Below are 922746 nucleotides of genomic sequence, written 5' to 3'. Positions count from 1 at the left end.
GTGCCCGAGCCCGGGTCCGCCGGATCCGGCCCCTTCCGGGTCTACCGGATCGACCGCTTCACGGAGGTGAAGCCCGCCACGGAGTGCTTCACCCGGGAGGACGGGTTCGACCTGCCCGGGTTCTGGGCGGAGCGGGCCGAGCAGTTCGCACGGTCCATCCTGCGGGCGGAGGCCGTCGTACGGCTGTCTCCGGAGGGCGTGAGGAGACTTCCGTACGTCGTCGACCCCGCGTCGGCGAGAGAGGCGCTGGGCGAGTGCGGCGCCCCTGACGGGCGGGGCTGGGTGACGGTCGTCCTCCCCGTCGAGTCCGAGGAGGTCGCCCATGGGCAACTGACGGGGCTCGGGCCCGAGGTGGAGGTGGTCTCCCCCGCGGCGCTGCGGGACCGTTTCGCGGGGGATGCGGTGCGGCTGGCGGCGCTGTACCGGTGACTGGGGAGTGCCTCGGGAAAACGGCTCGTAGCTGGCGGTTTTACCGTCGGCATGTGCACGCATAACAATCTGCGGCACTCCGCGTGCGTCACTCCCGTTCAGGCCCGATGCTGGACCCGTGATGGACGAGACGGAGTTCTGGGAGCTGGTGGACACGACCCGCGAGGCCGTCGAGGGCGACCCCGAGGACCACGCCGACCTGCTCGTCGAGCGGCTCGTCCAGCTGGACCCGGACGCCGTGCTCGACTTCGCCCGTCACTTCGAGGCCCGCTACAACCGCGCCTACCGCTGGGATCTGTGGGGTGCGGCGTGGATTCTGCTCGACGGGGTGAGCGACGACGCGTTCGACTTCTTCCGGTGCTGGCTGATCGGCCAGGGCCGGGAGGTCTTCGAGGGCGCGATGCACGATCCCGACGCGCTCGCCGATCTCCTGGACGACTTCGACGAGGATCTCGACGGGGACGGTGAGGAGCTCGGGTATGCCGCGGACGAGGCGTACGAGCAGCTGACCGGGGTCGTCGCGCCGGACCTGGGCATTCCGCCGGCGTCGCCCGAGCCGGAGGGTACGCCGCTCGACTTCGAGAACGAGTCCGTGCTGGCCGAGCGCTATCCCAAGCTGTGGGAGCGCTTCAGAGACTGAGGCAAGGTGGCGTACGGGGTGACGTACGGCAGGTGTGCCTCGTGGTTCTTGTGGTTTTCGTGATTCTCGTGGGCGTGGTACGGAGGTGCGGCGTTGGCTCGGTCCAGTGCCGAGGCGGTGGCGGCGGCGGGTCCCACGAGGACCGTCACCACAGCACAGGCCACGGTCCACGGGGTCCGCAAAGCGGTGCTCCAACCCCCCGCGCCGGCCGCCTTGTTCGCCTTGCCCGCCTTCTCAGTACGCCTGCTGCTCATCTTCCCCACCTCCAGTCGGCTGTTACGAGAAGGACACTAGAGAGCGGCGATCTGAGACACCGTTGACTCGACTGTGGGCTGTCTGTGAACGCGTTCCTCGCCCTCGAACGCCGGACGGGCCGAGACTTTCAGGGGCGCGGGGAACTGCGCGCTCAACCCCACCCGCGGCCGGAGTGCGCAGCCGGGGTCATCGGCCCTGGAGGTGGGCGGCTCGGGAGCGGATTCCGGGGAGTTGGGACGTCAGCGCCGCGCCGGGGCAGTTGGTCATGAAGCCGGCGTCATGGCCGGCCAGCGCGGGCAGAACCACACTCGTACCGGCGGCGTAACGGCTGAGGTCGTTGCTGGAGACGAGCCGCACCGTGGCACGGGGATCCACGTCGGACAGCCCCAGCTTCCACGCCGCCAACACGGCGATCGCCTCGGTCATCGCCCGCGGCACCGGCGTCCCCGCCCCGAACGTACCGATGGCCGCGATCCCCGCGGTGCCATGGTTGAACCCCTGCGTATGCGCACCGGTGACGGCCCGGTCGACCCCGCCCGCCCGCCCCTCGTAGATCGTGCCGCAGCGGTCGACGAGGAAGTTGTACCCGATGTCGTCCCACCGCCGGACACCGGTCTGACCGGCGTAGAGGGAGCGGATGATGCGGGGCACGTCGGCGCACTTGTACGCGTTCGGCGAGTCGGTGTGGTGCACGAAGACCGCGACGACGTGGTCGTCGTAGCGGGCGGGTGGCTGCGCGTGCGTGCTCCTGGCGTCCAGCCACCGCGACCGGGGCACGATGACCGGCCGCGCCGCGCGATGCGGACCCGCGGGCAGTGGCGCGGCCACCGGCCGCTCGCGCTCGACGACCGTCCGGTCGACCCCCACCGCACACACCACCAGCGCGAGCACGGCGAGCAGACCGGGCACGCACCCGAGCACGACGACGGCGGCACGCCGCGTCCACACCCTCCGCGCGATCCGCGTCCATGCCCCCCGCGCCTTTCGGAAGACACGCATGGAGCCAGCCTGACCCGGTTCCGATCCCTCCGCGATGTGTGCTGTGCCACCTGGGGGAACCATCGTCCTGGTCCGGGACGTTTTTACAGGTCCACGCACGCGTGGCCGTTTCCCGGCTCCACGCGCGCGTGCCTGATCACTGGGCCTGCCCCACGCGTACTAAGGGGCCCAAGAGAAAGGCGGCTCCGTGGACCTGCTCGACATCCTGCTGTTGCTGGTGATCCTTGCCTACGCGGCGTCCGGCTACCGGCGCGGGCTGGTCGCCGGCTGTGTCTCGCTGGCCGGTTTCGTGGGCGGCGCCGTCATCGGCGTATGGGTGCTGCCGTGGATGATGGACCTGGTGACGGCGGGGACGTCGGCGGCGACGGTGACGGCCGTGCTGACGGTGCTGGTGCCCGCCGTGGTGGGCCACGAGCTGGCGGGCCGGCTGGCGCTGAAGCTGCGCCGCGAGCTGGATCAGGGGCCGCTGAGGGTGGCCGACGGGGTCGGCGGGGCGGCGGCGAACACGGTGGCGGTGCTGCTGGTGGCCTGGGTCGCCGCGAGCGTCCTGGGAGCCTCCTCGTCCACCCTCATCACCCAGTCGATCCGCAATTCCGCGCTGCTGGGCGCCGTACAGACGGCGATGCCGGACACGACGCCCACCTGGTTCTCGCGGGCCACCTCGGCGCTGACGGAGGCGGGCTTCCCGCAGGTCTTCAACCCGTTCGAGAACGAGCCGACGGCGGGTGTCGCGAAGCCCTCCGGCGACAGCGTCACCGCGGCCGCGACGAGCGCCGCCAAGCGCAGCACGGTGAAGATCGAGGGCGCCGCGGGCAACCAGGGCCGGGAGGGCAGCGGGTTCGCGTACGCGGCGCAGCACGTGATGACCAACGCCCATGTGGTGGCGGGCATCGACAACCCGACCGTGCGGGTGGGCGGTGTGGGCCGCGTGTACTCGGCGCGGGTGGTGTTCTTCGATCCGCGCAAGGACGTCGCGGTCCTGTACGTACCGGACCTCAGGGTCCCCCTCCTGCGCTTCGACGACAGCGCCAAGCGCGGCGACTCGGCGGTCGTCGCGGGCTATCCGCAGGACGGCGGTCTGGATCTCCAGGCGGCCACGGTCGCAGGCCGGATCAACGCGCGGGGCCAGAACATCTACAACTCGAGCATGGTCACCCGGGAGATCTACTCGATCCGCTCCACCGTCCGCCCCGGCAACTCCGGCGGCCCGCTCCTCACCACCGACGGCAGGGTGTACGGCGTCGTGTTCGCCCGCTCGACCTCGGACAACGAGACGGGTTACGTCCTGACGGCCGCCGAGGTCGCGGGCGACGCCCAGCGCGCGGCGTCCGCGACGACACCGGTGGACACGGGCGACCTGATCACCTCGTGATCAGAGAAAGCGGCCCATGAACACGTCGTCGACGTACTCGCCGTCGAGCAGGAACTCCTCGGGCAGGACGCCCTCCACCTCGAAGCCCTCGGACTCGTACAGCTTCCGTGCCGGGGCGTTGTGCCCGAGGACGCGCAGCGTGATCCGCCGGGCGCCCTGCCGTCGCGCCTCGTCCTGCACGGCCCGCAGCAGCGCCCGTCCGACGCCCGTGCCGCGCGCCTCCTCGGCGACGGCGAGTCCCTGGATCTGCCGGACGTGGGAGTTGCAGGCGAGGGGCGTGGGACAGCCCAGCTTGATGTAGCCGACGAGGACGCCGTCGAGTTCGGCCACGTGATGGTCCCGGGGGCCGAACCGCTCGTTGTAGAAGGGTTCGTACGGCGGCTGGGGGCGCGGCATGACAGCGTGCAGGGTGGACCAGGTGGCGCGGTCGAGACGACCGAGCGCGTCCTCGTCGTCGAGGGTGGCGATGCGTATGTGCGGTGCCGGCATGAAGGTCACTTTACGGCGACCCCGCGGAGTCCCGGCCCGTTTTTCCCCGGGGCACGCGGCAGGATGGACGCATGAACGACTCACCGCTCGCTCCGGATTCCCGTAGGTCCCGTATCGCGATCGCCGGTGCGTCCGGCCTGATCGGTTCGGCGCTGGCGCGCTCCCTGACCGCGGACGGACACGAGGTGGTCCGCCTCGTACGGCGTGCGCCCCGCGGGACGGACGAGCTGCGGTGGGACCCGGACGGGCAGCGGATGGACGCCGCGGGGCTCGCCGGGTGCGCGGCGGTGGTCAACCTCGCGGGGGCGGGGGTCGCTTCGCGGCGGTGGACGGCGGCGTACAAGCGGAAGATCCTGGACAGCCGGGTGCGGGGGACGGCGACGCTGGCCGCGGCGGTGGCCTCCCTCGACGAACGGCCGGGGGTGTTCGTCAACGGGAGTGCGATCGGGTTCTACGGCGAGACGGGCGACCGGGTGGTGGACGAGTCGGCGCCGCCCGGGGCGGGTTTCCTTCCCTCCGTGTGCGTGGCGTGGGAGGGGGCGGCGGCACCGGCGCGGGAGGCGGGTGTCCGTACCGTCTTCGCCCGTACGGGGCTGGTGGTGGCCCGTGAGGGCGGGGCGTGGGGGAAGCTGTTTCCGCTCTTCAAGGCGGGGCTCGGTGGGCGGATGGGGGACGGCCGCCAGTACTGGAGCTACATCTCCCTCCATGACGAGGTGGCCGCGATCCGGCATCTCATCGACACGTCGTCGCTGTCCGGGCCGGTGAACCTCACCGCGCCGACGCCCCTCACCAACCGGGAGATCACCGAGGCGATGGGGCGCGTCCTGCACCGGCCCACCGTCTTCCCCACCCCGGCCCCCCTCCTCCGGCTCGCCCTCGGCGACATGTCCGGCGACATCCTCGGCAGCCAACGCGTCCACCCCACCCGTCTGCTGTCCTCCGGCTTCACCTTCGCCTTCCCGTCGATCGAGGGGGCGTTGCGAGCGGCGCTGCACTGACAAACGTCCCTCGCCCCCGCCGCCCCTACCCTCCCCCGAGCTCTCGGCTTCGCTCGAGCAGGGGGGACCCCCACCATCCCCACTCGGGGGCTCCGCCCCCAAACCCCCGATCGGCCTCGTCCTCAAACGCCGGACGGGCTGAAAATGTGAACCGGCGCCGACAAGAGCGCCCCGTCAGGGGCGCGGGGAACTGCGCGACCAGCCCCCACCGGCCCGCAGCCAAACCAATCTGGGCGGCCGGAGCACACGGGGCGAAGCCCCCACCTCAGGGGCGCGGGGAACTGCGCGACCAGCCCCCACCGGGCCCGCAGACAAGGCATCCGTGCACCCCCATGCGACCGTGCACGCCCGACGCGCGACTGTCGACGGCCCCGAACGCACCTACCCTCGACCCGAACTCGGGTATCCCCAGGGCCCGTTGGGGGCATGACGTTCCCACCGGCCGCGCAACCTCGAGGAGGGGTACGTGCTAGAGCCCGTAAGCAAGGCGGACGTGGACGTCGTCATCGTCGGGGCCGGAGCCGCGGGACTCGCGGCCGCCCAGCACCTGACCAGGGCGGGCCTCACGACGAAGGTTCTGGAGGCCGCCCCCACCGTGGGCGGCCGCATGACGACGGAGAAGGTGGACGGCTTCCGGCTCGACCGCATCGGCCGGCTCCTGTCCACCTCGTACCCCGAACTGCACCGCACCCCGGGCCTGAACGCCCTGGTCCTGCGCCCGTTCTCGCCGGGCGTGCTGTTGCACAGCGACGGCCGCCACCACCGCGCCGCCGCCCCCACCACCCCCCGGAGCGCAAGGGGCGCACTCACCGCCGCGCGCGCCCTCGCAAGCGCCCCCCGTCTCCACCGGAGCCAGGCCTCGCGCCCCGGACCCCTCGGCGGTCACCTCGATCAGACCCGCCTGGCCACCGCCCTCGCCCGCCTCGCCGTCACACCACCCGAACGCCTCCTCACCCGCCCCGACCTCCCCACCGCACAGGCGCTGATCACCCGTGGTCTGCCGCCCCGTACGGTCGACGGCTTTCTGCGCCCCCTGCTCGCCGCACTCCTGTGCGACCCGGCCCTCACCACCTCCAGCCGCGCCGCCGACCTGGCTCTGCATTCGTTCGCGACGGGCCGGCTGTGCCTGCCGGAGGGCGGCGCGGACACCCTGCCCGAGCTCCTCGCCGCCTCCCTGCCCCCGGGCACCGTCCACACCGGCGTCGAGGTCACCGCGGTCTCCACGACCACCGTGACGACGAAGGACCACGGCGAACTCACCTGCCGGGCCATCCTGCTGGCGACCGGAGCCCGCGCCGCGGCCCGGCTGCTGCCCGGTCTGCGCGTCCCGGCCTTCCATCCGGTGACGGTCCTGCACCACACCACGGACGAGCCCCCGTTGACCGACCCCGCCCTGCTGCTGGACGCCGACCGGAGCGGCCCGGTGGCGCAGACGGCGGTCATCAGCCAGGTCGACCCCTCCCGCGCGCCCGCCGGACGGGCGCTCGTCTCCTCGATGGTGCTGGGCACGCCCCCGGCCGCCACCCATCTGGACACCGCGGTCCGCGCCCAACTGGCCCGCCTCTACGGCACGTCGACGACCCGCTGGGAACTCCTCGCGGTCCACCACACCCGTGACGCGGTCCCCGCGATGCCCCCGCCGCACGACCTGCGCCGCCCGGTACGCCTCCTGGCGGGCCTGTACGTCTGCGGGGACCACCGGGACACCAGCACGGTCCAGGGCGCCCTGCATTCGGGCCGCCGGGCCGCCCACGCCCTCATGCTGGACCTGGGCACCCGTCCGGCCGCGACGGAGGAGCATCTGGAGACGGCGGCCTGAGTCAGCCCAGGGCCGCCACCCGGTCCCGGTAGCCCCGTACGGGTGCCGCGTCCCGGTACGGTTCGAGCCGCCGCTCGAAGTCCCGTACGTACTCGACGGCCCGGACCGACCGCATCTCCGCCGCCTGCCCCGCGGCCTCGGCGCCCAACAGGCAGGCCTGGTCGAGCTCCCCGAGCCCGAGCCGTGCCGAGGCGAGCACCACCCGGCAGAACAGCCGGCTGCGCGCGAAGCCGGGCGCCCGCAACTGCAGCGAGCGCTCGGCGTGCTGCGCCGCGGCCCGGTACTGCTGCAGATCCCGGTGGCAGTGACCGAACTCGTCGGCAAGCTGCGCCTCGTCGAAGAACCGCGCCCAGTGCGGGGCCTCGTCCCCCGGCCGGGCGGATTCGAGGGCCCGCTCGGCGCGCACCAGCGACGCCGTGCAGGCCCGCACCTCCCCGAGTACGCCGTGCCCGCGCGCCTCCACGGAGTGCAGCAGCGCCTGGACGACGGGCGGCACGGACGAGCCGACGCCCTGCTGCGCGACCCGGGCGAGCTGCACGGCCTCGCGCCCGTGGCCGAGGTAGACCGCCTGCCGGCTCATGGTGACCAGGACGTACGAGCCGTACGCCCGGTCGCCGGCCGCCTGCGACAGCCGCAGCGCCTGCACGAAGTAGCGCTGCGCGAGCCCGTGCGCCGCGATGTCGTACGAGGTCCAGCCGGCGAGGCGGGTGAGGTCGGCGGCGGCCGCGAACAGGCGCCGCCCGGTCTGCTCGCCGTACACGCCGCGCAGCATGGGCTCGGCCTCGTGCTCCAGGTAGCGGACCAGGGCCTGGCGGGCGTGGCCGCCGCCGTAGGCGTGGTCGAGGGCGCGGAACAGTTCGCCCACCGAGCGCAGGGCGGCGATGTCCCCGCCGGTGACCTTCTGGCCGGGGCCGCGTTCGGTCTGGCTGCGCTGGCGGGGGACCCCGGGGCGCCCCTGGGCGGGGATGCGCGCGGCGGCCTGGTCGCCGCGGCTCACCCGGTCGTCGGCCCGTCCGATCAGCCAGTCGCGGCTGGGGACGACGAGCCCCGCCGGGGTGAAGGCGATCTTGCGTAGCTCGGCGTGGCTGCCGGAGTCCTTGCGCCACAGCCCGCTGACGATGTCTACGGCCTCCTCTGGGGTCGCGGCGAACTCGAGGCCCGCGTAGACGGGTGCGCAGGCGTCGAGCCCGAGGTCCTGCGCGGTGAGGCGCCGGCCGAGGCGCCGCGTGAACACCTCGGCGATGAGGGCGGGTGTGGTGCCGCGGGGCTGCTGCCCGCGCAGCCACCGCGTCACCGATGTCTTGTCATATCTCAGGTCAAGTCCGTGTTCGAGGCCGAGCTGGTCCACGCGACGGGCGAGACCTGCGTTGGAGAACCCCGCTTCTGCGATGAGCGCGGCGAGCTGGCGATTGGGCGTGCGCTGCGCGGGTCGTTCCGTCATCTGCGGTGCGGTCTCCTGCCTTCCGGACATCACTGGGTGCCCGGATTGCCTGTGAGCAGCCCTTATGGCCTCGTGGACGGCGCGAATGTAGCGGAGAGTAAACACGTGATCGCACTCTTCGGCATACATTCATCCGATCGTGTGAGGATTGACCGCTGGGCTGACGCGCGCGGCCCGGACGTACAGTGGCGTGGGCGCGTTACGTACCTGACGAAAGGTTCTTTCGCCTGCCGGACAACGGGCCCGCCGGTTGCCACACCACAGGTTCTGAAGGTTCTGAGGCTTCTAGGGAGGCGCTTGCCGTGAGTGAGTTGCGGTTCGTCCGCATGGGATTCGGTGCCGAGGCCGTGGAGTACCAAGAGGCCTGGGACGAGCAGCGCCGCGTGCATGCCGCCCGTTTCCTGGACGAGGTCCCCGACACCTGTCTGCTCCTGGAGCACCCGCCGGTCTACACGGCGGGCCGGCGTACGGCGGACAGCGAACGGCCCCTCGACGGCACCCCCGTGGTCGACGTTGACCGCGGCGGCAAGATCACCTGGCACGGGCCCGGGCAGCTCGTGGGCTACCCGATCCAGAAGCTGCCGCGCCCGGTGGACGTGGTGGCGCACCTGCGGCGGCTGGAAGAGGTCATGATCCGGGTCTGCGCCGAGTTCGGCGTCGAGACCAGCCGGGTGGAGGGCCGGGCGGGCGTCTGGGTCCTGGGCGACCCCGTCGCCTCGCGCCCCTCCCTCGGCGGGCTCTCCCTCGACTTCGACCCGCGGCTGACGGACGAGGAGTTCGACCCCCGTCTGAACGGGCCCGAGTACGCGCCCTCCAACGCCGGGCAGCGGCGCGAGGACCGGAAGATCTGCGCCATGGGGATCCGGGTCGCCAAGGGCGTCACCATGCACGGCTTCGCCCTGAATGTGAATCCGGACACATCCTCCTTCGACAAGATCATCCCGTGTGGGATCCGGGACGCGGGGGTGACGTCCCTGGCGTACGAGCTGGGGCGCGACGTCACCATCGCCGAGGTCCTGCCGGTCGCCGAGAAGCACCTCCGCGACGTCCTGGAGAACGCGGACCTGCGCCCCCGCGAGGTCGAACGGGCCTCGGCCTGACTGATTTCGGGTGCGGGTGGCGGGGGGGCCGACCGCGCAGTTCCCCGCGCCCCCAAAAGCCTCGACTCGTCCGGTGTTCGAGGACGAGGCCTCAGGCCGAAGCCGGGGGCTGGAGGCGGCAGTCCTCAGGGGTGGGGCGGGTAGGGGCGGCGGGGGCGAGGAAAGCCCGGGAATGCACCCCCGGTCCGCAAGGTTGCCCACCGCGGGGGCCGAGAACCGTACGGGCGTACCCTGGTGTACGCCGAAGAATCGAAGCTACAGGGAGCCGATGTGTCCGCAGTCGCACCCGACGGACGCAAAATGCTGCGCCTGGAGGTCCGGAACGCCCAGACCCCCATCGAGCGCAAGCCCGAGTGGATCAAGACCCGGGCGAAAATGGGCCCCGAGTACACGAAGATGCAGAACCTCGTGAAGAGCGAGGGCCTGCACACGGTCTGCCAGGAGGCGGGCTGCCCCAACATCTACGAGTGCTGGGAAGACCGCGAGGCCACGTTCCTGATCGGCGGCGACCAGTGCACCCGGCGCTGCGACTTCTGCCAGATCGACACGGGCAAGCCGGAGGCACTCGACCGCGACGAGCCCCGTCGCGTGGGCGAGTCCGTGGTCACGATGGACCTGAACTACGCCACCATCACCGGCGTCGCCCGCGACGACCTGGAGGACGGCGGGGCGTGGCTGTACGCCGAGACGGTCCGCCAGATCCACCGGCAGACGGCGGAGCGCGAGGCCGGCCGCACCAAGGTCGAGCTCCTCGCCCCCGACTTCAACGCCGAGCCCGCCCAGCTCGCCGAGGTCTTCTCGTCCCGCCCGGAGGTCTTCGCGCACAACGTCGAGACGGTCCCCCGGATCTTCAAGCGCATCCGCCCGGGCTTCCGCTACGAGCGTTCGCTGAAGGTCATCACCGAAGCGCGCGACTACGGTCTGGTCACGAAGTCGAACCTCATCCTCGGCATGGGCGAGACCCGCGAGGAGGTCAGCGAGGCCCTCACGCAGCTGCACGAGGCGGGCTGCGAGCTGGTGACCATCACGCAGTACCTGCGTCCCTCCGTGCGCCACCACCCCGTGGAGCGCTGGGTCAAGCCGCACGAGTTCGTGGAGCTGAAGGAGGAGGCCGAGCAGATCGGCTTCTCCGGTGTCATGTCGGGCCCGCTGGTGCGCTCCTCGTATCGCGCCGGCCGGCTGTACCAGATGGCCATCGAGAAGCGGGGCGCGTACGTCGCCTCGCAGGCGGTCTGAACACCCGTACGGAGCAGTGCGGGCGACACAATTTGAAACGCCGTACAACCCGAGCGGTGGCACTCAGTGCCACCGCTCGCGTGTGAATCGGCGCACAAGCAACTCCCCCCACAATGTGGCCAATTCACCGCGCTGTCGACTGTCCACGCAGATGGGAACAGGCGTCAGGACAGCGTCAGGCTGGAGGCCCGCCGCATCAAGGCTTCATTGGTGTTTGACCGGTCGGTCACGCCCTGGTAACACCAATCAGTGACCCTGGTCTTACGCCACGTACCGCCCCGTCCAGAGCCGCCATCCCGAGGGGGGACCTCCATCATGCAGGCCGCGCCCGTACGCGCCACAGCCATCCCGTCGTTCACCGATGCACTCCGTGCCGTCGAGTCGCTGCTCATGAGCAGCGGTCAGCGCACCGCCCGCCGCAACGCCTGGACCTCCGTGCTGGAGGACCGCCGTCGCGCCAAGGACCGGGTCGAGGCGCAGCGCGTGCTGGAGTCCGTGGCGACGCGTTCGTAGCCGTCGCCGGACCCCCCGTGCGGGCACTGCCGCCGCCCGCCCGGACACTGCCGTCGTCGGCGCTTGTCGGGCCACGTAGACTTCGTGGCATGGCGAGGAAGGAAACTGCAGCGGACGCTGCGAACCCCGGGCGACTCAAGCAGATCGCTCTGACCTACAAGATGACTCGCAAGGCCGACTCCAAGATCGGTCTTGTACTCGCGGCAGTCGGAATCGTCACCTTCGGTGTCTTCCTCGCGATCGGCCTCTTGATCGACCACCCGTACTACCTGGGCATTCTCGGCCTTCTGCTCGCCTTCCTCGCGACGGCGATCGTCTTCGGGCGCAGGGCCGAGCGAGCCGCGTTCGGGCAGATGGAAGGCCAGCCGGGCGCAGCCGCGGCCGTGCTGGACAACATCGGCCGGGGCTGGACCACGACTCCGGCGGTGGCGATGAACCGCAGCCAGGACGTGGTGCACCGCGCGGTCGGCAAGGCCGGCATCGTGCTGGTGGCCGAGGGCAACCCGAACCGGGTGAAGAGCCTGCTGGCGGCCGAGAAGAAGAAGATGGCGCGGATCGTCGCCGATGTGCCCGTGCACGACGTGCTCGTGGGCACCGGTGAGGGTCGGGTCGAGCTGAAGAAGCTCCGCACCACGATGCTGAAGTTCCCCCGCGTCCTGACCGGCCCGCAGGTGACGGCCACCAACGACCGGTTGCGCGCGATGGGCGACCTGATGAGCAACATGCCCCTTCCGAAGGGTCCGATGCCCAAGGGCATGCGGATGCCGCGCGGCGGACCGAAGGCCCGCTGACACTCCTCTGAGCAGAGTTACCACGATGGGGGCGCCCGGATCACTCCGGGCGCCCCCATCGTCGTACCGTTCGCCGCACCACTCGTCGTACGGCCTGGTGTCGTCGTACGGCCTGGTGTCCGGTCGCTAGGGCCTGTCCGGCGGATCAGGTCGGAGGGAAGCGACGGCGCCTCATAAGCACAGGTGAGCGGGGGCTTGGTGCGTCCAGCTGCAAGGCGGAGGAGGGAGTCGAGCGGAGCGATGGGGGTCCCTCCCTGCTCGAGCGAAGTCGAGAGCTTGGGGGAGAGTGACGACAACGCCGCAGATGGGCCTGCCAAGCCCCGCGTCTCCGGCATGATCCGCCGGACAGGCCCTAGGCCCGGACCTCGATCGTGCGGGCCATGCGGTCGTGCAGGCCCCGGCCGTCGCGGTCCCAGATCAGGGCGGGGATGGCCACGCACAGCAGGGCGGTGCGCAGCAGGACACGCAGCGGGTTGAGACGGCCGCCGCCCTCGGGGACGATCCGCAGGCCCAGGAGGCGCTTGCCCGGGGTGAAGCCGACCGTACCGACGGTCAGGACGCCCAGGACGAAGAAGACGAGCAGGGCCCAGTTGCCCGTCGACCCCGGCTTGTAGCCGTGGGTGAGCAGTCCGTATGCGATCAACAGGCACAGGGCCCAGTCGATGACGAGGGCGCCCAGCCTGCGGCCGGGGCGGGCGATGGAGCCGGGGCCCTGTTCCGGCAGACCCAGCTGTTCGCCTCGGTATCCGAGGTCGGCACCGGCGTCCTCCAGGGCCGCGCGGGGTCCGGAGAGCCACGATCCGATTGCTTGCCTGTTGTCCACCCGCCCACGGTACTGCGCCCGTTTTGGCATACGGACAGGAGGGGCCCGGCTGCCCCAGGTCGGTTAACTTGGGCGAAACAAATGGGTCACGCTGGAGAAATCCCCCATCCCTATGGTCGGCTCCAGCGTGTGCCACCGCACTGGCCGCACGAACGAACTACCACCCCGGTCCACTGTGGGCGGGAGTAGGAGGAGCTGGATGTTCCAGAACGCCGACGAGGCCAAGAAGTTCATCGCGGACGAGGACGTCAAGTTCGTCGACGTCCGCTTCTGCGACCTGCCGGGCGTGATGCAGCACTTCACGATCCCGGCCGAGGCCTTCGACCCGGCCGAGGAGCTCGCGTTCGACGGTTCCTCGATCCGCGGTTTCCAGGCCATCCACGAGTCCGACATGGCGCTCCGCGCCGACCTGTCCACCGCGCGCGTCGACCCCTTCCGCCGCGACAAGACGGTCAACATCAACTTCTTCATCCACGACCCGATCACGGGCGAGCAGTACTCCCGTGACCCGCGCAACGTGGCGAAGAAGGCCGAGGCCTACCTCGCGTCGACCGGCATCGCCGACACCGCGTTCTTCGGCCCCGAGGCCGAGTTCTACGTCTTCGACAGCGTGCGCTTCGACACCAAGTCGAACGAGGCCTTCTACCACATCGACTCCGAGGCCGGCGCCTGGAACACCGGTGCCCTCGAGGACAACCGTGGTTACAAGGTCCGCTACAAGGGCGGCTACTTCCCGACCCCGCCGGTCGACCACTTCGCCGACCTGCGTGCCGAGATCTCCCTGGAGCTGGCCAAGTCCGGCCTCCAGGTCGAGCGCCAGCACCACGAGGTGGGCACCGCCGGCCAGGCCGAGATCAACTACAAGTTCAACACGCTGCTCGCCGCGGCCGACGACCTCCAGCTCTTCAAGTACATCGTGAAGAACGTCGCCTGGCGCAACGGCAAGACCGCGACCTTCATGCCGAAGCCGATCTTCGGCGACAACGGCTCGGGCATGCACGTCCACCAGTCGCTGTGGGCCAACGGCGACCCGCTGTTCTACGACGAGGCCGGTTACGCGGGCCTCTCGGACACCGCCCGCTACTACATCGGCGGCATCCTCAAGCACGCCCCGTCGCTGCTCGCCTTCACGAACCCGACGGTGAACTCGTACCACCGTCTGGTCCCCGGCTTCGAAGCCCCGGTCAACCTGGTGTACTCGCAGCGCAACCGCTCCGCGGCCATGCGTATCCCGATCACCGGTTCGAACCCGAAGGCCAAGCGCGTCGAGTTCCGTGCGCCCGACTCCTCCGGCAACCCGTACCTGGCCTTCTCCGCCCTGCTGCTCGCGGGCCTCGACGGCATCAAGAACAAGGTCGAGCCGGCCGAGCCGATCGACAAGGACCTCTACGAGCTCGCCCCCGAGGAGCACGCGGGCGTCGCCCAGGTCCCGACCTCCCTCCCGGCCGTCCTCGACCGCCTCGAGGCCGACCACGAGTTCCTGCTCGCGGGCGACGTCTTCACGTCCGACCTGATCGAGACGTGGATCGACTACAAGCGCACGAACGAGATCGCGCCGCTGCAGCTTCGTCCGCACCCGCACGAGTTCGAGCTGTACTACGACGTCTAAAGATCACGACGCCAAAAGACGCCTGGAAAACTGAGGGCCGCCACCTGTGAGTACAGGTGGCGGCCCTCGGCCGTGGTCCGTCAGGGCACCACGACGACTACGACTCCACCACCGAAGCCGTTGCTGAAGCCGTTGTTGAAGCCGAAACCGTTGTTGAAGCCGAAACGGTTGAAGCCGGTGTTGAAGCCGTTGTTGAAGCCGTTGTTGAAGCCGTTGTTGAAGCCGAAGCCGTTGTTGAAGCCGAACCCGCAGTTGTTCCCGAATCCACGGCCACCCCAGTTGGAACAGCCGAAGGTGGTGACTTGGGTCGGGGCTTGGGCCGGGGCAGCTGCCGAGGCCGTACCTGCTGCGCCGATCGCGGCGCCTCCGGCCATCAGAACGCCGATGGCGGATACCGCGAAGAAGCGCCTCGCACGTTGTGCCTTCATGGATGAATCCTCCTTGCACCCCTCGTGCGGTCTTTCGGAGGCACGAGACGGATGGCAGATGGCCGTGACCGCGGCGGAGCGGGTCCGGCGCGATGCTCGCCCGAGTACGGGGAGTACGTTCAAACCGCCGACGCGTGCAGCGGGCGTACTCCGATGGCGGCTCTTTTCACTAAGAGCTGCTCGCGAATAAAGGCTAGTCGGCGATCGACCACTCAGCATCTTGGGCGGAATCCCCCAGATCTCGCACGGAATCCCACAGGTTGCCTTTGCATCTCCTAGGGCTGTTCGGAACCGCTTCATGGGCGTCCGCAGGTGCACACTGGACAGCGGGACGAGTGCCTTACTGCGGGGGTGATGCAGATGCAGAGCCGGTTCCGGAGCGATCCGCGGTTGACCGTACGCATGACGGTCACGCTGTTCCTGCTCGGATTGCTGTACGTGGCCTTCGTCGCCGCGTTGATCGTGCTGCTGAAGTCCTGGGTGCTGGTCGTGGTCGTCGCGGCCCTGGTTCTCGGCGCGCAGTACTGGTTCTCGGACCGGATCGCGCTCTACGCGATGCACGGCCGGATCGTGGAGCGCGAGGAGTATCCGCAGCTGCACGGGGTCGTCGACCGGCTGTGTGCCGTCGCCGACATGCCGAAGCCACTGGTCGCCGTGTCGGACATCGACATGCCGAACGCGTTCGCGACCGGGCGGAACGCCGATCACGCGGTCCTCTGCGTGACCACCGGGCTGCTGCGGCGGCTGGAGCCCGACGAGCTGGAGGGCGTGCTCGCGCACGAGCTGTCGCACGTGGCGCACAAGGACGTCGCCGTGATCACCGTGGCCTCGTTCCTCGGGGTGATCGCCGGGCTGATCGTGCGGTTCGCCTTCTACTCGCAGCTCTTCGGCGGGCGCGGCCGCAAGGACCAGAACACCGTGGCGATCTTCATGGCGGTGATGGCCGTCTCCGCGGCCGTGTACGCGATCAGCTTCCTGCTCATCCGGGCCCTGTCCCGGTACCGCGAGCTGGCCGCCGACCGGTCCGCCGCCCTGCTCACCGGCCGACCCTCGGCGCTGGCGTCCGCGCTGACGAAGGTCTCCGGGGACATCGCGCGGATCCCGACCAAGGACCTGCGGACGGCACAGGCGTTCAACGCGTTCTACTTCACGCCGGCCCTCGGTGCCGAACCGGGGATCGCGAAGCTCTTCTCGACCCACCCCAGCCTGGAGCAGCGGCTCGAACAACTGGGCAGGATCTCGGCGGAACTGGGTGAGGCGGCGACTCCGGAAAACACCGCCTGACTCTTCTTCCTGCCCCTTCCCGACCCACCTGCTCGTCCTGGGCCATGGCCCTTCGTCCCTTCCGGAAAGGCAGCCGACTGCATGGGGTTCCTGGACATCCTGCTCGGGCGCACCAAGGCCGTCGCGCCCGATCTCGACCAGCTCTTCGGGCTGCCGTCGGCGGCCGTGACCCTGCAGGCCGCCGCCGGGTTCACCCCGACCGGGACGGGCGCGGTGTGTTTCGCGAGCGTCGAGGGCGGGGCCTTCGCCCAGGCACACCAGGAGGTGCAGGAGCTGCTCGACGCGGATGCCGAACGCACGGGTCCGCCGGTGGAGGTCAGCCGGGACGAGTACGGGTATTCGTGGCTGGTCTCGCGGCGGGAACCGGACGATCTGCCCGCGCTGGTCGGTGATCTGCACGCGGTCAACAGCGCGCTGGAGGGCAGCGGCTTCGGACCGCAGCTGCTCTGCTCCGTGGCCGGCTTCCAGGACACCGGGCAGCGACGGCTCGGGCTCGTCTACCTCTACAAGCGCGGCACCTTCTATCCCTTCGCACCGCTGGCAGGCGAGGCCCAACGGCGCGACAACGCGCTGGAACTGCAGGTCAAGGCCGCGCTCGCGGACGATCTGCGGATCGAGCAGGACCTCAGCCGCTGGTTCCCCATCTGGGGCGCCCCGGGTCTGTGACCTCCTGGGAACCGGCGTCCGGGTGCTACGTCCGGCGTTCCTGGCGGCGGGCCTCCAGCGGACGCTCGCGGCGGTAGCGGCGCTCCCACTTGGCCTGCTGGTCACGGCGCTGACGGTAGGCGCGGTAGCTGGTGTCCGGACGGGCCGGGGAACCGGACGTGCCCGAGGGCGCCGCCGCGGACGAGCTGCCCCAGGTACGGCCGTAGCGGGCGTACACGAAGAGCAGGGCGATCGCGGCGAGCCACAGGACGTGGTTCGAGAAGCCCAGGACGACCAGGGTCACGGTCGCGGAAACGATCAAGGTTCCCATGACGGGACTCCTTGTGTGCGTGGGTGGCTGTGTGCCGACAGGGCACTGGGGGTGGGTCCCCGTCCGTCGGTGCGTAGAGAGTAGCCCCGAGTCCGCCACCTGATGCCTGTCCGGCGAAAAGCGGACGTGGCTGAAAAGCGGGCGTGGGTCATGGGGGGGCATGGGTGAATGGGCGGATGCTCGCCTCCTTCGCACACGACCACGACGGTGAACGACTGAGCTGCGTCAGCGGCGACGGTGACGACGGCCATGGCAGCGGCCATGGCGATGGCCGAGGCGCCACGGCCACCGTCGTCCTGCTGCACGGCGCGGGCCTCGGCAACAAGGAGCGACTGCTGCCGCTGCTGGAGGAGTTCGTGGCACGCGGCTGCCGGGGCCTCGCCCTCGACTTCTCCGGGCATGGCGAAAGTTCGGGCGAACTCAAGGACCTGAGCCTGCGCCGACGCTTCGAGCAGGCCGTCTCCGTCATCGACGCGTCGGTCCCGGCGGACGGTCCGCTGATCCTCGTCGGGTTCAGCATGAGCGGCCAGACGGTGGCCGATCTCGCCGCGCACTACGGGCGGCGCGTGGTGGCGCTGGGCCTGTGCGCGCCCGCGGTGTACGGCGCCGAGGCGTGGCAGGTTCCGTTCGGGGAGGGCAGGAGTACCTCCCGCTCGAGCGAGGTCGAGAGTGGGGGAGGGCGCTTCAGCGAGATCATCCGGGCGCCGGACAGCTGGCGGCAGGCCCCCGCGCTCGATGTGCTGCGCGGGTACGACGGCCGTGCGGTCCTCGCCGTACCCGGTACGGACGCCGTCATCCCGCCCGCCGTCACCGAGGCCGTGACGGACGCGCTCACCGCCCGTGCCCAGTTCACCCGGCTCGAATTCCCCGATGCCGACCACATGCTGGGCCTGTGGCTGCGCGAACACGCCGCCGACCGGGCGCGGTTCGTGGACGCCGTACTCGTGGGACTGGGTGAGCGGGGGTGGACCGCGACCCGCGGCTGGGTGGCCAAACAGCTTCCGGCCGGCAGGAGCGTACGGGAGTCCACGGCCCTGCGCGGCGGCTGGAGCTCCCAGATGCGCCGGCTCGCCCTCGACGACGGTACGGGTCTGGTGCTGCGGTCGTTCGTGAAGCCCTTCTACCGCCGTCATGCGCCCGGCCTGCTGACCCGCGAGGCGTCCGTCCTCACCCTGCTCGCCGCGTACGAGGACGTGCCCACGCCCGAGCTCCAGGCCGTCGACGCCGCCGCCGAACACTGCGACCACCCCTCGCTGTTGATGTCCTCGCTGCCGGGCGGGGTACGGGTCGACGAGGAGGACCTGGACCGGCGCATCGACCTGCTGGCCGGCCAACTGGCCCGTATCCACGCGGTGGTTCCCGCCGACCGCCCGCGCCCCTACCAGGCATGGACCTCGCCCGAACGCGTCCGTGTGCCCCGGGGCGTGCTGTGGGAGCGGGCCGTGGACGTGATCCGGCGCGAACCCCCGGCGTACGAAGGGTGTTTCCTGCACCGGGACTTCCATCCCGGCAACGTGCTCTTCACCGGCGCGGGCGACGCGCTGCGGATCAGCGGGGTGGTCGACTGGGTGGAGACCTCGTGGGGGCCCGCCGACCTGGACGTGGCCCACTGCTCCACGGCCCTCGCGCTGCTGCACGGGGAGGCGTACGGCCTGGGGTTCCGCGCGCGGTACGAGGCACACGGCGGACGCCGACCGGCCGACGCCGAGGAGCACTTGTACTGGCGGCTGCTGGACGCTCTGGCCTACTCCCCCGACGCCGAGAAGCTCGCGGTGCCGTGGCGGGAACTGGGGCGCACGGACCTGACCCCCGAGCTGCTGGGCGAACGGCTGACGGCGTATGTGACCGGACTGTTCGAGCTGTACGGCTGAAGGCATCGGCGACGACGACGGCATGACGGTCGCCGGAGCGGGAGGCTCGTCTGCGGGTGTCAGGTCCGCACGGCGCGGGCTACGTCGGCGGTGACGTCTCCGGAGAGGGTGCGATTGCTGCGGGCGGTTGCGTCCTTGGCCGCGCCCGCCGGGACGTCTTTCAGGGTGACGACGACCGTGTCGAGGAGGTTGCCGCCCTTGTCGCGGAAGTCGACCTGGACCGCGTACGTCTTCGCCGCGGACGTCGGGTTGGTGGCGGTGGCCTTGACGGTGGCCCGCCCCGCGGAGTCGATGGTCACCTGGCCGCCGAGCTTCACCTCGCCCTTGGCATTCAGACCGTTCTTGAACTCGTCGAACTTCCGCCCGGCCTCGGCGGTCGCGGAGGCGAGGGTGCCGCCGGCCTCGGACGCGAGGGAGGAGGCGGCGGAGGCCACGTCGGACGGGGTGGTGCCGTTGGAACAGCCGGCCAGGGCCGCGCCGAGAACCAGGAGGAGCACGACAGCCACGGCCCCCGGGCCGGTCCGTCGTGCGCCGGGCGCTCGTATCCCGCTCACCCCGTGTACCCCGCCTGTCCCGCGTATCCCTTGCCTCGCGTGCCGCGCCATGTCGTCTCCCGACGTTCCGCTGCGGATTCCCGTTTCAGTCAAGGCCGTGAGCAGGGCGTACGCATGGCGGGGGCGCCGATCGGGTGAGGCGCGAGAGGATGCGGGGACGGCAGCTACGAGAGGGAGGCGGCGTGGGCGAGGAGCGACGGCACATCGCAGTGGCGGAGCGGCGGGCCCGGCTCGCCCTGCGACACCGGCTCACGGGGACGGCGCGCGCGGCGAGCCCCGAGGAGGTCGCCGGGTCCCTGGTCGCACTGCACGGGACCGATCCGGCGACGGTGTACCTGGCGGTGGGCGCGCGGCTCGCGGACGCCGGGAAGACGGTGGCGGAGCTCGACCGGGCGCTGTACGAGGACCGGACGCTGGTACGGATGCACGGCATGCGGCACACCGTGTTCGTGTTCCCCACCGAGCTGGCCGCGGTGGTGCACGCCTCGACGGGGCTCGCGATCGCCGCGAAGGCCCGGGCCGGGCTGGTCAAGGACATGGTGAGCGGCAGCGACGGGCGGCTGACCGAGGAGTGGCTCACCGAGGTGGAGGCGTCCGCGCTCGCCGCGCTGGCGCGGCGCGGGCAGGCCACGGTGAACGAACTCACCCAGGACGAGCCGAGGTTGAGGGAGCAGTTCACGTACGGCGCGGGGCGCGGTTACGAGAGCGCGCACACCGTGTCGTCCCGGCTGATGCGGGTGCTCGGGGTCGAGGGGCGGGTGGTGCGTGGGCGCCCGCTGGGGTCCTGGACGTCGACCCAGTTCCGCTGGGCCGTGGCGCCACCGCATCCCGAACTCCCGCCCTCCGAGGCCCAGCCCGAGTTGCTGCGCCGCTGGCTCGCGGTGTGCGGGCCCGCCACCGAGGCCGACCTCAAGTGGTGGACGGGGTGGAAGGTCACCGATGTGCGGCGGGCGCTGGCCGCGATCGGGGCGGTGGCCGTGTCGCTCGACGACGGGGCCACCGGATATGTGACCGCCGACGACACCGCCCCCGGCCCCGTCGCACCGTGGGCCGCGCTCCTCCCCGGACTCGATCCGACGGCCATGGGATGGCAGGAACGGGACTGGTACCTCTCACCCTCCCTCCGCCCCGCCCTCTTCGACCGCAGCGGGAATGTCGGACCGACGGTGTGGTGGGAGGGGCGGGTGGTCGGAGGGTGGGCGCAGCGGGCCGACGGGGCCCTGGTGTGGCGGGTGCTGGACCCTGCCGGGGTGGGGCGGGAGGCACTGACCGCCATCGAGGCGGAGGCCGCCCGCCTACGGGCCTGGCTGGGCCCGACCCGGATCACCCCGCGCTTCCGTACCCCCCTGGAGAAGGAACTGACGACGGGTTAGAGACGAAGGACACGGAGCTTCGCCCCGTATCCCCACCCGCCCGATTCGTTTGTCTGCGGGCCCGGTGGGGGCTGATCGCGGAGTTCCCCGCGCCCCTTGAGAGCGCTGGCGCGCATCTTTCAGCCTGTCCGGCGTTTGAGGACGAGGCCGTTCAGGCCGATCGGGGGTTTGGGGGCGGAGCCCCCGAGTAGGGGCGGCGGGGGCGAAGAACGTCACCCCCGCCGCCCCGGCGCTCAGCGCGCGTAACGCATCAGCGCGCGCACCATGTGGCACGTGGTGTCCGACGGCGGATGAACACCGATCGCCTCCGCGGTACTGCGGATCTTCTCGTCGCGGGCCTGATTCGGAACGTACACACCGGAGTCGAGCAGAGCGATCGCGAGACGCATCGCCTTGAGCCGGCGGTTGTGCGTGACGTACCACTCGCGAGGCCGCCCCGGCGGCAACGGGCGCTTCGCCACGGGCTCGTACGGCAGGTCCATCAGGACCGCCCTCTTGGACGTGGACTGAGTGGGCAGCGGCTTCAGTGCGGCAGCGGGCACAGGCATCCTCCTGTCGCGGTCAGGGCGCCATCCGGACCCCCCGGCGACACCCTCGAACACTGCTTCTAGTTTACTGCCCGGCACTGACATCCAGGGAGTCCACAGAGTCCGGCAAACATCCAGGTGAGCAAGGGAGTTGCCGCCGTGTCACAGCAGTTCCGGGAGATGTGCGTGAGGCGGCGGCAAATTCGAACAGACCCTCCGGTGGGCACGGCGGGGAGCCGCCCACCACCCACCGGGAAGGACGCGGCTCACGCCGTCAGGAGTAGGTCCAGCGCCACCCGTTGCGGTAGGCGCACGTGATGCCCGCACCGCCGGCATCCGTCGTCGAAGCGCCGTGGTCCCTGTTCCGGCAGTACTGCCCCGCCTCGTAGCAGTTGCCCGAGTTGGAGACGATCGAGCAGGTGCCGGTGTCGCTGCTCCCACTTGTGTCCGCGCCGGCATCCTGCGCGGCCTCGGTGACCGTCTTGGTCGGGCCCGGCGTCCGCACCGTCTTGGTGACGGTGACCCGCGGCTTCGGCGTCACGGTGACGGTGGCGGTGGCGGTGGCGGTCACTGTGACCGTCGGACGGGGGCCGGCGGCCGCGGCCTTCGCCGCGTTCACCTCGTCCTGCGCGCTCTGGGTGCCACCCATGGCCCCCAGACCGAACAGGAGGATCCCGGCCGCCCACACGCGCTTGCGCTTACGCCAAGGCCGCATGTCCGGCGGGCGCGGAACAGGCGGCCTTGTGTACGGGTCAGTCATCTCGCCCCCCTGATTGTGCTTTCGGGTGGGATGACGGTAGTTCCTGGCTTCGGCATATGACAGAGGCATGGAGATGAAGTGATGATCTTGTGATGAACCAACCCCTGGCCACAGGGCCCTCGGGGGTGGTGTGACGCCAGCGGAAAAGGGGGTCACGCGTAACGTGTGCGGCATGGAGATCTGGATCAATCCGGCCTGTTCGAAGTGCCGCAGCGCCATCAGCCTGCTCGACGCGGAGGGTGCGGAGTACACCGTCCGCCGCTACCTGGAGGACGTACCCACGGAGGACGAGATCCGAGCCGTACTGGAGCGGCTGGGCCTCGAACCGTGGGACATCACGCGGACACAGGAGGCCCTCGCCAAGGAGCTCGACCTGAAGTCGTGGGCGCGGGACGACAGTTCGCGCGGGCAGTGGATCAAGGCACTGGCCGAGCACCCGAAGCTCATCCAGCGTCCGATCATCACGGCGAACGACGGGACGGCGGTCGTGGCCCGTTCGGAGGAAGCGGTTCGGGACGCCTTGACTCGCATGTGACCCAAGCCACTTCGCTGACTCGTGTTAACCATTGAGTAACCCTGTTCGGGATCTCGTACATAGCGGCACACGGATCGCATCCGGCCGCCGCACGAGGCGGCCACGGACAGGAGGCGCACATGTCGCGTAGAAGGACTCTCAGTCCAAAGAAGAAGCTCGCGTTGCTGGTCAGTGCCGCCGCCGTGGCCGGAGGTGGCGCGTTCGCCATGGCGGCCACCTCGAACGCGGCGCAGACCGAGAACGGCCGGACCCTGTCCGCCGCGGACTCGACGGTCTGCCAGGGGCTCACCACCGCCCTCGGCAACAACCAGAAGTTCATCGACGGCCAACGGGCGAATCCCGACGCGCAGTCGGCGGCGCGGATCGCCAACCGCGAGGCGGTCATCGCACAGATCAAGGTGCAGCAGAAGGCGTCCGGTTGCGCGGTTGGGGAGTCGGCTCAGGGCTCCCAGACCACGCAGCCCGCGCAGTCCGCCCAGCCGGCGACGACCACACCCGCGCAGCAGCAGACCACCGCACCCGCGCAGGGGACGGGTGGTGGTGGCGCCGCCACCGGCCAGCAGGTCTGCAACGGCTCGACCGTCACCCTCTCGGGTGAGGGCGGCGCCCCGGCCGCGTCCAGCAACCAGTTCCCGGCCGGGACCAAGCTCAAGGTCACGAACCTGGACAACAACAAGTCCACGACCGTGCAGGTCACCTCCGTGTCGGGCAGCTGCGTACTGCTCAACAACGCGGCGTTCGAGCAGGTCCGGGAGCCGGGCAAGTTCCTGATCCGCCGGGCCCGGATCGAGAAGGTCGGGTGAGCGTCCACACCTGACGACTGAGGAACTCCGCCGACCGGACGGCGGTACCGGCCGGGCCGCGTACGGCAGCAGCCCCGCGGCCCGGACCGCCCCCCGAAGCGGGTCGTGCGTCCTGCTGTTCGCGGCCACGAACAGCAGGACCGGCACGTAGAGCGAGTTCGACACCGCACCTGGCGGTCACGGAGCCAGGTGCGCGCCCGCAAACCCATCGCATACGAGCCGCCGCCACCGGGACCGGGAGGATCACGGTGGGCGGACGCGTGTGCTCGCGGACTTCGCGAGCGGGCCACCGATAGCGGTCGCGAATCGCTCTCGGCGAGTGAGTCGCAGCACAGAGGCACCAGGTAACACGGGGTTCACATTCGAGCAATGATCGGGAAATCGCCTGTTGACAGGCTGCCGGGCATTACCGCGGCGCCCCAGTGCCGCAGCGCCGCAGCACCCGCAGTGCGCCCAAGACACACCCCCGAAGGATGTGGCCCGTGACCTTCAAGGCTGAGTACATCTGGATCGACGGCACCGAGCCGACGGCCAAGCTCCGTTCCAAGACGAAGATACTGGGCGACGACGCCAAGGGTGCCGAGCTGCCGATCTGGGGCTTCGACGGGTCTTCCACGAACCAGGCCGAGGGGCACGCCTCGGACCGCGTACTCAAGCCCGTCGCGACCTTCCCGGACCCGATCCGCGGCGGCGACGACGTCCTCGTGATGTGCGAGGTCCTGAACATCGACATGACGCCGCACGAGTCCAACACCCGTGCGGCGCTGGCCGAGGTGGCGGAGAAGTTCGCCGCGCAGGAGTCGATCTTCGGTATCGAGCAGGAGTACACCTTCTTCGACGGGGAGCGCCCGCTCGGCTTCCCCGTCGGCGGCTTCCCGGCCCCGCAGGGCGGCTACTACTGCGGCGTCGGCGCGGACGAGATCTTCGGCCGTGACGTCGTCGAGGCGCACCTCGAGAACTGCCTCAAGGCGGGCCTCGGCATCTCCGGCATCAACGCCGAGGTCATGCCCGGCCAGTGGGAGTTCCAGGTCGGCCCGCTGGCGCCGCTGGAGGTCTCCGACCAGCTGTGGGTGGCCCGCTGGCTGCTCTACCGCACCGCCGAGGACTTCAACATCTCCGCGACCCTCGACCCCAAGCCTGTCAAGGGCGACTGGAACGGCGCCGGCGCGCACACCAACTTCTCCACCAAGGCGATGCGCGAGGGCTACGACGCGATCATCACCGCGTGCGAGTCGCTGGGCGAGGGCTCGAAGCCGCTCGACCACGTCAAGAACTACGGCGCCGGCATCGACGACCGCCTGACGGGTCTGCACGAGACCGCCCCGTGGAACGAGTACTCCTACGGCGTCTCCAACCGTGGCGCCTCGGTCCGCATCCCGTGGCAGGTCGAGAAGGACGGCAAGGGTTACATCGAGGACCGCCGCCCGAACGCCAACGTCGACCCGTACGTCGTCACGCGCCTGCTCGTCGACACCTGCTGCACCGCCCTGGAGAAGGCCGGCCAGGTCTGATCCGCCCCACACTCGAACGAGGAGGCGCCCACCGTCACGGTGGGCGCCTCCTCTCGTCGTACGACGTCAAGTTCACGCCAAGGACGCGTCCGACCTGTGAGAGGAGTCTCCTGCCCGGCTCCGGCTTCTGCTTCAATGGGGTTATGGCCAGCTTCCAGAAGTACACCGCGACGGGTCGTCCCGACCTGGAGCCCTTCTGGCCTTCCCGTCAGCATCACGACTTCGACCGGGTGTGTTGCCGCGCGACGAACGCGCCGGCCCTCTAAAGCCGTACACCCCGGCCTTCGGCCAGCGCGCACGACGTACGTCCTCGACGGCCCCGACCACGAACTCGCGGTCGTCGACCTTCCCGACGAACTTCTCGCGCGAAAGAGCTGACCTCTCATGGCGACCACTCGTTCCTTCTCGTCCGTCGCGACCACCCCCGCACCGGCACCCGCCCCCGTCCCCGCGCGGCACCGACTCCGTGCCGTCCACCGGGACGAGGTGGTCGACGTCGCGGACTTCCTGCCGCCGGGCGCCACCTGGCTGCCCGCTCCCCCGCACACCCTGCCCGTACTCCCCGGCCAGCCGCCGATGATCGGCTACCTGGTCCTCGTACCGGCCGACCAGCAGCCCCTGGTGCCGGTCGCCGTCCCGGACTCCCCGGCCCCCATCCACGCCGCCGTCGGGGACGACCCGCTCGTCCGCATCGACCCCGTGCAGCGCACCGCCGAGGTCGACGGGCGGCCGCTCGACCTCACCTACCTGGAGTTCGAGCTGCTCGCGCACCTCGTCGCCTACCCGCACCGGGTGCACACCCGCGACCAGCTGGTCACCACCGTGTGGGGCTACGGGCACGTGGGCGACGGGCGGACCGTCGACGTCCACGTCGCGCGGTTGCGGCGCAAGCTGGGGGCGCAGCACCGGCAGGCGATCCAGACGGTACGGCGGGTGGGGTACAAGTACGCGCCTGCGACCGGGCGTTGACCCACTCCGCCGCTCAGGAACTCTTCTGTCAGCAGATTCCCGTTCCGTCCGGCGGGCCGTGCGGGCAGAGTCGTCCGTATGAAACCCAAGAAACTGCTGGTGCTGGGCGGTACGGACTTCGCGGGGCGGGCCGTGGTGGAGGCGGCGCTCGGCCGTGGCTGGGAGGTGACCGTCTTCCACCGCGGGCGCCGCGAACCGCCCGCCGGGGTGCGGTCCTTGCTGGGCGACCGCACCGCCCCCGACGGGCTCGCGGCGCTCGCCTCCGCCGCGGGTGAGGGCGACGGTGAGTGGGATGTCGTCGTCGACACCTGGTCGGCGGCGCCGCGGGCCGTTCGCGACACGGCACGGCTGTTGGCCGACCGGGCCGGGCGGTATGTGTACGTGTCGAGCTGCTCGGTCTACGCGTGGGCTCCGCCCGCCGACTACACCGAGGACGCGCCGCTCGTGGAAGGGGCGTCCGAGGACGCGGAACAGACCGACTACGCGCAGGACAAACTGGGCGGCGAGCTGGCCGCCGTGTCCGCGTTCGGCGCGGAGCGCTCGTTGCTCGTGCGGTCCGGGCTGATCCTCGGGCCGTACGAGAACATCGGGCGCCTGCCGTGGTGGTTGACCCGGGTCGCCCGGGGCGGACCCGTACTCGCGCCCGGTCCCCGGTCCCTCCCCCTCCAGTACATCGATGTCCGTGATCTCGCGGAGTGGATCCTGGGGGCGGCGGATGCGGGGGTGAGCGGGGCGTACAACCTGATGAGTCCGCAGGGGCATACGACGATGGGGGAGCTGCTCGACGCGTGCGTCCGGGTCACCGGGGCGCGGGCGGAACTCCGTTGGACCGAGCCTTCCGTGGTTCTCGACGCCGGTATTCAGCCGTGGACGCAGTTGCCGGTGTGGGTGCCGGTGGGGTCCGACATGCATGACGCTCTTCATCGGGCGGACGTGTCCCGTGCGGTGGCGGCGGGGCTGCGGTGCCGGCCCGTCTCGGAGACGGTCGCGGACACGTGGACCTGGCTCCAGGGCATCGGCGGGGTGGCCCCCCAACGCCCGGACCGCCCACCGGTGGGCCTCCCGCCGGACCTGGAGACAAAGGTACTCACCCAGTAGCGCCACCGCGCGGTTCCCCGCGCCCCTTCAGGGGCGCGGGGAACCGCGCGAGCAACCCCCACCGGCCCGCAGCCGAAGAACGCACCCCGGGGGTCCGGGGGCGGAGCCCCCAGGTTCGGGACGGGACGGGCAGGGGCGGCGAGGGCGAGGAAAGCCCTGTCCCCGGGGTGCACCTGGCACCACCCCCACCCTGGTGCTCGGCCCAGTGACCTCGCGGGGCGGGTCGGTGAGACTGGCGGTATGGGGATGTGGAGCGGCAGGGGCATACGGGCGCGCGGGCCTGAGGTACTGGTCGCCGGAGGGCGAGGGCTGGTGCTGGCCGTCGGGGGGTTCACCGGAGCGGTTGTTCTCTTCGTGCTGTCCGTCGTGTCGATCCTGCTGGTGCCGGCGGGGGTGGGGATCGTCACGACCCCTTGGGTCCTGACCGGCGTACGGGCCTTCGCGGACCGGCGGCGGACCATCGCCGCCAAGTGGTGCGGGATACGGATTCCGTCCGCGTACAGGAGCCTGCCCGCGGACACGCCCCCGTGGACGCGCTGCTTCCGCATGCTGGGAGACCCGGCGACCTGGCGCGATCTCGGCTGGCTGGTGGTCGACATGACCGCCGGGTTCGTGACCGCACTGCTGCCCGCCGCCCTCCTCCTGTACCCCCTGGAGGGCTTCGCGCTGGCGGCCGGCCTGTGGCGGGTCTTCACGGACGGCACGCACGTGGGGTGGTGGTACGGCTTCGTGCCGGTGTCGGGACAGGGCTCCGCCCTCCTCGCGGGGGCACTGGGCGCGGTGCTCCTCGTCGCCTCCTACGCCCTCTCCCCCGCCCTCCTGCGGGTCCATTTCCTCCTCGCCCGCTCCGTCCTCGCCTCCGGCGACGGCGAACTCGCCGAACGGGTCCGCGTCCTCACCGAGACCCGGCGCACCGCCGTGGACACGTCGGCGGCCGAACTCCGCCGCATCGAGAGGGACTTGCACGACGGGACGCAGGCGCGACTGGTCGCCATGGGGATGGACCTGGGGACCGTCGAGGTCCTCATCGAGAAGGACCCGGCCAAGGCCCGACAGCTGCTCGCCCAGGCCCGCCGGTCCTCCGCCGAGGCGCTCACCGAGCTGCGCGACCTCGTGCGGGGTATTCATCCCCCCGTGCTCGCCGAGCGTGGACTCGGCGACGCGGTAAGGGCGTTGGTGCTGCGGCTGCCTCTCGTGAGCGAGGTGGACGTCGACATGGACGGCCGTGCCGACGCGCCCGTCGAGTCCGCCGTGTACTTCGCCGTCAGCGAGGTGCTGACCAACGCGGTCAAGCACTCCGGTGCCGAGCGCCTCTGGGTCGACCTCCAGCACAGGGACGGAATGCTCCGCATCACCGTCACCGACGACGGGGAGGGCGGCGCCCGGGTCGGCGCGGGCTCGGGGCTCACCGGCGTCGAGCGTCGGCTCGGTACATTCGACGGCGTCCTGGCCGTCAGCAGCCCCGCGGGCGGCCCCACCATGGTCACCATGGAGATCCCTTGCGCGTTGTCCTAGCCGAGGACCTGTTCCTGCTGCGCGACGGACTGGTCCGGATGCTCGAGGCGTACGACTTCGAGATCGCCGCCGCCGTCGAGAGCGGACCCGAACTCACCCGGGCGCTGGCCGAGTTGGCGCCGGACGTCGCCGTGGTCGACGTACGGCTGCCGCCCTCGCACACGGACGAGGGGCTGCAGTGCGCGCTTCAGGCCCGCCGGGAGCGGCCGGGGCTGCCGGTGCTCGTGCTCTCCCAGCACGTGGAGCAGCTGTACGCACGGGAGTTGCTCGCGGACGGCACGGGCGGGGTCGGATATCTGCTCAAGGACCGGGTGTTCGACGCGGAGCAGTTCATCGACGCCGTACGGCGCGTCGCCGCGGGTGGGACCGCGATGGATCCGCAGGTGATTCAGCAGCTGCTGGCGCGGCGTTCACACACCGCGCAGCCGCTCGGGCGGCTGACCCCGCGCGAGCTGGAGGTGCTCGAACTGATGGCGCAGGGGCGTTCGAACGCGGCGATCGCGGCCCAACTCGTCGTCACAGAACGGGCGATCGCCAAACACACCTCCAATATCTTCACCAAACTGGGGCTGGAGGTCTCCGACGATGACAACCGGCGCGTACTCGCCGTACTGGCGTATTTGGATCACGGCAGCCAGTGAAGAAGAAGCGCCCGCCGACGCCGTTGAATATAGTTCAAACCTTTTTTTCGAGATCAACTCACCGAAAAACATGCGCTTCTGAGCCCATTGTGCCGGAAATGACCTCACGAACTTCTAAGATTTTCCAGGGTTTCTGAACGCCTCAGGAGTCACCTGCGTACTGATGGACGCCGCTTCACTCCTGTCGGGCGCCTCGATGCCCCGCAAGGAAGTCAGAGGAGTTCCATGGGACGCAACACTCGCAAACGACGTTCGCCACTGGCTGTTCGCGCCGTTGCCGCATCCGCGGCGCTCGCGATCGGTGGGGGCGGATTGATCTGGGCGAATTTCTACGCCTCGGCGCACGAGACCAACTCGAGCCCGAACACCACCAAGGCCGCCGCCGCCCAGGTCGCCACCATCTCCTGCCCCGATGTCGGGCAGCAACTGACCAGCGTGCCCGCCAACGCCAAGTCGAACGTCGACACGGAGCTGGCCACGCTCGACAAGCAGATCACCGAGGCGTACGCCCGGCTGGCCTCGTCACGTCAGGCTCAGGCCAATGACGCGGGCTTCGTCCAGAACGCGATCCTGTCGCCGCTCAAGGACAAGCGGACCGCGGTCATCGGCCGAATCAAGATCGACTTCACCCGGGTGGGCGCCGCCGCGCCGACCACGCTGGACGGTCTCGCCGCCTGCACCGGCACCACCGCCAACCAGGCCCAGACCACCGCCGGCGGCCAGAACAACGGCCAGCAGAACAACGGGGGTCAGAACAACGGCGGCCAGAACAACGGCGGCCAGCAGAACAACGGCGGCGCCTCGGCCAGCGCGGCTCCGAGCGCGAGCGCACCGGCCAACATCGGCGGTCAGGCCGGAAACGGTCCCGTAGCCGCCGACTTCGTCGACATCACCAAGGTCGCGGCGAACGTCCAGGGGAAGCCGCAGAAGTCCGCCAACGCCTCGCGGGGTACGTTCACCACTGCGTGCGGTGTGAACGCGAACAAGAACCACAACACCGACAACGTGATCGTGGCGCCCGGCGTGACCAACGGCGCGCACCACCTGCACGACTACGTCGGCAACCAGAAGGTCAACGCGTTCTCCAGCAACAACACGTTCCTGCAGGGCGGGACCAGCTGCCAGAACAAGAACGACCTGTCGTCGTACTACTGGCCGGTGGTCCGTCTCCAGGACGGCTCGCAGGACTTCGACCAGAACGCGGACGGCGGTGGCAAGGAAGGCAACGTCGGCAAAATCCTGACGCCCGTACAGGCGCAGATCAAGTACGTCGGCAGCCCGGCCAGCAAGGTCGTCGCGATGCCGCAGTTCCTGCGCATCATCACCGGTGACGCCAAGACCACCACCAACGGTCTGGCGAACGCCAACGCGCACTGGAGCTGCACCGGCTTCGAGAACAAGGTCCAGCTGACGTCGCAGTACCCGATCTGCCCGCAGGGCAGCAACGTGGTCCGCACGTTCGCCTTCCAGAGCTGCTGGGACGGCCAGAACATCGACAGCGCCAACCACCGCACGCACGTGGCCTTCCCCGACCCCGCGAGCGGCGTCTGCGGCAACGGCTTCAAGGCGATCCCGCAGCTGACGATGCGCCTGGTCTACAAGATCGCGCCGCCGGTCCTCCAGAACGGCGTGGTGAAGAACGCGTACGCGGTGGACGGCTTCCCGGAGCAGCTCCACAAGTCGGCGACCGACCACGACGACTTCATCAGCGTCACCACCGGTGGCCTGGCGAACAAGATCGCCAACTGCATCAACACCGGCAAGCAGTGCAGGTAGCAGCCCCTTCACCGAAGGCAGTAGTCGCTTCACCGAAGAGCTAGCAAGGCACTGAGAAGGCCGGTGGCGGGAGAACCCGCCACCGGCCTTCTGCGTGTGTGCCGTGCGTGCGGCTCAGCCGGTGTGGGAGTGCTGGTGGTGGTCGGTCCCGACCTCCATGTCACCGCCGAGCGTGCCGCGCAGCGCCGTGACCACCTTCTGGTCGGCGACGGCGACCCACTTGGCGCCGACGAGGTAGAACCCCCCGTAGTCCTTCGCGTCGTTGATCCACTCGCGCTGCCCGCGGTCGGTGGCGAAGGTGGCGAGGACGAACTTTCCGTCGGTGTTCTTGCAGATCGCCTGGCGGATCTCGTCGGCGTCCGTCTGTATGTCCGGCTTGCACTTCACCTCGGCCGCCAGATCCTCCAGACTGCCGGTCGCGGTGGCCGGGACCTGGCCGGCCGAGTCGCTCTTGGTCCCTCCCCCGCCCGACCCGCCGCAGCCGGTCAGCGCCAGCAGGGCCGCGGCCGCGACGACCACAAGGCCGTGCCCGCTCAGCTTTTCGCGTGTCAACCTCATACGTTCCTCCGGTGCCTGTCGGCGCCCACGCCGTCGAGAGCCCCGGCGAGGGCCCTGGTCTTCGATACGGCTGTGGCGCGCCAAGTGCTCAATCTCCCCCGATACGGACGGAAAGGCATCCTGTGGGAATGCCGATGCCGCAACGGGCACGTGTGTGCGAAGGTGTGGCCGTGACCGAAGACTGGGAAGAGCGTACGGCGGCGGCCTGGGCCACGTTCGACGACTATGAAGAAGCGGACGCGGCGGACTTCCGGGCGGTGATCGACGCGCTGGTCGCCGAACTGCCCGCGGACAGCCCCGCCGGCCTCTTCGAGCGGGCCTGCGCCTGGGACTCCACCGGCCACTCGGACCAGGCCGTGCCGCTGTACCGGGAGGCGCTCGCCCGCGGCCTCGGCGGCTACCGCGGCCGCCGCACCAAGATCCAACTCTCCAGCTCCCTGCGGAACATCGGGCAGGCCGAGGAAGGCGTCAAGCTCCTCACTCCCGAACTCGACGCCCCTTCCGACGAGTTGGACGATGCCGTACGCGCCACTCTCGCGCTCTGCCTCGCCGACCTGGGCCGCGAACGCGAGGGCCTTTCGCTGGTGATCGCCGCCCTCGCGCCCCATCTGCCCCGCTACCAGCGCTCGATGGCGAACTACGCGCGGCTGCTCGTACAACCCGGGGAGCAACTCTCCGGAGCCAGGTGACCATCCACCGATTCGCTCGTTTTGCTGAACGTGCAGTCACAGGATGTAGCCCAGCGCTCCGCAGCCTCCCCAGGACCGGTCGTCGACGTCGAGCAGGCCGAGGCCGCCCTCGTCGAGCACTACCCGCGGCTCGTCCGGCTCGCCTATCTGGTGCTGCCGCCGAGCCTCGGCCGCAACCGACGGGTGCTGACCGCGCATGCCCTCACCCAGCGCGCCCTGCCCCGGGGCCGCACGACCGCCACCCCGATCCCGGCCCAGGCCACTGGCCGCGACGGCGACCCCGGCTACGCCCTCGTACGCCTCAAGGTCGTGCGTACGGCGCTGGAGGCAGGAGTGCCACTGCGGCGCGCGGCCTGGCCCAAGCGGTCCCAGCTGCCGCCGCTGCTGCCCCAGGTGTGGGGCCTGAGGCTCTTCCCGCGCTCGGGCGGCGCCGACGAACTCGCCCTGGACCAGCGGCTGTCGGCCCTCTCCGGTGCCGCCCGTGCGGCATACGTCCTGCGCGGCCTGGAGAAGCTGCCCGACCCCGACGTACGCAAGGTGCTGACGGCGGCGGGCGTCGACGACCCGCGCGCTGCGCTCAAGGAGGCGGGCGGTGTCGAGGCCAAGGACGCCCTGCTCCTGTCACCCGAGTTCGACCCCTGTTCGCTGCACGCCCGGCCCACCGACCTTATGCGGCGCAGGCAGCACACGAAGGCCGCGATCGCCGCCGGCGTCGCGGCGGCCGTCTGCGGAGCGCTGCTCGCCCTGCCCAGCGGCGGCTGGGGACCCGACGGCGCCGCCGCCCCGTCGTACGCGCAGAACCCGGCAGCCGAGGCCGCCCTCGACCCCGGGAGGGTGACGCGGATCGCCCCGACGGCGTGGCGGTCGTCCGCGCGCACCGACTTCTCCGTGTGGCCCGCGCGCGGCAACCTCGCCGGGGACACCGCGCTGCTGCGCCGGGCACTCGCCGTCTGGGCCCGGCCCGGCGAGTCCGTGCAGGTCTCGGCGACGCCCGGCACCCCTTCGGGCGCCCCGGCCGGACCGCCGCAACTGCTCTACGCCGGTGACGTGGACCAGGCGCGCGTGGTGCTCTTCTACGACGGACTGCGCATCGCCCGGTACGCCGAGCCGCGCGCCGGCACGGGCGGCGCCGCCCTCGACTTCGCCCGGGTCGACGGCGCGACCGGGGCCGAGGCGGAGGCGCTGGTCCTGGACCGGGCCGACGGCAACGTCCGCTATCTGACCGCCCCCTGGGTGACCGGGGCAGCCGAGCGCGACCTGATGAAGCCGACCGCGGACCCGACACCCCTCACCCTGTCGCCCGAGGGTGTCAGCACGCCTCTGGCCGGCCCGGCCCCGACCGGCGCCTGCACCTCGTGGAACGTCATGGAGGCGACCGACGCCTCGGGCCCGCACCTGCTGACCGATCTCGGCGAGCTGATCCCGGCCCACCTCACCTCGGGGCCGCCCGCGGCACCCCACGACGCCGCGGGCCCGGCGGCGCTGCGGAACTGGGCGCCGTTCGCCTGTTCCCTGTCCGCCGTGCGTTCCCAGGGCGTGCGGTCCGTGAACGCCTGGCAGTACGCGCAGCAGCCGCTGCCCGACGCGAGCGGGCAGGCCGCCTGGGTGTGCACCCGAGCCGACACCTGGCGGGGCGACGGCACCCTGGTCCTGGCCCAGTTCCACACCGCGGGCGGGGCGTACGGGGCGGTCGCGGCGAAGGCCGAGAACTCGCCCGCGTGCGGCGGCCGTGACCCCCATGTGCTGGCGGGCGTGCTGTGGAAGTCGGGCACGGGCGACTGGTACCTCCTCGCGGCGGGCAGCAAGGACACCGCCTCGATCAGCACGACGGGCGGGGTGAGCGGGTCGGCCCGGGGCGCGCTGCTCGCCGTACGGACGAAGCAGGGGGGTCAGGCGGGGCTGAAGGGCACCCTGACGGACGGGCGGGTGGTCAGCGGACTGCGCTAGCCGGTCCCCGGACTCGACAGAGCCGACCTTCGCGTCAACAAGTGGGCGCACGGGGGTTCTCCCGGCACCTACCCGTCAGTACATTGACGGCATGTCTAACAAGCATGCCGCCCGGCTGCCCCGGCCGGTCGAGTCCGAGCGGATACCGCTCAAGGCACGGAAGGTGTCGTTCTCCTGGAAGGACACACCGTTGCACTGGGTGCCGGGGGAGCCGTTCGCCACGCACACCATGAACGTGCTGCATCTGCTGCTGCCGGCCGGTGAGCGCTGGTTCGTGCACGTGTACAAGCAAGTGCTGCCCCACATCCGGGACGAGCGGCTGCGCGCGGACGTCATCGGGTTCATCGGGCAGGAGGCGATGCACTCGCAGGCCCACGACGAGGTACTCCCCCACCTCAGGGAACTGGGACTCGACCCGACGCCGTACACCGCCCAGGTCGACTGGTTCTTCGAGAAGCTGCTCGGCGATCGCACCCTGCCGCCCGGCAGGGCCCGCAAGTGGTGGCTGATGGAGCGCGTCGCGATCATCGCGGCGATCGAGCACTACACCGCCTTCCTCGGCGACTGGATCCTGAACGCGGAGGAGCTGGACCGGCGCGGCGCCGATCCCACCATGCTGGACCTGATGCGCTGGCACGGCGCGGAGGAGGTCGAGCACCGGTCCGTGGCCTTCGAGCTGTTCCTCCATGTCGACGGGAGCTACCGGCGCCGCGCCCGGACCTGGGCCACGGCCTTCACCGCCCTGGTCTTCCTGTGGCAGCGCGGGGTGCGCTTCTTCATGGAGAACGACCCGACCCTCACGGCGGGCAGGGCGAGCTTCAAGGACTTCTACCTGAGCGGGAAGCGGGGCGTACTGCCGGCGACCGGCGACATGCTCAAGTCCATTCCCCGCTATCTCAGCCGGACCTACCACCCCTCCCAGGAGGGTTCGACCGAGCAGGCCGTCGCCTATCTCGCCTCGTCACCGGCGGCGACAGCCGCGACGGCTGCCGAGAGGGGAGCCGTATGACGCCCCGGCTGCGGACCGTCGTCGCCGTCGCCGGTACGGCCCTGCTCGTCCGGCGGGCGCTGCGCCGCCGGATCGAGGTCTCGCCGCTGTGGCCGCTGCCCGCCCTGGAGGAGCCGATCTCCGGCCGGCCGCGCTCCCGGGCGCTGCGGCTGCTGGTCACCCGGCACGAGCGGGTCGCCGACGGGGTCGTACAACTGCGCCTGGAGGGGCACGACCTGCCGCGCTGGGAGCCCGGCGCCCACCTCGACCTCGTCCTGCCCTCGGGGCTCGTACGGCAGTACTCGCTGTGCGGGGACCCGGAGGACACCTCGTCTTACACCGTCGCGACCCGGCTGGTCGAGGACGGGCGGGGCGGGTCGCGCGAGGTCCACGAGCAGCTCCGGGAGGGCATGGCGGTCGAGGTGCGGGGACCGCGCAACCGGTTCCCCCTCGCACCGGCGCCCGCGTACGTCTTCGTCGCGGGCGGCATCGGGATCACGCCGATCCTGCCGATGCTGCGGGCGGTCCAGGACCGCGCGCAGTGGCGGCTGCTGTACGGCGGCCGGACACGCGCGTCGATGCCGTTCCTGGAGGAGATCGCGAAGCTGCGCGGCGGCCGGGTCACCGTCGTGGCCGAGGACGAGGACGGACGGCCCGATCTCGACGCGCTGTTCGCGGACGTGCCGGAGGGCGCGGCCGTCCACTGCTGTGGCCCCGAGGGGCTGATGGAGGCGGTCGGACGCCGACTGCCCGACCATGCGGCGCTGCACCTGGAACGGTTCACGCCGAGCACCTCCGCCGAGGGCAACGGCGCCTTCGAGGTCGAACTGCGCCGCAGCGGACGTACGGTGAGCGTCGCCGCCGGCACCACCGTGCTCGCCGCCGTACGCGCCGAACTGCCCGACACCGCCTACTCCTGCGAGCAGGGATTCTGCGGAACCTGCCAACAGCGGGTGCTGGAAGGGGAGATCGAGCACCGCGACGAACTGCTCACCGACACGGAGCGTGGTGACTCGATACTGATCTGTGTTTCGCGGGCGCGCGGTGATCGCATCGTGTTGGACATGTGAACGACCATGGCCGGACCGGCCCGTTCGAGGCCGGATCCGATCGGTAAGGTGTTCGTATGACAACCGGGGTACGCCGCAGGATGGGTGTCGAGGAGCGGCGGCAGCAGTTGATCGGCGTCGCCCTCGACCTCTTCAGCCGACGCTCACCCGACGAGGTCTCCATCGACGAGATAGCCTCGGCCGCGGGTATCTCACGACCGCTGGTCTACCACTACTTCCCCGGCAAACTCAGTCTGTACGAGGCGGCGTTGCAGCGCGCCTCGGACGATCTCGCGAGCCGGTTCGTGGAGCCGCACGAGGGCCCGCTGGGCTCGCGGCTGCTGCGGGTCATGCGCCGCTTCTTCGACTTCGTGGACGACCACGGGCCCGGTTTCGCGGCGTTGATGCGCGGCGGTCCCGCGGTCGGCTCCTCGAAGACCAACGCGCTCGTCGACGGGGTGCGGCAGGCCGCCTACGTCCAGATCCTGTCGCATCTGAAGGTCGAGGACCCGCCCGCCCGCCTGGAGCTGGTGATCCGCTCCTGGATCTCGCTCGTCGAGTCGACGGCGCTGATCTGGCTGGACGGGCGGCGGATTCCGCGCGGCGAGCTGGAGGTGCAGCTCGTGCAGGACTTCGCGGCGCTGGCGGCGGTGAGCGCCACGCACGACGAGGAGCTCGGCGCGGTGCTGCGCCAGGCGCTCAAGGGCGACCCGGGCGACGGGCCGTTCACCGACCTCGCCGTCCGGTTGATCTCGCTGGCCTCGCCCCCGGCCGCCTCATAGCGGTTACTGCACGTACTTCCGGTACGACGGGTCGAGCTCGCGCACTTCGGCGGACACGTGCAGCGTGAGCCCGTCGCTGGGCTCGATGTGCTTGCGCAGCAGCTCAAGGGTGGCCTCGGTGAGCTTCGCCTTGGTCTCCTCGGTGCGGCCGGCCAGCAGGGCGAGCGTGACGTGCACGATGGCGTGCGCGTCCGGGTCCGCCTCCGCTCCCACCACCTCGTCCTCGGTGCGCAGCGTCCGCGTCTTGCACGCCTCGATCTTCGCGGCGGCGGTCTCGACGACCACCGGGTGCAGCGCGAGGGCGAAGGCGCGCCAGTCGACGTGGTCGAGAGCCGGGGAATGCTCGACGGTGATGTTCGGCATGGGCACTCCTGTTCTAGGATTCCCGATCACCCTAGCCGCAGCGCCAGCAGCGCGATGTCGTCCTCACGGTCCCGGCCGAAGCAGTCGAGCAGGGTGTCGCAGAGGGCGTCCAGGCCGGGCAGGGCGCCGGTGGCGGCGGCGCGGAGATGCTCCATCGAGACCGCCAGATCCGTGCCCCGGGTCTCGATCAGGCCGTCGGTGACCATGAGGAGCCGGTCGGTGGGTTCGAGGAACAGCTCGGTGGGCGGCGGGTGGGGCAGACCCACACCGAGCAGCGGGCCGGCGGCCTTGGAGTAGTCGGCGCCCCCGGTGTCCCGGATGATCAGCGGCGGGATGTGGCCGGCGTTGGCGATGCGGGTGCGTCCGGTGGCGGGATCGACCAGGACCAGGCAGACGGTCGTGGTGATGCCGGGGTGGTAGCGCTGGAGCATCCGGTCGAGACGCTCGGCGAGCACGGCCGGGTCGCTCTCCTCGACGCTGTAGGCGCGCAGCGCGTGCCTGATCTCGACCATGACGGTGGCCGCCTCCAGCGAGTGCCCGACGACGTCGCCGACCGCGGTGAGCACGCCCTCGCCGGTGCGCAGGGCCGCGTAGAAGTCGCCGCCGATCTCGGTCTCCTGGGACGCGGGCACGTACCGGACCACGACGTCGACGCCCGGCAGTTCGGGCAGCCGGTGCGGCTGGGGCAGGAAGCTGTGCTGGAGGGTGAGGGCGACGTGCCTTTCGATCTGGTACATGAGCAGTGGTTCGGCGGCGAGCGCGGTGGCCTCGGCGAGCCGGGCCAGCAGGGCCTCGTCCTCGGGGTTGACCCGGCGCACCCCGCGGGTGGGCGTGGCGAGGCACACCGAGGCCCGGCCTTCCTGGATGGGGATCAGCGCCAGGCGGGCGTCGTGCTGCACGCCCGGCCGGAAGAACCCGGCCGGCCACAGCGGCGCGGGCACCGTGGTGATCTGGACGCCCGACTGCCCCCGGGTGAGCCGTCGGAGCAGACCGGCCACGGTCCGGTGGGCGCCCTCGTCGGGCATCGCGAGCGAGGTACGGTCCCGTGAGGTGCCGCGGTACAGCTCGTCGTCCGGGCCGAGGACGAAGACGGCGGCGGGAGAGCCGGTGAGCCGCGCGGCGCCGTCGGCGGCCGCGTCGGCGAGTTCCTGCGGGGAGCGCGCCGTCTGGATGGCGACGACCGTCTCCGCCAGCCGGGTCAGCCGCCGTGCCAGCGCCTGGTCGTCGGCCCTGAGGCGGGCGGCGCGCACCGCGGCCCGGACCACCGCGTCGATCTCCTCGGGCTCGGCGGGCACCGTCAGATACGCCTCGCCGCCCACGTCGAGGCCCCGGCAGCGATCACCCGCGTCCACGGCGGCGGCCGAGAAGTGCACGACGGGCAGACCGGCCATGTGCGGCCGGGCCTTGAGCCGGCGGCACAGTTCGAAGCCGCTCATGTCCGGCAGCTCCACATCGATGAGCGCCACGTCGGGCAGGGTGCCCTTGCGCAGCCGTACGTCGAGTTCGACGAGCGCCTCGGAGCCGGTGGCGACCGGGACGACCTGGTGACCGGCGCGGCGCAGCACGGCACTCATGGCATACCTGCTGGCCGCCGCATCGTCCACGACCAGCACGGTCGTGTCGGTCCGCTTGCCGTTGACTTCCATCTGCCAGCCCTTGGACACGCCGGTGGGGCAGACCGGGTTCGAGGTCTGCCCCACCAAGGTAGTGCCCTTTCAGGAGGTCCGGGAGAATACCGCCACAGTGCGCCCCGGAACGGCGAACGTGCCCGATTTCGCCTCGTAAGAGGAGGATTTGACGATAGGGTCGGCGCCCGCCGCCTGCACCGGGTGCAGCGCGTACGCCGTCCCGGCCAGGGCGCCGACCGTCTGCTCCTGTGTCTTCGGTGTCGCGTTGAAGACGACGACGAGGTCGCCGAGCTCCATGGTGATCACGCCGGGCGTCTCGTCCTTGCCGGACAGCGGGAAGGAGAGCTTCGACTGCACCTGCCCTGCGGTGGACAGCGAGAAGACGTTCTCGGTCGTACGGATCCGCTCCAGGTCCTGGTACGCGGCGGAGCTGCCCTCGATCTGGGGGCATCCCACCTTGACGGTGTTCAACAGGGGTGTGGCGTAGGGCCACTTGGACGCGTTGTCGGCCGCCATCGGCAGTCCGCGTCCGAAGCCGTTGCCGTCCCGGCAGTCCCAGTGGATGGCGTTGAACCAGTCGCCGCTGTCGAACGAGTTGCGGTCGAGGGACTTGGAGCGCAGCAGGTCGGAGCCCGCCTGGGAGAGCGAGGGCCCCTGGGAGAGGGCGGCGGTCGCCATGGCGAGGACCTGCATCCGCGCCCGGTCGCCCGCGCTGGTCGTGGCGGGCAGCTTGTAGGTGAGGGCGTCGTACAGGGACTCGTTGTCGTGCGCGTCGACGTACGCGAGGGCGTCGCCCGGTGCCGCCGCGTATCCGGCGGGCTGGCCGTTGTAGTCGACCTCGGAGCCCTTGACCTCCTTGCCGTCGGTGTCGGTGAAGCGGTAGGAGGCGAGGTTGCCGCTGAGCCCGATCTTGATGAGGTCCTGGTAGTGCAGCAGCCGGGCCTTCTGCTCGGCCGAAGTGCCGTTGGCGGTGGAGGAGTTGGGGTCTGTGTACAGCCCCGAGGCGAAGCCCTGGACGCCGGGGTCGGAGTCGAAGGGGCTGCCGCCGCGTACGGCGTCACGCGCCCGGTCGGAGAAGGTCGCGATGCCCGTCCCGGCCATGTTCTTCTGGGTGGCCTGCACGAAACGGGCGTCGTCGGCGACCTCACCGAAGTTCCAGCCCTCCCCGTACAGGATGATCTTCTTGCCGTCGACCCCGTCCTTCGCCGGGGTCAGCGCGTCGAGGGCCTTGCGGACCGCGAGGATGTTGGCCTTGGGGTGGTGTCCCATGAGGTCGAAGCGGAAGCCGTCGACCTTGTACTCCTTGGCCCAGGTGACGATCGAGTCCACCACCAGCTTGCCCATCATGGCGTTCTCGGTGGCCGTGTTCGCACAGCAGGTGGAGGTGGCGACGGACCCGTCGGCGAGGAGCCGCTGGTAGTAGCCGGGCACGATCCTGTCGAGCACGGAGGTGTCCGCCTGACCACTGGCGGCCGTGTGGTTGTAGACGACGTCCATGACGACCCGCAGGCCGTCCTCGTTCAGCGACTTGACCATCCGGCGGAACTCGACCGTACGGCCGGTGCCGTCCGGGTCACTCGCGTACGAGCCCTCCGGGACCGTGTAGTGGTACGGGTCGTAGCCCCAGTTGTAGGCGTCCTTCGCGGCGATCGCGGCGACGCACTCCTGCTGCTTCTGGGAGTCGGCGGGGTAGGAGGCGAGGTCGCAGCCGGTGGTGGCCTGGTCGGACTTCTTCTCGGGGATGGTGGCGATGTCGAAGGCGGGCAGGAGGTGGACGTACGAGGTGCCCGACGCGGCGAGGGCCCGCAGGTGTCTGGACCCGTCGCTGTTCTTGTCGGTGAAGGCGAGGTAGGTGCCCTGGTCCTTCGCCGGGACGGTCTTGTCCGCCACCGAGAAGTCCCGGATGTGCAGCTCCTGGATCTGGGCGTCCCGCAGCGGCACGGCCTTGGGCTTCTTCAAGGAGAACCAGCCGCTCGGGGCGAGGGACTTGTCCTTCAGGTCGACGACGAGACTGCGCTCGGAGTCGGCGGTGAGGGCGAGCGAGTACGGGTCGGTGACCTTGTTGGTGACGACCTTGCGGACGGTGGGCGCCCACACCTTCACGACGTACCGGTAGGGCTTGTTCCGCCAGGACTTCGCGCCGGTGACGGACCAGACGCCGGTGGTGTCGTTCCTCTTCATGGCGACCGTGGAGTCGTCGAGCTCCAGCGCGACGCTCTGCGCGGTCGGCGCCCACACGGCCAGCGTGGGACGCCCGTCGCGGAACGTCGGACCCAGCTGTGCCTTGGTCGCGTCGTACAGATCGTCGAGTACGCCGGCGATCTGGACGCCGGTCGCCGCGAGCACGGCGCCGTTGGCGGCTCGTTGCGAGGCGACGATCTGACCGTTCAGGGCCTCCTTCACCCGGCCTCGGTCGCGCGGGTCGACGGACCAGGCGGTGTAGTCCTTGAGGTACGGGAACGCGGCCTTCTGGGCGTCGGTGAGGGTGGTCCTGGAAAGCCGGAGCCACCGCTCGTCGTCGCTGGTCAGCGTCCCGTCCTTGACGGCGATCGAGCCGTCGTGGGAGTACAGCAGCTGAGTGGAGGCCGCGGCCTCGGAGCCGTTCCAGGCAACCGTGTTCCGGTCGATCCAGACCGCCTTGGAGGTGGTCAGGTCGAGCGCGGCCGCGCTGCCCGCGGGCTGCGGGAGCAGGTACTTCTCCTGGCCGTTCACCAGCCACACCTCGTGGCCGTTCGCGGTGAGGTCGAGCGACTGATCGGTCGGGAGGTCCTTCTCGTCGCCCTTGTGGAGGATGTAACTGAGGCTGGTGGCACCTTCGGCGAGCGGCACCTCGAAGACCGCGCCATAGGCGTCGGTCTTCACCGGCTCCAGGGGCTTGGACCAGTCCGTGGGCGTCGCGGCCCCGGTCCAGACGTGCAGTCCCCAGCCGGTGTAGTCACCGTCGGCGCGGTGGTAGTGCAGTACGGCCTTGGTCGTGTCCTGCGCCGGGTAGTCGGGCCGCTGGGTCTGTACGGCCTCCTTGCCCTGCTCGACCCAGACCTCGCCCGTCTTGGTGACGTCGATCGTGCGGTCGGTGGCGACGTCCTTGTTGCCGTCCTTGTCGATGACGAGGAAGCCGACACTGGAGGCGCCCGGCTTCAGCTTCACGTAGGCGAAGGCACCGTAGGCGTCCCGGCCGACGAAGTCGTGGCCCGCGGGCCAGGTCGTCGACTCGCCGTCGGCGAGGTCGCCCCAGGCGTACAGCCGCCAGTCGGTGTAGTCGCCGTCGGTGCGCTTGTAGTGGACGATCGCGTAGTCCCGCGAGGAGGCGGTGGGGACCTCGGCGGTGGGCGGGGTGCCACTCGTACTGGCGGCCGTCGCACTCGCGGTCCGCCCGGCCGAGTCGACGACCACCGCCTTGTAGCGCAGGGCGGTTCCGGCGGGTACGTCCTTGCCGATGACCTGCGTGACCTTGTACGGGGCGTGGTCGGCGGAGCCGAGCGTCCGCCACTTCCCGCCTCCGACCTGGGCGGCGAAGACGACGCGGTCGAGCTGACCGCCGGTGACGTCGGCGCCGAGCTCGACGGTGCCGGTCGCGCCCGCGTCCGGAGCCTTCAGGGTGAGCGAGGGCTTCGCGGCGGGGGCGCCGAGCGGGCGGGCCGCCTTGAGGACGACGGTGGAATGGGCCGGGACGGTGACGGTGATGTTCTTGTCGGCGTCGCTCGTCGGCCGTGACGAGGTCCCGTAGATCCCCTGGAAGGTCATGCCGGCGGAGCCGGTCGCGAAGGTCGCCGTCTTCGCCTCGCCCGCGTTGTTGAGGGCGACGAGGTACTCGGTCTTGTCGCCGCCGGTACGGGAGAAGGCGTAGACGCCCGCCCCGTCGGCCGCGTAGCGCTCGGTCTGCACCCCGTCCGCGAGGGCCGGGTTGTCCTTGCGGAGCTTCGAGAGAGCGGCGATCTCCTTGTAGAGCGGTGCGCTCGTGTCGTAGGCGTCGCTCGCGTGGGTGCGGTCGGTGCCGAGCTCGTCGTCGTCGAGGTAGTCGGCGACCTTGGAGGCGAACATCGTCTGACGGGCGTCCTTGTCGCCGCCCGCGCCGGTGAAGCCCTGCTCGTCGCCGTAGTAGACGACCGGGTTGCCGCGGCTGAGGAACATCAGCTCGTTGGCGAGCTCGTCCTTCTTCACCAGTTCGGCGTCGGTGGCCTTCGGGTTGTCCTGGTTCAGGAAGTACCCGATGCGGCCCATGTCGTGGTTGCCGAGGAAGGTGACCTGCTCGTACGCGTTGGCCTTGTCGGTCGTGTACTTGTAGTCGTCACCGAAGACCGAGGCGAGCTTCTTGGCGCTGCCGCCCTGGGAGGCGTACGAGCGTGCCGCGTCCTGGAAGGGGAAGTCGAGGGTGGCGTCGAGCCGGCCCTGGGTGACGTACGGGGAGGTGATCGACGTGTCGGCGGAGTAGACCTCGCCGAACATGAAGAAGTGCTTCCGGCCCCGCTCGGCCGCGTACTTGTCGAGCGCGGTGGCCCACTGCGTCCAGAACTCCATGTCCACGTGCTTCACGGTGTCGATCCGGAAGCCGTCGACGCCGAAGTCCCTGACCCACTTCTCGTAGATCTTCTCCATGCCGCTGACGACCTCGGGACGCTCGGTCCACAGGTCGTCGAGGCCGGAGAAGTCGCCGTAGGTGGTGGACTCACCGGCATAGGTGGAGTCGCCGCGGTTGTGGTACATCGTCGGGTCGTTGAGCCAGGACGGCACCTTGACGTTCTTCTTGGCGGCGGGCACGACGGGCGTGCGGGGGAAGGACCCGGCGCCCACGGACGGGAATCCGGCGCCTCCCGCCGCGTAGTCGGCGTCGTCGAAGGGCTTCCCGTCCTTGGTCAGATACGGGAAGGCACCCTTGGAGAGGTAGTCGTAGGACTTCTGCTCATAGTCGACGACGTCGGCGGTGTGGTTGGTGATGACGTCGAAGAAGACCTTCATGCCCTTGGCGTGGGCCTTGGAGATGAGGGTCGCGAGGTCCTTGTTGGTGCCGAAGTGCGGGTCGACCTGGGTGAAGTCGGTGATCCAGTAGCCGTGGTACCCGGCCGAGGCGTTGCTGCCCTCGCCCTGCACGGGCTGGTTCTTGAAGATCGGCGCCATCCAGATGGCGGTGGTGCCGAGCCCCTTGATGTAGTCGAGCTTGCTGGTCAGCCCCTTCAGGTCGCCGCCCTGGTAGAAGCCCTTGTCCGTGGGGTCGTAGCCGGTGCTGAGGCGCGAACCGGTCAGCCCGCCCCGGTCGTTGGATGTGTCGCCATTGGCGAAACGATCCGGCATGACGAAGTAGAACTGCTCGCGCGTGTCGTCGTGCCGGGCCGGTTCGGCGGCGAGCTTGGCGTCCGAGGGCGGCGCGGGCGGGGTCTGCGCCCGCGCCGCGATCGGCTGAAGGAACGCTGCCGCGAGGGCGGCCACGGCGACGGCGGCGATTCTTCGCTGGGGCGGGGTGCGGCGGCGCGCCCCGGGCGCCGGCCATCTCGGTATCAGGGCCACAGGCGTGAACTCCTAGTGAATACGGCTCAAAACGGCTCGTTTGGGACCGGCTTGACCGAGACACGGCCTCGATGCCGGGCGACCGGCGCGACGGTATCGCCCACGCAAGCTTTACAGCAAGAGTCTTGAAACTCTGAGCAAGAACTTTCAGCGCCAGGTGTCGCTGACGCTGTAACCCGTTCCCGAGCCGGTGCTGTAGGCGCGGTTGGCTCCGGACTCCCAAGTCACGTTTCCGGAGGAGTCCTTCTTGACGTACTTGTAGGCGAACGATGTCGACTTGGGCACGATGACCAGCCTGCCCCAGTACGGGTACGACGCCGAGGACAGCGGGATCGCGTCGGCGGTGTTCCAGGAGCCGAGGGAGGGGATGGAGCCGACGACGTACACGTTGGTGCCGTAGTCGGTGGTGGCGTTGACTGCGAAGGTCACGTCCGTGGCGTCGGCGTCGGCCACGTTCCAGGAGTTGTCGACCTCGACGGCCGAAGTGCCGGTCGTGAGGGTCCTGTTGGCGTTGGACTCCCAGGTGACGTTTCCGGACGAGTCCTTCTTCATGTACTTGTACTCGATGCTCGTGCTCGCCGGGACGGAGACGTCGGCCTTCCAGATCGGGTAGCCCGACGACGACAGCTTCACCGCGTTCGCCGCGTTCCAGCTGCCCAGCGCGGCGACCGAGCCGACCACGTACACATCGGTGCCGGTGGTGGTCGGGGCGTACTCGTCGAAGGTCGCGGTGACATCGGTGGAACCACCGCCGCCTCCGCCCCCACTGCCTCCGCCGCAGTTCACCGTGCAGACGTAGTCCGGGTCGTAGAAGGCGACCGCCGACTTCGCGGGCACGGTCAGGGAGGCCCTGCCGCCCGTGACGGTGACGGTTGTGGCGCCACCGTCGATCACATTCGGGTAGGTGCCGTCGGCCAGGCCCGTCGTGTACGTGTACGTGTTGGCGCCGGAGCTGTTGTTGATGGCGACGAAGCCCGCGCCGCCCCTGCCGAAGCCGATGACGTTCGAGGCCGGGGACTGCCAGTTGGCTACCGCGTAGCCGCTCGCCGCGTTGTGCCAGCCGATCATGCCGGAGACCGCGGTGTTGCGGTCGAGGCAGTACCAGCCGCTCGCGCAGTCGGTGTCGGTGACGAAACCGGCGGAGTTCGGCGGGGCCTCGTCGCTCTGGCTGAAGGTCCAGCCGGAGTAGACGGACGGGCGGCCGTAGCCCCGGGCCAGCTGGAAGACGTTGGCGAGGACCGCGGTGTCGCCGTCCTTGTAGCTGAGCGAGTAGCCGTTGCGCTCGGTGTCGTGGTTGGTCACGAAGGTGTTGGAGTTCGCCTCGGACGTCAGGCCCCAACTGCTGCCGAAGCTGGACAGGTTGGCGATGTCGCCCTGGAACTGGGACTTCACCTGCGCGGCGAAGGTGAAGTCGAGGACGTCACCGGTGCCGTAGTACTCGTCCTGTGAGGGCGGGGTGCCGGGGTAGATCTCCTGGGTGATGTACGGCGCCGAGCCGGAGGTCGTGGTGTGCAGTCCGGCGACGATGGCGCTCAGGTCGGCGGCGTCGATGTGTTTGGCCGCGTCGACACGGAAGCCGTCGACGCCCAGGTCGATCTGCTGATCGAGGAAGCCGATGATCTTCGTGCGGACGCCGCTCTCGGCGGTGTCCAGGTCGGGCAGGCCGAGCAGTTCGCAGTGCTGGACCTCGTACCGGTCGGACCAGTTGGAGATGGTCTTCGTGCAGTCGTCGCTGTCGGCGGGGTCGTAGTCGGGGGTGTCGTACTTGTTGGTGATGACCGTGCCGTTGTAGCCGGTGCCGGTCTGGGCGGCGGTGTGGTTGATCACGGCGTCCGTGTAGACCTTGATGCCGGCCGCGTGACACGTGTCGACCATGGTCTTGAACTGGGCCGCGGTGCCGAAGCGGCTGTTCAGGTTGTAGGCGTAGGGCTGGTAGACGTCCCACCAGTAGTAGTTCGTCTGCTTCAACGACTCCGCGGGCGGGGCGACCTGGACCGCCCCGTAGCCGGCCGGGTCGAGGACGTTCGTGCACTCGGCGGCGACCGACTTCCAGTTCCACTCCCACAGGTTGGCGATCACATCGCCGTTGGGGATGCCGGTGTCGGAGACGGCGGCGTGGGCGGCCGGAGCGGGCAGCGCGGCGGCTCCGCCGAGGGCCAGCAGTCCGGCTGTGGCCAGGGGTAACGCCCGTGATCTGATCCAGCGCATGACGGCAACTCCTTGCGGGGGGACGGAGGTGCGGGAATGCGGGCAACTGGGGTTCTGGGGAGTCGAGTTGACCGCGATGCGAGAGTGGGCGCGGCCAAGTGGCCGCGTCAATACACGCGTTGGAAGTTCTTTCGACATCTTGCTGAAACTCGAACCAACGGATAACTTCCGTTCCCCCCACCCGCACGACGAAGTGCAGGAGCACCCACATGGCAAGAAACATGGCCAGGAAAACACTTGCCGCCTCGTTCGCCCTCGCGGCGGGCCTGGCGGTCTCGGTGGCCCTCCCCCCGGGTGTCGCGGCGGCTTCTCCGCCGGGCACGAAGGACGTCACCGCCGTTCTGTTCGAGTGGAAGTTCGACTCGGTCGCCAAGGAATGCACCAACACGCTGGGGCCGGCCGGCTACGGCTATGTCCAGGTCTCGCCACCCGCCGAGCACATACAGGGCTCACAGTGGTGGACCTCGTACCAGCCCGTGAGCTACCGGATCGCTGGGCGGCTCGGTGACGCGACCGCCTTCCAGAACATGATCAACACCTGTCACGCGGCAGGCGTGAAGGTCGTGGCGGACACGGTCGTCAACCACATGGCGGCGGGTTCCGGCACCGGCACCGGCGGCTCTTCGTACACGAAGTACGACTACCCGGGCCTGTACTCCTCGTACGACATGGACGACTGCACGGCGACGGTCAGCGACTACACCGACCGCGCCAACGTCCAGAACTGCGAGCTCGTCGGGCTCGCCGACCTGGACACCGGCGAGGAGTACGTCCGCAAGACCATCGCCGGGTACATGAACAGCCTGCTCGGGTACGGCGTGGACGGCTTCCGCATCGACGCGGCCAAGCACATCCCGGCGGCCGACCTCGCCAACATCAAGTCGCGGCTGACCAATCCGTCGGTGTACTGGAAGCAGGAGGTCATCTACGGCGCCGGGGAGGCGGTCCAGCCGACCGAGTACACCGGCAACGGCGACGTACAGGAGTTCCGGTACGCCTACGACCTCAAGCGGGTCTTCAACAACGAGAACCTCGCCTACCTGAAGAACTACGGCGAGGGCTGGGGCTATATGAGCAGCTCCGTCGCGGGCGTCTTCGTCGACAACCACGACACCGAGCGCAACGGCTCGACGCTCAACTACAAGGACGGGGCGAACTACACCCTCGCCAACGTCTTCATGCTCGCCTACCCGTACGGCGCCCCGGACATCAACTCCGGCTACGAGTGGTCGGACGTGGACGCCGGGCCACCGGGCGGCGGCACGGTCAACGCCTGCTGGCAGGACGGCTGGAAGTGCCAGCACGCCTGGCCGGAGATCAAGTCGATGGTGGCCTTCCGCAACGCCACCCGGGGCCAGTCGGTCACCGACTGGTGGGACGACGGCAACGACGCGATCGCCTTCGGCCGGGGCGCCAAGGGGTACGTGGCCATCAACCACGAGTCGGGCTCGCTGACCCGGACCTATCAGACATCCCTCGCGGCGGGGACGTACTGCAATGTCCAGAACAACACCAGCGTCACGGTGAACAGCTCCGGACAGTTCACGGCGACCCTCGGCGCGAACACGGCGCTGGCGATCTACGCGGGCAAGACCAGTTGCTGAGCGGCCTCCGCGCGCCGCGCGGAAGGCCGTACGAGAGCCCGCACCGAAAGCGCCGTATCGGACATACCCGATACGGCGCTTTCCCCTTTGCGACCTCTTTGCGACACCTTGCGGTAACGGGAACGTCACGCTTGCGGGATCTTGCGGAAATTTCCTTGCAACGTCTTTCGCAAGGACTTGCAGCGCTGTTAGTTTCCTCCCCAGCCCGGCGGCCGTCGATGGGACAGACGGCACCCGCGGTCCTCCCAAGGGAAGATCCGGGCAAACCCTCTTCTAGGAGTTCATATGCGACGTGGCATATCGATCGCCGCCGCGGTGACCGTCATCGCGCTGACCGCGACCGCCTGTGGTGGTTCCGACGACAACTCGTCGAGCAAGCCGAAGGCCGCCGGCGACATTTCCGGGACGATCACGTACTGGGACACATCGGACGCGGCGACCGAAGCCCCGACGTACAAGGCTCTCATCAAGAAGTTCGAGGCCAAGTACCCGAAGATCAAGGTGAACTACCAGAGCGTCCCGTTCAGCGACGTCGAGCAGAAGTTCAAGTCGGCGGCGAAGAGCGGCAAGGGCGCCCCGGACGTCGTCCGCACCGACGTCGGCCTGATGGCCGAGTACGCCTCGCTCGGTTACATCGCGCCTCTCGACGGCACGATCGCGCTGAAGGACACCTCGGACTTCAACTCGGGCCCGCTGAACACCACCAAGTACAACGGCAAGACGTACGGCGTCCCCTCGGTCACCGACACCCTGGGTCTCCTCTACAACAAGGACCTCCTGAAGAAGGCCGGCATCGCGCAGCCGCCGACCACCTGGGACGAGTTCATCACCGACTCGAAGACCATCAAGAAGAAGACCGGGGCGTACGGCACCTACCTCAACCCCGACTCGTACTTCCTGCTCCCGCTGCTCTACAGCAACAACGCGGACATGGCCGACACCTCGGCCAAGAAGATCACCATCTCCGACGCCAACGCCGTCACCGCGATCACCACGGCGAAGAAGATCCAGGACGAGGCGTCGATGAAGGTCGACTACGCCAACGCCTACCAGAACATGCAGACGGCGTTCAAGACCGGCAAGGTCGCCATGCTGGTCCAGGGTCCCTGGTCGGTCAGCGAGGACCTGAGCGGCAGCGCCTTCAAGGGCAAGGAGACCAACCTCGGCTACGCGCCCGTCCCGGCCGGCCCCGGCGGCAAGGCCCAGGCGCCGACCGGCGGTCACAACCTCGCGGTCTACCAGGGCTCCAAGAACCTGGACGCCGGGTACCTCTTCACCCAGTTCATGACCTCGACCGACAGCCAGGTCGAGATCGCCAAGGGCACCGGCACGCTGCCGACCCGCAAGTCGGCGTACACGGCCGAGGTCACGGCGGACGCCAAGATCGCCGGCTTCAAGCCGATCCTGGAGCAGACCGCCCGCCCGCGCGTCGCGCTGCCGCAGGTCGGCTCGCTCTTCACGCCGCTCGCGCAGAACTACGTGAAGATCCTGCAGGGCAGCGAGGACGTCAAGGCCGGTCTCGACGCCACCGCCAAGGAGTTCCAGAAGCTCCTGCCCGGCTACACCATCGGCTGACCGGGCAACCCCTGATCCACCGGTAACCGAAGAACGCGCAGCCCCGGGGAACGTTTTCCCCGCTGCCGCCCCGAACGGGGCTCCCCCGGGGCTGCGGTCACCGGTTCCCTCAGGACCTCCGGGCCCCCGGGCCCAGGTCCACCAGCCCAGGGCCCCTGAACCCCGGGTTGACCAGACCTCCGGCCCCCGGGCCCCGGGCCCACCGGATCCCCGGACCCCAGGTCCACCGGATCCCCGGTCCACCAAACCCCTGGTCCCCCGGTCCGCCGGATCCCCGGGGGCCGCCGGACCCCGGGCCCCCAGATCTCCCGAGCCCCAGAAGATCTCCCGACCCCCAGACCTCCGCATTTCCGCCGCGAAAGAGCCGATGAGGATGACGACCGCAGCGAGCACCGAGAAGACCGACCTGCCCGCGCCCGGCAAGAACGCCGCGCGCCCCCCACGCGTTTCGGCGCTCCGGCGGTCCTGGGACAAGTACTGGTACGCCTGGGCCATGGTGGCCCCGGTCGCCATCGTCCTCACCGTCCTCGTCCTGTATCCGCTCGGGTACGGCATCTACCAGTCGCTGACCGACGCCAACGAGTCGAACGTGGCGTCCACCATCGGCGCCTTCCACCGCCCGGCCACCTACAAGTTCGTCGGCCTCGACAACTACTGGCACGTGCTGTCGGGCGCGGACAGCGACTTCTACCCCCGCCTGCTGTGGACGGTCATCTGGACGGTGTCCTGCGTGACCCTCCAGGTCGGCATCGGCATGGGCCTCGCGGTGCTGCTCAACCGCAAGGTCCGCTTCCGCGGTTTCTACCGCGCCATGCTGATCCTGCCCTGGGCCGTCCCCTCGTTCATCGGCGTCTTCGCCTGGCGGCTGATGCTCAACTCCCAGTACGGCGTCTTCAACGAGATCATCACCGCGTTCGGACTGCCGGCCCAGGACTGGCTCGGCACCCCGCTCGCCCAGAAGATCGCCGTCATCATGGTGAACGTCTGGATCGGCGTCCCCTTCAACATGGTCGCGGTGCTCGGCGGACTCCAGTCCATCCCCAAGGAGCTGTACGAGGCCGCCGAGATGGACGGCGCCTCCCCCTGGCAGCGCTTCGTCAACGTGACGCTGCCCGGCCTGCGCCCGGTGTCGAACACGGTGATCCTGCTCGGCTGCATCTGGACGTTCAACATGTTCAACGTCATCTATCTGCTGCTGGGCAACAACACGAGCGGCGACGCCGACATCCTCGTCACCTTCGCCTTCCGCAAGGCGTTCACCGGCATCTCGGACTACGCGGGCGCGGCGACGTACGGGATCATCATCCTCGCCCTCCTGCTGGCCTTCTCGACCTTCTACCGCCGCAGCACCCTGAAGTCCGAGCAGGCGTAAGGAGCCCTCGCCATGACCGCAGCAACCCACGAGTCCTCCGCGACCGCCGCCGCCGGCCGGTCCGCCGTGGCCACCCCCGGCAAGGTGCGCGGCCGCGAGGAGCGCAGCCTCGGCTCCTCGATCGCCCTGCACGGCACGCTGATCGTCGCCACGGTGATCGCGGCCTTCCCGGTGATGTGGATCCTGTTCATCTCGCTCGGCCCGAAGAACGCCTGGCAGCAGCCGAGCGAGGTGTTCTCGCATCTCAGCCTGCACAACTACAGCGATGTGCTGTCCCAGACGGACCTGCCGAAGTGGTTCCTGAACACCGTCGTCGTGGCGGGCGGCACCACCGTGCTCGGCGTCTTCCTCGCGGCGACCGCCGGATACGCGGTGTCCCGGATGAAGTTCCCCGGCAGCAGGCAGCTGATGTGGACCTTCCTGGTCACGCAGATGTTCCCCAGTATCGTGCTGATCGTGCCGCTGTATCTCCTTATGTCCGAGCTGAACCTGCTGGACAACTACCTCGGTCTGATCCTGGCGTACGCGACGACGGCGGTGCCGTTCTGCGCCTGGATGATGAAGGGGTACTTCGACACCATCCCCAAGGAGATAGACGAGGCGGGCCGGGTCGACGGGCTCACCCCGTTCGGCACGTTCTGGCGGCTGATCGTGCCGCTGGCCAAGCCGGGCCTCGCCGTGACCGCGTTCTACAGCTTCCTCACCGCCTGGGGCGAGGTCGCCTACGCCACGCAGTTCATGCAGTCCGACCACTACACGCTCGCCGTCGGCATCCGCACCTTCGCCCAGGACCAGCGGCCCGACTGGGCGTGGACCTCGGCCACGGCGATCATCATCACCCTTCCGGCGGCCCTCGTCTTCATGCTGGTGCAGCGCAGCCTGGTCTCCGGTCTGACCGCCGGAGGCACGAAATCCTGACGGCCCGCCCGCACTTAGCGGACCCCTCGTACTCAGCAAGCGCCTCCGTCGTTCCCCCCGCACCCCTAAGGGAATCCATGACCCAGCACGCCACCGACGCACTCCCCACCGACGCCTCCTCCGCCGCCTCCGGGCGCCGGGAGTGGTGGCGCGACGCGGTCATCTACCAGGTCTATCCGCGCAGCTTCGCGGACGGCAACGGCGACGGCATGGGTGATCTGCCCGGCGTCCGGGCCCGGCTCCCCTACCTCAAGGACCTCGGCGTCGACGCGGTGTGGCTGTCCCCCTTCTACGCCTCCCCACAGGCGGACGCGGGCTACGACGTGGCCGACTACCGCGCGGTGGACCCGATGTTCGGCAACCTCACGGACGCCGACGACCTGGTACGGGACGCGCACGGCCTGGGACTGCGGGTGATCGTCGACCTGGTGCCCAACCACTGCTCGGACCAGCACGAGTGGTTCAAGCAGGCGCTGCGCGAGGGCCCGGGTTCGCCGATCCGGGAGCGCTTCCACTTCCGTCCCGGCAAGGGTGAGAACGGCGAACTGCCCCCCAATGACTGGGAGTCCATCTTCGGCGGCCCGGCCTGGACCCGCGTCGAGGACGGCGAGTGGTACCTGCATCTGTTCGCGCCCGAGCAGCCCGACTTCAACTGGGACCACCCGGCCGTCCACGACGAGTTCCGCTCCATCCTGCGCTTCTGGCTGGACCTCGGCATCGACGGCTTCCGCATCGACGTCGCCCACGGCCTCGTCAAGGCGGCGGGTCTGCCCGACATCGGCCACGACGGGCAGGTCAAGCTGCTCGGCACCGAGGCCGTGCCGTACTTCGACCAGGACGGCGTGCACGAGATCTACCGCAGCTGGCGGCGGATCCTCGACGAGTACACGGGTGAGCGGATCGCGGTGGCCGAGGCGTGGACGCCGACCGTCGAGCGCAGCGCGCTGTACCTGCGCCCGGACGAGCTGCACCAGGCCTTCAACTTCTCCTATCTGACCACCGGCTGGAACGCGGCGGACCTGCGCGACGTCATCGACCGTTCGCTCGGCGCCATGAACGCCGTGCACGCGCCCGCGACCTGGGTCCTGTCCAACCACGACGTGGTTCGGCACTCCACGCGTCTCGCGGAAGGGGACGAGGCGCGTGGTCTGCGCCGGGCCCGGGCGGCGACCCTGCTCATGCTGGCGCTGCCCGGCTCGGCGTACCTCTACCAGGGCGAGGAGCTCGGACTGCCCGAGGTCGTCGACCTGCCCGACGAGGTCCGCCAGGACCCGGCGTTCTTCCGCAGCGCGGGCCAGGACGGCACCCGCGACGGCTGCCGGGTGCCGCTGCCGTGGTCCGGCGAGGTCGCGCCGTTCGGCTTCGGCCCGGTCGAGGGCGGCCCGAGCTGGCTGCCGCAGCCGGCCTCCTGGAAGAACCTCACGGTCGAGGCGCAGGAGGGCGACCCCACCTCGACGCTGGAGTTCTACCGCAGCGCGCTCGCCGTGCGCCGCGAGCACCCGGCGCTCGGCGCGGGCCGTCAGGTGACCTGGCTGCCGACGCCCGACGGGGTCCTCGCCTTCCGCCGTGACACCGCCGAGGGCTCCTTCGTGTGCACGGTGAACCTCACCTCGGCCCCCCTCCCGCTGCCCACCCCGGGCACCCTGCTGCTCGCCAGCGCGGACGTCGAGCCGGGTGCCGAAACGACCGAACTGCCCGCAGATTCAACGGTCTGGTGGGCAGCCTGAGATGCGACCGGTACAGTCCAATCCTGTGACCACACGGCTTGCCGACATCGCAGCCCAGGCGGGGGTCAGTGAGGCGACTGTCAGCCGCGTCCTGAACGGGAAGCCGGGCGTCGCCGCGACCACCCGCCAGTCCGTCCTGGCCGCGCTCGACGTCCTGGGCTATGAGCGTCCGGTCCGGCTGCGGCAGCGCAGCGAGGGCCTGGTGGGCCTGATCACCCCGGAGCTGGAGAACCCCATATTTCCGGCTCTGGCGCAAGTCATCGGCCAGGCCCTGACCCGCCAGGGCTACACCCCGGTCCTCGCCACCCAGACGCCGGGCGGCTCCACCGAGGACGAGCTGACGGAGATGCTGGTGGATCGGGGCGTCGCCGGCATCATCTTCGTCTCCGGTCTGCACGCCGACACCTCGGCGGATATGCAGCGCTACGAGCAGCTGCGCGCCCAGGGCGTCCCGTTCGTCCTGGTCGACGGTTTCTCCCCGAAGGTCCAGGCGCCCTTCATCTCCCCGGACGACCGCGCGGCGATGGCCCTCGCGGTCACGCACCTCGTCTCACTCGGGCACACCAACATCGGACTCGCCCTGGGTCCGAAGCGGTTCGTGCCCGTGCAGCGGAAGATCGAAGGCTTCGTGCGCACGATGCAGGAGCAGTTGGGGCTGAGCCCGGCCGACATCGAGGAGCGACTGGTCCAGCACTCGTTGTACACCCTGGAGGGCGGTCAGGCCGCGGCCACCGCCCTCATGGACCGGGGGTGCACGGCGGTGGTCTGCGCGAGCGACATGATGGCCCTCGGCGCGATAAGGGCGGCGCGTCAGCGGGGCCTGGAGGTACCGAAGGACATATCGGTCGTCGGCTTCGACGACTCCCCCCTGATCGCCTTCACCGACCCGCCCCTGACGACGATACGCAAGCCGGTCCCGGCCATGGGTCAGGCGGCGGTGCGGACGTTGCTGGAGGAGATCGGTGGAACTCCGGCGCCGCACAGTGAGTTCGTGTTCATGCCGGAGCTGGTGGTGCGCGGTTCGACCGCTTCGGCCCCTGGGGACCGGAATCGTCCCTGAGGAGGAGCGCATACGTTGCGCGTAGGACTCCTCCTGTCGTAGAACGTGCGGCCAGGACCCAACCAGGGGATGATCGGTCGCGGAACGCTTTTCTGGCAGACTTTGTGCCTATGGGTGAGACGACCGTGACGACACTGGAAGGCCAGGACCGGGCCGCTCCACGCCCCGTCGCGGAGGAGAACGCGGGGAAGGCGTTTCTGCGCCGGCTGCGCACCCCGCGTCGCCCCCGCTTCTGGTTCGAGATCCTGCTCATCGCCGTGAGTTACTGGACGTACTCACTGATCCGCAACGCCGTGCCCGAGCAGAAGCAGGAGGCGCTGAGCAACGCCGACTGGCTGTGGCGCATGGAGCACCACCTCGGGATCGCCGTCGAGCAGTCGGTCAACCACGCCGTGAACTCGGTGACATGGTTGATCATCGGGATGAACTACTACTACGCGACGCTGCACTTCGTCGTGACACTCGGGGTCCTGGTGTGGCTCTATCGCAGCCACCCCGGCCGGTACGCGGCGGCACGCCTCGCGCTCTTCGCCACCACGGCGGTGGCCCTGCTCGGCTACTACTTCTTCCCGCTGGCCCCGCCCCGCCTGATGAACGGCGGCGACTTCGTCGACACGGTGGTCGTCCACCACACGTGGGGTTCCATGGCCTCCGGGGACCTCAAGCACATGTCGAACCAGTACGCCGCGATGCCGTCGATGCACATCGGCTGGTCCCTGTGGTGCGGTCTGACCATCTTCGCCCTGGCCTCGGTGCCGTGGGTGCGTGTGCTGGGCCTGCTCTACCCGGCGGCCACGCTGCTGGTCATCGTCTCCACCGCCAACCACTTCTGGCTGGACGCGGTGGGCGGCATGCTGTGCCTGGCCTTCGGCTTCACGGTCGCCCGCCTCTGGTACGGCGCTCTGCCCTACGCCCTGCCCCGCTGGGTTCCCGGGACGCGTGGCGCGCCCCTGGTGCCGCTGGAGGCCTGACACCCGGAGCTGTCGTCGCACGGGCCCGTCGATCACCGACGGGCCCGTTTGCTGTCCGCCTCCGGTGCAGTCCCCGCGGTGCACCACGTGCCCGCCCGTCACCGTCAGCCGTACCGGCGCCTGGGCCGGCTCGTCCGCCGGTGCGGCCCCCGGATCGAGGCCGAAGGCCGTGAGGTCCGCCCGTAGCCCGGGAGCGATACGTCCCGTCTCGTGGCCCTCCCCCGCGGCGAGGGCGCGTGCGTCGTGCAGCCCTCCAGCGCCTGGATCCCGCGGAGGCCGCCCCCGGCGGCAGCGGCCCCCAGGGGCTCCCGGGCGGTCGCGAGCACCCCCCGGGCGTCGTACGGGGCGATCGGCCAGTCCGAGCCGAGGGCGACCACGGCACCGGCCTCCCGCAGCGCGCGGATCCGCCAGGCCCGCCCGGCCCGCTCGGTCCCGAGCCGCCGCGACCACTCGCCGCCGTGTTCACGGCGCGTGACAGCATCGTGGAACTCCTGCGCGAACGGGTGTCCTCGGCCGCACGCCCTGTCCCTGACCGTGAGCCGTCACCGCCCGACGTGAGCCGTCACCCGTCGGGGTGGGCCGCGCCCCGGAGCGCGTCCAGCAGCCCGTGCAACGCCGGCCGGTCCGCGGCACCGGGAGCCGCTTCCCGCACCGCCGCGTACAGAACCCGCACCGGCTCAGGAGCGCGCACCTTCCGCACCACCACATCGGGGTGCCGACTCCCCAGCCCGAGCCGGGGAATCAGACTCACTCCGAGCCCGGCCGCCACGAACCCCTGAGCGGTGGCGTAGTCCTCGCTCTGCACCGCGAACGAGGGCCGGAACCCGGCAGCCGCACAGGCGTCCAACTGCGCGTCGAGACAGGGCCCCGGCCACTCGCTCCCGACCCACGGCTCATCGGCCAGTTCCGCCAGTTCGAGCAGCCGCCGCCCCGCGAGCCGATGCCCCCTGGGCAGCACGACCCGGTACGGATCATCGAGCAGCCGCACCAGCCGTATGCCGTCGGGACCGGTACCGTCGGCCCGCACCACGAGGGCGAGATCGGCTCGCCCCTCCTTCACGTCGGGCAGCGGATCCTCCACATCGATCAGCTTCAACTCCACCCGCACGCCGGGGTGTTCGCGCCGAAACCGCGCCACGGCAGGAGCGACCAGCGCGGCCCCGGCCGTGGCGAAGTACCGCACCGCGAGCCGCCCCGTCCGCCCCGCCCGCAGATCCGCGAGGGCGGTCTCCGCCTCGGCGACCTGCCGCCCGATGGCGTCCGCGTACTCGGTCAGCAGCAGCCCCGCCGCGGTGGGCCGCACCCCGCGCCCGACCCGCTCCAGCAGCTCGGTCCCCGCCTGCTTCTCCAGCGCCCCGATCTGCTGACTGACGGCGGACGGTGTGTACCCCAGATCCGCCGCGGCCGCCGTCACCGACCCGCTGCTGACCACAGCCCGCAGCACCTGCATACGCCGCACATCAAGCATGAAGCACACCTTAACAGTGCATGCAAAACACTTCACTTGTCCTCAACTCAAAACCCAAGGACCGTAGGACGCATGCCAAGCCCCCAAGCCGCCACCCCCCTCCCTTCCTCTCTCCGGTCCTCTCTCCGGTCCTCTCTCCGCATGGCCGCCCTGGCGCTCCTCTGGGGCTCGGGCTTCCTCTGGATCAAACTGGCCCTGGACCACGGCATGTCCCCCGCCCACCTGACCCTCACGCGCTGCGCCCTGGGCACGGCGGTCCTCCTGCTCCTGGCCCGCGGGGCGCGTCAGCGCCTCCCCCGCTCCCGCGCCCTCTGGCTCCATGTGACCGTCGCGGCGCTGTTCTGCAACGCGATCCCCTTCGCCCTCTTCGCGCTCGGCGAGCAGACGGTCGACTCGGGGATCGCGGGCGTCATGAACGCGACCACTCCCCTCTGGTCGCTCCTCCTGGGCGCGGTCCTCGGCACGGACCGCGCCCTCCACCCCCTGCGCTTGACCGGCCTGCTCCTCGGCTTCGCGGGCGTCCTGCTGATCTTCGCCCCCTGGCAGCACGGCGGCCTGGCCGGCTGGGGCACCGGAGCCCTCCTGGCCGCCGCGGCGAGCTATGCGATCGCCTTCACCTACATGGCCCGCCACCTCACCCCCCGCGGTGCCCCCCTGGCCGTATCGGCGGCCCAACTCCTCATGGCCACGGCCTGGACGACCCTGGCCCTCCCCACGGCGGCCCCCACCCACCCCGACACCACGGCCCTGCTGGCCGTCACCGTTCTCGGCGTCTTCTCCACCGGCCTGACCTTCTACCTCAACTACCGCATGATCGCCGAAGAGGGCCCCACCAGCGCGGCCACGGTCGGCTACCTGCTCCCCGTGGTCTCGGTGACGCTCGGCGCCCTGGTCCTGAACGAGACGCTCGGCCTCCGCACACTGGCGGGCATGGCGGTGGTCCTGGCCGGAGTGGCAGCCACCCGCACCCGTCCCCGCGCGGAAGAAGCCGTGCCGGTACGTCAAAGCCCGTCGCTCACGTCCGGGTCTGGAAGCGGCTCCCCACAGGGCAACGCCTGATCCGGCGGCGACGGGCTGACGTACCGGCACGGCCCCGACCCGACCACCGAGCCGCACACACCCAAGCCCCAAGCCGCAGACCCCCGGCCCCGACCCAAGACCCCCAAGGCTCACGCCCCGTAGAACAGCACCTCCACCACGGCCCGAGCCCGCCGAGTGGTCCGCCGGTAGTCCTCGAGCATGTCGCCGACATGACCGGGCCCGTACCCCAAGTACCGCCCGACCGCGGCGAGTTCACGCCCGTCGGAGGGAAACGTGTCCCCGGCCCGCCCCCGTACCAGCATCACCGCGTTGCGCACCCGCGTCGCCAGCACCCACGCCTCGTCCAGGATGGCCGCGTCCTCCCCGGACACCAGCCCCGCCGCGCACGCCGCGCCCAGCGCCTCCCGTGTCCGAGTGGTCCGCAGCCCCGGCTCCGCCCACCCCTGCTGCAACTGGAACAGCTGCACGGTCCACTCCACGTCGGACAGCCCACCCCGCCCCAGCTTGGTGTGCAGCGTCGGATCGGCCCCGCGGGGCATCCGCTCCGACTCCATCCGGGCCTTCAGCCGCCGGATCTCCCGTACGGCGTCGTCACCGAGCCCCTCCGCGGGATACCGCAACGGATCGACCAGCTCGATGAACCGCCGCCCCAGGTCCTCGTCCCCCGCGACGAACTCGGCCCGCAGGAGGGCCTGCGACTCCCACACGAGCGACCACCGCCGGTAGTAGGCCCCGTAGGAGTTCAGCGTCCGCACCAAAGGCCCGGATTTCCCCTCGGGCCGCAGATCGGCGTCGATCAACAAGGGCGGATCCGCACTGGACACCTGAAGCAACCGCCGCATCTCGGAAACAACCGCGTTGGCCGCCCGAGATGCCTCCTGCTCGTCGACACCTTCCCGGGGCTCGTGCACGAACAGCACATCCGCGTCGGACCCGTAACCGAGCTCGTGCCCCCCGAACCGCCCCATCCCGATGACGGCGAACCGCGTGGGCAGCGTGTCCCCCCATCTGTCCCGCACCACGGCCCGCAGGGTCCCCGCCAGCGTCGCCGCCGTCAGGTCGGACACCGCACCGCCCACCTGGTCCACCAGCGCGCCCTGATCGGCGACGGCGGGGGTCTCCTCGGTGCCGTACGAGGCGACGATGTCCGCGGCGGCCGTACGGAACAGCTCCCGCCGCCGCACACCACGCGCGGCGGTCACCGCCTGCTCGCCCCCGTCGGCCCGCCTCACCGCGGCGAGGATCTCCTGCTCCAGATGGGCACGGCTGCGCGGTTCGAGGCCGCCGCCGTCCCCGTCACCGAGCAGCGCGACGGCCTCCGGCGCCCGCATCAACAGGTCGGGAGCGAGCCGCCCGGCCGACAGCACACGCGCCAGGTTCTCCGCCGCGGCCCCTTCGTCCCTCAACAGCCGCAGATACCAGGGGGTCTTGCCCAGGGCGTCCGAGACCTTGCGGAAGTTCAGCAACCCGGCGTCAGGATCGGCGGAATCCGCGAACCACCCCAACAGCACGGGCAGCAGGGTCCGCTGAATCGCGGCCTTGCGCGAGACCCCCGAAGCCAGCGCCTCCAAATGCCGCAGCGCCGCGGCCGGATCGGCGTACCCGAGGGCGACGAGCCGCTCCCGCGCCGCGGTCGGACTCAGCCGGCTCTCGCCCGGGGCGAGTTGGGCCACGGCATCCAGCAGCGGCCGGTAGAACAACTTCTCGTGCAGCCGCCGTACGACAGCCGCATGCCGCTTCCACTCACGGTTCAACTCGACGACGGGATCGGCCCGAAGGCCGAGCGAGCGCCCGATGCGCCGCAGATCGGCATCGTCCTCGGGCACCAGATGAGTCCGCCGCAGCCGGTAGAGCTGTATCCGGTGCTCCATGGTTCGCAGAAACCGATAGGCGTCGTCGAGCTGCACGGCGTCGGCCCGCCCGACATAACCACCGGCCGCGAGCGCTCCCAACGCGTCCAGCGTGGTCCCGCTGCGCAGCGAGGTGTCGGCCCGCCCGTGCACCAACTGGAGGAGCTGCACGGCGAATTCGACATCGCGCAGTCCCCCCGGTCCGAGCTTCAGCTCGCGCTCGATCTCGGCGACCGGGATGTTCTCCACGACCCGCCGACGCATCTTCTGTACGTCGGCGACGAAGTTCTCCCGCTCTGCGGCGTGCCACACCAGGGGCGCCAGCGTGGCCACGTACTCCTCGCCGAGCCCGAGGTCCCCGGCCACGGGCCGAGCCTTCAACAGGGCCTGGAACTCCCAGGTCTTGGCCCAGCGCTGGTAATAGGCGAGGTGGCTGCTCAAGGTCCGTACAAGCGGCCCGTTCCGCCCCTCGGGGCGCAGGTTCGCGTCGACCGGCCAGATGCTGCCCTCGACGGTGGTCTCGGAACAGATCCGCATCATGTGGGAGGCGAGCCGGGTGGCGGCCTGCAGCGCCTTGCGCTCGTCAGCCCCGTCCACCGCCTCCCCCACGAAGATGACATCGACGTCGGACACGTAGTTCAGCTCGTGCCCCCCGCACTTCCCCATCGCGATCACCGCGAGCCGGCACAGCGCGGCGTCGTCGGGCGCGGCGCTCCTGGCGATGGCGAGCGCGGCGCGCAGGGTGGCCGTGGCGAGGTCGGCGAGTTCGGCGGCGGTCTGGGCGAGGTCGGTGGTGCCGCACACGTCACGTGCGGCTATGGACAGCAGACAGCGCCGGTAGGCGACGCGCAGGGCGACGGGATCGGTCGCCTGCGCCAGCCCCCGCTCGAACTCCCGCACCCCGGGGTGGAGGTCCTGCGGCTCGTACGTCACGAGCTCCTGCCAGTCGCTCGGGTGCCGGGCGAGGTGGTCGGCGAGGGCGGCGGAGGCACCGAGGACACCGAGCAGCCGGTCGCGCAGCGGCTTGGCCGCGATCAAGGTGTCGAGGAGTTCCCGCTGGGCGATGTGGCCGTCCTGCGCCTCGACGAGCCGGACGAGCCCGAGCAGCGCGAGATCGGGATCGGCGGTGGCGCCGAGCGCGTCGAGGAGCACCGGATCGGACCGTACGGGCTCGAGCTCAGCGCCGTCCAGGAGGCGCTCGGCGGCCGACGGATCGGTGAAGCCGTGTCGCAGCAGCCGCGTGAAGGTACTGCTCCTGCGCCCCGGCGCCATCATCCTCGGCCCTCCCGTCGGATCAGGTCGCACGACCGGTCCGATCAAGGTCGTACGAGCCTGAGCCTAACCCCGGTCCCCACGGTGGCGCCCCGCGCCGGAATCGGCTTCCGTAGGAGGCGTCCTTGGAAGTGCCCCGTGCGAGCGGCGAGGAAAGTAAGAAAGGTAAGAAGGCGAGCGGGGTGGCGGCGACCAGGCAGGCCGGAAGGTAAGCAGTTCATCAGGTCTTCATCCCTCCGGTTGGGTGGCTTGGCGCAGGGGAATGTTGGCGTGTGCATGCTCTGTCCGCACCGCCACCGTCGCCTTCCCCCCACCGGAGGTCTGAAGTGTCCGGCAGAACCGTGTACCGCCGCAGTCGTGCCGTCGTGGCGTCCGCCCTCGCCTTCACCGCAGCCGCGGTGGGCCTGTGGACGGGCCTCGGCGGCTCCACCACCGCGCACGCCGCGGCCGGGGTGCCGACCCCGGACCACGTGGTCGTCGTGGTCTTCGAGAACCACGCGTACAGCCAGGTGATCGGCTCCTCCAGCGCCCCGTACATCAACTCGCTCAAGACAGGCGGCGCCAACCTCACCTCGTCGTACGCCGAGACGCACCCGAGCCAGCCCAACTACTACGCCCTCTTCTCCGGCTCCACCCAGGGCGTCACCGACGACAGCTGTGTCACCCCCGGCTTCTCCTCCGCCGCGAACCTCGCCTCCGAGGTGATCGCGGCGGGCAGGACCTGGGCCAGCTACAACGAGACGCTGCCCAGCCAGGGCTCCACGACGTGCAGCAGCGGCAACTACGCGCAGAAGCACAACCCGTGGTTCGGCTTCAGCAACGTACCGACGTCGTCCGCGAAGACCTTCACCCAGTTCCCGACGGACTACACGACGCTTCCGCAGGTCTCCTTCGTGGTCCCCAACCTGTGCAGCGACATGCACGACTGCTCGGTGTCGACCGGTGACACCTGGCTGAAGAACAACCTGGGCGCGTACGCGACCTGGGCCAAGACACACAACAGCCTGCTCGTCGTCACCTTCGACGAGGACAACCGGCTCAGCGGCAACAAGATCCCGACCGTGTTCTACGGCCAGCAGGTGACCGCGGGATCCACCAGCTCGACCACCTACAACCACTACGACCTGCTGCGCACCCTGGAGGACTCGCAGGGCCTGTCGACACACGCGGGCAACGCCGCCTCCGGCAAGGACATCACCGGCATCTGGACGTCCTGAGATGTATGTGGCGGACAGCCGCGCCTCCACGAGTGCGGCGTCCGCGGAAGGCGCCGTCCGGCTTCGTGTCGGACGGCGCCGTGCCGCGGTCGCGCCCACGGTGCTGGCGCTCGGTGCGGTCAGTCTCATCACCGACGTGTCGTCGGAGATGGTCACGGCGGTGCTGCCCCTGTACCTGGTGACGGGCCTCGGCCTGTCCCCGCTGGGCTTCGGCCTCCTGGACGGCATCTACAACGGCTTCTCGGCACTCGTCCGGCTGATCGGGGGCCACCTGGCCGACCGCGGCGGCGGCCGCCACAAGTGGGTGGCGGGCTTCGGCTACGCCCTCTCGGCGGCCTGCAAACCCCTGCTGCTCCTGGCTCACACGCTCACCCCGATCGGCCTGGTCCTGGCCGCCGACCGCACCGGCAAGGGCCTGCGCACGGCCCCGCGCGACGCGCTGATCTCGCTGTCGAGCACGCCGGAGACACGGGGGCGCGCGTTCGGCGTACACCGGGCGATGGACACGGCGGGCGCGCTGTTCGGTCCCCTCGTGGCCTTCCTGATCCTGCGGGCCACGGTCGACGGGTACGACGCGGTGTTCACGGTGAGCTTCTGCGTGGCGGTGGTGGGCGTACTGGTCCTGGTGCTGTTCGTGCCGAACGGTGCGCGTACGACAGCGACCGGGGCAGGAACAGGGACGGCACCGGCGGGAACCCCCGGGGACACGGCACCTCGTCCCACGCTCCGCGCGGCCCTCGCCCTCCTCGCCCGCCCCGACCTGCGCCGCGTCACCCTCTGCGCGCTCCTCCTGGGCCTCGCGACGGTCAGCGACTCCTTCGTCTACCTGCTCCTCCAGCGCCGCCTGGGCGTACCGGACCGCTGGTTCGCGCTGCTGCCTCTCGGCACGGCGGCGGCGTTCCTGCTCCTGGCCGTCCCGCTCGGCCGCCTCGCGGACCGGGTCGGCCGCTGGCGGGTGTTCCTGGCCGGCCACGGCGCCCTGCTCCTCGCGTACGCCCTCCTGCTCACCTCCTGGCACGGAACGGCACTGCCGTACGCCGTCCTGCTCCTGCACGGCTGCTTCTACGCCGCCACCGACGGCGTACTGATGGCGGTGGCCTCGGAGAGCGTGCCCGAGGAACTGCGCTCGTCCGGTCTCGCCCTCGTCCAGACGGGCCAGGCCCTGGCTCGTTTCGTCTGCTCGCTCGGCTTCGGCGCGGCGTGGACGGCTTGGGGCGACCGCACGGCGCTCACGGCGTCGACGGTGGCGCTGGCGCTCTGCGCCCTGTTCGCGCTCACGCTCCGCCGTCCCACCCCCTCCGCCCCTTCAGAAGGCCTCGCATGACCCTCCGTACCCGCATCCTGGTCCTGATCTCGGCCCTGATCGTCCTGGCGGGCGTGGCCACGGCCTCCGTCCTGCACGCCTCGGCCCGCGCGGACCGCAAGAACCAGGCCCAGCCCGGCGGCCCGAGGATCACCGCGGGCACGGTCGCGCTCACCACCGGGTCCGGGAGCCGCATGATCTTCCGGAACATGGCCTGGGGCCCGCACCGCGACGAACTGACGACGGTCCCGGCATCGAACCCCTCGGGACCCCGAACGGCGTCGAAGGTCAAATGCCTCCGCTTCTACGCGGCCGCGGGCACCGGCGTCTGCCTCCAGTCGGTGCACGGACCGGTCCAGGACACCTACCGGGCCGTCATCCTCGACGCGCGCCTGCGCGAGACGGCCCGCTACGACGTCCCCGGCATCCCGTCCCGCGCCCGCGTCTCCCCCAGCGGCCGGTACGCCGCGTGGACGGCCTTCGTCGGCGGCGACTCGTACGCGGGTACGAACTTCTCCACACGCGCGGCGATCGTGGACACGAGAACAGGGAAACTGACCCCCTCCTTGGAGACGTTCCGCGTCATCAAGGACGGCAGGACGTACCACACGGCGGACGTCAACTTCTGGGGCGTCACGTTCGCGGCCGACGACCGCACGTTCTACGCGACGCTGGCGACGAAGGGCAGAACGTACCTCGTCCGAGGAGACTTCCGGACCCGCACCCTCACGACCCTCCACACCAACGTCGAATGCCCGTCCCTCTCCCCCGACGGCACGCGCGTCGCCTACAAGAAGCGCGTGCCAGGCCTGTCGAAGGACGCCCCCTGGCACCTGTACGTCCTCGACCTGCGCACCATGCGCGAAACCCCGCTGGCCGAGCCCCGCAGCGTCGACGACCAGGTGGTCTGGCGCGACGCCCGCACGATCGTCTACGCCCTCCCCGGCGACTACGGAGCCGACCTCTACACCGTCCCGTCCGACGGCACGGGAAAGCCGCGGCGCATCAGCACCGCGGCGGTGTCTCCCGCGTACGTGAACTAGACGACGGCGTACGTGAACCAGGCGACGGCGTACGCGAACCGGACAAAGGCCTACGCGAACCGGGCGAAGGCGCCCTGGGTGGTGAAGGCCAGCTTGGCGAAGCGTTCGCCGACACGGCGATGGGTGGCGGCGTCCGGGTGGAGCTGGTCGGGCAGCGGCAACTCGGCGAAGTCGGCCTCACCGTAGAGGTCCAGGCCGTCCAGGTAGTGCAGGTTCGGGTCCTCGGCCGCCCGCTGCTCCACGATCCGGGCCAGCTCGTCGCGGATGACACGCAACGTCAGTTTCCCGCTCGCGCGCTCCGCCGGATCCCCCGCGGCCAGGAACCGCAGCCGCCCCGCGCCGAGATCGGAGAAGTCAGGGGCGCTGGGCCCTGGCGTGTCCTCATGGATGGGACAGAGAAGAGGCGAAACGACCAACAGCGGCGTGGCGGGATGCCCCTCACGCACGGTGTCGAGAAAGCCGTGCACCGCCGGGCCGAAGGCACGCAACCGCATCGCATCGGTGTTGACCAGATTGATCCCGATCTTGACGCTGATCAGGTCGGCAGCGGTGTCCCGCATGGCCCGCGCGGTGAACGGATCGAGCAGAGCGCTCCCGCTCAACCCCAGGTTGATCAGTTCCACGCCGGCGAGGGAGGCGGCGAGCGCGGGCCAGGTGGAGGTGGGCCCGGCGGCGTCGGAACCGTGACTGATCGAGCTGCCGTGATGCAGCCACACCTCGCGTCCCCGGTCCGGCACGGGCTCGACAGGGGCGTCGGTGCGCAGGGCGACCAGTTCGGTGGTCTCGTTGTGCGGCAGCCAGATCTCGACGTCCTTGACACCGTCGGACAGACCGTCGAAACGGAGGGTACCGACCGCTCCCGGCCGGGTCGAGGCCGCTCCGGTGGCCATGTCGATGGTCATCGCGTTGCCGCCCGTCACGCTCGCCTGCCCCGCCGGCCGGCCGTCGACGACCAACTCGTACACCCCGTCCGGACGGGGCGGCGCACCCACGTAGACGAGCTTGGTGGGCAACGTGTCCAGCTCGACGGCCGTGGCCCGGGTACGGAAGACCAGCCGTACGCCGGAGGGCTGGGCCTCGGCCATGGCGAGCTGTCCGTCGGGGATCTGTCTGCGGGCCCGGGCGGGCAGCCGGTGCGGGAGGACACCGTGTTCGGTGGGCTCCAGGTCGAGGGCGCCGCGCAGGAGGTCGGCAGTGACGGTCGTGGTGATCCAGTCGTGGTCGGTGGTGGTCATGGCTTCGGTGCCTCCATCAGGACTCTCGGGCGCCGGAATCGACCGGGGGGACGATCCCGGCGGAACGATCAGGGGGCGGATGCGGGCGCGGTTGCTGTTGTCGCTGCTGCGCTGGCGGGCCAGTTCCGCAGCAGCGCGTCGAGGGCGTCCAGCATCCGCACCCAGGTCTCCTGCGTATCGGGGGCGCTGTGGCTGAACCCTCCCCCCATCTCCAGGCTGACGTAGCCGTGGAAGAAGCTGCCCAGCAGCCGAACGGCGTGCGTCTGATCCGGCTCCGTCAGCTCGTAGCCACGCAGGATCGCCCGCGTCATCTGCGCGTGCCGCCCACCGGCGCTGGCTGCGGCCGCTTCCGGGTCGAGCCTGAACTGGGCGGCGGCGTAACGGCCGGGATGCTCCCTGGCGTAGTCGCGGTAGACGTTCGCGAGAGCGGCCAGGGCGTCCTTGCCGGCCCGCCCGGCCAGCGCGGCGGCGCCCCGGTCGGCGAGTTCCTCCAGGGCGAGCAGGGCGATCCGGGTCTTGAGGTCCTGGGAGTTCTTCACGTGCGAGTACAGGCTCGCGACCTTCACGTCGAAGCGTCTGGCGAGCTCCGAGACGGTCACCTGCTCGAAGCCGACCTCGTCGGCCAGCTCGGCCCCCGCGAGGACCAGACGTTCCGTGGTCAACCCGACGCGCACCATAACCTTCCTCCCATTCACCATTAACAGCCCATGCATTTGCCTAACACCTTTAGGCAATTTACCATGACTCTCATGAAGCCGCTGACCGAACAAGAGATCCGCGCCGCGTTCGTGAACTGCACCAAGGGCGAGGCGAAGCGCCTGTCCGTCCCGCGCGATCTGACCGACCGCCCCTGGGACGACCTGGACTACCTCGGCTGGCGAGACCCCCAGTCCCCCGAACGCACCTACCTCGTCCTCGAACTGAACGGCCACCCCAAGGCCCTGGTCCTGCGCAGCCCCAGCCCCACCTCCTGGCAGACCCGGCGCAGCATGTGCTCGATGTGCCTGACCACCCACACCGGCGGCGTCTCCCTGATGGTCGCCCCGAAGGCGGGCAAGGCCGGCCAGCAGGGCAACTCGGTCGGCGCCTACATATGCAGCGACCTCTCCTGCTCCCTGTACGTACGAGGCAAGAAGGACGCGGGCGCCGGCGCCCGCCTCCACGAGTCACTCACGCTGGAGGAAAAGATCCAACGAACGGTGACGAACCTGGCGGCGTTCATCACGAAGGTGACGGCCTGACGCCGTACGACCCCTGTCGCACCCCAGCGAGGAGGCCCATGAGGAGGAGATCGTCGCTGGTCACCGGAACTATTCTGCTTCGATGACCAACCAGCCGCTTGTGGGCACTGTCGTCCGCCTCGTCCGTCTGTCTCCCGGCCACGCCGAGGCTCTCTTCCCGTCGGCGTCCGACCCCGAGGTCTGGCGATGGATGCCCCGGGCACGACCCGAGACCGTGGCCCAACTGCGCGCGTGGCTCGGCGAGATGACCGCCGACCCGACACGGCGCTGCTTCGCGGTGCAGCGCCGTGACGACGGCACGGTGATCGGTTCAACCAGCATGTACGACCTCGACCTGACCGAGAGCCGCACCGAGATCGGCGCGACCTGGTTCGACCGTTCCTGCTGGGGCGGCCCCTACAACGTCGAGTCCAAACTGCTGCTGTTCACCCACGCCTTCGAGGACCTGCGCCTGGCTCGGCTGGCCCTGCGCACCGACAACCTCAACGTGCGCTCCCAGCAGGCCCTGTCCCGCCTCGGCCTGGTACACGAAGGCACCCTGCGCAGCCATATGCGCCGCCCGGACGGCACTCGCCGCGACTCCCTGTACTACAGCCTGCTCGCCGACGAATGGCCCGCCGTCCGCGATGCCTTGCGCGTCCGCGTCACCGCCAAGTCCGCGTCCTGAGCCGACCCTCACCGACGGGGCGCGCGAGCGAAGAACGTCCGATCACCACCACTCGGCACCTCCTGGTGAACGCTCGATCTGGCACGGGTCTGGCACGGGGCGCCTTGATCTTTGAACGCCAGTCGAAAATCGCGCCACCAGGTGCGACCTGGCCTGGCGGAACGCTGCCCTGTGTGTTCTCCGAGACCTCGCACAAGCTCCCATGGTCCCCGTGGGGTTAGGGACGGTAGTGGTCGGTCATGGTGGGCGAAGAGCCGTGCACTGAGGCGGCGTTGTAGGAGACCCTGTCATTGTGCGCCTGCAGCCGCCGTGCTTGCTCGATCAGGCGACCGTCGACGTTCTCCGTGTTGCCGTTTCTTCGGCGCAGGAGCACGAAGAGCAGGACCAGTACCGCTGCCACCAACAGACCAAATAGCACGCCGAGCTCGATCACAGACGGTCCCCCGAGTGAGTGTGTGATGCTCCACGATATCGAGCAGCCTGAAAGGTGCCCAGGTGGCTTCCGGGCACCCCCAAATCTGTCCAGTGCCCCCAGGAACCCGTCATCCGACCGCCCCAGCCACGATGTGCCCCTTCTCTGACGTCAGGCGGCTGTTTGCCGCGCGCGGGGAGCGGAGCGAGTCGCCTTGACCCAGCTGGGAAAGCTGTAACTCACTGGCTGGCGTGGGGGTTGGCCGGTCCCGTGCTTCGAGGTCCGGCGATGCGACGGCCGCGCTCAGCGGCGCGGAGAAGGGCCTGAGCCACGCGTTCGGCGTCATCAGGGCACAAGTAGATCTCGTCGGTCCACAGCACCGACAGCCGAACGGTGCCGTTCATCAAGTTGGTGGCCACGTCCACCTCGACACCGTTCCCGGTGGCGTCGGTGACGTTCAAGTCCTGGTCGCTGCTGTAGGCGCTCACGATGATGAGCATGCCCGGCCGTCAACCGGGACTGGCCCGGTATGGAGGATGTCTTGACCGCCAGAAGCGGCTACGGGACGCACCCTGAGGTAATCGCTGAGGTCCTGGCCGCGATCGGCGATTCCGTGGTCGTGCTCTCGTACGAGGAGGACCGTGCATTTGCTGGAATCAGCTTGAGCCGCTTCGGTGCGGTGGGATCGACCCGGCTGGACTGGAACGGCGCTGAAGTTCTTGAGCGATCCACCGCTTTCGATGGTGCGGAGCTGCGCAGCCTGGTGCACGACTACGGGGACGAGCGTGAGCTCGCAGTCGTGTTCTGGAGCAATCTCGCAGTGCCCTCGGTCGCCCTGGATGCCAACATGGTGGGGATCCACGCCGCGACGCTGTTGGACTGCTCTCCGGAAAGCTGGATCTACCTCGCTGACAGTGGGGTGCTGATCGAGTTCCAGGAGGGTGACGGATTCACCGTCGGCCGAGTGCCGGACTGACCGGTACCGCCCGTTCCTGGCTGAGACTCGCGAGCAGGCGGTGGCCCGGGGGGACCGGCAGCTTCTGCTGACGACCCACGCTGGTCGGTTCGCCGAACTGGAAGCTCACCTCGTGGCACACCAGCCGTGGAAGAACCCGGAGGTTCTCGCGGTGGCCGTCGTGGCCGGGTCCGAGGCTTACCTGGGCTGGGTGGTCGCGACCACATCGCCGCTTCCTGCTGCCGAGTCGGACTCGGGCCCTCGCCTTCGGCGGCCAGGTCCAGTGCCCGGCCCGTGGTGGCGTCCGCCTGCTCGACCTCTCCGGCGGTCAGGTGCGAGTCCGCCGGCCACGACGGATACAGGCTCTTGCCCCGCGCGTGGGTGTCGTCGTACCCGGCGGGCGAGTCGGGCCTTCCACAGCGGGTACCGCTCGCAGGGCGCGCCACGACTCCGTCCGGCAACGGCCGCGCATGATCTGATACGGCGCCGTGAACGCCGTAGGGCCGACGGTCGGTGACCGTCGGCCCTACGTGCCGTTCTGGCGGGAAAGCCCCTCCGACCTGCGCTTACAGCACCGGCAGGTTCTTGCGGAGCTCGAAGGCGGTGACCTCGGAGCGGTACTCCTCCCACTCCGACTTCTTGTTGCGCAGGAAGAAGTCGAAGACGTGTTCGCCGAGGGTCTCGGCGACCAGTTCACTGCGCTGCATGAGGGTGAGGGCCTCGCCGAGGTTCTGGGGCAGGGGCTCGATACCCATCGCGCGGCGCTCGGCGTCGGAGAGGGCCCAGACGTCGTCGTCGGCGCCGGGCGGGAGCTCGTAGCCCTCTTCGATGCCCTTCAGGCCTGCGGCCAGGAGCAGGGCGTAGGCCAGGTACGGGTTCGCGCCCGAGTCGATGGAGCGGACCTCGACGCGTGCGGAGCCGGTCTTGCCGGGCTTGTACATCGGGACGCGGACGAGGGCGGAGCGGTTGTTGTGGCCCCAGCAGATGTACGAGGGGGCCTCGCCGCCGGCGCCCGCGGTGCGCTCCGAGCCGCCCCAGATGCGCTTGTAGGAGTTGACCCACTGGTTGGTGACGGCGGAGATCTCCGCAGCGTGCTTCAGCAGGCCCGCGATGAAGGAGCGACCGACCTTCGAAAGCTGGTACTCCGAACCCGACTCGTAGAACGCGTTGCGGTCGCCCTCGAAGAGGGAGAGGTGCGTGTGCATGCCGGAGCCGGGGTGCTCGGAGAAGGGCTTGGGCATGAACGTCGCCTGGACGCCCTGCTCCAGCGCGACCTGCTTCATGACCAGGCGGAACGTCATGATGTTGTCGGCCGTGGAGAGCGCGTCGGCGTAGCGCAGGTCGATCTCCTGCTGGCCGGGGGCGCCCTCGTGGTGGGAGAACTCGACCGAGATGCCCATCGACTCCAGCATGGTGATCGCCTGGCGGCGGAAGTCCATGCCGACGTTCTGCGGGGTGTGGTCGAAGTAGCCGGAGTTGTCGGCCGGGGTCGGGCGCGAGCCGTCCAGCGGGCGGTCCTTCAGCAGGAAGAACTCGATCTCCGGGTGGGTGTAGAAGGTGAAGCCCAGGTCGGAGGTCTTCGCGAGGGCGCGCTTGAGGACGTAGCGCGGGTCCGCGAAGGACGGGGAGCCGTCCGGCATCAGGATGTCGCAGAACATGCGGGCCGTACCGGGGGCCTCCGCGCGCCACGGCAGCACCTGGAACGTCGACGGGTCCGGCTTGGCGATCATGTCGGACTCGTACACACGGGCGAAGCCCTCGATGGCCGAGCCGTCGAAGCCGATGCCCTCGTCGAAGGCCTGCTCCAGCTCGGCCGGAGCCACGGCCACCGACTTGAGGAAGCCCAGCACGTCCGTGAACCACAGCCGAACGAACCGGATGTCCCGCTCCTCCAGTGTCCGGAGCACGAACTCCTGCTGCTTGTCCATCTTCCGCTTCCACCCATCCTTGCTGGTCAGGTCGCCTGCTCCCACGCCTCGGGGACGGTCGGGGCACCTGAGCATCCCACCACAACACCATTTCATGCGCGTTGCGGACCATGATCGCCCGGGCGACCGCGGTCTGAACGCCTCGCGTACGGCAGGTGTCCTGCTCTGGTGCCCATACTGCCTGCTCATCCGCCTGTCTGTAATGGCCGACCCCCAGACTCTCTCCCCGGGAGCTTTAATTTGCATCTTAGATGCAAGTTTTATTACTGTGCGGGGCAGACGCGGGGACCACAATCCCCGTTCCGACCCAGGCATTTGAGGAGTCCCCATGCTGTCCGAGCAGTCCGCCGCCACGGTGCGCGGCACCCTCCCCGCCGTCGGCGCGGCCATCGGCGAGATCGCCGACCGCTTCTACGACAGGCTCTTCGCCGCCCACCCGGAACTGCTCCGCGACCTCTTCAACCGCGGCAACCAGGCCTCCGGCACCCAGCGCCGTGCCCTCGCGGGATCCATCGCCGCCTTCGCCACCCACCTCGTCGAACGGCCGGACGAGCGCCCCGACGTGCTGCTGAACCGCATCGCGCACAAACACGCCTCCCTGGGGATCGCCCCCGAGCAGTACGCGACCGTGCGCGAGCACCTCTTCGCGGCGATCGCCGAGGTCCTCGGCGACGCGGTCACACCCGAGGTCGCGGCCGCCTGGGACGAGGTCTACTGGCTGATGGCGAACGCCCTCATCACCATCGAGCGGCGGCTGTACGCGCAGCACGGCGACGGTAGGGGTGGGTGGCGGGTCTGGGAGGTCGTGGAGCGCGTCGAGGAGACCGCCGACGTCGCCACCTTCCGACTGCGCCCGGCCGACGGGGGGCCGCTGCCGGACTTCCGGGCGGGCCAGTACGTGTCCGTACGCGTCGAGCTGCCTGACGGCGCCCACCAGATACGCCAGTACAGCCTCTCCAGCGCCCCCGGCTCCCCGGTACGGCAGATCGGCGTCAAGCGGGTGCACGGTGAGGCCTCGGGCCCCGACGGCGAGGTGTCCAACCGCCTCCACACGCGTGTGCACGTCGGCAGCACGATCGAGCTCTCCGCGCCGTACGGGGATCTGGTGCTCGACGACACGGACGCGCCGGTGCTGCTCGCCTCCGCCGGCATCGGCGTCACCCCGATGATCGCCATGCTGGAACAGCTCGCGCTCACCGGACACCGCGCCCCGGTCACGGTCGTCCACGCCGACCGCTCCCCCGCCGACCACGCGCTGCGCGCCGACCACGAGGCGTACGCGGCGAAGCTCGCGGACGCCGCCGTCCACTTCTGGTACGAGCAGGACGCCGAGGGTGCCGGCCACACCGGGCGCGCGGACCTCTCCTCCGTGGCCGTCGCACCGGGCACGCGCGCGTACCTGTGCGGGCCGCTGCCCTTCATGCGGGCGGTGCGGGGGCAGCTCATCGACAAGGGGGTGGCTCCGGCCGACATTCACTACGAGGTGTTCGGGCCCGACCTGTGGCTCGCGCAGGGCTGAGGCGGTTGACAGATGACGGATACCTGATGGCAGGCGGCAGAGAGCAGGCGGCGGACTTCAGGTATCAGGCATCAGATGACAGATGACAGATTTCGTCAGCTGTCATCTGTGATCTGATGTCAGAGCCGAGGTCGGCCTGCCGGAGATCCCCAGCAGCAGCGGCCCCGTAGGCGCGGCGACCACGTCCGCCACCGTCAGTGGGTCCAGCGAGGCGAAGAACGCCTCCTGAGCCCGCCGCAGCGCGCCCCGCAGTCGGCAGCCGGTGTGGAGCGGGCAGGGCGCCGCCCCCTCGCAGTCGACCACGTCACCGTCGCCCTCGAAGGTGCGGACGATCGCACCGACCGAAGCCGTACGCCCCGCTTCGGTGAGGCCGAGACCGCCGCCGCGGCCGCGGCGGGCCGCGAGCAGTCCGAGGTGCTGGAGCTCGGCGACGACCTTCGCGGCATGGGTATAGGGGACGTCCATGTCCGCGGCGACCTCGCGGGTGGTGGGGGTCGACCCGTCGGCGACGGCGAGCCGCATCAGGACGCGCAGGGCCAGGTCGGTGGAGCGCAGCAGCCTCATGCCGCCAGCGTAGTTAATACGCATCTACCGCTCAAATTATCCATACGGAGCAACCGAACAGGGCCGCGTCCCACCCTTGCGCAGCTGCGCCACAGGGTGTCTCCTTTGGACATTCTGTGCCCTCCCTTCGTACTGAGCACCCTCGCCCCATTACGATCAGCGGACCCGACCGTCCCATCCCCATAAGGACTCGCCATGGGTTCCGCCAAGAACACCACCTCCGCGCAGCGCAAGGCGCGCATAGAAGAGATGCGCAAGGCCGAGCGTGCCCGGGAGCGTCGTAACCGGATCCTCACGATCACGGCCAGCACGGTGATAGTCGCCGGTCTCGTCGTCGGCGGTGTCGTCCTGGTCAAGTCGCAGTCCGACGACAGCGGCACCTCGGCGAGCGACTCGAAGGGCGGCTCGGGGCACTTCGTCACGGGCAAGGACGGCGTGGAGACCTGGTCGGGGACGCTGTCCCGCAACCACGTCACCAAGACCGTGAAGTACCCGATGGAGCCCCCGGTCGGCGGCAACCACAACCCGGTGTGGATGAACTGCAACGGCGACGTCTACAGCAAGGCGATCAACAACATGAACGCCGTGCACTCGCTGGAGCACGGCGCGGTGTGGGTGACGTACAACAGCAAGGCCTCCGACGCCGATGTGAAGGCGCTCGAAGCGAAGGTCAAGAAGACGCCGTACACCCTGATGAGCCCCGTCGAGGACCAGAAGGACCCGATCATGCTGAGCGCATGGGGCAAGCAGCGCACGGTGACGAGCGCGAGCGACCCGAACGTCGACAAGTTCTTCTCGGAGTTCGTGCAGGGCAAGCAGACGCCCGAGCCGGGCGCCGCCTGCACCAACGGCCTGTCGCAGTGAGCCAGATGCGCCAGGTGGGCTGGATCGCGGGGACCACGGCGGCGGTACTGGTGGCCGCCGGGGCGATCACGTACGCGGTCGCCGAGAGCGACGGCTCGGGGTCCTCGGGGACGAAGGTGCCGTCGGCCGACTCGGCGGACGCGGGATTCGCGCGGGACATGGCGGTCCATCACCAGCAGGCCGTCGAGATGTCGTACATCGTGCGCGACCGTACGGACAACGTGGAGGTACGGCGGCTCGCGTACGACATCGCGCAGACGCAGGCCAATCAGCGCGGCATGCTGCTGGGCTGGCTCGACCTGTGGGAGCTGCCGAAGGTGTCGGCGGACGCGCCCATGACGTGGATGGGCATGGGCGACATGGCGTCCGGCAAGGACGGCGCGCTGATGCCCGGCATGGCGACCAACACCGAGATGAAGAAGCTGAACACGCTGAGCGGCAAGCAGGCGGAGGTCTTCTACCTGCAGTTGATGACCGACCACCACAAGGGCGGCATCCACATGGCCGAGGGCTGCGTCGCGAAGTGCACGGTCGGCGTGGAGAAGAAGCTCGCCCAGGGCATGGTCGACGCGCAGCAGTCGGAGATCCAGCTGATGGCGGACATGCTCAAGGAACGGGGCGCGAAGGCCCGCGACTAGGGCCTGGGGGGGACGGGCGGTGACGGTCCCGCGGGGCGACCCCGAGAGCCCTCGCGGTGGTCTCGGTGGTCGCGGTGTCGAGGTCGAGGAAGGCCCGCAGGGCGACCACCTCCCGCCGGCGCCGTGGCAGTCCGCGGAGCACGACCGGCGGCACCGGGCCGAGGCCACCCGACCCGGCATCCGCCGGATCGCCCTGATCGTCGCGGTCGCGCCGCACGGTGGGGCGGGACGCAGCCGCACCCAGGGCCAGGCGGCGAGGACCTTGGCGAAGACCTTGGCGAAGATCTCGGCGAGGGCCCGGGTGGACGCCCCTGCCGCGCCGGTGGAGCTCTTCGAACTCCAGCTGCTTCAAAGCCCCCGCACGCGCCGGGCCGCGAAGCGCTTACCGTCGCCGGGACGAACCACGAACCTGCCGATGTCGCAATACGCTTACAGAAGCTGGGAACCCCTTTACAAGAAAACGAGGGATATCCCTACATCCAGGGTGAGGGTGACGGCATACCGTCCCAAATGCCCTTCAATCGCGGCCACTTGGTGTTTCCTTGGCCTTCTCATTCCCCTGGCATGAACGGTTCATCGCCAGAGTGACCCCCAGCGTGATCCATTCCGCGTGCCCTCGGTTCCGGCACACGGTTTCGCACATCACGAACGACCACACATGCGACGAACCGCATCGCAGGGGGTTTTATGAGATCCAATCGCGCCACCATGCGCGCCGGGGTGAGCATGGCAGCGACACTGCCGCTGCTCGCCGGCGCGCTGGCGCTCGGTATACCCACGGCCAACGCCGCGGACGGTCCCAGCCGGGACACCCTCACGGGCACCAAGCCCGCGTGGGCCACGGCGAAGGCGGACAAGGGGGCCTCGTCCGACAACTCCCAGGTCTCCGCCCGGGTCTACCTGGCCGGCCGGAACGCTGCCGGTCTGGCCGCGTACGCCAAGGCCGTGTCCGACCCGAACTCGGCCGCGTACGGCAAGTACCTCAGCGCCAAGCAGACGCAGGCCCGCTTCGGTGCCACCAAGGCGCAGGTCGCCGCGGTGACCTCGTGGCTGAAGTCGGCGGGCCTGAAGGTCACCGGCACCACGCAGCACTACGTCTCCGTCACCGGTGACGTGGCCGCCGCCGAGAAGGCGTTCGGCACCCAGCTCCACAACTACGCCAAGGGCAACAAGACCTACCGGGCGCCGTCGAAGACGGCCTCCGCGCCGGCCGCCCTCAACGGCGCCGTCCTGACCGTCACCGGCCTGGACAACGCCCCGCACAAGGCGACGCACGACGACACGCTGCCGCCCCCGGACGCGGTGTTCAAGAACTCCGGGCCGTTCTCCTCGTACTTCGGCTCGAACATCGCGAGCACCCTGCCGGACGCGTACGGCACGAAGATCCCGTACGCGATCCAGGGCTACACGGGCAAGCAGCTGCGCGCCGCCTACGGCGCGGGCAAGCGCACCGGCAAGGGTGTGCGCGTCGCCATCACCGACGCGTACGCCTCGCCGACCATCGCGTTCGACGCGGCCACGTACGCCAAGAAGAACGGTGACTCGGCGTACAGCAGCAGCCAGCTGCGTCAGGTGCTGCCCGGCACCTACACGCAGACCGAGGCGTGCGGGGCGGCGGGCTGGTACGGCGAGGAGACCCTCGACGTAGAGGCCGTGCACGCCGTCGCGCCGGACGCGAACATCACGTACGTGGGTGCCGCGTCCTGCCTCGACAACGATCTGCTCGACTCGTTGAACAAGATCGTCGACAACCACCTGGCCGACATCGTCTCCAACTCGTGGGGCGACATCGAGGCCAACCAGACGCCGGACCTCGCGGCCGCCTACGACCAGACGTTCCAGTTCGGCGCGGTCGAGGGCATCGGCTTCTACTTCTCCTCTGGTGACAACGGTGACGAGGTCGCCAACACCGGCACGAAGCAGGTCGACACCCCGGCCAACTCGGCGTGGGTGACGGCGGTCGGCGGTACCTCGCTGGCGGTCGGCAAGGGTGACAAGTACCAGTTCGAGACCGGCTGGGGCACCGAGAAGGCCGCTCTCGCGGCCGACGGCAAGAGCTGGACCGGATTCCCGGGCGCGTTCACCTCGGGCGCGGGCGGCGGCACCAGCAAGACCGTGGCGCAGCCCTTCTACCAGAAGGGTGTCGTGCCCGGCGCGCTCGCCAAGGCCAACGGCACGACGGCCATGCGCACCGTGCCGGACATCGCGGCGGTCGCCGACCCCAACACCGGTTTCAAGGTCGGTCAGACGCAGACCTTCCCGGACGGGTCCCAGCAGTACAGCGAGTACCGGATCGGCGGCACCTCGCTCGCCGCGCCGGTGATCGCGGCCGTCCAGGCCCTGGCCCAGGAGGCGCGCGGCGGCAAGGCGATCGGTTTCGCCAACCCGTCGATCTACGCGAAGTACGGCTCCAAGGCGTACCACGACGTGACGGACACCCCCACGGGCTCCGAACTCGCCGTGGCGCGCGTGGACTTCGCCAACTCCTTCGACGCGTCGGGCGGTCTGCTCACCTCCGTCCGCAGCCTCGGCAAGGACAGCTCCCTGAAGGCCGTGCGCGGCTACGACGACGTCACCGGTGTGGGCACGCCCACCTCGGGCTACGTCGAGTCGTACCGCTCCAACCACGGTCACTGACGGTCCTCCGTCGCATCTCCGCTGCGCCCGCCCCTCGTCGAGGGGCGGGCGTCCGCGTTTCCGGGCTTTCCGGGCGTACGGCCGGCGATGCCGGATACCCCATGGTGGTAAGCGGTCCGGGCATGACGACGAGGAGCCTGGAGCGGTGGGGACGGCTGACGCTGTTCACCGCGCCGGCGCGCCGGGGGCCGGGCGTCTCCACGTGGGGCGCCCCACACCCCATTGTGTCGCTCTGACGATTACACTGGGCCCGTGCCTCAACTACGCCTCGCCCTGAATCAGATCGACTCGACCGTCGGCGATCTCGCCACCAACGCCGAGGCGATCGTCCGTTGGACCCGGCACTCCGCCGAGCAGGGAGCGCATCTGGTGGCGTTCCCCGAGATGGTGCTGACCGGGTATCCCGTCGAGGACCTGGCCCTGCGGTCGTCCTTCGTCGAGGCCTCCCGCGCGGCGCTGCGCGGGCTGGCCGCCCGGCTGGCCGACGAGGGCTTCGGGGAGCTGCCGGTGATCGTCGGCTACCTCGACCGGTCCGAGACCGCCCAGCCGAAGTACGGGCAGCCGGCCGGCGCCCCGCAGAACGCCGCCGCCGTGCTGTACGGGGGCCGGGTGGCCCTGACCTTCGCCAAGCACCACCTCCCGAACTACGGCGTGTTCGACGAGTTCCGCTACTTCGTGCCCGGCGACACCATGCCGGTCGTGCGGGTGCACGGGGTCGACGTGGCCCTCGCCATCTGCGAGGACCTCTGGCAGGACGGCGGACGCGTGCCCGCGGCCCGGTCCGCCGGGGCCGGGCTGCTGCTGTCCATCAACGCCTCGCCGTACGAGCGCGACAAGGATGACACCCGCCTCGAACTGGTGCGCAAGCGGGCCCAGGAGGCCGGCTGCACCACCGCCTACCTCGCCATGATCGGCGGGCAGGACGAGCTGGTCTTCGACGGCGACTCCATCGTGGTCGACCGGGACGGGGAGGTCGTCGCGCGGGCGCCGCAGTTCGCGGAGGGGTGTGTCGTACTGGACCTGGACCTGCCGGCGGGCGCCGCCGAGCCGGTGACGGGTGTGGTGGACGACGGGCTGCGCATCGAGCGGCTGGTGCTGTCGCAGGAGCCGTTGCCGTCGTACGAGGCGGAGCTCGCCGGCGGCTACGCGGAGCGGCTCGACGCCGACGAGGAGGTCTACTCGGCACTGGTCGTCGGACTGCGGGCGTATGTCGCGAAGAACGGGTTCCGGTCCGTGCTGATCGGACTGTCCGGTGGCATCGACTCGGCGCTGGTCGCGGCGGTCGCGTGCGACGCGCTGGGCGCGCAGAACGTGTACGGGGTCTCGATGCCGTCGAAGTACTCCTCCGACCACTCCAAGGGGGACGCGGCGGAGCTGGCTCGGCGGACGGGGCTGAATTTCCGGACGGTACCGATCGAGCCGATGTTCGACGCGTATATGTCGTCGCTGGGGCTGACCGGACTGGCCGAGGAGAACCTCCAGTCGCGCCTTCGGGGCACCATGCTGATGGCCATCTCCAACCAGGAGGGGCACATCGTGCTGGCGCCGGGGAACAAGTCCGAGCTGGCGGTGGGGTATTCGACGCTGTACGGCGACTCCGTGGGCGCGTACGGGCCCATCAAGGACGTGTACAAGACGTCGATCTTCCGGCTGGCGGAGTGGCGGAACCGGTCGGCGGCCGAGCGGGGGCAGACCCCGCCGATCCCCGAGAACTCGATCACCAAGCCGCCGAGCGCGGAGCTCCGTCCCGACCAGGTCGACACGGACTCCCTCCCCGACTATCCCGTGCTGGACGCGATCCTCGAGCGGTATGTGGACCGGGACGAGGGGGCGGACGGGATCGTCGCGGCGGGGTTCGATCGGGAGCTGGTGGTGAAGACGCTGCGGATGGTGGACACGGCGGAGTACAAGCGCCGGCAGTATCCGCCGGGCACGAAGATCTCCGCCAAGGGGTTCGGGAAGGACCGGCGGCTTCCGATCACCAATCGGTGGCGCGAGCACGCGTGACGGCGTGGGGGGCGGGGGTGAGTTTTTTCGCCCCCGCCGCCCCTACCCGTACCGTCCCGTACCTGGGGGCTCTGCCCCCAGACCCCTCGGGTGAGCTCTTTGGCTGCGGGCCTGTAGGGGCTGGGCGCGCAGTTCCCCGCGCCCTTGGGCGCGGCTCCTTGCGTCAGTGATGGGCGTGTTCCGGGTGCGGGGGCACGTGGCTCGCGACCAGGCGGCCCGGCGTGGGGGCGGGGACCTCGGCGCGGCGGCGGTCCACGGCGTACGCCGTCGCGGCGACCGCGAGGCCGAGGACGGCGAGCAGAGCCCCCGCCAGCGCGGGCGACGTCGTACCGAAGCCCGCGGCCAGCGCGATGCCGCCGATCCACGCACCGCCGGCGTTCGCGAGGTTGAACGCGGCCTGGTTGGCGGAGGACGCCAGGGACGGCGCCGCGGAGGCCTTCTCCATGACCATCAGCTGGAGGGGCGAGCCGGTGATGAAGGCGGCGGTACCGAGCAGGGTGACCGCGACGGCCGCACTCCACTGGGCGCTCATCAGGACGGGGAACAGGGCGAGGACCGTGACCAGCGAGACGAGTCCGCCGAAGAGAGTGCCGCGCAGGGAGTGGTCCGCGAGGCGGCCGCCCACGAGGTTGCCGACCGTCGCTCCGACGCCGAACAGCGCGAGCAGCAGCGTGACGCTGGAGTCGGCGTACCCGGCGGAGTCCGTCAGCATCGGCGTGATGTAGCTGTACGCGGAGAAGAGGGCGCCGAAGCCCGCGACCGTCGTACCGAGCGCCAGCCACACGGGGAGCGAACGCAGGGCGGCCAGCTCGCCGCGCAGGCCGCCCGTGGGGGCGTGCGTGTGGTCACGCGGGATGAGGAACGCGAGCGAGGCTATCGCCGCGAGGCCGATCGCGCTCACGCCGAGGAAGGTGGCTCGCCAGCCGAAGTGCTGGCCGATGAAGGTGGCGACGGGGACGCCCGCGATGTTCGCGACGGTCAGGCCGAGGAACATCAGCGAGACGGAGCGCGCCTTGCGCTCGGGGGCGACGAGGTTGGTGGCGACGACGGCGCCGACGCCGAAGAAGGCGCCGTGCGGCAGACCGCTGACGAAGCGGGCGGCGAGCAGCCAGTGGTAGTCGGGGGCGAAGGCGGAGAGCGCGTTGCCTGCCACGAAGAGCCCCATCAGGGCGATGAGGACCTTGCGGCGGGACATCCGGGCGGTGGCCGCGGCGAGCAGCGGGGCGCCGATCACCACGCCGAGGGCGTAGGCCGAGACGAGGTGTCCCGCGCTGGGGATGGATATGTGGAGGTCGTCCGCGACGTCGGGCAGCAGGCCCATCATCACGAACTCGGTGGTACCGATGCCGAAGGCGCCCACGGCTAGGGCGAGCAGGGCCAGTGGCATGAGGGGCCTTTCAAAGGAGCGGAGTGCACAAAGGAGAAGAGGACGGGCGGGGACGAGCCCGGGTCCGTGCACACCGGTGTCCCAGTGGCCTGGGTACCTGCGCGCACGGACGCGCCCGTGCACACCGGTGTGCACGGGCTCCGTAAGTTCAGCTATGGAACAAAGTCTCGCAGGCCCAGTATTCCAGGAGATTAAGATCCGGTTGCCGCGAGCTTGACGCGGGCGGCGACCGGGAGGTGGTCGCTGCCGGTCTCGGGCAGGGTCCACGAGGTCACCGGCTCGATGCCCTTGACCATGATCTGGTCGATCCGGGCCATCGGGAACGACGCGGGCCAGCTGAACCCGAAGCCGCTGCCCGCCGCGCCCTGGGTGGAGCGCATCTGCGAGGTGACGGCGTTCAGCGCGCGGTCGTTCATCGTGCCGTTGAGGTCGCCGAGCAGGATGACCTTCTGCAGTGACTCGGCGGCGATCGCCTCGCCGAGCGCGTCGGCGCTCCGGTCACGCTGGCGGGCGGTGAACCCGGCCTGCAGCTTCACCCGGACCGAGGGCAGATGGGCGACGTACACCGCGACCTGGCCGTTCGGGGTCGTCACCGTGGCGCGCATCGCGCGCGTCCAGCCGAGCTTGATGTCGACGGGCTCGGTTCCGGTCATCGGGTACTTGCTCCACAGCCCGACGGTGCCCTCCACGGAGTGGTACCTGTACGTCGGGGCGAGCGCCTTCTCGTAGGTGGGGACCGCCGTGGCCTTCAGCTCCTCCAGGGCCACCACGTCGGCGCCGGACGCGGCCACGTCACGGGCGGTACCGGAAGGGTCCGGGTTCTCCGCGTTGACGTTGTGCGTGGCGACGGTCAGGTCGCCGCCCGCGCCGGTCCGGTCGGTGAGCAGTCCGCCGAACAGGTTCAGCCAGACGATCCCGGGCAGCAGGACGGCGATCAGGGCGGTCGCGGACTTCCGCACGAGGCCGAGGACCAGCAGGACGGGGATGAGGATGCCGAGCCACGGCAGGAACGTCTCGGTGAGACTGCCGAGGTTGCCGATCCTGTTGGGGATCTGCGCGTGCAGCAGCATCACCAGGGCGAGGATCAGGGCGAGCGCGGCCAGGATCAGTCCGCGGCGCCAGATGCCGCGGTCGCCGCGCCAGGAGCCCAGCGAGCGCCGGAGCTTGTCCAGCAGGCGTCGAAGCCGGGGACCTCGACGCTCGGGCCCCGAGCCGTCGCTGCCCGTCTCCGTCACGTACGCCTGCGCCATACCGTCGCCTCACAACCTGCCGTGCACACCGTCAGCCCCTCGGCTACGACCCTAGGGGATGATCGGCGTCGATCTCGCCGTCCGGGGACGGCCGTACGGGCACGAGGACGAACAACTCGGTGTTCGGAGTTCCGAATACGGGGCGGAGCGCGGCCTCTGTGACGAAACGCGCACATTCGGCGCATCGGCCGAGAGGATGAACGAGAGGATGAACTAAGGCCTGGCGGGACGCAGTCCCGCGAGTACCGTGTCGACGATCTGTTCGGCCAGGTCCTCGGGGAGTTCGGCGTCCGGGCGCATGACGGCGCGTACCAGCATGGGGCCGACGAAGAGGTCGTTCATGACCTCGATGTCCACGTCGTCGCGGAGTTCGCCGTCCCGCTGGCCGCGGCGCAGGACCTCGAAGGTGGTCAGACGCCGCGGTTCGATGACGATCGCCTGGTACGCGTCCCAGATCTTGGGGCTGGACTTGATCTGGGCGTAGACGTTGTGCAGGAGCGCCGAGGAGCGGCTGGCCAGGCCCCGCTGGCGCAGCGGCTCCAGAAGGGCTATCAGGTCGTCGCGCATCGAGGTGCCGGGGAGTTCGGCATCCGGGGGCTCGGTGGCGCGCATGACGTCGACGAAGAGTTCCTCCTTGCCGCTCCAACGGCGGTAGATGGTCGCCTTGCCGACGCCCGCGGTCCTGGCCAGGCGTTCGATGGAGATGTCCGCGAGGGGGACGCCGTCCTCCAGGAGTTTTATCGCGCCTTCGATGATGGAGCGCTCCACGGCCTCGCTGCGGGGGCGCCCCCGGGGGGACCCCTCTTGCCTGGCTCGGCTGTCCGCGAGGCTCACGTGTCGCTCCTTTCCTCGGTGGTACTGGCGCAATTCTCCCTGCCGCGCCCTGTCAGCGCTCGGCGGCCACCAACTCCGTCTCCTCCTTGCCCTGTTGCGGGGTCGAACCGCGGCCCGGCAGGAACAGGGCCACGATCACGGCGCCGACCAGCGCGATGCCCGCACCGCACAGGGCGGTGACGTGCATGGCGTGCAGGAAGGCGTCGTTGGCCGGGGTGATGAGGGCGTCGCCCCGGGGGCCGAGCTTGGCGGCGACGCCGAGGGTGGCCTCGATGGACTCGCCCGCGGTGTGCCGCAGGCCGGCCGGCAGGAGGGTGAGCTTGTCCTCGATGCCGTTGCGGTAGGCCGAGGAGAGGACCGAGCCGAGGACCGCGATGCCGAGGGCGCCGCCGACCTGACGGAAGACGTTGCTCAGGGCGGAGGCGGAGCCCGCCTTCTCGCGCGGCAGGGCCTGCATGATGACGACGCTGGTCGGGGTCATGATGTGCGCCATGCCGGTGCCCATGAGGAAGAAGATGACCTCCAGGAGCCAGATGGGCGTGTCCGCGTCCAGGGTCGCGAAGGCGCCGAGCATCGCTCCGAGCAGCAGCAGGCCCGCCGTGCAGGTGGCCCGGTTGCCGAAGCGGTCGACGACGAGGCGGGCGCGCGGCGCGAAGAAGAGCTGGGCCGCGGCGAGCGGCAGCAGCAGCACACCGGTCTTCAACGGCGAGTAGCCCCGCACGCTCTGGGTGTAGAAGACGGAGAAGAAGGTCACGCCCATCATCGCGAAGAAGACGAGCGCGATGGCGGCGATGGCGGCCGAGAAGACCTTGTTCTTGAAGTAGGTGATGTCGATGGACGGATGGTCGCTGCGCTTCTCGTAGATGACGAAGCAGGCGATGACGGCGATTCCGGCGCCGATGGTCGCGAGGACCGCCGCATCGGTGAAGGAGGCGAGCTGGCCGCCCTTGATGATGCCGTAGACGAGCAGGACGAGCCCTATGACGGACAGGACGACACCGACGATGTCGATGCGGCCGGGGTTCGGGTCGCGGGAGTCCGGGACCAGCCAGAACATCAGGCCGAGCGCGAGCAGCACGATCGGCACGTTGATCAGGAAGACCGAGCCCCACCAGAAGTGGGCGAGGAGCACGCCGCCGGTGATCGGGCCGATGGCGATGGCGATGCCGACGCCGCCGGCCCAGATGCCGATGGCCTTGGGCTGCTCCTCGCGCTCGAAGACGTTCATGAGGACGGCGAGGGTGGCGGGCATCACGAAGGCGGCGCCGAAGCCCATCAGCGCGCGGAACACGATGAGCTGGACGGGCGAGCCGGCCTCCGCGGCCAGCGCGGAACCGGTGCCGAAGACGGCGAGTCCGGCGAGCAGGACCTTCTTGCGGCCGAGCCGGTCGCCGAGGAGGCCCGCGGTGAAGAGCAGCCCCGCGAAGACGAGCGTGTAGGCGTTGATGGCCCACTCCAGCTCACTCTGGGTGGCGCCGAGCCCGGTGGGCGCCGGCGTCGAGATCGTCTTGATCGCGACGTTGAGGATGGAGTTGTCCAGCACCACTATCAACAGGCTGAGCATGAGCACGCCGAGAATGGCCCAGCGGCGCCGGTGCACGGCTTCGGGCACGCGCCGTTCGACGTGGGCTGCGGGATTTGTCATGGGGCCGAGCCTAGCGATTTTCGATACGGGACCGTCTCGTATCGAAAATCCTTTACAGAGACCTTACGAAGAGATGGGCCTATGGTCCACCGAGACGTACGTCGCTCGACCCGGTCTGGCCCCCGGTGGCACGAGGTGCCACCATGTAGGGGATCCGGGGACGCCGGCAGGGCGCCTCGAGATGACAGAAGGAGCCGTTGCGATGACGCAGCTTTCGGCTGCCCCGAAGCAGCCCGCGGAGGGTGCGCGGGCGACCACCGACAGCAGCAAGGCGCTGTACGGCGGCAAGAGCACCCGCCGCATCACGGTCCGCGACATCACCACAGCCAAGGAGCGCGGCGAGAAGTGGCCGATGCTCACCGCCTACGACGCGATGACCGCGTCCGTCTTCGACGAGGCCGGCATCCCGGTCATGCTCGTCGGTGACTCGGCGGGCAACTGCCACCTGGGATACGAGACGACCGTCCCCGTCACCCTCGACGAGATGACGATGCTGTCCGCCGCGGTCGTGCGCGGCACCAGCCGCGCACTGATCGTCGGCGACCTGCCCTTCGGGTCGTACCAGGAAGGCCCCGTCCAGGCCCTGCGCTCCGCCACCCGCCTGGTCAAGGAGGCCGGGGTCGGCGCGGTGAAGCTGGAGGGCGGCGAGCGCTCGCACCGCCAGATCGAGCTGCTCGTGGAGTCCGGCATCCCCGTGATGGCGCACATCGGCCTGACCCCTCAGTCCGTGAACTCCATGGGCTACCGAGTCCAGGGCCGCGGCGAGGAGGCCGCCCAGCAGCTGCTGCGCGACGCCAAGGCGATCCAGGACGCGGGCGCGTTCGCGGTCGTCCTGGAGCTGGTCCCGGCGGAGCTCGCCGCCGAGGTCACGCGCACCCTGCACATCCCGACCGTCGGCATCGGCGCGGGTCCGGAGACCGACGCGCAGGTCCTGGTGTGGACCGACATGCTCGGCCTCACCGGCGGCAGGGTGCCGAAGTTCGTGAAGAAGTACGCCGATCTGCGCGAGGTCATGGGCAACGCGGCGCGCGCGTTCGCCGACGACGTCGTCGGCGGAACGTTCCCTCTTGAGGAGCACTCCGTCCACTGAGCACCTGGACCTGGGACTCATGAACACCTGAGGCCCTCTGAACCACTGCGGCACCAAGACAGCCCGCCGATTTCCCCCGTCGGCGGGCTGTCGCCGTGCGCGAAGCGCACGCACCACGGTGATACGCGCGAACGTCTGTCGACGATATATCGGTGAGCGTACGGCGCTGTAGGCGAGCTGTAGGTGGTTTGTCGGTGGGCGCTGGCACCTTGATGGGCATGACGCGAATCGACAAGAACCCCGACAGCGGCGCCCGCAGCGCCGTCTCCGTGCGGGGGCTGGTCAAGCACTACGGCGAGACCAAGGCTCTGGACGGCGTGGACCTGGACGTCCGCGAGGGAACCGTCCTCGGGGTGCTGGGTCCCAACGGTGCCGGCAAGACCACCCTCGTCCGTATCCTGTCCACCCTCATCACCCCCGACGCCGGCCGGGCCACCGTCGCCGGTTACGACGTGCTCACGCAGCCCCGCCAGCTGCGCCGGGTGATAGGCCTGACCGGTCAGTACGCCTCGGTCGACGAGAAGCTCCCCGGCTGGGAGAACCTGTACATGATCGGGCGGCTGCTCGACCTGCCCCGCAAGGACGCCCGTCGGCGTGCCGACGAACTCCTTGAGCGCTTCTCGCTCACCGAGGCGGCCAAGCGTCCGGCATCGACGTACTCCGGCGGTATGCGCCGCCGTCTCGACCTCGCCGCCTCCATGATCGGCCACCCGTCCGTCCTCTATCTGGACGAGCCGACCACCGGACTCGACCCGCGCACCCGCAACGAGGTGTGGAAGGAGGTCAAGCGGATGGTCGCGGACGGCGCCACCGTGCTGCTCACCACCCAGTACATGGAGGAGGCCGAGCAGCTGGCCTCCGAGCTGACGGTCATCGACCGCGGCAAGGTCATCGCCAGCGGCCGGATCGACGAGCTGAAGGCCCGGGTCGGCGGCCGCACGCTGCGCATCCGCCCGGTGGACCCGCTGGAGCTGCGCCCGCTGGCCGCCCTCTTCGACGAGCTGGGCCTCACCGGTCTCGCCGCCTCCGTCGTGGACACCGAGACCGGCACCGTGCTGGTCCCGATCCTCAGCGACGAACAGCTCACCGCCGTGGTCGGCGCGGTCACCGCGCGCGGCATCACGATCGGCTCCATCTCCACCGAACTGCCCAGCCTGGACGAGGTGTTCCTGTCCCTCACCGGCCACAAGGCCAGTGCCCCGCAGGATGCCGCCCCCGCCCGCGCCTACGAGGAGGTCTCCGCATGAGTACCGCCGTCGCCGAAGCCCCCCTCGCCGCGAAGGGCGACCCCCGTATCTCGCCCCGCGCGCACGCGCGCCACATCGGCGCGCTCGTCCGCCGCAACCTGCTGTGGATCCGCCAGGACCCGGAGTCGATGTTCGACGCCGTCCTGATGCCGGTCGTCTTCACCCTGCTGTTCGTGTACGTCTTCGGCGGCTCCATCGGGCAGTCGCTCGGCGGCGGGCAGGACAGGTACGTGCAGTACGTGGTGCCCGGTCTGATGGCGATGACGGCGATGAACATCGCCACGGCCGTCGGCACCGGCTTCAACGAGGACTTCCAGAAGGGGGTGATGGACCGCTTCCGCACCCTGCCGATCGGCCAGGGCTCCGTGCTCTTCGCCAAGATCGTGGTGGAGCTGATGCGGATGCTCGTCGCGACGACGATCCTCATGATCGTCGGCGTGCTGGTCGGCTTCGACATCACGAACTGGCCGGGTCTGTTCGCCTCCGTGGGGCTCTCCGTCCTCTTCGGCTCGTCCCTGATGTGGATCTTCCTGGTCCTCGGGGTGACGATGAAGAACGCGCAGTCCGTGCAGGCGATGGGCTTCCTCGTGCTGATGCCCCTGCAGTTCGGCTCGTCCATCTTCTCGCCGACCCGGACCATGCCCGGCTGGCTGCAGAACTTCACCGACTACAACCCGCTGTCCGCGCTCGCGGACACCACGCGCGGCCTGATGGTGGGCGGCCCGGTCACGCACAGCCTGTGGGTGACCCTCGCCTGGACGGCGGGGCTCACCCTGGTCATGGCGCCGATCGCGATCCACAAGTTCCGCACCAAGAGCTGACGTTCGCTCGCAGGACCACGGAAACCCCGGTCCGCTTCAACCCCCGGTCCGCGTCATACGAGGGCGGCGGCCTCCTCCAGGGAGAGCCCGCCGCCCTCGGCGTACGCGGCCTCGTACGTCGCGTCGTCCAGCGCGGCCCGTACGTCGGCCTCCGCCTGTGCGCGCACCTGGTCCTCCATCGGGCCCACGAAGTGCCCGGGCGGCAGCAGATGGTCGGCGGCCCCGAGCAGCACGGCCGCGTCGCGGACGCGGCGGCCGTCGTCCAGGCCGGTGAGGGCGATGGCAGCGGTGGTCAGATGCGCGGAGGGCATGTGCGGGGCGATGATCTGCGACAACGGGTCGCCCGCCCGCGCCAGCGCCTGCCGCACCTTCTCCAGGGCGGACTCGTGCTGCCCCTCGAGCGCGTCCAGCCAGGCCTCGACGCCCACCACGAAGCCGTCGAAGACCACGAAGGTGACCGCTTCGAAGTTCGCACGCAGCAACCGCATCTCTTCGCGCGCCTCGGCGACCCGGCCGCTGCGGCCCAGCCACATCGACAGGAACAGCCGGGAGGCGGGCATGGCCTCATTGAAGGCGCCGTCGCCGCGCTCCAGGACCTGCCGCAGCAATCGCTCGCCGCGTTCGGTGTCGCCGGACTCGATGAGCACACCGCCGAGCCGGGTGCTCAGGACAGCCGTCTGGGCGTGCGCGCCGAGACCTTCGGCGTGGGTCATGGCCTCCGTGTAGTCCGCGGCGGCGAGCGCGAACTCGCCGCGGCGCTCGTGGGCCTCACCGCGTGCGGAGAGTGCCTCGGCGGCGCCCCAGGCGTCCCCGAGCCGGGTGAAGAGTTCCAGTGCCTCGTCGGCGTCCCGGGTCGCGTCGCCCGCCCAGGTGGCCCGGTTGGCGAGGATGTTGGCACGCATCTGGAGGGAGACGGCGAGTTCCCACCCGTAGCCGAGTTCGCGGCAGGTCTGGACGGTCGCGTCGATGACGGAGCGCATCCGCTCGATGTCGCCGGTCAGGATCACGGCGTAGAACCAGAGGTTGCCGGGGGTGCGACAGGTCTGCGGCTGGCCCGGGCGGTAGGTCTCGCTGATGACGCGCAGTTTCCGCTTCGCCTGCGGGGTGTCCCAGGCCGCCATGTCCATGTCCATGCAGGAGAGATGGACGAGGTGGACACCGCGGCGGGCCTCTTCGAGGACCTCGGGGCGCATCGGCGGCGGGGTGTCGGTGCAGCTCTCCAGCAGCGGGGCGGCCGGCCGCACGGGCTCGTCGAAGGGGTCCGGACCGAGGGCCATGACCTCGCGGGACCAGTGGCGGGCCATCAGCCGCAGATCGCGCATCTGCCAGTACCAGGCCAGGGAGAGGACGAGGCAGAGCGCCTCCTGCTCGTCGCGGGCGGCGACGGCGTGCTGGAGGGCGGCGCGGATGTTCTCCGACTCGGTCTCCAGTCGTTCGATGGCGGCGCGCTGGCCGAGGCCGCGCAGCCGGGGGTCGGTGGTGCGGGCCAGTTCGCGGTAGTGCGTGAGGTGGGCGCGCTCGGCTGCGGGGCGCTGCCCCGACTCGTCGAGCCGCTCTCCCGCGTACTCGCCGACGGTCTCCAGGAGCCGGTAGCGCATCTCGCCGTCCCCCCAAGGGGCGGCCACGACAAGGGACTTGTCGACGAGCGAGCCGAGGGCTTCCAGGGCGGCCGGCCCGCAGACGGCCTCGGCTGCGGCGAGGTCGCAGCCGCCCGCGAAGACGGACAGCCGCCGCAGCACGTCCCGTTCGTCCTCGTCGAGGAGGTCCCAGGACCAGTCGACGACGGCGCGCAGGGTCTGCTGGCGCGGCAGGACGGTACGACTGCCGGAGGTCAGCAGGCGGAACCGGTCGTCGAGCCGGTCGGCGATCTGACGCGGGGTGAGCATCCGCAGCCGGGCGGCGGCGAGTTCGATGGCGAGCGGCAGCCCGTCGAGGCGGCGGCAGATCTCGGCGGCGGCCGCGGGGTCGTCCTCGACCCGGAAACCCGGGCGGGCGGCGGCCCCCCGGTCGGCCAGCAGCCGCAGCGCGAACGGCTCCGGCAGCGGCTCCACGGGGCGCAGCAACTCCCCCGGTACGCCGAGGGGTTCGCGGCTGGTGGCCAGTACCGTCAGCCCCGGGCACCGTTCGAGCAACTCCTCGACGAGACGCGCGGCGGCGTCCACGACGTGCTCGCAGTTGTCGAGGACGATCAGCATGCGGCGCTTGGCGCAGTGCTCGGCGAGCCGCTGCAGGGGGTCGCCGTGCCGGTCGGCGGCGGCCCGCATCTCCTCGGCACCGGCGCCGCGCAGCACGGTCTCGCGGGCTCCGACGGCGGTGAGCACGGCCTCGGACACGGCCTCCGGGTCGTCGACCGGCGCGAGTTCGGCCAGCCACACCCCGTCCGGCGCGGTGTCCGCCATGGTCTCCGCGGCCTCCTGCGACAGCCGTGTCTTGCCGGCCCCACCGGGCCCGAGCAAGGTCACGAGGCGTGCCGCCGCCAGATCCCCCCGGATCGTGTCGATGTCCGCGGCCCGCCCGACGAAGGAGGTGAGCCGGGCGCGGAGGTTGCCGGGGGGCGGAGGCGGGGGCGCGGAGCGGCCAGGCCCAGCCGGTGCGGGCCGGCTCTCGGTCCGGTTCTCGGTCCGGTTCTCGGTCCGGTTCTCGGTCCGACCCGCGGCGCCGGGTCGCGGTCCCTGGGCGTGCGCCCCGCCGCCACCGTCGGCCGGACTGAGCAACTCCCCATGCAGGGCGCGCAGTTCGGGTCCGGGGTCGGAGCCGAGGCGGTCGGCCAGCAGCTCCCGTACGGACTCGTACGCGGCGAGGGCCTCTGCGGAGCGGCCGGCGTCACGCAGGGCGCGCAGACGCAGGACGTGCAGGGGCTCGTCCAAAGGGTGGAGGTCGCACAGGGCGGTGAGCTCGGGCAGCGACTGCTCGGCATGGCCGAGGGCGAGGGCCGCCGTGAACCGGGCGCGCCGTACGTCGAGACGGCGGGTCTCCCAGCGGGCCGACTCGGCGGCGCGGTCCGGGAGGTCGGCGAGGGCCGGGCCGCGCCACAGGGCCAGGGCGTCTTCGAGGGCCTCGGCCGCCTTCGTGGGGTCGCCGTCGGCGAGCGCGCGTGCGCCCTCCCCCGCGAGCCGCTCGAAACGGTACAGGTCGATGTCGTCGGTGCCCGCGGCCAACCGGTAGCCGCCGTCCCCCGAGTCCACCGCCTGCGACCCGAGCGCCCTGCGCAGCCGTCCCACCAGGGCCTGGAGCGCGCCCGGTGCGTCGGCGGGCGGATCGCCGTCCCACACCTCGTCCACCAGAACGGCCGCGGGCACGGTCCGTCCGGGCCGCAGCGCGAGCACGGTCAAAAGGGCGCGCAGCCGCGCCCCACCGAGCACGACGGGCGTGCCGTCGGGGCGGAGTGCCTGGGTGGTGCCAAGGATGCGGTAGCGCACGGGGTCCATTGTCTCCGGTGGCGTGACGATCTCAGCCCCTACCTTCTCCGGAACCAATGACCGACCGCGAGACGTTTTCCCCGTGAGCCCGGTACGGTCGGGCAGGCCCAGCACCATGCGTCCCAGTCCGAGGAGCCCCATGACCACCGCCGCTTCCCGTCGCAGCAGCGACCGGAGGATCAGCCCCGTCTTCCTCGGGATCGTGGCCGTGATGGCGGTGACCGGCTGGGCGATCTGGACCGGCTTCGCCGACCAGCCCGGCTTCGCCGTGTTCCTCTTCGTGACGGCCGCGTGGATCGTCTCCCTGTGCCTGCACGAGTACGCGCACGCGCGCACCGCCCTGCACAGCGGCGACATCTCGATCGGCGCGAAGGGCTATCTGACGCTCAACCCCCTGAAGTACACGCATGCGCTGCTGAGCATCGTGCTGCCGGTGATCTTCGTAATCATGGGCGGGATCGGTCTGCCGGGCGGGGCGGTCTTCATCGAGCGGGGCCGGATCCAGGGCCGCTGGAAGCACAGTCTGATCTCGGCGGCGGGTCCGCTGACGAACGTGCTGTTCGCCGTCGTGTGCACCGCGCCGTTCTGGCTGCACGCCCTGGACGGCGTCCCGGACACCTTCCGCTACGCGCTGGCGTTCCTCGCGCTGCTCCAGGTCACGGCCGCGATCCTGAACCTCCTGCCGGTCCCGGGCCTGGACGGCTACGGCGTGATCGAGCCCTGGCTGTCGTACAACATCCGCCGCCAGGTGGAGCCGTTCGCGCCGTTCGGCCTGCTCGCCGTGTTCGCGGTGCTGTGGATCCCCTCGGTGAACACGGCGTTCTTCGACGCGATCTACTCGATCCTGGGCGCCCTGGGCATCGACGACGTCCAGCGTTACTGCGGTCAGAACCTGTACCGCTTCTGGGACGGCGTCAACGAGTACTGCACGATCAGCCGCTGACCGAGGACCCGCTCCGGCCACGCCGCGCGTAGTACCAGGTCATGTTGGACGACAGTCCGGCCAGCAGCACCCACACGATCCCCAGCCAGCTGCCCTGGACGAAGGAGACGACGGCCGCGGCGACGGACAGGACGCAGACGGTGAGGGCATAGAGCGCGAGGCGGGGCATGGGGGGTCTGCTCCTGTCGGGACGGTTCGAACGAGGTCGTACGGCGTCCAGTGTCCCTCATGTCCCCCATGCCCGTGCGCCCGCTATACGTCCGTCACCCGGAGGCCGGCGTGGGCCTTGTAGCGGCGGTTCACGGAGATCAGGTTCGCCACCAGCGCCTCGACCTGGTGGGCGCCTCGCAGCCGGCCGGCGAAGACACCGCGCATGCCGGGGATGCGGCCGGCCAGCGCCTGCACGATCTCGACATCCGCGCGCTCCTCGCCGAGGACCATCACATCGGTGTCGATCTCGTCGACCTCCGGGTCCTGGAGAAGGACGGCCGACAGGTGATGGAAGGCGGCCGCGACCCGGGAGTCCGGCAGCAGGGCGGCGGCCTGCTCGGCGGCGCTGCCCTCCTCCGGCTTCAGGGCGTAGGCACCCTTCTTGTCGAAGCCCAGCGGATTGACACAGTCGACGACGAGCTTGCCGGCCAGCTCCTCGCGCAGCGATTCCAGAGTCTTGCCGTGCCCCTCCCACGGTACGGCGACGATCACGATGTCGCTGCGCCGCGCGCACTCGGCGTTGTCGGCACCCTCGACACCGTGGCCCAGCTCCTCGGCGGCGGTCTGCGCGCGTTCCGCGGCACGCGAGCCGATGATCACCTTCTGGCCGGCCCTGGCGAGCCGGTAGGCCAGGCCCTTGCCCTGGGGGCCGGTGCCGCCGAGCACGCCGACGACGAGTCCGGACACGTCGGGAAGGTCCCAGGGGTCCTTCGCGGGGGCCTTCTGTGCACTGTCAGTAGAGGTCATGGGCCGACTTTACGTGGCGCGGTTCCCGCCCCGGGGGCTTCGGGTGCTCAGGTGAGGGCCGTCACGGGGATACGGCGGAAGGTGATCGTCTCGTACGGCCCGAAGTCGCCCGTCTCGTAGAGGAGCCCCACGGTCGTCGCGTCGACGCGGACGAGGTCGGAGTACGCGGCGGGCAGTCCGTCGACCGTGTGCGCGGGCCGCCAGGTGGTGCCGCCGTCGGCGGAGGCGCGGACGGTCATCAGGGCGCGGGCGGCGGGGTCGGCGGGCCCCGAGTACAGCAGCAGGTCCGGGTCGCGGAGCTGGAGCAGGCTGCCCTGGACGACGGGGGTGACCAGGCCCGCCTGTGGCCGGAAGGGTTTGGTCAGGGTCCTGCCGCCGTCCGTGGAGTGGGCGTCGGCGCGGTTGCCGGGGGACGGGGAGTCGTTGCGGGTGTTGAAGTAGACGCTCCCGTCGGGGAGTTCGGCGGCGGTCGTCTCGTTGGCGTTGACGTATCCGTCGGTGTTCTCGTCGATGTACCCGAGGGACCAGGTCTCGCCGCGGTCGTCGCTGAGCAGGCAGTGGCCGCTGTTGTACTTCGCCTCGGTGCCGGTGTCCGTACCGGTGGGCGGCAGGGTGTGGTTGCCGGGGACGACGACCCGGCCGCTGCCGAGCTGCACGGCGTGCCCGGGCGTGGTCGCGTACCACCGCCAGTCCGCCTTCTTCACCTGCCCGGTGATCTCCTTCGGGGCGGACCAGGTGGCGCCGTCGTCGTCGCTGTGCTGCACCCGACGCGGCGCCCGTCCGCGGGCTTCACCCTGCCGCGCAGGATGGCGTCCTCGGTCGCTCCGGCGGCGGCGCGGACGTGCACGAGCAGGATCCGGCCGGTGTCGAGGACGACGGGGGCGGGGTTGCCGGCGAGATCGTTCCCGTTCCGGGCGACGGCCTGGAGCGGGCCCCAGGTGCGGCCGCCGTCCGTCGACCGCTTCAGGACGATGTCGATGTGGCCGTGGTCGGCGGCGGAGTCGACCCGGCCCTCGCAGAAGGCGAGCAGGGTGGAAACGGGGGTGGGCGTGGTGCTGGGGCCGGGCACGGTGGCGGATGCGGTGGGTGCGGTGGGGGTACGGGTGGCGACCACGGCCGGGATGCGGAAGCTCGCGTAGCCTTCGCGGCCCGCGTGGAAAGGGGTGCTGGTGACCGCGGTTGTTGCCGTGGTGGTTCCGGTTGTTTCCGTCATGCGCCGGGATCTGCCCCACTTGGGCGAATTCATGGTGAACTCCGCCTGATCAGTTGTCGATTGCGGCAGGATGCGTGCGCATGGATGCCGTACGGGTCGCGTTGTTGCGCGAAGTCCTCGCCGGGACCGAGTGGTTGGGGGCCACGCGACGGTTCGCGGAGGGCCTGAGGGGGTCCGTGGTGTCGTACGGGGGCGGGCTGCTCCTCGTGGGCACGGCGGAGTACGAGCCATGGCACCTGGCCGCACATCTGGTGGACGAGGCGGCCTGGTCGGGGACGCCGGAGCTGTCGCCGACGCTGGTGCGGCACGGGGCGCGGGCCTCGGACCCGGCCCATCTCGCCGTGGGCCTCGGCCGTATCGAGGCGGCGCGGCGCGGCGAGACACTGCTCGTGGTGTCGCCCGCCGCACCCGGGGCGCCGCTCCTGGAGCGGGTCCACGACGCGCGGCGAGCCGGGGCGACCGTGCTCGCGCTCGACGCCGGTGACCGGGAGCTGGGAGCGATGGCGCACGAGTCGCTGACCGTGCCGCCGGATCAGGAACTCGACCTCGACACCGTGCAGCACCTCGTCAGCGCGGCGGCCGGGGAGAACTCCCTGCCCTCCCCGCGGGGGCGGCGCCGGTTCCGCGACCGGCTCTCCCGCCTCGCGGACCAGTTGACAGCTCCGCCGGCGGCGCGGTGGTAGGACACGGTGGGCGGTGACGGGAGGGACGACGGCGGGGCGGCCGGGCGGCGGAAAAGCAGTTGCCGCCGCGGTGGGCGGCCGCTCAGCATGAGCCGTCGTGACCGACGACGCCCCCGTATCCCCCGCCGCGCTGCCCGCGCACGCTGAACCCGCCGCCGGTGCCGGTGCCGGTGCGCGACTGCGGTCGCTGCTGCCCGATCTCGCGCCCTGGCGGGCGTCGGCCGACTTCCGGCGGCTGTGGCTGGCCGGGCTGATCACCAACTTCGGCAGCTTCCTGACCTTCGTCGCGCTGCCGGTACAGATGAAGGTGCTGACCGGGTCGGCGGTGGCCGTGGGGGCGATCGGGGCCGTGGAACTCGTACCGCTGATCGTGTTCGGGCTGTACGGCGGGGCGCTCGCCGACGCCCTCGACAAACGGAAGCTGATCCTTTACACGGAGGCCGGACAGGGGCTGCTGTGCGGCGGTCTGCTCGTCAACGCGCTGATGCCGCGTCCGGCCGTGTGGCCGCTGTACGTGGTCGCCGCGCTGTCCTCCGCGCTCGGGTCGGTGCAGCGACCCGCGCTGGACTCGCTCGTCCCCCGGATCGTGGCGCACGAGCACCTGCCCGCCGCGGCCTCCCTCAACTCCCTGCGCTGGTCGGTCGGCGGGGTCGCGGGGCCGGCGCTCGCGGGCGTCGTGGTCGCCTACGCCGGGCTCGGCTGGGCGTACGCCGTGGACCTGGTGACCTTCGTGGTGTCGGTCGTACTGATCGTCGGACTCGCCGCGTCACCGGCCGCGCACGAGGCCGCGAAGCCGTCGCTCGACTCCATCGCTCAGGGCGCGCGGTACGCGTGGAACCGCAAGGAACTCCTCGGCACGTACGTGATCGACCTGGCCGCGATGTTCTTCGCGATGCCGCTCGCGGTGCTGCCGTTCCTCGCCGACGAGCTGCACGCCGCGTGGTCGCTCGGAATGATGTACGCCGCGCTGCCCGCCGGGGCGATGCTGGTGACGCTGACCAGTGGGTGGACCTCGCGTGTGCACCGGCACGGCCGGATGGTGGCTTTCGCGGCGGCGTGCTGGGGGCTGGCGATGGTGGGGGCGGGGGCCGTGCACAACGTGTGGCTGGTGCTGCTCTTCCTCGTCCTCGGCGGCTGTTGCGACATGGTGAGCGGGATCTTCCGGGGCGCGATGTGGGACCAGACGATTCCGGACGAGCTACGGGGGCGACTCGCCGGGATCGAGCTGCTCTCGTACTCCGTCGGGCCCCAGCTGGGGCAGGTACGGGCGGGCGGGATGGCGGCCTGGACGGGGGTGCGGGCGTCGATCTGGGCCGGGGGTGTGATCTGCGTGGGAGCGGTGGGGGCGTTGGCGTGGTGCCTGCCGCAGCTGATGAGGTACGACGTACGGACGAATGAGCACGCGGTACGGATGCGCTCCGCTCGGGGTGAGGCGGTGCTCTCCCACCCGCACCACCCGTGACGGTCGCTCGGGTGGTGCGGGTCGCCCGCGGGGGCCGGCCGCCGTCGGCGCCCGCGGGCCACTATGGCTCAGCGCCCTCACGCCGTCCCGGCGTCTCGGCGTCTCGGCGTCCCGGTGGCTCGGCGTCTCGGCGTCTCGGCGTCCCGGTGGCTCGGCGTCCCGGTGGCTGAGCGCCCGGTGCCCCGCCGCCCGGCCTCTCGATGCCTCAGCGCCCGCTGCTCCAACCCCTCGGTGCCCCGGGCGGCTCGGTGACTGGGCGCCTGCGCCTCGGCGCCCGACCGGCCCTGCCCCTCGGCGCCCGTCGGCCGGCGCGCCCAGCGTCTCGGGGCGCGTCAGTCGTCCTCTGGGGTCGGGCCCGTTGCGTCGTGCCATTTGGGGTCCGTTTCCCACTCGAGGTTGCGCTCCTGGGCGGTCTCCATCGCGTGTTCGGCCTCCTCACGGGTGGTGTACGGGCCGAAGCGGTCCTTCGCGGGGCACTCGGGGCCCTCCTCCACCTTCTGGTGGACGAGGCAGTAGTACCACTCGCCCGGCTTCCCTACGGTCCGCTTCTTGAAGAGGGCCATGACCTGCTCCTTTCGCCACGGACATAGTGCCCCCATGCCCGCTGGTTAGACTCGCTGGCATGTCTGGCCAGTCGCTGCTCGTACCAGGAGAGCTCTCTCCCACCCGTCCCGTTCCGGGAAACATCAGGCGCCCCGAGTACGTGGGCAAGCCCTCCCCCACGCCGTACACCGGCCCGGAGGTACAGACCCCCGAGACCATCGAGGCGATGCGGATCGCCGGGCGGATCGCCGCGCAGGCGATGGCCGAGGCGGCGAAGCTCATCGCGCCGGGCGTGACGACGGACGAGCTGGACCGGGTCGCGCACGCGTACATGTGCGACCACGGCGCCTATCCGTCCACCCTCGGTTACCGCGGTTTCCCCAAGTCCCTGTGCACCTCGGTCAACGAGGTCATCTGCCACGGCATCCCCGACTCCACGGTGGTGCGGGACGGCGACATCATCAACCTCGACGTGACGGCGTACATCGGTGGCGTCCACGGCGACAACAACGCGACGTACCTGGTCGGGGACGTGGACGACGAGTCGAGGCTCCTCGTCGAGCGGACCCGTGAGTCCCTCGACCGCGCGATCAAGGCGGTCAAGCCGGGCCGCCAGATCAATGTCATCGGCCGCGTGATCGAGTCGTACGCCAAGCGGTTCGGATACGGGGTCGTGCGGGACTTCACGGGGCACGGGATCAACTCCTCGTTCCACTCAGGACTGATCATCCCGCACTACGACAGCCCGCACGCGACGACCGTCATCCAGCCCGGGATGACCTTCACGATCGAGCCGATGCTCACGCTCGGTACGCACGACTACGACATGTGGGACGACGGATGGACCGTCGTGACGAAGGACCGCAGGCGGACGGCGCAGTTCGAGCACACGCTGGTCGTCACGGAGACCGGTACGGAGATCCTCACGCTGCCGTAGCCGCGCGTCTGTGGCTCATAGCCCGTCGTAGCCCGTAGCGCCCAGCCCGCCCTGATCACAGGGCGGGCTTTCTTTGTCGCCCGGAGGGGTACGTTTTTACCGACAGGATGTCGGGAACCTATCGAGAAACCGTTGACTTAGGTAAGCCTAACCACACAAGATTCTGACTGGTTCTCGTCCTCTTCGGCACCGGAGGTCCCATGAATACGGCGTTCTCGACGCTGATCCGCACCGCGTCGCACGAGCAGCACGTGGAGGCGGAGACCTCGACGTTCATGAGCGACCTGCTCGGCGGCAGGCTCGGTGTCGAGGCGTACGCGCGCTACACCGAGCAGCTGTGGTTCGTGTACGAGGCGTTGGAGACGGACGCCGAGCGGTTGGCGTCCGATCCGGTGGCCGGGCCGTTCATCCGGCCGGAGTTGCTGCGTCGCGGTGCGCTGGAGCGTGACCTCACGCATCTGCGGGGTGTGGACTGGCGGGCGACGCTCACCGCGCTGCCCGCCACCGAGGCGTACGCGGCGCGGGTCGCCGAGTGTGCGCGTGAATGGCCCGGCGGGTACGTCGCCCACCACTACACCCGCTACCTCGGCGACCTCTCCGGCGGTCAGATCATCCGGGGGAAGGCGGAACAGACCTGGGGCTTCGCGCGTAAGGGTGACGGCGTCCGCTTCTACGTCTTCGAGGACATCGGTAATCCGGCCGCGTTCAAGCGGGGTTACCGTGAGTTGCTGGACGGGGTGCGGGCGGACGAACTGGAGCGGCAACGGATCGTCACCGAGTGCAGGCGGGCGTTCGCCCTCAACACGGCGGTCTTCCAGGCCCTGGGCGAGGAGTTCCCCCTCACGGCCTGACCCGGCACCCGACAACTTCCTTCGCCCCCGCCGCCCCATCCTCACTTGGAGGCTCCGCCCCCAAAGCCCCGATCGGCCTGAACGGCCTCGCCCTCAAACGCCGGACGGGCTGAAAATGTGAACCGGCGCCGACAAGAGCGCCCCGCCAGGGCGCGGGGAACTGCGCGACCAGCCCCCACCGGCCCGCGGGCGACAACCGCACCTGGGGGCGTTCAGGTTCGGAGCAGCCGTACCCTGCCCCCTACCTCCACCCACCCACCCGGCTGCGGCGCGGTGAGGATCTGGGAGCCTGCACCCTGGACGATGTTCAGGGCCCGGCCCAGCCGGTCGGTGAGCAGCAGCGCCGCCGCCCCCGTCGCTTCGTCCTCCACGATCCCGTCGTCCCGCCCGGGAAAGCCTCGGGCCCGCACGCGCCCGGCCAACTCGTCCTCCCAGGCCCAGGCGTACACCCACTCCCCCGGGTCCGGCACGGCCAGCGCGTCGACCTCGTCGGCGGACCCGTACTGCCGCAACGTACGCCCCGGCGCCCACTCCGCCCGCGCCTCGATCCAGCTGAACTCCCCGTCCAGCCGCACCCCCACGACCCCGGCGGGCGTGACCAGTTCGGGGATGTCGAGCAGCCATCCCACCCCGACACAGGGATGCCCGGCGAACGGCAGCCGCAGGGTCGGTGTGTAGATGTCGACGACCCCGCGCTCGGGATCGTCGACGAACACGGTCTCGCTGAACCCGAGCTTCGCGGCGAACGCCTGCCGCTCCTCCGGATCCGGCATCACCGAACCCTCGCGCACCACACCGAGCTCGTTGCCATGTTCACCACCGGGCCCGCAGAAGACGCGCAGTACGTCGAAATCAGTCACCGTTCCTATGGTAATCGGCCGGTGTTGGCCCATCACGCATCCCGAACAGCGTGAGTTGCTGGTCTGGAACGCTGGGCCCCGAACGGTGGTGGGGGTTTGGCGGGGTCCGTCTTTCCTGCGCCGGGCCGTGCAAGCCCAGATCGCGTCTGCCGACGACCACCGCGGCGGCATGATGCCCCATCCCGGCGAGCCGGTCGCGGAACTTCGCGGTCGAGAGGCGAGCGCCCCGCTCGTGTCACTAGGCGAGCGCCCCGCTCATGTCACTTGCCGTGGATCCGGTCGATCACATCACCCCGACAGAACGATTGACCAAGGCTTGACCATTCCATGGTGCTCACTTTTGGCCAGCGTGATCAGGCCGTGCCCGTGCGTCAACTGTGAGAGCTGAATCACCGTGGGGGTGGGTAAGAGTGAGGTAAGCCTCAGGTAAGTTAGGCCAGCCTCACCATGCCAGCGGGGACCTTCCGCCTGGCTTGCCCGTCGTTCTCTTGGAGCCTGAATGCGAGCCGTCCGACTCTCAGTTGTCACCGCCGCCGCGACCGCGGCCGCTCTGGCCACCGTCACGGGCTGCGCCGAGAAGAGCGACGCCGGGTCCGGCGAAGCGATTCAGGTGACCGCCGCCGACTCCAAGTGCGACACCTCCACGAAGTCCGTCCCGGCCGGCCAGGTCACCCTGAAGATCGAGAACAAGGGCTCGAAGGCCACCGAGGTCGAGATCCTCTTCCCGGACGACCGGATCGTCTCCGAGAAGGAGAACATCGGCCCGGGCACCAAGTACACGCTCACCGCCGAGGTCAAGGCCGGTTCGTACGAGATAGCCTGCCGCCCCGGCATGAAGGGCCTCGGCGTCCGTCAGAAGCTCGCCGTGACCGGTGGCACGGTCGCCAAGCGCGACCCGCGCCTCGACAAGGCCGTCGCCGCCTACCGCGAGTACGCGCAGGAGCAGGCCGACGCGACGATCCCGAAGGTGGAGACGTTCGCCAACGCCATCAAGGCCGGCGACATCGAGGCCGCCAAGCAGGCCTACGCCCCCTCCCGCTTCGGCTGGGAGAGCACCGAGCCGATCGCCGAGTCCTTCGGGGACATCGACCCCAAGACCGACACCCGCGTCAACGACCTGGAGAAGGGCCAGAAGTGGACCGGCTGGCACGCTCTGGAGAAGGCCCTCTGGCAGGACAAGAAGATCGGTGCCGAGCAGAAGACCCTCGCCGATGAGCTGGTCACCGACCTGAAGGACTGGCAGAAGCGGGTCGGCAAGGCCGAGATCACCCCGACCTCCATGGCCAACGGCGCCAAGGAACTGCTCGACGAGGTCGCCACCGGCAAGGTCACCGGCGAGGAGGACCGCTACTCGCACACCGACCTCAGCGACTTCAAGGGCAACGTCGAGGGCGCACAGAAGTCGTACGAGCTGCTCAAGCCGGTCGCACAGCAGAACGACAAGGCGCTGGCCACCGAGCTCGACAAGCAGTTCACGGCGCTGAACACGCTGCTCGACAAGTACCGCACGGACGATCCGCAGGAGAAGGCGCAGAACGGCTTCGTGTCGTACGACAAGGTCACCAAGGACCAGCGCAAGGAGCTCTCGGACGCTGTCAACGCGCTCGCCGAGCCCCTGTCCAAGCTCGCCGCGGCTGTTGTGAAGTAGGCGGAGCGCATCATGACGACTGACACCACGGAAGCAGCGGGCGGGCCGACGCCCTCCCGGCGTTCGCTGATCGGCTGGGGCGGTGCCGGGCTCGCGCTCGGGGCCGCCGCGGCCGGCGGCGCGGTGGCGATGACCCGTACCGGCAACGACGTGGACCCGGCGGGTGCCGAGACCGGCGCCGCGGTCGCTTTCCACGGCGCGCACCAGGCGGGCATCGCGACGCCGGTGCAGGACCGGCTGCACTTCGCCTCGTTCGACGTGAAGACGGACGACCGCGCCGAGTTCGTCCAGATGCTGAAGGACTGGACGGCCGCCGCGCGCCGGATGACCGAGGGGCACGCGGTCGGCGAGGGCGCGTACGGCGGACTGGCCGAGGCGCCGCCGGACGACACCGGCGAGGCGCTGGGCCTCAAGCCGTCCCGGCTGACGCTGACCATCGGCTTCGGGCCCTCGCTGTTCGAGAAGTTCGGGCTGACGGGGCAGCGGCCGGAGGCCCTCGTCGACCTGCCGGCGTTCCCCGGTGACAACCTGGAGAAGTCGCGCAGCGACGGCGACCTGTGCGTCCAGGCCTGTGCGGACGACCCGCAGGTCGCGGTGCACGCGATCCGCAACCTGGCTCGGATCGGCTTCGGCAAGGTCGCCGTCCGCTGGTCGCAGCTCGGCTTCGGCAAGACCTCCTCGACGACCCCCGACGCCCAGACCCCCCGCAACCTCATGGGGTTCAAGGACGGCACCCGCAACATCGCGGGCACCGAGCCGGACCGGCTGGAGAAGTTCGTGTGGGTGGGCGAGGGCGAGGGTCCGGCCTGGATGACCGGTGGCTCGTACCTCGTGGCGCGCCGCATCCGGATGAACATCGAGACCTGGGACCGGACCTCGCTGCAGGAGCAGGAGGACGTCTTCGGCCGGGACAAGGGCGAGGGCGCGCCGGTCGGCAAGGCCAAGGAGCGCGACGAGCCGTTCCTGAAGGCGATGAAGCCCGACGCGCACGTACGGCTCGCGCATCCCGACTCCAACGACGGGGTCACCCTGCTGCGCCGCGGCTACTCCTTCACGGACGGCACGGACGGCCTCGGCCGGCTGGAGGCCGGACTGTTCTTCCTCGCCTACCAGCGTGACGTGCGCAAGGGGTTCATCCCGGTGCAGCGCAGCCTCGCGCGCTCCGACGCGCTCAACGAGTACATCCAGCACGTGAGTTCGGCGGTCTTCGCCGTCCCGCCCGGCGTCCGCGACAAGGACGACTGGTGGGGGCGCGCGCTGTTCTCCAAGGAGGCGTAGCCCGTGTTCGGCAACTATCTGATCGGTCTGCGCGAGGGGCTGGAAGCCAGTCTCGTCGTCTGCATCCTCATCGCCTACCTGGTGAAGACCGACCGCAAGGACGCCCTGAAACCCATCTGGATGGGCATCGGCGTCGCGATCGCGATCGCCCTCGGCTTCGGCTGCGCGCTCGAGTTCGGCTCCCAGGAGCTGACGTTCGAGGCGCAGGAGGCGCTCGGCGGTTCGCTGTCGATCGTCGCGGTCGGCCTGGTGACGTGGATGGTCTTCTGGATGCGGCGCACCGCCCGGCATCTGAAGTCCGAACTGCACGGCAAGCTGGACGCGGCGCTGGCGATGGGCACGGGCGCGCTGGTCGCGACCGCGTTCCTGGCCGTCGGCCGGGAGGGTCTGGAGACGGCGCTGTTCGTGTGGGCGTCGGTGCACGCGGCGAGCGACGGCACCCCGCGCCCGCTGATCGGTGTCGCCCTGGGCCTGGCCACCGCGGTCCTCCTCGGCTGGCTCTTCTACCGGGGTGCCCTGAAGATCAACCTCGCGAAGTTCTTCACCTGGACCGGCGGCATGCTGGTCGTGGTCGCGGCGGGTGTGCTCGCGTACGGCGTCCACGACCTGCAGGAGGCCGACTGGATCCCGGGGCTGCGGAATCTCGCCTTCGACATCAGTGGCACGATCCCGCCGGACAGCTGGTACGGCACGCTTCTCAAGGGCGTGTTGAACTTCCAGCCCGACCCGACGGTCCTTCAGGTCACGGTGTGGGCGCTGTACCTGGTCCCGACACTCGCGATCTTCCTCGCCCCGGTAGGGTTCGCCTCCGGGAAGGGGAAGGTGAAGGCACCTGATGAGCAGGGATCGCGCGGGTCGCAGCCCACGAAGGCTTCGTAGTCTCAACCGGTTCGCCCTGGCAACAGGGGCGGTGACCGTTCTGTCCTTGACGGCGAGCGGCTGCGTGGTGGTGCACGGGGAGCGGGAGGTCGTACCGACGGCTACCCGGACCGAGGCCGCCCGTGCGCTCAAGGACTTCACCGCCGCCTACAACAAGGCGGACAAGGCGAACGACAGCTCCCTGGACGCGGACCACGTCACCGGCGCCCTCGGCGCCATCGACGGCGCGAAGCTGACGGCCGGGCAGAAGAACAATCCGGGCGGCAACCCGACCTATTCGCCGCTGTCGCTGACCGACGCGAAGTTCTCGATACCGGCGAAGGCGGGCTGGCCGCGCTGGTTCGTGGCCGACTCCACGGCCAACAAGGGCGTGGCGGGCTACCGTTGGCTGCTCGTCTTCACCCGGGGCAGCGCCAACGACGTGTGGCAGGCCTCGTATCTGACCGTCCTGGCCGCCACCGACGTACCGAAGTTCCAGCAGGACAAGGACGGTTGGGCGCAGCCCGTCACCGGGGACGACACGGCTCTCGCCGTCGAGCCGGACAAGCTGAGCCAGTCGTACACCACATATCTGAAGAGCGGCGGCGACACCTTCGCACCGGGCCTCCACACCTCGCAGTGGCGGACCCAGCGTGCCACGAACGCCACCAAGCCCGGTCTCGCCCGGCAGTACATCGACGAGCCGCTGACCTCAGGCGACTACGCCCCGGTGGGGCTGCGCACCACGGACGGCGGCGCGCTGGTCTTCTTCACCACCCGCCGATACGAGAAGCAGACCGCCGCGCAGGGCACCGAGATCCCGGCCCCCAGCGCGGACGTCAAGGCGCTGACCATCGGTGACATCAAGCAGTCGCTCACCCTGGAGTTCGTCTCCAACCAGGCGGTCCTGGACCCCGGGAAGAGCGCGCAGAAGCAACAGGTGGCGGTGCTGGGGCGGATCGAGGGGCTGACGGGGGCGAAGGGCGGATGACCGGCCCGGCCCGGCCTGCTCCTGTCGGCTAGTTGCGGTGGGGCCAGGCTGCCAGCTGGTCGTCCGACTCGTTCTCGCCCGCGTAACGGGCGCAGGCGTCCGTCAGGGCCTCGAGCAGGCTCAGGGGGTCGGGGAGCGGGTGTTCCGGGCCTCGTACCCAGTCGACCGTCAGGCCGCCGGGGAGCTGGGCCGGCGGCACGAGAACGTACGAGCCGCGGCAGTGCCAGCGCAGACCGGGGTGCTCGTCCGTCGTCTCGGGGTGCGAGTCCAGCTCGCACGGCCACCACTCGTCCTCGTCCTCGGGTGTACCGCGGGTGAGTGTGAAGAAGAACATGCGGCCGTCGCCGCTCTGCGCGACGGGCCCCACCTCCACACCGGCGGCGATCAGCCGCTCCAGCGCCTCGCGGCCCGCGTCGACGGGCACGTCGAGGACGTCGTGCACCATGCCGGTCGCGGTGATGAAGTTGGCCTGCGGCTGGTGGCGGACCCACCGCTCGATCTGGGCGCGGTCGGTCGTGGACTGGGTCTGCCAGGCGAAGGAGACGGGATGGCGCGCGGGGGTGGGACAGCCGACGCGGTCACAGGAACAGCGGTAGCCGGAGGGGTACGCGGCCTGCGCGAGCGGCAACCCCGCGGCGGCAGCGGCGATCAGCAGGGCTTCGCGCCCGCCGTCGGCAGCGATCTCTGTCGCACCCTTCGGACGGCGACCACGCAGCCACTGGGAGATCCTGCCCTGCGCACCGGAGCGGCGGCCGAACTCTGCGCTCATCAATCCCCTCGCCAAGCAGTTGTGCCGACAGCGGTCGTGTCGCGGCGTCCACGTCCAGCACGTTCACGTCGATCGTTCACGTCGATTACGTCGATGAATCGTGCTGACAAACGCCTTCAACAACCTCTATGGTCCCACCCTCCTGCGCCCCGGATGGACAGAGCCCCCCATCCGGGGCGCTTTGGCATGATTCATCCCCGTGGAGCGAGGCCGTGCAGCGCGTAGTCGACAAGGGTGTCCGTATACGCGTACGAGATGGGGCCGGTGTGCTGGAGCCAGCGCTGCGCGAGCGGGGAGACGAAGAGTTCCAGGGCGATGCGGGGGTCGATGTCGGGCCGCAGGTCGCCCTTGTCCTGGGCGGACCGCAGTCGCTTCACGTAGAGCTGGAGCTGGGGTTCGAGGAGCTTGGACACGAACTCGACACCGAGCGCCTCGTTCACGAGGCCCTCCGCGGCCAGGGCCCGCGAGGGGATCTCGAACTTGGGGTTCAGAAGTTCGTCGACGGTGGCGCGCAGGACCTGCTTGAGGTCGGCCGCGAGATCACCGGTGTCCGGGATGCCGTACTCCGCGTGCTCCCCCAGCACCTCCGGCCGACCCGCCGCCTGCGCCGCCTGGGCGCTCAGATCGATGAACGCCTCCAGCAGGACGTCCGCCTTCGACGACCACCACCGGTAGATCGTCTGCTTGCCGACGCCGGCGCGGGCGGCGATGCCCTCGATCGTGGTCTTGGGGTAGCCGACCTCGCCGACGAGGGCGAGGGCGGCGTGGAAGATCGCGCGCCGGGACTTCTCGCTGCGGCGGGTGGAGTCGGGGGCGGGTTTGGCGGAGGGGCGGGGCGTGTGGGCCATGGGGCGAATTTAACAGGTTGACAAGACGGGGCGTCTCGTGACGGAGAGATGGTTGGGGTGCGTGGTTCGCTGCGGGTGGGTGGGGGCTGGTCGCACGGTTCCCCGCGCCCCTGAAAGCCTCAGGTCGTCCGGCGTTCGAGGGCGTGGGCGGGCGGCCTCGGCGAAGACCACCCGTTCGCCAGGCGGCCGACAAGGCCCGCGGACCGCACCATGGGCATCACCTGCCCCTGCGGTACGTGAGGAGCCCTCCTTGCAGCCTCCCCGCCGCGCCACACCCCGGCGCTATCTGATGTGCGCACCCGCACACTTCGACGTCACCTACGCCATCAACCCGTGGATGAACCCCGCCAAGCCGGTCGACGTGCCGCTCGCCGTCGCCCAGTGGGAGGACCTGCGCAGCCGTTACCGCGCGCTCGGCCACACGGTCGAGGAACTCACCCCGCGCCCCGGCCTGCCGGACATGGTCTACGCCGCGAACGGGGCGACGGTCGTCGACGGCCGGGTGCTGGGCGCCCGGTTCGCGCACCGGGAGCGCGAACCGGAGGCGGCGGCCCACCTGGAGTGGTTCCGCGCGCACGGCTTCCCGCACGTCCACGAGCCGGTCCACGTCAACGAGGGCGAGGGCGACTTCGCGGTCACCGCCTCCTACGTGCTCGCCGGCCGCGGCTTTCGCGCGAGCCCCCTCTCGCACGGCGAGGCCCAGGAGTTCTTCGCGCGACCGGTGATCGGGCTCGACCTGGTCGACCCCCGCTACTACCACCTCGACACCGCCCTCGCCGTCCTCGACGACACGACGGACGAAATCATGTACTACCCGCCCGCCTTCTCCCCCGGCAGCCGGGAGGTGCTGCGGCGGCTGTTCCCCGACGCGCTGATCGCCGGTGACGAGGATGCCGCCGCGCTCGGCCTCAACGCGGTCTCGGACGGCCTGCATGTGCTGCTGCCGCAGGCCGCGACGGGGCTCCTCGGTCCGCTGCGCGAGCGTGGCTTCGAGCCCGTCGGCATCGATCTGAGCGAGCTCCTCAAGGGCGGCGGCAGCGTGAAGTGCTGCACACAGGAGCTGCGGTGTTGAGGAGCGGAGGTGCTGAGGAGCTGAGCCCCGGCTGCTAGTCCTCCGTGGGCGGCGGTGGCCAGGCGTCGCCCCAGTCCGCGTCACGGGCCGCCCGGTACAGCGGCCCCTGACGCTTGGTCACCGTCTCGCGGTGCAGGGCCTCGTCGGGGCCGCACAGGTCCAGGAGTACCTGGCCCTTGCGGATCTGCGGCTTGCGTACGACGCGGGAGGGGGCCGGGGTCGGCGGGAAGCGGGTGGCGGCGACGTAGCTGAACTTCTCGTCCTCGTAGGGCAGGGAGCCGCCCTTGACCTGACGGTGCAGGGAGGAACGCGCGACCCGGGCGGAGAAGTGGCACCAGTCCTCGCCGGGGACGATCGGGCAGGCCGCGCTGTGCGGGCAGGGGGCGGCGACGTGGAACCCGGCGGCGATCAGACGCTCCCGCGCCTCGATGACGCGCGCGTAACCGTCGGGCGTACCGGGCTCGATGATCACGACGGCCTGGGCGGCGGTCGCGGTGCCGGTCACGACGGAGGCGCGGTCGGCGTCGGTGAGCTCGCCGAGGACGTAGGAGACGGTGACGAGATCAGTGCTCTCGATGGTGAGCGCCGATCCGATACGAGAGCGGTGCCATTCGGCGGACTTCAGCTCCGGGTTCGCCGCGGCGATCTCGCGGCCCAGTGCGAGGGCGGGCTCGGCCCAGTCGAGCACGGTCACGGGGCGGGCGCCCGCCCAGGTCGCGTTCACCGCCCAGGTCGCGGCGCCCGTGCCGCCGCCGACGTCCACGTGGCTCGCCGGCGTCCACTGCGGGACCGCGTCCGCGAACGCCTCCAGCGCCGATCGCACCGCCTCGAATGTCGCCGGCATGCGGTAGGCGGCGTACGCGACCACGTCCGAGCGGTCACGGAGGACCGGGGTGTGGGTGGGGGTCGTTCCCCGGTAGTTCGCGATCAGCCGGTCGACCGCCTGTGTGGCCGCCTTCGGCGGGAGGCCGTCGAGGAGTCCGGCGAGAGCGGTACGCAGGGTCTCGGCGGGGTGTACGGGGACGTTCACCCGCCGATTCTACGGTCGCCGCAACAGCGTCCTCGCCCCCGCCGCCCCTACCCGTCCCATCCCCAACCTGGGGGCTCCGCCCCCAGCCCCCGCATCGGCCTGAACGACCTCGTCCTCAAACGCCGGACGGGCTGAAAGATGCGCGCCAGCGCTCTTGAGGGGCGCGGGGAACTGCGCGCCCAGCCCCCACCGGGCCGCAGCCCAACGACTACCGACCAGCCACGACGCACCCGCAGTGAACAGAGCCCCCGCTCACGCTCCCCGTACCGCCCGCGCCAGCCTCGTCGCCGCCTCTGCCCGGGGCGCGCTGTCCGGCGGGCGGCGGCGGGGATGCACCGTGTTCGCGAGGAGCACCAGGAACGTGTCCGTCGCGGGGTCCAGCACAAGGGACGTACCGGTGAAACCGGTGTGCCCCGCGGCACCCCGCCCGGCGAGCGCACCCATGAACCAGGGCTGGTCGACGGCGAAGCCGAGGCCCGGCGGGGTGAGCATCAGCTCGACGAAGTCGGGGCCGAGGATGCGGGCGGGGCCGTAGGAACCGCCCGCGAGAAGGGTCCGGCAGAAGACCGCGAGGTCGTGGGCCGTGGAGAAGAGGCCCGCGTGCCCGGCCACCCCACCGAGCGCCCACGCGTTCTCGTCGTGCACGACCCCCCGCAGCATCCCCCGGTCCGCCTTGCCCCACGGCCGCCGCTGGTCCTCGGTCGCCGCCGCCCCCGCGCACGGCCCGAAGGACGTGGCGGTCATCCCCAGCGGCCGGGTGATCCCGTCGCGGACGAGGACGTCGAGCGTACGGCCGGTGATCCGTTCCAGGACGTGTTGGAGGAGCAGCAGGTTCAGGTCGGAGTACACGTACTCGCCCGGCCGGGACGAGGGGGCCTCGGCCCGCAGCAGGGCGAGACGCGCCGCGTCGTCCGGGCAGTCGTACAGCGGGAGTTCGGGGCGCAGCCCGGAGGTGTGCATGAGCAGCTGTCGTACGGTGATGTCGTGGGCCGAGGCCGCCCGGAAGTCCGGCAGATACACCCCCACCCGCGCGTCGATCCCCAGCGTGCCCCGCTCCAGCTGCTGCACCGCGGCGACCGCCGTGAACAGCTTGGTGAGAGAGGCCAGGTCGAAGGGGGTGTGGACGGTCATCGGCCGCCGATCCCCGGGCGGCAGTTCGACCCCGGTGTCGGTCTTCTCGTCGTACGAGGAGTAGCGCACAGCCCAGCCCGCCGCCTCCTCGACGGCGATGACCGGGCCGCGGCCTGCGACCAGCACGACGCCCGCCGTCCAGGGACGCGGCCCACGGGTGAGGGTGCGGACGTCCCGTACGAGGTGGCGCAGTTCCGTCGGCTCGAGTCCGGCCCGTTCCGGGGTGTCCGCGCGCAGTCTCGGTGCGCTCAGCTGCCCGCCGCCTTTCCGTCCACGGTGTGTCCCGTCTGCCAGGGACGGCACAGTCCCACGAAGAAGGCGATGGCCACCAGTACCGCCGCCAGTTGGACGACGGCCATCGGGACCGCGGTGTGCTCCCCGGCGATGCCGACGAGCGGGGAGGCGATCGCGCCGATGAGGAAGGAGGAGGTGCCGAGCAGCGCGGACGCGGAACCGGCCGCGTGCCGTACCCGCATCAGGGCCAGCGCCTGGGTGTTGGGCATGGCGAGGCCCATGGCCGACATGAGGACGAAGAGGGCCGCGGCCACCGGGACGAGGCCCGCCTTGCCGAAGACGCCCGTGGAGAGCAGCAACAGCGCCGTCGCGGCGAGGGCGATGAGGCCGAGGCCGACGGCGAGGACCTTGTCGAGGCTGACCCGGCCGACGAGGATCTTGCCGTTGATCTGGCCGACGATCACCAGGCCGACGGAGTTGATCCCGAAGAGCAGACTGAAGGTCTGCGGGGACGCGCCGTAGATCTCCTGGATCACGAAAGGAGAGGCACTTATGTATGCGAACAGTGCCGCGAAGGCGAAGCCGCCCGCCAGGGTGTAGCCGGTGAAGACGCGGTCGGCGAGCAGTCCGCGCATGGCGCGCAGCGCCTCACCGACCCCGCCGCCGTGGCGCTGTGCGGGCTGGAGGGTCTCGGGGAGCCTCCTCCAGACGAGCGCGGTGAGTGCGATGCCGACCGCCGTGAGGAGGACGAACACGCCCCGCCAGTCCGTGGCGCGCAGGATCTGGCCGCCGATGAGGGGCGCGACGACGGGGGCGACGCCGGAGATCAGCATGAGAGTGGAGAAGAAGCGGGCCATCGCCATGCCGTCGTACAGGTCGCGTACGACGGCTCGCGCGATCACGATGCCGGCCGCGCCCGCGAGGCCCTGGGCGAGGCGGAAGGCGACGAGGAGTTCGACGTTCGGGGCGAGGGCGCACAGGGCGGTGGCGAGGACGTAGACGACGAGGCCGACGAGGAGCGGGCGTCTGCGGCCCCACTTGTCGCTCATCGGTCCGACGACGAGCTGGCCGAGCGCCATCCCGGCGAGGCAGGCGGTCAGCGTGAGCTGGACGGTGGCGGCGGGGGCGTGCAGGGAGCGGGTGACCTCCGGCAGGGCCGGGAGGTACATGTCCATCGACAGCGGGGGCGTGGCGGTGAGTCCGCCGAGGATCAGGGTGACGAGGAGGCCGGTACGGCGGAGAGCACCGGGGTCCGGCGCTTCCCGCGCCTCCGGTACGTCGGCCAGCGCCGTGTTCGGTATGTGCCCCTCCGGGGCCTGTGGGCCTTTCGGGTCCCGTCTGGTGTGCCCGCGCTCGGGCATGAGCCCCTCCCTCTTCGAGTAATCCGCCACCTATGCTCTCAGTTCGAACGGAGTGTTCGGGGTCACAGAACTTCAAGTGGCAGAGCGAGTGGCGGAGCGAAGGGCCGGGAATGACGGGCGTGGGCGAGCGGGTGCGGTGGGGGATTCTGGCGACCGGCGGGATCGCGGCGGCCTTCACGGCGGATCTGGTGGACATGCCGGACGCCGAGGTCGTGGCCGTGGCGTCGCGGACGGACGCCTCGGCGAAGGCGTTCGCCGAGCGGTTCGGGATTCCCAGGGCGTACGGGGACTGGGCGTCGCTCGCGGTGGACGAGGACGTCGACGTCGTGTACGTCGCCACTCCGCACTCGGCGCACCGGGCCGCCGCCGGGATGTGTCTGGAGGCGGGGCGCCATGTGCTGTGCGAGAAGGCGTTCACGCTGAACGTGCGCGAGGCGGAGGAACTGGTCGCGCTCGCCAAGGAGCACGACCGCTTCCTGATGGAGGCCATGTGGATGTACTGCAATCCGCTGGTCCGGCGACTCAAGGGCCTCGTCGACGACGGTGTGATCGGTGAAGTCCGCACGATTCAGGCCGACTTCGGGATCAATGGCCCGTTCCCGCCGTCGCACCGGCTGCGGGACCCCGCGCAGGGCGGTGGCGCGCTGCTCGATCTCGGCGTCTATCCGGTGTCGTTCGCGCAGTTGTTGCTCGGGGAGCCCTCGGGCATCACCGCGAGAGCGGTGCTCTCCGACGAGGGCGTCGATCTCCAGACCGGAGCACTGCTCACCTGGGAGAGCGGCGCTCTCGCTTCGGTGCACTGCTCCGTCAATGGTGGCACCCCCGTCTCAGCCTCCGTCACCGGCTCCCAGGGCCGCATCGACATCCCGGGCGGCTTCTTCTTCCCGGACCGGCTCGTGCTGCACCGCGACGGCCGCGACCCCGAGGAGTTCACGGCCGACCCGGCGCACGGCCCGCGCACCAGCCTCAAGCACGAGGCAGCCGAGGTGATGCGCGCCCTGCGGGCCGACGAGAAGGAGTCCCGGCTCGTCCCCCTCGACGGCAGCCTCGCCGTGATGCGGACGCTCGACACGATCCGCGCCCAGATCGGCGTCCGCTACCCCGGAGAGACCGTCGGCCGCCCCGGAGAGACCGACTAGGGCGCCGACACCGTAGAAGGCGCCCGTCCACCCGCCGGGCCAGGCCGTACGCTGCGGGCCCATGAATGCCCTCAACGACTCGAATGCCATGCCCGCCTCGCCGACGAAGATCGCGGTGGTGACCGGCGCGGGCTCCGGCATCGGCCGCGCGGTGGCCGTCGAACTCCTGCGCACCGGCTGGTCGGTGGCGCTCGCCGGACGCAAGCCGGAGACGTTGGAGAAGACGGCCGCCCTCGTCCCCGAGGCGCCCTCCCTCGTCGTGCGCACCGACGTCTCGCGTCCCGACGACGTGGCGGCCCTGTTCGACGCGACGCGCGAGCGCTTCGGGCGGCTGGACCTGCTCTTCAACAACGCGGGAACATTCGGGCCCGGCGGCGTCCCGGTCGAGGAACTGCCCTACGAGGCATGGCTGCACGTCGTGAACACGAACCTCAACGGCGCTTTCCTGTGCGCGCAGGCCGCGTACCGGCAGATGAAGGAGCAGGACCCGCAGGGCGGCCGGATCATCAACAACGGCTCGATCTCGGCGCACACGCCCCGCCCGCTGTCGGTGGCGTACACGGCGACCAAGCACGCGCTGACGGGGCTGACCAAGTCGCTGTCCCTGGACGGGCGTCCGTACCGGATCGCCTGCGGTCAGATCGACATCGGCAACGCGGCGAGCGACATGACCGCGCGCATGCAGACCGGAGTGCTGCAGGCGAACGGGGAAACCGTGGCCGAGCCGGTGATGGACGTGGCGGACGTGGCGCGCACGGTGCGGCACATGGCGGAGCTGCCGTTGGAGGCGAATGTGCAGTTCGCGACGGTACTGGCCACCGCGATGCCATATGTCGGGCGCGGCTGACCGGCTGCGGACGGCTCGTCAACGGCTCAACCTACACAAACGGAAGCTGAACCTCCGTACCGTTCGGGCCGGTGGCGGGCTTATGCTCGTGGCTTCTCCACCAGAGCTTCACACTTGGAGTGGAGGACTTCGGTACGACCACGGTCCACACCGAGGGGGGTGGTGGCAGCCGTTCCGCGGCCCGGGTGGGGGGACCTCGCGCGGGACCGCGAGGTGAGCTCCGGGCCTCGGAACGGCTGTCCCAATAACGATCGGCCCTCAACGGCCGCCACGGTCAGCCCTCGTGCCGACCCCGCTGGTTCTGACGGTCCTGAGGTTCTTCCAGGGCCTCGTCCCCCACCACACGCCGCCGCCTGCGCCACGCGTACGCCCCGCCCGCGAGCAGCGCGACCGCTCCCCCGGCCCCGCCGACCAGCCCCCACGACGACGAGCCGCCGCCCGCGGCCGTCGCGGGCGCTCCGGCCGCCGCCTTCGCCGCCTTCCGGGTGGGAGCCGCGGAGGCACCGCCCTCGCTGAGCGGATCGACGAGGGCGCCCACGGACTGGGCCTTCGCGCCCTCCTTGAACCCCCAGTCGAGCAGCGCGGCCGTCTCCTCGTAGACTCCGCTGCCGCCGCTCTTGGGGTGCATCACGGTGACGAGGAGGGTCCGCCCGCCACGGGTCGCGGCGCCGGTGAAGGTGTTGCCGGCGTTGCTGGTGTAGCCGTTCTTCACGCCGATGAGTCCGTCGTACGTCGGCACACCCCACGCGCCCGTCAGCAGGCGGTCGGTGTTCTGGATCTGGAAGGTCTTCTTGCCGCCCGCCGGGAAGTTCGCGGTCTTCGTGTGGCAGTAGGCGCGGAAGTCGGCGTCGGCGAGGCCGTGGCGGGCGAAGAGCGTCAGGTCGTACGCGGACGACACCTGCCCCTTGTGGTCGAAGCCGTCGGGGCTGACCACGTGGGTGTCCAGTGCCTGCAGGTCCTGGGCCTTGGCCTGCATCTGGGCGACCGTCCTGGCGAGGCCGCCGTTCATGTGGCTGAGGACGTGCACCGCGTCGTTGCCGGAGCGCAGGAAGACGCCGAGCCACAACTGCTCGACGGTGTAGGTTATGCCGGGTTTGACGCCGACCATGCTGGAGCCCGAGGGAATGTCGGCGAGGTCGGCGTCGGTCACCCTGTGGCGCTCGGTCCGCTCGAAGTTCTTCAGCACGGTGTCCGCGAAGAGCATCTTCAGCGTGGAGGCGGGCGCCAGGTGCGTGTGCGCGTGGTACGAGGCGAGCACCTCGCCGCTCTCGTGGTCGGCGACGAGCCAGGAGCGGGCGGTGAGCCGCTTGGGCAGCCCCGAGGCGCCGCGCACCTGGACGCCGGCGCCGGCGAGCCGCTCACCGCCGATCACGGGCGTGGCGGCCGACGCCGGGGAGGCCGCGGCCAGCGGGACGGCCGCGGCGAGGCCGAGGGCGGCACGGCGGGACAGCTGAGCGGCACGCGGGGGGACGGGAGAGGAATCGCGCATCCCGGGACCGTACAAAAGAAGTTCGCGGGTCCGTACGCCGGGGTCTCGAAGTCGCCACGCGACGGGGCCTCAAAGAAAGGTCACGGCGCACCCAAAGGCAGGACAAAGGAACACCCCCCGCCCGTACGTCCGGCCGACTCCTGCCCTCAGCACCCCACCCAACAGGGGTTTCCTGGCAATAGCCCCTCCGGACCTTAGGAATCAGCTGTCTTACGGAATATTGATTCCGGACCCTACTTTCTCAGCTCTCACACATCTCTTACTCAGCCCCGCTCAAAGGTTTCTCCATAGCTTGTGGCCGCGCCCACAGCGGGCGCCAAGAACCTTTGGGGAACGGGATGTTTGGCATCTATCTCAAGCGTGAGCTGAGCCGGCGCAAGAAGGCGGCCCTGGTGATCGCCATGGGTCTGGCGCTCGGAATCGCGCTGGTCATCACCGTCAACTCGGTGTCGGCCGGCATGCAGCAGGCGCAGGACAAGGTCCTGAAGTCGCTGTACGGGCTCGGCACCGACATGACGGTGACGAAGGCTCAGGCGGCGCCTTCGAGCAACTCGTCCGGCAGACCGAAGTTCGACTTCAACGCCAAGTCGGACAGCTCCACCAAGCAGAGCTCGGACCGCGTGATGACGCAGGGCGGACAGTCCCTGGCCTCCTCCCTCGTCACCAAGGTCGCCGCGCAGAAGGGCGTGGCGAGCGCCGTGGGCGCGCTGAGCCTGAACGTCACCAAGGTCGACGGCTCCTTCACCCAGGGCACCGCGAAGTCCTCCACGTCCTCCGGGTCGGGCAGCTCCTCCCAGCAGGGCGGCCCCGGCGGCGGCCAGGGCGGCGGCAGCACGGGAGCGCCCCAGGTGCAGGGCGGCGGCGCCTCCTTCGACGTGAACTCGTACTCCGTCGCGGGCGTCGACGTCACCGACCAGGACCTCGGCCCGCTCGCCACCTCGAAGATCACTTCCGGCAAGACCTTCACGGCGGCGCAGACCAACGCGAAGGTCGCGGTGGTCAGCAAGTCGTACGCCAAGGAGAACAAGTACACGGTCGGCAAGACCTTCAAGATCTCCGGCACCAAGTACACGATCATCGGGATCGCGACGCCGGACAGCAGTGAGTCGACGACCGACGTCTACCTGCCGCTGAAGCAGGCGCAGACGCTGGGCGACGCGAAGAACAAGGTCACCACGATCTACGTCAAGGCGACCGACTCCAAGCAGATCACCACGGTCAAGGCGACCATCCAGAAGAACATCTCGGGTACGACGGTCACCACCTCCGCCGACCTCGCCTCCACCGTCTCCGGCTCCCTGTCGACCGCCTCGAATCTGGCGACCAGCGTCGGCAAGTGGCTGTCCATCGCGGTGCTCGTGGCCGCGTTCCTGGTGGCCGCGCTGCTGACCTCCTCCGCCGTGTCCCGCCGGGTGCGTGAGTTCGGCACCCTCAAGGCGCTCGGCTGGCCCTCCCGCAAGGTCACCCGGCAGGTCGTCGGCGAGTCCATCGTGAATGGTCTGATCGGCGGCGCGCTCGGCATCGCCATCGGCCTCGGAGCGGCGTACGCGGTGACGGCGATCAGCCCGAAGCTGACCGCGGAGCTCGGCAACACCGGTGGCGGTGGCGGCATGGGCGGCGGCCCCGGCGGTGGCGGTCCCGGCCAGCAGGCGGTCAAGAACACCATGGAGATCGCGCTCTCCGCGCCGGTCTCGGTGACCACCATCGCGCTCGCCGCGGGCCTGGCCATCGCGGGCGGTCTGATCGCCGGTGCGATGGGCGGCTGGCGCGCCTCGCGGATGCGTCCGGCGGACGCGTTGCGCAGCGTCTCCTGACCCCTTCCGGGAGTACCTCTTCCGCATCTTCATCTTCTGCATCCTCGGAGAACCTCATGTACAAGCTCACCGGCGTCACCAAGCGCTACACGCGGGGCAAGGAGACGGTGGAGGCGCTGCGTGGCATCGACCTCACCATCGAGGACGGCGACCAGCTCGTCATCCAGGGCCCCACGGGCGGCGGCAAGTCCACCCTGCTCCAGATGATCGGCGGCCTGGACCGTCCCTCCGCCGGCAGCGTCGAGCTGGACGGCGTGGACCTCGCCTCCATCAGCGAGGCCAAGCTGACCCGGCTGCGTGCCGAGAAGATCGGCATCATCTTCCAGTCGTTCAACCTCATCCCGACGCTGACCGCGCAGGAGAACGTCGAGACCGCGCTCGTACCGCTCGGGGTGAAGCCCGCGGAGCGGCGCAGGCGGGCCGCCGAGGCCCTGGGCTCGGTCGGCCTCGGCGACCGCGTCGGCCATGCGCCGAGCGAGCTGTCCGGCGGTCAGCAGCAGCGTGTCGCCATCGCGCGCGCCCTGGTCAAGAAGCCGAAGGTGCTCCTCGCGGACGAGCCGACCGGCAACCTCGACGAGGGCACCCGCGACGACATCATGGGCCTGCTGGAAGGGCTCTGGCACGAGTACGGGCTGACCTTCATCATGGTCACCCACGACTCGTCGATCGCCCGCCGGGCGCCGCGCCTGGCGACCATCAAGGCAGGGCAGATCACGCTCACCGAGCAGGGTGCGCGGAGCGCCGTGTCCCAGCAGTACGCCCCGCAGTAGTCGCGCGGCCCCCGGTCGATCGCGCCCGTGTTCTCCTCGGCCCGGGCGACCGGGGGAGCCGGGGATCGGGACGGTTCGGCTACGCCTGGCCGGTTTCGAAGCGGGTGATCCTGCCGCCGTCGTCGACGGTGAAGCTCCACCTCGTCTTCATCTCGCCCCAAGTGTCGTTGTTGTAGCGGGCGATGAGGGCACGGCCGCCGTTCGACTCGTTGTCGACCTCCATGTGGCCGCGGGAGGAGAAGATCTCCCGATCGGTCCAGTCGGCGAGGTCGCGGTCGGCACCGTCGTCGGACATGGTCGCGTCGGGTGCGAGGACGGCCCGGAAGGCGTCACGGTCATGGGCGTTCACAGCGGTGACGAAGGCCCGGACGGCCGGGTCGCTGAGTTTCGCTACCTGAATCGTCATGGGAGTCACCCTCACACCGGTCCCGGGTGGCCGCCACCCGAACGGCACCCCGAACACGTCGGTCACGCGTCATCGGTGCGACGGTGGAGACACGGGGGGCCGTTGACCGTTGCCGCCGTCCGTCTGCTCTGGGAGCCACCGTGACCTGTTACGACCGAAGCGATCTGGGACTGCTGTTGCTCCGTCTGGGCACGGGCGGAGTGCTGGCCGCGCACGGGGCGCAAAAGCTGTTCGGCTGGTTCGGCGGGGGCGGCCTCGAGGGGACCGGGACCGCCATGGAGGCCATGGGCTACACGCCCGGCAAGGCGAGCGCGACGGCGGCGGGGCTGGCCGAGGCCGGCGGGGGCACCCTGCTGGCGCTGGGCCTCGCGACCCCCGCGGCGGGTGCGGCGGCGGCCGGGGCGATGGCGGGCGCGGCCGCGGTGCATCTGCCCAACGGGTTCTTCGCGATGAACGGCGGCTACGAGTACGCGGCGTCGCTGGCCCTGACGGCGGCGGGCCTCGCGGTGGCGGGCCCCGGCCGCCTCTCGCTGGACCACGCGCTCGGCCACGCCGTGAACCGCGGCTGGATGGTCCCCGTCGCGCTCGGCGTGACGGCGGCGGCCACGCTGGCCGTGGTGGGCGCCCGGAACAAGAGAGTGCGCGAGGCGGCCGAGGGCAAGCAGGAGGCCCTGTTCGAAGAGTAGGCGCAGGAGCGGGGGTACGCGTGGGCCGGGACCCGCGGCCGGTGCGGGAAGCTTGCCCCATGGCTGATGACGACATCTGGGAATCCATCGACCGCCTGCGCTCCTGGCTGGACGCCCACCGCACGCACGGCGGCCAGGAGGGTCTGCTGCTGCGCATCCTGAAACTGTCGGAGGAGGTCGGCGAGGTCGCCGAGGCGGTGATCGGCGCGACCGGCCAGAACCCGCGCAAGGGTGCCAGCCACACCTGGGACGACGTACGGTCCGAGCTCTGCGACGTCGTCATCACGGCCCTGATCGCCCTGCACACGCTGACGCCGGACGCGCGCGAGGTCTTCATGGCCCATCTGGCGGGCGTCACGGAGCGGTCGCTCGGGGCAGATCCAACTCGGTGAGCCGCGCCCGCACTTGTTCACCCCATGGACGTGTGCGGGCCGTCGGCAGTTGGTGGGGACGGCCGAGCCTTCTCGTCGACAACACGCCGACGAAAGGGTCCCCGTGCAGGACTACGTTCTCCCCCGTGGCCGCAGGACAGTCGCCGCTGCCGGCGGGGTGCTCGCGCTCGCCGTCATGGGGCTGGGAAGCCAGGCCCAAGCGGCGAGTTTCGGGACTCCGACGCTGTCGCTGTCGGCGGCCTATCTGTCCGGCGCGGTGGGGGCGAGCGGGGATCCGGTCGTGAAGGTGACGGTCGCACAGAGCGGCGCGGACGCCGGGGCGCTCACGGTCACGGTGACCAAGAGCAGCAAGACCTCCGTGGCCACCACCGCCGACGTCACGGTCACCGGCACCGGCGCCACCCGCCAGGTCGCCGTCGCCGCGCGCGGCCGGGGCTACACCGACCTGACCGTGAAGGTCACCGGCGCGGACGGCCAGACGGCCACCAAGACCCTGCACTACGCCGCGTCGGCCGCCGTCCAACAGGCCGCGGACAGCAGGTACTTCACGGGTTCCAGCGACGCCTCCGCCGCCGTGGACGTCGGGGGCGGCTATGCGGTGGTCGCGGACGACGAGTCCAACACCCTGCGCCTGTACGACCGTTCGGCCTCGGGCGCGCCCGTGAAGACCTGGGACTTCAGCTCGGACATCGGTGTCTCGAAGGAGATCGACATCGAGGGCGCCACGCGCGTCGGCGACACGATCTACTGGACGGGCTCGCTGGGCAACAACAAGGACGGCGAGTACAAGTCCGCCCGCAACACCGTCTTCACCACCAAGGTCGGCGGTTCGGGCGCGGCGACCGTGCTGTCGTACGGCGGCTCGTACCGGAAGCTCCGCGACGACCTCGTCGCCTGGGACGAGGCCCACGGTGACCGCTACGGCTTCGCGGCGGGCACCGCCGACGGCCAGGTCCCCAAGCAGATCGACGGGTTCAACGTGGAGGGGCTGGAGTTCGCGCCGGGGTCGACGACGACCGCGTACCTCGGCTTCCGCGCGCCGCTCGCCCCTGCGGTCGCCGGCGGCAAGGCGCTCCTCGTGCCCGTCACGAACATCGACAAGGTGGTCGGCAGCGGCGCCAAGGCCGTCTTCGGGACGCCGGTCGAGCTGGACCTCGGCGGTCTCTCCGTGCGCGACCTGCGCAAGAACGCCGCGAACCAGTACCTGATCGTCGCGGGCTCCTGGGCCGCCGACGACAACTCCGACCCGTACGCCCTCTACTCCTGGGACGGCGACCCGGCGCACACCCCGGTCAAGCGGCTCGACCTGCCCACCTCGGACCCGGGCGGCTGGGAGTCGGTCGTCGACGTCCCGGATCTCACCGTTCCCGGCGCCCGCGCCCAGCTGATCACCGACGACGGCTCCGCCGACCTGTACGGCGACGGCACGGAGGCCAAGGACCTCACCCACCCCGAGTGGAAGAAGTCCCGGGCGACCTGGTTCACGGTCGGCGGCTGAAGCGCGGGGCGGCGGCCGGGGCGCAGCACCGCTCTGTCTCGTGGGCTGCCCCGACCGCCCTGGGCGCAGCACCGCTCTGTTGGGGCTGCCCCGCCGCCCGGGCCGCCGCGTCCGTCGTAGCGCCGTCTGAGAGGGTGACCGTATGCGCCTGATCCTCATCCGCCACGGCCAGACCCCGTCCAACGTGGCGTTCCTCCTCGACACCGCAGTCCCCGGCCCGGGTCTGACCGCCCTCGGCGAGAAGCAGGCCGCCGCGCTGCCCCAGACGCTCGCGGATGTGGACATCGACCTCCTGTACGTCTCCACACTGACCCGTACCCAGCTGACGGCCGCCCCGCTGGCGGCCGCCCGCGGCCTCGAGATGGTCGTACGGGACGGCATCCGTGAGCTGGAGGCCGGGGACCTGGAGATGTTGCGCGGCGACACCGAGGCGGCCAGGACGTACTTCACGACGGCGTTCGCCTGGGTGGCCGGGGACACCGGGCTGCGGATGCCGGGCGGCGAGAACGGCACCGAGGCGCTGGGCCGGTTCGACGCGGTGGTCGCGGAGGCCGCGGCGACCGGCGCGGGCAGCGTCGCCATGGTCAGCCACGGCGCAGCGATCCGGGTGTGGACGGCGGCCCGGGCGCACAACGTCGACATGTCCTTTGCGGCCGACCACCGGCTGGACAACACCGACATCGTGATCCTTGAGGGCTCACCCGAGGAGGGCTGGACGGCGCTGACCTGGGCGGGCACCGACATCGGCGGCGTGGCGCACGCGCGGGAGAGCGGCCCCGCGGGACAGCCGTTGGGCCCGACCTCGTAGACGTCTCCCCCTGCGGGTGCGGGATTCTCACACCGGCGGCATGTTGTACGGCGGCATGTTGTACGGCGTCACCACCTGGATCGCCGACGGCAGGAACGGGCCCTCGTCCGGCAGCGCCTGCTGGGCCCGCATGATGGTCTGGCAGGCGCGCCGCATGTCCTGGCGCAGGTCGTGGTGGAGCACCGCGGACAGCTTCCCCTCCGCCAGCAGCCGGGTGTTGTCGTGGTCCAGGTCGTGCGCGACGAAGGCCAGTACCCCCCGGCCGAGCGCCGCGAAGGCATCGATGGTCGCGGTGTTGCCGCCGCCGATGGAGTAGACGGCGTTGATCTCCGGATCCCGCTCCAGAGCCGCCAGGACCAGGGCCCGCTGGGTGGAGTCCAGCCCGTCGCTGTCCGTGATCTCGACCAGTCGGCGCACGGGCCCGCCGGCACGCATCCCGCTGCGGAACCCCATCTCCCGCTCCTCCTCGTTCCGGAAGGATCCCCGGCTGATCGTGACGAGCACATGGCCCGGACGGTCGGCGAGCCACTGGCGTATCAGGTAGGCGGCGGTGGCTCCGGCGGCCCGGTTGTCGATGCCGACGTACGCCAGCCGCGGACTGCTGGGCAGATCCGTCACCAGCGTGACCACCGGGATGCCGGCCGCCACCAGCCGGCCGACCGCGGCGGTGACCTCGGGGACCTCCGGGGCCTTGAGGATCACTCCCTGCGAACCGCGCGCGGCGATCCTGTCGAGGTCCTTCACCAGCTCCGCCGCGGGGTCCGTCTCACGGAAGTGGAACCGTGAGCGCACGATCGCCGGGTGCAGGGACGGCAGTTCGGCCTCCAGGGCGTCGCGTACCGCCGAGGAGAACCGCTCCGGGGTCTGCATCACGATGTCGATCATGAAGGTGCGGCCGCCGATGCGGACCTGGGTGCGCTGCCGGTCCAGGTCCTTGATGGCCTGCTGCACCTCCCGCGCCGTGCTCTCACGCACGCCGCCGCGATGGTTGAGGACCCGGTCGACCGTCGCCTCGCTCAGTCCGGCCTGCCGGGCGATCTCGCGGATCGTATACGGATGTCCCATGGGTTCCTTCGCTGCGTCCCGTGACCACGGAGATCGATGAGGGGTTTTTGATGGTTCTCTGCGGATTGATTGACGGTCCCGGCCTCATGAGACTGGCAGAAATGTCACCGCGCCGGAAGTCGTAGACATACCCGTAGCTGTAGCTCTGGCTGGAACGGAAAAGGACGGCACCACACTCATGAACCAACTGCTCGAGGACAAGGTCGTCCTCGTCAACGGCGGCAGCCAGGGAGTCGGCGCGGGCATCGTGCGCGCGGCGCTGCGCGAGGGCGCCACGGTCGCCTTCACCGGGCGCCGCACCGAGCTCGGCGAGAAGTTCGCCGCTCAGACCGGCGCCACGTTCGTACGGGCCGATCTGACCGATCCCGCGCAGGCGCGCGGCAGTGTCGAGCAGGTCGTGGCCGCCCACGGGCGGATCGACTGCCTGGTGAACGCGGCCGGGCTGACGTCACGCGGCACGCTCCTGGACACCACGCCGGAACTGTTCGACGCGCACGTGGCGATCAACCTGCGGGCGCCGTTCTTCGCGATGCAGGCCGCCGTCCAGCACCTGGTGGACCGGGGGGCGCCGGGCACCGTCGTCAACATCATCACGTCCGCCGCGCACGGCGGGCAGTCCTTCCTCGCCCCGTACGTCGCCGCCAAGGCCGGGCTCATGGGCCTCACCCGCAACGCCGCCCACGCGCACCGCTGGGAACGGGTCCGGATCAACGGCCTCAACATCGGCTGGACGGACACCGAGGGTGAGGAGGAGACCCAGCGCACCTTCCACGGCGCGGGCGACGACTGGCGGGAGAAAGCGGCGAAGACCCAGCCGATGGGCAAGCTGGGCCAGGTCGACGAGATCGCCGACTTCGTCGTCTTCCTGCTCTCCGACCGCAGCGGGGTGGTCACGGGCTCGGTCATCGACTGGGACCAGATCGTCTTCGGCGGACTCGACTGATCCCCTGTCCCTCCCCGAACTCCCCTCCCCTCTCGCCCCTCCCCTCTCGCCCCTCCCTCGGCGGGCACACCCTCACTGGCTTTAGGAGCAATCTCATGCGTATCGGCATCCTGGGACTGGGCCGGATCGGCGCCTTCCACGCGGCGACCCTCGCCGGGCTCGACGCGGTGGACACCCTGGTCGTCAGCGACCCGGTGGCGGCGGCCACCGCGGCGGCGGTGGAGCGGTTCGGGGCGACGGCGGTGGACTCCCCCGAGGCGGTGCTCGCCGCCGGGGTCGACGGCATCGTCATCGCGGCCGCCACCGACGCGCACCCCGCGCTCATCCTCGCCGCGGTCAAGGCGGGCATCCCGGTGTTCTGCGAGAAGCCGGTGGCGCGGACCGTCGAGGAGAGCCTCGACGTGCTGGAAACCGTCCGGGACAGCGGTGTCGAGGTGCAGATCGGCTACAACCGGCGCTTCGACGCCGGCTGTGTGGCCGCCCGCAAGGCCGTGGTGGGCGGCGAACTCGGCAAGCTGCACACCGTACGGTCCACCACGCTGGACCCGGCGCCGCCGCCCGCCGCGTACGTCGCGGTCTCCGGGGGCATCTTCCGCGACTGCAGCGTGCACGACTTCGACATCGTGCGCTGGGTCACGGGCCGCGAGGTGGTCGAGGTGTACGCGGCCGGCGGCAACCGGGGTGCCGAGTACATCGCCGAGGCGGGTGACGTCGACACCGCCTCCGCGATCCTCACCCTCGACGACGGCACCATCGCCCTGGTCTCCAACTCCCGCCACAACGCGCGGGGTTACGACGTCCGCCTGGAACTGCACGGCATGCGCGACAGCATCGCCGTGGGCCTGGAGGACAAGCTGCCGCTGCGTTCCGTCGAGCCGGGCGCCACCTTCCCGGCGGGCCCGCCGCACGACTTCTTCATGGACCGCTTCGCGCCCGCCTACCGCGCCGAGCTCACCGCCTTCACGGAGGTCGTCGCGGGCCGCGCCACCTCGCCGTGCACGGTCGCCGACGCCATCGAGGCCGGCTGGATCGCCGAGGCCTGCGCCCTTTCGCTGGCCGAGCACCGGCCCGTACGCCTGGAGGAGGTACGCGAGGCCTGACCCTCTCTCCCTGCGCGGAGGCCGGACGACGCACCCGAAGATTCGGCGCGCCGTCCGGCCCGGCCTCCCGCGTCGCGGCCGTCAGGCGAGAACAGCCGGCTTGAGGATCTCCTCGCACCACTGCCGGAACGTGGTGGGAGTGGTGGCCCCCGGGGTGCGCGGCTCGGCGTTGTCGAGGCCACGATCCTTGGCCGTCGCCATGTCCGCCATGCCCTGCGCCATCGCCTCGGACATCCCGCGCCGCGTCAGCGTGTCCCTGAACGACTCGACGGGGACGTACTGGAACCGCACCGGCTTCCCCAGCACCTCGGACATGATCCGCGCCATGTCCTCGAAGGACAGGTCCTCGGGCCCGAGCACCGGGACCTCGCCCTGCCCGCTCCAGGAGTGGTCGAGCAGCAGCCCGGCTGCGACGGCGGCGATGTCGCGGGTGGCGCAGGTCGGCGCCTTGAGGTCCCCGGCGACGGGCTGGAAGAACACGCCCTGGCTCCTGATCGCCTCGACCTGGCGCAGCAGTGCGTACTCGCCGCCGCGCAGGCCGCCACCCGCCGGGTGCACGGCGCCGCCCGCGCCGACCGTCTGGTCGTCGGTTTCGCCCCCGGTCTGAGCGTCTCCCCCGCGGTCCGCGCGTTCACCCGGACCCACCCCGACATCGAGATCGAACTGCTCCACCTGAACTGGTACGAGAAGGGCGAGGCGCTCCGGGACGGCCGGGCCGACGTCGGCTTCCTGCGCCGCCCCTTCGACGAGGGCGGGATCCACACCATCCCGGTGGGCAGCGAACCGAAGGTCGTGTGCCTCCCCACCACCCACCCCCTGGCGTCCCGCCGCCGGCTGACCCTGGCCGCCCTCGACGGCGAGACGATCCTGGACTTCCACGCGCGTCGCACCGCGACGGTGGAGGAGAAACTCGAACTCGTCGCGGCCGGACGCGGCATAGCACTGCTGCCGCGCAGCGTCGCCCGCTCCTACTCACGCCCCGACCTCGCAAACCGACCGGTGACCGACGTCCCCCCGACCGAGATCTGCCTCGCCGTACTCGAGGCCCGCCGCGACGGTCACGTGGACGACTTCCTGACCACCGCGACACACGCGCTGTCCGAACACCGCCCCTGATGGAAGTGGCCATGTCTGGCCCGTCCTGGACTCCGTCGCCGGCGACCGTCCGAGCCGGACCGGGGTCACCAAGCCCCTGGAGGAGCTCCAGGAACTGGACGGTGAGAAGTGAAGGACGTCAACTTCGTCCCAGGCGCCTGGGAGGACAACTGGTGTACGGCCTGGACCGCGTCCCGTGCCGCGCGGCGGCAAGTCACGGTGCGCCCCCACCAGGGCACGGCCGGCATCCCGTACAGGACACCATCCGTACCGGTACGCACACTCTGCGTACCGAAGCATTCCCCGGTCAGGGTAGGGCGAGGCGGCCACGCTCAGTGACATGAAGTCAGAAATCTCCACCCGGCATTTCACCCAACTGCTCAGCGGCACGCCTCGCGGCGCCCGCCTGGCGCGGCTGGTCGTCGCCGAGTTGGCGGCGAACGCGGTCACGCAAGGGCAGGTGAAGGGGCGCGGGTTCCGGCTCACGCTCAGTGCCGACGCCTCGGACACGCTCCGTGTCGAAGTGGCCGACCCACGAGGCGATCGCCAGCCCCTGGCCCGTCGTACCGCGAGTTCCACCGACGAGACGGGGCGGGGGCTGCTCCTCGTCGACGCGCTGACGGCCCGGTGGGGCACTGAGCCATGGCCGCCGTCCGGCAAGGTCGTGTGGGCGGAGATCGGTCTTCCACACCCTGTGCTCACTGCTTCCGCATCCGCCGCTCAGCCCTCGACCGGGGCTGCACCAGAGGCAGCAAGCTGATTATGGAAGGCGTCATGGGGAAGGGCCCTGACCAGGCCATACGGCCAGGTCAGAACCCAGCCGGCAGACGAGTCGCTGTACGTCAGTCGCTGCCTCGAAGTCCCGCAGGCGGCTGCGACCTGCCTGGAACCACTGGCCTGACAGCGCGAAGCCCTCGCGTCGGCACCCATGCGTCCCGCCAGGTCCTCGAGACCGCATCGCCCCGGCCGCTCGGGGAGATCTTGACGGACGCGCGTGCGGACCCCGTTTCCCGAAATCGCCCCGCTCCGTGCGACGGACCCGCCGCCCTGCGCCGTAGAGCAGACGACATCAGCTCACAGGGAGGGGAGCGCGACATGGCAGGCCACAGAGTCAGAGGCGCCAGGGGTACGGCGGTCGCGGCGGCGGCCATGGCGGCGCTGACCGCGTCGCAGGCGCCGGGGGCGGTCCCGGCACGGGCCTCCGTACCCCCGCGGCAGGCGCCCGCCGAGCAGGGGCCGAGCGTGTCGGGCGACACCCGGTACCGCACCGACCTCCCGCTGCTGCGGACCCGGGAACGCAAGGGCGAGGCGTCGGTGGCGGGCGCCGCGCTGCCGGCGAGCGTGTTCGCCGCCTACCGGCACGCCGAGGCGGAACTCGCACGCACCGCGCCCGGCTGCCGGCTGCGGTGGCAGTTGCTGGCCGCGATCGGCCAGGTGGAGTCCGGGCAGGCGCGCGGCGGTCGGGTGACGGCGGACGGTACGACCGTGGCTCCCATCCTCGGGCCGCGGCTGGACGGCGGCGCCTTCGCCGTCATGCGGGACACCGACGGCGGCGCGTACGACGGGGACGCGGCCTACGACCGGGCGGTCGGACCGATGCAGTTCATCCCGTCGACCTGGGCCCGCTGGGGCACGGACGGCAACGGCGACGGGCGGGCCGACCCGGACAACGTCTTCGACGCGGCGCTCGCCGCCGGGCGCTACCTGTGTGCGGGCGGACGAGACCTCTCCGACCCGGCCGAGCTGGACCGGGCGGTCCTCGGCTACAACCACTCGGAGGCGTATCTGAGCACGGTCAGGGCCTGGTACGCGTACTTCCTGGACGGGTATCGGGTGGTGCCGGACAGCTCCGCGAAGTCCTCCGCGCACCCGGAGCCGTCGCGGCCGCCGTCCACGCCGAAGCCCTCGCCGACACCGTCCGCCCGTCCGAGCGCCGTCCCCTCCTCGACACCGTCCGCTCCCTCGCCGACCCCCGGCACGTCCCGTCCGGCAGGCGGGGCCACTCCGACGGAGAAGCCCCAACTCCCCTCGCCCGGCACGGACATCGAACTGCCCGGCGACGACCTGCTGCCCAGCGGCGGTCCGCTGACCAGTAACAGCGGGGACTCGACGACCTCCGCCCCCTCCACAACCGCGGCTACCGGGCGGTAATGTCACCACCCGCCGGACGGCACAGGACCGGCGGGTGAGCGCAAAGGGGCCCTCATGGCGACGGACATGCCGGACATGCCTGCGGAGATACAGGCGGCCCACGACCGTTGGCAGCGCATGTGGAGCCACCGCGAGCAACTGCTCAAGGTGGCCCGGCGCAGGTCGATGAGCCCGGAGGACGCCGAGGACGCGGTGCACGAGGCCATGCTGCGCGCCGCGGAGCGCCCCGACCTGGACGACGAGCGCCTCGGCGGCTGGCTGACGACCGTGACCATGCGGCTGTGTGTCGATCGGTATCGCCAGGTCAACCGTGAGGCCGAGGTACACCGCAGCCCCACGCTCGCCGCGCCGGGTCCGGTGCCCGTCGAGGAGGCGGTGTGCGACCGGGCCGAGGCCAGGTGGCTGGCCGTGCGCAGCGGGGAGCTGCCCGCGCGCCAGGCCGAGGCGCTCCGGCTGAAGTCCGAGGGCCTCGACGTGGGCCAGGTCGCCGTGCGCATGGGGCTGAGCTATCGCACCGTCGAGTCGCTGCTCGCCCGGGCCCGGCGCACGCTGCGCAACTCGCTGGCCGGAACGCTGGGCCTCGCCCTGTTCCTGTGGGGGCGCGGCAAGCTGCGCGCGGGCGGACACGTGCAGGCCGTGGCGGTGACCTCGACGGCCGCGACCCTGGTGGTGGCGGGGTTCGTGTTGCCGTACGTCCACGACGGGGACAGGCAGGGCACGGCTCCCCGACCCTCCGTGTCCCGCATGGCCCAGGCGACCACGCAGACCGTCCGGCCCGACGGCGTCGGCCGCGTGGCCGCCCCGAACGCCCGTGATCTGTCGGCCGCCTCGGCGTCCCACGCAGCGACGCCGACGGTGCCGCCCGGCGATGACGACCGGTCGTTGCTGCCTCTGTCGGTGCCACCGCTGCCGGACGCCTCGCTGTCACCAGTGCCGTCCGTCCCCGACGTCCCCGGCGTGTCCGACCTGCCGAGCGTGCCCGGCCTCTCCGATCTGCCGGCCACGTCCACGGTCCCGACGACGCCTCCGGCCCTCCCGGAGGCTCCCGCCACGCCCTCCGCCCCGGTCGACGTACCGACCCCGACCGCGCTGCCGTAGAACCGCCGGAAAAACCGGAAAAAGCACTGCCGTAGAACCGGCGGAAAGAGCGCGTCCGTCGAGCCGCCGGAAACCCGGCCGCAAGACCCCCGAAAAAAATCCGCCTCCGTCGCGACGGACGCCCGGCCCCTCCCCGTAGAGCAGATGTCGGAGCTGCTCCACGGCCGAAGGGTGGACCGGATGGGTGTCGAGATCTGTGTGGAGGGGCTGACCAAGTCCTTCGGTCACCAGGTCATCTGGCAGGACGTCTCGCTGACGCTGCCCGCCGGGGAGGTCTCGGTCATGCTCGGCCCCTCGGGCACGGGCAAGTCGGTGTTCCTCAAGACGCTCGTCGGACTGCTGAAGCCGGACCGGGGTTCCGTGAAGGTCGCGGGCCGGGACGTCACCAAGCTGCGCGAGCACGAGCTGTACGAGGTGCGGAAGCTGTTCGGGGTGTTGTTCCAGGACGGTGCGCTGTTCGGCTCGATGAGCCTGTACGACAACATCGCTTTCCCGCTGCGCGAGCACACCCGCAAGTCCGAGAGCCAGGTCCGGCGCATCGTGCTGGAGAAGATGGACATGGTCGGGCTGATCGGTTCGGAGGGGAAGCTGCCCGGCGAGATCTCCGGCGGGATGCGCAAACGGGCCGGGCTGGCGCGAGCGCTGGTCCTCGATCCGGAGATCATCCTGTTCGACGAACCGGACTCGGGACTCGACCCGGTGCGCGTCGCGTACCTCAACCAACTCATCGTCGACCTCAACGCGCAGATCAACGCGACGTTCCTGATCGTCACGCACGACATCGCCTCGGCCCGCCAGGTGCCGGACAACATCGGGCTGTTGTTCCGGCGCGAGCTGGTCATGTTCGGGCCCCGCGAGAAGCTGCTGACCAGCGACGAGCCCGTCGTACAACAGTTTCTGAACGGCCGGATGCAGGGGCCGATCGGGATGGCGGAGGAGAAGGACGCCGCGCAGGTCGAGCAGGAGCTGGCGCGGCTCGGCGACGCGGACCGGAAACCCCGCCACGTCGGCAACGACATGACGCCGCGCCTGATGCCGGGCCCCGGCATCGCTCGTCCGCCCCGCTGGGAGGCGATCGCGAGACGCGAGGCCGAGCTGCACCGGAAGGCGGTGACCGGCGCATGAGGCTGTCACCTACCGGGGCGCTGAGGCACTCGGGGAACCTCTTCGCGATGGCGCTGGACGTCGTCCGGACCGTGCCCCGACGGCCGTTCCAGGCACGGGAGTTCATCCAGCAGGCCTGGTTCGTCGCGAGCGTCACCATCCTGCCGACGGCCCTCGTGTCCATCCCCTTCGGTGCGGTCATCGCGCTGCAGATCGGCAGCCTGACCCGGCAGCTCGGCGCCCAGTCGTTCTCCGGGGCCGCCTCGGTGCTTGCGGTGCTGCGCGAGGCATCGCCGATCGTCACCGCCCTGCTGATCGCGGGCGCCGGCGGCACGGCGATCTGCGCGGACCTCGGGGCGCGGAAGATCCGCGAGGAGATCGACGCGATGCAGGTGCTGGGCATCGACCCGATCCACCGGCTGGTCGTCCCGCGGGTCCTGGCCTCGATGGTGGTGGCGGTGTTGCTCAACGGCCTGGTGTCGGTGGTGGGCGTCGCGGGCGGCTACTTCTTCAACGTCGTCCTGCAGAACGGCACACCGGGCGCCTATTTGGCCTCCTTCACCACGCTCGCCCAGCTCTCCGACCTGTGGGCGGCGGAGATCAAGGCGCTGGTGTTCGGCGCGATCGCCGCGATCGTCGCCTCGTACAAGGGACTCACCGCGAAGGGCGGCCCGAAGGGTGTGGGCGACGCGGTGAACCAGTCGGTGGTGATCACCTTCATGTTGCTGTTCGTGACGAACTTCGTGATGACCGCCGTGTACTTCCAAGTCGTTCCGCAGAGGGGCTGAGTCATGGCGCTGCTGAATCGTCTGGAGGAGCTGGGCAGCCAACTGTCCTTCTACGGCCGCTCATTGGCGTGGACGGGCCGCACCCTGCGCCGCTACAAGAAGGAGATCCTGCGGCTGCTCGCCGAGGTGAGCTTCGGGCGCGGCGCCCTCGCCGTCGTGGGCGGCACGGTCGGCGTCATCGCCTTCCTGTCGTTCTTCACCGGCACGGAGGTGGGCCTGCAGGGGTACGCCGCACTCAACCAGCTCGGCACCTCCAACTTCGTGGCGTTCCTCTCGGCGTATTTCAACACGCGTGAGATCGCTCCCCTGGTGGCGGGTCTCGCGCTCTCCGCGACCGTTGGTGCCGGGTTCACCGCGCAGCTGGGCGCGATGCGGATCAGCGAGGAGACCGACGCCCTCGAAGTCATGGGCGTCCCCTCGCTGCCGTTCCTGGTGACCACCCGGATGATCGCCGGCTTCGTCGCGGTGATCCCGCTGTACGTGGTCGGACTGCTGTCCTCGTACTTCGCCGCCCGCACCATCACCACCGGCTACTACGGGCAGTCGGCGGGCACCTACGACCACTACTTCCAGCAGTACCTGCCGCCGGTCGACGTGCTGTGGTCCTTCGGGAAGGTGCTCGTCTTCGCCGTCCTGATCATCCTCGTGCACTGCTTCTACGGCTACTACGCGAGCGGCGGCCCGGCGGGCGTCGGCGTCGCCGTGGGCCGCGCCGTGCGCACCTCGATCGTCGCGATCAACGTCCTGGACTTCTTCCTGTCGCTCGCGATCTGGGGCGCCAACACGACCGTACGGATTGCGGGGTGAGCCGAATGAGAGTGCTGAGACTGCGGTTGTACGGCGTCGTGTTCCTCGCCGTGCTCGCGCTGCTGCTGTCCCTGTCCGTCGCCGTGTACCAGCAGGTGTTCACCCCGGCCGTACGGATCGAGCTGGAGGCCGACAGCCTCGGCAACCAGCTCGATCCGCGCGCCGACGTCAAGCTGCGCGGACTGCTGGTCGGCGAGGTGCGCGCGGTGCACGCCGACGGGACGAAGGCGACGCTCGACATCGCGCTCAAGCCGGAGTACGTCGCGGACATCCCCTCCGACGTGCACGCGCGTCTGCTGCCCAAGACGCTGTTCGGCGAGAAGTACGTCGACCTGGTCGCTCCCGCGCGCTCCTCGGCCAGGCCCATCCGCGCGGGGGACGTCATCACCCAGGACCGCACCCGCGTCGGCATCGAGCTCCAGCAGCTGATGAACGACCTGCTGCCGCTGCTGCAGACGGTGCAGCCCGGCAAGCTCAACGCCACGCTCTCCGCGTTCGCCACCGCCCTCGAAGGGCGCGGCGACCGGATCGGCGACAACCTCACGCGCGTGGAGGACTATCTGCACCGGCTCAATCCTCATCTGCCGTCCCTCACCGAGGACTTCGCACGGCTGGCCGACGTCGCCGAGGTGTACGGCGACGCGGCTCCCGATCTGATGGCGATCCTGCGCAACACCGTCACCACCAGCCGCACCCTGGTCGAGCAGCGGGACCGGCTCGCGTCCGCGCTCACCACGACGGCCACCGCCGCGGCCACCGCGAACGACTTCCTCGACGCGAACGGCGACCGGCTGATCACCCTGGGCCGGGTCTCCCGCCCCACGCTCGAACTCTTCGCCCGCTACTCGCCCGAGTACCCCTGCCTCCTCGCCGGCCTGGTACGCGAGGAACAGGCATCCGAGCAGGCGTTCCGCGGCGGCAAGATGCACATCACGCTCGAAGTCGTCCGTCAGCAAGGGGCGTACGAACCCGGCGAGTACCCCCGCTACGACGACCGGTCGGGGCCCGACTGCCGCGACCTGCCCCATCCGCCGGTACCCGCGCCCGGGATTCACCTCAACGACGGTTCGGCGAAGGGCAGTTCGTCCAGTCCGGTCGGCGTCTCCGCCACCCGGGCCGAGCAGCGCTCCGTCGGCTCGCTCGTGGCGCCCGTCATGGGCGTGCCCGCTGACGAGGTGCCGCCGGTCGCGACCCTGCTGTTCGGACCGATGGCGCGCGGGACGGCGGTGAGCGTCGCATGAGGACGTCAGGAGCCCGGCGGGCCGCTGCCCCGCTGATCAAGTTCAGTCTCTTCGCCCTGGTGACGATCCTGGCGACGGCTCTGCTCGCCGCCACCATCGTCAACATCTCCCTCACCCCCGAGCACACGTATCACGCGGTGTTCAGCGACGTGACGGGCCTGGAGAAGGGCGACGACATCCGGGTGGCCGGGGTACGGGTCGGCGAGGTCGAGGACATCAGCATCAAGGACCGGACGCTGGCGCAGGTCACCTTCAGCGTCGGCGCGGACCGTCCGCTGCTGAACAGCACCGGCGCGGTCGTCCGCTACCGGAACCTGGTCGGACAGCGTTACGTCGCCCTGACCGAGGGCGCGGGAGACGGCACCCGGCTGAAGCCCGGCGCCACGATCCCGCTGTCGCGCACGCAGCCCGCGCTGGACCTCAACGCGCTGCTGAACGGCTTCAAGCCACTGTTCGCCGCGCTCAGCCCGCAGGACGTCAACCAGCTCGCCACCGAGATCATCCGGACACTCCAGGGCGAGGGCGGCACCGTCAACAGCCTGCTGGTGCATACGGCTTCGCTCACCACGACCCTGGCCGGCCGCGACAAGCTGATCGGGGCGGTGATCGACAACCTCAACACCGTGCTGGAGACGCTGGACAAACGCGGCGCCCGCTTCTCCGGGCTGCTCAAGCAGCTGCGGCGAGTGATTTCGGGACTGTCCGCCGACCGCAAGCCCATCGGACAGTCGCTGGTGGGCATCGGCGACCTCACGGACGCCACCTCGGGGCTGCTCAAGGACGCGCGTCCGCCCCTGAAGGACGACATCGCCGAGCTGACCGATCTCACCGGAACGCTGAACAAGAACGAGAACACCGTGGAGGGCGTGCTGAAGCGGCTGCCGAACAAGCTCAACGAGCTGACGGGGACGGCGTCCTACGGCTCTTGGTTCAACTTCTACCTCTGCGACTTCGACGGCCGGATCGTGCTGCCGAAGACGAAGCAGGTGCTCACTCCCGAGCTGCACGTGGCGAGCGCGAGGTGCGGCGCATGACAAAGCACTTCCTTCCGCGCAGGACCCGTAAGCGCCGCCCGGAGCCGCTGGTCAAGGTCCGCATCGACCCGCCCAAGCTCCCGAAGATACGGCTGCTTCCGCGCCGGGCACCGCGCCCCCGCCGCCCGGAACCCCTGGTCAAAGTCCGCATCGACCCGCCCAAGCTCCCGAAGATACGGCTGCTTCCGCGCCGGGCACCCCGTCCCCGCCGCCCGGAACCCCTGGTCAAAGTCCGCATCGACCCGCCCAAGCTGCCTAGCGTCCGGATACGCCGCCCGCGGCTGACCCCGTTCCGCGAGCGCAACCCCGTGGTGATCGGAGCCGTCGGTCTCACCTTCCTCGCGCTGCTGACCGTGGCCGCGTTCAACGCCGACAGCCTGCCGCTGATCGGCGGAGGCGAGACATACAGCGCGGCCTTCTCGGAGGCGGGCGGCCTCAAGCCCGGCGACGAGGTGCGGATCGCCGGCGTCAAGGTCGGCAAGGTCGAGGACGTCGATCTGGACGGTGACCACGTCAAGGTCACCTTCAAGATCAAGGGCGATCCTGGATTCGGCACCGAGACCGGCGCCTCGATCCGGGTCAAGACGATCCTCGGCGCGAAGTACCTCGCGCTGCGCCCCAAGGGACCGGGACAGCTGAAGCCCGGCAGCGAGATACCGCTGAAGAGGACGGTTCCGGCGTACGACGTCGTGCAGGCGTTCAGCGATCTCACTACGACGACGGAGAAGGTCGACACCGACCAGTTGGCGAAGGCCCTGGACACCATCTCCACCACGTTCCAGGACTCGCCCGCCGAGGTGCGGGCGTCCATCAAGGGCCTGTCGAAGATCTCCCGGACGGTCGCCTCGCGCGACAAGGCGCTGGGCGAACTCCTCGACCACGCGAACGGCGTCACGGGCGTGCTGGCCGAGCACTCCGAGGACTTCACCGCGCTGGTCAAGGACGGCGACCAGCTGTTCAAGGAGATCAGCAAGCGGCGCAAGGCGATCCACAGGCTGCTGAAGAGCTCCGCAGCGCTGGGCATCGAGCTCTCCGGCCTGGTCGAGGACAACGACAAGGAGATCGGGCCCGCGCTCAAGGGCCTGAATCGCGTGGTGCAGATGCTCGAACGAAATCAGTCGAGCCTCGACCGGAGCGTCAAGCTGCTCGCGCCGTACGTCCGGGTCTTCAGCAACACCCTCGGCAACGGCCGCTGGTTCGACAGCTACGTCCAGAACCTGGTCGCCGCTCCGGTGGTGCCGCGCACGGGAGGCACGCAGTGAAGAACCTGAAGAGGCGCGTGGCCGTGGTCACCGCACTCGCCCTCGTCGCCGCGCTCACCTACGTGCTGTGGCCGCGCTCCGAGTCCGTGTACGTGACCGCGTATTTCCCGCGCACGGTCGGCATCTATCCCGGCTCGGACGTCCGCGTCCTCGGCGTCCGGATCGGCGAGGTCGAGAAGATCACGCCGGAGGGCGACCGGGTGCGGGTGGAGCTGAAGTACGACGAAGGCCGCAAGGTGCCGGCGGACGCCAAGGCCGCCATCATCAACTCCTCGGTGGTCAGCGACCGTTACGTACAACTGCTGCCGGTGTACCGAAAGGGCCCGGTACTGCGCAGCGGCGCCGTCATCCCCGAGACGCGGACGGCCGTACCGGTCGAACTGGACCGCGTCTTCGACAGTCTGCACACGACGGCCGACGCGCTCGGCCCCAACGGCGCCAACAAGGACGGCTCGCTGTCACGGCTGCTCGCGGTGAGCGCGGACAACCTCGACGGCCAGGGCGCGAACCTCAACCAGACGGTCGAGGACCTCTCGCAGGCCGTCACCACGCTGTCCGACGGCCGCAGGGACCTGTTCGGCACGGTACGGAACCTGCAGGTGTTCACGGCTGCGCTGGCCGCCGACGACAAGAGCGTGCGGTCCTTCAACACCAGCCTCGCCGAGGTCGCCGAGCAGCTTTCGGGCGAGCGCAAGGACCTCGCGGACGCGCTGCGGAACCTGGGACCGGCGCTCGGCGACGTGTCCGCCTTCGTGAAGAACAACAAGAAGTCGCTGACTTCGAACGTGAAGGGCCTCAGCAAGGTGACCAAGGTGCTCGTCACCCAACGGGCCGCTTTGGCCGAGCTGCTGGAGGTCGCCCCCACGGGTCTGTCGAACCTGAACAACGCCTACAACCCGTCCTCGGGCACCCTCGACACCCGCAACAACGCCCAGCAGGCTCAGGATCCGGCCTCGCTGCTGTGCTCCGTGCTGAAGACGACCGGCGACGAAGGCGGCAAGAACCCCGACTGCAAGGAGCTGAAGGATCTCTTCGACTCCCTGCCGAAGGTGTCTCAGGGCTCCGCGGTGACGGGAACGGTCGACCGGACGCTCGGCGGAATTCTGGGGGCGAGCGCATGAGCGCACTGCGCAAGGTCGGGGCGGTCGCGTGGGCCGCGGTCGGCTCGCTGCTGCTCTCCGGGTGCGAGTTCAACGGCTGGTACGACGTCCAGCTGCCCGGCGGAGCCGCCGCCGACGGTCACGCGTACCACGTCACCGTCGAGTTCCGCGACGTCCTCGACCTGGTGCCCCAGTCGGCGGTGAAGGTCAACAACGTCACCGTGGGCGCGGTCGAGAAGGTGCAGCTGGACGGCTGGCACGCGCGCGTACGGCTGCGGGTCGCCGACTCGGTGAAGCTGCCCGCCAACGCGGTCGCGGAGCTGCGGCAGACCAGCATGCTCGGCGAGAAGTACGTCGCGCTCTCCGCCCCGTCCGGCACGGCGCCCGTGGGGCGGCTCGGCGACGGCGACCGCATTCCGCTGTCCCGCAGCGGCCGCAATCCGGAGATCGAGGAGGTGCTGTCCGCACTGTCCGCGCTGCTCAACGGCGGCGGAGTGGCCCAGCTCAAGACGATCACCGTGGAGCTGAACAAGGCCCTGAACGGCCGGGAGAACCGGGTCAGATCGCTGCTCAAGGAGCTGAACACCTTCATCGGCGGTCTGGACGACCAGCGCAAGGACATCGTCCGCGCCCTCAAGGCCGTCGACCGGCTCGCGGGGCGGCTCGGCAAGGAGAAGAAGACGATCGCCCAGACCGTCGACGCGATGCCACCCGCTCTGAAGGTCCTGGCCGACCAGCGGCGCGATCTGACGAGGATGCTCACCGCCCTTTCGAAGCTCGGCAAGACAGGAGCCAAGGTGGTCACGGCGTCGCACGACGACACGGTCGCGAACCTCAAGCAGCTGCGGCCGATCCTGCGGCAGCTGAACAAGGCAGGCGACGATCTGCCCAACTCTCTGGAGTTGCTGACCACTTACCCGTTCCCACGCAACGTGGTGGACGCCGTCAAGGGTGACTACGTCAACCTCGACATCACCGCCGACCTCGATCTGTCGGACCTGTACGGGAACGTGACGGACGGCAACTCCGGCCGGGGCAGAGGCGATTCCCAGAAGCCCGGCACTCCCGACGTACCGCATCTCCCTGACCTGCCGAGCGTTCCGACACCCACCGCGCTGCCGAGCACACCGAGCCTGCCGTCGTCCCCCTCGGTGCCGTCGGTGCCGTCGGCCCCGTCGGGCGGCGGCGGTCCGTTGTGCCCGCCGGTGTGCACCAGCAGCTACACAACCGACGCGGAGCTACCCAAGGGGATAGACCTCGCTCTCGCGGAGCTGATGTTGAAGGGGGTTCAGCCGTGATCAGCCGTACGGTCAAGGCCCAACTCCTGGCCTTCGCCACCGTCACCGCCGTCGGGGTGTCCTACGTCGGCGCCGAATACACCGGCCTGGTGGACGACGTCCTGGGCCGCGGCTACACCGTGCAGGCGGACTTCGCCGACTCCGGAGGCATCTTCCAAGGCGCCGAGGTCACCTACCGCGGGGTGCCGGTGGGCCGCGTCGGCGCACTGCGGCTGACCGGCTCCGACGGCATCTCGGTCTCCCTGGACATCAAGGACGGCGCGCCACGCATCCCGGCGGACACCCTGGCCGTGGTGGCGAACCGCTCGGCGGTGGGCGAGCAATACGTAGATCTACAGCCGCGTACTTCGCATGGCCCATATCTCCTCGACGGCAGTGCCATCCCCCGCGGCAGCACCCGCGTGCCGCTGCCCACGACGGACCTGGTCCTCAGCCTGGACCGGCTGGTCAACTCGGTCGGCAAGGGCGATCTACGAGTCACCGTCGACGAGTTGGGCAAGGCCTTCTCGGGCACCGGCCCGAATCTGAGCCGACTGGTGGACTCGGGCAACGCGCTCGTGGAGTCGGCCTCCGAGTCACTCCCCCAGACGATCTCGCTGATCGAGGACTCGCGAAAGGTCCTCAAGACGCAGTCCGACCAGGGCTCGTCCATCAAGTCGTTCGCGCACGACCTGGCGGCTCTCACGGCACAGCTGAAGTCGAGCGACGGGGACCTGCGCAAACTGATCGGCAACGCGACGCCGGCCGCGCAGCAGGTGAACTCGCTGCTCAAGTCCACCGGGCCACAGCTGTCGGTCCTGCTGGCGAATCTGATCAGCGGCGGTCAGGTCACGCTGGCCCGCCTGCCCGGCGTGGAGCAGTCCCTGGTCACCTTCCCGGCGCTGGTCGCGGGCAGCTACACGGTCGTCCCGGGCGACGGCACCACCCACTTCGGCCTGGTGGTGAACGCCGACGACCCGCCGCCGTGCACCCAGGGGTACGGGACAGCACGGCGCGATCCCTCGGACACCAGCCCGCGCGAGGCGAACACCGACGCGCGCTGCACGGCCCCGCGCGGAAGCAAGACGTCGGTACGGGGCGCGCAGAACGCCCCCGGCGCGTCGGCAACCTCCAACGACGCGAACCAGGCGGCGCAGGTCACGCCGTACGACCCGGAGACCGGTACCGCCACCGGCCCGGACGGAAGGCCCGTCGAGATCGGCTCGACGGGCGGCCAACAGGCGGTGTTCGGAAGGGAGTCGTGGCAATGGCTGCTAGTCGGACCGATGGCATGAGCGGGGCCAGGAGAAGTGCTCTGTCGGGCAGTGCCTGGTCGGTGGGGCTCATCGTGGCGACCGTCCTCACGACCACGCTGACGATCTGGCTGGGCTTCGGGCTCTACCACCAGCGCGAGGCGGAGCAGCGGCGCCAGGACATCCTGGCCGCGGCCCGCCAGTCGGCGCTGAACTTCACCTCGCTCGACTACCGGCACTACGACCGGGACAGCGCGAACGTCCTCCAGGGCGCCACCGGCGACTTCAAGAAGCAGTTCGCCGCGCAGACCGAGCAGTTGACCAAGCTCGTCGCCGAGAACGAGTCCGTGTCCGAGGGCCAGGTCCTCGACGCGGGCATCGTCCGCTCCGACGAGCACTCGGCCCGCGTCCTGGTGGTCGCCGACAGCAAGGTGACCAACACCGCCGCCCCCAAGGGCGAGGCGCGCACCTATCGGCTGCAGCTCGACCTGGTGCACCGAAACGGCCGCTGGCTGACCTCCGACGTCGAGTTCGTCGGCTGACCGCGCCCTCCCCGCCATACGACCCATGAGGACATGAGGAGTAAGACCGTGGCGAAGACGACCACCCGAAGCCGCGGCTCCGGTTCCGGATCCGGCACCCGGCACACCATGACCGCGGCCGCCCGCGCGGCGGCCAAGCGCGCGGAGCGCGGCCACCTCGAACCGGACCCGGCGTCCACCGACGAGGAGGCCCCGGGACGGCCCGAGGCATCGACCGCCGGCCGCACCGTGCTCATCGAGGCCCCCGATGAGGACGGCTGGGACGACCCGCCCGAGCCCTCGCCGGAGTGCTTCGAGGAGGACCCGCCGCAGGAGGAGGGCGAGCCCGGCTCCGGTACGGCTACGCGGCACGGTCGGCGGCGGCTGCTCACCGCCGCCCTAGGTGTCCTGCTCCTGGCGGGCCTGGTCGCGGCCACCGTTCTCGGGTGGCGCTACCGGGAGGGCGTGCGGGCCGAACAGACACGCGGTCAGGCACTCGCGGCCGCACGCCAGGCGGCGCCAGTCGTGCTGTCGTACGACTACAGGCACCTGGACCGCGACTTCGCCGCGGCCCGCGCCCGGCTCACCGGGCACTTCCGCGACGAGTACCGGAAGACCACCACGACGGTGGTCGGGCCGACGGCCAGGAAGTACCACGGGGTGGTGAAGGCCACGGTGGCGCAGCCCACCGGCGGCTCCCCGGCGGCCTCCGTGATCTCGGCCTCGGCCGACCGGGCCGTGGTCCTCCTCTTCGTCAACCAGGTGACCACGAGCACCCAGGTCTCGGGCTCCCGCGTGGACCTGAACCGGGTGCGGATGACGGTGGCTCTTACGTCCGACGGCTGGAGGGTGAGCGGGGTCGACGCGCTCTGACATCTGCTTCTTCCGGGGGCTGAAGGGCAGACGAGGCGGGTTGCATGCCGGGGACGGCTGCGCGATTCGTGGATGCGGCCTCTGAGCTGTGCGGACGTTTTTTCGCCGCCTGACACGGCAAGCCCCCGAAAGGCCGGAAAGGGCCTCCGACGCAGGTCAGAGGCCCTTTCCGAGGCAAAGCCGCAGGTGGCGGCAGACGAGTCGGGCTGTACGCCGGGTTCTGTCGCCCGGGCGCCTCGCGGCGGCCGGGGAGACGGCCATCCATCTAGGACCGGCGTTGCCGCCGGTCTCGTGCGGTCTACCCGCGGACTCGGGCGGGCAGCCCTCGAACGTCCGCGCAGGACCGCCTGTCACCAAGCGGCCCCTTTTGACCTTGCTCCAGGTGGGGTTTACCTAGCCGCCTGAGTCACCTCAGGCGCTGGTGGTCTCTTACACCACCGTTTCACCCTTACCGAGGACCGAGGTCCCCGGCGGTCTGTTTTCTGTGGCACTGTCCCGCGGGTCACCCCGGGTGGCCGTTAGCCACCACCTTGCCCTGTGGAGCCCGGACGTTCCTCGGGAAGGTCCACAAGGACCTCCACGCGGCCGTCCGCCCGGCTCGTCTGCCGTGTGGACCATGGTACCGGGCGAGTGGTGCGCCTCGGGCCGGCCGTCGCGAGCACAGAGCCGGCCAGGATGAGGGCGAAGGCGGCGAGGACGCCCGGAGTCAGGCGTTCGTCCAAGAAGACGGCACCCGCCGCGACGGCGACGGCCGGGTTGACGTACGTGATCACCGTCGCCCGCGTCGGGCCCGCCTCCTTGATCAGTTCCAGGAAGGCCACGAAGGCGACCGCGGTGCAGATGACGCCGAGGCCGGCGAGGGCGGCCAGGATCTGTGGGGAGGGGAGCCCGGAGGGGTGGGTGACGGCCGCCGCGGGGGCGTAGACCAGGGCCGCCAGGGTCAGGCACGCGGCCGTGAGGTGGAGCGAGGGGACGTTCTTGAGGTGGCGGGCGGCTATGACGGGGGCGGTCGCGTACCCGATCACCGTCAGCAGTACCTCGGCGAGCGAGCGGGCGTCGCCGCCGGTCAGGTGCGGGACCGTGAGGACCGCGACGCCGGACAGGCCGAGGGCCAGGCCGGTCATCCTGCGGGCGCCGAGGCGTTCCGTGTCGCCGAAGAGGCGGGCCGCGGCCACGCCGACGATCGGCACCCCGGCGATCAGCAGGCCCGCCGTGGAGCTGGAGAGGTGGCGCTCGGCGTCCGTGAGGGTCCACCACGGGACCATGATCTCGATGCACGCGAAGGCCAGCATGGGGCGCCAGTGGGTTCGTATGGTCCGGCCGAATCCAGTAGGACCCCCTTGGCGCAGGGCGAAGGGGAGCAGCAGCGCTGCGCCCACCGCGCAGCGCGTGAACACCACCGTCGACGGGGACACGCCGTCCACCGCCACTTTGATCATCAGGTAGGGGATGCCCCAGACCACTCCCATCAGGGAGAACAGGAACCAGCCGCGTGCAGTCATGGGGGGAGTTTCGGCCGCCCGGCGGTCGACTGTCTTGAACGCTGTTGCGCTACGCCGTCGGCGACACGCTTGTTCGGTACGCCGCCGGGGTCACCCCCAGCACCCTGCGGAACCAGCGCGTCAGGTGCGCCTGGTCCGCGAAGCCGACGAGCGGGGCGACCTCGGCGGGGCGCAGGCCGCTCTCCAGCAGGGCGCGGGCCCGGTTCACACGGTGCTGGGCGAGCCAGGCGTACGGCGGTATCCCCATCGTCGTACGGAAGGCGCGCAGGAGTTGGTAGCGGGAGAGGCCCAGGTCGATGGCGAGGGAGGCGAGTGACGGGGGTGCCTGGAGTTCGTCGGCGAGGCGGTCGCGTACGGCGAAGGCGATGTGCGCCGCCCCCCGGACCGTGTCGCACGCCGGGCGGGACGTGGAGTGGCGGCGGGCGAGGGCGGTCAGCAGCCAGGGGAGGCGGGACTCGGCCTCCAGGGGGTCGGGGCAGGCGCTCAGGTCCGTGTGGGCGATGCGCAGGGCGGCGGCCAGTTCGGGGTCGTCGAGGACGGGGTCCCGGAAGTGCGGGGGGCTGCCCAGAATTCCCTCGGTGAGCAGGGAAGGCTCGGCGTACAGCGCCCGGTAGGCGTAGCCGTCGGAGGCGGCCGGGCCGCCGGTGTGCATCTCGCCCGGGGCCAGGACGACGATCGAGCCGGGGCCGGTGCGGATGCGGCCGCCCCGGTAGTCGATGATCTCGGAGCCGCCGACGCAGACTCCGATGGTGTACTCGTCATGGGCGTGCGGTGCGTAGCGGTGCTGGTCGAAGTGTGCGGTCAGCAGGTCGAGGGGCGGACCGTCACGGCCGAGAGTGGCCCGGGTCCAGCGGGCCTCTTCACGTCGTGCACTCATGGCCGCCTCCCCGGTCGGTCTCGTCAGGAGTGCAACGCCGGCGGCCCGTGTTTCCATGCCGCCGAGGATCTCCTCGCTTGACCTTGCCGCAACGTCAACGTTTCTACTGGGGGCATGCGTATCGGAGAACTCGCCGTCGGTGTCACGACGCGGACGGTGCGGCACTACCACCATCTCGGGCTGTTGCCGGAGCCCGAGCGGCGCCCCAACGGCTACCGGGACTACACACTGCGGCACGCCGTCGTGCTCGCCCGGATCCGGCGGCTGACCGAGCTGGGGCTGGGGCTCGCCGAGGTGCGGGACGTGCTCGCGGACGACGCGGGGCGCGATCTCGCCGAAGTGCTGGAGGAGCTCGACACCGATCTCGCCCGGCAGGAGGCGGCGATCCGGGAGCGGCGGGAGCGGCTGCGCGCCCTGCTCGACCAGGACGGGAACCTGCCCGCCGAGGGCCCCGTCTCTCCCGAACTGGCCGCGCTGCTCACGGGGATGGCGCACGGCCCCGAGTCCCCCATGGCCGCCAGGGACCGCGAGGTGCTCGCGCTGATCGACACCGTGGCCTCGCCCGAGAACCGGAAGCGGCTGATGGCAGCGCTGGGCAGCGCCTTCGAAACGCCCGCCGCCGTGGCGCGGGCGCACGAGGTGTACGCGCTCCTCGACGCGCTCGCCGACGCCGACCCTGACGACCCGCGCGTGGACGAGGCGGCCCGGGTACTCGCCGACTGCCTGCCCGATTCCCTGCTCCAGGAGGCCGACCTCGCTCCCGGCCTCGACGACAGCTTTCTGCGCGCCCTCTACGCCGACGTCGCCCCGGCGCAGGCGGAGGCGATCCGGCGCGCGATGCTGCTGTTCACGGAGCGCGGGCGATGAGGATCGCGCGCGCCCTCGTACGGCATGAACTGCGCTTGTTCGCGAGCCTGTTGCTGTGGGTGACCCGGCGGACGCACGGCACGCGCGACGGCCGCCCCTTCGGTCACGCGCGGGGCCAGGGCGCCATGATGTGGGGACTCGCCTTCGTGTGCGTCGTCGAGACGGCCGGGATGGCGGTGCTGCTGCGCGGATGGCCGGTCGTCCACGCGGTCGTTCTCGTCCTCGACGTCTACACCGTGCTGATGGTCGTCGGCATACACGCGGCCTGCGTGACGCGTCCGCACATCCTCGACTCCACGCACCTGCGCGTCCGCGACCGCGCGCACGTGGACCTGCGGATACCCCTGGCGGACATCGCGACGGCGCGCCGCGAGCTGCGCACCACGCACGAGCCCGCCGAGGGCCAACTGAACCTCGCCGTGGGCGCCCAGACCGACGTGACCATCGAACTGGCCGCCCCTGTAGCGCACTTCAGCTTCCTGGGCCGGGAACGTCGCGTCCGTCTCGTACGGCTGCACGCGGACGACCCCGACGAACTCGTACGGGCCCTCACGCGGGCGCGAACTGCACCTTCGCCGTCCCCGGGTCGGCCTGGGTGAGGCGGACCCGCAACCGCTCCCCCAGCGGCAGCGTCACCGTGCCGCCCTCGATGCGGGCGACGACCGCGGGTGACTCCAACTGGACTGTGCCCACCGTGGGTTGACGTTCCATCACGTCCACCACAGATCCGTCGAAGATGTCCCCGACCCGGTCCTTGAGGAGCGCGGCCTCGACGATGTCGACGCACTCGCGTTCCACGATGCCCGCGCGGCGGGAGCCCTCGGCCATCTCCTTGGGGAGGGTGTCCAGGGCGGTGAGGACCCAGTCGGGGGGCGGTTCGTCCGCGGCGGCGGCCAGGCAGAGTTCCGAGGCGTAGCGGTCGACGAGACGGCGCAGGGGGGCCGTGCAGTGGGCGTAGGGCGCGGCCACGGCGGCGTGGGAGGTGACGTCCGGGAGGACGCCGCCCCGGAACACCGTGTAGCCCGCGCCGCGCAGCAGCGTCGTGCACTCCTGGAGGAAGGCGGCGTGGCGCGGCAGATGCGGGTCGAGGGAGCGGACGAGCCGCGCGTACGAGACGTGGTGCGGCCAGTCGATGTGCAGGGCCCTGGCCGTGCGGCGAAGGCGGCCGACCGCGCCGTCGGGGGCGGCGGGCAGCGTGCGCAGGACGCCGGTGCCGTGCGCGAGCATCAGGTCGGCCGCCGCCATCCCGGTGAGCAGGGAGATCTGCGCGTTCCAGGCGTCGGCGGGGAGCGGGGCGCGGTAGACGAGTTCGTACGTCCCGTCCGTCTCGACGATCTCCTGCTCGGGGACGTTGAGGGAGATCCCGCCGCGCTCCACCTCCAGGCGCTCGCGCAGTGTCCCGATGTCCTTGAGGAGGGCGAGCGACTCCTCCGCCGTGCCGTCGTCGATCGACTTCTGTACGTGCGCGTAGTCGAGCTTGGCGCGGCTGCGGACGAGGGCCCGGCGTACGTCGACGCTCTCCGTGCGGCCGTCCGCGTCCAGGTCGATCGTCCAGAGCACGGCCGGGCAGGTCTGGTCGGGCAGGAGGCTGGCGGTGCCTTCGGAGAGCCGGGTCGGATGGAGGGGGACCTTCTCGTCCGGGAAGTAGAGGGTCGTCACGCGGCGGTGCGCCTCGGCGTCGAGGGCGCCGCCGGGGGCGACGAAGGCGGCGACGTCGGCGATCGCGTACCGGACGCGGTGGCCGCGGCCGTTCTCGCGGCGGGACAGGTGCATCGCCTGGTCGAGGTCGGTGGACGTCGGCGGGTCGATGGTGAACAAGGGGATGTCCGTCGCGTCGTGGGGAGGCAGGCGGGGTGGCCGGGAGGCCTCCTCCAGTACGCCGGGCGGGAAGCTCGCGGGCACACCCAGCTCGGTCCGCAGGGCGCACAGGGCGGCCTGCAGAGGAGCCCCCGGTACGCAGGTGGCGCGGATGTGGCGGCACGGCATGGGTCGAGCGTAGGTCGCGTGCCTGCGGGCGGCACCCCGAGCGTGCGGACGTCCGGGCGGCACCCCGAGCGTCCGGACATAGGGGTGGCGCTCCGAGCGCGTTCGACGTCCGGGAGGACCCCTTAGGCTGGCGCCGGGCCATACCCACCGTTAGGAGAACACCACCGTGCTCGTGCTGCTGCCGCCTTCCGAGGGCAAGGCGCCCTCCGGCCGGGGAACCGCGCTGAAGCTGGAGTCGCTGTCCCTGCCCGGGCTCACCGAGGCACGTCAGGCGGTCCTCGACGAGTTGGCCGAGCTGTGCGCGGGTGACGAGGAGAAGGCCCGCGAGGTGCTCGGGCTGAGCGAGGGCCTGCGCGGCGAGATCGCCAAGAACACGGCGCTGCGCACCTCGGGCGCGCGCCCGGCCGGGGAGATCTACACGGGAGTGCTGTACGACGCCCTGGACCTGGCCTCGCTGGACACGGCGGCCAAGCGGCGCGCGGGCCGCTCGCTGCTCGTCTTCTCCGGGCTGTGGGGCGCGGTCCGGGTGACGGACAGGATCCCGTCGTACCGCTGCTCGATGGGAGTCAGGCTGCCGGGGCTCGGGGCGCTGGGCGCGCACTGGCGTACGCCGATGGCCGCCGCGCTCCCCGAGGCGGCCGGCGACGGGCTGGTGCTCGACCTGCGGTCCTCGGCGTACACGGGCGCGTGGAAGCCGAAGGGCGAGGTCGCCGGGCGGACGGCGACGGTCCGGGTGCTGCACGCGCCCACCCGGAAGGTGGTCAGCCACTTCAACAAGGCGACGAAGGGGCGGATCGTACGGAGTCTGCTGGCAGCGGGCGCCGCGCCCGCCCATCCGGCGGAACTCGTGGAGGCGCTGCGGGACCTCGGGTACGAGGTGGAGGTGTCCCCGCCCGCGCGGGCGGGGACGGCCTGGGCGCTGGATGTGCTGGTGAACGAGGTGCACTAGAGGTTGCACCACAGGTGCGCCAGAGGCGCGCTGGAGGCGCACCAGAGGTGCTGTTGCAGCATATGCAACGCCCTTTGCGCATGCTGCACGACGAGGGCACGATGAGGCCATGAGTTCACCGCTGCCCTCGGTTCCCGCCGCCTCCGTGCTGGATCTCGCCCCCGTGGTTCCCGTCGTCGTGGTGAACGAGGTCGAGGACGCCGTACCCCTGGCCGCGGCACTCGTCGCGGGTGGGCTGCCCGCGATAGAGGTGACCCTGCGGACGCCCTGCGCGCTCGACGCCATCCGGGCGATCGCGGACGGGGTGCCGGACGCGGTGGTCGGCGCGGGCACCGTCATCACGCCGGCGCAGGTGACGGCGTGCGTGGCCGCGGGCGCCCGCTTCCTGGTCAGTCCCGGCTGGACCGACGTACTGCTCGATGCCATGAAGGCGTCCGGGGTGCCGTTCCTGCCGGGGGTGTCCACGACCTCGGAGGTGGTGGCGCTGCTGGAGCGCGGGGTGCGGGAGATGAAGTTCTTCCCGGCGCAGGCGGCGGGCGGCACGGCGTACCTCAGGTCGCTCGCCGGACCGCTGCCGCAGGCCCGGTTCTGCCCGACGGGCGGGATCGGCCCCGCCTACGCGCCGGACTACCTCGCCCTCCCCAACGTCGGCTGTGTGGGCGGGACGTGGATGCTTCCCGAGGACGCGATCGCGGCGAAGGACTGGGGGCGCGTGGAGGGCCTGGCGCGCGAGGCGGCCGCGCTCAGGCCACGCGGATGACGACCTTGCCGAAGGCCACGCCGGACTCGTAGTGGCGGAACGCCTCGTGGACCTCGTCGAAGCCGAAGGCCCGGTCGATGACCGGGCGGGTGCCGTGCAGGGTGAGGGCCCGGTTCATGGACTCGAAGTGAGTACGGCTGCCGACGAAGAGCCGCCGCATCGTCACCAGGCTCGACGCGAGCGCGTCCGTCGTGATCTCCAGGGAGGCCTTGCGCGGGCTGTTGGCACTGACCAGGACGATCCTGCCGTAGAGCGCCGAGGCGCGGACCGACTGCTCGATCGTCTCCGGGCCCACGGTCTCGACGACGAGGTCCACGCCGCGCCCGCCCGTGAGGTCGCGGACCGTCTGTCCCCACGCGGGGTGGTCGGCGTACCGCACGATGTGGTCGGCGCCCAGGGCCTTGAGTCGCTCGGCCTTCTCCGGGCTCGATGTCGTGGCGACGACCTCGGCGCCCAGCAGCTTCGCGAACTGTACGGCGAACAGCGAGAGGGCGCCCGTGCCGAGTGTCAGCACCGTCTCGCCGGGGACCACCGCCTCGCCGCCGGTCAACGCGTGCCAGGCCGTGACGCCCGCGCAGGGCAGGCAGGCGGCCTCCTCCCAGCCCAGGTGGTCGGGCACCCGCACCGCCGCGTTCTCGTCGAGGCACGCGTACTCGGTGAGCATGCCGGGCAGGGTGGCGCCGGGCTGGTCGATCAGCGCGGGCGTGATCCGGCCGTCGATCCACTTCGGGAAGTACGTGCTCGCCACCCGGTCCCCGACCGCGAACCGGGTCACCTCCGCGCCCACCGCGACGACTTCGCCCGCGCCGTCACTCACCGGGATCACGTCCGGCACGGCCTTCAGTGGATAGGTCCCCTTCAGGATCAGCAGATCGCGCTTGTTGAGGGAGACGGCGCGGACGCGGACGAGGATGTCGCGGGGGCCGGGCCCGGGGCGGTCCGTCTCGCGCGAGACGATGCCGTCGACGGTGCCGGGCGTTTCGAGGTGGTAGGCGCGCATGTCGGCTCCCTGGGGTGTGCTCCGTGGATACGTCCATGCTGCTCGGAGGGGGTACGCCGCTCAATTCCCGGTGAGGTATGGCGGGACTGTCGTACCCGTGACGTACAACTGAGCCATGACCATCAGCACCGCAGCCGCCTCGGTGACCGAACCCCCGCCCTTCGCCCGCGAGTTGCTGCGCTGGCGCACCGCCCGCCGGGTCAGTCAGCTGGAGCTCGCCTCGCGGGCAGGGACGACCCAGCGGTACGTCAGTTTCATCGAGCGCGGACGGTCGGTGCCCGGCAGGGAGATCGTGATCCGGCTCGCCGAGTCGCTCGGCCTGACACTGCGGGAGCGCAACTCGCTGCTGCTGGCGGCCGGTTACGCGCCCGCGTTCGCCGAGTCACCGCTCGACGCGGTCGCGCTGAAGCCCGTACGGGAGGCGCTGGACAGCATTCTCGAAGGGCATCTGCCGTATCCGGCGGTGGTGGCCGGGCCGCGGGGTGAACTCGTCGCGGCGAACGAGGCGTTCGACGTGCTCACCGAGGGCGCGGACCCCGCGCTGCTCGCGCCGCCCGTCAATGTGCTGCGGCTCGCGCTGCATCCGCGCGGGATGGGCTCACGGGTGGTGAACCTGGACGCGTGGGGGCAGCACATCGTGGAGAACCTGCGGGCCCGTGCCGTGCGCAGCCCCGATCCCCGACTCGGCTCCCTGGCCGATGAGTTGGCGGAACACGTACCGGCGAGTGAGCCCGGCGCCGACTATCTCGGCTTCGCCGTACCGCTGCGACTGCGGTGCGCGGAGGGCGAGTTGAGACTGCTCACCACGCTGACGTCGTTCGCGACCGCGGTCGACGTGACGCTCGCCGAGCTCCACCTGGAGGCGTTCCTCCCGGCGGACCGGGAGACCGCCGAGATCCTCCGGGCCCGGGCCGCTCGGCGCGGGTGACCTCCAAGTCCGTGCCGCTCGGCGCGGGTGACCTCCGGGCCCGGGCCGCTCGGCGCGGGTGACCTCCGGGTCCGGGCCGCTCAGCGCAGGTGAGAGGTGTCGTTGAAGAGGCGCAGGCTGGCATTGCCGTCCGCGTAGTACGCCACCGCCGACAGGGAGGCCGCGGACAGCTCCATCCGGTACAGGGACTCCGGCGGGGCACCGATCGCGAGCCGTACGAGGGTCTTGATCGGGGTGACGTGGCTGACGAGCAGGACGGTGCGCCCCGCGTAGGAGGCGATGAGCTTGTCGCGGGTGGTGGCGATGCGGCGGGCGGTCGCCGCGAAGCTCTCGCCGCCGCCGGTCGGTTCGGCCTTCGGGGAGGCGAGCCAGGTCTTCAGGTCGTCGGGGTACCGCTCCTGCACCTCGGCGAAGGTGAGGCCCTCCCAGGCGCCGAAGTCCGTCTCGCGCAGGCCGTCCTCGATGGCGACGTCCAGTCCCAGGCGGGCGGCGACGGCGGCGGCGGTCTGGCGGGTACGGGTGAGTGGCGACGCCACGATCGCCTCGACGGTGCCGCGCGCGGCCAGCGCGGCGGCGACGCGCTCGGCCTGTTCCCGGCCCACGTCCGAGAGCGACGGGTCGGTGCCGCCGCTGCCGGAGAAACGCTTCTGGGGGGTGAGGGGGGTCTCGCCGTGGCGCAGGAGAACGAAGGTGGTGGGGGCGCCCATGTCGGGGGCCGCGCCCCAGCCGACGGTCGGTTGCGGGGCGGTGGCCACGTGCTGTGCGGCCCGCACATCGGCGTCGGCCTTCACGGCTTCGCCGCCGGGAGTCGTCGCAGTGCGGGGCTGTGGGGGCTGGTCGCGCAGTTCCCCGCGCCCCTGAAGGGGCGCTCGCGAACCCTGCGCCTCCAGTTCCGCCGTCGATGTCGACGGCGACCACTGCTCGCCCCGCTTGCCCGCGTCCATCGCCTCGTTGGCCAGTCGGTCCGCGTGCTTGTTCTGTTCGCGCGGCATCCACTCGTAGGTGATCCGGTCGGGCGGGAAGACGCGGGCCGCCTCCGCGGCCAGGGGCTTCATGTCCGGGTGCTTGATCTTCCAGCGGCCGGACAGCTGCTCGACGACGAGCTTGGAGTCCATCCGGACCCGGACGCGCGCGGCCGGGTCCAGTTCGTGGGCGGCGCGCAGGCCCGCCACCAGGCCCCGGTACTCGGCGACGTTGTTGGTGGCGATGCCGATGTACTCGGCACGCTCCGCCAGTGTCTCCCCGGTGGCGGCGTCGATGACCACGGCGCCGTACCCCGCGGGCCCCGGGTTGCCCCGGGAACCGCCGTCGGCCTCGACGATGAACTCCCGCACGCCCCGCGCCCCTTACAGACCGGACTCGGACGTACGCACCAGGATGCGGCGGCAGTTCTCGCAGCGCAGCACGGTGTCCGGGGAGGCCGCCTTCACGTCGTTGACCTCGGTGATGTTGAGCTCCAGGCGGCAGCCCTCGCAACGGCGCTGGTAGAGCCGCGCGGCGCCGACGCCGCCCTGCTGCTGGCGCAGCTTGTCGTAGAGCTTCAGCAGGTCGGCGGGGACGGAGGCCGAGACGACCTCGCGCTCCTTCGTCACCGAGGCGGCCTCGCCGTCGAGGGACTCGAAGGCGGCTTCCCGGCGGGCGGTCGCGTCGTCGATCTTCGACTGCACGGAGGAGGTCCGCCCGGTCAGCTCGGCGACCCGCTCCTGCGCGGACTCACGGCGCTCCATGACCTCGAGGACGACGTCCTCCAGGTCGCCCTGCCGCTTGGCGAGGGAGGTGATCTCGCGCTGGAGGTTCTCCAGGTCCTTGGGAGAGGTGACGGCACCGGAGTCCAGGCGCTGCTGGTCGCGGTTGGCGCGCTGGCGCACCTGGTCCACGTCCTGCTCGGCCTTGGTCTGCTCGCGGGCGCAGTCGCTCTCCTCGGTCTGCGCGGCGACGAGCAGGTCGCGCAGCTGCGTGAGGTCCTTGTTCAGGGACTCGATCTCGGCGTGCTCGGGAAGGGACCTGCGCTTGTGCGCGAGCTGCTGCAGGCGTACGTCGAGGGCCTGGACGTCGAGAAGTCGGATCTGGTCGGCGGGCGCGGCGTTCAGTTGGGGGCTCCCATTGCGTTAGGTGTTTCGGTGGACGCCGCGTGGGCGGTCCAGGGGTCGGTGACCGTCTTGGAGACGTGGACCCGCAGGCCCCATCCCTTGCGGTCGGAGATCTCGTCGAGCTGGGCGGCGGCCAGCTCGCACCAGGGCCACTCGGTGGCCCAGTGCGCCGCGTCGAGCAGCGCGAGAGGACTGTGGGCGCGGGCCTCCGATGCCGGGTGGTGGCGCAGGTCCGAGGTGAGGAAGGCGTCGACGCCGGCGGCGCGCACGTCGTCGAAGAGGCTGTCGCCGGAACCGCCGCTGACCGCGACGGTCCGTACGACCGCCTCGGGGTCACCGGCGACGCGGATGCCCTGCGCGGTGGCGGGCAGTCGCCCGGCGGCGCGCGCGGCAAGTTCACGGACGGTCAGCGGGTGGTCCAGCTCACAGACGCGGCCGAGGCCGCGACGGCCCTCGGGGTCGGTGGGGTCCGGCACGAGCGGCCGTACGACCCGGAGGTCGAGTGCCCCGGCGAGGGCGTCGCTGACTCCCGGGTCGGCGCGGTCGGCGTTGGTGTGGGCGACGTGCAGCGCGATGTCGTTCTTGATGAGGGTGTGCACGACCCGGCCCTTGAAGGTGTCGGCCGCGACCGTCGTCGTCCCGCGCAGATAGAGCGGATGGTGGGTGACCAGCAGGTTCGCGCCCAGCTTCACCGCTTCGTCGACGATTTCCCGAACGGGGTCGACGGCGAACAGGACCCGGGTGATCTCCTGGTCGGGCTCGCCGCACACGGTGCCGACCGCGTCCCATCCCTCGGCCCTCTCGGGGGGCCAGAGGGCGTCGAGCGCGGCGATGACTTCAGACAGACGGGGCACGGGGAAAAGGCTACCTGGCTTGGGCCGGTGCCCCACCGGTCGCGGGCGGGTCCCGGGGTACGCGACCAGAGGTCCCGGAGGCGGGCGGCACCCGGTGATCCGGGCCCCACCGCCCTCTCCCCGCCCCGCTCAGCACACGCGTCGCCGTTCCCTCAGGCGAATCGCGGGACGGCCACCCTTATGTGTGAAGCGCCCGCCCGCCGGTCCCACGTCTGTGCGTACGAAAACTAGCTTCGTCGCCGGAGGTGACCGAACCATGACGGCCTGTGCCACCGAAGCTGCGGCGGAACCCGGGGACGAGCGGGCCACTGGCCCCGCGGACGTGACCGCCCGCCCCGCGGATGCGACCGCCCGCCCCAGAGATGTGATCGCCCGCCCCACCTGTGTGATCGCCGCGAACGGAACCTACGCGGCCCGCCTCGCCCTGGACGGCGAATGCTGGTTCCCGGAGCGCTGGACGCTGGACGGCCCCGAGCCCTACGCCGTACCGCTGCCGTCCCACCAGCCGGAGGAGCCCGGCACCGAGGTGCTGCCGATGACCGACGGGCGGGTGCTGATCCACCGCGTCGCGGACGGGCGGCACACGTTCTCGCTGCTGTACCCGACCGGGCCCGGCACCGGGGAGCTGCTCCTCGGCGCGGTGGAGTGCCACGACGAGGACACCCGGCTGTGGCTGCTGCCGCCCGCGCCGGACGGGGAGCACGCGTACGCCCTCGCCGCGGGCCGGGACTCCACCGCGGTGTGGCTGGTGGCGGGCGGGGCCTTCGGGCCCGAGCACCTGGCCGAGGTGCCGGGCCGCTGTTCGGGCGGGGTCTGGCTGGACGGCACGGGGCGCCTGCTGGCCCTGGACCGCTGCCGGGACGGCCGGACCAAGACGGTGGTCGTCGACCTGGGGCGCGGCGGTGAAGTAACGCCACTGCTGCAGATCGCCGCGGACAGCGACGACCGGCTGCTGCTCGCGGACGCCGACAGCGGACTGCTGCTGATCCGCTCCGACGCGCCGTCCCCGGGCCACGACCGTCTCGGCTGGGGCGTCCTCGGCAGCACCCTGCCGATCCGCTTCCCCGACTGTCTGCGCGCCACCGACTGCGCGGTGACGCCGTTCGCGATCCAGCCGGGGCAGGTACTGACGCCTGAGCGCTGCGCGGTGGCGCTGCGCATCGACGGCCCGGCCGGCAGCTGGGTGGGCGTGTGGCGGCCGGTCGAACGCCAGGTCCACCATCTCCCACCCCCGGAGGGCTGGTTGGCGGGCACGGGCCTGTGGACCAGGGAGGGGGTCCTCCAACTGCCGTACGCGACGGGGGCGGTGCCGTGCGGGGTGACGAAGATGACGGCACCCGTCGCCGCGGTGACGTCACAGGCGCCCCCTCCGCCGGAACGGCCCGCGGCGCGCCCGGTCCCCCTCCAACAGGCACCTCTGAGCGGGCAGTCCCCTGTGAAGAGGCGGCCCCTTTCCGCCCGTCCGGCGCCCGCGGACGAGGCCGTCCGGACCGAAGGGGGGCCCGGGGGCGAGAACAGGTCACCCGCTCCCGTCCCCGCGTGAGCGACCGGTTAGAATCCCCCGGCTGCAAAGAAGGATCTTGTTGACGGGGTGAACACTTCCACATGAGCGAAACCAGCACCATGGAACCGCCGGCCACCGACGCCCACGAGGCGACGACCCTGGCCGAAGGCCACGGCAAGCACCGCGGCCCGGTCTCCGGCCAGGACGACGAGGCGACCCCCCACGGCCGCCACCGCAAGCCGTCCGACCAGCAGGGCACATCGGCCTGACGGTAAGCCGAATCAGTGATACGGCCCCGCTCGCGCTCGGCGCGAGCGGGGCCGTTCTGTCTTCGACAAGGTGGGGGTGCGCGGCCGCCGCGAGCTGGTCGCCGAACTGTTCTTCCGGCACTACTTGCCCCAGCCGGCACACCCGCCCCTGTCGACCGACGGCCGGCTGCTCAGCCCGGAGCACGACGGCCAGGGGTAGTTGAAGGGCGGACTCGGAACCGCCAGGCGCACTAGGTGTGCTTGAGTCCCAGTACTTCCGCCGCGGCGAACGTCTCCCCCGGTGGCCGCTCCGCGTAGTACGGGCCGAGCAGCGCGTCGAGTTCGTCGTAGGTGAAGGCGTCCTGCTTGGTGTCGAACTTGGCGGCCACCCGCGGCCGTTCGACGACCGCGACCATGCCGCCGTGCACGACGAGCAGCTGTCCGTTGACGTGCGCGGCGGCGGGTGAGGCCAAGTAGCCTACGAGGGGCGCGACATGCTCGGGCGCGAGGGGATCGAGTCCCTGTTCGGGCACCTCGAACCCGTGGAACACGTCCTCGGTCATCCGGGTCCGGGCGCGCGGGCAGATGACGTTCGCCGTCACGCCGTACTTCGCGAGCGCCAGCGCGGTCGAGGTGGTCAGCCCGACGATCCCGCCCTTGGCCGCCGCGTAGTTGGGCTGACCCGCCGAGCCCGCGAGGAACGCCTCCGAGGAGGTGTTCACGATCCGCCCGTACACCGGCCCGTCCCCCGCCTTGGACCGCGCCCGCCAGTGCGCGGACGCGAAGTGGGTCGTGTTGAAGTGCCCCTTCAGGTGGACCCGGATGACGGAGTCCCACTCGTCCTCGGACATCGAGAAGACCATCCGGTCGCGCAGGATGCCCGCGTTGTTGACGAGGATGTCCAGCTTCCCGAACTCGCCGGTCGCCAGGTCGACCAGCTCACGGGCCCGTTCGCGGTCGGAGACGTCCCCGGTGTGGGCGAGGGCGCGGCCGCCCGCGGCGCTGATCTCGGCGGCGACCTCCTCGGCGGGGGTGGCCGACGCCGCGCCGGAGCCGTCCCGCCCGGGCTGCCCGTAGTCGTTGACGACGACGGCGGCACCCAGGCGGGCCAGTTCCAGTGCCTCGATCCGGCCGAGCCCGCGCCCCGCGCCGGTGACGATCGCGGCGAGCCCTTCAAGTGGCAGTGACATCGAAGTCCTCAGCAGTCGTGACGGCGGTCGTGGGGGGGCAGGTGGCGGCGGTCGCGGGGTCAGATCTCGATGCACGTACGCAGCGCGGTTCCCGTCCGCATCTGGTCCAGCGCCTCATTGATCCCGGACAGCGGCACCCGGTGGGTGATCAGGCTCTCCAGGTCGATGCGGCCCGCACGCCACAGGGCGACCGTCCGCTCGTACGACCGCAGGACGTCTCCGCCGCCGTACATGGACGGCAGGATCCGCTTCTCGTCGAAGAACAGCTCGAACATGTTGAGCTGCAGGAAGTCGTCCATGGCGCCCGCGCCGACGATGACGAGGGTGCCGCCGCGGCGGGTGTTCTCGTAGGCGGTGCGGGCGGTGGCGGAGCGGCCGACGACCTCGAAGACGTAGTCGAAGCCCTCGCCGCCGGTCACCGACTGCTTCGCGCCCGGGAGTTCGTCCGGCGAGACCGCCTTCGTCGCACCGAACCGCAGCGCGGCCTCCCGGCGCGAGGCGACCGGGTCGACGGCGACGATCTCGGCGGCGCCCTTGAGGCGCGCGCCCTGGATCGCGGAGATGCCGACGCCTCCGCAGCCGATCACGGCGACCGACGAACCGGCCGCCACGTCCGCGGTGTTGAGAGCGGCGCCGAGGCCGGTCGTCACTCCGCAGCCGATGAGGGCCGCGATGTCGAAGGGCACGTCGTCCGGGATCGGCACGGCGCAGCCCGCGTCGACCACGACCTCCTCGGTGAAGGTGCCGGTCCCGGCGAAGCCGAAGACGTCTTGGCCGGGGCGCCTGAAGTTGGGCGTGCCGGCGTTCATGAACCCGGCCAGGCACAGCTGGCTCTGGCCGCGCTTGCAGGCGGGACAGACGCCGCAGGCGGGCAGCCAGCAGACGACGACCCGGTCGCCGGGCTTGAGGTGGGTGACGCCCTCGCCGACCTCGACGATCTCCCCGGCACCTTCGTGGCCGGGTACGAACGGCGCGGGCTGCGGCAGTACGCCGCTCATCGCGGACAGGTCGGAGTGGCACAGCCCGGTGGCCCGTACCCGGATCCGCACCTTGCCCGGACCGAAGCCCACCGCCTCGATGTCGTCGAGGACTTCGAGCTTGTCCTGGCCTATCTCGTGCTGTACGGCTGCGCGCATGGTGCGGCTCCCCTCGACAACGGGCTGGTCACTGATGGGCTGGGCTCAGGAGTGTGTGACGACGGTGTCGGCGAGGACCGGCGCGTCGTCCCTCCCCCACTCTCGGCTTCGCTCGAGCGGGGGGACCCCCATGGCGGCGCTCACGGCCACCCGGACGCTGCCTTCCCGCCGCCACATACGGATGCGCAGGGTCTCCCCCGGGTACACGACCCCGGCGAAGCGCGTGGTGTACGAGCGGACGCGCGCCACGTCCCCGCCGAGCAGCGTGTCGACGACCGCCTTGAGCGTCATCCCGTACGTGCACAGCCCGTGCAGGATCGGCCGGTCGAACCCGGCGAGCTTGGCGAACTCGGGGTCGGCGTGCAGCGGGTTCCAGTCGCCGGAGAGCCGGTAGAGCAGCGCCTGCTCCTCGCGGACCGGGCGCTCGACGGTCCGGTCCGGCGCGCCTGCGGGCTCCTCCAGGCGGGTGGAGGGGCCGCGGTCGCCGCCCCAGCCGCCCTCTCCCCGTACGAAGATCTGGGCGTCGTTCGTCCACAGGGGTCCCTCGGCGTCGGCGACCTCGGTGCGCATGACGAGGACGGCCGCCTTGCCCTTGTCGTACACGGCGGCGATCCGCCCGGTGGCCACGGCCTTGCCCTCGACCGGGATCGGGCGGTGCACTTCGATGGTCTGGCCGCCGTGCAGGACGCGGGCCAGGTCGACGTCGACGCCGGGCATGGACAGGCCGCTGATCACTCCGGGGGAACCGGCGCCCGCGACGGTGGCGAAGCTCGGCAGGACGTGCAGCTTCGATTCGAGGGTGTAGCGCAGCTCGTCGGGATCCGTCGCCGGGACGCCCGCTCCGAGGCCGAGGTGGTAGAGCTGGACGTCCTTGCGGTCCCAGGTGATCTCACCGCTGCGGGGTTCGGCGGCGAGGGCCTTGGCGGCGTCGATGGGCATGGGGCTCCTGATCAGTAGCGCGAAAGACCTCGGTGCGGCCGTCCGCACCGTCGGCCGCACCGAGGTCGACACTGGCCGATCTAGAACGCGTTCCAGTCCGGCGACCCTTGTATAGCCCAGCACTCGGCAGTTGTGAAGGCTCCTGACGCCCTGTCAGGTCAACGGTCCGTCCGCCCGGCCGTGACATTTGTCCTGCCGGAGTCCGTACAAGCGCATCTGCCGGGCAGGGGGCGCGGATTCGTACCGTCTGAGGCATGACACAGACAGGTGGGACAGAGCGTGCCGTGTCCTTCACGGGGGCGGTCAAGGCGTTCGGCGCGGTGCGCGCGGTGGACGGGGTCGATCTGGAGATCGGGCGCGGCGAGACGGTGGCGCTGCTGGGGCGCAACGGCGCGGGGAAGTCGACCACGATCTCCCTGCTGCTCGGCCTGAACGAGCCGGACGAGGGGACGGTCGCGCTCTTCGGCCGCCCCCCGCAGGCGGCGGTGCGTGCCGGGCGGGTCGGCGCGATGCTTCAGGAGACCCGGCCGGTGCCCCGCGTGACCGTCCGCGAGCTGGTCTCCTTCGTCGCGGGCCGCTATCCCGCGCCGCTCCCGGTCGCCGACGCGCTGGAGCTCGCGGGGATCCCGGATCTGGCCGGGCGGCGCGTCGACCGGCTCTCCGGCGGACAGGCGCAGCGGGTGCGGTTCGCGGTGGCGCTCGCCGGGAACCCCGACCTGATCGTGCTCGACGAGCCGACCGCCGCACTGGACGTGGAGGCGCGGCGCGCGTTCTGGGACTCGATGCGGTCCTATGCGCGGCGTGGCCACACCGTCCTGTTCTCCACGCACTACCTGGAGGAGGCCGACGCGCACGCCGACCGGATCCTCGTCATCGACCACGGCCGGCTCGTCGCCGACGGCACCGGCGAGCAGCTCAAGCGGTCGGTGGGCGGCAATCTGGTCTCCTTCGACCTCGCGGGCCGGGGCACCGAGGGGCTGACCCTGCTGCCCGGTGTGGTGTCGGTGGAGGTGCGCGGGGACCGGGCCCGGCTGCGCACGGACGACTCGGACGCGACGGTGCTCGCGCTGGCGGAACTCGGTGCGGTCCGCGGTCTGGAGGTCGTCCCCGCGTCCATGGACGACGCGTTCATGGCGCTCACCTCGCATGTTCTGGAGACGGTGTGATGCTGGACTATCTGCGGCTCGAAGTGCGCCGGACGCTGCGCGACGCCGGCTTCGTCATCGGCGGCATCGCGATGCCCGTGATGATGTATCTGCTGTTCACCAACCTCGGTGACGGCAGTGATGACGGCTGGAAGACCGGCTCGATGATCGGCATGGCCGCGTACGGGGCGGTGGGCTCGGCCCTGAACACCGGCGGCGGGGTCGCCGAGGACAAGGTGATCGGCTGGCTGCGGCAGTTGCGGGTGACGCCGATGACCCCGCGCGAGGTGGTGCTCGGGCGGGCGCTTACCGGCTCGGTGACGGTGCTGCCCGCGATCGCCGCGGTGCTGGCGGCGGGCGGCCTGGTCAACGGCGTACGGCTGGAGGTCTGGCAGTGGGCCGCGGTCGCGGTGCTGCTATGGCTCGGCTCGATACCCTTCACCCTGCTCGGCCTCGGCAACGGCTATCTGCTCACCGCCCAGACGACCGGCGTCGCGAACATGGTGTGCAACCTGGGGCTCTCGGTGGTCGGCGGCCTGTGGTTCCCGCTCGCGCTCTTCCCGGGCTGGCTCCGGTCCCTGTCCGGCTTCACACCCACGAACCGCATCGCCCAGCTCGGCACCTCCGTCGCCGACGGCAACGCACCGGCGCTCGGTGCGGTGGTGGTTCTCACAGCTTGGCTACTGGCCTTCGGTTCGTACGCTGTGGTCTCGTACCGCAGGGCCGCGCGGACCATCTGAAGCGGACCGTCCGAAGGGGGAGCGGGGACATGTCCTGGATGCGAGAGGTCACCTGCCAGGTGAAGGAGTGGCGGGCGGCGCAGGCGCGCTGGCGGGCCGACATGGAGCGCTTCAAGGCCGAGCAGCGGGCCGCCCGCAAGAGCGGCGGGAAGATGCCCGAGGACCCGGGCCCGCCGCCCACCGGCTTCGCGCTGCTGCCGTGGCTGCTGATGGGGATGGGCGCCTTCTCCAACCTCCTCCAGGGCAAGACCCCCAACCCCTGGATCGGCGGTCTGGGTCTGTTCGCCTTCAACTCCCTCTACATCTACGTGACGTTCCGCGCCTTCGTGAAGGAAGCGCGCGAGGCCCGCTCCACCAGGGTGGCACTCGTCCTGATGGGCCTGGTCACCTGTGGGCTGGCCCTCGGGTACGGCGGCAGCTGGCTGTACTTCTTCCCGCTCCTCGGCCTGGCCACCGGCGCGGTGCTGCGGGGCCCGCGACTCGGTCAGATCGGTCTCGGCCTGACCACGCTGGCGGCGGTGGTCTCCTTCGTCCGGGCGGGCTGGGACGCGGTCAACGTCGCGTACGGCACCTTCCTGTCCACCATGGTGACGGCGGCGATCCTCTCCCTCTCCGAGGCGGTACGGGAACTTCGCGCCGCCCGCGAGGAGCTGGCCCGCCGTGCCGTCGAGAAGGAGCGCCTGCGCTTCTCCCGCGACCTGCACGACCTGCTCGGCCACACGCTCTCCGTCATCGTGGTGAAGTCGGAGGCGGCCCGTCGGCTGGCCCCGCGCGACCTGGACGCGGCCCTCACCCAGATCACGGACATCGAGTCCGTGGGCCGGCAGGCGCTGACCGAGATCCGCGAGGCGGTCACCGGCTATCGCGAGGGCAGCCTCACCACAGAACTGGACCGGGCCCGCTCCGCCCTGTCCGCGGCGAGCGTCGACCCCGTGGTCCGCCAGTCCGGTGCCCCGCTGACCCCGCAGAACGAGGCCCTGCTGGGCTGGGTGGTCCGGGAGGCGGTGACGAACGTCGTACGGCACAGCGGCGCGACCCGCTGCGAGATCACCGTCGAGGGCGTACTGGACGGCCACGTCCGCCTGACCGTCACGGACGACGGCACCGGCACGGGCGCCCCCTCGACCGGTCCCGCCGAAGGTGTCGGCGGCACCGGTCTGAAGGGCCTGACGGAACGCCTCGCGGCGGCGGGCGGGTCACTCAGGGCCGGCCCGTCGCCGCGCGGCGGCTTCACGGTCACCGCCGAACTCCCGGTGGAGGCGGCGGACTTGGCGTCTTCTTCGGTGGCTACGGCGCCCAGGGAGCCGTGACCGCCCAGCTCACGTCGTCCGTCCACGAGGTGGCGCTGTCGAAGGTGTTCGAGCCGCCATTGCTCGCTATGTAGACGTTGTAGTTGTAGTGCCGGAGGTATCTCGTCGGGTAGTTGTACGACGCGAACGAGGTCCCCGTCCCGCTCTTGCCGGTCTCGGCGCAGAACGTGGCGTCCTGTCTGAACTGCGCGGTGCCGACCATGGGTTGCCGGTAGAGCTGGTAGTTGTAGTGCCGCAGGAAGTCGCCCGGGTAGTTCCGTGACTCGAAGGAATAGCAGGAGCCGTCGGCGAGGCCCTTGCGCACGATCCAGGTGGCGTCGCTCTTGTCGAGCGTCGAACTGCTCGACGTGATGGCCGAGATGACCGCCGCGTTGTTCTGGTGGCGGATGTAGTCGGTCGTGCAGCACGAGGTGGTCGCGCGCAGCGAGATCTCCGACCCGGCCGTCAGCGAACCGGTGCTGCCGGTCGCACCGCCGTAGCCGACGGAGACGATGTTGGCCTGGACGGAGTTGTCGGCGGCGTCCGTCGGGATGCCCGAGGTCATGACGCCCTCGAAGAAGGACCCGATGGAGCCGTTGCTGTTGTCGCCGCCGGTGCCCAGGACGATCGCGCCCTCCTGATGCATGGGCGAGTAACCACTCGTGGTGGGTTCACCCCCGGAATAAGTGGTCGTGAGACTGCCCGATTGGGCGTTGCCGTATTTCAGCGCGAAATGGTCCTGACCGTTGTTTTTCAGCAAAGCGGTCACGAACGGCATCGACCCGGTGCCGGTGTTCGACGTGTTCTTGCTGTAGCCGGAGTCCGACTGGAACAGCCCGTTCTCCAGGTCGGCCTGCACCCAGGGGCCCTGGCCGTAACAGGGCGAGAACCAGCACTCGGTGCCGAAGTTGATCGCGTCCATGTGGCCGTTGCCGGTGTCCTTGTTGTTGGTCTCGGCGTTGCCGTAGTCGAAGCAGCAGCTGCCGTTCACATGGGTGCCGGAGGTCACCATGTACATCCCCTCGGCCGCCCCGTTGGTGGCCACGCCCGAGGTGGAGTTGTCCCGGTAGCCCATGCCGGCCGAGATCTCCAGGCCGTAGACCTGGTGGCCGCCGACGGTCACCGGCAGCGCGTCCGCGGGCGCCCCGACATCGGCCGCGCCCGCCCCGCCCGCGCCCTCGACGGTGAGGTCGTTGTGGCGCGCGGACTGGTCGTAGATCTTGGTGATGATGCAGGTGGTGCCGGTACAGAAGGAGTCCTGTGCCGCCGCGTTCGCGTATCCGCCGGCCGCCAGGAGACCGATGTTCGCGGTCGCGCTGTCGGAGGCGCGCTGCACCTGGTAGAGCGAGCCGTTGTACGACGAGTAGAGCGCCCTGACGAGGCTGTGCGCGGCGACACAGGGCGTGCCCGCGGCGGCGTAGACGTCACAGGGGAGCGATCCCGCGGCGGTGGCCGCCGGGGCGCCGACGGCGAGCGCGACGACGGCCGCCAGCACCGACAGCACGGCGAGTACGGCGCTTCTTAAGCGCGACGATCTTGGGAACACGGTGCACCTCTTCCGTTCCTGGTAGGACAGTGCGGGTACCCGGTCGAAATACCGGACATTGTTCGATCGAAATACCGAACCCTTTCCCGGTCGAAATGTCGAACGTTTGCGAATATCGGCTCGGCACAGGAACGGCAAAGGCGATCACGGAATGTCGAGGCGATTGTTTGCCCGGAGTCAAGGGCCGTCAAGACGCGCGGAGTCGAACCATGGAGAGTTTTTAACGACCGGCGAAGTGCGCACCACGACGGGTCACGCGCCTTCCCTCGCCCTACTCTTGGCCCCGTGAACGAGATGCCCCGGGACCACCGGCCCACGAAGTCCGTACGTGTCCTGCTCGCCGAGGATCAGGGAATGATGCGGGGCGCGCTCGCCCTGCTGCTGGGGATGGAGCCGGACATCGAGGTCGTCGCCCAGGTCGCGGCGGGCGACGCCATCGTGGACGCGGCGCTGACGCACCGTCCGGACGTGGCCCTGCTGGACATCGAGCTGCCGGGAATGAGCGGCCTGGACGCCGCCGCCGTACTGCGCGAAGAGGCGCCCGACTGCCGGGTGTTGATCCTCACCACCTTCGGCCGGCCCGGGTATCTGCGGCGCGCGATGGAGGCGGGCGCCGCCGGGTTCCTGGTCAAGGACGGCCCCGTGGAAGACCTGGCCGAGGCGATCCGGCGGGTGCTGACCGGCGAGACGGTCATCGACCCGGCGCTCGCCGCCGCCGCGTTGAGCGCCGGACCCAATCCGCTCACCGCCCGTGAGTGCGACGTCCTGAAGGCCTCGGTGGACGGCGCCACCGTCGCCGACATCGCCTCGAAGCTCCACCTCTCCGAGTCGACCGTCCGCAACTACCTCTCCTCCGCGATCGGCAAGACGGGCACCCGCAACCGCATGGAGGCGATGCGGGAGGCCCGCCAGCAGGGCTGGCTGTAGCCCGTCCTTTCTCCGGCCGGACCATCTCTGGTCGGCTCACATCAGCCCGTCACCTTCACCGACTTGTAGCTCGTGCCCTCCGGGGCCACGCACACGAACCAGTTCGGCTGGGAGCCCTTGACAGGGCGGATGTACGGCTTGAAGTCCGGGCCGAAGCCGGCGCCCTCGGGCGCGCGCGGGACCTCGGTCTTCGTACCGTCGTTCCACGTGCAGGTGACACGCCGGGCGGTCGGGGCGACGTCGCCGATCACGAGCCGGTTGGGTGCGCCGGGTTGGACGGACTCACTGGACGGCATGCGGATCGCACCCGACTCGAACTCTGCGCCCGACAGGGTGTCGCCCTTCTCGAACTGGCCGGTCATCACCATCGACGTCTGATCGCCCACCCTCGCGTGCACGAAGTACCAGGCCTTGCCGATCAGCTTCTCGGCATCTCGCGCTCCCATCGGCGTCCCGCCGTAATCTTCCATGACGGTCCACTGACGCTGTGCCTCCGCCCCGTTCTTCGACGCCCCCCACACGTCGATGGTGACCTCCCAGTCATTGTCGCCGTCGTGCCCCTTCCCCAGCGTGGTCCGCTGCGGCTCGTACACATGCCGCTCCTCACCCGTGGGCGGCCGCGTCGCCGCAGGCGCGACCCGCCGTGCGTCACCGTCCGTCGCCCCGGCCAGCGCCAGCGTCCCCGTCGAACCGGCGATCACCAGCGCCGCCGCTGCCGCCAGTGCCCAGCGGCGGGCCTTGCGGCGGCGGCCGCCGCGAATCACCGCCTGGTAGGGGGCTATGCCGATCTCCGCCTCGTCCGCGGCGTCGGCCAGCAGGAAGGCGATGTCCCTGTGTGTCATGTCGTGGTTCGTCTCCCGGTCCGCGCTCATCACTTCCGCCCTCCGTGCGTCACCATGTCCGCCAGGCCCGGTATGGCGCGCAGCTTCGCGATCCCCTTCGCCGCGTTGCTCTTCACCGCGCCCACCGAACAGCCCATCGCCTCCGCCGCCTGGCTCTCGCTCAGGTCCTCCCAGTACCGGAGGACCACCGCCTCGCGCTGGCGCGGCGGCAGTTGGCCGAGCGCGGTCAGCAGGGCGCTGCGGTCGTCGGCCTGGGCGATGCGGTCACCGTGGTCGGGCAGCTCGTGCGTGAGCCCCGAGTCGTCCTTCGGCGCCAGGAACTCCTTGAGCCTTCTGCGGTGCCTCCGGGCGTGCGCGTTGATCATCACGCGCCGTACGTAGGCCTCCGGCTCGTCGGCCGTGCCGACCCTGCGCCAGGCCACATAGACCTGCTCCAGCGTCGTCTGGACCAGGTCCTCGGCGGCGTGCTGCTCCCCCGTAAGGAGAAATGCCGTACGCATCAACCGCGGCCAGCGGCCGATGACAAAGCGCTGGAACTCCTCGTCCCGAGCCTGCTTCCGATCCCCCATGGGCACCTCCTAGATGTACAAAGGAGTCCACGAGGACCGGATTTCGTTGCCCCGGCGAGCGGAGATCTTTCGCCGCCTCGGCGAGCAGGGTTCTTTCCTCGCCTCAGCGAGCGGAGATCTTCGAGGGCAGCCACAGCAGCATCAGCACCGCCCCGCCGAGCAGCACATACCCGCCCGTACGGAAGGCCAGCGCGTACCCCGCCGTCAGTGCCTCGGCCGACGAGCCGTTCCCCGTGCGCGAGGCCGCGATGGTCGACATGACGGCGAGTCCGAGTGAACCGCCCATCGTGCGCGAGGTGTTGACCAGCCCCGACACCAGACCGGCGTCCCCCGGCGCCGCGCCCGAGGTCGCGAGCGAGGCCAGCGGGGTGGCGGCCAGCCCCGCGCCCGCCATCATCAGGATCCCGGGGAACATGATCGCCGTCAGGTACGAGCCGTCGGCCGTCATCGTCGACTGCCAGCCGAAGCCCGCCGCGGCGACCAGCGACCCGATGACGGCGACATTGCGCGCCCCGACCACCGGCATGAGCCGCGGTGCGAGCTTCGAGCCGAGGACCACCGCCAGCGAGCTCGGCACCAGCGCGAGCCCGGCGCCCAGCGGCGAGTAGCCGAGCACGTTCTGCGCGTACAGCGTCATGAAGAACCACATGCAGAACATCGCGGAGCCGCACACGAACATGGCCGCGTTCGCCGACGCCACCGCCCGCACACCGAGCAGTCGCAGTGGCATCAGCGGCACCCGCGTCCGTGCCTCGACCAGGAGGAACAGACCGATCAGCGCGAGCCCGGCACACAACGGTACGAGGGTCGCGGCAGCCGCCCACCCCTGCGCCTCGGTCTGCACGATCCCGTACGCGAGGGTCGCGAGCCCCGCCGTCACCAGCAACGCGCCCGGCAGATCGAGCCGCCGCCCGTCCCCGGCCCGGCTCTCCACGAGCCACCGTGCGGCGCCCGCCAGCACCACCGCGCCCACCGGCACGTTGATCAGCAGCACCCACCGCCACGACAGCCCGTCCACCAGCAGCCCGCCGACCAGACCACCGGCCGCCCCGCCCCCGGCGCCGACCGCCGTCCAGGTCGCGATGGCCCGCGCGCGGGCGGCGCCCTCCGGGACCGCCGAGGTGAGGATCGTCAGCGTCGAAGGCGCGAGCACCGCCGCTCCGAGCCCCTGCGCGGCCCGCGCGACCAGCAGCTGCCAGCCCGCCTGGGCGAGCCCGCCGCCCAGCGAGGCCACCGTGAACAGCGCGAGCCCGACCAGGAACATCCGCTTGCGCCCGTACAGATCACCGGCCCGCCCGCCGAGGAGCATGAACCCGGCGAACGCGATCGCGTACGCGTTGACCACCCACTGCAGGCCCGGCGCGCTCAGCCCCAGGTCGCTCCGCATGGACGGCAGCGCCACGTTCACGACGGACACGTCGAGCACCACGAGGAACTGTCCGGCGCAGGCGAGCGCCACCACCAGCCAGGTGGGCGGCGCGACGCGAGTTGATATTCGGGGGTCTTCCGCGGCTCGAAGCATGGGTGTCATGCTCTCAACCGCCCTACGGTCCTTGCATCGGGATTTCGCCGCACTCACCCCTCGGCCACGGGCCCTAGGACCACCCGTGCACCCGACATCGAGGCAGCCTCGAACGGACCCCGAGTGATCAGCCCGCCGCCCGCAGCAGCGTGACCACCGCCGCCCCGCCCAGCCCGATGTTGTGGGCGAGCCCGACCCGTGCGCCCGGCACCTGCCGGGGCCCCGCCTCGCCCCTCAACTGCCACACCAACTCGGCCACTTGGGCGATCCCGGTCGCCCCCAGCGGATGCCCCTTGGAGATCAGCCCGCCGGACGGGTTCACGACCCACCGCCCGCCGTACGTCGTGGCCCCCGACTCGACGAGCTTGCCGGACTCCCCCTCCTCGCACATTCCCAGCGCCTCGTACGTCAGCAGCTCGTTGATGGAGAAGCAGTCGTGCAGTTCCACGACGTCCACGTCGTCGATGCCGAGTCCCGACCGCTCGTACACCTGGCGCGCGGCCTCCCGCGACATCGGCTGTCCGACGACGTCGACGCAGGAACCGGACGCGAAGGACTCCTCGGTGTCGGTGGTCATGGCCTGCGCGACGATCTCGACGGCCTTGTCCGCCAGCCCATGGCGTTCCACGAACCGTTCGGACACGACGACCGCGGCGGCGGCACCGTCCGAGGTGGGCGAGCACTGGAGCTTCGTCAGCGGCCGGTGCACCACCCGGGCGGCGAGGATCTCGTCGACCCCGTACACATCCTGGAACTGGGCGTACGGATTGTTCGCCGAGTGGCGGTGGTTCTTGGCGCCGACGGCGGCGAGTTGCGCCTCGGTGGTGCCGTACTTCTCCATGTGCTCGCGCGCCGCGTCGCCGAAGATCTGCGCGGTGGGCGGGGACATCTCGAAGCCGTGCCGGGCGGCCATGACGCCGTAGTGGCGGGCCACCGGGGACGTCGAGAAGTCTCCCCCGTCCGCACCGCCCCCCAGCGCCCCGCGCTTCATCTTCTCGAAGCCCAGCGCGAGCACGCAGTCCGCGACCCCGCCCTCGACGAACTGCCGGGCCAGCATCAGCGCGCTCGATCCGGTGGCGCAGTTGTTGTTGACGTTGTAGACGGGGACGCCGGTCAGGCCGAGTTCGTACGCGGCGCGCTGGCCGGCGGTCGAGGGCTGGAAGCAGTAGCCGACGGGAACCTGTTCCACCTCGGCGTACGCGATCCCGGCGTCCGTGAGCGCGGCACTCCCCGCCTCCCGCACCATGTCCCAGTACTGCCAATCACGGGTCTCGGGCTTCTCGAACCTGGTCATCCCGACCCCGGCGACGTAGGCCTTCATGGCGCGCAGACTAGAACACGTTTCAGTTGGTCGCCAGGTCTGACGCCAGGTCAGTTCTTCATGGGAAGGTCAAGATTTTGTTAGTACGCCGAAGCATCGGAATAGTTGCCCGGGCACACCGGGTTCCTCTTGCACGTATCCCGCACGCACTCCCGCACGCGTTCCCGCACGGAATCGCCACCCCCCTTCTCCTCCTTCCTCCCTCTCTCTTTTGGCCTGGAGGCCTCACGCAATGACGCACACGACGACCGACCAGCCCACCCGGAGGCCCGGCGGCGCGATCGTGCCGGTACTGGCCTTCGCGGGCATCGTTGTCGCGGTGATGCAGACCCTGCTCGTTCCGGTCATCAAGGACCTGCCGGAGCTGCTGGGCACCGCACCCAGCAACGCCACCTGGGTGATGACCTCGACGCTGCTCGCGGGAGCCGTGGCCACGCCGATCATGGGCCGGCTCGGTGACCTCTACGGCAAGCGGCGGATGCTGCTCGCGAGCCTGTCCGTGATGGTCGTCGGCTCGCTCATAGCCGGTTTCACCAGCGAACTGCTGGTGATGATCGTCGGCCGCGCCCTGCAGGGCTTCGCCATGGGCGCGATCCCGCTCGGCATCGGCCTGATGCGCGACATGCTGCCCCGCGAGAAGCTCGGCGAGGCGATGGCCCTCATGAGCTCCTCCATCGGCGTCGGCGGCGGACTCGCGCTGCCCGTCGCGGCCCTGGTCGCGCAGCACGCCGACTGGCACGCCCTCTTCTTCCTCGCCGCCGGTCTCGGCGCCGTCGCGATCGTCCTGACCCTCGTCGCCGTACCGGAGTCCCCGATGCGCGCCGAGGGCACCTTCGACGGGCTGGGCGCGGCGGGCCTCTCCGCGGGCCTCGTCCTCTTCCTGCTGCCTATCACCAAGGGCAGCGACTGGGGCTGGACCTCGACCACCACGCTCGGCCTGTTCGCCGCGTCGGCCGTCGTCCTGCTCCTGTGGGGCGTCATGGAGCTGCGCGTGAAGGCGCCGCTGGTCGACCTGCGCACCACCGCCCGCCGCTCGGTGCTCTTCACCAACCTCGCCTCGATCATGGTCGGCGTCTCCTTCTACGTCGTCTCGCTCGTCCTGCCGCAGCTGCTCCAGCTGCCGAAGGCCACCGGCTACGGCCTCGGCCAGTCGATGGTGGTCGCGGGTCTGTGCGTGGCGCCGCTCGGTCTGACGATGATGTTCACCGCGCCGGTCTACGCCCGGATCTCCGCCAAGTACGGCCCCAAGGTCACCCTGATCCTCGGCATGCTGATCATCGCGATCGGCTACGGCGCCGGCCTCGGGCTGATGAGCGCCGCCTGGCAGACCATCGTGATCTCGGTGGTCCTGGGCGCGGGCATCGGCCTCGCCTACTCCTCGCTGCCCGCGCTGATCGTCGGCTCCGTCCCGGCCTCGGAGACGGGCGCGGCCAACGGCCTCAACACTCTGATGCGCTCGATCGGTACGTCGGTCTCCAGCGCCGTCATCGGTATGGTCCTCGCCAACACCGCGCACAACGTCGGTGGCGTCGAGGTCCCCACCATGCACGGCTTCCGGGTCTCCTTCCTGATCGCCACCGGCGCGGTCGCCATCGGTCTGCTCTTCGCCCTGCTGCTGCCGGGCCGACGCCCGGCGACCAAGCCGCAGCTGCGCGCGAGCAGCGAGGAGGACGCGGCCCTGGAGCGCGCCCAAGAGGTGCTCCGCGGCTTCCGCGGCCGGGTGCTGGACGCCGACGGCGGCACGGTCGCCCGTGCCAAGGTCACCCTGATCGACCGGCGGGGCCGCCAGGCGGGCGCCACGCTCTCCGAGGCGGACGGCAGCTACGCGCTCGCCGTGCCCGCCGAGGGTGCGTACGTCCTCGCCGCCAGGGCACCGGGCCACGGCCCGCTCGCCTCCTCGGCGACCCACTCCGGCGACGACCGCCCCGTAGAACTGGACCTCGCGCTGCCGAGCGAGACCGTCGCGGCCCAGGCCTGATCCGAACGACAGGCCCTGGGGCCCGGTCCCATCCGCACCCACACCCCCGCCGCCGACGCGGCGGGGGTGTGGTGCACCATGGGGCGCTCACAGGCACACGTACACGCGAACCCGCACAGGCGGACGTGCGACGCTGCCGTTCGCACCCGATGGAGGACCCCGATGCAGGACCCCATGCCCGCGGCGCCCAAGCCGGAGATCCTGGCCGCCTTCGAGGCCGCGAAGGGGTTCATGCCGCTCCGTGAGGGGCTCGCGCTGTACGAGGCCGCCGTCGAGGCGGGCCGGCTCGGACTGCCCCTCCTGGAGGTCGGCACGTACTGCGGGCGCTCCACGATCCTGCTCGCGGACGCGGCGCGCGCGGCCGGGGTGACGGCGATCACCGTCGACCACCACCGGGGCAGCGAGGAGCAGCAGCCCGGGTGGGAGTACCACGACCCGGCCACGGTCGACCCCGAGATCGGCCGGATGGACACCCTTCCCACCTTCCGCCGCACCCTCCACAAGGCGGGCCTGGAGGACCAGGTGGTCGCGATGGTCGGCCGCTCGCCGCAGATCGCCGCCTTCTGGCGCACCCCCCTCGGTCTCGTCTTCATCGACGGCGGCCACACGGACGAGCACGCCTCCGGCGACTACGAGGGCTGGGCGCCGCACGTCGCCGAGGGCGGCCTCCTCCTCATCCACGACGTGTTCCCCGACCCGGCCGACGAGTTCACCGGCCAGGCCCCCTACCGCGTCTACCTCCGCGCCCTGGAGTCCGGCGCGTTCACCGAGGTCTCGGTGACCGACTCACTGCGCGTCCTGCGGCGAACGGGAGCGGGGATCTGAGAGCGCGGTTAGAGTCGCTGACGTGTCGTACGTAGGTCCTGACTTCGATCCTCCCGGCCCCCGCCGCTCCCGGCGCGGGCCGATGACGGTGGCGGTCGCCGCGCTGGTGCCGGGTGCGCTGGTGGGGTGGCTGGTGTGGCAGGCGGTGGGTGACTCGGGCGGCGGGGGCAGTACGTCCGCCACGTCGACGACCTCGGCCGGCACACCCGGGTCCTCCTCCGCGGCACCCGGGTCCGCCTCCGCCGCGGCGCGGACACCGAGCGCGTCCGGGACGGACGACGGGAAGCCGCCGAGCTCGACCTTCTCCGGCCCCGCCACTCCCGCCGCCTCGGACCTGCCCGCCGCCGCGGGGCCCCTCAAGGGCAAGGTCGTCGTCATCGACCCGGGCCACAACCCCGGCAACTTCCAGCACTCGGCCGACATCAACCGCAAGGTGAACATCGGCACGAACTGGAAGGAGTGCGACACCACCGGCACGTCGACCAACGCGGGTTACACGGAAGCCCGGTTCACGCTCGACGTAGCCCGCCGGCTGCGCACGCTCCTGCAACAGGAGGGCGCCACGGTGAAGTTCACCCAGGACGGCGACCGTTCCTGGGGCCCGTGCGTCGACGAGCGGGCCCGCATCGGCAACGACGCGCACGCCGACGCGGTCGTCTCCATCCACGCGGACGGCTCCGCGGCCGGCAACCGCGGCTTCCACGTCATCCTCCCCGCGTCCGTCCACTCCGGCACCGCCGACACCCGCGCGATCGTCGCCCCCTCCCGCGATCTCGGCGAGCGCATCGCGGGCAACTTCGTCCGCGACACAGGCAGCGCGCCCTCCAACTACATCGGCGGCGGCACCGGACTCGACGTCCGCAGTGATCTCGGCGGTCTCAATCTGTCAACGGTTCCGAAGGTGTTCATCGAGTGCGGCAACATGCGCGATAGCAAGGACGCTGCGTTGCTGACCAGCGGTCCATGGCGGCAGAAGGCTGCGCGTGGGATCTCTGAGGGAATCGTGAGTTTCCTGCGCGGGTAGTGATCGGCGGATCGAACCCGACGGACACCCTGATCGGACGGGCGATAGTGTCGTCCCTACGATGAGGGGCCACCCCCGCGCTTCACACCAGGGCCTTACGGCGACATGGTGTCAGCGACGCCTCCACCGACGACGAGACGACTGACGAAGGACCTGAAGTGAATATCCGCTCCCTCACTCGAGGCGACGGCGTGGTGATCGGAGCAGCGGTATTGCTGTTCATCGCGTCGTTCCTCGACATTTTTTCGATCGACGGGGCCTCGAGCAGTGCCAATATCCCCAGCGCCTGGTCGAGCGGACCGCTCCTGCTGAGCGTGGTCCTGGCCGGCATCATCGGGGCCGCGCTGGTCGTCGTCTCCCACGGCCTGCCGCAGGTGCCCAAGATCGTCGGACTCGACCTCGGTCAGTTCGGCGTCGCCTTCACGGTCTTCGCCGCGTGGAGCGCGCTCGGGAACGTCTTCGACCCGATGGGTGGCGTCGACAACGCCGGCAGCGGGGACAGCGGCGTCAGCGCCGGCACCGGCCTCATCCTCGCGTTCATCGCGACGCTGATCATGGCCGGCGCCGCCATCGCGACCCCGCTCGTCCCGGCCCTGCAGGCCGCGCTCGTACCCGCCCCCAAGCCCGCCGCCCCTCAGCCCTACGGCGCCCAGCCGCCCGGGGGTTACGGCTACCCCGGTGCCCAGCAGCCGGGTCAGGCCTTCGGGGGTCAGCCGCAGCAGGGGCAGGCGTTCGGCGCCCAGCCCAGCCAGCCGCAGCAGGCGCCGGCCCCGCAACCGCAGCCGCCCGCCGGTGACTTCTCGCCGTTCTGGTTCGCCGTGCCGGTGCCGCGTCCGCTGTTCGCGGAGGACGGTTCGCAGGCGCCGATCGCCGAACTCGCGCCGGGCACCTGGTATCTGGCCGTGGAACAGCGCGGTGCGAACCTGGTGGCGCAGACGCAGGACGGCCGTCGCGGCGTGCTGCAGGACACCTCCGGGATCCAGCGCGGCTGACCGGCCGCGTCCGCTCCCGTACGGCCTCCCACGGCCCCTCGTCCTTCCGGGCGGGGGGCCGTTGCCGTACAGTCGGCGGGCGCGTGCACATGACTGACGCATCGTCAGAACCTAACTCCTGGAGGGTTCATGCGGCTCGGCCTCGCACTCGGCTACTGGGGGCGCGGGCCCTCCGCGGACCATCTGCCGCTCGCCCAGGAGGCGGAGCGGCTCGGCTACCACTCCGTGTGGACCGCCGAGTCCTGGGGCTCGGACGTCTTCACCCCGCTGACCTGGATCGCCGCGCACACGACCCGTATCCGGCTCGGCACGGCCGTCGCGCAGATGGCCGCCCGCTCCCCCACCACCACCGCGATGCACGCGCTCACCCTCGACCACCTCTCGGGCGGGCGCATGATGCTCGGCCTCGGGCTGTCGGGGCCACAGGTCGTGGAGGGCTGGTACGGCCGTCCGTTCCCGAAGTCGCCGCTGACCGCGACCCGGGAGTACGTCGACGTCGTACGCCAGGTCCTCAGGCGCGAAGGGCCCGTCGAGCTCGACGGCCGCTTCCACAAGCACCCCTACCGGGGCGAGGACGGCACCGGGCTCGGCAAGCCGCTGAAGCCGATCACGCATCCGCTCCGCGCCGACCTGCCGATCCTGCTCGGCGCCGAGGGGCCGAAGAACATCGCGCAGACGACCCGGATCGCGGACGGCTGGCTGCCGCTGTACTGGTCGCCGACCCGCCCAGGAGCCTACGAGGCCGCGCTGAGCGATCTCCCCGCCGGCTTCCTCGTCGCGCCCATGGCCCATGTCCGCGTCTGCGACGACGTCACCAAAGGGCTGCTGCCCGTGAAGGCGATGCTCGGCTTCTACATCGGCGGGATGGGGCACGCGGCGCGCAACTTCCACGCCGATCTGATGGCACGGATGGGGTTCGAGGAGGAGGCCCGGCTCATCCAGGAGCTGTTCCTCGCGGGACGCCGCCAGGAAGCGGTGCTCGCCGTCCCGGACGCGTTCGCCGACGAGATCTCCCTCGTCGGACCGCGTGAACGCATCGCCGAGCGGCTGGAGTTGTGGCGCAAGGGCCCGGTGACGGACCTGCTGGCGCTGTCACCGGACCCTCACTCGCTGCGGGTTCTCGCCGAGCTCAACTCCTAGGGGCGGTACGGCGGTCGGGGATCAGCCGCCGGACAGCTGCGAGGCCGACGGCACCTTGTCGGTGACCGGGGCGCCCGCGCTCTTGCCCGCGTCCTTCACCTTGTTGATGATGTCGTCGAACGAGCCCACGGTCGCGTCCGTCGAGTCACCCTTGCGGAGCTTGGACGGCAGGTTCTTGAGGGCGTCGATGCCCGCGGTGAGCGGGGCGACGGCCTTGGAGAGCGTGGGGTCGCCCTGGGCGTTCCGGCTCGCGGCCTTGAGCCGGTTGTACGCGAACGTGCCGGCCAGGGCCGCCTTGATCAGGGCGGTCCTGCGGCCCTTGGCGCCCTTCTTGAACTTGCCGGCCTTCCACGGCTTCACGATCCACTGGTAGGTGGCTCCGGCGGCCAGGCCCGCGTTCGCCACGAAGCGGGTCTTGGAGAGCTTCTGTTTCTCCACGGTGCTGCTGCTGGACGGGGTGGCGGCCGCCACGACGGCGGCGGTGTCCTTGGTGGCACTGCTGCCACTGCCGCAGGCCGTGGCACCGGCGAGCAGGGCGCAACAGACGGTGAGCGCCACGACGAGGCGCCGTATCGGTACGGGCACGGGGTCCTCCGGGGAAGGGAACGGTTCTCCCGGTTTCCGGGAGACACGGCTCTTCCAGCAGGCTCACCCGAACACGGTCACTGCGCCACTCGAGCGACCCGTTCGAGTGCCGTACCCCGTGGGTTTCATCGACGGATACGCGGCAACCCGGAGGGCATGTCCCCTCGATATCGCAACGGTTCCAACCAAGCGGGCACGGTCATCGCGATCGTCGCCGACGTGATGGCCGTCATCCTCGGCCTGTGGATCCTGATGTATCTCCTGGACGCGAACCGGGCCAACGACCTGGTCCAGTTCGTCCACAACGTGGCGAGCTGGCTGGCCGGCTGGTCCCGCGACCTGTTCACGTTCGACAGGGCGTGGGCACGCGTGGTCGCGGGTTACGGCCTGGCCGCCGTCGTGTACCTCTTCATCGGCCACGCCATCGCCAACCGCATGCACCGCCACTGAGCGGTCCCCGCCCGGCTGCCGGCAGGGCTCAGCAGCACTCCGCGTCGAGCCCCAGCGGCAGGCGCTCGCCGCCGAAGACCGCGCAGGTCGCCTCGTCGCCGCCGAGCGCGGCGACGGCGAGCAGGACCGAGCCGGCCGTCCAGCTGGTGAGCTCCTCGGGCCAGATCGTCCGGGCGTCGAAGACATAGCCCGTCCAGTAGAGGCCCGTCTTCGGGTCGCGCAGGTGCTGGATGGACTGGAGGATCTCCAGGGCACGGTCGGACTCGCCCACGGCCCACAGGGCCAGGGCGAGTTCGGCCGACTCGCCGCCGGTCACCCACGGGTTGGGCACCACACAGCGCACGCCGAGCCCCGGGACCACGAACCGGTCCCAGCCCTCCGCTATCCGGGCCTCGGCCTCGGCGCCGGTCAACGCGCCGCCGAGCACCGGGTAGTACCAGTCCATCGAGTAGCGGTCCTTGTCGAGGAACCGCTCGGGGTGCCTGCGGATCGCGTGCCGCAGCGCGCCGACCGCCAACTCCCAGTCGGGCTGCGGCTCTTCGCGCTGCTCGGCGATGGCGAGCGCGCAGCGCAGCGCGTGGTGGATGGACGAACTCCCGGTCAGCAGGCCGTCCTCGACCGCCGTGCCGTCGTCCTCGCGCTTCCAGCCGATCTGCCCGCCGGGCTGCTGGAGGCGCAGCACGAACTCCACGGCCGCGTAGACCGCGGGCCACATCCGGTCGAGGAAGGCGTCGTCGCCGGTGGCGAGGTAGTGGTGCCAGACGCCGACCGCGATGTAGGCGCAGAAGTTGGTCTCCCGGCCGCGGTCGGTGACGTCGTCCGCGTCCCCGTCGGCGTACGCCGCGTACCAGGAACCGTCCTGGTTCTGGTGGCGGGCCAGCCACTCGTACGCCCGCTCGGCCGCCTCGTGCTCCCCCGCCGCGTCCAGTGCCATGGCCGCCTCGGTGTGGTCCCACGGGTCGAGGTGGTGCCCACGGAACCACGGTATGGCGCCGTCGGGTCGCTGCACCCCGAGGACGGCCCGCACCGTGGCGGCCGCCTCCTCGGCGGTGAGGACCCCGGGCAGGACGAGGTGTTCTGTCCGGGGCGTGCGCGGAGTCGTCACGAAGCGTCCACCGCGGCGGAGTCGAGGGGCAGGTGGGGCTTGGTCGCGTACGCCACGAAGCTCTTGCCGATCAGCGGGTTCAGCGCGTTCTCGGCGACCCGGGTGGCCAGCGGCTTCTTCATGATGTCCCAGACCAGCAGCTTGTGGTACGCCCGCACGGGCAGCGCCTTGTCGTTGTCGACGCCGAACGCGCACTTCAGCCACCAGTAGGGGCTGTGCAGGGCGTGGGCGTGATGGGTGCCGTACGGCTTGAGCCCGGCCTCCTTCATCTTGCCCAGCAGTTCGTCCGCCTTGTAGATGCGGATGTGACCGCCCTCGACCTCGTGGTACGCGTCGGACAGGGTCCAGCAGACCTTCTCCGGGCCGTAGCGCGGCACGGTGATCGCTATGCGCCCGCCCGGCTTCAGCACGCGCACCATCTCGGCGAGGACGCCCTTGTCGTCCGGGATGTGCTCCATGACCTCGGAGATGATCACGACGTCGAAGGACGCGTCGGGGAAGGGCAGCGCGAGCGCGTCGCCCTCCATCGCGGTCGCGGTGGCGCCGGCCGGGGCCTCGCCCGCCTCCTTCATCGCCGCGAACCACTTGGCGACCTCGCGGATCTCCTCGCCGTTCTGGTCCAGCGCGACGACCTGGGCGCCGCGCCGGTAGCACTCGAACGCGTGCCGGCCGGCACCGCATCCGAGGTCCAGTACGCGGTCGCCCGGGGCGAGCGGGAACCGGGAGAAGTCGACGGTCAGCACGTGGCCCTGCTTTCACGATCGGAGGTGGGGGTGACGCCCGTGGCCGGGCCGAAATCTACGGGGCCGGGGGTCCCTGCGGGGCCGGGGGTGGAGACGGCGCCCGCACCGACCGTGGCGACGGCCGCCGGGGCGGAGGCGGGGGCGTCCGGCGCAATGGCCGTCGGCGCGACGGGGGTCCCCCCGCGCGAGCGAAGCCGAGCGTGGGAAAGCGCCATCGCCTCGCGGTAGTGGGCCACCGTGCCCTCGGCGGCGCGGGCCCAGGTGAAGCGGTCCAGTACACGCGCGCGTCCGGCGGAGCCGAGCCGTACCCGCAGTTCCGGGTCGCCCAGCACCCGGCCCAGCGCGGCGGCCAGCGCCCCCGAGTCGCCGGGCGCAACCGCGAGGCAGGTCTCGCCGTCGGGTCCGGCGACCTCCGGGATCGCCCCGCCGGTGGTGGCCACCAGCGGGGTCCCCGTGGCCATCGCCTCGGCGGCGGGCAGGGAGAACCCCTCGTACAGGGACGGCACGCAGGCGACCTCGGCGGACCGCACGAGGTCGACGAGTTCCGCGTCCGAGATGCCCTTGACGAACTCGACGGCGCGCTCGAGGCCGTACCGCTCTATGGCCTGGGCGACCGGCCCGTCCTCGGCACGCTTGCCGACGACGACGAGATGCGCGCCGGGGTGCTCGGTGCGCACCTTGGCGAGCGCCTCGACGAGGTGGATGAGCCCCTTGAGGGGCACGTCCGCGCTGGACGTGGTGACGATCCGGCCCGGTACCTGCGGCACGGACGGATCGGGCGAGAAGAGGTCGGTGTCCGCGCCGATGTGCACGACGTGGACACGGTCCCGGGCGACGCCCAGGTGATCGACGATCTCCTGCTGCGAGCTGCCGGAGACGGTGAGCACGGACGGCAGACGGCGCGCGACCCGCTTCTGCATGCGCGTGAAGGCGTACCAGCGGCGTACGGACGCGCGGCGCAGGCGCCCCTCGGCGGCGTCGAGCTCCAACTGACGGTCGACGGTGATGGGGTGGTGGATGGTGGTGACCAGCGGCGCGCCGACGTCGCCCAGCAGCCCGTACCCGAGCGTCTGGTTGTCGTGCACGACGTCGAAGTCCCCGCGCCGGGCGCGCAGATGGCGGCGGGCGCGCAGGGAGAAGGTCAGGGGTTCAGGGAAGCCGCCGGTCCACATCGTGCCGACCTCGACCGCGTCGATCCAGTCGCGGAACTCCTCGCGCTTCGGGGTGCGAAAGGGGTCCGGCTGGCGGTACAGGTCGAGGCTGGGCAGTTCCGTGAGGGTGAGGTTGCGGCTGAGCCCGGGGAGGTTCTCGTCCAGCACGGGGTACGGCTGGGAGCCGATGACCTCGACCCGGTGGCCCAGGCGGGCCAGTTCGCGCGAGAGGTGCCGTACGTACACGCCCTGACCGCCGCAGAACGGGTTCCCCTTGTACGTGAGGAGCGCGATGCGCAACGGTCCGTCACCGTTGGTGGCCGCGCCCGCTCCGGGGCCCGCCTCCATGGCCTCAGCGGTCACTTACGGCCCCCTTCTCCCTGCACTTTCCCGCGAGATTACGCCGGGACGCTAATCTAGAACAAGTTTCAGACTTGATCGTTCGAGGAGCACTGAATCTACCGGCAGGTAGCGTCTCTGTGAGCAGTGGATCAGGTGATCCGCGCCACGACGGAAGCGTCGGGACGGATGACATGACGGATGTGTTCTGACCCACGGAAGTGTCTGCCATGCTGTCTCGTCGCTCCTCCAGCTGAACCACGGAACGGGACCCATGTCTGCGGAAGTCAAGGTGGAAGCCAAGTCCGCGCGACCCGCCGCGCAGCCGGCCTCTCCCCCGCTCACCGAGCGGCAGGAGGCACGCCGCCGCCGGATCCTGCACGCGAGCGCGCAGTTGGCCAGCCGGGGCGGCTTCGACGCGGTGCAGATGCGCGAGGTCGCGGAGTCCTCGCAGGTCGCCCTCGGCACGCTGTACCGCTACTTCCCCTCGAAGGTCCATCTGCTGGTCGCCACCATGCAGGACCAGTTGGAGCACATGCACGGCACCCTCCGCAAGAAGCCGCCGGCCGGGGACACGGCGGCGGAGCGGGTGGCGGAGACGCTGATGCGGGCCTTCCGCGCCCTGCAGCGCGAGCCGCACCTCGCCGACGCCATGGTCCGCGCGCTGACCTTCGCGGACCGCAGCGTGAGCCCCGAGGTCGACCAGGTGTCCCGGCAGACCACGGTGATCATCCTGGACGCGATGGGGCTGGACGACCCGAGCCCCGCGCAGCTCTCCGCGGTCCGGGTCATCGAGCACACCTGGCACTCGGCCCTGATCACCTGGCTCTCCGGCCGCGCCTCCATCGCCCAGGTCAAGATCGACATCGAGACGGTGTGCCGCCTGATCGACCTGACGGAGCCGGCCGAGAAGCCCTAGGCATGCGGTCGGTACACGAAGGCGCGCGAAAACCTACGAGACGGGTTCCCTTCGCCGGCATGGTCCGGATCAGGTGATGGAGGTCGCCTTCCGGTCCGATTACTACCTTCAGGCCTCTCAGCCCGACCGTCGACGTCGGCCCCGGCGGAAGTTGCTGCCTCTCGCCAAAGTCGGCTACTCCGGTTGAACTCCCTCACTCGCCTCGTAGGCCACTTCCAGAATAGAACGCCCACGGCCGGATGGAGCCACCCAAAGAGGACTTTTTTTCGAGGCCGCGCCCGACCTCGATTCCGGTCTCGGTCCCGGCCTCGATCCCGGTCTCAGTCCTCCGGTGGAAACACCGGCTCCCCGCTTCCCAGCAGCGTGATCATGATGGCCTCCACCGGACAGCTCTCCGCCGCCTCCAGGATCTTCTCGTTGGCGTCGGTCTCCGCCTCGGCCGGATGCGACTGCATGGCGGTGTCGAGCCGGAAGGCCTCCGGGGCGCGGTGGACGCACTGGGCGGAGCCGATGCAGACGGAGCGGTCGACCTCGACCCCCCAGCGGTCGCCCATCCTCAGGCCTCCCACCCTGCCGGCAGGTGGATCATCTTGTGCTCCAGGAACTCGCCGTACCCCTCGGGCCCGAACTCCCGCCCCAGCCCCGAGTTCTTGTAGCCGCCGAAGGGGCCGAGCATGTCGAGGCTGAAGGTGTTCACGGAGTACGTGCCGGTACGGACCTGCCGCGCGACGTCGATGCCGTGCGCGACGTCCGCCGTCCAGACGCTGCCGCTCAGCCCGTAGTCGGAGTCATTGGCGATCTTCACGGCCTCGTCCTCGTCGCCGTAGGGGAGGAGGCAGATCACCGGCCCGAAGATCTCCTCCCGAGCGATCCGCATGGAGTTGTCGACGTCTCCGAACAGGGTCGGCTCGACGTACCAGCCCCGGTCGAGCCCGTGCGGACGGCCACCGCCCGTGAGGATCTTGGCGCCTTCTTCCTGGCCGATACGGATGTAGTCGAGGTTGCGCTGCTGCTGACGCCTGGCGACCAGTGGGCCGACCTGGGTGGCCGGGTCCAGCGGGTCCCCGACGACCAGCGCGCCCGCCGCCGCGGCGAAGGCGTCCGCGAACTCGTCGTAGCGCGAGCGCGGCAGCAGGATCCGGGTCTGCGCGACGCACGCCTGCCCGTTGTTCATCCAGGCCGCCGAGACGATTCCGGGGACGGCGGTGGCGAGGTCCGCGTCCGGCAGGACCACCGCCGCCGACTTCCCGCCCAGCTCCAGCGTCACACGGGTGAGGTTGCGCGAGGCCACCTCCATCACGCGCCGGCCGGCCGCGACCGATCCGGTGAAGGAGACCTTGTCGATGCCGGGGTGTCCGACCAGGTACTCGCTGACCTCGCGGTCGGCGGGCAGGATCGACAGGACACCCTCCGGCAGCCCGGCCTCCTTCGCGATCTCGCCCAGCAGATAGGCGTCCAGGGGCGACTCGGGCGACGGCTTCAGTACGACCGTGCAGCCGGTCAGCAGCGCGGGCGCGAGCTTGGCGGCCGCCACGAACTGCGGCACGTTCCACGGCACCACGGCCGCGACCACGCCCACCGGCTCACGCCGGACGAGGATGCGCCCGAGGACGCCGTCGCGGGTCTCCTCGTACGTGAAGTTCCGCGCGACCGTGAGCGCCGCGTCCCACACCATCATCGCGCCGAGGGCCTGCGCGAGGACGCTCCAGGAGTACGGGGAGCCGTTCTCCGAGGAGATGACCCGGGCGATCTCCTCGTGCCGTACCGCGATCCCGTCCTTGATCCGGGTGACGACCTCGATCCGCTCGTCGAGGCTCATCCGGGGCCAGGGTCCTTCGTCGAACGCCCGGCGCGCGACGGCGACCGCCCGGTCCACGTCCTCGGTCGACGCGTGCGGGACGCGCCCGATGACCTCCTCGGTGTGCGGCGAGATCACCTCGATGACGTCCTTGCCCAGGGGGTCCGTCAACTCCCCGCCTATGAACAGCTGTCCGTGCTCCACGAGCTCGGTCATGACCGACCGCCTCCCTGGTTTCTGACGCTTCATCAGATATGAGAACTGATACCAGCTCCGGTCGACGGAGTCCACGGGTCGGACTCATGACTCGCACACCACCCACAGAACGGTTGGTTTGAGCACCCAATGGAATCGGTTCTAGTTATAGTGGCGAGAACACGGCGATTGGTGGGGATCCATGACGCAGGTGACCGATCACGGCGGGGGCGTACGGTCGATCAGGGTCCCCATCCCGGACAACCCGCTCGGAACGACGCTGGTCCACCTCGTCGACACCGATCTGGGACCCGTGCTGATCGACACCGGCTGGGACGACCCGGCCTCCTGGGACGCCCTCGCCGCCGGGCTCACCGCCTGCGGCGTCTCCGTCGCCGAAGTGCACGGCGTGGTCATCACCCACCACCACCCCGACCACCACGGTCTGTCGGGCAAGGTGCGGGAGGCGTCCGGGGCATGGATCGCGATGCACGCGCTGGACACCGCGATCGTGCGGCGGACCCGGGAGAACCGGCCCGACCGCTGGTTCTCCTACATGGCGGACAAGCTGGCGTCCTCGGGCGCCCCCGAGGAGCACGTGGCGCTGCTGCGCGAGGCCCGCACGGCCCGGCTCTCCACCGGCCTGCCCGCCTTCGCCCCCGCGCTCCCCGACCGTGAGATCGTCCCCGGCGAGCTCCTCGACCTGGCGGGCCGCCGCCTGCGCGCGATCTGGACCCCGGGCCACACGCCCGGCCACGTCTGCCTCCACCTGGAGGAGACCCACCCGGCCGCTCTCCCCGGCAACGGCCGCCTCTTCTCCGGCGACCACCTGCTCCCGCGGATCACCCCGCACATCGGCCTGTACGAGGATCCCGACGACGCCACCGTGGCCGATCCCCTCGGGGACTATCTGGACGCCCTGGAGCGCGTCGGCCGTCTGAACCCGGCCGAGGTGCTCCCGGCCCACCAGCACGCCTTCACCGACGCGCCCGGCCGCGTGCGGGAGTTGCTCGCACACCATGAGGAGCGGCTCACCGGCCTGCTCGCCCTGCTGTCGACCCCGCTCACCTCCTGGCAGCTCGCCGAGCGCATGGAGTGGAACCGCCCGTGGGACCAGATCCCCTTCACCTCCCGCAACATCGCGGTGTCGGAGGCCGAGGCCCATGTGCGCCGCCTGGTGAAACTGGGCCGGGCGGAGGCGGTGGCGGGGAGTGATCCGGTGACGTACGTGGCTCTGTAACGCGTTCGCGTGGCGCTGTACCGCGTTCGCGTGGCGCTGTAATGCGTTGGTGACGGCAAGCCCGGAGCTGATAGCAACAGCTCATGGCCCCTCTCGAACAGCCCGCCCTCGAACGCCTTCTCGCCGAGCGCGCCTGCGAGCGTCTCGTCCTCGACTTCGTCCACCGTCTCGACCTCGGTGAACCCGCCTCCGTCGCCGAGCTGTTCACCGAGGACGGCATCTGGCGGTGGCCGGAGGGCGACCGGCTCGTCGAAGGGCGTGCCGCCCTGCGCGCATACTTCGGCGCCCGCCCCGCGGACCGGCTCTCGCGCCGCATGATGGCGAACGTCCTGGTCACCGTGGACTCACCGACCCAGGCGCGGGCCACCTCGTACTTCACCACCTACCGGGTCGACGGCCACACCGGCGGCATGGTCCCCGCCGGGCCTCCCGTTCAGATCGGTCACTACGAGGACACCTTCCGCAGGGTCGACGGGCAGTGGTTGCTCTCGGCCCGCACCCTCTTCCTGCCGTTCGGCGGCCCCACCCCCCGTCACCGGCCCTCCGCCGCGTAGTCGAGCCCCTCCTCGTACTGCATTCCGAACCCCTCCTCGTACGCCGCGCGGTAGGCGCTGTCGCCGATCTCTGCGCGGATGCGGAGTTCGTGGGAACGACGCGTGGCGAGGAGGTCGGGCGAGTCCATCTGGGCGCGGCCGGTGAGTTCCCAGACGCGTTCGCCGATGCCGAGGAGGCGGGCGGCGCGCAGGCCGTCGCCGGCCGCGACGACCGCGGCGGCCAGGACGTCCAGCGCCATGGCCGCGCCGACGGTGTTGTGCAGCAGGCCGTGCCCGGCGAGCGCGGTGCGGGCGTTGTCGACGGCGGCGTGGACGTCACCGCGGGCCAGGTCCGTCTGCGCCACGATCACGTTGGCGAAAGCGGCCGCCCACAACTCCCCGCACGCCACGCTGGCCTCGCGCGCCTCTTCTGCCACCGCGCGCGACCGGCCGTACTCGCCCCTCAGCAGGTACACGAAGGAGAGCACCACCCGGACGTGGAGCTGGGCGCCCCCGAACCCGTCCTCCCTGATGGGCAGTCGGGGCATGGCGGACAGCACGTCGATCGCCTCGGCCAGCCGCCCGCTCAGGGCCAACTGGCTGCCCGTGAGGCACGCGGCGGCCACCACGGTCGCCGGATCGGCCCGCGCGTCCGCCGCGTCCGTGCAGCGCTCCGCCCAATTGGCCGCGGCCTCCAGATCGCCCTGGAGCAGCGCCACCGCGCCGCGTACCCACAGCGCGCGGGTCCGGTCGGGGCCGGGCCCCGGGTGGGCGGCGAGCGCGAGATCCAGGCAGTGCTGGGCGTCGCGCAGATAGCCGCAGTGCCGCCACAGGAAGCCGACGTCGGTCGCCATCTCCAGGACGAAACGGCTGTCGGGTTCGGCGAGCGCGCAGTCCATCGCGGCACGGAGGTTGGCGTGCTCGGTGAGGGTGAGTTCGCACCAGGCGACCTGCCGTCCGGTGTTCCACTCGGTCCATCCCTGGCGGACCAGCCGCCGGAAGTGGTCGCGGTGGCGCAGCCGTACGGCGTGTTCCTCGCCGAGGGCGCGCAGCCAGTCGGCGCCGAACTCCCTGACGGTGTCGAGGAGTCGGAAGCGGACGGGATCGGTGCGGTGGCGCTGCACGATGGACTGCTCGACGAGCCGGGCGAGCAGTGCGGCGATCCGCCCGGCGGGCAGCGGGCCGCCCGAGCAGATCTCCTCGGCGGCGCGCACACAGAAGCCGCCCGCGAACACCGAGAGCCGGGCCCACAGCAGCCGCTCCAGCGGTGCGCACAGTTCGTGGCTCCAGCCGATCGCCGTGCGCAGTGTCTGGTGGCGTGGCGGTCCGGCGCCGCCGCACGGGGCGCTGAGCAGGTCGAGCCGGGACGGCGGGCGTTCGCCGAGCCGGCCGTGGAGCTGGGCCAGGGACAGTTCGGACAGTCGGGCGGCGGCGAGTTCGAGGGCGAGCGGGATGCCGTCGAGGCGGCGGCAGACGGCCTCCACGGTGGGGCGGTTGATGTCGTCGAGGGTGAACCCGGTGTTGGTGGCGCGGTCGGCGAACAGGGTGACCGCGTCGTCGGCGATCGGCAGCGGGTCCAGGGGCAGCACGAGTTCGCCGGGCAGTCCGAGCGGTTCGCGGCTGGTGACGAGGACGCGCAGGCCGGGGAGGGCGGGCAGCAGGGTCTCGACGAGTGCGGCGCACTCCGCGAGGACGTGTTCGCAGGAGTCGAGCACCAGCAACAACCGTTTGCCTTCGGCCCATTCGGCCACCACCTCGGTGACGGGGCCGGTGGACTGATCGGCGAGCCGCAGAGCCTCCACGACGGCGAGGCCGACCAGGCCGGCGGTGTGCAGGGGGGAGAGTTCCACCAGCCAGACGCCGTCGTTGTAGGCCTTCTGGACCCGGCCCAGTGCGCGCAGGGCGAGCCGGGTCTTGCCGACTCCGCCGACGCCGACGACGCTCAGGAGCCGGTATGTGCCCACCGAGGGGTCCAACTCCGTCTCCAGCCAGTGGAGTTCCTCTCGCCGCCCGACGAAGCTGTGCGTCTCGGGCGGCAGATTGCCGGGCCCGCCGCCGGTCGGATGCGTCGGCTCGGTCGTTTTGTCGGACACAACAGCCATTCTGGACGGATCACGCCGGCTCCGGCGGCTGTCCGAGAACTCGGACAGAAGAGCATCGGCACCACGACAGTTCCGGGCACCTTTCGACGAGATGCGATCAACTCCCTGTTGGTGAGGGTGCGGCGGTCGATGTTCGGAGATCGTCGGGTGATGGGCACGAAGGAGCAGGGGCAGCGAGATCGCCGAGAACACCAAGAAGACCGAGGACATCAAGAACAGCGGGAGCGGCGGGCGCTGCTCGCACCGCTCGTCATCTGTCTGCTGATCGCCGTGCCGGATCTGCTCTTCGAACAGGTACCGCCGCTCATCACCCTGCTGCTCATCGGCCCGCTGCTGGCCTGCGCCCGGCTCGGCGTCCGGCACACCGTGCTGGTGTGCTGCTGGTCGGCGGTCCTGGGCCTGGCCATGGGGATCGGCAACGACGCGGTGCCGAGCACCGGCTTCGGCATCCGCTGGGGCGGACTCCTCGTCGGCTGCGCGCTCACCGTGTACGCGGCCCGGCAGCGCGACCGCCTCCGCGACCGGCTGGCGCGGGCCCGCGAGGTGGCCCGGGTCACCCAGACGGCGATCCTGCGGCCCATCTCCCGCACCTTCGACGGCACCCGGGTCTGCACCCGGTACCACAGCGTCTCGCACGAATCGGCCGTCGGTGGCGACCTGTACGACGTCGCGGTGACGCCGTACGGCCTGCGGGTCCTCATCGGTGACGTACGAGGCCACGGCGTCGAGGGGCTCCGGCTGACCGCCGACACCATCACGGCCTTCCGTGAACTCGCCTACACCGCACCGGACCTGACGACCCTCACCGCCGGACTCGACGCCCTCCTCACCCCCGAGCTGGGCCCCGAGGACTTCGTCACCGCGGTGCTCGCCGAGTTCGCGCCCGGCGAAGTGCGGCTCGTCAACTGCGGCCATCCGCCCCCGCTGCGCTCCGGTCACCGCATCGAACTCCTCGAACCCCTCGTCCCCACCCCGCCGTTGGGCCTCGGTCCCGATCCGCGCCAGTACCGCGTACGACTCCAGCCCGGCGACCGGCTGCTCCTCTACACCGACGGCCTCACCGAGGCCCGTGACGCGGAGGGCGCCCCCTTCCCCCTCCTCGGCGAGGCGGCGCTCGCCCTGCGCGAGCCGCTCCCCGACGAGGCCCTGCGAGCCCTGCACACCCGTCTGCTCGCCCACACCGGCACCGCCCTCGCCGACGATCTCGCCCTGGTCCTGTGCCAGCCCACGGAGGCGACGGTTCCGGCACCCGTGCCGTGACCGATGATTCCGCGACGCGACGGGAGTCGTAGATACCGAAGCCCCCCCAGAAAGGCCAACCGATGCCGAACCCGTCGCCGAAGCCGGACCCGAACCCGAGGTCGGCGAGCGGCCTGCACGACCTCCTGAAGGCGTACGTCGACGAGGGCAAGGTGCCGGGAGCCGTGGGCCTGGTGGCCCGCGGCGACACGGTCGAGGTACGGGCCGTCGGCACCATCGACGTCGAGGGCAGCGCCCCGATGGCCAGGGACTCGATCTTCCGTATCGCCTCGATCAGCAAGCCGATCACCGCGGCGGCGGTGATGATGCTGATCGAGGACGGGGAGATCGCGTCGGACGATCCGGTCGACACCTGGCTCCCGGAGCTGGCGAAGCCGATGGTCGTACGGACCCCGTCGAGTCCGGTCGTGGACGTGGTCCCGGCCGCCCGTCCCCTCACCGTCTCCGACCTGCTCTCCTCCCGGGCGGGCTGGGGTTTCCCGTCCGACTTCACGCTGCCGCAGGTCCAGGCGCTGTTCGAGGTCCAGAAGGACGGCCGCGATCCACAGGGCTTCCCGGCGCCGGACGCGTGGCTGGCGGACCTGTCCCGGATCCCGCTGCTGTACCAGCCGGGCGAGGCCTGGCTGTACGGCACCTGCTCCGACCTCCAGGGCGCGCTGGTCTCCCGGGTCACGGGCCGTTCACTGCCGGAGTTCCTGGCCGAGCGGGTCTTCGAGCCGCTCGGCATGACCGACACGGCGTTCGAGGTACCGGCCGCCAAGCGCGACCGCTTCACCAGCTCTTACCGCACCGCGCCCGACGGCCATGGTCTCGAACTGGCCGACGCGCCCGACGGTCAGTGGAGCCGCGTGCCGCCGTTCCCCTCCGGCGGGGGTGGACTCGTCTCGACCGCCGACGACTGGCTGGCCTTTGCCCGGTTGCTCCTCGCGGGCGGCACCACGGCCGAGGGCCGCCGGCTCCTCTCCCGCGCCTCGGTACGGCAGATGACCACCACCCACCTCACCCGGCCGCAGCGTGAGATCGGCGCGCTCTTCATGGAGGGCCAGGGCTGGGGTTACGGCGCCCAGGTCGACATCGCGCCCACCGACCCCTGGAACGTCCCGGGCCGCTACGGCTGGACCGGCGGCACCGGCACCACCGGCCACCTCGTCCCCGCCACCGACACCGTCACCCTGCTCCTCACCCAGGTGGCCATGGAGAACCCGACGCCGACCCCGCTGATGCGCGACTTCTGGCGCCACACCACTCAGTGAAGCAACGCCCGGATCAACTCCTCGGCATCCCCGAGGAGTTGGACCTCACATGCGCTCATGGTCGGATTGGCGGCCCGCCGCACCCGCGCCTCCGCAAGCCCCTCCCACGTCACCCGGTCCGCGTTCCCGTCGAGCATCGCGACCAGCGTCTCGCGGGCCAGCTCCGCGTGGACCTCAGCGCCGACGGCGACCTGCGCGAGGATCACGGCGGACATGCCCCAGTCCAGGCCGGGCGGCCCGTCCTCGGCGTTGGACCAGTCGATGACCTTCGGGCCGTCCGGGGTGAGCATCACGTTGTCCGGGTGCAGATCCAGGTGCAGTACGCGGACGCCCGCGTCACCGGAGCCCCGACCGGGCACGGCGTGCAGCGCGCGCAGCAGCCCGGCAAGCACACCACCACCCTCCCGCGCGCCGATCTCCCCCGCCCCGAACGCCGCCAGCATGGTCGGCCCGGAAAGCCGTTCCATCACCATCTCGGCCCGGCTCGCCGCCCGCACGGCCGGCACCGGATACCCATGCCCCCGCACGTACTCCATCACCGCCGCCTCCGCCGCCGCGTCCCCCCACCCGTCCCGGTCCCGGCGCACCACCCAGCCCCGCTCCCCCTCCACCTCGAAGACATCCGCCGAACGCCCCGAACCGATCAGTCTCCCCGTCCGCATGCCGCCGAACCTATCCACCGTCACAGCCACTCCTCAGGCGATTCCTACGGGCCGGTACAGTAAGCAGGTCGTCATCACACCCGTACGCGGAGAAGCCGGTGCAATTCCGGCGCTGACCCGCAACCGTGAGCCACCCGCACGCGTGGCAAGCCGGATCGCCTCGTCCGGGACGTGACCGGCTCGTGCCACCGGCAGCCCGTCGGTGGCCGGCACCGTCGAGGGATACGGGGCCGGAGCCGCTCGGGGCCAAGCCTGCGCCCGGTGCTGCCCGGCTTCCGCAGGGAGAGTCATGATTGTTCGCCGCAGCGCCGCGGTACTGGCCGCCACCGTAGTGATCGGTACGGCCCTGGCCCCGGCCGCCGTGGCCGAAGGTGCCTCGCCTTCGGCCGCCCCGGCGATACCCTCCGGCCTCTACGGCACCACCGACCCCACCTACGACGGTGTCTGGCGGCAGTCCCTCGCGCTGCTCGCCCAGCACACCGTCGGTGTGAAGCCCGCGGCGAAGGCCGTCGACTGGCTGGCCGGGCAGCAGTGCGCGAACGGGGCGTTCGCGGCGTACCGCGCCGACGCGTCGGCGAAGTGCGACGCCAAGACGATGGTCGACACCAACAGCACCTCGGCGGCCGTGCAGGCCCTCGCCGCGCTCGGCGGCCACGGCAGCGAGACGGGCAAGGCCGTCGCATGGCTGGAGTCCGTACAGAACAAGGACGGCGGCTGGGGCTACACCGCGGGCGGCGCGAGCGACGCGAACTCCACGTCCGTGGTGATCGGGGCGCTGGCGGCGGTGGGCAAGAAGCCGGCGGACGTCTCCAAGGACGGCAAGTCGCCGTACGACGCCCTCGCGAAGCTGTCGATCCCGTGCGGTGGGGCCGACGGGGGCGCGTTCGCCTACCAGCCGGACAAGAAGGGCAAGCTCGCGGCCAACGCGGACGCGACGGCGGCGGCCGTGGTCGGATCCCTGGGCAAGGGCCTCGCCGGTGAACCCCTGAAGCCCGTGGCCGACCCCCTCTCCTGCGCGACCGCCGACAGCGCCGAGCAGACGGCCCGGAACGGTGCCGCGTACCTCGTCAAGGCGCTCGCCAAGGACCAGCACCTCACATCGACGATGCCCGGCGCCAAGGACCAGCCGGACTACGGCAACACGGCGGACGCGGTCGTCGCGCTCGCCACCGCCGGGCACGGCGACAAGGCGGCCGGCGCGATGCGCTGGCTGGAGGCCCACTCCGCGCAGTGGGCCGAGCAGAGCGGACCCGCCGCGTACGCGCAACTCGTCCTCGCCGCCGACGCGGCGACGTTCGACCCGCGCGACTTCGGCGGCCGGGACCTCGTCAAGCAGCTCAACGCCACCGGCCCCGCGCCCGCGTCCCTCCCGGCCGAGCCCACGGCCTCCGCGTCCGCGTCCGCCTCGGAAGCCGCGAAGAAGAAGGACGACAGCGGCGTCAGCGTCTGGTGGATCATCGGCGTCGGACTCGTCGGCGGCATCGGCATCGGCTTCCTGATCAGCGCCCGGAACAAGAAGCAGCAGCCGTGAGCCGCCGTCGGACGTGCGCACTGGTCCTGTCCCTGCTCCTGCTCGTACTCGGCGGCGCGGGACAGGCCCAGGCCGTCGGCTACCGCTACTGGTCGTTCTGGGACCTGACCGGCGGGAAGTGGACGTACGCGACGCAGGGCCCGTCGACCACGCGGCCGTCCGACGGCGACGTGCAGGGCTTCCGTTTCGCGGTGAGCGCGGACTCGCAGGACGCCTCCAAGCCGCGCGGCGACGCCGACTTCGCGTCCATCTGCGCGAAGACGCCCGCCCAGGCGGGCCACAAGCGGGTGGCCCTCGTCATCGACTCCGGCACGACCGAGGACGCCCCGGGCGGCGAGACGCCGCCCGCTCCGCGGACGGTCTGTGCCCGCGTCCCCGCCGACGCGACCACGGCCGAGGCGCTCGCGACGGTCGCCAAGCCCCTCCGGTACGACACCAACGCCCTCCTGTGCGCCATCGCGGGCTACCCCGGAACGGGCTGCGGCGACCAGGTCGCGACGTCACACACCGCGCCTTCCGCCACCGCGAAAGCCAACGCCAACGCCAAGGCCGACGCCAAGTCCGAGCCGGACCGGCACGGCCCGTCGCTGGGCCTGCTCGCGGGAGTCGTCGCGGTCGCCGCGCTCGGCGGGGCGGCAGTCTGGCAGACCCGCCGCCGCCGGCCCTGAGTACGGCGAGCGACGATGACACGCGCGCCGAAGGCACACCGTTCCAACGCCCTCCCCCCAGGAGCCTGGTGGATCTGGGCCCTGGGCCTGGGAACCGCCGCCTCCCGCACCACCAACCCCCTCCTGCTCGCCCTCCTCATAGCCGTGGCCGGCTATGTGGTGGCCGCCCGCCGGACCGACGCCCCCTGGGCCCGCTCCTACACCGCGTTCGTCAGACTCGGCATCGCCGTCCTCGGCATCCGGCTGGCGTTCGCCGTCTTCCTCGGCTCCCCCATCCCCGGCACCCACCTCCTCGTCACCCTCCCCGAACTCCCCCTCCCCCACTGGGCCCAGGGCATCCGTATCGGCGGCCGGGTCACCGCCGAGGGCCTGCTGTTCGCGCTGTACGACGGCCTGAAGCTGGCCACGCTCCTCATCTGCGTCGGCGCGGCGAACGCCCTCGCGAACCCGGCACGGCTGCTGAAGTCGCTCCCGGGCGCCCTGTACGAGGCGGGCGTCGCGGTGGTCGTCGCGCTGACGTTCGCGCCGAACCTGATCGCGGACGGCCGGAGACTGCGCGCCGCCCGCCGTCTGCGCGGCCGCCCCGACCGTGGGCTGCGCGGCCTGCTGCACGTCGGACTCCCGGTCCTGGAGGGCGCGTTGGAGCGTTCGGTCGCCCTCGCGGCGGCGATGGACGCCCGCGGCTACGGCCGCACCGCCGAGGTACCGCCCGCCGTCCGCCGTACGACCACCGCCTTGACGCTGGGCGGTCTGCTCGGCGTCTGCGCGGGCACGTACGGAGTGCTGACCGCCGAGGGCGGCACCTACGGCCTGCCCGTGCTGCTCGCCGGAGTGGCCGCGGCGCTCGGCGGGCTGTGGCTGGGCGGGCGCCGCTCGGTCCGCACGCGCTACCGACCGGACGTGTGGGGCGTACGGGCCTGGCTGGTGGCGAGCTCCGGAGTCGCGGTCGCCGCCGGACTGATCGTCTCCGCCACGTACGACGCCTCGGCCCTGAGCCCCGGCGTCCTCCCGCTGACCGCTCCCGCCCTGCCCCTCTGGCCGGCGGCGGCGATCCTGCTCGGCCTGCTCCCCGCCTTCGTGGCCCCGACACCCCGCTCGCGGGAAGCCTCCACCCCCAAGGACCCCTCATGATCCGCTTCGAGGATGTCTCCGTGACGTACGACGGAGCTGTCGAACCCACCGTCCAGGGCGTGGACTTCGAGGTCCCGGAGGGTGAACTCGTCCTGCTGGTGGGGCCCTCCGGCGTCGGCAAGTCGACCGTGCTCGGCGCGGTCTCCGGTCTCGTACCGCACTTCACTGGCGGCACCCTGCGCGGCCGGGTCACGGTCGCCGGACGGGACACCCGCACCCACAAACCGCGCGAACTCGCGGACGTGGTCGGCACGGTGGGCCAGGATCCGCTGTCCCACTTCGTGACGGACACGGTCGAGGACGAACTCGCCTATTGCATGGAGTCGTTGGGACTCGCACCGGCCGTGATGCGCCGCCGCGTCGAGGAGACCCTGGACCTGCTGGGCCTGGCGGACCTCCGCGACCGCCCGATCGCCACGCTCTCCGGCGGCCAGCAGCAGCGCGTCGCCATCGGCTCGGTCCTGACCCCCCACCCGCGGGTCCTGGTCCTCGACGAGCCCACCTCGGCCCTGGACCCGGCCGCCGCCGAGGAGGTCCTCGCCGTCCTGCAACGCCTCGTCCACGACCTCGGCACGACCGTCCTCATGGCCGAACACCGCCTCGAACGCGTCATCCAGTACGCCGACCAGGTCGCCCTGCTCCCGTCCCCGGGCACCGCGCCGCTCCTCGGCACCCCGTCCGAGATCATGGCCGTCTCCCCGGTGTACCCGCCGGTGGTGGACCTGGGTCGGCTGGCCGACTGGTCCCCGCTCCCCCTCACGGTGCGCGACGCACGACGCAGGGCGGGGGCCCTGCGGGAGCGGCTCGCGGAACTCGTCCCGAAGCCGAGGACCCCGCAGACGACAACTCCGCAGCCGACAGTTCCGCGGGCGACCGTTCCGCAGCCGACAACTCCGCGGGCGACGGCCCCGGCCTCGATCGAAGCCCTCGCCGTCCGCCACGGCCGCGTCGAGGCGCTCCGGCGCGTCGACCTCACCACCGCCCCCGGCGAGATCATCGCCCTGATGGGCCGCAACGGGGCCGGGAAGTCCACCCTCCTCGGCACGCTGGTCGGCCTGGTCCAACCGGCGGCCGGTTCGGTCCTGGTCGGGGGCGCGGTCCCGTACCGGACGGCACCACGGGACCTCGTCCGCCGGGTGGGTCTCGTACCGCAGGAACCGCGCGACCTGCTGTACGCCGACACGGTCGCCGCCGAGTGCGCGGCGGCCGACGAGGACGCGGGGGCCGAGCCCGGCACCTGCCGGGCCCTGGTGTCCGAGCTGCTGCCGGACATCGGGGACGCCACCCACCCCCGTGACCTGTCGGAGGGGCAGCGGCTGGCGCTCGCGCTGGCCGTCGTCCTGACGGCCCGCCCCCCGCTCCTGCTCCTCGACGAACCGACCCGCGGCCTGGACTACGCGGCGAAGGCCCGCCTGGTCACGGTCCTGCGCGGCCTGGCCGCCGAGGGTCACGCGATCGTCCTGGCCACCCACGACGTGGAACTCGCCGCCGAGCTCGCGCACCGTGTCGTCGTCCTCGCGGACGGCGAGATCGTCGCCGACGGTCCGACGGCCGAGGTGGTCGTCGCCTCCCCGTCCTTCGCCCCCCAGGTCACGAAGGTGCTCGCGCCACAGCCATGGCTCACGGTCACCCAGGTCAGGGAGGCCCTCTCATGACGACACCGGAGATCCGGACCAGAGCCGTCCGCCTCGGCCCCCGCTCCCTCGCCGCACTCTGCCTCGTGAGCGCCGTCGGGGTCGCCGGGTTCGGCTGGCCGCTCTTCGCCGACCCCACCTCGCAGGTCGTCGCGCACGCACAGGACGCGCCCTGGCTGTTCGCGGGGCTGCTGGTGATGCTCGTCGCCGTCGTCACGGCGACGATCTCCGAGTCCGGGCTCGGCCCGAAGGCGGTGGCCATGCTCGGGGTGCTGGCCGCGACCGGCGCCGCGCTGCGGCCGATCGGTGCCGGGACGGCCGGGATCGAGCCGATGTTCTTCCTGATGGTGCTGAGCGGCCGGGTGCTCGGACCGGGGTTCGGGTTCGTGCTCGGGTCCGTGACCATGTTCTCCTCCGCGCTGCTCACGGGCGGGGTGGGTCCGTGGCTGCCGTTCCAGATGCTCGCGATGGGCTGGTTCACGATGGGCGCCGGGCTGCTGCCGGGCCCCGACCGGCTGCGCGGGCGCGGGGAACTGGCCCTGCTCGCGGCGTACGGATTCTGCGCCGCGTTCGCTTACGGCACGGTCATGAACCTGGCGGGCTGGCCCTTCATGGACGCGCTGGCCTCGAACGTCGCCTTCGACCCGCACGCCGACGTGCCCGCCAACCTGGCCCGTTTCCTCGCCTACTGCCTGGCCACCTCCCTCGGCTGGGACCTGGGCCGGGCCGTCGTCACCGTCGTTCTGACCCTCGCCCTCGGCGCGACCCTCCTCAAGGCGCTGCGCAGGGCGACGCGACGGGCCGCCTTTGAGACCCCGGTCACCTTCGAACCCCGGTGACGTGCGGCCCAGGTCACACCACTCGGACGCGCCCCGTAGCCGCCCGCACACCTTCTGCCAGTCGCGGGGTGAAGCAGCCCATAGGACCCACGTCACATACGAAGCGGGCTAGTAACGCCAAAGGCGTGGCATGGACGCGTCGTCAACCCCTCTGACCTGGGGTTTGAGACGCAGGTCACACAAGGGACGTTTCCCTCGGATGCGACCACCACTAGTAAAAGGGGTCATTGCGGACGCCCTCCGAGCCTGTTTCTCTGGAGCAGTCGCCAGGCGCCACGAGCCCACCCGGGCCGCGGCGCCGATGTACGCCCCCACCACACGTCGTGTGGTCACGCGCACCGCGACCGCCCTGTTTCCTAAGAGAGGTTCTCCGCGTGTCCGTCTCCTTCATCCGCAACATCGCCGCTTCCCCGAAGAAGGTCCTCACCACCGCCGCCGTGGCCGCCGCCGCCACCGGCATGGTCCTCGCCGCGAGCCCCGCTCAGGCCGCCACCGGCCAGGCCTCCTCCGCCCAGGCGATCGCGCACAAGATGATCCCGGACGCCGCGCAGTTCAGTGCCTTCAGCAAGATCGTCGAGCACGAGAGCGGCTGGAACCCCAGCGCCACGAACTCCTCCTCCGGCGCCTACGGCCTGGTCCAGGCCCTGCCCGGCGCGAAGATGTCGACTGCCGGTTCCGACTGGAAGACGAACCCGGCCACCCAGATCAAGTGGGGGCTGGACTACATGAACTCCCGCTACGGCAGCCCGGCCGCCGCCTGGAACTTCTGGCAGGCCCACAACTGGTACTGAGCGGCCCACCGGTGACCACCGGAGCCACACGGCACCCGTATACGCGAAGGCGGCGGCCCCCCGATCCCCGGGGCCGCCGCCTTCGCCATGCCCACCGAACATCGAACGAATCGGCCTACTCGGTCTGCTCGGTCTGCTCGGTCTGCTCGGTCTGCTCGTAGAAGTGCTGCCGTCGGCCGACGAGCCGCTCGTACATCTTCCGCTGCCCGGCGACGTCGTCCTTGTTCTTCTCCAGCTCGTCGAGCCACTCCCGCTTGATCTGGTCCAGGAACGCCCGCCAGTCCCCGCTTCCCTGGGCCTTCCCCAGCTCCCGCAGCTCCACCAGGCGCTCGTTGTGCTTCAGCCCGCCGGTGCCGACCTTGTCCCCCTTGTGACCGTGCAGGACCGACTCGGGGTTGGCCGTGGCCTCGGTGGACCGGGCGTTGTGCACATAGCCGACCGGGCTCTCGGCGTGGGGCTTGATCGTCTCGATGCCGACCAGCAGGGAGCCGTCCTTGGCGGCGGTGGGCGGGGTGAGAATCAGCAGCATGTGGCCGTACGAGCCGTTCGGCAGGACCACGTCGCCGTTCCAGTCCTGCGAGCCGAACCCGCCGCCGGAGATGTCCATGCCCATGAGCTGCGGACGCTCGGGCCCGACATGGGGCACGGCCGGCGTCAGAAAGTTCGCGACGGACGCGCCGATACCGCCCTTCTCCTGGAACTTGCCCGGCTCGCCCCCCTCCTTGTTCTTCTCGATGGCGGTGCGGTGCGTGGCGAAATCACGCTTGTCGACGAACCCCGCGCGTCGGCCCCGGTCCGTGACGCCCAGGAAGTCCGTCAACGACTGGGGCGACTCGCCCGCGCGCAGGGCGGGGATGCGGATGTTGACCCGGCCGCCGTGGGCGAGCGCCCGCACGACGTCACCCTCGCGATAGTCGACGTGCGCGGCCACCTCCGCCCCCGGGTCGTAGGTCTTCAGTCCGTGCTGGAGCAGGAGCAGGACGGAGGTGAAGACGTCACGGGCCTTCGCGTCCTTCGCCGCGTGCTTCACCGTCTCGGCCTTGTCCGCGTCGGGGTGGAGGCGCTCGGACGGGAGTCCGGCCGGGTGCAGGGTGTCGACGGCGGTCTGCCGTATCTGCTCGTCACGCTCGGCCCGCAGGGTCTGCTTCTCCGCGCCTGAGACCCCGGGAGCCTTGGTGGTCATGAAACGGCCGAGGGTGTAGTCCGGGGCGATCGGGGTGGGCGCGCCGGCCGGGCGCGTGCCCGGCGCGTTCCGCTGGAAGGCCAGGGTCGCGGCGAGGATGCGTTTGCCCGGAGGGTTCCGCAGCCAGTCCTTGTGGTCGCCCTTGATGTACTCCTCGGACTCCTTGAGGGTGCCGATACCCACTTTCGCGAGCCACTGGGGGTTCACCTGGGAGAGCGTCCCGATGTCCTCCAGGTCCTGGGCGCCGAACAGCTCGCCGCTGATCACCCGCCGCTCCAGGGTGCGCTTCAGGCGCGCGGGCCCCTCCGGCATCCAGTGCTCCGGCCACCACGTGCCCGGCGCCAGGGGGTTCACCTTCATCTTCGCCACGACGACATGGCCCTCGATCGACCGGCTCAGCCGCGTGATCACGGCCGCGCCCTGGTCCTCCCGGCCGGACTCCTCGGCAGCGGGAGGCGCGCTCGTGCTCGACTCCCCCACCCTCTGCACGGTGACGGACGCCGCCCGGTTGCCGGCCGTGCGCTGGATCGCCGCCATCTCGGCGGGCGTCCTGGGCGTGGCGTCCGGCCCGCTCCGGGTCTGGTGGGGGCCCGGAGAGGCTGGGCGGGGCAGGGGCGCGGTACGTACTGGTGATCCCGCCCGTGAGCGCCCGCCCTCGCCGTACTGCCGCCTGTCCATACGTCTCCTCCACCCACCTCTTCACCTGCCGGGCTCTCGTCGTACGCCTGAGCGCCCGCTTCCGTTGCCCCCCGAGGCGTAAGGGGTCATGGTGACTCCGGGACACGCGCGCGGGGAAGGACACAAGGGGCAGCCCGCAGGACCCCAGGGGCACGGCTGCCCCAGGGGCGCGGCGCGCCGGGCCCGTCCCGCTGACCGGAGGCCGTATGAGCACCGAGACGAAGAAGACGCACGACCCCGAGGCGCGCGGGGTGCGTCTGGTGGTGGTGCTGCTGTCGCTGACCGTGGTCAGCGGGCTGATCGACGCGGTGAGCTATCTCGGACTCGGGCACGTCTTCACGGCGAACATGACCGGCAACGTGGTGGTGCTCGGCTTCGCCGCGGCCGGCGCCCCCGGCTTCTCGATCCCGCACACCTCGACCTCGCTGGCCTTCTTCCTGGCGGGCGCCGCGGCCGGCGGCCGGATCGCGGGGCGGTTCGGCGGCGGTTCACGCCGGACCTGGGCACAGGTCACACTCACCGCGGAGGCGGTGTTCGTGGGCGCGTCCGCGGTGGTCGCCATCGTCGCGCCGGACGCCACCGCGACCACCTACGCCCTGATCGCCCTCACGGCCTTCGCGATGGGCCTGCGCAACGCGACGGTCCGCAAACTCGGTGTGCCGGACCTCACGACCACCGTCCTGACGATGACCCTGACCGGCCTCGCCTCCGAGTCCGCGGCCGGCGACGGCTCGGGCCACCGCTCCCCCCGCCGCACGGCGGCCGTCCTCGCCATGCTGGCGGGCGCGACGCTCGGCGCATGGCTGGTGATCAACCACGGCCTGGGCATCCCCCTGTTGCTCGCGGCAGTACTGGCGGGGGTACTGGCGGTCGCGACCTCGGGGCGGGAGTGAGGAAGGGCTCGGCCGCGGCAGCACCAGCGTGCTGCCGCGGCCGAGCCCGTCACGGATACCGGCGGGGCTATCGCCGGTCGAGTTCGCCGAGGAGCCAGGTGCACAGCTCTTCGGTGATCTTGGTGTGCTCCTCGTTCTGGGAGGCGCACAGGAACGCGTCGAGTTCGCTCTCGCCCGGGTCGAGGGCGTCGATGTCGGTGTTCAGCAGGGCGGTGGTGTCCAGGTCGCGGACGGCCACCGCGCTGACCGAGGGCACGAAACAGATCTCGGGGACCGGCGCCACCGCGCTGCCGGGGATCAGCTTGTTGATGGTGTTGGCGGCGATACCGAAGGAGGCCAGCGTCCCGCCGGGAGCGCCGTCGATCTCCGGGAACCCGTCGGTGGTGATCGACTCGTCCTTCCCGAAGTTCGCTTTCAGTTCGGCGACCAGGGCGTCATCACCCTCGGACTGGGTGTAGATGATGGTGCCGGGGAACAGAATCCCGGTGGTGCGGAACGCTTTCGCACCGGCCTCGATCCCCGTGCCCTGACCGTTCCCGGTGCCGTTGGCGACGCCGATCTTCCGCGGTCGCGTCGGCCAACCGCCGACGCGGTCCAGGGCGGCGAGGAAGTCGGAGCGGGCCTTGTCCTGCCCGGGAGTGCCGTCCACCGTCTCGATGTGCCGCCACATCAGCTCGCGGGAGGCCGGGCTGTTGATCTGGTCCGAGAGCGCGCTGTTGGCCGGGTTGCCGCGCTTGATGTAGTGCGCGAACGCCTGCAGACCGATCGGCACCCACGCGCCCCGGTGGGGGCTGTCGTAGGAGAAGTACATCCCGGTCTGGTGGTCCATCTTCTGGGTCTCCATGCGCGCCAAGGCGTAGCGCGTGACCAGACCGCCCATGCTGAACCCGCCGACCACCAGCGGTTCCTTGCCCTTGCGCTCGTCGATCAGCCTCGTGATCGCCTCGATCACGTACCCGGCGTTGTCGAGGATCGACGCGGAGCGCTCCCCGTAGCCGAAGATGACCGCGTCCCGCCCACGCTCGTGCAACTGGCTCATCAGCGAGTACTCGCCCCGCTCGAAGCCGTGGTAGAGCTCGTCCAGGCTGCTGGGTCCCACGTTGAAGCCGTCGGCCATCAGCACCGGCCGCTGCACACCGCTGTGGCCCTTGCCGTAGTACACCCAGGCGGTTCCGTCGTAGACCGGCACGTATCCTTCCTGGCCCTCCTCATGAGGGTTCAGGTGACGGCCGAAGTGCCACGTCTCGTCCGGCTCCTTGGCCGGCGGCGGCTTCGGCTGGTCCAGCGGTGCCACCAGGCCGATAGAACCGACGAACTGCTGCTCGCGGGCTGCCTTCTCATTGCTCACTTCGGTTGATCCCCTTCCTTCGGGCCGCACGAAGACCCCGGGGCATATGCCCCGGGGTCGTGCGCCTCGGATGTGAGGCTCATCATCAGGGGACAAAAACGGATGTTCGGGTTCCCTCGCACGATCATCATCACCATGAGTGATTCCCAGCCCCACGGGTTTGGCCCGGCGGCCGAGCCGGTCGACACTCGAACCAGACCGTCTTGCCACCCCCGGGCCCCGGCCCCACACCCCACTTGTCGACCACCGCGTCGAGCAGAACGAGCCCGCGCCCACCCTCCGCCTCCGGCGACAACTCGGTGGGCACGCAGGGTGGTTGCGGGGAGCCGTCCGCGACCTCCACCCTCACGCCTGCCGTCTGCCGCAGCACCAGCAACGCGCAGCGCCGGTCCGGGACATGGCGTACGACGTTGGCGACCAGCTCGGTCACGGCCAGCTCCACGGAGTCGGCCAGCTCGACCAAGTCCCACTCGTCCAGCAGCGACCTGACGATCCGCCGGACATGGCGGGCCGAGTGTGCGCCGACGGTGATCCGCATCGCGTACTGGGCGGGGCGGGGGCCCAGGAGGGTGGGGGGAATGTGTTCGTTCACGCTACGAGACTGACCTCGCACGACTACGCTCGGCTACGGAACGAATACAACGGGTCCCGGAGTGGACCGAGTTGCGCGCGAGAGGGGCCGTACGTGACCCATATCAACATCCTCGACCCGGGCGCCTCCCCGCTCGACTACTACGGGTTCGAGTTGCGGCGCCATCGTGAATCCGCAAGCCTGACGCAACGCCAGCTCGGCGACATCGTCAACTACACCGGCTCGCTGGTCGGCCAGATCGAGACGGCGAGGAAGCTGCCGACGCCGGAGTTCAGTGAGCGGGTGGACGCGGCGCTGGGGACGGGTGGGTTACTGTCCCGGCTGGTCGGACTGGTGATGCGTAGTCAACTTCCGGCCTGGTTCCAACAGGTGGCGGAGTTGGAGGCGCGGGCGGTCGAGATCTGCACGTTCCAGACCCACATGGTCCATGGTCTTCTTCAGACCGGGGCGTACGTACGTGCTGTGCTCGGCGCACTGGACGACATGGACCTCGACGATCGGACCGCCGTGCGACTGGCCCGTCAGCGCATCTTCGAGAAGGAGGCGCCGCCCGTGTTCTGGGCGGTCATTAGTGAGGCCGCTCTGCGTCAGGAGATCGGCGGCGCGGAGACCATGCGGGAGCAACTGGCCCACCTGTTGTCATTCGAGAGCAACCCCCGGATCAACATCCAGGTGTTGCCGTACTCAGCGGGTGCGCACGCAGGACTTCAAGGCTCATTCAACCGCTACCGCTTCACGAACGACCCGGCCATCGTCTACACCGAGGGCTATGGAAGCGGGCATCCGACCGCCAACCCGGACACCGTCACGGACTGTTCGCTCCGTTACGATCATCTCCGAGCCGCCGCACTCTCCCTCAAGGACTCGGCGGCGCTGATCCGGCACGTGATGGAGGAACGCTATGGAGAGCAACTCGATCCCGACCGGGGCCCGGTGGCGTAAGTCCAGCTACAGCGGCGACCAGGGCGGCGACTGCATAGAGATCGCCGAAACCCCGGCCACCACCATCGCCGTACGCGACTCGAAGAACCCGGCGGGACCGATCCTCACGATCGCCCCCGCCGCCTTCGCCACCTTCGTCTCGTGGACTACAACCGCTGGATGATCGTCCCGGTGGCCAGTCCACCGCCCGCGCACATGGTGATCAGCGCGAACTCCTTGTCCCGTCGCTCCAGTTCGTGCAGGGCAGTAGTGATCAGCCGGGCACCCGTCGCCCCGACAGGGTGCCCGAGCGCGATCGCACCGCCGTTCACGTTGACCTTCTCCAAGTCCTGCTCGAAGACCTGGGCCCAGCTCAACACCACTGAAGCGAACGCCTCGTTGATCTCCACGAGGTCGATGTCCTTCAAGGACATCCCGGCCTTGCCCAGCACCGCGCGCGTCGCGTCGATCGGGCCGTCCAGATGGAAGTGCGGGTCCGAACCCACCAGTGCCTGGGCCACGATCCGCGCCCTCGGACGCAGTTTCAGCGCCCGGGCCATCCGCTTGGACGCCCAGAGGATCGCCGCCGCGCCGTCCGAGATCTGCGAGGAGTTGCCCGCTGTATGGACGGCGGTCGGCATCACCGGCTTGAGGCCCGCCAGTGCTTCCATGGTCGTGTCGCGGAGTCCCTCGTCGCGGTCGACGAGGCGCCACATGCCCTGTCCGGCCCGCTGTTCGTCCTCGGTGGTCGGCACCTGGACGGCGAAGGTCTCGCGCTTGAAGCGTTCCTCCGACCAGGCGTTCGCGGCGCGCTCCTGGGAGACGAGCCCGAGCGAGTCGACGTTCTCGCGCGTCAGGCCACGATTCCGCGCGATGCGCTCGGCAGCCTCGAACTGATTGGGCAGGTCCACGTTCCACTCGTCCGGGAACGGCTTTCCGGGGCCGTGCTTGGAGCCGGAGCCCAGCGGCACCCTCGACATCGCCTCGACCCCGCACGAGATGCCGACGTCGATGACGCCCGCCGCGACCATGTTGGCCACCATGTGCGAGGCCTGTTGCGAAGAGCCGCACTGGCAGTCGACCGTCGTCGCCGCCGTCTCGTACGGCAGGCCCATGGCGAGCCAGGCCGTGCGCGCGGGGTTCATGGACTGCTCGCCGGCGTGCGTCACCGTGCCGCCGACGATCTGCTCGACGCAGTCGGCGTGGATGCCGGTACGGCCGAGGAGTTCACGGTAGGTCTCGCCCAGGAGATAGGCGGGGTGGAGGTTGGCGAGCGCGCCACCTCGCTTGCCGATGGGGGTGCGTACGGCTTCGACGATCACGGGTTCCGCGGCCATGGGGGCTCGTCCTCTCCTCAGGCCTGTCCGGCGGCCAGGCCCTGCTGACCCGCGCAGCGCGGGGCGTCCCGGCCCACCCACCGCGCAGAACTAGAACGCGTACCAGTTCTGTGTGCAGTCTGCGGATCGGAGCCCCCGCGCCGCAAGGGTCGTGCAGCGCTCGAAGTCGTGATCTGCACGAACTCCCCACGGAATTCGGGGCGCCGTACCTCTTGCGACTTATAGAACCCGTTACTACCTTCACGGCAATTCCGGATTCCTGATGGACCGTCAGAATGGTGGGTGGTCGCCGATGCCCTGTCCCGCGCTGCCCGACGGGTTCGACTTCACCGACCCCGATCTGCTGCACCACCGCGTGCCTCTGCCGGAGTTCGCCGAACTGCGCCGGGCCGAACCCGTCCGCTGGATCCCCCAACCCGCCGGTCTGGCCGGCTTCCAGGACGAGGGCTACTGGGCGGTCACCCGGCACGCGGACGTCAAGTACGTCTCCACGCACCCGGAGATCTACTCCTCCTACCTCAACACCGCGATCATCCGCTTCCATGAACACATGCAGCGCGACGCGATCGACGCCCAGCGACTGATCCTGCTCAACATGGACCCACCCGAGCACACCCGCGTCCGCCAGATCGTGCAACGCGGTTTCACGCCAAGGGCCATCCGGGCGCTGGAGGAACGGCTCCGCTCCCGTGCCCTCGCGATCGTCGAGGGCGCCCGCGCCCACTCGGGACCCTTCGACTTCGTCACCGAGGTCGCCTGCGAACTGCCCCTCCAGGCGATAGCCGAGCTGATCGGCGTCCCCCAGGACGACCGCATCAAGATCTTCGAGTGGTCCAACAAGATGATCGCGTACGACGACCCGGAGTACGCCATCACCGAGGAGGTCGGCGCCGAGTCGGCCGCCGAGCTCATCTCGTACGCCATGAACATGGCCGCCGACCGCAAGCAGTGCCCGGCGAAGGACATCGTCAGCACGCTGGTGGCGGCCGAGGACGAGGGCAACCTCGGTTCCGACGAGTTCGGTTTCTTCGTGCTGATGCTGTCGGTCGCGGGCAACGAGACCACCCGCAACGCCATCACCCACGGCATGCACGCCTTCCTCACCCACCCCGAGCAGTGGGAGCTGTACAAGAGCACCCGTCCGGCGACCACGGCCGAGGAGATCGTGCGCTGGGCGACCCCGGTGGTCTCCTTCCAGCGCACCGCCACCCAGGACACCGAACTCGGCGGCAAGCAGATCAAGAAGGGCGACCGCGTCGGCATCTTCTACGCCTCCGCCAACCACGACCCCCAGGTCTTCGAGAACCCGGACGCCTTCGACATCACCCGCGACCCCAACCCCCACCTCGGCTTCGGCGGCGGAGGCCCCCACTACTGCCTCGGCAAGTCCCTGGCCGTCCTCGAGATCGACCTCATCTTCAACGCGATCGCCGACGCGATGCCGAACCTCACCCTGGTCGGCGACCCGCGCCGGCTGCGCTCCGCCTGGATCAACGGCGTCAAGGAACTCCAGGTCGACGCCGGCTGACCGCACCGCACGCTCGGGCCGACGGACTCCCGGTGCCCGTCGGCCCGTCCCGCGGGAGGCAGGGGCATCCCCCCTACGCCCCGCCCCTGCCTCCCCCGAGACGAACCTCCGATGAACGTCTCCGTTCCGTTTCGCGTCTTCACCGGTGGCTCAGCCATACCCCCACCCCGAAGACAACCCACGCTTCGAACGGAACCGGTGCACCGTGGTCTCTGCCGAGCTGACCCCCGTCCGGCCCGACCACCCGGCCGTACGCCGAAAGCGCCCGCCTCACGCGTTCTGGCTGCGCCACCGCCTCCCCCTCCTCGTCACCCTCCCCGTGCTGCCGCTGTACGCGGTGTGGTGGGCCTTCCTCGCGACCGGCGGTGGTGATCTCGCGGCCCAGGTGGCGTGGGCGGAGTTCGTGGCGCGGCACGGCGGATCGCCGTACAACCTCTTCTGGTACGGCGGGATGCATACCGCCAACTACAGCCTGATCTCGCCGTATCTGATGGCCGCGCTGGGTGTGCGCCCGGTGACGGTGGTCTCCGGGCTCGCCGCCACCTGGCTGGCCGCCGTGCTGATCGCCCGCACGGGGATACGGCGACCGGTGGGCCCGGCGCTGCTGGCCTCACTCGCGCTGTGGTGCAACGTCGCCTCGGGGCGCACCACCTTCGCGCTCGGCGTCGCCCTCGGTCTCGCCGCCTGCGTGCTGCTGACGGGCGAGCGGCGGGCACTGCCTGCGGCGGCGTACGCGGCGCTGGCGACCATGGCGAGTCCGGTGGCCGGACTGTTCCTGGTGGTGGTGGGCGCCGGACATCTCGCCGTACGGGACCGGGTGCGGGCCGGGGTGCTGCTGGTGCCGCCGGTGGTCGTCGTCGGGGCGACCACGCTGCTGTTCCCCTTCGCCGGACAGCAGTTGATGCCCTCGGGCCGGATCTGGCCGCCCGTGCTGCTGGGGCTGACCGTCGCCACGCTGGCCCCGCGCGGCTGGCGGGTGGCCCGGTGGTGCGGGGTCGTGTACGCGGCCGGGACCGTGCTGACGTATCTGATCGCCTCCCCGGTGGGGACGAACGTGGAGCGGTTCGCGGAGCTGTTCGCGCCCGCCGCGCTCCTTGCGGCGCTGCTCACCGCGCCCGGGCCGCACCTGGTGCGGCGGATCGCGCTGGTGGTGGCGCTCGTCCTCTCCGTCGCCTGGGTCGGGCAGAAGACCATCGATGACCTGGAGGTGTCCACGGCCGTGCCCGCCTGGGCCGCCGACACCCACGGTGTCGTACGGACGCTGGAGCGGCTCGGCGCCGGCCGCGGCCGTGTCGAGGTGGTCCCGGCCCGCAACCACCGCGAGGCCTCCGCGCTCGCCCCGCATGTGAACCTGGCGCGCGGCTGGAACCGTCAGCTGGACATGGAGCGGGGGCGGCTGTTCTACGACGGCACGTTCTCTGAGGCGACCTATCGGGCCTGGCTGGACCGCTGGGCGGTGGGATTCGTCGTACTGCCGGCGGGGAAGCCGGACGGGTTCGCCGAAGCGGAGGCGCGGCTGGTGAGGAGCCGGCCCGCGTGGCTGGAACCGGTGTGGAGCGACGCCAACTGGCAGGTGCTGCGGGTGCGCGACGCCGTACCGCTGGTGTCGGCGCCCGCCTCCGTGCTGCGCACGACGAGCGCCGAGGTGGACGTACGGATGCCGGTGCCCGGCCCGGTGACCGTGCGGGTCGCGTACTCACCGTGGCTGCGCGCGCCGGGCGGCTGCCTGACACGGGACGGCGAGTTCACGCGGCTGACGGTGACCGAGCCGGGTGAGTACCGGATCAGCTCGGGGTACGCCCCGTCACCGGGACCGGATCCTTCGTGCTGACCTCCACGGGCTTCATCAGCGGCCTCGGCCGCGGCCCCTGGAGGAGGTAGGTCAGGCCGAAGCCCGCGCCGACGACGGCCGCGCCGCCCATGGCGTCCAGCACCCAGTGGTTGCCGGTCGCCACGATCGCGGAGACCGTGAACAGCGGGTGCAGCAGGCCGAGCGCCTTCATCCACCACTTGGGCGCAAGGACCGCGATGACGACTCCGCACCACAGGGACCAGCCGAAGTGCAGCGAGGGCATCGCCGCGTACTGGTTGGTCAGCGCGGTCAGCGTGCCGTAGTCCGGCTTGGAGAAGTCCTGCACGCCGTGCACGGTGTCGATGATGCCGAGGCCCGGCATCAGGCGCGGTGGGGCGAGCGGGAAGAGCCAGAAGCCGAGGAGCGCGATCAGGGTGGCGAAGCCGAGCGCCGAGCGCGCCCAGCGGTAGTCGCCGGGGCGGCGGGCATAGAGCACGCCGAGGACGGTGAGCGGGACGACGAAGTGGAACGACTCGTAATAGAAGTCGAAGAAGTCCCGCAGCCACTCGACCTTGAACACGGTGTGGTTGACCCAGTGCTCGATGTCGATGTGCAGGAACCGCTCGATGGAGAGGATCTGGGCGCCGTGGTGTTCGGCGGTGGTCCGGCCGCCCGCGTTGGTGCCGCCCGTCGCGGCGAGCCTGACCTGCTGGTAGGCGGAGTAGCCGACGCGTATCAGGAGCAGTTCGAGCAGCAGGTTCGGGCGGGTGAACACGCGGCCGAGGAAGGGGAGCAGCGGCAACCGCTTCCAGCGTGTGGGGACGGGCCGGGCGTAGTCGGTGGGTATCGGCGCCCGGTAGTACTCCGAGGTGCGGGAGAGGAACGGCACGATCGTGGCGGCGGCGAGCGCGGCGAGCAGCACCACGTTGTCGCGCAGCGGGAAGAGCGCCGCCATGTTCGGCAGCATCATCTTCGCGGGCAGCGTCATGACGAGGATGACGGCGACGGGCCACATGGGGCGGTCCGAGGTCTTCTTGCCGACCCGGCCGACCAGCGCAAGCAGCACCCACAGCAGCTGGTGCTGCCAGGACGTGGGCGAGACGACGACGGCGACACAGCCGGTGATCGCCACGGCCAGCAGCAGCTGCCCGTCCCGCGCGTAGCGGATGGCGCGGCGCAGGCCGAGGGCGGCGACCGCGGCGCCGAGCAGCAGGAACAGGGTGATCTCCAGCGGGCCGTTGAGGCCGAGCCGCAGCAGCGCGCCGTGCAGCGACTGGTTGGAGAGGTCGTCGGCGTCCCCGCCGAGGCCGACGCCCGCCAGGTGGTGCACCCAGTAGGTGGTGGAGTCGTGCGGCATCACGGCCCAGGCGAGCACGCCGAGGCCGGCGAAGGTGATCGCGGTGGACTCGACGGCGCGGCGGCGCCCGGTGAACCAGAGCAGCGGCGCGAAGAGCAGCATGGTGGGCTGCAGGGCGGCGGCGACGCCGATCAGCAGGCCGCTGGCGCGCTCGCCCCGGACGGCGAAGCAGCCCAGCAGGACGAGCAGCACCGGGATGATGCTGGTCTGGCCGAGGTAGAGGGCGTTGCGCACCGGCAGCGACAGCATCAGCAGGCTGATCGCGACGGGCGCGGCGAGCAGGGCGGTGCGCCGGCTCACCGGCTGGGGCAGAGCGCGTGCGACGACCAGGCCGAGCACGACGACCAGCGAGAGGCTGCCGAAGGTCCAGCCCCAGCCGAGCGCCTGTTCGGCGGCGCGGGTGAGGGGTTTGAGGACGAATCCTCCGAAGGGGGTGCCGGTGAACTGCGTCGAGTCGTACAGCGATCCCTTCACATGCAGGACGCCATTGGGTCCGACCCAGGTCTCCAGGTCCGTCAGCCGCTCACCTTTCGGGGTGCTGAGCACGACGGTGACCTGCCGTATCGCGAGGATCGCGGCGATCACCCACAGCCCGATCCGGATCGCGCGCAGTCTCGCTCTCGCCGATTCCGCCGCCCCCGCCCCGAAGGCATTGCCCGCTGTCCCGCCGTGCTCAACGTTCGCCACGCCCCGCCGACCCTCCCACCCCGTTTGTCCCGTTCACCCCGTGCGTCCCGTGCGGCCGGACTCCGCCCGGACCCTTATGAGGCTCGCACGCCCCGGTTGAGAGACGCAGGCAACCCCCTCTTCACCTGACGGCCTCCCGCCTTTTGTCCGGATGACGATAGTGCGCGCACGGTTCCGGTTCCCCCCTTCGTTCGCGACATAGCTCACAGACGGGCCCCGGAAAAGCGGTGCGTGGCCAGGCCTACACCCCTGCGTACGGCGCATTTACTTGCACTATGCATCGAGTTGCCTACGGCACGTTACGCGGGCGAGTGCCCCTATGGTCGCTTTTCGGCCCACTTCCGGGTGAGCCACGTCCCCGTCCCCTACGAAGGGCATGCCCTTGCCGTCCGCCACAGCAGTCACCCCCGCCATGCCCCGACCCCGGACCCCCGCGCCGCCCGAGGCCTACGTCACCGATCCGGCCCTGGTCAAGCGGGCCGTCAAGGCGGCGGCCCTCGGCAACGCGATGGAGTGGTTCGACTTCGGTGTCTACAGCTACATCGCGGTGACGCTGGGCAAGGTCTTCTTCCCCTCCGGCAACCCCACCGCGCAGCTGCTGTCCACCTTCGGCGCCTTCGCCGCGGCCTTCCTCGTCCGCCCGCTCGGCGGCATGGTCTTCGGCCCGCTCGGCGACCGCGTCGGCCGTCAGAAGGTCCTCGCCCTCACCATGATCATGATGGCGGCGGGCACCTTCGCGATCGGCCTGATCCCCTCGTACGCCACGATCGGCGTCGGCGCTCCCCTGCTGCTGCTCGCGGCCCGGCTCGTCCAGGGCTTCTCCACCGGCGGCGAGTACGCGGGCGCCTCCACCTTCATCGCCGAGTACGCGCCCGACAAGAAGCGCGGTTTCTTCGGGAGCTGGCTGGAGTTCGGCACGCTCGCCGGATACATCGGCGGCGCCGGCCTGGTCACCCTCATGACCGCCTTCCTGTCCACCGATGACCTGCTGTCCTGGGGCTGGCGCGTCCCGTTCCTGATCGCGGGCCCGATGGGCATCATCGGCCTGTATCTGCGCATGCGCCTGGAAGAGACCCCGGCGTTCGCGGCGGAGCTGGCGAAGGCCTCCAAGAAGGAGGCGGACCGCCCCAAGGTGCGGCTGCGCGAGATGGTCGCGGGCCAGTGGCGCGCGCTGCTGCTCTGCGTCGGTCTGGTGCTGGTCTTCAACGTCACCGACTACATGCTGCTGTCGTACATGCCGAGCTATCTGACGAGCGAGCTGAAGTACGACGAGACGCACGGCCTGCTGGTCGTCCTCGGCGTGATGGCGCTGATGATGATCGTCCAGCCCTTCGCGGGCGCGCTGACCGACCGGATCGGCCGCCGCCCGGTGATCGCCGCGGGCTGCGTCGGCTTCCTCGCCCTGTCCGTCCCGGCACTCCTGCTGATCCGCCAGGGCAGTCTGCTCGCGGTCGCGCTCGGCATGGGCGCGCTGGGCCTGCTGCTGGTCTGCTTCACCTCCGCGATGCCCGCCGCGCTCCCCGCGCTCTTCCCGACGAAGGTCCGCTACGGCTCGCTGTCCATCGGCTTCAACGTCTCCGTCTCGCTCTTCGGCGGTACGACCCCGCTGGTGACCACGGCGCTCATCGGGGCGACCGGGAACATGATGATGCCCGCCTACTACATGATGGCCGCGGCCGTGATCGGTGGTGTCGCGGTGTGGTTCATGACCGAATCGGCGGGGCGCCCGCTGCCGGGCTCCGCGCCCGCCGTGTAGCTTTGCCCGCGGGACTAGTTAGGGCATCTAACTAGGCATACGAAAGGCATGGTTCATGAGCGAGTCGCAGCTCTGGAACGACGTCGACGACTACTTCGCCACCCTCCTCGCCCCCGCCGACGAGGCACTGACGGCGGCCCTGCGCGACAGCGACGCCGCGGGGCTGCCGCAGATCGCTGTCGCGCCGAACCAGGGCAAGCTGCTCCAGCTGCTCGCCGAGATCCAGGGCGCCCGCCGCATCCTGGAGATCGGCACCCTCGGCGGCTACAGCACCATCTGGCTGGGCCGCGCGCTCCCGGCGGACGGCCGGCTGATCACCTTCGAGTACGACGCCACGCACGCCGAGGTCGCCCGCCGCAACCTCGCCCGCGCGGGCCTCGACAAGATCACCGAGGTGCGGGTGGGCCCCGCGCTGGAGTCGCTGCCGAAGCTGGCCGAGGAGAACCCGGAGCCGTTCGACTTCGTGTTCATCGACGCCGACAAGGTGAACAACCCGCGCTACGTCGAGTGGGCCCTCAAGCTCACCCGCCCCGGCAGCCTGATCGTCGTCGACAACGTCGTGCGCGGCGGGCGGGTCACCGAGGCGGGCAGCGCCGAACCGAGCGTGCGGGGCACCCGGGCCGCCCTCGAACTGATCGCCACCCACCCGAAGTTGAGCGGTACGGCGATCCAGACGGTGGGCAGCAAGGGGTACGACGGGTTCGCGCTGGCGCGCGTGCTGGCCTGACGCGCGTTTCCCCCACCGGGGCGCTCAGGTCCCCCTCCGGGGGCGCTCAGGCCTCGTGGTAGAAACCCACGTTCACACTGTGCGGTCCCGTGCGGTCGAGGATGACGATCTCCCCCGAACCGCCCGCGGGGAGCTTCGCCGTCCCGCCGTACGGGACGGTCCGGGTCGGCAGTCCGGCCAGCGTCAGCCGTACCTCGGCGGAGGGCTCCGGGCGTGACCCGTGCAGCCAGGTGACCTGCCAGGTGCCGTCCGGGCCGCACAGGAACTCCAGGTGGACCCGGGAGACGAACAGCCAGTCGTCGGGGGTCGCGAGCCGGCACACGGCCCGGTCCCGGCCCACCCGCAGCACGGCTCCGGGGTCGCTCGGCGCGTCGGCCATCAGCATTCCGGCCGTCGCACCAGCGTCCGCCCCGGTGACCGAGGCCATGGTGAGTTCGAGCACGTGCGCTCCTTCGAGTTACAGCGTTCATCCGGTCGCGTCGCGGCGCTTCAACCCTCCTGGTACCGAGTGTGGTTGACGCGCCGCCGCCGCATGATAAATCGTCCGATCGTCCGATCGTGTGTCGTACGGCACAATGGACGCATGACCGAACGGAAGCCACCCGGGGTCAGCTTCGAGACCTGGGTCGACCGACAGATCCGTGAGGCGGAGGCCCGCGGCGAGTTCGCGGACCTGCCCGGTGCGGGCAAGCCCATGCCCGAGGTGACCGACACGTCGTACGACGAACTGTGGTGGATCAAGCGGAAGATGGCCCGCGAGGGGCTGTCGGTCCTGCCGCCGACGCTGGCCCTGCGCAAGGAGGCCGAGGACGCGCTCGCGGCGGCATCGGTGGCGCCCTCGGAGCGGGTCGTACGCCGGATCGTCGAGGACATCAACGCCAAGATCCGCGAGGTCATGTTCAAGCCGCCGCCGGGACCTCCCCTCGGCCTCAAGCCGTACGACGTGGACGAGATCGTCCGGGAGTGGCGCGAGCGCCGGGCCGGATGATCCCGTCGACGGGTGAGGCCGCGCCCCGGAACATGGTCCGGGGCGCGGCCTCACTGTGACACTCGACGGTTCGGCCTCCTACAGGTGCAGGAGCCGCTCGGTGACCTCGCGGTAGTCGCGCAGGGCGAGCCGCAGCTTCTCGGTGTCGGCCGTGTCGCTCTCACCGGCCGCCTGCCAGGTCGTCCGCAGGTTGCGGCGGCGCCGGGTCATGGCGTCCGTGAACTCTGTGGTCAGCTCCTCCAGGACGTGGTCCGCCTCCTCGACGGACGCCCGCGGGCCGTCCACGAACCCGCCGACCGCGTGCTGCAACCGCAACGAGTACTTGTCGCACTCGTCGTGCGACAGCAGCGCCCCGTCGCCATCACCCTGCGGACCGGTACCGCGCTGCTCCGCGGGGGTGGGGCCGCCCTGCCCGGCGCGCACGGGGGCGCCCTGCCCGGCGCGCACGGGGGCGCCCTGTCCGGCGCGGGTGTCGCGGTCGTCGGCGGGCATGCTCCGCGTGTCGCCGGCTGTCGAGCGTGACGGGTTCGCGGTCTCGCGGGACCCCATGCCGCCGGGGACCTCACCGGGGTCGCGGACGGCCGGGTCTGCCGGGGTGCCGGGTCCGGTCGCCGGAGCGTCCTGGGCGTCCTGGGCGTGCCGGTGGACGAGGGGGTCGACGTCGCCGCGACCCGACATCGCCTCGCGACGCGGAGTGTTCTCATTGCCGTTGTCCGAAGTCATCCTCTTCACTTCCTCAACTCCCCTTCGCATGACGCCTGGTCAGTACCGACGGAACATGGGCTCGGTGGGAACGCTCGTCCGGGACGGATGCCGCGGCAGGGGCGGTGTCGGCGGTGCCCTGGCGGGCGTCCTCGCGAACCGGGGCCAGCAGCTCCTCGAAGAGGGCGCGGGCGTCCACCATGGACGCGCGGAGCTCCTCCGTGCTGCCGTCGGCGCCCGAGGTGGGGGCGTACGTGGCCTGGTGGACGCGCCGGTAGCCGTGCAGATGGTGTCCGTGGTGGACGGAGAGCGCGTCGAGCTGCTCCTCGTAGCGCTCGCCGTCGGGGAAGCCACGTGCGCCGGCCAGCTCGGCAACCAGCCGGTCCGCCTCGGCCACCGCCTCCTGGGGCGAGTCGACGAAGCGTTCCTGAACGGCCCCCCAGCGGGCCGCGTACTCGTCGCGGGCCGCGGGCTCCAGCGGCCGTTCACGCAGCGAGCCGTGGCGCTTCACCCGCTCGGCGAGGTCACGCTCGGCGGCCCTGGCGTCGCCGTCGTGCTGGGCGACGGCACGGTCGTACTCGGGCCCGAAGCGCCGCCGCAGTGTGCGCCCGCCCTGCGGCCTGCGGGCCAAAAGGATCAGCGCGGCCGCGACGACGGCGACCGCCACGATCACGATCAAAGCGATGATGAGGCCTGTGGACATGGGTGCCTTCCGGGGTTCTCGACCCGACGGGCCGGTTCGAGGACCGGGTTGCCCGGAACCCCGCACTCAAACGAACCCACCACGGACGCCGCCACGGATCCCTCACACATCCGCCATGGACCCGTCACGGACGCCCTCTCAGCGGCGCCCCGCCGAAATCCACTTGCGGCAAGGGTGCGGCGCCTCCCGACAATGGCGGCCATGACCTGGACCATCGCCCCCGAGCCCTTCGACTCCTCCGTCGCCGCCGCACTGTGGCGCGCGTACTACACGGAGGTCAGCGACCGCTGGTACCTGCTGCACGAGGGGCACCCGACCGACCCCGAGGAACTGGAGCGGGAGATCGCGGCGGCCACGGGTGCCGAGTTCCAGGCACCCGGCGGGGTGCTGCTGGTCGCGCGGTACGACGGCGACCCCGGCGGCATGGCCGGGGTGCGGATGCTCGACACCACGACGGGTGAGCTGAAGCGCGTGTTCGTGCGCGAGCAACTGCGCGGCAGAGGCGGCGCGCCACTGCTGCTCGCGGCGGCCGAGGAGGCGGCGCGCGGCCTCGGCGCCGAGCGGCTGATCCTCGACACCCGGGGCGACCTGACGGAGGCACGCGCCCTGTACGCGCGGCATGGCTACGAGGAGACCGAGCCGCACAACGACGAGACCTACGCCGACCACTGGTTCACGAAGAAGCTGACGCCCTGAAGTCCGACGGAGGACTCACGCCGGTGTGCGGACTCACGCCGGTGTCCCGCGCGGATGCGCACGCGGCACCGTCCCGTCGTGCGGCCGCTCCCCGTCGGAGCCGCACAGCTCGCCGTTCAGCTCCTTGACCAGCTTGGTCAGATCGGTCGGGCGGTCCGGACCCCACCAGTCGCCGAGCAGCTCCGCCAGGGACTCCTCACGGACCTTGGCCAGCCTCCCGGCGACCTCGCGGCCTTCGTCCGTGAGGACGAGGTCGAGCCCTTCGCGGGCGGCGAGGCGGCGCTCCTCCAACTGCCGGGCCGCGGCCAGTACGACGGGCAGCGGTACGGTGCTGCGCTCGGCCAGCAGCGCGGGTTCCGCCCAGCCGTACTTCTTGATCCGCAGCAGCAGCCAGCTCGCGGCGGGCAGCAGGTCGTACCCGGCCCGCGCGGTGATCTTCTCGTAGATCTCCCGCCGCCCCTCCCGGGTGCCGAGCAGGGAAAGCGCCCGGCACACCTCGTCGTACGACGACCGCTCCACGGGATTGGTGGCGAGCGTCTCGGTGATGTCGGGTGCCGTGACCGAACCCCGCAGCTTGTCCTCGCGCAGGAACCAGGCCAGGACGAAGCCGAGCAGGGCGACCGGGGCGGCGTACAGGAAGACGTCGGTGATCGACGAGGCGTACGCGTGCAGGACGGGCTGGCGGAGCGCCGACGGCAGATCGGCGATGCCCTTCGGGTCGGCCTTGAGGCTGTTCGGCGTGATGCCGGCGGGGAGTCGCCTTCCGCTCAGCACGGCCACCAGGTTGTCGCCGAGGCGGCTCGCGAAGACGGTGCCGAAGATGGCCACGCCGAACGAGGCGCCGATGGACCGGAAGAAGGTGGCGCCCGAGGTGGCGACGCCCAGATCCTCGTACGAGACCGCGTTCTGCACGATCAGGACCAGGACCTGCATGACCAGGCCGAGGCCCAGGCCGAAGACGAGGAAGTACACGCTCATCTCTCCGGTACTGCTGTGCTCGTCGAGCTGGTGGAGCAGGAGCAGACCGAGCGCCGTGACACCGGTGCCCGCGATGGGGAAGACCTTCCAGCGTCCGGTACGGCTGACGATCTGCCCGGAGACGGTCGAGGACAGCAGCAACCCGAACACCATGGGCAGCATGTACACGCCGGACAGGGTGGGGCTCACACCCCGGACGACCTGGAGGAAGGTCGGCAGATAGGTCATCGCGCCGAACATCGCGAAACCGACGATGAAGCTGATGACGGCGGAGAGGGTGAAGGTGCGGATGCGGAAGAGCCTGAGCGGCAGGACGGGTTCGGCCGCCCGCTGCTCCACCGCCACGAAGGCCACGGCGAGCAGGACACCGAGCACCGCGAGACCGATGATCTGCGGCGAGCTCCACCCCCAGGTGGTGCCGCCGAGCGAGGCCACGAGAACGAGACAGGTGGCGACCGCGGCGATGAGGAACGTGCCGAGGTAGTCGATGACGTGCTTGGCGGACTTTTTCGGGATGTGCAGGACCGCCGCGATCACGATGAGCGCGACCACGCCGACCGGCAGGTTGATGTAGAAGACCCAGCGCCAGCTGAGGTGCTCGGTGAACAGCCCGCCGAGCAGTGGCCCGAGCACGCTCGTCGCACCGAAGACAGCTCCGAACAGCCCCTGGTACTTGCCCCGTTCGCGCGGCGAGACGATGTCGCCGACGATCGCCATGGACAGCACGATGAGCCCACCGCCACCAAGGCCCTGAAGGGCCCGGAAGCCGATCAACTCACCCATGTTCTGCGCCATTCCGCACAATGCGGACCCGACGAGGAAGATCACTATCGCGGCCTGGAACAGCTTCTTCCGGCCATACTGGTCGCCGAGTTTGCCCCACAGCGGAGTGGCCGCGGTCGACGCGAGCAGATACGCGGTGACCACCCACGACAGATGCTCGAGCCCGCCCAGGTCGCTGACGATGGTGGGCAGCGCGGTCGACACGATCGTCTGGTCGAGGGCGGCCAGCAGCATGCCGAGCAGCAGCGCGCCGATCGAGACGACGACGCTGCCGTGCACCGGCGCCTCCTTGGCGTCGACGGCGGCCGCCGAGCGCCTCCGCACGGCCGACTCGTTCACGCCGTACGGGGGGTCGTGCGGCGGCGCGTCCGGGTCGTGCACATCACCGGGTGTCTCGCCCGTCATGCGGACCTCCCATGAGCCCCTGGGGTCTCGGTCACCCTCCATGGTGGTCGGTATGGCGGGTTATGGCCTGTTGAAGCTTGTAACGCGTGCGGAACGCGGGATTCCGGGGGCTCCTGGGAGAAGGTGTGGTGGATGTGACTAACCTCGGGAGTTCCGGGGGGCGAGTCTCAGGGGGAGGGACCCAACGCGTGACTGAACCGAACGGGCATGTCTGCCCCGAGTGCGCCGCGCCCCGGACGCCGGACGGCACCCCGTCCTGCGCCTGCACCCGGCGCGCGTCCGACGCCCTGCGCGACGCGCGCACGGCGGAGGCGGCAGCGGCGGAGGACTTCGATCCCCTGCGCATACGCCCGTACGTGGATCTGCCGGCGACCGAGTCCTCTCCCTCCCCCGCCACCATGCGTCTGCGTACGGTGCCGTCGGAGGCCGCCACCGCCGCACGACACGTCGACTCCGGGAACGAACCCCCGTACCCGCCCCCGGCCCCCTTCCTGGAGGAACCTCCCCGGCGCCGACGGCGTACGGCCCTGCTGGCCGTGACCGGGGCCGCGGTGGCGGTCGTGGCGGCGGCGGGGTTCGCGAGCGGGCTGTTCTCGTACGACGCCCCCGCGCGGGACAGGGCACTGCCGGACGATGTACGGGCGAGCGTGCCGGACCCGTCACCGACGCCGACATCGGCGCCGTCGTCCCCGTCGTCACGATCAGACTCGGGGTCGGCCCCCGAGGGCGCCACGTCCCCCACAACCACGGCAACGACAGCGACCGCGCCACCCCCGTCCCCCAGCGGAAGCCCGTCCCCCTCGGCGTCGGCGACGCGTTCCCAGCCGCCCACGCCCTCACCGTCGTCTACACCCACGCCCACCGCGGCCGCATCGTTGGCGCCGGGCCAGGGCTCCACGGGCGATCAGCCCGCCCAGACCCTGCGCCGCGGCGACAAGGGCTCCGAGGTCACCGAACTCCAACTGCGCCTGCGCCAGTTGTCCCTCTACACCGGCAAGGCCGACGGTACGTACTCCGGCCAGGTCGAGGACGCGGTACGCCGCTATCAGTGGGCGCGCGGCATCAGGGGCGACGAGTCCGGGGTGTACGGGGCGGCGACACGGACGAGCCTCGAGGGTGAGACGAGGACGCCGTAGCGGTCCGGCGGGTTCGGTGAGTTCCTCGCCCGCGGTCCGGCGGGTTCGGTGAGTTCCTCGCCCGCGGCCCGGCGGGGGCCGATCGCGCAGTTCCCCGCGCCCCTAAGACGGGGCTGCGCCCCGCATCCCCCGCCCACCCGATCCGTTCGGCTGTCGGCCGGTGGGGGCTGAGCGGGGCTTCGCCCCGCGTCCCCCACCCGCGCGATTGGCATGACTGCGGGGCAGTGGGGGCTTGGCGCGCAGTTGCCCGCGCCCCTGACGGGGCGCTCTTGTCGGCGCCGGTTCGTATGTTCAGCCCGTCCGGCGTTTGAGGACGCGGCCGTTCAGGCCGATGGGAGGGCCTGGGCGTAGCCCCGTGGCCCGGGGGCGCGGGGAACTGCGCGATCGGCCCCCACTCGCCCGCAGCCGACGGACACACCCCGGGGGTCTTGGGGCGGAGCCCCCAGGGATGATGGGGGTCCTCCCTGCTCGAGCGAAGCCGAGAGCTTGGGGGAGGGTAGGGGCGGCAGGGGCGAGGAAACCGGGCATCAGCCGACGTGCAGGCGTACCGTCCCGTCCCCGACAACCTCCACCCGCACCTGCGTCAGATCACGCACGCCGACATCCGGACGATGGAAGCCGGCCCGGGGCCCCACCCCGACCACCCGCATCCCCGCACCCCGCCCAGCGGAAATCCCGGCCCCCGAGTCCTCGAAGACGACACAGTCCTCCGGCGCCACACCCAACTCGGCGGCGCCCTTCAGAAAACCCTCGGGATCAGGCTTGCTCGCACCGACGGACTCCGCGGTGACCCGCACATCGGGCATCCCGAGCCCGGCGGCAGCCATCCGCGCCGTGGACAGCCCCACATCCGCGGAGGTGACAAGGGCATGCGGCACCGCGCCCAGCGAGGCAAGGAACTCCGCGGCACCCGGAATCGCGACGACCCCGTCCATGTCGGCGGTCTCCTCGGCGAGCATGCGCGCGTTGTCGGCGTAGTTCTGCTCCATCGGCCGGTTCGGCAGCAGCACCGCCATCGACGCGTACCCCTGCCGCCCGTGGACGACCTTCATGACCTCGTCCCCGTCCAGCCCGTGCCGCTCGGCCCAGCGGCGCCAGCAGCGCTCGACCACGGCGTCCGAATTGACGAGGGTGCCGTCCATGTCGAGCAGGAGGGCGCGGGCGGTCAGAACGGTGGTGGCCGTCATCGGCAGGCTCCAGGGCGCGGGGGAAGGGGCCGGGGGCGTCCGTTGGATCAGCACCGGGTCCCCCGGGGACAAGGCGGCCCCGCCCGCCGGTCAGGGAGTGCGGACGGGAGCCACTTTGTTTCTCTACGATACAAAACGAGGGGGGCCGGCGCCACCGCCTCCGACCAGGACGAGCCTCGGGCCTTTCACCGGCACCCCGACCGGCACCCCGACGAGCGGGACGCCGACGGCTCAGGCCGCCACCGCCTCGTACAGACTCCAGACCCCCAGCGCCAGCATCAGCATGGCCGCGACCTTGGTGATGAGCTCCAGCGGAACCCGCTTCATCAGGGCCTTGCCGCCGACGATGCCGAGTCCGGCCACCGCCCAGAGCGCGAGCACCGCACCGAGGCCGACCGAGAGCGGGTCGTCGTACCGGGCCGCGAGGTTCGCCGTCATGATCTGCGTGAGGTCACCGAACTCGGCGACCAGGATGAGCATGAAGCCCGCCCCCGAGACCTTCCAGAAGCTCTGGTTCGCGGGATCGCGGATCTCCTCCTCGTCCTCGCCCTTCTTCAGGAGCAGCACGGCGGCACCGGCGAGAAACAGCACACCCGTGATCGCGTGCACGATCTGCTGCGGCAGCAGGGTCAGCACGCTGCCCGCGGCGACGGCGAGCGCGACGTGCACGGCAAAGGCGGCGGCGACGCCCGCGAAGACGTACGAGGCGCGATAGCGGGTGCCGAGGACGAGCCCGGCGAGCGCGGTCTTGTCCGGCAACTCGGCGAGGAAGACGACGCCGAAGACGAGCGCCATCACGGTGATGCTGATCAAAATCCCTCAATCGGTCGGGGCTGCCCCACCGAGAGTGTTGTGACTGCTGCGCGACACCTCGGCACGGCAGCACACATCGGCGCCCGCACGAGGACGTACGCGCGGACAGTGCACTGCTCTGCCGAAGGTCTCGCTGGCCGACCGTGACGGTCTGCCTCCGGGCGCCGGCTCAGACGAGCTGAGCAGTATGTCGACGGTCCGGCGAAGAGCTACTCCCCTTCTGCGCCATCCATCCTACGGGATGACGAAACGGGCCGGACAGGGCCATAGGTCCCGGGCCCCTCACACAACGCCTCGGAGCCCGCTTCCCGATCCACAGAAACCGATTACCCCGAACCCCTTGGCATGTCATGCGCACGTCACTAGCTTCTTACCTGCTTCACACCTTCCGGAAATGCGCCACCGCGAGCATGGGCCCGCTCGCCCCAACGTCCCCCCACCTCAAGGGAGTTCGCATGCCAAAGGTCTACGCGCGTCGACGGCTGAGCATACTCGCAGCCTTCACCGGCCTGATAGCCATGGTCGGGATTTTCAACGGCCCGACCGCCTCCGCCGCGCTCCCCACCCCGGTCAGCGCCGCCACCGCGCGCACCTACCTCGCCTCGCTCACCGTGGCGACGGAGAACCGCACCGGCTACAACCGTGATCTCTTCCCCACCTGGATCACCATCAGCGGCACCTGCAACACCCGTGAGTACGTCCTCAAGCGCGACGGTTCGAACGTCGTCACCAACTCCGCCTGCACCGCCACCAGCGGCACCTGGTACTCGGTCTACGACGGCGCCACCTGGACCGCCGCCTCCGACCTGGACATCGACCACCTCGTCCCGCTCGCCGAGGCCTGGGACTCCGGCGCCAGCGCCTGGACCACCGCCCAGCGCCAGGCCTTCGCCAACGACGTGACCCGGCCGCAGCTCATCGCCGTCACGGACAACGTGAACCAGCAGAAGAGCGACCAGGACCCGGCCGAGTGGATGCCCCCGCTCAGCTCCTACGCCTGCACCTACGTCCGCGCCTGGGTCCAGGTGAAGTACTACTACAACCTCAAGGTCGACTCGGCGGAGAAGAGCAAGCTCAGCTCGGTCCTCAGCGGCTGCTGATCCCCGCACCGATCCCCCCACCGATCCCCCCACGGATCCCCACCGGTCCCCTCCCCCCACGGAAACCGGCGCAGTTCCCGGAACCTCCCCGCTCATCTCCGTCGTTCCGTACCGTACGGGGCGACGGAGAGGGGTGATCACCTTGGCGGAACTGCGCCTGGGACCGCTGCTGAGGTACGTCGACGGCTCGTCCGCGACCTTCTGGGTCGAGGCGAGCCGTCCGTGCACCGCCGAGGTGCGCTGCGCCGACGGCGCCCGCGGCTCGGCCCGCACCTTCCAAGTCGCCGGGCACCACTACGCGTTGGTGCCGGTGAGCGGTCTGACCCCGGGCACGGACACCGCCTACGAGGTGCTGCTGGACGGCGTCGGTGTCTGGCCGCCGGCCGACTCCCCCTTCCCGCCCTCGGTCGTCCGCACCCGGGGCGAGGAAGACGCCGTCCGTGTCACCTTCGGCTCCTGCCGCTGGGCCGCGCCGCCCGCGGACGAGAAGGACCCGGTCGGGCCCGACGCGCTGGACACACTGGCGGCCCGTATCGCGAGCGAGCCCGAGAGCGAACGGCCGGACGTCCTGCTCCTGTTGGGCGACCAGGTGTACGCCGACGAGACCTCGAAGGCCACCCAGCGCTGGCTCGCCGCCCGCCGCAACCTCGCGGACCCCCCGGGCGACCAGGTCGCGGACTACGAGGAGTACACCCGCCTCTACTACGAATCGTGGCTCGACCCGGAAGTCCGCTGGCTGCTGTCGACCGTGCCCAGCTGCATGATCTTCGACGACCACGACGTGATCGACGACTGGAACACCAGCGCCTCCTGGCTCGCCGACATGCGGGCCACGGTGTGGTGGCGCGAGCGGCTGATGAGCGGCCTGATGTCGTACTGGGTCCACCAGCACCTCGGCAACCTCTCACCGCGCGAACTCGCCGAGGACGCCCTGTACGCCGCCGTCCGCGAGACCCCCGACGGCACCGACGTGCTGAGCGCCTTCGCCGCCCAGTCCGACGCCGATCCGGCCTCCGTCCGCTGGAGCTACCGCCGCGACTTCGGCCGCGTACGGCTGCTGATGGTGGACACCCGGGCGGCCCGCGTGCTGGCCGAGGACCGGCGGGCGATGCTGGACCCGGGCGAGGAGCGGTGGCTGCGCGAGCAGGCGCTGGACGCGCCGGGCTCCTGCGACCACCTCCTGATCGGCACCTCACTGCCCTGGCTGCTCCCCCACCTCGTGCATGACGCCGAGACATGGGACGCCGCCCTGTGCCGGGGTGAACGGGGCCCGCGCTGGGCCCGATTCGGGGAGAAGCTACGCCGCCGGGCCGACCTGGAGCACTGGGCGGCCTTCCCCGCTTCCTTCGCCGCGCTCGCGGAGCTGATCGCCGAGGCCGGTTCCGGGCCGGACGCCCCGGCGACGGTGTCCGTGCTGTCCGGAGACGTCCACCACGCCTATATCGCCGAGCCCCAGTGGCCTTCCGGGACCTCTGGGACGCCCGACTCCCCCCGCTCCCCCGACGCCCGCGTCCTCCAGCTGACCTGCTCCCCCGTCCACAACTCCATCCCCCTCTCCATACGGCTCGGCTTCCGCTTCGGGTGGAGCGCGGTCGGGCGGGCGATCGGGCGCCGGTTCACCGGGCACGGCAAGTGCGACCGGCCACCTGTCGACTGGCGTAAAACGGGCGGCCCTTGGTTCGGCAACCAGCTCATGACCCTGACCCTGCAAGGACGTTCGGCCCGGCTGCGGCTGGAGCAGGCCCGCGCGGGGAAGGACGGGGGCGCCGCCCGGCTGCGGACGGTCATGGAGTCCGATATCGGTTCACGAACGTCCGAGATCAGTTCGTGAGCGTCCGAGATCGACTCGTGCTCGTCAGCGGTCGGTTCGTGAGCGTGCGCTTTCGGCTCACGAGCGCCCGCGGTCGGTTCATGAGTGTCCGCAGTCTCCCTCGGTCGTCCACAACGCGCCTGTGAAGCAAGCGTGACAGCGGTGCGAGGGGTGCGTGAGGACCCCGTGAGATACCCGTGACGCATCCCACAGCGGACGGCGATCCTCCCGCCCGGGGCTCGGTTCGGGTTCTCGCCGACGGCATGATGAGGCGGACCGTCCGCTTCCAGGGGACCTTCCCGTGGAACTCCCAGCAGGCGGTTCGCCGTCATGCGCCCCCCATGCCCGGGAGTCACACCTTTGTCTGCAGTGAGCGCCGCGTCCTCGGGGACCACCCCTGCCGTCGATGTGTCCCTCGCCGTCGTCGGCGCGGGACCGCGGGGCACCAGCGTCCTTGAACGCCTGTGCGCCTCCGCGCCGGAGCTGCTCCCGCCCGGAGCACGACTGACGGTCCACGTGGTCGACCCGTCGCCGCCCGGCCCCGGCCGCGTCTGGCGCACCGCGCAGTCGCCGCATCTGCTGATGAACACCGTGGCCTCGCAGGTGACCCTCTTCACCGACGACAGCGTGGACTGCTCGGGCCCGGTCCGCCCCGGGCCGAGCCTGCACACCTGGGCGGGCGGCGAACTGGGCCCGGACGACTACCCGACCCGCGCGCACTACGGCCGCTATCTGGAGTGGGTGTTCGCCGAGGTGGTGCGCGGGGCGCCGCCAGGAGTGCGCGTCGAGGTGCACGCGGCGCGCGCGGTACGGCTCGACGACGACCCCGACGGCCGCCAGACCCTCACCCTCGACAACGGGCGCGCGCTGCCGGAGCTGTCCGCGGTCGTCCTCGCCCAGGGCCATCTGCCGACGGCCCCGGACCGCTCCCAACGCGACCTCACGGCGTACGCCGAACGGCACGGCCTGCGCCACATCCCGCCCGCCAACCCGGCGGACGTCGACCTGTCCGCCCCTTCTCCCGGCGAACCGGTCCTGCTGCGCGGCCTCGGTCTCAACTTCTTCGACCACATGGCCCTGCTCACGACGGGCCGCGGCGGCCGCTTCACCCGCACCGCCGAGGGCCTGCGCTACCTCCCCTCCGGCCACGAGCCCCGCCTGTACGCGGGCTCGCGCCGCGGTATCCCGTACCAGGCCCGCGGCGACAACGCGAAGGGCCCCTACGGCCGCCATCTCCCCCTCGTCCTCACCGACGAGGTCATCGCCGGCTTCCGCAAGCGCGCCGACTCCGGTGAGGCGCCGGACTTCCTGGGCGAGATATGGCCACTGATCGCGAAGGAGGTGGAGACCGTCTACTACGAGGGCGTGTGCGCCGGTCGGTGGGAGCGCACGAGGCTGCTGGAGTTCAGGGACCGTTTCCTCGCCACCCCGCACCGGAGCCCTCAAGAGGCCCGAGTCCTCGACGAGTTCGGCATCCCGCAGGGCGATCGCTGGTGCTGGGACCGCGTTTCGCGCCCGTACGCCGGTCACGACTTCGCCACGCCCGGCGCCTGGCGCTCCTGGCTGCTGGCGCATCTGCGCGAGGACGCCGAGCAGGCCGCGCTCGGGAACGTCGACGGTCCCCTGAAGGCCGCCCTGGACGTGCTGCGCGACCTGCGCAACGAGGTGCGGCGGATCGTGGACCACGGGGGCCTGCCGGGTGGCTCGCGGCGCGAGCACCTGGACCGCTGGTACACGCCGCTCAACGCCTTCCTCTCCATCGGACCGCCCCGCCGCCGCGTCGAGGAGATGGCCGCGCTGATCGAGGCGGGTGTCCTGGACGTCCTGGGCCCCCGGCTGGAAGTGCGGGCCGAGGACGGGGGCTGGGTCGCGCACTCCCCCGACGTGCCGGGTTCGACCGTCCGCGCGACAACGCTGATAGAGGCGCGGCTGCCGGAACCGGACCTCAGGCGGACGGGCGACGAACTGCTCACCCGGTTGCTGAGGACGGGCGGGTGCCGCCCGCACACGAGCGACGGTTACGAAACCGGAGGGCTGGACGTAACACCGCGCCCCTACCGTCTGATTGACCGTCAAGGTCGGCCGCACGCACGGCGGTTCGCCTTCGGGGTGCCCACGGAGGGCGTGCACTGGGTGACCGCGGCCGGAGCCCGGCCGGGTGTGGATTCGGTCACGCTTTCGGACGCCGACGCGGTGGCGCGGGCCTCGCTACGTGCGGCGACAGCAGAAACGGAAGCCCAAACGGAATCCGGACCATGGCTAAATGTTGAACTTGCAAGCATTGATTAGGTTCCCCTAACGTTGATGACTCACTCGGTTCCGCCCCCAGGATCCGGTTCCCCACGGACCGGACCAGACCGAAGGAGTCCCCCACATGACCGACCGCCTCAACAGCGCTCAGCCGTACGCCATCGGCCTGTTGCGCATCGTCATAGGCCTGCTCTTCGCCGTGCACGGCGCCGCCTCGCTCTTCGGTGTCCTCGGCGGCGCGGCCGGCACCGACGGCGGCTCCATCCCGTCCGGCACCTGGCCGGGCTGGTACGCGGCCGTGATCCAGCTCGTCGGCGGCGCCCTGGTGCTGCTGGGCCTCGGCACCCGCGGCGCGGCGTTCATCGCGTCGGGCTCGATGGCGTACGCGTACTTCGACGTGCACCAGTCGACGGCCCTGTGGCCGATCCAGAACGGCGGCGAGCTCTCCGTGCTGTTCTGCTGGACCATGCTGCTGCTGGTCTTCACCGGCTCCGGCGCGCTCGGCCTCGACCGGCTCCTCGCCGGGCGCACAGCCGCGTCCCGCGCGGACGAGCGGGCCTCGGAGCCCGTCGCGGCCTGACCCTGCCACCACCCGGCCCGGCGCCCGCCTCCCGCACCCGGAGGTGGGCGCCGTCCCGTACCGCGCTCTCTCAGGCCGTCCCGTACCGCCCTCGCTCAAGCCGTCCCGGCGACCCGCCCTCGCTCAAGCCGTCCCGGCGACCCATCCGAACGGCACGGTGAAGCACGCCACCCGCGTACCTCCCGCGCCCGGCCCGTCGTAGAGCACCACCGAACCGGCCCCGCCCGGCCTGAAGCCCCAGTCGTGCCGGCTCCTCGCCTCACCCCTCCCGTTCTCGTCGGCGGTGAAGTCCAGCCACACCTCCTTGTCCGGGTCGGCGTGAGCCGGGTCCTCGCGGTGCTGGTAGACCCCGCCCGCCGCGGCCGGATCGGCGGTGCAGGGCTTCTGGTGCACCCGCGCCCCGAACACGTGGCCCGCCTTCACTCCGGTCACCCGCAGCCGTACGGTCGTGGCGCCCCGCTCGTCCATCAGCTGGCTCACCTCGATCCCGCCGGCCGCCGGAACGACCTGCATGTCGTACGTCAGTGCCGCCGACGCAACGAAGGCGCCTGGCGGCGCGAACCGCGCGTCCGTCGTCATCCAGTAGCCGTCCGCTCCCGCGCCGCCGCCCACCGTCAGTACGGCCGACGCCAGGGCGCCGGCGATCATCCCTGCCACCATCGCTGTCCCACTCCTCCGACACTCGTCCCCCCGCCCTGACTCGCCCCTCCCTTACTCGCTCCCGCCGTGAGGAGCACATGAACCCCCAGTGACCCTCCTGTCACACCCGCCGCGTACGCTGTATGGCTGTCACAGGCCGCCTGCCGCTCCCCCGCGACGTAGCGGCGAGGTCGTGCCAACGGGGGAGTACAGGGGAGTTTCGGTGTTGGAGAGTGTGGGGCCGCTGACGGGCAGCCCATGGATCTACGCGGCGGTGGCCGTCTCGGTCCTGCTGGACGTCTTCCTGCCGGTCCTGCCGAGCGGCGTCCTCGTCATCACGGCGGCCACGGCAGCGGCGGCGGGCTCCGCGGGGGCCGCCGTCGGGCAGGCGGTGCCCAACATCATGGCGCTCACCCTCTCCGCGGCCACCGCCTCGGTCCTCGGCGACCTGGTGGCCTACCGGCTGGCCTGGCGCGGCGGCGAACGCCTGGACCGGGCCATAGCCCGCTCGCGCCGGCTGTCCAGCGCGCAGGAACGTCTCGGCGCGGTCCTCGCGCGCGGCGGCGGCGCCCGGGGCGCGCTGGTCGTCCTCGCCCGCTTCGCGCCCGCCGGACGCTCGGTCGTCTCACTCGGCGCGGGCGCGGCCCACCGCCGGGTCCGCGAGTTCCTGCCGTGGTCGATCGTGGCGGGCCTGGCCTGGGCCGCCTACAGCGTCGCCCTCGGCTACTTCGGCGGCCAGTGGCTGGGCGCGAGCTGGTTCGCGACCGGGGTGTCGTTCCTGGCGCTGTTCGGCGCGGGGGCGGGCGCGGCGTACCTGATGCGCCGTCCCGAACCCCAGGAGTCGGGCACCGGCGCCTGACCTACGAACCCGCGGAGGCGCGGACCCGCGGGGCGCTATCCGGCGCGCTGCGGCTGAGTGGCTCCCCGTACCTCCAGGCCGTCCAGCAGTTCGGTCGTGGCGGCGGCGATCGCCTCGACCGCGCGGTCGAACACCTCACGGTTGTGGGCGGCCGGGGCGCGGAATCCGGACACCTTGCGGACGTACTGGAGGGCGGCGGCCCGGATCTCCTCCTCGGTGGCCTCTTCGGGGAGCACGGGCGGGCGGAGTGTCTTGATGCTGCGGCACATGCGTCCAGTCTCGCGCACACCTGTGGGAACCCGGGGCGTCGGTCCTGTTGCCGTAGCGGGATGATCTACGTCGAGGCGGCCACCTTCCGGGGCCGACCGACGAGAGGATCGAACAGCCATGACGAAGGACCAGTCGAAGGAACGGGCCGACGAACGGTCTCAGGAACGGTCGACCGTGGCGGTACTGGGCCCGGGCGGCGTCGGCGGACTGCTGGCCGCGCTGGTGGCCCGGGCCGGACACCGGGTGATCTGTTTGGCCGGGGACGAGACGGCGCGGGCGCTGCGCACGGACGGCATCCGCGTCCGCAGCGGCCGGTTCGGGGACTTCACGGCGGCCGTGGAGGCCGACACCGAACTGCGCGAACCGGTCGACGCCTGCCTGATCGCGGTCAAGCACACGGCACTGGACGCGGCCCTGGAGCGGGTACGGCCGGAGGCGCTCGGCGACGGCCTGCTGGTCCCGTTCCTGAACGGTGTCGAACACCCCGCGACGCTGCGCGCCCGCTACGGCTCCGCCCGTGTCGCCCCCGCCGTCATCCGCGTCGAGTCGACCCGGACCGCCCCCGGGGTGATCGAACACGGCAGCCCCTTCGCCGAGATCGACCTGACCGGCGAGAGCGTGCCGCGCGGCCGGCTGGACGCGCTCGCCGGGGTGTTGGCCGCGGCCGGCCCCGCCGTCCGTGTCCTGGACGACGAGGCGGCCACGCTGTGGGCGAAGATGTCGTTCCTCGCGCCGTTCGCGCTGCTGACGACCCGTTACGGGGTGCCCCTCGGCGAGGTCCGCGCGCGCCACCGCGAGGAGTTGACGTCCCTCGTGGCGGAGACGGCCGCCGTCAGCCGGGCGTGCGGCGCCCCGGCGGACCCGGCCGTGGCCCTCGCCCGCTACGACGCCTTCCCGTCGGACACCAAGTCCTCCATGCAGCGCGACGCCGAGGCGGGCCGTCCGCTCGAACTCGACGCGATCGGCGGCGCGTTGCTGCGGGCCGCGGACCGGCACGGAGTGGCAGTGCCGGTGGCGCGGGGGCTGGTGAGGGAGTTGGAGGAGCTGGAGGGCAACCGCCGCCGCTGACCCTGACTACGGCTCAGGCGTGGGTCTTGGCCAGCACTTCCAGGATCTCGTCCGTCGTGCCCGTCTCACCGAGACGCGGGAAGATCCGCTCGACGCTGTTGCGGTGGGTCTCGGCGTCGATGTCGGACATGGCGTCGGTGGCCAGGGTGACGTGGTAGCCGTGCTCGTGGGCGGCGCGGGCGCTGGACTCGACGCCGATGCTGGTGGCGATGCCGACCAGCACGATCTGGGTGATCCCGCGGCGACGCAGCTGCAGGTCGAGGTCGGTGCCGTAGAACGCGCCCCAGTTCCGCTTGGTGACGACGATGTCCTCCGGGTGACCGGCGAGCTCGTCGACGAGGACGTCCCAGCCCTCCGGCCAGACACGGGGGGCGCGGGCGGGGCCGTCGATGCGCCCGGGCACGCCGTCCGCGCCGTCGGCGGCGGCGGTGACCCGGACGAGGACGACGGGGAGGCTCTGCTCGCGGAAGGCGTCCGCGAGCCGGGCCGCCCGCTCCACGACCTCGGCGGCCGGGTGCGGGGCGAGGCCCGGGTTTCCGGCGATGCCGTTCTGCAGGTCGATGACGACGAGCGCGGTCTTCGGATCGAGCGTGGTGACAGCCATGGTCAGGCCTTTCGGGGGGTGGAGGGCGCGAGGGTGCGCAGGGATCGGTCGAGCAGGGTCACCGCCAGGAGCAGCGCGGCTCCGGCGAGCATGAAGAGGGCCAGGTGGTGCAGGCCCCCGGTGTCGGCGCCATGGGGGAAGACGGCCGCGTCGGCGGCGGAGGCGACCATCGCGCCGAGGTACATGAAGGTGCGCAGGAGTCCGGCCGCGGAGCCCATGCGGGCGGGGTCGGCCTGCCGGTAGAGGGCGTTCTGGTTGGCGAGGCCGTTGAGGCCCTGCGGGATGCCCATGACGATCCCGACGGCGCCGAGCAGCCAGATCGCACTGCCGGAGTTCGCGCCCAACAGCGCGGCACACGCGGCGATCTGAACCAGACTGCCCACGACGAGCTTGCCCCGGATCGCCTCGCGGCGCCCGGTGGCGGCGGAGACGGCCAGCGCGCTGAGCGACAGGGGCAGCAGTACGAGTCCGGCGGTGGCGGCGGACAGGTCCCGCCCCTCCTCCAGCCACTGCGTGAAGCCGTACAGGAACGCGTACGCCGTCGTGAAGCTGAGGAATTGACGCAGGAAGGTCGCCAGCATGGGGACGTTGCCGCCGAGCATCCGCAGGTCGATGAACGGCTCGGCGACGCGAACCTCCCGCAGGGCGAAGGCCGTTGCCGCGCCGACGGCGAGCACGAGCAGCCACCAGTGGCCGGCCCGCGGTTTCATCAGGAAGAACATGAGGGCGGCGAGCAGGCCGGCGAACAGCGCCATGCCGAGCGGGTCGACGCTCCGCTTCTCCCGCCGCCCGCCCGGGCTCTTCGGCAGCCGCAGCACACCGAGGACCAGACAGGCCACCGACAGCGGCACGTTGACGAGGAAGATGGTGCGCCAGCCACCCACGCCGATCAGCAGTCCGCCCAGGGTGGGGCCGACGACGGAGACGGTCTGGGCGGAGACGGCGAGCGCGGTCAGTACTCCGGCCGGGCTGTCCCGCCCGGTGCGCTCGGCCTCACTGCGGGTGAGGCTCATCGAGGCGGGGTACGCCGCGGAGGTGCCGAATCCGAGCAGCACCCGGGCGGCGACCAGCGCGCCGAGGCTCGGAGCGAGGGCGCCGAGCAGCCCGGCGATCCCCACGAGCGCCGTCCCGATGAGATAGAGACGACGAGGTCCGTACGTGTCCACGAGCCGTCCGATGACGGGCTGCCCCACGGCGGTGGCCAGGTAGAGCCCCGTGACCAGCCAGGCCGTCTGCGCGGGCGGTGCCCCGAGCGCGGCCCCGATCGGCACCAACGCCACCGCGATCATGGCGGAGTTGATGGGGTTCAGTACGGATCCGAGGACCATCGGGGCGATCAGCCGCCGGTCGAAGGAGTCCGCGGGGCGGGGGCGCGAGGGCCGGTCGGAGCGAGCGAGTCCGGATATCTTGGGCATCACGGCCGGGTGAGCCGTTCCAGTACGGCCATGGCCTCGATGACGGTCTGCCGCTCGGCCTCCGTGCAGCGGTCCTCGAAGGCCCGGGCCAGCCATTCCGCACGGGCCTGCCGGGTGCCCTCGATGCGCTCGCGCCCCGCGTCGGTGAGTGTGACGAGCTGCCGCCGGCCGTCCCCGGGGTCGGGGTTGCGCTCGATCAGCCCGTACTGGTCGAGCGCGGCGAGCGTGGCGGCCATCGACTGCGGGCGCACCCCCTCGGCGGCGGCCAGTCCACTGGCCGTCGCGGCGCCGCTCTTGCTCACCAGCGTGAGCGCGGACACCTGGGAGGGCGTGAGGTCCTGCGCCTCCCCCTCCGTCTCGGCGACCTCCCGGATCCGCCGCCGCAGCCGGTTGAACGCGACCCGCAGATCCCGCGCGGCACGCGCGGCGGACCCGGAGACGCCGTCGACACCTTCGGAGTCATCCCTGCTGTCGTCCATGCCCCCACGCTAGGACCTTCAGTCCAGACTGTCCAGTTCAAACTGTGCAGCCTGGACTGAGCAACTCCGTGATGCGGGGAGAGCCGACAGAGTCGTGGAGAAATCCACGGGCGCTTCCCGCACGCCCCAGGCAGGATGTGCCCCCGTGAACCACATCCTGTGCGGGCTCGCCGCCAACCCGGCCCTGCCCGCCGAGCTGGTCGACCGACTGATCGCGTCCGCGATCGCGGACGCAGAGGCAGACGCAGACGCAGAGATCGCCGCGGAACTCGCCGCCCGCCTGGACCTCGCCCACGCACAGGCACGCGCGCTGGCCGCACGCGCCGAGGACATCGCCGTACACCTCGCGTACGAGGGACGGCTGACGTCCGCCGACATCGATCCCGCGGCCCAGCCCCAGGCCGCGCTCGCCCTGCTCGACAGGGGGGCCGGCCTCCCGGAGTGGGCGCGCCGCTTCGCGACGGATCCGTTCACCGAGCGCCGCGCGAAGCTGGCCGCCTGCCCGGACCTTCCCCCCGATGTGACGGACACGCTCGCCGCCGACTCAGAGATCGCGGTGGTGGCCGAGCTCGCGCTGTGGACCACGCCGGACATGGCCGCCCGGCTCGCGCGACACCCGCACGCCGAGGTCCGCCGCGCGGTGGCGGCCAACGAGGCGACACCACCGGCCGTACTGGAGATGCTGCTGACCGGGGACGGGCTTCCTCCGGCGCGGCGCTGCCTGGTCTGCGACCGAGAGCGGACTTCGGCCGCTCACGCTCACCCGCACCCGCACCCGCACCCGCACCCGCACCCGGCCGACGACCTGCCGCCGGGCGCGTTCTGCACCGGTTCCCACGAGTCCACGGTGCACGATATGTGGCGGCAGGCACTGAGCAACCCGGCCACTCCCGCCCGGGCCGCCGCCGGCTTCGCCGACCATTCCTCCGGCCTGCTGCGCTGGGCCCTGGCCGCCCGGCCCGACCTGCCCCCGGAGGCAGGGCGACGGCTGGCCGACGACCCCCTGCCAGGCGTACGGGGCGACCTCGCCGAGAACCCCGCGCTCGACGCCGCCCAATTGCGCGCGCTGGCCACCGACGTGAGCCCCGACGTACGGCGCAGCGTGGCCCACAATCCCCAGGTACCACTGGACGTGCTGGCCTCCTTGGCGGGCACCGCCAAGATCGGCGCGACCCTGCTGCCACGGATCGCCGCCGCCACCCCTGCCGAGGTCGAGGAACTGGCCGAGTCGCCCGACCCGGCCGTACGGATGCTCCTCGCCGCACGACGCGATCTGCCGCCCGGGATCCGCGACGCGCTGGCCGCCGACACCGACGCGAAGGTGCTCAAGTCCATCGCCCCTCACCCCGGCCTCTCCGAGACCCGGCTGCGCGCCATGATCGACCGTCACGGAGTCCGGGTGCTGGCCAGGGTGGCGACGAACCCGGACGCGTCGCCGTCCCTCCTGGAGCACGTGACGAGACACGACCCACCGGTCCCGAAGGCGTTCCGCGAGGTGGCCCGCCACCCCAACGCGACGGCGCCGTCCCTGCTCGCCTGTCTGACCGACCGACAGGCGCGAACGGCAGCCGCCGCCCACCCGTCCCTGCCCGCGGAGGTCATCGTCGAACTGCTCACCGACGACGAGGGTCGGGTGGCGGAGGCGGCCGCGGCCAATCCGTCACTGCCGCGGGCCGTGATGGCGAAGCTGACTCCCTGATCCCTCCAGGCCGAGGATGGTCAGGGCCTGGGCCGAGGAGCACTGGCCGAGGTCGACCGGGCCAACGCGCGCAGCCCCGAACTCGCCGACGACGACTGCCGGTTCCGGCCGCCGCGACAGGACGTCGTCCGACGTGGACGCCCCACCCGTTCGCGTGAAGTCCCCGAAGGAACTCGCACCTCAAATTCGAACAGGCGTACCATTGCCGCGTGGCTGCGACCTATGACTTCCCGAGTGACCTCCTGGCCGGCCAGGAGGAGCTGCATCAGGTCCGGGCGGAGCTCCTGGCCCTGCTCAAGAGGCTCCCCTGGTCGGTGGAGCCCCTGGACGGCTTCAGCGACGACAAGGGCTGGCGCAAGGTGGAACGCCCCGCCTCCCCCGGCTGGACACCCGACGAACAGGCCGAGGTCGAGAAGCTCCGCCAACGCGAACGAGAACTCGCCGTCTTCGTCACCTGCCACCGCTTCTGGTCAGAGGTCGCCCCGCCGGACACGGTGGACGCTCGCGCGAAGCTGAAGCACGCCCACGAAGGGCCGCCACAAACGTCGTAAATCCGTGTCACTCCGGGTACGAGGGAGCCGCCGCGCGGCAACAATGAGTCACCGGCGTTGACGCGGAGGTACTCATGCCCATGCTCCTCATCGAGGGCGACTACCGGATCCTGAACGCGAAACCGGACGGCGATACCGTCCGCTTCGACCCGCACGACGCGGCCTTCTGGTACGAGATCCCCGGCACGCACAAGATCGACAAGACGCACCGGAACAGCCGTGGCGGCGCCAACCTGCGGCTCGACGCGATCGACGCGCTGGAGACCCACTATCTGGGCGCGGGCCCGCACGAGGTGCACCAGCCGCTGGACCTCGCCCACGCCGCCCGGGACGAGCTGCTGAGCCGGCTCGGTTTCACCACCGTCCAGCACGCGGGCGAGAAGGTCACCGCCAGTACCCCGGAGAGCGTGCCCGGTTTCATCCTGGCGAGCGCGATCGACGTACACAGCCGCTGCGTCGCGCTGGCCGGTCGCGGCGCGCCACCCGCGGGCAAGAAGAGCGGCGACTGGATCACCGTGGACGTACCGCTGCTGCGCACCACCGCCAACCACCACCTGCTCGCGCTCGGCCTGGTCTTCCCGACCTTCTACTCGAACCTCTTCCCCGACCTGCGCACCGAGCTGACCGCGGCGTCCCAGCAGGCGAGGTCGGCGGGCCTCGGCGTATGGGCCAAGGACACGACGACCACCGGGGCGGCGATCACCGGCCTGTCCTCCCTCACGGACGACCTGGTGCTGCTCCCGAAGCTCTTCCGCCGCCTCGCGGACCACCTGCGCTTCGCGCCCGACTCCTCGCTGGACTGTTTCCCCAGCTACCTCTTCGGCGGCGCCGACCGATTCCGCATCCTCTCCCAGGGCCCCACCGCCAAGACCCTCACCGGCCTGCACCACGTGGTCGAGGTCAACGGCGGGACGGTACGCATGACCCACCCGATCGAGGACCTGGTCTTCGCCGAGGAATGACGGGGCCGGACGTCCGACTGCCAGAACTCTCGATGGCCAGAACTCTCGTCCGTCCGAACTCTCGACCGTCCGTCAGGACTCTCGACCGTCCGAACTCTCGACCGTCAGGACTTCAGAAGTCCGCCCACCCACCAGTCACGCGGTTCACCCCGGACCACGGTGCGACGGCGCAGGGTTCCCTCGACGGTGAAGCCGAGCTTCTCCGCGAGTGCGCGGGAGGGCACGTTCCCGACCATCGCCCACCACTCGATCCGGTGCGCCCCGAGCACGGCGAAACCCCAGTCGCACAGAACCCGGGACGCTTCCGCGGAGTACCCCCGGCCGCGCTGCTCCTTGGCCGCCCAGTAGCCGAGTTCGTAGACCCCCTCGGAGAGCCTCGTCAGACAGAACGAACCGACCAGCGCACCGTTGTCCGACCGGAAGGCACCCAGAATGTGGTCGCGATCCCCTGCCCAGCCCTGGGGCGCGGTCTCCCCGACGTACTTCTCGGCATCCTCACGCCGAAACGGTGACGGCGCCGGCGTGTAGTACTGGATGTCCTCGTCCTGACAGGCCGCGTACACCGCGTCCGCGTCGGAGGGGCCGAAGGGCCTGAGCAGAAGTCGCGCGGTCTTCAGAGTCACGGGATCCATGGCCGCAGTATGGCCAGCACCCACAGGCGCAACCACCGAATTTCCGGGGCCCACGGGTCCCGCTACGGCATGCCCGGCACGGTCCTGATCCAGCGGCGGAGCACCAGGCAGGAGATCACGGGGCACACGACAAGGGCGCACACCCAGAGGAACATGGTGAAGGGGGAGATCGCGTAGTACTGCACGCGCTCAGGCAGGAGCGCGACCAGCCCCAAGCCCACGACGAGAACCGCCCACGTGCCGAGAACGACAAGTACGGCCTTGGACACGATCACTGCAGCACGCATGGCGGACGAGCATAGCCAACTCACGTCCTGAACCTGGTGGCCCCAAAGGCGCGGAAAAATGCGCGATTATGGACGAAAGGGCTGTTTTGTTATGTGCCAGGGAGTCACAGATGTGCGCCTCGGACGATCTCCTTCGAAGGGCTGAGCCAGCGGCTCTTTTGACGCTGGACGGTGCCATCCGCAGTCTCAACGCTGCGATGGCCACGGCGCTGGGCAGGCCGGCGGAGGAGTGCCTGGGACGTGACTTCGGTGATATGTGGCCCGCAAACCAGAAGACGTCGGCCGAGAGTCTCGTGACCCACGCCGCCAGGACGAAGACGGTCGCCATGCGGGTGCTGGACTTCCCCGGGCCCGCCGGAGCACCCGTCACCTCTTTGATCGAGGCGCGGACGGTCGAGGATCCGACCGGTGACGAGCAGCTGGTCTGGGTGCACGAACTGGACGCGCGAAACGACCTGGCCAGCCTACTGATCCCGTTCCGGATGGCCACCACGGCCGCCAACCTCGGCCTGTGGATGTACTCACCTCAGGGACGCCTGCTGGAGTGGCTCGGTGGCGCACCCGCCGTGGCCGCGCTCTTCCCGGATCCCACTACGTCGCTCACCAGTGTGATCTCGGCAGTGCACCCTGACGACCGGGAGGCCTTGCGGCAGCTCCTGCGCTCGGCCTCGGCCCAGCAGTCTCCCTGGGTGAGGCTGCTGTACCTCCCCCAGCACGAGGGCTGGCACCAACTGGCCGCCCAGACCCGTCGGATCCAGTTGGGATACGACGGCCCCGAGAGGGTCTTCGGGGTGGTCCGCGACGACACCAAGCAGGAGAAACGCAAGAGGAAGGCGCAGGCCGCACTGACTGCCGAGCGACAACGCGCCAAAGACATCGCCGACTTCTCCTCCGCCTTGATCACCGCAGCCACGGAACAGGAACTGCAGCAGGTCGCCCTGACCAGGCTCGCCGCAACCTTCGGCGCCACCGGCGCCCTGCTCGCACTCGTCGACGAAGGCCGCCTGCGCGTCTCCACCGATGCCGGGATAGCCATGTGGGAGGTCGACGTCATGCACGGCCTGCCGCTGGACCATCCGAGCGCCCTGCCCGAGTCGATCCGCACCGGCAAGCCGCAGTTCATACCCGACCGGGAGGATTACATCCGCCGTTGGCCACACGGGGCCGAATTTCCGCGGCTCGGCCGACTCGGCTCCGACTACGCCGTCTCCATCACCCCCCTCAGCGAGCGCGGCAATCAACCGCTCGGGGCGTGGCTGGTGACCTACGGCAGCGGATACCGGCCGTCGCTGGACAAGCAGACCCTCATGGGCACTCTGGCCGACCTGGCAGGCCAGGCACTGAGGCGCATCAGGTTGCAGCAGGCGCGAGTCGAGCTGGCCACGGCCGTGCAGAAGACCATGCTCCCCACGCTGCCCGAACACCTCGCGGGCCTGGAGGTCGCCGCCCGCTACCGGCCCAGCCGGGACGGGCTGGACATCGGCGGAGACTGGTACGACGCCTTCGTGATGCCCGACGGCGCGGTAGCCCTGGAGATCGGCGACGCCCAGGGGCACGACGTGGACGCCGCCGTAGCCATGGGACAGGTACGCGCCTCCATGCGCACGATCGCCGCCCACGAAACGGATCCCGCAACCGTGCTGACGCGCACCAACGAACTGCTGGTCACGATGGAGGCGGCACGGTTCGCCAGCTGCACCATGCTGCATATCGACCCAGTCGACGGACAGGTCACCGGCGCCAGCGCCGGCCACGTGCCGGTGCTGTGTGCGCGCAAGGACGGCAGCCACAGCATCCGCGAGCTGCCGGGCGGCCCGGTCCTTGGAATCGTGCCCGGCACCGAGTACCGCGAGGAGACTTTTACCCTGGACAAGGACACTGCGCTGGTCATGGTCACCGACGGCTTGGTCGAAGGACCGGGCCTCACGTTGGACGCCGGACTGGAGCGAGCCGGAGCACTGGCCGGCGCGGCCCTCCATGACGGACTGAACGCCGAGCAGACCGCCGACCGCGTCCTCGACGCCGCGGTCGCGGTAGACCACCTCGACGACGTGGCCGTGCTGGTCATCCGACGCGCATGACGGCACCCTCGCCCTCACACCCCCGCCGCCCCCGTCGAGCGCTGCTCGATCTCGCCAAGGAAGATCAAGGCCCAGATCTCCGGGTACCCACCCGCTGATCTGGGCCTCTCTCGTGTCCTGAGACTGGTGGGCGCGGACGGTTTCGAACCGTGGCCCAGCTCAGCGGTGCATCGCAACTGCGGCGAACCGTCGTTGACCGTGATCGACCGCACGATGTGGCACGGCTATGGCACGTGCCAACAGCCGCGTCAGCCTTCGGCATCATCCGCCGCGCCGCCCAGGACACGGACACGTCAGAAGCCAACGGTTGATCACGAGGCTGGCTTCACGACGTGTTGGCGACCGGCTCGCGCGGTTCTGTCTCTGGCCGGCGGGGCGGCGCAACTGCCACTGTTCGCCCGTCGGGCGGGCCCTGCCGCAGCCACCGCTGCGGCGTGTGCCGCCGCCACCACTTCTCCGCGGGCTCCTCCACCGCGGAATACAACGCCCAGGCCAGCACGACGACGACCATGCCCATGCCGACCAGTGCGAACAGCGTGCCGTTGTTGTCGGGCATGCGGCCCCACTGGTAGATGGCCAGCCGGCTGATCGAGTGGTGCAGGAGGTAGAAGCAGTACGACCACAGGCCGAGCTGGACCATCAGCTTGGCGTTGAGTACGCCGCGCAGTCCGCGGACCTCGCGCTGGACGAAGGCGAGGATGATCAGTGCGGCCAAGACCGCGACCACCGGCCGCACCAGATAGTCGAGCTGCGCGGCGGCCCCCGCCGGCAACCAGGCGTGGCCCTGGTAGTAGCAGTAGACGTAGGCCGCCAGCAGCACCACCGGCAGCGAGGGGTGCAGCGGCAGCCGCCAGCCGCGTTTGACCGCGAGCGCGAGCGTCATGCCGAGCAGGAACTCCGGCAGGTAGACCACAGGATGGCGCATCACCCAGGCCGCGTGGGCGGGCGAGTAGTGGGTGGTGGCGAACCAGTCCACGGCCCACATTCCCACCAGTCCGCCTGCCGTGACCGACCCGAGCCAGCGGGTGCGCAGCCTGACCGCGATCCGGGCCAGCAGCGGGAAGAGGGCGTAGAAGAGCAGTTCGACGCTGAGCGTCCAGGTCACCTCGTTCCCGGGGAGGGCCGGGGTGACGTTCGGGGACCAGGTCTGCACCAGGAAGGCGGAGGAGATCAGGCTGGGCCAGCTGATCGCGAGGTGCGCCGCCGTGTAGTAGGCGTAGGTGCCCAGCAGCAGGGCGACCATGTGGGCGGGCCATATCCGGCCTACACGGCGCCAGTAGAAGGCGCCTGGGTGCTCGTTCGGTTTGAAGACCCAGATCATCAGGAAGCCGGACAGAACGAAGAAGAGGCTGACGCCGTTTCCGCCGAACTGCGCGTAGGGGAAGATCAATGGCGCCCGTCCCAGTCCGGTCTTGCCGCCGCTCCCGGTGAAGTGGGTGGTGAAGACCGCGAAGGCCGCGAAGAAGCGCAGGCTCGTGAGGGAGTCGAGGCGTTTGGGGAGAGGTGTCACCACCGTCCGTATGCCTGGCAAAGACATGGGGTGTCGCCGTAGCCCTTCGGGGGTCCGCCAGTAACCGGCGCATTATATGACCACTGATGTAAGGCTAAGTAAGCAACAGGCTTCGGCAGGCAGCGATGGGGTGTCGTGTCTTTCCCTGACCGGGTGGAGCCCGGCTGACACCCAGAGCACCCCAGGAACGCAATCAGGACCGGCCGCCCGTGATGGGAAACCGGCCCTGACCTGCTGCTTTCCGAGTGTCCGCCGACGTACGTCGGCGTCGTCACGCAGTTGGACACTCACCCTGGGCGCGATTCGGGCCGCGGCATGGCCGCGCTCGTCAGCTCCGCAAGTGGCTGGCCCATACGGCCTTGATCTGTTCCCCCTGCTCGGCAGTGATGACGCCGGCTTCCATCGCCACAGCCACGAGATCGGTGCCAGCCGCCCTACGAGGGCCTGTCGCTCGGGGCGCTGACCGTGACCTTGTCTCCGACCTTGAAGCTGCTCAGGGTCCTTCCACTGTTGAACATGCGAGTCCCCCTCTGGGACATGTGGATCAAGAGGCACTTCATACGCCTCTCCGCCCTGCGTGTACACCTCGTTCCGAAGCTGCGTGGACAGGACGGTGCGCGGTTGATGTTGCGGCAGCCTCAGCGACTGCTCAGCCGACACCTGCACGGGGTAGGCCTCGACGATTTGGGCTCCCCTTCCACCGCGACCAGCAGCTCGCCGGCTTCCGCCCCTTGCCATGAACGAGGGGCGAAAGCACCACTTTAGGAGCTAGGTCGGGCCGCGTCGTGGCTGACCTGCGGGATCCTAGCCTTGGCCGCAGCCGGCCTGAGCAGCCGTCAGGCCCCCGGAGTCCCCGTGGTTCCCCGCTCCTTCTGGCACGTCTGTGGCACGGACTGTCCCTCTCGATGCGAACTCCGCCTGGCACCGGCCGACAGCCGCGAGCAGTTCGAGCGGCAGGCGATACCTGGCGCGACCTGACGCCGCGGTAATCCCCAAGTGATATTCTCCGGGGCGAAATCTCAGCGTTTCAATGAAAATTACGTCGTGTTCCGCCCCAGGAGGGCCCGCGATCATGTCTCTTCATTTGACCACGGACGACTGGGTCGTCATCGCCGGCGTCAGCACCGTCATCTACATGGTCGCGATGCGCTGGTGCATGCCGACGCCGAAAGCGAAGCGGCAGATATCCTTCGTCCCGCTGGGTGGCAGCGTCCTTCTGGTGCCCAACGCCGCGGTAGAAGGATATTCCGCCTCCTTCACCCTGTACTTGTACAGTTGCCTCCTGCTTGCATTCGTCATCATGCTGGTGCCGGTCGGAAAAAGGGTCGCGGCCGATACTTTGGAACAGGAGCAGAAGCCCTGGGACAAGGTGCCGCTCAATACTTTTTCTTTGTATTGGTTCGCGTTTTCGTCCACGGGTTGCATCGTCGCGATGCTCTACATCTGGCCGGCTATTAATTAAGCAGTAGGCGGCGCCAAAAAGGAATAAAAAAGACGGGCGGTTCAGCCAGGATCCACCCATCCGCGCTCTGGACAGATCTCGAAGCCTCCCATGCCGTACGAGACGGGCCTCGCCAGGCTGGAGTTACGCCGCAGGCCACAGTTCACCCAGCCGTGTTGCTGGGTCCGTGCGGGCCAGCTGCATCAAGGCAGTGGGACGCATACGCAGCAACCCGGCGGTCAGCGGCTCTCGGACGTCAGCCCGCCTCCTGCCTACGACTGGGCACGCACCTCGTTTGGAACCCACCGACCTCTCCCCCACGCCGCTCGCCGGGCTGCACGGCGGGCCCGGCTTCCATCCTGATCAGGACTGAGCGGCGGCGGCTCAGCGGTGAGGGATGCCGCCCAGCGCCGAGGGTGACTCCCTGGCGGGCAACCCGGGGCCGGTGGGGCGCGAAAGTAGCGGAAGCCCACATTCTATGACGTCGGTCACAGCGCTCCGCCGACCAACCGGCGCACTTAGTAGACGCGGCGCGGCGGACATCTGAGGATTTGTCCGTCTTGGCCCGGATGCGGATCCCGCCGCGCGTCCCGGAATTCCGCCCGGTCGGCCCACACGCCCACTGCCCCGTGTTGTAAGGCTTCTGACGCCGCGACAGCTTTCCCTCCTGCCGCCATGTGCGGACCGGAGACCCACGCACTGCCCCTGGCGAGGTCCCGGGACCTACGAGGCGACGTAGTGGCGGGACCCTTTGCGCTCCCTGTCGAGCCGTTCTAAGAATGTCGACCCACAGGACGTCGCCGCAGTTCGGAACCGGTGTTCACGCAGAGTCGACCGCGCACCGTGCGCTCGGCGTCACCGAGTGAGTAGGAGCCCCCCACATGAAGTCGTCCCGAACGTCCGCGAGACTCCTCGCCCTCACTCTCGGCCTGGGTCTGGCCTCCAGCGCGCTGGGCGCGGCGGTGCCGGCGAGCGCCCAGACGGCCGCCACCCCGTCCGCTGCCGCCGGTACCTCCGTGGCGCGGTACGCCGGGTCGGTTGAGGAGGCCGCGAACAACAAGGCGTTCTTCGAGGCCGTGCTCAAGTCGGTCGCCGAGAAGCGCGCCGCCCAGCCGAACGCGCAGGCGGTGACGATCTACTACAACGCCTCCCAGGCACCGAGCTTCCGTTCGCAGATATCGAGCGCGGCCTCGATCTGGAACAGCTCCGAGTCCAACGTCAAGCTCCAGGAGGCGTCGAGCGGTGCCGACTTCTCCTACTACGAGGGCAACGACCCGCGCGGGTCCTACGCCTCCACCAACGGCCACGGAAGTGGCTACGTCTTCCTCGACTACGCCCAGAGCCAGCAGTACGACTCGGTCCGCGTCGCCACCCACGAGACCGGGCACGTGCTGGGCCTGCCGGACGACTACAGCGGGCCGTGCAGTGAGCTGATGTCGGGCGGCAGCCCCGGCCCGTCCTGCACCAACCGCTACCCGAACGCCACCGAGCGCTCGCGTGTCGACCAGCTGTGGGCCACCGGAGTCGCGCAGGCCCCGGGCACGGCGAACCAGCCCGCTGACCGCCTGAGCGCTGCACCGCCGGTACGGACCGTGGTGCCGGGCCACGGTCCGGGACGTCCGCTCCACAGCACGTCCTGGAGTTGGGTCGGGTGATCTTTGACATCCGCCCTAGACGGGTTCGATGCAGATGAGGCGCTTGCCGTCGTGGCTCCGGACATGGAGGCCATTGCCCTCCAAGGCATCCAGAACCCTGCCCGCGAAGACCTCGGACATGCGCTCGCGAACCTCGCCGGACGTGAGCCACTCGACCGCCGCGGTCGATTCACAAGACATGCGCTTGGTGCCGGCCGTTGGCTCGCAGCGGAAGACCAGGGCCACGACGCCCAGCTTCATGTTCTTGTAGACACCGCTGAGTTGGTGGACAGCAACTCTCCATGGTCTCTGCGGAGAGCTGGCCTGCGTCGAACAGGTAGAGCAACTTGTCGCCGTCGGCGCTGCTCGGCGCCCAGTCGACTGCCAACGGCCGGCCTGGCGTGGGCGCGATTCCGAGTTCCTCACACACCTCGCGGCCGGCAGCTTGCAGCGGGGCTCCGTACCCTCGACGCGACCGGCGGCGCCACCACGCTCGAGCTGATGCACCGCATGGGCCACTCGTCGGTGCGGGCCGCGCTGGTCTATCAGCACCTCGTCAACGGCCGCGACCAGAAAATCGCCGACTGCGTGGACGGGCAGATCAGGAAGGTGAAGCTGCCCCGGCGCGGCCCATCCGGCACATAAGTGGCACGGCGCCGACAAGCCGCCGAGAAAGATCAAGGCCCAGGTCCCCGGATTCACACCGGTTGACCTGGGCCTTGGTCGTGTCCTGAGACTGGTGGGCGCGGACGGTTTCGAACCGCCGACATCCGCCTTGTAAGGGCGGCGCTCTACCGCTGAGCTACGCGCCCAGGACGAGTCGACAGCCTACATTGCCCGGGGGGATGCCCCGCAAACCCGTATCCGGGGGTTAACCCCACCTCCGGTCCGGGAGCAGCCCGGATCCCCCGGCGCACCCCGGAACCGTACGGTCGAAAGGCGTCGAAGGGCGTCGGAGCGCGTCGGCGTTCATTCCATTCCAGGGGGAGATCTTCATGGCTCGGACACAGACGCCTGCGCGGACCGTGGCGGTCGCCGGTGCCGTCGTCGCTCTCGTCGCGACCGCCGCGGGCTGCGGGGCGAGTGCCGGGGACGACAGGCATCCGGAGCATCGGGCGTTCGCGCTGCACGGTCGTACGCTCACCGTGGACTCGGACGACTCCGCGCTGGAGCTCGTGGTCGCCGAGTCGGCCGAGGCGGACAAGGTCGAGGTCACCCGGTGGTTCCAGGGACACGTCGTCGTCGGTGGGGATCCGCGCGTGACCTGGGCGATGAAGGACGACCGGCTGACGCTGCGGATGAAGTGTTCCGGCGTGGTCGCCGACTGCAGCGCCAGGCACCGGATCGTCGTGCCGCGCGGTGTCGCGGTGAAGGTCGTGGACGGGGACGGGAGCGTACGGGCGGAGGGGTTCAAGGAGGCGCTCGGGATCCGTACGTCGGACGGGAGTGTCCGCGTGACGAACTCCTCCGGCGCGCTGGACCTGCGTACCGCCGACGGCTCGATCCACGCCCTCGGCATCGGATCGCGCCGCGTGCGCGCCCAGTCCTCGGACGGGTCCGTACAGCTCGAACTCGGCGTCGTACCCGACCTGGTCGAGGCCCGCAGCCAGGACGGTTCGCTCACCATCGGGCTGCCCCACGACACCTATCGGGTGACGGCCGAGAGCGGGGACGGATCCGTGCGGGTGTCCGTGCCCCGGGACCCGGCCAGTTCCCATGTGGTGTCCGCCCACGCGAACGACGGAAGCATCACAGTACGAACCGCGAACTAACCGGCCCGTGTGTTCGTCCTTAACCGGTGGGAGAATGACACCGGGCAAGGCGGATGACAGCACGGGAGAGGGATGTGACGGCGACACCTTCAGAGCCGTACACGCCGTTTGCGCCACGCGCGCAGTCGGTACGCCGTCAGCCCCATCGGTGCCGTGACGTGCTGACCCTCGTCACCCTCCCGCTTCTCGCCGCCCTCGTGCTGCCCGCCGCCTTCGCCGGTGGCGGCACCCGGCGCTGGTTCGGCGGACGCTCCGAGAGCCAGCGGGCCGAGGCGCAGGCCGCGAAGGACGCCGCCGCGGCCGCGTTCTACGAACTGGACACCGCCCAGCGCGACCTGCGGATCTCGATCGAGACCATCACCGCCGTCGACGACTCCCCCGCGGCCCGCCGCGCCGTCTCCGACTTCGAGGCGCTGGGCCGGCGCATCGACGAGGCCAGTCAGAAGTACATCGAGGCCGTCGACGCGCACGACCTCGACCGGGACGAGCTGGAGGCGTCGGTCGCCACCCGCGCCCGCGCCGAGCTCACCGCCGCCAAGGACCAGCTGGGGCGGGTGAAAGGGGACCTGGACCGGTTCACGCAGGGGCTCGGGCCGCTGCTCGGTAAGGCCGAGACGCAACTCGCCCGGCTCGCGCCCGCCGTCGAGCGCGCCCGCCAGGCCCTGCTCGCCGCTTCGAACGCCCTCGACGGTGTACGGGAGACAGGGCTCAGAGCCGATGATCTCGCCGCTCGGCTCGCCGCGCTCGGGCCCGAGCTGACCAAGCTCAACCAGGGGGCCGGACAGCATGGCGTACCGGAGACACTGGAGCGCGCCGAGCGGGTCTCGCGGGAGGCCGGGGCGGTGCGCGCGGAGGCCGAGCTGCTGCCGGAGCGGGCCGCGGAGATCGACCACCGGCTGGTGTCGCTGCGCACCCGCGCCCAGGCGCTGACCACCCGCGCCGGGCAGGTGGAGCCGGTGCTGAGCGAGCTGCGGCGCCGGTTCGCGGCCGCGTGCTGGCAGGACCTGCAGCACGTACCGGAGCAGGCCATCGAGAACGTACGGCAGGCCGAGCTGAAGCTGAAGGAGGCGCAGGCCGCGCGCGACGCGCAGCGCTGGCCGGACGCCACCTCGCTGCTGTCCACGGTGCGCGCGCTGCTGAACGGCACCGATGAGGCCGTGTCGGCGGCCGGCGACCGGCTGCGGCGGCTGAACGCCGTGTCCAAGGACCCCCAGCAGGAGATCGACCGCACCCGCTTCGCCATCCGGGACGCCCAGCGCCTGGCCATGTCGGGCCGCAACACCCCGGATCCGCGGCACGCCCGCCCGCTCGACGACTCCGTCGCCCGGCTGGAGCGTGCCATCTCCGCGCTGGAGGGGCGCCACCCCGACTACTGGCACTTCCTGACCGAGACGGAGGCGGTGCGGGCCACGGCGGCCCGGGTGGTCTCCCAGATCCGCGAGGAGCGCGGCGGCCCGGTCTGAGATTCCGCCATACCCGTCGTCCGGTCTCCGGTACCGCCGATCCCGGCCCCCGATGTCGGCGATCCCGGTCCGCTGTGTTGGCGGTCCCCGGCCTCCGGGCGGATGCTGGGATGTACGTACGGCCTCCGCTAGCTGAAGAGGGAGGCGGACATGGCCACGCACGTACTTCGTCCCGGAACCCGACGACACATCGCCTTCGACGACCATCTGCCGGTCGATCACCGGCTGAACACGTTCTACCGGATCGGCGCGGGCCTGATGGGCCTCTTCCTGCTCGCCTTCGGCATCCTGGGCCTGACCAACAAGGTCGGCTTCTTCACCACCCACGGGAACACGGTCATAGGGCTGAACACCAACGGCTCGCTCAGCGTGCTGTCCATCTGCGTGGGGCTGCTGCTGTTCGTGGGCATGGTGATCGGCGGGAACTTCGCCTCGACGCTCAACATGGTCTTCGGCGTCCTGTTCATCCTCAACGGCTTCCTGAACCTGGCGCTGCTGGACGGCCGCTACAACTTCCTCGCCTTCCACATCCAGAACGTGCTGTTCAGCTTTGTGGTCGGCGTCCTGCTGATGTTCTTCGGGATGTACGGGAGGGTCGGCTCGGCCCTGCCGCACGACAACCCGTACTACAAAGCCCGCCACCCCGAGGAGGCCGAGCGGGCGGAGCGGATCCGGGCGCTGCGGGAGTCTGCCTCGGCAACGGCCCTGCAGCAGTCGCACAGGGCCGCGCCGACGCCCAAGGCCGTGGGCGGCACGGAAACCAAGGCGGCGGAAACCACCACGGCAGCGGAATCCAAGGCATCGGAGAGCAAGCCCGCCGAGCCGCCCGAGCCCACGGATCCCTAGTTCACCTCAGGTGATCAGGTGATCAGGTGCGGTACGCGTAGTACGCCGAGGTCGGGTACGACGCGATGATGCTCGACAGCGACCGGCGGTAGGTGTCGGCGTCGTGGTACGTCAGGTACGGGACGCCGCTGGAGCTGCGGTAGGACGTGATCATGGTGTGGTCCTTGGACCCGTCCTTGTCGAAGTCCACCTGCAGGACGTCACCGACGTCCATCTGGTAGACGTTCGCCAGCGGCGCGGTGCGCTTGGCGGTCTGGGTGAACCAGGACCACTCGTTCACGCCCGCCCAGGAGTCGGACTGGCCGTTGGCGACGTAGTACCAGGTGTCGTACTCCTCCGGAGTCACGGTGCTGATCGGCTGCCAGCCGCCCGCCAGCAGGCTCTGGCTCACGAAGTTGGTGCAGTCACCGCCGACCCCGTTGAACTTCCGGTAGGCCGCGTTGTAGTTCTTCCAGTACTTCTCGGCGTAGGTCGCCATCGCCGCGTAGTCGTACGCGCCTCCGGTGAGCTTCTTGGGGTTGGCGGGCGCGGGATACGTGGTCGCTGCCGGGGGGGCGTCGACAACGGCCATCGGGGTCCTGCGCGCGGGGGCGGCGGTGACGGGTTCGTTGACCTGGCGGGGGCCCTTGTCGGTCGTGCGCAGGCCCGAGAGCTTCCAGGTGCCGTCCGGCTGGGCGGCGAAGGTCAGGACGTGGTGTGCGTTGAAGCCCGTGGTGTCGGGTTCGTCGCCGCGGATCTTCTTGTACGTGAGGACGGTGGTCTCGGTGACCCAGGCGGTGGCCACCTTTCCCCACCTGCGCGTCCTGTCGACGGTGACCTTGGTGTCGGCTGCGGTGTAGGCCTCACCCAGCGCCGCGAGGCGGGAGCGGGTGCCGCGCAGGGAGGTCACCGCGGTGTCCTCCGTCTTCGTCAGCGCGGCGGTCAGCTCGACGCCTCCCGTCGACTTCGACGCGAGGGCCGTACGGGGCGCCGCCTGGCTCTTGTCGAGGAGGGCCGCCGTGCGGTCGGTGAGCACGGCGTCCGCCATCCGGCCGAACGCGTCGGTCGTCGCCCGGTTCACGGTGACGGGCGCGGTCGCCGCGTGGGCGGAGGAAAGGGGCAGCAGCACTGCGGAGACGGCGATCGCCGTCAGGGTCGAGCATCGGCTCAACGTCTTCGATCTCACTGAGGACTCTCCTTACACCCGATCAGATGCCGGGGAGGGAATCTTTACACGTCCTCCTCAACCGTGGTGAACCCGGGGGGATTTCATGCACGCCCAGGTCAACTCCCCTGAGAAAAGAGTAAGTTGACGCACCGCATGTCAGGACACCGTTCACGGCTACTTCACCACCGTCGACCAGTCCGGGGACTGCGCGGGATCCAGACTGCGCAGACGCTCCAGGGTCTCGGGCTTCTGCACGTCGAGCCAGTCGGCCAGTTCACGGAAGGACACACAGCGAACGCCCTTCTTCGTGCACACGTTCTTGACGACCTGGTCGATGGACTTCATGTAGATGCCACCGTTCCAGTTCTCGAAGTGGTTGCCGATGAACAGCGGTGCGCGACTGCCGTAGTACACGCGGTTGAAGCCGTCCATGTACGACGCGACGGTCTCCTGCTCCCACTCGGGGTACTTGGCCGGGTCGCCCTCGGTCGAGTCGCCGGACTGGTTGGCGAGGAAGTTGAAGTCCATGGACAGACCTTGGAACTTGCCGCCCTCGTAGGGGAGCAGCTGCAGCGGGAAGTCCCAGACGCCCTCCTTCTTGTTCGGCCATATCTGGAGGTTGCCCGAGGAGCTCGCGTCATAGCGCCAGTCGTAGTCCTTGGCGGTCGCCTTCATGGCCTTGAGCAGGTTCTTCTGGCCCTCCAGGCAGGGCGCGCGACCGCCGTTGACCTCCTTCGTGGGGTCGAACGGCAGGGCCGGCAGATCGGTGTAGCCGGTGTTGGTCTTCCACTTCTCGACGAACGAGAAGAACTGGTTGATCTCGCTCTCCCACTCCTCCACGCTCCAGTCCCCGCCGCCCTTGTCCTCGCAGAAGTGACCGTTGAAGTGGGTGCCTATCTCGTTGCCCTCCTTGTACGCCTTGCCGAGCTCCTCCAGCGTGTCGCGGATGTGCTGGTCGGTGGCGTAGCTGATCGCCGCGGCGCCCGGCGCGTGCATCGGCGGTTTGTAGAGCGTCTTCTTGTCCTTGGGCAGCAGATAGATGCCGGTCAGGAAGAACGTCATGTGGGCGTTGTACTGCTTCGCCAACTCCTGGTAGTGCGTGAAGAGTTTGTCGTCGCCCTGGAGGGCGCCGTCCCAGGAGAAGACGACGAACTGGGGCGGCTTCTCACCCGGCTTGAGCGGGATGGGCTTCAACTCGCCCTTCTGCGGACCGGTGTAGGACGTGGAGCCGTCCCCGAGCACCTTCGTCTTGCCGTCCCACGGGGGTTCTTTGGTCGTCTTGGTGGCGCCGGCCCCGGAGCGGGGACCGCCGGCCGAGGCGGCCGGTGTGGTGTTGTCCGAGTGGTTCAGGGCCAGGTAGGTGGCGGTCGTCGACGTCACGACGAGGAAGGCCGCCATGGCCACGAACCCCTGGCGGGCGGAACCGGGAGCGGGTGCGGGTTCGCGGCGGCGGTGACCGCTGTGCTTCGAGTTCATACGGGGCACATTCTGCGAGGGGGGTGGAAGGAGCGGGCGGGGGCCTTTCGGCCGTCGGGATGCGCGGTGGCCTCTCGGCCGTCGGGGTGGGCGGCCTCGTGGCCGTCGCGGTCAGCCGAGCGGACTCATGGCGCCGGCCCAGATGCCGTACGGGACGTCGTCGGCGGACGCGCCGGCGAGCCCCTTGAGCGGCAGTGGTTCGAGGCTCTTGGTCAGGTCGATGCGGTAGAGGACGATCGCGGTCGACACGGAACGGTTCGTGCCGACGTACCAGGCGGCGGTGTCGTCCGCCGTGGTGCCGGCCTTCCCGGCCGTGTCCGGTGCGCTCTGGGCCGCGGTGGGGTGCGCCGTGCCGAAGGCGTCCGTGAGCCCCTCGGTGACCTCGCGGGCCACCTCGGCGCTCACCGCGCGCTTGGGGCGGGGGGTGTCCAGGGCGACCTGGGAGCCGTTGCGGGTGATGCGTCGCACGGAGTACGGCTCGGTGTGCGACCCGCCCGCGGCGAAGGTGGCGTAGGCGTTGGCCATCCGGATCGCGCTGGGTGTGGAGTTGCCCAGGGACAGCGCGGGCACCTGGGGTCCCATGGTCGACGAGAGCAGCCCGGCCGCTTCGGCGGTCTGCCGCACCTTGTCCAGGCCCGTGTCCATGCCGAGCTGCATGAACGGCACGTTCACGGACTCGGCGAGCGCCTTGCGCAGGCTGATCTGCCCCCAGGACTTGTTGCCGTCGTTGTGGGCGGCGACCTTCTTGTTGGCGCGGTCCCAGTAGGGCCCTTCGGGTGTGGTGACGGGGATGTTGTCGTCACCGTTGTAGAGCGTCTCCGGCGTGACCGGTGTCGCCGTACTGTCGCGGGTCTTGTGGACGCCGTTCTCCAGCCCGGCGGCGTAGACGAACGGCAGGAACGCCGAACCGGCCGGGACGGTGGTCGCGTTGGACTCGTTGTAGCCCTGCGTACGGTGGTCGGGGCCGCCGTAGACGGCGAGGATCTTGCCGTCGGCGGCCACCGAGGAGGCCCCGTAGTGGGCGGTCTTCGCCGTCTTGGGGTCGTCCTTCAGGGCCTTTTTGCGGGCCTTGGTCACGGCGTCGGCGAGCGCCGTCTCCCGCTTCCGGTCGAAGGTCGTGTAGATCTGGTAGCCGCCCAGGTCGAACTGCTGGTCCGAGATGTGCGCGGCCTTCTTCGCGTACTGGGTCGCGAGCTCCACCAGGTAGTCGCTCTGCTTGCCGGTGTCGAAGGTCTGGGACTGCGTGGTCGGCTCGGGGAACTTCGTGTACTTGGCCCGCTCGGCCGGCGACAGCTTGCCGATCTTGACCATGCGGTCGAGGATCCAGGACCAGCGCTCCACGGCGCGCTTGTGGTTCGCCTGGCTCAGGGTGGGGTCGTACAGGCCCGCGCCCTTCAGCAGGGACGCGAGCATCGCGGCCTCGCTGGCGTTGAGTTCGCCGACGTCCTTGCCGTAGTAGGCCTGGGCGGCGCGCTGGATGCCGTACGTGCCGCGGCCGAACCAGCTGGTGTTGAGGTAACCCTCGAGGATCTTGTCCTTGCTCATCTTCTGGTCGAGCTTGAGGGAGATCATCGCCTCGGTGAACTTGCGGCTCACCGAGCGGTTCTGGTTCAGGTAGACGTTCTTGACGTACTGCTGGGTGATCGTCGAGCCGCCCTCGGTGTTGCCCTCGCCGATCGTGCGCACCAGGGCGCGGGTGATGCCCTTGAAGGAGATGCCCGGGTCGGAGTAGAAGCTCTGGTTCTCCGCGGCCAGCACCGCCCAGCGCACGTCCTGGGGTATGTCCTTCAGCGGCATCGCCTGCCGCCGCACCCACCCGGTACGGGCCATGGGCGTCCCGTCGGACCAGAAGTAGACGTTGTCCTGCTGGGTGGCGTACGTGTTGAGGTTCTGGGGTATGTCTGTCGCGGCGTAGGCGATCACCAGAAACGTTCCGCTCAGCCCGATGGCCAGGCCCCAGGCGCCCAGCCACTGACGCCAGGAGGGCACCCAGCGCCGCCAGCCGGTGCGTCCGGGGCGCGGGTACGCCGGTCTCAGACGGCGGGCGATGCGCGCCCAGCGTCCGGCGAGCGCGGAGGGCATGGCCGGTTTGCGCCGGGTGCCGCGATGGCCGGAATTCGTCCCTCGATCGGCGCGTCGTGCGAGGTCCTCCGCACCTGAGTGCGCCTCGATCTCGGCAGGCGTCGGGACGCGAAGCTGCGTGGTCTCCTCGGCGGGGCTGTCGCCTCTGGGCGGGAGGCGGAGTTGCGTGGTCTCCTCGGCGCGGGGCGGGAGGCGGAGCTGGGTGGTCTCCTCGGCGCGGGGCGGGAGGCGAAGCTGGGTGGTCTCCTCGGCGCGGGGCGGGAAGCGAAGCTGAGTGGTTCGCTCGGCGGGAGTCTCGTTCTGCGTGTCCTCCGCACGGCGACTCGCCGGTCGTTGCGGACCGGGCCGTCGGCTGTTCTGGCGGTCGTCGCCCTCCCCGCTAGCCACGGCGGGCTCCGGCGCATGGACGGCCCAGGGGATGCGGGGCATCTGTTCGATGCCATGCCTCGGTCACGACTGCGTCTCCCTCCGCACTTCGGAATTGCGCGCGCGGGTAGATGCAGCGGCCGCACATGCGGCTGCGAGCCCCCCTCCCCGACCTTGCGGCTCGTCGCGGCCCCCTTAAATTATCAGCGACTAATACGATCTCCTCGCCCAGGAACCAGACAGAAATGCTCAGCAGGTCAAGTCGGCCCTCTGAAGGCACTGGGCGGGAATCGGGGAGGAATCGAGGAGGCCCGGGTTCCGGACCACGGCGGCACCCGGTGCGCGACCGGGTCACGGAAGACTTCGATCGCCGGTCCCGGGCCGCTAACCTGTGGGTATGCCTCGCTACGAGTACCGCTGCCGGACCTGCGGCGACACCTTCGAACTGAGCCGCCCCATGGCGGAATCCGCTGCTCCGGCGGACTGTCCCGCCGGGCACGACGACACGGTGAAACTCCTGTCGACCGTCGCGGTCGCCACCGGCGGGTCGGCGTCCGCGCCCGCGCCGCGCCCGTCCGGAGGGGGCGGAGGCGGGTGCTGCGGCGGCGGCTGCTGCGGCTGACCGACCAGGATTTTTCAGGAAGTCTTCAGCTTTTCTTCGCCCGAATCCTCCGCGCGGCCCGGGCGTGTCGCACTGTCAGGCCCTACGAGGCCTCCGCACAGGCCGGGCACGGCTCCCCCTCAGACCGCGCCCGGCTCCCGCTCAGACCGCGCCCGGCTCCCGTTCAGACCGCGCCCGGGCGGCCACAGGCGTGCACGAACTCCCGCAGGATCCGCTCCCCCGCCGCGACCCCCCGCTCCGGGAGGGCGGTGATCGCCGGCGCCGTCCAGTCGGCCTCGGCCAGCTCCCCGTGGCCCGGCCGCCAGCCGCGGTCGGCGGCGAGCAGCAGGTCGGCGTCGAGGAGGGAGTCACCGGCGGCGAGGGTCAGGATCGCGCCGGTGCGGCGGGCCACCTCGCGCACGGCCGCGCTCTTGGTGAGCGGCTTCGGCACGGCGTAGATCTTGCGGCCCTGCAGCGACACCGTCCAGCCGCGGCCCTCCGCCCAGACGGCGAGCTCCTTCACCCACTCCTCGGGCAGCAGCTCGCGCTCCACCACCAGATAGGCGAACAGGTCCTCGGCGACCCGGTGCTTGCGGACCCAGACCGGATCGGCGGTGGCCGCCAGATACTCCCGCACCTCGTCCAGCGGCGCGCACTCGCTGGCGAGCCGCGCGGTCACGGCCGCGTGCCAGTCGGGGTCGGAGACACCGTCGACGAGCAGGTGCCCGCCGTTGGCGCAGATCGCGTACTCGGGTGCGGGGCCCGGCAGGTTGATGCGCTGGTACTGCTTGCGGGTGCGGGTCGTGGTGGGCACGAAGTGGGCCGTGTCGCCGAGCTCGGTGAGCAGCGCGGCGGCCGTCTCGGTCATGTACGACAGCGGCTTGGCCTCGTGCACCTCGACGCAGAGCAGCCGGGGCGCCCGCGCGTCCGGCATGGTCAGCGCGAGGGCGGCGGAGGAGTAGATCAGCGTACGGTCGAGATCGCTGGCGACGAGCACCCTGGGCGCGGACATCAGACCGTCACCGCCTTGCCGTCGGCGCCGGTCGCGCCGCGCGTGTACTTCGGGTGGATCAACCCCACGCAGGTGTAAGGGAGTTCGTCGACCTCCTCGACGGGCACCCCGCGCTGCTGGGCGAGCAGGCGTACGTGGTCGAGGTCGGCGCCCGCTCCGGCGCGCGCCAGGATCTTCCAGGGGACGCGGCGCAGCAGCACGCGGGTGGTCTCGCCGACGCCCGGCTTGACGAGGTTCACGTCGTGGATCTCGTAGTCCTCGCTGATCCGCTCGACGGCCGCCCAGCCCTCCCAGGTGGGCGTGCGGTCGGCGGCGAGGAGCTCCTTGGCCTGGGCGCAGGCCGCGTCGGCGACGTCGGGGAAGTGGGCGGCGACGGCGTCCAGGAAGTCGACGGAGACGTCGGATCCGGCGAGCTCGCGGTAGAACTTCGCGCCGTGGAAGTCGTACTCGCCGACCAGGTCCGAGCGCAGCACGGTACGCGAAATCAGGCCTGAGACCGTCGAGTTGAGGCAGGCGGAGGGGATGAGGAAGTCCTCGCGGGTGCCGTACGTCCGTACGCACGAGCCCGGGTCGGCGAGGACCGCGATCTCCGGGTCGAAGCCGGTGATCCCCTCGGCGGACTCGAACTCCCTGATGGCCTCGGTGAGTTCGCGGGTGATGGCGCCCTTGCCGGTCCAGCCGTCGACGAACACGACGTCGGCCGGGTCGTGGTGGGCGGCCAGCCAGCGCAGCGCGTTGGCGTCGATGCCGCGGCCACGGACGATGGAGACGGCGTAGTGCGGCAGGTCGAGGCCGTGCCGGTGCTTGGCCCAGCGGCGCATCAGGACGCCGACGGGGGTGCCCGCGCGGGCCAGCGAGACGAGGACCGGACGCGGGGAGCGTTCGGCGAGCACCAGCTCCGTGACGGCGCCGACGGCCCGGGCGATCCGGGCGGCCGAGGTGCCCAGGGCCGTCTGGAACAGCTCCTGGTACTGGGGGCTCGGCTGGTACTCGACCGGCAGCGACTCCGCGTAGTGGGCGCCGCCGCTCTGGATCGCCTCCTCGCGCTCCTCCGTCGGCGCCTCCAGCGTCACGTCCGAGAGGTCCTGCAGCAGCCAGCCGACCTCGTCGGGCGCGTACGAGGAGAAGGCGGGGCCGCGGAGGGGCTCGGGGAGCATGGAGGGCCTTTCTGTGGACGGCCGTGCGGGGACGTACGACGGGACGACGGCGAGCAGGACGCTCGGGGTGTGCTCCGCGAGCTGGGCCAGCAGGCCGTCGGGGGCGTGCAGGCCGGGCGTGTCGGCGGCGGAGTCGACCACGGCCACGACCGCGTCGAAACCGGCACCCGCGACGTTGTAGGCGTACCGCTCGCCCGGTCCGTCGTCGGGGTCGTCGTGGGCCGGGAAGACGAGGCGCGTCCGTATGGCGTAACCGGGGTCGTCGAGGGCGAGCACCGGGGAGCGGGTGGTCGTGGAGTACCGCACCTCGGCGGGCACCACCTGCTCCAGCTCCCTGGCCAGCCTGAGCGGCGCGTACATCAGCTCCTCGAAGCCGAGTACGAGGACGCGCCGCGCCCCCTCCGGCAGCGCGTCGGCGATCCGCGCGGCCATGGCGGGCAGCGCCGCGTCCAGCCGTATTCGATGCCCGGGCGTGAACCCGTGCCGTCCCCCGTCGGGCAGGCCCCGGGGCCAGCCGAGCTCGACACGGGTGGCACCGGGGTGCCCCCGACGGCTGTCGGCGGGCTCGCCGCGCTCGGTGGTCTCGTGTTCCGCCACCAGCGCCTGGCCCTTCTCCAGGACGCCCTCCGGGAGGTTCACGGTGCCCCTCGCCGCGGCGACCAGGTCCACCCGTGCGCCGATCTCCGTCGCGAACTCCGCCAGCCGGCCCAGGTCCGCGGCCGAGCGCATGTCGACCAGGGCCACGACCACATAGCGGTCGCGCGGATAGCGGGCGTGGAGGTCGCGGATGGTGTTGAGGACCGTGTTGCCGGTGGAGAACTCGTCGTCGACGAGGACCAGGGGGCCCGGGCCCGCCAGCAGACCGGGGTTCTCCGGCAGCAGGAGGTGGGAGGTGGCGTGGGAGTGGGACTCCTCGAAGCCGCCCGCCGTGTCGACACCGGGGACGGGGCGGCGGGTCGAGTGGAGGTAGGGCGCGAGGCCCACGCCGTCGGCGACGGAGTGGCCGAGGCCGGTGGCCGTCTCGGCGTACCCGAGGACGACGGCCGCGCGGGCGTCCTCGGTGCCGAGCAGCTCCCGCACCCGCCGGCCGAGCGCGAATCCGTGTCCGTACACCACGGACGGCGACTGCGGGACGTGCTTGCCGAGCACGTTCGACACGAGCAGATGCGCCCGGCGGGGGTTGCGCCGCAGCGCGAGCCCCAGCAGGTCGCTCAGCTCCTCGTCACCGACGAGCTCGACACCCAGCCGCTCGGCGACCCAGGTCCCCGTCCACACCACGTTCTTCATCGATTCCTTGTCGGTCGGTCGAGGTCGCTCGAGCCGGCGCGGTTCACGCAGGCAGGGCGGCCGCGAGCAGTTCCACGAAGCCGATGTCCTCGTTCGCCACACCGAACACCTCGGCGCGCTGGAGGGTGCGCTCGGCCCAGGCGCGGTGCGGCTTCACTTCATTCATTTTGTTCGTGTACGCCGACCGCAGCACGCCCCCGCCGCCCCGCTCGGGCCTGAGGATGTCCTGCGCGTCGCTGTACTCCTCGTGGCTGACCACGGACAGCGCGTGCACCGCCGGGACGTGCGAGGGGTGGATACAGGTCTTGCCGAGCAGACCGTTGGCCCGGTCGAGGGCGATCTCGCGCAGCAGCCCGTCCAGGTCGTGCTCGATCAGCGCCTGGCGCAGCTCCTCGACCTCGCCCTCCTGGAAGGGACTGCGGCGCAGCTGCGGTTTGAACATGCGCTCCTGGACCCGGAAGTACTCCCACACGGGCCCGGTGACCGTGAACCCGGTGCCGTCCGAGCGCCCCAGCATGTTCACCACGTCCGCGATCACGGAGGCGACGATCTGGACGTCGTAGGCGGTCATGTCGGGCGCCCTGCGCAGCCCGTACGCCGAGCAGAAGTCGGTGACGCCCAGGCGCAGCGCGAGGACGCGGTCGCGGTACTTGTCGACGACCCGGGAGATGCCCTCCAGCGTCTCCCGGCGGCTCTCCAGGTACAGCAGGCCGGGCGACTCGAGGACCGGCATCGCGAACAGCCGCCGGCCGCTCGCGGACTCGGCCGCGGTGAGCGCCTCCATGAACGGGACGCCCCGCTCCTCGGTGAACTTCGGCAGGACGAACCCGGACAACAGCCGCACGGACGCGCCGAGCCGCCGGACGAGGTCCGGGATCTGCCCGGGTTCACGGACCCGTACGAACAGCAGCGGGAGCCCGTCGGTCTCCGGCCGTCCGGCGAGGTCGGCGAACTGCCGGACCAGGTTCTCCTCGGCGTCCACGACCTCGGCGTCGTCGATCGAGTCCTCCAGGCACAGCACCATGGAGACCACGCCGCGCCCGGCCTGCTTGACGACGTCGTCGGCGAGGCGGGGTCTGGTCGCGGGGCTGTACAGGGTGGCGCCGAGGGCCGCCGCGAGCACGCGGGCGGGCGAGTCGGCGGTGAAGACGCACGGCTCCCGGTAGAAGAGACGCTGCCGCTCCTCAGGGGCGATGTGCCCGAAATGACGCATGAAACTCCCCCGTGGCGGCTAGGCGGACTTACGTGAGGTGGCCGGTAATAGTACGTACAAATCCATGTCAGTCGTTCCCACCAGGCGTGAAGTTCAGGTAACTCGGCCATGTCGGTTGCCCGCACATCCCGACCGGGAATCCTTACCCCCGCGTTGTCGTGACCAGGACCGAGAGGGCAGGATGACCGCATGACGCACGCGATGCTGAAGGGGTCGAACGTCCCGCTGGACGCCACAGCGGTACGTGCCGTGCTGCGCTGGACGCCCGGGCAGGGTGTCCCCGATGTCGATGTCTCGGCGCTGCTCCTCGGTCCCGACGGCCGTGTGCGATCCGACGAGGACTTCGTCTTCTACAACCAGCCACGCCATCCCTCGGGCAAGGTGTGGCGACTTGGCAAGAAACGCGTCGCCGAGGGCCTCACCGACACCATCCAGACGGATCTGGCGGGTGTCGAGCCCGGTGTCGGACAGATTCTGCTGGTCGCATCGGCGGACGGCGTCACCTTCGACCAGGTACGCGCCCTACGCATCCTGCTGTACGACGCGACCGGCACCACCGGCACCACCGGCTCGGACGGTGAGCCGCTGGCCTACTTCGACATCAAGCCGGAGACAGGTACGGAGACGGCGCTGATCTGCGGCGAACTGTACCGGCGCGGTCAGGGCTGGAAGTTCCGGGCGCTGGGCGAGGGCTATCCGAACGGTCTGGAGGGGCTCGCCTCCGACTTCGGGATCACGGTGGACGAGTCCGAGCCGGAGGCCGTCGCGCCCGTGCCCGACGCCACCGCCTGGGCGGACCCCGCGGCCTCCCCGGAGACCTCGGTGCCGCTCCCGCCCGAGCAGTCCGCCCCGGTGCCCCAGCAGCCCGCGTACGGCTACCCGGGGCCCGCGCAGACGGCCCCCGTCCAGCCCGCGTACGGCTACCCCCAGCCGACCAGCCAGCCCGCCTACGGCTACCCGGGGCCCCAGACGGCCCCGGCCGTCCAGCCGGCCTACGGCTTCCCGCAGGCGGTCGGCTCCCTCCCCGACCCGGATTTCAGGCTGCCGCCACAGGGGCCACAGTTCATCGGACGCTAGGAAAGCGCCCCCGAAGGGGCGCGGGGCTGCATTCGACATGCGGCTCCGCCGCGTGGGCGCGACGAGCCGCAGCGGCCCCGCAGCCGCGACTCCTCGGACGCATCCGAGCTCCTGGGCGAGCCATCAACGGTCGGCCTTGGACTTGTACCCCCGTCCCCACTGCAACCCCCACCCGTACAACCGGTCCAGCTCCGCCTGGAACCCGTACACGAACTTCACCTCACGCCGCACCGTGATCTCGCCCTTGTTGTTCTCGATCATCACCACCGCGCAGGAGCGGGCCTGCGGATGCCGCTCGTCGAGGCCGATCTCGATCCGGGGCCCGTTGCTCGGGTAGAGCGTGATGATGGCGTGCGTACGGTCGAAGGCGGGCGTCTGGTCGTAGATGTACACGAAGACCAGGAGCCGCTTGATGTCGTCGCGATGGTCGAGGTTGACGTAGGCCGTCTCGCCGGACGCCGAACCGAACCGGTCGTCACCGCTGAGCTTCACATACGGCGGGTCGTTGATGTCGCCGAGGAAGTTGCCCAGGGGCTGCACCACGCCCTTGGTGCCGTCCGCGAGCTCGTACATCACGCCCAGGTCGAGGTCGACGTTCACCATGCTCTGGGTGTGCGCCTGGACCACGTCCGGCTTGAAGGTCTTGAAGGGGTGCCGCAGCAGGCTGCCCCGCTGCTGGCCGCCGCCGATGTCCGACGTGCGCATGCGCCAGGACAGGTTGATGCGCAGGTTGCCGGTGGCCGCGCCCTGCTTGGTGAGCGAGACCGTGTGGTTCCGCTTGGTCAGTTCTATGGAGTTGGTGGCGGCACTGCCGGAGTCGAAGTCCGTCGAGCGTCCGCGCCACAGGTCGTCCCAGAAGCCCATTGCCTTGTCCCGCCCCCACGTTGCCTGGATATGCGACGGGGCGGCCACGAGGACTCGTCCTCGACGGCCGCCCCGCTCAGAGCGTTCCCGGAATCACGCTCCCGGACTCACACCCCGGACGAGACCTCAGTCTTGTCGTCCGAGGCCGTCGCTTTTCCCTCGGCCGCCGCGAGCGCCCTGTTGCGGCGCACCGAGGACCAGAAGGACCAGGCGATCAGGACGACACCGACGAGACCGGTGATGACCTCGTGGATCTGGTACTGGATGGTGACCAGGAGGATCACGGCGAGGGCGCCGATGGCGTAGTGCGCGCCGTGCTCCAGGTAGACGTAGTCGTCGAGAGTGCCCTGGCGGACCAGGTAGACCGTGAGCGAGCGGACGTACATGGCGCCGATGCCGAGGCCGAGCGCCATCAGCACGATGTCGTTGGTGATGGCGAAGGCGCCGATGACACCGTCGAAGGAGAAGGACGCGTCCAGGACCTCGAGGTAGAGGAACATGAAGAACGCGGCCTGACCGGCGAGGACGACGGCCGGCTTCTTCTTGCCGGTCCGCGCGGCCTCCTCCTCTTCCTCGTGCTCCCGCTCCTCGTCTTCCTCGAGCTTGTCCTCGAAGTAGCCGGAGAGCCCGCCGACGACCATGTACGTGATCAGGCCCGCGATGCCGGCGATCAGCACCGTCTGCGCCTTGTCGATGTGCGCGCCGCCGTGCTGGTGTGCGTGGACCGCGAAGGTCATGGAGGAGACCAGCAGCACGACCAGGGCGATGCAGACCGACAGCATGTCGACCTTGCCGAGCTTGGCCAGCGGACGCTCGATCCAGCGCAGCCACTGGATGTCCCGGTCCTCGAAGATGAAGTCGAGGAAGATCATCAGAAGGAACATGCCACCGAAGGCGGCGATCGCCGGGTGGGCGTCCGTGACCAGCTGCTGGTACTGGTCCTTGTCGGTCAGCGCGAGGTTGACCGCCTCGATCGGGCCCTTCTTGGCCGTGACCGCCACGATCACGACAGGGAAGACCAGTCGCATGCCGAAGACGGCGATCAGCACACCCACCGTGAGGAAGATCTTCTGCCAGAAGGCATTCATCTTCTTCAGGATCCCGGCATTGACCACCGCGTTGTCGAAGGACAGCGAGATCTCCAGGATGGCCAGGATCGCCACGATGCCAAAGGCGGTCCACCCCCCGTAGATCACCGCTGCGACCAAGCCGAGCGCGGTGACCGCAAACGACCAGCCGAAGGTTTTCAGAAGCACTGGCTACCCAATCATCGTGTATGTACGGGTCTCCCCCGCGCCGTACTCGGCTTTACCTACTGTTGACCACGAAGTCTAGAGGGCCGCCCCTTCGGCTGACTCGGGCGGGCCCTAGGAAACATTGACTCCGAAGTCGAGCGCGATGCCGCGCAGACCGGACGCGTACCCCTGTCCGACCGCTCGGAACTTCCACTCCTGGTTGTAGCGGTAGACCTCGCCGAAGATCATCGCCGTTTCCGTCGAGGCGTCCTCGGACAGGTCGTAACGGGCGAGCTCCTGGCCGTCGGCCTGGTTGACCACGCGGATGAACGCGTTGCTGACCTGACCGAAGGTCTGACCGCGGTTGTCGGCCTCGTGGATGGAGACCGGGAAGACGATCTTGTCGACGTTGGCCGGCACCTTGGAGAGGTCGATCAGGATCGACTCGTCGTCGCCCTCGCCCTCACCCGTGAGGTTGTCACCGGTGTGCTCCACGGAGCCGTCCGGGCTCTTGAGCTGGTTGTAGAAGATGAACCACTCGTCGCCGAGCACCCGGCCGGAATTGCACAGCAGAGCGCTGGCGTCGAGGTCGAAGTCGGCTCCGGTGGTGGAGCGCGCGTCCCAGCCGAGCCCGATCATCACGTGCGTGAGGTTGGGTGCGGCCTTGGAGAGGGAGACATTGCCTCCCTTGGCGAGCGTGACGCCCATGATGCTGGTCCTCCCCGAGGTCAAACTTTTAGTTGTGCCGCGCGACCCGCGCGCGGTGGTCCAGCGGGTCCGGCGCCGCACGTGAAGCGTGCGGCGCCGGGCCTGGAGCCGAAGGCCGTACGGCTCAGACGTTCACGTCGGACGGTCGCGTCAAACGTTCAGATCAAACGTTCGCGTCCGACGTGTCCCCGTCCGACGGTCGTGTCAGACGTTGACGCCGAAGTCCTGCGCGATACCGCGCAGACCCGAGGCGTAGCCCTGGCCGATGGCGCGGAACTTCCACTCCGGGCCGTTGCGGTACAGCTCGCCGAAGACCATGGCGGTCTCCGTCGAGGCGTCCTCGGAGAGGTCGTAGCGCGCGATCTCCGCCTCGCCGGCCTGGTTCACCACGCGGATGAACGCGTTGCGGACCTGGCCGAAGGACTGCTGGCGGTTCTCGGCGTCGTAGATGGAGACCGGGAACACGATCTTCTGGACGTCGGCGGGCACGGCGGCGAGGTTGACCTTGATCTGCTCGTCGTCGCCCTCGCCCTCACCGGTGATGTTGTCCCCGGTGTGCTCGACCGAACCGTCCGGGCTCTTCAGGTTGTTGAAGAACACGAAGTTCTGGTCGGTGCTCACCTTGCCGTCCGCATTCGTGAGGATGGCGCTGGCGTCGAGGTCGAAGTCGACGCCGGTGGTGGTTCGGGCGTCCCATCCCAGACCGACGATGACCGCGGTCAGTCCCGGGGCCTCCTTGGTCAGCGATACGTTGCCGCCCTTGCTGAGGCTGACTCCCACGAGTCCTCCCAATGGTGTCCAGGGGCGGGGAGCCCCGTCGTGCGTTGGTATCGGATCAACGTGTCGATCCTAGTGACGGGTTCCCGCACCCTGCAGGCCCTGCGACCGAACAATCACAGGGTGTCGGGCTCACAGAGTGTCGAGCGCCTTCACGTACTCGTTCAGGTCACGCGCGTCCGGCAGACCGTTGACGACGGTCCAGCGGACGACGCCCGCCTTGTCGATGATGAAGGTGCCGCGCACGGCACAACCCTTGTCCTCGTCGAAGACGCCGTACGCGCGCGAAGTGTTGCCGTGCGGCCAGAAATCGGAGAGCAGCGGGTACTCCAGGCCCTCCTGCTCGCCGAAGACGCGCAGGGTGTGGATGGAGTCGTTGGAGACGGCCAGCAGCTGGACGTCGTCGTTGACGAACTTCGGCAGTTCGTCGCGCAGGGCACACAGCTCGCCGGTGCACACGCCGGTGAAGGCGAACGGGTAGAAGAGCAGCACCACGTTCTTCTCACCGCGGAAGTCGGACAGCTTCACGGTGGCGCCGTGGTTGTCCTTGAGCTCGAATTCCGGTGCCTCGGTGCCGACCTCGATCGCCATAGTCACACGCTCCCCTTCCAAGGGCCTGTTCGGGTGAACCCCACCCTACGCAGCACCCCCCGCCCCACCGGCCGCACCCCGACCACGCGCCCCACGCGCCACCCCCCATCCCGACGCGGCGCGCCCGGGGTGCAACGTCGCGTGGGGGCTGCCGCCATCCGGGTGGGTGCCGGCCCGCCTCGGGGTCCGGGCCCGGGTGGGGTGTGGCGGTGCGGTGGTCCGGCGTGGGTGGTGCTCGCGCGCCCCACAGGCCTGGTCGCGGAGCCCCCGGCGGCCGCGTGGGACGGCCGGGGCATGGGGGAGGCCCCCGGCGGCGGGGACGCCGACGGGGGCCTCTTGGGTGGTTTGGTGCGGCAGACGGAGCGAGAGCTCAGCGCTTCGACTTGGGCGTGGCCAGACGCGTGCCCGACCACTCCTTCCCGACCGAGATGCTCTTCGTCTGGGAGAGGCCGGCAGTCTGGGCGGCGTCACTGATGTCGCTGGGCTCGACGTAGCCGTCCCGGCCGGTCTTCGGGGTCAGCAGCCAGATCATGCCGCCGTCCTCAAGGAGACCGATGGCGTCCACCAGAGCGTCCGTAAGGTCGCCGTCCTCGTCGCGGAACCACAGCAACACGACGTCAGCGACGTCGTCGTAGTCCTCGTCGACCAGGTCCTGGCCGATCAACGATTCGATACCTTCACGGAGCTCGTGGTCAACGTCGTCGTCGAAGCCGATCTCCTGGACCACCTGTCCGGGCTCGAACCCCAGCCTGCCGGCCGGGTTGGTCCGCTCCTCCGCGTGGTCCGCGGTCGCGCTCACGGCTTGCCTCCTGATCATGTTTCGGTAGATGTCTCAGCCACGCGCGTACGCGAGGCATTGGCCGTAGTCCACACGGGCGGGGCGGATCGCGCAAGTACCCGGCCGTCGAGACCGCCGAAACGGTGACGATCCCGGCGGTGTCGGCGCAACCCCAGGCGTGGATTCAAGGCCATAAGTGACGCACACCACACCCTTCTGCCCCATTTATGAATTTCGGAACCCTTGGAGCGTACGAGACCCGAACGACTTTGCGGAACGCGTCACGGAGTGAGCGTATCGTTGCGTTTTGGTCGGGCACGTCCCAACGAACTGCAGGAATGTGTTGGTTACCTCTCGGTAGAGATGACGATTCCGTTCCCGAGGTACACGATGGGGAACGGTGCAGACAGACCGAAAAACCGCCCCAGACAGCCTCCCAGACAACCCCTCGGGCAGCCCTCACACGCCCCTCTGACAGTGAAGGAACAGCGTGGTTTCCGGATCCGATCGCAATCCGATCATCATTGGCGGCCTTCCCAGTCAGGTCCCGGACTTCGACCCCGAAGAGACCCAGGAGTGGCTCGACTCCCTCGACGCCGCCGTCGACGAGCGCGGCCGTGAGCGCGCCCGCTATCTGATGCTGCGGCTGATCGAAAGGGCCCGCGAGAAGCGCGTGGCCGTGCCCGAGATGCGCAGCACGGACTACGTCAACACGATCGCCACCAAGGACGAGCCCTTCTTCCCCGGCAACGAGGAGATCGAGCGCAAGGTCCTCAACGCCACCCGCTGGAACGCGGCCGTGATGGTCTCGCGCGCCCAGCGTCCCGGCATCGGCGTCGGCGGCCACATCGCCACCTTCGCCTCCTCCGCCTCGCTCTACGACGTCGGCTTCAACCACTTCTTCCGCGGCAAGGACGAGGGCGACGGCGGCGACCAGATCTTCTTCCAGGGGCACGCCTCCCCCGGTATCTACGCCCGCGCGTTCCTCCTCGACCGGCTCTCCGAGCAGCAGCTCGACGCGTTCCGGCAGGAGAAGTCGAAGGCTCCGTACGGTCTGTCCTCGTACCCGCACCCGCGCCTGATGCCGGGCTTCTGGGAGTTCCCGACCGTCTCCATGGGCCTCGGTCCGCTCGGCGCGATCTTCCAGGCGCGGATGAACCGCTACATGGAGGCGCGCGGCATCGCGGACACCTCCAAGTCACACGTCTGGGCGTTCCTCGGGGACGGCGAGATGGACGAGCCGGAATCGCTCGGACAGCTGTCCATCGCCGCTCGAGAGGGCCTGGACAACCTGACCTTCGTCGTCAACTGCAACCTCCAGCGCCTCGACGGCCCGGTACGCGGCAACGGAAAGATCATCCAGGAGCTGGAGTCCCAGTTCCGGGGCGCCGGCTGGAACGTCATCAAGCTGGTCTGGGACCGCACCTGGGACCCGCTGCTCGCGCAAGACCGCGACGGCGTGCTGGTCAACAAGCTGAACACCACCCCGGACGGCCAGTTCCAGACGTACGCCACCGAGACGGGCGACTACATCCGCCGGCACTTCTTCGGTGACGACCACCGGCTGCGGGCGATGGTCGAGAACATGACCGACGACCAGATCCTGCACCTGGGGCGCGGCGGTCACGACCACAAGAAGATCTTCGCGGCGTTCTCGGCGGCCAAGGCGCACAAGGGCCAGCCGACGGTGATCCTGGCGCAGACGGTCAAGGGCTGGACGCTCGGCCCGAACTTCGAGGGCCGCAACGCCACGCACCAGATGAAGAAGCTGACGGTCGCCGACCTCAAGGGCTTCCGGGACCGTCTGCACCTGCCGATCTCCGACAAGGAGCTGGAGTCCGGCGCGCCGCCGTACTACCACCCGGGCCGCAACTCGGAAGAGATCCAGTACATGCACGACCGCCGCAAGGGGCTCGGCGGATACGTCCCCACGCGCGTCGTACGGTCGCAGCCGCTGGCCCTGCCGGACGACAAGGCGTACGCGAGTGTGAAGAAGGGCTCCGGTCAGCAGTCGATCGCCACGACCATGGCGTTCGTGCGACTGCTGAAGGACCTCATGCGGGACAAGGAGATCGGCAAGCGGTTCGTGCTGATCGCGCCCGACGAGTACCGCACGTTCGGCATGGACTCGTTCTTCCCGAGCGCGAAGATCTACAACCCGCTCGGCCAGCAGTACGAGTCCGTGGACCGCGATCTGCTCCTGGCCTACAAGGAGTCGCCGACCGGTCAGATGCTGCACGACGGCATCTCCGAGGCGGGCTGCACGGCCTCGCTGATCGCCGCGGGTTCGGCGTACGCCACGCACGGCGAGCCGCTGATCCCGGTCTACGTCTTCTACTCGATGTTCGGTTTCCAGCGCACCGGTGACCAGTTCTGGCAGATGGCCGACCAGTTGGCGCGCGGTTTCGTCCTGGGCGCGACCGCCGGCCGTACGACTCTGACCGGTGAGGGCCTTCAGCACGCGGACGGCCACTCGCAGCTGCTCGCCTCGACCAACCCGGGCTGTGTCGCGTACGACCCGGCGTTCGGGTTCGAGATCGCGCACATCGTCAAGGACGGTCTACGCCGGATGTACGGCTCGTCCGACGAACACCCGCACGGCGAGGACGTCTTCTACTACCTCACCGTCTACAACGAGCCGATCCAGCACCCGGCCGAGCCCGCGGACGTCGACGTCGACGGCATCCTCAAGGGCATCCACCGCTACGCGGAAGGGACTTCGGGTTCCGTCCCGGCGCAGATCCTGGCGTCCGGTGTCGCCGTGCCGTGGGCGGTCGAGGCGCAGCGGATCCTCGCCGAGGAGTGGAACGTACGCGCCGACGTCTGGTCGGCGACCTCCTGGAACGAGCTGCGGCGCGAGGCCGTCGACGTGGAGCGGCACAATCTGCTGCACCCCGAGGAGGAGCAGCGCGTCCCCTATGTGACGCAGAAGCTGAGCGGCGCCGAGGGTCCGTTCGTGGCCGTCTCCGACTGGATGCGATCGGTTCCGGACCAGATCTCGCGATGGGTGCCGGGCACGTACCAGTCGCTCGGCGCGGACGGCTTCGGCTTCGCGGACACGCGCGGCGCGGCCCGGCGCTTCTTCCACATCGACGCGCAGTCGATCGTGGTCGCGGTGCTGACCGAGCTGGCCCGTGAGGGCAAGGTCGACCGGTCGGTGCTGAAGCAGGCGATCGACCGCTATCAGCTGCTCGACGTGGCGTCGGCCGACCCGGGAGCCGCGGGCGGCGACGCGTAGGCGCTGCGCGCGAGCGCCGGTGGGCCCTGGGGCCTGTCCGGCGGATCAGGTTGCAGGAAACGGGCGGTGCCTCATCGCCGCAGATGCGCGTGCCAAGCCCCGCGTCTGCGGCATGAGCAGCCGGACAGGTCCTAGGGGCGCGGGGAGCTGGGACGCCCAGTTTTCCGCGCCCCTTACGTGTGCTGTGTGCACCTACGATGCGGACATGAACGAGCAATCGGTGCAGGTCCGTTGGGAGCAGCGCACGCAGCGGCCCCTGCTGGGACTCGCGGTGGCCTTCGCCGTCGCCTATGCCGTGCCGATCGTGGACAGCGACGCGAGCCGTGGCCTGACGGGCGCGTGCACGGCCGTGGAGTGGACGGTGTGGGGCGCGTTCGCCGCCGACTATCTCGTGCGCCTCATACTCGTCCGGGACCGCAAGGACTTCGTCCGTACGCACTGGATGGACCTGTGCGCGGTGATCCTGCCGATCCTCCAGCCGCTGCGGCTGCTGCGGCTCGTCGCGACGCTCACGCTCGTCGGGCGGCGGGCTCGGATGGATCAGCAGATCCGGCTGACGACCTACGTCGGGGGCGCGGTCGTCGGGCTGCTGATGTTCGGCTCGCTCGCGGTGCTGTCGGTGGAGCGGGAGTCGCCGAACGGGAACATCAAGACGCTGGGTGACGCCGTGTGGTGGTCGTTCACCACGATGACGACGGTGGGGTACGGGGATCACGCGCCGACCACCGGCCTCGGGCGGATGATCGCGGTCGGGCTGATGCTCTCCGGGATCGCGCTGCTCGGTGTCGTGACCGCGAACATCGCCGCGTGGTTCATCTCGCGGTTCGAGAAGGACGACGTGGAGGAGCGGCGGCAGACGGCGGCGATCGAGTCGCTCACGGAGGAAGTGCGGGCGCTCCGTGCGGAGGTGGCCGCGCTGGCTGGTGGGGTTCGGCACCCGGTGCCGGGGGGTGCGGAAGAGCATTCGCGCTAGCGCGCCGAGGGTTCGTTGTCCGGTGCGGGTCCGGTGCGGCTGGGCGCGCAGTTCCCCGCGCCCCTGAAGGGGCGCCCTGGCCGGGCGCCCCACCCGCCCTCTCCGGACCGCGGGCGCGCCGCCCCCCTCCGGCAGCGCGCCGCAGCTCCGGTGGTCCTCCCATGTCGTGCGGAGGACTTGACCCACTGTGACCTGCGACGGCTGCCGATGGGAGGGATCTTCAGCGGTGTCACCCGGATAGGTGAAACCTGTACAAAAAAGGGCTGGTCGGACGCGCAGACTCAGATATGGCCGGCGCCCGCCCCCGCCGCCTCGGCGTTCTCGCCCCGCTTGGTGAGGAGCGCGACGAAGACCGCCACGACGGCGACCCCGGCGGCGACCAGGCAGGCCAGGCTCATGCCGGAGATGAACGTGTCGTGGGCGACGGTCGTGATCTTCTCGGCGAGTGCGGCCGGGGTGCCCGGGGCAACCGGCGCGGCGCCGACCTGGACGGCTTCGGAGGCCTGGTCGAGCTGGGCCGGAGTGAGCGGCGGCAGCTTGGCGTCGGCCCAGTTGCCCGCGAGGTCGCCGTCGACCTTGGAGGCCATCACGGCGCCCAGCACGGCCGTACCGAGGCTGCCGCCGATCTGCATCGCGGCCTGCTGGAGACCGCCGGCCACGCCGGAGAGCTCCATCGGCGCGTTGCCCACGATGACCTCGGTGGCGCCGACCATGACCGGCGCGAGGCCGAGACCGAGACCGGCGAACCAGAGCGACATCACGGCACCGCTGGTGCCCGTGTCCAGCGTGGACATGCCGTACATGGAGATCGCGGTGAGGGCCATGCCGCCCGCCAGCGGGATGCGCGGCCCCGTCTTGGTGATCAGGGCGCCGGCCAGCGGCGAGCCCACGATCATCATTCCGGTGAGCGGGAGGAGGTGCAGACCTGCGTCGACCGGGCTCATGCCGTGCACGTTCTGCAAGTAGAACGTGACAAAGAAAAGGCCGCCCAGGAAGGCGATGGCCATCAGCACCATGAGGACCACACCGGCCGACAGCGGTACGGAGCGGAACAGCCCCAGCGGGATCAGCGGCTCCTCGACCCGCTTCTCCCACAGGGCGAAGAGCACGAAGCCGAGCACCGAGGCGCCCAGGAACGTCCAGGTCAGGCCGGAGCCCCAGCCCCAGGTCGGGGCCTTGATGAGCGCCCAGACCAGGCAGAACATGGCGCCGGAGAGCAGCGCGATGCCCAGGACGTCGAAGGAGCGGGGGGCGTTCTCGGCGCGGTGGTCGAGGAGGATCATCAGGCCGAGGACCAGCGCGATGACGCCCACCGGCACGTTGATGAAGAACACCGACTGCCAGCTGACGTGCTGGACCAGCAGGCCGCCGAGGATCGGGCCGCCCGCGGTGGAGGCGCCGATGACCATGCCCCAGATGCCGATCGCCATGTTCAGCTTCTCGGCCGGGAAGGTGGCCCTCAGCAGGCCGAGCGCGGCCGGCATCAGCAGCGCGCCGAACAGACCCTGGAAGACGCGGAAGGTGACGACCAGGGCGATGCTGCTGGAGAAGCCGATCGCGCCGGAGGCCGCGGCGAAACCGACCACGCCTATGAGGAAGGTCTGACGGTGCCCGAAGCGGTCACCGAGCTTGCCCGCGGTGATCAGGGTGACCGCGAGCGCGAGGAAGTAGCCGTTGGTGATCCACTGGACGTCGGCGAAGCTCGCGTCCAGGTCCTTCTGGATGGCCGGGTTGGCGATGGCCACGATGGTGCCGTCCAGGGCGACCATCATGACGCCGACGGCAACGGTGAACAGGGTGAACCACGGATGGCCGCGCAGCCCGTCGGACGGCGCCTTGTCCGACGGAGTGACCGGAGCCTTGTCCCCCGAACCCGTCGTGTCGATGGTGGTCTGACTAGTCATACCTTCGAGGCTAGTGACAGCCACTGACAGTTGACAAACCAATTCACAAGTCGGTAACTGTCACGTCACCCACCAGTACGCTGAGCTGGGCTGAAAGAACAGAAGAGGACCTCATGGAGACGACTGCCGACGAGACGTCGCCCCGGGCAGGCCTGCGCGAGCGCAAGAAGCAGCGCACCCGGGAGGCACTGCTGCGGGCCGCCCTCGAACTGTTCACCACCCAGGGTTACGAGCGGACGACCGTCGACGAGATCGCGGAGGCCGTCGACGTCTCGCAGCGCACCTTCTTCCGCTACTTCGCGGGCAAGGAGGAGGTCGCCCTGTTCACCCAGGGGGTCGCGGAGGCGCGCTTCCTCGCCGCCGTGCGCGAACGCCCGCCCCAGGAAGCCCCGTTGGAGGCGCTGCGCCGCGCCGTCCTGGAGGGCTGGGACACCATCGGCGAGTCGATCGAGTCCGTCGTGCCGCTCGAACTGCACATGCGCGCCTACCAGTTGATCGAGTCGACACCCGCCCTCCTCGCCGCCTATCTGCGCCGCTCCGCGGAACTGGAGGAGGAGATCGCGCGGGTCATCGCCGAGCGCGAGGGACTCGACGTGGACGCGGACCCGAGACCGCGCGTCGCGGTGGCCGTGTTCGGCGGAGTGATGCGCATCACGGGCCGCCTGTGGAGCGAGGGAACCGATCACAGCATCCCGGCGATCCGCGAGTTGACCACCGCTTACCTCGACCAGGTGGGGCCCGCGTTGGCGGAGAAGTGGCGCACGGAGTGACGCATGCAGTGACGTTGGAATGACGTGCTGAGTGACGTGCGGAGTGACGTGCGGAATGACGCACGGAACGCCGCACGGAACGATCAACTCCGGGCACACAGCGTCACTATTTATCTGAAACTGAACCCGGTTTGCCCCAATTACCCTGCGAGAAACGTGATACCAGTCACTCGTTTAACGGGAGGCGCCAACCTTCTCCTAGGGTGTCCTCTCAGTGACTTCCTTCGACACATCCCCCCAACTGAACGTCTGGCGCGCACTGCTCGCGCTGGCCGTGGTGTTCGTGATGCTGGCCACAAGTGGCTGGACCGCACTCCAGGGCCATCGAGGGGCAACCCCTCTTCAGGCGTCCCGCTCCGCGTGGGAGCACGGCAGCGTCGCCGGACAGCGACTGCCTGACCCGGACTCCACGCCGAGCCGCCTCGCCCGCTTCTTCGCGTCCCTCGACGCCCGCGAGCGCACCGGTCTCGCCCACCGCTATCCGCTCGCGGTCGGCAACATGAACGGCGCGCCCGTGCCTCTGCGCTACGAGGCCAACCGCGTCGCCATCGGCCAGCAGCGCAAGGTCGAGAAGAAGCGCATGCACGACAACCGGCTCTCGTCCCTGGGACAGCAGCAGGCCGGGCGCCGCATGCACCGCTACGAGGCGATGCTGCAGAAGGGGCGCGATTTCCTCGCCTTCGACCCCATGGGTTCGGGCCGGGTCGCCGAGGTCTTCGGAAACCTCGACCGGGCCGAGCGGATCTCCATCGTGGTGCCGGGCGTCGACACCGATCTGCTCACGTTCCAGCGCACCAACAAGAAGTACTCGGCGCCGGTCGGCATGGCGCAGGCCCTGTACGGGGCCGAGCACGCCGCCGCCCCCCTGGCCCGCACGGCCGTGATCGCCTGGGCCGACTACACCACGCCCAGCGGACTCGGCATGGACGCCGCCACCGGCAGCCGCGCCGAGGAGGGCGCGATCCGGCTGAACGCGCTGCTGCGCGCCCTGCCCGGCCGTGCACCCGTCGCGCTCTACTGCCACAGCTACGGCTCGGTGCTGTGCGGCCTCGCCGCCCGCACCATGCCCTCCCGGGTCTCCGACATAGCGGTCGCCGGCAGCCCCGGCATGCGGGCCCAGAAGGCGTCCTCGCTGCACACCACCGCCCGGGTCTGGGCGATGCGGGACCCCGGCGACTGGATCCAGGACGTGCCCTACCTCGAATTCGGCGGGCTCGGACACGGCGCCGACCCGGTGTCGAAGGCGTTCGGGGCCCGGGTGCTGTCCGCGCGGGGCGCGAACGGCCACGGAGGCTATTTCGAGCCGGGCACCGAGAGCCTGCGCAACTTCGCCGAGATCGGCATTGGCGCGTACCAGGCGGTGCAGTGCGCACACGAGGATGACGCGTGCCGAGAGGGTTTGTCCGACGCCCCGGCGGCGGGACGCGCGTAGAGGACGAGGAACTGCGGTCCGCCCGGGGAGGCGACGCAGACGTGCGAGCCGCTTACGATGGCCCGCATGGGTGACGTACTGGCCGGATTTCATGCCGCCTGGGAGTTCGAGTCCGACTCCGTGCTCATCCGCTTCGAACGGGGGATCCGTTCGCCGAAGCTGTTCCAGGCGCTCGGCGAAAGGCGTATCCCCCTGGAGGCGATAGCGGGGGTCACACTGACGCCGGGCAAGCGCGGAACGGTCGTCCTGCACGCCGTGCCGCGAGCGGGCGCCGATCCGCTGATGGAGGCGGCCGCGGGACAGCTGAAGGAAGGGGGCGACCCCTATCGGCTGGTGCTGCCGGCCGATCGGGAGACCCTCGCCGAGTACTACGCGGACGAACTGCGCGCCACGCTCACCGAGGACGCCGAACCGCCCGAGCGCTACCTCGTCGCGCCGCCCGGGGCGCCGCTGAACTTCAAGGCCTACGACGGGAAGGCCTCCTTCGACGGCAAGGCGGTGTCCTTCCGCTGGTTCTGGACGGGCGCGTCCTCCGCCAAGTGGAAGGCCGGCGACCAGAGCTTCCCGGTCACCGGCCTCAGCGGGGTCGAATGGCGCTCCCCCGAGGTCTTCGAGGGCCATCTGCGGCTACTGCGGCGCGAGCCCGCCACCGCACAGCCCGCCCAGGCGGACCAGGACCCGGCGGCGGTCGTCTTCGGCCTCGGTTACGGCCCCGTCCACGAGTCCCTCCCGTTCGCCGCGTCGGTCCTCGCGGCCGTACGGGCCTCGGGTCCCGCCCCGGTGACCGCGGCCACGGCCCCCCGCCGCGACCCGGCCGACATCGCCGACCGCATCCGTCACCTCGGCGAACTCCACCAGGCGGGCCTGGTCACGGACGAGGAGTTCACGACGAAGAAGGCGGAACTGCTGGCCGAGCTCTGATGCCGGCTGCGGGGCGCGGCTCTACTCCCGCCCCGCCGACGAGAACGACATGTCCGCGTACCGCTCCCCTGCCACCTTCGAGGCGATCGGCTCCAGCACCGCCAACTCGTCCTCCGTCAGGACGATCCGCGTGGCCGCGGTGTTCTCCTCGACCCGGCTGCGCCTGCGCGTGCCCGGGATCGGCACCACCGGCAACCCGAGCGACGAAGCCTGCTGCTGCACCCAGGCCAGCGCGATCTGCCCCGGCGACGCCCCGTGCGCCTCGGCGACCGCACGCACCGGCTCCAGCAGCGCGGCGTTGGCGGCCGCGTTGTCGCCGGTGAAGCGCGGCATCGTACGGCGGAAGTCGTCCGAGGTCAGATCCTGGTCGGCGTCGACGAACGAACCGGTGAGGAAACCGCGCCCGAGCGGCGAGTACGGCACCAGAGCGACGCCCAGCTCACGGACCGCGGGCACCACGCCCGCCTCGATGTCCCTGCTGAACAGCGACCACTCCGACTGCACGGCCGCGATCGGGTGCACGGCGTGCGCCGCGCGCAGCTCCCCGCCGGTGACCTCGCTCAGCCCGAGGTGCTGACCTTGCCCTCGCGCACCAGCTCGGCCATCGCGGCGACGGTCTCCTCGATGGGGATGTTCACGTCACGGCGGTGCATGTAGTAGAGGTCGATCACCTCGACGTCCAGCCGCCGCAGGCTCCCCTCGACGGCCCGGCGGATGTACGGCGTGTCGTTGCGGATGACCCGCTTCGTCGGCTCAGCGGGATCACGGAAGATGCCGAACTTCGTGGCGAGGACGACTTCGTCGCGGTGCGCCTTGACGAAGGGCGAGATGAACTTCTCGTTCTCCCCCAGGCCGTACACGTCGGCCGTGTCGAAGAGCGTGACGCCGAGTTCCAGCGCCCGTTCCAGGGTGGCCCGGGCCTCGTCGGCGTCCGTGGGCCCGTACGCGAAGCTCATGCCCATGCAGCCGAGGCCCTGCACGCCGACCTCGGGGCCGCCGGTGCCCAGTTCCACGTTCGCGATCCTGCTGTCCGTCATCGGGACCTCTCCGACGCCAGGGCACGCCCGGCGTCCGCGTAGAAACTGATCTTGTGGTCGAGGACCGCCAGGGTGTCCTGGAGCTCGGCGATCCGCGCCTTGACGTCGCGGCGGGTCGCCTCCAGGAGCTCGAAGCGCGCGATGTAGGTGTCGTCCCCCTCGCGCACCAGCTCCGCGTACCGAACCATGTCGGCGACCGGCATACCGGTCAGCCGGAGCTTGCCGACCAGGTCGAGCCAGTCCAGGTCGCGGTTGCTGTAGCGGCGCTGGCCGGTGTGCGAGCGGTCGATGTGTGGCATCAGCCCGATCCGCTCGTACCAGCGCAGGGTGTGCGCGGTGAGGCCGGTGAAGGCGACGACCTCGCTGATCGTGTAGTTGTCCTGACCGTCCGGGCGCCGGTGCCGGTGGGGCGGGGCGGCGCAGTCCCCGGTACGCGTACTGGTGCCGGTCTCGGCGGCCTCGGCCGTGGTCTCCATCACCGTCATGACCTCCACGCTAAAACCTTCGAGTGCACTCGAAGCAAGCGGATTCGGGTGAGAACCCGTCCGGCGACGTCCGACGGACGCCCGCCGAAAATACGGAGACGTGCGCGGGGCACCCTGACTACCGTGCGGATCATGAGTCTCGTACGCCGTGCCGTGCCCGAGGACGCCGAGGAAGTACTGCGCCTGCGCCAGGTGATGATCGACTCGGTCTTCGCCTCCGCGGGCCCCTCGTCCACCGAGTGGCACGCCCAGTCCCTCCCGACCATACGCGGCAGGCTCGCCGACCCCGACGGGGACTTCGCGGCCTTCGTCGTCGACCACCCCGATCGTCCCGGCGCTCTCGCGGCGCTCGTCGCCGGGACGATCGAGTACCGGATCGGGCGCGCGGGCAATCCGCACGGCGCGGTCGGGCACGTCTTCAGCGTCGCGACGGATCCCGCCGCGCGGCGGCGGGGGTACGCGCGGGCGTGCATGGAAACGCTCCTCGACTGGTTCCGCGAACGGGACGTCCCCCAGGTCGACCTCAACGCGTCCGCCGTGGCCGAGCCGCTGTACGCCTCGCTCGGATTCGTCCGCAAGTCCGACCCGTCGATGCGTCTGCAGCTGTGAGCCGCTTAGGCTCTTAGGCATGTCTTTGCAGAGCAGCCTGGCGTCGATCGAGAACTGGCCCGTTCCCACGGCGGCCGTGGCCGTCGTCCGCGCGGACGGGGCGGTGCTCGGGTCGCACGGCCTTGTCGATCACCGTTTCGCCCTCGCCTCGGTCACCAAGCCGCTGGCCGCGTACGCCGCGCTCGTCGCGTACGAGGAGGGGGCGATCGAGCTCGACGAGCCGGCGGGGCCGCCCGGATCGACGGTCCGTCACCTGCTCGCCCACACCTCCGGGCTCGCGTTCGACGAGCACCGGGTGACGGCCGCGCCCGGGGAGCGGCGGTTGTACTCCAACGCCGGGTTCGAGGTGCTCGGGGACCATGTCGCCAAGGCGACCGACATCCCCTTCGGGGAGTATCTGCGGCAGGCGGTGCTGGAGCCGCTGGGGATGACGAGGACGTCGCTGGACGGCTCGCCCGCGAAGGACGGGGTGTCGACGGTGGCGGACCTGGTGCGCTTCGTGGCCGAGGTGCAGGTGCCGCGGCTGCTGGACCCGCGTACGGTCGTGGAGGCGATGACCGTCCAGTACCCCGGTACGAAGGGGGTGCTGCCCGGGTACGGCCACCAGAACCCCAACGACTGGGGGCTCGGCTTCGAGATCCGCGACTCCAAGTCCCCCCACTGGACGGGGGTTTCCTCCTCGCCCCGGACCTTCGGTCACTTCGGGCAGTCCGGTACGTTCCTGTGGATCGACCCGGTGGCGGGCGCGGCGTGCGTCGCCCTCACGGACCGCGCGTTCGGCGCCTGGGCGACGGAAGCGTGGACCCCGTTCACGGACACCGTACTGACAGCCCTACGAGCCTGACCCCACCGTCTCCCTCGTCCTCGAACGCCGGACGGGCCGAAAGATGCGCGCAGCGCCCCTTCAGGGCCGCGGGGAACTGGGCGACCAGCCCCCACCCGCCCGCGGCCGAAGAACTGCCCGGGGGTCAGATCGTGGGGGTCATCTCCCACAGCAACAGTTCCGCCGGGGCGCCCGCCACCGCTTCCAGGTCCTTGGCGTCGGTGATGCGGGCCGCGTCGCCGGGGCCCAGTTCCTCGCCGTCCAGGAGCACTTCACCCCGGACGACATGGACGTACACGAACCCGGCATCCGGCACCGCCGTCCGTTCCCCCGCCGCCAGCCTCCGCACATGAAACATCGCCCCGGCTTCGGGGACGGCGTACGGCGTGGAGTCCGCGATGCCGTGGACGACTTCGTAGGACGGTTCGCCGCCGGGTGACAACGGGGCCAGCCACATCTGGACGAAGACGAGGGGGACCGAGCCGTCGTTGCGTTCCACGTGCCGGACGCCGCCCGCGGAGCTGAGCCGCTGGACGTCTCCGGGGCGGACCACCGACTCGTGGCCCGCCGAGTCGCGATGGGTCAGCTCCCCCTCCACCACCCACGTCACGATCTCGGTGTGGCTGTGCGGATGTTCGTCGAAGCCGGCGCCGGGCGCGAGCGACTCCTCGTTGCAGGCGATCACCGCACCGAAGCGGAGGTTGTCGGGGTCGTAGTGCGGTCCGAAGGAGAAGGCGTGGAAGGAGGTGATCCCGGCGTCCGGGTCACCTCCGTGGTAGCGCTCGTCGGCGCGCCGTACGTCCATCAGATCCGCTCGTTCCGCCGTCGTCGCCGTACGTCCGTCACAACGGACACCGTAGCCCCGCCCCAGGCCCTCCCCCCGCCTACTTGCGACCCGCCGCCGCACGCCTCCGTCCTGATAAGGCAGTCTTGTCCCGTGCCCGAACCCGAATCCAGCAACACCGAGCGCCCAGCGCACGACATCCACGCGCACTCCGCGACCCTGAAGCGGCTGGAGAAGTCCTCCGGCAGTCTCGCCGCTCAGGCCATCGCGCGGATGGACGAGACGCTGCCGTGGTACCGGGCCATGCCACCGGAGAACCGTTCCTGGATCGGGCTCGTCGCTCAGGCCGGTATCGCGGCCTTCACCGAGTGGTTCCGGCACCCGAACGCCCCGCAGGCCATCTCCACCGATGTGTTCGGGACCGCGCCACGCGAGCTGACCAGGGCGATCACCCTGCGGCAGACCGTGGAGATGGTGCGGACGACCATCGAGGTCATGGAGAGCGCGATCGACGAGGTCGCCGCCCCGGGGGACGAGTCCGTACTGCGCGAGGCCCTGCTCGTGTACGCCCGGGAGATCGCCTTCGCCACCGCCCAGGTGTACGCGCAGGCCGCCGAGGCGCGGGGCGCCTGGGACGCCCGCCTCGAATCGCTCGTCGTGAACGCCGTGCTCTCCGGCGAGGCCGACGAGGGTGCCGTCAGCCGGGCCGCCGCCCTCGGGTGGAACTCGCCCGAACATGTCTGCGTGGTGCTGGGTACGGCGCCCGACGGTGACAGCGAGCTGACGGTCGAGGCGATCCGGCGGGCGGCCCGCCACGCCAAGCTCCAGGTGCTCACCGGTGTGCTCGGGGACCGGCTCGTGGTCATCGCGGGGGGCAACGACAATCCGCTCGGGGTCGCGAAGTCGTTGATCGGGCCGTATGCCGCCGGGCCCGTCGTCGCGGGGCCGATCGTGCCCGATCTGCTCGCCGCGACCCGCTCCGCGCAGGCCGCCGCCGCCGGGCTGAAAGCGTGTTTCGCCTGGCAGGACGCCCCGCGCCCGGTTCTGGCGGACGATCTGCTGCCGGAGCGCGCGATCGCCTCGGACCCCTCGGCCCGCGAGCAACTGGTGGAGGAGATCTACAGACCGCTCGAGGAGGCCGGCTCCGCGCTGCTGGAAACGCTCAGTGTCTATCTGGAACAGGCGAGCAGTCTCGAAGGCGCGGCCCGGATGCTCTTCGTTCACCCCAACACCGTGCGCTACCGGCTCCGACGTGTGACTGACGTCACCGGTTGGTCGCCTTCGGATGTACGATCCGCCTTCACACTGCGGATCGCGCTGATCCTGGGGCGTCTGGCCGATGGGGATCCTCAAGCCTAGGCTTTTGTCGGGGCTCTACAATTCCCCTTCGTGTTCTTCGTCCCTGTCCCCACGGGCGGCCGTGGCCGTCCACAAGAGAGAGTGTGAGAGTGCTCGTACTCGTCGCTCCCGGCCAGGGCGCTCAGACGCCTGGCTTCCTGACCCCTTGGCTCGATCTCCCCGGTGCCGCCGACCGCCTCGCCGCGTGGTCGGACGCCATCGGGCTCGACCTTGCCCGCTACGGCACGCAGGCAGACGCGGACGAGATCCGGAACACGGCTGTCGCGCAGCCGCTCCTGGTCGCCGCCGGTCTCCTCTCCGCCGCCGCGCTCGGTGACGTCGCCGAGCTCGGCCCCGGTGCCGTCGCCGGTCACAGCGTCGGTGAGATCACCGCCGCCGCGTTCGCGGGCGTGCTCGACGCCACGGCCGCGCTGAAGCTCGTGCGCACCCGGGGCCTGGCGATGGCCGAGGCAGCCGCGATCACCGAGACCGGAATGTCGGCGCTGCTCGGCGGGGACCCCGAGACCACGGTCCCGCACCTGGAGAAGCTCGGTCTGACCCCGGCGAACGTGAACGGCGGGGGCCAGATCGTGGCCGCCGGCACGCTGGAGCAGCTGGCCGCCCTGGAGGCGGACAAGCCCGAGGGCGTCCGCCGCGTGGTGGCCCTGAAGGTCGCCGGCGCGTTCCACACGCACCACATGGCGCCCGCGGTCGAGACGCTGGCACGGGCCGCCGAGGCCCTGAGCCCCGTGGACCCGAAGATCGCGTACGTCTCGAACAAGGACGGCAAGACCGTCACGACCGGCACCGAGGTCGTGCAGCGACTGGTCGGCCAGGTCGCGAACCCGGTCCGCTGGGACCTGTGCATGGAGACCTTCCAGGAGCTCGGCGCGACCGCGCTGATCGAGGTCTGCCCGGGTGGCACCCTGACCGGGCTGGCCAAGCGCGCGCTGCCGGGTGTGAAGACCCTGGCGCTGAAGACCCCCGACGACCTCGACGCGGCTCGCGAGCTCATCGCAGAGCACGCCTCCGCCTAAGGAGCCGACAGAGCATGTCGAAGATCAGGCCCAGCAAGGGCGCCCCGTACGCGCGGATCCTGGGTGTGGGCGGCTACCGTCCCGTCCGGGTCGTGCCGAACGAGGTGATCCTCGAGACGATCGACTCCTCCGACGAGTGGATCCGCTCGCGCTCCGGCATCGAGACCCGCCACTGGGCCTCCGACGAGGAGACCGTCGCCGCGATGTCGATCGAGGCGTCCGGCAAGGCCATCGCCGACGCCGGGATCAACGCCGACCAGATCGGCGCCGTGGTCGTCTCGACCGTCTCGCACTTCAGCCAGACTCCGGCCGTCGCGACGGAGATCGCCGACAAGCTCGGCACACAGAAGGCCGCCGCCTTCGACATCTCCGCCGGCTGCGCGGGCTTCGGCTACGGCCTCACGCTCGCCAAGGGCATGATCGTCGAGGGTTCCGCGGAGTACGTCCTCGTCATCGGCGTGGAGCGGCTGTCCGACCTGACCGACCTGGAGGACCGTGCGACGGCCTTCCTGTTCGGTGACGGCGCGGGCGCGGTCGTCGTGGGCCCCTCCGAGGAGCCGCACATCGGCCCGACCGTGTGGGGCAGCGAGGGCGACAAGGCCGGCACGATCAAGCAGACCGTGCCGTGGGACCGTTTCCGCATCGGCGACGTGTCGGAGCTTCCGCTCGACTCCAAGGGCGAGATCAAGTTCCCTGCGATCACGCAGGAGGGCCAGGCGGTGTTCCGCTGGGCCGTGTTCGAGATGGCGAAGGTCGCCCAGCAGGCGCTGGACGCGGCCGGAATCACCGCGGACGACCTGGACGTCTTCATTCCCCACCAGGCCAACGAGCGGATCATCGACTCGATGGTGAAGACGTTGAAACTGCCGCAGCACGTCACGGTCGCGCGTGACGTACGCACCACCGGCAACACCTCGGCCGCCTCGATCCCGCTCGCGATGGAGCGGCTTCTGGCGACCGGCGAGGCGAAGAGCGGCGACACCGCGCTCGTCATCGGCTTCGGGGCGGGTCTCGTGTACGCCGCGACGGTCGTTACTCTCCCCTAGGCACTCCGTGCCGGATCATCCGGTCCGTACGGAATACCGCCAACCCTCTCTGGATACACACCGAAGGAGCGCCTGACATGGCCGCCACTCAGGAAGAGATCGTCGAAGGTCTCGCCGAGATCGTGAACGAGATCGCCGGGATCCCCACCGAGGACGTCCAGCTGGACAAGTCCTTCACCGACGACCTGGACGTCGACTCGCTGTCCATGGTCGAGGTCGTCGTCGCCGCCGAAGAGCGCTTCGACGTCAAGATCCCGGACGACGACGTCAAGAACCTCAAGACCGTCGGCGACGCGACCGACTACATCCTCAAGCACCAGGCCTGATCCAGCGATCGGGCCCGGTTCGCCCTGGCCCGGTCCGCTGATCAGTCCGTTGCCCCGCCACCCGGCGGTGGCGCCGCTGAATCCTCGTATTTGGAGAAAGAATTCCCGTGAGCTCGACCAATCGCACCGTGGTCGTCACCGGTATCGGCGCAACCACACCGCTGGGTGGCGACGCAGCCTCTACCTGGGAGGGCCTGGTCGCCGGCAAGTCCGGTGTCCGCGCCCTGGAGCAGGACTGGGCCGCCGACCAGGCGGTCCGTATCGCGGCGCAGATCGCCGTGGAGCCCGGCGAGGTCATCCCCCGCCCGCAGGCCCGCCGCCTCGACCGCTCGGCGCAGTTCGCTCTGATCGCCGCCAAGGAAGCCTGGGCCGACGCCGGTTTCACCGACAAGGCCGGCGACGACGCCTCCGTCGACCCGGACCGGCTCGGCACCGTCATCGCCTCCGGCATCGGTGGCGTGACGACGCTGCTCGACCAGTACGACGTGCTGAAGGAGAAGGGCGTTCGCCGCGTCTCCCCGCACACCGTTCCCATGCTCATGCCGAACGGCCCGTCCGCCAACGTGGGCCTGCTCGTCGGCGCCCGCGCCGGCGTGCACACCCCCGTCTCGGCCTGCGCCTCGGGCGCCGAGGCCATCGGCTACGCCATCGAGATGATCCGCACCGGGCGCGCCGACGTCGTCGTCGCCGGTGGCACGGAGGCGGCGATCCACCCGCTGCCCATCGCCGCGTTCGGCAACATGATGGCGATGTCCAAGAACAACGACGACCCGCAGGGCGCCTCGCGCCCCTACGACGTGGCCCGTGACGGCTTCGTCCTCGGTGAGGGCGCCGGCGTCCTCGTCCTGGAGTCCGCCGAGCACGCCGCGGCGCGCGGCGCCCGGGTGTACGCGGAGGCGGTCGGCCAGGGCATCTCCGCCGACGGCCACGACATCGTGCAGCCGGAGCCGGAGGGGCGCGGCATCTCCCGCGCCCTGCAGAACCTGCTCGACAACACCGACCTGGACCCGGCCGAGATCGTGCACGTGAACGCGCACGCGACCTCGACGCCCGCCGGTGACGTCGCGGAACTGAAGGCGCTGCGCAAGGTCTTCGGTGACGAGGCCGACCACATGGCGGTCTCCGCGACCAAGTCGATGACCGGTCATCTCCTCGGTGGCGCGGGGGGTGTGGAGTCGGTGGCGTCGGTGCTGGCGCTGTACAACCGGATCGCTCCGCCGACCATCAACGTGGAGAACCTCGACCCCGAGGCCGAGGCGAACGCCGACATCGTGCGCGGGGAGGCTCGCAAGCTGCCTGTCGAGGGCCGTATCGCGGCCCTGAACGACTCGTTCGGGTTCGGTGGGCACAACGTGGTGCTGGCGTTCCGTACGGTCTGAATTCGGCCGTAGTTGTACTGAACGGGGTGTGGCCCCGGGCTCCTTCTGGAGTCCGGGGCCACATCTGTTGTTCGTCGGGTGCGGGGCGGTGGGGGCTGGTCGCGCCCACGCGGCGGAGCCGCATATGTCACAGCCCCGCGCCCCTGAAGGGGCGCTCCCGTGGGCGCCTGCTTACACCACCTGGTGGAGCCAGCGGACCGGGGCACCCTCGCCTGCGTAGCGGAAGGGTTCCAGCTCGTCGTCCCAGGGCTTGCCCAGGAGTTTGGCGAGGTCGGACTCCAGGTCGCTCTCGCCCCGCTGGGAGCGCAGGAGGGCGGCGCGCAGGCGGTCCTCGGGGATCAGGATGTCGCCGTGGATTCCGGTGACGGCGTGGAAGATGCCCAGTTCGGGGGTGCAGCTGTAGCGCTCGCCCTCGGCCGTGGGGCAGGGTTCGGCGGTGACCTCGAAGCGCAGCATCTGCCAGCCGCGCAGCGCGGAGGCCAGCTTGGAGGCGGTGCCCACCTCGCCCTTCCAGGAGAACTCGGATCTCCAGGTGCCCGGCGAGGCGGGCTGCCGGATCCAGTCGAGGTTGACGCGGGTACCGAGCACGCCCGCGACCGCCCACTCGACGTGCGGGCACAGCGCGCGGGGCGCGGAGTGCACGTAGAGAACTCCACGTGTCGTCACTGGGGCCTCCGGACAGAGCGAGACATCTTGTAACTTAGCGGAACGGCAGTGGCAGGGCGGCCACGTGGCGAGGCTACCGTGCGGCGGCGCAAGGAGTGTGACGTACCGTCGGTCCCAGCGCCCAGAAACATTGAGGTTTCACCCAAGGGGACGCGGTGCGACGGGTCGTGTACTGCGGGGTGTCGGCCAACCGTGTCGCACGGGTGCTGAGCAATGGTGCTGAGCAATGGTGCTGAGCAATCGTGCTTGACGAACGAGGGGACCAGGGGATGCGTCACAGGAGTCACCGTGCTCGGGCCGTCCTCGCCATCGCGTCGGCGGCTCTCCTGGGTGTCGCCGTCGCCGGCTGCGACGCCGTCGGTGACAACTCCCCGGCGCCCGGGGGCACGACGGCCAAGGCGTTCCCGAAGCCGACCCCCGCCTGGGACCGCAGCCCGAAGTCGATGGCCGCCGTCGGGGACTCCATCACCCGCGGCTTCGACGCGTGCACCGTGCTGTCCGACTGCCCGGAGGTGTCCTGGGCGACGGGCAGCGACACGAAGGTCAAGAGCCTCGCCGTACGTCTGCTCGGGCAGGCCGGGGCGGCCGAACGCAGCTGGAACTACGCGGTGACCGGCGCCCGGATGGCGGATCTCCCCGACCAGATGACACAGGCCGTCACGAACAAGCCGGAGCTGGTGACCGTGATGGCGGGCGCGAACGACGCCTGCCGCTCGTCGGTGTCGGCGATGACCCCCGTCGCCGAGTTCCGCGCCGAGTTCGAGGACGCCATGGACACGCTGCGCAATGCGCTGCCCAAGACCCAGGTGTACGTGTCGAGCGTGCCGGATCTGAAGCGGTTGTGGTCCGAGGGGCGGAGCAACCCGCTGGGCAAGCAGATCTGGAAGCTGGGCATCTGCCCCTCGATGCTGAGCGACGCGGACTCCCTGACCACGGCGGCGATGCGGCGGCGCACGACGGTGCAGGACCGGGTGGAGGCGTACAACCAGGTCCTGAAGGAGGTGTGCACCAAGGACCAGCACTGCCGCTTCGACGGGGGCGCGGTCTTCGACTACCGCTTCGGCACGGACCAGCTGAGCCACTGGGACTGGTTCCACCCGAGCAGGGACGGGCAGGCGCGGCTCGCGGAGATGGCCTATCGGGTGGTGACGGCGACGAAGCCGGTGAGCTAGGACCTGTCGTTCGGATCCTTGGCCTAGGCTTTCGATCATGCACAGCGAATTCTTCGGCACTCTTCCCGACGGCACCCCGGTCCACCGCTGGACGCTGGAGCGCGCCGGGGTGCGGGTGCGGATCCTGACGTACGGCGGGATCGTCCAGTCGGTCGAGGTCCCGGACCGGGACGGGGTGCGCGCGGACGTGGTGCTGGGGTTCTCCGACCTCGACGGCTATCTGACGCACACGGGGCCGTACTTCGGGGCGCTGGTCGGGCGGTACGCGAACCGGATCGCCGGCGGCCACTTCCTCCTCGACGGCCTCACCTGTCACCTGGCGCAGAACAACCCGCCCAACTCCCTGCACGGCGGGGAGCGCGGCTTCGACAAGCGGGTGTGGGACGCGGAGCCGGTCGATCACGGGCTGCGCCTCACCCGGATCTCCCCGCACGGCGAGGAGGGCTTCCCGGGCCGTCTGGAGGTCTCGGTGACGTACACACTGGACGAGGCGGGTGCGCTGGGGATCGCGTACGAGGCCGTCACGGACGCGCCGACCGTGGTGAACCTGACGAACCACACGTACTGGAACCTGGCCGGTACGGGCAACGCGGGCGGCCACGAACTCCGGCTGGACGCCTCACGATTGACGCCGGTCGACGCCGATCTGATCCCCACCGGGGCGCTGGACGCCGTCGACGGGACGCGGTTCGACTTCCGTGCGGCGCGGAAGGTCGGCGCCGGCTACGACCACAACTTCGTGCTCGACAAGGGGCTGACAGAGACCGCCGTCGAGGTCGCCGAGCTGTACGACCCGTCCTCCGGACGGACGCTGACCGTCGCGACCACCGAGCCCGGGCTCCAGCTGTACACCGCGGAGCACCTGAGCGACCCCTTCGCCCCCGGCGACGGCGTCGCGCTGGAGACCCAGCACTTCCCCGACTCCCCCAACCGGCCGCAGTTCCCGAGCACGGAACTGCGGCCGGGCGAGGTGTACCGGTCGCGGACCGTGTACGGGTTCGGCGTCCGCGGCCAGTAGCCGGCGACCGACCGTCAGACGCTCTCGCCGCGCATCCGCTTGGTGGCCCTGCCCAGCAGGGTCATCGCGCCGAGGCAGACCGCGACCACCACGGCGCCGGTCAGTGCGGGGAGCGGGTCCTTGCCCTTGATCCCCTCGACGAGCACGGTGGTGGCCAGCACCATGATGATCGAGTACAGGCTCCGGCCGACCTTGGCACCGGCCGGGATCACCCGCAGCAGCTGCGGGATCGTCGTGGCCGCGGCGATGCCCATGCCGAACGGGATGAACGCGCCGAGCACCAGGGCGCCGAAGCCGAACGAGTTGCCGTACGCGCCCCATCCGGCGCCCTTGTAGAGCAGATAGCCGGCGGCGGCGAAGGACAGCAGGACGAGTACGCCGTTGAGGTACGCGGCGAGGGTGGCGGCCTTGCGGGCGCCCGGCAGATGCGCGGCCGGGGAGCGCCAGGCGTCCGGGGTGATCAGGCGCAGCCGCTGCTTGAGGGCCCGCATCCGAGTCATGGCGAAGAGGCCGACGGCCACGGCGACCAGTCCGACGGCCGTGGCCGCGAAGCCGATCGGTGTCCGCGTGATGCCGTAGTGGGCGCCGCCGAAGGTCAGCGGGATGCCGAGGACGAAGCCGTACGCGTACGTCTTCGCCTGCTGCTGGATGCGCACCACCAGCTGCCGCTGGTCGGGGGTGAGGCCGGGGTCCAGCCGCATCTCGCCCTCGCCCAGGTGCTGTTGGGGGGCCTGGGGCTGCTGCTGGTACTGGGGAGGGGCGGGTGGATAGGGCTGCTGCGGCTGCTGCGGGTAGCCCTGCTGAGGCGGGTACGGGACCTGCTGCGGAGGCGGGTAGTAGGGCTGCTGCCCCTGATACGGCCCCTGTGGTGGGTACGGGCCTGGCTGCTGACCTGGGTACATGCGTTGTTCTCCCCCGAACCGGCGTGTTCCGGCCCGCGAGTCTGCCACAGGTGGCCGAGAACCGACGAGCCCCGGTCCGGATGTCAGGTTCCGGACCGGGGCTGCTCTGGGTGGACTCGTCCCGCGTCAGACGTTAATCGTCGCCGAGACCCGACGGTCACTGATCGAGCGACCCGCCGCAACCTCGTACGAACCCTTCACAAACACCCAGGCTCCGGTGCTCTCGTCCCAGACCTCGAAGGCCCGGCGCGGGAGTACGAGGCCGACGTCGACGCTCTCGCCGGGGCCCGCCTCAACGCCCGCGAAGGCGGCGAGCCATCGGGCCGGACGCTCGGCGTCGGCCTCGACGGGCGCCAGATAGACCTGGACGACCTCGCGCCCGGGACGCGCACCGGAGTTGCGGACACGGACCGTGGCCGTCGTACCCGAACCGGAACCGGCACCACCGTCGCCGCCGTCGAGCTCGATCGACTCGTACGTCCAGTCTGTGTAGCCGAGGCCGTGCCCGAAGGCGTACGAGGGGGTCCTGCCCTCCTTCTCCCAGGCGCGGTAGCCGATGAACACGCCCTCGGTGTACGGGAGTTCGCCGTCGGCCGGGACCACCTGGGTGACCGGGGCGGCCGTGAGGGAGCCCCAGGTGGTGGGCAGCCGGCCACCGGGCTCGTGGGCGCCCGTGAGGACGTCGGCGAGGGCGGCGCCGCCCTCCTGGCCGGGGAACCAGCTGAGCAGTACGGCCGCGACCTCCTCGCGCCACGGCAGCTCGACCGGTGAGCCGGCGTTGACGACCACGACGGTGTTCGGGTTGGCGGCGGCGACGGCGTGCACCAACTCGTCCTGACGGCCCGGCAGCCGCAGGTCCTTGCGGTCGAAGCCCTCGGACTCGACGCGGTCGGTGGTGGCGACCACGACGACGGCGGTGTCGGCGGCGCGGGCGGCTTCGACGGCCTCGGCGATGAGTTCGTCGGGGTCGCGGCGCGGGTCCTGGTGGGCGAGCGCGAAGCCGACCACCTTCAGCGGCGTGCCCTCGGGGACGACGATGACGTGCCGCAGCGCCACCTCGTACGTCTCACCGGCGACGAGATCCACCTGGGCGCGCTCGACGGGGGCGCCGAAGAACGCCTCGAAGGGGTCGTCCTTCGTGCTGCGCTGGATGTCGTCGAAGTGGACCGTGCCGTCGACGGTGAGCGTGAACGCGCCGACTCCCTTGATACCGAGGGTGTGGATGCCGCTCTCGCGCGGGGTGAAGGTGCCGGTCAGTTCGACGCTGTGGAGGGTGGCGTGGGTGACGCCCTCGGGGAGGTCGTCACCCGTCCACTGGATCTGGCCGTTGGGGGCCGAGCCGGTGCCGATGACCGTGCCGGCCCGGTCACGGCAGACGGCCCGCAGGGTGAACCCCTTGTCGGCGACGGCGAGTTCCTCGTTCGGGTCGGCGCCGACGGCGTACGTGAGGCTGCCCTCGGGGAGGGCGGCGGTGAGGCCGTCGAGGGGCGGGACGACCCGGGAGGGGAAGACGGTGGCGGAGCCGCCGCCGAGGACGCGGGCGTCGCGGGCGGCGGCGCCGATCAGGGCGACCTTGTGCCCTTCGCCGTGCCCTTCCCCGAGGGGAAGAGCCCCTTGGTTGCGCACGAGGACGAAGGAGCGGCGGGCGATCTCGCGGGCCAGGGCCTCGCCGTCCACGGCCTGGGGCGGTTCGGTGACGACCGGCTCGGCGCCTTCCAGGAGGCCGACTCGGGCGGCGAGCCGCAGGACGTTGCGGACGGCGTCGTCGACCTTGGCCTCCTCGACCTCGCCCGCGCGGACGGCGGCGGCGAGCGCCTCCCCGTACACGGTCCGGGGGCCGGGCATGGCGACGTCGAGACCGCCCTCGATGGCGCCGACCGTGTCGCGGGCGGCGGTCCAGTCGGAGACGTTGAAGCCGTCGAAGCCCCACTCGCCGCGCAGGATCTCGTTCACGAGGTGGTGGTGCTCGGTCATCGTGGTGCCGTTGACCGTGTTGTAGGCGGTCATGATGCCCCAGGGGTGGGCATTGGCGACGATGGCCTCGAAGGGGGCCAGGTACAGCTCACGCAGGGCGCGTTCGGAGAGCAGGTTGTTCACCGTGAAGCGGTCGGTCTCGGCGTCGTTGGCGACGAAGTGCTTGACGGTGGTGCCGACGCCACCCGACTGGACGCCCTGGACATAGCCGGAGCCGATCTCGCCGGTCAGGTACGGGTCCTCGCTGTACGCCTCGAAGTGGCGCCCGCCGAGCGGGGAGCGGTGCAGGTTGACGGTGGGCGCGAGCAGGACGTGGACCTGCTTGCGGCGGGCCTCCTGGGCGAGCAGGGTGCCGGCCCGGCGGGCGAGGGCCGGGTCCCAGGTGGCGGCGAGCGCGGTCGGCGAGGGGAGCGCGATCGACGGGTCGTCGGCGGTCCAGTGGACACCGCGTACGCCGATCGGGCCGTCGGACATGACGAGGGACTTGAGGCCGATCTCGGGCAGCGCGGGCAGCGACCACATGTCCTGCCCGGCGAGCAGCCTCGTCTTCGTGTCCAGGTCGAGCTTGCCGAGGGCCGCCTCGACGACCGCCTCGCGGGCCTCCTCGGCCGGTGTGCGCGTTCCCGCCATCGCGGTGCCTCCTCATTGAGTCCGTTCCGTGCGTCCATCCTGCATCCGTCACCTGTAGAGCAGTAGGTTTAGTTATCTATTGGTTATATTGCGCGCTCACACATGCCGTACGGTGACGCCATGAGCACCAGGGCCAGAAGCGAGGAGCGGCGTGCCGAGATCGTCCGGGCGGCCCTGGAGGTGATCGCCGAGCGCGGCTACCGTGGCGCGAGCATGGCGTCGGTCGCGGAGCGCGTGGGGTTGACCCAGCAGGGGCTGCTGCACTACTTCCCGACGAAGGACGCGCTCCTCGTCGCGGTGCTCAAGGAGCGGGACCAGTGGGACGCCGTGCCCGACACCCAGTGGCGGGTCGACCTGCTCGCCTCACTGGTCGAGTACAACTCCATGCGGCCCGGGATCATCCAGACGTTCTCGGCGCTGCTCGGCGAGAGCGTCACCGAGGGGCACCCGGCGCGCGAGTACTTCACCGAGCGGTACGCGCGGGTGCGCGCGAGCATGGCGGCGGTGCTGCGCGCCGAGTACGGGGAGCGGCTGCCGAACGGGCTCACGCCGGAACGCACCGCTCCACTGCTGGTGGCGGTGATGGACGGCCTCCAGTTCCAGTGGCTTCTGGACCCGGAGTCGGTGGACATGCCGGGGGCGTTCCGGGACTTTCTGGCGTTGCTGGGCGAGGGCTGAACTCCCCTACCACTGGCGCCAGACGACGGCCAGCGTCTTGCTCGCCGCGCAGACGGCGGCGAAGGCGACCGCCCACCCGTAGGCCCCGGCGAAGGCCAGCGCGGCCACACCGGCCCCGAACCAGAGCAGTTCGAAACCGACGCGGACCGCGCCGCGCGTCTTGTACGACGCCTTCTGCGAGCCGAACAGCGCCCACAGCGTGATCAGTACGGCCGGGGCGCCCAGGCCGAGGAGCCAGGTCAGCGGCGTCGCCGCGTCGCGGGTGAAGCCCCAGTACCCGACGGCCGCGAGGGCGCCGAGTTCGATGAGGAAGAGGACGCCCAGGTTCGCTGCCTTCATGGGCGGCAGTATCACCCGGAAGGGATCACTCCGGCCCGTGTGCGTCACGCGGAGCCGGTACTGCCGGTACGGCGGCCACGACCTCGATCTCGATGAGCGCTTCCGGCTTGAAGAGACGGGAGACCTCGAAGGTCATGCTGGTGGGTGGGGCGCCGGTGAGGTACTGGGCGCGTACCGCACCGTAGGCGGGGAGTTGGGTGATGTCCGTCAGATACGTACGGATGTTGATGATGTCCGCCAGGCCCGCCCCGTGCGCCCCCAGCAGGGCGTCGATGGTCTCGAAGACCCCGCGGCTCTGTTCGGCGAGGTCGGCGCCGTCCGCGACCTGCCCGGAGAGGTACAACAGCGCTCCCGCGCCCGGCAGTTCGACCCGGGCCACCTGGGAGTAGTAGCCGTTGGCGGGACCCGGCGCCGAGGGCGGGTTGTCGAGCGTGATCTGCATGGGGCGGCCCTCTCAGGCGGAGTGACGGATGTGCTCGACGGCCTTCGCGATGTCCGCGCCGGCGACGGCGGGATCGGCGGCGGCACGCTTGTAGTGCTCCAGCACCGCGTCCAGTACGGGGAGTTCGGCGACCTTCGTGGCGAGGGCGACGTCCTTGGCGGCGAGCGCGGTGGCGAAGTGCACGTCCTCGGCGAAGGCGCGTCCGACGGCGCCGCCGAGCGGGCCGTTCGCGAGCGCGGTGCGCGCCACCTTCTCGTCGATGCCGAGCTTGTCCGCGAGGGCCATGGTCTCGGCGACGAGGGCGACCCCGCCGAGCAGGGCCGTGTTGACGACGAGCTTGAGCGCGGCGCCGGAGCCCAGCGGGCCGGTGCGGGTGACGGTGCCCATATGGACGAGCACGTGCCCGACGCCCGTCAGCTCGCCGCCCGCGAGGATGCCGAGCTGCCCGGCGGCCGCCTTGTCGGTGCTGCCCGCCACGGGCGCGTCGACGAACGTCACGCCCTCCCCGAGCCGGCCGGCGAGTTCCTTGACCACGTCGGGGCCGACGGTCGACATCTCCACCCAGGTGGTGCCCCGGCGCAGCTCCGGCGCGATGGCGTCCGCGACCGCGTCGAGCGCGGCCGGGTTGGCGAGCATCGTGATCACCACGTCCGCGTCCCGTACGGCCTCGGCCGGGGACGCGGCGAGGGTGGCGCCCTCGGCGACCAGCGGCTCGGCCTTCTCGGCGGTGCGGTTCCAGACGGTCAGCGGGAATCCCGCGGCGAGGAGTCGGCGCGCCATCGCGGCGCCCATGTGCCCGAGCCCGAGGAATGCGATCTTTTCCATGGCTTCGACGCTAGGCGGGCCCACGTGATGCGACAAGCGAATGTCTAGCATGGCTCTCATGCCCAACCCGCATGCCGTACCCGGCCTCTCCACCACCTGGCTGCGGGTCTTCCTGGAGGTCGCCCGGCACGGTTCGTTCACGGTGGCCGCGCGGACCCTCGGCTGGACACAGTCCGCGGTGTCCCGGCAGATCTCCTCGCTGGAGTCGGCGCTCGGCGGAGCCCCGCTCTTCGACCGGCTGCCCCGGGGCGTACGGCTGACGGAGGCCGGGCGGGTCCTCGTGCCGCACGCCGAGGCGGTGGTCGAGCGGCTGCACGGCGCGGACCGCGAACTGGCCGCGCTGCGACGCGTCGCGGGCGGCCGGCTGCGCTTCGGCGCGTTCGCCACGGCCGACGCCGCGCTCGTCCCCCGTGCCATCGCCGCGTTCCGCGTGCGCCATCCGGGGGTGCGGCTCACCCGCGAGGAGGGCCTGACGCCCGTGCTCCTGGAGCGGCTCTCCGCGGGCGGCCTCGACCTGGCGATCGTCTCCACGACGGGCCGCGCCCCGCTGGACCCGTACACCCTGCACCACCTCCTCGACGAGTCCCTGTACGTCGCCGTCCCCGCCGACCATCCGCTCGCCGCCGAGCCATCCGTCCGCCTCCCCCAACTCGCCGACGCCGACTGGATATCCGGCTCCGCGCACCCCGAGGGCACCCTCCTGGACGCGGCCCTGCGGCACGGCTTCCGCCCGCGTGTCGCGCATGTCGTGGCCGAGTGGACGGCCAAGCAGGGGTACGTCGCCGCGGGTCTCGGAGTGACCCTGGTCCCGGCGCTCGCCGCCGAGTCCGTACGCCCGGACATCGCGCTGCTTCCGGTGCGCGACGAGGAGGCGCCGGCGCGGGCGGTGTACGCGGCGACGGCGCGGGGCCGGTCACTGGGACCGGCGGCGCAGGCGTTCCTGGGGGCACTGCGGGAGGCGGCGACCCACCTGCCCACCTGAGCCACCCGCCGCCGCGGCCACTTCGGCTGCCGGTGCCACACCTCATGGCGCACGTCCCCTCCGTCACGCGATACTGCGGCCGTCCGGCAGCACCCCACGGCGACGGAAGGCATGAACTCCCTTGACCTACATACGCGTTCGGCTCGGAGCAGGCGTACTCGGACTGGCCCTGGTGGGCGGCCTGGCCGCGGCGCCCACCGCGTCGGCGGCAGCGGCGGCCCCCGCCACCGTCGAGGAGCAGCGCCTCGACCAGGCCGCTCCCCAGGAGATCCTGCGGCGCTCCGGATTCGACACGGTGGCCCCCGGGTTCGCGCGGGCGCTGGAGCGGGCGGGCTCGTTCGGGCAGGCCGAGCGTGTCGTCGTACGGCAGGGGGCGCGGCTGTGGCAGCGGGCCGTCGACCGGGCGCAGGGGCGGGGCCCGGCGGGCGGCGACCTGAGCCGGGACGACGACCGGCCGCTGTACTGGGCACGGCTGGGCATGACGCGCGAAGTGCGCCAGTGGGAGCCGGAGTTCGGTATCACCGACACGCAACGCGCCGTACTTCTGGCCGAGTTGGAGGAGAACTCGCGCGGCGAGAACGCCATCCGCTATCCGCGCGCCAAGGGCGTGAAGCGGATCCTGCTCACCGGGTTCGACCCGTTCACGCTGGACCGCGACGTCCGGATCTCCAACCCGTCCGGTGCCACCGCCCTCGCCCTGGACGGCACGACGATCCAGACCGCGGACGGCCCGGCGCGCATCGAGACCGCCGTGTTCCCGGTCCGCTGGCAGGACTTCGCCGGGGGCACGGTGGAGCGGACACTGCGCCGCCAGCTCCCGCGCGTGGATCTGTTCACCACGGTGAGCCAGGGCCGCGTCGGGCGCTTCGACGTGGAACGGACCAACGGGGCCTGGCGGGGCGGCTTCCCGGACAACGAGAACGTCTCCCGCACCGAGACGATCCCCGTCACCGACCCGGCCTCGCAGCCGCAATGGACGTCGACGACGCTCCCGTACGCGCGGATCGTGGCCGCGGCCACGGGCCGCTTCCCCGTGTACGACCACACCTCGGTGACCGAGATCCCGGCGGGCGGCACCGATCCGGTCGTACGCCCCGACGGCCCGACTCCGGGTTCGACGGCCCGCGCCGGAGGCGGCGGGGACTACCTCTCCAACGAGATCGCCTACCGCGCGACGCTGCTGCGCGACCGCCTCGGACTGCACGACAGCCTGCCCGGCGGGCATGTCCACACACCTGTACTGCAGTTCGGCACGGGCAACACGGACCCGGCGACGGGGACGGTCACGGACCCCGAGTTCGTTCAGAACCGGCTGGACATCATCGCCCAGGTGCGGGCGATCGTGACGGTGGCCGCGGACGCCAGCGCGTCGGCCGTCAGGGGGACGGGGCGGACGCGGGGGTGATGCCGGGGCCGGCGGGGGTCTCGGTCACGCGGCGGCGCGTTCTTCGTGGTTGTCGTGGCCGCCGTGGTGGTCGTGGTCGTCCTCCGGCTCGCCCGTTTCCTCGTCCAGCAGGTCTCGGGCCATCAGTGTGGCGCCCGCGACCGCGCCCGGCATCAGGAAGACGGCGACGAACGGGACCAGGAAGGCGAGGCCCAGCGGGGTGCCGAAGCCCCAGACCAGCGTCTTGCGGGAGCGGAGCAGGGTGAGGCGGTCGCGGAGGTCGACGCCCCGGCGCTGGAGGGCGACGGCGGTCAGTTCCTCCGTGAGGAAGAAGCCGGTGACGAAGAAGCCGATCACGGGGACGACGGTCTGGCCGATGAACGGGAGGAAGCCGAGCGCGAAGAGGAGGACGCCCCAGACGGCGGCCCGCACGAGGATGCGGAGGCTGTCTCGCGCGGAGATCCACAGCTCGCGCCAGAGCGGGAGGCCCGACTCCGGGGCCGTGCCGTCCGGGGAGACGTCCCTGTCGACCTTCTCCGAGAGGGACTCGTAGAAGGGCTGGCCGATGAGGAGGGTGACGGCGGTGAAGGTGAGGACGGCGAGGAGGAGGGCGAGGGCGAAGAGTACGGCGGTGAGGAAGCCGCGGAAGAGGCCCAGCCAGGGGCTGGACCAGTCGTCGGCGAAGGGGGTGGACCAGGTGACGAAGTCCTCGCCGTACAGGGCGAGGGTGACGAGCGCTGCCGCGTACAGCACGAGGGTGATCAGGCCCGGAAGCAGTCCGAACCCGTACTGCTTCCCGTGCCGTGCCACCCATCGCTGGCCTTGTATGAGATAACCGAACCCCGCCCCGAGATCACGCATACGCCGAACTTTACCGGCGCTTGCCCTCGCCCCCGCCGCCCCTACCCGACCCGTCCCAGGGGCTCCGCCCCTTCCACCCCGCCGGGGCTGCGCCCCGGACCCCCGTCGGCCTGAACGGCCTCGTCCTCAATCGCCGGACGGGCTGAGTGATGCGGGCCGGGGTGGGCGGGGTGGGGTGGGGCTCGCCTCCGACCTCGTCCTCGAACGCCGGACAGGCTGGATGGCGCAGGGCGGGGGGTGGGATGCGGTGTTTGGCATTGGCCTCGAGCGCCGGACGCCCCGAGGCTTTCAGGGGCGCGGGGAACTGCGCGAACGGCCCCCACCGGCCGTCAGCCAAAGAACTTCGGGCGGACCGGGGACGCGGGGCGCAGCCCCGCCCCAGGGGCGCGGGGAACTGCGCTACCAGCCCCCACCGGCCCACGGCCGAACGAATCCGGACGGCCCGGGGGATGCGGGGCGCAGCCCCCGCCGGCCCGCGTGCGATGGCGGAGGCTAGGCCGGAGTCACCGCCACCACAAGCCCCCGCTCCGCCGCAGGCGACACCGCCGCGGACACCCGTACCGCCGCCGCCCGAGCCAGCCGCCCCGTCCGTGACGCCGATGCCAGGAGCAAGGGCTGTAGGTGTTCGAGCCCGGAGACGAGGAACTCCTCGCCGGCGATCAGCACCGGCCGTACCGCGTTCGTCGTGGCCGCCGCCGCCTCCGTGAGGTCGGCGAGCGGAGGCAGCGCGGCCCGCACCACCCCCACCCCCGCCGCGGCCGCCCGCTCGGCCAGCGCCACCTGAAGCGGCAGCAACGGAGCCAGCGCCGAGGTCAACGCGTCTGCGATACGCCGGAGTTCGGGCGACGAGTCGCGCAACACGTCCGCCGCCGCCCGTATCACCGGCGTCAGAGCGAGCAGCGCCCCCGCCGCTACCCCGGCCACCGCGGGCAGCAACGGCGACCCCGCCTCCATCAAGTCCCCCAACGCGTCCGCCGCCTCCTGCACCGCGGGCTCCACCGCGTCGAGGATCGGCAGCAGACTGTCCCCCAGCGCGGCCAGCAACGCCTGCGCGGGCCGGCTCACGGGATGCACCGCGAGCGGCGCCCCACTCGTCCCGAGCCGCGTCAGCGTGTCCACGATCCGGTAGAACGCCTCCTGCGCCTGCGGAGACGCACTCGCCTCCGCCAGCTCCGCCGTCGTCTCCCGGAGCACACGCAGCGCCTCCGCCCCCGACCCGTCCCGGGGGTCGAGGGTGTTGAGGGCGATTCTGGTGATGTTCCCGGCCGTGTCGAGGAGTTGGCCGGTGATGTCGGTCGTGCTGCGCGCCACGCGCAGCACGTCATCCCTGCTGGGGATGCTGGGGAGCGACGGAATCGGGGACATGAGCCCTCCTGGCCACGCACGGCACCTCGCCACCTGGACCTGCCCGCCGGCCTCCTGTGGCGTCCTATGGCCTCAGCATGCCCCCTCCGGCCCGTCGGCGATGCCCCATCCGTGGCATCCATGGCGTCCAGGGGAGTCGCCGTGGCACCAACGCCCTCTTGTTGCGGAAGAGTCGAGCAGGTACACCTCGCCCTATCGACCCGTACCGATCTCAGGCCCCCCACCGGAGGTACGACGCGTGCGCCTACCGAGACCCGTCCTGATCGCCACTGTCCTCACCGCCGCGACCGGATCGCTTCTCCTCGCCCCGCACAGCGCCACCGCGGACCGCAACCCCCCTGTCCGTGAAGGGGCCGGCCGCGAAGGGGCGAACCAGCCCCCGGTCGCCGCCAAGGCCCCGGCGAACGCCGCCCGCAACGCCCTCACCAGCCCCGTCACCGACCTGTCCGACTCCGGCCTCGCCTCCCCCCGCCGTGGCTATCCGCGTGAGCAGGTCCTCTCCCCCGACCCGGAGAACCCGGCGGACAAGTCCATCAAGCTGGGCCTCACCCCGTACCACGCCATCGCCCCGAAGCTGAACGCCCTGCAAAGGCTCGGCGACCGTGTCAGCGTGGAGGTGGCGGGCCGCTCGGCCGGCGGTCACCGGCTGTACCTGGTCACCGTCACCGCGCCGGAGTCCGCCCGCCAGTCCCTCGCCCAGGAGCGGATGCGCGAGCTGATCGAGAACGCGCCACAGGCCGCGGCGAAGGACCCGGCCGTCAAGGCGACGTACAAGACGCCGGTCTTCTTCAACAACAACATCCACGGCAACGAGTGGGAGGGCACCGACGCCGCCCTCAAGCTCATCGAGCGGCTCGCGAGCGCGAAGGACGCGCGGACGACCGACCTCCTCGCCCACAACCGTCTCTACTTCAACATCACGGCGAACCCTGACGGCCGGATCGCGGGCACCCGCGCCAACGCCAACGGTTTCGATCTGAACCGGGACTTCATCACCGCCTCGCAGCCCGAGGCACGCGCGATCCGCCAGATCGCCATCGACAAGCAGCCGGCCGTGATGCTCGACCTGCACGGGTACGTCAACGGCACCCTGATCGAGCCGACGACCCCGCCGCACGGCGAGAACTACGAGTACGACCTCTTCCTCAAGAACACCTACGCCAACGCCCTCGGTATGGAGGCCGCCGTCAACGGCCTCGGTTACACCCCCGCGAAGGACGGTGTCGAGCCCGCCCAGATCCCCTTCCGCGACCAGCAGGAGGGCTGGGACGACTGGCCGCCGATCTTCACGCCCCAGTACCAGGCGTTCCACGGCGCGGTCGCCGCGCACACCGTGGAGATCCCGCTGACGGTGAACAACTCGGAGTACGACACCCTGCCCGTGGCCGAACTCCGGCGCCGGTCCGCCATCAATGTGGACGTGGCCGGCGCGGCCATGCGCGCGACCCTGGCCTACGCCCAGAACCACCGCGCCTCGATCATCGCCGACCAGATCGAGGTCTTCCGGCGCGGTGCGACGGGCGCGGCCCAGGTACCGGTCTCGGCGGAAACGGTGCCGGGGGTGCCGGGCATCGGTCCGGAGGACGTCTACACGACCGACTTCCCGCGTGCCTACGTGATTCCGGCGGGCGGCGCCCAGCGTTCGGCGACGGCCGCCGCCCGCCTCGTCGACCACCTCCTCGCGGGCGACGTCCGCGTCACGCGCGCGACCCGCGACTTCCGGCTGGCCGGACGGTCGTACGCGAAGGGCTCGTACGTCGTCGACCTGCACCAGCCCAAACGCGGTCTGGCCAATGTGATGCTGGCCGACGGGCGGGACATCAGTGACAAGGTGTCGGTGATGTACGACATCTCGGGCTGGAGTCTGGGCCGGTTGTGGGGTGCGACGGTCGTGCCCGTACGGAGCGGGGGACTGTCGGCCGTGTCCGCCCGCCGGGTCGAAGCCGCCGCGCGGGTCGGGTACGTCGCCCCGCGTGGCGATCTGCGTCTGCGTCTCGACACCCCGCAGGAGATCGCCGCCCTCAACTCCCTTCTTGGGCAGGGGGTTTCGGTACGGCAGCTCGTGGACGGCAGTGTCGTCGTGCCGGGGTCGGCGCGGGCGCGGGCCGCCGCTCTCGCCCGTACGTACGACGTGGCCTTCGATGCGACGAAGGCGGCCGGGGACGGGCGGGGAACTCCCCTGCACCGCGTCCGCGTCGCCGCGGCCGTCACCCCGGGTGAGCTCTTCGCGCTGCGGGAGATGAACTTCGACGTCGTGCCGGTGTCGACGGCCGTCCTGAACGCGGGCTTCGACTGGTCCGCGGTGGAGGTGCTGTTCGTGTCGTCGGGGCTCGACCACGCCCGTTTGAACGCGGGCGCGCGGGCGGCGCTGGACGCCTTCCTCCACACCCACGGTCTCGTCGGCCGCGGGGCCGTCGGAGCCGCGCTCAACTCGGCGGCCGGGCTGCTGGCGGTGCGGCCGGTGGAGGGCAACGGTGACGCCAACGGAGTGGTGCGGGTGGTGAATTCGGGCGGACCGCTCACCGCGAACGCGCCCGACCACGGCTTCGTCTACGCGCCCGTCTGGTTCACCGATCTCGGCCCCGGGGTGCGTGTCGAGCAGGCGTACGCGCCGGGCGATCCGCTCGTCGCCGGGCACTGGCGCCCGCTGGCCGACGGGACGGGAGGGCCTACGGCCGCCGGCGGCCAGGCCGCTGTCGTCAGCGGTCCGCATGCCGTGCTCTTCGGTACGGAGCCGCTCTTCCGCGACCATCCGAAGGGGGAGTTCCCGCAGGTGGGAAGGGCGCTGCTGACCGTCTCGTAGGACACTGCCGTCCGTCTCCCACGACAGGGCGGAGGCCGCACCCCACGTCCTAGGGTGCGGCCTCCGCCCTGTACAACGAGCGCCGTCAGACGAGCGTCACGGTGATGTTGCCGCGGGTCGCCTTCGAGTAGGGGCAGACCTGGTGGGCCTTTTCGAGGAGGTCCCGTGCGGTGGCCCCGTCGACGTTCGGGATCGTCGCGGAGATCTCCACGATGATCCCGAACCCGTCCTCGTTCTTGCCGATGCCGACCTTGGCGGTGACGGTCGAGCCGGAGACGTCGGCGTTCTCCTGGCGGGCGACGACGCCGAGGGCGCCCTGGAAGCAGGCGCTGTACCCGGCGGCGAAGAGCTGCTCCGGATTGGTCCCGGCGCCGCTGCCACCCATCTCCTTGGGCGGGTTCACGACGACGTCGAGCCTGCCGTCGTCGGTGGCGACCCGGCCGTCGCGACCGTTCTCGGCGGTGGCGACGGCGGTGTAGAGGACATCGGTCTGCTGGATGGACATACGGTGCGTTCCTCCTTGGTCCGCCGCGACTCGCGCCCACGATCGCGACAGTTTCGGAAAGAAGTTACCGCATGACGAAAGTCCAGCGACAGCCTCTCCAGAGCCGGAGGATCGGAGGACCGGAGGGTCAGAGCTTGACGATCATCTTGCCGACGTTGTCGCCGCGCAGGACGCCGAAGAACGCCTCCAGGTTGTTCTCGATGCCCTCGAGAACCGTCTCGCTGTACTTGAGCTCGCCGGAGCGGACCCAGGCGCCGACCTCCTGAACGAACTGCGCCTGGAGGTCGTAGTGGTCGCCGACCAGGAAGCCCTGGATGCGACCGCGGGTCTGGATGAGGCGGGCGAGGTTCTTCGGGCCGGGGACGGGCTCGGTGCTGTTGTAGACCGAGATCATGCCGCAGACGGCGATGCGGCCGTCCCGGTTGAGGGAGCCGATGGCCGCCTCCAGGTGGTCGCCGCCCACGTTGTCGAAGTAGACGTCGACGCCGTCGGGGGCGGCGGCGCGCAGCTGCTCGCTGACCGGCCCGTTCTTGTAGTTGAAGGCGGCGTCGAAGCCGTACTCCTCGACGAGCAGCTTGACCTTCTCGTCGGAGCCGGCGGAGCCGATGACGCGCGAGGCGCCCTTGAGCTTGGCGATCTGCCCGACCTGGCTGCCGACGGCACCGGCCGCACCCGACACGAAGACGGAGTCGCCCTCCTTGAAGGCGGCGGTGCGCAGGAGGCCCGCGTAGGCGGTGAGTCCGGTCATGCCGAGGACACCGAGGTACGTCGACAGCGGCGCGGCCTGCGGGTCCACCTTGACGGCCTGCTTGGCGTCCACGACGGCGTACTCGCGCCAGCCGAAGAAGTGCAGGAGGTGGTCGCCGACCTCGACGCCCTCGGCGTTGGAGGCGATGACCTCACCGACTGCGCCGCCCTGCATGACCTTGCCCAGCTCGAAGGGGGCGACGTAGGACTTGGCGGCGCTCATGCGGCCGCGCATGTACGGGTCGACGGACACGTACGCGTTCCGTACGAGGACCTGACCCTCCCCCGGCTGCGGGACCTCGGCCTCGACCAGGGCGAAGTCCTCGGGCTTCGGCCAGCCGACCGGGCGGCTGACCAGGTGCCATTCGCGGTTGACGGCGGGGAGCTGGGTCTCGGTCATGAGGGGGCGCCTTTCCTGCGTGCATGCACGGATACGTGCGACTACGGCTCTAATACTTCAGTACCTGAAACAACCATGCTCCTCAATATTTCATGATGTCAAGTAACGGAGTAGCCTGGAGCCCATGGCCACGCAAAGAACAACCCGTATCGACCCGCTGACCCTTGAGGTCGTGGACCTCATCGGCACGGTCGTGGCCCGCTATCACGAGGAGTACGAGGAGGCTGCCGCCGAGCATGCGCTGACCGGGGCGCAGGCGCGACTTCTGAGCCTGCTCTCCCTGGAGCCGCTGCCGATGCGGCGACTCGCCCAGAAGCTGAAGTGCGAGCCGTCGAACGTGACCGGGATCGTGGACCGGCTGGAGGCGCGGGGTCTGGCCGAGCGGCGCCCCGACCCGTCCGACCGCCGCGTGAAGCTGGCCGCGGCGACGGAGGAGGGCCGGCGTGTCGCACGCTCCCTCCGCGACGCGCTCAACTTCGCTCGCGAGCCCCTGGCGGGCCTCTCCACCGAGGAGCGCCTGTCCCTCCGGGACCTCCTGCAGAGAATGCTCACGCCGTAGTTCTCGGCCGCGGGCCGGTGGGGGCCGGCCGCGCAGTTCCCCGCACCCCTAAGTCGGGGCTTCGCCCCGAGCTTTTAGAGGCGCGGGGAACTGCGCGAGCAACCCCCACGCAGCCGCAGCCGACAAACCCACGGAACCTCCTACGTGCACCACCACAGGAAACGGTTGCACCGTGAAGGTGAAGGCGATGGCGACGGCGCGGCCGAGGTCGGCGCGGCCGTCGGCTTGGGGGACGACTTCGGCGGAGTGGAGGACACGGGGCCGGACGTCGCGGACGGCACCACACCCGTACCCGCCGTGGCCGACTGCTCCTGCGAGCCCTTCTTCTTGTCGTCCTTGGACTTGTCATCCTTGGCGGACTTGGAGGCGGAGGGAGACGCCGACGCGTCCGGAGAGGCCGTCGCGGCGGACGGACCACCGGACGAACCCTTGTCGCCGATCGGCCGCGCCGTCCCGGCGTCCGAGGTCGCCGACCCGTCCGGCGACTCACCCCCGGCCGCGGCCGGCTTCGGCAACAGCCCCGGCCCGTCTATGCCGAGCTCCGCGAGACTCAGCCCACCCGCCGCCAGTACGAACCCCGCGACGACGAGCAGCACCCGACGCCGCCGCCGACGGTGCGCCGCGGCCTTCCGGTCCCGCCGGCTCGCACCGCCGGGCCCCTCCGAGTCCCGGCCCCGGCCTCGCCCACGGTTCCGTCGCCGGGCAGCGGCCCGCCCGGACCGCTCCCCCTCGCCGTCCTCGTCCTCGTCGTCGCCGTAATCCTCGTCGTCGTTGTCGCCCTCGTGCAACGAGTCGACGCCGGCGTCGACCGCCCCAGCGCCCGTTCCGGCACGCATGTCGGTCTCCTCCGCATGCGTGCGGAGCTGTTCGGCGGAGGTGCCGCACCCCGGGCAGGCAAGGGCGCCATTGAGGTGCCGTCGGCACGGGTCGCAGTAGTCCATGACGCCGGAAGACTAAGTTCCTCATAGGTAACGTGCATAGTCACAGCTGTGAAAGTTATGTAGGGAACCGCCTGTTCCGGCGCGCCGCGCTCCCCGTTCACAGCATCGCGCGCGCGACGAGCCGAGGCATACCGGCAAAATCCGCCGCCGACCGTTCCGTTCGACCCATTGACACCTCCGGGGCCACGTCCTTACTGTCACGCCAGCATTTCGAACGTGTGACGAAATTTCGAACAGAGCCGCAAGAGCACAGGGGGCAACTGCCGTGCGCATCACGGGAATCAGCACACACGTGGTCGGGACGCCCTGGCGCAACCTGACATACGTCCAGGTGCACACCGACGAGGGCCTGACCGGAGTCGGCGAGACCCGCATGCTGGGCCACACCGACGCACTGATCGGCTATCTGCGAGAGGCGGAGGCCAATCACATTCTCGGCTCCGACCCGTTCGCTGTCGAGGACCTCGTCCGACGGATGAAGTACGGCGACTACGGGCGCGCCGGCGAGATCGTGATGTCCGGCATCGCGGTCATCGAGATGGCCTGCTGGGACATCAAGGGCAAGGCCCTCGGCGTCCCCGTGTGGCAGCTGCTCGGCGGCAAGGTCACCGACAAGGTCAAGGCCTACGCCAATGGGTGGTACACGACCGAGCGAACTCCGGAGGCCTACCACAAGGCCGCCCAGGAGGTCGTGGCGCGCGGGTACAAGGCGCTGAAGATCGACCCCTTCGGGACCGGGCACTTCGAGCTCGACCACGAGGCGACGCTCTACTCCGTCTCGCTGATCGAGGCCGTGCGCGACGCGATCGGGCCCGAGGCCGAGTTGATGCTGGAGATGCACGGACGGTTCTCCCCTTCCACCGCCGTCCGGCTCGCCCGCGAGCTCGCGCCCTTCAAGCCCGCGTGGCTGGAGGAGCCGGTCCCGCCGGAGAACCTGAAGGCCCTGGAGAAGGTCGCCGCCAAGGTGGACATCCCGGTCGCGACCGGTGAGCGCATCCACGACCGCATCGAGTTCCGCGAGCTCTTCGAGAGCCAGGCCGTGGACATCATCCAGCCCGACGTCGGTCACATCGGCGGCATCTGGGAGACGCGGAAGCTGGCCGCCACCGCCGAGGCGCACTACGTCCTCGTCGCGCCGCACAACGTCGGTGGCCCGGTCCTCACCGCCGCCTCCCTCCAAGTCGGCTTCACCTCCCCCAACTTCAAGATCCTCGAACACTTCAACGACTTCGCGGACGCGGAGATCAAGAAGGTCGTGAAGGGCGCCCCACAGGTCGTCGACGGCTACTTCGAGCTGTCCCACGAGCCCGGTCTCGGAGTCGAGCTGGACGTCGACGCGGCGGCCGAGTTCCCGCAGCAGCAGGCCCGTTTCGACCTCTGGGCCGACGGCTGGGAACAGCGCAAGCCCAAGGGGACCGCGTGAGCACCGCGGTCGTCGTCGAGGCGCCGGGCGAGCACCGGCTGGTCGACCACGAGCCGGTGCGGCCGGGCGCCGGTGAGGCCCTGGTGCGGGTCCACGCCGTGGGTATTTGCGGCAGCGACCGCGAGGTCTACCAGGGCAACCGCCCTGACGGGTACGTCCGCTATCCGCTCACGCCCGGCCACGAGTGGTCGGGGACCGTCGAGGCGGTCGGGGCCGGGGTGCCGGAGTCGATCGTCGGACGCAAGGTCGTCGGTGAGGGCTTCCGCAACTGCCAGGTCTGCGACCGCTGCCACGCGGGCGAGACAACGTTGTGCACGGCGGGGTACGAGGAGACCGGGTTCACCCAGCCGGGCGCGATGGCGACCACGCTGACCCTCCCGGCCCGGCTGCTGCACGTGCTGCCGGACGACGCCGACCTGACGGCGGCGGCCCTCCTGGAGCCCGCCGCCTGCATCGCGGCCGCCGCGCTGAAGGCGAACGCCCGGCCCGGTGAGCGGGTCGCCGTGGTCGGGACCGGCACGCTCGGGATGTTCGCGATCCAGTTCCTGAAGGCGAACTCTCCGGCGGAGCTGCTCGTGGTCGGGACCCGGCCGGACCGGGCGGCGCTGTCGAAGGACTTCGGCGCCACCGACTTCCGTACGAAGGACCAGGAACTCCCCGACGACTTCGACGTCGTCATCGAGACCGCCGGGTCCGCGTCCGCCGCGCGCACCGCCGCCTCCCTGCTGAGGCGCGGCGGACGCCTGGTCCTCACGGGGATCCCGGCGACGGGTGCGGAGGGGCTCGACCCCACCGATCTCGTCGTACGGCAGCTGGAGGTGCACACCGTGTTCGGGGCGCCGCCGGCGGCCTGGGCGCACACCGTGCGGGTCTTCGGCGCGGGGCTGCTCAGTCCGTTGCCGCTGGTCACGCACGAGCTGCCGCTCGCTGAGTTCCCGCAGGCCATCGAGTTGGTGGGGTCCGGCGACCCCAAGGTCGGAAAGGTCTTGCTGAAGCCGTAGTCCCCCAAGCCGTACGCCGGTACGGAGTTACCTGACGGCTCCGTACCGGCGTACCACCCAGGCTCCGCGCACCCAAGAACGCGAACCTCGCTCGAAATATCGAACAGGCCGGCACGCGCACCACACCAGTACACGCACCACACGCACCACATCTCTGTACGCGCACCACATCTGTACGCGCCACCCTCGATCACGAAGGACAGCCAGTGACCGACGCCGCCCCTACGGCAGCCCGTCGACCCGGTGAGCAGGCGCTCGCCGCGCTCGGCCTGGGCGCGCCCGCCCTTTCCCCCGCCGACGCCTCGCCGCACACCTTCCCGGGGGGCGGCCGCTGGCGCACCGAGGTTCCCTCCGTGGAGGGGCCCGAGGCCCTGGCCGTGGTCCTCAAGGAGTCCTCGCGGCTCGACGTACCGATCCACCGGATCAGCCAGGGCAGCGGTGTCTGGATGCTGACCGACGCCGAGATCACCGAGATGGTCGAGGCCACCGGTGAACGGGACATCGAGCTCTGCCTGTTCACCGGACCGCGCGGCACCTGGGACATCGGCGGTTCGGTGCGCTCGGACTCGCGCGGTGGCGGCCTGCGGGCCCGTGGCCACGACGCGGTGGCCGGCTGCGTCGAAGACGCCGTCCGGGCAACGGAGTTGGGCGTCAAGTGCCTCCTCGTCGCCGACGAGGGCGTGCTGTGGACCCTGCACCGGGCGCGCGAGGCGGGGATCATCCCGGCCGACACGACCCTCAAACTCTCGGCACTGGTGGGCCCGGTCAACCCGGCCTCGTACGCGGTGTACGAGAACCTCGGCGCGGACTCCATCAACGTGCCGAGCGATCTGACGCTCGATCACCTCACTGAGATACGGCGAGTTTCGGCCGCTCCGATGGACATGTACATCGAGGCTCCCGACGACCTCGGCGGCTATGTGCGCATGTACGAGGTCGCCGAGCTGATCCGGCGCGGCGCGCCGATCTACCTCAAGTTCGGACTGTCCAAAGCCCCCGGAATCTACCCGTACGGGCACCACTTGAGGGACCTGACCCTGAACACCGCCAAGGAACGGGTGCGTCGCGGCCGACTCGCCCTCGACCTGCTCGCGCGGCACGGAGCGGACGGCGACATGGCGCCGCCCGGATCCCGGCTGCCCGGAACTCTCACGCGCTTCAACACCACCTCATAACGTTCGCACAAACCCCCTTCACACAAGACGACACAGCCGCGCACAATCCCACACACCTCTACTCGGTCTTTCCCTCGCAACGCTCTCGGAGCATCCCCGTAACGCGAGACCGAGCCGGTCCGAGACATCAAGGATGATGATCATGCGCAACCGCAGAGCCGCCCTCACCGCCATTGCCGGCGCGGCCTCCCTCGCCCTCACCCTGACCGCCTGCGGCCAGAACAGCGACGGCGGCAGCAAGGACTCCTCGGGGAGCACCAAGGGCGCCACGATCGGCATCTCGATGCCGACCAAGTCCTCCGAGCGCTGGATCGGCGACGGAAACAACGTGGTCAAGGACCTCGAGTCGAAGGGCTACAAGACCAAGCTGGCCTTCGGCGAGGACGACCCCGACACGCAGGTCTCGCAGATCGAGAACATGATCACGCAGGGCGTCAAGGCCCTGATCATCGCGGCCATCGACAACAAGTCGATGAACAACGTGCTCCAGCAGGCCGCCGACGCCAAGATCCCGGTGATCTCCTACGACCGACTGATCCTCGGCACCAAGAACGTCGACTACTACGCGTCGTTCGACAACGAGAAGGTCGGCGAGCTCCAGGGCAACTACATCCTGCAGAAGCTCGGTCTCGCGGACGGCTCCAAGAAGGGCCCGTTCAACATCGAGCTCTTCGCCGGCTCGAACGACGACAACAACACGAAGTACTTCTTCGGCGGCGCGATGAAGGTCCTGCAGCCGTACATCGACAAGAAGCAGCTCGTCGTCAAGTCCGGCCAGACCGCGCTGAACCAGGTCACCACCCTGCGCTGGGACGGCGGCACCGCCCAGAAGCGCATGGACGACATCCTGACCTCGTCGTACAAGAGCGCCCGGGTCGACGCGGTGCTCTCGCCCTACGACGGCATCTCCATCGGCATCCTCTCCTCGCTGAAGTCGGACGACTACGGCTCCAAGAGCAAGCCGCTGCCGGTCGTCACCGGCCAGGACGCCGAGCTGGCCTCGGTGAAGTCGATCATCGCGGGCGAGCAGACGCAGACCGTCTACAAGGACACCCGCAAGCTGGCGACGGTGGCCTCGGGCATGGTCGACGCGGCCCTCAACGGCAAGAAGCCCGAGCTCAACGACACCAAGACGTACGACAACGGCACCAAGGTCGTCCCCGCCTACCTGCTCCAGCCGGTCAGCGTCGACAAGACCAACTACGAGAAGGAACTGGTCGGCACCGGCTACTACAAGGACAGCGACCTCAAGTAACCGCCACCTCCTAGTGATTGGAAGGCACGACCATGGCGGGACCCGTCCTGGAAATGCGCTCGATCGTCAAGACCTTTCCCGGCGTCAAGGCGCTGTCGGACGTCACTCTGACCGTCCAACAGGGCGAGGTCCATGCCATCTGCGGGGAGAACGGCGCCGGCAAGTCGACCTTGATGAAGGTCCTCTCCGGCGTTCACCCGCACGGGAGTTACGAGGGGGACATCCTCTTCGAGGGGGAGGTCTGCTCCTTCAAGGACATCAGGGCCAGTGAGCACCACGGCATCGTGATCATCCACCAGGAACTGGCCCTGGTTCCCTACCTCTCCATCGCGGAGAACATCTTCCTCGGCAACGAGCACGCCACCCGCGGGCTCATCAGCTGGACCGAGACGCTGCGGCACGCCTCCGAGCTGTTGCGGCGGGTCGGGCTCGACGAGAACCCGCAGACCCGCGTCGCCGACATCGGCGTGGGCAAGCAGCAGCTCGTGGAGATCGCGAAGGCGCTGTCGAAGCAGGTGAAGCTGCTCATCCTGGATGAGCCGACGGCCGCCCTGAACGACGAGGACAGCGGCAAACTCCTGGATCTCATCCTGGAGTTGAAGAACCAGGGCATCACCTCGATCATCATTTCCCACAAGCTGAACGAGATCGCGCGGGTAGCGGACTCGGTGACCATCCTGCGTGACGGCCGGACCATCGAGACCCTCGACGTGAAGGCCCCGGAGACCACCGAGGACCGGATCATCAGCGGCATGGTGGGCCGCGACCTCGAACACCGCTTCCCGGAGCGGACGCCGCACCACCCGGAGGAGGGCGCCGCGCCCGCCCTGGAGGTCCGCGACTGGACCGTGTTCCACCCGATCGACCAGCAACGCAAGGTCGTCGACGACGTGTCGATTTCCGTGCGGCGTGGGGAGATCGTCGGTATCGCGGGGCTCATGGGCGCCGGACGCACCGAACTGGCGATGAACGTCTTCGGACGCACCTACGGCCGGTACGCGGGCGGCACGGTGCTCCGGGACGGCAAGGAGATCCGTACGAAGACCGTGTCCGAAGCGGTCGGACACGGCATCGCGTACGTCACCGAGGACCGCAAGCACTACGGCCTCAACCTCATCGACACCATCAACCGCAACATCACGCTCAGTGCCCTGGGCAAGGTGGCGAAGCGCGGGATCGTCGACGAGCACGAGGAGCGGCAGGTCTCCGAGGGCTACCGCAAGTCCATGAACATCAAGGCGCCGACCGTCTTCGAGCCGGTGGGCAAGCTGTCGGGCGGCAACCAGCAGAAGGTCGTCCTCAGCAAGTGGATCTTCGCGGGCCCCGAGGTGCTGATCCTCGACGAGCCGACCCGCGGGATCGACGTGGGCGCCAAGTTCGAGATCTACACGGTCATCGACAAGCTGGCGGCCGAGGGCAAGGCGGTCGTCTTCATCTCCTCCGAGCTCCCGGAGCTGCTCGGAATGTGCGACCGCATCTACACGATGGCCGCAGGACGGCTGACGGGTGAGTTCTCGCGGGCGGAGGCCTCGCAGGAAACGCTGATGCGCCAGATGACGAAGGACAAAGAGGTAACCCGATGAGCACGGATGTGACCGCCAAGGCGCCGGCCCCGGCGCCGCCCGGCAAGAGCGGCTCGGCCACGGGCGAGAGCCTGCTTCAGCTGATGCTGGACGGCATGCGCCGCAACATGCGGCAGTACGGCATGCTGTTCGCCCTCGGTCTGATCGTGGTGCTGTTCGCCGTGTGGACCGACGGCGACCTGCTGCTGCCGCGCAACGTCTCCAACCTGGTGCTGCAGAACAGCTACATCCTGATCCTCGCGATCGGCATGATGCTCGTCATCATCGCGGGCCACATCGACCTGTCGGTCGGCTCGTTGACGGCGTTCGTGGGCGCGGTGGGAGCCGTGCTGATGGTCAACCACAACATCTCCTGGCCCATCGCCCTGGTGCTGTGTCTGGCCATGGGCGCCGCCGCGGGCGCCGCGCAAGGGTTCCTCATCGCGTATCTCGGCATACCGTCGTTCATCGTGACCCTGGCGGGCATGCTGACCTTCCGCGGTCTGACCGAGATCTTCCTCAAGGGCCAGACGATCGGCCCGTTCCCCGAGGGTCTGCAGAAGGTCGCCAACAGCTTCCTGCCCGAGGTCGGCCCCCACACGAACTACCACAACCTCACCCTGCTGCTGGGCATCGGGCTGATCGCGTTCGTGGTGGTCAAGGAGGTCCGCGACCGGGGGCGTCAGCAGGAGTTCTCGCTCGACGTGCTGCCGCGCAACCTCTTCCTCCTCAAGCTCGTCGCGCTGATCGCCGCCGTCGCCACCGTCACCATGCTGCTCGCCAGCTACAAGGGTGCTCCGGTGGTCCTGCTGATCCTCGGCGTCCTGGTCGCCGGCTTCGGCTACCTGATGCGCAACGCGGTCATCGGCCGTCACATCTACGCGATCGGCGGCAACCTCCCGGCGGCCAAGCTGTCGGGTGTGAAGGACAAGAAGGTCACCTTCCTGGTCTTCCTGAACATGGGCATGCTCGCGGCCCTGGCGGGTCTGGTCTTCGCCGCCCGCTTCAACGCGGCCTCGCCCAAGGCCGGTCTGAACTTCGAACTGGAGGCGATCGCGGCCTCGTTCATCGGCGGCGCGTCGATGAGCGGCGGCGTGGGCACGGTCCTCGGCGCGATCATCGGTGGTCTCGTCCTGGGCGTGCTGAACAACGGTATGAACCTCGTCGGCATCGGCTCCGACTGGCAGCAGGTCATCAAGGGACTGGTACTGCTGGCCGCGGTCGGCTTCGACGTGTGGAACAAACGCAAGGTCGGTTCGTAAGTCGGTTGTTACGGGGGTCCAGGCCGGGCCCCCGTACCTATTTCTGGAGCCGCAATGGAAACGAGCAGACGTACGGTCATCGCCGCGGCCGCGGCCGCGGGACTCGCCGCCGGCACGGTCGGTACCGCCCACGCGAGCACAGGAGGCAGGAAGCCGGTGAAGGAGCTCTTCGGCAAGCTCGCCGACGGCACCAAGGTCTACCGCTGGTCGCTGGAGAACGGCGGCACACGCCTGAAGGTCATCTCCTACGGCGGCATCGTCCAGTCCCTGGAGATCCCCGACCGCCACGGCCGCTACGCCAACGTCTCCCTCGGATACGACAACCTCGCCTCGTACGTCGCTGGGACGACGTTCTTCGGGGCGACGATCGGCCGCTACGGCAACCGCATCGCCAAGGGACAGTTCACCCTGGACGGCAAGGCCTACCAGCTCTCCGTCAACGACGGGGTGAACAGCCTGCACGGCGGCGCCAAGGGCTTCAACACCAAGGTGTGGGACATCGAGGGCTTCACCTCGGGCTCCGACGTCGGCCTGCACCTCCACTACACCAGCGTCGACGGCGAGATGGGCTACCCGGGCACGCTCAAGGTGAAGGTGACGTACACCCTCACCAGGCACGGCGACTGGCGCATCGACTACGAGGCCACCACCGACAAGGCCACGGTCGTCAACCTCACCAACCACACGTACTACAACCTCGCCGGCGAGGGCAGCGGCGGCATCTACGACCACGAGCTGCACCTGGCCGCGGGCCGTTACACGCCCACCGACTCGGGGCTGATCCCCACCGGTGAGCTGGCCAAGGTCGCGGGCACCCCCTTCGACTTCCGCAAGGCCAAGCCGATCGGCCGCGACATCCGCGTCGGCCACCCCCAGCTGGTCACCGCCAAGGGCTTCGACCACAACTGGGTCCTCGACAAGGGCGTCACCGCCAGGCCCGAGCACATCGCGACCCTGCGCGACCCGAAGTCCGGCCGCACCCTGAAGATCGCGACGGACCAGCCGGGCGTGCAGTTCTACTCGGGCAACTTCCTGGACGGCACCCTGGTCGGCCCTTCCGGACACACCTACCGGCAGGGCGACGGCATGTGCCTGGAGACCCAGCACTTCCCGGACTCGCCGAACCACCCGTCGTTCCCCTCGACGGTGCTGCGACCTGGGCAGACGTACCGCACGACGACGGTCCACTCGTTCAGCGCGTGACATCCGTCTGACGTCCGCGTGACATCGGGGCCTCGGTGGGTGACGCCACCGGGGCCCTTTCGGTTGCCTGGCAAAGTCAACCCTTACTCGATCCCCACGAGTTGAACGGCGCCCCCTCCGCCTCCGTATGAAAGGGCGGCCCGTGCTCCCCCGCACGGGCCACCCAAAGACCGGAGGTTCCATGGCCGACAACGTCGCCTCGCTGTTCCGCGGTACTGCGGCGCACAGCCCCTCGATGGCTGCGCTGGCCCGCGAGAGCGATGGAGTCGGCCCGATCGACTTCTGCATCCCGTGCAACCCGTACTTCCCCACCCCCGGCATGTTCGACGAACTGGCGGGGCGGTTGCGCGAGATCATCACGTACTACCCGAGCAGCGCCGACACGATCACGGCCGAGCTGTGCGCGCTGCTCCAACTCCCGCCGAGCTGCGTCGCCATGGGCAACGGTTCCACGGAACTGATCACCTGGATCGACCACCTGCTCGTGCGCGAGTCCCTCGCCATCCCCGTCCCCACCTTCGGCCGCTGGACCGACCAGCCCATGGAGACCGGCAAGCGGGTCGACATGTTCCCGCTCATGGAGTCCAACGGCTTCGCTCTGGACCCGGCCCAGTACATCGAGTTCATCCGCGCCCGGGGCACCCGTGTCGCCGTCATCTGCAACCCGAACAACCCCGACGGCGGCTTCCTCAGCCGCCGCGCGGTCGTCAACTTCATGGACCAGCTCCAGGACCTGGACCTGATCGTCATCGACGAGTCGTTCCTGGAGTTCGCCGACGCCGAGAACGACCCGAGTGTCGTGGAAGAGGCCGTCCTGCGGCCCAACGTCATCGTCCTGCGCAGCCTCGGCAAGAACTTCGGCCTGCACGGCATCCGCTTCGGCTACCTCGTGGCCAACCCCGCGCTCGCGGGCAAGATCCGCTCCATGCTGCCCAAGTGGAACCTCAACTCCTTCGCGGAGACCGTGGTGTTCATGCTCAAGGAGCACGGCGCCGAGTACATGGAGAGCCTGCACCTGGTGCGCCGCGACCGCCTCGACATGGCCCGCCAGCTCTCGGCGCTCCCCGGCCTGACGGTCTACCCCTCGCAGGGCAACTTCCTCTTCGTACGGCTTCCCGTGGGCGCCGAAGGCACCGTCGTCCGCGACCGGCTGCTGACCGAGCACCGGATCCTCGTCCGTGAGTGCGGCAACAAGATCGGCTCGTCCAGTCGCTTCCTGAGACTCGTGGTGCGCCCCCAGACGGACGTGCGTCGCCTGGTGTCCGGCATGGAACAGGTGCTCTACGGGTCCAGGAGGGGAGCCGCCGTACCCGAGCTGGGCACAGGGACCAGCTACAGCTCGGGTACGGCGGCGGTGGACCGTCTGATCAGCGAGACGAACGGGGTCGGCATGCCGCTGGCCGCGCAGGCCGCCGCGATGCCGAGCCTGCCGCCCGCCCAGACCTGGCCGGGCCCGGCCCCGGCGCAGGCCCCCACCGGGATGCCGGGCCTGGTCCCCGCCCCGGCTCCGGCCGCCGCGATGATGCCGCCGCAGCAGCAGCCCGCGGCACGAATGCCCGCGCCTGCACCGCCGCAGCAGCAGCCCATGCCCGCGGTCGCCCAGATGCCCAACGTGGCCCAGATGCCCAACGTCGCGCAGATGCCAGGGGTGGCCCAGATGCAGCCCGCCCCTCAGATGCAACCGGCCGCCCAGATGATGCCGCAGGCGCCGCCGATGTCCGCGGTCGCTCAGATGGCGCAGATGGCCCAGGCTGCACAGGCTCAGGCACAACGACAGCAGGCGCCGATCCCCGCCGTCGCCCAGGCTCCGTCACCTGCGGCCCAGGCGCAGGCACGGTCGATGCAGCCGCCGCCGCAGGCACCGGCGATGCCCGCCATGGCCCCCGCCCCGGCCGCCGGGCTGGGCCAGACCGGCATGCCGGGCCTGCGCAACCGGGGCCTGACCGCAGCCCAGGTACGGGGCCGCACCGAGCCCGAACCTACGCCCGCACCCCAGCCCACGGGCTGGCCGGCCGCGGGCGCGATGTACAACCAGGTCGGCTAGAACCTGTCCGTCGGCGTGTGCGCGGGGATCAGTCCAGGTAGAGGTGCCTGCGCGCGGCCACGAACGCCTCGATCGTCCGGGCAGGCACGCCCGTGACGCGTTCGACGTCGTCCGATGCGCGGTCGTAGCGGTTTTCCCGGTGCAGTCGGGCCATGGTGGCGATGTGCTGTTCGGTGTGCGGCGGCAGGCCCGCCTTGGCGAGCACCTCACTCCGCCACCGTTCCAGCGGCACGTCGACATAGGACACCGGCCGCCCCAGCGCCCGTGAGAACTCCTCGGCCATCTCGGTCATGTCGACCGTGCGCGGCCCGGTCAGCTCGTAGACGTGCCCGACGTGCGGGGCCGGGTCGCGGAGCACGGTGGCGACGACCCGGGCGACGTCGTCCACGGCGATCGGCGAGGTGCGTCCGGTGCCGAACGGCAGCACGATCGTGCCGTTGTCCCGGATCGATCGCGCCGCCAGCGTGGTGAACAGCGGATTGTCCAGGAAGGCCGTCGGCCGGACGTGCACCACCGGCAGGCCCGACCAGTCGAACACCTGCTCCGACAGCCAGTGCAGCCGCTGCTGGTCCGACTCCCCGGTGCTGGTGGCGGTCATCTGCGACACCGTCATCTGGGACATGTCGACCAGGCCGTCCAGCTCCCCGTGCTCGCGCGCCACGCTGGCCACCACGGTCGCCGCCAGCAGCTGGTCGGGCGATACCGGCATCGCGAAGTACATCCGCCCGACACCCTCCAGCGCGGCGGCGACGGTCTCGGGCCGGGTCAGGTCTCCGATGACGACCTCCGCGCCGAGTGCACGAAGCTCGGCAGCACGATCGTCGTCGCGGCGGACCATCACCCGCGCGGGCACGTCCTGCGCGCGCAGCTGGTCGAGGACCGTGCGGCCGACGTCACCGGCGTTGGAGATGAGAACAAGATTGCTGGCAACCAACGGTCGATCTCCTTGTGAGTCGTAGACGGCGCCCATGAGATCACCTGTCCCGTCACACCACCGGAACCAAAACGCAACGGCGTCGGCCCTGTGTCCACCGCCTCCCCCGGCCTACGATCAACGCTCTTCGTCCAGGAGGGGTGGGAGCCGTGCGTCGCAGAGCCCGGATCATGATGACGATGGCGGCCGCGCTGGGCCTCACGGTGGGCGTGAGCGGCTGCGGCAAGGACTCCGGGGCGGAGGCGAAGACCACGACCCTCACCGTCGTCGCGACGAACTACGGCGACAGCGTCCACAAGAACTCCATCGGCTTCTGGGACCGCGTCGGCCTCGCCTTCCAGGCCGCCCATCCCGACATCCGGGTGGACACGAAGGTCTACCCGGCCGACGAGGTCGACGCGAAGGTCGCCGCGCTCGTCAAGCAGGGCAGGGCGCCGGACGTCGTGCAGACCGACAGCTACGCCGAGTACGCGGCCAAGGGCATGCTCTACCGGGCGGACGAGCTGCTGTCGATCTCCGCCCAGGGCAGCTTCGTACCGAGCCTCGCGGAGGCCGGGCAGGTGCGCCGCGTCCAGTACGGCCTGCCGTTCACGGCCAGCACCCGCCTCCTGTACTACAACAAGGACCTCTTCTCCCGGGCGGGCCTGAAGCCCCCCACCACCTGGGACCAACTCCTCGTGGACGCACGCGCGTTGAAGGCCATGGGCGTGACGTACCCGATCGCGTTGCCCCTCGGCCCGGAGGAGGCGGAGGCCGAGACGCTGACCTGGCTGCTGGCCGGAGGCGGCGGCTACACCGACAACAGCGGCAGCTACGCCCTCACCTCCAAGGAGAACGTCTCCACGCTGGAGTGGCTGCGCTCCTCCCTCGTCGCCGAGGGCCTCACGGGCCCGACCCTCCCCGGCAAGCTCAACCGCGGCGCCGCCCTCCAGGCCTTCATGGACGGCAAGGCTGCCATGGTCAACGCCCCGCTCTCCCTGATGCGCCAGATCGAGGACTCGACCCTGAGCGTCCCCTACGGCACCGTCGCGCTCCCGAGCCGCACCGGCCGGACCGTGCCGACCATGGGCACGGCCGACTGGACGATCGCCTTCCGCTCGGCCGGCCACCGCGAGGACACGGGCAAGTTCCTCGACTTCCTCTACGGCGACAAGTACGTCACCCAGCAGGCCGCCGAGTACCAGCTCCTGCCCGTGACCACCGCGGCGAGCGCCGCCATGCGCGAGGACAAGCAGTACAGCAAGCTCTGGAACGGGCTGGACGCCCTGGACAACATGGAGCTCTACCCCCTCTCCGAGACCAACTGGTCCCAGGTGGCGGCGTCGATCAGGGCACAGATCGGCAAGTCGGTGGCCCCGGGCGGGGATCCGGAGGCGGTGCTGTCGTCGATCGGGAAGGCGACACGCTCGACCTCCTGACCAGGGACAGCCACCCCGGCAGGTCGACCTCGGCACGGACGGTCTTGCCGGGCGGCTCCCGGTCCAGCACCTCCCACCGGTCGGCGAGCGCCTCGACGAGCACGAGGCCCCGACCGCCTTCGTCGAGGGGACGGGCGGCCGGTACGTCACCGGGTCCCGGCGGACGCGGCCCACTGCGCGTGTCGGTGACCTCGACGCGGACGCTGCCCGTGACGAGCGACAGCCGCAGTTCGAAGTCCCGCCCCGGTACGCGCCCGTGCGTGACCGCGTTGGCGGCCAGCTCGGCGACGATCACGGCGACGGCGTCGGAGGCGTCCGTGCCGTGCGGGATGCCCCAGGCGTGCAGCTGGTGCAGGGCGAGGTGACGTGCGAGGCGGGCGCCGCGCGGGGTGGCACTGAGGCGCTGCGTGAACACACGTACGGTAACCGGGTGTTGGGGGGTGGATGGTGTGGTCATGGGCCCAATCTGGCGGTGATCGCGGGCACTTCACCAGGTCGGCGCCGCGTACGCTGCGCGAGCGTACACGGTGACGGACTGGACAGTACCGGTCACTGGGCGTGACCATGGGGTGCGGGAGGTGACCCATGGTGGTCGATGGTGCGGTGGGGACGGGTGGAGAGCCCGAGTCGTCGGACAGCCTGCGGACGTTCGGGGCGGTCGTACAGGCCTTGCGTGAGCATGCGGGGCTGAGCCGGGAGGAGTTCGGGGAACGGGTGCGGTTCTCCAAACACACGGTGGCGTCGGTGGAGCTGGGGCGGAGGATGCCGGATCCGACGTTCGTCGAGCGGGCGGAGGAGGTGCTGGGCAACACCGGGGCGTTACGGAAGGCGGCGGGGCATCTGGCGAGGCAGCCGGGGTTGGCGGCGTGGTTTCGGCAGTGGGCGAGGTTGGAGACGACCGCGATCACTCTCTATACCTATGAGTGCCGGTTGATTCCGGGGTTGTTGCAGACGGAGGGGTATGCGCGGCAGTTGTTCGTCGACGAGTTGCCGCCGCTGGACGACGACCAGATCGAGGCCCAATGGGTTGCGCGGGCCGAGCGGCAACGGCTGCTGCGAGAGCGCCCCAACACCGCGTTCGGCTTCATCCTGGAGGAGCCATTGTTTCTTCGGCGTACGGGCGGCGTGCAGGCCACGCGGGAGCTCATCGATCACGTGCTGGAGATCGCGCAGTTGCGAAACGTCGAGCTCCAGGTCATGCCGGTTGTGCGCGAGTCGCACGCCGGGCTGCACGGCCCCATGCAGTTCCTGGAAACTCCCGAGAACAAGTGGTTCGCCTACACCGAGGCCCCGATGAGCGGCCAGCTCATCTCCGACCCCAAGGTGGTCAGCGTGCTCCAGAGGCGATATGCCAGGATGCGTGCGCAGGCTCTCTCCCTGGAAGATTCCGTGAGCCTGCTGGAGCGGATGCGAGGAGCGCTATGAGCACGTCCGAACTGGCCTGGTTCAAAAGCAGCTACAGCAGCAGCGGTTCCGGCGACTGCGTCGAGGTCGCCGCCTGCCCCCGTACCATCCACGTCCGCGACTCCAAGAACACGGACGGCCCCCAGCTCACCCTCTCCCCCACCACTTGGGCCGACTTCCTCAACTACGCCTCCACCAGGCGCAACTGACCGGTACAACGTGTCACTGGGAGGGGCAGGCTACCCACGTCGGACCCGCCCATACTCAAGTCCATGAACAGCAAGGACCAGCTCGGTCGATTCCTCCGTACGCGTCGCGCGCAGCTGCGGCCCGCCGACGTCGGGCTCTCGACGTTCGGGGAGCGCCGACGCGTGCCCGGGCTGCGGCGCGACGAGCTGGCCCAGCTGGCGGGGGTGAGTCAGTCCTACTACACGCGGCTGGAGCAGGGACTGTCCCTCAACGCCTCCGCGGAGGTACTGGACGCGATCGCCCGGGCGCTTCGCCTGGACGAGACCGAACACCGCCACCTGCACGACCTCGCCGGGGTGGTGCGCAAGAGCGGCAGGAGCCGGCCCCGCCGCCCCGCACCCGAGCGTGTCTCCGAGGCGACGAGGCAGCTGATCGCCGCCTTCGGGGACACCCCGGTGATCGTGCTCGGCCGCCGGAGCGACGTCCTGGCCTGGAACCGCACCGGGCACGCGCTGTTCGCCGGGCATCTCGATCCGGACAGTCCCGAGCAGCCGGCCCGGCGCCCCAACACCGCACGGCTGGTCTTCCTGGATCCGCACACGCGTGATCTGTACGAGGACTGGCCGCGCAAGGCCAGGGACGCGGTGGGCAAGCTGCGGCTCGCGGTCGGCGAACACCCCGACGATCCGGAGCTGGCCGAGCTGATCGGTCAACTGACGATGAAGAGCCGCGAGTTCACGTCTCTGTGGTCCGAACACCGCGTTCGTGCCTGGGACATCGCGACACACCGGATGCGGCATCCTCTGGTCGGCCCGATGGACGTCGTCCAGCAGGCGATGCCGATCCCGAACGAGCCGGGGCAGCGCATCGTCGCGGTCACCGCGGCGGCGGAGTCCTCCTCGCAGGCAGCACTGACCCTGCTCGCCCAGGTCACCGCCCCGCGCACGCGGACCGCCGCCGACACGGATTCCGTTTCCGTCCAGTAGCCGGGGTGACCCTCACCCCTCTCTTCGGCGTGCCCAGGCACGCCTACTCAAACCTGCCCAAGTCCAATCAGAAGGAGACAGCATGTCCACCACCACGCTCTACACCACCGAGGCCCTCTCGACCGGCGACGGTCGCAACGGAGAGGTCCGTACCCTCGACGGAGTCCTCGACGAGGTCCTCGCCGTGCCGAAGGAGATGGGCGGCCCCGGTGGCGACAGGACCAACCCCGAGCAGCTCTTCGCCGCGGGCTACGCGGCCTGCTTCCACAACGGACTGAGGCTGATCGCGGCCCAGCAGGCGGTGAAGGTGCCCGGTTCCACCGTCACGTCGACCGTGAGCCTGCTCAGCAAGGAGGACGGGGGCTTCACCCTGGCCGTGAAGCTGTCGGTCCACCTGCCCGGCGTGGAGCAGGCGACCGCCGACCAGCTCGTACAGACCACGCACCAGGTCTGCCCCTATTCCAACGCCACCCGGGGGAACATCGACGTGACCCTCGAAGCGACCGTCTGAGCCAACCCGGCTCAGCCCCGGTTCACGTGTCTTACAAGGAACTTGACGGCTCATCACTTTGCCGTACTGACAGCTGACCAACAGCATCCGTTCCTAATCTGCCGTGTCCATGACAGACACTTCAGGAGCAGCCCACCCGATCGGGCGCCGTACGGTACTGATCGCCACCGGCGCCACGGCCGCCACCCTGGCCGTGGGCGCCGCCGCACCGGAAGCCCCCACAACCGACACGGCGAACGCGGTGGACTCGGCCCCCGTCGCCGCGGCTGCCGTCTGCACCCTCACCAAGGAGATGACCGAAGGCCCCTACTACCTGGACGGCGCCCTGGTCCGCACCGACATCACCGAGAGCAAACCGGGCGTCCCGCTCAAGCTCGCGCTCACCGTCGTCGACGACGACACCTGCGCCCCGCTCGCCGGCGCCCTCGCGGAGATCTGGCACTGCGACGCACTGGGCGAGTACTCCGGCTTCGTCGGCAACAACGGCCACAGCGAACCGGACGACGGTTCGTTCCTGCGGGGCGGCGTCCTCACCAACTCCAGCGGCGTCGCGAACCTCACCACGATCTACCCCGGCTGGTACCGGGGCCGCTGCATCCACATCCACCTCAAGGTGCACACGGGAGTCACGCTCACCTCGGACGGCAGCTTCACCGGCGGCCGGGAACTCCACACCGGCCAGCTCTTCTTCGACGAAACGATCACCACGGCGGTGGCCAGGATCTCCCCGTACTCCACGAACACGGTCACCCGCACCACCCTCGCCCAGGACTCGATCTACGACGACGGAGGCGCCGCGTCCGGCCTCCTCACCCTGACGGCCCTGGGCAGCACGGCCGCGTCGGGCTACACGGGCACGCTGACGGTCGGCGTCGCAACGAGCTGACGTCCGCCCCACGGATCCCCACAACGGGCCCCGCCGGAAACCGGCGGGGCCCTCGCCTCGATAACACCACGATCATCTCAATTGATCTGTGGATCTATGGACACACATTCCCCTGAATGACCGAATGCCTTACGCCCTATGGTGCTCGTTATTCAGCCGTGACGACAAAAGATATGCACGCAAACGACTGGCTCGATACCGCCGACGGGAGGGCACGACTGGAGCACTGCGCGGACCTGCTCGAGGAGTTCCTCAAGGCCATGACCCGCATGGAAAGCGAATACCTGCGGGCCACGTGGGACGGACACACCGCAGATGGATCCCGCTGAGCCAGGGCGCAAAGGAGCCGCAGACAGATGGACTGGACTCAGGACGATCCCACCCTCCGCGACATTCAGCTCGATCCGCGAGCCACCGCCTATGATCCGCTGAACCCGCCGTTCACCGGCGCCGATCCGCTCGGGACGCAACACTTCTGGCACGTCCCCGAGCCCGCGATCGAGCCGGACGCGTGGGATCCGGACGAAGAGCTGGCGCAGATGCTGTACACGACGTCGAGCGTGACGCCCGCCGCTCCGGCCCCGCCGCACAGCCACGCCCAGCCGCGCCGCCCGGTCAACCGGCGCAGGCCCCGGCCGGGATTCCACGCCATTGCCGCTAAACACAGGATCATCACGGTTGTTTTCCTGGTCGTAATGATCATTGTATCCGCAGTGATGATGCTGGGATGGTCCGTCTCTTATTCATACAACCAACTTCGTGGCATTTCACTACTGGTCGTTTCCGCGAAGTTGGCGCGATGGTGGCCGCTGATGGTGTACGGACCGTGGCTCGTCGCAGGTCTGTCCATTCTTCGGGCGTCCGTTCAGCACCGGAGCGCCAGACGGTCCTGGTCCGTGATGCTGATCGCCTCCGCCACGGCGGTCGCCCTCTGCGTCGGTCAGTCCCCGCGCTCCCTGCTGGCGATGGTCGTCGTCGGAATCCCACCCATCACCGCCCTGATCTGCTTCCGGGAACTCGTCGGCCAGATCTCGCCCCACCACGGACCCCGGCACGCCTGCCAGACCATGAGGCGGCCCAAGCAGCCAAGACCGTGATCGTCACGGCCGTCCCCGCCGGAACAACGCTCACCGCGGAGGTTCGGGGAAGACCACCCGTAGTCGTTGAACTCTTCTGTCCCGCCGGAACATGAGCCAGGCGAGGGTCGGCGGGCAGGGGCTGACGGCGCCGACGGGGTTGATGACGTCCATCTCCCAGATGGTGATGTCCCGGCTGGCCACCACATGGCGCAGGTGCTGGCGCACCCCGGATTCCCGGTTCTGCCGCATGGCCGGGAAGGGGTGGGTGCGTTCTCCCGTTCGGCTGAGCGCACCGACCAGTTCGGTCTCGGCCGGCCACAGCTCGGCTATCTCCCGGGGCAGATTGCCACGCGCGGCACACTGCAAGGTCTCCAGGGCCTCCTGCCTGCTCTCCTCGGTGAGAACGGAAGCGTCGTCGTGCGCCTGGGCGGCGGTCGACAACAGCACCTGGGCCAGCTTCGCCCTGGCCTGGTTGAGCCGGCTGCGCACCGTGCCGACCGGTATCTCACAGGCGGCGGCGATCTCCTGGTACGAGGTGATGCCGCTGAAGTGCCGCAGCATCAGCACCAGCCGCAGCTGCTCGGGCAGTTCCTCCACCGCGTCCCAGATCCAGTCCCGCATCGCGTGCTGCTCGACGACCCGCTCCGGGTGCGACGGCTCGTGATCACACGGGTGCAGGTGGTCGAGGCCGTCCAGTCCTGGCGTCTCCCGGGCGACACGCAGCCGCATTCGGGCGGCGTTGCGCACGATCGCCCGCAGCCAGGCTCCCACGGCCGCGGGATCCCGGACGTCCCCGATGCGTCGCAGCGCGGTCAGCGCGGCGTCCTGCACCGCGTCCTCCGCATCGGGGCCGTAGCCGAGCAGGCTCATCGCCACCGCGCGCATCGGCGCCTGGTGGCGAGCCAGCAGCAGCCCGAGGGCTCCGGTCTCGCCGGCTTGCGCCCGGCGGGTGAGTTCCTCGTCCGTGGGTGAGGTGAGGGGCATCATGTCCGAACGCCTCCGTCGCGATGGCGATGCGCGCAGGATAGACCTCGTGCATCGGGTCGTGGGGGCCCTTGCCGTTCAGGGCCGCTGGACGGGCTCCGGCAGCCAACTTCCGTGGAACCCCGCCGGGACGGGGTGGGGCAGTTCCACCACGGCCTGGACGGTCATCTCCGCGGCGTCGAGGACGAGCAGTTCCCCGGCCTCGCCGTCGTCGTTCGAGACGAGCGACAGGAGCCACCCCTCGTCCTCGCCGGTGGCGTCCGCCGCCGGTACGAAGACCGCTTCGCCCGCGTAGCGGCTGCCGGGCGTCTCGTAGACGTGACTGGTGTGGCGTGTGAGGTCGTGTTTGGCGATGCCGTCACCGGAGACGGTGTAGAGGTAGCGGTTCGGGCGCCCGGTGAGGGTCTCGTTGTGCGTGGGGAACTCGGCGTCACGGTCGTCAAGTTGGGACTCCGAGGCGCGGCCGGTGGCCGGGTCCAGGGTCCAGCGGTGCAGGACGGAGGAGGCCTGGGAGTGGCCCGGTTCCCTCACACCGACCAGGCCGCCCGGTCCGCTCGCCCCTGTGGAACCGCCGATGTCCGACCAGGTGTGCTGGAAGCCGGCGTGGTCGTAGCGCACCGCGTCCAGCACGATGCGCCCCCGCGCATCTTCGTAGGCGTTGCCCACATGGAAGACGTAGCAGGGATCGACGTCGTACCACCGCACGTCGTTGCCGCTTGGCGTACGGGACATGACCCCGAGCCGCGCGCCGTACTCCTCGTCCCACCGGTAGGGCATGCCGCCGCCGGGCCCGGCCAGGGCGGGGTCGAAGACGACGGGAAGGTCCATCCACACGATGTGGTGCTCGGTGATGGCGAAGTCGTGCATCATCGTCGGGCCCGGCACGTCGACCGGCCGGCTGTCGAGCAGCAGTCCGTCCGCGGTGACCCGGTGATAGGTGAGGTACGGCGGGGCGAACCCGGCCCCGAACAGGTGCAGTTCGCCCGTGACCGGGTCCTCCTTGGGGTGGGCCGTCATCGCGGTGGTCAGCCGCCCGCCGAAGTCGTACGGTCCGACGGTCTCCAGCTCGGGGGTGACCCAGTAGGCAAGCCCCACCTCGCACAGGGCCAGCACGGTGTCGGCGTGCCGGATCACATGGGTGTTGGCGGGCGTCGCGGCCAGGTCGACGGTGAAGTCCGCGCGGATGAACGGGTGCCCGTCCAGTTGCCGGGTGCGGATCCACCGGTTGCGGTACCACTCGGCGCGTCCGTTGCGCAGCCGGATGCCGTGGAGCATGCCCGGACCGGTGAACCAGTGCCCGTTGTCCTGGCCGGGCCGCGGGTTGGGGCCGTTGCGCAGATAGCGGCCGTCCAGGTCGGGCGGCAGGGAGCCCCGCACGGTGAGGTCGGCCGCGCTGTGCTCCTTGGGCACCGGGGCGAAGCGGCCCCGGAGATACAAGGGAAGAGCTGTCTCGTTCGTCACGCGGTCGCTCCTGCGGCGGCCTTCTTGACGAGCGCGGCGACCTCGCCGGGCTTGGACACGTAGACGGCGTGGCTGCCGCCGGTCTCGCTCACCGTCGCGCCCGCCCGCTCGGCCATGGCCCGCTGGGCCGGGGGCGGGATCATGCGGTCGTCGGCGGCGACCAGGTAGAAGCTCGGCTTGGTGCGCCAGGCGGGGAGGCTGACGCTCCCGCCCAACGCGTCCAGGCCCCAGGGGACTTGGGAGTCGGCCAGGAACCGGGCCTCGTCGGCGGGCAGGTCACCGGCGAAGGACGCGGCGAACTTCTCCCGGTCGAGGAAGAGGAACCCGTCGTTCGGAGGCAGGATCGGCGGGACGGGAGCTCCGGGCGGCGGGTCGGCGATGAGGGTGTTCACGGACTCGCCCTTGTCGGGTGCGAACGCCGCGACGTACACGAGTGCGGACACCTTCTCGTGGTTGCCCGCTTCGGAGATCACCGCGCCGCCGTAGGAGTGTCCGACCAGTACGGTCGGGCCGTCCTGGGCGTCGAGTACCCGCCTGGTCGTGGCGACGTCGCCTTCGAGCGAGAGCGTGGGGTTCTGGACGACGCTGACGGCGTAGCCGTCCGCGCGCAGCAGGTCGTAGACCCCCCTCCAGCCCGATCCGTCGACGAATCCGCCGTGGACGAGAACGACGTTCTTTGCTTCCGGGGTGGTGGTCACGATGTGTTTGCTCCTTCTCGTACGGGGAGGGGATGGTCTATCGGGGTACGGCCGTGACGGGCGCCTGGGCGGCCAGCAGGCGCGCCTGGGCCCGGGCGGGATAGACCTTCGTGAAGACGGCGGGGCCGACGAGACCGGCGACATGGGCGGCGATGCCCACCCAGGCCGGGGCGTCCACCGCGCCGCAGACGGCCAGGCTGACGCCAATGAAGGTGAAGCCGGCGCCCCAGGCACTGGTGATGTGGTTGTTGACCCGGACGAACTCCGGCATGTCCCAGTACTCGGGCGGGGTCTGGCGCTTGGCGATGCCCAGCGTGAAGGGGCGCCGGATCGCCAGCGTCCCCCAGGCGGTGGCGGCCAGCCAGCCGAAGGAGACGACGTCGGTGTGGTCCGCCAGCGCCGAGCCCGGGTCGGCGACGGCCACGGCGCCGACCACGACGAAGTACGCGACGGTGCTGATCTCCAGGATCAGCGCGTCGAGGCCGACCCCGCGAAAGCGGTCCTGCAGCAGGAGCAGCAGCCCCGACACAAGGCCCGCGATCGCGCCCCAGCGCCAGTCGAAGGACGAGACGACGCCGGCGACGATCCAGGGGACGAATCCGCGCAGATAACCCATGAAAGTTCCTCGGTGAAATGGAATGGACGGCTACGGAGATGTGCTGTTCCGAAGCCACCCGGTGACCCGACACCGACTAGATGCACGGCAAGCGCGAAAGTTCGAACCCGGAAGTGTGACGCCCGTCACGCCTCCATCCCGCACGCGACCGTACGCACACGGAAGGCCCCGCCATGACTCTCGCCACCGAAGACCGCCTGGCCATCGCCGAGTTGGTCTCCCTGCACGGCCACCTCTTCGACGACGGACGTCTCGACGAACTGACGGAACTGTTCACCGAGGACGTCGTCTACGACGTGTCCGCCTTCGGACAGGGCGAGTTGGTCGGGATCGAGGCGATCCGGGACGCGGCCCTCGCCCTCGGCGCCGGGAACGCCGTCGCCCATCACGTCACCAACATCGTCATCACCGACGACCTCGGGGACGGCCGCGCACGGGTGCGGTCCAAAGGACTGGGGGTGATGGCGGACGGCCGGTGCGGATCGGTGACGTACGAGGACGTCGCGGTGCGGCGTGACGGGGGATGGCGCATCGCGCGGCGGAGGGTGGAGGCGCGGCGGGTGCCGTTGAACGGGGTGACGGGCGCGTAGCGCTATCGCGCGCTCAGCCCAACTCCCCGCGCTCCACGCAGAATTCGTTGCCCTCGGGGTCGGTGAGGGTGACCCAGCCGCCGCCGTCCGGGCGGGTGTGGTCGGCGATCTGGCGGGCGCCGAGGGAGAGGGCGCGGGCGACCTCCTGGGCGCGGGTGCGGCCCTGCGGCTGAAGGTCGAAGTGGATGCGGTTCTTGGCCGACTTGCCCTCGGGGACGCGCACGAAAAGCAGCATCGGGCCGCCGGACGGGTCGCGCAGCACCGCCTCCGGGTCGCCCGGCTTGTCGTCGTCGTCCAGCGGACGGCCGAGCAACTCGCTCCAGAACAGGCCGAGATCGTATGGATCACCGGTGCAGTCGAACGTGAGGGTGCGGATGGTCGGGTTCAGCCCCGCCGACTCGCCCATGGCTTCAGGCTCCCTTCTCGCCGTCGACCAGTTCCCGGACGATGTCCAGGTGGCCGTTGTGCCGAGCGGTCTCCTCGATCAGGTGGAGCACGATCCAGCGGAGGTCCATGTACCGGCCGTCGCGGAACGGACGTTTGGCCCTGGTGTCCAGGTCGTGCTCGGCGACCAGGAGACGGTACCGGGCGCTCTGCTCCTCGTACTCGTCGAGGAGTTGAGGCAACGGCACTTCGACGGCGATCCGCATCTCCGGATCGGGATCCTCCTCCGTCGCGGCCGCGATCGGCCCGTCGTCCTCCTCGCCGAGGAACATCACGTGGAACCAGTAGTGCTCGACCCAGCGCAGGTGGCTGATCAGCCCGCACAGCGTCATCAGCGGGGATCCGGGGAGCGGGGCCTGCCGCGCGCCCTCCGGTGAGACTCCCTCGCACTTGGCGCGGGCGGTGGCGCGGGCGTAGTCGAGGAAGGTGGTCAGCTGGGTGCGCTCGTCCCACGCGGGGGGCGTATCAGTTCGCGTCATAGGGGTGCAGCATCACCGTCCCGGCCCTCGGTGTCGAGCGAATTAGACCACCGAGGCGGGTGCCTGGGGCACCCTTGCTTCGTCGTACCGTACGACGAAGGGATGTCAGGTGGCAGACATCGGTCGCTGGATGGACGGTCTTCAGGAGCGCGCCGCCGAGGTGCTGCCGGAGGACGTCTACGCGTACTTCCGGCGCGGCTCCGGTCGCGGCATGAGTGTCGCGGAGGCGACCTCGGCCTGGGACCAGTTCCGCTTCCGGGCACGGCTGTTGCGGGACGTCTCGACGTGCGACGCCTCTACGACCGTACTGGGCACGCCCGTTCGTACACCCGTACTCGTCGCACCCAGCACCCTGCAGCGCAAGGCCCACCCGGACGGGGAGGCCGCCACCGCGCGGGGCGTCGCGGCGGCGGGATCGCTGCTGGCGGTGACCTCGAACACCGCGGTGCCGTTCGCGGACCTGGTGCCGAGCGGGGCCCCGTGGTGGGTGCAGGTGTACGTGGCCCGGGACCCCGTACTGACCATCGAGGCGCTGGAGCGGGCCCTCGCCGCCGGGGCGCGGGCGGTCGTACTGACCGCCGACACGCCGGTCAACGGGTCACGGGGCAAACGTGGCACACAGGTCGACGATTTCATCGGACCGGAGGACCTGTACGGCAACGTCACCGGGATTCCCTCGCCCGAGGCGGCCGAGCGCGCACCCGATCTGACCCTCGACGTCATCGGCTGGCTGCGCGAACGGGCCCGCGGCCTCCCCATCGTCGTCAAGGGCGTGCTGCGCGGCGACGACGCGCGGGAACTGGTGGCCGCGGGGGCGTCCGGCCTCATCGTCTCGAACCACGGCGGGCGGCAGCTGGACGGGCTGGTGCCCACCGCCTGGGCCCTGCCTGAGGTCGTCGACGCGGTGGCGGGCACGGGCGCCGAGGTCTACGCCGACGGCGGGCTGCGCCGCGGCACCCACATCCTCGCCGCCCTCGCCCTCGGCGCCCGCGCCGTGTTCATCGGCCGGCCCGTCCTGTGGGCGCTGACCGTCCGCGGCGCCGCCGGTGTGACCCGCCTGATCGACGACCTCACCGACGAACTCGTCGAGGCGATGAGCCTGACCGGCACACCGAGCGTCCTCGAACTGACCCGCGACCTCCTGTGGGCGGCCCCCCATTCACCGCCGCACAGGCCCTGAATCGGCGAGTCGGTCGGGCTGCCCCGAAATGCACAGTGGGACCTGCTGTGTCACCGTCATGTCACAGACAGCCCGGCAGGTGAACCCCGGAAGCCGATGACGCGCTCTGAAGCGACGAGTGTCGGTGAGAGACCGGCGCCTGAACCACTTCGGGGGACTTCATGTACGGCATCGGTATCCGCAGAGTCGCGACGGCCATGGTGACCGCTTCGGCGGCCACCCTGCTCATGACCGCGTGTCAGCCGGGCGGGAGCCCGGCGGGGGCGGGCTCTTCGCCGTCGGGCGCTCCGGTCAAGCCGGCGGCGTCCACTTCCACCTCCAGCCCCACTTCCCCCTCCACGCCCTCCACCCCCGCCACATCCGCCACATCCGCCACATCCGCCACGACCGGCTCCCCGACGCACGCCACGACTCCGTCCACCGGTGCGAAGGCCTGCGGCCTGTCGGATCTCAAGGCGTCCATGTACCAGGCCGCGGTGCGGCCGGACGGTACCGGGACCGGCGCGGCGATCGTCGAGTTCACCAACGTGTCCGGCAAGGCGTGCACGGTCCAGGGGTATCCGACCGTGGCGGGAGCGGGCAACGGTTCCCCCGAGAAGAACCGTCCGCTCAAGGTGACCACGACCGGGGGCGCGTCCACGGTGAAGGTCGCGCCGGGCGGGAAGGCGTGGACGAAGCTGACGTTCGTGCAGGTCCAGGGCGAGGCCGACGGCTACTGCAAGTCCGGAGCCACGCCCGCGAGCTACCCGACGCTGGTGGTGGGTGTCCCGAGTGCCGGGGCGCACCAGGTCGCGCTGACGGACGGTGTCATCGCCGAGTGCGACGACAAGGTGACGGTCACCGCCCTCTCGGCGGCCAAGCCCTCCTGACCCACCCGCCCCGCCCGTTCTTCAGGCCGCCACCGGCTGCCGGTCCTCCGCCACCGGCTCCTGCGTCTTCTCCCTCCGGTACGCGCGGATCGAGTACGTCAGCGCCCCGGCCCACAGCGCGTACAGGAGGGCGTAGACCAGGGCGCCGACGGTCCCCGGCGCGCCGACCCAGTCGCTCTTCAGGAGCGTTTCGACAGGGCCGTCGCGCCGAGGAAGGAACCGACCGCGCCCGGCACGCCGATCTTCGCGACCACCTTCCAGTCCACGTTCCCGAAGCGCCAGTGGGAGGCGCCGGACATCAGCGTGGTGCCGATCTCGGAGAGGTGGACCGTGGCCGAGGCCGCGGCCGGGTTGGTGCCCATGGCGAGCAGCAGCGTCGTCGAGGTGACGCCGTAGGCCATCCCCAGGCTGCCGTCGACCAGCTGGGCGCCCAGGCCCGCGAGGGCGAGCAGTATCAGCGTGCGCATGGGGTCCGTTCCGTCCTCCCTGCTTTCCCACCGGTTCGGTGGCCATGACGGGAGGTGACGGTAGGCGCCGAAACCGAGGAGAGCCTGAGGGCGGGATGAGGAACGCGATCAACGCCGGCGTGACCCCCATACCGCCCGTACCGGCCGTACCGCGTAATCCGCCCGCGCCGGGATCCTCATACGGCCTTGGTGGGGCGCACCGCTGTGGACAATGGCCGCACCCTCCCCCAAGTTCTCGGCTTCGCTCGAACAGGGGGACCCCCACCGCTGTCCCCGAAAGGCCCCGCATGGTGTTGAGCAGACGTACCTTCAGCGCACTCGCCGGCACCACCGCGCTCGGCCTCACGCTCAGCGGGAGCGACGGCGCATCCGCCCACGCGACCGCCCCCACCGGCCCGGCACCGGAGCCGCCCGGCGCGGACGGCACTCGCCACACCGTGGGCTTCGACACGTACTCGATGCTGGTCGACGGCAGGCGGGTCGTCCTGTGGTCCGGCGAGGTCCACCCCTTCCGGCTGCCGAGCCCCTCCCTCTGGCGGGACGTCCTGGAGAAGCTGCGCGCCCACGGCTACAACACCATCAGCGTCTACGTCTCCTGGAACTACCACTCCCCCGCGCCCGGACAGTACGACTTCACCGGCGTCCGCGACCTCGACCTGTTCCTGCGCACGGCCGCCGAGACCGGCCTGTACGTGATCCTGCGGCCCGGCCCGTACATCAACGCCGAGGTCGACGCGGGCGGCTTCCCCGGCTGGCTGACCGCCACCCGGGGCACCGCCCGCACCTCCGACCCGACCTATCTGTCGTACGTCGACGAGTGGCTGACCGCCGTGAACCGGATCGCGGCCCGGCACCTCTACACCCACGGCGGCGGCACGATCGTCCTCTACCAGCTGGAGAACGAGTACGCGAACAACGTCACCAGCCCCCGCGGGCTCGACTACATGGCCCATCTCTACGCCAAGGTCCGCGCCGACGGCATCGACGTGCCGCTCTTCCACAACGACAAGGGGCGCAACGGGTACTGGGCGCCGGGAACGTTCGACACGGGCGGCGAGACGGGCCGTTATCTGTACGGCTTCGACGGCTATCCGTCGCCCTTCGCGCCGCCGCCCGACTGGGGCTACTACGGCATCGGCGGTACGAAGGGCGGTTCGACGGCGAGTCCCGAAACCCCTGGGCTGCTGGCCGAGTTCGGGGGCGGCTGGTTCGACCCGTGGGGCGGGGTGGAGTTCGGCGGCAAGGGGTACGCGGAGTCGGCGCGAACGCGTGACGCGGCGTACGAGCGGCGTTTCTACCTCACCAACCTCGCCAACGGCATCAAGATCCACAACGTCTACATGACGTTCGGGGGGACCTCCTGGGGCTGGCTGCCCGCGCCGGTCGTCTACACCTCGTACGACTACGGGGCGGCCCTCGACGAGGCCCGCAGGCCCACCCCGAAGCTGGTCCCGATGCACCAGCTCGGGCAGCTCCTGCACTCCGTGCCCGACCTCGCCAAGCTGGACCGGGCACCCGACGTCCAGGTCGGCGCGCGTGGCGGCGCGTCGGGGGCGGACGCCGGGATCACGGCGTACCACCTGGTCAACCCGGACACCAAGGCGCACTTCCACATCCTGCGCAACGACCGGACCGACGACGTCCTCGCCGCCGTCCCCCTCGCCGGGGTGAGCGTTCCGGTACCGGTCCCCGGCCTCGACGCCCGGCTGCTCGCCACCGGTCTCCCGCTCGGGCGGCGGACGCTGAGGTACTCCAACGCCCAGCCGATGCTGTGGCTCACCGCCGGACGGCAGGACATCGCCGTGTTCACGGGGCGGAAGGGGGAGCCGACACAGACGGCCCTCGAGTGCGCGAGCGAGCCCACGGTCACCGTGCTGGAGGGAAAGGCCGACCACGCGTACACGTCCGGCGCGCTGCGCGTCGACTCCGAACTCGGCGGTCTGACCCGGGTGTTGGTGGAGGGCGGCGGCACGGAAGCCCCCCTCCTCCTGTTGCTCGCCGACGACGAGACGTCCGTACGGCTGTGGCGCTACGACACCCCGTCGGGGCCCGTGCTCGCATACGGCCCGGCGCTCCTGCGCACCGCCGCCCTGCGCGACACGACCGTCCATCTCACGGGGGACACGGTCGAGGCGGCCGACCTGGAGGTGTGGGGGCCGCGCGGGATGAGTGAAGTGGCGTGGAACCAGGTCACGTTGAACGCACGGGCGACCACCTCCGGGAGTCTGCGGGCCGAGCAGCGGTTGCCGGGGGTCGCGGCCGTCCACCTTCCCGAACTGGGCAACTGGCGCTTCCACACCGAGAACCCCGAGTCGGCGGCCGAGTTCGACGACTCCGCCTGGAAGGTCGCGGACAGGACCTCCTCGTACAGCACCACCCCCGTACCGGCCGGGCAGCCCGTCCTCTTCGCCGACGACTACGGCTTCCACTACGGAGACGTCTGGTACCGGGGGCGCTTCACGGACGTGGGCGTCGCCGAGTCGGTGTCCCTCTCGTACGTCACGGGCACACAGGGGCTGCTGATGGCGTGGCTGGACGGGAAGCCGCTGGGCACGCACCGGATGCCGGTGCCGGACAAGTCGACGGTCCGGCAAGGCACTTGGGCGGCCACGGCCACCTTCCCCGTGCGGTATGCGAACGGACCGCATGTCCTCTCCGTCCTCGTCCGCCGGATGCAGCACGACGAGGACGGCGCGGCGAAGGACACGCACAAGGCCGCGCGGGGCCTCACGGCGGTGACGTTCGCGGGGGCGAGCCCGGCCGTCTCCTGGCGGATCCAGGGCCAGGCGGCGCCCGACCCGGTGCGGGGACCGCTCAACCACGGCGGGCTGTACGGGGAACGGCAGGGCTGGCATCTGCCGGAGTTCGCCGACAGCGGCTGGAAGGTCGTGGACCTCCCGCGGGCGGCGCACGGGCAGGGAGTCGCCTGGTACCGCACCGGGTTCCGGCTGGCGGTCGACCGGGGCGTGGACGCCTCGATCGGGCTCACCCTCACCGACGACCCGGCCCGCGCCTACCGAGTCCAGATCTTCCTGAACGGCTGGAACATGGGCCAGTACATCAACGACGTCGGCCCCCAACACACCTTCGTCCTGCCCAACGGTGTCCTGCGCACCCGGGGCGCCAACACCCTGGCCCTCGCCGTACTGTCCGACGGCACCACCCCGGCCGGTCCGGGCGAGGTGAAGCTGACGCTGATGGGCAGCGCGGCCGGAGGGGTACCGGTGGCACCGGTGGACTCCCCCGGCCGCGCGCACGCCCTCTAGGACAGATCCTGGCTCAGCCGGATCACGTTCCAGGACAGCGGCTCCAGGACGGTGGTCAGGGTGCCGTCGTCCTGGAGGGTGGTGCCCTCGACGGGGTGCGGGGTGACCCGTTCCTGGTCCTCAAGGGTGTTGCGGGCGTCGGGGTCGGCGTCGGCGATCGCACTGTGCTCGACGACCGCCGTCAACCCCAGCCGGTTCAGGGCTACTTCGAGCGGCAGCGGCTCGGTCTGGCTGCGGTTGACCGCGAAGACGGTGACCGAGCCGTCGTCGGCACGCACGGCGGTGGCGTGCAGCAGGTCGACCTCGCCGTACTTCTTCGTCTCGTGCGTCGGCGACACCGCGCGGACGTCGAGGACCTCCCCGCGCCCGTACTTCGCCGCCTGCGCGAACGGGAAGAACGTCGTCTGCCGCCAGGCCGCGCCGCCCGGCTCCGTCATGATCGGCGCGATGACGTTGACGAGCTGGGCCAGACAGGCGACGGTCACCCGGTCCGCGTGCCGCAGCAGCGCGATCAGCAGGGAGCCGAAGACGACCGCGTCCGTGACGGTGTAGACGTCCTCCAGGATGCGCGGGGCCTCCTGCCAGTCCTCGACCGGATGCGGGTTCGGCCGGCTCTGGTACCAGACGTTCCACTCGTCGAAGGAGAGGTTGATCTTCTTCTTGGACTTCAGCCGGGCGCCCACGTGGTCGCAGGTCGCCACCACGTTCTCGATGAAGGACTCGGTGTCGACGGCGGAGGCGAGGAAGGAGTCTCGGTCGCCGTCGGTCTCCTCGTAGTAGGCGTGCAGGGAGATGTGGTCGACGAGGTCGTACGTCTCCGCCAGCACCGTCGCCTCCCATGCGGCGAACGTGTCCATGCTCTGTCCCGACGATCCGCACGCGACGAGTTCGAGGTCCGGCTCGATCTGGCGCATCGCGCGGGCGGTCTCGGCGGCGAGACGGCCGTACTCCTCCGCCGTCTTGTGGCCGGTCTGCCAGGGCCCGTCCATCTCGTTGCCCAGACACCACAGGCCGATGCCGAACGGCTCCTTGTCGCCGTGTGCCACCCGCAGGTCCGAACGAGCCGTCCCGCCTGGGTGGTTGGCGTACTCCTGGAGCTCCAGAGCCTCGGCGACCCCGCGCGTGCCGAGGTTGATCGCCATCATCGGCTCGGCCTGGGGACCGATCTTCTTCAGGAACGCGATGTACTCGGACAGGCCGAAGCGGTTGGTCTCGGTGGAGCGCCAGGCGAGGTCGAGGCGGCGGGGCCGTTCCTCAGCGGGGCCCACCCCGTCCTCCCAGTTGTAGGCGGAGACGAAGTTGCCGCCGGGGTAGCGGATGGTGGTGACGCCCAGTTCGCGGACCAGTTCCAGTACGTCGGTGCGGAGGCCTTCGGCGTCGGCGGTGGGGTGGTCGGGTTCGTAGATGCCGGTGTAGACGCAGCGGCCGAGGTGTTCGACAAAGGAGCCGAAGAGGCGGGGGTTGACCTCGCCGACGGTGAAGGCGGGGTCCAGGGCGAAGCGGGCGGTACGCATGTTTTCCTTTCGGGGGTTCGGATTTGGCTGCGGGTTCGGGGGCTGGTCGCGCAGTTCCCCGCGCCCCTAGCCCAAACTGGGCCAGCCGTCTTTGGTCCAGCTGAGCCTGTTCAGCCCCAGCTTGGGCGTGCCCGAGTCATCGGCGTCGTAGTAGTGGTACGCCAGCCAGTCCTGGCCTCGGTCGTGGAAGACCGACTCGCCTCCGGTGCCGATGTACCTGCCGTGTCCGGCCAGGAACAGGTCTCCGCCGCCCTCCAGCATCGGCTTGCCCGTGCTGTCCGCGTAGGGGCCGGTCACCGACGTCGATCTGCCCACCCGGATCTTGTAGGTGGAGTTCACGCCCGCGCAGCAGGCGTCGTAGGAGGCGAAGAGGTAGTAGTAACGGCCGTGTTCGACGATGTACGGCCCCTCTACCGCGTACGGGGCGTCCGGGCGGGTGGCCAGGTGCTCCACGGGCGTGTCTGCGATCGCCTTGCCGGTGCTCGGGTCCAGTTCGACCATGCGGATGCCCGTCCAGTACGAGCCGAACGCCATCCACAGCTTGCCGTCGGCCCGGATCACCGCCGGGTCGATGGCGTTCCAGGCGTCGGTGGTCCCCGAGGTGAACGCGGCTCCGTGGTCGGTCCAGGTGCCGGGCATGCCCGTCTTCGACGTGGCCACGCCTATCGCGGAGTGGTTGGTGCCCCAGGAGGAGACGGCGTAGTAGAGCCAGTACCGGCCGTCGCGGTAGGACAGGTCGGGGGCCCAGGGATCGGCGGTGGAGTTGTAGTCGTACCACCAGGCCGGGGGCGTGGTGAAGGCGTTGCCCGCGTCGTCCCAGTGGCGGAGGTCGGTGGAGAGGCGGGCGCCGATGACGCCGCCGGTGGAGTAGGCGACGTAGCGGCCGTTCTTGAGGTGGATGACCGTGGGGTCGTGGATGATCTGCTGGCCGGTGAGCGGGAGGGGGTCGGGGTAGGTGACGTCGGCCGACGCGGTGGACGGGAGCAGGGCGATGGTGGCCGCGGCGATCAGCGCGGCGAGTCTGTGGCGCTTCAACTCACATTCTCCTCGTGGCTGTTACTGGCCGGCCAGACCCGTGTGGGCCACGCCCCGCACGATCTGGCTCTGGAAGAAGACGAACACGACGATCAGCGGGAGTCCCGCGATCAGGCCGCCCGCCATGAGCTGTGGCCAGACGATGCCGAAGGCGTTCTGCACGGTGGCGATGCCGTTCGGCATGGTCATCAGGTCGGGGTTGTTGGTCACCATGTAGGGCCACAGGAAGTTGTTCCACGAGGCGATGAAGGTGAAGATCCCGACGGCCGACAGCGAGGGCTTCGAGAGCGGCAGGACGAGGGTGAAGAAGATCCGCCAGCGGCCCGCGCCGTCGATGAACGCCGCCTCCTCCAGCTCGCGGGGCAGCGACTGGAAGAACTTGTAGAGGATGTAGACCATCGCGGCGGGGGCGCACTGCGGCAGGATCATGCCCCAGTAGGTGTCGACCATGCCGAGCGACTGCACGGTGGTGAAGAGCGGGACGCCGAGGATCGCCGGGGAGAACATCAGGCCCGCCATCGTCACGGCCATCAGGACGGACTTGCCGCGGAACTCGGTGCGGGCGAAGCCGTATCCGGCGAGGGAGGCGACCAGCAGCACAATGAAGGTGACGCAGACCGACACGACCAGCGAGTTCACGAACCAGTTGGGGATGTTGCCGGCCTCGAAGACCTTCCGCCAGGAGTCGAGGGTGAAGTCCTTGGGGATCCAGTGCGGCGAGGCCACCGATTCGGCCGGGGTCTTGAGCGAGGTGGACAGGGCCCACGCCAGCGGCGCCATCCAGATCACGGACAGGGCGAGGGCGACGACCGTCAGGGCGATCTGCGCGGGCGTCCAGGTGCTGCGGGGCTTACGGAGGGTGGGAGACGGCGTGGTCATCGGGAGATGCCCTCCTCTCGGCTGCGGAGCAGCCACATCCGCCCGAGGGCGACGGCGGCGATGATGAGGAACAGGACGAAGGAGATCGCGGAGGCGTAGCCCACGCGGTAGCTCGTGAAGCCCTGTTCGAGGGTGTACTGGACGAAGGTGCGGGTCGATTCCTCCGGCCCCGGGCCGAACTGGTACATGACCACCGCCTGGTCGAAGACCTGGAGCGAGGCCAGGATCTGCAGCGCGATGACGAGGCCGGTGATGTTGCGCAGGTTCGGCACGGTGATGTGGAGCATGCGCTGGAAGGCGTTCGCGCCGTCCAGCTCGGCCGCCTCGTAGAGGTGTTGGGGGATGTTCTGCAGGGCGGCGAGGAAGAGGAGGAAGGAGAACCCGACCGTCCACCACAGGGTCGCGACGACGACGGCGAGCAGGGCCGTGGACTTCTGGGTGAGCCAGGGCGTGGTGAGGCCGAGGACGTGGTTGACCATGCCGTTGGTGGGCTGGAACAGCCACCACCACAGGTTGCCGATGACGGCCGAGGGCAGCAGGAACGGTGCGAAGAAGCACAGCCGCCACAGCCACTTGAAGTGCACGGTGTGGTGGGCGATCAGCGCCATCAGCAGGGCCACGACGACGATGCACGGGACGACGTACAGGGTGAACTGGACGCTGTGCCACAGCGAGTTCCACACCAGGTCGTCCTTGAGGGCCTCGCGGTAGTTGGCGAGGCCGACGAAGTTGGTGTGGTCGCCGGAGATGTTGGCGTCGGTGAAACTGAGGTAGAGGCCGCGGACCACCGGCAGCAGCACGAAGAGCCCGTACAGGACGAAGAACGGAGCGACGAACCAGCCGCCGTGCTGGAAGCGACGGCTCCAGCGCAGCCGGGCGGAGTCGGCGGCGGTGGTCGCGCGGGGGCGCAGGGTGGTGGCGGCGACCGTGCTCGTGGCGCTGCTCATGCGCCGGCTCCCTTCAGTTCCTGGGCGGCCGTCCTGCCGTCCATGGGGTTCTTCATGGCGAGCAGTTGTTCCAGGACGGACTTCATACGGCGGGCCGCGGCGGCCGGCTTCGCGGAGCCGAGGTTGGAGGAGGCGACGACCGGGCCGACGCGCTGTGCGAGGACGCCGGTGGAACCGGCGAACCAGATGTGCGGTTCGGTGGCCGGGTGCTCCATGGCGGGCCTGGAGTACTCGCTTTGCGGGCTGAGTTTGAGGTAGGCGGGGTCCTTGAAGGTGGGCAGATAGGCGGGGACATGGCCGCCGATGGCCCAGGTGGTGGCGTGGGTGACCATGTAGGCGGCGAGCCGGTAGGCGCCCTCGTCGGCGGCGCCGCCGCGGCCGGACTGGTGGGGCAGGATGAAGGAGTGCGACTCGGCGTGGGTGGCCGGTCTCCCGAACACCGGGGGCAGCGGCTGGGCGCCGAAGTCGAGCTTCTCGCCGTTGAAGTACGGCACCGACCAGTTGCCCTCCCAGGTGAACGGTGACCCGGCGAGGAAGGCCTCGCCGTCGGCCTCGCCGACGGTGACGTAGCCGTCGGTCACGTGCTTGCGGAAGAACTCCAGGACCTCGGTGGCCTTGTCGGTGTCGAAGGTGACGTCGGTCTGGTCGTCGTTGAAGTAGCCGCCGCCGAGCTGCTGGTAGAAGGCGACGAAGAACCACCAGGCGAAGTTCTGGTCGTTGGCGTGCAGGCCGAGGGTCTGCTGCCCGTTCTTCAGCTGCTTCTTGGCCGCCTTGAGGATGCTGAACCACTCGTCGGTGGACGTGGCGGCCGGCAGCCGGCCGTCGGCGTCGAGCAGCCCGGCCTTCTTGCAGACGTCCTTGCGGTAGAAGCAGAGCTGGACGTGGATGTCGAGGGGCAGGGCGTAGAGCTTGCCGCCGACGATGCCGCGCTTCCACAGCACGGGGTTGAAGTCGGCCTCCCGCACGCCGTACTTGGCCAGGAGGTCGATGTCCCAGGGGTCCAGGAGGCGGCCGGGCGCGAATCCGGGGACGCGGCCCTGGTGCATGACGGCGAGGTCCGGTGCGCGGTTGCCGGCCGCGGCCATGGCGAGCTTGGTGTAGTAGGGGCCGCCCCAGGTCAGGGTGGAGTCCTTGACCGCGATGTCCGGATGTTCCTTGCGGAAGGCGTCCACCATCGCGACCTGGTTGGTGCCGTCGCCGCCCTGGAAGAGGTTCCAGTAGCGGACCCGGGTGCGCGCGCTGGAGGCGAGCGCGTCCGCGCCGGTGCCGAGCGCGGCGAAGCCGAGGCTACCGGCGACGGTCAGGCCGCCCAGTGCGGCCAAAACGTTCCTGCGGTTCAGGTGTCCACGGTTCGGATACCCGTCGTTCAGGTCAGGTCGTCCCATGCCCTGCCCTTACTGTTCGAGATTCGCTGTTCGAAATTTCGGTGATCGCTCGTAACTTCGAACGGGACCGTAGATAGGAAGCGCTTTCTCGTCAATGGTTTGCACAAAAATCGAAGGTCCCCGTCCGGTGGTCGACGACCGGACGGGGACCTACGAGGGGAAAACTGTCAGCCGGCGAACGGCGGCTGCGGCAGGCCCTTCCCCGCGCCGGGGACGACGAGCACCGAGCCGGAGAGCGGATGCGGCGCCTCCAGGCCCGTACGCGCCGTGGTGATGTACAGGTCGGTCAGGTCCGCGCCGCCGAAGGCGCAGGCGGTGGGGCGGGGGACGGGAAGTTCCACGACCCGGTCCAGCTCGCCGTCCGGTGTGTAGCGGCGGACCGCTCCGCCGTCCCAGAGGGCCACCCACACACAGCCCTCGGCGTCGACGGTGAGCCCGTCGGGCCAGCCCGCACCCTCTTCGATCACAGCCAACGGACGCCTGTTGAGGGGGAGTTGACCGTCACCCACGTCGAAGACGTCGACGCGGCGGGTCGGGGAGTCGATGTAGTACATCAGCCGGCCGTCCGGGCCCCAGCCCGTGCCGTTGCTGACGGCGACGTCGTCGAGGATCGCGGTGACCGCGCCGTCGGCGGTGATCCGGGACAGGGTGCCGCCGCCCGGGGCTTCGTCGTAGCGCATGGTGCCGAAGAGCAGCGAGCCGTCGGGGGCGACCGCGGCGTCGTTCGCGCGGCGGCCGGGGACGGGGTCGCGGTGCAGCCACCGGAAGCCCTCGGCGCCGCCGTACGTCGCCACGCCGTCCCGCAGATTGACGACCAGGCCGCCGCCCGCGCGGGGCTTGGCGGCGCCCACGTGCTGCTCGGTGACCATGACCGTGCGGCGCCCGGAGACGGGGTCGTACGTGTGGACCCGGGAGCCGAGGATGTCCACCCAGATCAGCCGCTGCGCGTCCGGATCCCAGCTCGGGCCCTCGCCGAGGGCCGCCTCGGCGCGCACCGCGACGTCGAAGGCCGCGTTGCCCGTTTTGCCGGTCGTCGCGGTCATCCCACCACGCTCCGGTGGCCGAGCCGCTCGGACAGCTCGGCGGCACCCTTCGCGGCGAGCTGCTCCAGCTCCACGCGGCGCTCGTCGCTCCAGCGGATCATCGGTACGGAGATGGAGAGCGCGGCGACGACCTGGCCCGTGCGGTCGCGCACCGGGGCGGCGACGCAGCTGACGTCCGGGTTCGACTCGCGGCTCTCCACGGCGACGCCGCGGCGGCGGATCTCGGCGAGGGCCTCGCGCAGGGCGCCCGGCTCGGTGATGCTGTTCGGCGTCATCGCGACCAGGTCCGCGTTGTCCGGGATACGGGAGGTCAGCTCGACGTCGGGAAGCGAGGCGAGCAGCATCTTGCCGACGGAGGTGCAGTGGGCGGGCAGGCGCCGACCCGCCGCGGACACCATGCGCACGGCGTGCGTGGAGTCGACCTTCGCGATGTAGATGACGTCCGTGCCCTCCAGGATCGCCACGTGGACGGTCTCGTCGCAGGTCTCGGCGACGGACCGGGCGACCTGCTGGCCCTCGGCGGCGAGGTCCAGCTGCTCGGCGTACCGGCTCCCGAGCTGGTACGGGCGCACCCCGAGGCGGTAGCGTCCCGGCTGGCCGGGAACCTGCACGATGTACGAGCGGGCGGCGAGCGTGGTGACCAGCTCGTGCACCGTCGTCCGGGGAAGCTGGAGCTTGCGCACGATGTCGGGGGCGGAGAGCGTCCCGTCCCCGTCGAGGAAGAGCTCGAGTATGTCGAGAGCTCGGGTCACGGCAGGTACGAGGCGTCCCACAACCGGCCCCCTCCCTATGTTCGAAATTTCAACAGCCGATCGGCATGACGAACACAGGCTACTCATAGTGCTCTTGCACGGGCAATGGGTGGGCAACGGTGAGGTGCAGGGGGTCACAGGGGCACTGGCGCGCAGGCGGAGCCGGCCGCGCGCGACGGGAGGTCAGCGGCGGGGGCGGGGATCACCCAGCTCACCGCGCAGACGCTGCGCGCGGAGTACCAGCTCCAGTTCGAACCGCCGGTCCGGGTCGTCGATCTCGTCACCCCACAGCTCCCTGATCTGGCGGAGGCGGTAGCGGACGGTCTGGGGGTGGACACCGAGCCGCGCGGCAACCTCCGGCGCACCTCCGCGCGTCTCCAGCCACGCCAGCAGCGTCTCCGCGAGACGCCGGCCGTGCGTCGGCCCGCAGTGCGCGAGCGGCGCCAGGCAACGCAGGGCGAGGTCGTCGATCAGCTCCTCGGGCTGGAGGAGCACCAGGGCCTCGGTGTGCTCGGTGCAGTGGAGCACCTCCCCGCCGGGCAGCAGCCGCCGCTCCATCAGCCGTACCGCCGCATCCGCCCAGCGCAGCGACTTCGCCGCGTCGGCCAGCGGCACCGGCGGCCCGATCGCCCCGGACCAGCCGGTGAGCGCCCGGTGCAGCAGCTCCGGCCGCCCGGCGGCGTCCGGCTCGGGCACGACCATCCGCGGCTGCTCGTACTCCATGTCGAGCAACACCCCCTGCCCGACGGCGGGCGCCACGGCCTCCCGCGCCGGCCTCAGCAGCACCCCGACGGCGACTTTGTCCGGCAGTGGCCAGCCGATCCGCGCGGCCCGCTCGACGAGCGCCTCGGCGGGATCTCCCCGGTGGTGGTGCTCGGCGAGCAGCAGCTCCATCAGCCGGCGCTGGAGGCGGAGGCGCTCCCCCGCCTGCCGGGCCGCGGCCTCGGCGTAACCCCGTACGGACTGGTCCACCAGACCGTCCAGGTACTCGTATCCCGCGTCGACGAGCTCGTACATCGCCGGTGGCGGGATCTCGACCCGTTGTCCGATCTCCGCGAACCGGCGCCAGGCGAGGCGTACGCCCAGCCGGTAGATCGCCTGAAGTGAGTCGAGGCTGCGGCCGTGCAGTCCCTCGCCGCGGCCGAACTCCTGGAAGACCTCGGGGTGGACGCGGGGCCTGCCCTCCGCCGTCTCCAGGTGCTGTACGAAGACCTCGATGGCCCGGCGGATGCCGACGAGGGCCATCGGCTCGCCGGAGTCGTCGAGGACGAGGGGCAGGTTCGGGTACTCGCGGCGGATCTCCCGGAGGATCTCCTCGGCGAGATCCGGCGCCTCGCCCAGGGCGATCGCCGCGAACTGCCGCACCTGGGCGCGGGGAACGTCATGCCAGGCCGAGCGCATGGCGACGGTCCCGTGGCCGGCCTGCGCTTTCCGGTCCGTCTCCGGCGCGCCCCTCGGCACGGTCAGTGCTCCTGGTCGGCATGCTCGTACGTGATCAGGGGGGTGTTCGGCTGGTCGGGGGTCGCGTCGAGCAGCGCGACGAGGCCGAGTGCGGCACCCACGGCGAGCGCGGCGGCGGCCGCGACGGTGAGTACGGCGGCCAACAGTCTGGACATCGCAGGGTGAGCCTCTCTGTCGGAGGTCGTCCCCACCCGTTCCCGTGATCCGCGCAGCCCGTTTCGCCGGTCCCGTCCGGCAAGTCCTCAGTCTCGACAATGCATTGACACTCCGTCAAGGGTGCCCGTACGGTTCCCGGCCCATACCGCACGTGCACTTTCCCTCCTGGTGTCGACGCACCCGTATCACCGCGTTCCACCCGCATCACCCGCATCACCCGCGACCGGCCGTGACCGGCCGTGATCAGCAGTGGTGACCCGTGTGTCGAGCCTCCTCACGCCCCTGGAGTGCCCGGATGCGCCGGAAACCCTCACCCCTCGCACTGGTCCTGCTCGGCCTCGGCACGTTTCTGCTCGTACTGGCCCCGATGCTCGCGTGGTACGTGGAACCGCGGGCCGCCGTGAATCCCATCGACATCGACACGACCGCCGTCTACACCGGCACGGGCGCCTATTTCGACACCGCGCAGATCCAGACCCTGTACGACAAGCGGATCACCATCACCCAGCAGGTCAGAGGCGATGTCGCCGACAGTGAGCACAGCGGGCGCGCCGTCTGGGACGTGACGACGACGGTCGACACGGACAAGTCGCTGCCCGCGGCCGACCCGCACGACGCGCTGGAGTTCTTCCCGAACCGCTGGGTCACCGACCGGAAGACCAACCAGCCGGTGCACTGCTGCCAGGAGAATCCGCACTTCGAGGGCGACGCCTACCTCAAGTTCCCCTTCGACGTGCAGAAACACGCGTACCGCTGGTGGGACAACTCCCTCGGCGCACCGATCACGCTGGCCTACCGTGGCACCAAGAAGATCCAGGGCTACACGGGTTACCGCTTCACCGGCACGGTCCCCCCGACGAAGATCGGCACCCGGCTGGTGCCCGGCAGCATCGTCGACCTGCCGGGTCGCCCCCAGGTGCTGGCCGAGGAGTGGTACTCCAACCACGGCATCGAGCTGGTCGTCGACCAGCGCACCGGCCGGGTGCTCTACGCCCAGGTCGGTCCGCGCAGGACGTTGCGCGCCCCGGGTTCCACGTACGACTCGACGCTGCTCCTGGACGCCGACAAGCTGGCCTTCACCACGGCCACCCAGAAGGACCAGGTGAAGCAGGCGAAGAAGGAGAGCGGTCAACTGCGCCTGGTGGGGCAGACATTGCCGATAGGTGCCGGTGTGCTCGGGTTCGCCCTCGCCGCTGTGGGGGGCGTTTTGGTGGTACGAGGGCGACGGGATCCCGGTTCGCCCGGTAACTCCCCTTCACCACTCACGATGTGATGGCCTGTCAGCTCCACAAAGCCCGGAATTTGTCACCTCGGTGAGTAGCAGCTTCCCAGCGCCGGGCGAAAACTATCCACCCCCACCCGAGCACAGCCCGCCCACACTCCCGTTACAGCCAGTACCCGCATCCCCCACAGATCGGCAGATTCACCCCGCACAGATCGGCGAATTCACCCTCGAAGCGACCGACCCGCCCTACGCCCTACCCCCCACGCTGAGTTCCGCACCCTGAGACGAGTTGGAGCACCCATGCCCCAGCACGTGCCCTCCCCGCTGCGCGCCGCGGTCCCGCGCGACGCGCAGTCCCTCCCGGCGCTTCCCCCACAGCCGCGCCGCATCGTCTTCCTCGCCCACCGGGACCTGGGAAACCGGTCCGCGGGCGGATCCGAGATCCTCGTCGACCGGCTCGCCGAGGGACTGACCTCGCTCGGCCACCAGGTCACCCTGGTGTGCGGCGGGCCCGCGGCCTACCACGACTACCGGGTCGTCTCGGCGGGCGGCGACCTGGGCCACTTCCTGCGCGCCCGCTCCGCCTTCCACCGTCAGGTCGGCGGCTGCGACCTGCTGGTCGAGGTCTGCAACGGCATGCCGTACCTGGCCCCGCTCTGGCACCACGGCCCCACCCTGTGCCTGGTCAACCACGTCCACACGGACCTGTGGCGGATGCGGTTCGGCGGGCCGCTGGCGCCCGCCGCCCGGATCGGCCGAAGACTCGAACACTGGGCACTGGCAGGCGCACAGCGCGGCAATCTGCTGGTCGCCGTCTCACCGTCGACGGCCCACGCGCTACGCGCGATCGGGGTGCAGCGGGAGCGCATCCGGGTCGTGCACAACGGGGTCGAGGAGCCGGGGCCGCTCGCCGAGCGCTCGCCGGAGCCGCTGTTCGTGGCGATGGGACGGCTCGTCGAGTACAAGCGGATCGATCTGCTCCTGCGGCTGTGGGAACGGGTCCGCCCCGTCACCGGAGGCCGGCTGGTGATCGTCGGCGACGGCCCCGAGCGGGAGAGACTGGAACAACTGGCCGGCCCCGACGTGGAGTTCGCCGGGCGTGTCCCGGAGGCCGAGAAGCACCGGCTGCTGTGCGCCGCGTGGCTGCTGCTGCATCCCTCCGCCGTGGAGGGCTGGGGCCTGGTGGTCACGGAGGCGGCGGCGCGCGAGACCCCGGCGATCGCCTTCGACGTGCCCGGTCTGCGCGACTCCGTGGTCGACGGCGAGACGGGTGTACTGGCCCGCGGTGAGTCCTCCTTCGCGGCGGCCTGGTGCACCCTCGCCCTGTCCGCCCACCGCCGCACCCTCATGGGCAAGTCCGCCCGCGACCGCGCGGCCCAGTACCGCTGGAACAACACGGTCCGCCAGTTCAGGGCGGTGGCCACGGAGGCGGCCACCTCCTGGCGGAGGTGACGCCCATGGACGGCGACCCCGAGATACCCCGCCGAGCCCCCGCCAAGAGCGCGCCCCCCGCATGGAAGGACCCCTCCTTCCGGCGTTCGTTCACGCTCTTCCGGGCCTTCATGCGGGAGCAGGACGACCCCGAGAGCTGCTATTCGTTGCTGGCCCGCGACGCAGCCGACCAGGTCGAGGCGTACGGCGGCGTCGAGGGACGTACCGTCGTGGACGTCGGGGGCGGCGGCGGGTACTTCACCGCGGAGTTCCGGCGGCGCGGGGCGCACGCGTATCTCTTCGAGCCGGACGTGCGTGAGTTGGGGGCGAAGCCCGACGGCTCGGCGGTCGTCGCGGACGGGTATCTGCTGCCGCTCGCGGACGGGGTCGCCGACGTCACCTTCTCCTCCAACGTCCTTGAGCACGTGGCCGATCCGCAGACGTTCCTGAGCGAACTGGTGCGCGTCACCCGGCCCGACGGGCTGATCTACGTCTCGTTCACCAACTGGCTCTCCCCGTGGGGCGGTCACGAGTGGGCGCCCTGGCACTACCTCGGCGCGGAGCGGGCGCGGGCCCGCTATCACCGCCGTACCGGAAAGCCCGCCAAGCACACCCTCGGCGAGAACCTCTTCGCCGTGCACATCGGCACCACCCTGCGGCAGGTGCGCGCCCGCGACGACGTCACGGTCGTCTCGGCGCGCTCCCGCTACTGGCCCATCCTCGCCTCCGCCGTCACCAGGGCGCCGGGGCTGCGGGAGTTCGCCACCTGGAACCTCCTCCTCATCCTCCGGCGGTGTCCACCATGACGACCACGGTCCAGGCTCCTCCCCCGGCGGCCGTCCGCCCCGTCTCGACCACGTCCGGCCCCCCGCACGGGCCGCGGTCCAGGCGCTGGCTGCTGGGGTTCTGGGCCGTGGTGTTCGTGCTGTTCCTGGCCGTGCACCCCGGACGCATGACGTTCGACACCAAGCTCGGTGTCGCGCTCGACCCCTGGCAGTTCCTGTCCGACCTGGGCCAGTTGTGGCACGACCGGGGCGGCTTCGGCGGCATCCAGGACCAGTACGTGGGTTACGTCTGGCCGATGCTGCCGTTCTACGGCCTGTGCAAGCTGATCCATCTCCCGGTGTGGCTGGCGGAACGGCTGTGGCTGTCGATCGTCGTGTCCGTCGCCTTCTGGGGCGCCCTGCGGCTGGCCGAACGGCTGCGGATCGGGAACGGTTCCTCCCGGCTGCTCGCCGCCGTCGCGTACGCGCTCTGGCCGGTCTTCACGATCGTCGTCGGCTCGACCTCCGCCGCCGCGCTCCCCGGCGCCTTCCTCCCCTGGGTCCTGCTCCCCCTCACCGACGAGCGCTACAGCGCCCGCGTCGCCGCCCTCCGCTCGGCGCTCGTCATTCCCTTCATGGGCGGCGTGAACGCGGCGGCGACCCTCGCCTCGCTGCTCCCCGTGGGGCTGTATCTGCTGTCCCGTCCACGTGGACCCCGACAGCGCAAGCTGATCACCTGGTGGGTGCCGGGCGTGATCCTGGCGACGGCCTGGTGGGTGATCCCGCTGCTGATGCTCGGGGTCTACGGCGAGAACTTCCTCCCGTACGTGGAGACCTCGGGGACCACGACCGCCACCATGTCGGCCACGGAGTCCCTGCGCGGCGCCGGGAACTGGGTCGCGTACCTCCACTTCGGCGAGGCCTGGCTGCCGGCGGGCTGGACCGTCGCCGCCTCGGTGATCGTGATCGTCTGCTCGGCGCTCGCGGCGGGACTCGGTCTCGCCGGGCTCGCCAGACGTGACATGCCCGAGCGCCGCTGGCTGGTCCTGACCGTGCTGTCGGTCGCGCTCCTCACCCTCGCGGGGTACGGCGGTGCGTTCGGCGCGCCCTTCCACGGCGTGGTCCAGGACTGGCTGAACGGCTGGCTGGTCCCCTTCCGCAACATCTACAAGTTCCAGACGGGCCTCGCGCTGGCCCTCGTGTTCGGCCTCGCGCATCTCGCCGGGGTCGCGGCGGAGCCACGCGGCGCCCGCCCCGTACACGGCCGCCGCTACGCGCCCCTCGTCGCGGCCGTGCTGATCCTGCCCGGCCTCGCCTGGCCGTACCTCAACGGATCGATCCTCAACCCGGGTTCCTTCCAGCAGCTCCCCAAGTACTGGCAGACCACCGCCGACTGGCTGAAGAAGTACTCGCCCGACTCCCGTGCCCTTGTCGTCCCCGCCACCGCGCACGGCCTCTACACCTGGGGCTCCCCCATCGACGAGCCCCTCGACGTGCTCGCCGACTCCCGCTGGGCCGAGCGGGACTACGTCCCCTTCGGCACCCCCGGCAACCGGCGTGCCATGGACGCCGTCGAGCAGGCGCTCATGACCGGCAGTGACGTCCCCGGCCTGGGGGACTATCTGAGCCGGGCCGGGCTCTACTACGTCGTCGTCCGCAACGACCTCGACCCCGACCAGGTCGGCTACGTCCCGACCCAGACCGTGAAGCGGACCCTGGAACAGTCGGGCTACCAGCGGGTCACCGGCTTCGGACCGGTCGTGACCGGCGGCCGGATCGCCCACCACACCCCGCTCCAGGTCGAGGGCCTCTACCCGCGCGAGCGCGCCGTCGAGATCTACGAACCGGCGGGCAACGGCGCACCGCGCCCCGGACAGGCCGGGCTGAGCGCCATCGCGGACACCGCCGTCGTCTCCGGCGGCCCCGAGGCGCTGCTGCCGCTGGCCGCCGACCCCTCGATGCGCGGCCGCCCCGCCGTACTGACCGGCGACAACCATCCCGGCCTCGGCACCGCCGCGGTCCAGGTGGTCGGCGACGGGCTGCGACGCGCCGACACCCGCTTCGGCCTGGTCAACTCCAACACCTCGTACACGTACACGCCCGACCAGCGCAACGACAGCGGCAGCGCCCAGGACGCCGGCAAGAAACCGCACCAGATCCTGCCGACCAAGGGCATCGAGCACCAGACGGTGGCCGAGCTGCGCGGCGCCCGCTCGGTGACCGCGTCCTCCACCGGCAACTGGCTGTTCCACCTCCCCCAGTACGACCCCGTGAACGCCTTCGACGGGAACCCCGACACCGCGTGGGCGGAGGGCGCGTCCGGGTCCGCGAACGGGCAGTGGCTACGGATCCGCTTCGAGGGGTCCCTGGACATGCCGAAGTCCTTCAAGGTCACCCCGCTGCCGCAGGACGGCATGCGGTCCGCGGCGACCAGGGTCCGGGTGGAGACGGAGAAGGGCTCCGCCACCAGCTATCTCGAACCCGACGGCACGACCCAGTCCGTCAAGGCGCCTGCCGGGGCGACGAGTTGGATGAAGCTGACGATCGTCGGCTCCACCGCGCGGCGCGCCGGACTCACCGGCGCGGGCTTCTCCGAGATCGCCCTCCCGGACGTCCAGGTCACCCGCCTGCTGAAGCTCCCGACCGACGCCGCCGGCTCGGACACCGCCGCCGAGATCGTCTCCCTGCACCGCACCACCGACCCCACCGGCCTCGCCCCCACGGGCACGGAAGCGGGCCTGCACCGCACCTTCTCCACCTCGACGGCGGGATCGTACGAGGTGAACGCGAGCGCCGTCGCGATCACCGGCGACGCACTCGACAAGCTCCTGTACGACGTCTCGCCCCAACAGTCGAACCGGATCGTCGCGACGGCCGACTCCACGACGGCCCTCGGCCCCGGCCTCGACGCCCGCAACCTCACGGACGGCAACCTGACCACGGCCTGGATCGCCGGGGACAGGCCGACGATCCATCTGAGCTGGCCCGACAAGAAGCCCGTCTCGTCCATGGTCCTGGCCGCGGCCGGCGGCCTCTCCACCCGCCCGACGAAGATCGAGATCCGCTCCCCGGACGGGGACACCGTGGCCGGCGTCGACGAGAACGGCTGGGCCCGCTTCGACCCGATCACCACGAACCAGCTCGACATCACCGTCACCGAGACCGCGCCCCTGACGCTCCACAACCCGGTCGCGGGCGCCGATCTGCAACTGCCGGTCGGGCTGACGGAGGTGTACCTCCCGGCCCTCGCCGAGTACCGCACCACGCAGGCCGTGGAGACACAGGAGTTCTCGCTCGCCTGCGGGAAGGGACCGACGCTCGCGGTCGACGGGAAGCTGTACGAGACGAGCGCGAAGGGCACGGTGGGGGATCTCACCGAACGGCGGCCGGTCCAGCTGACGTTGTGCCAAGAGGGCTCCTCGAAGCCCGTGTTGGACCTCGGATCCGGCTCGCACCGGGTCGAGGCGGGAGACGCCGGGCCCCTCGCGGTCACGGACGTCACCCTCACCCGTGGCACCGTCGAGGCCGCCGCCGGTGCCGGGCGCGAACTGCGGATCGTGGACTGGCTGGGCGACCGCCGCGAGGTGAAGGTCGGCTCCGGCGCCGCCTCGTACCTCACGACGTACGAGAACTACAACGACGGCTGGCAGGCCACGCTGGGCGGCAAGAAGCTGACGCCCCTGCGGCTCGACGGCTGGCAGCAGGGCTGGCAGATCCCGGCCGGGGCGGGCGGCACGGTCAAGCTGTCGTACGAGCCCTCGACGACGTACGAGGCCGGGCTGATCGGCGGCGGGGTCGGTGTGGCGGCTCTCGCGGGGCTCGTGCTGTGGCGCCGCCGCGAGGCCAACACCGACGAACCGCAGCCGGCGGCGCCGGACGCCGGGCTCTGGCTCGGCACGGTGGCGCTCACGCTGGTGGGCGTGGTCATCGCGGGACCGTTCGCGCTGCTGGTCCCCGCGCTGGCGCTGCTCGCGTGGAAACGGCACGCGCTCCTCGTACCGATCGCGTTCCTCGCGCTCACCGGGGCGGGGATCGCCGCCGCCACGGGCGCCGGGTCGCCACCGGGCGCGAGCGAGGGCGCGTTCGGGCCCGCGGCGCAGTTGCTGGCGTTGATCGGGTTGTTCGCCGCGTTGGTGAGCGTCCAGGAGCCCTCCGGAGCGACACCCCGGGGCTCCCGCCCGGTCCTCCCGCCCGGCCCGCCCCCGGGCTCCGAGGCCCCGACGGCACCGCTCCCCCGACGCCGCCGCGGCGAGAACGGCGGCCCCGGGACGGTGGAGGAGAAGCCCGACCCGGAAACCACGTCCCCCGGGGAGAAACCCGGCACGCAGACCAAGTCGCTCGGAGAGACACCGGCTCGCGGACCCGGGCGGGGCGCCACGCAAGCCGGAGCCGAGGCCCCGGCCCCCGGCCCCGACCGTGCCTCCAGCCCGACCATCTCCGCACGCGGCCCGGGTTCCGCCCCGGCCGTACGCAGCCCAGGTTCCGCCCCGGCCGTACGCGGCCCGGATTCCGCTCCGCGCGAGGCGGGCGCGGGTGACACGAGTGCGGGCGAGGCGGACGCGCGCGAGGTCGAGCCACCCACCGCACGGATCGCCTTCCGCAAGGCGGGGAACCCGGCGGACGACGACACGGGAAGGGACGAACCCCGATGACCGCGCTGGAACACCCGGCGCGGGACGGTACCGACGGACCGTCCCGGCCCCCCGCCCGCGTGCCGTTCCCCGTCGTGGACGAGGTCTCCCGGCACTGTCTCCAGGAGGAGGAACCCGAGACCGTCCACATCGAGGTCCACCTCCCCGGCCACCTGGACCCCGCCCGCCTCACCTCGGCGTTCACCGAGGCCCTGCACCGGCACCCCCGCATCCTGATGCGCGAGGCCGCGGGCCCCTGGTACCGCCGCCGCTACGAGTGGGAACTCACCCCCGATCCGGACCTGGAGGTCGTCTCCTTCCCCACACCGGGCCCAGGCGCCCTCCAGCACGCACGGACCCGCGCCCTGCTGACCGCCCCGCCACTGTCCGCCTCGCCGCCCATCCGCCTGGAGGTGGTCGACGGCGCGGGCCCGCCCGTCGGCAGCGAGGCGACGGACGCGGTGGGTACGGCGTCGCGCCGAAGCGCCGCGCCACGTACCCACACCGGCCCCCGCCCCAAGGGCACCGTCCTCTTCCTCACCGTCAACCACACCGCCCTCGACGGCCCCGCCTGCCTCCGCGTCCTCGCCACCGCCGCGGAGCTGTACGGCGGCAAGGACAACTCCCCGACCGCACCACCCGTACGACCACCCGAGGCGGAGGCGAAGGCCGTGCAGGTCGACACCCCGTCCACCTGGACCCCGCCCGCCCGCGTGGCCCATGGCACCCCGGAGCCCTCGCCCGGAAACGGCCTCCTCGTCACCGAACTCGGCGTCCCGCACCGCCCCAAGGGCTCCCCGTACACCGTGAACGACCAGCTCATGGCGGCCACCGCCCTGATGATCACGCACTGGAACAGGGAACACGGCGCCCGCCCGCGCCCCCTGCGCATCACGATGCCGGTCGACGACCGCCCCCGCGGCACGGACATGCCCATCGGCAACGGGACGCGACTCGTCGAAGTCCCCTTCACAGTGGAGGAGTTGGACGCCGGACGGATCGGTGAACTGCTGCGCCGTACGGCGGAACGGACCCGTGCGCTCAAGTCGCTGTCCCGGCCCCAACTCGGCCACGGCGCGACCCTCCTGACCGCCCCCGTGGTCCCGGTCGCCTGGCGCGCCGCCCTCACCCGGGGCCTGCGCCGCGCGGCCGGCCCCTGGACGTCGACCACGCTGCTCAGCAACATCGGCCGCATCCCGTACGCGCTGGACTTCGGCGCGGACGCGGGCCGTGCGCACGCGGTGTGGTTCTCGGCGCCCGCCCGGACACCCCGCGGCCTGACCGTCACCACGGCGTCCACCGCGGGCCGCCTGCACGTCGCCCTGCGCTGGTCGCGCACCCTGCTCAGCCACGGCGACGGCGCCCACCTCCGCGACCTCTTCGAGCACTATCTGCACGCGACGGAGGAGGACGGCAGCCGATGACACCCACGACCTCGACCCCCACCCCTGCCCCTTCCGCCGCCTCGGCAACGGCAGCCGTCCGCCGGGGACTTCGCGACTTCTACGAGGATCCGAGCGTCCCCGTCGCCTCCGGCACCCCCCGCAGTCTCCGCCAGGCCCGGATGCTGGCCGCAGCGCTCGGCCCCGCCACGGCCGGCGCGCGGACCGTGCTGGACATCGGCTGCGGCGACGGCACCGCCGCCGCGACCGCCGCACCGCTGCTCGCCGGACACCGTCTCGTCGGCGTCGACTGGTCGCAGGACGCCCTCAGACGCGCCCACGCCCGGCTGCCGTACGCGATCCGCGGCGAACTCACCGACGGCGGACTGCCGTTCGCCGACGCCTCGGCCGACGCCGTCCTGTTCAGCGAGGTGATCGAGCACCTCGTGGACCCGGACAGCGCCCTGGACGAGATCCGCAGGGTCCTGCGCCCCGGCGGCCACCTGATGCTCTCCACCCCGAACCTCGCCGCCTGGTACAACCGCGCCCTGCTGCTCGCCGGTATCCAGCCCGTCTTCTCGGAGGTGAGCCTGCGCGCGATCCACGGCCGCCCGGGGCGGGAGGTCGTGGGCCACCTGCGGCTCTACACGGCCCGCGCGCTGCGGGAGTTCGTGACCGCGGCGGGCTTCGAGGTCGTACGACTGAGCGGGGCACCCTTCCACGGCGTACCGCGTCCGCTGCGCCCCCTGGACCGCCTGGCCTGCGCGACGCCCGCCCTCTCCTCCATCCTGCTCCTGCACGCCCGAAGGACGTAGCCCATGTGGTGGGGAGTGGCCGCGGCCCTGCTGGCGAACGTCCTGTACAGCACCGGATTCGTCCTGGAGAAGCGCGCGCTCGCCGCACTGCCCGAGGTCGACATCCGCCGCCCCGCCCGGCTGCTGCGGCTGGTGCTCGGCAGCCCGCTGTGGATCGGCGGTTCACTGGCGCTGGCCTCCGGCTTCGGTGCCCAGCTCGCCGTCTACCGCACCCTGCCGATCGCCGCCGCCCAGGGCATCTTCGTCTCCGGGCTCGTGCTGCTGGTGCTGCTCTCCGCCCGGCTGCTCGGCGAGGAGACGTCGGGCCGCGAGCGGTACGCGCTCGGCGCGATCCTGCTCGCCCTGCTGATGGTGGTCCTCTCCCTGCGCGAGGGCTCGGACCGGGTCAGCCGCAGTGCCCCCGCGCCGCTGATCCTGACCGTCTGTCTGCCGTCGCTGGCGGCGGGCCTGTGGCTGTACGGGGCCGCCGAGCGCCGTGCGCGGCACCGGCACCGGATGCCGACGACGGGCGTCGAGTACGGCGTGGCGGTGGGCCTGCTGTACGGGGTGAGCTCGCTGGCCATCAAGGGCGTGTCGAGCTATCTGACGACCAGTGACCTGGCGGGGGCGGTGGTCGACGTGCTCCGCTCCCCGTACCCCTACCTCCTTCTCTTCACCGGCGCGTTCGGCCTGGTCATGTCCCAGGCGGCGCTGCAGCGCTGCCGGGCCTCGCTGATCGTGCCGGTCTGTACGACGGTGACCAGCCTGTTCACGGCGGTGCTCGGCACGCTCGCGTTCGGCGAGGCGCTGCCGCACGACCCGGTGCGGCTGACACTGCGCCTGGCGGGCACCGCCCTCGCGGTGTCCGTGCTGCTGGTCATGCCCAAACACGACGCGGCACCCCAACCCCCCATCGCGGCCAAGGAGCTGACGCCACCATGAACCCCGACGACCCGCTGCTGAAGATCCTGGCCTGCCCGCTGGACAAGGGCCCACTGCACCTGCTGCCCCTGAGTGACGACGAGGCGCCGAACTCCGGGACGGAACCGAGCGCCGGGGAGGCGCTGTACAACCCGCGCCTGCGCCGCCGCTACCCGATCGTCGACGGCATCCCGCAGCTGCTGCCGTCCTCCGGGGAGCAGGTCACGGAGGACGAGCACGAGGAACTCCTCAAGCGGATGGTCCCGTGACGAGGACGACGAGCACGATGAAGACGACAAGGACCTGGGCCGCCCGGCTCGCTCCCCACCTCCCCACCCGCCTCGTCGCGGCGACCGCCCGGCTGGTCTACCCGCGCTTCGAACCCGAACTGGGCCGGCTCACGGACCTCTGCCCGCCCGGCTGCGGCACGGCGGTGGACGTGGGCGGGTGGTACGGCCCCTGGACCCAGCGTCTATCGGTCCTGGCCCACCGCGTGGTGACCGTCGAACCGGTCCCCCACCTGGCCGGACTCCTCTGCGCCACCTCCCCCTCCAACGTCCGAGTGGTCCGCGCCGCCGCCTCCGACCGCCCAGGCACGGCGCGGCTCTGGCTCCCGCCGGACGACGCGGGCGACCGGGGCGTGTCGTCCCTGGTCCGCCGGGACATACACGCCCGCGCGCTGGAGGTCCCCTGCGTGACCCTCGACAGCCTGGGCCTCCACGACGTCGACTTCGTCAAGATCGACGTGGACGGCAACGAACTCGCGGTCCTGCGCGGCGCGGAGGCCCTCCTGACCCGCGACCGCCCGGCCCTCTTCATCGAACTGGAGTCCCGAATCCAGCCGATCGCCCCGGTGGTCGACCATCTCACCGAGCGCGGCTACACGGGCTGGGTTCTGCCCGCCGCCACCTGGCTGCCCCTGGCGACCTTCCCTCTGGAGGCCCGCCAGGCACGCACCTCCCACGTGGTCGCCCAGGGCCTGCTGCGCCGCGTCCTGCCCCCGCGCGGCCCCCGTTACGTCAACTCGGTCCTGTTCCTCCCGGACGGCCGCCGACCGGGCTCCCTCCCGATACGCGACCATGGACCCCATGCCCGCCAAGCGACCCGCTAGCCCCTTCACCCCGCTCGACTTCCAACTGGTCCTGCTGCGCCGCATGGCCGACCACAACCCCGGCCTGGTCGAGGACGCCCGCCACGAGCTGGGCGTCTCGATCGCCGACATGCGCGAGGCGAACCGCCGCTGGCAGGCGATGCTGCACGCCCCCCGCTCGCGGGCGGCGACCTCCCGCTACCGCTCGATCCTCGGCGCCCCGGAGTCCGTCACCCCGCGCCGGATCGGCGACCTGGCCTGCGAGGCCCTGCTCTGGCCCGTCCCCCTCTGGCCCGACCTCCGCTTCGAGGTCCTCGTCGCCCCGAACGGTGTCGCCTGGAACGAGTGGCTGGTCCGCGCCCCGGGGCTCACAGGTCCACAACCCCGCACCCTGGACGACCTCCGCCCCTGGTCCTGCACGGTCGACGAGGTCGCCCGCGCCTTCGCCCCCGCCCGCCCCCTGGAGGGCACGGCCCCGACCCGCTGGGGCCTGGCGTTCACGGCCCCGGACGCTTCGGGTGTCCCGCGGGAGTGCGCGGCGGAGTTCACGTGGGGGTTGCTGCAGCGCGTGGGCGTCAGCGGAGAGCGGCCTTGACGACGGCCTCCGCGACCACGGGCACCGACTCCGGGTGCAGCCACAGAAACAGGTTCGGCTCGACGAGCTCCAGCTCCATGACGCACGGTTTCCCGTCGTCGCCGTCGACGAGGTCGACGCGGGCGTAGAGCAGCTCCGAGCCGTCCGTCCGCTCCGGTACGGCCGCCAGCGCGCGCTCCGCGACGGCGAGTTCGGCCGGGGTCGGCTGCCAGGGCTCCAGGCGGGGGTGCGCGACCTTGTCCGCGTCGTAGGCCGTGCCGGGTTCGAGGACGGCGGCCTTGCGGCTGGCGTGCAGGAAGCGGCCGCCGTAGAACTGGAGGGCGCGTTCACCAGCGGTGTCGATGCTGGTCAGGTAGGGCTGGACCATGGCGGTCAGTCCCCGGTCGTGCATCCGCTCCAGCTGTCGCAGGGCCGTCTCCCGCTCCTCGGGACGGTACCGGGCGGCGAGCCGCGCACCCGCGCCGGAGGTGGGCTTCACGACGTACTCGCGGTCGTCGGGAAACTCCGCGGGCTCACCCGGCGCGAGGTACCGGGTCGGCACGGTGGGCACCCCAGCCTCCGCGAGATCGCCGACGTACCGCTTGTCGGTGTTCCACCGCACCACCGCCGCCGGGTTCGCGAGCCGTGTCAGCTTCCCGCACCGCTCGGCCCACGCCACGAACTCCGCCACCCGCCAGCTGTAGTCCCAGGTGGACCGGATCACCACGAGGTCGAAGGCCGACCAGTCGACGTCCGGATCGTCCCAGTACCCGATGACGGCCTCCGCCCCGGCGTCCTCCAGGGCCGCCCTCAGCACGGGCAGATCCCGGTCCAGGCTCTCCGCGCCCTCCTCGGGCCGGTAGGTGGCGAGTGCGATACGGGCGCGGGCGGCGGCGGTGCGGGCCACAGCGGACTCCATCCTCGGAACGGCTGATCCCCGGGGAGGCTAACAACCGCCGGGGGAACTTCGGCAACCCATTTGACCTTCACCTTCGGTGAAGCCGCAGCATCGGTGGTGGAACGAGGAGCGCATGACGGGCACGACACGACCACGGGTGGGCGCATGGAGATGCTGACGATCGGGGCCTTCGCGAAGGCGTGCCGGCTGTCGCCGAAGGCGCTGCGGCTCTACGACGAGCTGGAGCTGCTGCGGCCCGCCCGGGTCGACCCGGAGACCGGGTACCGGTACTACGCGGTCACACAGCTGGAGCGGGCGCGGCTGGTGGCGTGGCTGCGCCGGATCGGGATGCCGCTGGCCCGGATCCGGCAGGTGTGCGCTCTGGACGGCGCGTCCGCCGCCCGGGAGATCCGTGCCTACTGGGCGCGGGTCGAGGCCGAGACCGCCGGCCGGCGGGAGCTCGTGACGTTCCTCGTGGACCACCTCTCGTACACGTCGAGGAAGGACACCACCATGCTCGAACTCCGATACTCCGCGCTCTCCGACACCGGTCTGGTCCGCCCGGCCAACCAGGACACGGCCCACGCGGGCGCCCACGTCCTCGCCGTGGCCGACGGCTTCGGCACGAGCGGCGCGCCCGCCAGTACGGCGGCCGTGGAGGCCCTGAAGTCCCTGGACGGCGAACCCCTTCCGGGCGGGAGCGTCCTCAACCTTCTGGAGGACGCGGTGCGGGGGGCCGCGCGGGCCGTCCAGGACGCCGCACCGGGCAAGGACGACGGCACCACCCTCACCGCCATGGTGTGGACCGGATCCCAGCTCGGACTGGTCCACATCGGCGACTCCCGCGCCTATCTCCTGCGCGACGGCGAGCTGTTCCGGATCACGCACGACCACACCATGGTCCAGTCGCTGATCGACGAGGGCCGGCTCACTCCGGAGGAAGCCACCGTCCATCCCCAACGCGCCCTGCTCCTGAAGGCACTCACCGGCGGCGCCGACGCGGTCGTACCCGATCTGCGGTTGTGCGACGCCCTGCCCGGGGATCGCTACCTGCTCTGCTCGGACGGGCTCTCCACCGTCGTGGCGGACGAGGAGCTCCAGCGGCTGCTGGGCTCGGCCTCGGCTCCCGACACGGCGGTACGGTCCCTCGTCGAAGCCGCGATCGACGGCGGCGGCCCCGACAACGTGAGCTGCGTGGTGGCGGACGTGGTGGAGGCCGACGGGGGTCACGGGCTCGGCTGACTCAGGGTGAGGCGTGCACGCTCTGCGCCGCGACGGCCGCGGCCTCGCGTACCGCCCTGATGTCGGCGGGGTGGCGCAGCGCCCGGGACACGGCATCGATCTCCGCCAGCAGGTTCTCCGTGTCCGGCGTGTTGAGGGACGCGGCGGCGTCGTCCTGGCGGGTGCGCTGCCTGGTCGCGATGGCGTCCTGGATGGTCACGGCGTGGGCGAGGGCCCCCGCCCGGCCGGACTCGAAGCCGAGGCCGAGGGCGGCGTCGTACGCCTTCCGCCGGAGGTCCTCGTCGATGAACCTGGCCAGGTTCAGCAGCGTGTCCCGGATGAACGTCTCACGACGCGTCAGGCGCAGTTCGGGGGTGGCACGGAGTCTGAAGGGGACGCGTCCGCCGCCCGTGACGGTCCCCATCAGGCGGTACAGGGGGCGCAGGTGCCAGTGGCCGAGCCGGGTGCGAACCCGGCGGTGCAGATACTGGCCGGTGTGCGGAAGGATGAAGCCGACCGCGATGAGGATGGCGGAGAGCGAGGCGACCGGCGGGGCGAGCCCGGTGCTGAGCCAGTCGAGGTCGTGGCCGGTCCAGCGGGCGACGACGGCGGAGAACTTGGAACCGTCGTAGAGCAGGTTCATCGCGTAGCCGACGCCGAGGAACTTCAGACCGCCGCGCAGCCAGACGTCGAGTCCGCCGGTGCGGATCCAGTTCCAGATCAGCTTGGACGTGATCAGGGCTGCCGCGGTGTGCGCGAGCAGGTAGAGCACGATCTCTTCGCGCATGAAGGGGGTGTTGGCGTAGTACGTGTCGAGGTCCCGTATCCGCTCGACGGGGACGTCGGCGAGCGCGAACAGCACCCACAGCGCGACGATCACGCTCGCGTAGACGGTGACCACCCAGCGGGTGGCGCCGCGGGTGGCGCCGGAGCGGTCGGAGATGCCGTTGCGCCATGCGGTGATCAGGAGCAGGCAGGCGCCGCAGAACGCGGTGATGAGGCTGTAGACCAGCGGGGCCGCGATGTTCGGTACGCCGGTGACGCGGTTGGTCCAGGCGATGGTCGCCGGTGCCGCGAAGACGAAGACGCCGCAGGCGAGGACGAGCAGGCCGCCGACGGCACGCAGCAGCGGGTCCTTCCACAGCTTGACGATGCTGGGCAGTTTGATCGCCAGCGCGGCGGTGAGGACGGCCGTCGGGATCCAGAAGGAGATGTAGAGCCCGGCGAAGAAGCGGGAAGGATTCATCGCCGGTCAGTCCTGGGGTCCGCGGTAGCCCAGGGAGGCCTGGATGGCCTGTCCGACCGGGTCGACGGGGCTCTTCGTCCGCGGGCCGGTCACCCAGGAGCGGAAGACGCTGGCGAGGTGCAGGCCGAAGTCCTCCGCCTCGGCCTCGTCGGCCTCGTGCGAGCCGTTGCGGGCGGCGACGGTGAGCGCGATCTCCTGCCAGCCGGGGTCGTCCGACAGCGCGCCTGCGGCGGCCGCCGCACCCGCGTAGTGGTGGTGGGAGTGAGAGTGCCCCGCCATCATGTGCCACAACTCATGTCCGAGGATGACGAGTTGCTGCACCGTCTCGGCGCGTTCCTCGACGATAACGAGGTCGAAGTCGTGGAACTCCATCCACAGACCCGTGACTTCGATCTCGTCGGGGAAGCGCTCGAAGCGGAGCTGGATGGGGCGGTCGTCGCGGCGCCGGCTCATCTCCTGGCAGAGGGCTTCGGCCAACTCCCGTACGTCCACGGGCGCGTCGAATCGCTTCTTCAGCGCGCGGATGAGCTCGACGGCGAGGCCATGCATCTCGGAGTCGACCCGGCGGGAGAGCAGTGCGGTGGCGCGCTTCCACACGGTGTGGAAAGGCCTCATCGATCCACCTCCTCGCTCTCGCCGCTCAGCAGACCCTCCAGCATGAGCGCGAGCGCCTCCTGCTTGCGGGGCGTCAGCCGCCGGCCCCGCAGGGCGAGGGTGACGACTCCGTGCTTGAGCGTGAACCTGAGCAGCGGCCCGTCCTCGGCGCCGCCCTCCAGCTCACCGACGACGCGCTGAAGTGCGCCGTTCAGGACGACGGGGGCCGGATCGGTGAAGAACTTCGTGCCCTCCTCGATCCGGAAGAACTCCGCGAGCCGGGTGAGGTCGGGCACGTTCGGCATCTTGTCGCCGTTGAGCAGGCTGCGGGCCCATTTGTCACTGATGCCGAGCCGCGCGGCGACGTCCCGGCACACATCGGCGGGCCGCTTCCCGCTCTCGTCGAGATACGCCTCGTACAGCGCGCGGACGCGTCCCCGGATCCGGTCGTCGACCTTGTCGTCAAGCACCCCCGCGCCATCGAGGAGCGCCCGGACCTCCCCCTCGGCCAGGGCCGTTCTTCTCGACAACTCCCGTACGTCGAGGAACTCCCCGCGCTCGAGGCCCTTCTCGACGAGGTGCGCGTCGAGACGCGCGAGTGTCTCGCGAAGAGGAGGCAGCGACGCACTCACCCATGCACTCCCGGCAGTTGATCCGTCAAATTGTCACGCTGTGGGCCGAGACTACGGTCCCCCGCGGGGCCCGCGCCATGCTTTCCGAACGATCGTTCCCGATTCAAGAACGATCGCTCCCTCTCCCCACCTCCCGGGCCCCATGACTGCGCACGATCTCCTTCATGTCGATCTCAGGAACGGACGCCCACGCCGTTACGGACCCCGCCACCCTCCCCCCGCTCGTGCGGCGGGCGAGGTGATCCACGGCGACTGGCGGCGGATCGAGGAGCACGGCCCGTACGACCTGCTGGTCCTGGACGGCGGCGGCACCGGCAAGACGCCAAGCGACGACCCGGCCGACCCGGCCCGCCTCCTGACTCAGGGCGGCACGGTGGTGGTCGACGACCCTTCACCCCGGCCACCGGATGGCCGCCCCTGCACGAAGGCGCCCCCGACCGGGCCCGGCTGCACCGGCTGATGCATGTCGCCCTGGACACGGTCGAACTCCGCCTCGCCGAGGACCTCGCCACGCTCGCGGGTACCCGGCGACGGCTCGCCTCGACGGGGCCGAGGGCGTCATCGGAGTGAGCGCGGCGGCGAGTTTCCCTCGCGCTGGTGTAGGAACGGTGGTGACTGTCACCGGCAGCACGTCCTCCAGCAGGTCCCTACGGCAAGGAGTACCCCGCGTGTCCTCCCTCTTCCCCGCCCTGGTCAGCGGTTCGACCGCACGGCGGCCCGCCCTGCGTTTCGGCGACCGGTCCCTGACGTACGCGGAGCTCGCCGCCTCGGCGGGTGCGCTGGCCGCGCGGCTCGACGGGCGGGAGAGGGTCGCCGTGTGGGCGACGCCGTCCCTGGAGACCGCCGTCGGGGTCGTCGCCGCGCTGCTCGCCGGGGCGCCCGCCGTGCCGCTCAACCCCAAGTCGGGGGAGGGGGAACTGGGGCACATTCTGGGCGACAGCGCGCCGTCGCTGGTACTGGCCGAGCCGGGCGTCGAACTCCCCTCGCCCGTGAGCGACTTGGCGCGCGTCGACGTCCAGGTGGGTGCGGCCGGTCAGGACACCCCCGCACGCCCCGGCACCGAACCGGACGACCCCGCCGCCCCCGCCCTCGTCGTCTACACCTCCGGCACCACCGGCCCGCCCAAGGGTGCCGTCATCCCGCGGCGCGCCATCGCCTCGACCCTGGACGCGCTGGCCGACGCCTGGCAGTGGACCGGCGACGACGTGCTCGTGCACGGGCTGCCGCTCTTCCATGTGCACGGGCTGATCCTGGGCATCCTCGGCCCGCTGCGGCGCGGCGCGGCGGTGCGGCATCTGGGCAGGTTCAGCGCGGAGGGCGTGACGCGGGAGCTGGGCACGGGCGCGACGATGCTGTTCGGGGTGCCGACCATGTACCACCGGCTCGCCGAGGCGCTGGTCGAGGACACCGAACTGGCCAAGGCGCTCGGCGGGGCGCGGCTGCTCGTGTCCGGTTCCGCCGCGCTGCCGGTGCACGACCACGAGCGGATCACGGCCGCGACCGGACGCCGGGTCCTCGAGCGGTACGGCATGACCGAGACCCTCATGAACACCAGCGTGCGGGTGGACGGGGAACCCCGGCCCGGCACCGTCGGAGTGCCGCTGCCCGGCGTCGACGTGCGGCTCGTCGAGGAGGACGGGACGACGATCGCCTCATATGACGCCGACGGCACTCCCACCGGCACGTATGACGGCGAGACCGTCGGCGAGATCCAGGTCCGGGGGCCGAACCTCTTCACCGAGTACCTGAACCGGCCCGACGCGACCGCCGCCGCGTTCACCGAGGACGGCTGGTTCCGCACCGGCGACATGGCGGTCGTCGACCCCGACGGCTCGGTACGCATCGTCGGCCGCAAGGCCACCGACCTGATCAAGAGCGGCGGCTACAAGATCGGCGCCGGAGAGATCGAGAACGCGCTGCTTGAGCATCCGGCCGTGCACGAGGCCGCCGTCACCGGTGAGCCCGACGAGGACCTGGGCGAGCGGATCGTGGCCTGGATCGTCCCCGCCGATCCCGAAGCCCCGCCCGCCGCCGAGGAGTTGGCCGACCACGTGGCCCGCCGCCTCGCTCCGCACAAACGCCCGCGGACCGTGCGCTTCCTCACGTCGCTGCCGCGCAACGACATGGGCAAGATTCTCAAGCGAGCCCTCCCCGACGCCGTCGCAAAGGCCCCGAAGCATGACTGAGCGTTTCTCCGCCCGCGAGGCCATCGCCCTGGCCTGCGATGACTTTCGTGAACTGCCCGTACCCATGCGGGTGTTCAAGCCGAACGGTCCGTTGTCCTGGCAGGGGTACGACGACTCGCGCCGCCGCGCCGTCACCCGTACCGGCGAGGACGAGTCCGTCGTCTGCGGCACCGCGGTCATCGGTGGCACCCGCGCCGTACTGATCGCCTTCGAGTTCGGCTACCTCGGCGGCTCGCTCGGCGAACGCACCGGCGACCGCGTCGAGGCGGCCTACACCCATGCCCGCGAGCACCGCCTGCCGGTCGTCTCGCTCGTCGCGACGGGTGGCAGCCGGATGCAGGAGGGCATGCTCGCGCTCACCCAGCTCCAGCGCGTGGCACGGCAGTCGGCGCTCGCCCGGGAGGCGGGGCTGCCGCAGATCGCCGTGCTGCGGGATCCGACGACGGGCGGTGGCTGGGCGACGCTGGGTGCGGGCGCCGACGTGACCCTGGCGCTGCCCGGCTCCCAGGTCGGCTTCGCCGGCTCCCGGGTCCGCCCGCCCGGCGCGGACCCGGCGGCGTACACGGCCGAGGCCCAGGTGGCGGCGGGCGCGGTGGACGCCGTCGTACGGGAGGAGGAGCTGCGGGAGACACTGGCGCTGTGGCTGGCCCTGCTGACCGCACCCGCGGCCGAAGTCGGGAGCGAGGTCGAGCCCGTCCCTCCGCCGTCCGCCCTCGGCGCCCCCGTCCTCCCCGCCACCGGCTGGGACGCCGTCCGGCACGCCCGCTCCCCCGAACGCCCCCGGGCCGCCGCCTACCTGGACGCCTACTTCTCGCGCCGCGCCGCGATCAGCGGCGACCGTTGCGGCGGCAGCGACGACGGCATGCTGTGCGGGTTCGGTTCCGGACCCGCGGGGCGGACCGTGGCGTACGCCGCCCAGTGCGGGACCGCGACCCGCCCCGCCGGATACCGCACCGCCGCCCGGCTGATCCGGCTCGCCGGCCGGCTCGGCGTCCCCGTACTGACGCTGGTGGACACCCCGGGCGCCGCCAACGACGCTCAGGCCGAGCGGCAGGGCGCGGGCTCGGCGATCGCGGACCTGTTCGCCGCGGTGGCCACCGCCCGTACACCCGTCACCACCCTGGTGATCGGCGAGGGCGGCTCGGGCGGCGCGCTCGCGCTGGCCGCGCCCGGCAACACCTGGGCCACGCCGGACAGTTACTTCTCCGTCATCGCGCCGGAGCTCGCGGCCGCGATCCTCAAGCGCCCGGCGAGCGAGGTGCACGCCACGGCGGACCAACTCCGCATCCGGCCCCAGGACTTGGTGGAGCTGGGCGTGGTCCGGGGCATCGTGGAGCACGCGGGGCGCTGAACGTGCCACCCGGCGCACTGAACCGAAGTCGAGCGGCGGCGCCGGCTCCCCCCTCCCAAGGGGAACCGGCGCCGCCCGTTCACAGGGGACGGAGGCGGGCTACCGTACCCCCACCGCCCGGATGACCTCCTGGCTCACCGAGCCGCCCCGGTCGTCCCGTGCCGAGGCCCGCAGGGAGATGAACTCCGCGCCGCGCGGCACGCTCAACGTCCCCTTCCAGGAGGCCGCGCCACCACCGCCCGACAGCGGGACCGTCTGCCACGACTTCCCGTCGTCGTAGGACACCTCCAGCTTCCCGCCCCCGATGGTCCCGGTGCCGGGCGCGCCCTTGACGTACTCGGCGTGGATCCCCACCGGCACCCGGCCGCCGCCGCGCACCGCGCCCGCGAGGTCGGTGTCGATGTCGTAGCCGAGGTTGACGAGCGGCAGGAACGTCCAGCGGTCCGCGGGCGTGGCCGCCGAGCGGAGGGTCCACTCGGAATGGCCCTTGGTGGACAGGGTCCAGCGGTCGGGGTCGAGGGTGGTGTCCGTGACGACCTTGTAGGTGTGCTCGTCGGCGGGCGCGTCCCACACGTACGCGCCGGAGCTCTTGCGCCGGTCGACCAGGGTGCCGTCCTGGTACACGGACGTGAACTGGGTCATTCCGGTGTCGTCGCTCCACACGTCGCCGAAGCCCGTGTGGTCGGGCCCGGAGTCGCCCCAGCCGGGCGTGTTGAACTGGATCTGGTTGCCCGCGCGCTCCTGTCCCCAGCCGAGCCCGGTGCCGAGCCACGCGTGCCAGACCGGCTTGAACCAGTTCAGCGTCGTGTGCGAGCCCCCGCGGTAGTGGACGAGCCCGCTGCGCTCCTCCAGCGTGCCCGCCCCGAGGTTCACGGACTCCATCCACGTCTGTCCGGTGCCCGTGGACACGTAGTCGGTCCGCTCGGCGGGGTAGTCGATCCGCTCCTGGAAGCCGATCCCGATGGGGAAGGCGTCGGTGACCGAGTAGCGGAACTCGCTGCCGGAGACGGGCTTGACCGCGTGGAACCTGGTGCCCAGCACGGCGAGTTCACGCGCGCCCGGTTCGTACGTCAGGTCGCCGCGCGGAATGGCCCCCTCGTGCCCTTCCGAGAGGTCGTAGACGTACGGCGTGTTGCGCGTCCCGGTCATGTCCACACGCCCGGCGGCCCGCAGCCGTGCCGCGTCCGCCGCGTTCACCGTGGCGACCTGCAGCGGCCGGTCGGCGTAGTCGTCCGTGCCGAACCAGGCGTTGAGGCGCCCGGCCGCGCCGTCGGTGACGAACAGCGCCTTGGCGCCCGCGTCCTGGGCTGCCTGAGCGAGGGCGGTGGGCTCGACACCGTCGGCGAGTGTCGCGAGCACGGCCTTGCCGCTCACCCCGGTGAACGGTCCGGTCCCGACGTCCACCAGCGGCAGCTCGCGGCGCCCCTCGATCAGAGTCGCGCCCGGCTGCGCGACCGCCTCGCCGACGCCCTTCACCTCCAGCAACGGCTTCCCCAGCCGCCACACGGTCCGGTACTCGAAGGTGCCCTGGGTGACCTTCGCGGTCGGCGCGGCGAAGATGCTGTCGTACTTCACGGGCACCTGCACGGCGCCGAACTGGTCGGAGCCGCCCGCGTTCCGGTCGTACTCCATGAGCAGCTGCCGGGTCTCGGTCCGCCGCTCCACCTCGGCCCGGATCTCCCGGAGCTGCCGTCCGTCGAGGGTGACCTCACGGTCACGGTCGAGGGTGATCTCGGGCGCGGCGAGGAAGCCGAGCCCGAGCGAGTCGGCACCGTGACTGCCGTGCACGTCGAGGAAGGAGGTCAGGTTGTACGCCCCCGGCGCGAGCCGGAGTCTCAGGGTGCCGGAGTCGTCGACCGAGGCCGGGAACGGGTCCACGCCCGCCGCGAGTTGCTGCACCGCGAGGTAGGCGGCGGTCGGCTCACCCGCGCGGTCCTTGACGTGGACGGTGAGCGTGTACCGCTCCTCCTCCTTGACCAGCCCGAACGCGGTGTGCGCGACGGGCGTGCCGCCGGCGGAGGCGACGATCTGCCCGGAGGTGTCGCCCACGGGCGCCTTCGAGCCGTCGCCCGTCACGGTCGTCGACGCGGTGCCGTGCGCGGGCACGGTGAGCGTGGAGTCGGCGAGGGTGGCCACCCCGTCGGCGGCGCCCCGCACGGCGAGGCTCAACTCGACCGCCGCGTCGGAGGAGTTGGCGTAGGTCACGGTCTTCGTGACGGGCTGGTTCGCCTCGTACGGCCAGCTGTAGAAACCGAGGTCGGCGCTCCCGGTGGCGGTGACCTTCGCGTCGATCGCGTCCGGCACACTCACCCGGCCCGAGCCCAGCACATAGGCGGACGCGTCGAGTTGCTTCGACGTCGACATCAGGGCGTCCTTGAGCTGGGCGCCGGTCCAGTCGGGGTGCTTCTCGGCGAGCAGGGCGGCCACACCGGCGACATGCGGCGTCGCCATGGACGTACCGCTCATGGAGGTGTAGTAACCACTGCCGGCGACGAGCTGGGAGCGGGCCGCCAGGATGTCGACGCCGGGTGCGGACAGATCGGGCTTGAGGGCGTTGTCGCCGTAGCGCGGTCCTGCGCTGGTGAAGTAGGCGGCCTGATCGGCGGAGTCCACCGCGCCGACGGTCAGCGCGGCGTCGGCGGCGCCGGGCGAGCCGATGGAGGAGGGGGCGCCGGTGTTGCCCGCGGCGACGACGAAGAGGGCGCCGGTCTCCTTGGACAGCGTGTTCACCGCCTGCGCCATGGGATCCGTACCGTCACTCGCCTCGGTCGAGCCGAGGCTCATGGAGATCACCTTGGCGTGCACGTCCCGCGCGGCCCACTCCATGCCCGCGATGATCTCCGAGTCGCTGCCCGAGCCCTCGTCGCTGAGTACCTTGCCGACAGCGAGCGTCGCGTCGGGCGCGACGCCCCGCTCCTTGCCGTCGGAGGCGGCACCGCTGCCGCCGACCGTGGACGTCGTGTGCGTACCGTGCCCGTTGCGGTCGGCGACCTCCTGCCCGTCGATGAAGCTCTTGCTGACGGAGACCCGTCCGGCCAGGTCGGGATGGTCGGCGTCCACCCCCGTGTCGAGCACGGCGACCGTGACGCCCTTCCCGGTGAGCCCGGCCTCCCAGGCCTGCGGCGTGCCGATCTGGGCGTTGCTCTCGGCGAGGTCGGCGTGCACGCGCCCGTCGAGCCAGACCTTGTCGACCGTCCCGCCCTGCCGGGTGAGGGACTGCCAGAAGGTGCGCCCCTTGTCGGCGGCGACGGCGGCGCCCCGGATACTGGGCAGCGCGCGCTTCTGCTCGGCCCCGCGCAAAGCGGCCGCGCGCGCCCCCTTCCCGTACGTCACGATCAGCGGCAGCTCGGCCGTCTTCCCGTCGGTGAGCCCCTGCCGTATCAGCTCGCTCACGTCGAACAGCCGCCGGTCGAGGGTGCCCGCCCGCAGATAGGGCAGCGCCTCGTCCGGTACGACGGTCACGGCGCCGTTCGTCACCTGGGTGCGGACCGCCCCCGTGGCCTCCCGTGGCCGCTCGACCGTGACCGTCTTCTTTCCGGCGCCGAGGTCGGTGACGGTCACCTTGTCGCCGGTGACGAGAGTGACGGTGTGGGTGACGGAGGCGGTTCGCGTCGGGGCCGGGGCGGCCGCCTCGGCCGCGCCCGCCCGCCCCGTGGGCAGTACGGCGAGCACGAGCCCGGCGGACAGCAGAGCCGCCCCCCGTCTGACTGGTCCTCTGGTCATCGATGACCTCTCCTCGTCGGCACATGGTGGCTCCGGTGCTGCGAAGAGTTTCGGGGGGCCGGTGGTGCGCGGGAGTTGACGGAACCTGGCGAGAAACTGCCCTGGCGGGTTTCCGCCAGGGCGCCGGGAGCACCCATCCGGACAAGACCACCCATCCGGCATCCGGAGAGGACCACCCATCCAGCGGCACCCCGCCCGGCCCCCCACGAAAGGCGCCTGGTCCGGCGCCCGTCCACGATGTGAGGAAGGACCGCCACCTGGCGGAGCCCCACGGTCTGCTCTCGGGAGGACCTGCCATGACCGCCAGCCTCGAGCGGTTGCGCCGCTGCCACTTCGCCGTCGACCTGGGCGCGGCCCGGACCCGGGTGTACGTGAAGGGCGCGGGGCTGGTCGTCGATCAGCCTAGCGTCGCCGCGATCAACACCAGGAACGGCGCGCTGATCGCGGTCGGCGAGTTCGCGGAGAAGATGACGGGCCGTACCCCCGACTACATCCGCGTCATGCGGCCGGTGTCCGGCGGCACGGTCGTCGACATCGAGATGGCCCAGCGCATGCTGCGCCAGCTGCTCGGCGACAAGGTGCGCCGCGCCCTGCGCCGCAAGCCCCGGCTGCGCGCCGCGGCCTGCACCCCGCACGACGCCGACCCGCTGGCGCAGCGCGCCGCGATCGAGACGCTGGTCGGGCTGGGGGCGCGGCGGGTCGAACTGGTCGACACGCTGATCGCCGCCGCCGTCGGGTGCGGGCTGCCCGTCGAACGGCCGGAAGCCACCATGATCATGGTGTGCGGGGCGGCCGCCACCCAGGTCGCCGTGCTGTCCCTGGGGTCCATCGTGACCGCCGAGCGCATTCCGGTGGGCGGCGAGGCCGTCGACCGCGCGATCGTGCAGCACCTGCGCCACCAGCACGAGCTCATGCTTCCTTCGCAGTCGGTACGGCCCCTGCAGCTCGCCCTCTCCGGCAACGGCCTCACCCCGCACGGCCCGACGTCCACGGAGATCCACGGGCGGGACGTGGCGACCGGCCTCGCCCGTTCCGTACAGGTCGACACCGCCGCCGTACGCGACGCCATCCAGACCCCGCTGACCGCCGTACTGGACGGGATCGGGAAGGTGCTGCGGGCCTGCCCGCCCGACCTGGTGGCCGACCTCGCCGACCGCGGCATCATGATGGTCGGCGGCAGCGCGCTGCTGCCGGGCCTGGACCAGATGCTGCGGCAGGCGACGGGCATGCCGGTACACATCGCCGAGCGTCCCGACGTGTGCGCGGTGCAGGGCCTGGGCTACATGCTGGAGGGCAAGATCGAGCCGCTGATCCTGGACCCGCTGGCGCTCTGACGGCCGGGCCTCGGAAAGTCCCCGGTATGCACGATCCGGTCCCCCGCCTGCCGTCGCTCCTGGAAGCCGTCCTCAGCGTCGGCACCGACCTCGAACTGCGGGCCACGCTCCAGCACATCGTGGACGCCGCCGCCGAGCTCACGGACGCCCCGTACGCGGCGCTGGACATGACCGATCCGGCGCGGGACGGGCTCAAGGAGATCCGTACGGCGGAACGCCCCGATCTCGCCGGCCCTCCCCGGGCGCCCGAGCCGCCCGAGCCGTCGAAGCCGCCCGAGCCGTCGGAGCTGGTCGTACCGATCCGCGTCGACGACGAGGTGTTCGGCGACCTGCGCCTCACCGGGAGGCGCGACGCCCCGTTCACGGACGAGGACGAGCAACTCGTACGGGTCCTGGCGACCCAGGCCGGCATCGCGATCGGCAACGCCCGGCTGTACGAGACGGCGCGACAGCGCGAGCGCTGGATCGAGGGCGCGGCGGCCGTCACCACCGCGCTGCTCAGCGGCGAGAGCGCCGCCGACGCGCTGATGACGGTCGCCGAACGGGCCCGGCGTCTCGCCAAGGCCGAGGCCGGCGTCATCCTGCGGCCCACCGAGGACGGCGGCATGGAGGTCGTGACCGCCTCCACGCTCGACGACCCCTCCGACATCGTCGGCGCCGTGATCGAGCCGGGCAGCCCCGTCCTCGAACAACTCCTCGGCGGCGAACCGGTGTTCATCGACGACTCGGCGACCGACCCGCGGATGACCACGCATGTACGGCACCGGTTCGGGCCGAGCATGATGCTGCCGCTCCAGGCGGGCGGCCGTCTCATCGGCACGCTCGCCCTCCCCCGCCGACGCGGCGGCCGTCCGTACACCGCGGTGGAGCGGCTGCTCGCCACCCAGTTCGCCTCACAGGCCGCGCTGGCGCTGGTCCACGCCGAGGCCCAGCACAGCAGGGAGCGGCTCGCGGTCTACGAGGACCGCGACCGGATCGCCCGCGACCTGCACGACCTCGTCGTCCAACGGCTGTTCGCGACCGGCATGATGCTGGAGTCCACACAACGCAGGAGCGCCGGTGCGGACGACGACGCGCACGCGATCCTCGGCCGTGCCGTCGACGAACTCCAGTCCACCGTCCAGGAGGTCCGCACGGCGATCCTCGCGCTCCAGCAGCCTCCGGCCGACGCCCCCACCACCTTCCGCGGCAAGGTCCTGCGGGAGGCGGCGGGCGCGGCCGCGGTGCTGGGTTTCCAGCCGTCCATCGGGTTCACCGGCGCGGTGGAGAACCTTCTCGTGGAGCCCGTCGCCGGCCGGCTGCTCACCGCGCTGCGCCGCGCCCTGGCCGCCGTCTCCCGCCGCGCCGGTGTCTCCCGCGTCGAGATCACGGTCGACGCGACGGCGCCCCTCCCCGACGGACGCCCCGGGGTCCGCCTGACGGTCTTCGACGACGGCGACACGGGCAACGGCCGTGCGGAGGGCGGCGGCTCGGGTACGACGGTCACCTGGCGGTCGCCCCTGTGAGCCCCTGTGAGCCGCGCCCACAACCCACTTGACGTCCCCCCAGGGCCTCCGTAGCGTCGCAGCCCGTACGCTCACATGACCGATATTCACATCCGAGGACGGGATGGCCATGACTCAGCGACGTGTGGTGGTGTCCGGCGGCGGTACCGGGATCGGCCTGGCGACGGCGGAGGCGTTCGCCGCTGACGGGGACCGGGTGGTGCTCCTGGGCCGCCGCGAGGACGTCCTGCGCAAGGCGGCCGACACCCTGAACGGCCAGTACGGCGAGTCGACGGCGAGCTGGTGCGCGGGGGACCTCGCCGACCCCGAACAGGTGGGCCGCGTGAGGGAGTTCATCACGGCGGACGAGACCCCCGTGGACGTACTGGTGGCCAACGCGGGCGGCAACGCGGCCCGCGAACCAGACGGCACGCTCGCCTCCATCGCGGACAGCTACCGCGACAACTTCGACGCCAACGTACTGACCGCGGTCCTGCTCACCGAGGCCCTGCTCCCCCACATGCGCCGCCCCGGCGGCCGTATCGTGCAGCTCTCCTCCATCGCCTCGCTGCGCGGGCCCGGCTCGTACGGCGGCTCCAAGGCCTGGGTCAACACGTACACCTACGCCCTCGCGCAGCGCGTCGGCCCCGAGGGCATCACCGTGAACGCGGTCGCCCCCGGTTTCGTCGGCGACACGGAGTTCTTCGGCGCCCGCGCGACACCGGAGTTCGTCGCCTCCCGGGTCGGCCAGACCCTGACCGGCCGGCCGGGTCACCCCTCCGAGATCGCCGCCGCCGTCCGGTACGTGGCGTCACCGGAGGCGGCCTACCTGACGGGGCAACTTCTGCACATCAACGGAGGTGCGGCGCTGGGCCGCTAGGGCCCGTCTTTTGGATCAGGCCCGGGACGCCTGGACGGGCGGGCGCGGCGTCACGGTCACCTCCGGGATGGTGCCGCCGCAGCGCAGTACGACGTCGAGGACACGGAGGAACTCGTCCACGTCGAGCAGGGAACCCGTCAGATAGCCGCGCTGCCGCCAGACCGGGTAGACCTGCGCCGCGTACTCCCGGTCCCAGCCGTCGTTGAACCCGGTCCTGGAGTCCCCTTCCCCGCCCGCGCAGTCCCCGACCACGAACCGGGTGAAGCCCACGCTCGGGTGCTCGACGCGGAAGGCCTCGACGAGTTTCTCCAGGGCCGCCTTGCTCACGTGATAGGCGGCGAACCCGGGCCAGGACGGCGTGAGCGAGCCGCCGATGGAGGACAGGTAGGCGGCGACTCCGCCCGACTTCGTCAGATGCGGGAGCGCGGCGCTCGTGACCAGCGCCGCGCCGATCACATTGGTGTCCATGGCGCGGCGCCAGGCGTCGGCGTCGAGTTTCTCGACCGGGGCGAGGGGGCCGATGCCGGTGGCGTAGACGAGGGCGTCGATGCCGCCCAGCCCGGCGGCGGCCTCCTCGATCGCCGCCCGGCAGGACGACTCGTCGGTCACGTCACAGGCGACGGCGAGCGCGTCCGGGCCCGCCTCCTTCGCCGCGTCGACCAGCCGGTCGCGCCGACGTGCCAGCAGGGCGACCTGGTCGCCGCGGCGCCCCAGGTCGACCCCTATGCACCGGCCCAGTCCACTCGACGCCCCGACCACCACAGCCTTCATGCCAGAACCCCATTCTCAGTATCCGACAATCCCCTTCCGCCGCTTCTATCACGAGTCGGGACCGATGGGCAGACCCCCTGCAACGCCTCTCTACGCACTCGCGCGCAGATACCCCGAGTTCGCCACCTGGCCGAGGAACGTCAGCCGCGTGTCGGTCGCCATGTGTTTGTCGAAGGCCTCCTTGATACCGGGCCACTTGGGGTGCCCGAAGTCGTCGAGTACGACGATCCCGCCGGGTGCGACGATCCGCTCGGCCCACTCCAGGTCCGCGGCGACACCGGAGGCGGAGTGGTCACCGTCGACGATGATCACCCCGTAGGAACGGTCGGAGACCAGGGCGCGCACCTCGGGGTCCTCGGAGAAGCCCTGCTGGACGCGGGCCGCCGCACCGGCCGCGCCGACCAGGGCCAGATTGGCGCGCACCGCGGCGCCACGCACGGGAGTGCCCGTCGGGTCGGCCCCCTCGGTGGTGCCGGGCTGCAACTGGAGGCCCGCGAGCGGGTCGACGATCGTCAGACGCGGGTCGCGTCCCGCGCGCTCCATCATCCGGATCAGGGCCGCGCCGAACATCCCGTACAGGGTGCCGATTTCGAGGATCTCGTCGTTCGGCGGGTCGAGCAGCGGGACGGCGGAGAGCTTGCCGCAGATGTTCATGGTGCCACCGGCGATCCGGCCGACCCCGAGCGCCTCCAGAGCGATGAGCAGCCGGAACGCCTGGGCGATGTTCCGCTCGGCACCGCCCCTGTCCCCGCTCACCTGCGCCAACTCCTCGATGGCGCGGTCGAGATGGACCTGGGCCGGCATGCGCGACACGCCGCGTCCCGTCCCGTCGATCAGCAGTTCGAGGGGGCGCTGACGGTTGCGCAGTGTCGCCAGCTCGCGCTGGAGTCCGCCTTCGGATCCGTCCCCGATGGAGCGGCGGATCTGGCGTTCGATGCGCTGATCGATGAGGTCGGCGATCGGACGCAGGGCGCGCCTGGCGGTCTTGGTGGTGAGTAACGCTCGCATGGCTCTTTGACCCTCGCAGGTATAGGAGAAGTGCTGCGTACGCGGGGGGACAGAAGGTGCGCACACCCTGATGACGACCGGCTGCGCAGTGGGGATCCAACGCCCAAAGGACGGTAAAGCGTAAACGTCCCACAGATAAATCACAGCGAACATCGGCCCCCTAAAGGGGAACGCGTGAATGATGCTTGGGCCACGAGAGGGTTACGCATGTCGCGATGTGCCGCGCCATCAGCTGAATGACGGGTCAGGAGGGAGCGACGGCCACGGAGCGGGGTCGCGCCGCGACACCCCGCGCCCGGCGGATCTTCCTCGTAACGTGAATCTCTCTCCCGTCGCCCGCCTCCACCTCATCCATCTCCCCCCTTGCCTATCTCCCCCTCACCCACCTCCCCCTCATCCATCTCCCCCGACTCCACGAGGACCGTTCATGACGACCGTGACACTCCTGCACCCCGGCGCCATGGGCGCGGAGGTCGGCGCCCAGGCACGCCGCGCCGGGGCCCGGGTGCTCCACGTCCCCACCGGCCGCGGCTCCGCCAGCGTCGAGCGGGCCCGGAAGGCCGGCCTGGAGGCGGCCGAGTCACTCGGGTCCGCCTTGGCCGTCAGCGACTTGGTCCTGTCGGTCTGTCCACCGCACGCGGCGGAGGACGTCGCGCACGAGGTCCTCGGGCACGCCTTCCGCGGCATCTACGTGGAGGCGAACGCCATCAGCCCCGAACGGGCCCTGCGTATCGACGGAGCCTGCCGCGACCGCGGCATCGTCATGGTCGACGGCTCGATCATCGGCGCTCCTCCCGGAGCGGACAGCGCCCCGCGGCTCTACCTGAGCGGCGACCCGGAGGCAGTCGGCCGGGTGGCCGCGGTGTTCGAGGGCACCGCCGTACTCGCCCGGCCGCTCGACGCCGGGGCCGGTGCCGCGTCGGCACTGAAGATGGCCTTCGCCTCCTTCCAGAAGTCCGCCCGCGTCCTGGCCGCCGTCTCGCACGCGCTCGCCACCCGTCACGGAGTGGATGCCGAACTGACCCTGGAGGCCGAGTCGATCACCTCCAGGATTCTCGCCGAGGTGGACTACCTGCCCAGCATCGCGGCCCGCGCCTGGCGCTGGGCCCCCGAGATGGAGGAGATCGCCGCCACCCTCCGCTCCACCGGCCTCCCGCCCGCCCTGGCCGAGGCCAGCGCCACGGTTCTGCGCCACTGGACCGCCGACAAGGACCGCTTCGACCTCCCCCTGGAGGAGGTCCTCGCCCACCTCCACACGCCCGACGACCTGGACTGACGTCCAGTTCCGCCACTTCACCACCTCTCACCCCCCTCGCCCCGGTGCCGGGAATCCACCACAGGAGCCCAACGACGTTACGTGCGGGAAACCTTGACGATCACTGTCCCGGGTGCCACGATTCCGGCGCCGCCATGTTTACGTAAACATCGCTACCGACCCAGCCCCGGCCATGAGATCAGGCCTCGCCGTGCCGGCCGATGTTTACGTAAACACAGCGTTCCGGTCGGTGGATCAGGGAGGAGCGGACGGATGGGTTCAGCGCCGCAGGCGAGGGTTCACGGCGTCTGGAGACCGTGGAGGTCGAGACGGCGCAAGAACCGCGCCCCGCACCTGCCTTGAGTACGCCGAGGCCCACCCGCGCGGGCGACAGGACCGCCCCGCGCTCCCCCACACCCTTCCCCACACCGGTGAAGCGCCACCGGCGAAGCACCACCGCACCACCGCTACAGCACCGGTCGTCACCGGGCCCACGACGGCGAGCCGACGCCCCCGCGTCCCGTCCGGCCCGGCGAACCTTCCGACGGCCGCCCAGCCCCGCGCAGGCTCCGCCGGGCGCTGAGCCGCAGTCACCTGAAAGGGCAAGTCGATGCGCAACACCCCCGCCAGAACCCGCCTCACGCCCCGCCTGCGCGCCGCCTGCGTGGCGCTCCTGATCGCCGGCACCAGCGGCACGGCCATCGCCGCGACCAGCGGCACGGCCGTCGCCGGCGGCCCCGTCCACGCCGCGCCGAGCAAGGACACGACCCAGTTCAAGGGCGTGAACTGGGCCGACCCGCGTGACAACTACGCCGACGACCCCGTCGTACTGTCCGGCCTGTCGACCTCCGACAGCTACGCCCGGACCTACGCCAAGGCGAGCCGGATCATCTCGGCGTTCCGCGCGAACCTCGGCGCCAACACCGTCCGGCTGCCCATCAACCCGTACACGGTCAACGGCTCTTACTGGAAGTCCTACCGCGGGGTCATCGACGCCGCGTCGGACAAGGGCTTCAAGGTCATCGTCTCCTACTGGGAGGGCACGGGCGCCCGCAAGGACGGCTTCATCGACGACCCCGCCACCTTCTGGCCCATGTGGAACACGGTGGTCAAGACCTACAGGAACGACAAGCAGGTCTACTTCGAGCCGATGAACGAGCCCCACGGCTACACCGACACCGAGTGGGCCGACATCGCCGCGAAGTGGCTGGCCACCTACCCCTCCGTCCCGCGCGACCGGGTGTTCGTCAGCGGCGCCGGCTACAACGACCACGTCACCTCCGTCTGCGCCGACCCGCGCCTGAAGGGCACCTACCTCTCCCTGCACCACTACGGCTTCTGGAAGGACTACGCCACCTACGACCAGTGGGTGTCCGACCTCGAGGAGCGCATCGGTGACTGCGCGGGCCGTACCGTCGCCGACGAGTTCGGCGCCCCGATGACCACCGGCCTCGACTACAACAAGCCGGACGCCTCCAACAACTACGTCAACTACGTCCAGGCCGTCACCGACACCTTCCGCCGGCTGAAGATGGGCTCCGTCTACTGGCCCGGCCTGCGCACCGACGACACGTACTCCCTGCAGACCCTCACCGGCGACCCCGCCCGCCCGTGGCTCGCCACCACCAACCAGTCCGGCGCCGACCGCCTCGCCTGGGCCTGGGGCCGCGGAAAGCCCGTCCAGCCCTGACCCGACCCCCGGGCCCGCCCGTCACTCACGGGCCCGATCGGGCCGCTCCCGGCTCGAACTGACGTCACACCAGGGAACGGCGATTCCCCGGTCGTTCTCCCGGACAAGTGCAAAGAACGCGCAACGCACGACTGCGGCCCCTCGGATCGGCTCCGGGGGGCCGCAACCTTGTTGCCGGCAAACCACGATTGCGCGGGCGGCATCGTTTCTTCTGCGCGTCGGCCGGTGATCACGCGGCGGACAGGACCATGTGGACCTTGAGGGCGAGATGCACCTGCAGCACCTGGTCACCGTGGCGCCACTGCGGGCCGAGCAGCGAGGTGATGCGGTCGATGCGCTGGTAGAGCGTGTTGACGTGGATGTAGAGCTCGGCGGCGGTGCGGCCCAGCCCGGTGTCGCAGGCGAAGAAGGCGAGCAGGGTGCGGGTGAGCTCGCCGCCGCGCTGGGTGTCGTAGTCGAGGACGGGGCCGATGGTGCGGCGCACGAAGCGGTGCAGCTCCTCGCGGCCCGCCTGATGGAACAGCAGCCCGTAGACGCCCAGTTCGCCGGGGGACGCCCCTTCTCCGTCGCGGTCGAGCGCGAGCAGGACGTCCAGGCAGCGGGCCGCGTCGTGGTGTGCCTCGACGATGGCGTCGATGCCGGGCGCGGCCGTCGCGGCGCCGACAGTGACCAGTTTGTCCACGACCCGCGACAAGTGGTCGGCCAGGGTGCGGGCGGCCTCGTCGGGGTCCGGATCCTGCGGCAGGAGGACGACGGTGTCGCCCCGGTATTCGCCCGCGAGACCCCGGGCATGGGCGGCGTACGAAGCCGCGGCATCGGCGATGCGTCGCCGATGGGCGCTGTCACGGCAGCGGGCGGCGAACACCGTGTGCGGGCGGTGGAGGTCGAGGCCCACCAGGGTGGCCCGGCGCCGCAGGCCTTCCGGATCCCGGTGCGGGGAGCCGAGCAGGTCCTCAAGGATCTCGCCGCGCAGCCGGTGCTCGGCCTCGGCGACGGTGCGTTCGCTGAGCAGCATCAGCGCGGTGACGAGCGCGGCACGTTCGAGAGAACGTACTCCTGAGGCGTCCAGGTGGTCGCGGACGAGCAGCAGAACGCCCAGGAGTTCGCTGCCGGCCACGATGGGAGTGGCGCAGGCAGCGGATCCGTCGGCTCCGGCCGGGATACGGCGGGTGCGGCGGGCGTCCGTGCTCAGCACCCGGGCGTCTCGGACCGCGAGGGCGGCGGGACACGGATCCGGGAGCGCTCCTTCGGTGCGGGCCTGTTCGACGAGAGGGTCGTCACCGGCGGCGGCCATGGTGCGGCCGCGAGGGTCCAGGACGAGGATGCTCCCGCCGAGGACTTCGGCGAGGGTCTGCGCCACGTCGGCCATCCCACCGCCGTCGAGAACGATGGTGGTGAGCCGCTCATGCAGGGCGGCGGCGCGTTCGATGGATTCGCTGTGGGCGCGGATGACGCCGTTGGCTTCGGTGAGTTCGTCGACTGCTCTGCGTACGTCTTGGAAGAGGGTCGCGTTCTCGATGGCGATGGCGGCGTGGTTGGCGAGCGAGACGAGCAGGGCCACTTCGTGCTCGGAGAAGGGGCGGACCCGGCGGTTGGCGGCGAACAGGACGCCAATGACGTTCTCGCCGAGTTTGAGAGGCACTCCCTCGATGGAGATCAGCCCCTCGCCGCCTACGACGTCGTCGATGCAGTGCTCGAAGCGCAGGTCGGCGAAGTAGTCGGAGGTGTTGTACGGAACCGCCGTCTTGGCCACAAGACCGCCGAGGCCTGCGCCCATGGCCAGCCGCGCCTGCTTGAACGCGTCGGTGCGTATCCCGTCGGTCACCCTCATATAGGTGTCGCCGCGTTGAGCGTCGTTGAGCATCAGGTAGGCCACGTCGGTGCCGAGCAGGCTGCGAGCCCGGCGGACGATGGCCTGGAGCACGGCCTCCAGATCACGCAGTGAGGACAAGTCCCCCGCTGTCTCGTAGAGCGCGGCGAGCTCGGCCTCCCGGCGGCGACGCTCCTCCAGGCGCGCCCGTACCTGCAGGGCGTCGTCGACGAGCAGGGCGAGCCGGGGCCGGTCCTCGCCAGGGCATCGGTCGAGGAGGGCGTCGTACTCACTCTGCGCGGCGTCTTCGCGCAGCAGGCGCAGCAGACGCGCCGCAGGCTCCACATCGGCCCGACTGTGTGTGGTCGTCGAGTCCACGGATGCCTCCTGAGTGTTCCGGTACGCGTTCCCGCCTGCGATGTTCACCGCCCCGGCTCCGTCTGCACAGATCTACGACGACACCGGTTGCGACGAGTCGTCGTGGTCGTGCTCCAGGTGTGGTTCCCGGTCGAGGGCCGGGGACTGCCTACGGGAGCGCAGCGTGTGCGCGAGTGTGCCCCACACTCCTCGGCGGAAGAGCAGGACGACGACGATGAAGACGCCGCCGGTGACCAGGCCGGTCTCCTCGAAACCGGACGTGGACAGCCAGTCCTCCAGGCGGACGATGGCGCCCGCCCCCAGCAGGCTTCCCCACAGGGTGCCGATGCCGCCGAGGACTGTCATGACGACGACCTTGCCCGACGTCGTCCAGTACACCTCCTGCAGTGAGGCGAAACCGTGGTTGACCGCGTACAGCCCGCCCGCGAGGCCGGACAGGAACGCGGAGACGGTGAAGACGACGAGCTTGTAGCGGTCGGCGGCATAGCCCAGGGCACGGGCACGGGCGGAGTTGTCGCGCACGGCGGCGATCACCCGGCCGAACGGGGAGTGCACGATCCGCCAGGCCGCGGCGAGGCCGAGCAGCACCACCGGCAGGGCCGCGTAGTAGAAGACGAACGAGTCCGACAGGTCGACGCCCGGCAGGTCGCGGGGAATTCCCTGCAGACCGTTCTCGCCGCCCGTGACATCGCCCCACTGGTTGGCGATGAAGTACACCATCTGCGCGAAGGCCAGGGTGACCATGGCGAAGTAGATGCCGCTGCGCCGGACCGCGAAGAACCCGATGGGCAGGGCGAGCAGCGCGGCGGCCGCCGCCCCGCCCAGCACGGCGACGTAGAACGGCAGTCCGCTGTGGATGGCGATCAGCCCGCTGACGTACGCCGAGCTGCCCCAGAACGCCGCGTGTCCGAAGGACAGCAGCCCGGCGTGACCGAGCAGCAGATCGAAGGCGACGGCGAACAGGCCCCAGCAGAGGATGTCCGTGGCGACCGGCGGATACAGGCCCCAGGGCAGGCCGATGGCCACGAGCAGCCCGGCGGTGAGCAGGCCCCACCGGATCAGGGCGGGGCGGCCGTGCAGCTTCTCGAGGAGGCCGAGGATCATGCGTGTTCCTCCTTGCCGAACAGTCCGGCGGGCCGGACCAACAGCACGACGGCCATCAGCAGGTAGACCGAGGTCTGTGACAGGACGGGGACGTAGAGGTTGCCGAGGGCCTGGAGCATGCCGATGGTGAACCCGGCGAGCACGGAGCCGAAGACGGAGCCGAGGCCGCCGATGACGACGACCGCGAACACCGTGATGATCAGGTCGCCGCCCATACCGGAGTTGACCGCCCGCATGGGTGCGGCGAGCACGCCGGCCAGGGCCGCGAGCCCGACGCCGAAGCCGAAGACCGGCGTGACCCAGCGCCCCGTGTCGATGCCGAACGCCCTGGTGAGTTCGGGGCGTTCGGTGGCCGCGCGCACGATGGTCCCGATCCGCGTGCGGGTGAGCAGCAGCCACACGGCCAGGCAGAGGGCGACCGAGACGGCGAGTACGAACACCTGGTAGCGCGGGAAGTCGAACAGGCCCAGATCCATGGAGCCGGGGAAGGGACCGCGCTCGTAGGGCTGGGACTGCGCGCCGTACTTCATGCGCAGCAGGTCCTGGCAGACCAGCGCGATGCCGAAGGTGAGCAGGAAGTTGTAGAGCGGGTCGAGGGCCGTCAGGCGGCGGATCAGCAACCGTTCGAGGAGGGTGCCGGCGACGGCGAGTGCGAGGGGCACGAGCAGCAGCGCCCACCAGAAGCCGAGCCCCGCGCTGTCGGCGAGGGCGACCGCGCCGAACGCGCCGAGCATGTAGAGCGCGCCGTGGGCGAAGTTCACCACGCGCAGCATGCCGAAGATGACGGCGAGGCCGAGGGCGAGCAGGGCGTAGAAGCTGCCGCTGACCAGCCCGTTGAAGGCCTGTTGGAGAAACGAGGTCATGAGTGGGTCCCGTCTTCGGCCGGCGGCCTGCCCGTCGTGCGGGCCGCCGGACCCCGGTGGTCAGCTGAGATGGCAGTCGGGCGAAGGCTGGTCGAATGCCTCGGCGGCGGGGATGGTCTTGACCGGCTCGGTGTAGTCACCGGCCTCGCTCGCCTTGGCCGGGTCCTTGACCTTGGCCAGGTACGCGTCGTGGACGACCCGGTGGTCCTCGGCGCGGATGGTGGCGTTGTGGGCGAAGAAGTCGCTGAACTTGGTGCCGTCCAGCTCCTTCGAGACGTCGGCCGCCTTGTCGCTGCCCGCCTTCTGCGCGGCCTCCAGATAGTACGTCGCCGCCGAGTAGTCGGCCGCCTGGTCGAAGGTGGGCCGCTGTCCTGTGCGCTCCTTGAACCGGTCGGCCCAGGCCTGGGCCTTGGCGTCGACGTTCCAGAACCAGGCCGTGGTGAACATTGTTCCGGCAAGCTTGTCCGCGCCGATGGCCTTGATATCGGTGTCGAAGAGCAGGCCGATGGCCAGCTCGATGCCCTTGTCCTTCAGTTTGAACTGCTGGTACTGCTTGACGACGTTGGCCAGGTCACCCCCCGCCTGCAGGGCCCCGAGCACCTGCGGCTTCGGCTTCAGGCCCGGTGCCTTGAGCAGGAAGGTGGAGTAGTTGTCGCTGGGGAACGGCGTGGGGTCCTTGGCGACGACCTTGCCGCCCGCGCCCTTGATGGCCGTCTCGAACTTCTGCTGCATGTCCTGCCCGAAGGCGTAGTCCGGGTAGATCGTGTACCAGTTCTTGCCTCCCGCTTCGGTGACCGCGGCGCCGGTGCCGTGCGCCAGCATGTAGGTGTCGTAGGCCCATTCATAGGTGTACGGATTGCAGGTCTTGCCCGCGAGTTCCGTGGTGGCGGCGCCGGTGTTGAAGTACAGCTTCTTGGCCTGGCTGGCGACGGTCTGCACCGCGAGGGCCGCCGACGAGGTCGGCACGTCGAAGAGCGCGTCGGCCTTCTTGCGGTCGTACATCTCCCGAGCCTGGGTGTTGGCGATCTCCGGCTTGTTCTGGTGGTCGGCCTTGATGACCTCGATGTTCTGGGTGATCGCCTTGTCGCCGTACTTCTTCTTGAAGTCGTCGACGGCCATCTGCACGGCCTGCACCGAGTTCGGTCCCGCGATGTCCGCGTAGACGCCGGACAGGTCGGTGAGCACACCGAGCACGATCTTGTCGTCGCTGACCTTCCCGCCGCCCGAGCTCGGTCCGCCGCCCCCGCAGCCCGCAAGCAGTGCCCCCACCGCGGCCGCGGCCGCGACCGTCGACAGCCTGTGCTTCATTGCTTCCTCCTGATGCGTACGTCCCGAATGAGCGGAGGTGACGGGGTGTCACAGTCCGAGATAGGCGAGGAGTTCGCCCTCGCGTTGCCGTACGTCGGCGTTGTCGAGCGCCTCGACGATCCGGCCCTGCGCGAGGAGGTAGTGGCGGTCGGCGATGGTCGCGGCGAAGCGCAGATTCTGCTCCACGAGCAGCACCGACACCCCGTACTCCTTGGCCCCGCGCAGAATCTCGCCGATCTGCTGCACGATGACCGGGGCAAGGCCCTCGGTCGGCTCGTCGCACAGCAGCACACGCGCGCCGGCGCGCAGGACCCGGGCGAGGGCGAGCATCTGCTGTTCACCGCCGGAGAGCTTGCCGCCGGGGAAGCGGCGGCGCGCGGCGAGCACCGGGAAGGCGTCGTAGATCCGGGGCAGTGGCCACGCGGAGCCCGGTGAGGCCGGCGGCAGGGTCAGGTTCTCCTCGACGGACAGGCCCGCGTAGATGCCGCGGTCGTCGGGAACGTACCCGAGGCCGAGCCGGGCTCTGCGATGCGGCGGTGCTGCGGTGATGTCCCTGCCCGCCAGCGCAACCCGGCCGGTCATCTCACGGTGCAGCCCCATGGCGCAGCGCAGCAGGGTGGTCTTTCCCGCGCCGTTGCGGCCGACGAGAGTGACGACCTCGCCTTCGCCGACCTGCAGGGACACCTCGTCCAGGGCCGTGGCCTCGCCGTACCGGGCGCTGATGCCCTTGATCTCAAGCAACGTCGGCCCCCAGGTACGCCTCGACGACCCGTGGATCGGTCCTGACCCGGTCGTAAGGGCCCTCCACGAGCACTTCGCCGCGCTGCAGGACCGTGACGGTGTCGGCGAGCGAGCCGACGACGCTCATGTTGTGCTCGACCATCACCACGGTGCGTCCCTCGCGGATCCTGTCGACGAGGGCCACGGTGCGGTCGACGTCCTCCAGGCCCATGCCGGCCGTCGGCTCGTCGAGCAGCAGCAGCGCCGGGTCCAGGGCGAGGGCGAGGGCCAGTTCCAGCGCGCGCTTCTGCCCGTACGGAAGGTTTCCGGCGGGCCGGTCGGCGAGGTGCTCGAGTCCGACGTCACCGAGGAGTTCGAGGGCCCGGCCGGAGAAGCGGCGCATCAGTTTGTCCGTGCGCCAGAACCGGCGGCCGAGACCGGTGCCCGACTGGAGGGCGAGCTCGACGTGCTCGCGGGCTGTCATCTGCGGAAAGAGGCTGGTGACCTGGAAGGAGCGGGCGACACCGAGGCCGGCGATGCGCTCCGGCGGCTGTCCGGTGATGTCGTGTCCGGCGAAGGTGATGCGCCCGCCGGACGGCCTGAGAAATCCGGTCAGCAGGTTGAACAGGGTTGTCTTTCCTGCCCCGTTGGGGCCTACGAGCGCGTGGACCGTGCCCTCGGTGACCCTCAGGTCCACCGCGCTGACAGCGCGGAAGCCCTGGAACTCCTTGGACAGGCCTTGCGTGACCAGGATGGCGCGCGGTTGTCTCATGACGCCTCGGATGCGCAGGGGATGCAGCGGCGGATGCCGATGTGGGGCAGACGTTAAGTTCGGCCATGAGCAGCGGCTACGGAGAGAATCTCCACAAGACGCCCCCGCGCGGGTGTGGGTCTTCTCCCTCCCCGCGCCGCTCCACCCGTCACCGGTGTGGGTACTTGCTCCACTGAGGTGAGGGACGTTCTGGAGTCTTCCTCCGTCGCCCGGGTCCCGCGCCGCGGTGACGATGTGCGCCATGGCGATGATGGAGACCCCGCTCAACACGTGGCTGCTGTTCGGACACGCCCCGCGCTACTTTCCCGACACGGAGGTGGTCACGCGACTTCCCGACGGTCGTGTGCACCGTTACACGTACGCCGAATTCGCCCGGCGCGCACAGCAGTTGATGCACGCCCTGGACGCCCTCGGCCTGGCGCCGGACGACCGGGTGGCCACCCTTGCCTGGAACGGATACCGGCACCTGGAGGCCTACTGGGCCGTGCCCTGCACCGGGCGCGTCCTGCACACCCTGAACCTGAGGCTCTCCCCCGAGGACCTGGCATACATCATCGGCCACGCGGACGACCGCGCCATCCTGGCCGATCCCGATCTGCTGCCGCTTCTGGAGAAGGTGCACGCGCGGGGCGGCCTCGCCGGCGTGCGGCATGTCATCGTGCTCGGCGACGAGGTGCCCGACACCGCGCTGCCGGGGGTGGTGGCGTACGAACAGCTGATCGCCGGCCTGCCGGATGCGTACGCCCCCCGCGACATCGACGAACGGTCGCCGCTCGGCCTGTGTTACACCTCCGGCACCACCGGCCGCCCCAAGGGCGTGCTCTACACACACCGTTCGACCGTGCTGCACGCCATCGCCGCGTCCTCGCAGTCCGCCATGGCCATCGGCCCCGGTGACTGCGTACTGCCGGTCGTGCCCATGTTTCACGCCAACGCCTGGGGCGTCCCCTACACCGCCACTCCCTACGGCGCCAAGCAGGTGTTCCTCAGTGGCTCGCTGGATCCCGTGGCCCTGGTCGAGCTGATGGCCACCGAGCGGGTCACCGTCGCCGCGGGCGTGCCCACCATCTGGATGGCGGTCGCCGACGAGATCACCGCCGGCGGTGGATTGCCGTCGCTACGGCATCTGCTGTGCGGCGGCGCCCGTCCGCCGCGCGCCCTGATCGAACGCTACCGGCGCGACTTCGGCATCCCTCTGGTTCAGGTGTGGGGCATGACCGAGACCTCGCCGCTGGCCAGTGTGGCATGGCCGAAGGAACGGATGCGCGACTGGGACGAGGACCGGATCTCCGACGCGGTGCGCACCCGGGCCGGTCTTCCGCTGCCCGGAGTACAGATGGACATTCGCGACGAGGCGGGCAATTCCCTTGCGTGGGACGGAACGTCGATGGGCGATCTGCTCGTACGCGGGCCATGGATCGCCGATTCCTACCTCGGCGGTGAGGGCGCCGCCCAGTTCACGGAGGACGGCTGGTTCCGTACCGGGGACATCGCCATCGGCTCACCGGACGGCTATGTCGTGATCGCCGACCGGGCGAAGGATCTCATCAAGTCCGGCGGCGAGTGGATCTCCTCGGTGGACATGGAGTCGGCCGTCATGGCGCTGCCGGAGGTCGCCGAGGCCGCGGTCATCGCCGTCCCCGACGACAAGTGGCAGGAGCGTCCGCTGATCTGCGTCGCCCCGCGCCCGGGCTCCACCGTGACCCTCGACCGCGTGCGGGCGCACCTCGAGGCCGGAGGCTTCGCGCGCTGGCAACTCCCGGACCGTATCGAGGTCGTGGAGGCCATCCCGCGCACCGGAGTCGGCAAGTTCGACAAGAAGGCGTTGCGTGCCCGCTTCGACTCCTGATTCACCGCTCCCTTTCACCCGCCCGGAGGGCGAACCATGCATCTGAGACGCACCGTCACCTTGCTGTCCGCCGTGCTCCTGTCGACGGCGGGAGTGTCGGCGAGCGCCACGGCTCGATCGGTACCCCGCTGCGCCGGCCAGGGCCGGATCGCCGTACCCGGCGCGGCGTTCCAGACCACGGCCTGTCTGCCCGACATGACCACGGCCGCGACCGCCGGCACTGCCTACACCGACTCCGCGGACTGGGCCTCACTCACCGCCAAAGGGACCAAGAACCCCACCGGCGTCCCCGGCATCCAGATCGACGGCTATTTCCCCGACTCCTCGCACCTCAACAAGACCCACGGCTGGAACCACGACTCCCAGTTCGTCATCCGGCTGCCCGAGCACTGGAACGGCGGCCTCGTGGTGACCGGTGCGCCCGGGACGCGCAAGCAGTACTCGCTGGACCCCCTGATCTCCGACTGGGTCATCGCCCAGGGCTACGCCTTCGCCTCCATCGACAAGGGCAACAGCGGCCCCGACTTCTACACCGACGGCAAGCGGCCCGGCGACGCGATCGCCGAATGGAACCGGCGCACCACCGAGCTGACCCTCGCCACGAAGACCGTCGTCCGACAGGTGTACGGGCACGCCCCACGCCGCACCTACATGACCGGCATCTCCAACGGCGGCTACCTGACCCGCTGGCAGCTCGAGAACCACCCCGAGCTGTACGACGGCGGAGTGGACTGGGAGGGCGCGCTGTGGACCGAGGACGGGCCGAACCTGTTCACCTATCTGCCGACCGCGGTCGCGTACCAGGCGGGCCGGGCCACCCACGCCGACATGCTCGCCGCCGGATTCTCTCCCGGCACCGAGTTCCTGTGGCCGTACCACGAGGCTGCCTATTGGGGCCTGACGCAGAAGGTGTACCGCTCCGAGGTCGACCCCTCCTACGACCCCAGGTGTCCGGGTGCGTCCGCCGGTTCGACGCCGGCGGAGATTCTCGCGTCCTGCGCGTCGGATGCTTCGTACGACTACGCGATGCGGCCGAGCTCCGTGCACCGGGCGGTCGAGCGGATCTCGCTCACCGGCAGGATCGGAAAACCCTTGATCACACTGCACGGCTCGCTCGACGCACTGCTGCCGATCGCCACTGACTCGGACGTGTACGCGCGCATGGTCTCCGACAGCCACCGTGGCCGTTTGCACCGCTACTACACGATCGCGGGCGGCACCCACGTGGACGGCCTGTACGACACCTATCCGGACCGGCTCCGGCCGATCCTGCCCTGCTATCGCTCGGCCTTCCGCGCTCTGACCGACTGGGTCGAGTACCGGGCCGCGCCGCCGGCGAGCGGCACCGTGCCCAGGTCCGCCTCGGGAGACCTGGTCAACTCCTGCGCCTTGCACTGAGGTTGATGCCGTCGCCGTACGCAGTGGAGACGGCCGACACCCGAGGTGATCGAGAAGTGTGGTCCGCTTCCGTGGGCGGGCGGTCGCTGCGGTTCTACGGTGCAGCGGACCGCCCGCTCCGGAGGGACACCGGCGCGGCGGTCCGCCCACCCACCCCTCACCACGGGAGGACCGCATGTCGGTTCGTGACCGCACCCGTAAAGCCTGCTGGGCCGCGCTAGCGGCCCTGCTGCTTGCCCTGTTCACCGTGCCGCAGAGCGCGTCGGCTGCCTCGCTCACCCAGGTGACCGGCTTCGGCTCCAACCCCGGCAGCCTGTCGATGTACACGTACGTCCCCGACAACCTGCCCTCCGGCGCCCCGGTGGTCGTGGCCCTGCACGGCTGCACCCAGAGCGCGAGCGACTACTACAGCCACTCCGGCTGGCCCAAGTACGCCGATCTGTACGGCTTCGCGCTGGTCTTCCCGCAGACCTCCAGCGCCAACAACGCCAACGCGTGCTTCAACTGGTACCAGTCCGAGGACTACACCCGAGGCCAGGGCGAAGCCCTGTCCATCAAGCAGATGGTCGACTACGCCAAGACGCGGTACGGCAGCGATCCCAGCCGCGTGTACGTGACCGGGCTGTCCGCCGGCGGCGCCATGACCTCCGTGATGCTCGCCGACTACCCCGATGTCTTCGCGGGCGGCTCCATCGACTCCGGCATCCCTGCGGGCTGCGCCACCGATCTCAGCAGCGGCCTCACCTGCGAGTACAACCCGGTCAGCAAGACCCCGCAGCAGTGGGGCGACCTGGTCCGCGGCGCATCGGGCGGCTGGAGCGGACCCTGGCCGCGGGTGGCCGTCTGGCAGGGTTCCGGCGACTCGACCGTCAACCCCGCCAACGCCACCGAGTCCCGCGACCAGTGGACGAACGTCCGAGGCATCAGCCAGACCCCGTCATCGACCACCACGCTCACCGGCGGCACCACCCAGGACATCTACAACGATGCCGACGGCGATCCTGCCGTCGAGACCTTCACCGTCTCCGGCATGGCACATGGCCTCGCCGTGAGCCCCGGCTCCGGGGCCGACCAGTGCGGCACGACCGGCACGTACTACCTCAACTACATCTGCTCCAGCTACTACACGGCGAAGTTCTGGGGCCTGGACGGCACCTCCGGCGGCGGCACCGGTGCCCTGCCCGCGCCCACCGGGCTGGCGGTGACCGGCACCACGGACACCAGCGCGTCACTTTCCTGGAACGCCGTCAGCGGCGCCGCTTCGTACAACATCTACCGCGGCGGTACGAAGACGGGCTCGACGACCTCCACTTCATACACGGACAACGGACTGGCCTCCGGCACCGGATACAGCTACACCGTCGCCGCCGTCGACTCGTCGGGCAAGGCCGGCGCCGTCGGCACGGCCGTGACGGCGACCACCACCGGCTTTCAGCCACAGTGCTTCACCGCGAACAACTACAACCAGGTCGCCGCGGGCCGCGCCCACCAGAGCGGCGGCTACACCTACGCGAACGGCTCCAACCAGTCCATGGGCCTGTACAACACCTTCACCACCCACACCCTCGAGGAGACCGCCATCGGTCACTACGTGATCGCCGACTCCGGCTGCCCCGCCTGACCAGGCCTGCCACAGCTCACGCCCTGTCGGCGGTGAGCAGTGGCGTCGGCGGTGAGCAGTCGCAGGGCACCGCCGAAGGGCCAGGAAGACCTTGCGCCCCACAGCAGGCGACGCGGGCCGCACTGGCCCCTCGGGGACACTTCCCGGCCCGCCAGTCACCCGCGGGCCCGATCGGGCCGCTCCTGACTCGAACTGACGTCACACCAGGGAACAGCGATTCCCCGGTCGTTCCCCCGGACGAGTGCAAAGAACGCGAAACGCACGACAGCGGCCCCCGGATCAGCTCCGGGGGCCGCAACCTTGTTGCTGGCAAACCGCGAGTGCGCAGGCGGCATCGTTTCTTCACGCGTAGCGCGGAGTGGGGCGGGTGGGACTCGAACCCACGGCCGACGGATTATGAGTCCGCTGCTCTAACCGGCTGAGCTACCGCCCCTTACGGCGCGTCGCGCACATTTGTGCGCGCCGTCTGCCGCAGCATAGCCGCTCATACGATCTCCTGCTTCGGATGGTCGGCAACGCATGACCATGAGGACTTCGGCGTGGCCTGCGCGGTTCCGCCGGACATGAAAAAGGACCCCTGAGGGGTCCTCTTCCGTTGCTCTCCCGACTGGACTCGAACCAGTAACCTGCCGGTTAACAGCCGGCTGCTCTGCCAATTGAGCTACAGGAGATCGAGCTCCCCCGACTGGACTCGAACCAGTAACCTGCCGGTTAACAGCCGGCTGCTCTGCCAATTGAGCTACGGAGGATTGCCTCGTTGCATCGAACGCACCTACCCGGGTATTCGCCAGGGGGCGTGCGCTCGCTGCGACACATACATTAGCGCAAGCAGGGGGGTGCTCCGCCAATCGGTTCCCCCCGCACCGATGCCGACGCAAGGGAAGGGTGGCCGCCATGCGCTACCGGCTCACATTCGTCGCCGGACTGGCTCTGGGTTACGTGCTCGGCACGCGCGCCGGGCGCGAGCGCTACGAGCAGCTGAAGAAGTCCGCGCGCCAGGTCGCGCAGAACCCCGCGGTGCGCAACACCGCCGAGACCGCCGCCCAGCAGGGGCGCGAGATCGCGGGCAAGGCGTTCCACACGGTCGGCGAGAAGGTGGGCGACCACGTCCCCGACTCGGTCACCGCCCGCGTCCGCGCGCTGCGCGAACGCAACACCAACGGCACCCGCGAGGACGACTGGGGCACCAGCAACACGTAGGGCCCCGCGAGAGGCGCGGGAAACCACCCGATCAGCCCCCACCGGCCGAAAGCCGAACGACTCCCGGCAGGCAGGGCGAGGGATCCCTGACGGGGTCGGCGAACGCGCCACCCCGTCCGACCTGCGCCCCGGCCCGTCGGGCACCCCGTGAGCCGGTCGCTACCGCCCGGCCCGGCGCGCCCATCCCCCGCCGTACGGCAGAATTTCCGCCATGGGGATAGTCGCCGGGTTGGACAGTTCGCCCGATTTCACTCGTATCGTCGTCTGCGACACGGACACGGGAGCCGTGCTCAGGCAGGGATATGCCCCGCATCCGGTGGAAACCACCGAGGGCGGCGGCCGTCCTTCCGATGTCGATCCGCAGGCCTGGCTGCTGTCCCTGGGCGAGGCGGCCGGCGGTGGGCTGCTCGAAGGCGTGCAGGCCATCGGCGTCTCCGCGCAGCAGAACGCGCTCGTACCGCTGGACACGCAGGGCAACACGGTGCGGCCGGCCATGGTCGGCGGTGACAAGCGCGCACAGGTCGCCGCCGCCGATCTCGTCGACGCGCTCGGCGGGCGCGAGGCATGGGCGCAGGCCGTGGGCCACGTACCGCAGGCCGCCCAGCCGGTGACCAAGCTGCGCTGGCTGAACAAGACCGAGCCCGACGCCGCGCTGCGCACCGCCGTGCTGCTGCAGGCGCACGACTGGCTGGTGTGGCAGTTGCTCGGGCGGCCGCTGCGGCGGACCACCGACCGGGGCGGGGCCTCCGGGACCGGCTACTGGTCGGCGGCGACCGGCGGCTATCGGCCGGATCTCGTCGAGCTCGCGCTCGGCCACCAGGCCACGCTGCCCGACGTACTGGGCCCGTCCGAGGCGGCGGGGACGACACCCGAGGGGCTGCTGATCTCCGCGGGCACCGGAGAGACCATGGCGGCGGCCTTCGGGCTCGGCATCGGGCTCGGGGACGCGGTCGTGTCCCTCGGCGCCTCCGGGTCCGTGATGGCCGTACACCCCGAGGCGCTGGTCGACTCCTCCGGCATGATCACCTCATTGGCGGACGCGACCGGCATGCATCTGCCGGTGGTCACCACCCTCAACGCCGTACGGACCCTGCGGGGCGCCGTCGAACTGCTCGGCCTGCCCGACCTGGAGAGCCTGTCCGAGCTGGCGATGAAGTCCACGCCGGGCTCCCACGGGCTGGTCCTGCTGCCGTACCTGGAGGGCGAGCGGACCCCGAACCTGCCGCACACCGCCGGGACGCTCGCGGGACTGCGGCGCGAGTCGATGCGGCCCGAACACCTGGCCCGGGCCGCCTTCGAGGGCATGCTGTGCGGGCTCGCGGACGCGCTCGACGTGCTGCGCGGGCGCGGCGTGGACGTACGGCGGGTGTTCCTGCTCGGGGCGGCCGCCGAGCTGCCGGCCGTGCAGGCCGCGGCGCCCGCGCTGTTCGGCGCGCAGGTCGTCGTCCCCCAGCCGGCGGACTACGCGGCGCTGGGCGCGGCCCGTCAGGCGGCCTGGGCCCTGGGCGTCTCGCAGGGCACGCTCGACCCCCAGCTGCCACCTGTCTGGCAGGGTGCGGTCGCCCAGATTCTGGAGCCCGGCGAGGAACTGGCCGTGGGTCAGGCCGTACGGCAGCAGTACGTGTCCGTACGGGAACAGACGCATCCGGGGGCGTTCCGGGCATAGGGGGCGTAATAGGGGCGCGGAGGGGTGTCCCGGTGGGCGCGGAGGCCGGCATGGACCCTATGACGTACGTCTCAAGGTCCGGTTCCGGTCCGCTCTTGGTCCGCTCTTGGATTAATCGGTTGAGGTAACGCGGGTGGAGTGTCCGACGATAGGGGGTGGTGCACCACCGACCGCACTGTCGTCGACGACTCCGAGAGAAGCCGCGTGCTCATACGACTCCTTCGGACCTACCTCAGTCCGTACAAGAAACCCATCGCTCTCCTCGTGCTGCTGCAGTTCCTGCAGACCTGCGCAACCCTGTACCTGCCGACCCTGAACGCACACATCATTGACAACGGTGTCGTCAAGGGAGACACGGGTTACATCCTGTCCTTCGGGGCCCTGATGATCGGGATCTCGCTGGTCCAGGTCGTCTGCAACATCGGCGCCGTCTACTACGGCGCCCGTACGGCGTCCTCCGTCGGCCGGGACATCCGGGCCGCCGTCTTCGACCGGGTGCAGTCCTTCTCCGCACGCGAGGTGGGCCACTTCGGGGCCCCCTCACTGATCACCCGCACCACCAATGACGTCCAGCAGGTGCAGATGCTCACCCTGATGACGTTCACCCTGCTGGTGTCGGCGCCGATCATGTGTGTGGGCGGCATCGTGCTGGCCCTCGGCCTGGACGTGCCGCTCTCCGCGGTCCTGGTCGCCGTGGTGCCGGTGCTCGGCATCGGAGTGACCCTGATCGTGCGCCGGCTGCGCCCGCTGTTCAGGACCATGCAGGTGCGTCTGGACACCGTGAACCGGGTGCTGCGCGAGCAGATCACCGGCAACCGCGTCATCCGCGCCTTCGTCCGGGACGACTACGAGAAGGACCGCTTCGAGTCCGCCAACGCCCAGCTGACCGAGGTGTCCCTCGGTACCGGCCGGATGCTCGCCCTGATGTTCCCGATGGTCATGACCGTCGTGAACCTCTCGTCGATCGCCGTGGTCTGGTTCGGCGCCCACCGCATAGCCAGCGGCGGCATGCAGATCGGCGACCTGACCGCGTTCCTCGCCTACCTCATGCAGATCGTGATGTCCGTGATGATGGCCACCTTCATGTTCATGATGGTGCCGCGCGCGGAGGTCTGCGCCGAGCGCATCGAAGAGGTCCTGGACACCTCGTCGAGCGTCGTGCCGCCGAGCGCGCCCGTCGTGGAGCTGCGGCGCCACGGCCACCTGGAGATCCGCGGCGCAGGCTTCCGCTACCCGGGTGCCGAGGAGCCCGTCCTGAAGTCCATCGACTTGGTGGCGCGGCCGGGTGAGACGACCGCCGTGATCGGGTCGACGGGCAGCGGCAAGTCGACGCTGCTCGGGCTCGTACCCCGGCTGTTCGACGCCACCGACGGAGAAGTCCTCGTCGACGGCGTGGACGTGGCGACCGTCGAGCCGAAGCTGCTCGCCAGGACGGTCGGACTCGTCCCCCAGAAGCCGTACCTCTTCGCGGGGACGGTCGCCACGAACCTCCGGTACGGCAATCCGGACGCGACCGACGAGGAGCTGTGGCACGCGCTGGAGGTGGCGCAGGCCAAGGGCTTCGTGGAGCGGCTGGAGAACGGCCTGGACTCGCCGATCGCACAGGGCGGCACCAACGTCTCCGGCGGCCAGCGCCAGCGCCTCGCCATCGCCCGCACCCTCGTACAGAGCCCCGAGATCTACCTCTTCGACGACTCCTTCTCCGCGCTCGACTACGCGACCGACGCGGCGCTGCGCGCGGCGCTCTCCCAGGAGACCGCCGAGGCGACCGTGGTGATCGTCGCCCAGCGGGTGTCGACCATCAGGGACGCCGACCGGATCGTGGTCCTCGACGAGGGCCGGGTGGTGGGCACGGGGCGTCACCACGAGCTCATGGCCGACAACGAGACCTATCGGGAGATCGTGCTCTCCCAGCTGACGGAAGCGGAGGCCGCCTGATGGCCGGGCCCATGGGACGCATGATGGCCGGGGGCGGCCCCGATCAGCGCTCGATGGATTTCAAGGTGTCCGGGAGGAGGCTCCTGGCCCAGTTCAAACCCGAGCGCGTCACCATGTACGGGATGCTGGTCGCCGTCGTCCTGAGCGTGGGGCTCTCGGTGGTCGGACCCAAGATCCTCGGCAAGGCCACCGACCTGGTCTTCGCGGGGATCATCGGGCGGCAGATGCCGGCCGGCGCCACCAAGGCCGAGGTCCTCGCCTCGATGCGTAAGCGCGGCGAGGGCGGCATGGCCGACATGCTCGCCGGGACGGACTTCACCCCCGGCAAGGGCATCGACTTCAGTGCCGTCGGAAACGTACTGCTGCTCGCGCTCTGTACGTTCCTGCTGGCCGGCCTGCTGATGGCGGTGGCGACGCGCCTGGTGAACCGGGCCGTCAACAAGACCGTCTACCACATGCGCGAGGACCTGCAGGCGAAGCTCTCGCGGCTGCCGCTGTCGTACTTCGACAAGCGCCAGCGCGGTGAGGTGCTCAGCCGCGCCACGAACGACATCGACAACATCCAGCAGACCCTGCAGCAGTCGATGGGCCAGCTGGTGAACTCCCTGCTGACCATCATCGGCGTGCTCGCGATGATGTTCTGGGTGTCGTGGCTGCTCGCGCTGGTCGCGCTCGTCACGGTCCCGCTCTCCTTCTTCGTCGCCACGCGCATCGGCAAGCGCTCGCAGCCGCACTTCGTGCAGCAGTGGCGCACCACCGGCAAGCTCAACGCCCACATCGAGGAGATGTACACCGGGCACACGCTGGTGAAGGTGTTCGGGCGGCAGGAGGAGTCGGCGGCGCAGTTCGCCGAGCAGAACGAGAAGTTGTACGAGGCCGGATTCAAGGCGCAGTTCAACAGCGGGGTCATGCAGCCGCTGATGATGTTCGTGTCGAACCTGAACTACGTGCTGGTGGCGGTCGTCGGCGGTCTGCGCGTCGCGTCCGGCTCGCTGTCGATCGGCGACGTCCAGGCCTTCATCCAGTACTCCCGCCAGTTCTCGATGCCGCTGACGCAGGTCGCCTCGATGGCGAACCTCGTGCAGTCCGGTGTCGCGTCGGCGGAGCGCATCTTCGAGCTCCTCGACGCGGAGGAGCAGGAGGCCGACCCGGTGCCGGCGGCGCGCCCCGACGAGCTGCGCGGACGGGTGGCGCTGGAGCACGTGTCCTTCCGCTACGACCCCGAGAAGCCGCTCATCGAGGACCTGTCGCTGAAGGTCGAACCGGGCCACACGGTGGCGATCGTCGGCCCGACCGGCGCCGGCAAGACCACGCTGGTGAACCTCCTGATGCGGTTCTATGACGTCACCGGCGGCCGGATCACCCTCGACGGGGTCGACATCGCGTCCATGTCCCGGGACGAACTCCGGGCCGGGATCGGGATGGTGCTCCAGGACACCTGGCTGTTCGGCGGCACGATCGCGGAGAACATCGCGTACGGGGCCTCGCGGGAGGTCACACGCGGGGAGATCGAGGAGGCGGCGCGGGCCGCGCACGCGGACCGTTTCATCCGTACGCTCCCGGATGGCTACGACACCGTCATCGACGACGAGGGTACGGGGGTCAGCGCGGGCGAGAAGCAGCTGATCACCATCGCGCGGGCGTTCCTGTCCGACCCGGTGATCCTCGTCCTCGACGAGGCGACCAGTTCCGTCGACACCCGTACGGAGGTGCTGATCCAGAAGGCGATGGCGAAGCTCGCGCACGGGCGGACGTCGTTCGTGATCGCCCACCGGCTCTCCACGATCCGGGACGCGGACACCATCCTCGTGATGGAGAACGGGTCGATCGTCGAGCAGGGCGCGCATGCGGAGCTGTTGGCGGCCGACGGTGCGTACGCGCGCCTCTACAAGGCCCAGTTCGCCCAGGCGGTGGCGGAGGTCGACTAGGGCCTGTCCGGTCGATCACGGTGGAGGGAAGCAGCGGCGCCTCGTCGATGCCGGTGAGCGGGGGGTGGTGCGTGCAGCTGCAAGGCGGAGGAGGGAGGCGACGCGGAGCGTCGTTGACCGACGACAACGCCGCAGATGTGCGTGCCACCCCCCGCGTCTCCGCCGTGATCGACCGGACAGGCTCCAGGGGGTGCGGGCAGGGGCGGCGGGCAGGGTCACGGAAAGCATTTCCTCGCCCCCACCGCCCCTGCCCGTCCCATCCTCCTGGGGCTCCGCCCCAGACCCCGGAGGGTGGTCTTTCGACTGAGGTCGGGTGGGGGCTGGTCGCGCAGTTCCCCGCGCCCCTCAGTAGCGCTGGCGCGCATCTTTCAGCCCGTCCGGCGTTTGAGGACGAGGCCGTTCAGGCCGATCGGGGGGTCTGGGGGCGGAGCCCCCGGGGATGATGGGGCCCCTGCTCGAGCGAAGTCGAGAGCTTGGGGGGGTAGGGACGGCGGGGGCGAGAGACGTCGGGTCAGTCCAGGTAGCCGCGGAGTTGGTCCGCGAAGGCGTGGTCCCTCAGTTTGTTGAGGGTTTTGGACTCGATCTGGCGGATGCGTTCGCGGGTGACGCCGAAGATGCGGCCTATTTCCTCGAGCGTGCGGGGACGGCCGTCGGCGAGCCCGTACCGGAGCTGGACGACCTTGCGTTCACGCTCGCCGAGCGTGGAAAGCACCGCTTCCAGGTGTTCCCGCAGGAGCAGGAACGCGGCGGACTCCACCGGCGACGTCGCGTCACCGTCCTCGATCAGGTCGCCGAGCGCCACGTCGTCCTCCTCCCCCACCGGCGCGTGCAACGACACCGGCTCCTGGGCAAGACGCAGCACCTCACTCACCCGCTCACCGGGAAGGTCGAGGTGCGCGGCGACCTCGTCCGGCGTCGGTTCGTAGCCGCGCTCCTGCAGCATTCGCCGCTGGACCCGCACGACCCGGTTGATCAACTCGACCACATGGACGGGGACCCGGATCGTACGGGCCTGATCGGCCAGCGCGCGCGACATGGCCTGCCGGATCCACCAGGTCGCGTACGTCGAGAACTTGTACCCACGGGCGTAGTCGAACTTCTCCACCGCCCTGATCAGACCGAGGTTCCCCTCCTGGACCAGGTCGAGCATGGTGAGCCCGCGGCCCACATAGCGTTTCGCGACCGAGACGACCAGGCGCAGGTTCGCCTCGATGAGGCGGCGCTTGGCCATGCGGCCCATGACGACGAGTTTGTCGAGGTCGAGGGCGAGCTGACTGTCCAGGTCGGGGGCGAGGCGGAGCTTCTCCTCGGCGAAGAGTCCGGCCTCGACGCGGCGGGCGAGTTCGACCTCCTCCGCCGCGGTGAGCAGCGGAATGCGCCCGATCTCGCGCAGGTACTGGCGGAACAGGTCCGAGGAGGGGCCTCCGGTGTCCGTACTGCGTCCTCGGGGCAGTTCGACGGGTTCGGGGACCTCGGCCTCGGTTTCGACCTCCACGGGCTCGGCCTCGGCCTCCGCCTCGACGGCGCCCGCCGTCGGCCCGTCCGGCTCCGTCTCGGGGTGGTGCGCGGCACCCCTCTGCGGGGGCACCGCCGTGACGACGTCGGGCTCGGCGTCCGTTTCCGTGTCCGTGAGGTTGTCGGTCTGTGTGAGGGTCTGGGTCTGCACGGGGGCGACCTCCAGGGATGTCGCTGCTGAGGCGTGCGGCAGCGGTACGTCGGGGATGGGGTCGACGGCCTCGCCGCTGTCCATCCCGTAGTCGTTTGGCGGAACCGCGGGAATCGGAAACCCGTCGCGTGCGGGTCGGCCGCGCTCCGAGGACTCAGGCACCGGAACCCAGTGTGGAGTACGACACATCGCCGCCACGAGGGGCGTGCGGTGACTTTTTGCTTCCGGTCCGTGACCCGGTGGTTACCGTGCCGTCCGAGTGCGCAGCTCAGCGCGCGCGAAACCGATTGAAGGGCGTACGGGATTGGCATGTGCGCCGGGCCCATCCGGGCAGGGCGGCCTCAGAGCGCCTCCGCGCCCCGCTCGCGCAGCGCCTGTCCGTACTGCTGGAGCACCCACAACTCGTTCTGCACGGCCGCCAGCTGGGCCGGGTCGCCGTGGGCGCTCGCGCGGGCCAGGGCACCCTGGACGTCCACGATGCGGCGCTCGACGGCGCGGCGGCGGACCATGACCAGCTGGTCGCCCGCGTAGGTCTCGTCGACGGTCTTGCGCATGATCGCCTCGACGGCCAGTTCGGTGACCATGGAGCGGACCACGTCGTCCGGGGCGGCCTCGCGGACTCGGACCAGATACTCCTGGGGGTCCTGCGTGCCGTACTCGGCACCGCCCGACTCCATGATCGCCAGGCGTACGGCGGCGTAGGGCGCTGCGGTGAACTCGTCGATCCCGTAGGCGTCGAAGGCCGGGGAGACCAGCTCGGGCCGCTGGAGGGCGAGCTTGAGCAGCTCGCGCTCGGTGGCGTAGACGGGGTTGCGGAGGTTGAGCGCCGGACCGCCCGCGGGCGTCCGGACCGCGGCGTACGTCTGCTGGGGGCGCTGCCCGTCGGCGGGGGCCGGACCCTTGCCACCGCGGTCGCGGGCCCAACGGGCCAGCTGGGCCACCCGCTTGACCACGAACTGGGTGTCGAGGATGCCGAGCATGCCGGCGAGCTGCACGGCGACCTCGTGCTGGGCGCCGCTGTTCTTGATGCGGGCGACGATGGGCGCCGCCTCGTCCAGGGCTGCCGCGCGCCCCGCCGGGGTCTCCAGGTCGTAGCGCAGGATGATCTGGCGCAGGGCGAACTCGAAGAGGGGCGTGCGGGGTTCGACGAGGTCGGCGACCGCCTCGTCGCCCTTGGCGAGGCGCAGGTCGCAGGGGTCCATGCCGTCCGGCGCGATGGCGATGTACGTCTCGGCGGCGAACTTCTGGTCGTCCTCGAAGGCGCGCAGGGCGGCCTTCTGGCCCGCCGCGTCGCCGTCGAAGGTGAAGATCACGCGGGCCGAGCCGTTGTCCATCAGGAGGCGTCTGAGGATCTTGATGTGGTCGCCGCCGAACGCGGTGCCGCAGGTCGCGATCGCGGTGGTGATGCCGGCCAGGTGGCAGGCCATGACGTCGGTGTAGCCCTCAACGACGACCGCGCGGCTGGCCTTGGCGATGTCCTTCTTGGCGAGGTCGATGCCGTAGAGGACCTGGGACTTCCGGTAGATCGCGGTGTCGGGCGTGTTCAGGTACTTCGGGCCGTTGTCCGCCTCGTACAGTTTGCGCGCGCCGAAGCCGACGACCTCGCCGCCGATGTCGCGGATCGGCCACATCAGGCGCCCGCGGAAGCGGTCGATGGGGCCCCGGCGGCCCTCCTGGGAGAGGCCGGAGAGGAGCAGCTCCTTGTCGGTGAAGCCCTTGCCGCGCAGATGGCGGGTGAGGTGGTCCCAGCCCTGGGGGCTGTAACCGACGCCGAAGTGCGCGGCGGCGGCCTGGTCGAAACCGCGCTCGGCGAGGAACTTGCGGCCCGCGTCGGCCTCGGGGCTGATGTCGAGCTGCTCCACGTAGTACTGAGCGGCGATCTTGTGCGCCTCGACCAGGCGGATCCGCTCGCCCCGCTGGTGGGAGGGGTTGTACCCGCCCTCCTCGTAGCGCAGGGTGATGCCGGCCTGTCCGGCGAGGCGCTCGACGGCCTCGGAGAAGGTGAGGTGGTCGACCTTCATCACGAACGTGATGGTGTCGCCGCCCTCCTGGCAGCCGAAGCAGTGGAAGAGACCCTTGCTGGGGCTGACCTGGAAGGACGGGGACTTCTCGTCGTGGAAGGGGCACAGACCCTTGAGGTTTCCGCCGCCCGCGTTGCGCAGCTGGAGGTACTCGGACACGACGGCGTCGATCGGGACCGCGTCCCGAACCGCCTTCACGTCCTCGTCGTTGATCCTTCCAGCCACGAGGTGATTCTACGGGGCCGGACTGACACTCCTGGGGCGAGGCGAACGCCCCGGCCGGGGGTCCGGGGGTCGCCCCCCGGGAATCACAGCCGGGGGTGGTGTGACAGTCGATGGCCGCCGTTCGTCGCAGGGACCTCTGATCGGTCAGGGGACAAGGCTCTCCAGCGGTACGTGCGGGTCGGCGAGCGCCTCGGTGTCCACCTGGGCCCGGGACCGGATCAGTCGCTGGATGGGTTCCGTGACGTCCCACACATTCACGTTCATCCCGGCCAGCACCCGCCGGTCCTTCACCCAGAAGGCGATGAACTGGCGTTTGCCCGCGTCGCCCCGGATCACCACTTCGTCGTACGTCCCCGCCGGCGCCCAGCCCGAGTACTCGAGCCCGACGTCGTACTGGTCGGAGAAGAAATAGGGCACGCGGTCGTACACCGTCCCGCGGTCCAGCATCGAGCGGGCCGCCGCCGGTCCGCCGTTGAGAGCGTTGGCCCAGTGCTCGACGCGCAGCCGGGTGTCGAAGAGGGGGTGCGGGAAGGCGGCGACGTCACCGGCGGCGTAGATGTCGGGGTCGGAGGTGCGCAGCCGCTCGTCGACCGCGATACCGCCGCCGTGCGCCCGGTCGGCGATCTCCAGGCCCGCGGCCTCGGCGAGGCCCGTGCGCGGCGCCGCTCCGATGGCCGCCAGGACGTCGTGGGCGAGGTGCTCCTCGCCGTCGTCCGTGCGGGCGGCCAGCACCATGCCGTCCTGGCCGACGATCTCGGTGAGCCGGGCCCCGAAGTGGAAGCGGACGCCGTGTTCGCGGTGCAGCTCGGCGAAGAGCTGGCCCAGCTCGGGGCCGAGGACCGTATGCAGCGGGGTCGGCCCGTGTTCGACGACGGTGACCTCGGCGCCGTACTCGCGGGCCGCCGCCGCGACCTCCAGGCCGATCCAGCCCCCGCCCGCGATCACGATGTGGCCGTTGTCACGGCCGAGCGCGGCCAGGACGCCCTTGAGGCGTTCGGCGTGGGCGAGGCGGCGCAGGTGGTGGACGCCCGCGAGGTCCGTCCCGGGGATGTCGAGGCGGCGCGGCTCGGCGCCGGTCGCGAGGAGCAGCTTGTCGTAGTGGACGAGGGTGCCGTCGTCGCCGAAGCGGACGGTCTTCGCCGTGCGGTCGATGGCGTCGACGGTCTGGCCGAGGTGCAGCTCCACGTCGTTCTGCGCGTACCAGGCGGGTTCGTGCACGAAGACGCTGTCCCGCTCCTCCTTGCCGAGCAGATAGCCCTTGGAGAGCGGCGGGCGCTCGTAGGGGTGGTCACGTTCGTCGCAGATCAGTATCACGCGGCCGGTGAAACCCTCCGCTCGGAGCGTCTCGGCTGCCTTGGCGCCGGCCAGGCCTCCTCCGACGATGACGAATGTCTGATCCGCGTCGACCACTTGATGCCTCCTCGTAACGTTGTCGCCAAGCGAGCGTCCCGCACGCAGCGTGATGCGGGAAGAGGGTGTGGCCCGATCAGGCCACGCAGGGTCACACTCCGCCGCCGCCTGTGGGGCGGGTGGTGAACCTGAGATGCAGTGAACGTGCCGAGGCGTCGGTGAGCGAGGCAATCTGGTCGACGATCACCCGCTTGCGCGCGCGATCGTCCCCGGCCTCGTCGAACAGCGCCCGGAACTGCGGGTCAAGACCGTCCGGGGCGCGGGCGGTGAGCGCCTCGGCCAGCTCGGCGACGACGATCCGCTGATCGGCGCGCAGCCGCTCCTGCTCGGCACGCTGCATGACGTACCGGTCGGCGACGGCCTTGAGGACGGCGCACTCGTGGCGGGCGGCGCGCGGGACGACCAGCTCCGCCGCGTACCGGGTGAGGCGGCCGGCGCCGTACCGCGCGCGGGTGGCGCCCTCGGCGGCCAGGCAGAAGCGGCCGATGAGCTGGCTGGTGGCGTCCTTCAACCGGGCCTGCGCGACGGCCGATCCGTCGTACCCGTGCGGCCACCACTCCTGCTCCAGGAGCCGGTCGAGGGCCTCGGAGAGCTCGGCGGGGTCGGTGTCGGCGGGCACGTACCGGCCGATGGCGACCTTGAAGATCTCCTCGCGCTCCGGTTCGGCATGCAGGCAGTTGGGGTCGATGTGACCGGCGTGCAGACCGTCCTCGACGTCGTGCACCGAGTACGCCACGTCGTCGGACCAGTCCATGACCTGGGCCTCGAAGCACGTACGGGTGCCGGGGGCGCCCTTGCGGATCCAGTCGAAGACCGGCCGGTCGTCCTCGTAGGCCCCGAACTTCGGTGAGGCGGGGTCGGTGGGGTGGGCGCCGCGCGGCCAGGGGTACTTGGTGGCGGCGTCGAGGGCGGCGCGGGTGAGGTTCAGTCCCACGCTGACGAGTTCGCCCGTCTCTTCCGAGTGGGCGAAGCGCTTGGGCTCGATCCTGGTCAGCAGGCGCAGCGACTGCGCGTTGCCCTCGAAGCCGCCGCAGTCCTCCGCGAACTCGTTCAGCGCCTGTTCGCCGTTGTGCCCGAAGGGTGGGTGGCCGAGGTCGTGGGAGAGGCAGGCGGCCTCGACGAGGTCGGGGTCGCAGCCGAGGGCGGCGCCGAGCTCGCGGCCGACCTGGGCGCACTCCAGGGAGTGGGTGAGGCGGGTGCGGGCGCTGGCGTCCCAGGCCTGACTGCGGGTCCCCGGGGTGACGACCTGGGTCTTGCCCGCGAGGCGGCGCAGCGCGGAGGAGTGCAGCACGCGTGCGCGGTCGCGCTGGAAGGCGGTGCGGCCGGGACGTTTGTCGGGTTCTACGGCCCAGCGCTCGACTGACGTCGGGTCGTACTCGTCGGAGAGGGGTGCGGTGCCGTCCATGTACCCGACAGTAAACGCAGGCAGTGACAAACGGGGCGCGGCCTACCGCCGGGAGGCGTGGATCAGGCCGAGGCCAGCTCGCGTTCCGGGGCCGGTTCGGGAGTCGCCACGGCCTGGTCGTAGCGGTGCAGGATCAGGCGGGCCATCGCGGCGTGGGTGCCCAGCGGGGCGGCGGCGATCCAGGGGGCGGCCGCGGCGCACTCGGTGGCGAAGCGGCCGGGCGCGGTGAAGTAGGAGGCGACGGCGATGCGGTGGCGGCCACGCGCGGCCAGGGCGCGCACGGCGGCGGCGACGGTGGGCGCGGCGGCGGAGGCGTACGCGGGGACGACGGGCACGCCGAGGCGTTCGGCCAGCAGTTGGGCGGTGCGGCGGGTGTCGGTGATCGACTCCGGGTCGCGCGAGCCCGCGGCGGCGAGCACGACTCCGCCGGCACGCCGGGCCGTGTCGCTCATCCCGGTCCGCCAGCCGGCCTCGACGAGCCGCGCGTACAGCGTCTCGACGAGCAGGGGGTGCGGGCCGAGCGGGGCGGCGATACGGGCCCGCAGTCCCGGGACGGCGGCCGCGGCCTCGGGGATGTCCCGCTTGACGTGGTAGCCGCGGCTGAGCAGCAACGGCACGAGGACGGCACCGTCGGCGCCGTCCCCGGTGTCGAGGGAGGCGAGCGTGTCCGCCAGCAGCGGTTCGTTGAGCTCGATGTGACCGAGGTGCACGGACAGGTGCGGGCGCAGCTCGCGGACGCGCTCGATCAGGGTGCGTACGGTGCTCAGCGCGCGCGGGTCGCGGCTGCCGTGCGCGACGAGGACGAGCGGCGGCGGCGCGGGGCGGCGGGTCCCGTTCAGCGAGACGAGGCTGAGCTGACTGCCGAGCTGGCTGGTGATCGCGTTCATGAGTTGCGCCGTACTGTCGAGGTGGGCGCCACCGAGCGGCTGCCCGCCGGTGGGGGTCCCCCCGCTCGGGCGGAGCCGAGAGTGGGGGAAGGTCCTGGACTCGTCGTGAGAGGGTTTCGACGCCGTCATGAACCGATGGTGACGGTACGAGGTTGCCGCGCGGTTGCACGGGCGTGTCAGGTGTTTTCCAGGGGTTCACGGCCCGGTGCGGTGGCGGTGTGAGCGCCTCCCACCTGCGGTTGCGTGGCGCCGAGTGAGCCCGGTCACGGTACCTGGCGAACCGAACGGGCTTACGCTGCGTCCCCATCTGTCGAATACCGACGCGATCGGACGCCACCGGGGGGACGAACAACCATGCCGCGCCTGCCGCACCCGAGAATCCTCAGACCGCGGCTGCCCCGCCTGCCACGCACCCGCGCCGGGCAGCGGCGGGCCGTGCAGACGGTCATGCTGTTGTGCGTGCTGGCGCTCCTTCCGGTGACCTGGCTGTACGTGAGCACGGCCGACGGGCTGCGCACGACGGCCGACGCGCCGCGCACCGAGGTCGCGGTGGTGTTCGGGGCCGGGCTGTGGAACGGCGAGCCGTCCCCGTACCTCGCGCGCCGGCTGGACGCGGCGGCGAAACTGTACCGGGCCGGGCGGATCGAGGCCGTGCTCGTCACCGGGGACAACAGCCGCAAGGACTACGACGAACCGGACGCGATGCGGGCCTATCTGACGAAGCGTGGGGTGCCGGACCGGCGGATCGTCAGCGACTACGCCGGGTTCGACACCTGGGACTCCTGTGTGCGGGCCCGGAAGATCTTCGGCGTCCACGAGGCCGTGCTGATCAGCCAGACCTTCCACATCCGGCGGGCCGTCGCGCTGTGCCGGGCTGCGGGCGTGCGGTCGTACGGCATCGGGGTCGACGCCACCCACGACGCCACCTGGTACTACGGGGGCACCCGCGAGGTGTTCGCGGCGGGCAAGGCCCTGCTGGACGCGGTGTTCAAGCCCGATCCGCAGTTCCTGGGGCCCAAGGAGCCGGGGGTGGCGCGGGCCCTCGCTGCGGCGCGCAAGTGAGGACGGTCATCGATCCCTCCGGTCTGACGCCCGCGGAACGCCGTGTCTGGGAGGCCTTTCCGCTCGGCGAGGGCGTCGACTTCCGCGAGGAACCCGCCTCCGCCTCCTCCACCGACCCCGGCGGGAACCCCGCCGACGACCCCGCGGCCGGCGCCTCCTGGGGCCCCGAGCGGACCGTGCGCGCCGAGGTGCTGCGGGCGCTGCTGATCGACGGACCGGCGCACGACGGCGAGATAGCCGGCCTGAAGCTCACCGGCGCGCGCATCACCGGACAGCTCGACCTCGTGTACGGGACGGTCGCGCAGGCCGTGCAGCTGCGGTTCTGCCACTTCGAGCAGGCTCCGAAGCTGTACGGGGCCCAGCTGCGCGCCCTCGTACTGAGCGACTCGGTGCTCCCCGGGCTCACCGCGGGGAACCTGCGCGTCGACGGGATGCTGCGGCTCAGCTGCTGCCGGGTCAGGGGCCCGGTGCGGCTCCAGGGCGCGAAGATCTCCGGTGCCGTGTTCGTCAACGGGGCGCGGCTCGGCCGCCCGGCGGCACAGGACACCCCGGACGACCCGGACCCGGAAGGGGCCGAGGAACCGGTTCTCCAGCTCAACCACGCGGCCATCGGCACCGACCTGTGGGCCGTCGGACTCGTCGCGCACGGCCAGGTACGGCTGAACGGGGCCACGGTCGGCGGCCAGGTGAACCTCGACGACGCCGACCTGCACGTACCGGCGGGCGGGACCGCCCTGCACGCCGAGACCCTGTCGGTCGGCACCGACCTGCGGGCCGTGCGGCTGCGCGCGCGGGGCCGGGTCAACCTGAGCGGGGCGAGGATTCCCCACCAGCTCAATCTGGCCTACGCCCGGCTGTCCAACCCCGGGGGTCCGGCCCTGCGCGCCAGCAGCTGTGTCATCGGCGAGCTGTGGCTGCGCGAGGCCGCGCCGATCGTGGGCACCGTGAACCTGCGCCGCTCCCAGCTGGACCTTCTGCACGTGCCTCCGGGGGTGTGGCCCGACCGTGTCCGGATCGACGGCCTGGGCTACCGCACCCTCGCCCCGCATCTGCCCGCCGAGCAGCGGCTGCCACTGCTGGAACGCGAGGAGGGCGGCTATCTTCCCTACGCCTACGAGCAGTTGGCCGCCGCGTACCGCACGGCGGGCGACGACGCCGCCGTGCGCACGGTCCAGCTGGCCAAACTCCGCCGGCACCGCCGCACCCTCCCCCGCTACGCCAGGTTCTGGGGCCGGCTGCAGGACGTGGCCGTCGGCTACGGTTACCGGCCGATGCGCGCGGCGGGCTGGCTGCTGTTGCTGCTGTGCACCGGTGCCGTCGCCTTCACGCTGCACCATCCGCCCGCCCTGAAGCCCGCCGAGGCGCCCGGCTTCAACCCGGTCTTCTACACCCTCGACCTTCTGCTGCCCCTCGTCGACTTCGGTCAGGAGACGGCCTTCGCGCCGCGCGGCTGGTACCAGTGGCTCTCGTATCTGCTGATCGCCGTCGGCTGGATCCTGGCCACGACGATCGCGGCGGGCGTCACCCGCTCCCTGAACCGCCAGTAGCCTCCGGCCCGGCCTCCGTACGGTGAACGACTCCTGGGAACAAGCCCGTTGGCAGGTGCCCCTGGCACTAGCATGAACCCCTGCCAACCACCGTGCCGTGGCTTTGGGCCGGTGCGGGAACGACTCGGCGGCCGGGGGATCGCGTGACGCAGGAGTTCAGCTACCGCTGGGGCCATTCCGCACTCACCGCCGATTTCGATCTGGACGGCCGCACACCCCGCCTGGTCCGGCTGACCGTGCCCGGTGAACCGGAGCCCAAGAACGCCGCCGAGGCCGCCGGGGCCGCGCTGCCGCTCGTCGACGTGACCCTCCTCGGACAGGGCACCGGCTGGTCCGGACCGCACTTCACCGGAACGGCGCTCGGGCAGCGCCTGACCCACCGCGCCCACCATGCGGCGTACGGCGACGGCTGGCACCACCTCACCGTCCAACTCCAGGACAGGCGGGGTGGTCTGACCGTCTTCGTCGAGTACTCCTCACCGGACGCGGTGCCCGTGCTGCGTGCCCGCGTCCGACTCCGCAACGACGGCGACACGCCCGTCACCGTGCGCTCCGTGAGCAGTCTGCTGCTGGGCGCGCTGCCTTCACCCGACGTACTCGACGTGCACCGGGCGCGCAACGACTGGCTCGCCGAATGCCGTTGGTACGCCGAGGAGTTGCGGGAGTCCGTGCCCGACGTCGGCCGGGCGTTCCACGGGCACGACGGGCGGGCCGGGTTGCGGCTCGCCGGGCGCGGGAGCCGGCCCACCGACGGGCATCTGGCGATGGGCGCGCTCACCGACCGCACCGACGGGCGCTGCTGGCTCTGGCAGATCGAGTCCGCCGCGAGCTGGCTGTGGGAGGCGGGCGAGGCGGACCACCACACGTACCTCTCCCTGAGCGGTCCGACCGCGGACGACCACCAGTGGCGTCACGTCCTGTCCCCCGGCGCGGAGTTCGTCTCCGAGTACGCGGCCCTCGCGCTCGGCGACGGCTTCGAGGGAGCGCTCACCGCGCTGACCGACTACCGCCGCCGAATCCGTCGCCCGCACCCCGACCACGACCGGCTCCCCATCGTCTTCAACGACTGCATGAACACCCTCATGGGCGACCCGACCACCGAGAGGCTGCCGCCGCTGATCGACGCGGCGGCCGAGGCGGGCGCGGAGTACTTCTGCGTCGACGCCGGGTGGTACGACGACGAGGGCGGGGACGGGGACGGGGATGGGGACACGGGCGGGGACGGCGGCGGGGACTGGTGGGACAGTGTCGGCGCCTGGCTGCCGTCGGAGCGGCGCTTCCCCGGCCCCGGCGGCCTCCACGCCGTGCTCGACCGGATCCGGGAGCGCGGGATGGTGCCGGGGCTGTGGCTGGAACCGGAGGTGATCGGCGTCCGCAGTCCGCTCGCCACCGAGCTGCCGGGCGAGGCCTTCCTGCGCCACGAAGGCGGTGTGCGCGTCACCGAACAGGGCCGCCACCAGCTGGACCTGACGCATCCGGCCGCCCGCGCGCACCTCGACCGGACGGTCGACCGGCTCGTCGGCGAATGGGGCGTGGGCTATCTCAAGCTCGACTACGACATCACCACCTCCGCGCCCGGGCTCCTCGACCACACGCGCGCCTGGCTGTCCTGGCTGTCGGCCGTCCTGGACCGCCACCCGGCTCTGGTCGTCGAGAACTGCGGTTCGGGCGGGCTGCGCATGGACGGCGCGTCACTGGCCGTGGCCCAGCTCCAGTCCACCTCCGACCAGCAGGACCCGCTGCGCTACCCGCCCATCGCGGCCGCCGCGCCGACCGCGGTGCCGCCCGAGCAGGGGGCCGTGTGGGCGTACCCGCAGCCGGAGTTCACGGACGAGGAGATCGCCTTCACCCTCGGCTCGGCGCTGTTGGGGCGGGTTCACCTCTCCGGGCGTCTGGACCGCATGACACCACACCAACTGGGCCTCGTGCAGGAGGCGTTGGTGACGTACAAGGCCGTCCGGAGCGATCTGTGCCAGTCGGTGCCGTTCTGGCCGCTGGGGCTGCCGGGGTGGCGGGACGCGTGGGTGGCGCTGGGTATGCGGGTGCCGTTCCTCGACACCACATATGTGCTGGTGTGGCGCAGGGCGGGCGACGGCCTCGAAGCAGCCCTGCCCGTGGCGCACTTGGCGGGCCGGGAGGTGCGGGCCGACGTACTGCACGGGTCGGCGGGGCCGGTGGTGTGGGACGGGTCGGCACTGCGGGTGACGTTGCCGCAGGCTCCGGCGGTGCTTCTGACGCGGCTCACCGTGTAGCGGTCACCTGGGCGAGCGCGCTCCTCCTGTCTCCGGGGACGCGTGCGGCGGGACCGAGGCGTTCGTCCGGGGCGAGGAGTCGGTGTCGGCCGGGGACGAGGGGTTCGTCGGGGACAGGGAGTTCGTCGGGGACGGGGGGGGTCCGAGGGACTCGACGAGCACGAGTTGATCCCGAGCCCCGGAGCGGCCCCCGCACCCGCGCCGCCCAGCGCGAGGAGACGGCGCCGGGTGATGTCGCTGTCGGTCATGGCGGGACCCTAGGGCGGCCCGGGGCGCGACCGTGGGGGCGCGCGGAGTCACGCGGACTCGCCACCCGCACGAGTGGGCTCCTCAAGGACAGGTGCGCCCGTGCCCTCAAGGACGGATGTGCCAGTCCCCGCCCTCGATGAGCGTGCCGCCGGCCCGCAGCCGCGCGGCGACGGCGGGGGCGGCCACGTACACCCAGGCCCGTACGGCCGTGCCGTCCGCGCGGGTCACCTCCCGCGCCACCCGCTCGTACAGGTTGCGGGGGTCGCCCGGCACGTACTCCTCCAGCCGGTCGAGCGCGCCGAGCAACTGCCCGTACGCCTCCGGGAGCGCGGTGACCAACTCCCCGCGCACGACACCTCCGGGCTCCTCGACGGCGTAGGGATATCCGGGCCCTTCGTACAGCACGGCTCCCCGCATCCGTCCGGGCTCCTCCGACTCCGTACGTCCGCGGAGGAACAGGTCGTGGTTGTGCCCACCGGGGCGCAGGGTGCCGTAGACGAAGAAGGGGACGATCACTCGGCGGTCTCCTCCGCCACGGTCTCCTCCGTCACGCTCTCCGCCTCCATGCTCTCCTCCGCCACGGTCTCCTCCTCGACCCACCGCAGATAGTCCGCGCTCCCCCGGACGACGGGCGTCGCGATGATCTCGGGGGTGTCGTAGTCGTGCGCCGCGAGGAGATACGCCTCCAGCGCGTCGTACCGCGCACCCGTCGTCTTGAACAGCACCTGCCACTCGCTCGCCGTCTCCACCGCCCCCTTCCACCGGTAGACGGACGTCACCGGCCCGGTGATCTGCGCGCATGCCGCGGCCCGCGCCTCGACCGCACCGCGTGCGAGCGCCTCCGCCTTCTCGGGGGCGTCGGTCGTGGTCAGCACGGTCAGCCAGGCAGCCGTCCCAGCGGCCGTTCCGGTGCCCGCCCCGGCGGCCATCTCCATGATCGTCTCCTTTCGTGAGGGTGCAGAAACGATTCTCGCCGCACCTCGCGCACATCACGCACGCGCTATGGACATGACATGTCATGGACCTTTAACTCTGATTCGACATCAGCGCCCCCACGCGTCTGAGCGCCCCTCCCCGAGGAGACCGATGAGTCGGATCCGGATACGGCAGACCCGAGGTACCCGACCTCACACCCGAGGCTCCCGCCTGGCCGCGGCCGGTGTGGCCGCGGCCGCCACCGCCCTGCTGGCGGCCGCACTTACCCCCACCGCGGGCGCCGCCGGCCGGCCCAGCCGCGCCACCGCGATCGACAACGCCGCCGCGGCCCTGGTGAAGGAGGCCGCCCGGCTGGGCCTGACCTCCGCCGAGGGCACCAGCGTCCGTGACGTGGTTGTCGACGCGAACGGCGACCAGCATGTGCGCTACGACCGTACGTACCGGGAACTGCCGGTCCTGGGCGGCGACTTCGTGGTGCACCTCGACCCCGACGGCTCCTACCGCGGAGCGAACCGGGCCACCTCCCGCGACCTCTCCGTGCCCACCACCAGGCCCGCGCTCGCCGCCCCCGAGGCCGCCGACCTGGCCACCGCCGCGCTGCGCGCCGCGCACCTCGGCGAGACGCTGAAGAAGGTGACGGCCAAGCCCCAGCTCGTCGTGGACGCCCTGCACGGCGCGCCCCGGCTGGCCTGGCGCACCAACGTGGTGGGCCAGGACTCGCTGGGCAACCCGGTCGCCCGCACGGTGCTGACCGACGCCCGCACCGGGCGGCAGATCGACGCGTGGGACAGCATCGAGACGGCGACGGGTGACGGCCAGTCCCTCTACAGCGGCACGGTCGCGCTCGAGACGACCCTGTCCGGATCGACGTACCAGCTCAAGGACCCGACGCGCGGAAACACGTACACGGGCGACGCGGCGAACAAGACGGACCTGTGCATCTTCGGGGTCTGCGTCAGCCGCGCCCCGGCGACCCTCTTCACGGACGCCGACAACCACTGGGGAACCGGGGCGGCTTCGGACCGTTCCTCGGCCGCGGTCGACGCCCAGTACGGCACGAACGAGACCTGGGACTACTACAAGAACGTCCACGGCCGTACCGGCATCGCGGGCGACGGCAAGGGCTCGTTCAACCGCGTCCACTACGGCAGCAACTACAACAACGCGTTCTGGGACGACAGTTGCTTCTGCATGACGTACGGGGACGGTGACGGGACCACGCTCGGGCCGCTGGTCGCGCTCGACGTGGCCGGTCACGAGATGTCCCACGGTGTCACGTCGAAGACGGCGGCGCTGACGTACTCGGGAGAGTCCGGCGGTCTGAACGAGGCGACCTCCGACATCTTCGGCACGCTGGTGGAGTTCTACGCGCACAACTCCACCGACCCCGGGGACTATCTGATCGGCGAGAAGATCGTCCGCTCCGGCTTCGGCAAGGCGGCCCTGCGGTTCATGGACCGGCCCTCCAAGGACGGCAACTCGGCGGACTGCTGGAGCTCCTCGGTCGGCAATCTCGACGTCCACTACTCGTCCGGTGTCGCGAACCACTTCGCGTACCTGCTCGCCGAGGGCAGTGGCGCGAAGACCATCAACGGGGTCAGCTACAACTCCCCCACCTGCAACAACTCGACGGTCACCGGCATCGGCCGGGACAAGCTCGGTGCGATCTGGTACCGCGCGCTGACGGTCTACATGACGTCCTCGACGAACTACGCGGGCGCGCGGACGGCGACGCTGAGCGCTGCGAAGGACCTGTACGGGGCCGGGAGCACGGAGTACAACGCGGTGGCGGCGGCCTGGTCCGCGGTGTCCGTGAGCTGAACGTCGGGCGCCCGGAAGGGCCTCGACCGGCAGCCCCGGCGCGTGCGGCACACGCTCGCGCCGGGGCAGCGGGAGCGGTCGGGGACAGGCTCAACCATCCTTGAGGTCAAGGTATCTCCCACCCGCCCCCCGTCACCCGTTCGCACCCCCGCCCTGCGCTCTTCGGGTTCTTTGCCGCGACACACCAGTCGTACGCCGGTGACCTGCGGGAACGCCATCGATCCGGACCCTCGGACACTCCCGCCCCGCGCCCTTTTCCGGTATTTGTGATGCTCCGTCAGGAAGCGGACCGAGCCGACTGCCACTTACCTCGGAAGGGCAGGGGCACGACCGACACAGCGGCACTTGGGGGTGCCGCCGGCCGCGCCCCCTCGGAGGAGCACAGCCATGCGACGCACAGCCCGTCTGCTGACCGGTACCGCGCTCGCCGTCGCCGCGGTGGGCCTCGCCACCGCGCCCGCGTACGGCGGGTCCACGGAGAGCCTGGAGGTGTTTCCCTCCACCGTCATCCCGGGTACCGACGTCACCGTCAACACGGCGGCGTGCGGCGCGGACGGCACCGCAACGGGTGACGCCAGCGCGGTCGGCGCGGGCATCTTCATGCTCGCCCCCAGCGCCCACGAACAGGACGCGATCGGCCAGTTCAAGGTGCCGCCGAGCGCCCAGCCGGGGACGTACGAGATCGTCGCGAAGTGCTCCCACGGCCGACAGGTCACCGGCGACCTGATCGTGAACCTGACCGCCACACGCGAACAGATCCATCTGCCGCGTGGGCATGTGAACACGGGGGTCGGCGGCGCACTCGGCACCGACCCCGTGCAGACCGCGGCGGGAGTGGCGGCCCTGGCCGTCGCCGCCGCGGGCGGTACCTGGCTCCTGCATCGCCGGGCGAGAGGCGACGGGATCTGACGGACACCCTCCGCTGTCCGTCCGCCGGTACCGCCGTCCCCTCCCCCTCCGTGGCCCGACGCCCCTCGCGGCCCGGAGGGGGAAGGGGACCCACCCCGACCACGACCACAACCACCGTCACGGCCACAACCGCACAACCCCTGACCCCGAGAGGAGGCTCACATGCGCCGGGTCAGCAACACCGTCATAGCTTCCGTCACCGTGGTCGCCCTCTGCTCAGGGACCTGGCTGCTGTACAACGGCACGCAGGTCCACCCACCGCCCCAGCCCTCCGCCGCCCAGGCCGGCACCGGCGACGCCCTCCCGCAGGGTGCCCCCGCGCTCCGCCACTCCCCGCCCGAGCGCATCCGCATCCCCTCCATCGGCGTGAACGCCCCGCTGATGGGCCTCGGCCTCACCCCGCAGGGCAGCCTGGACGTCCCGCCCGCCGGGCAGAAGAACCTCGCGGGCTGGTACCAGGCCGGCACCACCCCCGGCGAGCGGGGCACCGCCATCGTCGCGGGCCACGTCGACAACGCCAACGGCCCCGCCGTCTTCTACAACCTCGGCGCCCTCAAGAAGGGCAGCGCCATCGAGGTGGCACGCCGCGACGGCGGCACCGCGCTCTTCGCCGTCGACGCCGTCGAGGTGTACGCCGCCCGCGACTTCCCGGACGAGAAGGTGTACGGCGCCGCGTCCCGCCCCGAACTGCGTGTCATCACCTGCGGCGGCGACTACTCGAAGGCCACCGGGTACCAGGGGAACGTGGTCGTCTTCGCCCACCTCACCGGCAGCCGCTGACCGGCATCCGCGGCGCCTACGCGATCCACTGCTGGTACGCCAGATTCGCCACCAGCGCGAACACCACCGTCAGCAGCACCACCCGGACGAACCCGCTGCCCCTCTTGAGCGCGGTGTGCGCCCCCACCGTGCCGCCCACCAGGTTGAACACGGCCATCAGCGCGGCCAGTTGCCAGTACACGGTGCCCTTCCAGGCGAAGGTCGCGAGGGCGCCCGCGTTGGTGCAGCAGTTGACGATCTTCGCGGTGGCGGAGGCGGTCACCAGGTCGAAGTGGAGCAGCGCGGTCAGCGCCAGGACGAGGAACGTACCCGTGCCGGGGCCGATGAGCCCGTCGTAGAAGCCGATCCCGAGGCCCGCGAGCCCGATCGCGGCCAGCACGCGCCGCGCGGAGACGGGCTCGGTCGAGGGCGCCGTACCGAAGGCGGGCCGCAGCATCACGAAGGTCCCGACGCCGAGCAGCACCACCATGACCACCGGCTTCAGCACGTCCGTACTCATCCCGGCGGCCACGAAGGCACCGGCCGTGGAGCCGGCCAGCGCCGCGAGCCCGATCCGCACGGCCAGCCGCACATCCACCGGCGCCTTGCGCGCGTACGTCACCGCCGCGCCGGTCGTCCCGACGATCGCGACCGCCTTGTTCGTCCCGAGCGCGTACGCCGCCGGTGTGCCGGCCGGCAGTCCGAGCAGCATCGCGGGGAGCAGAAGCAGCCCGCCACCGCCCACCACGGCGTCGATCCAGCCCGCCGCGAGGGAGGCGAGGCAGAGCACAACGACGACGGTCAGCGATATGTCGGGCATGATCGCGACCCTATGTGACGGTCACCGAGTCCAGGTAGCGCAGGACCGCCAGCACCCTTCGGTGCCCGGTGCCCGACGGCGGCAGGTCGAGCTTCGTGAAGATGTTGGCGATGTGCTTCTCCACCGCGCGTTCCGAGACGGTGAAGGCGCCGGCGATCGACTGGTTGGTCCGGCCCTCGGCCATCAGGGCGAGCACCTCGCGCTCGCGCGGTGTGAGCCTGTCGAGGGCGGTGGCGCGCCGGCTCGCGCCGAAGAGCTGCGCGACGACCTCGGGGTCGAGGGCGGTGCCGCCCCCGGCGACCCGTTCCATGGCGTCCACGAACTCGCCGATGTCGACGACCCGTTCCTTCAACAGATAGCCGATCCCGGCCGGGTCGGCGAGCAGTTGCCGGGCGTACGTCGTCTCCACGTACTGCGAGAGGATCAGCACCCCGGTGCCTGGGTGTTCCTTGCGCAGCCGTACGGCCGCCCGTACGCCCTCGTCGGTCTGCGTGGGCGGCAGCCTGATGTCGACGACGGCGACGTCCGGACGGTGCTCGGCCACGGCGGCGAGCAGCGTCTCGGCGTCCCCGACGGCCGCCGCGACCTCCACGTCCCGCAGCCGCAGCAGTTGGACCAGCCCGTCACGCAGGAGGGCGGAGTCCTCGGCGATGACGACGCGCATGTGATCCCCGTGATCGTCAGTAGGGAAGTTCGGTCAAGAGGAAGGCTCGGCCGGCCGGGAAGTTCGGCCAGGCGGAAAGCTCGGTCAGCAGGGAAGTTCGACCGTGACCACCGTAGGGCCTCCCGGCGGGCTGTCGCAGGTGAGTGTGCCGTCGACGGTCCGGGCGCGGGCCAGCAGCCCGGTCAGGCCCGAGCCCGCGCCGATCACCGCTCCCCCGCGTCCGTCGTCGCGCACGCTCAGCCGCAGCAGTCCGCCCCGGGCGCTCACGGTCACCGCGGCGCCGCTCGCCCCGCTGTGTTTGGTGGCGTTGGCGAGGAGTTCGGCAGCGCAGAAGTACGCGATCGACTCGACGGCCGGGCTCGGGCGGTCCGTGATGTCGGCAGCGACCTCGACGGGCAGTGCGCTGTCGGCGGCGAGGGTGGCCAGGGCGGTGTCCAGGCCCTGGTCCAGTACGGGAGGGTGGATGCCCTTCACCAGATGGCGCAGGTCGGCGATGGCCTGGGTCGCGTTGCCCCGTGCGGTGTCGACGACGGCGAGGAGCCGCTCCGGGGAGGCCCCCGCGCCGATCAGCTCCCTGATCATCGTGAGGTGCATCGCGAGGCCGACGAGCCGGGCCTGCGTCCCGTCGTGCAGGTCGCGTTCGATCCGGCGCAGGGTCGCCGCGGCGTCGTCCACGGCCTGGGCGCGGGTCTCCTCCAGGGTGCGGATGCGGCGGTCGGCGGGGTCGGGGCCGAGCAGCGCGGTGAGCAGCGCCCGGTGCGGGGCGAGGGCCTGGCGCAGCAGCCAGGACGCGGTGGTGAGGAGCAGCAGCCCGAGGGCCAGCGGGATCAGCCAACGCGGCCAGGAGTCGACCTGGAATCCGAAGAACTCCAGCGACACCCGGTGCGTCGTGCCGTCGCTCGCCCGCCGGGTGTCGTAGTTCCACCGCTTGAGGAGGGGGTGGAGGGTGAGCAGGACGCCGTAGACGTAGCCGATGACGACGGCGGCGTACCCGAAGACGGCGGTGAACGGGGTGGTCAGCGCGCAGGCGACGGCGCGCCACCCGTTCCGGTCACCGAGCAGCGCCCGCCGCCAGCCCAGGATCCCGGCACCCTCGCGGCGCTCCGGCTCCTCGATCTCCATCCCCAACAGGCCCCGGGCGAGGGCGCGTTGGAGCCTGCCGAGCGCCAGCGCGCCGCGTACGGTGACGGCGATCAGCCACAGTCCCAGCGTGGTCACGGACAGCACGCCACCGACCAACAGCCCCACGAAGGTGAGGACGAACCCGACCAGGGCGAGGGGGAAGGCGATCAGCCCGTAGAGGAACGTCGCGAGGGCCTTCCGCCCGAAGGGGAAGGCCGCGAGTGCGCGGAGGCGGTTGCGAAGGCCGTTGCGGAGGCGGTGCATGGCGTCAACCTAGGAGAGGAGCGCCGCGGCGAGGCGGAGCTGGACGGCAGCCAGGGCCCGGCCGAGCCATGGCATGAGCAGCAGGAAGCCGAACCCCCCGACGATCGCGTGGAACGTCCAGGCTCCCGCGAAGGTCGGCCCTCCCCACGCGTCGGAGTAGTCGGAACCTGCGGCGCGCAACGGCCAGCCCAGGTTCATCGGCACCAGGGACCAGCCGTAGACGGTGACGGCCAGCACCAGGAGATTGAGGGGTACGGCGGCCGTGGCGTGAGCCAGTCCCCGCGCGGACCCGGACAGCTCCCGGCCCAGGAAACGGCGGACGAGCCCCCGCTGCCACCGCCCCGTCGGAGCGCCCAGCAGCGCCAGCGGGACGCAGAGCACTCCCACGGGGAACGCCAGCAGCGCGTACGCGACGCGGCGCCAGGTGCCCGCGGTGAACGCTTCGCGGACGAGCAGCCAGGCCCGTACGGCGGAGTCGTCACGGGGCGGCGGAGGCTGCGACTTCTGCTTCTTCTGCGGCGTCTGCCGGGACTTCTGCTGCGGCGTCTGCCGGGGCTTCTGCTGCGGCTTCTGCCGGGGCTTCTGCTGCGGCTTCTGCCGGGGCTTCTCGGAGATGGCCATGTTTCTGTCCCCCTGTTCGTGAGCCCGTGGAGCCCGCTGTTCGTCAGCGGGTGGATCCCGATGCCTCAAGGCTTCCGTGCCGGGGCGCCGCGATCGATCGTGCCCGCACGAGGACCGGGGGTTCGGTTGACCCCACCAAACCCTCACAACCGGGTGCCGCTCCCGCTGAGGGCAGCGTTCCTCCCGGGAAACAGCCGTGATGCGACCGGGTAACACCGGCGTCGCAGGCTGCGGTGCATGACCTCGAATGCGCCCGCTCCCTGACCCGGCCGGCCCTCGCCCTCGGCCCGGGAGGGAACCGCACCGCTCCCCCGCGGACAGCGCCCCGCTGCTCCACCTGCTCACCAACGACGGAGGCTCCTGAATGTCCACGGACACGACGATGACGACGGCGGCGAACGCCACCGACGGCAGCGCGCACACCATCGTGCTCGTCGGCCATGGCATGGTCGGCCAGCGCTTCCTCGAAGCGCTCGCCGAACGCGGCCTGACCGCCACGCACCGTGTGGTCGTGCTGTGCGAGGAGCCGCGCCCGGCGTACGACCGCGTCCGGCTCACCTCGTACTTCTCGGGCCGCACTCCGGAGGAACTCTCCCTCACCGACGCCGAGTTCATCACCGCGCACGGCATCGAACTGCACCTCGGCGACCCGGCGGAGACGATCGACCGGGAGGCCAGGCAGGTCACGGCGCGCTCGGGTCTGGTCATCACGTACGACACCCTGGTCCTCGCCACCGGCTCGTACCCCTTCGTCCCGCCGGTGCCCGGCAAGGACGCCGGGGGCTGCTTCGTGTACCGCACCATCGAGGACCTGCTCGCCATCGAGGAGTACGCGAAGGCGAGGGCGACGACCGGTGCGGTGGTCGGCGGCGGCCTGCTCGGACTCGAAGCCGCGGGCGCGCTGAAGGGGCTCGGACTGACCACGCACATCGTGGAGTTCGCGCCGCGTCTGATGCCCGTGCAGGTCGACGAGGGCGGCGGCGCGGCGCTCCTGCGCACCATCCAGGACATGGGCCTGACCGTGCACACGGGCACGGGCACCCAGGAGATCGTCACCGGCGACGACGGCGCCGTGACCGGGATGAAGCTCTCCGACGGCTCCGAACTCCCCACGGATCTCGTGGTGTTCTCGGCCGGCGTCCGCCCGCGCGACCAGCTCGCCCGCGACACCGGGCTCACGGTCGGCGAGCGTGGCGGCATCACGGTCGACGACCAGTGCCGCACCTCGGACCCGCACGTGTTCGCGATCGGCGAGTGCGCCCTCGCCTCGGACGGCCGGGTGTACGGCCTGGTCGCGCCCGGCTACGAGATGGCCGAGACGGCCGCCGCGACGATCGCCGCGGACGAGGCCAGCTTCACGGGCGCCGACCTCTCCACGAAGCTGAAGCTGCTCGGCGTCGACGTCGCGTCCTTCGGCGACGCGCACGGCGCCACCTCCGACTGCCTCGACGTCGTCTACTCCGACTCGCGCTCGGGCACGTACAAGAAGCTGGTCATCGGCCGTGACGGCGAACTGCTCGGCGGCATCCTCGTCGGCGACGCGGAGGCGTACGGCACCCTGCGGGCCTTCACCGGCTCCGTGCCGCCGATCGCCCCCGAGCAACTGGTGCTCCCGGCGGGCGCGGGCGCCCCGGTCGCGCTCGGCCCCTCCGCGCTCCCCGACTCCGCGGTCATCTGCTCCTGCCACAACGTCACCAAGGGCACGGTCCGCGGCGCGGTCACCGAGCACTCCTGCACCACCGTGCCCGAGGTCAAGAAGTGCACCAAGGCTGGTACGGGCTGCGGGAGTTGCGTCAAGGTCCTCGGCCAGCTCGTCAACGAGGAGCTGGAGGCGAGCGGCGTCGAGGTCGACCACGGACTGTGCGGCTGCTTCTCCCAGACCCGCGAGGAGCTGTACGAGATCGCCCTCGCGCTGCGCATCCCCTCCTTCCAGGTCCTGCTGGACCGCTACGGCCGTGAGGGCGCCCGGGGCGGCGAGGGCTGCGAGGTCTGCAAGCCGGCCGTCGCCTCGATCATCGCCTCCCTCGCCCCGACCATCGGCGCCAGCGGCTATGTCCTGGACGGCGAGCAGGCGGCCCTCCAGGACACCAACGACCATTTCCTCGCCAACCTCCAGAAGAACGGCTCGTATTCGATCGTGCCGCGCATCCCCGGCGGCGAGATCACCCCGGAGAAGCTGATCGTGATCGGCGAGGTGGCCCGGGACTTCGGTCTCTACACGAAGATCACGGGCGGCCAGCGCATCGACCTGTTCGGCGCGCGGGTCGAGCAACTCCCCCTCATCTGGGCAAGGCTGGTGGACGCGGGCTTCGAGTCGGGCCACGCCTACGGAAAGTCCCTGCGCACGGTCAAATCCTGCGTCGGCCAGACCTGGTGCCGCTACGGCGTCCAGGACTCCGTCCGCATGGCCATCGACCTGGAGCTGCGCTACCGGGGGCTGCGCTCCCCGCACAAGCTCAAGTCGGCGGTCTCCGGATGCGCCCGCGAGTGCGCCGAGGCCCAGTCCAAGGACTTCGGCATCATCGCCACAGCCGCCGGCTGGAACCTGTACGTCGGCGGCAACGGCGGCGCCACCCCGCGCCACGCGGACCTGCTCGCGCAGGACCTCTCGGACGCCGAACTCGTCCGCCTGATCGACCGGTTCCTGATGTTCTACATCCGCACCGCGGACCGCCTGGAGCGCACGTCGACCTGGCTGGAGCGGATTCCGGGCGGCCTGGACCACGTACGCGAGGTGGTCGTGGAGGACTCACTCGGCATCTGCGAGGAACTGGAGTCGCTGATGTCCGCGCATGTCGCCGCCTACCGCGACGAGTGGGCCGAGACCATCAACGACCCCGAGAAACTGGCCCGGTTCGTGTCCTTCGTGAACGCCCCGGACACCCCCGACCCGGTCGTCGGTTTCGTCCCCGAGCGCGACCAGATCAAGCCGGACCTGCCGCTGCTGAGCATCGGCCGCCGCCCCTCGGAAGCCCTGGAAGGAAGCGCCCAGCGATGACCCTGGCACCCGAAACGACCACCCTCACGGTCCAACTACGCCTGACGGACTCCTGGTTGGCCCTCTGCGACCTGTCCGCGCTGACGCCGGGCCGCGGAGTCGCCGCCCTGCTCCCGGACGGCGGCCAGGCGGCCGTCTTCCTCGACCGCGCGGGCCGGATGTACGCCATCGACAACCGCGATCCGTTCAGCGGCGCGGCGGTCCTCTCCCGCGGCCTGATCGGCTCCCACCAGGGCCGCCCGTTCGTGGCCTCGCCCCTGCTGAAGCAGCGCTTCGACCTGGAGTCGGGCCGGTGCCTGGACGACGAGACGGTACGGGTGACGACGTACGAGGTCCGGATTTCCTGACGGCCGTTTCCTGACCGCCACTTCTTGACGCCTGTTTCCTGACCGCCACTTCTTGACGCCTGTTTCCTGACCGCCATTTCCTGACGGCCGGGGTGACCGGGACCTCCTCGCGCCCGCCGTCACCCCGGTCTTACTTGACCGATCATTCTCGATTGCCTTACGGTCCTTCGCATGGCCAGAACCAAGGAATTCGACCCGGACGCCGCACTGCAGTCGGCCCTGGAACTGTTCTGGCGACGCGGCTACGAGGCGACATCGATGACGGACCTCGTCGAGCACCTCGGCGTCGGCCGCGCCAGCATCTACGCGACCTTCGGCAACAAGCACGAGCTGTACCTGAAGGCACTGGACCGCTATCAGCAGGCGCGCAATCCGCAGCTCCTGCGGGAACTCTCCCAGCCGGGTCCCGCACTGCCCGCCGTACGAGCGGTGGTACGTCGCTTCGCGACCGAGGCAACGACCGAAGGAAGGCGCCTGAGCGGCTGCTTCGTCACCAACACGGCCGCCGAACTGGCACCCCACGACACGGCCGCGGCCCGCCGCGTCGAGCACAACTGGGACCACATCGAGACCCTGCTGCACTCGGCCCTGGTCCGCGCGCAGGCCCAGGGCGAACTGCCCGCCGACCGGAACCCGCTCACCCTCGCCCGCATGCTGCTGGTCCTGATGCAGGGCCTACGAGTGGTGGGCAAGGCGTCCGCGGACCCGGCCCGGGTCCAGGACGCGGCGGAACAGGCGCTGACGCTGCTCGACTGAAGACCGCACCCCAGGGCCCGCGCACACCTTCATACTGAACCGATCGGTCAAATAAGGGGATCCTGAATGGCCACACGCTTCTCGGAAAAGACCGTCCTCGTCACGGGCGCCGGTTCCGGCATAGGCAGGACCACCGCCCTGGCGTTCGCCGCGGAGGGCGCGCAGGTGGTCGTCGCCGGCCGCACCGCCGCATCGCTCGACGAGACCGTCGCGCTGATCGAGGCCCAGGGCAAAAAGGCGCTGGCGGTGACCGCGGACGTGTCACGCTCGGACGAGGTGCGCGCCCTCGTCGAGGCGGCCGTCGACCGTTTCGGCTCCCTGGACGTGGCGGTGAACAACGCGGCCGTCTTCCACGGCGGAACGCCGCTGGCCGACCTCCCGGAAGCCGACTGGCACGCCGAACTGGACATCAACGTCACCGGCGTGTTCCTCGCCCTTCAGGCGGAGATCCGGCAGATGCGCAAGCAGCCGTCCGGCGGCGCGATCGTCAACCTCGCCTCCACCATCGGCCTGCACACCCGCCGCCCGGGCGTCGCCGCCTACGCCGCCGCCAAGGCCGCCGTCACCGCGCTGTCCCGCGCCGCGGCCCTCGACCACATCGCCGACGGGGTCAGGATCAACGTCGTCAGCCCCGGCGCCTCCGCCACCACGATGTCACTGCGGCCGGGCGAGTCGGAGGCCGAGCGGGTGGAGCGGGTGCGTCACGAACTGCCGCTGGGCCGCGTCTCGAAGACCGAGGAGGTGGCGGCGGCCGTCCTCTACCTGGCGTCGGACGACGCGGCGTCGATCGTGGGCACGGACCTGGTGGTGGACAGCGGAAGTGCCCTCTGACGCGGGCCGGGCGCGGGCGGGGCGCGGGCGGGGCGCGGGCGGGGCTCAGGTCACTTCAGAGCGAGAGCGTCGTAGGTCACGCCGGTGAGCTGCTCGGAGGCGCTCCAGAGGCGCTCGCCGACGGCGTCGTTGCGCGTCCACCCGGCCCGCCAGGAGTTCGCGGGCGCGCCGCGCCACATCGCGAACGAGGGTCCGGTGAAGGAGTCGGGCCGTACGCCGGGAGCGGTGGCGGCGTACAGCGTGGGCAGCGCTCCGGCGTCCGGGCTCTGCGCGAGGAGCCGGTTCCCGATCTCCATGACCCGCTCGGCGCCCTTGCGCCCCGCGAGCTTCGGCCCGGCGGTCTGGAGGTTGGTGGAGGCGTACCCGGGATGAGCGGCGGCAGCGACGACATCGGACCCGACACCGGCCAGCCGCCGCGCCAGCTCATGGGTGAACAGAAGATTGGCGCTCTTGGACCGCCCGTAGGCGACCCAGCGCCGATACCCGCCGCGCTCGCTGTCGAGGTCGCGGATGTCGATGTTGGCGAGCACGTGGAACATGCTCGACACGGTCACGACGCGGGCGCCAGGGGTGGCGAGCAGCGCGGGAAGCAGCAGGCCGGTGAGTGCGAAGTGCCCCAGATGATTGACCCCGAACTGAGTCTCGAACCCGTCAGACGTACGCGCGAACGGCAGAGCCATCACCCCGGCGTTGTTGACCAGCACGTCGAGCCGCTCGCCGTACACAAGGTCGAACGTCGCCGCGAACTCCGCCACGGAGTCGAGATCACCGAGGTCCAGTCGTACGAAGCCCACGTCCGCGCCGGGTACCTCGGAGGTGATCCGGTCCCCCGCCTCACTCCCCCGTGCCTCGCTCCGACAGGCGAGCACGACCCGCGCGCCGCGCCGCGCGAGCTCACGCGCCGTGACGAACCCGATCCCGCTGTTGGCCCCGGTGACGACGGCCGTACGGCCACGCTGATCAGGGATGTAACTCACATTCCACCCAGCCACGCCCAAACCCCTCTCCACCACTGTCCGTCACACACCGTACGCTCAGTCTCGCCTGATCAGCTCGGGATCAATCCTCCGCCCCACAAGCGGCAAGGCGCCCACGGCGGCGACGACCAGCACCCCGAGAGCACACGCGAGCAGCAGGGGAACCCCGCCCCCGTCCCAGAAGACGGCCCCACCCCCGGTGACCAGATAGCTCGACTCGGCCATCTTCCCCACCACCACCGCCAACACCAACCCCACAGCCAACGGCAACACCACCTGCACCACCTGCACAGCCCGCAACGTCCGCGCCCGCGCCCCCAACAAGGCCAACGCAGTAACCTGCGGCCGCCGCTCAACGGCCCGGTCGGTGGCCGCGACGAGGTATGCGGCTACGCCGATGATCAGTCCTAGGATCATGCCTACGGCGAGGAGGGTCCTGACGATGGTGACCCGCTGGAAGGAGTCGACGATCAGTCCCGGAGTGGTGACACCGGCCATGGGGGCGATGCCACCGATGCCGTCGAGGACGGTGCGGACGGTCTTCTCGGACGGACCACTGACTAGTGTGAGAGTGGCGCTCTCCGGGCGTGCGTTCGCGGGCAGCGCGGCAGGAGGGATCAGGATCGCTCCGCTCGGCAGGACGTGGATGTCCTCATGGTCGCGATACCGGATGGTCTGCTGCGGGACCGTGAGCTTCAAGTCACGGGAGTGCTGTCCCACCTTCAGCCTGAAGACGACGCTGCCGCCGGCCTCGGCATTGCCCTCAGATTGCGTGGCATCCCACAGCCTCATGGGCCGCCCGTCCACGCACCCCTTGGCCCACGGCACCGCCTTGCGCAGTTGGCCGCACGTCGCCACCACGGCCCCAGGGCTGGGAGCCGCCCCCGTGTCGGCGGAGTCCGACCTCAGGGTGACGACATGCGCGCGGAGCCCCGGCACCGCCTCGACGGCACGTCGCTGGGGCCCGCTGAGCTCTCCGTACGAGATCTCGTACGTCTGGACGGCCAAGACGCTCTTGGCGACCCCGTTCAGTTCAATGACGACCCCCTGCGCGAGGGAAGCCGCGAAGACCAGCAGTACGAGCCCGGATGCCACCCGGATCGCACCGCCCGACTCGGCCTCGTTACGCCGCATCGCGAGCCCGAGGGAGAGCGACCGGGTGGAGCGCGCCGTCCGTTGCGCGAGGAATCGGGACAGCGACGGAAGCGAGAGCGCGAGCCCGACACCGGCCAGGATGATGGCCAGCGGCATGAGCAACGAGGACACGGTGGTGTTTGTGGGAGCATGGCCGGTCGCGCCCGCGACGCAGTAGCCCGTGATGACTCCCAGACCTGCAACCAGCGGCAGGAAGACCCATTTCGAGGGCGGCTTCTCCACCGCGCCGCGCCGGACGGCAAGGGGATTGGCAGCCGCCTTCCCCGCACTGGCGCGACCCACGTACCAGGCGAGCGCCGGGCATCCGACGAGACACACCACGAGGGTCTGGAAGGTCAGCGCACCATCAGCCGGGTACCACGTGAACCCCGGCAGACCGACTCGTGAAACGAGCTGGTTCACGGCCCAGTACTCGCCGAGTCCGAGGATCGCGCCCAGCCCGGCGGCGGCGACGGTCTCGGCGGCGTTCACCCGCTGAGTCCCCTTCTTGCTCAACCCCAGCAGGCGCAGCGCGGCCAGCCTGCGTGCCCGGTCGGCCGCGGAGAGGCGTGCGCAGACCGAGAGGAAGACGGCGAGCGGGAGCAGCACGACCGCCGACAGTGCGAACCGCAGGATGCCGAGGGTCGTCGGGTCCAACGTAGGGAGTGGCCCGTAGCGCTCGCCGAACCGCTCCACAGGGCTGCCGCCGGAGAGTTCGGCACGACTCATGCCTACGTACGCGATGAGTTCATCGGGGCGGGCCAGCCCCTCGGCACCGACCAGCCCGACCTCCTCGCCAGGGACCAGCTGGGCCAACGCCGGGTTGCGTTGGCGCAGTTCGTGCAACTGCGGCGAGACGAACGCTTCACCGTCCCGGGGGAACGAGGGGAGCCCCGGGGGCGGCTCGACAGTCCTCGTACCACGCGCCGTGAAGACGCGGGTGAGGGGTGTTGAGCCGTAGGGATCTGTGCGGTCGAGGGTCAGGGGGTAGCCGTCGAAGACGGCCAGACCTGAAGGATCCCGTGGAGTAACGGCTTGCCTGTCGGCGATGCGCCCGTCCTGCGCCTCCAGGATTCCGGGAATCGCCAGCACGATGGCCAGGCAGCAAACGCCGAGCGAGCTGCCGAGTGTCATAAGGAAGAACCGCACACGATTACCGCGTCCGCTGCCGAACAGCAGCCTCAGCCCCAGGAGGAGTTCCCTCATGACGCACCCTGCTCTCGCGCGGTGAGAACGCCGTCGGACATCGTGTAGCGGCTGTCCGCTTGAGCCGCGACTGCCGAATCGTGCGTGACGAGTAGGACAGCGGTGCCCTGCGAACGGGCCAGCTCAAGGAACTCCTTGAGCACGGTGGCCGCGTTTTCACTGTCGAGCGAGCCGGTCGGCTCGTCGGCGAAGACCACTGCGGGCCGGTGCACGAGGGCACGGGCGACAGCAACGCGTTGGCTCTGGCCGCCGGACACCTGCGAGGGGCGCCGTTCCCTCAAATCCGCGAGGCCCAGACGCCCCAATACCTCGCCGGCAGCGGCAAGCGCGGGAGCCTTGCGCTGCCCCGCCAGCCTCAGCGGCAGAGCGGTGTTCTCCTCCACGGTCAGCTCGGGCAGAAGCTCGCCGTATTGGAAGACGAAACCGAAACGGTCTCTCCTCAAGGCGCTGAGTTCTTCGTCGTCTAGATCTCCCAACAGACGCCCCTCAAAACGGACTTCACCGTTGGCGACGGGCAGAACCCCGGCTAGGCAGTACAGCAGGGACGACTTGCCCGAACCGCTCTGCCCCGTAATCGCCGTGACCTCGCCTCGACGGAGGGCGATGGAAGCCCCTCTGACGGCCTGTGACGCGCCGTAACGGAGGTCGATTCCCTTACCAGAGAGGATTTCTGACGTTTTGATCTGGACTCCCAAAGGGAAGCGGACCCGGGCCTGCGCCCGGGCCCTGGGCACTGGTGAAACCGCTCAGTTCTTCTTGTAGTGCAGCTCGTCGGTACAGAGGTCCGACTGACCAGCTCCCCGGTCGACGCAGGCACGGATGTAGGCATCGTCCGTGTACTGCTGGGCCCCATCCCAGTTGGACTTGTGCAGCGACACCGTGCGCCCCTGCTTGCCGTAGTACCTGACCGCACCGTGCCCCTCGACACGGACCTGCATGTAGACGTTGTGACCATCCCGCGCCGCAGCGTCGTGGAGGTATCCGGCCCATTCGAAAGAACCGTGATTTTGCCCCGGAGGGTTGAACTTGTAGCGCCCCTCATAGAAGTGCACGCCCTGCACCGCCATCTCAGGGAGTTCATGCCAGGCTGCTGCGGCTGCGGTGCCTGCCCCGGTCAAAAAGACGCCTGCCGCCACCACACCGGCCCATGACTTCTTCATCCGTCACCCCTCTACCTCCCGAAGGCCCCACCGGCCCCCAGGAGTTACAGAAGGTAATGGATCAGTAACGCGCTGAATCCTTTGGCCTGCGAATCGCCATCCCATCAGGTGATCCGGAAGCACGAGACGCACGAGCGGGCGCCGACCTCGGCGATCAGCGTCAGGGCGTTGCGTAGTCGTTCGGAAAGGGCTGGGTGTCCAGGTGGAACCATTCGGCGGTGGGGCCCGGCATCGGGGCCGACCGTGCTCCCGGTCTGGGCCCAGTCCTCCATGGGGGCGGGGGAGGCAGGGCGACGGGGCAGTGTTGCGGTGCGGGGTTCCTCGAGGGCGCAGGTCTCCGCGGCCGGCCCGCGGCCGCGCCGGTGGCGGAGAGGCCGAGCTGCACGCGGCACCGTACGGAAGGCTCGACGCCTTCGTACGGCACGACGGGGCGGCACCTCCGCACAAGGTGCCGCCCCGTTTCTTTCGTACGCCGGAGCCGTCGGCCGTCGGTGAGGGTCAGGGTTGACCGTCGGCGGCCCCGGGGTTCCAGCGCGCTAGCGGTGGTCGCTGCCCTTCGCCGTCGACGCCGCGCGGCCCGCCTCCAGGCGTGCCACCGGGATCCGGAAGGGGGAGCAGGACACGTAGTCCAGTCCCACCTCGTGGAAGAAGTGGACGGACTCGGGGTCGCCGCCGTGTTCGCCGCAGACTCCGAGCTTCAGGTCGGGGCGGGTGGCGCGGCCGGCCTGCACGGCCGACTTCACCAGGGAACCCACACCGTCCCTGTCGATGGTCTCGAAGGGGGAGACGCCGAAGATGCCCTTCTCCAGGTACGCGGTGAAGAAGCTCGCCTCCACGTCGTCCCGGGAGAAGCCCCAGACGGTCTGCGTGAGGTCGTTCGTACCGAAGGAGAAGAACTCGGCGGCCTCGGCGATCTGACCGGCGGTCAGCGCGGCCCGCGGGAGCTCGATCATCGTGCCGATCGCGAGCCTGAGGTTCGTGCCGGCGGCCTCCTGCACCTCCGCGATGACCTGGTCGGCCTCCTCGCGGACGATCTCCAGCTCCTGGACCGTACCGACGAGGGGGATCATGATCTCGGCCCTCGGGTCGCCCTTGGCGTTCTTGCGTTCGGCGGCCGCCTCCGCGATCGCCCGCACCTGCATGGTGAACAGGCCGGGGATGACCAGGCCGAGACGTACGCCGCGCAGACCCAGCATCGGGTTCTGCTCGTGCAGGCGGTGCACGGCCTGGAGCAGGCGCAGGTCGTTCTCGTTGGCGTCGCCGCGCGATTCGGCCAGCGCCACCCGTACGGACAGTTCGGTCACGTCCGGCAGGAACTCGTGCAGCGGCGGGTCCAGGAGACGGATCGTCACCGGGAGGCCGTCCATCGCCTCGAAGAGTTCGACGAAGTCCCGCTTCTGGAGGGGCAGGAGCTCCTTGAGGGATTCCTCGCGCTCCGCCTCCGTGTCGGCCAGGATCAGACGCTCGACCAGTTCGCGCCGGTCACCGAGGAACATGTGCTCGGTGCGGCACAGGCCGATGCCCTGCGCGCCGAAGCGGCGGGCGCGGAGGGCGTCCTCCGCGTTGTCCGCGTTGGCGCGCACGCGCAGGCGGCGGACCCGGTCCGCGTACGCCATGATCCGGTGCACGGCCGCGACCAGCTCGTCCGCGTCGTCGGCGCCCGCGTGCATCCGGCCCTCGAAGTACTCGACGACCGGGGAGGGCACGACCGGGACCTCGCCCAGGTAGACCTTGCCCGTGGAGCCGTCGATGGAGACGACGTCGCCTTCCTCGATGACCACTCCGCCCGGGGCCGTCATCCGGCGCCGCTTGGTGTCGACCTCGAGCTCCTCGGCGCCGCACACGCACGTCTTGCCCATGCCGCGCGCCACGACGGCGGCGTGCGAGGTCTTGCCGCCACGCGAGGTCAGGATGCCCTCGGCCGCGATCATGCCGTCCAGGTCGTCGGGGTTGGTCTCACGGCGGATCAGGATGACCTTCTCGCCCGAACGCGACCACTTGATCGCGGTGTACGAGTCGAAGACCGCCTTGCCGACCGCCGCGCCCGGCGACGCCGCGATGCCCCGGCCGATCTGGTCGACCTTCGCCTGGTCGTCGAAGCGCGGGAACATCAGCTGCGCGAGCTGGGCGCCCGTCACGCGCTGGAGGGCCTCCGCCTCGTCGATCAGGCCCTGGTCCACGAGCTGCGTGGCGATACGGAAGGCCGCACCCGCCGTACGCTTGCCGACACGGGTCTGGAGCATCCACAGCTGGCCGCGCTCGACGGTGAACTCGATGTCGCAGAGATCCTTGTAGTGGTTCTCCAGGGTCTCCATGATCTGCATCAGCTGGTCGTACGACTTCTTGTCGATCGACTCCAGCTCGGCGAGCGGGACCGTGTTGCGGATGCCCGCGACCACGTCCTCGCCCTGGGCGTTCTGGAGGTAGTCGCCGTACACGCCCTGGTGGCCGGATGCGGGGTCGCGCGTGAACGCCACGCCCGTGCCCGAGTCGGGGCCGAGGTTGCCGAAGACCATCGAACAGACGTTGACCGCGGTGCCGAGGTCGTGCGGAATGCGCTCCTGGCGGCGGTAGAGCTTGGCGCGGTCGGTGTTCCAGGAGTCGAAGACCGCGTGGATCGCGAGGTCCATCTGCTCGCGCGGATCCTGCGGGAAGTCCCGGCCGGCCTCGGCCTTGACGATCCGCTTGAACTTGGTGACCAGCTTCTTGAGGTCCGCGGCCTCCAGCTCCGTGTCGACCGTGACCTTCTTGGCCGTCTTCGCCGCGTCCAGCGCGTCCTCGAAGAGCTCGCCGTCGACGCCGAGAACCGTCTTGCCGAACATCTGGATGAGACGGCGGTACGAGTCCCACGCGAAACGGTCGTCGCCGGCCTGCTTGGCGAGGCCCTGGACCGACTTGTCGGAGAGGCCGATGTTCAGCACGGTGTCCATCATGCCCGGCATGGAGAACTTCGCCCCGGAACGGACGGATACGAGGAGGGGGTTATCGGCCTGGCCGAGCTTCTTGCCCATCGTCGCTTCGAGTGCCTCGAGGTGCGCGCTCACCTCGTCACGCAGTGCCGCCGGCTCCTCGCCACTGTCGAGGTAGGTCTTGCACGCCTCGGTGGTGATGGTGAAGCCCGGAGGGACGGGAAGGCCCAGGTTGGTCATCTCGGCGAGGTTCGCACCCTTGCCACCGAGGAGGTCCTTGAGGTCCCTGTTGCCTTCGGTGAAGTCGTAAACGAACTTCGCCCCCTCAACGCCGCTGTCGCCGCTTTCAGCTACGTGGGGATCTTTGTTTTCCGACACGAGTCTCGACTCCTCGACGTCGCGGTGGCTGCCCTGACGGCCAGGAACATACCCAGATCGAAGGCGTCTGGGTACGTCTACTTGCACGTCATGCGCCTGTAACCACCCGTCCGCCACTCGATTGAAAGTCAAGCCTTGGCAAGCGGTCACGGTCGGATGTTTTCACTTCTTGAACGAATGCGCCCCCTCAGGAAGCAGTATACGCTCAGATGAGCGGACACTGACACGCCTGAGTTTAATCGATGAACGATCAAGGGGTGGCACTGAGTGCCACCCCTTAGGGAAGTGCAGTCGCCCAAGATCCGCTCATCTGAGCGCCACCCCTATCAAGGGTGGCGAGAATCACGCGGTAAAGACGGCCTGAATTTCATCATGCGGACCACGATGTGGACGCGACGTGGACGCGACACACGGACGTCACACGCCCCGCCGAACGTCCCGCCACCCATGTGCGTCACACAGGCGTCACACACCCAGCGCCGCCAGCCGTTCCTCCACCCGCTCCGGCGCGTACAGGTACTCCACGACCAGCGCCCCGGCCCCCACCAGCCCCGCCCGCTCCCCGAGCCGCGAGGTCACCACGTCCAGATGAGCGGTCGAACGCGGCAGCGCCCGCTGATACAGCAGCTCGCGCACACCCGTGAGGAACGGAATTCCGGCCAGATCCCCGGCGATCATCAGCACGCCGGGGTTCAGCAGGGTCACCACGGTCGCGAGTACGTCCCCGACCTGGCGCCCCGCCTCCCGCGCGAGCGCCATCGCCTCCGGGTGTCCGGCCGTCAGCAGATCGCGCACATCCGATCCGGAGGTGGCCGGGACGCCGGACTCGGCGAGTCTGCGCGCCACCGCGCCACCGCTCGCGACGGCGGCCAGACAGCCGTACGAACCGCACCGGCACAGCGCGTCCGCGCCCACCCGGATGTGCCCGATGTCGCCTGCGCCCCCGTCGACGCCCCGGTAGATGGAGCCGCCGACGACCATGCCCGCACCGATACCGGTGGAGACCTTGACCAGGGCGAACGCCGAACAGTCCGGATATCCGGTGCGCTGTTCGCCGTACGCCATGAGGTTGGCGTCGTTGTCGACGAGTACGGGGATCCGGGCGCCGCTCCTGGTGATCCCGGCCCTCGTGGCGCTACCGGCGCCACTCTCGCTCTCGATACCGGCGTGCTCGGCGAAGGCGCGTCCCAGGCGCCCGCGTATGTCGTAACCGTCCCATCCGGGCATGATCGGCGGCTGCACCACCTTGCCCGTGTCGGTGTCCACCGGGCCCGGCACCGCGATCCCGATCCCGCACACCGCGTCCGCGCGCTGCCCGGCCTTCTCCAGCAGCTCGGCGAACCAGCGGCCGAGTTCGCCCAGCACGGCGTCCGGGCCGTCCTCGATGCGCAGGCTTCCGTGGTGCTCGGCCTGGATCTCGCCGCTCAGCGAGACGACGGCGGCCCGGCCGTGCCGGGTGTCGAGGTCGGCGGCGAGGACGACGGCGTGTTCGTCGTCGAACTCCAGGGTGATCGAGGGCCGGCCGCCCTGCGGGGAGTCCACCGGGCCGCCCGCGCCCTCGCGCAGCCAGCCCGCACGGAAGAGCCGGTCGAGGCGCTGGCCGACCGTGGCCCGCGACAGACCGGTGGCCTGCTGCAGCGCGCCGCGCGTCGTGGCACGCCCGCTGCGCACCAGTTCGAGCAGTTCCCCGGCGCTTGCCTGATGCCCGGCCCTCATGGCATTCGCCGCCCTTCCTGCCGTCCCCGCCGTATCTGTCATGCCCAACCCCTTGCGTTCACCAACTCTGCATTACATATTGAGTTTTGCGTGTTAAATAGACGTAACCCTACGGTAGCTAGTGCCGAACCGATCGGCCGGACGTCTTCGGGGAGACCTGAGTGGACCGCACAACCCAACTCACCATCCGCCGCACGGGGATCACCGCCCCCGTGCGCACCTCGGGTTCCCCCGCTCCGCCCGGTTCGCACGAGATCACCCACTCCGGCGCGCATGTATACGATCCCGACCGGCCCGCCGGGTCGCTGCACCTCAGGGCCGCCCGGGTACTCGAAGGCAACTGGACGGGAACGTCCACGGTTCCCTCGCACGGCCTGTACCCGCACCAGTGGTCCTGGGACTCCGCTTTCATCGCGATCGGCCTGCGCCACCTGTCCCCCTTGAGGGCACAGACGGAACTGGAGACGCTGCTCGGCGCCCAATGGGGTGACGGCCGGATCCCGCACATTGTGTTCAACCCCTCCGTTCCGCTCGACGCCTACTTCCCGAGCCCCGACTTCTGGCGCTCCTCGACCGCGGGGCGCGCTGCGGGCGCCCCGCGCACCGTACAGACGTCGGGCATCGTGCAGCCACCGGTGCACGCGCTCGCCGCCTGGCTGGTGCACCAGGCCGACCCGGGTCTGTCCCGGTCGCGCTCCTTCCTCTCCCGGATGTATCCCCGGCTGGCCGCCTGGCACCGCTATCTGCTGCACCGGCGGGACCTGGGCGGCGGCGGGCTCGCCTCCGTGGTCCACCCGTGGGAGCAGGGCATGGACAACAGCCCGTGCTGGGACGCCCCGCTCAGCCGCGTCACCCCGGCCGCGCCGCGCTCCTTCCGGCGCGCCGACCTCGACCACGGGTCCGCGCAGGACCGGCCGACGGACCTCGACTACGGGCGGTACGTGCGGCTCGCGACGGACTACCGGGACGGCGGGTACGCCGACGGCGCCGGCGAGTTCGCCGTCGAGGACCCGGCGTTCAACGCGCTGCTGATCGCCTCCGAGCACGCGCTCGCCGCGATCGCACAGGAACTGGGCGCGGCGGGGACGGCGCGGCACGCGCGCGCGGAACGGTTGACGGCAGCGCTGGTGGAGCGCCTGTGGGACCCGGCGGAGGGGATGTTCTTCTGCCGGGACGTGTACGGCGGGGATGCGCGTGACGGGGGCGAGAACGGTGCTCTCGGTTCGGAGCGGCGCTCTGCCGAGAGCGGTGCTCACGGGTCGGAGCGAGGCTCTCGGAGCGGTGCTCTCGCACTGGAGCAGCGCTCCGCCGAGAGCAGTGCTCACTCTTCGGAGCGGCGCTCTCACCAGAGCGGTGCTCACGCTTCGGAGCAGCGCTCCCGCACCGGTGCGCTCATCTCCGAGCGCAGCGTGGCCGGGCTGCTCCCGCTCATCCTCCCCGCACTCCCCCGCGACATCGCCGCCACCCTGGCCCGCACGGCGGGCGGGCCGCACTTCGGGCTCGGCGGGGTCGCCCGGCTGGCGCCGAGTTACGACCTGACCGGGCACGCCTTCGACCCGCACCGCTACTGGCGCGGCCCGGCGTGGTTCAACACGAACTGGCTGCTGGAGCGCGGGCTGCGGCTGCACGGGGAGCACGGGCGCGCGGAGGAGTTGCGGTCGGCGCTCCTGGAGACGGCAGACGCGTCCGGGTTCGCGGAGTACGTGGATCCGTACACCGGCGAGGCCTGCGGCGCGCTCGGCTTCAGCTGGACGGCCGCGCTGACGCTGGACCTGCTGCACGAGCCCGCGGGGGCCGACCAGGTGGATCTGACGGGTCGCGCGGATCAGGCGGGCCGGACGGATCGGACGGATCAGTCGACGCAAGTCGTGTCCCATCCAGGGCGTCGCGCGTTCGACAACGTACACGGCACGCCGCCACACGCATCGCACGCATCACACACGCCACACACGCCACACAGTTCATTCGAGACGGGCGCCAAGGGAGGGGACCGGGGATGACGGACCGGCATCATCTGCTCGTGCACGGTGGGACGTTCGCCGCCGTGGGCGACGGCGGGGACATCAGCGGGGTGCGCAGCGGCAGCTCCCCGGACGGGTTATTCGTACGGGACGCCCGGCACCTCAGCCGCTGGCAGCTGACCGTCGACGGCGCGGTGCCCGAGGCGCTGACGCCGGTCGCGGACGGCGACACGGCGCGCTGTGTGCTCGTCCCGCGCGGCGGGCGCAACGAACCGCCCGCGTACACGCTCTTCCGTGAACAGGCCGTCGCCGACGGCGCGTTCGTGGAGGCGCTGCGCGTCACCAGCAACCGCCCCTCGCCCACGACCGTGCGCATCGCGCTCACCGTGGACGCCGACTTCACCGACCAGTTCGAGCTGCGTTCCGACTACCGTACGTACGCCAAGATCGGCGCCGTACGAGGGCGTCAGGTCCTCGACGACGGGGTGGAGTTCAGCTACCAGCGCGGGGAGTGGCGGTCCTGTACGACGGTCACCTCCGAGCCGCCGCCGGACGGAGTCGAGGAGACCGGCACCGGCGCCCGTCGCCTCGTATGGACCCTGGACCTCGAACCGCACGCCTCGGCGGAGCTGGCGCTGCGCGTCGCGGCCCGCCCGCACGGGGCGCTGAAGGACCCGGAGGTGCCCGCCTCCCCCTCCGCGGCGAATGAACAACTCCTCGCACTGGAAGGCGAGTTCGCGGACGGCGTGCCCTTCCCGACCGGCTGGCCGGAGCTGGCCGCGGCCTGCGCGCGCGGGCTGTCCGACCTCGCGGTGCTCCAGGTCCCGGCGACGGGCCCGGACGGCGAGGAGCTGCGGGTGCCGGCGGCCGGAGTGCCGTGGTTCCTCACGCTCCTGGGCCGCGACGCCCTGCTGACCTCCCTGTTCGCGCTCCCCTACCGCCCCGAGCTCGCCGCCGCCACGCTGCCCGCGCTCGCCGCGACGCAGGCGGTCGAGGTGGGAGCGGGTGCGGTGGCCCAGCCCGGCAAGATCGTGCACGAGGTGCGGCACGGTGAGCTGGCGCACTTCGGGCAGGTGCCGTACGGGCGGTACTACGGTTCGGTGGACGCGACACCGCTGTTCCTGGTGCTGCTCGGCGCGTACACCGAGCAGACGGGTGACCCGACCCTGGCCCGGCGGCTGGAGGCCAACGCCCGGGCGGCGATCGGCTGGATGCTGGACCACGGCGGTCTGACCTCCGTCGGCTATCTCGTCTACCGCGCGGACGGCGGCGGACTCGCCAACCAGAACTGGAAGGACTCCCCCGGCGCGATCTGCTCCGCCGACGGGAGCCGTCCCAGTGGGCCGGTGATGGCCGCGGGCGCGCAGGGATACGCGTACGACGCACTGCGCCGCACCGCCCACCTGTCCCGTACGGTCTGGGGCGACGAGGTCTACGCCGCTCTGCTCGAACAGGCGGCGGGCGACCTCCGCGACCGTTTCCAGCGGGACTTCTGGATGAGTGAACACGCCTTCCCCGCACTGGCGTTGGACGGTGACGGCCGTCAGGTCGACGCCCTCGCCTCGGACGCCGGGCACCTGCTGTGGTCGGGGCTGCTCGACAAGGAGTACGGCGAACTGGTCGGCCACCGCCTGCTGGAGCCGGACTTCTTCTCCGGCTGGGGCGTGCGCACCCTGGCCGCCGGCCAGCCGGCGTACCACCCGTTGTCGTACCACCGCGGTTCGGTCTGGCCGCACGACAACGCGCTGATCACGCTGGGGCTGGCCCGCTACGGCCTGCACGACGAGGCCCGGACGGTCGCCCACGCGCTCGTCGACGCCGCCACGGCCGCCGGCCACCGTCTGCCGGAGGTCCTCGCGGGGTACGGCCGCGAGACCCACGGGGAGCCGGTGCCTTATCCGCATGCGTGCGTACGGGAGTCCCGTTCGGCGGCGGCACCGTTGGCGTTGCTCACGGCGGTCGGGGGCGCTTGAGGGAACCCCCCGGCAGGAAAGCGAGCCGCCGGAAAAGTCAGCCGCCCGACGTGTCCAGTTCCGCGTCCTCGCTGATGCCCGCGCAGTCGTACGGGTCCTTGAGCCAGCCGTCCGGCAGGACGACCCGGTTGTTGCCGGACGTGCGGCCGCGCGGGCCGTCCGCGCCCGTCGGCCAGGCCTGGTCGAGGTCCAACTCGGCCAGGCCGTCGGAGAGTTCGGCGAGGGACGACGTGATCGCGAGCCGCTTGCGCATTTCGGAGCCGACCGCGAAGCCCTTCAGGTACCAGGCCACGTGCTTGCGGAAGTCGATGACACCGCGCGCCTCGTCGCCGATCCACTCGCCGAGCAGGGTGGCGTGGCGGACCATGACGGCCGCGACCTCGCGCAGGGTCGGGCGGGCGTAGGCGTCCTGGCGCCCCTCGAAGGCGGCCACCAGGTCGCCGAACAGCCACGGCCTGCCGAGGCAGCCGCGCCCGACCACGACCCCGTCGCAGCCGGTCTCGCGCACCATCCGCAGCGCGTCCTCCGCCGACCAGATGTCGCCGTTGCCGAGGACGGGAATCTCCGGCACGTGCTCCTTGAGGCGCGCGATGGCGTCCCAGTCGGCCGTGCCGCCGTAGTGCTGGGCGGCGGTGCGGCCGTGCAGGGCGATGGCGGTGACGCCCTCCTCGACGGCGATCCGTCCGGCGTCGAGGAACGTGATGTGGTCGTCGTCGATGCCCTTGCGCATCTTCATCGTCACCGGGAGGTCGCCCGCCCCGCTGACGGCCTCGCGCAGGATCGCCCGCAGGAGGTTGCGCTTGTACGGGAGGGCGGAGCCGCCGCCCTTGCGGGTGACCTTCGGGACCGGGCAGCCGAAGTTCAGGTCGATGTGGTCGGCGAGGCCTTCCTCCGCGATCATGCGGACGGCCTTGCCGACGGTCGCCGGGTCCACGCCGTACAGCTGGATCGAGCGCGGCTTCTCGGTCGCGTCGAAGTGGATCAGCTGCATGGTCTTCTCGTTGCGCTCGACCAGCGCTCGCGTGGTGATCATCTCGCTGACGAACAGGCCCTTGCCGCCGCTGAACTCGCGGCACAGCGTGCGGAACGGCGCGTTCGTGATCCCGGCCATGGGGGCGAGGACGACGGGCGGCTGGACGGTGTGGGGGCCGATCGACAGCGGGGAAGCGGTGGTGGCGGGGGCGAGGGCGGTCGTGGACATTCCCCCATTGTCGCGTACGCGGACGGGTGCGATGACTGTGGTGACTGTCATGAACGAGTGCGGTGCGCGACAGAGGAGGGTCATTAGTTAGACGCACTATCGACACGGGCGTAGGCTGGAGCAATGCCTGAGCTCAGTCCCCGCCACCGGCTTCTCGTCCTCGCGATCTGCTGCATGAGCCTGCTGATCGTGAGCCTCGACAACACGGTCCTGAACGTCGCCCTGCCCTCGATGCAGAAGGAACTGCACGCGAGCGTGGCGGGCCTCCAGTGGACCATCGACGCGTACACGCTGGTCCTGGCGTCGCTGCTGATGCTCGCGGGCTCGACCGCCGACCGCATCGGCCGTCGCCGGGTCTTCAAGGCGGGCCTGGTGATCTTCACCCTCGGTTCGGTCCTGTGCTCCGTCGCTCCGAACCTGGACTCGCTCGTCGCCTTCCGCATGGTGCAGGCGGTCGGTGGCTCGATGCTGAACCCGGTCGCGATGTCGATCATCACCAACACCTTCACGGACCCGCGCGAGCGCGCCCGCGCGATCGGCGTCTGGGGTGGCGTGGTCGGCATATCGATGGCCGCGGGCCCGATCGTCGGCGGCCTGCTCGTGGACTCGGTCGGCTGGCGGTCGATCTTCTGGATCAACCTCCCGGTCGGCCTCGCCGCGCTCCTGCTCACCTGGCGATACGTCCCCGAGTCCCGCGCCCCCAAGGCCCGCCGCCCCGACCCGGTCGGGCAGCTCCTCGTCATCGCGCTGCTCGGCTCCCTGACGTACGCGATCATCGAGGCGCCCAGCTCCGGCGCCCCCAAGACCCTCGCCTTCGGGGCGATCGCCGTCGCCGCGCTGCTCGGCCTGCTGTGGTACGAGCCCCGGCGCGCCGAACCCCTCATCGACCTGCGCTTCTTCCGTTCGGCGCCGTTCAGCGGGGCCACGGTCGTCGCCATCAGCGCGTTCGCCGCGCTCAGCGGGTTCCTGTTCCTCTCGACGCTCTATCTGCAGAACGTGCGCGGCCTGGACGCGCTGCACGCGGGCCTGTGGATGCTGCCCATGGCGGTCATGTGCTTCGTGTGCGCGCCGCTGTCGGGGCGGCTGGTCGGCAACCGGGGTCCGCGACTGCCCCTGCTGATCGCGGGGATCTCGATGACCGCGAGCGGGATTCTCTTCGCCGCGTTCGAAGGTGAGACGTCGAACGTCACGCTCGTCATCGGGTACGTCCTGTTCGGCCTCGGCTTCGGCTTCGTGAACGCCCCCATCACCAACACCGCCGTCTCCGGCATGCCCCGCACCCAGGCCGGGGTCGCGGCCGCCGTCGCCTCCACCAGCCGACAGATCGGCGGCACCCTCGGTGTCGCCGTGGTCGGCGCGGTCCTCGCCTCCGGCATCCAGGCCTCGGCGTACCGGGAGACGTTCGTGTCGGCCGCCCGCCCCGGCTGGTGGATCCTCGCCGGCTGTGGTCTCGCCGTGCTCGTCCTGGGCGCGCTGACCAGCGGACGCTGGGCACGCGGGACGGCCGAGCGGACGGCACGGCAGCTGGAGTCGGCGGAGGTTCGGGACTCGGTGAGCGTCCGCGCCTAGGCATGCCCTCGGCGTGTCCTAGGCCGCTTCCGTCTCCGCCGTCAGCGCGATCTCGTGCAGCTTCCTCAGGCGTTCGCGGCTCTGCTCGTCCGTGGGGGCGTACGTCACCATGCGGGCGCCCATGTCGGGGGCGAGCCACAGGTCGGTGTGGTCGACGGTGAGCAGCCCGACGTACGGGTTCAGGAACTGCTTGGTCTTGCTGCGCGAGCCGCCGTACACCTCGTACCGCTCCCAGATCTCACGGAACTCCGCCGACTCCGTCCGCAGCCGCTTGACCAGCAGCTTCCAGGCGGGCTCGCCGAGGTGGCCGGCCATCGAGCCGCGCAGCTTGGCGGCCATCACGCGCATGGTCTCGTCGAGGAGCACGATCGACTCGCGCCACTCCGGGTGGGTGTAGGCGAGGATCATGCAGTTTCGGTCCTCTGGCGGTACGGCGTCGAGGTCGCGCATCATCAGCCGGGCGTACGTGCGGTTGTACGCCAGGATGTCGTAGCGGCTGTTCTGGATGCAGGCCGGGACCGGCTCCAGCTGGGACAGCACCTCGAGCAGGGCCGGAGTGAGGGTCGGGCACGGCGCGGCGGGCGTGGGGTCGACGGCTCCGGCCAGCCGGAAGAGGTGGGCGCGCTCGCTGGAGTCGAGCAGCAGGGTGCGGGCCAGCGCGTCGAGGACCTGTTCGGAGACCTGGATGTCACGGGCCTGTTCGAGCCAGGTGTACCAGGTGACGCCGACGGCGGAGAGCTGCGCGACCTCCTCGCGGCGCAGGCCCGGCGTGCGCCGGCGGTGGCCGCGGGGCAGTCCGACCTGCTCCGGCGTGATGCGCTCACGGCGGTTGCGCAGGAAGGTGGCGAGCTCGTGGCGCCGGATCTCGCTGCCGCGGGGGGCGGCGGTGCCGTGCGGCTCGGGGTCCACCGGCCGGGGAGAGGTCACGGACACCGCCCGCTGAGCAGGGTCGATGGCCTCCACCGGCCGGGGAGCGGTGCTCTCCTGCGTCATCGTCGTCATGCCTCCAGCCTGCCGTTCGCCGGAACCTGTTGCCAGGTAGTGCTTCTACCAGGATAAGGACACTCTGGTACCAGTCTGAGGTCAGGAGAACCCTGGAGGACGTGACCGAAACCGGAACCCTCAGGACTCCAGTCCGCTCGCCCTCCGCAGCACCCGTGCTCAGCGGCCTCGGCCTCTTCACCGTGCTGCTCGGAGCGGCACTGCCCCTCATCGACTTCTTCATCGTCAACGTAGCGCTCCCGACCATCGGCCGGGACCTGAACGCGAGCGAAGCCGTCCTCGAACTCGTCGTCGCCGGGTACGGAGTCGCGTACGCCGTCCTGCTCGTCCTCGGTGGCCGCCTCGGCGACCTCTTCGGGCGACGCCAGTTCTTCCTCGGCGGCATGGCGGCCTTCGGCCTGACCTCCCTGGCGTGCGGGCTCGCGCCCAGCGCCTGGACGCTGGTGGCGGCGCGCGTCGCCCAGGGCGCGGCGTCCGCGGCGATGCTGCCGCAGGTGCTCGCCACCATCCAGGCGGCGACGGCGGGCCCGCGCCGCGCCAAGGCCATGGGCCTGTACGGGGCCACGGCCGGTCTGTCCATGGTGGCCGGGCAGATACTCGGCGGCCTCCTCGTCGCGGCGGACATCGCGGGCACCGGCTGGCGCGCGGTGTTCCTCGTGAACGTGCCCGTCGTGATCCTCGGCCTGATCCTGGCCACGCGCGCCGTCCCCGAGACGCGCTCGCAGCACCCGGAGCCGATCGACACCCCCGGTACGGTGCTGCTCGCCGTGGCCCTCCTCGCGCTCCTCGCCCCGCTCACCGAGGGCAGGGCGGCGGGCTGGCCCCTGTGGACCTGGCTGTCGCTGGCGCTGTTCCCCCTCGCGGCGGCGGCGTTCTACTTCGTCGAGCGCCGGGAGGACCGCCAGGGCCGTACGCCCCTGGTGCCGCCGAGCCTGTTCGCGCTGACCTCGCTCCGCCGGGGCCTGATCATGATCGTGCCGTTCTCGATCGGCTTCAGCGGCTTCATGTTCGTGATCGCGGTGGCGCTGCAGCGGGGTGCGGGCCTCGGCCCGGTCCCGGCGGGCCTGGCCCTGGCACCGATGGCCGTGGTCTTCTTCGTCGTCTCCCTCTGCGGCCCCCGGCTGATCGCCCGCTACGGCACCCGGATCGTCACGGCGGGCGGGCTGATCCAGGCGGTGGGCGTGGCCCTCATCGCGCTGGCCGCCTGGCGGTCCTGGCCTGACCTGGGAGTGTGGCAACTGCTGCCGGGCGCGGCGGTCGCGGGCGCGGGCCAGGCACTCCAGCTCCCCGTCCTCATCCGGATCATCCTCTCCGAGGTGCCGTCCGCGCGGGCCGGCGTCGGCAGCGGGGTCATGGCCACCACCCAGCAGTCGGCCCTCGCCATCGGCGTCGCCACCCTGGGCACCCTCTTCCTGTCCCTCGCCTCGAGCAACGGCATGCGGGACGCCCTCGTCACCACCCTCCTCGTCCAACTGGCGGGCGTGGCCCTGACGACGGCCCTGAGCCTGCGACTGCCGCGCACGATCAGCTGAGCGGTGGGAGCGACCGGAGCATCCGCTTGACACCCTGCTCACATCGGGCGACCTCACGGAACGCCTCCACGTCCGCGTCACCGCCCAGACGTCCGCGATCACCCACGTCCAGGCCCTCTACGAGCCGTACCGCACCCGCCTCGCCACCCCCCTCACCGGATCGACCGTGGCGAGGAGAAGAGTGCCGATGCCTCGTGGGCTACGAGTTCGCGGACGCGTGCAACCCTGGGCGCCCCGGGTTCCGTGTAGGGCGTAGCGGGACGCGGACCTGGGTCGGCCCGGACCCGGCGCAGGCGACACCTGGAGCATGAGACGAGGATGAGCGTGACCGACCATCCCCGCGAGACCGACTTCCGTGCCTGGGTGCTTGAGCATCGAACGCGCCTGCGTACGACGGCGTTTCTGCTCTGCGGTGACTGGTACCTCGCCGATGACCTCGTGCAGGACGCGCTCGGACGGCTCTACTCCAGGTGGGGCAGGGTGGTGGCAGCCGGTGATCCGCGTGCGTACGTCCGTCGGATCCTGTGCAACCTCCACACCGACTACCGGCGTCGACCGGCCAGACGTGAGATCAGCGAGGCGGATGTGAGCACGTTGCACTCACCCCCGCACACCAGCACGGTCGAGCATGACGACGATCTGATCGCCGCCCTGCTGACGATCCCGGCCGGCCAGCGGACCGTGCTCGTCCTGCGCTTCTTCGAGGATCTGTCCGTCGAGCAGACCGCGGCCCTGCTCAAGACGAGTCCGGGCAACGTCAAGAGCCAGACAAGCCGCGGCCTGGAGGCTCTGCGCTCCGCGCTCCGGACGCAACCGGCCAAGATCGAGGGGGCATCGTGAATCCCGACAAGACGCCAGAAGAACTCGCCACGCGTATCGCGTCCATCACCATCAGTGCTCCTGCCGACCGCGTCGACATCGACGAGGTGGTCCGCGTGGGGACGAGGCGGCGCCGGCGTCGGCGGCTCGCCGTCGCCGGCGTGTTCGCCTGCGTCGTGGCCGTCGCCGGATCGGTGGCCGTCACGACGCAGGGGGACCACGGCAGGAGCAACACCATGGCTACTCCCCGCTTTCGCACCGCGGCCCTGACCGCCGAAGGCCTCGGCGGGCGATGGATCGCTGTCCGGATCGACGATCGCGACGTCTCGCCGTGGCGCGACGTCGGCGGCATGCCGGCGAACATCATCATCGGCGCCGACGGGGCACCGAACGGATGGCAGGTGAACAGGGCCTGCGGCCCGCTGGCCGGCGGCAGCTTCACTCTGCAGGCGGACGGCTCGTTCACCGCCGTGTTGCCTCCGCCGCAGTTCCAGTCCTGCCCGATGCTCACCACGCCTCCCCCCGGCCTCCTGGACGCGGTCGCGCGTACCGCTTACGTCGCCGTGGACGAGCCGGGCGACTCGGCCGCCCGAACGCTGCGGTTCCTGGACAGCCACCATCGGCTCATCGCGCTGTGGCGCGAGGACACCACGACGACGTCAGGCGCCGCCGTGTGCAAGAAGGCACTCGGAAGCAAGTCCACCTCCAACGGCACCTTCACCACCGTCGAGCGGGTCCGCGCGAAGCACCTGGCCGCGACGAACGCCAAGCCCGAGGACGTTCTGCCCGACGTTCCCGGTGGCACCGTCGCCGTCTACTGCTCGACCACCCAGACAGGTTCGCCCGTCAGGTACGCGGTCACGGCCGACGGCCACAAGGTGAGGCTCAGCCCGGCCAAGTAGCCGGCCACGCGCGAGTTTCGCCCCCGTTGGTGGTCAGCTTCATCTCGGTGGTCGGCAGCGCGAAGAGGTTCTTGGAGGTGCTGCCGTACCTGGCAGCGGCAACGCTGAGCGTCTGCCGGCTGAACTTACGCAGTTTGCAACCGAGCGGCCGTTCCGTGATGTAGTCCGCGGTCGTCCCGTCGTAGTACGCCGCCCTAGACGAAGCCCTGCTGGATCAGCTTGCCGGAGTGGTAGCCACCGACGCCGATCCAGGGGGCTGCCACCGCGGTGCTGTTGGAGCCGCAACTCGCGTAGTAGGTGGGGATGTTCTGATCGTTGTAGACCTCGTTGTAGTTGGAGTGGCCGGTGGCGACATAGCCACCCCAGTTGCCGCTGTAGGCGAATCGCAGTGACGACTTGCCGGACGGCCCCAGGCACGGCACCGACGGGATGGTCTCGCGGTACCCGTCGTACTTCGCCCGCCATGCCGCCAGCGCCTTCGCGTTGTTCGGGGCGTCGAAGCCGTAGGCCCGCGCCGCCGCGGGCGCCGCTGTCTGCGGCCGGAACCCCTGGGGCGGAACGATCGTCGTCATGGTCGCGCCGCCCGGCAGACGGTACGTCAGCTCCTTCCCCGCTGCGGCTCGCACGGCTTGTTCCAATCTTCCCCGGGCGAGGCACATGGCGGAGACGCCGGTCACCCGCTTCGGCACCGTCCGCCCCACCGCCATGGCTACGACTCCTCAGTGACGGACCAGGCAGAAAGGGTGCCCCGCGGGATCCGCGTAGACGTGCCAGTCCAGCCCGTCGGAGGCGTCCAGCAAAGTCGCACCGAGGGCCAGGACTTGGTCCCGCGCCCGGTCCAGGTCCGGGACGCCGAAGTCCAGGTGGAACTGCTGAGGGCGGGCGGGATCGGGCCACTGCGGAGGGCGGTACTCCTTGGCCGGGACTCGCTGGAAGGCGAGCACGAGACCGGATGGCGTGTGCAGCGTCGACCAGGCCTCGCCGAGCGCCCAGCGCGGGTCGGGCCGGTTGACGGTCCCACCGAGCAAGGCCTCGTAGAACTCGGCGAGTCGGAGAGGCTCGGGGCAGTCCAGCACCACGCACTGCAGTTCGGCGATCACGCGCCGATCCTAGGTCAGCTCCGAGGGCGGGCGAGTGGGGCGACCAGGGTGTCCGACTGCCGGGCGCGCCGCAGGGCGTTCGCGACGAAGCCGTTCGTCTTCAGTTCCTCGACGAGGTCGTGGAGGAAGCGGACGGTCTCGGGGTGGCGGGCCTTCGTCGTGCCGACCGCCTGTTGGATCTGCATGAACCGGTCCTCGATCAAGCGGAGTTCGGGGTGCGCCGCGACGAACTCGGTCATCGGCTGCCTGATCCCGGCCGCGGCCTCCAGCCCCTCGGCCCGAAACGCCTCGACCCCGTCCTCCCCGCGCACCACGCTCGCGTGCCGAAGCGTGCGGGAGAGGAAGAGGTCGTAGGCGGACCCGCGCTTCACACCGATCCGTACGCCGGGACGGTCGACCTCGGCGACGGTCGTCAGGTCGGAGTCGCGGGGGACGGCGTACACGCCCTCGATCACGACGTACGGCGCCGTGAACGCGACCTCGGCCTCACGTGCGGGCTCGACGGCCAGGAAACACAGGTCGGCACGGCCCTCCGCCATCGCCTCGTACGACTTGCGGGCCGCGTCGAAGCACAGGAGTTCCACGGGAACGTCGAGGCGGGCGGCGATCTCCCGCGCGAGGTCGACGGTGATGCCGGCCGGGGCCGTCGATGTGCCCTGGGCCAGCACGGGATTGCCCAGGTTGATCGAGGCCCGCAGGGTGCCGTGGGGCGCGAGGTCCTTGGCGATGGCGGGAGTTCCGGTCGTCATGAGCGGAGTGTAGATCGGGGCGGTGCGGCAGCGCGGAGGGTGACGGCCGGCGACGGATCGTGATCGCACACGACCATGCGGTGAACTCGCGGCCGAAGAACCCCCGTTGATCTTCCCGATGCTGCACACTCCTTGCTGCAAAAACCTTGCCGCCAACGCCTTGCCGCGTGAGCGGAGCGGTAACACCTGGAGGTGTCATGCTGCAGATCAACACGAGCAAGGTAAGCCGCTGGGACCAGCACGGCCGCGAGCACGTCGTCCACGTCCAGCGCGCCGGTGTACAGCGCACGATCAGATGCGACACCTGCGGCTGGCGCAAGGGCGCGCAGTTCCTGCCGTGGCTGAAGGCGGAGGAACACCTCGCCGAGGCGCATCAGGCGACGGTGGACCCGACGGAGGGATAGTCCTCCGCCGGGTCCACCGGTTCGCCGGGTCCACCGGTTCGCCGGGGCCGTGGATTCAGTCGATTCGGCGGCGCAGTCCGCGCAGGACGAGGGTGACGACCGTCGAGAACTCGGCCTCGATGCCCGGCTGTTCCCACTCGTGGGCGTAGGCGGGGTCGTGGAAGCGGTTCGTGGCGTGGAAGACGGCGCGGGCCGTCGCCACGGAGTCGCCGTCCACGGTCATGAAGTCGCCCTCCATCACGCCGCGATGAATGATGTCCGAGAGCTGGTCGACCAGCTCGGCGACGTGCTCCTCGACCACCGCGCTCGCCTCGTCGAGCAGCACCGAGTAGGTGGCGAACAGCTCGGGATCGTCGCCCGCCTTGTGCCGCTTGGCGGTGAACAGGGTCGCCAGCCAGTGTTCGAGCGCCTCCGGGGGTGGCGAGGACGAGGGCCTGGCGATCTCCGCGAGTATCTGCGACGTACGGTCCAGCCAGCGCTTCGTGACCGCCTCCCGCAGCGCCGCCTTCGTACGGAAGTGACGGTAGACGCTGCCGTGGCTGACGCCTAGCGCGCGGGCCACGTCCACCACGGTGGCCTTCGCGGGGCCGTGGCGGCGCAGCGCCTCCTCGGTCGCCTCGAGGATGCGCTCGGCGGTCAGTGCTTCGGTGGTCGGTGCCATGTCGAAAACCGTACCTGGCGGCACTGTCAGCGGTCGGTGCCGAGATGCGACATCTGCGCCGCCGGGTAGCGGTCGCCCGCGGCGGCGTCCGCCGGCACGGCCTGCTCGATCGCGGCGAGGTCGGCGTCGTCGAGCGTGACGTCCAGCGCGCCGAGCGCCTCCGCCAGCCGCTCCCGGGTCCGCGCGCCGACCAGCGGCACGATGTCCTCGCCCCTCGACAACACCCACGCGATCGCGATCTGCGCCACGCTGACGCCCTTCTGCTCGGCGATCTTCCGCAGCGCCTCGACGAGGGAGAGGTTGTGCTGGAGGTTCTCGCCCTGGAAGCGGGGGCTCATGGAGCGGAAGTCGGTCGGGGCCAGCTGCCGGTCCGCCGTGAAGTGGCCGGAGATCAGCCCGCGGGACAGCACGCCGTACGCGGTGATCCCGATGCCCAGCTCACGGGTGGTCGGCAGGACCTCGTCCTCGATGCCGCGCGAGATCAGCGAGTACTCGATCTGGAGGTCGGAGATGGGGGCGGTGGCAGCGGCCCGTCGGATGGTGTCGGCGCCGACCTCGCTCAGGCCGATGTGCCTGACGTGCCCTTTCTCCACGAGCTCGGCGATCGCGCCGACCGTCTCCTCGATCGGGACGTTCGGGTCGAGCCGCGCGATCCGGTACACGTCGATGTGATCGACACCGAGGCGCTGCAGCGAGTACGCGGCGAAGTTCCGCACCGCGGCGGGGCGGCCGTCGTATCCGGACCAGCCGCCGTCCGGGTCACGCAGGGCGCCGAACTTGACGCTGGTCAGCGCCTGCTCGCGCAGGGCCGCCGGAGCCGCGCGCAGGGCCTCGCCGATCAGCATCTCGTTGTGGCCCATGGCGTAGAAGTCGCCGGTGTCGAGGAGCGTCACGCCCGCCTCGAGGGCGGCGTGGATGGTCGCGATCGACTCGGCCCGGTCCGCCTCGCCGTACAGCGCGGACATACCCATGCAGCCGAGGCCGAGGGCGGAGACCTGGGGGCCGGTGGTTCCGAGGGGGCGGGTTTGCATGAGGACTCCCTGGTGTCCCTTGGAGGATTGGTGCCCTTTCACGATGGCATGACAGATGACAGATTTCAATATCTGTCATCTGTCATCTGTTATCTGACATCTGTCACCCGCCATCCCCCATCCGCCATCCGCTATCCGCTACCCCCCAGCCCCACCTTGGTCCAGACCTATTGACGACAGGTCTGGACCGCAGGCACTGTCATGCCTACGACACCTCACCGCACCCCCCACCGGGAGGCCTCGCATGATCCGTCGGAAGCTGCGCCTGTTCGCCCTCGCACTGACCGCAGCCGTCCTCGCCCCACTGTCGGTCGCCACCGCCCCCACCGCATCCGCCGCCGACACCTGCGCCGTGAAGTCCCGCCCGTCCGGAAAGGTTCTCCAGGGCTACTGGGAGAACTGGGACGGCTCTTCCAACGGAGTGCACCCGCCGTTCGGATGGACGCCGATCACCGACTCCCGTATCGCCGCGCACGGCTACAACGTGATCAACGCGGCGTTCCCGGTCATCCGCTCCGACGGCACGGCGCTGTGGGAGGACGGGATGGACACCGGGGTGAAGGTCGCGACGCCGGCGGAGATGTGCGCGGCCAAGACGTCCGGGCAGACGATCCTGCTGTCGATCGGCGGGGCGGCGGCGGGCATCGACCTCAGTTCCTCCGCCGTCGCCGACAGGTTCGTCGCGACGATCGTGCCCATCCTGAAGAAGTACAACTTCGACGGCATCGACATCGACATCGAGACGGGCCTGGTCGGCAGTGGCAGCATCGGTCAGCTCTCCACGTCCCAGGCCAACCTGATCCGGATCATCGACGGCGTGCTGTCGCAGATGCCGGCCAACTTCGGGCTGACCATGGCGCCGGAGACCGCGTACGTCACGGGTGGCAGCATCACGTACGGCTCGATCTGGGGCGCGTATCTGCCGATCGTCAAGAAGTACGCCGACAACGGGCGCCTGTGGTGGCTGAACATGCAGTACTACAACGGCAGCATGTACGGATGTTCCGGCGACTCCTACTCCGCGGGCACCGTTCAGGGCTTCACCGCGCAGACCGACTGCCTGAACAAGGGACTTGTCGTGCAGGGCACCACCATCAAGGTGCCTTATGACAAGCAGGTCCCGGGTCTGCCCGCCCAGTCGGGCGCCGGCGGCGGCTACATGTCACCGAGCCTGGTCTCCCAGGCGTGGCGGCACTACGGCACCGGCCTCAAGGGCCTGATGACCTGGTCGATCAACTGGGACGGCTCGAAGAACTGGACCTTCGGCGACAACGTCAAGGCGCTGCAGGGCCGTTGAGAACCAGGACGGCCCGGGGAGCAGTCCACTTCCAACGTGCCGCCGAAGCTCCCGGCGTGCCGCCAAAGCTCCCGGCTTGCCGCAACAGCCCCCGGCACGCCGCCGCAGTTCTCAGCGAGCCGCCGCAGTGAAGCCGGGAAGGATGAGGGTGAGCCAGCGATCGCGGACCTCGCGCGGCTGGTCGAGGGGAGCGGTGGCCAGCAAGAGGTAGAAGTCGGCGACGGTGACGTCCGGGTGGAGGTCACCGTCCGCCTGGCCGGCGGTGATGAGGTCGGCCAGCGCGGCGGCCGCACGCGTGTCGTTCTCGGGCGCGTACGAGGCGCCGACTCCCTGCGCGGCGGCCTTCACCGCGCGGTCCTGGGCCGCGGCCTCGATGACGCGGGAGACGAGCGCGGTGAGCTCGGTCATGGCGTGCGCCCCCGCCCGCACGCGGTCTGCCGCCTCCTCCACGTTGAGGGTCATCCGCTCGACATGCCGGGACAGGACCGCGCCGACGAGATCGGTCTTCGTGGGGTAGTGCCGGTAGAGCGTGCCCACCGCCACCCCGGCAGCCTCGGCGATCGCGTCCATGGGCACCTCGGGGCCGTGCCGCGTGATCAGCAGGTGCGCCGCGTCGAGGATCTTCCTCCGGTTGCGGACCGCGTCGGCGCGCAGCGGCCGGGCCTGGGTCATCGTGCCCTCCAGTCTCGTCGTGACGTAAAGCCTATGCGGGTTCGCTTGCAGGAAAGTGAACCGTGACTCATGATGAAAGTGAGCCATGGTTCATCTTTGCCTGGCGTTCCCCGCCCCGCGAGGGGCCGACTCAAAGGTTTGCCCCATGTCCAGCAAGGTCGCCCTGGTCACCGGTGCTTCCTCCGGTATCGGTGAAGTCACCGCACTCAAGCTCCAGGAGCTCGGATACACCGTGTACGGTGCTGCCCGCCGGGTGGAGCGCATGTCCCGGCTCGCCGAGGCGGGCGTCCACGTCCTGCCCATGGACGTCACCGACCCCGCTTCGATGCGGGCGGGTGTCGACGGGATCATCGCCGAATCGGGCCGTATCGACGTCCTGGTGAACAACGCGGGGTACGGGTCGTACGGGGCCATCGAGGACGTACCGCTGGACGAGGCGCGCGCCCAGTTCGAGGTCAACATCTTCGGTGCCGCCCATCTGATCCAGCTCGCGCTGCCGCACATGCGGGCGCAGCGGAGCGGCACGATCGTCAACATCTCTTCCATGGGCGGCAAGATCCACACCCCGCTGGGCGGTTGGTACCACGGAACCAAGTTCGCCCTCGAAGGGCTCAGCAACTGCCTGCGCATGGAGCTCAAGCCGTTCGGCATCGACGTGGTCATCGTCGAGCCCGGAGCCATCAGGACGGAGTGGGGCGGCATCGCCGCGGGCAACCTGCGCAAGACCTCCGGCGACACCGCGTACGCCACGCAGGCCGACGCGATGGCCGAGTCCCTGGGCTCCGAGAGCACCGCCCGCCGCAGCTCCCCACCCTCGGTCATCGCCGACACCGTCGCCAAGGCCGTCACGGCTCGCCGCCCCAGGACCCGGTACGCCGTCGGTTACGGGGCCAGGCCCCTCATCTTCCTGCGCCGTGCCCTGCCCGACCGCGCCTACGACGCGCTCGTCGCCCGCGCCATGGGCACACCGACCGGCGTTCGGTGACAGCAACGGCCTTGCCGCGTTCGCCTGGGTTGTCGCTCAGTACGACAGGCGGTACGGCGATCTGTGACAGCTTTTGTCACTGCTGCAGCGAAGTCACGTAGGGATCCAGCTTGGCGGGGTTCATGACCCACAGGAGGCGTTCGATGCCGCGCGCCGACGCGTCGACGGACAGGAGAGCCGACGCGTTGCCACCGGCCGAAACCAGGACGGCCGGCCTGCCGTTGGCCTCGACCCAGCGCACCTCGGTCTCGGGCCAGAAACGCGGGGCGAAGGCGGCGACGAACTTGGTGACGTGCTCACGTCCGACGACCGGAATCCTGGCCGCGCCGCGCACGCCGTCACCGTCGGTGTAGCTGACAACACCCTCGGTGAGGACGCCCTCGAGTGCCGACAGGTCGCCCGTCTGCGCCGCGGCGAGGAACACCTCCAGCAGGCGCCGGTGAGCGGTGGAGCTGACCGGCGCCGCGCGTTCCGAGGAGAGATGCTTGCGAGCGCGGCTCACCAGCTGCCGCGTGTTCGCCTCGCTCGTCTCCAGCATCTCCGCGATCTGCTTGTACGGGTAGTCGAAGGCTTCCCGCAGCACGTAGGCGGCCCGTTCCACGGGGTTCAACTTCTGCAGGAGGAAGAGGACCGCCAGGTCCAGTGCCTCCGCCCGTTCCGCGCCCAACTGCGGATCCGCGCTCGTGTCGACCGGCTCGGGGATCCAGGGCCCGACGTACGACTCGCGGCGCACCCGCGCGGACTGGGCCACGTTGATCGCCAGCCGGGCCGTGACCGTGGCCAGGAACGCGGCCGGCTCGTGAACGTCCGCGCGGTTGGTGTTCTGCCACCGCAGCCACGCGTCCTGGACGATGTCCTCGGCTTCCGCGACGCTGCCGAGCACGCGGTAGGCGATACCGAAGAGTTGGGGACGCGCCGCGATGAAATCCCTCGTCGCCCGGTCGAGAGAGTCGGTGTCGTCCCGGTCGCGCATGAATTCCTCCAGCCCGTGATCACCATGCTACAAGCGGGTCCCTCGCCTCTCACTCGGACCACGGACCATCGGCGTCGCCCCCGGCACACAGAGCCCCCGGGCTGCCGGAGAGCGTGTGCCGCGTGCGGGGCGCACCGCGGCGTCGCAGTATGGACGCAAGGCCACGTGACCGTCCGGTGCGCGACGGGAGGTGCCCCATGAAGTTCGCGGTGTTCGGCGGCACCGGATTGATCGGGTAGTAGGTCGTGAAGAGACCGAACGGGGACGGACACGAGGCGGTGACCGACGCCGAGGTCGTGGTCGATCCGACCGCTTCGCCGACCTCCGACGGCGCCTCCCCCTCTCCTGAACCAGCCGTCCAACTCACCGAGAGAGGCCTCACCATGTCGAACGACGATCCGGCGACCGGCAGCGCCGCGCCCCGACCGCGCTCGGAGGCATGGAAGACAGCGCTCACCGTGCTGCAGACGGCGCAACCGCCGTTCGTTCCCGAAGGGGCGGAGGCCACGACGGTCCTCGTCGCGTTCCCTCCCGGTGACCCCGGCACCCCTCCGCACCGGCACTCGGGGCCCGCCTTCGGCTACATGCTCGAAGGGGAGATGCTCTTCGAGCTGGAAGGCGAGCCCGAGCGCGTGATCAAGGCCGGGGAGACATTCTGGGAGCCGGGCGGCGACGTCATCCACTACCAGGACGGCAACAACCGGACCGACTCGTGGAGCCGTTTCCTCGTCACCATGATGTGCGCGCCCGGTCAGCCCATGCTCACCCTGGTCGACGAGAAGGAGCTGGCCGAGCGGAAGCACCTGCGTGCTCCCCGCCCGGACGCCTGACCAGGCTGCCTTCGCTCACTGCACGAAGTACGAGTCGTGCTTGTGGTCACCCTTCTGCCCGCGGTCATATCGGGCTCGAACAGCCTGGTGATCACCGACCGATCGGTCCTGGCCGCCGAGCTGAGCATGGTTCCCGTTCCTTCGGGGTCGGTCAGCCGAACTGGCCGGGCCGGTAGTCGCCGGCGGGCTGCTGGTTGATGACGTTGATGCGGTTGTAGGCGTTGATGACGGCGATGAGTGAGACCAGTGCGGCGAGCTGGTCGTCGTCGAAGTGCTTGGCGGCGCCGGCCCAGGCGTCGTCCGTGACGCCGCCGGCCGCGTCGGCGATGCGGGTGCCCTGTTCGGCCAGTTCCAGGGCGGCGCGTTCGGCGTCGGTGAAGACGGTGGCCTCACGCCAGGCGGCGACCAGGTTGAGGCGCTGCTGAGTTTCTCCGGCCTGGGCGGCGTCCTTGCTGTGCATGTCGGTGCAGAAGCCGCAGCCGTTGATCTGGCTGGCGCGGAGTTTGACCAGTTCCTGGATGACGGCCGGGAGGGTCGAGTCCGAGACGACCTTGTTGGCCGAGTTGATGTGCTTGAGCACCTTGCCCCCGACGGGGCTGCCGAAGAAGTCGAGACGCGGTTCCACGGTGATCTCCTTGCCGTAGTGCGGATACGTGCGCATACACACCACTGACCGGATGGCCATGCGACCTGTGACAGCCCGGCACGGCCGAATCGACTTCGCCCGAGCTTTCACAGAACCAGAGCTGTCACAAAAAGGGCGGCAATCCAGTCAAGTACCCGAAAGATGCAGACAACCAGCTGATGCCTGCATCTGCCTGGACCGCAACATCGCCCCAGACCGTCTATCCGAGGACAGAAGCCCGATGATCAGCATGGACAAGGTGACGACCGGTGAGCAGCTGCTGAGCACGCGCGAGATGTCCGACTCGGCCATCGCGATGCTCGACGAGCAGGGGACCGTCGTCGGTTGGACATGGGCGGCCGAGCAGCTCGTCGGATACTCCGCCGGGGACGTGGTGGGCCGATCCGCCGCTCTGGTCCTGCTGACGTCCGAGGACGCGCCGACGGCATCGGTGTTCATCGAACGGTGCCGTGTCCACGGCGGCTGGTCGGGGACGACGTCGGTGCGCCACCGCGACGGCCGCCCCCTCGTCGTCAGCCTGCGGATCTCCATGGTTCGCGGGCAGGACGGAGCCGTCGGCTGGCTCGTGTCGGTGACCGACGCCGGGATGCTGTCGGGGGACACGGTGACCGGATCGGTGCGGGAGTCGCTTCTCGCCCGCGTACCGATCGGCATCGTGTTCCGTGACCTGCGGCTGCGCTGTACGTGGGTGAACGACACGATGGAGAGCCACGACGGCATCCCCGCTGAGCGACGGCTCGGACGCGGGTTCACCGACGTGCTGTCCGGTCCCAGGGCCGCGGCGCTCGAGGCGACGATGCGGCAGGTGCTGGACACCGGCGTGAGCAGTGTCCACACCTATCGGTCGTGGCTCGCACCGGGTCCGCGCCGGGACCACACGTTCGCAGCGTCGATCTTCCGTCTCCAGGGCGCCGACGGCCGAGTGCTCGGGGTCTGTGTCATCAACGTCGACGTCACCGAGAGCCGGCGGGCGTACGAACGCCTGGCCATCCTCACCGGGGGCAGCGTACGCCTGGGCAGCACCCTGGACGTGATGCGGACCAGCCAGGAACTGGCCGACCTCGCCGTGCCCCTGTTCGCGGACTACGTCGCCGTGGACCTGGAGCAGTCGATCCCCTTCGGCGACGGGCACCCGGTCCGCGTCGGCCCGGCAGACCGGCGCCTCCCCGTCTTCCGGCGGGCCGGTCTGGCCTCGATCCATCAAGGGGTTCCCGAATCCCCCTGGGAGCGCGGCGACCCGGTGGTCATGCCGCCCACCTCACCCTTCACGGACGTACTGCGCACCGGGCGGCCCCACTTGGAGCCTGTCCTGGACACCGCCGAGGGCACCTGGTTCGACCAGGACCCGGCACGGGCGCGGAAGGTCAGGGAGAACCGCATCCATTCGCTGATGGTGGTTCCCATCCGCGCGAGGCGCACCCTGCTCGGGGTGGCCGTGTTCGTCCGCACCGAGAACCCGGTGCCGTTCCAGGAGATCGATCTGCTCCTGGCCGAAGAACTGGTCGGTCGCGCCGCGCTGTCGCTGGACAACGCCCGCCAGTACGCCCGCGAACACACCGCGGCCCTCGCGCTCCAGCGCAACCTGCTGCCGCACCGGTTGCGCGGCGGCGCGGCCGTCGAGGCGGTCTCGTGCTATATGCCCGCCGACCTCGACAACGGCGTCGGGGGCGACTGGTACGACGTGATCCCCCTGTCCGGCGCCCGGGTGGCTCTTGTCGTCGGCGACGTGGTCGGCCACGGGCTGCACGCCGCCGCGACCATGGGCCGGCTGCGCACCGCCGTCCACACCCTCGCCGACATGGAGCTGTCCCCCGCCGAGCTGCTGACCCACCTCGACGACACGGTCCAGCGACTGGCCGAGGAAGATGCCTACGACCCGGACCAGACCCCCGCGGTGATGGGCGCCACCTGTCTGTACGCCGTCTACGATCCGGTCACGCGAAAGTGCGTCATGGCACGGGCCGGGCACCCGCCGCCCGCGATCATCGATCCACAGGGCCGGGTCGCCTTCCCCGACCTGCCCGCCGGTCCGCCCCTGGGCCTCGGCCTGGGCATCCCCTTCGAGGCCGTGGAACTGGACCTGCCCGAAGAGAGTCTCCTCGCCCTGTACACCGACGGCCTGGTCGAGAGCCGCGACCAGGACATCGACGCGGGCATGCGCCGGCTGGGCGCGGCCCTGGCGGGACCGGCCGACTCCCTCGAGGAGCGCTGCACCCGCGCCACGGAGTCCGCCGCGGGGCGGGCGCCGACCGACGACGTCACCCTGCTCCTGGCACGGACCCGCGCGCTCGACCCGGGTCAGGTCGCCTCCTGGACGCTGCCGTGCGACCAGTCCGCCGTCGGCGATGCCCGGGACCTGGCCGCCGGCCGGCTGGCCGCGTGGGGTCTGGAACGTCTCGAGGACACCACGAAGCTGATCGTCAGCGAACTGGTCACCAACGCCCTCCGTCACGGTATCGGCCCGATCGGTCTGCGCCTGGTCCGGCACCAGGTCCTGACCTGCGAAGTGTTCGACGCCGGCGGCTGCCCCCCGCGGCTGCGTCACGCACGCGCCGTCGACGAGAACGGCCGCGGCCTGTTCCTGGTCGCCCAGCTGTCCCGCAGATGGGGTGTCCGCTCGGTGCCCGGCGGCAAGATCGTCTGGGCCGAGGCGGACCTCGCCACCTCCTCCGAGCCCCGCAGAGCCGCCTGACTGCCGAACTCCCGGGCCGAAGAGGGCAGTTGATCGCGATGCACACCCATGGATCCGAGCATGGACTGCACCTACGAGGCGCGGTCGTCTGGCCGCGCGGATTGCCCCGGCGATCCAAAAGAGCCCCCGACTCCCGCATCACGGGAACCGGGGGCTCTTCACGGACGAGCCGGGTCAGCAGCCGATCAGACGCGCGGCCAGGTAGCCCTCGATCTGGTCGAGGGAGACGCGCTCCTGCTTCATCGAGTCGCGCTCGCGCACCGTGACGGCGTTGTCGTCGAGGGTGTCGAAGTCGACCGTGACGCAGAACGGGGTGCCGATCTCGTCCTGGCGACGGTAGCGGCGGCCGATGGCGCCCGCGTCGTCGAAGTCGATGTTCCAGTGCTGGCGCAGGGCGGTGGCGAGGCCCTTGGCCTTCGGGGACAGCTCGGGGTTGCGGGAGAGCGGCAGGACGGCGACCTTGACCGGCGCGAGGCGCGGGTCGAGGCGCAGCACCGTGCGCTTCTCCATCTTGCCCTTGGCGTTGGGGGCCTCGTCCTCGACGTAGGCGTCCAGCAGGAACGCCAGCATCGCGCGGCCGACACCGGCGGCGGGCTCGATGACGTACGGAGTCCAGCGCTCGCCGGCCTCCTGGTCGAAGTAGGAGAGGTCCTGGCCGGAGGCCTTGGAGTGCGCGCCGAGGTCGTAGTCGGTGCGGTTGGCGACGCCCTCCAGCTCGCCCCACTCGTTGCCGCCGAAGCTGAAGCGGTACTCGATGTCGGCGGTGCGCTTGGAGTAGTGGGAGAGCTTCTCCTTGGGGTGCTCGAACCAGCGCATGTTCTCTTCGCGCAGACCGAGGCCGGTGTACCAGTTCCAGCGCTCCTGCATCCAGTACTCCTGCCACTTCTCGTCCTCGCCCGGCTTGACGAAGAACTCCATCTCCATCTGCTCGAACTCGCGGGTGCGGAAGATGAAGTTGCCGGGCGTGATCTCGTTGCGGAAGGACTTGCCCATCTGCGCGATGCCGAAGGGCGGCTTGCGGCGCGAGGTCTGCTGGACCTGGGCGAAGTTGGTGAAGATGCCCTGGGCCGTCTCAGGGCGCAGGTAGGCGACGGAGCCGCTGTCCTGCGTGGGGCCGAGGTGGGTGGTGAGCAGGCCCGAGAACTGCTTGGGCTCGGTGAACGTGCCCTTGTTGCCGCAGTTGGGGCAGTTGAGGTCGGCGAGGCCGTTCTCCGGGAGGCGGCCGTGCTTCGCCTCGTAGGCCTCCTCCAGGTGGTCGGCGCGGTAGCGCTTGTGGCAGGAGGTGCACTCGGTGAGCGGGTCGGTGAAGGTGGCGACGTGCCCCGACGCGACCCAGACCTCGGTCGCCAGGATCACCGACGAGTCGATACCGACGACGTCCTCGCGGGAGGTGACCATGTAGCGCCACCACTGGCGCTTGATGTTCTCCTTGAGCTCGACGCCGAGCGGGCCGTAGTCCCAGGCGGCACGCTGTCCGCCGTAGATCTCACTACTGGGGAAAACGAAGCCACGGCGCTTGCTCAGGCTGACGATGGTGTCGATCTTGTCGGCGGCCACGGTGCTCTCTTCATTACGAACGGACGGCAGCGAATGATTCAGGTTACCGGCGCCGCCCACCCTCGTATCAAATCGGTTCGGGGACACCTCGCCTCATCGTGCCCCTTACCGGCTCATTCGCCGTCTCGTTTACCCAGGGCTTACCGAAGGCTTGTTGACAATCGTTTCCAGGTTTGTTGAAAATGACTGTCATGAACGTACGACGGCGCCTCGCCGCTTCTCGAATAAGCACCGCCGGGTCCGCGGCCCTGGCAGCCACCGCCGTCGGCCTCGGCGCCCTCACCGGCTGCTCGGTTTCCACGGCGGTCGACGGCAAGAGCGACGGGAAGCTCGACATCGTGGCGTCGTTCTACCCCATGCAGTACCTCGCCGAGCAGATCGGCGGGACGCACGTGCACGTCACGAGCCTGACCCAGCCCGGTCAGGAGCCGCACGACCTGGAGATCAGCGCCCGGCAGACCGCGCAGCTCCAGTCGGCGGACGCCGTCGTCTACCTCAAGAACCTGCAGCCGGCCGTCGACGACGCCGTGGCGCAGTCCGAGGTCAAGACCAAGATCGACGCCGCGTCGCTGACCACGCTGGAGAAGCACGGCAACGAGGTCGGCGGGCACGCGGCCTCGCACGACAGCTCCAAGGGCGAGGAGTCCGGCGCCGCCGACCCGCACATCTGGCTCGACCCGGTGAAGTACGGCGAGGTCGCCGAAGGGGTCGCCAAGGCCCTCAAGAAGGCCGACCCGAAGCATGCCGCGGACTACGACAAGAACATGACGGCGCTGCGGAAGAAGTTCGCCGATCTCGACACCCAGTACAAGACCGGGCTGGCGAACACCAGGACCAAGGTCTTCATCACCACGCACGCCGCCTTCGGCTATCTCGCCGAGCGCTACGGCCTCACCGAGGAGGCCATCAACGGTCTGGACCCGGAGTCGGAGCCCAGCGCGAACCGCGTGAAGGACCTTGAGAAGATGGCGAAGGCCGACGGCGTCTCGACGGTGTTCTACGAGACGCTCGTCAGCGACAAGACCGCCAAGACCATCGCCGGCGACGCGAACCTGAAGACGGACGTCCTCGACCCGATCGAGGGCATCACCGGCAAGTCCAGGGGCAGCGACTACTTCCAGGTCATGGAGTCGAACCTGAAGGCGCTGCGAACGGCGTTGGGCGCCAAGTGACACCCCGTCCCAGTTCCAGGAGGACAGCGTGAGCGAGCCCGTCATATCCCTGCGCGGCGTGACCGCCGAGCTGGGTTCGCGCCCCGTCCTGCGCGGCATCGACCTCACCGTGCACCGCGGTGAGGTCGTCGCGCTGCTCGGCGCCAACGGCTCCGGCAAGTCGACGGCCATACGCACCGTCATCGGCCAGGTCCCGGTCAGCGGCGGCGAGATAGAGATCTTCGGCACTCCGCGGCGCCGCTTCCGCGACTGGCGGCGGGTGGGGTACGTGCCGCAGCGCACGACCGCCGCGGGCGGCGTGCCCGCCACGGTGACCGAGATCGTCGCCTCCGGCCGGCTCTCCCGCGCCCGCTTCGGCGTGCTGCGCAAGGCCGACCACGAGGCCGTACGGCGCGCCCTGGAGCTCGTCGGCATGGCGGACCGCGCCAAGGACTCGGTGAACGCCCTGTCGGGCGGCCAGCACCAGCGCGTACTGATCGCCCGCGCCCTCGCCTCCGAACCCGAGCTGCTGATCATGGACGAGCCGATGGCGGGCGTCGACCTCGCGAGCCAGGAGGTGCTGGCCCAGACCCTGCGCGAGCAGGTCGCGGCGGGCACCACCGTCCTGCTCGTCCTGCACGAGCTGGGCCCCCTGGAGCCACTGATCGACCGCGCGGTCGTCCTGCGTGACGGCTGCGTCCTGCACGACGGCCCGCCCCCGCGGGCGGTCGGCCAGCACGCGCTGCCCGGCCACGACCACGTACACCCGCACGCGGCTCACGACGCCGAACCGATCCGGACGGGACTGCTGAGCTGATGGACATCCTGAACTACGCCTTCATGCAGCGGGCCCTGCTCGCCGCCGTCCTGGTGGGCATCACCGCGCCCGCCGTCGGCATCTACCTGGTCCAGCGCCGCCAAGCCCTGATGGGCGACGGCATCGGCCATGTGGCGATGACCGGTGTCGGCCTCGGCTTCCTGCTCTCCACCAACCCGGTGTGGATGGCGACGGCCGTCTCCGTCCTCGGCGCCGTGATCATGGAACTGATCCGCTGGTACGGCAAGACGCGCGGAGACATCGCGCTCGCCATGCTCTTCTACGGCGGCATGGCGGGCGGCGTGATGTTCATCAACCTCGCGCCGGGCGGCTCCAACGCCAACCTGACCTCGTACCTCTTCGGCTCCCTGTCCACGGTCTCCGAGTCCGACGTGACGGCGATCTGCGTGCTCGCGGCCTTCGTCGTCCTGGTCACCCTGGGCCTGCGCCGTCAGCTGTTCGCGGTCAGCCAGGACGAGGAGTTCGCGCGGGTGACGGGCCTGCCGGTGCGCGCCCTGAACCTGCTCACCGCCGTCACCGCCGCCGTCACCGTGACGGTCGCGATGCGGGTGGTCGGCCTGCTCCTGGTCAGCGCGCTGATGGTGGTCCCGGTGGCCGCCGCCCAGCAGCTCAGCCGCAGCTTCGCCGCCACCTTCGCGATCGCGGTGGCCATCGGCGTGAGCGTGACGATCGGCGGCACCGTGACGTCGTACTACCAGGACGTGCCGCCCGGTGCGACGATCGTATTGCTGACCATCGGCGCGTTCATCGTGCTCACCGCGCTGGCGACCCCGCTGGCCCGGCGCCGGGCCCGGACCCTGGCCGCCGCGCAGGGGGCCGGAGACCCCGCGGAGTGCGCGATTCCGGCCACTCGTGGCCCGGAACGCAAGGTCGGCGTCTGACCACGCACAGTCCGGGCTGGCACAATGGCCGGGCAAGGGCAGACGTGAGGAGGCAACGGTGACAACCGCTGGATCGCCCGTTCGGGGCCGTTCCACCCGGCAGCGTGCCGCCGTGGCGGCGGCGCTCGACGAGGTGGACGAGTTCCGCAGTGCGCAGGAGCTCCACGACATGCTCAAGCACAAGGGTGACTCCGTCGGACTCACCACCGTGTACCGCACGCTGCAGTCCCTCGCCGACGCCGGCGAGGTCGACGTACTGCGTACCTCCGACGGCGAGTCCGTCTACCGCCGCTGCTCCACCGGCGAGCACCACCACCACCTCGTCTGCCGCGTCTGCGGCAAGGCGGTCGAGGTCGAGGGTCCGGCCGTCGAGAAGTGGGCGGAGGCGATCGCGGTGGAGCACGGTTATGTGAACGTCGCGCACACGGTGGAGATCTTCGGTACCTGTGCGGAGTGCGCTGCCGCCAAGGGGTAACGGGGGGGTCGTTTTCGGGCTGCGGGTCGGTGGGGGCTGGGCGCGCAGTTCCCCGCGTCCCTGAAAGGGGCGCCTCCTGACGGAGCGCCCCCTCACGCATCAGGCCCTATTCCTCGCGGCCCCTCATGCCCTGCTCCATCGCGAGCAGTTGCTCGTTCGGGACAGCGCCGCCGAAGCGGCGGTCGCGTTGGGCGAACTCGACGCACGCCCGCCACAGGTCGCGCCGGTCGAAGTCCGGCCACAGCACGTTCTGGAAGACCATCTCGGCGTAGGCGCTCTGCCAGAGCAGGTAGTTGGAGGTGCGCTGCTCGCCGCTCGGCCGCAGGAACAGGTCCACGTCCGGCATGTCCGGGTAGTAGAGGTACTTCGCGAAGGTCTTCTCGGTGACCTTCGACGGGTCGAGCCGGCCGGCCTTGATGTCCTCGGCCAAAGCCTGCGCGGCGTCGGTGATTTCGGCGCGACCGCCGTAGTTCATGCAGAAGTACAGCGTCAGCCGGTTGTTGTCCTTGGTCTGCTCCTGGGCGATCTGGAGCTCCTTGGCCACCGACTTCCACAGCTTGGGCATCCGGCCCACCCAGCGGACCCGGATACCGAGTTCGTCGAGCTGGTCGCGGGTCTTGCGGATGAAGTCGCGGTTGAAGTTCATCAGGAAGCGCACCTCGTCGGGCGAGCGCTTCCAGTTCTCGGTGGAGAAGGCGTACAGCGAGATGGCGCCGACCCCCATCTCGATCGCGCCCTGCAGCACGTCGAGGACGCGCTCGGCGCCGACCTTGTGCCCCTCGGTGCGCGGCAGCCCGCGCTCCTTCGCCCAGCGCCCGTTCCCGTCCATCACGATCGCCACGTGGTTCGGGATCAGCTCACCGGGGAGCTTGGGCGCGACGGCACCGGACGGGTGGGGTTCCGGCGTCTTGTACTCGCGGCGCTGGCGTCCCAGGATCCCGCGTACGACCATGTGCTTCTCGTCTCCCTCAGTCTTACTTTTCCACGTACCGGAGTGAGCGCAGCCCGCGCTCCAGATGCCAGTGCAGATAGGCCGACACCAGCCCGCTGCCCTCCCGGACATACCGCGGCTCGCACGCGTCCGCGGTCTCCCAGTCTCCCGTCAGCAGCGCGCCGAGCAGTTCGAGGGCCCCCGCCGAGGGTACGACGCTGCCGGGCACCCGGCAGTCCACGCAGACGGAACCTCCCGCCGCGACCGAGAAGAACCGATTCGGTCCCGGCATCCCGCACTTCGCGCAGGCGCTGAAGCTGGGCGCGTAGCCGTTCACGGCGAGGGAGCGCAGCAGGAAGGCGTCGAGGACGAGGTGCGGCTCGTGCTCGCCCCGGGCGAGGGTGCGCAGCCCGCCGACGAGCAGCAGATACTGCTGCACGGCGGGCTCGCCCTCGTGATCGGTGAACCGCTCGGCGGTTTCGAGCATGGCCGTACCGGCGGTGTAGCGCGCGTAGTCCGTCACGATCCCGCCGCCGTACGGAGCGATCGTCTCGCTCTGCGTGCACAGCGGCAGGCCGCGCCCGATCAGCTCGCTCCCCCGCGCGAAGAACTGCACGTCCACGTGCGAGAAGGGTTCGAGCCGCGCCCCGAACTTCGACTTGGTCCGCCGCACGCCACGGGCCACGGCCCGTACGCGGCCGTGACCGCGAGTGAGCAGCGTGATGATCCGGTCCGCCTCACCCAGCTTCTGGGTGCGCAGCACGATGCCGTCGTCGCGGAACAGGCTCATGGGGCCATTCTCGCGTATGCGAGGGCATGCACCGGCGGGTGCCGTACTTCTTGCAAGTGAACATGGCCGACTCGCCTGGCGGCCGACCGCCCACGCCGGACGAACAGGCGTGGGGCTTTCCGGCGAGCCCACCGGTCGTGGCACCGGCCTGGCGGGACGGCGCCCGCCAGGCCCGGTCGGCCCGGATCCTCAACGGCTGAGAGGTCCCCCTACTCGATCACGCACTCGCCAGGAGGGTGGGGGCACTCTTGGGACGGGCCGCCACGCCGGGCTCCGCTGCGCTGACGTCCGCCGAACCACCGCTCACGGGACCTCACCGCGGCTGCGTGCGTTCGCATACGCCGTGGCCGCGCTGAGCCGCTCCGCCGCGGTGGCCCGCCGGACGGTGTCCGGCTCGCAGTCCCACTCCTTGCCCCCACCCAGCGGTCTCAGCTGTACGTACGGTCCCTCGTGTCCCATCACCATGCCCACCTTCTCCGTGCGCGTGTCGACGACGTACGAGCCGATCGGCGGCTTCATCGGGGGCCTCAACGCAGCGCCGCCACGAGCCGGGCCGCGACCTCCATGGAGCAGCCGCCCAATTCGACGCGCGGACAAGGTGCCTCGCGCGCCAAACTCGCCGGGTCGATCCGGAGCGACGGCAACGTAATTCCGGCCCTCTTCAGTGCCGCCCGCAATTCCTTCACCGTTACCTCCGCCTCTTCGACGCAGAGCGCCGAGTGTTGTGCCTTCACCCTGTTCCCCCGACTTTCCGAGTTTCACTCTTCGCGTCTCCAGAGTGACGCTCCGCATCTACACTCGGCAGGAGTCTGTCCTCTACAAGTTCGGTGCAGCGTAAGGGGTTTGGCCATGGCCAACGGTTCGCGGCAGGCGGCGTGGGAGTTCTTCGGGGCGGAGCTGAAACGACGACGGGAGGATGCCGGTTTCACCCAGGTGGAGCTGGGAGCGCGGGTATTCGTCTCCGGGGGTTACATCGGCCAGTTCGAACAGGCCATTCGGAAACCACAGTTGGATGTGGCCCAACGGATCGACGCACTCCTGCAAACCGACGGCTTTTTCGAGCGCACGTGGCAAAAACTGATTGACGACAAGCGGTACGCGGATTACTTCGCGGAGGTGGTGGAGCTTGAGAGGACCGCGACGAGGATCGCGGAGTTCGCGCCCGCGCTCGTACCGGGCTTGTTGCAGACGCCCGCGTACGCGCGTGCGGTAATGCTGGCGGGCAACCCGTTCGTCACCGACGCGTACATCGAGGAGAAGGTGACGGCCCGCATGGAGCGGGCGCAGATCCTGGGCGCCGCCCTGTGTATTGGGCAATCCTGCATGAGCACGTGGTGCGGATCCCGGTCGGCGGCGGGGCCGAAATGGCCAAGCAGCTGGATCACATCGCGGACCTGGTGCGGCAGCGGAAAGTCTTGGTGCAGGTGCTGCCGACCAGCGCGGGAGCTTACCCGCTCATGGGCCGGATGCTGACGCTCATGGAGTTCGAGGACGCCCCGCCAACTGCCTATACAGAGGCGGTGTATTCGGGCAATCTGCTGGACGATCCAGGCCTGGTGAAGCGAGTGCAGCAGACATACGATCTGCTCAGGGCCGCCGCACTGCCGCCGGAGGCGTCCCCGGCCCTGCTCTCGTCGGCGGCGGAGGACCACAGACGATGCGCGAGTACGACCTGAGCTCGGCTCAGTGGCGCAAGAGCAGCTACAGCGACGACAACGGCGGCAGCTGCATCGAGGTCGCGTACGACTTCCCCGGCGCCGCCCGCTGGCGCAAGAGCACGTACAGCGACGGCGACGGCGGTAACTGCCTCGAAGTCGCCGACGGAGTCCCCGGCATCGTCCCCGTCCGCGACAGCAAAGTCACCGACGGCCCCGTCCTCCTCATCGGCGCCCTCGCCTGGACGGCGTTCCTCCGTACCGTCGCGAAGTGACCTGACACCCGGCCCCCTGCGACACAGGTACTAGTGTGATGCCGCAGAACAGGCGTGCGACACAGGGGATTTGGGAAAGGTGACCGGCCATGCCGCTGAGCACCGGGGAATCGGGGTCCATCGGGTCGATAGGCGGCTACACGCTCGTCGACCGGCTCGGCAGCGGCGGTATGGGCGTCGTCTACCTGGGACGTTCCGCCTCGGGACGGCAGGTCGCGGTCAAGGTCGTACACGCGCAGTACGCGCAGGACGAGGAGTTCCGCGTCCGCTTCCGGCAGGAGATCTCCGCGGCCCGCCGGGTGAGCGGAGCGTTCACCGCTCCCGTGGTGGACGCCGATCCGGACGCCGAAGTGCCGTGGATGGCAACGTTGTACGTACCGGGCCGGACGCTGTCCGAAATCGTGGCGAAGGAAGGCCCGTTGGGCGGGGACGCGCTGCGCACGCTGGCGCTGGGGCTCGTCGAGGCGCTGCGGGACATCCACGAGGCGGGTGTGGTGCACCGGGACCTCAAGCCGAGCAACGTCCTAGTGGCCGAGGACGGTCCGCGCGTCATCGACTTCGGTATCTCGCGCGCCGCCGACAACCAGACCCTCACCGTGACGGGACGGCTGATCGGCACCCCGCCCTTCATGTCCCCGGAGCAGTTCGCCTCGCCCCGGGACGTCACCGCCGCCTCGGACGTGTTCTCGCTGGGCTCGCTGCTGGTGTACGCGGCCACCGGCAACCGTCCCTTCGACGGTGGCAGCCCGTACATGACGGGCTACCAGGTGGTGCACGAGCAGCCGGTCCTGGACGGCGTACCGGAGCCCCTCAGGAGCATCGCCGAGCGCTGCCTGGACAAGGACGCGACCGCCCGGCCCGACCTCACCGAACTGCACCGGCTGTTCAGGGACCTGCCGGACGTGACGACCGCTCCGGCGTCGTCGGGCCGGCCGACCGTCGCGGGCGGACGGAGGGCCACCCAGAGACACGGTGACACGACGACCTCGACGGGCACCGGCCGCCGTCGTCGCCGGGTGCGTCTCCTCGTCGCCCTCGGCGCGGCCCTGGCCGTCACGGCGGTGTCCGCGTCGGTGTACTACATGGTGTCGGGCCCGAAGACCACCGAGGGCACACCCGGCGGGCGGACACCCGCGTCCCGCGCCGCCGCTTCTCCCGCCGCGGCGCTCCCCACCGGCTGGAAGCCCTGGCGTGCGAACCTCACCCAGGCCCCGGACAAGGCGTACGCGGACATCTCCATCAGCGGCTCGGACTCCGGCTGCGTGTCGGGCGGCTCCTCCCTGTACTGCGCGGGGTCCGGCTTCACGGTCGCCAAGCTCGACGCCGCCTCCGGCCGCGTGGAGTGGCGGGTCGGCCACAGCCCGCAGACCACGCTGCCGCTCGGCGTCCGGGACGGGATCGTGTACACCTACGAGAAGCCGGGCCTGAACGTGCGCGAGACCTGGCGGCTGGTCGCCCTCGACGCCCGCACCGGAAAACGGCTCTGGTACCGCCCGATCAACGAAGTCCGGCCCGCCGTCCTGTTCGACGGCGGCGCCCTGGCGAAGTCGGACGACGGGGACGACGGGACGGAGTTCGTCGCCTTCGACGCCAGAACGGGCAAGGACCTGTGGCGGACACCGGCGAAGTCGTCGGCGGGCAACTCCTGCACCCCACTGGCCCTGGACGGCGTCCCCTACGGCCTGTGCACGCCGGAGAACACCGACACGGGCTCGACCGGCCTGGTGCGCCTCGACCCGGCCGACGGCACGGCGCACGACCTCGCCACACTCCCCCGCGGGGTGGTGCCGCTCGGCACCGTCGGCGGGCAGCCGCTGTTCGCGGTGCCACGGAACGCGGCGCAGGACGAGCTCGCCGACGACACGGACACACCGTACTCAAGCCTGCTGAGAGTGAACCCGACCAGCGGCGACCTCGTCCGGATCCCCCTGGCGGGCCCCCCGCGCGGCTCGGTCACCCTCCTCGACGGCGTCGTGTACTTCGTCCGGCCCGACGGGACCGTCACAGCGGTCAGGGTGACCGACGGCGCCCGGCTCTGGCAGCGTGAGACGCAGATCGAGAATCTGTCGAAGCCGGCGCTGTCGACGACGTACCACGACCTCTTCTTCGCCAACCGCTACGGCCGGCTGCTCGCGCTCGACCGCGCGACCGGCGCCGCGCGGTGGAACACGGACAAGCTGGACAACCCCGGGAACTCGCCGGAGACCACGGTCCCGAGCCTGCTGCTCGTGAAGGACGCCATCGTCGCCGTGGCGGGCGACACCGCCTTCTCCGTACGCCCGGACCGCCCCAAGGCCGGACCGAAGCCGGCCGCGACCAAGAAGTGACCCACGCCGTCGGCCGACCGCTTCACCGGCGCCTCACCGGTTCGCCGAGACCAGACCCGCCTCATAGGCGATGATCACCAGCTGGACCCGGTCCCGTGCGTCCAGCTTGGACAGCAGGCGGGTCAGGTACGTCTTCGCCGTGGCGACGCTGATGAAGAGCCGTTCGGCTATCTCGGCGTTGGACAGACCCGTGCCGACCAGGGTGAGGACCTCGCGTTCGCGGTCCGTGATCGCGGTCAGGTCGCGGCGTGGACGCGCCGGCTCGGAGGAGCGGGCGGAGGTGAAGTCCTGGATCAGGCGGCGGGTGACGCTGGGGGCGATGAGGGCGTCGCCGGCCGCCACGACCCGTATGGCACCGATGATGTCGTCCAGAGCCATGTCCTTGACCAGGAACCCCGACGCGCCGGCGCGCAGCGCCCCGTACACGTAGTCGTCGTCGTCGAAGGTGGTCAGGACGACGATCCTCGACTCGCCCGCACCCGCCGTGATCCGACGGGTCGCCTCTATGCCGTCCACGCCCGGCATGCGGATGTCCATCACCACGACGTCGGGCCGGAGTTCCTCGGTGCGGGTCACCGCCTCCTCGCCGTCCGCGGCCTCCCCCACCACCTCCACGTCCTCGATGTCGGCGATGACCATCCGCAGGGCCGTGCGAATCAGCTGCTGGTCGTCGGCGAGGACGACACGGACCGGCATCAGACGGCCACCGTCGCCGACGTCGCCGTCGCCGGGACCGGGAGGCGGGCCGTCACCCGGAATCCGCCCTCGGGACGAGGTCCCGCCGTGAACTCGCCGTGCAGCAGGGCCACCCGCTCGCGCATCCCGACCAGGCCGAAGCCGGTGTCGGTGGTGCCGCCCCGGCCCCGGCCGTCGTCGGTGACTTCCACGGCCACGCATTCCTCCAGGTAGTCGACCGTCACCCGGCAGGCGGCCGTCTCCGCGTGGCGTACGACGTTCGTGATCGACTCCTGGACGATCCGGAAGACGGAGAGGTCGATGTCCGGGGGGAGTTGGCGGCGCGGGCCCTTCCAGTGGACGTCGACCTGAACGCCCGCCGCCGTTGTCGCGGCGGCCAGGCGGTCGAGGTCGGCGAGCCCCTCGACCGGGCGCAACCGGTCGGCCTCGGCCGAGGCGGCGGCCTGGTTCTGGTCCCGGTCCTGGTCCCGGTCCTGGTCCCGGTCCTGGTCCGCCTGGCGCAGGGCGACCAGCATCCGGCGCAGCCCCGACAGGGTCTCCCGCCCGGTCGTCTCCACCGCCGTCATCGCCTCGCGCGCGGCATCCGGCTGGGTGTGGACGACGCGGGCCGCCGCCCCGGCCTGGAGGGCGATGATGCCGATGCTGTGGGCGACCATGTCGTGCATCTCGCGGGCGATGCGCAGGCGTTCGTCGGTGACCGCCTGGATGGCGGCCTGGGCGCGGAGCTTCTCGCCGTACTCGCGGGTGCGGTGGGAGGCGTCGCCGAGGAGCCAGGCGACGACGGCCGTCAGCGCCACGGTCAGCTCTTCCAGCGTGCCGATGCCCCATCCGCGCAGCAGCCGTACGGACTCCCAGACCAGCAGGACGGCGAGCGCCATGGAGAGGGCGGTGACTCCGGTGCGGCGGGGGCGGCCGGCCGCGATGAAGTAGAGGGCGAGGTCGACGGCGAGGAACTGGGCCAGTTGGATCGCTCCCACGGCCAGGTTGGTGGTGAGGAAGGCGGCGGCCGCAAGGAGCAGGGTGAGGGCGGTCAGCGGCCGTCGGTGCAACCACATGCTGCCGAGCAGCGCCAGAGCGCAGGCGACGGTAAGGATCAGCAGGCCGTCCCAGCGGTAGAACTGGGCGGCGACAAGCACGTTGGCCGTCATCTCACCGGGGAGCCGGATGCGGGCGAGGAAGGTGAACGCCGTGCTCGCGCACCAGGCCAGGGCCACCCAGGCACCGGGCGGCACGAGCTTGAGGCGGGGCGGGAGCGGCATGGCATGCATGCGGCGATCGTAGGCATGGGGGCCGTGGACGGGCATCGGTCCGTGGACGTACACCCCTGGTCGACACCGGACGGGGAGAGTGTCGGCCACAGGGCGATACCGCGCGGGGGGTACCGACGAGACGGTGGTCGGTGTGATCGAAGTCAACGAACTGACCAAACGGTACGGCGACACCACCGCCGTACGGAATCTGACGTTCCAGGTGCGCCCGGGGCGCGTCACCGGGTTCCTCGGCCCGAACGGCGCGGGCAAGACGACGACGCTGCGCATGCTGCTCGGCCTGATCGGGCCGACCGGCGGGAGCGCGACGATCGACGGGCAGCCGTTCCGGCGTCATCCGCGCGGGCTGCGGCACGTGGGCGCGCTGCTCGACGCGGGCGATGTGCACGGCGGGCGCAGCGCGCGGGCCCATCTGGAGGCGCTGGCGCGGAGCAATCGCATCGCCCGGAGCCGGGTGGACGAGGTGCTGGAGGAGGTGGGGCTCGCGGGGGCGGCGGCGCGGCGCAGGGTCGACGGTTTCTCGCTGGGCATGCGGCAGCGGCTCGGCATCGCCACCGCGCTGCTCGGCGATCCGCCGGTGCTGCTCTTCGACGAACCCCTCAACGGGCTCGATCCGGAGGGTGTGTTGTGGGTGCGGGGGCTTTTTCGCAGGCTCGCGGCCGAGGGCCGTACCGTCTTCGTCTCCAGCCATCTGATGTCCGAGATGGAGCACACCGCGGACGAGTTGATCGTCATCGGCCGGGGTGAGCTGATCGCCGCGGAGAGCGTGACCGAGTTCGCGGCGCGCGGCACCCGGCCGACGGTGACCGTGCGAACACCGGACCTCGCGAAACTCACGGCCGTGCTGTCCGAGGAGGGCGCGGCGGTGGCGCCGTACGACGACCGGACCCTCAAGGTGACGGCCCTGAGCGCGGCGCGCATCGGTGAACTCGCCTTCCGGCACCGGATCCTGCTCGAGGAACTGACCCCGCAGACCGTGTCCCTGGAGGCCGCCTTCATGGAACTGACTGTCGACAGTACCGAGTTCCTCGCCGGAGACGCCCGATGACCACTCTCGCCCTCACCCCCGCTCCCGCACACCCCGTGGCGCGGTTCACCGATCTCCTCGCCGCCGAGTGGATCAAACTCCGTTCCCTGCGCTCGACCTACTGGGCACTCGGCGCGGGCGCCCTCGCCGTCATCGGCTTCAACGCCAACGCGGCGCGGGTGCACGCGCACGACTATCCGCGCTTCAACCCCCAGATGCGCTCCTTCGCCTGGGAGTTGGCCTTGCGCGACGCCTTCACCGACGGATCGGCACTGATCCTGATCCTCGCGGCGGCGAGCATCGGCGCGATCACGGTCGTCGGGGAGTACTCGACGGGCCTGATCCGTACGACCCTCGCGGCCGTCCCGGACCGGCGTGCCGTGATGGCGGCGAAGGTCGTGGTGGTGACGGCGGTCATGACGCTGTACGGCGCGTTCGTCGCGAGTGCCTCCTTCGCCTCGACGCAGGCGATCCTCACCACCCGTCACGCCTCCGTGTCGATCACCCACTTCGGTGCCCTGCGCGTGGTCGTCGCCTCCGCGCTGCTCGCCCCGGTCTGCGCGCTGGCGGGCATGGCCCTGGGAGCCCTGATCCGGCACAGCGCGAGCACGATGGTCGCCGTCACCGCCGTCCTGCTCCTCGTCCCCAGCTTCATCACCGACCGCTACCGCTGGACGGCCGCCATACGGCACGCCATGCCCGTCAACGCCTGGACGCGGCTGACCGACATCGCCTACGGCCGCGATCCCTTCACCCGGCTCCCGCGCTACGGGGCGACGGTGACGGGCAGTTGGGTGGTGCTGGGAGCCTGGGCGGTGGTGTCGGCGTTGATCGTCGTGGTGGCGGTGGACCGCCGGGACGTGTGAGAGGCCGTACGGGACAGGCGTGTACGGGGTTGTCAGTGGGCGGCCGTACTGTGCACCCGACGCACACAACGCCGTACGGCATCACGCGCACTGGAGGAACCATGTCCGCGAGCGCCCGTCTCGTCACCACGCTCGCAGGCCCGCTGGAGTCGGCCACGGCCGGCTTCCCAGGAGAGCGGTGCCTGCCCGACCGGACGCTGATCCTGCAGAGCGACGACACCCAGGTGGCCGTGTACGACCTGGCCGCGGCGCTCGCGGGTGAGGCGTCGGTGGTCCGCTTCCCGAGGCCGTGGCCGCGCCGCTTCGGGACGTGCACCGTGTCGCCGGGGCTGGACGTCGCCGTCTTCGCGGGCGTGCACGCGGTGCGGGCGGTGGACCGGCGGGGCACCACCCTGTGGGAGGTGCGGCACGGCTGCTGGGCGGGGAACTGCCAGGAGCTGCACGCCTCGTTCGAGGAGTACGGCGAGAGCGGTGAAAGCACCATCGGCCGCGAGCATCTGTACGCCGACAGCGGCTCGGTGGTCTTCTCCGCCGACGGCAAGCTCGTGTGGGCCCATGTCCGCGGGCCGCTCGCGGCGGGGGACGAGGATCCGGACGTGATCGAGGAGTGGCTGGTGCTGGACGCCACGGACGGGACGGTCCTCGGGCAGGCGGACACCCAGACCGTGGCCGCCGGTTCAGGGCACGTGTCGCACCCGGACCCCGGACAGATGGGGCTGAGCGTCGGCGAGGGGCAGGACGGGGCGCCGCTGCTGTGGGGCCGCTGGGACGGCGAGCGGCTCTCCGTCGAACGGATCGACGACGACCGGTGTCTGCTCGCCGTGAGCCCGTCGGGTGAGCACTTCCTGACCGTGACCCACTATCAGGAGCTCCTGTCCCTGCACCGCGCCGAGGACGGCTCGGTGGTGTCGGAGCTGGACGCGGAGGAGGTCGTTCCCGATCACCCCGCCCTGGATCCGGACGACGACGAGCCCGAGGTGCGCTGGGACTACTACGGCGGCTTCGTCGACGAGCACACCGTCATAGCGGGCACCACCGAGGCGGACGAGGAGTACGGGCCGGGGCGGCACTGGCTGGTCGACGTACGGGACATGCGGCTGCTCGGCGAGATCACCTACCCGCTCCCGATATCCGGCGTGCCCAACCCTCTGGGCGACGGCAGCTGGTACACGATCGCCGAGGACACGAAGGAACTCCAGGTGTGGCGCCTGGCCGGCGTCTAGGGGCGGACAGGACCCCGTACTCAGCCCACTCCCCTGGACTCCTGGGCCGCCCTCGCCTCGATGCCGCGGAAGTGGTCGGCCATCGCGCGTTGGGCGGCCTCCACGTCTCGGGCGCGCAGGGCGGTGACGATGTCGCGGTGGCGGCGGACGGTCAGTTCGGGGGACGGGTCGTCGGTCCAGCCGCGTACGCCGGCGACCCGGCTGAAGACGGTCCAGAAGGCGCCCAGGAGCTGCGGCACGAGTGCGTTGCCGAGTGAGGCGTACAGCAACTCGTGGAATTCGCGGTCGAGTTCGGGGAAGGGGCGGCCTGAGCGGCCCGCCTCCTCCATCTCGGCCACGACCGCTTCGAGGCGGTCCAGCTCCGGCTCGGTGAGCACGGCCGCCACCCGGCGTATCAGCCCCTCCTCCAGCACCTCCCGTACCTGGAGGATCTCCGCGAGCGCCCCGGTCTCGTTCTTGTCGTCGGGCTGGGCGAGCGTGCGGAAGGTGAGGCCGTCGACGAAGGGGGTCAGCGAGGCCTCGCCGACGTAGGTGCCGTAACCGTGCCTGATGTCGACTATGTCGAGGGCCTGCAGGGCCTTGAGGGCCTCGCGGACGGAGTTGCGGCTGACGCCGAGGTCCTGCATCAGCTCGGTCTCGGTGGGCAGCGGGGCGCCCGCCTGGAGTCTGCGGTCGAGGATCAACTGCATGACCTCGCGCTGGATCTGGCTGCTCACCCGGCGCTCGGACCTGCGCTCGGGCCCGCGCCGGTTCCCGGTCTCCTCAGACATGCGCCGCATCGTACGCTCACTGGACATCCGACGTCCCACCTCTGGGCGGATTCAGCACCAACTACCCGTGTTTCAGGGCTTCATTGGTCGCACCTCTGGAAGATACGCCATTCGTGTGCGATCCCTTGACCGCCCTCACGGGCGCTCTTATGGTCACGCTGCCCACCATGACGTAGGACGTCGTATCTCCCGCCTCTCTCTGGAGGAACCGTGCGCGACGTGACCGACCACTCGGCGCTGCACCGCCGACGTTTCCTGAAGTACTCCGGCGCCCTCGCCGCGGCCGGGGCCCTCTCCTCATCGCTGGCGGCCTGCTCGTCCGGGCCGCAGTCAACCAATGACACCGGCGGCGGGAAGGGCGGCAAGGACGCGACGCTCACCGCCGTCATCGGCTACGGGAACGACGGCAGCTGGGACCCGACACAGACCGCGTCCGCCTTCGCCATGGCGGCCAACAACCACATCTACGAAGGTCTGCTGGACACGGACCCCCTCTCGCGCGAGCCGTACGCGGCGCTCGCGACCCAGGTACCGGGCGATCTCAGCGGTACGTCCTGGAAGTTCACGCTGCGGGCCGGGGCCACCTTCCACGACGGGAAGCCCGTCACCGCCGACGACGTGGTCTTCGTCTTCGACCGGATCCTCGACCCGAAGACGCAGACCCTCGGCAAGGGCTTCTTCGCGAGCTGGCTGAAGGAGGCCCGGAAGATCGACGCGTCGAACGTCGAACTGGTGCTGAAGTTCCCCTTCCCGGAAGGCATCGCGCGGCTCACCCTCGCCAAGATCATGCCCAAGCACGTCTTCTCCCGGCCCGGTGCCTGGGACGACGCGATCAAAGGGAAGGCGGTGGGCTCGGGGCCGTACCGGCAGACCGCCCACCACCCCAAGTCGAACACCACCTTCGAGGCGTTCGCCGCCTACAACGGCCCGCGCAAACCGGCCTTCAAGAAGATGAACTGGCTGACGATCGTGGACGCGGCCCCGCGCGTCGCGAAGATCTCGGGCGCGAGCGCCGGGGCCCAGATCGCCGACAACATCCCGTACGCCAACATCGAGCAGCTGAGGAAGGGCGGCATCACCGTCGAGGGCGGCGCGGGGATGAACAACCTCTTCCTGATGTTCAACACCAAGCACAAGCCCTTCGACGACGTACGGGTGCGCCAGGCCCTGCACTACGCCATCGACACCGGCAAGATGGTCGAGGTCGCCCTGCACGGACACGGCAAGCCGTCGAGCTCGTTCCTCAACGAGGGGAACCCGGCCTACCGGCCGGCGAAGACCATGTACGGGTACGACCCGCAGAAGGCCGAGCAGCTCCTGAAAGCCGCCGGGGTCTCCGGGCTGAAGATCGAGATCCTGTCCGTGAACGTCAGCTGGATCGTCGACTGTCTGCCGACCATCAAGGCGTCCTGGGACGCGATCGGCGTCGAGACCACGCTCTCGCCGCAGGAGACGACGGCCGTCTTCACGAAGATGGACCAGAAGCAGGACTACCAGGTGGTGGCCGCCGCCTCGAACCCCAACCAGTTCGGCCTCGACGCCGACCTGATCATGCACTACAACTACGGCCCCGAGAACCTGTGGATGCAGTACGCCCGGTGGGCGGGCGACCCGGTCGCGAAACAGCTCTTCAAGGACATGGACCTGGCGACACGGGAGCCGGACGCCGACAAGAAGAAGACGATGATCCAGGACTACATCGACGTCGTCGCCGAACAGGCCGTGCTCTACCCGGTCGTGCACAACGAGCTGATGACGGCCTGGGACCCCAGGAAGCTCACGGGGATCAGGGCCCAGCCCTATCCGGGCGTCAACCTCCTCCAGGCCAAGTGGGCCTGACGTAGATGACGGCCATCGTCCGCATCCTGGCCCGCCGTGTCGCCCTGCTCGTGCCGCTGATGCTCGGCATCGTGCTGTTCGTGTTCCTGGTGATGCGGTTCTCGGACGTCGACCCGGCGTCCGCGTTCTTCCAGGGCGCCAACCCCACTCCGCGGCAACTGCACGACTTCCGGCAGCAGAACGGCCTGCTCGACCCCCTCCCGGTGCGCTACGTCCACTTCATCGGCGATCTGCTCCACGGCGACCTGGGCACCAGCGCGCTGACCCGGGCGCCGGTCGTCGACCAGGTCACCACCGCGCTGCCGCTCACCCTCCAGCTCACCTTCCTGGGCCTCGCCATCGCGGTGATGCTCGCGCTGCTCGGCGGGGTCACCGCCGCGATCCACCGCGACCGGCTGCCCGACCAGGTCATCCGGGTCGTGTCGCTGACCGGGGTCGCGGCGCCCGGCTTCTGGTTGGCGCTGCTGATGATCCAGTACCTGGCCGTGGACCGGGGCTGGTTCCCGACCGGCGGATACATCAACCCCGGTGACTCGCTGAGTGGCTGGCTGAAGACGATGACGCTCCCCGCCTTCGCGCTCTCCCTCCCGGTCGCCGCCCAGCTCACCCGGATCGTGCGCACGGCCGTGGTCGAGGAGCTGGACAAGGACTACGTCCGGACGGCGATCGGCAGCGGACTGCCGCCGGTGGTCGTGGTCGGCCGCAATGTGCTCCGCAACGCGCTGATCAACCCGCTGACCGTGCTCGGCCTGCGCGTCGGCTATCTGCTCGGCGGCGCGGTCGTCATCGAGACGATCTTCTCGCTCCCCGGCATGGGCAAGTTGATGATCGACGCCGTGAAGAACGGCGACCCGGCGGTCGTCCAGGGCGTCGTCCTGACCACGGCCACCGGGTTCGTGGTCGTGAACCTCGTCATCGACATCCTGTATCTGCTGGTCAATCCGCGACTGAGGGATGCCACGTGATGATCCCCCCGCTCTCCCGCCGACGTCTCACCGAGGGCCTCGCCCGGCCCGGTATCCGGCTGCGACGCCTGCCCGTCCTCTCCCGGATCGCCCTCGGCTTCCTCACGCTCGTGGTCCTGCTGGCCGTGTTCGCGCCCCTGCTCGCCCCGCACGACCCGCTCGACCAGCAACCGCAGGCCGGCGGCACCGGCGCCCCCTCCGGCGGTCACTGGATGGGGCAGGACAGCCTCGGCCGGGACATCCTGAGCCGACTGATGTACGGCGCCCGCTGGTCTCTCGCGATCGGCCTGGGCGCCACCGCGCTCGCCCTCGTCGTCGGCGCGCTCCTCGGCGCGATCGCCGCGACCTCGCGGGGGGCCGTCGACGAGACGCTGATGCGCTGCCTGGACGTCGTGATGGCGTTCCCCGGCATCGCGCTGGCCGCCGTCCTGGTCGCCGTCTTCGGCGGCGGCATCACGGTGCTGATCTGCGCGATCGCCTTCCTGTTCACCCCGTCGGTGGCCAGGGTCGTCCGTGCGAACGTCCTCGACCAGTACGGCGAGGACTACGTGACGGCGGAACGCGTGATCGGCGCCCGCACCCCGCACATCGTGCTGCGCCACGTGGCCGTCAACTGCGCCGCCCCCGTGCTGGTGTTCTGCACGGTCCAGGTCGCCGAGGCCATCGTCTTCGAGGCCTCGCTGTCCTTCATCGGCGCGGGCGTCCGGCCGCCCGACCCGTCCTGGGGCAGTGTCATCGCGGACGGCAAGAACATGGTGCTGACCGGCGGTTGGTGGGCGACGGTCTTCCCGGGTCTGCTGATGCTGATCACCGTGCTGTCGCTGAACATCCTCTCCGAAGGCGTCTCGGACGCGTGGGCGGCGCCCGTGGCGCGGGAGGTGGCGGCGACGGCGACCGCCGGTGACCGGCTGGAGGCGCCCGAGCCCGTCAGCGGAGAGGTCCTCGAACTCCCCGGTCTGACGGAGGCCGCCGCCCGCCTGCGCTCCCGGGCCCGCCCCCTGCCCACCGGCCGGCCGGTCCTCTCCGTGGAGAACCTCGCCATCGGCTTCGACACCCGGCACGGCGGTGTGGACATCGTCGACGGCATCAGCTTCGACGTGCACCCCGGTGAGGTCCTGGGCCTGGTCGGCGAGTCGGGCTGCGGCAAGTCGCTGACGGCGCTCGCCGTGATGGGCCTGGAACCGAAGGGGGCCCGGGTCCGGGGCCATGTCCGCTTCGATCAACGTCAGTTGGTGGGCGAGCCGATGCGCGTACGACGCCGCCTGCTGGGCCACGAGATGGCAATGGTCTACCAGGACGCGCTGTCGTCCCTGAACCCGGCGATGACGATCAGGGCGCAGCTGAAGCAGCTGGTGCGGCGGGGCGGGAGACAGACCCCCGCGGAGCTGCTCGCTCTGGTCGGTCTCGACCCCGAACGCACCCTGCGCAGCTACCCCCACGAGCTCTCCGGCGGCCAGCGCCAGCGTGTGCTGATCGCGATGGCCCTGTCCCGGGGCCCGAAGCTGATCGTGGCGGACGAGCCGACCACGGCCCTGGACGTGACGGTCCAGGCACAGATCATCACCCTGCTGCTGAAGCTGCGGGAAGAGCTGGGCTTCGCGCTGATCCTCGTCTCGCACGACCTGGCCCTCGTCGCGGACGTCACGGACCGGGTCGTGGTGATGTACGGCGGTCAGATCGTGGAGACGGGCGTGACGGCGGACCTGGTGGAGGCACCGGCCCACCACTACACGCGCGGCCTGCTCGGCAGCGTCCTGTCCCTGGAGTCGGCGGCCGAACGGATGACGCAGATCAAGGGGGTCGTGCCCGCCCCCGCCGACTTCCCGGCGGGCTGCCGGTTCGCCGACCGCTGTCCGCCGGCGAGCGAGGTGTGCCGGACGACGGCGCCCGACCTGCTGGGCACCCGGGCGCACACGGCCGCGTGCCATCACCCCGCGGTCGATCTGATCACCACGCGGAGCGAGGCCGTCCAGTGAACGCGCTCATCACCCTCTCCGGCGCCCATGTCGTCCACAAGGCCCGCTCCGGCGGCCTGTTCACCCGCGACCGGGTGTACGCCCTGACCGGCGCCGACCTCACCATCGCGCCCGGCGAGACGGTCGGCGTCGTCGGCGAGTCCGGGTGCGGGAAGTCGACACTGGCGAAGGTGCTGGTGGGCGTCCAGCGGCCGACGTCCGGAACCGTGCGCTTCCGTGACCGTGACCTGTGGTCGATGCGGCCCGCCGAGCGACGGGCGTCCGTCGGCGGCAGTACGGGCATGGTCTTCCAGGATCCGTCGACGGCCCTGAACCGCCGCCTGCCCGTACGCCGGATCCTGCGGGACCCCCTTGACGTGCACCGGCGCGGCACGGCGCGGGAGCGGGACGACCGGGTGCGGGAGCTGATGTCCCTGGTGGGCCTCCCCCACGCCCTGGCGGACGTCCTGCCCGGTCAGCTGTCCGGCGGGCAGCGCCAGCGGGTGGCCATCGCGCGCGCCCTGGCCCTGGACCCGGACCTGGTGGTGGCCGACGAGCCGACGAGCGCGCTGGACGTCTCGGTCCGCGCCCAGATCCTCAACCTCCTGCTGGACCTGAAGGAGCGCCTGGACCTTGCCCTGGTCTTCGTCTCGCACGACATCCAGACGGTACGGAGGATGAGCGACCGGGTGATCACGATGTACCTCGGCCGGATCGTGGAGGAGTCCCCGGCCGCCCGGGTCACCGACCGGGCCCGGCACCCGTACACCCGGGCCCTCTTCTCCGCGACGCCCGGCCTCCTGGACCCGATCGACCCGATCCCGCTGGTGGGCCCGGTGCCCTCGGCCACGCACCCGCCGACCGGCTGCCCGTTCCGCACCCGCTGCTGGAAGGCGGACGAGGACTGCGCGAGCGCGATGCCGGACTTCACGGCCGCGTCGACACCGGACCACCGCTTCCGGTGCCACCATCCTGTGGAGGAGGACCAGTCGACGCGCGACCTGGTGACCCAGGCCGTGTCCGCGGCGCCCGCCGTGGCCGACATCCCCGCCCAGCAGCAGCCTTGATCGTCCCGAGGGAGTCTTCATGCCGATCCCCACCCCGCTGACCGGTGTCGTTCCGCCCGTCTGCACGCCTCTGACACCGGACCGCGAGGTGGACGTCCCCTCGCTCATCAGGCTCGTGGACCATCTGGTGGAGGGGGGCGTCGACGGCCTGTTCGTCCTTGGCTCGTCCTCGGAGGCGGCGTTCCTGACGGACGCCCAGCGGCGGCTGGTGGTGGAGACGGTGGTCGCCCATGCGGCCGGCCGGCTCCCCGTGCTGGCCGGGGTGATCGACATGACCACGCCGAGGGTGCTGGACCATGTGGCGTATGTGACGGCGGCGGGCGCGGACGCGATCGTGGCGACCGCCCCCTTCTACGCCCGCACCCATCCGGCGGAGATCGCGCGCCATTTCCGCCTGGTCGCCGCCCGTTCGTCCGTGCCCGTCTTCGCCTACGACATCCCGGTGTCCGTCCACACCAAGCTGGGCGCGGAGCTGGTCCTGTCCCTCGCCGCGGAGGGCGTGCTGAGCGGCCTCAAGGACTCCAGCGGCGACCTCGCCGCCTTCCGCGCCGTCGTCACGGGCGCCCGCGCCCACCCCGACATCACCGGCTTCACCGCCCTCACCGGGTCCGAACTCGTCGTCGACTCCGCGCTCGCCCTCGGGGCGGACGGGGCCGTGCCGGGTCTCGCCAACGTCGACCCGCACGGGTACGTACGGCTCGACCGGCTCTGCCGAGGGGGCGACTGGGAGCGGGCGCGGGCCGAACAGGAGCGGCTGTGCGGGCTGTTCGGGATGGCCGGGGTGGGGGATCCGGCCCGGATGGGCGGGGGTTCGTCGGCGCTCGGGGCGTTCAAGGCGGCGCTGCACCTACGAGGCGTCATCGCCTGTCCGGCCACGGCGGAGCCGCAGGTGCCGCTGTCGGAGGCGGAGGTGGAACGGGTGGGGAAGTACCTGGCGGGGGCGGGCCTGCTCTAGGTCCCGTCGTCCGGTGCTCAACCGCCCGGCCGCCCACCCCACCGGAATCGCCGCCGCCGTCACCTACCCCGTCCGGCGCAGACGCCGGAACTCGATCCTGTCGTACGGCCGCGTCGAGCCCGTCTCGTACAGGATGCCGACCCGGTCGTGCCCGAGGTCGACCAGGTCCGAGTAGGCGGCCGGTGCGGAGGAGAGGGTCGTCGCCCTGGTGAAGGTGATGCCGCCGTTCGTGCTGCGCCAGAGGGTCATCGCGCGGCGGGCGGTGGGTACGGAGGGGGCCGAGAAGAGCAAGGGGGCTCGGGGGCCGTGGGGTTGGAGGACGCTGCCCTGGACGACGGGGACGTCGTCCAGGGTGGACTGGATCGCGTAGGGGCGGTCAAGGGTCTCGCCGCCGTCGCTGGAGTAGGTGTCGAGGCGATTGCCGGGTGTGGTGCCGCTCTGGTCGCGGGCGCTGAAGTACAGGCGCCCGTCGGGGAGTTCGGCCGCGCTGCTCTCGTTGGCGTCGACCCGGCCGTCGTAGGTGCGGTCGGTGAAGCCCAGGTGCCAGGTGTGGCCGCCGTCGTCGGAGTAGATCGCGTGCGCCCCGTAGTACTTGGCTTCCCGGCCGGTGTCGGTCGAGCCCTCGGGCGGGGCGGCGGAGTGGTTGGCGGGGACGACCAGCCGGCCGGCGTGCGGGCCGTGGCCGAGGGCGATCGCATGGCCGGGGCCCGTCGCGTACCAGCGCCAGCCCGGCGGCTTCGCCTCGGCCGTGATGTCCCGGGGAGCGGAGAAGAGCGCGCCGTCGTCGCGGCTCGTCTGGACGAAGACACGGCGGCCCTGGCGCGCCGTGACCTCGCCCCGCATGATCCGCGCCTCGGTCACCGCGCCGCTGTTGTAGGAGGTGAGCAGGACGATCCGGCCGGTGCGCGGGTCCACGACCGGCGCCGGGTTGCCCCGGGTGTCCCCGTCCCCGGCCGCGACGACCCGCAGCGGACCCCATGTACAGCCACCGTCGAAGGAGCGTCTGAGGACGACGTCGATGTGGCCGCTGTCGCCCGCGCCGTCGTGCCGACCCTCGGCGAAGGCGAGCACCGTGCCCGCGCGGGTGGTGACGACCGCCGGGATGCGGTAGGTGTCGTAGCCGCCCTCGCCCACGGTGTACGGCACGGAGGAGGCGCAGTCGGTACGGGGACCGGGGGCGGCGGCGGACTCGACACCGGCGCCGGCGGCGAGGAGGCCGATGGCCAGGGCGGCGACGAGGCTGCGGCTCAGGGTGGTCCCCGCTCTCCCCCGCGCAACACGAGGATCCCGTTACGGTGTGTCGCTCAAACCGTACCCTGCGTTACCGCTCGCCATTCCCGCCCCGTCGCCTACGAGGGCGTGCGCGCCGCCGCCAGCAGCCGCGTCACGTCGTCCGCACAGATCGTCAGCGCCGCGCCCACGGTGGCGAGGACGTCCCGTTCGGCGGGGGTGTACGGCCCGTCCGCCAGAGCGATCCGGGCGCCCTGGAGCAGGATCGATTCGCGCCCCGTCGCGGCGAGGTGCGGCGCCAGCGGGTCCAGGGCCTCGTGCAGCTCTATGGCGAGGCCCGCCCCGCACGGCTCCCCGAAGATCCGGCCCGTGTCCGCGGCGAGCGCCTCGACGAGGGCGCCGAGCTGGTCCTCCGTGCAGTCGTCGAAGCCGGCCGAGCGCACCGCGGTCGCCGCGATCTCCAGGGACGTACGGGAGCAGGCGCCGCCGGCGGCGAGCACGGCGAGCGCGACGGTGTGGACGGCGTCGCGGAGCATCGCGGAGAAGCGGGTGGTGGTCGGATGGTCGAGGACGTCCGCGCCGTAGTGGCGGCCGCAGGCGGCGCACTCGACGACGGGTCCCGTGTCACCGCGCGGCAGGACCGGGACGCCCAGGAGAGTGAAGCGGCGCCGGCCGGTGAGCCGCTGGTAGTTGCGGTCACCCCCGCAGCCCGGGCAGAAGAACTCGCCGTCCCCCATGGTGGTCCACGCGGTACGGGTGCCTAGGATGCGGGAAATCTGCACTGCACGACCGTTTCGTCCCCATCCTGGCAGCACGCTCGCACACCTCCGTAACGCCGCGGCAACATCGCCGCGCTGGCGTGATGTTAGCCACATTGTTGAGGCAGAGTCAGTACCTTGGACGAGACCTTTCCGTGATCTCCACGGCGATTGGCCGGTATACGACGGGGCCCCGCCCGCCTCGAAAGGCGGACGGGGCCCCGAAAGTGCCGGTCAAAGTCCTCAGCGGGACGCGCGGTTGACCGCGGAGACCACGGCCTTCAGCGACGCGCGTGTCGTATTCGCGTCGATGCCGATTCCCCACAGAACCTTGTCGCCGATCGCGCACTCGATGTACGAGGCGGCCTGCGCGGAGGCGCCCTCGCTCATCGTGTGCTCCTGGTAGTCCAGGAGGCGTACGTCGATGCCGACGGACTGCAGGGCGTCGAAGAACGCGGAGATCGGACCGTTGCCGGTACCGGTCAGGACCGTGTCGACGCCGTCCACCGAGGCCTCGACGGTCAGCGAGTCGATGCCGTCCCGGTCGGTCGTGGTCTGACCGGCCTTGACCTGGATACGGCCCCACGCGTTGTCGGGGTTCGGCAGGTACTCGTCCTGGAAGATCGCCCAGATGTCCTTCGGGGTGACCTCGCCGCCCTCGGCGTCCGTCTTCGCCTGGATGATCTTCGAGAACTCGATCTGCATCCGGCGCGGCAGGTCCAGCTTGTGGTCGTTCTTCAGGACGTAGGCGATACCGCCCTTGCCGGACTGCGAGTTGACGCGGATCACGGCCTCGTACGAACGGCCGACGTCCTTCGGGTCGATCGGCAGGTACGGGACGGCCCACTCGATGTCGTCGACGGTGACGCCCTTCGCGGCGGCGTCCGCCTCCATGGCGTCGAAGCCCTTCTTGATGGCGTCCTGGTGGGAGCCGGAGAAGGAGGTGTAGACGAGGTCCCCGACGTAGGGGTGGCGGGCGTGGACCTCCATCTGGTTGCAGTACTCGGCGGTGCGGCGGACCTCGTCGATGTTCGAGAAGTCGATCTGCGGGTCGACGCCCTGCGAGAACAGGTTCATGCCCAGGGTGACCAGGTCGACGTTGCCGGTGCGCTCGCCCTGGCCGAACAGACAGCCCTCGATGCGGTCGGCGCCGGCCATGAGGGCCAGCTCGGCGGCGGCGACGGCCGTACCGCGGTCGTTGTGCGGGTGGACGGACAGGCAGACGTACTCGCGGCGGGACAGGTTGCGCGACATCCACTCGAAGCGGTCCGCGTGCGTGGACGGCGTCGAGCGCTCCACCGTGGCGGGCAGGTTGAGGATGATCTCGCGGCCCGGGCCGGGCTGGTAGACGTCCATCACCGCCTCGCAGACCTCCAGGGCGAAGTCCAGCTCGGTGTCGGTGAAGATCTCGGGGCTGTACTGGTAGCCGAACGTCGTCCGCTCGTCGAGCAGCTTCTCGGCGTACTCCATGACCAGCCGCGTGCCGTCGACGGCGATCTGCTTGATCTGGTCCTTGGAGCCGCGGAAGACGACCCGGCGGAAGACCGGGGCCGTCGCGTTGTACAGGTGGACCGTGGCGCGCCTGGCGCCGACCAGGGACTCCACCGTGCGCTCGATCAGGTCCTCGCGGGCCTGGGTCAGTACGGAGATCGTGACGTCGTCCGGGATCGCGGTCTCGTCCTCGATGATCGAGCGGACGAAGTCGAAGTCGGTCTGTCCGGAGGCCGGGAAGCCGACCTCGATCTCCTTGTAGCCCATCTTCACGAGCAGGTCGAACATCTCGCGCTTGCGGGCCGGGGACATCGGGTCGATCAGCGCCTGGTTGCCGTCCCGCAGGTCCGTCGACAGCCAGCGGGGGGCGACGGTGACACGGTTGTCCGGCCAGGTGCGGTCAGGGATGTCCACCTGCTCGTACTTGCCGTACTTGTGGACCGGCATGGAGGTGGACTGCTGGAAGTTCGGCATGATGCGTGGGCTCCTCAGAGGGTGTCCGGAAGGACGGCCGACGGCGCAACGCCGAACTCCGCGGGGAGGGGGTCGGCCTCGACTACAGGCCCTCGCCGCGGCAGCTAAGGAGAAGCAGCCCGATACGCATGATGCTCCGCAGCCTAGCCGAGCCTCACTCTCTCCGGAGGGCTGTATCAGTATGCGGGATCGTGACCACATAAGGAAGAAAACAGACAAAAAGTGCGGCATACCACTCAGAGTGAAACCTCATACCACTGAAGAGCGGACCGATGGGCTCCTTATCGCCGCATTTCACACAATCTTGGTCGCCGGTAGTGACAGCGGAGTAACTCAGTGCAATTGTGCCGAGCATGACCGCGAACCCGGCAGGCTTCGAGCCTGTCTTCTGCACCATCGTGCCGCCCCACATCCTCGACACGCTGGCCCAGCACGAGGACCCCACGCTCGCCGGACCCGCGCGCCGCACCCTGGAGCGCGACGCCTTCGAGCGCACCCACCGCCGGCTGACCACGGTCATCGGCGCGCCCACCGTGGCCCCGCCCCAGGGCGCGCCCGCGGACAAGCCGCAGCGCACCATCTACGACGCCAAGCACCACCAGGACCTGCCGGGCAAGAAGGTCCGCGGCGAGGCCGACAAGCCCGGCAAGGACGCCACGGTCAACCGCGCCTACGCCGGGCTCGGCGCCACCTTCGACCTCTACCTGAACGCCTACGCCCGCAACTCGATCAACGGCGAGGGTCTGCCCCTCGACGCGAGCGTCCACTTCGACGTCGGCTACAACAACGCCTTCTGGAACGGCGAGCAGATGGTGTTCGGCGACGGCGACGGCGAGATCTTCCTCGACTTCACCATCCCGGTCGATGTCATCGGCCACGAGCTGACCCACGGCGTCACCCAGTACACGGCGAACCTCACCTACTTCGGCCAGCCGGGCGCCCTGAACGAGTCCATGTCGGACGTCTTCGGCTCGCTGATCAAGCAGTACACGCTCGGCCAGACCGCCGCCGACGCCGACTGGCTGATCGGCGCGGGCCTGCTCGCGCCGCGCGTCACCGGCAAGGCGCTGCGCTCCATGAAGGAGCCCGGCACGGCGTACGACGACGACGTGCTCGGCAAGGACCCGCAGCCCGCGACGATGGACGGCTATGTGAAGACCGGCCGCGACAACGGCGGTGTCCACATCAACTCCGGCATCCCCAACCACGCCTTCTACCTGGTCGCCCAGGCCCTCGGCGGGCACGCCTGGGAGCGCGCCGGGCAGATCTGGTACGACGTCCTCACCGGCGGCGAGCTCCAGTCCCAGGCGAGCTTCTCCGACTTCGCCAAGCTGACGGCCGCCCAGGCCAGGAGCCGGTACGGCGAGGGCGAGGAGCTCCAGTCCGTCACGAAGGCCTGGGAACAGGTCGGGGTGCCGACGTCGTAGCTTCGGCGTCCGACTCGTACTAGACAGGACCCATGCGTATTCAGGTAAGGCGCACGGGCGGATTCGCGGGCATCGAGCGCCATGCCGAGGTGGACACCTCGGGGCGCTCCGACGCCCCCGAGTGGCACGCCCTGGCCGAGCAGGCGATCGCCTCCGGCCAGGGCACGCGCCCCGCGGGGGTCCCCGACGGCTTCAGCTACGAGATCACGGTGAACGGGAAGACGGTCTACGCCGCCGACCCGAGACTGACGGAGGAGCAGCGAAGTCTGATTTCGAGGGTCCTGAAGGAGGGCGCCTAGAAAGCGGCCTCGGGGAGGCGCCCTGCAGGGGCGCGGGGCCGTGACATACGCGGATCCGCCGCGTGGGCGCGACAAGCCCCCACCGGGCCGCAGCCGCAAAAGGACCGCGCGCCCCTCCGTACAGGCGCCCAAAAGCCGTAACTCCCAGTTCACACCAACCCGTTGACTTCCCTTACCGCCGGTAAGGATGATCGCGCGCATGGTGACGAACCCCCTACCGCAGTTCCCGCCCGGCTTCCTCTGGGGCGTGTCCACCTCGGCCCACCAGATCGAGGGAGCCGCGGCCGAACGCGACCCGTCGGTATGGGACGCCTTCACGGCCGAGCCCGGCCACATCAAGGACGGTTCCACGGCCGACGTGGCCTGCGACCACTACCACCGCTATCCCGAGGACGTGGCCCTCCTCGCCGACCTCGGCGTGGACGCGTACCGCTTCTCGATCTCCTGGCCCCGCGTGAACTCCCCCGGCGGCCTCGACTTCTACGACCGCCTGGTGGACGCGCTGGTCGCGGCGGGCATCCGCCCCGTACCGACCCTCTTCCACTGGGACCTCCCGCTGAAGCTCGAAGAGGCCGGCGGCTGGCTGACCCGCGACACGGCCGAGCGCTTCGCCGAGTACGCCGGTGTCGTCGCCGCCCGCCTGGGCGACCGCGTCAAGAAGTGGATCACTCTCAACGAGCCCGCCGAACACACCCTGCTCGGCCACGCGCTCGGCGCCCACGCCCCCGGCAAACAGCTCCTGTTCGACTCGCTGCCGGTCGCCCACCACCAACTGCTCGCCCACGGCCTCGCCGTCCGGTCCCTGCGCGCGGCCGGCGTCACGGACATCGGCATCGCCAACTCGCACGGCCCGACCTGGGCGGCCTCCGAGCAGCCCGAGGACGTGGAGGCCGCCGACTTCTACGACCTCCTCCTCAACCGCCTGTTCGCCGACCCGTTGCTGCTGGGCCGATACCCGGACGGCATCGGGGAGTTGATGCCGGGCGACGTCGAGGCGGATCTGAAGGTCATCGCCGAGCCGATCGACTGGTACGGGATCAACTACTACCAGCCGACCAGGGTGGGCGCCCCCGAGGGCGCGGAGATCGAGTTCAGCGGACTGACCCTGCCCGCCGAACTCCCCTTCTCAGTACGCGAACTGGAGGGCTACCCGGTCACCGACTTCGGCTGGCCGGTGGTCCCCGAGGCACTGACCGAGTTGCTCGTGGGCTTCCGCGAGCGCTACGGGGACCGCCTCCCGCCGGTCGTCATCACCGAGAACGGCTGCAGCTACGAGGGCGTCGACGACCAGGAACGGATCACCTTCCTCGACGGCCATGTCCGGGCGCTGCACCGGGCGTTGGAACAGGGCGTGGACGTTCGCGGGTACTTCGTGTGGTCGTTGCTGGACAACTTCGAGTGGGCGGAGGGGTACGCGCGGCGCTTCGGCCTGGTCCACGTCGACTACGACACGCTGAAGCGGACCCCGAAGGCGTCGTACACCTGGCTGCGCGACGCGCTGCGGGCGCGGGGATGACGGCGGCGGACCCCGTCGCGAATGTGGGGGCGCTGGCCGAGCCCGTCGAGCGGGTCGGCCGGGGCTGGACCTCGGCGCTGTCGCTCGCCAACGGGGCGATCTGGGTGGGCTGGTACGGCCCGCTGCAGATCCTGCTGGCCTCCCAGGCGGAGGACTTCGCGCCCGGCGCCGGCATGTCGAAGGAGACCATGCTGGCGTGGGTCACGGGCGCGGGCGCGGTGGTGTCGCTGATCGCCAACCCGCTCTTCGGCGCGCTGTCCGACCGGACGACGGCGCTCCGGGGCCGCCGTACGCCGTGGATCGTGGCGGGTTCGGCGGGCGGCGCCCTCTCCCTGCTGCTCCTGGCGGGAGCGGGCGGGGTCTGGACGATGGCGGCCGGCTGGTGCCTGGTCCAGCTCACCCTGAACGCCGCCTTCGCCGCCATCACCGCGGCCGTCCCCGACCGGGTGCCACGGCTCCAACGCGGCTCCGTGGGCGGCTGGCTGGGCGCCGCGCAGATCCTGGGCGTGGTGGGCGGGACGGGTCTCGCGACGGCGGCGGGCGGCGTGGGCGGCGGCTACGTGGCGTGCGCGGTGTTCACGCTGGTGGGCGTACTGCCGTACGTACTGCGCTACGAGGATCTGCGGCTGCCGGCCTCGGCCCGCCCCGCCTGGTCCTGGCGCACGTTCGCGGCCTCCTTCTGGCTGAGTCCGCGCCGCCACCCGGACCTGGCCTGGGCCTGGCTGACCCGCTTCCTGATCAACCTGAGCAACGCCCTGGTCCTGCTCTACCTCCTGTACTACCTCCGCGACCGGCTCCACTACGACGACCCCGAGAACGGCGTACTGATCCTCACGGCGGTCAACGGCGTCACCCTCCTCGCCACGGTCGTGGTCGGCGGGGTGTGGTCGGACCGGGTGGGCCGCCGCAAGCCGTTCGTGATCTGGTCGGGCGTCCTCATGGCGGTGGCGACGGCGGTCCTCTCCGGGTGGCAGACCTGGCCGGGCGCGATCGTCGCGGCAGCGGTCCTCGGCATCGGCTTCGGTGTCTTCACCTCCGTCGACTTCGCCCTGATGACGGACGTCCTGCCCAAGGCCCTGGACCGCGGCAAGGACCTCGGCGTCATCAACGTCGCCAACGCCCTCCCCCAGGTCGCCGCCCCCGCCCTGGCGGCACCGATCGTGACGTACCTGGGCGGCTACCGGGTGCTGTACCTGGTGGCGGCGGTGATCGGGCTGGCGGGGGCGCTGCTGGTGGGGCGGATCAGGGGCGTGGAGTAAACTGCCCGCGCTAAAGCGCCGGGCTTGCATAACGGGCATCACTGGCGGTGATGCTGCGTTTGCGTCCAGCCCCGCTCCCGGGTATCCGGGGTGGGGCGGGGGCCGTTGACGGGGCCCCGCGTCGCCGCAATTCCCACGCACGAGCGCGGATGTTGCGGGAGCCGTTCCGGTCTGCGTGATCAACGAATCCGCAGGACCGGCACGCGAACCAGGCCTGCGAGACCCGGTTCGCCCTGTCTACGTGCCCGCACTCGGCGCAGGTGCGAGAGGTGTACGCCGGATCGACGTACACCACCGCCACCCCCGCCCGGCGGGCCTTGTATGCGATGAACGCTCCCAGCTGGGCGAAGGACCAACTGGAGTGGGTGACCCGTTGGGGCTTGTTCAGCCGTACCCGCTCGCGGATGCCCGTCAGATCCTCCAGGGCGATTCCGCGACCGGTGCGTTCTGCCTCGGCCACCACATGCTTCGCGATCTTGTGGTTGATGTCTCTGGCCCGCCGCGACTCCTTGCGCCGCCGCTTCTTCAGGCGGCGCTTGGCGGACGGGGTGTTCTTGTGTTGCAGCTTGGTGCGCAGGCCGCGCTCACGGACCCGGAAGCGGTTGAGCTCGCGCCCGGCCATGATCTCGCCGTCCGAGGTGGTGGCGATGTTCACGATCCCCAGGTCGATCCCGAGGAAGTCCACCTGCTCGCTGTTCAGGGGTGCCTCAGGGACCTCGCACGTGGCATTCAAGAACCACATGCCGTCCCGGCACAGCAGATCCGACTCACCCCGCCGGTACAAGGCCAGGGTCGCCAGCTGCTCCGGGGAAGCGGTGAACGTCACGTCCTTGACCCGCCCCGACACCGTCCAGACCGAGATGCGCCGCCGTTCGATCTGCCAGGACAGCATCCGGTCGTCGTACGGCTGCGCTCCTTCCGGGCGAAAGCCGATCGGCTTCTCCACGGCCTTGCGATAGCGCTTCGAGCCCGGTCTACCAAGATTCCCGGCCTTCAGGTTCGCCTTCAGCGTGGCGTACGCGTCGCACGTCTTCTTGATCACGTGCTGGGCGGCCTGCGCACCCAGCCCCCACCGCGCCTTCACTTCGCCGTAGGTGTGCTCCCGCAGCGCGAAGTTCCTCTTCACATCCTTTTCGAAGGCCATCACGCTCGCCCATGAAGCGGCCTCGTTGCAGGCGCGCAGGGTCGCCTCAAGTGCCGCCGCCTGCACGGGCGTCGGCATCAGCTTCACCTGCACCACCAGCTTCACACCCGCGACGCTACCCGGCCACCCGCAAGCCTCGCGTTCGAACACCGCAACATTCCCCAGAGCCGTCCCGAGCACTCCCGGCGCTCCGCTCCTGAAGAAGCTGCGGTGCTCCGCACCGCCGAGATCAGGACGCGGTTCCTCCCAGGCGTAAACGCCCGGGGTTCCCCATAAGAATCCCGCTGAAGTCACTGGCCCGAATTCAGGTGCCCTCGCCAGGTCTCTTCGTCTTGGATGGCGCCATGACCACGGTGAACGACACACCCCTCGACCGCCTTGAGCGCTACTACGACTCGGTGCCGCGCGCCGCCGCGCGGGCCGAGGACTTCGGCCCGCTGACCCTCTTCGTCCGGGAGGCCACGGGCTGGCCGTACTACGCGCGACCCACCCTGGGTTGGACGGGCCCGGCGGCCACCGCCGAGGACGTCGATCGGGTGCGGGCGCGGCAGCGGGAGCTGTGCGTACCGGAGGCCTTCGAGTGGGTGGCGGAGGTGACGCCGGGCCTGCGGGAGGCGGTCGAGGCGACGGGGCTACGGGTGCACGCGCATCCCCTGATGATCCGCGACGAGGACGCACCGCTGCCCGACCCGCACCCCCTGGTCCGCGTCCTGGACCCCGAAGACCCCTTCCTGGCGGGCGCGTTGGCGGTGCCGCACGTGGCGTTCGCGGCGCCGGGCACGGCGGTGGGGGAGGCCGGACGCGGCGAACTCGCCACCGAGATCACCGCCCGCGCCGCCGAGGTACCCGCGGCCGCGGACCGCATCCGCGTGGGCCGCACCGTACTGGCCGCGGCGGTCGAGAACGGGGTCGTGGTCTGCTCCGGGATGCACCTGCCCGTCGGCCCCGTGAGCGAGATCGCGGGCGTCGGTACCCTGCCCGCCGAACGGCGCCGTGGACTGGCGTACGCCGTGACCGCGGCCCTCGTGACCGACGCGCGGGAGCGGGGCGTCGAGACGCTGTTCCTGTCGGCCGGGGACGAGGACGTGGCGCGGATGTACGGCCGCCTGGGGTTCCGGACAGTGGCGACGGCGCTGATCGCGGAACTCGCCGAGTAGCGGGCCGATCACGAGTAGCGGGGCCGATCAGGGGTCAGGGACGAACTTCAGCCACTTTCAACAACCCCTGAAGAAACCACCCGGCATGCCTTGCAATCCCAAGCCGCTCGCGCATCAATGGAACCGCAAGTTCCGACGGACCGTCAGAAACGCCTCCGCTGGCGTCCCGCACCCCGCTCGCGGACGGTCCGCGTACACATCTCTCCGCACCCGCACCGGCGTTCACCGGTGACGCGTCCGTGTGCCCGGCCCGGCCCCGGCCTCTGAGCAGACGGTTCCGTCCCTCCATCCCCACATGGCAATTCCCGTACAAGGGAAGGGAACCCGATGAGACGCAAGCAACTCGGAATCGCCGCGGCGTTAGCCGCCGGCACCCTCGCCGCGACCGGCCTGGCCCTCGCGCCGACCGCCGCGGCCGTCACCCCGCTCACCGCGACCATCAACGCGACCTGCACGATCGGCGGCGGTGGCGCGGCCACTCTCACCGCCACCCAGGACGGCACGGCCGCGACCATCACCCTCAGCTCCACCTCGATCACCGCGCCGATCGCGCTGGCGCAGGACTCCATCGCCTCCACCTTGACCATGGCGAAGTCCGGCGGCGGCACCGTCGCGTTCACCGGCACGAAGAATCCCGCCATTCCGCTGGGCGGCGGGGTCACGGTGGGCCCGCTCAGCGGCACCGTCGCCTCCGGCGACAGCCTCGACGCATACGGAGGCTCGCTGAAGATGGTCGTCTTCGGCATCACCATCACGTGCACCGCGAGCGCGGCGCAGGCACCGGGCCCGTTCGTCTTCAGCTGAGCCCCGCCACAGCACATACGTGAAGACCGGTGTCGCCGGCGCGCGCGGCGGCACCGGTCCTCGTACTGCCAGAACAACTGCCTGAACAACCACCTGATCACAGCCAACTGGCCTACAGGGGTGCCCAGTTGGCGATATTGACACAACCTGATGGCCCATCAGTTGCCGTCCGGGCCCTCCATTGACTTCTCACACAACCCGCACATCAATGGCCCCCTGTCGGCGCAGACGAGCCGCTGCGCCCGCATCCCTCAGGAGGGGGCACATGGCAACGCACAGGGGAACCAGGGGTTCGCACGCCCGAAGACGCCGCTGGGCGGCACTGCTCGGGGTGACCGCGCTGGCGGTCACCGCGGGAGGCGCGCTGGCGGCCCCGGCGGGCGCCGCGGCCGCGGACTCCCAGAACGTGGACTTCGCCACGCACTGCATCCCGCCGGCGATCGCGGGCATCCCGCCGATCGACGGCACCACCACCGCGATCATCACGGTGGACAACCCCAGTCCCAAGGTCGGTGACACCGTCACCGTGACGTACAAGGTGGTCACGCCCGCCGCGAACAACCCGACCGCCCTCGCCCTGCCCGCCGACATCATGACGCCCACCGGCAAGGTCGCCCTCGGCGGCGCGCAGACGGGGGACGTCACGGTCGCGGGCCCCAGGAAGAACGACCCGGTGGCGGGCAACGCGCCCTTCCCGGGGTTCAGCATGACGGGCACCTTCACCGTCACCAGCCCGGGCGCCATCACCCTCGCGCCCGGCGACTACAACATCCACACCAGCTACATCCTGGAGCTGGACACCCCCTGCACGGTCACCAACCCGCCCGCCCCGGTCTCCGGGACGATCACCGCGACGGACGGAACCCAGACCAACAACCGTGCCATCTCGCTCGGTTCGGCCTCCGGGAAGCCCGGTGACAGCGTGACCGTCACCGGCAGCAACTTCACCCCGGGCGCGAGCGTGACCCTCGCCGGACGGTCGGGGGCCACCCAGACCGCCGACACCGCCACCACGACCGCCGACGCGCAGGGTTCGATCAGCGGCACGCTGGCCGTCAACGACAAGACGACGACCGGCGTGGTGGCGTACGAGGGCGCGAGCTGGAGCGACACCAAGGGAGCGGGGCCGGCGGCGTACGTGGTCGTCGACGACACCCCGATCCCCGCGGGCTCCCAGAAACTCACCACCACGGTGAAGGCGGGAACCCTGTCGATGTCCCAGGCCGGGGACGCCGTCCAGCTGTCGGCGGTGGACTTCGGCAAGGGCGGGGCCTCGACCGGGGCCCTGCAGACGGTGACCGTCAAGGACTTCCGCGGCGGACCCGCGGGCTGGTCCCTGACCGGCAAGGTCACCGACTTCACCGGTCCCGGCGCCAAGATCGATGCCGGGAAGCTGAGCTGGACCCCCGCCTGCGCGACCAAGGCGGGCAGCCCGAGCACCTGCCAGGCCGGTTCGTCCGGCGCGGTGGGCGGTGCGGGAGCGACGCTGGCGTCCACCCCCAACGGAGCGCTCACCGGTGGTGAGTTCACCGTCGACGCCGGGCTGTCACTGGACGTACCGGCGTTCACCCCGCCGGGTTCCTACTCCGGCGTGCTCACCCTGACGCTCACCTGATCCACCCCTCCGCACCCCGGTGGCCGGGCGCGCACCCGCCCGTCCGCCCAGGGCCTGTCCACCCACATCCGCGGGGGTCCGCACCCATGCGCAAGCTGTACGTCCTCGTCCTGTCCGTGTTCCTTCTCGCGCTCACCACGCCCGCCTCGTACGCCGCCGACAACGGCAGCTGGTCCGTCTACCCCGTCTCCACGCAGATCGCGGCCCGTCCGTACTTCTATCTCTCCGCCGACCCCGGACAGACCCTCCGGGACAAGGTCACCGTCGCCAACAAGACCGGCGCCCCGCTGACCTTCCGGCTGTACGCCGCCGACGCGTACAACACCGCGCGTGACGGCGGGTTCGCGGTGCGGACGGTGCAGGAGAAGCAGCTCGGGGTCGGCGCGTGGGCGCACCCCGCCCGCTCCCGGGTGACGGTGCCCGCGCGCGGTTCGGTGACCGTGCCGTTCACCCTCCGGGTGCCCGAGAAGGCCGAACCCGGTGACCATCCGGGCGCGCTGGTCGCACTCGACGAGCGCCTCGACCGCTCAGACGCGGCGACGTCCGCGGTGGCGGTGCAACGGGCGGTCGGCGCCCGGATCTACCTCCGGGTCGGCGGGCCCACCGTCCCCGCCCTCGCCGTCGAGAAGGTCCACATCAGCCACCACCAGCCCCTGGTCCCCGGCCTCGGCGAGAGCGGCGCCACCATTTCGTACACCCTCCGCAACGCCGGGAACGTCACCCTGAACCCGAAGGTGCGGCTCAGGGCCGAGGGCCTTTTCGGGCGTACGTTGCTGTCCCGGGAGCTCACGAAGATCCCCTCGGAGCTGCTGCCGGGGCAACGGGTCCGGCTGACCGAGCCCTGGCACGGGGCGCCCCAACTCGACTGGGGCGACGTGACGTTGACGGCCAGCGCGCCCGGCACCCGGGAATCGGCGAGCACGTCGTTCTTCGCGCTGCCGTGGCTGATGGCGGTGGTGGTGGGCGCGGGGATCGCCGCCGCCGTGGTGGTGATCAGGGCGCGCAGGAGCGGCAGCGGCCCTTGGTGGCTCGGAGCGCGCAGGGGCGGTACCCGCCCGTGGTGGCTCAGAGTGCGTCGGGGCCGCGCTCGCCCGTCCGCACCCGTACGACCGTCTCGACCGGTACGGCCCACACCTTCCCGTCGCCGATCTTCCCCGTCTGCGCGGCGTTGACGATCGCGTCGATCGCGGCCTCCGAGTCCGCGTCCTCGACGACGACCTCGATACGGACCTTGGGGACCAGGTCGACCTGGTACTCGGCGCCGCGGTAGACCTCCGTGTGGCCGCGCTGGCGCCCGTACCCACTGGCCTCGCTGACGGTCAGCCCGTGCACGCCGAGCTCCTGGAGAGCGGTCTTGACCTCGTCGAGACGGTACGGCTTGACGATGGCGGTGATGAGCTTCATGCCTGGGCCTTGGCCTTCTGAGCGGTGGGGAGGGATGACGAGACCGGGGCGCCGTGGCCCAGGACCCCGTGATCGTAAGCGGTCTCGGCGTGCACCGTAAGGTCCAGGCCGGTGTGCTCGTGCTCCTCGTCCGCCCGCAACCCCATGACCTTGTCGAGCACCTTCCCGATGCCGTACGTGACGGTGAAGGCGTACGCCCCCACGGCAACGACCGCCACCAGCTGCTTGCCGAGCTGCCCGAACCCACCGCCGTACAGCAGCCCCTCGGCGCCACCCGTCATCGTCGCGTCGGCGAAGAACCCGATGAGGACCGTGCCGATGATGCCGCCGACCAGGTGAACGCCGACGACGTCCAGCGAGTCGTCGTAGTTCAGCCTGAACTTCCAGCCGACGGCGTACGAGCAGACGACACCGGCGGCGAGACCGACGACCAGCGCGCCCAGCAGCGACACGGATCCGCAGGACGGGGTGATGGCCACCAGGCCCGCGACCGCGCCGGAGGCGGCGCCGAGGGTGGTGGGGTGGCCGTCGCGCTTCTGCTCGACGAAGAGCCAGCCGAGCAGACCGGTGCAGCCGGCGGCGAGGGTGTTGAGGAAGGCGGCGGCGGCGAGTCCGTCGGCGCCCAGCGCGGACCCGGCGTTGAAGCCGAACCAGCCGAACCACAACAACCCCGCGCCCAGCATCACCATCGGCAGGTTGTGCGGCCGCATGGCGTCCTTCTTGAAGCCGAGACGGGGGCCGAGGACGAGACAGAGGGCCAGGCCGGAGGCGCCGGAGGTGATCTCGACCGGCAGCCCGCCCGCGAAGTCCAGCGCACCCAGCTTCGCCTGGACCCAGCCCCCCGGACCCCACACCCAGTGCGCGACGGGAACGTATACGAGCAGCGCCCAGACCGGCACGAACACCAGCCACGCCGCGAACTTCGCCCGGTCGGCGACCGCCCCGCTGATCAGCGCGGCGGTGATGATCGCGAAGGTGAGCTGGAAGGTGGCGAAGAGCAGGGTGGGCACGGTCCCGTGCACACTGTCCGGCCCGATCCCGTCCATACCCACGTGCTTCAGGCCGCCGACGAGCCCCCCGAAGGCGTCGTCCCCGAAGGCGAGCGAGTACCCGACCACCAGCCATACGACGGTGACCAGGGCGATCGACACAAAACTCATCATCAGCATGTTGAGGACGCTCTTCGTGCGGACCATGCCGCCGTAGAAGAGGGCCAGGCCCGGCGTCATCAGGAGAACGAGGGCGGTCGCGGCGAGCAGCCAGGCGGTGTCGCCGGTGTCGAGGTGGGATGCGGCGGCCAGGTTGACGGTGTCCAGGGTCTCCACGGTCTGCACGAACTCCACGGACGGCTCTCCTCGGTTCTCCTGGGTGCGGGGGCGTCGTCAGAGAGTCACGGGCTCGCGTTTCCGGTTGTGCACGTGTGCGTTTCCGGCGTGTTTCGTATTGCGTGGGGGTTTCCGAAACCTCACGGGGCCGCACGGGAGCGGTCAAAGGCATATGGCGTACGGCGCGGGTCTGTGGATCAGGGACAATGGGCGCCATGAGCGTTCGTACCCAGTCATCCGAGCCGTCCGAGGCACCCCACCGCGCCGGCTTCGCCTGCTTCGTGGGCCGCCCCAACGCGGGCAAGTCCACCCTCACGAATGCTCTGGTCGGCCAGAAGGTGGCGATCACCGCGAACCAGCCGCAGACCACGCGGCACACGGTACGGGGCATCGTGCACCGCCCCGACGCCCAGCTGATCCTGGTCGACACCCCCGGTCTGCACAAGCCGCGCACGCTGCTGGGCGAGCGCCTGAACGACATCGTGCGCACGACGTGGGCCGAGGTCGACGTCATCGGTTTCTGCCTCCCCGCGAACGAGAAGCTCGGTCCGGGTGACCGTTTCATCGCGAAGGAACTGGCGTCCATCAAGAAGACGCCGAAGATCGCGATCGTCACGAAGACCGACCTCGTCGACAGCAAGACGCTCGCCGAGCAGCTCATCGCGATCGATCAGCTCGGGCGGGAGCTGGGGTTCGAGTGGGCGGAGATCGTGCCGGTCTCCGCGGTCGGCGACAAGCAGGTGGACCTGCTGGCCGACCTGATCGTCCCGCTCCTTCCCGAGGGCCCGGCTCTCTACCCGGAGGGTGACCTCACCGACGAGCCCGAGCAGGTCATGATCGCGGAGCTCATCCGCGAGGCGGCGCTGGAGGGTGTGCGCGACGAGCTCCCCCACTCCATCGCCGTGGTGGTGGAGGAGATGCTCCCCCGCGAGGACCGCCCCGCCGACAAGCCCCTCCTCGACATCCACGCCTTCGTCTACATCGAGCGCCCCAGCCAGAAGGGCATCATCATCGGCCCCAAGGGCAAGCGCCTGAAGGAGGTCGGCATCAAGTCCCGCAAGCAGATCGAGGCACTGCTGGGTACGCCGGTCTTCCTCGACCTCCATGTGAAGGTCGCGAAGGACTGGCAGCGGGACCCCCGCCAACTCCGCAAACTCGGCTTCTGAGGGGTCCTCGCCCCCGCCGCCCCTACCCTCCCCCAAGCTCTCGACTTCGCGAGCAGGGGGGGACCCCCATCGTCCCCGGGGGCTCCGCCCCCAGACCCCCGATCGGCCTGAACGGCCTCGTCCTCAAACGCCGGACAGGCTGAAGGCTTTTTAGGGGCGCGGGGAACTGCGCGGCCAGCCCCCACCGGCCCGCAACCGAGCGACCAGGAGCGGGCGGGAATCCGGGGCGAAGCCCCCGCCTTAGGGGCGCGGGGAACTGCGCGCCCCGCCCCCACCGGCCCGCAACCGAGCGACCAGGGGCGGGCGGCGATTCGGGGCGAAGCCCCGCCCAGGGGCGCGGGGAACTGCGCGCGGTCTCAGCCCGCGGTCACCGTCAGGTGAACCGTGCCGTCGGCGCCCGCCAGCAGCACCGGCGTCGCCGGACCACCGAGGTCCCGGACCGCCGCCCGGTCCTCCGAAGAAACCTCCCCCGCCTCGGACACCACCGCCGCCGCCTCAAGAGACTTCGCCCCGGACGCCACCGCCATCGCCACCGCGGTACGCAACGCGCTCAACCGCAGGGAGGGAAGATCCACCGTCCCCGCGACATACGTACGGCCGGTCTCATCACGTACGGCCGCCCCCTCCGGCACCCCGTTGCGCGCCCGCGCGGAACGGGCCAGGGTGACGATCTTGCGGTCCTCGGGGTCAAGCGCGCTGCTGTCGGTCATGTTCAGAGCATACGAAGGGATCCGCAGGCGCAGGCACGCGCCCACCCGCACGCACCCCACCCGCACACACCCACCGGCCGGCGACTACCCGGCCACGGGATACATCGAGCCCCGTCGGCCCTCCGGCGAGGCCAGCCACTCCAGCTTCGCCGCCGTGTTCGCCTCCGGCAGCGGCGTGTGCAGCACGATCGTGAGGTCGGGCCGCGCCGGCACCTTCATCGCGGTGGACTCGACGGCGAGCAGCCCGACGAGCGGGTGATCGAGCTCCTTGCGGATCTGCCCGGCGTCCTCGATGTCCCGCTCCTCCCACAACGCGGCGAACTCCGGTGAGGCGGCCCGGAGTTGGTCCAGTACCTCCTGGTACCCCTCGTCGTCCGGCGCCGCCGCGCACGACGCGCGGAACTGGGCGACGACCGTGCGCGCGTTCTTTTCCCAGGTCCGGGACTGCCCCCGGTACAGCGGGTCGGTGAAGAAGTCGATAATGCAGTTCTGCGTGTTGTCGGGCCGCATGCCGAGGACCATCCCGGCGGCATCGTTGTACATGACGCAGTTGTAGTAGGGGTCCATGATGTGCGCCGGATACGGCATCCACGTGTCGATCAGCCGCCGCAGCCCGTCGCACATGTCCCGGACCTCAGGCGCGACCTCCGGCGCGGGCGGGTTCAGCCCGGCTAGCAGGTACAGATGGCGTCGTTCGGCGTTGCTGAGCCGCAGGACGCGGGCGACCGCGTCGAGTACCTGGGGCGAGACGGAGATGTCCCGCCCCTGCTCCAGCCACTGGTACCAGGACGCGCCGACGCCCGCGAGCACGGCGACCTCCTCGCGGCGCAGCCCGGGCGTGCGTCGGCGGGCCCCGCCGTCCGGCAGTCCGGCCTCCGCCGGTGACACCCTCGCCCGGCGGCTCATCAGGAAGTCCCGCAGCTCACGCCGTCGTTGGGTCCTGAGCACGTCCTCCGTCACGTGTGAATCCCCCTGTTGGTGACTGGTGGTGCGACCACCAGCATAAGTTGCCGCTCCCCACGGATATTCCGACGGCCGCACGCTCTTGCCATGGCGATCGACACCACCGAAACCACATCCGCTTCCCCGACTGTCCACTCCCCGCTCGGCACCCGGCTGTCGACCCGCGACAAACTCGTCCTCTTCGTGCTGTGCGCCGCGCAGTTCATGGTCGCGCTCGACTTCTCCGTACTGAACGTGGCACTGCCCGTGCTCGGCAAGGACCTGGGCATGAGCCAGTCCGCGCTGCAGTGGGCGGTCACCGCCTTCGCGCTGCCGTCCGGCGGCTTCCTGCTCCTCTTCGGCCGTATCGGTGACCTGTACGGCCGCCGCAGGCTCTTCCTGACCGGCCTCGCCCTCTTCGGTACGGCCTCGCTGCTGGCGACCTTCGCCTGGGACCCGGCGTCGTTCCTGACGGGCCGGGCGTTGCAGGGCCTCGCCGCGGCGGCGATCGTGCCGACGGGCATGTCGCTGCTGACGACGACGTTCCCGGAGGGCCCGGCGCGCGACCGTGCGCTCGGCATCTCCGGCACGCTCCTCTCCCTCGGCTTCACGGTCGGCATGGTGGCCGGCGGCGTCCTGACCGACGTACTGAGCTGGCGTTCGACGATGGGCCTGCTGTCGGTCTTCGCGCTGATCGTGCTGCCGCTGGCCCCGGGCCTGCTGCCCGAGTCCCTCCCCCATAGCCTTAAGGGCATGGGAGGTGCCCCCATCCCCGACCGCCCGCGCCTGGACATCCCCGGCGCGATCACCGTCACCGGCGGCCTGCTGGCCCTGATCTACGCCCTGTCGACGGCCGCCGAGCGCGGTTTCGGCGGCACGGACGTCATCGTGGCCCTCGCCGCGGGTGTGCTCCTGCTCGCCGCCTTCGTGTACGTCGAGTCCCGCGCCCACGCCCCGCTCGTCAGCCTCCCCATGCTGCGCCGCCGCACGGTGGCGTGGGGCAACCTGGGCGGTCTGGTCACCTTCTCGATGATGTCGACGGTCATCTTCGCGCTGACGCTGTACCTGCAGGAGACCCTCGGCCTGTCCGCGTTCGAGACGGGACTGGTCTTCGGGGTCCAGGGCGTGATGTCGGCCGTCGCCGGGGTGTACGCCCCGAAGGTCATCGGCCGCTTCGGCGCCCGCCGTACGCTGGTCGGCTCGCTCGCCGGTCAGGGCCTGTTCGTGGCGGGGCTGGTCCTGCTGAACGCCCACACCTGGTCCGTCTGGCTCGCCACCGCCGCGGTCTCGCTGGCCAGCATGTGCCACCTGGGCGCGATCATCTCGTACGGCCTGACCGTGACCTCGGGCGTTCCCGACGAGGAACAGGGCCTGGCCACGGGCCTGGTGACCTCCACCCAGCAGGTCGGCCTCACGATCGGCATCCCGCTGCTGGGTGTCCTGGCGACGACGTCGGGCGACCTGCTGGCCGGTGTCCACACGGTCCTCGCCCTGGACGCGGCGATCGTCCTGGCGGCGGCGGTGCTGGTCGCGACCGGACTGGGCCGCGACCGCTCACGCCCGGTCGAGGCGGAGGCGCTCGGCCTTGGGTAGACCGGCGACGACGAGATCGTACGAATCCTCGATGAGCTCCCGGACCAGGCGGTCCGGGAGTTCGCCGTCGACCGTCACCGTGTTCCAGTGCCGCTTGTTCATGTGATAGCCCGGGACGATCAGCCCCGGGTGCTCGGCGCGCAGCCGGACCGCGTCCTCCGGGTCGCACTTGAGGTTGACCGTGAGCGGGCGCCCGTCCAGCCATGTCAGCGCGAAGAGCTTGCCCAGCACCTTGAAGACGGAGATGTCCGGGGTGAAGGGGAAGTCCTCGACGGCCGCGTTGAAGGACAGACAGAACGCACGCAACTGCTGCGGTTTCACTCCCACGTCTCCTTCGCCCACGTTGCCTTCGCCGACGGCATCACTCGGACTTCTTCTCCTCCTCGGACGGCTCCGGGTCCACCGGGCCGACCGGCTCGACGAGCACCGTGACGATCTTGTTCCGGCGCCCGGCCGCGGCCTCCGCCGTCAGCCGCAGCTCGCGCCCGTCGGGCAGCTCGACCACCGAGGAGGCACCGGCGATCGGAACCCGCCCGAGTGCCTTCGCCAGCAGTCCGCCGACCGTCTCCACGTCCTCGTCGTCGTACGCCTCGAAGCCGTACAGCTCGCCGAGGTCGCCGATGTCGAGACGGGCGGTCACCCGGTAGCGGTCGTCGCCGAGCTCCTGGACGGGCGGCAGCTCCCGGTCGTACTCGTCGGTGATCTCCCCGACGATCTCCTCGAGGATGTCCTCGATGGTGACGATGCCGGCCGTACCGCCGTACTCGTCGATGACGACGGCGACGTGGTTGCGCTCCTGCTGCATCTCGCGCAGCAGGTCGCCCGCGTTCTTGGTGTCGGGCACGAAGGTCGCGGGCCGCATGGCCGTGGACACGAGCTCGGACTCGGCGTCGCGGCTGATGTGCGTCTTGCGGGCCAGGTCCTTCAGGTACACGATCCCGACGACGTCGTCCTCGCTCTCCCCCGTGACGGGGATGCGCGAGAAGCCGGACCTCAGCGCCAGGGTGAGTGCCTGGCGGATGGTCTTGTACCGCTCGATGACGACGAGGTCGGTCCTCGGCACCATCACCTCTCGTACAAGGGTGTCGCCCAGCTCGAAGACGGAGTGCACCATGCGGCGCTCCTCGTCCTCGATCAGGGACTCCTTCTCGGCGAGGTCGACCAGCGCGCGCAGCTCGGCCTCGGAGGCGAACGGACCGCGTCTAAAGCCCTTGCCGGGCGTCAGCGCGTTGCCGATGAGGATGAGGAGGGGCGGGATCGGGCCCATGATCCTGGCCAGCGGCAGCAGGACGTACGAGGCCGCCGTCGCCGTGTTCAGCGGGTGCTGGCGGCCGATGGTGCGCGGCGAGACGCCCACGGCGACGTACGAGACGAGGACCATGACCCCGATGGCGACGACGAGGGCCTCCCAGGTCTCGTCGAACTCCTTCAGGCAGGCGTAGGTGACGAGCGCGGCGGCGGCCATCTCGCAGGCCACGCGCACCAGCAGTGCCACGTTCAGATAGCGGGTCGGATCGGCGGCGACCTGGGCGAGCTTGGCACTGCCGCGCCGCCCGGACCGTACGGCCTCCTCCGCGCGGAAGCTGGAGACACGCGCGAGGCCCGCCTCCGCACAGGCGGCGAGCCAGGCGACCACGACCAGGGCGACGGCGCCGATGACGAGCTGAGGACTCATGAAACGGTCGGGGCCGGCGAGGGGCCCGTCATGCCCTTCTCCGCGCGCCAGCCGTCCACGATGGCGGCCTGGAGACCGAACATCTCGGCCTTCTCGTCCGCCTCCTCGTGGTCGTAGCCGAGCAGGTGCAGCACTCCATGGACGGTGAGGAGGTGCAGTTCCTCGTCCATGGAGTGCTGTGTGGGAGCTTCCTTGCCCTGCCGCTCGGCGACCTCCGGGCAGAGCACGATGTCACCGAGGAGTCCCTGCGGGGGCTCGTCGTCGTCCTTGGACGGCGGCCGCAGCTCGTCCATGGGGAACGACATCACGTCGGTGGGCCCCGGAAGGTCCATCCACTGGATGTGGAGCTGTTCCATGGCGTCGGCGTCCACGACGATCACCGAGAGTTCGGAGAGCGGGTGGATGCGCATCCGCGCGAGTGCGTAGCGGGCGATGTCGAGGATCGCCTGCTCGTCGACCTCGGTTCCGGACTCGTTGTTGACGTCGATCGACATGGTGCTCGCTTGTCTACTTCCCCTTGTGGCCGGCTTTGCCGCGGCTCTTGTGGGAGCCGTTCTCGGTGCCGTTCTCGCTGTCGTACTTCTCGTACGCGTCGACGATACGGCCGACCAGCTTGTGCCGTACGACATCGTGGGACGTGAGCCGCGAGAAGTGGACGTCGTCGAGGCCCTCCAGGATGTCCTGGACCTGGCGCAGGCCCGACTTCGTCCCGTTCGGGAGGTCGACCTGCGTCACGTCGCCCGTGACCACGATCTTCGACTCGAAGCCGAGGCGGGTGAGGAACATCTTCATCTGCTCGGCGCTCGTGTTCTGGGCCTCGTCCAGGATGATGAAGGCGTCGTTCAGGGTGCGACCACGCATGTAGGCGAGCGGCGCGACCTCGATGGTCCCCGCCGCCATGAGCCGCGGGATGGAATCGGGGTCGAGCATGTCGTGCAGCGCGTCGTAGAGGGGCCGCAGGTAGGGGTCGATCTTCTCGTAGAGCGTGCCGGGCAGGAAGCCGAGCCGCTCGCCCGCCTCCACCGCGGGGCGGGTGAGGATGATCCGGTTGACCTGCTTGGACTGGAGCGCCTGTACGGCCTTCGCCATCGCGAGGTACGTCTTGCCGGTGCCGGCGGGGCCGATGCCGAAGACGATGGTGTGCTTGTCGATGGCGTCGACGTACCGCTTCTGGTTGAGCGTCTTGGGTCGGATGGTGCGGCCGCGCGAGGACAGGATGTTCTGCGTGAGCACTTCGGCAGGGGTTTCCTGACCGTCGCCCTCCCCGTTCTCGCTCGCCCTGAGCATGGCGATCGAGCGTTCCACTGCGTCCTCCGTCATCGGCTGCCCCGTGCGGAGCACCAGCATCATCTCGTCGAACAGGCGCTGGACGAGAGCGACTTCACCGGCGTCGCCGACCGCACTGATCTCATTGCCCCGGACGTGGATGTCGGCCGCCGGGAAGGCCTTCTCGATCACGCGAAGCAGCGCGTCTCCGGAACCCAGCACGGTCACCATGGGGTGCTTGGCCGGGACGGTGAAATGCGCTCGTGCCTGCCCCGAAGCGGGGCTGTGAGCTGTGGGTGTCTGAGTCATGGGCCGGCTCTGTAGGCCTGCTTTTCCTCCTTGATCGGCACGCTTGCCACGAGGGCAGCCTTGCGCCTCCAAGGGTACGACGGTGGGGTGACAGTGCCGTAGGGCTTTTCGGCGCCGCTTATCGGCGTGGGCCGCACCGGTCGACCCGCTGGTCGACCGGTGCGGCCCACACACTGGTCCGGCGGCTACTCAATCGTGAGCCCCTCGAACGTGGCCGCTCCCCTTCGGCCCGTCCACCCGTTGGCCGCCGTCATGAACACGCCCACGTCCTGCGCGGCCCCGGCCCCGCCCGGCGTGGCCGTCCCGACCGTGACCCAGGTCGTGCCGTCCATGCTGTATTCGCCCGTGTACGCACCGCCGTCGCGGCGCAGCCGCAGGTGCACCGGAGCCGTCGCCGACCCGGCCATGGCGATCGAGTCGAAACGGCCGTCGCCGTCGGCGTCCCAGGTCAGTACACAGCCGTTGGACGGGGTGACGGCGAGGTTCACATAGCCGCCCCCGCCCGGCGTGGCGAGGTCGTCGCGGACGATCAGCCCGGCCCGTGCCCAGCCGCCGGTGGCTTCCTGCGAGAGGACCCGGACCGTGGCCGTCGTCCCGTCACGGTAGGCCCCGGCCCGGTACACCGCGCCGAACTCGTTCGTCCCGCCCCACAGGTCGGCCCCGGCGCCCTCGATCGCGAGCTCGTCGCCGAGCTGCCCGAACACGGCGTCGTTGAAGGAGGCCGTGCGGTAGGGGTCGCGGACCCCGGACGCGGCCAGAAGCCGTACCGGCGCGACCGTCCTGCCTCCACCCGCGTACGTCGCCCCGACGACCAGTCGGCTGACGAGCTCCCGGGCGTCGCCCGTCAGGCTGATCTCGAAGCGCGCGGTGAACGTCTCGCCGGGGGCGACGGACGCCGTGTTCACGGGGTCGAGCGCGCCGGCCGTCAGGCCTTCGGGCGTCTCGGCGAAGAGCGTCACCGCGGTGGCGGGCGCGAAGCCGTTGCGGTGGGTGAAGGTGACCGTCACCGTCACGGGCGCGCCCTCGGCCACCGCGCCCCGGTCGGCCGCGGCGGTGACGGCGGACTGGTGCGGGGTGGCGGCGAGCAGGTCGCGCACCCGGCGGGCCCGGTCGTACGGGGATCCCTTCGGCTCGGCCGGGTACCTCTCGTGGCCGTGCGCCCAGCGGTCCTCCAGGGCGAACCAGTCGACGGCCGCGGGGTCCTTCCCGGCGGACAGCGCGTCGAAGTACGTCTTCCAGCGGGTGCGGTACAGGCCGCCGACCAGCCCGGCCCACTCCCGGTTCGCGTAGTCGTGCAAGCCCTCCTCGCTGCTGGCGCGCCCGCCCCAGGTGGTGATGAGCGAGCGTGCGTCGTACTCCAGGCGGTCCCGCTCGGCCGCGTCGGCGCCCCAGGCGCGCGCGTCGGCGAGCCACCGTCCGAGCAGATGGGGGCGCGAGGTGGCCAGCAGGTCGTCGAGCAGGTCCATCCAGCCCAGCCAGGTCCGGGTCAGCTCCCCGAACAGGGCGTGCTCCCCTGTCTCGTACGCGCCCTTGATCTGCGGCAGCAGCACCCGGGTCCGGTTGGACAGGACCTGCCGTGCCACGTCCACGACGTCGTAGCGGTAAGCCGAGCTCTCCCTCAACCGCTTCGGTACGGCGAGGAGTTCGGTGAGGGCGCGGTCGAAGGTCGTGGTGTCGTAGCGGTCGGCCTCCGGGCCCCAGGCCGCCGCCTTGTTCGCGGTCAGACTCGGCCGGGCGCCGAACAGACCGTCGGGTGCCTCGCTCCAGGAGTCGGCCCGGGACATGCCGTAGGCGGTGTCGCGGATCGCCTGCCAGGCCGCGGCGGCGTGCGGGTCCGCGCCGCCGTACCGGGAGACGGCGTACGCGGCGAACCAGTCGTCCAGGTCGACGGTGCCGGGTGTCCACGCCAGGTCGGTGAGGAGTGCCAGCGCGGGCGCGTTGTTGTCGGCGGCCTCCGGCATCGCCGCGATCCCGGCCAGGGCGCTGCCCTCCCGGTCCCGCCACCTCGGGTACTGCTCCACCCAGTCCGGGGCGTTGGCGCCGATCGGGGTGTGGCCGCCGAAGTTCCAGATGCTGCCGAAGGCGTAGGGGGTGCCGCCCCAGTCGCTCTCCCGGTCCGTGACGGTGGTGTAGCGGTCCGAGAGGCCGTCCACGATCAGCATGCGGCTCTTGTCGACGGCGTCCAGCAGGGCGGTGGACGGGTTGGTCTGCCAGCCCAGGATCGCCCAGACCGCCCCCGGATGGGCCCTGCGCAGCGCCGTCTCGACGGCCTTCGCGGCCTCGCCCACCGGTACGTCACCGGGGTTGCCGCCCTCGTGCAGCAGGTCCATCTTGTACATCGTGCTCGCGCCGAACCGCTCCGTCTGGGCCCGGTAGAAGGCGTCGGCGACCTCTCTGAAGGCCGAGGTGCGCGGGTCGAGCCAGTCGGGGCGTGCGAAGCCGCCCCAGGTGCCCTGCGCGACCACGGCCGCGTCGCCGCCGTGCTTCGCCACGAAGCCGTCCGGGACGGTGCCGAAGTAGCCCGGCAGCACCGGGGTCATGCCCAGCTCCCGCACCCGGTCGACGATCTTCCGGGCGAGTTCGCCCCGCCGTTCGAGGAGCCGCCGGGAGACCGGGCCGCCGAAGCCCGACATGTTCTGCAGCAGCCACCAGGGCTGGTGGGCCGGGGCCGGGATCCAGGCGCGCAGTTCCGCGTCGGAGTAGCCGAACCGACGGAACGTGTCGTAGTAGACGGCGTCACCGCCCACGTAGACGAGGACGTCGTTGACGCCGTGCAGCGCCAGTACGTCCAGTTCGCGGCTCCAGTCGTCCCAGTCGCGGTAGGGGCCGGTGTAGCCCTCGTTGGTGTCGTTGAAGGCGAACCGGTGGGGCACGTTCGCCGTCCCCGTGATCTCCTTCGCGGGCGCGGGCAGGGAGCGCGGCAGGTCGAGCTGCTCGCCGGTCCAGGAGACGGAGGCGTGCGCGGTCCGCCGTAGGTACGTGTGGAAACCGGCGAGCAGCACGGCGGGGCTGGTGCCCTCCACCGTGATGTGGCCGACCCGGCCGGTGACCCGGAAGCGGTCGGTCGCGTCCGCGACCGCCCGCAGGGTGACCTGCCGGTGGTGGTCGGGAAGCAGACGCTCGAGCGCCGCCGCGGCGGGAGCGGTGTCGAACAGGGCGCGGTCGGCCGCGTACGCGCCCTGCGGGCGGGCCAGGAGCGCGGCGCCGCCCAGCGCGACCGCGCCCGCGATGATCCGTCTGCGGGTGACGCCCGTGCTGCCGAGGTCGCCTCGGTTGTCCTGCATGGAAATCCTTCCGGAAACTCTCAGTGACTGCCAGAAGTCATCGGCTACTGTCGGCGACTCTCAGTCGATCGTCATCGCGAAGACATGGAGGGCGGGAACGCCCGGCTGGAGGCCGTCGCCGACGTGGGGCAGGACCAGGGAGCGCAGTTCCTTGCCGGGCGTCAGGTCGACGCCGAAGGTGAACAGGCTGACGGGGGTGTCGTCCCGGCCGGTGGCGATGTGGCGGTAGGGCACCACCACCGCGGCCGAGCCGTTCGCCCCGTACCAGTCGGGGACGGCGACGGAGAACGCCCGCTCGCCGCCGTCGGTGTAGACGACCTTGCCCTCACCCCTGCCCTCACCCCAGGTACTGGTCCCGAGGAAGGTCAGCCGGGAGCCGGAGCCGGACAACAGCACGGTCTGGCCGGCGGAGACGACGTTGTCCCTGTTTCCGGCCCGGGTGTCGGGCCAGGTGAACGTCACCCCGCCGTAGGTGACGGTGGCGCCCGGGGTCAGTCCGACCGACGCCAGCGCCTCGGCGGACAGGCTGGAGTTGGATCCGTCGATGTTCGCGACCGTGAGGGCGTCGTCGGAGGCGATCCCCGCGTTGTCGAAGGCGCCGCGCAGCGACCGGTACGGCAGCAGGATCGAGGAGGTGGCGCGGGCGCAGTCGGAGCCGTGCCGGTGCACGTCGAAGAGGGCGTGGGCGGTGAACACCTGGTGTCCCTCGGCGTCATCGGCGAGCCGGGTCCGCCAGGTGAGGGTCGCCGACCGTCCCGGTGCGAGGGTGCCGAAGGCGTCCGGCTCCTCGATGTCGTTCACGGCGAGGTAGAGCACGGTGCCGCGCAGGTCGATCCGGGTGGTGTTGGTGAGGGTGGCGGTCAGGGTCAGGGGCCGACCGGGCTCCGGGGCGGGTGGGGTGACAGTGAGTGAGACGGGCGGCGGGAGGAAGTCCTCCTCGGGGCGGTACTTGGTCATGTGCTCTCCACCGTGAAGTGGTCGAACACGGCCTGGACGGTCGTGCCGGGGTGGTCGAGGTTGACCGCGCTGGCCGCCACACCGGCGTCGAGGAGGCCGCTCGCCGAGGGGACCGTCGCGCTCGCGATCTCGTTCCATGCGAGGCCGTTGGTGGTGGAATACGCGGTGTAGGTGGTGCCGGAGCGGACCAGGCGCAGCCAGGCCGGGTGGGTGGAGGCGCCGCCGCCCGCCCAGGTGTCGAGATGCCCGTCGCCGTCACTGTCGGTCATGAACTCGATGCCGTAGTTCCTGGACATGGTGAGGACCGCGTAGCCGCCCTTCTCCGGGGCGGTGAGGTCGTTCGCGACGGCGATCCCTGCCTTGGCGGAGGGCCCGCTTCCGGTCTGGGAGACGAGGCGGGCGGTGACGGCGCCCGTGGCGGGCACGGCGTCCGGCACGTGGATCACGGCCTTCTCGTCCTTCCAGCCGGACAGGTCCCGACCGCCCGCCCAGAGGGCGAACTGGCTGCCGTTCTGGGCGAATTGGGCGTCGTCGGTGGTGGCGAACGTGCCGTAGGGGGGCTGCACGGGGGACGGGACGGGGGTGACGTCGGCGGCCACGGTGTCGGCGTCGTGGCGCACCCGCCCGGCCTGCCGATAGGAAGTGCGGACGCCGATGTCGTACGCCCCCCAGGCCGTTCCGGCGGCCGGGGTGACTCTCCAGGTGACGGTGGAACGCGCGCCGGGAGCCAGGGAGCCGACTCCCGTCTCCCCCTCCGGCCTGGCACTCCAGCCTTCCGGCAGGCTCAGGGTGCTGCTGACCCGGTCGACCGCCTTGGGGCCGGCGTTGGTGACCGTCGCGGTGATCTCCGTGGCGTGGTCGACCTGGAGGTCCGGGCGGTACGGGGTGAGCCGGACGCGTGCCGACGGGCAGTCGCGGGCCACCCCGAGACCGGCGAGGTCGACCGCGTCGGCGAACGCCTTCATCCCGGTGTCGTTGGGATGCAGATGGTCACCGGAGTCGAACGCGGCGCCGTAGCGGGTGGGGTCGTCAGGGTCCCGTACGGCCCTGTCGAAGTCGGCGTAGCCGTCGAAGGTGCCACCGGAGTCGCGTACGAACGTGTTGACCTGCTGCCGGTCGGCCTCCTTGGCCTCGGTCCACCAGTCGCCCCAGCCCCGGTAGGGGACCACGGTCGCGCCGATCACCCGCAGCCCGCGGGCATGGGCCCGCCGCGCGATCTCCCGCATGCCGTCGATCACCTGGTCGCCGGTGGCGCCGCCCCAGCTGAGGTCGTTGACGCCCTCGAAGAGGATCACCGTCCGGGCCCCCGGCTGGGACAGCACATCGCGCTCCAGCCGCTCCAGTGCCGAGGGATTGCCGTCGGTCCCGGCCGTGATGCGGTTCCCGCTGATGCCCTCGTTCAGCACTCCGGCCGGAGTCGTGCAGGCGGCGAGGCGGCCGGCCAGGAAGTCGGGCCAGCGCCGGTCGGCGTCCGAGGTCGAGGCGGCCCCGTCGGTGATGGAGTCGCCGAGCGCGACCACGGAGCCCCGCGCCGGACCGCCCCGCACATCGATGCCGGTGAGGAACGGGAAGGTGGAATCGGTCTTGGTGAACGCGGCTCCGCCGGGATCACCGGCGTGGTCGCCGCCGCCGTCGGGCGTCCAGTAGACGGTCTGCAGCCCCATCCAGTGCTGACTGATGTGCGTCAGCCGGCCCGGGAAGTACAGACTGACCACCAGGTCGCTGCGGGCCGCGACGGGAATCCGCACCGGATCGCTCGCCGTCCGCTCCCCGGCCGGAATCGTCACCTCCCGCTTCCCGCCGAAGGTCAGATCCCGCGGGCCCGACACGGACGAGCCGTCGGCGCGCCGTCCCACCGTGGCGTGCCCGATCGTCACCGGCTGGTCGGTGAACGCGTTGGTCAGCCGGATCCGCACGCTCGTGCCGCCCGCGCTGACGCGCACCGGGACCCGTACCGTCACCTCGGAGGTGCCCGGATCGTACGCGGCGTGCTGGGAGGTGGCCCAGGTACCGGTCCAGCCGGCGTCGCCGCGCCGCTCGGAGTGCGCGGGGGCAGCGGCCAGGAGGATGAGCGGCACGACGGCCGCCAGGGCGCGGAGCCCCCTCATGACGTACCTCCCGCGCAGGTCAGGCGGGCGTCGGCCCAGTCCGCGTGGTCGGCGGAGACGTCGCCGCCGCCGTCCACGGTCAGGTCGAGCCAGCGCGCGCCCGTCACGTCGACGTCGACGGGAGTGCCGCCGTCGGAGCCGTACAGCACGGGGCTGGTGAAGAGGACGCGGCCGTCGGCGACGGCACGGAAGGACACGCTGCCGCCGTCGCCGACCTCGTCGTCCACGCCGACGGTGGCCGTGAACCAGGTACAGGCGCCGCCGAGATAGACGCGGACCTGGCTGTCGGCGTGCACGCCGAGCCCCTTGGCGTAGGTGGTGCCGCCGATGGCCAGGGGGTGTCCGTCACCGGCCGCGTTCTCGCCGTTGGAGGTGTCCTTCTCGACCGGGCCCCAGCCGTTGACGGCCCGCACGAGCGGCAGGTCGCCGACGTACGAGTCCCCGGGGGGCGCGGGCGGCGCGACCTGCACGGCCCGCTCACCGGTGATCGTGACCGTGCGGCCATTTCGCCCGTACGACGCGGTTGCCGTCAGGACCGTGTACGGGACCGGGTCGGCGGGCGGGGTGACGGTGTACTCGGCGGTGACGATGGCGCCGGGCGCGACGCGCGGGAAGTGTGTCGGGGCGTCCGTCGTCACCGTCCACCCGGCGGGGGCCTTGAGCGACAGGTCCACATCCCGCGCCGCCTTCCCGACCTTCCCGGGGACGTGGAAGGAGACGGTCGCCCGGCCCGGCAGGGCCGCGCTCAGGAAGGGCTCGGCGTCCACGGTGACCTGGGCACCTGCCGGTGCGTCGGTGTATGTCTTCGCGTCGTACGACGGTGCCGGCACGGTCCCGATGCCGATGCCGCCCGCGCTCGCGCCGAGGTCGACGAGGTGTGCGGAACCGGGTCCCGCGCCCGCCTCGGTGGACCAGACGGCCAGGGCGATGGTGTTGTCGCCGTGTTCGTTCAGCAGGCCGCTGGGGATGACGAACCGGGTCTGGGGGCCGGTGTCGGCGAGCTGCCGTCCGACGAGCCAGCCATTGACGAAGATCTGGACGCGGTAGTCCTTGCTCCGGCCATCCTCCAGTTGCAGCCCGAGGGAGGTGTCCTGGCCATGCGGCAGGTCGAGCCGGGCGTTGGTGCGGTACCAGCGCACGCCCGGCGCGGACTTCGCCGACCGGGCGGCGAGCGTCGTACGCGTCCAGGAGCGGTCGGGGTAGCCCGGCAGCGACCAGCCGGCCCGCTCCCCGTACAGACCGCCGTTGTTGTACGCGCCGCGTGCCGTGTCGACGGGCTGTTCGCCGCCCCGGTCGCCCTGGATCCTCCAGGTGATCGTGGAGTCGGTGCCGAGGAGGTCGGCGGAGAGCAGCCCGCGTGGCTCCTTCGAGTAGTCGTGGCCCCACTCCTCGTTGTCGCCCATGTTCTCCACGAGGACGGAGAACACGTTGTCGCCCCCGCCGTCAGCCAGGACGCCGTCCGGGACGTCGAAGGTATGGGCGCCGTCGCCCGCGCTGCCGAGGTAGCGGCCGTTGAGCCACGCCGCGTACACGCCGTGCGGCCCGGTGTTTGCGTTCAGCGTCACCGCGCTCGTCCCGCCGGTCGTGCGGAAGCGGCCGCGATACCAGACGTCGCCGTGGTGGAAGCCGTACTCGTCCATGGCGAGGACGGGTGTATACCCGGCGAGGTCGGGATTGTCGGCCGTGAGGTGGTCGGCGGTGGTCCATGTCGAGTCGTCGAAGTCCGGGGTGACTTCCGGCGTCTCGTCGTGGGTGCGCCAGGTGGTGAGGGCGGGGAGGGTGACGGGGCGGGGCGCGGAGGTGACGGCGGTCCGGCGCCCGTTCCAGGTCACGTTCCCGGCATCGGCGAGGACCTCGATGCTCGCGGCTTCGGTCGAGTCGCCCGTCAACTTCAGGGTGGCGCCGTCGACTTCGGCGGTCCGCAGCAGTGAGGGTCCGCGCACGAGCACCGACCCTGCGGCGGTGTCCTGCCGCCACCAGTGCGCGGTCTCCTGCTCGTCGGCCAGCAGGAGTACGAGGTCGCCCACGCGGACGCGGATGAGCCCCTGGTGGGTGTAGTTCAGCCGCAGATCGCCCCGTGCGGCGTCCCAGGTGACGTCCGCCTTGCCGTCCAGGACGGTTACCTTCGGCTTCGACGGGTACCGCAGCACGGTCTCCCCTGCCTCGCCCCTCCTCCCGTACAGCAGCGCCACGTCGTCCGCGCCGATGCGGGCGTGGGTCATGATCTCGGAGGTGGAGTAGACGAGCCGCTGCCGCTCCATGTCGTAGCCCGCCACGAGGAGTTTGGCGTCCCGTCCGGCGACCGTGATCGCGCCCTGCTGCGGCACGCGTGGATAGTCGCCGTCCCGGCCGGACAGGGACAGGGTGGTGGTGTCGGTGTCCTTCACCCGGGTGTCGGCGTGCCGGACGGTGAGGAACTGGGTGCCGTCGTCCGGATTGACGCGCCGGTCGATCCGCAGCGCGTCGTCGCTCGGCGCGGGCGCCTCGGCCTTGTCGGTGCGAGCCAGGGGCTTCACGGCGTTGACGAAGTACCCGAGTCGCTTGAACTCTTGGTACTTGTCAGTCAGTTGACGGGACTCGGTGATCGGTGCGCCGTAGTCGTACGAGGTGTAGACGGCGTTGGGGTCGGCGAGCCAGCCCCAGTTGGTGCCGCCGTAGGTCATGTAGAAGGACTGGCCGGTGACTCCGGCGGCGATGTTCATCTTGGCGGACACGCGGGTGAAGTCGGTGCCGGTGAGCTTGCGGCAGTTGTCGTAGCCGGTGCCGCCCCACGCGTCGAAGGCGCCGCCCTGCGCCTCGGGGATGAGCAGCGGGGACTCGGGCTTCCAGTCATTCACGTACGAGTAGTCGGGCAGATTCTTCCAGGTGTCCGGGCTGGAACAGTCGAAGCCCTGGGGGTAGGCGTCCAATGCCGCGTAGTTAAGCGACCTGCGGTTTCGTCAAATGGGCGGCGGGATGCGGCTCGTCACATCATGCCCAGTCCGGGACGAGGGCGTAGGTGTCCTTGGCGATCTTGCGGAGCATCCCGTCTTTCACCCAGGTCGAGAGCTGTGTCCATAGGCTCTTGATGTTGGAGCAGGCGATCGCTTCGGCGATCTCCTGTGACCGCCAGGGTCGTTCGGGATCGGTTCGCAGGAGGTCGAGCACGAGCGTCTTGCGGCCCGGAGTGAGGGATGGGCGGGTAGGAGCGGGCGGTGGCATGACCGCCTGATGGACCGCGATGTCCAGGGCAGTGATGTCCTGGCTGATCGCCGGGCGGGGGTCGACGGGGTTGCCGGGGTATCGGGTCATGGGGCACTTCACCTTGCGGGCGCTGACGCGGGGGCGCCGGGCCGGCAGCAGGTTGGCGAGTACGGCTTGGCCGATGCGTCCCGAGCACCCGCTGCTGTCTTCGGCGGGCAGGATGCCTCGCGCCGCGGTGAGCTGGTCCCGCGCTGCTTCGAGGGCCACGGTGAAGCTCACGCGGTCGGGATCAGTCCCCGACGCGGCCTCGGCGGCCTCGACCATGGCCCTGCGGAGAACCTGGTAGAAGGCCAAGGTCGCCCACAGTTCCTGCTCCAGTCCGAACGGGTCGCAAGACCGCAGGACCCGTCCGCGAAGCAGCGTGTGCCGCAGCGAATAGAAGGCCGACTCGATCTCCCACCGCTCATGGTAGAGCCGCACCAGCACGGACGCCGGGTCGCTGCCGGGGTCGAGCAGTGTGGTGACCAGACGGTAGCGGTCGTGCACGCGTTGCCCGTCGCGAAGGGTCACGGTGATGTCCGCCTCAATGACCCGGAGCTTGAGCCCGCCCAGCAGGGTGAGGTAGGAGCCGTCGGCGAGGACTTCCAGGACGACGGGCTTGCGGTGCGGGCCGAGGCGGACCAGCAGCTGAGCACCGCTGCGGGCGACGGCTGCATAGAAGTTGTTCCCGTCGAAGCCACGGTCGGCCAGGAGGAGCATTTTTGGTGACAGGAGGTGCATGAGCTGGGCGGCATGGGTCGGTTCGCCGACGCTGGTGGGGCCGAAGACTGCGCCGAGTAAGCCTCGTGTCCCGGTCTCGACCAGGGCCGTCAACCGCAGGGCCGGGTAGCCGGAGATGCCCCACCGGTGCTTGGACTTGCTGAACAGACTGCGGATCCGAGGCTGGTCAGGGGCCTTGAGCGAACTGCAGCCGTCGAAGGCGACCGTGCGCCAGGAGCGGTAGCAAGTGCCCTTCGTGCCTGGCCGGGCGAGTGGCCCGGACACCGCGTCGAACAACGCCTTCAACGGAGCCGGCCCCAGACGGCGCCGCAGATCGCGTAGTGCCTTCTCCGACGGCCGGTGCGGCGCCAGTCCGTGCAGGCCGACGACAAGCTTGTCCCAGACACGCGCATAGCCCAGGGCCGGGAACATCGCCAAAGCCAGGAGGAAGTAGATGCCGACGCGTGAGGGGAGATGCCGCAGGCGACGATGCCCGGTCCGAGTCTCCTCCAGTACGGCGTCAGCCAGTTCGAACGGCACATGCTGGGTCAACTCGCCGAGGTGCCCGGGCGCGAAAGCGCCAGCCGCGCAGGTGATGGTCTCGGTGAACGTGGTGGTGGCACACTGATCGGGCAACGGGACCTCTCGGGAGGGAAGACCTTGGTCGGCTTCTCTGCCTAACGAAGGTCCCGTTGTCACGTCCGTGGCATCGACGGGCGCAGTTTGACGAAGCCGCAGGTCGCTTAACTACGCGGCATTGGGGTAGGCGTCGAAGCCGTAGATGTCCGGGGCGCCCTTGCCGCTCACCCAGTTCTTGTTGGCGCCACCGTCGTTGACGAAGGTCGGCACGTCGATGCCGTCCTCGCGCGCCCAGTCGATGAGGGTCTGCATGTAGTCGGCGTCCTGTCGGCCGCCCTGGTACTCGTTCTCGACCTGATAGAGAATCACCGACCCAGTGCCACGGGTGAGTTGATGGCGCGCGATGATCGGGTTGATCCGGCTCATCCACTCCCGGGCGTCCTTCAGATACGCCTCCTCGGACGTGCGGTTCACGCCCGCGTGCGTCTTGCGCCAGGCCGGGAAGCCGCCGCCGGACACCTCGGCGTTGATGTACGGGCCGGGGCGGGCGATCACGTACAGGCCCGCGCGCTCGGCCTCGTCGAGGAGCCGGTCGACATTGCGTATGCCCTTGAAGTCGTACGAGCCGGGGCTCGTGGAGTGGTATCCCCAGTCGAAGTAGAGGGAGACCGAGTTGAACCCGGCGGCCTTCACCTTCTGCAGTACGTCGCGCCAGGTGTCCGGGCTGGGCAGCCGGAAGTAGTGCAATTCGGCGCCCCACAGGTACAGCGGCTTCCCGTCGACCTTCACGGCGTACTGGTCGTAGGTGACCGTGTGGGCCTGCGCCGGTGCTTGCGGGGGGACCTGTCGGGGGGCCTGCGCGGCCTGGGCGGGCACGGCCGACAGGCACCCGGCGGCGAGTGCCACCGCACACAGTGAGGTCCGCAGTCTCGCCCGTCTCATGACGTCAGCTCCTTCACCACGGCCTTGCGGGCCTGCTCGATGTCGGTGAGGTTCTTGGTGCGCCCGTCGAGGTCACGGGTGGCGAGCGACAGCGCCTGCTTCAGGGCGTCGCTGTCCCCACCGGACTTGTCCCTGACCTGCGCGACCAGCTCGAAGTCCTCGATGCCTTCCTTCAGCTGCTCCCAGCGGATGCTGGACATCGGCCCGTCGGCGCCCGGGTAGACGAGGTACTCGTCGCCCTGCGTGAAGATGTAGACGGGCTGGGAGAAGGGGTCGGCGGTCCAACTGTTGTACGACCAACGCAGAAAGCCGTCGAGGTTCCGCTGGGCGGCGATCCACGGCAGCATCCGCGACTCCACCGCCGGCGAGTAGCTGAGCGTGTTGGGGTGCGGCGGCCAGCCGTACACGTAGAACGTCGTCTTCTTGCCGGCCTTGCGCCGCTCCTCCGCCTTCTCGGGTGTCATGGCGTCGATGCCGCCCCAGTCGACAGAGAGGTTCGAGGCCATCGGCTCGGTGTTGACGGAGCCGGCAACGGCGATGCGGTCGTCGAAGGCGGGTGCGACCTCGTGGACGAAGTCTTTGACCACCTTCATCGTGTCGGCGGGCCGCTCGTCGAAGGACAGATACGTGTGCTCGAGCCGCCCGGTGTCCGTCAGATGCTTTTCGAAGGCGCGTAGGAACTGCCCCCATGCCGTGCGCCACCGCTCCCCGCCGAGGTCGACGTTCTCGGTGACCGTGCCGCCGGTGCGGGTGTCGCGGTAGGTGAGGTGCTCCTGGTCCTGGAACGCCAGCATCGAGTACGCGCCGATGTCCGGGCCGAGCCCGTCGCGCAGGGCCGTGTCGACGTAGCGGTCCCAGCGGGTGAAGTCGAAGGAGAACCGGCTGCCGTCCCAGCTCCAGCCCACCATGCTGGAGTACGGCGTCGCGGTCTGCGACTGCCGGGTTCCGAGCGACCACTGGTGGTGCCAGGGGTTCTCGACGATCGTCGTGTTGATGACCTTCTGGCCACGGCTCGCCAGGTCGCGGTTGTACTTCTCGATGAGTTTCCAGTGCTCCCGCGACCACAGCTTGACGTGGTGCGCCTGCGCGATGGTTTCCGGCTGCGCCCAGACGTCGAGGAAGAAGCGGTAGTCGGAGGGGGCGGGCACGCTCGCGTCGGCGACGTCGATCGTCAGCGGATAGGTGGCCTGCGTGGCCTTGCCCACGTCGACGCGGACGGTGCCCTTGTACGTGCCGGGCTTGGCGCCCCGCGGGATGTGGAAGGTGAACCAGAGCGGCTGGGCCGCGTAGGCGGGGACGTCGACCGACGCACGCTCCTCCAAGGGGTCCCCGACGACGTCCGGATCGCGGTCGCCGGAGACCTCCTTGGCGGAGCTGACCTGGTCGATGGTGGCGGACCAGTCCATCTCGCTCTTGGAGCGCTGCACGGGGATGTACTTCACGAACCGCACCTGGGTGCTGTCGCCGTCGATCCGCGCGCCGCCCGGTCCGGTCAGATCGCCGACCTTCGCGTGGACGTCGTCGAGGGGCTTCCCGGAGGCGATGGCGAGCTGTGCGGAGACCTGTTCTCCGCGTACGGCGTCCAGCGCCAGTTCCTTGGTGTCCTTGCCCTCGATGGCGGTGGTCGGATAGCGCGGGACGCGGACTTCGGCCGAGCCGGCGAAGGAGCCGGTGGGCACCCAGGTGATGGTGTCCCTGGTGCCCATGGCGTCGGCGACCTTCACGGTCAGCCAGGTGGTGGTGGGTTTCTGGTGCGGGTCGTCGCCGGTGGCCGCGACGACGGTCGTGCTCGCGGCGACGACCGCACCCGCGACGAAGGAGGCGATGAGCGAGGGCATGCGTCTGGTACGGGGCATGGGTCGGTGACCCTTCTGCGGGGGGGGTGCCTCTATGTCCTTCGTCAAGCGAGGCGTGGGGTTCTGGGTTCGTAGAAGGTGCCGTCGCGGAGCATCGCGAACAGCACGCTGATCCGCTGTCGGGCGAGGCGGAGGAGGGCCTGCGTGTGGGTCTTTCCGCGAGCTCGGCAGCGGTCGTAGTAGGAACGGGAGGCGGGATCGTGCAGGGCGGCGAACGCGGACAGGAACATCGCCCGTTTGAGCTGCCGGTTGCCGCCTCTGGGCGCGTGTTCGCCGTGGATCGAGGTTCCCGAAGACTTCGTCGTCGGGGCGAGGCCGGCGTAGGAGGCCAGATGGGCGGCGGTGGGGAAGCTGGTTGCGTCGCCGACGGTGACCAGCAAGGTGGCGGCGGTCCTGACCGCGACCCCCGGCATCGAGGTCAGGACCGGGGAAAGAGGGTGAGCCTCCAGCAACTGCCTGATCTGCGCTTCAAGGGCTCGTCGCTGTTCATGGACGGCGGCGAGCGAACGGGCAAGGGAGGGTATGACGATGTCGAGGGTGCCCGTGCCTGGAACGACGACGGTCTGTTCGTCCAGGGCATCGAAGACCTCGTCGATCAGCCGCTCGGCCATGCGTGGAGCTCTGGGTCTGGTGACCTCGACGAGCTTGCGGCGTCCGGCTTTTCGCAGCGCGGCCGGAGAGCCGTAGCGTTCCAGCAGCCAGGTCACCGCGGGGTGGTCCAGGCGTGGGCCAAGGACGCGTTCCAGCGAGGGGTGGAACTGGGTGAGCAGGCCGCGTATCCGGTTGGAGGTGCGGGTGGCCTCGGCTGCCAGGTCCTGGTCGAAGCCCACCAGCACGGTCAGTTCGGCGGTGATCTCGTCGGTGAGCTCAAGCGAGCGCAGGGTGTGCGGCATGGTCCGGGCGGCGTCCGCGATGACCGCGGCGTCCTTCGCGTCGGTCTTCGCCTCGCCCGGGTAGAGGTCGGCGATCCGGCGCATCGCGAGTCCGGGCAGGTAGGCGACCTTGCAGCCGGCGTCCCGGGCGACTGTCAGAGGCAGGGCTCCGATCGAGGCGGGCTGGTCCACGATCACCAGCACGGTGCCGAACTTCGCGGCCAGCTTGTCGAAGACGGCCCGCAGCTTCGGCTCGCTGTTGGGCAGCTGCTTGTCGAAGACCTTCTTGCCGGCCGGGGTGAGGCCGTGCCCGTGATGGGCGCTCTTGCCTACGTCCAGGCCGAGGAAGACGCCCACGTCGTCGATGTCGTACAAGCCGTCCTCCCGAACGGGGTTCGTGCGGTGCTGGCCAGGGCTTCGGCGTCGTATACGCGCATCCACGTTATGCAGACCTGCCGCCCGAAAACGGCCGGGCATTGCGCCCGGCCAGGCGGTAGTCGGACCTCTCATCAGCGTCTCCAACGGCGCCTCGCGGGCCCGGTGACACCACCCCCCAGGTCATCCGTTCGACAGGGGGGAACAGCCATGCCGGGCCCGGAGGCCAGCGGTCCCGTTGCGGAACCGCGAAGAAGATAACGGGGGGAGGGGCCCGGAGGGACGGCGATGTTCTCTCCGGGGTTGAAAGTTGACGCTGCGTCACATCAGGTGTGCTTCAAGTGCGTGGGCCGGGTCAGGAACCCGTGACCGAGAAGCCGTCGAAGACGGCCTGGATCCGCTCGCCCGGGTAGTAGGCGTTGACGGCGGAGGCGATCACGCCCGCGTCACCGGTTCCCGAGGCCGACGGGACCGTGGCCGAGCCGACCGTCGACCAGGCGGTGCCGTCCTTGCTCGCGTACGCGGTGTACGTGGTGCCGTCGCGCACCAGCCGCAGATACGCCGGGTGGTAGGTCGCTCCGCCGCCCGCCCAGGTGTCGAGCCCGCCGTCGCCGTCGCTGTCGGTCATGAATTCGAGGCCGTACTTGTCCGTCATGACCAGGACCGCGTAGCCGCCCTTCTCGGGCGCGGACAGATCGTTGGCGACGGCGATCCCGGCCTTGCCGGCCGGTGTGACCGCGTCCTGGGACACGATCCGTGCCCGCACGGTGGACCGCTCGCCGAGGACCCCGCTCTCGTACACGGCGCCCTTCTCGTCCTTCCAGCCAGACAGGTCCTGGCCACCCGCCCAGATGGCCAGCTGGTCGCCGGCCTGGGCGAACTGGGCGTCGCCCGCCGTATCGGCGGTGCGGTACGGCGCCGAGACCGTGCCCGGCACCGGCTTCACCTTCGCCGGGAGGCTGTCGGAGACCTTCGGACCGCCGCCGTACGTCACCGTCCCGGTGAGGGTGTGGCTGCCCCAGCGGGCGTCGGCGGGCGGGGTGACGGTCCACTTCGTGGTGAGTACGGCACCCGCGGCGAGCGACTCGGCGCGCGCGGCGGTGGTCGCCTCGGCGTGCCAGCCGTCCGGTACGTCCAGCGCGGCCGTGACGTGCTTCAGCGGCCGGGAACTCCAGTTGACGGCCGTCGTGGTCATCTCGAAGGGCGTGCCGGAGCCGGTCTCCGGCGCGTCCGGGGCGAGCAGCACGGAGGCGGCCGGGGCATCGCTGCCGCGCAGGGCGCGCAGTGCCTTGTCCGCGCCCTGCGCCTTCAGGTTCACGAAGGCGGGGGTGACGCCGAGCGGGGCGCCGTAACCCGTCAGATTCTTCGGGCCGCGGATCACGGTGTCGTGGTTGACGTCGTACCAGACACCGGCCGGGAGGTGCACGGTCCGGGTCGCCCGGTCGCCGAGCTGCGGGGCGGCGAGGACGGCGGGGCCGAGCATCCACTCGTCGGAGACGGTGTAACTCTCCTGGTCCTTCGGGAAGTCGAAGAACAGCGGCCGCATGATCGGGTCACCGGTCTTCAGGGTCTGCCGCACCTGGTCCCAGATGTAGGGCGCGAGGCGTTCGTGCTGCTTGATCGCCGCACGGTAGAGGTCGACGGTCTGCTGGTCATAGGTGACCTTCTGACCGGTCGTCACATCGATGGTGTCGACGGGTGAGGTGGAGGAGTACATCAGCGGCATCAGGGACGCGGACTGCGCCCAGCGGACCAGCACGTCCTTGGTGGGGGCGGGCTGGCCGCCGGAGCCGCCGATCATGTCGGTGGTGACGAAGGGGTAGCCGATCGTGGAGATCGCGAGGTTCTGCGAGACCGAGGCGCGCAGAGACTCCCAGCCGGTGCCCTTGTCGACCTGCCGGGTGACAAACCCGGCCTGGTGGGCGGTGGAGTTCCAGTGCACGCGGATACCTACGCCCTGGAGGTCGAACTCGTCGGCGAGTTCGGTGCCGAGCCGCTGGTAGTCCGTGGGCTTGTACCCGTCGTGCGGGGCGCACTTGTCGTCGAAGAACCGGGTGTCGAACTTCAGCCCGTCGATGCCGTAGTCGCTCATCAGAGCCTTGACCCGGCCCGTGTACCAGGCCTTGGCGTCCGGGTTGGCGAGGTCGATGATCCCGGCGGTGCCGTTCCACCAGGTGACGGTGCAGGGCTTGGAGGTGTCCGCCGCGTCCTTCAGCAAGTAGCCGTGGTCGACGGCGAACTGGTAGTTGTCGGAGTCGAGGTTGATCCACAGGGTCACCCAGAGGCCGAAGTCGAAGCCCAGGTCGTGGATCTTCCGCGCCATGGCCTTCGGGTCGGGGTACGCCTTGCTGTCGAAGGTCAGGTTCCCGTAGTTCGACTCCCACTTGTCGTCGAGCTGGACGGTGTGGCCCTCAAGCCCGGCGTCATGCAGATCGGTGGCGTAGTCGAGGACTTTTGCCTGGTCGACGTTGGTGTAGAACTGCGCCCAGGAGTTCCAGACGGGTTTGGCGTACTGCTCGTACGTGGCATCGCTCTTGGCGGGTTTACCGACGATGCCGACGTAGTCGCGGTAGACCTCCAGTGGTGCGGACTCGACGAAGACAGTGGCCTTGTAGGTGTCCGCGGAATCCACGTCGAAGCGGCCGAGACCGTCCTTGCCCTCGTTGATCGCGACATCCATGACATGCCCGGTGTCCACGCGGAGCCCGGTCGAACGGGACGTGTACCAGAAGGGGTCGACCATGTTGTACGAGGCCGGGCCGAAGGACGGATGGACGACCTCTCCGCTGTCGAGCGGCCAGGGCTGGTCGGTGCCGGGGCCGCCCCGTGTGGTCTCGGCCTCGCCGTGTCCGTACCAGTGTCCGGCCGATGCCAGGTCATAGGCGAGTCCTAACCGGTCGGGCTCGACTCCCTCGACGTCCCAGTCGAGTTGGTAGCGGTCCGAGGCTGGGGTGATCCGGGCCGCGACGGTGGCACCGTCGGCCGTGGTGGCGGCGGTGAGGGTGAGGACGCCGCTCTTCCAGGACCAGCCGGTCACCTTGGTGGCGTGCTGCCAGGTGTCCCCCGTACGGAAGCGCAGACCGCCGGTGCCACCGCCGGCGGTGGACAGGACGTCGGTGCCGGACCGGCGGGTGGTGAGGGTGAGTTGGCCGGTGGCGATGGCGAGGGTGTAGCCGGGGGCGTTCCCGGCGGAGGGGACGGTCAGTGCGATCCCGTCGGCCGACGAGATCACCTTGGGGCCGCCGCCGCTCGGGTCGGCGGCGGTGGCGGTCTGAGGGGCGAGCAGGGCTGCGGGCAGGGCGAGTGCCGTCGAGAAGACGGCGAGAAGCACCCTGAGTCTTCGTGATGGTGTGCGCACGACGCATGTCCTTCGGCGAGGAGGAAGTCATGGGTCCGGGGGTGCGGGTGCGGTGCGAGAGATGGCGCGCGTACGAGAGACGATGAAGGCGAGATGCAAAATCATGCTCGATTCAGCCGATAATCGAGCACGAAACGTCATCCTGTCAACGACCTCCGACAGGACGGGTTCCGTTCAGAGGCGTGACGTGGGGGTTTTGGGCAGGGTGAAGTACGGCGGTCAACGACGTTGCCGCGCAGGGAAGTTGATCTGGATCAGGCCGACCGGCGGAAGCCGATGGTCGGGACCGCCCGCCGCAGCGGCCACGGGCGGGTCACCTCCGGGAGCAGGCTCTCCAGGAAGGCGTACCGGCGCAGCGCGGCCGGTTCCTGGTCGTCGACCGACTGGACCCGGCGCCACCACGCCGCGATCTCGGCCCAGCCGGGCGCCGAGAGGGAGCCGCCGAACTCCTGGACGGAGAGCGCGGCGGTCAGCCCGGCGAAGGCGAGCCGGTCGGCGAGCGGCCAGTCGGCGAGGGTGCCCATCACGAACCCGGCGACGAAGACGTCACCGGCACCGGTGGGATCGAGGGCCTCCACGGCGATCGCGGGGACCTCGGCGGTCTCCCCGGTACGGCCGTCCACGGCGTACGCGCCCTCGGCACCGAGGGTGACGACGGCCAGGGGAACGTGCTCGGTCAGCGCGTGCGCGGCGGCCCTCGGGCAGTCCGCCCCCGTGTACCGCATCGCCTCGTCCGCGTTCGGCAGGAACGCCTCACAGTGCTCCAGGTCCGCGAGCCCGGCCAGGTCCCAGCGCCCGGTGTCGTCCCAGCCGACGTCGGCGAAGATCCGGGTGCCCGCACGCGCGGACTCGGCGATCCAGCGCGCGCGCGTGCCGGGCGTCAGCGAGGCGACGGCGGCCCGCGCGCGGGGGGCGTGTTCCGGCGCAGGCTCCTCCGGCGGCGGCTCGTGCCCGTGGCTGACCATCGTCCGCTCGCCCTCGTACGCCATCGACACGGTGACCGGCGAGTGCCAGTCGGGCACGGTGCGCGACGGGGCGAGGTCGATGCCCTCGCCCTGTTCCAGGGCGTCCCAGCAGTACTCCCCGTAGTGGTCGTCCCCGAAGGCCGCCGCCAGGGAGGTCTTGAGTCCGAGGCGGGCGAGCGCGGTCGCCATGTTGGCGACGCCGCCGGGGCTCGACCCCATCCCGCGCGCCCAGGACTCGGTGCCGCGCACCGGGGCGGTGTCGAGCCCGGTGAAGATGATGTCGAGGAAGACGGTGCCGGTGAGGTAGACGTCCCAGGGCGGGTCCTGAGGGGTGCGCATACCGGCGAGCGGGTCGACGTGCGCCTGGCAGTACGGTCGCTCTCCGTTGGTCTCGATCACGGTGCGCTCCCTGAGGTGGTGCGGATTCAGGCCAGTGTGCACCAAACGGCACACGACACGGCGCCGGTCGAGGCCGGAGCGGACCGGTCGATGGCCGGGTGAAGCCAGCTCGCCTACCCCGACCCTCCCACCGCAAACAGAACGTGACCCGGATCACACCTCCCCGCCTACGTCGCACCCCCACCCGCTTGATACAAATTGCCCGCGCGTTCCTGTCCGTCGACAGCCGCCCAACCCCCCTTATCGAGCCGCTCTTTCGCATGCCCTGGGAACGCCCGTGTCCGCCCGCACCACCACGCCCTGGCCCCTCGTCGCCCTTTTCACCGCCGGGTACCTCGCCCCCTACCTGCTCCCGACCACCGTCGGCCGGCTGAGCGCGGGCCTCCCCCTCTCGGCCACCGAGGCCGGTTCCATCGGCAGCGCCCTGCTGCTGAGTTCGGCGACGGCGGGCTTCCTGCTCGCGTCCCGCGTGGACCGCTTCGGCCCCCGCGGGCTCGCCCGTGGCGGCCTGCTCCTGGCCGCCGCCGGCTACGGCACCGCCGCCCTCACGACGACCATCCCCCTGGTCGTCCTCGGCGCGATCGTCGGCGGCCTCGGTTCCGGCACGATCACCACCGTCGCCGCCACCGGGATCGCCGGCCAGCGCGACCCCCACCGCACCACCACCCTGGGCCTGCTGGGCGTCTCCGCCCTCGCGGGCGCGCTGTATCTGACGATCCCCCACCTGGGCCCGGGCCACGGCCACCCCCTCGCCGCGATCGCCGTCACCGCGCTGCTCGTACTGCCCGTGACCCGCCACCTCCCGACCGCCGGGACCTCCGAGGCCCCCCACACCCCCGCCGCCCGCACCCTCCGCGCCACCGCCACTCCCCTCCCCCACCGCCGCGCAGGTCTCGTCCTCGCCGCCGCGATGCTCTGCTGGTCCCTCGCCCAGAATTCACTCTGGGGCGTCAGCGGCCGGATCGGTCTGCAGCAGGCGGGGTTGACGGAGGTGACCGTCGGTGCGGTCTTCGCGGTGGCGCTCGGCGCGGGGCTGCTCGGGGTGATCGGCGCGGGCGCACTCGGCCGGCGCCTGGGCCGGGCGCTGCCCATCGGCGTGGGCACGGCCCTGATCGCCGGATGCATCGCACTGAGCGCGGCGGCCACCGACCTGACGTCCTTCGCGACGGGCGAGATCGCCTGGAACACGGTCTACCCGGTCGTGCTCTCCTACGTCATCGGCCTCGCCGCGTCCCTGGACCGGCGCGGCCGGTGGGCGGTCCTGGTCGGTTCCGCCTCCTCGCTCGGCACTGCGTGCGGCCCGCTCGCGGGCAGCCTGCTCTCCGCACGGGTGGGTTACCCGGGGATGGGTGTGATCCTGGCCCTCGGTCTGCTCCTGATCACCGCCCCGATGACCGCCGTGGCCCTGCGCACCCGGCGCACCGCCCCGCTCCCACAGGAGCACCCGGTCGTGGAGATCCCGGTCGTGGAGATCCCGCTCGACGCCGTCCCGGCGCCCCGGACGGCGTACGACACGGCAGGACCCCGGCAAGCGACCGCGGGAGCGGCGGCCGGACCGGGGCCCGGAAGCAGGTAGTCCGGCCGGACAGGCCCTAGCCGAACTCGTACGCCTCGACCTCGGCGAGGTAGCGCGCCCGCCGCTCCTCGTCGTGCTCCAGGAAGGACGCCACGAACGAGTTGCGGGCCAGCTCCCGCATCCGCTCCCGGTCCAGTCCGAGCGCCTCGTGCACGGCGTGGAAGGTGTCGCCGATGTACCCGCCGAAGTACGCGGGGTCGTCGGAGTTGACCGTGCACAGCAGCCCGGCGTCCAGCATCGCGGGCAGCGGGTGGTCCTCCAGGACGTCCACGGCGCGCAGCCGTACGTTCGACAGCGGGCAGAGCGTCAGCGGCACCCGGTCCCGTACGAGCCGCTCGACCAGCTCGGGGTCCTCCATGCAGCGCAGCCCGTGGTCGATGCGCTCGACGCCGAGCACGTCCAGCGCCTCGGTGATGTACTCCGGCGGCCCCTCCTCGCCCGCGTGGGCGACGCGCCGCAGGCCGAGCGCGGCGGCGGCCTCGTAGACCTCGCGGAACTTGACCGGCGGGTGCCCGACCTCGGCGGAGTCCAGGCCGATGCCGACGATCCGGTCGAGGTAGGGCTTCGCGGCCTCCAGGGTCTCGAGCGCCGACTCGGCGGACTCGTCGCGCAGGAAGCACATGATCAGCTGGGCGGAGACACCGTGCGTCTCCTCGCTGCGGGAGAGCGCCCGGTGCAGCCCCTCGACGACCGTCCCCATGCCGACACCCCGGGCGATGTGGGCCTGCGGGTCGAAGAAGATCTCCGCATGCCGTACGCCCTGCGCGGCGGCCCGTGCGAGGTAGGCGTCGGCGAGGTCGGCGAAGTCCTGCTCGGTCCGCAGGACGGCCATGAGCTCGTAGTACAGGTTCAGGAACGACTGGAGGTCGTCGAAGAGATACGCCTTGCGCAGCTCCTCGGTGTCCGCGTACGGGAGCGTGACGCCGTTGCGCGCGGCGAGCTCGAAGGCCAGCTCGGGTTCGAGGGTGCCTTCGATGTGGAGGTGCAGTTCTGCTTTGGGGAGGGGCATCGAAATATCGTACGGGTGTGTACCGACGATCTCGTGCGACGACGCCTCATCGACTCGTACCACGACGGCTCATCGCCGCTTCGGCACCGGCACCCGCACCAGGTCGTGCGCCACGGTCAGCTCCCCCTCGAACCCGGCGGCCCGGGCCTGCAGCTCGAACTCGTCCTGTTCGGAATATCGCTGACTGAAGTGCGTCAGCACGAGATGCCGTACGCCCGCGTCCCGCGCCACCCGGCCCGCCTGACCGGCTGTCAGGTGACCGTGGTCGACGGCGAGCTGGTGATCCCCGTCCAGGAACGTCGACTCGATGACGAGGAGGTCGCAGCCCTCGGCGAGGGCGTCCACGCCCTCGCACAGCCGTGTGTCCATGACGAACGCGAACCGCTGTCCGCGCCGCACCTCGCTCACGTCGTCGAGCGAGACCCCGCCGAGCGCGCCCTCACGCTGGATCCGCCCGACGTCCGGCCCCTTGATCCCGTGCTCCGCGAGCAGCTCGGGCAGTATCCGCCGGCCGTCCGGCTCGACCAGCCGGTAGCCGAAGGACTCCACCGGGTGGGAGAGCCTGCGGGTCTCCAGGGTGTACGAAGGGGTGGTCGCGAGCACCCCGTCCGCCTCGACCGGTGCCTCGGTCAGCTCGACGGTCTCGCGGTAGGCCGTGGCGTACCGCAGCCGGTCGAAGAAGCGCTGACCGGAGCGCGGGTAGTGCGCGGTCACCTCGTGCGGGACACGGTCGAGGTTGATGCGCTGGATCACCCCGGCGAGGCCGAGTGAGTGGTCGCCGTGGAAGTGGGTGACGCAGATGCGGTGCAGGTCGTGCGCGGCGACCCCGGCCCGCAGCATCTGCCGCTGGGTGCCCTCACCGGGGTCGAAGAGCAGGCCCTCCCCGTCCCAGCGCAACAGATAGCCGTTGTGGTTGCGGTGCCGGGTGGGGACCTGGCTGGCGGTGCCGAGGACCACCAGTTCACGTACGGACAAGGTCGGTTACCCCGGCGGCCACTGCATGCCACGACCGCCCAGGAGGTGGGCGTGCGCGTGGAAGACGGTCTGGCCCGCGCCGCCGCCCGTGTTGAACACGATGCGGTAGCTCTCCAGCTTCTCCTCGGACGCCACCTCGCCGGCCTCGCGCAGTACGTCCGCGGCGATGGCGGGCTCGGCTGCCGCGAGGGAGGCCACGTCCGGGTGGTGCACCTTGGGGATGACCAGGATGTGCGTGGGCGCCTGGGGGTTTATGTCGCGGAAGGCGACGGTCGTTTCCGTCTCCCGGACGACGTTCGCGGGAACGTGCCCCGCGACGATCTTGCAGAACAAGCAGTCGTCCTGCGGTTCTCCCGTCATGCGTGTGCTCCTCACGCCGTGTGATCAGTACGCTCCGCATGCTATCGGCAGCATGGGTGAGTCCGTCCTACCGCCCTGAAGAGGCGGGTGGGCGGGGAAGTCGGCCGCGGAGCGGCTGACCGGGTGCCCTTGGGCGACGGCACCCCGTCAACCTCCGTCAATCAAGCTCGGGCAGCGTCGGTGCCGCCTTCGCCGGGTTCTCCGCGAGCGCGGCCAGCGCGATGCGGATCGCCTCGTCGAGCTGCGCGTCGCGCCCGGCCGCGTAGTCCTGCGGCGTCTGGACGACCTCGACGTCCGGGTCGACACCGTGGTTCTCCACGCCCCACCCGTAACCGTCCAGCCAGAACGCGTACTTGGGCTGGGTGACGAGGGTGCCGTCGACGAGCCGGTACCGGCTGTCGATGCCGACGACCCCGCCCCACGTCCGTGTCCCGACGACCGGCCCGATGCCCAGCGCCTTGATCGCCGCGTTGACGATGTCGCCGTCCGAGCCGGAGAACTCGTTGGCGACGGCGACGACCGGTCCGCGCGGCGCGTCCTCCGGATAGCTGTACGGCCGCATCCCGCGCGGCAGGTCCCAGCCCACGATCCGCCGCGCGAGCTTCTCCACGACCAACTGGGAGGTGTGGCCGCCGCGGTTCTCCCGGACGTCCACGACCAGCCCCTCCCTGGCCACCTCGATCCGCAGGTCGCGGTGGATCTGGGCCCAGCCGGGCGCCTGCATGTCGGGCACGTGGAGATAGCCGAGTCTGCCGCCCGACTGTTCATGGACATAGGCGCGCCGGTCCGCCACCCAGGCGTGGTAGCGCAGCGGCTCCTCGTCGGCGAGCGGGACGACGACGGCGTGCCGCGGATCTCCGCCGCCCGACGGGGAGACGGTCAGCTCGACCGGCTTGCCCGCGGTGCCGACGAGCAGCGGCCCGGGTCCGGCCACCGGGTCCACCGGCTGCCCGGCGACCGCGACGATCGCGTCCCCCGCGCGCACCGCGACGCCGGGCGCGGCGAGCGGCGCCCGCGCGTCCGGGTCGGAGGTCTCCGAGGGAAGGATCCGGTCGATGCGCCAACTGCCGTCCTCGTGACGGGAGATGTCCGCACCGAGCAGACCCTGCGCCCGGTCGCCGCCGCCCCAGCCGCCGCGCGGGGTGACGTACGCGTGCGAGGTGCCGAGCTCGCCCTGCACCTCCCACAGCAGGTCGACGAGGTCGTCGTGGGTGGCGACCCGTTCGAGCACCGGCCGGTAGCGGTCCAGCACGCCTTCCCAGTCGACCCCGCCCAGGTCGGGCCGCCAGAAGTTGTCGCGCATGAGGCGGCCGGTCTCGTCGTACATCTGCCGCCACTCGGCGGCCGGGTCGATGGTCTGGCGGACCCGGGAGAGGTCGACGGTGATGTTCGTGTCGCTCTCGTCGTCGTTCGAGGCGCGGCGGTCGCTGGGGACGACCTTGAGCTTGCCGTCGGTCCACAGCAGGACGCGTTTGCCGTCGCCGCTGACGGCGAAGTGCTCGGCGTCGGCGGCGAGGTGCTCGACGCGCTGCTGGGCGAGGTCGTATCGCTCCAGTTCGGTCTTCGGGTCCGGGTCGTCCGGGGTGGCGCGGGAGGCGCCGAGGACACCGACGACCGGGTGGCGCAGCCACAGCAGCCCGTCCTTGGCGGCGCGCAGGGTCGAGTAGCGGGCCGCCTCGACGGGGAACGGGACGATCCGGTCGGCGAGTCCGTCGAGGTCGATACGGGTGGTGGGGGCGCCCTCGCTGTCGGGCGTCTCGTCCTTGTCGGGTGCCTCGAAGGGGCGGCCGTGGCGCTGCGGTCCGAAGGGGGACGGGGTGGTCGCGGCCAGGGTGATCAGATGCGGCCGGGAGCCCCCGACGAACGCGAGATCGAAGACGTGTTCGTCGTAGACGGGGTCGAAGGAGCGGGCCGAGAGGAAGGCGAGGTGCTTGCCGTCGAGGGTGAACGCGGGCGCGTAGTCGCGGAAGCGGAGCGGGGTGGCCTCGGTCACCGACAGGTCGGCGGTGTTGGCCAGCTTGAGCTGGCGCAGCGGGCGCGGGCCGGGGTGCGACCAGGCGAGCCAGGCGGAGTCCGGCGAGAAGACGAGCCCGGAGACCTCGCCGTCCTCGCTCCGGTCGACCTCCCGCACCTCCCCGGTCTCCCGCTCGACGAGCAGCACCCGTCCGTCGTGCGAGGCGACGGCGGCGCGGCTGCCGTCGGGTGCCATGGCGAGCCCGAGGACCCGTCCCAGCTGTCCGGCGGCGAGCCGGCGCGGGGTCGCTCCGGGCGCGAGACCGGTCGCCGGGGCGAACTCCAGCGCGTCGTCGCCCGCCGCGTCCGTCACCCACACCACGTACTCCTCGCCCTCCACCCGGAAGGCGCGGGGCAGCCGGGCGCGCACACCGGGCCGGGCGGCGAGCGCGCGGGCCGGTCCGGAGCGGTGGGTGACCCAGTGGACGGCGCCGCGCACGGAGACCGCGCTGCCGCGTCCGGTGTGGTCGGGGGCGGCGGCCGAGAACCAGCGGGAGGCGCTCACGGGGTGCGGCTGCTGGTCGACGCGCTGTCCACCGAGCCGCAGGTCGAGCCGGCGCGGCTCGGCGCCGTCCAGGTCGTCGAGGAGCCACAGTTCACCGGCGGACGCGTACACGACCCGGGCGCCGTCGGTCGCAGCGTGCCGGGCGTAGAAACCGTCGATCGGCGTGTGCCGGCGCAGATCTGACCCGTCGGCGAGGGAGGAGTAGAGCGCTCCGACGCCCTCGTGGTCGGACAGGAAGGCGACGCGCTCCCCCACCCACAGGGGGTATTCGAGGTTCCCGTCCAGGTCCTCGTGCAGCCGTACGAACTCGCCGGCTCCCACCCCGTCGCCGCCGTCCCTGTCGATCCACAACTTGCCCGCCGTACCGCCCCGGTACCGCTTCCACCAGGCGGCCTCGCGCCCCATGGGAGCGGACAGCAGCAGCACACCCGCATCGCCGTGGACGACATCGCCGACCGGCCCGTACGGCAGGGTGGTCGCGGGGCCGCCGTCGAGCGGGACGGCCCGGGCCCAGCTGCGGCGCAGGCTGGCCTGGCCCTGGGTGCTGAGCGCGAGCACGCGCCCGTCCGGGGTCCAGCCGCGCACCTGGGTCTTCGCACTCCCCCAGTACGTCAGCCGCGTGGACGGTCCGCCCTCCAGGGGCGCGGCGTGCACCTCGGGCGCTCCGTCGCGCGTCGACGTCCAGGCGACGGTCGTACCGTCCGGGGAGATGCGGGGGTGGTTCACCGGCACGTTGTCGGCGCTGACCCGCCAGGCGCGACCGCCGCCGTCGAGCGGGGCGACCCAGACGTCGTCCTCGGCGGTGAAGGCGACCAGCTCGCCGTGCAGATGCGGAAACCGGAGATACGCGGGCAATGCCGATGACGCGGACGATGCAGACTGAGTCACCCGATCACCCTATGCAGCGACGGCTCCGCCCGACAGGGGTTTGGATCACTTGCCCTGGGAGGGCCAGCAGGTGGGATCGCCCTTGCACCACATGGTCTTCGTCACGGTGACGGTGGTGGTGGGGCCCGGGCGGTGGTAGGTGGGCGCGTTGTAGGTGGGGGGCGTGTACGAGGGTGTGCTCGGGGCGTTGCAGTTGCCCAGTACGTTCACGTGGAACCACTGCTTGCCGCCGACCTTGGCCGTCAGGTCCCCGCGGACACACTTGCCCTCGACCTCACGGGTGACCTTCCCGGTGATGGTGATCTCCCGCCGGTCCTTGGTCTGCCCCCGGCAGTCCACCTCCACCACGGAGGGCGTGGAACTCGAGGCCGACGGTGTGTGCCCCGGGGTGTAGGCCTTGTTCCCGCCGCCGTACGACCCGGTGCAGCTCAGGTACTGCACGTCGACATGCTGCCGCTGGAGCTCCGCGGTCCCGGCCCGGTCGGTCGTGTACGCCACCGCGGAGGCGCTCAGGCCACCGACCGGTTCGCACGCGGCCACCCCGAAGGCGCTCACCACGGCGAGCCCGGCGACCATCGGTCCCCGACGGCCCGTCACCAGTCGTCTCGCCAGTCGTCGAATACGCATCAATGCCCCCATAGACGGCAGAGTGCCACTGTCCCGGCCGTCGCGGTAGACCCCATACGGCCACTACACACCCGCGTGCGCCCCCGTCGAACGCATATGCGTGAAACTGTGTCAGGTCCGCAGGAGGAGCCACTCCTGAAGTTCCACCAGGTTGCCCTCGGGGTCCTTGAGGTGGGCGACCCGCATCCGGTCCGTCATGAAGTCCGGGCCGTGGACGAGGACGGCGCCGCGCGAGGTGATGGCCTCGCAGTAGGAGTCCAGGTCATCGACGCGCAGGACCACCAGGGAACGGTGGCCGCTCGCCGAGTCGCCCAGTTCACCCAGTATCCGGGCCATCATCGCGCGGTCCTGGAGCGCGATGCCCGCCGAACCGGCGGTGGGACTGAACTTCTCGTACGGTCCTTCGGTCGCGCCCGACTGGGGCTTGAGGCCGAGGACCTCCGCGTAGAAGCGGTAGCAGACCGGGAAGTCCGAGACGAGCAACCGTACTTGGGCGAGTTCCAAGGCGTCCCCCCGTGGGTGGGCGTGGCGTGCGGGCGTGCGTGTCGTGGTCGGCGCGCGTGTCGTACGTGTCGTGGTCGGCGTGGTTTCAGGACCAGCGGCCGGTGCGCCCGAGCAGCAGCGCGGTCGCCGCGGTCCCGGCGGTCGAGGTACGCAGCACGCTACGCCCGAGCCGGTACGCCTTAGCACCCGACTCCGCGAAGAGCGCCAGCTCCTCGGGAGAGACGCCTCCTTCCGGGCCGATCACGAGCACGATCTCGCCCCGCTCGGGCAGTTCGGCCGTGGCCAGGGGTTCGGCGCCACTCTCGTGCAGAACGGCCGCGAAGTCGGCTTTGGCGAGAAGCGCAGCAACCTGCTTGGTCGTCGCCGCGTCCGCGACCTCCGGGAAACGCACCCGGCGCGACTGCTTGCCGGCCTCCCGGGCCGTGGCCCGCCACTTGGCGAGCGCCTTCAGACCCCGCTCGCCCTTCCACTGGGTGATGCAGCGGGAGGCGGCCCAGGGGACGATCGCGTCGACGCCGGTCTCGGTCATGGTCTCGACGGCCAGCTCGCCCCGGTCGCCCTTGGGAAGCGCCTGGACGACGGTGACACGGGGCTCCTCCACCGGCTCCTCGGCCACGGAGTCCATCTGGACGATCAGGCGGTCCTTGCCCTCGGTGGCGACGACCACGCACTGGGCCCAGCGCCCGGCCCCGTCCGTGAGGACGACGTCCTCGCCGGGGTTCAGCCGCTTCACGGAGACGGCGTGCCGCCCCTCCGAGCCGTCGAGGACATGCCGTCCGACGCCGTCCGCGTCGAAGTGCTCGACCACGAACACCGGTGCCGTCATCGAACCTCACCCCCCGCTTCCCCGGCGGCCGACAACGCTGTCCTGGCCGCCTCGAGCTCCGCGCTCAGCACCTCCACCAGCTGCCCGGCGGACAGCTCGCGCGCCATGCGGTGCCCCTGCCCCGCCCACAGCGCCATGCCCTGCGCGTCGCCCGCCTTGGCGGCCGCCTTGCGCAACGGGGAGGTGAGGTGGTGGACCTCGGGATACGCGGCGGGCGCGTACGGGCCGTGCTCACGCATGAAGCGGTTCACCAGGCCGCGCGCCGGCCGCCCGGAGAACGCGCGCGTCAGCTCCGTCCGCACGAACAGCGGGTTGGTCAGCGCCTGCTTGTGCACGGCGTTGGCGCCGGACTCCGGGGTGGCGAGGAACGCGGTGCCGAGCTGTGCCGCGTTCGCACCCGCGGCGAGCACCGCGGCGATCTGGCTGCCGCGCATGATGCCGCCGGCGGCGATGATCGGGATGTCCACGGTCTCGCGGACCTGCGCGATCAGCGACAGCAGCCCGATACCCGTACCGTCCGTCTCCGGGTTGTCGCGGTGGGTGCCCTGGTGGCCGCCCGCCTCCACACCCTGTGCGATGACCGCGTCGGCGCCGGCCCGCTGGACGGCGAGGGCCTCCTCGGCCGTGGTCGCGGTGATCACGGTGAGTGTGCCGGCGCGGCGCAGGGAGTCCAGGACGTCGGGGCTCGGGATGCCGAAGTGGAACGAGACCACCGGCACCGGGTTGTCGTGGAGGACGGCGAGCTTGGCGTCGTAGCCGTCGTCACGACCGCTGTCCGGTTCACCGAGTTCGGTCTCGTACCAGGAGGACTCGCCCGCGAGCTGGTGGGCGTAGACCTCGACCGCGGCGGGGTCCGCGTACTCGGGCTGCGGCACGAACAGATTGACCCCGAAGGGGCGGCCCGTGAGCCCGCGCAACTGCTTGATCTCCTGGTACATGCCGTCGGCGGTCTTGTACCCGGCGGCGAGGAACCCGAGCCCGCCCGCCTCGGACACGGCGGCCGCGAGATGCGGGACGGAGACGCCGCCCGCCATGGGGGCCTGCACGATCGGGTGAGGGAAGAGATCGGTCAGTGCGGTGGACATGACGGCATGTTGTCACGTCCTCCGAACAAGTCCGAATCGGGCCTTCCGCCTGGCATAGGCCACCGGGACGGACGGTCGAGCGCCTGGGGGCGGAGCCCCCAGGAACACCCGTCAGCGACCGTTGAACGCGTCCTTCAGGCGCGAGAACAGGCCCTGCTGCCCGGGCTGGAACTGCCCGGTGGGCCGCTCCTCCCCCCGCAGCTGCGCCAGCTCCCGCAGCAACCGCTCCTGCTCGGGATCGAGCTTCGTGGGCGTGGTCACCTCGACATGCACGATGAGGTCACCCCGGCCGCCGCCGCGCAGATGCGTGACACCCCGCCCGTGCAGCGGGATCGACTGCCCGGACTGCGTGCCCGGACGGATGTCGACCTCCTCGAGACCGTCGAGGGTCTCCAGCGGCACCTTGGTGCCGAGCGAGGCCGCGGTCATCGGAATGGTCACCGTGCAGTGCAGATCGTCCCCGCGCCGCTGGAACGTGGAGTGCGGCAGCTCGTGGATCTCGACGTAGAGGTCACCGGCGGGACCGCCACCGGGCCCGACCTCGCCCTCGCCCGCGAGCTGGATCCGCGTGCCGTTGTCGACACCGGCGGGGATCTTGACGGTCAGCGTGCGACGCGACCGGACCCGCCCGTCACCGGCGCACTCGGGGCAGGGAGTCGGGACGACGGTCCCGAAGCCCTGGCACTGCGGACACGGCCGGGAGGTCATGACCTGCCCGAGGAAGGACCGCGTGACCTGGGACACCTCACCCCGCCCGCGACACATGTCACAGGTCTGGGCCGAGGTACCCGGCGCCGCGCCCTCACCGTTGCAGGTGGCGCAGACGACGGCCGTGTCGACCTGGATGTCCTTCGTCGTGCCGAAGGCCGCCTCGTCCAGCTCGATCTCGAGCCGGATCATGGCGTCCTGGCCACGCCGCGTACGCGACCGCGGACCGCGCTGCGACGCCGTACCGAAGAAGGCGTCCATGATGTCCGAGAAGTTCCCGAACCCACCGGCGCCGAAGCCGCCCGCACCGCCGCCGCCCGACTGGGACAGCGGGTCGCCGCCGAGGTCGTAGACCTGCTTCTTCTGCGGGTCCGACAACACCTCGTACGCGGCGTTGATCTCCTTGAACCGCTCCTGCGTCTTCGGATCGGGATTGACGTCCGGGTGCAGCTCGCGTGCGAGCCGCCGGAAGGCCTTCTTGATCTCGTCCTGGGACGCGTCGCGGCGCACGCCGAGTACGGCGTAGTAGTCCGTGGCCACTTACGACTCCGCCAGGATCTGTCCGACGTACCGTGCCACTGCGCGTACCGCTCCCATCGTTCCCGGGTAATCCATGCGGGTCGGGCCGACCACGCCGAGTTTGGCTACTGCCTCGCCGCCCGAACCGTAGCCGACCGAGACCACGGACGTGGAGTTGAGTCCCTCATACGCGTTCTCGTGACCGATTCGCACGGTCATGCTCGAATCCCCGGCCTCACCAAGCAACTTGAGAAGCACGACCTGCTCCTCCAGCGCTTCGAGCACCGGCCGGATGGTGAGAGGGAAGTCATGTCCGAAGCGCGTCAGATTGGCGGTTCCGCCGATCATCAGCCGCTCCTCGGTCTCCTCGACGAGCGTCTCCAGAAGAGTGGAGAGCACCGTCGCGACCGTACCCCGGTCCTCCGCCTCGAACGCGTCCGGGAGGTCCTGCACGAGCTGCGGGACGTCCGCGAAGCGACGGCCCGCGACCCTGCTGTTGAGCCGGGCCCGCAGATCCGCGAGAGACGTTTCTCCGAACGGGGCCGGGCAGTCGATCATGCGCTGCTCGACCCGCCCGGTGTCCGTGATCAGCACGAGCATCACACGAGCAGGGGCGAGGGACAGCAGCTCCACGTGCCGCACGGTCGATCTCGTCAGCGACGGATACTGCACGACGGCGACCTGCCGGGTCAGCTGCGCGAGCAGCCGCACCGTCCGCCCGACGACGTCGTCCAGGTCGACCGCGCCGTCCAGGAAGTTCTGAATGGCCCGCCGCTCGGGCGCGGTCATCGGCTTGACGCCGGCGAGCTTGTCGACGAAGAGCCGGTAGCCCTTGTCGGTGGGGATCCGCCCGGCGCTGGTGTGCGGCTGGGCGATGTACCCCTCGTCCTCCAGGGCCGCCATGTCGTTGCGGACGGTGGCCGGGGACACTCCCAGCCGGTGCCGCTCGGTCAGCGCCTTGGACCCGACCGCGACCGGTTCGTCGGTGCCGACATAGTCCTGGACGATGGCGCGCAGCACTTCGAGCCTGCGTTCACTGAGCATCGCGCACACCTCCAGCTCTCGACCCCTCGGCGCCTGGCTTGGCACTCAGCGTGTGCGAGTGCCAGCATTCCCCGGCCCAGTGTACGGCCGGTGGGTACGGCCCCGGCAAGGGCGGCCCCGCGATCTTGTGCAAGGTGCACGGACGTACACCGACGTGTCCCGTGATGTCACACCGTCCCTGCCCGCGATGTCGTACCGTCCACGCCCTCACCGCTAGCGTCGGCGTATGAAGGTGACTTGGGAAGAGGCAGGGTGGGAGCAGCTGACACCGCGGGTGGGGCGGCGGCGGCTTCCGGTCTGGGACTGCACGGTCGGGCTGGTCGTGGGCGAGGGCGGGGCGCTGATCGTCGACGCGGGGTCGAGCCTCGCGGAGGGCGCACGGTTGCGCGGGGAGGCGCAGGCGCTCGCCGGCCGCCGTGTGACCTTCCTCGCGCTCACCCACCCCCACTTCGACCATGTCCTCGGCGCCGCGGCGTTCGCGGGCGCGGAGGTCCTCGTCGCGGGCGGCTCGGCCGAGGTGTACGAGCACGGGCGCGAGGAGCTGTACGCGGACGCTGTGCGGGGCGGGCTGGATGCGCGGGCGGCGGAGGACGCGGCGGACACCCTGGTGCGTCCCCGGCACTACGTGTGGGGCACCTGGCATCTCGAGCTGACCGGCGGCGTCGAGGTCCTGCTGGTGCGGACGGGCGAGGGCCACACCGCCCACGACCTCGTGGTCGTGGTGCCGGGCGAGCCGACGGTGGTGTTCTGCGGCGACCTGGTCGAGGAGTCCGGCGAGCCCCAGGCGGGCCCCGACGCCGTACCGTCGCGCTGGCCCGGGGCCCTTGACCGGTTGCTCGACCTCGGCGGGGAGGACGCGCTGTACGTGCCCGGTCACGGGGCGGTCGTGGACGCCGGGTTCGTGCGGTCCCAGCGGGACGCGTTGGCCGCGCGTTTCGGCGTGCCGGGTTCCGCCACGGCCGGTCTCGCCACGCCCGGTCTCGCCACGCCGGGTTTCGCCACGCCCGGTTTCGCCACGCCCGGTTTCGACGCGTCGGATTTCGGCGTGTCGCGGTGAGCGCCGCCGGGCTTCTCCTATCGTCATCCGAATGCGCCAGTACTCTCCGGACCTGACTCCGCCGTGGAAGAAGCCCAAGCCCGTGCCGGAGGTTCCGGCGGAGCCGGGCCTGGTGGTCGAGGAGCCGGCTACCGGCTTCTGCGGTGCGGTGATCCGCTGCGAGGCGGGCACGGTGACGCTGGAGGACCGCTTCGGCAAGCACCGCGTGTTCCCGCTGGAACCGCGCGGCTTCCTCCTGGAGGGCCGGGTAGTCACTCTCACCCGCCCCTCTCCCTCCAGCACCGCCGTCCGTCCCACCCGCACGGCCTCCGGTTCGGTGGCCGTCCCCGGCGCGCGGGCCCGGGTCGCCCGTGCCGGCCGGATCTACGTGGAGGGCCGCCACGACGCCGAGCTGGTCGAACGGGTCTGGGGCGACGATCTGCGCATCGAGGGCGTCGTGGTCGAGTACCTGGAGGGCGTCGACGACCTGCCCGCGATCGTGGCGGACTTCTCGCCCGGGCCGGACGCCCGCCTCGGCGTCCTCGTCGACCACCTGGTGCCCGGCAGCAAGGAGTCGCGTATCGCGGCGTCGGTCACGAGCGAGCACGCCTTGGTCCTCGGCCATCCCTACATCGACATCTGGGAAGCCGTGAAGCCGTCCTCCGTAGGCATCCCGTCCTGGCCCCGGGTCCCCCACGGCCAGGACTGGAAGACCGGCGTCTGCCGCGCCCTCGGCTGGCCCGAGAACACCGGCGCCGCCTGGCAGCACATCCTGTCCCGCGTCCACTCCTACAAGGACCTGCAGCCGGAGCTCCTGGGCCGAGTGGAAGAACTCATCGACTTCGTCACAGCCCCCCACTGACAAACCCGATCCTCGTCCTCGAACGCCGGACGAACTGGAGGGCGTGGACCGCGGTGGGTGGGGTGCGTCCCCCGGCCTCTCCCTGGAACGCCGGACGGCCCGAGGTCTATAGGGGCGCGGGGAACTGCGCGACCAGCCCCCACCCGCCCTCGGCCGAAGAACTCCACACGGCCGGAGATCCGGGGCGCAGCCCCGATCCCCCAGGGGCGCGGGGAACTGCGCGACCAGCCCCCACTCGCCCGCAGAAGAAGAACACCGCCGGGGTCCGGGGGCGCAGCCCCCTCAGTCCACCAGGTCTCTTACCACCGCGTCCGCCAGCAACCGCCCCCGCAACGTAAGCACGGCCCGCCCCTCGCCATACGGCCCGGATTCGAGCAACCCCTCCGACAACGCACGCCCCGCCGCCGCAAGCCCCTCCACCCGCAGCAGCGACAACGGACACCCCTCCCGAAGCCGCAGCTCGAGCAGAATCCGCTCCACCCGCCGGTCCTCCTCCGAGAGCAGCTCACGCCCCGCCCCCGGAGACCGCCCCGCGGCCAACGCCCCCGCATACGCCCCGGGATGCTTCACGTTCCACCACCGCACCCCGCCCACGTGACTGTGGGCCCCGGGCCCGGCCCCCCACCAGTCGGCGCCCCGCCAGTACAGCTCGTTGTGCAGGCACCGCCCGGCGGCGGAAGTGGCCCAGTTCGACACCTCGTACCAGTCGAACCCCGCCCCGGACAGCACCTCGTCGGCGATCAGATACCGGTCCGCATGCACATCGTCGTCCGTCATCGGCACCTCGCCCCGCCGGATACGGCGGGCGAGCTGCGTCCCCTCCTCGACGATCAGCGCGTACGCGGAGACATGGTCGGGCCCGGCACCGAGCGCGGCGTCGAGCGAGGCCCGCCAGTCGTCGTCGGACTCACCGGGCGTGCCGTAGATCAGGTCGAGGTTCACATGCTCGAACCCGGCCGCACGCGCCTCCGCGACACACGCCTCGGGCCGGCCGGGGGTGTGCGTACGGTCGAGCACCTTGAGGACGTGCTGCCGGGCGCTCTGCATGCCGAAGGAGATCCGGTTGAACCCTCCGGTCCTGAGCGTCTCCAGATACCGCGGATCAACCGACTCCGGGTTCGCCTCGGTCGTGATCTCCGCGTCGTCCGCGAGCCCGAACTCGTCCCGGATCGCCCCCAGCATCCGTACGAGGTCGTCGGCGGCCAGCAACGTGGGCGTACCGCCGCCGACGAACACCGTACGGACGGGTCGCGGGTCGTCGCCGAGGACCTTGCGGGCGAGCCGGACCTCGTCGATCAGCGTCTCCGCGTAGTTGTCGCGGGAGGCGAGCACGCCTCCGGTGCCCCGCAGCTCGGTCGCCGTGTAGGTGTTGAAGTCGCAGTAGCCGCAGCGGGTCGCGCAGTACGGCACGTGGAGGTAGAAACCGAGGGGGCGCTCGGCGGCTCCGGCCAGGGCGTGCGCGGGCAGCGCCCCGTCGTCGGGGACGGGCTCACCGTCGGGAAGTGCGGAAGGCATGCCTTCCATTGTCCCGTACCCGGCCGCATACCCCTTTCCAACCGCTCACCTGCCGTTTCTCGCTCTATTCCTCCCACTCCGCCTGCAGCACCAACAACGCCAGGTCGTCCTCCGGCGGCTTGCTGCCGAACTCGTGCACGAGTCGCCGGATGCGTTCCGCGACGAGCTCGGCGCTCAGCCCCGTACAGCCCGCGAGGGCCTCCGCGAGCCCTTCGTCGTCATCGAACTGGCGCGGCCCGCTGCGGCGCTCCGTCACTCCGTCGGTGACACACAGGACGGTGTCGCCGGGGTACAGGTCGAAGGTCTCGGAGACGTAGGTCGCGTCCTCGAAGACACCGAGGAGGGTCTGCGGCTCGGCCACCTCCCGTACGTCGCCGTCGGGGCCGAGGATCAGCGGCAGCGGGTGCCCGGCGGAGGCGAGGGTGCAGCGTACGCCGCCCTCGAAGGGCACCAGCTCGCCGTACAGCATGGAGAGGAAACGGGTCTGTGGACCCTCGTCGGGGCCGAGACCCGGCCCGCCCGTCGCCACCAGCGCACGGGCCGCCGCGTCCGCCGCCTCCGTCGCGTCGTCGAGGAGGAGCTGGTTGAGGCGGTCGAGCACGTCCGCGACGTGGTAGCCCTCGCGGGCCAGCAGTCGCACCCAGGGCCGGGCCAGGCCGATCACGACGGCGGCCTCGGGCCCCTTGCCCTGGACGTCGCCGAGGACGAAGCACCAGCGCCCGTCGCCCGCGGGGAACAGGTCGTAGAAGTCACCACTGGGTCCGCCCTTGTCGAGCGGCTCGTACACGAGGGCGCTGCGCACCCCGGGGATCTCGGCTACCGCGCCGGGCAGCAGTCCCCGCTGGAGGACCCGGCTGATGGTGGCCTGGCGCGCGTACTGGCGGGCCGCGCCGATGGCGAGGGCGATCCGCCGGCTGAGGTCCTCGACGAGCCCGGTGATCTCGTCGGGGAAGGCGGCCAGTCCGGCCCGGCCGATGACGAGGGTGCCGAGCGGCCGGCCGCCCGCGATCAGCCGGTACGCGAGCGCCGCCCCGCTCACTCCGCCCGTGCCACCCGTCTGCCCCGGCACCTGCCCCGTGCCCAAGGCCTCTCCCGGTCCAGACGCCTCCCCCGGCCAGGGCACCGGCACCGCCCGGGACCGCACCGAGTCCGGCAACCGTGGCGGATCCTTCTCCAGGGCCCGCCGCAGCTCCTCGATCCGGTTCTCACTGCCGTGCCAGACCCGGGCGAGCCGGGGTCCCAGGGCCAGCCCGAGCCCACCCGCCCGGTCGGTGGCCTCGTCCTCCAGCCATACGGCACACCAGTCGGCGAGCCGCGGTACGAGGAGCTGTCCGGCGAGCGCGGCGACGAGGTCCTCGTCGAGCTGCCCGGCGAGCAGGTCGGAGGCCTCGGCGAGGAAGGAGAGGGCGCCGCGGTTGAGCCAGTCGCCGTCCTGTTGCGGCCTCTGCCGCGGTTCGGGGGCGACCCTCTCGCCGACCAGTCCCGTCTCGTCAGCCGGCCCCGTCTCGCCGACCAGTCCCGTCCCGCCCGGCACCCCGATTCCGCCCGGCAGTCCGAATCCGTCGGCCAACCCCGAACCGGCGGAAAGTCCCGCGGCTTCCGTCATTCCCGGCCCGACACCCATCCCCCTGTCGACACCGAACCCACCACCCACACTCAACCCACGCTCAACACCCAACCCACCACCGACACTCAGCCCACCTTCAACACCCAGCCCGCCTTCAACACCCAACTCACCCTTGACACCCAACCCGCTCTCAACACGCAACCCGCCTTCAACGCCCAATCCGCTCTCGACGCCCAACCCGCCTTCAACGCCCAATCCGCTCTCGACGCCCAACCCGCCCTGGACGCCCAGCCCCTCGTCGACGCTCAGCCCCCCGTCCACGGGCAGCCGCGCCCACACCGTCTTGACCCCGGTCCGATACGTGATCCCCCACGCCTCCGACAGGGAGGCGACCAACCGCAGCCCCCGCCCGTACTCCGGTATGCCGTACGCCCGTTCGGCCGACTCCTCGCGTACCGCCCGCGAGGGATGGTGGTCGGAGACCTCGACGACCACCGCGCCCACCGCACCGCCGTCGGTGATCTCCAGCCGGCACAGCAGCTCGACGTCGGTGCCCGCGTGCACGACGGCGTTGGTGACGAGTTCGCTGACCACCAGGACGGCGTCCTCGGCGAGGCGCTCTCGGACGATCTCGGCGCCGGGCAGGGCGAGTTCCCCCCAGTCGGCGAGCGTCTCGCGCACCATGCGGCGGGCGGCGCCGGGCGCGAGCGGAGTGCCCGGCAGCGCGGCGCGCGCCATGGCTTCCTGACCCGCGCGGTAGTGCGCGGGCGTACCAGGGGCAAGCGCCGTGGAGTCCGGTTGCGACTCCCGTTGCGTCGGAATGGCCCCCACTGTGCGGCTCCCTGAGCAGTTCGGACGAATACGCCTCAGGCGACACGGACAGAGTGACAGACTGGCCACGCCCATAAGCGCCGAGTTACCGAAGTGGGCCGCCATGAGTGAGAACAGTGCTACGCGTGTGCTCGAAGACGGACAGAATCGGGCATTCGACGACGGCCGGATCCCGGCGTCCGATCTGCGTCCGCTGCTCGCCGCGATGACCGCCGCGCGGGACGGTGACTTCACCAAGGTGCCGGAGACGGGGCACGGCCTGGTGGCCGACCTGACCGCGACGTTCAACCAGATCATCGACCGCAGCACCCACTTCAACACGGAAGTGCAGCGGGTACGACGGGAGCTGGTCCGGCACGGACGGCTCGACGAGCGGCTGTCGGCGAGCCCGGGCCAGGGCAGTTGGACGACCCGCGTCAATGACGTGAACCAGCTGCTCGACGCCCTGGTGGCGCCCGCCGCGAACGCGACGCGCGTCCTGGACGCGGTGGCCGGCGGCGACCTCACCCAGCGGGTCGACCTGCACGACGGCAACCGTCAGCTCAGAGGCGATCTGCGGAGGTTGGGGCGCGCCGTCAACAAGATGGTCGATCAGCTGTCCCTCTTCACGGGCGAGGTGACCCGGGTCGCGCGCGAGGTCGGCACCGAAGGCCGTCTCGGCGGGCGCGCCAAGGTGCAGGGCCTGTCGGGCAGTTGGCGCGATGTGACCGAAGCGGTCAACACGATGGCGTCCCGGCTGACCGCCCAGGTCCGTGACATCGCCCTGGTGACCACGGCGGTGGCACGCGGCGACCTGACCCGTACGGTGACGGTCGAGGCGACCGGTGAGCTGCTCGAACTGAAGCTCACCGTGAACACGATGGTCGACCAGCTGTCCGCCTTCGCCGACGAGGTCACCCGCGTGGCCCGCGAGGTCGGCACCGAAGGGCAACTGGGTGGCCGCGCCCAGGTCAGAGGCGTCTCGGGAGTCTGGAAGGACCTCACCGACAACGTCAACTTCATGGCCTCGAACCTGACGTCCCAGGTCCGCAACATCGCCCAGGTCACCACGGCCGTCGCCAACGGCGACCTCAGCCAGAAGATCACGGTGGACGCGAAGGGCGAGATCCTCGAACTCAAGTCGACCATCAACACCATGGTCGACCAGCTCTCCGCCTTCGCCGACGAGGTCACCCGCGTCGCCCGCGAGGTCGGCACCGAGGGCAACCTCGGCGGGCGGGCCCAGGTCCGCGGCGTCTCCGGCGTCTGGAAGGACCTCACCGACAACGTCAACTTCATGGCGGACAACCTGACCTCGCAGGTCCGCAACATCGCCCTCGTCTCCACGGCCGTAGCGCAGGGCGATCTCGGCAAGAAGATCACGGTCGAGGCGAAGGGCGAGATCCTCGAACTCAAGTCGACCATCAACACCATGGTCGACCAGCTCTCCGCCTTCGCCGACGAGGTCACCCGCGTCGCCCGCGAGGTCGGCACCGAAGGAAACCTCGGCGGCCAGGCCCAGGTCAGAGGCGTCTCCGGCGTCTGGAAAGACCTCACCGACAACGTCAACTTCATGGCCCTGAACCTGACCTCCCAGGTCCGCAACATCGCCCAGGTGACGACGGCCGTCGCGAACGGCGACCTGTCGAAGAAGATCACGGTCGACGCCCGCGGCGAGATCCTGGAGCTGAAGGACACCGTCAACACGATGGTGGAACAGCTGCGGGCCTTCGCCGACGAGGTGACCCGGGTGGCCCGCGAGGTCGGCACCGACGGGCGGCTCGGCGGACGAGCCCAGGTTCTCGGCGTCTCCGGCGTCTGGCGGGATCTGACCGACAACGTCAACTACATGGCCGACAACCTGACTTCGCAGGTGCGGAACATCGCGCAGGTCGCCACCGCCGTGGCGCAGGGAGACCTCTCGAAGAAGATCGACGTGGACGCCCGCGGCGAGATCCTCGAACTGAAGACGACCATCAACACGATGGTCGACACGCTCTCCTCCTTCTCCTCCGAGGTCACCCGGGTGGCCCGCGAGGTGGGTTCGGAGGGCCAACTCGGCGGTCAGGCACGGGTCGAGGGCGTGTACGGCACCTGGAAGCGCCTCACGACCAACGTCAACGAACTCGCCTCCAACCTCACCACCCAGGTCCGCGCGATCGCCGAGGTGGCCTCCGCGGTGGCCCAGGGCGACATGTCCCGCTCGATCACCGTGGAGACGCAGGGCGAGGTCGCCGAGCTGAAGGACAACATCAACCTGATGGTGGCCAACCTCCGCGAGACGACCCGCGCGAAGGACTGGCTGGAGTCGAACCTCGCCCGCCTCGCCGCGCTGATGCAGGGACACCGCGACCTGATGGAGGTCGCCGACCTGATCCTGCGCGAGCTGACCCCGCTGGTGAACGCGCAGTACGGCGCCTTCTTCCTGGCCGACCCGGAGGAGGACGGGACCTCCCTCCACACCGCCGTCCCCGCCAAGGGACTCGCCTTCATCGCCGGATACGGCTCGGCGCAGGGCGCCACGGTCGACACGGGCGGCATGCCGGTGCACGGCCTGGTCCGGCAGGCGGCCCGCGAGAAGAAGCGGATCCTCGTCGAGGAGGCCCCGCCGGACTACATCAAGATCAACAGTGGCCTGGGGGAAGCCGCCCCCGCCAGCGTCGTCATCATCCCGATCCTCTTCGAGGACAAACTCCTCGGCGTGATCGAGCTCGCCTCCTTCTCCCGCTTCTCCGACGTCCATCTGGCCTTCTTCGACCAGTTCGTGAACACCATCGGCGTGGCCATCAACACGATCATCGCCAACTCCCGTACGGAGTCCCTGCTCGGCGAGTCCCAGCGTCTCGCCATCCAGCTCCAGGACCGCTCGGACGAACTCCAGTCGCAGCAGGCGGAGCTGCAACGCTCGAACGCCGAACTGGAGGAAAAGGCGGCGCTCCTGGCGACGAGCTCGCAGTACAAGTCGGAGTTCCTGGCGAACATGTCGCACGAGCTGCGCACCCCGCTGAACTCGCTGCTGATCCTGGCCCGGCTGCTGTCGGACAACCCGGACGGCCATCTCTCGGACCAGGAGGTGCAGTTCGCGACGACCATCCACCGCTCGGGATCGGACCTCCTCCAGCTCATCAACGACATCCTCGACCTGTCGAAGATCGAGGCGGGCCGTATGGACGTACGCCCGAAGAAGCTCCCCCTGATCAAACTCCTCGACTACGTCCACGCCACGTTCCGCCCGCTCACCCTCGACCGGGGTCTCGCCTTCGAGGTGACGGTCGGGGAGGACGTACCGCGGGAGATGTACTCGGACGAGCAGCGGCTTCAGCAGATCCTGCGCAACCTGCTCTCCAACGCGATCAAGTTCACCGCGACCGGCCGGGTCGAACTGCGCGTCAACCGCCTCAAGGACCCTGAGCACGCCTTCACCCGGGAGAACAGCGACGACGTGATCGCCTTCGCCGTCTCCGACACCGGCATCGGAATCGCCGCGGAGAAACTCCCGGTGATCTTCGAGGCGTTCCAGCAGGCCGACGGCACCACCAACCGCAAGTACGGCGGCACCGGCCTCGGCCTGTCCATCAGCCGGGAGATCTCGGGGCTCCTCGGCGGCCGCATCATCGCGGAGAGCGCCCCCGGCAAGGGCTCCACCTTCACGCTGTACGTCCCTGTCATCAGCCCCGGCCACACGGCGACCGGCCCCGCCTCGGAGGACGACCGGCCGCTCGTGCCCGAGCAGCTGTCCACCGAGCCGTACACCTCCCACGACACCGACGACTCCTGGCCCACCCCGACCAAGCTGGAGGCGTGGAAGGCCGGCCGGGCGGGTCAGGTCCTGCCGGGGCGGCGGGTGCTGATCGTGGACGACGACATCCGCAACGTCTTCGCGCTCACTCATGTCCTGGGCCGCGTAGGCATGCCCGTCCTGTACGCGGAGAACGGCCGCGAGGGCATCGAGACCCTGGAGCGCAACCCCGACGTGCAACTCGTCCTGATGGACATCATGATGCCGGAGATGGACGGCTACGAGACGATCTCCGCCATCCGCCGCACCCCCCGCTGGACGGGCCTGCCGATCGTCGCCCTCACCGCGAAGGCGATGCCGGGAGACCGCGAGAAGTCCATCGCGCGCGGTGCCAACGACTACGTACCCAAGCCGGTGGACGTCGATCAGCTGCTCACGGTCGTCTGCGCCCTCCTCGACCCGGAGAGCGTGCACGACGCGGAGCAGGACGACTCCGAAGGATCCGTTGTTCCGGGGCCGAGCACATCGTCCGAGGAGGCCGCGGCCCCGCCGACGACCGAATGAGGACAGTCACCATGAGCGCTGAGGAAACGACCTACGAGCGCGCCAGCATCCTCCTGGTCGACGACATGGAGGACAACCTGATCGCGCTGGAGGCCGTCCTGGGGTCCCTCAACGAGCCGCTCGTACGTGCGCGTTCGGGCGAGGAGGCGATGAAGGCGCTGCTCAGGCAACGCTTCGCCGTCGTCCTCCTCGACATCCGCATGCCCGGCATGGACGGCTTCGAGACCGCCGCCAACATCAAGCGGCTCGACCAGACCAAGGACGTCCCGATCATCTTCCTGACCGGCACCGACGCCGACGCGGGCTACGCCTTCCGCGGCTACGCCACCGGCGCCGCCGACTACCTGACCAAGCCCTTCGACCCCTGGGTCCTGCGCGCCAAGGTCACGGTCTTCCTGGACCTCCACCGCAAGAACCAGCAGCTGGAACGCCTACTGACCCAGGAACACACCCACGCGGCCCAGATCAGCACGCGGCTTGCGGCCTTGGAGAAGCGCTTGTCGTCCGAGGACCCCCCGGACCTTTCCGACCTACGGAGGCAGGTCCGAGAACTGCAGAGCCTGGTGGCAGGGCTGAGCGGCAACCGCGCCCTTTAGGGGCGCGGGGCCGCGACATATGCGGCTCCGCCGCGTGGGCGCGACCAGCCCCCACACACCCGCAGCCGACAACGAACAGCCTCACGCTTCCCGAGAACCCGCGTACATCTCCTCAATGAGCCCCTTGTACTCCCGCTCCACAACCGGCCGCTTCAACTTCAGACTCGGCGTGATCTCCCCGTGCTCCACATCGAGATCCCGCGGCAGCAACCGGAACTTCTTGATGGTCTGCCACCGCTGGAGCCCCTCGTTGAGTTCCTTGACGTACCCCTCGACGAGAGCGACCGTGGCAGGGGCCGCGACGACCTCGGCGTACGACTTGCCCTCCAGCCCGTTCTCCTTCGCCCACTCCAGGATGGACGGTTCGTCCAGGGCGATGAGGGCGGTGCAGAAGTTCCGGTCGGCGCCGTGCACGAGGATGTTGGAGACGTAGGGGCAGACGGCCTTGAACTGGCCCTCGACCTCGGCGGGCGCGATGTACTTGCCGCCGGACGTCTTGATGAGGTCCTTCTTGCGGTCGGTGATGCGCAGGTACCCGTCGGGCGACAGCTCACCGATGTCTCCGGTGTGGAACCAGCCGTCCGCCTCCAGCACCTCGGCGGTCTTCTCGGGCAGCCCGTGGTAGCCCTCCATGATGCCGGGGCTGCGCAGCAGGATCTCGCCGTCGTCCGCGATGCGCACCTCCGTGCCCGGCAACGGCTTGCCGACCGTGCCGGTGCGGTACGCCTCGCCGGGGTTCACGAAGGAGGCGGCGGAGGACTCCGTGAGGCCGTACCCCTCGAGAATGTGGATACCGGCGCCCGCGAAGAAGTAGCCGATCTCGGGGGCGAGCGCGGCGGAGCCGGAGACGCAGGCGCGCAGCCGGCCGCCGAAGGCCTCACGGATCTTGGCGAAGACGAGCGCGTCCGCGACCTTGTGCTTGGCGCCCAGCCCGAAGGGCACGGCGGCTGTGCCGGTGCGGCGGAAGTTGTCCTGGCTGGCCTTCGCGTACTCGCGGGAGACCTCGGCGGCCCACTGGAAGATCTTGTACTTGGCGCCGCCGCCGGCCCGTGCCTTGGCCGCGACCCCGTTGTAGACCTTCTCGAAGATGCGCGGGACGGCCGCCATGTACGTCGGCTGCACGACCGGCAGATTCTCGATGATCTTGTCGACGCGACCGTCGACGGCGGTCACGTGCCCGACCTCGATCTGGCCGGAGGTGAGCACCTTGCCGAAGACGTGGGCGAGCGGCAGCCACAGGTACTGCACGTCGTCGGGGCCGAGCAGCCCGGTCGAGGCGATGGCCTTCGCCATGTACGACCAGTTGTCGTGCGGGAGGCGCACGCCCTTGGGGCGGCCGGTGGTACCCGAGGTGTAGATGAGGGTGGCGAGCTGGTCGGCGGTGATCGCGCCGACGCGCTCCTTGATCAGTTCGGGGTTCTTCTCCAGGTACGCGGCACCGCGCGTCTCCAGTTCGGCGAGGGTGAGCACCCCGTCGCCGGTCTCGACGCCCGCCGGGTCGATGACGACGATGTGGGTGAGTTCGGGCAGCTCGGCACGCTTCTCCCGCGCCTTGGCGAGCTGGGCCGCGTCCTCCGCGATCAGGACCTTGCTGTCGGAGTCGGAGAGGATGAACGCCGACTCCTCGGCGTTCGTCTGCGGGTAGATCGTCGTCGTGGCCGCGCCCGCGCACATGATGCCGAGGTCGGCGAGGATCCACTCGACCCGGGTGGAGGAGGCGAGCGCGACGCGCTGTTCCGGCTGTACGCCCAGTTCGATCAGTCCGGCCGCGACGGCGTAAACCCGCTCGGCGGCCTGCGCCCAGCTCAGCGCCTTCCACTCGTCCGAGCCCTCACCTGAGGCGGGGTGGACCGGGTAGCGGTAGGCCTCGGCGTTCGGCGTAGCCGCCACGCGCTCCAGGAAGAGGGCCGCCACGGACGGCGGACGGTTCTCGATCAGGGTCTGTGTGTCGCTCACGACATCCTCCGGGGCCCGCGACAGTGCGTGCGTCTGGCTCGACCGACTGCTGACTGTTGCTGTGCGGCTGGCTGGTTCGGCTGTTGTTTAACTCGCGAGTAACCATCGAGCAGAGATCAGAGTAAGGCGCGTCCGGCCAGTGCGTAAGAGGCGGCGGACTGTCATTTCCTACAGAGAGCGACCCTACGCACGCGTACGGGCTCGCCGCGCCGAGGCGCGACGAGCCCGCATTGTGCCCGAGTTTCTGGGGGTAACAGGTGGCTACTTCTTGCCCTTCGCCGAACCACCGCTGTCGTCGCTGGACAGCACGGCGATGAAGGCCTCTTGCGGAACCTCCACAGAGCCCACCATCTTCATCCGCTTCTTGCCTTCCTTCTGCTTCTCCAGCAGCTTCCGCTTACGGGAGATGTCACCGCCGTAGCACTTGGCGAGGACGTCCTTGCGGATGGCGCGGATGGTCTCGCGCGCGATGACGCGCGAGCCGATGGCGGCCTGGATGGGCACCTCGAAGGCCTGCCTCGGGATCAGCTCGCGCAGCTTCGCGACGAGCCGCACACCGTACGCGTACGCCGCGTCCTTGTGGGTGATCGCCGAGAACGCGTCCACCTTGTCGCCGTGCAGCAGGATGTCGACCTTGACCAGGCTGGAGGTCTGCTCGCCGGTGGGCTCGTAGTCGAGCGAGGCGTAACCCCGGGTCTTCGACTTCAACTGGTCGAAGAAGTCGAAGACGATCTCGGCGAGCGGCAGCGTGTACCGGATCTCGACCCGGTCCTCGGACAGGTAGTCCATGCCGAGCAGGGTGCCGCGCCGGGTCTGGCACAGCTCCATGATCGAGCCGATGAACTCGGAGGGCGCGAGGATCGTGGCGCGCACGACGGGCTCGTACACCTCACTGATCTTCCCCTCGGGGAACTCGCTCGGGTTGGTGACCACGTGCTCCGACCCGTCCTCCATGAGGACGCGGTAGACCACGTTGGGCGCGGTGGCGATGAGATCGAGCCCGAACTCGCGCTCCAGCCGCTCCCGGATCACGTCGAGGTGCAGCAGCCCGAGGAAACCGACGCGGAAACCGAAGCCGAGCGCGGCGGAGGTCTCCGGCTCGTAGACGAGCGCGGCGTCGTTGAGCTGCAGCTTGTCGAGGGCGTCGCGCAGCTCGGGGTAGTCGGACCCGTCCAGCGGATAGAGCCCGGAGAAGACCATGGGCTTGGGGTCCTTGTACCCGCCGAGCGCCTCGGTCGCCCCCTTGTTGAGGGTGGTGATGGTGTCACCGACCTTGGACTGCCGGACGTCCTTCACACCGGTGATGAGGTAGCCCACCTCGCCGACGCCAAGCCCGTCCGCGGGCAGCATCTCGGGCGAATTGGTCCCGATCTCCAGAAGCTCGTGCGTAGCCCCCGTGGACATCATCCGGATCCGCTCACGCTTGTTGAGCTGCCCGTCGATGACTCGTACGTACGTCACGACGCCCCGGTAGGAGTCGTACACGGAGTCGAAGATCATGGCGCGCGCGGGCGCGTCCTGAACGCCCACCGGAGCGGGGATCTCGGCGACGACCTTGTCGAGCAGCGCCTCGACGCCGACACCGGTCTTGGCGGAGACCCTCAGTACGTCCTCGGGGTCGCAGCCGATGAGGTTGGCGAGCTCCTCGGAGAACTTCTCCGGCTGGGCGGCCGGCAGGTCGATCTTGTTGAGTACGGGGATGATCTTGAGGTCGTTCTCCATCGCCAGGTAGAGGTTGGCGAGGGTCTGCGCCTCGATGCCCTGGGCGGCGTCGACGAGGAGGACGGTCCCCTCGCAGGCTGCCAGCGACCGGGACACCTCGTACGTGAAGTCCACGTGCCCGGGGGTGTCGATCATGTTGAGGATGTGGGTGTTGCCCGGATCCTCCGTCGGGGCCCAGGGCAGCCGGACCGCCTGGGACTTGATCGTGATGCCGCGCTCGCGCTCGATGTCCATACGGTCGAGGTACTGAGCACGCATCTGCCGCTGCTCGACCACCCCGGTCAGCTGGAGCATGCGGTCGGCGAGCGTGGACTTGCCGTGGTCGATGTGCGCGATGATGCAGAAATTGCGGATCAGAGCCGGGGCGGTACGGCTCGGCTCGGGCACATTGTTAGGGGTCGCGGGCACGCAGGGTCCTGTCTCTTGAGGCGCCTGTCGCCTCGGGTCGGATCGATACGTAGGCTCCATGGTCCCACGGGTGGGAAGCTGCGACCGGTTTGGGCCGGTCGTACGGCTACTGGTAGCCTGGGTGGCTGTGTCTCGTGCCCTCTCTGCAGGAGGCACACACCTAAGGAAATCAAACGGCGAGTGAGACGTGCTGTCTCGCGCGCCTGAACCTGTAAAGGCTCATTCGTGGCGAACATCAAGTCCCAGATCAAGCGGATCAAGACCAACGAGAAGGCTCGACTGCGCAACAAGTCGGTCAAGTCCTCCCTGAAGACCGCGATCCGCAAGGCCCGCGAGGCCGCTGCCGCGGGTGACGTCGAGAAGGCCACCGAGTACACGCGCGCTGCGTCGCGCCAGCTCGACAAGGCCGTCTCGAAGGGCGTCATCCACAAGAACCAGGCCGCCAACAAGAAGTCGGCGCTTGCTTCGAAGGTCGCTTCCCTCAAGGGCTGAGTCGGCTGGGCCCCATCGGGCTCAACCCCTGACTTGACCGCCGGAAAGGACCAAGCGGGCCCTCTCTTCCGCTCCTGACCGGCACCCCCGGACCCACGCGCGGCCTGCGTTCGCCACGCGGGCGTGGATCCACCATCGTGACCCAAGGGCCCCGCTCCCCCTCCTTCCCCAGGAGAGCGAGCGGGGCCTTTGGCGTGGACAGGGGAAATCGGGGCGAAGCCCCGCCCCAGGGGCGCGGGGAACTGCGCGACCGGCCCCCACCGGCTCGCAGCCGAGGAACGCACCCCGGGGGCCTGGGGGCGGAGCCCCCAGGCTGCGGATGATGGGGGTCCCCCTGCTCGAGCGAAGCCGAGAGCTTGGGGGAGGGGTAGGTAGGGGCGGCGGGGGCGGAAGAACACGGGCTCAGCCCAGCCGCGCGCTAGCCCCGACCAGACCGAGCCGCCCGAGCGATCGCTACGACCGCCTTCTCCAGCGCGTACTCGGGATCATCTCCCCCGCCCTTCACCCCGGCATCGGCATCGGCGACCGCCCGCAGGGCAACCGCGATACCGTCCGGCGTCCACCCCCGCATCTGCTGCCGCACCCGATCGATCTTCCACGGCGGCATCCCCAGCTCACGAGCAAGATCGGCCGGCCGCCCCCCGCGCGCGGAGGACAGCTTCCCGATCGCCCGCACCCCCTGAGCCAACGCACTGGTGATCAGGACGGGCGCGACCCCGGTCGACAAAGACCACCGCAACGCCTCCAACGCCTCCGCGGCCCGCCCCTCCACGGCCCGGTCGGCCACGGTGAAGCTCGACGCCTCGGCCCGCCCGGTGTAGTACCGCCCGACAATGGCCTCGTCGATCGTCCCCTCGACATCCGCGGTCAGCTGAGACACCGCGGACGCCAGCTCCCGCAGGTCACTCCCGATCGAGTCGACCAGCGCCTGGCACGCCTCCGGCGCGGCCGATCTCCCGAGCGCCCGGAACTCGCCGCGCACGAACGCCAGCCGGTCCGCAGGCTTCGTCATCTTGGGGCACGCCACCTCCCGAGCCCCCACCTTGCGCGCGGCGTCGAGGAGCCCCTTGCCCTTGGCCCCACCGGCGTGCAGCAGCACGAGGGTGATCTCCTCGGCCGGCGCGTCCAGGTACGCCTTCACGTCCTTGACGGTGTCGGCCGACAGATCCTGCGCATTGCGTACGACCACGACCTTGCGCTCGGAGAAGAGCGAGGGACTCGTGAGCTCGGCCAGCGTGCCGGGCTGCAGCTGGTCCGGAGTGAGGTCCCGTACGTCCGTGTCGGCGTCGGCGGCCCTGGCGGCGGCCACCACCTCCTGCACGGCACGGTCGAGCAGGAGGTCCTCCTGGCCCACGGCAAGCGTGACGGGGGCGAGAGGGTCGTCTTGAGCGGTCTTCTTGGCCATCACCGAAAGCATCCCACGCGCCACTGACAACGCGTCCCGCACGGGAACCCGCACGACCGGCCCCGCCGCCGGCAGAGCGCTACGGCTCCTCGCGCCAGCCGTCCCACTCCCCCGCGAACTCGTCCAGCTCCTTCGGATCGAGCCGCTCCCCGGGATCCGTCAGGACCACCAGCCACTGCGCGTCCTCGGCGTCGTCCTCACCGGCCAGCGCGTCCCTGACGAGCTGCGGCTCCTCGTCGAGCCCGAACCGGTCACCTATCACCTCCGCCGCCTCTTCCGCGGCATCGCGGTCGGGCAGCACCAGCACATGTCTCACATCGCTCACGGGGACATTTTCCGCTACGCCGGACAGAGCCGACGCCGGGGTCAGCCGTTCTCAACGATCCGCACGTCCAGCTCGATCCTGACGCTCGTTTCCTGGCGCTCGTTCCGACCACCGCGATGCCACGCGCGAGCATCGTCTGCCGGCTCACCGTGAAGTCGTCCCGGTGCAGGATGCCCGCCGTCCTCAGATGGTCGTCGCGCATCGTGACGTTGATGTCGATGGACGCCGCATGTTGGTGTCGATGGACGCCGCGTCGATCACCACATGCATCGCCGACCGCTCCTCCGGTACGCCGGATTCAGCCCTTCCGCACCTCCGGCACCCGGTCCAGCTCGATCCCGAAGCGCTCCCGGTAGAGCGCCAACACCTCCTCGTCCGTTGTCAGTTCCGACACCTCTTTCGTCCCGTCCGGCGCCGTCGCCGTCAGCTTCCGACCGCTGAGCGTGATCCGCCCTCCGTCCTCCGTCACCCGCGAACAGACCAGTGACCGCGTGAAATGCGACTTCGGCGAGGTGCTGTTCCACCAGGCCCCGGCGACGAAGTCACCCAGTACCCGCGGCCGCACCTCCAGGCGGTACTGCGGGCCACCGTCCCGGATGACGTCCAGGTCCTCGGCCTCCCGCCGCCCGCCGACGCCCCGCACCCCCGCCGCGTCCGGCCCCGCCTCGAGCACCCTGAACGTGCCGCCCGGGTCAACCTGTTCGGTCCTCGCCCCGAAAGCCAGCGGATAGTGACTGTGCGCCCCGAACCCGACGTCCGCCAGCCAGTCGCCCCCGTCCACCGTCCGCACCCGCAGCGCGAGATGGTCGTACGGGATCCCGAGCCGCCCCTCCTCCCCGTACACCCGCCCCGCGAGCAGCGTGACGTCGAAGCCCAGCGCCCCGAGCAACGCCCCGAACGCCCCGTTCAGTTCGTAGCAGAAGCCACCCCTGCGCCTGCCCACCACCTTGTCCAGCAGCCGCTTCTCCTCCAGCACGATCTCCTCACCCAGATGGATCGACAGGTTCTCGAACGGCACCGCCTTCTGATGGCGAAGGTGCAGGTCGCGCAGCACACCTGAAGTGGGCCACGCGGGGTGATGGGCGCCGATCCGGCGGAGGTAGGCATCGGCCTGTGCGGAATTCATACCCTCAGTCTCTCGCCACGCTCAGCCCTCCGCCCGCACCGACGACGGCCAGCGCCCCGTCCTTGTCCGTCCGCAGCACCACGGCACCCGCGACGCGCAGCGCCGCGACCGTGCTGGGCGCGGGATGCCCGTACGGGTTGTCCCTGCCGCACGAGATCAGGGCGAGCCGCGGGGCCACCCTCCGTATGAGCTCCGGGTCCTGGTAGGCCGAGCCGTGGTGGGCGACCTTGAGCACGTCCACGGCCGTCAGCTCCCCGGCCGCCGGTGATCTCAGCAGCCCTTGCTGCGCCGGCGGTTCGAGGTCGCCGAGCAACAGCAGCCGCAGCCCCGCCGACCGTACGAGGAGGGCGACGCTGGCGTCGTTCGGCCCGTCCGGGGTGGGCGCCGGGCTCGGTGGCGGCCACAGCACCTGCCAGTCGAGACTGCCGATGCGCCGCCTTTCACCCGCCACGGCCGACGTCACCGAGATGTGCCGTGCGGCCGCCTCCCTCCGTACGAACTCGGCCTGGTCCGGCGGCTCCGCGAAGCCCGTCGTCTCGATCGCCCCCACCGCACGCCCCCGCAGCACCCCCGGCAGCCCCGCCACATGGTCGGCGTGAAAATGCGTCAGCACGACGAGCGGGATCCGGGTGATGCCGAGCGTGGTCAGACAGTGGTCGACCAGCGCCGGATCGGGGCCCGCGTCGACCACCACGGCGGTGTCGTCGCCCGCCGCGAGCACCATCGCATCGCCCTGTCCCACGTCGCACATCGCGAACCGCCAGCCGGGCGGCGGCCATCCCGTGATCACCCTGGTGAGCGGCGCAGGCTGCACCACGACCAGCAGGAACACCAGGACACAGGCACCGCTCAGCCAAGGATGCTTCAGGAGCCGTCGGCCGACGAGCACGACGACCGTCGTGACCAGGGCGAGCAGCAGCGCCCCCGGCCAGCTCGCGGGCCAGTCCACTCCCCCGCCGGGCAGCGCGGCGCCGGTCCGGGCGATGTCGGCGATCCACCGGGCCGGCCAACTCGCGCACCACGCGAGCCCCTTGGCCACCGGCGGTACGACCGGCGCTGTCGCCAGCGTCGCGAACCCCAGCACCGTGGCCGGTGCGACGGCGAACTCCGCGAGCAGATTGCACGGCACCGCCACCAGGCTCACCCGGGCCGACAGAACCGCGACGACCGGCGCGCACAGGGCCTGTGCGGCTCCCGCGGCGGCCAGCGCCTCGGCCAGGCGCGGCGGCATCCGGCGTCTCTGGAGCGCCGCACTCCACCGTGGGGCGAGCGTGAGCAGGGCGCCGGTCGCCAGCACGGAGAGCAGGAAGCCATAACTCCGTGACAGCCAGGGGTCGTACAGCACCAGCAGCAGTACGGCCGTGGCCAGGGCGGGGATCAACGATCTGCGGCGGCCGGTCGCGAGGGCGAGCAGCGCGATCGATCCGCAGGCCGCGGCCCGCAGCACGCTCGGGTCCGGCCGGCACACGATCACGAAGCCGAGCGTGACCGCACCACCGAGCAGGGCGGTGGCCCGCAGCGGGATACCGAGCCGAGGTGCGAGGCCACGCCGCTCGGCGCGCTGGGCGAGACCCGGCGGTCCGACGAACAGTGCGAGCAAGATCGTGAAGTTGCCGCCGCTGACCGCCAGCAGGTGCGTGAGGTCCGTCGCCTTGAACGCCTCGTCCAGCTCCGGTGTGACCCGTGAGGTGTCCCCCACGACCAGCCCCGGCAGCAGCGCCCTCGCGTCCGACTCCAGCCCGTCGGTCGCCTGCCGCAGGCCCTCGCGCAACCGACCGGCGAACCGCTGCGGCCCGGACGGCTGCCCCACCACCTCCGGCGGCCCGCTCCCCCGCACGCGCAGCACGGCCGCGATCCGATCCCCGCCCGACAGTGCGGGGGCAAGCCGCGCGGCCACCCGCAACCGTGTGGACGGCAGCAGCGACAGCCAGGGCGAGCGCCCGCCGGGCAGCCGAGGCGAGCCCCTCGGCGAATGCGCGTCGACGATCACCAGCACCGGCGTGCGCGTCGCCACCACAGCCCCGTTTCCGCCCTCCCGCGTCACCCGCCGGACCTCCGCGTCGAGCAGCACGGCCGTGGGAGCCGCGTGATCCCCCTTGATCCGAGGCCGGGTGAGCCGTGGGTCGGAGGTGACCTCCACCTCGGCGGTCACATGGGCGTACTGCCGTGCCAGGGCCGGGATCGGGCCGCGGCGCGCATCCGCCCCGTGCAGCCCCGCGGAGGCGGCGGCCGCCGCGACACAGAGCAGTGAGGCGGCGACGGAGACCCGTGGCCAAGCACGGAGTGGTCGTGCGCCGTACTCCGTCACCCTGCGCGCCTTGGTCCGCCCCACCGCCAGCAACACGCCGCCCACGACCAGGCAGCCCACCACCACGGCTGTGACCCGTCCGGGCGGTGCGCCCACCGTCACCGCCGCCGTCACCCAGGCCGCGAGCGCGGGCGGCACGAGCCGCAGATCCGTCGGCCCTTCCTCCCGGGGGTGCGCGGTGCCGAGCCGCTTTCCCGAGGCGGCGTGCACGGCTCGGCGACTCCGGGAGCGCGGGGTGCTCCGCGTGGCATCCGTCGGCGCGGAGGCCGCGTGGGGCGAAGGGAGTGCAGGGAGCGAAGAGGTCGCAGAAGCCGCCGAGGGGACGGTGGGCCCGCTCACGGCCGTACCAGTTTCTGCAGATCGGAGAACCGGCGGTCGCCGATTCCATTGACCTCGCGGAGCTCGTCGACCGAGCGGAAGCCGCCGTGCTGGGTGCGGTAGTCGATGATGTGCTGGGCGAGAACGGGACCGACGCCCGGCAGGGTGTCGAGCTGGTCCACGGTGGCCGTGCTGAGGGAGACCGGAGCCGAAGGAACCGCTCCTGAAGCGGACCCGCCGATCCCGGTGGCACTGGAGCCGCCACCCATGACCGGTCCAGCCACGGCGGCGGGGACGCCCACCACGACCTGTTCGCCGTCCACCAGGAGGCGGGCCCGGTTGAGCCCCTCGGTGTTCGCGCCCGGTCGCACCCCACCCGCGGCCCGCAGCGCGTCCTCGACCCGCGAGCCGGCCGGCAGTCGTTGCAGCCCGGGACTGCGCACCTTGCCGCTGACGTCCACCACGATCGTGGTCCCGGTCGAACCGGTCGAGCCGGCCGGGCTCGGCGGCGCCCCGACCGAACCTCCCGGCTCCGCCGACTTCCGCTCCACCGCGCCGCTCTGCCCGCCGTACGGCGCCACTGCCCGCACCACCTCGGGAGCCCGCACCGGCTGCGTCCTGCCACCCCAGAACTGCTGCACGGCGAAGACCACGGCGACAACCAGCAGCACACCGAGTGCGGTCACACTCCTGCGCTCCAGACCGCACCTCGACTGCAGCCACAGCGGCATCCGCTCCCGCACGGCGAGCCCGGCCCGCTCCCGCCATGCCGCCGCCGCACCGGGCGCGGGAGCACCGCGCTCGGCACGGTCGCCCGCACTCGCACCCGTGCTCGGGCACGGGCTCGGGCTCGGGCTCGGTTCGTCACGGTCCAGGACCCCGGTGGGCGAAGAGCCGCCACCTCCCCGAACGACGGCGACCCCGACCCCGGCCGAGGTGCTCCCCCTTGGGCCTCCCACATCCCGGTCCACGCCCGGCGGCCCGTCCCTCAACTCCCCTCCTGTGCTGGGCCTTTCGGAGAAGAGCGCCTGCGCACGCAGGCGGAGCGCCTCGGCCGAGGCATCGCGGCGTCGGGCGCGGGCGCCTGTACCTGTATCTGTACCTGCGCTTGTACCTACACCTGCGCCTGTGCCTGCGCGGCTTGGCGAGCGATGGCGGCGATGGCGGGTGCGGCCGTCGGAGACGGGTCCGCGGCCCGGGCCGCTGGTCGGTGTGGCGGTGCGTGAGCGTGATCGAAGTGCCATACGTCGAGGATCGGGCAACTCGCCGCCCTCGCGATGATCTTGCTCAAACCCCGGGGAAAACTACCCAGTTGTGGATAACTCCGTCACCCACACGAGTCACACCAGGCCCAGTAGACGCATCAGACGCAGTAGTCCCATCAGACGCAGTCCCATCAGACGCAGGCGCCCCCACTCCGCCACCACCGAATTCCTCGGCCTCATCGAGGCGAGACGACCGCCCCCAGCAGCCCGGGGCCCGTGTGCGCCCCGATCACCGCACCGACCTCGCTCACATGCAGATCGACCACGCCCGGCACCCGCGCCCGCAACCGGTCCGCGAGGGCGGACGCCCGCTCGGGGGCGGCGAGATGGTGGACGGCGATGTCGACCTGGGCGCTGCCCGCGCGTTCGGCCACGATCTCCTCGAGCCGGGCGATCGCCTTGGACGCCGTCCGTACCTTCTCCAGAGGTTCGATCCGCCCCCCGTCGAGCTGGAGCAGCGGCTTCACCGCGAGCGCGGAGCCCAACAGCGCCTGCGCGGCGCCGATACGGCCGCCACGACGCAGATAGTCGAGCGTGTCGACGTAGAAGTACGCGTAGGTGCCGGCGGCACGCTTCTCCGCGGCCGCGACCGCCTCGTCGACGGTGCCCCCTGCCTCCGCGGACTCGGCCGCGGCGAGTGCGCAGAACCCGAGGGCCATCGCGATCATCCCGGTGTCCACCACTCGCACGGGGACCGGGGCCTCACGGGCCGCGAGGACGGCGGCGTCGTATGTGCCGGAGAGTTCGGCGGACAGATGGAGCGAGACGATGTCGGTAGCGCCCGACTCGGCGACCCTGCGGTAGGCAGCGGCGAAGACCTCGGGGCTGGGCCGGGACGTGGTGACGGAGCGCCGCTTCTGGAGTGCCTGCGCCAGGGAGCGGGCCGAGATCTCGGTGCCCTCTTCGAGCGCCTGATCGCCGAGAACCACGGTCAGGGGCACCGCGGTGATGCCGTGGCGCTCCATCGTCCGGCGCGGCAAGTAGGCCGTTGAATCGGTGACGATCGCGACATGGCGGGACATGAGCTGGAGGTTACCTGCCGGGGAGCGCGGACGGCAGCCCGGCCCCTTTCACCTGCGGTCTAGGTCGGGTCAAGTCGTGCTCTCGGGACGGGGTTTCTTCTGCCAGGGGTAGGTCGGCCGCTGTCCCGGCGGGGTGATGGCGGAGCGCGGCGGCTCGTCGGCCGGGCGGGACTGCGGGGGCTCCGGCCAGGTCTGGCCGCTGGAAGTGGCCGTGTCCGGTGCCGGCGCCTCGGGCCAGGGGGCCGTGGGCCCCGGCGCGGTCGTCCAGTGCCTCAGGGCGCCCGCCTCGACGTCGATCTGCTCACTCAGCGAATCCAGGTCGTCGGCGGCGAACCGGCGGGCCCGGTCGCGCGCGGCCCAGCGAAGCGAGTCCGCGGACTGCGTGATCCGCTCGGTGCGCTCGCGCAGCTCGGGCAGCCGTGTGGAGAGCGTCCGCTTGTCCGGTTCGCTCTCCAGGCGCCTCAGCTCGTCGTCCAGCTCGCGCCCGTGCACACTGAGCCGCTCGAACAGCCCCAGGGACTCCTTCAGGGACTCGTCCTCGGCCACGCCCGAGTGCAGCGCGTCCTGCGTGGCCCGCATCGAGGTGCGCAGCATCAGTCTCAGCTGGGCGATCTCGCCCGCCGGGCCAGGCTGAGTGAAGGTCTTGGCACGCAGGGTGGTGTCCTCGACCGTGCGGCGGGCCTGGGAGATCGTGCGGTCCACACCGCGCTTGGCGGCGCCGATCACCTTCACGGTGGCGTATGCGCCCAGCACCACGAACAGCAGGAAGAGCAGGGCGATAACTGTGATCACGGCTTCCACCACGCTCCTCCTCCGGACGTCGCGGCAACCGCCGCGTCACTCTTCAACGGTAAACGCAACGGGCAGGTCCGGAGTTCCGGAAGAACCCCGAACCTGCCCGTAGGGGACTACCCCTAGCCAAGCCACCGATCCGTGCCGGACCGGGGCAAGCGGCTACGCCGTGACGATGTTCACCAGCTTCGGCGCCCGCACGATCACCTTGCGGATGCCCGCGCCGTCCAGCGCGGCGACGACCTTCTCGTCGGCCAGCGCGATCTTCTCCAGCTCCGCGTCGGAGATCGACGGGGAGACCTCCAGGCGCGCCTTGACCTTGCCCTTGATCTGCACGACGCAGGTCACGGCCTCGTCCACGACGTACGCCGGGTCGGCCACCGGGAAGTCCTGGTGGACGACCGAGTCGGTGTGGCCCAGCTTGCGCCACAGCTCCTCGGCGATGTGCGGGGCCAGCGGCGCGACCAGCAGCACCAGGGGCTCGGCGACCGTGCGCGACACGGGGCCGCCGGTCTTGGTCAGGTGGTTGTTCAGCTCGGTGACCTTGGCGATGGCGGTGTTGAAGCGCAGGCCCTCCAGGTCCTGGCGCACGCCGTCGATCGCCTTGTGCAGCGCCCGCAGGGTGTCCTCGTCGGCCGGGGTGTCGACGACCGTGACCTCGCCCGTGGTCTCGTCGACGACGTTGCGCCACAGCCGCTGCAGCAGCCGGTACTGGCCCACCACCGCGCGCGTGTCCCACGGCCGCGACACGTCCAGGGGGCCCATCGCCATCTCGTACAGGCGCAGGGTGTCCGCGCCGTACTCGGCACAGATCTCGTCCGGAGTGACCGCGTTCTTCAGGGACTTGCCCATCTTGCCCAGCAGCCGGGAGACCTTATCGCCCTGGTAGTAGTACGCGCCGTCGCGCTCCTCCACCTCGGCGGCCGGCACCGCGATGCCGCGGCTGTCGCGGTACACGAAGGCCTGGATCATGCCCTGGTTGAACAGCTTGTGGAACGGCTCGACCGAGGAGACATACCCCAGGTCGTACAGCACCTTCGACCAGAAGCGCGCGTACAGCAGGTGCAGCACGGCGTGCTCGGCGCCGCCGACGTACAGGTCGACGCCACCGTGCGGCTGACCCTCGCGCGGGCCCATCCAGTACTGCTCGATGGCCGGGTCGACCAGCTTCTGGTCGTTGTGCGGGTCCAGGTAGCGCAGCTCGTACCAGCAGGAACCCGCCCAGTTGGGCATGGTGTTGGTCTCGCGTCGGTACTTCTGCGGGCCGCGGCCGTCACCCAGGTCCAGGGTGACGTTGACCCAGTCCTCGTTGCGGGACAGCGGCGTTTCGGGAGAGGTGTTCGCGTCGTCCGGGTCGAAGGTGCGCGGCGAGTAGTCCTCGACCTCCGGCAGCTCCAGGGGCAGCATCGACTCGGGCAGCGCGTGTGCGACGCCGTCCTCGTCGTAGACGATCGGGAAGGGCTCGCCCCAGTAGCGCTGGCGGCTGAACAGCCAGTCGCGCAGACGGAAGTTGACGGTGCCCTCACCGATGCCCTTGCGGGCCAGCCACTCGGTGATGCGCTCCTTCGCCTCGGCCACGCCCAGGCCGTCCAGCGAGATGTCGTCGTTGGAGGAGTTGATGATCCTCGCGTCGTAGGACGCGAAGGCGTTCTCCCACGTCGACGTGTCGGTGCCGCGGCCGTCGGTCGGCTCGACAATGCAGCGGATCGGCAGCTCGAAGGCGCGCGCGAACTCGAAGTCGCGCTGGTCGCCGGCCGGGACGGCCATGATCGCGCCGGTGCCGTAGCCCATCAGCACGTAGTCGGCGATGAAGACCGGGACCTGCTCGCCGTTGACCGGGTTGGTCGCGTAGGCGCCGGTGAAGACACCGGTCTTGTCCTTGGCCTCGGCCTGCCGTTCGACGTCGGACTTCGAGGCGGCCTGCACACGGTAGGCGGCGACGGCCTCGGCGGGCGTGGCGTGACCGCCGGTCCACACCTCGTGGGTGCCCTCGGGCCAGGCTTCGGGGACGAACTTGTCGACCAGCGGGTGCTCGGGCGCCAGCACCATATAGGTGGCGCCGAACAGGGTGTCCGGGCGCGTGGTGAAGATCGTGATGGCTTCGCCGTCGATCGGGAAGTCGACGCGGGCGCCCTCGGAGCGGCCGATCCAGTTGCGCTGCTGCAGCTTGATCGCCTCGGGCCAGTCCAGCGCCTCCAGGTCGTCCAGCAGCCGGTCGGCGTACGCCGTGATGCGCATGTTCCACTGACGCAGCTTGGCCTTGAAGACGGGGAAGTTCCCGCGCTCGGAGCGGCCGTCGGCGGTGACCTCCTCGTTGGCCAGCACCGTGCCCAGCCCGGGGCACCAGTTGACGGGCGCGTCGGAGGCGTACGCCAGTCGGTACTCGCTCAGAACGTCGGCGCGCTCGTCGGCGGTCAGCTCGTTCCACGCGCGCGTGGCGCCGTCAACGCTCGCTACGGCGCGCTCGCCGCTCTCGAACTGGGCGATCAGCGCGGAGATCGGACGGGCCTTGTCCGCCTCGTCGTCGTACCAGGAGTTGAAGATCTGCAGGAAGATCCACTGCGTCCACTTGTAGTACTCCGGGTCGATCGTGGCGAACGACCGGCGCTTGTCGTGACCCAGGCCCAGCGCGCGCAGCTGGGCCTTCATGTTCTCGATGTTGGCCTCGGTGGACACGCGCGGGTGGGTGCCCGTCTGCACGGCGTACTGCTCGGCGGGCAGGCCGAAGGCGTCGAAGCCCAGGGTGTGCAGGACGTTGTGGCCCGTCATGCGCTGGAACCGGGCGAATACATCGGTGGCGATGTAGCCCAGGGGGTGGCCGACGTGCAGACCCGCTCCCGAGGGGTACGGGAACATGTCCATGATGAACTTCTTGGGCTTGGCGGCCAGCTCGGGGTCGCCCGCCAGGTCACCGCTGGGGTTCGGCGCCTCGTACGTGCCCTCGGCGTCCCAGAAATCCTGCCAGCGTGCCTCGATCTCAGCGGCCATCGCGGCCGTGTAGCGGTGCGGCGCTGCCACCTCGGAGGCGGCAGCGGGGTTCGTCTCGCTCATGATCCTCAAAGCTCCATCGATCGTCTCTGCCAGCGGCTTAGAAATGAAAAATCCCCTCGCACAGGAGGGGACGCCGCGCCGATTCCGACCACGGGTCGTCAGTGGTCGGGACTGATCAGCGCGGCTCGCTAAGCAGAAGGCGTACGGCACGCATGGCGTCAGGGTACCGCAGCCCCTGCGCGCGCCGCGACGAGCTTGGGACGGGGCAGACACGCCGTGCCGCTCGTCACAATCACGCCAAAAAAACTGAACAATATTCAAATATTACTTCGCGTAAGGGGACGCTACGGGACAACACAAGGGCCTGGTCGCCGTTTGATAACAACGCAATAACTCAAACCTCGTACCCATCGGTATGGCTCGACTTAGAGTTCGGCTTCGGGACCGCTTCCCCGAACCGTTGGGAGTAACCCCCTATGAACCCTCGTCGCAGTGGCAGCACGCTTCCCCGACCGGGCCGCTCGGCCTACGGGGTGGCGACGGCTGCCGTCCTGCTGCTCATACCCGTGGTCGTGCTGGCCGGAGGCAACCGAGTCCAGGACTTCCTCAACTTCGGTGCGGGCGTCCTGTCGCTCGTCTCCCTCACGTGTTCGGTCATCTGGGGCCTCATCGCCCAGGACCGGCTCATCCTCAACACGCGTCAGCGGATCGTGGCACAGGGCATCCACCGGGTGACGGCCGTCGGCTCGATCGCGTTCCTCTTGGTGCACATCACCATCAAACTGGCACTGGACCACACCGTCCTGATCGCCGCGCTGATCCCCTTCAGTCTGGGCGTCAAGGGCAGCGCCGGACTCATCGGCCTCGGCTCCCTGGCCGGGCTGCTCATGATCTTCGTGGGCATCACCGGCGCACTGCGCAACCAGTTCGCGGCCCCGGCACCGGTCGCGGCGCGCTGGCGCGCGATGCACATGCTGGCGTACCCGGCCCTGTGCGCGGCGCTGATCCATGGCCTCTACGCGGGACGGGCGGCGAAGCCGTTCTTCATGGTGTCCTACGAGCTGTGCCTGGTCGCGGTCGGCGCGGCCCTCGCCCTGCGCGCGGCTCCCCACCCCTTCAAGCGCAAGGTCGCCGACCGGATCCTGGCGATCCTCGGCGAGGGCGGCGGCGCCGGTGGCCGCATGGCCCGCGAGGACCTGACGGCATCCCGTGCCGCCCTGTCGGAGAACTCCCTGCCGGGCTTCGCCCCGCGTCCCGCGCAGCAGTCCTCGGGCGCCCCCTTCGTACCCCCGCAGCGCACGCCGTCCCCCGAGCAGTCGCTGTACCAGACCCCGGTCGACCCCGCTGCCGCCGCGGACGCGACGTCCGGCTTCGCGGCCGCCTACCGGGCCGTCTCGGGCACGCCCGGCGCGAACCCCGCCGGCGCGGCCCCGACCGAGCGCATCCAGATGCCCATGGACATGCAGCCGACGGAGACGTTCCCCCGCGCCGACGCCGGTGGCAGCACGTCGGGCAGCTGGCCCATCCCCTCGCCGCCGCCGGTCGGTGAGGCACCCCGCTCCGCGTACGACCCGCTCGCCGACACGGGATACAACATCCCCGTCTATGACAACTCGGCCACCGGCGGGTACGTCACGAGTGATGTGTACAACAACGGTGAGACGAACCCCGCCTTCGGTACGTACAACACCAACGACACGTACGACAGCGGTCCCACGCCTGACGTACTGCCGGGCGCCTTCGACGCTCCTGGCTCCGGTGAACCATGGAACGCCCCTTCCGGAGGCTTTAAGTGAACGAGGCCCTGCCCGACGTCCCGGAGGTCCGCGTCGTCGGACTTCCGCAGCTCACGTCGGGCTTCGACCTGGTTGAACGGCTCGATCTGCCCATGCACCTCAAGGTGCACGGGCCGCTCGAGCCGATGGGCGGTGAACAGCTCGCGGGCCTCGCCGAGGCCATCGGACTGAAGGGCCGCGGCGGCGCGGGCTTCCCCTTCGCCAAGAAACTGCGCTCGGTCGCCGAGTCGGCCATCAGCAAGGGCATCCGACCCGTCGTGGTCGTCAACGGAAGTGAGGACGAACCCGCCTGCCGCAAGGACACGGTGCTCATCAACCGTGCCCCGCACCTCATCCTGGACGGCGCCCTGCTGGCCGCGGAGGCCATGGGCGCGCGCACCCTGGTCATCGGGGTGACCCGTGAGTCGACCCAGCGGTCCATGGAGGCCGCGCTGGCCGAGCGCGGCCTGAGCGACCGGCGCGGATCGCCGCTCCGCGCGCGCGTGCAGCGCAATCCGGTGCGGATGGTGACCGGAGCGGCCGCTTCGCTCATCCGCTCCATCGACGGAGGCCCGGCCGTCCCACCGGGCCGCAAGATCAGCGCGTCGCAGAGCGGCGTCGGCGGCGCGCCCACCCTGCTGTCGAACGCCGAGACGTACGCGCAGCTGGCCATCGCCGCCCGTATCGGCCCCGACCGCTACCGCAACACCGGTCTGTACGACGAGCCCGGCACCGTCATGCTCACCATCTCCGGCGCGGTCGCCCGCCCCATGGTGATCGAGGTCCCCACCGGCGTGCCGCTGCGCTACGTGCTCCAGCTGGCCGGCGCCCCGCCGATGCCGCAGGGCGTACTGACCGGCGGCTACCACGGCAAGTGGCTGGACGCGGCGACGGTCAACGAGGCGATCGTCTCGCGCAACTCCCTGGACGCGGTGGGCGGCGCGCTCGGCGCCGGCGCGATCCTCCCGATCACCCAGGAGACGTGCCCGCTGGGCGAGTCGCTCCGGGTGGCCCAGTGGCTGGCCGAGGAGAGCGCGGGACAGTGCGGTCCCTGCTATCTCGGCCTGCCCGCCGCGGCGCGCGGCCTGGAGGACATCCTCAACGGCGGCGGTCCGGCCGCCCTGGAGGCCGTGAAGCAGGTCGCCAAGGCCGTGAAGAGACGCGGCGCCTGCTCGCACCCCGACGGCTCGGCGATGTTCATCGAGTCGACCATCAAGGCGTTCACGGACGACCTGGCCGCCCATGTCCTCGGCAATGGCTGCGGAAGGCCCGTGGAGGGCGTTCTGCCGCTCTTCGAGGGCGGTCAGCTCCCCACCGGCATCCCCGGCGGCCAGGCGGTCGAGGAGGCGGGTCCCAGCCGCCAGAAGATCTACGTCGACTGGACCCTGTGCCGCGGTCACGGCCTGTGCGCGGACATCCTTCCCGAGGTCTTCGAACTGGGCGCCGACGGCTTCCCCACCGTCGCGCAGGCCCAGGTGCCCCGGTACGCGGAGGCGAAGGCGCTGCGGGCCGTACGCCGCTGCCCGGCGCTCGCCCTGCGCATCGAGGAGGACACCCGCTCCTCCGCCCCGGCACGCAACAACCTGCCGGTCCTCTCCCAGCGTCGTGGTCGTCGGGCGCTCGGCAGCGGCCGCTGAACACGACGAAGGCGGGTCACCCTGACCGGGTGACCCGCCTTCAATATTTGTGGAGCTAAGGAGAATTGAACTCCTGACCTCCTGCATGCCATGCAGGCGCTCTACCAACTGAGCTATAGCCCCTCGTGGCCATGCGGCGAAGCCGCATATCGACCGTGTCGCCCGGTTTCCCCGGCGGCGACGCCAACATTACACGGTCCTCCCCGTGGACCACCAAATCGATTCCGTGCCGTGCGGACAATGCGGACATGAGGGATAGTGTCGGCCTTCGTGACCGTGATCGCGCTCCCCCGTGTCCGCCGCAGTGCGCCCGTCGCCCTGGGGGCGTGCCTGTTGTCCTTCGCCGCCTTCTGGTGGGCGCAGCGGGCCGCGCACGTGTCGATGATCGACCTGATGGTGTACCGGGCGGAGGGCGAGACCGTCCGCGCGGGCGGCGACCTCTACGCGCTGCGTACGACCGAGGCCCATCTGCCGACCACCTACCCGCCGTTCGCGGCGCTGCTGTTCACACCGCTGACTCTGCTGGACACGTCGGCCATGCGGACCCTGGCGACGGCCGGAAATCTGGCCCTTCTTGTGGTGTTCGTGACCCTCTCGCTACGGCTCGTCGACCACGCGCGCGTGGAGAGCGTCTGGTGGGCTTCCGCGGCGGCCGTGTGGTGCGAGCCGGTGTGGACGACCGTGCGGTACGGGCAGATCAATCTGCTGCTCGGAGTACTGGTGCTGTGGGACCTGACGCGGCGGCCCTGGCACCGCTGGGCCGGAGTGGGCATCGGACTCGCGGCGGCGATCAAGCTGACACCGGCGCTCTTCGCGGTGTTCCTGCTGGTCACCGGTGCCGTGACATACGCACGGCGGAGCCCCGGAGGCCCCTGGCTGCGGCACGCGCGCGGGGCGGGCGTCACGTTCGCCGGGGCAACCCTGCTGGCGACCTCCGCCCTGCCGTACGACTCGTGGCGCTTCTGGAGCCGCATGGTCTTCGAGACAGGCCGGGTCGGGCTCGTGGAGGACACCGCGAACCAGTCGCTGCGCGGGGTACTGGCCCGGCTGCTGCACACCACTCAGCCGGGCTTCTGGTGGGTCGCCGCGGCGGCCGTGACGGGCTCCCTGGGCCTCGGGGTCGCCGTGGCGGCGGAGCTGCGCGGGCGGCGCGACTGGGCGGTGACCGTCTGCGCGGTCACGGCACTGCTGATCAGTCCGGTGTCATGGTCGCACCACTGGGTGTGGTGCGTGCCGATGGTGCTGATCCTCGGCACGCGCGGCCGGGCGGCCGCCGTCGGTGCGGCGCCGGTGACCGCCATCGGTACGGCGCTGGTCTTCTGCTCGTACGCGCTGTGGTGGGTGCCACACGGCCCGGGACGGCTCGAACTGCAACAGACGGGCGCCCAGTTGACGTTGTCGGCCCTCTACGAAGGAGCCGGTCTCGTCTTCCTGACCCTGATCGGGGTCAGGCTGTGGCGAACGAATAGAACCGTTTGAGCGTGCAGTGCTCGTCGAGGAGCCGGCCGTAGATCGGCTCGCCCTCCAACTCGCGGTACGTCTCGATCGGGTCGCCTTTTATGATCAGCGCCCGCGCGCACTCCTCACACCAGTACTGGTAGTCGTGGTTGACCGGCTCCATGTCGCGGACGATCGGCGTACCACTGCCGCACCAATCGCACTTCCGCCTGTGTGCACCCATCGATCAGCTCCAGCTGTGGCCGCAGGCCGTGCACACGTAGGAGATCCCGCCGTTGTCGCCGAGGACCTGGGCGACGTGGACCGATCCGCAGGAAGGACAGTCGAGGAGAGTGGCTCTTCTACGTGTCTGTGCCACGTCGAGGAGATCATCGACCTCCTCGAGGATGCTCGCAGGCATCGCTTCTCCCTCCCGTCGGGCCGCGCCCCCTTCCGGCCGTTTGATTCTGCCACGGCCGGAGCAATACGGTCAGCGACGCCTTCGTACCAGTCCGGACACGGCACCCGACGTGGCCGTCGCGGCCAGCGCATACGTGCACATGAGGAGCGCGTCCGCAGAGGTATACGCCCCCGGAGCCCCAAGTGACTCAAGTCGGTTCAAGAAGAGTGTGCCAAAGGCCGCGACACCGATCAGCTGACCGAGCTGGGCGACCGTCGCGAGCAGTCCACTCGCGTCCGCCGCGTCCTCGGGCCGTACCGTGGCCAGAGCCCTGGTCAGCGTGGGACTGAAGCCCAGCGCGAGGCCGGTCCCCACGCCTGCGAACGCCACATACAGCCAGGGACCGCCGTCGCCCCCGCCCTTCAGCACGGTTCCGACGCCGGCGACGGACACGGCGGCGATGACGAAGCCGGTGGGGATCAGGACACGTTGCAGAGCGGTCGGCCAGTTGCGCCAGGTCAGACCGACCAGGCCGAAGACCACCGCGGTCGGCGCGAAGGTGAGTCCGGCGCGCAGCGCGCTGTACCCGAGCCCGCCCTGAACGTGCAGGGTCAGAGCGAACAGGAAGCCCGCGTTGACCGCCATCACCGCGAGCAGGCGGAAGACCGCGAGACCCATGCCGGGGTGGCGCAGCACCCGGGGTGAGATCAGCGGCGCTCCACCCCGCCGGGCGAGCCGGGACTCGTACAGACAGAGAAGGGTGAAGAGGACCGCGGCCGCGCCGAGCGACAGCCAGGACCACAGCGGCCAGCCCTCCTCCTGACCGAGCACGAGCGGCACGGTGAGCAGCGACACGGCGGCGCCGAGCAGGACGAGGCCCGGCAGGTCGAGGCCGCGTGAGCGCTCCACGGCTCCCGCGGCGTCCCGTGGCAGGACGCGGTGGCCGACGGCCAGGAGTACGAGGCCCACGGGCACGTTGACGAGGAACACCGGCCGCCAGCCGGTGCCGAACAGGTCGGCGCTGACCAGGACACCGCCCAGCACCTGTCCGGCCGCGGCACCCGTCGCGACGACGGCGGAGTACGCGCCGAGGGCACGGGCCCGGGCCTCGCCGGTGAAGTGGCGCTGGATCAGGCTGAGCACCTGCGGGATCATCACGGCCGCACCTGCGCCCTGCACCAGCCGGAAGGCGATCAACTCCCCGGTTCCCCGTGCGAGTCCGCACGCCAGCGAGGCCGCGGTGAACAGCGCGAGTCCGGCGAGGTGGACGCGACGGTGACCGAGCAGGTCGCCGAGGCGCGCGCCGGTGATCAGCAGTACGGCGTACGCGATGGAGTATCCGGCGACCACCAACTGCATTCCGGCGCCGGACGCGTGGAGTTCGGAACCGATCGTGGGCACGGCGACGTTCACGATGAAAACGTCGAGCAGCGCCATGAACTGGGCTGTGAGCACGGCCGCGAGCAGCCGTCCGGGGCGATTGTCAGTGCCGGGGGCTTTACTGGTCGCAGGACTTGAATCCGCTGCGGCACCTGGGCCCGCGGGGGTTGTCGTCGTCATGACTCCGAGCCTGGCGTCGGCCGGATACGGGTGCCGAGAGCCCGCCGATGCTGGTACTGACAGCACCTGGCAGCGGTCGGGTTCGGCGCGGACGATGGAAGACGGGGGAAGTGAAGCCGATGAACACGACACAGCGTCGCAGGCCGGAGCTGGCCGGCTTTCTGCGCGGCCGGCGGGCGCGGGTGACACCCGCCGACGTGGGGATGCCCCCGGGCTTCCGGCGCCGTACGCCGGGGCTGCGCCGCGAAGAGGTCGCGCAGCTCTCCGGGGTCGGTGTGACCTGGTACACATGGCTGGAGCAGGGCCGCCCCATCAACGCCTCTCCTCAGGTCCTGGACGCGGTGGCGCGCACCCTGCGCCTGGACCAGACCGAGCGGGAGCATCTGTACCACTTGGCCGAAGTGCCCTACGAGTCCGAGCCGGAGCTCCCCGCGCAGACCGTGAGCGCGGAGATCCAGGGCATCATCGACGCCCTCGATCCGCGCCCGGCGGCGGTCTACAACTCGCGGTACGACATCCTGGCCGCCAACCCCCCCTACCGGGACCTGTTCTTCGTGCCACAGACGCTCGACATCGGCGTTCCCAACGTGCTGTGGACCCTGTTCACCGTGCCCGAGCCCGGCTGCCCCGTGGTGTTCCGGGACAGCGAACTGCCGTTGATGGTGGCGACGCTGCGCTCCGCGTACGGCAGACATGTCGGCGAGCCCGCCTGGGAGGACTACATACGCGGGCTGTCGGCCGCCAGCCCGCGCTTCGCCGAGTTGTGGGCGGGCGGGGACGTCCTCCCGCCGGGACCGCGTGTGAAGACGTTCCGCCATGAGGCGGTGGGCGAGCTGCGGATGACCTCGGTGTCACTGTCCATCGACGGGATGCCGGAGTGCCGGATCGTCGCCTACACCCCGGACGACGAGAAGGCGCGCAAGGGGCTGGCGGTTCTGCGCGAGCGGCGGGAGCGGTTGTGGCCACCGTCACTCGAAGCGGCCACTGCATCCCTGGGACCGGTGTCGCCCATGTCACCGACATCCTGGGGGACATGAAAAAATCCCGCCCCTCGAAAGGAACGGGATTCTCATCACTGACCTGTGTTGATCTTTGACAACTCAAGAGAGTCGATCTGTGGAGCTAAGGAGAATTGAACTCCTGACCTCCTGCATGCCATGCAGGCGCTCTACCAACTGAGCTATAGCCCCTTGCGTTCTTCCCGCCCGGCGGGGCGAACAAGAAGAACTTTAGCCTGCGACCTGCCAGAAAGTGAAATCCGGTCCCGCCGGGCCCCCGGGACCGGACAGGGGGCAGCTCAGTCGTCGTCGCCGAGCACCGGCTCCGGCAGTGTGCCGGCGTTGTGCTCGAGCAGCCGCCAGCCCCGCGCGCCTTCTCCGAGGACGGACCAGCAGCAGTTGGAGAGGCCGCCGAGGCTCTCCCAGTGCCGGGACTCCAGGCCGAGCAGGCGCCCGATGGTGGTGCGGATGGTGCCGCCGTGGCTGACCACCACGAGGGTGCCGTCCTCGGGGAGCTTGTCGGCGTGGCACAGCACCACGGGGGCGGCGCGGTCGGCGACCTCGGTCTCCAGTTCGCCACCACCGCGGCGCACCGGCTCACCACGCTTCCAGGCGGCGTACTCGTCGCCGTACTGGGCGATGATCTCCTCGTGCGTCAGCCCCTGCCAGACGCCCGCGTAGGTCTCGCGCAGGCCCTCGTCGTGGATGACGTCGATGCTGGTGAGCGTGGACAGCTCGGCGGCCGTGTTCGCGGCGCGCTGGAGGTCCGAGGCGACGATCGCGTCGGGCTTCAGCGAGGCGAGCAACCGGGCGGCGCGGCGGGCCTGGCCGAGGCCCGCCTCGGTGAGCTCGACGTCCGTGGTGCCCTGGAAGCGGCGATCCACGTTCCAGGACGTCTGGCCGTGCCGCCACAGAATGATGCGGCGACCGCGGCCCGGCTTCGTCCCGGCCTCGACGCCCGCGACGGTCGGCTGTCGCTGCGCCTGGGCGTCACCCGTGGCGGATGTCCTGGCCGCCTCGGCCCCCGCCGCGGTCACCGCAGCTCCCCGAGTTCGGCGGAGTCCTCCTCGGCCTGCAGCTTGGCGTGCTCGGCGGCCTTGCCGCGGGTGGCCTTGGCGTCGGCGGGCAGGTCAAGCTCCGGGCAGTCCTTCCACAGCCGCTCCAGAGCGTAGAAGACACGCTCCTCACTGTGCTGCACGTGCACCACGATGTCGACGTAGTCGAGCAGCACCCAGCGGGCCTCGCGGTCGCCCTCGCGGCGCACCGGCTTGGCACCGAGCTCCTTGTTCAGCCGCTCCTCGATCTCGTCGACGATCGACTTGACCTGGCGGTCGTTGGGGGCGGACGCCAGCAGGAAGGCGTCGGTGATCGAGAGAACGTCGCTGACGTCGTAGGCGATGATGTCGTGCGCGAGCTTGTCGGCGGCCGCCTGCGCGGCGGTGGTGATGAGCTCGATGGAGCGGTCCGTGGCGGTCACTACGCGGCTTTCCGTCGGCGGTCAGTAATGACTCAAGGGTCTCACGGACCGCCGACGGCGCCCCACGCGTTTCCGTGGCCACGTCCCGGGGGCCCCGGAACGTGGCGCCGACCGCTCCGGAGGGTGACCCGCGACCACTCTTCGTGATCACCCAGTGGAGTGGTCACCGTGATCACCCGGTGGAGGTGGTCACCTTGTAGTCCTGGCCGAGGACCACCGAGACGTCCGCGTTGGACGAGCCACTGCCCTTCTTCACGATGCTGGTGGGCAGGCCGAGGGTCTTCGCGACCTCGATGGCGTCGTTCTTCCTGGCGGCATCGGCGTACGTGATCTGGGACACGCTCTGCGCGGTGGCGCCGGTGCCGGAGTCCAGGAAGGTGTAGCCGCCGTTGACCAGGACGACGCGGGCCTTCTCGGTGGCGTCCTTGTTCCCGGTGGCGTTCTTGATGCCGACACGGACGGCGGCGTCGGCGGCGGGACTCTTGGCGGTGCCGCCGAGGACGTCCTTGACCACGCTGTTGGTGGCGCTCTCGCTCAGGGTGCCGTCCTGCTGCACGGGCAACAGCGCCGTCTTGTAGTCGCCGCCCTTGGCGAGGTCGGCAAGCTTGGCGAGGAAGGCGCCGAGGTCCTGGTCGGTCAGCGAGGGGTCGAGGATCTGCGCCAGGGTCTGCACGGTGGTGGTCGCGGCCTGCTTGTCCGAGGACAGCTTGCGCAGCACGCCCTGCATGACCTGTCCGAACCGCTCCAACTGTGCGTTCTGGGCTTCGCCGGAGGCCCGGTAGGTGGCGTAGTCGACGGCCATCTTGCCGCTGAGGGTCTGGTTCTCGCCCTTCTTCACGAGGGGCGCCTCGCCCTTCTTCTTCGCATCGGGGTTCGGCACATCGGCGTTGGTGGTGAGGTCGATGTTGCCGACGAGGTCGACGAGGTTGTTGAGGTAGGGGGTGTCGAGGCGCCAGGTGCCCTGGATGTTGGTCCCGAGCACCGTGTCGATCGCGTCCCGGGTCCCGGAGGAGCCGTCGTCGCCGACCGACTTGGCGAGCGTGGTCGTCGAGCCGCTGTCGTCCGTCAGGGCAAGGGTGTTGGGCAGCAGGACGGTGGTGCCCTGCTTGGTGGTGGTGTTGTCGACGAGCAGCGCCGTGGAGGTGCCGCCGCCCTTCGTGTTGTGCAGGTGGACGACGATCACATCGCGGTTCTGGGCACCCGTGGCCGTCGTCGCGGCGGACTTGCCGCCGGAGGAGGTGCCGGGCAGCTTCCCCGCGTACCAGAGGTAGCCGACGCCGCCGACCACGACCAGGGCGAGCACCACGGTCAGAGCGACGACCCTGCTGCGGGCGCGGCGCTTGGCCTCCTCGCGGCGCTCGGTGCGGTTCTCGGTGAAGTTGAGCCAGTCGATGACGTCTTCGGGCTCGGCTTCCTGCTCCTCGACGAAGGCGAACTGCTCGGTGCGGTAGTCCCGGTCGGCCCGGGGCTCGTTCTCCTCCGAGTGGCGCGCCTGCTGCGGGATGTAGGCAGTCTGCTCGGCCACCCGCGGCTGCTGCCCGGTGCTCCTGCCCGCGGCGCCGGTGCCGCTCCGGGACTGGCCCGGTTGCCCGGCCCGCCCCGTCTGCCCGACCTGACCAGCCTGCCCGGTCTGACCCGTGTGCGCCGACTGCGTCGTCTGCGCCGTCTGCCCGTAGGGGTCGTACGACGTTGTCGTCCCGGACGCGCCGGATCCGTACGGGTCGTAGGGGTCGTAGCCGGGGACCGCGGTCTGCTGACCGGTGTCGTACGAGGACACGGGCTGCTGCTGACCTGTGTCGTAGCCCCCCGCGCCGGTCGCGTAGGGGTCGTAGCCGTAGCCCTGGTGCTGCTGGGGCTGCTGCGGCTGTGCGTACGGGTCGTAGCCCCGCTGGGGCTGCTGGCGCGGCACCTGCCGGTATACAGGCTGCCCGAACTCGTCGTAGCCGACGAGCTCGTACTGGTCGCCGTCCGCGTATCCGTCGTATCGGTCGTTCACCGGTGCCCCTCTCGGCTCACTCGCCTCACTCGCCGCGGTACAGCTCGCGCTTGTCGATGTAGCGCACCACACCGTCCGGCACCAGATACCAGACGGGGTCGCCCTTGGCGACTCTCGCACGGCAGTCTGTGGAGGAGATGGCCAGCGCGGGAACCTCGACCAGCGAGACGCCACCCTCGGGCAGGCCCGGGTCGGTCAAGGTGTGACCGGGTCGGGTGACTCCGATGAAGTGCGCGAGGGAGAACAGCTCCTCCGCGTACCGCCAAGTGAGGATCTGGCCGAGCGCGTCGGCACCGGTGATGAAGAAGAGATCGGTGTCGGGGTTGAGAGCGCGCAGGTCGCGCAGGGTGTCCGTGGTGTAGGTCGGGCCGCCGCGGTCGATGTCGATGCGGCTCACCGAGAACTGCGGGTTCTCGGCGGTGGCGATGACCGTCATCAGATAGCGGTCCTCGGCCGGTGAGACCTTCCGGTCGGACTTCTGCCACGGTTGCCCGGTCGGTACGAACACCACCTCGTCGAGGTGGAACTGCGCGGCGACCTCGCTGGCCGCCACGAGGTGCCCGTGGTGGATCGGGTCGAACGTTCCGCCCATGACGCCGAGGCGGCGCTTGCCCGGATTCGAGGGGCCGTTCCCGGGGCCGGTCGTCAGCCGGCTCACCCCGCCTCTCACCGCGCCGCCGAGCGCGTCACCCGCGGCGCCGCCGACGGCGCCGCCCTCCGTGCCACTCGCCGGACCGGTAGGCATGTCCTGCTCTCCCATGCGTGCAGACCCTACCGGCCCGGTCGACGGGCTCCGCCCGACAGGGGTCCCCGGGACGGCTCCGAACGGCCGAAAAGCCTCAGCGGTCGCGGTTGAAACGCGTGGTGATCCACAGCAGCAGGAGCAGCACGAACAGTGCGCCGCCGCCGGTCAGGAACGGGTTGAGGCTCTCGTGGTTGCCCCCCTGCTCGCCCTCGGCGGCAACGGTGACCAACTGTGCAGCGGTGCTGTGGAAGCTCATCTCGGCAGGACCTATCCGGTGTGGGCGGGATAAAGACGTCGGTCCATCGTATGCGGGGGCCTCGGTCGCGATCACGCCGACTCCGCCGTCGGGGACGCCGGTTGCTCAGGCCTCCCCGGCCGGCACACGCCTCAGTGGTCCCGCCTGTCCACGCGTCAGTCGTCCCGCTTGTACCCGCGCAGCAGGAACCAGGCGGTCAGGCCCACCCCGACGATCATCACGATCAGCACGACACGGAGCAGATTGCCCGGGCCCTGCTTGTCTGCCGCGCTCGCGGCCTCGGTGAGCCAGGCGGCTGCGGGGATGTGCTCCATGGTGATGGACTCCTTCTCTGTACTGCCCGTCCACGGTATCTCCGCCTAGGCTGGGCCGTGCCTTGGGGGCACAAAAGGCACTCAGACGCGCATGGGGGAACACATGTCCGACAACGGCCACCAGCAGAACGGGCACGAGCACGAGAACGTGCCGAGCAGGCAGCGCAGGCGCTTCGAGGGGATCTCCTCGCGCACCTACGAACACCCGGCGGACCGCTCGGCCCTGGTGGCCCTGCGCAAGCTCAGCGGCTTCGACACGGTCTTCAAGGCCCTGAGCGGCCTGCTGCCCGAGCGCAGCCTGCGGCTGCTGTTCCTGTCCGACTCGGTGCGCGTCTCCGACGCCCAGTTCGCGCACCTCAACACCATGCTGCGGGACGCCTGCCACATCCTGGACCTGGAGAAGGTCCCGCCGATGTACGTCGCCCAGGACCCGCAGCCGAACGCGATGTGCATCGGCCTGGACGAGCCGATCATCGTCGTGACGACCGGGCTCGTCGAGCTGCTGGACGAGGAGGAGATGCGGGCCGTCGTCGGGCACGAGGTCGGTCACGCGCTCTCCGGCCACGCCGTCTACCGCACGATCCTGCTCTTCCTGACCAATCTGGCGCTCCGGGTGGCCTGGATCCCGCTGGGCAACATCGCGATCATGGCGATCGTGACCGCGCTGCGCGAGTGGTTCCGCAAGTCGGAGCTGTCGGCCGACCGGGCGGGGCTCCTCGTCGGGCAGGACCTGAAGGCCTCGATGCGCGGCCTGATGAAGCTCGCGGGAGGCAATCACCTGCACGAGATGAACGTGGACGCGTTTCTCGAGCAGGCCGAGGAGTACGAGGCCGGGGGCGACCTGCGCGACTCCGTGCTCAAGATCCTCAACACCCTCCCCCGCACACACCCCTTCACCACCGTGCGGGCCGCCGAGCTGAAGAAGTGGGCCGAGTCCCGCGACTACCAGCGGATCATGGACGGTCACTATCCGCGGCGCAGCGAGGACAAGGAGACCTCGGTCTCGGACTCCTTCCGGCAGTCGGCCGCGAGCTATGCCACGGACGTCAAGAACTCCAAGGACCCGCTGATGAAGCTGGTCAGCGACATCGCGGGGGGCGCGGGTGACCTCGGCGGGCGGGTGCGGCGCGGGTTCGGGGGCTTCGCCGGCGGCACTCCCAAGGACCAGACCGCCCCGAACGACCGGACCGCCCCCGAGGACCGGACCTCGCCGAAGGACCAGCCGCCCCGGGACAGCACCCCCGAGGACGACGACTGACGCGCACGGGCACGGGCACGGGCACCGAGGACGCGACGGTCACGGTCAGACCCTCGGTCGGCAGAACCTCGGCTGTCGGACCTTGGGCCGCCAGACCTTTGGGCCGTCAGACCTTGGGCTGCGAGCTCGTCGCCAGTGAGCCGCACAGTGCCGTCGCGCTGCCCGTCGCGTACGGGTCGGTGCCGGCCGGGCCGCCCGCCTTCGCCGTCTGGCCCGCGAGCAGCGGGTGCAGATGGGTCACCGAGTCCTCGGAGCAGGCGAGCGGCCCGGCCTGGACGTAGGAGACGACCAGCTCGGCCTGGTGCATGCGCAGGTCGTCGCGGTCGAAGCGGAACTGCAGCTCGCGCCGGACAGTGAACAGCGAGGCCTTCGCCTTGGGGTCCGAGCCGGCCGGCTTCAGGGCGTACACGAAGGTGTGGTCGGCGACGACCTCAAGGGTGCTGGAGTCGAACTCGGCGGCCTGAAGAGTGCCCTGCACCCTGATCCTGGAGTCGGCGAGCTGGGCGCGGGTGGGGTCGAAGCGGACCAGCCAGCCGGTGGGCGCGTGCCGACCGTCGGCGGCCGGGTGGTCGAAGCTCTGGTCGAACTGGTCGAGCTGCTGTGGGGCGAGCAGGATCCGTACGGGCCGGTTGGTGACGCCCGTGAGCACCTCCGGGTCGAGCGAGGACTTCACGAGGTAGTCCTTGGCGGTGGTCAGGGCGGCCACGACCTGGCTGTCGGAGAAGTGCGCGGTGCGCCGGTAGGCGGGCAGCGCGATGCCGTCGGCACCGACGGCGAACTGGGCGGCCGGGCTGTGCGCGTACAGCTCCTCGGCGCTCGCGGCCCCCGGCACGGCGGTCTGGGGCGCGAGGGGTATGACGGTCATCCGCAGCGGTTCGGGGGACTGGGCGGCCGGGGTCTGGTACGGGTGCCGCACGCCCATGTAGATCGCGGTGCCGAAGGCGACGGCGATCAGCAGGACCAGTATCAGCGCCTGCCGGGGCAGACCGCGCTGGAGGGTGGGGCGGCGGCGTACGGCCGGGGCGTGGTCGGCCATCCGCTCCTGCGCGGAGAACTCCTGGAGGCGGGCAGCACGGACGAACGACTCGTCGAAGACGACGGATCGGTATTCGTCCTCTCCACCAGCGGGAGCGCCCTCGGGTGTCCCCTCAGGTGGGTCTCCAGGCCCGCCCATACCTTCAGGGTAGGTCTCCGGGGGCTCAGGTAAACGCCGTGGTACACGACAACTTCTGACAGGTTCTCACCAGGATCGCCAAGGACCGCCGCGATCGTCAGAATGTTCGAAGGGCTGTCAGGGGCGGCGCGGGCGTCATGGGTGTCAGGGCGTTCGGGGAACCGCGGACACGGCCGAATGGGAGTACTCGGCCGAAGCGGAGGGGCCGGTGCCGGTGACCTTGTCCTGGCCTTGCTCAAGGCCCGTGGAGGCGGGTGGCGGGACCTGGTCCTGGCGGCCCGAGGAGGCCCCCCGGTAGACCGCCGTGAAGGCCAGGGCGACCATGCCGACGCCCATCACCAGGGCGAGCACCCAGGCGACGGGGCGGTGCCAGCGGGCCTGTTTCCCGTAGGCCCTGCCGTATCTGCCGTACGAGCCCGGCACTCCGTAGCGGCCTTCGAGGATCTCGGTGTCGTCGAGGTCGTCCAGGTCCGGGTCATGGCCGTAATCGCCAGGGCCGTCCGGGCCGAACCCGTCCTCATAGCGCTCGTCGTCGCCGCGGGCACCCCGGGAGTGCGCCCGGCGCGCCTCGGCCTCTGAGGCCTCCGCGCGGGCCTGCGCGGCTGCTAGGAGGCGTTCGACGGCGGTCGGCTCATGGATCACCGCCGCACGTACGAAGTCCTCGTCGAAGACCACGGAGGCGAACTCTTCGTCCGCACCCCCGCGATCGCGGTCGTCGTCGGGCTCCCAGCCGTCAGGGAACGGCGTGCCCCCCACGTCCTCCGGCACGGATCCAGAGTAGACCTGGGGGGTCATTTTGGGCAGACGGTATGGAAATTCATCCGCCTGACGAGACGCGGCTCACGCGGAGCGCGGGCTCAGCGCCGGATGTGTCCGTCACCCGTGACGATGTACTTGGTGCTCGTCAGCTCCGGCAGCCCCATCGGCCCCCGCGCGTGCAGCTTCTGCGTGGAGATGCCGATCTCGGCGCCGAAGCCGAACTGGCCGCCGTCGGTGAAGCGGGTCGAGGCGTTCACGGCGACCGTGGTGGAGTCCACCAGTTGGGTGAAGCGGCGGGCGGCCTGCTGCGAGGTGGTGACGATGGCCTCGGTGTGGCCGGAGGTCCACAGCCGGATGTGTTCGACGGCCCGGTCGAGCGAGTCGACGACGGCGGCGGCGATGTCGTACGAGAGGTACTCGGTCTCCCAGTCCTCGGGCGTGGCCTCGACGACGGTGGCCTTGGAGTCCTTGGCGTAGGCGAGGACGCGCTCGTCGGCGTGCACGGTGACCCCGGCGTCCGCGAGGGCGTCCAGGGCGCGCGGCAGGAACTCGGGGGCGATGTCCTGGTGCACGAGGAGCGTCTCGGCGGAGTTGCAGACGCTGGGCCGCTGCGCCTTGGAGTTGATCAGGATGTCGATCGCCATGTCGAGGTCGGCGTTCGCGTCGACGTACACATGGCAGTTGCCCGTGCCGGTCTCGATGACGGGGACGGTGGACTCCTGGACCACCGTGCGGATCAGCGAGGCGCCGCCGCGCGGGATGAGGACGTCGACCAGACCGCGGGCGCGCATCAGCTCGCGCACCGACTCGCGGCCCTCGCCGGGCACCAGCTGGATGGCGTCGGCGGGCAGTCCGGCGCCGCCCACGGCGTCGCGCAGCACTCGGACCAGGGCGGTGTTCGACTCGAAGGCCGAGGAGGAGCCGCGCAGCAGGACGGCGTTGCCCGACTTCAGGCAGAGGGCGGCGGCGTCGACCGTGACGTTCGGGCGGGCCTCGTAGATGATCCCGACGACGCCGAGCGGGACGCGGACCTGGCGCAGGTCGATGCCGTTCGGGAGGGTCGAGCCGCGCACGACCTCGCCGACCGGGTCGGGCAGCGAGACGACGTCCCGCACGTCCGAGGCGATGGCACGCACGCGCTCGGGCGTGAGCGTGAGCCGGTCGATGACGGTCTCGCTGGTGCCGGCCTCGCGGGCGCGCGCGATGTCCTTGGCGTTGGCCGCGACGATCTCGCTCGTACGGACCTCCAGCGCGTCCGCGATCGCGAGCAGCGCGTCGTCCTTCTCGGCCCGCGGCAGGGGTGCGAGATCGGCGGCGGCGGCCTTGGCGCGGTAGGCGGCCTGGGTGACCGGGGACATCGAGTCGTACGGCGAGAGCGTGGTCATATCGGAAGGGTAGTGCGCCGGACGGACCCGTCCAGCGGCTGTCCCACACCCCGAGACAGGGTCAAAAGGGATGGACTCCGACCGGAGTGGCCGGAAGTGGCCCATACCCCTCCGCGATTCGCTGGTGGTACGTCTCGCGGTCGATGACCTCCAGGCCGACGATCTCCCAGGGCGGGAGCTTGGCGGTCTGGCGGTGCTCACCCCACAGGCGCAGGGCGACGGCCGCCGCGTCGTGCAGGTCGCGGGCCTCTTCCCAGTAGCGGATCTCCGCATGGTCGTTGGCGTAGCGGCTGGTCAGCAGAAACGGGTGGTCGTGGGCCAGCTGTTCGAGGGCGCGCCTGACCTCCTTCAACGGGGCCTCGCCACCCGAGACGCTCAGCGTGACATGCCACAGCCGGGGCTGGTCGGCCGGCTTCCCGCCCTCGTAGGTGTCACCGGCCGCGACACTCGTCAGGGCCCGTTCCTCGCCTGCCGCGCGGGCAGCCGGACCACCCGCCCGGGAGGCGGCACCGCCGCGGGACGCCGCCGCCCCAGGGCGCACTCGTCTCACGACGGCCTCCTTTTCGCAATGGTCCGCAATGTCGTACTGCATCGGGCTGCATCGGGGTCTCCCCGCAACAAAGTTGAGCAGGTGGGGAGCCGCCGTGTGGCGCTTTTACACAACGTCCCCCGGCGGGGGCCTCGGAATCGGCCTTTTACGGGTGTACTGGACAGCTGTTTCGGAGGTCGTGCGGAACAGGCGTCTTACGGATGCAGGAGCACGAGGTCGTCCCTGTGTACGACCTCGCGTTCGTACTCCGGGCCCAGCTCGCGGGCCAGCTCGCGGGTCGAGCGCCCGATGAGCTGGGGGATCTCCTTGGCGTCGAAGTTCACCAGGCCCCGCGCGACCGCCCGCCCCGTGCCGTCGCGCAGCTCGACGGGGTCGCCCGCGGTGAAGTCGCCCTCGACGGCCGCGATACCCGCCGGCAGCAGCGAGGTGCGCCGGTCGACGACGGCGCGCACGGCCCCGTCGTCGAGGACGAGCGCGCCCTGCGGGGTCGAGGCGTGCTGCAGCCACAGCAGCCGGTCGGCGGAGCGCTTGCCGGTGGGGTGGAAGTACGTGCCCGTATCCCCGCCCGCGAGGGCATCGGCGGCGTGTACGGCGGAGGTGAGCACCACGGGGATGCCCGCGGCCGCCGCGATCCGGGCCGCCTCGACCTTGGTGACCATGCCGCCGGTGCCGACGCCTGCCTTGCCCGCGCTGCCGATGTCGACGTGCGCGAGGTCCCGCGGCTCGCGGACCTCCGCTATCCGCGAGGTGCCCGGCTTGCTGGGGTCGCCGTCGTACACGCCGTCCACGTCGGAGAGCAGGACCAGCAGGTCGGCCCGTACGAGGTGGGCGACGAGCGCGGCGAGCCGGTCGTTGTCGCCGAAGCGGATCTCGTCCGTGGCGACGGTGTCGTTCTCGTTGACGACCGGCAGGGCGCCCATCGCGAGGAGCTTGTCGAGGGTGCGGGCGGCGTTGCGGTGGTGGGCACGCCGGCTGGTGTCGTCGGAGGTGAGGAGCACCTGGCCGACACGGACGCCATGGCGGGCGCAGGAGGCGGTGTAGCGGGCGACCAGGAGGCCCTGGCCGACGCTGGCGGCGGCCTGCTGCCGGGCCAGGTCCTTGGGGCGGCGACGCAGCCCGAGCGGGGCGAGGCCGGCCGCGATGGCACCGGACGAGACGAGGACGATCTCCTTCTCGCCGCCGCTGCGGTGCTTGGCGAGGACGTCGACGAGCGCGTCGACACGGTCCGCGTCGAGTCCGCCCGCGGCCGTGGTCAGCGACGAGGAACCCACCTTGACGACGATCCTGTGGGCCCCGGCCACGGCCTGCCTCGCCCCTGCCACCTGGCCTGCCATGTGCCCAGTCACCTGCCCTGCCACCTGCGCTGTGTCCCCTCACGTCGGTCCCGCCCGGCAATCTACGCGAAGGGGCGGGGGTGGCGCCCGCCGGTCCAGCCTGCGGACGGCGCCCTGCCCCCATGATCACCGGGGCGTAGCCGCTCGATCACGTCCCGCGTATGCAAAAAAGGTTGTGCAGGTTCCTTATGGAACTTAAAGATGACGCAAAGATAAGTTGACCAACGTGGCATCTAATGTTCATCCGGTGAAGCGCATACTCCTGAGATCAGGGAAAAGCCCGTACGACGTCGTCCCTGTGGAGCAGGCTCTCCACCAGGACGTCATCGCCACCAACGCGGGAAACCTGATCTTCAGCGACGCCGCGCACAAGATCCTCGAGACGCCTCGCGCCGAGGTCGTGTCGAACGGCATCCGTACCAACGTCGCCGCCGCGGGCCGCATCAACGAGGAGTACGACGCCTTCGTCGTTCCGCTGGCCAACGCGTTCCGGCCCTCGTTCGAGCCCCAGCTCAGGCGGCTGACACAGCTCATCAGCAAGTTGAAGATCCCGGTGGTCGTACCGGGCATCGGCGCGCAGACCGGTCTGGACTACAACCCGGCCAGGCTGAAGCCCATGGAACCGGCCGTCCGGGAGTTCGTCACCGCGGTGCTCGAGCGCAGCGCGTCCATCGGGGTGCGCGGCGAGTTCACCGAGCGGTACCTGAAGGACATGGGCTTCCGTGACGTCGAGGTCATCGGCTGCCCGTCGATGTTCATGTACGGCAGGGAGCTCGGCGTACGCAAGAACGCGCCCGCGCTCGGTCCCGAGTCCCGGGTCGCGATCAACGGCTCGCACAGCGCGGTGAAGTCGCAGGGCCTGGACCGGGTCATCCGCCGGGCGCACGCCCGCTATCCCCACCTGCGGTTCGTCGGACAGAACCTCAGCGACGCCCGCCAGCTGCACTGGCGCGACCTGTCGGATCCGAACGGTTCCGTCACCGCGATGCCCACGCACCCGGATCACCCGATGTACCGCGAGGACAAGGTCCGTGTGTACATCGACCCCGTGACCTGGATCGACGACCTGCGGGACTTCGACTTCTCGTTCGGCTCCCGCATCCACGGCAATATCGCGGCGCTGCTGGCCGGTACGCCCGCGACCGTACTGTGCGGCGACTCGCGCACCCTGGAGCTGTGCCGCTACTTCGGCATCCCGCACCGCAGGATCAACGCGCTGCCGGAGGACCTCGACCCGGCCGAGCTGTACGCGGAGGCGGACTTCGGCGCGCTCACGGGCGGCCACCAGGAGCGCTTCGACCGCTTCATGGGCTTCCTTGAGCGCAACGGCCTGGAGAACACGTTCACGCACGGCGACGGGGGCGCGGCCCACGAGAAGCGGCTGCGCTCGCTCGCCTTCCCGGCCGGCGTCCGCCCCTGGAACGACGCCGACGTCGCCTCGCTGACCAGCAGGTTCGGCTGGCTCCAGACCCGTATCGGCGAACTGTCCACGGACAACGCGAAGCTCAAGCGTGAACTCGACAAGGCCCGCAAGACCGCCGCGAAGCCGGCGCTCGCGGCGACTGCGCCGCAGCGCTCCGTCTATCGCATGGCCCGGCGAGCGGTGGGGCGCCCGCTGCGGAAGGCTCTGCAGTCGGGGCGCCAGTAGCCCTTACTGGCCTTGAGCAGCCCTCACCGGCCCTGAGCAAGCCCTCATCGGCGGCCTTGATGGCCAGGCGGTTCACCGAACGCCCGTTCCGTAGCCCTCCGGGCCGCGGAACGGGCGTCTTCGTCAGCCCGCGCGGCGCGGTCCGAGGACCTTGCGCGCCACCTTGCGGGCGGTGCGCATGCCCGGGAAGTGGGCAGCGGGGGCGAACTTGAAGCTCTCGATGGTGACCGTCTCGCGGGAGGTCGGGATGAACCAGCTGTCCGGGAGCGGCGCCGCCTTGTCCCGGAAGTGCGGGTAGGCGAGGTAGGCCTTGCGGCTGCGCGGGTCCACGTGGAGGGTGGGCGCCTTCTTCTTCTTGATGAAGTCCAGGACGTCCACCAGCAGGTCGCCCCGGCCCTGACCGGCGAGGTTCACCCGGAGCCGTTCGTTGACCTTGAGGCGGTTCGCGACCCCCTCGGTCCAGTACGCGTCGATCAGCGGCTTGGCCAGCACGAGCTTGTTCTGTCTGACCTCCTCGTCATCTCTGAGGAAGACGGGGCCGAACTGCGGCAGCAGCGTGACGAGGAAGGGGCGGACCATCAGGCCGTCGCGGCGCTTGCCCGCGGGCACGTGCTCGGCGATCAGGCCCATCAGGGCGCGGGCGGAGTCGAAGCGCAGGGTGTAGCTGCCGCTCTTGGTGACGTGCTTTCCGTCGTCGCGGCCGACGAGGTAGTAGCAGTCGTAGTCGGCGACCACGGAGACGCCGTCGGCACGGAGGTAGGCCTCCATGGTGAAGAGGGCGTCCTCGCCGGTCTTCAGCGACTCGTCGAAGTGCATGTCGTGCCGGGTGAGCAGCTCGCGCCGGAAGAGCTTCTGCGCGCTGAGCGTGAACTTGATCTGCGAGGAGAAGACGTCCGTGCGGGGCTGGCTCTTGCCCCACATCGACTTGGGGGCGTTGCGGTTGACGCCGATGACCTTGCCGAGCACGACGTCCGTGGCGTGCTCATCGGCCATGGCGACCATGCGCTCCAGGGCCTCGGGGCCGAAGTAGTCGTCGGCGTCGAGGAAGAAGACGTACCGACCGCGGGCCTTGTCGAGGCCGACGTTGCGCGGGCCGCTGGGGCCGCCGGAGTTGGCCTGCCGGATCACCGTGACGGCCATGGCCGCACGCTCCGCGAACTCCTCGAGGTACTCGCCGGTGCCGTCCTTCGACCCGTCGTCGACGGCTATGACCTCGATACGAGCGGGGTCGAGCGTCTGGGCCTCGACCGACTCCAGGCACTTGACCAGGTAGGGCATGGCCTCGTACGCCCCGATGATCACGCTCACATCAGGCTGCGTCACGGTCACGTTTCTCCATTGTCATCCGAACATTTCCCCTGTATCAGCTCAAGGGCTACCTCAAAGACGGTTGAAAGTACGAAGAGGTTGCTTCACCGGACCCCAAATGTGATGCGGTTCACAGGTTTACGGGGAACGGGAAAGGGCCCGGCCCCGAGGATGCTCCTCGGGGCCGGGCCCTTTCACTGACTACTCGGGGAGGTGACTGCTCGGCGAGGTGGATCAGCCCTTGACGGCCGCGCCGCCCGTCTCGTCCACCGGGGCCTTCCGCTGCCCGGGAACTCCGTTCGCGAGCTCCACGGCGGCGGCCGACGCACCGCTCTCCTGACCGAGGTTGCGCGCCCGGGACTTCTTCGCGAGGTCGCGCACCGCGGCGTTGAACTGGTCGATCGACGCCGGCTCGTCGGGGCCGAGCAGGTACTCCTTCAGCTCCCGGCGGTCGGCGGCGAGCGCGTCCGAGGACGGGTCGGTGACCTCGGCGAGCAGCTCGCCCAGCTCACTCGCCGAGTTCGACAGGATCACGGCGGCACGCACCGCGGTGTTCTGTCGCTTGAACTCCTCGACGCCCAGCTCCGCGGAGTCCGTGACCGCGTACGGCTTGCCGCTCGCGATGAAGTCGGAGACCACGGACGAGATGTCGGAGACCATCGCGTCGGAGACGTTGAAGCAGTCGTACAGACGCGGCTCGGCACCCGTGATGACCCGGTGCTCCCAGCTGCCGAAGGAGCGCCAGTAGGCGTCGTTCCACTCGGCGCGCAGCCGGGCGACCTCGGCGTGCGCGGCCGTGTCGACCAGGCCGTCGCGGGTGGCCTCGGCCTCGTCACCGCTCTCGGTGACACCGGTCAGCTTCTCGATGCGGGCCTCGATGCGGGCCAGCTCCGCCTTGGCCGCGGACTGGGCCGCCGCGTCGACGGTGAAGCGCGGGTCGGCGGCGCGCTCGGCGGCCGACTTCTCGACCAGCGCGACGATCTTCTCGTGCGCGGTCTTGGCCTGCGGGCTGCGGGTGCCGGTGAACGGGTGCGGCTTGTAGAGGACGCGGACCGGCTGCTCGGCCTTCAGCAGCGCGCGCACGATGTTGGCGCCCGCCAGCAGGATCGAGGTGTTGCCCGGGTTGTCGTCCCAGCCCTCCCAGGTGGGGGCGTACAGGATCGTGGGGATACGTCCCTCGGGCACGCCCTGCCAGGTCTGGATCGGGGCGAGCTGCGGGCGGCCGACCTCCGCTATGTCGTCGTCGCGGACACCGACGTCGGCGATGGCGTAGCGGTCGCGGCCCGCGCGGCCGGCGGTCCACACCTCGTCGTACGCCTTGCTGTACGGGTTGACGCTGGCCAGCTTGTCGCTGTCGCCGTGGCCGATGAAGACGTGCTTCATGGTCGGCACGCGCAGCATGTGGATGTTCTTGCCGACGTTCGCCGCGTACAGCGCGACGCGCACCGTGGACAGGTCCATGTTCATCAGGTGCACCCCTCCGGGCACGCAGATGACCGGCACCGTGGTGGGCGCCATGCGCTCCAGGATGGCGCGCTCGCGCAGGATGATCAGCGGCCGGGTGTCCAGCTGCTCCATCGTCTCCAGCCACATGTTGACCTGGTACGCCGAGTCCTTGGAGCCCGAGAAGTACAGCACCGTCTCCGGGCGGTACTCGCGCAGCCAGCCGTCGACCGCCGCCAGGACCGTGTCCGCGTTCGGCGGTGTCTTCTTGCCGCGGATGTACGGGACGAGCGCGACGACGTAGACGAACGCCAGCACCAGCGTGGCCGCGATGCCCACGAAGCCGTACACGTTGGTGTCGGTGGCCCCGGTGACGAGGACGCCGGCGACGGCCAGCAGGTCGAGGTGGAGCATCTTCTCGGCGGCCCGGTCGAGCAGGGTGCGCGGCGGTGCGTCCGGGATGCGGATGCGCGAGGCCAGGTCGACGTTACGGGTGGCGACCGGCATCTTGCGGCGCAGCCGGATCAGGGTGATCAGCGCGCTGTGCGGGGCCTGGAAGCCGTAGAAGGCGAGGAAGCACGCGATCGCCGCGTAGAAGACCATGCTGTCGGACAGGTCCAGGCGCGCGAGCAGCAGGACCAGCAGCAGCTGTCGGATCAGGAACCTGATGGACAGACCGGCGCGCACCTTGCTGAGGCGGTTGATCAGATAGCTGCCGCGCCGGTGCAGATAGTGGTCCGCCAGGTACGTCACAGCGGCCGCGGCGGCAAAGGCACCGACGCTCGGGAGAAGCGCGGCCAGCATCAGGCAGGGGAAGCCCAGCATCATGAGGGCCGCCGCGGCCAACTCGGCCGCACTGCCCACCCGGGCAACGCGTATAGCGGTGGATATCACGGATAAACCTGCTCTTGAGGGGTGTGTGCCGGTTTTGTTACTGCTTGATTAACGAAAAGGGCCTTGCGGGCGATCGCGGACAATCCGGGAATTTTACGGACTCAGGCCTCTGTGAATACGCGGCAAACGCGCAGACTCAGAGGCCTGAATTCCAAGAAAACTAATTGGCGTTAATTATGCCACGCCGTCCTGACGGTCCAGCACGCTGGCCAGCGCCGCCTCGAATCCGGAGGCCCGTCCGGCGCCCGCGGTCGGGTCCTGCTGGCGTACGTCGATGACGTGACCGGTCATTTCGGAGAGGAGGACGTCGAGCGAGGTGCGCGCGACCGCCTCGGAGGAGAGCAGCGAGCCCGCGGGCTCCTGGCCGAAGGCCTTGGTGCGCATCGGGGTCGCGGTGCGCTCGGGGTTGATGCAGTTGACGCGGATGCCGTCGCCTGCCCACTCGTCGGACAGCGCCTGGGTGAGGTTCACCATGGCGGCCTTGGTGGAGGAGTAGAGGCTGTACTCGGCGCGGCCACGGGTGTAGCTGCTGGAGGTGTAGAGCAGCAGTTGGCCGTTGGTCTCGGCGAGGTACTTGTACGCGGAGCGGGCGATCTGCACCGGGGCCAGATAGTTGACCTTCAGCGCTTCCTCGATCGTCGCGTTGTCCGTCTCCGCGAGCTTGCCTATGCGCAGCACCCCGGCGGTGTTGATGACGTAGTCGATGCGCCCGGTCTCGGCGTACGCCGTGGACAGCGCGTCGTCGACCTCCTCCGGGTTCTCGACGTGCGTGCCGGTGGTCGAGCGGCCGAGCGCGTAGGTCGTCGCGCCGTAGCCCTCGGCGAGTTCGGCTATGTCCTTGCCGATGCCGTACGAACCGCCGAAGACCACTACGGTCTTTCCGCTGAGCAGCTCGCGGTAGGCGGCCTCGTCGGCCTGCTCGGGGGCGGCCGTGGAGGCCAGCTGGAAGAGCTTGTCGGCGATGAAGACGTCGACGGGCTGGGTGACCTTCATGTTGTACTCGTCGCCCGCGACGACGTGGATCGGCACGTCCGGCAGGTACTTGAGCACGACCGAGCAGTCGTCGGTGGCCTGGAAGTTGGGGTCACCGGCCGCGACCTCGTAGGCGCGGCGGATCGTGGACAGCTTGAACGCCTGGGGCGTCTGGCCGCGGCGCAGCCGGGAGCGGTCCGGGATCTCGGTGATGAACTCGCCGTCCTCGCCGTGGGTGCGGGTCACGATGATCGTGTCCGCGGAGGGGATGGCGACGTCGACGGCCTGGTAACGCTCCAGGGCCGTGACGCAGTCGTCTATGACGCGCTCGGACAGCAGCGGGCGCACGGCGTCGTGGAAGAGGACATTGGCGTCCTCGCCCTCGGCCAGACCCTCGCCGAGCGCGGCGATCGCGCGCTCGGTGGTCTCGTTCCGCGTCGAGCCGCCCTCGATCACCTTGGTGACCTTCTTCAGCCCCGCCTTCGCGACGATCTTCTCGACGTCCGGCACATAGCCGGGAGCCATCAGCACGATGATGTCGTCGATCGACTCGGCCTGTTCGAAGGTGGTCAGCGTGTGCTCGATGACCGCCTTGCCTGCGATCTTCAGCAACTGCTTCGGAATCGACAGACCCACGCGCTGACCGGTGCCGCCGGCCAGGATCACTGCGGTGGTACGGGGCTTGGCAAAGTGCTCAGACACAGGTGACCTACCTTGGGGCGACAGGGAACTTTGGGATGCTCCCACTTTCCGTTACTGCCATGCAAGGTGAGCGCCCTCTGCTGCTTATGTGCGCGCAACCGGCTATTCACCTTGCATGCAGGTCTCTTCCGAGACCCCGAACCGTATTGTCCGGATTTGCTGTGAGTAACTGCACACGTTATACGTGCGCTCTTCACGCCCGCTTCAGACGCTTGAGGACCCGGTGACCGAGAACCCGGACAAGTTCTTTGGACGGGGTCTGGTGAACCGAGCGCACTGGCTCGGGGGGATACGCGGGAGTCGCGGCGGCCACGGCGAGCGCCCCGTACAGCGCGTGGGCCGCCACCTCGGGATCGATCCGCGGCGGCCCCGTCCCCTCGGCGCTCACGACGCTGGGTACGACGGACAGCAACGCCGGGTCACCGAGCACCCGTACGCCCATGGTGGCGATCCGCTCGGCCATCTCCGCGCCGATACCGGCGGCCGCCTCCAGTGCCCAGCGCGGCGTGGTGATCCGCGCGTCGTCCGGGGCCGGGCGACAGGCGTTCTTCATATGCATGACGGCGCCGCCCCGCACCATCTTGGAATACACCTCGTCGGGCAGCCCATTGCCGCGGAACTCCATATTGAGTTTCCGCAGCATTTCGGTCTCGGCGAGTGTGAGCGAGCGATTGGCCGTGTCCGGCACCGGCACCAGGAGACCGTCGGGCAGGCCGAGGAGGGATTCGAAGGTGCGCATCAGACCGTCGCGGTCGCGGTCGTCGACCACCACGACGGTGACGTTCTCGGCGCCGACGACCCGCACCCAGCGCTCGACGAGCCGGTCGTGGCGGTGGCGGCGCCAGAAGCTCGGATTGGGCTTCTCGTACGGGGCCCTGCGCAGCATGTGTTCGAGCCAGTCCTCGTAGCCCATGCGCAGACCGTTCTGCACGTACTGCTGCCACTGCGAGGGCATGATCTTCCACAGTGGTCGCAGGGTGACCAGGACATGGACTCGGCCCTGGTCCCGGCCCTGGCCCCGGCCGAGGTCGTCGACGATCCGGGCGATGGCCTCGTCGTCGGGCGCGTCGGCGAAGAACTCGCTGCTGACCACCGAGGTGCGCCTGCCGGTGGCGTGCACCGCGTCGACGAGCCGCTTCCAGTGCCCCTCGGTGGGCTTGGCGTCGCCCATCATCCCGGGCCGGACACAGACCGCGAGGGCGGCTTCCATCGGGTGCCTGCTGTGGGCCGGGAAGTCGACGCCGCGCCCGGCCATCGCGTCCTTCGCGGCGAACAGGGCGCCCTGGATCGACGTGGTCCCGGTCTTGTGCGGGCCGATGTGCAGCAGCCGGGTGCCGGGGGGCAGCGGCGTGGGGGCGCTCTTCGGGGCGGTTTCGCCGGTCTCCGCCTCAGGGGACGCCGAGTCGTGATGCGTACAGTCGGTCTCCATGGTCAAGGGAGGTTAAATCTCTTACCTGAGCCTTACCTGAGAATGTCCTGGGACTCACATGAGTCCCAGGGTTCCCATGAATTCTGTGAGTCTCATGCGTCCCGTGAGCCTCAGAGTTCTGTGAGCCTCAGAGTTCTGTGAGCCCCGTGAGTCTCATGAGTCTCATGAGTCCTGCGAGTCACGGAACAGCGCTGCTCAGACCAGACGTACACCCGGCTTCCCCGCCTCGACCCGCAGCCGGGCCAGCGTGCTGGACGCGGCGTCCGGCCGCAGCACGGTCTCCGGGGCGCGGACGGTGGCGTCGATGCCGTCGCGCCGGATGTCGAAGAGGTGGTAGCCGCGGTGGGCGTCGATGAACTTCCAGTGCGGGTTGTCCGGCATCCGCGGGTCCCACTCGTTGTGGAAAGCCACCTGGTCCTGGTCGCCGCCGCTGGAGATGGAGGTCCCGACGAACTCGGCGCCGACGACGTCGGACTCCGGGTCGGCGAAGTCCTTCTTGAGGTCGCTGATCATGGTGAGGTGACGGTCCCCGGTCAGCACGACGGGGTTGCGCACGGTGGCCAACTCCCCCATGAGCGCGTTGCGTTCGGCCTGGTATCCGTCCCAGGCGTCGTAGAACCAGAGCTTGCCGGGACCGATCTGCAGATCGGTCTCGGCCATCATGATCTGCGAGGCGATCAGGTTCCAGCGCGTCGGTGAGTGGTGCAGCCCGCGCAGCAGCCAGGCCTTCTGCTCGGCGCCGAGCATGGTCATCGAGGGGTCCTCGGCGCCCGCCCGGGTGGTCGCCTGGTCACTGCGGAACTGCCGGGTGTCCAGGACGTTCAGCCGGACCAGCCGGCCGAAGTCGAGCCGCCGGTGCATCCGGATGTGCGGACCGTTCGGCACCGCGGTCGCCCGGACCGGCATGTGCTCGTAGTACGCCTGGTAGGCGGCGGTCAGCCGGGCCACGAACGCGCCGTGCGACTGCTTGGCCGGGTCCTGCGGGATCTCCCCGGCGAAGTCGTTGTCGACCTCGTGGTCGTCGAAGGTGACCACCCAGGGCGCGGCGGCGTGCATCGCCATGAGGTGCGGATCGGTACGGTACTGCGCGTAGCGGTTGCGGTACTGGACGAGGGTGTACGGCTCCCCGCCGCCCTCGTGCCGGCGGACGGCCGTCGCCGACGGCGCGGACTCGTAGATGTAGTCGCCGACGAAGAGCACGAAGTCGGGGTCCTGGGCGAGCATGTCGGCGTACGGGGTGAAGTAGCCGTTCTGCCAGTTCTGGCAGGAGGCGAGCGCGACGCGCAGGGAGCCGCCGGAGCTGTGGGGGTACGGGGCGGTGCGGGTGCGGCCGGTCGGCGAGAGCTGACCGTCGGCGCGGAAGCGGTACCAGTACGCGCGGTCGGGGCGCAGTCCGCGGACGTCGACGTGGACGCTGTGGCCGTACTCGGGCAGCGCCTGCGCGACGCCTCGCCGCACGGGCCTTCTGAAACGGGCGTCCTCGGCGATCTCCCACTCCACCGGTACCGCGCGGTCGGGCATGCCGCCGCCGTTCAGCGGGTCGGGGGCGAGCCTGGTCCACAGCACGACGGCGTCGGGCAGCGGGTCGCCGGAGGCGATGCCGAGGGTGAACACCCCGTCGGGCAGCGGGGGTTCAGCGGCACGGGCGGTGCCGGGCAGCCACAACCGGCTGGTCGCGGCGGCGCCCAGGGCCGCGGCACCTGCGGTGAGAAAGCGGCGTCGATCGCGCGAGACGGTTCCGGTCATCGGTGAACTCCCCTGCGTCGGTGGCCCCTTGGACACCGGGAGGCTCACACGCCGCAGTGGCCCGCTCACTGAACGGAGTTCATCAAGAGCATGACAAACAAGCGAAGGGCGAACCGTCGTGGTAGGGACGCCTGCAGTTCCCCGCGCCCCTAAAAGGGACACGGGGAACTGCGCGAACAACCCCAGCCGAACAAACGAGGGGGCGGGCAATCGGGGCGAAGCCCCGCCTGAGGGGCGCGGGGAACTGCGCGACCAGCCCCCACGCACCCGCAGCCGAACAAACCCGGGGCGGGCAGGGAATCGGGGCGAAGCCCCGCCCCAGGGGCGCGGGGAACTGCGCGAACAACCCCCACTCACCCGCAGCCGAGCGTCGTCCTAGAACGGCTCGAAGTCGTCGTACTCCTTCTCCGCATCGTCCCGCTCCGCCTGCTTGTCGCGGCGGCGTTGCGCCGCGGGCCGCGGGGCTTCGAGGCGGTGGTCCTCGCCACGGCGGCCGAGCATCTCCGCACCGGCCATGACGGTCGGCTCCCAGTCGAAGACGACCGCGTTCTCCTCGGGGCCGATGGCGACGCCGTCGCCCGAACGGGCACCCGCCTTCATCAGCTCCGCCTCGACGCCGAGGCGGTTGAGGCGGTCGGCGAGGTAGCCGACGGCCTCGTCGTTGTTGAAGTCGGTCTGGCGGACCCAGCGTTCGGGCTTCTCGCCCCGCACGCGGTAGAGGCCGTCCTCCTCCTGGACCACGGTGAAGCCGGCGTCGTCGACCGCCTTCGGACGGATGACGATCCGGGTCGCCTCCTCCTTGGGCTTGGCGGCGCGCGCCGTGCCGACCAGCTCGGCGAGCGCGAAGGACAGCTCCTTCAGACCCATGTGCGCAACCGCCGACACCTCGAAGACGCGGTAGCCGCGGGCCTCCAGGTCGGGGCGGACCATCTCGGCGAGGTCCTTGCCGTCGGGCACGTCGATCTTGTTGAGGACGACGATGCGCGGACGGTTGCCGAGGCCGCCGTACTGCTTCAGCTCTTCCTCGATGATGTCGAGGTCGGTGACCGGGTCACGCTCGGACTCCAGGGTCGCCGTGTCCAGCACATGGACCAGCACGCTGCAGCGCTCGACGTGGCGGAGGAACTCGAGGCCGAGGCCCTTGCCCTGGCTGGCGCCGGGGATGAGGCCGGGCACGTCCGCGATCGTGTAGACCGTCTCGCCCGCCGTCACCACGCCCAGGTTGGGGACGAGGGTCGTGAAGGGGTAGTCCGCGATCTTCGGCTTGGCGGCCGACAGGACGGAGATGAGGGACGACTTGCCGGCGCTCGGGTAGCCGACGAGGGCCACGTCCGCGACGGTCTTCAGCTCCAGGACGATGTCCTGGAAGTCGCCGGGGACACCGAGCAGCGCGAAGCCGGGCGCCTTGCGGCGGGCCGAGGCCAGCGCCGCGTTGCCGAGGCCACCGCGACCGCCCTGCGCGGCGACGTACGACGTGCCGTGGCCGACGAGGTCCGCGAGGACGTTGCCCGCCTTGTCGAGCACGACCGTGCCGTCCGGCACCGGCAGGATCAGGTCCTGCCCGTCCTTGCCGGAGCGGTTGCCGCCCTCACCGGGCTTGCCGTTGGTGGCGCTGCGGTGCGGCTTGTGGTGGTAGTCGAGCAGCGTGGTCACGGACTGGTCGACGACCAGCATCACGTCACCGCCCCGGCCGCCGTTGCCGCCGTCCGGGCCGCCGAGCGGCTTGAACTTCTCCCGGTGTACGGAGGCACAGCCGTGGCCTCCGCTACCCGCGGCGACGTGCAGCTCGACGCGGTCCACGAAGGTGGTCATGGGATGTGCCTCCAGTTACGTACGAAAGTCCTGCGCAGCCCTGTATGCCACAGAGCCGCTTCTATTCGAAACACGCGAAAGGCGGACCCGCTTCCCGTACGGGAAGTGAGGTCCGCCTCGCGAAAGAACCGGTCAGGCGACCGGAACGATGTTCACGACCTTGCGGCCACGGTGGGTACCGAACTCCACCGCACCGGCGTCAAGGGCGAACAGCGTGTCGTCCTTGCCACGGCCGACGCCGTTGCCCGGGTGGAAGTGGGTGCCGCGCTGGCGGACCAGGATCTCACCGGCGTTGACGACCTGACCGCCGAAGCGCTTCACGCCGAGCCGCTGAGCATTGGAGTCGCGACCGTTCCGAGTGGACGATGCGCCCTTCTTGTGTGCCATCTCTCCTCAGTCCCTTACTTCGCAGCCGCGGGGATCTCAGTGACCTTGATCGCCGTGTACTGCTGGCGGTGGCCCTGACGACGGCGGTAACCGGTCTTGTTCTTGTAGCGAAGGATGTCGATCTTGACGCCCTTGTGGTGGTCCACGATCTCGGCCTGGACCTTGATGCCGGCAAGGACCCACGGGTCGCTGGTCACGGCGTCGCCGTCGACAACGAGCAGGGTCGAGAGCTCGACCGTGTCGCCAACCTTGGCAGTGGAAATCTTGTCAACCTCAACGATGTCGCCGACAGCAACCTTGTGCTGGCGACCACCGCTGCGCACGATGGCGTACACGCGGATCTCTCTCTCGCTCGGAACGGAACCCCGCAGTCCAGCCACGCGCTGCGCGAGCGGCCTCTCCCGAAGCGCACGGCATGCGAACACGCACGACACGCAGAATTCCGGGAGGAAGAGGTTTACGGGGGTGCGGCGCGTCAGGGGACACGCCGACGGTCTAGGTTACGGGGCCCGGCTTGAGGGGTCAAACCGGGCCACCGTCATGCTGTCGGAGCAGCGGAGGGACCGACTTCCGTCAGCCCTCCGCCGGTTCCGCGTCAGTCCTCGGTGGTCGCCGAGACTGTCGAACGGTCCTGCTGCTCGGCCGCCGCGGTCTTCTTCGCGGTGGTCTTCGCGGCCGTCTTCTTCGCGGTCGCCTTCTTGGCCGTGACCTTCTTGGCGACCGTCTTCTTGGCAGCGGTCTTCTTGGTGGCGGCCTTCTTCGCCGTCGCCTTCTTGGCCGTCTTGCGGGCGGCCGTCTTCTTGGCCGGGGCCGCGGCCTCGACGTCGGACTCGGCCGCAGTCTCGGGCGCCGTCTCGGGCGCCTCAGGGGCCTCGGCCGACTCCGCCGAGGCCGACGGGACGACCACGACGGCCGCCTCCTCGGACGCGGTGGGCGCGGTGGCCTTGCGGACGGCGCGGCGACGCGGGCGGGCCGGCGCGGCGCTCTCGGTGGGCGCCTCGGCGACCGCTTCGGGCTGCGGCTCGACGACCTCGGCGGCGGCCTCGGGCACGGGCGCCGCGACCGGCTCCGTGACCGTCACCGTCACCACGGTCTCTTCCGTCGCCTTCGGAGAACCGGCCGGAGCCGACACCTTGCGGGTGGCACGACGACGCGTACGGCCCTTGGGAGCGGCCTCGTCCTCCGGTACGGCGACCACGGGGGCCGGAGCGGCCTCAGGAGCCGACGTGACCTCGGGAGCCTCGACGACCGGCGCCTCGACGACCGGGTCCTCGACCGCGACCGGCTCGGACTCGGCGGCCTCGCGGGACGTCAGAGCCCGCTCGGTCCGCTCGGCCCGCTCCTCACGGCGGCCCCGGGGAGCACGCTCCTCGGCCTTCGGCGCACCCGCGGGGGCCGACACGCGCCGGGTCGCCCGGCGCCGCGAACGACCGCCACGGGAAGCCGCGGCCTCCGCCTCGGCGGCGCTGCTGTACAGCTCCTCGTCCGGCTGGAACTCCTGCTCGACCAGTGCGACGGGCGCGGCGACCTCGGCGGCCACCTCGGCCTCGCTCTCGACCGTCTCCGGCTCCTCCGCGATCTCGTGCGTGTGCTCGAGCTCGTGGTCGTGCTCGTGGACCTGCTCGGCACCACCACGGCCGCGCTTCTTGCGCTTGCCGCCGCCTCCGACCGAGGTCGGCTGCTCCATGTGCACGATCACGCCACGGCCGTTGCAGTGGACGCAGGTCTCGGAGAAGGACTCCAGAAGGCCCTGTCCGACGCGCTTGCGCGTCATCTGGACCAGGCCCAGCGAGGTGACCTCGGCGACCTGGTGCTTCGTACGGTCGCGTCCCAGGCACTCCAGGAGGCGCCGCAGCACCAGGTCCCGGTTGGACTCCAGGACCATGTCGATGAAGTCGATGACGACGATGCCGCCCAGGTCGCGCAGCCGCAGCTGGCGCACGATCTCCTCGGCCGCCTCCAGGTTGTTCCTGGTCACGGTCTCTTCGAGGTTGCCGCCCTGACCGGTGAACTTGCCGGTGTTGACGTCGACCACGACCATGGCCTCGGTCTTGTCGATCACCAGCGAACCGCCGCTGGGCAGCCAGACCTTGCGGTCCAGGGCCTTCATCAGCTGCTCGTCGATGCGGTACGTCGCGAAGACGTCGACCTCGGAGGTCCACTTCGAGAGGCGGTCGGCCAGGTCGGGCGCGACGTGGGACACGTACCCGTGGATGGTCTCCCACGCCTCGTCGCCGCTGACGATGACCTTGGTGAAGTCCTCGTTGAAGATGTCGCGGACGACACGGACGGTCATGTCCGGCTCGCCGTACAGCAGGGACGGGGCGTTCGAGCTCCCGCCGCTCTTCGCCTTCTTCTGGATGTCCTCCCACTGCGCCTGCAGGCGCTCGACGTCGCGGCGCAGCTCGTCCTCGCTGGCGCCCTCGGCGGCGGTGCGCACGATGACGCCCGCGTCCTCGGGGACGATCTTCTTGAGGATGGTCTTCAGGCGCGCGCGCTCGGTGTCGGGCAGCTTGCGGCTGATGCCGGTCATCGAGCCCTCGGGCACGTAGACCAGGTAGCGGCCGGGCAGGGAGACCTGGCTGGTGAGACGGGCGCCCTTGTGGCCGATCGGGTCCTTGGTGACCTGCACGAGGACCGACTGGCCGGACTTCAGCGCGCTCTCGATGCGGCGCGGCCCGTTGGCCATGCCGAGCGCCTCGAAGTTGACCTCACCGGCGTAGAGCACGGCGTTGCGGCCCTTGCCGATGTCGATGAAGGCGGCCTCCATCGAAGGCAGCACGTTCTGGACCTTGCCCAGGTAGACGTTGCCGACGTACGAGGTCGACTGCTCCTTGTTGACGTAGTGCTCGACGAGCACGTTGTCCTCGAGGACGCCGATCTGGGTGCGCTCGCCGCTCTGGCGGACGACCATCACGCGCTCGACGGCCTCACGGCGGGCCAGGAACTCGGCCTCGGTGATGATCGGAACGCGACGGCGGCCCTGCTCGCGCCCTTCACGGCGGCGCTGCTTCTTGGCTTCGAGGCGGGTCGAGCCCTTGATGGACTGCACCTCGTCGGACGGGTGCTCGTCCTTCTTGCCGCGCGGCTCGCGGACCTTGACGACCGTGCGCTCGGGGTCGTTCTCGCCGGGCTCGGCCTCGGGGCCGGAGTCACCGGCGCGACGGCGACGGCGACGGCGGCGACGGCTGCTGCTGGAGCCGGAACCGCCCGGCTCGTCGCGCTCGTCCGCCTCCTCGGCGTCCTCCTCGGCCTGCTCGGCGGTGTCCTCGGCGTCCTGCGCGGCCTGCTCGGCGGCGTACTCGTCGTCACCGGCCTCACCGTCCGCCTCGGCGGACTCGCCACGGCGACGGCGACGGCCACCACGACGGCGGCGGCGGCGCGAGCCCGCGGACTCCTCCTCGGACTCGTCGTCCTCGACGCCGTCCTCGACGTCCTCGGCGGACTCGTCGGGCTCCTCCACCTCGTCGACGGGCTCCGCGGCCGGGGCCGCGGGCGCCTCCTCGACGGTCCGGCGGCGACGGCGACGGCGACCGCCGGTCTCCTCCTCGACGGCCACGGGTGCCTCGACGACCTCTTCGGCCGCGGGGGCCTCGGCGGCCACTTCCGCCGCCTCGGCGGCAGCCGCGGCGGCGGCCCGCTCCGGCGTCTGGAACATCGGCTCGGTGAACACGGGCGCCTGGAACACGGCGACGGCCGGACGCGCGGGCCGTCGCGCGGACTCGGCCTCCTTCGGCGCGGGGGCGGAGAAACCGACAGCGGCCTTGCGCGTGGCACGGCGGCGGGTGCGGCGCGGGGCGCCGTCCTCGGTGGTCTCGGCCTCGGCCGCGGGCTTGGTCTCGGCCTCGGCGGCGGGCTTGCTCTCGCTGGGGCTGGTCTCGCTGGTCACGGGCGCCTCCACACGCTCGTCGGCGGCGTCGCCCTCGGGCGCACCGGCGGGCGCGGAGACGCGCCGGGTGGCGCGACGACGGGTGGTGCGGCGGGGTGCGGCGTCCTCGGCGGCGGGGGCCTCTTCGGCCTGGGCCTCGACGGGCTCAGGGGTCTCAGCGACCTCAGGAGCCTCGGGGGTCTGAGCGGTCTCGGCCGCCTTGGGCGCACCGGTCGGCGCGGAGGCGCGACGGGTCGCACGACGACGCGGACGGGCGGCGGGCGCCGCCTCCTCCTCGACGGCGGGGGCCGCTTCAGCGGCAGGGGCCGCTTCGACCTGGGCCTCGACCTCGGCGGGCGTGGTCGCGGGCACCACGGTGGTCTCCGCGGCCGGGGCCGCCTCGGCCGTCCCCGGCGCACCGGCGGGCGCGGACACCCGGCGGGTGGCGCGGCGACGCGTACGGCGCGGAGCGGCGTCCTCGGCCGGCTCGGCGGCAGCGGCGTGAGCCACCGCCTCCTCCACCGTCTCTTCGGTCTCTTGGGTTTCTTCGGTCTCGAGAGCCTCGGGGGCCTCAGCGGCGGCCACGGCCTCGGCGGATGCCACCGGCGGTATGGCCGGAGCCGTGGTCTCGGCCACGGACTGGGACTCGGCCGCGCCCGTGGGCGGGCCGGCCGGACGCGACGCCGCACGGCGGCGGCGCCGCGGCGGCAGGGTGTCGCTCGGAGTGTTGTTGTTGTCGGAACCCTCGGTGGGTTCGGTCGGCTCGAGCATGCGGGTGGATCTCCCGTCAGGCTCCCGGGCGCCGCGCCTGGTCCGGCTGTGCCGGTGACGTCCGCGGCTCGCGCGATGCGCGGTGCCGCCGTCCGGGGCGCGGGCGCCGCACGGGAGCTCTCTGTGTCCTGTCTCGCCGGTTCCGTACGCCATGTGTGCGTACGGCCTGGCGAAAGTCTTCTGGTCGGTGCGCTGCCCGACCCAGGTGGCTCCCGGATCCGAGGGCGGCGCTACGACGTCCGTCCTTACGCGGGACCTTCCTTACGCCGACGCCTTCGCGGCGGCAGTTTCGGCGGCCCCTGTGCGATCGGCTGGGGCGGCCATGACTGCCTCGCGGTCGGGCGCGAGCGGGTCGGTCACCGTGCCGGTCTCTTCATCGAACAGCCCCTGCGCCAGCCTGGTCACCGCTGCGGCGACCGGCGGCGCCAGGTCGGCCACGGCGCGAAGACCGGACAGGACGTCGTCGGGTCGTACGGCAGGCGTCACGTGCCGAACAACCAGGCGCAGTATCGCACAGGGCTGGCCGGTCGGCCTATCAGCCTGCGGACTGTGCGCCTCGAGGCTCGCCACGGCACCGCGGGCGTCGAAGGTGCGCATCCCGTTCTTGGTCCTGCGCTGGACTTCCACCGTGTCGGCCGACTTGAAGGCGTCGACCGCGCGCTCCGCGTCCTCGGGCACCACGCCGTCGAGGCGCAGCTCCCACACGGACGCGGTGAGCCGGTCGGCGAGACCCGACGTGCGGGCCTCGACCGCCTCGATGATGTCGAGCCCCACGGGCATCGACTCGTCGAGGAGCTCACGCAGCTTCTGAGGGTCACGCGTCTGGGTGAGCGCGATCTCCAGGTACTCCGCCTCGCTGCCTGTGCCGGTGGGTGCGGCATTGGCGTACGACACCTTCGGATGCGGCGTGAACCCCGCCGAGTACGCCATCGGCACCTCGGCACGGCGCAACGCACGCTCGAAGGCGCGCTGGAAGTCACGGTGGCTGGTGAACCGGAGGCGGCCGCGCTTGGTGTAGCGCAGTCGGATGCGCTGCACCGCGGGTGCGGGCGGCGGGCCTTCGGGCTGTCGCTTGCCCAGTGTCGTTCAGTCCTTCGTGAGAGCGGTCGTACTGCTACCTAGAGTACGTGTCCCGGCGGCTCCCGGTTCCCGCCGGTGCTTCGCCAGGGGCACCCGCTCGGGCTCCCGGGGCGTGCCGAAGAGCATGCGGCGGATGTCGGCGCGGGTCTGCCGCGCAGACTCGCGGGCGGTGGCCAGGGCCTGCCGGGTCACCCGGCCCACGCCGCGCGCGAGCTCGGCGGCGGGCCGCAGGACCGTGTCCCGGACGACGCGTCCGACCGGCGTCAGCACGCTGCGGTACACCCAGCGCACGGGCTCCACGAAGATCCACCGGAAGAGTCTTCCGAGGAACCTGCCGACGGCGAGCGAGAGGTGTCCGGCCACCCGCCAGGCGTGCCCAAGTGCGTCCCCGACCTCCCGCGCGACGACGGCGAGGACCCGTCCGACCGGCACGAGCACCCAGCGCCACAGGGCGAGCGCGGGCAGCACGAGCAGGACGCGCAGGGTCCAGTAGAGCGCGGCGCCGATCCCGGTGAAGATCATCCGTACGAGCCACCCGGCTCCGCGCGCCGCCCACGCGATCGCCCGTCCGACGGGGGCGAGCATCCACTCGTACAGCCACAGCGCCGGCACGACGATCAGATGACGGACCAGCCAGGCCACGACCTGGTACACCCCGAAAGCGACCGCCCCGAACCCGGTCCCGAGGCCCCTGAGCAGCCAGGCGACGGCCCGCCCGACGGGGGTCAGCACCCGGGCGTACACCCAGGCGAGTACGGCGCCGATGCCACGGAGGACCCGGGCGAACCCCGCACCGACACCGCGGAGGACCCACATGAGCCCGGCGCCGACGCCCCGCGCCACCCAGGCGATCGCGTGTCCGACCGGTGTGAGCACCGTCTCGTACAGCCACACGGCGGGCACGACGAGCAGCACGTACCCGAGCCACGCCAGCGCCTTTCCGGCCGGCACCACGACGTACCGCCACAGCGTCACCCACGGCCAGACGAACACCGCCCACGCCACCCACTGGAGCACCCGCCCCGCGGGGCGCAGCACGGTGTCCCGCAGAAACCTTCCGCCGACCACCAGGGCGTCCCACAGCATGCGCACCGGCACGACGAGCACGAGGACGACGATCCGCACGGGCAGGCGGATCGCGACCGTCAGGCACCCCTCGGCCGGTACTGCGGGTCGCTCAGCAGGCGACTTTTCCAGATCCATACCGATGTAGACGCGTCAGGGCACCATCTGGATGCACGCCCCTGAGGCCGGTTGCGCCCCCGTCGAAACTCCTGGCGGTCGCGCCGTTCCGCCAGGTCTGCCGTGCCTCGGAGGCCGGTAGACACACACGTGCACGCCCGCACCGAGCCCCAACCGCCCTGGGCCTGGTAGCGGTTCGCCAACTCCCTCTGGAATACGCCCTGCCACCGCACCGCCCCACAACCAGCAGTGATCACACGACTCTGGTCGGCGATCAGTGCCTCATGTGTCCCCTTGTCCGCTTATGAAGGGACCCCTGCCGAGGGAACACCAGGAACTCCATGCACACTTTGCCTGTCGCAGTCCCGTCTCCAAGAGGATGATCCACGCATGATTACGCTCACCAAAGAAGACGGCCCGGCGGATCTGGACGGAGTCACCCATCTGTCCATCGGAGTGTCCTGGGATCCCACCGCGGGCAGCAGCGGTGGAGTGATGGGCGTACTCCGCCGCAAGACCGGCACCGACCTGGACCTGATCGCCATCGCGATGCAGGGCACGGACCCGGTGCGCCTGGCGGGCCTCGACTCGCTCGACCCCATGGGCAACGGTTCCCTGGTCCACAGCGGTGACAACCAGACCGGGCGCGGGGAGGGCGACGACGAGACGTTGACGGTCGAGTTCGCCCGGATACCGTCCAACATCACGACGATCGTGTTCATCGCCGCCGCCTTCAAGAAGGGCAGCTCCTTCCAGAAGGCCCGCAACATCAGCTTCAAGGTGTACGACGCGACCGGCGGCACCACTCAGCAGGTCGCCGACATCTGGCCGAGCCTGCTCACCCAGGACAACGGGTGCGCCGTGGCCAAGGCCGTTCGTGTCGACGGCAGCTGGAAGCTCGAGGTCATCAATGTGACGGGGAAGATCAAGCAGGGTGACGAGCACGCCCTGATGCGCTTCGCCGTCAGCAAGTAGTCCGTGATCACCGCGTAATCCGTGATCACCGCGTAGTTCGCCGTCACCACGTAGTCCGCCATCACCGCGTAGTCCGCCATCAGTACGTAGGACGAGGTACCCGGGGTCCCTGTGCGGCCCCGGGTACTACATACGCCGAACGGTCTGCGCCTCCGCCCTCTCGACCGGGGTGCGGCTGTAGGCACGGACCAGGGCGAGAGGGAACAGGGCGGGCGCAAGAGGGGCCCAGCGGTGGATCCGATCCGCGCGCAGCATGTACTTGACCACTGCCGCAGGACGGAAAGGCACGTAATCGATGGTCTGATGCTCCCATCGATCCGCGACCCCTCGGCTCATACGCGCTTGCAGGCCTTCTCGGGTCATGTCCTTCAGCCTGGCGTAGAAGTGGGCGCTCCATTGGCGCTTGTCGACGTCCAGCACAAAGGCGAGCAACTCGAGTGCGTACTCGTGGGGTTCGAGGGACAGCTCCTCCCGCATGCCGCGCCGGGCCACCGCATGCACGTCGGGGGCGTTCCTGCCGGACGAGTCGATGTGTCTCGACATGCCTTCGTTGACAGAGGAGTTCCAGACACTCGGAGCCATACGGACCCGGTCACTGCGCTGACTGACGACCAGCAGCTCGTCGCTGGTCACCACCGCCACATTCACCGCGAAGCTGCACTGCAGAAACGCGGGTGCCCGCAGCGGATCGTCCGGCGTGAGATACCGGGAACGAGGGGTTGTCCCGTCGGCCAGTCGGCGGTCGAGCTGCTGAGCGGCGAGAAAGGTGTAGTAGTCCGTCGGGCGGAGCCTCAGGTGGACTACGGGTTGCTCTTCGAGAGCGGTGCGCGAGACGTCGAACGACTCGACCGCGTAACGGGGGCCGTTCCACAACGGAGTCCGCCCCTCCGCCCGCAAACGCTCACTCTCCCCCTCGATCTCGGCCCGCCACCCGTCCATGTCCGAGGGCAGCTCGATCTCCGCGTCGAGCACTTGGACATGGACGGCTTCGGCGGGTATGGACGACTCACCGTCCCCTTCGACGATCAGGGCGGATGTGTGCAGAGGGCCTAGGGAGAAGGTCCTCCACGCGGGACTGGACTCCTCCCGCTGCCGCAGGCCGCGCACCGCGCGGGTGGAGCGAGTACGCAGCCTGAACCAGCCGTCCTGCAACGGTTGCTGGAACAGCACCGCACAGAGCATCCCGAGTACGGCACCCACAACTCCGTTGGCCACATCGATCCCGCCCATGCCAGGCACGGTAGGCAAGTTGATCACTCCACGCGCGATCTTGTCCTTTCCGTTACGGCCGACTCGGTGATCGGCATGGCGGCGTCTGTGACCGACCGGCGCCGACGCAGCCCGTTCGGACCTCGGGCGGTGCTACTGGCCGTCCGCCGTCGGCAGGTCCTGCTCGGTCCAGATCGTCTTGCCGGTGGGTGTGTAGCGCGTGCCCCAGTGGTGGGTCATCTGGGCGATGATGAACAGACCCCGGCCTCCCTCGTCGTCGTTCGCGGCGTGCCGCAGATTGGGCGTGGTGTGGCCGGTGTCGGAGACTTCGCAGATCAGGTTCCGGTCCCGGATAAGGCGTACCTGGATCGGGCCGCCGACATAGCGGATGGCGTTGGTGACCAGTTCGCTGACGATGAGCTCGCTGGCGAACGTCAGCTCTTCCAGCCCCCAGTCGCGGAGCTGCTTGCTGACGGCGGTGCGGATGGTGGCCACGGCCGCCGGGTCCGGGGGAAGTTCCCACTGGGTGAACTGGTTCCGGTCGAGCAGGCGTGTGCGGGCGATGAGCAGCGTCGCGTCCTCGTCCACGGCCCCGGGCAGCAGGGCGGCCACCGCCCGGTCGCACAGCTTTTCGAGGGACGCTCGGTGGTCGGCGAGGATCTGGGACAGCTGCGCGAGCCCGACGTCACGGCCGTCGGCCGCTTGGAGGAGGCCGCCCGTGAAGAGGGCGACGAGACTGCCCTGCGGGAGCTCCAGATCCGTGCTCTGGTAGGGCAGGCCACCGATTCCCAGCGGCGGTCCGGGGGGCAGCTCCGGATGGTCGACGACACCCGTGTGCGGTTCGACGACCACCAGCACCGACTCCCCGGCCCGCGCCAGACTGCACTTCCCCGAGACGGGGTCGTACACCGCGTACAGGCAGGTCACGCCCAGGGCCTCGTCGGCCTGCGGCCTCAGGTTGCCCGGGCCTTGGCCGGCTCCGCGCTCGTGCGCGGTCTGCTCGACCAGGTCGTCCAGGCGGGACAGGAGCTCGTCCGGGCTCAGGTCCAGCCGGGCCAGGACGCGCACACCCGTGCGCAAGCGGCCCATGGTGGCCGCGGCGCGCAGGCCGTGACCCAGCACGTCCCCGACGACCAGGCCGACCCGGGTGCCCGACAGGGGGATGACGTCGTACCAGTCGCCGCCCACCCCGGACCCGCTGTCGGCGGGCACGTAGCGGCTCGCCGCGTCAACGGCGGCGTACGACGGCAGGCGGCCCGGAAGCAGGCTCCGCTGGAGTTTGAGGGCCACGGCATGGCCACGGGTGACCAGCGGCATCAGCAGGAGACCGACCAGCAGGGCGCCCAGGCCCAGGACGGTGACCCCGCCCGTCCTGCCGATCAGCGGCAGGTCGACGCTGGTCGTGCCGTATCTGGGGTCCGCGTAGACGACGAAGGTGGCGTAGAGGAACAACAGGAGCATGATCATCCCGCCGAGCCCCGGCAACACGCCCTTGAAGACCAGGTCTCTGGCACTGCGGGTGAGGACCTTGCGGTGGTACCAGACGCAGGCGAAGCCGGTCAGTCCGTACTGGAATGCGATCGCGAGACCGACCGAGTCGATCGAGTCGGCCAGGACGTTCTGGCTGAACGACTTCAACAGGACCAGCAAGGCGATCGACACCGCGCCCATGCCTACGGTTCCCCAGGTCGGGGTGAGAAACCTGCGGTGGACCCGGGCGAACCGGGCAGGGACGGCCTTGTGTACCGCCATGGAGAAGACGGTCCTGGCCAGGGGCAGGATGGTGGTCTCGGCGGAGGCCAACGCCGAGGTCAGCACCATCAGGATCAGCAGTCTCGACAGGAGCAGCCCCGTGCCGTCGCTCCCGAACACGGCGTCGCCCAGTCCGGAGAACACATTGTCCGAGTTGTGCGTGTTGCCGAGCCCGATGCCCGAGGCGCCGACTCCCGCGAACGCCTGCGCCGAAGTGGACACCAGCCCGTACAAGATCAGGAGCAGCACGGTGGACATGACCGCGGCGCGCCCGGGGACGCACGTGCTGTCGACGGTTTCCTCGTTGACCGCGAATGAGGTGTCCCAGCCCCAGTAGATGAAGACCCCCGCGAGGATGCCCGAGGTCAGGGCCGTTGCCGAGGGCACCTCGAACGGGTTGAACCAGGAGGCGGAAACGTGGATCGCCGTCGCGGGAGGGCTCGTGTAGACCCTGACCAGTGCGGCGACGGCGAACAGGATCAGCATCACCACTTCCAGGCACAGCAGCCAGCGCTGGACAGCCGCCGAGAACTCGATGCCGACGTAGCAGATCACGGTCAGCGCGCCGATCCAGGCGATGCCCGCCACGGTGGTCCACAGCCGGTTCTCCGCCAGTCCGTCCAGGCCCACCAGCCGGAAGCCGTAGGTGGCGGCGACCTCGGCGAGGCTCGCCATGACGATGATGTTGGCGACGATGAGGCCCCAACCGCCCATCCAGCCGGTGCGCGGTCCGAAGGCGCGGGTGGCCCAGGTGAAGGTGGTCCCGCAGTCGGCGTTGCTCGCGTTGAGTTCCCGGTAGGCGTACGCGACCAGCAGCATCGGGATGAACGCCAGCATGGTGACGATCGGGGCCTGCAGTCCGACCCCGGCCACGATGATGCCCAGCGTGGCGGCCAGGCTGTACGCCGGGCCGGTGGAGGCAAGACCCATGGCCACCGAGGAGAACATGCCCAGGGCGTCGTTCTTGAGCCCTTTCCGGCCGGACCCCGTCCCGGGAGCGGGGCGGTCGACAGGCTCGGCGCCGCCAAAGTGCCTCACACTTGATTCCAACGCCGGGCCACTCCCCTCCGCAACAGCGCAGGGACAGCAGAATGACCCGTACCGCACTCAAACCCGCTCCACCACCGAGTGGAAGTCCACCACCACCGAATGGATGTCCGAGGCGCCTCTGGGCTCCGCGAGGGCCTCGATCACCCGATCGAGGCCCTCGCTCACCTCAGTGCGCGTGACCGCTCCCCGCGGGGGCCGGTGCGGCGTTCTTGACCGTCAGCGGCAGGAGCTTCTTGCCCGTCGGGCCGATCTGGATGCTGGTGTCCATCTGGGGGCAGGAAGCCACCCACACCCCCGCCACGCCCTCAGGAAGCAGGCTGGTGCAGCCGCTGCCGACCACCGCTTCAGGAGTTCGTTCTAACTCGACCTTGGCTGGGCCCAGCTGCGCGCACGGGTGTCGTTCTACAGCCGCCCAGTGCCGCGGCTGTCCGTGGTTGCTGATGTCAGCGCTGGATGTCCCCGGAACCAGCGCCACCTCGGCCGTCACCCCAGCTCATCCTGCCTGTGCGCTGCGACGGTGGTCACGAACGTGTGGACGCCGCTGTGCTCCTCAGCTGACCGTGGCTGACCGTTCGATCTGGCACGTATCTGGCGCGCGCAGCTGATCTACCGGAGGCAGGGTTCGCGGTGGAGACGCCCTCAGAGCGAGCAGGCGTGTGCAACCGGGGGGCGGAGGCGTCAGTAGCCGGTGCCGCGCTTGACCTGGGCCCGCTCGCTCCCATGGGTCGCACCCTTGTCGTCCAAAGTGCGACACGCGTCGGAAATGTCCTGACTCAGGCGATCGATCTGCTCGCGGCTCAGGGTCTCCTTGACCAGGGCACGCATGATCTTCACCCGCTCCGCGTTGGGCGGGAGCGTGTACGCCGGCACCATCCAGCCGCGCTCGGCCGAAAGTTGCCAGGCGACGTCGGACTCATCGTAGGCGTGCTTGCCGACGAGACGGAAAGCGACCAGCGGCAGCTGCTCGAGGTCGCTCCCGATCACTTCGAAGCGGCCGCTGCTACGCAGGTTGTCCGCCAACACGTGGGCGTTCTCCTGCAACATCTTCATGACGTAGGTGTAGCCCTGGCGACCGAGCCGGACGAAGTTGTAGTACTGCGCGAGCACCATCGACGCGCCGGTAGAGAAGTTCAGCGTGAACGTCGCGTCGGTCTTGCCCAAGTAGTTCTCGTGGAACACGAGGTCCTTGGGCAGGTCGGACTCCTCGCGGAAGACCAGCCAGCCGATGCCGGGGTAGACCAGGCCGTACTTGTGTCCCGAGACGTTGATCGAACGGACCTGCTCGAGCCGGAAGTCCCATTTCGAGTCCGGGTAGAGGAAGGGCCACACGAATGCGCCGCTGGCTCCGTCGACGTGGATCGGGATGTCGAGGTCCCGCTCCTTGCGGACGTCCCGCAGGAGCTTGTCGATCCCGACGACGTCGTCCTTGTGGCCGGTGAACGTGGTGCCGAGGACGGCGACGACGCCGATCGTGTTCTCGTCGAGGTGGGGCTCCACGTCCTCCGGGCCGATCGTGTACTTGCCCTCGGCCAGCGGCACGATCCGCGGCTCGACGTCGAAGTAGCGGCAGAACTTCTCCCACACGACGTGGACGTCCCCGCCGAAGACCAGGTTGGGCCGGTCGGCCGACAGGTTGGCCGCCTGGCGGCGCTCCCGCCACTTCCACTTCAGCGACAGCGCGCCGAGCATGATCGCCTCGGACGAGCCCTGGGTCCGACATCCGGTTGTCCTGCCCGGCGCGTTGAAGAGGTCGGCGAGCATGCGCACGCAGCGCTGCTCGATCTCGGCGGAAATCGGGTACTCCGCATGGTCGATGAAATTGCGGTGGAGATTCTCGGCGATGATCCGTTGCGCCTCCGGCTCCATCCAGGTGGTGACGAACGTGGCGAGGTTGCGCTGCGGGTCGCCCTCCATGGCGAGGTCCACATCCAGCAGCCTCATGGCGTCCGTCGCGGCCATGCCCTCCTCGGGGAATTTCTCCGAGGGAGCGGGCACGGTCAAGAATCGGTTGCCGAACAGGGCTGCGTCGTCACGCTTAGTCATATGACGATTCAAACAGCAGCCGGTGCCTGCCTCGGCGAGGGACACGCCGAGGCAGAGCAGCGAGGCTCCGAACCGGCTGCGGCCCTGCGCGCTACGGAACAGCCCCTCCTTTGGGGAAAGGCACCGACCAGCCTCCCAAAGTTCGTCGGCTCGTCCGACCCCCACACCGACCCACCGCCCACCCCAACTCCCATCCCGTCCACCATCGACCAGGCCACCGACCCACACGCCGGCGAACGCCAACGAGCCCCCTCCCAATCAAGGAAGGGGGCTCAACTGGTCTCGGTCGCATGGCAGCCCCGAACTGCCCTCAGACCCACTCCACGGAAACGATCCCCGCAGCGCCTCCAGGGCCCGGCAACGGTGTCCGGAAGGGCGTCACCGGTACAGACGGGCGAGGGCCGGGAGCGCCGGTCGCAGCCGGCGCGGCGGCGACCTCGTCCTCGCACACTCCCACCAGGGCCTCAATCACCCGATCGAACGCCTCGCTCACCTCAGTGCGCGTGACCGCTCGGCGCCGGCGCGGGGCCGGCGTTCTTGACCGTCAAGGGCAGCAGCTTCTTGCCGGTCGGGCCGATTTGTATGGCCGTATCCATCTGCGGGCAGGTGGCAACGCGAAGTAGCCGTCCCGGTTGCTGAAGGCATCCGTGCGCGGCGCTGTCCCTGTCCTCGAAGTCCGCCACCTCAAGCCTACGTTGGCGCGCGCACCACCACTGCTGTACTCCGCTGCCGTACGGCGACCGCCGTGGCGCGTCCGTGAGCTGCGCGTCATGGATGGCCCTCTGAACCGGCAGCGTGAGCCGGCTGCGGACCGGTGAGGGATGCCACAAATGAGGCCGGCCAGTGGCGTGCGAACGCCGAGGGGGCTACCGTCGACAGGGAGAACGACCGGTCTTCCTACCTCTGAAGGGGGTGGCCCCTCGGCCTTCCGGGCGGGACTGCCTCCATGCAGAGAACTGCTGGTGGGCCCTGGCGCACGTCGAAGAGAGATCAAAGAGTTCCATGAAAGCAACCCGTGCCCCGGCCTGGCTGGGGCCCCGCAGAGGGCCACTGCTTCGCGCGGCCCCACTGGGCTCAGCCGTCCGATCGGATGAGCCGGACGGCGTTCAGCAGGGTCTTGTGGGCGGCCGTCGAGTCGTCCAGGTAGCCGGCGGCCATCGCGCCGTCGTACAGCATCAGCAGCGCACCGGCGGCCGACTCCGGGTCGGCGTGGCCGAGCCGGGTGAGCAGATCCTGGAAGAGGGTGCGGATCCAGTTCCGGTGGGACGTCACCAGGCCACGGACAGGATGGTCGGCGTCCGGGTACTCGGCGGCCGCGTTCATGAACGGCGATCCGCGAAAGTCGCGCTCGCGGGCGTGCTCGGCGATGGCCTCGAAGATCAGGTCGATCGCCTCGGCGGGCGGGTGCCCGGCGGCCAGTGGTTCGGCCACCTCACGGTAGTAGGCGTCCTTGGTCAGCAGGTAGGCCACGACCAGGTCGTCCTTGGAGGCGAAGTGCCGGTAGAAGGTCGCCTTCGTCACCCCGGCCTCGGCGATCAGCCGCTCCACGCCGATCGCGCGGACGCCCTCGTAGTAGAACAGCCGCGACGCGGCCCGGACCAGGCGTTCGCGAGGCGGTAGTTCTCCCTCGGTCTTGGTCTCACGGCGCGTGCTGTCGGTGCTCTTCTGCCCAGTGCTGCTCACTTCCCCATTGTGCCCTCGGCCCTGCCCTGAGCGGCCTCTACCCCCGTACGGCCCCCATCCACAGGGCCGTCCTCCCCCTGTCCCGTACGGCCCGCAGCAGCGTGGCCGTTCATCGAAAGGCTTGAACCCGTGAATCGTCGTCTTGAAGGAACCGTCGCCCTGGTCACCGGAGCATCCAGCGGTATCGGCCATGCCACCGCGTTGGAGCTTGCCCGCGAGGGCGCCTCCGTGGCCCTGGTCGGTCGGCGCGAGGACCGGCTCACCGACCTCGCCGCGGAAATCACCGGCGCCGACGGAAAGGCCCTGGTCGTGCCCGCCGACATCACCACCGCCCAGGCCGCCGCGGAAGCGGTCGAGCGGACCGTCGAGGGCCTGGGCCGTCTGGACACGCTGGTCAACAACGCCGGCCTCATGCTGCTCGGCCCCGCCCCCAGCGCGGACCTGAACGACTGGCGGCGCATGATCGACATCAACCTCATGGGTCTGATGTACACCGCCCACGCAGCCGTTCCCCACCTGGTCAAGGCCGCCGCCGAGGAGCCGCGTCAGGTCGCCGACATCGTCAACATCGGCTCGCTCGCCGGCCGGAACGCCTACGCCATGTCCGCCGTGTACAGCGCCACCAAGTTCGGCGTCGGTGCCTTCAGCGAGGCACTGCGTCAGGAACTGGCACGCCAGCACGTCCGCGTGTCCGTCATCGAGCCGGGCAGCGTCGACACCGAACTGCGTACGCACAACCCCGACGTCATCCAGCAGCACATCGTCGCCGCCCTGGGCGACATCGAGCGGCTGCAGAGCCAGGACATCGCCGACACCGTCGGCTACATCGTCACCCGCCCCCGGCACGTGGCCGTCGCCGAGCTGCTCGTACGCCCCACCGAGCAGGCCTGAACACCAAGCCCGTGGCCAACTCCGCAGCACACAAGGAGTCGTGATGACGATGAGGCGGATCCTCGCCGTGGCAACCAACCAGGCGACCTACGGGACCAACCCCCATCGGACCGGACTGTGGATCGGAGAGCTGGTTCACTTCCATGCCAGGGTCCGCCAGGCCGGCTTCGAGGTCGACCTCGTCAGTCCGGCAGGGGGCCAGGTGCCGCTGGATCCCCGCAGCACCGGATGGGCCGACAAGCTGGTGCGCGAGTACATGACTGATCGCGCGTTCATGTCGAGCCTGGACCGCACCACCAAGGCGGCCGACATCGACCCGGCCCGGTATGCCGCGATCTTCTACACCGGCGGGCACGGCGTCATGTGGGACTTCCCCTCGAACGCTGCACTGCAGCAGGTCGCGCGGGAGATCTACGAGAACGGCGGCGTGGTCTCCTCCGTCTGCCATGGTGCCTGCGGACTGCTGAACATCACGCTTTCCGACGGCAGCCTGCTTGTCGACGGCCGCACGGTCACCGGGTTCTCCACCGCGGAGGAGCGAGTCGCCACAGCGAAGAAGAGGGTGCCGTTCTTGCTGGAGGACGAACTCCGCAAGCGAGGCGCGCACTATGTCAGGAACACCATCCCCATGACCCCCTTCGCCACCGCTGACGGCAGGCTCGTGACGGGACAGAACCCCTACTCCACCAAGGCAGTCACCGCCAAGATCATCGAGACGCTGCACCACCTTTGACCGGTCGAGGCAGCCACCGTGCGGGCTACGACCGCACGCTCCCCGAGCGCGTGGACGGTTGCCGTCAAACCCTGTCGTCAACGCAAAAGTCAGAGGCCCTGTGAAGTGATCCACAGGGCCTCTGACGTGCTGCGCACTCGACAGGATTCGAACCTGCAACCTTCTGATCCGTAGCCCTCTCCCGTTCATGGAGGGGGCTCAACCGGTCACTCAGTCGCATCGAAGCGTGGACCTGGCCTCAGACCCACTCCACCTCGGAGATGATCTGCGGAGCGCCTCCAGGGCCAGGCAACGGTGTCCGGGAGGACACTGCCGGTGCCGACGGACAAGGACGCGAAGCGCCGGCCGCAGCCGGTGCGGCGGCGACCTCGTCCTCGCTCACTCCCACCAGGGCCTCAAACACCCGATCGAGTGCCTCGCTCACCTCAGTACGCGTGACCGCTCGGCGCCGACGCCACGTTCTTGGCTTGGAGCAAGCCCCCTTGATTGCACCGTTGTTGCCCGCGAGTCCCCGCGAGTCCCCGCCCGTTCTGGCACGAGAGTGGCACGCTCTTGCGGCGGTGGTGAGGCAGCCGACCCTTGTCCCACCCCGGGTCGCGGCCTTTGCCGTGCGGACGACCTCACGATCGCCTGGGCTACGACCTTCTGATCCGTAGCTCTAGCCGGAACGGTCAGCGACGGCCATACCGGCCGCTACGAGGCCCCTCAGGAACGTTACCGGAGGTCACGTCCGCGGGAATGGTGTATCGACGGCCACTCGGCGATCTCGTTTTGAGGCTATGCGGTGAGTTCGGTGGGCAGGGCGGTCTCGTCGGTTTCTGGCTCGATCGGGTGGAGGCGGGCCTTGGTCAGCAGGTCGAGTCCCATGTAGCGGCGGGCCCCGGTCCACTCGTCGTTCTGCTCGGCAGCACCGCGCCGAGCAGACGGATCAACGCGGTGCGGTCGGGGAAGATCCCGACCACGTCGATGCGACGGCAGTTTGTCCCGCAAGGAGCTCCGTTGTTCCTGCGGAAACCCCAACTACCCGGCCTTGGGGAAATTTCGGAACCTGCCGAGGACCTTCAATGGACGCCATTGATGTCGATCGGCCACCGGGCTCACGGCCGTCTGGGTGAGTCTGACCTGTGGAGTGTTGTTCGCGGCCTCGCAAGGCGGTACGAGTCGTTCGGGGCGCCGTGGTATGTGTGCGTGATGCCTGCGCTCCGTCCGGAGGGCGTCCAGAACGATGGGAGTGAGCGGGCATGGTCCTGGCAGCACGGCTGGTGTTGGCTGCGGTCTTCGGGGTCGCGGGGATCGCCAAACTCATGGACCGCGGGGGACTGCCTCGCGCAATCGCAAGCTTCGGCCTGCCAGCTCGAACGGGGAAGCCGCTTGGATACCTTCTCATCTCCTACGAGTTCGTCACAGCCCTGGCCCTTATCGTCAACCCATGGGCAAGAATCGGTGCGCTCGGAGCGCTCGGACTGTTGCTGACGTTCTGCCTGGCCATCGTGGTGAGCATCGCACGCGGCCGGACCCCGGATTGCCACTGCTTCGGAGGGCTACGCGCCACGCCGGTCGGATGGGCCACGCTCGCACGCAACGGGCTCCTCGCAGCTACGGCGGGATTCGTCGCAACCGACGGGCGTGCCCCATGGTTCTTCACGGGCCTAGGGACCATCGCAGCGACGTGTTGGGTGGTGCTGGGACTCAAGCGATCCGGGAAAGTGCGACCGGGCATGGTCACACCGGGCTTTTCACTGCCTGACGCAACGGGACAAGTATGGACCCTCGACAAACTGTTTGCCGCTGCGCATCAGCCACTCCTGCTTCTCTTCACTGATCACGCGTGCAGCGCGTGCGACGCACTGCTGCCACAGGTGGCCCGGTGGCAAAAGGCCTATGCAGAACGGCTGACCATCGCAATCGTGAACGGCGGTTCCCCCGCAGACAGCGTTGCCTTCTCACGTGAGCACGGGCTGCAGAACCTACTGGTAGACGAAGACCGAATGCTGCTCACCACTTACGGTCTGACCGCCACACCCAGCGCAATGCTGATCGACACCGACCGGATCCTCGCCGCCGCGCCAGCAGCTGGATCAGCAGAGATCGCCGACCTGGTGACCAGGGCACTCCAACCGCGTGGTAGATCAACGATCGCACGACGCGCGCTGTTGTTCGCCTCGGCCGCGATGCTACCCGCCGTCTTCTCCACCCGCGCGATGGCCCACGGTGTTACCGGGGCGAACTGGCGCCCAAAGCGAGTGAAGTTCGCTGGGGGATGGCTCTGCAAACAGCGCTACGCGCTGTGTACTAAAGCCGCCTGCAAACCCTCGCCGAGCGACCCGAACGTCCTCATCTGCCGCTGCGTGGTGGAATACGGCTACTCCTACGGCTATAAGTCGTGTGCAGAGCGGGCACCAGCCGACAACAGATTGGTATCGACGTTCTCGACACAAAACACCAATCACCGTACCCGCACCATGACCTGCACACCCCGAGCACAATGGGCAAACTGTCTGGACGTGGACTGCGAAATCGACCCGCGCAACCCGAGACACGCTGTGTGCCGCTGCAAGTCCGTGGAGAGCGGCGACTTTTTCACATTCGGCGGAAACTGCGACACCAGCACCTGCACCTCCGTGATCTGGTCAGCGGCAACACCACCCGGAGTCCCCTTCCAAGCCGCGATGGAGAGCATCGGCCTATCAGTCACACTCCCCAAAGCATGCCCGACAGGCACAGACGACGATGACCTTCCGCCTAGCGGGCTGGAGCTGCTTTGGGGCGAGTGATCATGGCCCCGTAAGCTCATGACGAGTCGGGAAGTCCGTGAACCTGCCCGTTGAAGCACGACGTTGGGGCCGTGATCTTCGAGGCTCGCCCCAAAGTGGCTGGCTAAAGTCGTGGAGCCGACCGCCCCAGCCACGACTGTTCTGACCTCATGCCGCCGGCCAACCCAACCCAGGGCGCGCGTCGGCGCAGCCCGCGCGGAGCGGGCCGAAGGCAGGAGCGGCGCCCGGCGCGGAGCCGGGAGCGCGCCCGGCGGAGCGGAGCGCAGCCGGGCCTTGACGACGTAGAGCAACTCGTAACTCAGCCACGTGAGGCACCCCACAGCGCCAAGCCCATGGACTCCCGCGCCGACGAAAGCCAGCGAGCCCCCTTCCCAGCCAGGAAAGGGGGCTCGCGGCCACACAGTCGCACACAAGGCGATACGGACCTCAGTAGGGTCGGGGACTGGCGCGGTGGCTGATGCCCCGTTTCCAGTCCCCGCCGCTTCAAACCGTGCATGCAGTTCTCCCGCACACGGCTTTCCGACATCGTTCACCGGCTGGCATGCGCCGTTGCCCTGTGCACGTTTCCGGTAAGGCGGTAGACACCGAGCCGGGTGATCCACCCATAAGTAAATCGGGTGGTCCAGTTCCTGCCCGCAAGTCCGTGTTTCGCGCTGGCAAAGATCGCCAGCCGTTCGTGGACATAGCCGTCGACCACGTTGAACTTCCGTCCGGAGTTCCCGTTACGGAAGTACGCCGACCAGCCCCGCAGGACCGGGTTGAGATCGGCGACCACGGCGGATACCGGCCGCTCAGTCTTCGAACGAGCGGTCGCCGCACGGACTTTGTCCCGCAGTACCCGCATCGCCCTGGCCGAGGGCCAGCGTTGCAAGTAGTACCTGCCCCGCCATTTCCACGATTCCATCTTCCGGTGGTGGAAGCCGAGAAAGTCGAAGCCCTGCCCGCCTCGGGTGAGGCAGACGATGCCGGTCTTCTCAGGATGCAATCGCATCCCGAGCCGTTCCAGAACTCGTGCCGCCAATTCACGGGCCTGTTCGGCCCGTTGCTTGGTCGGCGACAGGACTACGAAATCATCGCAGTACCTCACCAACGTCCCCAGCCGGCGACCTTCGTTCTGCCACGCCTCGTCGAGAACGTGCAGCGCGATATTTGCCAGCAATGGGGAAATCGGTGAGCCCTGAGGGGTTCCCGCCCCGGTAGGCGAGGTCACCCCGCCCACCAGGACTCCCATCCGCAGCCAGGCCCGGATCAGCTTCAGCATCGGCCGGTCCACCACACGCCGCGCCACTTGGGCCATCAGCGCCTCATGGTCGATCGTGCCGAAGCAGTCGCGGATATCGGCCTCGAACACCCACTCCCGCCGCTGGTTCGCGGCGACACGCACTGCCTCGCACGCGTCGATCGCGGACCGCTTCGGCCTGAATCCATAGCTCGCCTCGGTGAACTGGGCCTCGAATACTGGTTCCATGACCAGTTTCGCAGCCGTCATCACCACGCGGTCCGCCACGGTGGGGATCGATAGCGGCCGGAACTCCCCCGGCCGCCCCGGTTTGGGAATCTGGACCCGTCGCAGCACTGACGGACGATACGTATGCGCCCGCAGTCTCTGCGAAAGGTCTTGGAGGAATGCATCCACCCCCGAGGATTCCACCGCGTCGACGGTCGTACCGTCCACGCCGGGGGCACCCCGGTTTGCGCACACACCGGCCCACGCCCGCCTCAGAACGTCCATGCGGTGGACATGGCCATACAGGGCGTGAAACCGGCGTTCGGGTTCTTGCTCGGCACAGCGGTAAAGCGTCCGTTGCAAGGCTCGGACCTTGTCCAGAGGACGGCGGACTGGTCCTGCGACGCTTTCCTCCCGGCGGATGGAACTAGCCGTAACGGCACTCATCCGGGTCCCTCCCTGTTTTCGAATCGCGTCGATGAAGCAGGGGCCCTTCGCTCCCAGCGGGTTGTGTTGTCCCGCCGATCGTCACTACTACGACCCCCTCCGACTGCCTCTCGACAACCCGCCATTTCCCGGTTCTGCCGGTTATAGGCAGGCCACGCTTCCCGGGCCGCAATACCCGGGGCCGAGGAGGCTCTCTCCAGTTCCCAGGACAACCTTCCGACCATTCCACGCCCCTTACGCCGGGAGGTTCTTCGACGACCGCTCCAGGTCCGAGATCATCTTCCGTGGCCTTCGCCAATCAAGCACAGGCTCGGCTCCTCCTTGGCCCGCCCGCGGGCGGGGGTTAAATGACGACGCTGCAGGCTTCACTTCATGTTGCGGACTGGTCGGTTGCACGCCCCCGAGAGGCGCTTGTCACTCCACTTCGACGCCACCATTTCGGGCGACGCCGGGAGTCAGCTACCGGGGACCCTGGCGTCTCCCCGGACCGGACTTCCACCGGCTGGCTATCCTGAGCTTGACGTCCGGTTACATCGTTCACACCCCTTCTGAACTGGGAAGACGCCCGGACTGCTGGACGTACGCTTGATCATTAACCTCGCTGCTGTTTCAGGCGGACGTGTTCGGTGAGGGTTTCGATTCGTTTCACGGTCTTTCCAGGCTCGTGACGTGGGGCTGACCTGCGGTTCTTTGAACCGGGTGGGCGTCCGGGTCCGGGCTTGGAGGGTCTGGGCACGTCGGCGGGACGGGCGGTCTTCACGCGGAGGTGGCGGAACCCCCGCCGAACCCGGGCAGGGGTGAGGCGACGAGGTTGCGCCGGCCGCTCCCAGGGCCGACGAAGGTCCTCGGCGAGGGGCCGGGCAAGGCGGAGCTGGGTGTGGGCGGCGATGATCAGCCACGTCCACAGGTCGGCCGTGTGCGGATCGCGGACCTTGGGGACGGTCCAGCCCAGGGTCTGCTTGAACAGTCGGAAGGTATGTTCAAGATCGAATCTGCGAAGGAACGCCTGCCAGCGCAGGTTGACGTCTTCGCCGGTCATGCCGGTGCGTGAGGACCACAGCCATACCGGCTTCGGGTCACGGTCACCGGGCAGGTGCTCAACCTTCAGCCGGATCAACGTGCCGTGGAGCAGAGGGAGTTCACCGCAGTGATCGAGCCAGGGGCCACGGGCCTGTAACCGGGGGTGCATCCGGTCCCAGGCGAGGGCTTCGGCTGTGCCGTAGCGGGTGGTGTCGCACGTGGTGGCCTGGTCAGGGGTGTGCCAGGACTCCGGCTTGGAGAAGGTGAGGACGCCGCCGTGCTTGCGGGGCTGTCCGCCGCGCGGGGTGGAGCGGCGTGGGCCGGCGTCCCGGAGCATGACGCGGTCCGAGCGGAGCCGGCCGACCAGCTCGACGGGCAGGTCGGCCAGGACATAGGCAAGACGGGTGACGTCGTAGCCGGTGTCCATGACGACGAGGATGTCCGCGTCGCCCGGCCGCCACTGCCCGGCGTGCACCAGCCGGGTGACCACCTCGCGCAGCTGGCTGGCGGTCACCGCGGTGGCATCGTCGCACGGCCCCAGCCGGATCGCGTCCAGCACAGCCGTCCAGGACGTGCGTCCCGTCTCCAGCGCGGCAACGAAGGAGTAGGGCCAGCCGGGGATGAACTGATCCGCGCTGCGGCCCCGCCCGTAGACGTGGCAGAACAGCAACTCCGGGCTGGTGGGGGCGTCGGGACGCAGCCAGTTGCTCACGTCCACCGCGAGCACGATCCGCCCGTCGGCGGCACGCGGCAGCGGCGTGGAGGCCAGCAGCCTGCGCAGGCGGCGCGGCTCCAGCCAGCCGTGATTGACCGCGTCGTACATCGCTCCGTGCCCGCGCCGGTGCTCGGCCGTGAGCGTCAACTCGACCAGCGAGGTGACCGGGCCGTCCGAGCACAGCACCGCGTCGGCGAGCTCGAAGAGCGCATCCGCCCGGGTGTAGAGACAGTCGTAGAACTGGACACGAAAGTGGGACAGGACGCCCAACGCGGCGTCGGCGGACTGTTCAGGGGCGAGACTCTTCACCAGCGGCCGTTCCTTCACGCGACGTTGCTCGACACCTCGAAGCGTGAAGAACGGCCGTCCTGCTGTCCCGGGAACGAACCAAGATCAGCGGGTCAGGTGAACGGCCGAGGTTAAACACCAAGCTCAGAAGCTGTTGTCTTTCCGGACGTGATCGCCGCGTTTCCGCTGGTCGGGCGTGGGGTCGGTGATTCGGTGGGAGTAGTGGCCTGTCGTGCTGTCGCTCCCTGGGAGGTCGTGGATGCCGTCGGTGGTCGGGCTGTTGGAGCAGCGTGAGCTGGGTGCTCGCCGTCGGTTGGACGGGCTGCGGGAGGAGGCCGACCGCATCCAGGCCGAGCTGGCCGTGGCCGAGCGGGAATGGAAGGAGTGGGCCATCGCCTGCTCGCGGGTCGGCGAGGTGCTGGCCCCGGCAGACGAGAGCGCGCAGGACCACGCCCGGGTCGAGGGGACCGCGCCGGCCGCCGGGGAGCAGACCGCAAAGACGTCGCAGGTGCCGGATGCTGCGAAGACGAAGTCGCAGGTGCCGGTGTGGCGTGAGGGGCTGGCCTGGGCGGTGCTGTCGGTGGACTACCAGCGCATCCTCACGGCGCTCGCGGACCGGCACCGGCTCCATCAAGGGCCGCTGACCTGCCAGGAGATGGCCGCGGCGTTCGGCATGGACGCGGTGCCGGCACGGGTGGAGGCGCTGCGATCGAAGGCGAAACGCCTGGTCGCGCGCGGCTGGCTGGCCGAGCCCGCGCCGGGCAGGTTCACCCTCGCGCAGGCCGTGGCCGGGCCAGGCGGCGGGTCATGAGCAGGGTCATCGACCAGTAGATCATCGCTTCGGCGCTGGTGGTGCGGCGTTCGTAGTCGCGTGCCAGGCGGCGGGTGCGCATCAGGTGGGCGAAGAGGCGCTCGACGATCCACCGCTTGGGCAGCACCACGAAGCCGCGCATGTCGTCGCTGCGTTTGACGATCGCCAGGACCAGCGAGAACGCGGTGAGGCAGTACTCGACGAGGCTGCCGGTGTAGCCGCCGTCGGCCCAGACCAGGGCGAGCCGGTGGTGCACGTCGGCCACCTGCTCCAGCAGCACCCGGGCGGCGGCGCGGTCACCGATGTCCGCGGCGGTGACCATCACCCCCAGCAGCAGGCCGAGCGTGTCGACCACGACGTGCCGCTTGCGCCCGTTGACCAGTTTGCCGCCGTCGAAGCCGCGGCTGTCCGCGCCGACGACGGCGTCCGCCTTGACGGACTGCGAGTCGATCACCGCAGCCGTCGGCTCCGCATCCCGCCCCAGCTCCTCGCGGACCCTGGCCCGCAGCCGGTCGTGGAACTCCTTGACCAGGCTGTGGTCGCGCCAGCGGCGGAAGAACGCGTAGATGCGGTCCCACGGCGGGAAGTCCGCCGGCATCGCCCGCCACTTGATGCCATTGTCGACCAGGTAGCGGATCGCATCGAGTATCGACCGGTGGCAGTACGCCTCCGGCTGCCCGCCCCGGCCCCGCATCCAGCCCGGCACCGGCAGCAACGGGCGGACCACGGCCCACTCCCCGTCCGTCATATCAGTCGGATACCGGCGCTCACGCACCGGATTGTCGGCGGCGTTCCCGAACCGGTGAGCCAGACAGTCACACCCAGGGGTGACCGAGCTGGACTGCCCGGACATCGACACGGAAGACTGCGGCACCAGGGCCTCCTGCTGCTCGGTGACTAGACACCAACGAGCTGTTCAGGAGGCCCTACTTGTATGCACCGACCACCCCGCGACCACCCAATCGGGACTCTCGTTCGACGCGCATCTCTCAAGATCGGAAAGACAACAACTTCTCAGTAGGGTCGGGGACTGGCGCGGTGGCTGATGCCCCGTTTCCAGTCCCCGCCGCTTCAAACCGTGCATGCAGTTCTCCCGCACACGGCTTTCCGACATCGTTCACCGGCTGGCATGCGCCGTTGCCCTGTGCACGTTTCCGGTAAGGCGGTAGACACCGAGCCGGGTGATCCACCCATAAGTAAATCGGGTGGTCCAGTTCCTGCCCGCAAGTCCGTGTTTCGCGCTGGCAAAGATCGCCAGCCGTTCGTGGACATAGCCGTCGACCACGTTGAACTTCCGTCCGGAGTTCCCGTTACGGAAGTACGCCGACCAGCCCCGCAGGACCGGGTTGAGATCGGCGACCACGGCGGATACCGGCCGCTCAGTCTTCGAACGAGCGGTCGCCGCACGGACTTTGTCCCGCAGTACCCGCATCGCCCTGGCCGAGGGCCAGCGTTGCAAGTAGTACCTGCCCCGCCATTTCCACGATTCCATCTTCCGGTGGTGGAAGCCGAGAAAGTCGAAGCCCTGCCCGCCTCGGGTGAGGCAGACGATGCCGGTCTTCTCAGGATGCAATCGCATCCCGAGCCGTTCCAGAACTCGTGCCGCCAATTCACGGGCCTGTTCGGCCCGTTGCTTGGTCGGCGACAGGACTACGAAATCATCGCAGTACCTCACCAACGTCCCCAGCCGGCGACCTTCGTTCTGCCACGCCTCGTCGAGAACGTGCAGCGCGATATTTGCCAGCAATGGGGAAATCGGTGAGCCCTGAGGGGTTCCCGCCCCGGTAGGCGAGGTCACCCCGCCCACCAGGACTCCCATCCGCAGCCAGGCCCGGATCAGCTTCAGCATCGGCCGGTCCACCACACGCCGCGCCACTTGGGCCATCAGCGCCTCATGGTCGATCGTGCCGAAGCAGTCGCGGATATCGGCCTCGAACACCCACTCCCGCCGCTGGTTCGCGGCGACACGCACTGCCTCGCACGCGTCGATCGCGGACCGCTTCGGCCTGAATCCATAGCTCGCCTCGGTGAACTGGGCCTCGAATACTGGTTCCATGACCAGTTTCGCAGCCGTCATCACCACGCGGTCCGCCACGGTGGGGATCGATAGCGGCCGGAACTCCCCCGGCCGCCCCGGTTTGGGAATCTGGACCCGTCGCAGCACTGACGGACGATACGTATGCGCCCGCAGTCTCTGCGAAAGGTCTTGGAGGAATGCATCCACCCCCGAGGATTCCACCGCGTCGACGGTCGTACCGTCCACGCCGGGGGCACCCCGGTTTGCGCACACACCGGCCCACGCCCGCCTCAGAACGTCCATGCGGTGGACATGGCCATACAGGGCGTGAAACCGGCGTTCGGGTTCTTGCTCGGCACAGCGGTAAAGCGTCCGTTGCAAGGCTCGGACCTTGTCCAGAGGACGGCGGACTGGTCCTGCGACGCTTTCCTCCCGGCGGATGGAACTAGCCGTAACGGCACTCATCCGGGTCCCTCCCTGTTTTCGAATCGCGTCGATGAAGCAGGGGCCCTTCGCTCCCAGCGGGTTGTGTTGTCCCGCCGATCGTCACTACTACGACCCCCTCCGACTGCCTCTCGACAACCCGCCATTTCCCGGTTCTGCCGGTTATAGGCAGGCCACGCTTCCCGGGCCGCAATACCCGGGGCCGAGGAGGCTCTCTCCAGTTCCCAGGACAACCTTCCGACCATTCCACGCCCCTTACGCCGGGAGGTTCTTCGACGACCGCTCCAGGTCCGAGATCATCTTCCGTGGCCTTCGCCAATCAAGCACAGGCTCGGCTCCTCCTTGGCCCGCCCGCGGGCGGGGGTTAAATGACGACGCTGCAGGCTTCACTTCATGTTGCGGACTGGTCGGTTGCACGCCCCCGAGAGGCGCTTGTCACTCCACTTCGACGCCACCATTTCGGGCGACGCCGGGAGTCAGCTACCGGGGACCCTGGCGTCTCCCCGGACCGGACTTCCACCGGCTGGCTATCCTGAGCTTGACGTCCGGTTACATCGTTCACACCCCTTCTGAACTGGGAAGACGCCCGGACTGCTGGACGTACGCTTGATCATTAACCTCGCTGCTGTTTCAGGCGGACGTGTTCGGTGAGGGTTTCGATTCGTTTCACGGTCTTTCCAGGCTCGTGACGTGGGGCTGACCTGCGGTTCTTTGAACCGGGTGGGCGTCCGGGTCCGGGCTTGGAGGGTCTGGGCACGTCGGCGGGACGGGCGGTCTTCACGCGGAGGTGGCGGAACCCCCGCCGAACCCGGGCAGGGGTGAGGCGACGAGGTTGCGCCGGCCGCTCCCAGGGCCGACGAAGGTCCTCGGCGAGGGGCCGGGCAAGGCGGAGCTGGGTGTGGGCGGCGATGATCAGCCACGTCCACAGGTCGGCCGTGTGCGGATCGCGGACCTTGGGGACGGTCCAGCCCAGGGTCTGCTTGAACAGTCGGAAGGTATGTTCAAGATCGAATCTGCGAAGGAACGCCTGCCAGCGCAGGTTGACGTCTTCGCCGGTCATGCCGGTGCGTGAGGACCACAGCCATACCGGCTTCGGGTCACGGTCACCGGGCAGGTGCTCAACCTTCAGCCGGATCAACGTGCCGTGGAGCAGAGGGAGTTCACCGCAGTGATCGAGCCAGGGGCCACGGGCCTGTAACCGGGGGTGCATCCGGTCCCAGGCGAGGGCTTCGGCTGTGCCGTAGCGGGTGGTGTCGCACGTGGTGGCCTGGTCAGGGGTGTGCCAGGACTCCGGCTTGGAGAAGGTGAGGACGCCGCCGTGCTTGCGGGGCTGTCCGCCGCGCGGGGTGGAGCGGCGTGGGCCGGCGTCCCGGAGCATGACGCGGTCCGAGCGGAGCCGGCCGACCAGCTCGACGGGCAGGTCGGCCAGGACATAGGCAAGACGGGTGACGTCGTAGCCGGTGTCCATGACGACGAGGATGTCCGCGTCGCCCGGCCGCCACTGCCCGGCGTGCACCAGCCGGGTGACCACCTCGCGCAGCTGGCTGGCGGTCACCGCGGTGGCATCGTCGCACGGCCCCAGCCGGATCGCGTCCAGCACAGCCGTCCAGGACGTGCGTCCCGTCTCCAGCGCGGCAACGAAGGAGTAGGGCCAGCCGGGGATGAACTGATCCGCGCTGCGGCCCCGCCCGTAGACGTGGCAGAACAGCAACTCCGGGCTGGTGGGGGCGTCGGGACGCAGCCAGTTGCTCACGTCCACCGCGAGCACGATCCGCCCGTCGGCGGCACGCGGCAGCGGCGTGGAGGCCAGCAGCCTGCGCAGGCGGCGCGGCTCCAGCCAGCCGTGATTGACCGCGTCGTACATCGCTCCGTGCCCGCGCCGGTGCTCGGCCGTGAGCGTCAACTCGACCAGCGAGGTGACCGGGCCGTCCGAGCACAGCACCGCGTCGGCGAGCTCGAAGAGCGCATCCGCCCGGGTGTAGAGACAGTCGTAGAACTGGACACGAAAGTGGGACAGGACGCCCAACGCGGCGTCGGCGGACTGTTCAGGGGCGAGACTCTTCACCAGCGGCCGTTCCTTCACGCGACGTTGCTCGACACCTCGAAGCGTGAAGAACGGCCGTCCTGCTGTCCCGGGAACGAACCAAGATCAGCGGGTCAGGTGAACGGCCGAGGTTAAACACCAAGCTCAGGCCCACTCCACCTCGGAAACGATGTGCGGCGAAGCCTCAGGGCCCGGCAGCGGCGTCCGAAAGAGCGCCGACGACGCCGACGGGCGAGGGACCGAAACGCCGGCCGCGGACAGCGCAGCCGCCACCTCGTCCTCGCTCGCCCACGCCAGCGCCTCAATCACCCGATCGAGTGCCCAGCTCACGTCAGTGCGTATGACCACTCGCGGCGGGCGCCGACGCCGCGTTCTTGACCGTCAGAGGCAGCAGCTTCTTGCCGGTCGGGCCGATCTGGATGCTGGTGTCCATCTGGGGGCAGACACCGCAGTCGAAGCACGGGGTCCAGCGGCAGTCCTCGACCTCCGTCTCGTCGAGGGCGTCCTGCCAGTCCTCCCAGAGCCAGTCCTTGTCGAGGCCGGAGTCGAGGTGGTCCCAGGGGAGGACCTCCTCGTAGGTCTTCTCGCGGGTGGTGTACCAGTCGACGTCCACGCCGAAGGCGGGGAGGGTCTTCTCGGCGCAGGCCATCCAGCGGTCGTACGAGAAGTGCTCGCGCCAGCCGTCGAAGCGGCCGCCGTCCTCGTAGACCGCACGGATGACGGCGCCGATGCGGCGGTCACCGCGGGAGAGCAGGCCCTCGACGATGCCGGGCTTGCCGTCGTGGTAGCGGAAGCCGATGGAGCGGCCGTACTTCTTGTCGCCGCGGATCTTGTCGCGGAGCTTCTCCAGGCGGGCGTCCGTCTCCTCGGCGGAGAGCTGGGGCGCCCACTGGAAGGGGGTGTGGGGCTTGGGGACGAAGCCGCCGATCGACACCGTGCAGCGGATGTCGTTCTGGCCGGAGACCTTGCGGCCCTCGGCGATCACGTTCATCGCCATGTCGGCGATCTGCAGGACGTCCTCGTCCGTCTCCGTCGGCAGGCCGCACATGAAGTACAGCTTCACCTGGCGCCAGCCGTTGCCGTACGCCGTGGAGACGGTCCGGATGAGGTCCTCCTCCGAGACCATCTTGTTGATGACCTTGCGCATGCGCTCGGAGCCGCCCTCCGGCGCGAAGGTCAGACCGGAGCGGCGGCCGTTCCTCGTCAGCTCGTTCGCCAGGTCGACGTTGAAGGCGTCCACACGGGTCGAGGGGAGGGACAGGCCGATCTTGTCCTCCTCGTAGCGGTCGGCCAGGCCTTTGGCGATGTCACCGATCTCCGAGTGGTCGGCGGAGGAGAGGGACAGGAGGCCGACCTCCTCGAAGCCCGTCGCCTTCAGGCCCTTCTCCACCATCTCGCCGATGCCCGTGATCGAGCGCTCGCGCACCGGGCGGGTGATCATGCCCGCCTGGCAGAAGCGGCAGCCGCGCGTACAGCCGCGGAAGATCTCCACCGACATCCGCTCGTGGACCGTCTCGGCCAGGGGGACCAGCGGCTGCTTGGGGTACGGCCACTCGTCGAGGTCCATGACCGTGTGCTTGGACACCCGCCACGGGACGCCCGACTTGTTGGGCACGACACGGGCGATACGGCCGTCGGAGAGGTACTCGACGTCGTAGAACGCCGGGATGTAGACGTTGCCCGTCTTCGCCAGGCGGAAGAGGACCTCCTCGCGCCCGCCCGGGCGGCCCTCCGCCTTCCAGGCCCTGATGATCTCCGTCATGTCGAGCACGGCCTGCTCGCCGTCACCGATGATCGCCGCGTCGATGAAGTCGGCGATCGGCTCGGGGTTGAACGCCGCGTGGCCGCCGGCCAGGACGATCGGGTCGTCGAGCGTGCGGTCCTTGGACTCCAGCGGGATCCCGGCCAGGTCCAGGGCCGTCAGCATGTTCGTGTAGCCCAGCTCCGTGGAGAAGGACAGACCGAAGACGTCAAAGGCCTTCACCGGGCGGTGACTGTCCACCGTGAACTGGGGGACCCGGTGCTCACGCATCAGCTCCTCCAGGTCCGGCCAGACGCTGTACGTGCGCTCGGCGAGGACGCCCTCGCGCTCGTTCAGTACCTCGTAAAGGATCATGACGCCCTGGTTGGGCAGTCCGACCTCGTACGCGTCCGGGTACATCAGCGCCCAGCGGACGTCACAGGCTTCCCAGGGCTTGACCGTGGAGTTGAGCTCTCCGCCGACGTACTGGATCGGCTTCTGCACATGCGGGAGCAGAGCTTCGAGCTGTGGAAACACCGATACAGCGGCTTCGGCAGACATCTCGCGAACCTTCGTGAGCTGGGAGGTACTGACAGGGGTGACCATCCAGACTAACGCGGCCGGGACCGGCCCCCGTACGCCTCAGACGGCACCCTTGTCCTCGATCGCCTCCCACTCCCCCGGCAGCGCCGCCTCCAGCGCCGCCGCGCGCTGCTCCTGGCGGCCGTACAGCACTCCGTACGTGAACGCGTTCTCGCCCGCCTCGTGCGCCTCGGTCGCCAGCTCCCGCAAGGTCCCGCGGACCATCACGCTGTCCTGGTGGTCGCCCAGCAGCGTCTGCAGGGACTTCATCGACTTGACCAGGTCGGCGGCGGGATTGCCGAGGGCGGGGGTGGCCGCCTCGGCCGCGTAGCGCGTGCGCTTGGCCTTCTTGCGGGCGTCGTGCATCGCGAGGTCGCGCTCGGAGCCGGGCGGCAGCTCCAGGGCCTCGCCGACCAGGTCGGCGACCTTCTTGAAATCCTTCCGTACGGCCTTGGCGATCACTTTCTCGGGCTTCTTCGAGGCCGCCTCCAGCAGGGGCGGGCCGGCCACCAGGGTGTCCAGCGTCGTCAGCAGGTCCAGGTAGCGCTTGCCGTCCAGTACGGCGATCAGGCGTTGCCTGGAGCCGGAGCGGCGGGCCCCCGACCAGGTGCTCACACGGGCCTGGACGGGACCCGTGACCAGTTCGGACGGGAGGTCGTCGAGCGCCGCCGTCAGGTGCTCGGTGAGGACCTCCTGGTCGCGGTCGACGCCCAGCTCGGCGGCGAGCCACTTCAGCTCGACGCCGATCGGGTCGGTGACGGTGCGGTCGAGGATCTTGCCGTACGAGCGGAAGGTGCTGCGGAGGCGGCGGGTGGCGACGCGCATACGGTGCACGGAGTCGGGCACGTCGCGGCGGACGGCGGGGTCCAGCTCGACGATCGCGTCGCGCTGGGCTCGGACGTAGACGAGGACGTGGTCGCCGGCGGTGCGCGGGGCCGAATCGGGGGGTTCGGGCTTCGCGGCCGTCACCGTCGCCGTCGCCTTCGCCTTCGACGCGTCAGCGACTTTGTCGGCTTTCCCCGCCTTGCCCGCTCTCCCCGCCTTGCCCGTCTTCTCAGCCTTCTCGGGCTTCTCCGGCGCCGCGGACTTCCGGGGGGCCGTGTCGTCGAGTGCCTTGGCCAGTTTGGACGCGGAGGCGGAGCGTGTGAGGCCCGCCTTGCGGAGCTTCTTCTCGACCTTGTCGAGGAAGGCCGGATCGCCGTCGTCGGCGAGTTCCACCTCGATCTCGGTCCATTCCGCGCTGCCCGCGCCGCCACTGAGGCGCTCCGCATGGACGCGGTCGACGCTGACCTCGGCGAGGAGGGTGCCGGAGGCGTCGACGAGGTGACGGACGTCGCGGGCCGACAGGAGACGTACGACGGGGACCAGTTCGGCCTCGCGGATGCGGGAGCGGACGAGGGCGGTCAGGTCTTCGGGGACGGTGTCGGAGAGGGGGGCGCGGATTTCGTCGCGGACGCCCTCGGAGACGGGGAGTTTGAGGTGCCAGCCCGCGTCGTCGCCGCCGGTGCGGCGGCGGAGGGTGAGGGAGGCGGTCGCGAGCCGCTGGTCGGCCGTGTCGTAGTAGGTGGCGTCCAGTTCGGCTACACCCTTGTCGATGACGCCCGAGACTCCCGGGACGTCGGTCAGGTCCGGGAGTGGCGCGTCGCCGCCGGCCGGGGGACCCTCGTACTTTCGCTCGATTTCGCGCTTGGTGTCCGCCATGAACTGAATCTAGTGGCTGTCGGGCCGGGATGGCAGTACCAGCCCGTGCCGGGACCTCCGGGAACGACCGGATCTCGCCCCCGCCGCCCCTACCCCGTCCCATCCCCAGGGGCTCCGCCCCTTCAACCCCACCAGGGGCGCTGCGCCCCCTGGACCCCCGCATCGGCCTGAACGGCCTCGTCCTCAAGCGCCGGACGGGCTGAAGGCGCGGGCCAGGCGGAGGCTTTTAGGGGCGCGGGGAACTGCGCGACCAGCCCCCACCAGCCCGCGGCCAAAGAACCTCCCGGCCGGCGGGGATCCGGGGCGCAGCCCCGATGCCCCAGGGGCGCGGGGAACTGCGCGACCGTCGCCCACCGGACCGCAGCGGGGCGCAGCCTCGACCCACCCGCGGACAAGGAACCCCCACCCACCAACGCACCCCCTCCCGACCAACCGCCGGAGGCCTACGCCGACATGGGGCGCTGGACTCTGATCGACTGCAACAACCCCACCGCCACCCACACCGCGAACATCGACGAACCGCCGTAGGAGACGAAGGGCAGGGGAAGGCCCGCCACCGGCATGATGCCGAGGGTCATGCCGATGTTCTCGAAGGCCTGGAAGGCGAACCAGGCGATGATGCCGGCGGCGACGATCGTGCCGTACAGCTCGGTGGTCTCGCGGGCGATGCGGCAGGCCCGCCACAGGACGACGCCCAGCAGGAGCAGGATCAGGCCGGCGCCCACGAAGCCCAGTTCCTCGCCCGCGACCGTGAAGACGAAGTCTGTCTGCTGTTCCGGGACGAACTGGCCCGTGGTCTGGGAGCCGTGGCCCAGGCCCGTGCCGAAGAGGCCGCCGGAGCCGATGGCGATACGGGCCTGGTTGGTGTTGTAGCCGACGCCCGCCGGGTCGAGGTTGGGGTTGGCGAAGGCGGCGAAGCGGTTGATCTGGTACTCGTCGAGGATCTTGAGCCGCCAGATCGCCACCGCGCCCAGCGCACCGGCGCCGAGGAGACCGAACACCCAGCGGTTGGAGGCGCCGGAGGCGAGCAGCACACCGAGCACGATGATGACCGCGACCATGATCGTGCCCAGGTCGGGCATGAGCAGCACGACCATCATCGGGACGGACGCGAGGCCCAGCGCCTGCAGCACCGTGCGGTGGTCGGGGTACTGCTTGTCACCCGCGTCCACCCGGGTGGCCAGCAGCATCGCCATGCCCAGGATGATCGTGATCTTGATGAACTCGGCGGGCTGGAGCGACAGACCGCCCACGACGAGCCAGTTGCGCTGGCCGTTGATCGTCGCGCCGATCGGGGTCAGCACCAGCAGGATCATGAAGACCGAGAGGCCGTACAGGATCGGGACCGCCGTACGCAGGGTGCGGTGGCCCAGCCAGATCGTGCCGACCATCAGGCCGAAGCCGATGCCGGTGTTCATGAGGTGGCGGATGAGGAAGTAGTACGGGTCGCCCTGGTTGATCTCGGTGCGGTTGCGGGTCGCCGAGTAGACGAGGGCCGAGCCGATCAGGGAGAGCGCGAGGGCCGACAGCAGTATCGGCCAGTCCAGGCGGCGGGCCAGGGAGTCACGGGCGAAGAGCCGTGACATCCCGCCGCGGGCGGGGCCGTAGCCGGAGACGGAGAAGTTGTTCGCTCCGGTCATGTCAGGATCCTCGTCCCCCGCCGCTTCTTCGGACGGTTCGTACGCCTTCGGGTGTTCCGGTTACTGGCCGTCGGGGACGGCGTGGTGCCCGCGGGCAGTTGCTGGTCGGTGGCCCCGGGCGAGGGCGACTCGCTGGCCTGGAGGTCCTTGACCGGGTCCTTGGAGATCTCCGGAGTGTCGATCGAACCGTCCGTCTGGATCTTCGGGAGGCCCTTCTGGGGGGTGGGGAGGAGGGCCTTCGAGTTGTCGATGGAACCGTCGGCCTGGACGCCGTAGAGCGCGTTGTAGATGTTGCGCACGGCCTCACCGGAGGCACCGGAACCCGTACCGGCCTGGGCGATGGTCATGACGACCGTGTAGTCCTTGGTGTATGTGGCGAACCAGGACGTGGTCTGCTTGCCGTAGACCTCGGCGGTACCGGTCTTGGCGTGCAGCGTGATCTTGTCCTGCGGCCAGCCGCCGAACTTCCAGGCGGCGGTACCGCGGGTGACGACGCCTTCGAGGGCCGAGTTCATGCCCTTGAGCGTGTCCTTGCTGACCGGGAGCTTGCCGCTGACCTTGGGCTTGATCTCCTGGACGGTCTTGCCGTCGGCGCTGACGATCGCCTTTCCGATGGTCGGCGCGTGGATGGTGCCGCCGTTGGCGAGCGCCCCGTAGATCATGGCCTCCTGGATCGGGGTGACAAGGGTGTCGCCCTGACCGATGGAGTAGTTGATCTCGTCACCCTCGCGCATCTTGTTGCCCTCGAGGCAGTTCTCGTACGCGATCTTCTGGACGTAGTCGCCGTCCTTCTTGCCGGTCTTGCACCAGACGTCCTTGTTGGCCTTCCAGTAGCTCTGCTTCCACTGGCGGTCCGGGACGCGGCCGGTGACCTCGTTGGGCAGGTCGACGCCGGTCTCCTTGCCGAGGCCGAACTGGTGCGCGGCCTTGAAGAAGTAGTCCTTCGGCTCCCCCTTCTTGGGGTTGATGCCGCCGTCCTTCTTCCACTCGTTGTCAGCGAGGCCGTAGAAGACGGTGTCGCAGGAGACCTCGAGGGCCCGGCCGAGCGAGATGGGGCCGAAGTTCTCGCCCTCGAAGTTCTTGAAGACCTGGCCGCCCACCGAGTACGAGCTGGTGCAGGGGTAGCCGCCGTCCCACTCGTAGCCGGCCTCGACCGCGGCGGCCGTGGAGACCACCTTGAAGGTCGAACCGGGCGCGGACTGACCCTGTATGGCCCTGTTGAGCAGCGGGTAGTCGGAGTTCTTCCCGGTGAGGGCCTTGTAGTCCTTGGCGGAGATGCCGCCGACCCAGGCGTTCGGGTCGTACGTCGGGGCGGACGCCATGGCGACGATCCGGCCGGTCTTGGCCTCCATCACCACGACGGCGCCCGAGTCCGCCTTGTAGTTCTCGCCGGTGATCTTGTCGAACTGCTGGCGGGCGGTCTTCATCGCCGTGTCCAGCTCGTACTCGGCGACCCGCTGGACGCGGGAGTCGATGCTGGTGACGAGGTTGGAGCCGGACTGGGCCGCGTCGCTCTTGGCCTTGCCGATCACGCGACCGAGGTTGTCGACCTCGTAACGGGTGACGCCTGCCTTGCCGCGCAACTCCTTGTCGTACTGGCGCTCGAGGCCGGAGCGGCCGACCTGGTCGGAACGGAGGTAGGGCGAGCTGCTGTCCTTGGCCTGGGTGATCTCGGCGTCCGTGACGGGCGAGAGATAGCCGAGGACCTGAGCGGTGTTGGCCTTGCCGGGGGCGGCGTAGCGGCGTACGGCCTCGGGCTCGGCGCTGATGCCGGGGAAGTCCTCGGAGCGCTCACGGATCTGCAGGGCCTGCTTGGCGGTGGCCTCGTCGGTGATGGGGATGGGCTGGTACGGGGAGCCGTTCCAGCAGGGCTGCGGCGTCTTCGCGTCACACAGCCGGACCTTCTGGATGACGTCCTCGGGCTTCATGTCCAGCACGTCGGCCAGCTTCGTCAGGACCGCCTTGCCGTCGTCCTTCATCTTCAGCAGATCGGTGCGCGAGGCCGAAACCACGAGCCGGGTCTCGTTGTCGGCGATCGGCACTCCGCGCGCGTCGAGGATCGAGCCGCGTACGGCGGGCTGGACGACCTGCTGGACGTGGTTGCCGGAGGCTTCCTTGGCGTACTCCTGGCCGTTGCGGATCTGGAGGTACCAGAGGCGGCCGCCGAGGGTGCCGAGGAGGGAGAGGACGAGGATCTGGATGACCACGAGTCGGATCTGTACCCGTGGGGTCCTGCCGGTCTCGGGAATGTTGGTCACTGGTGCTGCCTCCCCCTCTCAGAGTGGGTACGGGACACGGGCGCGCGCGCCATCTGCGTACGGGGCGCCACATGCGTACGAGTCATACGAGTACACGGCGAACCTGGAGGCCTCGACCCCGGGGTCGGACAACTGTCTTGCCCTCACAGGCGCTTGACCCCCTTGATGCGCCCCGCGCGGGCGACGCGCGCCCGGGCGGCCTTGACCCGGTGGCCGCGCTGGCTGCCGATGCGCAGGCCGGTGCCGGAGGCCAGCCAGCCCGAGGAGACGTCGGCGGCCTTGGCGCTGTTGGAATCGGCCAGCGGATTGCTCTCGGAGCGCCGGGCCAGGGCCATCAGCCCCGGAACCACGAACGGCGCGAGCAGCAGGTCGTACAGGGCGGCCGTGAACAGCAGGCTGCCCAGGCCCACATGGCGGGCGGCGGTGTCGCCGACGAGGGCGCCGACACCGGCGTACAGCAGGGTGGAGCCGATCGCGGCGGCGACGACCACGGCCATCGGGCCGGTCGCCGACTTGAGCTGGCCGTTCTCCGGCTTCGCCAGCCCCGCGAGGTAGCCGATGACGCACAGCACGAGGGCGTAGCGCCCGGCGGCGTGGTCGGCGGGCGGGGCGAGGTCGGCGAGCAGACCGGCGGCGAAGCCGATGAGGGCGCCACCGACGTGGCCGTAGACCATGGCGAGGGCCAGCACGGTGAGCAGGACGAGGTCCGGGACGGCGCCCGGGAGGTGGAGACGGGCGAGGACGCTCACCTGGATCACCAGGGCGACCACCACCAGAGTGGCGGAGAGCAGCATCCGATTGAAACGCATGGGGATTCAGCTCCTACGGCGTCTGGCCGGTGACGGGCTCGGACGCCGAGGGGGTGACCGTCACGGTCACGGTCGGCGTGGGCGTCGGTTTGGGCTTGGCCGGCAGCACCGTGTCACGTGGGTCCTTGCGGGGGGCCTCTACGACGACACCGACGATGTCGAGCTTCGAGAACGAGACGTACGGCGTGACGTAGATCGTGCGGGTCAGGTCGCCGCCCGACGGGTCGACACGGGAGACCACGCCGACCGGGACGCCGGGCACGAAGGGCTTGTCGGCCTGCGAGCCGAAGGTGACCAGCCGGTCCCCCTTCTTGATCTTCGCCTTGCCGTTGAGCATCTCCACCCGCAGCGGGCGGTCACCCTGACCGGAGGCGAATCCGAGCTCGTCGCTGGACTCCATCCGCGTACCGACGGTGAAATCGGGGTCGTTGGCGAGCAGCACCGTGGCGGTGTCCGGACCGACGGTGGTGACGCGACCGACGAGCCCGTCGCCGTTCAGGACCGTCATGTCGCGCTGGATACCGTCGTTGCTGCCGACGTCGATGGTCACGGTCCAGGAGAAGCCCTGGGCGGCTCCTATGGCGATGACCTCGGCGCCCTTGATGCCGTACTGTCCGGCGCCGGCCATCTTCAGCATCTTGTCGAGCTGGTTGAGACGGCTGCGATTGCGGTCGTCACTGCCGAGCTTGGCCTTCAGCGCCGTGTTGTCATGCTCGAGTTGGGCGATGCGATCGTGTCGGCTGTCCGAGTCGCGGACCGCGGCGATCGCGTTGCCGACGGGGTCGACCGCGGAGGACACCCCGTTCTCGATCGGGCCGAAGACCGCCGCGGCGGCCTGGCGGGCACCCTGGACCGGTGAGTCCTGTCCACCACGGATGTCCACCGTGATCAAAGCGAACGCGATGGCGATCAGCAGCACCAGGAGCAGCCGGCTCTCTCGTGTGTCCCTCACGTGCGGCGGCCGTGCCTTCCTCGTCGGTGTCAACAGGAACGCACCCCGAGCGAGTGCTGACGCCCAAGGGTGTTATGGGGGAGCTTATGCCTCAATATCAACGATCCGCCGCACGAGAAGCGATCATCCCGTACGGCGGAATCGAAGAGTTACCTCATCTGCGCGGCTGGGCGTCCAGAACCTGCTGGAGCGCCTCGAATTCCTCGACGCACTTGCCGGAGCCGAGCGCCACGCTGTCCAGCGGGTCCTCGGCGATGTGGATCGGCATACCGGTCTCGCGGCGCAGGCGCTCGTCGAGGCCGCGCAGCAACGCCCCGCCGCCCGTCAGAACGATTCCGCGGTCCATCACGTCACCCGACAACTCCGGCGGGCACTTGTCGAGCGTCGTCTTCACGGCGTCGACGATCGCGTTGACCGGTTCCTCGATCGCCTTGCGCACCTCGGCCGCGGAGATGACAACGGTCTTGGGCAGCCCGGAGACGAGATCCCGGCCGCGGATCTCGGTGTGCTCGTCGGTGTCCAGGTCGTACGCCGAACCGATCGTGATCTTGATCTGTTCGGCGGTGCGCTCACCGAGAAGGAGGCTGTACTCCTTCTTGATGTGCTGGATGATCGCGTTGTCCAGCTCGTCGCCCGCGACACGGATGGACTGGGCGGTGACGATGCCGCCGAGCGAGATGACCGCGACCTCCGTGGTGCCGCCGCCGATGTCCACCACCATGTTGCCGGTGGCCTCGTGGACCGGCAGGCCGGAGCCGATGGCCGCGGCCATGGGCTCCTCGATGATGTGCACCTGGCGAGCGCCGGCCTGGGACGACGCCTCGATGACGGCACGGCGCTCGACACCCGTGATGCCCGAGGGCACACAGACGACGACACGGGGACGGGCGAGATAGCGCCGCTTGTGGATCTTCAGAATGAAGTAGCGGAGCATGCGCTCGGTGATCTCGAAGTCGGCGATGACACCGTCCTTCAGTGGACGCACGGCAACGATGTTGCCGGGGGTCCGCCCGATCATCTTCTTCGCCTCCGCGCCGACCGCGAGGATGCCACCGGTGTTGGTGTTGATCGCGACGACGGACGGCTCGTTGAGTACGATCCCGCGACCCCTGACGTACACCAGCGTGTTGGCGGTCCCGAGGTCGACAGCCATGTCACGGCCGATGAACGACATTGAGTTCCCCATCAGGATTCGTCTGGCCTTCCCAAGCGGAGCTTTGACGGCTTTTTAGGAACGGCGAGGTGGGTGCAGTGACGTGAAGGTCTCCATCGTAGACGCGCCTGCACGAACACTGCGCGAGGGTCTTCGCCATTGTCAGCATGCGTGGCGCCGCCCCGCTTGTGGAGACGGCCCAACGGGGGCACGCGTTCCCCCGATCGGCACGCATATGCCGCGGGACGGCCGGAATTTCCACGGCCGTCCCCGATCAGGCATCGGGCCGGGACGTAAGTCCTTTACAAGCCTTTGCAAGCCGTTACAAGAACATCTTGTAATCGTGATGTCTGTGCGGCGTCGACGCGACTTGGACGGCGGCTCGGGCGCGACTCGGAAGTGTCCGGGAAGTGACTCGGACGCGACTGCGAGGAGGTGTCAGACGCGGCCGGGGAAGAAGATCTTCAGCTCGCGCTCGGCGGACTCCTCGGAGTCGGAGGCGTGGATCAGGTTCTCGCGGACGATCACACCGTAGTCGCCGCGGATGGAACCGGGGGCGGCGGCGATGGGGTCGGTGGGGCCGGCGAGCGCGCGCACGCCCTCGATGACCCGCTCGCCCTCGACGACCAGCGCCACGACCGGGCCGGACGCCATGAACTCCACCAGCGGCTCGTAGAACGGCTTGCCCTTGTGCTCGCCGTAGTGCTGCTCCAGCGTGTCCTGGTCCAGTGTGCGCAGCTCCAGCGCGGTGATCTGCCAGCCGGCCTTGCGCTCGATGCGGCTGATGATCTCGCCGGTCAGGCCGCGACGGACGGCGTCGGGCTTGAGGAGGACGAGGGTGCGCTGGCTCACGGTGGTGGCTCCTTCGGGTCACAAGTGTGCGGGTGACCGAGGCTACAGGGCGTGTCTGGGTGGGTGTTACGCAGAGTCAGGTGGGCGGGGCGTTCGGGGTTCCACCGGGTTCTTCGGGGTTCTTCAACTGCGGGCGGGTGGGAGCTGGTTGCGCAGGGCGAAAAAGCCTACGCCGGGTTCCCGCCCGCCTCCGTCTGCGCAGCGAACCTCGCCTTGGCCTCGTCGATCTTCCGCCCATAGTGCACCGAGGCCCACCACAGCGCGGCGAAGATCGCCCCCAGGAAGAACATCGACCCCACGACGAAACCGCTGGCGATCAGCGCGATCTGCAGGACCCAGCCGAGCTGGACACCCCCGGGCCGGGTGATCATCCCGCAGAGCAGCACACTCACCGCCATGAAGATCCCGCTGACCGTCCACACCGTGGCCAGGGACAGATCGGGATCCTTCATGGCGACGAGCCCGGCGAAGCCGATGACGAAGAACTCGCCGATCAGAGTGGAAGCACAGAGCGTACGCACAGCGGTCAGCCCCTCCTCAGGAGCAGTCGGGCCTCGCCGACGGTGATGACGGAGCCGGTCACGAGAACGCCGCCGCCCGCGTACTCGCCCTCCTCCTCGGCCAGCGTGATCGCCGCCTCGATCGCGTCGTCGAGCCGCGGCTCCACCTGCACCCGATCGTCGCCGAAGATCTCGACGGCGATACCGGCGAGCTCGTCGGCGTCCATCGCGCGATGGCTGGAGTTCTGGGTGATCACGACCTCGGCGAAGATCGGCTCGAAGGCTTCGAGCAGCCCCCGCACGTTCTTGTCGCCGCTCGCACCGACGACGCCGATCAGCCGGCTGAAGTCGAAGGCCTCGCCCACGGCCTCGGCGGTGGCACGGGCGCCCGCCGGGTTGTGCGCGGCGTCCAGGACGACGGTCGGCGAGCGCCGTACGACCTCGAGGCGGCCCGGCGAGGTGACGGAGGCGAAGGCCTTGCGCACGGTGTCGATGTCGAGCCGCTGGGCGTGCGCCGCGCCGACACCGAAGAACGCCTCGACCGCGGCGAGCGCCACGGCGGCGTTGTGCGCCTGGTAGGGACCGTGCAGCGGCAGGAAGATCTCCTCGTACTCACCACCGAGCCCGCGCAGTGTGATGAGCTGCCCGCCGACGGCGACCTGCCGGGCGACGACCCCGAACTCCAGGCCCTCCCGGGCCACGGTCGCGTCGACTTCCACGGCCTTCTTCAGCAGCACCTGGGCCGCGTCCACCGGCTGCTGAGCCAGGATCACGGTCGCGTCCTGCTTGATGATGCCGGCCTTCTCGGTGGCGATCTCGCCGGGCGTCTCGCCGAGCCGGTCGGTGTGGTCGAGGTCGATGGGGGTGACGACGGCGACGTCACCGTCGATCACGTTGGTGGCGTCCCAGCTGCCGCCCATGCCGACTTCGACGACGGCGACGTCGACGGGGGCGTCGGCGAAGGCGGCGTACGCCATGCCGGTGAGCACCTCGAAGAACGACAGCCGGTACTCCTGCTGTGCGTCGACCATCTCGATGTACGGCTTGATGTCGTTGTACGTCTCGATGAACCGCTCGGCGGGGATCGGGGCGCCGTCGAGGCTGATCCGCTCGGTGATCGACTGGACGTGGGGGCTGGTGTACCGGCCGGTACGCAGCTCGAAGGCGCCGAGGAGGGCCTCGATCATGCGGGCGGTGGAGGTCTTGCCGTTCGTGCCCGTGATGTGGATCGAGGGGTACGCGCGCTGGGGCTCGCCCAGGACGTCCATCAGCGCGGCGATCCGGCTGACGGAGGGCTCCAGCTTGGTCTCGCCCCAGCGGCCGGCGAGCTCGGCCTCCACCTCGCGCAGCGCCTTGTCGACCTCGGGGTCGGCCGGGCGCACGGGCACGTCGGCCTGCCGGCCCGCGTCGGCGCCCTGGGCGCGCAGGGTGCGGCTGCCGGCCGCGATCACCGCGAGGTCGGGGTCTCGGTCGGTCTCGGCCGCGACGATCTCGTCGAAGAGACCGTGCGGGTCGCTGGGATCCGGCTCGTCTGACTCGCTGCTGTCGTGCGGGGGGAGCTCACTCACGCTGCCAGTCTACGGAGCCGAACCCGCCCCGAGTCTCTCGCCCCCGCCGCCCCTACCCGTCCCGTCCCCGGGGGCTCCGCCCCCAGACCCCCGAGGCGGGTTCTTCGGCTGCGGGTTCTTCGGCTGCGGGCGAGTGGGGGCCGGTCGCGCAGTTCCCCGCGCCCTGGGGCACGGGGCTGCGCCCCGGCGTCCCAGGCTTGCCAAGCCCCCACCGGCCCGCGGCCAAACGAATCCGGTGGGCGGGGGATGCGGGGCGAAGCCCCGCCTCAGGGGCGCGGGGAACTGCGCGACCAGCCCCGCACCCATCCGCAGACGACGGACGCCGAAGGCCCCCGGGACCAGTGAGGTCCCGGGGGCCTTCGTTCACCTGCGACAGAGCCGTTACGCCACCGGGAGGCGTTCCAGCTGGGCCTGGATGCGGGCGATGTCCTCGTCCGCCTTGGCGAGCCGCGTACGGATCTTGTCCACGACCTGGTCCGGCGCCTTGGCGAGGAACGCCTCGTTGCCGAGCTTGGCGTTCGCCTGGGCCTTCTCCTTCTCGGCGGCGGCGAGGTCCTTGGCGAGCCGCTTGCGCTCGGCCGCGACATCGATCGTGCCGGAGAGGTCGAGCGCCACCGTGGCCCCGCCGACGGGAAGCGTCGCCGTGGCCGCGAAGGCCTCGCCCTCCGGCTGCAGCCGCAGCAGCTGGCGGATGGCCGCCTCGTGCGGGGCGAGGGCGGTGCCGTCCAGCGTGAGGCGGGCCGGGACGCGCTGGCCGGGCTGCAGCCCCTGGTCGGCACGGAAGCGGCGGACCTCCGTGATGACCTGCTGAAGCGTCTCGATCTCACGCTCGGCGCCCGCGTCGCGGAAACCGGAGTCGGTCGGCCAGTCGGCGATGACGACCGACTCACCGCCGGTCAGCGTCGTCCACAGCGTCTCGGTGACGAAGGGGACGATCGGGTGGAGGAGGCGGAGGGTGACGTCGAGGACCTCGCCCAGGACACGCCCGGAGACCTTCGCCGGCTCGCCGCCCGCCATGAACGTCGTCTTGGACAGCTCGACGTACCAGTCGAAGACCTCGTCCCACGCGAAGTGGAACAGGACGTCCGAGAGCTTGGCGAACTGGAAGTCGTCGTAGAGCGCGTCGACTTCGGCGACCGTCGCGTTGAGACGGGAGAGGATCCAGCGGTCGGTCGCCGACATCTCCGAGGCGTCCGGCAGCGGGCCCTCCACCGTCGCGCCGTTCATCAGCGCGAAGCGGGTGGCGTTCCAGATCTTGTTGGCGAAGTTGCGCGAGCCCTGGACCCAGTCCTCGCCGATCGGGACGTCGACACCGGGGTTGGCGCCGCGCGCGAGCGTGAACCGGAGCGCGTCCGAGCCGTACTTGTCCATCCAGTCCAGTGGGTTGACCGCGTTGCCGAAGGACTTCGACATCTTCTTGCCGAACTGGTCGCGGACCATGCCGTGCAGGGCGATGGTGTGGAACGGCGGGGTGCCGTCCATCGCGTACAGGCCGAACATCATCATCCGGGCGACCCAGAAGAAGAGGATGTCGTAGCCGGTGACCAGGACGGAGTTCGGGTAGAACTTCGCGAGCGACTCGGTCTGTTCGGGCCAGCCGAGGGTCGAGAAGGGCCACAGGCCGGAGGAGAACCAGGTGTCGAGGACGTCGGTGTCCTGGTGCCAGCCCTCGCCGGTCGGGGCCTCGTCGTCGGGACCAACGCAGACGACCTCGCCGTTCGGGCCGTACCAGACCGGAATGCGGTGGCCCCACCACAACTGCCGCGAGATGCACCAGTCGTGGAGGTTGTCGACCCAGTCGAAGTACCGCTTCTCCATCTCCTGCGGGTGGATCTTGACCCGGCCGTCACGGACCGCGTCACCGGCGGCCTTGGCGAGCGGGCCGACCTTGACCCACCACTGCATGGACAGCCGCGGCTCGATGGTGGTCTTGCAGCGCGAGCAGTGGCCGACCGAGTGGACGTACGGCCGCTTCTCGGCGACGATCCGGCCCTCGGCGCGCAGCGCGGCGACGATGGCGGAGCGGGCCTCCAGCCGGTCCAGGCCCTGGAACGGACCCGGGACCGTGATGACCGCGTGCTCGTCCATCACGGCGATGTTCGGCAGGTTGTGGCGCTGGCCGATCTCGAAGTCGTTCGGGTCGTGGGCCGGGGTGACCTTGACCGCGCCCGTGCCGAACTCCGGGTCGACGTGGGTGTCCGCGACGACCGGGATGAAACGCTCGGTGAGCGGGAGGCGGATGTTCTTGCCGACGAGGTGCTTGTAGCGCTCGTCGTCGGGGTGCACGGCGACGGCGGTGTCACCGAGCATGGTCTCGGCACGGGTGGTGGCGACGACGATCGTGTCGTCCCCCTCCCCGTACTTCATGGAGACCAGCTCGCCGTCGTCGTCCTGGTACTCGACCTCGATGTCCGAGATCGCCGTGAGGCAGCGCGGACACCAGTTGATGATGCGCTCGGCGCGGTAGATCAGCTCGTCGTCGTAGAGCTTCTTGAAGATGGTCTGGACGGCCTGGGACAGACCCTCGTCCATGGTGAAACGCTCGCGGGACCAGGCGACACCGTCGCCGAGGCGGCGCATCTGGCCGGAGATCTGTCCGCCGGACTCGGCCTTCCACTGCCAGACACGCTCGACGAAGGCCTCCCGGCCCAGGTCGTGGCGGGACTTGCCCTCCTTGCCCAACTCCCGCTCGACGACGTTCTGCGTGGCGATGCCGGCATGGTCCATGCCGGGCTGCCACAGCGTCTCGTAGCCCTGCATGCGCTTGCGGCGGGTGAGGGCGTCGATGAGGGTGTGCTCGAAGGCGTGCCCGAGGTGCAGGCTGCCCGTGACGTTCGGCGGCGGGATGACGACGGTGTAGGGCGGCTTGTCGCTCTTCGCGTCCGCCTCGAAGTAACCGCGTTCTACCCAGCGCTCGTACAGCGTCCCCTCTACGTCGGCCGGCGCGTACTGGGTCGGCAGTTCGGAAGTGGGCGCTGATTGCGGCTGCTGAGAGTTCTCGGTCACGGGGCCAGTTTAGAGGTGCCGCGCCCCTGTCCCGAAACGCGATTCTTTCTTGACATCCTCCCTGCAGTGACCTGCTGGGATTCCTTGCAGCCCTCGACATCCACTGGAAGACGGGCCGTCCCGGATGAGGGGTTCAGGGGTTCACGCGTGCGCCCGGCACGGGTGCGGGGCATCGCAGGCCGGGCATGGCCTGCCGGTGCGTGCTGTTCACCGCAATGTCCTGCGGCAATGGCAGTGCCCTTCGAAGCACGAAGGGCGCTGGTGAGGATCACGACCGAGGCATTGCGATCCGCGTCGTCGGTGTGCCCGCACCCAGTACAGATGAACGTGTCGCGGCTGACACGCGACGCAGGGCCCCGGAGGTGGCAGACTCCGCACGCCTGCGAGGTCCTCGCAGGGTGCACCAGAATGAAGGCAGATCCGTAGGCCGGGCATTCGTAGACGAGCCGGCGGCGCCGCTCCCCCGGCAGATTGTCGAGGATGGCCCGGTTCAGGGCGGCTTTCCGAGAGACGTGCACGCCGGGTTTGGCGCGCGTACCGCTCGCACTCCGCGTCATCTGCTTCACACGAAGATCTTCGATGGCGACCAGGCCGTGGTTCTTGGCCAGGTTGCAGTGAGCTTATGTGTGAAGTCCAGGCGTCGACGGGCCTGTCGGGCCTTGAGCTCCGCGATGGAGCGGAGCGTCCTTCGTAAGCGGTTGCTGAATCCGCCTCCTCGATGCTTCTTGGCTTGCACGATCTGCCGCTCCTTGCGGCGTTCGAGTCCGGTCAGCCTCTGCTTCTCGCCCTCCGTCAGCGTCTGGGGCATGAGCCGTGGCTCCGTCTCGTCGGACAGGTACGCCGCTTGCTTCACCCCGAAGTCCACTCCAACCGACGGATGCCCATTCGGTGGCGTTGCCGTCCTCCCGATGTGCACGCCGAAGCTGACGTACCAGCGGCCCCCTGGCGTTGACAACGATGCGACACCGGCCCGTTCTCACCGGCGAGCTGCAATCACTCACCGAACACACGATGCGCGAGGCGGCGCGGCAACTCGACGCGGGGATAGAGGAGTTTCACGGCCAGGCCGACCTCATCCACGTAACCGTCAGCTATCCGGATTACGTTTCCGTGGCAAACCTGGCCAAGCAACTCAGAGGAGCTACAGCTAGGGCCATACGGCGTTCACAAGACATAAAAGGACATGTGTGGTCGAAGACGTACTCCGCCGCTTCTGTCGGCGCGGACTCGTCCGCCAAGTTCGACCAGTACGTCGAACGTCTGGAACAGCCTGTCAACAACTAGGCATCAATAGACCCCACGTGTCCCGCACCCTTCGCCCTTCCGTCAAGATGTCAGGAACACATAAGCATCTGGAGGGGAACCCAGAGATGAGCTACAACCAGCCGGGCCCGTACGGCGGGCCGCCCCAGCAGCCCGGACCATACGGTCAGCCGGGGCAGCAGGGCCCTTACGGCCAGCCGCCGCAGGCACCCCAGCCCGGTTACGGCTACCCGCAGCAGGCTCCTCCGCAGCCCGGCTACGGCTACCCCCAGGCTCCCCAGGGCGTCCCGCCCCAGACTCCCCCGTACGGTCAGCAACCCGGGTACGGTCAGCAGCCCCCTTACGGGCAGCAGCCTCCCTACGGCCAGCAGGCCTACGGCGCCCCGCAGCCGCCCACGCCCGGCGGCGGCAAGAAGAAGACGGCGCTCATCATCGGCGCGGTCGCGGTCGTCGCCGCGATCGCCGTGGCGGCCTATCTCGTCATCGGTGGTGGCAGCGGCAGCGGTTCGGTCGCGGACGACGGCCCGCACAAGCTGACGACGCCCGCGACGGTCATCAACGGCACGTACAAGAAGTCCGACAGTTCCGGTGACACTCCCACGATGTCCGACAGCGACATCAAGGACTTCGAGAAGTGGGGCGTGAAGAACGCCAAGGACGCCGGCGCGGGCTACGCGAACGGCACGGGCTTGACCGCGAAGAACCTGTCCTTCAGCGGTGTGTACGGCACCATCGACGACCCGGAGGCCGTCGTCGACGCCATGTTCGCCAAGCTGAAGACGGAGTCCGAGAAGGACCAGAGCAAGGACAACACCAAGGGCAAGCTGCTCGGCAGCCCGCAGGAGTTCAAGCCCTCCGGCTTCAGCAACGGCATCCTGAAGTGCCAGGCGGCCGAGATCACGAACACCGAATCGTCGACCTCGACGGCCGGCGCTCCCAAGACCGTGAAGGTGCCCCTGTGCGTCTGGGGCGACCACAGCACGGTCGCCTCCGTCACCTCGGTCGACATCGCCGCCTTCCTCACCGGCAAGAGCGGCTCGCTGGACGACGCGGCCGCCACCGCCGCCAAGCTCCGCAACGACGTCCGCGTCAAGATCTGACCGCACGCGTCAACCGCGAGCACAGCAACGGCGAAGGGGCCCCGGTCGGTTGACCAGGGCCCCTTCGCCCTACGTCCGTGCGGTGGCGGTTACGCCGTCTTCTGCTCGCCCGGGCCGCGCCCGCGGGCGTCGCGCGGGATCAGCGTCGGGTTGACGTTGGACAGGACGACGTCCGCCGTGATGACGACCCTCGCCACGTCCTTGCGCGAGGGAACCTCGTACATCACCGCCTGGAGGACCTCCTCCATGATGGCGCGCAGGCCGCGCGCGCCGGTCTGGCGGAGGATCGCCTGGTCGGCGATGGCTTCCAGGGCCTCGCGCTCGAAGTCCAGCTCCACGCCGTCGAGTTCGAACAGGCGCTGGTACTGCTTCACGAGCGCGTTGCGCGGCTCCACGAGGATCTGGAGGAGCGCCGGCCGGTCGAGGTTGTGGACCGAGGTGATGACGGGCAGTCGGCCGATGAACTCGGGGATCATGCCGAACTTCACCAGGTCCTCGGGCATGACGGCCTCGAACTGGTCCTTGGACTCGAGCTCGCGCTTGGAGCGGATCGTCGCGCCGAAGCCGATGCCCTTGGCACCCGCCCTCGACTCGATGAGCTTCTCCAGGCCCGCGAAGGCGCCGCCCACGATGAACAGGACGTTCGTCGTGTCGATCTGGATGAACTCCTGGTGGGGGTGCTTGCGTCCGCCCTGGGGCGGAACGGAGGCCGTCGTGCCCTCCAGGATCTTGAGCAGCGCCTGCTGGACGCCCTCGCCGGACACGTCTCGCGTGATCGACGGGTTTTCGCTCTTACGGGCCACCTTGTCGATCTCGTCGATGTAGATGATGCCCGTCTCGGCCTTCTTGACGTCGTAGTCGGCCGCCTGGATGAGCTTCAGCAGGATGTTCTCGACGTCCTCGCCGACGTACCCCGCCTCCGTCAGCGCCGTCGCGTCGGCGATGGCGAACGGGACGTTGAGCATGCGCGCGAGCGTCTGGGCGAGCAGAGTCTTGCCGGAGCCCGTGGGGCCCAGCAGGAGGATGTTGGACTTCGCCAACTCGATGGCGTCGTCCCGGTTCTGACCGCCGCCGTTCTCACCGGCCTGGACCCGCTTGTAGTGGTTGTACACCGCGACTGAGAGGGCCTTCTTGGCCGACTCCTGGCCGACCACGTACCCCTCGAGGAACTCGTAGATCTCGCGGGGCTTCGGGAGCTCCTCCCAGCGGACCTCGCTCGTTTCCGCGAGTTCTTCTTCGATGATCTCGTTGCAGAGATCGATGCACTCGTCGCAGATGTACACACCGGGGCCTGCGATGAGCTTCTTGACCTGCTTCTGGCTCTTGCCACAGAACGAGCACTTGAGCAGATCGCCGCCGTCACCGATGCGTGCCACGGTGTGCTTCCCCTTCGCCTGGGAGACGCCTAGGTCCAGCGGCTCCTGGTGCTGCCTTATGTCCGACGGTACCTTGCCGAGCCCCCCGTTCGGGCCCCCCTTGGCGCGGTTCACTTTGTCGTGAACCACACCAAGGAGCGGCAGACGATACAGCGATACGTCAGACGATCGCGGAACTGTTCATCTTGCGGGTGGAGATGATCTGGTCGATCAGGCCGTAGGCCAGCGCGTCCTCAGCGGTGAGGATCTTGTCGCGCTCGATGTCCTCGCGGATCTTCTCGATCGGCGTGGTCGAGTGCTTGGCCAGCATGTCTTCCAGCTGCGCACGCATCCGGAGGATCTCGTTCGCGGCGATTTCGAGGTCCGAGACCTGGCCGCGGCCGGTCTCGCTGTAGGGCTGGTGGATCAGCACGCGGGCGTTCGGAAGCGCCATGCGCTTGCCCGGCGTACCGGCGGCCAGCAGGATCGCGGCGGCCGAGGCGGCCTGACCCATGCAGACCGTCTGGATGTCGGGCTTCACGAACTGCATCGTGTCGTAAATGGCCGTGAGGGCCGTAAACGAGCCACCGGGGCTGTTGATGTAGACCGAGATGTCACGGTCGGGGTCCATCGACTCCAGGCACAGCAGCTGCGCCATGACGTCGTTGGCGGAGGCGTCGTCGATCTGCACGCCGAGGAAGATCACGCGCTCCTCGAACAGCTTCGCGTACGGGTCGTACTCACGCACGCCCTGCGAGGTGCGCTCGACGAAGCGCGGGATGACGTAGCGGGACTCCGCACGAGGACCGGTGTACTCGGCCTGCGTGCGGGCGTAGAGGCCGCTGCCGGGGAAGTCGTTCACTGTGTCTCCTGAAGAGCCTGTAAGAGCCTGGGGCGGTCGGCTGGGGGCGCTGGAGGGCCGTCTGCGCCGCTCCGGGGCACTGGGTGCGCCCGGAGGGCGGCACAGGGGCCACGCGCCGCCCTGGGGGCACTGAGGGGCTTACGACGCCCCGGTGCCGCCACCGCCCGGCATACCGGCAGCGGTGGGCACGATGTCGTCGATGAGGCCGTACTCCTTGGCCTCGATCGGGTCGAACCAGCGGTCGCGGTCCGAGTCACGAGTGATCTGCTCGACCGTCTGACCGGTGTGGAAGGAGGTCAGCTCGGCCATCCGCTTCTTGGTGTGCAGCAGCCGCTCGGCGTGGATCTTGATGTCCGACGCGGAGCCCGCCAGGCCGGCCGAGGGCTGGTGGATCAGGATCTCGGCGTTCGGCAGGGCGAAGCGCTTGCCGGGGGTGCCCGCGCTGAGCAGGAACTGACCCATCGAGGCCGCCATGCCCATGGCAATCGTCACCACGTCGTTCTTGATGAACTGCATGGTGTCGTAGATCGCCATGCCGGCCGTGATCGATCCGCCGGGGCTGTTGATGTAGAGGTAGATGTCCTTGTCCGGGTCGGCGGCAAGGAGCAGCAGCTGCGCCGTGATCTTGTTGGCGATGTCATCGTCGACCGCCTGGCCGAGGAAGATGATCCGCTCGCCGAGCAGTCGGTTGTAGACCTGGTCGCCGAGGCCACCACCGAAGGGTTCGCCGGCAGCTGTGGGCATCAGATTCGTCACGTATCCACCTGCTCGTCTTACGACGGCGCCGGGCCGTCTCACGTCTTCTGCTGGGGGCGTGGGACCCCGGTGCGACAACCGCCCGGGGCGGCTTCGGGGACTCCCCTGCCCTCGTATTCATGGACCCTAACGCGCGGGTCCCTCCGGGGAATCCCGCAGAAGGAACTGTTCGCTGTGAGCGCATGCGCTCCGCTGGGTTGGACAGGGGGTTTGGCGGAGCTGCGCCCCGTCGGGGGCGCGGGGAACGGCGCGATCCGCCCCCTCCCCCCGCGCACAAAGTCGCGATCGCGTCCGCCACGGGCGGTCCAACGGCGGGTGCGGCCTGTCGTGGGTTGCTCGCGCAGTTCCTCGCGCCCCCGAAGGCCGACGGGCCCCCGGGGGCAAGAAGTCCCCGGGGGCCCGTCGTAGAGCTGTTGAAGCGCCGTGGGCTTACGCCTCGGGCTTCTCCTCGGAAGTCTCGGCGGAGGCCTCGTCACCGTCAGTGACCTCGGCGACGACCTCGGTGGCCGACTCGGTCTCGTCCTCCTCGTCGTCGAGGTCGACGACCTCGCCGTTCGTGTCCTTGACCGTGGCGGCCTCGACGACGACCGCGAGGGCCTTGCCGCGGGCGACCTCGCCGACCAGCATCGGGACCTGGCCGCCTTCGACGACCGCCTGGGCGAACTGGTCGGGGGACATGCCGGAGGAGGCCGCACGCCGCATGAGGTGCTCGGTGAGCTCCTCCTGGTTGACGTTCAGCTTCTCCTTGTTGACGAGCTCGTCCAGGACGAACTGGGTCTTGATGCCCTTGATCGCCGCTTCCTTGGTCTCGGCGTCGAACTCCTCCTCGGTCTTGCCCTGGATCTCCAGGTACTTCGCGAGGTCGAGGCCCATCTGGCCGAGCTGGTGGTGCTCGAGGTTGTGCTTACGGGTGTTGATCTCGTCCTCGAGCAGCTTCTCGGGGACCGGGACCTCGACCAGCTCGAGCAGCTTCTCCAGGACACGCTCCTGGGCCTGCGTGGCCTGGTCGTACTGCTTCATGTTCTCGAGGCGCTTGCGGCTGTCCGCCTTGAGCTCGTCGAGGGTGTCGAACTCGGAGGCGAGCTGCGCGAAGTCGTCGTCCAGCTCGGGCAGTTCGCGCGCGGCGACCTGGGTGACCTTGACGGTGACCTCGGCCTCCTTGCCGGCCGCCGAGCCGCCCTTGAGCTCGGAGGCGAAGGTGGCCTCGCCACCGGCCTCCAGGCCCTTCACGGCCTCGTCGATGCCGTCCAGCAGCTCACCGGAGCCGATGGTGTAGGAGACGTCGGAGGCGACGCCGTCCTCCAGCACCTCTCCGTCGACCTTGGCCTCCAGGTCGATCGTGACGACGTCGCCGTCCTGGGCGGCGCGCTCGACCGGCGAGGTGGACGCGAAGCGCTCACGGAGCTCCTCGACGGCCTTCTCGACGTCCTCGTCGGCGACCTCGACTGCGTCGACCTCGACCTCGATGCCGGAGTAGTCCGGGATCTCGATGGTCGGGCGGACGTCGACCTCGGCGGTGAAGTTCAGCGTTTCGCCGTCCTTCAGCTCCGTGATGTCGACCTCGGGCTGGCCGAGGACGTTCAGCTCAGCCTCGTTGACCGCTTCGGTGTAGAACTTCGGGAGCGCGTCGTTGACGGCCTCTTCGAGCACGGCGCCGCGACCGAACCGCTGGTCGATGACGCGCGCCGGGATCTTGCCCTTCCGGAAGCCCTTCACCGTGACCTGCTGGTTGATCTTCTTGTACGCCGCGTCGAGGCTGTCCTTGAGCTCCTCGAAGGGCACCTCAACAGTGAGCCGAACCCGAGTCGGGTTCAGGTTCTCCACGGCGCTCTTCACGGTTCGGTCTCCTTGTGGCTGACTTCTTGGGGGTACTGCTGCGGGGTTCTGCTGTTTGTTTCTGCCGAGATCGGGCAGAGCCTCAGCGGATTCGCGGCCCTTGAGAGACGTAACAGTGCAGACACACGGGCGCGCAACCTGCATAGTAACCGCAGGCGGTACACGCCCCAAAAGGCGATCTTGCGATCCCGGCCATCGGCCGTGGGGCGTCTGTTCTCTCGCCTGATCCGTGGCCTGACGTGTCGCCGGAACCGGCTGGTGGTCGGGGTGGCGGGATTTGAACCCACGGCCTTCCGCTCCCAAAGCGGACGCGCTACCAAGCTGCGCCACACCCCGTCGGTGCGACACGTAGGGTACATGCCCGGAGACAGCGCGGCTGCCGCATTTCACGAGCGTCCATGGGGTCGCGGAACGGGGTGTGCGGGGATGGGGTGCGACCCGCTACGATGCCTCCTGTGCCGGGGTCACTGACCTGCGGCGCTCTCTGTGCGGGCGTAGCTCAATGGTAGAGCCCTAGTCTTCCAAACTAGCTACGCGGGTTCGATTCCCGTCGCCCGCTCCATACGGCTCAGGGCCGGGCCGGAGGATCACTCCTCCGGCCCGGCCCTGATCGTTTTCCCGGCCGGTCGGATCGCCGATCGTTCTGGCGACCGGTCGGATCGTCGATCGTTTTCCCGGCCGGTCGGATCGCCGATCGTTCTGGCGACCGGTCGGATCGTCGATCGATTTGCCGGTCGGTCGGATCGTCGATCGATTTGCCGGTCGGTCGGATCGTCGATCGATTTCCCGGTCGGTCGGATCTCGGATCACTGATCAAGCCGGCGTGGAGAGCGCGGTCGGCCCCGGGCGCGGCCGTCGGGGTCCGCGTCCACGAATGGGGGCGGGAAGGCGTCGGCCCGTCCCTCCCGGAGATCAGAAACTGATCGAGTTGATCGTCTGCGCTATCGAGTCGAGGAACCGCTGGATGGACGGAGCCATTCCGGTCGACGCGAGGAAGAAGCCGAAGAGCACCGCGACGATGGCGGGCCCCGCCTTGATCGATCCCCCTCGGATCAGCACCACGAGGATGATCGCCAACAGCAGTACCACTGACAGCGAGATGGCCACAACTGATCACACCCTACGGTCGGTCCGCTCTCCCGGCCCGGGGGTGCAGCCCCACACACCCCCGCCAGAACCATCGTGCCACCAACCCGGCCCCCGTATGCCGCAGGTGACACATCGTCGGTCGGGACCGCCGGGAAGCCGCCTTCCCCCAGTGTCCCGGGGCGGACCAACTGCGCGGCCCCGTACGGTAATTCGACGGTGCGCCCGTAGGGGAAATCCAGAGGGATCGTTGCCGTGTCCACACATCCCGTTCGCAGGAATTTCGAATTGTTGCCACAGGCGCGGCGAAGAAACCCCGGAGGGTACCCGGAAGATGACCCGAAGACGCCGAAGGCTGGACATTTCACCAGAGTCGCCCGCGAGTGTTATGCACCAATTAGTCGTGACGAATGCGGACAGAACGGCCCCGCAACTGCCGCATGCAGTAAGGGGTAATCCTCGAATCCGAGGTACTCGAAACGTTACTCACGGACGAACTCACACGTGATAAGCAGGAATAACGCCAGGAGTTTTACGAAGACACACAGACAACGCTAGGGTGCCTCAGATGTTCCAAGCCGCCTCGTCCCCCGCAAGAGCAGCAAGGTCCTGGATCGTCTCCCCCGCTCCCTCCGCTCCCCGCGGTTCCTGGTGGGAGGGTCCGTGACGAACTCGCTCCACCAGAACGGGCCCCGTCGCACGCCGCTCCCCCCGGCAGAGCGGCCGGTGGAGGGAGTGCCGACCTCGCGCTCAGCCCCGAGCCGACCGTCCGACCGGACTTCGAAGCCGGCCGGCGCCACGGCCGCCACCGCCGCCGCCACCCAGCCCGGCAAACCGCGTGACGCCTTCTTCGACAACGCCAAGTACCTGGCGATCGTGCTCGTGGCCATGGGCCATGCCTGGGAGCCCCTGAAGGGTCAAAGCCGCATCCTCGAAGCCGCGTACATGGTCGTGTACGCCTTCCACATGCCGGCGTTCATCATCATCTCCGGCTACTTCTCCCGCAGTTTCGACATGCGCGCCGACCGGCTGAAGCGGCTGGTCACCGGTGTCGCCGTGCCGTACGTCGTCTTCGAAGTGGCGTACGTCCTCTTCAAGCGCTGGGCCGACGACGATCCCTCGCTGCCGGTCAGCCTGCTCGACCCCTGGTTCCTCACCTGGTTCCTGTGCGCGCTGTTCATCTGGCGGCTGACGACGCCGCTGTGGAAGCTGGTCCGCTGGCCGCTTCCGCTCGCGCTCCTCGTGGCCATGCTCGCGACCACCTCACCGTCCATCGGTGACGACCTGGATCTGCAGCGGACGCTCCAGTTCCTGCCGTTCTTCGTGCTGGGCCTGTGCATGAAGCCCGAGCACTTCCAGCTGGTGCGCCGCCGCGAGGTGCGCATCCTGACGGTGCCGGTGTTCGCCGCCGCGCTGGTCGTGAGCTGGTGGGCGGTACCGCGGATGAACCCCGGCTGGTTCTACCACCGCGACAGCGCCCAGGAGTTGGGTGTCCCCTGGTGGGTCGGCCCCGTGATGGTGCTCGCCCTCCTCGGCTGCTCGCTGGTGCTGACCGCGTGCTTCTTCGCCTGGGTGCCGCGCCGCAGGATGTGGTTCACGGCGCTCGGCGCGGGCACGCTGTACGGCTATCTGCTGCACGGTTTCCTGGTCAAGGGCGGCGACTACTGGGGCTGGTTCGACCACAAGTGGCTGCACCGGCCGCTCGGCGAGATCTTCGTGACCCTCGTCGCGGGCGTGGCCGTCACCCTGCTGTGCACGGCGCCGGTCCGGCGGGTCTTCCGCTTCGCGATGGAGCCCAGCATGGAGTGGGCGTTCAAGCGGGACGCCACGGAGCTGGCCCGCGAACGGGCCAAGACCCCGGCGTAGCCACCGTCAGCCCGGCGTAGCCACCGTCAGCCCGGCGTAACCACCGTCAGCCCGGCGTAACCACCGCCGACCCGGCATGGCCACCGTCAGCCCGGCGGCAGTCCCAGCAGCGCCCGCATCGCGGCGTACTTCTTGGTCAGCCGCGCGCGGGTGTGCTCGTCGAGGACCGCGAGCCGGGCCGGATCGGCGTTGTGCGCCAGGTCCGAGGCCTTGACCACGAGAGCTCCCGGAGTCGTACGAATGCGTTTCGCGTACGACTCCGGGGGCTCTCCCTCGCGTTTGGTCAGCGCCAGCACGATGTCCTTCGTCCGCCCGGTCAGCGCGGCCTCGCGCAACCAGTCCTCGGAGAGCACGTCGTCCTCGACGGCGTCGTGCAGCCAGGCCGCCGCGATCTGCTCATCGTCGCCCCCGCGCTCACGGACCCCATCCACGACGGCCTGCAGGTGCTCGGCGTACGGCCGCCCCGCCTTGTCGGTCTGGGCGGCGTGCGCCGTACGGGCGAGGGCCTCTATTTCGGCCAGGGTCAGGAGAGTCTGCGTCACTCCTCCAGTGTCTCCCGCCGCAGCGCCGCGCGGGCGGGGACGGTGACCGCCGTCAGACCGAGCATGACAACCGCCCCGGCGAAGGACCCGCACAAAAGGGGCGGGATGTACGGTCCGTGCCCGGGCGCGGGGAACTGCGCGACCAGCCCCCACCGGCCCGCAGCAAGCCCGCGGCCGAACCCAGGGCCGTCGTCAGCGGGTTGCCGTGGGGCCCTCTCGGCAGATCAGGAGGAGGGCACGGTCGTCGTTGACGTCCTTGGCGACCGCCTCGATGAGGTGCCACGCGGCGCCGTGGAAGCCGCCCGCGACATAGCGGTCGGCCTCGCCGGTGAGGCGGTCGATGCCCTCGACGATGTCACGGTCGGAGGTTTCCACCAGACCGTCCGTGAAGAGCATCAGGACGTCCCCGGGCCGCAGGGAACCCTTGACGGGGTCGAACTGGGCACCGTCGTAGACCCCGAGGAGCGGACCCTCCGCGGCCTTCTCCTCCCAGCGCCCGCTGCCCGCACTGAGCTGAAGGCCCGGCGGGTGCCCGGCGGAGAAGAGTTCGTAGTCGCCGGAGTCCAGGTCCAGGACCAGGTGGATCGACGTGGCGAAGCCCTCGTCCCAGTCCTGGCGCAGGAGGTAGCCGTTCGCTGCGGGGAGGAAGGCGTGGGGTGGGAGCGATCCCAGGAGACCGCCGAAGGCCCCGGAGAGGAGCAGGGCACGCGACCCCGCATCCATACCTTTTCCGGACACATCCGTCAGGACGACTTCGACGGTTCGGCCGCCGTTCGTACGTGCGGCCACGACGAAGTCCCCCGAGAACGACTGACCGCCCGCCGGGCGCAACGCCATCTCCCGGTGCCAGCCCAACGGCAGGCTCGGCAGCTTGCTCTGCACCCGGATGCGTTCGCGCAGGTCGAAGAGCATGGTGCCGCCGCGCCGCCAGGGCACGCCGACCCGGCTGCGGAACTGGGCGATCAGCAGGCCGAAGAATCCGCAGGCCGCGACCACCAGGACCACGCCAGGGGTGACCCGGGAGGGACCCTCGGTGTACGGGCCCAGCTTCACGGACTCCACTATCAGCGCGGTGGCGGCGGCCGCGTACAGGCCGAGCAGGCTGGCGGGGCGCAGCAGGAGGCCGCCCGCCACGATCGGCAGGACCAGCGCGGCCGGGGAGCACCAGACCGAGTTCATCAGTGTCGTGGCCGCGATCACGGGGATGGTCAGCAGCAGACCCGCCAGTGCGATCCAGTCCGAACCGTCACCGCGGAAATAGTCGACGGCGGATCTGCGCACGCCGATGCGGGCCCGGTGCCACTGCTTCTTCAACCGGGCCGTGAACGTCTCGGCTTCCGCGCGCCGCTCTCGTCCTGCTGCCATTAGTTCGGGACCCTATCCATCGGACCAGGTGCTTGGCACGGGAGGTCCCACTTGTCCCCCGTCCGAGCGCTCAACATCACAGTGAACGGCGCCTCCGGAGGTGGGGGAAATTCCCTCGCTCGTACCGCATTGCCCTGGTAGGCATGGCATATGACGACTGACTTGCGGGTGCTGCGGCAGCCCGAGTGGAACACGTGGTACGACAACCTGGTCCGCGCGTTCGGGGGCGTACCGGAGTCGTCCGAGGAGCGCGAGGTGATGAACGCGCTCACAGAGTACGACCGTTTCCTGGGGATCTGGGACGGCGACCAGTGTGTGGGCACCGCGGGGGCGTTCTCCTTCCGGGTCACCGTCCCCGGCGGCACCTCCGTACCGGCCGCGGGCATCACGATGGTGAGCGTCGCGGCCACCCACCGGCGGCGCGGGCTGCTCACATCGATGATGCGGCGGCAGCTGGACGACATCCGCTCATGGGGCGAACCGCTGGCCGTGCTGACCGCGTCGGAGCCGGTGATCTACGGCCGGTTCGGCTACGGCATCGCGACCCACCAGTACAACGTCGAGATCGACACGACCCGGGTACGACTGTCCGTACCGCCCGGCACCGATGACGTACGTCTGCGGTACGCCGCACCGGCCGACGTACTCGACGCCTGCGAAGCGGTGTACGCGCGGCTGGTCCCGGGCCGGGCCGGCATGCTGGCGCGGCGGCCCGGCTGGGACCGGGCGATGCTGCTCGACCCGGAGAGCGAGCGGGACGGCGCGTCGCCGTTGCAGTGCGTGATCGCCGAGCGGGACGACGAGGTCGTGGGCTACGCCCGGTACCGGATCAAGCGGGACGGCGACCACCGCGGGGCCGGGTTCACCGTCCGCCTCGACCAACTGGAGGCGCTCGACCCGGCAGCGCACGCGGCGCTGTGGCGGTTCCTCTTCGAGATCGACCTGACGTCCACGGTGCACGCCCTCGGTCGCCCCGTCGACGAGGCGTGGCAGTACATGGTGTCCGACATCCGCCGCTGCGCGGTGCGGATGCGGGACGCGTTGCACGTGCGGCTCGTGGACGTCGGTGCCGCGTTGGAGGCGCGGACGTATCAGGCGCCGGTGGACGTGGTGTTCGAGGTGGAGGACGTGTTCTACCCCTGGAACGAGGGGCGTTGGCGGCTCACCGGGGACACCAAGGGCGCGACCTGTGTGCGTACGTCGGACGCCGCCGATCTCGCGCTGTCCGTAAGGGAGTTGGGGGCGGCGTATCTCGGCGGGGTGTCCCTGGCCTCGCTCGCGGCGGCGGGGCGGGTGCGGGAGCTGCGGCAGGGCGCGCTCTCGGAGGCCTCGGTGGGCTTCTCGTCGGCGGTCGCGCCCTGGTTGCCGCACGGGTTCTAGCCCCCCGGAGGGGACCGAACCCGGTTCAGCGGTTCTGGCAGGTCGGGCACCAGAAGAGGTTGCGGGCGGCGAGATCGGCGGTGCGGATCTCGCCGCCACAGATGTGGCAGGGCAGGTTGGCCCTGCGGTACACGTACACCTCGCCGCCGTGGTCGTCCACGCGCGGTGGGCGGCCCATGGCCTGCGGGGTGTGTTCCGGGCGGACGGTGTCGATGCGGTTGTTGCGGACGCCCTCGCGCATGAGTGCCACCAGGTCCGTCCAGATCGCGTCCCACTGCGTCGGGGTGATGTCCTTCCCCGTGCGATACGGATCGATGCCGTGCCGGAAGAGGACTTCTGCGCGGTAGACGTTCCCGACACCCGCGATGATCTTCTGGTCCATGAGGAGCGCGGCGATCGTCGTACGGCTACGGGAGACGCGGCGGTACGCCGCCGACGGGTCCGCGTCGGCGCGGAGGGGGTCCGGGCCGAGGCGGGCGTGTATCGCCTGCTTCTCGTCGTCCGTGATCAGGGCGCAGGTGGTGGGGCCGCGGAGGTCGACGTACGACGTGGCGTTCGCGAGGCGGAGGCGGACCGTGCCGGTGGGGGGCGGGGCGGGGGCGTCGCCGAAGTTCACCTTGCCGAAGAGGCCGAGGTGGATGTGGATCCAGTCGGCGGCGCGGAAGGCGAGGAAGAGGTGTTTGCCGTGGGCGTCGGCGTGTTCGAGGGGGGTGCCGTCGAGGAGGGCGGCGGCGTCGGTGAACTTGCCCTGGGGGCTGGTGACGCGGGTGGGCCCGCCTGCGAACCTGGCCTCGTAGTCCTCGGCCAGCCGGTGAATCGTGTGCCCCTCGGGCACGGGGTCCTCCTCGTGCGGCAGTGTCTTCTACGGCGCGGACGACTCGGGGAGGGGTGTCTCGCCCCCGCCGCCCCGACCCGTCCCATCCTTGTGGGGCTCCGCCCCAGCCCCCGCCAGGGGCGCTGCGCCCCCTGGACCCCAGCATCGGCCTGAACGGCCTCGCCCTCAAACGCCGGGCGGGCTGAAGATGCGGCCCGGCCGGGGCGGGTGGGGCATCGACCTCCGGCCTCGTCCTGGAACGTCGGGCGGGCTGGAGGCTTTCAGGGGCGCGGGGAACTGCGCGACCAGCCCCCACCGGCCCGCGGCCGAGGAACTTCGGGCGGGCGGGGATCCAGGGCGCAGCCCCGGTCCCGTAGGGGGCGCGGGGAACTGCGCGAGCAACCCCCACCCACCAGCGGTCGAGGACTCAGGCCTGCTGGGGGTGGTGGGGTGGGACGGGCGGGAGGTCGCCGGTCTTCTCGTAGGCCGAGAGCATGTCGATGCGGCGGATGTGGCGCTCGTCACCGGAGAAGGGCGTGGAGAGGAACACCTCCACGAACTTCGTCGCCTCCTCCTCGGAGTGCATACGCGCACCCACCGCCACCACGTTGGCGTTGTTGTGCTGACGGCCCAGCGACGCCGTCTCCTCGCTCCAGGCGAGCGCGGCACGGACCCCGTCCACCTTGTTCGCCGCGATCTGCTCCCCGTTGCCGGAGCCGCCGATCACGATGCCGAGGGCCTCGGGATCGGCCGCCGTACGCTCCGCCGCGCGGAGGCAGAACGGCGGGTAGTCGTCCTGGGCGTCGTAGATGAGGGGCCCGCAGTCGACGGGCTCGTGCCCGGCGGCCTTGAGCCACTCGACGAGGTGGTTCTTGAGTTCGAAACCGGCATGATCGGAGCCGAGATACACGCGCATGGTTCGAGTGTGACACGGCTGTTTCGGATCGGCCTCGCCGGGTGCCGCCAGCGAAAACTGTGAGCAAGGCTACAAACCTCAAGGAAACCTCAAGTAACGATCCGGATTCAAAGGTTCACGAATTCCTTTGCCTCCGATTCACTGGACCGGCTCGTTACAGGGTCCCTACAAGGACTCGCTCGGGTCCGTACACCGCTCGTACGGAAATCTGCTCACCCGGCGCAAAGGAATCCCCTTCATGACCTCGCAGCCGACCCCCACAAAGGCCGCAAGCGGCCACGGAGGCATCGGAGAACCCGGTTCAGGCCTCCAGGCCGGACTCAAGAACCGCCATCTGACCATGATCGCCATCGGTGGCGTCATCGGAGCCGGCCTCTTCGTGGGCTCCAGCTCCGGTATCGCCACCGCGGGCCCCGGAATCCTCCTCTCCTACGCCCTCGTCGGCACGCTCGTGGTGCTGGTGATGCGGATGCTGGGCGAGATGTCCGCCGCGAACCCGACCTCCGGTTCGTTCTCCGCGCACGCGGACCGCGCGCTCGGGCGCTGGGCCGGTTTCTCGATCGGCTGGCTGTACTGGTTCTTCTGGGTGGTCGTGCTCGCCGTCGAGGCGACCGCGGGAGCCAAGATCCTCGAAGGCTGGATGCCCGGCGTACCGCAGTGGGGCTGGGCGCTCATCGTGATGGTCGTGCTCACCGCGACCAACCTGGTCTCCGTCGGCTCCTACGGTGAGTTCGAGTTCTGGTTCGCCGGGATCAAGGTCGTGGCGATCGGCGCGTTCATCATCGTCGGCGCGCTCGCGATCTTCGGCGTGTTGCCGGGTGTCGACGCCCCGAAGGCCGGCCTGGGGAATCTGAGCGACCACGGCGGCTTCCTGCCGCACGGGCCCGGCGCGATCCTCACCGGTGTGCTCCTGGTCGTCTTCTCCTTCATGGGCAGCGAGATCGCGACCCTCGCCGCCGGTGAGTCCGAGGACCCGCAGCGGGCCGTCACCAAGTCCACCAACAGCATCATCTGGCGCATCGGCGTCTTCTACCTGGGCTCGATCCTCGTCGTCGTGTCCCTGCTGCCGTGGAACGACCCCTCCATCAAGGACAAGGGCTCCTACGTCGCCGCCCTCGACTCCCTCGGCATCGCGCACGCCGGTCAGATCATGAACTTCATCGTGCTGACCTCCGTGCTGTCCTGCCTGAACTCCGGGCTCTACACGGCCTCCCGGATGGCGTTCTCGCTCGGCGAGCGGGGCGACGCGCCCAAGGTGTTCGCGAAGACCACCTCGCGCGGTGTGCCGATGGCCGCGATCGTCGTCTCGGTCGTCTTCGGCTTCGTCGCCGTCTTCTTCAACTACAAGTTCCCGGACTCGGTCTTCCTCTTCCTCGTCAACTCCTCCGGCGCGGTCGCCCTGTTCGTCTGGCTGGTCATCTGCTTCTCGCAGCTGCGGATGCGGAAGATCATCCAGCGCGAGTCGCCGGAGAAGCTGGTCGTGAAGATGTGGCTGTACCCCTACCTGACCTGGGCGACGGCCGCGCTGATCGTCTTCGTCCTCGGCTACATGCTGACCGACACGGAACACGACGGACGCGAGACCGTACTGCTGTCGCTGCTCGTCGCCGCGATCGTGCTCGCGATCGCCTTCGTGAAGCAGAAGCTCGGCGGCTCCGCAGCGACCGAGTCGGCGGGCGTCAGCGCGCCGGTGGGCGCCGGGGAGCCGGTCGACGCCACGTCGGAGGCCTGAGCACCCGGACGCCGAATCCGGCGGAATCGGTAACGGGGAGGGGCCCGGCGGCAGCTGCCGCCGGGCCCCTCCCCATCTGTTCACAGGGGCGTGAAGCTCTTTTTGACCTCGTCGTAGACGGGGAGCGCGGTCGCCTCGATGTCGGGGTGATACCAGGTGCTGATCTCGTACGACGTGCCGCCGGAGCGGAACCCGAGCAGTCGGACGTGCCAGAGCCGGCCCTTGGCCGTGACGGTGTACTCCCAGACGACCGCGGGCGCGCCGCGGAAGGTGGTGCGCTCCAGGCGGATACGGCGGTAGTTCAGGCCCTTGCTGGTGCCCACCTCCGCCTGCTGCCACTGCGCCAGCAGGTCACCCCGGGCCGGGGTCGCGTTGGCCACGATCTCCTGCGCACGGTCGGGCGAGGTGTAGTGCACCTCGGAACCGCTCTCCGCCACCCGCTGCCAGCCCTGCGGCGGCGCCCACGCGTACAGCCCGGCCTCCTTCCGGGCGCCCGCCGGCAGGCTCGGCGGGCGCGACGTGCCGTCGACGGTGGGGGGTGGGGAGGAGGGGCCGGTGGATGAGGTCTGCGCGGAGTTCGGTGACGTCGACGGGGCCGATGGTGAGGTCGAGGTAGAGGCGGAGGTAGAGGTGGACGCGCCGGTCGTGTCGTGGGAGGAGCCGCCTGTCTGCGTCATGACGAGCCCGACGACGGTTCCCACGATCACCACGCCACCGGCGGCCGCCAGGCCCATCCGGCGCCGGCCCCGGCGTGGGACGGAGGGCACAGCGGGGCCGGGGAGTTCGCCCGGCGGCATGACCACCGCGCGGGAGACCGTGGTGTGCGTGGCGAGGGAGGGGGGTTCGGGAAGCGCCGGGGGTGCGCTGGGCTCGGGGGCGGGTGTGGGCGTGGGCGTGGCTTCAGGGGCGGGTGTGGGCGTGGGTACGACAGGGGGTGTGGGTTCGGGCGTTGGATCGGGTGTGGGGGCGGGCTCCGGGATCGCGTCCTGTACGGGGTCGGGTTCGGAGTCCGGTTCCGGGGTCGGTTCGCGGTCCCGCTGGGGCGGGGGGTGTTGCGCGGCGCGTATGAGGCTCACGTCCAGGAGCGCGCGCGTGGGCGACTCCTGGTGGAACGGGGGGACGGGGGGCGGCGCGGATTCCGGTGTCTCCGCCATCTCCGGTGCATCCGGAGCCTCAGCCGTCCCTCCCACCACAGGCGTCTCGGATGCCTCTGGTGCCTCCGATGCCTCCCGCGTCTCTGCCGCTTCCGATGTCTCCCGTGTCCCTGGCGCTTCCGGTGCTTCCGGTGTTCCCTCCGCTGGTTCGGGTAGGGGCCCCGCTTCCGGGGATTCGGTCTCTTCCGGTCGGGGGAACGCGATCCGGCGCAACGCCGTCTCCAGCTCCTCCAGACCCGGTCGGGTCGACGGCTCCTTCTCCAGCAGGGCGGCCAGGATCTCCCCCAAGTCACCGGCCGTGGAGGGGAGTTCGGGCTCCTCGTACAGGACCGCGTGCAACGTCGCCAGGGTGGTCGAACGGGAGAACGGAGAGCGGCCGCCGAGGGCCGCGCAGAGCGTCGCGCCCAAGGACCAGACGTCGGACGGCGGGCCCTGGGGGCGTCCGGAGACACGCTCGGGTGCCATGTAGTCCGGGGAGCCGACCAGCATCCCGACCATGGTGAGCGCTTCCGCGTCCTGGAGCGCGGCGATGCCGAAGTCGGTGAGGACGACCCGATGGCCCCGCCGCTCGACCAGGACGTTGCCCGGCTTGATGTCCCGGTGCAGTACTCCCCCGGCGTGCACCTGGCGCAGCGCCGCGACCAGTTCGAGCCCGATACGGGCCGCGGCGGGCGGGTCGAGCGGTCCGTCCTCGACCACGAGCTGTTCGAGGGAGCGGCCGGCGACGAGTTCCATGACGATCCACAGCCGCTCGCCCTGGTCCACGACGTCGTAGATGCGCACGACATTGGGATGGTCGATCCGGGCCGTGGCCCTGGCTTCGCGCAGGGTGCGTTCGCGGCGGGTTCGAGTGTCCTCCGGGTCGAGTCCGTCGATCCGCATTTCCTTGACGGCGACCTGCCTGTCGAGCATTTCGTCGGTGGCTCGCCACACCCGCCCCATTCCCCCCTGGCCAATACTCTCGGCCAGTCGATATCGACCCGTCACCAATAATCCCGGAACACCGCCACTCGCATTCCCCGTCAAACCCCTGCACCCCCTCAACACCCGCCACAATCGCCCGCCACAGCAGAAACACAATGGTCACACTTCATGCCGTACCAGCATAGTGCGGAGAAATCTTGTGGTACCTCTTCAAGTACTGCGAATTCAGGCGCAGCCAAGGGGGGCGAACATGAGTTCTCGTCACACGACGACCATCGCAGGATCGCTGCTCACGGCATCTTTCTCGGCCGTGATGATCCTTTCCTTCACCGCCGTCGCGGACGACCAGGGACCGGGGAGCAGCAAGGGGGGAAAGGCCGTGGACCCGGCGCCGGCGGGCGTGAAGCTGACCACGTTGCTGCCCGAGAAGATCTCCGTGGACAACAGCACGCACGAAACGGCGCTGACCGCCACGGTGAAGAATGAGGGAACCAAGGACAGCGGAAAGATCCGGCTATTGGTGGTCGGATTCGACGGCCTACAGATCAAGAGCGTCAAAGGTTGTTCCGCCATGACGGACAAGGATCTGCCCAAGGGTTCGAACAGTGGATTCGTGTGCGATGTCGGCAATCTCGCGGCCGGAAAGTCGCAGTCGTACGCCGTCGCCGCGACCTTCGATGTGAGCAAGACCGGAAAGATCTGCCTGCCGGTGCAGGACAGCGACGGGAAGAAAACGTTCTGGCAGCAGGGCCCGGTGCCGTTCGGTACGACGAACCCGTCGCCGAACGCCCCGGCCACTCCACTGCTGCTCGACACCGAGAACAAGCCGGTGACACCCGGCGGCGACCAGTTGCCCAAGACCGGCGCCGGAAGTGACCTTCTGCCGCTCGGCGCGGCGGGTGCGGCGCTCGTCTCCGTCGGGGCGGCCGGGATGTGGTGGGCCCAGCGGCGGCCTCGCCGGCGGCCGCAGTCGTGACCGGGTGGGCCGGGACGCCGTGTGCGCGGCGTCCCGGCCCACCTTCTGCTTCTGCTTCTGCTTCTGCGCACGCACACGTACTACGGGGACAGTGCGGTGCGGCTGTACGGGCCCGGAACGCGGAAGAGGCTCGCCGGGTCGGAGTCGGAGTACGACCCGGCGAGCCTCTTTTGAGGGGACTGTGAACCTCTTCCGAGGGGACTACGGCCTCAGCGGTTGAGGAACTTCCAGGCGGTCGGCAGGACGCCCATCGCCAGCGCCGCCTTCAGGGCGTCGCCGATCAGGAACGGGGTGAACCCCGCCGCGAGGGTCGCGCCCAGCGACATGCCGGTGGCGGCGGCCAGGTACGGGAGGCCGACCGCGTAGATGATCGCCTCGCCCAGCAGCATCGTGCCCGCCGTGCGCAGGAACGAGCGGTCGGCGCCGCGGCGGGCGAGGGCGCCCACGGCGGCGGAGGCGAGCATCATGCCGAGGATGTAGCCGAGGGACGGGGCGGCGGTGCCGGAGCCGCCGTCGGCGAACCACGGCATGCCGGCCATGCCGACGAGGGCGTAGAGCGCGAGCGAGAGGAAGCCGCGGCCCGCGCCGAGGGCCGTGCCGACGAGGAGGGCGGCGAAGGTCTGGCCGGTCACCGGGACCGGGGAGCCGGGCACGGGCAGGGAGATCTGGGCGGCGAGACCGGTGAGGGCGGCTCCGCCCACTACGAGGGTGATGTCCCTGACGCGGGAGGCCGGGAGCAGGTCGGCGAGGACCTCGCCGGGGCGGATGCCTTGGCGGGGGGTGGCGGCAGCGGTGCTCATGGGGACTCCGGCGGGTGACGGGGGGTCGGGACACGGTGACGCTATCCCAGGGGGGCGGGTGGATCACCGTGTGCGATCGACAAAGCGGGGATCCCGGGCTTGGTGGAGCCCTTACAAAGGGGGCCGCATACACCTATCGGGGCGTGATGCTGGTCACTGAGGTGGGATGGTTTTGTCCACGGGGAGGTTCGCGCGCGGGCTGTAGGGTCCCACCAATTCGCCTGCCGGGCGTCTTTGTTCGGCTGCGGGCCGGTGGGGGCCGGTCGCGCAGTTCCCCGCGCCCCTGAAACCTCGGCCTGACCGACGGTCGAGAGATGGCTCCTCTGGCCGGAATCGGGGGTAAGACCTACCCTTCAGGGCATGGTTGCCCAGGCTGAGAACTTCGCGTCGCGTCGCTACGTCGACCTGCGACGCCAGGGCACCGCCACCTGTCGCCCCGGGTAGGGCGGGCGGAGCGCATCCGGCTCGCCGAGACGCGACCGTTTCGGACACGCTCCCTAGGAAGCGCCATGCCTCGTACCTCCCTGGCCCCCTCCCCACCCACGACGCCCCACCGCGCCACCGTCGGCGACCGCCGCCGCACCAGCGCCAGCGTCATCCTGCGCTCCGTCCTGGAACACGGCCCGGTCGCGCGCAGCACCGTCGCCCGGCTGACCGGCCTCTCCCCCGCCTCGGTGACCGACTACTGCGCCCGGTTCACCGCGCTCGGCCTGATCCGGGAGGCTCCGGCGCCCCGGCAGTCGAACGGCGTCGGACGTCCCCACGTCCCCATCCACCTGGACGACTCCCGGTTCGTGGTCGGCGGAGTCCACGTGGCCGTCCCGTACACCACCGTCGCCCTGCTCGATCTGCGCGGCCGGGTCGTCACGGAGCGACGGCTCGCCCACGACGACGGCACGGAGCCCGACCGCATACTCGCGAACGCCGCCGCCGGGCTGGCCACCCTGCTCCACGACCACCCCGGCCGCACCCCCCTCGGCATCGGTGTCGCGGCCGGCGGCTGGGTGGACCGCGACTCCGGGACGATCGTGGAGCACGCACTGCTCGGCTGGCGTGACGTCGACGTCCGGGACGCGCTCGGCACGCGGACCGGGCTGCCGGTCCATGTGGACGGGCACGCACGGGCGTTGGTCAACGGAGAGCGGCTGTTCGGGCGGGCGCGCGGCAGCCGCAGCGTGCTGCACCTGTTCGTCGGCAACGTGGTGGACGCCGCCTTCGCCACCCACGACGAGGTGCACCACGGTCCCCGCTCCCAGGCCGGGGCGATCGCCCATCTGCCGTTGCCCGGCGGCTCGGAGCGGTGCGACTGCGGCCGGACCGGCTGCCTTCAGGCCGAGTTGAGCGAGCGGACGCTGTGCCGGCGGGCGCGGGAGGCGGGGGTCATCACCATCGCCGACCCGATGCACGTGGTCGGCGCCGCGGCCGACGGCGACCCCGTCGCCGTACGTCTGCTGCTGGAGCGGGCGCGGACGGTCGGACGGGCGGCCCGGCTGCTGCTGGATGTGCTCAACCCGGACACGGTCGTCGTCGCGGAGGTCGGGACCGTGCATCGGGAGGACTGCCTCGGGGCGCTGCGCGCGGAGGTGGGGGCGGATCGGGCCGCTTCCGTCCTGCCGACCAGTTTTCCGGAATCCGTACTCGCCGTGGCGGGTGGATCCGTGGCACTCGACGTGGTGTACCGGGATCCACTGAGCCTGTCACCGGGGACGAATTAATTCAGAAACTCGGAATGTTGACAGCGGTCGTACGAGGACAGGAGCATCCTCCTCATGAGCAGCTCGCGGGTGCAGGTTCCGCTGACCAAGTGCCGCGTCGTCGACCTCATGCGGGTCGCACGCACGCGTTGTTGCTGACGCCGGGTCACTGCCGCGTCGACGCCTTGACCTGCCGGTGTGCCGGCCGGCTGGTGTGTCGGCCTGCTGATGTGGTGACCTGCTGACGCGTTGACGCGTCGACGCTCACCCGGTTTCTTCTGCCGCGCCTTCGGCGCGCGCCTCCCGCTTCCCCATGCGCGCGTATGTCGCTTCTTTCACCTCCCTCCCTTGTCGAATTCCGCCTGCCCGGAATTCCGCGCGCATTTCCGCCACTTGGATCCCCGGAGTCCTCCCATGCCACCACTGTCTCCTTCGTCGTCCCCTTTCGCGCCCGGTGTCGACCGGCGGCTGTTCCTGTCCTCCCTGCTCGGCGTGGCCGCCGCGGCCGGACTGAGCGGTTGCGCGGGGGCCAGTGCCGCCGACAGCGAGTCCAAGGGGTCCCTGTCCGCCCCGCTGTCCGCCAAGGTCCCCTCAGGTACGAGCCTCAAGATCGCCTCGTACCAGAACGTCCAGCAGCTCCAGTTCAAGCTCGCGGGCCTCACCGATCTGCCGTTCACCGTCTCCAGCTGGGTGAACATCGGCGCCGGGCCCGATGTCATCAACGCCTTCCGGGCCAAGTCCCTGGACGTCGCCAACAACGCGGGCATCCCGCCGATCCAGGCGCACTACCAGGGCTACGACGCCAAGATCGTCGCGATCGACGTCACCCGCAAGCCCAACTACCTCTTCGCGACCAAGCCAGGCAGCGACATCCACACCGTCGCGGACTTCAAGGGCAAGAAGCTGGCGTTCTCCCAGGGTCAGGCCCAAGGCGTCGTCCTGCTGCGGGCGTTGAAGGAGGCCGGGCTCGCGTACGACGAGGTGAAGCTGGTCCCGCTGACCAGCAACCAGTTCTTCACGGCCCTGCAGTCGGGTCAGGTCGACATCGCCCCGCTCGCCAACAGCCAGGCGCCGGCGTACCTCAAGCAGTACGAGTCGAAGGGCGCCCGCGCGATCACCACCGACGTGGTCGACCTGCTCAACCTGTTGTGGGCGCCCACCTCCGTGCTGGCCGACCCGGCGAAGGCGGCGGCCGTCGCCGCGTACATCCCGCGCTGGGCGCAGGGGCAGGTGTGGGCGTACGAGCACCCGGACGCCTGGAACGAGGAGTTCTACGTCACGACGCAGAACCTCACGCCCGCACAGGCCCGGTCCATCACCGAGCTCGCCAACAAGCCTTTGTTCCCGCCTAGTTGGGACGAGGCGGTGAAGTGGGAGCAGGAGACCGCCGATCTGCTGGCCGAGGGCGGCTTCGTGAAGGCGTTCAAGGTCGGCTCGCTCTTCGACCGGCGCTTCGAGGGCATCGCGGCGAAGGCCGTCCCGGCGGAGTACCGGAAGTGACGGCCATGACGACAACCACGACCTCGACCGCCGTGCCGGTGACCGCCGCCGAGGACCCGCCTGTCGTACGGCGCAGGGGGCGCCGCGGCCTCGCTCCCGGCAAGCGCCTGCCCGCCTCCCGGCTCATCGGCCCCGCCCTCTTCCTCGCCCTGTGGGCGGCCGCCTCCGCCGCCGGACAGCTGGACCCGGGCGCGATCCCGGCGCCCTGGACGGTCCTGAAGACCGCCGGTCGCCTGTGGACCGACGGCACGCTCCCCACCGACGTCCGCACCTCCCTGGAACGCGCGGGATACGGCTTCGCGCTGGGCCTGACCGCCGGTGTGGTCCTCGCGCTGGCGGCCGGGCTCAGCCGGATCGGCGAGGCGCTGATCGACGGGACCGTGCAGCTCAACCGGGCGATCCCGACCCTGGGCCTCATCCCGCTGTTCATCCTCTGGCTGGGCATCGGCGAGACCTTCAAGATCGCCATCATCGCGATCGTCGTCTACATCCCGATCTACCTCAACCTGCACGCCGCGCTGTCCGGCATCGACCACCGGTACGTCGAACTAGCCGAGGTCCAGGGCCTGTCGAGGCTCCAGTTCGTCCGCCAGATCGTCGTCCCCGGCGCACTGCCCGGCTTCTTCGTCGGACTGCGCCTCGGGGTGACCGGCTCCTGGCTGAGCCTGGTGGTCCTGGAGCAGATCAACGCCACCAGCGGCCTCGGCTACATGATGTTCCAGGCCCAGAACTACGGCCAGTCGGACGTCATCCTGGTCGGCCTGCTGATCTACGGCGTCTTCGGCCTGGTCTCCGACAGCGCGGTTCGTCTCGTCGAACGGAGGGTGCTGTCATGGCGCCGCACGCTCAGCAGCTGACCACCGCGCCCGCCGTCCAGCTCCGGGGTCTTACGCGGTCGTTCGACGGCCGTACGGTCCTCGACGACATCGACCTCGACCTGCCCGCCGGACAGTTCACGGCCCTGCTCGGGCACAGCGGCTCCGGCAAGAGCACGCTGCTGCGGGCCATCGCGGGCCTGGACCACGAGGTCGTCGGAAGCGGCCGGCTCACCGCCCCGGAGCGGGTGTCGGTCGTCTTCCAGGACTCCCGGCTGCTGCCCTGGCGGCGGGTCCTCGACAACGTGCTGCTCGGCACGAACGGCAAGGAAGCGGCCGAGAAGGGCCGCGAAGCCCTCGCCGAGGTGGGTCTGAAAGGCCGCGAACGCGCCTGGCCCAACGAGCTGTCCGGCGGCGAGGCCCAGCGCGCCGCCCTGGCCCGCTCTCTGGTCCGCGAGCCCGAACTCCTCCTCGCCGACGAACCGTTCGGCGCGCTGGACGCGCTCACCCGGATCCGGATGCACGTGCTGCTCAGGGAGCTGTGGGAGCGCCACCGCCCCTCGGTGCTCCTGGTGACCCACGACGTGGACGAGGCGATCGTCCTCGCCGACCGGGTGCTCGTGCTCGACCAGGGCCGGATCGGCCTCGACCTGACCATCGACCGCCCCCACCCGCGCTCCTACCGGGAGCCCGTACTGAGTGAGTACCGGGAGCGCCTTCTTGCCGCCCTCGGTGTGACGGAGGACCACGCATGACCCGCCGACTCCACCTCAACGCCTTCCTGATGAACACCGGCCATCACGAGGCGTCGTGGCGGCTGCCGGAGAGCGACCCGTACGCCCACGTCGAACTCGCCCACTACGTCGAGCTGGCCCGGATCGCCGAACGCGGCACCTTCGACTCCCTCTTCCTGGCCGACGGACCCCAGTTGTGGAGCAACCTCGCCCAACGGCCCGCCGGCGCCCTGGAACCGCTCACCCTGCTCACCGCACTGGCGACGGCCACCGAGCACATCGGCCTGATCGCCACGGCGTCCACGTCCTACAACTCTCCCTACAACCTTGCCCGCAAGTTCGCCTCCCTCGACATCATCAGCGGCGGTCGGGCGGGCTGGAACATCGTCACCACGGCGGGTGCGGAGGCCGCCCGCAACTTCGGCCTCGACGCCGAGCCCGCGCACGCCGAACGGTACGCGCGCGCCGCCGAGTTCCTGGACGTCTCACTCAAGCTCTGGGACAGCTGGGAGGACGACGCGATCGTCGCCGACAAGGCGGCCGGCGTGTGGGGCGACGACGCCAAGATCCACCCCCCGCGCCACCAGGGGACGTACTTCCGGGTCGAGGGCGCCCTCAACGTGCCCCGTTCGCCGCAGGGTTACCCGCTGCTCGTGCAGGCGGGGTCGAGCGAGGACGGCAAGACGTTCGCGGCGCGCTACGCGGAGGCGGTGTTCACCGCACAGCAGACCCTCGCCGACGCCCAGGCCTTCTACACGGACCTCAAGTCCCGTACGGCGGCGGCCGGTCGGGACCCCGAGCACATCAAGGTGCTGCCCGGCATCGTCCCGGTGCTCGGCTCGACGGAGGCCGAGGCGCGGGCGAACGAGCAGGTCCTGGAAGACCACATCGTGTACACGCACGGCGTGGACCGTCTGGAGCACCTGCTGCAACTGGAGCCCGGAACACTGGAGTTGGATGCCCAGCTTCCCTCGGACCTGCCTCCCGAGGACGTCATCGAGGGCGCCAAGAGCCGCTACACCCTCGTCGTCGAACTCGCCCGCCGCGAACGGCTCACCGTACGGCAGCTGATCGGGCGGCTCGGCGGCGGGCGCGGGCACCTCACCTTCGCCGGCACGCCGGAGCAGGTCGCCGACGCGATCGAGGAGTGGTTCACGCGCGGCGCCGCCGACGGCTTCAACATCATGCCCGCCGTACTCCCCTCCGGCCTCGGTCTGTTCGTCGACCACGTCGTCCCGATCCTGCGCGCCCGCGGCCTGCTCCGCACGGAGTACGGACCGCGCCGGACCCTCCGGGAGCGCTACGGCCTCCCCCGCCCCGCCAACCAGTACCTCCAGCCCGCTCTCGTCTGAAAGGACCCCGCATGTCCATCGAGATCAGCAAGGTCACCGCGAACATAGGCGCCCGGGTCTCCGGCGTAGACATCTCCAAGCCGCTCGACGAGGAACAGGTCACCGCGATCCGCGAGGCCCTCAACGTCCACAAGGCCCTGGCCTTCGACGACGTGCACCTCGACGACGAGGGCCAGCAGGCCTTCGCCCGCCACTTCGGCGACCTCACCACCGCCCACCCGACGGTGGCCGCCGTCGACGGTGCCCCGAACGTGCTCCCCGTCGACAGCGAGCGCGGGCGCGCCAACCACTGGCACACCGACGTGACCTTCGTCCTCAACCCGCCCCAGGCCAGCACCCTGCGCAGCATCACGATCCCGCCGTACGGCGGCGAGACCCTGATCTCCAGTTCGGCGGCCGCCTACCGGGACCTGCCCGCCCCGCTGCGCGCGCTCGCCGACACCCTGTGGGCCGAGCACACCAACGACTACGACTACGCGGTGCCGGACGAGCAGATCGACGAGGAACAGGCCGCCCAGCGCGCCCAGTTCACGTCCATCAAGTTCCGTACCGCCCATCCCGTCGTCCGGGTCCACCCGCTGACCGGCGAGCGTGGGCTGTTCATCGGCGGGTTCGCGCAGCGGATCGTCGGGCTGTCGGTGGGCGAGTCCCGCAAGCTGCTCGACCTGTTCCAGTCGTACGTCACCCGGCCGGAGAACATCCTGCGCTGGCGCTGGTCCCCGAACCAGCTGGTCCTGTTCGACAACCGGATCACCCAGCACTACGCGATCGACAACTACGACGGCCGGCCGCGCCGCCTGCACCGGGTGACCGTCGCCGGTGACGTGCCGGTCGGCATCGAGGGCAAGGAGAGCTACTCGATCGAGGGTGACGCCGCGCACTACACGTCCGTGGCCGAGTAAAGGAAATCTCACGCTCCGTGCCCCGGGTGTCCGCATAGTGGGCAGCCTCTCCCCCTGAGCGGAGAGGCTGCCCAGACTGTGGGCGTTTTTGCCCACTCGCACGTAAGGGACCACCCGCTCTCATGTCCCGCACCACCCTCGACACCCCACCCACCGCTCCCGACGCAAACGCCCCGCTGTCCCATGGCCTCAAGCAGCGCCATCTGTCGATGATCGCCCTCGGCGGTGTGATCGGCGCCGGTCTGTTCGTCGGGTCCGGCGCGGGGATCGCCGCCGCCGGACCGTCGATCGTGATCGCGTACGCGGTCTCCGGTCTGCTGGTCATGCTGGTGATGCGGATGCTCGGCGAGATGTCTGCCGCGTATCCGTCCTCGGGCTCGTTCTCGGCGCACGCCGAGCGGGCGATCGGACCGTGGGCGGGCTTCACCGCGGGGTGGTCCTTCTGGGTGCTGCTCTGCACGGCCGTGGGGCTCGAAGGGATCGGGGCGGCGAAGATCGTCACCGGCTGGCTGCCGGGTACGCCCGAGTGGGCCTGGGTCGCCCTGTTCATGGTGGTCTTCTGTGTCGCGAACCTCGCCGCCGTGAAGAACTTCGGCGAGTTCGAGTTCTGGTTCGCCGCGCTGAAGGTCGGCGCGATCAGCCTGTTCCTGGTGCTGGGCGTGCTGGCCGTCGCGGGCGTGCTCCCCGGCACGGACTCCCCCGGCACCTCGAACCTCACCGGCCAGGGCGGCTTCCTCCCGCACGGCAGCGAGGGGCTGGTCGTCGGTCTGCTCGCGTCGGTCTTCGCGTACGGCGGTCTGGAGACGGTCACCATCGCGGCGGCCGAGTCGGAGAATCCGGTCCAGGGCGTCGCGCGTGCCGTCCGTACGGCGATGTGGCGCATCGCGCTCTTCTACATCGGCTCCATGGCGGTCATCGTCACGCTGGTCCCCTGGGACTCGAAGGAGGTCGTCGAGAAGGGCCCGTACGTCGCCGCCCTCGACCACCTGGGCATCCCGGGCGCCGGCCAGCTGATGAACGTGGTCGTGTTCGTCGCGCTGCTCTCGGCGATGAACGCCAACATCTACGGCTCCTCGCGCATCGCCTACTCGCTGGTGGAGCGCGGCCAGGGCCCGAAGGCCCTCGGCAGGGTCTCGGCCGGGGTCCCGCGCGTCGCGGTGCTCGTCTCCTGCGTCTTCGGCTTCGTGTGCGTGCTGCTGAGCTACTGGCGGCCGGACGACGTCTTCCCCTGGCTGCTGAACATGATCGGCGCGGTGATCCTGGTCGTGTGGATCTTCATCGCGGTCTCGCAGCTGCTGCTGCGGCGCCGGGTGGAGCGCGAGGCACCGGAGAAGCTGGTCGTGCGGATGTGGCTGTTCCCGGCGCTGACCTGGGTGGCGCTGGCCGGCATGGCCACGATCTTCGTCCTGATGGCCAGGCAGCCGGACACCCGGGTGCAGCTGTACTCGACGGGCGGGATGACGCTGTTCCTGGCGGCGGTCGGATACGCCTGGCAGCGGGCACGCGCGGCCCGCTGACCGTTCCCGCTCCCCCGAAAGGCCCTCGTGCGACCCGCACGAGGGCCTTTTGTTGCTAGCGTGCACTTGCAAGCTATGTGCAATAAGGTCTTACGAGGCCGGAGGGGACTTCGCCATGCCCGTCTACACACTCCCTGAGCTGCCGTACGACTACGCCGCACTCGCACCCGTGATCAGCCCCGAGATCTCTACCTCCAGTACCGCAACCAGAAGGTCGACCTCATCGACGCGATGTGGCAGGTCGTCGACTGGCAGGACGTGGCCAGGCGTCACGAGGCGGCCAAGTCCCGCGCGAACGTCTTGCTGCCGACCCCCTGAGGCGGGTATGAAACGTCCTGCTCGTGATCGTCTTCTCACCTTTCACGTGGCAGGCGGAGAAACGGATGGCCCCCGCGAGGACGTGACTCGCGGGGGCCCTCCTGTGCGCACGGCTCGCGTCAGGCGCAGGGCACGTTGAGCGACAGCAGCGCGGCGGCACCGTCCGTCATACGGAGTTCGGAGATCGCGGCGTTGCGCAGCCGCGGGAGGACCCTGCGGTACTCGCCCAGGGGGATGGACAGCAGCGAGCACAGCACCAGCCGGAGCAGGGTGTTGTGGGCGACGACCAGGACGCGTTCGCCGTGGTGCGCGGCCGCGATCCGGCGCAGGACGTCCGCCCCGCGGGCCGCCGCGGTGCGCGGGTCCTCCGCCTCCGGGAAGGGGTACGACACCGGGTCGACCCGGAACGCCTTCGCCCGGGCCGGGTTCTCGGCCTCGAACTCGGCGAGGGTGCGGCCCTCCACCACCCCGAAGTCGCATTCGCGCAGGGCGGGTTCGCGGTGCGCGGTGAGACCGAGGGCGCGGCAGGCGGGCTCGGCCGTGGCGACGGCGCGCGAGAGGGTCGACGTCCAGACGGCGTCCACGGGATGCGCGGCGGCCCAGCGGCCGAGCGCCTCGGCCTGGACGTGCCCCTCGTCGGCGAGGGGCACGTCGCTCACTCCGGCGTAGCGGTTCTCGGCATGCCAGACGGTCCGGCCGTGCCGGGCGAGCAGCAGGGTCGTGCTCATTGAAGCTGCGGGACTCACGGCGCTGTGGGTCATGCTCGTCGTACTCATGACCCGCCAGTATTCCGGTCGGGGCGCGCTCGCGTGTGCGCTCCGGCGGAAGCCCGCCGTCCGGGTATGCCCGGCAGTGCCGGGAAGGCCCCGTGAGGAGCGAAAAGGAGCCTCACGGGGCCTTACGGTATGCGGGCTTCCGGGGCATCGTTGCGGGATGCCGAGGGAAATGACGTACCCCTGCTACACGTGTGGGTCCTACCAGCCGCACCGCCAGCCCCGGGACGACCGGGAGCGGGACATCATCCGCAAGCTGGCGAACCTCCAGAAGCCGAACGCGTATGTGGACGACTACTGGATCTGCGGCCGCACCGACTTCGACTGCCGCAACATCCGCACGGCATCGAGGGTCAAGCCGTTCGACCCGCCCCAGAAGATGCCCGAGCCGGAATGACTCCTGGCGGCCCTTACAGGTTGCTGAAGTCCGGGCCCTTCGTGCGGGTCCGCTTGATCTCGTAGAAACCGGGGGTCGAGGCGACCAGCAGCGTGCCGTCCCACAGCCTGGCCGCGGCCTCGCCCTTCGGGGTGGGCGTGACGACCGGGCCGAAGAAGGCGATCTGCTCGCCGTCGTCGCCGGGGAGCGCGATCACCGGGGTGCCGACCTCCTGGCCGACCTTCTCGATGCCCTCCTTGTGGGAGGCGCGCAGCTCGGCGTCGAACTCGAAGTCCTCCTGGTCGGCGTAGTCGAGCAGGGAGGCCGGGAGGCCGACGTCCTCGAGCGCGCCCGCGATCGCCTCGATGGTCGCGCCCTCGCCCTGGTTGTGGATGCGAGTGCCGAGCGCGGTGTAGAGCGGGCCGAGGACGTCCTCGCCGTGCTTCTGCCAGGCGGCGGTGACCACCCGGATCGGCTTCCAGGCCTTGGTGGCGAGCATGTCCCGGTACTCCTCGGGCAGCTGGTCCAGCTTGTCCTCGTTGAGGACCGCGAGGCTCATGATGTGCCAGCGGACCTCGATGTCCCGGACCTTCTCCACTTCCAGCACCCAGCGCGAGGTCATCCAGGCCCAGGGGCACAGCGGGTCGAACCAGAAGTCGACGGGGGTCTTGGTGGAGGCGGTCTCGGGCATGGTTCTCCTCGGAAAGCGGTGTTTCCCGCAGCAACACCGGAGGCCGCCGGCCTCATTCCCGGCTGTCCCGCGTCAGGGGCACATGGCAGGATCGCTCCTGTCCAGCCGTGTCCGCCGTCGGATGCCGGACATCCGTTCCGCAGGATCCATATCCATTCCGTGACGCCCCGAGGGAGTGCCGCCCGTGCCCGGTGACAATCTGACCCGCGACGAGGCCCAGGAGCGGGCAGCGCTGCTGTCCGTGGACGGGTACGAGGTCTCCCTCGACCTGCGCTCCGCCCTGGGCGACATCGAGGCCGAGCCGCGCACGTTCCGCTCGGTGACCACGATCCGCTTCCGCTGCGCGGAGCCCGGCACCGCGAGCTTCGCCGATCTGCTCGCACCGAGCGTCACCGCCGTGTCGCTCAACGGCAAGGACCTGGACCCCGGCGAGGTCTTCGACGGCTCCCGCATCCGGCTGGAGGACCTCCGGGCCGACAACGAGCTGGTCGTCGACGCGCAGTGCGCCTACTCCCGCACCGGCGAGGGCATGCACCGCTTCGTCGACCCCGAGGACGGCGAGGTCTACCTCTACACCCAGTACGAGCCCGCCGACTCCCGGCGCGTCTTCGCGAACTTCGAGCAGCCGGACCTCAAGGCCCCCTTCCGTTTCGAGGCGCGGGCCCCGGAGGGGTGGACGGTCTGGAGCAACGGCGTCGGTGAACTCGTCGACGGTGTGTGGAAGTTCGCCGAGACCAAGCCGATCTCCACGTACATCACCGCGTTCGCGGCGGGCCCGTACCACTACGTCACGGACAGCTACGCGCGCACCTTCGAGGACGGTACGACGCTGGAGATCCCGCTCGGCGCGATGTGCCGCAAGGGTCTGGCGCCCCACTTCGACTCCGACGACGTGTTCCTGGTGACCAAGCAGGGGCTCGACTTCTTCCACGACCACTTCGACTTCCCCTACCCGTTCGGGAAGTACGACCAGGCGTTCGTGCCCGAGTACAACCTCGGCGCGATGGAGAACCCGGGGCTCGTCACCTTCCGCGAGGAGTTCATCTTCCGTGGCAAGGTGACACAGGCGTCGTACGAGGGCCGGGCCAACGTCATCCTGCACGAGATGGCGCACATGTGGTTCGGCGACCTCGTCACCATGGAGTGGTGGGACGACCTGTGGCTCAAGGAGTCCTTCGCCGACTTCATGGGCGCGTTCGCGCTGGTCGGGGCGACCCGCTTCGAGAACGGCTGGATCACCTTCGCCAACCGCCGCAAGGCCTGGGCGTACCGTGCCGACCAGCTGCCCTCCACCCACCCCATCACGGCCGACATCCGCGACCTCCAGGACGCCAAGCTCAACTTCGACGGGATCACGTACGCGAAGGGGGCGAGCGTGCTCAAGCAGCTCGTCGCGTACGTCGGCCAGGACGCGTTCCTGGAGGGCGCGCGCCGCTACTTCAAGCGGAACGCGTACGGCAACACGCGCCTCGGCGATCTGCTGTCGGCGCTGGAGGAGACCAGCGGGCGCGATCTGGCCACCTGGTCGCGGGCGTGGCTCCAGACGGCCGGGGTGAACTCCCTCACCCCGCAGGTGATCCTGAGCGCCGAAGGCCGCATCACGGAGCTGGCCGTGCTCCAGGAGGCCCCCGAGTCGCATCCCGAACTGCGCCCGCACCGCGTCGCGGTGGGCCTGTACCGGCGTGAGGACGCCGACGGCTCCTTGGTGCGGTACGCGCGCGCCGAGGTCGACGTCGTCGGCCCCCGTACGGTGGTCGAGGAGCTGGTCGGCGCGGACGCCCCCGAGCTGGTCCTCGTCAACGACGACGACCTCACGTACTGCAAGATCCGTTTCGACGAGAACTCGCTGGCCACGCTGCGCGAGAGGCTCGGCGACATCACCGACCCGCTCGCCCGCGCGCTGTGCTGGTCGGCGCTGTGGAACCTCACCCGGGACGCGCTGATGCCGGCCCGGGACTTCGTGGGCCTGGTGCTGAGCTTCGCGGGCCGCGAGTCCGACATCGGCGTCCTGCAGATGCTGCACGCCTGGGCGCACTCGGCGCTCGTCCACTACGCGGCCCCCGACTGGCGTGCGGAGGGCGGCCGGCTCCTCGCCCAGGGCGCCCTGAAGGAGCTGCGGCTCGCCGAGCCCGGCAGCCAGCACCAGCTGACCTGGGCCCGTTTCTTCGCGACGGTCGCCTCCGACCAGGCCGATCTGCAACTGCTGCTGCACCTCCTCGAGGGCACCGCCAAGATCGACGGCCTGGACGTCGACCAGGAGCTGCGCTGGGCGTTCCTGGAACCGCTGGCCGCGCACGGCGTCGCCGACGAGTCCCTCGTCGCGGCCGAACTGGCCCGCGACGACACGGCCTCCGGCAAGCGCCACCAGGTCCGCTGCCTCGCCGCCCGCCCCTCGGCGGCGGTCAAGGCCCAGGCCTGGGCGCAGGTCGTCGAGTCGGACGCGCTGTCCAACGCGCTGGTCGAGGCGACCATCGCGGGCTTCGTGCAGCCCTCCCAGCGGGAACTGCTCGCCCCCTACGCCGCGAAGTACTTCGCGGCCATCGAACGCGTCTGGGCCGAGCGGTCCATCCAGATCGGCATGGACGTCGTCAAGGGCCTGTTCCCGTCCCTCCGGGACTCCCAGGAGACCCTGGACGCGACGGACGCCTGGCTCACCGCCCACGAGGACACGGCACCGGCCCTGCGCCGTCTGGTCCTGGAGGCGCGGGACGACCTGGCGCGCACCCTGCGGGGACAGGCGTGCGACACGGCGGCGGGGTCGTAGCGACGACGGCCGGGAAGTGACGGGGCCCCGGGTCGCCCATGCGGCCGCCCGGGGCCCCGTTACCGAACCCGCGCACCGGGCCCCGTAACCCCGATCCGGACCAGCGTCTTTCGGCAGTCGAACGCCCGTACTTTAGGGCGAGCTTGTCCAGATTTGTCGACAGGCGTGTAACAGCGGTTAGGGGACGGATCAGGCGCGGAAAACCCCCGGTCATGAACCACAACACCCCACTCCCCCCCCCACCCCCTCCGCCACCTGTCCCACACGCGGCGGCGGGTCCTGACCGCTGCCCAGCTGCGCGCCCACGGCGTCACGGCCGCCGACACGAACGAGCAGTGCCGGCCGGGCGGCCCCTGGCAGCAGATCCTCCCCGGCGTCTTCCTCCTCCACCCGGGGCCGCCCACCTCCGAGGAACGCCTGCACGCCGTCCTGCTGTTCGCGGGCCGCACCGCCGCAAGCGAGCCGGCGCCGGGCATCCCCGTCCAGCCGGGCGCCGAGCAACCGCACGCCCCGCGACCGTACGCGGACGCGCTGATCACGGGCCTGGCGGCGCTGACCCTGCACGGATTCACCTCGTCGCCCCCGCTGACCTCCCTCGACAAGATCGACGTCCTGGTCCCCCGGCTGCGCCGGCTGCGCTCGCACGGCTGCGCCCACATCGTCCGTACGCCTTCGCTGCCCGCCCCCTCGTACCTCACGGGTGTCCCGGTCGCCCCCGTACCGCGCGCCCTCGCCGACGCGGTGGCAAAGCTGTCGGACGCGGGCGCGGTGCGGCGGCTGCTGGCGGAGGCGGTGCGCGCCGGGCACTGCGAACAGGCCTCGGTGGTACGTGAGTTGACGCAGGCCCGGCTGCTGAGCCGGCCGCACGTGGTGGACGCGGTGGACTCACTGCTGGCGGAGGGCCGGGCGATCGCGGAGGACCGCCTCTACCGGATGGTGCGGGAGTACGGCCTGCCCGACCCGGTCTGGAACGTCGACCTGCGCCTGCCGGGCGGGCCCCACCTGGGCGGCCTCGACGCGTACTGGCCCGAGCAGGCGGTGGCCATGGAGCTGGACACCCGGACGCCCCGGCAGGGACACCGGCAAAGTCAGGACCAGGACGACGGCGCCCTCTGGTCGGAGTACGCCCGCAAGCGCGAGCACCTGGAGCGGCTGGGCATCACGGTCGTCCACGTCACCCCGCGGAAGCTGCGCGAGGCGATGGAGCAGCAGGCGGCGGTGGTCCGCACCGCGCTGATGGCGGCGAACGACCGGGAACCGGCGGCGTATGTCGTGGTCCTGCCCCGGTAGTGACGGACCGGAGCGGTACCAGGAGGGGAGAGGAGGGGCCGCCGGAGATCCGGCGGCCCCTCCTCGTGCGGGTACGGCGACCTCGCGGACACCGTCAAGCCCGGAGCCGTGACCCCGGTCGCGGCCTATCTGATGGCCTGTCTGGGCGCCGCCCTGGGGCTGCGCTGTACGACACGGTCGCTGCGTCGCTCGCACCGGAGCCGAAGAGCCGGCTGGCTGATGCTGGGCGCGGTGTCCATCGGCTGCGGCATCTGGACCATGCACTTCATCGGCATGATCGGCTTCAGCGTCGAGGACGCGCCCGTGAGCTACGACCCCGTACTGACCCTGCTCAGCCTGGGTGTCGCGATCGGCGTGGTCGCCGTCGGGGTCTTCCTCGTCGGCTATCGGGACGCCGCGCCGCTGAACCTCGGTGTGGCGGGTGTCGTCACCGGCCTGGGCGTGGCGGCCATGCACTACATCGGCATGGCCGCCATCCGTACGCACGGAACCCTCCGGTACGACGTGCCGACCGTGACGCTGTCCGTGCTGATCGCCGTCGTCGCCGCCACCGCGGCCCTGTGGGCGGCGGTCTCCATCCACTCGCTCTGGTCGAGCCTGGGCGCGAGCCTCGTCATGGGCGTGGCCGTGACCGGTATGCACTACACCGGTATGGCCGCCGTCTCGGTGCACGTCAGCCAGCAGGCCACGGCCTCCCAGTCGTCCGCCGATCTGATGTCGTTCCTGCTCGCCATGCTCGCCGGGCCCCTCACCGTCCTCCTGATCGCCGCCGTGATCGTCATGTTCGATCCCGACCTGGTGCTGGGGGACGGCGAGTGGAGCCCGCGGTGACCTGCGTCAAGAAGGCCGTTCAGGGGCCTACTTGCCGCAGAACTCCCCCTCGATCACCGCGTCGCTGTCCCCCGACCAGTCCCCGTTGAAGTTGAAGGCCAGGGAGTGGCGGCCGTCCGCCGTCGTCACGGCGGAGGACGTCGAGCCGTGGATGCCGCCGTCGTGGCCCCACACATGGACCCCGCAGCCGAGCTTGCGGTCGATCAGACCCAGGCCGTAGCGGGCGCCCGGGATCTCGTCGGCCTTCACCGTGGTCTTCATCTCCTTCAGCTGCTTCGGCGGAAGGAGCCGGCCGCCCAGCAGGGCCGCGTAGAAGCGGTTCAGGTCGGCGGAGTCGGAGATCATCTCCCCGGCCGAGGAGGCCAGGGAGGGGTTGAGCCGCGTGACGTCGTACGTCGGGCCTGTCGTCGTCCGGGCCAGTTTCGAGTACGCGTGGCTGCTGGGCCGTGGGAGTGCCGTCCGCGTGCCGGGGACGGACGTGGCGCGCAGGCCGAGCGGTTCGATGACGCGGCGGCGGATCTCCGTGGCGTAGGAGTGGCCGGTGACCTTCTCGATCACCATGCCCGCCAGCACGTAGTTGGTGTTGGAGTAACTCCAGGACGTGCCCGGCGCGAAGAGCGGTTTGTGGGTCATCGCGATCGCCACGAGCTGCTCGGGCGTCTTCGTGTCGTAGCGGTGTTCGAGGAAGCCGTCCTTCAGGAAGTACGTGCGGGCGAAGTCCTCGTCCGCCGTGTAGTTGAAGATGCCGCTGGTGTGGTTGAGGAGCCGGCGGACGGTGATCCGGCGTCCGTCGTGGCCGTGACCCCGGACCACGCCCGGGAGCCACTTCTCCACCTTGTCGTCCAGCGACAGCCGCCGCTCCGCCTCCAGCTGCAACAGCACCGTCGACACGAACGTCTTCGTGATGCTGCCCACGCGGTAGTGGTCGGCCGTACCGCGGGGCGTGCGCGTCCGCACATCGCCCACGCCCGCCGCGGCCGACCACGTGCCGCCGGTGTCCCGCGCCGTCGCCGTCACGCCCGGCACTCCGTCCTTCACCGCGGCGTCCATGGCGGCGCGGGTCGCACCGTGGTGACGGGCCCCGGCGGGAGCCGCCACCGCGGGCCCCGCCAGAGCGGCCGCAAGCGCCACCGCCGTCGCCGCCACCAGTCCCGTACGCACTGACATGCCGTTCCCCCTTCACCGGTGAACCTGGTCGGGGGGAGGGACTCGGCGGGCCGATGTGAAGGTTGCCCGCCTGTACGCCAGTTGAGTGGATTTCGGCCGTTCTTCGGGCTTCCTCAGGCCTTCTTCAGTACGAGCTCCGTGTTGCGGTCCCGCGAGGCGCCGGCCAGCTCGGTGCTGCGGCCCGGAGAGTTGAAGGCGAGCTCGCGGTAGAGGGCGGCGAGCCCGGTCTGGCTGAGGTCGGAGAAGTCCGTACGGTGCGGGGCCGCGGACTCGATGAGGGTGGTGAAGAGGGAGAGCGTGCCGTCCTTGTTGTCGACGACCTCGATGATGCGGGCGAGGTGCGGGAAGTCGACGTGTGAGGCGGTGTTGATCTCCCAGAAGGAGCCGTGGTTCGGCGCGGAGTGCGCGATGATCTCGTTCTTGTGCGTGTGGCCGTTCACCCAGGCCAGCACGTTGCGGTGCTTGGCGAGCGTGGCGACCACGTCCTCGCCCCCGTGGCGCTTGTCGCTCGGGTGCGCGGGGTCGGTGCGGCGGTTGGTCATCGACTTGCTGGTGTGGTGGCTGAAGACGATGGCGTACGAGTCCTTGTTGTCGCTCAGCGTCTTGTCCAGCCAGCGCAGCTGGGTCGTCCCGATGGAGCCCATGTAGTGGCCGCCCGGGTCGGTGGTGTCGATGCTGATCCCGATGATGTCGTCGGAGATGCGGAAGGCGTAGTACTGGGTGCCCGCGGCGAGGTTGGCCTGTGAGTAGCCGTGGCCGATCGGGCCGGGGCCGGTGTGCGCGGGGTCGAGGTGCGCCTTGAGGTACTCGGCGGGCGTGAAGGGGGCGCGCGACTCGTCCGGGGTGACCGAGCGCAGCTGCCGCGCGTGCGCCTTGAGGAGGTCCCTGAGCTGGGTGCCCTTGGGGTCCTTGTCGTTCTTGATGGCGGCGCGCAGGGCGACGCTCGCCGAGGCGGGCAGCGTCATCAGCTTCTTGCCGCCGACGGCGAACTCGGCGAGGAAGGAGTCGCCGTGCCGGTAGCAGCCCAGGGGCAGCGCGTCGTGGTTGCCGACCGTGGAGTACCAGGGCAGGCCGAGGCCGGGGCTGCGCAGCTCACGGATGGCGGCCGCGAGGAAGCCGTGCAGGTGCGGGAAGCCGCGCTGCTTGTCGGCGTCGCGCAGGGCCGCGTCCGGCTGCCAGTACAGCTTGAGGCCGCTGTTCTGAACGCCCTCGTAGTGGCGCGGGTCGCCGCTGTTGGGACTGATCCGGCCACCGCTCATGACCTTCAGGAACCAGTCCAGCTCCGTCTTGGAGTTGTTGTCCGTGTTGTCCCCGGTGGTCATGACGAAGTGCAGCGGGGAGCCGGTGACGGGGGCGCCCCGCAGCGCGTTGACCCGCTCGACGAGCGAGACGGCGCCGGCCACGGTCAGCGACTCGTGCGGACGCCAGGCGTTCGCGGCGCCGGTACGCAGGTACTCGAGCCGCAGCGGGTGCTGGACGTCGATCAGGTGCAGGTCGGTGAACTGCACGAACGCGGCGAGCGCGGTGCGCCGGTCGGCCCGGCCCGACTTGGCCGCGGCCAGGTCGCCGCGTACGACCCGCTTCCAGGCGGGGCCGTCACCGAGCCGCCGGTAGCCGCCCGAGCCGGAGTGCGGCGCGGCCACGCTCTCCAGGGTGGTGCCGCGCTCGTAGGGAGCGAGGGGGGCGGCGGGTGCCTGCCGTGACACGGCGACGGCCGACTCGCCGGTGCCGGTGGTGGCGGCGTGCGCCTCGGAGTCGGGCCGCAGGGCGTAGCCGATGCCCGCGGAGAGGGTCACCGCCCCGGTGGCGGCGAGCAGGGTACGGCGGTTCATGGCGGCGGAAGTGGCGACAGAGCGTATGCGCGACATGGCGCGGTCTCCCCGAGTGCGAACGCGTCGGCAGTGGTCGCGGGGGGTTCGTTGCGCTAACTCCCCGCTCACACTGGATCGTTGACACCGTGGGTGACCTGGACGTTAACGAGGCGGCAACTGCCGACGCCGATCACCGTACGTGGATCTTGGAGCACCCTGCGCGCCCACGACCCCTCTTCGAACGGCCGGGATGCGGTCACTCCGTGTTCATTTTCCGGGGTAGGGGACCAGTTCCCCGCCACTGCTCCCCTGCGGCTACTCCCCCGCCTCTTCGCCGACGCGGCCGAGGGGCGGTCGTTCCCGCCACAGCCGCAGTCCCACGTCGACCAGCGCGACCCGGTCGAGGGCGGGTACCTCGTCGAGCGGGTGCCAGGCCGCCATGTCGGTGGAGCCGTTCGTCTCGTGGCGCAGTTCGCCGCCGGTGACGCGGGCCTCGTAGACGATGCGCAGGGCGTGGAAGTCGTTGGGCGAGCCGAGCCGGCGCGGGTGCGAACGCAGTACGGAGTCGACGCCGAGCAGCGCGAGGGGCTCGACGGCGTAGCCCGTCTCCTCCTCGGCCTCGCGGATGACGGTGTCGTAGGGGTCCTCGCCGTGGTCCATGCCGCCGCCGGGCAGCGTCCACCGCCTGCTTCCGTCACCCGCGACCCAGCGGGCCAGCAGCATCCGCCCGTCCCGCACGCATACGGCGTAGGCCGCCACCCTCAACTGCTTCGGCATGCCCAGACGTTACGGCACGGTGGCACGGCAAGTCGCCTACGGCAGAGACGGGTTGGCCGGTGAGTACTCCGGCGGCGACCAGCGGATCGGGCTGGCGGCAGGCGTCTGCACGACCTCGGTGACGGTGAAGCCGACCGTGCGCTCCCCGTCGGCCGCGTACTCCGTGCGTGCCGTTCCCGTCAGTTGCAGCACCGTCCCCGACATCCAGTCCAGGAAGAGCAGCCCCGCCCTCGGGTCCGTCTCCAGGTTGCCGAGGGTCAGGAACATGGAGTTGCCGGGGTAGTCGCGCCAGTGCAGTTGGTTCGGTGAAGTGACGTGGACGAACCCGGGGTTGCCGCCCCGGTGGCTGGCGTCGGCGCCGTGCGCGTGGACGGTGGCCAGGAAGAAGGTGTCGGCGGACTCGACGAACCGCCGCTGCCCGGGGGTGAGTCCGGCGGACCGGCGGGGCGTGCCGGGCGGACGCTCGACCTTCTCGTACGACTCCCTCTTCTGCAGGTACTTCGGGCAGTTGGAGAAGACCTGGTCGGCCTCGACGGCGAAGCCGCGGGGGGTCGGGCGGACCCGTCCGTTGAGTCGCATACGGCGGCGGGTGCGCGGGTCGAGCGCGATCGTGCCGACGGAGGTGCCCGGAGTGACGAGCGCCTGCGCCAGTGGGTCGCCCTCGCGCGGGCCGCCGCCCGTGACCGAGATCTGCCGGACACCCGTGGCCCGCACGAACCCGGGCTCGCCGGTGAGCAGCGAGGCCCACACCGCTCCGCCCGCCGGATCGGCCGCGCCCAGCACCAGCATCGGCTGGAGCTCGAGGAAGGCGGCGGCCACGGGACGGATGCCCTGTCCGACGGACCGCCCCACATGGTCGGCGGCCTCGCGCACTCCCACCCGGTCCTGTACGGCCCGTGAGCCTGAGTGGTACGTCATGACGCGCCCCGCTCTCCACAGCTCCTAGAAGAAACCGCAGGTGGGGGCGGTGGCGGACGGCACCGGGGCCCCCTTTGCCCCGCTCGGCGCGTAGATCTCGAGGCGGGTGCCGTCGGGGTCGTGGAAGAAGATGCCGCCGGATACCGAACCCTCACGGTGGGCGACCACGCCCTCGTACGCGAAGTCGACGCCGTAGTCGCGCAGGGCCGTCTCGTACTCCCTGACCTGGTCGACCGAGTCCACTTCGAGGGCGAGGTGGTGCAGGCCGGCGCGGGCCTTGTCGTACGACCCCTGCGCCTGCTGCCAGAGGGTGAGCACCGGGCGGCCGTCTCCGGCGAGCGAGCCGAGGAACGCGTACCGCCGCTCCTCCTCCTTGCCCTCGGCGATCACTCCGAAGCCGAGGACGTCGCGGTAGAAGGCGAGCGAGCGGTCGAGGTCGGTGACGTTCAGGCCGATGTGGCCGGTGCGCAAGGTCATGACGGTCCCGTCTGTCGTTGGCCGCCCCACAGAGGAGCTAACCCTTGTGATTGACATTAAAGGTTAGAGTGAAGGGCGTCAACCAGTGACCTACCCTTGAGCGGTTAGCACCGAAGGGAGCCCCTCATGCCCACCACCGCCGATCCCCGCCCGCTCACCGGGGAGCCGGTCTCGCTCGACCTGCTCAACACCCGCTGGAACCGCGAGGGAGTGACACAGGACCTGCTGACGGACACCGAGGGCCTGGCGGTGTGGCTGGCGGCGAACGGGCTGGACTTCCCGGCCGACGAGGCCGTGCTGCTGCACGTACGGGAGGCCCGTGACGCCCTGCGCTCGGCCGTCGACGGCACGCTGGAGGAAGCCGCCGCCCGGATCGACGCCGTCCTCGCGCACGGCCGCGTCCGCGTGACGCTGACCGGACAGGGACCCGGCGAGGAGGCGGAGTTCGGCGACCCGTCCTGGGGGCCCGCCTGGCTCGCCGCCCGCGACTACCTCGGTCTGCTCGCCACCGCCCCCGACCGCATCCGCCGCTGCGCCCACGACACCTGCATCCTGCATTTCTTCGACACCTCGCGGAACGGCACCCGCCGCTGGTGCTCGATGGCGGCCTGCGGTAACCGCGCGAAGGCGTCCCGCCACTACGCGCGCACACGGGAGGCCTGAGCGGCCGGGCAGCAGGCGACGGGCGGCCGGGGATCGACCGACCTTCCTTGTCGATGTCCTGTCATACCGCACTTTGACCGTCATGGCGTATGGCGGAATTACGCCATGGTTCCATCCCGCCTCGGTCAACTCTCCCCAAACAACTGCCCCTTAGGTAAAGCTGAGCGGTCATCCGGGTCCACATACCGGACTGATGTGATCGTGTCCCGTGGGAACGTCGGGACCGGTCACTCCACGCTCGTTCCTTTACCTACAAGGGATGCTGATGACCGATCCTCAGCGCGCACCGATATCGGGCGCGAGACGCGTGGCCCGCATCGCCGTGGCCGCAGGCCTGGTGGCCGCGCTCTCCGCGGCCGGGCCGATACCCATGGCCTTCTCCGCGGACCACGCACCCGCCACGCCCGACCCGGGCACCAAGTCCGCGAGCGCCAAGCTCGGTTCGGACGACGCGGACCTCCTCGCCGAGGCCAAGGCCGACGGCGCCAAGAACGTCACGATGATGATCGCCACCGCTCCCGGGCAGACCGAGCAGGTGGCCCAGGAGATGGACGCGGTCAAGGGCGGCTCCGTCGGCCAGACGTACGACAAGCTCGGTTACGTCCGGGCCACCGTCCCGACCGCCAAGGCCGACGCGGCCATCGCCGCCGCCACCAAACTGACCTCGGTGCACGGCATCGACCTGCGCCAGGACATCGCGCTCGACGACCCGACGCCGAGCGCCGACACGGTCAAGGGCGCCTCTTCGAAGGCCACGAAGACCTACGCCGCGCCCGACAAGAACACCCCCGCCGAGAACCCGTACAACCCGTCCTTCGAGACGGGCGCCGTCGACTTCGTGAAGAAGAACCCGAAGGCGGACGGCCGGGGCATCACCATCGGCATCCTCGACTCCGGTGTGGACCTGAGCCACCCGGCGCTGCAGAAGACCACCACCGGCGAGCGCAAGATCGTCGACTGGGTCACCTCGACCGACCCGATCCTCGACAACGACCTGAGCTGGCGGCCCATGGTCAGCGCGGTCTCCGGGCCCACCTTCACCTACGGCGGCCAGACCTGGACGTCCCCGGCGGGCTCGTACGAGATCAGCACGTTCCGGGAGTCCGCGACCGCGGGCGGCGACGCCGCGGGCGACGTGAACCGTGACGGCGACACCACCGACTCGTGGGGCGTCCTGTACGACCCGGCGGCCGGCACCGTCACCGTCGACGTGAACAACAACCACGACTTCAGCGACGACACCGCGATGAAGCCGTACAAGGACGGCTACCAGATCGGTCACTTCGGGACCGACAACCCGGCCACCGACGTCGTCGAGAGCCAGCCGTTCGTCGTGCAGATCCGCAAGGACGTGCCGATGGACCCCTACGGGGGCGACTGGGTCGGCAAGAAGGCCGACTTCGTCAACATCGGTCTGATCGCGAGCGAGCACGGCACGCACGTCGCCGGCATCACCTCCGCGAACGGCCTGTTCGGCGGCAAGATGAACGGCGCCGCCCCCGGCGCGAAGATCGTCTCGTCGCGCGCCTGCGTGTTCGGCCCGAGCTGCACCAACGTCGCGCTCACCGAGGGCATGATCGACCTCGTCGTCAACCACGGCGTCGACATCGTGAACATGTCGATCGGCGGCCTGCCCGCGCTGAACGACGGCAACAACGCGCGCTCCGAGCTCTACACGCGTCTCATCGACACCTACGGTGTCCAGCTGGTGATCTCCGCGGGCAACTCCGGCCCCGGCGCCAACACCATCGGCGACCCCGGCCTGGCCGACAAGGTCATCTCGGTCGGCGCATCCATCTCCAAGGACACCTGGGCCGCCAACTACGGCTCCGTCGTGGAGAAGAAGTACGCGATGATGCCGTTCTCCTCGCGCGGTCCGCGGGAGGACGGCGGCTTCACGCCGACGCTGACCGCGCCCGGCGCCGCGATCAACACCACGCAGACCTGGCTGCCGGGCTCCCCGGTCGCCCAGGCCGGCTACTCCCTGCCGGCCGGTTACTCGATGCTCCAGGGCACCTCGATGGCCTCCCCGCAGGCCGCAGGCGCGTCCGCGCTGCTGCTGAGCGCCGCCAAGCAGAAGGGCATCGCCCTGACGCCCGCCAAGCTGCGCACGGCCCTCACCTCGACCGCCGACCACATCAAGGGTGTGCAGGCGTACGAGGAGGGCGCGGGCCTCATCAACATCGTGGACGCGTGGAAGTCGATCAAGGACGGCGCGACCGCCCACGACTACACCGTCAAGGCCCCCGTCGACACCGCGATCGACTACGCCCTGAAGACCCCGGGCTTCGGCACCGGCCTCTACGACCGCGAGGGCGGCCTCAAGGTCGGCGTGAAGAAGTCGTACGACATCACCATCACGCGTACGTCCGGCCCGGACAAGGCGATCCGCCACGAGCTGCACTTCGAGAACAACGCCGGTGACACCTTCAGGATCGTCGGCTCCGACGAGGTCAAGCTCGAACTGAACAAGCCGGTCACCGTCAAGGTCGCCGCGAAGGCCTCCTCGGCCGGCATCAAGAGCGCGATCCTCGAGGTCGACGACCCGCGGACCGAGGGTCTCGACAAGCAGATCCTGACGACGGTCGTGGTCTCCACGCCGCTCAAGTACAGCTACTCCGCGTCGAGTTCGGTGCAGCGCAACAGCACGCAGTCGTACTTCCTGACCGTGCCCGAGGGCGCGAAGGCGTTGGAGGTCGCGATCGGCGGGCTGAAGGACCTGAGCCAGACCCGGTTCATCTCCATCCACCCGTACGGTGTCCCGGTCGAGGACACCGGCACGCCGTACTGCTACAGCAACTACCCGAACACCAACGGCTGCAAGCCCGACGTGCGCTCGTACGCGGACCCGCAGTCCGGTGTCTGGGAGGTCGAGGTCGAGGCGCGCCGTACCTCGCCGCTGCTCGACAACCCGTACAAGCTGGAGGCCACCGTGCTCGGCGCGGCCTTCGACCCGGCCGTGGTGACGGTCCCGGAGGCCAAGGTCGGCACGCCGGTCACCGCCTCCTGGAAGGTGACGAACGGCTTCGCGGCGCTCGACGGCACCCTGAAGGGCGGCCCGCTCGGCTCCTCCAAGACGGCCCGGCCGACCATCGCGGGCGGCGCCACCCAGACCAGCACGGTCGACGTGCCGGCCGGCGCCGCGTCGCTCGACGTCGCCATCGGCAATGTCTCGGACACGGCCGCCGACCTGGACCTGACGGTGTACGACTCCACCGGCAAGCAGGTCGCGCAGTCCGCGGACGGCGACTCGGAGGAAGCGGTCTCCATCCCCAACCCCGCCGCCGGTACGTACACCATCGAGGTCGTGGGCTACTCGGTTCCGTCGGGCTCGACCGCGTACGACTACCGTGACGTGTTCTTCTCCTCCGCGCTCGGCTCGGTCAAGGTCGACGAGTCGGCGCCGGTGAAGCTCGCCACGGGCGGTACGGCGACGGTGTCCGGCGAGGTCACCGCGGCCGCGCCGGCCCCCGAGGGACGCGAGTTCTTCGGCCAGGTCCAGCTGGTGAACGCCCGCGGCACGGCCGCCGGCCTCGGCAGCGTGAAGATCGAGAAGGTCACGCCGTAACACCTGCGTCGGTGAAGGGGCGGGCGTCCGGGAACGGGCGCCCGCCCTTTTTCACGGGCACGTGAGAGTGCGGGACTCGGGCAGCGCCTTCACGATCCACGCGCGTTCGTCGGCGATGGCCTTCGCCCCCGTGGTCCATCCGGTCGGTGTCGCCGGGTCGTCGTGGAGGGCGACGAGCACGTGCTCGCCCTCGCGCGGCCGGGGAGCCACCTCCTCGTCCAGTAGGAGGACGACCTCGGCCTTCCCCTTCTCCGGCTTGTAGTAGCGGTCCACGTGGAGGGTGATCCGGTTCTCCGTGGTGCCGGGGAGCGGCTCGACGTCGGCGACCGTGCCCTCCGCGACGAGCCGGGCGCAGGCGAGGTAGCCCGGACCGCTGAGCGAAGCCCCCTCGCCCGCGCTCCCGCTGTCGGCCGCCTTGGCCCCGCTGGTCTCCGACGCGCCTGACCCGTTGTGCGCGAGGAGCCAGCCCATGCCGACGACCATCGCGGCCACGGTGGCCGCGACGAGGGTGCCCAGGACCAGGGCTAGGGGACGGCGCCCGCGGTTCCTGGGGGCGCCTTCGGGGCGGCGGGTGCGCTTTCTGGGGGCCCGTACCGGGACCGGCTTCGCTTCCTCCGCACGGTCCGCCAGCGCGTCCCCGATGACCGCCAACTGCTCCCGCAGCAGTGCCACATCGGCCACCGCCGACCGGTGCTCGGCCATGAACTCCGGGTCGTCGCCGGCCCCTTCGGGCAGAGCCTCGTCAGTGATCGCGGCCAACAGCGCGTCCACTCCCTCATACTCGGCCACGTCACACCACCTCGTCCTCGTGCAGGCGGGCGCGCAGGGCGCGGACCGCCGAGTGCAGCCTGCTCTTGACCGTGCCCTCCGGGATGCCGAGCTCCTCGGCGATCCCGCGCACGGACAGATCGGCGTAGAAACGCAGGACGAGAACCTGGCGCTGGGCGTCGGGCAGCTCGTCCAGGCCCTGCGCCACGGCGAGCGAGAGCACGCTGGTGTCCTCGTCACGGGCGTCCGCGGGCTGCCGCAGCGAGGCCAGCCGCTCGCCGAGCCGCTCCTGGCGCCGCTTGGCCCGGTGCCAGTCCATCGCCAGGTTCGAGGCGACGACCGCCGCCCACGCGGACACGTCACGCGGCGCCTCGTCCCCCTTCGCCGCGCGTTCCAGCAACCGCAGGCGGACCTGCTGCACCCCGTCCGGCAGGTCCGCCTGCGGTACGCCACCGAGCGCGAGCACCGCCCGCACCCGGCGTTCCTGGGCCGCGTCCAGGGGATCGTCCGCCCCCTGGGCACGGCGTGCCTTTCTGCGCAGCACTCCGCCCCTCCCCTCCCGCGTTTCCTCTACGACGCCGGTGTGGGCGGAAACGTTCGGCCGAACGCGAAGGAGTCGTACGTCACACCGGGCCGGGGCCCGCGGGGACGCCCACGCCGTACGGCTTGCGGTCCCCGGCGGCCGACGGAAGGGTTTCTTTCGGATGCCGAACGGACACCGGACGGCGGACGCGTCCCATTCCTCGGGCGGCACGGGCAAAGGATTGGACACGCGGGCACGGGTCAGACGCATGATGGAAGAGCTGGACCACGTAAAACGCACGCTAAGGGAGTCGCCGTGAGGGTCGGAATCGTCGGAGCCACCGGTCAGGTCGGCACGGTCATGCGCAGGATCCTCGTCGAGCGGGAGTTCCCGGTCGAGGAGCTGCGGCTGTTCGCCTCGGCGCGTTCGGCCGGGACGGTGCTCGACGGTGTGACGGTGGAGGACGCGGCGACGGCGGACTACTCCGGCCTGGACATCGTGCTGTTCTCCGCGGGCGGCGCGACCTCCAAGGCGCTGGCCGAGAAGGTCGCCTCGCAGGGCGCGGTCGTGATCGACAACTCCTCCGCATGGCGCAAGGACCCGCAGGTGCCCCTGGTGGTCTCCGAGGTGAACCCGCACGCGATCGCGGACCGCCCCAAGGGCATCATCGCCAACCCGAACTGCACGACGATGGCCGCGATGCCGGTCCTGAAGCCGCTGCACGAGGAGGCGGGGCTCGAGGCGCTGGTCGTCGCGACGTACCAGGCGGTGTCCGGTTCCGGCCTCGCGGGCGTGGCCGAGCTGCACGGCCAGGTACTGAAGGTCGCCTCGGACGCCGACAAGCTGACCCACGACGGCGACGCGGTCGACTTCCCCGAGCCGGGGGTCTACAAGCGCCCCATCGCCTTCAACGTGCTCCCGCTCGCGGGGTCGATCGTCGACGACGGTCTGCACGAGACGGACGAGGAGCAGAAGCTCCGCACCGAGTCCCGCAAGATCCTGGAGATCCCCGCCCTCAAGGTCTCCGGCACCTGTGTCCGCGTCCCGGTGTTCACCGGCCACTCCCTCCAGGTGAACGCCCGCTTCGCGCGTCCGCTGAGCGTGGAGCGCGCGACCGAGCTGCTGGCCGGCGCCCCGGGCGTCACCCTCTCCGAGATCCCGAACCCGCTCGAGGCCGCCGGCAAGGACGCGTCCTACGTGGGCCGCATCCGCGCCGACGAGACGGCCGAGCACGGTCTCGCCCTGTTCGTCTCCAACGACAACCTCCGCAAGGGCGCCGCACTGAACGCGGTCCAGATCGCGGAGCTGGTGGCGGCGGAGCTCAAGGGCTGACAGCCGTACCACGTGCCCCGGGGGGCGGTCACCGCACGGTGACCGCCCCTTCTCACGCCCGCCGCACCTCGTAGAGGAAGCACCCGTACTCCACGGCCCGTACGTGGACGAGCGCCACCTCCGGGTCGGCGAAGGCCTCCGCGAAGGCCTCGTCGAAGGCGTCGGGGTTCTCGACCAGACGGCCGCCCAGGATGCGGCCCTCGGCGGAGTAGCGGCGGACCGTGCGGTGAGCGCCCGGGAAGGGGTAGCCGCGCGGGTCGGGGCCCGGGCAGTCGTCGGCGTGGACGAAGACCGGGCCCTGTTCGTCGTACGCGCCCGGGTCGACGCCTGTCCCGGCGGCCCAGCGGCGCAGCGGCGCGTAGGAGACGAGGGCGATCCGCTCGCCGGGTTCGCTGCGCCGCAGACAGCAGCGCAGCGGCGCACCGCCCTCCTCGTCCGCGAAGGGAACCATCGGGCGGTCCGCATCGTCAGCTGTGCGGAGATCCTTCAGGACCACCGGATCGATGGGACGGGCCGTGTACGTCGTCGCGTATGTCGTCGCGTATGTCGTCATGTCCGTCGTCGCGTCCGTCGTGTGCGTCGTCGTGTGCGTCGTCATGTCTCCAGGCTCGCGCCCGCGTGTGCCTGGCACCGGCGGGAAACGGACATCGCATCCGTGCAGGTCCCATGGAAGGATGGCGCAACCGTCACATAACGAGGAGATGACCGCGTGCCTGGCACAAACCTGACCCGCGAAGAGGCGCAGCAGCGGGCGAAGCTGCTCACCGTTGACTCGTACGAGATCGATCTCGACCTCTCGGGCGCGCAGGAGGGCGGCACCTACCGGTCCGTTACCACGGTGCGCTTCGACGTCGAGGAGAGCGGCTCGGAGACCTTCATCGACCTGGTGGCTCCCGCCGTTCACGAGGTGACCCTGAACGGGGACCCTCTCGAGCCCGCCGAGGTCTTCAAGGACTCGCGGATCGCGCTTCCGGGGCTCCTGGAGGGCCGCAACGTCCTGCGCGTCGTGGCCGACTGCGCGTACACCAACACCGGTGAGGGCCTGCACCGCTTCGTCGACCCCGTCGACCAGCAGGCCTACCTCTACACCCAGTTCGAGGTCCCGGACGCGCGCCGGGTGTTCGCGAGCTTCGAGCAGCCCGACCTGAAGGCCACCTTCCAGTTCACCGTGAAGGCGCCCTCCGGCTGGACCGTGATCTCCAACTCCCCGACGCCCGAGCCCAAGGACGACACCTGGGTCTTCGAGCCGACGCCGCGGATCTCCACGTACATCACCGCGCTGATCGTCGGGCCGTACCACTCCGTGCACAGCGTGTACGAGAAGGACGGACAGAGCGTGCCGCTGGGCATCTACTGTCGGCCCTCGCTCGCCGAGTTCCTCGACTCGGACGCGATCTTCGAGGTCACCCGGCAGGGCTTCGAGTGGTTCCAGGAGAAGTTCGACTACGCGTACCCGTTCAAGAAGTACGACCAGCTCTTCGTGCCGGAGTTCAACGCCGGTGCGATGGAGAACGCGGGCGCGGTGACGATCCGCGACCAGTACGTGTTCCGGTCCAAGGTGACCGACGCCGCGTACGAGGTGCGGGCCGCCACGATCCTGCACGAGCTGGCCCACATGTGGTTCGGCGACCTGGTCACCATGGAGTGGTGGAACGACCTGTGGCTGAACGAGTCGTTCGCCACCTACGCCGAGGCGGCCTGCCAGGCCTACGCCCCCCAGTCGCGCTGGCCGCACTCCTGGACGACCTTCGCCAACTCCATGAAGACGTGGGCGTACCGGCAGGACCAGCTGCCCTCCACCCACCCGATCATGGCCGAGATCAACGACCTGGACGACGTCCTCGTCAACTTCGACGGCATCACGTACGCGAAGGGGGCGAGCGTCTTGAAGCAGCTCGTCGCGTACGTCGGCATGGACGAGTTCTTCAAGGGCGTGCAGGCGTACTTCAAGCGGCACGCCTACGGCAACACGCGCCTCAGCGATCTGCTGGGCGCCCTGGAGGAGACCTCCGGGCGCGACCTGAAGACCTGGTCGGAGAAGTGGCTCCAGACCGCCGGCATCAACATCCTGCGGCCGGAGGTCGAGACCGACGCGGACGGGGCCATCACCTCCTTCGCGATCCGTCAGGAGGCTCCGGCGCTCCCGGAGGGTGCCAAGGGTGAGCCGACCCTCCGCCCGCACCGCATCGCCATCGGCCTCTACAACCTCGACGACGACAGCGGCAGGCTGGTGCGCGACGAGCGCGTCGAGCTGGACGTCGACGGCGAGCTGACGGCCGTACCGGAGCTGGTCGGCAAGCGCCGCCCGGCGGTCTTCCTGCTCAACGACGACGACCTGTCGTACGCCAAGGTCCGCCTCGACGAGGACTCGCTCGCCTTCGTCACCGAGCACCTCGGCGACTTCGAGTCGTCCCTGCCCCGTGCCCTGTGCTGGGCCTCGGCCTGGGACATGACCCGCGACGGTGAGCTCGCCACCCGCGAGTACCTGTCCCTGGTCCTGTCGGGCATCGGCAAGGAGTCCGACATCGGTGTCGTGCAGTCGCTGCAGCGCCAGGTGAAGCTGGCGATCGAGCTGTACGCCGACCCGGCGGCCCGCGAGGCGCTGCTGACCCACTGGACGGACGCGACGCTCGCGCACCTGCGCGCCGCCGAGCCCGGCAGCGACCACCAGCTCGCCTGGGCACGTGCCTTCGCGGCGACCGCCCGTACGCCGGAGCAGCTGGACCTCCTGGAGGGCCTGCTGGAGGACCGGGAGACCATCGAGGGCCTCGCCGTCGACACCGAACTGCGCTGGGCGTTCGTCCAGCGGCTCGCGGCGGTCGGGCGCTACGACGAGGCGGAGATCGGCGCCGAGGCGGAGCGCGACAAGACGGCGGCCGGTGAGCGGCACGCGGAGACGGCCAGGGCCTCGCGTCCCACCGAGGAGGCGAAGGCGGAGGCCTGGTCTGCGGTCGTCGAGTCCGACAAGCTCCCGAACGCCGTGCAGGAAGCGGTGATCGGCGGCTTCGTGCAGACCGACCAGCGCGAACTGCTCGCCCCGTACACGGACAAGTACTTCTCCGTGGTGAAGGACATCTGGGACGCCCGTTCGCACGAGATCGCCCAGCAGATCGTGGTCGGTCTCTACCCGTCCGTCCAAGTCTCCGAGGAGACCCTCGCCAAGACGGACGCGTGGCTGGCCTCGGCCGAGCCCACCCCGGCCCTGCGGCGCCTGATCTCGGAGTCGCGCTCCGGGGTCGAGCGCGCGCTGAAGGCCCAGGCGGCGGACGCGGCGGCGGCGTCCGCGTAGTCGGTCGTACGTGAGTGGGGGCTCCCAGCGTTGTGCCGGGAGCCCCTCCGCGTAGTCGGTCGTACGTGAGTGGGGGCTCCCGGCGTTGTGCCGGGAGCCCCCTTTCGCGTGAGCGCGCGTGTGGGCGCCCGGGGTCACACCAGGGCGCGGGCGAGTGCGAGCATCGTGCGGGTCTGGAGCTCGGTCTGGTCGGCCACGGGGACCCAGCGGGCGTCGAAGGTGCTCGCCAGCTCACGGGCCCAGACCTCCACGAGGGTGTCCAGCGCGGGGGCGCCGCCCAGGGCCTGCCGCATCATGGCCGCCGCGCGCAGCGGGATGCGCCGGGCGGCGACGCCGAGCGAGACGGAGTTGCCCACGGTGGTGGCGAGTTCGGCGGAGTTCCAGGTGTCCACGACTCCGGGGCCGATGTCCATGAGCTCGCGGGCGGCGGTGAAGTGGGCGATCTCTTCGGGGGTCTGCGGTGACCTGGGCCCCAGCTCCCCGACCACCGCCTCCAGTTGTTTGCCCCGGCCGAGCAGGATCTCGCTCGCCTCCGCGACCTCGCGCCGGGGCTCGGCGACGGGCCGTGGATCGCTGACGCCCGCCACGCTCCAGAAGGGCGCCTCGACGACCGCCGAGACGGTTCCGTGCCGCATCGCGTACAGCCAGGTCGCCTGTGAGGTGAAGCCGGACGGGTCCCGTTCCTCGGTGGGGCGGCTGTCTGGCAGGACGAGCACGCCCGGGCTCTCGGCCAGCCATCCCATGCCGTCGAACGGCCGGTGTTCCAGGGGAATGCCGAGGTCCGCGGCGATCCGACGGTAGGCGGCCGCCGCCCCCGGCACCGCGCGAGTCAACTGCAGAAAGGATCCGCCCACTTCGACACCGTGGAGGGAGAACTGCACGACCGGGCGCAGTTCGTCGATGAGCCGCACCAACGCCTCGGACTCCGGCATCGTCGGACGCGGGTCACTGGCGACAGGCGGAAACTCGGGCTGCGCGGCGAAGGCGGGCCGGTAGAAGCGCCGGTAGTAACCCCGGAGGGTCGGCGAGGCCTCGGCCGCCCGTCCCTCGCCGGGCCGCCCGGTCAGCCAGCGCCCGGCGAGACTCGCGCCGTCGGGGTCGAGGCAGAGCAGGAAGTGCCAGGCGCAGCCGGACTCCTGGAGCAGTGCGGGCTCCCGCGTGAACCTCTCGGCCAGGGCGAGCGAGGTGACCCCGCCCACCGGTTCGTTGGCGTGCGCGCCGGCGACCGTGAGGATGTGCCGGGGGCCGTGTCCGGCCGACAGCAGCCACAGCGGCCGACCGGCACGCGAGGTCCCGACGGCACGCAACCGCAGTGCACCGGGTCGTGCCGCCACCGTCGCGTGAGCGCGTCGCAGCAGCTCACCGAGGGTGGGATACGGGGTTCCCCGCATGCCGGGCTCCGGTCAGGTGCCGTTCGCGTTGCTGTCCCCGGTGGTCTCCTTCTTGTCCAGCGGACGGATCACGATCTTGGCGGCCATGTGGCCCCCTCTCTGTGTGGGCTCTGCGGTGGCCTAGGGCCTGTCCGGCGAAACGGATCAGCCGCCGTTGCCTCCGCTGCTGTCGCCCGTGGTCTCCTTCTTGTCCAACGGGCGGATCACAATCTTGGTGGGCACCCCAACTCCTCTCGTCAATACGGACGTTGAGCGTTGCGGGCGCGATCGCCGACCGCGTCTTGTCAAGGCTCGACTCGGGGGACCAGAGTGTCAAGGCATGTACCTGTAACGGGAAGGGGTCCTGGTGACGGTGCCGGTCGACACGCTCCGCAGACCCCGGATCAAGCCCGAGCACCGGCCGTACCGCACGATCGACGGCAACGTCCGCATCGGCAGCGTCATCCACGGCATCGGCGCCGAGATCGAGGACCCGCAGGGCTGGGTCTGGACGCTGGTCGAGACGATGGACGGAACGCGGGAGCCGTCGGCGGTGGTCGGCGAGGTGCTGCGGGCGCATCCCGAACTTCCCGACCTCACGCCCGAGGACGCCCGGCAGGCGATGGCGGACCTGCTCGACGCCGGGTTCGTGGAGGACGCGGCGGCGCCCGTGCCGGTGTCCGAGCGGGAACGGCTGCGCTACAGCCGGGGTGTGCCGCTGCTGCGCTGGATGGACCTCGGCCCCCGGACGAGCCCCTGGGACGCCCAGCTCCGGCTGCGCCGGGCCCGGGTGCTGCTGGTCGGCGTCGGCGGCACGGGCGGGTACGCCGCGCAGAGCCTGGTCGCCTCCGGGGTCGGCCGTCTGCACTGCGTGGACCCGGACGTGGTGGAGCTGTCCAACCTCAACCGCCAGCCCCTCTTCCGCGAGTCCGACCTCGGCCACCCGAAGGTGACGGCAGCGCTCGCCACCCTGCGGGCGCTGAACTCGGACGTGACGGTGACCGGGGAGCGCCGGGAGATACGGCACCCGGCGGACCTGGCGGAGCTGATCCGGACCGGGGCACCCGACGTCCCGAGCGAGCCGAAACGGGCCGGACCGCCCCAAGCCCCCAGTGAGCCGAAACAGGCCGGGGCACCCGAAGCCCCGAGCGAGCCGAAACACGCCGGGGCACCCGACGTCCCTTGCCCGTCGCGGGACTCGTACGACCTTCTCGTCCTCGCCGCCGACCGTCCCGACGACATCCGCCGCTGGGCGAACCGTGTCTGCCTGGCCGCGAACCTGCCCTGGGTCGACGCCGGCTACCGCGGCCCCCTGGTGACGGCCGGGGTCCACGTACCCGGCCGTGGTGCCTGCTGGGAGTGTCTGCGGGCCGGCGAGGTGGCCCGCCGCGAGCTGCGCCTGGCGCCCGGCCAGGATGACGAGGTCGCCTCCCCGCACCTGCCGTGGAACCCCGCGACCGCGGTCACCGCGGGTCTGTCCGGCGGACTGCTCGCCCACGCGGCCCTGGCCCTGCTGAGCGGCGTCCCGGCACTCGATCCGGGCTTCCGCTTCGGGATGAACCTGATGCTGCCGGGCGACCCGGTGCTGCAGAGATTCCCCCGGCGGCCCGACTGCCCGGCGTGCGGCGACAGACCCGTGGGCGGAGCCACCGGCGCGGGCGGAGCCACCGGCGCGGCCGGGGAGCGCGCGTGAACCACGTACGCCTGCACACCCTCGACTCCCGCCCCGACGGCGACGAGTGGATCGTCGGCCGGCTGGCGACGGGCCGCTTCGTCGCGCTGCCCGAGGTCGGCAAGCAGGCACTGGACCTGCTCGGGCAGGGGCTGAGCACCGCCGAGGTCGAAAAACGACTGCGGGAGATCACCGGCGACGACATCGACGTACCCGACTTCGTCGAAGCGCTGGTGGACCTCGGGTTCGTCGCCGAGGTGGACGGACGGGCGGTGGCCTCGCCGCCCCCGCCGAAACCGACGCTCGCCCGGATCAGGCCCCGCCATGTGCGCTGGGTCCTCAGCCCGGCCCTGCCCGTCCTCATCGCCTTGCTGATCACCACCACCCTGCTCACCCGCCCACCCGTTCCCCTCAGCTACCACACCCTCCTCTGGAGCCCGCACGGCAGCGCGGTGATCGCGCTCGGCGCGGGCTTCGGCTGGACGCTCCTGCTGGTCCACGAGTGCGCGCACCTGGTGACCGCCCGGGCGACCGGCGTGCCCGGCCGGATGCGCCTCGGTACGCGCCTGCAGTTCCTGGTCATGCAGACGGACATCAGCGGCATCGAACTCGCCCCGCGCCGCCACCGTTTGACCGCCTACCTCGCCGGGATCGCGACCAACCTCACCGTCGCCTCCCTGGCCGCCCTCGCCGCGGGCGCCACGCACGGCACCCCCCGCCGGATCCTGGCCGCCGTCGCCCTGCTCGCCCTGCTCCCCCTCCCCTTCCAGCTCATGGTCTTCATGCGTACGGACCTGTACTTCGTGCTCCAGGACCTGACGCGCTGCCGCGATCTGTACGGGGACGGGGTGGCGTACACGAAGTACGCGGCACGGCGGACGCTGCGCCGTACCACCGCCCCGGATCCCAGCCTCGAACTGCCCGCCCACGAACGGCGGGCGGTGCGCGTGTACAGCGTGGTGCTCGTCGTCGGCACCACGCTGTGTCTCGCGTTCCTCGCGACCGTCACGCTGCCCGCGGACATCACGCTGTTCGCCCGCGCGGTGGCGCACCTGGGCCCCGGCCACTCCGCCGCCGGGCGCCTCGACGCGACGGCCGTCGTGGTCGCGCTCGGCGGGGTGCATGTGCTGTGGGCCCGCACGTGGTGCCGCGACCGCCGCGGCCGTCGGTCGTCCTAGCCGGTCGTCCCGGCCGGTCGTCCTAGCCCGGGAACATCCCGCCGGTGACGTTGACGAAGGTGCCGGTGATGCCGCCCGCGTGGTCGGAGGCGAGGAAAGCGGCGGTCGCGGCGATCTCGGGGAGGGTCGGGTTGCGGCGGGTCATGCGCATTCCGGCCAGGTTCGCGAGCAGGCCCTGGAGGGCGTTCCCGTCGAGGGCCATGGCGCTGTCGACCGCGGCGAGCTTCTCGCGGGTCAGCGTCTCGGGCACACCGGCCGCCCACAGGCCAACGGCCCGTACCCCGCGCGGCCCCAGTTCCATCGCCAGGTTCCGTACCAGCGTGTCGATCGCCGCGTCGGCCGGGCCCGTCCCGCCCATCATCGGACTGCCGTGCGCCGAACCGCTGTTGAGCGTGAGGACCACGCCGGAGCCCCGCTCGGCCATGCGGCGGGCGGCGGCGCGGGCGGTGACGACGTTGGCGCGGATCCCGGTGACGACCGGGCGTACGAAGTCGTCGACGGGCATGTCGAGCAGCGAGGCGCCCTGCACATCACCCCGGGTGACGAGGTTGAAGGAGATGTCGACGGCGTCCAGTGACGCGATGTGCGCCTCGACCGCCGCCTCGTCGAGCGCGTCGACGACCGCTGCCTGGGCGTGGCCGCCCTCCGTCGCGATGTCCTTGGCCACCGCGTCGAGCGTCGCCGCCGTACGCCCCACGAGGTGCACGTGGGCACCCTCGCGGGCGAAGGTACGGGCGACGGCGCCGCCGATGGATCCGCCGGCGCCGTAGATGACCGCGGTCTTGTCGGTGAGCAGCATGGTGAACCTCCGTGAGGTGGGCCGTAAGAGCGGCCCGTACGGGTCGGCCGTACAAGTCGGCCGTACGAGTCGGTCATGCAGACGTACGCGCCGTCTCTCACTCATCGGTCGGCGGGCAGCCGCAGCGGCAGTCCGAACGCCGGGAAGAGATGCGGCTCGAAGGAGGTGATCTCCACGATCCGGTCGCCCTCGATACGGAGGACGTCGAGGACCTGCGCGCGGTAGACGGTCGTACCCGGGCGCCGGACGTACCCCCCTGCCGCGAGCTGCCCGTTGGCGCGGGCGGGCAGGTGGCGCCAGTGGCCGAGGAACATCGGGGAGGCGGGGTCGAGGCTGACGGACAGGAACTCCACGAGCGCCTCGCGTCCGACGAACCAGAACGGGTTCGGCGGCATGGTGAGCGTGATGTCCTCGCTGAGCAGGGTGGCGACCTCGGTGAGGTCGAGGCGTTCGGCGGCGGCCATGTAGCGTGCCAGGATCTCGCGCTCGCGGGCGTCCGCCTCCGCGGTCCAGTCGGCGCGGCGGCGGGGCAGGTGGTCGCGCAGGGTGGGCCGGGCCCTTTGCAGCGCGCTGTTGACCGAGGCGACGGTCATCTCCAGTGCCGCGGCGGTCTCCGCGGCGGCCAGCCCCAGGACGTCGCGCAGGACGAGGACGGCGCGCTGGCGGGGCGGCAGATGCTGGATCGCGGCGAGGAAGACGAGCTCCATGGTCTCCCGGGAGACGGCGAGCGCGTCGGGCTGCTCTTCGGTGGAGGGCAGGTCGTCGTCGGGGTAGGGCTGGAGCCAGGTGATGCGGGCCGGGGGCTCGGCACCGCCGTGGTTCATCCCGGGCAGCGGCTCGTACCGCTGCGGGCGGCGCGCCGTGCGCCGCTGGAAGTCCAGGCAGGCGTTGGTGGCGATCCGGTACAGCCACGTCCGTACGCTCGCCCGGCCCGCGTACCCGTCCCGGGCCCGCCAGGCCCGCAGGAACGTCTCCTGCACGAGGTCCTCGGCATCGTCGTACGAGCCCGACATCCGGTAGCAGTGCACGCGCAGTTCGCGCCGGTACGGCTCGACGAGTGCGGCGAAGTCGCCCTCCGCGAGGGCCACTTCCGTAACGGGACCGGCCGTGACGAGATCCGCCGCGCCGGGCCCGCTGCTCCCTCCCCCCTCGCTTCTGTCGTCCTCGTTCCCGTTGTCCTTCTCGTTCCCGTTGTCCTTCTCGTTTCCGTCGTCCTCCTCGTTTCCGTCGTCCTCCTCGTTTCCGTCGTCCTTCGCCGTGTCGCGGGCCATCCGGGCGATGCGCCGCAACCGCCCCACGGAGGTGGCCAGCTCGCTCACCCCGGAGTAGAAAACGGCGGGCGGCGCCGGGACCAGTTCACGGACCTGCCGCCCGACCTCCTCGATGAGCCCCTGGGCGGTGTCCGAGGGCGCCGCCCGCCGCTCCCGGTACGCCCTCTGCCGACAGGCGGCCGAGCAGTACACGGAACTCCGCCCCTTGCGCCCGGTCCGCCCGGCCAGCGGCTTCCCGCAGCCAAGACACACGACGTCGACCACAGGAACCTCCGGGAATCCGGGAATTACGTCACGCGCGGACGACGTGACGTTATCGCCGCTCCCCCAGCCCCGCAGCCGCCTCCCGCAAAGCCTCCAGCACCCGCCCCACCGCCGCGCCCTCCTCCGCCCCGCGCCGCACCGCCGCGACCACATGCCGGTGCGGGCGGTCACCGGCGAGTTCGCGCATCACGACGCCCTCCCGCCGCACTTGAGCCATCCGCGGCACCAGCGCCACCCCCATCCCCGCCTCCACCATGGCGAGAATGGCGGTCCACCCGGCCGCCGAGTGCCCCTGGTGGGGCGTGAACCCGGCCGCCTCGCACGCCCCACGCGTGATCTCCGACCACGGCCCGCTCCCGCCGAAGATCCACGACTCGGCGGCGAAGTCGGCCAGCCGCACGGCCGGGGCGACGGCCAGCGCGTGCTCCCGGGGCAGCGCGAGGTCGAGCGGATCGGCAAGCAGTGGCACCCGGGTGAAGCGGGGGTCCACGACGGACGGCGCCTGCGCGGCCAGCGACAGCGCCAGGTCGACCGCGCCCGCGCCGAGCAGCTCGTACGCCTCCGCCGCCTCGGCCTCCCGCACCTGCACGGAGATCCCGGGGCGTGCCGTGCGCAGCGCCCGTACCGCGGGAACGACCAGCGCGGGCACGGCGGTCGAGAAGGCCCCGACCTGCACCTCGCCCACCTCCCCGTGCTCGTACGCGGTCAACTCGGCGTCCGCCCGCTCCAGTTGCTCGAACACCGCCCCCGCGTGCCGCAGCACCAGCTCAGCCGCGTCCGTGAGCCGCACCCGGCGCCCTTGTGCCTCCAGCAGGGTGACCCCGAGCTGCTTGGCGAGATTGGTCAGCTGCTGCGACACGGCCGAGGGAGTCAGCAGCAGCGCCTCCGCGGTCGCGGTGACGGTTCCGCGTTCCCGCAGCGTGCGCAGGATGTGCAGCTTCTTGATGTCCCACTTGTCGTACTCGACCATGACGGCAACCTATCCGTGGCGCCGAGGACGACCCCGCCCAGGATCAGGGCCATGCAGAGCAGTTGGGTCCAGGTGGTCCGCTCGCCGAGGAGCGCGTAGGACAGGGCGGCCACGCAGACCGGCTGGAGGTAGTAGACCGTCCCGGCACGGGCCGCGCCGATCAGCGCGATCGCCTTGTTCCACGCGAAGAAGGCGACGGCGGAGGAGGCGACACCGACGTAGAGGAGGGGGCCGACGGTCGCGGGGCCCGGCGTGAACGGACCCTGTACGCCCACACTCACCGCGTACGCCGGGAGCAGCATCGCCGCACCGAGGGCGAAGGTCGTGAACAGGTAGGTGAGCCCGGTGAGCCGAGCGGGGCGGCGGTGCAGCAGCGCGCTGTACGACGCGAAGCACATCGCGGCCGCGATCATCCAGAGGTCACCGGCAGCCAGGCCGGTCGACGGCCCGCCTCCGCCCACCAGGAGCAGCACCCCGGCGCAGGCGATCAGCATCCCCACGGCCCGGCGCGCCCCCAGTCGTATGCCGCCGATCCGTTCGCACACCGCCATCAGCACCGGCGACGCGGCCATGATCATGCCCATGTTGGCAGCGGAGGTGGAGAGGCCCGCCTGGTTGACCAGGGTGTTGTAGACGGTGACGCCGAGGAGGGCGGCGAGCGTGACATGGCCCAGGTGACGGCGTACCAGGGCTCGCTGCCGCCAGGCCTCACGCGCCGCGAACGGGGTGACCGCCACCAGCGCGATCACCCAGCGCCACAGCGCCTGCTGCACCGGCGGCACGCTGTCGTGCAGCGCGCGCGAGACGACGAAGCTGCCGGACCAGACCACGGTGGCGATCCCTGCCAGGACGATCCCAAGTCCCGCGGCGCCGTGCGTGCGTGTGCGCGTGCGTGTCCGGTCCAGGACAGCCACGTACATCCCTTGCCTTTCGGTGGTCATGGGCCGACCGGGGACCCCGTCCCCGCGGCCCGACTACCGTCGCAAGGCGGGAACCGTCACGTCCATCGAATCTTTTCGACCATTCCTTTCAGAAGAACTGAACGATCCAGCGCCGGGAGCCGACGGCCGCCCGCCACGCGGCCCGATCTGACCGAACACCGTCGCCCCGAACGCCAGCACCATCCCTGCCACCTGCACCGGCGCCAGCGCCTGCCCCAGCGCCGCCCAGCCGATGACGGCCGCGGTCAGCGGCGACAGCGGGCCGAGGAAGGTGACCTGGGTGGCACTGAGCCGGCCGATGCCCCGGAACCAGAGCCAGTACGCCACCGCCGTGTTCGCCAGCGCGAGGTAGAGGTATCCGCCGACCGCCCGGCCGTCCAGCGCGGGCGGCGCGCCCTCGACGAGGAGGGCAACCGGGACGATCAGCAGCCCGCCCGCCGTCAACTGCCAGGCGGTGAGCGCCAACGGACCGACCCCGTCCGGCCGGCCCCACCGCTTGGTGAGCACCGTGCCGGTGGACATCGACGCGGTCGCGGCGAGCGCCGCGAGGACCCCCACCGCATCCAGCGCGCCGGCCGCCTTCAGTACGACGAGGCTGACACCGAGGGCCGCGGCGATACCGGTGAGGAGCGTCCGCAGGGTCGGGCGGTCGCCGAGCAGCAGTGCCGCGAGGCCCGCGACGAACAGCGGCCCGACCGAGCCGACGACTGCCGCCATACCGCCGGGCAGCCGGTACGCGGAGAGGAACAGCAGCGGGAAGAAGGCGCCGATGTTCAACGCGCCCAGCACCGCCGCCTTCCCCCACCAGGCACCGCGCGGCAGTACCCGGGCCAGCGCGAGGAGCAGCAGCCCGGCGGGCAGGGCTCGCATCACCCCGGTGAACAGGGGCCGGTCGGCCGGGAGGAACTCCGTGGTGACGGCGTAGGTGCTGCCCCAGGAGATGGGGGCCAGCGCGGTCAGGGCTATGAGGGCGGGACGGTTCGCGTTCGCGGCCATGGAGGCACCCGATTCCAAAGTAGGTCAGTGGAAAGTAGCTTAGCCCTAAGCGACTTTCTCGTCATCTACTTCCTCGTCATCTACTTTCTTGCGGGCAATCGACCCCTCGGCGGATACTCGCCCCCATGAAGACGCCCCAGGACCCTGTCGACGCGATCATCGAGCAGTGGGCCACCGTCCGGCCGGACCTCGACACCGCCGCGATGGAGGTCTTCGGTCGCGTCTCCCGGCTCGCCCGCACGATGGGCGACCGGATGGAGAAGGCGTACACGCCCTTCGGGATCTCCCGCGGGGAGTTCGACGTGCTCGCGACCCTGCGCCGCTCGGACGCCCCGTACACCCTCTCGCCCCGGCAGCTCTCGGCGACGCTCATGCTCACCACCGGCGGAATGACCGGGCGCCTGGACAAGCTGGAACGCGCGGGGCTGCTACGGCGCTCCCCCGACCCGCACGACCGGCGTGGGCTCCAGGTGACGCTCACGGACAAGGGGCTGCGGCTCATCGACGAGGCCGTCGGCGCGGGGCTCGCCGTCCAGACGGAGGCCCTGGCCCACCTCGACGAGGAACGAGCCGGTCAACTGGCCGACCTTTTGCGCGAGTTGATGACGGGCACCGGCGCCTAGATCCCCAGCCCGGCCCGACCCGGCTCGGAGGCCCTCAGCCGGCCGTGGCGACCCGGGCCTGGACCGCCGCGCTGCTGCTGATGGCACTGGCTCAGGTCCTGGGCCGGCTCGCCGTGATACGCGTCAGGTCGAAGGACTTGAGGTAATAGGCGGCGGCGACGGCCACGAGCGGCAGCAGCGTGTTGTGCAGCGTCTGCCGGACGCCTCGGATCTGCGGGATCACGAGGAGGATGAGAGTCGCGGAGATCGCGTAATCGGTCGTCGCCATGCCCATGAGCTTGCGCTTCACGACGCGGAACCACCTCGGCTCCAGGGCGGAGCCGAGGGTGGGTTTCCGCCTCGACCCATGGGTTGAGATCTAGTCGCCCAGCGCCGCCGCCAACGCCGTCTCGACCGTCGCCGCATCGGGGGACTCGGCGGCCCAGGCCACGTATCCGTCGGGCCGCACCAGCAGTGTCGTACGCCGGTCGCTCGCCCAGCTCTCCACGGTGAGACGGTCCTTGCGGTCCTTGAGGTCGCCAAGGCCGTACGCCCGGACGGCCGCCGTCGGTGCGACGAGGACGAACCGGCCGCCGCGCAGGGCTTCGTAGAGGCGGCCGTCCTTCAGGGCGACATCGGGGACGCGGGTGCCGACGAGGGCGTGGGAGCCGCGCGGGGCACGGTAGGCGAAGCCGATGCCGGTGATCTGACCCGACGCCTTCCGCCGCATGGGGCCGACGCCGTTGAGGACCGTGGTGAACGCGGAGCGCAGCGCCAGCGTCCAGGGGTGCTTGGCCATCGCGAGCCGGACGATCCCGCCGCTGCTGCGCAGTACCGCCTTGCCGACCGGGTGGCGCTCGGCCTGGTAGGTGTCCAACAGGTCCGTGCCCGCGTGGCCGTTGACGACCAGCGCGAGCTTCCAGCTGAGGTTCGCCGCGTCCTGGAGGCCGGTGTTCATGCCCTGCCCGCCGGCCGGGGTGTGGACGTGGGCGGCGTCACCGGCGAGGAAGACCCGGCCGACCCGGTACGCGGGTGCCTGGCGCTCGTCGCTGTGGAAGCGGGACATCCAGCGGGCGTCGTGCATGCCGTAGTCACGGCCGAGGGAGAGCCGGACGATCTCCTTGACCTCGTCGAGTTCGAGCGGCGCGCTGTCGGGGACATTGCGGCCGCGGTGCCAGCCGATCACACGGTAGTAGCCGTCGCCGAAGGGCACCATGAAGGCGAAGGCGTCGCCGACGGCGTTGGCGGTGAGGATCGACTCCGGCTCCTCGGCGAGCAGGACGTCGGCGAGGACGACGGACCGGATGACCGACTTCCCGGGGAACGGCAGCCCCACCGCCTCACGCACCGCGCTGCGCATCCCGTCCACCCCGACGACGTACGCGCCCGCCAGCTCCCCCGCTTCCCCGTCCGCACCCCGGACTTCGAGCGTGACACCCGCCGCGTCCTGGCGCAGCCCGGTCACCTCGGTCTCGTACACGAACCGCACCCCGGCCTCGACCGCCCGCCGCTCCAACGCCTTCTCCACCTCGTACTGCGGGATCACGAGCAGGTGGTTGAAGCGGGAGGGGAGCGTGTCGAGGGCGACGGAGAGCCGGCCGAAGAGGCGGATGCGGTCGACGGTCCGGCCGTGGCTCTCCAGCTCGTCGGCGAGACCGCGGGCGTCGAGCTGCTCCAGAGTGCGGGCGTGCAGGACGAAGGCGCGGGAGAGGTTGCTGATCTTGTGCGGGCGCTTCTCGACGAGCGTGACGGGGACTCCGGCGGTGGCGAGGTCCCCGGCCAGCAGGAGGCCGGTGGGGCCGGCGCCGACGACGATCACGTTCCGGGACGCGGTGGTGCCGTTCACCTTGCCGTTCGTCTTGCCGTTCATGGCGGCCTCCTGATGCCAGCACTCGTGGGCCAACGCCCGTTGGTCAACGTTTGTTGGCCAACGCTTGTTTACCAACATAGAGACACCGCTCTGGACTGTCAACAACTGTTGGCCTACGGTTGTTGACATGCCCGACAAGGAACTCCCCGCACCCACCCCGTCCCCCGCGGCCCGCCGCTCGGACACCACCCGCAGCGCCATCCTCACCGCCGCACGCGAACGCTTCGCCGCCGACGGCTACGAGCGCGCCACGATCCGCGCGATCGCCAAGGACGCGCGGATCGATCCGTCGATGGTGATGCGGTACTACGGCTCGAAGGAGGGACTGTTCGCCGCGGTCCTCGACGTCGACCTGCGGCTACCGGGCCCGGACGGGCTGGACCCGCGCGAGGTGGGCCGCGTCCTGGTGGGCCACTTCCTCGACCTCTGGGAGGAGAACGAGGTCCTCACCGTGCTGCTCCGGGTCGGCGTGACCAATCCGGACGGCGCCGAGCGCATGCAGGGCATCTTCCGGGACCAGCTCATGCCGGTCGCGTTGCGCGTGTGCCCCGACCCGGAGCAGGCGCCGGCACGGGCCGCGCTGACCGCCTCACAGGTGCTGGGCATGGCGATGGCCCGCTACGTCCTGCGTTTCCAGCCCGCCGTCGCGCTGCCACGCGAGGAGGTCGTGGCATGGCTGGCACCGACCGTGCAGCGGTATCTCACGGCGCCGCATCCGTAACAGGCCCCGAAAGCACGTCGAGGGAGTCCCCGCACCCGGTGGGTGCGCGGACTCCCTCGATCGAGAAGGATCCAGACCTCGGCGCGCGGCCGAGGCTCCGGGAAGCGAGCCGGAATCAGGTCCGCTTCGGCTGCTTGTCGGACTTGTCCAGGACCATCACGAGGCCCGCGATGACCAGGAACAGGACGATCGGCGTCACGACGTAGAGGCCGAGCGTTTCGATCACGCTCAGGCCCTTGCCGGGGTCGTCACCGTCGTCGCGGGTCAGCGCGAGCGCGGGGGACGACATGAGCAGCATCATCAGCGTCGTACCGGAAGCCAGGGCGCCGGCGCGCAGGGCGTTCTTCTTGTCCACGGTGCAAACGTAGCGAACACCTGAATGAGTCGCGCGCCCGGGGTGCCGTACGGAGACCTCACGCCCGCCCGCACTCCCCGTTCACACGTCTCCGTCACGCCCACGCGCACGCCCACCGCGATCCCCGGACCGTCCCCGCAGCACATCGATCAGCGCGTACAGCCGGGGCGAGGCCGCCAGTTCCTCCAGGGTCACCGGGCGGCCGTCCGCGTCGGCGATGGGCAACCGCCAGTTCGGGTACTGGTCCCACGTGCCCGGCAGGTTCTGCGGGCGCCGGTCCCCGACCGTGTCCGGGAGCCACACGCCGATCATGCGGGCCGGGGTGCGCAGCAGGAAGCGGTGCACGGCCTGGATCTCGGCCTCCTCCGACACCGCCGAACCCGCGTCGCCCGCCCCGTGCAGCAGCCCGAGGCGGGCGAGCAGCGCCAGCCACTCCCCCGTGTCCGCCGCGGCCGCGGTCCGCTCGTCCTCCAGGGAGCCGGTGAGCAGGCCGAGCCGGTCGCGGAGTTCGACGTGGTCGCCGGTGAGCCGGGAGGCGGTGGGCGGCAGGTCGTGGGTGGTGGCGGTGGCCAGGCAGTCGGGGCGCCAGCGCTCGGGGGGCAGGGGCTTCCCGTCGCCGTCCCAGTCCCGTTCGAACCACAGCACCGAGGTGCCGAGCACCCCGCGCTCGTGCAGCGTCTCGCGTACGCCGGGCTCGACCGTGCCGAGGTCCTCGCCGATCACCAGGGCCCCGGCCCGCGAGGCCTCCAGGGCCAGGATCGCGAGCATCGCCTCGGCGTCGTAACGGACGTACGTGCCCTCGGTGGGCGGCTGTCCCTGCGGCACCCACCAGAGCCGGAACAGGCCCATGACATGGTCGATGCGCAGGGCGCCCGCGTGCCGGAGGAGGGCGCGCAGGAGGCGGCGGTACGGGGCGTAGCCCGAGGCGGCGAGGCGGTCCGGGCGCCAGGGCGGCAGGCCCCAGTCCTGGCCGCGTGCGTTGAAGGCGTCCGGGGGCGCGCCGACGGACATGCCCGCCGCGAAGTACTCCTGTTGCGCCCAGGCGTCGGCTCCGCCGGGATGCACCCCGACCGCGAGGTCGTGCACGAGGCCCACCGCCATCCCGGCGTCGCGCGCGGAGCGCTGGGCGGTGGCGAGCTGGGCGTCGGTGAGCCAGGCGAGGCGGCTGTGGAAGTCGACGCGGTCCATCAACTCGCCGCGGGCGCGGGTGGTTTCGGGTGAGCGCGGGTCACGCAGGCCCAACGGCCACCGCTGCCACTCGGGGCCGTACGCCTCGGCGAGCGCGCACCAGGTGGCGTGGTCCTCCAGCGCCTCGCCCTCCTCGGCGAGGAAGTCGACGTAGGCGGCGCGGCGGCCGGGCCCGAGCGGCACCTCGCGCACCAGTTCCAGCGCTTCGCGCTTGAGCTCCCACACGGCGTCGCGGTCGATCAACGCGCCCTTGTGGAGCACGGATTCGCGCAGTCGCTCGGCGCGCTCCAGCAGCGCCCGTACCCGGCCCGGGTCGTCGACGTGGGCGAACTCGGGGATGTCCTCGACCCGCAGGTGGACCGGGTCGGGGAAGCGGCGGGAGGAGGGCCGGTACGGGGAGGGGTCGGTGGGGGTGCCGGGTACGGCCGCGTGCAGGGGGTTGACCTGCACGAATCCGGCGCCGAGCGCCCGGCCGGCCCAGGCGGTCAGTTCGGCGAGGTCGCCGAGGTCGCCCATGCCCCAGGAACGCCGGGAGAGGAGGGAGTAGAGCTGGACGAGGAGTCCGTACGTGCGTCCGGGCGGCGCGGGCAGCCGGGCGGGGGCGGCCACGAGATGGGCCTCGGCGGTGCGGCCGTCGGGGGCGGTGACGTGCAGGGTGTGGACGCCGGGCGGGAGCTGCTCGGCGGCGGCGCGGGTCTCGCCCTGTTCGGTGGTGATGCGCAGCCGGGTGCCGGCCGGCAGTCCGGCGAGCGCGGCGGGCGGGCTGGCGCCCCAGCACACCACCGTCGGCGGCAGCAGCCGCTCCCGTGTCTCGGCCTCCCGGTCGGCGAGGGCCGCGCGGACGGCGTCCGGGGTGCTCGCGTCGACGCCGAGCGCCGCCAGGGCCGCGACGACCGCGGTGTCCGTGGCCGCGACCGTACGGTCCGGGGAGGGGCTGTAGGAGGTGGCGACGCCGTGCAGTGCGGCCAGCCGCGCCAGCGGTGCGTGCGGGTCGGGAGGGCCGGCCGGCGAGGGGTCGACGGGCGAGGGGTCCGCGGGCGGGCTGGGCGCCATCTATACCCCCGAGGTGTCCGTGGCGGCGCCGGTGGAGACGGGCTCGCTGGTCAGGTGCGCGGCGTCGGCCAGCGGCGGTTCGCTGGTCAGCGGCTCGGCGTCGGGGAGGGGGGGTTCGCTGGTCAGCGGGGGTTCGGCGGAGGCGCTCTCGGCGCTGAAGACGCACACGTGGGGCTCGACGGAGGGCTCCGTCGGGCGTTTGGAGAGGGCCGAGAGCAGAAGGTGTGCCGATGCGGCCACGGGGGGCTCCTTGTCGTCGTACGGCTGGAAGCGGGTTACCGCAGCTCTACCCAGCGGGTGCCGGGGCAGACGTACGAGGACGGACAAGGTGCGTTTGGTCACAGACCGTACCCGGCGCGGGGGCGCTCCGCACGGCGTGCGGGCACGTGCGAGTGCGGCGCGCGGGACGCGGCGCGCGGGACGGCTCGGGGACTGCTCGGGACTGCCGTGAAGCGAGGGGCCGTGGTGTGAACCGATGGGCTCGCGGGGGTCGATAGACAGGGTGTGAGACTGTTCCGCCCCATGGGGGGCCATCGGGAGGACGTGACGGACGCGGCGCTGCTGCGGGCCGTGGCGGACGGGGACTCGGCGGCGATGGCCGCGCTGTACGACCGGCACGCCGGGTGGCTGCACACGCGGCTGACCCGGCGGTGCGCCGATCCCGAGGTCGTGCGGGAGGTGTTGCAGGACACCTTCGTGACCGTGTGGCGGTCGGCGGCCACGCACCGCGGCGCGGAGGCGGGCGGCTGGCTGTGGACGATCGCGGCGCGACGGCTCGTCGACGCGCGGCGGGTGCAGGAGCGGGCCGAGCGCGTCGAGTACGCGACGCACGTGCCCGCGCCCTCCGCCGAGGAGCGCGTGCTGGCGGGCCTGGAGTACGGGGACGTGGGTACGGCCCTGGACCGCATCTCGCCCGAACTCCGCGAGGTGCTGCGCGCCACGGTCGTCGACGGGCTGACCACCCGGGAGACCGCCCGGCTGCTCGGTATCCCGGAGGGCACGGTCAAGACCCGGGCGAGGCGCGCCCGCGCGGAACTGCGCGCGGCGCTCGCGCACCTGAATCCGCCCTCTGCCCCGTTCCTGGACCCATCGCTGCTGGGAGGCACGGCATGACCGGCTGGCACGCGTCCGACGACGTCGTCGCCCGTTACTCGGACGGTTCCCTTCCGGAGACGGACGCCTGGTCCCTGGAGAAACACCTGGAAGGCTGCGGCACGTGCGCCGCGAGGGTCTCGCTCGCGGCCCGGGAGGGGGCGGCGGGGGTGGTGCTGGCGGAGGTGCGGGACGCGGTGCTGACGGCGGTACTCGAGTCGGCGCCGGCCACGGCGGCCAGGCACGCGACGGCCGCCTCGCCCTCCGTGTCGACGCCGACCCCCGCCGCCGTACCGAGCGCATCCTCCGTACCGAGCGCACTCCCCGCACCCCCCGTACCCGCCGCCTCGAGGCGCCCCCGAGCCGTCGGGGGGCGGCTCGGGCGGATCCTCTGGGCGGCCGGGCCCGCCCTGCGCGGGGCCTGGGCGGGGGCCGTCGCGCTGGTCGCCGTGGGGGCGCTCGCGCTCGCCTACGGGGGCGGGCTCGACGGCACACGGCCGTTGCTGCTGGCCGCGGCTCCGGTCGTGCCCGTGGCGGGGGTCGCCCTCTCGTACGGACGGCACGCCGATCCACTGCACGAGATCGTCGCGACATCGCCCTCAGGCGGTCTGCGGCTGGTGCTGATGCGGACGGCCGCCGTACTCGCGGTGAGCGTGCCGCTGCTGACGGGGGCGGGGCTGCTGCTCCCCGCCACCGACCCGCGCCTGCCGCAGGCACCCGCGGCGGCCGCCTGGCTGCTGCCCGGGCTCGCCCTGACACTGGCCACGCTGGCGCTGTCCGGGTACGTGGGCTGCCGTACCGCCTCCGCGGTGGTCGGCGGCGGCTGGCTGCTCGCGCTCGCGGCGCCCCTGATCACGGCCCCCGACCCCGGCCTGACGGCCCGTCTCGCACAGCAGCTCTCCCTCTATTTCACCGGAGCCTCGCCGCAGTGGGGCTGGGCCACCGCGGCCGCGCTCTGCGCCCTCCTCCTCGCCGCGCGCCGTTCCGCGTACGACCGTCTGGAGACGATGTGAACCCCCTTGGTAGGCCCGGCACTTCGATGACGGACGACGCCCTGGGCACCGCGACCGCCTCCATACGAGTCTCGGGGCTGACCGTGCGGCACCGCAGGACCACCGCGCTGGACGCCGTCGACCTGGACTTCGGTCCCGGCGTCCACGGTCTGCTCGGCCCCAACGGTGCGGGCAAGACCTCCCTCATCCGGGTCCTGGCGACGATCGCGGAGCCCACCGCGGGCCGGGTGCGGATGCTCGGCAACGACCTCCGTCACCGGCACAAGCGCGGTGCGGTCCGCCGCGAACTGGGGTATCTGCCGCAGGACTTCGGGTACTACCCGGGGTTCACGGTGCGGGAGTTCGTGGCGTACGTGGCCTGGCTGAAGGAGGTACCGGCCGCTGCCGCCCCGGCCGCGGTCGAGCACGCCGTCGCCCGGGTCGGGCTCGCCGACCGTATCGACGCGAAGGTCAAAACGCTGTCGGGCGGCATGATCCGGCGCGTCGGCATCGCCCAGGCCATCGTGAACGACCCCCGCGTCCTGCTCCTCGACGAACCCACCGCGGGTCTGGACCCCGAGCAGCGCGTGGAGTTCCGGGCCCTGCTGCGGGAGCTGGGCCGGACCGCCACGGTGATCGTCTCCACCCACCTGGTGGAGGACGTGGCCGCGGCCTGCACGGACGTCACCCTGATCGAGGCCGGCCACGTCGCCTACCGCGGGACACCCCAGTCCCTCGCCGCCATCGGCGCCGACGGCCACGAGTCCGACGGCAACGCGATCGAGCGCGGATACACCACGGTCCTGCGCGGCCACCGCGCCTCGACGGGGGCCGCCCGGTGAACGTACGCATCCAGCCCGACGGGGAGCGCGCGCCGACCACGCACCCCCAGTCCGACGAAGAGCAGCCTCGGCCCCCGTCCCAAGGAAGCCCCCGGATGGGCGCACCGACCCGGGAGACGCCCGCCCGGAGGGCGGGTTGCGCCCCCCACCCCCTCCGCGTCGAGTCCCTGCGCGGGTTCGCCCCCTGGGCGGCCTGGGCACTCCTGCTCGCTCTCGCCTGGACGCTCGCCGCCACGTCGGCGCAGTGGCAGGGCAGTTGGGGTGTGACGACGGGCAAGCTGAGCACCGCGGCCGGCGTCATCGGCGTTCCGTTCGCGCTCGCGGCCGGCGCATGGCAGGGCGGCCGGGAGCGACGGCTGCGGATGACGGAGCTGCGGGCCTCGACCGCTCGTACCCCGCTCGCGCAGCTCCTGACGGCCGCCCTGCCGCTCGCCTGCTGGCTGGCGGTGGCATACCTCGTGGCGGTGGCGGGCGTGCTGCTCGCCTGCGCGCCGTACGCGTCGGCGGGCGGTCCGGTCCCGACCGTCTTCGCCGGGGCCGCGCTCTCGATCGCCGCGTGCACGCTGCTCGGTCAGGTGGCCGGGCGGCTGCTGCCCTGGCGGCTGACCGCTCCCACGCTCGCGATCTGCGGATACGTCCTGTACGGCACCCTCGGCCTCTCGGAGTCGGGCTTCCGCAACCTCGCCCCCGCCTACCTGAGCCTGGTCGGCGACGACGACGTCCCGGTCTGGTGGTATCCGCTCGTATCGGCCCTGTGGCCGGCCGGGCTCGCCGCCACCGCGGCCCTGGCCCATGCCGCGTACCGCCGAGCCACCGCGCTGCTGCCACTCGCGGCCGCGTTCGGTGCCGCGGTCGTCCTGGTCCACACGGGTGACGGCATGCTGCGCGACAACCCGCTCGCCCACCGCCAGGTGTGCGACGAGTCCACGACCCCGCGTGTCTGCGTCAACGCCGTCCACCCGGGCATGCTGCCGGACGTGGCCCGCGCCCTGTCCGGTCTCACCGGCCGGCTGAAGGGCGTGCGGAACCTGCCGGTGCGCTTCGAGGACCTGCCGCGCTCCCCGCGCGAGGACGAGGCACAACTGCCGATGCTCACCCCGTTCGGCTGGAGCGCCGTCCGCGGCAAGGTGACCGATCCGGAGCGGTACGCCTGGGAGGCCGCCGTGCTGCTGGTCCGCCCGGAGTGCGAGGAGTCGCCGTCCGCGCAGCGGGTCCAGGTCATCGACACTGTGGTCCTGCGCTGGCTGGCCCCGGATTCCGGTCACGAGAACCTGCGCAGGCACCGGGTGGCGGTCGCCCGGCAGCAGGGTGACGCGAAGGAACTCGCGACGTTCCGCGCCGAGGACAAGGCGTACGCGCACCTCACCGCCATGGCCGACGACGAGCGCCGCTCCCTGCTCAGCCGCTACTTCGCCACGGCCCACGACTGCGACCCGAACCCGAGCGAGGTCCCGTCCCTGTGAACTCCCCGCGCAGAGTCACCCCGCCGACCGCGCTCGCCCTTTACGCCCGCTCCCGCGCCATCCCGACCACCCTGGCCGCGTTCGCCTGTGCCGCCCTCCTCACCACCTTCTGGGTGGCGGGCCGCCCGGACGCCTTCCTCGACCCGTACCGCAGGGTCCCGTTGCTCTCCCTCGCCCCGCTGCTGGCCTCGGCGGCGATCGGGCTGAGCCTCCACTCGTACGCGCGGGACCTGGACGACACCGCCGTACGCCCCTGGTGGCCGAGGCGCCTGGCTCATCTGCTGGTCCTCAGCGCGGTCGCGGCGACGGTGCTCGCGCTCGCCGTACCGGGACAAGCACAGGTGTTCGGTTCGGCGGGGATGGTCCGCAACACACTGGGCGCCGTCGGCATCACGGCGGTCGGGGCGGTTCTGTTCGGTGCCCGGGCGAGCTGGATGCCGACGATGCTGTATTTCAGCGCCGTGTACCTGTCGGCCGCCTCGCCGCGCATGAGCGGGGAGACAATCCTCACCTGGCCCATGCAGCCGGGCCCACAGCACGGCGCCTGGGCCGCCGCCCTCGCACTCCACGTACTGGGCTCGGCACTCTACGTGGCGCGCGGCGCCCGCCCCGAAGGACCCCGCGCCTGACGCGGGGCCGCACGGGGCGGACCACGGGTCACCGGGGCCAGGGAACACAAAGGCCCGGATCGTCAGGCGGAAATGCCGTCGATCCGGGCCATCGCATCCTCCGCGCCGTACGGCTGCAGGTAGGGCAGCCAGCGCGGGTCCCTATGCCCCGTTCCGATGATGCGCCAGGCGAGCCCCGTCGGCGGGGCGGGTTTGTGGCGCAGGCGCCAGCCGATCTCGACCAGGTGGCGGTCGGCCTTGGTGTGGTTGCAGCGGCGACATGACGCCACCACGTTGTCCCAGGCGTGCTGACCTCCGCGGGAGCGCGGGATGACGTGGTCGACGCTGGTTGCGACGCCACCGCAGTACATGCACCGGCCGCCGTCGCGGGCGAACAGTGCCCGACGGGTCAGCGGAACGGGCCCCCGGTAAGGGACCCGTACGAACCTCTTCAGCCGGACCACGCTGGGTGCGGGGACAGTAACGGTTGCGCTGTGCATAAAGGCGCCGGATTCCTCGAGGCAGATGGCCTTGTTCTCGAGGACGAGGACGAGCGCGCGGCGGAGCGGTACGACGCCGAGTGGCTCGTACGACGCGTTGAGGACCAGGACATGCGGCACGGATGCCTCCTTGTACGCCGGCGGCGCGTGGCTCGCGCCGGGACGATCTGCAGTCAGTCTCCCCTCTTGCCTGGTGGAAGCGCCACCATGTCCCGGTAACGGGCTGGGAGTGTTTTCGACCACACCCTCTTTCATCCCCAGGTGAGTACGGTCTCTCCCTCGAACATTGCAACGATCCACACACGATGCCCCGTTAGTGTGGTGGTTCTGCCCGTCGCTGCCCTCACATGTCCCCGAGCCGCGGGCGGACCGCTACGCCCTGGAGGTACCTGCCGTGTTCTTGACCGCCCTGTTGGCTTCGGGGTCCACCCCGTCGCCGTCCCCCTCGGCGACGACGGACCCGACGACCGCCACGCTTCAGGACGCCCAGCAGAGCGCGACCAACGCCGCCAGCTGGGTCGAGCAGAACTGGTCCACGTGGCTGGCGATCGGTCTGCGCGTCCTGTTGATCCTGGTGATCGCGGGGGTACTGAGAGTGGTGGTGCGGCGGGCGATCACCAAGCTCATAGATCGCATGACCCGCACGGTCCAGGCGGTCGACGGCACGGCCCTGGGCGGTCTGCTGGTGAACGTCGAGCGCCGCCGGCAGCGCTCGCAGGCGATCGGCTCGGTCCTCCGCTCGGTCGCGTCCTTCCTGATCATGGGCACCGCCGCGCTGATGATCCTGGGCACGTTCCAGATCAACCTGGCCCCCCTGCTGGCCTCCGCCGGTGTCGCGGGTGTGGCGATCGGTTTCGGCGCCCGCAACCTGGTCACGGACTTCCTCTCCGGCGTCTTCATGATCCTTGAGGACCAGTACGGCGTCGGCGACACGATCGACGCGGGGGTCGCCTCCGGCGAGGTCATAGAGGTGGGCCTGCGTGTGACGAAGCTGCGCGGCGACAACGGCGAGATCTGGTACGTCCGCAACGGCGAGGTCAAGCGCATCGGCAACCTCTCCCAGGGCTGGGCCACGGCCGGCGTCGACGTCACGGTCCGCTCGAACGAGGACCTGGACAAGGTGAAGCGCACCCTCGACGAGGTCGCCGAGGCGATGACCAAGGAAGAGCCCTGGAACGAGCGCCTGTGGGGCCCGATCGAGGTCCTCGGCCTCGACAGCGTCCTGCTCGACTCGATGGTCGTCCGCCTCTCGGCGAAGACCATGCCCGGCAAGTCCCTCTCCGTCGAACGCGAACTCCGCTGGCGCGTCAAGCGCGCCTTCGACGCCGCGAACATCCGCATCGTCGGCGGCCCCACGGTGCCCCCGGAGGAGGAGCCCGTCGACCCGACCGCCGCGGTGGCGGCCCCGTCGGTCCTCGGCAACCCGGCCTCCCCCCAGTCGGAGGCGACCGCCCCCATCCCGGCCCCCGCCTCGGCCCCGTCCGCGCCGAGCGCACCGAAGTAGGCCCCGGCCGTACGTGCCCTACGTGAGAGGGGCGGCACCCGGGTGTTCCGGGCGCCGCCCCTCTCACGTAGGAGCAAGCACACAGCTCCGGCATCCCCTCGCACGTAGGAGCAAGCCCACAGCTCCGGCGCACGCATGAGCAAGCCCATGACTCCGGCATCAGCCGAACCAGCTCACCTGCACCACCACGATCCGCTCCCCGCGGACGTCCGTCAGATAGTCGAACATGAGCAACCCTCTGCTCTCGGTCCGCACGCCCGGCCCCGGTCCCGTGTAGGCCGCCCCCTCCAGGAAGACCATCGATTCGCGGACGGCGATCTCGTTGGCCAGCCGCTCTACCTCGGCGCACGCCACATCCGGGAGCCCGTCCAGCAGGTCGTCCTGAAACGGCTCCCAGTGTCAGTCAGCCACCGGCGACCTCACGGTGCGCGGCCCGCACGATCTCACCGGCCTCACGGATGGCGCGGTCCCGCACAACCGGGTCCGGGCTGCTGACCGCCTGCTCGGCGGCGTGCAGACGGCGTGCCGTCTCGGGGTGCCGCTCGATCTCGACGACGACGCCCCACTGCCGGTAGAACATGCGGATCGGTACGACACTGTCCTCGTCGCCGGCCCGTACGAAGGCCTTCTGCAGGTCCTCGAAGAACTCGGGGAGGCGGGACGGCGCGACCGTGGCCACCGCCTGCCGCAGGGCCGGAAGCGTGAGCTCGGGCTGGGGAATGAGCGGACCGTCCCCGTCCGCGTACGGCATGGTCATCGGCCGCCCCTTCCGCTCGTCCAGCGCCCTTTCGGCACGTGCCCACGCTAGCGCCATTCCTGTCACTCCTCCGCGCCCGCGAACAGATCGGCTCGCCCTGCCAGGTCCCACTCCGCGTACACGGTCTTGCCGATACTCCGGGGCTCGCCGCCCCAGCGTTGGGCCGGCGCCCCGACCAGTAACAGGCCCCGCCCGAACGGGTCGGTGCCCTCCGTCGCACGCGGAAACGGCAGCCGCTCGCCGCGCGGGTCGCTCACCTCGACCCGGAGTACGGAGTCGGCGGCCGTGATGCGTACGCGAATGAGCCGGTCCCGGAGGCTGCCGTGCAGCAGCGCGTTGGTCATCAGCTGCCCCCAAGGAGAGCAGGTCGCTACTTTCGGTGTGAACGGACCACACCCCCGAGCTGCAACACGACGTCCACCACCGCCACGACGGTCACACAGTCCTGCACCGACAGGTCAAGCGCGCCGCCAAGCTGACCACCGACGCCACCCCCGAGCCGGTGACGAAGGGGTCCAGCACGGGCACGGCGACCGCCACGGGCGACTACGTCGACGTGAAGTAGTCGGACTTCTGCTCCTCTTCAAGTGGTCCTCGCGGCCGACGCGTCCGTTGCCGCGTGCTCAGCGGCTCAGCCGGTCGAACCCGAACGGAGCGAGGGCCCGGGGACGGTCACCGGTGCGGATGTACTCGGCGAGTTCGTGCCCGGTGACCGGGCCCAGGGTGACGCCGAGCATGCCGTGGCCGGTGGCCGCGAAGGCGTTGTCGTGGCCCGGGACGCGGTCGATCACCGGGAGTCCGTCGGGGAGGAACGGGCGCCCGCCGACCCAGGGGTCGCGGATCAGGCTCACCAGGTCGTCCGGGTCGTCGAACCAGCGGCCCAAATAGTGCCGGCTCGCGAGGGCGACGGCGACGATCCGGCGCCAGTCGAGGCGGTTGTTGTTGCCGCTCAGTTCCATCGTGCCGCCGATCCGCGTGGTGCCGCCGATGGGGGAGGCGACGGCCCTGCGTTCGCCGAAGTAGAGGGTGTGCCGGGGCGCCGGGTCCAGGTCGACCGAGAAGCTGTACCCCTTGCCCGCCTGGAGGGGCAGCGGACTGCCAAGGGAGCGCAGCAGGTCCGGGGAGCGCATGCCGGCCGCGATCACGACGGCCGAGCAGGGGATCTCGCCCTGGGCGGTGCGCAGTGCGGCGACCCGTCCGCCGGCCGTCCGGAATCCGGTGGCCTCCGCGTTCTCGTGGACCTTCACGCCCTGGGCCGCCAGTGCCTCCCCGAGCGCGCGGGCGAACGCTTCCGGGTCGACCACGCCCTCACCCTCGACGAGGTAGGCCGCGCGCACCCCGGGCGACAGCGCGTCGTCCAGCAGACGCGCCTCGGGACCCGTGGTGACGTCGTCGGGCATCGGATAGCGGCCGTCCGCCATCTCCCGCTGGACCGCGAGGTGGTGCCGGGCCTCGGTCTCCGACAGGAAGGCGTGCACCATGCCGGGCCGGGTCAGCGTCGTGTCGACCCCGGCCTCTCGCAGGCCGTCGAAGAGGTCGAAGGTGCTGTGGTTCAGCTCGGCGATCGCCGTGTAGCCGCGCCGGAACGCGGCCGGCGTGCTGCTGCGCCAGAACCGCCACAGCCACCGTACGAACGCCGGGTCGGGGAGGGGACGTAGATAGAGGGGCGAGTCCGGCCGGCCCAGCGAGCGCAGGGCGTAGCGCACCGCCCCTGGTGCCGGGACCGGTGTCGAATGGCTGAGGCAGACCCAGCCCGCGTTGCCCCGGGACACCCCGGAGCCCAGGCCGCGCCGCTCGACGACCACCACCGGGACACCGGCCGCGGCCAGGTAGTACGCCGTGCACAGGCCCACCACACCGCCGCCGACGACCACGACCGGGGCGTCACCGACCGGCCCCGCCGTACCGAACGCACTGGTCATGACGCGGTTCCGTACGAGGCGAGGAACTCCCGGGTGCGGGTCTGAGCGGGTTGGTCGAGGACGTTCTCGGGCCTGCCCTCCTCCACGATCCGGCCGCCGTCGACGAAGACGACATGGTCGGACACCTCGCGGGCGAAGGGCAGTTCGTGAGTGACCAGCAGCATCGTCATTCCGTCCGCGGCGAGTTCCCGCATCACGCCGAGTACCTCTCGGGTGGCCTCCGGGTCCAGGGAGGACGTGGGTTCGTCGAAGAGCAGGACCTCGGGTTTGAGGGCGAGGGCCCGCGCGATGGCGACGCGCTGCTGCTCGCCGCCGGAGAGCTGGTCGGGCTGGGCGAGGGCGCGGTGAGCGACCTTGACCCGGCGCAGCAGGGCCACGGCCCGCTCCAGCGCCTCCTTTTCGGGGATGCCCGCCTTGCGCTGCGCCATGACGACGTTCTCCACGGCCGTGAGGTGCGGGAAGAGGTGGAACCGCTGGAAGACCATGCCGACGGTGCGGCGCAGCCGGGGCAGATCGCGGCAGACCATGCGGCCGCCCTGGTGCACGACCTCCCCGGCGACCTCGACCGTGCCCTTGTCGGGCCGTTCCAGCAGGTTGACGCAGCGCATCAGGGTCGTCTTGCCGCCGCCGCTCTGCCCGATGACGCTCACGATGCGGCCACGGTCGACCTCCAGGTGTACGTCGTCGAGCACGAGCCGGCCGTCGAAGGACTTGCTCAGGCCCTCGATCCGTACGACCGCGTCAGGGGCCGATGACTCGGCGGTTTTCACCGTTGTCTCAGCGGTGGTCTTCGCCGTGGTGACGGGCTCGGTCATACCGCCGCCTCCTTCACTCGTACGTCCACGGTCGCGTCGTCGGCGAGCAGGGCGCGGGCCGCCCGCAGGCGCCGTCGTCTCCTGGGGGACAGGGGGACGCCCGCCACCACCTTCCGCTCCAGCAGCAGAAGGAGCTGGGAGAGCGGGTAGCAGAGGGCGAAGTAGATGGCCGAGATGACCAGGTACACCTCCAGCGCCCGGAAGGTGGCCGAGGTGATGAGCCGCCCCTCGGACATCAGCTCGGCGGCGGAGACGGTGACGAGCAGTGAGGTGGACTTCAGCAGGTCGACCAGCATGGTGTTGGTCCCGGGCAGTGCCAGCCGGAGGGCTTGCGGCAGGACGATGTGGCCGAAGATGCCCGCCTTGCCCAGGCCTAGCGCCTCGCCCGCTTCCGTCTGCCCGGCGTGCACGCCGCTGATCGCGGAGCGGAAGATCTCGGACAGGTAGGCGGCGTAGAAGACGATCAGGCTGAGGCAGCCGGCGGTGAACACGTCCAGCCGGACACCTGCCGAGGCCAGGCCGAAGTAGGTCAGGAAGATGATGGCCAGCAGCGGGATGTTCTTGAACACCTCGGTGTAGACGGCGGCGACGGCACGGGCCGGCCATGCCTTGCTCAGCCGCAGCAACGCCACGGCCAGACCGAGCAGCACCGCGCCTGCGAAGCTCACGACCGTGTAGGAGACGGTGCGCCAGAGCGCGTCGAGCAGGTCGGGCCGGTATGCGGACCAGGGGACTTGGAAGAAGCCGGACATGTCATCCCCTCACTGCGCGATGGACGGCGGCGTCCAGTCCTGGGGCCTGTCCACGCCCCGCCGGGCGGTGGCGACATCGGCGGAGGGCTTGAGGAACTGCTCGGGGTCGCCGCCGTACTTCTTGACGAGCTTCGCCAGCTCGCCGTTCTTGTACATGGCGTCTATCTGCGCGGAGATCGCCGTCTCCAGCTTGGTGGCCTTCTTGGGGAGGTAGAAGCCGGTCTGGTACGGCTGGAAGTACGCGTAGGTCGGCTTCGCCTTGACCTGTGCGGCGGTCGGCGGGGTCAGATACTCCGTGTCGATCTTCAGCTCCGGCCGGGCCTTCTGCGCCGCGATGATGATCAGGGGGTCGAGGAAGCCGACATCGACCCGGCCCGCGCCGAGGTCGTCGAAGACCCCGTTGGCGTCGGGGTAGGCATGCAGCTTGGCGCCGGGCACGTCCTGGATCGACTTGACCCAGACATAGCCCTCGACGGTGCCCAGGTTCAGGCCCTTCAGATCGTCGACCGTCTTGTACGTCTTCCCGGACCGGACGGCCATCGCCGGGGGCGAGTAGTAGGGCGGGTCGGTGAACAGCCCCTGTTTCTGCCGGTCGGCGGACCAGGCGACACCGCCGATGGTGATGTCCACCCGACGGGACTGCACCCCGGCGAGCATGCCGGCGAAGTCCGTCACCTGGGGCTTGACCTCAAGTCCCAGTTTCTTGGCCGCGTAGTTGAGGATGTCGCCGTCAAGGCCGACGATCTTGCCGCCCTGGACGCTGGTATAGGGCGCGTACGGCTGTACGGCCACCTTGATGACGCCGGGCGTGAGCGTGCCCAGCGCGGCGGTCTTCGCGGACACGTTCTTCGGGGCGTCGTCGTCGCCCGAGCCACAGGCGGCGGCCGTCGAGAGCAGGAGAACTACGGACAGAACAGAAACAAGCGGACGCACACGGGTCATCGGCTTGGCCTTCCGTATCGGCACTGAAGGAAGCTGAGGGAAGCTGAAGGAACCCGCCGTTTCACCGCGCTGTGCCCGCGGCGGGGATCTGTTGGGCCCATACGCTAGGCAGCGGCCCGCCGAACGTCACCGTTAACTTCGTACGAACTTCTGGTCGAAATCGCTCGATCCCCTGTACGGTGCGTCCACCCCCGGCAGCCCCTCGACGGGAGGAACACCCGTGCTGAGCCCGTCACTCGCGCAGGAAATCGCCGGGGACACCTCCGCGGTCATCGGTTTCAACGTACTGATCACTGATGCGGAGGGCATGGTCATCGGCAGCGGCGACAGCAGCCGGGTCGGCACCTTCCACGAGGCGTCCGTCGAGGTGATCCGCACCAAGGAACCCGCCACCCACAGCGCGTCGCAGGCCCAGCAGCTGACGGGGGTACGCCCCGGGGTCACCCTGCCGCTGGTCACGAACGGACAGGCCGTGGGGACGGTCGGGATCACCGGTACGCCCGCCCAGGTGCGCCGCTTCGGGCTGCTGGTGAAGCGCCAGACGGAGATCCTGCTCCGGGAGTCCGTGATGCTGCGCTCCCGCCTGCTCGCGGAGCGGGCCGCCGAGAAGCTGCTCGCCGACATCGCCGCGTACGACCCCCATGTCGTGGAGGGCGAGTTCCTTCTTTTCCGGGGTGCCGAACTGGGCTTCGACCTGCGACTACGACGGGTCGCGGTGGCGTTCGAGGTGACCGTGCCCGACGCGGGCGCCCGACGCCAGGGCGCGCCCACCCGGGACATGCCGCTGGTCCGTTCGGAGCTGCTGCGCACGGTCCGTGAGGTCTTCGCCGATCCCCAGGACGTCGTCGCCGGCACGGCGCCCGGCTGGATCGGCGTCCTGCACCGACTCCCCGCCGACCGTCCAATGGCCTCCCTGGCCGCCGACTGCCGGCGGGTCACCGACGTCATCGCCGCCCAGGACGGTCTCGCCGCCCGCGCCGGCATCGGCGAACCGGCCGCCACCGTCGGCGGCCTGCACGACTCCTACCAGGACGCCTGCGAAGCGCTCCGCCTGGGCGCCCGGCTGGCGGGCACGTCGCCGGTCCACCCGATCGCCGATCTGAGGGTCCACCAGGTCCTGGCCGCGGTCAGCCAGCCCGCCCGCAACCGCCTGCTGGAGCTCACCTCGGCGGACCTGCGCGCCCAGCCGGACTGGCCGGTGCTCCGCGACACCATCACCGCCTGGTGCGAGAACGGGTTCAACCTGGTGGCGGCGTCCGCGGCCCTGCACATCCACCGCAACACCGTCGTCTACCGGATGAACAAGATCGAGCAGATCACCGGCCGTCCGCTGCGTGAGCACCGGACCACCATGGCCCTGTACCTCGCCTGTCTGACCGATCAGCTGGGCAGTGGCACCATCCCCGCCGAAGGGTGACCCGACGACCCTCCCCAGGTAACGACTTTGTTGCCACCGGCGGCCGGTATTGACGCCTCCATCGCCTGAGGCCTACGTTCCCCCCACCGAATAGGAAACTTTCCTAACAGTGACCACCCGGTGGACTTCCCAGCAGCCACGCTGAGAAGCTGGGCAGTTGAAAGGCAGGTGTCGACAAACATGGCAGGATCCGCCGGTACGCCGGGCACCCCGCGCGTCCTGCGCGCCATGAACGACCGCGCCGCCCTCGATCTGCTGCTCGCGCACGGACCGCTCTCGCGGACCAGGATCGGGAAACTGACCGGGCTGTCCAAGCCCACGGCCTCCCAGCTCCTCGCCCGACTGGAGGCCGCCGGACTCGTGCTGGCCACCGGCACGAGCGAGGGGCGGCCGGGCCCCAACGCCCAGTTGTACGCCGTCAATCCGCGGGCCGCCCACGCGGCGGGCCTGGACGTCACGCCCGAGCGCATCCTCGCCGCCGTCGCCGATGTCACCGGCCGCACCGTGGGCGAGTACGAGCTGCTCACCCCGGGCCGGCGCCCCGCGCAGCCCGTCGTACGCCAGGTCACCGACGCCCTCGACGGCGCGGTGAAGGCGGCCGGGCTCGCCAGGGGCGACGTCCAGCGGCTCGTCATCGGGACGCCCGGCGCCTTCGACCCCAACACCGGGCGGCTGCGGTACGCCTCCCACCTGCCCGGCTGGCACTCCCCGAGCCTCCTCGACGAGCTCGCGGCCGCGCTGCCGATGCCCGTCGAGTACGAGAACGACGTCAACCTGGTCGCCATCGCCGAGCAGCGGCTCGGGGCGGCGCGGGGACACGAGGACTTCGTGCTGCTGTGGAACGAGGGCGGCCTCGGCGCCGCCCTCGTCCTCGGCGGCCGACTGCACCGCGGCTGGACCGGCGGCGCGGGCGAGGTCGGCTTCCTGCCCGTGCCCGGCGCACCCCTCGTACGCCAGGTGACCAAGGCCAACAGCGGTGGCTACCAGGAGCTGGCCGGCTCACAGGCCATTCCCAAGCTCGCCCGCGAGCTGGGCATCCAGCCGGTGCCGACCGGGCCCTACGCCGAGGTCGCCGCCTCCCTCGTCGAACAGGCCGCCCGCATCAACGAGGGGCCGCACCTGCGGCTCCTGGAGACGTACGCGACCGGTCTCGCCACCGGTCTCGCCTCACTCGTCTCCGTGCTCGACCCCGAACTCGTCGTGCTCAGCGGCGCCTCGCTCACCGCCGGCGGTGAACCACTGCGCGTCCTGGTGCAGGCCGAGCTGGAGGAGCTGGCCGCCTCCCGACCGCGCCTCGTGGTCGGTGACGTACACGAACACCCCGTGCTGCGCGGCGCGTTGGAGAGCGCGCTGGCGGCCACCCGCGACGAGGTCTTCGACACCTCCCGCTGAGTCCCACCCCTCGACCGACTCCCCCGTCCCACGAACCGTCCCGCGAATCGTTCCGCGAACACCACCACCACCGCCCTGCCCTAGGGAGACCCCGCCATGCCCGGAATATCCAGGAAAGTCGCCACTGCTCTCGCCGCTTCCGCCTCGCTCGCCCTCCTCACCACCGCCTGTACCGGCCAGTCGTCCTCGGGCGCGAGCGACGACGCCTCCAAGGACACGACGATCAACTTCTGGCACGCCTGGAGCGCGCCCGGCGAGATCGCGGGCGTGAAGGCCCTGGTCGCGGGCTTCGAGAAGGCGCACCCCAACATCCACGTCAACATCGTCGCCAACATGACCGACGACAAGATCAACCAGGCCCTGCGCTCCGGCGGCGACAAGGCTCCCGACGTGATCTCCTCGTTCACCACCAACAACGTGGGCAAGTTCTGCTCCTCCGGTGCGCTGGTCGATCTCAACCCCTTCTTCAAGAAGGCGGGAATCGACCCGGCGACGACCTTCCCGAAGGCGATGAACGAGTACACCCAGTTCGACGGCAACCGCTGTACGGTGCCACTGCTCGGTGACGCGTACGGCCTCTACTACAACAAGAACGCATTCCAGAAGGCCGGGATCTCCAGCCCCCCGAAGACCTGGTCCGAATTCGAGGCGGACGCGAAGAAGCTCACCATCTCCAAGGGCGACTCCTACTCCCAGTTGGGCTTCATGCCGAACTACCACGGCTGGGAGTCCACCACCGAGCACTACTTCGGCCAGTTCTCCCCGACGTACTTCGACAGCAGCGGCAAGTCGAACCTCGCCAAGGACCCCGCGTTCACCGCCGGATTCACCCTCCAGAAGAAGCTCGTCGACGAACTCGGCGGCTACCAGAAGCTGGAGAAGTACCGCTCCAAGCTCGGTGACGAATGGGGCCCCAAGCACCCCTTCCACACCGGCCAGGTCGCCATGCAGCTGGACGGCGAATGGCGGCTCGGCATGGCCGAGGACGCCAAGCCGAACTTCGAGATCGGCGTCGCCCCGCTGCCCGTCCCCGACGACCAGGCCGACCAGTACGGCAAGGGCTACATCACCGGCACCATCGCGGGCATCGCGGCCACCAGCAAGAAGCAGAACGCGGCCTGGGAACTGGTCAAATACATGACCACGGACACGGACGCGGTGGTCGGTTTCGCCAACGCCATTCACAATGTGCCCTCCACGCTGGCCGCGCTCAAGTCACCGAAACTGAAGTACGACCCGCGTTTCAAGACGTTCCTGGACATCGCGTCGAACCCGAACTCGACGACAACTCCCGCGTCCATCAACGGCGGTACCTACCTCGTGACGATCCAGCAGTTCGGATACGACTACGAGAGCGGCAAGGCGAAGGATCTGAAGGCGGGTCTGCAGAAGACCGCCGCGCAGATCGACACGGACATCGCGCAGGCGAAGTAGCAGACGGGCACGGACATGAGCACCGTCACACTGGCCTCGAAGCGGCGCCGATCGGCGCTGCGCACCCTCGCCTTCATGTCGCCGTGGCTGATCGGCTTCGCGGTCTTCTTCGCCTATCCGCTGATCTCGACCGTCTATTTCTCGTTCATGCACTACGACGGCTTCAAACCGCCGACGTGGAGCGGGACGAAGAACTGGACCTACGTCTTCGAGCACTACCCGCTGTTCTGGCCCGCGCTGCGCAACACCCTGTGGCTGGTGCTGGTCATGGTCAGCCTGCGGGTCGTCTTCGGACTCGGCGTGGGCCTGCTGATCACGAAGATCAAGACGGGCACGGGCGTCTTCCGCACCCTCTTCTACCTCCCCTACCTCGCCCCTCCCGTCGCCGCGACGATGGCCTTCGCCTTCCTCCTCAACCCCGGCACGGGACCGGTCAACTCGATCCTGGAGAAGGTCGGCATCCCGGCCCCCGGCTGGTTCAACGACCCCAGCTGGTCCAAGCCGGCCCTCACCCTGCTGGCCCTGTGGGGCATCGGCGACCTGATGGTCATCTTCATGGCCGCGCTGCTCGACGTGCCGACGGAGCAGTACGAGGCGGCGGAGCTGGACGGCGCCTCGGCCTGGCAGCGGTTCCGGTACGTCACACTGCCGAACATCTCGCCGATCGTGATGTTCGCCGTGGTCACCGGCGTGATCCAGACCATGCAGTACTACACCCAGCCACTGATCGCCGGGAAGGTCGCCTCGGGCGTCATCCAGGGCGCCGGTACGCAGTTCGAGCCCGGCTACCCCGACAAGTCGACGCTCACCCTGCCGCAGCTCGTCTACAACCTCGGCTTCCAGCGCTTCGACTACGGCTCCGCCTGTGTGGTCGCGCTCGTGCTCTTCGCCCTGTCCATGGTGTTCACCGCGTTCCTGATGCGGCGCCGGGGCGGTCTCATCCAGGCAGGTGACTGACACCCATGACACAAGTACTCGACAAGACCGTGGAGTTGCGGGCCCCGGTCTCGCCCGCCGAGCGCACCGCCCGCCGCAAGGCCCTCCTGGAGTGGGTCGCGATCCACGCCCTCGGCGTCGCCGCCGCCCTCTTCTTCGTCCTCCCCTTCGTCTTCGTCTTCCTGACCTCCCTGATGAGCGACTCGCAGGCACTCAGCCGCGATCTGATCCCGCACACCTGGGAGTGGGGCAACTACAAGAAGGTCTTCGACACCCCCGGCTTCCTCACCTGGTGGAAGAACACCCTGCTGTACGCCGGTGCCGGCACCGCCATGACGGTCGTGTCGTCGATCCCCGTCGCGTACGCCCTCGCCAAGTTCCGCTTCCGGGGCCGGAACCTGTCGCTGATGCTGGTCATCTCGATGATGATGCTGCCGCCGCAGGTCGTCATCATCCCGATGTACCTCTTTTGGGCGAAACAGCTGGACCTGTCCGGCACACTGTGGCCGCTGATCATCCCGATGGCCTTCGGCGACGCGTTCTCCATCTTCCTGCTCCGCCAGTTCCTGATGACCATCCCGAACGAGTACCTCGACGCGGCGAAGGTCGACGGCTGCGGGGACCTGAAGACCCTGCTGAAGGTCGTCCTGCCGATGGCGAAGCCGGGGATCGCCGCCGTGGCCCTGTTCCAGTTCTTCTATGCCTGGAACGACTACTTCGGACCGCAGATCTACGCATCCGAGAACCCCGGCGCCTGGACCCTCTCCTACGGCCTGGAGTCGTTCAAGGGCGCGCACCACACCGACTGGAACCTCACCATGGCCGCGACCGTGCTGGTCATGGCCCCCGTGATCCTCGTGTTCTTCTTCGCACAGAAGGCGTTCGTCGAGGGCGTCACGCTCACCGGAGTGAAGGGTTGACACACACATGAAACTCACCGTGGTCGGCGGAGGGTCGACCTACACGCCCGAACTCATCGACGGCTTCGCCCGGTTGCGGGACACCCTGCCCGTCGAGGAACTGGTCCTCGTCGACCCGGCCGCCGACCGCCTCGAACTGGTGGGCGGCCTGGCGCGGCGCATCTTCGCCAAGCAGGAGCACCCCGGCCGGATCGTCACGACCTCCGACCTGGACGCGGGCGTCGAAGGCGCGGACGCGGTCCTGCTCCAGCTGCGTGTCGGCGGCCAGGCGGCCCGCCAGCAGGACGAGACCTGGCCGCTGGAGTGCGGGTGCATCGGCCAGGAGACGACGGGCGCCGGCGGTCTGGCGAAGGCGCTGCGCACGGTCCCGGTCGTCCTGGACATCGCGGAGCGCGTCCGCCGTACCAACCCCGACGCCTGGATCATCGACTTCACCAACCCGGTCGGGATCGTGACGCGCGCGCTGCTCCAGGCGGGCCACAGGACGGTCGGGCTGTGCAACGTGGCGATCGGCTTCCAGCGGAAGTTCGCCGGAATGCTCGGGGTCGCCCCCGTGGACGTCCATCTGGACCACGTGGGCCTCAACCACCTCAGCTGGGAGACCGGGGTGCGGCTCGGCGGCCCCGAGGGTGAGAACGTCCTGCCGAAACTGCTGGCCGAACACGGCGACACGATCGCCGACGACCTGCGCCTGCCCCGCACCCTCGTGGACCGCCTGGGCGTGGTCCCCTCCTACTACCTGCGCTACTTCTACGCGCACGACGAGGTCGTACGGGAGCTGCGGACGAAACCGTCACGGGCGGCGGAGGTCGCCGCGATGGAGCGGGAGTTGCTGGAGATGTACGGCGATCCGGCGCTCGACGAGAAGCCGGAGCTGCTCGCCAAGCGGGGCGGAGCGTACTACTCCGAGGCGGCCGTCGACCTCGCAGCCGCGCTGCTCGGCGGGGGCGGCAGCCCCTACCAGGTGGTCAACACCTACAACAAGGGCACCTTGCCCTTCCTCCCCGACGACGCCGTGATCGAGGTGCAGGCGGCCGTCGGTCCGCACGGCCCGACACCACTGCCGGTCCTGCCGGTCGACCCCCTGTACGCGGGGCTGATGGCGGCCGTGACGTCCTATGAGGACCTGGCCCTGGAAGCCGCCCTGCGCGGCGGCCGCGACCGGGTCTTCCGGACCCTTCTCGCCCACCCCCTCATCGGCCAGTACGAGTACGCCGACGCCCTCACCGACCAACTGATCGCGCACAACCGGGAGCACCTCGCGTGGGCATGACGTCATCCGGACCCGGCGCCGGGACGGCCGCCGGATCCGACTCCGCGGGCATGGTCCTGGCCATCGACGCGGGGAACAGCAAGACCGACGTCGCGGTCGTGTCCGTGGACGGGCGGGTGGTCGGGGCCGCGCGCGGCGGGGGATTCCGGCCGCCGACGGTCGGGGTCGCCACGGCCGTGGACGCCGTGGGCGAGGCCGTCGCCCGCGCCTTCGCCGAGGCGGGCGTCGACTCCGTGGCCCATGTCTCGGCCTGTCTCGCCAACGCCGATCTTCCCGTGGAGGAGGAGCAGTTGGCGGCCGCGCTGCACGCGCGCGGATGGGGCACGAGCGTGGAGGTGCGCAACGACACGTTCGCGATCCTGCGCGCCGGGATAGCGGAGCCGCGCGGGGTCGCCGTCGTGTGCGGCGCGGGCATCAACTGCGTCGGCATGCGCCCCGACGGCCGCACCGCCCGCTTCCCGGCGCTCGGCCGGATCTCCGGTGACTGGGGCGGGGGTTGGGGCCTGGCGGAGGAGGCCCTGTGGCACGCGGCCCGTGCGGAGGACGGCCGGGGCGGGCCCACGGCCCTGTCCCGCACCCTCCCCGCCCACTTCGGACTGCCCTCGATGTACGCCCTGATCGAGGCGCTGCACCTGGAGCACATCGAGCACGACCGCCGGCATGAACTGACTCCGGTGCTGTTCGCGACGGCGGCGGAGGGTGACGAGGCCGCTCGCGCTCTCGTGGACCGGCTCGCTGACGAGGTCGTCGCGATGGCCACGGTCGCTCTGACCCGGCTCGACCTCCTCGCCGAGGAGACCCCCGTCCTCCTGGGCGGTGGTGTCCTTGCCGCCCGCCATCCCCAACTCGACGACCGGATCCGCGAACTCCTGTCGGCCCAGGCCCCCAAGGCGGTCCCCCACGTGATCTCGTCCCGCCCTGTACTGGGCGCCGCCCTCCTCGGCCTGGACCACGTCCACGCCCCCACCGAGGTCCACACCCGCGTACGGGCCTTCTACGAGGGGGGTTGAGGGCTTCCTCCCAGACCCCGGGTGGGTCTTTTGGGGGCGCGGGGAACTGCGCGACCAGCCCCCACCCACCCGCACCCGAAAAGAGCACCCCTCGCACACACCCCAATACCGGCACATTCGAAAGGGAACCGAACACACACCGGCCGCGTATTCATGGTCAGGGGGGACAGCGCGGAGCGCCCGCGCATCGTGCTGCCGTCCGAACGGGCCACCACTGTACGAAGGGTGGGCTGCAATCCGAACAAGATCGAGTCAAGGCCTGTGCGGATGTCAGTCCCGACGGCGATACTTGCGGCCGTGCACCTCTCTTCGTGCTCCCGCGCACGCGGGGGAGGTGACCGACGGATGACCATGGGGGAGGTCAAGTGACACAGCCGCCGAAGGGCACGGCGCCACCGGGGCAGCCGGCCACGCCCACGATGCCGGCCGTCCCGCCGCAGTCCGCCGCGACAGCCGCCCAGTACGGCCCGACGGCGACAGCGACGGCGCCGCGGTCCGGGCCCCCCTCGCCACCGGGCAGACCCGCCACGCCCGACACCGCTCCCGCACGCCGCACCGCCTGGGCGGAGGGCGTGGAGCGCCTGCGCGCCGCGGCGACGACGGAGCCGGGCCGGCTGCGCCTCATCGGCGCCGTCATCGCCCTCCTGGTCGTCGCGTTCGGCACGGTCACCGCCTGGCAGATGACGGAGCGTTCGAGCGCGGCGGACGACGTGCTGCACAGCAGCCAGCCGCTCAGCGCCGGCGCCGCCGACATCTACCGTTCGCTCGCGGACGCCAACACCGCGGCCTCCAGCGGCTTCCTCGCGGGCGGCCAGGAGAGCGCGGACACCCGCGACCGGTACGAGAAGGACATCCAAACGGCCGCGCAGGGGCTCATCACCGCCGCCGCCAACTCCGACCCGGGATCCCCGTCCACGGACACGATCGCCAAGCTCAACAAGCTGCTGCCGGAGTACAAGGGCCTGATCGAGCGGGCCCGCGCCAACAACCGGCAGGGCTATCCGCTCGGCGGCGCGTACCTGCGGTACGCGAACGAGAAGATGCAGCAGCAGATGCTCCCCGCGGCCGAGGAGCTCTACAAGCGGGAGAACGCCCGGCTGAGCGCCGACTACGCCGACGCGAAGCCCTACCCGTGGGCCGCGATCGGTCTCGGCGTCCTCGCGCTCGGCGGGCTCTTCTGGGCCCAGCGGCGCCATTACCACCGCACGAACAGGGTGTTGAACCAGGGACTGGTCGCCGCCACGGCCGCCTCCGCGGTCGTGCTCCTCTGGCTGGTGGTCGGGCACAGCGTGGCCCGGGCCGGGCTGAACTCCTCGTACGACCACGGGGTTCGCTCGCTGAACGTGCTGCACGACGCCCGGATCGCCTCCCTGAAGGCACGGGGCAACGAGAACCTGACGCTGGTCAGCCGGGGCGCGGAGACCAAGCAGGTGTCCGCGACGGAGGTCATGGACCTCTACGACTACGACTTCCAGCAGGACATGAAGACCCTCACCAAGGGCCTGGCGCTGGCCGAGGGCCTCGCCGACGACACGGCGGGCAAGAAGCCCGTCGAGGCCGCGACGGCCAACATGAAGGTCTGGAAGTCCCGCCACCAGGAGGCCCGCACGGCCGACGACGCGGGCGACTACCAGGGCGCTTTGAACAAGGTGATCGGTTCGGCGGCCGACAAGCCGACCGGCGAGTGCTTCGACGGCGTGGACACCAACCTCGCGGCGGCCCTGACGCACGAGGAGAGTGAGTTCAAGCAGGCGGCAGGCGACGGCCGGGACGCGATGAGCGGGCTCCCGGCGGGCGCGGCCGTCCTCGCGGTGCTGGCCGCGGCGGGCGCGCTGCTCGGCATCGGGCGCAGGCTTTCGGAGTACCGGTGAGAGGGGGAGCGGTGAAAGGGGGCATGGCGATGACTGCACGACGTCTGAGGGCGAGCCTGAAGGGCTGGGGCGGCGTGGGTGCGATGGCCCTCGCCCTGGTCGTCACCGCGGTCTTCGCCCTGTTGCTGCCGCTGAGCAGCGCCCACGGGGACGGCAGCACGGGCACCGGCGGCCAGGGCGTGGGCCAGGGCATCCAGGCGCGGGCCGACACGTGCACCGACCCGCAGGACCAGAGCCCCGCCCCGTCCTCCGACGACAGCGGCAAGACGATCACGGCCATCAAGCAGCGCGGCTATCTGTCGGTCGGCGTCGACCAGAACAGCTACCGCTGGGGCTACCGCGATCCGAACAACACGGCGAAGAGCAGCGACCTGGAGGGCTTCGACATCGATCTCGCGCACGAGATCGCGCAGGAGATCCTCGGCGACCCGAACGCCGTCCGTTTCCACGCCATCCCCACCAACCAGCGCATCCCCGCGATCAAGTCCGGTCAGGTCGACATGGTGGTGCGCACGATGACGATCACCTGCTCCCGCCTCAAGGACGTGGCCTTCTCCGCCCCCTACTTCCTGACCGGACAGCAGGTACTGGCCCCCAAGACCTCCGGCATCAAGGGGTACGACAAGACGCTGGCGGGCCAGCGGATCTGCTCGGCGGCGGGCTCGACGGCGTACGACAGGCTGTCGGCCGACAAGAAGGCGGGCACGCTCGCCTCCTCCGCGGACATCACCACCACCGTGCCCAACCAACTCGACTGCCTGGTGCGGCTGCAGCTCGGTCAGGTCGACGCCGTGGTGACCGACGGCGCGCTCGCCGCCAGCCAGGCGGCGCAGGACCCGACGGTCGAGCTGAAGGGCAAGACCTTCACCGACGACTACTACGGCGTGGCGATGAAGTTGGGCGCCGGCGATCTGGTACGCCGGGTCAACCAGGTGCTCGTGGACTACCGCAAGAGCGGCGGCTGGCAGGCCTCGTACACCAAGTGGCTGTCCGCGACCCTGAAGGCGGACTCCCCGTCGGCGACTCCGCCGACGGCGCACTACAAGTAACGGAAATCCGGGCAACGGCAGCGCGGACGACGCGGCCGGCGGGAACGCAAGCGACGGGCACGACCGAGAGCGAGAGGTGATCGATGGGCGTCACGGGACCCCCCGGGCCGGTGATGGACCGGGACGAGGTGGACCGTGCGCTGGCGCGGCTCGGCGCGGAGCACGAGGCCATCGAGACCTCGCTCCTCGCCCTGCAGGACCACGCGGGCCGCAGACTCCTCGAAGGCGCCGAGCTCACGGGTACGACCAACGAGCGCTGGTCGACCGCGGAGGCGTCGATCACGCTGCTGTGGGCGTACTTCGACGCGTACACGGACGCGCTGCGCTCCGCCCGCGACATCCGTTCCCGGCGGCGCTGGTCGAGCCGTGAGGACCTGGTCGAGCTGACCGAGCTGCTGCGCGGCGTGAGCATCACGGTCGCCGGCTCGACCACGGCCGCGGCGAACGCGCCGACGCTCTCCGGCACCGGCAAGCTCAGCGAGCAGTTCTCGCTGGTCGCGCTGGTGGAGCGGATGAACGAGCTGTACGCGTCCTCGCTCGACATGGTCGTCGCCGCGGACGCCGTCTGGTCCGCGCTGCCCGCCCGGATCGATTTACTGGCCGCGGAGCTCCAGCGCACCCGCCAGCTCGCGCACTCCGTGGGCGTACGCCCCGGTGAACACCCGGCGGGCGACGACCTGGAGCGGATCACCCGGACGCTGAGCACCCTGCGTCAGCAGGTCGTCTCCGACCCGCTGGCCTTCTGGGTGCCCACGAAGGGCAGTTCGGCGCCCGGCGGCGGACGTCCCGACACGACGACGTACGACCGCGAGGCGCGCGCCCTGGAGGACGTGCGCCGTGAGATCGACGCGGTGCTCACCGTCCGCCAGGACGCGGAGGCCCGACTCGTGCGGCTGCGGGACGTGCTCAGCCGCGCCGACCGCACGCTCGCGGAGGCGAGGAGCGCCCGCGGTGAGGTGCTGGCGAAGATCGCCGCGTCCGAGGTGCCGGCCGTCAGCGGGCCGCCGACGCTGCTGCAGGAGCAGTTGGCGACGGCTGCGGAGTTCCGCAGACACGCCCAGTGGCACCGTCTCTCGCCGCTCCTGGAAGCGCTGGAGGAGAAGGCCGAGGACGAGCTGCTGCGCGCCCGCGAGTCGTTGACCGCGGTCACCGCGCCGCTGGCGGTCCGCGCGGAGCTGCGCGGCCGCCTCGACGCGTACAAGGCGAAGGTGGCCCGGCACGGCCTCGCGGAGGACCCGTTCCTCATCGAGCGCTACGACGCGGCCCGACGCATGCTGTGGAGCGCGCCCTGCGATCTGCGGGTGGCGGAGGAGGCGGTGCTGCGCTATCAGCGGGCCGCCGTCGATCTGCTCAGCCCGCGGGTGCCCGAACAGGGCGGCCCCACCGACCGTAGGGGGCCCCACGCGTGAGCGTTGAAGGTGATGCAGTGTGAGTGAGCAGCAGAAGTGTCAGCGGCCCGGTTGCCCGGGGTCGTACGAGGACGTGGGCGGCGGCGAGCTGTACTGCGACACGTGCGGTCTGGCGCCCGTCGTCGCGTCGAACGGCATGGTGGGCTCGCCCCCGACCGGACTCACCGCGGGCGGCAAAGGCTCGCGCGGCTCCGGCAGCAGTTCGCGGGCGAGTTCCCGCAGCTCCAGTTCCCGTACGTCCTCGCGCTCCGCCCAGTCGCGGCGCTCGGTCTCCGGACGCCTGTCGCGCTCGCTGTCCGGCAACGCGACCGGCCGCTCGGTGTCGGTGCGCAGCTCGGGCTCGACCGCCGCCTCCAGTGGCCGCGGCCGGCTCGGCGTCGGGCTGGTGCAGGTGCCGGACGTGCCGCGGCCCGACCCGCGCGCGATGGTGCTGGAGAACCCGGAGGTGCCCGAGCGGAAGCGGTTCTGCTCGCGCTCCGACTGCGGGGCGCCGGTGGGCCGTTCGCGCGGTGAGCGGGTGGGGCGCACCGAGGGGTTCTGCACCAAGTGCGGTCACCCGTACTCGTTCGTGCCGAAGCTGCACACGGGCGACATCGTGCACGGCCAGTACGAGGTGGTGGGCTGTCTCGCGCACGGCGGGCTCGGCTGGGTCTACCTCGCCGTCGACCGCGCGGTCTCCGACCGCTGGGTGGTCCTCAAGGGTCTGCTCGACACCGGCGACCAGGACGCGATGGCGGCGGCGATCTCCGAGCGGCGCTTCCTGGCGGAGATCGAGCACGCCAACATCGTGCGGATCTACAACTTCGTGGAGCACTTGGACCAGCGGACGGGTTCGCTGGACGGGTACATCGTCATGGAGTACGTCGGCGGCAAGTCGCTGAAGGAGATCGCCAACGGGCGCCGGACGGGGGACGGGAAGCGCGATCCACTGCCGGTGGAGCAGGCCTGCGCGTACGGCATCGAGGCCCTGGAGGCACTCGGCCATCTGCACAGCCGCAATCTGCTCTACTGCGACTTCAAGGTCGACAACGCGATCCAGACCGAGGACCAGCTCAAGCTGATCGACATGGGCGCGGTGCGCAGAATGGACGACGACGAGTCGGCCATCTACGGCACGGTGGGCTACCAGGCGCCGGAGGTGGCCGAGGTCGGTCCGTCGGTGGCGAGTGACCTCTACACGGTCGCCCGCACCCTGGCCGTGCTGACCTTCGACTTCCAGGGGTACACGAACGTCTTCGTGGACTCCCTGCCGGACCCGGACAACATCGAGGTCTTCCGGACGTACGAGTCCTTCTACCGGCTCCTGGTGCGCGCCACCGACCCCGATCCGGCGCGCCGGTTCGCGTCCGCGCAGGAGATGGCGGAGCAGCTGACGGGTGTGCTCAGGGAGGTCGTGTCCCTCCAGACGGGCCGGGCGCGCCCGGCCCTGTCCACCCTGTTCGGGCCGGAACTGAAGGTCACGGACACGGAGTTGTTCGGGATGCTGGACGGAGACGTGTCGCGACTGGGGGCGCGGGTGGTGCCCCTACGGGGGAGAAAGCGCGCGCCCGCGCCGCCCCCCGGCGCCAACGGGGCGGGGGTGAACGGGACCCCGCCGCTCCCCCTCGCGCCCGCTCCGGCCCCGGCCCCGGCCGCTCTGGTCAAGCCGTTGAACGCCGCGGCCACCGCGCTCGCGCTGCCGGTCCCCCGCGTCGACCCGGGCGACCCCAACGCCGGTTTCCTCGCGGGCCTGATGGCCTCGGCGCCCGCGGAGCTGATCACCGCCCTGCACGCGGCGCCCACCGGCTCTCTGGAGCTGCGCCTGCGCGAGCTGCGGGCCCGGCTGGAGATGGGCGAACTGGCCAGTGCGAGCAGGGCCCTTGAGGCGCTGGAGGCGGACCATCCCGACGACTGGCGGGTGGTCTGGTACCGGGGCGTCGCGGCCCTGGCGACCGGGGAGCACGAGACCGCGGCACTGTCCTTCGACGCGATCTACGACGCCTTCCCGGGCGAGCCCGCGCCGAAGCTGGCCCTCGGCCTGTGCGCGGAGGTGCTCGGGCAGCTGGACAACGCGGGCGAGTACTACCGCCTGGTGTGGACGACCGACCCCAGCTATGTCAGCTCGGCGTTCGGCCTGGCCCGCGTACAGCTCGCGGCGGGCGACCGCCGCGGCTCCGTACGCACACTGGAGTCCGTACCGGAGTCGTCGATCCACTACACGGCGGCGCGGGTCGCGGCCGTGCGGGCGCGGCTGCGGCAGCGGCTGGCCGAGGAGGCGGCGGCAGCGGCGTTCCTGGACGATCTGACCGCCGCCGCGGGCCAGGTCGAGGCTCTGGACGGATACGGTCTGGACGCGGTGCGACGCGAGCAGTTGTCGACGGAAGTCCTTGGCTGCGCCCTGGACTGGGTACTCTCCGGTAGCCGGAGTTCCGCCCCGCACTCCGGCGGCGGACGGGTGCTGCTCGGAAGCGAGGTGGACGAGCGCGGTCTGCGTTTCGCACTGGAGCGTTCGTACCGCACGCTGGCCCGCCTCGCGCAGGGCGGCGAGGAGAGGATCGACCTGGTGGAACGTGCCAACCGTTACCGCCCCCGGACGTGGGTGTGATTGATGTCCCAGATGCCCCAGCCGACGGCCCTTTCGCGGTGCCCCAGTTGCGAGGAGCCCCTGGAGACGGGTGACCGTTTCTGCGGTGCGTGCGGGTACGACCTGTCGGCGGTGCCCACACCGCCCCAGGACCACCCCACGATCGCCATGAACGGCTCGTCGACACGCCCCTCCGAGGCCGCCGCGTCCCTGGACTGGCCCCTCGCGCCGGAGCCGGCGAGCTCCGACACGCCCGCGCCGGTGCACCGGGCGACCGACATCCGGGGCATGGACTCGGGCGGCTCCGAACTCCCGCACCCGGACACGGAGTCCGCAGGGGCCCAGCAGCCGGGCGACCACCCCTCGGGCGGGCAGCCTTCGGGCGTACGGTTCGACCGGCCCCCGGAGCCCGACGAGTACCCGCTCGCCCCGCCGGCCGAAGCCCCCGCCGGGCCCGTCGTCGATCCGCGGACCGCCGAGCTCGCCACACCCGTCACGCCCCCAGCGGGCACCAAACTGTGCGTCGCCTGCCGCTCCGGCCATGTGGACAGCGACGGCTACTGCGAGAACTGCGGGCACGCCCAGCCGCGCGAACGGGATCACATGGAGCAGGAGTTGGGTGCGGTGGCCGCGGTCAGCGACCGGGGTCTGCGCCACCACCGCAACGAGGACGCGTTCGCGATCTCCTCGACCGCGCTGCCGGACGGCTCGCCCGCGGTCGTCGCGATCGTCTGCGACGGGGTCTCCTCGGCGACCCGCCCCGACGAGGCCTCGCTCGCCGCGTCGCGGGCGGCGGGCGAGGCGCTGCTGGCGGCGCTGCCGCTCGGCACCCACCCTCAGCAGGCCATGCACGAGGCGATCCTCGCGGCCTCCGAGGCCGTCAACTCGCTGGCCGAGGCGCCCCCCGCGCACGAGGAGCACGCCCCGCACCAGAACGCGCCCGCCTGCACCCTCGTCGGCGCCGTCGTCACCCCCGCCCTGCTGATCGTCGGCTGGGTCGGCGACAGCCGCGCCTACTGGGTCCCCGTCGACCGGACTTCGCCCCCCGCCCGGCTCACCGAGGACGACTCCTGGGCCGCGCAGATGGTCGCCGCGGGCCTGATGAGCGAGGCGCAGGCGTACGCCGACGAGCGCGCCCATGCCATCACGGGCTGGCTCGGCGCGGACGCGTACGAACTGGAGCCGCACACCGCCTCTTTCAAGCCGGACCGGCCGGGTGTGGTGGTCGTGTGCACCGACGGACTGTGGAACTACGCGGAGGCGGCCGAGGAGATGGCCGAGGTCGTGCCGCTGGACGCCGCCGAAAGGCCCCTCCACAGCGCCCAGGTCCTGGTGGGTCACGCCCTGGACGGTGGGGGCCACGACAACGTAACAGTGGCCGTCGTCCCGTTCCCGGCCCCGCCACAGGGGGCAGGATCGGCCTGAGGCCGCGAAAAGGCGCAATCCGTGCCCACGGGGACGGCCTCGGACCGGAGGGGACCGGTCCGCATACAGTCATCGCCTCCGCCAACTACCGGAGGTCTTGAGGGGGACGAAGAAGGCATGGCCAATTTCTCGAAGTCGAACGTGCCGCAGTTCTCGGTCGACGTGTACCAGAACGAGTACCTGCCCGAGGGCGGCCGCGAGGTCAACGCGATCGTCACGGTGAGCGCCACCGGAGGCGGCACCGTCGGGAGCGCGGTCGGCGCGCCCCACCTGTACGCGGCGGGCCGGGGCCCGGACGCCGCCGTGGCGATCATGGTCGACTGTTCCGGCTCGATGGACTACCCGCCGACCAAGATGCGCAACGCCCGCGAGGCCACGGCCGCCGCGATCGACACCCTGCGCGACGGCGTGCACTTCGCGGTGATCGGCGGCACGCACGTCGCCAAGGAGGTCTACCCCGGCAATGGGCGCCTCGCGGTGGCCGACGCGGCGACCCGCGGCCAGGCCAAGGAGGCACTGCGCAGGCTGAGCGCGGGCGGCGGTACGGCGATCGGCACCTGGCTGCGCCTCGCCGACCGGCTGCTGTCCTCGGCCGAGGTGCCGATCCGGCACGGCATCCTGCTGACCGACGGCCGCAACGAACACGAGTCGCCGGAGGACCTCAAGGCCGCCCTCGACTCCTGTGCCGGACGTTTCACCTGTGACGCGCGTGGAGTGGGCACGGACTGGGAGGTCAAGGAGGTCACCGGGATCGCCTCGGCGCTGCTCGGCACCGCCGACATCGTCGCGGACCCGGCCGCCCTGTCCGCCGACTTCACACAGATGATGGAGACGGCCATGGGCAAGGAGGTCGCGGACGTCGCGCTGCGCCTGTGGACGCCGGTCGGCACCGAGATCAAGTTCGTCAAGCAAGTGGCCCCCACGGTCGAGGAGCTGACCGACCGTCGCTCCGAGGCGGGCCCGCGCGCCGGCGACTACCCCACCGGGTCCTGGGGCGACGAGTCCCGCGACTACCACGTGTGCGTCGAGGTCCCCTTGGCCGGAGTGGGCCAGGAGATGCTGGCCGCCCGGGTCTCGCTCGTCGTGCCGCAGGGCGACGGGGGCGTGCACAACCTCGGCGCCCAGGGGCTCGTCAAGGCCGTGTGGACCGACGACATGGTGGCCTCGACGAGGATCAACGCCCAGGTCGCGCACTACACAGGCCAGGCGGAACTGGCACAAGTCATCCAACAAGGCCTGGACCTGCGCAAATCGGGAGATGTCGACGGGGCAACGGCCAAGCTGGGCCGCGCCGTTCAGCTCGCGAGCGCGTCGGGCAACGCGGATACTGCGAAACTGCTTGCGAAGGTGGTGGACGTGGTCGACGCCGCGGCAGGTACTGTGCGATTGAAGGCAAGGGTCGAAGAGGCTGACGAAATGACCCTTGAGACACGGTCCACAAAGACTGTTCGTGTAAAGAAGTAGCGAGCCCGGTTCCCGTGGGGAACTGGAGAAACCCGGTCACAACGGCCGGAAAAGGAGAGGGGGAAGCGCCGACATGCCGACCTGCCCGAACGGACACCAGTCGGGTTCCGACGACTGGTGCGAGGTCTGCGGTCACCGCATGGCCGGTGCCGTGCCTCCGCCCCCTCCACCGCCGCCGCCCGCCTCCGGTTACGGCTATCCGCCGCCCGGCTCGCCCCCGCCCTCCGGTCCCGGCGGCCCCGGCGCCCCCGGTGGGCGCCCGCACCTGTCCGCCGTGCCCAATCCCGAGCCGGAGCTCTGCCCGCAGTGCCGTACGCCCCGTGAGGGCGGTGCGCCGTTCTGCGAGGAGTGCCGGTGGAACTTCCTGACGAACACGGCGACCTCGTACACCCCGGCGGCGCCGCGTCCGCAGTCGCCCGCGCCCGGAATGCCCAATCCGGCGCTGCGCTTCCAGCAGCCGCCGCAGGGGCAGCCGGGCGGCCCCGGCCCCGCGACCGGTCCCGGTCACGACCCGTTCGACTACCAGAGCTCGCGGCCCTCGCAGATGAACCGCCCCGCGGAACCGATTCCGCCCTACGGGCAGGATCCGTCGGGCTTCCGCGGCGACCCGTCCCGTCAGGGCGGTCCCGGTGGCCCTGGTGGTCCCGGCGGTCCAGGTGCCGGTCCCGGTGGGCCCGGTGGCTTCGGTGGTCCTGGTCCCGGCGGCTTCGGTGCGGACCCGTCCCGTCCGGTTCCGCCGCCGCCCGGGCCCACGCCCGGCGGACCCGGTGGCCCCGGCGCCCCGCAGGCCTTCACCCAGCAGCCGGCCGCGCCCGCGTTCCCGCAGCAGGGTCCGCCCGGGCCCGGCGGTCCGCAGTCCGGGGGCCCGTCCTTCGGCGGCGGTGACGACGACTGGGTGATCTCCCCGCCGTCGGGCAATTCGCCCGGAGGGCCGGGTGGCCCCGGCGGCCGCCCCGGTGGTCCCGGTGGTCCCGGCATGGGTCAGGGCGGCGGCTACGGCTATCCGCAGCCCGGCGCCACCCAGGCCCCGCCCGGCCCCGGTCCCGACTACCAGCAGCAGCGGCAGCCGCTGTCCTGGAGCGCGACGATCGGTCCCGACCGCGAGTACTTCATGGCGATGATGCAGCGCTCCGGCCCCGAGGCCGCGGGCCTGAACCTGCCCGCGTACTCACCGGAGCAGCAGCGCCCGCTCACCGGCAACCAGATGACGATCGGCCGCCGTCGGCACTCCACCGGCGACACCCCCGACATCGACCTCTCGGTGCCCCCGGAGGACCCGGGCGTCTCGCACCAGCACGCGGTCCTGGTCCAGCAGCCGGACGGCAGCTGGGCGGTCGTCGACCAGAACTCGACCAACGGCACCACGGTCAACGGCGGCGAGGAGCCCATCCAGCCCTTCGTGCCGGTCCCGCTCCAGGACGGCGACCGGGTGCATGTCGGCGCCTGGACGACGATCACCATCAGGCGAGGCTGACGGCGGAGGTCGCGGCAGGGGCCACAGCGGGATTCACGACAGGAGTCACGGCAGCGGCCAGGCGTGCGGCCCCTCGGGGTCGTCCAGCCACGCCCAGGCGTCCGCGCCGTCGACCGTGACCCCGTACCGCTCGCGCACGGGCCGGTTCTCGCGTTCCCACAGCTCGTACAGCTCGTACGCCTCGTACGGGTCGAGGCCGCGCCCTGCCAGGGTCAGCAGGAACCGGAACAGCTCGTCGCCGCGGGCCCGGCGCGGCAGCTCGCGCAGGTCCTGCGGCTCCGACTCCTCGGGCCGGCTCTCGCCGCGCAGGGGCACGAAGTAGGCCGGCGTGTGCAGGAAACGCCCCTCGGCGTGTCCGGCGTCCCGGACGCGCAGCGCGATCAGGCCGGTGGCCAGCGGCGCCAGGATGCGGGCGCCGGGACGGCATTGGGCGAGCCACGGCCGCGGGATCGAGGTCAGCGTGCAGGTCGCGATGATCCGGTCGAAGGGGGCGCGCTCGGGGACCCCGCGGGCGCCGTCCGCGGTGACGACGGTCGGGTGGTATCCGGCGGCGGCCAGGTGCCGGCGGGCGGACTCGGTGATCTCCGGGTCGAGGTCGACCGTGGTCACCAGGCGGTCGCCGAGGCGGTGGGCGAGCAGCGCCGCGTTGTAGCCGGTGCCGGCGCCGATCTCCAGGACGGCGTCTCCCTCCCGTACCTCCAGCGCGGTCAGCATCATCGCCATCAGCGAGGGCTGGCTGCTGGAGGAGACCAGCTCGCCGTCGCGCACCCGGGTGGCCAGCGGGGCGTCCGCGTAGGCGCCGCGCACCCAGTGCTCACGGCTGCGCGGGTCGGGGTCCTCGCCCCACACCCGCTCGAAGCCGCCCACGGCACCGACGTAGTAGTACGGCACGAAGAGGTGGCGCGGGACCTCCTCGAACGCCGCCCGCCACACCGGGTCGGCGGCCCAGGCCCCACTCCGGTCGATCTCGCGCACCAGGGCGGCCCGCGCCAGGGTGGCGAGGTTGTCGAGGTCGTGGTCGTGGTCGTGGTCGTGGTCGTGGTCGTGGTCGAGAGCGTGCCCGCTCATACCTCCACTGTGCGGCGGGACGGGCCGCGAGGCGAGTGCCGCACCCGCTGGGGCGCTGGGCCGCTGGTCCTAAGCCTTGCGTCCTCGGTCACCCGGTCTGAGACGATGGTGAGGTGAAAGAAATTCGGCGCGGCACGCTTCAGGAGCAGACCTTCTACGAGCAGGTCGGCGGCGAGGAGACCTTCCGGCGCCTCGTGCACCGTTTCTACGAGGGAGTGGCCGAGGACCCGCTGCTGCGGGCCATGTACCCCGAAGAGGACCTGGGCCCGGCCGAGGAGCGCTTCACGCTGTTCCTGATCCAGTACTGGGGCGGCCCGACGACGTACAGCGACAACCGCGGTCACCCCCGGCTGCGGATGCGGCACGCCCCGTTCGCCGTCGACCAGGCGGCGCACGACGCCTGGCTGGCGCACATGCGCGTGGCCGTCGACGAGCTCGGCCTCTCCGAGGAGCACGAGCACACGCTGTGGAACTACCTGACGTACGCGGCGGCGTCGATGATCAACACGGCCGGCTGAGAGCGGTCGGGGGCCGGGGGATCGAGCCGATCGGGGCTGGGGAATTCATCGCTCGAGGACGGGGGATCCATCGCGCGAGGACGGGGAATCAGCGGACGCTGACGTCCAGTGCCCCGAGTCCCGCCCGGCGGACGGCGATCGATCCGTAGGGCGTACGCAGCCGCAGCCACGCCCCGGACGAGTACAGCCCCAACGGGCTCTCACCCGGGTCGGCCTGACGCACCGGCAGCAGGAACCCGAGCGACTGCGCCGCGTGCACGGCTCGTACCTGAAGGCCGGTGTCACCGATCGGCCGGGACCAGATCTCCCGTCCTATGCGGTCGAGTTCGGCGCGGGTACGGGCCTCGGGCGCCAACTCCTGTGTACGGGACCGGAATTCGGCGACCGCGGTGGCGACCATCGCGCGTACGGCGTCCGGTCCGGGCAGTCCCGGCTCCGGCTGCCAGCCTCCGCGGGGCGGGAGGACCCCGGCCCACGGCGGCCCGGTGACCGCCCCGGGAACGCTGACGGTGGCCGCCGACTCGTCGATGGACTCCAGGAGTTCACCGGCGGAGACGGTCACGTCGAGTGTGACGTCGAGACCGTTCTCGTACGGCTTGGCGAGCCGCGCCGTACGGATCGCGAGGACCTCGAACGACGGCGGCCGGCCGAAGACCGCGAGCGCGGTGCCGGACGCCTGGAGGCGTACGGCGGCGGCACGGTCGTAGTGGATCAGCCGGGCGAGGAAGGCGGCGAGGTCCGCCGCCTCCCCCTCGTCGGTGAGGTGCAACGCGGTCACGGTCATGCCGCGACGGCCTCGTCCTGGTCGTCCCGGTACTCCTCCAGAAACTCGCGCTCCTCGGCGGTGAGGCGGCGCGGGCGCTGGGCCTCGAAGTCGAACGGCACGACCACGGTCGCGGCCCGGACGTAGAGCTGGTCCGTGTCCTTGACCTCGTACGTGATCGTGAAGGCCGCGGCCCTTATCTGGGTGATCCACAGCTCGATGTCCACCGGCTCGCGCCGGTGGACGAGCTGCCGCTTGTAGTCGATCTCGTGGCGCGCCACCACGGACCCCTGCTTGAACTGCTTGTCCGGGCGGGTCAGGAAGTCGATACGTGCTTCCTCCAGGTAGCGGAGGAAGACCGCGTTGTTGACGTGGCCGTACGCGTCCATGTCCGCCCAGCGCAGCGGGCAGCGGTAGATGTGCCGCAAGATCGATCAGCCCCGGGTCAGCTTCTTGTAGGTGGCACGGTGCGGGCGCGCGGCGTCCGCACCGAGGCGCTCGATCTTGTTCTTCTCGTACGACTCGAAGTTGCCCTCGAACCAGAACCACTTCGAGTCACCCTCGTAGGCGAGGATGTGCGTCGCGACCCGGTCCAGGAACCAGCGGTCGTGGGAGACGACCACGGCCGCACCCGGGAACTCCAGCAGCGCGTTCTCGAGCGAGGACAGCGTCTCGACGTCGAGGTCGTTGGTCGGCTCGTCGAGGAGCAGCAGGTTGCCGCCCTGCTTGAGGGTGAGGGCGAGGTTGAGCCGGTTGCGCTCACCGCCGGAGAGGACACCGGCCGGCTTCTGCTGGTCGGGGCCCTTGAACCCGAAGGCGGAGACGTACGCGCGCGACGGCATCTCGACCTGGCCCACATTGATGTAGTCCAGCTCGTCCGAGACGACGGCCCACAGCGACTTCTTCGGGTCGATGTTCTCGCGGCTCTGGTCGACGTAACTGATCTTGACGGTCTCGCCGACCTTGATCGTGCCGGAGTCCGGCGTCTCGAGTCCCTGGATCATCTTGAAGAGCGTGGTCTTGCCGGCGCCGTTCGGGCCGATGACGCCGACGATCCCGTTACGCGGCAGCGTGAAGGAGAGGTCGTCGATGAGGACCTTCTCCCCGAAGGCCTTGGAGAGGTTGTTGACCTCGACGACGATGGAACCCAGACGCGGGCCCGGCGGGATCTGGATCTCCTCGAAGTCCAGCTTCCGCATCTTGTCGGCCTCGGCCGCCATCTCCTCGTAGCGCGCCAGACGCGCCTTGGACTTGGCCTGCCGACCCTTGGCGTTGGACCGCACCCACTCGAGCTCTTCCTTGAGCCGCTTGGCGCGCTTGGCGTCCTTCTGGCCCTCGACCTTGAGGCGGGAGGCCTTGCTCTCCAGGTACGTCGAGTAGTTGCCCTCGTAGCCGATGGCGCGGCCGCGGTCGAGCTCAAGGATCCAGCCGGCGACGTTGTCGAGGAAGTACCGGTCGTGGGTGACGGCGACGACGGTGCCGGGGTACTTCGCGAGGTGCTGCTCCAGCCACTGCACGGACTCGGCGTCCAGGTGGTTGGTGGGCTCGTCGAGGAGCAGCAGGTCGGGCGCCTCGATCAGCAGCTTGCACAGCGCGACGCGGCGCTTCTCACCACCGGAGAGGTTGGTGACCGGCCAGTCGCCGGGCGGGCAGCCCAGGGCGTCCATGGCCTGCTCCAGCTGAGCGTCCAGGTCCCACGCGTTGGCGTGGTCCAGGTCCTCCTGGAGCTTGCCCATCTCGTCCAGCAGCGCGTCCGAGTAGTCGGTCGCCATCAGCTCGGCGACCTCGTTGAAGCGCTTGAGCTTGCCCATGATCTCGGCGGCGCCGTCCTGGACGTTCTCCAGAACGGTCTTGGACTCGTCGAGCGGCGGCTCCTGCAGCAGCATCCCGACGCTGTACCCGGGCGACAGGAACGCGTCGCCGTTGGAGGGCTGCTCGAGCCCCGCCATGATCTTGAGAACGGTGGACTTACCAGCACCGTTCGGACCGACCACACCGATCTTCGCACCCGGCAGGAAGCTCAAGGTGACGTCGTCGAGAATCACCTTGTCGCCGTGCGCCTTGCGCGTCTTGCGCATGGTGTAAATGAACTCAGCCAAGAGAAACCGTCCGGACGCTTGAAATCGGCAGTGGGCAGATACACCCCATCTTGCCTGACGGCTACCCCTCGAAGGAAACCCGTTCGGCCGGGGGGCCGTGACCTGGCCGTTCACCGACCGTGCCGGTGGCCGACCTGTCACTGGTCGTGGTCGCCGGTCACCGCCGAGCGACCTCGCACGGCCCAGGAACGGCCCGGAGATGATCACTCGTTGATCGTCGTCCACTCGTCGAGCCCGACCTTCACCTGGCGGTTGTGCTCGGCGCGCCAGAGGACCTGACCCTCGACGCGGGCCCCGAGGGCGGGCAGCTCCATTCCCTGCGGCATCGCAATGACCTCGGCCAGCACCACGGCGTCCGGGACTTCGTCGAGATGGATGAAGACATCTGCCGGCACTCTGGCGCCCGTGGGCAACGCGTACTCGTCGTAGAGAGTTCATCACTGCACCGCAGACCACGAGCGGAGAGTCGGTGTCGGGACTGTCCTTGGTGGTGCTCGCGGTCATGGCCGCGTCAGCCGCCCCCAAACTCCGCCGTGCGAGTGGATCGAGCCTCCACGCAATGGAGTCCGTGCGCTTCTTGATCATGCTCCCCCTAACGTGCAATTGCGCATCGGCCCCTGCCGTGCCGCCCCAACCTCCCCCGGTCGCCAAGCGAGGTCGCACCCATGAGAATTCGTAGCGTCATCAGCCCCTTGATTGCCGGAGCGGCGGTGGCAGTACTGGCGTCCCCGATGCCGGCTTCGGCGGCGGACACGCCGGTCACCGTCCAGGTCTCGTCAGGGACGCTCGACATCAGTGTCCCGACGGGGCCCGTAAATCTCGGCACCGTCGGCGTCAGCGGCAGTCCGCAATCGGTTTCCAGCCAGTTGGGCAACGTCACGGTGACAGACGGTCGAGGCGGCACCGCGGGCTGGACCGCCACGGCAAGCGCAGTCGACTTCACCGGCCCCCAGAGCATCTCCGTATCCGCTGCCGGTTCCAGCAGTTACACCACACCGTCGGCCTCGGTCAGCGGCACCGCCACTGTCACCGCGAGCGACTTGAACCCGCTCTATCCCCCTGGCCCCGTCCAGGTGGCCACCGGCGTGAGTGGCATCAACTCGGCCACCTGGAACCCGACGATCCATCTCACCATCCCCGCGAACGCGCTGGCGGGAACGTACAGCTCGACGATCACCCACTCCGTCGCCTGAGACCTCGTACGTCCTTACCGCAAAAAAGGAAACCGTAAAGCCCTGTGCCCAGGTTCTCTTCCCTCGCGGTGTTGGTGGCCATGGCGCTTGCCCTGGTCACCAGCACCGCTTCGGCCACATCCCTCGTATCGGATCCGGTACAGCGACCGAACCCCCCGGACGCCGTGGGAATTCGGCTCGTCGATGTCCCTGCCGACCTCGTCAAAGACCCACGGGCAAGGCAGTACATCGTCGACAGCCTAAAACCCGGTGTCACCGTGAAGCGGCGCATCGAAGTGTCGAACAAATCGGCCGACGTCTTGCATGTCGCGGTCTACCCTGGCGCCGCTGATATCCGCCGGGGTTCCTTCGTCGGCGCTGCCGGAAACACCGGTAACGAGCTCACCACCTGGATCAAGCCCGGTCGGCTGAGCCTGGACATCCCCGCTCACTCCAGAGCCCGAGACACCGTGACCATCGCCATTCCGAAGGACGCTGCCCCCGGCGAGCGATACGGCGTCGTATGGGCGCAGGTCAGCGGTCGCGACCTGGGCAGCGGCATCACCTTGGTCAGCCGCACCGGAATCCGGCTCTACCTCTCGGTGGGTGGCAACAACCCGCCGCGTGCCCGATTCACGGTGGACAACATGACGGCTGAGCGTGATGTCAGTGGGCGCGCCGTCGTACACGCCAAGGTCCACAACACCGGTGGCCGTGCTCTGGACCTCACCGGCGCCCTGAAGATGTCCCAGGTATCCGGAAACATCAGCGCCGGGCCCTACCCGGTTGACTCCGGAAAGAGCCTGGCGCCCGGCCAGTCCGCGTCGGTGAACGTCATCGTGACCGATCAGGTCACGGACGGCCCGTGGGACGTCTCCCTTACGTTGAAAAGCGGGTTGTTGGAGGTGACGCATGGAGCTCGAATCACCTTCCCGAAGGGGCCAGGCATGGCCGCGGCAGTCCTTTCAAGCGATGATCAGCCAAGCTCGCTGAACTGGAGACTCATCTCGGCATCGACGGCTCTGATCCTCGTGATCTTCTCGACGCTCGTGATCATCCGTACTTATCGGCGAAACGCCGGAGGCGATGATTCCTGAACCTCGCGGAGCGCCCACGCCAGGCTCAGCCACTGCGCGGCAGCAGCAGCTCCCCCTCAGCCAAGGTCTCAGCAATGATCCGCTCACGCTGCCGCATCCGTGACGGCGGCGGTACGGCGCTCGGCCCCACGGCCTTTCCGCGCGGCCTCGTCGCTCGGCCCGGACGCCACCCCCGCCGCAGCCGGCCTGTCTCGACAGCACTACGACCATGGCCGCAGACGGCCGCGCTCGTGTCACGTAAACCGCTTGGCGATGCCGGTGCACTCGCTGCCGGACTGTGCTGACCTGCCGGCGCTTGCCCGCTCCACCTAGCGCGCCGCCGGGCGCGGCCGGCCGGGGCGAAGACAGGAGGCAGGCCGCGCCGCAGAGGCGGCGCGCGCCCGCGCCGTGCGCGGGGCCTTGATGAAGCAGGGAAAGTTCTACCGCGCCCTTGGCGATCGTCAGTTGCACAGGTGTCACGGCCACCGACCGCGCCGATAGCCGGCCCCTCACTGGTTCAACGGGCTTGGCGCGGGCGGTTCGTAGTCGTCCGGTCACCCTTTGTCGCCATCGGGCGTCATCCCGTGCGGAGTCGGGGGAAGAAGCACACTCTGGTAGTAGGTGCCGAGGCCCGTATCAGGGGCCGGGGCCCGCCTCGGAGGTGATCGCAATGACACAGACGACACAGTCGCAACCGGCCGCCGCGCAGACACGGACCGCCGTCGGCTGGCACGTCGAGATCGAGTTCGAGGAGGACGACCACCGCACCCGCGCCGCCGCTCTCCTCCGGCTCCCCGACGGGAACGAGGTACGCGCTCACGGGTACGCCAGCCGCCACCCCTCCGACTCCAACCAGCCGAGAGTCGGCGAGGAGGTCGCGGGCGCGCGGGCGCTCAACGAACTGGCGATGAAGCTGTTGACCAAGGCGCACGACGAGATCGACGAGGCGTCGGGGAGGACCTCGCATCCGCTGAGGTGAGCCACCTCGCATCGGCTGAGGTGAGCCTTCGCGACAGGGGCGGGGTGGGGCCGACAGGAGTGGTGTGTGGCCGACCAGGGCAGGGTGGGCCTGGCGCATGCTGTTCTCAGTGATCCGGTCCGCATCCCGTCCCACCCCGAAGGACGCCCATGCCCAAGAAGATCATCATCGACTGCGACCCCGGGCTCGACGACGCCATCGCCATCCTGCTCGCCGCCGGGAACCCCGACGTCGAGATCGTCGCCGTCACGACCGTCGCGGGCAACCAGACCATCGAGAAGGTCACCCTGAACGCCCGGCAGGTCTGCACCCTGGCGGGCCTGCGCGGCGTACCGGTCGCGGCCGGTGCCGGCGGTCCCCTCGTCCGGGACCAGACCCTCGCCGCCGAGATCCACGGGGACACCGGAATGGACGGCCCCGCCTTCATCCCTCCGGCCATGGAGACCGACCCCCGGCACGCCGTCGATCTGATCATCGAGACGGTCCTCGCCCACCCCGGTGAGATCACCCTCGTCCCCACCGCGCCCCTGACCAACATCGCGCTGGCGCTGCGCCGGGAGCCCCGTATCGCCGAACTGGTCAAGGAGGTCGTCCTGATGGGCGGGTCGTACACCCGCGGCAACATCACACCGGCGGCCGAGTTCAACATCCACGCCGACCCCGAGGCGGCCGCGGTCGTCTTCTCGGCGGGCTGGCCCCTGACCATGGTCGGTCTCGATCTGACGGCACAGGCCGCCGCCACACCTGAACTGCTGTCCCGTATCGGGGCGTTGGGCACACCCGTGTCCCGGTTCGTCGTCGATCTCCTCGACCACTACAACGCCAACGTCGGCAAGGTGCACGGCGCGATGGCCACGATCCACGACGCGTGCGCGGTCGGCCGGGCCATCGACCCGAGCCTGATGGAGGTCACGCCGGCCCATGTCGAGGTCGAGCTGCGGGGTACGGCGACCTACGGCATGACGGTCACCGACTTCCGCGGCCGCTCCGGCCCGGCGAACACCTCCGTGGCGACGAAGCTGCACACCGAGCGCCTGTGGGACCTGCTCATCAGCTCGCTGGAAACCATCGCGGCGACCACCGCGCGGACCTCCGCGTAGCGGTACGGGAGGGCACTGGGCGTCACTCCCGGACACCCGCCAGTTCCACCGCCCGGCGCCGCAGGGCGAGTGCGGCGGGGATGACGGACGAGACGACGGCCGTCACCCCGCAGGCGCCGAGGACCGCACCGACGGCCGTCCAGGGGATCTCGATCGTGGTCGGGGCCGACAGCAGACCCAGGGCGCTCCACGTGCCCAGCAGGTTGAGCCCCGCGACGAGGAGCCCCAGCACTCCGCCGACCGCGACGACCGTCAGCGCCTCGGCGCCCACCAGCCGGAGCACCTGCCACCGGGTGGCTCCCGCCAGGCGCAGCACGGCCAGGTCGCGCACCCGGTCGGAGGTCCCCATGACCATGGTGTTGGCCAGGGAGATGCCGGTGTAGAGGAGGGCGATGCCCAGGACCAGCAGGAGGCCGAGCCGGGTCGTCCGGTTCGTCTCGGGGTGACTCGCGCGTACCCACTGGTCCTTGGTGAGGACCTGCCCGCCCGAGCTGTGCACCGCCGCACGCAGTGCGGCGGCCACGGCGTGCGCGTCCGCACCGGCGGCGAGGGCGACGTCGACCCGGTCGACGGTCGCGCCCGGGGCGTTGCGCGGAGTGACGTACACGCCGTTGTCGCCGGTGCCGGTGGTCATCACCGCGGCGATCCGCAGCGACTTCCTCGTGCCGTCGCCGAGCCACACCCGCACCCGCTGCCCCACGGTATGACGCTGCCACTCCCGGTTGACGATGAGGGAGTCGTCGTCGAGGTCGCTCGTCCTCCCGGCCTCGACCGGCAGCCGGGTGGTGGCGGCGAGCGGTCCGGGATCCGCCGCGCGCGCCTCGGACTTGGCCAGTGACACGCCGTCCTCCAGAACATAGACGGCGCTCGACGAGGTCGCGGACACCTCCGCGCCGGACACCTTTCGCAGCCCGCGCAGTGTGGCCGCGTCGAAGCCCGCGCCGCTCGCCGGGGTGACGACGAAGTCGGCGGCCGAATGCCGGCGCGTCTCGTCGGCCTTCGCCTTGTTCAGGGTCGCGGTGGCGCCCAGCAGCGAGCCGGCCAGCGCGACGGTGACCAGGACCGGCGCCGCGATCGCGGCGGTGCGGCGCACACCGGCGGCGGCGTTCTCCCGGACCAGCATGCCGCCGGCTCCGGGGAGTCGGGCCGGGAGCCAGGCGATCAGCCGGGTCAGCGGGCGCACCACGACCGGCGCGAGCAGGGCGACGGCGGTGATCAGCAGCATCGGCCGGCTCACATAGGTCTTCCGGTGCAGCAGTTCGCCCGGGTCGCCGACCAGGGCCAGGACCAGGGTCACGGCGGCGGTCGCCAGCAGTGCCAGGCCGGACAGCCGGCGGCCCCGGGTCATCGCCCGGGCGTCCACGAAGGCCTCGCCCAGCGCCTGGACTGGGGCCGTGCGGCCCGCCCGCCAGGAGGCGGCCACCACACCGCACAGCGCGACGAACAGGCCCGTCCAGAAGGCCAGGTGGTACGGCCAGGTGGCGTCGCCGATGGTGAACCAGCCCGGCGCGAGCCCGCCGTCGACCATCCGTGCGGCCAGCCATGGCGCACCGTACGCGCCCAGCACGCATCCCGTGGCCGAGGCGAGCACACCCACCACCAGGGCCTCGGCGAAGACCATCCGGCGGATCTGTCCCGGGGTCGCCCCGGCCGTGCGCAGCAGCCCGAACTCCCGGCGCCGCTGAGCGACCGCGAAGGCGAAGGTCGACGCCACCACGAAGACCGAGACGAAGCCGGTGACACCGCCGGCCGTGCCGAACATGGCGTCCATCGCGGTGAGCGCCTCGCTGTCCCGGTCCGGGTCTGCGTCGGCGTAACGGCGCGCGTCACCGGTGAGGACCTGGACACCCGTGCTGCCGCGCACCGCCTCACGCACGGCCGCGGTGTCGGCGTCCACGACGAGCTGGACGCTGCGGGGCGACAGGGCGGCGGCGCGCTCGTCGGCGTAGAAGACGGCGTTCTCGAAGCCGCGTCGGGCGACTGCGCCGCTGACTTGTCCGGTGACGCCGACTCGTCCAGTGGCGCCGGTCCGTCCGGTGGCTCCGCCCCGTCCGGTGCCGGCCACTCGTATCGTGCCGGCCACTCGTACCGTGCCGGCCACCCGTACCGTGCCGCGATCCGTCCGTACGCGCTCCCCCGGCTTCGCCCAGTCGCCGCTGACGACGACCTCGTCGGCCGCCCGGGGCGCGCGTCCCGCGTCGATCTCGTACGGGGCGAAGGCGGCGGTGGACCAGGGGTGGCCCACCAGGTCGCCGGGGCCGCCCCGGGCCCGTACGGCGAACGACCGGTCCTCGACGACGGTGCCGAGCTTCTTCAGCTTCGCGACGGTCCCGGCGGGCACGGCACGCGGCTGAGCGAGCTTGTGCACCCGGACACCGGTCGAGGTGGGCACGCGCAGGGTGTCGGCCCCTTTGACCACGACCGGCGCGGCGGCGAACCGCTCGGGTCTCCCGTCGGGCGCGTTCAGTGACGAGGCGAGGGACAGGCCCATCACCGCGATGAGCGCGACGCCCAGCGCGAGCGCGACGAAACTGCCGACGAAGGTGATCCAACGGGCGTGCAGGGTGCGCAGGGTGACGCTCAGCACGGCGCGGCCTCCAGCTCGGTCATGCGCGCGGCGATGTCGTCGGCGCCGGCGCCGGCCACCTCGTCGTCGACCCGTCCGTCGACGAGGAAGACCACGCGGTCGGCGTACGCGGCGGCCACCGGGTCGTGGGTGACCATGATGATCGTCTGGCGTTCCTCGTCGGCCATGGCGCGCAGCAGGCTCAGTACCTCACGGCTGGTCCGCGAGTCGAGGGCGCCGGTCGGCTCGTCGCCGAAGAGCACCTCGGGGCGGGTGATCAAGGCGCGGGCCAGGGCGACGCGTTGCTGCTGACCGCCGGACAGCTCCGTCGGCCGGTGCCGCGCCCGGTCGCCCAGGCCGACCTGTCCGAGCACCTCGCGCACCCGGGCCCTGGCGGGGCGGCGGCCCGCGAGGCGCAGGGGCAGCGCCACGTTCTGCTCGGCGGTCAGGGACGGCAGCAGGTTGAACGCCTGGAAGACGAACCCGATGCGTTCTCGTCGCAAGAGGGTCAGCTTGGTCTCGCTCAGCTTCGTCAGATCGGTCCCGCCCACGGTGACCGACCCCGATGTGGGGCGGTCCAGCCCCGCCGCGCACTGCAGCAGGGTCGACTTGCCCGAGCCGGAGGGGCCCATGACGGCGGTGAAGGTTCCCCCCGGGAAGGCGAGTGAGACCTCGTCGAGTGCCGTCACCACTCCGTCGCCCGACCCGTACTGCCTGCTGACGGAGTGCAACTGGATCGCGTCGATGTTCATGGCTTCACGAAACCGTGTGGAGGCACCGCGGCGCAGTGCGGCAGAAACGAGACTTGGGGTAGGGCCAGGCATACCCCCGGTCCGCCCCCTGCCCCGATGGCACCGCCCGGGGCGGCCCTTCTACGGTGACGCCCATGCATCCCCGGCCCATGAACCGTCAGTCCATGAACCGTCAGCCCACGCGCCCCCACCCGGCGCACCCTCCGCCCCCGTACCCCCGGAATGTCTGGCAGGCCATGCCCCGGTCGGACTACCTCCTGTCGTCGTGGCCGTGGCGTTCGACCGGATACCTGCTCACCGGCGTCCTGACCGGCGCCGCCGCCCTCGTGGGAATCGTGATCACGGTGGTCGCCGGCGGCGTCCTCGCCCTCGTGCTGGTGGGGCTTCCGCTGCTGCTCCTCGCGGCCCTCTCCGGTATCGCGGTGACCTGGGTGGAGCGGCACAGGCTGCGCCTGATCGACCGGGACCCGGCCCCCGACCGGCACCGGGTGCCCGAGGCGGGGGGTCTGTGGTCCTGGCTGACGACGCGGCTGAGGGAGCGGGTGACATGGCGGGAGTTGGGGTACGCGCTGCTCTTCGCGGGGCTGCTGTGGCCGGTCGACGCCCTCGCGATCACGGTCGCCCTGCTCGCCCCGCTGTCCATGGCAGCGACCCCGCTGCTGATGGCCACGGCCGGCGACGGCCGGGAGGCCAAGGTGCTCAAACAGTGGACGGTCACCACCTGGCCGACGGCCTTCGGCACAGCCGTGCTGGGGCTTGTCCTCCTCGCGCTGGGTGCCTATGTCCTGGGGGTCACGGCCGGCGCCCGAGCGGAACTGACGCGTGTGCTGATCGCGCCGCGGGAAGGCGACTTGGGTGCGAAGGTAGCGGAACTGGCGCGTTCACGCGTCCGGTTGGTGGACGCCTTCGAGGCGGAGCGGCGGCGCATCGAGCGCGATCTGCACGACGGGGCTCAACAGCGCCTGGTGGCCCTGACGATGACGCTCGGCCTGGCCCGTCTGGACGCGCCGCCCGGACCACTCGCCGACCAGCTCGCCACGGCCCACGAGGAGGCGGGCAGGGCACTCGCGGAGCTGCGCGAACTCATCCACGGCATCCACCCCAAGGTCCTCACGGACTACGGCCTCCAGGCAGCGGTCGCGGACGCCGCGGACCGCTCCACGGTCCCGGTCGACATCGACGGCCTGGAACTGCCAGGACGGCTGCCCCAGGCGGTCGAGGCCGCCGCGTACTTCGTGGTCTGCGAAGCCCTCGCCAACGTCGCCAGGCACAGCGGGGCGAGCCGCGCGGCGGTGAGCGGGGAGCACCGCGACGGGCGCCTGTTCCTTCAGGTGCGCGACGACGGCCGTGGGGGCGCGGACGCCGGGGCCGGCAGCGGGCTGACCGGGCTTGCGGACCGGGTGTCGGTGCTGGATGGCAGACTCTCCCTGTCCAGTCCGCGGGGCGGACCGACCCTGTTGCGTGTGGAGTTTCCTTGCGAACGGACCGATCGCTCCGCGTAGTTCTGGCCGAGGACAGCGTGTTGCTGCGGGAGGGGCTCGTCGGCCTGCTCACCCGCTGCGGCCACGAGGTGGTCGCGGCCGTCGGGGACGCCACGGCTCTGGTCGCCGCGGTCGAGGAGCACGCACCCGACATCGTCGTGACGGATGTACGCATGCCCCCCGCGTTCGAGGACGAGGGGCTGCACGCGGCCGTGCGGCTGCGCGAGAAGCGGCCCACGCTGCCGGTCCTGGTGCTCAGCCAGTACGTGCAGCGGACGTACGCCTCGGAACTGCTGGACACCGGCGACGGATCGGGGATCGGCTATCTGCTGAAGGACCGGGTGGGGCAGGTCGAGGAGTTCGTGGACGCCCTGTGCGAGGTCGCGGACGGCGGGACGGTCGTCGACCCCGAAGTCGTACGTCAACTGCTGCGCCGGCGCCGCGATCCGCTGGAGCGGCTCACCCCGCGTGAGCGTGAGGTCCTGGCGCTGATCGCGGAGGGCAGGTCGAACGGCGCGATCGCCCGCGAACTGGTGGTTTCCGAGGCGGCCGTGGGCAAGCACATCGGCAGCATCCTCGCCAAGTTGGACCTGCCTCCGGCCGACGCGACCCATCGCAGGGTGCTGGCGGTCCTGGCCTATCTGCGTGCGTGACGGCTCAGTGTGAGAGCAGCGCGCCGAGGTCGATCTTCCCGCCGATCGCCGCGATCCTGAACCGCTTCTTCACGGATATGTCTTTCGTGATCATTGCGAGGTCGTGCCGCCGGTGACCAGGGCGATACGCCCGTTGAGTGCTTGCGTTTCCATGGCGAGCCTCTCCTGATGGGCAGGACTGTCCTGACGAAGCGCCTCGAAAGACGCTTCGTCAGGACAGAAGACGTGCGTGACAAGTCGTCCTTCTCCTGGAGGCCGATGGAGGCCGATGTCTTACCGCCAGCAGCACATCGGCCTTCTCCTCTACGGAGTTGATGGCGTCGGCGCCGACGCCGAACCGCGCCGGCGGCTCGTCCTGTTCGGCGACCTTCAGCAGGGCGGCGGCGAGCTTGGCCGGGTCACCGCTCTGCCGGCCGTTCATGGACTTCCAGCCCTCGATCTGCCCCGCGGTGCTCTCGGCGTAGTCCTCCACGGTCCGCTCCGGCCAGGTGGTGGAGGCGTCCACCAGTAGCTCGGTGCGGAAGAAGCCGGGCCCCCACGCTGTCGGCCAGCCGACTCAGAAGCCGAATCGCGTCCGGAAGAACTGATCGAGATCGCGGCGGTCGGCGGCCGGTGCCGGCAGCGTTTCCTCGCCTGGGGAGCGCAGACCGTCGAGGAGTACGCCGAGGTGGCGGCCCGCGAGATCCGCCGACGGGCCGGCGGTCTCGTCGTCGGGGATGCGGGCCGGGATCGAGTTCAGCATCAGGACGAGATCGAACACGTTCACGTCCTTGCGCAGGCCTCCGGCGTCCTGAGCCCGCGTCACCAGGCCGTCGAGGTCGACCAGCAGAGCGGCTCGGGCCGCCATGAGTTCGGGCCCCGGCTCCGTCGTACGCCTGCGGGAGACGGGGAACATCTGGCTGCTGCGGACCTGCGCCATCTGCCGCATCACCCGCGTGAAGGCCGCCCAGGGATCCGGCTCCTCCGCCAGGGCGCGTTCGATCTCGGCGGACGTCTCCGTCATGACGTCGATCGCGACGCGTTCGACCAGGGCGCTCTTGTTCGGGAAGTGCCGGTAGATGGTGCCCATGCCCAGCCCTGAGCGGCGAGCGACCTCCTCGATCGACACCTCGTACCCGCGGTCGGCGAAGACCTCGCGGGCGGTCCGCAGGATCAGCCGGATGTTCTCGCGGGCGTCGGCGCGAAGTGGACGGTCGCCAGGGGGTGTGGACGGGCTCATTTGCCTCCGATGTTAGCCTCCGACATAACCGGAAATTGATTTTCCGGTTATCTCTTGTCCCGCACGAGGAGGCCCCCATGACCACGTCGACAGACCCCCACACCCCCGCCGGCTCCCCCGACTTCCCCGCCTTCCCCGACCTCCACGGCGCGGTGCTGCGACCCGGCGACGACCGGTACGACGCGGCCCGAGCCGTCTACCAGGGCCGTGCCGCCGACGAAGGCCCCGCGCTGATCGCGCGGTGCGCCGACGAGGACGACGTCGCGGCAGTCCTGCGCCACGCCTCCGCACACGGCATCCCGGTGGCCGTACGCGGCGGCGGGCACGGTTCGGACGGGTACGCGATGCCCGGCGGCGCGCTGGTCGTCGACCTCTCGGCGATGAAGGCGGTCACCGTCGACCCAAAGACGCGGGTGGTGCGGGCCCAGCCGGGTGTCCTGCTCGGCGAGTTGGATGCCGCCACCCACCGGCACGGCCTCGCCGTACCCGCCGGCACGGTCAGCACCACCGGCGTGGCCGGACTGACCCTCGGCGGCGGCATCGGCCACCTGATGCGCCGTCACGGCGCCACCGTCGACAACCTGCTGGCCTGCGAGATGGTCACCGTGGACGGCCGCAAGGTCCGCGCGGACGAGGCCGAGAACCCGGAGCTGTTCTGGGCGTTGCGCGGCGGGGGCGGCAACTTCGGCGTCGTCACCGCCTTCGAGTACCGCGCGCACCCGGTCGGCCCCGACGTCGTCGCCGGACAGCTGATCTTCCCCTTCGACCAGGCCGCCGACATCCTCGGCAAACTCCCGGCGCACATGGCCACGGCCCCGCGCGAACTGGGCCTGCTGGCCGCGATCGCCCCGGCCCCCGCGCTGCCGATGCTGCCGCCGCAGGCGCACGGCAAGCCGGTGCTCGTCCTCGTCCCCGTTCACAGCGGGAATCCCGCCGAGGCCGACCAGGTCGTCGAGGCGCTCGCCGCGCTCGGCCGGCCGCTGGCCAACCTGGTCACGAAGATGCCCTGGCCGCGGGCCAACAGCATGCTGGACGCCGTAGCCCCGTACGGAAAGCGCATGAACCTGCGCGGCGGGTACCTGCCGGCGCTGTCCGCCGACGTCGTCGACGCCCTGCTGCGGAACGCCGCCGCCGCACCCTCACACCCCGGGGCCGCTGCCACGATCAACCTCTGGTGCATGGGCGGCGCGATCTCCGAGGACGTCACCGAGGACGCCACGGCCTTCTCCCGCGAGGGCGCCGCCTGGCTGTGGGAGGCCGTCGGCATGTGGGACACGCCGGAGCGCGACACCCAGTACGAGCAGTGGGCCACGGCCATCGACGCGGCAGTACGGCCCCACTCGCTGACCAACGGCTACACCAACCTCACCGACGACTTGGGCGAGGCGTGGCGGCACGGCGTGCACGGCAGCGAGGCCAAGCACCGGCGGCTGCGCGCGGTCAAGGCCGCCTGGGACCCGGACAACCTGCTCCGCTTCAACAAGAACATCACGCCCGCAACCGCCGAATGACCCGGCCGAACCGAATGACCCGGCCGAACGGACTACCCCGAACGAACCGACTTCCCCCCGGCCCACGGTGCCCTGCGCGCGGGCGACAGAGCACCCGACGCCCCCTGCGCGGACCGTACGGGCTCCCCGTTACGTCTCTTCGACGTCTTCCGGGGCCCGCACTTCACCCTGCTCACCTTTCGGCGGGAGTCCTTTGCCGCGGCTTCCCGAAGGCCCGGTCCGCGCCTGCCGGATCGGCGCGCCGGGGACGGATCCCCCTCCCGCCTGGACCGGTCCCCGGTTCGAAAAGTTCGAAAAGTTCGAGAAGGATGAAGTGAGGTGCCGGGCCGCGGATCGCGGCCCGGCACCTCGGTGTCGCGGCGTGCGTTCCTAGGCCGATGCGCGGAGGATGCGCCTGGCGGCAACGTCCTGCCCGACCGCCGTTCGGATCACAGGCCACCTCCGCCCGGCACCGGCGCGGTGCGCGGTGAGAAGTACTTCATGCCCCAGGAACGGGCGGCCGCCGGTGGCCGCCGACGGCTTCACCTCGGCCGGGCAGGTCTGCGGATGGGCAGAGAGACCACACCCAAGACCAGCAAAAACGCCCTCCCAGAGGGAGGGCGGAAACAGTGCACGGACAGAGCGCCCCCGGCAGGACTCGAACCTGCGGCCAAGCGCTTAGAAGGCGCCTGCTCTATCCACTGAGCTACGGGGGCCAGGTGTGGTGGCCGGTTTCGTGGTGCCCGGGTGTGGGCCGATCCGTGACCTTGCCGGGGACAAGGATAGGGCTCCCGGGTCCTTGTCCCTGGTGCTTCGCCTCCGTGGCTCAATGTGGAGGTTCAGTGAAGCGGTCCTGATAATCGCAGGCAGGTACGAATCGTGCACCGCTTTTGGCGTCTCGCGCATCGGGTGTTGTGCACTCGTTATGCCTGCGCCCCAGTCGTCCCTTCCGCCCCGTGTGTCCTGTCGGCGCGCAGACATAGCCATATGCTTCAGAAAGCCTCCAAAATTGGGCATTCTTCGCATGTGGTGACCTTGGACGTACGGCCTCAGCTGCTCGACGCACTCTCCGCCCTGCGCGACCGTGTCGCCGCCGCACGCTTCCCGCTGCCCCTGGCGGGGGCTCCACGCGCGCGTGCCAACCGCGACGAACTGCTCGCACAACTAGACGACTATTTGGTGCCCCGGTTGAGGGAACCCGAAGCACCACTTCTCGCCGTGATCGGCGGGTCGACGGGAGCGGGGAAGTCCACTCTCGTCAACTCCCTCGTCGGACGCCGGGTCAGCGAGGCCGGCGTCTTGCGGCCGACGACCCGGACGCCGGTACTGGTGTGCCATCCGGAGGACCATCACTGGTTCAGTGGAATGCGGGTGCTGCCCGACCTCACGCGCGCGTGGGTGCCCCACCAGGAACCCGGCGACGACCTTCAGGCCCTCATGGAGCGCGGGGAACGGGTGCTGCGTATCGAAACCGCCGACACCCTCCCCCGGGGCCTCGCCCTGCTCGACGCGCCCGACATCGACTCCCTGGTCGCCGACAACCGCGTACTCGCCGCCGAACTGATCTGTGCTGCCGACATCTGGGTCATGGTGACCACGGCCGCGCGGTACGCCGACGCCGTGCCGTGGCATCTGCTGCGTACCGCCAAGGAGCACAAGGCGACCCTGGTGACCGTTCTCGACCGGGTGCCCCACCAGGTGGTGTCCGAGGTCTCGCGGCAGTACGGCGCCCTGCTCACCAAGGCGGGGCTCGGCGAGGTGCCCCGCTTCACCGTGCCGGAACTGCCCGAGTCCGCGTGGGGCGGGGGCCTGCTGCCCGCCACGGCCGTCGCGCCGCTGCGCACGTGGCTCGTCCACCAGACACAGGATCCCGGAGCCCGGCACGCGGCGATGGCCCGTACGGCCCAAGGACTCCTCGACTCGCTCAAGGCCCGGATGCCTGAGCTCGCCGGTGCGGCCGCCGCGCAGTACGCGGCCGCGCTGCGGCTCACCGCCGCCGTCGACGGGGCGTACGACAGCGAGCACGCGCGTGTGAAGGGGCGTCTGCAAACCGGTGCCGTGCTCTCCGGGGACGCGCTCAAGCGGTGGCGCGCCTACCCGCTCGACTGCACCGCGGGTGAACTGCTCGACTCGCTCGTCGAGAGCCTGGCCGCACTCCTGCTGTGCGCCGTCACGGCCGCCGACGAGCGCGTGGACGACGCCTGGCGGCGCGAACCGGCCTCGGGTGCTCCGGGGCTGACGGACCGTGATCCGACACCGGAGAGCGCCGAGCACCGGATCGGGATGTCCGTACGACGTTGGCGGCGAGTCCTGGAGGAGTACGCCGAGGACGAGGTCGGCCGCCTCGACAAGAGCGTGGCCCCGGACGCCGAGGTCGTCGCCGCGCTGGTGGCCACCGCGCTCCTGGGCGGCCACAGGGCACGCAACGCGGGCGAGGGGCTCGCCGAGCGGCTCGGCGCGCACGGCGCCCTGCGGCTGCGCGAGAGGGGCGGGCGCCTCCTTGCCGAGTACCTCGACAGGGCCCTGCACACCGAGCGCGAGCGCCGTCTCGCCCCGCTCGACGCCCTCGACGTGCACCCAGAGCCCCAGGCCGAACTCATCGCCGCGCTGTCCGTACTGCAGAAGGAGAGGTGACCGCGGTGACTGCCGTCACAGACCACACGGATCACGCCGACCACACCGGAGACGATTCCCCCGAAGACGGCACGTCCGATCACGGAATGTCCGGTCACGACGCCTCCGACCACGGGGGCGCGTCCGACCAGGGAAGTTCCGAAAACGGCCGCCCTGAAGCCTCTCGTTCCGAGGCCGACTCCCCGAAGTCCTTCGCCACGGAAGCCGCGGACGGCGAGCCCGCCGCCGGGGAGGCCGCGATGGAGGCTCCCCCGGAGTCCGTGACGAAGGCGCAGCCGGAGGGGGAAGCCGAGGCGGAGACGGAGACAGAAGCGAAGGCGGAGACGGAGACAGAGACGGAGGACGCCGAGCGGGCCCAGGAGGTCGCCTTCGATGCCCCGCGTGGCGGCGCGCAGACACGTGTGAAGGACGACCCCGGGCACTCACGGGTGAAGACCGACGACGTCGGTACCCGTGCCGAGTCGGAGACCGCCTGGGACGACGGGCTGATCGCCCGCCGCGTGTCCGAGACGGCTCCCGGCCAGGAGGCACACGCCCCGTCCCTGGTCCTGGAGACCAAGACCGCCGTACAGGCCCCGCCGCCCCCGCTCGCGTACGACGGACCCCTGAGGTCGCGCCTTGACGCGCTCCGCGAGCTGGTGGGGTTGTCGCGCACCCGGCTGGACAGCAGGACGCTCGCCGAGGCGAGCCGGGTCCTCGACGAGGCGGCGGCGCGCCGCAAGCTGTCCGGTGAGCACACCGTCGTCGCCATCGCCGGGGCCACCGGCAGTGGCAAATCGCAGCTCTTCAACGCGCTCGCCGGGGTGGCCATTTCGGAGACGGGCGTGCGCAGGCCCACCACCGCGGCGCCCATCGCGTGCAGCTGGAGCGACGGCGCGGCGACCCTCATCGACCGGCTCGGCATCCCGGGACGACTGCGCAGACGTCCCCTGCAGAGCCCGGAGGCGGAGGCACAACTGCGCGGCCTCGTCCTGGTCGACCTGCCCGACCACGACTCCGCGGCAGTCCAGCACCGCGAGCAGGTGGACCGCATCCTGGCGCTCGTCGACGCGGTCATCTGGGTCGTCGACCCCGAGAAGTACGCGGACGCCATGCTCCACGAGCGGTATCTGCGGCCCATGGCGGGCCACGGGGAGGTCACCTTCGTGGTCCTCAACCAGGTGGACCGGCTGCCCGGCGAGGCCGCCGACCAGGTTCTCGACGATCTGCGACGACTGCTCGACGAGGACGGGATCGCGCTGGGCGAGTACGGCGAACCGGGCGCGACCGTGATGGCGCTGTCCGCGCTCACCGGGGACGGCATCGGCGAACTGCGCGAGTCGCTCGGCCAGTTCCTGGCCGAGCGGGGCGCCGCCGCCCGTCGAATTTCGGCCGATCTCGACGCGGCCGCCGCGCGACTGCGTCCCGTCTACTCGACCGGGCGGCGTACGGGGCTCAGCGAGGAGGCGCGCGACGAGTTCGCGGACCGGCTCGCGGACTCGGTGGGCGCCACGGCGGCCGGCCAGGCGGCCGAGCGCGCGTGGCGCCGCAACGCCAACCGCGCGTGCGGCACCCCCTGGCTGCGGCTGTGGCGCTGGGTCCAGGACCGGGGGGACTCGACGACGGGCCGGCTGTCGGTACGGGCACCCGCGGACGAGGAGGCCACGGCCCGGCAGCGCGTCGAACAGGCGGTGCGTACGGTGGCGGACCGGGCGGCCCGCGGGCTGCCCGCGCCCTGGGCGCAGGCGGTGCGCGAGGCGGCCGTGCGCGGTGCGCAGGGGCTGCCGGAGGCGCTGGACGAGATGGCGACGCGCGCCACGGCACCGGTGGGGCGGCCGCCGCGGCCCGGCTGGTGGCCGGCCGCCGTGCTCGCGCAGGCCTCGATGACGATTCTTCAGATCATCGGCGGGCTGTGGCTGCTGGGGCAGATCATCGGGTTCATGGCGCCGAACCTCGGGGTGCCGGTGCTGCTGATGTTGGCGGGCATCATCGGCGGCCCGGCCGTCGAGTGGGGCAGCAGGATGGCGGCGCGCGGACCGGCCAAGCGGTACGGGCTCGAAGCGGAACGGCGATTGCGCGAGGCCGCCGCCGGGTGCGGGAGGGCGCGAGTACTCGATCCGGTGGCGGCGGAGTTGCTGCGGTATCGGGAGGTACGGGAGCAGTACGGGCGGGTCACGGGGGCGTCGGCGCCGGTCGGATGACGTGGAGGCACTCCACGGCCTGAAGTGCCTCCACCCCTTCGGGTGACGCGGTTGTCCACAACCGGCCGGTAGCACACAGGGCTCAGCGGGCCCGGCCCGACGAAGGCAGTCTGAACTCGCGGCGATCGCAGCGCATGCGAACGCGGAGCGTGTGAACGCAGAGCACGCGAACGCCGCGACAGACGCATTCGTACGGGAGAGGGGTCGGGCATGAACGAGACGCTGGTGTGTGCGGTGGGGAACGTGGCGACGCAGCCGGTCTACCGAGAGTTGGCGAACGGCACGTCGGCGAGGTTCCGCCTGGCGGTGACGGCGCGGTACTGGGACCGCGAGAAGAGCGCCTGGACGGACGGGCACACCAATTTCTTCACCGTGTGGGCGAACCGCGCGCTCGCCACCAACGTGGGGGCATCGCTGTCGGTGGGCGATCCCGTCATCGTGCAGGGCAGGTTGAAGGTGCGTACCGAGGTACGCGAAGGACAGAGCTGGACGTCGGCGGACATCGACGCGGTGGCCATCGGCCACGACCTCTCGCGCGGCACCTCGGCTTTCCGGCGCCCGAACAAGGAAGGCGACACAACTGCGTCCCCCCGTCCCGAGCCCAACTGGGAGACGGAGCCGGAGAGTCGTTCCCTGGAAGACTCCCAACAGCAGCCGGAACCCGCCGGAGTGACCTGACGTCAGGTACGGAATCGCACTGGCCGGGCGACCTGACCGAACTGCGGCTTATCGACAAATCCGTTCCGGACAGTCCTCATTGATTTGTCGATAAGCGCAGCTCACAGGCTCGCCGACCGATAACGATTCCGATTCGGATCGGTTATCCGACGGCAGGACCGGGAAGCGCGGTGCGCCCACGTCCTTAGGATGCCGGGCATAGCTCACGGGGCTTCTGATTCTGCTGGCGGGACCGTCCCCCCATGTCAACGGGTCCTGCTCGAAGGGGAATTCTGTGTTTTCTTCGTTCTCTGCGTGGTCCGCGCGCAGGCGAGGGGCCGCTCGCCTCGCCGCCGCGACGTTGGTGTCGGGGCTCGTCGCCGCGGGGGCGTTGGCCACCGCCGGTGCGGCCACCGCCGACGATGCCCCGCAGAGTCAGGGCGGCGCGACCGCGACCATCGGTGGTCTGAAGACGTACGGGGCCGCGGTGGTCCACGACAACGGCGTGGACCAGCAGGTGTCCGCCGGTCTGTTCGAGATGTCCGTCGACGGCGGCGGCATGCTGCAGACGTACTGCATCGACCTCCACAACCCGACCCAGCGGGACGCCCAGTACCAGGAGACCTCCTGGAGCGGCACCTCGCTGAACGGCAACAAGGACGCCGGCAAGATTCGCTGGATCCTGCAGCACTCCTACCCACAGGTGAACGACCTCGCGGCGCTGGCCGACATGGCCGGTGCACACGGCCTCACCGAGCAGGACGCGGCGGCCGGCACCCAGGTGGCCATCTGGCGGTACTCGGACGGCGCCGACGTGGACGCGCTGAACCCGCAGGCGGAGAAGCTCGCCGACTACCTGCAGAAGAACGCGCGGAACGTGGCGGAGCCCAAGGCCTCGCTGACACTCGACCCGCCCGCGGTCTCCGGTCACGCCGGCGAGAGGCTCGGCCCGATCACGGTGCACACCGACGCGGACAGCGTGACGGTGACGCCGCCCGCGGACGCCGCCGCCAGTGGGGTGAAGGTCGTCGGCAAGGACGGCAAGGCGATCACCTCGGCGACGGACGGCGGCCGGCTCTACTTCGACGTGCCGAAGGACGCCACGGACGGCTCGGCGGCGCTGACCGTGCAGGCGTCGACGACCGTGCCGGTCGGCCGGGCCTTCGCCTCGGGGACCCGCAGCCAGACACAGATCCTCGCGGGCTCCAGCGAGTCGACGGTCTCGGCGACGGCGACCGCGAACTGGGCCAAGGAAGGCGCGATACCGGCGCTGTCCGCCACGACGAACTGCGCCAAGGGCGGCGTGGACGTCACGGCGACCGTCACGGGCGACGCGCCGTTCACCTTCGAGCTGATGGGGGCCGAGCGCACCGTCGCCGCGGGCAAGTCCCTGACGGTGACGGTCCCGCTGCAGGAGGACCAGGCGTACGACTTCACTCTGACGGGTCCGAACGGTTTCGAGAAGCACTTCACCGGCATGCTCGACTGCAAGACACAGGGCAGCGCGAGCGACATCACGACCCAGACCGTCGGTGAGCCGAGCCCGGCTCTGGCGAGCGCCGACTCCACCGGGGGCACCAACCTCGCCGAGACCGGCGGCTCCGGCGCGACCCCGATCATCGCGGGCATCGCCGTCGCCCTGGTCGTGATCGGCGGCGCGGCGGTGTTCCTCCTCCGCAAGAAGAAGGCACCGGCGCAGAACTGAGCACAGCGGCACCGCACCTTGGCAACTCAACAGTGAGTGACCGCAGCACGGTGACTCCGTGAGCCGCGGCCCCGGCCCGCCCTCAGGCGACCGGGGCCGCGCCCCTTTCCGGCCGCGCCCGTCAGGCCATCGCGCCGACCAGCTCGCGCCGCTCGGGCAGTCCACAGCGTTCGGCGTCGGACAGCGAGGCGATCAGGGCGCTGCGGGCACGGGCCACGCGTGAGCGGACCGTACCTATGGGGCAGTCGCTCACCAGGGCCGCCTCCGCGTACGGCAGTCCGAGGAGCTGGGTCAGCACGAAGGCCTCGCGACGCTCCTCGGGCAGTTCGGCCAGGAGTTCGTCGAGCGCGATGCCGTCGTCGAAGCCCGGCAGCCCGCGCGGCTGGGCGCGTTCGGCGGCGAGCTGCCAGTCGTCGGAGTCGGCCAGCCGGGGCCGGGCCGCCGCGGTGCGGAAACTGTCGATCACGGCCCGGCGCGCGATGGCCAGCAGCCAGGTACGGGCCGAGGAGCGGCCCTCGAAACGGTGCAGGCTGCCGAGGGCGCGCAGGAAGGTGTCCTGGGCCAGGTCTTCGGCGGTCTGCGGATCCGCGCCCAGATAGCTGACGTAACGGCGTACGTCGCGGTGCAGGGCGCGCACGAACTGGTCGACGGCGTCGAGGTCGCCGGCGCGGGCGGCCAGCGCCCAGGCCGTCAGCGACGCGTCACGTGAGGTGGGCAGGGCAGGAGTGTTCACCTGGTGTCCTTCTCGGGTCATCCGGGATCCGGACCCGGCGCGCGAGGGCGGCCCAAGGGTCCGGTGAGCGAAACCGGCCGCACGAGGGCGTACGGCCGAGCCCGGGGCGCACAGGGGCGGCCTCGGGGTACCGGCTGTCTTCAGACGACAGCGGTCCCGGCGGGCGGACCCCGAGAAGTGATCGCGTGGACGAGAAGGAGCCGGCGCGGCGCGCGGGCGGAGCGGACGCGGCGGACGCGCGGACGCGGGCGGCTCACCGGCGCGGGCAGCGCGAGCGGCAGCCTCAGCGGGGCTGCCAACAGGCCGGCGAGGGCCCGCAGGACACGGAAGACGGCTAGCTCTCCGTGCGCGAGCCAGACGCCACAGAGCAGGGCGGCCAGCAGGTGGGCGGCGAGCATGCCGAGCGAGGACGACGTGCCGTCCGCCGCGTGCCCCAGGTGGTCCATGGCGCCCATGTCCATGGCGTCCATGCGTGTCGAGTCCATGGACACGTAGTTCGGGGGCATAGAACTCATGGACATGGGACCCGTGGGCATGGAGTTCATGTCGTGGCCGGTGAAGACCGAGGCCGCCGCACCCCACACTCCCAGGGATCCCGAAGACTGCGCGAGCGAGAACACCGAGTGGAGTGCTGCCTGCGCCGCGACCACGGCGGACACGATCAGGGGCAGTCCGCGTTCCCGGCCGGCCAGACACCAGCCCGCGCCGCCGATCACCGCGCCCGAGGCGCCCAACGCCCACCAGGGCACGGTGCCGCCGGACATCATCACGTGCCCCAGGGCGGCGAGCAGCACACAGACGACCGCGAACACCGCGGCCCGTACCGTGCGAGAACACCACCCAGCAGTCATGGCGGGCTCATCCTCGCATCTGGGCAACAGGCTTCACGGGAGGGTACGGAAGTTTCTCACCCCCCACTCATGCGCGGGCTCAACTCGCTTCGGACGCACGGTGTTCACGAGCGAGCTGGTGGGGGAATCCGTCCCGCCGACGGAGGGCGAGGTCGACGGGACGGCAACCGTTCAGCGCGTGGTCATCGGCCGGTGAGAGCCGATGGGAGCCGGTGAGAACCGGTGAGAGGCCGCTCGCCTACTCGGAGCGGGCACGCCGGCCGCGCGCGAGGGCGTAGCCGGCCCCGGCCAGGCCCAGGACGCCCACGACCAGTCCGGCGATACCCAGGCCACGGGCCGTGGAGTCACTGCTCGACGTCGAGTCGGCCGCGACGGCCGGCGCCGAGCTCGACGACGAGGACGAGGCGGAGCCCGACGCCGAGTCCGAGGTCCCGTCGGAACCCTTCTCCGCGTCCTTGGCGGTCAGGGTGAGCACCGGCGCCGGGTTCTCCGGCTCCTCCGCGCCCTTCTGCTCCTCCTCGATCCAGCGGACGACATTGCCGTCCGAGTAGGTCTGCAGGGTCTTGAAGCTCAACTGGTCTGTGTCGTCGGGCAGCTGGCCGAAGGCGACGTTGAAGTCCTGGTACTGGCCGTGACGGATCCGGCCGCCGGTCCAGGTGATCTCCGAGACGGCCTCGGTGATGGTGCCGTCGTCGGTCTTGACGGGGGTCTTGAGCTTCGTGGTCGTCACCTGCGCCGTCCAGCCCTCCTGAGGGGTGACGAGCACGCCGAGGACCGGGTGGTCCGTCGGCAGGAAGACCTGCACCTTCGTGGTGCTTGCGGTGTCCTCCTCGTTGGGGACGCGGAAGGTGAGAACACCGTCCGTGGCTCCCTTGGCATAGGTCTCGGGGTGGACCGTCACATGCGCGAAGGCGGCGCCCGCGGCGGCCAGGACACCGGCCGTGGTGAGGGCGGCGACAAGGCCGGCGCGGCGCAGGGTGGTGCGAATCGGGGACATCAGGGGAACTCCGTACTGGTGGGGATGCGGTCAGGGCGTGTACGCGAGCCCTGCCGGCGGTCCCCGACGGGAGACCGCGTGGCGCAGCAGCAGTTGCCGAAGCGGCCGAGGTTCCCGCGCGGTCCGGCATACGACGGCCGGCCGGGTCGGTACGGCGGACCACCCCGCGCGCACCCGCCACCAGGCGGCGAGCCCCGGTACGAGAGCTGCGGCCCGTCGCAGCAGGAACCAGAACGCGGCTTCACCGCGCCGCAGCCACCAGGTCGCGAGGAGGGCGGCCACCACGTGGGCGGCGGTGGCGTGCGGTGTCATGGCGTGCCCTGCTGGGTTCGCCATGTGCGCGCCGTGCATGTCCATCGCCATCCGCGGACCGGCCGCCTCGAAGGCGAGATGCAGTCCGGCCTGGGCAGCCAGCATCCCGCCGCCGATCCCGACGAGCGAGCGTTCGCGTCCGCCCAGCAGCCAGCCGGCCGAGAAGACGGCGAGGAGCCCGGCGCCGTCCGCCCACAGCGGCGGCGCCTGACCGGTGGCGAGCCCGTGCCCCCCGGCGGCCAGCAGCACGCACAGCACGGCGAACACCGCCGCGCGCAGGCTCCGTACCTCTGGGGACGCACTCATGGAGCCCAGATACTGCCATGGCGGGCGAACGGCCGTCGCGGCTTCCTGAGCAGCTGCTTCCTCCGAGGCCGTCCGGGGGCCTCGAAACGCCGCTCTGGCAGGGTCCGGTCGAGCCGGGAGGGAGGTGGGAACCTGACATACCGCTTCGCTGTGTCGTGCTCGACGGCTGTCAGGGCGTAGCGACCGAGGTCTGCCGACTGGTCGCCAGTGGCGGACGACGTGGAGGTCGCGAACCCGTCGGCTGCCCGGCAAACCCCTGACCGCCCGCAACCCGGCCGACCTGGAGAACCCGACCACCGCGCCGGGACTCACCTGCTCCTAGGCCGCATCAGCGATCACCCAGGCGATCGGCAGCGCGGAAGCGAGCACCCTCAACGGCGCGCCACTATTTTCAACATCGCTCCTCCCCCACAGCAGCCTCGCTGCTATCACGCTGTCGCCGCTTTGCCGTGTGACCGGCTTTCCCGGCCTCTGAGCACTACGGCGACTCCGCCACGATCCGATGCCATCAGCGGGGATCGCGCCCGCCCGTCGCCAGCCGGCTCGTTGCGCCCGAACCGCCGGCCCACCCACAGCGGCATGACTCCGACTGGGTGGCCCACAGCCCTGCTTCGATATCCGACTCCATGGCAGTCTCAACGCACCCCGATCGAGCGGCTCACGGACCACCACTGCCCTGATGCAGCATCAGCCCACTGGATGCGAAACGGGCGCGCTGACCAGGACAAATGGAGAAGCACAACCGAAGTACTAATCCCCCTCTCCCATGCCGACGTTCGCCCCGGGCACCGTCTTCAGCAGTGGTCCGAGGACGGCGGCCTGAGGGAGCTTCAGGTCCGGCAGACCGTAGTGGTCGGGGTTGGGTGCGCTGAGCGGGGTGTCCACGGCCAGCCCCGGCGTCAGCGTGGTCAGATCGGCGGCAGGCGCGTCCGCCCCGAGGTGGTCGAAGCCGTGCCCGAGGAGGTTCGGAAGGGGCGTGCGCAAACCCGCCCCGGGCAGTCCGGCGCCGACCGGCAGTCGCGGCACCGCCCGGTCGGGGAGCAGTCGGCCCTCGACGTACCGCGGCCCCTCGGGCCCGCCCGGCATCGGCACCGGAAGCTCCCCGGCGATCTTGGGCGTCTGCAGGTTGAGGGCGCGCCCCACGCCGTCCAGAGGTACGGGGACGGGAACCTTTTCGGCCGCGACGGCCGGGGTCACGGCGGCGGCACCCATCGCTGCCGCGACGCCGGTGACGACGGCGGCAAAAGTTCCTCGAGTGATCGACTTCATCTCAGGTACGGTCCCTTTCAGGATTCGGTGGATCTGCGTCCATACCGGGTAACGATCCGTAGAACGCCTTCAGTTCAAGATTCCCCTGACGGACCCAATAGTCAGCTCGTCCAGAAATTCCACCAGCGGGTCAGGATCAGCATCCCGATGATCCCGATGTGCACGACCGGCAGGACCCAGGTGAATTCTCCGAGGAATCCCCGCAACCAGCCGGGCGCGGGCAGAAATGCATGCCGTACGTTGAACGACGTCACGTACCAGAACATGATGATCGTGGCGACCCATGCCAGACAGCACCAAAGACACAGCGCGTTGATGCGGTACAGCGACTGGAACTGGAGCCAGGTGCAGAATCCGACGCCGAAGAGGGTGCCGGCGTTGAAGGTCAGCCAGTACCAGCGCGGGTAGGTGGCCCGCGCGAGCAGGCTCATCCCGACGCAGATCACGATGCCGTACGCCACCAGGCCGAGCATCGGGTTGGGGAACCCGAAGGCCGCGGCCTGCTTGCTCTTCATGATGTTGCCGCAGGAGACGACCGGGTTCAGGCTGCACCCCGGCACGAAGTTCGGGTTCTCCAGCAACTTGAACTTGTCGATCGTGATGACCCACGCGGCGAGCAGACCGGCCGCGCCGGTGATCACCAGTAGTAGGGCGAACGCGCGGCTGCCCCCCGCGGTCCGCACCCTCGCGGCGCCGCCGGCGGTCCGTGTCATCAGCCGCGCAAACTGTGCGCGGGCAGGAGTACATGGGCCGCGCTGAGCAGGATCTCCTCGTTACCCGCGAAGGCCGCCAGGCTCTCCGGCTCGACGGGCTTGCCGGGCTCGGCCTCGGGCCAGGCGCGGGTGGCGAACAGAAAGTAGGCGTAGCCCCGTTCACCGACCGCCGCGAGCCACTCGGGCGGCACGACGCACTGAGCGTTGAGGTACGGCATCGTGACGACGGCTTGGCCCGCCTCGACAAGGAGGGTGAGCGGCAGGCTCGGCTGCCGGGTCCCGTCGAGTAGCGAGTCGCCGACTGGCAGACCGTTGTTCCGCAGCAACTGCTCGATGGCGGCCGTGGCGGCCTCCGGGCCGCCTTCACCGTCGCCCAGGGAGTAGGCGAGGAGATAGGGCATGTCGCCGTCGGGCACTTCACCGCTGAAGGCAATGACGGCGAGCGTGCCGAGATCGGCGGCCCGGAAAGGGCGCGTTTGGCTTGAGGTTGAGGTCACCGCGGAACCTTATCGACGCACCCGAACGGGCCTGGCCGATTTCTCACCCGAATGGCCGACGACCGACGGGCGACCACACGAATGGGGGATGCTCCTCGAACAACGCGAAGGGCCGACTCCGCGGGTACGGAATCAGCCCTTTCAGTCCGCGTGCGACCTCAACCGAGGAGGCACGACGTCACTTGTTGTCGCACACGTTCCCAAACGCCGGGTTCAACGCGCCGATGACGTTGACGCTGAGGCCACAGGCGTTCACCGGAACGTCCACGGGGACCTGAATGACGTTGCCGGAGGCGACACCGGGGGAATTGGCCGCCGAGCCCTGTGCGCCGGCATCGGCGACGGCGCTGCCTGCGGCGGCACCCGCGGCCATTCCGGCGGTGGCGAAAATGAGAGCGGCCTTCTTGGCAAGGTTCATCGTCCGTCCTTTCCTTGGTGACTTGCTTCAGCCTAGGGATGAGTCCGCAGGCCTTTCGGTAAGACACGCGATGAAGTGAATCCATTTCCCTGAACCGACTGGCTCCGGAGGGAACCGATCAGTTCCGGAGGGGAAGTCCGCCGAGGAGCCGCGCGGGGCCGCCGGCCGCGTTGAGCGCCTTCGTCGTGCCGCTCACGGCGTTGAGCACCGAACTCTTGTTCTCGGTGTCGAGCGCGTTCGACTGATGCTGCAGGGGCTGCACGTCCTTCAGGCTGAGCGAGCGCTGGCTGGCGATGGTCTCCAGTGCGCTGTTGAGACTGGTGGGCGTGAGGTCGGAGGCCTCGACGGCAAAGGCGGGCGCGGCGGCACCAGCGATGATCACGGACCCGGCAACGACAGCGGCAGCATTCAGGGACTTCATCGTGCTCCTTTCTTCGGTGACAGGTGCCACCGGAGGGAATTTCCGCTTTTTCCGGACTGACTAACGAGACCCGGACACGAAGGAAACCCTGTGCAGACGATTCCCGCACCCCACCCGAACGTCCAACCCGCAATGAACAGCCTGTGGTCGGCGGCTCGTCCAGGGCCGCGGCCCGGCGCGCCGCCCGGCTCGGGCTCCCCACGCCAGGGCAGCCGGCCACCCGCTCGCGGAGAGCAGGGTGGTTCTTCTTGACGACGGCCCAGGGCGCGTTCCGGTGTGTCGGCTACCCACTCACCGATCGCGGCCATCGAGGTGGCGGGCTCAGCAGGCGGGCTGCTCACTTCGAGACTTCTCAAAGACCCTGGGCTGACAACTGCTTCGCCTCAGGCACCGCTCCCCCGCGCCCAGGAGGACAGGGTTACCGCCCAGGACCCCGACGACGACGTGGACAAGGGCCGTCACCACAGCGTTGGCCGTCGGCGTGGCGGCCAGCTCGGCGTCGCAGGCGTGCCGGGCGTCGCAGCAGTCGGCGGTGTCACCGGCAGCGCCACGGTGACCTTGGCGATCGCGTCGTTCACGGCCTGGCTGAGCTTCGCCACTTCGGCGGCGAAGAGCTGGCCGTTGTCCGCCTTGAGCGCGGCGTTGAGCAGGTCGATGACCGGGGCGAGGATGCGCCGTGGGGCAGAGTACGCATGGATGTTCCCCTCGATGGTGCGTCGGATCGTGTGCCCACCGTGAAGCGGATGTCACCACCTGCAACCCGTAACACGCTCCATGTAACGGCCGGGTGTTACTGCCACGGCGGTCGTCACTGACGAGGAGCCATGCAAGGGCCTTGTACCCGCTTCCCCCAATCGGGACAACGCGGACCGGCCGCCCTCCCGTTGGGGAAGGCGGCCGGCGGAAGGGTTGGCGCTGATGTCAGCCGTTGGCGCAGGTATTGCCGAACGCGGGGTTCAGCAGACCGATGACGTTCACAGTGTTCCCGCAGACGTTGACCGGAACGTGGATGGGCACCTGCAGGACGTTGCCCGACAGGACGCCAGGGGATTGGGCCGCCGAGCCGGTGGCGCCGCTGTCGGCGGCAGCGATGCCGGCGGTGCCCGCCACGGCAGCGGCGGCAACGGAGGTCAGGGCCAGGCCCTTCGCGATACGCGACATGGAGAAGTGCTCCTTGGAATCGTCACAACGTCCGGGCGAGATGCCCGGTGCTGGAATCAACGCGCAGGACACGCACGAGTTGCGCCTCCAAAGGAGTGATCTCACCATCACCGAACTCCACCATTCCGATACATTCATGAGACTTAACCGACAAACGCAGTGAGTGGCTGAAGCCGAAAACCTCCCACAGCGCCTTGCCACGGGGATGCCGGAATCAGGCTCGGAATACCGACCTGGAATCAGACCTCGGCCATCCAGCGGGAGTTGGACCCCGCGTAGGAACTGGCACGGTGTACCGGGCCACCTGGAGACCGAACGCCTCATCGCAGCCTCGGGGTTCGGGGTGGGCTGCGAGCAGCTCGGACTGTCGGCCGACGAACTACACAGGAGCCCGGCGGCGGTGGCCGGCGGTTCTCGGGAGACCGACCGAGACTTCATCCTCGGTGCCGGGCCGCTTCATGTCGGCCACGCTCGTACGAGGGTTACGGCGGCGGCTGCGCGCGGGGCCGGGCGGCGAGCGGGTCCCAGCACCCTCGGACCGGCACGGGCGGGACGCGGCCATGCGCATCCAGGCCGGCACCAAGGAGCGGAAGGACAAAGAGAACAGCACAATTGGGTGCCGAACGCGGCGAAGCGTCCGGCACCCAGAGCGTCGTACTACCGGCGGGAGGCGACTCGACCTCGTCGGTACAGGACGGCTCCGCCGATCAGTAGCGCGGCGCCGGCGGCCGAGGCCCCGAGCACGTTCTCACTGCCGGTGTGCGCCAGGGTGGGCGGATTCCCGGAGGGAGAAACGGGCAGGATCGGCTGCCGGAGGGTCCGCGAGGGGGTGACCGGCGTCACCGGCGGGACGGTCGGAGGCGTGGTGCTGGGAGGCGTCACCGGCGGGACGGTCGGAGGCGTCGCCGGCGGGGTGTTGACGTTGCCCCCAGGTTCGTTCCCGCACCTGTTGCCGAACGCCGGGTTCAACAGGGCGACGACGTCGACCGTGTTGCCGCACGCGTTCACCGGAACGTCCACCGGAGCCTGGGCCTGGTTGCCCGACAAGACGCCGGGCGAGCCCTGCGTCCTGCCGGACGCCAAGGAGCCGGAGGAGCCGGAGGAGCCGCCCTGCGAACCCGAGCCGTTGGTGCAGGAGTTCCCGAAGGTCGGGTTGAGCGCGCCGATCACGTTGACGGTGTTGCCGCAGGCGTTCACCGGCACGTGCACCGGAACCTGAACGCTGTTGCCCGACACGACGCCGGGTGAGTCCATAGCGCTGGCGTCCGCGTTCGAGTCCGCGAACACGGGGGTGCCGTACAGGGACAGGATGCTCGTCGTGGCCGCGGCCACGACCATTCCCCTACTCAGGTTCTGTCGCAATCTCGTTGTCTTCCTGCTTGAAAGAAGTGAGGAAAGCCGGCCTTGGAGCCGAAAGAGCGATCCAAGGCCGACCGTGATACAGCCGGGAAGGCTGATGCTGTCGCGTCAGCCGTTGGCGCAGCTGTTGCCGAACGCCGGGTTCAGCAGGGCGATGACGTCGACCGTGTTGCCGCACACGTTGACGGGGACGTGAATGGGGACCTGAATCACATTGCCCGAGAGGACACCCGGCGAGCCGACGGCGGAACCTTGGGCACCGGCGTCCGCGAAGGCCGGGGCGCCCATCCCCAAGGCCATGATCGCGCCGGCGACAACAACAGCGCTCTTCTTGTGCTTCACGTAATTTCCCTTCTCTGCGGCCATGGCCCTATGACGGCCGAAACCGAGCGAGCACACCTTGAGCGGCTCGCACCACGACCTGCAGTCTGTAAACGATGGAGGACCGTCCGAAGAAACTAAAGAACGTGCGGCGCTTGGGAATTCACTCGAATCGCCCTGTACTCGAATCGGCACCGAGGTGCACACGAACACCCATACGGGAAGGAACGGTTCCCTTGAATACGTTCTGCGGGGCCGACAGGACCGAACGACTGCTTGACGTCGCGCCCACCGACGGACGTGGTGCCGCGGTCGTCACCGATCGCAGGTGCCTGGGGGTACGTCTGCCGCCGGCACACAGGCGACGAAAGCTGCGACCGCCGCGGCCACCGCCTTCTTGAACATGTGCCGTTCCTTTCCTCGCGGAGACATATGTTCCTGCTCTCGCATCAACCCGGCGGTCCTGGACTGGTTTCGGTGATTCACCCGATCGGCCCTATTGGGCCATCAGGGTGAATGGGAGCAACCAAGGGCGTCCGCGGCGGTTGAACCAAGGCGCTCCGATAGACGGGGTTTCTTCAGAATGGATCCAGCCAGTGATCAAGAAGGTTATGACCGCCGCCGCGGTCACCGTTTGCGCCGTCGGCGCTTCCGCTGCTGCCGCGCCGCAGGCGCTGGCGATCGGGAATGACGGTGGCACGACGTCCGTCAGCGGCTACGGCGCCACCCAGTCGTTCGGCAACTCGGCGACCACGGGGAACATGAGCCCGCAGATGGGGCTCATCCAGGGCTCGCTGAACAAGCCCTGCGTCGGCCTGCCCGCGAAGGCCAACCTGGGCTCGCTCGTCGGCGTCGTCCCGATCGCCGTCCAGGACGTCCCGGTCCTGTCGGCCCCGCAGAACCAGCAGTGCGTCGAGAACTCCACCCAGGCCAAGGGCGACGAACCGCTGTCGCACATCCTGGACCGGATCCCGGTCCTGTCCGGCAACGGTGTAGGCAACAAGTAGCACTCTTTCCGCCGGCGGGCCGCAGAACTCTCGGCGGCTCGTCGGCCCATCTTCTTTACGTGACCATTCACTTGCCGAGTCACGTCACGAGTCACGTGTCGAAGAAAAGACCCCCGCCGTGTCCGGCGAAACTCAACCACGGGGTTCCTGGTCGCGGCGCTGCACAGGCCACGGGGCAGGCACGTCCTGACCGATGCGGTGGCGATGGCGCTGATCGGCCGCACACTGCTCGGCGCCGCCCGGACCGGCCTGGGTTTCCACATCGAGACGCTGATGGACCTGGCGCCTGTCTGGGCAAGCCGCACGAGGAGAGTCAGCCGATCCCGCCCAAGGAGCGGCCCCGGCCGAGCGATCCGCCACGCGCCGGCCAGATCGACACTGCGTGTCGGTTCAGAGGAGCTCACTGGCGTGTCGGCTGACGGGGCGAACGCCCCGCATGCTGGGCCAAATGGGGCACTACCCGCAACCCTTGGGCGGTCTGCCCAGTTGATGATCATGCAGCTCCCCAACAGGAGTCCGCTTTCCGAAGGGAATGAACATGAAGAAGCTGTGGGCAACCGCGGCTATCGCCGCTTCTGTCGCCGGTATCTCGGCCGCGGCCGCCCCCCAGGCCCTGGCGATCGGCGACGACGGTGGCACGACGTCCGTCAGCGGATACGGCGCCTCGCAGTCGTTCGGCAACTCGGCGACCTACGGCAGCATGAGCCCGCAGATGGCGCTCATCCAGGGCTCGCTGAACAAGCCCTGCGTCGGCCTGCCCGCGAAGGCCAACGTGGGCTCGCTCGTCGGCGTCGTCCCGATCGCCGTCCAGGACATCCCGGTCCTGTCGGCCCCGCAGAACCAGCAGTGCGTCGAGAACTCCACCCAGGCCAAGGGCGACGAACCGCTCTCGCACATCCTGGACGACATCCCGGTCCTGTCGGGCAACGGCACGAACAACAGCTGATCCCAGCACCGCGAGAGCGGGCCGCCGAGCACCTCGGCGGCCCGCTCTTCGCGTACTCGCTGGTCCTCTTGGTGTAGCGGGTTGAGCTTGCGGTCGACGGGGAGCCGGCGCTGGTGGCGTTCTCGGGACGCGCAGGGACTCCGGGCCCGGCCAGTACGCCGCATACGGTCGCCAAGTCCTTACCGCCACCGCTATCCCATGAGTCCACTCGCCCGCTCCACCGAGTCCGCCAGGTCGTCCACCGCCTTGTCCTCCGCGGCGGTCGCCACCCGGTGTGCGCGGTCGGCGAGTTCGCCCAGCGGGAGGGCGCCGGGGAGCGGGCTCCTGTTGTCGTCGCCCGTGCGCAGGTCGTCGGCGAAGTACGCGGCCACGGCGTCGACCTGGAGGCGGGTGGAGGAGGTCCACAGGTCCTTGTCGAGGGAGCCGGTCTCCAGTTGGCCGGACTCCTCGTGCGGGGCGCGGGTGTCGGGGTCGAGCCAGCGGACGCTCGCGGTGGCGAGGTGGCCGGAGGCGCCGGGCCTGGTGCGGACCGCGTAGAGGGCGGTGACCGTGTGGCCGGGGCCGATCTCGCCGCCGTCCACCCGGTCGTTGCGGAAGTCCTCGTCGGCGACCTGACGGTCGTCGTATCCGATCAGCCGGAACTGCTCGACGGTCTCCGGGTCGAAGGCGACCTGTGCCTTGGCGTCGCGGGCCGTGAGGTCGATGTTCTGCGGGAGTTGCTCGCAGAAGACCTTGCGGGCGTCCTCGAGGGTCGAGACGTACGTCGTGTGGCCGTCGCCCTTGTCGGCGAGGCGCTCCATGAGGGCGTCGCCGTACTCGCTGCCCACACCGACACCGAAGAGGGTGATGCCGTGTTCGCGACGGGCGGTGGAGATGTTCTCGAGGATGGCGTCCGCGTCGGTCTCGCCGGTGTTGGCGAGGGCGTCGGAGATCAGCACGACGCGGTTGGTGGCGCCCTCGCGCAGACCCTCGACGGCCGTGGCGTACCCGGTGCGCACGCCCGCGCCGAGGTTGGTCGACTCCGTCGGTTCCAGTCCCCTGATCACGGAGTAGATGCGGCCGCGGTGGTGGCCGAGGCGGGTCATCGGGAGCACGGTCCGGGCCTCGTCGCTGAAGGTGACCACGGCTATCGAGTCGTCGTCGCGCAGCCGGTCCGTCATCACGCCGAGGGCGTCCTTGGCGAGGTCGAGTCGGCCGGGCTCGCCCATGGAGCCGGAGATGTCGATGACGAAGGTGAGGGCGGCGGGCGGGCGTTCGCCGCTCTGGGCGGCGTCGCGGGTGGCGAGGCCGACGCGGACCAGCGACCAGCCCTTCTCCCGGGTGCGGGCGCCGTCGACGGTGACCGAGAAGCCGTTGCCGTCGGGGCGCCGGTAGTCCTGCCGGAAGCTGTTGACGAACTCCTCGGGGCGGACGGTCGACGCGTCGGGCAGCCGGCCGTCGGCGAGGGCGCGGCGGGCGTAGCCATACGAGGCAGTGTCCACGTCGAGGGCGAAGGTGGAGAGGTAGTCGGGGGACGGCGCGAACTCGCGGCTCGCGTCGCCCGTCGGCGTGTCCTTCTGTTCGCCCTGGGAGGTCCCGGAGGTCCGGTTCGGGGCGGGCTGCGGGAACCCGCGTCCGCCGGACTTGTTCGAACCGTCCGTCGAGGAGCCGTTGCTCTCGCCCGCACCGCAGCCGGTGAGGAGCAGGCCGCTCGCGAGCGTCAGGCCGATCAGGATGGCGACCGGTCGCCGCCGTCGCCCGGTGCTCGGCCGCCGCCACGGTCGCCCTGTGTGCTCGTCGTTCCCCGTCCGTGTCATCCGTGCCCCCTCGGTGAGTCGCCTGTCCGCCGGCTGTCTGCCGACGTCCTTGGGCCGACGTCTGTGACTGTGACGCCCGAGGGGGCCCGGATGTGCGCTACGGAGCGTTGCGGATGGATCTCGAAGCGGCCACGAAGGGCGGTCGTCGAGACCGGTAGGTGACGCTCCGGAGATCTACGACACGATGTCCTTGCGCCGGAAACCCCGGAAGGCCAGGGCGAACAGGACGAGGGCGTACGTTATCGAAATCGCGGTGCCCTGGATCATGCCGCCCCACTCCGGGTTGGGCTGGATGGCATCGGCCCAGGCGAACTGCCAGTGCGCGGGCAGGAAGTCGCGCCAGTGGCCGAGGGCGGTGACCGCGTCCAGGACGTTCCCCACGATCGTCAGGCCGACCGCGCCGCCGACCGCGCCCAGGGGTGCGTCCGTCTTGGTGGACAGCCAGAACGCGAGCCCCGCCGTCACCAGTTGGGACACGAAGACGTACGCGATGACCGCGAGGAGCCGCTGGGCCGCGGTGCCCGCCGAGAGCGCGCCACCGGTGGGGATCTCCAGCGGCCCCCAGCCGTATGCCGCCGTGCCCACCGCGATCGCGACGATCGGCAGCAGCACCATCGCGGCGAGGCTGAGGCCCAGCGCGACGGTGAGCTTGGACCACAGCAGCCGGGCCCGCGGCACGGGGGCCGCGAGCAGATAGCGCAGCGAGGACCAGCTCGCCTCGGAGGCGATCGTGTCCCCGCAGAACAGCGCGACGGGGATGACCAGGAGGAAGCCCGCGGAGACGAAGAGGTTCACCGCGGCGAAGTTGGCGCCCGACGCGGTCGCCGTGTCCATCAGGGTGACCTGCCCGTTGCGCGAGCCCGGGTCACCGCCGATCGCGAAGGCGACGACGAGCACGAAGGGCAGCACCGCGAGGATCGCGCCCATGACGAGCGTGCGGCGCCGCTTCAACTGCCGCAGCAGCTCGACGCGGAGCGGCAGCGTGTGCCGTGCCCGGTACCCGTCCGCCGTCTCGGCCCGTTCGACGAGCGTGCTCATGCGGCACCTCCGATCAGGGTGAGGAACGCGTCCTCCAGCCGTCGGTGGGGGCCCACCGACCGCACGGGGACTTCCAGTCGTACGAGCTCCACGAGCAGGCGCTCGGCGCTGCCGCCCTCGTCGAGGCGGACCAGCAGCCCGCCCTCGGCGGCGACGGCCGAGGCAACGCCGGGCAGCGCGCCGACCTTCTCGACGACCGGCCCCTCCACGGGCGCGCCCGTACCGACGAGGAGGGTGTCGCCGGAGCCGACGATCTCGCTCACCGGGCCGGCCTGGATGAGCCGGCCGCGGTCCATGACCACCAGGTGGGTGCAGGACTGCTCGACCTCGGCCAGCAGGTGGCTGGAGACGATGACCGTGCGGCCCGCGGCGGCGTAGCGGATCATGACCTCGCGCATCTCGCGGATCTGGGGCGGGTCGAGACCGTTGGTCGGTTCGTCGAGGATGAGGAGGTCCGGGAGGCCCAGCATCGCCTGGGCGATGGCCAGGCGCTGGCGCATGCCCTGGGAGTAGGTGCGGACCGCGCGGGCCAGCGCGTCGCCCAGGCCCGCGATCTCCAGCGCCTCCTCCATGTGGGCGTCCTCGGCCGGACGGCCCGTCGCCTGCCAGTACAGCTCCAGGTTCTCGCGGCCCGAGAGGTGCGGCAGGAAGCCCGCGCCCTCGACGAACGCCCCGACCCGGGAGAGCACCGGGGCGCCCGGCCGGATCGCGTGCCCGAAGACGCGGATCTCGCCGCCGTCGGGCTTGATGAGGCCCATCAGCATGCGCAGCGTGGTCGTCTTGCCCGCGCCGTTCGGCCCCAGCAGGCCCAGGACCTGGCCCTTCTCCACACGGAACGACAGGTCCCGTACCGCGTACCGGTCCGCCGACTTCGCGTACCGCTTGCTCAGGTCGGTGATCTGGAGCGGGACTTCGGCGAGCTCGGGGTCGGGCGCGACCGGAGCCGTACGACGACGGCCGGTCAGCAGGAGTGCGGCGGCGGCCAGCGCGCCGGCCAGGGGCAGCCACCACACCCATGAGGGCAGCACGGCGGCGGCGGTCTTCACGCCGGGTGCGGTGGGCACGTGCAGGTCGCTCTTCAGGGAGACCGTGTACGTCGCCGGGGCCGCCGGTGAGGCGTAGCCGAGGTCCGTCGAGGCGAGGACCAGGCGCAGCCGATGGCCCTTCTGGACGTCGTGGTCGATCGCGGGCAGCACGATCTTGACGTCCTTGCCCGCCTTGGCGCCGGTCACCCGCACGGGCGCCACCAGCTGCGAGGGCAGTACCTGCTGGGTGCCGCCCGGCCCGACGTCGTACACCTTCCCGAAGAGGACCGCGTCGTCGGTGCTCGACCGGACGTGAACGGTCACGGTCGGCGACCCGGTGATCCGCAGGTCGCCGCGGAGTGCCGAGGAGTCGAACTGCGCGTACTGGCCCGGGAAGTCGAGGGACACCCCGAGCCCGAGCGCGGACAGCTGGGACAGGCCGCCGGTGCCGCCGATCCCAGGGAGGGCGGAGATCGCGGGCGGACTCGCGCCCGCGGGATTCTGGAAGGTCTGCTCGCGTCGGCCGTCGCTCAGCGCGATGGTGTGCTCGCCGCTCTCCAGGCCGGGGTAGACGTCTCCGCTCGCGCCCCGCAACTGCGCGGCGCCGTCGGTGGAGTCGATGCCGCCGGTGCGGGTGACGCGGAAGGCGGGACCGGTGTCGGCGTTCTTGTCGTCCTTCAGATAGCGGTCGAACCAGGAGCCGACACGGGCCTCGACGCGGCTCGACTCCGGGTTGCCGCCGTCGTGCCCGCCGGCGATCCAGTCGACGTCCACGGGCGCGCCGTTGGCCCTGATCGCCTTGGCCATCGCGTCAGCCTGGCCCAGCGGGAAGAGGGAGTCGGTCTGGCCCTGCAGGATGAGGGTGGGCACCTTGATGCGGTCGCCGACGGCGGACGGCGAGCGTTGCTCCAGCAGAGCGCGCGCCTGGGCGTCCGGCTTCCCCGACTCCGCCACCCGGTTGTACATCGCGCACAGCTGCGCCCCGAAATGGCCGCAGCCGCCACCGGAGTTGATGAATATGCCGGCCCAGAGCTTCTTGAACACGTCGTTCGGGAAGAGCGCATCCGCCAAGTTCCAGTACGTGATCGAGGGGGCGATCGCGTCGACCCTCTTGTCGTACCCGGCGGCCAGCAGGGAGATCGCGCCCCCGTACGAGCCTCCGGCCACTCCCACGCGCGGGTCGCCGCTCTTGTCGAGCCGGACCTCGGGCCGCTTGGCCAGCCAGTCGATGAGCTTGGAGACGTCGGCGACCTCGCCCTTGGGATCGTTCAGCCCGATCTTGCCGGTGGAACGGCCGAAGCCGCGCGCCGACCAGGTCAGCACCGCGTACCCGTCGCGGGCGAGTTGCTCCGCCTCCCGCCGCATGTCGTCCTTGCTGCCGCCGAAGCCGTGCCCGAGGAGCACGGCGGGGCGGCGGCCGGAGCCCGCGGTGAAGAACGACGTGTCGATGTTCACCCCGGCGCCCGTGGTCATCACACGGTCGGTGCGGTGGACGGCCGGCCCGTCGTCCGAGGCGACAGCGGTCCACGTACCGGCGCCGGCGAGCACGACGACGGCGGCCGCGGCGGCGAACCACCGTCGGCGTCCTCGCTGTGCGGGCCCGCGCAGTCGGGGCAGTCGAAGATCCATGTGTCAACGGTACGGGCCGCCACCGACAACGAAGGCAGCCGTCGGTCTGAACCCGCGCCCCTCCTCCGGGCGTACGAGGCCCTCCCCGCATACCGCGCCCGTGGTACGTGCCCTTTCGGGCATCTTCACGAGCGCGGTGGTGACGTGGGACTGCGTGTGAACCCCGGAGGGCTCAGACCTGGGCGTCCTCCGGGATCGACACCAGCCAGCGGGTCTCGCGGCGCGGGCGGAGGTAGAAGGCCCAGTAGAGGGTGGCGACGGCGGTGATGCCGCCGGTCCAGAGCAGGTAGGTCATCTCCTGCTGGCTCAGGATGTAGGCGAGGACCGCGATCAGGAGCACCGGCATCGCGGGCCACAGCGGCATGCGCCAGGCCGGGGTGTGGCGGTGCTGGCCGCGCCGGGCGAGCAGGGCGGCGACCGCGACGAGCAGGTACATGGCCGTCACCGAGACACCCGTGACGCCGTACAGGGTGTCCAGGTTGACGAAGCAGAGGAGGGCGCCGGGGACGCCCACCACGAGGGTGGCGACCCAGGGGGAGCCGAAGCGGCCGAGGCGGGAAAGGCCCTGGTTGATCGGCTCGGGCCAGGCCTTGTCACGGGCGGAGGCGAACAGCACCCGGGAGTTCTGGATGACCATCACGATGCCCGCGTTGATGATCGCGAGGGCGACGCAGAGGCTGACGAAGGTGCCGACGGCGGAGTTGGACCAGGCGGTGACCATGCTGCTGATGTCGCCGCCGGTGAGGGCGGACAGGTCCGAGGCGCCCATGGTGATCGCGACGACCGGGACGAGGATGATCACGGTCGAGATGGCGAGGGTGGCCAGGACCGTACGGGCGACGTTGCGGCGCGGGTCCTCCAGTTCCTCGGAGAGGTAGACCGCGGTCGAGAAGCCCTGGGTGATGAAGAGGGCGATCGCGAGTCCCGAGACCACCAGCATGGCCGTCACGGTGTCCGTGTGGCCGCCGGAGCCCGCCACCTGCATCGAGGTGAGGCTGCCGACGCCACGCCGGCTGTGCGTGAAGCCCAGCACCGCCACGACGGCCGCCGCGATGACCTCCAGGACGAGGAAGACGCCGGTGATCCAGGCGTTGGCCCGCAGGTCGAGCAGGCCCGCGAGGGTGGCCAGGAGCATCACGCCCGCGCCCGCCATCGACGGGTTGAGATGCACGATCGGCGCCAGGTAGTCCGCGGTGCCCATCGCGATCACCGGCGGCACGATCATGACGACGAGGAGGGAGAGCACGAAGACCAGCCAGCCCGCGAGTCGTCCGGCCATCGTCGACACCATGGCGTACTCGCCGCCCGCGCTGGGGATGAGGGTGCCCAGCTCCGAGTAGCAGAACGCCACGGCTATACAGAGGAGCGAGCCGATCGCGATGGTGAGCGCGGTCGCCGTGCCGAGGGACGAGAACAGGTCGGGCACGACCACGAAGAGCGTGGAGGCGGGCGTCACGCACGAGAGCGTCAGCAGGGTGCCGCCGACGATACCGATGGAACGCTTGAGCTTTTGGGGGCTCCCGGAGGCCGTGGGGGCGGCGTCCGGCAGGGCCTGCTCGACAGGGCGGAGCGTGTCGGTCATGAAGCGGTTCCGATCGACTTGTGCGTCAGAAGACGACTCTTGCGTCAGGTGATTCGGGCGGGAGCGCTATCGCCTCCGGCGGCTCGCGTCGTTCATCTCGTCGTCCGCTCCCGACGTTGATGGAACCTTGACGGAAACCGTTGCGTCAATGGCCGTTTACCTACGGAATCCGCACCGGTCAAGCGACGCAGATCACATCACTTTCCCAGGCCACGACGCCTACATGTTGCAATCATCAAGACCTTTCGGAGTGTGACCTTGCTTTCGAAGGCAACAGCACCAAACTGCCTCTGCTATCCGTTTCATCACCTCATGACGAGAACCGCAGTCGAGACCTCGAAATTCGCCAGGATTGGTCCGCCCTTCGGGACGCCTGGCGAACAGTGGAGCCGAGCATGGCGGTGCCCCGCCCCCCGGGACGGAGGGCGGGGCACCAGCAGGTCGCTCAGTGGTTGCGCGGGAAGCCCAGGTCCACGCCCGTCGGGGCGTCGGCCGGGTCGGGCCAGCGGGTGGTGACGACCTTGCCGCGGGTGTAGAAGTGCGTGCCGTCGTTGCCGTAGATGTGGTGGTCCCCGAAGAGGGAGTCCTTCCAGCCGCCGAAGGAGTGGTAGCCGACGGGCACCGGGATCGGCACGTTCACGCCGACCATGCCCGCCTCGATCTCCAGCTGGAAGCGGCGGGCGGCGCCGCCGTCCCGGGTGAAGATCGCGGTGCCGTTGCCGAAGGGCGAGGCGTTGATGAGGGCGACACCCTCCTCGTAGGTGTCCACGCGCAGCACGCACAGCACCGGGCCGAAGATCTCGTCCTTGTACGCGTCCGAGGTCACCGGCACCCTGTCGAGCAGCGAGAGGCCGATCCAGTGGCCGTCCTCGTACCCCTCGACCGTGTACCCGGTGCCGTCGAGGACGACCTCGGAGCCCTGCGCCGCCGCGCCCGTGACGTAGGACGCCACCTTGTCGCGGTGCACGGCCGTGATCAGCGGACCCATCTCGGAGGTCGGGTCGTTGCCGGGGCCGATCTTGATCTTCTCGGCGCGCTCGCGGATCTTCTCCACCAGCACGTCGCCGACCGAGCCGACCGCGACGACGGCGGAGATGGCCATGCAGCGCTCGCCGGCGGAGCCGTAGGCGGCCGACACGGCGGCGTCCGCGGCCGCGTCCAGGTCCGCGTCCGGGAGGACCAGCATGTGGTTCTTGGCGCCGCCCAGGGCCTGCACGCGCTTGCCGTTCGCGGAGGCCGTGGTGTGGATGTAGCGGGCGATCGGGGTCGAGCCGACGAAGGACACCGCCTTGACGTCCGGATGCTCCAGGAGGCGGTCGACGGCCACCTTGTCACCGTGGACGACGTTGAAGACACCGTCCGGCAGACCGGCCTCGGCGAGCAGCTCGGCGACCTTCATGGCGGCCGACGGGTCCTTCTCGGACGGCTTCAGCACGAAGGTGTTGCCACACGCGATGGCGATGGGGAACATCCACATCGGCACCATGGCCGGGAAGTTGAACGGCGTGATGCCCGCGACGACGCCCAGCGGCTGCCGGATCGACGCCACGTCGACCTTGGATGCCACCTCGGTCGACAGCTCGCCCTTCAGCTGCACGGTGATCCCGCACGCCAGGTCGACGATCTCCAGACCGCGCGCCACCTCGCCGAGCGCGTCCGAGTGCACCTTGCCGTGCTCGGCGGTGATCAGCTCGGCGATCGCGTCCCGGTTCGCGTCGAGCAGCGCCCGGAACTTGAAGAGGATCGTGGACCGCTTGGCCAGCGAGGACTGGCCCCAGGTCGCGTACGCGTCCTTGGCCGCGGCGACCGCGGCGTCCACCTCGTCGACGGTCGCGAAGGCGACCTGGGTGGTCACGGCGCCGGTCGCCGGGTCGGTGACCGGCCCGTACGTACCCGACGCACCCTCGACAGTCTTGCCACCGATCCAGTGGTTGACGGTCTTCGTCATGGCCAAAAACTCCTTCACAGATGGCGGCGTCGGGCGGCGACGTGCCGGTCGTACTCCTCACGTGCCTTGACCGCCGACGATCGGGTCGCGGTCTCGGCCACAGGTACATCCCACCAGGCTTGGGCCGGGGGCGCGCCCGACACTGTGTCTGCCGTTTCGGTCTCCACGTAGACACATGTGGGAGTGTCCGCGGCGCGCGCCTCGGCAAGGGCCGCCCGCAGGTCACGGACGGTCTTCGCACGCAGCACCCGCATGCCGAGGCTGGCCGCGTTGGCGGCGAGGTCGACGGGCAGCGGCGCCCCCGTGTACGCGCCGTCCTCGGAGCGGTAGCGGTACGCGGTGCCGTACCGCTCGCCGCCCACGGACTCGGAGAGGCCGCCGATGGAGGCGTATCCGTGGTTCTGGAGTATGAGGACCTTGATCGCGACGCCCTCCTGCACGGCGGTGACGATCTCGGTCGGCATCATCAGGTAGGTGCCGTCGCCGACCAGCGCCCACACGGGCCGATCGGGGGCCGCCATCCGGACACCGATCGCGGCCGGGATCTCGTAGCCCATGCACGAGTAGCCGTACTCGACGTGGTACTGGTCGCGCGACCGGGCCCGCCACAGTTTGTGCAGGTCACCGGGGAGCGATCCGGCCGCGTTGATCAGGATGTCGTCCTCGGTGACGACCTCGTCGAGGACGCCGAGGACCTGCGGCTGGGTGGGCCGGATGTCGATGTCCTCGGCCTCGTACGCCGCGTCGACGCGGTACTCCCAGCGCTCCTTGTCGTCCGTGTACTCGGTGGCGTACGCGGGCTCGACGCGGTGCTCGTGCAGCAGCAGCGCCTCGGTGAGCGCTTCAAGGCCGGCCCGCGCGTCCGCGATCAGCGGGATCCCCGACAGCTTGTGACCGTCGTACGGCGCGATGTTGAGGTTCAGGAAGCGGACGTTCGAGGCGGTGAAGAGGGTGCCGGAGGCGGTGGTGAAGTCGGTGTAGCGGGTGCCGACGCCGATCACCAGGTCGGCGGTACGGGCGAGCTCGTCCGCGGTCGCCGTACCGGTGTGGCCGACGCCGCCGACGTCCTGCGGGTGGTCCCACTTCAGTGATCCCTTGCCCGCCTGAGTGGAGGCGACGGGGATGCGGGTGGCGGCGGCGAGTTCGGCGAGCACGTCCTCGGCACGGCTGTGGTGGACCCCGCCGCCCGCGACGATCAGCGGGCGCCGGGCCTCACGGATCGCCGTGACGGCGGCGGCCAGCTCGGAGGCGTCGGCCGCCGGACGGCGCACGGTCCAGGTCCGCTCCTGGAAGAACTCCTCCGGCCAGTCGTACGCCTCCGCCTGCACGTCCTGCGGCAGCGCGAGCGTGACGGCACCGGTCTCGACCGGGTCGGTGAGCACGCGCATGGCCTGCAGGGCGGCCGGGATCAGCGCCTCGGGCCGGGTGACGCGGTCGAAGTACTTCGACACCGGGCGCAGACAGTCGTTGACCGACACATCTCCCGCGTAGGGGACTTCGAGCTGCTGGAGGACCGGGTCGGCGGGGCGGGTCGCGAAGATGTCGCCGGGCAGCAGGAGCACCGGGAGGTGGTTGATCGTCGCGAGCGCGGCGCCGGTGACGAGGTTGGTGGCGCCGGGTCCGATGGAGGTGGTCACGGCGTGCGCCGACAGCCGGTTGGACTGGCGGGCGAAGCCGACCGCCGCGTGCACCATCGACTGCTCGTTACGGCCCTGGTGGTAGGGCATCTCGTCGGCGTACTCGATCAGCGCCTGGCCGAGTCCGGCGACGTTGCCGTGACCGAAAATGCCCCAGGTCGCGCCGATCAGCCGCCGCCGCTCGCCGTCCCGCTCCGTGTACTGGGCGGCCAGGAAGCGCACCAGCGCCTGCGCGACCGTCAGCCTCGTCGTTGAGGTCATCGGTATCCCTCTGTGCTTGCTGTGTTGTCTACGTGTTCCGGGTGGAAGCAGATCCGCCACTCCCTGTCCTCGCCCGGTCCGGCCATCACGTTCAGGTAGTACATGGTGTGGCCGGGCTGGGCGATGGACGGGCCGTGCCATCCGTCGGGGACGAGGACGGCATCGCCGGTGCGGACCTCGGCGAGGACGTCGGATCCACCCTCGCGCGAAGGGAATACGCGCTGATAGCCGAATCCGTCCGGGCCGTCGACCTCGAAGTAGTAGATCTCCTCCAGCTCCGACTCGACACCGGGCCGGTGCTCGTCGTGCTTGTGCGGCGGATACGAGGACCAGTTGCCGCCGGGGGTGATGACCTCGACGGCGATGAGCTTGTCGCACTCGAAGGCGTCGGCGGAGGCGAAATTGCGCACCTGACGTGCGCAGTTGCCACTGCCTCGGTCTTCGACGGGGACCTCCGGCGCGGGGCCGTAGCGGGCGGGGAGTCGGCGCTCGCACTTCGCTCCTGCCAGGGCGAAGCGGCCTCCCGCACCGGAGGCGATCTGGGCCCGGGCGTCACGGGGCACGTACGCGAAGTCGGAGACCCCCGCGAACACGCTTTCCCTGCCCAGGATTTGGAACTCTTCGTCCTCTATGCGCACCGTACAGGCGCCGCCCAGCGGAAGCACGATCCACTCGCTGTCGCCGGTGGTGAAGGTGTGTGTGCCGCCGGGTCCGAGTTCGACCACGCGCAGGCTGCTATGGGTCCAGCCGGCGTACTTGGGGTCGATGTCGACGGCGTACAGCCCGCCGGCGGTGGCCCCCTTGGGCACGTACAGGCCGCTGCTCCGGGTCACGTCCGTCGTCGAGTGCGTCCTGGGGTCCGTCATCGGGTCCTCACAGCAGTCCTACGGCGGTGTCCACCGCGGCGGCCACGTCCCCGCCGGCCGGATAGAGCAGCGAGCGGCCGACGACCAGGCCCTGCACGGTGGGCAGTTGGAGCGCGCCGCGCCACTTCTCGTACGCGCCCTCCTGGTCCTCGCCGACATCGCCGCCGAGCAGTACGGCGGGCAGGGTGGAGGTCTCCATGACCCGGGCCATGTCGTCCGGGTTGTCGGTGACGGGGACCTTCAGCCAGGTGTACGCCGAACTGCCGCCCAGGCCACTGGCGATGGCGATGGACTTGATGACGGCCTCGGCGCTCAGGTCGTTGACCAGCCTGCCCTCCGGCGTGCGGCGGCTGAGGAACGGCTCGACGAAGACCGGGAGGTGACGCTCGGCCATCTCGTCGATCGCGCGGGCGGTGGACTCCAGGGTGTTGAGCGAGCCCGGATCGTCGTAGTCGATGCGCAGCAGCAGCTTGCCCGCGTCGAAGCCGAGCCGTTCGATGTCCTGCGGACGGTGGCCGGTGAAACGGTCGTCCAGCTCGTACGAGGCGCCCTGGAGGCCGCCGCGGTTCATCGAGCCGAGGACCACCTTGTGGTCGAGGGCGCCCAGGAGCAGCAGGTCGTCGAGGATGTCGGCGGTCGCGAGGACGCCGTCGACGCCGGGGCGGGAGAGCGCGAGGCAGAGCCGTTCCAGCAGGTCGGCGCGGTTCGCCATGGCGAACTTGCGGTCGCCGACGGCGAGCGCCCCGCGGGCCGGGTGGTCCGCGGCGATGATCATCAGTCGCCCGTTGTCGCCCACGAGGGGGCGGCGGGGGCGGCGCGCGGCGGCCTCGGCGATGGCTTCGGGGCGGTGGGCGCGGAGCCGGACGAGCTCCGCCGCGTCGACGGCCCGGGGCGGGGCCGGGGTGGAGGGAACGATGGCGTCGCCGCCCTCGTGTCCCACGCGTCCCGCCCTCATCGGACCGCTCCCGCCGTGAGCGCGTCCTCGACCTCTTCGGGGGTCGGCATCGCGGAGGAGCACTCCAGCCGGGAGGCGACGATGGCGCCGGCCGCGTTGGCGTGCCGCATGATCCGCTCCAGGTCCCAGCCGGCGAGCAGGCCGTGACAGAGGGAGCCGCCGAACGCGTCACCGGCGCCGAGTCCGTTGAGGACCGTCACCGGGAGGGGCGGGACCTCGGCCGACGTGCCGTCGCGGTGGACGGCGAGGACGCCCTTGGGGCCCTGTTTGACGACGGCGAGTTCGACGCCCGCCTTGAGGAGTGCCTCGGCCGCCGCGTGCGGTTCGCGGACGCCGGTGGCGATCTCGACCTCGTCGAGGTTGCCGACGGCGACGGTGGTGTGGCGCAGGGCCTCGGCGTAGAAGGCCCGGGCGGAGTCCTCGGAGCTCTTCCCTGCTGTGTCCTTCCAGAACATGGGCCGCCAGTCGAGGTCGAAGACCGTCGTGGCGGACTTGGCGCGGTGGGCGAGCGCGGCGAGCGTCGCCGTCCGGCTGGGCTCCTCGCTCAGGCCGGTCCCGGTCACCCAGAAGATGCGCGCCTCGCGGACGGCGTCCAGGTCGAGGTCGTGCGCGTCGATCTCCAGGTCCGGGGCCTTGGGCTGCCGGTAGAAGTACAGCGGGAAGTCGTCGGGCGGGAAGATCTCGCAGAACGTCACCGGGGTGGGCAGCCCGGCGACCGGGGTGACCCAGCGGTCGTCCACGCCGAAGTCGCGCAGCGCCTCGTGGAGGTACGCGCCGAAGGGGTCGTCACCGGTGCGCGTGATCACCGCCGTACGCCGTCCGAGCCGGGACGCGGCCACCGCGACGTTCGTCGCCGAGCCGCCCAGGAACTTCCCGAAGGACGTCACCTGCGCCAGCGGGACACCCGTCTGCAACGGGTAGAGGTCCACACCGATCCGCCCCATGGTGATCAGGTCGTACGCCATCGAGTTCCCTTCGCTTCGGCTCCCCCAAGGTCTAGCGCCGCGCGGGGAGCCCTGTCAACAGTTTGTCCGGACATTCGGACCAGGCCTTGACACCTCCCTCGTGCCGCCCGAAGCTGACGCCCATGACGTCGTTGTCACCGCAGGCATCACCTCAGTCCTCACTGTCCCGCATCCGGATCGGTTCGGCTCCGGACTCCTGGGGCGTCTGGTTCCCCGACGACCCTCAGCAGGTCCCCTGGCAGCGCTTCCTCGACGAGGTCTCCCAGTCCGGGTACGAGTGGATCGAGCTGGGCCCCTACGGTTATCTGCCCACGGATCCGGCCCTGCTCAAGGAGGAGACCGCGCGGCGCGGGCTCACCGTGTCGGCCGGCACCGTCTTCACCGGGCTGCACCGGGGTCCCGGGGTGTGGGACGCCACCTGGGCGCACGTCTCGGACATCGCCGCACTCACCCAGGCGATGGGCGCCGAGCACCTCGTCGTCATCCCGGCGTTCTGGCGGGACGACAAGACGGGCGAGGTGCTGGAGGACAGCACGCTGACGCCGACGCAGTGGCGCAATCTGACCGCTCAGACCGAGCGGCTCGCCCATGAGGTGCGGGAGCGCTACGGGCTGAAGATCGTCGTCCACCCGCACGCGGACACGCACATCGACAGCGAGGAGAACGTCACGCGTTTCCTCGACGCGACCGACTCCTCGCTGGTGTCACTGTGCCTGGACACCGGCCACTACGCGTACTGCGGCGGCGACAACGTCAAGCTCATCGAGACCTACGGGGAGCGCATCGGCTACCTCCACCTCAAGCAGGTGGATCCGCTGGTCCTGGCCGAGGTGCGGGCGAACGAGGTGCCGTTCGGGCCCGCCGTGGCCAAGGGCGTGATGTGCGAACCGCCGTCCGGCGTACCGGCGCTCGAGCCCGTCCTCGCCGCCGCCCAGAAGCTGGACGTCGAGCTCTTCGCCATCGTCGAACAGGACATGTACCCGTGTCCGCCGGACAAGCCGCTGCCGATCGCCCAGCGCACCCGGGCGTTCCTGAGGTCCTGCGGAGCGTGACGGCTTCACCGTGACCGCTTCACCGTGACCCCTTCCCAGTCTCCCGCGGAGCCTGACCCTCCGCGGGGGGGGCCGTGGGGCCCGTCGAGAGCTCGGGGCTCGGCGGGCCTTCCGGCGTCACCGTGCCGCGTTGCACCATGGGTGTTCCCCAGGTGCGGGCGGCGGCGGGAGGGCCGATGGTGACGCGAATCGTCTCGCGGTCGGGGCACGGGCCGGGCGGTGCCTGGGAGACGGCCCTCGCACGGCCGCATCCACGACTGCGGCCCGGGGTGATCAGCTACCGCGGGATCCGGCTCGCGCTCGACCGGCCACGGCGCAGGCTGGAGGCACCGATCGGCGCGGCGACCCTGTTGTTGGGCTTCGAACAGCCCCTGCGCATCTCCCGCGTGGGCCGTCCCCCCGTCACCCTCAGGTCGGTGTTCTCGGGACCGACCACCACCGCGGCCGTCGGCGAACACGACGGACGGCTGGCGGGCGTCGAAGTGCTGCTCGCCCCCTGGGCCGCGTTCACACTCTTCGGCACACCGCAGTACGAGCTCGCCGACCGGACCCTGGATCCCGACGAGCTCCCGCATGCACTGGGCTCGCGGGACGCGGGCCCGGGCGGGCGGCGTCTGCAGAGCGTCGGTGAACTCTCCGCCGCGCTGGCCGCGTTGCCGGGTTGGCCGGAACGCTTCGAACTGCTGGACGACGTCCTCGTGCGCTGGCGCTCGGCGGGGACGCCCGGTTCGGCACGGGTGGTGCGGGCGTGGGCGCAGTTGCAACGGACCTGGGGTGCGATGCCGGTGGCCCGGCTCGCCGAGGACGTCGGCTGGAGCGTACGGCAGTTGGAGAACCGTTTCCGGGAGCAGATCGGGCTCGGCCCCAAGGCGGCGGCCCGGGTGCTGCGCCTGGAACGGGCCCGGCGGCTGCTCGCCGCGGGCCGCTCACAGGCCGAGACGGCGGCGGCCTGCGGGTTCTACGACCAGGCCCACCTCAGCGGCGAGTTCCGGGCGATGACGGGGTGCACACCGCGGGAGTTCACGGCGGCCCGCGGAGCTCAGCCGGTTCCACGGCCCGGTCCGCCGGGAGCCGATCGGATGGCCGGGGAGGCGACCAGTCTGGTGCTCTCCCCCGACCGGAGCGATCAAAGTGACCGGGGTGCGATTTTCTCCAAGACCGGTGGGCTCCGTTGATTGCAGGCTGAACTTCCGGCGGCTGATCCGACGGGGGGACCCGGGCGGCTTCCGAGGGGGTGCGGGGAGCTGGTGGGCCGGATCCAGCGCGGGTCCGGCCCACCGCTCGCGTACGCACGACGCACCCGGCCCGCCACCGGTCCCCCGACGCGCATACGTCTCGACGGTCCCCTCGAATGCGTCACGCGTGTCACAAAAACCACCGCCCGGTCACACATGTCGCGAGTACGCGAATCTTGCGTCACACCCGTCCAACAGGCCCTGCCCTGCGGTCACTCTGCGTCGTTCAACGAGCGCAGGCTTTGTGATCGCCAGCGCAGCGCCCGGCTCCCCCGACGGCCACCCCCCGGCCGCCGCCGCGGTGCGCGCAGGGAGGTGCCACTCATGACCGACCGTAGGCTCTGGTCGTACAAGGAGATCGCGGCGCACATCAAGGTGCAGCCGGACACCGTGCGGTCGTACCGCAAGCACGGACTGCTGCCGCCGCCCGACCACGTGGAGAGCGGGAAGCCCTACTGGTACGCGGACACCGTCCGCGCCTGGGTCGCCTCCCGCCCCGGAAACCGCGGCCGAAGAGACTGACCACGCGGTCCGTCCCCGCTCGCCGCACCTACTCGCCGCACCCCCTCGCTGCGCCCCGCCCCTCGCTCGGGTGCGGGGCACGGCCCCTGCCGGGCTCAGCTCCACGGTTCGATGACCGTCACCCCCGCCCCCGGCGCCGCCCCCATCGCCGCCAGGGCCGCAGGGACCGCGTCCAGCGGGATGGTGGAGGTGACCAGGAGGTCGGGGCGGAGCACCCCGGCGCGGACCAGTTCGAGCATGCGGGGGTAGGCGTGTGCCTGCATGCCATGGCTGCCCAGGAGTTCGAGTTCGAGGCCGATCACCCGGGCCATCGGAACCGCGGGGTCCTCGGGCAGCAGACCGACCTGGACGTGGCGCCCCCGGCGGCGCAGACCGTTCACCGAGGCCGCGCAGGTGACCGGGGAGCCGAGCGCGTCGAGGGAGAGATGGGCGCCGCCGCCGGTCAGCTCCCGGATCGCCGCCGCCGTGTCCCCGACCCGCGAGGCGTCCACGGCCTCCACCGCGCCGAACTTCCGCGCCAGGTCCAGGGCCTGGGGTGAGAGGTCCACGGCCACGACCCGCGCCCCGGCCGCCGCCGCGATCATCACCGCCGACAGTCCCACGCCTCCGCAGCCGTGCACCGCGACCCACTCCCCGGCCGCCACCCGGCCCTGCGCGACCACCGCGCGGAACGCCGTGGCGAACCGGCAGCCCAGCGACGCCGCCGTCGCGAAGGACAGCTCGTCCGGCACCGCCACCAGGTTCACCTCGGCGTGGTCGAGTGCCACGTACTGGGCGAAGGAACCCCAGTGGGTGAACCCAGGCTGGGTCTGCCGCTCGCACACCTGCTGGTCACCCGCCGCACAGGAGGGACACGTTCCGCAGGCGCAGACGAACGGGACGGTGACCCGGTCGCCGGGGCGCCAGCCGGTCACCCGCGCACCGACCGCCTCGACGGTCCCCGCGAGTTCGTGGCCCGGCACATGCGGCAGCGTGATGTCCGGGTCGTGCCCCATCCAGCCGTGCCAGTCGCTGCGGCACAGTCCGGTGGCCTCGACCCGCACCACCACCCCGTGCTCCGCGGGCACCGGCTCCGCCGCCTCGCGCACCTCGGCCGGCTCCTCGTACCGCTCGAACACCACTGCCCGCATCCGTCTCGCCCCTCCGCCCGAAGATCACCCTTCCGGAGCGAACGCTATCCGCGCGCCTCGACCTTGTCCCGCTCCCGGTCGTCCGCCCGCTCGTCCGCCTGGTCGTCCGCCTGCCAGGTGCTGTCCGGCTCCGCCTCGCCCTCGCTCAGTCCGAACCGGTCGTGGAAGCGCCGCAGCGGCCCCGGTGCCCACCAGGTCGCGCGGCCCGTGAGGCGCATGACCGCCGGGACCAGCAGACTGCGGACGACCATCGCGTCCATCAGCACGGCGAGCGCGATGCCCAGGCCGAGCATCTTGGTGTTGGTCACGCGTGAGGTGCCGATCGCGACCATCACCACGGCGAGGATGACCGCGGCCGCGGTGATCAGTCCGCCGGTGCGCTGGAGACCGAAGCGGACCGCCTCCCGGTGGTCGCCCGTGTGGTCGTACTCCTCCTTTATCCGGGAGAGCAGGAAGACTCCGTAGTCCATGGAGAGGCCGAAGGCGACGCAGAACATGAGGACGGGGAGCGTCGTCTCTATCGATCCCGGGCTGGTGAAGCCGAGCAGGCCCGACAGATGGCCGTCCTGGAAGACCCAGACCACCGCACCGAACATCGCCGTCAGGCTGAGCGCGTTGAGCAGCACCGCCTGGATCGGGATCAGCACGCTGCCGGTGAGAAGGAAGACCAGGAGCAGGGTGACGATCGCGATGAAGGCCGCGGCCCAGGGGAGCCGGTCGGCTATCGCGTGCTTGGAGTCGACCAGGACCGCCGCCGTGCCGGTCACCGCCGTGTCGAACGGGGCCTGTGTCGCGCGCAGTTCGCGCACCAGCCGCTGGGCTCCGTCGCCGACGGCCTCGCCGTTCGGCAGCACCGTGAAGTAGGCCGAGTCACCCTGCGCCAGGGGCCCGTCCACCCGCAGCACCTCGGGCAGTGCGGCGATCCGGTCCTTGTAGGCCGTGTACTGGGCCTCGCTCGCCCGCCCCTCCGCGAGCACCTCCAGGGCACCACCGGGGCTGCCCGGGAAGCCGTCCCGTATGTGCTGCTGGACGACGTGGGACTCGGCACCCGAGGGCAGCTGGCGGTCGTCCGCGGTGCCGAACTTCACGCCCAGGAAGGGCAGTCCGAGCACGATCAGCCCGACGGTGGTGGCGACGGCGAAGACCGGCGCCCTGCGCATGACGAGGGAGGCCATGCGTCCCCAGGCGGCCCCGTCCGCGCTCGCCGTCGGCCTGCCGCGCCGGAACAGGCGGCGCAGATCCAGCGAGTTCACCCGGTGGCCGAGCAGCACCAGCGCCGCCGGGAGCAGAACCAGAGCGGCGGCTGCGGCCAACAGCACCACGGCGATGCCCGCGTAGGCGAAGGAGCGCAGGAAGTACTGCGGGAAGAGCAGCATCGCGGCCAGGGAGACGGCGACCGTGAGGGAGGAGAAGAGGACCGTGCGGCCCGCGGTGCGCAGGGTCGTGGCGATGGCCGTGATGGCGTCTTCCCTGCTCGAACCCGGTGGAGAGCTCGGGGAGGGCGCGGTGCCCTTGGCCAGTTCCTCGCGGAATCTGCGAACGATGAACAGGGCGTAGTCGATGGCGAGGCCGAGTCCCAGGGCCGTGGTGAGGTTCATCGCGAAGACCGAGACGTCGGTGAACTCGGTGAGGCCGCGCAGTACCGCGTTCGTGCCCAGGATCGCGACGATGCCCACGCCGAGCGGCAGCAGGGCCGCGATCGCGCTTCCGAAGACCATCACCAGCAGCACGAGGGTCACCGGCAGGGCGATCATCTCGGCCCGGGTCAGGTCCTCGCGGATGGTCGTCTGCATCTCGTGCTGGACCGCGACCGGGCCGCCGACCCTGACCTCGACCGGCCCGTGCGTCCCTCGATAGAAGGGCGCCAGGCGGTCCAGGGTCTCGCTCGCCGTCTTCTCGTCGCCCGTTATCCGCGCGGCGATCAGCGCCTCGTGGCCGTCCTTCGCCTTCAGCGCCGGTGCGCCCGACGCCCAGTACGAACCGACCCCCGTGACGCCCCGCTCGGCGGCGAGCCGCGCCGCGAGCCGCTTCGCCTCGGCCGCGACCGAGGGAGCGTCGACCGTGGCGCGCCCCGAGCCGACCAGGAGCAGCAGATTGGGCTGCGAGGCGGGGAACTCCCGCTCCAGCGCCTTGGTCGCGTACGTCGACTCGGCGGTCGGGTCCTGCCAGCCGCCGCTGCCCAGCCGGTCGGCGACCCCGCTGCCGGCGACCACGGCGAGCGCGGTGAGCAGCAGCGCGACGAACAGGGAGAGCCGGGGGCGCGCGGTCACGAACCGGGTCCAGCCGCCGACCCGGGCACCGCGACCGGTTCGCGGGCCACCGCCCACCCGGCGGCCGTCACCCGCCCGCGGACCGCTCTTCGCCGGCGGACTTCCGCTCTCCGGCGGGCCTCCGCCCACTCGCGGTTCGTCGCCCGCGCTCGCGTCGGCGCTCGCGCCCCTCCCGCGCCCCGCGCCGCTCCCGTGGCCGTCATCCGCGCTGTTGACTTCGGTCATCGTGCGGTGTCCCCTTCACCGTGACCCCCTGTCCGCGCGGCGGCGTCCGTCCAGCCATCCGGTCGTGTGCGCAGGCAGCAGGGGTCGACCATTGCCATAGAATGGCAAACACGAGAGATCGCTCGCGTTTCACCAGAATGCGAGCGACCGCTCGTGTTTGTCAATCACGTTCGGAGAGCTGGGGATAACTCGTGCCCGACAAGCCCGAGACGCAGCGCACCGCCGACGCGCAGACCGTCGACAGACAGACCGCCGACGCGCAAACCGTCGACGAACGCCCCCGCCGTCGGCAGGCCCGCGGCGAGCGCAGGATCGCCCAGCTGCTGGAGGCCGCCGCCTCCGTCTTCTGCACCACCGGCTACACCGCCGCCAGTACCAACGCCATCGCCCGCGAGGCGGGCGTCTCGCCGGGCACGCTGTACCAGTTCTTCCCGAACAAAGAGGCCATCGCGATCGAGCTGGGCGACCGGCTCATGCACGAGATGCGCGACACCTACGGCGAGGCACTGGCCCCGGTCGACCCCACGACCCCACTGGAGGAGGCCGTGGGCGCCGCGGTCGACCGGTTCATCGCCTTCAACTGCGACCACCCCGTGTTCTTCGCACTGATGCACGGCCCCGACATCCCGGGCCGGATCGCCGAGGAGCACGACGCCCTGCACGCGACCCTGATCTCACGGATAGAGGGGCTGCTCTCCTCCCTCATGGCCGACGCGCCCGCCACCGAGGTCACGCGCATCGCGCACGTGTGCCTGGGCATCTACAAGGCCGGCCTGGAGCTGGTCCTCTCGAACGAGGGAGCCGAGCGCGAGGCGTACGTCCGAGAGTTGAAGGACGTCCTGCTCCGCTACCTGGAGCCGCTGATCCGCGACAGGACACTCACCCCGGCGGACCTCACCGCCGGCCCCACGGAGTTCACGGCTCCAACCCCCTGACCACGCACGGCCCAACCTCCGACCGCACACGGCGACCCGGCCGTCGAGCACGGCCGCCCGCGCCCCGGTCATGACGGAGTACCCCATACTGCGACATAGCGGACATCTGCCATAAGGTTCGGATAAATCAGACCGAGCCCAAGGGGCAAGCCGTGACCCAGAATCAGCCGCCCGGCGCGCCCCGGGCCCGCATTCCCGGACCCCAGCAGCCCCCGCCGTCGTACCCCCAGATCCGCACCGGACTGTGGCGACGCTGCCTGGGCGGCGGGCTCGCGCTCTGGACGCTGACGGCGATCGTCACGTACACGACGAGGAACACCACGCTGCTGCCGACCCTGATCCTGCTCGGCAGCTTCCTGGTACCCGTCGTCTTCACGCTCTGGGCGTACGAGCGCCACGGCCGCGACCTCGGCGTACAGGTGATCCTCGGCTGCTTCCTGACCGGCGGGACCCTCGGGGTGCTGGGCGCGTCGGTGATGGAGAACCACCTGCTCCACCCCTCGCTGTCGAGGTGCGTCGGCGTCGGACTGACCGAGGAGGCGGCGAAGCTGGCCGCGCTGGCGTTCGTCCTGCGCCGCCACCCCCGGCTCCGGGGACTGCGGGCCGGCCTCGTGCTCGGCGCGAGCGTCGGCTTCGGCTTCGCGGCGCTGGAGAGCGCGGGGTACGCGTTCAACGCCGCCGTGTCCCTCAAGGGACTGGATCTGCGCGCACTGCTGGAGACGGAGATCCTCCGCGGGCCACTCACCCCCTTCGGGCACGGCCTGTGGACGGCGATCACGGGAGCGGTGCTGCTCACGTACCGCAACCCGCAAGGACGCTTCCAGTACGCCGGCCCGGTGGCCGGCAGCTACGTCGGCGTGTCGCTGCTGCACGCCCTGTGGGACTCGACACACGGCATCGCGCTCTGGCTGGTCGCGCGGCTGACCACGACGGGGCTCGACCGGACACTGTTCGGGCTGGGGTACCTGCAGGGGCCCACCGACGAGCAGAAACATCTCTTCACGCTGTTCTCCGTGGGCGGCCTGATCATCGTCGCGCTCGCGGGGGTCGGCTGGGTGCGTTCGCTGACACGCCGCGACTTCGCTTGGAGAAATACCCCCTAGGGGTATACTGTTGGGTACCTGAGCAAGTCACCCGAACCCCACACGCCTCGACGAGGAGTACGCCATGACCGCGCAGACCGACACCCCGGGTTCCGTCACGACCGTCTACCAGGTGAGCGGAATGAGCTGCGGGCACTGTGAGGGCTCCGTCTCCGGCGAGATCTCCGAGATCCCCGGTGTCACCTCGGTGAAGGCCGTCGCCGCCACCGGCGAGGTGACCGTGGTCTCCGCGGCGCCGCTCGACGAGGAGGCCGTGCGCGCCGCCGTCGACGAGGCGGGCTTCGAGCTCGCCGTCCAGGTCTGAGTCACCGGCCTCGCACTCACCGGTCGCTCCCCCGCGCCTTCCAGTTCCCCGTATCACCCCCATCACCTGTATCACCCCGCACCACCCAGCGCTTCACGCAGCTCTCCACACCGGGCCGTACCGACCAGCTGATACTGGCTCCGTACGGCCCGGCTCATTCCCTGGAGCCCGACCATGACCACCGCAGCACCCGAGCCGGCCATAGCCGTGACGACCCCGACCACCGCGACAGCCGCGCCGTCGGAGGTGGAGCTCACCATCGGCGGAATGACCTGCGCCTCCTGCGCGGCCCGCGTCGAGAAGAAGCTCAACCGCATGGACGGCGTCACCGCCACGGTCAACTTCGCGACGGAGAAGGCGAAGGTCTCGTACCCGGTGGGGGTACAGGTCGCCGACCTCGTCGCCACCGTCGTGAAGACGGGATACACCGCCGAGGAACCCCCGCCGCCACGCCTCGAAACGCCGGAACGGGCCACCGACGCCGGCGCCGCCGACGAGGACCCCGAACTCGCCTCCCTGCGCGAACGGCTCGTCGCCTCGGCCCTGCTCGCCCTCCCCGTCGTCCTGATGTCGATGGTCCCGGCGCTGCAGTTCGACAACTGGCAGTGGCTCTCGCTGACCCTCGCCGCACCCGTCGTGGTCTGGGGCGCACTGCCCTTCCACCGGGCCGCGTTCACCAACGCGCGCCACGGCGCGGCCACCATGGACACCCTCGTCTCGGTCGGCACGCTCGCCGCGTTCGGCTGGTCCCTGTGGGCGCTGTTCTGGGGGCACGCGGGCATGCCGGGCATGCGGCACGGCTTCGACCTCACCGTCTCGCGTACGGAGGGGTCGTCGACGATCTATCTCGAAGTCGCCGCGGGTGTCGTCGCGTTCATCCTGCTCGGCCGGTACCTGGAGGCCCGCTCCAAGCGGCGGGCCGGAGCCGCGCTGCGGGCGCTGATGGAGCTGGGGGCCAAGGACGTCGCGGTGCTACGGGACGGCCGTGAGGTCCGTATCCCGGTCGCGCGGCTGGCGACGGGCGACCGTTTCGTCGTGCGGCCCGGCGAGAAGATCGCCACCGACGGGACGGTGGTGGAGGGTTCCTCCGCCGTCGACGCCTCCATGCTGACGGGCGAGTCGGTGCCGGTGGACGTGACGGTGGGTTCCGCCGTCACCGGCGCGACCGTGAACGCCGGCGGACGGCTCGTCGTCGAGGCGACCCGGGTCGGCGCCGACACCCAACTCGCGCGGATGGCCCGGCTCGTCGAGGACGCGCAGAACGGCAAGGCCGAGGTGCAGCGCCTCGCCGACCGGATCTCCGGGATCTTCGTGCCGGTGGTGCTGGTGATCGCGCTCGGCACCTTCGGGGTGTGGCTCGGCGTCACCGGCGACACGGTCGCCGCCTTCACCGCGGCCGTCGCCGTGCTGATCATCGCCTGCCCCTGCGCCCTCGGCCTCGCGACCCCGACCGCCCTGATGGTCGGCACCGGCCGCGGCGCCCAACTCGGCATCCTCATCAAGGGCCCCGAGGTCCTGGAGTCCACGCGGCGCGTCGACACGGTCGTCCTGGACAAGACCGGCACGGTGACGACGGGACGGATGACACTGCGGGAGGTGTACGTCGTCGCCGACACCGACGAGAAGGAGCTCCTGCGGCTCGCAGGCTCCCTGGAACACGCCTCCGAGCATCCGGTGGCCCAGGCGATCGCCGCGGGCGCTCAGGAGCGGGCTGGTGACCTTCCCCCGGTGGAGCACTTCGAGAACGTCCCCGGGCTCGGCGTACGCGGGCGCGTGGAGGGTCACGACGTCCAGGTGGGGCGGCTCCACGAAGGCGAGCTCCCGGAGGCGCTGGCCCGCGCCAAGGCCGAGGCGCAGGCGGAGGGACGTACGGCCGTCGTGGTCGCCCGGGACGGGGTGGCACTCGGTGTCCTGACCGTCGCCGACGCGATCAAGGAGACCAGCGCCGAGGCGGTGCGCGCGCTGCGCGGCCTGGGGCTCACACCGGTCCTGCTCACCGGGGACAACCGGGCGGTCGCCCAGTCCGTGGCGCGTGCCGTCGGCATCGACCCCGGGGAGGTGATCGCCGAGGTGCTGCCCGAGGACAAGGTCGCCGTCGTCAGGCGCCTCCAGAGCGAGGGGCGGACCGTGGCGATGGTCGGCGACGGGGTGAACGACGCGGCGGCGCTCGCCACCGCCGACCTGGGCCTCGCGATGGGGACGGGCACGGACGCGGCGATCGAGGCGAGCGACCTGACGCTGGTCCGGGGGGATCTGCGCGTGGCCGCGGACGCGATCCGGCTGTCGCGCAAGACCCTCTCCACGATCAAGGGGAACCTGGTGTGGGCCTTCGGCTACAACGTGGCGGCACTGCCGCTCGCCGCGGCCGGACTCCTCAACCCGATGATCGCGGGGGCCGCGATGGCCTTCTCGTCGGTGTTCGTGGTGACGAACAGCCTTCGACTCAGGACATTCTCATGACGACGGAGTAAGAGTCCCCCTAGAGTCCAACGGGAGCCTCACATAAGCTCTTCACAAGGCTCGCGCATCTTCCTTACGCTTGGGCCTCGATTGCCATATCAGGGCTCTTGCGTATCTTCAGGACATACGCAAGAGACGCAGATCACAGTGATGCGAACGTAACCATCGAAGGGGTTCGTGAGTCTAAGTTGGCGATGCCGGAGACGTCTTGGGGGGCGTCTCTGACATCTGGGGATGTCTTGGGGGACGTTCCCGGAACTGCGTTGCCGGGGCACGTGCAGCGGGGAGCTTTGAGCGGCCCTCCCGTCGGTACGGGTCCCGGCAGACCGCACCCCAGCAGTACATGAGCACCGCAGTAGTACAGAGAGTTTTGCTCGTTTTGCTCACGGCCGGTCCGGTCAGCCCGGCCGGCCGGGAGCAACGCGTCAGCACGCTCGCAGCGATTCAGGCGCTGTCCCACAGACGCCCGGCCGGATCCCGTGGGGGGAATCCGCACCGGGACAAGGAAAGCGCCCTGACTGCCGGCCCGTGGGGGGACCGGTAGCAGGGCGCTTTCCGTTTTTCTTGTAAGTGACCTGCGCCTAGCGGGCCTCGACCGGGACGAAGTCGCGCAGGACCTCGCCCGTGTAGATCTGGCGCGGGCGGCCGATGCGGGAGCCGGGCTCCTTGATCATCTCGTGCCACTGGGCGATCCAGCCCGGGAGGCGGCCGAGGGCGAACAGGACCGTGAACATCTCGGTCGGGAAGCCCATCGCGCGGTAGATCAGACCGGTGTAGAAGTCCACGTTCGGGTAGAGGCTGCGCGAGACGAAGTAGTCGTCGGAGAGCGCGTGCTCCTCCAGCTTGAGCGCGATGTCCAGCAGCTCGTCGGACTTGCCGAGTGCCGAGAGGACGTCGTGCGCCGCCGCCTTGATGATCTTCGCCCGGGGGTCGAAGTTCTTGTAGACGCGGTGGCCGAAGCCCATCAGACGGACGCCGTCCTCCTTGTTCTTCACCTTGCGGATGAAGGAGTCGACGTCGCCGCCGGAGGCCTGGATGCCTTCCAGCATCTCCAGCACGGACTGGTTGGCGCCACCGTGCAGGGGGCCCCACAGCGCGCTGATGCCGGCGGAGATCGACGCGAACATGTTCGCCTGCGACGAGCCCACCAGGCGCACGGTGGAGGTCGAACAGTTCTGCTCGTGGTCGGCGTGCAGGATGAGCAGCTTGTCGAGCGCGGCGACGACGACCGGGTCGAGCTCGTAATCCTGGGCGGGGACCGAGAAGGTCATGCGCAGGAAGTTCTCGACGTACCCGAGGTCGTTGCGCGGGTAGACGAAGGGGTGACCGATCGACTTCTTGTAGGCGTACGCCGCGATCGTCGGAAGCTTGGCAAGAAGGCGGATCGTCGAAAGGTGACGCTGCTTCTCGTCGAACGGGTTGTGGCTGTCCTGGTAGAACGTCGACAGGGCACTGACCACCGACGACAGCATCGCCATCGGGTGGGCGTCGCGCGGGAAGCCCTGGAAGAAGCGCTTGACGTCCTCGTGCAGCAGGGTGTGCTGCGTGATCTCGTTCTTGAAGGTGGAGAGCTCGTCCACGTTCGGCAGCTCGCCGTTGATCAGCAGAGAGGCCACCTCAAGGAAGGTGGAGCGCTCGGCCAGCTGTTCGATCGGGTAGCCGCGGTACCGGAGGATGCCCTGCTCACCGTCGAGGTAGGTGATCGCGGATTTATACGCGGCGGTGTTGCCGTACCCGCTGTCCAGCGTCACCAGCCCGGTCTGGGCGCGGAGCTTCCCGATGTCGAAGCCCTTGTCGCCGACGGTGCTGTCGATCACCGGGTAGGTGTACTCGCCATCGCCGTACCGCAGTACTACAGAGTTGTCGCTCACGTCATCCCTCACCGACGTTGTGCCTCTTCTTCGAGGTGCCCTGACTGTCTCTACCATCCCCCATTTGGCCCTGGAGAGTGCACTCGGGGTCGACCATTGGGCCTATTGGCGGCACTCAGTGCCGCCAACCTTCTCATCCTGCCCCCCTTCGCCCTGGTTCCGGAAGTGCTGTGTGACCTTTGCGACTCATTTGATCGATCATTTTTTGTGATGCCTGGGGTGGGGGTGGATCGGTGTGGTCACTCAGTGGCCGTTCAGCGGTGCCTCGCGGGGTCTCTCGCCCCCGCCGCCCCTACCCAATCCCATCCCCCGGGGCTCCGCCCCGGACCCCGGAGCGTCTTCTTTCGGCTGCGGACCGGTGGGGGCTGGTCGCGCAGTTCCCCGCGCCCCTGACCGCCTCGGGGCACCCGGTGTTCGCGGGGGGCGTCACGTGGTGAGGCGGTGATCGAGGGATGTGTGGCGGCGGCCCGCCGACACCGTGCGGACCGCCTGGCCGATCGCCTTGCGGGAGCCGACCAGGACGACGAGCTTCTTGGCCCGGGTGACCGCCGTGTAGAGCAGGTTGCGCTGGAGCATCATCCACGCGCCGGTGGTGACCGGGATCACCACCGCGGGGTACTCACTGCCCTGGGAGCGGTGGATCGTCACCGCGTACGCGTGGGCCAGCTCGTCGAGTTCGTCGAAGTCGTAGGGGACCTCCTCGTCCTCGTCCGTCAGCACCGTCAGACGCTGCTCCTCGGAGTCGAGTGAGGTGACCACGCCCACGGTGCCGTTGAAGACGCCGTTCTCCCCTTTTTCGTAGTTGTTGCGGACTTGGGTCACCTTGTCGCCGACCCGGAAGACCCGGCCGCCGAAGCGCTTTTCGGGCAGGTCGGGGCGGCCGGGCGTGATCGCCTGCTGCAACAAGCCGTTGAGGGTGCCCGCGCCCGCCGGGCCGCGGTGCATGGGCGCCAGCACCTGGATGTCCCGGCGCGGGTCGAGCCCGAACCTGGCCGGAATCCGCCGTGCCGCCACATCCACGGTGAGCCGCCCGGCCTCCTCGGTCTCGTCCTCGACGAAGAGGAAGAAGTCCTTCATGCCGTCGGTGACGGGGTGCTGCCCGGAGTTGATCCGGTGCGCGTTCGTCACCACTCCGGACTGCTGGGCCTGGCGGAAGACCTGGGTCAGACGGACGGAGGGGATGGGGCTCCGGTCGGCGAGCAGGTCGCGCAGGACCTCGCCGGCGCCGACGCTGGGGAGTTGGTCGACGTCCCCGACGAACAGCAGGTGGGCGCCCGGCGGCACCGCCTTGACCAGCTTGTTGGCGAGGAGGAGGTCGAGCATGGAGGCCTCGTCCACGACCACCAGGTCGGCGTCCAGCGGCCGGTCCTTGTCGTACGCCGCGTCCCCGCCCGGCTTGAGCTCCAGGAGCCGGTGCACGGTGGAGGCGTCCGCTCCGGTCAGCTCGGCGAGTCGCTTGGCGGCACGGCCCGTCGGCGCCGCGAGCACGACCTTCGCCCGCTTGGCGCGCGCCAGCTCCACGATCGAGCGGACCGTGAACGACTTGCCGCAGCCGGGGCCGCCGGTGAGCACCGCGACCTTCTTGGTGAGCGCCAGCCGGACGGCCTCCTCCTGACCGGGCGCCAACTCCGCGCCCGTACGCCCCTTCAGCCAGGTCAGTGCCTTGTCCCAGGCCACGTCGTGGAAACCGGGCATCCGGTCCTCGGTGGTGCGCAGGAGGCGCAACAGCTGTGCGGAGAGGGAGAGTTCGGCGCGGTGGAAGGGGACCAGGTAGACGGCCGTGACGGTGTCCGGGCCGCCGTCGGGACCGGGGACCTTCTCGCGTACGACGCCCGGCTCCCGTACGCCACCGGGTTCGTTCTCGTCCTCGGTCGGCTCCGCCAGTTCCGCCAGGCATTCGATGACCAGGCCCGTGTCCACCTGGAGCAGCTTCACCGCGTCGGCGATCAGCTGCTCCTCGGGGAGGAAGCAGTGGCCCTGGTCGGCGGACTGCGACAGGGCGTACTGAAGGCCCGCCTTGACGCGCTCGGGGCTGTCGTGCGGGATGCCGACGGACTGGGCGATCTTGTCGGCGGTGAGGAAGCCGATGCCCCAGACGTCGGCGGCCAGGCGGTAGGGCTGGTTCTTGACGACCGAGATCGACGCGTCGCCGTACTTCTTGTAGATGCGCACCGCGATCGACGTCGACACCTCGACGGTCTGGAGGAAGAGCATGACCTCCTTGATCGCCTTCTGCTCCTCCCAGGCGTCGGCGATCTTCTTCGTGCGCTTGGGACCGAGGCCGGGGACCTCGATGAGGCGCTTCGGCTCCTCCTCGATGATCTGGAGCGTGTCCAGCCCGAAGTGCTGGGTGATGCGGTCGGCGAAGATCGGGCCGATGCCCTTGACCAGGCCGGAGCCGAGGTAGCGGCGGATGCCCTGGACGGTGGCGGGCAGGACGGTCGTGTAGTTCTCCACCGTGAACTGCTTGCCGTACTGCGGGTGGGAGCCCCAACGGCCCTCCATCCGGAGCGACTCGCCCACCTGGGCGCCGAGGAGTGCGCCCACGACGGTGAGCAGATCGCCGGCGCCGCGGCCGGTGTCCACCCTCGCGACCGTGTACCCGTTCTCCTCGTTGGCGTACGTGATCCGTTCGAGCACGCCCTCGACGACCGCCAGTTGCACCTGCCGGTTCCCCGCCTGATTGGACATGATCCGAAGGTACCTGTGACGACTGACAGCCGGGGCGCCGCGACGGACAGAGGCGGGCGGGCGGACCCGCACCTCGCTCCCGTTCAGCCAACCGCTGGTGCCGGCCAGTGCGCCGGGGCCTCAGTCGGAGCCGATCGCCGCGGCGGACGTCGCGGCCACCTTCGCCGAGGTCGCGGCCGGATCACCCCTGAGCGGCACCCTCGACGTCGGCGGGCCCGGCACCTACACGCTGGACGAACTGGGCGGGATCGCCCTCACCTTCAAGGGCCACGAGCGCTCGGTGACCGTCGACGACACCGCCGGCATGTTCGCCGCGGCCCACGGCGACGTCCTCACCACCAAGAAGGGCGCCCACATCGCCCCCACCCACTACACCGACTGGCTGAAGTAGCCCCACAGGAGCACCCGCGATCCGCAAGGGGCGGGTGCCCCACCCCCTGCCCCACCCCCGCCCCGCCCTCACCTCACTCCGCTCACCTGAGCGCCGTTCATCACGATCCGGTCTCGGCATGTGGTTGAGGTCTTGATTAATGCTCGTGTAATCGATTCCAATCCTCCGTGTAATCGATTCCACGAGGAGGTGGAGCGGCGATGGCGAGCATCAAGGACGTTGCCGCCGAGGCCGGCGTATCCGTCGCCACGGTCTCGCGCGTCCTGAACGATCATCCGTCGGTCAGCGAAGACGCACGCACCCGCGTGCTGGCCGCCGTACAGACCCTGGGCTACCGCCCGAACGCCGTCGCCCGCTCCCTGCGCACCGACCAGACCCGCACCCTCGGCCTGGTCATCAGCGACGTACTCAACCCGTACTTCACCGAGCTGGCCCGCTCCGTCGAGGAGGAGGCCCGCGCCCTCGGCTACAGCGTGATCATCGGCAACGCCGACGAACGGCCGGACCTCCAGGACCACCACGTACGGACCCTGCTGGACCGGCGGATCGACGGACTGCTCGTCTCCCCCGCCGACGGCGGCTCCCCCGGGATGCTGGACGCCGCGCGAGCGGGGACACCGATGGTCTTCGTGGACCGCTGGATCCCGGGCGTGGACGTGCCCGTCGTACGGGCGGACGGCCGGACGGCGGTCCGGGATCTCGTGGCGCATCTGCACGCGCTCGGACACCGCCGGCTCGCGATCATCGCGGGACCCGCGGCGACCACCACCGGCAGCGAGCGCGTCGAGGCCTTCCGGGAGGCCATGGCCGAGCACGGGCTGCCGCTCCCGGACGCCTACATAGGCCAGGGCGACTTCCAGGCCGAGAGCGGACGGCGGGTCACCGAGGGCTTCCTCGACCTGCCCGAGCCGCCCGAGGTCGTCTTCGCCGCCGACAACCTGATGGCGCTCGGCGCGCTGGACGCGATCCGCGCGCGCGGGCTGCGAGTTCCCGAGGACATCGCGCTCGCGGCGTTCGACGACATCCCGTGGTTCGTGCACACCGATCCGCCGATCACCGCGGTCGCCCAGCCGACCGGCGAGCTGGGGCGGGCCGCCGTACGCGCGCTCGTCGACCGGATCGAGGGCCGCCCCCCGCAGTCGGTCACCCTCGCCGCCCGTCTCGTCGTCCGCCGCTCGTGCGGCGAACCGGCCCCCACTCCGCACTCCCCCGTAACGAACAGGAGCAAGTCGTGAGCAACCAGGACGAGTTGCTGCGCATCGAGGGCATCCGAAAGACCTTCCCCGGCGTGGTCGCGCTCGACAGCGTCGACTTCGATCTGCGCCGCGGCGAGGTGCATGTGCTGCTCGGCGAGAACGGTGCCGGCAAGAGCACGCTCATCAAGATGCTCTCGGGCGCCTACCAGCCCGACTCCGGGCGCGTCCTCGTCGACGGCGAGGAGGCGCGCATCCACGGTGCGCAGGACTCCGAGCGCCTGGGGATCGCGACCATCTACCAGGAGTTCAACCTCGTTCCCGATCTGACGGTCGCCGAGAACATCTTCCTGGGACGGCAGCCGCGCCGCTACGGGTTGATCGACCGGAAGACGATGGAGGCCGAGGCCGCCGAACTGCTGGAGCGGGTCGGTGTCAGCGTCTCCCCGCGCGCGCGGGTGCGTGAACTCGGTATCGCACGTCTCCAGATGGTCGAGATCGCGAAGGCGCTGAGCCTGAACGCCCGCGTTCTGATCATGGACGAGCCGACCGCGGTGCTCACCTCCGAAGAGGTCGAAAAACTCTTCGCCATCGTGCGTCAGCTGCGCGAGGACGGTGTCGGCATCGTCTTCATCACGCACCACTTGGAGGAGATCGCCGCCCTGGGGGACCGGGTCACCGTCATCCGGGACGGCAAGAGCGTCGGGCAGGTCCCGGCCTCCACCGCCGAGGACGAGCTCGTACGACTCATGGTGGGGCGGTCGATCGAGCAACAGTATCCACGCGTGCGGGCCACTGGTGACGACGGCTCCGGGGCCGCCCTGCTGACCGTCGAGGGGCTGACCCGTGACGGGGTCTTCCACGACGTGAGTTTCGAGGTGCGGGCCGGTGAGGTCGTCGGTATCGCGGGGCTCGTGGGGGCCGGGCGTACGGAGGTCGTACGAGCGGTCTTCGGGGCCGATCCGTACGACAAGGGGGCCGTCAAGGTCGCCGGTTCCGAGCTGCGGCGGCACGACGTGAACGCGGCGATGGCGGCCGGGATCGGGCTCATCCCCGAGGACCGCAAGGGCCAGGGGCTGCTCCTGGACGCCTCCGTCGAGGAGAACCTCGGCCTGGTCACCATGCGGGCGGCGACCCATGGCGGGCTCGTCGACCTCAAGGGCCAGCGGGAGGCCGCCGCGCGGATCGCCGAGCAGCTCGGCGTCCGGATGGCCGGTCTCGGCCAGCACGTGCGCACCCTCTCCGGCGGCAACCAGCAGAAGGTCGTCATCGGCAAGTGGTTGCTGGCCGACACCAAGGTGCTGATCCTCGACGAGCCGACCCGTGGCATCGACGTCGGCGCCAAGGTCGAGATCTACCAGCTCGTCAACGAACTGACGGCCGCCGGCGCGGCCGTCCTGATGATCTCCAGCGATCTGCCCGAGGTGCTCGGAATGAGCGACCGGGTGCTGGTGATGGCCCAGGGCCGGATCGCGGGCGAACTGTCCGCCGACGAGGCGACCCAGGACTCCGTGATGGCACTCGCCGTCAGCACACCGACCACCAACTCTGTTACCGCTGTGGAGGGCTCCCGTGGCCACTGACACGCTCAAGAGCACTACGGGCGCGAGTGGCGCCTCGGCGGTCCGCCGCCTTCTGCTCGACAACGGGGCGCTCACCGCGCTCATCGCCCTCGTCATCGCGATGTCGGCGCTGTCCGGCGACTTCCTGACGACGGACAACCTGCTCAACATCGGCGTCCAGGCGGCCGTGACCGCCATCCTCGCCTTCGGTGTGACCTTCGTGATCGTCTCGGCGGGCATCGACCTGTCGGTCGGCTCGGTCGCCGCGCTGTCCGCCACCGTCCTCGCCTGGATGGCGACTTCCCAGGGCGTCCCGGTCTGGATCGCGGTGATCCTCGCGGTCGCGACCGGCATAGCGTGCGGCCTGGTCAACGGCGTCCTGATCTCCTACGGGAAGCTGCCGCCGTTCATCGCGACGCTCGCCATGCTGTCGGTGGGCCGCGGTCTGTCCCTGGTGATCTCGCAGGGCTCGCCGATCGCCTTCCCCGAATCGGTCTCGCACCTCGGTGACACCCTAGGCGGCTGGCTGCCGGTCCCTGTGCTGGTGATGGTCGTCATGGGCCTGATCACCGCCCTGATCCTGGGCCGTACGTACATCGGCCGCTCCATGTACGCGATCGGCGGCAACGAGGAGGCCGCGCGCCTCTCGGGCCTGCGGGTGAAGAGGCAGAAGCTCGCGATCTACGCGCTGTCGGGTCTCTTCGCGGCCGCCGCGGGCATCGTGCTCGCCTCCCGCCTGTCCTCGGCGCAGCCGCAGGCCGCGCAGGGCTACGAGCTGGACGCGATCGCCGCGGTCGTCATCGGCGGCGCCTCCCTGGCGGGCGGCACCGGCAAGGCGTCCGGCACGCTGATCGGCGCCCTGATCCTCGCGGTGCTCCGCAACGGTCTGAACCTGCTCTCCGTCTCCGCCTTCTGGCAGCAGGTCGTCATCGGTGTCGTGATCGCGCTGGCGGTGCTGCTGGACACGGTGCGGCGCAAGGCCGGGGCGACTCCGGTGGCCGCCGGGGCGGGTGCGCCGGGCGGCAGGGGCAAGCAGGCGGCGACGTACATCATCGCGGCCGTGGTCGCGGCGGCCGTCGTCGGTGCGATGTCCTTCCTGCACAACGGCTCCTCGTCGGCGACGAAGAAGGTGGGCCTGTCCCTCTCCACCCTGAACAACCCGTTCTTCGTGCAGATCAAGTCGGGTGCCCAGCAGGAGGCGAAGAAGCTCGGCGTGGACCTGACGGTCACGGACGCGCAGAACGACGCCTCGCAGCAGGCCAACCAGCTCCAGAACTTCACCAGTTCGGGTCTCGGCTCGATCATCGTCAATCCGGTGGACTCGGACGCGGCGGGCCCGGCGGTCCGCTCCGCGAACAAGGCGGGCATCCCCGTCGTCGGCGTGGACCGGGGCGTGAACAAGGCCGACACGGCCGCGCTGGTCGCCTCCGACAACATCGCGGGCGGCAAGCTCGGCGCCAAGGCGATGGCCGAGAAGCTGGGCGGCAAGGGCAAGATCGTGATCCTGCAGGGTCTGGCCGGAACGTCCGCGAGCCGTGAGCGCGGCGCGGGCTTCGCCGAGGGTCTGAAGGCCTACCCGGGCATCGAGGTCGTCGCCCGGCAGCCCGCGGACTTCGACCGCACCAAGGGCCTCGACGTGATGACGAACCTGCTTCAGGCGCACCCCGACATCCAGGGCGTCTTCGCCGAGAACGACGAGATGGCGCTCGGCGCGATCAAGGCGCTCGGCTCCAAGGCCGGCACGTCGGTCTCGGTCATCGGCTTCGACGGCGAACCGGACGGCCTGAAGGCGGTCAAGGACGGCACGATGTACGCGTCCGTGGCCCAGCAGCCGACGGAACTCGGCCGGATCGCGGTGGAGAACGCGCTCAACGCCGCCGAGGGCAAGAAGGTCGAGAAGACGGTGATGGTGCCGGTGAAGGTGGTCACGAAGGAGAATGTGGTCGGCTTCGGCGGATGACCTGAGCGGGCCGCCCGGAAAGTGCGCCGCGGACGACCTCCACGCGCCGCCGGGCGGCTCGCCCTGTTGCTTCGACTCACCTTCATGACTCACCTTCATAGGGAGAAAGTTCATGTACGACTACGACCTGCTGGTCGTGGGATCGGCCAACGCCGACCTGGTGATCGGGGTCGAGCGGCGGCCCGCGGCCGGCGAGACGGTGCTCGGCTCCGACCTCGTCGTCCACCCGGGCGGCAAGGGCGCCAACCAGGCGGTCGCCGCCGCCCGCCTCGGAGCCCGTACGGCGCTGCTGGCCCGGGTCGGCGACGACGCGCACGGGCGACTGCTGCTCGACTCGCAGCGGGCGGCCGGGGTCGACACGGCGGGCGTGCTCGTCGGCGGGGCGCCGACCGGGGTCGCGCTGATCACGGTGGATCCTTCCGGGGACAACAGCATCGTGGTCTCGCCGGGTGCCAACGGCCGCCTCACACCCGAGGACGTACAGTCCGCCGGAAACCTCCTGGCGATCTCCCGGGTGGTCTCGGCGCAGCTGGAGATCCCGTTGGAGACGGTCGTGGAGGTCGTACGGAATCTCGCTCCCGGCAGCCGATTCGTACTGAACCCGTCGCCGCCGCGCGCACTGCCCGCCGAGGTGCTCGCGGCCTGCGATCCGCTGATCGTGAACGAGCACGAGGCGCGGGTGATCGTCGGCACTGATCTCGGGGACTCCCCGGAGGACTGGGCGTCCGCCCTGCTCGCCCTCGGCCCGCGTTCGGTGGTGATCACGCTGGGCGCGCGGGGCGCGCTGGTGGCCTCCGCCGAGGGCGCCGCGCGGGTGCCGTCGGTGAAGGTGGAGACGGTGGACACGACGGGCGCGGGGGACTCGTTCACGGCGGCACTGGCGTGGCGGCTGGGGCTCGACGAGCCGCTCGCCGAGGCGGCCGCGTACGCCGCCCGCGTCGGTGCGGCGGCGGTCACCCGCGCCGGCGCGCAGGAGTCCTTCCCGACGGCCGAAGAGGTCGCGTCGCTATGAAGAAGGCCGGAATCCTGAACCGCCATCTGTCGGGCGCGCTGGCCGAGCTCGGCCACGGGGACGGGGTGCTCGTCTGCGATGCCGGGATGCCCATCCCCGCCGGTCCGCGCGTCGTGGACCTGGCCTTCCGGGCCGGGGTGCCGTCCTTCGCCGAGGTGCTCGACGGGCTGCTGGAGGAACTCGTGGTGGAGGGCGCCACGGCCGCGCGCGAGGTCCGCGGGACGAACCCGGAGGCGACGGCCCTGCTGGACGCCCGGTTCCCCACGCTGTCGACGGTCTCCCACGAGGAACTGAAGTCGCTGTCGGCGGGCGCGAAGCTGATCGTCCGCACGGGAGAGGCGCGGCCGTACGCGAATGTGCTGCTGCGGTGCGGGGTGTTCTTCTGACCCGACGCCCGACAGGTTCGGCACGGTGTCCGACAGGTTCGGCACGGTGTCCGACATGCTTCGAGGGGCCCGGTCCGTCGACCAGGCCCCTCGGTTTTCCCCTCCGACATCAGAACCCCCGCGATCCCCCCGGATCCCCCTCCAGAAGTCCTGATGCCAAGTACGACACGCGGGGTGGGGGAAGGGTTGCACGGCCTTCCGAGATTTTTTCGGGATGCTTCCACGCATGAGTGAATCCGGTTCCTCTTTCGAGGACGACGTACTCGGTGAACTGGGCGACGACAAGCTCCAGGAGATCGCGGGGCTGCTGGGGACCGACGCGGCGGGCGCCCAGGAGGTGGTCGGAACCACGGTCTCGGCACTCGCCGGCCCCGTACAGGAGGAGGCCGCGGCGGCGCCCGAGGAGGAGGCCCCGCTCCAGGGCGTGTCCACCCTGGGCGGGTTCGCCACCGGCGGCCTGATGGCCGGGGTGCTGGCCAAGGTGAGCAAGCCGGTCGCGAACGCCGTCGCCAAGAAGACGGGCATCCCGGCGGCCACGGTCGCCCGTGTCATCGAGATGCTCGTCCCGGTCGTACTGACGGTGCTCAGCAAGCGGGCGGCACGCAAGAAGTGACGGCGGTCCGCCGACCGGCTACCCGGCGTGCTCCACGAACCGTGCCGCCGTCTCCGCCAGCACCTCCCGCCCGTCCCGCGCCCACAGCCCGTCGTTGAACAGCTCGACCTCGATCGGCCCGGAATATCCCGCCGCCTCGACGTACCCCCGCCACTCCCGCATGTCGATCGAACCGTCGCCGATCTGACCGCGGCCGTTGAGGACGCCCTCGGGCAACGGCGTCGTCCAGTCCGCGAGCTGGAAGGTGTGGATACGGCCACCGGCGCCCGCACGGGCGATCTGCTCGGGAGCCGTGTCGTCCCACCAGATGTGGTACGTGTCGACAGTGACGCCCACCTGGTCCGCGGGGAACCGTTCCGCGATATCCAGGGCCTGGGCGAGGGTGGACACCACACAACGGTCCGCGGCGTACATGGGGTGCAGGGGCTCGATGGCCAGCCGTACGCCCCGCTCGGCGGCGTACGGGCCCAGCTCCCCCAGCGCGTCGGCGATCCGCTCCCGCGCGCCGCGCAGGTCCTTCGAGCCGGCCGGCAGCCCCCCGGAGACCAGAACCAGGGTGTCGGTGCCGAGGGTCGCGGCCTCGTCGACGGCCGCACGGTTGTCGTCGAGCGCTCGCGTCCGCTCCCGCGGGTCGATCGCCGTGAAGAAGCCGCCGCGACAGAGCGTGGTGACGGCCAGACCGGCGTCGCGGACGAGTTTGGCGGTGGCGTCGAGGCCGTACGACTGGACGGGTTCACGCCAGAGTCCGACACCCGGGATCCCCAGCTCGATGCAGGACTCGACCAGTTCGGGCATCGACAGCTGCCTGACCGTCATCTGGTTGATGGAGAAGCGGGCGAGACTGCTCATGAGGTCACTCCGTACAGCGCCAGCAGGGTCTTCATCCGGGCCTCGGCGAGCTCCGGGTTCGGGAACAGGCCCAGGGTGTCCGCCAGCTCGTACGCCCGCGCGACGTGCGGCAGCGAGCGGGCCGACTGGAGCCCGCCGACCATGGTGAAGTGTTCCTGGTGCCCGGCCAGCCACGCCAGCAGGACGACGCCCGTCTTGTAGAACCGGGTCGGCGCCTCGAAAAGATGGCGGGAGAGCTCGACGGTGGGGTCGAGAAGCTCACGGAAGCCCTTCACATCTCCGGTGTCGAGCACCCGTACCGCCTCCGCCGCGAGCGGACCCAGCGGATCGAAGATGCCGAGCAGGGCGTGGCTGAAGCCCTGCTCGTCGCCCGCGATCAGTTCGGGGTAGTTGAAGTCGTCACCCGTGTAGCAGCGGACGCCCTGCGGCAGGCGGCGGCGCAGGTCGACCTCGCGCCGGGCGTCGAGGAGGGAGACCTTGATGCCGTCGACCTTGTCCGGGTGGGCCGCGACGACCTCCAGGAACACGTCCGTCGCCGCGTCCAGGTCGCCCGACCCCCAGTAGCCCTCCAGGGCGGGGTCGAACATGGGGCCGAGCCAGTGCAGGATCACGGGCTCGGCCGCCTGGCGGAGCAGATGCCCGTAGACCTCCAGGTAGTCCTCGGGCCCCTTCGCGGTCGCCGCCAGCGCCCGGGAGGCCATGAGGATGGCCTGCGCCCCCGACTCCTCGACGAGGGCGAGCTGCTCCTCGTAAGCCGTGCGCACCTCCGGCAGCAAGGCCGGCCCGGTGAGCTGATCGGTGCCGACACCGCACGCGATACGGCCCCCGACCGCCTTCGCCTCCGCCGCCGACCGGCGGATGAGTTCCGCCGCGCCCGCCCAGTCGAGGCCCATCCCGCGCTGCGCGGTGTCCATCGCCTCGGCGACGCCGAGCCCGTGGGACCACAGGTGGCGGCGGAACGCGAGGGTGGCGTCCCAGTCGACGGCGGCGGCCGAGTCGGGCGAGACGTCCGCGAACGGGTCGGCGACGACATGGGCGGCCGAGAAGACCGTACGGGAGGTGAAGGGCGCGCCGGTGGCGAGGGCGAGCGGGGTGGCACGCGGCTCATAAGCCCTCAACGCGCCGTTCGGATCCGGCAGTCGAATGGTCACAGCGAGATCTCCGGCACGTCGAGACGGCGGCCCTCGGCCGAGGACTTCAGCCCCAGTTCGGCGAGCTGGACGCCGCGGGCGCCGGCGAGGAGGTCCCAGTGGTAGGGGGCGTCGGCGTACACATGCCGCAGGAACAGCTCCCACTGCGCCTTGAAGCCGTTGTCGAACTCGGCGTTGTCGGGGATCTCCTGCCACTGGTCGCGGAAGGAGTAGGTGGCCGGGATGTCCGGGTTCCAGACCGGCTTGGGGGTGGCGGACCGGTGCTGGACGCGGCAGTTGCGCAGCCCGGCGACGGCCGACCCCTCCGTCCCGTCGACCTGGAACTCGACCAGCTCGTCGCGGTTGACGCGCACCGCCCAGGAGGAGTTGATCTGGGCGATGGCGCCACCCTCCAGCTCGAAGACGCCGTACGCGGCATCGTCGGCGGTGGCGTCGTACGGCTTGTCCTGCTCGTCCCAGCGCTGCGGGATGTGGGTGGCGGTGAGCGCCTGGACGGAGGTGACCCGGCCGAACAGCTCGTGGAGCACGTACTCCCAGTGCGGGAACATGTCGACGACGATGCCGCCGCCGTCCTCCGCGCGATAGTTCCAGGAGGGCCGCTGGGCGCTCTGCCAGTCGCCCTCGAAGACCCAGTAGCCGAATTCCCCGCGGATGGACAGGATCCGCCCGAAGAAGCCCCCGTCGATGAGCCGCTTGAGTTTCAGCAGCCCCGGGAGGAAGAGCTTGTCCTGCACGACCCCGTGCTTGATGCCCTTCTCGTGGGCGAGGCGGGCCAGCTCCAGGGCGCCGTCGAGGCCGGTGGCGGTGGGCTTCTCGGTGTAGATGTGCTTGCCCGCGGCGATGGCCTTCTTGATGGCCTCCTCGCGGGCGGAAGTCACCTGGGCGTCGAAGTAGAGGTCCACGGTCGGGTCGGCGAGGACCTCGTCCACGTCCGTCGACCAGTGCTCCAGGCCGTGCTGCTCGGCGAGCGCCTTCAGCGCGTGCTCACGGCGGCCGACGAGGACCGGCTCGGGCCACAGCACCGTGCCGTCGCCGAGGTCGAGGCCGCCCTGGTCGCGCAGGGCGAGAATCGAGCGGACGAGGTGCTGGCGGTAGCCCATGCGCCCCGTCACGCCGTTCATGGCGATTCGCACCGTCTTGCGTGTCACGTGATTCCCTTCGTACGCGGGTTCCGCGCCGCGTACGCCCCACTGGTGAACGTGACAGCAAGCGCTTTCTACACAAGAAGAAGTTAGCCTCTGTCGAGCCGATTGGACAAGACCATACGGACGACGAGATGTTCGACCGTCCGGACGGCTGGACGTAGGGGGCGTGAGCACGGTCGGATGGAGCACGACGAGCACGACGGGTACGGCAGGCCAAAGAGCACAGCGAGCACGAGAAGCACGATGAGGTGCTACGAGATGCGTGACCGGAGGACGACGAGATGACCGTGACCCTGGCGGACGTGGCGGCGCGGGCGCAGGTCTCGCCCGCGACCGTGTCCCGGGTGCTGAACGGGAACTATCCCGTCGCGGCGTCCACGCGCGAGCGGGTGCTGCGCGCGGTGGACGACCTGGACTACGTACTGAACGGGCCCGCGAGTTCGCTGGCCGCCGCCACCTCCGACCTGGTCGGCATCCTGGTGAACGACATCGCCGACCCCTTCTTCGGGATCATGGCGGCCGCGATCCAGTCGGAGATCGGCGGCCCCGGGGGGCGTGCGGGCGGCGAACGGCTCGGGGTGGTGTGCAACACCGGCGGCTCCCCGGAGCGTGAGCTGACCTACCTCACGCTCCTTCAGCGCCAGCGCGCCGCCGCGGTCGTCCTGACGGGCGGTGCCGTCGAGGACGCGCCGCACGCGGCGGCGGTCGCGGCGAAGCTGCGCAAGCTCGGGGACGCGGGGACCCAGGTGGTCCTGTGCGGACGGCCGCCCGCGCCCGACGCCCCCGAGGCGATCGCGCTCACCTTCGACAACCGGGGCGGCGGCCAGCAGCTCACCGAGCACCTGATCGGGCTCGGCCACCGCCGGCTCGGCTACATCGCGGGCCCTGAGGAGCGGACGACGACCCGGCACCGACTGGAGGGGCACCGCGCCGCGCTGGCCGCGCACGACATCGAGGACGATCCGCGCCGCACGGTGCACGGACGCTACGACCGTCGCGCCGGCTACGAGGCGACGCTCGAACTCCTGCGCCGCGACCCGTCGTTGACAGCTGTCGTCGCCGCCAACGACACCGTCGCCCTCGGCGCGTGCGCCGCGCTGCGCGAGGCGGGCCTGCGCATCCCCGACGACGTGTCCGTCGCCGGCTTCGACGACCTCCCCTTCAGCATCGACGCGGTACCCGCGCTGACGACGGTGCGGTTGCCGCTGTCGGAGGCGGGGGCCCGGGCCGGCCGCATCGCGATGGGCCGCGAGGAGCCGCCGCCGGGCGGGATCGCGACGGTGCGGGGGGAATTGATGGTGCGGGGCTCTACGGGGGTGCCGCGGGCCTGAACGGGGGTTTTCGCCCCTGCCGCCCCTACCCGTCCCATCCCTGCCCGGGGGCTCCGCCCCCAGACCCCCGCGGTGCGTTCTTCGGGTGCGGTGGGTGGGGGGGCTTGGCGCGCAGTTCCCCTCGCCCCTGGGGCTCGGGGCTGCGCCCCAGCGCCCCGGCGCTCCTGAGGGGCGCGGGGAACTGCGGGGCCGGCCCCGACCCACCCACCGGGCCCCCGCGATCACACGTGCGGACGGTGCCCCTTCTCCTGATGGGGGAACGACTGGTCGGCACCGGGCAGCGTCGGCTTCGGAAGGGTCGCGACCTCCTCCTTCGCCTTCTCCAGCTGCTCCGCCGTGTCATCGGGCAGCCGCGGCGGACGCGGACGCCCGTGCGAGAAGCGGAACGCCGACGTGAGGTCGCCGAACGTCGACCGCCGCCAGTCAGTGACGTTGGGCTCCTCGACCCCCGTGAAGCGCTCCAGGAACTGCAGCACCGAGGTGTGGTCGAATGCCTCCGAGGCCACCCAACCCCCCACCGTCCAGGGCGAGACGATGATCGCGGGGACTCGGAAGCCGCCTCCGATGGGCAGTCCCTGGACGAACTCGTCGGCGGTCCCGGCCGGAGGCGTCGGCGGCGGCACATGGTCGAACAGGCCGTCGTTCTCGTCGTAGTTCAGGATGAACGCGGTCTTCCGCCACACCTTCGGGTTGGAGGCGATCGCCTCGATCTTCGACGCGACGAAATCGGCACCCGCAGCGGGAAGGTAGTCCGGGTGCTCGGACTGGAAGCTCGTCGGCATGACCCAGGAGACGGCGGGCAGGCGGTCGTTGCGCGCGTCGTCCTCGAACGTGCCCTCCGGCTGCGGGCGCACACCACGCTCGTACAGGTCGGACCCCGACGCCGCCGCGCGGAAGCTCGCGAACTGCTCCAGCATGTTGCAGCCGTAGTCGTCGTCCTGCTGGTACACCTTCCAGCTGACCCCGGCCGCCTGGAGCCGCTCCGCGTACGTCGTCCACCGGTACGGCGTCGGCGCCTTGTTGACGAGGACCGGCCCGCCCCGCGTGCCGCCCGGATCGATCGTGCCCGTCATCCAGTACAGCCGGTTGGGCCAGGTCGGCCCGAGCACCGAGCAGAAGTAGTGGTCGCAGACGGTGAACGTCTCGGCGAGAGCGAACTGGAAGGGGATGTCCTCGCGGGTGTAGTAGCCCATCACGTACGGGCCGTTGCCCCCGTCCGCCTTGCGGTGCGCCGGCAGCCAGCGGTCCATCTTCCCGCCGTTCCACGCCTCGTGCTGCACCGCCCACGCGTGGCTGGTGGACGGGATCGCCTGGGCACTGGAGGCGTGGGTGTCGAGGTGGAAGGGGAGCAGATACCCCTTCGGGTTCACGGCGTCGGGCTGGTAGAAGACCAACCGCCCGGTGTCGAGCTTCAGCGCGTGCGGGTCGGCGAAGCCGCGGACCCCGGACAGCGTGCCGAAGTAGTGGTCGAAGGACCGGTTCTCCTGCATCAGCATGACCACGTGCTCGATGTCGCGCAGCGAGCCGTGCTTCGGCGGCCCGGCCGCGACGGCCTTCTGGACGCTCGGCGGGAGGAGGGAGAGTGCCGCGGCGCCGCCCAGCGCGCCCGCGGCCGAACCCAGGAGTCTACGACGTGTCAACTCGGCCATTGCTGCCCCTTCTTGAGACTTCGCCAGCTCTCCGGAGTCGAACTGCGGCCCGCACGGGGGCGGCCCGCCGCTTCACTCTCCAAGGGGCGAACGAGGGTTGGCAGGGGCGTGCAATGAACTCGTGGCCAACGTGCGGAAAGGGGTTGGCCAAGTCATGACCCGGGTTGCCGGGGAGTTGCCCGACCGTTGCCCACGCTTGGCCGAAGTCGTAGGCTCGACATATACCTCTGACTGAGTCAACTATCAGGTCCGAGCAACCAAAGCCGCCGAGCCAGACCCGAACAACCGGCACCGATCATCCGGGGTTGAGTGATCATGACCGTCCAGGACATCCGCTCCTTCAACCGCTTCTACACGAACGTCATCGGCGCCCTCGACTACGGCCGCCACCTCTACGCCCCCTACACCCTCACCGAGTCCCGCGTGCTGTACGAACTCGCCCACTCCCCCCGCACCGACGCCGCCGACCTCCGCACCGAACTGTCTCTGGATGCCGGTTACTTGAGCCGCATCCTGAACAAGTTCGAGCAGGACGGCCTGATCGAGCGGACACCCTCGGAGCGGGACCCGCGGCGGCGCCGCATCACGCTCACGGCACAGGGCAGGGAGACGGCGGCCCTGCTGGACGAGCGCTCACGGGAATCGGTGGGGGCGCTCCTGGCGACCGTTCCGGCCGACGACCGCCCCCGACTCGCCGAGGCGATGCACACCGTGCGCACGCTGCTCTCCTCCGGGCGCCCACCCCGCCGCGAGGATGTCGTCCTGCGCGACCCCGGCCCCGGCGACCTCGGCTGGATCGTGCAGCGCAACGCCGCGCTGTACGCCGCCGAGTACGGCTGGAACACCGACTACGAGGGACTGGTCGCCCGGATCGTGGCGGACTTCGCCGAGGACCACGATCCGCACCTGGAGCGGGTGTGGATCGCCGAGCTGGACGGCCGGCCGGTGGGCTGCGTGATGTGCGTACGCGACGACGCGCCCGGGACCGCCCGCCTCCGCCTCCTGCTGGTCGAGCCCGACGCGCGCGGGCTGCGCATCGGCGACCGGCTGGTCGAGGCCGTCATCGGCTTCGCGCGGGACGGCGGCTACCGGGACCTGGTCCTGTGGACCAACGACGTCCTCTCCGCCGCCCGCCGCATCTACCAGCGCCACGGTTTCGTCCTCGTCGCCGAGAAACCGCACCGTTCGTTCGGAGCGGACCTGACGGGCCAGGACTGGCGGTTGGATCTGCACCCCCCGCAGGAGTGACCGGTCGGGCTCACACGGGTTTCCAGGTCCCGCCGTCGAGCCGGTAGACGGTCACCACCCGAGACTCGGCATCGCCGTTCGCGTCGAATCCGACCTTTCCCATCACCCCGTCGAAGTCGACGTACTGGACCGACGCCCGCAGGCTCTCGCGTTTGGTCGAGGGCACGGTGTCGCCGAGGGGGCTGACATGGACAAACTCGAAGGCATGGATCAGGGCCAGGGTCGCGTCATAGGCATGGCCGCCGTACGGGCCGTAGAGAGTCTTGTAGCCCGCCTCCTTGTAGTCCTTGATGAAGGTCCTGCCCGAGTTGACCGCATCGGGGAAGGCACCGCCGACAGTGCAGATGTCACCGTCGGCCAGGTCCGCCTTGTCGGTCGCCAGGATGCCATCACCTCCCGCCAGGAGGACGTCGGGATCCGCGGCGTGGAGCTGTTTGCTCAGCGGGCCCGCGGCGTGGAGCTGTTTGCTCAGCGGGCCCGCGGCGTCGTACTGACCTCCGTAGTAGATGACGTCGGCCCCCGCCGCCCGGGCCTGCGCGATCTGCGCCGTGAAAAGGAGGGCGCCGATCAGCAGGGCCCGACTGCGGGCCGGATTCGAGAGTTCGGTCATGTCTCGGTCGTGGTCCCGGTCATGTCCGGGGGACGGTCGGGCATGCCGGGGTCCGGCGTGTCGTCACCGGCCTCGGAGACCGGCCCGGACAGCTGCCGCACCAACCGTTCGATGTGCCGCGGGTCGGCTCCGCTCACGGTGACACCGCGGTGCTCCACCCGCACCTCGGGCCCGTTCCGACGCGACTGACGCCAGTTGGCGACGGCGAGGAGCAGCCCGCCGAGGCCCACGGCGTTGCTGAGCACCACGTTGATCAGTTCCAGGCCGCCGCCCATGGTGCCCGGTCGTTCCTGACGGTCCCGCAGGGAAAGGCTCGCCCCCGCCGTGTCCGGATCCCGCATCAGCCAGCGCCGCAGTGCGCGAAGCTGTCTCCCGTCGTCTTCGAGCACTTCGATATCAAGTCGCATGCTTCCCCCGCACGGCAGCGATTTCGGCATCTTAGCGACGCAAAGGGCACGTCGTAGTACTTGTGGAAAAGGACCTCCCGAACCACCCACAACCGATTTTCCTTTCGACTCTCCTTTTGATCGACAACGGCCGACATCGGCACGCGAGTAGGGTCCGTGCGCATGAAGCTGGCATTTTCCACGCTCGGCGTACCCGGGCTCCCCATCCCCGACGTCGTACGACTCGCCGCCGCGCACGGCTACCACGGCGTGGAGCTGCGCGCGCATCCCGAGGAGCCGGTGCACCCCGGGATCGGGGCGGCAGAACGGGCCGAGGTGGTCGCCGAGTTCCAGGCGGGCGGTATCGAGATCCTGGGCGTGGCGGGCTACGCGCGGGTGGCGGCGCCGGGCGACGACGACACCGTCGTCGCCGAGATCAAGGAGCTCCTCGACCTCGCCCACGACCTGGGCGCCCCGTTCGTACGCGTCTTTCCGGGCGCGAGTTCCGAGCAGAGCGTCGAGGAGGCGGACGCGACGGCGGCCCGGCGGCTCGGCACGGCGGCGGAGTACGCCGCCGACCTGGGCGTACGGATCCTGCTCGAGACCCATGACTCGCACCGCACCGGCGCGGACGCGATCAGGATCCTGGGCCTGGTCGGCCACCACCACGTGGGCTCGCTGTGGGACGTCATGCACACCTGGCTCGGCGGTGAGGAGCCGGCGGAGACCTACGCGGCCCTGTGCACCTACCTCGGCTACCTCCAGGTCAAGGACATCGCCTCCGCCGAGGACACCACCCCGCTCGCCCTCGGCGCGGGCGTCCTGCCGCTCGCCGACTGTGTGGAACTCCTCTCCCGGGAGGGCTGGGACGGCTGGCTGTGCTGGGAGTACGAGAAGCGGTGGTACGAGGGGGTCGCGCCGCTTCCTGAGCTGCTGGGGCCGGGTCGGGAGCATCTCGGGCGCCTGCTGAACGACTCCGCCTAGGACCGGTACCGGGGACACGCGCACTCGCCCGGGCCGGCTTCCCTCGGCTCGCCGCCCCTCGCCGCCCCTCGCCGACGGGCTATCGTGGACGCCATGTCGGCACCGGAACTGATCCGTATCGTCTCCCGCGACTCGCCCATGGCCCTGGCCCAAGTGGAGCGAGTCCGGGCCGAGTTGGGTGCGCTCCATCCGCACATCCGCACCGAGGTCGTGCCCGTGAAGACGACCGGTGACAAGTGGATGGGCGACCTCGCCAAGGTCGAGGGGAAGGGCGCGTTCACCAAGGAGGTCGACGCGGCCCTGCTGGCCGGTGAGGCCGATCTCGCGGTGCACTGTGTGAAGGACATTCCGGCGGACCGTCCCCTCCCGGCGGGGACGATGTTCGCCGCGTTCCTGGCGCGGGACGACATCCGGGACGCTCTCGTGCACCCGGACGGGCTCACGCTGGACGAGTTGCCGCAGGGGACGCGGATCGGTACCTCGTCCGTACGGCGGGGCGCTCAGCTGGCCGCCTCGCACCCGCACTTGGAGTGCGTGCCGTTCCGGGGGAACGCCAACCGGCGGCTGGAGAAGCTGGCGGCGGGGGAGGCGGACGCGCTGCTGCTGGCGGTGTCGGGGCTGGAGCGGATCGGCCGGGCGGACGTGATCACGGAGATCCTGTCGCCCGAGACGATGATGCCGCCGATCGGGGCGGGCATCCTGGCCCTCCAGTGCCGGGAGGGCGACACCGAGGTGATCGAGACGATCAGCGACCTCGGCGACCCGAACACGCACCGCGAGGCCACGGCGGAGCGGATGTTCCTGCACGTCCTCCAGGGCCACTGCAACTCACCGATCGCCGGTTTCGCGAAGGCCCACCGCAGTGGCGAACTGTCCCTGCGTGCCTGCGTGTTCACCCCGGACGGCAAGACCGTACTGAACGCCCACGAGTGGGCGGGCCGCCTCGACGCCGCGACGCTCGGCACGTCGGTCGCCGTCGCCCTGTTGCGCCAGGGCGCCCGCGAACTGATCGACGACATCCCCCACTGATCCCCCCTGCTGATCACCTCATCTGATCACCCCAGCGGGCCGGCCCAGGCGGCGAAGGTCTCGTGGAAGGCGGGGAACGTCTTCCGTACGCAGCCGGGGTCGTCGAACGAGACGCCGCCCGGCGCGCGGAGTCCGGTCACCGCGAAGGACATGACGATGCGGTGGTCACCGTACGTCTTGATCTCCGCGCCCGGCACGGGATCCGCACCGGGGTGGATCTCGATCCAGTCGGCCCCGGTCTCCACCCGTACGCCCAGCCGCCGGAGGTTCTCCGCGCAGGCATCCAGGCGGTCGCACTCCTTCACGCGCGTGTTGGCGACGTCCTCGATGCGGACCGGGCCCGAGGCGAAGGGCGCGATCGCGGCCAGCGTCGGCATGGTGTCGGAGATGTCCCGCATGTTGACCGTGAGGCCGCGCAGTTCGCCGGTGCCGGCGACCGTCGTCCCGCCGGAGCCGACCTCCACCCGCACCCCCATCCGCCGCAGTACGTCGACGAAGCCCAGGTCGCCCTGGAGGGCGCCGGTGCCCAGGCCCGGGACCGTCACCTCGCGGCCGGTCAGGGCGGCCGCGGCGAAGAAGTAGCTCGCGGTGGAGGCGTCGGGCTCGACGGCGTAGGTGGTGGCGCGGTAGCCGCCGGGCGAGACCACGAACACCTCGCCCTCCCGGCGCACGGACGCGCCGAACGTCCGCATCATCGCGAGCGTGATCTCGACGTACGGCGCCGAGACCAGGTCCGTGACAGTGATGCGCAGGCCCTTGCGGGTCAGCGGGCCGAGCAGCAGGAGGGCCGTCAGGTACTGGGAGGACTGGCCCGCGTCGAGCGTCACGTCACCGCCCTCCACCCCGGCCGCCGCGATCCGCAGCGGGTGGTGGCCCTCCGCCTCCTCGTGCCGCAGGTCGACGCCGAGGTCGCGCAGGGCGCGGGTGAGCGGGAGCAGCGGGCGGCGGCGCATCTGCGGGGAGGCGTCGAAGCGGTAGGTGCCGTGTCCGGCGGCGGCGAGGGTCGGCAGAAAGCGGGCGGTGGTCGCGCCGTCGCGGCAGTACACGTCGGCGTCGGTGGCCGCCGGGCCCTGGGGGCGGCCGTCGATCTGCCAGACGTGCGGGGTGCGGCCGACGCGGTAGCCGAGCCGGGTCAGGCCCTCCGTGAAACCTTCCGTGTCGTCCGACCGGAGGGGCCGTACGAGGGTGGTGACCCCGTCGGCCGCCGCCGCCAGGAAGAGCGCACGCGCGGTGATGGACTTGGAACCGGGGATGTCGACGACGGCCATGTCCTCATGCTGGCTCCCCGACCCGGTCCGGCGCGGGAGCGTCCGCCAAATGGACCTGTCCGTGCGAGCCCGGCGTCGAACCGTCCCACCCATTCGCCCCACCCGCACCAATTCCCCGAACCGGCGGAAACCGGGGAACCCCGACCCGCACCGGTTCGTCCAATCCGCATGCTGCCGGATGAGTCTCCGCAGAGCGGTGTCGGCCTCGCTGCTGGCTGCGAACGCTGACCACCCTCTCCGCCGCCTGCGGCCGGCAGCACGCCGTCACCGGCGCGCCCCCCTCCAACTGCGCCGGTGACGGCCCCTCCTCGGGATACTGTGCACACCCTTGACTGGAAGAAACTTCCCGGATATTCGTGGCTCCTCGGAAGTTTCCTTCACGAGGGAGGAGCGCACGTGGGGCCATCGAGATCTTCCAGACCGTCCAGACGTACCGTTCTCGCCGCCACTGCCGGGACCACCGCGGCCCTGACCTTGAGCACCACCTCCGTCCGGGCGGCCGAGGACCGACCTGACGAATCGTCACTCCGATCTCTCGTCTCCCGTATGACGCTGGAGGAGAAGGTCGGCCAGCTCTTCGTGATGCGGGTGTACGGCCACTCGGCCACCGCACCCGACCAGGCCGACATCGACGCCAACCTGGAGGAGCTCGGCGTCAGGACGGCCGCCGAGCTGATCGCCAGGTACCGCGTCGGCGGGATCATCTACTTCACCTGGACGCACAACACCCGCGACCCGCACCAGATCGCAGCCCTCTCGAACGGCATCCAGAAGGTCTCCCTCGACCAGCCGCGCGGGCTGCCCGTCCTCATCTCCACCGACCAGGAGTACGGAGCGGTGGCCCGGGTGGGCAAGCCCGCGACGCTGTTCCCGGGCGCGATGGCGCTGGGCGCCGGCGGCTCGCGGGAGGACGCCCGCACGGTCGGGCGCCTCGGCGGCGCCGAGCTGCGCGCCCTCGGCATCCGGCAGGACTACTCCCCGGTCGCCGACGTGAACGTCAACCCGGCCAACCCGGTCATCGGCGTACGTTCCTTCGGCGCCGATCCGGACGCCGTGGCCGGGCTGGTGACGGCCGAGGTGAAGGGCTATCAGAGCGCCGGGGTCGCGGCCACGGCGAAGCACTTCCCGGGGCACGGGGACACCGCCGTCGACAGCCACTTCGGCTTCCCCGTCATCACGCACAGCCGCGAGCTGTGGTCGACCCTCGACGCCGTGCCCTTCCGGGCCGCCATCCGCGCCGGCATCGATTCGGTCATGACCGCCCACATCATGGTCCCGGCCCTCGACCCGTCCGGGGACCCCGCGACGCTCTCCCGCCCCATCCTCACCGGCATCCTGCGCCAGGAACTCGGCTACGACGGGCTCGTGGTGACCGACTCGCTCGGCATGGAGGGCGTCCGGACGAAGTACGGCGACGACCGCGTCCCCGTGCTGGCACTCAAGGCAGGTGTCGACCAGCTCCTCAACCCGCCGTCCATCGACGTGGCCTGGCACGCGGTCCTGAACGCCGTGCGCGGCGGCGAGCTCACCGAGGCCCGCCTCGACGAGTCCGTCCTGCGCGTCCTGCGCCTCAAGGCCAAACTGGGCCTGCTGGAGAACCCGTACGTCAGCGACACCGGCGTCGACCACACGGTCGGCACCGCCGCGCACCGCAGGACGGCGGACCGGATCGCCGAGCGCACGACGACACTGCTGGTCAACGAGGAGCGCCTGCTCCCGCTCTCACGCCGGCGCACCCCGCGCGTCCTCGTCGTGGGCGCCGATCCCGCCTCACCGTCCGGTACCGACGGACCGCCCACGACCGTCCTCGCGACCGCCCTCACCGAGCTGGGTTTCACGGCGACGGCACTGTCCACCGGAACGGCGCCCTCCGCGGAGGGCATCGACAACGCGGTGGCGGCGGCCGGGGGCGTGGACGCGGTCGTCGTCGGCACCTACAACGTGACGGCGACCGGGTCCCAGAAGACCCTCGTCGAGCGGCTCGTCGCCACCGGCGTCCCGGTGGTCGCGATCGCGATCCGCAACCCGTACGACGTGGCTCAACTCCCGGACGTGCGCGCTTACTTGGCTACCTACTCCTGGACGGACGTCGAACTGCGCGCCGCCGCCCGAGTGATCGCGGGCAGCGCGAGGCCCCGAGGGAAGCTGCCGGTGGCGGTGCAGCGGGCGGACGACCCGGCGAAGGCGCTGTATCCGATCGGGTACGGATTGACGTACTAGGTCCGGTATGGGCCGACGTACCGCCCCGGGTGGGGAATGGCGTACACGCCCTACGCCGCACACCCGGCGCACCACCCCCAAAGGACGCAAAGCACCCCGGATGTCTGGCGTGTGCCCGTCGCGACGGGTCACGCTGGGCGGGGGTATCGGGGGGAATCCATGCGAGCCAGCTCGTCGGGTCGGCGTTCCGTTGGGGTGCTCTGCGCGCTGCTGCTGGCCGTCGCCGCGCTCGCGGGATGCGACCGCTGGTCGGACTCGGGGAGCGTCGAGCCCGGCGCGGGGACGACGTCGACGCAGCCCTCGGGCTACGGGGCGGTGTTCCTCGCGGTCGACGAGTGCAGTTCCTTCGGGACGACCAGCTTCACCGAGGTGCCCTGCAGCAGCGAACGGGCCGCCGCGCGGGTGATCGCCCGTTACGACGGCAAGGTGGCCGACGGGCCGCTGTGTCCCGCGACCACGGACTTCGTGCTGCACATCAGTGAGACCCGGCCCGCCTCGGACGAGAACGGCGACGGGGTCGTCCCCCAGGGTTACGCCTGCATGCGCAAGCTGGAGGCCCCGCACCCCGGCGATCCGGGCGGGGGCGGCGGTCCCCGCACCATCGTCGGCGACTGCGTCTACAGCTCCGGCGACGGGCAGGTGCGGGAGACCGCGTGCGACGGCAAGGGCAGGAAGCCCCCGGAGTACAAGGTGACGTCGGCGGTCCTCGACCGCGCCAAGTGCCCGTCGTCCACGGCCCTCTATGTCCAACTGGGCGGCACTAGACCAGTGGGCTGCGCCCGCCCGGTGTAGCCGAGGGGCGGACGCAGCCGGTGAACCGGGTTGCAGCGGGTGAACCGGGTTACGGTCGCAGCGCGGGCTCGCGCTCGATGTCGCGCTGGTCCAGCTTCGCGTCGAACTTCGCGAGGGGCCTCGCCGCCGACGGGTTCTCCTGGACCGTCGCCGAGGCGACACCCGCCCACTCCAGGATGCGGGCCGTCGCGAGGGCCTTCTCGTCGGGGACGAGTCCCGCGACGTTGGCACCGTGGTTCAGACCGGGGGCGGTGAAGACGTACGAGTCGCGTGCGCCCTTGCCGAGCCGGAAGCGCTCCGCGCCCCAGGGGTCGTTCTGGCCGTAGACGAAGAGCATGTGGTCGGCGTGGTGGCGGACCCAGGAGTCCACGTCCGCCATGACCCACGGCTGGAACCTCATCGGGATCGAGCGCGGCACGAAGTTCCGCGGCGGCTGGTAGCCGTAGCGGATGTACTTCTTCTCGATGTTCGGGAAGTGGATCGTGGGCGCGCCGAGCTGCGTACCCGCCTGGTAGTAGTACGGCGTGTACGTCTCCAGGCCCTGGTCGGCGTAGGCCGAGAAGCCGGAGATGGTGTCGACGGAGGCCCAGATCGCGTCATCGGTGGCGTGGGCGGCGTCGGCCGGGATCGAGTCGCAGTCCGAGAGCAGGCTGTACTGCCAGAAGCCCCACACGTAGTCGAGCACGACCGCCTCGTACGCCTTGTCGAGGCTTCCGATGGTGGTGAAGGTGTAGCCGTTGTCGGCCGCGTACGCCTCGTACTTCTTCTCCAGCGGTGCGCGCCGCACCAGCGCCTCGCGCTGCACGGCGTTCAGCTTGTCGCGGCACTCCTTGGTGCCGACGTTCTTGAAGAAGCGGTCGTACGCCGAGTCCTCGTTGTTCACCACGTCGTTGGGGGCGACGTAGGCGACGACGCCGTCCATGTCGCGCGGGTAGAAGCGCTCGTAGTACGTGGCGGTCATGCCGCCCTTCGAGCCGCCCGTGGAGAGCCACTTCTGGCGGTAGATCGGCTTGAGGGCCTCGAAGATGCGGTGCTGGTCGCTCGCCGCCTGCCAGATGTCGAGCTTCGACCAGTCGGCCGGGTCGGGCCGGGACGGGGTGAAGAAGCGGTACTCCATCGAGACCTGGTTGCCGTCCACGATCTGGGTGGGCTCACGGCGGCCGGGGTTGGTCGAGACGTTGTAGCCGCCGGTGTAGAAGACCGTCGGGCGGGAGACGTCCTTGTGCAGCACGGTGATCCGCTGCTGGAACGTGCCCTTGGACGGGTGCCGGTGGTCGATCGGCTGGGTGTAGTCGAGAACGAAGAAGCGGTAGCCGGTGTACGGCTTCTCCTCGATCAGACTCATGCCCGGTATCGCGAGCAGCCTGTCCTTGATGTCGGTGTCCGTGCTTGTGGTGCCTGGTGCGGCCTCCGGCTGGGCGGCGGTGGCCGCTCCCGCCGTGCTCAACGTGCCTATGAGCACCGTGAGCGCCAGCAGCCATCTGAGCGCCTTGCGCATGCACACTCCCCTGTGAAACGGATGTGCGCTGGAAGCTATCGGAGCAACTCACAGGCGCACCAGGGGAGATGGGGAAAACCCTATGGGAAGGCTGTGTCCTTGCCGGCTCAGCAGAGGATCCAGTTCGAGCTCACCGAACCCGATCCGACCGAGCCCTTGACGCGGACGCAGCGGTGGCCCGCGTGGACGGTCACCGGGCCCGCGTGGTGCGAGAAGCTGCCCTGGTCGACCACGGGCCGGTTGCCGCGCGCCTGCACGCTGACGGACATCGACCGTTTGCCGGACTGCTGCTTCTTGGGAACGGTCATCGCGCAGACATAGCCGTCGCGCTTGTAGATCTGGACGGAGCCGGTCGAGAAGGTGAGCGTTCTGACCTTGCGACCCGAGCAGTACGAGTCGGCCGCCTGCGCGCTGCCTGGGCTCATCAACGCCATCAGCCCGGCCGCGGTCAACACCGCAAGGCCCAGCGCCAGGCGCCGGCGTATCGCACCACCACGGTCCACTGTCGTCCTCCCCCGGCCATTCAGCGTACTGGTGTACGGACGCAGGACGTACATCGGATGGTTGCCTTCGCCCGAGAGAGGTTTTCTTCCATGTTTGGGGCAACCGCACCCCTTTGTTCGGTGTCCAACTGGTCAGAAAAACGAACGAAAGGTGCTCATCCATGTCCCGCACGTCACGTTCACGTACGGCCGTCGGCGCGCTCGTCGCCGCGGCGCTCCTCGCCACGGCGGGTGCCTCCGTGCCCGCGTTCGCCGGCTCCAGCGCTCCCCCGCCCGCCCGCAGCGGTGCCAACGGTCCCGCCTACGACCGGGTGGCCGACTTCTACGGCGCCTACATCGACGCGGTCACCGACGAGGGAAGCGGTCACCTCGGCTCCCAACTGCGCACCTTCTACCTGACCAAGGATCTCCGCACCCGCCTGGCGAAGTGGGAGAGCCGCGAGCACGCCGACGGGGTGCTCCGCGCGCAGGACGTGCCGCGGGCGTGGAAGGTGACGGCGGGAGACAGCGGCGCGGGCCACACCTGGTCGACGGTGCGCCTCACCTGGGGCTCCGCCCAGCACCCCACGTACACCTATCTGAGCGTGCAGTCGGACCTGGCCACGAAGAAGATCTCCGACATCAAGGCGAAGAGCTGAACTCAGGCCGATGAGGGAACCGGCTCTTCCTCCTCCGGAGCCCCGACGAACGTCCTCCACAGCTCCGCGTAATGGCCGCCTCGCTGGAGGAGATCGTCGTGGGTGCCGTCCTCGGCGACGCGGCCGTGGTCCATGACCACGACCCGGTCGGCGCGGGCGGCCGTCGTCAGGCGGTGGGCGACGACGAGGGTCGTACGGCGTCCGGCGAGGCGGTCGGTGGCCTGGTTGACCAGGGCCTCCGTCGCCAGGTCCAGCGCCGCCGTCGCCTCGTCGAGGAGCAGCACGTCCGGGTCCACGAGTTCGGCGCGGGCCAGCGCGATCAGCTGGCGCTGGCCCGCGGAGAGGTTGCGGCCGCGCTCGGCGACCTCGTGGAGGTAGCCGCCGTCGAGCGTGGCGATCATGTCGTGGGCGCCGACCGCACGGGCCGCGGCCTCCACCTCGGCATCGGTGGCGTCGGGGCGCCCGTAGGCGATGGCGTCCCGGACGGTCCCCAGGAAGAGGTACGCCTCCTGCGGGACGACGCCGAGCCGGTGCCGGTACGAGGTCAGGTCGAGCGAGCGCAGATCCGTGCCGTCGACCGTCACCCGCCCGCCCGTCGGGTCGTAGAACCGGGCGACCAGCTTCACCAGTGTGGACTTGCCCGCGCCGGTCTCGCCGACGAAGGCGACGGTCTGTCCGGCGGGGATGCTCAGCGAGATGCCGCTGAGCGCCGCCTCTGCGTCTGCCTCGGCGGCGGAGCCGTACGCGAAGTCGACGTCCTCGAAGGCGATGTCGCCCCGCAGGGAGAGGACGTCCATCGGTGCCTCGGCGGCCTTCGTCGAGGTCGGCTCCTGGAGCAGTTCCTGGATGCGGCCCAGCGAGACCGTGGCCTGCTGGTAGCCGTCGAAGACCTGCGAGAGCTGCTGCACGGGCGCGAAGAACAGGTCGATGTAGAGGAGGTAGGCGACCAGCGCGCCCGTCGTGAGGGTGCCGGCGTCCACCCGGTGCGCGCCCACGATCAGCACCGCGGCCGACGCTACCGACGCCAGCAGCTGGACGAACGGGAAGTAGATCGATATCAGCCACTGCCCGCGGATGCGCGCCCTGCGGTAGCTGTCGCTGCCCTCCGCGAACCGCTGCCCGCCCGAGCGCTCGCGCCGGAACGCCTGCAGGATCAGCAGTCCGGAGACCGACTCCTGGAGATCGGCGTTGACCGCCGACACCCGCTCGCGGGCGAGTTCGTACGCCTTCACGCTCGCCCGGCGGAAGAAGAAGGTGCCGATGACCAGCGGCGGAAGGGTGATGAAGACGACCAGCGCGAGCTGGACGTCGATCACCAGCAGCACGCCCATGATGCCGAAGAAGGTGACGACCGAGACGAACGCGGTGACCAGGCCCGTCTGGAGGAACGTCGACAGCGCGTCGACGTCCGTCGTCATCCGGGTCATGATCCGGCCGGTCAGCTCCCGCTCGTAGTAGTCGAGTCCGAGGCGCTGGAGCTGCGCGAAGATCTTCAGGCGGAGGGAGTAGAGGACCCGCTCGCCGGTCCGGCCCGTCATCCGGGTCTCGCCGATCTGCGCGGTCCACTGGACGAGCACGGTGACCAGCGCCAGCGCCGCGGCGGCCCACACCGCGCCGAGGGCCATCCGGGACACACCCTGGTCGATGCCGTGCCGGATCAGCACGGGCAGCAGCAGGCTCATGCCCGCGTCCACGGCCACGAGACCCAGGCTGACGAGCAGCGGGAGACCGAAGCCGCGCAGCAGCCTGCGCAGCCCGTACGACTCCTCGGGCCTGACCGCACGCGCCTCGTCGATGCCGGGGATGTCGGTGGCCGGGGGCAGCGCCTCGACCAGGGTGAGGAGTTCGGGCGTGGCGGGCATGCCGGACAGGGCGTTGTCCTTGGGCTCCCGGTCGCCGGTCCACAGATGGGGAGTGACCCCGCGCTCGGCGTCGAACTCGGCGTCCAGCTCGTCCCGTACGGAGGTGTCCTCCTGAGGCACGGCGGGCTGGGCGTGACCGGGCGAGACGCCGCCCAGCTCGTCCGGGTCGGTCAGGAGGCGGCGATACAGCGGGGAGCGCTGCTGGAGTTCCTCGTGGGTGCCGATGTCGGCGAGGCTGCCGCCGTCGAGGACGGCGATGCGGTCGGCGAGGTTGAGGGTGGAGCGGCGGTGGGCGATGAGGAGGGTGGTGCGCCCCTCCATGACATGCGTGAGCGCCTCGTGGATCTCGTGCTCGACGCGGGCGTCCACGGCGGAGGTGGCGTCGTCGAGGACGAGCAGGCGCGGGTCGGTGAGGATGGCGCGGGCGAGGGCGACGCGCTGGCGCTGGCCGCCGGAGAGCGTGAGGCCGTGCTCGCCGACCTTGGTGTCGTAGCCCTCGGGCAGCTCGGCGATGAAACGGTCCGCCTGCGCGGCGCGGGCCGCGGTCTCGATCTCCTCCTGGGTGGCGTCCGGGCGGCCGTAGGCGATGTTGGCGCGCACGGTGTCGGAGAAGAGGAAGGAGTCCTCGGGGACCAGGCCGATCGCGGCGCGCAGCGACTCCTGCGTCAGCTCGCGGACGTCGTGGCCGCCGATGAGGACGGCGCCGTGCGTCACGTCGTAGAAGCGGGGCATCAGGAGCGAGACCGTCGACTTGCCGGAGCCGGAGGAGCCGACCACGGCGAGGGTCTCGCCGGGGCGGATCTCGAAGCTCAGCCCGTCGAGCACCGGCCGCCCGTCCTCGTAGGCGAAGGACACGTCGTCGAACTCGACGGTCGCGGGCGCGTCGGCCGGAAGGGTCTTGGTGCCGTCCTTGATCGACGGCTCGGTGTCGATGAGCTCGAGGACGCGCTCGGCACCCGCGCGGGCCTGCTGTCCGACGGTGAGGACCACGGCGAGCATCCGCACCGGTCCCACGAGCTGGGAGAGGTACGAGGAGAACGCGACGAAGGTGCCGAGCGTGATCTGTCCCCGTACGGCGAGCCAGCCGCCCAGCGCCAGCATCGCGACCTGGCCGAGGGCGGGCACGGCCTGGAGGGCCGGGGTGTACTTGGCGTTGAGCCGGATGGTCCGCAGCCGCCCCGCGAAGAGCCGCCGTCCGACGTCCCGGAGCTTTCCGGTCTCCTGATCCTCCTGCCCGAAGCCCTTCACCACGCGTACGCCGCTGACGGCGCCGTCGACGACACCCGCCACGGCGGCGGCCTGCGCCTGCGCGTACCAGGTGGCGGGGTGCAGCTTGGAGCGGCTGCGCTTGGCGACGACCCAGAGAGCGGGGGCGACGGCGAGTGCCACCAGGGTGAGGGGCAGGGAGAGCGAGGCCATGATCCCCAGGGAGATCAGGAAGAGCAGCACGTTCCCGATGGTCATCGGGAGCATGAAGAGCAGGCCCTGGATCAGCTGGAGGTCGCTGGTGGCGCGGCCGACGACCTGGCCGGTGGACAACTCGTCCTGGCGTCGTCCGTCGAGCCGGGTGATCGTCCTGTACATCTCGGTCCGCAGGTCGTGCTGGACGTCGAGGGCGAGGCGGCCACCGTAGTAGCGGCGGATGTAGGTGAGGACGTAGACGAGGACGGCGGCGCCTATGAGCGCGCCCGCCCAGGGCGCCATGGCCTTGCTGTGGTTCCCGATGACGTCGTCGATGATCACCTTGGTGATCAGCGGGACCACTGCCAGGACCGCCATGCCGCCGAGCGAGGAGCCGAGCGCGAGCAGGACGTACTTCGGGTACCGCCACGCGTACCCGGCGAGCCGCTGTGCCCAGCCGCCCTTGTCCTCTTGCTCCAGTACCACTCCGGTGCCTTCCGTAGATCTCACTCCGCCGCAAGACACCAACGCTGAAAGAAGCGGATTTCATCCCTCCGCAATAATCAGCCGTTCACCGTGTGTGGCAGGCGGGCACTCAGGGAGTACAGGCGAGTGGTCTGGACGGCGTTCTGGTTGTCGTCGCTGACCAGGAGGAGCCCGAGACGGCCGTCCGGGGTGCGGCCGGTGATCGTCAGGCCCTCGATGTTGTCGAGGAGGGGATTGGGCTGGGGCTGCTTGGCCCGGGCGCCCAGTGAAGGACAGTTCACGAGGTCGGCGAGGAGCGTCTTGCGGGCGAGCCGCACGCCGTCCTGGCCGGTCAGGGTGTCGACGCGGCGGGTGTCCGTGGCGTGGCGGAGGTCGGCGAGATAGAGGCGGACGGTGTTGCCGACACCCGCGGTGAAGCCGCGCTCCAGGACGAGAAGGCGGCCGTCGGAGGTGGCCTGCGCCTCGGAGACGCCGAGGCCGGAGTCGGTGCGGTAGCCGTACTGGGCGGCGAGACGGAAGTCGCCCTGCCGGGTCGCGCGGTCCCAGGTCTGGAAGCGCACGATGCCGCCGGTGTCACCGCTCAGTGACCCCTCCATGGCGGCGAGCAGGGTGTGGCCGCCGGGCAGGAGCGTGAGCCCTTCGAAGGTGAGGTTGGAGGTGGCGCGGCCCGCGGGAGCGACCTTGAGCGCGTCCGGTACGGGGAGGCTCCCGACGAGGGTGCCGTCGCGCTCGTAGCGGCGTACGGAGGGCTCGGTCTCGGAGGTGACGAGACGGGTGCCGTCGCCGTCCACGGCCAGGCCCTCGGAGTCGAGCGGGGCGCCCTTCTCGTCGACGAGGTTCACGACGCTCGTCGGCTTCAGCGTCTCGCGGTCCAGGGTGAAGAGCGAGGACCGGTCGGAGAGCGCGGCGATCCGGCCGCCGCGGTCGACGGCGAGCGCGGAGAGGTTGCCGACGAAGGTGCCGTCGTACGTCGTCTTGTCGAGCGCGTCGGAGTAGCTCGTGATCGAGACGGCGGGCGAACAGGCGTGGACGCCCGGGACTTTTCCGCTGTCGGCGTTGGCCGGAGCGGCGGCGGTCACACAGGTGGCCGCCGCCAGGCCGGCGGTGACGGTGGCGAGTACGGATCTCATGCGCATGCCGGTCACGGTAGGACGGCCGGGTGACGCGCGGGAGACCGCCTCGTGAAGCATCAGCCCGCGGACGGCACCGCCGGGATCGCTTCCTGGGGGTCGGCCGTGGGCACGTAGCGCAGCACGCTCGCGCTGGTCGTGGAGGTGGTCGGCACCAGGTCCTTGTGGATGGCCTTGGCGACGGCCTGGATGGTGTTGACGCCGTACTGCATGGTGCTGTTGTCCTGCGTCAGCACGGTGATCATGTAGTCGTGGCCCGCGCCGTTGAAGGTGCCGATGCTGTGCACGCGCCAGCCGTGCGTGGCACGCGACAGCCAGCCGTTCTTGACGTGCACGGCGACCGAGGACGGCGCTCCGGCCGGGGTGCCCCAGCGCTGCGAGGAGATGACCTTGCCCATCAACTTCAGCTCGTAGGCGCGGGAGTTGTCGCTCAGCACGGAGTTCTTGGCGGTGAGGAGCGCGAGCAGCTTCTGCTCGTCCCGGACGGTGATCTGGGTGAGACCCCAGTAGTTGTTGGCACCCGGCTTGGTCTGCGTCATCCCGGCGGCGGTGAGGAAACCCTTCACCTTGGTCACACCGAGCTGCTTCCACAGCGTGCTGGTGGCGTCGTTGTCCGACTTGGTGATCATGGCCGTGGCGAGGGTCTGCTCGCGGCTGGTCAGATACCGGTTGTGCTTCTTGGCGTCCCACAGCAGCGTGGCCAGCACGGTGGCCTTGACGACGCTGGCGGAGTCGTACGCCGTGCTGCTCCGCAGGGTGCAGGTGGTCTTCGTCGTACGGTCGTAGAGACCGACGGCGACGGTGCCGGCGCGGCCCTTGAGCGCCGTGGTGATGTCCTTCTGCAGCTTGGCGGCCAGGCCCGTCTTGCTCGACGTGCAGCTGACCTGCGGTGCCGTGGCGGCGGCGGCCGGTGCGGCGGCGGCCGCGAACGGCACGATCACCCCGGCGCCGAGGCTCGCCGCGAGCACACGGGCACGCCGGGATATCCGGTGAGTCATGGAGGTTCCCCATCCCCTTCAACCAATACGAGCGCGCCCGTGGCGCACTCGTCTCTCATGACTCGTCTGGGTGGCCGAAAGTTGTACGCATGTTCTGCGAATGTGGGTTCGGGGCGGTGAGGAGCGGAAGTCGTCGGAGGAACGGAAGGAGTCATGGCGGGCAACGGACGGAGCAAGGCGTATCTCTGCGGTCATCTGCGGCAGGCGGGCGAGCATCTTGACGAGGCCCGCCCCCCTGCCTCCCCGGCCAACGGTTCGCCCCCACGGAGGCCGAGAACTTCTACGGCGGGCACTCCTACCAAGCGACCGTGCTCTATCAGAAGTTCCCCTCGCTTCTTGAGTAGCCCGGGTCCATCCATGCGGTGATCGCGTCGTGGGCGAGGCGGATCAGGCCTCCGGGGCTGGGTCGTCCAGGTCGTCCAGGTTGTTGAGGTTGCTGAGGTCATCGAGGTCGCCACAGGCGGGCGCGGGAAGGCGGGCGCCCCGGCTTTCCGCGATGCGGTGAACGTCGCGCAGTGACTCGGCCATACGACACGCGAGGAAGCGGAGTTGCGCGGCGGTGACCCTGTGATCGGCGACCATGTCGGCCGCGTGGTCGAGGAGTTCGCCCGCCATGCCGAGCTGCACGCTCTCGATGGTGTCGGCGACCCGGGAGAGGTACCCGGTCCCGTCGCCGACCAGATAACACGGCTTGCCCTCCGCGCCGGACCACGGGAGCAGCCGCACCGGTTCCGCCCGGCCGCTGATCACGCGGTCACCTCCACACCATGGATCAGGCGCGGTCCGACATCCACGCCGTGCACGGCGAGCCACAGGGCGCGCCGCCGGGCCCTCTGCCGCCGTGCCTCCTCGCACCGCTCATGCGCGACGAGGTAGGGGCGGACGATCGCGTGGTCCTCGCCGCACAGAGGGCCGGATCCGGCGCGACGGGCCGTCTGCCCCTGTACATACGAGGGAGGCGTGGGCCGTTGGCGCCTCAGAAGGGTGCCGGCACCCACGCGGCGACGGCGCCCCGAGCCGGGAAGCAGCCACCGCAACAGCGGTTCGAAGAGGCGGGCGATACGGTGACTCATGTCGTCAACTCCGTTGGGTTCGTTGATGGCCACGCCCCCGGACCGGTCGCACGGTCGCGGGGGTATCGCTTTGTGTAGCGATCCACTCACAGAGTGAGACGGGTCGGGCTAGGCTCGCCAGAGGGTGGAGTGTGACCAGGCACTCGTCACAAAGGAGTTGGCACGGTGGGCAGCAGCTACGGCGATTGGCTCAAGGAACAGCGCGAGGCTGCCGGGCTGACACAGCAGCAGCTGGCCGAGGTTGCGATCATGACCCGTTCGCACATCGCCCACATCGAAGCGGGGCGTCGAGTGCCTTCGAAGGAGGATGCGCGGCGCCTGGACAAGGCTCTGAACACGGGGAACGTGCTCAGCAGCTTCCTCCCACAGCAGGATGTGGCAGTCGCGGACTACTTCGAGGCGGCGCGGCTGCTCGAACAACAGGCTGTGATGATCCGGGAGTTCGCCCTGTCGTTCGTACCGGGCATCCTCCAGACGGAAAGGTACGCACGTGCGGTCCTGAGCACGTCCTTCCCTCCCTCGAGTGAAGAGGAGTGTGACAGGCTCGTCGTCACACGTCTTGAGCGCGCGAAGATCCTCGACGATCCGGTGACACCCGTAGTCTGGGCGCTGCTGGACGAGGCGGTGTTACGTCGCGTCGTGGGCGGCCAGGACGTCATGGCGGAGCAGATCACGCACCTCGTCCGTCTGGTGGAGCGCGGCCGGATTCGCGTTCACGTGATGCCGTTTGCTCTGGGTTTCCATCCACTCATGGAAAACATGCTCAATCTCATGTGGTTCGACGACCAGCCGCCTGTGGCGTACAGCGAGGGCCTCCGCATGGGGAAGGTGCACGACTCCCCGTCCGTGGTTCAGGAGTTGCAGGGCCGCTACGATCTCGCGTTGAGCGACGCACTGCCGCTGAAGGAGTCATCGGCCCTGCTGAAAGCAACAGCGAAGGACTACGGACATCATGGCTGACCAGATAATCCCGAACGCTGCAACGCTGCAAGGTTGGCGGAAGTCGTCCTACAGCAATAGCGAAGGGGGCAGCTGTCTCGAAGTAGTCGACCGCTACGCCGGGGGGATCCCCGTGCGGGATTCCAAAATGGCGCACGGTCCCGCGTTGGTCTTCTCGGCCGTCGACTGGTCGGCGTTCGTCACAGCTGTCAAAAGCGGCACGTTTCCCAGCTGACCCGTACCGAGCGAGCCCCCGCCTCCGCACTACCTCCGCCAAAAGCCGTGCACAGTCCCGCCCCCACCGCTCACACGTAGCTCATTTGAGTGCACGAGTGACAACCACCTCCCGACTGCTCACGTCTTTTTGCACAGTAGGTGCCATGAGCCCTGGATTCGCGTACGAGCGCAACCCTTACGGCACGGCCCAGGTGGTCGCCACAGTGCGCGAACTCATGCGCGCCGACGGCCTGAACGTGCCCCTCGCCGCCATCGCCCGCGGCTGTGGCACATCACGCAACTTCCTCTACGCCAACTGGAAGTCCGCCACCGCACTGCACCTGCTCGCGCTGAAGGCCGAACTCGCCCACGTCTTCGACGCGACGCACCGCACCCGCCCCAGCGACGGGACAGTTCCAGGGATCACCGACCACCTGACACACGTTGTTCGCGGCATCCGCCGCCATCCGACCACAGCCGCCGTCGCCCGCTCCTCGCCCAAGGCCTTCACCGCGGCACACACAGCGACCGAGGGCCCCTTGGTACGGCTCGCGCTGGAACAGGTCAGCGATCTGCTGCACCCGCTCGTCCCGAACGGCGGAATCTGGGGTGACCCCGCGCTGAACTCCAGGACCTGGAAGATCCTCTGGATCGCGCGCCCTGCCGCCCTCTGCCCCGAAGCGGTGGGCGACCGGCGCAGGGAGGACGCCCTGGACGGCGCCTTCGCCGAATTGATGAGCGACGTGCTCACCCCTTGGCTCCCCCCGTCGGACCGCGGTTAGAGCACGACGTTCTCTTACCGGGATCTCATTCATCCACAGCTTGCCCCCAGGCAGAGCACAGCCCCCGCCCATCGGCCGTATGCATGGTGCACTGGTGACATCTGCCACCGACCCACTGTCCCCGGCCCCCGGCCACTCCGTGGCCCCCGGCGCACCGAGCGTCGAGCCGCCCCAGGGGCCGTCCCCCACGCCCACCGAGCCCATCGCACCGCGCTGGTCGCTCCCCGCCATGATCGCGATCATGGCGCTGGCCACCACGCTGTACTCCTGGAACCTGTCCTCCTCCAGCCTGAACAGCTTCTACAGCGCCGCCGTGCTCAGCGGCACGCACAGCTGGAAGGCGTGGTTCTTCGGCTCGCTGGACGCGGGCAACTTCATGACCGTCGACAAGCCGCCGCTCGTCCTCATGGTCATGGGCCTGTTCTGCCGTGTCTTCGGCTTCGGCACCTGGCAGATGATGCTGCCACTGATCGCCGCCGCGGTCGGCACGATCTGGATCCTGCACTCCTCGGTGAAGCGGGTGTTCGGGCACGTCGCCGCCGCGATCTCCGCGCTGGTGCTCGCGCTCACCCCGATCACCGTCGCCATCAACCGCGACAACAACCCCGACTCGCTGCTGGTGCTGCTGATGGTCGGCGGTGCGGCGCTGGCGTTGCGGGCCGCGCACAACAGCCGGCTACTGCCGCTGCTCGGCTCCGCGGTCTGCTTCGGGCTCGCCTTCAACACCAAGATGCTCCAGGGCTACATCGCCCTGCCGGCCGTCTTCGCCATGTACCTGTGCGCGGCCCGCCTCCCCCTGGTGAAACGGATCGTCAACCTGCTGCTCGCGGGCGTGGCCCTGGCCGTCTCCAGCATCTGGTGGGCGGCGGCCGTCTCCCTGGTGCCCGCCTCCGAACGGCCGTACATCGGCGGCTCGACCGACGGCACCGCCTGGAACCTGATCATGGGCTACAACGGCCTGGGCCGGGTCTTCGGCGGCGAGGGCAACGGCGGCGGGGGCGGGGGCGGCGGCGCCAACTTCGCCGGCACCGCCGGTCTCGGCCGGATGTTCAACGACATCCTCGGCGGCCAGATCTCCTGGCTGCTGCCCTTCGCCGCGATCGCCCTCGTCGGCGGTCTGATCCTGCGTGGCCGCTCCCCGCGCACCGACCTCACCCGCGCCGCGCTGATCCTCTGGGGCGGCTGGACCCTCTTCCACTACCTGACCTTCGCCATGGCCGAGGGCACCATGCACCCGTACTACACGACCGCGCTCGCCCCCGGCATCGCGGCCCTGTGCGGGGGCGGCGGCGTGATGCTGCTGCGGGCGTTCCGGGACGACAAGAGGTGGGTGTGGGTGCTGCCTCTGGCCCTGGGCACCACCGGCATCTGGTCGATCGTGCTGCTGTGCCGGGCCTCCGGCTGGAACACCTGGATGTGGCCGGTGATCGCGGTGGTCATGGCGCTGGCGATCTCGGGGCTGCTGGTCTTCCGTTCCGGCCGACGCGTCCAACTGTTCGCGGCCTCGGTGGCCGCCGCGGTCGTCGCGTCCCTCGCGGGTCCGGCCGCATACGCCGCGTCCGTGCCCTCGGGTTCGGGCGGCGGTATGGGCGGCACCAACCCGACGGCCGGCCCGACGACGGGCAACGGCATGGGCGGACCCGGTGGCGGCGGGAACCGCGCGGGCGGCTTCCCCGGCGGTTCCGGCGGTCCGGGCAACGGTGAGATGCCGGGTGGCACGCAACAGGGCGGCCAGACGGGTACGGCGCCGAGCGGCGCGCCCAGTGGTGCGCCCGGCGACACCCAGCAGGGCAACGGTGAACTGCCCGGCGGCGGCGAGAACGGCGGCTTCCCCGGCGGCCAGCAGGCGAGCGGCGAGACGGATACGCCCCCGAACGGCACCGGTGCCACCGGCGGCACCACCGGTCAGCGCGGCGGCTTCGGCGGCGGCGGGATGGGCGGCATGGGCGGCGGCGCCGACAGCGAACTCGTCGCCTACCTGAAGAAGCACCGGGACGGCGCCAAGTGGCTGCTCGCGGTGTCCAGTTCGCAGAGCGCCGCACAGCTGATCGTCAGCACCGGGCAGCCCGTCATCTCCATGTGGGGCTGGTCCGGCACCGACAAGGCGATGACCCTCGCCAAGCTCAAGGAGCTGGTGAAGAAGGGCGAGCTGCACTACATCCAGCTCGGCGGCGGCATGGGCGGAGGCGGCGGCATGGGCCAGGGCGGCTCCGACAGCGTCAGCTCGGAGGTCACGGCCTGGGTGCAGAAGCACGCCACGGTGGTGAAGGAGAGCGCCTACAGCAAGAGCACCTCCACCACGTCGACCTCCAAGACCTCGACCGAGACCGAGACCAAGACCAAGACCGGGACCTCGACCGAGTCCGACTCCCAGGCGCAGAACGGCCAGACGTCGTCCGCGCTCTACCGCCTGGACCCGTCCGACCTGAACTGACCGGCCCTCAAGTGCCGGAAGGCCCCCGCCCCTGTGACCCATGGGCGGGGGCCTTCCGGTGTGTCATATCGCGCGCACGACAAGCGACTTGCCGGTTTCCGTCACCCAACCGACACGCTCCGTTCATTCCCCGAAACGCATGTCCATGTCACGCTCCGGTTGCCCGCTCGATCAACCCGCGTAGAACGGACGCCCCCACCATGCCCGCCACGCACATACGCCGCTGGAAGACGCTGGCGCTGACCACCTCAGCCGTCCTGGTAGGCCTCACCCTGCCGACGATGACCGCCACTCCCGCCAGTGCCACGACGACCGCGTACGACAGCACGTACTACAAGAACGCGGTCGGCAAGACCGGCAGCAGCCTGAAGTCCTCGCTGCACACGATCATCAGCAGCCAGACGAAGATCTCGTACTCCGCCGTCTGGGACGCCCTCAAGGTCACCGACCAGGACCCGAACAACAGCAACAACGTGATCCTGCTGTACAGCGGCACCTCGCGCGCCAAGTCCCTCAACGGCGGTGACACGGGCGACTGGAACCGCGAGCACGTGTGGGCCAAGTCCCACGGCGACTTCGGCGAGGTGACGGGTCCCGGCACGGACCTGCACCACCTGCGTCCCGCGGACGTCCAGGTCAACAGCATCCGAGGCAACAAGGACTTCGACAACGGCGGCAGCGCGGTCAGCGGCGGGGGTGGCAGCCTCACCGACTCCGACTCGTTCGAGCCGCGCGACGCCGACAAGGGCGACGTGGCCCGCATGATCCTCTACATGGCGGTGCGCTACGACGGCGGCGACGGCTTCGCCGACCTCGAGCCCAACGAGAAGGTGAACAACGGAAGCAACCCGTACATCGGCAAGCTCTCCGTGCTCAAGGAGTGGAGCGACGAGGACCCGCCGAGCGCCTTCGAGGAGAAGCGCAACCAGGTCATCTACGACACCTACCAGCACAACCGCAACCCGTTCATCGACCACCCGGAGTGGGTCGACGCGATCTGGTAGACGGCCGTAGCGACGGTCGACCGGCTACGGCCCGGGCGAGCAGGCCGTAGCCGGTCGACCGGGCCGTGGCGGCCGACCGGGCCGTCAGCTCCCGAGGTGGGTGGGTGCGAACATCCGCAGCACCGCAGGGAGCAGCACCACGGACGGGCCGGGGCTCGCGAAGGCCTTCGCCAGGTCCTCCTCCAGGGTCTCGGGGGTCGTACGGACCCCCGGGACGCCGAAGGACTCGGCCAGCGCCACGTAGTCGGGGCGGGTCAGCTCCGTCGCCGTGGGCCGGCCGAAGGCGTCGGTCATGTACTCGCGCAGGATGCCGTAGCCGCCGTCGTCGACGATCAGCCAGGTGACGTTCAGGTCGTACTGCCTCGCCGTGGCGAGTTCGGCGATCGAATACAACGCGCCGCCGTCGCCGGAGACCGCGAGGACCGGGCGGGTGGGATCGGCCGCCGCCGCGCCGAGGGCCGCCGGAAAGCCGTAGCCGAGGCCGCCCGCGCCCTGGGCGGAGTGCATGGTGTTCTTCCCGCGCGGGTCGAAGGCGGACCACGCCCAGTACGCCAGGATGGTCATGTCCCAGAAGGACGGGGAGGTGGACGGGAGGGCCCGGCGGACGGACGCCAGCACCTCCTGTTCCAGGGTGAGTTCCTGTGCGGCGATGCGCTCCCCCACCCGGTCGAGCAGCACGCGGACGCGGTCCGCCGCCGTCGGGTCGGGGCGGTCCTCGACGGTCTCCAGGAGCGCGGAGAGCGCGAGCCTGGCGTCCGCGTGGATGCCGATCGCCGGGTGGTTGGACTCCAGCTTGCCGAGGTCGGCCTCGATCTGGATGACCCGGCCGCGGGGCTTGAACGTGTGGTAGTTCGAGGACAGTTCGCCGAGGCCGGAGCCGACGACCAGCAGGACGTCCGCGTCCTCCAGGAAGTCCGTGGTGTGCCGGTCCTCCAGCCAGGACTGGAGCGAGAGCGGGTGGGTCCAGGGGAAGGCGCCCTTGCCGCCGAAGGTGGTGACGACCGGCGCGTTCAGCTTCTCCGCCAGCGACCTCAGCTTGCCGGACGCGTCCGACCGTACGACCCCGCCGCCCGCGATGATCGCGGGGCGGGCCGCCGTGGACAGCAAGTGGGCCGCCAGCGCGGTGAGTTCGGGGCGCGGGACGACGTCCTCCGGGGTCGCGTCCATCGCGGTGACCTGCGGCAGGTGGGTCTCGGCGAGCAGGACGTCCTGCGGGATCTCCACCCAGACCGGGCCGTGCGGAGCGGTCAGGGCCGACTCCCAGGCCGCCGCGATCGCGGAGGGGATCTGCGACTGCGTACGGACGGTGTGGACGGACTTGACGACCCCTCTGAACGACGCCTGCTGGTCAGGGAGTTCGTGCAGATAGCCGTGGCGTCCGCCGCCCAGTCCCGCGGTGGGGATCTGGCTGCTGATGGCGAGGACGGGGGCGGAGGCCGCGGCGGCCTCCTGGAGCGCGGCCAGGGAGGTCAGCGCTCCCGGGCCGGTGGACAGCAGCAGGGGCGCCGCCTCACCCGTGATGCGGCCGTACGCGTCGGCCGCGAACCCCGCGTTGTTCTCCACCCGCAGGCCGATGTACTGCAACGAGGAGCGGCGCAGGGCGTCGAACATGCCGAGGGCGTGCTGGCCGGGCAGGCCGAAGACGGTCGTGGCGCCGAGACCGGAGAGGGTCTCCACGACCAGGTCTCCGCCGTTGCGGCCGGGGGGCGGATTCAGCGCGGCCTCCGTCTGCGCCGCCGACGGACGGAGCACCAGGTCGTGGTCGTGAGTCACTTGTTCCCGGCCTCCTGAGCCCTGGCCGCCGCGATCTGGCGGGACATGATCGTCGTCAGTTCGTACGCCGTGTGGGACGCGGCCACCGCCGTGATCTCGGCGTGGTCGTACGCGGGCGCGACCTCGACCACGTCCGCGGAGACCAGGTTGCAGGAGGACAGCCCGCGCAGGATCTCCAGCAGCTCGCGGGAGGTCATGCCGCCGGCCTCCGGCGTGCCCGTGCCGGGGGCGTGCGCCGGGTCGAGGCAGTCGATGTCGATGGAGATGTACAGCGGGCGGTCGCCGATGCGCTGGCGCAGCTGGTCGGCGACCTCGTCCGCGCCACGCCGGTAGATGTCGGCGGACGTGACGATGCCGAAGCCCATCTTCTCGTCGTCCGTGAGGTCCTGCTTGCCGTACAGCGGGCCGCGGGTGCCGACGTGGGAGAGGGCCTCCGTGTCGAGGATCCCCTCCTCCACCGCCCGGCGGAACGGGGTGCCGTGCGTGTACTCGGCGCCGAAGTAGGTGTCCCATGTGTCGAGGTGCGCGTCGAAGTGGAGCAGGGCCACCGGGCCGTGCTTCTTGGCGACGGAGCGCAGGAGCGGGAGGGCGATGGTGTGGTCGCCGCCCAGCGTCATCAGGCGGGCGCCCGTGCCGAGCAGGTCGTCGGCCGCGGCCTCGACCGTCTCCACGGCCTCGTTGATGTTGAACGGGTTCGCCGCGATGTCGCCGGCGTCGGCGACCTGGGCGAGGGCGAAGGGGGAGGCGTCCTGCGCCGGGTTGTACGGGCGCAGCAGGCGGGAGGCCTCGCGGATGGCGTTGCCGCCGAAGCGGGCGCCCGGCCGGTAGGAGACCCCGGAGTCGAAGGGCACGCCGACCACGGCGACGTCGGCGCGGCCGACCTCGTCGAGGCGCGGCAGCCGGGCGAAGGTCGCGGGGCCCGCGTACCGCGGGACGCGGGACGAGTCGACGGGGCCGCGTGGCTGGCTGCCGCCTGCTGCCGGGAACTCGGTGCTGCTCATCGTCGGACTCCTCCAGGTGATACGGGTGATGCGTGGTACGGGTGATGCGTCGTGCAGGTGGCACGTCGTGCAGGTGGTGCTTTCCAGTGTCGCGGACCTCGCTGACCGGGGGGCCGCCCGGCCCGGTCGCCGTGCGGCGGCCGGGCCGAAGTTCTTCGGGTGCTGGGGTGACGTGCGGCGGCTAGGCGACCACGGCCGCCGGCTCGGCCTCGGCCTCGGCATCCGCGCCGCGCCCGGCCAGCCGCTCGCGCCAGGCGGCCAGGACCGCCGGGTCGGTCGCGGGTGTGGCCAGGGAGACGATCACGTACGCGGCCAGCGAGGACAGCAGCCCGTAGTAGACGGGCTCGTTCGCAAGGATGCCGTATGTCGCCATCAGCCCGACGACCGCGAGCCCGCCGACGACGACGGAGGCGAGCGCGCCGTGCACGGTCCCGCGCTTCCACAGCAGCCCGCCGAGGATCGGGACGAGCAGACCGCCGACGAGGAGGTTGTACGCGACGGTCAGCGCCTCGACGACGTTGTTGAGGGCGATGGCGGTACAGATCACGGCGACGCCCATGACGAGGATGAAGAGCCGGTTCCCCTTGACCTCGTCGTGCGCCTCGCCGTCACGCACCCCGCCGTCGCGCCGTACGGCCCCGCGCAGCTTGGACCAGATGTCGTTGTTGGCGACGGTGGCGCAGGCGATGAGGGCGCCGGAGGACGTGGACATCACGGCGGCGAGGGCGGCGGCGAGCACCAGGCCCCGTACGCCGACCGGAAGCTCGTCCTTGACGATGGTCGCGAAGGCGGTGTCGGTGCTGGGCAACGTCGGGTAGAGCACCTTGGCCGCCGTGCCGATGACGGCGCCGGCGAGGGCGTACACCAGGCAGTAGGTGCCGGCGACGGTGCCGCCCCACTTGGCGGTCTTGTCGCTGCCGGCGGTGAACACGCGCTGCCAGATGTCCTGGCCGATGAGCATGCCGAACGTGTAGATCAGCACGTAGGTGAAGATCGTCTCGCCGCCGATGCCCAGCGGGTCGAAGTACTCCGTGGGCAGCTTGGCCTTCATCTCGCTGAACCCACCGGCCTTGATCACCGCGATGGGGAGCAGGAGCAGCAGCACGCCGACGGTCTTCACGACGAACTGCACCATGTCGGTGAGGGTGATCGACCACATGCCGCCGAGCGTGGAGTACGCGACGACGATCGAGCCGCCGATGATGATCGCCAGCGTCCGGTTCATGTCGAAGAGGACGTCGAAGATGGTGGCGTACGCGATGGTCGAGGTGACCGCGAGCATCAGGGTGTACGCCCACATGACGACACCGGAGATGACACCGGCCCGGCCGCCGTAGCGGAGGTCGAGCATCTCGGAGACGGTGTAGACCTTCAGGCGGGCGATGCGGGCGGAGAAGAAGACGGAGAGCGCGAGGAGCCCGAGGCCGATGGCGAACACCATCCAGGCGCCGGAGAGCCCGTACTGGTATCCGAGCCCGACGCCGCCGATGGTGGACGCGCCGCCGAGGACGATCGCGGCCATGGTCCCGGAGTACATCGCGGGGCCAAGGCGCCGCCCGGCCACCAGGAACTCACTCTTCGACTTGGCGCGGCGCATGCCCCACCAGCCCATGGCCAGCATGCCGGCCAGATAGACGACGATCACTGTGTAGTCGACGGCCATAGGGGGCCCTCCTTCGCGCACTCATCGGTGGCGTGTCGTGCAGATGGACGTGGGGACGCGGGCCGGGCGAGCGATACCCGGCCGGGAGTCCGACAGCTGATCGCGGGGACATACGCCCGTACCCGCGGCTGCCGACGGCACTGACCTTAGGTGGCCGGAAGATGACTCTGAAGTGTACGTTTCATCCATTGCAGCCGAGCCGGATGGAGAGAACGTCCACCATGCCGGACACATCCGCCACACCAGTCCCACCCACCCCACCGATCCCGCTGTCCGCCCTCCTGGCCCGGGAGGACCTCGGCCTGCGCCACATCGCGGGCCCCATCGACCCGGACACGGTGATCCACTGGGCGCACACGTCGGAGATGGCGGACCCGTACCCGTATCTGCTGGGCGGTGAGCTGCTGCTGACCGCCGGGGTGCACATCCCGGAGGCGGCGGGCTCGGGCACCTACTTCGACGACTACGTCTCCCGGATCGTGGCGGCGGGCGGCGCGGCGCTCGGCTTCGGCCTGGCGCCGGTGCACGACACGGTCCCGCGCGCCCTGGTCGCGGCCTGCGACACCTACGGCCTGCCCCTGCTGGAGGTCCCGCCCCAGACCACCTTCTCGGGCGTGGCCCGCGCGGTGTGGCAGCTGATGGCCCAGGCCCGGCTGGCGGAACTGCGACGCGTCACCGAGGCCCAGCAGAGCCTGGCGGCCGCCGCGGCGCGCCCGGACCCGGTGGCGGCGGTGCTGCGGCAGCTGGCCCAGCGGGTGAGCGGCTGGGCGGTGCTGTACGGCCCGGACGGCGCGGAGCTGGCCCGCGCGGGGAGATCGCCGGAGGCGGGCCCCGTGACCGCCCTCGGCACCCTGGCCGCCGTCGTACGCCCTGGGGGAACCCAGACCGCGGGCCCCCAGGGCCCCACCCCCGCCTCCACTCCCCCCTCCGCCCCCACCCCGCCTCCCACCCCCTCCTCCGCCACCGACACCGTGGGCGGCACCCACCTCGCCGCGTACGCCCTCGGCGGCGGGCAGGGCTTCGTCCTCGGGGTCGCGGCGCCGCGCCGGGACCCCGGGGACCACACCATCGCCTCCGTCGCGGCCGTCCTCCTCTCCCTCCTCACCGGGGAGCAGCAGAGCGGGAGCGGCGCGGCGCGCTCGGCGGCGCTCGTACGACTCCTGCTGGGTGCCGTGCCCGAGGACGTGGCCCCGCTGCTCGGCGAGGACCGGTGGACCGTCGTGCACGCCCGCCCCGCGGCGGACGGCCCGGCGCCGGACGCCCTCGCCGCGTCCGCGCTGGGGGCGGCGCTGGGCTCCGCGCTCATCGACACCGGCGGGGGTGTCGTACGCGTCCTCGTCCCCGGTGACCGCGAGCCGACCGCGCAGGAGGGCTGGATCTGCGGGGTCAGCGCGGCGGTCGGCCCTCACGAGTGGGCGTCCGCCGACGGGCAGGCGGCCCGCGCCCTGGCCCGCGCCCGGGCGACCCGCACACCCCTCGTCCGCCACGGTGAGCGCCCCGCCCTGGCGGACCTCGTGCCCCCCGCCGACGCCCAGGCCCACGCGCGCGCCCTCCTCGCCCCCATCGCCGCCACCCCGGCCCTCACCGAGACCCTTCGCACCTGGCTGTCCCTGCACGGCAGTTGGGACCGCACGGCCGTCGCCCTCTCCGTCCACCGCAACACCGTCCGCCAACGCATCGCACGGTGTGCGGCGTTGCTGGAGGCGGACCTCGACGACGCGGACGTACGGATGGAGTTGTGGTTCGCGCTGAGGGAAACCTGAGAACCCGGGAAACACACCCCTCGACCCTCGCCTCTCAACGTGCCGAGTCGGGCGGGTGGGCGGGAAACAACAGCAGCCACGTCACGCCGAGTGACCCACATCCCACGGTTCAGGACAACCCCTCTCCCGGCGGAGCGCCCCGGCACAATGGGTGGCATGCCGATATCCGGGACCCCCAGCCGCACTGAGCTCGTCGACCATCTCGTGACGACCCGTATCGCGGGCGACGTCGCCACGCCGCGCGAGAACAACCTCTCCCACTACCGCAAGCTCGCCAACGGCGACCGCAACTTCTGGCTCGGCCTGGAACTCGGCGACCGCTGGACCGACGAGCAGGACGTGCTCGCCGTGATGGCGGAGCGGTGCGGTGTGAACGACGACCCGGAGTACCGCTACGGCCAGGACACCATCGACCCCGAGCTGACCGTCGACGCCCTGGACCGGATGGCGGCGCGGCTGCGCAAGGCGGCGGACGGTGAGCAGCGGGTGCTGTTCGCGACCGGCCACCCCGGCGGCCTGCTCGACGTGCACCGCGCCACCGCCGCCGCGCTGCGCGGCGCCGGCTGCGAGATCGTCGTCATTCCGGACGGGCTGCAGACGGACGAGGGGTACGTCATGCAGTTCGCGGACGTGGCGGTGCTGGAGCACGGGGCCACGCTGTGGCACACCCACTCGGGCGAGCCGATGCGCGCGATCCTCAAGGGCCTGGAGGGTGCGGGCCGCCCCCTGCCCGACCTGGTCGTCGCGGACCACGGCTGGGCCGGCTGCGCGGGCCAGCTCGGCATCGACTCCGTCGGCTACGCCGACTGCAACGACCCGGCCCTCTTCCTCGCCGAGTCCGAGGGCACGCTCCAGGTGACGGTCCCCCTCGACGACCACGTCACAAGCCCGCGGTTCTACGACCCGCTGACGGCGTATCTGCTGGCTTCCGCCGGTCTGATCTGAGCCGTTCCGAGCACCCGGAGATCACGCCCGGGTCAAATAAGCGGCAATAAATCGGCAAACGATCGCCAAGCGACGGCAAGATCATCGTAAATACCCCGTACCCCAAAACGTCACAGAGGTGACAGAACACCAACTCCCCGCCCACACCCGTCGGTTCACCGTTGCTACGTTTCGCCGCGGCCTTGGCATGACCACCCGGGCCACCAGGCCCCTGACCTGACCAGCCAGGGCTCACAACAGAACACAAAAACGGGAGAACACAGTGCGGAAGCTGGCAGTAGGCGCCCTCGCAGCGGGCCTTTTCGCCATGGGGGCAGGATCCGCGATCGCCGCCTCGTGGCACACCATCCCCAGGCTCACCACCGGTGGCGCGGAGTTCAACTCCGGCCAGTACACCTTCTGGCCCTCGGGCACGAAGCACGGTGGCTTCGAGTGGAAGGGCAACCTCAAGGACGCCGACAACGGCGACGGCCACAACGTCTACATGCAGGTGCGGATCGAGGGCTACGACTGGAACCGCTACAACGGCACCCAGAAGAAGTCCGTTCCGCTCGACTACGTCAACTGGAGCGGTGACGAGCTGTACACGCAGGACGCATACATACGCGTGTGCCGGGACCGGGGCTCCCTGCACCCGGACAACTGCTCCGTGACCAAGCACTACAGCCGGTAGACCCGGCACTGGCCAGGTAGACCAGGCACTGCCGGGCCAGGCAGCGAACTCGCTTGACCCGGGCCCAGGTTGCACACCTGGGCCCGATCGCTTCTTGGGGGAAGCCATCAGTACGTCAGAGATCCTCAGTACGTCAGCGATCCTCTCCGCCACGGGAGTCGACCTCTCCTACGGCAATCAACTGGCCGTCCGGGACGCCCACTTCTCCGTCGCCCCCGGCGAAGTCGCCGCCGTCACCGGACAGAGCGGTTCCGGCAAGTCCTCACTCCTGTACTGCCTGGCCGGGGTGCTTCCCGCCCAGCGCGGGCAGGTGCGTTTCGAAGGACGGTCGCTCGGTGACCTCGGCGACGAAGAGATCAGCGCACTGCGCCGCGAACGCTTCGGATTCGTCTTCCAGTACGGCGAGTTGCTGCCGGAGCTGACCATCGAGGAGAACACCGCCCTGCCGCTGCGCCTCGCCGGGCAGCGCAAGCAGCCCGCCCTCGCCGCCGCGGGCGCCGTCCTCGAACGGCTCGGGCTCGGCGAGCTGCGCGGCCGCCGCCCCTCGCAGGTCTCCGGCGGCCAGAGCCAGCGCGTCGCCGTCGCGCGGGCCCTGGTCCACCGCCCCGCCGTCGTCTTCGCGGACGAGCCGACCGGCTCCCTGGACAGCGCCAACGCCTCCGCCGTCCTCAAGGAGTTCCTCGACCTGGCCCGCTCCCAGGGCACCGCGGTCGTCCTGGTGACGCACGACCCCGCGGTCGCGGCGCAGGCCGACAGCCACTACACGATGTCCGACGGCGTCCTCACCCCCCGGAGCGCGGCGTGAGGGAGTTCCTGCTCGGACTGCGGCTGCTGCTCGGCGCCGGTCGCGGCAACCGCGTACGTTTTCTGCTGATGGCGGCCGGCGGCTCCCTCGGCGTGTGCTGCCTGGCCCTGGTCCTCACCATCCCGGCGATCCTCGATGCCCACGACGGACGGGCCGCCGCCCGGGCCCTGCGGACCTCCGCCGCCCGCACGCCGAGCGCGCCCCTCGTCCTGGAACGCTCGGACCCGCACGGCTCCAAGGCGTTCACCCGCATCTTCGTCGCTCCCGGCACCGGGAAGGACACGACGGCAGAGGCTCCTCCCGGGCTGCCCCGGCTCCCCGCCCCCGGCGAGGTGTTCGTCTCCCCACGGGTCCACGATCTGCTGCGTGCCGAACCCGCCCTCAAAGGTCTGCTCCCGGGCACCGAGAGAGGCCTGATCGGCGGCGCGGGCCTCACCGACCCCGACGAGCTGTACGCGTACGTCGGCACCACCCGCGCCGAACTGGCCCACAAGGGGCGGTCGTTGACCGGCTTCGACCTCGGCTACGCGCCGACCCCCGCCGTCGACCCCTCCACCCTCACCATCCTCCGCTTCGCCCTCGCCACCCTGGTCCTGCTCCCCCTGGGCGTCTTCCTCTCCGTCTGCGCCCGGCTCTCCGCCGCCAGCCGCACCCGGCGTCTCGCCGCCCTGCGGCTGCTGGGCCTGAGCGCCAAGGGCACCCAGCGTGTGAACGCCGCGGAGACCGTCGTGGCGGCCCTGTTCGGCGCGCTGCTCGGGCTCGGCGAGTACTGGGTCCTCAACCAGGTGATGTCCAGGACCGGGCTGCCCGACCTGAAGTGGTACCCGGCGGACGGCGCCCTGTCCGCGTCCACGATCGCCATCTGCCTGCTCGGCTGCCCGGCGCTCGCCTGGTTCGTCGGCCGGGCGAGCGCGCGCACCGCGGCCGCCAACCCGCTGGCCGCACGCCGAACCGCCGTCCCGCGCCCCCCGTCGAAGTGGGGCGGCCTGCTGCTCGTCACCGGCCTGGGCATCGTCAGCGGCTACAGCGTGACCGGCCTCACCGCCCACCCGGCCTCCAGCGACGGCCCCTCCGCGCTGCTCGTCCCGGCGGGCGTCCTGCTGACCGGCGGCGGCCTCGTACTGACCCTGCCGCTCCTCACGTACGCCCTCGCCCGGGGTCTCGCCGACCGGACCCGCTCCCTGACCCTGAACCTGGCGATGCGCCGCAACGAGGTGGAGCCCGGCAGCACCATGCGGGTCGTCACCGGCCTCGTCCTGCTCGTGTACGCCGCCTCCCTCGCCCAGGGCATCCTGATCGAGGAGAACCAGGTCACCCGGCCGGACAGCCCCGCGCAGGACTACTCGATCGCACTGTCCGGCCTCACCGACCGCCAGCAGCACGACCTCGCCTCGGTGCAGGGTGTCCGCGCGCACGCGCTGACGATGGACTCCTGGACCGACCCGCGCTACTCCGGCTCCGCCGTCCAGTCACGGGCGACCGCCCTCGTCGCCACCTGCGCCCAACTGACGGAGCTGGTACGGCACTCAGAGGGCTGTGTGGACGGACGGGTGCTGCGGCTCACCGATCCCGATACGGCCGCGGACCCGGGCGTGCGCGCCGGGGCCACCTTCCCCTACCGCTTCCAGCAGGGTGGCCGGCAGAAGACCTTGTCGATCACCCTGCCGTCCGCCGCGATCGCCTATCGCGCGTACGACCCCTCGGCGGTCGGAGGTGCCGCCGTCCTCGTCCCGCCGTCCGCGCTGCCCGCCGACGCGCGCCCGGCCTCGGCGCAGTACGTGCTGACCAGCGATTCGCAGCCGGACACCGTCCGCCGCGTGCTGGACGGCATCGGAGCCGTGGCGCCGACCGCCGACGTCAACCCGATCGGCGTCAACATCGACGGGCTGCAGCAGATCGCCGTCATCGAAACGCTGCTGGCACTCGGCATGGTCATGGGTCTGGCCATCGGCATCGCGGCGTTCCTGGTCTCCGTGACGGACCGGGCCGTGGAGCGCCGCGCGCACATCACCGCGCTCTCCCTGATCGGGGCCCGTGCGAGAACCCTGCGAGCCGTGCAGTGCGCCCAGGTCGTGCTGCCGCTGGGCATCGGCCTGGCCCTGGCCCTCGTGGCGGGCAAGCTCGCCGAGTCCAGTTATCTCGTCACCGGCGGCGGTGCGGTGTTCTGGGACGGCGCCGGCCTCGCGCCGCTCGCTCTCGTCGCCGTGGGCGCGGTGGCGGTGGCCGCGCTCGGCACGCTCCCACTGGTCGGCCGCCGAGTGAACCCGGAGCTGATCCGCCGCGACTGAGCACCCCGGGTCGCCCTCACGGCCAGGGGTTCAGTCCCTCGTGGCGGCGCTGGGCGTACCCCGGTGTCGGGTCGAGGTACACCCGGCTCACCACGGGGAACGCCTCCCGCAGTCGGGCCTCCGCCTGTTCACAGGCCCATTCGATCTGGGCGGCGGTGGAGACGTCCCTGAAGTCGACCTTGGCAGCGACCAGCGCCTCGCGCGGCCCCTGCACGAGGGTCGTGAGCTCCAGTACGGCCTCCACGTGCTCCACGGCGAGCAGTTCGGCCCGGATCCGCTCCCGCATCGGCTTGGGGAGGGGGCGGCCGATCAGCAGCTCGGCGTTGGAGCGGCCGAGGACCCAGGCGACGTACAGCAGCAGGAGACCGATGCAGAGAGACGCGATGCCGTCCCAGACGCCGGAGCCGGTGAGCTGTCCGCCGAGCAGGCCGCCCGCCGCGAGGACGAGGCCGATCAGCGCTGCCGAGTCCTCCAGGACCACGGCCTTCACGGCGGTGTCCGGGGTGTACCGGAGGTAGCGCTTGAAGGGCGCCCCCATACGCTCCGCCTCCCCGCGCGCCTGGCGTACGCCGGTGCGCAGGGAGAAGCTCTCCAGCAGGAAGGCGACCGCGAGCACGATGTACGAGACGAGGGGGTCGCCCGGCTCCTCGCCCGCGACGAGGGTGTGAATGCCGTCGTAGAGGGAGAACACCGCGCCGCCGACGAAAGTGGCGACGGCGGCGAGCATCGCCCAGATGTAACGTTCCGGGCCGTAGCCGAGCGGGTGGTCCTCGTCGGCCGGTTTCTCGCTGCGCTTCAGCGCGGTGAGCAGCAGCACCTCGGTGACCGTGTCGGCCACCGAGTGCGCGGCCTCGGACAGCATCGCGCTCGATCCGCTGATGACGCCCGCGACCGCCTTGGCCACCGCGATCCCCAGATTGGCGAGGGCGGCGACGATCACGGTGAAGGTGCTCTCGCCGCCCCCGCCGCCGTCGTCGTCCTGCTGTCCGGCTCCCGCTTCAGTCATGGCCATGCCCCAGTCTTACCGGGTGGGCCCCCCGTCAGTCCTACCGGGCAGGCCCCGCCCTACCGGGGGATACGGACCACACCCTCCTGGATCACCGAAATGGCCAGCCGTCCGTCCTGGGTGTAGATGCGGGCCTGGCCGAGGCCGCGGCCTCCGGAGGCGGACGGCGACTCCTGGTCGTACAGCAGCCATTCGTCGGCGCGGAAAGGCCGGTGGAACCACATCGCGTGGTCCAGCGAGGCCCCGACGACGTCCCCGGTCACCCAGCCACCGCGCCCGTGCGCGAGCAGGATCGAGTCGAGGAGCGTCATGTCGGAGACATAGGTGGCGAGGACGACGTGCAGGAGGGGATCGTCGGACAGCTTGCCGTTCGTGCGGAACCACACCTGGGAGTGCGGTTCGCGGGTCTCGCCGACCGTGCCGTACGGAGGCGCGTCGACGTAACGCAGGTCGACGGACTCACGCGCTTCGAGGAGCCGTTCGACGACGAGGGGGTCCTTGATGACATCGGCGTACAGCGGCAGCAGTTCGGCGGCCGTGGGCAGCGTCTCGGGGTCGGGCGCGGACGGCATCTCGGCCTGGTGCTCCATGCCCTCCTCGTACGTCTGGAAGGACGCGGAGAGGTGGAAGATCGGCTGTCCGTGCTGGATGGCGACGACGCGGCGGGTGGTGAAGGAGCGCCCGTCGCGGATGCGGTCCACCGTGTACACGATGGGCGCGCCGGGGTCCCCCGCACGCAGGAAGTACGCGTGCAGGGAGTGCGCGTGCCGGTCCTCGGGGACCGTGCGCCCGGCGGCCACCAGTGCCTGCGCCGCCACCTGCCCGCCGAAGACGCGCGGGACGACGGCGGAGCGGGACTGGCCGCGGAAGATGTCCTGCTCGATCCGCTCGAGGTCGAGCAGATCGAGCAGGGACTCAAGTGCCTGACTCATGCGTCAGTTGTACCGTGCAGTTGTTTCCGGTGATCTTTCGCGGGCCTTACAGGCCCATGTCCTTGGCGATGATCGACTTCATGATCTCGCTGGTGCCGCCGTAGATGCGGTTGACGCGGTTGTCCGCGTACAGGCGGGCGATCGGGTACTCGTTCATGAAGCCGTAGCCGCCGTGCAGCTGGAGGCAGCGGTCGATGACGCGGTGCGCGACCTCGGTGCAGAACAGCTTGGCGCTGGCGGCCTCGGCGGGGGTGAGCTCACCCGCGTCGAGGGCTTCGAGCGCGCGGTCGACGACGGCCTCGGCGGCGTCCACCTCGGCCTGGCAGGCGGCCAGCTCGAACTTGGTGTTCTGGAAGTGCGCGACCGGCTTGCCGAAGACGGTGCGCTCCTTCACGTACTCCTTGGCGAACCGGACGGCCGCCTTGGCCTGCGCGTAGGCGCCGAAGGCGATGCCCCAGCGCTCGGAGGCGAGGTTGTGGCCGAGGTAGTAGAAGCCCTTGTTCTCCTCGCCGAGCAGGTCCTCGACCGGGACCTTCACGTCGACGAACGCCAGCTCGGCGGTGTCGGAGGTCTTCAGGCCGAGCTTGTCGAGCTTGCGGCCGACGGAGTAGCCCTCGGACTTGGTGTCGACGGCGAAGAGGGAGATGCCGAAGCGGCGGTCCTCGGCGGTCGGCGCGGAGGTGCGGGCGCAGACGATGACGCGGTCGGCGTGCACGCCACCGGTGATGAAGGTCTTGGCGCCGTTGAGGACGTAGTGCGTGCCGTCCTCGGAGAGCTTCGCGGTGGTCTTCATGCCCGCGAGGTCGGAGCCGGTGCCCGGCTCGGTCATCGCGAGGGCCCACATCTCCTCGGCGGAGACGAACTTCGGCAGGAACCGCTTCTTCTGCTCGTCGGTGGCGAGCATCTTGATGTACGGCAGGCCGAGCAGCACGTGCACACCGGAGCCGCCGAACTGGACGCCCGCGCGGGCCGTCTCCTCGTACATCACGGCTTCGAACTTGTACGAGTCGATGCCGGCGCCGCCGTGCTCCTCGTCGACACGGATGCCGAAGATACCGAGCTCGGCGAGCTTGTAGTAGAAGTCGCGCGGCGCCTGGCCCGCGGCGAACCACTCGTCGTAGACGGGAACGACCTCGGCCTCTATGAAGGCCCGCAGGGTCTCCCGGAACGCCTCGTGATCCTCGTTGAACACCGTACGGCGCACCGCCGGCCCCTCTCTGCGCCTGAACCGGCGCCGCTCTCGCGGATGTGGTTGCTCGCCGTCGGGGTTGCTCAATGGATGGCCGCGACCCCTTGGCTAAGCGCTTGCTCAGCACTCAGGTTACCCGTCGGTCACGACGACCGTCCAGAGTCATCGGCCGCCCTCCCCCATGACGCTCGTCACGCCCGCTCCAGCCCGGCCGGCCCGGCCGGGCGAGAACGCGCGAAGGTCGTCAGCCTGTCCCACGATCACGAATCACGGATCAACGCGCCCAAGGACCCCACCACTTGGGCGGCAGCGGGTCGGCCGGTGCCGAAGTCGGCTGATCGGGATGGAGGCCGAGCCGGCGCAGGGTGTCGGCGCGCACGCGGACGACGACGGTGCCGTGCCAGTGGCCGTCCGACCGGACCCCGCACATGAGGTCGATCCGGACATCACGCCCGGCGAAGGGGTCCCAGTCGATGCCCCGGTCACGCAGTCAAACCGCCATCAGCCGCCCCGGCCGCGGGCGGCCGGGAACGTTCTCGAAGCGGAAGAGGGTCACCCAGTCGGAAGCGGGTCCGTCCATGGCCGTACGTCCGTCCGTGGCCGTGTGTCCGTTCATGGTCGCCATCATGGCGCAGGGGACAGAACCGCCGCTCGCAAAAAAACCCGAATCAAAGAACGGCGTCCCCGGCGGCCGCCGCGAAGGCGCCCCGCGCCATCCGGTGCAGCAGGGCCGCCGTCACGCCGCGCCCCGGCAGCGCCCCGGGCCGCCCGAGGTGGGGTGTCGAGTTCAGAAGGCCGAAGACCGAGTGCACCGCCGAGCGGGCGGTGGGTTCGGTGAGGGCCGGATACACCTCGCGCACGACCTCCACCCACAGCTCGACGTACTGCCGCTGCAACTGCCGTACGAGCTTGCGGTCGCTGTCGCGCAGGCGGTCCAGCTCGCGGTCGTGCAGGGTGATCAGGGGACGGTCGTCGAGCGCGAAGTCGATGTGCCCCTCGACGAGCGAGTCGAGGACCGCCTCCGCGCCCCCGTCGGCCTCCGCCACCCGGCGCTTGCCGCCGGTGAGCAGCTGCCCGCTGATCCCCACCAGCAGCTCGGCGAGCATCGCGTCCTTGCCCGCGAAGTGCCGGTACAGACCGGGGCCGCTGATGCCGACCGCCGCTCCTATCTCGTCCACCCCGACGCCGTGGAAGCCGCGCTCGGCGAAGAGCCGGGCAGCCTCCTTGAGGATCTGCTCGCGTCGGGTGGGGGCGTCGGTTCTCGTGGCCATGGAAGCAATTCTAGACAGGGAGGTTAGCGGTCGTTAACCTGGACGACATGCGTTAACGCTCATTAACTGGTGGACCACTGGTGAGGGGACCGCGGGACATGCACGAAGCACCGGAGCTGACGAGCGCGGCAGATCCCGCGTCGGAGGCCTGGCGGGCCAACGAGGCGGCCCATCGCGCCCTCGGCGAGGAGCTGCGCGCCAAGCTCGCCGAGGCGCGCCTCGGCGGCGGTGAGCGGGCCCGGGAGCGCCACACCGCGCGCGGGAAACTGCTCCCGCGCGAGCGCGTGGACACACTCCTCGACCCGGGCTCGCCCTTCCTCGAGCTGGCCCCGCTGGCCGCCCACGGGATGTACGACGGGCAGGCTCCGGCCGCGGGGGTGATCGCCGGGATCGGCAGGGTCAGCGGTCGCGAGTGCGTGATCGTCGCCAACGACGCCACCGTCAAGGGCGGCACGTACTACCCGATGACCGTGAAGAAGCACCTGCGGGCACAAGAGGTGGCGCTCGAGAACCGCCTCCCCTGTGTCTATCTCGTCGACTCCGGAGGCGCCTTCCTGCCCATGCAGGACGAGGTCTTCCCGGACCGCGAGCACTTCGGGCGGATCTTCTACAACCAGGCACGGATGTCGGGGGCGGGCATCCCGCAGATCGCCGCGGTCCTCGGCTCGTGCACGGCCGGCGGCGCGTATGTCCCGGCGATGAGCGACGAGGCCGTGATCGTGCGCAATCAGGGCACGATCTTCCTCGGCGGGCCCCCCTTGGTGAAGGCCGCCACCGGCGAGGTCGTCACCGCCGAGGAGCTGGGCGGCGGCGAGGTCCACGCGCGTGTGTCGGGCGTCACCGACCACCTCGCGGAGGACGACGCGCACGCGCTGCGGATCGTACGGAACATCGCGGCCACACTCCCCGCGCGCGGACCCCTCCCCTGGGCGGTCGAGCAGTCCGTCGAGCCCAAGGTGGATCCGTACGGGCTGTACGGCGCGGTGCCCGTCGACTCCCGCACCCCCTACGACGTACGCGAGGTCATCGCGCGCGTGGTGGACGGCTCGCGCTTCGCCGAGTTCAAGGCGGAGTTCGGACAGACCCTGGTCACCGGCTTCGCGCGCATCCACGGACATCCGGTCGGGATCGTCGCCAACAACGGCATCCTGTTCTCCGAGTCCGCCCAGAAGGGCGCCCACTTCATCGAGCTGTGCGACCAGCGCGGCATCCCCCTGGTGTTCCTGCAGAACATCTCGGGCTTCATGGTGGGGCGCCAGTACGAGGCCGGTGGCATCGCCAAGCACGGCGCCAAGATGGTCACGGCCGTCGCCTGCACCCGCGTGCCCAAGCTGACCGTGGTGATCGGCGGTTCGTACGGCGCGGGCAACTACTCGATGTGCGGCCGGGCGTACTCGCCGCGCTTCCTGTGGATGTGGCCCGGCGCCAAGATCTCCGTGATGGGCGGCGAGCAGGCCGCGTCCGTCCTCGCGACCGTCAAGCGCGACCAGCTGGAGGCACGGGGGGACTCCTGGCCCGCCGAGGACGAGGACGCCTTCAAGGCCCCGATCCGCGCCCAGTACGAGCGGCAGGGCAGCGCCTACTACGCGACGGCCCGCCTCTGGGACGACGGCGTGATCGACCCGCTGGAGACCCGGCAGGTGCTGGGGCTCGCACTGACCGCCTGCGCCAACGCGCCACTGGGTGACCCCCAGTTCGGCGTCTTCCGGATGTGATGAGGGTGCCCGAGATGTTCGACACAGTGCTTGTGGCCAACCGGGGCGAGATCGCCGTACGCGTCATCCGCACCCTGCGCGCGCTCGGCGTCCGCTCGGTCGCCGTCTTCTCCGACGCGGACGCCGTCGCCCGGCATGTGCGCGAGGCGGACACGGCGGTACGGATCGGTCCGGCGCCGGCCGCCGAGAGCTATCTGTCGGTGGAGCGGCTCCTCGAAGCCGCCGCTCGCACCGGGGCCCAGGCGGTGCACCCCGGGTACGGCTTCCTCGCCGAGAACGCCTCGTTCGCGCGCGCGTGCGCCGAGGCCGGGCTCGTCTTCATCGGCCCGCCCGCGGACGCGATCGCGCTGATGGGCGACAAGATCCGCGCCAAGGAGACGGTGAAGGCGGCCGGCGTCCCGGTCGTTCCCGGCTCGTCCGGCAGTGGGCTCACGGACGCGGAACTCGGCGAGGCCGCACGGGAGATCGGCATGCCCGTGCTGCTCAAGCCGTCGGCGGGCGGTGGCGGCAAGGGCATGCGGCTGGTGCGGGACGCATCGGCGCTGGGCGACGAGATCGCCGCCGCCCGCCGCGAGGCCCGCGCCTCCTTCGGCGACGACACCCTCCTCGTCGAGCGCTGGGTCGACCGCCCCCGGCACATCGAGATCCAGGTCCTCGCCGACGGCCACGGCAACGTCGTCCACCTGGGCGAGCGCGAGTGCTCCCTCCAGCGCCGCCACCAGAAGATCATCGAAGAGGCGCCGAGCGTGCTCCTCGACGCCGGCACCCGCGCCGCGATGGGCGAGGCGGCGGTCCAGGCGGCCCGCTCCTGCGGGTACGAGGGCGCGGGCACGGTCGAGTTCATCGTCCCCGGCTCCGACCCGTCGTCGTACTACTTCATGGAGATGAACACCCGCCTCCAGGTGGAGCACCCGGTCACCGAACTGGTCACGGGGCTCGACCTGGTGGAGTGGCAGCTGCGGGTCGCCGCGGGCGAGCGACTGCCCTACGGGCAGGAGGACATCACCCTCACCGGGCACGCGGTGGAGGCACGCATCTGCGCCGAGGACCCCGCACGCGGCTTCCTGCCGTCCGGCGGCACGGTCCTCGCCCTGCACGAACCCCAGGGTGACGGCGTGCGCACCGACTCGGGGCTGAGCGAGGGCACGGAGGTCGGTTCGCTCTACGACCCGATGCTGTCCAAGGTGATCGCGTACGGGCCCGACCGCGCGACCGCGCTGCGGAAGCTGCGCGCCGCCCTCGCGGAGACGGTCACGCTCGGCGTGCAGACCAACGCCGGGTTCCTGCGCCGGCTGCTGGCCCATCCGGCGGTGGTGGCGGGGGACCTGGACACCGGGTTGGTGGAGCGGGAGGCGGAAGGGCTGCTCTCCGGCTGCGGTGACGTACCGGAGGAGGTGTACGACGCCGCTGCCGCGGTACGGCTGTCGTCGCTGGCTCCGGCGGAGGGCGGCTGGACCGACCCCTTCTCGGTGCCAAGCGGTTGGCGCCTCGGCGGCGAACCCGCACCCGTGGTGTTCCACCTGCGCGCGCCGGGACTCGAACCCGTCGCTCACCGTCCGCGAGGCACGAGCACCGTCACCCCCGGCCAGGTCTCCGTCACCCTCGACGGCGTACGCCACACCTTCCACCGCGCCGGCGACTGGATCGGCCGCGAGGGTGACGCCTGGCATGTGCGCGACCACGACCCGGTGGCCGCCTCCCTCACCGGCGCGGCACACGCCGGGATGGACTCGCTCACCGCGCCCATGCCCGGCACGGTGACCGTCGTGAAGGTGGCCGTGGGCGACGAGGTGATCGCGGGACAGAGCCTGTTGGTGGTCGAGGCGATGAAGATGGAGCACGTCGTCTCCGCCCCGCACGCCGGGACAGTCAGCGAGCTGGACGTCACTCCGGGCACCACGGTCGCCATGGACCAGGTGCTGGCCGTGATCACGCCGTACGAGGAGACGACACCGTACGAGGAGACGACATGAGCACCCCCGAACTCGGCCTCCCCATGGTCGTACCGGCCCCGGACCTGCCCGCAAGGGTGCGGATCTACGAGGTCGGCGCGCGCGACGGGCTGCAGAACGAGAAGGCGACCGTGCCGACGGAGGTGAAGGCCGAGTTCGTCCGGCGCCTCGCGGACTCGGGCCTGACCACCATCGAGGCCACCAGCTTCGTCCACCCCAAGTGGGTGCCCCAGCTGGCGGACGCGGAGCAGTTGTTCCCGCTCGTGAGCGACCTGGGCAAGTCTTCGGGGGTGCACCTCCCGGTTCTCGTGCCCAACGAACGGGGTCTGGACCGGGCGCTGGCCCTCGGCGCCCGCCATGTCGCCCTGTTCGCCAGCGCGACGGAGTCCTTCGCGAAGGCGAACCTCAACCGGACCGTCGACGAGTCCCTGGCCATGTTCGAGCCGGTGGTGTCCCGGGCCAAGGCGGACAAGGTACATGTCCGCAGCTATATCTCGATGTGTTTCGGCGACCCCTGGGAGGGGCCAGTCCCCATCCACCAGGTCGTACGCGTCTGCAAGGCCTTGATGGACATGGGCTGCGACGAGCTGAGCCTCGGCGACACGATCGGCGTGGCGACGCCGAACCATGTGCAGACCCTCCTCGCCGAGCTGAACGAGGAGGGCGTGCCGACCAGCGCGCTCGGCGTGCACTTCCACGACACCTACGGCCAGGCGCTCGCCAACACCCTGGCCGCCCTCCAGCACGGCGTCACCACCGTCGACGCCTCCGCGGGAGGCCTCGGCGGCTGCCCCTACGCCAAGTCCGCCACCGGCAACCTCGCCACCGAAGACCTCGTATGGATGCTCCAGGGCCTCGGCATCGACACCGGTGTCGACCTCGCCCGCCTCACCGCCACCAGCGTGTGGATGGCCGAGCGACTGGGCCGACCCAGCCCGTCCCGCACGGTCAAAGCCCTCTCCCACAAGGAATGATCCCCATGTCCCTGGACCACCGCCTCTCCCCCGAACTCGAAGAACTCCGCCGCACGGTCGAGGAGTTCGCACACGACGTCGTGGCCCCGAAGATCGGCGACTTCTACGAGCGGCACGAGTTCCCGTACGAGATCGTGCGGGAGATGGGCCGCATGGGCCTGTTCGGACTGCCCTTCCCCGAGGAGTACGGCGGCATGGGTGGCGACTACCTCGCCCTCGGGATCGCCCTGGAGGAGCTCGCCCGCGTCGACTCCTCCGTCGCCATCACCCTGGAGGCCGGCGTCTCGCTCGGCGCGATGCCGATCCACCTCTTCGGCACGGAGGCCCAGAAGCGGGAGTGGCTCCCCCGCCTCTGCTCCGGCGAGATCCTCGGCGCCTTCGGCCTGACGGAGCCGGACGGCGGCTCGGACGCGGGCGCGACGCGTACGACGGCCCGTCTCGACGAGTCGACGAACGAATGGGTGATCAACGGCAGCAAGTGCTTCATCACCAACTCGGGCACGGACATCACGGGCCTGGTCACGGTCACCGCGGTCACCGGCCGGGGGCCCGGCGGCAAGCCACTCATCTCCGCGATCATCGTCCCGTCCGGCACCCCCGGCTTCACGGTCGCCGCCCCGTACTCGAAGGTCGGCTGGAACGCCTCCGACACCCGTGAGCTGTCCTTCGCCGACGTCCGCGTCCCGGCCGCGAACCTGCTCGGCGAGGAGGGCCGCGGCTACGCCCAGTTCCTGCGCATCCTGGACGAGGGCCGCATCGCCATCGCGGCCCTGGCGACCGGCCTCGCACAGGGCTGTGTCGACGAGTCGGTGAAGTACGCCAAGGAGCGGCACGCGTTCGGACGCCCGATCGGCGCGAACCAGGCCATCCAGTTCAAGATCGCCGACATGGAGATGAAGGCCCACATGGCCCGCGTCGGCTGGCGCGACGCCGCGTCCCGCCTCGTCGCGGGCGAGCCCTTCAAGAAGGAGGCGGCGGTCGCCAAGCTCTACTCCTCCACCATCGCCGTCGACAACGCGCGCGACGCCACCCAGGTCCACGGCGGCTACGGCTTCATGAACGAGTACCCGGTGGCCCGCATGTGGCGCGACTCCAAGATCCTGGAGATCGGCGAGGGCACGAGCGAGGTACAGCGGATGCTGATCGCGAGGGAGCTGGGGCTGACGGGCTGAGCGCCGGCCCGTGCCGAGGCCCGGTGACACGAACGCCCTCGCCGGGAAGCCATGCCGGCAGACCGGCGAGGCGTTCATACGCCGACAGTGACGATGGATTGCCGAGCCGCCGCCCCGTCTCCGCCCACCTCGAACCACAGCAGCTTCCCGGCGCCCGCCCCAGGAGGTCGTCGCCGAGCGACCCGCCGCCCCACGAGTCCGCGCCCGTTCCTCACCTTGCGTGCCGGGCGCTCAAGGAGTTCAGGAGGGCGGCTCCGCGTTCGGCGTCGTCGACACTCACAGCGAATTCCCTGCCCCTTGAAGGGCGGATGACCAGGCACTCGCCACCGCGCAGCATCACGGTGGTTCCCAGTCCGCTCAGCCTGTAGCCCCATCCGCCGACCTGGGCGGGCGTGCGGTTCTCGACGCGTGCCGACTCGATGTCCTCGGCGGCCCAGTGTCGTGCCGGCCAGCCGAAGGGACCGAAGGCGACGTCCAGACCTTGCTCGCCGACTCGCGCCCGCACCGAGGAGCAGCCGAGGACCAGAAGGGACGCGAATGCGAACGGCGCTGCCCCCAGCAGGAACGGAAGACCCGTCAGACCCGCGAGCGCCGACACGACGACGGTGATCGCGAGCAGCCCGGTCAGGGCGGCGAGCGCATGGAGCCAGGAGTTCGACGTGCGGGCGAGCCATACGACCCGCTGCCCGGCGGGAATGTCCAGGGTCGGGCCGTCCGCCGCGGGCCGGGGCTCGTCCGGCGCCCGGCGCGTGGCCAGCAGACTGGCCGCGCCCGCTGCGACCGCCACAACGAGCGTGCCCACGACCCCGCTCGTCACCGATCCCGCCTGGTGCCAGTCCGCGCGGTCCAGATTCGCCCGTACGATCGATGCCTGCCCGCCGAGCAGTGTCACGCCGACGAACCCGAGGCCCGCGGCCGCCCACCCTGGTGCGTCGCGACCGGCCCCTGCCCTACGCAGCGTCAGCACGACGACGAACGCCAGCACACCCCAGATCAGCGCGGGAAAGAGTGCCGCGGCCCAGAGCGGCATGGAATCGTCGGGCCTGCCCGAGCCGGCGTCCCAGTGGGTCGCCAGTCGGTCCGGGAGCCGGCCGCTCGCGGCCAACGGCAGTGCCACCAACAGGGCCAGGACGCCGACGCCCCAGCCGACGGCGCCCCACACCGCTCCGCTCTTGCGCCCCTGCTCGGTCACGAGATCCCCCTGATCATGTCGATGAGGTCGTTCTTGCTGTAGCCGCGGTGCGCCGCGTCGGTCACCAGGTCGCGTACGCGGTGCAGCAGGACGGAGCGCTGGTCCGCCCCGTCGGCCACCGTCACACCCCGGCCCCGCCGGAACTCCAACACCCCTTCGTCGCGCAGCGCCCGAAGGCCCCGTAGAACCGTGTTGACGTTCACATCCAGGGCCTGGGAAAGATCCCGGGCCGGGGGAAGGCGGTCTCCCGGCCCGCACTCGCCCTCGGCGATGGCGCGCCGGATCGCGCCGGCCACCTGCTCGTGCAGGGGGCGACTGTCCGCGGTGTTCAGCCTCAACAGCATGGTGCTAGTGAAGATAGCACCAACTGCTTGAAGTGGGGGCGCACTTCGAGACGAACGATGCGGCCACGCCGCCGCGCACTTCGCCCCCTTCGCCGCTGTGGGCACCCGTTCATGCGAGCACATGCACGCCCTTCTGCGGTGCCCCTCTTCCTGCCATTCGAGGCAGGTCCTCTCCACCTCACCGCGAACCCCTGACAAAATCGTCGACAATCTCGTCGACAGGTCTTGCGCCAAAATGGTCGCCGGACTACGTTCCTTCGCCGTACCGCCTCTGCAAAGCCGGAGTCGCGGAAGGAGGCGAGGGAGGGGTCCGTCGACGGCGGGCCTAGGTGACCAGCCGTCAGGGGGCTTCACCGTGCCCCCACTCGACCCACAGGCCACGGCCGCGAGCCGATCCGCGCGGCCCACCGCGATGTCCCCTCGGCCTGCCGACCGTTGCGTCCGCGTACTCGCCGCACGACCCCGCACGTTCCGTGCAAGCCGTCGATCGCCCAGCGAATGGAGACCGAGTATGGCCACGCTGTCCAGATGGTGTCGGGGGAAGTCAGCCACCTTCATGGCCGCCCTCGCGACCGCTCTCACGCTCGTGACCGGCGTGAGCGTGGCACTCGCGGCCGGCGCGACCGGCGCGACCGGCGCGACCGACGGCGCGCAAGCCTCCGCCGCCAAGGTCGCCACCACGACCAGCACCACCTCCTCCGGCATCGCGCCCGCCATGTCCTGCGCCGGCCTCACCTCACTGGACCTGGCCGCCGCCGTCCCGGGCGTGCCCTTCGAGGTCACCTCGGCCACGGAACTGGCCGCCGGCGGCAACACCCTGGGCAACTGGGCGGCGTGTGACGTGAAGGGCGTGATCGCCCCGCAGATCCACTTCGAGATCAAGCTGCCCGAGACCGGCTGGCAGGCCAACTACCTCCAGGTCGGCTGCGGCGGCCTCTGCGGCAACGTGAACGTGAGCAGCGCCCCCGCCTCGGCCGGCTGTGTCCCGCTGACCAGCGGCGCTTTCGCCGTCGCCGCCAGCGACGAGGGCCACTACCAGGGCGGCGGCCTGTTCTCCGCCGACCCGACGCTGCGCGCCGACTTCGGCTACAAGTCCGACCACCAGCTCGCCCAGGCGGCCAAGGCCGTCATCGAGCGGTACTACGGGCAGGCGGCCACCCACGCGTACTTCGACGGCTGCTCGCAGGGCGGCCACCAGGCCCTGACCGAGGCCCAGCGCTACCCGACCGACTTCGACGGCATCATCGCCGGGGCCCCGGCCAACAACTTCACCGCGCTGAACACCTTCTCGCACGCCTGGACCGCCCAGTCCGTCTACCTCGGCGGCGGCCCGGCCACGATCACCAACGCCGACCTCGCGGACCTCCACGCGGCCGTGCTCAAGGGCTGCGGCGCTCCCGCGGACGGGATCATCGCCGACCCGCTGAGCTGTGCTTGGGATCCGGCGGCCATCCGGTGCGAGGCCGGGCAGACCTCCACGAGCGACGACTACTGCCTGACCGCGGATCAGGTCACCACCCTGCGCCGGATCTACGCGGGACCGACCGACGAGGACGGCAAACTGCTGTACCCGGGTTACCAGTTGCGCGGCTCCGAGCTGAACTGGGCCGGGATCATCACGCCGGCCACGGCCACCGGAGCCTCCGGCGACATCAGCTTCGTCCGCGAGACCCTCCGGTACCAGATCTTCGACAGCCCGCAGCCGACCCTGACGTACAAGGACGTCAAGTTCACCGCGGCCTACTACAAGAAGGTCATGCAGCCCAACGAGGGCATGTACGACGCGACCGACCCGGACCTGAAGGCCTTCAAAGCGGCCGGCGGCAAGCTGATCCTCTGGCACGGCCTGGGCGACCAGCACATCCCCGCGGTCGGAACCATGGCGTACTACAAGGCGGTTGAGAAGGTCATGGGTGGCGGCGCGGCCACGGAAGGCTTCGCCAGGCTGTTCCTGCTCCCCGGCGTCGCGCACTGCGGCGGCGGCCAGGGCCCGGACACCTTCGACGCGCTGACCGCGATGACCGACTGGGTCACCAAGGGCGAGGCCCCGAGCAGTCTGACGACCAGGTCCGTGGACAGCGGCGGGAACACCACCGCCACGCGCCCCGCCTATCCCTTCCCCTATGTCGCCAAGAACACCACGGGCGGCCCGGCGGACGACGCGGGCAGTTACACGCCCGTCAGGTCCACCGTCGAGGCCAACCTGACGCTGAACCGGCTCGGTTCCTTCCGCACCGGCTACGAGACCGTCGGCAACTGGGTGCACGGCAAGTGGGTGGTGTCCAAGGGCAAGGCCTGACCGCCCGATCGGCACACGGGCGGCCCACAGGTTCGGGCGGACAGCGCCCGCCCCCTGGACAAGTAGTGAGGTTAGGCTAACCTACCTTCGAACTTGTCCGGCGGGCGCTACCGCCCCGTGCCGAAAGCAGCCACACACATGTCCAACGCCCGTGCCACCCACCTCACCCGACGCGGCATCCTCGCCGCCGGCGGCGCCCTCGGCCTCGGTGCCGTGCTCGCCGCCTGCGGCGACGACGACGGCAAAAGCGGTGGCCCGGAGTCGACGAAGGCCGCCGCCAAGTCCGGCCCCTGGACCTTCAAGGACGACCGCGGCACGACGGTGAAGCTGGACAAGATCCCGGCGAACATCGTCGCCTTCACCGGTGTCGCCGCCGCCCTCTACGACTACGGCATCGAGGTCAAGGGCGTCTTCGGCCCGACCACGACCAAGGACGGCAAGGCCGACGTCCAGGCCGGCGACATGGACGTCAGCAAGCTGACCGTCCTCGGCAACGAGTGGGGCCAGTTCAACATCGAGAAGTACGCGACCCTCGCGCCCGACGTGCTGATCTCCACCATGTTCGACTCCGCGGGCACCCTCTGGTACGTCCCCGAGGAGTCCAAGGCGAAGATCCTCAAGCTCGCCCCGAGCGTCGGCATCTCCGTCTACGACCGCCAGATGCCCGTGTCGCTGCAGCGCATGCTCGCGCTCGCCGTGTCGCTGGGCGCCGACGAGAAGTCCGCCAAGATCGCCGCGGCGAAGAAGAAGTTCGAGACGGCCGCCGAGCGGCTGCGCACCGCGGCCAAGGCCCGCCCCGAGATCAAGGTGCTCGCCGGTTCCGCGAGCCAGGACATCTTCTACGTCTCCGGCTCGAACCTCTCCATCGACCTGGAGTACTTCAAGGCACTCGGCGTAAACATCGTCGAGCCCTCCGCCAAGGCCCTGAAGGCCAGCGGCGGCTGGTTCGAGAACCTGAGCTGGGAGAACGTCGACAAGTACCCGGCGGACGTCATCATCATGGACGACCGCAGCGCGACCATCCAGCCGGCCGACATCACCGAGGCCACCTGGAAGAAGCTGCCCGCCGTCAAGGCCGGCCAGGTCATCGCCCGCTCCCCCGAGCCGATCGTGTCGTACGACAAGTGCACCCCGCTCCTCGACAACCTCGCCGAGGCGATCGAGAAGGCCAAGAAGGTCGCCTGACGCCCCCGCGGTGAAGCCCTGCCGCGAACCCCTGAAGTGAACCCGGACGTGAACCCCTGACGATGACTCAGGAGCACTTGTGACGACAGCCATAGCCGCCCCGTTCCGTTTCTTCTCCCTCCAGGTCGCGCGGACGAGGCGGCTCGGCCCGTCGCTGGTCCGGATCACCTTCGCCGGCGACGACCTGGTGGCCTTCGCCTCCCACGGCCGGGACCAGAGCCTCTCCCTCTTCCTTCCGCACCCCGGCCAGACCGAGCCGGCCGTCCCCTACGAGTTGGGCGATGGATGGTGGCAGGGCTGGCGCGAACTCCCCGACGACGTACGGGCGGTGATGCGCTCGTACACGCTGCGGGCGCTGCGACCGGACGCCCGGGGCCGTACCGGCGAGATCGACATCGACTTCGTCCTGCACGGTGTGGAGCCGGGCGCCGAGGTTCCCGCGGGGCCGGCGTCCCAGTGGGCCTCCCGTGCGGCGGCCGGTGACCGCGTCGTACTGCTCGGCCCGGCGGTCGAGAACAACCGGGCGATCCGCTTCCGTCCGCCCGCCGACACCGACCTGGTCGTCCTGTGGGCGGACGAGACCGCGCTGCCCGCCGCCTCCGCGATCCTCGAGTCGCTGCCCGCCGGCACCCGCGTCCGCGCCTGGCTGGAGGTCCAGCACGCCGAGGACATCCAGGACCTGTTCGTGACCGCCGAGGCGGAGATCACCTGGCTCGTGCGCGACGACGGGGCCCCCATGGCCGTCGACGCCGTGCGGGCCGCCCAACTGCCGTCCACCAAGAGCCCGTACGCCTGGATCGCGGGCGAGTCCGGGTGCGTGAAGGAGATGCGCCGTCACCTCGTGCGCGAGCGCGGCATCGACCGCAGGCGGGTCACCTTCGTCGGCTACTGGCGGCGCGGGCTGACCGAGGAGCAACTGCGCGAGCAGGACTGACCGTTCGCGAGAAGTCACAGGTGGGGCGGGGTCGCAGATCGACTTAGGTTAGGCTAACCTAAGTTGAACGCCAGGGCCCCGCCCCACTTCTTGCCCCGGCCCCACCCCGCCTCACCCGTCCCGCTCGGACTCTCCCGCACGGAGGACCCCCACATGCGCTCGCACCTGCTCAATGACACGACCGCGGAGCGGTACCGCCGCTCCGTGACCGAAGGAATCGAGCGGGTGGCGGCCAAACTCGCCACCACCGACCGACCGTTCACGGGTGTCACGGTCGACGCCCTCGCTCCCCGTATCGAGCAGATCGACCTGGACCGCCCGCTGCACGACACCAGCGCCGTCCTCGACGAGCTCGAAGAGGTCTACCTCCGGGACGCGATCTACTTCCATCACCCGCGCTACCTCGCGCACCTCAACTGCCCGGTGGTCATACCCGCCGTGCTCGGCGAGGCCGTCCTGTCCGCCGTCAACTCCTCCCTGGACACCTGGGACCAGTCGGCCGGCGGCACCCTCATCGAGCGCCGGCTCATCGACTGGACCAACGAGCGCATCGGCCTCGGCCCCGCCGCCGACGGCGTGTTCACCAGCGGCGGCAGCCAGTCCAACCTCCAGGCCCTGCTGCTGGCCCGCGAGGAGGCCAAGCCAGCGAGTGAACCGGGCGACACCGCCGCCAGACTCCGCATCTTCGCCTCCGAGGTCAGCCACTTCAGCGTCAAGAAGTCGGCCAAACTCCTGGGCCTCGGCGCGAACTCCGTCGTCTCGATCCCCGTCGACCACGACAAGCGCATGCAGACGCTCGCCCTCGCCCACGAGCTGGAGCGCTGCGAGCGCGACGGTCTGATCCCGATGGCCGTCGTCGCCACCGCCGGCACCACCGACTTCGGCTCCATCGACCCGCTGCCCGAGATCGCCGAGCTGTGCGCCCAGTTCGGCGCCTGGATGCACGTGGACGCGGCCTACGGCTGCGGACTGCTCACCTCCCTGAAGAACCGGGACCGCCTCGACGGCATCGAGCGCGCCGACTCCGTCACCGTCGACTACCACAAGTCCTTCTTCCAGCCCGTGAGTTCGTCCGCCGTACTGGTCCGCGACGCCGCCACCCTGCGCCACGCCACCTACCACGCGGAGTACCTGAACCCGCGCCGCATGGTCCAGGAGCGCATCCCCAACCAGGTCGACAAGTCCCTGCAGACCACCCGCCGCTTCGACGCCCTCAAGCTGTGGATGACGCTGCGCGTGATGGGCGCCGACGGCATCGGCGAACTCTTCGACGAGGTCTGCGACCTGGCCCAGGAGGGCTGGAAGCTGCTCGTCGCCGACCCCCGCTTCGACGTGGTGGTCGAGCCGTCCCTGTCCACCCTCGTCTTCCGCTTCATCCCGGCCACCGTCACCGACCCGGCCGAGATCGACCGCGCCAACCTGTACGCCCGGGGGGTCCTGTTCGCCTCCGGCGACGCCGTCGTCGCGGGCACCAAGGTCGGCGGCCGCCACTACCTGAAGTTCACCCTGCTCAACCCCGAGACCACGGCCGACGACATCGCCGCCGTGCTCGATCTGATCGCCGGCCACGCCGAGCAGTACCTGGGAGAGTCCCTTGACCGCGCTTCCTGAATCCGTCGAAGTCACCGGAAAGACCTACGACTTCGTGGGCATCGGGCTCGGGCCCTTCAACCTCGGCCTCGCCTGCCTCACCGAGCCGATCGCCGAACTGGACGGCGTCTTCCTCGAATCCAAGCCGGACTTCGAGTGGCACTCGGGGATGTTCCTGGAGGGCGCGCATCTCCAGACCCCGTTCATGTCGGATCTGGTGACCCTCGCCGACCCGACCTCCCCGTACTCCTTCCTCAACTACCTGAAGGAGTCCGGGCGGCTGTACTCCTTCTACATCCGCGAGAACTTCTACCCGCTGCGGGTCGAGTACGACGACTACTGTCGCTGGGCCGCCTCGAAACTGAGCAGCGTCCGCTTCGGCACGACGGTCGAGGAAGTGACGTACGAGGGCGATCTGTACCACGTACGGACGACGGCCGGCGAGGTGCTGCGCGCCCGCCATCTGGTCCTGGGCACCGGAACACCCCCGTACATCCCCGAGGCCTGCGCGGACCTCGGCGGCGACTTCATCCACAACTCCCGCTATCTCCAGCACAAGCGGGAGCTCCAGGCGAAGAAGTCGATCACGCTCGTCGGCAGCGGCCAGTCCGCCGCCGAGATCTACTATGACCTGCTCAGCGAGATCGACGTCCACGGCTACCGGCTGAACTGGGTCACGCGCTCCCCGCGCTTCTTCCCGCTCGAGTACACCAAACTCACGCTGGAGATGACCTCCCCGGAGTACATCGACTACTTCCACGCGCTGCCCGAGCCGACCCGCTACCGCCTCCAGACGGAGCAGAAGGGCCTGTTCAAGGGCATCGACGGCGAACTGATCGACGCGATCTTCGACCTGCTCTACCAGAAGAACCTCGGCGGCCCCGTCCCGACGCGACTGCTCACCAACTCCTCCCTGAACACCGCCGCTCACGCGAACGGCACGTACACCCTGGGCCTGCGCCAGGAGGAGCAGGGCAAGGACTACGAGCTGAGCTCCGAGGGCCTGATCCTGGCCACCGGCTACAAGTACGCCGAGCCCGCGTTCCTGAAGCCGGTCCGCGACCGGCTGCGCTACGACACCCGCGGCAACTTCGACGTGGCCCGCAACTACGCCATCGACACCACGGGCCGCGGCGTCTTCCTGCAGAACGCGGGCGTCCACACCCACAGCATCACCAGCCCCGACCTGGGCATGGGCCCGTACCGCAACGCGTCCATCATCCGTGAGCTGCTCGGCACCGAGTACTACCCGGTCGAGAAGACGATCGCGTTCCAGGAGTTCAGCGTATGAGCATCACGAGCCGTACCGGCACGACCACCGACGTCGGCACCTTCACCATCCGCCCGCTCGACCCCGTCCAAGACGCCGAGTTGCTGCACGGCTGGGTGACGCATCCCAAGGCCGCCTTCTGGATGATGCAGAAGGCGAAACTGCACGACGTGGAGCGCGAGTACATGGCCATCGCGGCCAGCGAGTACCACGACGCGTTCCTGGGGTCGCTGGACGGCGAACCCGTGTTCCTGATGGAGCGGTACGACCCGGCGCACGTGGAGCTGGTCGGTCTGTACGAGCCCGCGCCCGGAGATGTCGGCATGCACTTCCTGGTCGCGCCGACGGAGACGCCGGTGCACGGGTTCACCCGGGCGGTGATCACCGCGGTCATGGAGCACCTGTTCGCCGACCCGACGACCGCGCGGGTCGTCGTCGAGCCCGACGTGCGCAACACGGCCGTGCACGCGCTGAACGAAGCCGTCGGGTTCGTGCCGGAGCGCGAGATAGAGAAGCCGGAGAAAAGGGCGTTGCTGAGCTTCTGCACCCGGGAGCGGTTCGAGCAGGCGGCGGGGGTGGCCGTATGAGCCTCGCCGACGCCGTGGCCCACCTCTCCCCCGAGCGCTGGGAGCGCGCGGGCCGCCTCCTCGTCCGCAAGGCCCTCGCCGAGTTCGCGCACGAGCGCCTCATCACTCCGGAGGCCGACGGCGACGGCGAGTACGTCGTCCGCAGCGACGACGGCCTGACCCGCTACCGCTTCACCGCCACCCTCCGCACCCTCGACCACTGGCAGGTCGACCCCGAGTCGATCACCCGCCACCGCGACGGGGCCGAACTCCCGCTCGCCGCACTCGACTTCTTCATCGAGCTGAAGACGTCGCTGGGCCTGAGCGACGAGGTGCTGCCGGTCTACCTGGAGGAGATCTCCTCCACCCTCTCGGGCACCTGCTTCAAACTCACCAAGCCGCAGATCCCGTCCGCCGAACTCGCGAAGGCCTCCTTCCAGGAGATCGAGACCGGCATGACCGAGGGCCACCCCTGCTTCGTCGCCAACAACGGGCGTCTCGGCTTCGGCGTGCACGAGTACCTCTCGTACGCGCCCGAGACCGCGAGCCCGATCCGGCTGGTGTGGCTGGCCGCGCACCGCTCCCGGGCCGCCTTCACCGCGGGTGTCGGCATCGAGTACGAGTCCTTCGTGCGCGAGGAGCTGGGCGCCGGGACGGTCGAGCGGTTCGCCGCCACCCTCACCGAACAGGGCCTCGACCCCGAGGACTACCTGCTCATCCCCGTCCACCCCTGGCAGTGGTGGAACAAGCTCTCGGTGACCTTCGCGGCCGAGGTCGCCCAGCGCCACCTGGTCTGCCTCGGCGAGGGCGACGACGAGTACCTGGCCCAGCAGTCCATCCGGACGTTCTTCAACACCACCAGCCCCGGGAAGCACTATGTGAAGACGGCGCTGAGCGTCCTCAACATGGGCTTCATGCGCGGTCTGTCCGCCGCCTACATGGAGGCGACCCCGGCGATCAACGACTGGCTGGCCCAGCTCGTGGAGAACGACCCGGTGCTCAAGTCCACCGGCCTGTCGGTCATCCGCGAACGGGCCGCCGTCGGCTACCGCCACCTCGAGTACGAGGCCGCCACCGACCGCTACTCCCCGTACCGCAAAATGCTCGCGGCCCTGTGGCGCGAGAGCCCGGTCCCCTCGCTCCAGGAGGGCGAGAGCCTGGCCACCATGGCCTCCCTCGTCCATGTCGACCACACGGGCGCCTCCTTCGCGGGCGCGCTGATCGAGCGGTCCGGGCTGACCCCGGTGGAGTGGCTGCGCCGCTATCTGCGCGCCTACTTCACGCCCCTCCTGCACAGCTTCTACGCCTACGACCTGGTCTACATGCCGCACGGCGAGAACGTCATCCTCGTCCTCAAGGACGGCGCCGTGCAGCGCGCGATCTACAAGGACATCGCCGAGGAGATCGCCGTCATGGACCCGCAGGCGGTGCTGCCGCCCGTGGTCGAGCGGATCCGCGTCGAGGTCCCCGAGGACAAGAAACTCCTGTCGATCTTCACGGACGTCTTCGACTGCTTCTTCCGCTTCCTGGCGGCCGACCTGGCCGACGAGGGCATCCTCGACGAGGACGACTTCTGGCGGACGGTCGCCGAGTCCGTACGCGAGTACCAGGAGTCGGCGCCCGAACTCGCCGACAAGTTCCGGCAGTACGACATGTTCGCGCCCGAGTTCGCGCTGTCCTGCCTGAACCGGCTCCAGCTGCGCAACAACAAGCAGATGGTGGACCTGGCCGATCCGTCCGGCGCACTCCAGCTCGTCGGCAGCCTGAAGAACCCGATCGCGGGTCTCTGAGGCCGGTGGGGCTCAGGAGTACGGTCCTCCTGAGCCCCGTCCTTCCCGTTGCGCCGTCTACGCCGTGGGCCAGGGCACCTGGGGCGAGCGGTAGTAGCCGATCCCCAGGGCCTCCCAGCGCGGGCCCTGCGCCGCGAGCCGCACCTTGTAGGTGTCCCAGTCGTGCGTCGACGCGGGCGACCAGCCGAGTTCGGCCGCACCGGGCAGCCGCGGGAAGGTCATGTAGTCGATGTCGGCCCCCGTGACGATGGTCTCCGTCCACAGCGGCGCCTCGACGCCCCGGATCGCCGAAGCCGGGGCTCCCGGAAGGTAGGCGCCCGGATCCCAGTCGTACGACCGTTTCACCTCCACCAGGCCCGCCCAGTCCTGCCCGAGCGGGGTGTCCGCGGTGTACTTCATGTCGAGGTAGACCCGGTCCGCGGGCGACAGCACGAGCCCCGTCCCGTTCCGCGCGGCCTCGGCGACCTGCGCCTTCTCCGTGGCACTGGTGTCGTCGAGCCCCCAGTACTGCGCGATCGCGCCCTTCACCGGGTGCGCCCCGGTCAGCTGGTGCCAGCCGACCACCGTCTTCCCGTACTTGGCGACGACCGGCTGCACCTTGTCCATGAAGGCGACGTAGTCGGCGTGGCTGGTGGAGTGGGCCTCGTCCCCGCCGATGTGGAGGTACTTGCCCGGCGTGAGTGCCGCCAGCTCCCGTACGACGTCGTCCACGAAGTCGTACGTCACGGGCTTCGCCACGCACAGCGAGCTGAACCCGACGTCGGTGCCGGTGTAGAGCGGGGGCGCGGTCCCGTTGCAGTTCAGCTGGGCGTACGAGGCGAGCGCGGCGTTGGTGTGGCCCGGCATGTCGATCTCCGGGACGACCTCCAGATAGCGGGAGGCCGCGTACCGCACGATCTCCTTGTAGTCGGCCTTGGTGTAGTAGCCCCCGTGCCCGCCGCCGACCTGCGTGGACCCTCCGTACGTGGCGAGCCGCGGCCAGGAGTCGATCGCGATGCGCCAGCCCTGGTCGTCGCTCAGGTGCAGATGCAGTTTGTTGACCTTGTAGAGCGCCAACTCGTCGATATAACGCTTGACTTGCGCGACGCCGAAGAAGTGCCGGGAGACGTCGAGCATCGCGCCGCGGTAGCCGTAGCGCGGGCTGTCCTTGATGGTGCCGCCCGCCACGAGCCAGGGGCCGCGCTGCACGGAGTTCTTCTCGACGGCGGCGGGCAGCAGCTGGCGCAGCGTCTGGACGCCGTGGAAGAGCCCGGCGGGCGCGGCGGCCGTGATGGTGACGCCGCTGTGCCCGCTGTCCAGGCGATAGCCCTCGGCGCCCGTGGACCCCGCCGCGATCCGCAGCCGGATCCCGCCCGTGCCGTGCGTGGTGACGGGCAGTCGGTACCCGGTGGAGGGACGCAGGACGTCGGCCAGATACGCGCCGACCCGGCGGGCCTGAGGCGAGTCCTCGACCCGGATGCGGGTGCTGTCGGTGATGCGGTACGGGGATCCGCCCGCGTCGACCGAGGCGGGGGCCGGCACCACCTGCCCGAGCGGGGTCGCGGTGCGGCCCGACTCGGAGTGTGCCGCACCGGCGACTGAGATACCGGCGGCCGCCACGAGCAGCAGCGTACCGAGGAGGCGGGGCGTTCTGTGCTGTCTCACATGCGCTCCCTTCGAAGGACCCTGCAAACGAATTGCGGATGGGTATAGACCACTCTTCCGCAGACCCGGTGAAACAATCCCCCTCATGGCGGAAATCATCCAGAAGGACGGGACGTGGACCTTCGACGGCGACGCGCTTCGGCTGACTCCCGGGCGCGACAAGAACGTGAGCCTGCTCCGCAAGACCTTGGGTGAACTGACTGTCCCGCTGGGAGCGTTGGCGGGGATTTCCCTCGAACAGGGCAAGAAGAGCGGGCGGTTGCGGCTCCGGCTGCGCGACGGCGCCGACCCACTGCTCCAGGCGACCGGCGGCAAGCTCGCCGAGCCCAACGACCCCTACCAGCTCGCCGTGGAGTCCGACCGCTACGGCGTCGCCGAGTACGTCGTCGACGAGGTCCGGGACGCGCTGCTTCTGGACCGGGTGCCGGCCGACCCGGTCGACAGTTATCTGCTCCCGGGCCCCTCCGTACCGCTGTCCGTCTCCGCCGGCGACGGCACCGCGAGCTTCGACGGCGAGCACGTACGCCTGGAGTGGAACTGGAAGACCGAGGACTCCAAGTCCGCCGCCGGAGCCCGCTCGCTCGCCCTCGCCGACCTCACCACCGTCGAGTGGCACCCCGCGGTCGGCCTGGAGAACGGCTACCTCCGCTTCACCGTCCGCGGCGCGGAGACCAAGGCCCCACCGAAGTACGACCCCAACTCCGTCGAGCTGTGGGGCTTCAAGAAGGACTCGCTGATGGCCCTGGTCGCGGCGGCGGTACAGGCCCGGCTCCCGCATCCCACGGCGTCCCCGGAAGCCGCGCAGGCGGCGGAGCAGCCCGCCGTGATCGCCCCGGAGGACGACCACGACGCCCTGCTCCGCCGCCTGCGCGAATTGGGCGAACTCCACAAGTCCGGCATTCTGACGGACGAGGAGTTCGCCACAGCCAAACGGGCGGTCCTCAAGCGGATGTAGAAATCCGCGACGAGGACCGCCCGCCAGCCGTCCCGCGGCTAACGAACCCGTCGAGCCACCGTGAAGTGGTCAACCTCCGCACCGGTCTCGGCAATCCCCCGCACCGTCAGCGTGGCCAGCCGGCCCTTGTGCGCGGGCGTGACATCCACCCGGAGGAACGAGTAGTTGAGGTACCGCACCCGGGACCAGGCGACCGTCTCGTTCTGCTTGCCGTCCTTGAGGTTGACGAAGGAGGCGACGGAGTCGACCTCGTTCTCGTGACCCTCGTACGACTCCGGGGCGGTGAACGCGTACAGGCTCCGCCCGGCCGCGCCCGCCGTCACGTACACGACACCGTCGGTCTCCGGGTACGCCGTGCCGCCGATCGGCAGCTTCTTGGTGACCGCGTTGCCCTTGATGACGTCCGTGCGCTCGTACTGGTGGTTGTGGCCGTTGATGACCAGGTCCACCGTGTACTTCTCGAACAGCGGCACCCACTCCTGTCGCACGCCCCCCTCCGAGGCGTGCGCCGTGGAGGTGCAGTACGCGCAGTGGTGGAAGAAGATCACGATGAAGTCGACGTCCTGGGACGCCCGGAACTTCTTGAGCTGGCCCTCGAGCCACTTCGTCTGCGTTCCTCCGGATATGCCCAGGTTCGCCGGGATCTCGAAGGAGATGTCGTTGGCGTCCAGCGAGATGATCGCCGTGTTGCCGTAGACGAAGGAGTAGACGCCGGGCAGGTTCTTCTTGTCGGGCCCGTTGTCCGGAAGCGTCCAGCGGGCCTCTTCGCCGCCGTAGCCGTTGGGCGAGTACCAGGCCTCCATGTCGTGGTTGCCGTACGCGGGCATCCACGGAACCTGCTTGGCGACCGTCTCGGTCTGGGCGAGGAACTGGTCCCAGATGCGCGAGTCGAAGCCGGTGTCCTCCTTCTTGCCCGCGCCGGCCGGGTCCGCGTACGCGATGTCACCGGCGTGCAGGTGGAAGGCCGGGTTCTGGCCGAGCAGCAGAGCGTCGTTGGCGAGGCCGTGGTAGCCGACGCCCTCGTCGCCGAAGGCCGTGAAGGTGAACGGCTCGGCCTGCGAGGGCGCGGTGGTGAAGGTGCCGAGCGTGCCCAGCAGGTGGGGCTCGCAGGGGTCGAAGCCCGCGTGGCCGACACCGTAGTAGTACGTCTTGCCGGGGCGCAGGTGGGTGAGCTCGGCGTGCAGGTAGTACTGCGTGTGGTCGCCGCTCGCGCCGACGCCCGCCGGGGTGTAGAGGGTGCGGACCTCGGCCTCGATCTTGCGGGAGAGGTCCCAGGGGTGGGCACCGATGCGGATGAACGGCTTCTTCACCTCGGCCGGAACCTGCCAGGAGACCGTGATCTCCGTACGCGGGTCATTGCCGAAGGCGAGGTGACGGCCGAAGGGGGCGACGAGGGCGCCGTCGACCTTCTCGGTCGAGGTGGCGGTGGCCCGCGTCGGGACCGCGGCCTGTGCGACGGCGCCGGGCACGAAGGTGCCGCCCGCGACGGCGCCGAGGGTCACGGCCCCGCCTCTGATCATGTTGCGCCGGGAGAACTTGGCGCGGAGATACTCGTGCTGCTCTGCCATGGTCATGCGCTCGGCGAGCTTCTCCGGTACGCCCATGCGTGGAGTGTCCATGGCCACAGAAGTTGCTCCCGGCAATCGACGCGGCACAAGACGCAGGATGGACAGCTTGCTAACAGACCCCCATAAGACCTTCAACAGCCACTTGCCCGATATCGGGCAGGATTCTTGCGAATCGGCTCTTGGTACCTCAGGATCAACGGGTGCACGACGAACTTGTTGATCACCTGACGCGCTCCACCCCCCTCAACCGGGGCGAGGCACTGCGGGTGGTCCAGGACGTGCTCGCCTACTTCGACGAGACGACCGAGGACTACGTCCGTCGCCGCCACCGCGAGCTCCAGGCCCAGGGCCTGGTCAACGCGACGATCTTCGAACGGATCGAGGCGGACCTGAAGTACCGCGCGGTCGCGCCGCCGGAGCTCACGCTCAGGCAGCTGCGCCGCATTGTCTACGGCTGAGGAATACATATATATGTGCGGAATCGTCGGATACATCGGCAGGCGTGACGTGGCACCGCTGCTGCTCGAAGGCCTCCAGCGCCTGGAGTACCGCGGCTACGACTCGGCGGGCATCGTCGTCACGACGCCGAAGTCGACCGGTCTGAAGATGGTCAAGGCCAAGGGCCGGGTCCGTGATCTTGAGGCCAAGGTCCCCGCACGCTTCAAGGGCACCACCGGCATCGCCCACACCCGCTGGGCCACTCACGGCGCCCCCTCCGACGTGAACGCGCACCCCCACATGTCCGGCGACAGCAAGGTCGCGGTCGTCCACAACGGCATCATCGACAACGCCTCCGACCTGCGCAAGAAGCTCGAGGCGGACGGCGTCGAGTTCCTCTCGGAGACCGACACCGAGGTCCTCACCCACCTGATCGCCCGCTCCCAGGCCGAGAAGCTCGAGGACAAGGTCCGCGACGCACTCCGGGTGATCGAGGGCACGTACGGCATCGCGGTCCTGCACGCCGACTTCCCCGACCGCATCGTGGTGGCCCGCAACGGCTCCCCGGTCGTCCTCGGCATCGGCGAGAAGGAGATGTTCGTCGCCTCGGACATCGCCGCCCTGGTCACCCACACCCGCCAGATAGTGACTCTGGACGACGGCGAGATGGCCACCCTCAAGGCCGACGACTTCCGTACGTACACCACCGAGGGCACCCGCACGACGGCCGAGCCGACCACCGTGGAGTGGGAGGCGGCCTCGTACGACATGGGCGGCCACGACACGTACATGCACAAGGAGATCCACGAGCAGGCCGAGGCCGTGGACCGGGTGCTGCGCGGCCGTATCGACGACCGGTTCTCCACCGTGCACCTCGGTGGCCTGAACCTGGACGCCCGTGAGGCGCGCCAGATCCGCCGCGTGAAGATCCTCGGCTGCGGCACCTCGTACCACGCGGGCATGATCGGCGCCCAGATGATCGAGGAGCTCGCCCGCATCCCCGCGGACGCCGAGCCGGCCTCCGAGTTCCGCTACCGCAACGCGGTCGTCGACCCCGACACCCTGTACGTGGCCGTGTCCCAGTCCGGTGAGACGTACGACGTACTGGCCGCCGTGCAGGAGCTGAAGCGCAAGGGCGCACGGGTGCTCGGTGTGGTCAACGTCGTCGGCTCGGCGATCGCCCGCGAGGCGGACGGCGGCATGTACGTCCACGCGGGCCCCGAGGTCTGCGTCGTCTCGACGAAGTGCTTCACCAACACGACCGTCGCGTTCGCGCTGCTCGCCCTGCACCTCGGCCGCACCCGCGACCTGTCGGTCCGCGACGGCAAGCGGATCATCGAGGGCCTGCGCAAGCTGCCCGCGCAGATCTCCGAGATCCTGGAGCAGGAGGACGAGATCAAGAAGCTGGCCGAGGAGTACGCCGAGGCCCGCTCGATGCTCTTCATCGGCCGCGTCCGGGGCTACCCGGTGGCCCGTGAGGCCTCCCTGAAGCTCAAGGAGGTCTCGTACATCCACGCCGAGGCCTACCCCGCCTCCGAGCTCAAGCACGGCCCGCTGGCGCTCATCGAGCCCGCGCTGCCCACGGTCGCGATCGTCCCCGACGACGACCTCCTGGAGAAGAACCGCGCCGCCCTGGAGGAGATCAAGGCCCGCAGCGGCAGGATCCTCGCGGTGGCGCACCAGGAGCAGGAGAAGGCCGACCAGACGATCGTCGTCCCGAAGAACGAGGACGAGCTGGACCCGATCCTCATGGGTATCCCGCTGCAACTCCTCGCCTACCACACGGCGTTGGCCCTGGGCCGCGACATCGACAAGCCGCGCAACCTCGCCAAGTCGGTGACGGTGGAGTAAAAATCCACCGGCCCACCGAAGCGACAATTGAGGAACCCTCGCGGCGCGCAACCAACTCCGTGAGAGCGGCGTCGGCTCAGGGCCTGTCCGGCGGATCAGGTCGGAGGAAAGTAGCGGCGCCTCATAAGCGGAGATGGGCGTCCCAGACCCCGCGTCCCCGGCATGATCCGCCGGACAGGCCCTAGGCGCAAAGAACGAGAACGGGTCCCTGTGCCACGCCACCAGCGCACAGGGACCCGTTCTTTCAGGGGGCCGGGGCCGCCCATGCCCCGGCCCGCGCCGACTTCAGCCGGTGGCCGTCACCCCCCGGCCGGCGGCGCGTCCCGGAAGCGTGGTGGGCCAGTGAGCCATGGCCGCCGTCGCCCCGTACCAGGCGAGCGCTCCGCCGGCAACGGCGAACCAGCCGCCGACCTTCCCCAGACCCCCGCTGTCGCCGAACTGCCCGACGGCCAGCAGGAGAAGGGCGACGAAGAGCAGCGCGTACGTTCCTCGGGTGAGAAGTGAGGCGCCGCTCGCGCCCGCGGTCAGGCTCAGCGCGACGAGCGCGAACAGGAGCAGGAAGAGACCGGTCGCGTTGGCGGACATCTGCGTGCCGGCCGTGACGCCCCAGGTGAACCAGAACGCGCCGAGCGCCGTGAAGGCCGTACCGGTGAAGGCGTCGTGGTCGCGGAAGGCGAACAGCCCGGCCACGAAGAGCGCGATGCCACCGACATAGGTGGCGAGGGAGACGGAGTCGGCCGCCGTCACGCCGTCGATCACTTGGGTGTGACCGAGGCCGAAGAGCAACAGGGTGAGGCCGAGCGCGAGGTGGCCGAGGGTCGAGGTGATGCTTCCCGCGGAGACGTCATTGTCCACGGCGGGCTCCCTTCATGCATGTGCAGTTGTGCTGCGTGGTACCGGCCGTGCGGTTGGTCCGGTGACCGGTATGTACCCTTCACAAGGGCACAAACCACCTCTACGCGCGAGTAGATTCATGCCGTTTCAGGCACCCGTCAAAGGGAGTTGACGGTAGGTCAGGGGCTGCGTCGGAGGATGCGTCAGGGGATGACGATCACCGGGCGCTGCGCACGCTTCGCGAGCCGTCCGGCCACCGAGCCGAAGATGCGCCCGACGATGCCGTGCGTGGAGCCGACGACGATCGCGTCCGCCTCGTACTCCCGCCCGACCTCTTCGAGTTCGTGACAGATGTCTCCGCCGCGCTCGACGAGGATCCAGGGCACCTCGGCCAGATATTCGGCGCACGCGAGCTCGAGGCCGAGCACCTCGGTGCGGTGGTCGGGCACGTCGACGAAGACCGGTGGTTCACAGCCCGCCCACACGGTGGTGGGCAGCCGGTTCGCGACATGCACGATGATCAGGCCCGAGCCGGAGCGGTGGGCCATGCCGATCGCGTAGGCGAGGGCGCGCTCGCTGGACGTCGAGCCGTCGAAACCGACGACGACGCCGTGCTTGAAGGCAGGATCGCAGGACTGGCGGGGTTCTTCCGCCGCCAGGGGCTCGGCCGCCGTGGGATCGGCGAGCGGGCGCTTGCGGTCCGCGGGATCGAAGTATTCGTGACCGGCCATGGGTATCTCGGCGTTTAGATCCTCGTGGTGGGGACGAAAAGTGCGGCAGAGCTGTGTCCGGGAATCATCTTCCCAACCCCATACCCCCAAGGGTACGGCGGCACGCCTCCTCTGCCCAGATCTCGCGCGCACTGCGCGGCGTTCCCCGGAGCATGCATGAGAGGCGCCCTTAACGCAATGGTTGCTGCCCCGTACAGGCGGTTTGCACAGGGTTCACCCAGGCTCGCGGTCTTTCTTAGGTGACCGGCGGGTCGAACACGCGTTGAACCGATGAGCCACCGCCATGGAGAGCACTGGAGTACCAGGGAACCAGGGAGCAGACCGTGCCAGGACCAGAGACCGCGTCCCACCCCTCCTCCCCGGCGCCCGCCACGTCACCCGGGCCGGACACGGCGAGCGAGGTGGTGCGGTGGGCGGCCTTCAGCTGCGTCCTGGTCCCCGTCGTCCTCGTCGGGTTCGGCACCTCCCTCGCCGGCGCGGCCGGTACGGCGCTGGGCCTGGCGGCCGTGACCGGTGCCTGCCGGGTCCTGCTGCGCCAGTCCGAGCGCGTCGCGGCCCGTCTCCATGCGGACGAGCCGGTCTCACCCCGGGCCCGGCACAGCAGGACCAGCCTCCACGGCGGCGTCCCGCACCACCACCACGGCCGCCCCAGGCGTGGCCGCCGGGGTCGCACCGAGGCGCCCCGCGGGGAGAGAGACCCCGACGCCCGGGACGACGGCGTCCATGGCGAGACGGCCCACGCCGAGGGGACCACCCCCGGCACCCGGAACCCCGGTACCAGGGCCGGGACCGGGGCCCGGGGCGACCAGGGCCGCGCCGTGCGGAATCCGGACGGACGGGACCGGGACGGACGGGACCGGGACGGACGGGACCGGGACGGACGGGACCGGGACGGACGGGACCGGGACGGACGGGACCGGGACGGACGGGACCGGGACGGACGGGACCGGGACGGACGGGACCGGGCGGTACGGGACCGGGCGGTACGGAATCCGGACGCACGGGACCGGGAGGCACGGAATCCGGACGGACGGAATCCGGACGGACGGAATCCGGACGCACAGGCCCAAGCCACGGCGAACCCGACCGGACAGGACCGGCCCCCGGGAAACCTGGCCGAACGAGACGGGCACCCGGAGAACCTGATCACCTGGGACCGGGCCCCGCAGAACCTGATCACGTGGGACCCGAGCGACTGGAACCGGGACGCACAGGATCCGGACACCCTGGTCCAGGACGCACAGGATCCGGACACCCGCGTCCGGGACGCTCGGGGCCGGGACACGCGCGACCAGGACACACGGCGCGACGCCCCTCGCGGCGGCGTCCCGCTCGAGCGCCCCGCACGGCACCGTGGCACGCAGGATTTGGCCGACTCGCACATCATGAACGGCTTGCAGGGCAGTAGTGGCTCGGGGGCGCACAGGGGCGGGCGTCACGACGGAGGAAAGAAGCCGGTTGACTGACCGGTTTGCGCGCACGCCCCCGCTTCTTTTCAGCCAACTTCGGTCACCCGCGCATCCCTTGCTCGAACGACCTCCCAACCCGCGTTCCACCTGCACCGAAAGGCCTCTGGAGGGCGCACGCACCCTATGGGGATTGGCCACTGACACGAGGCGCACTTCCCTGCAAGGCCCACGAGTGCAACGCTTCGTGATCGAATGCTTCACGCCAAGTTGTCATGTCGACATTCTGCCGAGTGCCGAACTGGTCACCTTGGCGCCACGGGACACAGTAGATTCGATCTTGACTGTCTTACGGCGGGGGACTCGTGCAGGACCGAGGGGAAACGTGCAGGAGCGACACAACCGAGGAGCCGCGACCACCGAGGGGGGCTTAGCAGTATGAGCCACGACTCCACTGCCGCGCCGGAAGCCGCGGCCCGGAAACTTTCCGGGCGACGCCGCAAGGAGATCGTCGCGGTGCTGCTGTTCAGCGGCGGCCCCATCTTCGAGAGTTCCATACCGCTGTCGGTGTTCGGGATTGACCGCCAGGACGCCGGCGTGCCGCGCTACCGACTTCTGGTGTGCGGCGGCGAAGAAGGCCCGCTGCGGACCACAGGGGGCCTGGAACTCACCGCGCCGCATGGCCTGGAGGCGATCTCGCGGGCGGGCACCGTCGTGGTGCCGGCCTGGCGTTCGATCACCTCGCCGCCACCGGAGGACGCGCTCGACGCGCTGCGCCGGGCGCACGAGGAGGGAGCCCGCATAGTCGGACTGTGCACCGGCGCCTTCGTGCTGGCCGCCGCCGGACTGCTGGACGGCCGACCGGCGACGACCCACTGGATGTACGCACCGACGCTGGCCAAGCGCTACCCGTCGGTCCACGTCGACCCGCGAGAACTCTTCGTGGACGACGGGGACGTGCTGACCTCCGCGGGTACGGCGGCCGGAATCGATCTCTGTCTGCACATCGTGCGGACGGACCACGGCAACGAGGCGGCCGGCGCGCTGGCCCGCCGTCTTGTCGTTCCCCCGCGCCGGAGCGGCGGTCAGGAGCGCTATCTCGATCGATCTTTACCTGAGGAGATCGGCGCCGACCCCCTCGCGGAGGTCGTCGCCTGGGCGCTGGAGCACCTCCACGAGCAGTTCGACGTCGAGACGCTGGCGGCACGCGCGTACATGAGCCGCCGCACCTTCGACCGCCGATTCCGCTCGCTCACGGGGAGCGCTCCCCTGCAGTGGCTGATCACTCAGCGCGTACTGCAGGCGCAGCGGCTGCTGGAGACCTCCGACTACTCGGTCGACGAGGTCGCCGGACGCTGCGGCTTCCGTTCACCGGTCGCGCTGCGGGGTCACTTCCGGCGCCAGCTCGGCTCGTCGCCGGCCGCGTACCGGGCGGCGTACCGCGCGCGCAGGCCGCAGTCGGAACGGCCGTCGGACGTGGACGGCTCCGCGGGCCAGGCCGGGCCACCGCCCGTCCTGAGCCAGGAGAGCCCGGTGCCGCTGCAGACCCGCCGCACGGCAGCCGCCACCGCCCTGGGCCCGTCGACGTCCCTGTCGACGGAGCCGGGCAAGACGGGCACGGAGCTGTACGCGGCCGGGCGTCTGCCGGGGCAGCGCAGCGCGCCCTGAGGCGATGACGCGAGACGGTGGCGGCCCGGAACCCGACGAGGGTCCCGGGCCGCCGCCGTACCGGGCCACCACGCAGGTCACCGCCGTCCCGGATCTGCCCGTGCGCCGGAGCGCGCCGTAGGGTTAGGGCCATGAACGATCGCATGGTGTGGATCGACTGCGAGATGACCGGGCTCTCGCTGTCGGAGGACGCACTCATCGAGGTGGCCGCGCTGGTCACCGACTCGGAACTGAACGTGCTCGGCGAAGGGGTGGACATCGTGATCCGCCCGCCGGAGCGGGCGCTGGAGACGATGCCTGACGTGGTGCGCCAGATGCACACGGCCTCCGGCCTCCTCGACGAACTGGCCGAGGGCACGACTCTGGCCGACGCCGAGGCACAGGTCCTCACCTACGTACGTGAGCACGTCAAGGACCCGGGCAAGGCCCCGCTGTGCGGAAACTCGGTCGGCACGGACCGGGGTTTCCTGTCGCGCGACATGCCGGCCCTCGAGGACTACCTCCACTACCGCATCGTGGACGTCTCCTCGGTGAAGGAGCTGGCCCGCCGCTGGTACCCCCGGGCCTACTTCAACAGCCCGGAGAAGAACGGCAACCACCGCGCCCTCGCCGACATCCGCGAATCCATCGCGGAGCTCCGCTACTACCGCGAGGCGATCTTCGTCCCGCAGCCCGGCCCCGACTCGGACACCGCCCGCGCCATCGCGGCGAAGCACGTGGTGTCCGCCGAATGACGCATGTCCGGGGCCCCGAGGGACCCCGGAGAAAGCCTGGCGCGAGCACCCCTTCGGACCCTGTACACTTTTTCTCGGCCGGTCAGGGAAACCAAGACCGGTCGTGGTGGGTGTAGCTCAGCTGGTAGAGCACCTGGTTGTGGTCCAGGATGTCGCGGGTTCAAGTCCCGTCACTCACCCTGATCGACTGAGGCCCGGTCCGCACAAGCGGACCGGGCCTCAGTCGTACGGCGAGCCGTACGGCCGAGTCCGTGCGTGTCCGGCGCGCCCTCTAGGCTCACCCAATGCCCCCGCCCCACCTGCCCACCCACACCCTGCGCACCGCCCGCCTCGATCTTCTGCCCCTCCGCGTCGAACACGCCGGGGAAATGGCCGAGGTGCTGTCCGACCCGGCGCTGCACACGTTCATCGGCGGCACACCCGCCACTCCCGAGGCCTTGCGTTCACGCTATGAACGCCTCGTCGCCGGCTCCCCCGACCCGGCCGTCCTCTGGTGCAACTGGGTACTGCGGCTGCGCGAGGAGGGATGTCTCGTCGGTACGGTCCAGGCGACGCTCACCGGGGAGGTCGCGGAGATCGCCTGGGTGGTGGGCACGCCCTGGCAGGGGCGGGGGTTCGCCGGGGAGGCGGCGCGGGGGCTGGTCGGCCGGTTGGGCGAGGAGCCCGGCGTCCGTACGGTCGTCGCGCACGTCCACCCCGACCACCGGGCCTCCGCGGCCGTCGCCGCGGCCGCCGGGCTGGGCCCGACCGACCGGTACCAGGACGGCGAAGTCCGGTGGGAGCTGCCGCTACGGCGGTGACCTCAGCCCCCTTGCGGATGATTGGCGGCCCGCCACGCGTCGGCGAACCGGTGGACGTCCTCGAAGCGTTCCTCGGGGTCGGACCGCGTCGCCCGGACGATCACCGCCTGCTGGGCCGGGGTGCCCCGCCAGGCGCGTTCCTCGTCACCCGCGTCCAGCAGGAGCCGGGCGGTGCGGCCCAGGGTGAAGACGGTCGTACGGGTGTCGATCACGGCCCCGCACACGAACTCCTCGGGGGCCATGAACCGGCGCGAACCCGGCAGGCGTTCCTCCTCGACCACGAACGGGCCCGGCCGGTACTCGTCGAGGTCGACCAGGTGGACGACGTCGCCCCGGAAGTCGTACAGCAGCGCGCCGTCGTAGAAGTCGACCGCGACATGCCCGGCGACCTCCACCGCGAGATGGGCGTCCAGGACACGTTCGAAGGCGGCCAGGACGCGGGAGATCGGCAGGGCGCGGAAACGGGCCATGGGGGTGCCAGGGCTCGTAGGGTCGCGCGGTCCGCCCACCATGGCCGGATACAGCACCTCGCCCTCCCGCCAGGGCATCACCACCGCCGCGCCGCCGCGCCCCACGGCGATGCGGTGGACCTGGGGGACGATCGCGCGGTGCCGTACGGCCCGGTGGAAGGCCCAGGCCCGTTCGAGCGAGTGCCGTCCGCCGTCGGTCACCGCCTCCTTGACGAACCAGCGCGCCCCGTCGAGCAGACGGACGCCGTACGACACGCACCCCGAGTCCTGCTCCGGGAACGCTTGGAACACCTCCCCCACCCTGCCCAGGTAGGGCTCCATGGCGGGCACTTCATCGACTCCGAGCAACGGATGGAGGACCATACCGATCAGATTGCCCTATCGAAGCCTTTCCGCGCGTTAGGACGAGGCCCGCACCACCAGTTCGGACGGCAGCACGACCTGCCGCTTCTCCAGACCGCGCGAGACCGCGGGGCGGCGGTCGGCGATCTCCCCGAGCAGCAGGTCGATCATGGCGCGGCCCATCTCCTCGATCGGCTGGCGCACGCTCGTCAGGGGCGGGTCCATGTGGCGGGCGATGGCGGAGTCGTCGTAGCCGACGAGGGCCACGTCGTCAGGTATGCGGCGGCCCACCTCGCGCAGGACCTGGCGGGCGCCCGCCGCCATCACGTCCGAGCCCGCGAACACCGCGTCCAGGTCCGGGCAGCGGGACAGCAGCTCGGTCATCGCGCGCCGGCCGCCCTCCTCGGTGAAGTCGCCCGGGATGATCAGCCGGTCGTCCACCTCGCGTCCGGCCGCGCGCAGACCCTCGCGGTAGCCGTCGACGCGGCGCTGGGCGCCGAAGACGTCGAGACGCCCCGCGAGATGGACGATCCGCTGGCGTCCCCGGGCGATCAGGTGCTCGACGGCCATGCGGCCTCCGCCGTAGTTGTCGGAGTCCACGGACGGCAGCGTCTCGTCCGCCGAGCGGCGACCGCTGATCACGGCCGGGATCTCCAGCTGGGAGAGGAGGTCGGGCAGCGGGTCGTCGGCGTGGACGGAGACGAGGAGTACGCCGTCGACGCGGTGCGCGGCCAGGTACTGGGCGAGGCGCTGTCGCTCCCGGTCGCTGCCCGCGAAGATCAGCAGCAGCTGCATCTCGGTGTCGGAGAGCTCCGCGCCGACGCCGCGCAGCATGTCCGAGAAGTACGGTTCCGCGAAGAAGCGGGTCTCCGGCTCGGGGACGACGAGGGCGATCGCGTCCGTGCGGTTGGCGGCGAGGGCGCGTGCCGCCGTGTTCGGGACGTAGCCGAGTTCGGCGACCGCCGCCTCGACGGCCGCGCGGGTCGCGTCGCTGACCCTCGGGGAGCCGTTGATCACGCGGGACACCGTGCCGCGGCCCACGCCCGCGCGTGCCGCGACCTCTTCCAAGGTCGGCCGGCCGCCTCCCCGGCCCCGCGCTCCGTGGCTTGCCATGGTCCGCCTCCCGTCGACGTCGCGCGCTCCGCGACTGGCCTGGAATCTAACAGCCCTGTTCACCACCGGGACCTCGGCAACCCGTACGTGAACGAGGTTCCGTGCCGATCTCGGCCAGGGGCCGTCGATCGACCGTTCCGCCGGGGCCAATACCCCACTGACACGAGCCACTTCAACCGTCCGCGGCACCCCTTCCCTCCCGCTCCCCGGAGTTAGTTAACAGGCCGATAACTGAACGCATCTCTCCGCGTCGGCTCCCTTGACACCCCCGCGCGAACCGACGACTCTTCAACACATCACCTGTGGGAGCGCTCCCACGGTACCTGACACATACACATCCCGCACGTTCCCCGCCCGAGCCGCAGCATGAACGAACGGGCCCAACAGAGCAGTTGGCCGGGGGGTCGGCACGTCAGGCAACAGGAGGACGCAATGCGCACGATCACCCGTCGGTCCCGCAGTCTGGGGGCCCTCGCGGCCGTCGCCGCGCTGACCACAGGGCTGCTGGCCGGCTGTGCCGACGACAGTGGTGGAAGCAGCGGTGGGAGCAGCAGTGACACGGGCGGAGGCAAGGGCAAGACCACGATCACCTTGGGTCTCTTCGGTACTCAGGGATTCAAGGAGGCCGGCCTCTACGCCGAGTACGAGAAGCTCAACCCGAACATCAAGATCGCCGAGAATGTCGTCGAGCGCAACGAGAACTACTACCCGGCGCTCGTCAACCACCTCACCACCAACAGCGGCCTGCAGGACGTCCAGGCCGTCGAAGTCGGCAACATCGCCGAGGTCGTGCAGACCCAGGCGAGCAAGCTCGTGGACCTGTCCAAGGTCTCGGGCGTGAGCAAGAGCAACTGGCTGGACTGGAAGTGGCAGCAGGCCACGACCCAGGACGGCCAGACGATCGGACTCGGCACCGACATCGGCCCGATGGCGATCTGCTACCGCAAGGACCTCTTCCAGCAGGCCGGCCTGCCCACCGACCGCGACAAGGTCGGGCAGCTGTGGGCGGGCGACTGGAACAAGCTCGTCGCCGCCGGTGAGACGTACAAGAAGAAGGCGCCCAGCGGCACCACCTTCATGGACTCCCCCGGTGGTCTGCTCAACGCGATCATCAGCAGTGACCAGGAGAAGTTCTACGACTCCTCCGGCAAGGTCGTCTACAAGACGAACCCGGCCATCAAGTCCGCCTTCGACCTGACCGCGAAGGCCGCCTCGGAGGGACTGGTCGGCGCGCAGACGCAGTTCCAGCCGGCCTGGGACACGACGATCGCCAACAGCAAGTTCGCCGCGGTGGCCTGCCCGCCGTGGATGCTCGGCTACCTCAAGGGCAAGTCGAAGCCGGACGCCGCCGGCAAGTGGGACGTGGCCGCCGCGCCCAAGTCCGGCAACTGGGGCGGCACCTTCCTGGCCGTGCCCAAGAGCGGCAAGCACGTCACGGAGGCCGAGAAGCTGGTCACCTGGCTGACCGCGCCCGCCCAGCAGGCCAAGCTGTTCAGCGTGCAGGGCAGCTTCCCGAGCGCACCCGGTGCCTACAACCTGCCCCTGGTGACCGGCGCGAAGAACTCGATGACCGGTGACACACCGATCGGCACGGTCTTCGCCGAGGCCGCCAAGGCGATCCCGACCCAGGTGATCGGCCCGAAGGACCAGATCATCCAGCAGGGTCTGACGGACAACGGCGTCATCCTCGTCACGAAGGGCAAGTCGGCCGCGGAGGCCTGGACGACGGCCACCAAGACCATCGACAACAACCTGGAGAAGTGACCGGTATGGCCACCCGGCACGACACCGCCGCGCCCCCCACCGAGGAGGGGGGCGCGGCCCCGGGCCGTCCGCCCGCCGCGGTACCCGACGAGAAGGAACAGCGGCGCCGCAACCGGCTGTCCCGCCGCTGGCAGCGGGACATACGGTGGAGCCCGTACGCGTTCGTCTCACCGTTCTTCCTGCTGTTCCTCGCGTTCGGCCTGTTCCCGCTGATCTACACGGGCTGGGCCTCGCTGCACACGGTGGAGCTGACGGCGCCCACCGACATGCAGTGGGCGGGCCTGCGCAACTACACCCGCATCTTCGACGACGACTTCTTCTGGAACGCGGCGAAGAACACCCTGACCATCGGGATCATCTCGACCGTCCCGCAGCTGCTGATGGCGATGGGCCTCGCCCACATCCTCAACTACAAGCTGCGCGGCTCGATCTTCTACCGGGTCATGATGCTCGCGCCGTACGCGACGTCGATCGCCTCCGCCTCGCTCGTGTTCGTGCTGCTGTTCGGCCGCGACTACGGCATGATCAACTGGGCGCTGCACGCCATCGGTTTCGACAAGATCGACTGGCAGAACGACAAGTGGCCCTCGCAGATCGCCGTCTCGACGATCGTCATCTGGCGCTGGACCGGCTACAACGCGCTGATCTACCTGGCGGCGATGCAGGCGATCCCGCAGGACCTGTACGAGTCGGCAGCCCTGGACGGGGCCAACCGCTGGCAGCAGTTCTTCCACGTGACCCTGCCGTCGCTGCGGCCGACGATCCTGTTCACCGTCGTCGTCTCCACCATCGGAGCGAGCCAGGTCTTCGGCGAACCCCTGCTGTTCGACGCCAACAAGGGCGCGTCCGGCGGCGCCGAGCACCAGTTCCAGACACTCGGCCTGTATCTCTACGAGCAGGGCTGGGTGAACCAGCACCTGGGCCGCGCCTCCGCGATCGCCTGGACGATGTTCCTGATCCTCATCGTGATCGGGATCGTCAATTACGTCATCTCGCGCCGGCTGCGCGCCAGTAGTTAAGGAGAACCGGCCGTGACGACGACCCTGACGAAACCCCCGGCGGACGCGGTACCCGAACCGCCGAAGCGTCTGCGGCGCCCCAAGTCGGCGCGCGCGGGCGGACAGATGCACGCCGGGCCCCTCGCGTACGTCATCCTCGCGCTGTTCACGATCGGCTCGCTGGGCCCCCTGGTGTGGACCGCGATCGCCGCCTCCCGCGACACCAACCGGCTGGCACAGTCCCCGCCGCCGTTCTGGTTCGGCTCGAACCTCTTCCACAATCTCGACGTCGCCTGGACGGAGGCCAACCTGGGCGAGGCGTTCGTCAACACCACGTTCGTGGCGGGTGTTTCCGCGGTGACCGTGGTCTTCCTGTCGACGCTCGCCGGGTTCGCCTTCGCCAAGCTGCGCTTCAAGGGCCGCGGCGCCCTGATGCTGATCGTCGTCGGCACGATGATGGTGCCGCCGCAGCTCAGCGTGATCCCGCTCTACATGATGGTCGCCAAGCTCGACTGGACGGACCAGCTCCAGGCGGTGATCTTCCCGTCGCTGGTGAGCGCGTTCGGGGTGTTCTTCATGCGGCAGTACCTGATCCAGGCGCTGCCGGACGAGCTGATCGAGGCGGCCCGTGTCGACGGCGCGAGCAGCTGGCGGGTGATCTGGCACGTGGTGTTCCCGGCCGCCCGGCCCGCCATGGCGGTGCTCGGCATGCTGGTGTTCGTGCAGACGTGGAACGACTTCCTGTGGCCGTTCCTGGTGCTCACCCAGACCGGCAACCCGACCGTGCAGGTCGCGGTCGCGGGCCTCGGCCGCGGTTTCACTCCCGACCAGTCCCTGATCATGGCGGGCGCGTTGCTCGGCACGCTGCCGCTGCTCTTCGTCTTCGCCCTGTTCGGCAAGCAGATCGTCGGCGGCATCATGCAGGGCGCCGTCAAGGGCTGACCTCGTTCGCCGGTGGGAGAAGGGGAGCCGGGCCACCGCCGCCCCGGCCCCTCCTCCCCCCTCTTCTCCGCCTCTTCCCTCCCCCTCGCCCTTCCCCCTCTTCTTACTGTCGGTCTCCACGACCTCCTATGGGAGCGCTTCCATGCCTGAGTCCGCATCGCCCGTGACCTTTCCCCCCGCCTTCCTCTGGGGCGCGGCGACCTCCGCGTACCAGATCGAGGGGGCGGTGCGGGAGGACGGCCGTACGCCCTCCATCTGGGACACCTTCAGCCACACGCCCGGCAAGACGGCCGGTGGTGAGACCGGTGACATCGCTGTCGACCACTACCACCGCTACCGCGACGACGTGGCCCTGATGGCGGAGCTGGGCCTGTCCGCGTACCGCTTCTCGGTCTCCTGGTCCCGGGTGCAGCCGACGGGCCGCGGCCCCGCTGTCCAGCGCGGCCTGGACTTCTACCGCAACCTCGTCGACGAACTGCTCTCGCACGGCATCAAGCCGGCCATCACCCTCTACCACTGGGACCTCCCGCAGGACCTGGAGGACGCGGGCGGCTGGCCGGAGCGCGACACGGCGTTTCGTTTCGCCGAGTACGCGCAGATCGTGGGCGAGGCGCTGGGCGACCGTGTGGAGCAGTGGATCACCCTGAACGAGCCGTGGTGCAGCGCGTTCCTGGGCTACGGCTCGGGTGTGCACGCGCCGGGCCGTACGGACGCGGCGGCATCGCTCAAGGCCGCCCACCACCTGAACCTGGCGCACGGCCTGGGCACCACCGCGCTGAGGTCCGCGATGCCGGCCCGCAACACGGTCGCGGTCAGCCTGAACTCGTCGGTGGTCAGGCCCCTTTCCCCGTCCCCGGCGGACCTGGCGGCGGTCCGGCGCATCGACAACCTGGCCAACGGCGTCTTCCACGGCCCGATGCTGCACGGCGCCTACCCGGAGGGCCTGTTCGCGCAGACCTCCTCGATCACGGACTGGTCGTACGTCCTGGACGGCGACCTCGCGGTGATCAAGCAGCCGCTCGACGCGCTCGGTCTGAACTACTACACCCCGGCGCTGGTGTCGGCGGCGGAGAAGTCGGCGGACGGCCCGCGCGCGGACGGGCACGGGGCGAGTGCCTATTCGCCGTGGCCGGGCGCGGACGATGTCGCGTTCCACCAGACCCCCGGTGAGCGTACGGAGATGGGCTGGACGATCGACCCGAGCGGCCTGCGCGACCTGATCATGCGCTACTCGCGGGAGGCCCCCGGTCTGCCGCTGTACATCACGGAGAACGGCGCGGCCTACGACGACAAGCCGGACCCGGAGGGCCGCGTCCACGACCCCGAGCGCATCGCGTATCTGCACGGTCATCTGGCGGCGGTACGCGATGCGATCGCCGACGGCGCGGACGTGCGGGGCTACTACCTCTGGTCCCTGATGGACAACTTCGAGTGGGCGTACGGCTACGGCAAGCGGTTCGGAGCGGTGTACGTCGACTACGCGACCCTGGCCCGTACGCCCAAGTCCAGCGCGCACTGGTACGGGCAGGTGGCCCGGACGGGTTCCCTGCCGCCGGCGACGCCGGCCGGCACCGAGTAGACCCCTCGGCCCTGGGGCGAGCAGGCCACAGAGTCCTTCTGTCCGGGGGAAGCGGGGGAGGGGGCGCGGCACCTGGGGGGGTGCCGCGCCCCGACGCAATCAAGTCCGCTTCTTCGCAGAAAGCGGCCTCGGCGCCTCCGGGGAAGGCGTCGGCGCGCCTGCCGAAGGGGGCCTGGGCGACCGTGTGGCGTGCCTCCGGCGGGGCGGGCACGGCCACCCGTTCCGGCGCCTGCAAAGCCCCTTCACGCCTCTCTGGAAAGCCGCTCTGACCTGGCCTTTCGTGGAGTTCTGGCCTACCGTTCCCCTCATCCTGGAAGGGGAACGTATGGACCGGAACATACGCACCGTCGACGATGTGCTGAAGCTGCTGGACGGCCTGTTCGCGCCGGAGGCCGATCGGTGGACGGCGGGCGGCGCCGCCTGGTGGGACGGCTTCTACGCCGACCGTTCCAAGCCCGTACCGTTCTTCGTCGCGAAGCCGGACGAGAACCTGGTCGGATACCTCGACGAGAACCTGGTCGCCCCGGGCCGCGCCCTCGATCTGGGCTGTGGGCCGGGGCGCAACGCCCTTCAGCTGGCCGCCGCGGGCTTCCAGGTGGACGCGGTCGACCTCTCCCCGACGGCCATCGCCTGGGCGCAGGACCGTGCGCGCGCGGCCGGGGCCGAGATCCGCTTCCACTGCGGCGACGCGTTCGCGCTCACCGACCACGACTGGGGCGGCCCGTACGACCTGGTCTACGACTCGGGCTGCTTCCACCATCTGCCGCCGCACCGCCGTATCAGCTACCTCGCCCTGCTCGACCGCGTCCTCGCCCCGGGCGGCCACCTCGCCCTCACCTGCTTCGCCGCCGGCGCGATGGGTTCCGAACTCCCCGACGAGGCCTTCTACGAGCAGTCCGCACTGCACGGCGGACTCGCCTACACGCCGGAGTCCCTGCGCTGGGTGTTCTCCGACCTGACCGAGGTCGAACTGCGCCGCATGCGCGACGAGCCGCCCGGGTCCGGGCTCTTCGGCGAGCCCTTCCTCTGGACGGCCCTGTTCCGCCGCGACGGGTAACCCCTGGCAGGGTCGGCTACTTGTACGTGCCGAACGCCTTCGAGAACGCGCCCGCGTCCTGCACGATCGAGCTGCAGGTCGCGTCGGCGGAGTTCTTCGCACCGCCCGGGCACTGCTTGTCGCGGGCGGCGGACCACATGGAGAGCCAGCCGAGGCCCTTCGACTTGGCGAAGTCGACCAGTTGGGCCGCGTCGTCGACCTTGAAGATCTCGGAGGCGACGTCGTTGACGCCGATCATCGGAGTGACGGCGACGGACTTCCACGCCGCGCTGTCCGACAGCCCGAGGACGCTCTTCACCTGGGCCTGGGTGGCGGTGGCGGCCTGCTCGGCGTAGGTGCCCATGTCACCGTTGTACGAGGGGCCGTAGTCCATCGCCATGATGTTGACCGCGGAGATCTTCACACCGTTCGACTTGGCGCTGGAGAGCAGGTTCACGCCGTCCTGGGTCAGGCCCTCGGGCATGACCGGGAGGGTGAAGGACACGTCCAGGTTCGGGTGTTGCTGCTGGAGCTTCGCGATCGCCTTCGCCCGGTTCGTGTTCGCGGTCGTGTTCGGCAGCGCGCCGCCCTCGACGTCGAAGTCGACCTTGGTCAGGTTGTACGCGTCCACGGCCTTCCCGTACGCCGCCGCCAGCGCGTCCGCCGACGAGCAGGTCGTCGCCAGCTCCGAGCCCGAGGCGCCACCGAAGGACACCCGGACGTCGCCGCCCTTCGCCCGCAGCGCGCCGATCTGCGACGCCACGCCGTCACTGGCGAGGTCGGTCACCCCGCCCCACTTCGGCGTACAGCCGCCGCCGTCGGTGATGAAGGCCAGGTTGTAGTCCTTCACACCGGTGGCCGTGGCGCTGGCGACCAGGTCGAAGGCCGGGTAGAGGGAGGTGTCGACGTACGGCGCGAAGCCCGCGCCGGTCGTCGTGCCACTGCCGGTTGTCTGCGAGGCGGAAGGAGTGGGCGTGGGGGTGGACGTGGGGGTGGACGTGGGGGTCGGGGTCGACGTGGGGAGCCGAGTGGCGGTGGATGTCGGGGTCGGGGTCGGGGTCGACGACTGCGTCGGGCGGCCGCTCGGCTCCGGCGTCGCGCCGTCGTCCACCGAGCACTTGGCGCCGTCGATGACACAGCCCTTCGGGTCCGCGGTGCCATTCACGACGAAGCCGACGGTGACCGACTCGCCGGCCGCCAGCCCGTCCTTGTCCCAGGACGGCGGCTTGACGGTGACGTGCTGCCCGCTCACCGTCGACGTTCCGTTCCACAGCGAGCTGAGCCCGGCGCCCGACGGCAGGTCGAACTCCAGCGTCCAGTCCCCCTTCGCCTGGCCGGTGTCGTTGGTGATGACGTACTGCGCGGTGTAACCCGTCGACCAGTCACTGGTCTTGGTGTACGCGGCACCGACGCCGGCCGCCAGCGCGGTCCCGGAGAACAGGAAGGCGCCACCGCCGACCACGGCCGCGGCGACGACCCCGCCTATCGCCTTGTTCCTGCCACTGACCTTGCGCCGGTGCGTAGTGCTCATCGCGTGTGCCTGCCTTCGCGGTTCACGGGGGGTGGGGTGCGGCAGCACGCTAGCGATCCGGAATCGGGCAAACCGCCTGATCAGGGCGCCCGCCGGCGATCTTATGGTGCGCTTAAGGAAGGCATCGGGGACGGTTAAAGGTAGAGACCAATTTGGCCACACGCCGGGCCCGCGCCCGGCCCACGCCCGACTCCGCGCCGACCTGCGTCAGCTCACGCCCACGCCTCGTCTACGACGCCGCACGGACCCCCTGTGCCCGCGCCGCACCGGAGCCCGCCCGTCCAGCTGGATCCATATGCGCACCTCGGTGCCGCCCAGCACCGACGAACCGATCCGCACGTCCCCGCCCGTCGACTCCGCGAGCCGGCGCACGATGTCCAGGCCGAGGCCGGTCGAGCCGTCACTCCCGGAACCCTTCCCCCGTGCCATCGCGGCCTCCGGGTCCATGATGCCCGGGCCCGCGTCCGACACCAGCACGATCACCGCGTCCTCGCTTTTGTGCACGTCGACCGCGAAGGCCGTGCCCTCCGGGGTGTGCCGGAACACGTTCCCGAGGAGCGCGTCGAGGGCGGCGACGAGGTCGGCCCGGGCGACGGGTATCCGTACGGGATGGTCCACTCCCGCGACCCGCACCTTGCGCCCCTCGTCCTCGGCGAGCGCCGACCAGAAGTCCATCCGCTCGCGGACGACCTCGGACGCGTCGCACCCGGCGCCGATGCCTATCGCCGCCGTCTGCGGCTTGGCCTCCCGGGCCGTCCGGATGATCGTGTCGACCTCCCGCTCCAACTGCGCCACCGCCGCCCGCGTCTGCTCGGCGGCCGGCCCGTCACCGAGCGAGGCCGTGTTGAGGCGAAGCACGGTCAGCGGGGTCCGCAGGCGGTGCGAGAGGTCAGCGGCCAACTCCCTCTCGTTCGCCAGGAGTTGTACGACCTGATCCGCCATCGAGTTGAACGCCACCGCCGCCAGCCGCAGTTCGTTCGGCCCCTCCTCGGGCACCCTTGCGCCGAGCTTCCCCTCCCCCAGCTCATGCGCGCCCTCGACCAGTCGCTGTGCCGGCTGCACCATCCGTACCCCCAGCCGGTCGGCGACCGCGACCGAGCCGATGATGAGCGCGACCCCGACCGCGGCGAGCACCGCCCAGGCGGTGCCGACCCCGTTGCTGACCTCGGACTCGGGGACGTACACCTCGACGACCGCGATCTCGCCGGAGCTCAGCGCGGTGGGCTGGAGCAGGATGGAACCGCCGGGGACCTCCGCGGTGGAGGCCCGGCCGATGTTGCGTGTGGTCGCGATGTCCTTGGCGGCGGCGCGCTGCCGTCCGATGTCGACCGCCTTGGCGCCGTCGCTCGCCGGTATGTGCACGGCCATCCCGTCGTCCGAGCCGGCGGAGGCGACGACCCTCTCCAACTGGTCCCGGTCGGTAGTGATGGACAACGCGGGCGCGATGGCCGCGGCCTGCCGTTCGGCGTTCGAGAAGGCGCGGTCCCGGGCCATCTCCTTGATGACGAGCCCCAGTGGGACCGCGAAGGCCACCACGACCATCGTGGTCACCGCCACGCACACCTTGACCAGTGCCCACCTCATCGCGGCGGCTCCAAGCTCGGTGGTTCCAGCTTCACGCCGACCCCGCGGAGAGTGTGCAGATAGCGCGGCCGCGCCGCCGTCTCGCCCAGTTTCCGGCGCAGCCACGACAGATGGACGTCGATGGTCTGGTCGTCCCCGTACGACTGCTGCCACACCTCGGCGAGCAGCTCCTTGCGCGCGACGACGACACCGGGCCGCCCGGCGAGAAACGCGAGCAGGTCGAACTCGCGCCGGGTGAGGTCCAGTCGGGCGCCGTCCAGCTCGGCCTGGCGGCGCAGCGGGTCGATGGACAGGCCGCCGACCCTGATGACCGGCGACGGGGGTGTGTCGCCCGTCGCCCGCGAGCGGCGCAGGACGGCGGCCATCCGCGCGGACAGGTGCTCGACCGAGAACGGCTTGGTCAGATAGTCGTCCGCCCCGTCGTTCAACAGGCGGACGATCTCCGTCTCGTCGTCCCGCGCGGTTGCGATGATCACCGGGACGTCGGTGATGCCTCGCAGCATCTTCAGCGCCTCGGCCCCGTCGAGATCGGGCAGTCCGAGGTCCAGGATGACGACGTCGAAGGAGAAATGGGCAACCTCGCGCAGCGCCTCAAGGGCGGTGCCGACACTGCGCACCGTGTGCGCGGCTTCGGTCAGATGCCGGATGAGAGCGCTGCGTACGAACTGGTCGTCCTCGACCACGAGCACACTTGCCATGCGCCGCACCGTACGCCATCTGTGCGATGCCGGTCCGGTGCCTGTGGATAACTCGGGCCGCCGTTCTGTCAGGAGACATGGGAGACACCCGTGGGGCGCGTGAGGCAGTATGGCCCGCGATGCTCAGAGGATTCGTACACGTACTGGCTTGGTCGCTCGCCACGGGCGCGGCGGTCACGCTGTCGTGGTGGGGCGTCCACACGGTCATGACGGGGACGGCCTACGATCCGCCGCGCGCGCTGCCCATCACGGTGGGCAGGGCGACGACGCAGGGGTCCAAGCCGCTTGCCTCGTCGACGGGTCGGCCGTCGGCGAGCCCGAGTCCATCCGCCTCGAAACCGACGACGAGTCCGCGGCCGACCGCGATGCCGGCCCCCTCGAAATCGCCCTCCACCGACCCGAGTCCGAGCGCCTCCGGACCCGCCGGGCAGGTCAAGAGTTACGACACCGACGGGGGGCGGGCCGTCTTCGATCTCGGTACCACCTCCGCGACGCTCGTCTCGGCCACGCCGGGTTCGGGGTGGTCGATGCAGGTGTGGAAGACGGAGTCGTGGATTCGGGTGGAGTTCACTTCGGGGGCGGATCGGGTGTCGGTGTTCTGTACGTGGCACGACGGGCCGCCGCGGGTGGAGATCGGCACGTACTAGCTGCGCCGGCTTTGCGGGTCGGGTGCGGGTGGTTCGTGGCAGGGCGCGCCCACGCGGCGGAGCCGCATATGTTCACAGCCCCGCGCCCCTTTCGGGGCGCCCCAGCGCACCTGGGTTCGCAGGTGCCTCTGTCAGCGGAACACCGATGCGGGCGGGGCCGGGGATGCCACCGCCGCCGCGTCCAGTACCGGCACGGCTCCTCCGGTGAAGTCGGTGAGCTGTTTGCCGTGTTCGAGTCTGGCCGGGTGGGGGTCCGAGGCGGCGCGACGGGTGAGTTCGGCCAGGGGCAGGGGGTGGCCGGAGGCCACGAGGACGGCGTTGCCGAAGCGTTTGCCGCGCAGGACCGTGGGGTCGGCGATGAGGGCGAGCTCGGGGAAGACGGTCGCGGCGGTGGCGATCTGGCCGCGCAGATGGGCCAGCGGGGGGCCGTCGGCGAGGTTGGCGGCGTACAGGCCACCGGGTTTGACGGTTCTGCGGACGTCGGTGAGGAACTCGACCGAGGTGAGGTGCGCGGGGGTGCGGGCGCCGCTGAACACGTCCGCTATCACCAGGTCCGCCCAGCCGTCGGGAACCTTGGCGAGGCCTTCGCGGGCGTCCAGGGAGCGCACTCGGATGCGGGCGTTCGGGTCCAGGGGGAGTTCGCGGCGGACCAGTTGGACGAGGGCCCCGTCGCGTTCGACGACCTGCTGGGTGGAGCGGGGACGGGTCGCGGCGGTGTAGCGGGCGAGGGTGAAGGCGCCGCCGCCGAGGTGGACGGCGTGCACGGGCTTGCCGGGCGGGGCCACGAGGTCGATGACATGGCCGAGGCGGCGCTGGTACTCGAAGCTCAGATGGGCGGGGTCGTCGAGGTCGACGTGGGACTGGGGGGCGCCGTCGATGAGGAGGGTCCAGGCGCGCGGGCGGTCCCGGTCGGGTATCAGCTCGGCGAGGCCGCCCTCGACCGTCTCGACGACGGCGTCGGCGGACGCCTGCCCGCGGCGCGAACCGCGCGACGCGTCACGCGCCGCGCCCCGCGCGTCGTCGGACCGCTTGTTCCTCGACCTTCCCATCCTGCCATTATCAGGGCGTACAGGGAGGTCGGCGCAGCGGCAACCCGTGGGGCGGCCGCCCGGTGTTTCCGGTGTCAGCGGCAGTTGTCAGCGGCCTCGATCAGCCGGGCCGCCTCGCCCAGCGCCGCCCGCAGCACGGCCGGGTCGGTCGCGAGGTCCGCGTCGCCGGGCGGCAGCAGCCAGTCCGAGCCCTCGACCGGGGGCTCGGGTGCCACCAGGCTGAGGCCGCGGCCGTTGGTCTGGGTACAGGTGCTGCCCGGCACGTCCCAGGCGTCCGCGGTGCCGGACGGCACCAGGAAGCCGAGGGTGTCGCAGCCGTCGTCGAGCAGGACGGGCCCGACGGAGTCGCAGGAGCCGCGGCGGAGGATGTCGACCGCCTCCAGCCCCTGGCGCGCCGGAACCGTCACGAGGTCGCAGTCGGCGACCGGCTCCGGTGGGGCGTCGCACGCGGGGGACGGCCTGTGCTCGGCGGTCGACAGCCGCGTACGAAACTCGGTGCTCTCCATCCCGGCCTCCAACACGGAACCCCTCCTCCTGCACGAGTGGGTCGGGAGTTCGGGTGCGCTCCCGGTCCACAGGGTTCAACGCGTCAGAACGTCAACGGCTACGGCATAACACAGCCACAAAGGATGGCAGTTCATGGCAGATCGTGCATGAGATATCCGTTTTGTAGCCAAACCCAGCGTGGCGACACCGTCACAGCAGGTACGTTCTTGCTCCGCCGGGACAAGGTGACACACGCCACAACACGGACAACTCACCTTGAGTCCGGCATGGTTCGACGGTTGCAAGAGAGGGCCCGGCCATGGCGTCGTCAGCGGTGACCTCGTCCCAGTCCCCCCGGCCACCACGGCCGAATCTCGCCTTCCGGCGGCTGCGCGCACAGCGCTCGCCGGGCGAGTTCGCCGCGGCGGTACGGAGGGCCGCGCGCGAGATCGGCGAGCGGGTCAGCTGTGACGCGCGCTACATCGGGCGGGTCGAGGCAGGCGAGATCCGCTGCCCCAATTACGCGTACGAACGGGTGTTCCTGCACATGTTCCCCGGCCGCACGCTGACCGACCTGGGCTTCTCGCCCCGCTCGTCCGTACGCGGCCGAGGGGCGCGCGGCACGGACGAGGCGCTCCCTCCCCACACCACGAGCCCGACGCACGCCACCGGTGAGACGGAGGAGACGCACGAGACGTATGACACGCAGGACCCGTATGACAGGCACGAGAACCACGAGGAGAGCGACGTGCAACGTCGCGCATTCATGACTGGAGGCACCGCCACCGTGGCGGCGGCCTCACTGGGCCCCTTCGGAGTCGCCTTCGGCGCTCCGGCCGCAGCCGCGGACCGCCGTGTCCACCGGGTGGGGACCTTCGAGGCGGGCGCCCTCGAAGAGGCCGTCCGCCGGATCCGGCTGCTCGACGACCGGCACGGGGCCGACGGCCTCTACCGGCGGGCCGCCGCACCGCTGCGGACGGCCTACGAGCTGCTCGACGCGGGCACCACCCGGCAGACCACCGCCGACCGGCTGTACGCGGGGGCGGGCGAACTGGCGATCTCGGTGGGCTGGTTGGCACACGACTCCGGGCGCTTCGAGGACGCGCGCTCGCACTACGCCGAGGCGCTGGCGACCGCCAGGATGTCCGGCGACCCGGCCCTCGAGGCGCACGCCTTTTGCAACACGGCGTTCCTGGCACGCGACGCGGGGCGCCCCCGCGAGGCGGTGCGCGCGGCGCAGGCGGCACAGCGCGCGGCGCGCCCTCTCGGCTCCCCGCGGCTGCTCTCGCTGCTCGCGCTGCGCGAGGCGGGCGGCTGGGCCGGACTCGCCGACCGCACGGGGTGCGAGCAGGCACTCGTCCGCGCGCAGACGCTCTTCGAACGCGGCCCCTCGGAGACCGATCCCGAGTGGATGACCTTCTACGGAGAGGCCGAACTGGAGGGTCTGGAGGCGCAGTGCTGGTCGACGCTGGGCGACTGGACCCGCGCGGCCCGGCACGCCCGGCGCGCCGCGCACCTCCAGGACCCGCACTTCACCCGCAACATCGCCCTCTACACGGCCGAGCTCGCCGACGACCTCGCGCGCGGCGGCCGCCCCGACGAGGCCGCCCTCGCGGGTCTGCGCGTCCTCGACCTGCTGGGCGAGGTCCAGTCGTCACGTATCCAGACCATGTTGGCGGGCACCGCGCGCGTACTGCTGCCGCACCGCCGGGCGTCGGGTGTGTCGGCGTTCCTCGAGCGCCACGCGAGTCTGCCGCGCATCCCGTGATCCCGGCCGCCGGTCGGCGCCTAAGTGGTCAGGTGCCCGCAGTCGTTCCACGCCTCGATCGCGGGCTCTCCATAGGCCCAGCCGAGCACCGACAGCGAGGTCGGGTTGAGGCGGATACGGGCCGCGAAGTCGAGCGGGAGGCCGAGCCAGCGGGCGCCGATCGAGCGCAGGATGTGCCCGTGCGCGAAGACCAGCACATCCCGGTCCTCCGCGCGGGCCCAGGCGACGACCTCGTCCGCGCGCGCGGTGACCTGCTCCAGGGTCTCCCCCTCGGGGACGCCGTCGCGCCAGATGAACCAGCCCGGGCGGACCGCCTGGATCTCGGCCGGGGTCATGCCCTCGTACGCGCCGTAGTCCCACTCCATGAGCGTGTCCCAGGTGGTGGCACGCTCGCCGAAGCCGGCCAGTTCGCACGTCTCACGCGCGCGTGCCAGCGGACTGGTGCGCACCTCGACCCCCGAGAGTCCGTCGAAGGGGGCCCGGTGCAGTCGCTCCCCCAGCACCTTGGCGCCGCGTCGGCCCTCTTCCAGGAGCGGGATGTCGGTCCTGCCGGTGTGCTTGCCGGACAGTGACCACTCCGTCTGACCGTGCCGGGCCAGCAGGATGCGCGGTGCCATGAAGAGAAGCCTTTCCGGTTCGCGTGGAGGACGTGCGGGACGAGGAAGAGACGCGGACCTGAGAGATGGGTGATCCCATCATGTCTCACCCCCGCGTCGGGCAACCCGGCGGGCGATCTCTGCGTCTTTGACGACCAGGGGCCGCCTCCTTAAGCCATTCACATACACCGTAAAATCGGATGGCCGCGTCACCGGGGCGCAATCGGCTGGTCACACAAGCAACAACCACAGGTCACGCAAGCAGATGGGGGAGGGCGATCGGATGCCGCAGACCGATGCACGGCGAACCGAGGCGGCACCGCGCGCCCGGCTCCGCCGGTGGACCGAACTGCGCGCCGCCGCATCGCACACCCGGCTGCGCTGGTGGACCGAGCTGCCGCTGCTCGTGATGGTGTACGCGTCGTACTCGGCGGGCCGGCTGCTCGCCCGGGGCGACACCGACGACGCCGTCGGTCACGGCCTGGAGATCCTGCGCATCGAGAAGGTCCTCCACCTCAACGCCGAGCACCCGCTGAACAGGTTGTTCACCCGCGAGGCCTGGCTCGGCGTCCCCGCCGACTTCTGGTACGCGTCGCTGCACTACCTGGTGACGCCCGCGATCCTGATCTGGCTCTTCCGCTCCCGGGCCGTGCGCTACCGCGCCGCCCGCACCTGGCTGATGACATCCACGCTGATCGGCCTGATCGGCTTCACGTTGATGCCGACCTGCCCGCCCCGGCTGCTCTCCGCGGGCCACGGCTTCGTCGACACGATGGCCCAGTACAGCTCGTACGGCTGGTGGGGCGGCGAGGCGAGCGCGCCGCGCGGCCTCGGCGGCATGACCAACCAGTACGCGGCGATGCCCAGCCTGCACGTGGGCTGGTCGCTGTGGTGCGGAGTGATGCTGTGGCGCTACGGCCGCACGCCCGTCGTCCGGCTCGCGGGCATCGCCTATCCGCTGCTGACCACGATCGTCGTGATGGGCACCGCCAACCACTACTTCCTCGACGCGGTGGCGGGCGCCACGGTGATGGGGATCGGGCTGCTGCTGACCCCGTACGTGATGCGGCTGGCGGACCGCGTGCGGGGGCTGCTCAGTGCCCGCATCCCGTGGGTCGCGGGCGCCTCGCACGGCGCACGCTCCTCAATTGTCAGTGGCGGATGCCAGACTTCCACGGGTGAGCGAATTCCCCGACAGCGCGAGTCCCGAACCGGGCCCGAAGTCGAGCCGGGTGCCTCCCCCGCGGACGCGGGAGAAGGCGCTGCGACAGCGGCTCGCTGAGCTGCGCGGTCCCGCCGTACCGCCCAAGGCGCTGGACGCGCGGGCCCTCGCGGCGCTCGCCGCGAACCCCGGGTGCGAGCGGCGCGCCCTGCTGGACGGCGCGGGTGTCGACAAGGCGAAGCTGGCGGACGCGCTGGGCTCGCCGTCCGCCTTCGGCCAGTCCCAGTTCGCCTTCATGCGGGGGAACGCGTTCGAGGCACGGGTCAAGGCCGACGGCGGCGCGGAGCTGCTGCGGCTGGTGCACGAGAAGCTGGACCCGGATGCCGAGCCGCCCGCGGCCGGTGTCGTCCCCGACCTGAGCGCGGTCGGCCCCGAGGGGCGCGCGGCCCGTACGGCACTCGCCCTGCGCGAGGCCACCACGGCCGGCGCCTGGACCCTGCTCGACCACCCCATGCTCGCCCTCGACGTCGCGGGCTCCCCCGCCTTCCTGGAGCCGGACGCCGTCGTCGTCCACCCGAACGGAAGCTGGACGGTCGTCGAGATCAAGTCCTTCCCGATGCTGGACGGCTCCGCGGACCCGGCGAAGGTGGGCGCCGCCGCCCGCCAGTCCGCGGTGTACGTGCTCGCCCTGGAGGAGGTGGCGGCGCGCCTAGGCGACAGCGATGCCGGTCCCGACGTTCGCCACCGGGTCCTGCTGGTCTGCCCCAAGGACTTCTCCAACCTGCCCACCGCGTCCGCCGTCGACATCCGCAAGCAGCGCGCGGTCACCCGCCGCCAGCTGGCCCGCCTCACGCGTGTCGAGGACATCGCGGACAGCCTCCCCGAGGGCACCTGCTTCGCCCCCGACCTCCCGGCCGCCGACCTGACGACCGCCGTCGAGTCCGTCTCCGCGACCTACGCCCCCGAGTGCCTGGCCGCCTGCGAGCTCGCCTTCCACTGCCGCGACCGCTCCCGCGCCGAGGGCGTGGTGACGGCCCTGGGGCGGTCGCTCCGCTCCGAGCTGGGCGGGCTGACGACGATCGGTGAGGTCCTGGCGGCGGCCCACGGCGCGGCCGGGGACCCCGACGACCCGGCGGTCGTGGCCCTGCGCAGGGCCGCGGCGCTGCGGTCGGAGGCCCTGCGGGGGCATGCGACACCGCCCACCGGCCGACCGGAGCCGGCCGGCGAAGTCCTCCCGGAGGTGGCCCCTTGTCGCTGATCGCCACCCTCGCCCGGCTGGAGGCCGTCGAGAGCGGGCGGGCCCAGCCCGTCGCCACCGTGCGCCACCGGCATCTCACCGAGCGGCCCCTGGTGTTCGTACCGCTGACCACCGCGGGTGAGGCCGGGGCCCCGCTCGGGGCACTGGTCGGCACGGACCGGGACGCGCCCCGCCTGCTGGTCGTGCCCCAACCCCGGGACCGCGACCTGCGGTTCGCGTTCCTCGCGGAGCTGGCCGATGTCGTACTGCCGTACGTGGACACCTATGCCGACGACGTCGAGGCAGCCGAGCGCAGCGAGACCGATCCCGAAACCGGCAAGCGCGTCAAGGTCGAGGTCGAACTGTGCGCGGACGCCCCGCAGCTGATCGTGCCGAGCCGCGCGGGTGTGGAGTTCGTACGGCTCCTCGGCCGCTCCATGCGGTTTCGGCGCACCGCGGAGCAGGAGCCCGAGGCGCCCCATCCGGCGCCGCCCCGGGTGCCGTTGCTCGGGCGGTGGCTGACGCACTTCGGGGAGCGGGCCCGGGTGCCCGGCTCCGCCCTGCTGCTCGCCCTCACCGACGTGCTGTCGCGGCACTGGGCGACCGGCCAGAGCAGCCTGGAGGACCAGCACCTGGGGGCGCTGCTCGCCTGGATCGACCCCCCGGAGGGTGCGTCGGGCGCGCAGGCCGCGCTGCGGGCCGAGTTGCGGCGGGATGCCCGGGGACAGCTCGTGTGGCCGCCCGCGGGACCGGCCACCGACCCCGCCTTCGACAACAAACTGCTCGCTCCCGCCATCGAGCGCTACGACCGCGCGCGGACCGCCCTCGCCGCCGCCGAGGACGGCCTGGAGGCGGACGACCGGCTCGGTGAACTCACCGCCGCCGAGCGGGAGATCCGCACCCTCGTCGAGCAGATCACCCGGCCCACCTGGGACGCGGTGTGGCGCGGCCTCGACCTGCTGCGGACGCTCCCCGAGGGCACCCACGCGGCCGACCGGTGGACCCGTGACCGCTGGTCGTTCACCGGCCACCGCGACCGGATCACCGCGGGCGAGCCCCCGCAGCCACGCCGCGACGACGCGGTCACCGCCGCGAACAAGCTGGCCACGCGCGAGCGCGAGCAGGGCCGCCTGGACGCGCAGGAAGCCCTCGACGATCCGCTGGTCATGGCCGGGCGGCGGCTGGTCGGCGAGGCCTTCGCGGGTGAGGTCACGGACGTCGTCATGGCGTACAGCGAGAGCAAGCGGCCGAGCCCCCGCCCCCTGGTGACCGTGCGCACGGACGACCGGCCGCACCTCGGGGAGCGGACGAAGGTGTACCGGTCGCTGGGCGGAAAGCCGCAGGCGGCCGAGTTCGTCGGGTACGAGGAGTCATCGGAGGGCGACGGGCTGGTGGTCCTGCGGATCGTCGACAAGATGGGGCGCGGCAAGGAACCCGAGACCGGCTCCGTGCCGGAGAAGGGGGATCTCCTCTGCTTCACTCTCTTCGAGCACGAGCAGCGGGGCGGCGCGAAGCTGCCCGACCCGGAGGAGACCCCGTGGACGCACGGCGGACCGCCGGGCGAGCCGGACGCGGTACCGCGGCCGGACCCGGTGACGGAGGAGGACATCCTGTGACCACGGCCTTCGATCCCGGAGCCGCGGCCGGCCGCGCCACCGACGCCATCCTGAACGACACCCTGCACGGCACGCACCGCGGCGTCGTGGTCGACTCTCCCCCGGGCGCCGGGAAATCCACCCTCGTCGTCCGCGCGGCGCTCGAACTCGCCTCCGCCGGGCGCCCGTTGATGGTCATCGCGCAGACCAACGCCCAGGTCGACGACCTGGTGCTGCGACTCGCCGAGAAGAACGGGGAGCTGCCGGTAGGCCGCTTGCACAGCAGCGATCCCGACCCCTACGACAAGGCTCTGGACGACCTGCCGAACGTCCGCAAGTCCACGAAGGCCGGCGATCTGTCCGGACTGGACGTGGTCGTCTCGACCGCCGCCAAGTGGGCCCACGTCAAGGGGGTCGAGCCGTGGCGGCACGCGATCGTCGACGAGGCCTACCAGATGCGGTCGGACGCGCTGCTGGCCGTGGCGGGGCTCTTCGAGCGGGCTCTGTTCGTGGGCGACCCCGGGCAGTTGGACCCGTTCGCGATCGTCGGCTCGGAGCAGTGGGCGGGGCTGTCGTACGACCCGTCGGCGTCCGCGGTGACGACACTGCTCGCCCACAACCCCGACCTGCCGCAGCACCGCCTCCCGGTGTCCTGGCGGCTGCCGGCCTCCGCGGCGCCGCTCGTCTCGGACGCGTTCTACCCATACACGCCGTTCCGCAGCGGCACCGGCCATGGTGACCGGCGGCTGAAGTTCGCTGTGGCGTCGGACGGTTCGGGTCCCGACCGGGTCATCGACGAGGCGGCGGAGGCGGGTTGGGGGCTGCTGGAGCTGCCCGCCCGGCACACGCCGCGTACGGACCCGGAGGCGGTAGGGGCGGTGGCCCAGGTCGTACGACGGCTGCTGGACCGGGGCGGTGCGGCCACCTCGGAGCGGGCGGAGGAACCGGTACCCCTGACCGCCGACCGGATCGCCGTCGGCACGGCGCACCGGGACCAGGCGGCGGCCGTACGGGCGGCGCTCGCCGACCTCGGGGTCGCGGACGTCACCGTCGACACGGCGAATCGGCTTCAGGGGCGGGAGTTCGACGTCACCGTGGTGCTGCATCCGCTGTCCGGGCGGCCCGACGCGACCGCGTTCCACCTGGAGACGGGGCGGCTGTGCGTCCTCGCCTCGCGGCATCGGCACGCGTGCATCGTGGTGTGCCGGGCGGGAGTGACGGAACTGCTGGACGACCATCCGTCGACGGAGCCGGTGCAGCTGGGGGTCACGGTGAAGTTTCCCGACGGCTGGGAGGCCAATCACGCGGTGCTGTCGCATCTGGCGGAGCATCGGGTGGTGTGGCGACCGTAGATCCACCTCGGATCCACAGCGGATCCATGGGTGGCGGCCGTGGGTCCGGCTTGCACGGTTGTGCGGGTCCGCTCACACGGGCCTACTTGCGCGGACGGGGGAGAATGGACGGTGGCCCACCCACGAAGCGGGCCCCTGAACCGTACGAGGAGGAGAAGACATGGCGGAGCCCACGCCGCGTCGGAACGAACCGCGGCTACGCCCCGCGCCCCTGCTCTTCGAGCCCGCGGAGGCGGCCGGTGATCCGGAGCACTTCTTCGATCTCGAGTCGATCGACGATCCTCGGGCGCTGCTGGCGCGGGCCACGGAGCTGACGCTCGCGTTTCGCGCCGCGGCCGATCGGGCGCTGGAGTTCCAGGCGATCGCCGCCGCGCAGCTGGCTGACCCCCGGCGGTTCGACCGGCTTACGCCGGCTGCGATCGCCGAGCGGGCCGAGTGGACCGAGGACTATGCGAAGAAGATGGTCGAGTTCGGGCGGGATCTGTTGCGAGGGGTCGAGGGGGACGGGCGGGGGCTCGGGCATGGGGTGGGCGACCATGCGTGAGCCGTTCGTTTCCGTGTAGCCGCCGGGTTCCGTCGCCCCCGCCGCCCGGGCTTGTCGCGCAGTTCACCGCGCCCCTGACAGCCCAGAAGCCTGGCATATGCCAGGGGGCAAGGTACTCCTCTCCCCGGCGTTCTGTCCCGGGTTCTCACAACTCTCAGGGGGCGGATGCTTACCGACGGTAGATCTGACAGGCATGAGCAGCACACGGAATTCGGCAAGCTCCGCCGCCCCGTTGCCCGACCGGTTCGACGTCTCCGGCGTCACCCCGGACGGAGCCGCCTGGCTCGCCTCGGCAGGAACGTATCCGCGCAGCACCCTCACCCTCTGGGAGGAACGCCCGACCGCCCCGGTCGTCCTGCCCTGCGGCACCGCCTTCGACATCGTCAACGTACCCACGATCTTCGGCCGGCGGATGCTCGACCGGATGTGGGACGAGGGGCCGGGCTCCGGCCCGGTGGCCGTGCACCGCGGGCGGATGCTGCTGTTCAGCGCGCCGGGCACCGCACAGCGCCTGCCGTCGCTCCTGGAGTGGGAGGAGTGGGGGGCGGGTGAGTCGGGGGAATCCGGGCGCGTCGACGCCATTCCTCCGCTGCTCTGCCACGGGGTCGGCGACGCCGTGACCGTGCCCGCCCTGAGCCCCGTCGCCCACCTCGCGTCCCGCTGGCTGGTGGCCCCCGACACCCGGCATCCGTGGCTTCCGGGGCCCGAGATCCTGGTGTGGGCGGCCGTCCGGGCGGCCCGCACGGCCGCCTCCGCCGCGGTGCGGATATCGATTTTTCCTCCCGCCGATCAGGATGCTAAGGTCTACGACGTCAGCAGGCGCCGCTAGCTCAGTTGGTTAGAGCAGCTGACTCTTAATCAGCGGGTCCGGGGTTCGAGTCCCTGGCGGCGCACAGACGGTGAGAAGCCCCTCGCGAAAGCGAGGGGCTTCTTGCGTGCCCGGCTCCGCGCGGGCGAGGGGCTCAGCCTGTCGTGATCTTCACCGTCCACGCCCCGGACGCCGTCCGGTCCTCGACCTCGACGCGCACCTTCTCGCCGGGGACCGTGAAACTCTCCCCGAGTCCGACGGGCGCGTCCGCCAGGGGCGGGTAGACCGATTCACCCCAGCAGGACTCGGAGTGCGGGTGGGCGTCGATGACCTCGACCGGGCCGTCGCCGGAGTCGGCCTCGCTGCGGATGCGGTAGATCAGGATGCCCTGTGTGCAGGTGGCGCCGTCGTTGCCCGTCGAGGTGCGCGCCTCGAAGGCCAGCGCACTGTCGGGACCCGTACGGACGACCGCCAATTTGGTACCGCGGCCGGAACCGAAGATGCGCGCCCCCGGCGCCGAGGTGGGCAGGACCGCCCGCGAGGCCGAGAGGGCCGAGGTCCGCGCCCGGGAGCCCGGGACAGACCCCCCGGAGACGGGGTCGGAGACGGGGCCCGAGACGGGCGCCCCGGAGCCCGAGGCGGACCCCCCGGGACCGGGAACCGAGCCCCAGGGACCCGAGGCGGAGCCCTCCGAGTCCGAGGGCGGTCTCCCGGAGCCCGAAGCCGGTGCCGGACCGGCCAGGGCAGGGGCGCTCGCGACGGAAACCGGCGCTCCTGATGCCGCCGTCCCCGCCCCGCCCGTCACCGGACCCGACCCCAGCGGCTCCAACGTCAGCCTCGTGGTCCCGTGCTCCCGCAGACAGGCCACCTGGCGCGTTTCCAGCCAGCCCAGTTTCCACTTGTGCCAGCCGAACAGGTCGGGGGCGAGGCCGAACTGGCTGCCCATGAGGTCCCAGTCGCCGACGTAGGTGTCCCATTCGCCCTTGCCGTCGGTGGGGCGGTGGTAGAGGTCGGGCAGGTCGAAGACGTGCCCCGTCTCGTGGGCGAGGACGAGGTGGTCCGGCGGGTGCTTCTCGAAGACCGTGACGACGCGGCGGATGTCCTTGCCGTCGGCTTCGATGGGGGTGTCGAGGTTGACGACCTTCGTCGCGTCGGAGTCGACGCCCGGCGCGTCCGGGTCGGCCACGAAGTAGACGATGTCGTAGCGGGAGAAGTCGACCTGCCGGTCGGCCGCGGCGACCGCGTCACGCAGATAGTCGCCGCGCCGCGCGGCGTTCCAGTCGCGCTTTATGGCGTACGAGGTGGAGGTGTGCGGCATCCGGATCCAGTCGCGCTGCGGATGCGGGCGCAGTGTGAACTTGCCGTACGAGGCGCGCTCGAAGAACTGGCTGGTGGCCGGGAAGTAGTCGGCGGTCAGTTCGGCGGGCGTGGTGCGGGGCCGGGAGTCCGGGAAGGACAGATAGACGAGCACCGCGTCGAGGGGGCGGGTGGGGCGCGGATAGTCGGCGTTCCAGGTGTCCAAGCCCTCCGAGTGGTGGGCCTCGGTCCGCTTCAGGGCGCAGGGGGAGAAGAGGGGTTCGGCGAGCGCGGGGCCCGTGATCAGGGAAGTAGCGGCCAGCGCCGACATGGAGGTGAACACGGCCGCGGTGCTGCGCCAGCGCGGCACACCCGGACGGGCGAAGGCCCGACGCGCACCCGGACGAGCGAGGACTCGCGGCACGCCGAGAACCGTCAGGACGTCAGGAACCCGCGGCACATCACGGCTTCGACGCCACAGGGCCTCTCGGGCGAGACCCTTCAGGGGGCGCTGACGCGGCACGTCGACCTCCGGATGCGGTTTTCGGGACACCGCACCCAGCCTGGGATAGTTCGTGACACTTCGCCCTGTTTGCCTGCACCAGAAGAGTGAGGAGCCGTGAGCAGCCGAAACCCCGAACGACACCCCGAACACTCACGGAACGTCACATGTGATCGCCAGGCGCAGGAACCGGTCCAGATCCAGGCAGAAACGATCTGTCAGAACCGGTGGTTGTTCCGGGACACTGGACTGTGGCTGGAAGGCTCCGGAACCAGCCTCTATGATCGGCACACTTTCCTGCACGGACACGGCTTGTTCGGCCGTCCAGCACCGGCCGACCACCCGAGAGACCCATACGAAGAACGAGTGCACTGCGGGAGCGAGCGGTGAGCGGAACGTCCGAAGGGCCGACGCCCACGGCAGATCTCATCCGGTCGGCCGTCACAGAGCGTCACATCGACACATCTCCGCGTACGTCTCCTCGTACGTACGCCGGGGTGCCTCCCAGCGCATCCGTCTCCGCTGTTTCACCCCCCGGCGCATCCCCCTGCGCCGGTGCCTCTCCCGGCTCGTACGCCCCGGCGGAAACACCCCTCGGCACCCTCGACACGCCTGAGTCCCCCCTCGACACGCCTGAGTCCCCCCTCGACACGCCCGAGTCCATCTCCGACACGCCCGAGTCAATTCCTGGCATTTCCGAGTCCGTCCCCGATGCGGCGCTCGTCCCACCCGCCGGGACCTCGACATCTCCCGGTGCGTTCCGTGCCGCCTTCGGCGCCGCGCCCCTTCCGATGGCCGTGGTCGACCGCGAGGGTCTGGTCGTCACCGCCAACGATTCGCTCGGCGCGCTGTGCGGCACCGGATCGGGCGCGCTCGTGGGGCGGATCGCGGCCGATCTGGTGGATCTGGCCTCCGACGCCCGCACCTGGCACGCGTACCGCGAGGTACTGCGCGGCCGGCAGGCCCGGCTGCGCTGCACCCGTCGCCTCAAGCACCCCGACGGGCACTCGCTCTGGGTGCAGGTGACGGTCGCTCCGCTGCCCGCGCAGGAGGAGGCGGTGCTGCTGTCCATCGCAGACATCAGCGCCCGCCGTGAACTCCAGGCGCGGCTGCGGCACTTGCAGATGCACGACCCGGTGACCCGGCTGCCCAACCGCACGTTGTTCTTCGAGCGGCTCTCGTCCGCCCTGGAGGCGGAGGCGTACGAGGAGGGCGGCACCGGCCGGATCGGGCTCTGCTATCTGGACCTGGACGGGTTCAAGGCGGTCAACGACACGCTCGGCCACCGGGTCGGCGACCGGCTGCTCGCGGCCGTGGCCGAACGGCTGACGCGCTGCGCCGACGAGGCGGGTTACGCCCGGGGGGCCACTCCCCTGGTCGCCCGGCTGGGCGGCGACGAGTTCGCCCTGCTGGTCGAGGACTCGACAGGGACGGACCAGTTGGCCGACCTCGCCGAGTCCGTCCTGAAGTCACTGCAGGCGCCCTTCGACCTCTCGGGGCAACGGCTGTCGGTCTCCGCGTCGATCGGGGTCGTCGAGCGGCGCGCCGCCGGGACGTCCGCGACCCATCTGATGCAGGCCGCGGACACCACGCTGTACTGGGCGAAGGCGGACGGCAAGGGCCGCTGGACGCTGTTCGACCCGGAGCGCAACGCCCACCGGATGACCCGTCAGGCGCTCTCCTCCACGCTCCGGGCGGCGATCGACCGGAACGAATTCGCCCTGGAGTACCAGCCCTTGGTGGGCATGGAGGACGGCGGGGTGCGCGGGGTCGAGGCGCTGGTCCGCTGGAACCATCCGCAGTTCGGCACGCTGACGCCGAATCGGTTCATCGGATTGGCCGAGGAAGACGGTTCGATCGTGCAGCTGGGCCGTTGGGTACTGGCCACGGCCTGCCGCCAGGCCCGCCGTTGGCAGCTGGACCACCCGGACGCGGCGCCGATCTTCGTCAGCGTCAACGTCGCCGTACGGCAGGTGTGGGACTCCGACCTGGTCGCGGACGTGGCGGAGATCCTCGCGGAGACGGGTCTCGCCCCGCATCTGCTCCAGTTGGAGCTGACGGAGTCGGCGGTGATGGGCTCGGCCGGGCGGCCTCTCCAGGCTCTCCAGTCCCTCAGCGACATGGGCGTCCGCATCGCCATCGACGACTTCGGCACCGGCTACTCCAACCTCGCCTACCTCAGCCGCCTGCCGGTCTCCGTCCTGAAGCTGGACGGCTCCTTCGTCCGCGGCTTCCAGTACGAGGGGCCCGACGGCGGCGCCCACCCCAACCCCGCCGACGAGGTCATCGTCGAGGCCCTCATCCAACTCGCCCACCGGCTCGGCCTGACGGTCACCGCCGAATGCGTGGAGACCGCCTCCCAGGCCACCCGGCTGCGCGGGATCGGCTGCGACACCGGGCAGGGCTGGCTGTACTCCCGCCCGGTGGCGCCGGATCGTATCTCCGCCCTCTTGACGGCGAGCTCCTGACGGAGAGCTTCTGACAGAGAGCTCGACGGCGAACGGGCGCTAGTCCGCCTTCGGCAGCCCGTACACGTCCGCGATCAGTTCGTACGAGCGCAGGCGTACGTCGCCGCCGTGGGCGTTACCCGTGAGCATCAGCTCGTCGGCGCCGGTGCGCTTCTGGAGGTCGTCGAGGCCGGCGCGGACCTCGTCCGCGGTGCCGTGGATGACGTTGGCGTTCCAGGAGTCGACGAACTCACGTTCCATCGGGCTGAAGTCGTACGCCTCCGCCTCCTCGGGGGTCGGGACGAGACCCGGGCGGCCGGTGCGCAGCCGGACCATGTTCAGGGCCGCGGCCCTGACCTGGCGGCGGGCCTCCTTCTCGTCGTCCGTGGCGAGGGCGGAGACGCCGATCAGGGCGTACGGGGCGTCCAGCACGGCGCTCGGCCGGAAGGACTCGCGGTAGAGGTCCAGCGCCGGGATCGTGTTCTGGGCCGAGAAGTGGTGCGCGAAGGCGAAGGGGAGGCCGAGGACGCCGGCCAGGCGGGCGCTGAAACCGGAGGAGCCGAGGAGCCAGATCGGGGGGCGGTGCGGGGACTGTACGCCGCCCGGGGAGGTCGACTGGACGGGGCCCGGGACCGCGTGGATGCGGGCGTAGGGGTGACCGGCCGGGAAGTCGTCGTCCAGGAAACGGGCCAGCTCCGCGAGCTGCTCGGGGAAGTCGTCGGCGCCCTCGTTCAGGCGGTCGGTGCGGCGGAGGGCTGCGGCCGTGGCGCCGTCGGTGCCGGGGGCTCGGCCCAGGCCCAGGTCCACTCGGCCCGGGGCCATGGCTTCCAGCGTGCCGAACTGCTCCGCGATCACCAGGGGGGCGTGGTTCGGGAGCATGACGCCGCCCGAGCCCAGGCGGATGCGGGTCGTGTGGGCGGCGAGGTGGGCGAGGATCACCGCGGGTGAGGAGGAGGCCACGCCCGGCATGGAGTGGTGTTCGGCGACCCAGTAGCGGTGGAAGCCGCGGGACTCTGCGAGGCGGGAGATGGCGACGCTGGTGCGCAGGGCGTCGGTCGCGGTGCGGCCGGCGCCCACCGTGACCAGGTCCAGTACGGAGAGGGGTACGGGCGCGGTGCCTTGCGCGGTGCCTCGGATCTCGTCCGTGTCGTCCACCGGGGTGCCTCCTGTTGCGTACGTGTTGCTGTCCTCCGAGCGCCAACAGGAGACAGTCCCCGCTTATTCCCGGCACCGCACCCCGGTACGCGGGCCGGGAGTCTCTCGCCCCGCCGCCCCTTCAACCCCGCCAGGGGGCGCTGCGCCCCCCGGGCCCCCGCATCACCCGAAGGGCTCGTCCTCAAACGCCGGACAGGCTGAAAGGTGCGTGCCAGGGGCTTTCAGGGGCGCGGGGAACTGCGCGATGGGCCCCCCACCCAGCCGCAGACGAAGTGCACACCCCCGGGGGCGTTACACCTGGATGATGGGCTCCTTTGTGAAGAGGGTGCCCAGGGTGGGGGCGTTCACCTTGCGGTCGGCGAGGCGTAGGGCCTCCCAGACCGTGACCTGATTGGCGGTGAGGACCGGCTTGGAGAGGTCCTTCTCCAGGGCCGGCAGGTGCGCCGCCGTATGGAGGGCCGTGTCGGGGACAAGGACGGCGTCCGCGTCGGGATGGTCGCCGGCCCGGGCGAGCTCGAGGACCTCCGCCTCGCCCCAGGTCCCGACCTCCGCCGCCGTGATGATCCCGGAGGCCCTGCTCGACACGACCTCCACTCCCGCGTCCCGAAGGAACGCGACGAAAAGGTCCGCCACGTCCTGCGGATAGGTCGCCGCGATCGCGACCCTGCGGGCCCCGATCTCCCGGACGGCGTGCGCGAACGCGAAGGACGTGGAGGAGGCGGGCAGCCCGGCGGCCCGGGCCAGGGCGCGTACCTGCTCGTGGGCGCCCTCCCAGCCGTACACGAAGCTGCCGCTGGTGCACGCCCAGACCACGGCCTCCGCGCCGGACAGCCGCAGCTCCTCGACGCCCGCCGAGAGCCGGGCCGCCGAGCCCATCTCGCGCAGCGCGTCGATCCGGTGGGCGTCCTCCCCGATGTCCGTGTGCACCAGCTGCAGGCGGACGTCGCTGCCCAGGAGCTGTTCGATGCGCGGGTAGTCGTCCTCGGCCGAGTGGCCCGGGTAGAGGAATCCGAGTGCGGTCATGCCCAACCTTCCTGTTCTTCCGGCAGTACAGGTCCCCCGCGGGCGGACTGATCGATCAGCCGCTGATAGGGGCCCACCGCCCGGGTACCCAGGTGACGCAGCGCCGCCCACATCGTCACCTGGTTGGCCGAGATCACCGGTATGCGCAGTTCCGCCTCCAACTGGGGGATGACGTCGTACGTCGGCAGGTTGGTGCAGCTGATGAAGAGGGCGTCGGCCCCTTCGCCTCGCACCGCGCGTCGGGCCATGTCGACCACATCACGGTACGGGACTTTCCAGATGTGCCTGGTCAAGCCCATGAAGGCGCGCCCGGTGACATGGACGCCCGCCTCGGCGAGGTACTCCTCCAGGGACTGGGTCACCGAGACCGTGTAGGGGGTGACGAGAGCGATGCGGTGGGCGGCCAGCTCGGTGAGCGCCTCCAGCAGTGCGCCGGAGGTGGTCAGCGACGCCACCTCCCCCGCCCGCGTCATCGCCTCGCACATCGCCCGCTCGCCCGCGACCCCGCCGACGAAGCTTCCGGAGGTGCACGCGTACGCCACGACCTCGGGCGCGACCGCGTTCAGCGCGCGGACTGCGTCGGAGAGCGTCTCGTGCTCGGAGACCAGGCGGGCCAGGTCGAGGCTCACCTCGACCGGCACGAACGGGGTGCGGGTCAGATGCAGGGAGACGTCGTCGGGGACCCAGCGCCACAGCTCGCGGTCGAGGGCGAAGTCGAAGGGGGCGACGACGCCGATCCCGCGCTGTGGGCGGGGGCCGCCGAGAAAGGAGACGTCCATGGCAGCACCGGCCTCACGAAGGGAGACGAAGGGGCAACGGACCGTGTGTGCGTCCGTGTTGACGAAGGTAGGTTCGGGTGCGAGCGTGGTCAATCCGCGCATCTCAGACGGCTCCGGCCACCCCCACCCGCCCCGCGGGTTCGTCCTCTCAGGAACTCAGGAAGCCTCCGAAACCCTTCGGGACTCTTCGGAACTCTCAGGAAAGCGGACTCGCATTGCGAAACGGTTTCCCTCGCCCGCCCCGCCCCGTATCCGCGTCGGCCCCGGCATCCGGGTCCGGCGCCGGATCCCGCACCACCCTCCTAGTCCTGGACGCCGAGCCGCTCCCGCGCCTCGGCAGACTCACCGGCCGGGTGCGGATCGAGCACGCCGACGAGTCGACGCTGGCCGAGCGGCTGCCGCGCGCGGACGTACTGCTGGTCTGGGACTTCACCTCGCACGCGGTGCGCCGCGCCTGGCCCGGCGAGGGTCCCCGGCCGCGCTGGGTGCACACGGCGAGCGCGGGCGTCGACCACCTCATGTGTCCCGAACTCGCCGCGTCCGACACGGTGGTGACCAACGCGCGCGGGATCTTCGACCGGCCGATCGCCGAGTACGTCGCCGCACTGGTCCTCGCGATGGCCAAGGACCTGCCGAGGACGTGGGACCTGCAGCGGCAGCGGGAGTGGCGGCACCGGGAGTCGCAGCGGGTGGCGGGCACGCGCGCGTGTGTGGTCGGTTCCGGACCGATCGGGCGGACGATCGTCAAGACGCTCAAGGCGCTCGAGGTGACGACGGCCCTGGTGGGGCGTACCGCGCGCACCGGGATCCACGGGCCCGAGGAGCTCGACCGGCTGATGGCGCGCGCCGACTGGGTGGTGTCGGCGGCGCCGCTCACGGAGGCCACGTACGGCATGTTCGACGCGCGGCGCTTCGGAATGATGCAGCCCTCGGCGCGCTTCATCAACGTCGGCCGGGGGCAGTTGGTCGTCGAGGACGCGCTCGCCGAGGCGCTGTCGAAGCGGTGGATCGCGGGCGCGGCCCTCGATGTCTTCCAGGACGAGCCACTCGGCCCGGACAGCCCGCTGTGGGATGTCCCCGGGCTGATCGTGTCGCCGCACATGAGCGGGGACACGGTCGGCTGGCGGGACGAACTCGGGGCACAGTTCGTGGAGATGTACGAGCGCTGGGAGGCGGGCAGACCGCTGCCGAACGTGGTCGACAAGAAGCGCGGATACGTACCGGGACACTGAGACTTCCTCGACTTCCCCTGGAGGGGCCGATGCCGGAACTCGTCGAGCTGACCGCGGTACAACTCCTCGACGGCTACCGCAAGGGCGAGTTCAGCCCCGTGGACGCCACGCGGGCGGCGTTGCGCAGGGCCGTGGAGATCCAGCGGGCCGTGAACGCGTTCGTACGTCTCGACGCGGACGCGGCCCTCGCGCGGGCGGCGCGGTCCGCGGACCGCTGGCGGCGGGGTGAGCCGGCCGGGCTGCTGGACGGGGTACCGGTCTCCGTCAAGGACATCCTGCTGCTGCGTGGCGGACCGACCCTGCGTGGCTCCAAGACCGTTGACCCACAGGGGAGTTGGGACGAGGACGCGCCGTCCGTCGCCCGGCTGCGCGAGCACGGGGCGGTGTTCCTCGGGAAGACGACGACACCCGAGTTCGGCTGGAAGGGCGTCACGGATTCGCCGCTGTCGGGGGTCACCCGCAATCCGTACGACGTCACGCGCACGGCGGGCGGCTCCAGCGGCGGCAGCGCGGCGGCCGTCGCGCTCGGGGCGGGACCGCTGGCGCTGGGCACGGACGGCGGCGGCAGTGTGCGCATCCCGGCCGCGTTCTGCGGGATCTTCGGCCTGAAGCCGACGTACGGGAGGGTGCCGCTGTACCCCGCGAGCGCGTTCGGGACGCTCTCGCACGTGGGGCCGATGACACGGGACGCGGCCGACGCGGCGCTGATGATGGACGTGATCAGCGGGCCGGACGCCCGTGACTGGTCGGCGCTCGGGCCGGTGGGCGGGTCGTTCGTCGAGGCCCTTGAGGGTGGGGTGCGCGGGCTGCGGGTCGCGTACTCGCCGTCCCTCGGCGGGCAGGTCGCGGTCCAGCCGGCCGTCGCGGCGGCGGTGCGGCGGGCGGTGGAGCGGCTCGCGGGGCTCGGCGCGTACGTCACCGAGGCCGACCCCGATCTCACCGACCCGGTGGAGGCCTTCCACGTCCTGTGGTTCGGCGGTGCGGCCCGGGTGGCCCAGCGGCTCGGGCCACGGCAGCGGGAGTCGCTGGACCCGGGGCTGCGGGAGATCTGCGCGCGGGGCGCCCGGTCCAGCGCGCTGGACTACCTGGCCGCGGTGGACGTCCGGATGGAGCTCGGGCGGCGGATGGGGCGCTTCCACGAGTCGTACGACGTGCTGGTGACGCCGACCCTGCCGCTGACGGCGTTCGCGTCGGGGGTGGAGGTGCCGCCGGGCTCAGGCCACCGCCGCTGGACGGGGTGGACCCCGTTCACGTACCCCTTCAACATGACCCAGCAGCCCGCCGCGAGCGTCCCGGTCGGCACGGACGGCGACGGCCTCCCGGTAGGCTTGCAGATCGTCGCCGCCCGCCACCGCGACGACCTCGTCCTGCGCACGGCACACGCCCTGTACGAGACGGGCACCGCGGGGGTGGCTCCACCGACGGGGTTCCAGGGACGCCCCTGAGCCCCACGGCCCCACGCCCTACGCCCTACGCCCTACGGAAGCTGAGCGTCTCGCCCTGGGCGCCCGAGCGCCAGAGGTCGTTGCAGGCCTCGGCCATCGCCTCCAGGCCCTCGGTCACCCGGCCCCAGACAATGCCCGGGACCCAGCCCACGTCCCCGTTGAGCAGCAGGTTGTTGCGTTCATAGAAGAGGGCGAGGTCGACGACCGTGGTGCCGGGGCGTACGTCGGTGTCGTAGCCGTAGGCCTTGGTGCCCAGTTCCGTGCCCGCGAAGGCGAAATAACAGAGGTCTCCGGGAATGGGGGTAACTGTCGGATTTTCCAGTGGTGGCTCCGATTTCGCGAAAGGCGGGAAAAGGGCGTAGATCTCATTGCGTGCGTACTTCGCGTGGTAGACGTCGCCGCCCAGGGGAAGCGCGTCCCACACCGCCGCGCAGGTGATCGGCGCCCGGTCGTCCAGCAGTTTCGCCGTGCAGTGGATTCCTCGCTTGACCAGCGAGACCTCGATGAATCGATCAGCCATGCATTCCATGGTCTCCCCGGAGTCAAGGGTGCCTCGACGTCACTCGCCGTCGTACGGGGCCGAAATCGATCCGAATACTTCGCATGCTCTCGGGTAGCCGCGCGGCCATGGCTCCACCACTCAGGAATGACGGGAATGACGGGACCGAAGCGGAGAAACGAAGTCCGAGTCGGCGGTCGCTGCTCGCGAGTCGGCGGTCGCTGCTCGCGGGTGTCTCCGCGCTCGGCGCCGTCGGCGCGCTGGGCGCCGCCGGCTGCACCCGGGTCGCCACCGCGTCCGACAACGGCGGTGATCTCCTCGGCCGGCTCAAGGCGCAGGGCGTCGTGCGGCTGGGCATAGCCGGTGAGATCCCGTTCGGCTACATCGACAGGAACGGTGAACTGACCGGCGAGGCGCCCGAACTCGCCAAGGTGATCTTCAAGCGGCTGGGCGTCGACCGGGTGCAGCCCGTGCCGACCGAGTTCGGCTCGCTCATTCCCGGGCTCAACTCACAGCAGTTCGACGTCGTGTCCGCGGGGATGTACATCAACCCGGAACGCTGTCAGCAGGTCGTCTTCGCCGACCCGGACTACCAGATGCTGGACGCCTTCATCGTGCGCAAGGGCAATCCGAAGGGCCTGCACGACTACAAGGACGTCGTGGCGAAGAAGGCCAGATTCGCGACCGGCACCGGGTACGCAGAGATCCAGTACGCCGTCGAGGCCGGGTACAAGGAGAGCGACATCCTGATCGTGCCGGATCAGGTCGCCGGGCTGAACGCGGTCGAGGCAGGCCGTGTCGACGTCTTCGCCGGGACCGCGCTGACCACGCGCGAGGTGGTCAAAAAGTCCCGCAAGGCCGAGAGCACGAAGCCGTTCACGCCCCTGGTGAAAGGCAAGCCGCACGTCGACGGCGGCGGCTTCGCGTTCCGTTCCACCGAGACGCGGCTGCGCGACGCCTTCAATGTGGAACTGAAGAAGCTGAAGGCCAGCGGGGAGTTGTTCCGCATCCTGCGGCCCTTCGGGTTCACCCGGGCCGAGATGACCGACATGACCGCGAAGGAGCTCTGCCGCGGATGACCTCGGGACTCTGGGAACTCGTACTCAAAGGTGTCTGGGTCACCGTCCAGTTGCTGTTCCTCAGCTCGCTGGTGGCCGGTGCCGTCTCGTTCGCCGTCGGTGTCGCGCGCACCTCGCGGCGGTGGATCGTCCGCTTCCTCGCGGGCGTCTACACCGAGGTGTTCCGCGGCACCTCCGCCCTGATCATGATCTTCTGGGTGTACTTCGTGCTGCCGCTCGCCTTCGGCTGGCAGCTCGTCCCGATGTGGGCGGGCACGCTGGCGCTGGGGCTGACCTACGGGGCGTACGGCAGTGAGATCGTGCGCGGCGCCCTGAACGCCGTCGACCCCGCCCAGCGCGAGGGCGGCATCGCGCTCAGCTTCACGCCCTGGCAGCGGATGCGGCTGATCCTGCTGCCGCAGGCGGTACCCGAGATGATCCCCTCCTTCTGCAACCTGCTGGTCGAACTGCTCAAGGGCACGGCCCTGGTGTCGATCATGGGCATGGGCGATCTGACGTTCAGCGGCAACCTCGTGCGGCTCGCGCTCCAGGAGAGCGCGGAGATCTACGCGTACGTCCTGCTGATCTACTTCGCGATCGCCTTCGTGATCACCCGGCTGATGCGGGCGCTGGAGCGGCGGCTGAAGGCCGGGATCGGCCAGGCGCCCCAGCCCGCCACAAGCACCTCGCGGCGCGCGGAAGCCACGGGCGTCGGTGCGACGGGAGGTGTCGCATGAACTGGGACTGGGGCGCGGTGCGCGACTTCATGCCGCACTTCTGGGACGGACTGCTGGTCACCCTGCAGGCGCTGGCCCTCGGCTCGGTGATCTCCTTCGCCCTGGGTCTGGTGTGGGCACTGCTGATGCGCACGCCGACCCGCTGGGTGCGCTGGCCGGTCGGGGTCGTCACGGAGTTCATCCGCAACACCCCGCTGCTGGTGCAGCTGTTCTTCCTCTTCTACGTGCTGCCCGAGTGGAACATCACGTTCTCCGCGCTGACCACCGGTGTCGTCGCGATCGGGCTGCACTACTCGACGTACACGATGCAGGTCTACCGGGCCGGTATCGAGGGCGTGCCGGCCGGCCAGTGGGAAGCGGCCACCGCGCTCAACCTGCCGCTGCGGCGGACCTGGACCGCCGTGATCCTGCCGCAGGCGATCCGCCGGGTGGTGCCCGCACTCGGCAACTACGTCATCTCGATGCTCAAGGACACCCCGATGCTGATGGCGATCACCGTGCTGGAGATGCTCGGTGAGGCGCGGCTGTACTCGCAGGAGCACTTCCAGTTCACCGAGCCGCTCACGGTCATCGGCGTGGCCTTCATCCTCATTTCCTATCCCGCTTCCCTCCTTCTGCGAGCCCTGGAGCGACGTCTTGTCCGCTGACACCCCCCTCGACACCTCTACGAACCCTGCGGAGAAAGCCGACAACACGGCCAATCCGCCGGTGGACGGCGGCGAGCTGATCCGTTTCGACCAGGTCACCAAGCGCTTCGGGGACAACACCGTCCTCGACGGCCTCGACTTCCGCGTCGACTCCGGCAAGCACGTCACCCTGATCGGCCCGTCCGGCTCCGGCAAGACGACGATCCTGCGGCTGCTGATGACCCTGGCCAAGCCCGACGAGGGCACGATCACGGTCGCCGGTGAGCCGCTCCACCCGGCCCCCGAGAAGCAGATCCGGGAGGTCCGTAAGAAGATCGGGATGGTCTTCCAGCAGTTCAACCTCTTCCCGAACATGAAGGTGCTCCGCAACATCACCGAGGCACCGGTCACCGTCCTCGGGCTGTCCAGGGACGAGGCCGAGGCGCGGGCCCGGGAGCTGCTGGAGATGGTGGGTCTCGCGGACAAGTGCGACGCCTACCCGAGTCAGCTGTCCGGCGGACAGCAGCAGCGGGTTGCGATCGCACGGGCGCTGGCGATGCGGCCCCAGGTACTGCTCCTGGACGAGGTCACGTCCGCGCTCGACCCCGAACTGGTCACGGGCGTCCTCGACGTCCTCCGTGACATCGCCCGCACCACCGACATCACCATGCTCTGTGTGACCCACGAGATGAATTTCGCCCGCGACATCTCGGACCAGGTGCTGATGTTCGATTCCGGCCATGTCATCGAGTCCGGTCCGCCCGACCGGATCTTCACCGATCCGGAGCACGAAAGGACCCGGGAATTCCTCAGCGCGGTCCTGTGACTACAAGCAGTGAACGCGGCAAGGCGCGAGGTCCGGACCGCGTGGCATGCCCACTGAGCCATGACTTTGGCATATGCCAGAGTGTCGCACTCCTGTTGAGCGAACCGGAGCGCGCCGACTTTCTCGCCAACAGCCCCTCCCCACCGAGCGTTTGACAGTTATCGTGGAGGAGCTCAGCTGTCCGGATCGATGGCCCAAAAAGCGCAGGGGGAAACCGTGGCGCTGATGAACGAGCCGACCGCGCCGTACCACTCGGCCCAGGACGCCCTGCGCGTCCTGGAGACGGTGGCCCGGCACTCCGGCGGCGTCACCGACGTCGAGCTGGCCCGCCAGACGGGCCTCGGCACGGAGCGCCTGACCGTACTGCTGCGGATGCTGCGCCGGGAGGGGTACGTCGAGCAGGTCATCGACGGCGCGTATGTCGCCGGTGCCGCCCTCGGCCGGCTGGGCTCCGCCCACAGTCGCGACCAGGCGCTGCGCGAGAAACTCCAGCAGACCATCGACCGCCTGCGCGACTCGGTCGGCGCCGCGATCTACATCAGCCGCTACATCGACGGCGAGGTGCACGTCACCCAGTGCGCCGAGGGTCCCGCGACCCCCGCGGTCAACGAATGGGTGGACTTCCGTTCCTCGGCCCACGCCAGCGCGGTCGGCAAGAGCCTCCTCGGCCAGCTCGACCTGAACGCGCGGCGCGACCATCTCTCCCGCCACAAGATGGCCCGCCTCACCTCGCGGACCATCACCAACGAGCGGCTGCTGCTGTCCCGGCTCGACGCCCAGCCGGCCACGGTGCCGGTGCTCGACCTCCAGGAGTACGCGATCGGCACGGTCTGCGCGGCCGTCCCCATCACCGCGGGCTCCTCGGTCGGCTGCCTCGCCCTCTCCCTCCCGGTCGAGCACGCCCACCGCCTGCGCCGCGCCGCCGACACCCTCAACCGCGGCGCCACCCCCGTCCTGCTCTCCCTGGCCATCTAGGACCTGCTCTTTTGGATCAGGCCCTGGGTGGTCGGAAGCACCCGTCCGGACCAGGTAGTATTTCTTTTGTCGCCGACCGCGAGAGCGGGAGGCGGGAGTCATGCGCCGCTAGCTCAGTTGGTTAGAGCAGCTGACTCTTAATCAGCGGGTCCGGGGTTCGAGTCCCTGGCGGCGCACATGAGAAGGCCCTTCACGGTTGTGGGGGGCCTTCAAGCATGTCCCAGCGCCTCGGCGAGGGCGCGGGCCGTCGGGGTCGTGTAGAGCAGCCGCAGGGGGAGCGCGGGCAGCCCGCGTTCCCGCAGGACGGTGCCGACACGGATCGCGTAGAGCGAGTTCCCGCCGAGCTCGAAGAAGTTGTCGTCCGGGCCGACGGGGACACCGAGGATCTCCTCCCAGACTCCGGCGAGGGCCGTCACCAGGTCTCCGGTGGGGGCCGTCACCACGTCTCCGGTGGGCGCGGGCACCGGTACGGGCCTCGTGGGTGCCGTCGCCGGCAGTCGGTCGCGGTCCAGCTTGCCGTTCGGGGTGAGCGGCAACGCGGGTACGCAGGTCACGGTCGTCGGCAGCATGTGGTCGGGCAGCAGCCGGGCGGCCCGACGGCGTACGTCGCCGGTGTCCCCGTCGGCCACGACATACGCGTCGATCCGCACCCCCGCCGCGTCCTCGAAGGCGTCCCCGCTCAGCACCACCGCCGCCGCCGTGACCACCGGGTCCTCCAGCAGCACCGCCCGGATCTCGTCCGGTTCGATCCGGTGTCCGCGTACCTTCACCTGGCTGTCGATCCGCCCCAGGTACTCCAGTGAACCGTCGGCGCGCAGCCGGCCCAGGTCACCGCTGCGATACCACCGGCCAGGTCCGTACGGATCGTTCACGAACCGCTCGGCCGTCAGCTCGGGCCGCCCCAGGTAACCGAGGGCGAGTCCGGCCCCGCCCACCCAGATCTCCCCCGCCGCGCCCGTCGGCAGCGGGCGCCCCCACTCGTCGCGCACCGACACCGCCCAGCCTGGCAGCGGGCGGCCCACCGAGCGGGAAGCCGCCAGAGCCTCGCGCCGGGTGACGGTCGCCGCGGTGACGTGGACGGTGGTCTCCGTGATCCCGTACATGTTGACCAGGCGGCAGCGGTTCTCCGGGTGGTGGTCGAACCAGCCGAGCAGCGGCCGGGTGTCCAGCGCCTCCCCGCCCAGCACCACCAGCCGCACCGAAAGCCGTTCCTTCGCGCTCCGGTCCACCGCCCGCAACTGCCCGAAGGCCGACGGGGTCTGGCTGAGGACGGTCACCGACTCCCGTACGAGCAGCGCGTGGAAGTCCTCCGGCGAGCGCGCCACCCAGTGGTCCACGACCACCAGCCGGGCGCCGGTCAGCAGGGCGCCCCAGATCTCCCACACCGAGAAGTCGAAGGCGCCGGAGTGGAAGAACGTCCAGGTGTCGTCGGCGGTGAGGGCGAAGTCCTCGCGGGTGGCGTCGAGGAGTGCGAGGACATTGGCGTGGGGGACGACGACCCCCTTGGGGCGGCCGGTCGAACCGGAGGTGTGGATGACGTAGGCGGGATCCCGCGGGGAGCCCTGTGGCAGCCGGTCGGTCCGCGCGGCGCCCAGGTAGGGCGCGGTGTCCCGGACGACCAGCCGTACGCCCGCGTCGCGCGCCGTGCGGTCGAGGCGCTTCTCGGGGTGCGCCGGGTCCATCGGTACGTACGCCGCGCCCGCCTTCAGCACCGCGAGCATCGTCGCGACCAGGTCGGCGCCCCGCTCCAGCCTGATGCCGACCCGGTCACCGGGTCGTACCCCGGCGGCGCGCAGTCCTGCGGCGAGGCGCTCGGCACGCTCGCGCAGTGCCCCGTACGTCGTCGTGGTGCCGTCGTGGGTGAGGGCGGGGGCGTCGGGGTGGCGGTCGGCACGGGCGTCGAAGGCGGTGTCGATACGGGTGGGGGCTGTGCGAGTGGGGGCTATACCAGTGGGGTCTGTACGAGTGGGGTCGTCGGGCCGGGGTTTCGCGGCGGGGAGCGCGAGCAGGCGCTCGGCCTCCTCGCGGGGGATCAGCTCGATCTCCGCGAGGGGGACCCGGCCCAGCTGACCGTGCACATGGATGAGGTGGCGGGCGAAGTCCCGGGCGGAGGCGTCATCGATGTGCCGGAGCCGGTGGTGCAGCTCGACCGTGGCCCTTCGGGGGACCAGAGTCAGCGGGAAGGGGGCCGACTGGAAAGGGAGTCGATGGCTGAAGGCGGGGTCCCCCGGGCCCGGGTCGTCGAGGACCGTGGCGTACGCGGGCAGTGCGTCCCCCGGATCGCGGTGTTCGTAGCGGGCGAGGACCAGGGCGGCGGCGAGGACCAGGGCGGCCGGGGTCCCGGTCGGCACCGGAACGGGGACCACGCCCGTCCGGTCACCGGCGCCCTCGTCACCCGCCGCCCAGTCGACACGGGTCCGGTGCGGGCCTCTCGGCGGCTCGTGGCCGCCGAGCGGAACGGTCACTTCGGCGCCGGGGCGGTGACCGAGCAGGACGTGCGCGATGTCCTGGAGCGCGGCGGGGGTCAGCACCGCGTGGTCGGCCACCAGCACCAGATGGGCGCCCCCGTCCTCGTATCCCGTGCCCCCGCCCTCGTACCGCAGCAGGACCGCGCGGAATGCCGGGCCCGATGGGTCCAGCGGCCGGTGGAGTTCGGTCCGCAGCCGGTGTGCGGCGAATCGCGCGGGCACCGCGTCGCTCCACAACACCGGCCATCGCTCGGGCAGTTCGGGCCACCAGCCACGTACGGCCGCGTCGAGGAGGGGCCCGGGATCGACGGCGGCGGGAAGGCGCGCGGCGAGGGCGTGACACGTCACGTTCGGTCTCCAACCGTGGGGCCAGGGCCTAGCGGGCCGAGAAGCCTCCGTCGACCGTGAGGACGGTGCCGGTCACCTGGCGGGACTCGTCGGAGGCGAGCCAGAGGGCGGCGGTGGCGACGTCGTCCGGTTCGACGAGGGCGTTCATGGGCTGGGCCTGGACGAAGGTCTGCTCGTGCTCGGCGACCGGCACGTCCAGGGCGCGGGCGATCTCGGCGAGCATCCGGCCCTCCACACGGGGGTCGTCGCGGACCGAGCCGGGGCAGATGGCGTTGACGCGCACCCGGCGGGGCGCGTAGTCGAGGGCGACCGCCTTGGTCAGGCCGATCAGGCCGTGCTTGGCGGCGACGTACCCGGCGAAGTGGCGGTAGCCGACCAGCCCGGCCGTGGAGGCGATGTTGATGATCGAGCCGGCGCCCCGCGCGGTCATCAGGGCGCCCGCCGCGCGGATCGTGCGCCAGGCCCCGGAGAGGTCCACGTCCAGCATCAGCTGCCACTCGTGCTCCTCGATCTCGTGGGCGGCCCGGCCGGAGGGGGCGGCGATCCCGGCGTTGTTGACGAGGACGTCGAGCCGTCCGAAGCGGGCCGTCGTCTCCTTCACCGCCGTCTCCACCGCGGCCAGGTCCCGTACGTCGACCCGGGCCGTACGGACGGCGGCGCCCGTCTCCCGGCAGAGCTCCGCCGTGTGCGCCAACTGGCTCTCGGAGCCCAGCGGGTAGGGCACACCCGGGAGGTCCGCCGCGATGTCCAGGAGCATCAGGTCGGCGCCCTCGCGGGCGAAGGCGACGGCGGTCGCCCGGCCGATGCCGCGGGCCGCGCCGGTGACGAGGGCGACCTTGCCCGAGAGCCTGGGATCGCCCGGGTTCACCGGGCGCGTCCGGCGCGGAGTTCGGCCCCGATCAGGCGCAGGAGGGCGCCCGGGTTCTCCGTCGGGTACATGTGGCCGCCGTCCAGCTCCGCCGTGGTGAGCTTCCCGGAGGTGGCGCGGGACCACTCGGCGGCCTCGGCCGCGCTCACCAGCTCGTCGTCGCGGCCGCGCAGGGCGAGGACCGGGGCGGCGAGCGGGCGATCGGAGGCGGGCCGGTACGTCTCGTGCATCCGTACGTCGGCCCGCAGCAGCGGGAGCAGCAGCTCGCGCATCTCCGGGTTCTCCAGGGCCGGGTGCGCGTATCCGGCGAAGGTGCGCACCCGGGCCAGGAACTCCGCGTCGGGCAGACCGCTCGCCCGGTCCGCGCGGCCGCTCCACGGGCCCGGCGCGCCGCTGACGACGAGGGCGTCGAGGCGGACGCCGGGCTCGGCCTCCAGCCGGTGTGCCAGCTCGAAGCCGAGCACCGCGCCGAGGCTGTGCCCGAACACCGCCACCCGCGCGCCCTCCGGGAGCTGCCGGGTCACCTGGGTGTACGCCTCGGCGGCCGCCCGCACCGCGTCCGTGTGGGGCTCCTCCACGAACCGCTCCTCGCGGCCGGGGAGTTGCACCGGCAGGACGCGCAGGTCCGCCGGCGCCCGGTCCTGCCACGGCTTGAAGAAGGACGCGCCCGCCCCGGCGAAGGGCAGACAGACGAGGTGGGTCTCTTCCACTGCTGACATCGCTCCCGAGTCTCGGTTCCGGATACAAAGGGGCCGGGGCTCAGCCCGTGGTGACGAACTCGGTGAGGACCCGGGCCAGCAGACCGGGGTCCTGCGCCCCGCACAGCTCCCGCGCGGAGTGCATCGACAGCCCCGGTACGCCCACGTCAACGGTGGCGACTCCGAGCCGGGCCGCGGTGATCGGGCCGATCGAGGTGCCGCACGGCATGGCGTTGTGGGAGACGAACGGCTGCCAGGGCACCTCGGCGCGCTCGCAGGCCGCGGCGAAGGCGGCGACTCCGGTGCCGTCGGTGGCGTACCGCTGGTTGACGTTGACCTTGACGACGGGGCCGCCGTTGGGGAGGGGGTGGTGGTCCGGGTCGTGGCGTTCGGCGTAGTTGGGGTGCACGGCGTGCGACATGTCGGCGGAGACGCAGAAGGCGCCGGCCAGGGCCCGGTTGAAGTCCTCGGCGCTGCCGCCGCGCGCGGCGACGGACCGGCCGAGCACCCGCTCCAGCAGGGGGCCCTGGGCGCCCGACTGGGAGCCGCTGCCGACCTCCTCGTGGTCGAAGGCGGCGAGCACCGGGATGTGGGCAGGCGGCCGGGCGGCGGTGGCGGCGGCGACCAGCGCGGTGACGCCCGCGTGCACGGAGATCTGGTTGTCCAGACGCGGTGAGACGAGGAACTCCTCGTCGGCGCCGAGGTAGCCGGGCGGCTGGATGTCGTGCAGCATCAGGTCCCAGCCGAGGACCTCGGCGACGTCGGTGTCCGCCTCGGCGGCGACCCGGGCGAGCAGGGCGCCGGGCCGGGCGGGGCCGAGTCCCCACAGCGGGGTCATGTGCAGCTGCGGGTCGAGCGCGACGCCTTCGTTGACGGCGCGGTCGAGGTGGATGGCGAGCTGGGGCACGCGCAGCAGCGGCCGGTCGACGCAGACGAGGCGGCTGGCTCCGTCGCGCAGCGTCAGCCGGCCCGAGACGCCGAGGTCGCGGTCGAGCCAGGTGTTGTGGGGGACGCCGCCGTAGATCTCCACGGCGATCTGCCGCCAGCCCGCGGAGCCGGTGTCGGGCTCGGGCTTGATCCGCAGGTTCGGGGAGTCGGTGTGGGCGCCGACGATCCTGAACGGGGTGCGGGCCGGAGCGCCCGCGGGGACGTACCAGGCGAGCAGTGCTCCGGCGCGGACGACATACCGGCCGCCCTCGGCACCGGCCGTCCAGTCGTCCGTCTCGCGCAGCTCCTGGAAGCCCGCCTTCTCCAGGCGCTGGGCCGCGTTCGCGACCACGTGGTAGGGCGAGGGGCTGGAGCGGATGAAGGAGAGCAGATCGTCGCTGTGACTGCGGTCATGTGTGGGGGACATGGGCGCTCACGCCTTTCGGAGGGGCTGGAGAGGGTTGAGGAGTGAAGCGACGGGCGCGTCCGGCCGAGTGCACAGTTCGGCGAGGACGGCCTGCCAGTCGTCGAGCAGCTCCTGAGCCGTGGCGGGGTCCCACAGATCGGCGGAGTACTCCAGGAAGGTGCGGTAGCCCTTGGCCGGGTCGCGGCGCGGGGCGAGACCGAAGGAGAGGTCACCGCGGGACACGGGCGGGGCGAGGTCGTCGACCTCGACGTCGAGTCCGGGGATCTCGATGTCCGTGTCCAGGGAGTTCTGGAAGGCGATGGTCAGCGGGAAGCGCTCGGGCACCGCGTGGGCGCCGCTCTCGCGCAGGGCGCGCACGATCCGCGCGGTCGGCAGGACGTGGGCCGTCGCCTCCAGGGCGCCGGCGCCGGTGCGCTCCACGAGGGCGCCGCGCGTCTCGTCCGGGTCGGGCGTCACCCGGACGACCACGCCGGTCGACGTCAGCGCGACCATCGACTCGAACGCGCTGCGCTCGCGGTGGGCGTACGGCGTGCCCATCGCGATGTCCCGCACCCCGGACCGGCGGGCGACCAGTACGCCGAGCGCCGTGGCCGCGACCCCGAAGGGCGTGGTGTGCCGGGCCGCCGCCAACTCCTCGACGGCTCTGCGCAGTTCACCGGACGCGGTACCGCGCAGGGTGTCGCCGTGTCCGCTCGGCACGGCGGGCCTGGCCCGGTCGCCGGGGATCTCGACCGTGGCCGGGATCCCCTCCAGATACCGGGTCCAGTACGCCGTCCTGCGGGCCTCCTCGGCCGGGTCGGCGTGCTCGCGCTGCCAGCGGGCGTAGTCCGTGCACTGCGCCGCCGGTTCGGGCAGAGCGTGCGGGCGGCGCGCGGCGGCGGCCGTGTAGAGCGCGGCGAGCTCGTCCAGGAGGAGGGAGAGGGACCAGCCGTCGACGCAGATGTGATGCACGACGAACATCAGCGTCCACCGGTCGGGCGCGAGGCGCAGCAGCCGCAGGACGGGCAGTACGGGTAGTACGGAGCCGGTCACCGTGATGGGCGTCGCGGCGGCTTCCCGGCACAACTCCTCGGCGCGCGCGAGCCGTTCGGACTCCGCCGCGATGCCGGTGAGGTCCTCGACGGGAAGCGCCGGGGGCGGCACGTCGAGAACCTCCTGCCGCCAGCCGGTCCCGTCGTCCGTTCCGTGCGACGGGACCGGCTGCCCGTCTCCCGGTACGAAGCGGCACCGCAGTCCGTGGTGGCGGTCGAGCAGCCCGGCCACCGCGGTGCGCAGGGCGGCCACGTCCAGGGGGCCGGTGAAACGGATCCGGGTGGGGATGTTCCACACCTCGGGACGGGGCATGCCCAGGACGCCCGCGATCATGCGGGCCTGCTGGTCGCTGACGGGCGCCGTGTCCACCACGGTCACGCCCCGGGGTGGCGCGAGCCGGGCGGTCATCGCCCCCAGCGTGGCGTCGGCGAAGAAGTCCGCCAAGGGGTATTCCACGCCGAAGCTGTCCCGGACCCGGTTCACCAGCCTGATCGCGCCGATCGAATTCCCCCCGAGCTCGAAGAAGTTGGCGTCCGGGTCGAGATCACCGGCGGAGCCGAGGGTGTGCTGCCAGAGGGTACGCAGACGGTGGGCGTCGTCGGGGGTGCCCGGGGTGACGGAACCCGGTGTCAGGTCGCCGACCGTCTCCGCGGCGCCCGCCGTCATGGTGGTCAGCACGTCCTCCAGACGGTCCAGGTACCCCCGTGCCGTCGCCTCGTCGAACAGGTCGGCGTCGTAGCGGAGGCGCAGGCCGAGGTCTCCGTCGGGGAGCCGGGTCGCCATGAGGGCGAGTTCGAGGGGTGCGGACTCGGTGCCGCCGTCGAGGGGGGTGGCGCGCAGGCCGGGCAGGGCGAGTGCGGTCAGGGGCGCGGTGTCGAGGTCCGCGGAGACCGTGACGAGGGGGCGCGGGTTGCCCGGGTCGGGGTGGCGGGACGCCGACAGGGCGTCCAGGTCGACGTGTTGGCGGGCGTCGGCGGCGAAGAGCGTGTCCCGGGTGGCGCGTACGGCGTCGGTGAGAGTCGTGCCGTCGGTCAGGGTTCCGCGCAGGGGCAGCAGGGACACGTGGAAGCCGACGGTGTCACGCGTCTCGGGGGTGCGGCGGCCGAAGGTGGACCCGATGACGAAGTCGTCCTGTCCGGCGTACTGGCGCAGCACGATCCGCCAGGCGGTGAGCAGCGTCGCGAACAGGGTGGCCCCTTGCCGCCCACTCCACTCCCGCAGCCGCCCCGCCCGCTCCGGGCCGAGCCGCAGCCCCACGGCCCCGCCGCGTCCGGCGACGGTACGGGTGCGCGGCCGGTCCGTGGGCAGCGCGGGTGCGCCCGGCCCGTCCCCGAGGTGGGCGCGCCACCAGTCCAGGTCGTCCGCTCCCCCGGTCACCGCGATCGTGTCGAGCGTGCTCCCGGCGGCCCGCTCGAACCGGGGCGCGCGCCCCTCCACCGCCGCCCGGTAGAACTCCCCGAGGTCGGCGGCGACCAGCCCGGCGGAGTGGCCGTCGGTGAGGAGGTGGTGCATGGCGAGGATCAGCGCGTGGTCGCCGTCGGCGAGCCGCAGCAGCCGGGGCGTGAACAGCGGCCCCGACGCGAGGTCGTACGCGCGGGTGCTCTCCTCCCGCAGGGCGGCCCGGATCACCTCGTCGGCGTCCCGGCCCCGGACGTCGTCGACGGTCAGGGCCGCACGTGTCCGGTCCCGGTCCTCCCGTACGACCTGGAAGACCCCGTCTCCCCCGGCCACGAACACGGTCCGCAGACCGTCGTGGCGGCGGACGAGGCCGTCCACGGCGGTCCGCAGCGCCTCGACGTCCAGCGGACCCCGCAGCCGTACGCCCTGGATCTCGTTGTACGCGGCCGGGTTGGCGATCAGTGCGGCGGCGAGCCAGAGGCGGCGCTGGGCCGGGGTCGCGGCAACCCGCCGTTCTTTGGGCCTCTTCGGCTTCTTCGGCTCCGTCGGGGGCTCGTGACAGCGGCGGCGCAGGACGTCCAGCTGCTCCAGGCCCGCCCGCATCTCCTCCGGCGGCAGCCCGAAGTCGACCAGGGCGGCGATCTCGTCGACCCCCGCGGCCCGCAGCGCGTCGACGGTGGCCGCGCAGGTGTCCGGGGAGCCGATCAGGGCCCGTTGGTCGCAGTAGCGGTCGTAGGCGCGGTCGAAGAGGTAGGCGAGGTCGGCCTCGCTCGCGTCGGCCACGTCCTCGGGGCGTCCGCCGAGGACGCGCGCGGCGGAACGCATCTGGAGGGAGGAGCGCAGATAGCGGCTCATCGGCTCGCGCGCGGCGGCCCGGGCGGCGGCGTGGTCCTCGGCGAGGTGGGTGTGGAGCAGGACGGTGACGCGGCCCGCGTCGGGGTCGAGGCCGCTCTCGGCGCGCAGCCGGCGGTAGTGGCGGATGTTCGCCGCGAGCTGCTCGACCGTCTGGTTCATGAGGTTGGTGACGATCCCGAGGTCGCGGCGGGCCGCCTCCTCGTACGAGGCACGCCGCCCGGACGTCGCCAGGTACATCGGCGGCAGCTCCTGCACGGGCCGCGGGTGCAGGTGTACGTCGATGGGGTGCCCTTCGCCGGTACGGCGCGCGACGCTCTCGCCGCGCCACAACCGCCGTACGTCCTCCAGGTGTCGGAAGGCGATCTCGGTGCGGTCGGTGAAGCGGTCGGGGTGGAGGGCGAAGTCGCTCGCGTGCCAGCCGCTCGCGCAGCCGATGCCGACCCGGCCGCCGGAGAGATTGTCGGCGACCGCCCACTCCTCGGCGATCCGCACGGGGTCGTGCAGCGGGAGGACCACCGAGCCCGCGTGCAGACGGATGCGGCGGGTCTCCCGGGCGAGCGCGGCGGCCAGGACGGACGGGTTGGGGAAGAGGCCGCCGAAGGAGTGGAAGTGGCGTTCGGGCAGCCAGAGCGTGCTGAAGTCGTGGGTGTCGGCGAAGCGTGCGGTCTCGATCAGCCGTTCGTAGGCCCGGGCGCTGTCCTCGCCGTCGGGGTGGTCGCCGAAGAAGTAGACGCCGAAGTCGGGGGCGGGCCGCTCGGAGGCATTGCCGTGGCCGTGACTTCGGCTGCGGCGGCCCGTCGTCGGGAAGTAGCCGCCCGCGCGCAGCTCCCGCAGTGAGTCCTTCACCGCGTCCGTGATCCGTTCGACGTCGGTGTCGGTGTGCGCGGTGGAGAGGTAGAAGGAGCGCCACTCCCAGACGTAGATCCCGCGCAGGAGGAGGTGGTGGTAGAGCAGTTCCATGTCGGCGCGGTGGGTGAAGCGGAACATGGACCCGAAGTGGGCTGTTTCCAGGGGGAATTCCTCGGCGCGGAAGAAGTCGTCGAGGTCGGCGGCGAGCGCGTCGGTGCGGGCGTTCACCGTCTGCTGGAGCCCCGGGCCCTGCTCCTTGAGGTGGGTGAGGACCGCGCGGGCGGCTGCCATCGACAGGGGGTGCTGGATGTACGTACCGCCGAAGAAGGTCGTGTCGCGCGTCGGGCGGCTGTCGTCCCCGTACCGCCAGAAGCCGCCGTCGATGCCGTCCATGAGGTCGGCGCGGCCCGCGATCGCGCCGATGGGGTGACCGCTGCCGAGGGCCTTGCCGTAGGTGGCGAGGTCGGGGACGACGCCGTAGTGGTGCTGGGCGCCGCGGGGGTGGGGCCGCAGGCCGGTGAGCATCTCGTCGAAGAGGAGGACGATTCCGCGCCGGGCGGTCAGCTCCCGCAGCGCGCGCAGGAATGCGACGGGGCGCAGGGCGGGGTTGCGGCACTGGACCGGTTCCACGAGGACCGCGGCGATCGTGTCACCGAGTTCGTCGATGGCCTCCAGGCTCTCCTGGCTGCCGTATTCGAGGACGAGGAGTTCGGACACCGCGCTCGCGGGGATGCCGCGCGAGACGGGGACGGCGTGGCGGCCGTCGGGGCCCGGGCGGCCGAGGACCGAGTCGATGTGGCCGTGGTAGGAGCCGCGGAACATGACCACGCGGTCGCGTCCGGTGGCCGCGCGGGCGAGCCGCAGGGCGGCGGAGTTGGCCTCGGTGCCGGAGTTCGCGAACGCCACCCGCTCCATGCCGGTGAGTTCCGCGAGCAGTTCGGCGGCCACGCCCGTGTCCTCGGAGCGCGGTCCGAGGCGCAGTCCGCCGGCGAGGTGCCGGCGGACGGCCTCCGTCACCGGCGCGGGCTCGTGGCCGAGCAGCAGCGCGCCGAAGCCCATGGTGATGTCGGTGTAGTCGTTGCCGTCGACGTCCGTCAGCCGGGCGCCGTGCGCCGAGCGGGCCGCGATCGGGTACCGCATCTCCTTCGTCGCCCGCCGGAAGCCGACCACGGCCCGGCTGTCCGCCAGCACCGTCCGGTGCCGCTGGGCCAGCTCCTTCGACGTGCGGGTCCGCTCGGTGAAGCGGCGGACCAGGTCGTCGGCGTGGGCCCGTTGGGCCTCGCTCGCACCGGTGCCGGACATGCCGGAGTCGGGGGGGAGGGTGACGTGGGGGCCGTGGGGGCTGTGGTGGAGGGGTTGCCCGGCGGGCGGCTCGGCGGGGGGCTCGGTGCGGTGAATGGCCGCCGTCAGGAGTTCGTCGAGCCGTCCGGAGACGGCGACGGTTCGGGCGACGGCCTCGGCGCTCGCCTGCGACTCGGGGCTGATCCGGGCCGTGGTCATCCTCCGACCGCCTTGCGGCCCTCGGTGAGCAGGGCCACTGCCTCGGAGAGCTGACCGAGCATTCTGGTCTGGGTCTCGGCGAGTTGGCGTATCTGGCGGGCGAGTTCCTCGACCTCGGCACGGGTGG

General features: G+C 70.6%; 781 protein-coding genes, 12 tRNA genes, 1 other RNA gene and 14 pseudogenes (2 of these 808 cut by a window edge). 406 read left to right on the top strand and 402 right to left on the bottom strand.

Annotated elements, in window-relative coordinates:
• A protein-coding gene (locus SMIR_RS28035; RefSeq protein WP_212727529.1) for a helix-turn-helix transcriptional regulator crosses the window boundary here: on the top strand, positions 1-429 show its 3' portion. The gene continues 558 nt to the left of window position 1, outside the view; 429 of the gene's 987 nt are visible here — the last part of the coding sequence; its start codon lies off the left edge, out of view; the stop codon is at positions 427-429.
• A 121-nt stretch (positions 430-550) separates the two neighbouring features.
• Positions 551-1069 (top strand): DUF4240 domain-containing protein, encoded by a 519-nt coding sequence (locus tag SMIR_RS28030; protein WP_168500963.1) that lies wholly within the window; start codon positions 551-553, stop codon positions 1067-1069.
• Here the strand turns inward: SMIR_RS28030 and SMIR_RS28025 are convergent.
• Together SMIR_RS28025 and SMIR_RS28020 are read right to left on the bottom strand one after the other, a co-directional pair.
• Complete coding sequence (locus SMIR_RS28025; RefSeq protein WP_248002882.1) at positions 1036-1323, bottom strand: hypothetical protein; 288 nt, start codon at positions 1321-1323, stop codon at positions 1036-1038. The two genes, SMIR_RS28030 and SMIR_RS28025, sit on opposite strands and share 34 nt — an antisense overlap.
• A gap of 187 nt (positions 1324-1510) precedes the next feature.
• Positions 1511-2323 carry a peptidoglycan recognition protein family protein gene (locus SMIR_RS28020; protein ID WP_248002883.1) on the bottom strand — a complete coding sequence of 271 codons (813 nt, stop codon included), beginning with the start codon at positions 2321-2323 and terminating at the stop codon, positions 1511-1513.
• Positions 2324-2510: 187 nt separating this feature from the next.
• On the opposite strand from SMIR_RS28020, the gene SMIR_RS28015 reads away from it, so the two are divergent.
• The gene (locus SMIR_RS28015) at positions 2511-3695 is read left to right on the top strand and encodes a MarP family serine protease (protein WP_168490686.1); all 1185 of its coding nucleotides are present in this window, start codon (positions 2511-2513) and stop codon (positions 3693-3695) included.
• Here SMIR_RS28015 and SMIR_RS28010 read toward each other — a convergent pair whose 3' ends face one another.
• Positions 3696-4184, bottom strand: coding sequence for a GNAT family N-acetyltransferase (locus tag SMIR_RS28010; protein WP_211118687.1), 489 nt, complete (start codon positions 4182-4184; stop codon positions 3696-3698). It lies immediately after the preceding gene.
• Between the two features lie 71 nt (positions 4185-4255).
• Here SMIR_RS28010 and SMIR_RS28005 point away from each other — a divergent pair, with 71 nt between their 5' ends.
• Both SMIR_RS28005 and SMIR_RS28000 read left to right on the top strand, forming a co-directional pair.
• Positions 4256-5182 (top strand): TIGR01777 family oxidoreductase, encoded by a 927-nt coding sequence (locus SMIR_RS28005; RefSeq protein WP_168490691.1) that lies wholly within the window; start codon positions 4256-4258, stop codon positions 5180-5182.
• Positions 5183-5642: 460 nt separating this feature from the next.
• Positions 5643-7001, top strand: a pseudogene (locus tag SMIR_RS28000) (FAD-dependent oxidoreductase); the annotation flags it as partial.
• A gap of 1 nt (position 7002) precedes the next feature.
• Here SMIR_RS28000 and SMIR_RS27995 read toward each other — a convergent pair.
• Positions 7003-8442, bottom strand: coding sequence for an NsdA family TPR-like regulatory protein (locus tag SMIR_RS27995; protein ID WP_168490695.1), 1440 nt, complete (start codon positions 8440-8442; stop codon positions 7003-7005).
• Between the two features lie 302 nt (positions 8443-8744).
• Here SMIR_RS27995 and lipB point away from each other — a divergent pair, with 302 nt between their 5' ends.
• The 4 genes from lipB to SMIR_RS27975 all read left to right on the top strand — a co-directional run bounded on the left by lipB (position 8745) and on the right by SMIR_RS27975 (position 12082).
• Positions 8745-9542, top strand: a complete 798-nt coding sequence (lipB, locus tag SMIR_RS27990; RefSeq protein ID WP_075026467.1) for a lipoyl(octanoyl) transferase LipB — start codon at positions 8745-8747, stop codon at positions 9540-9542.
• A 270-nt stretch (positions 9543-9812) separates the two neighbouring features.
• Entirely contained in the window at positions 9813-10778 is a 966-nt protein-coding gene (gene lipA / locus SMIR_RS27985) for a lipoyl synthase (RefSeq protein WP_054229279.1), read from the top strand.
• A gap of 315 nt (positions 10779-11093) precedes the next feature.
• The gene (locus SMIR_RS27980) at positions 11094-11291 is read left to right on the top strand and encodes an SCO2195 family GlnR-regulated protein (RefSeq protein ID WP_054229278.1); all 198 of its coding nucleotides are present in this window, start codon (positions 11094-11096) and stop codon (positions 11289-11291) included.
• A gap of 89 nt (positions 11292-11380) precedes the next feature.
• Positions 11381-12082 carry a DUF4191 domain-containing protein gene (locus SMIR_RS27975; RefSeq protein ID WP_168490697.1) on the top strand — a complete coding sequence of 234 codons (702 nt, stop codon included), beginning with the start codon at positions 11381-11383 and terminating at the stop codon, positions 12080-12082.
• Between the two features lie 352 nt (positions 12083-12434).
• On the opposite strand, the gene SMIR_RS27970 is transcribed toward SMIR_RS27975, so the two are convergent.
• Complete coding sequence (locus SMIR_RS27970) at positions 12435-12905, bottom strand: RDD family protein (protein WP_168490699.1); 471 nt, start codon at positions 12903-12905, stop codon at positions 12435-12437.
• Between the two features lie 199 nt (positions 12906-13104).
• Between SMIR_RS27970 and glnA the strand changes: the two genes are divergently transcribed.
• Positions 13105-14514, top strand: coding sequence for a type I glutamate--ammonia ligase (gene glnA, locus SMIR_RS27965; RefSeq protein ID WP_054229275.1), 1410 nt, complete (start codon positions 13105-13107; stop codon positions 14512-14514).
• Positions 14515-14594: 80 nt separating this feature from the next.
• On the opposite strand, the gene SMIR_RS27960 is transcribed toward glnA, so the two are convergent.
• Positions 14595-14942: a hypothetical protein gene (locus tag SMIR_RS27960; protein ID WP_168490700.1), complete on the bottom strand. Its 348-nt coding sequence runs from the start codon at positions 14940-14942 to the stop codon at positions 14595-14597.
• Positions 14943-15302: 360 nt separating this feature from the next.
• Between SMIR_RS27960 and htpX the strand changes: the two genes are divergently transcribed.
• Together htpX and pspAB are read left to right on the top strand one after the other, a co-directional pair.
• Positions 15303-16226: a zinc metalloprotease HtpX gene (htpX, locus tag SMIR_RS27955; RefSeq protein WP_168500964.1), complete on the top strand. Its 924-nt coding sequence runs from the start codon at positions 15303-15305 to the stop codon at positions 16224-16226.
• A gap of 81 nt (positions 16227-16307) precedes the next feature.
• Positions 16308-16892: a PspA-associated protein PspAB gene (gene pspAB, locus SMIR_RS27950; RefSeq protein WP_168490702.1), complete on the top strand. Its 585-nt coding sequence runs from the start codon at positions 16308-16310 to the stop codon at positions 16890-16892.
• A 25-nt stretch (positions 16893-16917) separates the two neighbouring features.
• Here the strand turns inward: pspAB and SMIR_RS27945 are convergent, their stop codons facing one another.
• On the bottom strand, positions 16918-17202 hold the full coding sequence (locus SMIR_RS27945; protein ID WP_168490709.1) for a hypothetical protein: 285 nt from the start codon (positions 17200-17202) through the stop codon (positions 16918-16920).
• Positions 17203-17378: 176 nt separating this feature from the next.
• Here SMIR_RS27945 and SMIR_RS27940 point away from each other — a divergent pair, with 176 nt between their 5' ends.
• Positions 17379-19073: an alpha/beta fold hydrolase gene (locus SMIR_RS27940; protein WP_212727528.1), complete on the top strand. Its 1695-nt coding sequence runs from the start codon at positions 17379-17381 to the stop codon at positions 19071-19073.
• Between the two features lie 59 nt (positions 19074-19132).
• Here the strand turns inward: SMIR_RS27940 and SMIR_RS27935 are convergent, their stop codons facing one another.
• Positions 19133-19579 (bottom strand): FxLYD domain-containing protein, encoded by a 447-nt coding sequence (locus SMIR_RS27935; RefSeq protein ID WP_168490713.1) that lies wholly within the window; start codon positions 19577-19579, stop codon positions 19133-19135.
• Positions 19580-19776: 197 nt separating this feature from the next.
• Between SMIR_RS27935 and SMIR_RS27930 the strand changes: the two genes are divergently transcribed.
• On the top strand, positions 19777-21000 hold the full coding sequence (locus tag SMIR_RS27930; protein WP_168490714.1) for a winged helix DNA-binding domain-containing protein: 1224 nt from the start codon (positions 19777-19779) through the stop codon (positions 20998-21000).
• A gap of 233 nt (positions 21001-21233) precedes the next feature.
• On the opposite strand, the gene SMIR_RS27925 is transcribed toward SMIR_RS27930, so the two are convergent.
• Together SMIR_RS27925 and SMIR_RS27920 are read right to left on the bottom strand one after the other, a co-directional pair.
• On the bottom strand, positions 21234-21542 hold the full coding sequence (locus SMIR_RS27925) for a hypothetical protein (RefSeq protein ID WP_101405555.1): 309 nt from the start codon (positions 21540-21542) through the stop codon (positions 21234-21236).
• Positions 21543-21801: 259 nt separating this feature from the next.
• Positions 21802-22287 (bottom strand): hypothetical protein, encoded by a 486-nt coding sequence (locus SMIR_RS27920; RefSeq protein WP_212727527.1) that lies wholly within the window; start codon positions 22285-22287, stop codon positions 21802-21804.
• Positions 22288-22459: 172 nt separating this feature from the next.
• Here SMIR_RS27920 and SMIR_RS27915 point away from each other — a divergent pair, with 172 nt between their 5' ends.
• The 8 genes from SMIR_RS27915 to SMIR_RS27880 all read left to right on the top strand — a co-directional run bounded on the left by SMIR_RS27915 (position 22460) and on the right by SMIR_RS27880 (position 31135).
• Positions 22460-22822 (top strand): arsenate reductase family protein, encoded by a 363-nt coding sequence (locus SMIR_RS27915; protein WP_168490723.1) that lies wholly within the window; start codon positions 22460-22462, stop codon positions 22820-22822.
• 119 nt (positions 22823-22941) lie between these two features.
• Complete coding sequence (locus tag SMIR_RS27910; RefSeq protein WP_168490725.1) at positions 22942-23625, top strand: SCO2207 family protein; 684 nt, start codon at positions 22942-22944, stop codon at positions 23623-23625.
• Positions 23626-24107: 482 nt separating this feature from the next.
• A complete protein-coding gene (gene glnII, locus SMIR_RS27905) occupies positions 24108-25136 on the top strand; it encodes a glutamine synthetase (RefSeq protein WP_101405551.1) in 1029 nt (342 codons plus the stop codon).
• Positions 25137-25520: 384 nt separating this feature from the next.
• The gene (locus SMIR_RS27900; RefSeq protein ID WP_168490729.1) at positions 25521-26105 is read left to right on the top strand and encodes a winged helix-turn-helix domain-containing protein; all 585 of its coding nucleotides are present in this window, start codon (positions 25521-25523) and stop codon (positions 26103-26105) included.
• 78 nt (positions 26106-26183) lie between these two features.
• Positions 26184-27203, top strand: a complete 1020-nt coding sequence (locus SMIR_RS27895; protein ID WP_212727526.1) for an NAD-dependent epimerase/dehydratase family protein — start codon at positions 26184-26186, stop codon at positions 27201-27203.
• 246 nt (positions 27204-27449) lie between these two features.
• On the top strand, positions 27450-28718 hold the full coding sequence (locus SMIR_RS27890) for a sensor histidine kinase (RefSeq protein ID WP_249938642.1): 1269 nt from the start codon (positions 27450-27452) through the stop codon (positions 28716-28718).
• Positions 28703-29359 carry a LuxR C-terminal-related transcriptional regulator gene (locus SMIR_RS27885; protein WP_099940984.1) on the top strand — a complete coding sequence of 219 codons (657 nt, stop codon included), beginning with the start codon at positions 28703-28705 and terminating at the stop codon, positions 29357-29359. The genes SMIR_RS27890 and SMIR_RS27885 overlap by 16 nt, the downstream gene beginning before the upstream one ends.
• Positions 29360-29584: 225 nt before the next feature.
• A complete protein-coding gene (locus SMIR_RS27880; protein ID WP_168490733.1) occupies positions 29585-31135 on the top strand; it encodes a DUF1996 domain-containing protein in 1551 nt (516 codons plus the stop codon).
• 114 nt (positions 31136-31249) lie between these two features.
• Here SMIR_RS27880 and SMIR_RS27875 read toward each other — a convergent pair whose 3' ends face one another.
• Positions 31250-31693, bottom strand: coding sequence for a hypothetical protein (locus tag SMIR_RS27875; RefSeq protein WP_211118689.1), 444 nt, complete (start codon positions 31691-31693; stop codon positions 31250-31252).
• Between the two features lie 134 nt (positions 31694-31827).
• Here SMIR_RS27875 and SMIR_RS27870 point away from each other — a divergent pair, with 134 nt between their 5' ends.
• From SMIR_RS27870 to SMIR_RS27850, 5 genes are all read left to right on the top strand, one after another.
• Positions 31828-32382, top strand: a complete 555-nt coding sequence (locus tag SMIR_RS27870) for a tetratricopeptide repeat protein (RefSeq protein WP_211119032.1) — start codon at positions 31828-31830, stop codon at positions 32380-32382.
• Between the two features lie 30 nt (positions 32383-32412).
• Positions 32413-34329 carry an amino acid adenylation domain-containing protein gene (locus tag SMIR_RS27865; RefSeq protein WP_168490742.1) on the top strand — a complete coding sequence of 639 codons (1917 nt, stop codon included), beginning with the start codon at positions 32413-32415 and terminating at the stop codon, positions 34327-34329.
• 91 nt (positions 34330-34420) lie between these two features.
• The gene (locus tag SMIR_RS27860; protein ID WP_168490744.1) at positions 34421-35338 is read left to right on the top strand and encodes a metal-dependent hydrolase; all 918 of its coding nucleotides are present in this window, start codon (positions 34421-34423) and stop codon (positions 35336-35338) included.
• Entirely contained in the window at positions 35335-36387 is a 1053-nt protein-coding gene (locus SMIR_RS27855; protein ID WP_168490746.1) for a PDR/VanB family oxidoreductase, read from the top strand. Before SMIR_RS27860 ends, SMIR_RS27855 begins: the two co-directional genes overlap by 4 nt.
• Before the next feature lie 56 nt (positions 36388-36443).
• Positions 36444-37148: a TetR/AcrR family transcriptional regulator gene (locus tag SMIR_RS27850; protein ID WP_212727524.1), complete on the top strand. Its 705-nt coding sequence runs from the start codon at positions 36444-36446 to the stop codon at positions 37146-37148.
• 3 nt (positions 37149-37151) lie between these two features.
• Here the strand turns inward: SMIR_RS27850 and SMIR_RS27845 are convergent, their stop codons facing one another.
• From SMIR_RS27845 to SMIR_RS27830, 4 genes are all read right to left on the bottom strand, one after another.
• Positions 37152-37511: a 5-carboxymethyl-2-hydroxymuconate Delta-isomerase gene (locus tag SMIR_RS27845; protein WP_168490750.1), complete on the bottom strand. Its 360-nt coding sequence runs from the start codon at positions 37509-37511 to the stop codon at positions 37152-37154.
• 26 nt (positions 37512-37537) lie between these two features.
• The gene (locus SMIR_RS27840; protein ID WP_168500968.1) at positions 37538-39157 is read right to left on the bottom strand and encodes a fused response regulator/phosphatase; all 1620 of its coding nucleotides are present in this window, start codon (positions 39155-39157) and stop codon (positions 37538-37540) included.
• Positions 39158-39226: 69 nt separating this feature from the next.
• Complete coding sequence (pulA, locus tag SMIR_RS27835) at positions 39227-44635, bottom strand: pullulanase-type alpha-1,6-glucosidase (RefSeq protein ID WP_212728427.1); 5409 nt, start codon at positions 44633-44635, stop codon at positions 39227-39229.
• Positions 44636-44788: 153 nt separating this feature from the next.
• The gene (locus SMIR_RS27830; protein ID WP_168490752.1) at positions 44789-46849 is read right to left on the bottom strand and encodes a carbohydrate-binding module family 20 domain-containing protein; all 2061 of its coding nucleotides are present in this window, start codon (positions 46847-46849) and stop codon (positions 44789-44791) included.
• A 221-nt stretch (positions 46850-47070) separates the two neighbouring features.
• Between SMIR_RS27830 and SMIR_RS27825 the strand changes: the two genes are divergently transcribed.
• The 7 genes from SMIR_RS27825 (at position 47071) to SMIR_RS27795 (ending at position 56076) form a co-directional block, all read left to right on the top strand.
• On the top strand, positions 47071-48453 hold the full coding sequence (locus SMIR_RS27825; protein ID WP_168500970.1) for an alpha-amylase: 1383 nt from the start codon (positions 47071-47073) through the stop codon (positions 48451-48453).
• A 285-nt stretch (positions 48454-48738) separates the two neighbouring features.
• Positions 48739-50028, top strand: coding sequence for an extracellular solute-binding protein (locus SMIR_RS27820; RefSeq protein ID WP_168490756.1), 1290 nt, complete (start codon positions 48739-48741; stop codon positions 50026-50028).
• Positions 50029-50401: 373 nt separating this feature from the next.
• Entirely contained in the window at positions 50402-51400 is a 999-nt protein-coding gene (locus tag SMIR_RS27815) for a carbohydrate ABC transporter permease (RefSeq protein WP_168490757.1), read from the top strand.
• A 12-nt stretch (positions 51401-51412) separates the two neighbouring features.
• Positions 51413-52318, top strand: a complete 906-nt coding sequence (locus tag SMIR_RS27810; protein ID WP_101405538.1) for a sugar ABC transporter permease — start codon at positions 51413-51415, stop codon at positions 52316-52318.
• Between the two features lie 77 nt (positions 52319-52395).
• Positions 52396-54045, top strand: a complete 1650-nt coding sequence (locus SMIR_RS27805) for a glycoside hydrolase family 13 protein (protein WP_212727523.1) — start codon at positions 52396-52398, stop codon at positions 54043-54045.
• A gap of 25 nt (positions 54046-54070) precedes the next feature.
• Positions 54071-55105, top strand: coding sequence for a LacI family DNA-binding transcriptional regulator (locus tag SMIR_RS27800; RefSeq protein WP_054230823.1), 1035 nt, complete (start codon positions 54071-54073; stop codon positions 55103-55105).
• A gap of 110 nt (positions 55106-55215) precedes the next feature.
• On the top strand, positions 55216-56076 hold the full coding sequence (locus tag SMIR_RS27795; RefSeq protein ID WP_168490760.1) for a phosphatase PAP2 family protein: 861 nt from the start codon (positions 55216-55218) through the stop codon (positions 56074-56076).
• A gap of 72 nt (positions 56077-56148) precedes the next feature.
• Here the strand turns inward: SMIR_RS27795 and SMIR_RS43700 are convergent.
• Together SMIR_RS43700 and SMIR_RS27790 are read right to left on the bottom strand one after the other, a co-directional pair.
• Positions 56149-56561, bottom strand: a pseudogene (locus tag SMIR_RS43700) (amidohydrolase family protein); the annotation flags it as partial.
• A 77-nt stretch (positions 56562-56638) separates the two neighbouring features.
• The gene (locus SMIR_RS27790; protein ID WP_168490763.1) at positions 56639-57544 is read right to left on the bottom strand and encodes a LysR family transcriptional regulator; all 906 of its coding nucleotides are present in this window, start codon (positions 57542-57544) and stop codon (positions 56639-56641) included.
• A 141-nt stretch (positions 57545-57685) separates the two neighbouring features.
• On the opposite strand from SMIR_RS27790, the gene SMIR_RS27785 reads away from it, so the two are divergent.
• On the top strand, positions 57686-58603 hold the full coding sequence (locus SMIR_RS27785) for a DMT family transporter (protein WP_168490765.1): 918 nt from the start codon (positions 57686-57688) through the stop codon (positions 58601-58603).
• Between the two features lie 110 nt (positions 58604-58713).
• On the opposite strand, the gene SMIR_RS27780 is transcribed toward SMIR_RS27785, so the two are convergent.
• Positions 58714-61710: a bifunctional [glutamine synthetase] adenylyltransferase/[glutamine synthetase]-adenylyl-L-tyrosine phosphorylase gene (locus SMIR_RS27780; protein ID WP_168490767.1), complete on the bottom strand. Its 2997-nt coding sequence runs from the start codon at positions 61708-61710 to the stop codon at positions 58714-58716.
• A 323-nt stretch (positions 61711-62033) separates the two neighbouring features.
• Between SMIR_RS27780 and SMIR_RS27775 the strand changes: the two genes are divergently transcribed.
• The 3 genes from SMIR_RS27775 to SMIR_RS27765 are packed head-to-tail and all read left to right on the top strand — an operon-like array spanning position 62034 to position 65270.
• Positions 62034-62924, top strand: a complete 891-nt coding sequence (locus SMIR_RS27775; RefSeq protein WP_168490771.1) for an alkaline phosphatase family protein — start codon at positions 62034-62036, stop codon at positions 62922-62924.
• 1 nt (position 62925) lies between these two features.
• Positions 62926-64248: an MFS transporter gene (locus SMIR_RS27770; protein WP_212727522.1), complete on the top strand. Its 1323-nt coding sequence runs from the start codon at positions 62926-62928 to the stop codon at positions 64246-64248.
• Entirely contained in the window at positions 64245-65270 is a 1026-nt protein-coding gene (locus SMIR_RS27765; protein WP_212727521.1) for a TolB family protein, read from the top strand. Before SMIR_RS27770 ends, SMIR_RS27765 begins: the two co-directional genes overlap by 4 nt.
• Before the next feature lie 50 nt (positions 65271-65320).
• Here SMIR_RS27765 and SMIR_RS27760 read toward each other — a convergent pair whose 3' ends face one another.
• On the bottom strand, positions 65321-66505 hold the full coding sequence (locus tag SMIR_RS27760) for a GDSL-type esterase/lipase family protein (protein WP_212727520.1): 1185 nt from the start codon (positions 66503-66505) through the stop codon (positions 65321-65323).
• 68 nt (positions 66506-66573) lie between these two features.
• Positions 66574-67182 (bottom strand): TetR/AcrR family transcriptional regulator, encoded by a 609-nt coding sequence (locus tag SMIR_RS27755; RefSeq protein ID WP_168490775.1) that lies wholly within the window; start codon positions 67180-67182, stop codon positions 66574-66576.
• A gap of 72 nt (positions 67183-67254) precedes the next feature.
• Here SMIR_RS27755 and SMIR_RS27750 point away from each other — a divergent pair, with 72 nt between their 5' ends.
• Positions 67255-67746 carry an FBP domain-containing protein gene (locus tag SMIR_RS27750; protein WP_101405529.1) on the top strand — a complete coding sequence of 164 codons (492 nt, stop codon included), beginning with the start codon at positions 67255-67257 and terminating at the stop codon, positions 67744-67746.
• Between the two features lie 82 nt (positions 67747-67828).
• Complete coding sequence (locus tag SMIR_RS27745) at positions 67829-68413, top strand: GNAT family N-acetyltransferase (RefSeq protein ID WP_212727519.1); 585 nt, start codon at positions 67829-67831, stop codon at positions 68411-68413.
• Between the two features lie 217 nt (positions 68414-68630).
• Here SMIR_RS27745 and SMIR_RS27740 read toward each other — a convergent pair whose 3' ends face one another.
• Together SMIR_RS27740 and SMIR_RS27735 are read right to left on the bottom strand one after the other, a co-directional pair.
• Positions 68631-68813: a hypothetical protein gene (locus tag SMIR_RS27740; protein ID WP_249938490.1), complete on the bottom strand. Its 183-nt coding sequence runs from the start codon at positions 68811-68813 to the stop codon at positions 68631-68633.
• 251 nt (positions 68814-69064) lie between these two features.
• The gene (locus tag SMIR_RS27735) at positions 69065-69313 is read right to left on the bottom strand and encodes a hypothetical protein (protein WP_248002885.1); all 249 of its coding nucleotides are present in this window, start codon (positions 69311-69313) and stop codon (positions 69065-69067) included.
• Between the two features lie 53 nt (positions 69314-69366).
• Here SMIR_RS27735 and SMIR_RS27730 point away from each other — a divergent pair, with 53 nt between their 5' ends.
• A complete protein-coding gene (locus SMIR_RS27730; RefSeq protein WP_212727518.1) occupies positions 69367-69801 on the top strand; it encodes a hypothetical protein in 435 nt (144 codons plus the stop codon).
• Complete coding sequence (gene cutA / locus SMIR_RS43695) at positions 69767-70297, top strand: divalent cation tolerance protein CutA (RefSeq protein ID WP_349636909.1); 531 nt, start codon at positions 69767-69769, stop codon at positions 70295-70297. The genes SMIR_RS27730 and cutA (SMIR_RS43695) overlap by 35 nt, the downstream gene beginning before the upstream one ends.
• 49 nt (positions 70298-70346) lie before the next feature.
• Here cutA (SMIR_RS43695) and glnA2 read toward each other — a convergent pair whose 3' ends face one another.
• Positions 70347-71708: a gamma-glutamylpolyamine synthetase GlnA2 gene (glnA2, locus tag SMIR_RS27720; RefSeq protein WP_054230834.1), complete on the bottom strand. Its 1362-nt coding sequence runs from the start codon at positions 71706-71708 to the stop codon at positions 70347-70349.
• 328 nt (positions 71709-72036) lie between these two features.
• Here glnA2 and SMIR_RS27715 point away from each other — a divergent pair, with 328 nt between their 5' ends.
• Positions 72037-73227, top strand: a complete 1191-nt coding sequence (locus SMIR_RS27715; RefSeq protein WP_168490788.1) for a globin domain-containing protein — start codon at positions 72037-72039, stop codon at positions 73225-73227.
• 102 nt (positions 73228-73329) lie between these two features.
• Here SMIR_RS27715 and SMIR_RS27710 read toward each other — a convergent pair whose 3' ends face one another.
• Entirely contained in the window at positions 73330-73791 is a 462-nt protein-coding gene (locus SMIR_RS27710; protein WP_168490794.1) for an Rrf2 family transcriptional regulator, read from the bottom strand.
• Between the two features lie 195 nt (positions 73792-73986).
• Between SMIR_RS27710 and SMIR_RS27705 the strand changes: the two genes are divergently transcribed.
• The 4 genes from SMIR_RS27705 (at position 73987) to SMIR_RS27690 (ending at position 79937) form a co-directional block, all read left to right on the top strand.
• A complete protein-coding gene (locus SMIR_RS27705; RefSeq protein ID WP_168490796.1) occupies positions 73987-74655 on the top strand; it encodes a thioredoxin-like domain-containing protein in 669 nt (222 codons plus the stop codon).
• A 5-nt stretch (positions 74656-74660) separates the two neighbouring features.
• Entirely contained in the window at positions 74661-75293 is a 633-nt protein-coding gene (locus SMIR_RS27700) for a DUF305 domain-containing protein (protein ID WP_212728426.1), read from the top strand.
• Between the two features lie 687 nt (positions 75294-75980).
• Positions 75981-77930: a S53 family peptidase gene (locus SMIR_RS27695; protein ID WP_168490798.1), complete on the top strand. Its 1950-nt coding sequence runs from the start codon at positions 75981-75983 to the stop codon at positions 77928-77930.
• Positions 77931-78182: 252 nt separating this feature from the next.
• Positions 78183-79937 carry an NAD+ synthase gene (locus SMIR_RS27690; RefSeq protein ID WP_168490800.1) on the top strand — a complete coding sequence of 585 codons (1755 nt, stop codon included), beginning with the start codon at positions 78183-78185 and terminating at the stop codon, positions 79935-79937.
• 163 nt (positions 79938-80100) lie between these two features.
• On the opposite strand, the gene SMIR_RS27685 is transcribed toward SMIR_RS27690, so the two are convergent.
• The 4 genes from SMIR_RS27685 to SMIR_RS27670 form a co-directional block, all read right to left on the bottom strand.
• On the bottom strand, positions 80101-81324 hold the full coding sequence (locus SMIR_RS27685) for an MFS transporter (protein WP_168490802.1): 1224 nt from the start codon (positions 81322-81324) through the stop codon (positions 80101-80103).
• Positions 81325-81515: 191 nt separating this feature from the next.
• Positions 81516-82574, bottom strand: a complete 1059-nt coding sequence (locus SMIR_RS27680) for an endonuclease/exonuclease/phosphatase family protein (RefSeq protein ID WP_168490804.1) — start codon at positions 82572-82574, stop codon at positions 81516-81518.
• Positions 82575-82787: 213 nt separating this feature from the next.
• Positions 82788-83408 carry a TetR/AcrR family transcriptional regulator gene (locus SMIR_RS27675; protein WP_168490806.1) on the bottom strand — a complete coding sequence of 207 codons (621 nt, stop codon included), beginning with the start codon at positions 83406-83408 and terminating at the stop codon, positions 82788-82790.
• A 52-nt stretch (positions 83409-83460) separates the two neighbouring features.
• The gene (locus SMIR_RS27670) at positions 83461-85053 is read right to left on the bottom strand and encodes an MFS transporter (RefSeq protein ID WP_168490808.1); all 1593 of its coding nucleotides are present in this window, start codon (positions 85051-85053) and stop codon (positions 83461-83463) included.
• Positions 85054-85255: 202 nt separating this feature from the next.
• Here SMIR_RS27670 and panB point away from each other — a divergent pair, with 202 nt between their 5' ends.
• The 3 genes from panB (at position 85256) to SMIR_RS27655 (ending at position 88211) form a co-directional block, all read left to right on the top strand.
• Positions 85256-86143 carry a 3-methyl-2-oxobutanoate hydroxymethyltransferase gene (panB, locus tag SMIR_RS27665; RefSeq protein WP_168490810.1) on the top strand — a complete coding sequence of 296 codons (888 nt, stop codon included), beginning with the start codon at positions 85256-85258 and terminating at the stop codon, positions 86141-86143.
• A gap of 218 nt (positions 86144-86361) precedes the next feature.
• On the top strand, positions 86362-87390 hold the full coding sequence (locus SMIR_RS27660; protein WP_168490817.1) for an efflux ABC transporter ATPase subunit, DrrA-related: 1029 nt from the start codon (positions 86362-86364) through the stop codon (positions 87388-87390).
• Positions 87387-88211, top strand: a complete 825-nt coding sequence (locus SMIR_RS27655; RefSeq protein ID WP_168490818.1) for an ABC transporter permease — start codon at positions 87387-87389, stop codon at positions 88209-88211. The genes SMIR_RS27660 and SMIR_RS27655 overlap by 4 nt, the downstream gene beginning before the upstream one ends.
• Before the next feature lie 53 nt (positions 88212-88264).
• Here the strand turns inward: SMIR_RS27655 and SMIR_RS27650 are convergent, their stop codons facing one another.
• Positions 88265-91639, bottom strand: a complete 3375-nt coding sequence (locus SMIR_RS27650; protein WP_212727517.1) for an AfsR/SARP family transcriptional regulator — start codon at positions 91637-91639, stop codon at positions 88265-88267.
• Between the two features lie 130 nt (positions 91640-91769).
• On the opposite strand from SMIR_RS27650, the gene SMIR_RS27645 reads away from it, so the two are divergent.
• Complete coding sequence (locus tag SMIR_RS27645; protein WP_168490819.1) at positions 91770-92573, top strand: site-2 protease family protein; 804 nt, start codon at positions 91770-91772, stop codon at positions 92571-92573.
• On the opposite strand, the gene SMIR_RS27640 is transcribed toward SMIR_RS27645, so the two are convergent.
• The 3 genes and pseudogenes from SMIR_RS27640 to SMIR_RS27630 all read right to left on the bottom strand — a co-directional run bounded on the left by SMIR_RS27640 (position 92563) and on the right by SMIR_RS27630 (position 94743).
• Positions 92563-92742 (bottom strand): hypothetical protein, encoded by a 180-nt coding sequence (locus SMIR_RS27640; protein WP_101405507.1) that lies wholly within the window; start codon positions 92740-92742, stop codon positions 92563-92565. The genes SMIR_RS27645 and SMIR_RS27640 overlap by 11 nt on opposite strands.
• Positions 92743-92825: 83 nt before the next feature.
• Positions 92826-93530 carry an NADPH-dependent F420 reductase gene (gene npdG, locus SMIR_RS27635; RefSeq protein WP_168490820.1) on the bottom strand — a complete coding sequence of 235 codons (705 nt, stop codon included), beginning with the start codon at positions 93528-93530 and terminating at the stop codon, positions 92826-92828.
• A 47-nt stretch (positions 93531-93577) separates the two neighbouring features.
• Positions 93578-94743: pseudogene (locus SMIR_RS27630) on the bottom strand (sialidase family protein).
• An 80-nt stretch (positions 94744-94823) separates the two neighbouring features.
• On the opposite strand from SMIR_RS27630, the gene SMIR_RS27625 reads away from it, so the two are divergent.
• On the top strand, positions 94824-95426 hold the full coding sequence (locus SMIR_RS27625; protein ID WP_067363306.1) for a hypothetical protein: 603 nt from the start codon (positions 94824-94826) through the stop codon (positions 95424-95426).
• A 97-nt stretch (positions 95427-95523) separates the two neighbouring features.
• Positions 95524-96888 (top strand): MFS transporter, encoded by a 1365-nt coding sequence (locus tag SMIR_RS27620; RefSeq protein WP_422664468.1) that lies wholly within the window; start codon positions 95524-95526, stop codon positions 96886-96888.
• 332 nt (positions 96889-97220) lie between these two features.
• On the opposite strand, the gene SMIR_RS27615 is transcribed toward SMIR_RS27620, so the two are convergent.
• Positions 97221-97451 carry a hypothetical protein gene (locus SMIR_RS27615; protein WP_075026519.1) on the bottom strand — a complete coding sequence of 77 codons (231 nt, stop codon included), beginning with the start codon at positions 97449-97451 and terminating at the stop codon, positions 97221-97223.
• Positions 97452-97510: 59 nt separating this feature from the next.
• Here SMIR_RS27615 and map point away from each other — a divergent pair, with 59 nt between their 5' ends.
• Positions 97511-98368: a type I methionyl aminopeptidase gene (gene map, locus SMIR_RS27610; protein WP_212727516.1), complete on the top strand. Its 858-nt coding sequence runs from the start codon at positions 97511-97513 to the stop codon at positions 98366-98368.
• Between the two features lie 200 nt (positions 98369-98568).
• Positions 98569-99219 (top strand): biliverdin-producing heme oxygenase, encoded by a 651-nt coding sequence (locus SMIR_RS27605; RefSeq protein ID WP_168490823.1) that lies wholly within the window; start codon positions 98569-98571, stop codon positions 99217-99219.
• A gap of 212 nt (positions 99220-99431) precedes the next feature.
• Here SMIR_RS27605 and SMIR_RS27600 read toward each other — a convergent pair whose 3' ends face one another.
• Positions 99432-100079: a PhzF family phenazine biosynthesis protein gene (locus tag SMIR_RS27600; RefSeq protein ID WP_168490825.1), complete on the bottom strand. Its 648-nt coding sequence runs from the start codon at positions 100077-100079 to the stop codon at positions 99432-99434.
• Positions 100080-100578: 499 nt separating this feature from the next.
• Between SMIR_RS27600 and efeO the strand changes: the two genes are divergently transcribed.
• From efeO to SMIR_RS27580, 4 genes are read left to right on the top strand one after another with little or no spacing between them, the layout of a single operon-like run.
• Positions 100579-101727, top strand: a complete 1149-nt coding sequence (gene efeO, locus SMIR_RS27595; RefSeq protein WP_168490827.1) for an iron uptake system protein EfeO — start codon at positions 100579-100581, stop codon at positions 101725-101727.
• A 12-nt stretch (positions 101728-101739) separates the two neighbouring features.
• A complete protein-coding gene (gene efeB / locus SMIR_RS27590) occupies positions 101740-103005 on the top strand; it encodes an iron uptake transporter deferrochelatase/peroxidase subunit (protein WP_168490829.1) in 1266 nt (421 codons plus the stop codon).
• Between the two features lie 3 nt (positions 103006-103008).
• The gene (gene efeU, locus SMIR_RS27585; RefSeq protein ID WP_168490831.1) at positions 103009-103884 is read left to right on the top strand and encodes an iron uptake transporter permease EfeU; all 876 of its coding nucleotides are present in this window, start codon (positions 103009-103011) and stop codon (positions 103882-103884) included.
• A complete protein-coding gene (locus SMIR_RS27580) occupies positions 103841-104854 on the top strand; it encodes an SCO2278 family lipoprotein (RefSeq protein ID WP_168490835.1) in 1014 nt (337 codons plus the stop codon). Before efeU ends, SMIR_RS27580 begins: the two co-directional genes overlap by 44 nt.
• Before the next feature lie 28 nt (positions 104855-104882).
• Here the strand turns inward: SMIR_RS27580 and SMIR_RS27575 are convergent, their stop codons facing one another.
• Both SMIR_RS27575 and SMIR_RS27570 read right to left on the bottom strand, forming a co-directional pair.
• Positions 104883-105623, bottom strand: coding sequence for a bifunctional DNA primase/polymerase (locus tag SMIR_RS27575; RefSeq protein ID WP_168490837.1), 741 nt, complete (start codon positions 105621-105623; stop codon positions 104883-104885).
• 191 nt (positions 105624-105814) lie between these two features.
• Entirely contained in the window at positions 105815-106471 is a 657-nt protein-coding gene (locus SMIR_RS27570; protein ID WP_212727515.1) for a TetR/AcrR family transcriptional regulator, read from the bottom strand.
• A gap of 250 nt (positions 106472-106721) precedes the next feature.
• Here SMIR_RS27570 and ddaH point away from each other — a divergent pair, with 250 nt between their 5' ends.
• Positions 106722-107543 carry a dimethylargininase gene (gene ddaH, locus SMIR_RS27565; RefSeq protein ID WP_349636908.1) on the top strand — a complete coding sequence of 274 codons (822 nt, stop codon included), beginning with the start codon at positions 106722-106724 and terminating at the stop codon, positions 107541-107543.
• Positions 107544-107577: 34 nt separating this feature from the next.
• Here ddaH and SMIR_RS27560 read toward each other — a convergent pair whose 3' ends face one another.
• The 3 genes from SMIR_RS27560 to SMIR_RS27550 form a co-directional block, all read right to left on the bottom strand.
• The gene (locus tag SMIR_RS27560; protein WP_212727514.1) at positions 107578-108573 is read right to left on the bottom strand and encodes a small ribosomal subunit Rsm22 family protein; all 996 of its coding nucleotides are present in this window, start codon (positions 108571-108573) and stop codon (positions 107578-107580) included.
• 252 nt (positions 108574-108825) lie between these two features.
• Entirely contained in the window at positions 108826-109998 is a 1173-nt protein-coding gene (locus tag SMIR_RS27555) for a serine hydrolase domain-containing protein (RefSeq protein ID WP_422664527.1), read from the bottom strand.
• The gene (locus SMIR_RS27550) at positions 109953-111299 is read right to left on the bottom strand and encodes a multidrug effflux MFS transporter (protein WP_168490845.1); all 1347 of its coding nucleotides are present in this window, start codon (positions 111297-111299) and stop codon (positions 109953-109955) included. The genes SMIR_RS27555 and SMIR_RS27550 overlap by 46 nt, the downstream gene beginning before the upstream one ends.
• 110 nt (positions 111300-111409) lie before the next feature.
• Here SMIR_RS27550 and SMIR_RS27545 point away from each other — a divergent pair, with 110 nt between their 5' ends.
• Together SMIR_RS27545 and SMIR_RS27540 are read left to right on the top strand one after the other, a co-directional pair.
• Positions 111410-112438 (top strand): Gfo/Idh/MocA family protein, encoded by a 1029-nt coding sequence (locus tag SMIR_RS27545; RefSeq protein ID WP_168490847.1) that lies wholly within the window; start codon positions 111410-111412, stop codon positions 112436-112438.
• Between the two features lie 61 nt (positions 112439-112499).
• Positions 112500-113285, top strand: a complete 786-nt coding sequence (locus SMIR_RS27540) for an SDR family oxidoreductase (protein WP_168490849.1) — start codon at positions 112500-112502, stop codon at positions 113283-113285.
• Positions 113286-113559: 274 nt separating this feature from the next.
• Here the strand turns inward: SMIR_RS27540 and SMIR_RS27535 are convergent, their stop codons facing one another.
• Positions 113560-114774, bottom strand: coding sequence for a D-alanyl-D-alanine carboxypeptidase family protein (locus SMIR_RS27535; RefSeq protein ID WP_168490852.1), 1215 nt, complete (start codon positions 114772-114774; stop codon positions 113560-113562).
• A 338-nt stretch (positions 114775-115112) separates the two neighbouring features.
• On the opposite strand from SMIR_RS27535, the gene SMIR_RS27530 reads away from it, so the two are divergent.
• Both SMIR_RS27530 and SMIR_RS27525 read left to right on the top strand, forming a co-directional pair.
• Positions 115113-116588, top strand: a complete 1476-nt coding sequence (locus tag SMIR_RS27530; RefSeq protein WP_168490853.1) for an ABC transporter permease — start codon at positions 115113-115115, stop codon at positions 116586-116588.
• A 56-nt stretch (positions 116589-116644) separates the two neighbouring features.
• A complete protein-coding gene (locus tag SMIR_RS27525) occupies positions 116645-117358 on the top strand; it encodes an ABC transporter ATP-binding protein (protein WP_095855001.1) in 714 nt (237 codons plus the stop codon).
• Positions 117359-117437: 79 nt separating this feature from the next.
• Here the strand turns inward: SMIR_RS27525 and SMIR_RS27520 are convergent, their stop codons facing one another.
• Positions 117438-117764, bottom strand: coding sequence for a nuclear transport factor 2 family protein (locus SMIR_RS27520; RefSeq protein WP_101405485.1), 327 nt, complete (start codon positions 117762-117764; stop codon positions 117438-117440).
• A 140-nt stretch (positions 117765-117904) separates the two neighbouring features.
• Here SMIR_RS27520 and SMIR_RS27515 point away from each other — a divergent pair, with 140 nt between their 5' ends.
• The 4 genes from SMIR_RS27515 (at position 117905) to SMIR_RS27500 (ending at position 121148) form a co-directional block, all read left to right on the top strand.
• Positions 117905-118450, top strand: coding sequence for a DoxX family protein (locus SMIR_RS27515; protein WP_168490858.1), 546 nt, complete (start codon positions 117905-117907; stop codon positions 118448-118450).
• Positions 118451-118509: 59 nt separating this feature from the next.
• Positions 118510-118842: a MazG-like family protein gene (locus SMIR_RS27510; protein ID WP_168490860.1), complete on the top strand. Its 333-nt coding sequence runs from the start codon at positions 118510-118512 to the stop codon at positions 118840-118842.
• Positions 118843-119017: 175 nt separating this feature from the next.
• Positions 119018-120340: a hypothetical protein gene (locus tag SMIR_RS27505; protein WP_248003638.1), complete on the top strand. Its 1323-nt coding sequence runs from the start codon at positions 119018-119020 to the stop codon at positions 120338-120340.
• Between the two features lie 142 nt (positions 120341-120482).
• On the top strand, positions 120483-121148 hold the full coding sequence (locus tag SMIR_RS27500; protein WP_212727512.1) for a histidine phosphatase family protein: 666 nt from the start codon (positions 120483-120485) through the stop codon (positions 121146-121148).
• Between the two features lie 27 nt (positions 121149-121175).
• On the opposite strand, the gene SMIR_RS27495 is transcribed toward SMIR_RS27500, so the two are convergent.
• A complete protein-coding gene (locus SMIR_RS27495; protein WP_212727511.1) occupies positions 121176-122213 on the bottom strand; it encodes a LacI family DNA-binding transcriptional regulator in 1038 nt (345 codons plus the stop codon).
• A 178-nt stretch (positions 122214-122391) separates the two neighbouring features.
• Between SMIR_RS27495 and SMIR_RS27490 the strand changes: the two genes are divergently transcribed.
• Positions 122392-123156: an SDR family oxidoreductase gene (locus SMIR_RS27490; RefSeq protein WP_168490868.1), complete on the top strand. Its 765-nt coding sequence runs from the start codon at positions 122392-122394 to the stop codon at positions 123154-123156.
• 95 nt (positions 123157-123251) lie between these two features.
• The gene (locus SMIR_RS27485; protein ID WP_168490870.1) at positions 123252-124256 is read left to right on the top strand and encodes a Gfo/Idh/MocA family protein; all 1005 of its coding nucleotides are present in this window, start codon (positions 123252-123254) and stop codon (positions 124254-124256) included.
• Positions 124257-124337: 81 nt separating this feature from the next.
• On the opposite strand, the gene SMIR_RS27480 is transcribed toward SMIR_RS27485, so the two are convergent.
• The gene (locus tag SMIR_RS27480; RefSeq protein ID WP_212728515.1) at positions 124338-124814 is read right to left on the bottom strand and encodes an NmrA family NAD(P)-binding protein; all 477 of its coding nucleotides are present in this window, start codon (positions 124812-124814) and stop codon (positions 124338-124340) included.
• Here SMIR_RS27480 and SMIR_RS27475 point away from each other — a divergent pair.
• The 15 genes from SMIR_RS27475 (at position 124809) to SMIR_RS27405 (ending at position 139860) form a co-directional block, all read left to right on the top strand.
• The gene (locus tag SMIR_RS27475; protein WP_248002887.1) at positions 124809-125372 is read left to right on the top strand and encodes a LysR family substrate-binding domain-containing protein; all 564 of its coding nucleotides are present in this window, start codon (positions 124809-124811) and stop codon (positions 125370-125372) included. The genes SMIR_RS27480 and SMIR_RS27475 overlap by 6 nt on opposite strands.
• Before the next feature lie 319 nt (positions 125373-125691).
• The gene (locus tag SMIR_RS27470; protein ID WP_248002888.1) at positions 125692-126111 is read left to right on the top strand and encodes an ATP-binding protein; all 420 of its coding nucleotides are present in this window, start codon (positions 125692-125694) and stop codon (positions 126109-126111) included.
• A gap of 335 nt (positions 126112-126446) precedes the next feature.
• Positions 126447-127502 (top strand): lytic transglycosylase domain-containing protein, encoded by a 1056-nt coding sequence (locus SMIR_RS27465; RefSeq protein WP_168490872.1) that lies wholly within the window; start codon positions 126447-126449, stop codon positions 127500-127502.
• A gap of 54 nt (positions 127503-127556) precedes the next feature.
• Positions 127557-128600: an RNA polymerase sigma factor gene (locus SMIR_RS27460; protein WP_168490874.1), complete on the top strand. Its 1044-nt coding sequence runs from the start codon at positions 127557-127559 to the stop codon at positions 128598-128600.
• A 180-nt stretch (positions 128601-128780) separates the two neighbouring features.
• Positions 128781-129725 (top strand): ABC transporter ATP-binding protein, encoded by a 945-nt coding sequence (locus tag SMIR_RS27455; RefSeq protein WP_168500976.1) that lies wholly within the window; start codon positions 128781-128783, stop codon positions 129723-129725.
• Positions 129722-130492 (top strand): MlaE family ABC transporter permease, encoded by a 771-nt coding sequence (locus tag SMIR_RS27450; RefSeq protein WP_168490876.1) that lies wholly within the window; start codon positions 129722-129724, stop codon positions 130490-130492. The genes SMIR_RS27455 and SMIR_RS27450 overlap by 4 nt, the downstream gene beginning before the upstream one ends.
• Positions 130493-130495: 3 nt before the next feature.
• Positions 130496-131299: an MlaE family ABC transporter permease gene (locus tag SMIR_RS27445; RefSeq protein WP_168490879.1), complete on the top strand. Its 804-nt coding sequence runs from the start codon at positions 130496-130498 to the stop codon at positions 131297-131299.
• Positions 131300-131304: 5 nt separating this feature from the next.
• Positions 131305-132540, top strand: coding sequence for an MCE family protein (locus SMIR_RS27440; protein ID WP_168490882.1), 1236 nt, complete (start codon positions 131305-131307; stop codon positions 132538-132540).
• Positions 132537-133574, top strand: coding sequence for an MCE family protein (locus SMIR_RS27435; RefSeq protein WP_168490884.1), 1038 nt, complete (start codon positions 132537-132539; stop codon positions 133572-133574). Before SMIR_RS27440 ends, SMIR_RS27435 begins: the two co-directional genes overlap by 4 nt.
• A 281-nt stretch (positions 133575-133855) precedes the next feature.
• The gene (locus SMIR_RS27430) at positions 133856-134836 is read left to right on the top strand and encodes an MCE family protein (protein WP_168500977.1); all 981 of its coding nucleotides are present in this window, start codon (positions 133856-133858) and stop codon (positions 134834-134836) included.
• Positions 134833-135957: an MCE family protein gene (locus SMIR_RS27425; protein ID WP_249938488.1), complete on the top strand. Its 1125-nt coding sequence runs from the start codon at positions 134833-134835 to the stop codon at positions 135955-135957. Before SMIR_RS27430 ends, SMIR_RS27425 begins: the two co-directional genes overlap by 4 nt.
• Complete coding sequence (locus tag SMIR_RS27420) at positions 135954-137234, top strand: MCE family protein (protein ID WP_212727510.1); 1281 nt, start codon at positions 135954-135956, stop codon at positions 137232-137234. Before SMIR_RS27425 ends, SMIR_RS27420 begins: the two co-directional genes overlap by 4 nt.
• The gene (locus tag SMIR_RS27415; protein WP_168490888.1) at positions 137231-138508 is read left to right on the top strand and encodes an MCE family protein; all 1278 of its coding nucleotides are present in this window, start codon (positions 137231-137233) and stop codon (positions 138506-138508) included. The genes SMIR_RS27420 and SMIR_RS27415 overlap by 4 nt, the downstream gene beginning before the upstream one ends.
• Positions 138475-139008 (top strand): Rv1363c family protein, encoded by a 534-nt coding sequence (locus SMIR_RS27410; protein WP_249938487.1) that lies wholly within the window; start codon positions 138475-138477, stop codon positions 139006-139008. The genes SMIR_RS27415 and SMIR_RS27410 overlap by 34 nt, the downstream gene beginning before the upstream one ends.
• Before the next feature lie 48 nt (positions 139009-139056).
• The gene (locus SMIR_RS27405; RefSeq protein ID WP_422664467.1) at positions 139057-139860 is read left to right on the top strand and encodes an Rv1363c family protein; all 804 of its coding nucleotides are present in this window, start codon (positions 139057-139059) and stop codon (positions 139858-139860) included.
• Positions 139861-140053: 193 nt separating this feature from the next.
• Here SMIR_RS27405 and rnpB read toward each other — a convergent pair.
• From rnpB to SMIR_RS27390, 3 genes and pseudogenes are all read right to left on the bottom strand, one after another.
• An RNA gene (gene rnpB, locus SMIR_RS27400) (RNase P RNA component class A) lies at positions 140054-140461 on the bottom strand.
• A gap of 64 nt (positions 140462-140525) precedes the next feature.
• A pseudogene (locus SMIR_RS44975) lies at positions 140526-141362 on the bottom strand (EamA family transporter); the annotation flags it as partial.
• A 49-nt stretch (positions 141363-141411) separates the two neighbouring features.
• Complete coding sequence (locus SMIR_RS27390) at positions 141412-142239, bottom strand: AraC family transcriptional regulator (RefSeq protein ID WP_168490892.1); 828 nt, start codon at positions 142237-142239, stop codon at positions 141412-141414.
• A gap of 114 nt (positions 142240-142353) precedes the next feature.
• Between SMIR_RS27390 and SMIR_RS27385 the strand changes: the two genes are divergently transcribed.
• Both SMIR_RS27385 and SMIR_RS27380 read left to right on the top strand, forming a co-directional pair.
• Entirely contained in the window at positions 142354-143106 is a 753-nt protein-coding gene (locus SMIR_RS27385; RefSeq protein WP_212727508.1) for a MerR family transcriptional regulator, read from the top strand.
• Complete coding sequence (locus SMIR_RS27380; RefSeq protein WP_168490897.1) at positions 143103-143705, top strand: hypothetical protein; 603 nt, start codon at positions 143103-143105, stop codon at positions 143703-143705. The genes SMIR_RS27385 and SMIR_RS27380 overlap by 4 nt, the downstream gene beginning before the upstream one ends.
• Here SMIR_RS27380 and SMIR_RS27375 read toward each other — a convergent pair.
• Entirely contained in the window at positions 143656-145092 is a 1437-nt protein-coding gene (locus SMIR_RS27375) for an RNB domain-containing ribonuclease (protein ID WP_168490900.1), read from the bottom strand. The two genes, SMIR_RS27380 and SMIR_RS27375, sit on opposite strands and share 50 nt — an antisense overlap.
• Positions 145093-145258: 166 nt before the next feature.
• Between SMIR_RS27375 and yaaA the strand changes: the two genes are divergently transcribed.
• Both yaaA and SMIR_RS27365 read left to right on the top strand, forming a co-directional pair.
• Entirely contained in the window at positions 145259-146041 is a 783-nt protein-coding gene (yaaA, locus tag SMIR_RS27370) for a peroxide stress protein YaaA (RefSeq protein ID WP_168490903.1), read from the top strand.
• A gap of 109 nt (positions 146042-146150) precedes the next feature.
• On the top strand, positions 146151-146801 hold the full coding sequence (locus SMIR_RS27365; protein ID WP_168490909.1) for a bifunctional 4-hydroxy-2-oxoglutarate aldolase/2-dehydro-3-deoxy-phosphogluconate aldolase: 651 nt from the start codon (positions 146151-146153) through the stop codon (positions 146799-146801).
• On the opposite strand, the gene SMIR_RS27360 is transcribed toward SMIR_RS27365, so the two are convergent.
• Positions 146785-147801: a zinc-dependent alcohol dehydrogenase family protein gene (locus tag SMIR_RS27360; protein ID WP_168490910.1), complete on the bottom strand. Its 1017-nt coding sequence runs from the start codon at positions 147799-147801 to the stop codon at positions 146785-146787. The genes SMIR_RS27365 and SMIR_RS27360 overlap by 17 nt on opposite strands.
• Positions 147802-147916: 115 nt before the next feature.
• On the opposite strand from SMIR_RS27360, the gene SMIR_RS27355 reads away from it, so the two are divergent.
• Positions 147917-148729 carry a helix-turn-helix domain-containing protein gene (locus SMIR_RS27355; protein WP_168490911.1) on the top strand — a complete coding sequence of 271 codons (813 nt, stop codon included), beginning with the start codon at positions 147917-147919 and terminating at the stop codon, positions 148727-148729.
• An 80-nt stretch (positions 148730-148809) separates the two neighbouring features.
• On the opposite strand, the gene SMIR_RS27350 is transcribed toward SMIR_RS27355, so the two are convergent.
• The 3 genes from SMIR_RS27350 to SMIR_RS27340 are packed head-to-tail and all read right to left on the bottom strand — an operon-like array spanning position 148810 to position 151673.
• On the bottom strand, positions 148810-150063 hold the full coding sequence (locus SMIR_RS27350; protein WP_168490912.1) for a bifunctional RNase H/acid phosphatase: 1254 nt from the start codon (positions 150061-150063) through the stop codon (positions 148810-148812).
• A gap of 12 nt (positions 150064-150075) precedes the next feature.
• Positions 150076-150819: a zinc ribbon domain-containing protein gene (locus SMIR_RS27345; protein ID WP_168500980.1), complete on the bottom strand. Its 744-nt coding sequence runs from the start codon at positions 150817-150819 to the stop codon at positions 150076-150078.
• The gene (locus SMIR_RS27340; RefSeq protein ID WP_168490921.1) at positions 150816-151673 is read right to left on the bottom strand and encodes a Nif3-like dinuclear metal center hexameric protein; all 858 of its coding nucleotides are present in this window, start codon (positions 151671-151673) and stop codon (positions 150816-150818) included. The genes SMIR_RS27345 and SMIR_RS27340 overlap by 4 nt, the downstream gene beginning before the upstream one ends.
• 256 nt (positions 151674-151929) lie before the next feature.
• On the opposite strand from SMIR_RS27340, the gene SMIR_RS27335 reads away from it, so the two are divergent.
• The 3 genes from SMIR_RS27335 to SMIR_RS44375 all read left to right on the top strand — a co-directional run bounded on the left by SMIR_RS27335 (position 151930) and on the right by SMIR_RS44375 (position 153645).
• Positions 151930-153216, top strand: coding sequence for a hypothetical protein (locus SMIR_RS27335; RefSeq protein WP_248002891.1), 1287 nt, complete (start codon positions 151930-151932; stop codon positions 153214-153216).
• 62 nt (positions 153217-153278) lie between these two features.
• Positions 153279-153446 carry a hypothetical protein gene (locus tag SMIR_RS27330; RefSeq protein WP_212727507.1) on the top strand — a complete coding sequence of 56 codons (168 nt, stop codon included), beginning with the start codon at positions 153279-153281 and terminating at the stop codon, positions 153444-153446.
• Between the two features lie 76 nt (positions 153447-153522).
• Positions 153523-153645, top strand: a complete 123-nt coding sequence (locus tag SMIR_RS44375) for a hypothetical protein (protein WP_282190306.1) — start codon at positions 153523-153525, stop codon at positions 153643-153645.
• 31 nt (positions 153646-153676) lie between these two features.
• Here the strand turns inward: SMIR_RS44375 and SMIR_RS27325 are convergent, their stop codons facing one another.
• The 3 genes from SMIR_RS27325 to chsH3 are packed head-to-tail and all read right to left on the bottom strand — an operon-like array spanning position 153677 to position 156690.
• Entirely contained in the window at positions 153677-154615 is a 939-nt protein-coding gene (locus tag SMIR_RS27325; protein WP_168490925.1) for a 3-oxoacyl-ACP reductase, read from the bottom strand.
• A 59-nt stretch (positions 154616-154674) separates the two neighbouring features.
• The gene (locus SMIR_RS27320) at positions 154675-155751 is read right to left on the bottom strand and encodes a Zn-dependent alcohol dehydrogenase (RefSeq protein ID WP_095854967.1); all 1077 of its coding nucleotides are present in this window, start codon (positions 155749-155751) and stop codon (positions 154675-154677) included.
• Positions 155752-155796: 45 nt separating this feature from the next.
• Positions 155797-156690: an enoyl-CoA hydratase ChsH3 gene (gene chsH3 / locus SMIR_RS27315; RefSeq protein ID WP_168490929.1), complete on the bottom strand. Its 894-nt coding sequence runs from the start codon at positions 156688-156690 to the stop codon at positions 155797-155799.
• A gap of 254 nt (positions 156691-156944) precedes the next feature.
• Here chsH3 and SMIR_RS27310 point away from each other — a divergent pair, with 254 nt between their 5' ends.
• The 3 genes from SMIR_RS27310 to SMIR_RS27300 are packed head-to-tail and all read left to right on the top strand — an operon-like array spanning position 156945 to position 159885.
• A complete protein-coding gene (locus tag SMIR_RS27310; protein WP_211118691.1) occupies positions 156945-157856 on the top strand; it encodes an ABC transporter ATP-binding protein in 912 nt (303 codons plus the stop codon).
• Positions 157856-158575: an ABC transporter permease gene (locus tag SMIR_RS27305; protein WP_212727506.1), complete on the top strand. Its 720-nt coding sequence runs from the start codon at positions 157856-157858 to the stop codon at positions 158573-158575. Before SMIR_RS27310 ends, SMIR_RS27305 begins: the two co-directional genes overlap by 1 nt.
• A gap of 29 nt (positions 158576-158604) precedes the next feature.
• A complete protein-coding gene (locus SMIR_RS27300; protein ID WP_212727505.1) occupies positions 158605-159885 on the top strand; it encodes a sensor histidine kinase in 1281 nt (426 codons plus the stop codon).
• Here the strand turns inward: SMIR_RS27300 and SMIR_RS27295 are convergent.
• Complete coding sequence (locus tag SMIR_RS27295; RefSeq protein WP_248002892.1) at positions 159863-161368, bottom strand: alpha-L-arabinofuranosidase B; 1506 nt, start codon at positions 161366-161368, stop codon at positions 159863-159865. The two genes, SMIR_RS27300 and SMIR_RS27295, sit on opposite strands and share 23 nt — an antisense overlap.
• A 336-nt stretch (positions 161369-161704) precedes the next feature.
• Here SMIR_RS27295 and SMIR_RS27290 point away from each other — a divergent pair, with 336 nt between their 5' ends.
• Positions 161705-162337 carry a response regulator transcription factor gene (locus SMIR_RS27290; protein WP_168500982.1) on the top strand — a complete coding sequence of 211 codons (633 nt, stop codon included), beginning with the start codon at positions 161705-161707 and terminating at the stop codon, positions 162335-162337.
• Positions 162338-162378: 41 nt separating this feature from the next.
• Here SMIR_RS27290 and SMIR_RS27285 read toward each other — a convergent pair whose 3' ends face one another.
• From SMIR_RS27285 to SMIR_RS27270, 4 genes are all read right to left on the bottom strand, one after another.
• Complete coding sequence (locus tag SMIR_RS27285; protein ID WP_211118692.1) at positions 162379-163209, bottom strand: hypothetical protein; 831 nt, start codon at positions 163207-163209, stop codon at positions 162379-162381.
• On the bottom strand, positions 163209-163748 hold the full coding sequence (locus SMIR_RS27280) for a SigE family RNA polymerase sigma factor (RefSeq protein WP_168490937.1): 540 nt from the start codon (positions 163746-163748) through the stop codon (positions 163209-163211). The genes SMIR_RS27285 and SMIR_RS27280 overlap by 1 nt, the downstream gene beginning before the upstream one ends.
• Before the next feature lie 103 nt (positions 163749-163851).
• The gene (locus SMIR_RS27275; RefSeq protein ID WP_168490940.1) at positions 163852-165279 is read right to left on the bottom strand and encodes an MFS transporter; all 1428 of its coding nucleotides are present in this window, start codon (positions 165277-165279) and stop codon (positions 163852-163854) included.
• A gap of 118 nt (positions 165280-165397) precedes the next feature.
• Positions 165398-166591: a lipid-transfer protein gene (locus SMIR_RS27270; protein WP_168490943.1), complete on the bottom strand. Its 1194-nt coding sequence runs from the start codon at positions 166589-166591 to the stop codon at positions 165398-165400.
• A gap of 232 nt (positions 166592-166823) precedes the next feature.
• On the opposite strand from SMIR_RS27270, the gene SMIR_RS27265 reads away from it, so the two are divergent.
• The 5 genes from SMIR_RS27265 to SMIR_RS27245 all read left to right on the top strand — a co-directional run bounded on the left by SMIR_RS27265 (position 166824) and on the right by SMIR_RS27245 (position 172550).
• Positions 166824-168569 carry an MFS transporter gene (locus SMIR_RS27265; protein WP_168490945.1) on the top strand — a complete coding sequence of 582 codons (1746 nt, stop codon included), beginning with the start codon at positions 166824-166826 and terminating at the stop codon, positions 168567-168569.
• Between the two features lie 174 nt (positions 168570-168743).
• On the top strand, positions 168744-169394 hold the full coding sequence (locus tag SMIR_RS27260) for a class I SAM-dependent methyltransferase (protein ID WP_168500983.1): 651 nt from the start codon (positions 168744-168746) through the stop codon (positions 169392-169394).
• Positions 169395-169416: 22 nt separating this feature from the next.
• Entirely contained in the window at positions 169417-170418 is a 1002-nt protein-coding gene (locus tag SMIR_RS27255) for an N-acetylmuramoyl-L-alanine amidase (RefSeq protein ID WP_168490947.1), read from the top strand.
• Positions 170419-170576: 158 nt separating this feature from the next.
• On the top strand, positions 170577-171410 hold the full coding sequence (locus SMIR_RS27250) for a DUF5336 domain-containing protein (RefSeq protein ID WP_168490949.1): 834 nt from the start codon (positions 170577-170579) through the stop codon (positions 171408-171410).
• A gap of 129 nt (positions 171411-171539) precedes the next feature.
• Positions 171540-172550 carry an LLM class F420-dependent oxidoreductase gene (locus tag SMIR_RS27245; RefSeq protein WP_168490951.1) on the top strand — a complete coding sequence of 337 codons (1011 nt, stop codon included), beginning with the start codon at positions 171540-171542 and terminating at the stop codon, positions 172548-172550.
• Between the two features lie 21 nt (positions 172551-172571).
• On the opposite strand, the gene SMIR_RS27240 is transcribed toward SMIR_RS27245, so the two are convergent.
• On the bottom strand, positions 172572-173135 hold the full coding sequence (locus SMIR_RS27240) for a hypothetical protein (RefSeq protein ID WP_168490953.1): 564 nt from the start codon (positions 173133-173135) through the stop codon (positions 172572-172574).
• Positions 173136-173291: 156 nt separating this feature from the next.
• Between SMIR_RS27240 and SMIR_RS27235 the strand changes: the two genes are divergently transcribed.
• The gene (locus SMIR_RS27235) at positions 173292-173585 is read left to right on the top strand and encodes a hypothetical protein (RefSeq protein ID WP_067363108.1); all 294 of its coding nucleotides are present in this window, start codon (positions 173292-173294) and stop codon (positions 173583-173585) included.
• Between the two features lie 28 nt (positions 173586-173613).
• Here SMIR_RS27235 and SMIR_RS27230 read toward each other — a convergent pair whose 3' ends face one another.
• From SMIR_RS27230 to SMIR_RS27220, 3 genes are read right to left on the bottom strand one after another with little or no spacing between them, the layout of a single operon-like run.
• The gene (locus SMIR_RS27230; protein WP_101405436.1) at positions 173614-174690 is read right to left on the bottom strand and encodes a prenyltransferase/squalene oxidase repeat-containing protein; all 1077 of its coding nucleotides are present in this window, start codon (positions 174688-174690) and stop codon (positions 173614-173616) included.
• Positions 174687-175433 (bottom strand): class I SAM-dependent methyltransferase, encoded by a 747-nt coding sequence (locus SMIR_RS27225; RefSeq protein ID WP_075026596.1) that lies wholly within the window; start codon positions 175431-175433, stop codon positions 174687-174689. Before SMIR_RS27225 ends, SMIR_RS27230 begins: the two co-directional genes overlap by 4 nt.
• Positions 175427-176947: a glycosyltransferase family 4 protein gene (locus SMIR_RS27220; RefSeq protein WP_248002893.1), complete on the bottom strand. Its 1521-nt coding sequence runs from the start codon at positions 176945-176947 to the stop codon at positions 175427-175429. Before SMIR_RS27220 ends, SMIR_RS27225 begins: the two co-directional genes overlap by 7 nt.
• 250 nt (positions 176948-177197) lie before the next feature.
• Here SMIR_RS27220 and SMIR_RS27215 point away from each other — a divergent pair, with 250 nt between their 5' ends.
• Positions 177198-177842, top strand: a complete 645-nt coding sequence (locus SMIR_RS27215; RefSeq protein WP_168490955.1) for a TetR family transcriptional regulator — start codon at positions 177198-177200, stop codon at positions 177840-177842.
• 320 nt (positions 177843-178162) lie between these two features.
• Here SMIR_RS27215 and SMIR_RS27210 read toward each other — a convergent pair whose 3' ends face one another.
• Positions 178163-178396 (bottom strand): ferredoxin, encoded by a 234-nt coding sequence (locus tag SMIR_RS27210; protein ID WP_054230941.1) that lies wholly within the window; start codon positions 178394-178396, stop codon positions 178163-178165.
• Positions 178397-178398: 2 nt separating this feature from the next.
• Positions 178399-179856, bottom strand: a complete 1458-nt coding sequence (locus tag SMIR_RS27205) for an aldehyde dehydrogenase (protein WP_054230942.1) — start codon at positions 179854-179856, stop codon at positions 178399-178401.
• A 181-nt stretch (positions 179857-180037) separates the two neighbouring features.
• On the opposite strand from SMIR_RS27205, the gene SMIR_RS27200 reads away from it, so the two are divergent.
• Together SMIR_RS27200 and SMIR_RS27195 are read left to right on the top strand one after the other, a co-directional pair.
• Entirely contained in the window at positions 180038-181075 is a 1038-nt protein-coding gene (locus SMIR_RS27200) for a Strvi_7410 family MBL fold metallo-hydrolase (RefSeq protein WP_168490957.1), read from the top strand.
• Positions 181076-181158: 83 nt separating this feature from the next.
• Positions 181159-181629: a nuclear transport factor 2 family protein gene (locus SMIR_RS27195; RefSeq protein ID WP_168490959.1), complete on the top strand. Its 471-nt coding sequence runs from the start codon at positions 181159-181161 to the stop codon at positions 181627-181629.
• On the opposite strand, the gene SMIR_RS27190 is transcribed toward SMIR_RS27195, so the two are convergent.
• Complete coding sequence (locus SMIR_RS27190; RefSeq protein WP_168490961.1) at positions 181608-183710, bottom strand: ATP-binding protein; 2103 nt, start codon at positions 183708-183710, stop codon at positions 181608-181610. The two genes, SMIR_RS27195 and SMIR_RS27190, sit on opposite strands and share 22 nt — an antisense overlap.
• Positions 183711-183860: 150 nt before the next feature.
• Here SMIR_RS27190 and SMIR_RS27185 point away from each other — a divergent pair, with 150 nt between their 5' ends.
• Positions 183861-184970, top strand: a complete 1110-nt coding sequence (locus SMIR_RS27185) for a PP2C family protein-serine/threonine phosphatase (RefSeq protein ID WP_168490963.1) — start codon at positions 183861-183863, stop codon at positions 184968-184970.
• Between the two features lie 62 nt (positions 184971-185032).
• Positions 185033-186223, top strand: a complete 1191-nt coding sequence (locus SMIR_RS27180) for a serine hydrolase domain-containing protein (RefSeq protein ID WP_212727504.1) — start codon at positions 185033-185035, stop codon at positions 186221-186223.
• Here the strand turns inward: SMIR_RS27180 and SMIR_RS27175 are convergent.
• Positions 186217-186885 (bottom strand): phosphotransferase family protein, encoded by a 669-nt coding sequence (locus tag SMIR_RS27175; RefSeq protein ID WP_212727503.1) that lies wholly within the window; start codon positions 186883-186885, stop codon positions 186217-186219. The two genes, SMIR_RS27180 and SMIR_RS27175, sit on opposite strands and share 7 nt — an antisense overlap.
• A gap of 289 nt (positions 186886-187174) precedes the next feature.
• On the opposite strand from SMIR_RS27175, the gene SMIR_RS27170 reads away from it, so the two are divergent.
• The 6 genes from SMIR_RS27170 to SMIR_RS27145 all read left to right on the top strand — a co-directional run bounded on the left by SMIR_RS27170 (position 187175) and on the right by SMIR_RS27145 (position 193479).
• Positions 187175-188416: an SCO2321 family membrane protein gene (locus tag SMIR_RS27170; protein ID WP_168490971.1), complete on the top strand. Its 1242-nt coding sequence runs from the start codon at positions 187175-187177 to the stop codon at positions 188414-188416.
• A complete protein-coding gene (locus SMIR_RS27165) occupies positions 188413-189084 on the top strand; it encodes an SCO2322 family protein (RefSeq protein WP_212727502.1) in 672 nt (223 codons plus the stop codon). Before SMIR_RS27170 ends, SMIR_RS27165 begins: the two co-directional genes overlap by 4 nt.
• A 15-nt stretch (positions 189085-189099) precedes the next feature.
• A complete protein-coding gene (locus tag SMIR_RS27160) occupies positions 189100-190215 on the top strand; it encodes a CbiQ family ECF transporter T component (RefSeq protein ID WP_168490975.1) in 1116 nt (371 codons plus the stop codon).
• A complete protein-coding gene (locus tag SMIR_RS27155) occupies positions 190212-191870 on the top strand; it encodes an ABC transporter ATP-binding protein (protein ID WP_212727501.1) in 1659 nt (552 codons plus the stop codon). The genes SMIR_RS27160 and SMIR_RS27155 overlap by 4 nt, the downstream gene beginning before the upstream one ends.
• Positions 191867-192688, top strand: coding sequence for an ECF transporter S component (locus tag SMIR_RS27150; RefSeq protein ID WP_168490977.1), 822 nt, complete (start codon positions 191867-191869; stop codon positions 192686-192688). Before SMIR_RS27155 ends, SMIR_RS27150 begins: the two co-directional genes overlap by 4 nt.
• A gap of 374 nt (positions 192689-193062) precedes the next feature.
• Positions 193063-193479, top strand: a complete 417-nt coding sequence (locus tag SMIR_RS27145) for an aggregation-promoting factor C-terminal-like domain-containing protein (protein ID WP_168490979.1) — start codon at positions 193063-193065, stop codon at positions 193477-193479.
• Between the two features lie 115 nt (positions 193480-193594).
• On the opposite strand, the gene SMIR_RS27140 is transcribed toward SMIR_RS27145, so the two are convergent.
• A complete protein-coding gene (locus SMIR_RS27140) occupies positions 193595-195199 on the bottom strand; it encodes a PE-PGRS family protein (RefSeq protein ID WP_212727500.1) in 1605 nt (534 codons plus the stop codon).
• A 347-nt stretch (positions 195200-195546) separates the two neighbouring features.
• Between SMIR_RS27140 and SMIR_RS27135 the strand changes: the two genes are divergently transcribed.
• The gene (locus SMIR_RS27135) at positions 195547-196233 is read left to right on the top strand and encodes a YoaK family protein (RefSeq protein WP_168490983.1); all 687 of its coding nucleotides are present in this window, start codon (positions 195547-195549) and stop codon (positions 196231-196233) included.
• A 67-nt stretch (positions 196234-196300) separates the two neighbouring features.
• On the opposite strand, the gene SMIR_RS27130 is transcribed toward SMIR_RS27135, so the two are convergent.
• Both SMIR_RS27130 and SMIR_RS27125 read right to left on the bottom strand, forming a co-directional pair.
• Positions 196301-197581 (bottom strand): esterase/lipase family protein, encoded by a 1281-nt coding sequence (locus SMIR_RS27130; RefSeq protein ID WP_168490986.1) that lies wholly within the window; start codon positions 197579-197581, stop codon positions 196301-196303.
• A 130-nt stretch (positions 197582-197711) separates the two neighbouring features.
• The gene (locus SMIR_RS27125; RefSeq protein WP_249938486.1) at positions 197712-198173 is read right to left on the bottom strand and encodes an ATP-binding protein; all 462 of its coding nucleotides are present in this window, start codon (positions 198171-198173) and stop codon (positions 197712-197714) included.
• Between the two features lie 93 nt (positions 198174-198266).
• Between SMIR_RS27125 and SMIR_RS27120 the strand changes: the two genes are divergently transcribed.
• Together SMIR_RS27120 and SMIR_RS27115 are read left to right on the top strand one after the other, a co-directional pair.
• Positions 198267-199115 carry a helix-turn-helix domain-containing protein gene (locus SMIR_RS27120; protein WP_168490990.1) on the top strand — a complete coding sequence of 283 codons (849 nt, stop codon included), beginning with the start codon at positions 198267-198269 and terminating at the stop codon, positions 199113-199115.
• Positions 199075-199278, top strand: a complete 204-nt coding sequence (locus tag SMIR_RS27115) for a DUF397 domain-containing protein (protein WP_168490993.1) — start codon at positions 199075-199077, stop codon at positions 199276-199278. Before SMIR_RS27120 ends, SMIR_RS27115 begins: the two co-directional genes overlap by 41 nt.
• Here SMIR_RS27115 and SMIR_RS27110 read toward each other — a convergent pair.
• Entirely contained in the window at positions 199262-200431 is a 1170-nt protein-coding gene (locus SMIR_RS27110; RefSeq protein WP_168490995.1) for a steroid 3-ketoacyl-CoA thiolase, read from the bottom strand. The genes SMIR_RS27115 and SMIR_RS27110 overlap by 17 nt on opposite strands.
• Positions 200432-200723: 292 nt before the next feature.
• Here SMIR_RS27110 and SMIR_RS27105 point away from each other — a divergent pair, with 292 nt between their 5' ends.
• Both SMIR_RS27105 and SMIR_RS27100 read left to right on the top strand, forming a co-directional pair.
• Positions 200724-201959 carry a cytochrome P450 gene (locus tag SMIR_RS27105; protein ID WP_212727499.1) on the top strand — a complete coding sequence of 412 codons (1236 nt, stop codon included), beginning with the start codon at positions 200724-200726 and terminating at the stop codon, positions 201957-201959.
• A gap of 205 nt (positions 201960-202164) precedes the next feature.
• Positions 202165-203790, top strand: coding sequence for a DUF8823 domain-containing protein (locus tag SMIR_RS27100; protein WP_212727498.1), 1626 nt, complete (start codon positions 202165-202167; stop codon positions 203788-203790).
• Here SMIR_RS27100 and SMIR_RS27095 read toward each other — a convergent pair.
• On the bottom strand, positions 203744-205795 hold the full coding sequence (locus tag SMIR_RS27095) for a bifunctional glycosyltransferase 87/phosphatase PAP2 family protein (protein WP_212727497.1): 2052 nt from the start codon (positions 205793-205795) through the stop codon (positions 203744-203746). The genes SMIR_RS27100 and SMIR_RS27095 overlap by 47 nt on opposite strands.
• Before the next feature lie 412 nt (positions 205796-206207).
• Between SMIR_RS27095 and proP the strand changes: the two genes are divergently transcribed.
• Together proP and SMIR_RS27085 are read left to right on the top strand one after the other, a co-directional pair.
• Positions 206208-207551, top strand: coding sequence for a glycine betaine/L-proline transporter ProP (proP, locus tag SMIR_RS27090; protein WP_249938485.1), 1344 nt, complete (start codon positions 206208-206210; stop codon positions 207549-207551).
• 55 nt (positions 207552-207606) lie between these two features.
• A complete protein-coding gene (locus SMIR_RS27085) occupies positions 207607-208278 on the top strand; it encodes an O-methyltransferase (RefSeq protein ID WP_168490997.1) in 672 nt (223 codons plus the stop codon).
• 46 nt (positions 208279-208324) lie between these two features.
• Here SMIR_RS27085 and SMIR_RS27080 read toward each other — a convergent pair whose 3' ends face one another.
• Positions 208325-208720 carry an FHA domain-containing protein gene (locus SMIR_RS27080; protein WP_168491000.1) on the bottom strand — a complete coding sequence of 132 codons (396 nt, stop codon included), beginning with the start codon at positions 208718-208720 and terminating at the stop codon, positions 208325-208327.
• 141 nt (positions 208721-208861) lie between these two features.
• Between SMIR_RS27080 and SMIR_RS27075 the strand changes: the two genes are divergently transcribed.
• Positions 208862-209266 carry a DnaJ family domain-containing protein gene (locus tag SMIR_RS27075; RefSeq protein WP_168491002.1) on the top strand — a complete coding sequence of 135 codons (405 nt, stop codon included), beginning with the start codon at positions 208862-208864 and terminating at the stop codon, positions 209264-209266.
• A 78-nt stretch (positions 209267-209344) separates the two neighbouring features.
• Here SMIR_RS27075 and SMIR_RS27070 read toward each other — a convergent pair whose 3' ends face one another.
• Both SMIR_RS27070 and SMIR_RS27065 read right to left on the bottom strand, forming a co-directional pair.
• Positions 209345-209989, bottom strand: a complete 645-nt coding sequence (locus tag SMIR_RS27070; RefSeq protein ID WP_212727496.1) for a hypothetical protein — start codon at positions 209987-209989, stop codon at positions 209345-209347.
• Positions 209990-210002: 13 nt separating this feature from the next.
• Positions 210003-210671 (bottom strand): hypothetical protein, encoded by a 669-nt coding sequence (locus tag SMIR_RS27065; RefSeq protein WP_212727495.1) that lies wholly within the window; start codon positions 210669-210671, stop codon positions 210003-210005.
• 192 nt (positions 210672-210863) lie between these two features.
• On the opposite strand from SMIR_RS27065, the gene SMIR_RS27060 reads away from it, so the two are divergent.
• Positions 210864-211367 (top strand): GNAT family N-acetyltransferase, encoded by a 504-nt coding sequence (locus tag SMIR_RS27060; protein WP_212727494.1) that lies wholly within the window; start codon positions 210864-210866, stop codon positions 211365-211367.
• A 33-nt stretch (positions 211368-211400) separates the two neighbouring features.
• Here the strand turns inward: SMIR_RS27060 and SMIR_RS27055 are convergent, their stop codons facing one another.
• Complete coding sequence (locus SMIR_RS27055; protein WP_168491009.1) at positions 211401-213533, bottom strand: MDR family MFS transporter; 2133 nt, start codon at positions 213531-213533, stop codon at positions 211401-211403.
• Positions 213534-213721: 188 nt separating this feature from the next.
• Here SMIR_RS27055 and SMIR_RS27050 point away from each other — a divergent pair, with 188 nt between their 5' ends.
• On the top strand, positions 213722-214669 hold the full coding sequence (locus SMIR_RS27050) for a peptidoglycan-binding domain-containing protein (RefSeq protein WP_212727493.1): 948 nt from the start codon (positions 213722-213724) through the stop codon (positions 214667-214669).
• 527 nt (positions 214670-215196) lie between these two features.
• On the opposite strand, the gene SMIR_RS27045 is transcribed toward SMIR_RS27050, so the two are convergent.
• Positions 215197-215856 (bottom strand): HAD family hydrolase, encoded by a 660-nt coding sequence (locus SMIR_RS27045; protein ID WP_212727492.1) that lies wholly within the window; start codon positions 215854-215856, stop codon positions 215197-215199.
• A gap of 231 nt (positions 215857-216087) precedes the next feature.
• Positions 216088-216669, bottom strand: coding sequence for a TMEM165/GDT1 family protein (locus SMIR_RS27040; protein WP_168491013.1), 582 nt, complete (start codon positions 216667-216669; stop codon positions 216088-216090).
• A 455-nt stretch (positions 216670-217124) separates the two neighbouring features.
• Here SMIR_RS27040 and SMIR_RS27035 point away from each other — a divergent pair, with 455 nt between their 5' ends.
• From SMIR_RS27035 to SMIR_RS27020, 4 genes are all read left to right on the top strand, one after another.
• Positions 217125-217769 carry an HNH endonuclease family protein gene (locus SMIR_RS27035; protein WP_168491015.1) on the top strand — a complete coding sequence of 215 codons (645 nt, stop codon included), beginning with the start codon at positions 217125-217127 and terminating at the stop codon, positions 217767-217769.
• Positions 217770-217911: 142 nt separating this feature from the next.
• Positions 217912-219600 (top strand): alkaline phosphatase D family protein, encoded by a 1689-nt coding sequence (locus tag SMIR_RS27030; RefSeq protein ID WP_212728422.1) that lies wholly within the window; start codon positions 217912-217914, stop codon positions 219598-219600.
• Positions 219601-219909: 309 nt separating this feature from the next.
• Positions 219910-221868 carry an FAD/NAD(P)-binding protein gene (locus tag SMIR_RS27025; protein ID WP_168491017.1) on the top strand — a complete coding sequence of 653 codons (1959 nt, stop codon included), beginning with the start codon at positions 219910-219912 and terminating at the stop codon, positions 221866-221868.
• A gap of 85 nt (positions 221869-221953) precedes the next feature.
• Positions 221954-222409 (top strand): DoxX family protein, encoded by a 456-nt coding sequence (locus SMIR_RS27020; protein ID WP_168491019.1) that lies wholly within the window; start codon positions 221954-221956, stop codon positions 222407-222409.
• Positions 222410-222532: 123 nt separating this feature from the next.
• Here SMIR_RS27020 and SMIR_RS27015 read toward each other — a convergent pair whose 3' ends face one another.
• A complete protein-coding gene (locus tag SMIR_RS27015; RefSeq protein WP_168491021.1) occupies positions 222533-223069 on the bottom strand; it encodes a superoxide dismutase family protein in 537 nt (178 codons plus the stop codon).
• Between the two features lie 202 nt (positions 223070-223271).
• Here SMIR_RS27015 and SMIR_RS27010 point away from each other — a divergent pair, with 202 nt between their 5' ends.
• A complete protein-coding gene (locus SMIR_RS27010) occupies positions 223272-223907 on the top strand; it encodes a DedA family protein (protein WP_099922913.1) in 636 nt (211 codons plus the stop codon).
• 35 nt (positions 223908-223942) lie between these two features.
• On the opposite strand, the gene SMIR_RS27005 is transcribed toward SMIR_RS27010, so the two are convergent.
• Positions 223943-224176 (bottom strand): DUF2277 domain-containing protein, encoded by a 234-nt coding sequence (locus SMIR_RS27005; protein WP_168491024.1) that lies wholly within the window; start codon positions 224174-224176, stop codon positions 223943-223945.
• Between the two features lie 118 nt (positions 224177-224294).
• Here SMIR_RS27005 and SMIR_RS27000 point away from each other — a divergent pair, with 118 nt between their 5' ends.
• Positions 224295-225245 carry a ketopantoate reductase family protein gene (locus tag SMIR_RS27000; RefSeq protein WP_212727491.1) on the top strand — a complete coding sequence of 317 codons (951 nt, stop codon included), beginning with the start codon at positions 224295-224297 and terminating at the stop codon, positions 225243-225245.
• A gap of 13 nt (positions 225246-225258) precedes the next feature.
• On the opposite strand, the gene SMIR_RS26995 is transcribed toward SMIR_RS27000, so the two are convergent.
• From SMIR_RS26995 to SMIR_RS26985, 3 genes are read right to left on the bottom strand one after another with little or no spacing between them, the layout of a single operon-like run.
• Complete coding sequence (locus tag SMIR_RS26995) at positions 225259-225849, bottom strand: hydrolase (protein WP_075026635.1); 591 nt, start codon at positions 225847-225849, stop codon at positions 225259-225261.
• 2 nt (positions 225850-225851) lie between these two features.
• Positions 225852-227264 (bottom strand): MFS transporter, encoded by a 1413-nt coding sequence (locus SMIR_RS26990; protein WP_211118695.1) that lies wholly within the window; start codon positions 227262-227264, stop codon positions 225852-225854.
• Positions 227264-227743: a MarR family winged helix-turn-helix transcriptional regulator gene (locus SMIR_RS26985; RefSeq protein ID WP_168491028.1), complete on the bottom strand. Its 480-nt coding sequence runs from the start codon at positions 227741-227743 to the stop codon at positions 227264-227266. The genes SMIR_RS26990 and SMIR_RS26985 overlap by 1 nt, the downstream gene beginning before the upstream one ends.
• 145 nt (positions 227744-227888) lie before the next feature.
• On the opposite strand from SMIR_RS26985, the gene SMIR_RS26980 reads away from it, so the two are divergent.
• The 3 genes from SMIR_RS26980 to SMIR_RS26970 all read left to right on the top strand — a co-directional run bounded on the left by SMIR_RS26980 (position 227889) and on the right by SMIR_RS26970 (position 230955).
• Positions 227889-229442, top strand: a complete 1554-nt coding sequence (locus SMIR_RS26980; protein WP_212727490.1) for a hypothetical protein — start codon at positions 227889-227891, stop codon at positions 229440-229442.
• 209 nt (positions 229443-229651) lie between these two features.
• Positions 229652-229993, top strand: a complete 342-nt coding sequence (locus tag SMIR_RS26975; RefSeq protein WP_054230980.1) for a DUF8825 domain-containing protein — start codon at positions 229652-229654, stop codon at positions 229991-229993.
• Between the two features lie 74 nt (positions 229994-230067).
• Positions 230068-230955: a nuclease gene (locus SMIR_RS26970; RefSeq protein WP_168491030.1), complete on the top strand. Its 888-nt coding sequence runs from the start codon at positions 230068-230070 to the stop codon at positions 230953-230955.
• A gap of 104 nt (positions 230956-231059) precedes the next feature.
• Here SMIR_RS26970 and SMIR_RS26965 read toward each other — a convergent pair whose 3' ends face one another.
• On the bottom strand, positions 231060-231587 hold the full coding sequence (locus SMIR_RS26965; protein WP_168491047.1) for a GNAT family N-acetyltransferase: 528 nt from the start codon (positions 231585-231587) through the stop codon (positions 231060-231062).
• A gap of 62 nt (positions 231588-231649) precedes the next feature.
• On the bottom strand, positions 231650-231874 hold the full coding sequence (locus SMIR_RS26960) for a hypothetical protein (RefSeq protein ID WP_168491049.1): 225 nt from the start codon (positions 231872-231874) through the stop codon (positions 231650-231652).
• 68 nt (positions 231875-231942) lie between these two features.
• Between SMIR_RS26960 and SMIR_RS26955 the strand changes: the two genes are divergently transcribed.
• Positions 231943-233955, top strand: coding sequence for a SpoIIE family protein phosphatase (locus SMIR_RS26955; RefSeq protein ID WP_349636907.1), 2013 nt, complete (start codon positions 231943-231945; stop codon positions 233953-233955).
• 325 nt (positions 233956-234280) lie between these two features.
• Here the strand turns inward: SMIR_RS26955 and SMIR_RS26950 are convergent, their stop codons facing one another.
• On the bottom strand, positions 234281-235465 hold the full coding sequence (locus SMIR_RS26950) for an acyltransferase family protein (protein ID WP_211118696.1): 1185 nt from the start codon (positions 235463-235465) through the stop codon (positions 234281-234283).
• A 1072-nt stretch (positions 235466-236537) separates the two neighbouring features.
• Here SMIR_RS26950 and SMIR_RS26945 point away from each other — a divergent pair.
• On the top strand, positions 236538-236927 hold the full coding sequence (locus SMIR_RS26945; RefSeq protein WP_168491055.1) for a hypothetical protein: 390 nt from the start codon (positions 236538-236540) through the stop codon (positions 236925-236927).
• 860 nt (positions 236928-237787) lie between these two features.
• Positions 237788-238561, top strand: a complete 774-nt coding sequence (gene snpA / locus SMIR_RS26940) for a snapalysin (RefSeq protein WP_212727489.1) — start codon at positions 237788-237790, stop codon at positions 238559-238561.
• 15 nt (positions 238562-238576) lie between these two features.
• On the opposite strand, the pseudogene SMIR_RS26935 reads toward snpA, so the two are convergent.
• Positions 238577-238837: pseudogene (locus SMIR_RS26935) on the bottom strand (NUDIX hydrolase); the annotation flags it as partial.
• A 165-nt stretch (positions 238838-239002) separates the two neighbouring features.
• Between SMIR_RS26935 and SMIR_RS26930 the strand changes: the two are divergent.
• Positions 239003-239185, top strand: a pseudogene (locus SMIR_RS26930) (tyrosine-type recombinase/integrase); the annotation flags it as partial.
• A 92-nt stretch (positions 239186-239277) separates the two neighbouring features.
• On the opposite strand, the gene SMIR_RS26925 reads toward SMIR_RS26930, so the two are convergent.
• A tRNA-Val gene (locus tag SMIR_RS26925) sits at positions 239278-239352 on the bottom strand.
• Between the two features lie 183 nt (positions 239353-239535).
• On the opposite strand from SMIR_RS26925, the gene SMIR_RS26920 reads away from it, so the two are divergent.
• The 3 genes from SMIR_RS26920 (at position 239536) to SMIR_RS26910 (ending at position 242621) form a co-directional block, all read left to right on the top strand.
• Positions 239536-240312 carry a DUF4097 family beta strand repeat-containing protein gene (locus tag SMIR_RS26920; RefSeq protein ID WP_168491057.1) on the top strand — a complete coding sequence of 259 codons (777 nt, stop codon included), beginning with the start codon at positions 239536-239538 and terminating at the stop codon, positions 240310-240312.
• Between the two features lie 74 nt (positions 240313-240386).
• Positions 240387-241775, top strand: coding sequence for a coiled-coil domain-containing protein (locus tag SMIR_RS26915; protein WP_212727487.1), 1389 nt, complete (start codon positions 240387-240389; stop codon positions 241773-241775).
• A gap of 150 nt (positions 241776-241925) precedes the next feature.
• Positions 241926-242621, top strand: a complete 696-nt coding sequence (locus SMIR_RS26910; protein ID WP_168491059.1) for a DUF4383 domain-containing protein — start codon at positions 241926-241928, stop codon at positions 242619-242621.
• A 22-nt stretch (positions 242622-242643) separates the two neighbouring features.
• Here the strand turns inward: SMIR_RS26910 and SMIR_RS26905 are convergent, their stop codons facing one another.
• The 3 genes from SMIR_RS26905 to SMIR_RS26895 form a co-directional block, all read right to left on the bottom strand.
• Entirely contained in the window at positions 242644-243786 is a 1143-nt protein-coding gene (locus SMIR_RS26905; protein ID WP_168491060.1) for an amidase domain-containing protein, read from the bottom strand.
• Between the two features lie 156 nt (positions 243787-243942).
• The gene (locus SMIR_RS26900; RefSeq protein ID WP_168491061.1) at positions 243943-245244 is read right to left on the bottom strand and encodes a polysaccharide deacetylase family protein; all 1302 of its coding nucleotides are present in this window, start codon (positions 245242-245244) and stop codon (positions 243943-243945) included.
• A gap of 111 nt (positions 245245-245355) precedes the next feature.
• Positions 245356-247326, bottom strand: coding sequence for a transglycosylase domain-containing protein (locus tag SMIR_RS26895; RefSeq protein WP_248003642.1), 1971 nt, complete (start codon positions 247324-247326; stop codon positions 245356-245358).
• Positions 247327-248089: 763 nt separating this feature from the next.
• Here SMIR_RS26895 and SMIR_RS26890 point away from each other — a divergent pair.
• Positions 248090-248314 (top strand): FmdB family zinc ribbon protein, encoded by a 225-nt coding sequence (locus SMIR_RS26890; protein WP_101408169.1) that lies wholly within the window; start codon positions 248090-248092, stop codon positions 248312-248314.
• A gap of 163 nt (positions 248315-248477) precedes the next feature.
• Here SMIR_RS26890 and SMIR_RS26885 read toward each other — a convergent pair whose 3' ends face one another.
• The 3 genes from SMIR_RS26885 to SMIR_RS26875 are packed head-to-tail and all read right to left on the bottom strand — an operon-like array spanning position 248478 to position 252962.
• Positions 248478-249305 (bottom strand): HAD family hydrolase, encoded by an 828-nt coding sequence (locus SMIR_RS26885; RefSeq protein ID WP_168491066.1) that lies wholly within the window; start codon positions 249303-249305, stop codon positions 248478-248480.
• Entirely contained in the window at positions 249305-251749 is a 2445-nt protein-coding gene (locus SMIR_RS26880; RefSeq protein WP_168491067.1) for a phosphoribosyltransferase, read from the bottom strand. The genes SMIR_RS26885 and SMIR_RS26880 overlap by 1 nt, the downstream gene beginning before the upstream one ends.
• Before the next feature lie 43 nt (positions 251750-251792).
• Positions 251793-252962 carry an HpcH/HpaI aldolase/citrate lyase family protein gene (locus SMIR_RS26875; protein WP_168491068.1) on the bottom strand — a complete coding sequence of 390 codons (1170 nt, stop codon included), beginning with the start codon at positions 252960-252962 and terminating at the stop codon, positions 251793-251795.
• Between the two features lie 189 nt (positions 252963-253151).
• On the opposite strand from SMIR_RS26875, the gene SMIR_RS26870 reads away from it, so the two are divergent.
• Entirely contained in the window at positions 253152-254039 is an 888-nt protein-coding gene (locus SMIR_RS26870) for a TerD family protein (RefSeq protein ID WP_212727485.1), read from the top strand.
• Between the two features lie 123 nt (positions 254040-254162).
• Here SMIR_RS26870 and SMIR_RS26865 read toward each other — a convergent pair whose 3' ends face one another.
• The 6 genes from SMIR_RS26865 to SMIR_RS26840 all read right to left on the bottom strand — a co-directional run bounded on the left by SMIR_RS26865 (position 254163) and on the right by SMIR_RS26840 (position 259013).
• Complete coding sequence (locus tag SMIR_RS26865; RefSeq protein WP_168500987.1) at positions 254163-254903, bottom strand: TerD family protein; 741 nt, start codon at positions 254901-254903, stop codon at positions 254163-254165.
• A gap of 107 nt (positions 254904-255010) precedes the next feature.
• Positions 255011-256159 (bottom strand): DUF475 domain-containing protein, encoded by a 1149-nt coding sequence (locus SMIR_RS26860; protein WP_168491071.1) that lies wholly within the window; start codon positions 256157-256159, stop codon positions 255011-255013.
• 111 nt (positions 256160-256270) lie between these two features.
• Positions 256271-256846, bottom strand: a complete 576-nt coding sequence (locus tag SMIR_RS26855) for a TerD family protein (RefSeq protein ID WP_101405384.1) — start codon at positions 256844-256846, stop codon at positions 256271-256273.
• A 204-nt stretch (positions 256847-257050) separates the two neighbouring features.
• Positions 257051-257626: a TerD family protein gene (locus tag SMIR_RS26850; protein ID WP_054230998.1), complete on the bottom strand. Its 576-nt coding sequence runs from the start codon at positions 257624-257626 to the stop codon at positions 257051-257053.
• Positions 257627-257755: 129 nt separating this feature from the next.
• Positions 257756-258214: a peroxiredoxin gene (locus tag SMIR_RS26845; protein ID WP_168500988.1), complete on the bottom strand. Its 459-nt coding sequence runs from the start codon at positions 258212-258214 to the stop codon at positions 257756-257758.
• Between the two features lie 370 nt (positions 258215-258584).
• The gene (locus SMIR_RS26840; RefSeq protein WP_054231000.1) at positions 258585-259013 is read right to left on the bottom strand and encodes a DUF3052 domain-containing protein; all 429 of its coding nucleotides are present in this window, start codon (positions 259011-259013) and stop codon (positions 258585-258587) included.
• 469 nt (positions 259014-259482) lie between these two features.
• Here SMIR_RS26840 and aceE point away from each other — a divergent pair, with 469 nt between their 5' ends.
• Both aceE and SMIR_RS26830 read left to right on the top strand, forming a co-directional pair.
• A complete protein-coding gene (gene aceE / locus SMIR_RS26835; RefSeq protein ID WP_168491073.1) occupies positions 259483-262230 on the top strand; it encodes a pyruvate dehydrogenase (acetyl-transferring), homodimeric type in 2748 nt (915 codons plus the stop codon).
• Positions 262231-262435: 205 nt separating this feature from the next.
• Complete coding sequence (locus SMIR_RS26830) at positions 262436-263203, top strand: potassium channel family protein (RefSeq protein WP_101405382.1); 768 nt, start codon at positions 262436-262438, stop codon at positions 263201-263203.
• 281 nt (positions 263204-263484) lie between these two features.
• Here the strand turns inward: SMIR_RS26830 and SMIR_RS26825 are convergent, their stop codons facing one another.
• A complete protein-coding gene (locus SMIR_RS26825) occupies positions 263485-265107 on the bottom strand; it encodes an MFS transporter (RefSeq protein ID WP_168491076.1) in 1623 nt (540 codons plus the stop codon).
• A 113-nt stretch (positions 265108-265220) separates the two neighbouring features.
• Here SMIR_RS26825 and SMIR_RS26820 point away from each other — a divergent pair, with 113 nt between their 5' ends.
• From SMIR_RS26820 to SMIR_RS26810, 3 genes are all read left to right on the top strand, one after another.
• Complete coding sequence (locus tag SMIR_RS26820; protein ID WP_168491078.1) at positions 265221-265877, top strand: TetR family transcriptional regulator; 657 nt, start codon at positions 265221-265223, stop codon at positions 265875-265877.
• 214 nt (positions 265878-266091) lie between these two features.
• Positions 266092-267309: an alpha/beta hydrolase gene (locus SMIR_RS26815; RefSeq protein WP_168491080.1), complete on the top strand. Its 1218-nt coding sequence runs from the start codon at positions 266092-266094 to the stop codon at positions 267307-267309.
• A 66-nt stretch (positions 267310-267375) separates the two neighbouring features.
• On the top strand, positions 267376-268230 hold the full coding sequence (locus SMIR_RS26810; protein ID WP_211118697.1) for a DUF4429 domain-containing protein: 855 nt from the start codon (positions 267376-267378) through the stop codon (positions 268228-268230).
• A gap of 21 nt (positions 268231-268251) precedes the next feature.
• Here SMIR_RS26810 and SMIR_RS26805 read toward each other — a convergent pair.
• Both SMIR_RS26805 and SMIR_RS26800 read right to left on the bottom strand, forming a co-directional pair.
• Positions 268252-269267, bottom strand: a pseudogene (locus tag SMIR_RS26805) (aldo/keto reductase).
• Positions 269264-269752 (bottom strand): MerR family transcriptional regulator, encoded by a 489-nt coding sequence (locus SMIR_RS26800; protein ID WP_099922869.1) that lies wholly within the window; start codon positions 269750-269752, stop codon positions 269264-269266. The pseudogene SMIR_RS26805 and the gene SMIR_RS26800 overlap by 4 nt, the downstream one beginning before the upstream one ends.
• Positions 269753-269884: 132 nt before the next feature.
• On the opposite strand from SMIR_RS26800, the gene SMIR_RS26795 reads away from it, so the two are divergent.
• Positions 269885-270361 carry a GNAT family N-acetyltransferase gene (locus SMIR_RS26795; RefSeq protein WP_168491087.1) on the top strand — a complete coding sequence of 159 codons (477 nt, stop codon included), beginning with the start codon at positions 269885-269887 and terminating at the stop codon, positions 270359-270361.
• A 19-nt stretch (positions 270362-270380) separates the two neighbouring features.
• Positions 270381-271205: a serine hydrolase domain-containing protein gene (locus tag SMIR_RS26790; protein ID WP_212727484.1), complete on the top strand. Its 825-nt coding sequence runs from the start codon at positions 270381-270383 to the stop codon at positions 271203-271205.
• A gap of 124 nt (positions 271206-271329) precedes the next feature.
• On the opposite strand, the gene SMIR_RS26785 is transcribed toward SMIR_RS26790, so the two are convergent.
• Positions 271330-271992 carry a pirin family protein gene (locus SMIR_RS26785; protein WP_168500989.1) on the bottom strand — a complete coding sequence of 221 codons (663 nt, stop codon included), beginning with the start codon at positions 271990-271992 and terminating at the stop codon, positions 271330-271332.
• A 129-nt stretch (positions 271993-272121) separates the two neighbouring features.
• On the opposite strand from SMIR_RS26785, the gene fasR reads away from it, so the two are divergent.
• From fasR to fabF, 5 genes are all read left to right on the top strand, one after another.
• Entirely contained in the window at positions 272122-273327 is a 1206-nt protein-coding gene (fasR, locus tag SMIR_RS26780; RefSeq protein WP_168491093.1) for a fatty acid biosynthesis transcriptional regulator FasR, read from the top strand.
• An 89-nt stretch (positions 273328-273416) separates the two neighbouring features.
• On the top strand, positions 273417-274343 hold the full coding sequence (locus tag SMIR_RS26775) for an ACP S-malonyltransferase (protein WP_212727483.1): 927 nt from the start codon (positions 273417-273419) through the stop codon (positions 274341-274343).
• A gap of 14 nt (positions 274344-274357) precedes the next feature.
• Complete coding sequence (locus SMIR_RS26770) at positions 274358-275389, top strand: ketoacyl-ACP synthase III (RefSeq protein ID WP_054231010.1); 1032 nt, start codon at positions 274358-274360, stop codon at positions 275387-275389.
• Positions 275390-275466: 77 nt separating this feature from the next.
• A complete protein-coding gene (locus SMIR_RS26765; RefSeq protein WP_028800941.1) occupies positions 275467-275715 on the top strand; it encodes an acyl carrier protein in 249 nt (82 codons plus the stop codon).
• A gap of 107 nt (positions 275716-275822) precedes the next feature.
• Positions 275823-277094, top strand: a complete 1272-nt coding sequence (fabF, locus tag SMIR_RS26760) for a beta-ketoacyl-ACP synthase II (protein WP_168491095.1) — start codon at positions 275823-275825, stop codon at positions 277092-277094.
• Positions 277095-277265: 171 nt separating this feature from the next.
• On the opposite strand, the gene SMIR_RS26755 is transcribed toward fabF, so the two are convergent.
• Positions 277266-277760, bottom strand: coding sequence for a DUF3145 domain-containing protein (locus tag SMIR_RS26755; RefSeq protein ID WP_054231012.1), 495 nt, complete (start codon positions 277758-277760; stop codon positions 277266-277268).
• Positions 277761-278029: 269 nt separating this feature from the next.
• Here SMIR_RS26755 and SMIR_RS26750 point away from each other — a divergent pair, with 269 nt between their 5' ends.
• Together SMIR_RS26750 and SMIR_RS26745 are read left to right on the top strand one after the other, a co-directional pair.
• Positions 278030-278932 (top strand): SGNH/GDSL hydrolase family protein, encoded by a 903-nt coding sequence (locus SMIR_RS26750; protein ID WP_168491098.1) that lies wholly within the window; start codon positions 278030-278032, stop codon positions 278930-278932.
• A 37-nt stretch (positions 278933-278969) separates the two neighbouring features.
• Positions 278970-279950 carry an aldose epimerase family protein gene (locus SMIR_RS26745; protein ID WP_212727482.1) on the top strand — a complete coding sequence of 327 codons (981 nt, stop codon included), beginning with the start codon at positions 278970-278972 and terminating at the stop codon, positions 279948-279950.
• Between the two features lie 14 nt (positions 279951-279964).
• Here the strand turns inward: SMIR_RS26745 and SMIR_RS26740 are convergent, their stop codons facing one another.
• Together SMIR_RS26740 and SMIR_RS26735 are read right to left on the bottom strand one after the other, a co-directional pair.
• A complete protein-coding gene (locus SMIR_RS26740; RefSeq protein WP_212727481.1) occupies positions 279965-280852 on the bottom strand; it encodes a hypothetical protein in 888 nt (295 codons plus the stop codon).
• 126 nt (positions 280853-280978) lie between these two features.
• On the bottom strand, positions 280979-283456 hold the full coding sequence (locus SMIR_RS26735; RefSeq protein ID WP_212727480.1) for a glycoside hydrolase family 3 protein: 2478 nt from the start codon (positions 283454-283456) through the stop codon (positions 280979-280981).
• Between the two features lie 102 nt (positions 283457-283558).
• Here SMIR_RS26735 and SMIR_RS26730 point away from each other — a divergent pair, with 102 nt between their 5' ends.
• The gene (locus SMIR_RS26730) at positions 283559-284134 is read left to right on the top strand and encodes a TetR/AcrR family transcriptional regulator (protein WP_168491104.1); all 576 of its coding nucleotides are present in this window, start codon (positions 283559-283561) and stop codon (positions 284132-284134) included.
• A 6-nt stretch (positions 284135-284140) separates the two neighbouring features.
• Here the strand turns inward: SMIR_RS26730 and SMIR_RS26725 are convergent, their stop codons facing one another.
• Genes SMIR_RS26725 through SMIR_RS26715 form a run of 3 tightly spaced genes read right to left on the bottom strand, consistent with a single transcriptional unit; the run spans position 284141 to position 285740 of the window.
• The gene (locus SMIR_RS26725) at positions 284141-284473 is read right to left on the bottom strand and encodes a YrdB family protein (protein WP_168491106.1); all 333 of its coding nucleotides are present in this window, start codon (positions 284471-284473) and stop codon (positions 284141-284143) included.
• A gap of 25 nt (positions 284474-284498) precedes the next feature.
• Entirely contained in the window at positions 284499-284915 is a 417-nt protein-coding gene (locus SMIR_RS26720; protein ID WP_212727479.1) for a RidA family protein, read from the bottom strand.
• Positions 284916-284927: 12 nt separating this feature from the next.
• Positions 284928-285740 carry an NAD(P)-dependent oxidoreductase gene (locus SMIR_RS26715; RefSeq protein ID WP_168491110.1) on the bottom strand — a complete coding sequence of 271 codons (813 nt, stop codon included), beginning with the start codon at positions 285738-285740 and terminating at the stop codon, positions 284928-284930.
• 49 nt (positions 285741-285789) lie between these two features.
• On the opposite strand from SMIR_RS26715, the gene SMIR_RS26710 reads away from it, so the two are divergent.
• Together SMIR_RS26710 and SMIR_RS26705 are read left to right on the top strand one after the other, a co-directional pair.
• Positions 285790-286722, top strand: a complete 933-nt coding sequence (locus tag SMIR_RS26710) for a LysR family transcriptional regulator (RefSeq protein ID WP_168491112.1) — start codon at positions 285790-285792, stop codon at positions 286720-286722.
• 121 nt (positions 286723-286843) lie between these two features.
• Complete coding sequence (locus SMIR_RS26705) at positions 286844-288127, top strand: pyroglutamyl-peptidase I (protein ID WP_168491115.1); 1284 nt, start codon at positions 286844-286846, stop codon at positions 288125-288127.
• Positions 288128-288151: 24 nt separating this feature from the next.
• Here SMIR_RS26705 and SMIR_RS26700 read toward each other — a convergent pair whose 3' ends face one another.
• Positions 288152-288967 (bottom strand): EI24 domain-containing protein, encoded by an 816-nt coding sequence (locus SMIR_RS26700; RefSeq protein WP_168491117.1) that lies wholly within the window; start codon positions 288965-288967, stop codon positions 288152-288154.
• 492 nt (positions 288968-289459) lie between these two features.
• The gene (locus tag SMIR_RS26695; protein ID WP_248002897.1) at positions 289460-290332 is read right to left on the bottom strand and encodes a hypothetical protein; all 873 of its coding nucleotides are present in this window, start codon (positions 290330-290332) and stop codon (positions 289460-289462) included.
• 238 nt (positions 290333-290570) lie between these two features.
• Here SMIR_RS26695 and SMIR_RS26690 point away from each other — a divergent pair, with 238 nt between their 5' ends.
• Positions 290571-293135 carry a M14 family zinc carboxypeptidase gene (locus SMIR_RS26690; protein ID WP_249938484.1) on the top strand — a complete coding sequence of 855 codons (2565 nt, stop codon included), beginning with the start codon at positions 290571-290573 and terminating at the stop codon, positions 293133-293135.
• An 85-nt stretch (positions 293136-293220) separates the two neighbouring features.
• Here SMIR_RS26690 and SMIR_RS26685 read toward each other — a convergent pair whose 3' ends face one another.
• Positions 293221-293640: an organic hydroperoxide resistance protein gene (locus tag SMIR_RS26685; RefSeq protein WP_060899264.1), complete on the bottom strand. Its 420-nt coding sequence runs from the start codon at positions 293638-293640 to the stop codon at positions 293221-293223.
• A 127-nt stretch (positions 293641-293767) separates the two neighbouring features.
• On the bottom strand, positions 293768-294787 hold the full coding sequence (locus SMIR_RS26680; RefSeq protein ID WP_212727477.1) for an NADP-dependent oxidoreductase: 1020 nt from the start codon (positions 294785-294787) through the stop codon (positions 293768-293770).
• Between the two features lie 124 nt (positions 294788-294911).
• Between SMIR_RS26680 and SMIR_RS26675 the strand changes: the two genes are divergently transcribed.
• Positions 294912-295346 carry a MarR family winged helix-turn-helix transcriptional regulator gene (locus SMIR_RS26675; protein WP_168491120.1) on the top strand — a complete coding sequence of 145 codons (435 nt, stop codon included), beginning with the start codon at positions 294912-294914 and terminating at the stop codon, positions 295344-295346.
• Positions 295347-295486: 140 nt separating this feature from the next.
• On the opposite strand, the gene SMIR_RS26670 is transcribed toward SMIR_RS26675, so the two are convergent.
• The gene (locus SMIR_RS26670; protein WP_211118700.1) at positions 295487-296287 is read right to left on the bottom strand and encodes an SCO2400 family protein; all 801 of its coding nucleotides are present in this window, start codon (positions 296285-296287) and stop codon (positions 295487-295489) included.
• Positions 296288-296552: 265 nt separating this feature from the next.
• Here SMIR_RS26670 and SMIR_RS26665 point away from each other — a divergent pair, with 265 nt between their 5' ends.
• The 8 genes from SMIR_RS26665 (at position 296553) to SMIR_RS26630 (ending at position 307212) form a co-directional block, all read left to right on the top strand.
• Positions 296553-297710 (top strand): mandelate racemase/muconate lactonizing enzyme family protein, encoded by a 1158-nt coding sequence (locus tag SMIR_RS26665; RefSeq protein WP_101405356.1) that lies wholly within the window; start codon positions 296553-296555, stop codon positions 297708-297710.
• Complete coding sequence (locus tag SMIR_RS26660) at positions 297707-298711, top strand: zinc-dependent alcohol dehydrogenase (protein ID WP_212727476.1); 1005 nt, start codon at positions 297707-297709, stop codon at positions 298709-298711. Before SMIR_RS26665 ends, SMIR_RS26660 begins: the two co-directional genes overlap by 4 nt.
• Positions 298712-298917: 206 nt before the next feature.
• Positions 298918-299886: a hypothetical protein gene (locus SMIR_RS26655; RefSeq protein WP_168491125.1), complete on the top strand. Its 969-nt coding sequence runs from the start codon at positions 298918-298920 to the stop codon at positions 299884-299886.
• A 142-nt stretch (positions 299887-300028) separates the two neighbouring features.
• Positions 300029-301141 (top strand): multiple monosaccharide ABC transporter substrate-binding protein, encoded by a 1113-nt coding sequence (gene chvE, locus SMIR_RS26650; protein WP_348774705.1) that lies wholly within the window; start codon positions 300029-300031, stop codon positions 301139-301141.
• Between the two features lie 32 nt (positions 301142-301173).
• Entirely contained in the window at positions 301174-302724 is a 1551-nt protein-coding gene (gene mmsA, locus SMIR_RS26645) for a multiple monosaccharide ABC transporter ATP-binding protein (protein ID WP_168491129.1), read from the top strand.
• The gene (mmsB, locus tag SMIR_RS26640; protein ID WP_212727475.1) at positions 302721-303965 is read left to right on the top strand and encodes a multiple monosaccharide ABC transporter permease; all 1245 of its coding nucleotides are present in this window, start codon (positions 302721-302723) and stop codon (positions 303963-303965) included. The genes mmsA (SMIR_RS26645) and mmsB overlap by 4 nt, the downstream gene beginning before the upstream one ends.
• Before the next feature lie 54 nt (positions 303966-304019).
• Positions 304020-305168, top strand: coding sequence for an aldose epimerase family protein (locus tag SMIR_RS26635; RefSeq protein ID WP_168491133.1), 1149 nt, complete (start codon positions 304020-304022; stop codon positions 305166-305168).
• Between the two features lie 181 nt (positions 305169-305349).
• Entirely contained in the window at positions 305350-307212 is a 1863-nt protein-coding gene (locus tag SMIR_RS26630; protein ID WP_168491136.1) for a pyridoxal phosphate-dependent aminotransferase, read from the top strand.
• 28 nt (positions 307213-307240) lie between these two features.
• Here SMIR_RS26630 and SMIR_RS26625 read toward each other — a convergent pair whose 3' ends face one another.
• A complete protein-coding gene (locus SMIR_RS26625) occupies positions 307241-308146 on the bottom strand; it encodes an NmrA family NAD(P)-binding protein (protein ID WP_248002899.1) in 906 nt (301 codons plus the stop codon).
• Positions 308147-308295: 149 nt separating this feature from the next.
• Here SMIR_RS26625 and SMIR_RS26620 point away from each other — a divergent pair, with 149 nt between their 5' ends.
• Positions 308296-309564 (top strand): ABC transporter substrate-binding protein, encoded by a 1269-nt coding sequence (locus tag SMIR_RS26620; protein WP_249938483.1) that lies wholly within the window; start codon positions 308296-308298, stop codon positions 309562-309564.
• Here the strand turns inward: SMIR_RS26620 and SMIR_RS26615 are convergent.
• Positions 309473-310021 carry an ATP-binding protein gene (locus SMIR_RS26615; RefSeq protein ID WP_212727474.1) on the bottom strand — a complete coding sequence of 183 codons (549 nt, stop codon included), beginning with the start codon at positions 310019-310021 and terminating at the stop codon, positions 309473-309475. The two genes, SMIR_RS26620 and SMIR_RS26615, sit on opposite strands and share 92 nt — an antisense overlap.
• Before the next feature lie 128 nt (positions 310022-310149).
• On the opposite strand from SMIR_RS26615, the gene SMIR_RS26610 reads away from it, so the two are divergent.
• The 7 genes from SMIR_RS26610 to SMIR_RS26580 all read left to right on the top strand — a co-directional run bounded on the left by SMIR_RS26610 (position 310150) and on the right by SMIR_RS26580 (position 314637).
• The gene (locus SMIR_RS26610) at positions 310150-310989 is read left to right on the top strand and encodes a helix-turn-helix domain-containing protein (RefSeq protein ID WP_168491142.1); all 840 of its coding nucleotides are present in this window, start codon (positions 310150-310152) and stop codon (positions 310987-310989) included.
• A complete protein-coding gene (locus SMIR_RS26605; RefSeq protein WP_168491144.1) occupies positions 310986-311177 on the top strand; it encodes a DUF397 domain-containing protein in 192 nt (63 codons plus the stop codon). Before SMIR_RS26610 ends, SMIR_RS26605 begins: the two co-directional genes overlap by 4 nt.
• Positions 311178-311240: 63 nt before the next feature.
• Positions 311241-312143 (top strand): helix-turn-helix domain-containing protein, encoded by a 903-nt coding sequence (locus tag SMIR_RS26600; protein ID WP_168491149.1) that lies wholly within the window; start codon positions 311241-311243, stop codon positions 312141-312143.
• Positions 312144-312225: 82 nt separating this feature from the next.
• Entirely contained in the window at positions 312226-312654 is a 429-nt protein-coding gene (locus SMIR_RS26595) for an organic hydroperoxide resistance protein (RefSeq protein WP_168491151.1), read from the top strand.
• Positions 312655-312763: 109 nt separating this feature from the next.
• Positions 312764-313540, top strand: coding sequence for an intradiol ring-cleavage dioxygenase (locus SMIR_RS26590; protein ID WP_212727473.1), 777 nt, complete (start codon positions 312764-312766; stop codon positions 313538-313540).
• A gap of 116 nt (positions 313541-313656) precedes the next feature.
• Entirely contained in the window at positions 313657-313869 is a 213-nt protein-coding gene (locus SMIR_RS26585) for a hypothetical protein (protein ID WP_143601534.1), read from the top strand.
• Positions 313870-313896: 27 nt separating this feature from the next.
• On the top strand, positions 313897-314637 hold the full coding sequence (locus tag SMIR_RS26580) for a DUF2637 domain-containing protein (RefSeq protein ID WP_168491155.1): 741 nt from the start codon (positions 313897-313899) through the stop codon (positions 314635-314637).
• Positions 314638-314667: 30 nt separating this feature from the next.
• On the opposite strand, the gene SMIR_RS26575 is transcribed toward SMIR_RS26580, so the two are convergent.
• The 4 genes from SMIR_RS26575 to SMIR_RS26560 all read right to left on the bottom strand — a co-directional run bounded on the left by SMIR_RS26575 (position 314668) and on the right by SMIR_RS26560 (position 318378).
• Positions 314668-315606: an RNA polymerase sigma factor gene (locus tag SMIR_RS26575; protein WP_168491157.1), complete on the bottom strand. Its 939-nt coding sequence runs from the start codon at positions 315604-315606 to the stop codon at positions 314668-314670.
• Positions 315607-315681: 75 nt separating this feature from the next.
• Positions 315682-317064, bottom strand: a complete 1383-nt coding sequence (locus tag SMIR_RS26570) for a carotenoid oxygenase family protein (RefSeq protein WP_212727472.1) — start codon at positions 317062-317064, stop codon at positions 315682-315684.
• Positions 317061-317762, bottom strand: coding sequence for an alpha/beta fold hydrolase (locus tag SMIR_RS26565; RefSeq protein WP_248002900.1), 702 nt, complete (start codon positions 317760-317762; stop codon positions 317061-317063). Before SMIR_RS26565 ends, SMIR_RS26570 begins: the two co-directional genes overlap by 4 nt.
• A gap of 37 nt (positions 317763-317799) precedes the next feature.
• A complete protein-coding gene (locus tag SMIR_RS26560) occupies positions 317800-318378 on the bottom strand; it encodes a hypothetical protein (RefSeq protein WP_168491162.1) in 579 nt (192 codons plus the stop codon).
• 173 nt (positions 318379-318551) lie between these two features.
• Here SMIR_RS26560 and SMIR_RS26555 point away from each other — a divergent pair, with 173 nt between their 5' ends.
• The gene (locus SMIR_RS26555; RefSeq protein WP_168491163.1) at positions 318552-318968 is read left to right on the top strand and encodes a nuclear transport factor 2 family protein; all 417 of its coding nucleotides are present in this window, start codon (positions 318552-318554) and stop codon (positions 318966-318968) included.
• Between the two features lie 13 nt (positions 318969-318981).
• On the opposite strand, the gene SMIR_RS26550 is transcribed toward SMIR_RS26555, so the two are convergent.
• Complete coding sequence (locus SMIR_RS26550) at positions 318982-319374, bottom strand: VOC family protein (RefSeq protein WP_168491164.1); 393 nt, start codon at positions 319372-319374, stop codon at positions 318982-318984.
• Positions 319375-319378: 4 nt separating this feature from the next.
• The gene (locus SMIR_RS26545) at positions 319379-319891 is read right to left on the bottom strand and encodes a DinB family protein (RefSeq protein WP_168491165.1); all 513 of its coding nucleotides are present in this window, start codon (positions 319889-319891) and stop codon (positions 319379-319381) included.
• Between the two features lie 109 nt (positions 319892-320000).
• Here SMIR_RS26545 and SMIR_RS26540 point away from each other — a divergent pair, with 109 nt between their 5' ends.
• Together SMIR_RS26540 and SMIR_RS26535 are read left to right on the top strand one after the other, a co-directional pair.
• Positions 320001-321071, top strand: a complete 1071-nt coding sequence (locus tag SMIR_RS26540; RefSeq protein ID WP_212727471.1) for an alpha-hydroxy acid oxidase — start codon at positions 320001-320003, stop codon at positions 321069-321071.
• Positions 321072-321232: 161 nt separating this feature from the next.
• Positions 321233-321940: a DUF4232 domain-containing protein gene (locus SMIR_RS26535; RefSeq protein WP_168491166.1), complete on the top strand. Its 708-nt coding sequence runs from the start codon at positions 321233-321235 to the stop codon at positions 321938-321940.
• Positions 321941-322119: 179 nt separating this feature from the next.
• Here SMIR_RS26535 and SMIR_RS26530 read toward each other — a convergent pair whose 3' ends face one another.
• Positions 322120-322407: a sulfite exporter TauE/SafE family protein gene (locus tag SMIR_RS26530; protein WP_248002901.1), complete on the bottom strand. Its 288-nt coding sequence runs from the start codon at positions 322405-322407 to the stop codon at positions 322120-322122.
• A 287-nt stretch (positions 322408-322694) separates the two neighbouring features.
• On the opposite strand from SMIR_RS26530, the gene SMIR_RS26525 reads away from it, so the two are divergent.
• Positions 322695-325673 carry a beta-galactosidase gene (locus tag SMIR_RS26525; protein WP_212727470.1) on the top strand — a complete coding sequence of 993 codons (2979 nt, stop codon included), beginning with the start codon at positions 322695-322697 and terminating at the stop codon, positions 325671-325673.
• Here SMIR_RS26525 and arfA read toward each other — a convergent pair.
• From arfA to SMIR_RS26480, 9 genes are all read right to left on the bottom strand, one after another.
• Positions 325670-327187, bottom strand: a complete 1518-nt coding sequence (gene arfA, locus SMIR_RS26520) for an arabinosylfuranosidase ArfA (RefSeq protein ID WP_168491169.1) — start codon at positions 327185-327187, stop codon at positions 325670-325672. The two genes, SMIR_RS26525 and arfA, sit on opposite strands and share 4 nt — an antisense overlap.
• Before the next feature lie 66 nt (positions 327188-327253).
• The gene (locus tag SMIR_RS26515) at positions 327254-328222 is read right to left on the bottom strand and encodes an arabinan endo-1,5-alpha-L-arabinosidase (RefSeq protein ID WP_168491171.1); all 969 of its coding nucleotides are present in this window, start codon (positions 328220-328222) and stop codon (positions 327254-327256) included.
• A 21-nt stretch (positions 328223-328243) separates the two neighbouring features.
• A complete protein-coding gene (locus SMIR_RS26510; protein WP_054233582.1) occupies positions 328244-329101 on the bottom strand; it encodes a carbohydrate ABC transporter permease in 858 nt (285 codons plus the stop codon).
• Positions 329098-330048: a carbohydrate ABC transporter permease gene (locus SMIR_RS26505; protein WP_168491175.1), complete on the bottom strand. Its 951-nt coding sequence runs from the start codon at positions 330046-330048 to the stop codon at positions 329098-329100. The genes SMIR_RS26510 and SMIR_RS26505 overlap by 4 nt, the downstream gene beginning before the upstream one ends.
• A complete protein-coding gene (locus tag SMIR_RS26500; RefSeq protein WP_168491177.1) occupies positions 330045-331433 on the bottom strand; it encodes an extracellular solute-binding protein in 1389 nt (462 codons plus the stop codon). The genes SMIR_RS26505 and SMIR_RS26500 overlap by 4 nt, the downstream gene beginning before the upstream one ends.
• Positions 331434-331600: 167 nt before the next feature.
• The gene (locus tag SMIR_RS26495; protein ID WP_168491179.1) at positions 331601-332476 is read right to left on the bottom strand and encodes an SMP-30/gluconolactonase/LRE family protein; all 876 of its coding nucleotides are present in this window, start codon (positions 332474-332476) and stop codon (positions 331601-331603) included.
• Entirely contained in the window at positions 332473-333249 is a 777-nt protein-coding gene (locus tag SMIR_RS26490; protein ID WP_168491181.1) for an IclR family transcriptional regulator, read from the bottom strand. The genes SMIR_RS26495 and SMIR_RS26490 overlap by 4 nt, the downstream gene beginning before the upstream one ends.
• A gap of 162 nt (positions 333250-333411) precedes the next feature.
• Complete coding sequence (locus SMIR_RS26485) at positions 333412-334629, bottom strand: PucR family transcriptional regulator (RefSeq protein ID WP_168500994.1); 1218 nt, start codon at positions 334627-334629, stop codon at positions 333412-333414.
• A 62-nt stretch (positions 334630-334691) separates the two neighbouring features.
• On the bottom strand, positions 334692-334844 hold the full coding sequence (locus tag SMIR_RS26480) for a hypothetical protein (RefSeq protein ID WP_168491185.1): 153 nt from the start codon (positions 334842-334844) through the stop codon (positions 334692-334694).
• A 296-nt stretch (positions 334845-335140) separates the two neighbouring features.
• Here SMIR_RS26480 and pgfA point away from each other — a divergent pair, with 296 nt between their 5' ends.
• The 10 genes from pgfA (at position 335141) to SMIR_RS26430 (ending at position 347678) form a co-directional block, all read left to right on the top strand.
• A complete protein-coding gene (gene pgfA / locus SMIR_RS26475; protein WP_168491187.1) occupies positions 335141-336118 on the top strand; it encodes a cell envelope lipid trafficking protein PgfA in 978 nt (325 codons plus the stop codon).
• 252 nt (positions 336119-336370) lie between these two features.
• Positions 336371-337522, top strand: coding sequence for a glycosyltransferase family 4 protein (locus SMIR_RS26470; RefSeq protein WP_168491189.1), 1152 nt, complete (start codon positions 336371-336373; stop codon positions 337520-337522).
• Between the two features lie 5 nt (positions 337523-337527).
• Positions 337528-338307, top strand: a complete 780-nt coding sequence (locus tag SMIR_RS26465) for a class I SAM-dependent methyltransferase (RefSeq protein WP_168491191.1) — start codon at positions 337528-337530, stop codon at positions 338305-338307.
• Entirely contained in the window at positions 338304-342917 is a 4614-nt protein-coding gene (locus SMIR_RS26460) for an alpha-(1->3)-arabinofuranosyltransferase (protein ID WP_212728420.1), read from the top strand. The genes SMIR_RS26465 and SMIR_RS26460 overlap by 4 nt, the downstream gene beginning before the upstream one ends.
• On the top strand, positions 342914-344320 hold the full coding sequence (locus SMIR_RS26455; RefSeq protein ID WP_212727469.1) for a condensation protein: 1407 nt from the start codon (positions 342914-342916) through the stop codon (positions 344318-344320). Before SMIR_RS26460 ends, SMIR_RS26455 begins: the two co-directional genes overlap by 4 nt.
• Positions 344317-345093: a class I SAM-dependent methyltransferase gene (locus tag SMIR_RS26450; protein ID WP_168491197.1), complete on the top strand. Its 777-nt coding sequence runs from the start codon at positions 344317-344319 to the stop codon at positions 345091-345093. The genes SMIR_RS26455 and SMIR_RS26450 overlap by 4 nt, the downstream gene beginning before the upstream one ends.
• A 15-nt stretch (positions 345094-345108) precedes the next feature.
• Positions 345109-346014, top strand: coding sequence for a hypothetical protein (locus SMIR_RS26445; RefSeq protein ID WP_168500996.1), 906 nt, complete (start codon positions 345109-345111; stop codon positions 346012-346014).
• Positions 346011-346262, top strand: coding sequence for a Trm112 family protein (locus tag SMIR_RS26440; RefSeq protein ID WP_168491200.1), 252 nt, complete (start codon positions 346011-346013; stop codon positions 346260-346262). Before SMIR_RS26445 ends, SMIR_RS26440 begins: the two co-directional genes overlap by 4 nt.
• A 17-nt stretch (positions 346263-346279) precedes the next feature.
• A complete protein-coding gene (locus SMIR_RS26435; RefSeq protein WP_168491202.1) occupies positions 346280-347104 on the top strand; it encodes an FkbM family methyltransferase in 825 nt (274 codons plus the stop codon).
• Entirely contained in the window at positions 347073-347678 is a 606-nt protein-coding gene (locus SMIR_RS26430; RefSeq protein ID WP_212727468.1) for a hypothetical protein, read from the top strand. Before SMIR_RS26435 ends, SMIR_RS26430 begins: the two co-directional genes overlap by 32 nt.
• On the opposite strand, the gene SMIR_RS26425 is transcribed toward SMIR_RS26430, so the two are convergent.
• Positions 347659-348564: an ATP-grasp domain-containing protein gene (locus SMIR_RS26425; protein ID WP_527252126.1), complete on the bottom strand. Its 906-nt coding sequence runs from the start codon at positions 348562-348564 to the stop codon at positions 347659-347661. The two genes, SMIR_RS26430 and SMIR_RS26425, sit on opposite strands and share 20 nt — an antisense overlap.
• 156 nt (positions 348565-348720) lie before the next feature.
• Between SMIR_RS26425 and SMIR_RS26420 the strand changes: the two genes are divergently transcribed.
• Positions 348721-349797 carry a MerR family transcriptional regulator gene (locus tag SMIR_RS26420; RefSeq protein ID WP_168491210.1) on the top strand — a complete coding sequence of 359 codons (1077 nt, stop codon included), beginning with the start codon at positions 348721-348723 and terminating at the stop codon, positions 349795-349797.
• 1 nt (position 349798) lies between these two features.
• On the opposite strand, the gene SMIR_RS26415 is transcribed toward SMIR_RS26420, so the two are convergent.
• Genes SMIR_RS26415 through SMIR_RS26405 form a run of 3 tightly spaced genes read right to left on the bottom strand, consistent with a single transcriptional unit; the run spans position 349799 to position 352248 of the window.
• Positions 349799-351022, bottom strand: coding sequence for a DUF6545 domain-containing protein (locus tag SMIR_RS26415; protein WP_168491212.1), 1224 nt, complete (start codon positions 351020-351022; stop codon positions 349799-349801).
• 6 nt (positions 351023-351028) lie between these two features.
• Positions 351029-351637 (bottom strand): toxin-antitoxin system, toxin component family protein, encoded by a 609-nt coding sequence (locus SMIR_RS26410; protein ID WP_422664466.1) that lies wholly within the window; start codon positions 351635-351637, stop codon positions 351029-351031.
• Complete coding sequence (locus SMIR_RS26405; RefSeq protein ID WP_168491214.1) at positions 351634-352248, bottom strand: transcriptional regulator; 615 nt, start codon at positions 352246-352248, stop codon at positions 351634-351636. The genes SMIR_RS26410 and SMIR_RS26405 overlap by 4 nt, the downstream gene beginning before the upstream one ends.
• A gap of 238 nt (positions 352249-352486) precedes the next feature.
• Between SMIR_RS26405 and SMIR_RS26400 the strand changes: the two genes are divergently transcribed.
• The 3 genes from SMIR_RS26400 to SMIR_RS26390 all read left to right on the top strand — a co-directional run bounded on the left by SMIR_RS26400 (position 352487) and on the right by SMIR_RS26390 (position 355785).
• Positions 352487-352708, top strand: a complete 222-nt coding sequence (locus tag SMIR_RS26400) for a class I SAM-dependent methyltransferase (RefSeq protein WP_348774708.1) — start codon at positions 352487-352489, stop codon at positions 352706-352708.
• Positions 352709-352916: 208 nt separating this feature from the next.
• Positions 352917-354434 (top strand): acyl-CoA synthetase, encoded by a 1518-nt coding sequence (locus tag SMIR_RS26395; protein ID WP_212727467.1) that lies wholly within the window; start codon positions 352917-352919, stop codon positions 354432-354434.
• Entirely contained in the window at positions 354427-355785 is a 1359-nt protein-coding gene (locus SMIR_RS26390) for a carboxyl transferase domain-containing protein (RefSeq protein ID WP_168491216.1), read from the top strand. The genes SMIR_RS26395 and SMIR_RS26390 overlap by 8 nt, the downstream gene beginning before the upstream one ends.
• A gap of 99 nt (positions 355786-355884) precedes the next feature.
• On the opposite strand, the gene SMIR_RS26385 is transcribed toward SMIR_RS26390, so the two are convergent.
• Complete coding sequence (locus SMIR_RS26385) at positions 355885-359508, bottom strand: S8 family serine peptidase (protein ID WP_212727466.1); 3624 nt, start codon at positions 359506-359508, stop codon at positions 355885-355887.
• 296 nt (positions 359509-359804) lie between these two features.
• Between SMIR_RS26385 and SMIR_RS26380 the strand changes: the two genes are divergently transcribed.
• The 3 genes from SMIR_RS26380 (at position 359805) to SMIR_RS26370 (ending at position 363206) form a co-directional block, all read left to right on the top strand.
• The gene (locus SMIR_RS26380) at positions 359805-360842 is read left to right on the top strand and encodes a rod shape-determining protein (protein ID WP_168491219.1); all 1038 of its coding nucleotides are present in this window, start codon (positions 359805-359807) and stop codon (positions 360840-360842) included.
• Between the two features lie 26 nt (positions 360843-360868).
• Positions 360869-362347 carry a GAF domain-containing protein gene (locus SMIR_RS26375; protein ID WP_212727465.1) on the top strand — a complete coding sequence of 493 codons (1479 nt, stop codon included), beginning with the start codon at positions 360869-360871 and terminating at the stop codon, positions 362345-362347.
• 109 nt (positions 362348-362456) lie between these two features.
• Positions 362457-363206, top strand: coding sequence for an SDR family NAD(P)-dependent oxidoreductase (locus SMIR_RS26370; RefSeq protein WP_168491223.1), 750 nt, complete (start codon positions 362457-362459; stop codon positions 363204-363206).
• Between the two features lie 15 nt (positions 363207-363221).
• Here SMIR_RS26370 and SMIR_RS26365 read toward each other — a convergent pair whose 3' ends face one another.
• The gene (locus SMIR_RS26365) at positions 363222-363977 is read right to left on the bottom strand and encodes an SDR family oxidoreductase (protein ID WP_168491225.1); all 756 of its coding nucleotides are present in this window, start codon (positions 363975-363977) and stop codon (positions 363222-363224) included.
• Positions 363978-364067: 90 nt separating this feature from the next.
• Positions 364068-364985 (bottom strand): class I SAM-dependent methyltransferase, encoded by a 918-nt coding sequence (locus SMIR_RS26360; protein WP_101405315.1) that lies wholly within the window; start codon positions 364983-364985, stop codon positions 364068-364070.
• Positions 364986-365412: 427 nt separating this feature from the next.
• Between SMIR_RS26360 and SMIR_RS26355 the strand changes: the two genes are divergently transcribed.
• On the top strand, positions 365413-366261 hold the full coding sequence (locus SMIR_RS26355) for an NAD(P)-dependent oxidoreductase (RefSeq protein ID WP_168491227.1): 849 nt from the start codon (positions 365413-365415) through the stop codon (positions 366259-366261).
• Between the two features lie 589 nt (positions 366262-366850).
• The gene (locus tag SMIR_RS26350) at positions 366851-367930 is read left to right on the top strand and encodes a glycoside hydrolase family 5 protein (protein ID WP_168491229.1); all 1080 of its coding nucleotides are present in this window, start codon (positions 366851-366853) and stop codon (positions 367928-367930) included.
• Between the two features lie 229 nt (positions 367931-368159).
• Here SMIR_RS26350 and SMIR_RS26345 read toward each other — a convergent pair whose 3' ends face one another.
• From SMIR_RS26345 to SMIR_RS26320, 6 genes are all read right to left on the bottom strand, one after another.
• Entirely contained in the window at positions 368160-370118 is a 1959-nt protein-coding gene (locus SMIR_RS26345; RefSeq protein WP_168491231.1) for a helix-turn-helix domain-containing protein, read from the bottom strand.
• A 72-nt stretch (positions 370119-370190) separates the two neighbouring features.
• Positions 370191-371222, bottom strand: a complete 1032-nt coding sequence (locus SMIR_RS26340) for a branched-chain amino acid ABC transporter permease (RefSeq protein ID WP_168491233.1) — start codon at positions 371220-371222, stop codon at positions 370191-370193.
• A complete protein-coding gene (locus SMIR_RS26335) occupies positions 371219-372085 on the bottom strand; it encodes a branched-chain amino acid ABC transporter permease (protein ID WP_075026736.1) in 867 nt (288 codons plus the stop codon). The genes SMIR_RS26340 and SMIR_RS26335 overlap by 4 nt, the downstream gene beginning before the upstream one ends.
• Positions 372086-372145: 60 nt before the next feature.
• Complete coding sequence (locus SMIR_RS26330; protein WP_212727464.1) at positions 372146-373393, bottom strand: ABC transporter substrate-binding protein; 1248 nt, start codon at positions 373391-373393, stop codon at positions 372146-372148.
• Between the two features lie 48 nt (positions 373394-373441).
• Positions 373442-374134 (bottom strand): ABC transporter ATP-binding protein, encoded by a 693-nt coding sequence (locus SMIR_RS26325; RefSeq protein ID WP_168491237.1) that lies wholly within the window; start codon positions 374132-374134, stop codon positions 373442-373444.
• Positions 374127-374885 carry an ABC transporter ATP-binding protein gene (locus SMIR_RS26320; RefSeq protein WP_075026739.1) on the bottom strand — a complete coding sequence of 253 codons (759 nt, stop codon included), beginning with the start codon at positions 374883-374885 and terminating at the stop codon, positions 374127-374129. Before SMIR_RS26320 ends, SMIR_RS26325 begins: the two co-directional genes overlap by 8 nt.
• 241 nt (positions 374886-375126) lie before the next feature.
• Here SMIR_RS26320 and SMIR_RS26315 point away from each other — a divergent pair, with 241 nt between their 5' ends.
• From SMIR_RS26315 to SMIR_RS26305, 3 genes are all read left to right on the top strand, one after another.
• Positions 375127-376734, top strand: a complete 1608-nt coding sequence (locus tag SMIR_RS26315; RefSeq protein WP_168491239.1) for a long-chain fatty acid--CoA ligase — start codon at positions 375127-375129, stop codon at positions 376732-376734.
• A gap of 36 nt (positions 376735-376770) precedes the next feature.
• Positions 376771-378132, top strand: coding sequence for a tannase/feruloyl esterase family alpha/beta hydrolase (locus tag SMIR_RS26310; protein ID WP_212727463.1), 1362 nt, complete (start codon positions 376771-376773; stop codon positions 378130-378132).
• Positions 378133-378307: 175 nt separating this feature from the next.
• On the top strand, positions 378308-379753 hold the full coding sequence (locus SMIR_RS26305; protein ID WP_212727462.1) for an extracellular catalytic domain type 1 short-chain-length polyhydroxyalkanoate depolymerase: 1446 nt from the start codon (positions 378308-378310) through the stop codon (positions 379751-379753).
• 359 nt (positions 379754-380112) lie between these two features.
• Here SMIR_RS26305 and SMIR_RS26300 read toward each other — a convergent pair.
• The 3 genes from SMIR_RS26300 to SMIR_RS26290 all read right to left on the bottom strand — a co-directional run bounded on the left by SMIR_RS26300 (position 380113) and on the right by SMIR_RS26290 (position 380502).
• Positions 380113-380186: transfer RNA gene (locus SMIR_RS26300), tRNA-Ile, on the bottom strand.
• Positions 380187-380351: 165 nt separating this feature from the next.
• Positions 380352-380424: transfer RNA gene (locus SMIR_RS26295), tRNA-Asn, on the bottom strand.
• Positions 380425-380429: 5 nt separating this feature from the next.
• Positions 380430-380502, bottom strand: a tRNA-Asn gene (locus SMIR_RS26290).
• A gap of 145 nt (positions 380503-380647) precedes the next feature.
• Here SMIR_RS26290 and SMIR_RS26285 point away from each other — a divergent pair.
• The 4 genes from SMIR_RS26285 to SMIR_RS26270 all read left to right on the top strand — a co-directional run bounded on the left by SMIR_RS26285 (position 380648) and on the right by SMIR_RS26270 (position 386485).
• Positions 380648-380953: a YtxH domain-containing protein gene (locus tag SMIR_RS26285; protein ID WP_168491245.1), complete on the top strand. Its 306-nt coding sequence runs from the start codon at positions 380648-380650 to the stop codon at positions 380951-380953.
• A gap of 211 nt (positions 380954-381164) precedes the next feature.
• Positions 381165-382619, top strand: a complete 1455-nt coding sequence (locus tag SMIR_RS26280; protein WP_168491247.1) for an FGGY family carbohydrate kinase — start codon at positions 381165-381167, stop codon at positions 382617-382619.
• Between the two features lie 204 nt (positions 382620-382823).
• Complete coding sequence (locus SMIR_RS26275; RefSeq protein WP_212727461.1) at positions 382824-384557, top strand: ABC transporter ATP-binding protein; 1734 nt, start codon at positions 382824-382826, stop codon at positions 384555-384557.
• Entirely contained in the window at positions 384557-386485 is a 1929-nt protein-coding gene (locus tag SMIR_RS26270) for an ABC transporter ATP-binding protein (RefSeq protein WP_168491251.1), read from the top strand. The genes SMIR_RS26275 and SMIR_RS26270 overlap by 1 nt, the downstream gene beginning before the upstream one ends.
• Positions 386486-386996: 511 nt before the next feature.
• Here SMIR_RS26270 and SMIR_RS26265 read toward each other — a convergent pair.
• The 5 genes from SMIR_RS26265 to SMIR_RS26245 form a co-directional block, all read right to left on the bottom strand.
• The gene (locus tag SMIR_RS26265) at positions 386997-388313 is read right to left on the bottom strand and encodes an RNA polymerase sigma factor (protein ID WP_168491252.1); all 1317 of its coding nucleotides are present in this window, start codon (positions 388311-388313) and stop codon (positions 386997-386999) included.
• 179 nt (positions 388314-388492) lie between these two features.
• Complete coding sequence (gene dnaG, locus SMIR_RS26260) at positions 388493-390397, bottom strand: DNA primase (RefSeq protein WP_168491254.1); 1905 nt, start codon at positions 390395-390397, stop codon at positions 388493-388495.
• Between the two features lie 144 nt (positions 390398-390541).
• Positions 390542-391807 (bottom strand): NAD(P)/FAD-dependent oxidoreductase, encoded by a 1266-nt coding sequence (locus SMIR_RS26255; protein ID WP_168491256.1) that lies wholly within the window; start codon positions 391805-391807, stop codon positions 390542-390544.
• 91 nt (positions 391808-391898) lie between these two features.
• Positions 391899-393212, bottom strand: a complete 1314-nt coding sequence (locus tag SMIR_RS26250; RefSeq protein WP_168491258.1) for a deoxyguanosinetriphosphate triphosphohydrolase — start codon at positions 393210-393212, stop codon at positions 391899-391901.
• Positions 393213-393274: 62 nt separating this feature from the next.
• Positions 393275-394099 carry a sirohydrochlorin chelatase gene (locus SMIR_RS26245; protein ID WP_168491260.1) on the bottom strand — a complete coding sequence of 275 codons (825 nt, stop codon included), beginning with the start codon at positions 394097-394099 and terminating at the stop codon, positions 393275-393277.
• A gap of 354 nt (positions 394100-394453) precedes the next feature.
• On the opposite strand from SMIR_RS26245, the gene SMIR_RS26240 reads away from it, so the two are divergent.
• From SMIR_RS26240 to SMIR_RS26230, 3 genes are all read left to right on the top strand, one after another.
• Positions 394454-395161 (top strand): SanA/YdcF family protein, encoded by a 708-nt coding sequence (locus tag SMIR_RS26240; RefSeq protein ID WP_168491264.1) that lies wholly within the window; start codon positions 394454-394456, stop codon positions 395159-395161.
• A gap of 8 nt (positions 395162-395169) precedes the next feature.
• Complete coding sequence (locus SMIR_RS26235; protein WP_212728419.1) at positions 395170-396708, top strand: translocation/assembly module TamB domain-containing protein; 1539 nt, start codon at positions 395170-395172, stop codon at positions 396706-396708.
• A gap of 143 nt (positions 396709-396851) precedes the next feature.
• Positions 396852-398960 carry an alpha-galactosidase gene (locus SMIR_RS26230; RefSeq protein WP_212727460.1) on the top strand — a complete coding sequence of 703 codons (2109 nt, stop codon included), beginning with the start codon at positions 396852-396854 and terminating at the stop codon, positions 398958-398960.
• 354 nt (positions 398961-399314) lie between these two features.
• On the opposite strand, the gene SMIR_RS26225 is transcribed toward SMIR_RS26230, so the two are convergent.
• Entirely contained in the window at positions 399315-399725 is a 411-nt protein-coding gene (locus SMIR_RS26225) for a gamma-glutamylcyclotransferase family protein (protein WP_212727459.1), read from the bottom strand.
• Complete coding sequence (gene cutA / locus SMIR_RS26220; protein ID WP_212728418.1) at positions 399722-400138, bottom strand: divalent-cation tolerance protein CutA; 417 nt, start codon at positions 400136-400138, stop codon at positions 399722-399724. The genes SMIR_RS26225 and cutA (SMIR_RS26220) overlap by 4 nt, the downstream gene beginning before the upstream one ends.
• Positions 400139-400295: 157 nt before the next feature.
• On the opposite strand from cutA (SMIR_RS26220), the gene SMIR_RS26215 reads away from it, so the two are divergent.
• The 3 genes from SMIR_RS26215 (at position 400296) to SMIR_RS26205 (ending at position 403655) form a co-directional block, all read left to right on the top strand.
• Positions 400296-401966 carry a M4 family metallopeptidase gene (locus SMIR_RS26215; protein WP_168491270.1) on the top strand — a complete coding sequence of 557 codons (1671 nt, stop codon included), beginning with the start codon at positions 400296-400298 and terminating at the stop codon, positions 401964-401966.
• A 387-nt stretch (positions 401967-402353) separates the two neighbouring features.
• A complete protein-coding gene (locus tag SMIR_RS26210) occupies positions 402354-402875 on the top strand; it encodes a GVDTG sorting domain-containing protein (RefSeq protein ID WP_168491272.1) in 522 nt (173 codons plus the stop codon).
• Positions 402876-403037: 162 nt separating this feature from the next.
• On the top strand, positions 403038-403655 hold the full coding sequence (locus SMIR_RS26205) for a class F sortase (RefSeq protein ID WP_168491274.1): 618 nt from the start codon (positions 403038-403040) through the stop codon (positions 403653-403655).
• Positions 403656-403671: 16 nt separating this feature from the next.
• On the opposite strand, the gene SMIR_RS26200 is transcribed toward SMIR_RS26205, so the two are convergent.
• From SMIR_RS26200 to SMIR_RS26185, 4 genes are all read right to left on the bottom strand, one after another.
• Complete coding sequence (locus SMIR_RS26200; RefSeq protein ID WP_168491276.1) at positions 403672-404454, bottom strand: sulfite exporter TauE/SafE family protein; 783 nt, start codon at positions 404452-404454, stop codon at positions 403672-403674.
• A gap of 10 nt (positions 404455-404464) precedes the next feature.
• Positions 404465-405118, bottom strand: coding sequence for a response regulator transcription factor (locus tag SMIR_RS26195; RefSeq protein WP_168491278.1), 654 nt, complete (start codon positions 405116-405118; stop codon positions 404465-404467).
• Between the two features lie 84 nt (positions 405119-405202).
• A complete protein-coding gene (locus SMIR_RS26190; RefSeq protein WP_212727458.1) occupies positions 405203-406504 on the bottom strand; it encodes a sensor histidine kinase in 1302 nt (433 codons plus the stop codon).
• Between the two features lie 9 nt (positions 406505-406513).
• Positions 406514-407125 carry a hypothetical protein gene (locus SMIR_RS26185; RefSeq protein ID WP_212727457.1) on the bottom strand — a complete coding sequence of 204 codons (612 nt, stop codon included), beginning with the start codon at positions 407123-407125 and terminating at the stop codon, positions 406514-406516.
• Between the two features lie 364 nt (positions 407126-407489).
• Between SMIR_RS26185 and nirB the strand changes: the two genes are divergently transcribed.
• The 4 genes from nirB (at position 407490) to SMIR_RS26165 (ending at position 412057) form a co-directional block, all read left to right on the top strand.
• Positions 407490-410123 (top strand): nitrite reductase large subunit NirB, encoded by a 2634-nt coding sequence (gene nirB / locus SMIR_RS26180; protein ID WP_249938482.1) that lies wholly within the window; start codon positions 407490-407492, stop codon positions 410121-410123.
• Positions 410120-410470 carry a nitrite reductase small subunit NirD gene (nirD, locus tag SMIR_RS26175; RefSeq protein ID WP_075026754.1) on the top strand — a complete coding sequence of 117 codons (351 nt, stop codon included), beginning with the start codon at positions 410120-410122 and terminating at the stop codon, positions 410468-410470. Before nirB ends, nirD begins: the two co-directional genes overlap by 4 nt.
• 171 nt (positions 410471-410641) lie before the next feature.
• The gene (locus tag SMIR_RS26170; RefSeq protein ID WP_168508554.1) at positions 410642-411226 is read left to right on the top strand and encodes a TetR/AcrR family transcriptional regulator; all 585 of its coding nucleotides are present in this window, start codon (positions 410642-410644) and stop codon (positions 411224-411226) included.
• Positions 411227-411292: 66 nt separating this feature from the next.
• Positions 411293-412057 carry an SDR family NAD(P)-dependent oxidoreductase gene (locus SMIR_RS26165; protein WP_212727456.1) on the top strand — a complete coding sequence of 255 codons (765 nt, stop codon included), beginning with the start codon at positions 411293-411295 and terminating at the stop codon, positions 412055-412057.
• 50 nt (positions 412058-412107) lie between these two features.
• Here the strand turns inward: SMIR_RS26165 and SMIR_RS26160 are convergent, their stop codons facing one another.
• From SMIR_RS26160 to SMIR_RS26135, 6 genes are all read right to left on the bottom strand, one after another.
• Positions 412108-413049 carry an oxidoreductase gene (locus SMIR_RS26160; protein WP_212727455.1) on the bottom strand — a complete coding sequence of 314 codons (942 nt, stop codon included), beginning with the start codon at positions 413047-413049 and terminating at the stop codon, positions 412108-412110.
• A 42-nt stretch (positions 413050-413091) separates the two neighbouring features.
• Positions 413092-415374 (bottom strand): FtsX-like permease family protein, encoded by a 2283-nt coding sequence (locus tag SMIR_RS26155; protein ID WP_212727454.1) that lies wholly within the window; start codon positions 415372-415374, stop codon positions 413092-413094.
• On the bottom strand, positions 415371-416069 hold the full coding sequence (locus SMIR_RS26150) for an ABC transporter ATP-binding protein (protein WP_249938481.1): 699 nt from the start codon (positions 416067-416069) through the stop codon (positions 415371-415373). The genes SMIR_RS26155 and SMIR_RS26150 overlap by 4 nt, the downstream gene beginning before the upstream one ends.
• 51 nt (positions 416070-416120) lie before the next feature.
• Positions 416121-416534, bottom strand: coding sequence for a hypothetical protein (locus SMIR_RS26145; protein WP_212727453.1), 414 nt, complete (start codon positions 416532-416534; stop codon positions 416121-416123).
• A 536-nt stretch (positions 416535-417070) separates the two neighbouring features.
• Entirely contained in the window at positions 417071-419821 is a 2751-nt protein-coding gene (ppdK, locus tag SMIR_RS26140; protein ID WP_212727452.1) for a pyruvate, phosphate dikinase, read from the bottom strand.
• A 465-nt stretch (positions 419822-420286) separates the two neighbouring features.
• Positions 420287-421537 (bottom strand): ROK family transcriptional regulator, encoded by a 1251-nt coding sequence (locus tag SMIR_RS26135; RefSeq protein WP_168491299.1) that lies wholly within the window; start codon positions 421535-421537, stop codon positions 420287-420289.
• Between the two features lie 254 nt (positions 421538-421791).
• On the opposite strand from SMIR_RS26135, the gene SMIR_RS43685 reads away from it, so the two are divergent.
• Together SMIR_RS43685 and SMIR_RS26120 are read left to right on the top strand one after the other, a co-directional pair.
• Positions 421792-423537, top strand: a complete 1746-nt coding sequence (locus SMIR_RS43685) for an MGH1-like glycoside hydrolase domain-containing protein (protein ID WP_422664526.1) — start codon at positions 421792-421794, stop codon at positions 423535-423537.
• Complete coding sequence (locus SMIR_RS26120) at positions 423534-425471, top strand: amylo-alpha-1,6-glucosidase (RefSeq protein WP_168491301.1); 1938 nt, start codon at positions 423534-423536, stop codon at positions 425469-425471. The genes SMIR_RS43685 and SMIR_RS26120 overlap by 4 nt, the downstream gene beginning before the upstream one ends.
• A gap of 37 nt (positions 425472-425508) precedes the next feature.
• Here the strand turns inward: SMIR_RS26120 and dusB are convergent, their stop codons facing one another.
• The gene (gene dusB, locus SMIR_RS26115; RefSeq protein ID WP_168491303.1) at positions 425509-426672 is read right to left on the bottom strand and encodes a tRNA dihydrouridine synthase DusB; all 1164 of its coding nucleotides are present in this window, start codon (positions 426670-426672) and stop codon (positions 425509-425511) included.
• A gap of 123 nt (positions 426673-426795) precedes the next feature.
• On the opposite strand from dusB, the gene SMIR_RS26110 reads away from it, so the two are divergent.
• A complete protein-coding gene (locus SMIR_RS26110) occupies positions 426796-428241 on the top strand; it encodes an MFS transporter (protein WP_168491306.1) in 1446 nt (481 codons plus the stop codon).
• Between the two features lie 18 nt (positions 428242-428259).
• On the opposite strand, the gene SMIR_RS26105 is transcribed toward SMIR_RS26110, so the two are convergent.
• Positions 428260-429243, bottom strand: a complete 984-nt coding sequence (locus tag SMIR_RS26105) for a helix-turn-helix transcriptional regulator (protein WP_248002903.1) — start codon at positions 429241-429243, stop codon at positions 428260-428262.
• Positions 429244-429344: 101 nt separating this feature from the next.
• Between SMIR_RS26105 and SMIR_RS26100 the strand changes: the two genes are divergently transcribed.
• The 3 genes from SMIR_RS26100 (at position 429345) to SMIR_RS26090 (ending at position 432496) form a co-directional block, all read left to right on the top strand.
• Positions 429345-430775: an MFS transporter gene (locus SMIR_RS26100; protein WP_212727451.1), complete on the top strand. Its 1431-nt coding sequence runs from the start codon at positions 429345-429347 to the stop codon at positions 430773-430775.
• 324 nt (positions 430776-431099) lie between these two features.
• Positions 431100-431615 (top strand): SigE family RNA polymerase sigma factor, encoded by a 516-nt coding sequence (locus tag SMIR_RS26095; RefSeq protein WP_249938480.1) that lies wholly within the window; start codon positions 431100-431102, stop codon positions 431613-431615.
• Positions 431612-432496, top strand: coding sequence for a hypothetical protein (locus SMIR_RS26090; RefSeq protein WP_212727449.1), 885 nt, complete (start codon positions 431612-431614; stop codon positions 432494-432496). Before SMIR_RS26095 ends, SMIR_RS26090 begins: the two co-directional genes overlap by 4 nt.
• Before the next feature lie 194 nt (positions 432497-432690).
• On the opposite strand, the gene SMIR_RS26085 is transcribed toward SMIR_RS26090, so the two are convergent.
• The 3 genes from SMIR_RS26085 to SMIR_RS26075 all read right to left on the bottom strand — a co-directional run bounded on the left by SMIR_RS26085 (position 432691) and on the right by SMIR_RS26075 (position 434345).
• Entirely contained in the window at positions 432691-433122 is a 432-nt protein-coding gene (locus SMIR_RS26085; RefSeq protein WP_212727448.1) for a hypothetical protein, read from the bottom strand.
• A gap of 93 nt (positions 433123-433215) precedes the next feature.
• Positions 433216-433596: a VOC family protein gene (locus SMIR_RS26080; RefSeq protein ID WP_168491318.1), complete on the bottom strand. Its 381-nt coding sequence runs from the start codon at positions 433594-433596 to the stop codon at positions 433216-433218.
• Positions 433597-433610: 14 nt separating this feature from the next.
• Positions 433611-434345, bottom strand: coding sequence for a transporter substrate-binding domain-containing protein (locus SMIR_RS26075; RefSeq protein WP_212727447.1), 735 nt, complete (start codon positions 434343-434345; stop codon positions 433611-433613).
• Between the two features lie 197 nt (positions 434346-434542).
• On the opposite strand from SMIR_RS26075, the gene SMIR_RS26070 reads away from it, so the two are divergent.
• Complete coding sequence (locus tag SMIR_RS26070; RefSeq protein ID WP_054235491.1) at positions 434543-434749, top strand: hypothetical protein; 207 nt, start codon at positions 434543-434545, stop codon at positions 434747-434749.
• 55 nt (positions 434750-434804) lie between these two features.
• Here the strand turns inward: SMIR_RS26070 and SMIR_RS26065 are convergent, their stop codons facing one another.
• Complete coding sequence (locus SMIR_RS26065; protein ID WP_168491322.1) at positions 434805-435410, bottom strand: TetR/AcrR family transcriptional regulator; 606 nt, start codon at positions 435408-435410, stop codon at positions 434805-434807.
• Between the two features lie 26 nt (positions 435411-435436).
• Positions 435437-436441 (bottom strand): aldo/keto reductase, encoded by a 1005-nt coding sequence (locus SMIR_RS26060; protein ID WP_212727446.1) that lies wholly within the window; start codon positions 436439-436441, stop codon positions 435437-435439.
• Between the two features lie 244 nt (positions 436442-436685).
• On the opposite strand from SMIR_RS26060, the gene SMIR_RS26055 reads away from it, so the two are divergent.
• Positions 436686-437738 (top strand): chitinase, encoded by a 1053-nt coding sequence (locus SMIR_RS26055; RefSeq protein ID WP_168491323.1) that lies wholly within the window; start codon positions 436686-436688, stop codon positions 437736-437738.
• 111 nt (positions 437739-437849) lie between these two features.
• Here the strand turns inward: SMIR_RS26055 and SMIR_RS26050 are convergent, their stop codons facing one another.
• Entirely contained in the window at positions 437850-438410 is a 561-nt protein-coding gene (locus tag SMIR_RS26050; RefSeq protein ID WP_168491324.1) for a TetR/AcrR family transcriptional regulator, read from the bottom strand.
• 145 nt (positions 438411-438555) lie between these two features.
• Here SMIR_RS26050 and SMIR_RS26045 point away from each other — a divergent pair, with 145 nt between their 5' ends.
• Positions 438556-439395, top strand: a complete 840-nt coding sequence (locus SMIR_RS26045; protein WP_212727445.1) for an oxidoreductase — start codon at positions 438556-438558, stop codon at positions 439393-439395.
• Between the two features lie 76 nt (positions 439396-439471).
• Here SMIR_RS26045 and SMIR_RS26040 read toward each other — a convergent pair whose 3' ends face one another.
• A complete protein-coding gene (locus SMIR_RS26040; RefSeq protein ID WP_212727444.1) occupies positions 439472-440368 on the bottom strand; it encodes an RNA polymerase sigma-70 factor in 897 nt (298 codons plus the stop codon).
• Between the two features lie 383 nt (positions 440369-440751).
• On the opposite strand from SMIR_RS26040, the gene SMIR_RS26035 reads away from it, so the two are divergent.
• Positions 440752-441198: a cupin domain-containing protein gene (locus tag SMIR_RS26035; protein ID WP_212728415.1), complete on the top strand. Its 447-nt coding sequence runs from the start codon at positions 440752-440754 to the stop codon at positions 441196-441198.
• Between the two features lie 151 nt (positions 441199-441349).
• Here SMIR_RS26035 and SMIR_RS26030 read toward each other — a convergent pair whose 3' ends face one another.
• Positions 441350-441823: a carboxymuconolactone decarboxylase family protein gene (locus tag SMIR_RS26030; protein WP_168501004.1), complete on the bottom strand. Its 474-nt coding sequence runs from the start codon at positions 441821-441823 to the stop codon at positions 441350-441352.
• 241 nt (positions 441824-442064) lie between these two features.
• Between SMIR_RS26030 and SMIR_RS26025 the strand changes: the two genes are divergently transcribed.
• Positions 442065-444536, top strand: coding sequence for a SpoIIE family protein phosphatase (locus SMIR_RS26025; protein WP_249938479.1), 2472 nt, complete (start codon positions 442065-442067; stop codon positions 444534-444536).
• 174 nt (positions 444537-444710) lie between these two features.
• Here the strand turns inward: SMIR_RS26025 and SMIR_RS26020 are convergent, their stop codons facing one another.
• Positions 444711-446093, bottom strand: a complete 1383-nt coding sequence (locus SMIR_RS26020; RefSeq protein ID WP_060901977.1) for a glycine--tRNA ligase — start codon at positions 446091-446093, stop codon at positions 444711-444713.
• 191 nt (positions 446094-446284) lie between these two features.
• On the opposite strand from SMIR_RS26020, the gene SMIR_RS26015 reads away from it, so the two are divergent.
• The 4 genes from SMIR_RS26015 to SMIR_RS26000 are packed head-to-tail and all read left to right on the top strand — an operon-like array spanning position 446285 to position 449438.
• Positions 446285-447265, top strand: coding sequence for a metal ABC transporter substrate-binding protein (locus SMIR_RS26015; protein ID WP_168491327.1), 981 nt, complete (start codon positions 446285-446287; stop codon positions 447263-447265).
• A 28-nt stretch (positions 447266-447293) separates the two neighbouring features.
• The gene (locus SMIR_RS26010; protein WP_168491329.1) at positions 447294-448061 is read left to right on the top strand and encodes a metal ABC transporter ATP-binding protein; all 768 of its coding nucleotides are present in this window, start codon (positions 447294-447296) and stop codon (positions 448059-448061) included.
• Positions 448061-448963: a metal ABC transporter permease gene (locus tag SMIR_RS26005; protein ID WP_168491331.1), complete on the top strand. Its 903-nt coding sequence runs from the start codon at positions 448061-448063 to the stop codon at positions 448961-448963. Before SMIR_RS26010 ends, SMIR_RS26005 begins: the two co-directional genes overlap by 1 nt.
• Positions 448964-449021: 58 nt before the next feature.
• Positions 449022-449438 carry a Fur family transcriptional regulator gene (locus SMIR_RS26000; protein WP_054235481.1) on the top strand — a complete coding sequence of 139 codons (417 nt, stop codon included), beginning with the start codon at positions 449022-449024 and terminating at the stop codon, positions 449436-449438.
• A gap of 106 nt (positions 449439-449544) precedes the next feature.
• Here SMIR_RS26000 and SMIR_RS25995 read toward each other — a convergent pair whose 3' ends face one another.
• On the bottom strand, positions 449545-450390 hold the full coding sequence (locus tag SMIR_RS25995; protein ID WP_101405267.1) for an isoprenyl transferase: 846 nt from the start codon (positions 450388-450390) through the stop codon (positions 449545-449547).
• Positions 450391-450412: 22 nt separating this feature from the next.
• A complete protein-coding gene (gene recO / locus SMIR_RS25990; protein WP_054235479.1) occupies positions 450413-451159 on the bottom strand; it encodes a DNA repair protein RecO in 747 nt (248 codons plus the stop codon).
• A gap of 62 nt (positions 451160-451221) precedes the next feature.
• On the opposite strand from recO, the gene SMIR_RS25985 reads away from it, so the two are divergent.
• Positions 451222-451359 carry a hypothetical protein gene (locus SMIR_RS25985; RefSeq protein ID WP_168491347.1) on the top strand — a complete coding sequence of 46 codons (138 nt, stop codon included), beginning with the start codon at positions 451222-451224 and terminating at the stop codon, positions 451357-451359.
• Positions 451360-451462: 103 nt separating this feature from the next.
• Here SMIR_RS25985 and SMIR_RS25980 read toward each other — a convergent pair whose 3' ends face one another.
• Complete coding sequence (locus tag SMIR_RS25980; protein ID WP_168491350.1) at positions 451463-451678, bottom strand: hypothetical protein; 216 nt, start codon at positions 451676-451678, stop codon at positions 451463-451465.
• Positions 451679-452008: 330 nt separating this feature from the next.
• On the opposite strand from SMIR_RS25980, the pseudogene SMIR_RS25975 reads away from it, so the two are divergent.
• The 3 genes and pseudogenes from SMIR_RS25975 (at position 452009) to SMIR_RS25965 (ending at position 455416) form a co-directional block, all read left to right on the top strand.
• Positions 452009-452835: pseudogene (locus SMIR_RS25975) on the top strand (helix-turn-helix domain-containing protein).
• A complete protein-coding gene (locus SMIR_RS25970; protein WP_168491354.1) occupies positions 452817-453089 on the top strand; it encodes a DUF397 domain-containing protein in 273 nt (90 codons plus the stop codon). Before SMIR_RS25975 ends, SMIR_RS25970 begins: the two are co-directional and overlap by 19 nt.
• A gap of 89 nt (positions 453090-453178) precedes the next feature.
• A complete protein-coding gene (locus tag SMIR_RS25965; RefSeq protein WP_168491356.1) occupies positions 453179-455416 on the top strand; it encodes a serine/threonine-protein kinase in 2238 nt (745 codons plus the stop codon).
• A 33-nt stretch (positions 455417-455449) separates the two neighbouring features.
• Here SMIR_RS25965 and SMIR_RS25960 read toward each other — a convergent pair whose 3' ends face one another.
• Positions 455450-456112: a response regulator gene (locus SMIR_RS25960; RefSeq protein ID WP_168491359.1), complete on the bottom strand. Its 663-nt coding sequence runs from the start codon at positions 456110-456112 to the stop codon at positions 455450-455452.
• Positions 456112-457380 (bottom strand): sensor histidine kinase, encoded by a 1269-nt coding sequence (locus SMIR_RS25955; RefSeq protein ID WP_212727443.1) that lies wholly within the window; start codon positions 457378-457380, stop codon positions 456112-456114. The genes SMIR_RS25960 and SMIR_RS25955 overlap by 1 nt, the downstream gene beginning before the upstream one ends.
• Before the next feature lie 133 nt (positions 457381-457513).
• Here SMIR_RS25955 and SMIR_RS25950 point away from each other — a divergent pair, with 133 nt between their 5' ends.
• The 3 genes from SMIR_RS25950 (at position 457514) to SMIR_RS25940 (ending at position 460496) form a co-directional block, all read left to right on the top strand.
• Positions 457514-458428 (top strand): ABC transporter ATP-binding protein, encoded by a 915-nt coding sequence (locus SMIR_RS25950; protein WP_212727442.1) that lies wholly within the window; start codon positions 457514-457516, stop codon positions 458426-458428.
• Positions 458425-459273, top strand: a complete 849-nt coding sequence (locus SMIR_RS25945) for an ABC transporter permease (protein ID WP_168491366.1) — start codon at positions 458425-458427, stop codon at positions 459271-459273. Before SMIR_RS25950 ends, SMIR_RS25945 begins: the two co-directional genes overlap by 4 nt.
• A gap of 101 nt (positions 459274-459374) precedes the next feature.
• The gene (locus tag SMIR_RS25940; RefSeq protein WP_212727441.1) at positions 459375-460496 is read left to right on the top strand and encodes a hypothetical protein; all 1122 of its coding nucleotides are present in this window, start codon (positions 459375-459377) and stop codon (positions 460494-460496) included.
• Between the two features lie 20 nt (positions 460497-460516).
• On the opposite strand, the gene SMIR_RS25935 is transcribed toward SMIR_RS25940, so the two are convergent.
• Positions 460517-461266 carry a FadR/GntR family transcriptional regulator gene (locus SMIR_RS25935; protein WP_248002906.1) on the bottom strand — a complete coding sequence of 250 codons (750 nt, stop codon included), beginning with the start codon at positions 461264-461266 and terminating at the stop codon, positions 460517-460519.
• Between the two features lie 210 nt (positions 461267-461476).
• Between SMIR_RS25935 and SMIR_RS25930 the strand changes: the two genes are divergently transcribed.
• From SMIR_RS25930 to SMIR_RS25910, 5 genes are read left to right on the top strand one after another with little or no spacing between them, the layout of a single operon-like run.
• On the top strand, positions 461477-463105 hold the full coding sequence (locus SMIR_RS25930) for an ABC transporter substrate-binding protein (protein WP_168491372.1): 1629 nt from the start codon (positions 461477-461479) through the stop codon (positions 463103-463105).
• 5 nt (positions 463106-463110) lie between these two features.
• Positions 463111-464070, top strand: coding sequence for an ABC transporter permease (locus SMIR_RS25925; RefSeq protein ID WP_168491374.1), 960 nt, complete (start codon positions 463111-463113; stop codon positions 464068-464070).
• Positions 464070-466046, top strand: a complete 1977-nt coding sequence (locus tag SMIR_RS25920) for a dipeptide/oligopeptide/nickel ABC transporter permease/ATP-binding protein (RefSeq protein ID WP_168501007.1) — start codon at positions 464070-464072, stop codon at positions 466044-466046. The genes SMIR_RS25925 and SMIR_RS25920 overlap by 1 nt, the downstream gene beginning before the upstream one ends.
• On the top strand, positions 466043-467092 hold the full coding sequence (locus tag SMIR_RS25915) for an oligopeptide/dipeptide ABC transporter ATP-binding protein (RefSeq protein WP_168491377.1): 1050 nt from the start codon (positions 466043-466045) through the stop codon (positions 467090-467092). The genes SMIR_RS25920 and SMIR_RS25915 overlap by 4 nt, the downstream gene beginning before the upstream one ends.
• A 19-nt stretch (positions 467093-467111) precedes the next feature.
• Positions 467112-468047 carry a dihydrodipicolinate synthase family protein gene (locus SMIR_RS25910; protein WP_212727440.1) on the top strand — a complete coding sequence of 312 codons (936 nt, stop codon included), beginning with the start codon at positions 467112-467114 and terminating at the stop codon, positions 468045-468047.
• A gap of 63 nt (positions 468048-468110) precedes the next feature.
• Here SMIR_RS25910 and SMIR_RS25905 read toward each other — a convergent pair whose 3' ends face one another.
• From SMIR_RS25905 to leuA, 3 genes are all read right to left on the bottom strand, one after another.
• On the bottom strand, positions 468111-469268 hold the full coding sequence (locus SMIR_RS25905; RefSeq protein ID WP_422664525.1) for a sialidase family protein: 1158 nt from the start codon (positions 469266-469268) through the stop codon (positions 468111-468113).
• Positions 469269-469396: 128 nt separating this feature from the next.
• Complete coding sequence (locus SMIR_RS25900; protein ID WP_168491382.1) at positions 469397-470092, bottom strand: tellurite resistance TerB family protein; 696 nt, start codon at positions 470090-470092, stop codon at positions 469397-469399.
• A gap of 186 nt (positions 470093-470278) precedes the next feature.
• Positions 470279-472000: a 2-isopropylmalate synthase gene (gene leuA, locus SMIR_RS25895; RefSeq protein ID WP_168491384.1), complete on the bottom strand. Its 1722-nt coding sequence runs from the start codon at positions 471998-472000 to the stop codon at positions 470279-470281.
• A 353-nt stretch (positions 472001-472353) separates the two neighbouring features.
• Here leuA and SMIR_RS25890 point away from each other — a divergent pair, with 353 nt between their 5' ends.
• The 4 genes from SMIR_RS25890 (at position 472354) to SMIR_RS25875 (ending at position 476501) form a co-directional block, all read left to right on the top strand.
• The gene (locus tag SMIR_RS25890; RefSeq protein WP_168491388.1) at positions 472354-473427 is read left to right on the top strand and encodes a M4 family metallopeptidase; all 1074 of its coding nucleotides are present in this window, start codon (positions 472354-472356) and stop codon (positions 473425-473427) included.
• A 32-nt stretch (positions 473428-473459) separates the two neighbouring features.
• Positions 473460-473726 (top strand): protealysin inhibitor emfourin, encoded by a 267-nt coding sequence (locus tag SMIR_RS25885; protein ID WP_060896474.1) that lies wholly within the window; start codon positions 473460-473462, stop codon positions 473724-473726.
• A gap of 187 nt (positions 473727-473913) precedes the next feature.
• Positions 473914-475242 (top strand): GH1 family beta-glucosidase, encoded by a 1329-nt coding sequence (locus SMIR_RS25880; RefSeq protein ID WP_211118703.1) that lies wholly within the window; start codon positions 473914-473916, stop codon positions 475240-475242.
• Positions 475239-476501 (top strand): MFS transporter, encoded by a 1263-nt coding sequence (locus SMIR_RS25875; protein WP_212727439.1) that lies wholly within the window; start codon positions 475239-475241, stop codon positions 476499-476501. Before SMIR_RS25880 ends, SMIR_RS25875 begins: the two co-directional genes overlap by 4 nt.
• 10 nt (positions 476502-476511) lie before the next feature.
• Here SMIR_RS25875 and SMIR_RS25870 read toward each other — a convergent pair whose 3' ends face one another.
• Positions 476512-477750 carry an RNA-guided endonuclease InsQ/TnpB family protein gene (locus SMIR_RS25870; protein WP_212728412.1) on the bottom strand — a complete coding sequence of 413 codons (1239 nt, stop codon included), beginning with the start codon at positions 477748-477750 and terminating at the stop codon, positions 476512-476514.
• 239 nt (positions 477751-477989) lie between these two features.
• On the opposite strand from SMIR_RS25870, the gene SMIR_RS25865 reads away from it, so the two are divergent.
• From SMIR_RS25865 to SMIR_RS25850, 4 genes are all read left to right on the top strand, one after another.
• Entirely contained in the window at positions 477990-478802 is an 813-nt protein-coding gene (locus tag SMIR_RS25865) for a GNAT family N-acetyltransferase (RefSeq protein WP_212727438.1), read from the top strand.
• Between the two features lie 327 nt (positions 478803-479129).
• Positions 479130-479606 carry a hypothetical protein gene (locus SMIR_RS25860; protein ID WP_101405248.1) on the top strand — a complete coding sequence of 159 codons (477 nt, stop codon included), beginning with the start codon at positions 479130-479132 and terminating at the stop codon, positions 479604-479606.
• 265 nt (positions 479607-479871) lie between these two features.
• Positions 479872-481221 carry a beta-xylosidase gene (locus tag SMIR_RS25855; RefSeq protein ID WP_211118704.1) on the top strand — a complete coding sequence of 450 codons (1350 nt, stop codon included), beginning with the start codon at positions 479872-479874 and terminating at the stop codon, positions 481219-481221.
• A gap of 86 nt (positions 481222-481307) precedes the next feature.
• Entirely contained in the window at positions 481308-482393 is a 1086-nt protein-coding gene (locus SMIR_RS25850) for a WxL protein peptidoglycan domain-containing protein (RefSeq protein ID WP_168491395.1), read from the top strand.
• Here SMIR_RS25850 and SMIR_RS25845 read toward each other — a convergent pair.
• Together SMIR_RS25845 and SMIR_RS25840 are read right to left on the bottom strand one after the other, a co-directional pair.
• Entirely contained in the window at positions 482287-482625 is a 339-nt protein-coding gene (locus SMIR_RS25845; protein WP_101405245.1) for a P-II family nitrogen regulator, read from the bottom strand. The genes SMIR_RS25850 and SMIR_RS25845 overlap by 107 nt on opposite strands.
• A complete protein-coding gene (locus SMIR_RS25840; protein ID WP_422664465.1) occupies positions 482622-483968 on the bottom strand; it encodes an ammonium transporter in 1347 nt (448 codons plus the stop codon). Before SMIR_RS25840 ends, SMIR_RS25845 begins: the two co-directional genes overlap by 4 nt.
• 188 nt (positions 483969-484156) lie before the next feature.
• Between SMIR_RS25840 and era the strand changes: the two genes are divergently transcribed.
• Entirely contained in the window at positions 484157-485116 is a 960-nt protein-coding gene (gene era, locus SMIR_RS25835; protein WP_179436579.1) for a GTPase Era, read from the top strand.
• A gap of 356 nt (positions 485117-485472) precedes the next feature.
• Here era and SMIR_RS25830 read toward each other — a convergent pair whose 3' ends face one another.
• Together SMIR_RS25830 and SMIR_RS25825 are read right to left on the bottom strand one after the other, a co-directional pair.
• Positions 485473-485826 (bottom strand): cytidine deaminase, encoded by a 354-nt coding sequence (locus SMIR_RS25830; protein ID WP_168491399.1) that lies wholly within the window; start codon positions 485824-485826, stop codon positions 485473-485475.
• 84 nt (positions 485827-485910) lie between these two features.
• Positions 485911-486732 (bottom strand): helix-turn-helix transcriptional regulator, encoded by an 822-nt coding sequence (locus tag SMIR_RS25825; RefSeq protein ID WP_168501014.1) that lies wholly within the window; start codon positions 486730-486732, stop codon positions 485911-485913.
• Between the two features lie 144 nt (positions 486733-486876).
• On the opposite strand from SMIR_RS25825, the gene SMIR_RS25820 reads away from it, so the two are divergent.
• Entirely contained in the window at positions 486877-488361 is a 1485-nt protein-coding gene (locus SMIR_RS25820; protein WP_212727437.1) for an MFS transporter, read from the top strand.
• Here SMIR_RS25820 and SMIR_RS25815 read toward each other — a convergent pair.
• The 14 genes from SMIR_RS25815 to SMIR_RS25750 all read right to left on the bottom strand — a co-directional run bounded on the left by SMIR_RS25815 (position 488323) and on the right by SMIR_RS25750 (position 511188).
• On the bottom strand, positions 488323-488682 hold the full coding sequence (locus SMIR_RS25815; RefSeq protein WP_168501013.1) for an MmcQ/YjbR family DNA-binding protein: 360 nt from the start codon (positions 488680-488682) through the stop codon (positions 488323-488325). The genes SMIR_RS25820 and SMIR_RS25815 overlap by 39 nt on opposite strands.
• Positions 488683-488722: 40 nt before the next feature.
• Positions 488723-490036, bottom strand: a complete 1314-nt coding sequence (locus tag SMIR_RS25810; protein ID WP_168491403.1) for a hemolysin family protein — start codon at positions 490034-490036, stop codon at positions 488723-488725.
• Positions 490033-490530 carry an rRNA maturation RNase YbeY gene (gene ybeY, locus SMIR_RS25805; RefSeq protein ID WP_054235448.1) on the bottom strand — a complete coding sequence of 166 codons (498 nt, stop codon included), beginning with the start codon at positions 490528-490530 and terminating at the stop codon, positions 490033-490035. Before ybeY ends, SMIR_RS25810 begins: the two co-directional genes overlap by 4 nt.
• 13 nt (positions 490531-490543) lie before the next feature.
• A complete protein-coding gene (locus SMIR_RS25800; RefSeq protein WP_060896461.1) occupies positions 490544-491611 on the bottom strand; it encodes a PhoH family protein in 1068 nt (355 codons plus the stop codon).
• 185 nt (positions 491612-491796) lie between these two features.
• Positions 491797-494895, bottom strand: a complete 3099-nt coding sequence (locus SMIR_RS25795; protein ID WP_212727436.1) for an alpha-N-acetylglucosaminidase — start codon at positions 494893-494895, stop codon at positions 491797-491799.
• Positions 494896-494955: 60 nt separating this feature from the next.
• Entirely contained in the window at positions 494956-495852 is an 897-nt protein-coding gene (locus tag SMIR_RS25790) for a beta-sandwich domain-containing protein (protein ID WP_212727435.1), read from the bottom strand.
• Entirely contained in the window at positions 495849-497960 is a 2112-nt protein-coding gene (locus SMIR_RS25785) for a GDSL-type esterase/lipase family protein (RefSeq protein WP_212727434.1), read from the bottom strand. The genes SMIR_RS25790 and SMIR_RS25785 overlap by 4 nt, the downstream gene beginning before the upstream one ends.
• Complete coding sequence (locus tag SMIR_RS25780; RefSeq protein ID WP_212727433.1) at positions 497957-500869, bottom strand: NPCBM/NEW2 domain-containing protein; 2913 nt, start codon at positions 500867-500869, stop codon at positions 497957-497959. The genes SMIR_RS25785 and SMIR_RS25780 overlap by 4 nt, the downstream gene beginning before the upstream one ends.
• Positions 500870-500930: 61 nt before the next feature.
• Positions 500931-502538, bottom strand: a complete 1608-nt coding sequence (locus tag SMIR_RS25775) for an IS4 family transposase (protein ID WP_248002767.1) — start codon at positions 502536-502538, stop codon at positions 500931-500933.
• A gap of 111 nt (positions 502539-502649) precedes the next feature.
• Complete coding sequence (locus SMIR_RS25770) at positions 502650-503423, bottom strand: beta-galactosidase (protein WP_422664464.1); 774 nt, start codon at positions 503421-503423, stop codon at positions 502650-502652.
• Positions 503420-505279, bottom strand: coding sequence for a DUF4091 domain-containing protein (locus SMIR_RS25765; protein WP_248002908.1), 1860 nt, complete (start codon positions 505277-505279; stop codon positions 503420-503422). Before SMIR_RS25765 ends, SMIR_RS25770 begins: the two co-directional genes overlap by 4 nt.
• Positions 505280-505323: 44 nt before the next feature.
• Positions 505324-506526 (bottom strand): IS110 family RNA-guided transposase, encoded by a 1203-nt coding sequence (locus SMIR_RS25760; RefSeq protein WP_168491262.1) that lies wholly within the window; start codon positions 506524-506526, stop codon positions 505324-505326.
• A gap of 355 nt (positions 506527-506881) precedes the next feature.
• Positions 506882-509884: a TIM-barrel domain-containing protein gene (locus SMIR_RS25755; RefSeq protein WP_249938478.1), complete on the bottom strand. Its 3003-nt coding sequence runs from the start codon at positions 509882-509884 to the stop codon at positions 506882-506884.
• A 254-nt stretch (positions 509885-510138) separates the two neighbouring features.
• Complete coding sequence (locus tag SMIR_RS25750) at positions 510139-511188, bottom strand: carbohydrate kinase family protein (protein WP_168501017.1); 1050 nt, start codon at positions 511186-511188, stop codon at positions 510139-510141.
• A gap of 337 nt (positions 511189-511525) precedes the next feature.
• Between SMIR_RS25750 and SMIR_RS25745 the strand changes: the two genes are divergently transcribed.
• Positions 511526-512824 carry an MFS transporter gene (locus SMIR_RS25745; RefSeq protein WP_212727432.1) on the top strand — a complete coding sequence of 433 codons (1299 nt, stop codon included), beginning with the start codon at positions 511526-511528 and terminating at the stop codon, positions 512822-512824.
• Between the two features lie 16 nt (positions 512825-512840).
• Here SMIR_RS25745 and SMIR_RS25740 read toward each other — a convergent pair whose 3' ends face one another.
• From SMIR_RS25740 to hrcA, 10 genes are all read right to left on the bottom strand, one after another.
• Entirely contained in the window at positions 512841-513833 is a 993-nt protein-coding gene (locus SMIR_RS25740) for an adenosine deaminase (RefSeq protein WP_168491411.1), read from the bottom strand.
• A gap of 69 nt (positions 513834-513902) precedes the next feature.
• Positions 513903-514808 (bottom strand): ribonuclease Z, encoded by a 906-nt coding sequence (locus SMIR_RS25735; protein ID WP_168491413.1) that lies wholly within the window; start codon positions 514806-514808, stop codon positions 513903-513905.
• Positions 514809-514814: 6 nt separating this feature from the next.
• Positions 514815-515168 (bottom strand): histidine triad nucleotide-binding protein, encoded by a 354-nt coding sequence (locus SMIR_RS25730; protein WP_168491415.1) that lies wholly within the window; start codon positions 515166-515168, stop codon positions 514815-514817.
• A 157-nt stretch (positions 515169-515325) separates the two neighbouring features.
• Complete coding sequence (locus SMIR_RS25725; RefSeq protein ID WP_168491418.1) at positions 515326-518574, bottom strand: S41 family peptidase; 3249 nt, start codon at positions 518572-518574, stop codon at positions 515326-515328.
• 45 nt (positions 518575-518619) lie between these two features.
• Complete coding sequence (locus SMIR_RS25720) at positions 518620-519201, bottom strand: hypothetical protein (RefSeq protein WP_249938477.1); 582 nt, start codon at positions 519199-519201, stop codon at positions 518620-518622.
• Positions 519202-519312: 111 nt separating this feature from the next.
• The gene (locus tag SMIR_RS25715) at positions 519313-519705 is read right to left on the bottom strand and encodes a VOC family protein (protein WP_168491420.1); all 393 of its coding nucleotides are present in this window, start codon (positions 519703-519705) and stop codon (positions 519313-519315) included.
• A gap of 85 nt (positions 519706-519790) precedes the next feature.
• On the bottom strand, positions 519791-520531 hold the full coding sequence (locus SMIR_RS25710) for a 16S rRNA (uracil(1498)-N(3))-methyltransferase (protein ID WP_168491422.1): 741 nt from the start codon (positions 520529-520531) through the stop codon (positions 519791-519793).
• On the bottom strand, positions 520528-521616 hold the full coding sequence (locus tag SMIR_RS25705) for a nitronate monooxygenase (RefSeq protein ID WP_168491425.1): 1089 nt from the start codon (positions 521614-521616) through the stop codon (positions 520528-520530). Before SMIR_RS25705 ends, SMIR_RS25710 begins: the two co-directional genes overlap by 4 nt.
• A 111-nt stretch (positions 521617-521727) precedes the next feature.
• Positions 521728-522864, bottom strand: coding sequence for a molecular chaperone DnaJ (gene dnaJ, locus SMIR_RS25700; RefSeq protein ID WP_101405225.1), 1137 nt, complete (start codon positions 522862-522864; stop codon positions 521728-521730).
• Positions 522865-523887, bottom strand: a complete 1023-nt coding sequence (gene hrcA, locus SMIR_RS25695; RefSeq protein WP_075032705.1) for a heat-inducible transcriptional repressor HrcA — start codon at positions 523885-523887, stop codon at positions 522865-522867. It lies immediately after the preceding gene.
• Between the two features lie 226 nt (positions 523888-524113).
• On the opposite strand from hrcA, the gene SMIR_RS25690 reads away from it, so the two are divergent.
• On the top strand, positions 524114-524944 hold the full coding sequence (locus SMIR_RS25690; RefSeq protein ID WP_212727431.1) for an MBL fold metallo-hydrolase: 831 nt from the start codon (positions 524114-524116) through the stop codon (positions 524942-524944).
• A 31-nt stretch (positions 524945-524975) separates the two neighbouring features.
• On the top strand, positions 524976-525785 hold the full coding sequence (locus SMIR_RS25685) for a DUF3097 domain-containing protein (protein ID WP_168491430.1): 810 nt from the start codon (positions 524976-524978) through the stop codon (positions 525783-525785).
• A gap of 282 nt (positions 525786-526067) precedes the next feature.
• Here the strand turns inward: SMIR_RS25685 and hemW are convergent, their stop codons facing one another.
• Together hemW and SMIR_RS25675 are read right to left on the bottom strand one after the other, a co-directional pair.
• Positions 526068-527300, bottom strand: a complete 1233-nt coding sequence (hemW, locus tag SMIR_RS25680) for a radical SAM family heme chaperone HemW (RefSeq protein ID WP_168491432.1) — start codon at positions 527298-527300, stop codon at positions 526068-526070.
• Positions 527301-527364: 64 nt separating this feature from the next.
• Positions 527365-529698: an ATP-binding SpoIIE family protein phosphatase gene (locus SMIR_RS25675; protein ID WP_212727430.1), complete on the bottom strand. Its 2334-nt coding sequence runs from the start codon at positions 529696-529698 to the stop codon at positions 527365-527367.
• 205 nt (positions 529699-529903) lie between these two features.
• Here SMIR_RS25675 and SMIR_RS25670 point away from each other — a divergent pair, with 205 nt between their 5' ends.
• Both SMIR_RS25670 and SMIR_RS25665 read left to right on the top strand, forming a co-directional pair.
• Complete coding sequence (locus SMIR_RS25670) at positions 529904-533980, top strand: HAMP domain-containing protein (protein ID WP_168501019.1); 4077 nt, start codon at positions 529904-529906, stop codon at positions 533978-533980.
• An 11-nt stretch (positions 533981-533991) separates the two neighbouring features.
• Positions 533992-534576 (top strand): response regulator, encoded by a 585-nt coding sequence (locus SMIR_RS25665; protein WP_067369969.1) that lies wholly within the window; start codon positions 533992-533994, stop codon positions 534574-534576.
• A gap of 81 nt (positions 534577-534657) precedes the next feature.
• Here the strand turns inward: SMIR_RS25665 and SMIR_RS25660 are convergent, their stop codons facing one another.
• Positions 534658-536532, bottom strand: coding sequence for an AMP-dependent synthetase/ligase (locus SMIR_RS25660; RefSeq protein WP_168491436.1), 1875 nt, complete (start codon positions 536530-536532; stop codon positions 534658-534660).
• A gap of 261 nt (positions 536533-536793) precedes the next feature.
• A complete protein-coding gene (gene lepA / locus SMIR_RS25655) occupies positions 536794-538662 on the bottom strand; it encodes a translation elongation factor 4 (protein ID WP_101405217.1) in 1869 nt (622 codons plus the stop codon).
• 225 nt (positions 538663-538887) lie between these two features.
• On the opposite strand from lepA, the gene rpsT reads away from it, so the two are divergent.
• Positions 538888-539154 (top strand): 30S ribosomal protein S20, encoded by a 267-nt coding sequence (gene rpsT, locus SMIR_RS25650; protein WP_075032712.1) that lies wholly within the window; start codon positions 538888-538890, stop codon positions 539152-539154.
• 418 nt (positions 539155-539572) lie between these two features.
• Here the strand turns inward: rpsT and holA are convergent, their stop codons facing one another.
• The 9 genes and pseudogenes from holA to leuS all read right to left on the bottom strand — a co-directional run bounded on the left by holA (position 539573) and on the right by leuS (position 550766).
• On the bottom strand, positions 539573-540559 hold the full coding sequence (gene holA / locus SMIR_RS25645; protein WP_212727429.1) for a DNA polymerase III subunit delta: 987 nt from the start codon (positions 540557-540559) through the stop codon (positions 539573-539575).
• A gap of 79 nt (positions 540560-540638) precedes the next feature.
• Positions 540639-540884 carry a hypothetical protein gene (locus tag SMIR_RS25640; RefSeq protein ID WP_168491440.1) on the bottom strand — a complete coding sequence of 82 codons (246 nt, stop codon included), beginning with the start codon at positions 540882-540884 and terminating at the stop codon, positions 540639-540641.
• A gap of 41 nt (positions 540885-540925) precedes the next feature.
• Positions 540926-541053, bottom strand: a pseudogene (locus tag SMIR_RS45150) (YceI family protein); the annotation flags it as partial.
• 129 nt (positions 541054-541182) lie between these two features.
• Positions 541183-542010: an arylamine N-acetyltransferase family protein gene (locus tag SMIR_RS25635; RefSeq protein WP_168491442.1), complete on the bottom strand. Its 828-nt coding sequence runs from the start codon at positions 542008-542010 to the stop codon at positions 541183-541185.
• 4 nt (positions 542011-542014) lie between these two features.
• Positions 542015-544528, bottom strand: coding sequence for a ComEC/Rec2 family competence protein (locus SMIR_RS25630; RefSeq protein ID WP_212727428.1), 2514 nt, complete (start codon positions 544526-544528; stop codon positions 542015-542017).
• 125 nt (positions 544529-544653) lie between these two features.
• A complete protein-coding gene (locus tag SMIR_RS25625) occupies positions 544654-545880 on the bottom strand; it encodes a ComEA family DNA-binding protein (protein WP_212727427.1) in 1227 nt (408 codons plus the stop codon).
• A gap of 197 nt (positions 545881-546077) precedes the next feature.
• Positions 546078-546923, bottom strand: a complete 846-nt coding sequence (locus SMIR_RS25620; protein WP_168491448.1) for a DegV family protein — start codon at positions 546921-546923, stop codon at positions 546078-546080.
• Between the two features lie 69 nt (positions 546924-546992).
• Entirely contained in the window at positions 546993-547724 is a 732-nt protein-coding gene (locus SMIR_RS25615; RefSeq protein ID WP_211118707.1) for a hypothetical protein, read from the bottom strand.
• A 153-nt stretch (positions 547725-547877) separates the two neighbouring features.
• Positions 547878-550766, bottom strand: a complete 2889-nt coding sequence (gene leuS, locus SMIR_RS25610) for a leucine--tRNA ligase (RefSeq protein ID WP_168491450.1) — start codon at positions 550764-550766, stop codon at positions 547878-547880.
• 416 nt (positions 550767-551182) lie between these two features.
• On the opposite strand from leuS, the gene SMIR_RS25605 reads away from it, so the two are divergent.
• The gene (locus tag SMIR_RS25605) at positions 551183-552502 is read left to right on the top strand and encodes a cytochrome b/b6 domain-containing protein (RefSeq protein ID WP_212727426.1); all 1320 of its coding nucleotides are present in this window, start codon (positions 551183-551185) and stop codon (positions 552500-552502) included.
• Entirely contained in the window at positions 552499-554118 is a 1620-nt protein-coding gene (locus tag SMIR_RS25600) for an NADH-quinone oxidoreductase subunit NuoF family protein (RefSeq protein WP_168491452.1), read from the top strand. The genes SMIR_RS25605 and SMIR_RS25600 overlap by 4 nt, the downstream gene beginning before the upstream one ends.
• A 50-nt stretch (positions 554119-554168) precedes the next feature.
• On the opposite strand, the gene SMIR_RS25595 is transcribed toward SMIR_RS25600, so the two are convergent.
• Positions 554169-554241, bottom strand: a tRNA-Ala gene (locus tag SMIR_RS25595).
• A gap of 147 nt (positions 554242-554388) precedes the next feature.
• On the opposite strand from SMIR_RS25595, the gene SMIR_RS25590 reads away from it, so the two are divergent.
• Positions 554389-555597 (top strand): glycosyltransferase 87 family protein, encoded by a 1209-nt coding sequence (locus tag SMIR_RS25590; RefSeq protein WP_249938476.1) that lies wholly within the window; start codon positions 554389-554391, stop codon positions 555595-555597.
• Here the strand turns inward: SMIR_RS25590 and SMIR_RS25585 are convergent.
• The 3 genes from SMIR_RS25585 to SMIR_RS25575 form a co-directional block, all read right to left on the bottom strand.
• Positions 555566-555799, bottom strand: coding sequence for a hypothetical protein (locus SMIR_RS25585; protein WP_010986886.1), 234 nt, complete (start codon positions 555797-555799; stop codon positions 555566-555568). The two genes, SMIR_RS25590 and SMIR_RS25585, sit on opposite strands and share 32 nt — an antisense overlap.
• A gap of 3 nt (positions 555800-555802) precedes the next feature.
• Positions 555803-555976, bottom strand: a complete 174-nt coding sequence (locus tag SMIR_RS25580) for a hypothetical protein (protein WP_101405208.1) — start codon at positions 555974-555976, stop codon at positions 555803-555805.
• A gap of 69 nt (positions 555977-556045) precedes the next feature.
• Entirely contained in the window at positions 556046-557515 is a 1470-nt protein-coding gene (locus SMIR_RS25575) for an MFS transporter (protein WP_211118709.1), read from the bottom strand.
• A gap of 119 nt (positions 557516-557634) precedes the next feature.
• Here SMIR_RS25575 and SMIR_RS25570 point away from each other — a divergent pair, with 119 nt between their 5' ends.
• Positions 557635-558552, top strand: a complete 918-nt coding sequence (locus tag SMIR_RS25570; RefSeq protein WP_212727425.1) for a helix-turn-helix transcriptional regulator — start codon at positions 557635-557637, stop codon at positions 558550-558552.
• An 80-nt stretch (positions 558553-558632) separates the two neighbouring features.
• On the opposite strand, the gene SMIR_RS25565 is transcribed toward SMIR_RS25570, so the two are convergent.
• From SMIR_RS25565 to SMIR_RS25535, 7 genes are all read right to left on the bottom strand, one after another.
• Positions 558633-558705, bottom strand: a tRNA-Ala gene (locus tag SMIR_RS25565).
• A 107-nt stretch (positions 558706-558812) separates the two neighbouring features.
• On the bottom strand, positions 558813-559433 hold the full coding sequence (locus SMIR_RS25560) for a histidine phosphatase family protein (protein WP_168501024.1): 621 nt from the start codon (positions 559431-559433) through the stop codon (positions 558813-558815).
• A gap of 113 nt (positions 559434-559546) precedes the next feature.
• Complete coding sequence (rsfS, locus tag SMIR_RS25555; protein WP_168491454.1) at positions 559547-559990, bottom strand: ribosome silencing factor; 444 nt, start codon at positions 559988-559990, stop codon at positions 559547-559549.
• A gap of 172 nt (positions 559991-560162) precedes the next feature.
• On the bottom strand, positions 560163-561986 hold the full coding sequence (locus SMIR_RS25550) for an LCP family protein (RefSeq protein WP_212727424.1): 1824 nt from the start codon (positions 561984-561986) through the stop codon (positions 560163-560165).
• Positions 561987-562011: 25 nt separating this feature from the next.
• Complete coding sequence (gene nadD / locus SMIR_RS25545; RefSeq protein WP_248297702.1) at positions 562012-562578, bottom strand: nicotinate-nucleotide adenylyltransferase; 567 nt, start codon at positions 562576-562578, stop codon at positions 562012-562014.
• 247 nt (positions 562579-562825) lie between these two features.
• Positions 562826-562987 carry a hypothetical protein gene (locus tag SMIR_RS25540; RefSeq protein WP_095854717.1) on the bottom strand — a complete coding sequence of 54 codons (162 nt, stop codon included), beginning with the start codon at positions 562985-562987 and terminating at the stop codon, positions 562826-562828.
• Positions 562988-563142: 155 nt separating this feature from the next.
• A complete protein-coding gene (locus SMIR_RS25535; protein WP_168491460.1) occupies positions 563143-563301 on the bottom strand; it encodes a hypothetical protein in 159 nt (52 codons plus the stop codon).
• Between the two features lie 103 nt (positions 563302-563404).
• On the opposite strand from SMIR_RS25535, the gene SMIR_RS25530 reads away from it, so the two are divergent.
• Positions 563405-564559: a M48 family metallopeptidase gene (locus SMIR_RS25530; RefSeq protein WP_168491462.1), complete on the top strand. Its 1155-nt coding sequence runs from the start codon at positions 563405-563407 to the stop codon at positions 564557-564559.
• Between the two features lie 106 nt (positions 564560-564665).
• Here the strand turns inward: SMIR_RS25530 and SMIR_RS25525 are convergent, their stop codons facing one another.
• The 5 genes from SMIR_RS25525 to proB form a co-directional block, all read right to left on the bottom strand.
• Complete coding sequence (locus tag SMIR_RS25525) at positions 564666-565733, bottom strand: SCO2583 family membrane protein (RefSeq protein WP_168491464.1); 1068 nt, start codon at positions 565731-565733, stop codon at positions 564666-564668.
• A gap of 144 nt (positions 565734-565877) precedes the next feature.
• Positions 565878-566501, bottom strand: coding sequence for an SCO2584 family spore wall biosynthesis protein (locus tag SMIR_RS25520; RefSeq protein ID WP_527252125.1), 624 nt, complete (start codon positions 566499-566501; stop codon positions 565878-565880).
• Positions 566502-566590: 89 nt separating this feature from the next.
• On the bottom strand, positions 566591-567877 hold the full coding sequence (locus tag SMIR_RS25515; RefSeq protein WP_095854712.1) for a glutamate-5-semialdehyde dehydrogenase: 1287 nt from the start codon (positions 567875-567877) through the stop codon (positions 566591-566593).
• A gap of 61 nt (positions 567878-567938) precedes the next feature.
• Complete coding sequence (locus SMIR_RS25510) at positions 567939-568418, bottom strand: DUF8830 family protein (protein WP_168501025.1); 480 nt, start codon at positions 568416-568418, stop codon at positions 567939-567941.
• A gap of 203 nt (positions 568419-568621) precedes the next feature.
• Positions 568622-569761, bottom strand: coding sequence for a glutamate 5-kinase (gene proB, locus SMIR_RS25505; RefSeq protein WP_248002913.1), 1140 nt, complete (start codon positions 569759-569761; stop codon positions 568622-568624).
• Positions 569762-570008: 247 nt separating this feature from the next.
• On the opposite strand from proB, the gene SMIR_RS25500 reads away from it, so the two are divergent.
• Positions 570009-571409: a polysaccharide pyruvyl transferase family protein gene (locus tag SMIR_RS25500; protein WP_168491469.1), complete on the top strand. Its 1401-nt coding sequence runs from the start codon at positions 570009-570011 to the stop codon at positions 571407-571409.
• 123 nt (positions 571410-571532) lie between these two features.
• Here SMIR_RS25500 and SMIR_RS25495 read toward each other — a convergent pair whose 3' ends face one another.
• The 11 genes from SMIR_RS25495 to SMIR_RS25445 all read right to left on the bottom strand — a co-directional run bounded on the left by SMIR_RS25495 (position 571533) and on the right by SMIR_RS25445 (position 589024).
• Entirely contained in the window at positions 571533-572738 is a 1206-nt protein-coding gene (locus tag SMIR_RS25495; protein WP_168491471.1) for a glycosyltransferase family 2 protein, read from the bottom strand.
• A 213-nt stretch (positions 572739-572951) separates the two neighbouring features.
• The gene (locus SMIR_RS25490; protein WP_168491473.1) at positions 572952-575054 is read right to left on the bottom strand and encodes a CDP-glycerol glycerophosphotransferase family protein; all 2103 of its coding nucleotides are present in this window, start codon (positions 575052-575054) and stop codon (positions 572952-572954) included.
• A gap of 174 nt (positions 575055-575228) precedes the next feature.
• Positions 575229-576728, bottom strand: coding sequence for a bifunctional cytidylyltransferase/SDR family oxidoreductase (locus tag SMIR_RS25485; RefSeq protein ID WP_101405195.1), 1500 nt, complete (start codon positions 576726-576728; stop codon positions 575229-575231).
• Positions 576729-576921: 193 nt separating this feature from the next.
• Positions 576922-578157, bottom strand: a complete 1236-nt coding sequence (locus SMIR_RS25480; RefSeq protein WP_248002914.1) for a hypothetical protein — start codon at positions 578155-578157, stop codon at positions 576922-576924.
• 195 nt (positions 578158-578352) lie between these two features.
• Positions 578353-579903 carry an alkaline phosphatase D family protein gene (locus tag SMIR_RS25475; protein WP_212727423.1) on the bottom strand — a complete coding sequence of 517 codons (1551 nt, stop codon included), beginning with the start codon at positions 579901-579903 and terminating at the stop codon, positions 578353-578355.
• 375 nt (positions 579904-580278) lie between these two features.
• On the bottom strand, positions 580279-581715 hold the full coding sequence (gene obgE / locus SMIR_RS25470; protein ID WP_168491476.1) for a GTPase ObgE: 1437 nt from the start codon (positions 581713-581715) through the stop codon (positions 580279-580281).
• 132 nt (positions 581716-581847) lie between these two features.
• A complete protein-coding gene (rpmA, locus tag SMIR_RS25465) occupies positions 581848-582102 on the bottom strand; it encodes a 50S ribosomal protein L27 (RefSeq protein WP_028802588.1) in 255 nt (84 codons plus the stop codon).
• Positions 582103-582116: 14 nt separating this feature from the next.
• Positions 582117-582437 (bottom strand): 50S ribosomal protein L21, encoded by a 321-nt coding sequence (gene rplU, locus SMIR_RS25460; protein ID WP_006374708.1) that lies wholly within the window; start codon positions 582435-582437, stop codon positions 582117-582119.
• 260 nt (positions 582438-582697) lie between these two features.
• Positions 582698-586741: an Rne/Rng family ribonuclease gene (locus SMIR_RS25455; protein WP_212727422.1), complete on the bottom strand. Its 4044-nt coding sequence runs from the start codon at positions 586739-586741 to the stop codon at positions 582698-582700.
• A gap of 261 nt (positions 586742-587002) precedes the next feature.
• Positions 587003-587779, bottom strand: coding sequence for a TIGR03936 family radical SAM-associated protein (locus SMIR_RS25450; protein WP_212727421.1), 777 nt, complete (start codon positions 587777-587779; stop codon positions 587003-587005).
• A gap of 48 nt (positions 587780-587827) precedes the next feature.
• Positions 587828-589024 carry a phosphatidylglycerol lysyltransferase domain-containing protein gene (locus tag SMIR_RS25445; protein ID WP_212727420.1) on the bottom strand — a complete coding sequence of 399 codons (1197 nt, stop codon included), beginning with the start codon at positions 589022-589024 and terminating at the stop codon, positions 587828-587830.
• Positions 589025-589393: 369 nt separating this feature from the next.
• Between SMIR_RS25445 and SMIR_RS25440 the strand changes: the two genes are divergently transcribed.
• Positions 589394-589978, top strand: coding sequence for a TerD family protein (locus tag SMIR_RS25440; protein WP_168508659.1), 585 nt, complete (start codon positions 589394-589396; stop codon positions 589976-589978).
• 126 nt (positions 589979-590104) lie between these two features.
• On the opposite strand, the gene SMIR_RS25435 is transcribed toward SMIR_RS25440, so the two are convergent.
• The 4 genes from SMIR_RS25435 to SMIR_RS25415 form a co-directional block, all read right to left on the bottom strand.
• Complete coding sequence (locus SMIR_RS25435) at positions 590105-591208, bottom strand: hypothetical protein (protein WP_212727419.1); 1104 nt, start codon at positions 591206-591208, stop codon at positions 590105-590107.
• Between the two features lie 132 nt (positions 591209-591340).
• Positions 591341-593977 carry an amino acid permease gene (locus tag SMIR_RS43670; RefSeq protein ID WP_249938475.1) on the bottom strand — a complete coding sequence of 879 codons (2637 nt, stop codon included), beginning with the start codon at positions 593975-593977 and terminating at the stop codon, positions 591341-591343.
• A gap of 690 nt (positions 593978-594667) precedes the next feature.
• On the bottom strand, positions 594668-596032 hold the full coding sequence (gene gad, locus SMIR_RS25420) for a glutamate decarboxylase (protein WP_168491486.1): 1365 nt from the start codon (positions 596030-596032) through the stop codon (positions 594668-594670).
• Between the two features lie 1074 nt (positions 596033-597106).
• Positions 597107-597715 carry a TetR/AcrR family transcriptional regulator gene (locus SMIR_RS25415; protein ID WP_248002916.1) on the bottom strand — a complete coding sequence of 203 codons (609 nt, stop codon included), beginning with the start codon at positions 597713-597715 and terminating at the stop codon, positions 597107-597109.
• Between the two features lie 129 nt (positions 597716-597844).
• Between SMIR_RS25415 and SMIR_RS25410 the strand changes: the two genes are divergently transcribed.
• Both SMIR_RS25410 and SMIR_RS25405 read left to right on the top strand, forming a co-directional pair.
• Positions 597845-598606 (top strand): SDR family NAD(P)-dependent oxidoreductase, encoded by a 762-nt coding sequence (locus SMIR_RS25410; RefSeq protein ID WP_212727418.1) that lies wholly within the window; start codon positions 597845-597847, stop codon positions 598604-598606.
• A 43-nt stretch (positions 598607-598649) separates the two neighbouring features.
• A complete protein-coding gene (locus tag SMIR_RS25405) occupies positions 598650-599339 on the top strand; it encodes a type 1 glutamine amidotransferase domain-containing protein (protein ID WP_168491492.1) in 690 nt (229 codons plus the stop codon).
• Positions 599340-600116: 777 nt separating this feature from the next.
• Here the strand turns inward: SMIR_RS25405 and SMIR_RS25400 are convergent.
• Positions 600117-600313, bottom strand: a pseudogene (locus tag SMIR_RS25400) (transposase); the annotation flags it as partial.
• Between the two features lie 267 nt (positions 600314-600580).
• Here SMIR_RS25400 and SMIR_RS25395 point away from each other — a divergent pair.
• Entirely contained in the window at positions 600581-602113 is a 1533-nt protein-coding gene (locus tag SMIR_RS25395) for a MauE/DoxX family redox-associated membrane protein (RefSeq protein ID WP_168491494.1), read from the top strand.
• Between the two features lie 529 nt (positions 602114-602642).
• On the opposite strand, the gene ltrA (SMIR_RS25390) is transcribed toward SMIR_RS25395, so the two are convergent.
• Both ltrA (SMIR_RS25390) and SMIR_RS25385 read right to left on the bottom strand, forming a co-directional pair.
• Positions 602643-603845 carry a group II intron reverse transcriptase/maturase gene (gene ltrA / locus SMIR_RS25390; protein WP_249938636.1) on the bottom strand — a complete coding sequence of 401 codons (1203 nt, stop codon included), beginning with the start codon at positions 603843-603845 and terminating at the stop codon, positions 602643-602645.
• A 754-nt stretch (positions 603846-604599) separates the two neighbouring features.
• On the bottom strand, positions 604600-606051 hold the full coding sequence (locus SMIR_RS25385) for an NF041680 family putative transposase (protein WP_168486688.1): 1452 nt from the start codon (positions 606049-606051) through the stop codon (positions 604600-604602).
• Between the two features lie 238 nt (positions 606052-606289).
• Between SMIR_RS25385 and SMIR_RS25380 the strand changes: the two genes are divergently transcribed.
• Positions 606290-606841 (top strand): hypothetical protein, encoded by a 552-nt coding sequence (locus SMIR_RS25380; RefSeq protein WP_212727417.1) that lies wholly within the window; start codon positions 606290-606292, stop codon positions 606839-606841.
• Here SMIR_RS25380 and SMIR_RS25375 read toward each other — a convergent pair.
• From SMIR_RS25375 to SMIR_RS25300, 16 genes are all read right to left on the bottom strand, one after another.
• Entirely contained in the window at positions 606798-607715 is a 918-nt protein-coding gene (locus tag SMIR_RS25375) for an IS5 family transposase (RefSeq protein ID WP_249938474.1), read from the bottom strand. The two genes, SMIR_RS25380 and SMIR_RS25375, sit on opposite strands and share 44 nt — an antisense overlap.
• Positions 607716-607958: 243 nt before the next feature.
• The gene (gene ltrA / locus SMIR_RS25370) at positions 607959-609161 is read right to left on the bottom strand and encodes a group II intron reverse transcriptase/maturase (protein ID WP_249938636.1); all 1203 of its coding nucleotides are present in this window, start codon (positions 609159-609161) and stop codon (positions 607959-607961) included.
• A 754-nt stretch (positions 609162-609915) separates the two neighbouring features.
• The gene (locus SMIR_RS25365; RefSeq protein WP_168486688.1) at positions 609916-611367 is read right to left on the bottom strand and encodes an NF041680 family putative transposase; all 1452 of its coding nucleotides are present in this window, start codon (positions 611365-611367) and stop codon (positions 609916-609918) included.
• A 310-nt stretch (positions 611368-611677) separates the two neighbouring features.
• Complete coding sequence (locus tag SMIR_RS25360; protein ID WP_168491496.1) at positions 611678-613648, bottom strand: TIGR03960 family B12-binding radical SAM protein; 1971 nt, start codon at positions 613646-613648, stop codon at positions 611678-611680.
• An 81-nt stretch (positions 613649-613729) separates the two neighbouring features.
• Positions 613730-615370, bottom strand: coding sequence for a CYTH and CHAD domain-containing protein (locus SMIR_RS25355; protein WP_212727415.1), 1641 nt, complete (start codon positions 615368-615370; stop codon positions 613730-613732).
• Between the two features lie 443 nt (positions 615371-615813).
• Positions 615814-617010, bottom strand: coding sequence for a rod shape-determining protein RodA (gene rodA / locus SMIR_RS25350; RefSeq protein WP_168491500.1), 1197 nt, complete (start codon positions 617008-617010; stop codon positions 615814-615816).
• Positions 617007-619268, bottom strand: coding sequence for a penicillin-binding protein 2 (gene mrdA / locus SMIR_RS25345; RefSeq protein WP_168491502.1), 2262 nt, complete (start codon positions 619266-619268; stop codon positions 617007-617009). Before mrdA ends, rodA begins: the two co-directional genes overlap by 4 nt.
• A gap of 143 nt (positions 619269-619411) precedes the next feature.
• A complete protein-coding gene (gene mreD / locus SMIR_RS25340) occupies positions 619412-620077 on the bottom strand; it encodes a rod shape-determining protein MreD (protein ID WP_101405178.1) in 666 nt (221 codons plus the stop codon).
• Between the two features lie 13 nt (positions 620078-620090).
• Positions 620091-621029, bottom strand: a complete 939-nt coding sequence (gene mreC / locus SMIR_RS25335) for a rod shape-determining protein MreC (RefSeq protein ID WP_101405177.1) — start codon at positions 621027-621029, stop codon at positions 620091-620093.
• A 154-nt stretch (positions 621030-621183) separates the two neighbouring features.
• Positions 621184-622203, bottom strand: coding sequence for a rod shape-determining protein (locus tag SMIR_RS25330; protein WP_081217257.1), 1020 nt, complete (start codon positions 622201-622203; stop codon positions 621184-621186).
• A 417-nt stretch (positions 622204-622620) separates the two neighbouring features.
• Entirely contained in the window at positions 622621-623034 is a 414-nt protein-coding gene (ndk, locus tag SMIR_RS25325) for a nucleoside-diphosphate kinase (RefSeq protein WP_054231901.1), read from the bottom strand.
• A gap of 167 nt (positions 623035-623201) precedes the next feature.
• Positions 623202-623555, bottom strand: coding sequence for a DUF4233 domain-containing protein (locus tag SMIR_RS25320; protein WP_168491505.1), 354 nt, complete (start codon positions 623553-623555; stop codon positions 623202-623204).
• Between the two features lie 5 nt (positions 623556-623560).
• The gene (gene folC, locus SMIR_RS25315) at positions 623561-625102 is read right to left on the bottom strand and encodes a bifunctional tetrahydrofolate synthase/dihydrofolate synthase (RefSeq protein ID WP_168491507.1); all 1542 of its coding nucleotides are present in this window, start codon (positions 625100-625102) and stop codon (positions 623561-623563) included.
• A gap of 381 nt (positions 625103-625483) precedes the next feature.
• On the bottom strand, positions 625484-628108 hold the full coding sequence (locus SMIR_RS25310) for a valine--tRNA ligase (RefSeq protein ID WP_168491509.1): 2625 nt from the start codon (positions 628106-628108) through the stop codon (positions 625484-625486).
• Positions 628105-628665, bottom strand: a complete 561-nt coding sequence (locus SMIR_RS44970; RefSeq protein ID WP_422664524.1) for a zinc ribbon domain-containing protein — start codon at positions 628663-628665, stop codon at positions 628105-628107. Before SMIR_RS44970 ends, SMIR_RS25310 begins: the two co-directional genes overlap by 4 nt.
• Before the next feature lie 5 nt (positions 628666-628670).
• Positions 628671-629024 carry a transposase gene (locus SMIR_RS25300; protein ID WP_283959586.1) on the bottom strand — a complete coding sequence of 118 codons (354 nt, stop codon included), beginning with the start codon at positions 629022-629024 and terminating at the stop codon, positions 628671-628673.
• Positions 629025-629065: 41 nt separating this feature from the next.
• On the opposite strand from SMIR_RS25300, the gene tnpA reads away from it, so the two are divergent.
• Together tnpA and SMIR_RS25290 are read left to right on the top strand one after the other, a co-directional pair.
• On the top strand, positions 629066-629392 hold the full coding sequence (gene tnpA / locus SMIR_RS25295; protein WP_168491515.1) for an IS200/IS605 family transposase: 327 nt from the start codon (positions 629066-629068) through the stop codon (positions 629390-629392).
• An 86-nt stretch (positions 629393-629478) separates the two neighbouring features.
• Positions 629479-630471, top strand: coding sequence for a hypothetical protein (locus SMIR_RS25290; RefSeq protein ID WP_168491518.1), 993 nt, complete (start codon positions 629479-629481; stop codon positions 630469-630471).
• 89 nt (positions 630472-630560) lie between these two features.
• On the opposite strand, the gene clpX is transcribed toward SMIR_RS25290, so the two are convergent.
• The 5 genes from clpX to SMIR_RS25265 form a co-directional block, all read right to left on the bottom strand.
• Positions 630561-631847, bottom strand: coding sequence for an ATP-dependent Clp protease ATP-binding subunit ClpX (clpX, locus tag SMIR_RS25285; RefSeq protein ID WP_054231969.1), 1287 nt, complete (start codon positions 631845-631847; stop codon positions 630561-630563).
• Between the two features lie 160 nt (positions 631848-632007).
• Complete coding sequence (locus tag SMIR_RS25280; RefSeq protein WP_054231896.1) at positions 632008-632688, bottom strand: ATP-dependent Clp protease proteolytic subunit; 681 nt, start codon at positions 632686-632688, stop codon at positions 632008-632010.
• Between the two features lie 138 nt (positions 632689-632826).
• Complete coding sequence (locus SMIR_RS25275; RefSeq protein WP_054231895.1) at positions 632827-633432, bottom strand: ATP-dependent Clp protease proteolytic subunit; 606 nt, start codon at positions 633430-633432, stop codon at positions 632827-632829.
• A 441-nt stretch (positions 633433-633873) separates the two neighbouring features.
• The gene (tig, locus tag SMIR_RS25270) at positions 633874-635280 is read right to left on the bottom strand and encodes a trigger factor (protein WP_168491520.1); all 1407 of its coding nucleotides are present in this window, start codon (positions 635278-635280) and stop codon (positions 633874-633876) included.
• 259 nt (positions 635281-635539) lie between these two features.
• Positions 635540-635616, bottom strand: a tRNA-Pro gene (locus SMIR_RS25265).
• A 152-nt stretch (positions 635617-635768) separates the two neighbouring features.
• Here SMIR_RS25265 and SMIR_RS25260 point away from each other — a divergent pair.
• Positions 635769-635842 (top strand) — tRNA-Gly (locus SMIR_RS25260).
• A 350-nt stretch (positions 635843-636192) separates the two neighbouring features.
• On the opposite strand, the gene SMIR_RS25255 is transcribed toward SMIR_RS25260, so the two are convergent.
• Complete coding sequence (locus tag SMIR_RS25255) at positions 636193-636387, bottom strand: hypothetical protein (RefSeq protein ID WP_054231893.1); 195 nt, start codon at positions 636385-636387, stop codon at positions 636193-636195.
• A gap of 642 nt (positions 636388-637029) precedes the next feature.
• Between SMIR_RS25255 and SMIR_RS25250 the strand changes: the two genes are divergently transcribed.
• Positions 637030-638232 carry an acyltransferase family protein gene (locus tag SMIR_RS25250; RefSeq protein WP_168491522.1) on the top strand — a complete coding sequence of 401 codons (1203 nt, stop codon included), beginning with the start codon at positions 637030-637032 and terminating at the stop codon, positions 638230-638232.
• An 86-nt stretch (positions 638233-638318) separates the two neighbouring features.
• Here the strand turns inward: SMIR_RS25250 and SMIR_RS25245 are convergent, their stop codons facing one another.
• Together SMIR_RS25245 and SMIR_RS25240 are read right to left on the bottom strand one after the other, a co-directional pair.
• Entirely contained in the window at positions 638319-638774 is a 456-nt protein-coding gene (locus SMIR_RS25245; RefSeq protein ID WP_248002918.1) for an HD domain-containing protein, read from the bottom strand.
• Positions 638775-638966: 192 nt separating this feature from the next.
• Positions 638967-640139 (bottom strand): PP2C family protein-serine/threonine phosphatase, encoded by a 1173-nt coding sequence (locus SMIR_RS25240; protein WP_168491524.1) that lies wholly within the window; start codon positions 640137-640139, stop codon positions 638967-638969.
• 150 nt (positions 640140-640289) lie between these two features.
• Here SMIR_RS25240 and SMIR_RS25235 point away from each other — a divergent pair, with 150 nt between their 5' ends.
• On the top strand, positions 640290-641519 hold the full coding sequence (locus SMIR_RS25235) for a GNAT family N-acetyltransferase (RefSeq protein ID WP_168491526.1): 1230 nt from the start codon (positions 640290-640292) through the stop codon (positions 641517-641519).
• A 25-nt stretch (positions 641520-641544) separates the two neighbouring features.
• Here the strand turns inward: SMIR_RS25235 and SMIR_RS25230 are convergent, their stop codons facing one another.
• Positions 641545-642354: an Fpg/Nei family DNA glycosylase gene (locus SMIR_RS25230; protein WP_168491528.1), complete on the bottom strand. Its 810-nt coding sequence runs from the start codon at positions 642352-642354 to the stop codon at positions 641545-641547.
• 406 nt (positions 642355-642760) lie between these two features.
• Positions 642761-643249, bottom strand: a complete 489-nt coding sequence (locus SMIR_RS25225) for a ribose-5-phosphate isomerase (RefSeq protein WP_067370189.1) — start codon at positions 643247-643249, stop codon at positions 642761-642763.
• Positions 643250-643487: 238 nt separating this feature from the next.
• Here SMIR_RS25225 and SMIR_RS25220 point away from each other — a divergent pair, with 238 nt between their 5' ends.
• Positions 643488-644981 (top strand): amino acid permease, encoded by a 1494-nt coding sequence (locus tag SMIR_RS25220; RefSeq protein WP_212727413.1) that lies wholly within the window; start codon positions 643488-643490, stop codon positions 644979-644981.
• Positions 644982-645061: 80 nt separating this feature from the next.
• On the opposite strand, the gene SMIR_RS25215 is transcribed toward SMIR_RS25220, so the two are convergent.
• Positions 645062-647122 carry a protein kinase domain-containing protein gene (locus SMIR_RS25215; RefSeq protein WP_422664463.1) on the bottom strand — a complete coding sequence of 687 codons (2061 nt, stop codon included), beginning with the start codon at positions 647120-647122 and terminating at the stop codon, positions 645062-645064.
• A 187-nt stretch (positions 647123-647309) separates the two neighbouring features.
• Here SMIR_RS25215 and SMIR_RS25210 point away from each other — a divergent pair, with 187 nt between their 5' ends.
• On the top strand, positions 647310-648035 hold the full coding sequence (locus SMIR_RS25210) for an LPXTG cell wall anchor domain-containing protein (RefSeq protein ID WP_168491532.1): 726 nt from the start codon (positions 647310-647312) through the stop codon (positions 648033-648035).
• A gap of 209 nt (positions 648036-648244) precedes the next feature.
• Here SMIR_RS25210 and SMIR_RS25205 read toward each other — a convergent pair whose 3' ends face one another.
• Complete coding sequence (locus SMIR_RS25205; protein ID WP_168491534.1) at positions 648245-648835, bottom strand: biotin transporter BioY; 591 nt, start codon at positions 648833-648835, stop codon at positions 648245-648247.
• Between the two features lie 509 nt (positions 648836-649344).
• Between SMIR_RS25205 and SMIR_RS25200 the strand changes: the two genes are divergently transcribed.
• The 9 genes and pseudogenes from SMIR_RS25200 to SMIR_RS25165 form a co-directional block, all read left to right on the top strand.
• The gene (locus SMIR_RS25200) at positions 649345-650550 is read left to right on the top strand and encodes an ROK family transcriptional regulator (protein WP_168491536.1); all 1206 of its coding nucleotides are present in this window, start codon (positions 649345-649347) and stop codon (positions 650548-650550) included.
• A gap of 393 nt (positions 650551-650943) precedes the next feature.
• Positions 650944-652029: an ABC transporter substrate-binding protein gene (locus SMIR_RS25195; RefSeq protein ID WP_212727411.1), complete on the top strand. Its 1086-nt coding sequence runs from the start codon at positions 650944-650946 to the stop codon at positions 652027-652029.
• A 5-nt stretch (positions 652030-652034) separates the two neighbouring features.
• A complete protein-coding gene (locus SMIR_RS25190) occupies positions 652035-652886 on the top strand; it encodes an ABC transporter permease (protein ID WP_248002921.1) in 852 nt (283 codons plus the stop codon).
• Complete coding sequence (locus SMIR_RS25185; RefSeq protein ID WP_168491541.1) at positions 652862-653599, top strand: ABC transporter ATP-binding protein; 738 nt, start codon at positions 652862-652864, stop codon at positions 653597-653599. Before SMIR_RS25190 ends, SMIR_RS25185 begins: the two co-directional genes overlap by 25 nt.
• Positions 653596-654930, top strand: coding sequence for an LLM class flavin-dependent oxidoreductase (locus tag SMIR_RS25180; RefSeq protein ID WP_168491544.1), 1335 nt, complete (start codon positions 653596-653598; stop codon positions 654928-654930). The genes SMIR_RS25185 and SMIR_RS25180 overlap by 4 nt, the downstream gene beginning before the upstream one ends.
• Before the next feature lie 11 nt (positions 654931-654941).
• On the top strand, positions 654942-655832 hold the full coding sequence (locus SMIR_RS25175) for a TauD/TfdA dioxygenase family protein (RefSeq protein ID WP_168491548.1): 891 nt from the start codon (positions 654942-654944) through the stop codon (positions 655830-655832).
• 122 nt (positions 655833-655954) lie between these two features.
• A complete protein-coding gene (locus SMIR_RS25170) occupies positions 655955-657349 on the top strand; it encodes an amino acid permease (protein WP_168491550.1) in 1395 nt (464 codons plus the stop codon).
• A gap of 115 nt (positions 657350-657464) precedes the next feature.
• Positions 657465-657536 (top strand): annotated as a pseudogene (locus SMIR_RS44965) (superoxide dismutase); the annotation flags it as partial.
• Positions 657537-657538: 2 nt separating this feature from the next.
• Positions 657539-657667: pseudogene (locus SMIR_RS25165) on the top strand (Fe-Mn family superoxide dismutase); the annotation flags it as partial.
• Positions 657668-657786: 119 nt separating this feature from the next.
• Here the strand turns inward: SMIR_RS25165 and SMIR_RS25160 are convergent.
• Entirely contained in the window at positions 657787-658395 is a 609-nt protein-coding gene (locus SMIR_RS25160; protein WP_168491552.1) for a histidine phosphatase family protein, read from the bottom strand.
• A gap of 205 nt (positions 658396-658600) precedes the next feature.
• Here SMIR_RS25160 and SMIR_RS25155 point away from each other — a divergent pair, with 205 nt between their 5' ends.
• Entirely contained in the window at positions 658601-658837 is a 237-nt protein-coding gene (locus SMIR_RS25155) for a hypothetical protein (protein WP_168491554.1), read from the top strand.
• A 13-nt stretch (positions 658838-658850) separates the two neighbouring features.
• Here SMIR_RS25155 and SMIR_RS25150 read toward each other — a convergent pair whose 3' ends face one another.
• Positions 658851-659507 carry a mycothiol-dependent nitroreductase Rv2466c family protein gene (locus tag SMIR_RS25150; protein ID WP_168491556.1) on the bottom strand — a complete coding sequence of 219 codons (657 nt, stop codon included), beginning with the start codon at positions 659505-659507 and terminating at the stop codon, positions 658851-658853.
• Between the two features lie 184 nt (positions 659508-659691).
• Here SMIR_RS25150 and pepN (SMIR_RS25145) point away from each other — a divergent pair, with 184 nt between their 5' ends.
• From pepN (SMIR_RS25145) to SMIR_RS25135, 3 genes and pseudogenes are all read left to right on the top strand, one after another.
• Positions 659692-662271 carry an aminopeptidase N gene (gene pepN / locus SMIR_RS25145; RefSeq protein WP_168491558.1) on the top strand — a complete coding sequence of 860 codons (2580 nt, stop codon included), beginning with the start codon at positions 659692-659694 and terminating at the stop codon, positions 662269-662271.
• Between the two features lie 212 nt (positions 662272-662483).
• A pseudogene (locus SMIR_RS44370) lies at positions 662484-663561 on the top strand (hypothetical protein).
• Between the two features lie 132 nt (positions 663562-663693).
• Positions 663694-664392, top strand: a complete 699-nt coding sequence (locus SMIR_RS25135; protein WP_168501030.1) for an MHYT domain-containing protein — start codon at positions 663694-663696, stop codon at positions 664390-664392.
• A 27-nt stretch (positions 664393-664419) separates the two neighbouring features.
• On the opposite strand, the gene SMIR_RS25130 is transcribed toward SMIR_RS25135, so the two are convergent.
• The 5 genes from SMIR_RS25130 to SMIR_RS25110 form a co-directional block, all read right to left on the bottom strand.
• Positions 664420-665559 (bottom strand): serine hydrolase domain-containing protein, encoded by a 1140-nt coding sequence (locus tag SMIR_RS25130; RefSeq protein WP_211118710.1) that lies wholly within the window; start codon positions 665557-665559, stop codon positions 664420-664422.
• Between the two features lie 113 nt (positions 665560-665672).
• A complete protein-coding gene (locus SMIR_RS25125; protein ID WP_168491560.1) occupies positions 665673-667427 on the bottom strand; it encodes a TIGR03767 family metallophosphoesterase in 1755 nt (584 codons plus the stop codon).
• A 258-nt stretch (positions 667428-667685) separates the two neighbouring features.
• A complete protein-coding gene (locus SMIR_RS25120; protein ID WP_168491562.1) occupies positions 667686-668147 on the bottom strand; it encodes an NUDIX hydrolase in 462 nt (153 codons plus the stop codon).
• A gap of 36 nt (positions 668148-668183) precedes the next feature.
• Positions 668184-669065 carry a pyridoxamine 5'-phosphate oxidase family protein gene (locus tag SMIR_RS25115; RefSeq protein WP_211118711.1) on the bottom strand — a complete coding sequence of 294 codons (882 nt, stop codon included), beginning with the start codon at positions 669063-669065 and terminating at the stop codon, positions 668184-668186.
• Positions 669066-669089: 24 nt separating this feature from the next.
• Complete coding sequence (locus tag SMIR_RS25110; RefSeq protein ID WP_168491564.1) at positions 669090-669542, bottom strand: VOC family protein; 453 nt, start codon at positions 669540-669542, stop codon at positions 669090-669092.
• 126 nt (positions 669543-669668) lie between these two features.
• Between SMIR_RS25110 and SMIR_RS25105 the strand changes: the two genes are divergently transcribed.
• Both SMIR_RS25105 and SMIR_RS25100 read left to right on the top strand, forming a co-directional pair.
• On the top strand, positions 669669-670205 hold the full coding sequence (locus tag SMIR_RS25105) for a CGNR zinc finger domain-containing protein (protein WP_168491566.1): 537 nt from the start codon (positions 669669-669671) through the stop codon (positions 670203-670205).
• Positions 670206-670470: 265 nt separating this feature from the next.
• On the top strand, positions 670471-673773 hold the full coding sequence (locus SMIR_RS25100; RefSeq protein WP_248002922.1) for a S8 family serine peptidase: 3303 nt from the start codon (positions 670471-670473) through the stop codon (positions 673771-673773).
• A 51-nt stretch (positions 673774-673824) separates the two neighbouring features.
• Here SMIR_RS25100 and SMIR_RS25095 read toward each other — a convergent pair whose 3' ends face one another.
• Complete coding sequence (locus SMIR_RS25095) at positions 673825-674562, bottom strand: hypothetical protein (protein ID WP_168491570.1); 738 nt, start codon at positions 674560-674562, stop codon at positions 673825-673827.
• Position 674563: 1 nt separating this feature from the next.
• Positions 674564-675085, bottom strand: a complete 522-nt coding sequence (locus SMIR_RS25090; protein WP_168491572.1) for a sigma-70 family RNA polymerase sigma factor — start codon at positions 675083-675085, stop codon at positions 674564-674566.
• Positions 675086-675379: 294 nt separating this feature from the next.
• Between SMIR_RS25090 and SMIR_RS25085 the strand changes: the two genes are divergently transcribed.
• On the top strand, positions 675380-676396 hold the full coding sequence (locus tag SMIR_RS25085; protein ID WP_168491574.1) for an aspartate-semialdehyde dehydrogenase: 1017 nt from the start codon (positions 675380-675382) through the stop codon (positions 676394-676396).
• Between the two features lie 52 nt (positions 676397-676448).
• Here SMIR_RS25085 and SMIR_RS25080 read toward each other — a convergent pair whose 3' ends face one another.
• On the bottom strand, positions 676449-676949 hold the full coding sequence (locus SMIR_RS25080) for a DUF1203 domain-containing protein (protein ID WP_168501033.1): 501 nt from the start codon (positions 676947-676949) through the stop codon (positions 676449-676451).
• A gap of 156 nt (positions 676950-677105) precedes the next feature.
• Here SMIR_RS25080 and pepN (SMIR_RS25075) point away from each other — a divergent pair, with 156 nt between their 5' ends.
• Positions 677106-679685, top strand: coding sequence for an aminopeptidase N (gene pepN / locus SMIR_RS25075; protein ID WP_168491576.1), 2580 nt, complete (start codon positions 677106-677108; stop codon positions 679683-679685).
• Between the two features lie 134 nt (positions 679686-679819).
• Here pepN (SMIR_RS25075) and SMIR_RS25070 read toward each other — a convergent pair whose 3' ends face one another.
• Positions 679820-681076 (bottom strand): M14 family zinc carboxypeptidase, encoded by a 1257-nt coding sequence (locus SMIR_RS25070; RefSeq protein ID WP_168491578.1) that lies wholly within the window; start codon positions 681074-681076, stop codon positions 679820-679822.
• A gap of 352 nt (positions 681077-681428) precedes the next feature.
• On the opposite strand from SMIR_RS25070, the gene SMIR_RS25065 reads away from it, so the two are divergent.
• Positions 681429-682748: a HesA/MoeB/ThiF family protein gene (locus SMIR_RS25065; protein ID WP_248003648.1), complete on the top strand. Its 1320-nt coding sequence runs from the start codon at positions 681429-681431 to the stop codon at positions 682746-682748.
• Positions 682745-683905 carry a hypothetical protein gene (locus SMIR_RS25060; protein ID WP_168491580.1) on the top strand — a complete coding sequence of 387 codons (1161 nt, stop codon included), beginning with the start codon at positions 682745-682747 and terminating at the stop codon, positions 683903-683905. Before SMIR_RS25065 ends, SMIR_RS25060 begins: the two co-directional genes overlap by 4 nt.
• Before the next feature lie 22 nt (positions 683906-683927).
• Here SMIR_RS25060 and SMIR_RS25055 read toward each other — a convergent pair whose 3' ends face one another.
• From SMIR_RS25055 to SMIR_RS25035, 5 genes are all read right to left on the bottom strand, one after another.
• The gene (locus tag SMIR_RS25055) at positions 683928-684704 is read right to left on the bottom strand and encodes an SDR family NAD(P)-dependent oxidoreductase (protein WP_168491582.1); all 777 of its coding nucleotides are present in this window, start codon (positions 684702-684704) and stop codon (positions 683928-683930) included.
• 101 nt (positions 684705-684805) lie between these two features.
• Positions 684806-686239, bottom strand: coding sequence for a sigma-70 family RNA polymerase sigma factor (locus tag SMIR_RS25050; RefSeq protein ID WP_248002923.1), 1434 nt, complete (start codon positions 686237-686239; stop codon positions 684806-684808).
• 49 nt (positions 686240-686288) lie between these two features.
• Complete coding sequence (locus tag SMIR_RS25045) at positions 686289-687209, bottom strand: LysR substrate-binding domain-containing protein (RefSeq protein ID WP_168491584.1); 921 nt, start codon at positions 687207-687209, stop codon at positions 686289-686291.
• Positions 687110-688129 carry a DMT family transporter gene (locus SMIR_RS25040; protein ID WP_248003649.1) on the bottom strand — a complete coding sequence of 340 codons (1020 nt, stop codon included), beginning with the start codon at positions 688127-688129 and terminating at the stop codon, positions 687110-687112. Before SMIR_RS25040 ends, SMIR_RS25045 begins: the two co-directional genes overlap by 100 nt.
• 54 nt (positions 688130-688183) lie before the next feature.
• On the bottom strand, positions 688184-689146 hold the full coding sequence (locus SMIR_RS25035; RefSeq protein WP_168491588.1) for an EamA family transporter: 963 nt from the start codon (positions 689144-689146) through the stop codon (positions 688184-688186).
• Positions 689147-689271: 125 nt separating this feature from the next.
• Between SMIR_RS25035 and SMIR_RS25030 the strand changes: the two genes are divergently transcribed.
• On the top strand, positions 689272-689769 hold the full coding sequence (locus tag SMIR_RS25030) for a MarR family winged helix-turn-helix transcriptional regulator (RefSeq protein ID WP_168491590.1): 498 nt from the start codon (positions 689272-689274) through the stop codon (positions 689767-689769).
• A 91-nt stretch (positions 689770-689860) separates the two neighbouring features.
• Here the strand turns inward: SMIR_RS25030 and SMIR_RS25025 are convergent, their stop codons facing one another.
• Both SMIR_RS25025 and SMIR_RS25020 read right to left on the bottom strand, forming a co-directional pair.
• Positions 689861-690058 carry a hypothetical protein gene (locus SMIR_RS25025; protein WP_212728514.1) on the bottom strand — a complete coding sequence of 66 codons (198 nt, stop codon included), beginning with the start codon at positions 690056-690058 and terminating at the stop codon, positions 689861-689863.
• Positions 690059-690127: 69 nt separating this feature from the next.
• Entirely contained in the window at positions 690128-691618 is a 1491-nt protein-coding gene (locus SMIR_RS25020; RefSeq protein WP_212727410.1) for an FAD-dependent monooxygenase, read from the bottom strand.
• 127 nt (positions 691619-691745) lie between these two features.
• Between SMIR_RS25020 and SMIR_RS25015 the strand changes: the two genes are divergently transcribed.
• On the top strand, positions 691746-692339 hold the full coding sequence (locus SMIR_RS25015) for a TetR/AcrR family transcriptional regulator (RefSeq protein ID WP_168491595.1): 594 nt from the start codon (positions 691746-691748) through the stop codon (positions 692337-692339).
• Positions 692340-692454: 115 nt separating this feature from the next.
• On the opposite strand, the gene SMIR_RS25010 is transcribed toward SMIR_RS25015, so the two are convergent.
• The 3 genes from SMIR_RS25010 to SMIR_RS25000 all read right to left on the bottom strand — a co-directional run bounded on the left by SMIR_RS25010 (position 692455) and on the right by SMIR_RS25000 (position 695175).
• On the bottom strand, positions 692455-692694 hold the full coding sequence (locus SMIR_RS25010) for a hypothetical protein (protein WP_054231770.1): 240 nt from the start codon (positions 692692-692694) through the stop codon (positions 692455-692457).
• Positions 692695-692775: 81 nt separating this feature from the next.
• A complete protein-coding gene (malQ, locus tag SMIR_RS25005; RefSeq protein WP_212727409.1) occupies positions 692776-694935 on the bottom strand; it encodes a 4-alpha-glucanotransferase in 2160 nt (719 codons plus the stop codon).
• Positions 694936-695175, bottom strand: coding sequence for a hypothetical protein (locus tag SMIR_RS25000; protein ID WP_168491597.1), 240 nt, complete (start codon positions 695173-695175; stop codon positions 694936-694938). It lies immediately after the preceding gene.
• Between the two features lie 282 nt (positions 695176-695457).
• On the opposite strand from SMIR_RS25000, the gene SMIR_RS24995 reads away from it, so the two are divergent.
• From SMIR_RS24995 to SMIR_RS24975, 5 genes are all read left to right on the top strand, one after another.
• Positions 695458-696048, top strand: coding sequence for an RNA polymerase sigma factor (locus SMIR_RS24995; RefSeq protein ID WP_168491600.1), 591 nt, complete (start codon positions 695458-695460; stop codon positions 696046-696048).
• A complete protein-coding gene (locus SMIR_RS24990; RefSeq protein WP_212727408.1) occupies positions 696045-697040 on the top strand; it encodes a cupin domain-containing protein in 996 nt (331 codons plus the stop codon). Before SMIR_RS24995 ends, SMIR_RS24990 begins: the two co-directional genes overlap by 4 nt.
• Positions 697041-697066: 26 nt before the next feature.
• On the top strand, positions 697067-697861 hold the full coding sequence (locus tag SMIR_RS24985; RefSeq protein ID WP_168491602.1) for an ATP-binding cassette domain-containing protein: 795 nt from the start codon (positions 697067-697069) through the stop codon (positions 697859-697861).
• Between the two features lie 95 nt (positions 697862-697956).
• On the top strand, positions 697957-699324 hold the full coding sequence (locus SMIR_RS24980; RefSeq protein ID WP_212727407.1) for a hypothetical protein: 1368 nt from the start codon (positions 697957-697959) through the stop codon (positions 699322-699324).
• On the top strand, positions 699321-699953 hold the full coding sequence (locus SMIR_RS24975) for a hypothetical protein (RefSeq protein WP_168491604.1): 633 nt from the start codon (positions 699321-699323) through the stop codon (positions 699951-699953). Before SMIR_RS24980 ends, SMIR_RS24975 begins: the two co-directional genes overlap by 4 nt.
• Positions 699954-700015: 62 nt before the next feature.
• Here the strand turns inward: SMIR_RS24975 and SMIR_RS24970 are convergent, their stop codons facing one another.
• The gene (locus tag SMIR_RS24970; RefSeq protein WP_067370302.1) at positions 700016-700552 is read right to left on the bottom strand and encodes an HNH endonuclease; all 537 of its coding nucleotides are present in this window, start codon (positions 700550-700552) and stop codon (positions 700016-700018) included.
• 259 nt (positions 700553-700811) lie between these two features.
• On the opposite strand from SMIR_RS24970, the gene SMIR_RS24965 reads away from it, so the two are divergent.
• Positions 700812-701936, top strand: coding sequence for a mechanosensitive ion channel family protein (locus tag SMIR_RS24965; RefSeq protein WP_168501036.1), 1125 nt, complete (start codon positions 700812-700814; stop codon positions 701934-701936).
• Positions 701937-702095: 159 nt separating this feature from the next.
• Here SMIR_RS24965 and SMIR_RS24960 read toward each other — a convergent pair whose 3' ends face one another.
• From SMIR_RS24960 to SMIR_RS24930, 7 genes are all read right to left on the bottom strand, one after another.
• Positions 702096-702290: a hypothetical protein gene (locus SMIR_RS24960; protein WP_168491606.1), complete on the bottom strand. Its 195-nt coding sequence runs from the start codon at positions 702288-702290 to the stop codon at positions 702096-702098.
• Positions 702291-702339: 49 nt separating this feature from the next.
• A complete protein-coding gene (locus SMIR_RS24955; protein WP_168491608.1) occupies positions 702340-702693 on the bottom strand; it encodes a hypothetical protein in 354 nt (117 codons plus the stop codon).
• A 62-nt stretch (positions 702694-702755) separates the two neighbouring features.
• Positions 702756-703037: an ATP-binding protein gene (locus SMIR_RS24950; RefSeq protein ID WP_211118712.1), complete on the bottom strand. Its 282-nt coding sequence runs from the start codon at positions 703035-703037 to the stop codon at positions 702756-702758.
• Positions 703038-703316: 279 nt separating this feature from the next.
• The gene (locus SMIR_RS24945; protein WP_248002927.1) at positions 703317-704615 is read right to left on the bottom strand and encodes an NAD(P)/FAD-dependent oxidoreductase; all 1299 of its coding nucleotides are present in this window, start codon (positions 704613-704615) and stop codon (positions 703317-703319) included.
• Positions 704612-705430, bottom strand: a complete 819-nt coding sequence (locus tag SMIR_RS24940; RefSeq protein WP_168491610.1) for an amino acid ABC transporter ATP-binding protein — start codon at positions 705428-705430, stop codon at positions 704612-704614. Before SMIR_RS24940 ends, SMIR_RS24945 begins: the two co-directional genes overlap by 4 nt.
• On the bottom strand, positions 705427-706182 hold the full coding sequence (locus SMIR_RS24935; RefSeq protein ID WP_168491612.1) for an amino acid ABC transporter permease: 756 nt from the start codon (positions 706180-706182) through the stop codon (positions 705427-705429). The genes SMIR_RS24940 and SMIR_RS24935 overlap by 4 nt, the downstream gene beginning before the upstream one ends.
• Positions 706183-706191: 9 nt before the next feature.
• Positions 706192-707124 carry a substrate-binding periplasmic protein gene (locus tag SMIR_RS24930; protein ID WP_168491614.1) on the bottom strand — a complete coding sequence of 311 codons (933 nt, stop codon included), beginning with the start codon at positions 707122-707124 and terminating at the stop codon, positions 706192-706194.
• A 220-nt stretch (positions 707125-707344) separates the two neighbouring features.
• Between SMIR_RS24930 and SMIR_RS24925 the strand changes: the two genes are divergently transcribed.
• From SMIR_RS24925 to SMIR_RS24860, 14 genes are all read left to right on the top strand, one after another.
• The gene (locus tag SMIR_RS24925; RefSeq protein ID WP_168491616.1) at positions 707345-708541 is read left to right on the top strand and encodes a CdaR family transcriptional regulator; all 1197 of its coding nucleotides are present in this window, start codon (positions 707345-707347) and stop codon (positions 708539-708541) included.
• A gap of 180 nt (positions 708542-708721) precedes the next feature.
• Positions 708722-709933 (top strand): ROK family transcriptional regulator, encoded by a 1212-nt coding sequence (locus SMIR_RS24920; RefSeq protein WP_168491617.1) that lies wholly within the window; start codon positions 708722-708724, stop codon positions 709931-709933.
• 96 nt (positions 709934-710029) lie between these two features.
• Positions 710030-711367, top strand: a complete 1338-nt coding sequence (locus SMIR_RS24915) for an ABC transporter substrate-binding protein (RefSeq protein ID WP_168491618.1) — start codon at positions 710030-710032, stop codon at positions 711365-711367.
• Between the two features lie 15 nt (positions 711368-711382).
• Positions 711383-712324, top strand: coding sequence for a carbohydrate ABC transporter permease (locus SMIR_RS24910; protein ID WP_075031872.1), 942 nt, complete (start codon positions 711383-711385; stop codon positions 712322-712324).
• A gap of 5 nt (positions 712325-712329) precedes the next feature.
• A complete protein-coding gene (locus tag SMIR_RS24905) occupies positions 712330-713223 on the top strand; it encodes a carbohydrate ABC transporter permease (RefSeq protein ID WP_168491620.1) in 894 nt (297 codons plus the stop codon).
• 7 nt (positions 713224-713230) lie between these two features.
• Positions 713231-714496: a 6-phospho-beta-glucosidase gene (locus tag SMIR_RS24900; RefSeq protein WP_168491622.1), complete on the top strand. Its 1266-nt coding sequence runs from the start codon at positions 713231-713233 to the stop codon at positions 714494-714496.
• Positions 714493-715506 carry an N-acetylglucosamine kinase gene (locus tag SMIR_RS24895; protein ID WP_248002928.1) on the top strand — a complete coding sequence of 338 codons (1014 nt, stop codon included), beginning with the start codon at positions 714493-714495 and terminating at the stop codon, positions 715504-715506. The genes SMIR_RS24900 and SMIR_RS24895 overlap by 4 nt, the downstream gene beginning before the upstream one ends.
• A gap of 419 nt (positions 715507-715925) precedes the next feature.
• Positions 715926-717377 carry a GlnX family signal transduction membrane protein gene (locus SMIR_RS24890; RefSeq protein ID WP_249938635.1) on the top strand — a complete coding sequence of 484 codons (1452 nt, stop codon included), beginning with the start codon at positions 715926-715928 and terminating at the stop codon, positions 717375-717377.
• Between the two features lie 29 nt (positions 717378-717406).
• Complete coding sequence (locus tag SMIR_RS24885; protein ID WP_212727405.1) at positions 717407-718426, top strand: glutamate ABC transporter substrate-binding protein; 1020 nt, start codon at positions 717407-717409, stop codon at positions 718424-718426.
• Positions 718427-718509: 83 nt separating this feature from the next.
• Positions 718510-719835, top strand: a complete 1326-nt coding sequence (locus SMIR_RS24880) for a hypothetical protein (protein ID WP_168491629.1) — start codon at positions 718510-718512, stop codon at positions 719833-719835.
• 19 nt (positions 719836-719854) lie between these two features.
• Positions 719855-722419: a serine/threonine-protein kinase gene (locus SMIR_RS24875; RefSeq protein WP_168491631.1), complete on the top strand. Its 2565-nt coding sequence runs from the start codon at positions 719855-719857 to the stop codon at positions 722417-722419.
• The gene (locus SMIR_RS24870; protein WP_212727404.1) at positions 722420-723823 is read left to right on the top strand and encodes a PP2C family protein-serine/threonine phosphatase; all 1404 of its coding nucleotides are present in this window, start codon (positions 722420-722422) and stop codon (positions 723821-723823) included.
• 117 nt (positions 723824-723940) lie between these two features.
• Entirely contained in the window at positions 723941-725287 is a 1347-nt protein-coding gene (locus tag SMIR_RS24865; RefSeq protein ID WP_168491636.1) for a vWA domain-containing protein, read from the top strand.
• 73 nt (positions 725288-725360) lie between these two features.
• Positions 725361-726761 (top strand): FHA domain-containing protein, encoded by a 1401-nt coding sequence (locus tag SMIR_RS24860; RefSeq protein ID WP_168491638.1) that lies wholly within the window; start codon positions 725361-725363, stop codon positions 726759-726761.
• Positions 726762-726806: 45 nt separating this feature from the next.
• On the opposite strand, the gene SMIR_RS24855 is transcribed toward SMIR_RS24860, so the two are convergent.
• Complete coding sequence (locus tag SMIR_RS24855) at positions 726807-727829, bottom strand: methyltransferase domain-containing protein (protein WP_212727403.1); 1023 nt, start codon at positions 727827-727829, stop codon at positions 726807-726809.
• Positions 727830-727942: 113 nt separating this feature from the next.
• Between SMIR_RS24855 and SMIR_RS24850 the strand changes: the two genes are divergently transcribed.
• On the top strand, positions 727943-728347 hold the full coding sequence (locus tag SMIR_RS24850; protein ID WP_054231791.1) for a globin: 405 nt from the start codon (positions 727943-727945) through the stop codon (positions 728345-728347).
• A gap of 88 nt (positions 728348-728435) precedes the next feature.
• Here the strand turns inward: SMIR_RS24850 and SMIR_RS24845 are convergent, their stop codons facing one another.
• The 4 genes from SMIR_RS24845 to SMIR_RS24830 form a co-directional block, all read right to left on the bottom strand.
• On the bottom strand, positions 728436-729125 hold the full coding sequence (locus tag SMIR_RS24845) for a DUF8010 domain-containing protein (RefSeq protein WP_212728407.1): 690 nt from the start codon (positions 729123-729125) through the stop codon (positions 728436-728438).
• A gap of 2 nt (positions 729126-729127) precedes the next feature.
• On the bottom strand, positions 729128-729538 hold the full coding sequence (locus SMIR_RS24840; RefSeq protein WP_168491643.1) for an acyl-CoA thioesterase: 411 nt from the start codon (positions 729536-729538) through the stop codon (positions 729128-729130).
• 6 nt (positions 729539-729544) lie between these two features.
• A complete protein-coding gene (gene ettA, locus SMIR_RS24835; RefSeq protein WP_075031883.1) occupies positions 729545-731209 on the bottom strand; it encodes an energy-dependent translational throttle protein EttA in 1665 nt (554 codons plus the stop codon).
• Positions 731210-731412: 203 nt separating this feature from the next.
• Positions 731413-731604 (bottom strand): hypothetical protein, encoded by a 192-nt coding sequence (locus SMIR_RS24830; protein WP_168491645.1) that lies wholly within the window; start codon positions 731602-731604, stop codon positions 731413-731415.
• Positions 731605-731874: 270 nt separating this feature from the next.
• Here SMIR_RS24830 and SMIR_RS24825 point away from each other — a divergent pair, with 270 nt between their 5' ends.
• The 4 genes from SMIR_RS24825 to SMIR_RS24810 all read left to right on the top strand — a co-directional run bounded on the left by SMIR_RS24825 (position 731875) and on the right by SMIR_RS24810 (position 735536).
• Entirely contained in the window at positions 731875-732402 is a 528-nt protein-coding gene (locus SMIR_RS24825; RefSeq protein WP_168491647.1) for a WxL domain-containing protein, read from the top strand.
• An 80-nt stretch (positions 732403-732482) separates the two neighbouring features.
• Positions 732483-733478 carry a peptidase gene (locus tag SMIR_RS24820; protein ID WP_168491649.1) on the top strand — a complete coding sequence of 332 codons (996 nt, stop codon included), beginning with the start codon at positions 732483-732485 and terminating at the stop codon, positions 733476-733478.
• A 649-nt stretch (positions 733479-734127) separates the two neighbouring features.
• Entirely contained in the window at positions 734128-734436 is a 309-nt protein-coding gene (locus tag SMIR_RS24815; protein ID WP_168491651.1) for a DUF1876 domain-containing protein, read from the top strand.
• A gap of 149 nt (positions 734437-734585) precedes the next feature.
• Positions 734586-735536 (top strand): nucleoside hydrolase, encoded by a 951-nt coding sequence (locus SMIR_RS24810; RefSeq protein ID WP_168491653.1) that lies wholly within the window; start codon positions 734586-734588, stop codon positions 735534-735536.
• A gap of 22 nt (positions 735537-735558) precedes the next feature.
• Here the strand turns inward: SMIR_RS24810 and SMIR_RS24805 are convergent, their stop codons facing one another.
• Positions 735559-738123 carry an ABC transporter permease gene (locus SMIR_RS24805; RefSeq protein WP_168491656.1) on the bottom strand — a complete coding sequence of 855 codons (2565 nt, stop codon included), beginning with the start codon at positions 738121-738123 and terminating at the stop codon, positions 735559-735561.
• The gene (locus SMIR_RS24800; RefSeq protein ID WP_168491658.1) at positions 738117-738854 is read right to left on the bottom strand and encodes an ABC transporter ATP-binding protein; all 738 of its coding nucleotides are present in this window, start codon (positions 738852-738854) and stop codon (positions 738117-738119) included. The genes SMIR_RS24805 and SMIR_RS24800 overlap by 7 nt, the downstream gene beginning before the upstream one ends.
• A gap of 236 nt (positions 738855-739090) precedes the next feature.
• Here SMIR_RS24800 and SMIR_RS24795 point away from each other — a divergent pair, with 236 nt between their 5' ends.
• Both SMIR_RS24795 and SMIR_RS24790 read left to right on the top strand, forming a co-directional pair.
• Positions 739091-740356 carry a sensor histidine kinase gene (locus tag SMIR_RS24795; protein WP_212728406.1) on the top strand — a complete coding sequence of 422 codons (1266 nt, stop codon included), beginning with the start codon at positions 739091-739093 and terminating at the stop codon, positions 740354-740356.
• Positions 740329-740988, top strand: a complete 660-nt coding sequence (locus SMIR_RS24790) for a response regulator (RefSeq protein ID WP_190168931.1) — start codon at positions 740329-740331, stop codon at positions 740986-740988. The genes SMIR_RS24795 and SMIR_RS24790 overlap by 28 nt, the downstream gene beginning before the upstream one ends.
• A 211-nt stretch (positions 740989-741199) precedes the next feature.
• Here the strand turns inward: SMIR_RS24790 and SMIR_RS24785 are convergent, their stop codons facing one another.
• Positions 741200-741493 (bottom strand): Rossmann-fold NAD(P)-binding domain-containing protein, encoded by a 294-nt coding sequence (locus SMIR_RS24785; RefSeq protein WP_248002929.1) that lies wholly within the window; start codon positions 741491-741493, stop codon positions 741200-741202.
• A gap of 51 nt (positions 741494-741544) precedes the next feature.
• Positions 741545-742207, bottom strand: coding sequence for a TetR/AcrR family transcriptional regulator (locus SMIR_RS24780; RefSeq protein WP_168491661.1), 663 nt, complete (start codon positions 742205-742207; stop codon positions 741545-741547).
• 77 nt (positions 742208-742284) lie between these two features.
• Between SMIR_RS24780 and SMIR_RS24775 the strand changes: the two genes are divergently transcribed.
• Positions 742285-743718 carry an FAD-binding oxidoreductase gene (locus SMIR_RS24775; RefSeq protein WP_168491664.1) on the top strand — a complete coding sequence of 478 codons (1434 nt, stop codon included), beginning with the start codon at positions 742285-742287 and terminating at the stop codon, positions 743716-743718.
• Between the two features lie 622 nt (positions 743719-744340).
• Here SMIR_RS24775 and SMIR_RS24770 read toward each other — a convergent pair.
• A tRNA-Arg gene (locus SMIR_RS24770) sits at positions 744341-744413 on the bottom strand.
• A gap of 310 nt (positions 744414-744723) precedes the next feature.
• On the opposite strand from SMIR_RS24770, the gene SMIR_RS24765 reads away from it, so the two are divergent.
• From SMIR_RS24765 to SMIR_RS24750, 4 genes are all read left to right on the top strand, one after another.
• Entirely contained in the window at positions 744724-746331 is a 1608-nt protein-coding gene (locus SMIR_RS24765; RefSeq protein WP_168491670.1) for a dynamin family protein, read from the top strand.
• A 5-nt stretch (positions 746332-746336) separates the two neighbouring features.
• On the top strand, positions 746337-748511 hold the full coding sequence (locus SMIR_RS24760) for a YfjP family GTPase (RefSeq protein WP_249938471.1): 2175 nt from the start codon (positions 746337-746339) through the stop codon (positions 748509-748511).
• A 210-nt stretch (positions 748512-748721) separates the two neighbouring features.
• On the top strand, positions 748722-749189 hold the full coding sequence (locus SMIR_RS24755; protein WP_168491677.1) for a single-stranded DNA-binding protein: 468 nt from the start codon (positions 748722-748724) through the stop codon (positions 749187-749189).
• A gap of 274 nt (positions 749190-749463) precedes the next feature.
• Complete coding sequence (locus tag SMIR_RS24750; protein ID WP_168491678.1) at positions 749464-750873, top strand: Cys-Gln thioester bond-forming surface protein; 1410 nt, start codon at positions 749464-749466, stop codon at positions 750871-750873.
• A gap of 121 nt (positions 750874-750994) precedes the next feature.
• Here SMIR_RS24750 and SMIR_RS24745 read toward each other — a convergent pair whose 3' ends face one another.
• From SMIR_RS24745 to SMIR_RS24690, 12 genes are all read right to left on the bottom strand, one after another.
• Positions 750995-751627, bottom strand: coding sequence for a sigma-70 family RNA polymerase sigma factor (locus SMIR_RS24745; RefSeq protein ID WP_168491682.1), 633 nt, complete (start codon positions 751625-751627; stop codon positions 750995-750997).
• A gap of 119 nt (positions 751628-751746) precedes the next feature.
• Positions 751747-752457 (bottom strand): hypothetical protein, encoded by a 711-nt coding sequence (locus tag SMIR_RS24740; RefSeq protein ID WP_168491684.1) that lies wholly within the window; start codon positions 752455-752457, stop codon positions 751747-751749.
• 238 nt (positions 752458-752695) lie between these two features.
• Positions 752696-753454 (bottom strand): YcnI family copper-binding membrane protein, encoded by a 759-nt coding sequence (locus SMIR_RS24735; protein WP_168491687.1) that lies wholly within the window; start codon positions 753452-753454, stop codon positions 752696-752698.
• 30 nt (positions 753455-753484) lie between these two features.
• Positions 753485-754072 (bottom strand): hypothetical protein, encoded by a 588-nt coding sequence (locus tag SMIR_RS24730; RefSeq protein WP_168491689.1) that lies wholly within the window; start codon positions 754070-754072, stop codon positions 753485-753487.
• 750 nt (positions 754073-754822) lie between these two features.
• Complete coding sequence (locus tag SMIR_RS24725; protein WP_168491691.1) at positions 754823-755341, bottom strand: hypothetical protein; 519 nt, start codon at positions 755339-755341, stop codon at positions 754823-754825.
• Between the two features lie 101 nt (positions 755342-755442).
• Entirely contained in the window at positions 755443-756054 is a 612-nt protein-coding gene (locus SMIR_RS24720; RefSeq protein ID WP_168491693.1) for a vitamin K epoxide reductase family protein, read from the bottom strand.
• Entirely contained in the window at positions 756054-756551 is a 498-nt protein-coding gene (locus SMIR_RS24715; RefSeq protein ID WP_168491695.1) for a DUF5949 family protein, read from the bottom strand. The genes SMIR_RS24720 and SMIR_RS24715 overlap by 1 nt, the downstream gene beginning before the upstream one ends.
• A 178-nt stretch (positions 756552-756729) precedes the next feature.
• The gene (locus tag SMIR_RS24710) at positions 756730-756969 is read right to left on the bottom strand and encodes a chaplin (RefSeq protein WP_054231821.1); all 240 of its coding nucleotides are present in this window, start codon (positions 756967-756969) and stop codon (positions 756730-756732) included.
• 118 nt (positions 756970-757087) lie between these two features.
• Positions 757088-757390, bottom strand: coding sequence for a hypothetical protein (locus SMIR_RS24705; RefSeq protein WP_099922570.1), 303 nt, complete (start codon positions 757388-757390; stop codon positions 757088-757090).
• A 921-nt stretch (positions 757391-758311) separates the two neighbouring features.
• Positions 758312-758551: a chaplin gene (locus SMIR_RS24700; protein ID WP_060900577.1), complete on the bottom strand. Its 240-nt coding sequence runs from the start codon at positions 758549-758551 to the stop codon at positions 758312-758314.
• A 657-nt stretch (positions 758552-759208) separates the two neighbouring features.
• Complete coding sequence (locus SMIR_RS24695; RefSeq protein WP_212728405.1) at positions 759209-759889, bottom strand: chaplin; 681 nt, start codon at positions 759887-759889, stop codon at positions 759209-759211.
• A 129-nt stretch (positions 759890-760018) separates the two neighbouring features.
• The gene (locus SMIR_RS24690; RefSeq protein ID WP_101405096.1) at positions 760019-760276 is read right to left on the bottom strand and encodes a chaplin; all 258 of its coding nucleotides are present in this window, start codon (positions 760274-760276) and stop codon (positions 760019-760021) included.
• Positions 760277-760827: 551 nt separating this feature from the next.
• Here SMIR_RS24690 and SMIR_RS24685 point away from each other — a divergent pair.
• Together SMIR_RS24685 and SMIR_RS24680 are read left to right on the top strand one after the other, a co-directional pair.
• On the top strand, positions 760828-761238 hold the full coding sequence (locus SMIR_RS24685) for a rodlin (RefSeq protein WP_168491701.1): 411 nt from the start codon (positions 760828-760830) through the stop codon (positions 761236-761238).
• A gap of 538 nt (positions 761239-761776) precedes the next feature.
• On the top strand, positions 761777-762184 hold the full coding sequence (locus SMIR_RS24680) for a rodlin (RefSeq protein ID WP_099925661.1): 408 nt from the start codon (positions 761777-761779) through the stop codon (positions 762182-762184).
• Positions 762185-762375: 191 nt separating this feature from the next.
• On the opposite strand, the gene SMIR_RS24675 is transcribed toward SMIR_RS24680, so the two are convergent.
• The 9 genes from SMIR_RS24675 to iolC form a co-directional block, all read right to left on the bottom strand.
• The gene (locus SMIR_RS24675) at positions 762376-763980 is read right to left on the bottom strand and encodes a vWA domain-containing protein (RefSeq protein WP_212727401.1); all 1605 of its coding nucleotides are present in this window, start codon (positions 763978-763980) and stop codon (positions 762376-762378) included.
• 174 nt (positions 763981-764154) lie between these two features.
• Positions 764155-765018, bottom strand: a complete 864-nt coding sequence (locus SMIR_RS24670; protein WP_168491705.1) for an ABC transporter permease — start codon at positions 765016-765018, stop codon at positions 764155-764157.
• On the bottom strand, positions 765015-767672 hold the full coding sequence (locus SMIR_RS24665; RefSeq protein WP_212727400.1) for an alpha/beta fold hydrolase: 2658 nt from the start codon (positions 767670-767672) through the stop codon (positions 765015-765017). The genes SMIR_RS24670 and SMIR_RS24665 overlap by 4 nt, the downstream gene beginning before the upstream one ends.
• 172 nt (positions 767673-767844) lie before the next feature.
• Entirely contained in the window at positions 767845-769254 is a 1410-nt protein-coding gene (locus tag SMIR_RS24660) for an APC family permease (RefSeq protein WP_168491713.1), read from the bottom strand.
• Between the two features lie 445 nt (positions 769255-769699).
• Positions 769700-771202: a CoA-acylating methylmalonate-semialdehyde dehydrogenase gene (gene mmsA / locus SMIR_RS24655; protein ID WP_212727399.1), complete on the bottom strand. Its 1503-nt coding sequence runs from the start codon at positions 771200-771202 to the stop codon at positions 769700-769702.
• Between the two features lie 14 nt (positions 771203-771216).
• A complete protein-coding gene (gene iolD, locus SMIR_RS24650) occupies positions 771217-773100 on the bottom strand; it encodes a 3D-(3,5/4)-trihydroxycyclohexane-1,2-dione acylhydrolase (decyclizing) (RefSeq protein WP_168491717.1) in 1884 nt (627 codons plus the stop codon).
• Positions 773097-773966: a 5-deoxy-glucuronate isomerase gene (gene iolB / locus SMIR_RS24645; protein WP_212727398.1), complete on the bottom strand. Its 870-nt coding sequence runs from the start codon at positions 773964-773966 to the stop codon at positions 773097-773099. Before iolB ends, iolD begins: the two co-directional genes overlap by 4 nt.
• Positions 773967-773973: 7 nt before the next feature.
• Positions 773974-774921 (bottom strand): Cgl0159 family (beta/alpha)8-fold protein, encoded by a 948-nt coding sequence (locus SMIR_RS24640; protein WP_248002931.1) that lies wholly within the window; start codon positions 774919-774921, stop codon positions 773974-773976.
• A complete protein-coding gene (iolC, locus tag SMIR_RS24635) occupies positions 774918-775886 on the bottom strand; it encodes a 5-dehydro-2-deoxygluconokinase (protein ID WP_168491721.1) in 969 nt (322 codons plus the stop codon). Before iolC ends, SMIR_RS24640 begins: the two co-directional genes overlap by 4 nt.
• A gap of 122 nt (positions 775887-776008) precedes the next feature.
• Between iolC and SMIR_RS24630 the strand changes: the two genes are divergently transcribed.
• The 3 genes from SMIR_RS24630 to SMIR_RS24620 all read left to right on the top strand — a co-directional run bounded on the left by SMIR_RS24630 (position 776009) and on the right by SMIR_RS24620 (position 778695).
• Positions 776009-776938: a sugar phosphate isomerase/epimerase family protein gene (locus tag SMIR_RS24630; protein ID WP_168491723.1), complete on the top strand. Its 930-nt coding sequence runs from the start codon at positions 776009-776011 to the stop codon at positions 776936-776938.
• 176 nt (positions 776939-777114) lie between these two features.
• Positions 777115-778113: a helix-turn-helix domain-containing protein gene (locus SMIR_RS24625; RefSeq protein ID WP_168491725.1), complete on the top strand. Its 999-nt coding sequence runs from the start codon at positions 777115-777117 to the stop codon at positions 778111-778113.
• A gap of 384 nt (positions 778114-778497) precedes the next feature.
• The gene (locus SMIR_RS24620; RefSeq protein ID WP_054231835.1) at positions 778498-778695 is read left to right on the top strand and encodes a helix-turn-helix transcriptional regulator; all 198 of its coding nucleotides are present in this window, start codon (positions 778498-778500) and stop codon (positions 778693-778695) included.
• Positions 778696-778790: 95 nt separating this feature from the next.
• Here SMIR_RS24620 and SMIR_RS24615 read toward each other — a convergent pair whose 3' ends face one another.
• Entirely contained in the window at positions 778791-779825 is a 1035-nt protein-coding gene (locus SMIR_RS24615; protein ID WP_168491727.1) for a zinc-dependent alcohol dehydrogenase family protein, read from the bottom strand.
• A 44-nt stretch (positions 779826-779869) separates the two neighbouring features.
• Positions 779870-782320, bottom strand: a complete 2451-nt coding sequence (locus tag SMIR_RS24610; RefSeq protein ID WP_249938470.1) for an MMPL family transporter — start codon at positions 782318-782320, stop codon at positions 779870-779872.
• Positions 782321-782631: 311 nt separating this feature from the next.
• On the opposite strand from SMIR_RS24610, the gene SMIR_RS24605 reads away from it, so the two are divergent.
• The 4 genes from SMIR_RS24605 to SMIR_RS24590 all read left to right on the top strand — a co-directional run bounded on the left by SMIR_RS24605 (position 782632) and on the right by SMIR_RS24590 (position 787122).
• A complete protein-coding gene (locus tag SMIR_RS24605; RefSeq protein WP_248003650.1) occupies positions 782632-783255 on the top strand; it encodes a TetR/AcrR family transcriptional regulator in 624 nt (207 codons plus the stop codon).
• A gap of 152 nt (positions 783256-783407) precedes the next feature.
• Positions 783408-784358: a PrsW family glutamic-type intramembrane protease gene (locus SMIR_RS24600; RefSeq protein WP_168491732.1), complete on the top strand. Its 951-nt coding sequence runs from the start codon at positions 783408-783410 to the stop codon at positions 784356-784358.
• Positions 784359-784422: 64 nt separating this feature from the next.
• Entirely contained in the window at positions 784423-784662 is a 240-nt protein-coding gene (locus tag SMIR_RS24595) for a heavy-metal-associated domain-containing protein (RefSeq protein WP_101405082.1), read from the top strand.
• Positions 784663-784836: 174 nt separating this feature from the next.
• Entirely contained in the window at positions 784837-787122 is a 2286-nt protein-coding gene (locus tag SMIR_RS24590; protein ID WP_168491734.1) for a heavy metal translocating P-type ATPase, read from the top strand.
• 581 nt (positions 787123-787703) lie between these two features.
• Here SMIR_RS24590 and SMIR_RS24585 read toward each other — a convergent pair.
• Both SMIR_RS24585 and recD2 read right to left on the bottom strand, forming a co-directional pair.
• A complete protein-coding gene (locus tag SMIR_RS24585; protein ID WP_067370471.1) occupies positions 787704-788993 on the bottom strand; it encodes a citrate synthase in 1290 nt (429 codons plus the stop codon).
• A gap of 426 nt (positions 788994-789419) precedes the next feature.
• A complete protein-coding gene (gene recD2, locus SMIR_RS24580) occupies positions 789420-791684 on the bottom strand; it encodes an SF1B family DNA helicase RecD2 (RefSeq protein ID WP_168491736.1) in 2265 nt (754 codons plus the stop codon).
• A 127-nt stretch (positions 791685-791811) separates the two neighbouring features.
• On the opposite strand from recD2, the pseudogene SMIR_RS24575 reads away from it, so the two are divergent.
• The 7 genes and pseudogenes from SMIR_RS24575 to SMIR_RS24545 form a co-directional block, all read left to right on the top strand.
• Positions 791812-792075: pseudogene (locus SMIR_RS24575) on the top strand (LysR family transcriptional regulator); the annotation flags it as partial.
• A gap of 200 nt (positions 792076-792275) precedes the next feature.
• Positions 792276-793310, top strand: coding sequence for a LacI family DNA-binding transcriptional regulator (locus SMIR_RS24570; protein ID WP_168491738.1), 1035 nt, complete (start codon positions 792276-792278; stop codon positions 793308-793310).
• Positions 793307-794851 carry a sugar ABC transporter ATP-binding protein gene (locus SMIR_RS24565; protein ID WP_168491740.1) on the top strand — a complete coding sequence of 515 codons (1545 nt, stop codon included), beginning with the start codon at positions 793307-793309 and terminating at the stop codon, positions 794849-794851. The genes SMIR_RS24570 and SMIR_RS24565 overlap by 4 nt, the downstream gene beginning before the upstream one ends.
• Positions 794841-796790, top strand: coding sequence for an ABC transporter permease/substrate-binding protein (locus SMIR_RS24560; RefSeq protein ID WP_168491742.1), 1950 nt, complete (start codon positions 794841-794843; stop codon positions 796788-796790). Before SMIR_RS24565 ends, SMIR_RS24560 begins: the two co-directional genes overlap by 11 nt.
• 112 nt (positions 796791-796902) lie before the next feature.
• Entirely contained in the window at positions 796903-797802 is a 900-nt protein-coding gene (locus tag SMIR_RS24555; RefSeq protein ID WP_168491744.1) for a ribokinase, read from the top strand.
• Complete coding sequence (rbsD, locus tag SMIR_RS24550; RefSeq protein WP_212727396.1) at positions 797799-798188, top strand: D-ribose pyranase; 390 nt, start codon at positions 797799-797801, stop codon at positions 798186-798188. The genes SMIR_RS24555 and rbsD overlap by 4 nt, the downstream gene beginning before the upstream one ends.
• 226 nt (positions 798189-798414) lie before the next feature.
• On the top strand, positions 798415-798801 hold the full coding sequence (locus tag SMIR_RS24545) for a DUF937 domain-containing protein (RefSeq protein ID WP_212727395.1): 387 nt from the start codon (positions 798415-798417) through the stop codon (positions 798799-798801).
• 18 nt (positions 798802-798819) lie between these two features.
• Here SMIR_RS24545 and SMIR_RS24540 read toward each other — a convergent pair whose 3' ends face one another.
• The 3 genes from SMIR_RS24540 to SMIR_RS24530 are packed head-to-tail and all read right to left on the bottom strand — an operon-like array spanning position 798820 to position 801949.
• Positions 798820-799650 carry a sugar phosphate isomerase/epimerase family protein gene (locus tag SMIR_RS24540; RefSeq protein ID WP_212727394.1) on the bottom strand — a complete coding sequence of 277 codons (831 nt, stop codon included), beginning with the start codon at positions 799648-799650 and terminating at the stop codon, positions 798820-798822.
• On the bottom strand, positions 799647-800801 hold the full coding sequence (locus SMIR_RS24535; RefSeq protein ID WP_212727393.1) for a dihydrodipicolinate synthase family protein: 1155 nt from the start codon (positions 800799-800801) through the stop codon (positions 799647-799649). Before SMIR_RS24535 ends, SMIR_RS24540 begins: the two co-directional genes overlap by 4 nt.
• Positions 800798-801949, bottom strand: coding sequence for a Gfo/Idh/MocA family protein (locus SMIR_RS24530; RefSeq protein WP_168491754.1), 1152 nt, complete (start codon positions 801947-801949; stop codon positions 800798-800800). Before SMIR_RS24530 ends, SMIR_RS24535 begins: the two co-directional genes overlap by 4 nt.
• A 278-nt stretch (positions 801950-802227) precedes the next feature.
• Between SMIR_RS24530 and SMIR_RS24525 the strand changes: the two genes are divergently transcribed.
• Positions 802228-803277: a LacI family DNA-binding transcriptional regulator gene (locus SMIR_RS24525; RefSeq protein ID WP_067370505.1), complete on the top strand. Its 1050-nt coding sequence runs from the start codon at positions 802228-802230 to the stop codon at positions 803275-803277.
• Positions 803278-803498: 221 nt separating this feature from the next.
• On the opposite strand, the gene SMIR_RS24520 is transcribed toward SMIR_RS24525, so the two are convergent.
• Positions 803499-804926 carry an alkaline phosphatase family protein gene (locus tag SMIR_RS24520; protein WP_212727392.1) on the bottom strand — a complete coding sequence of 476 codons (1428 nt, stop codon included), beginning with the start codon at positions 804924-804926 and terminating at the stop codon, positions 803499-803501.
• Positions 804927-805241: 315 nt separating this feature from the next.
• On the opposite strand from SMIR_RS24520, the gene SMIR_RS24515 reads away from it, so the two are divergent.
• The gene (locus tag SMIR_RS24515) at positions 805242-806174 is read left to right on the top strand and encodes a bifunctional helix-turn-helix transcriptional regulator/GNAT family N-acetyltransferase (protein ID WP_168491758.1); all 933 of its coding nucleotides are present in this window, start codon (positions 805242-805244) and stop codon (positions 806172-806174) included.
• Positions 806175-806184: 10 nt separating this feature from the next.
• On the opposite strand, the gene SMIR_RS24510 is transcribed toward SMIR_RS24515, so the two are convergent.
• Both SMIR_RS24510 and SMIR_RS24505 read right to left on the bottom strand, forming a co-directional pair.
• Positions 806185-806784, bottom strand: coding sequence for an ABC transporter substrate-binding protein (locus SMIR_RS24510; RefSeq protein ID WP_212727391.1), 600 nt, complete (start codon positions 806782-806784; stop codon positions 806185-806187).
• Positions 806781-807191: an effector-associated constant component EACC1 gene (locus tag SMIR_RS24505; protein WP_212727390.1), complete on the bottom strand. Its 411-nt coding sequence runs from the start codon at positions 807189-807191 to the stop codon at positions 806781-806783. Before SMIR_RS24505 ends, SMIR_RS24510 begins: the two co-directional genes overlap by 4 nt.
• Before the next feature lie 162 nt (positions 807192-807353).
• Between SMIR_RS24505 and SMIR_RS24500 the strand changes: the two genes are divergently transcribed.
• Positions 807354-808154, top strand: a complete 801-nt coding sequence (locus SMIR_RS24500; protein WP_168491762.1) for a sugar phosphate isomerase/epimerase family protein — start codon at positions 807354-807356, stop codon at positions 808152-808154.
• A gap of 93 nt (positions 808155-808247) precedes the next feature.
• Positions 808248-809183, top strand: a complete 936-nt coding sequence (gene hemC / locus SMIR_RS24495) for a hydroxymethylbilane synthase (RefSeq protein WP_168491765.1) — start codon at positions 808248-808250, stop codon at positions 809181-809183.
• 26 nt (positions 809184-809209) lie between these two features.
• Here the strand turns inward: hemC and aroA are convergent, their stop codons facing one another.
• Entirely contained in the window at positions 809210-810451 is a 1242-nt protein-coding gene (aroA, locus tag SMIR_RS24490; RefSeq protein ID WP_168491767.1) for a 3-phosphoshikimate 1-carboxyvinyltransferase, read from the bottom strand.
• A 396-nt stretch (positions 810452-810847) separates the two neighbouring features.
• Between aroA and SMIR_RS24485 the strand changes: the two genes are divergently transcribed.
• Both SMIR_RS24485 and SMIR_RS24480 read left to right on the top strand, forming a co-directional pair.
• Complete coding sequence (locus SMIR_RS24485; protein ID WP_168491769.1) at positions 810848-812671, top strand: glycoside hydrolase family 3 protein; 1824 nt, start codon at positions 810848-810850, stop codon at positions 812669-812671.
• Between the two features lie 159 nt (positions 812672-812830).
• A complete protein-coding gene (locus SMIR_RS24480; protein WP_212727389.1) occupies positions 812831-813463 on the top strand; it encodes a hypothetical protein in 633 nt (210 codons plus the stop codon).
• Between the two features lie 49 nt (positions 813464-813512).
• On the opposite strand, the gene SMIR_RS24475 is transcribed toward SMIR_RS24480, so the two are convergent.
• Positions 813513-814961, bottom strand: coding sequence for a S28 family serine protease (locus SMIR_RS24475; protein WP_168491774.1), 1449 nt, complete (start codon positions 814959-814961; stop codon positions 813513-813515).
• 107 nt (positions 814962-815068) lie between these two features.
• Positions 815069-815395: a hypothetical protein gene (locus SMIR_RS24470; protein ID WP_422664523.1), complete on the bottom strand. Its 327-nt coding sequence runs from the start codon at positions 815393-815395 to the stop codon at positions 815069-815071.
• Positions 815396-815625: 230 nt separating this feature from the next.
• Between SMIR_RS24470 and SMIR_RS24465 the strand changes: the two genes are divergently transcribed.
• A complete protein-coding gene (locus tag SMIR_RS24465) occupies positions 815626-816102 on the top strand; it encodes a hypothetical protein (RefSeq protein WP_168491778.1) in 477 nt (158 codons plus the stop codon).
• Positions 816103-816104: 2 nt separating this feature from the next.
• Here the strand turns inward: SMIR_RS24465 and SMIR_RS24460 are convergent, their stop codons facing one another.
• The 5 genes from SMIR_RS24460 to SMIR_RS24440 form a co-directional block, all read right to left on the bottom strand.
• Positions 816105-819851 carry an ABC transporter ATP-binding protein gene (locus tag SMIR_RS24460; RefSeq protein WP_211118714.1) on the bottom strand — a complete coding sequence of 1249 codons (3747 nt, stop codon included), beginning with the start codon at positions 819849-819851 and terminating at the stop codon, positions 816105-816107.
• A 77-nt stretch (positions 819852-819928) separates the two neighbouring features.
• Positions 819929-820987, bottom strand: a complete 1059-nt coding sequence (locus tag SMIR_RS24455; RefSeq protein ID WP_168491780.1) for an esterase-like activity of phytase family protein — start codon at positions 820985-820987, stop codon at positions 819929-819931.
• Positions 820988-821040: 53 nt separating this feature from the next.
• Positions 821041-821979, bottom strand: a complete 939-nt coding sequence (locus SMIR_RS24450; protein WP_168491782.1) for a serine hydrolase — start codon at positions 821977-821979, stop codon at positions 821041-821043.
• A gap of 387 nt (positions 821980-822366) precedes the next feature.
• A complete protein-coding gene (locus SMIR_RS24445) occupies positions 822367-822729 on the bottom strand; it encodes a hypothetical protein (RefSeq protein ID WP_248002933.1) in 363 nt (120 codons plus the stop codon).
• A complete protein-coding gene (locus SMIR_RS24440) occupies positions 822726-823052 on the bottom strand; it encodes a hypothetical protein (protein WP_168491784.1) in 327 nt (108 codons plus the stop codon). Before SMIR_RS24440 ends, SMIR_RS24445 begins: the two co-directional genes overlap by 4 nt.
• A 165-nt stretch (positions 823053-823217) precedes the next feature.
• Here SMIR_RS24440 and SMIR_RS24435 point away from each other — a divergent pair, with 165 nt between their 5' ends.
• The 5 genes from SMIR_RS24435 (at position 823218) to SMIR_RS24415 (ending at position 828427) form a co-directional block, all read left to right on the top strand.
• Positions 823218-824012, top strand: coding sequence for a helix-turn-helix domain-containing protein (locus SMIR_RS24435; RefSeq protein ID WP_212727388.1), 795 nt, complete (start codon positions 823218-823220; stop codon positions 824010-824012).
• Positions 824005-824226 (top strand): DUF397 domain-containing protein, encoded by a 222-nt coding sequence (locus SMIR_RS24430; protein ID WP_168491788.1) that lies wholly within the window; start codon positions 824005-824007, stop codon positions 824224-824226. The genes SMIR_RS24435 and SMIR_RS24430 overlap by 8 nt, the downstream gene beginning before the upstream one ends.
• 145 nt (positions 824227-824371) lie before the next feature.
• A complete protein-coding gene (locus SMIR_RS24425) occupies positions 824372-824989 on the top strand; it encodes a hypothetical protein (RefSeq protein WP_212727387.1) in 618 nt (205 codons plus the stop codon).
• Between the two features lie 94 nt (positions 824990-825083).
• Positions 825084-827423: a glycosyltransferase family 39 protein gene (locus tag SMIR_RS24420; RefSeq protein ID WP_422664462.1), complete on the top strand. Its 2340-nt coding sequence runs from the start codon at positions 825084-825086 to the stop codon at positions 827421-827423.
• A 200-nt stretch (positions 827424-827623) separates the two neighbouring features.
• Positions 827624-828427, top strand: a complete 804-nt coding sequence (locus tag SMIR_RS24415; protein ID WP_168491792.1) for an endonuclease I family protein — start codon at positions 827624-827626, stop codon at positions 828425-828427.
• A gap of 84 nt (positions 828428-828511) precedes the next feature.
• Here SMIR_RS24415 and SMIR_RS24410 read toward each other — a convergent pair whose 3' ends face one another.
• From SMIR_RS24410 to SMIR_RS24400, 3 genes are all read right to left on the bottom strand, one after another.
• Positions 828512-830200, bottom strand: a complete 1689-nt coding sequence (locus SMIR_RS24410; protein ID WP_168491794.1) for a thiamine pyrophosphate-binding protein — start codon at positions 830198-830200, stop codon at positions 828512-828514.
• A complete protein-coding gene (gene speB, locus SMIR_RS24405; protein ID WP_168491796.1) occupies positions 830197-831201 on the bottom strand; it encodes an agmatinase in 1005 nt (334 codons plus the stop codon). The genes SMIR_RS24410 and speB overlap by 4 nt, the downstream gene beginning before the upstream one ends.
• A 181-nt stretch (positions 831202-831382) precedes the next feature.
• The gene (locus tag SMIR_RS24400) at positions 831383-832864 is read right to left on the bottom strand and encodes a sodium:solute symporter family protein (protein WP_168491799.1); all 1482 of its coding nucleotides are present in this window, start codon (positions 832862-832864) and stop codon (positions 831383-831385) included.
• Positions 832865-833085: 221 nt separating this feature from the next.
• Here SMIR_RS24400 and SMIR_RS24395 point away from each other — a divergent pair, with 221 nt between their 5' ends.
• From SMIR_RS24395 to SMIR_RS24375, 5 genes are all read left to right on the top strand, one after another.
• On the top strand, positions 833086-834627 hold the full coding sequence (locus SMIR_RS24395) for a PucR family transcriptional regulator (protein WP_212727385.1): 1542 nt from the start codon (positions 833086-833088) through the stop codon (positions 834625-834627).
• A gap of 156 nt (positions 834628-834783) precedes the next feature.
• A complete protein-coding gene (locus SMIR_RS24390) occupies positions 834784-835572 on the top strand; it encodes a phosphatase (RefSeq protein ID WP_212727384.1) in 789 nt (262 codons plus the stop codon).
• Positions 835573-835879: 307 nt separating this feature from the next.
• Complete coding sequence (locus tag SMIR_RS24385) at positions 835880-836245, top strand: hypothetical protein (protein ID WP_075029295.1); 366 nt, start codon at positions 835880-835882, stop codon at positions 836243-836245.
• Positions 836246-836339: 94 nt separating this feature from the next.
• On the top strand, positions 836340-837050 hold the full coding sequence (locus SMIR_RS24380) for an ABC transporter ATP-binding protein (protein WP_229888821.1): 711 nt from the start codon (positions 836340-836342) through the stop codon (positions 837048-837050).
• The gene (locus SMIR_RS24375; protein WP_212727383.1) at positions 837047-839338 is read left to right on the top strand and encodes an FtsX-like permease family protein; all 2292 of its coding nucleotides are present in this window, start codon (positions 837047-837049) and stop codon (positions 839336-839338) included. Before SMIR_RS24380 ends, SMIR_RS24375 begins: the two co-directional genes overlap by 4 nt.
• A 16-nt stretch (positions 839339-839354) precedes the next feature.
• Here the strand turns inward: SMIR_RS24375 and SMIR_RS24370 are convergent, their stop codons facing one another.
• From SMIR_RS24370 to SMIR_RS24350, 6 genes are all read right to left on the bottom strand, one after another.
• On the bottom strand, positions 839355-840350 hold the full coding sequence (locus tag SMIR_RS24370; RefSeq protein ID WP_422664461.1) for a cation diffusion facilitator family transporter: 996 nt from the start codon (positions 840348-840350) through the stop codon (positions 839355-839357).
• A gap of 53 nt (positions 840351-840403) precedes the next feature.
• Positions 840404-841276 carry an acyl-CoA thioesterase II gene (tesB, locus tag SMIR_RS24365; RefSeq protein WP_101405049.1) on the bottom strand — a complete coding sequence of 291 codons (873 nt, stop codon included), beginning with the start codon at positions 841274-841276 and terminating at the stop codon, positions 840404-840406.
• 46 nt (positions 841277-841322) lie between these two features.
• Complete coding sequence (locus SMIR_RS24360) at positions 841323-842480, bottom strand: acyl-CoA dehydrogenase family protein (RefSeq protein WP_168491805.1); 1158 nt, start codon at positions 842478-842480, stop codon at positions 841323-841325.
• A 259-nt stretch (positions 842481-842739) separates the two neighbouring features.
• On the bottom strand, positions 842740-842895 hold the full coding sequence (locus SMIR_RS24355; RefSeq protein WP_168491811.1) for a hypothetical protein: 156 nt from the start codon (positions 842893-842895) through the stop codon (positions 842740-842742).
• 60 nt (positions 842896-842955) lie between these two features.
• Entirely contained in the window at positions 842956-843081 is a 126-nt protein-coding gene (locus tag SMIR_RS44365) for a hypothetical protein (RefSeq protein ID WP_282190310.1), read from the bottom strand.
• A gap of 52 nt (positions 843082-843133) precedes the next feature.
• Complete coding sequence (locus SMIR_RS24350) at positions 843134-843736, bottom strand: SACE_7040 family transcriptional regulator (protein ID WP_067380873.1); 603 nt, start codon at positions 843734-843736, stop codon at positions 843134-843136.
• 98 nt (positions 843737-843834) lie between these two features.
• Here SMIR_RS24350 and SMIR_RS24345 point away from each other — a divergent pair, with 98 nt between their 5' ends.
• From SMIR_RS24345 to SMIR_RS24330, 4 genes are read left to right on the top strand one after another with little or no spacing between them, the layout of a single operon-like run.
• Positions 843835-845451, top strand: coding sequence for a carboxyl transferase domain-containing protein (locus SMIR_RS24345; RefSeq protein WP_075029220.1), 1617 nt, complete (start codon positions 843835-843837; stop codon positions 845449-845451).
• Between the two features lie 14 nt (positions 845452-845465).
• Positions 845466-847424, top strand: a complete 1959-nt coding sequence (locus tag SMIR_RS24340; protein ID WP_168491815.1) for an acetyl-CoA carboxylase biotin carboxylase subunit — start codon at positions 845466-845468, stop codon at positions 847422-847424.
• Entirely contained in the window at positions 847421-848377 is a 957-nt protein-coding gene (locus tag SMIR_RS24335) for a hydroxymethylglutaryl-CoA lyase (protein ID WP_168491817.1), read from the top strand. The genes SMIR_RS24340 and SMIR_RS24335 overlap by 4 nt, the downstream gene beginning before the upstream one ends.
• A gap of 11 nt (positions 848378-848388) precedes the next feature.
• Positions 848389-849549, top strand: coding sequence for an acyl-CoA dehydrogenase family protein (locus SMIR_RS24330; RefSeq protein ID WP_168501044.1), 1161 nt, complete (start codon positions 848389-848391; stop codon positions 849547-849549).
• A gap of 211 nt (positions 849550-849760) precedes the next feature.
• On the opposite strand, the gene SMIR_RS24325 is transcribed toward SMIR_RS24330, so the two are convergent.
• On the bottom strand, positions 849761-850741 hold the full coding sequence (locus tag SMIR_RS24325; RefSeq protein ID WP_212727382.1) for a DUF1648 domain-containing protein: 981 nt from the start codon (positions 850739-850741) through the stop codon (positions 849761-849763).
• Positions 850738-851085: a GntR family transcriptional regulator gene (locus tag SMIR_RS24320; protein ID WP_075029217.1), complete on the bottom strand. Its 348-nt coding sequence runs from the start codon at positions 851083-851085 to the stop codon at positions 850738-850740. The genes SMIR_RS24325 and SMIR_RS24320 overlap by 4 nt, the downstream gene beginning before the upstream one ends.
• Before the next feature lie 556 nt (positions 851086-851641).
• On the opposite strand from SMIR_RS24320, the gene SMIR_RS24315 reads away from it, so the two are divergent.
• From SMIR_RS24315 to SMIR_RS24285, 7 genes are all read left to right on the top strand, one after another.
• Positions 851642-853384 carry a tannase/feruloyl esterase family alpha/beta hydrolase gene (locus tag SMIR_RS24315; RefSeq protein ID WP_249938469.1) on the top strand — a complete coding sequence of 581 codons (1743 nt, stop codon included), beginning with the start codon at positions 851642-851644 and terminating at the stop codon, positions 853382-853384.
• Between the two features lie 138 nt (positions 853385-853522).
• Entirely contained in the window at positions 853523-854569 is a 1047-nt protein-coding gene (locus tag SMIR_RS24310) for an ABC transporter substrate-binding protein (protein ID WP_168491822.1), read from the top strand.
• A 79-nt stretch (positions 854570-854648) separates the two neighbouring features.
• Positions 854649-855503 (top strand): siderophore-interacting protein, encoded by an 855-nt coding sequence (locus tag SMIR_RS24305; protein ID WP_168491823.1) that lies wholly within the window; start codon positions 854649-854651, stop codon positions 855501-855503.
• Positions 855504-855656: 153 nt separating this feature from the next.
• Positions 855657-857114: a lysine decarboxylase DesA gene (desA, locus tag SMIR_RS24300; RefSeq protein ID WP_168491824.1), complete on the top strand. Its 1458-nt coding sequence runs from the start codon at positions 855657-855659 to the stop codon at positions 857112-857114.
• Positions 857098-858384: a lysine N(6)-hydroxylase/L-ornithine N(5)-oxygenase family protein gene (locus SMIR_RS24295; RefSeq protein ID WP_248002935.1), complete on the top strand. Its 1287-nt coding sequence runs from the start codon at positions 857098-857100 to the stop codon at positions 858382-858384. Before desA ends, SMIR_RS24295 begins: the two co-directional genes overlap by 17 nt.
• Positions 858381-858950: a GNAT family N-acetyltransferase gene (locus SMIR_RS24290; protein ID WP_168491825.1), complete on the top strand. Its 570-nt coding sequence runs from the start codon at positions 858381-858383 to the stop codon at positions 858948-858950. The genes SMIR_RS24295 and SMIR_RS24290 overlap by 4 nt, the downstream gene beginning before the upstream one ends.
• Complete coding sequence (locus SMIR_RS24285) at positions 858947-860719, top strand: IucA/IucC family protein (RefSeq protein ID WP_212727380.1); 1773 nt, start codon at positions 858947-858949, stop codon at positions 860717-860719. The genes SMIR_RS24290 and SMIR_RS24285 overlap by 4 nt, the downstream gene beginning before the upstream one ends.
• 57 nt (positions 860720-860776) lie before the next feature.
• Here the strand turns inward: SMIR_RS24285 and SMIR_RS24280 are convergent, their stop codons facing one another.
• Positions 860777-862363 carry a beta-N-acetylhexosaminidase gene (locus tag SMIR_RS24280; protein ID WP_248002936.1) on the bottom strand — a complete coding sequence of 529 codons (1587 nt, stop codon included), beginning with the start codon at positions 862361-862363 and terminating at the stop codon, positions 860777-860779.
• 85 nt (positions 862364-862448) lie between these two features.
• Here SMIR_RS24280 and SMIR_RS24275 point away from each other — a divergent pair, with 85 nt between their 5' ends.
• Positions 862449-863318, top strand: a complete 870-nt coding sequence (locus tag SMIR_RS24275) for a DUF4429 domain-containing protein (RefSeq protein WP_168491833.1) — start codon at positions 862449-862451, stop codon at positions 863316-863318.
• Positions 863319-863356: 38 nt separating this feature from the next.
• Here the strand turns inward: SMIR_RS24275 and SMIR_RS24270 are convergent, their stop codons facing one another.
• Positions 863357-864922, bottom strand: a complete 1566-nt coding sequence (locus SMIR_RS24270) for a purple acid phosphatase family protein (RefSeq protein ID WP_212727379.1) — start codon at positions 864920-864922, stop codon at positions 863357-863359.
• A gap of 164 nt (positions 864923-865086) precedes the next feature.
• Between SMIR_RS24270 and SMIR_RS24265 the strand changes: the two genes are divergently transcribed.
• Positions 865087-865344 carry a hypothetical protein gene (locus SMIR_RS24265; RefSeq protein ID WP_075029205.1) on the top strand — a complete coding sequence of 86 codons (258 nt, stop codon included), beginning with the start codon at positions 865087-865089 and terminating at the stop codon, positions 865342-865344.
• A gap of 13 nt (positions 865345-865357) precedes the next feature.
• On the top strand, positions 865358-867175 hold the full coding sequence (glmS, locus tag SMIR_RS24260; protein ID WP_168491837.1) for a glutamine--fructose-6-phosphate transaminase (isomerizing): 1818 nt from the start codon (positions 865358-865360) through the stop codon (positions 867173-867175).
• A 285-nt stretch (positions 867176-867460) separates the two neighbouring features.
• Here the strand turns inward: glmS and SMIR_RS24255 are convergent, their stop codons facing one another.
• Both SMIR_RS24255 and SMIR_RS24250 read right to left on the bottom strand, forming a co-directional pair.
• On the bottom strand, positions 867461-868030 hold the full coding sequence (locus SMIR_RS24255) for a GPR1/FUN34/YaaH family transporter (protein ID WP_168491839.1): 570 nt from the start codon (positions 868028-868030) through the stop codon (positions 867461-867463).
• 182 nt (positions 868031-868212) lie between these two features.
• Entirely contained in the window at positions 868213-868740 is a 528-nt protein-coding gene (locus SMIR_RS24250; protein WP_168491841.1) for a universal stress protein, read from the bottom strand.
• A 323-nt stretch (positions 868741-869063) separates the two neighbouring features.
• Between SMIR_RS24250 and SMIR_RS24245 the strand changes: the two genes are divergently transcribed.
• The 5 genes from SMIR_RS24245 to SMIR_RS24225 all read left to right on the top strand — a co-directional run bounded on the left by SMIR_RS24245 (position 869064) and on the right by SMIR_RS24225 (position 873348).
• A complete protein-coding gene (locus SMIR_RS24245; protein ID WP_212728513.1) occupies positions 869064-870206 on the top strand; it encodes a hypothetical protein in 1143 nt (380 codons plus the stop codon).
• Positions 870207-870584: 378 nt separating this feature from the next.
• Positions 870585-871814 carry a helix-turn-helix domain-containing protein gene (locus tag SMIR_RS24240; RefSeq protein WP_168491843.1) on the top strand — a complete coding sequence of 410 codons (1230 nt, stop codon included), beginning with the start codon at positions 870585-870587 and terminating at the stop codon, positions 871812-871814.
• A 131-nt stretch (positions 871815-871945) separates the two neighbouring features.
• Positions 871946-872548 (top strand): oligoribonuclease, encoded by a 603-nt coding sequence (gene orn / locus SMIR_RS24235; protein WP_168491845.1) that lies wholly within the window; start codon positions 871946-871948, stop codon positions 872546-872548.
• Positions 872549-872654: 106 nt separating this feature from the next.
• Positions 872655-872727, top strand: a tRNA-His gene (locus SMIR_RS24230).
• Between the two features lie 105 nt (positions 872728-872832).
• Positions 872833-873348, top strand: coding sequence for a GNAT family N-acetyltransferase (locus SMIR_RS24225; protein ID WP_168491848.1), 516 nt, complete (start codon positions 872833-872835; stop codon positions 873346-873348).
• Between the two features lie 2 nt (positions 873349-873350).
• On the opposite strand, the gene SMIR_RS24220 is transcribed toward SMIR_RS24225, so the two are convergent.
• Positions 873351-874181: a serine/threonine protein kinase gene (locus SMIR_RS24220; protein WP_168491852.1), complete on the bottom strand. Its 831-nt coding sequence runs from the start codon at positions 874179-874181 to the stop codon at positions 873351-873353.
• A gap of 36 nt (positions 874182-874217) precedes the next feature.
• Positions 874218-875273: a LacI family DNA-binding transcriptional regulator gene (locus SMIR_RS24215; RefSeq protein WP_168491854.1), complete on the bottom strand. Its 1056-nt coding sequence runs from the start codon at positions 875271-875273 to the stop codon at positions 874218-874220.
• Positions 875274-875705: 432 nt separating this feature from the next.
• On the opposite strand from SMIR_RS24215, the gene SMIR_RS24210 reads away from it, so the two are divergent.
• The 5 genes from SMIR_RS24210 to SMIR_RS24190 all read left to right on the top strand — a co-directional run bounded on the left by SMIR_RS24210 (position 875706) and on the right by SMIR_RS24190 (position 881613).
• The gene (locus SMIR_RS24210) at positions 875706-877037 is read left to right on the top strand and encodes an ABC transporter substrate-binding protein (protein WP_168491856.1); all 1332 of its coding nucleotides are present in this window, start codon (positions 875706-875708) and stop codon (positions 877035-877037) included.
• Between the two features lie 5 nt (positions 877038-877042).
• The gene (locus SMIR_RS24205; RefSeq protein WP_168491858.1) at positions 877043-878056 is read left to right on the top strand and encodes a carbohydrate ABC transporter permease; all 1014 of its coding nucleotides are present in this window, start codon (positions 877043-877045) and stop codon (positions 878054-878056) included.
• A gap of 12 nt (positions 878057-878068) precedes the next feature.
• Positions 878069-878977 carry a carbohydrate ABC transporter permease gene (locus SMIR_RS24200; protein WP_067380947.1) on the top strand — a complete coding sequence of 303 codons (909 nt, stop codon included), beginning with the start codon at positions 878069-878071 and terminating at the stop codon, positions 878975-878977.
• 142 nt (positions 878978-879119) lie between these two features.
• A complete protein-coding gene (locus tag SMIR_RS24195) occupies positions 879120-880556 on the top strand; it encodes a GH1 family beta-glucosidase (RefSeq protein WP_212727378.1) in 1437 nt (478 codons plus the stop codon).
• A 325-nt stretch (positions 880557-880881) separates the two neighbouring features.
• Positions 880882-881613 (top strand): class I SAM-dependent methyltransferase, encoded by a 732-nt coding sequence (locus SMIR_RS24190; RefSeq protein ID WP_212727377.1) that lies wholly within the window; start codon positions 880882-880884, stop codon positions 881611-881613.
• A gap of 16 nt (positions 881614-881629) precedes the next feature.
• Here SMIR_RS24190 and SMIR_RS24185 read toward each other — a convergent pair whose 3' ends face one another.
• The 3 genes from SMIR_RS24185 to SMIR_RS24175 form a co-directional block, all read right to left on the bottom strand.
• On the bottom strand, positions 881630-883123 hold the full coding sequence (locus tag SMIR_RS24185) for a glycoside hydrolase family 18 protein (RefSeq protein WP_212727376.1): 1494 nt from the start codon (positions 883121-883123) through the stop codon (positions 881630-881632).
• A gap of 207 nt (positions 883124-883330) precedes the next feature.
• Positions 883331-884707 carry a sensor histidine kinase gene (locus SMIR_RS24180; RefSeq protein ID WP_168491866.1) on the bottom strand — a complete coding sequence of 459 codons (1377 nt, stop codon included), beginning with the start codon at positions 884705-884707 and terminating at the stop codon, positions 883331-883333.
• Entirely contained in the window at positions 884704-885405 is a 702-nt protein-coding gene (locus SMIR_RS24175) for a response regulator transcription factor (protein ID WP_168491868.1), read from the bottom strand. The genes SMIR_RS24180 and SMIR_RS24175 overlap by 4 nt, the downstream gene beginning before the upstream one ends.
• A 119-nt stretch (positions 885406-885524) precedes the next feature.
• Between SMIR_RS24175 and SMIR_RS24170 the strand changes: the two genes are divergently transcribed.
• Entirely contained in the window at positions 885525-886052 is a 528-nt protein-coding gene (locus SMIR_RS24170) for a hypothetical protein (RefSeq protein ID WP_168501046.1), read from the top strand.
• Between the two features lie 131 nt (positions 886053-886183).
• On the opposite strand, the gene SMIR_RS24165 is transcribed toward SMIR_RS24170, so the two are convergent.
• Both SMIR_RS24165 and SMIR_RS24160 read right to left on the bottom strand, forming a co-directional pair.
• Positions 886184-887101, bottom strand: coding sequence for a spermidine synthase (locus tag SMIR_RS24165; protein WP_168491869.1), 918 nt, complete (start codon positions 887099-887101; stop codon positions 886184-886186).
• Between the two features lie 74 nt (positions 887102-887175).
• Positions 887176-887607: a hypothetical protein gene (locus tag SMIR_RS24160; RefSeq protein ID WP_249938468.1), complete on the bottom strand. Its 432-nt coding sequence runs from the start codon at positions 887605-887607 to the stop codon at positions 887176-887178.
• A 299-nt stretch (positions 887608-887906) separates the two neighbouring features.
• Between SMIR_RS24160 and SMIR_RS24155 the strand changes: the two genes are divergently transcribed.
• Positions 887907-889355: an NsdA family TPR-like regulatory protein gene (locus tag SMIR_RS24155; protein WP_168491870.1), complete on the top strand. Its 1449-nt coding sequence runs from the start codon at positions 887907-887909 to the stop codon at positions 889353-889355.
• 20 nt (positions 889356-889375) lie between these two features.
• On the opposite strand, the gene SMIR_RS24150 is transcribed toward SMIR_RS24155, so the two are convergent.
• Positions 889376-889972, bottom strand: a complete 597-nt coding sequence (locus tag SMIR_RS24150) for a histidine phosphatase family protein (protein ID WP_101404999.1) — start codon at positions 889970-889972, stop codon at positions 889376-889378.
• 262 nt (positions 889973-890234) lie between these two features.
• On the opposite strand from SMIR_RS24150, the gene SMIR_RS24145 reads away from it, so the two are divergent.
• The 7 genes from SMIR_RS24145 (at position 890235) to SMIR_RS24115 (ending at position 896734) form a co-directional block, all read left to right on the top strand.
• The gene (locus SMIR_RS24145; RefSeq protein ID WP_168491871.1) at positions 890235-891233 is read left to right on the top strand and encodes a phosphatase PAP2 family protein; all 999 of its coding nucleotides are present in this window, start codon (positions 890235-890237) and stop codon (positions 891231-891233) included.
• Positions 891184-892371: a hypothetical protein gene (locus SMIR_RS24140; RefSeq protein ID WP_212728402.1), complete on the top strand. Its 1188-nt coding sequence runs from the start codon at positions 891184-891186 to the stop codon at positions 892369-892371. Before SMIR_RS24145 ends, SMIR_RS24140 begins: the two co-directional genes overlap by 50 nt.
• Entirely contained in the window at positions 892362-893966 is a 1605-nt protein-coding gene (locus tag SMIR_RS24135; protein ID WP_168501047.1) for an amino acid adenylation domain-containing protein, read from the top strand. The genes SMIR_RS24140 and SMIR_RS24135 overlap by 10 nt, the downstream gene beginning before the upstream one ends.
• Positions 893963-895297, top strand: coding sequence for an AAA domain-containing protein (locus SMIR_RS24130; protein WP_168491872.1), 1335 nt, complete (start codon positions 893963-893965; stop codon positions 895295-895297). Before SMIR_RS24135 ends, SMIR_RS24130 begins: the two co-directional genes overlap by 4 nt.
• A 160-nt stretch (positions 895298-895457) precedes the next feature.
• Positions 895458-895841, top strand: a complete 384-nt coding sequence (locus tag SMIR_RS24125; RefSeq protein ID WP_101404994.1) for a DUF8844 domain-containing protein — start codon at positions 895458-895460, stop codon at positions 895839-895841.
• Between the two features lie 193 nt (positions 895842-896034).
• Positions 896035-896670 (top strand): bifunctional DNA primase/polymerase, encoded by a 636-nt coding sequence (locus SMIR_RS24120; RefSeq protein WP_168491873.1) that lies wholly within the window; start codon positions 896035-896037, stop codon positions 896668-896670.
• A tRNA-Lys gene (locus SMIR_RS24115) sits at positions 896661-896734 on the top strand. Before SMIR_RS24120 ends, SMIR_RS24115 begins: the two co-directional genes overlap by 10 nt.
• 69 nt (positions 896735-896803) lie before the next feature.
• On the opposite strand, the gene SMIR_RS24110 is transcribed toward SMIR_RS24115, so the two are convergent.
• Positions 896804-898276, bottom strand: a complete 1473-nt coding sequence (locus SMIR_RS24110) for a M6 family metalloprotease domain-containing protein (RefSeq protein ID WP_212728401.1) — start codon at positions 898274-898276, stop codon at positions 896804-896806.
• Positions 898277-898833: 557 nt separating this feature from the next.
• On the opposite strand from SMIR_RS24110, the gene SMIR_RS24105 reads away from it, so the two are divergent.
• Positions 898834-900915: a putative bifunctional diguanylate cyclase/phosphodiesterase gene (locus SMIR_RS24105; RefSeq protein WP_422664460.1), complete on the top strand. Its 2082-nt coding sequence runs from the start codon at positions 898834-898836 to the stop codon at positions 900913-900915.
• A gap of 39 nt (positions 900916-900954) precedes the next feature.
• Here SMIR_RS24105 and SMIR_RS24100 read toward each other — a convergent pair whose 3' ends face one another.
• The 3 genes from SMIR_RS24100 to SMIR_RS24090 all read right to left on the bottom strand — a co-directional run bounded on the left by SMIR_RS24100 (position 900955) and on the right by SMIR_RS24090 (position 903851).
• Positions 900955-902049 carry an LLM class flavin-dependent oxidoreductase gene (locus tag SMIR_RS24100; RefSeq protein WP_168491874.1) on the bottom strand — a complete coding sequence of 365 codons (1095 nt, stop codon included), beginning with the start codon at positions 902047-902049 and terminating at the stop codon, positions 900955-900957.
• Between the two features lie 291 nt (positions 902050-902340).
• Positions 902341-903072, bottom strand: coding sequence for a maleate cis-trans isomerase family protein (locus SMIR_RS24095; RefSeq protein WP_212727375.1), 732 nt, complete (start codon positions 903070-903072; stop codon positions 902341-902343).
• Positions 903069-903851: a maleate cis-trans isomerase family protein gene (locus SMIR_RS24090; RefSeq protein ID WP_168491878.1), complete on the bottom strand. Its 783-nt coding sequence runs from the start codon at positions 903849-903851 to the stop codon at positions 903069-903071. Before SMIR_RS24090 ends, SMIR_RS24095 begins: the two co-directional genes overlap by 4 nt.
• Positions 903852-904159: 308 nt before the next feature.
• Between SMIR_RS24090 and SMIR_RS24085 the strand changes: the two genes are divergently transcribed.
• Both SMIR_RS24085 and SMIR_RS24080 read left to right on the top strand, forming a co-directional pair.
• Complete coding sequence (locus SMIR_RS24085; RefSeq protein WP_168501050.1) at positions 904160-905083, top strand: D-2-hydroxyacid dehydrogenase; 924 nt, start codon at positions 904160-904162, stop codon at positions 905081-905083.
• Between the two features lie 29 nt (positions 905084-905112).
• The gene (locus tag SMIR_RS24080) at positions 905113-906528 is read left to right on the top strand and encodes an amidase (RefSeq protein WP_168491880.1); all 1416 of its coding nucleotides are present in this window, start codon (positions 905113-905115) and stop codon (positions 906526-906528) included.
• Between the two features lie 25 nt (positions 906529-906553).
• On the opposite strand, the gene SMIR_RS24075 is transcribed toward SMIR_RS24080, so the two are convergent.
• Positions 906554-907048 carry a DUF3830 family protein gene (locus tag SMIR_RS24075; protein WP_168491882.1) on the bottom strand — a complete coding sequence of 165 codons (495 nt, stop codon included), beginning with the start codon at positions 907046-907048 and terminating at the stop codon, positions 906554-906556.
• Between the two features lie 107 nt (positions 907049-907155).
• On the opposite strand from SMIR_RS24075, the gene ehuB reads away from it, so the two are divergent.
• The 6 genes from ehuB (at position 907156) to SMIR_RS24045 (ending at position 911425) form a co-directional block, all read left to right on the top strand.
• Positions 907156-908106 carry an ectoine/hydroxyectoine ABC transporter substrate-binding protein EhuB gene (gene ehuB, locus SMIR_RS24070; protein ID WP_168491884.1) on the top strand — a complete coding sequence of 317 codons (951 nt, stop codon included), beginning with the start codon at positions 907156-907158 and terminating at the stop codon, positions 908104-908106.
• On the top strand, positions 908103-908822 hold the full coding sequence (gene ehuC, locus SMIR_RS24065) for an ectoine/hydroxyectoine ABC transporter permease subunit EhuC (RefSeq protein WP_168491886.1): 720 nt from the start codon (positions 908103-908105) through the stop codon (positions 908820-908822). Before ehuB ends, ehuC begins: the two co-directional genes overlap by 4 nt.
• A complete protein-coding gene (gene ehuD / locus SMIR_RS24060; protein ID WP_060898408.1) occupies positions 908819-909469 on the top strand; it encodes an ectoine/hydroxyectoine ABC transporter permease subunit EhuD in 651 nt (216 codons plus the stop codon). The genes ehuC and ehuD overlap by 4 nt, the downstream gene beginning before the upstream one ends.
• Positions 909459-910274: an ectoine/hydroxyectoine ABC transporter ATP-binding protein EhuA gene (gene ehuA, locus SMIR_RS24055; RefSeq protein ID WP_168491890.1), complete on the top strand. Its 816-nt coding sequence runs from the start codon at positions 909459-909461 to the stop codon at positions 910272-910274. The genes ehuD and ehuA overlap by 11 nt, the downstream gene beginning before the upstream one ends.
• Positions 910275-910490: 216 nt before the next feature.
• Positions 910491-911249, top strand: a complete 759-nt coding sequence (locus SMIR_RS24050; RefSeq protein ID WP_168491893.1) for an IclR family transcriptional regulator — start codon at positions 910491-910493, stop codon at positions 911247-911249.
• Between the two features lie 102 nt (positions 911250-911351).
• Positions 911352-911425: transfer RNA gene (locus SMIR_RS24045), tRNA-Lys, on the top strand.
• A 33-nt stretch (positions 911426-911458) separates the two neighbouring features.
• On the opposite strand, the gene SMIR_RS24040 is transcribed toward SMIR_RS24045, so the two are convergent.
• The 6 genes in view from SMIR_RS24040 to SMIR_RS24015 are tightly spaced (at most 40 nt apart) and all read right to left on the bottom strand, a layout consistent with a single transcriptional unit that may run on beyond the window.
• Positions 911459-914065, bottom strand: a complete 2607-nt coding sequence (locus SMIR_RS24040; RefSeq protein WP_168491895.1) for an amino acid adenylation domain-containing protein — start codon at positions 914063-914065, stop codon at positions 911459-911461.
• A 28-nt stretch (positions 914066-914093) separates the two neighbouring features.
• Positions 914094-914933 carry a mycofactocin-coupled SDR family oxidoreductase gene (locus SMIR_RS24035; protein ID WP_168491897.1) on the bottom strand — a complete coding sequence of 280 codons (840 nt, stop codon included), beginning with the start codon at positions 914931-914933 and terminating at the stop codon, positions 914094-914096.
• Positions 914930-915652 (bottom strand): thioesterase II family protein, encoded by a 723-nt coding sequence (locus SMIR_RS24030; protein WP_168491900.1) that lies wholly within the window; start codon positions 915650-915652, stop codon positions 914930-914932. The genes SMIR_RS24035 and SMIR_RS24030 overlap by 4 nt, the downstream gene beginning before the upstream one ends.
• 40 nt (positions 915653-915692) lie before the next feature.
• Positions 915693-916985 (bottom strand): M18 family aminopeptidase, encoded by a 1293-nt coding sequence (locus SMIR_RS24025; protein WP_101404984.1) that lies wholly within the window; start codon positions 916983-916985, stop codon positions 915693-915695.
• 6 nt (positions 916986-916991) lie between these two features.
• Complete coding sequence (locus SMIR_RS24020; protein WP_212727374.1) at positions 916992-922619, bottom strand: MupA/Atu3671 family FMN-dependent luciferase-like monooxygenase; 5628 nt, start codon at positions 922617-922619, stop codon at positions 916992-916994.
• Positions 922616-922746, bottom strand: the end of a protein-coding gene (locus tag SMIR_RS24015; protein WP_349636906.1) for a type I polyketide synthase. 3022 nt of this gene lie beyond the right edge of the window; 131 of the gene's 3153 nt are visible here — the last part of the coding sequence; its start codon lies beyond the right edge, outside the window; the stop codon is at positions 922616-922618. The genes SMIR_RS24020 and SMIR_RS24015 overlap by 4 nt, the downstream gene beginning before the upstream one ends.

Origin of the sequence: Streptomyces mirabilis (genome assembly GCF_018310535.1) — a bacterium.
GTDB lineage: Bacteria > Actinomycetota > Actinomycetes > Streptomycetales > Streptomycetaceae > Streptomyces.
This window is presented reverse-complemented; position numbering and strand designations above follow the sequence as displayed.

Coding starts and splice junctions, on each gene's coding strand:
- SMIR_RS24610 (WP_249938470.1), bottom strand. CDS start 782,320: ATGACCGAAGTCAACAGCGCGGATGACGGCCACGGGAGCGGCGCGGGG.
- efeB (WP_168490829.1), top strand. CDS start 101,740: ATGACGACTGACACCACGGAAGCAGCGGGCGGGCCGACGCCCTCCCGG.
- SMIR_RS24860 (WP_168491638.1), top strand. CDS start 725,361: ATGCCGACCTGCCCGAACGGACACCAGTCGGGTTCCGACGACTGGTGC.
- SMIR_RS26040 (WP_212727444.1), bottom strand. CDS start 440,368: ATGCGCGACCGGGACGACACCGACTCTCTCGACCGGGCGACGAGGGAT.
- SMIR_RS25110 (WP_168491564.1), bottom strand. CDS start 669,542: ATGACCTTGCGCACCGGCCACATCGGCCTGAACGTCACCGACCTCGAC.
- SMIR_RS26505 (WP_168491175.1), bottom strand. CDS start 330,048: ATGAGCAGCGCCACGAGCACGGTCGCCGCCACCACCCTGCGCCCCCGC.
- SMIR_RS24625 (WP_168491725.1), top strand. CDS start 777,115: ATGGTGACGCGAATCGTCTCGCGGTCGGGGCACGGGCCGGGCGGTGCC.
- SMIR_RS25150 (WP_168491556.1), bottom strand. CDS start 659,507: ATGCCCGAGACCGCCTCCACCAAGACCCCCGTCGACTTCTGGTTCGAC.
- SMIR_RS24740 (WP_168491684.1), bottom strand. CDS start 752,457: ATGACTGCTGGGTGGTGTTCTCGCACGGTACGGGCCGCGGTGTTCGCG.
- SMIR_RS27035 (WP_168491015.1), top strand. CDS start 217,125: ATGCCAAAGGTCTACGCGCGTCGACGGCTGAGCATACTCGCAGCCTTC.
- gad (WP_168491486.1), bottom strand. CDS start 596,032: ATGACTAAGCGTGACGACGCAGCCCTGTTCGGCAACCGATTCTTGACC.
- SMIR_RS25015 (WP_168491595.1), top strand. CDS start 691,746: ATGCCCGACAAGGAACTCCCCGCACCCACCCCGTCCCCCGCGGCCCGC.
- SMIR_RS24385 (WP_075029295.1), top strand. CDS start 835,880: ATGGGGGCAGGATCCGCGATCGCCGCCTCGTGGCACACCATCCCCAGG.
- SMIR_RS24515 (WP_168491758.1), top strand. CDS start 805,242: ATGACCGTCCAGGACATCCGCTCCTTCAACCGCTTCTACACGAACGTC.
- SMIR_RS26165 (WP_212727456.1), top strand. CDS start 411,293: ATGGCCACACGCTTCTCGGAAAAGACCGTCCTCGTCACGGGCGCCGGT.
- SMIR_RS24720 (WP_168491693.1), bottom strand. CDS start 756,054: ATGACACGGACCGCCGGCGGCGCCGCGAGGGTGCGGACCGCGGGGGGC.
- holA (WP_212727429.1), bottom strand. CDS start 540,559: ATGGCCAAGAAGACCGCTCAAGACGACCCTCTCGCCCCCGTCACGCTT.
- SMIR_RS25535 (WP_168491460.1), bottom strand. CDS start 563,301: ATGGAGCACATCCCCGCAGCCGCCTGGCTCACCGAGGCCGCGAGCGCG.
- SMIR_RS26745 (WP_212727482.1), top strand. CDS start 278,970: ATGCACAGCGAATTCTTCGGCACTCTTCCCGACGGCACCCCGGTCCAC.
- SMIR_RS24075 (WP_168491882.1), bottom strand. CDS start 907,048: ATGGCTGATCGATTCATCGAGGTCTCGCTGGTCAAGCGAGGAATCCAC.
- SMIR_RS26190 (WP_212727458.1), bottom strand. CDS start 406,504: ATGCACCGCCTCCGCAACGGCCTTCGCAACCGCCTCCGCGCACTCGCG.
- SMIR_RS24160 (WP_249938468.1), bottom strand. CDS start 887,607: ATGGAGAGCACCGAGTTTCGTACGCGGCTGTCGACCGCCGAGCACAGG.
- SMIR_RS24335 (WP_168491817.1), top strand. CDS start 847,421: ATGAGCACCCCCGAACTCGGCCTCCCCATGGTCGTACCGGCCCCGGAC.
- SMIR_RS27545 (WP_168490847.1), top strand. CDS start 111,410: ATGACGGGCGTGGGCGAGCGGGTGCGGTGGGGGATTCTGGCGACCGGC.
- SMIR_RS27980 (WP_054229278.1), top strand. CDS start 11,094: ATGCAGGCCGCGCCCGTACGCGCCACAGCCATCCCGTCGTTCACCGAT.
- SMIR_RS26330 (WP_212727464.1), bottom strand. CDS start 373,393: ATGAAGCACAGGCTGTCGACGGTCGCGGCCGCGGCCGCGGTGGGGGCA.
- SMIR_RS25170 (WP_168491550.1), top strand. CDS start 655,955: ATGTCCCGCACCACCCTCGACACCCCACCCACCGCTCCCGACGCAAAC.
- SMIR_RS24275 (WP_168491833.1), top strand. CDS start 862,449: ATGGCGGAAATCATCCAGAAGGACGGGACGTGGACCTTCGACGGCGAC.
- SMIR_RS24205 (WP_168491858.1), top strand. CDS start 877,043: ATGGCCACCCGGCACGACACCGCCGCGCCCCCCACCGAGGAGGGGGGC.
- SMIR_RS24730 (WP_168491689.1), bottom strand. CDS start 754,072: ATGAGTGCGTCCCCAGAGGTACGGAGCCTGCGCGCGGCGGTGTTCGCC.
- SMIR_RS25330 (WP_081217257.1), bottom strand. CDS start 622,203: ATGTCGTTCATCGGCCGTGACATGGCTGTCGACCTCGGGACCGCCAAC.
- SMIR_RS27085 (WP_168490997.1), top strand. CDS start 207,607: ATGAGCGAGTCGCAGCTCTGGAACGACGTCGACGACTACTTCGCCACC.
- SMIR_RS25750 (WP_168501017.1), bottom strand. CDS start 511,188: ATGCGCACCCCTCAGGACCCGCCCTGGGACGTCTACCTCACCGGCACC.
- SMIR_RS26810 (WP_211118697.1), top strand. CDS start 267,376: ATGGGTGACGTACTGGCCGGATTTCATGCCGCCTGGGAGTTCGAGTCC.
- SMIR_RS27320 (WP_095854967.1), bottom strand. CDS start 155,751: ATGCGCGCAGCCGTACAGCACGAGATAGGCCAGGACAAGCTCGAAGTC.
- SMIR_RS24660 (WP_168491713.1), bottom strand. CDS start 769,254: ATGACCGACACGCTCCGCCCTGTCGAGCAGGCCCTGCCGGACGCCGCC.
- SMIR_RS25790 (WP_212727435.1), bottom strand. CDS start 495,852: ATGACCAAGTACCGCCCCGAGGAGGACTTCCTCCCGCCGCCCGTCTCA.
- SMIR_RS24640 (WP_248002931.1), bottom strand. CDS start 774,921: ATGAGGGCGGGACGCGTGGGACACGAGGGCGGCGACGCCATCGTTCCC.
- SMIR_RS44365 (WP_282190310.1), bottom strand. CDS start 843,081: ATGAACGGACACACGGCCACGGACGGACGTACGGCCATGGACGGACCC.
- SMIR_RS25795 (WP_212727436.1), bottom strand. CDS start 494,895: ATGCAGGACAACCGAGGCGACCTCGGCAGCACGGGCGTCACCCGCAGA.
- SMIR_RS25020 (WP_212727410.1), bottom strand. CDS start 691,618: ATGAACGGCAAGACGAACGGCAAGGTGAACGGCACCACCGCGTCCCGG.
- SMIR_RS27375 (WP_168490900.1), bottom strand. CDS start 145,092: ATGCCGTGCCGCCACATCCGCGCCACCTGCGTACCGGGGGCTCCTCTG.
- SMIR_RS26585 (WP_143601534.1), top strand. CDS start 313,657: ATGACCGAATGCCTTACGCCCTATGGTGCTCGTTATTCAGCCGTGACG.
- SMIR_RS25275 (WP_054231895.1), bottom strand. CDS start 633,432: ATGCCCACAGCTGCCGGCGAACCCTTCGGTGGTGGCCTCGGCGACCAG.
- mreD (WP_101405178.1), bottom strand. CDS start 620,077: ATGCGTTTCAATCGGATGCTGCTCTCCGCCACTCTGGTGGTGGTCGCC.
- SMIR_RS26740 (WP_212727481.1), bottom strand. CDS start 280,852: ATGTACCCAGGTCAGCAGCCAGGCCCGTACCCACCACAGGGGCCGTAT.
- SMIR_RS24590 (WP_168491734.1), top strand. CDS start 784,837: ATGACCACCGCAGCACCCGAGCCGGCCATAGCCGTGACGACCCCGACC.
- SMIR_RS26310 (WP_212727463.1), top strand. CDS start 376,771: ATGCATCTGAGACGCACCGTCACCTTGCTGTCCGCCGTGCTCCTGTCG.
- SMIR_RS24900 (WP_168491622.1), top strand. CDS start 713,231: ATGAAACTCACCGTGGTCGGCGGAGGGTCGACCTACACGCCCGAACTC.
- SMIR_RS25995 (WP_101405267.1), bottom strand. CDS start 450,390: ATGGTCGTACGCGGGATCCTGGGACGCCAGCGCCGCGAGTACAAGACG.
- SMIR_RS25405 (WP_168491492.1), top strand. CDS start 598,650: ATGACGATGAGGCGGATCCTCGCCGTGGCAACCAACCAGGCGACCTAC.
- SMIR_RS24540 (WP_212727394.1), bottom strand. CDS start 799,650: ATGAGCAGTCTCGCCCGCTTCTCCATCAACCAGATGACGGTCAGGCAG.
- map (WP_212727516.1), top strand. CDS start 97,511: ATGTCTGGCCAGTCGCTGCTCGTACCAGGAGAGCTCTCTCCCACCCGT.
- SMIR_RS27005 (WP_168491024.1), bottom strand. CDS start 224,176: ATGTGCCGCAGCATCAAGACACTCCGCCCGCCCGTGCTCCCCGAAGAG.
- SMIR_RS25605 (WP_212727426.1), top strand. CDS start 551,183: ATGAACCCTCGTCGCAGTGGCAGCACGCTTCCCCGACCGGGCCGCTCG.
- SMIR_RS27500 (WP_212727512.1), top strand. CDS start 120,483: ATGCGCCTGATCCTCATCCGCCACGGCCAGACCCCGTCCAACGTGGCG.
- SMIR_RS27205 (WP_054230942.1), bottom strand. CDS start 179,856: ATGACCGAGCTCGTGGAGCACGGACAGCTGTTCATAGGCGGGGAGTTG.
- SMIR_RS25825 (WP_168501014.1), bottom strand. CDS start 486,732: ATGAGCCGCCGGGCGAGGGTGTCACCGGCGGAGGCCGGACTGCCGGAC.
- SMIR_RS26015 (WP_168491327.1), top strand. CDS start 446,285: ATGAACGTACGACGGCGCCTCGCCGCTTCTCGAATAAGCACCGCCGGG.
- SMIR_RS24320 (WP_075029217.1), bottom strand. CDS start 851,085: ATGCTGTTGAGGCTGAACACCGCGGACAGTCGCCCCCTGCACGAGCAG.
- ltrA (WP_249938636.1), bottom strand. CDS start 603,845: ATGGACGTTCTGAGGCGGGCGTGGGCCGGTGTGTGCGCAAACCGGGGT.
- SMIR_RS27750 (WP_101405529.1), top strand. CDS start 67,255: ATGAAGCCGCTGACCGAACAAGAGATCCGCGCCGCGTTCGTGAACTGC.
- SMIR_RS26120 (WP_168491301.1), top strand. CDS start 423,534: ATGACGGACCGGCATCATCTGCTCGTGCACGGTGGGACGTTCGCCGCC.
- SMIR_RS24775 (WP_168491664.1), top strand. CDS start 742,285: ATGACCACGTCGACAGACCCCCACACCCCCGCCGGCTCCCCCGACTTC.
- SMIR_RS26270 (WP_168491251.1), top strand. CDS start 384,557: ATGGCCGGGCCCATGGGACGCATGATGGCCGGGGGCGGCCCCGATCAG.
- SMIR_RS27655 (WP_168490818.1), top strand. CDS start 87,387: ATGAGTACCGCCGTCGCCGAAGCCCCCCTCGCCGCGAAGGGCGACCCC.
- SMIR_RS25395 (WP_168491494.1), top strand. CDS start 600,581: ATGGTCCTGGCAGCACGGCTGGTGTTGGCTGCGGTCTTCGGGGTCGCG.
- SMIR_RS24915 (WP_168491618.1), top strand. CDS start 710,030: ATGCCCGGAATATCCAGGAAAGTCGCCACTGCTCTCGCCGCTTCCGCC.
- SMIR_RS26215 (WP_168491270.1), top strand. CDS start 400,296: ATGAGTCGGATCCGGATACGGCAGACCCGAGGTACCCGACCTCACACC.
- SMIR_RS27445 (WP_168490879.1), top strand. CDS start 130,496: ATGGCGCTGCTGAATCGTCTGGAGGAGCTGGGCAGCCAACTGTCCTTC.
- SMIR_RS24735 (WP_168491687.1), bottom strand. CDS start 753,454: ATGTCCCCGATTCGCACCACCCTGCGCCGCGCCGGCCTTGTCGCCGCC.
- SMIR_RS26580 (WP_168491155.1), top strand. CDS start 313,897: ATGGACTGGACTCAGGACGATCCCACCCTCCGCGACATTCAGCTCGAT.
- arfA (WP_168491169.1), bottom strand. CDS start 327,187: ATGCGTACCGCCCGCTTCGCCCTGGACCCCGCCTTCACCGTCGGCGAG.
- SMIR_RS27815 (WP_168490757.1), top strand. CDS start 50,402: ATGACGACCGCAGCGAGCACCGAGAAGACCGACCTGCCCGCGCCCGGC.
- SMIR_RS26200 (WP_168491276.1), bottom strand. CDS start 404,454: ATGCCCGACATATCGCTGACCGTCGTCGTTGTGCTCTGCCTCGCCTCC.
- SMIR_RS26170 (WP_168508554.1), top strand. CDS start 410,642: ATGGCCAGAACCAAGGAATTCGACCCGGACGCCGCACTGCAGTCGGCC.
- SMIR_RS27680 (WP_168490804.1), bottom strand. CDS start 82,574: ATGGCGCAGGCGTACGTGACGGAGACGGGCAGCGACGGCTCGGGGCCC.
- SMIR_RS27180 (WP_212727504.1), top strand. CDS start 185,033: ATGCCGAACCCGTCGCCGAAGCCGGACCCGAACCCGAGGTCGGCGAGC.
- SMIR_RS27360 (WP_168490910.1), bottom strand. CDS start 147,801: ATGCGCGCCTACCACCTCGAAACGCCCGGCACCGTCGACGGCATCGTC.
- SMIR_RS26985 (WP_168491028.1), bottom strand. CDS start 227,743: ATGGACGACAGCAGGGATGACTCCGAAGGTGTCGACGGCGTCTCCGGG.
- SMIR_RS27110 (WP_168490995.1), bottom strand. CDS start 200,431: ATGGCCGCGGAACCCGTGATCGTCGAAGCCGTACGCACCCCCATCGGC.
- SMIR_RS27245 (WP_168490951.1), top strand. CDS start 171,540: ATGCGGCTCGGCCTCGCACTCGGCTACTGGGGGCGCGGGCCCTCCGCG.
- SMIR_RS27915 (WP_168490723.1), top strand. CDS start 22,460: ATGGAGATCTGGATCAATCCGGCCTGTTCGAAGTGCCGCAGCGCCATC.
- SMIR_RS27920 (WP_212727527.1), bottom strand. CDS start 22,287: ATGACTGACCCGTACACAAGGCCGCCTGTTCCGCGCCCGCCGGACATG.
- SMIR_RS26605 (WP_168491144.1), top strand. CDS start 310,986: ATGAGCACGTCCGAACTGGCCTGGTTCAAAAGCAGCTACAGCAGCAGC.
- SMIR_RS44970 (WP_422664524.1), bottom strand. CDS start 628,665: ATGACGCGGAGTGCGAGCGGTACGCGCGCCAAACCCGGCGTGCACGTC.
- SMIR_RS27385 (WP_212727508.1), top strand. CDS start 142,354: ATGCGTATCGGAGAACTCGCCGTCGGTGTCACGACGCGGACGGTGCGG.
- SMIR_RS24815 (WP_168491651.1), top strand. CDS start 734,128: ATGACACAGACGACACAGTCGCAACCGGCCGCCGCGCAGACACGGACC.
- SMIR_RS27450 (WP_168490876.1), top strand. CDS start 129,722: ATGAGGCTGTCACCTACCGGGGCGCTGAGGCACTCGGGGAACCTCTTC.
- SMIR_RS24695 (WP_212728405.1), bottom strand. CDS start 759,889: ATGGTCGTGGCCGCGGCCACGACGAGCATCCTGTCCCTGTACGGCACC.
- SMIR_RS25155 (WP_168491554.1), top strand. CDS start 658,601: ATGCCGAGGGAAATGACGTACCCCTGCTACACGTGTGGGTCCTACCAG.
- SMIR_RS26880 (WP_168491067.1), bottom strand. CDS start 251,749: ATGAAGAACGTGGTGTGGACGGGGACCTGGGTCGCCGAGCGGCTGGGT.
- SMIR_RS25200 (WP_168491536.1), top strand. CDS start 649,345: ATGCCTCGTACCTCCCTGGCCCCCTCCCCACCCACGACGCCCCACCGC.
- iolC (WP_168491721.1), bottom strand. CDS start 775,886: ATGGCGTACGACCTGATCACCATGGGGCGGATCGGTGTGGACCTCTAC.
- rpmA (WP_028802588.1), bottom strand. CDS start 582,102: ATGGCACACAAGAAGGGCGCATCGTCCACTCGGAACGGTCGCGACTCC.
- SMIR_RS24710 (WP_054231821.1), bottom strand. CDS start 756,969: ATGAACCTTGCCAAGAAGGCCGCTCTCATTTTCGCCACCGCCGGAATG.
- SMIR_RS24150 (WP_101404999.1), bottom strand. CDS start 889,972: ATGGCACCGCGCATCCTGCTGGCCCGGCACGGTCAGACGGAGTGGTCA.
- SMIR_RS27605 (WP_168490823.1), top strand. CDS start 98,569: ATGAATACGGCGTTCTCGACGCTGATCCGCACCGCGTCGCACGAGCAG.
- SMIR_RS25045 (WP_168491584.1), bottom strand. CDS start 687,209: ATGGTCGAGTACGACAAGTGGGACATCAAGAAGCTGCACATCCTGCGC.
- SMIR_RS24620 (WP_054231835.1), top strand. CDS start 778,498: ATGACCGACCGTAGGCTCTGGTCGTACAAGGAGATCGCGGCGCACATC.
- SMIR_RS24675 (WP_212727401.1), bottom strand. CDS start 763,980: ATGACACGGACGGGGAACGACGAGCACACAGGGCGACCGTGGCGGCGG.
- SMIR_RS25720 (WP_249938477.1), bottom strand. CDS start 519,201: ATGCGTATTCGACGACTGGCGAGACGACTGGTGACGGGCCGTCGGGGA.
- SMIR_RS24310 (WP_168491822.1), top strand. CDS start 853,523: ATGTCCAACGCCCGTGCCACCCACCTCACCCGACGCGGCATCCTCGCC.
- SMIR_RS27065 (WP_212727495.1), bottom strand. CDS start 210,671: ATGTCCACAGGCCTCATCATCGCTTTGATCGTGATCGTGGCGGTCGCC.
- SMIR_RS26965 (WP_168491047.1), bottom strand. CDS start 231,587: ATGGATCCCGTGACTCTGAAGACCGCGCGACTTCTGCTCAGGCCCTTC.
- SMIR_RS27070 (WP_212727496.1), bottom strand. CDS start 209,989: ATGACTTCGGACAACGGCAATGAGAACACTCCGCGTCGCGAGGCGATG.
- SMIR_RS27870 (WP_211119032.1), top strand. CDS start 31,828: ATGCCGCAACGGGCACGTGTGTGCGAAGGTGTGGCCGTGACCGAAGAC.
- iolD (WP_168491717.1), bottom strand. CDS start 773,100: ATGACCTCAACGACGAGGCTGACGGTCGCGCAGGCGCTGGTGCGCTTC.
- SMIR_RS27285 (WP_211118692.1), bottom strand. CDS start 163,209: ATGAGCGCGGACCGGGAGACGAACCACGACATGACACACAGGGACATC.
- SMIR_RS24225 (WP_168491848.1), top strand. CDS start 872,833: ATGCCCCCGCCCCACCTGCCCACCCACACCCTGCGCACCGCCCGCCTC.
- SMIR_RS27140 (WP_212727500.1), bottom strand. CDS start 195,199: ATGGCGGCGATCCAGCGCACGGCCGGCAACCGGGCGGCGTCCGTCACC.
- SMIR_RS25120 (WP_168491562.1), bottom strand. CDS start 668,147: ATGCCGAAGCAGTTGAGGGTGGCGGCCTACGCCGTATGCGTGCGGGAC.
- proB (WP_248002913.1), bottom strand. CDS start 569,761: ATGGCAGGCCAGGTGGCAGGGGCGAGGCAGGCCGTGGCCGGGGCCCAC.
- SMIR_RS25945 (WP_168491366.1), top strand. CDS start 458,425: ATGACCACTCTCGCCCTCACCCCCGCTCCCGCACACCCCGTGGCGCGG.
- SMIR_RS25475 (WP_212727423.1), bottom strand. CDS start 579,903: ATGACCGGAACCGTCTCGCGCGATCGACGCCGCTTTCTCACCGCAGGT.
- SMIR_RS27745 (WP_212727519.1), top strand. CDS start 67,829: ATGACCAACCAGCCGCTTGTGGGCACTGTCGTCCGCCTCGTCCGTCTG.
- SMIR_RS25935 (WP_248002906.1), bottom strand. CDS start 461,266: ATGTCTGAGGAGACCGGGAACCGGCGCGGGCCCGAGCGCAGGTCCGAG.
- SMIR_RS26575 (WP_168491157.1), bottom strand. CDS start 315,606: ATGATGCCCCTCACCTCACCCACGGACGAGGAACTCACCCGCCGGGCG.
- SMIR_RS25980 (WP_168491350.1), bottom strand. CDS start 451,678: ATGAAGCCGCCGATCGGCTCGTACGTCGTCGACACGCGCACGGAGAAG.
- orn (WP_168491845.1), top strand. CDS start 871,946: ATGAACGATCGCATGGTGTGGATCGACTGCGAGATGACCGGGCTCTCG.
- SMIR_RS26695 (WP_248002897.1), bottom strand. CDS start 290,332: ATGTCCCCGATTCCGTCGCTCCCCAGCATCCCCAGCAGGGATGACGTG.
- SMIR_RS26365 (WP_168491225.1), bottom strand. CDS start 363,977: ATGAAGGCTGTGGTGGTCGGGGCGTCGAGTGGACTGGGCCGGTGCATA.
- SMIR_RS26005 (WP_168491331.1), top strand. CDS start 448,061: ATGGACATCCTGAACTACGCCTTCATGCAGCGGGCCCTGCTCGCCGCC.
- SMIR_RS26110 (WP_168491306.1), top strand. CDS start 426,796: ATGCCTGAGCTCAGTCCCCGCCACCGGCTTCTCGTCCTCGCGATCTGC.
- SMIR_RS25880 (WP_211118703.1), top strand. CDS start 473,914: ATGATCGCGCGCATGGTGACGAACCCCCTACCGCAGTTCCCGCCCGGC.
- SMIR_RS26455 (WP_212727469.1), top strand. CDS start 342,914: ATGACCGCGCTGGAACACCCGGCGCGGGACGGTACCGACGGACCGTCC.
- SMIR_RS24990 (WP_212727408.1), top strand. CDS start 696,045: ATGACCGGCTGGCACGCGTCCGACGACGTCGTCGCCCGTTACTCGGAC.
- SMIR_RS26420 (WP_168491210.1), top strand. CDS start 348,721: ATGGAGATGCTGACGATCGGGGCCTTCGCGAAGGCGTGCCGGCTGTCG.
- SMIR_RS27705 (WP_168490796.1), top strand. CDS start 73,987: ATGGGTTCCGCCAAGAACACCACCTCCGCGCAGCGCAAGGCGCGCATA.
- SMIR_RS24185 (WP_212727376.1), bottom strand. CDS start 883,123: ATGAGCACTACGCACCGGCGCAAGGTCAGTGGCAGGAACAAGGCGATA.
- SMIR_RS27820 (WP_168490756.1), top strand. CDS start 48,739: ATGCGACGTGGCATATCGATCGCCGCCGCGGTGACCGTCATCGCGCTG.
- SMIR_RS26105 (WP_248002903.1), bottom strand. CDS start 429,243: ATGACGACGATGACGCAGGAGAGCACCGCTCCCCGGCCGGTGGAGGCC.
- SMIR_RS27890 (WP_249938642.1), top strand. CDS start 27,450: ATGTGGAGCGGCAGGGGCATACGGGCGCGCGGGCCTGAGGTACTGGTC.
- SMIR_RS26830 (WP_101405382.1), top strand. CDS start 262,436: ATGAACGAGCAATCGGTGCAGGTCCGTTGGGAGCAGCGCACGCAGCGG.
- SMIR_RS27300 (WP_212727505.1), top strand. CDS start 158,605: ATGTCCTGGATGCGAGAGGTCACCTGCCAGGTGAAGGAGTGGCGGGCG.
- SMIR_RS24285 (WP_212727380.1), top strand. CDS start 858,947: ATGAGCCTCGCCGACGCCGTGGCCCACCTCTCCCCCGAGCGCTGGGAG.
- mmsA (WP_168491129.1), top strand. CDS start 301,174: ATGGCGGGACCCGTCCTGGAAATGCGCTCGATCGTCAAGACCTTTCCC.
- hrcA (WP_075032705.1), bottom strand. CDS start 523,887: ATGCTCAGTGAACGCAGGCTCGAAGTGCTGCGCGCCATCGTCCAGGAC.
- SMIR_RS26900 (WP_168491061.1), bottom strand. CDS start 245,244: ATGAACTCGAAGCACAGCGGTCACCGCCGCCGCGAACCCGCACCCGCT.
- SMIR_RS24290 (WP_168491825.1), top strand. CDS start 858,381: ATGAGCATCACGAGCCGTACCGGCACGACCACCGACGTCGGCACCTTC.
- SMIR_RS26045 (WP_212727445.1), top strand. CDS start 438,556: ATGTCCAGCAAGGTCGCCCTGGTCACCGGTGCTTCCTCCGGTATCGGT.
- SMIR_RS25850 (WP_168491395.1), top strand. CDS start 481,308: ATGCGCAAGCTGTACGTCCTCGTCCTGTCCGTGTTCCTTCTCGCGCTC.
- SMIR_RS26460 (WP_212728420.1), top strand. CDS start 338,304: ATGACGACCACGGTCCAGGCTCCTCCCCCGGCGGCCGTCCGCCCCGTC.
- SMIR_RS24315 (WP_249938469.1), top strand. CDS start 851,642: ATGGCCGCCCTCGCGACCGCTCTCACGCTCGTGACCGGCGTGAGCGTG.
- SMIR_RS24890 (WP_249938635.1), top strand. CDS start 715,926: ATGCCGGCCGTCCCGCCGCAGTCCGCCGCGACAGCCGCCCAGTACGGC.
- SMIR_RS24030 (WP_168491900.1), bottom strand. CDS start 915,652: ATGTCAGCAGTGGAAGAGACCCACCTCGTCTGTCTGCCCTTCGCCGGG.
- SMIR_RS24400 (WP_168491799.1), bottom strand. CDS start 832,864: ATGGCCGTCGACTACACAGTGATCGTCGTCTATCTGGCCGGCATGCTG.
- SMIR_RS24190 (WP_212727377.1), top strand. CDS start 880,882: ATGGACCGGAACATACGCACCGTCGACGATGTGCTGAAGCTGCTGGAC.
- proP (WP_249938485.1), top strand. CDS start 206,208: ATGCCCCGACCCCGGACCCCCGCGCCGCCCGAGGCCTACGTCACCGAT.
- SMIR_RS26920 (WP_168491057.1), top strand. CDS start 239,536: ATGGCTCGGACACAGACGCCTGCGCGGACCGTGGCGGTCGCCGGTGCC.
- SMIR_RS24425 (WP_212727387.1), top strand. CDS start 824,372: ATGAGCCCTGGATTCGCGTACGAGCGCAACCCTTACGGCACGGCCCAG.
- SMIR_RS26680 (WP_212727477.1), bottom strand. CDS start 294,787: ATGACCGAGACCCAGCTCCCCGCCGTCAACCGCGAATGGCACCTGGTC.
- SMIR_RS25530 (WP_168491462.1), top strand. CDS start 563,405: ATGTCCGACAACGGCCACCAGCAGAACGGGCACGAGCACGAGAACGTG.
- SMIR_RS24950 (WP_211118712.1), bottom strand. CDS start 703,037: ATGACCAACGCGCTGCTGCACGGCAGCCTCCGGGACCGGCTCATTCGC.
- SMIR_RS27700 (WP_212728426.1), top strand. CDS start 74,661: ATGCGCCAGGTGGGCTGGATCGCGGGGACCACGGCGGCGGTACTGGTG.
- SMIR_RS27660 (WP_168490817.1), top strand. CDS start 86,362: ATGACGCGAATCGACAAGAACCCCGACAGCGGCGCCCGCAGCGCCGTC.
- SMIR_RS24165 (WP_168491869.1), bottom strand. CDS start 887,101: ATGGGAAGGTCGAGGAACAAGCGGTCCGACGACGCGCGGGGCGCGGCG.
- SMIR_RS27520 (WP_101405485.1), bottom strand. CDS start 117,764: ATGACGATTCAGGTAGCGAAACTCAGCGACCCGGCCGTCCGGGCCTTC.
- SMIR_RS26380 (WP_168491219.1), top strand. CDS start 359,805: ATGACCGCCAGCCTCGAGCGGTTGCGCCGCTGCCACTTCGCCGTCGAC.
- SMIR_RS25525 (WP_168491464.1), bottom strand. CDS start 565,733: ATGGGCGGGCCTGGAGACCCACCTGAGGGGACACCCGAGGGCGCTCCC.
- snpA (WP_212727489.1), top strand. CDS start 237,788: ATGAAGTCGTCCCGAACGTCCGCGAGACTCCTCGCCCTCACTCTCGGC.
- SMIR_RS24910 (WP_075031872.1), top strand. CDS start 711,383: ATGAGCACCGTCACACTGGCCTCGAAGCGGCGCCGATCGGCGCTGCGC.
- ehuC (WP_168491886.1), top strand. CDS start 908,103: ATGACCTCGGGACTCTGGGAACTCGTACTCAAAGGTGTCTGGGTCACC.
- tnpA (WP_168491515.1), top strand. CDS start 629,066: ATGCGACACCGGCCCGTTCTCACCGGCGAGCTGCAATCACTCACCGAA.
- SMIR_RS27235 (WP_067363108.1), top strand. CDS start 173,292: ATGTCCCCTCGATATCGCAACGGTTCCAACCAAGCGGGCACGGTCATC.
- SMIR_RS27105 (WP_212727499.1), top strand. CDS start 200,724: ATGCCCTGTCCCGCGCTGCCCGACGGGTTCGACTTCACCGACCCCGAT.
- SMIR_RS26555 (WP_168491163.1), top strand. CDS start 318,552: ATGACTCTCGCCACCGAAGACCGCCTGGCCATCGCCGAGTTGGTCTCC.
- SMIR_RS26765 (WP_028800941.1), top strand. CDS start 275,467: ATGGCCGCCACTCAGGAAGAGATCGTCGAAGGTCTCGCCGAGATCGTG.
- SMIR_RS27670 (WP_168490808.1), bottom strand. CDS start 85,053: ATGACAAATCCCGCAGCCCACGTCGAACGGCGCGTGCCCGAAGCCGTG.
- SMIR_RS25765 (WP_248002908.1), bottom strand. CDS start 505,279: ATGCCCCGTACCAGACGCATGCCCTCGCTCATCGCCTCCTTCGTCGCG.
- SMIR_RS26035 (WP_212728415.1), top strand. CDS start 440,752: ATGTCGAACGACGATCCGGCGACCGGCAGCGCCGCGCCCCGACCGCGC.
- SMIR_RS24510 (WP_212727391.1), bottom strand. CDS start 806,784: ATGACCGAACTCTCGAATCCGGCCCGCAGTCGGGCCCTGCTGATCGGC.
- SMIR_RS24680 (WP_099925661.1), top strand. CDS start 761,777: ATGAAGAAGCTGTGGGCAACCGCGGCTATCGCCGCTTCTGTCGCCGGT.
- SMIR_RS26280 (WP_168491247.1), top strand. CDS start 381,165: ATGGGGATAGTCGCCGGGTTGGACAGTTCGCCCGATTTCACTCGTATC.
- SMIR_RS27155 (WP_212727501.1), top strand. CDS start 190,212: ATGATCCGCTTCGAGGATGTCTCCGTGACGTACGACGGAGCTGTCGAA.
- SMIR_RS25290 (WP_168491518.1), top strand. CDS start 629,479: ATGAGCTACAACCAGCCGGGCCCGTACGGCGGGCCGCCCCAGCAGCCC.
- SMIR_RS27945 (WP_168490709.1), bottom strand. CDS start 17,202: ATGGGAACCTTGATCGTTTCCGCGACCGTGACCCTGGTCGTCCTGGGC.
- malQ (WP_212727409.1), bottom strand. CDS start 694,935: ATGGCGCCCAGCCCGCCCGCGGACCCCTCGCCCGTCGACCCCTCGCCG.
- SMIR_RS26485 (WP_168500994.1), bottom strand. CDS start 334,629: ATGCGCTCGGCCTGGCATGACGTTCCCCGCGCCCAGGTGCGGCAGTTC.
- SMIR_RS27335 (WP_248002891.1), top strand. CDS start 151,930: ATGACGGCCTGTGCCACCGAAGCTGCGGCGGAACCCGGGGACGAGCGG.
- SMIR_RS24355 (WP_168491811.1), bottom strand. CDS start 842,895: ATGTGCGGGGTCCGGTCGGACGGCCACTGGCACGGCACCGTCGTCGTC.
- SMIR_RS27695 (WP_168490798.1), top strand. CDS start 75,981: ATGAGATCCAATCGCGCCACCATGCGCGCCGGGGTGAGCATGGCAGCG.
- SMIR_RS24025 (WP_101404984.1), bottom strand. CDS start 916,985: ATGTCCCCCACACATGACCGCAGTCACAGCGACGATCTGCTCTCCTTC.
- SMIR_RS27780 (WP_168490767.1), bottom strand. CDS start 61,710: ATGATGGCGCCGGGGCGCAGGAGCAGTACCTTCACGCGGCTGCTGCGA.
- SMIR_RS27570 (WP_212727515.1), bottom strand. CDS start 106,471: ATGGCCCACACGCCCCGCCCCTCCGCCAAACCCGCCCCCGACTCCACC.
- SMIR_RS26725 (WP_168491106.1), bottom strand. CDS start 284,473: ATGAAGGCAGCGAACCTGGGCGTCCTCTTCCTCATCGAACTCGGCGCC.
- SMIR_RS26350 (WP_168491229.1), top strand. CDS start 366,851: ATGCGCAACACCCCCGCCAGAACCCGCCTCACGCCCCGCCTGCGCGCC.
- SMIR_RS25585 (WP_010986886.1), bottom strand. CDS start 555,799: ATGGGTGCACACAGGCGGAAGTGCGATTGGTGCGGCAGTGGTACGCCG.
- SMIR_RS25670 (WP_168501019.1), top strand. CDS start 529,904: ATGACCGCCGCGCGGGACGGTGACTTCACCAAGGTGCCGGAGACGGGG.
- SMIR_RS26205 (WP_168491274.1), top strand. CDS start 403,038: ATGCGCCGGGTCAGCAACACCGTCATAGCTTCCGTCACCGTGGTCGCC.
- SMIR_RS25620 (WP_168491448.1), bottom strand. CDS start 546,923: ATGTCCCGCCATGTCGCGATCGTCACCGATTCAACGGCCTACTTGCCG.
- SMIR_RS27455 (WP_168500976.1), top strand. CDS start 128,781: ATGGGTGTCGAGATCTGTGTGGAGGGGCTGACCAAGTCCTTCGGTCAC.
- SMIR_RS24520 (WP_212727392.1), bottom strand. CDS start 804,926: ATGGCCGAGTTGACACGTCGTAGACTCCTGGGTTCGGCCGCGGGCGCG.
- SMIR_RS27170 (WP_168490971.1), top strand. CDS start 187,175: ATGATTGTTCGCCGCAGCGCCGCGGTACTGGCCGCCACCGTAGTGATC.
- SMIR_RS25925 (WP_168491374.1), top strand. CDS start 463,111: ATGACGGCCATCGTCCGCATCCTGGCCCGCCGTGTCGCCCTGCTCGTG.
- SMIR_RS26480 (WP_168491185.1), bottom strand. CDS start 334,844: ATGTCCAGACTGTTGGCCGCCGTACTCACCGTCGCGGCCGCCGCCGCG.
- SMIR_RS26895 (WP_248003642.1), bottom strand. CDS start 247,326: ATGCCCTCCGCGCTCGCCGGACGCTGGGCGCGCATCGCCCGCCGTCTG.
- SMIR_RS27135 (WP_168490983.1), top strand. CDS start 195,547: ATGAGCACCGAGACGAAGAAGACGCACGACCCCGAGGCGCGCGGGGTG.
- SMIR_RS26845 (WP_168500988.1), bottom strand. CDS start 258,214: ATGGCGATCGAGGTCGGCACCGAGGCACCGGAATTCGAGCTCAAGGAC.
- SMIR_RS24125 (WP_101404994.1), top strand. CDS start 895,458: ATGGCGGAGCCCACGCCGCGTCGGAACGAACCGCGGCTACGCCCCGCG.
- SMIR_RS24725 (WP_168491691.1), bottom strand. CDS start 755,341: ATGAAGTCGATCACTCGAGGAACTTTTGCCGCCGTCGTCACCGGCGTC.
- chsH3 (WP_168490929.1), bottom strand. CDS start 156,690: ATGCCCATCGACGCCGCCAAGGCCCTCGCCGCCGAACCCCGCAGCGGT.
- SMIR_RS25575 (WP_211118709.1), bottom strand. CDS start 557,515: ATGACGACGACAACCCCCGCGGGCCCAGGTGCCGCAGCGGATTCAAGT.
- SMIR_RS26855 (WP_101405384.1), bottom strand. CDS start 256,846: ATGGGCGTCACGCTCGCCAAGGGAGGCAATGTCTCCCTCTCCAAGGCC.
- SMIR_RS24120 (WP_168491873.1), top strand. CDS start 896,035: ATGAGCAGCACACGGAATTCGGCAAGCTCCGCCGCCCCGTTGCCCGAC.
- SMIR_RS26890 (WP_101408169.1), top strand. CDS start 248,090: ATGCCTCGCTACGAGTACCGCTGCCGGACCTGCGGCGACACCTTCGAA.
- SMIR_RS26595 (WP_168491151.1), top strand. CDS start 312,226: ATGTCCACCACCACGCTCTACACCACCGAGGCCCTCTCGACCGGCGAC.
- SMIR_RS26465 (WP_168491191.1), top strand. CDS start 337,528: ATGGACGGCGACCCCGAGATACCCCGCCGAGCCCCCGCCAAGAGCGCG.
- SMIR_RS27020 (WP_168491019.1), top strand. CDS start 221,954: ATGACCGACCGCCTCAACAGCGCTCAGCCGTACGCCATCGGCCTGTTG.
- SMIR_RS24500 (WP_168491762.1), top strand. CDS start 807,354: ATGAAGCTGGCATTTTCCACGCTCGGCGTACCCGGGCTCCCCATCCCC.
- SMIR_RS27380 (WP_168490897.1), top strand. CDS start 143,103: ATGAGGATCGCGCGCGCCCTCGTACGGCATGAACTGCGCTTGTTCGCG.
- SMIR_RS26670 (WP_211118700.1), bottom strand. CDS start 296,287: ATGGACTACTGCGACCCGTGCCGACGGCACCTCAATGGCGCCCTTGCC.
- SMIR_RS26960 (WP_168491049.1), bottom strand. CDS start 231,874: ATGCGTGCTGCAGTGATCGTGTCCAAGGCCGTACTTGTCGTTCTCGGC.
- SMIR_RS25105 (WP_168491566.1), top strand. CDS start 669,669: ATGCCCACCACCGCCGATCCCCGCCCGCTCACCGGGGAGCCGGTCTCG.
- SMIR_RS25175 (WP_168491548.1), top strand. CDS start 654,942: ATGTCCATCGAGATCAGCAAGGTCACCGCGAACATAGGCGCCCGGGTC.
- SMIR_RS25205 (WP_168491534.1), bottom strand. CDS start 648,835: ATGAGCACCGCTGCCGCCACCCCCCGCCAAGGCATCCGCCCCGGCGAG.
- nadD (WP_248297702.1), bottom strand. CDS start 562,578: ATGGGCGGAACGTTCGACCCGATCCACCACGGGCACCTCGTGGCGGCC.
- SMIR_RS24670 (WP_168491705.1), bottom strand. CDS start 765,018: ATGAGCACGCTCGTCGAACGGGCCGAGACGGCGGACGGGTACCGGGCA.
- SMIR_RS24450 (WP_168491782.1), bottom strand. CDS start 821,979: ATGACTCACCGGATATCCCGGCGTGCCCGTGTGCTCGCGGCGAGCCTC.
- SMIR_RS24195 (WP_212727378.1), top strand. CDS start 879,120: ATGCCTGAGTCCGCATCGCCCGTGACCTTTCCCCCCGCCTTCCTCTGG.
- SMIR_RS24800 (WP_168491658.1), bottom strand. CDS start 738,854: ATGAACATCGACGCGATCCAGTTGCACTCCGTCAGCAGGCAGTACGGG.
- SMIR_RS26470 (WP_168491189.1), top strand. CDS start 336,371: ATGCCCCAGCACGTGCCCTCCCCGCTGCGCGCCGCGGTCCCGCGCGAC.
- SMIR_RS27200 (WP_168490957.1), top strand. CDS start 180,038: ATGACGCAGGTGACCGATCACGGCGGGGGCGTACGGTCGATCAGGGTC.
- SMIR_RS25240 (WP_168491524.1), bottom strand. CDS start 640,139: ATGGCAGCAGGACGAGAGCGGCGCGCGGAAGCCGAGACGTTCACGGCC.
- SMIR_RS25135 (WP_168501030.1), top strand. CDS start 663,694: ATGGCCTGTCTGGGCGCCGCCCTGGGGCTGCGCTGTACGACACGGTCG.
- SMIR_RS26995 (WP_075026635.1), bottom strand. CDS start 225,849: ATGGCTGTCACCACGCTCGATCCGAAGACCGCGCTCGTCGTCATCGAC.
- SMIR_RS25435 (WP_212727419.1), bottom strand. CDS start 591,208: ATGGGCGGGATCGATGTGGCCAACGGAGTTGTGGGTGCCGTACTCGGG.
- SMIR_RS24700 (WP_060900577.1), bottom strand. CDS start 758,551: ATGTCGCGTATCGCGAAGGGCCTGGCCCTGACCTCCGTTGCCGCCGCT.
- SMIR_RS25740 (WP_168491411.1), bottom strand. CDS start 513,833: ATGCCCCTCCCCAAAGCAGAACTGCACCTCCACATCGAAGGCACCCTC.
- SMIR_RS24940 (WP_168491610.1), bottom strand. CDS start 705,430: ATGACCGAGCCCGTCACCACGGCGAAGACCACCGCTGAGACAACGGTG.
- SMIR_RS24795 (WP_212728406.1), top strand. CDS start 739,091: ATGCCCCGGTCGGACTACCTCCTGTCGTCGTGGCCGTGGCGTTCGACC.
- SMIR_RS27310 (WP_211118691.1), top strand. CDS start 156,945: ATGACACAGACAGGTGGGACAGAGCGTGCCGTGTCCTTCACGGGGGCG.
- SMIR_RS24170 (WP_168501046.1), top strand. CDS start 885,525: ATGCTCAGAGGATTCGTACACGTACTGGCTTGGTCGCTCGCCACGGGC.
- SMIR_RS26145 (WP_212727453.1), bottom strand. CDS start 416,534: ATGAAGAAGTCATGGGCCGGTGTGGTGGCGGCAGGCGTCTTTTTGACC.
- hemW (WP_168491432.1), bottom strand. CDS start 527,300: ATGCCTTCCGCACTTCCCGACGGTGAGCCCGTCCCCGACGACGGGGCG.
- SMIR_RS27265 (WP_168490945.1), top strand. CDS start 166,824: ATGACGCACACGACGACCGACCAGCCCACCCGGAGGCCCGGCGGCGCG.
- SMIR_RS25355 (WP_212727415.1), bottom strand. CDS start 615,370: ATGGCGGACACCAAGCGCGAAATCGAGCGAAAGTACGAGGGTCCCCCG.
- SMIR_RS26495 (WP_168491179.1), bottom strand. CDS start 332,476: ATGACCGCGACGACCGGCAAAACGGGCAACGCGGCCTTCGACGTCGCG.
- SMIR_RS27435 (WP_168490884.1), top strand. CDS start 132,537: ATGAGGACGTCAGGAGCCCGGCGGGCCGCTGCCCCGCTGATCAAGTTC.
- SMIR_RS25730 (WP_168491415.1), bottom strand. CDS start 515,168: ATGACGGGAGAACCGCAGGACGACTGCTTGTTCTGCAAGATCGTCGCG.
- SMIR_RS28030 (WP_168500963.1), top strand. CDS start 551: ATGGACGAGACGGAGTTCTGGGAGCTGGTGGACACGACCCGCGAGGCC.
- ybeY (WP_054235448.1), bottom strand. CDS start 490,530: ATGTCGATCGACGTCAACAACGAGTCCGGAACCGAGGTCGACGAGCAG.
- SMIR_RS24345 (WP_075029220.1), top strand. CDS start 843,835: ATGCACGAAGCACCGGAGCTGACGAGCGCGGCAGATCCCGCGTCGGAG.
- SMIR_RS25785 (WP_212727434.1), bottom strand. CDS start 497,960: ATGAGGGGGCTCCGCGCCCTGGCGGCCGTCGTGCCGCTCATCCTCCTG.
- SMIR_RS25860 (WP_101405248.1), top strand. CDS start 479,130: ATGAGACGCAAGCAACTCGGAATCGCCGCGGCGTTAGCCGCCGGCACC.
- SMIR_RS27390 (WP_168490892.1), bottom strand. CDS start 142,239: ATGAGTGCACGACGTGAAGAGGCCCGCTGGACCCGGGCCACTCTCGGC.
- SMIR_RS26385 (WP_212727466.1), bottom strand. CDS start 359,508: ATGACCAGAGGACCAGTCAGACGGGGGGCGGCTCTGCTGTCCGCCGGG.
- SMIR_RS26770 (WP_054231010.1), top strand. CDS start 274,358: ATGTCGAAGATCAGGCCCAGCAAGGGCGCCCCGTACGCGCGGATCCTG.
- glmS (WP_168491837.1), top strand. CDS start 865,358: ATGTGCGGAATCGTCGGATACATCGGCAGGCGTGACGTGGCACCGCTG.
- SMIR_RS25580 (WP_101405208.1), bottom strand. CDS start 555,976: ATGCCTGCGAGCATCCTCGAGGAGGTCGATGATCTCCTCGACGTGGCA.
- SMIR_RS27510 (WP_168490860.1), top strand. CDS start 118,510: ATGGCTGATGACGACATCTGGGAATCCATCGACCGCCTGCGCTCCTGG.
- SMIR_RS26700 (WP_168491117.1), bottom strand. CDS start 288,967: ATGCGTGATCTCGGGGCGGGGTTCGGTTATCTCATACAAGGCCAGCGA.
- SMIR_RS25960 (WP_168491359.1), bottom strand. CDS start 456,112: ATGCCGGTCCGTGTCGTCCTCGCCGACGACCAGCAGCTGATTCGCACG.
- SMIR_RS27715 (WP_168490788.1), top strand. CDS start 72,037: ATGCTGTCCGAGCAGTCCGCCGCCACGGTGCGCGGCACCCTCCCCGCC.
- SMIR_RS27790 (WP_168490763.1), bottom strand. CDS start 57,544: ATGCTTGATGTGCGGCGTATGCAGGTGCTGCGGGCTGTGGTCAGCAGC.
- SMIR_RS24810 (WP_168491653.1), top strand. CDS start 734,586: ATGCCCAAGAAGATCATCATCGACTGCGACCCCGGGCTCGACGACGCC.
- SMIR_RS26535 (WP_168491166.1), top strand. CDS start 321,233: ATGTACGGCATCGGTATCCGCAGAGTCGCGACGGCCATGGTGACCGCT.
- SMIR_RS26525 (WP_212727470.1), top strand. CDS start 322,695: ATGGTGTTGAGCAGACGTACCTTCAGCGCACTCGCCGGCACCACCGCG.
- SMIR_RS26865 (WP_168500987.1), bottom strand. CDS start 254,903: ATGGGCTTCTGGGACGACCTGTGGCGCGGACGCTCGACGGACTTCGAC.
- SMIR_RS25810 (WP_168491403.1), bottom strand. CDS start 490,036: ATGAGTCCTCAGCTCGTCATCGGCGCCGTCGCCCTGGTCGTGGTCGCC.
- SMIR_RS25940 (WP_212727441.1), top strand. CDS start 459,375: ATGTCCGCGAGCGCCCGTCTCGTCACCACGCTCGCAGGCCCGCTGGAG.
- SMIR_RS27795 (WP_168490760.1), top strand. CDS start 55,216: ATGGGTGAGACGACCGTGACGACACTGGAAGGCCAGGACCGGGCCGCT.
- SMIR_RS26135 (WP_168491299.1), bottom strand. CDS start 421,537: ATGAGGGCCGGGCATCAGGCAAGCGCCGGGGAACTGCTCGAACTGGTG.
- SMIR_RS26155 (WP_212727454.1), bottom strand. CDS start 415,374: ATGAGGGAACTCCTCCTGGGGCTGAGGCTGCTGTTCGGCAGCGGACGC.
- SMIR_RS24905 (WP_168491620.1), top strand. CDS start 712,330: ATGACACAAGTACTCGACAAGACCGTGGAGTTGCGGGCCCCGGTCTCG.
- SMIR_RS24980 (WP_212727407.1), top strand. CDS start 697,957: ATGGGCGCACCGACCCGGGAGACGCCCGCCCGGAGGGCGGGTTGCGCC.
- SMIR_RS26945 (WP_168491055.1), top strand. CDS start 236,538: ATGTCTCTTCATTTGACCACGGACGACTGGGTCGTCATCGCCGGCGTC.
- SMIR_RS27840 (WP_168500968.1), bottom strand. CDS start 39,157: ATGGAAGTCAACGGCAAGCGGACCGACACGACCGTGCTGGTCGTGGAC.
- SMIR_RS26335 (WP_075026736.1), bottom strand. CDS start 372,085: ATGACCTCGTTTCTCCAACAGGCCTTCAACGGGCTGGTCAGCGGCAGC.
- SMIR_RS27195 (WP_168490959.1), top strand. CDS start 181,159: ATGGCCCCTCTCGAACAGCCCGCCCTCGAACGCCTTCTCGCCGAGCGC.
- SMIR_RS25910 (WP_212727440.1), top strand. CDS start 467,112: ATGCCGATCCCCACCCCGCTGACCGGTGTCGTTCCGCCCGTCTGCACG.
- SMIR_RS26675 (WP_168491120.1), top strand. CDS start 294,912: ATGGCCACGCAAAGAACAACCCGTATCGACCCGCTGACCCTTGAGGTC.
- SMIR_RS25235 (WP_168491526.1), top strand. CDS start 640,290: ATGACGACTGACTTGCGGGTGCTGCGGCAGCCCGAGTGGAACACGTGG.
- SMIR_RS25030 (WP_168491590.1), top strand. CDS start 689,272: ATGAAGACGCCCCAGGACCCTGTCGACGCGATCATCGAGCAGTGGGCC.
- SMIR_RS25665 (WP_067369969.1), top strand. CDS start 533,992: ATGAGCGCTGAGGAAACGACCTACGAGCGCGCCAGCATCCTCCTGGTC.
- SMIR_RS24855 (WP_212727403.1), bottom strand. CDS start 727,829: ATGAGCGGGCACGCTCTCGACCACGACCACGACCACGACCACGACCAC.
- leuS (WP_168491450.1), bottom strand. CDS start 550,766: ATGAGCGAGACGAACCCCGCTGCCGCCTCCGAGGTGGCAGCGCCGCAC.
- pspAB (WP_168490702.1), top strand. CDS start 16,308: ATGGGGTTCCTGGACATCCTGCTCGGGCGCACCAAGGCCGTCGCGCCC.
- SMIR_RS27330 (WP_212727507.1), top strand. CDS start 153,279: ATGAGCGAAACCAGCACCATGGAACCGCCGGCCACCGACGCCCACGAG.
- SMIR_RS27855 (WP_168490746.1), top strand. CDS start 35,335: ATGACGCCCCGGCTGCGGACCGTCGTCGCCGTCGCCGGTACGGCCCTG.
- SMIR_RS24480 (WP_212727389.1), top strand. CDS start 812,831: ATGCGAGCCAGCTCGTCGGGTCGGCGTTCCGTTGGGGTGCTCTGCGCG.
- SMIR_RS24110 (WP_212728401.1), bottom strand. CDS start 898,276: ATGTCGGCGCTGGCCGCTACTTCCCTGATCACGGGCCCCGCGCTCGCC.
- SMIR_RS27290 (WP_168500982.1), top strand. CDS start 161,705: ATGCCCCGGGACCACCGGCCCACGAAGTCCGTACGTGTCCTGCTCGCC.
- SMIR_RS26315 (WP_168491239.1), top strand. CDS start 375,127: ATGGCGATGATGGAGACCCCGCTCAACACGTGGCTGCTGTTCGGACAC.
- SMIR_RS26195 (WP_168491278.1), bottom strand. CDS start 405,118: ATGCGCGTCGTCATCGCCGAGGACTCCGCCCTCCTGCGTGACGGGCTG.
- SMIR_RS27770 (WP_212727522.1), top strand. CDS start 62,926: ATGTATGTGGCGGACAGCCGCGCCTCCACGAGTGCGGCGTCCGCGGAA.
- SMIR_RS26360 (WP_101405315.1), bottom strand. CDS start 364,985: ATGCGAGCGTTACTCACCACCAAGACCGCCAGGCGCGCCCTGCGTCCG.
- SMIR_RS24395 (WP_212727385.1), top strand. CDS start 833,086: ATGCCGGACACATCCGCCACACCAGTCCCACCCACCCCACCGATCCCG.
- SMIR_RS26390 (WP_168491216.1), top strand. CDS start 354,427: ATGACTGAGCGTTTCTCCGCCCGCGAGGCCATCGCCCTGGCCTGCGAT.
- SMIR_RS25040 (WP_248003649.1), bottom strand. CDS start 688,129: ATGTACGTGGCTGTCCTGGACCGGACACGCACGCGCACACGCACGCAC.
- SMIR_RS27465 (WP_168490872.1), top strand. CDS start 126,447: ATGGCAGGCCACAGAGTCAGAGGCGCCAGGGGTACGGCGGTCGCGGCG.
- SMIR_RS25360 (WP_168491496.1), bottom strand. CDS start 613,648: ATGTCTGCCGAAGCCGCTGTATCGGTGTTTCCACAGCTCGAAGCTCTG.
- SMIR_RS24995 (WP_168491600.1), top strand. CDS start 695,458: ATGGGGGGCCATCGGGAGGACGTGACGGACGCGGCGCTGCTGCGGGCC.
- SMIR_RS25635 (WP_168491442.1), bottom strand. CDS start 542,010: ATGAATTCCGCACAGGCCGATGCCTACCTCCGCCGGATCGGCGCCCAT.
- SMIR_RS26735 (WP_212727480.1), bottom strand. CDS start 283,456: ATGGCGGGAACGCGCACACCGGCCGAGGAGGCCCGCGAGGCGGTCGTC.
- SMIR_RS24080 (WP_168491880.1), top strand. CDS start 905,113: ATGCCGGAACTCGTCGAGCTGACCGCGGTACAACTCCTCGACGGCTAC.
- cutA (WP_212728418.1), bottom strand. CDS start 400,138: ATGGCCGCCGGGGCGGGCACCGGAACGGCCGCTGGGACGGCTGCCTGG.
- SMIR_RS25970 (WP_168491354.1), top strand. CDS start 452,817: ATGCGCGAGTACGACCTGAGCTCGGCTCAGTGGCGCAAGAGCAGCTAC.
- SMIR_RS27215 (WP_168490955.1), top strand. CDS start 177,198: ATGTCTGCGGAAGTCAAGGTGGAAGCCAAGTCCGCGCGACCCGCCGCG.
- SMIR_RS26635 (WP_168491133.1), top strand. CDS start 304,020: ATGGAAACGAGCAGACGTACGGTCATCGCCGCGGCCGCGGCCGCGGGA.
- glnA (WP_054229275.1), top strand. CDS start 13,105: ATGTTCCAGAACGCCGACGAGGCCAAGAAGTTCATCGCGGACGAGGAC.
- SMIR_RS25380 (WP_212727417.1), top strand. CDS start 606,290: ATGCCGTCGGTGGTCGGGCTGTTGGAGCAGCGTGAGCTGGGTGCTCGC.
- ltrA (WP_249938636.1), bottom strand. CDS start 609,161: ATGGACGTTCTGAGGCGGGCGTGGGCCGGTGTGTGCGCAAACCGGGGT.
- SMIR_RS26560 (WP_168491162.1), bottom strand. CDS start 318,378: ATGGGTTATCTGCGCGGATTCGTCCCCTGGATCGTCGCCGGCGTCGTC.
- SMIR_RS24465 (WP_168491778.1), top strand. CDS start 815,626: ATGTCCCGCACGTCACGTTCACGTACGGCCGTCGGCGCGCTCGTCGCC.
- SMIR_RS27460 (WP_168490874.1), top strand. CDS start 127,557: ATGGCGACGGACATGCCGGACATGCCTGCGGAGATACAGGCGGCCCAC.
- obgE (WP_168491476.1), bottom strand. CDS start 581,715: ATGACCACCTTCGTGGACCGCGTCGAGCTGCACGTCGCCGCGGGTAGC.
- SMIR_RS27940 (WP_212727528.1), top strand. CDS start 17,379: ATGCTCGCCTCCTTCGCACACGACCACGACGGTGAACGACTGAGCTGC.
- SMIR_RS27365 (WP_168490909.1), top strand. CDS start 146,151: ATGAGTTCACCGCTGCCCTCGGTTCCCGCCGCCTCCGTGCTGGATCTC.
- SMIR_RS25920 (WP_168501007.1), top strand. CDS start 464,070: ATGATCCCCCCGCTCTCCCGCCGACGTCTCACCGAGGGCCTCGCCCGG.
- SMIR_RS27900 (WP_168490729.1), top strand. CDS start 25,521: ATGGCGACCACTCGTTCCTTCTCGTCCGTCGCGACCACCCCCGCACCG.
- SMIR_RS27960 (WP_168490700.1), bottom strand. CDS start 14,942: ATGAAGGCACAACGTGCGAGGCGCTTCTTCGCGGTATCCGCCATCGGC.
- SMIR_RS25625 (WP_212727427.1), bottom strand. CDS start 545,880: ATGGCACTTCGATCACGCTCACGCACCGCCACACCGACCAGCGGCCCG.
- SMIR_RS27000 (WP_212727491.1), top strand. CDS start 224,295: ATGACGAAGGACCAGTCGAAGGAACGGGCCGACGAACGGTCTCAGGAA.
- SMIR_RS26885 (WP_168491066.1), bottom strand. CDS start 249,305: ATGTCCGCGCCCAGGGTGCTCGTCGCCAGCGATCTCGACCGTACGCTG.
- SMIR_RS25985 (WP_168491347.1), top strand. CDS start 451,222: ATGGCCGACTCGCCTGGCGGCCGACCGCCCACGCCGGACGAACAGGCG.
- SMIR_RS25875 (WP_212727439.1), top strand. CDS start 475,239: ATGACGGCGGCGGACCCCGTCGCGAATGTGGGGGCGCTGGCCGAGCCC.
- SMIR_RS25210 (WP_168491532.1), top strand. CDS start 647,310: ATGAGTTCTCGTCACACGACGACCATCGCAGGATCGCTGCTCACGGCA.
- SMIR_RS27760 (WP_212727520.1), bottom strand. CDS start 66,505: ATGACCACCACCGACCACGACTGGATCACCACGACCGTCACTGCCGAC.
- nirB (WP_249938482.1), top strand. CDS start 407,490: ATGTCCACGGACACGACGATGACGACGGCGGCGAACGCCACCGACGGC.
- SMIR_RS24745 (WP_168491682.1), bottom strand. CDS start 751,627: ATGACCCGAGAAGGACACCAGGTGAACACTCCTGCCCTGCCCACCTCA.
- SMIR_RS27860 (WP_168490744.1), top strand. CDS start 34,421: ATGTCTAACAAGCATGCCGCCCGGCTGCCCCGGCCGGTCGAGTCCGAG.
- SMIR_RS25440 (WP_168508659.1), top strand. CDS start 589,394: ATGATTACGCTCACCAAAGAAGACGGCCCGGCGGATCTGGACGGAGTC.
- SMIR_RS26600 (WP_168491149.1), top strand. CDS start 311,241: ATGAACAGCAAGGACCAGCTCGGTCGATTCCTCCGTACGCGTCGCGCG.
- SMIR_RS26185 (WP_212727457.1), bottom strand. CDS start 407,125: ATGGCCATCTCCGAGAAGCCCCGGCAGAAGCCGCAGCAGAAGCCCCGG.
- SMIR_RS24705 (WP_099922570.1), bottom strand. CDS start 757,390: ATGAAGTCCCTGAATGCTGCCGCTGTCGTTGCCGGGTCCGTGATCATC.
- SMIR_RS26070 (WP_054235491.1), top strand. CDS start 434,543: ATGCTGCAGATCAACACGAGCAAGGTAAGCCGCTGGGACCAGCACGGC.
- SMIR_RS26730 (WP_168491104.1), top strand. CDS start 283,559: ATGCCGTACGGTGACGCCATGAGCACCAGGGCCAGAAGCGAGGAGCGG.
- SMIR_RS25830 (WP_168491399.1), bottom strand. CDS start 485,826: ATGACCGACAGCAGCGCGCTTGACCCCGAGGACCGCAAGATCGTCACC.
- SMIR_RS24390 (WP_212727384.1), top strand. CDS start 834,784: ATGCCGATATCCGGGACCCCCAGCCGCACTGAGCTCGTCGACCATCTC.
- SMIR_RS27150 (WP_168490977.1), top strand. CDS start 191,867: ATGACGACACCGGAGATCCGGACCAGAGCCGTCCGCCTCGGCCCCCGC.
- SMIR_RS24755 (WP_168491677.1), top strand. CDS start 748,722: ATGAACGAGACGCTGGTGTGTGCGGTGGGGAACGTGGCGACGCAGCCG.
- SMIR_RS24475 (WP_168491774.1), bottom strand. CDS start 814,961: ATGCGCAAGGCGCTCAGATGGCTGCTGGCGCTCACGGTGCTCATAGGC.
- era (WP_179436579.1), top strand. CDS start 484,157: ATGGGCGCCATGAGCGTTCGTACCCAGTCATCCGAGCCGTCCGAGGCA.
- SMIR_RS26530 (WP_248002901.1), bottom strand. CDS start 322,407: ATGCGCACGCTGATACTGCTCGCCCTCGCGGGCCTGGGCGCCCAGCTG.
- SMIR_RS25770 (WP_422664464.1), bottom strand. CDS start 503,423: ATGAGACGGGCGAGACTGCGGACCTCACTGTGTGCGGTGGCACTCGCC.
- SMIR_RS25115 (WP_211118711.1), bottom strand. CDS start 669,065: ATGACGTACCACTCAGGCTCACGGGCCGTACAGGACCGGGTGGGAGTG.
- SMIR_RS27060 (WP_212727494.1), top strand. CDS start 210,864: ATGGCGGCCATGACCTGGACCATCGCCCCCGAGCCCTTCGACTCCTCC.
- SMIR_RS24175 (WP_168491868.1), bottom strand. CDS start 885,405: ATGGCAAGTGTGCTCGTGGTCGAGGACGACCAGTTCGTACGCAGCGCT.
- SMIR_RS27210 (WP_054230941.1), bottom strand. CDS start 178,396: ATGGGCGACCGCTGGGGGGTCGAGGTCGACCGCTCCGTCTGCATCGGC.
- SMIR_RS24340 (WP_168491815.1), top strand. CDS start 845,466: ATGTTCGACACAGTGCTTGTGGCCAACCGGGGCGAGATCGCCGTACGC.
- SMIR_RS25080 (WP_168501033.1), bottom strand. CDS start 676,949: ATGACGACATACGCGACGACATACGCGACGACGTACACGGCCCGTCCC.
- SMIR_RS24155 (WP_168491870.1), top strand. CDS start 887,907: ATGGCGTCGTCAGCGGTGACCTCGTCCCAGTCCCCCCGGCCACCACGG.
- SMIR_RS26750 (WP_168491098.1), top strand. CDS start 278,030: ATGCGTCACAGGAGTCACCGTGCTCGGGCCGTCCTCGCCATCGCGTCG.
- SMIR_RS27530 (WP_168490853.1), top strand. CDS start 115,113: ATGTTTGGCATCTATCTCAAGCGTGAGCTGAGCCGGCGCAAGAAGGCG.
- SMIR_RS25540 (WP_095854717.1), bottom strand. CDS start 562,987: ATGAGCTTCCACAGCACCGCTGCACAGTTGGTCACCGTTGCCGCCGAG.
- SMIR_RS27280 (WP_168490937.1), bottom strand. CDS start 163,748: ATGGGGGATCGGAAGCAGGCTCGGGACGAGGAGTTCCAGCGCTTTGTC.
- SMIR_RS26050 (WP_168491324.1), bottom strand. CDS start 438,410: ATGACCCAGGCCCGGCCGCTGCGCGCCGACGCGGTCCGCAACCGGAGG.
- SMIR_RS27470 (WP_248002888.1), top strand. CDS start 125,692: ATGAAGTCAGAAATCTCCACCCGGCATTTCACCCAACTGCTCAGCGGC.
- SMIR_RS27825 (WP_168500970.1), top strand. CDS start 47,071: ATGGCCAGGAAAACACTTGCCGCCTCGTTCGCCCTCGCGGCGGGCCTG.
- SMIR_RS26970 (WP_168491030.1), top strand. CDS start 230,068: ATGCCCATGCTCCTCATCGAGGGCGACTACCGGATCCTGAACGCGAAA.
- desA (WP_168491824.1), top strand. CDS start 855,657: ATGCGCTCGCACCTGCTCAATGACACGACCGCGGAGCGGTACCGCCGC.
- SMIR_RS26250 (WP_168491258.1), bottom strand. CDS start 393,212: ATGGACGGCACCGCACCCCTCTCCGACGAGTACGACCCGACGTCAGTC.
- SMIR_RS24525 (WP_067370505.1), top strand. CDS start 802,228: ATGACCGTGACCCTGGCGGACGTGGCGGCGCGGGCGCAGGTCTCGCCC.
- SMIR_RS27755 (WP_168490775.1), bottom strand. CDS start 67,182: ATGGTGCGCGTCGGGTTGACCACGGAACGTCTGGTCCTCGCGGGGGCC.
- SMIR_RS24505 (WP_212727390.1), bottom strand. CDS start 807,191: ATGCGACTTGATATCGAAGTGCTCGAAGACGACGGGAGACAGCTTCGC.
- chvE (WP_348774705.1), top strand. CDS start 300,029: ATGCGCAACCGCAGAGCCGCCCTCACCGCCATTGCCGGCGCGGCCTCC.
- SMIR_RS25820 (WP_212727437.1), top strand. CDS start 486,877: ATGGCGATCGACACCACCGAAACCACATCCGCTTCCCCGACTGTCCAC.
- SMIR_RS26340 (WP_168491233.1), bottom strand. CDS start 371,222: ATGATCCTCGGCCTCCTCGAGAAGCTGCACGGCCGCCCCGCCCTGATC.
- SMIR_RS26245 (WP_168491260.1), bottom strand. CDS start 394,099: ATGAACGCGATCACCAGCCAGCTCGGCAGTCAGCTCAGCCTCGTCTCG.
- SMIR_RS26440 (WP_168491200.1), top strand. CDS start 346,011: ATGAACCCCGACGACCCGCTGCTGAAGATCCTGGCCTGCCCGCTGGAC.
- SMIR_RS27270 (WP_168490943.1), bottom strand. CDS start 166,591: ATGAAGGCCTACGTCGCCGGGGTCGGGATGACCAGGTTCGAGAAGCCC.
- SMIR_RS24955 (WP_168491608.1), bottom strand. CDS start 702,693: ATGACCATGCCGTACGCGGACGGGGACGGTCCGCTCATTCCCCAGCCC.
- SMIR_RS24885 (WP_212727405.1), top strand. CDS start 717,407: ATGACTGCACGACGTCTGAGGGCGAGCCTGAAGGGCTGGGGCGGCGTG.
- SMIR_RS24630 (WP_168491723.1), top strand. CDS start 776,009: ATGACGTCGTTGTCACCGCAGGCATCACCTCAGTCCTCACTGTCCCGC.
- SMIR_RS26715 (WP_168491110.1), bottom strand. CDS start 285,740: ATGGAAAAGATCGCATTCCTCGGGCTCGGGCACATGGGCGCCGCGATG.
- SMIR_RS26370 (WP_168491223.1), top strand. CDS start 362,457: ATGACTCAGCGACGTGTGGTGGTGTCCGGCGGCGGTACCGGGATCGGC.
- SMIR_RS25190 (WP_248002921.1), top strand. CDS start 652,035: ATGACGACAACCACGACCTCGACCGCCGTGCCGGTGACCGCCGCCGAG.
- speB (WP_168491796.1), bottom strand. CDS start 831,201: ATGAGCAGCACCGAGTTCCCGGCAGCAGGCGGCAGCCAGCCACGCGGC.
- SMIR_RS26450 (WP_168491197.1), top strand. CDS start 344,317: ATGACACCCACGACCTCGACCCCCACCCCTGCCCCTTCCGCCGCCTCG.
- rodA (WP_168491500.1), bottom strand. CDS start 617,010: ATGACCGGAGCGAACAACTTCTCCGTCTCCGGCTACGGCCCCGCCCGC.
- pgfA (WP_168491187.1), top strand. CDS start 335,141: ATGCGCCGGAAACCCTCACCCCTCGCACTGGTCCTGCTCGGCCTCGGC.
- SMIR_RS27525 (WP_095855001.1), top strand. CDS start 116,645: ATGTACAAGCTCACCGGCGTCACCAAGCGCTACACGCGGGGCAAGGAG.
- SMIR_RS27075 (WP_168491002.1), top strand. CDS start 208,862: ATGACCGAACGGAAGCCACCCGGGGTCAGCTTCGAGACCTGGGTCGAC.
- SMIR_RS27505 (WP_248003638.1), top strand. CDS start 119,018: ATGGGGCTGGGAAGCCAGGCCCAAGCGGCGAGTTTCGGGACTCCGACG.
- SMIR_RS26435 (WP_168491202.1), top strand. CDS start 346,280: ATGAAGACGACAAGGACCTGGGCCGCCCGGCTCGCTCCCCACCTCCCC.
- SMIR_RS26955 (WP_349636907.1), top strand. CDS start 231,943: ATGGACGAAAGGGCTGTTTTGTTATGTGCCAGGGAGTCACAGATGTGC.
- aroA (WP_168491767.1), bottom strand. CDS start 810,451: ATGGCCGTCGTCGACATCCCCGGTTCCAAGTCCATCACCGCGCGTGCG.
- SMIR_RS27575 (WP_168490837.1), bottom strand. CDS start 105,623: ATGAGCGCAGAGTTCGGCCGCCGCTCCGGTGCGCAGGGCAGGATCTCC.
- SMIR_RS28005 (WP_168490691.1), top strand. CDS start 4,256: ATGAACGACTCACCGCTCGCTCCGGATTCCCGTAGGTCCCGTATCGCG.
- SMIR_RS26825 (WP_168491076.1), bottom strand. CDS start 265,107: ATGACTAGTCAGACCACCATCGACACGACGGGTTCGGGGGACAAGGCT.
- SMIR_RS27685 (WP_168490802.1), bottom strand. CDS start 81,324: ATGCCACTGGCCCTGCTCGCCCTAGCCGTGGGCGCCTTCGGCATCGGT.
- SMIR_RS25685 (WP_168491430.1), top strand. CDS start 524,976: ATGCGCCAGTACTCTCCGGACCTGACTCCGCCGTGGAAGAAGCCCAAG.
- SMIR_RS26790 (WP_212727484.1), top strand. CDS start 270,381: ATGTCTTTGCAGAGCAGCCTGGCGTCGATCGAGAACTGGCCCGTTCCC.
- SMIR_RS27830 (WP_168490752.1), bottom strand. CDS start 46,849: ATGCGCTGGATCAGATCACGGGCGTTACCCCTGGCCACAGCCGGACTG.
- SMIR_RS27355 (WP_168490911.1), top strand. CDS start 147,917: ATGACCATCAGCACCGCAGCCGCCTCGGTGACCGAACCCCCGCCCTTC.
- SMIR_RS24250 (WP_168491841.1), bottom strand. CDS start 868,740: ATGGCCGGTCACGAATACTTCGATCCCGCGGACCGCAAGCGCCCGCTC.
- SMIR_RS25070 (WP_168491578.1), bottom strand. CDS start 681,076: ATGCGGGGAACCCCGTATCCCACCCTCGGTGAGCTGCTGCGACGCGCT.
- SMIR_RS27615 (WP_075026519.1), bottom strand. CDS start 97,451: ATGGCCCTCTTCAAGAAGCGGACCGTAGGGAAGCCGGGCGAGTGGTAC.
- recD2 (WP_168491736.1), bottom strand. CDS start 791,684: ATGTCCAATCAGGCGGGGAACCGGCAGGTGCAACTGGCGGTCGTCGAG.
- SMIR_RS25445 (WP_212727420.1), bottom strand. CDS start 589,024: ATGGATCTGGAAAAGTCGCCTGCTGAGCGACCCGCAGTACCGGCCGAG.
- SMIR_RS24415 (WP_168491792.1), top strand. CDS start 827,624: ATGCCCGCCACGCACATACGCCGCTGGAAGACGCTGGCGCTGACCACC.
- SMIR_RS24430 (WP_168491788.1), top strand. CDS start 824,005: ATGGCTGACCAGATAATCCCGAACGCTGCAACGCTGCAAGGTTGGCGG.
- SMIR_RS27880 (WP_168490733.1), top strand. CDS start 29,585: ATGGGACGCAACACTCGCAAACGACGTTCGCCACTGGCTGTTCGCGCC.
- hemC (WP_168491765.1), top strand. CDS start 808,248: ATGTCGGCACCGGAACTGATCCGTATCGTCTCCCGCGACTCGCCCATG.
- SMIR_RS24020 (WP_212727374.1), bottom strand. CDS start 922,619: ATGACCACGGCCCGGATCAGCCCCGAGTCGCAGGCGAGCGCCGAGGCC.
- SMIR_RS27325 (WP_168490925.1), bottom strand. CDS start 154,615: ATGTCACTGCCACTTGAAGGGCTCGCCGCGATCGTCACCGGCGCGGGG.
- efeO (WP_168490827.1), top strand. CDS start 100,579: ATGCGAGCCGTCCGACTCTCAGTTGTCACCGCCGCCGCGACCGCGGCC.
- SMIR_RS24985 (WP_168491602.1), top strand. CDS start 697,067: ATGACGGACGACGCCCTGGGCACCGCGACCGCCTCCATACGAGTCTCG.
- mmsA (WP_212727399.1), bottom strand. CDS start 771,202: ATGACGAAGACCGTCAACCACTGGATCGGTGGCAAGACTGTCGAGGGT.
- SMIR_RS25455 (WP_212727422.1), bottom strand. CDS start 586,741: ATGCTCGAGCCGACCGAACCCACCGAGGGTTCCGACAACAACAACACT.
- SMIR_RS24240 (WP_168491843.1), top strand. CDS start 870,585: ATGAGCCACGACTCCACTGCCGCGCCGGAAGCCGCGGCCCGGAAACTT.
- SMIR_RS24350 (WP_067380873.1), bottom strand. CDS start 843,736: ATGGCCACGAGAACCGACGCCCCCACCCGACGCGAGCAGATCCTCAAG.
- SMIR_RS27645 (WP_168490819.1), top strand. CDS start 91,770: ATGACCACCGCCGCTTCCCGTCGCAGCAGCGACCGGAGGATCAGCCCC.
- SMIR_RS27895 (WP_212727526.1), top strand. CDS start 26,184: ATGAAACCCAAGAAACTGCTGGTGCTGGGCGGTACGGACTTCGCGGGG.
- SMIR_RS26820 (WP_168491078.1), top strand. CDS start 265,221: ATGGAGACGACTGCCGACGAGACGTCGCCCCGGGCAGGCCTGCGCGAG.
- SMIR_RS27045 (WP_212727492.1), bottom strand. CDS start 215,856: ATGACGGCCACCACCGTTCTGACCGCCCGCGCCCTCCTGCTCGACATG.
- SMIR_RS26795 (WP_168491087.1), top strand. CDS start 269,885: ATGAGTCTCGTACGCCGTGCCGTGCCCGAGGACGCCGAGGAAGTACTG.
- SMIR_RS27930 (WP_168490714.1), top strand. CDS start 19,777: ATGCGGGGACGGCAGCTACGAGAGGGAGGCGGCGTGGGCGAGGAGCGA.
- SMIR_RS26240 (WP_168491264.1), top strand. CDS start 394,454: ATGCCGCGCCTGCCGCACCCGAGAATCCTCAGACCGCGGCTGCCCCGC.
- ehuB (WP_168491884.1), top strand. CDS start 907,156: ATGGCTCCACCACTCAGGAATGACGGGAATGACGGGACCGAAGCGGAG.
- mmsB (WP_212727475.1), top strand. CDS start 302,721: ATGAGCACGGATGTGACCGCCAAGGCGCCGGCCCCGGCGCCGCCCGGC.
- SMIR_RS26720 (WP_212727479.1), bottom strand. CDS start 284,915: ATGCAGATCACGCTCGACAACCCGCCCTCGGCGCCGGGTCCCGCCAAC.
- recO (WP_054235479.1), bottom strand. CDS start 451,159: ATGAGCCTGTTCCGCGACGACGGCATCGTGCTGCGCACCCAGAAGCTG.
- SMIR_RS26510 (WP_054233582.1), bottom strand. CDS start 329,101: ATGACCACGCCGTCTCCCACCCTCCGTAAGCCCCGCAGCACCTGGACG.
- SMIR_RS25855 (WP_211118704.1), top strand. CDS start 479,872: ATGGCAACGCACAGGGGAACCAGGGGTTCGCACGCCCGAAGACGCCGC.
- SMIR_RS25515 (WP_095854712.1), bottom strand. CDS start 567,877: ATGACCACGCTCTCGCCGTACGACTCGATGTCCCCGGTCACCCAGGCC.
- SMIR_RS27485 (WP_168490870.1), top strand. CDS start 123,252: ATGCGTATCGGCATCCTGGGACTGGGCCGGATCGGCGCCTTCCACGCG.
- SMIR_RS27275 (WP_168490940.1), bottom strand. CDS start 165,279: ATGACACCCATGCTTCGAGCCGCGGAAGACCCCCGAATATCAACTCGC.
- SMIR_RS25180 (WP_168491544.1), top strand. CDS start 653,596: ATGACCCGCCGACTCCACCTCAACGCCTTCCTGATGAACACCGGCCAT.
- SMIR_RS25570 (WP_212727425.1), top strand. CDS start 557,635: ATGAACACGACACAGCGTCGCAGGCCGGAGCTGGCCGGCTTTCTGCGC.
- SMIR_RS26355 (WP_168491227.1), top strand. CDS start 365,413: ATGACGACCGTGACACTCCTGCACCCCGGCGCCATGGGCGCGGAGGTC.
- SMIR_RS24865 (WP_168491636.1), top strand. CDS start 723,941: ATGGCCAATTTCTCGAAGTCGAACGTGCCGCAGTTCTCGGTCGACGTG.
- SMIR_RS24215 (WP_168491854.1), bottom strand. CDS start 875,273: ATGGCAAGCCACGGAGCGCGGGGCCGGGGAGGCGGCCGGCCGACCTTG.
- SMIR_RS26210 (WP_168491272.1), top strand. CDS start 402,354: ATGCGACGCACAGCCCGTCTGCTGACCGGTACCGCGCTCGCCGTCGCC.
- SMIR_RS26025 (WP_249938479.1), top strand. CDS start 442,065: ATGATCAGCATGGACAAGGTGACGACCGGTGAGCAGCTGCTGAGCACG.
- SMIR_RS26410 (WP_422664466.1), bottom strand. CDS start 351,637: ATGAGGCCTTTCCACACCGTGTGGAAGCGCGCCACCGCACTGCTCTCC.
- SMIR_RS28020 (WP_248002883.1), bottom strand. CDS start 2,323: ATGCGTGTCTTCCGAAAGGCGCGGGGGGCATGGACGCGGATCGCGCGG.
- SMIR_RS25220 (WP_212727413.1), top strand. CDS start 643,488: ATGACCTCGCAGCCGACCCCCACAAAGGCCGCAAGCGGCCACGGAGGC.
- SMIR_RS25125 (WP_168491560.1), bottom strand. CDS start 667,427: ATGTCGCGCATACGCTCTGTCGCCACTTCCGCCGCCATGAACCGCCGT.
- SMIR_RS25690 (WP_212727431.1), top strand. CDS start 524,114: ATGAAGGTGACTTGGGAAGAGGCAGGGTGGGAGCAGCTGACACCGCGG.
- SMIR_RS27175 (WP_212727503.1), bottom strand. CDS start 186,885: ATGCGGACGGGGAGACTGATCGGTTCGGGGCGTTCGGCGGATGTCTTC.
- SMIR_RS24455 (WP_168491780.1), bottom strand. CDS start 820,987: ATGCGCATGAGATCCGTACTCGCCACCGTCACCGCCGGCCTGGCGGCG.
- panB (WP_168490810.1), top strand. CDS start 85,256: ATGACGCAGCTTTCGGCTGCCCCGAAGCAGCCCGCGGAGGGTGCGCGG.
- SMIR_RS26065 (WP_168491322.1), bottom strand. CDS start 435,410: ATGGCACCGACCACCGAAGCACTGACCGCCGAGCGCATCCTCGAGGCG.
- SMIR_RS25710 (WP_168491422.1), bottom strand. CDS start 520,531: ATGACGGCACCGGTGTTCGTGGTCGAGCACTTCGACGCGGACGGCGTC.
- dusB (WP_168491303.1), bottom strand. CDS start 426,672: ATGTCCACGACCGCCCTCGCCCCCGCCACCACCGCTTCCCCGCTGTCG.
- SMIR_RS25035 (WP_168491588.1), bottom strand. CDS start 689,146: ATGGCCGCGAACGCGAACCGTCCCGCCCTCATAGCCCTGACCGCGCTG.
- SMIR_RS24820 (WP_168491649.1), top strand. CDS start 732,483: ATGGCGCTTGCCCTGGTCACCAGCACCGCTTCGGCCACATCCCTCGTA.
- SMIR_RS25100 (WP_248002922.1), top strand. CDS start 670,471: ATGACCGATCCTCAGCGCGCACCGATATCGGGCGCGAGACGCGTGGCC.
- SMIR_RS27160 (WP_168490975.1), top strand. CDS start 189,100: ATGACACGCGCGCCGAAGGCACACCGTTCCAACGCCCTCCCCCCAGGA.
- SMIR_RS25885 (WP_060896474.1), top strand. CDS start 473,460: ATGCGTATTCAGGTAAGGCGCACGGGCGGATTCGCGGGCATCGAGCGC.
- SMIR_RS24945 (WP_248002927.1), bottom strand. CDS start 704,615: ATGACCAGTGCGTTCGGTACGGCGGGGCCGGTCGGTGACGCCCCGGTC.
- SMIR_RS26615 (WP_212727474.1), bottom strand. CDS start 310,021: ATGACCACACCATCCACCCCCCAACACCCGGTTACCGTACGTGTGTTC.
- SMIR_RS27440 (WP_168490882.1), top strand. CDS start 131,305: ATGAGAGTGCTGAGACTGCGGTTGTACGGCGTCGTGTTCCTCGCCGTG.
- SMIR_RS25965 (WP_168491356.1), top strand. CDS start 453,179: ATGCCGCTGAGCACCGGGGAATCGGGGTCCATCGGGTCGATAGGCGGC.
- SMIR_RS24595 (WP_101405082.1), top strand. CDS start 784,423: ATGACCGCGCAGACCGACACCCCGGGTTCCGTCACGACCGTCTACCAG.
- SMIR_RS26500 (WP_168491177.1), bottom strand. CDS start 331,433: ATGGGACGACCTGACCTGAACGACGGGTATCCGAACCGTGGACACCTG.
- SMIR_RS24220 (WP_168491852.1), bottom strand. CDS start 874,181: ATGGTCCTCCATCCGTTGCTCGGAGTCGATGAAGTGCCCGCCATGGAG.
- SMIR_RS26590 (WP_212727473.1), top strand. CDS start 312,764: ATGACAGACACTTCAGGAGCAGCCCACCCGATCGGGCGCCGTACGGTA.
- SMIR_RS27845 (WP_168490750.1), bottom strand. CDS start 37,511: ATGCCGAACATCACCGTCGAGCATTCCCCGGCTCTCGACCACGTCGAC.
- SMIR_RS26320 (WP_075026739.1), bottom strand. CDS start 374,885: ATGAGACAACCGCGCGCCATCCTGGTCACGCAAGGCCTGTCCAAGGAG.
- rbsD (WP_212727396.1), top strand. CDS start 797,799: ATGAAGAAGGCCGGAATCCTGAACCGCCATCTGTCGGGCGCGCTGGCC.
- SMIR_RS24920 (WP_168491617.1), top strand. CDS start 708,722: ATGGCAGGATCCGCCGGTACGCCGGGCACCCCGCGCGTCCTGCGCGCC.
- SMIR_RS27260 (WP_168500983.1), top strand. CDS start 168,744: ATGCCCGCGGCGCCCAAGCCGGAGATCCTGGCCGCCTTCGAGGCCGCG.
- SMIR_RS27850 (WP_212727524.1), top strand. CDS start 36,444: ATGACAACCGGGGTACGCCGCAGGATGGGTGTCGAGGAGCGGCGGCAG.
- SMIR_RS27305 (WP_212727506.1), top strand. CDS start 157,856: ATGCTGGACTATCTGCGGCTCGAAGTGCGCCGGACGCTGCGCGACGCC.
- SMIR_RS24880 (WP_168491629.1), top strand. CDS start 718,510: ATGGGCGTCACGGGACCCCCCGGGCCGGTGATGGACCGGGACGAGGTG.
- SMIR_RS26415 (WP_168491212.1), bottom strand. CDS start 351,022: ATGAATCCTTCCCGCTTCTTCGCCGGGCTCTACATCTCCTTCTGGATC.
- npdG (WP_168490820.1), bottom strand. CDS start 93,530: ATGACCTCTACTGACAGTGCACAGAAGGCCCCCGCGAAGGACCCCTGG.
- SMIR_RS24440 (WP_168491784.1), bottom strand. CDS start 823,052: ATGAGTCACCGTATCGCCCGCCTCTTCGAACCGCTGTTGCGGTGGCTG.
- SMIR_RS26870 (WP_212727485.1), top strand. CDS start 253,152: ATGACGCACGCGATGCTGAAGGGGTCGAACGTCCCGCTGGACGCCACA.
- SMIR_RS25160 (WP_168491552.1), bottom strand. CDS start 658,395: ATGAGCACGACCCTGCTGCTCGCCCGGCACGGCCGGACCGTCTGGCAT.
- glnA2 (WP_054230834.1), bottom strand. CDS start 71,708: ATGGACAAGCAGCAGGAGTTCGTGCTCCGGACACTGGAGGAGCGGGAC.
- SMIR_RS27805 (WP_212727523.1), top strand. CDS start 52,396: ATGACCCAGCACGCCACCGACGCACTCCCCACCGACGCCTCCTCCGCC.
- SMIR_RS26075 (WP_212727447.1), bottom strand. CDS start 434,345: ATGACGACCGGAACTCCCGCCATCGCCAAGGACCTCGCGCCCCACGGC.
- SMIR_RS27540 (WP_168490849.1), top strand. CDS start 112,500: ATGAATGCCCTCAACGACTCGAATGCCATGCCCGCCTCGCCGACGAAG.
- SMIR_RS26630 (WP_168491136.1), top strand. CDS start 305,350: ATGGCCGACAACGTCGCCTCGCTGTTCCGCGGTACTGCGGCGCACAGC.
- iolB (WP_212727398.1), bottom strand. CDS start 773,966: ATGACGGACCCCAGGACGCACTCGACGACGGACGTGACCCGGAGCAGC.
- SMIR_RS26430 (WP_212727468.1), top strand. CDS start 347,073: ATGGACCCCATGCCCGCCAAGCGACCCGCTAGCCCCTTCACCCCGCTC.
- SMIR_RS27640 (WP_101405507.1), bottom strand. CDS start 92,742: ATGCCCCGCCTCGCGCTCTATGCCCTCACCGTCTGCGTCCTGTCCGTC.
- SMIR_RS25055 (WP_168491582.1), bottom strand. CDS start 684,704: ATGCTGCTCACCGACAAGACCGCGGTCATCTACGGCGCCGGCGGATCC.
- SMIR_RS24270 (WP_212727379.1), bottom strand. CDS start 864,922: ATGGGCGTACCGGAGAAGCTCGCCGAGCGCATGACCATGGCAGAGCAG.
- SMIR_RS26055 (WP_168491323.1), top strand. CDS start 436,686: ATGATCCGTCGGAAGCTGCGCCTGTTCGCCCTCGCACTGACCGCAGCC.
- SMIR_RS24180 (WP_168491866.1), bottom strand. CDS start 884,707: ATGAGGTGGGCACTGGTCAAGGTGTGCGTGGCGGTGACCACGATGGTC.
- SMIR_RS26990 (WP_211118695.1), bottom strand. CDS start 227,264: ATGCCCAAGATATCCGGACTCGCTCGCTCCGACCGGCCCTCGCGCCCC.
- SMIR_RS24090 (WP_168491878.1), bottom strand. CDS start 903,851: ATGGACGTCTCCTTTCTCGGCGGCCCCCGCCCACAGCGCGGGATCGGC.
- SMIR_RS24615 (WP_168491727.1), bottom strand. CDS start 779,825: ATGCGGGCAGTGGTGTTCGAGCGGTACGAGGAGCCGGCCGAGGTGCGC.
- SMIR_RS24570 (WP_168491738.1), top strand. CDS start 792,276: ATGGCGAGCATCAAGGACGTTGCCGCCGAGGCCGGCGTATCCGTCGCC.
- SMIR_RS27015 (WP_168491021.1), bottom strand. CDS start 223,069: ATGGTGGCAGGGATGATCGCCGGCGCCCTGGCGTCGGCCGTACTGACG.
- SMIR_RS24145 (WP_168491871.1), top strand. CDS start 890,235: ATGCCGCAGACCGATGCACGGCGAACCGAGGCGGCACCGCGCGCCCGG.
- SMIR_RS27995 (WP_168490695.1), bottom strand. CDS start 8,442: ATGACGGAACGACCCGCGCAGCGCACGCCCAATCGCCAGCTCGCCGCG.
- SMIR_RS25225 (WP_067370189.1), bottom strand. CDS start 643,249: ATGCGCGTGTATCTCGGCTCCGATCATGCCGGTTTCGAACTCAAGAAC.
- SMIR_RS26375 (WP_212727465.1), top strand. CDS start 360,869: ATGCACGATCCGGTCCCCCGCCTGCCGTCGCTCCTGGAAGCCGTCCTC.
- SMIR_RS24370 (WP_422664461.1), bottom strand. CDS start 840,350: ATGGCCATGACTGAAGCGGGAGCCGGACAGCAGGACGACGACGGCGGC.
- SMIR_RS27650 (WP_212727517.1), bottom strand. CDS start 91,639: ATGGACCCCGTGCGCTACCGCATCCTTGGCACCACCCAGGCACTCCGC.
- SMIR_RS26800 (WP_099922869.1), bottom strand. CDS start 269,752: ATGACGGTGATGGAGACCACGGCCGAGGCCGCCGAGACCGGCACCAGT.
- nirD (WP_075026754.1), top strand. CDS start 410,120: ATGACCCTGGCACCCGAAACGACCACCCTCACGGTCCAACTACGCCTG.
- SMIR_RS27785 (WP_168490765.1), top strand. CDS start 57,686: ATGGCCGCCCTGGCGCTCCTCTGGGGCTCGGGCTTCCTCTGGATCAAA.
- SMIR_RS28025 (WP_248002882.1), bottom strand. CDS start 1,323: ATGAGCAGCAGGCGTACTGAGAAGGCGGGCAAGGCGAACAAGGCGGCC.
- SMIR_RS25480 (WP_248002914.1), bottom strand. CDS start 578,157: ATGGAGACCGACTGTACGCATCACGACTCGGCGTCCCCTGAGGCGGAG.
- SMIR_RS27810 (WP_101405538.1), top strand. CDS start 51,413: ATGACCGCAGCAACCCACGAGTCCTCCGCGACCGCCGCCGCCGGCCGG.
- SMIR_RS26710 (WP_168491112.1), top strand. CDS start 285,790: ATGGCTCTCATGCCCAACCCGCATGCCGTACCCGGCCTCTCCACCACC.
- SMIR_RS24545 (WP_212727395.1), top strand. CDS start 798,415: ATGAGTGAATCCGGTTCCTCTTTCGAGGACGACGTACTCGGTGAACTG.
- SMIR_RS26685 (WP_060899264.1), bottom strand. CDS start 293,640: ATGTCCATCCAGCAGACCGATGTCCTCTACACCGCCGTCGCCACCGCC.
- SMIR_RS27875 (WP_211118689.1), bottom strand. CDS start 31,693: ATGAGGTTGACACGCGAAAAGCTGAGCGGGCACGGCCTTGTGGTCGTC.
- htpX (WP_168500964.1), top strand. CDS start 15,303: ATGCAGAGCCGGTTCCGGAGCGATCCGCGGTTGACCGTACGCATGACG.
- SMIR_RS27765 (WP_212727521.1), top strand. CDS start 64,245: ATGACCCTCCGTACCCGCATCCTGGTCCTGATCTCGGCCCTGATCGTC.
- SMIR_RS26910 (WP_168491059.1), top strand. CDS start 241,926: ATGGCCACGCACGTACTTCGTCCCGGAACCCGACGACACATCGCCTTC.
- SMIR_RS25845 (WP_101405245.1), bottom strand. CDS start 482,625: ATGAAGCTCATCACCGCCATCGTCAAGCCGTACCGTCTCGACGAGGTC.
- SMIR_RS25890 (WP_168491388.1), top strand. CDS start 472,354: ATGACCGCGAACCCGGCAGGCTTCGAGCCTGTCTTCTGCACCATCGTG.
- SMIR_RS26305 (WP_212727462.1), top strand. CDS start 378,308: ATGTCGGTTCGTGACCGCACCCGTAAAGCCTGCTGGGCCGCGCTAGCG.
- SMIR_RS27625 (WP_067363306.1), top strand. CDS start 94,824: ATGGATGCCGTACGGGTCGCGTTGTTGCGCGAAGTCCTCGCCGGGACC.
- SMIR_RS24555 (WP_168491744.1), top strand. CDS start 796,903: ATGTACGACTACGACCTGCTGGTCGTGGGATCGGCCAACGCCGACCTG.
- SMIR_RS27055 (WP_168491009.1), bottom strand. CDS start 213,533: ATGACGGGCGAGACACCCGGTGATGTGCACGACCCGGACGCGCCGCCG.
- SMIR_RS26875 (WP_168491068.1), bottom strand. CDS start 252,962: ATGCGTCATTTCGGGCACATCGCCCCTGAGGAGCGGCAGCGTCTCTTC.
- SMIR_RS27580 (WP_168490835.1), top strand. CDS start 103,841: ATGAGCAGGGATCGCGCGGGTCGCAGCCCACGAAGGCTTCGTAGTCTC.
- SMIR_RS27420 (WP_212727510.1), top strand. CDS start 135,954: ATGAGCGCACTGCGCAAGGTCGGGGCGGTCGCGTGGGCCGCGGTCGGC.
- SMIR_RS28010 (WP_211118687.1), bottom strand. CDS start 4,184: ATGCCGGCACCGCACATACGCATCGCCACCCTCGACGACGAGGACGCG.
- SMIR_RS25705 (WP_168491425.1), bottom strand. CDS start 521,616: ATGTCCACCGCACTGACCGATCTCTTCCCTCACCCGATCGTGCAGGCC.
- SMIR_RS24825 (WP_168491647.1), top strand. CDS start 731,875: ATGAGAATTCGTAGCGTCATCAGCCCCTTGATTGCCGGAGCGGCGGTG.
- SMIR_RS27710 (WP_168490794.1), bottom strand. CDS start 73,791: ATGAGGCTGCTGCGCTCCACCGACCTGGCCCTGCGCGTCCTGATGCGG.
- SMIR_RS25195 (WP_212727411.1), top strand. CDS start 650,944: ATGCCACCACTGTCTCCTTCGTCGTCCCCTTTCGCGCCCGGTGTCGAC.
- SMIR_RS27975 (WP_168490697.1), top strand. CDS start 11,381: ATGGCGAGGAAGGAAACTGCAGCGGACGCTGCGAACCCCGGGCGACTC.
- SMIR_RS24470 (WP_422664523.1), bottom strand. CDS start 815,395: ATGGCGTTGATGAGCCCAGGCAGCGCGCAGGCGGCCGACTCGTACTGC.
- SMIR_RS24780 (WP_168491661.1), bottom strand. CDS start 742,207: ATGAGCCCGTCCACACCCCCTGGCGACCGTCCACTTCGCGCCGACGCC.
- SMIR_RS24690 (WP_101405096.1), bottom strand. CDS start 760,276: ATGGCCGCAGAGAAGGGAAATTACGTGAAGCACAAGAAGAGCGCTGTT.
- SMIR_RS27115 (WP_168490993.1), top strand. CDS start 199,075: ATGGAGAGCAACTCGATCCCGACCGGGGCCCGGTGGCGTAAGTCCAGC.
- SMIR_RS24210 (WP_168491856.1), top strand. CDS start 875,706: ATGCGCACGATCACCCGTCGGTCCCGCAGTCTGGGGGCCCTCGCGGCC.
- SMIR_RS24895 (WP_248002928.1), top strand. CDS start 714,493: ATGACGTCATCCGGACCCGGCGCCGGGACGGCCGCCGGATCCGACTCC.
- SMIR_RS25185 (WP_168491541.1), top strand. CDS start 652,862: ATGGCGCCGCACGCTCAGCAGCTGACCACCGCGCCCGCCGTCCAGCTC.
- SMIR_RS25865 (WP_212727438.1), top strand. CDS start 477,990: ATGACCACGGTGAACGACACACCCCTCGACCGCCTTGAGCGCTACTAC.
- SMIR_RS27490 (WP_168490868.1), top strand. CDS start 122,392: ATGAACCAACTGCTCGAGGACAAGGTCGTCCTCGTCAACGGCGGCAGC.
- SMIR_RS27025 (WP_168491017.1), top strand. CDS start 219,910: ATGCGCCCCCCATGCCCGGGAGTCACACCTTTGTCTGCAGTGAGCGCC.
- SMIR_RS27190 (WP_168490961.1), bottom strand. CDS start 183,710: ATGGCTGTTGTGTCCGACAAAACGACCGAGCCGACGCATCCGACCGGC.
- SMIR_RS25955 (WP_212727443.1), bottom strand. CDS start 457,380: ATGCATGCCATGCCGCTCCCGCCCCGCCTCAAGCTCGTGCCGCCCGGT.
- SMIR_RS27495 (WP_212727511.1), bottom strand. CDS start 122,213: ATGGGACATCCGTATACGATCCGCGAGATCGCCCGGCAGGCCGGACTG.
- SMIR_RS27535 (WP_168490852.1), bottom strand. CDS start 114,774: ATGCGCGATTCCTCTCCCGTCCCCCCGCGTGCCGCTCAGCTGTCCCGC.
- SMIR_RS24095 (WP_212727375.1), bottom strand. CDS start 903,072: ATGACCGCACTCGGATTCCTCTACCCGGGCCACTCGGCCGAGGACGAC.
- SMIR_RS27550 (WP_168490845.1), bottom strand. CDS start 111,299: ATGCCCGAGCGCGGGCACACCAGACGGGACCCGAAAGGCCCACAGGCC.
- SMIR_RS26285 (WP_168491245.1), top strand. CDS start 380,648: ATGCGCTACCGGCTCACATTCGTCGCCGGACTGGCTCTGGGTTACGTG.
- SMIR_RS27185 (WP_168490963.1), top strand. CDS start 183,861: ATGGGCACGAAGGAGCAGGGGCAGCGAGATCGCCGAGAACACCAAGAA.
- SMIR_RS25800 (WP_060896461.1), bottom strand. CDS start 491,611: ATGACTCAGACACCCACAGCTCACAGCCCCGCTTCGGGGCAGGCACGA.
- leuA (WP_168491384.1), bottom strand. CDS start 472,000: ATGCCGAACTTCCAGCAGTCCACCTCCATGCCGGTCCACAAGTACGGC.
- SMIR_RS26060 (WP_212727446.1), bottom strand. CDS start 436,441: ATGCAAACCCGCCCCCTCGGAACCACCGGCCCCCAGGTCTCCGCCCTC.
- ehuD (WP_060898408.1), top strand. CDS start 908,819: ATGAACTGGGACTGGGGCGCGGTGCGCGACTTCATGCCGCACTTCTGG.
- SMIR_RS24665 (WP_212727400.1), bottom strand. CDS start 767,672: ATGGATCTTCGACTGCCCCGACTGCGCGGGCCCGCACAGCGAGGACGC.
- SMIR_RS24930 (WP_168491614.1), bottom strand. CDS start 707,124: ATGACCCGTGTGCGTCCGCTTGTTTCTGTTCTGTCCGTAGTTCTCCTG.
- tesB (WP_101405049.1), bottom strand. CDS start 841,276: ATGAGTCAGGCACTTGAGTCCCTGCTCGATCTGCTCGACCTCGAGCGG.
- SMIR_RS26545 (WP_168491165.1), bottom strand. CDS start 319,891: ATGACGCGAACTGATACGCCCCCCGCGTGGGACGAGCGCACCCAGCTG.
- SMIR_RS26610 (WP_168491142.1), top strand. CDS start 310,150: ATGGTGGTCGATGGTGCGGTGGGGACGGGTGGAGAGCCCGAGTCGTCG.
- SMIR_RS27910 (WP_168490725.1), top strand. CDS start 22,942: ATGTCGCGTAGAAGGACTCTCAGTCCAAAGAAGAAGCTCGCGTTGCTG.
- SMIR_RS25130 (WP_211118710.1), bottom strand. CDS start 665,559: ATGTCAGTGCGTACGGGACTGGTGGCGGCGACGGCGGTGGCGCTTGCG.
- SMIR_RS26550 (WP_168491164.1), bottom strand. CDS start 319,374: ATGGGCGAGTCGGCGGGGCTGAACCCGACCATCCGCACCCTCACGTTC.
- SMIR_RS24935 (WP_168491612.1), bottom strand. CDS start 706,182: ATGTCCGGCTTCTTCCAAGTCCCCTGGTCCGCATACCGGCCCGACCTG.